Source organism: Nocardia sp. NPDC056064 (assembly GCF_042266925.1).
Classification (GTDB): domain Bacteria; phylum Actinomycetota; class Actinomycetes; order Mycobacteriales; family Mycobacteriaceae; genus Nocardia.
Genome location: NZ_JBHJWO010000001.1, coordinates 2,778,787 through 3,684,297, shown reverse-complemented (window position 1 = coordinate 3,684,297; position 905,511 = coordinate 2,778,787). Strand labels below are relative to the sequence as shown.

General features: G+C 69.4%; 847 protein-coding genes, 10 tRNA genes, 4 pseudogenes and 4 riboswitches (2 of these 865 cut by a window edge). Of the genes and pseudogenes, 497 read left to right on the top strand and 364 right to left on the bottom strand.

Annotation, left to right across the window (positions count from 1 at the left end; all coding sequences use genetic code 11):
• Positions 1-1,526, top strand: the 3' portion of a protein-coding gene (locus ACFC06_RS17040) for a PhoX family phosphatase (RefSeq protein ID WP_375931644.1). 532 nt of this gene lie to the left of the window's left edge; the window shows 1,526 of its 2,058 coding nt (coding positions 533-2,058); its start codon lies off the left edge, out of view; its stop codon occupies positions 1,524-1,526.
• Between the two features lie 66 nt (positions 1,527-1,592).
• On the opposite strand, the gene ACFC06_RS17035 is transcribed toward ACFC06_RS17040, so the two are convergent.
• The 3 genes from ACFC06_RS17035 to ACFC06_RS17025 all read right to left on the bottom strand — a co-directional run bounded on the left by ACFC06_RS17035 (position 1,593) and on the right by ACFC06_RS17025 (position 3,055).
• Entirely contained in the window at positions 1,593-2,333 is a 741-nt protein-coding gene (locus ACFC06_RS17035) for a glycoside hydrolase family 25 protein (protein ID WP_375931641.1), read from the bottom strand.
• A 168-nt stretch (positions 2,334-2,501) separates the two neighbouring features.
• Positions 2,502-2,729: a type II toxin-antitoxin system RelE/ParE family toxin gene (locus ACFC06_RS17030; RefSeq protein WP_375931638.1), complete on the bottom strand. Its 228-nt coding sequence runs from the start codon at positions 2,727-2,729 to the stop codon at positions 2,502-2,504.
• Positions 2,730-2,770: 41 nt separating this feature from the next.
• Entirely contained in the window at positions 2,771-3,055 is a 285-nt protein-coding gene (locus ACFC06_RS17025) for a type II toxin-antitoxin system Phd/YefM family antitoxin (protein ID WP_375931635.1), read from the bottom strand.
• 116 nt (positions 3,056-3,171) lie between these two features.
• Here ACFC06_RS17025 and ACFC06_RS17020 point away from each other — a divergent pair, with 116 nt between their 5' ends.
• Positions 3,172-3,843, top strand: coding sequence for a pentapeptide repeat-containing protein (locus ACFC06_RS17020; protein ID WP_375931632.1), 672 nt, complete (start codon positions 3,172-3,174; stop codon positions 3,841-3,843).
• A gap of 1 nt (position 3,844) precedes the next feature.
• Here the strand turns inward: ACFC06_RS17020 and ACFC06_RS17015 are convergent, their stop codons facing one another.
• Positions 3,845-5,185 carry an amylo-alpha-1,6-glucosidase gene (locus ACFC06_RS17015; protein WP_375931629.1) on the bottom strand — a complete coding sequence of 447 codons (1,341 nt, stop codon included), beginning with the start codon at positions 5,183-5,185 and terminating at the stop codon, positions 3,845-3,847.
• Positions 5,186-5,239: 54 nt separating this feature from the next.
• A complete protein-coding gene (locus ACFC06_RS17010; protein WP_375931626.1) occupies positions 5,240-5,743 on the bottom strand; it encodes a DUF6069 family protein in 504 nt (167 codons plus the stop codon).
• A 135-nt stretch (positions 5,744-5,878) separates the two neighbouring features.
• Here ACFC06_RS17010 and ACFC06_RS17005 point away from each other — a divergent pair, with 135 nt between their 5' ends.
• Entirely contained in the window at positions 5,879-6,568 is a 690-nt protein-coding gene (locus ACFC06_RS17005) for an SDR family oxidoreductase (protein ID WP_375931623.1), read from the top strand.
• 58 nt (positions 6,569-6,626) lie between these two features.
• Positions 6,627-7,409: a polysaccharide deacetylase family protein gene (locus ACFC06_RS17000; RefSeq protein ID WP_375935547.1), complete on the top strand. Its 783-nt coding sequence runs from the start codon at positions 6,627-6,629 to the stop codon at positions 7,407-7,409.
• 51 nt (positions 7,410-7,460) lie between these two features.
• Here the strand turns inward: ACFC06_RS17000 and leuS are convergent, their stop codons facing one another.
• On the bottom strand, positions 7,461-10,307 hold the full coding sequence (leuS, locus tag ACFC06_RS16995; RefSeq protein WP_375931621.1) for a leucine--tRNA ligase: 2,847 nt from the start codon (positions 10,305-10,307) through the stop codon (positions 7,461-7,463).
• Between the two features lie 159 nt (positions 10,308-10,466).
• Between leuS and ACFC06_RS16990 the strand changes: the two genes are divergently transcribed.
• Positions 10,467-10,874, top strand: a complete 408-nt coding sequence (locus ACFC06_RS16990) for an SdpI family protein (protein WP_375931618.1) — start codon at positions 10,467-10,469, stop codon at positions 10,872-10,874.
• A gap of 86 nt (positions 10,875-10,960) precedes the next feature.
• Positions 10,961-11,287, top strand: coding sequence for a hypothetical protein (locus tag ACFC06_RS16985; protein WP_375931615.1), 327 nt, complete (start codon positions 10,961-10,963; stop codon positions 11,285-11,287).
• Between the two features lie 45 nt (positions 11,288-11,332).
• Here the strand turns inward: ACFC06_RS16985 and ACFC06_RS16980 are convergent, their stop codons facing one another.
• The 5 genes from ACFC06_RS16980 to ACFC06_RS16960 are packed head-to-tail and all read right to left on the bottom strand — an operon-like array spanning position 11,333 to position 16,668.
• Positions 11,333-12,211 carry a DUF6670 family protein gene (locus ACFC06_RS16980; RefSeq protein WP_375931612.1) on the bottom strand — a complete coding sequence of 293 codons (879 nt, stop codon included), beginning with the start codon at positions 12,209-12,211 and terminating at the stop codon, positions 11,333-11,335.
• 32 nt (positions 12,212-12,243) lie between these two features.
• Positions 12,244-13,260: a pyridoxal phosphate-dependent aminotransferase gene (locus ACFC06_RS16975; RefSeq protein WP_375931609.1), complete on the bottom strand. Its 1,017-nt coding sequence runs from the start codon at positions 13,258-13,260 to the stop codon at positions 12,244-12,246.
• Entirely contained in the window at positions 13,257-14,270 is a 1,014-nt protein-coding gene (locus ACFC06_RS16970) for a 3-oxoacyl-ACP synthase III family protein (RefSeq protein ID WP_375931606.1), read from the bottom strand. Before ACFC06_RS16970 ends, ACFC06_RS16975 begins: the two co-directional genes overlap by 4 nt.
• A 2-nt stretch (positions 14,271-14,272) precedes the next feature.
• A complete protein-coding gene (locus ACFC06_RS16965) occupies positions 14,273-14,932 on the bottom strand; it encodes an SRPBCC family protein (protein ID WP_375931603.1) in 660 nt (219 codons plus the stop codon).
• On the bottom strand, positions 14,929-16,668 hold the full coding sequence (locus ACFC06_RS16960; protein WP_375931601.1) for a thiamine pyrophosphate-binding protein: 1,740 nt from the start codon (positions 16,666-16,668) through the stop codon (positions 14,929-14,931). Before ACFC06_RS16960 ends, ACFC06_RS16965 begins: the two co-directional genes overlap by 4 nt.
• A gap of 141 nt (positions 16,669-16,809) precedes the next feature.
• On the opposite strand from ACFC06_RS16960, the gene ACFC06_RS16955 reads away from it, so the two are divergent.
• The 3 genes from ACFC06_RS16955 (at position 16,810) to ACFC06_RS16945 (ending at position 19,186) form a co-directional block, all read left to right on the top strand.
• Positions 16,810-17,337 (top strand): EXLDI protein, encoded by a 528-nt coding sequence (locus tag ACFC06_RS16955; protein WP_375931599.1) that lies wholly within the window; start codon positions 16,810-16,812, stop codon positions 17,335-17,337.
• An 83-nt stretch (positions 17,338-17,420) separates the two neighbouring features.
• Positions 17,421-18,407 (top strand): ATP-binding cassette domain-containing protein, encoded by a 987-nt coding sequence (locus ACFC06_RS16950; protein ID WP_375931596.1) that lies wholly within the window; start codon positions 17,421-17,423, stop codon positions 18,405-18,407.
• Positions 18,404-19,186 carry an ABC transporter permease gene (locus ACFC06_RS16945; RefSeq protein WP_375931593.1) on the top strand — a complete coding sequence of 261 codons (783 nt, stop codon included), beginning with the start codon at positions 18,404-18,406 and terminating at the stop codon, positions 19,184-19,186. The genes ACFC06_RS16950 and ACFC06_RS16945 overlap by 4 nt, the downstream gene beginning before the upstream one ends.
• 53 nt (positions 19,187-19,239) lie before the next feature.
• Here the strand turns inward: ACFC06_RS16945 and ACFC06_RS16940 are convergent, their stop codons facing one another.
• From ACFC06_RS16940 to ACFC06_RS16930, 3 genes are all read right to left on the bottom strand, one after another.
• Positions 19,240-19,935: an anti-sigma factor family protein gene (locus tag ACFC06_RS16940; protein WP_375931590.1), complete on the bottom strand. Its 696-nt coding sequence runs from the start codon at positions 19,933-19,935 to the stop codon at positions 19,240-19,242.
• Positions 19,932-20,441 (bottom strand): sigma-70 family RNA polymerase sigma factor, encoded by a 510-nt coding sequence (locus ACFC06_RS16935; RefSeq protein ID WP_375931587.1) that lies wholly within the window; start codon positions 20,439-20,441, stop codon positions 19,932-19,934. The genes ACFC06_RS16940 and ACFC06_RS16935 overlap by 4 nt, the downstream gene beginning before the upstream one ends.
• A gap of 62 nt (positions 20,442-20,503) precedes the next feature.
• Positions 20,504-21,142 carry a YqgE/AlgH family protein gene (locus ACFC06_RS16930; protein WP_375931584.1) on the bottom strand — a complete coding sequence of 213 codons (639 nt, stop codon included), beginning with the start codon at positions 21,140-21,142 and terminating at the stop codon, positions 20,504-20,506.
• 108 nt (positions 21,143-21,250) lie between these two features.
• Between ACFC06_RS16930 and ACFC06_RS16925 the strand changes: the two genes are divergently transcribed.
• Positions 21,251-22,012, top strand: coding sequence for a lysophospholipid acyltransferase family protein (locus ACFC06_RS16925; protein ID WP_375931581.1), 762 nt, complete (start codon positions 21,251-21,253; stop codon positions 22,010-22,012).
• Here ACFC06_RS16925 and ACFC06_RS16920 read toward each other — a convergent pair.
• A complete protein-coding gene (locus ACFC06_RS16920) occupies positions 22,006-22,317 on the bottom strand; it encodes a GNAT family N-acetyltransferase (RefSeq protein ID WP_375931578.1) in 312 nt (103 codons plus the stop codon). The genes ACFC06_RS16925 and ACFC06_RS16920 overlap by 7 nt on opposite strands.
• A 74-nt stretch (positions 22,318-22,391) precedes the next feature.
• Here ACFC06_RS16920 and ACFC06_RS16915 point away from each other — a divergent pair, with 74 nt between their 5' ends.
• On the top strand, positions 22,392-23,525 hold the full coding sequence (locus ACFC06_RS16915) for a glycerate kinase (protein ID WP_375931575.1): 1,134 nt from the start codon (positions 22,392-22,394) through the stop codon (positions 23,523-23,525).
• 1 nt (position 23,526) lies between these two features.
• Here the strand turns inward: ACFC06_RS16915 and ACFC06_RS16910 are convergent, their stop codons facing one another.
• On the bottom strand, positions 23,527-23,868 hold the full coding sequence (locus ACFC06_RS16910) for a winged helix-turn-helix transcriptional regulator (RefSeq protein WP_375931572.1): 342 nt from the start codon (positions 23,866-23,868) through the stop codon (positions 23,527-23,529).
• Between the two features lie 145 nt (positions 23,869-24,013).
• Here ACFC06_RS16910 and ACFC06_RS16905 point away from each other — a divergent pair, with 145 nt between their 5' ends.
• The gene (locus ACFC06_RS16905; RefSeq protein WP_375931569.1) at positions 24,014-24,883 is read left to right on the top strand and encodes an NAD(P)-dependent oxidoreductase; all 870 of its coding nucleotides are present in this window, start codon (positions 24,014-24,016) and stop codon (positions 24,881-24,883) included.
• 46 nt (positions 24,884-24,929) lie between these two features.
• On the opposite strand, the gene ACFC06_RS16900 is transcribed toward ACFC06_RS16905, so the two are convergent.
• Genes ACFC06_RS16900 through ACFC06_RS16890 form a run of 3 tightly spaced genes read right to left on the bottom strand, consistent with a single transcriptional unit; the run spans position 24,930 to position 26,888 of the window.
• On the bottom strand, positions 24,930-25,166 hold the full coding sequence (locus ACFC06_RS16900; RefSeq protein ID WP_375931566.1) for a helix-turn-helix transcriptional regulator: 237 nt from the start codon (positions 25,164-25,166) through the stop codon (positions 24,930-24,932).
• Positions 25,156-25,986 carry an ABC transporter permease gene (locus ACFC06_RS16895; RefSeq protein ID WP_375931563.1) on the bottom strand — a complete coding sequence of 277 codons (831 nt, stop codon included), beginning with the start codon at positions 25,984-25,986 and terminating at the stop codon, positions 25,156-25,158. Before ACFC06_RS16895 ends, ACFC06_RS16900 begins: the two co-directional genes overlap by 11 nt.
• Positions 25,983-26,888 carry an ABC transporter ATP-binding protein gene (locus tag ACFC06_RS16890; RefSeq protein WP_375931560.1) on the bottom strand — a complete coding sequence of 302 codons (906 nt, stop codon included), beginning with the start codon at positions 26,886-26,888 and terminating at the stop codon, positions 25,983-25,985. The genes ACFC06_RS16895 and ACFC06_RS16890 overlap by 4 nt, the downstream gene beginning before the upstream one ends.
• A 180-nt stretch (positions 26,889-27,068) precedes the next feature.
• Here ACFC06_RS16890 and ACFC06_RS16885 point away from each other — a divergent pair, with 180 nt between their 5' ends.
• Complete coding sequence (locus ACFC06_RS16885; protein ID WP_375935544.1) at positions 27,069-27,515, top strand: nitroreductase/quinone reductase family protein; 447 nt, start codon at positions 27,069-27,071, stop codon at positions 27,513-27,515.
• Here ACFC06_RS16885 and aroQ read toward each other — a convergent pair.
• Together aroQ and ACFC06_RS16875 are read right to left on the bottom strand one after the other, a co-directional pair.
• The gene (gene aroQ / locus ACFC06_RS16880; RefSeq protein WP_375931557.1) at positions 27,512-27,955 is read right to left on the bottom strand and encodes a type II 3-dehydroquinate dehydratase; all 444 of its coding nucleotides are present in this window, start codon (positions 27,953-27,955) and stop codon (positions 27,512-27,514) included. The genes ACFC06_RS16885 and aroQ overlap by 4 nt on opposite strands.
• Positions 27,956-27,970: 15 nt before the next feature.
• Positions 27,971-28,525: a hypothetical protein gene (locus ACFC06_RS16875; RefSeq protein ID WP_375931555.1), complete on the bottom strand. Its 555-nt coding sequence runs from the start codon at positions 28,523-28,525 to the stop codon at positions 27,971-27,973.
• Between the two features lie 490 nt (positions 28,526-29,015).
• Here ACFC06_RS16875 and ACFC06_RS16870 point away from each other — a divergent pair, with 490 nt between their 5' ends.
• Positions 29,016-30,602 carry an NTF2-like N-terminal transpeptidase domain-containing protein gene (locus ACFC06_RS16870; protein ID WP_375931552.1) on the top strand — a complete coding sequence of 529 codons (1,587 nt, stop codon included), beginning with the start codon at positions 29,016-29,018 and terminating at the stop codon, positions 30,600-30,602.
• Between the two features lie 140 nt (positions 30,603-30,742).
• Positions 30,743-31,099, top strand: coding sequence for a DUF3054 domain-containing protein (locus ACFC06_RS16865; RefSeq protein ID WP_375931549.1), 357 nt, complete (start codon positions 30,743-30,745; stop codon positions 31,097-31,099).
• Here ACFC06_RS16865 and ACFC06_RS16860 read toward each other — a convergent pair.
• Complete coding sequence (locus ACFC06_RS16860) at positions 31,096-32,175, bottom strand: YbhN family protein (RefSeq protein ID WP_375931546.1); 1,080 nt, start codon at positions 32,173-32,175, stop codon at positions 31,096-31,098. The genes ACFC06_RS16865 and ACFC06_RS16860 overlap by 4 nt on opposite strands.
• A 4-nt stretch (positions 32,176-32,179) precedes the next feature.
• A complete protein-coding gene (locus ACFC06_RS16855; RefSeq protein ID WP_375935541.1) occupies positions 32,180-33,700 on the bottom strand; it encodes an adenylate/guanylate cyclase domain-containing protein in 1,521 nt (506 codons plus the stop codon).
• Positions 33,701-33,772: 72 nt separating this feature from the next.
• Here ACFC06_RS16855 and ACFC06_RS16850 point away from each other — a divergent pair, with 72 nt between their 5' ends.
• The 5 genes from ACFC06_RS16850 (at position 33,773) to ACFC06_RS16830 (ending at position 40,594) form a co-directional block, all read left to right on the top strand.
• Positions 33,773-35,014, top strand: a complete 1,242-nt coding sequence (locus ACFC06_RS16850; protein WP_375931543.1) for an AI-2E family transporter — start codon at positions 33,773-33,775, stop codon at positions 35,012-35,014.
• A complete protein-coding gene (macS, locus tag ACFC06_RS16845) occupies positions 34,995-36,188 on the top strand; it encodes a MacS family sensor histidine kinase (protein WP_375931540.1) in 1,194 nt (397 codons plus the stop codon). The genes ACFC06_RS16850 and macS overlap by 20 nt, the downstream gene beginning before the upstream one ends.
• Positions 36,185-36,841: a LuxR C-terminal-related transcriptional regulator gene (locus tag ACFC06_RS16840; RefSeq protein WP_375931537.1), complete on the top strand. Its 657-nt coding sequence runs from the start codon at positions 36,185-36,187 to the stop codon at positions 36,839-36,841. Before macS ends, ACFC06_RS16840 begins: the two co-directional genes overlap by 4 nt.
• Positions 36,842-36,945: 104 nt before the next feature.
• Positions 36,946-37,617 (top strand): DUF1707 domain-containing protein, encoded by a 672-nt coding sequence (locus ACFC06_RS16835; protein WP_375931534.1) that lies wholly within the window; start codon positions 36,946-36,948, stop codon positions 37,615-37,617.
• 1,132 nt (positions 37,618-38,749) lie between these two features.
• On the top strand, positions 38,750-40,594 hold the full coding sequence (locus ACFC06_RS16830; protein ID WP_375931531.1) for a DUF2339 domain-containing protein: 1,845 nt from the start codon (positions 38,750-38,752) through the stop codon (positions 40,592-40,594).
• 773 nt (positions 40,595-41,367) lie between these two features.
• Here ACFC06_RS16830 and ACFC06_RS16825 read toward each other — a convergent pair.
• From ACFC06_RS16825 to trmB, 5 genes and pseudogenes are all read right to left on the bottom strand, one after another.
• A complete protein-coding gene (locus ACFC06_RS16825; RefSeq protein ID WP_375931528.1) occupies positions 41,368-42,018 on the bottom strand; it encodes a Uma2 family endonuclease in 651 nt (216 codons plus the stop codon).
• 1,220 nt (positions 42,019-43,238) lie between these two features.
• A complete protein-coding gene (locus ACFC06_RS16820; protein ID WP_375935538.1) occupies positions 43,239-45,068 on the bottom strand; it encodes a pentapeptide repeat-containing protein in 1,830 nt (609 codons plus the stop codon).
• 59 nt (positions 45,069-45,127) lie between these two features.
• A pseudogene (locus ACFC06_RS16815) lies at positions 45,128-47,038 on the bottom strand (MMPL family transporter); the annotation flags it as partial.
• Positions 47,039-47,188: 150 nt separating this feature from the next.
• Entirely contained in the window at positions 47,189-47,905 is a 717-nt protein-coding gene (locus ACFC06_RS16810; RefSeq protein ID WP_278261113.1) for an NYN domain-containing protein, read from the bottom strand.
• Positions 47,902-48,645, bottom strand: coding sequence for a tRNA (guanosine(46)-N7)-methyltransferase TrmB (gene trmB, locus ACFC06_RS16805; RefSeq protein WP_375935535.1), 744 nt, complete (start codon positions 48,643-48,645; stop codon positions 47,902-47,904). The genes ACFC06_RS16810 and trmB overlap by 4 nt, the downstream gene beginning before the upstream one ends.
• 257 nt (positions 48,646-48,902) lie before the next feature.
• On the opposite strand from trmB, the gene ACFC06_RS16800 reads away from it, so the two are divergent.
• The 3 genes from ACFC06_RS16800 (at position 48,903) to ACFC06_RS16790 (ending at position 53,594) form a co-directional block, all read left to right on the top strand.
• On the top strand, positions 48,903-50,012 hold the full coding sequence (locus ACFC06_RS16800; protein WP_375931525.1) for a hypothetical protein: 1,110 nt from the start codon (positions 48,903-48,905) through the stop codon (positions 50,010-50,012).
• Complete coding sequence (locus ACFC06_RS16795; protein WP_375931523.1) at positions 49,999-51,543, top strand: hypothetical protein; 1,545 nt, start codon at positions 49,999-50,001, stop codon at positions 51,541-51,543. Before ACFC06_RS16800 ends, ACFC06_RS16795 begins: the two co-directional genes overlap by 14 nt.
• 218 nt (positions 51,544-51,761) lie before the next feature.
• Positions 51,762-53,594 carry a phosphoenolpyruvate carboxykinase (GTP) gene (locus tag ACFC06_RS16790; RefSeq protein WP_375931520.1) on the top strand — a complete coding sequence of 611 codons (1,833 nt, stop codon included), beginning with the start codon at positions 51,762-51,764 and terminating at the stop codon, positions 53,592-53,594.
• A gap of 55 nt (positions 53,595-53,649) precedes the next feature.
• On the opposite strand, the gene ACFC06_RS16785 is transcribed toward ACFC06_RS16790, so the two are convergent.
• On the bottom strand, positions 53,650-54,396 hold the full coding sequence (locus tag ACFC06_RS16785) for a phosphohydrolase (protein WP_375931517.1): 747 nt from the start codon (positions 54,394-54,396) through the stop codon (positions 53,650-53,652).
• Positions 54,397-54,510: 114 nt separating this feature from the next.
• On the opposite strand from ACFC06_RS16785, the gene ACFC06_RS16780 reads away from it, so the two are divergent.
• Both ACFC06_RS16780 and ACFC06_RS16775 read left to right on the top strand, forming a co-directional pair.
• Positions 54,511-55,461, top strand: coding sequence for a GlxA family transcriptional regulator (locus ACFC06_RS16780; RefSeq protein WP_375931514.1), 951 nt, complete (start codon positions 54,511-54,513; stop codon positions 55,459-55,461).
• A 240-nt stretch (positions 55,462-55,701) separates the two neighbouring features.
• Positions 55,702-55,881: a hypothetical protein gene (locus tag ACFC06_RS16775; RefSeq protein WP_278261119.1), complete on the top strand. Its 180-nt coding sequence runs from the start codon at positions 55,702-55,704 to the stop codon at positions 55,879-55,881.
• A 19-nt stretch (positions 55,882-55,900) separates the two neighbouring features.
• Here the strand turns inward: ACFC06_RS16775 and ACFC06_RS16770 are convergent, their stop codons facing one another.
• A complete protein-coding gene (locus tag ACFC06_RS16770; protein WP_375931511.1) occupies positions 55,901-57,346 on the bottom strand; it encodes an aldehyde dehydrogenase in 1,446 nt (481 codons plus the stop codon).
• A 211-nt stretch (positions 57,347-57,557) separates the two neighbouring features.
• Between ACFC06_RS16770 and ACFC06_RS16765 the strand changes: the two genes are divergently transcribed.
• Positions 57,558-57,854 (top strand): hypothetical protein, encoded by a 297-nt coding sequence (locus ACFC06_RS16765; protein WP_278261121.1) that lies wholly within the window; start codon positions 57,558-57,560, stop codon positions 57,852-57,854.
• Positions 57,855-57,857: 3 nt separating this feature from the next.
• Here the strand turns inward: ACFC06_RS16765 and ACFC06_RS16760 are convergent, their stop codons facing one another.
• Positions 57,858-58,655, bottom strand: coding sequence for a methyltransferase domain-containing protein (locus ACFC06_RS16760; protein WP_375931508.1), 798 nt, complete (start codon positions 58,653-58,655; stop codon positions 57,858-57,860).
• A 146-nt stretch (positions 58,656-58,801) separates the two neighbouring features.
• On the opposite strand from ACFC06_RS16760, the gene ACFC06_RS16755 reads away from it, so the two are divergent.
• Positions 58,802-59,971, top strand: coding sequence for a glycosyltransferase family 4 protein (locus tag ACFC06_RS16755; RefSeq protein ID WP_375931505.1), 1,170 nt, complete (start codon positions 58,802-58,804; stop codon positions 59,969-59,971).
• Between the two features lie 45 nt (positions 59,972-60,016).
• Here the strand turns inward: ACFC06_RS16755 and ACFC06_RS16750 are convergent, their stop codons facing one another.
• A complete protein-coding gene (locus ACFC06_RS16750) occupies positions 60,017-61,705 on the bottom strand; it encodes a hypothetical protein (protein WP_375931502.1) in 1,689 nt (562 codons plus the stop codon).
• A 237-nt stretch (positions 61,706-61,942) separates the two neighbouring features.
• On the opposite strand from ACFC06_RS16750, the gene ACFC06_RS16745 reads away from it, so the two are divergent.
• Entirely contained in the window at positions 61,943-63,187 is a 1,245-nt protein-coding gene (locus ACFC06_RS16745; protein ID WP_375931499.1) for a polysaccharide biosynthesis protein, read from the top strand.
• Positions 63,188-63,433: 246 nt separating this feature from the next.
• Here the strand turns inward: ACFC06_RS16745 and ACFC06_RS16740 are convergent, their stop codons facing one another.
• Positions 63,434-64,633, bottom strand: a complete 1,200-nt coding sequence (locus ACFC06_RS16740; protein WP_375931496.1) for a DUF3068 domain-containing protein — start codon at positions 64,631-64,633, stop codon at positions 63,434-63,436.
• 171 nt (positions 64,634-64,804) lie between these two features.
• Here ACFC06_RS16740 and ACFC06_RS16735 point away from each other — a divergent pair, with 171 nt between their 5' ends.
• Positions 64,805-66,007, top strand: a complete 1,203-nt coding sequence (locus tag ACFC06_RS16735; protein WP_375931493.1) for an acyltransferase family protein — start codon at positions 64,805-64,807, stop codon at positions 66,005-66,007.
• Positions 66,008-66,048: 41 nt separating this feature from the next.
• On the opposite strand, the gene ACFC06_RS16730 is transcribed toward ACFC06_RS16735, so the two are convergent.
• The 4 genes from ACFC06_RS16730 to ACFC06_RS16715 all read right to left on the bottom strand — a co-directional run bounded on the left by ACFC06_RS16730 (position 66,049) and on the right by ACFC06_RS16715 (position 72,486).
• Complete coding sequence (locus tag ACFC06_RS16730) at positions 66,049-70,350, bottom strand: alpha-(1->3)-arabinofuranosyltransferase family protein (protein ID WP_375931490.1); 4,302 nt, start codon at positions 70,348-70,350, stop codon at positions 66,049-66,051.
• Positions 70,351-70,429: 79 nt separating this feature from the next.
• Positions 70,430-70,600, bottom strand: coding sequence for a DUF2613 domain-containing protein (locus tag ACFC06_RS16725; protein ID WP_022566695.1), 171 nt, complete (start codon positions 70,598-70,600; stop codon positions 70,430-70,432).
• Positions 70,601-70,666: 66 nt separating this feature from the next.
• A complete protein-coding gene (locus ACFC06_RS16720; protein WP_375931485.1) occupies positions 70,667-71,968 on the bottom strand; it encodes an isochorismate synthase MenF in 1,302 nt (433 codons plus the stop codon).
• 47 nt (positions 71,969-72,015) lie between these two features.
• Positions 72,016-72,486 carry a universal stress protein gene (locus ACFC06_RS16715; RefSeq protein WP_375931482.1) on the bottom strand — a complete coding sequence of 157 codons (471 nt, stop codon included), beginning with the start codon at positions 72,484-72,486 and terminating at the stop codon, positions 72,016-72,018.
• A gap of 124 nt (positions 72,487-72,610) precedes the next feature.
• Between ACFC06_RS16715 and ACFC06_RS16710 the strand changes: the two genes are divergently transcribed.
• From ACFC06_RS16710 to ACFC06_RS16700, 3 genes are all read left to right on the top strand, one after another.
• Positions 72,611-73,777, top strand: coding sequence for a glycoside hydrolase family 3 N-terminal domain-containing protein (locus tag ACFC06_RS16710; RefSeq protein WP_375931479.1), 1,167 nt, complete (start codon positions 72,611-72,613; stop codon positions 73,775-73,777).
• Between the two features lie 85 nt (positions 73,778-73,862).
• Complete coding sequence (locus ACFC06_RS16705) at positions 73,863-74,462, top strand: TetR/AcrR family transcriptional regulator (RefSeq protein WP_278261132.1); 600 nt, start codon at positions 73,863-73,865, stop codon at positions 74,460-74,462.
• A gap of 68 nt (positions 74,463-74,530) precedes the next feature.
• On the top strand, positions 74,531-75,874 hold the full coding sequence (locus tag ACFC06_RS16700) for a DUF5685 family protein (RefSeq protein WP_375931475.1): 1,344 nt from the start codon (positions 74,531-74,533) through the stop codon (positions 75,872-75,874).
• Positions 75,875-75,881: 7 nt separating this feature from the next.
• On the opposite strand, the gene ACFC06_RS16695 is transcribed toward ACFC06_RS16700, so the two are convergent.
• Positions 75,882-77,732 (bottom strand): VanW family protein, encoded by a 1,851-nt coding sequence (locus ACFC06_RS16695; RefSeq protein WP_375931472.1) that lies wholly within the window; start codon positions 77,730-77,732, stop codon positions 75,882-75,884.
• A 308-nt stretch (positions 77,733-78,040) separates the two neighbouring features.
• Here ACFC06_RS16695 and gnd point away from each other — a divergent pair, with 308 nt between their 5' ends.
• The 6 genes from gnd (at position 78,041) to ACFC06_RS16665 (ending at position 83,471) form a co-directional block, all read left to right on the top strand.
• Positions 78,041-79,072 (top strand): phosphogluconate dehydrogenase (NAD(+)-dependent, decarboxylating), encoded by a 1,032-nt coding sequence (gene gnd, locus ACFC06_RS16690; RefSeq protein ID WP_375931469.1) that lies wholly within the window; start codon positions 78,041-78,043, stop codon positions 79,070-79,072.
• A gap of 200 nt (positions 79,073-79,272) precedes the next feature.
• On the top strand, positions 79,273-79,974 hold the full coding sequence (locus ACFC06_RS16685; protein ID WP_375931466.1) for a hypothetical protein: 702 nt from the start codon (positions 79,273-79,275) through the stop codon (positions 79,972-79,974).
• Between the two features lie 83 nt (positions 79,975-80,057).
• The gene (locus ACFC06_RS16680; protein WP_375931463.1) at positions 80,058-81,032 is read left to right on the top strand and encodes an alpha/beta hydrolase; all 975 of its coding nucleotides are present in this window, start codon (positions 80,058-80,060) and stop codon (positions 81,030-81,032) included.
• A gap of 98 nt (positions 81,033-81,130) precedes the next feature.
• Positions 81,131-81,355, top strand: coding sequence for a hypothetical protein (locus tag ACFC06_RS16675; RefSeq protein WP_375931460.1), 225 nt, complete (start codon positions 81,131-81,133; stop codon positions 81,353-81,355).
• A gap of 101 nt (positions 81,356-81,456) precedes the next feature.
• Positions 81,457-81,675: a hypothetical protein gene (locus ACFC06_RS16670; protein ID WP_375931457.1), complete on the top strand. Its 219-nt coding sequence runs from the start codon at positions 81,457-81,459 to the stop codon at positions 81,673-81,675.
• A gap of 167 nt (positions 81,676-81,842) precedes the next feature.
• Positions 81,843-83,471 (top strand): HipA domain-containing protein, encoded by a 1,629-nt coding sequence (locus ACFC06_RS16665; protein WP_375931454.1) that lies wholly within the window; start codon positions 81,843-81,845, stop codon positions 83,469-83,471.
• A 65-nt stretch (positions 83,472-83,536) separates the two neighbouring features.
• On the opposite strand, the gene ACFC06_RS16660 is transcribed toward ACFC06_RS16665, so the two are convergent.
• Complete coding sequence (locus ACFC06_RS16660; RefSeq protein ID WP_375931451.1) at positions 83,537-84,871, bottom strand: acetyl-CoA C-acetyltransferase; 1,335 nt, start codon at positions 84,869-84,871, stop codon at positions 83,537-83,539.
• 172 nt (positions 84,872-85,043) lie between these two features.
• Between ACFC06_RS16660 and ACFC06_RS16655 the strand changes: the two genes are divergently transcribed.
• From ACFC06_RS16655 to ACFC06_RS16625, 7 genes are all read left to right on the top strand, one after another.
• A complete protein-coding gene (locus ACFC06_RS16655; protein ID WP_375931448.1) occupies positions 85,044-86,402 on the top strand; it encodes a 3-oxoacyl-ACP reductase in 1,359 nt (452 codons plus the stop codon).
• The gene (locus ACFC06_RS16650) at positions 86,402-87,271 is read left to right on the top strand and encodes a MaoC family dehydratase (protein ID WP_375931445.1); all 870 of its coding nucleotides are present in this window, start codon (positions 86,402-86,404) and stop codon (positions 87,269-87,271) included. The genes ACFC06_RS16655 and ACFC06_RS16650 overlap by 1 nt, the downstream gene beginning before the upstream one ends.
• A 259-nt stretch (positions 87,272-87,530) precedes the next feature.
• Entirely contained in the window at positions 87,531-88,088 is a 558-nt protein-coding gene (locus tag ACFC06_RS16645; protein WP_375931442.1) for a hypothetical protein, read from the top strand.
• A gap of 430 nt (positions 88,089-88,518) precedes the next feature.
• A complete protein-coding gene (locus tag ACFC06_RS16640; protein WP_375931439.1) occupies positions 88,519-89,079 on the top strand; it encodes a hypothetical protein in 561 nt (186 codons plus the stop codon).
• Between the two features lie 236 nt (positions 89,080-89,315).
• Positions 89,316-89,831 (top strand): hypothetical protein, encoded by a 516-nt coding sequence (locus ACFC06_RS16635; protein WP_375931436.1) that lies wholly within the window; start codon positions 89,316-89,318, stop codon positions 89,829-89,831.
• Between the two features lie 388 nt (positions 89,832-90,219).
• Positions 90,220-90,474 carry a hypothetical protein gene (locus ACFC06_RS16630; protein ID WP_375931433.1) on the top strand — a complete coding sequence of 85 codons (255 nt, stop codon included), beginning with the start codon at positions 90,220-90,222 and terminating at the stop codon, positions 90,472-90,474.
• A 787-nt stretch (positions 90,475-91,261) separates the two neighbouring features.
• On the top strand, positions 91,262-91,525 hold the full coding sequence (locus ACFC06_RS16625; RefSeq protein WP_375931430.1) for a hypothetical protein: 264 nt from the start codon (positions 91,262-91,264) through the stop codon (positions 91,523-91,525).
• 60 nt (positions 91,526-91,585) lie between these two features.
• Here the strand turns inward: ACFC06_RS16625 and ACFC06_RS16620 are convergent, their stop codons facing one another.
• The gene (locus tag ACFC06_RS16620; RefSeq protein ID WP_375931427.1) at positions 91,586-92,164 is read right to left on the bottom strand and encodes a cysteine hydrolase family protein; all 579 of its coding nucleotides are present in this window, start codon (positions 92,162-92,164) and stop codon (positions 91,586-91,588) included.
• A 61-nt stretch (positions 92,165-92,225) separates the two neighbouring features.
• Here ACFC06_RS16620 and ACFC06_RS16615 point away from each other — a divergent pair, with 61 nt between their 5' ends.
• Entirely contained in the window at positions 92,226-93,218 is a 993-nt protein-coding gene (locus tag ACFC06_RS16615; RefSeq protein ID WP_375931424.1) for a GlxA family transcriptional regulator, read from the top strand.
• A gap of 150 nt (positions 93,219-93,368) precedes the next feature.
• Here the strand turns inward: ACFC06_RS16615 and ACFC06_RS16610 are convergent, their stop codons facing one another.
• The 3 genes from ACFC06_RS16610 to ACFC06_RS16600 form a co-directional block, all read right to left on the bottom strand.
• Positions 93,369-94,082: a helix-turn-helix domain-containing protein gene (locus tag ACFC06_RS16610; RefSeq protein ID WP_375931421.1), complete on the bottom strand. Its 714-nt coding sequence runs from the start codon at positions 94,080-94,082 to the stop codon at positions 93,369-93,371.
• Positions 94,083-94,239: 157 nt separating this feature from the next.
• On the bottom strand, positions 94,240-95,508 hold the full coding sequence (locus tag ACFC06_RS16605; RefSeq protein WP_375931418.1) for an ATP-binding protein: 1,269 nt from the start codon (positions 95,506-95,508) through the stop codon (positions 94,240-94,242).
• A gap of 222 nt (positions 95,509-95,730) precedes the next feature.
• The gene (locus ACFC06_RS16600; RefSeq protein ID WP_375935532.1) at positions 95,731-97,566 is read right to left on the bottom strand and encodes an acyl-CoA dehydrogenase; all 1,836 of its coding nucleotides are present in this window, start codon (positions 97,564-97,566) and stop codon (positions 95,731-95,733) included.
• A 232-nt stretch (positions 97,567-97,798) separates the two neighbouring features.
• Between ACFC06_RS16600 and ACFC06_RS16595 the strand changes: the two genes are divergently transcribed.
• The gene (locus ACFC06_RS16595) at positions 97,799-98,404 is read left to right on the top strand and encodes an alpha/beta family hydrolase (RefSeq protein WP_375931415.1); all 606 of its coding nucleotides are present in this window, start codon (positions 97,799-97,801) and stop codon (positions 98,402-98,404) included.
• Between the two features lie 27 nt (positions 98,405-98,431).
• Here the strand turns inward: ACFC06_RS16595 and ACFC06_RS16590 are convergent, their stop codons facing one another.
• The 3 genes from ACFC06_RS16590 to ACFC06_RS16580 all read right to left on the bottom strand — a co-directional run bounded on the left by ACFC06_RS16590 (position 98,432) and on the right by ACFC06_RS16580 (position 101,268).
• Positions 98,432-99,175, bottom strand: a complete 744-nt coding sequence (locus ACFC06_RS16590) for a class I SAM-dependent methyltransferase (RefSeq protein WP_375931412.1) — start codon at positions 99,173-99,175, stop codon at positions 98,432-98,434.
• A gap of 65 nt (positions 99,176-99,240) precedes the next feature.
• Positions 99,241-100,347, bottom strand: a complete 1,107-nt coding sequence (locus ACFC06_RS16585; RefSeq protein ID WP_375931409.1) for a DUF4185 domain-containing protein — start codon at positions 100,345-100,347, stop codon at positions 99,241-99,243.
• Between the two features lie 171 nt (positions 100,348-100,518).
• Entirely contained in the window at positions 100,519-101,268 is a 750-nt protein-coding gene (locus ACFC06_RS16580; protein WP_375931406.1) for a crotonase/enoyl-CoA hydratase family protein, read from the bottom strand.
• 113 nt (positions 101,269-101,381) lie between these two features.
• On the opposite strand from ACFC06_RS16580, the gene ACFC06_RS16575 reads away from it, so the two are divergent.
• The 5 genes from ACFC06_RS16575 to ACFC06_RS16555 all read left to right on the top strand — a co-directional run bounded on the left by ACFC06_RS16575 (position 101,382) and on the right by ACFC06_RS16555 (position 105,152).
• The gene (locus ACFC06_RS16575; RefSeq protein WP_375931403.1) at positions 101,382-101,696 is read left to right on the top strand and encodes a hypothetical protein; all 315 of its coding nucleotides are present in this window, start codon (positions 101,382-101,384) and stop codon (positions 101,694-101,696) included.
• Between the two features lie 93 nt (positions 101,697-101,789).
• The gene (gene sfnG, locus ACFC06_RS16570; RefSeq protein WP_375931400.1) at positions 101,790-102,905 is read left to right on the top strand and encodes a dimethylsulfone monooxygenase SfnG; all 1,116 of its coding nucleotides are present in this window, start codon (positions 101,790-101,792) and stop codon (positions 102,903-102,905) included.
• Complete coding sequence (locus ACFC06_RS16565; protein WP_375931397.1) at positions 102,905-104,113, top strand: SfnB family sulfur acquisition oxidoreductase; 1,209 nt, start codon at positions 102,905-102,907, stop codon at positions 104,111-104,113. The genes sfnG and ACFC06_RS16565 overlap by 1 nt, the downstream gene beginning before the upstream one ends.
• A gap of 30 nt (positions 104,114-104,143) precedes the next feature.
• Complete coding sequence (locus tag ACFC06_RS16560; protein ID WP_375931394.1) at positions 104,144-104,662, top strand: NADPH-dependent FMN reductase; 519 nt, start codon at positions 104,144-104,146, stop codon at positions 104,660-104,662.
• Entirely contained in the window at positions 104,655-105,152 is a 498-nt protein-coding gene (locus ACFC06_RS16555) for a flavin reductase family protein (RefSeq protein WP_375931391.1), read from the top strand. The genes ACFC06_RS16560 and ACFC06_RS16555 overlap by 8 nt, the downstream gene beginning before the upstream one ends.
• A gap of 49 nt (positions 105,153-105,201) precedes the next feature.
• On the opposite strand, the gene ACFC06_RS16550 is transcribed toward ACFC06_RS16555, so the two are convergent.
• Positions 105,202-105,813 carry a TetR/AcrR family transcriptional regulator gene (locus ACFC06_RS16550; protein WP_375931389.1) on the bottom strand — a complete coding sequence of 204 codons (612 nt, stop codon included), beginning with the start codon at positions 105,811-105,813 and terminating at the stop codon, positions 105,202-105,204.
• 68 nt (positions 105,814-105,881) lie between these two features.
• On the opposite strand from ACFC06_RS16550, the gene ACFC06_RS16545 reads away from it, so the two are divergent.
• Positions 105,882-106,379, top strand: coding sequence for an SRPBCC family protein (locus ACFC06_RS16545; protein WP_375931387.1), 498 nt, complete (start codon positions 105,882-105,884; stop codon positions 106,377-106,379).
• 29 nt (positions 106,380-106,408) lie between these two features.
• On the opposite strand, the gene ACFC06_RS16540 is transcribed toward ACFC06_RS16545, so the two are convergent.
• Together ACFC06_RS16540 and ACFC06_RS16535 are read right to left on the bottom strand one after the other, a co-directional pair.
• The gene (locus ACFC06_RS16540) at positions 106,409-106,936 is read right to left on the bottom strand and encodes a DUF1990 family protein (protein ID WP_375935529.1); all 528 of its coding nucleotides are present in this window, start codon (positions 106,934-106,936) and stop codon (positions 106,409-106,411) included.
• Between the two features lie 170 nt (positions 106,937-107,106).
• Positions 107,107-107,934, bottom strand: a complete 828-nt coding sequence (locus tag ACFC06_RS16535) for a DUF4253 domain-containing protein (RefSeq protein ID WP_375931384.1) — start codon at positions 107,932-107,934, stop codon at positions 107,107-107,109.
• Between the two features lie 98 nt (positions 107,935-108,032).
• Between ACFC06_RS16535 and ACFC06_RS16530 the strand changes: the two genes are divergently transcribed.
• Complete coding sequence (locus ACFC06_RS16530; RefSeq protein WP_375931381.1) at positions 108,033-108,554, top strand: hypothetical protein; 522 nt, start codon at positions 108,033-108,035, stop codon at positions 108,552-108,554.
• 262 nt (positions 108,555-108,816) lie between these two features.
• On the opposite strand, the gene ACFC06_RS16525 is transcribed toward ACFC06_RS16530, so the two are convergent.
• Positions 108,817-108,890: transfer RNA gene (locus ACFC06_RS16525), tRNA-Gly, on the bottom strand.
• 68 nt (positions 108,891-108,958) lie between these two features.
• Positions 108,959-109,312 (bottom strand): DoxX family protein, encoded by a 354-nt coding sequence (locus tag ACFC06_RS16520; protein WP_375931378.1) that lies wholly within the window; start codon positions 109,310-109,312, stop codon positions 108,959-108,961.
• 35 nt (positions 109,313-109,347) lie between these two features.
• Between ACFC06_RS16520 and ACFC06_RS16515 the strand changes: the two genes are divergently transcribed.
• From ACFC06_RS16515 to dcd, 3 genes are all read left to right on the top strand, one after another.
• Positions 109,348-110,076 carry a helix-turn-helix domain-containing protein gene (locus ACFC06_RS16515; RefSeq protein WP_375931375.1) on the top strand — a complete coding sequence of 243 codons (729 nt, stop codon included), beginning with the start codon at positions 109,348-109,350 and terminating at the stop codon, positions 110,074-110,076.
• A 242-nt stretch (positions 110,077-110,318) separates the two neighbouring features.
• Positions 110,319-110,735: a hypothetical protein gene (locus tag ACFC06_RS16510; protein ID WP_375931372.1), complete on the top strand. Its 417-nt coding sequence runs from the start codon at positions 110,319-110,321 to the stop codon at positions 110,733-110,735.
• A 53-nt stretch (positions 110,736-110,788) separates the two neighbouring features.
• On the top strand, positions 110,789-111,388 hold the full coding sequence (gene dcd / locus ACFC06_RS16505; protein WP_375931369.1) for a dCTP deaminase: 600 nt from the start codon (positions 110,789-110,791) through the stop codon (positions 111,386-111,388).
• Here the strand turns inward: dcd and ACFC06_RS16500 are convergent.
• Positions 111,307-111,813 (bottom strand): hypothetical protein, encoded by a 507-nt coding sequence (locus ACFC06_RS16500; RefSeq protein WP_375931367.1) that lies wholly within the window; start codon positions 111,811-111,813, stop codon positions 111,307-111,309. The genes dcd and ACFC06_RS16500 overlap by 82 nt on opposite strands.
• A 149-nt stretch (positions 111,814-111,962) precedes the next feature.
• Here ACFC06_RS16500 and ACFC06_RS16495 point away from each other — a divergent pair, with 149 nt between their 5' ends.
• Together ACFC06_RS16495 and ACFC06_RS16490 are read left to right on the top strand one after the other, a co-directional pair.
• On the top strand, positions 111,963-113,273 hold the full coding sequence (locus ACFC06_RS16495; RefSeq protein ID WP_375931364.1) for a helix-turn-helix domain-containing protein: 1,311 nt from the start codon (positions 111,963-111,965) through the stop codon (positions 113,271-113,273).
• A 90-nt stretch (positions 113,274-113,363) separates the two neighbouring features.
• A complete protein-coding gene (locus tag ACFC06_RS16490; protein ID WP_375931361.1) occupies positions 113,364-114,611 on the top strand; it encodes a pyridoxal phosphate-dependent aminotransferase in 1,248 nt (415 codons plus the stop codon).
• A gap of 342 nt (positions 114,612-114,953) precedes the next feature.
• Here the strand turns inward: ACFC06_RS16490 and ACFC06_RS16485 are convergent, their stop codons facing one another.
• Positions 114,954-115,634, bottom strand: coding sequence for a hypothetical protein (locus ACFC06_RS16485; protein ID WP_375931358.1), 681 nt, complete (start codon positions 115,632-115,634; stop codon positions 114,954-114,956).
• Here ACFC06_RS16485 and ACFC06_RS16480 point away from each other — a divergent pair.
• Positions 115,608-116,882, top strand: a complete 1,275-nt coding sequence (locus ACFC06_RS16480; RefSeq protein WP_375931356.1) for a YibE/F family protein — start codon at positions 115,608-115,610, stop codon at positions 116,880-116,882. The genes ACFC06_RS16485 and ACFC06_RS16480 overlap by 27 nt on opposite strands.
• A 4-nt stretch (positions 116,883-116,886) precedes the next feature.
• Here ACFC06_RS16480 and ACFC06_RS16475 read toward each other — a convergent pair whose 3' ends face one another.
• Together ACFC06_RS16475 and ACFC06_RS16470 are read right to left on the bottom strand one after the other, a co-directional pair.
• Positions 116,887-118,128 (bottom strand): Hsp70 family protein, encoded by a 1,242-nt coding sequence (locus ACFC06_RS16475; protein WP_375931353.1) that lies wholly within the window; start codon positions 118,126-118,128, stop codon positions 116,887-116,889.
• A 193-nt stretch (positions 118,129-118,321) separates the two neighbouring features.
• Positions 118,322-119,644, bottom strand: a complete 1,323-nt coding sequence (locus ACFC06_RS16470; protein ID WP_375931350.1) for a UDP-glucose dehydrogenase family protein — start codon at positions 119,642-119,644, stop codon at positions 118,322-118,324.
• A gap of 195 nt (positions 119,645-119,839) precedes the next feature.
• On the opposite strand from ACFC06_RS16470, the gene ACFC06_RS16465 reads away from it, so the two are divergent.
• Positions 119,840-120,364 (top strand): YdcF family protein, encoded by a 525-nt coding sequence (locus ACFC06_RS16465; RefSeq protein ID WP_375931347.1) that lies wholly within the window; start codon positions 119,840-119,842, stop codon positions 120,362-120,364.
• A 10-nt stretch (positions 120,365-120,374) separates the two neighbouring features.
• Here ACFC06_RS16465 and ACFC06_RS16460 read toward each other — a convergent pair whose 3' ends face one another.
• Both ACFC06_RS16460 and ACFC06_RS16455 read right to left on the bottom strand, forming a co-directional pair.
• Positions 120,375-121,073 carry a DUF6585 family protein gene (locus tag ACFC06_RS16460; protein ID WP_375931344.1) on the bottom strand — a complete coding sequence of 233 codons (699 nt, stop codon included), beginning with the start codon at positions 121,071-121,073 and terminating at the stop codon, positions 120,375-120,377.
• Positions 121,074-121,196: 123 nt separating this feature from the next.
• Positions 121,197-124,505 carry a (Fe-S)-binding protein gene (locus ACFC06_RS16455; RefSeq protein WP_375931341.1) on the bottom strand — a complete coding sequence of 1,103 codons (3,309 nt, stop codon included), beginning with the start codon at positions 124,503-124,505 and terminating at the stop codon, positions 121,197-121,199.
• 506 nt (positions 124,506-125,011) lie between these two features.
• Here ACFC06_RS16455 and ACFC06_RS16450 point away from each other — a divergent pair.
• Positions 125,012-125,719: a hypothetical protein gene (locus ACFC06_RS16450; RefSeq protein ID WP_375931338.1), complete on the top strand. Its 708-nt coding sequence runs from the start codon at positions 125,012-125,014 to the stop codon at positions 125,717-125,719.
• 73 nt (positions 125,720-125,792) lie between these two features.
• Here ACFC06_RS16450 and ACFC06_RS16445 read toward each other — a convergent pair whose 3' ends face one another.
• The 6 genes from ACFC06_RS16445 to ACFC06_RS16420 all read right to left on the bottom strand — a co-directional run bounded on the left by ACFC06_RS16445 (position 125,793) and on the right by ACFC06_RS16420 (position 135,397).
• Positions 125,793-126,626 (bottom strand): NRDE family protein, encoded by an 834-nt coding sequence (locus ACFC06_RS16445; protein WP_375931335.1) that lies wholly within the window; start codon positions 126,624-126,626, stop codon positions 125,793-125,795.
• Positions 126,627-126,715: 89 nt separating this feature from the next.
• Positions 126,716-127,978, bottom strand: a complete 1,263-nt coding sequence (locus ACFC06_RS16440; protein WP_375931332.1) for a S1 family peptidase — start codon at positions 127,976-127,978, stop codon at positions 126,716-126,718.
• A 154-nt stretch (positions 127,979-128,132) separates the two neighbouring features.
• Positions 128,133-129,479 carry a S1 family peptidase gene (locus ACFC06_RS16435; RefSeq protein ID WP_375931329.1) on the bottom strand — a complete coding sequence of 449 codons (1,347 nt, stop codon included), beginning with the start codon at positions 129,477-129,479 and terminating at the stop codon, positions 128,133-128,135.
• A 108-nt stretch (positions 129,480-129,587) separates the two neighbouring features.
• Complete coding sequence (locus tag ACFC06_RS16430) at positions 129,588-130,703, bottom strand: hypothetical protein (protein WP_375931326.1); 1,116 nt, start codon at positions 130,701-130,703, stop codon at positions 129,588-129,590.
• Between the two features lie 27 nt (positions 130,704-130,730).
• The gene (locus ACFC06_RS16425) at positions 130,731-133,448 is read right to left on the bottom strand and encodes a LuxR C-terminal-related transcriptional regulator (protein WP_375931323.1); all 2,718 of its coding nucleotides are present in this window, start codon (positions 133,446-133,448) and stop codon (positions 130,731-130,733) included.
• Positions 133,445-135,397, bottom strand: coding sequence for an Hsp70 family protein (locus ACFC06_RS16420; RefSeq protein ID WP_375931321.1), 1,953 nt, complete (start codon positions 135,395-135,397; stop codon positions 133,445-133,447). Before ACFC06_RS16420 ends, ACFC06_RS16425 begins: the two co-directional genes overlap by 4 nt.
• A gap of 250 nt (positions 135,398-135,647) precedes the next feature.
• Here ACFC06_RS16420 and ACFC06_RS16415 point away from each other — a divergent pair, with 250 nt between their 5' ends.
• The 10 genes and pseudogenes from ACFC06_RS16415 (at position 135,648) to ACFC06_RS16370 (ending at position 149,481) form a co-directional block, all read left to right on the top strand.
• A complete protein-coding gene (locus ACFC06_RS16415; RefSeq protein WP_375931318.1) occupies positions 135,648-137,180 on the top strand; it encodes a dynamin family protein in 1,533 nt (510 codons plus the stop codon).
• Between the two features lie 121 nt (positions 137,181-137,301).
• Positions 137,302-137,439, top strand: a pseudogene (locus ACFC06_RS16410) (IniB N-terminal domain-containing protein); the annotation flags it as partial.
• A 219-nt stretch (positions 137,440-137,658) separates the two neighbouring features.
• Positions 137,659-140,751 (top strand): beta strand repeat-containing protein, encoded by a 3,093-nt coding sequence (locus ACFC06_RS16405; protein WP_375935739.1) that lies wholly within the window; start codon positions 137,659-137,661, stop codon positions 140,749-140,751.
• Between the two features lie 23 nt (positions 140,752-140,774).
• On the top strand, positions 140,775-142,565 hold the full coding sequence (locus ACFC06_RS16400) for a dynamin family protein (RefSeq protein ID WP_375931315.1): 1,791 nt from the start codon (positions 140,775-140,777) through the stop codon (positions 142,563-142,565).
• A 461-nt stretch (positions 142,566-143,026) separates the two neighbouring features.
• Positions 143,027-144,889 (top strand): molecular chaperone DnaK, encoded by a 1,863-nt coding sequence (dnaK, locus tag ACFC06_RS16395; protein WP_375931312.1) that lies wholly within the window; start codon positions 143,027-143,029, stop codon positions 144,887-144,889.
• Positions 144,886-145,440 (top strand): nucleotide exchange factor GrpE, encoded by a 555-nt coding sequence (gene grpE, locus ACFC06_RS16390; RefSeq protein ID WP_375931309.1) that lies wholly within the window; start codon positions 144,886-144,888, stop codon positions 145,438-145,440. Before dnaK ends, grpE begins: the two co-directional genes overlap by 4 nt.
• Before the next feature lie 21 nt (positions 145,441-145,461).
• Complete coding sequence (gene dnaJ, locus ACFC06_RS16385; RefSeq protein WP_375931306.1) at positions 145,462-146,649, top strand: molecular chaperone DnaJ; 1,188 nt, start codon at positions 145,462-145,464, stop codon at positions 146,647-146,649.
• Positions 146,649-147,050, top strand: coding sequence for a heat shock protein transcriptional repressor HspR (locus ACFC06_RS16380; RefSeq protein ID WP_375931303.1), 402 nt, complete (start codon positions 146,649-146,651; stop codon positions 147,048-147,050). Before dnaJ ends, ACFC06_RS16380 begins: the two co-directional genes overlap by 1 nt.
• Positions 147,051-147,664: 614 nt before the next feature.
• A complete protein-coding gene (locus tag ACFC06_RS16375) occupies positions 147,665-148,834 on the top strand; it encodes a globin domain-containing protein (protein WP_278261865.1) in 1,170 nt (389 codons plus the stop codon).
• 68 nt (positions 148,835-148,902) lie between these two features.
• Positions 148,903-149,481, top strand: coding sequence for a suppressor of fused domain protein (locus tag ACFC06_RS16370; RefSeq protein ID WP_375931299.1), 579 nt, complete (start codon positions 148,903-148,905; stop codon positions 149,479-149,481).
• Here the strand turns inward: ACFC06_RS16370 and ACFC06_RS16365 are convergent.
• Genes ACFC06_RS16365 through ACFC06_RS16350 form a run of 4 tightly spaced genes read right to left on the bottom strand, consistent with a single transcriptional unit; the run spans position 149,478 to position 153,058 of the window.
• Entirely contained in the window at positions 149,478-150,509 is a 1,032-nt protein-coding gene (locus ACFC06_RS16365) for a nucleotidyl transferase AbiEii/AbiGii toxin family protein (protein WP_375931296.1), read from the bottom strand. The two genes, ACFC06_RS16370 and ACFC06_RS16365, sit on opposite strands and share 4 nt — an antisense overlap.
• Positions 150,499-151,068: a type IV toxin-antitoxin system AbiEi family antitoxin domain-containing protein gene (locus ACFC06_RS16360; protein ID WP_375931293.1), complete on the bottom strand. Its 570-nt coding sequence runs from the start codon at positions 151,066-151,068 to the stop codon at positions 150,499-150,501. The genes ACFC06_RS16365 and ACFC06_RS16360 overlap by 11 nt, the downstream gene beginning before the upstream one ends.
• 59 nt (positions 151,069-151,127) lie before the next feature.
• On the bottom strand, positions 151,128-151,883 hold the full coding sequence (locus ACFC06_RS16355; RefSeq protein WP_375931290.1) for an FAD-binding oxidoreductase: 756 nt from the start codon (positions 151,881-151,883) through the stop codon (positions 151,128-151,130).
• A gap of 14 nt (positions 151,884-151,897) precedes the next feature.
• On the bottom strand, positions 151,898-153,058 hold the full coding sequence (locus tag ACFC06_RS16350; RefSeq protein ID WP_375931287.1) for an FAD-binding oxidoreductase: 1,161 nt from the start codon (positions 153,056-153,058) through the stop codon (positions 151,898-151,900).
• 315 nt (positions 153,059-153,373) lie between these two features.
• Here ACFC06_RS16350 and ACFC06_RS16345 point away from each other — a divergent pair, with 315 nt between their 5' ends.
• Both ACFC06_RS16345 and ACFC06_RS16340 read left to right on the top strand, forming a co-directional pair.
• On the top strand, positions 153,374-153,778 hold the full coding sequence (locus ACFC06_RS16345) for a hypothetical protein (RefSeq protein ID WP_375931284.1): 405 nt from the start codon (positions 153,374-153,376) through the stop codon (positions 153,776-153,778).
• A gap of 182 nt (positions 153,779-153,960) precedes the next feature.
• The gene (locus tag ACFC06_RS16340; protein WP_375931281.1) at positions 153,961-155,343 is read left to right on the top strand and encodes an Abi family protein; all 1,383 of its coding nucleotides are present in this window, start codon (positions 153,961-153,963) and stop codon (positions 155,341-155,343) included.
• Positions 155,344-155,449: 106 nt separating this feature from the next.
• Here the strand turns inward: ACFC06_RS16340 and ACFC06_RS16335 are convergent, their stop codons facing one another.
• On the bottom strand, positions 155,450-155,815 hold the full coding sequence (locus ACFC06_RS16335; RefSeq protein ID WP_375931278.1) for a hypothetical protein: 366 nt from the start codon (positions 155,813-155,815) through the stop codon (positions 155,450-155,452).
• A gap of 88 nt (positions 155,816-155,903) precedes the next feature.
• On the opposite strand from ACFC06_RS16335, the gene ACFC06_RS16330 reads away from it, so the two are divergent.
• Genes ACFC06_RS16330 through ACFC06_RS16315 form a run of 4 tightly spaced genes read left to right on the top strand, consistent with a single transcriptional unit; the run spans position 155,904 to position 158,941 of the window.
• Complete coding sequence (locus ACFC06_RS16330) at positions 155,904-156,428, top strand: DUF3558 domain-containing protein (protein WP_375931275.1); 525 nt, start codon at positions 155,904-155,906, stop codon at positions 156,426-156,428.
• Positions 156,429-156,442: 14 nt separating this feature from the next.
• Complete coding sequence (locus ACFC06_RS16325; protein ID WP_375931272.1) at positions 156,443-156,820, top strand: hypothetical protein; 378 nt, start codon at positions 156,443-156,445, stop codon at positions 156,818-156,820.
• Positions 156,821-158,149, top strand: a complete 1,329-nt coding sequence (locus ACFC06_RS16320) for a hypothetical protein (RefSeq protein WP_375931269.1) — start codon at positions 156,821-156,823, stop codon at positions 158,147-158,149.
• A gap of 33 nt (positions 158,150-158,182) precedes the next feature.
• Complete coding sequence (locus ACFC06_RS16315) at positions 158,183-158,941, top strand: ESX secretion-associated protein EspG (RefSeq protein WP_375931266.1); 759 nt, start codon at positions 158,183-158,185, stop codon at positions 158,939-158,941.
• On the opposite strand, the gene ACFC06_RS16310 is transcribed toward ACFC06_RS16315, so the two are convergent.
• Entirely contained in the window at positions 158,942-159,454 is a 513-nt protein-coding gene (locus ACFC06_RS16310) for a hypothetical protein (protein ID WP_375931263.1), read from the bottom strand.
• Positions 159,455-160,151: 697 nt separating this feature from the next.
• Between ACFC06_RS16310 and ACFC06_RS16305 the strand changes: the two genes are divergently transcribed.
• From ACFC06_RS16305 to ACFC06_RS16285, 5 genes are all read left to right on the top strand, one after another.
• Positions 160,152-160,646 carry a hypothetical protein gene (locus tag ACFC06_RS16305; protein WP_375931260.1) on the top strand — a complete coding sequence of 165 codons (495 nt, stop codon included), beginning with the start codon at positions 160,152-160,154 and terminating at the stop codon, positions 160,644-160,646.
• Between the two features lie 47 nt (positions 160,647-160,693).
• Positions 160,694-161,146, top strand: a complete 453-nt coding sequence (locus ACFC06_RS16300) for a helix-turn-helix domain-containing protein (protein WP_375931257.1) — start codon at positions 160,694-160,696, stop codon at positions 161,144-161,146.
• On the top strand, positions 161,143-161,658 hold the full coding sequence (locus ACFC06_RS16295; protein WP_375931254.1) for a hypothetical protein: 516 nt from the start codon (positions 161,143-161,145) through the stop codon (positions 161,656-161,658). Before ACFC06_RS16300 ends, ACFC06_RS16295 begins: the two co-directional genes overlap by 4 nt.
• Positions 161,659-161,832: 174 nt before the next feature.
• On the top strand, positions 161,833-162,315 hold the full coding sequence (locus ACFC06_RS16290; RefSeq protein ID WP_375931251.1) for an Ltp family lipoprotein: 483 nt from the start codon (positions 161,833-161,835) through the stop codon (positions 162,313-162,315).
• Between the two features lie 186 nt (positions 162,316-162,501).
• Positions 162,502-163,242, top strand: coding sequence for a hypothetical protein (locus tag ACFC06_RS16285; protein ID WP_375931248.1), 741 nt, complete (start codon positions 162,502-162,504; stop codon positions 163,240-163,242).
• A 16-nt stretch (positions 163,243-163,258) separates the two neighbouring features.
• Here the strand turns inward: ACFC06_RS16285 and ACFC06_RS16280 are convergent, their stop codons facing one another.
• The 7 genes from ACFC06_RS16280 to ACFC06_RS16250 all read right to left on the bottom strand — a co-directional run bounded on the left by ACFC06_RS16280 (position 163,259) and on the right by ACFC06_RS16250 (position 168,992).
• The gene (locus ACFC06_RS16280; protein WP_375931245.1) at positions 163,259-163,462 is read right to left on the bottom strand and encodes a hypothetical protein; all 204 of its coding nucleotides are present in this window, start codon (positions 163,460-163,462) and stop codon (positions 163,259-163,261) included.
• A 363-nt stretch (positions 163,463-163,825) separates the two neighbouring features.
• A complete protein-coding gene (locus ACFC06_RS16275) occupies positions 163,826-164,389 on the bottom strand; it encodes a suppressor of fused domain protein (RefSeq protein ID WP_375931242.1) in 564 nt (187 codons plus the stop codon).
• A gap of 70 nt (positions 164,390-164,459) precedes the next feature.
• Complete coding sequence (locus tag ACFC06_RS16270; RefSeq protein ID WP_375931239.1) at positions 164,460-165,125, bottom strand: hypothetical protein; 666 nt, start codon at positions 165,123-165,125, stop codon at positions 164,460-164,462.
• 70 nt (positions 165,126-165,195) lie between these two features.
• Positions 165,196-165,636, bottom strand: coding sequence for a hypothetical protein (locus ACFC06_RS16265; protein ID WP_375931236.1), 441 nt, complete (start codon positions 165,634-165,636; stop codon positions 165,196-165,198).
• Positions 165,637-165,788: 152 nt separating this feature from the next.
• A complete protein-coding gene (locus tag ACFC06_RS16260) occupies positions 165,789-166,262 on the bottom strand; it encodes a hypothetical protein (RefSeq protein ID WP_375931233.1) in 474 nt (157 codons plus the stop codon).
• Entirely contained in the window at positions 166,259-166,687 is a 429-nt protein-coding gene (locus ACFC06_RS16255) for a hypothetical protein (RefSeq protein WP_375931230.1), read from the bottom strand. Before ACFC06_RS16255 ends, ACFC06_RS16260 begins: the two co-directional genes overlap by 4 nt.
• On the bottom strand, positions 166,677-168,992 hold the full coding sequence (locus ACFC06_RS16250) for a hypothetical protein (protein ID WP_375931227.1): 2,316 nt from the start codon (positions 168,990-168,992) through the stop codon (positions 166,677-166,679). The genes ACFC06_RS16255 and ACFC06_RS16250 overlap by 11 nt, the downstream gene beginning before the upstream one ends.
• Positions 168,993-169,839: 847 nt before the next feature.
• On the opposite strand from ACFC06_RS16250, the gene ACFC06_RS16245 reads away from it, so the two are divergent.
• Positions 169,840-170,793 (top strand): hypothetical protein, encoded by a 954-nt coding sequence (locus tag ACFC06_RS16245; RefSeq protein ID WP_375931224.1) that lies wholly within the window; start codon positions 169,840-169,842, stop codon positions 170,791-170,793.
• A gap of 167 nt (positions 170,794-170,960) precedes the next feature.
• Positions 170,961-171,866 carry a hypothetical protein gene (locus ACFC06_RS16240; RefSeq protein WP_375931221.1) on the top strand — a complete coding sequence of 302 codons (906 nt, stop codon included), beginning with the start codon at positions 170,961-170,963 and terminating at the stop codon, positions 171,864-171,866.
• A gap of 24 nt (positions 171,867-171,890) precedes the next feature.
• Here ACFC06_RS16240 and ACFC06_RS16235 read toward each other — a convergent pair whose 3' ends face one another.
• From ACFC06_RS16235 to ACFC06_RS16220, 4 genes are all read right to left on the bottom strand, one after another.
• The gene (locus ACFC06_RS16235) at positions 171,891-172,208 is read right to left on the bottom strand and encodes a WXG100 family type VII secretion target (RefSeq protein WP_375931218.1); all 318 of its coding nucleotides are present in this window, start codon (positions 172,206-172,208) and stop codon (positions 171,891-171,893) included.
• Complete coding sequence (locus tag ACFC06_RS16230) at positions 172,205-172,687, bottom strand: YbaB/EbfC family nucleoid-associated protein (RefSeq protein ID WP_375931215.1); 483 nt, start codon at positions 172,685-172,687, stop codon at positions 172,205-172,207. Before ACFC06_RS16230 ends, ACFC06_RS16235 begins: the two co-directional genes overlap by 4 nt.
• Before the next feature lie 108 nt (positions 172,688-172,795).
• Positions 172,796-173,509, bottom strand: coding sequence for a DUF6882 domain-containing protein (locus tag ACFC06_RS16225; protein ID WP_375931212.1), 714 nt, complete (start codon positions 173,507-173,509; stop codon positions 172,796-172,798).
• Between the two features lie 79 nt (positions 173,510-173,588).
• A complete protein-coding gene (locus ACFC06_RS16220; RefSeq protein ID WP_375931209.1) occupies positions 173,589-174,614 on the bottom strand; it encodes an NADP-dependent oxidoreductase in 1,026 nt (341 codons plus the stop codon).
• Positions 174,615-174,798: 184 nt separating this feature from the next.
• On the opposite strand from ACFC06_RS16220, the gene clpB reads away from it, so the two are divergent.
• From clpB to ACFC06_RS16170, 10 genes are all read left to right on the top strand, one after another.
• Positions 174,799-177,372: an ATP-dependent chaperone ClpB gene (gene clpB / locus ACFC06_RS16215; protein WP_375931206.1), complete on the top strand. Its 2,574-nt coding sequence runs from the start codon at positions 174,799-174,801 to the stop codon at positions 177,370-177,372.
• A 63-nt stretch (positions 177,373-177,435) separates the two neighbouring features.
• Complete coding sequence (locus ACFC06_RS16210; protein WP_375931203.1) at positions 177,436-178,224, top strand: DUF5666 domain-containing protein; 789 nt, start codon at positions 177,436-177,438, stop codon at positions 178,222-178,224.
• A 68-nt stretch (positions 178,225-178,292) separates the two neighbouring features.
• Complete coding sequence (locus tag ACFC06_RS16205) at positions 178,293-179,411, top strand: hypothetical protein (RefSeq protein ID WP_375931200.1); 1,119 nt, start codon at positions 178,293-178,295, stop codon at positions 179,409-179,411.
• A 57-nt stretch (positions 179,412-179,468) separates the two neighbouring features.
• Positions 179,469-180,275, top strand: coding sequence for an SDR family NAD(P)-dependent oxidoreductase (locus ACFC06_RS16200; RefSeq protein WP_375931197.1), 807 nt, complete (start codon positions 179,469-179,471; stop codon positions 180,273-180,275).
• Between the two features lie 22 nt (positions 180,276-180,297).
• Positions 180,298-180,861: an orotate phosphoribosyltransferase gene (gene pyrE / locus ACFC06_RS16195; RefSeq protein ID WP_375931194.1), complete on the top strand. Its 564-nt coding sequence runs from the start codon at positions 180,298-180,300 to the stop codon at positions 180,859-180,861.
• A 68-nt stretch (positions 180,862-180,929) separates the two neighbouring features.
• Entirely contained in the window at positions 180,930-181,988 is a 1,059-nt protein-coding gene (locus ACFC06_RS16190; protein ID WP_375931191.1) for a beta-ketoacyl-ACP synthase 3, read from the top strand.
• Position 181,989: 1 nt separating this feature from the next.
• Positions 181,990-182,700 (top strand): lysoplasmalogenase, encoded by a 711-nt coding sequence (locus tag ACFC06_RS16185; RefSeq protein ID WP_375931188.1) that lies wholly within the window; start codon positions 181,990-181,992, stop codon positions 182,698-182,700.
• 45 nt (positions 182,701-182,745) lie between these two features.
• The gene (locus ACFC06_RS16180) at positions 182,746-183,768 is read left to right on the top strand and encodes an alpha/beta fold hydrolase (protein ID WP_375931185.1); all 1,023 of its coding nucleotides are present in this window, start codon (positions 182,746-182,748) and stop codon (positions 183,766-183,768) included.
• Positions 183,769-183,833: 65 nt separating this feature from the next.
• Positions 183,834-184,517: a TrmH family RNA methyltransferase gene (locus ACFC06_RS16175; RefSeq protein ID WP_375931182.1), complete on the top strand. Its 684-nt coding sequence runs from the start codon at positions 183,834-183,836 to the stop codon at positions 184,515-184,517.
• Positions 184,518-184,695: 178 nt separating this feature from the next.
• Positions 184,696-185,784, top strand: coding sequence for a glycoside hydrolase family 76 protein (locus tag ACFC06_RS16170; protein ID WP_375931179.1), 1,089 nt, complete (start codon positions 184,696-184,698; stop codon positions 185,782-185,784).
• Between the two features lies 1 nt (position 185,785).
• Here the strand turns inward: ACFC06_RS16170 and ACFC06_RS16165 are convergent, their stop codons facing one another.
• Both ACFC06_RS16165 and ACFC06_RS16160 read right to left on the bottom strand, forming a co-directional pair.
• Positions 185,786-186,502, bottom strand: a complete 717-nt coding sequence (locus ACFC06_RS16165) for a DedA family protein (RefSeq protein WP_375931176.1) — start codon at positions 186,500-186,502, stop codon at positions 185,786-185,788.
• 5 nt (positions 186,503-186,507) lie between these two features.
• A complete protein-coding gene (locus tag ACFC06_RS16160; RefSeq protein ID WP_375935526.1) occupies positions 186,508-187,164 on the bottom strand; it encodes a DedA family protein in 657 nt (218 codons plus the stop codon).
• Positions 187,165-187,316: 152 nt separating this feature from the next.
• On the opposite strand from ACFC06_RS16160, the gene fbaA reads away from it, so the two are divergent.
• Positions 187,317-188,390, top strand: a complete 1,074-nt coding sequence (fbaA, locus tag ACFC06_RS16155; RefSeq protein WP_375931174.1) for a class II fructose-bisphosphate aldolase — start codon at positions 187,317-187,319, stop codon at positions 188,388-188,390.
• A 36-nt stretch (positions 188,391-188,426) separates the two neighbouring features.
• Positions 188,427-189,545 (top strand): BTAD domain-containing putative transcriptional regulator, encoded by a 1,119-nt coding sequence (locus ACFC06_RS16150; RefSeq protein WP_375931171.1) that lies wholly within the window; start codon positions 188,427-188,429, stop codon positions 189,543-189,545.
• 21 nt (positions 189,546-189,566) lie between these two features.
• Here the strand turns inward: ACFC06_RS16150 and ACFC06_RS16145 are convergent, their stop codons facing one another.
• Together ACFC06_RS16145 and ACFC06_RS16140 are read right to left on the bottom strand one after the other, a co-directional pair.
• Positions 189,567-190,625: a fused (3R)-hydroxyacyl-ACP dehydratase subunits HadA/HadB gene (locus ACFC06_RS16145; protein ID WP_375931168.1), complete on the bottom strand. Its 1,059-nt coding sequence runs from the start codon at positions 190,623-190,625 to the stop codon at positions 189,567-189,569.
• A 98-nt stretch (positions 190,626-190,723) separates the two neighbouring features.
• On the bottom strand, positions 190,724-191,362 hold the full coding sequence (locus ACFC06_RS16140) for a hypothetical protein (protein WP_375931165.1): 639 nt from the start codon (positions 191,360-191,362) through the stop codon (positions 190,724-190,726).
• A gap of 18 nt (positions 191,363-191,380) precedes the next feature.
• Between ACFC06_RS16140 and ACFC06_RS16135 the strand changes: the two genes are divergently transcribed.
• From ACFC06_RS16135 to ACFC06_RS16125, 3 genes are all read left to right on the top strand, one after another.
• Positions 191,381-192,643, top strand: a complete 1,263-nt coding sequence (locus tag ACFC06_RS16135) for a hypothetical protein (protein ID WP_375931162.1) — start codon at positions 191,381-191,383, stop codon at positions 192,641-192,643.
• Between the two features lie 1,272 nt (positions 192,644-193,915).
• Complete coding sequence (locus tag ACFC06_RS16130) at positions 193,916-194,350, top strand: DUF3151 domain-containing protein (RefSeq protein ID WP_375931159.1); 435 nt, start codon at positions 193,916-193,918, stop codon at positions 194,348-194,350.
• Between the two features lie 63 nt (positions 194,351-194,413).
• Positions 194,414-195,541, top strand: a complete 1,128-nt coding sequence (locus ACFC06_RS16125) for an aromatic acid exporter family protein (RefSeq protein WP_375935523.1) — start codon at positions 194,414-194,416, stop codon at positions 195,539-195,541.
• A gap of 4 nt (positions 195,542-195,545) precedes the next feature.
• On the opposite strand, the gene ACFC06_RS16120 is transcribed toward ACFC06_RS16125, so the two are convergent.
• From ACFC06_RS16120 to ACFC06_RS16110, 3 genes are read right to left on the bottom strand one after another with little or no spacing between them, the layout of a single operon-like run.
• Positions 195,546-196,391 (bottom strand): glycosyltransferase family 2 protein, encoded by an 846-nt coding sequence (locus ACFC06_RS16120; RefSeq protein ID WP_375931157.1) that lies wholly within the window; start codon positions 196,389-196,391, stop codon positions 195,546-195,548.
• A gap of 11 nt (positions 196,392-196,402) precedes the next feature.
• Complete coding sequence (locus tag ACFC06_RS16115; RefSeq protein ID WP_375931154.1) at positions 196,403-197,188, bottom strand: site-2 protease family protein; 786 nt, start codon at positions 197,186-197,188, stop codon at positions 196,403-196,405.
• Positions 197,185-197,844 carry a hypothetical protein gene (locus ACFC06_RS16110; RefSeq protein WP_375931151.1) on the bottom strand — a complete coding sequence of 220 codons (660 nt, stop codon included), beginning with the start codon at positions 197,842-197,844 and terminating at the stop codon, positions 197,185-197,187. Before ACFC06_RS16110 ends, ACFC06_RS16115 begins: the two co-directional genes overlap by 4 nt.
• A 177-nt stretch (positions 197,845-198,021) precedes the next feature.
• On the opposite strand from ACFC06_RS16110, the gene ACFC06_RS16105 reads away from it, so the two are divergent.
• The 3 genes from ACFC06_RS16105 (at position 198,022) to ACFC06_RS16095 (ending at position 201,091) form a co-directional block, all read left to right on the top strand.
• Positions 198,022-199,311: an adenylosuccinate synthase gene (locus ACFC06_RS16105; protein WP_375931148.1), complete on the top strand. Its 1,290-nt coding sequence runs from the start codon at positions 198,022-198,024 to the stop codon at positions 199,309-199,311.
• 198 nt (positions 199,312-199,509) lie between these two features.
• Positions 199,510-200,583, top strand: a complete 1,074-nt coding sequence (locus tag ACFC06_RS16100) for a hypothetical protein (RefSeq protein ID WP_375931145.1) — start codon at positions 199,510-199,512, stop codon at positions 200,581-200,583.
• Between the two features lie 214 nt (positions 200,584-200,797).
• On the top strand, positions 200,798-201,091 hold the full coding sequence (locus ACFC06_RS16095; RefSeq protein WP_375931142.1) for a hypothetical protein: 294 nt from the start codon (positions 200,798-200,800) through the stop codon (positions 201,089-201,091).
• A gap of 15 nt (positions 201,092-201,106) precedes the next feature.
• On the opposite strand, the gene ACFC06_RS16090 is transcribed toward ACFC06_RS16095, so the two are convergent.
• The 3 genes from ACFC06_RS16090 to ACFC06_RS16080 form a co-directional block, all read right to left on the bottom strand.
• Entirely contained in the window at positions 201,107-201,925 is an 819-nt protein-coding gene (locus tag ACFC06_RS16090; RefSeq protein ID WP_375931139.1) for an alpha/beta fold hydrolase, read from the bottom strand.
• A gap of 85 nt (positions 201,926-202,010) precedes the next feature.
• Positions 202,011-202,583: a methylated-DNA--[protein]-cysteine S-methyltransferase gene (locus ACFC06_RS16085; protein ID WP_375931137.1), complete on the bottom strand. Its 573-nt coding sequence runs from the start codon at positions 202,581-202,583 to the stop codon at positions 202,011-202,013.
• Positions 202,580-202,876, bottom strand: a complete 297-nt coding sequence (locus ACFC06_RS16080; protein WP_375931134.1) for a hypothetical protein — start codon at positions 202,874-202,876, stop codon at positions 202,580-202,582. The genes ACFC06_RS16085 and ACFC06_RS16080 overlap by 4 nt, the downstream gene beginning before the upstream one ends.
• A gap of 62 nt (positions 202,877-202,938) precedes the next feature.
• Between ACFC06_RS16080 and ACFC06_RS16075 the strand changes: the two genes are divergently transcribed.
• Complete coding sequence (locus ACFC06_RS16075) at positions 202,939-204,441, top strand: PLP-dependent aminotransferase family protein (RefSeq protein WP_375931131.1); 1,503 nt, start codon at positions 202,939-202,941, stop codon at positions 204,439-204,441.
• Here ACFC06_RS16075 and ACFC06_RS16070 read toward each other — a convergent pair whose 3' ends face one another.
• Both ACFC06_RS16070 and ACFC06_RS16065 read right to left on the bottom strand, forming a co-directional pair.
• Positions 204,442-204,816 (bottom strand): hypothetical protein, encoded by a 375-nt coding sequence (locus ACFC06_RS16070; protein ID WP_375931128.1) that lies wholly within the window; start codon positions 204,814-204,816, stop codon positions 204,442-204,444.
• A gap of 77 nt (positions 204,817-204,893) precedes the next feature.
• The gene (locus ACFC06_RS16065) at positions 204,894-205,991 is read right to left on the bottom strand and encodes a CaiB/BaiF CoA transferase family protein (protein ID WP_375931125.1); all 1,098 of its coding nucleotides are present in this window, start codon (positions 205,989-205,991) and stop codon (positions 204,894-204,896) included.
• A gap of 125 nt (positions 205,992-206,116) precedes the next feature.
• Between ACFC06_RS16065 and ACFC06_RS16060 the strand changes: the two genes are divergently transcribed.
• Positions 206,117-206,599: a DUF456 domain-containing protein gene (locus ACFC06_RS16060; RefSeq protein ID WP_375931122.1), complete on the top strand. Its 483-nt coding sequence runs from the start codon at positions 206,117-206,119 to the stop codon at positions 206,597-206,599.
• 1 nt (position 206,600) lies between these two features.
• Here ACFC06_RS16060 and ACFC06_RS16055 read toward each other — a convergent pair whose 3' ends face one another.
• Both ACFC06_RS16055 and ACFC06_RS16050 read right to left on the bottom strand, forming a co-directional pair.
• Positions 206,601-207,470 (bottom strand): amidohydrolase family protein, encoded by an 870-nt coding sequence (locus ACFC06_RS16055; RefSeq protein ID WP_375931119.1) that lies wholly within the window; start codon positions 207,468-207,470, stop codon positions 206,601-206,603.
• Between the two features lie 214 nt (positions 207,471-207,684).
• Complete coding sequence (locus ACFC06_RS16050) at positions 207,685-209,073, bottom strand: FAD-dependent oxidoreductase (protein WP_375931116.1); 1,389 nt, start codon at positions 209,071-209,073, stop codon at positions 207,685-207,687.
• Positions 209,074-209,235: 162 nt separating this feature from the next.
• On the opposite strand from ACFC06_RS16050, the gene ACFC06_RS16045 reads away from it, so the two are divergent.
• The 4 genes from ACFC06_RS16045 to ACFC06_RS16030 all read left to right on the top strand — a co-directional run bounded on the left by ACFC06_RS16045 (position 209,236) and on the right by ACFC06_RS16030 (position 212,127).
• A complete protein-coding gene (locus tag ACFC06_RS16045; protein ID WP_375931114.1) occupies positions 209,236-209,694 on the top strand; it encodes a hypothetical protein in 459 nt (152 codons plus the stop codon).
• 45 nt (positions 209,695-209,739) lie between these two features.
• A riboswitch (SAM riboswitch) is annotated at positions 209,740-209,858 on the top strand.
• Between the two features lie 17 nt (positions 209,859-209,875).
• Positions 209,876-210,292: a rhodanese-like domain-containing protein gene (locus ACFC06_RS16040; RefSeq protein ID WP_375931111.1), complete on the top strand. Its 417-nt coding sequence runs from the start codon at positions 209,876-209,878 to the stop codon at positions 210,290-210,292.
• A gap of 11 nt (positions 210,293-210,303) precedes the next feature.
• The gene (locus tag ACFC06_RS16035; RefSeq protein ID WP_375931108.1) at positions 210,304-211,512 is read left to right on the top strand and encodes an O-succinylhomoserine sulfhydrylase; all 1,209 of its coding nucleotides are present in this window, start codon (positions 210,304-210,306) and stop codon (positions 211,510-211,512) included.
• 69 nt (positions 211,513-211,581) lie between these two features.
• Entirely contained in the window at positions 211,582-212,127 is a 546-nt protein-coding gene (locus ACFC06_RS16030; RefSeq protein ID WP_375931105.1) for an STM3941 family protein, read from the top strand.
• 83 nt (positions 212,128-212,210) lie between these two features.
• Here the strand turns inward: ACFC06_RS16030 and ACFC06_RS16025 are convergent, their stop codons facing one another.
• The 6 genes from ACFC06_RS16025 to ACFC06_RS16000 form a co-directional block, all read right to left on the bottom strand.
• Complete coding sequence (locus ACFC06_RS16025) at positions 212,211-212,339, bottom strand: hypothetical protein (RefSeq protein ID WP_375931103.1); 129 nt, start codon at positions 212,337-212,339, stop codon at positions 212,211-212,213.
• Positions 212,340-212,355: 16 nt separating this feature from the next.
• A complete protein-coding gene (locus ACFC06_RS16020) occupies positions 212,356-212,703 on the bottom strand; it encodes a hypothetical protein (protein ID WP_375931100.1) in 348 nt (115 codons plus the stop codon).
• 92 nt (positions 212,704-212,795) lie between these two features.
• Positions 212,796-213,026: a helix-turn-helix domain-containing protein gene (locus tag ACFC06_RS16015; RefSeq protein WP_375931098.1), complete on the bottom strand. Its 231-nt coding sequence runs from the start codon at positions 213,024-213,026 to the stop codon at positions 212,796-212,798.
• An 80-nt stretch (positions 213,027-213,106) separates the two neighbouring features.
• A complete protein-coding gene (locus ACFC06_RS16010; RefSeq protein WP_375931095.1) occupies positions 213,107-213,448 on the bottom strand; it encodes a type II toxin-antitoxin system RelE/ParE family toxin in 342 nt (113 codons plus the stop codon).
• Between the two features lie 67 nt (positions 213,449-213,515).
• The gene (locus tag ACFC06_RS16005) at positions 213,516-214,613 is read right to left on the bottom strand and encodes an SPFH domain-containing protein (protein WP_375931092.1); all 1,098 of its coding nucleotides are present in this window, start codon (positions 214,611-214,613) and stop codon (positions 213,516-213,518) included.
• Positions 214,614-214,627: 14 nt separating this feature from the next.
• Entirely contained in the window at positions 214,628-214,861 is a 234-nt protein-coding gene (locus tag ACFC06_RS16000) for a hypothetical protein (protein ID WP_375931090.1), read from the bottom strand.
• Positions 214,862-214,965: 104 nt separating this feature from the next.
• Here ACFC06_RS16000 and ACFC06_RS15995 point away from each other — a divergent pair, with 104 nt between their 5' ends.
• The 3 genes from ACFC06_RS15995 to ACFC06_RS15985 all read left to right on the top strand — a co-directional run bounded on the left by ACFC06_RS15995 (position 214,966) and on the right by ACFC06_RS15985 (position 216,780).
• Entirely contained in the window at positions 214,966-215,580 is a 615-nt protein-coding gene (locus ACFC06_RS15995; RefSeq protein ID WP_375931088.1) for a DJ-1/PfpI family protein, read from the top strand.
• A complete protein-coding gene (locus tag ACFC06_RS15990) occupies positions 215,577-216,032 on the top strand; it encodes a MarR family winged helix-turn-helix transcriptional regulator (RefSeq protein ID WP_375931085.1) in 456 nt (151 codons plus the stop codon). The genes ACFC06_RS15995 and ACFC06_RS15990 overlap by 4 nt, the downstream gene beginning before the upstream one ends.
• Positions 216,033-216,120: 88 nt before the next feature.
• On the top strand, positions 216,121-216,780 hold the full coding sequence (locus tag ACFC06_RS15985; protein WP_375931082.1) for a serine protease: 660 nt from the start codon (positions 216,121-216,123) through the stop codon (positions 216,778-216,780).
• Between the two features lie 52 nt (positions 216,781-216,832).
• Here the strand turns inward: ACFC06_RS15985 and ACFC06_RS15980 are convergent, their stop codons facing one another.
• The 4 genes from ACFC06_RS15980 to ACFC06_RS15965 all read right to left on the bottom strand — a co-directional run bounded on the left by ACFC06_RS15980 (position 216,833) and on the right by ACFC06_RS15965 (position 219,920).
• Complete coding sequence (locus ACFC06_RS15980) at positions 216,833-217,381, bottom strand: YceI family protein (RefSeq protein ID WP_375931079.1); 549 nt, start codon at positions 217,379-217,381, stop codon at positions 216,833-216,835.
• On the bottom strand, positions 217,378-217,995 hold the full coding sequence (locus ACFC06_RS15975; protein WP_375931077.1) for an FMN reductase: 618 nt from the start codon (positions 217,993-217,995) through the stop codon (positions 217,378-217,380). The genes ACFC06_RS15980 and ACFC06_RS15975 overlap by 4 nt, the downstream gene beginning before the upstream one ends.
• Complete coding sequence (locus tag ACFC06_RS15970; RefSeq protein WP_375931074.1) at positions 217,992-219,080, bottom strand: LLM class flavin-dependent oxidoreductase; 1,089 nt, start codon at positions 219,078-219,080, stop codon at positions 217,992-217,994. The genes ACFC06_RS15975 and ACFC06_RS15970 overlap by 4 nt, the downstream gene beginning before the upstream one ends.
• Positions 219,081-219,158: 78 nt before the next feature.
• Complete coding sequence (locus ACFC06_RS15965; protein WP_375935520.1) at positions 219,159-219,920, bottom strand: HAD-IIA family hydrolase; 762 nt, start codon at positions 219,918-219,920, stop codon at positions 219,159-219,161.
• 152 nt (positions 219,921-220,072) lie between these two features.
• Here ACFC06_RS15965 and fgd point away from each other — a divergent pair, with 152 nt between their 5' ends.
• A complete protein-coding gene (gene fgd / locus ACFC06_RS15960; RefSeq protein ID WP_375931071.1) occupies positions 220,073-221,083 on the top strand; it encodes a glucose-6-phosphate dehydrogenase (coenzyme-F420) in 1,011 nt (336 codons plus the stop codon).
• 41 nt (positions 221,084-221,124) lie between these two features.
• Here fgd and ACFC06_RS15955 read toward each other — a convergent pair whose 3' ends face one another.
• A complete protein-coding gene (locus ACFC06_RS15955) occupies positions 221,125-221,631 on the bottom strand; it encodes a nitroreductase family deazaflavin-dependent oxidoreductase (protein WP_375931068.1) in 507 nt (168 codons plus the stop codon).
• 74 nt (positions 221,632-221,705) lie between these two features.
• Between ACFC06_RS15955 and pta the strand changes: the two genes are divergently transcribed.
• The gene (gene pta / locus ACFC06_RS15950; RefSeq protein ID WP_375931065.1) at positions 221,706-223,784 is read left to right on the top strand and encodes a phosphate acetyltransferase; all 2,079 of its coding nucleotides are present in this window, start codon (positions 221,706-221,708) and stop codon (positions 223,782-223,784) included.
• Entirely contained in the window at positions 223,781-224,980 is a 1,200-nt protein-coding gene (locus tag ACFC06_RS15945; RefSeq protein WP_375931062.1) for an acetate kinase, read from the top strand. The genes pta and ACFC06_RS15945 overlap by 4 nt, the downstream gene beginning before the upstream one ends.
• Positions 224,981-224,997: 17 nt before the next feature.
• Here ACFC06_RS15945 and ACFC06_RS15940 read toward each other — a convergent pair whose 3' ends face one another.
• The 3 genes from ACFC06_RS15940 to ACFC06_RS15930 are packed head-to-tail and all read right to left on the bottom strand — an operon-like array spanning position 224,998 to position 229,877.
• Positions 224,998-227,430 carry a tetratricopeptide repeat protein gene (locus ACFC06_RS15940; RefSeq protein WP_375931059.1) on the bottom strand — a complete coding sequence of 811 codons (2,433 nt, stop codon included), beginning with the start codon at positions 227,428-227,430 and terminating at the stop codon, positions 224,998-225,000.
• Between the two features lie 6 nt (positions 227,431-227,436).
• A complete protein-coding gene (locus ACFC06_RS15935; RefSeq protein WP_375931056.1) occupies positions 227,437-228,399 on the bottom strand; it encodes a glutamate ABC transporter substrate-binding protein in 963 nt (320 codons plus the stop codon).
• The gene (locus ACFC06_RS15930) at positions 228,396-229,877 is read right to left on the bottom strand and encodes a hypothetical protein (RefSeq protein WP_375931053.1); all 1,482 of its coding nucleotides are present in this window, start codon (positions 229,875-229,877) and stop codon (positions 228,396-228,398) included. The genes ACFC06_RS15935 and ACFC06_RS15930 overlap by 4 nt, the downstream gene beginning before the upstream one ends.
• 131 nt (positions 229,878-230,008) lie before the next feature.
• On the opposite strand from ACFC06_RS15930, the gene ACFC06_RS15925 reads away from it, so the two are divergent.
• Complete coding sequence (locus ACFC06_RS15925) at positions 230,009-230,644, top strand: NUDIX domain-containing protein (protein ID WP_375931050.1); 636 nt, start codon at positions 230,009-230,011, stop codon at positions 230,642-230,644.
• Between the two features lie 132 nt (positions 230,645-230,776).
• Here the strand turns inward: ACFC06_RS15925 and thiE are convergent, their stop codons facing one another.
• Positions 230,777-231,475, bottom strand: a complete 699-nt coding sequence (thiE, locus tag ACFC06_RS15920; RefSeq protein ID WP_375931047.1) for a thiamine phosphate synthase — start codon at positions 231,473-231,475, stop codon at positions 230,777-230,779.
• A 79-nt stretch (positions 231,476-231,554) separates the two neighbouring features.
• Here thiE and thiO point away from each other — a divergent pair, with 79 nt between their 5' ends.
• From thiO to ACFC06_RS15890, 6 genes are all read left to right on the top strand, one after another.
• Positions 231,555-232,649, top strand: coding sequence for a glycine oxidase ThiO (gene thiO / locus ACFC06_RS15915; protein ID WP_375931044.1), 1,095 nt, complete (start codon positions 231,555-231,557; stop codon positions 232,647-232,649).
• Complete coding sequence (thiS, locus tag ACFC06_RS15910) at positions 232,646-232,861, top strand: sulfur carrier protein ThiS (RefSeq protein ID WP_375931041.1); 216 nt, start codon at positions 232,646-232,648, stop codon at positions 232,859-232,861. The genes thiO and thiS overlap by 4 nt, the downstream gene beginning before the upstream one ends.
• Complete coding sequence (locus ACFC06_RS15905; protein WP_375931038.1) at positions 232,854-233,612, top strand: thiazole synthase; 759 nt, start codon at positions 232,854-232,856, stop codon at positions 233,610-233,612. Before thiS ends, ACFC06_RS15905 begins: the two co-directional genes overlap by 8 nt.
• A gap of 93 nt (positions 233,613-233,705) precedes the next feature.
• Positions 233,706-234,638, top strand: a complete 933-nt coding sequence (locus ACFC06_RS15900; protein ID WP_375931036.1) for an ABC transporter ATP-binding protein — start codon at positions 233,706-233,708, stop codon at positions 234,636-234,638.
• Positions 234,638-235,393, top strand: coding sequence for an ABC transporter permease (locus ACFC06_RS15895; RefSeq protein WP_375931033.1), 756 nt, complete (start codon positions 234,638-234,640; stop codon positions 235,391-235,393). The genes ACFC06_RS15900 and ACFC06_RS15895 overlap by 1 nt, the downstream gene beginning before the upstream one ends.
• Before the next feature lie 287 nt (positions 235,394-235,680).
• Complete coding sequence (locus ACFC06_RS15890; RefSeq protein ID WP_375935517.1) at positions 235,681-236,457, top strand: adenylate/guanylate cyclase domain-containing protein; 777 nt, start codon at positions 235,681-235,683, stop codon at positions 236,455-236,457.
• Position 236,458: 1 nt separating this feature from the next.
• Here ACFC06_RS15890 and ACFC06_RS15885 read toward each other — a convergent pair whose 3' ends face one another.
• A complete protein-coding gene (locus ACFC06_RS15885; protein WP_336087776.1) occupies positions 236,459-236,611 on the bottom strand; it encodes a hypothetical protein in 153 nt (50 codons plus the stop codon).
• Between the two features lie 84 nt (positions 236,612-236,695).
• Between ACFC06_RS15885 and ACFC06_RS15880 the strand changes: the two genes are divergently transcribed.
• The 9 genes from ACFC06_RS15880 (at position 236,696) to ACFC06_RS15840 (ending at position 246,474) form a co-directional block, all read left to right on the top strand.
• Positions 236,696-238,411 (top strand): acyclic terpene utilization AtuA family protein, encoded by a 1,716-nt coding sequence (locus tag ACFC06_RS15880; protein ID WP_375931030.1) that lies wholly within the window; start codon positions 236,696-236,698, stop codon positions 238,409-238,411.
• Positions 238,408-239,559, top strand: a complete 1,152-nt coding sequence (locus ACFC06_RS15875; protein WP_375931027.1) for an acyl-CoA dehydrogenase family protein — start codon at positions 238,408-238,410, stop codon at positions 239,557-239,559. Before ACFC06_RS15880 ends, ACFC06_RS15875 begins: the two co-directional genes overlap by 4 nt.
• A complete protein-coding gene (locus ACFC06_RS15870) occupies positions 239,556-241,154 on the top strand; it encodes an acyl-CoA carboxylase subunit beta (protein ID WP_375931024.1) in 1,599 nt (532 codons plus the stop codon). The genes ACFC06_RS15875 and ACFC06_RS15870 overlap by 4 nt, the downstream gene beginning before the upstream one ends.
• 8 nt (positions 241,155-241,162) lie before the next feature.
• Entirely contained in the window at positions 241,163-243,157 is a 1,995-nt protein-coding gene (locus ACFC06_RS15865) for an acetyl/propionyl/methylcrotonyl-CoA carboxylase subunit alpha (RefSeq protein WP_375931021.1), read from the top strand.
• A complete protein-coding gene (locus ACFC06_RS15860) occupies positions 243,154-244,314 on the top strand; it encodes an acyl-CoA dehydrogenase family protein (protein WP_375931018.1) in 1,161 nt (386 codons plus the stop codon). Before ACFC06_RS15865 ends, ACFC06_RS15860 begins: the two co-directional genes overlap by 4 nt.
• Positions 244,315-244,377: 63 nt before the next feature.
• The gene (locus tag ACFC06_RS15855; protein ID WP_375931015.1) at positions 244,378-245,160 is read left to right on the top strand and encodes an enoyl-CoA hydratase family protein; all 783 of its coding nucleotides are present in this window, start codon (positions 244,378-244,380) and stop codon (positions 245,158-245,160) included.
• A gap of 4 nt (positions 245,161-245,164) precedes the next feature.
• Positions 245,165-245,776, top strand: coding sequence for a TetR/AcrR family transcriptional regulator (locus tag ACFC06_RS15850; RefSeq protein ID WP_375931012.1), 612 nt, complete (start codon positions 245,165-245,167; stop codon positions 245,774-245,776).
• A gap of 69 nt (positions 245,777-245,845) precedes the next feature.
• On the top strand, positions 245,846-246,052 hold the full coding sequence (locus tag ACFC06_RS15845) for a DUF2191 domain-containing protein (RefSeq protein ID WP_375931009.1): 207 nt from the start codon (positions 245,846-245,848) through the stop codon (positions 246,050-246,052).
• Positions 246,043-246,474, top strand: coding sequence for a PIN domain-containing protein (locus ACFC06_RS15840; protein WP_375931006.1), 432 nt, complete (start codon positions 246,043-246,045; stop codon positions 246,472-246,474). Before ACFC06_RS15845 ends, ACFC06_RS15840 begins: the two co-directional genes overlap by 10 nt.
• Before the next feature lie 66 nt (positions 246,475-246,540).
• Here ACFC06_RS15840 and ACFC06_RS15835 read toward each other — a convergent pair whose 3' ends face one another.
• Together ACFC06_RS15835 and ACFC06_RS15830 are read right to left on the bottom strand one after the other, a co-directional pair.
• The gene (locus ACFC06_RS15835) at positions 246,541-248,652 is read right to left on the bottom strand and encodes an ArnT family glycosyltransferase (protein ID WP_375931003.1); all 2,112 of its coding nucleotides are present in this window, start codon (positions 248,650-248,652) and stop codon (positions 246,541-246,543) included.
• A complete protein-coding gene (locus ACFC06_RS15830; protein ID WP_375931000.1) occupies positions 248,649-250,022 on the bottom strand; it encodes a glycosyltransferase in 1,374 nt (457 codons plus the stop codon). The genes ACFC06_RS15835 and ACFC06_RS15830 overlap by 4 nt, the downstream gene beginning before the upstream one ends.
• 121 nt (positions 250,023-250,143) lie before the next feature.
• On the opposite strand from ACFC06_RS15830, the gene ACFC06_RS15825 reads away from it, so the two are divergent.
• On the top strand, positions 250,144-250,632 hold the full coding sequence (locus ACFC06_RS15825) for a DUF6790 family protein (RefSeq protein WP_375930997.1): 489 nt from the start codon (positions 250,144-250,146) through the stop codon (positions 250,630-250,632).
• On the opposite strand, the gene ACFC06_RS15820 is transcribed toward ACFC06_RS15825, so the two are convergent.
• Positions 250,629-251,258, bottom strand: coding sequence for a class I SAM-dependent methyltransferase (locus ACFC06_RS15820; protein WP_375930994.1), 630 nt, complete (start codon positions 251,256-251,258; stop codon positions 250,629-250,631). The genes ACFC06_RS15825 and ACFC06_RS15820 overlap by 4 nt on opposite strands.
• Positions 251,259-251,367: 109 nt before the next feature.
• Between ACFC06_RS15820 and ACFC06_RS15815 the strand changes: the two genes are divergently transcribed.
• Positions 251,368-252,093 (top strand): TetR/AcrR family transcriptional regulator, encoded by a 726-nt coding sequence (locus tag ACFC06_RS15815; protein ID WP_375930991.1) that lies wholly within the window; start codon positions 251,368-251,370, stop codon positions 252,091-252,093.
• A gap of 132 nt (positions 252,094-252,225) precedes the next feature.
• On the opposite strand, the gene thiD is transcribed toward ACFC06_RS15815, so the two are convergent.
• Positions 252,226-253,065 (bottom strand): bifunctional hydroxymethylpyrimidine kinase/phosphomethylpyrimidine kinase, encoded by an 840-nt coding sequence (gene thiD / locus ACFC06_RS15810; protein WP_375930988.1) that lies wholly within the window; start codon positions 253,063-253,065, stop codon positions 252,226-252,228.
• A gap of 77 nt (positions 253,066-253,142) precedes the next feature.
• On the opposite strand from thiD, the gene ACFC06_RS15805 reads away from it, so the two are divergent.
• The 4 genes from ACFC06_RS15805 to ACFC06_RS15790 all read left to right on the top strand — a co-directional run bounded on the left by ACFC06_RS15805 (position 253,143) and on the right by ACFC06_RS15790 (position 257,100).
• Positions 253,143-254,279, top strand: a complete 1,137-nt coding sequence (locus tag ACFC06_RS15805; RefSeq protein ID WP_375930985.1) for a GTP-binding protein — start codon at positions 253,143-253,145, stop codon at positions 254,277-254,279.
• Between the two features lie 171 nt (positions 254,280-254,450).
• The gene (locus ACFC06_RS15800) at positions 254,451-255,257 is read left to right on the top strand and encodes an ABC transporter permease (protein WP_375930982.1); all 807 of its coding nucleotides are present in this window, start codon (positions 254,451-254,453) and stop codon (positions 255,255-255,257) included.
• A 40-nt stretch (positions 255,258-255,297) separates the two neighbouring features.
• Positions 255,298-256,047, top strand: coding sequence for an ABC transporter ATP-binding protein (locus ACFC06_RS15795; RefSeq protein ID WP_375930979.1), 750 nt, complete (start codon positions 255,298-255,300; stop codon positions 256,045-256,047).
• A gap of 57 nt (positions 256,048-256,104) precedes the next feature.
• Positions 256,105-257,100, top strand: a complete 996-nt coding sequence (locus tag ACFC06_RS15790) for an ABC transporter substrate-binding protein (protein ID WP_375930976.1) — start codon at positions 256,105-256,107, stop codon at positions 257,098-257,100.
• A gap of 45 nt (positions 257,101-257,145) precedes the next feature.
• Here ACFC06_RS15790 and ACFC06_RS15785 read toward each other — a convergent pair whose 3' ends face one another.
• Entirely contained in the window at positions 257,146-258,390 is a 1,245-nt protein-coding gene (locus ACFC06_RS15785) for a KasA/KasB family beta-ketoacyl-ACP synthase (protein ID WP_375930973.1), read from the bottom strand.
• Positions 258,391-258,429: 39 nt separating this feature from the next.
• Between ACFC06_RS15785 and ACFC06_RS15780 the strand changes: the two genes are divergently transcribed.
• The 6 genes from ACFC06_RS15780 to ACFC06_RS15755 all read left to right on the top strand — a co-directional run bounded on the left by ACFC06_RS15780 (position 258,430) and on the right by ACFC06_RS15755 (position 262,523).
• Positions 258,430-258,993 carry a TetR/AcrR family transcriptional regulator gene (locus ACFC06_RS15780; RefSeq protein ID WP_375930970.1) on the top strand — a complete coding sequence of 188 codons (564 nt, stop codon included), beginning with the start codon at positions 258,430-258,432 and terminating at the stop codon, positions 258,991-258,993.
• A 113-nt stretch (positions 258,994-259,106) separates the two neighbouring features.
• A complete protein-coding gene (locus ACFC06_RS15775; protein WP_375930967.1) occupies positions 259,107-260,621 on the top strand; it encodes an MFS transporter in 1,515 nt (504 codons plus the stop codon).
• 165 nt (positions 260,622-260,786) lie between these two features.
• The gene (locus ACFC06_RS15770) at positions 260,787-261,128 is read left to right on the top strand and encodes a type IV toxin-antitoxin system AbiEi family antitoxin domain-containing protein (RefSeq protein ID WP_375930965.1); all 342 of its coding nucleotides are present in this window, start codon (positions 260,787-260,789) and stop codon (positions 261,126-261,128) included.
• A complete protein-coding gene (locus tag ACFC06_RS15765; protein WP_375930962.1) occupies positions 261,125-261,628 on the top strand; it encodes an endonuclease domain-containing protein in 504 nt (167 codons plus the stop codon). Before ACFC06_RS15770 ends, ACFC06_RS15765 begins: the two co-directional genes overlap by 4 nt.
• A 141-nt stretch (positions 261,629-261,769) precedes the next feature.
• A complete protein-coding gene (locus ACFC06_RS15760; protein ID WP_375930959.1) occupies positions 261,770-262,204 on the top strand; it encodes an SRPBCC domain-containing protein in 435 nt (144 codons plus the stop codon).
• On the top strand, positions 262,194-262,523 hold the full coding sequence (locus tag ACFC06_RS15755) for an ArsR/SmtB family transcription factor (RefSeq protein ID WP_375930956.1): 330 nt from the start codon (positions 262,194-262,196) through the stop codon (positions 262,521-262,523). The genes ACFC06_RS15760 and ACFC06_RS15755 overlap by 11 nt, the downstream gene beginning before the upstream one ends.
• A 67-nt stretch (positions 262,524-262,590) precedes the next feature.
• Here the strand turns inward: ACFC06_RS15755 and ACFC06_RS15750 are convergent, their stop codons facing one another.
• From ACFC06_RS15750 to ACFC06_RS15690, 13 genes are all read right to left on the bottom strand, one after another.
• The gene (locus ACFC06_RS15750; protein WP_375930953.1) at positions 262,591-263,385 is read right to left on the bottom strand and encodes a thioesterase family protein; all 795 of its coding nucleotides are present in this window, start codon (positions 263,383-263,385) and stop codon (positions 262,591-262,593) included.
• Between the two features lie 34 nt (positions 263,386-263,419).
• Positions 263,420-263,644, bottom strand: a complete 225-nt coding sequence (locus tag ACFC06_RS15745) for a hypothetical protein (protein ID WP_375930950.1) — start codon at positions 263,642-263,644, stop codon at positions 263,420-263,422.
• 56 nt (positions 263,645-263,700) lie between these two features.
• The gene (locus ACFC06_RS15740; protein WP_375930947.1) at positions 263,701-264,345 is read right to left on the bottom strand and encodes a response regulator; all 645 of its coding nucleotides are present in this window, start codon (positions 264,343-264,345) and stop codon (positions 263,701-263,703) included.
• Positions 264,342-265,328: a sensor histidine kinase gene (locus tag ACFC06_RS15735; RefSeq protein ID WP_375930944.1), complete on the bottom strand. Its 987-nt coding sequence runs from the start codon at positions 265,326-265,328 to the stop codon at positions 264,342-264,344. Before ACFC06_RS15735 ends, ACFC06_RS15740 begins: the two co-directional genes overlap by 4 nt.
• Positions 265,325-266,767: a serine hydrolase domain-containing protein gene (locus ACFC06_RS15730; RefSeq protein WP_375930941.1), complete on the bottom strand. Its 1,443-nt coding sequence runs from the start codon at positions 266,765-266,767 to the stop codon at positions 265,325-265,327. The genes ACFC06_RS15735 and ACFC06_RS15730 overlap by 4 nt, the downstream gene beginning before the upstream one ends.
• A 97-nt stretch (positions 266,768-266,864) precedes the next feature.
• A complete protein-coding gene (gene thiC / locus ACFC06_RS15725) occupies positions 266,865-268,484 on the bottom strand; it encodes a phosphomethylpyrimidine synthase ThiC (protein ID WP_375930939.1) in 1,620 nt (539 codons plus the stop codon).
• Positions 268,480-268,604, bottom strand: a riboswitch (TPP riboswitch). It overlaps the preceding gene by 5 nt.
• A gap of 190 nt (positions 268,605-268,794) precedes the next feature.
• Complete coding sequence (locus ACFC06_RS15720; RefSeq protein WP_375930936.1) at positions 268,795-270,996, bottom strand: MMPL family transporter; 2,202 nt, start codon at positions 270,994-270,996, stop codon at positions 268,795-268,797.
• 180 nt (positions 270,997-271,176) lie between these two features.
• On the bottom strand, positions 271,177-271,359 hold the full coding sequence (locus tag ACFC06_RS15715; protein WP_375930933.1) for a hypothetical protein: 183 nt from the start codon (positions 271,357-271,359) through the stop codon (positions 271,177-271,179).
• A 26-nt stretch (positions 271,360-271,385) separates the two neighbouring features.
• On the bottom strand, positions 271,386-272,600 hold the full coding sequence (gene fahA / locus ACFC06_RS15710) for a fumarylacetoacetase (protein ID WP_375930931.1): 1,215 nt from the start codon (positions 272,598-272,600) through the stop codon (positions 271,386-271,388).
• Positions 272,597-273,799 (bottom strand): homogentisate 1,2-dioxygenase, encoded by a 1,203-nt coding sequence (locus ACFC06_RS15705; RefSeq protein WP_375930929.1) that lies wholly within the window; start codon positions 273,797-273,799, stop codon positions 272,597-272,599. Before ACFC06_RS15705 ends, fahA begins: the two co-directional genes overlap by 4 nt.
• 66 nt (positions 273,800-273,865) lie before the next feature.
• Positions 273,866-274,681, bottom strand: a complete 816-nt coding sequence (locus ACFC06_RS15700; protein ID WP_375930926.1) for an exodeoxyribonuclease III — start codon at positions 274,679-274,681, stop codon at positions 273,866-273,868.
• A gap of 21 nt (positions 274,682-274,702) precedes the next feature.
• On the bottom strand, positions 274,703-275,665 hold the full coding sequence (locus tag ACFC06_RS15695; RefSeq protein ID WP_375930923.1) for a GNAT family N-acetyltransferase: 963 nt from the start codon (positions 275,663-275,665) through the stop codon (positions 274,703-274,705).
• Positions 275,655-276,245, bottom strand: coding sequence for a peptide deformylase (locus tag ACFC06_RS15690; RefSeq protein ID WP_375930920.1), 591 nt, complete (start codon positions 276,243-276,245; stop codon positions 275,655-275,657). Before ACFC06_RS15690 ends, ACFC06_RS15695 begins: the two co-directional genes overlap by 11 nt.
• A gap of 180 nt (positions 276,246-276,425) precedes the next feature.
• Here ACFC06_RS15690 and ACFC06_RS15685 point away from each other — a divergent pair, with 180 nt between their 5' ends.
• The 5 genes from ACFC06_RS15685 to ACFC06_RS15665 all read left to right on the top strand — a co-directional run bounded on the left by ACFC06_RS15685 (position 276,426) and on the right by ACFC06_RS15665 (position 280,679).
• Positions 276,426-276,728, top strand: a complete 303-nt coding sequence (locus tag ACFC06_RS15685) for a DUF3263 domain-containing protein (protein WP_336087822.1) — start codon at positions 276,426-276,428, stop codon at positions 276,726-276,728.
• A 42-nt stretch (positions 276,729-276,770) separates the two neighbouring features.
• Positions 276,771-277,346, top strand: coding sequence for a LytR C-terminal domain-containing protein (locus tag ACFC06_RS15680; RefSeq protein WP_375930916.1), 576 nt, complete (start codon positions 276,771-276,773; stop codon positions 277,344-277,346).
• A gap of 90 nt (positions 277,347-277,436) precedes the next feature.
• Entirely contained in the window at positions 277,437-278,132 is a 696-nt protein-coding gene (locus ACFC06_RS15675) for a superoxide dismutase family protein (RefSeq protein WP_375930913.1), read from the top strand.
• A 10-nt stretch (positions 278,133-278,142) separates the two neighbouring features.
• Positions 278,143-279,285, top strand: a complete 1,143-nt coding sequence (locus ACFC06_RS15670) for a glutamate--cysteine ligase (RefSeq protein ID WP_375930910.1) — start codon at positions 278,143-278,145, stop codon at positions 279,283-279,285.
• A gap of 50 nt (positions 279,286-279,335) precedes the next feature.
• Complete coding sequence (locus tag ACFC06_RS15665; protein WP_375930907.1) at positions 279,336-280,679, top strand: DUF5933 domain-containing protein; 1,344 nt, start codon at positions 279,336-279,338, stop codon at positions 280,677-280,679.
• On the opposite strand, the gene mnhG is transcribed toward ACFC06_RS15665, so the two are convergent.
• The 8 genes from mnhG to ACFC06_RS15625 all read right to left on the bottom strand — a co-directional run bounded on the left by mnhG (position 280,676) and on the right by ACFC06_RS15625 (position 290,257).
• Positions 280,676-281,008 (bottom strand): monovalent cation/H(+) antiporter subunit G, encoded by a 333-nt coding sequence (mnhG, locus tag ACFC06_RS15660; RefSeq protein ID WP_375930904.1) that lies wholly within the window; start codon positions 281,006-281,008, stop codon positions 280,676-280,678. The two genes, ACFC06_RS15665 and mnhG, sit on opposite strands and share 4 nt — an antisense overlap.
• Positions 281,005-281,265 (bottom strand): monovalent cation/H+ antiporter complex subunit F, encoded by a 261-nt coding sequence (locus ACFC06_RS15655; protein ID WP_375930901.1) that lies wholly within the window; start codon positions 281,263-281,265, stop codon positions 281,005-281,007. Before ACFC06_RS15655 ends, mnhG begins: the two co-directional genes overlap by 4 nt.
• Positions 281,262-281,816, bottom strand: a complete 555-nt coding sequence (locus ACFC06_RS15650; RefSeq protein WP_375930898.1) for a Na+/H+ antiporter subunit E — start codon at positions 281,814-281,816, stop codon at positions 281,262-281,264. The genes ACFC06_RS15655 and ACFC06_RS15650 overlap by 4 nt, the downstream gene beginning before the upstream one ends.
• A complete protein-coding gene (locus ACFC06_RS15645) occupies positions 281,813-283,408 on the bottom strand; it encodes a Na+/H+ antiporter subunit D (RefSeq protein ID WP_375930895.1) in 1,596 nt (531 codons plus the stop codon). Before ACFC06_RS15645 ends, ACFC06_RS15650 begins: the two co-directional genes overlap by 4 nt.
• Positions 283,405-283,788 carry a Na(+)/H(+) antiporter subunit C gene (locus ACFC06_RS15640; RefSeq protein ID WP_375930892.1) on the bottom strand — a complete coding sequence of 128 codons (384 nt, stop codon included), beginning with the start codon at positions 283,786-283,788 and terminating at the stop codon, positions 283,405-283,407. Before ACFC06_RS15640 ends, ACFC06_RS15645 begins: the two co-directional genes overlap by 4 nt.
• Positions 283,785-286,574 carry a Na+/H+ antiporter subunit A gene (locus tag ACFC06_RS15635; RefSeq protein WP_375930889.1) on the bottom strand — a complete coding sequence of 930 codons (2,790 nt, stop codon included), beginning with the start codon at positions 286,572-286,574 and terminating at the stop codon, positions 283,785-283,787. Before ACFC06_RS15635 ends, ACFC06_RS15640 begins: the two co-directional genes overlap by 4 nt.
• A 126-nt stretch (positions 286,575-286,700) precedes the next feature.
• A complete protein-coding gene (locus ACFC06_RS15630; protein ID WP_375930886.1) occupies positions 286,701-287,975 on the bottom strand; it encodes a hypothetical protein in 1,275 nt (424 codons plus the stop codon).
• Positions 287,976-288,016: 41 nt separating this feature from the next.
• A complete protein-coding gene (locus ACFC06_RS15625) occupies positions 288,017-290,257 on the bottom strand; it encodes an AAA family ATPase (RefSeq protein WP_375930883.1) in 2,241 nt (746 codons plus the stop codon).
• Between the two features lie 97 nt (positions 290,258-290,354).
• Between ACFC06_RS15625 and ACFC06_RS15620 the strand changes: the two genes are divergently transcribed.
• Positions 290,355-290,723: a hypothetical protein gene (locus ACFC06_RS15620; RefSeq protein ID WP_375930880.1), complete on the top strand. Its 369-nt coding sequence runs from the start codon at positions 290,355-290,357 to the stop codon at positions 290,721-290,723.
• Here the strand turns inward: ACFC06_RS15620 and ACFC06_RS15615 are convergent.
• The 5 genes from ACFC06_RS15615 to ACFC06_RS15595 form a co-directional block, all read right to left on the bottom strand.
• Entirely contained in the window at positions 290,720-291,067 is a 348-nt protein-coding gene (locus ACFC06_RS15615; RefSeq protein WP_375930877.1) for a UBP-type zinc finger domain-containing protein, read from the bottom strand. The two genes, ACFC06_RS15620 and ACFC06_RS15615, sit on opposite strands and share 4 nt — an antisense overlap.
• Before the next feature lie 131 nt (positions 291,068-291,198).
• Positions 291,199-292,638 (bottom strand): ATP-binding protein, encoded by a 1,440-nt coding sequence (locus tag ACFC06_RS15610; protein WP_375930874.1) that lies wholly within the window; start codon positions 292,636-292,638, stop codon positions 291,199-291,201.
• A 7-nt stretch (positions 292,639-292,645) separates the two neighbouring features.
• A complete protein-coding gene (locus ACFC06_RS15605) occupies positions 292,646-294,313 on the bottom strand; it encodes an FAD-dependent oxidoreductase (protein ID WP_375930871.1) in 1,668 nt (555 codons plus the stop codon).
• 26 nt (positions 294,314-294,339) lie between these two features.
• Positions 294,340-294,531 (bottom strand): hypothetical protein, encoded by a 192-nt coding sequence (locus ACFC06_RS15600; protein WP_375930868.1) that lies wholly within the window; start codon positions 294,529-294,531, stop codon positions 294,340-294,342.
• A gap of 187 nt (positions 294,532-294,718) precedes the next feature.
• The gene (locus tag ACFC06_RS15595) at positions 294,719-295,747 is read right to left on the bottom strand and encodes a beta-ketoacyl-ACP synthase III (protein WP_375930865.1); all 1,029 of its coding nucleotides are present in this window, start codon (positions 295,745-295,747) and stop codon (positions 294,719-294,721) included.
• Positions 295,748-295,986: 239 nt separating this feature from the next.
• On the opposite strand from ACFC06_RS15595, the gene ACFC06_RS15590 reads away from it, so the two are divergent.
• The 9 genes from ACFC06_RS15590 (at position 295,987) to ACFC06_RS15550 (ending at position 303,293) form a co-directional block, all read left to right on the top strand.
• Positions 295,987-296,259: a GlsB/YeaQ/YmgE family stress response membrane protein gene (locus ACFC06_RS15590; protein ID WP_278261907.1), complete on the top strand. Its 273-nt coding sequence runs from the start codon at positions 295,987-295,989 to the stop codon at positions 296,257-296,259.
• 69 nt (positions 296,260-296,328) lie between these two features.
• Positions 296,329-297,042: a phosphatidylserine decarboxylase gene (locus ACFC06_RS15585; protein ID WP_375930862.1), complete on the top strand. Its 714-nt coding sequence runs from the start codon at positions 296,329-296,331 to the stop codon at positions 297,040-297,042.
• The gene (locus tag ACFC06_RS15580) at positions 297,039-297,911 is read left to right on the top strand and encodes a CDP-alcohol phosphatidyltransferase family protein (protein WP_375930859.1); all 873 of its coding nucleotides are present in this window, start codon (positions 297,039-297,041) and stop codon (positions 297,909-297,911) included. The genes ACFC06_RS15585 and ACFC06_RS15580 overlap by 4 nt, the downstream gene beginning before the upstream one ends.
• Positions 297,912-298,228: 317 nt before the next feature.
• Positions 298,229-299,314, top strand: a complete 1,086-nt coding sequence (locus ACFC06_RS15575) for an NAD(P)/FAD-dependent oxidoreductase (protein WP_375930856.1) — start codon at positions 298,229-298,231, stop codon at positions 299,312-299,314.
• Between the two features lie 53 nt (positions 299,315-299,367).
• On the top strand, positions 299,368-300,096 hold the full coding sequence (locus ACFC06_RS15570; RefSeq protein ID WP_375930853.1) for a Clp protease N-terminal domain-containing protein: 729 nt from the start codon (positions 299,368-299,370) through the stop codon (positions 300,094-300,096).
• Positions 300,097-300,309: 213 nt separating this feature from the next.
• A complete protein-coding gene (gene groL, locus ACFC06_RS15565) occupies positions 300,310-301,935 on the top strand; it encodes a chaperonin GroEL (protein WP_278261710.1) in 1,626 nt (541 codons plus the stop codon).
• Between the two features lie 79 nt (positions 301,936-302,014).
• Entirely contained in the window at positions 302,015-302,620 is a 606-nt protein-coding gene (locus tag ACFC06_RS15560) for a hypothetical protein (RefSeq protein ID WP_375930849.1), read from the top strand.
• Positions 302,617-302,958 (top strand): hypothetical protein, encoded by a 342-nt coding sequence (locus tag ACFC06_RS15555; RefSeq protein WP_375930846.1) that lies wholly within the window; start codon positions 302,617-302,619, stop codon positions 302,956-302,958. The genes ACFC06_RS15560 and ACFC06_RS15555 overlap by 4 nt, the downstream gene beginning before the upstream one ends.
• Positions 302,952-303,293: a type II toxin-antitoxin system PemK/MazF family toxin gene (locus ACFC06_RS15550; protein WP_375930843.1), complete on the top strand. Its 342-nt coding sequence runs from the start codon at positions 302,952-302,954 to the stop codon at positions 303,291-303,293. The genes ACFC06_RS15555 and ACFC06_RS15550 overlap by 7 nt, the downstream gene beginning before the upstream one ends.
• Positions 303,294-303,299: 6 nt before the next feature.
• Here the strand turns inward: ACFC06_RS15550 and ACFC06_RS15545 are convergent, their stop codons facing one another.
• A complete protein-coding gene (locus ACFC06_RS15545; protein WP_375930840.1) occupies positions 303,300-304,097 on the bottom strand; it encodes a DUF6585 family protein in 798 nt (265 codons plus the stop codon).
• Positions 304,098-304,262: 165 nt separating this feature from the next.
• On the opposite strand from ACFC06_RS15545, the gene ACFC06_RS15540 reads away from it, so the two are divergent.
• On the top strand, positions 304,263-305,039 hold the full coding sequence (locus ACFC06_RS15540; protein ID WP_375930837.1) for an alpha/beta fold hydrolase: 777 nt from the start codon (positions 304,263-304,265) through the stop codon (positions 305,037-305,039).
• On the opposite strand, the gene ACFC06_RS15535 is transcribed toward ACFC06_RS15540, so the two are convergent.
• On the bottom strand, positions 305,036-305,977 hold the full coding sequence (locus tag ACFC06_RS15535) for an SMP-30/gluconolactonase/LRE family protein (protein ID WP_375930834.1): 942 nt from the start codon (positions 305,975-305,977) through the stop codon (positions 305,036-305,038). The two genes, ACFC06_RS15540 and ACFC06_RS15535, sit on opposite strands and share 4 nt — an antisense overlap.
• Positions 305,978-306,091: 114 nt before the next feature.
• Here ACFC06_RS15535 and ACFC06_RS15530 point away from each other — a divergent pair, with 114 nt between their 5' ends.
• A complete protein-coding gene (locus ACFC06_RS15530; protein ID WP_375930831.1) occupies positions 306,092-306,541 on the top strand; it encodes a MarR family winged helix-turn-helix transcriptional regulator in 450 nt (149 codons plus the stop codon).
• 50 nt (positions 306,542-306,591) lie between these two features.
• On the opposite strand, the gene ACFC06_RS15525 is transcribed toward ACFC06_RS15530, so the two are convergent.
• Positions 306,592-307,044 (bottom strand): SRPBCC family protein, encoded by a 453-nt coding sequence (locus ACFC06_RS15525; RefSeq protein ID WP_375930828.1) that lies wholly within the window; start codon positions 307,042-307,044, stop codon positions 306,592-306,594.
• Between the two features lie 144 nt (positions 307,045-307,188).
• A riboswitch (SAM riboswitch) is annotated at positions 307,189-307,304 on the top strand.
• A gap of 13 nt (positions 307,305-307,317) precedes the next feature.
• Between ACFC06_RS15525 and ACFC06_RS15520 the strand changes: the two genes are divergently transcribed.
• From ACFC06_RS15520 to ACFC06_RS15495, 6 genes are all read left to right on the top strand, one after another.
• Entirely contained in the window at positions 307,318-308,085 is a 768-nt protein-coding gene (locus ACFC06_RS15520) for an AfsA-related hotdog domain-containing protein (RefSeq protein ID WP_375930825.1), read from the top strand.
• Positions 308,086-308,156: 71 nt separating this feature from the next.
• The gene (locus ACFC06_RS15515) at positions 308,157-308,876 is read left to right on the top strand and encodes an HAD family hydrolase (RefSeq protein WP_375930822.1); all 720 of its coding nucleotides are present in this window, start codon (positions 308,157-308,159) and stop codon (positions 308,874-308,876) included.
• A complete protein-coding gene (locus ACFC06_RS15510; protein WP_375930819.1) occupies positions 308,870-309,712 on the top strand; it encodes a hypothetical protein in 843 nt (280 codons plus the stop codon). The genes ACFC06_RS15515 and ACFC06_RS15510 overlap by 7 nt, the downstream gene beginning before the upstream one ends.
• A gap of 64 nt (positions 309,713-309,776) precedes the next feature.
• A complete protein-coding gene (locus tag ACFC06_RS15505; RefSeq protein WP_375930816.1) occupies positions 309,777-311,183 on the top strand; it encodes a hypothetical protein in 1,407 nt (468 codons plus the stop codon).
• A 14-nt stretch (positions 311,184-311,197) separates the two neighbouring features.
• Positions 311,198-311,270 (top strand) — tRNA-Lys (locus tag ACFC06_RS15500).
• A 10-nt stretch (positions 311,271-311,280) separates the two neighbouring features.
• A tRNA-OTHER gene (locus tag ACFC06_RS15495) sits at positions 311,281-311,351 on the top strand.
• 32 nt (positions 311,352-311,383) lie between these two features.
• Here the strand turns inward: ACFC06_RS15495 and ACFC06_RS15490 are convergent.
• The 3 genes from ACFC06_RS15490 to ACFC06_RS15480 all read right to left on the bottom strand — a co-directional run bounded on the left by ACFC06_RS15490 (position 311,384) and on the right by ACFC06_RS15480 (position 313,771).
• On the bottom strand, positions 311,384-311,884 hold the full coding sequence (locus ACFC06_RS15490) for a DUF5063 domain-containing protein (RefSeq protein WP_375930813.1): 501 nt from the start codon (positions 311,882-311,884) through the stop codon (positions 311,384-311,386).
• An 86-nt stretch (positions 311,885-311,970) separates the two neighbouring features.
• Entirely contained in the window at positions 311,971-313,167 is a 1,197-nt protein-coding gene (locus ACFC06_RS15485; RefSeq protein WP_375930810.1) for an MFS transporter, read from the bottom strand.
• On the bottom strand, positions 313,145-313,771 hold the full coding sequence (locus ACFC06_RS15480) for an FMN-dependent NADH-azoreductase (protein ID WP_375930807.1): 627 nt from the start codon (positions 313,769-313,771) through the stop codon (positions 313,145-313,147). Before ACFC06_RS15480 ends, ACFC06_RS15485 begins: the two co-directional genes overlap by 23 nt.
• 231 nt (positions 313,772-314,002) lie before the next feature.
• A riboswitch (SAM riboswitch) is annotated at positions 314,003-314,118 on the top strand.
• Between the two features lie 45 nt (positions 314,119-314,163).
• Between ACFC06_RS15480 and ACFC06_RS15475 the strand changes: the two genes are divergently transcribed.
• The 10 genes from ACFC06_RS15475 (at position 314,164) to ACFC06_RS15430 (ending at position 322,689) form a co-directional block, all read left to right on the top strand.
• Entirely contained in the window at positions 314,164-315,327 is a 1,164-nt protein-coding gene (locus ACFC06_RS15475; RefSeq protein ID WP_375930805.1) for an ABC transporter substrate-binding protein, read from the top strand.
• Positions 315,327-317,162 (top strand): ABC transporter permease, encoded by a 1,836-nt coding sequence (locus ACFC06_RS15470; protein WP_375930802.1) that lies wholly within the window; start codon positions 315,327-315,329, stop codon positions 317,160-317,162. The genes ACFC06_RS15475 and ACFC06_RS15470 overlap by 1 nt, the downstream gene beginning before the upstream one ends.
• Positions 317,143-318,048 carry an ABC transporter ATP-binding protein gene (locus ACFC06_RS15465; RefSeq protein ID WP_375930799.1) on the top strand — a complete coding sequence of 302 codons (906 nt, stop codon included), beginning with the start codon at positions 317,143-317,145 and terminating at the stop codon, positions 318,046-318,048. The genes ACFC06_RS15470 and ACFC06_RS15465 overlap by 20 nt, the downstream gene beginning before the upstream one ends.
• Entirely contained in the window at positions 318,038-318,784 is a 747-nt protein-coding gene (locus tag ACFC06_RS15460) for an ABC transporter ATP-binding protein (RefSeq protein ID WP_375930796.1), read from the top strand. The genes ACFC06_RS15465 and ACFC06_RS15460 overlap by 11 nt, the downstream gene beginning before the upstream one ends.
• Positions 318,781-319,794 carry an LLM class flavin-dependent oxidoreductase gene (locus ACFC06_RS15455; protein WP_375930793.1) on the top strand — a complete coding sequence of 338 codons (1,014 nt, stop codon included), beginning with the start codon at positions 318,781-318,783 and terminating at the stop codon, positions 319,792-319,794. The genes ACFC06_RS15460 and ACFC06_RS15455 overlap by 4 nt, the downstream gene beginning before the upstream one ends.
• Complete coding sequence (locus ACFC06_RS15450; protein ID WP_375930790.1) at positions 319,791-320,243, top strand: CMD domain-containing protein; 453 nt, start codon at positions 319,791-319,793, stop codon at positions 320,241-320,243. The genes ACFC06_RS15455 and ACFC06_RS15450 overlap by 4 nt, the downstream gene beginning before the upstream one ends.
• Positions 320,240-320,845 (top strand): alkylhydroperoxidase domain protein, encoded by a 606-nt coding sequence (locus ACFC06_RS15445; protein WP_375930787.1) that lies wholly within the window; start codon positions 320,240-320,242, stop codon positions 320,843-320,845. Before ACFC06_RS15450 ends, ACFC06_RS15445 begins: the two co-directional genes overlap by 4 nt.
• 118 nt (positions 320,846-320,963) lie before the next feature.
• Positions 320,964-321,086, top strand: coding sequence for a hypothetical protein (locus ACFC06_RS15440; protein WP_278261689.1), 123 nt, complete (start codon positions 320,964-320,966; stop codon positions 321,084-321,086).
• 104 nt (positions 321,087-321,190) lie between these two features.
• Positions 321,191-321,823: a TetR/AcrR family transcriptional regulator gene (locus ACFC06_RS15435; RefSeq protein WP_375930784.1), complete on the top strand. Its 633-nt coding sequence runs from the start codon at positions 321,191-321,193 to the stop codon at positions 321,821-321,823.
• Positions 321,823-322,689: an alpha/beta fold hydrolase gene (locus ACFC06_RS15430; RefSeq protein WP_375930781.1), complete on the top strand. Its 867-nt coding sequence runs from the start codon at positions 321,823-321,825 to the stop codon at positions 322,687-322,689. Before ACFC06_RS15435 ends, ACFC06_RS15430 begins: the two co-directional genes overlap by 1 nt.
• A 3-nt stretch (positions 322,690-322,692) precedes the next feature.
• Here ACFC06_RS15430 and ACFC06_RS15425 read toward each other — a convergent pair whose 3' ends face one another.
• Positions 322,693-324,753 carry a prolyl oligopeptidase family protein gene (locus ACFC06_RS15425; RefSeq protein WP_375930778.1) on the bottom strand — a complete coding sequence of 687 codons (2,061 nt, stop codon included), beginning with the start codon at positions 324,751-324,753 and terminating at the stop codon, positions 322,693-322,695.
• A 263-nt stretch (positions 324,754-325,016) separates the two neighbouring features.
• Between ACFC06_RS15425 and ACFC06_RS15420 the strand changes: the two genes are divergently transcribed.
• From ACFC06_RS15420 to narI, 5 genes are read left to right on the top strand one after another with little or no spacing between them, the layout of a single operon-like run.
• The gene (locus ACFC06_RS15420) at positions 325,017-326,213 is read left to right on the top strand and encodes a nitrate/nitrite transporter (RefSeq protein WP_375930775.1); all 1,197 of its coding nucleotides are present in this window, start codon (positions 325,017-325,019) and stop codon (positions 326,211-326,213) included.
• An 11-nt stretch (positions 326,214-326,224) separates the two neighbouring features.
• The gene (locus ACFC06_RS15415) at positions 326,225-329,911 is read left to right on the top strand and encodes a nitrate reductase subunit alpha (RefSeq protein ID WP_375930772.1); all 3,687 of its coding nucleotides are present in this window, start codon (positions 326,225-326,227) and stop codon (positions 329,909-329,911) included.
• On the top strand, positions 329,911-331,560 hold the full coding sequence (gene narH, locus ACFC06_RS15410; RefSeq protein WP_375930769.1) for a nitrate reductase subunit beta: 1,650 nt from the start codon (positions 329,911-329,913) through the stop codon (positions 331,558-331,560). Before ACFC06_RS15415 ends, narH begins: the two co-directional genes overlap by 1 nt.
• Positions 331,557-332,234 carry a nitrate reductase molybdenum cofactor assembly chaperone gene (gene narJ / locus ACFC06_RS15405; RefSeq protein WP_375930766.1) on the top strand — a complete coding sequence of 226 codons (678 nt, stop codon included), beginning with the start codon at positions 331,557-331,559 and terminating at the stop codon, positions 332,232-332,234. Before narH ends, narJ begins: the two co-directional genes overlap by 4 nt.
• On the top strand, positions 332,225-332,956 hold the full coding sequence (gene narI / locus ACFC06_RS15400; RefSeq protein ID WP_375935514.1) for a respiratory nitrate reductase subunit gamma: 732 nt from the start codon (positions 332,225-332,227) through the stop codon (positions 332,954-332,956). Before narJ ends, narI begins: the two co-directional genes overlap by 10 nt.
• A 1-nt stretch (position 332,957) precedes the next feature.
• Here narI and ACFC06_RS15395 read toward each other — a convergent pair whose 3' ends face one another.
• A complete protein-coding gene (locus ACFC06_RS15395; protein WP_375930763.1) occupies positions 332,958-333,488 on the bottom strand; it encodes a hypothetical protein in 531 nt (176 codons plus the stop codon).
• 137 nt (positions 333,489-333,625) lie between these two features.
• Between ACFC06_RS15395 and ACFC06_RS15390 the strand changes: the two genes are divergently transcribed.
• From ACFC06_RS15390 to ACFC06_RS15375, 4 genes are all read left to right on the top strand, one after another.
• Positions 333,626-334,648, top strand: coding sequence for a dipeptidase (locus tag ACFC06_RS15390; protein ID WP_375930760.1), 1,023 nt, complete (start codon positions 333,626-333,628; stop codon positions 334,646-334,648).
• A gap of 30 nt (positions 334,649-334,678) precedes the next feature.
• Entirely contained in the window at positions 334,679-336,082 is a 1,404-nt protein-coding gene (gene lpdA / locus ACFC06_RS15385) for a dihydrolipoyl dehydrogenase (RefSeq protein ID WP_375930757.1), read from the top strand.
• Between the two features lie 203 nt (positions 336,083-336,285).
• Positions 336,286-336,756: a L,D-transpeptidase gene (locus tag ACFC06_RS15380; RefSeq protein WP_375930754.1), complete on the top strand. Its 471-nt coding sequence runs from the start codon at positions 336,286-336,288 to the stop codon at positions 336,754-336,756.
• A 23-nt stretch (positions 336,757-336,779) separates the two neighbouring features.
• Complete coding sequence (locus ACFC06_RS15375; RefSeq protein ID WP_375930751.1) at positions 336,780-337,478, top strand: polysaccharide deacetylase family protein; 699 nt, start codon at positions 336,780-336,782, stop codon at positions 337,476-337,478.
• A gap of 4 nt (positions 337,479-337,482) precedes the next feature.
• Here the strand turns inward: ACFC06_RS15375 and ACFC06_RS15370 are convergent, their stop codons facing one another.
• A complete protein-coding gene (locus tag ACFC06_RS15370; protein WP_375930749.1) occupies positions 337,483-337,881 on the bottom strand; it encodes a winged helix-turn-helix transcriptional regulator in 399 nt (132 codons plus the stop codon).
• Positions 337,882-337,975: 94 nt separating this feature from the next.
• Between ACFC06_RS15370 and ACFC06_RS15365 the strand changes: the two genes are divergently transcribed.
• Both ACFC06_RS15365 and ACFC06_RS15360 read left to right on the top strand, forming a co-directional pair.
• The gene (locus tag ACFC06_RS15365) at positions 337,976-338,803 is read left to right on the top strand and encodes an NmrA family NAD(P)-binding protein (RefSeq protein ID WP_375930746.1); all 828 of its coding nucleotides are present in this window, start codon (positions 337,976-337,978) and stop codon (positions 338,801-338,803) included.
• Between the two features lie 45 nt (positions 338,804-338,848).
• The gene (locus tag ACFC06_RS15360) at positions 338,849-339,241 is read left to right on the top strand and encodes a hypothetical protein (protein ID WP_375935511.1); all 393 of its coding nucleotides are present in this window, start codon (positions 338,849-338,851) and stop codon (positions 339,239-339,241) included.
• A 3-nt stretch (positions 339,242-339,244) separates the two neighbouring features.
• Here ACFC06_RS15360 and ACFC06_RS15355 read toward each other — a convergent pair whose 3' ends face one another.
• Both ACFC06_RS15355 and ACFC06_RS15350 read right to left on the bottom strand, forming a co-directional pair.
• Positions 339,245-339,622: a VOC family protein gene (locus ACFC06_RS15355; RefSeq protein WP_375930743.1), complete on the bottom strand. Its 378-nt coding sequence runs from the start codon at positions 339,620-339,622 to the stop codon at positions 339,245-339,247.
• A 90-nt stretch (positions 339,623-339,712) separates the two neighbouring features.
• Positions 339,713-340,258: a carboxymuconolactone decarboxylase family protein gene (locus tag ACFC06_RS15350; RefSeq protein WP_375930740.1), complete on the bottom strand. Its 546-nt coding sequence runs from the start codon at positions 340,256-340,258 to the stop codon at positions 339,713-339,715.
• A 200-nt stretch (positions 340,259-340,458) separates the two neighbouring features.
• Between ACFC06_RS15350 and ACFC06_RS15345 the strand changes: the two genes are divergently transcribed.
• Positions 340,459-341,343, top strand: coding sequence for a nuclease-related domain-containing protein (locus ACFC06_RS15345; protein ID WP_375930737.1), 885 nt, complete (start codon positions 340,459-340,461; stop codon positions 341,341-341,343).
• A 17-nt stretch (positions 341,344-341,360) separates the two neighbouring features.
• Here the strand turns inward: ACFC06_RS15345 and urtE are convergent, their stop codons facing one another.
• From urtE to urtA, 5 genes are all read right to left on the bottom strand, one after another.
• The gene (gene urtE, locus ACFC06_RS15340; protein ID WP_375930734.1) at positions 341,361-342,053 is read right to left on the bottom strand and encodes an urea ABC transporter ATP-binding subunit UrtE; all 693 of its coding nucleotides are present in this window, start codon (positions 342,051-342,053) and stop codon (positions 341,361-341,363) included.
• Positions 342,046-342,855 (bottom strand): urea ABC transporter ATP-binding protein UrtD, encoded by an 810-nt coding sequence (gene urtD / locus ACFC06_RS15335; protein ID WP_375930731.1) that lies wholly within the window; start codon positions 342,853-342,855, stop codon positions 342,046-342,048. Before urtD ends, urtE begins: the two co-directional genes overlap by 8 nt.
• On the bottom strand, positions 342,852-343,991 hold the full coding sequence (gene urtC, locus ACFC06_RS15330; protein WP_375930728.1) for an urea ABC transporter permease subunit UrtC: 1,140 nt from the start codon (positions 343,989-343,991) through the stop codon (positions 342,852-342,854). The genes urtD and urtC overlap by 4 nt, the downstream gene beginning before the upstream one ends.
• A complete protein-coding gene (urtB, locus tag ACFC06_RS15325) occupies positions 343,988-344,872 on the bottom strand; it encodes an urea ABC transporter permease subunit UrtB (protein ID WP_375930725.1) in 885 nt (294 codons plus the stop codon). Before urtB ends, urtC begins: the two co-directional genes overlap by 4 nt.
• A 160-nt stretch (positions 344,873-345,032) precedes the next feature.
• Positions 345,033-346,283 carry an urea ABC transporter substrate-binding protein gene (gene urtA, locus ACFC06_RS15320; RefSeq protein ID WP_375930722.1) on the bottom strand — a complete coding sequence of 417 codons (1,251 nt, stop codon included), beginning with the start codon at positions 346,281-346,283 and terminating at the stop codon, positions 345,033-345,035.
• A 324-nt stretch (positions 346,284-346,607) separates the two neighbouring features.
• Between urtA and ACFC06_RS15315 the strand changes: the two genes are divergently transcribed.
• From ACFC06_RS15315 to ACFC06_RS15305, 3 genes are read left to right on the top strand one after another with little or no spacing between them, the layout of a single operon-like run.
• Positions 346,608-348,437, top strand: coding sequence for an acyl-CoA dehydrogenase (locus ACFC06_RS15315; protein WP_375930719.1), 1,830 nt, complete (start codon positions 346,608-346,610; stop codon positions 348,435-348,437).
• 51 nt (positions 348,438-348,488) lie between these two features.
• Complete coding sequence (locus tag ACFC06_RS15310) at positions 348,489-348,821, top strand: hypothetical protein (RefSeq protein WP_375930716.1); 333 nt, start codon at positions 348,489-348,491, stop codon at positions 348,819-348,821.
• Positions 348,818-349,099: a CopG family ribbon-helix-helix protein gene (locus ACFC06_RS15305; protein WP_375930713.1), complete on the top strand. Its 282-nt coding sequence runs from the start codon at positions 348,818-348,820 to the stop codon at positions 349,097-349,099. Before ACFC06_RS15310 ends, ACFC06_RS15305 begins: the two co-directional genes overlap by 4 nt.
• A gap of 108 nt (positions 349,100-349,207) precedes the next feature.
• On the opposite strand, the gene ACFC06_RS15300 is transcribed toward ACFC06_RS15305, so the two are convergent.
• Positions 349,208-349,840 carry a hypothetical protein gene (locus tag ACFC06_RS15300; protein WP_375930710.1) on the bottom strand — a complete coding sequence of 211 codons (633 nt, stop codon included), beginning with the start codon at positions 349,838-349,840 and terminating at the stop codon, positions 349,208-349,210.
• Between the two features lie 169 nt (positions 349,841-350,009).
• Between ACFC06_RS15300 and ACFC06_RS15295 the strand changes: the two genes are divergently transcribed.
• Complete coding sequence (locus ACFC06_RS15295; protein WP_375930707.1) at positions 350,010-350,876, top strand: alpha/beta fold hydrolase; 867 nt, start codon at positions 350,010-350,012, stop codon at positions 350,874-350,876.
• Between the two features lie 56 nt (positions 350,877-350,932).
• Here ACFC06_RS15295 and ACFC06_RS15290 read toward each other — a convergent pair whose 3' ends face one another.
• The 5 genes from ACFC06_RS15290 to ACFC06_RS15270 are packed head-to-tail and all read right to left on the bottom strand — an operon-like array spanning position 350,933 to position 355,410.
• Positions 350,933-351,250 (bottom strand): muconolactone Delta-isomerase family protein, encoded by a 318-nt coding sequence (locus tag ACFC06_RS15290; protein WP_375930704.1) that lies wholly within the window; start codon positions 351,248-351,250, stop codon positions 350,933-350,935.
• Between the two features lie 9 nt (positions 351,251-351,259).
• Entirely contained in the window at positions 351,260-352,330 is a 1,071-nt protein-coding gene (locus ACFC06_RS15285; protein WP_375930701.1) for an LLM class flavin-dependent oxidoreductase, read from the bottom strand.
• Positions 352,327-353,337, bottom strand: a complete 1,011-nt coding sequence (locus ACFC06_RS15280) for an MsnO8 family LLM class oxidoreductase (protein WP_375930698.1) — start codon at positions 353,335-353,337, stop codon at positions 352,327-352,329. The genes ACFC06_RS15285 and ACFC06_RS15280 overlap by 4 nt, the downstream gene beginning before the upstream one ends.
• A complete protein-coding gene (locus ACFC06_RS15275; protein WP_375930695.1) occupies positions 353,334-354,377 on the bottom strand; it encodes a phosphotransferase family protein in 1,044 nt (347 codons plus the stop codon). The genes ACFC06_RS15280 and ACFC06_RS15275 overlap by 4 nt, the downstream gene beginning before the upstream one ends.
• Positions 354,346-355,410, bottom strand: coding sequence for a methyltransferase (locus ACFC06_RS15270; RefSeq protein ID WP_375930692.1), 1,065 nt, complete (start codon positions 355,408-355,410; stop codon positions 354,346-354,348). Before ACFC06_RS15270 ends, ACFC06_RS15275 begins: the two co-directional genes overlap by 32 nt.
• Before the next feature lie 127 nt (positions 355,411-355,537).
• Here ACFC06_RS15270 and ACFC06_RS15265 point away from each other — a divergent pair, with 127 nt between their 5' ends.
• Entirely contained in the window at positions 355,538-356,380 is an 843-nt protein-coding gene (locus tag ACFC06_RS15265) for an SDR family oxidoreductase (RefSeq protein ID WP_375930689.1), read from the top strand.
• Positions 356,381-356,408: 28 nt separating this feature from the next.
• On the opposite strand, the gene ACFC06_RS15260 is transcribed toward ACFC06_RS15265, so the two are convergent.
• Entirely contained in the window at positions 356,409-357,893 is a 1,485-nt protein-coding gene (locus ACFC06_RS15260; RefSeq protein ID WP_375930686.1) for an MFS transporter, read from the bottom strand.
• 167 nt (positions 357,894-358,060) lie between these two features.
• On the opposite strand from ACFC06_RS15260, the gene ACFC06_RS15255 reads away from it, so the two are divergent.
• The 4 genes from ACFC06_RS15255 (at position 358,061) to ACFC06_RS15240 (ending at position 360,943) form a co-directional block, all read left to right on the top strand.
• Entirely contained in the window at positions 358,061-358,366 is a 306-nt protein-coding gene (locus tag ACFC06_RS15255; protein ID WP_375930683.1) for an antibiotic biosynthesis monooxygenase family protein, read from the top strand.
• Positions 358,363-359,271 (top strand): MBL fold metallo-hydrolase, encoded by a 909-nt coding sequence (locus tag ACFC06_RS15250; RefSeq protein ID WP_375930680.1) that lies wholly within the window; start codon positions 358,363-358,365, stop codon positions 359,269-359,271. Before ACFC06_RS15255 ends, ACFC06_RS15250 begins: the two co-directional genes overlap by 4 nt.
• Before the next feature lie 100 nt (positions 359,272-359,371).
• Positions 359,372-360,031, top strand: a complete 660-nt coding sequence (locus ACFC06_RS15245; protein WP_375930677.1) for a TetR/AcrR family transcriptional regulator — start codon at positions 359,372-359,374, stop codon at positions 360,029-360,031.
• Positions 360,032-360,085: 54 nt separating this feature from the next.
• Positions 360,086-360,943, top strand: a complete 858-nt coding sequence (locus ACFC06_RS15240) for an AfsR/SARP family transcriptional regulator (RefSeq protein WP_278261649.1) — start codon at positions 360,086-360,088, stop codon at positions 360,941-360,943.
• On the opposite strand, the gene ACFC06_RS15235 is transcribed toward ACFC06_RS15240, so the two are convergent.
• Genes ACFC06_RS15235 through ACFC06_RS15220 form a run of 4 tightly spaced genes read right to left on the bottom strand, consistent with a single transcriptional unit; the run spans position 360,883 to position 366,029 of the window.
• Positions 360,883-362,592 carry a dipeptide ABC transporter ATP-binding protein gene (locus ACFC06_RS15235; protein WP_375930674.1) on the bottom strand — a complete coding sequence of 570 codons (1,710 nt, stop codon included), beginning with the start codon at positions 362,590-362,592 and terminating at the stop codon, positions 360,883-360,885. The genes ACFC06_RS15240 and ACFC06_RS15235 overlap by 61 nt on opposite strands.
• Entirely contained in the window at positions 362,570-363,451 is an 882-nt protein-coding gene (locus ACFC06_RS15230) for an ABC transporter permease (protein WP_375930671.1), read from the bottom strand. Before ACFC06_RS15230 ends, ACFC06_RS15235 begins: the two co-directional genes overlap by 23 nt.
• Positions 363,448-364,398, bottom strand: coding sequence for an ABC transporter permease (locus tag ACFC06_RS15225; protein WP_375930668.1), 951 nt, complete (start codon positions 364,396-364,398; stop codon positions 363,448-363,450). The genes ACFC06_RS15230 and ACFC06_RS15225 overlap by 4 nt, the downstream gene beginning before the upstream one ends.
• The gene (locus ACFC06_RS15220; protein ID WP_375930665.1) at positions 364,398-366,029 is read right to left on the bottom strand and encodes an ABC transporter substrate-binding protein; all 1,632 of its coding nucleotides are present in this window, start codon (positions 366,027-366,029) and stop codon (positions 364,398-364,400) included. Before ACFC06_RS15220 ends, ACFC06_RS15225 begins: the two co-directional genes overlap by 1 nt.
• A gap of 101 nt (positions 366,030-366,130) precedes the next feature.
• On the opposite strand from ACFC06_RS15220, the gene ACFC06_RS15215 reads away from it, so the two are divergent.
• Positions 366,131-367,024 (top strand): zinc-binding dehydrogenase, encoded by an 894-nt coding sequence (locus ACFC06_RS15215; RefSeq protein ID WP_375930662.1) that lies wholly within the window; start codon positions 366,131-366,133, stop codon positions 367,022-367,024.
• A 16-nt stretch (positions 367,025-367,040) separates the two neighbouring features.
• Here the strand turns inward: ACFC06_RS15215 and ACFC06_RS15210 are convergent, their stop codons facing one another.
• Entirely contained in the window at positions 367,041-367,790 is a 750-nt protein-coding gene (locus tag ACFC06_RS15210) for an SDR family NAD(P)-dependent oxidoreductase (protein ID WP_375930659.1), read from the bottom strand.
• Positions 367,791-367,940: 150 nt separating this feature from the next.
• On the opposite strand from ACFC06_RS15210, the gene ACFC06_RS15205 reads away from it, so the two are divergent.
• Genes ACFC06_RS15205 through ACFC06_RS15180 form a run of 6 tightly spaced genes read left to right on the top strand, consistent with a single transcriptional unit; the run spans position 367,941 to position 372,893 of the window.
• Entirely contained in the window at positions 367,941-369,209 is a 1,269-nt protein-coding gene (locus ACFC06_RS15205; RefSeq protein WP_375930656.1) for a beta-ketoacyl-[acyl-carrier-protein] synthase family protein, read from the top strand.
• A complete protein-coding gene (locus ACFC06_RS15200) occupies positions 369,206-370,438 on the top strand; it encodes a ketosynthase chain-length factor (RefSeq protein ID WP_375930653.1) in 1,233 nt (410 codons plus the stop codon). Before ACFC06_RS15205 ends, ACFC06_RS15200 begins: the two co-directional genes overlap by 4 nt.
• 22 nt (positions 370,439-370,460) lie before the next feature.
• Positions 370,461-370,745 (top strand): acyl carrier protein, encoded by a 285-nt coding sequence (locus ACFC06_RS15195; protein WP_375930652.1) that lies wholly within the window; start codon positions 370,461-370,463, stop codon positions 370,743-370,745.
• Complete coding sequence (locus ACFC06_RS15190; protein ID WP_278261639.1) at positions 370,742-371,515, top strand: SDR family NAD(P)-dependent oxidoreductase; 774 nt, start codon at positions 370,742-370,744, stop codon at positions 371,513-371,515. Before ACFC06_RS15195 ends, ACFC06_RS15190 begins: the two co-directional genes overlap by 4 nt.
• A complete protein-coding gene (locus ACFC06_RS15185) occupies positions 371,515-372,468 on the top strand; it encodes an aromatase/cyclase (protein ID WP_375930648.1) in 954 nt (317 codons plus the stop codon). Before ACFC06_RS15190 ends, ACFC06_RS15185 begins: the two co-directional genes overlap by 1 nt.
• On the top strand, positions 372,465-372,893 hold the full coding sequence (locus ACFC06_RS15180; RefSeq protein WP_375930645.1) for a nuclear transport factor 2 family protein: 429 nt from the start codon (positions 372,465-372,467) through the stop codon (positions 372,891-372,893). The genes ACFC06_RS15185 and ACFC06_RS15180 overlap by 4 nt, the downstream gene beginning before the upstream one ends.
• Here ACFC06_RS15180 and ramB read toward each other — a convergent pair.
• The gene (ramB, locus tag ACFC06_RS15175) at positions 372,886-374,292 is read right to left on the bottom strand and encodes an acetate metabolism transcriptional regulator RamB (RefSeq protein WP_375930643.1); all 1,407 of its coding nucleotides are present in this window, start codon (positions 374,290-374,292) and stop codon (positions 372,886-372,888) included. The genes ACFC06_RS15180 and ramB overlap by 8 nt on opposite strands.
• A 94-nt stretch (positions 374,293-374,386) precedes the next feature.
• Here ramB and ACFC06_RS15170 point away from each other — a divergent pair, with 94 nt between their 5' ends.
• From ACFC06_RS15170 to ACFC06_RS15150, 5 genes are all read left to right on the top strand, one after another.
• The gene (locus ACFC06_RS15170; protein ID WP_375930641.1) at positions 374,387-375,904 is read left to right on the top strand and encodes an ATP-dependent DNA ligase; all 1,518 of its coding nucleotides are present in this window, start codon (positions 374,387-374,389) and stop codon (positions 375,902-375,904) included.
• Positions 375,905-375,958: 54 nt separating this feature from the next.
• Positions 375,959-377,143, top strand: a complete 1,185-nt coding sequence (locus ACFC06_RS15165) for an anion permease (RefSeq protein ID WP_375930638.1) — start codon at positions 375,959-375,961, stop codon at positions 377,141-377,143.
• A 12-nt stretch (positions 377,144-377,155) separates the two neighbouring features.
• Positions 377,156-377,437, top strand: coding sequence for a hypothetical protein (locus ACFC06_RS15160; protein WP_375930635.1), 282 nt, complete (start codon positions 377,156-377,158; stop codon positions 377,435-377,437).
• A 14-nt stretch (positions 377,438-377,451) separates the two neighbouring features.
• Positions 377,452-377,808 (top strand): DUF3349 domain-containing protein, encoded by a 357-nt coding sequence (locus tag ACFC06_RS15155; protein WP_375930632.1) that lies wholly within the window; start codon positions 377,452-377,454, stop codon positions 377,806-377,808.
• A 158-nt stretch (positions 377,809-377,966) separates the two neighbouring features.
• Positions 377,967-378,569, top strand: a complete 603-nt coding sequence (locus ACFC06_RS15150) for a TetR/AcrR family transcriptional regulator (RefSeq protein ID WP_375930629.1) — start codon at positions 377,967-377,969, stop codon at positions 378,567-378,569.
• A gap of 61 nt (positions 378,570-378,630) precedes the next feature.
• On the opposite strand, the gene ACFC06_RS15145 is transcribed toward ACFC06_RS15150, so the two are convergent.
• From ACFC06_RS15145 to ACFC06_RS15135, 3 genes are all read right to left on the bottom strand, one after another.
• Entirely contained in the window at positions 378,631-379,650 is a 1,020-nt protein-coding gene (locus tag ACFC06_RS15145) for an alpha/beta hydrolase (RefSeq protein ID WP_375930627.1), read from the bottom strand.
• Between the two features lie 181 nt (positions 379,651-379,831).
• Positions 379,832-380,848 carry an XdhC family protein gene (locus tag ACFC06_RS15140; protein WP_375930624.1) on the bottom strand — a complete coding sequence of 339 codons (1,017 nt, stop codon included), beginning with the start codon at positions 380,846-380,848 and terminating at the stop codon, positions 379,832-379,834.
• Positions 380,849-380,862: 14 nt separating this feature from the next.
• The gene (locus ACFC06_RS15135) at positions 380,863-381,450 is read right to left on the bottom strand and encodes an NTP transferase domain-containing protein (RefSeq protein ID WP_375930621.1); all 588 of its coding nucleotides are present in this window, start codon (positions 381,448-381,450) and stop codon (positions 380,863-380,865) included.
• A gap of 126 nt (positions 381,451-381,576) precedes the next feature.
• Between ACFC06_RS15135 and uraD the strand changes: the two genes are divergently transcribed.
• The 5 genes from uraD (at position 381,577) to ACFC06_RS15110 (ending at position 385,627) form a co-directional block, all read left to right on the top strand.
• Entirely contained in the window at positions 381,577-382,068 is a 492-nt protein-coding gene (uraD, locus tag ACFC06_RS15130) for a 2-oxo-4-hydroxy-4-carboxy-5-ureidoimidazoline decarboxylase (protein ID WP_375930618.1), read from the top strand.
• Positions 382,065-382,382: a hydroxyisourate hydrolase gene (gene uraH / locus ACFC06_RS15125; protein WP_375930615.1), complete on the top strand. Its 318-nt coding sequence runs from the start codon at positions 382,065-382,067 to the stop codon at positions 382,380-382,382. The genes uraD and uraH overlap by 4 nt, the downstream gene beginning before the upstream one ends.
• 3 nt (positions 382,383-382,385) lie before the next feature.
• Entirely contained in the window at positions 382,386-383,279 is an 894-nt protein-coding gene (gene pucL, locus ACFC06_RS15120; protein ID WP_375930612.1) for a factor-independent urate hydroxylase, read from the top strand.
• Positions 383,267-384,634, top strand: a complete 1,368-nt coding sequence (locus tag ACFC06_RS15115; protein WP_375930609.1) for an 8-oxoguanine deaminase — start codon at positions 383,267-383,269, stop codon at positions 384,632-384,634. Before pucL ends, ACFC06_RS15115 begins: the two co-directional genes overlap by 13 nt.
• Before the next feature lie 147 nt (positions 384,635-384,781).
• Complete coding sequence (locus tag ACFC06_RS15110) at positions 384,782-385,627, top strand: FAD binding domain-containing protein (RefSeq protein WP_375930606.1); 846 nt, start codon at positions 384,782-384,784, stop codon at positions 385,625-385,627.
• Positions 385,628-385,629: 2 nt separating this feature from the next.
• Here ACFC06_RS15110 and ACFC06_RS15105 read toward each other — a convergent pair whose 3' ends face one another.
• Positions 385,630-386,028: a winged helix-turn-helix transcriptional regulator gene (locus tag ACFC06_RS15105; protein WP_375930603.1), complete on the bottom strand. Its 399-nt coding sequence runs from the start codon at positions 386,026-386,028 to the stop codon at positions 385,630-385,632.
• A 101-nt stretch (positions 386,029-386,129) separates the two neighbouring features.
• On the opposite strand from ACFC06_RS15105, the gene ACFC06_RS15100 reads away from it, so the two are divergent.
• From ACFC06_RS15100 to puuE, 5 genes are read left to right on the top strand one after another with little or no spacing between them, the layout of a single operon-like run.
• On the top strand, positions 386,130-387,077 hold the full coding sequence (locus tag ACFC06_RS15100) for an NADP-dependent oxidoreductase (protein ID WP_375930600.1): 948 nt from the start codon (positions 386,130-386,132) through the stop codon (positions 387,075-387,077).
• A 16-nt stretch (positions 387,078-387,093) separates the two neighbouring features.
• Positions 387,094-390,276, top strand: coding sequence for a molybdopterin-dependent oxidoreductase (locus tag ACFC06_RS15095; RefSeq protein ID WP_375930597.1), 3,183 nt, complete (start codon positions 387,094-387,096; stop codon positions 390,274-390,276).
• On the top strand, positions 390,273-391,505 hold the full coding sequence (locus ACFC06_RS15090; protein WP_375930594.1) for a DUF6986 family protein: 1,233 nt from the start codon (positions 390,273-390,275) through the stop codon (positions 391,503-391,505). The genes ACFC06_RS15095 and ACFC06_RS15090 overlap by 4 nt, the downstream gene beginning before the upstream one ends.
• A 49-nt stretch (positions 391,506-391,554) precedes the next feature.
• A complete protein-coding gene (gene alc / locus ACFC06_RS15085) occupies positions 391,555-392,532 on the top strand; it encodes an allantoicase (protein WP_375930591.1) in 978 nt (325 codons plus the stop codon).
• Positions 392,529-393,437 (top strand): allantoinase PuuE, encoded by a 909-nt coding sequence (gene puuE, locus ACFC06_RS15080; RefSeq protein ID WP_375930588.1) that lies wholly within the window; start codon positions 392,529-392,531, stop codon positions 393,435-393,437. The genes alc and puuE overlap by 4 nt, the downstream gene beginning before the upstream one ends.
• On the opposite strand, the gene ACFC06_RS15075 is transcribed toward puuE, so the two are convergent.
• Together ACFC06_RS15075 and ACFC06_RS15070 are read right to left on the bottom strand one after the other, a co-directional pair.
• Complete coding sequence (locus ACFC06_RS15075; RefSeq protein ID WP_375930585.1) at positions 393,438-393,728, bottom strand: hypothetical protein; 291 nt, start codon at positions 393,726-393,728, stop codon at positions 393,438-393,440.
• 22 nt (positions 393,729-393,750) lie between these two features.
• Positions 393,751-394,890 carry a lipase family protein gene (locus ACFC06_RS15070; RefSeq protein ID WP_375930582.1) on the bottom strand — a complete coding sequence of 380 codons (1,140 nt, stop codon included), beginning with the start codon at positions 394,888-394,890 and terminating at the stop codon, positions 393,751-393,753.
• 472 nt (positions 394,891-395,362) lie between these two features.
• On the opposite strand from ACFC06_RS15070, the gene aceA reads away from it, so the two are divergent.
• From aceA to ACFC06_RS15040, 6 genes are all read left to right on the top strand, one after another.
• On the top strand, positions 395,363-396,652 hold the full coding sequence (gene aceA, locus ACFC06_RS15065) for an isocitrate lyase (protein WP_030201288.1): 1,290 nt from the start codon (positions 395,363-395,365) through the stop codon (positions 396,650-396,652).
• 113 nt (positions 396,653-396,765) lie between these two features.
• Positions 396,766-397,674 (top strand): 3-hydroxybutyryl-CoA dehydrogenase, encoded by a 909-nt coding sequence (locus ACFC06_RS15060; RefSeq protein ID WP_375930578.1) that lies wholly within the window; start codon positions 396,766-396,768, stop codon positions 397,672-397,674.
• Positions 397,675-398,087: 413 nt separating this feature from the next.
• Complete coding sequence (gene metE, locus ACFC06_RS15055) at positions 398,088-400,406, top strand: 5-methyltetrahydropteroyltriglutamate--homocysteine S-methyltransferase (RefSeq protein ID WP_375930575.1); 2,319 nt, start codon at positions 398,088-398,090, stop codon at positions 400,404-400,406.
• A 168-nt stretch (positions 400,407-400,574) separates the two neighbouring features.
• Entirely contained in the window at positions 400,575-401,075 is a 501-nt protein-coding gene (locus ACFC06_RS15050; RefSeq protein ID WP_375930572.1) for a DUF4365 domain-containing protein, read from the top strand.
• A gap of 5 nt (positions 401,076-401,080) precedes the next feature.
• Positions 401,081-402,127 carry a hypothetical protein gene (locus ACFC06_RS15045; protein WP_375930569.1) on the top strand — a complete coding sequence of 349 codons (1,047 nt, stop codon included), beginning with the start codon at positions 401,081-401,083 and terminating at the stop codon, positions 402,125-402,127.
• A gap of 29 nt (positions 402,128-402,156) precedes the next feature.
• On the top strand, positions 402,157-402,750 hold the full coding sequence (locus tag ACFC06_RS15040) for a hypothetical protein (protein ID WP_375930566.1): 594 nt from the start codon (positions 402,157-402,159) through the stop codon (positions 402,748-402,750).
• On the opposite strand, the gene ACFC06_RS15035 is transcribed toward ACFC06_RS15040, so the two are convergent.
• Positions 402,720-403,133, bottom strand: coding sequence for a hypothetical protein (locus ACFC06_RS15035; protein ID WP_375930563.1), 414 nt, complete (start codon positions 403,131-403,133; stop codon positions 402,720-402,722). The two genes, ACFC06_RS15040 and ACFC06_RS15035, sit on opposite strands and share 31 nt — an antisense overlap.
• On the opposite strand from ACFC06_RS15035, the gene ACFC06_RS15030 reads away from it, so the two are divergent.
• Complete coding sequence (locus ACFC06_RS15030) at positions 403,110-405,842, top strand: ATP-binding protein (RefSeq protein ID WP_375930560.1); 2,733 nt, start codon at positions 403,110-403,112, stop codon at positions 405,840-405,842. The two genes, ACFC06_RS15035 and ACFC06_RS15030, sit on opposite strands and share 24 nt — an antisense overlap.
• Positions 405,843-405,859: 17 nt before the next feature.
• Here the strand turns inward: ACFC06_RS15030 and ACFC06_RS15025 are convergent, their stop codons facing one another.
• From ACFC06_RS15025 to ACFC06_RS15015, 3 genes are read right to left on the bottom strand one after another with little or no spacing between them, the layout of a single operon-like run.
• Positions 405,860-406,597, bottom strand: coding sequence for a ZIP family metal transporter (locus tag ACFC06_RS15025; RefSeq protein ID WP_375930557.1), 738 nt, complete (start codon positions 406,595-406,597; stop codon positions 405,860-405,862).
• 3 nt (positions 406,598-406,600) lie between these two features.
• Positions 406,601-407,776 carry an AI-2E family transporter gene (locus ACFC06_RS15020; RefSeq protein ID WP_375930554.1) on the bottom strand — a complete coding sequence of 392 codons (1,176 nt, stop codon included), beginning with the start codon at positions 407,774-407,776 and terminating at the stop codon, positions 406,601-406,603.
• Positions 407,777-407,835: 59 nt separating this feature from the next.
• Positions 407,836-408,888 carry an NAD(P)-dependent alcohol dehydrogenase gene (locus ACFC06_RS15015; protein WP_375930551.1) on the bottom strand — a complete coding sequence of 351 codons (1,053 nt, stop codon included), beginning with the start codon at positions 408,886-408,888 and terminating at the stop codon, positions 407,836-407,838.
• Between the two features lie 118 nt (positions 408,889-409,006).
• Here ACFC06_RS15015 and ACFC06_RS15010 point away from each other — a divergent pair, with 118 nt between their 5' ends.
• Positions 409,007-410,095, top strand: a complete 1,089-nt coding sequence (locus ACFC06_RS15010; RefSeq protein WP_375930548.1) for a S1C family serine protease — start codon at positions 409,007-409,009, stop codon at positions 410,093-410,095.
• 8 nt (positions 410,096-410,103) lie between these two features.
• On the opposite strand, the gene ACFC06_RS15005 is transcribed toward ACFC06_RS15010, so the two are convergent.
• The gene (locus tag ACFC06_RS15005) at positions 410,104-410,592 is read right to left on the bottom strand and encodes a hypothetical protein (protein ID WP_375930545.1); all 489 of its coding nucleotides are present in this window, start codon (positions 410,590-410,592) and stop codon (positions 410,104-410,106) included.
• Positions 410,593-410,684: 92 nt separating this feature from the next.
• On the opposite strand from ACFC06_RS15005, the gene ACFC06_RS15000 reads away from it, so the two are divergent.
• The 3 genes from ACFC06_RS15000 to ACFC06_RS14990 all read left to right on the top strand — a co-directional run bounded on the left by ACFC06_RS15000 (position 410,685) and on the right by ACFC06_RS14990 (position 412,922).
• A complete protein-coding gene (locus tag ACFC06_RS15000) occupies positions 410,685-411,530 on the top strand; it encodes a polyphosphate kinase 2 family protein (protein WP_375930542.1) in 846 nt (281 codons plus the stop codon).
• Between the two features lie 82 nt (positions 411,531-411,612).
• Positions 411,613-412,359: a DsbA family protein gene (locus ACFC06_RS14995; protein ID WP_375930539.1), complete on the top strand. Its 747-nt coding sequence runs from the start codon at positions 411,613-411,615 to the stop codon at positions 412,357-412,359.
• A complete protein-coding gene (locus tag ACFC06_RS14990; protein ID WP_375930536.1) occupies positions 412,356-412,922 on the top strand; it encodes a vitamin K epoxide reductase family protein in 567 nt (188 codons plus the stop codon). The genes ACFC06_RS14995 and ACFC06_RS14990 overlap by 4 nt, the downstream gene beginning before the upstream one ends.
• Here the strand turns inward: ACFC06_RS14990 and ACFC06_RS14985 are convergent.
• From ACFC06_RS14985 to ACFC06_RS14975, 3 genes are read right to left on the bottom strand one after another with little or no spacing between them, the layout of a single operon-like run.
• The gene (locus tag ACFC06_RS14985; RefSeq protein ID WP_375930533.1) at positions 412,919-413,554 is read right to left on the bottom strand and encodes a class I SAM-dependent methyltransferase; all 636 of its coding nucleotides are present in this window, start codon (positions 413,552-413,554) and stop codon (positions 412,919-412,921) included. The two genes, ACFC06_RS14990 and ACFC06_RS14985, sit on opposite strands and share 4 nt — an antisense overlap.
• Positions 413,551-414,795 (bottom strand): saccharopine dehydrogenase family protein, encoded by a 1,245-nt coding sequence (locus ACFC06_RS14980; RefSeq protein ID WP_375930530.1) that lies wholly within the window; start codon positions 414,793-414,795, stop codon positions 413,551-413,553. The genes ACFC06_RS14985 and ACFC06_RS14980 overlap by 4 nt, the downstream gene beginning before the upstream one ends.
• 11 nt (positions 414,796-414,806) lie before the next feature.
• Complete coding sequence (locus ACFC06_RS14975) at positions 414,807-416,072, bottom strand: ABC1 kinase family protein (RefSeq protein ID WP_375930527.1); 1,266 nt, start codon at positions 416,070-416,072, stop codon at positions 414,807-414,809.
• Between ACFC06_RS14975 and ACFC06_RS14970 the strand changes: the two genes are divergently transcribed.
• Positions 416,044-416,274: a hypothetical protein gene (locus ACFC06_RS14970; RefSeq protein ID WP_375930524.1), complete on the top strand. Its 231-nt coding sequence runs from the start codon at positions 416,044-416,046 to the stop codon at positions 416,272-416,274. The two genes, ACFC06_RS14975 and ACFC06_RS14970, sit on opposite strands and share 29 nt — an antisense overlap.
• An 87-nt stretch (positions 416,275-416,361) precedes the next feature.
• Here the strand turns inward: ACFC06_RS14970 and ACFC06_RS14965 are convergent, their stop codons facing one another.
• Positions 416,362-417,045 (bottom strand): TetR/AcrR family transcriptional regulator, encoded by a 684-nt coding sequence (locus ACFC06_RS14965; RefSeq protein WP_278261597.1) that lies wholly within the window; start codon positions 417,043-417,045, stop codon positions 416,362-416,364.
• A gap of 262 nt (positions 417,046-417,307) precedes the next feature.
• Between ACFC06_RS14965 and ACFC06_RS14960 the strand changes: the two genes are divergently transcribed.
• The 6 genes from ACFC06_RS14960 to purU all read left to right on the top strand — a co-directional run bounded on the left by ACFC06_RS14960 (position 417,308) and on the right by purU (position 422,278).
• Positions 417,308-418,639 (top strand): DUF445 domain-containing protein, encoded by a 1,332-nt coding sequence (locus ACFC06_RS14960; RefSeq protein ID WP_375930521.1) that lies wholly within the window; start codon positions 417,308-417,310, stop codon positions 418,637-418,639.
• Between the two features lie 92 nt (positions 418,640-418,731).
• A complete protein-coding gene (locus ACFC06_RS14955) occupies positions 418,732-419,178 on the top strand; it encodes a helix-turn-helix transcriptional regulator (RefSeq protein WP_336088229.1) in 447 nt (148 codons plus the stop codon).
• Complete coding sequence (locus ACFC06_RS14950; protein WP_375930517.1) at positions 419,178-419,849, top strand: heparin-binding hemagglutinin; 672 nt, start codon at positions 419,178-419,180, stop codon at positions 419,847-419,849. Before ACFC06_RS14955 ends, ACFC06_RS14950 begins: the two co-directional genes overlap by 1 nt.
• Positions 419,850-419,945: 96 nt before the next feature.
• Positions 419,946-420,236, top strand: coding sequence for a DUF2516 family protein (locus ACFC06_RS14945; protein ID WP_375935508.1), 291 nt, complete (start codon positions 419,946-419,948; stop codon positions 420,234-420,236).
• Positions 420,237-420,314: 78 nt separating this feature from the next.
• On the top strand, positions 420,315-421,367 hold the full coding sequence (locus tag ACFC06_RS14940) for an alpha/beta fold hydrolase (RefSeq protein ID WP_375930514.1): 1,053 nt from the start codon (positions 420,315-420,317) through the stop codon (positions 421,365-421,367).
• A 20-nt stretch (positions 421,368-421,387) separates the two neighbouring features.
• On the top strand, positions 421,388-422,278 hold the full coding sequence (gene purU, locus ACFC06_RS14935) for a formyltetrahydrofolate deformylase (protein ID WP_375930511.1): 891 nt from the start codon (positions 421,388-421,390) through the stop codon (positions 422,276-422,278).
• 4 nt (positions 422,279-422,282) lie between these two features.
• Here the strand turns inward: purU and ACFC06_RS14930 are convergent, their stop codons facing one another.
• A complete protein-coding gene (locus ACFC06_RS14930; RefSeq protein WP_375930508.1) occupies positions 422,283-422,810 on the bottom strand; it encodes a GNAT family N-acetyltransferase in 528 nt (175 codons plus the stop codon).
• Positions 422,811-422,931: 121 nt separating this feature from the next.
• On the opposite strand from ACFC06_RS14930, the gene deoC reads away from it, so the two are divergent.
• On the top strand, positions 422,932-423,600 hold the full coding sequence (deoC, locus tag ACFC06_RS14925) for a deoxyribose-phosphate aldolase (protein ID WP_375930505.1): 669 nt from the start codon (positions 422,932-422,934) through the stop codon (positions 423,598-423,600).
• 7 nt (positions 423,601-423,607) lie between these two features.
• On the opposite strand, the gene ACFC06_RS14920 is transcribed toward deoC, so the two are convergent.
• Entirely contained in the window at positions 423,608-424,342 is a 735-nt protein-coding gene (locus ACFC06_RS14920) for a DUF2993 domain-containing protein (protein ID WP_375930502.1), read from the bottom strand.
• A 105-nt stretch (positions 424,343-424,447) separates the two neighbouring features.
• Between ACFC06_RS14920 and ACFC06_RS14915 the strand changes: the two genes are divergently transcribed.
• Entirely contained in the window at positions 424,448-425,056 is a 609-nt protein-coding gene (locus ACFC06_RS14915) for a hypothetical protein (RefSeq protein ID WP_375930499.1), read from the top strand.
• Here ACFC06_RS14915 and ACFC06_RS14910 read toward each other — a convergent pair.
• From ACFC06_RS14910 to ACFC06_RS14900, 3 genes are read right to left on the bottom strand one after another with little or no spacing between them, the layout of a single operon-like run.
• Positions 425,042-425,857, bottom strand: coding sequence for a class I SAM-dependent methyltransferase (locus ACFC06_RS14910; protein WP_375930496.1), 816 nt, complete (start codon positions 425,855-425,857; stop codon positions 425,042-425,044). The two genes, ACFC06_RS14915 and ACFC06_RS14910, sit on opposite strands and share 15 nt — an antisense overlap.
• Positions 425,858-425,870: 13 nt before the next feature.
• Complete coding sequence (locus tag ACFC06_RS14905) at positions 425,871-426,404, bottom strand: DUF2505 domain-containing protein (protein ID WP_375930493.1); 534 nt, start codon at positions 426,402-426,404, stop codon at positions 425,871-425,873.
• Between the two features lie 18 nt (positions 426,405-426,422).
• Complete coding sequence (locus ACFC06_RS14900) at positions 426,423-426,908, bottom strand: DUF2505 domain-containing protein (protein WP_375930490.1); 486 nt, start codon at positions 426,906-426,908, stop codon at positions 426,423-426,425.
• A gap of 90 nt (positions 426,909-426,998) precedes the next feature.
• Between ACFC06_RS14900 and ACFC06_RS14895 the strand changes: the two genes are divergently transcribed.
• From ACFC06_RS14895 to ACFC06_RS14885, 3 genes are all read left to right on the top strand, one after another.
• Positions 426,999-428,042, top strand: a complete 1,044-nt coding sequence (locus ACFC06_RS14895) for a UDP-N-acetylmuramate dehydrogenase (protein WP_375935505.1) — start codon at positions 426,999-427,001, stop codon at positions 428,040-428,042.
• Positions 428,043-428,168: 126 nt separating this feature from the next.
• Positions 428,169-429,371, top strand: coding sequence for an Ig-like domain-containing protein (locus tag ACFC06_RS14890; protein WP_375935502.1), 1,203 nt, complete (start codon positions 428,169-428,171; stop codon positions 429,369-429,371).
• Positions 429,372-429,452: 81 nt separating this feature from the next.
• Positions 429,453-431,153, top strand: a complete 1,701-nt coding sequence (locus ACFC06_RS14885; protein WP_375930487.1) for an amidohydrolase — start codon at positions 429,453-429,455, stop codon at positions 431,151-431,153.
• Between the two features lie 18 nt (positions 431,154-431,171).
• On the opposite strand, the gene ACFC06_RS14880 is transcribed toward ACFC06_RS14885, so the two are convergent.
• A complete protein-coding gene (locus tag ACFC06_RS14880; protein WP_375930484.1) occupies positions 431,172-432,524 on the bottom strand; it encodes an MFS transporter in 1,353 nt (450 codons plus the stop codon).
• A gap of 149 nt (positions 432,525-432,673) precedes the next feature.
• Here ACFC06_RS14880 and ACFC06_RS14875 point away from each other — a divergent pair, with 149 nt between their 5' ends.
• Positions 432,674-433,258, top strand: coding sequence for an NADPH-dependent FMN reductase (locus ACFC06_RS14875; protein ID WP_375930481.1), 585 nt, complete (start codon positions 432,674-432,676; stop codon positions 433,256-433,258).
• A 54-nt stretch (positions 433,259-433,312) separates the two neighbouring features.
• Here ACFC06_RS14875 and ACFC06_RS14870 read toward each other — a convergent pair whose 3' ends face one another.
• From ACFC06_RS14870 to ACFC06_RS14855, 4 genes are all read right to left on the bottom strand, one after another.
• Positions 433,313-433,693, bottom strand: coding sequence for a type II toxin-antitoxin system HicB family antitoxin (locus ACFC06_RS14870; protein WP_375930478.1), 381 nt, complete (start codon positions 433,691-433,693; stop codon positions 433,313-433,315).
• Positions 433,690-433,917: a type II toxin-antitoxin system HicA family toxin gene (locus ACFC06_RS14865; RefSeq protein ID WP_375930475.1), complete on the bottom strand. Its 228-nt coding sequence runs from the start codon at positions 433,915-433,917 to the stop codon at positions 433,690-433,692. The genes ACFC06_RS14870 and ACFC06_RS14865 overlap by 4 nt, the downstream gene beginning before the upstream one ends.
• A 118-nt stretch (positions 433,918-434,035) precedes the next feature.
• Entirely contained in the window at positions 434,036-434,491 is a 456-nt protein-coding gene (gene mscL, locus ACFC06_RS14860) for a large conductance mechanosensitive channel protein MscL (protein WP_375930472.1), read from the bottom strand.
• Positions 434,492-434,680: 189 nt separating this feature from the next.
• A complete protein-coding gene (locus ACFC06_RS14855; RefSeq protein ID WP_375930469.1) occupies positions 434,681-435,415 on the bottom strand; it encodes an SDR family NAD(P)-dependent oxidoreductase in 735 nt (244 codons plus the stop codon).
• 70 nt (positions 435,416-435,485) lie between these two features.
• On the opposite strand from ACFC06_RS14855, the gene ACFC06_RS14850 reads away from it, so the two are divergent.
• Both ACFC06_RS14850 and ACFC06_RS14845 read left to right on the top strand, forming a co-directional pair.
• Positions 435,486-436,307, top strand: a complete 822-nt coding sequence (locus ACFC06_RS14850) for an alpha/beta fold hydrolase (RefSeq protein WP_375930466.1) — start codon at positions 435,486-435,488, stop codon at positions 436,305-436,307.
• A gap of 93 nt (positions 436,308-436,400) precedes the next feature.
• A complete protein-coding gene (locus ACFC06_RS14845; RefSeq protein WP_375930463.1) occupies positions 436,401-437,423 on the top strand; it encodes an alpha/beta hydrolase in 1,023 nt (340 codons plus the stop codon).
• Positions 437,424-437,426: 3 nt separating this feature from the next.
• Here the strand turns inward: ACFC06_RS14845 and ACFC06_RS14840 are convergent, their stop codons facing one another.
• The 4 genes from ACFC06_RS14840 to ACFC06_RS14825 all read right to left on the bottom strand — a co-directional run bounded on the left by ACFC06_RS14840 (position 437,427) and on the right by ACFC06_RS14825 (position 446,647).
• Entirely contained in the window at positions 437,427-438,071 is a 645-nt protein-coding gene (locus tag ACFC06_RS14840) for a TetR/AcrR family transcriptional regulator (protein ID WP_375930460.1), read from the bottom strand.
• Positions 438,072-438,145: 74 nt separating this feature from the next.
• Positions 438,146-439,531, bottom strand: coding sequence for a condensation domain-containing protein (locus ACFC06_RS14835; protein ID WP_375930457.1), 1,386 nt, complete (start codon positions 439,529-439,531; stop codon positions 438,146-438,148).
• A gap of 4 nt (positions 439,532-439,535) precedes the next feature.
• The gene (locus ACFC06_RS14830; RefSeq protein WP_375930454.1) at positions 439,536-440,978 is read right to left on the bottom strand and encodes an MFS transporter; all 1,443 of its coding nucleotides are present in this window, start codon (positions 440,976-440,978) and stop codon (positions 439,536-439,538) included.
• On the bottom strand, positions 440,975-446,647 hold the full coding sequence (locus ACFC06_RS14825) for an SDR family NAD(P)-dependent oxidoreductase (RefSeq protein WP_375930451.1): 5,673 nt from the start codon (positions 446,645-446,647) through the stop codon (positions 440,975-440,977). Before ACFC06_RS14825 ends, ACFC06_RS14830 begins: the two co-directional genes overlap by 4 nt.
• A 290-nt stretch (positions 446,648-446,937) precedes the next feature.
• Here ACFC06_RS14825 and ACFC06_RS14820 point away from each other — a divergent pair, with 290 nt between their 5' ends.
• The 3 genes from ACFC06_RS14820 (at position 446,938) to ACFC06_RS14810 (ending at position 449,934) form a co-directional block, all read left to right on the top strand.
• Entirely contained in the window at positions 446,938-447,930 is a 993-nt protein-coding gene (locus ACFC06_RS14820; protein ID WP_375930448.1) for an alpha/beta hydrolase, read from the top strand.
• A 157-nt stretch (positions 447,931-448,087) separates the two neighbouring features.
• A complete protein-coding gene (gene mshA, locus ACFC06_RS14815; protein WP_375935499.1) occupies positions 448,088-449,446 on the top strand; it encodes a D-inositol-3-phosphate glycosyltransferase in 1,359 nt (452 codons plus the stop codon).
• On the top strand, positions 449,443-449,934 hold the full coding sequence (locus ACFC06_RS14810; RefSeq protein ID WP_375930445.1) for a YbjN domain-containing protein: 492 nt from the start codon (positions 449,443-449,445) through the stop codon (positions 449,932-449,934). Before mshA ends, ACFC06_RS14810 begins: the two co-directional genes overlap by 4 nt.
• Before the next feature lie 121 nt (positions 449,935-450,055).
• Here ACFC06_RS14810 and ACFC06_RS14805 read toward each other — a convergent pair whose 3' ends face one another.
• The gene (locus ACFC06_RS14805; protein WP_375930442.1) at positions 450,056-451,231 is read right to left on the bottom strand and encodes a lipase family protein; all 1,176 of its coding nucleotides are present in this window, start codon (positions 451,229-451,231) and stop codon (positions 450,056-450,058) included.
• Positions 451,232-451,431: 200 nt separating this feature from the next.
• Here ACFC06_RS14805 and ACFC06_RS14800 point away from each other — a divergent pair, with 200 nt between their 5' ends.
• From ACFC06_RS14800 to ACFC06_RS14785, 4 genes are all read left to right on the top strand, one after another.
• Positions 451,432-452,316, top strand: coding sequence for an ROK family protein (locus ACFC06_RS14800; RefSeq protein ID WP_375930439.1), 885 nt, complete (start codon positions 451,432-451,434; stop codon positions 452,314-452,316).
• 79 nt (positions 452,317-452,395) lie between these two features.
• On the top strand, positions 452,396-452,572 hold the full coding sequence (locus ACFC06_RS14795; RefSeq protein ID WP_375930436.1) for a hypothetical protein: 177 nt from the start codon (positions 452,396-452,398) through the stop codon (positions 452,570-452,572).
• Between the two features lie 27 nt (positions 452,573-452,599).
• On the top strand, positions 452,600-453,337 hold the full coding sequence (locus ACFC06_RS14790) for a phosphoglyceromutase (RefSeq protein ID WP_375930433.1): 738 nt from the start codon (positions 452,600-452,602) through the stop codon (positions 453,335-453,337).
• Positions 453,338-453,472: 135 nt separating this feature from the next.
• Entirely contained in the window at positions 453,473-453,820 is a 348-nt protein-coding gene (locus tag ACFC06_RS14785; protein ID WP_375930430.1) for a DoxX family protein, read from the top strand.
• 62 nt (positions 453,821-453,882) lie between these two features.
• Here the strand turns inward: ACFC06_RS14785 and ACFC06_RS14780 are convergent, their stop codons facing one another.
• On the bottom strand, positions 453,883-454,383 hold the full coding sequence (locus ACFC06_RS14780) for a hypothetical protein (protein ID WP_375930427.1): 501 nt from the start codon (positions 454,381-454,383) through the stop codon (positions 453,883-453,885).
• A 196-nt stretch (positions 454,384-454,579) separates the two neighbouring features.
• Between ACFC06_RS14780 and ACFC06_RS14775 the strand changes: the two genes are divergently transcribed.
• Positions 454,580-455,818, top strand: coding sequence for a sensor histidine kinase (locus ACFC06_RS14775; protein WP_375930424.1), 1,239 nt, complete (start codon positions 454,580-454,582; stop codon positions 455,816-455,818).
• Positions 455,815-456,504, top strand: coding sequence for a response regulator transcription factor (locus tag ACFC06_RS14770; RefSeq protein ID WP_278261559.1), 690 nt, complete (start codon positions 455,815-455,817; stop codon positions 456,502-456,504). Before ACFC06_RS14775 ends, ACFC06_RS14770 begins: the two co-directional genes overlap by 4 nt.
• 93 nt (positions 456,505-456,597) lie before the next feature.
• Here the strand turns inward: ACFC06_RS14770 and ACFC06_RS14765 are convergent, their stop codons facing one another.
• Together ACFC06_RS14765 and ACFC06_RS14760 are read right to left on the bottom strand one after the other, a co-directional pair.
• Positions 456,598-456,927, bottom strand: coding sequence for a hypothetical protein (locus ACFC06_RS14765; RefSeq protein ID WP_375930420.1), 330 nt, complete (start codon positions 456,925-456,927; stop codon positions 456,598-456,600).
• 70 nt (positions 456,928-456,997) lie between these two features.
• Positions 456,998-457,813 carry a hypothetical protein gene (locus ACFC06_RS14760; protein WP_375930417.1) on the bottom strand — a complete coding sequence of 272 codons (816 nt, stop codon included), beginning with the start codon at positions 457,811-457,813 and terminating at the stop codon, positions 456,998-457,000.
• A 119-nt stretch (positions 457,814-457,932) separates the two neighbouring features.
• On the opposite strand from ACFC06_RS14760, the gene ACFC06_RS14755 reads away from it, so the two are divergent.
• The 9 genes from ACFC06_RS14755 to ACFC06_RS14715 all read left to right on the top strand — a co-directional run bounded on the left by ACFC06_RS14755 (position 457,933) and on the right by ACFC06_RS14715 (position 466,630).
• Positions 457,933-458,916, top strand: a complete 984-nt coding sequence (locus ACFC06_RS14755) for a hypothetical protein (RefSeq protein WP_375930414.1) — start codon at positions 457,933-457,935, stop codon at positions 458,914-458,916.
• Positions 458,913-460,898 (top strand): hypothetical protein, encoded by a 1,986-nt coding sequence (locus ACFC06_RS14750; RefSeq protein ID WP_375930411.1) that lies wholly within the window; start codon positions 458,913-458,915, stop codon positions 460,896-460,898. The genes ACFC06_RS14755 and ACFC06_RS14750 overlap by 4 nt, the downstream gene beginning before the upstream one ends.
• A gap of 16 nt (positions 460,899-460,914) precedes the next feature.
• On the top strand, positions 460,915-461,793 hold the full coding sequence (locus ACFC06_RS14745) for a sugar phosphate isomerase/epimerase family protein (RefSeq protein ID WP_375930408.1): 879 nt from the start codon (positions 460,915-460,917) through the stop codon (positions 461,791-461,793).
• Positions 461,794-461,872: 79 nt separating this feature from the next.
• The gene (locus tag ACFC06_RS14740; RefSeq protein ID WP_375930405.1) at positions 461,873-462,739 is read left to right on the top strand and encodes a thioesterase family protein; all 867 of its coding nucleotides are present in this window, start codon (positions 461,873-461,875) and stop codon (positions 462,737-462,739) included.
• 28 nt (positions 462,740-462,767) lie between these two features.
• A complete protein-coding gene (proC, locus tag ACFC06_RS14735) occupies positions 462,768-463,586 on the top strand; it encodes a pyrroline-5-carboxylate reductase (protein ID WP_375930402.1) in 819 nt (272 codons plus the stop codon).
• Positions 463,587-463,748: 162 nt separating this feature from the next.
• Positions 463,749-464,018, top strand: coding sequence for a helix-turn-helix domain-containing protein (locus ACFC06_RS14730; RefSeq protein ID WP_375930399.1), 270 nt, complete (start codon positions 463,749-463,751; stop codon positions 464,016-464,018).
• Between the two features lie 255 nt (positions 464,019-464,273).
• Positions 464,274-464,375: a 30S ribosomal protein bS22 gene (locus ACFC06_RS14725; RefSeq protein ID WP_003402602.1), complete on the top strand. Its 102-nt coding sequence runs from the start codon at positions 464,274-464,276 to the stop codon at positions 464,373-464,375.
• A gap of 165 nt (positions 464,376-464,540) precedes the next feature.
• Complete coding sequence (locus tag ACFC06_RS14720) at positions 464,541-465,617, top strand: NAD-dependent epimerase/dehydratase family protein (RefSeq protein WP_375930396.1); 1,077 nt, start codon at positions 464,541-464,543, stop codon at positions 465,615-465,617.
• Positions 465,614-466,630, top strand: coding sequence for a lysophospholipid acyltransferase family protein (locus tag ACFC06_RS14715; RefSeq protein WP_375930393.1), 1,017 nt, complete (start codon positions 465,614-465,616; stop codon positions 466,628-466,630). The genes ACFC06_RS14720 and ACFC06_RS14715 overlap by 4 nt, the downstream gene beginning before the upstream one ends.
• Positions 466,631-466,809: 179 nt before the next feature.
• Here ACFC06_RS14715 and ACFC06_RS14710 read toward each other — a convergent pair whose 3' ends face one another.
• Entirely contained in the window at positions 466,810-467,835 is a 1,026-nt protein-coding gene (locus ACFC06_RS14710) for an HAD family hydrolase (protein ID WP_375930390.1), read from the bottom strand.
• Between the two features lie 88 nt (positions 467,836-467,923).
• Between ACFC06_RS14710 and ACFC06_RS14705 the strand changes: the two genes are divergently transcribed.
• The 5 genes from ACFC06_RS14705 to ACFC06_RS14685 all read left to right on the top strand — a co-directional run bounded on the left by ACFC06_RS14705 (position 467,924) and on the right by ACFC06_RS14685 (position 473,295).
• A complete protein-coding gene (locus ACFC06_RS14705; RefSeq protein WP_375930387.1) occupies positions 467,924-468,205 on the top strand; it encodes a glutaredoxin family protein in 282 nt (93 codons plus the stop codon).
• A 206-nt stretch (positions 468,206-468,411) separates the two neighbouring features.
• Complete coding sequence (locus ACFC06_RS14700) at positions 468,412-469,281, top strand: redox-sensing transcriptional repressor Rex (RefSeq protein WP_375930384.1); 870 nt, start codon at positions 468,412-468,414, stop codon at positions 469,279-469,281.
• Positions 469,278-470,699 carry a glutamyl-tRNA reductase gene (locus ACFC06_RS14695; RefSeq protein WP_375930381.1) on the top strand — a complete coding sequence of 474 codons (1,422 nt, stop codon included), beginning with the start codon at positions 469,278-469,280 and terminating at the stop codon, positions 470,697-470,699. Before ACFC06_RS14700 ends, ACFC06_RS14695 begins: the two co-directional genes overlap by 4 nt.
• On the top strand, positions 470,696-471,727 hold the full coding sequence (gene hemC / locus ACFC06_RS14690) for a hydroxymethylbilane synthase (RefSeq protein ID WP_375930378.1): 1,032 nt from the start codon (positions 470,696-470,698) through the stop codon (positions 471,725-471,727). Before ACFC06_RS14695 ends, hemC begins: the two co-directional genes overlap by 4 nt.
• A complete protein-coding gene (locus ACFC06_RS14685) occupies positions 471,724-473,295 on the top strand; it encodes a uroporphyrinogen-III synthase (protein ID WP_375930375.1) in 1,572 nt (523 codons plus the stop codon). The genes hemC and ACFC06_RS14685 overlap by 4 nt, the downstream gene beginning before the upstream one ends.
• Before the next feature lie 56 nt (positions 473,296-473,351).
• On the opposite strand, the gene ACFC06_RS14680 is transcribed toward ACFC06_RS14685, so the two are convergent.
• Entirely contained in the window at positions 473,352-473,633 is a 282-nt protein-coding gene (locus ACFC06_RS14680) for a hypothetical protein (RefSeq protein WP_375930372.1), read from the bottom strand.
• 238 nt (positions 473,634-473,871) lie between these two features.
• Between ACFC06_RS14680 and ACFC06_RS14675 the strand changes: the two genes are divergently transcribed.
• The 6 genes from ACFC06_RS14675 to ACFC06_RS14650 all read left to right on the top strand — a co-directional run bounded on the left by ACFC06_RS14675 (position 473,872) and on the right by ACFC06_RS14650 (position 477,791).
• Entirely contained in the window at positions 473,872-475,050 is a 1,179-nt protein-coding gene (locus tag ACFC06_RS14675) for a serine hydrolase domain-containing protein (protein ID WP_375930369.1), read from the top strand.
• Between the two features lie 42 nt (positions 475,051-475,092).
• Positions 475,093-476,070, top strand: coding sequence for a porphobilinogen synthase (hemB, locus tag ACFC06_RS14670; protein ID WP_375930366.1), 978 nt, complete (start codon positions 475,093-475,095; stop codon positions 476,068-476,070).
• Between the two features lie 32 nt (positions 476,071-476,102).
• A complete protein-coding gene (locus ACFC06_RS14665; RefSeq protein ID WP_375930363.1) occupies positions 476,103-476,579 on the top strand; it encodes a hypothetical protein in 477 nt (158 codons plus the stop codon).
• Between the two features lie 233 nt (positions 476,580-476,812).
• Entirely contained in the window at positions 476,813-477,250 is a 438-nt protein-coding gene (locus ACFC06_RS14660; RefSeq protein ID WP_375930360.1) for a hypothetical protein, read from the top strand.
• A complete protein-coding gene (locus ACFC06_RS14655; RefSeq protein WP_375930357.1) occupies positions 477,247-477,519 on the top strand; it encodes a hypothetical protein in 273 nt (90 codons plus the stop codon). The genes ACFC06_RS14660 and ACFC06_RS14655 overlap by 4 nt, the downstream gene beginning before the upstream one ends.
• 56 nt (positions 477,520-477,575) lie before the next feature.
• The gene (locus ACFC06_RS14650; protein WP_375930354.1) at positions 477,576-477,791 is read left to right on the top strand and encodes a hypothetical protein; all 216 of its coding nucleotides are present in this window, start codon (positions 477,576-477,578) and stop codon (positions 477,789-477,791) included.
• Here ACFC06_RS14650 and ACFC06_RS14645 read toward each other — a convergent pair.
• Positions 477,788-478,174 carry a hypothetical protein gene (locus ACFC06_RS14645; protein ID WP_375930351.1) on the bottom strand — a complete coding sequence of 129 codons (387 nt, stop codon included), beginning with the start codon at positions 478,172-478,174 and terminating at the stop codon, positions 477,788-477,790. The genes ACFC06_RS14650 and ACFC06_RS14645 overlap by 4 nt on opposite strands.
• 208 nt (positions 478,175-478,382) lie before the next feature.
• On the opposite strand from ACFC06_RS14645, the gene hemL reads away from it, so the two are divergent.
• Genes hemL through ccsB form a run of 7 tightly spaced genes read left to right on the top strand, consistent with a single transcriptional unit; the run spans position 478,383 to position 484,727 of the window.
• The gene (hemL, locus tag ACFC06_RS14640; RefSeq protein ID WP_375930348.1) at positions 478,383-479,729 is read left to right on the top strand and encodes a glutamate-1-semialdehyde 2,1-aminomutase; all 1,347 of its coding nucleotides are present in this window, start codon (positions 478,383-478,385) and stop codon (positions 479,727-479,729) included.
• Positions 479,726-480,463: a histidine phosphatase family protein gene (locus ACFC06_RS14635; RefSeq protein WP_375930345.1), complete on the top strand. Its 738-nt coding sequence runs from the start codon at positions 479,726-479,728 to the stop codon at positions 480,461-480,463. Before hemL ends, ACFC06_RS14635 begins: the two co-directional genes overlap by 4 nt.
• On the top strand, positions 480,460-481,098 hold the full coding sequence (locus ACFC06_RS14630) for a TlpA disulfide reductase family protein (protein WP_375930342.1): 639 nt from the start codon (positions 480,460-480,462) through the stop codon (positions 481,096-481,098). Before ACFC06_RS14635 ends, ACFC06_RS14630 begins: the two co-directional genes overlap by 4 nt.
• A 56-nt stretch (positions 481,099-481,154) precedes the next feature.
• The gene (locus tag ACFC06_RS14625; protein ID WP_375930339.1) at positions 481,155-481,322 is read left to right on the top strand and encodes a hypothetical protein; all 168 of its coding nucleotides are present in this window, start codon (positions 481,155-481,157) and stop codon (positions 481,320-481,322) included.
• A complete protein-coding gene (locus tag ACFC06_RS14620; RefSeq protein WP_375930335.1) occupies positions 481,322-482,134 on the top strand; it encodes a cytochrome c biogenesis CcdA family protein in 813 nt (270 codons plus the stop codon). Before ACFC06_RS14625 ends, ACFC06_RS14620 begins: the two co-directional genes overlap by 1 nt.
• Complete coding sequence (locus ACFC06_RS14615) at positions 482,134-483,762, top strand: cytochrome c biogenesis protein ResB (protein ID WP_375930332.1); 1,629 nt, start codon at positions 482,134-482,136, stop codon at positions 483,760-483,762. Before ACFC06_RS14620 ends, ACFC06_RS14615 begins: the two co-directional genes overlap by 1 nt.
• On the top strand, positions 483,762-484,727 hold the full coding sequence (gene ccsB / locus ACFC06_RS14610; RefSeq protein ID WP_375930329.1) for a c-type cytochrome biogenesis protein CcsB: 966 nt from the start codon (positions 483,762-483,764) through the stop codon (positions 484,725-484,727). Before ACFC06_RS14615 ends, ccsB begins: the two co-directional genes overlap by 1 nt.
• 43 nt (positions 484,728-484,770) lie before the next feature.
• On the opposite strand, the gene ACFC06_RS14605 is transcribed toward ccsB, so the two are convergent.
• Positions 484,771-485,319, bottom strand: a complete 549-nt coding sequence (locus tag ACFC06_RS14605; RefSeq protein ID WP_375930326.1) for a hypothetical protein — start codon at positions 485,317-485,319, stop codon at positions 484,771-484,773.
• Between the two features lie 49 nt (positions 485,320-485,368).
• Positions 485,369-485,893 carry a hypothetical protein gene (locus tag ACFC06_RS14600; RefSeq protein WP_375930323.1) on the bottom strand — a complete coding sequence of 175 codons (525 nt, stop codon included), beginning with the start codon at positions 485,891-485,893 and terminating at the stop codon, positions 485,369-485,371.
• A gap of 387 nt (positions 485,894-486,280) precedes the next feature.
• Between ACFC06_RS14600 and ACFC06_RS14595 the strand changes: the two genes are divergently transcribed.
• Entirely contained in the window at positions 486,281-486,559 is a 279-nt protein-coding gene (locus tag ACFC06_RS14595) for a hypothetical protein (RefSeq protein ID WP_375930320.1), read from the top strand.
• Between the two features lie 27 nt (positions 486,560-486,586).
• Here ACFC06_RS14595 and ACFC06_RS14590 read toward each other — a convergent pair whose 3' ends face one another.
• Positions 486,587-487,246, bottom strand: a complete 660-nt coding sequence (locus ACFC06_RS14590) for a hypothetical protein (protein WP_375930317.1) — start codon at positions 487,244-487,246, stop codon at positions 486,587-486,589.
• Between the two features lie 364 nt (positions 487,247-487,610).
• On the opposite strand from ACFC06_RS14590, the gene ACFC06_RS14585 reads away from it, so the two are divergent.
• The 3 genes from ACFC06_RS14585 to ACFC06_RS14575 all read left to right on the top strand — a co-directional run bounded on the left by ACFC06_RS14585 (position 487,611) and on the right by ACFC06_RS14575 (position 489,403).
• Positions 487,611-488,030 (top strand): hypothetical protein, encoded by a 420-nt coding sequence (locus ACFC06_RS14585; RefSeq protein WP_375930314.1) that lies wholly within the window; start codon positions 487,611-487,613, stop codon positions 488,028-488,030.
• Between the two features lie 554 nt (positions 488,031-488,584).
• Positions 488,585-488,761: a hypothetical protein gene (locus ACFC06_RS14580; protein WP_375930311.1), complete on the top strand. Its 177-nt coding sequence runs from the start codon at positions 488,585-488,587 to the stop codon at positions 488,759-488,761.
• 204 nt (positions 488,762-488,965) lie between these two features.
• Entirely contained in the window at positions 488,966-489,403 is a 438-nt protein-coding gene (locus tag ACFC06_RS14575) for a DUF4189 domain-containing protein (RefSeq protein ID WP_375930308.1), read from the top strand.
• A gap of 64 nt (positions 489,404-489,467) precedes the next feature.
• On the opposite strand, the gene ACFC06_RS14570 is transcribed toward ACFC06_RS14575, so the two are convergent.
• From ACFC06_RS14570 to ACFC06_RS14560, 3 genes are all read right to left on the bottom strand, one after another.
• Positions 489,468-490,118: a hypothetical protein gene (locus ACFC06_RS14570; protein WP_375930305.1), complete on the bottom strand. Its 651-nt coding sequence runs from the start codon at positions 490,116-490,118 to the stop codon at positions 489,468-489,470.
• Between the two features lie 134 nt (positions 490,119-490,252).
• Positions 490,253-490,432 carry a hypothetical protein gene (locus ACFC06_RS14565; RefSeq protein WP_375930303.1) on the bottom strand — a complete coding sequence of 60 codons (180 nt, stop codon included), beginning with the start codon at positions 490,430-490,432 and terminating at the stop codon, positions 490,253-490,255.
• Positions 490,433-490,548: 116 nt separating this feature from the next.
• The gene (locus ACFC06_RS14560; RefSeq protein ID WP_278261525.1) at positions 490,549-490,758 is read right to left on the bottom strand and encodes a BldC family transcriptional regulator; all 210 of its coding nucleotides are present in this window, start codon (positions 490,756-490,758) and stop codon (positions 490,549-490,551) included.
• A gap of 164 nt (positions 490,759-490,922) precedes the next feature.
• Here ACFC06_RS14560 and ACFC06_RS14555 point away from each other — a divergent pair, with 164 nt between their 5' ends.
• From ACFC06_RS14555 to ACFC06_RS14535, 5 genes are all read left to right on the top strand, one after another.
• Entirely contained in the window at positions 490,923-491,249 is a 327-nt protein-coding gene (locus tag ACFC06_RS14555) for a DUF4229 domain-containing protein (RefSeq protein ID WP_375930299.1), read from the top strand.
• A complete protein-coding gene (locus tag ACFC06_RS14550; protein WP_375930296.1) occupies positions 491,246-492,331 on the top strand; it encodes a PLP-dependent cysteine synthase family protein in 1,086 nt (361 codons plus the stop codon). Before ACFC06_RS14555 ends, ACFC06_RS14550 begins: the two co-directional genes overlap by 4 nt.
• A gap of 80 nt (positions 492,332-492,411) precedes the next feature.
• Complete coding sequence (locus tag ACFC06_RS14545; RefSeq protein WP_375930293.1) at positions 492,412-492,633, top strand: helix-turn-helix domain-containing protein; 222 nt, start codon at positions 492,412-492,414, stop codon at positions 492,631-492,633.
• Positions 492,633-493,217: a Clp protease N-terminal domain-containing protein gene (locus ACFC06_RS14540; protein ID WP_375930290.1), complete on the top strand. Its 585-nt coding sequence runs from the start codon at positions 492,633-492,635 to the stop codon at positions 493,215-493,217. The genes ACFC06_RS14545 and ACFC06_RS14540 overlap by 1 nt, the downstream gene beginning before the upstream one ends.
• 63 nt (positions 493,218-493,280) lie before the next feature.
• A complete protein-coding gene (locus tag ACFC06_RS14535; protein WP_278261520.1) occupies positions 493,281-493,676 on the top strand; it encodes a phage holin family protein in 396 nt (131 codons plus the stop codon).
• Here ACFC06_RS14535 and ACFC06_RS14530 read toward each other — a convergent pair.
• On the bottom strand, positions 493,673-495,358 hold the full coding sequence (locus ACFC06_RS14530; protein WP_375930286.1) for a nitroreductase family deazaflavin-dependent oxidoreductase: 1,686 nt from the start codon (positions 495,356-495,358) through the stop codon (positions 493,673-493,675). The two genes, ACFC06_RS14535 and ACFC06_RS14530, sit on opposite strands and share 4 nt — an antisense overlap.
• A 97-nt stretch (positions 495,359-495,455) precedes the next feature.
• Between ACFC06_RS14530 and ACFC06_RS14525 the strand changes: the two genes are divergently transcribed.
• Positions 495,456-496,058, top strand: coding sequence for a TetR/AcrR family transcriptional regulator (locus ACFC06_RS14525; RefSeq protein ID WP_375930283.1), 603 nt, complete (start codon positions 495,456-495,458; stop codon positions 496,056-496,058).
• A gap of 10 nt (positions 496,059-496,068) precedes the next feature.
• Here ACFC06_RS14525 and ACFC06_RS14520 read toward each other — a convergent pair whose 3' ends face one another.
• Positions 496,069-496,938: a 1,4-dihydroxy-2-naphthoate polyprenyltransferase gene (locus tag ACFC06_RS14520; protein ID WP_375930280.1), complete on the bottom strand. Its 870-nt coding sequence runs from the start codon at positions 496,936-496,938 to the stop codon at positions 496,069-496,071.
• Between the two features lie 28 nt (positions 496,939-496,966).
• Positions 496,967-497,425 (bottom strand): SRPBCC family protein, encoded by a 459-nt coding sequence (locus ACFC06_RS14515; RefSeq protein ID WP_375930277.1) that lies wholly within the window; start codon positions 497,423-497,425, stop codon positions 496,967-496,969.
• A 95-nt stretch (positions 497,426-497,520) separates the two neighbouring features.
• Between ACFC06_RS14515 and ACFC06_RS14510 the strand changes: the two genes are divergently transcribed.
• The gene (locus ACFC06_RS14510; RefSeq protein ID WP_375930274.1) at positions 497,521-500,931 is read left to right on the top strand and encodes a BTAD domain-containing putative transcriptional regulator; all 3,411 of its coding nucleotides are present in this window, start codon (positions 497,521-497,523) and stop codon (positions 500,929-500,931) included.
• Between the two features lie 50 nt (positions 500,932-500,981).
• On the opposite strand, the gene ACFC06_RS14505 is transcribed toward ACFC06_RS14510, so the two are convergent.
• The 5 genes from ACFC06_RS14505 to ACFC06_RS14485 all read right to left on the bottom strand — a co-directional run bounded on the left by ACFC06_RS14505 (position 500,982) and on the right by ACFC06_RS14485 (position 505,490).
• The gene (locus tag ACFC06_RS14505; protein ID WP_375930271.1) at positions 500,982-501,806 is read right to left on the bottom strand and encodes an ABC transporter permease; all 825 of its coding nucleotides are present in this window, start codon (positions 501,804-501,806) and stop codon (positions 500,982-500,984) included.
• Positions 501,803-502,789: an ATP-binding cassette domain-containing protein gene (locus ACFC06_RS14500; RefSeq protein ID WP_375930268.1), complete on the bottom strand. Its 987-nt coding sequence runs from the start codon at positions 502,787-502,789 to the stop codon at positions 501,803-501,805. The genes ACFC06_RS14505 and ACFC06_RS14500 overlap by 4 nt, the downstream gene beginning before the upstream one ends.
• 75 nt (positions 502,790-502,864) lie before the next feature.
• Positions 502,865-503,998 carry an o-succinylbenzoate--CoA ligase gene (menE, locus tag ACFC06_RS14495; protein WP_375935496.1) on the bottom strand — a complete coding sequence of 378 codons (1,134 nt, stop codon included), beginning with the start codon at positions 503,996-503,998 and terminating at the stop codon, positions 502,865-502,867.
• A gap of 181 nt (positions 503,999-504,179) precedes the next feature.
• On the bottom strand, positions 504,180-504,572 hold the full coding sequence (locus ACFC06_RS14490; RefSeq protein ID WP_375930265.1) for a VOC family protein: 393 nt from the start codon (positions 504,570-504,572) through the stop codon (positions 504,180-504,182).
• A 24-nt stretch (positions 504,573-504,596) separates the two neighbouring features.
• Positions 504,597-505,490, bottom strand: a complete 894-nt coding sequence (locus ACFC06_RS14485; RefSeq protein WP_375930262.1) for a 1,4-dihydroxy-2-naphthoyl-CoA synthase — start codon at positions 505,488-505,490, stop codon at positions 504,597-504,599.
• Between the two features lie 141 nt (positions 505,491-505,631).
• Here ACFC06_RS14485 and ACFC06_RS14480 point away from each other — a divergent pair, with 141 nt between their 5' ends.
• The 3 genes from ACFC06_RS14480 (at position 505,632) to menD (ending at position 508,580) form a co-directional block, all read left to right on the top strand.
• Positions 505,632-506,078 (top strand): DUF6918 family protein, encoded by a 447-nt coding sequence (locus tag ACFC06_RS14480; RefSeq protein WP_375930259.1) that lies wholly within the window; start codon positions 505,632-505,634, stop codon positions 506,076-506,078.
• A gap of 330 nt (positions 506,079-506,408) precedes the next feature.
• Positions 506,409-506,693: a hypothetical protein gene (locus tag ACFC06_RS14475; RefSeq protein ID WP_375930256.1), complete on the top strand. Its 285-nt coding sequence runs from the start codon at positions 506,409-506,411 to the stop codon at positions 506,691-506,693.
• A gap of 255 nt (positions 506,694-506,948) precedes the next feature.
• Positions 506,949-508,580, top strand: coding sequence for a 2-succinyl-5-enolpyruvyl-6-hydroxy-3-cyclohexene-1-carboxylic-acid synthase (gene menD / locus ACFC06_RS14470; protein WP_375930253.1), 1,632 nt, complete (start codon positions 506,949-506,951; stop codon positions 508,578-508,580).
• Here menD and ACFC06_RS14465 read toward each other — a convergent pair.
• A complete protein-coding gene (locus ACFC06_RS14465) occupies positions 508,577-508,816 on the bottom strand; it encodes a hypothetical protein (protein WP_375930250.1) in 240 nt (79 codons plus the stop codon). The genes menD and ACFC06_RS14465 overlap by 4 nt on opposite strands.
• A gap of 157 nt (positions 508,817-508,973) precedes the next feature.
• Between ACFC06_RS14465 and ACFC06_RS14460 the strand changes: the two genes are divergently transcribed.
• Entirely contained in the window at positions 508,974-509,573 is a 600-nt protein-coding gene (locus ACFC06_RS14460) for a TIGR03086 family metal-binding protein (RefSeq protein ID WP_375930247.1), read from the top strand.
• Positions 509,574-509,590: 17 nt separating this feature from the next.
• On the opposite strand, the gene ACFC06_RS14455 is transcribed toward ACFC06_RS14460, so the two are convergent.
• Positions 509,591-510,202, bottom strand: a complete 612-nt coding sequence (locus ACFC06_RS14455) for a TetR/AcrR family transcriptional regulator (protein WP_375930244.1) — start codon at positions 510,200-510,202, stop codon at positions 509,591-509,593.
• A gap of 82 nt (positions 510,203-510,284) precedes the next feature.
• Here ACFC06_RS14455 and ACFC06_RS14450 point away from each other — a divergent pair, with 82 nt between their 5' ends.
• The gene (locus tag ACFC06_RS14450; RefSeq protein ID WP_375930241.1) at positions 510,285-511,328 is read left to right on the top strand and encodes an aldo/keto reductase; all 1,044 of its coding nucleotides are present in this window, start codon (positions 510,285-510,287) and stop codon (positions 511,326-511,328) included.
• Position 511,329: 1 nt separating this feature from the next.
• Here ACFC06_RS14450 and ACFC06_RS14445 read toward each other — a convergent pair whose 3' ends face one another.
• The 4 genes from ACFC06_RS14445 to ACFC06_RS14430 form a co-directional block, all read right to left on the bottom strand.
• Positions 511,330-515,682, bottom strand: coding sequence for a molybdopterin-dependent oxidoreductase (locus ACFC06_RS14445; protein WP_375930238.1), 4,353 nt, complete (start codon positions 515,680-515,682; stop codon positions 511,330-511,332).
• A gap of 186 nt (positions 515,683-515,868) precedes the next feature.
• Positions 515,869-516,582 carry a demethylmenaquinone methyltransferase gene (locus ACFC06_RS14440; protein ID WP_375930235.1) on the bottom strand — a complete coding sequence of 238 codons (714 nt, stop codon included), beginning with the start codon at positions 516,580-516,582 and terminating at the stop codon, positions 515,869-515,871.
• Positions 516,583-516,615: 33 nt separating this feature from the next.
• Complete coding sequence (locus tag ACFC06_RS14435) at positions 516,616-517,761, bottom strand: glycosyltransferase family 4 protein (protein ID WP_375930232.1); 1,146 nt, start codon at positions 517,759-517,761, stop codon at positions 516,616-516,618.
• Positions 517,762-517,833: 72 nt separating this feature from the next.
• On the bottom strand, positions 517,834-518,271 hold the full coding sequence (locus ACFC06_RS14430) for a DUF3592 domain-containing protein (RefSeq protein WP_375930229.1): 438 nt from the start codon (positions 518,269-518,271) through the stop codon (positions 517,834-517,836).
• A gap of 105 nt (positions 518,272-518,376) precedes the next feature.
• Here ACFC06_RS14430 and ACFC06_RS14425 point away from each other — a divergent pair, with 105 nt between their 5' ends.
• Complete coding sequence (locus ACFC06_RS14425) at positions 518,377-518,874, top strand: DUF2505 domain-containing protein (RefSeq protein ID WP_375930226.1); 498 nt, start codon at positions 518,377-518,379, stop codon at positions 518,872-518,874.
• 36 nt (positions 518,875-518,910) lie between these two features.
• Here ACFC06_RS14425 and ACFC06_RS14420 read toward each other — a convergent pair whose 3' ends face one another.
• A complete protein-coding gene (locus ACFC06_RS14420; protein WP_375930223.1) occupies positions 518,911-520,176 on the bottom strand; it encodes a geranylgeranyl reductase family protein in 1,266 nt (421 codons plus the stop codon).
• 145 nt (positions 520,177-520,321) lie between these two features.
• Between ACFC06_RS14420 and ACFC06_RS14415 the strand changes: the two genes are divergently transcribed.
• Both ACFC06_RS14415 and htpX read left to right on the top strand, forming a co-directional pair.
• Positions 520,322-521,344 (top strand): polyprenyl synthetase family protein, encoded by a 1,023-nt coding sequence (locus ACFC06_RS14415; protein ID WP_375930220.1) that lies wholly within the window; start codon positions 520,322-520,324, stop codon positions 521,342-521,344.
• A 36-nt stretch (positions 521,345-521,380) separates the two neighbouring features.
• Positions 521,381-522,244 carry a zinc metalloprotease HtpX gene (htpX, locus tag ACFC06_RS14410; protein ID WP_375930217.1) on the top strand — a complete coding sequence of 288 codons (864 nt, stop codon included), beginning with the start codon at positions 521,381-521,383 and terminating at the stop codon, positions 522,242-522,244.
• Between the two features lie 15 nt (positions 522,245-522,259).
• Here htpX and ACFC06_RS14405 read toward each other — a convergent pair whose 3' ends face one another.
• Positions 522,260-522,751: a YajQ family cyclic di-GMP-binding protein gene (locus ACFC06_RS14405; RefSeq protein WP_071930525.1), complete on the bottom strand. Its 492-nt coding sequence runs from the start codon at positions 522,749-522,751 to the stop codon at positions 522,260-522,262.
• A gap of 177 nt (positions 522,752-522,928) precedes the next feature.
• Here ACFC06_RS14405 and ACFC06_RS14400 point away from each other — a divergent pair.
• From ACFC06_RS14400 to ACFC06_RS14350, 11 genes are all read left to right on the top strand, one after another.
• Positions 522,929-523,011, top strand: a tRNA-Tyr gene (locus tag ACFC06_RS14400).
• Positions 523,012-523,265: 254 nt separating this feature from the next.
• Positions 523,266-523,338 (top strand) — tRNA-Thr (locus ACFC06_RS14395).
• Between the two features lie 59 nt (positions 523,339-523,397).
• Positions 523,398-523,473: transfer RNA gene (locus ACFC06_RS14390), tRNA-Met, on the top strand.
• A gap of 36 nt (positions 523,474-523,509) precedes the next feature.
• Positions 523,510-523,680, top strand: coding sequence for a 50S ribosomal protein L33 (gene rpmG / locus ACFC06_RS14385; protein WP_019049401.1), 171 nt, complete (start codon positions 523,510-523,512; stop codon positions 523,678-523,680).
• A gap of 126 nt (positions 523,681-523,806) precedes the next feature.
• Entirely contained in the window at positions 523,807-524,874 is a 1,068-nt protein-coding gene (locus tag ACFC06_RS14380; protein WP_375935493.1) for a fused (3R)-hydroxyacyl-ACP dehydratase subunits HadA/HadB, read from the top strand.
• A 198-nt stretch (positions 524,875-525,072) separates the two neighbouring features.
• Positions 525,073-525,145, top strand: a tRNA-Trp gene (locus tag ACFC06_RS14375).
• 31 nt (positions 525,146-525,176) lie between these two features.
• A complete protein-coding gene (gene secE, locus ACFC06_RS14370) occupies positions 525,177-525,557 on the top strand; it encodes a preprotein translocase subunit SecE (RefSeq protein WP_375930212.1) in 381 nt (126 codons plus the stop codon).
• Positions 525,558-525,663: 106 nt separating this feature from the next.
• On the top strand, positions 525,664-526,470 hold the full coding sequence (nusG, locus tag ACFC06_RS14365) for a transcription termination/antitermination protein NusG (RefSeq protein WP_375935490.1): 807 nt from the start codon (positions 525,664-525,666) through the stop codon (positions 526,468-526,470).
• A 243-nt stretch (positions 526,471-526,713) separates the two neighbouring features.
• The gene (rplK, locus tag ACFC06_RS14360) at positions 526,714-527,148 is read left to right on the top strand and encodes a 50S ribosomal protein L11 (protein ID WP_019049397.1); all 435 of its coding nucleotides are present in this window, start codon (positions 526,714-526,716) and stop codon (positions 527,146-527,148) included.
• Positions 527,149-527,227: 79 nt separating this feature from the next.
• Positions 527,228-527,941, top strand: coding sequence for a 50S ribosomal protein L1 (rplA, locus tag ACFC06_RS14355; RefSeq protein WP_375930209.1), 714 nt, complete (start codon positions 527,228-527,230; stop codon positions 527,939-527,941).
• A gap of 112 nt (positions 527,942-528,053) precedes the next feature.
• Positions 528,054-528,593, top strand: coding sequence for an NADPH-dependent FMN reductase (locus ACFC06_RS14350; protein ID WP_375930206.1), 540 nt, complete (start codon positions 528,054-528,056; stop codon positions 528,591-528,593).
• Positions 528,594-528,629: 36 nt separating this feature from the next.
• On the opposite strand, the gene ACFC06_RS14345 is transcribed toward ACFC06_RS14350, so the two are convergent.
• Positions 528,630-530,246: an MFS transporter gene (locus tag ACFC06_RS14345; protein WP_375930203.1), complete on the bottom strand. Its 1,617-nt coding sequence runs from the start codon at positions 530,244-530,246 to the stop codon at positions 528,630-528,632.
• A 401-nt stretch (positions 530,247-530,647) separates the two neighbouring features.
• Between ACFC06_RS14345 and rplJ the strand changes: the two genes are divergently transcribed.
• The 7 genes and pseudogenes from rplJ to ACFC06_RS14310 all read left to right on the top strand — a co-directional run.
• Positions 530,648-531,193 (top strand): 50S ribosomal protein L10, encoded by a 546-nt coding sequence (rplJ, locus tag ACFC06_RS14340; protein WP_375930200.1) that lies wholly within the window; start codon positions 530,648-530,650, stop codon positions 531,191-531,193.
• Between the two features lie 32 nt (positions 531,194-531,225).
• Positions 531,226-531,612, top strand: coding sequence for a 50S ribosomal protein L7/L12 (gene rplL, locus ACFC06_RS14335; protein ID WP_375930197.1), 387 nt, complete (start codon positions 531,226-531,228; stop codon positions 531,610-531,612).
• Positions 531,613-531,854: 242 nt separating this feature from the next.
• On the top strand, positions 531,855-532,922 hold the full coding sequence (locus ACFC06_RS14330; RefSeq protein WP_278261488.1) for an ABC transporter ATP-binding protein: 1,068 nt from the start codon (positions 531,855-531,857) through the stop codon (positions 532,920-532,922).
• Positions 532,923-533,465: 543 nt separating this feature from the next.
• Positions 533,466-536,966 carry a DNA-directed RNA polymerase subunit beta gene (locus tag ACFC06_RS14325; protein ID WP_375930193.1) on the top strand — a complete coding sequence of 1,167 codons (3,501 nt, stop codon included), beginning with the start codon at positions 533,466-533,468 and terminating at the stop codon, positions 536,964-536,966.
• A 108-nt stretch (positions 536,967-537,074) separates the two neighbouring features.
• Positions 537,075-541,028 (top strand): DNA-directed RNA polymerase subunit beta', encoded by a 3,954-nt coding sequence (locus ACFC06_RS14320; RefSeq protein ID WP_375930190.1) that lies wholly within the window; start codon positions 537,075-537,077, stop codon positions 541,026-541,028.
• 189 nt (positions 541,029-541,217) lie between these two features.
• On the top strand, positions 541,218-544,235 hold the full coding sequence (locus tag ACFC06_RS14315; RefSeq protein ID WP_375930187.1) for a hypothetical protein: 3,018 nt from the start codon (positions 541,218-541,220) through the stop codon (positions 544,233-544,235).
• Between the two features lie 2 nt (positions 544,236-544,237).
• Positions 544,238-544,705, top strand: a pseudogene (locus ACFC06_RS14310) (DNA-directed RNA polymerase subunit beta'); the annotation flags it as partial.
• 63 nt (positions 544,706-544,768) lie between these two features.
• Here ACFC06_RS14310 and ACFC06_RS14305 read toward each other — a convergent pair.
• The 3 genes from ACFC06_RS14305 to ACFC06_RS14295 form a co-directional block, all read right to left on the bottom strand.
• Positions 544,769-545,965 (bottom strand): Fic family protein, encoded by a 1,197-nt coding sequence (locus ACFC06_RS14305; RefSeq protein ID WP_375930185.1) that lies wholly within the window; start codon positions 545,963-545,965, stop codon positions 544,769-544,771.
• 51 nt (positions 545,966-546,016) lie between these two features.
• Positions 546,017-546,844 (bottom strand): formate/nitrite transporter family protein, encoded by an 828-nt coding sequence (locus tag ACFC06_RS14300; protein WP_375930183.1) that lies wholly within the window; start codon positions 546,842-546,844, stop codon positions 546,017-546,019.
• A 194-nt stretch (positions 546,845-547,038) separates the two neighbouring features.
• Positions 547,039-548,034 carry a DMT family transporter gene (locus ACFC06_RS14295; RefSeq protein WP_375930180.1) on the bottom strand — a complete coding sequence of 332 codons (996 nt, stop codon included), beginning with the start codon at positions 548,032-548,034 and terminating at the stop codon, positions 547,039-547,041.
• Between the two features lie 38 nt (positions 548,035-548,072).
• Here ACFC06_RS14295 and ACFC06_RS14290 point away from each other — a divergent pair, with 38 nt between their 5' ends.
• Complete coding sequence (locus ACFC06_RS14290; RefSeq protein ID WP_375930177.1) at positions 548,073-548,603, top strand: CGNR zinc finger domain-containing protein; 531 nt, start codon at positions 548,073-548,075, stop codon at positions 548,601-548,603.
• Here ACFC06_RS14290 and ACFC06_RS14285 read toward each other — a convergent pair.
• The 3 genes from ACFC06_RS14285 to ACFC06_RS14275 all read right to left on the bottom strand — a co-directional run bounded on the left by ACFC06_RS14285 (position 548,600) and on the right by ACFC06_RS14275 (position 551,422).
• Positions 548,600-549,277: a hypothetical protein gene (locus tag ACFC06_RS14285; protein ID WP_375930174.1), complete on the bottom strand. Its 678-nt coding sequence runs from the start codon at positions 549,275-549,277 to the stop codon at positions 548,600-548,602. The genes ACFC06_RS14290 and ACFC06_RS14285 overlap by 4 nt on opposite strands.
• 132 nt (positions 549,278-549,409) lie before the next feature.
• Positions 549,410-550,087, bottom strand: coding sequence for a hypothetical protein (locus ACFC06_RS14280; protein WP_375930172.1), 678 nt, complete (start codon positions 550,085-550,087; stop codon positions 549,410-549,412).
• Positions 550,088-550,183: 96 nt separating this feature from the next.
• Positions 550,184-551,422, bottom strand: coding sequence for an FAD-dependent oxidoreductase (locus tag ACFC06_RS14275; RefSeq protein ID WP_375930170.1), 1,239 nt, complete (start codon positions 551,420-551,422; stop codon positions 550,184-550,186).
• Positions 551,423-551,550: 128 nt separating this feature from the next.
• Between ACFC06_RS14275 and ACFC06_RS14270 the strand changes: the two genes are divergently transcribed.
• Positions 551,551-551,883: an ArsR/SmtB family transcription factor gene (locus tag ACFC06_RS14270; protein WP_375930168.1), complete on the top strand. Its 333-nt coding sequence runs from the start codon at positions 551,551-551,553 to the stop codon at positions 551,881-551,883.
• On the top strand, positions 551,880-552,356 hold the full coding sequence (locus tag ACFC06_RS14265) for an SRPBCC family protein (RefSeq protein WP_375930166.1): 477 nt from the start codon (positions 551,880-551,882) through the stop codon (positions 552,354-552,356). Before ACFC06_RS14270 ends, ACFC06_RS14265 begins: the two co-directional genes overlap by 4 nt.
• A gap of 35 nt (positions 552,357-552,391) precedes the next feature.
• On the opposite strand, the gene ACFC06_RS14260 is transcribed toward ACFC06_RS14265, so the two are convergent.
• The 6 genes and pseudogenes from ACFC06_RS14260 to ACFC06_RS14235 form a co-directional block, all read right to left on the bottom strand.
• Entirely contained in the window at positions 552,392-553,381 is a 990-nt protein-coding gene (locus tag ACFC06_RS14260) for a pirin family protein (RefSeq protein ID WP_375930164.1), read from the bottom strand.
• Positions 553,378-553,695: a GNAT family N-acetyltransferase gene (locus tag ACFC06_RS14255; protein WP_375935487.1), complete on the bottom strand. Its 318-nt coding sequence runs from the start codon at positions 553,693-553,695 to the stop codon at positions 553,378-553,380. The genes ACFC06_RS14260 and ACFC06_RS14255 overlap by 4 nt, the downstream gene beginning before the upstream one ends.
• A gap of 15 nt (positions 553,696-553,710) precedes the next feature.
• A pseudogene (locus ACFC06_RS14250) lies at positions 553,711-554,181 on the bottom strand (carboxymuconolactone decarboxylase family protein); the annotation flags it as partial.
• A 46-nt stretch (positions 554,182-554,227) separates the two neighbouring features.
• The gene (locus ACFC06_RS14245) at positions 554,228-555,244 is read right to left on the bottom strand and encodes an aldo/keto reductase (RefSeq protein WP_375930162.1); all 1,017 of its coding nucleotides are present in this window, start codon (positions 555,242-555,244) and stop codon (positions 554,228-554,230) included.
• Positions 555,241-555,705: a MerR family transcriptional regulator gene (locus ACFC06_RS14240; protein ID WP_375930160.1), complete on the bottom strand. Its 465-nt coding sequence runs from the start codon at positions 555,703-555,705 to the stop codon at positions 555,241-555,243. The genes ACFC06_RS14245 and ACFC06_RS14240 overlap by 4 nt, the downstream gene beginning before the upstream one ends.
• A gap of 88 nt (positions 555,706-555,793) precedes the next feature.
• Positions 555,794-556,162, bottom strand: coding sequence for a VOC family protein (locus ACFC06_RS14235; RefSeq protein ID WP_375930158.1), 369 nt, complete (start codon positions 556,160-556,162; stop codon positions 555,794-555,796).
• A 48-nt stretch (positions 556,163-556,210) separates the two neighbouring features.
• Between ACFC06_RS14235 and ACFC06_RS14230 the strand changes: the two genes are divergently transcribed.
• Positions 556,211-556,411 (top strand): hypothetical protein, encoded by a 201-nt coding sequence (locus ACFC06_RS14230; RefSeq protein ID WP_375930157.1) that lies wholly within the window; start codon positions 556,211-556,213, stop codon positions 556,409-556,411.
• Positions 556,412-556,415: 4 nt separating this feature from the next.
• Here the strand turns inward: ACFC06_RS14230 and ACFC06_RS14225 are convergent, their stop codons facing one another.
• Positions 556,416-556,907, bottom strand: a complete 492-nt coding sequence (locus ACFC06_RS14225) for a histidine phosphatase family protein (protein ID WP_375930156.1) — start codon at positions 556,905-556,907, stop codon at positions 556,416-556,418.
• 157 nt (positions 556,908-557,064) lie between these two features.
• On the opposite strand from ACFC06_RS14225, the gene ACFC06_RS14220 reads away from it, so the two are divergent.
• Positions 557,065-558,732: an FAD-dependent oxidoreductase gene (locus ACFC06_RS14220; protein WP_375930155.1), complete on the top strand. Its 1,668-nt coding sequence runs from the start codon at positions 557,065-557,067 to the stop codon at positions 558,730-558,732.
• Between the two features lie 28 nt (positions 558,733-558,760).
• On the opposite strand, the gene ACFC06_RS14215 is transcribed toward ACFC06_RS14220, so the two are convergent.
• Entirely contained in the window at positions 558,761-559,534 is a 774-nt protein-coding gene (locus ACFC06_RS14215; protein ID WP_375930154.1) for an acyl-[acyl-carrier-protein] thioesterase, read from the bottom strand.
• Positions 559,535-559,699: 165 nt separating this feature from the next.
• On the opposite strand from ACFC06_RS14215, the gene ACFC06_RS14210 reads away from it, so the two are divergent.
• The 3 genes from ACFC06_RS14210 (at position 559,700) to ACFC06_RS14200 (ending at position 563,552) form a co-directional block, all read left to right on the top strand.
• Entirely contained in the window at positions 559,700-561,352 is a 1,653-nt protein-coding gene (locus tag ACFC06_RS14210) for a protein kinase (protein WP_375930153.1), read from the top strand.
• Between the two features lie 51 nt (positions 561,353-561,403).
• Positions 561,404-562,378 carry an NADPH:quinone oxidoreductase family protein gene (locus ACFC06_RS14205; RefSeq protein ID WP_375930152.1) on the top strand — a complete coding sequence of 325 codons (975 nt, stop codon included), beginning with the start codon at positions 561,404-561,406 and terminating at the stop codon, positions 562,376-562,378.
• A gap of 61 nt (positions 562,379-562,439) precedes the next feature.
• Positions 562,440-563,552, top strand: a complete 1,113-nt coding sequence (locus ACFC06_RS14200) for a winged helix DNA-binding domain-containing protein (RefSeq protein ID WP_375930151.1) — start codon at positions 562,440-562,442, stop codon at positions 563,550-563,552.
• A 44-nt stretch (positions 563,553-563,596) separates the two neighbouring features.
• On the opposite strand, the gene ACFC06_RS14195 is transcribed toward ACFC06_RS14200, so the two are convergent.
• Positions 563,597-564,112 (bottom strand): Lrp/AsnC family transcriptional regulator, encoded by a 516-nt coding sequence (locus tag ACFC06_RS14195; protein ID WP_375930150.1) that lies wholly within the window; start codon positions 564,110-564,112, stop codon positions 563,597-563,599.
• Positions 564,113-564,254: 142 nt separating this feature from the next.
• On the opposite strand from ACFC06_RS14195, the gene hppD reads away from it, so the two are divergent.
• From hppD to ACFC06_RS14145, 10 genes are all read left to right on the top strand, one after another.
• Positions 564,255-565,400 (top strand): 4-hydroxyphenylpyruvate dioxygenase, encoded by a 1,146-nt coding sequence (gene hppD, locus ACFC06_RS14190; RefSeq protein WP_375930149.1) that lies wholly within the window; start codon positions 564,255-564,257, stop codon positions 565,398-565,400.
• A gap of 31 nt (positions 565,401-565,431) precedes the next feature.
• Positions 565,432-565,959: a DUF3558 domain-containing protein gene (locus ACFC06_RS14185; RefSeq protein WP_375930148.1), complete on the top strand. Its 528-nt coding sequence runs from the start codon at positions 565,432-565,434 to the stop codon at positions 565,957-565,959.
• Positions 565,956-566,504 carry a DUF3558 domain-containing protein gene (locus ACFC06_RS14180; protein WP_375930147.1) on the top strand — a complete coding sequence of 183 codons (549 nt, stop codon included), beginning with the start codon at positions 565,956-565,958 and terminating at the stop codon, positions 566,502-566,504. Before ACFC06_RS14185 ends, ACFC06_RS14180 begins: the two co-directional genes overlap by 4 nt.
• 269 nt (positions 566,505-566,773) lie before the next feature.
• Positions 566,774-567,148 (top strand): 30S ribosomal protein S12, encoded by a 375-nt coding sequence (rpsL, locus tag ACFC06_RS14175; RefSeq protein ID WP_019049359.1) that lies wholly within the window; start codon positions 566,774-566,776, stop codon positions 567,146-567,148.
• 1 nt (position 567,149) lies between these two features.
• Positions 567,150-567,620, top strand: coding sequence for a 30S ribosomal protein S7 (gene rpsG, locus ACFC06_RS14170; RefSeq protein WP_019049358.1), 471 nt, complete (start codon positions 567,150-567,152; stop codon positions 567,618-567,620).
• A gap of 148 nt (positions 567,621-567,768) precedes the next feature.
• Positions 567,769-569,871, top strand: coding sequence for an elongation factor G (fusA, locus tag ACFC06_RS14165; protein WP_375930146.1), 2,103 nt, complete (start codon positions 567,769-567,771; stop codon positions 569,869-569,871).
• A gap of 114 nt (positions 569,872-569,985) precedes the next feature.
• Positions 569,986-571,176, top strand: coding sequence for an elongation factor Tu (gene tuf, locus ACFC06_RS14160; protein ID WP_375930145.1), 1,191 nt, complete (start codon positions 569,986-569,988; stop codon positions 571,174-571,176).
• Positions 571,177-571,259: 83 nt separating this feature from the next.
• Positions 571,260-571,406, top strand: coding sequence for a DUF433 domain-containing protein (locus ACFC06_RS14155; protein WP_375930144.1), 147 nt, complete (start codon positions 571,260-571,262; stop codon positions 571,404-571,406).
• Positions 571,403-571,570, top strand: a complete 168-nt coding sequence (locus ACFC06_RS14150; RefSeq protein WP_375930143.1) for a DUF5615 family PIN-like protein — start codon at positions 571,403-571,405, stop codon at positions 571,568-571,570. Before ACFC06_RS14155 ends, ACFC06_RS14150 begins: the two co-directional genes overlap by 4 nt.
• Before the next feature lie 39 nt (positions 571,571-571,609).
• Complete coding sequence (locus tag ACFC06_RS14145; protein ID WP_375930142.1) at positions 571,610-572,419, top strand: alpha/beta fold hydrolase; 810 nt, start codon at positions 571,610-571,612, stop codon at positions 572,417-572,419.
• A 32-nt stretch (positions 572,420-572,451) separates the two neighbouring features.
• Here the strand turns inward: ACFC06_RS14145 and ACFC06_RS14140 are convergent, their stop codons facing one another.
• From ACFC06_RS14140 to ACFC06_RS14130, 3 genes are all read right to left on the bottom strand, one after another.
• Positions 572,452-572,766, bottom strand: a complete 315-nt coding sequence (locus ACFC06_RS14140) for a nitroreductase/quinone reductase family protein (protein ID WP_375935484.1) — start codon at positions 572,764-572,766, stop codon at positions 572,452-572,454.
• Positions 572,767-572,906: 140 nt separating this feature from the next.
• Positions 572,907-573,338, bottom strand: coding sequence for a PPOX class F420-dependent oxidoreductase (locus ACFC06_RS14135; RefSeq protein WP_375930141.1), 432 nt, complete (start codon positions 573,336-573,338; stop codon positions 572,907-572,909).
• Positions 573,339-573,393: 55 nt separating this feature from the next.
• Positions 573,394-574,272, bottom strand: coding sequence for a helix-turn-helix domain-containing protein (locus tag ACFC06_RS14130; RefSeq protein ID WP_375930140.1), 879 nt, complete (start codon positions 574,270-574,272; stop codon positions 573,394-573,396).
• A gap of 102 nt (positions 574,273-574,374) precedes the next feature.
• Here ACFC06_RS14130 and ACFC06_RS14125 point away from each other — a divergent pair, with 102 nt between their 5' ends.
• Positions 574,375-575,868: an MFS transporter gene (locus ACFC06_RS14125; protein ID WP_375930139.1), complete on the top strand. Its 1,494-nt coding sequence runs from the start codon at positions 574,375-574,377 to the stop codon at positions 575,866-575,868.
• Between the two features lie 3 nt (positions 575,869-575,871).
• Here the strand turns inward: ACFC06_RS14125 and ACFC06_RS14120 are convergent, their stop codons facing one another.
• Both ACFC06_RS14120 and ACFC06_RS14115 read right to left on the bottom strand, forming a co-directional pair.
• Positions 575,872-576,489 carry a TetR/AcrR family transcriptional regulator gene (locus ACFC06_RS14120; protein WP_375930138.1) on the bottom strand — a complete coding sequence of 206 codons (618 nt, stop codon included), beginning with the start codon at positions 576,487-576,489 and terminating at the stop codon, positions 575,872-575,874.
• On the bottom strand, positions 576,489-576,845 hold the full coding sequence (locus tag ACFC06_RS14115) for an SPW repeat protein (RefSeq protein WP_375930137.1): 357 nt from the start codon (positions 576,843-576,845) through the stop codon (positions 576,489-576,491). Before ACFC06_RS14115 ends, ACFC06_RS14120 begins: the two co-directional genes overlap by 1 nt.
• Before the next feature lie 252 nt (positions 576,846-577,097).
• Between ACFC06_RS14115 and ACFC06_RS14110 the strand changes: the two genes are divergently transcribed.
• The 3 genes from ACFC06_RS14110 to ACFC06_RS14100 all read left to right on the top strand — a co-directional run bounded on the left by ACFC06_RS14110 (position 577,098) and on the right by ACFC06_RS14100 (position 579,947).
• Positions 577,098-578,297, top strand: coding sequence for an NAD(P)/FAD-dependent oxidoreductase (locus ACFC06_RS14110; protein ID WP_375930136.1), 1,200 nt, complete (start codon positions 577,098-577,100; stop codon positions 578,295-578,297).
• Between the two features lie 65 nt (positions 578,298-578,362).
• The gene (locus ACFC06_RS14105; RefSeq protein WP_375930135.1) at positions 578,363-579,127 is read left to right on the top strand and encodes a glutamate racemase; all 765 of its coding nucleotides are present in this window, start codon (positions 578,363-578,365) and stop codon (positions 579,125-579,127) included.
• A 79-nt stretch (positions 579,128-579,206) separates the two neighbouring features.
• Positions 579,207-579,947 carry a DNA alkylation repair protein gene (locus tag ACFC06_RS14100; protein ID WP_375930134.1) on the top strand — a complete coding sequence of 247 codons (741 nt, stop codon included), beginning with the start codon at positions 579,207-579,209 and terminating at the stop codon, positions 579,945-579,947.
• A gap of 7 nt (positions 579,948-579,954) precedes the next feature.
• Here ACFC06_RS14100 and ACFC06_RS14095 read toward each other — a convergent pair whose 3' ends face one another.
• Together ACFC06_RS14095 and mftR2 are read right to left on the bottom strand one after the other, a co-directional pair.
• Positions 579,955-581,010: a 2Fe-2S iron-sulfur cluster-binding protein gene (locus tag ACFC06_RS14095; RefSeq protein WP_375930133.1), complete on the bottom strand. Its 1,056-nt coding sequence runs from the start codon at positions 581,008-581,010 to the stop codon at positions 579,955-579,957.
• Between the two features lie 37 nt (positions 581,011-581,047).
• Positions 581,048-581,686, bottom strand: coding sequence for a mycofactocin system transcriptional regulator MftR2 (gene mftR2, locus ACFC06_RS14090; RefSeq protein ID WP_375930132.1), 639 nt, complete (start codon positions 581,684-581,686; stop codon positions 581,048-581,050).
• 208 nt (positions 581,687-581,894) lie between these two features.
• Between mftR2 and mftA the strand changes: the two genes are divergently transcribed.
• The 8 genes from mftA to ACFC06_RS14050 all read left to right on the top strand — a co-directional run bounded on the left by mftA (position 581,895) and on the right by ACFC06_RS14050 (position 609,688).
• Positions 581,895-581,999 carry a mycofactocin precursor MftA gene (mftA, locus tag ACFC06_RS14085; RefSeq protein ID WP_375930131.1) on the top strand — a complete coding sequence of 35 codons (105 nt, stop codon included), beginning with the start codon at positions 581,895-581,897 and terminating at the stop codon, positions 581,997-581,999.
• A 2-nt stretch (positions 582,000-582,001) separates the two neighbouring features.
• Positions 582,002-583,498, top strand: a complete 1,497-nt coding sequence (mftC, locus tag ACFC06_RS14080) for a mycofactocin radical SAM maturase (protein WP_375935480.1) — start codon at positions 582,002-582,004, stop codon at positions 583,496-583,498.
• A 139-nt stretch (positions 583,499-583,637) separates the two neighbouring features.
• Positions 583,638-585,035: a mycofactocin biosynthesis glycosyltransferase MftF gene (gene mftF, locus ACFC06_RS14075; protein ID WP_375930130.1), complete on the top strand. Its 1,398-nt coding sequence runs from the start codon at positions 583,638-583,640 to the stop codon at positions 585,033-585,035.
• A 4-nt stretch (positions 585,036-585,039) separates the two neighbouring features.
• Positions 585,040-586,572 carry a GMC family oxidoreductase N-terminal domain-containing protein gene (locus ACFC06_RS14070; protein ID WP_375930129.1) on the top strand — a complete coding sequence of 511 codons (1,533 nt, stop codon included), beginning with the start codon at positions 585,040-585,042 and terminating at the stop codon, positions 586,570-586,572.
• A 105-nt stretch (positions 586,573-586,677) separates the two neighbouring features.
• Complete coding sequence (locus tag ACFC06_RS14065) at positions 586,678-588,048, top strand: GAF domain-containing protein (protein WP_375930128.1); 1,371 nt, start codon at positions 586,678-586,680, stop codon at positions 588,046-588,048.
• A gap of 466 nt (positions 588,049-588,514) precedes the next feature.
• The gene (locus ACFC06_RS14060) at positions 588,515-606,391 is read left to right on the top strand and encodes a non-ribosomal peptide synthase/polyketide synthase (RefSeq protein WP_375930127.1); all 17,877 of its coding nucleotides are present in this window, start codon (positions 588,515-588,517) and stop codon (positions 606,389-606,391) included.
• Positions 606,391-609,450, top strand: coding sequence for an AMP-binding protein (locus ACFC06_RS14055; RefSeq protein ID WP_375930126.1), 3,060 nt, complete (start codon positions 606,391-606,393; stop codon positions 609,448-609,450). The genes ACFC06_RS14060 and ACFC06_RS14055 overlap by 1 nt, the downstream gene beginning before the upstream one ends.
• A gap of 22 nt (positions 609,451-609,472) precedes the next feature.
• Positions 609,473-609,688, top strand: coding sequence for an MbtH family protein (locus tag ACFC06_RS14050; protein WP_336084317.1), 216 nt, complete (start codon positions 609,473-609,475; stop codon positions 609,686-609,688).
• A 61-nt stretch (positions 609,689-609,749) separates the two neighbouring features.
• Here ACFC06_RS14050 and ACFC06_RS14045 read toward each other — a convergent pair whose 3' ends face one another.
• The 9 genes from ACFC06_RS14045 to ACFC06_RS14005 form a co-directional block, all read right to left on the bottom strand.
• Positions 609,750-611,207, bottom strand: coding sequence for a catalase (locus ACFC06_RS14045; RefSeq protein WP_375930125.1), 1,458 nt, complete (start codon positions 611,205-611,207; stop codon positions 609,750-609,752).
• A gap of 8 nt (positions 611,208-611,215) precedes the next feature.
• Positions 611,216-612,637, bottom strand: coding sequence for a DUF1254 domain-containing protein (locus tag ACFC06_RS14040; protein ID WP_375930124.1), 1,422 nt, complete (start codon positions 612,635-612,637; stop codon positions 611,216-611,218).
• An 84-nt stretch (positions 612,638-612,721) separates the two neighbouring features.
• The gene (locus ACFC06_RS14035) at positions 612,722-613,948 is read right to left on the bottom strand and encodes a TetR/AcrR family transcriptional regulator (protein ID WP_375930123.1); all 1,227 of its coding nucleotides are present in this window, start codon (positions 613,946-613,948) and stop codon (positions 612,722-612,724) included.
• A 12-nt stretch (positions 613,949-613,960) separates the two neighbouring features.
• Positions 613,961-615,904, bottom strand: a complete 1,944-nt coding sequence (locus tag ACFC06_RS14030) for an acetoacetate--CoA ligase (RefSeq protein ID WP_375930122.1) — start codon at positions 615,902-615,904, stop codon at positions 613,961-613,963.
• 98 nt (positions 615,905-616,002) lie between these two features.
• On the bottom strand, positions 616,003-616,821 hold the full coding sequence (locus ACFC06_RS14025) for an HpcH/HpaI aldolase/citrate lyase family protein (protein WP_375930121.1): 819 nt from the start codon (positions 616,819-616,821) through the stop codon (positions 616,003-616,005).
• Positions 616,818-617,300, bottom strand: a complete 483-nt coding sequence (locus tag ACFC06_RS14020) for a MaoC family dehydratase (RefSeq protein ID WP_375930120.1) — start codon at positions 617,298-617,300, stop codon at positions 616,818-616,820. Before ACFC06_RS14020 ends, ACFC06_RS14025 begins: the two co-directional genes overlap by 4 nt.
• Positions 617,297-618,457: an acyl-CoA dehydrogenase family protein gene (locus ACFC06_RS14015; protein ID WP_375930119.1), complete on the bottom strand. Its 1,161-nt coding sequence runs from the start codon at positions 618,455-618,457 to the stop codon at positions 617,297-617,299. The genes ACFC06_RS14020 and ACFC06_RS14015 overlap by 4 nt, the downstream gene beginning before the upstream one ends.
• Positions 618,454-620,511, bottom strand: a complete 2,058-nt coding sequence (locus tag ACFC06_RS14010) for a biotin carboxylase N-terminal domain-containing protein (protein WP_375930118.1) — start codon at positions 620,509-620,511, stop codon at positions 618,454-618,456. The genes ACFC06_RS14015 and ACFC06_RS14010 overlap by 4 nt, the downstream gene beginning before the upstream one ends.
• 5 nt (positions 620,512-620,516) lie before the next feature.
• A complete protein-coding gene (locus ACFC06_RS14005; RefSeq protein ID WP_375930117.1) occupies positions 620,517-622,124 on the bottom strand; it encodes a carboxyl transferase domain-containing protein in 1,608 nt (535 codons plus the stop codon).
• Between the two features lie 92 nt (positions 622,125-622,216).
• Here ACFC06_RS14005 and ACFC06_RS14000 point away from each other — a divergent pair, with 92 nt between their 5' ends.
• Genes ACFC06_RS14000 through ACFC06_RS13990 form a run of 3 tightly spaced genes read left to right on the top strand, consistent with a single transcriptional unit; the run spans position 622,217 to position 623,545 of the window.
• Complete coding sequence (locus ACFC06_RS14000; RefSeq protein WP_375930116.1) at positions 622,217-622,816, top strand: TetR/AcrR family transcriptional regulator; 600 nt, start codon at positions 622,217-622,219, stop codon at positions 622,814-622,816.
• Between the two features lie 40 nt (positions 622,817-622,856).
• On the top strand, positions 622,857-623,126 hold the full coding sequence (locus ACFC06_RS13995) for a hypothetical protein (RefSeq protein WP_375930115.1): 270 nt from the start codon (positions 622,857-622,859) through the stop codon (positions 623,124-623,126).
• Entirely contained in the window at positions 623,123-623,545 is a 423-nt protein-coding gene (locus ACFC06_RS13990; RefSeq protein WP_375930114.1) for a type II toxin-antitoxin system VapC family toxin, read from the top strand. Before ACFC06_RS13995 ends, ACFC06_RS13990 begins: the two co-directional genes overlap by 4 nt.
• Positions 623,546-623,552: 7 nt before the next feature.
• Here the strand turns inward: ACFC06_RS13990 and ACFC06_RS13985 are convergent, their stop codons facing one another.
• Genes ACFC06_RS13985 through ACFC06_RS13975 form a run of 3 tightly spaced genes read right to left on the bottom strand, consistent with a single transcriptional unit; the run spans position 623,553 to position 625,720 of the window.
• The gene (locus tag ACFC06_RS13985) at positions 623,553-623,939 is read right to left on the bottom strand and encodes a hypothetical protein (RefSeq protein ID WP_375930113.1); all 387 of its coding nucleotides are present in this window, start codon (positions 623,937-623,939) and stop codon (positions 623,553-623,555) included.
• 4 nt (positions 623,940-623,943) lie between these two features.
• Positions 623,944-624,651 (bottom strand): ABC transporter ATP-binding protein, encoded by a 708-nt coding sequence (locus tag ACFC06_RS13980; RefSeq protein WP_375930112.1) that lies wholly within the window; start codon positions 624,649-624,651, stop codon positions 623,944-623,946.
• A gap of 22 nt (positions 624,652-624,673) precedes the next feature.
• Positions 624,674-625,720 carry an ABC transporter permease gene (locus tag ACFC06_RS13975; protein ID WP_375930111.1) on the bottom strand — a complete coding sequence of 349 codons (1,047 nt, stop codon included), beginning with the start codon at positions 625,718-625,720 and terminating at the stop codon, positions 624,674-624,676.
• Positions 625,721-625,849: 129 nt separating this feature from the next.
• On the opposite strand from ACFC06_RS13975, the gene ACFC06_RS13970 reads away from it, so the two are divergent.
• From ACFC06_RS13970 to ACFC06_RS13960, 3 genes are read left to right on the top strand one after another with little or no spacing between them, the layout of a single operon-like run.
• Positions 625,850-627,223 (top strand): sensor histidine kinase, encoded by a 1,374-nt coding sequence (locus tag ACFC06_RS13970; RefSeq protein ID WP_375930110.1) that lies wholly within the window; start codon positions 625,850-625,852, stop codon positions 627,221-627,223.
• Positions 627,220-627,837 carry a response regulator transcription factor gene (locus tag ACFC06_RS13965; protein ID WP_375930109.1) on the top strand — a complete coding sequence of 206 codons (618 nt, stop codon included), beginning with the start codon at positions 627,220-627,222 and terminating at the stop codon, positions 627,835-627,837. The genes ACFC06_RS13970 and ACFC06_RS13965 overlap by 4 nt, the downstream gene beginning before the upstream one ends.
• 52 nt (positions 627,838-627,889) lie before the next feature.
• Positions 627,890-628,315, top strand: coding sequence for a PPOX class F420-dependent oxidoreductase (locus tag ACFC06_RS13960; protein ID WP_375930108.1), 426 nt, complete (start codon positions 627,890-627,892; stop codon positions 628,313-628,315).
• On the opposite strand, the gene ACFC06_RS13955 is transcribed toward ACFC06_RS13960, so the two are convergent.
• On the bottom strand, positions 628,312-628,953 hold the full coding sequence (locus ACFC06_RS13955; protein ID WP_375930107.1) for a DUF3105 domain-containing protein: 642 nt from the start codon (positions 628,951-628,953) through the stop codon (positions 628,312-628,314). The two genes, ACFC06_RS13960 and ACFC06_RS13955, sit on opposite strands and share 4 nt — an antisense overlap.
• A gap of 211 nt (positions 628,954-629,164) precedes the next feature.
• Between ACFC06_RS13955 and cobM the strand changes: the two genes are divergently transcribed.
• Positions 629,165-629,920 carry a precorrin-4 C(11)-methyltransferase gene (gene cobM / locus ACFC06_RS13950; protein WP_375930106.1) on the top strand — a complete coding sequence of 252 codons (756 nt, stop codon included), beginning with the start codon at positions 629,165-629,167 and terminating at the stop codon, positions 629,918-629,920.
• Positions 629,921-629,924: 4 nt separating this feature from the next.
• Here the strand turns inward: cobM and ACFC06_RS13945 are convergent, their stop codons facing one another.
• On the bottom strand, positions 629,925-630,422 hold the full coding sequence (locus ACFC06_RS13945; RefSeq protein ID WP_375930105.1) for a hypothetical protein: 498 nt from the start codon (positions 630,420-630,422) through the stop codon (positions 629,925-629,927).
• Between the two features lie 571 nt (positions 630,423-630,993).
• Here ACFC06_RS13945 and ACFC06_RS13940 point away from each other — a divergent pair.
• Together ACFC06_RS13940 and ACFC06_RS13935 are read left to right on the top strand one after the other, a co-directional pair.
• Entirely contained in the window at positions 630,994-674,745 is a 43,752-nt protein-coding gene (locus tag ACFC06_RS13940) for a non-ribosomal peptide synthase/polyketide synthase (RefSeq protein WP_375930104.1), read from the top strand.
• 118 nt (positions 674,746-674,863) lie between these two features.
• Positions 674,864-675,436 carry a Uma2 family endonuclease gene (locus tag ACFC06_RS13935; protein ID WP_375930103.1) on the top strand — a complete coding sequence of 191 codons (573 nt, stop codon included), beginning with the start codon at positions 674,864-674,866 and terminating at the stop codon, positions 675,434-675,436.
• A gap of 4 nt (positions 675,437-675,440) precedes the next feature.
• Here the strand turns inward: ACFC06_RS13935 and ACFC06_RS13930 are convergent, their stop codons facing one another.
• On the bottom strand, positions 675,441-676,076 hold the full coding sequence (locus ACFC06_RS13930) for a TetR/AcrR family transcriptional regulator C-terminal domain-containing protein (RefSeq protein ID WP_375930102.1): 636 nt from the start codon (positions 676,074-676,076) through the stop codon (positions 675,441-675,443).
• 92 nt (positions 676,077-676,168) lie between these two features.
• Here ACFC06_RS13930 and ACFC06_RS13925 point away from each other — a divergent pair, with 92 nt between their 5' ends.
• Complete coding sequence (locus ACFC06_RS13925) at positions 676,169-677,167, top strand: NAD(P)-dependent alcohol dehydrogenase (protein ID WP_375930101.1); 999 nt, start codon at positions 676,169-676,171, stop codon at positions 677,165-677,167.
• 18 nt (positions 677,168-677,185) lie between these two features.
• Positions 677,186-677,353, top strand: a complete 168-nt coding sequence (locus tag ACFC06_RS13920; protein WP_375930100.1) for a hypothetical protein — start codon at positions 677,186-677,188, stop codon at positions 677,351-677,353.
• 13 nt (positions 677,354-677,366) lie between these two features.
• Here ACFC06_RS13920 and ACFC06_RS13915 read toward each other — a convergent pair whose 3' ends face one another.
• Positions 677,367-677,942 carry a CGNR zinc finger domain-containing protein gene (locus tag ACFC06_RS13915; protein WP_375930099.1) on the bottom strand — a complete coding sequence of 192 codons (576 nt, stop codon included), beginning with the start codon at positions 677,940-677,942 and terminating at the stop codon, positions 677,367-677,369.
• A gap of 30 nt (positions 677,943-677,972) precedes the next feature.
• Between ACFC06_RS13915 and ACFC06_RS13910 the strand changes: the two genes are divergently transcribed.
• Entirely contained in the window at positions 677,973-678,374 is a 402-nt protein-coding gene (locus ACFC06_RS13910; RefSeq protein ID WP_375930098.1) for a RidA family protein, read from the top strand.
• On the opposite strand, the gene ACFC06_RS13905 is transcribed toward ACFC06_RS13910, so the two are convergent.
• Positions 678,364-679,509 (bottom strand): GDSL-type esterase/lipase family protein, encoded by a 1,146-nt coding sequence (locus ACFC06_RS13905; RefSeq protein WP_375930097.1) that lies wholly within the window; start codon positions 679,507-679,509, stop codon positions 678,364-678,366. The two genes, ACFC06_RS13910 and ACFC06_RS13905, sit on opposite strands and share 11 nt — an antisense overlap.
• Before the next feature lie 107 nt (positions 679,510-679,616).
• On the opposite strand from ACFC06_RS13905, the gene ACFC06_RS13900 reads away from it, so the two are divergent.
• On the top strand, positions 679,617-680,111 hold the full coding sequence (locus ACFC06_RS13900) for a MarR family winged helix-turn-helix transcriptional regulator (RefSeq protein ID WP_375930096.1): 495 nt from the start codon (positions 679,617-679,619) through the stop codon (positions 680,109-680,111).
• Between the two features lie 17 nt (positions 680,112-680,128).
• On the opposite strand, the gene ACFC06_RS13895 is transcribed toward ACFC06_RS13900, so the two are convergent.
• From ACFC06_RS13895 to ACFC06_RS13880, 4 genes are all read right to left on the bottom strand, one after another.
• On the bottom strand, positions 680,129-682,096 hold the full coding sequence (locus ACFC06_RS13895) for a 5-oxoprolinase/urea amidolyase family protein (protein ID WP_375935477.1): 1,968 nt from the start codon (positions 682,094-682,096) through the stop codon (positions 680,129-680,131).
• Positions 682,097-682,215: 119 nt separating this feature from the next.
• Positions 682,216-682,833, bottom strand: a complete 618-nt coding sequence (locus tag ACFC06_RS13890; protein WP_375930095.1) for an urea amidolyase associated protein UAAP2 — start codon at positions 682,831-682,833, stop codon at positions 682,216-682,218.
• A complete protein-coding gene (locus ACFC06_RS13885) occupies positions 682,830-683,582 on the bottom strand; it encodes a DUF1989 domain-containing protein (RefSeq protein ID WP_375930094.1) in 753 nt (250 codons plus the stop codon). The genes ACFC06_RS13890 and ACFC06_RS13885 overlap by 4 nt, the downstream gene beginning before the upstream one ends.
• Positions 683,583-683,614: 32 nt before the next feature.
• Positions 683,615-685,150, bottom strand: coding sequence for an amino acid permease (locus ACFC06_RS13880; RefSeq protein WP_375930093.1), 1,536 nt, complete (start codon positions 685,148-685,150; stop codon positions 683,615-683,617).
• 216 nt (positions 685,151-685,366) lie between these two features.
• On the opposite strand from ACFC06_RS13880, the gene ACFC06_RS13875 reads away from it, so the two are divergent.
• On the top strand, positions 685,367-686,044 hold the full coding sequence (locus ACFC06_RS13875; protein ID WP_375930092.1) for a TetR/AcrR family transcriptional regulator: 678 nt from the start codon (positions 685,367-685,369) through the stop codon (positions 686,042-686,044).
• A gap of 76 nt (positions 686,045-686,120) precedes the next feature.
• Here the strand turns inward: ACFC06_RS13875 and ACFC06_RS13870 are convergent, their stop codons facing one another.
• The 6 genes from ACFC06_RS13870 to ACFC06_RS13845 all read right to left on the bottom strand — a co-directional run bounded on the left by ACFC06_RS13870 (position 686,121) and on the right by ACFC06_RS13845 (position 690,380).
• Positions 686,121-686,648: a hypothetical protein gene (locus tag ACFC06_RS13870; protein ID WP_375930091.1), complete on the bottom strand. Its 528-nt coding sequence runs from the start codon at positions 686,646-686,648 to the stop codon at positions 686,121-686,123.
• A gap of 85 nt (positions 686,649-686,733) precedes the next feature.
• Positions 686,734-687,534: a family 1 encapsulin nanocompartment shell protein gene (locus ACFC06_RS13865; protein ID WP_375930090.1), complete on the bottom strand. Its 801-nt coding sequence runs from the start codon at positions 687,532-687,534 to the stop codon at positions 686,734-686,736.
• A complete protein-coding gene (locus ACFC06_RS13860) occupies positions 687,535-688,590 on the bottom strand; it encodes a Dyp-type peroxidase (RefSeq protein ID WP_375930089.1) in 1,056 nt (351 codons plus the stop codon).
• Between the two features lie 71 nt (positions 688,591-688,661).
• Positions 688,662-688,988, bottom strand: a complete 327-nt coding sequence (locus ACFC06_RS13855) for a cupin domain-containing protein (RefSeq protein WP_278261402.1) — start codon at positions 688,986-688,988, stop codon at positions 688,662-688,664.
• Positions 688,989-689,091: 103 nt separating this feature from the next.
• A complete protein-coding gene (locus ACFC06_RS13850) occupies positions 689,092-689,580 on the bottom strand; it encodes a dihydrofolate reductase (RefSeq protein WP_375930088.1) in 489 nt (162 codons plus the stop codon).
• Positions 689,577-690,380: a thymidylate synthase gene (locus ACFC06_RS13845; RefSeq protein WP_375930087.1), complete on the bottom strand. Its 804-nt coding sequence runs from the start codon at positions 690,378-690,380 to the stop codon at positions 689,577-689,579. Before ACFC06_RS13845 ends, ACFC06_RS13850 begins: the two co-directional genes overlap by 4 nt.
• 45 nt (positions 690,381-690,425) lie before the next feature.
• On the opposite strand from ACFC06_RS13845, the gene cobF reads away from it, so the two are divergent.
• Complete coding sequence (gene cobF / locus ACFC06_RS13840; RefSeq protein WP_375930086.1) at positions 690,426-691,187, top strand: precorrin-6A synthase (deacetylating); 762 nt, start codon at positions 690,426-690,428, stop codon at positions 691,185-691,187.
• A gap of 18 nt (positions 691,188-691,205) precedes the next feature.
• A complete protein-coding gene (locus ACFC06_RS13835) occupies positions 691,206-692,075 on the top strand; it encodes an Fpg/Nei family DNA glycosylase (protein WP_375930085.1) in 870 nt (289 codons plus the stop codon).
• Positions 692,076-692,078: 3 nt separating this feature from the next.
• Here the strand turns inward: ACFC06_RS13835 and ACFC06_RS13830 are convergent, their stop codons facing one another.
• The 3 genes from ACFC06_RS13830 to ACFC06_RS13820 form a co-directional block, all read right to left on the bottom strand.
• Entirely contained in the window at positions 692,079-693,518 is a 1,440-nt protein-coding gene (locus ACFC06_RS13830; protein ID WP_375930084.1) for a dihydrolipoyl dehydrogenase family protein, read from the bottom strand.
• Entirely contained in the window at positions 693,515-693,760 is a 246-nt protein-coding gene (locus tag ACFC06_RS13825; protein ID WP_375930083.1) for a DUF2630 family protein, read from the bottom strand. Before ACFC06_RS13825 ends, ACFC06_RS13830 begins: the two co-directional genes overlap by 4 nt.
• Positions 693,761-693,831: 71 nt before the next feature.
• Positions 693,832-695,223 carry a PLP-dependent aminotransferase family protein gene (locus tag ACFC06_RS13820; protein WP_375930082.1) on the bottom strand — a complete coding sequence of 464 codons (1,392 nt, stop codon included), beginning with the start codon at positions 695,221-695,223 and terminating at the stop codon, positions 693,832-693,834.
• Positions 695,224-695,302: 79 nt separating this feature from the next.
• On the opposite strand from ACFC06_RS13820, the gene ACFC06_RS13815 reads away from it, so the two are divergent.
• Positions 695,303-696,019, top strand: a complete 717-nt coding sequence (locus ACFC06_RS13815) for a pyridoxamine 5'-phosphate oxidase family protein (protein WP_375930081.1) — start codon at positions 695,303-695,305, stop codon at positions 696,017-696,019.
• A 13-nt stretch (positions 696,020-696,032) separates the two neighbouring features.
• On the opposite strand, the gene ACFC06_RS13810 is transcribed toward ACFC06_RS13815, so the two are convergent.
• On the bottom strand, positions 696,033-698,129 hold the full coding sequence (locus ACFC06_RS13810) for a bifunctional lysylphosphatidylglycerol flippase/synthetase MprF (protein WP_375930080.1): 2,097 nt from the start codon (positions 698,127-698,129) through the stop codon (positions 696,033-696,035).
• Between the two features lie 99 nt (positions 698,130-698,228).
• Between ACFC06_RS13810 and ACFC06_RS13805 the strand changes: the two genes are divergently transcribed.
• Both ACFC06_RS13805 and ACFC06_RS13800 read left to right on the top strand, forming a co-directional pair.
• Positions 698,229-699,527 carry an alpha/beta hydrolase gene (locus ACFC06_RS13805; protein ID WP_375930079.1) on the top strand — a complete coding sequence of 433 codons (1,299 nt, stop codon included), beginning with the start codon at positions 698,229-698,231 and terminating at the stop codon, positions 699,525-699,527.
• 67 nt (positions 699,528-699,594) lie between these two features.
• On the top strand, positions 699,595-700,269 hold the full coding sequence (locus ACFC06_RS13800) for a TetR/AcrR family transcriptional regulator (RefSeq protein ID WP_375930078.1): 675 nt from the start codon (positions 699,595-699,597) through the stop codon (positions 700,267-700,269).
• A 67-nt stretch (positions 700,270-700,336) separates the two neighbouring features.
• Here ACFC06_RS13800 and ACFC06_RS13795 read toward each other — a convergent pair whose 3' ends face one another.
• Positions 700,337-701,707 carry a hypothetical protein gene (locus ACFC06_RS13795; RefSeq protein ID WP_375930077.1) on the bottom strand — a complete coding sequence of 457 codons (1,371 nt, stop codon included), beginning with the start codon at positions 701,705-701,707 and terminating at the stop codon, positions 700,337-700,339.
• A 97-nt stretch (positions 701,708-701,804) separates the two neighbouring features.
• Between ACFC06_RS13795 and ACFC06_RS13790 the strand changes: the two genes are divergently transcribed.
• The 4 genes from ACFC06_RS13790 (at position 701,805) to ACFC06_RS13775 (ending at position 705,413) form a co-directional block, all read left to right on the top strand.
• On the top strand, positions 701,805-702,410 hold the full coding sequence (locus tag ACFC06_RS13790; RefSeq protein ID WP_375930076.1) for a TetR/AcrR family transcriptional regulator: 606 nt from the start codon (positions 701,805-701,807) through the stop codon (positions 702,408-702,410).
• A gap of 17 nt (positions 702,411-702,427) precedes the next feature.
• Positions 702,428-704,053, top strand: coding sequence for an acyl-CoA dehydrogenase family protein (locus ACFC06_RS13785; protein ID WP_375930075.1), 1,626 nt, complete (start codon positions 702,428-702,430; stop codon positions 704,051-704,053).
• A gap of 66 nt (positions 704,054-704,119) precedes the next feature.
• Complete coding sequence (locus ACFC06_RS13780; RefSeq protein WP_375930074.1) at positions 704,120-704,782, top strand: nucleoside/nucleotide kinase family protein; 663 nt, start codon at positions 704,120-704,122, stop codon at positions 704,780-704,782.
• Positions 704,783-704,831: 49 nt separating this feature from the next.
• Positions 704,832-705,413 carry a potassium channel family protein gene (locus ACFC06_RS13775; protein WP_375930073.1) on the top strand — a complete coding sequence of 194 codons (582 nt, stop codon included), beginning with the start codon at positions 704,832-704,834 and terminating at the stop codon, positions 705,411-705,413.
• On the opposite strand, the gene pgi is transcribed toward ACFC06_RS13775, so the two are convergent.
• Positions 705,382-707,022: a glucose-6-phosphate isomerase gene (pgi, locus tag ACFC06_RS13770; RefSeq protein WP_375930072.1), complete on the bottom strand. Its 1,641-nt coding sequence runs from the start codon at positions 707,020-707,022 to the stop codon at positions 705,382-705,384. The two genes, ACFC06_RS13775 and pgi, sit on opposite strands and share 32 nt — an antisense overlap.
• Positions 707,023-707,261: 239 nt before the next feature.
• On the opposite strand from pgi, the gene ACFC06_RS13765 reads away from it, so the two are divergent.
• Positions 707,262-708,719, top strand: a complete 1,458-nt coding sequence (locus tag ACFC06_RS13765; protein WP_375930071.1) for an NAD-dependent succinate-semialdehyde dehydrogenase — start codon at positions 707,262-707,264, stop codon at positions 708,717-708,719.
• Between the two features lie 102 nt (positions 708,720-708,821).
• Here ACFC06_RS13765 and ACFC06_RS13760 read toward each other — a convergent pair whose 3' ends face one another.
• Complete coding sequence (locus ACFC06_RS13760) at positions 708,822-709,115, bottom strand: chorismate mutase (protein WP_022566231.1); 294 nt, start codon at positions 709,113-709,115, stop codon at positions 708,822-708,824.
• Between the two features lie 289 nt (positions 709,116-709,404).
• On the opposite strand from ACFC06_RS13760, the gene pcrA reads away from it, so the two are divergent.
• Positions 709,405-711,987 (top strand): DNA helicase PcrA, encoded by a 2,583-nt coding sequence (pcrA, locus tag ACFC06_RS13755; RefSeq protein WP_375930070.1) that lies wholly within the window; start codon positions 709,405-709,407, stop codon positions 711,985-711,987.
• Positions 711,988-712,038: 51 nt separating this feature from the next.
• Here pcrA and ACFC06_RS13750 read toward each other — a convergent pair whose 3' ends face one another.
• Positions 712,039-713,418: a DUF1731 domain-containing protein gene (locus ACFC06_RS13750; RefSeq protein WP_375930069.1), complete on the bottom strand. Its 1,380-nt coding sequence runs from the start codon at positions 713,416-713,418 to the stop codon at positions 712,039-712,041.
• Positions 713,419-713,477: 59 nt separating this feature from the next.
• Complete coding sequence (locus ACFC06_RS13745; protein WP_375930068.1) at positions 713,478-714,530, bottom strand: M23 family metallopeptidase; 1,053 nt, start codon at positions 714,528-714,530, stop codon at positions 713,478-713,480.
• 520 nt (positions 714,531-715,050) lie between these two features.
• On the opposite strand from ACFC06_RS13745, the gene sucC reads away from it, so the two are divergent.
• The 6 genes from sucC to purH all read left to right on the top strand — a co-directional run bounded on the left by sucC (position 715,051) and on the right by purH (position 722,270).
• On the top strand, positions 715,051-716,220 hold the full coding sequence (gene sucC / locus ACFC06_RS13740; protein WP_375930067.1) for an ADP-forming succinate--CoA ligase subunit beta: 1,170 nt from the start codon (positions 715,051-715,053) through the stop codon (positions 716,218-716,220).
• A gap of 11 nt (positions 716,221-716,231) precedes the next feature.
• Positions 716,232-717,149: a succinate--CoA ligase subunit alpha gene (sucD, locus tag ACFC06_RS13735; protein WP_375930066.1), complete on the top strand. Its 918-nt coding sequence runs from the start codon at positions 716,232-716,234 to the stop codon at positions 717,147-717,149.
• Between the two features lie 201 nt (positions 717,150-717,350).
• A complete protein-coding gene (locus ACFC06_RS13730) occupies positions 717,351-718,397 on the top strand; it encodes a DUF5336 domain-containing protein (RefSeq protein WP_375930065.1) in 1,047 nt (348 codons plus the stop codon).
• A 115-nt stretch (positions 718,398-718,512) separates the two neighbouring features.
• Positions 718,513-720,021, top strand: a complete 1,509-nt coding sequence (locus tag ACFC06_RS13725; RefSeq protein WP_375930064.1) for a DUF6350 family protein — start codon at positions 718,513-718,515, stop codon at positions 720,019-720,021.
• Between the two features lie 15 nt (positions 720,022-720,036).
• Positions 720,037-720,708 (top strand): phosphoribosylglycinamide formyltransferase, encoded by a 672-nt coding sequence (purN, locus tag ACFC06_RS13720; RefSeq protein WP_375935474.1) that lies wholly within the window; start codon positions 720,037-720,039, stop codon positions 720,706-720,708.
• Positions 720,705-722,270 carry a bifunctional phosphoribosylaminoimidazolecarboxamide formyltransferase/IMP cyclohydrolase gene (purH, locus tag ACFC06_RS13715; RefSeq protein WP_375930063.1) on the top strand — a complete coding sequence of 522 codons (1,566 nt, stop codon included), beginning with the start codon at positions 720,705-720,707 and terminating at the stop codon, positions 722,268-722,270. The genes purN and purH overlap by 4 nt, the downstream gene beginning before the upstream one ends.
• A gap of 118 nt (positions 722,271-722,388) precedes the next feature.
• On the opposite strand, the gene ACFC06_RS13710 is transcribed toward purH, so the two are convergent.
• On the bottom strand, positions 722,389-722,814 hold the full coding sequence (locus tag ACFC06_RS13710; protein ID WP_375930062.1) for a hypothetical protein: 426 nt from the start codon (positions 722,812-722,814) through the stop codon (positions 722,389-722,391).
• Positions 722,815-723,029: 215 nt separating this feature from the next.
• On the opposite strand from ACFC06_RS13710, the gene ACFC06_RS13705 reads away from it, so the two are divergent.
• Positions 723,030-723,593 (top strand): LysM peptidoglycan-binding domain-containing protein, encoded by a 564-nt coding sequence (locus tag ACFC06_RS13705; RefSeq protein WP_375930061.1) that lies wholly within the window; start codon positions 723,030-723,032, stop codon positions 723,591-723,593.
• A gap of 204 nt (positions 723,594-723,797) precedes the next feature.
• Here ACFC06_RS13705 and rpsR read toward each other — a convergent pair whose 3' ends face one another.
• From rpsR to rpmB, 4 genes are read right to left on the bottom strand one after another with little or no spacing between them, the layout of a single operon-like run.
• Positions 723,798-724,055 carry a 30S ribosomal protein S18 gene (gene rpsR / locus ACFC06_RS13700; protein WP_067979995.1) on the bottom strand — a complete coding sequence of 86 codons (258 nt, stop codon included), beginning with the start codon at positions 724,053-724,055 and terminating at the stop codon, positions 723,798-723,800.
• 10 nt (positions 724,056-724,065) lie between these two features.
• Positions 724,066-724,371: a 30S ribosomal protein S14 gene (gene rpsN, locus ACFC06_RS13695; protein ID WP_375930060.1), complete on the bottom strand. Its 306-nt coding sequence runs from the start codon at positions 724,369-724,371 to the stop codon at positions 724,066-724,068.
• Positions 724,371-724,541 (bottom strand): 50S ribosomal protein L33, encoded by a 171-nt coding sequence (rpmG, locus tag ACFC06_RS13690; protein ID WP_019049259.1) that lies wholly within the window; start codon positions 724,539-724,541, stop codon positions 724,371-724,373. The genes rpsN and rpmG (ACFC06_RS13690) overlap by 1 nt, the downstream gene beginning before the upstream one ends.
• 10 nt (positions 724,542-724,551) lie before the next feature.
• Complete coding sequence (rpmB, locus tag ACFC06_RS13685; protein WP_019049258.1) at positions 724,552-724,788, bottom strand: 50S ribosomal protein L28; 237 nt, start codon at positions 724,786-724,788, stop codon at positions 724,552-724,554.
• Between the two features lie 104 nt (positions 724,789-724,892).
• On the opposite strand from rpmB, the gene mrf reads away from it, so the two are divergent.
• The 3 genes from mrf to rpmF are packed head-to-tail and all read left to right on the top strand — an operon-like array spanning position 724,893 to position 726,637.
• Complete coding sequence (gene mrf / locus ACFC06_RS13680) at positions 724,893-726,197, top strand: ribosome hibernation factor-recruiting GTPase MRF (protein WP_375930059.1); 1,305 nt, start codon at positions 724,893-724,895, stop codon at positions 726,195-726,197.
• The gene (locus tag ACFC06_RS13675; RefSeq protein WP_375930058.1) at positions 726,194-726,460 is read left to right on the top strand and encodes a type B 50S ribosomal protein L31; all 267 of its coding nucleotides are present in this window, start codon (positions 726,194-726,196) and stop codon (positions 726,458-726,460) included. Before mrf ends, ACFC06_RS13675 begins: the two co-directional genes overlap by 4 nt.
• A gap of 3 nt (positions 726,461-726,463) precedes the next feature.
• Positions 726,464-726,637, top strand: a complete 174-nt coding sequence (gene rpmF, locus ACFC06_RS13670; protein WP_375930057.1) for a 50S ribosomal protein L32 — start codon at positions 726,464-726,466, stop codon at positions 726,635-726,637.
• 211 nt (positions 726,638-726,848) lie between these two features.
• On the opposite strand, the gene ACFC06_RS13665 is transcribed toward rpmF, so the two are convergent.
• The 6 genes from ACFC06_RS13665 to ACFC06_RS13640 all read right to left on the bottom strand — a co-directional run bounded on the left by ACFC06_RS13665 (position 726,849) and on the right by ACFC06_RS13640 (position 732,570).
• Positions 726,849-727,073: a hypothetical protein gene (locus ACFC06_RS13665; RefSeq protein WP_336084385.1), complete on the bottom strand. Its 225-nt coding sequence runs from the start codon at positions 727,071-727,073 to the stop codon at positions 726,849-726,851.
• Positions 727,074-727,541: 468 nt separating this feature from the next.
• Positions 727,542-728,294 carry a hypothetical protein gene (locus tag ACFC06_RS13660; RefSeq protein ID WP_375930056.1) on the bottom strand — a complete coding sequence of 251 codons (753 nt, stop codon included), beginning with the start codon at positions 728,292-728,294 and terminating at the stop codon, positions 727,542-727,544.
• Positions 728,287-728,886 (bottom strand): ATP/GTP-binding protein, encoded by a 600-nt coding sequence (locus ACFC06_RS13655; RefSeq protein ID WP_278261890.1) that lies wholly within the window; start codon positions 728,884-728,886, stop codon positions 728,287-728,289. Before ACFC06_RS13655 ends, ACFC06_RS13660 begins: the two co-directional genes overlap by 8 nt.
• A 4-nt stretch (positions 728,887-728,890) precedes the next feature.
• Entirely contained in the window at positions 728,891-729,262 is a 372-nt protein-coding gene (locus ACFC06_RS13650) for a DUF742 domain-containing protein (protein WP_278261366.1), read from the bottom strand.
• Positions 729,263-729,268: 6 nt separating this feature from the next.
• Positions 729,269-729,673: a roadblock/LC7 domain-containing protein gene (locus ACFC06_RS13645; RefSeq protein WP_019049250.1), complete on the bottom strand. Its 405-nt coding sequence runs from the start codon at positions 729,671-729,673 to the stop codon at positions 729,269-729,271.
• Positions 729,670-732,570, bottom strand: a complete 2,901-nt coding sequence (locus tag ACFC06_RS13640; protein WP_375930055.1) for an ATP-binding protein — start codon at positions 732,568-732,570, stop codon at positions 729,670-729,672. The genes ACFC06_RS13645 and ACFC06_RS13640 overlap by 4 nt, the downstream gene beginning before the upstream one ends.
• Positions 732,571-732,873: 303 nt before the next feature.
• Between ACFC06_RS13640 and ACFC06_RS13635 the strand changes: the two genes are divergently transcribed.
• From ACFC06_RS13635 to ACFC06_RS13595, 9 genes are all read left to right on the top strand, one after another.
• The gene (locus ACFC06_RS13635) at positions 732,874-733,560 is read left to right on the top strand and encodes a response regulator transcription factor (RefSeq protein WP_375930054.1); all 687 of its coding nucleotides are present in this window, start codon (positions 732,874-732,876) and stop codon (positions 733,558-733,560) included.
• Between the two features lie 9 nt (positions 733,561-733,569).
• Positions 733,570-735,024, top strand: a complete 1,455-nt coding sequence (locus tag ACFC06_RS13630) for an ATP-binding protein (RefSeq protein ID WP_375930053.1) — start codon at positions 733,570-733,572, stop codon at positions 735,022-735,024.
• A 97-nt stretch (positions 735,025-735,121) separates the two neighbouring features.
• Entirely contained in the window at positions 735,122-736,594 is a 1,473-nt protein-coding gene (locus tag ACFC06_RS13625) for a trypsin-like peptidase domain-containing protein (protein WP_375930052.1), read from the top strand.
• Complete coding sequence (locus tag ACFC06_RS13620; RefSeq protein ID WP_375930051.1) at positions 736,591-737,136, top strand: molybdenum cofactor biosynthesis protein B; 546 nt, start codon at positions 736,591-736,593, stop codon at positions 737,134-737,136. The genes ACFC06_RS13625 and ACFC06_RS13620 overlap by 4 nt, the downstream gene beginning before the upstream one ends.
• Positions 737,137-737,141: 5 nt before the next feature.
• Complete coding sequence (locus ACFC06_RS13615) at positions 737,142-737,330, top strand: hypothetical protein (protein WP_375930050.1); 189 nt, start codon at positions 737,142-737,144, stop codon at positions 737,328-737,330.
• A gap of 522 nt (positions 737,331-737,852) precedes the next feature.
• Positions 737,853-738,533, top strand: a complete 681-nt coding sequence (locus tag ACFC06_RS13610) for an MspA family porin (protein ID WP_375930049.1) — start codon at positions 737,853-737,855, stop codon at positions 738,531-738,533.
• Between the two features lie 65 nt (positions 738,534-738,598).
• Positions 738,599-739,258, top strand: a complete 660-nt coding sequence (locus tag ACFC06_RS13605) for an MspA family porin (protein WP_375930048.1) — start codon at positions 738,599-738,601, stop codon at positions 739,256-739,258.
• 269 nt (positions 739,259-739,527) lie between these two features.
• A complete protein-coding gene (locus ACFC06_RS13600; RefSeq protein WP_375930047.1) occupies positions 739,528-740,199 on the top strand; it encodes an MspA family porin in 672 nt (223 codons plus the stop codon).
• Between the two features lie 81 nt (positions 740,200-740,280).
• Positions 740,281-740,907 carry an MspA family porin gene (locus tag ACFC06_RS13595; protein WP_375930046.1) on the top strand — a complete coding sequence of 209 codons (627 nt, stop codon included), beginning with the start codon at positions 740,281-740,283 and terminating at the stop codon, positions 740,905-740,907.
• 63 nt (positions 740,908-740,970) lie between these two features.
• Here ACFC06_RS13595 and mscL (ACFC06_RS13590) read toward each other — a convergent pair whose 3' ends face one another.
• From mscL (ACFC06_RS13590) to ACFC06_RS13575, 4 genes are all read right to left on the bottom strand, one after another.
• The gene (gene mscL, locus ACFC06_RS13590) at positions 740,971-741,420 is read right to left on the bottom strand and encodes a large conductance mechanosensitive channel protein MscL (protein ID WP_375930045.1); all 450 of its coding nucleotides are present in this window, start codon (positions 741,418-741,420) and stop codon (positions 740,971-740,973) included.
• A gap of 158 nt (positions 741,421-741,578) precedes the next feature.
• Positions 741,579-742,250: an SAF domain-containing protein gene (locus tag ACFC06_RS13585; RefSeq protein WP_375930044.1), complete on the bottom strand. Its 672-nt coding sequence runs from the start codon at positions 742,248-742,250 to the stop codon at positions 741,579-741,581.
• A gap of 87 nt (positions 742,251-742,337) precedes the next feature.
• A complete protein-coding gene (locus ACFC06_RS13580; protein WP_375930043.1) occupies positions 742,338-742,619 on the bottom strand; it encodes an FmdB family zinc ribbon protein in 282 nt (93 codons plus the stop codon).
• Positions 742,620-742,688: 69 nt separating this feature from the next.
• Complete coding sequence (locus ACFC06_RS13575; RefSeq protein ID WP_375935469.1) at positions 742,689-743,288, bottom strand: 5-formyltetrahydrofolate cyclo-ligase; 600 nt, start codon at positions 743,286-743,288, stop codon at positions 742,689-742,691.
• Positions 743,289-743,376: 88 nt separating this feature from the next.
• On the opposite strand from ACFC06_RS13575, the gene ACFC06_RS13570 reads away from it, so the two are divergent.
• From ACFC06_RS13570 to ACFC06_RS13540, 7 genes are all read left to right on the top strand, one after another.
• Positions 743,377-744,303, top strand: coding sequence for a UTP--glucose-1-phosphate uridylyltransferase (locus ACFC06_RS13570; protein WP_375930042.1), 927 nt, complete (start codon positions 743,377-743,379; stop codon positions 744,301-744,303).
• Positions 744,304-745,563 carry a gephyrin-like molybdotransferase Glp gene (glp, locus tag ACFC06_RS13565; protein WP_375930041.1) on the top strand — a complete coding sequence of 420 codons (1,260 nt, stop codon included), beginning with the start codon at positions 744,304-744,306 and terminating at the stop codon, positions 745,561-745,563.
• Between the two features lie 12 nt (positions 745,564-745,575).
• Positions 745,576-746,226 carry a GNAT family N-acetyltransferase gene (locus tag ACFC06_RS13560; RefSeq protein WP_375930040.1) on the top strand — a complete coding sequence of 217 codons (651 nt, stop codon included), beginning with the start codon at positions 745,576-745,578 and terminating at the stop codon, positions 746,224-746,226.
• A 136-nt stretch (positions 746,227-746,362) separates the two neighbouring features.
• Positions 746,363-747,364, top strand: coding sequence for a gephyrin-like molybdotransferase receptor GlpR (gene glpR, locus ACFC06_RS13555; RefSeq protein ID WP_375930039.1), 1,002 nt, complete (start codon positions 746,363-746,365; stop codon positions 747,362-747,364).
• Positions 747,365-747,461: 97 nt separating this feature from the next.
• Positions 747,462-747,534: transfer RNA gene (locus tag ACFC06_RS13550), tRNA-Ala, on the top strand.
• 179 nt (positions 747,535-747,713) lie between these two features.
• Complete coding sequence (locus tag ACFC06_RS13545; RefSeq protein WP_375930038.1) at positions 747,714-748,187, top strand: flavodoxin family protein; 474 nt, start codon at positions 747,714-747,716, stop codon at positions 748,185-748,187.
• On the top strand, positions 748,184-748,675 hold the full coding sequence (locus ACFC06_RS13540) for a nitroreductase/quinone reductase family protein (protein WP_375930037.1): 492 nt from the start codon (positions 748,184-748,186) through the stop codon (positions 748,673-748,675). Before ACFC06_RS13545 ends, ACFC06_RS13540 begins: the two co-directional genes overlap by 4 nt.
• Before the next feature lie 63 nt (positions 748,676-748,738).
• Here the strand turns inward: ACFC06_RS13540 and ACFC06_RS13535 are convergent, their stop codons facing one another.
• Positions 748,739-750,223 (bottom strand): MDR family MFS transporter, encoded by a 1,485-nt coding sequence (locus ACFC06_RS13535; RefSeq protein WP_375930036.1) that lies wholly within the window; start codon positions 750,221-750,223, stop codon positions 748,739-748,741.
• 356 nt (positions 750,224-750,579) lie between these two features.
• On the opposite strand from ACFC06_RS13535, the gene ACFC06_RS13530 reads away from it, so the two are divergent.
• Positions 750,580-751,482 carry an alpha/beta hydrolase gene (locus ACFC06_RS13530; protein ID WP_375930035.1) on the top strand — a complete coding sequence of 301 codons (903 nt, stop codon included), beginning with the start codon at positions 750,580-750,582 and terminating at the stop codon, positions 751,480-751,482.
• Here ACFC06_RS13530 and ACFC06_RS13525 read toward each other — a convergent pair.
• Complete coding sequence (locus ACFC06_RS13525) at positions 751,475-753,694, bottom strand: hypothetical protein (RefSeq protein WP_375930034.1); 2,220 nt, start codon at positions 753,692-753,694, stop codon at positions 751,475-751,477. The genes ACFC06_RS13530 and ACFC06_RS13525 overlap by 8 nt on opposite strands.
• A 175-nt stretch (positions 753,695-753,869) precedes the next feature.
• Here ACFC06_RS13525 and ACFC06_RS13520 point away from each other — a divergent pair, with 175 nt between their 5' ends.
• The 10 genes from ACFC06_RS13520 (at position 753,870) to ACFC06_RS13475 (ending at position 764,007) form a co-directional block, all read left to right on the top strand.
• Positions 753,870-754,313, top strand: a complete 444-nt coding sequence (locus tag ACFC06_RS13520; protein WP_189025953.1) for a GyrI-like domain-containing protein — start codon at positions 753,870-753,872, stop codon at positions 754,311-754,313.
• Positions 754,310-754,750 carry an AraC family transcriptional regulator gene (locus ACFC06_RS13515; protein WP_375930033.1) on the top strand — a complete coding sequence of 147 codons (441 nt, stop codon included), beginning with the start codon at positions 754,310-754,312 and terminating at the stop codon, positions 754,748-754,750. Before ACFC06_RS13520 ends, ACFC06_RS13515 begins: the two co-directional genes overlap by 4 nt.
• Before the next feature lie 310 nt (positions 754,751-755,060).
• On the top strand, positions 755,061-757,211 hold the full coding sequence (locus ACFC06_RS13510; protein WP_375930032.1) for an Rv1355c family protein: 2,151 nt from the start codon (positions 755,061-755,063) through the stop codon (positions 757,209-757,211).
• A 68-nt stretch (positions 757,212-757,279) separates the two neighbouring features.
• Positions 757,280-759,097, top strand: a complete 1,818-nt coding sequence (locus ACFC06_RS13505) for a putative bifunctional diguanylate cyclase/phosphodiesterase (RefSeq protein WP_375935466.1) — start codon at positions 757,280-757,282, stop codon at positions 759,095-759,097.
• A gap of 8 nt (positions 759,098-759,105) precedes the next feature.
• Positions 759,106-760,095, top strand: a complete 990-nt coding sequence (locus ACFC06_RS13500) for a GAF domain-containing protein (RefSeq protein ID WP_375930031.1) — start codon at positions 759,106-759,108, stop codon at positions 760,093-760,095.
• Between the two features lie 78 nt (positions 760,096-760,173).
• Positions 760,174-761,520, top strand: coding sequence for a WXG100 family type VII secretion target (locus ACFC06_RS13495; protein ID WP_375930030.1), 1,347 nt, complete (start codon positions 760,174-760,176; stop codon positions 761,518-761,520).
• Positions 761,521-761,560: 40 nt separating this feature from the next.
• Positions 761,561-762,088 (top strand): hypothetical protein, encoded by a 528-nt coding sequence (locus ACFC06_RS13490; protein ID WP_375930029.1) that lies wholly within the window; start codon positions 761,561-761,563, stop codon positions 762,086-762,088.
• Positions 762,089-762,159: 71 nt separating this feature from the next.
• Positions 762,160-762,747, top strand: coding sequence for a hypothetical protein (locus ACFC06_RS13485; RefSeq protein ID WP_375930028.1), 588 nt, complete (start codon positions 762,160-762,162; stop codon positions 762,745-762,747).
• A gap of 58 nt (positions 762,748-762,805) precedes the next feature.
• On the top strand, positions 762,806-763,222 hold the full coding sequence (locus ACFC06_RS13480; RefSeq protein WP_375930027.1) for a DUF6188 family protein: 417 nt from the start codon (positions 762,806-762,808) through the stop codon (positions 763,220-763,222).
• A gap of 245 nt (positions 763,223-763,467) precedes the next feature.
• Positions 763,468-764,007, top strand: coding sequence for a hypothetical protein (locus ACFC06_RS13475; protein ID WP_375930026.1), 540 nt, complete (start codon positions 763,468-763,470; stop codon positions 764,005-764,007).
• A 19-nt stretch (positions 764,008-764,026) separates the two neighbouring features.
• On the opposite strand, the gene soxR is transcribed toward ACFC06_RS13475, so the two are convergent.
• The gene (gene soxR / locus ACFC06_RS13470; protein WP_375930025.1) at positions 764,027-764,512 is read right to left on the bottom strand and encodes a redox-sensitive transcriptional activator SoxR; all 486 of its coding nucleotides are present in this window, start codon (positions 764,510-764,512) and stop codon (positions 764,027-764,029) included.
• Positions 764,513-764,641: 129 nt separating this feature from the next.
• Between soxR and arcA the strand changes: the two genes are divergently transcribed.
• Positions 764,642-765,883: an arginine deiminase gene (gene arcA / locus ACFC06_RS13465; RefSeq protein ID WP_375930024.1), complete on the top strand. Its 1,242-nt coding sequence runs from the start codon at positions 764,642-764,644 to the stop codon at positions 765,881-765,883.
• A gap of 4 nt (positions 765,884-765,887) precedes the next feature.
• Positions 765,888-766,244 (top strand): GntR family transcriptional regulator, encoded by a 357-nt coding sequence (locus tag ACFC06_RS13460; RefSeq protein ID WP_375930023.1) that lies wholly within the window; start codon positions 765,888-765,890, stop codon positions 766,242-766,244.
• Here ACFC06_RS13460 and ACFC06_RS13455 read toward each other — a convergent pair.
• Positions 766,241-767,839 carry a dolichyl-phosphate-mannose--protein mannosyltransferase gene (locus ACFC06_RS13455; protein ID WP_375935463.1) on the bottom strand — a complete coding sequence of 533 codons (1,599 nt, stop codon included), beginning with the start codon at positions 767,837-767,839 and terminating at the stop codon, positions 766,241-766,243. The genes ACFC06_RS13460 and ACFC06_RS13455 overlap by 4 nt on opposite strands.
• Before the next feature lie 181 nt (positions 767,840-768,020).
• On the opposite strand from ACFC06_RS13455, the gene rsmI reads away from it, so the two are divergent.
• From rsmI to ACFC06_RS13435, 4 genes are read left to right on the top strand one after another with little or no spacing between them, the layout of a single operon-like run.
• Positions 768,021-768,848 carry a 16S rRNA (cytidine(1402)-2'-O)-methyltransferase gene (gene rsmI, locus ACFC06_RS13450; RefSeq protein WP_375930022.1) on the top strand — a complete coding sequence of 276 codons (828 nt, stop codon included), beginning with the start codon at positions 768,021-768,023 and terminating at the stop codon, positions 768,846-768,848.
• Positions 768,849-768,891: 43 nt separating this feature from the next.
• Positions 768,892-769,410 (top strand): helix-turn-helix domain-containing protein, encoded by a 519-nt coding sequence (locus tag ACFC06_RS13445; RefSeq protein WP_375930021.1) that lies wholly within the window; start codon positions 768,892-768,894, stop codon positions 769,408-769,410.
• Positions 769,410-769,985, top strand: coding sequence for a PIN domain-containing protein (locus tag ACFC06_RS13440; protein ID WP_375930020.1), 576 nt, complete (start codon positions 769,410-769,412; stop codon positions 769,983-769,985). The genes ACFC06_RS13445 and ACFC06_RS13440 overlap by 1 nt, the downstream gene beginning before the upstream one ends.
• A 48-nt stretch (positions 769,986-770,033) precedes the next feature.
• Entirely contained in the window at positions 770,034-770,786 is a 753-nt protein-coding gene (locus ACFC06_RS13435) for an isocitrate lyase/phosphoenolpyruvate mutase family protein (RefSeq protein ID WP_375930019.1), read from the top strand.
• A 61-nt stretch (positions 770,787-770,847) separates the two neighbouring features.
• Here ACFC06_RS13435 and metG read toward each other — a convergent pair whose 3' ends face one another.
• On the bottom strand, positions 770,848-772,416 hold the full coding sequence (gene metG, locus ACFC06_RS13430) for a methionine--tRNA ligase (protein ID WP_375930018.1): 1,569 nt from the start codon (positions 772,414-772,416) through the stop codon (positions 770,848-770,850).
• 1 nt (position 772,417) lies between these two features.
• On the opposite strand from metG, the gene ACFC06_RS13425 reads away from it, so the two are divergent.
• The 5 genes from ACFC06_RS13425 to rsmA all read left to right on the top strand — a co-directional run bounded on the left by ACFC06_RS13425 (position 772,418) and on the right by rsmA (position 777,941).
• On the top strand, positions 772,418-773,272 hold the full coding sequence (locus ACFC06_RS13425; protein WP_375930017.1) for a TatD family hydrolase: 855 nt from the start codon (positions 772,418-772,420) through the stop codon (positions 773,270-773,272).
• Between the two features lie 160 nt (positions 773,273-773,432).
• The gene (locus tag ACFC06_RS13420) at positions 773,433-774,560 is read left to right on the top strand and encodes a transglycosylase family protein (protein WP_375930016.1); all 1,128 of its coding nucleotides are present in this window, start codon (positions 773,433-773,435) and stop codon (positions 774,558-774,560) included.
• A 90-nt stretch (positions 774,561-774,650) separates the two neighbouring features.
• Entirely contained in the window at positions 774,651-775,802 is a 1,152-nt protein-coding gene (locus ACFC06_RS13415) for an alpha/beta fold hydrolase (protein ID WP_375930015.1), read from the top strand.
• A gap of 68 nt (positions 775,803-775,870) precedes the next feature.
• Entirely contained in the window at positions 775,871-777,025 is a 1,155-nt protein-coding gene (locus ACFC06_RS13410) for a lipase family protein (RefSeq protein WP_375930014.1), read from the top strand.
• 34 nt (positions 777,026-777,059) lie between these two features.
• On the top strand, positions 777,060-777,941 hold the full coding sequence (gene rsmA / locus ACFC06_RS13405) for a 16S rRNA (adenine(1518)-N(6)/adenine(1519)-N(6))-dimethyltransferase RsmA (protein ID WP_375930013.1): 882 nt from the start codon (positions 777,060-777,062) through the stop codon (positions 777,939-777,941).
• Positions 777,942-778,250: 309 nt separating this feature from the next.
• Here rsmA and ACFC06_RS13400 read toward each other — a convergent pair whose 3' ends face one another.
• A complete protein-coding gene (locus ACFC06_RS13400; protein WP_375930012.1) occupies positions 778,251-778,460 on the bottom strand; it encodes a heavy-metal-associated domain-containing protein in 210 nt (69 codons plus the stop codon).
• Between the two features lie 128 nt (positions 778,461-778,588).
• Between ACFC06_RS13400 and ACFC06_RS13395 the strand changes: the two genes are divergently transcribed.
• The gene (locus ACFC06_RS13395; RefSeq protein WP_375930011.1) at positions 778,589-779,524 is read left to right on the top strand and encodes a 4-(cytidine 5'-diphospho)-2-C-methyl-D-erythritol kinase; all 936 of its coding nucleotides are present in this window, start codon (positions 778,589-778,591) and stop codon (positions 779,522-779,524) included.
• Positions 779,525-779,602: 78 nt separating this feature from the next.
• A complete protein-coding gene (locus ACFC06_RS13390; protein WP_375930010.1) occupies positions 779,603-781,393 on the top strand; it encodes an ABC-F family ATP-binding cassette domain-containing protein in 1,791 nt (596 codons plus the stop codon).
• Here the strand turns inward: ACFC06_RS13390 and ACFC06_RS13385 are convergent.
• Together ACFC06_RS13385 and ACFC06_RS13380 are read right to left on the bottom strand one after the other, a co-directional pair.
• Entirely contained in the window at positions 781,390-782,226 is an 837-nt protein-coding gene (locus ACFC06_RS13385) for an Abi-alpha family protein (RefSeq protein WP_375930009.1), read from the bottom strand. The genes ACFC06_RS13390 and ACFC06_RS13385 overlap by 4 nt on opposite strands.
• A complete protein-coding gene (locus ACFC06_RS13380) occupies positions 782,217-783,584 on the bottom strand; it encodes a hypothetical protein (protein ID WP_375930008.1) in 1,368 nt (455 codons plus the stop codon). Before ACFC06_RS13380 ends, ACFC06_RS13385 begins: the two co-directional genes overlap by 10 nt.
• 285 nt (positions 783,585-783,869) lie before the next feature.
• On the opposite strand from ACFC06_RS13380, the gene ACFC06_RS13375 reads away from it, so the two are divergent.
• Both ACFC06_RS13375 and ACFC06_RS13370 read left to right on the top strand, forming a co-directional pair.
• The gene (locus ACFC06_RS13375) at positions 783,870-784,745 is read left to right on the top strand and encodes an Abi-alpha family protein (RefSeq protein ID WP_375930007.1); all 876 of its coding nucleotides are present in this window, start codon (positions 783,870-783,872) and stop codon (positions 784,743-784,745) included.
• Between the two features lie 289 nt (positions 784,746-785,034).
• Positions 785,035-785,562, top strand: a complete 528-nt coding sequence (locus tag ACFC06_RS13370) for a nuclear transport factor 2 family protein (protein ID WP_375935460.1) — start codon at positions 785,035-785,037, stop codon at positions 785,560-785,562.
• 28 nt (positions 785,563-785,590) lie between these two features.
• Here the strand turns inward: ACFC06_RS13370 and ACFC06_RS13365 are convergent, their stop codons facing one another.
• Positions 785,591-787,225 carry a peptide chain release factor 3 gene (locus ACFC06_RS13365; RefSeq protein ID WP_375930006.1) on the bottom strand — a complete coding sequence of 545 codons (1,635 nt, stop codon included), beginning with the start codon at positions 787,223-787,225 and terminating at the stop codon, positions 785,591-785,593.
• Between the two features lie 283 nt (positions 787,226-787,508).
• Here ACFC06_RS13365 and ACFC06_RS13360 point away from each other — a divergent pair, with 283 nt between their 5' ends.
• Positions 787,509-788,135, top strand: coding sequence for a 50S ribosomal protein L25/general stress protein Ctc (locus ACFC06_RS13360; RefSeq protein WP_375930005.1), 627 nt, complete (start codon positions 787,509-787,511; stop codon positions 788,133-788,135).
• 21 nt (positions 788,136-788,156) lie between these two features.
• Entirely contained in the window at positions 788,157-788,735 is a 579-nt protein-coding gene (gene pth, locus ACFC06_RS13355) for an aminoacyl-tRNA hydrolase (RefSeq protein WP_375930004.1), read from the top strand.
• A gap of 42 nt (positions 788,736-788,777) precedes the next feature.
• Here the strand turns inward: pth and ACFC06_RS13350 are convergent, their stop codons facing one another.
• Both ACFC06_RS13350 and ACFC06_RS13345 read right to left on the bottom strand, forming a co-directional pair.
• Positions 788,778-790,421: a fatty acyl-AMP ligase gene (locus ACFC06_RS13350; RefSeq protein ID WP_375930003.1), complete on the bottom strand. Its 1,644-nt coding sequence runs from the start codon at positions 790,419-790,421 to the stop codon at positions 788,778-788,780.
• An 82-nt stretch (positions 790,422-790,503) separates the two neighbouring features.
• Positions 790,504-791,193, bottom strand: a complete 690-nt coding sequence (locus ACFC06_RS13345; RefSeq protein ID WP_375930002.1) for a lysophospholipid acyltransferase family protein — start codon at positions 791,191-791,193, stop codon at positions 790,504-790,506.
• A gap of 95 nt (positions 791,194-791,288) precedes the next feature.
• Between ACFC06_RS13345 and ACFC06_RS13340 the strand changes: the two genes are divergently transcribed.
• On the top strand, positions 791,289-791,846 hold the full coding sequence (locus ACFC06_RS13340; RefSeq protein ID WP_375930001.1) for a TetR/AcrR family transcriptional regulator: 558 nt from the start codon (positions 791,289-791,291) through the stop codon (positions 791,844-791,846).
• Here the strand turns inward: ACFC06_RS13340 and ACFC06_RS13335 are convergent.
• On the bottom strand, positions 791,843-793,021 hold the full coding sequence (locus tag ACFC06_RS13335) for an aminotransferase class V-fold PLP-dependent enzyme (RefSeq protein ID WP_375930000.1): 1,179 nt from the start codon (positions 793,019-793,021) through the stop codon (positions 791,843-791,845). The genes ACFC06_RS13340 and ACFC06_RS13335 overlap by 4 nt on opposite strands.
• A gap of 121 nt (positions 793,022-793,142) precedes the next feature.
• Here ACFC06_RS13335 and egtA point away from each other — a divergent pair, with 121 nt between their 5' ends.
• The 4 genes from egtA to egtD are packed head-to-tail and all read left to right on the top strand — an operon-like array spanning position 793,143 to position 797,591.
• The gene (gene egtA, locus ACFC06_RS13330) at positions 793,143-794,447 is read left to right on the top strand and encodes an ergothioneine biosynthesis glutamate--cysteine ligase EgtA (RefSeq protein ID WP_375929999.1); all 1,305 of its coding nucleotides are present in this window, start codon (positions 793,143-793,145) and stop codon (positions 794,445-794,447) included.
• Positions 794,448-794,485: 38 nt separating this feature from the next.
• The gene (gene egtB, locus ACFC06_RS13325; RefSeq protein WP_375935457.1) at positions 794,486-795,778 is read left to right on the top strand and encodes an ergothioneine biosynthesis protein EgtB; all 1,293 of its coding nucleotides are present in this window, start codon (positions 794,486-794,488) and stop codon (positions 795,776-795,778) included.
• Positions 795,778-796,623 carry an ergothioneine biosynthesis protein EgtC gene (gene egtC, locus ACFC06_RS13320; protein ID WP_375929998.1) on the top strand — a complete coding sequence of 282 codons (846 nt, stop codon included), beginning with the start codon at positions 795,778-795,780 and terminating at the stop codon, positions 796,621-796,623. Before egtB ends, egtC begins: the two co-directional genes overlap by 1 nt.
• Positions 796,620-797,591 (top strand): L-histidine N(alpha)-methyltransferase, encoded by a 972-nt coding sequence (gene egtD, locus ACFC06_RS13315; protein ID WP_375929997.1) that lies wholly within the window; start codon positions 796,620-796,622, stop codon positions 797,589-797,591. Before egtC ends, egtD begins: the two co-directional genes overlap by 4 nt.
• A gap of 9 nt (positions 797,592-797,600) precedes the next feature.
• Here the strand turns inward: egtD and ACFC06_RS13310 are convergent, their stop codons facing one another.
• The 6 genes from ACFC06_RS13310 to ACFC06_RS13285 all read right to left on the bottom strand — a co-directional run bounded on the left by ACFC06_RS13310 (position 797,601) and on the right by ACFC06_RS13285 (position 801,871).
• Entirely contained in the window at positions 797,601-797,948 is a 348-nt protein-coding gene (locus ACFC06_RS13310) for a hypothetical protein (protein WP_375929996.1), read from the bottom strand.
• Positions 797,949-797,999: 51 nt separating this feature from the next.
• Positions 798,000-798,641 (bottom strand): DUF2461 domain-containing protein, encoded by a 642-nt coding sequence (locus ACFC06_RS13305; RefSeq protein ID WP_375929995.1) that lies wholly within the window; start codon positions 798,639-798,641, stop codon positions 798,000-798,002.
• Between the two features lie 13 nt (positions 798,642-798,654).
• Positions 798,655-799,140: a hypothetical protein gene (locus tag ACFC06_RS13300; protein ID WP_375929994.1), complete on the bottom strand. Its 486-nt coding sequence runs from the start codon at positions 799,138-799,140 to the stop codon at positions 798,655-798,657.
• Positions 799,141-799,240: 100 nt separating this feature from the next.
• Positions 799,241-800,221, bottom strand: a complete 981-nt coding sequence (locus tag ACFC06_RS13295; protein ID WP_218716034.1) for a ribose-phosphate diphosphokinase — start codon at positions 800,219-800,221, stop codon at positions 799,241-799,243.
• Positions 800,218-801,708 (bottom strand): bifunctional UDP-N-acetylglucosamine diphosphorylase/glucosamine-1-phosphate N-acetyltransferase GlmU, encoded by a 1,491-nt coding sequence (glmU, locus tag ACFC06_RS13290; protein WP_375929993.1) that lies wholly within the window; start codon positions 801,706-801,708, stop codon positions 800,218-800,220. Before glmU ends, ACFC06_RS13295 begins: the two co-directional genes overlap by 4 nt.
• Before the next feature lie 92 nt (positions 801,709-801,800).
• Positions 801,801-801,871: transfer RNA gene (locus ACFC06_RS13285), tRNA-Gln, on the bottom strand.
• 170 nt (positions 801,872-802,041) lie between these two features.
• On the opposite strand from ACFC06_RS13285, the gene ACFC06_RS13280 reads away from it, so the two are divergent.
• Together ACFC06_RS13280 and ACFC06_RS13275 are read left to right on the top strand one after the other, a co-directional pair.
• The gene (locus ACFC06_RS13280) at positions 802,042-802,716 is read left to right on the top strand and encodes a TetR/AcrR family transcriptional regulator (protein WP_375929992.1); all 675 of its coding nucleotides are present in this window, start codon (positions 802,042-802,044) and stop codon (positions 802,714-802,716) included.
• 159 nt (positions 802,717-802,875) lie between these two features.
• Positions 802,876-803,523 carry a TetR family transcriptional regulator gene (locus ACFC06_RS13275; protein WP_375929991.1) on the top strand — a complete coding sequence of 216 codons (648 nt, stop codon included), beginning with the start codon at positions 802,876-802,878 and terminating at the stop codon, positions 803,521-803,523.
• Here ACFC06_RS13275 and ACFC06_RS13270 read toward each other — a convergent pair whose 3' ends face one another.
• Positions 803,524-804,147, bottom strand: a complete 624-nt coding sequence (locus ACFC06_RS13270) for a TIGR03085 family metal-binding protein (RefSeq protein WP_375929990.1) — start codon at positions 804,145-804,147, stop codon at positions 803,524-803,526.
• Between the two features lie 127 nt (positions 804,148-804,274).
• Here ACFC06_RS13270 and mfd point away from each other — a divergent pair, with 127 nt between their 5' ends.
• The 15 genes from mfd to ACFC06_RS13195 all read left to right on the top strand — a co-directional run bounded on the left by mfd (position 804,275) and on the right by ACFC06_RS13195 (position 818,126).
• Complete coding sequence (gene mfd, locus ACFC06_RS13265) at positions 804,275-807,886, top strand: transcription-repair coupling factor (RefSeq protein ID WP_375929989.1); 3,612 nt, start codon at positions 804,275-804,277, stop codon at positions 807,884-807,886.
• The gene (locus ACFC06_RS13260) at positions 807,883-808,599 is read left to right on the top strand and encodes a MazG family protein (RefSeq protein WP_375929988.1); all 717 of its coding nucleotides are present in this window, start codon (positions 807,883-807,885) and stop codon (positions 808,597-808,599) included. The genes mfd and ACFC06_RS13260 overlap by 4 nt, the downstream gene beginning before the upstream one ends.
• A gap of 115 nt (positions 808,600-808,714) precedes the next feature.
• A complete protein-coding gene (locus ACFC06_RS13255; RefSeq protein ID WP_375929987.1) occupies positions 808,715-809,296 on the top strand; it encodes a DUF3558 domain-containing protein in 582 nt (193 codons plus the stop codon).
• Between the two features lie 36 nt (positions 809,297-809,332).
• Positions 809,333-809,761, top strand: coding sequence for a hypothetical protein (locus ACFC06_RS13250; protein WP_375929986.1), 429 nt, complete (start codon positions 809,333-809,335; stop codon positions 809,759-809,761).
• Positions 809,758-810,957, top strand: coding sequence for a hypothetical protein (locus ACFC06_RS13245; protein WP_375929985.1), 1,200 nt, complete (start codon positions 809,758-809,760; stop codon positions 810,955-810,957). Before ACFC06_RS13250 ends, ACFC06_RS13245 begins: the two co-directional genes overlap by 4 nt.
• Positions 810,950-811,696, top strand: a complete 747-nt coding sequence (locus tag ACFC06_RS13240; protein ID WP_375929984.1) for an ESX secretion-associated protein EspG — start codon at positions 810,950-810,952, stop codon at positions 811,694-811,696. Before ACFC06_RS13245 ends, ACFC06_RS13240 begins: the two co-directional genes overlap by 8 nt.
• Before the next feature lie 87 nt (positions 811,697-811,783).
• Positions 811,784-812,542 carry a hypothetical protein gene (locus ACFC06_RS13235; RefSeq protein ID WP_375929983.1) on the top strand — a complete coding sequence of 253 codons (759 nt, stop codon included), beginning with the start codon at positions 811,784-811,786 and terminating at the stop codon, positions 812,540-812,542.
• Between the two features lies 1 nt (position 812,543).
• The gene (locus ACFC06_RS13230; protein ID WP_375929982.1) at positions 812,544-812,867 is read left to right on the top strand and encodes a hypothetical protein; all 324 of its coding nucleotides are present in this window, start codon (positions 812,544-812,546) and stop codon (positions 812,865-812,867) included.
• On the top strand, positions 812,857-813,765 hold the full coding sequence (locus ACFC06_RS13225; protein WP_375929981.1) for a hypothetical protein: 909 nt from the start codon (positions 812,857-812,859) through the stop codon (positions 813,763-813,765). The genes ACFC06_RS13230 and ACFC06_RS13225 overlap by 11 nt, the downstream gene beginning before the upstream one ends.
• Entirely contained in the window at positions 813,762-814,325 is a 564-nt protein-coding gene (locus ACFC06_RS13220; protein WP_375929980.1) for a hypothetical protein, read from the top strand. Before ACFC06_RS13225 ends, ACFC06_RS13220 begins: the two co-directional genes overlap by 4 nt.
• A gap of 271 nt (positions 814,326-814,596) precedes the next feature.
• Positions 814,597-814,833, top strand: a complete 237-nt coding sequence (locus ACFC06_RS13215; RefSeq protein ID WP_375929979.1) for a hypothetical protein — start codon at positions 814,597-814,599, stop codon at positions 814,831-814,833.
• A gap of 180 nt (positions 814,834-815,013) precedes the next feature.
• Positions 815,014-815,670: a hypothetical protein gene (locus ACFC06_RS13210; protein WP_375929978.1), complete on the top strand. Its 657-nt coding sequence runs from the start codon at positions 815,014-815,016 to the stop codon at positions 815,668-815,670.
• Positions 815,671-815,830: 160 nt separating this feature from the next.
• Positions 815,831-816,976 carry an RNA-guided endonuclease InsQ/TnpB family protein gene (locus ACFC06_RS13205; RefSeq protein ID WP_375929977.1) on the top strand — a complete coding sequence of 382 codons (1,146 nt, stop codon included), beginning with the start codon at positions 815,831-815,833 and terminating at the stop codon, positions 816,974-816,976.
• Between the two features lie 94 nt (positions 816,977-817,070).
• Positions 817,071-817,511 (top strand): hypothetical protein, encoded by a 441-nt coding sequence (locus tag ACFC06_RS13200; protein ID WP_375929976.1) that lies wholly within the window; start codon positions 817,071-817,073, stop codon positions 817,509-817,511.
• A gap of 39 nt (positions 817,512-817,550) precedes the next feature.
• Positions 817,551-818,126 carry a TerD family protein gene (locus tag ACFC06_RS13195; protein ID WP_336084453.1) on the top strand — a complete coding sequence of 192 codons (576 nt, stop codon included), beginning with the start codon at positions 817,551-817,553 and terminating at the stop codon, positions 818,124-818,126.
• A 41-nt stretch (positions 818,127-818,167) separates the two neighbouring features.
• Here the strand turns inward: ACFC06_RS13195 and ACFC06_RS13190 are convergent, their stop codons facing one another.
• The 5 genes from ACFC06_RS13190 to ACFC06_RS13170 all read right to left on the bottom strand — a co-directional run bounded on the left by ACFC06_RS13190 (position 818,168) and on the right by ACFC06_RS13170 (position 824,238).
• On the bottom strand, positions 818,168-819,559 hold the full coding sequence (locus ACFC06_RS13190) for an MATE family efflux transporter (protein ID WP_375929975.1): 1,392 nt from the start codon (positions 819,557-819,559) through the stop codon (positions 818,168-818,170).
• Positions 819,560-819,602: 43 nt separating this feature from the next.
• Positions 819,603-820,637: a PLP-dependent cysteine synthase family protein gene (locus ACFC06_RS13185; protein WP_375929974.1), complete on the bottom strand. Its 1,035-nt coding sequence runs from the start codon at positions 820,635-820,637 to the stop codon at positions 819,603-819,605.
• 34 nt (positions 820,638-820,671) lie between these two features.
• Entirely contained in the window at positions 820,672-821,961 is a 1,290-nt protein-coding gene (locus tag ACFC06_RS13180; RefSeq protein ID WP_375935454.1) for an alanine racemase, read from the bottom strand.
• A gap of 179 nt (positions 821,962-822,140) precedes the next feature.
• Positions 822,141-823,151, bottom strand: a complete 1,011-nt coding sequence (locus ACFC06_RS13175) for an ornithine cyclodeaminase family protein (RefSeq protein WP_375929973.1) — start codon at positions 823,149-823,151, stop codon at positions 822,141-822,143.
• Positions 823,123-824,238, bottom strand: coding sequence for a TauD/TfdA family dioxygenase (locus ACFC06_RS13170; RefSeq protein ID WP_375929972.1), 1,116 nt, complete (start codon positions 824,236-824,238; stop codon positions 823,123-823,125). The genes ACFC06_RS13175 and ACFC06_RS13170 overlap by 29 nt, the downstream gene beginning before the upstream one ends.
• Positions 824,239-824,539: 301 nt before the next feature.
• Here ACFC06_RS13170 and ACFC06_RS13165 point away from each other — a divergent pair, with 301 nt between their 5' ends.
• The 9 genes from ACFC06_RS13165 (at position 824,540) to ACFC06_RS13125 (ending at position 835,602) form a co-directional block, all read left to right on the top strand.
• The gene (locus ACFC06_RS13165; RefSeq protein WP_375929971.1) at positions 824,540-826,048 is read left to right on the top strand and encodes an ABC transporter substrate-binding protein; all 1,509 of its coding nucleotides are present in this window, start codon (positions 824,540-824,542) and stop codon (positions 826,046-826,048) included.
• Positions 826,045-826,983: an ABC transporter permease gene (locus ACFC06_RS13160; protein WP_375929970.1), complete on the top strand. Its 939-nt coding sequence runs from the start codon at positions 826,045-826,047 to the stop codon at positions 826,981-826,983. The genes ACFC06_RS13165 and ACFC06_RS13160 overlap by 4 nt, the downstream gene beginning before the upstream one ends.
• 116 nt (positions 826,984-827,099) lie before the next feature.
• A complete protein-coding gene (locus ACFC06_RS13155) occupies positions 827,100-829,877 on the top strand; it encodes an ATP-binding cassette domain-containing protein (RefSeq protein ID WP_375929969.1) in 2,778 nt (925 codons plus the stop codon).
• Between the two features lie 73 nt (positions 829,878-829,950).
• The gene (locus tag ACFC06_RS13150) at positions 829,951-831,261 is read left to right on the top strand and encodes a hypothetical protein (protein WP_375929968.1); all 1,311 of its coding nucleotides are present in this window, start codon (positions 829,951-829,953) and stop codon (positions 831,259-831,261) included.
• Positions 831,262-831,313: 52 nt separating this feature from the next.
• Entirely contained in the window at positions 831,314-832,030 is a 717-nt protein-coding gene (locus tag ACFC06_RS13145) for a lytic transglycosylase domain-containing protein (protein ID WP_375929967.1), read from the top strand.
• A 115-nt stretch (positions 832,031-832,145) separates the two neighbouring features.
• Positions 832,146-833,432 carry a phosphopyruvate hydratase gene (eno, locus tag ACFC06_RS13140; RefSeq protein ID WP_278261284.1) on the top strand — a complete coding sequence of 429 codons (1,287 nt, stop codon included), beginning with the start codon at positions 832,146-832,148 and terminating at the stop codon, positions 833,430-833,432.
• A gap of 23 nt (positions 833,433-833,455) precedes the next feature.
• Positions 833,456-834,040 carry a septum formation initiator family protein gene (locus ACFC06_RS13135; RefSeq protein ID WP_375929966.1) on the top strand — a complete coding sequence of 195 codons (585 nt, stop codon included), beginning with the start codon at positions 833,456-833,458 and terminating at the stop codon, positions 834,038-834,040.
• Positions 834,037-834,558, top strand: coding sequence for a DUF501 domain-containing protein (locus ACFC06_RS13130; protein WP_375929965.1), 522 nt, complete (start codon positions 834,037-834,039; stop codon positions 834,556-834,558). Before ACFC06_RS13135 ends, ACFC06_RS13130 begins: the two co-directional genes overlap by 4 nt.
• A gap of 87 nt (positions 834,559-834,645) precedes the next feature.
• The gene (locus ACFC06_RS13125; protein ID WP_375929964.1) at positions 834,646-835,602 is read left to right on the top strand and encodes an exopolyphosphatase; all 957 of its coding nucleotides are present in this window, start codon (positions 834,646-834,648) and stop codon (positions 835,600-835,602) included.
• Here the strand turns inward: ACFC06_RS13125 and ACFC06_RS13120 are convergent.
• The gene (locus tag ACFC06_RS13120) at positions 835,590-836,333 is read right to left on the bottom strand and encodes a hypothetical protein (protein WP_375929963.1); all 744 of its coding nucleotides are present in this window, start codon (positions 836,331-836,333) and stop codon (positions 835,590-835,592) included. The two genes, ACFC06_RS13125 and ACFC06_RS13120, sit on opposite strands and share 13 nt — an antisense overlap.
• 160 nt (positions 836,334-836,493) lie before the next feature.
• Between ACFC06_RS13120 and ACFC06_RS13115 the strand changes: the two genes are divergently transcribed.
• Together ACFC06_RS13115 and ACFC06_RS13110 are read left to right on the top strand one after the other, a co-directional pair.
• Positions 836,494-837,729, top strand: a complete 1,236-nt coding sequence (locus tag ACFC06_RS13115) for a cytochrome P450 (RefSeq protein ID WP_375929962.1) — start codon at positions 836,494-836,496, stop codon at positions 837,727-837,729.
• A gap of 56 nt (positions 837,730-837,785) precedes the next feature.
• Positions 837,786-838,355, top strand: coding sequence for a helix-turn-helix domain-containing protein (locus ACFC06_RS13110; RefSeq protein WP_336084470.1), 570 nt, complete (start codon positions 837,786-837,788; stop codon positions 838,353-838,355).
• Positions 838,356-838,358: 3 nt separating this feature from the next.
• On the opposite strand, the gene ACFC06_RS13105 is transcribed toward ACFC06_RS13110, so the two are convergent.
• Positions 838,359-838,628, bottom strand: coding sequence for a YdeI/OmpD-associated family protein (locus ACFC06_RS13105; RefSeq protein ID WP_336084471.1), 270 nt, complete (start codon positions 838,626-838,628; stop codon positions 838,359-838,361).
• Positions 838,629-838,730: 102 nt separating this feature from the next.
• Between ACFC06_RS13105 and ACFC06_RS13100 the strand changes: the two genes are divergently transcribed.
• The 6 genes from ACFC06_RS13100 to ACFC06_RS13075 all read left to right on the top strand — a co-directional run bounded on the left by ACFC06_RS13100 (position 838,731) and on the right by ACFC06_RS13075 (position 841,955).
• The gene (locus ACFC06_RS13100) at positions 838,731-839,144 is read left to right on the top strand and encodes a MerR family transcriptional regulator (protein WP_375929961.1); all 414 of its coding nucleotides are present in this window, start codon (positions 838,731-838,733) and stop codon (positions 839,142-839,144) included.
• Positions 839,120-839,635, top strand: coding sequence for a hypothetical protein (locus ACFC06_RS13095; RefSeq protein WP_375929960.1), 516 nt, complete (start codon positions 839,120-839,122; stop codon positions 839,633-839,635). The genes ACFC06_RS13100 and ACFC06_RS13095 overlap by 25 nt, the downstream gene beginning before the upstream one ends.
• 54 nt (positions 839,636-839,689) lie before the next feature.
• Positions 839,690-840,916, top strand: coding sequence for an acyl-CoA dehydrogenase family protein (locus ACFC06_RS13090; protein ID WP_375929959.1), 1,227 nt, complete (start codon positions 839,690-839,692; stop codon positions 840,914-840,916).
• 59 nt (positions 840,917-840,975) lie between these two features.
• On the top strand, positions 840,976-841,425 hold the full coding sequence (locus ACFC06_RS13085) for a cupin domain-containing protein (RefSeq protein ID WP_375929958.1): 450 nt from the start codon (positions 840,976-840,978) through the stop codon (positions 841,423-841,425).
• Positions 841,426-841,550: 125 nt separating this feature from the next.
• On the top strand, positions 841,551-841,706 hold the full coding sequence (locus tag ACFC06_RS13080; protein WP_375929957.1) for a DUF6131 family protein: 156 nt from the start codon (positions 841,551-841,553) through the stop codon (positions 841,704-841,706).
• 33 nt (positions 841,707-841,739) lie between these two features.
• Complete coding sequence (locus ACFC06_RS13075) at positions 841,740-841,955, top strand: hypothetical protein (RefSeq protein ID WP_375929956.1); 216 nt, start codon at positions 841,740-841,742, stop codon at positions 841,953-841,955.
• Positions 841,956-842,027: 72 nt separating this feature from the next.
• On the opposite strand, the gene ACFC06_RS13070 is transcribed toward ACFC06_RS13075, so the two are convergent.
• From ACFC06_RS13070 to ACFC06_RS13050, 5 genes are all read right to left on the bottom strand, one after another.
• On the bottom strand, positions 842,028-843,269 hold the full coding sequence (locus ACFC06_RS13070; protein WP_375929955.1) for a hypothetical protein: 1,242 nt from the start codon (positions 843,267-843,269) through the stop codon (positions 842,028-842,030).
• Between the two features lie 144 nt (positions 843,270-843,413).
• Entirely contained in the window at positions 843,414-844,406 is a 993-nt protein-coding gene (locus tag ACFC06_RS13065; RefSeq protein ID WP_375929954.1) for a restriction endonuclease, read from the bottom strand.
• 79 nt (positions 844,407-844,485) lie between these two features.
• Positions 844,486-844,559 (bottom strand) — tRNA-Leu (locus tag ACFC06_RS13060).
• 116 nt (positions 844,560-844,675) lie between these two features.
• On the bottom strand, positions 844,676-846,187 hold the full coding sequence (locus ACFC06_RS13055; protein WP_375929953.1) for an APC family permease: 1,512 nt from the start codon (positions 846,185-846,187) through the stop codon (positions 844,676-844,678).
• 51 nt (positions 846,188-846,238) lie between these two features.
• The gene (locus tag ACFC06_RS13050) at positions 846,239-847,726 is read right to left on the bottom strand and encodes a peptide MFS transporter (protein WP_375929952.1); all 1,488 of its coding nucleotides are present in this window, start codon (positions 847,724-847,726) and stop codon (positions 846,239-846,241) included.
• Positions 847,727-847,887: 161 nt separating this feature from the next.
• Between ACFC06_RS13050 and ACFC06_RS13045 the strand changes: the two genes are divergently transcribed.
• A complete protein-coding gene (locus ACFC06_RS13045) occupies positions 847,888-848,334 on the top strand; it encodes an SRPBCC family protein (protein WP_375929951.1) in 447 nt (148 codons plus the stop codon).
• Positions 848,335-848,420: 86 nt separating this feature from the next.
• Here ACFC06_RS13045 and ACFC06_RS13040 read toward each other — a convergent pair whose 3' ends face one another.
• Positions 848,421-849,008, bottom strand: coding sequence for a TetR family transcriptional regulator (locus tag ACFC06_RS13040; protein ID WP_375929950.1), 588 nt, complete (start codon positions 849,006-849,008; stop codon positions 848,421-848,423).
• A gap of 187 nt (positions 849,009-849,195) precedes the next feature.
• Between ACFC06_RS13040 and ACFC06_RS13035 the strand changes: the two genes are divergently transcribed.
• Genes ACFC06_RS13035 through ACFC06_RS13025 form a run of 3 tightly spaced genes read left to right on the top strand, consistent with a single transcriptional unit; the run spans position 849,196 to position 852,888 of the window.
• On the top strand, positions 849,196-850,659 hold the full coding sequence (locus ACFC06_RS13035) for an LVIVD repeat-containing protein (protein ID WP_375935451.1): 1,464 nt from the start codon (positions 849,196-849,198) through the stop codon (positions 850,657-850,659).
• Positions 850,656-851,258 (top strand): DUF305 domain-containing protein, encoded by a 603-nt coding sequence (locus ACFC06_RS13030; RefSeq protein WP_375929949.1) that lies wholly within the window; start codon positions 850,656-850,658, stop codon positions 851,256-851,258. Before ACFC06_RS13035 ends, ACFC06_RS13030 begins: the two co-directional genes overlap by 4 nt.
• A gap of 49 nt (positions 851,259-851,307) precedes the next feature.
• Positions 851,308-852,888 (top strand): GMC oxidoreductase, encoded by a 1,581-nt coding sequence (locus tag ACFC06_RS13025; RefSeq protein WP_375929948.1) that lies wholly within the window; start codon positions 851,308-851,310, stop codon positions 852,886-852,888.
• 42 nt (positions 852,889-852,930) lie between these two features.
• Here the strand turns inward: ACFC06_RS13025 and ACFC06_RS13020 are convergent, their stop codons facing one another.
• The 7 genes from ACFC06_RS13020 to ACFC06_RS12990 all read right to left on the bottom strand — a co-directional run bounded on the left by ACFC06_RS13020 (position 852,931) and on the right by ACFC06_RS12990 (position 857,955).
• Positions 852,931-853,224, bottom strand: a complete 294-nt coding sequence (locus tag ACFC06_RS13020) for a hypothetical protein (protein ID WP_375929947.1) — start codon at positions 853,222-853,224, stop codon at positions 852,931-852,933.
• 87 nt (positions 853,225-853,311) lie between these two features.
• Positions 853,312-854,049: a GntR family transcriptional regulator gene (locus tag ACFC06_RS13015; RefSeq protein WP_375929946.1), complete on the bottom strand. Its 738-nt coding sequence runs from the start codon at positions 854,047-854,049 to the stop codon at positions 853,312-853,314.
• A gap of 95 nt (positions 854,050-854,144) precedes the next feature.
• Positions 854,145-855,452 (bottom strand): serine hydrolase domain-containing protein, encoded by a 1,308-nt coding sequence (locus ACFC06_RS13010; protein ID WP_375929945.1) that lies wholly within the window; start codon positions 855,450-855,452, stop codon positions 854,145-854,147.
• An 87-nt stretch (positions 855,453-855,539) separates the two neighbouring features.
• Positions 855,540-856,079: a hypothetical protein gene (locus tag ACFC06_RS13005; protein ID WP_375929944.1), complete on the bottom strand. Its 540-nt coding sequence runs from the start codon at positions 856,077-856,079 to the stop codon at positions 855,540-855,542.
• Between the two features lie 135 nt (positions 856,080-856,214).
• Positions 856,215-856,820, bottom strand: coding sequence for a DUF305 domain-containing protein (locus tag ACFC06_RS13000; RefSeq protein WP_375929943.1), 606 nt, complete (start codon positions 856,818-856,820; stop codon positions 856,215-856,217).
• A gap of 65 nt (positions 856,821-856,885) precedes the next feature.
• Positions 856,886-857,290: a DUF6153 family protein gene (locus ACFC06_RS12995; RefSeq protein ID WP_375929942.1), complete on the bottom strand. Its 405-nt coding sequence runs from the start codon at positions 857,288-857,290 to the stop codon at positions 856,886-856,888.
• Between the two features lie 62 nt (positions 857,291-857,352).
• Positions 857,353-857,955, bottom strand: a complete 603-nt coding sequence (locus tag ACFC06_RS12990; protein WP_375929941.1) for a hypothetical protein — start codon at positions 857,953-857,955, stop codon at positions 857,353-857,355.
• Positions 857,956-858,083: 128 nt separating this feature from the next.
• Here ACFC06_RS12990 and ACFC06_RS12985 point away from each other — a divergent pair, with 128 nt between their 5' ends.
• Both ACFC06_RS12985 and ACFC06_RS12980 read left to right on the top strand, forming a co-directional pair.
• Complete coding sequence (locus tag ACFC06_RS12985) at positions 858,084-859,232, top strand: class I SAM-dependent methyltransferase (RefSeq protein WP_375929940.1); 1,149 nt, start codon at positions 858,084-858,086, stop codon at positions 859,230-859,232.
• A gap of 166 nt (positions 859,233-859,398) precedes the next feature.
• On the top strand, positions 859,399-860,271 hold the full coding sequence (locus ACFC06_RS12980) for a Bax inhibitor-1/YccA family protein (RefSeq protein WP_375929939.1): 873 nt from the start codon (positions 859,399-859,401) through the stop codon (positions 860,269-860,271).
• A gap of 62 nt (positions 860,272-860,333) precedes the next feature.
• Here ACFC06_RS12980 and ACFC06_RS12975 read toward each other — a convergent pair whose 3' ends face one another.
• On the bottom strand, positions 860,334-861,554 hold the full coding sequence (locus tag ACFC06_RS12975) for an acetyl-CoA C-acetyltransferase (RefSeq protein WP_375929938.1): 1,221 nt from the start codon (positions 861,552-861,554) through the stop codon (positions 860,334-860,336).
• Positions 861,555-861,612: 58 nt separating this feature from the next.
• Positions 861,613-862,473 (bottom strand): SGNH/GDSL hydrolase family protein, encoded by an 861-nt coding sequence (locus tag ACFC06_RS12970; RefSeq protein ID WP_375929937.1) that lies wholly within the window; start codon positions 862,471-862,473, stop codon positions 861,613-861,615.
• Between the two features lie 124 nt (positions 862,474-862,597).
• On the opposite strand from ACFC06_RS12970, the gene ACFC06_RS12965 reads away from it, so the two are divergent.
• Positions 862,598-863,977 carry a cystathionine beta-synthase gene (locus ACFC06_RS12965; protein WP_375929936.1) on the top strand — a complete coding sequence of 460 codons (1,380 nt, stop codon included), beginning with the start codon at positions 862,598-862,600 and terminating at the stop codon, positions 863,975-863,977.
• Positions 863,978-864,063: 86 nt separating this feature from the next.
• Entirely contained in the window at positions 864,064-864,393 is a 330-nt protein-coding gene (locus tag ACFC06_RS12960; RefSeq protein WP_375929935.1) for a DUF6401 family natural product biosynthesis protein, read from the top strand.
• 51 nt (positions 864,394-864,444) lie between these two features.
• On the opposite strand, the gene ACFC06_RS12955 is transcribed toward ACFC06_RS12960, so the two are convergent.
• Positions 864,445-865,233, bottom strand: a complete 789-nt coding sequence (locus ACFC06_RS12955; RefSeq protein ID WP_375929934.1) for a hypothetical protein — start codon at positions 865,231-865,233, stop codon at positions 864,445-864,447.
• Between the two features lie 192 nt (positions 865,234-865,425).
• Between ACFC06_RS12955 and ACFC06_RS12950 the strand changes: the two genes are divergently transcribed.
• The 4 genes from ACFC06_RS12950 to ACFC06_RS12935 all read left to right on the top strand — a co-directional run bounded on the left by ACFC06_RS12950 (position 865,426) and on the right by ACFC06_RS12935 (position 869,068).
• Positions 865,426-866,073 (top strand): TetR/AcrR family transcriptional regulator, encoded by a 648-nt coding sequence (locus ACFC06_RS12950; protein WP_375929933.1) that lies wholly within the window; start codon positions 865,426-865,428, stop codon positions 866,071-866,073.
• Positions 866,073-867,260, top strand: a complete 1,188-nt coding sequence (locus ACFC06_RS12945) for an FAD-dependent oxidoreductase (RefSeq protein WP_375929932.1) — start codon at positions 866,073-866,075, stop codon at positions 867,258-867,260. Before ACFC06_RS12950 ends, ACFC06_RS12945 begins: the two co-directional genes overlap by 1 nt.
• Before the next feature lie 62 nt (positions 867,261-867,322).
• On the top strand, positions 867,323-868,639 hold the full coding sequence (locus ACFC06_RS12940) for an NtaA/DmoA family FMN-dependent monooxygenase (protein WP_375929931.1): 1,317 nt from the start codon (positions 867,323-867,325) through the stop codon (positions 868,637-868,639).
• Between the two features lie 108 nt (positions 868,640-868,747).
• On the top strand, positions 868,748-869,068 hold the full coding sequence (locus tag ACFC06_RS12935) for a hypothetical protein (protein WP_375929930.1): 321 nt from the start codon (positions 868,748-868,750) through the stop codon (positions 869,066-869,068).
• Position 869,069: 1 nt separating this feature from the next.
• Here ACFC06_RS12935 and ACFC06_RS12930 read toward each other — a convergent pair whose 3' ends face one another.
• On the bottom strand, positions 869,070-870,251 hold the full coding sequence (locus ACFC06_RS12930) for an acyl-CoA dehydrogenase family protein (RefSeq protein ID WP_375929929.1): 1,182 nt from the start codon (positions 870,249-870,251) through the stop codon (positions 869,070-869,072).
• Between the two features lie 98 nt (positions 870,252-870,349).
• On the opposite strand from ACFC06_RS12930, the gene ACFC06_RS12925 reads away from it, so the two are divergent.
• Positions 870,350-871,492, top strand: coding sequence for a cystathionine gamma-synthase (locus ACFC06_RS12925; RefSeq protein ID WP_375929928.1), 1,143 nt, complete (start codon positions 870,350-870,352; stop codon positions 871,490-871,492).
• Between the two features lie 96 nt (positions 871,493-871,588).
• Here the strand turns inward: ACFC06_RS12925 and greA are convergent, their stop codons facing one another.
• Together greA and ACFC06_RS12915 are read right to left on the bottom strand one after the other, a co-directional pair.
• Positions 871,589-872,080, bottom strand: a complete 492-nt coding sequence (greA, locus tag ACFC06_RS12920; protein WP_278261238.1) for a transcription elongation factor GreA — start codon at positions 872,078-872,080, stop codon at positions 871,589-871,591.
• 240 nt (positions 872,081-872,320) lie between these two features.
• Positions 872,321-872,779: a DUF4307 domain-containing protein gene (locus ACFC06_RS12915; protein ID WP_375929927.1), complete on the bottom strand. Its 459-nt coding sequence runs from the start codon at positions 872,777-872,779 to the stop codon at positions 872,321-872,323.
• 121 nt (positions 872,780-872,900) lie between these two features.
• On the opposite strand from ACFC06_RS12915, the gene mca reads away from it, so the two are divergent.
• Both mca and ACFC06_RS12905 read left to right on the top strand, forming a co-directional pair.
• Entirely contained in the window at positions 872,901-873,761 is an 861-nt protein-coding gene (gene mca / locus ACFC06_RS12910; RefSeq protein WP_375929926.1) for a mycothiol conjugate amidase Mca, read from the top strand.
• Entirely contained in the window at positions 873,761-874,018 is a 258-nt protein-coding gene (locus ACFC06_RS12905; RefSeq protein ID WP_375935448.1) for a hypothetical protein, read from the top strand. Before mca ends, ACFC06_RS12905 begins: the two co-directional genes overlap by 1 nt.
• On the opposite strand, the gene ACFC06_RS12900 is transcribed toward ACFC06_RS12905, so the two are convergent.
• From ACFC06_RS12900 to adh, 7 genes are all read right to left on the bottom strand, one after another.
• Positions 874,015-874,188, bottom strand: coding sequence for a hypothetical protein (locus tag ACFC06_RS12900; RefSeq protein WP_278261234.1), 174 nt, complete (start codon positions 874,186-874,188; stop codon positions 874,015-874,017). The genes ACFC06_RS12905 and ACFC06_RS12900 overlap by 4 nt on opposite strands.
• A gap of 43 nt (positions 874,189-874,231) precedes the next feature.
• Complete coding sequence (locus ACFC06_RS12895; protein ID WP_375929925.1) at positions 874,232-874,630, bottom strand: NUDIX domain-containing protein; 399 nt, start codon at positions 874,628-874,630, stop codon at positions 874,232-874,234.
• Between the two features lie 5 nt (positions 874,631-874,635).
• Positions 874,636-875,400, bottom strand: a complete 765-nt coding sequence (gene eutC / locus ACFC06_RS12890) for an ethanolamine ammonia-lyase subunit EutC (protein WP_375929924.1) — start codon at positions 875,398-875,400, stop codon at positions 874,636-874,638.
• Positions 875,401-875,570: 170 nt separating this feature from the next.
• On the bottom strand, positions 875,571-876,983 hold the full coding sequence (locus ACFC06_RS12885) for an ethanolamine ammonia-lyase subunit EutB (protein ID WP_375929923.1): 1,413 nt from the start codon (positions 876,981-876,983) through the stop codon (positions 875,571-875,573).
• 77 nt (positions 876,984-877,060) lie between these two features.
• The gene (gene eat, locus ACFC06_RS12880) at positions 877,061-878,488 is read right to left on the bottom strand and encodes an ethanolamine permease (RefSeq protein WP_375929922.1); all 1,428 of its coding nucleotides are present in this window, start codon (positions 878,486-878,488) and stop codon (positions 877,061-877,063) included.
• Positions 878,489-878,651: 163 nt separating this feature from the next.
• Entirely contained in the window at positions 878,652-879,047 is a 396-nt protein-coding gene (locus ACFC06_RS12875) for a DUF779 domain-containing protein (RefSeq protein WP_375929921.1), read from the bottom strand.
• Positions 879,047-880,564, bottom strand: a complete 1,518-nt coding sequence (gene adh / locus ACFC06_RS12870; protein WP_375929920.1) for an aldehyde dehydrogenase — start codon at positions 880,562-880,564, stop codon at positions 879,047-879,049. The genes ACFC06_RS12875 and adh overlap by 1 nt, the downstream gene beginning before the upstream one ends.
• A 158-nt stretch (positions 880,565-880,722) precedes the next feature.
• Between adh and ACFC06_RS12865 the strand changes: the two genes are divergently transcribed.
• Entirely contained in the window at positions 880,723-882,090 is a 1,368-nt protein-coding gene (locus ACFC06_RS12865) for an MFS transporter (RefSeq protein WP_375929919.1), read from the top strand.
• On the opposite strand, the gene ACFC06_RS12860 is transcribed toward ACFC06_RS12865, so the two are convergent.
• Positions 882,025-883,233 carry a GAF domain-containing protein gene (locus ACFC06_RS12860; protein ID WP_375929918.1) on the bottom strand — a complete coding sequence of 403 codons (1,209 nt, stop codon included), beginning with the start codon at positions 883,231-883,233 and terminating at the stop codon, positions 882,025-882,027. The two genes, ACFC06_RS12865 and ACFC06_RS12860, sit on opposite strands and share 66 nt — an antisense overlap.
• 116 nt (positions 883,234-883,349) lie before the next feature.
• Here ACFC06_RS12860 and ACFC06_RS12855 point away from each other — a divergent pair, with 116 nt between their 5' ends.
• From ACFC06_RS12855 to ACFC06_RS12845, 3 genes are all read left to right on the top strand, one after another.
• The gene (locus ACFC06_RS12855; protein ID WP_375929917.1) at positions 883,350-884,183 is read left to right on the top strand and encodes a helix-turn-helix domain-containing protein; all 834 of its coding nucleotides are present in this window, start codon (positions 883,350-883,352) and stop codon (positions 884,181-884,183) included.
• Positions 884,184-884,290: 107 nt separating this feature from the next.
• Positions 884,291-885,289: an alpha/beta hydrolase gene (locus tag ACFC06_RS12850; RefSeq protein WP_375929916.1), complete on the top strand. Its 999-nt coding sequence runs from the start codon at positions 884,291-884,293 to the stop codon at positions 885,287-885,289.
• Between the two features lie 50 nt (positions 885,290-885,339).
• Positions 885,340-887,391 carry a thioredoxin domain-containing protein gene (locus tag ACFC06_RS12845; protein ID WP_375929915.1) on the top strand — a complete coding sequence of 684 codons (2,052 nt, stop codon included), beginning with the start codon at positions 885,340-885,342 and terminating at the stop codon, positions 887,389-887,391.
• 16 nt (positions 887,392-887,407) lie between these two features.
• On the opposite strand, the gene ACFC06_RS12840 is transcribed toward ACFC06_RS12845, so the two are convergent.
• Both ACFC06_RS12840 and ACFC06_RS12835 read right to left on the bottom strand, forming a co-directional pair.
• Positions 887,408-888,952, bottom strand: a complete 1,545-nt coding sequence (locus ACFC06_RS12840; protein WP_375929914.1) for an adenylate/guanylate cyclase domain-containing protein — start codon at positions 888,950-888,952, stop codon at positions 887,408-887,410.
• Between the two features lie 51 nt (positions 888,953-889,003).
• A complete protein-coding gene (locus ACFC06_RS12835) occupies positions 889,004-889,666 on the bottom strand; it encodes a hemolysin III family protein (protein ID WP_375929913.1) in 663 nt (220 codons plus the stop codon).
• Between the two features lie 150 nt (positions 889,667-889,816).
• Here ACFC06_RS12835 and ACFC06_RS12830 point away from each other — a divergent pair, with 150 nt between their 5' ends.
• The 3 genes from ACFC06_RS12830 to ACFC06_RS12820 all read left to right on the top strand — a co-directional run bounded on the left by ACFC06_RS12830 (position 889,817) and on the right by ACFC06_RS12820 (position 892,398).
• Complete coding sequence (locus ACFC06_RS12830) at positions 889,817-890,605, top strand: isoprenyl transferase (RefSeq protein WP_375929912.1); 789 nt, start codon at positions 889,817-889,819, stop codon at positions 890,603-890,605.
• Between the two features lie 29 nt (positions 890,606-890,634).
• Complete coding sequence (locus ACFC06_RS12825; protein WP_278261213.1) at positions 890,635-891,201, top strand: hypothetical protein; 567 nt, start codon at positions 890,635-890,637, stop codon at positions 891,199-891,201.
• 81 nt (positions 891,202-891,282) lie between these two features.
• A complete protein-coding gene (locus ACFC06_RS12820; RefSeq protein ID WP_375929911.1) occupies positions 891,283-892,398 on the top strand; it encodes a hypothetical protein in 1,116 nt (371 codons plus the stop codon).
• Between the two features lie 66 nt (positions 892,399-892,464).
• Here the strand turns inward: ACFC06_RS12820 and coaA are convergent, their stop codons facing one another.
• Complete coding sequence (coaA, locus tag ACFC06_RS12815; RefSeq protein WP_278261211.1) at positions 892,465-893,397, bottom strand: type I pantothenate kinase; 933 nt, start codon at positions 893,395-893,397, stop codon at positions 892,465-892,467.
• Between the two features lie 200 nt (positions 893,398-893,597).
• Between coaA and ACFC06_RS12810 the strand changes: the two genes are divergently transcribed.
• The 4 genes from ACFC06_RS12810 to ACFC06_RS12795 all read left to right on the top strand — a co-directional run bounded on the left by ACFC06_RS12810 (position 893,598) and on the right by ACFC06_RS12795 (position 896,925).
• Complete coding sequence (locus ACFC06_RS12810; protein WP_375929910.1) at positions 893,598-894,806, top strand: DUF885 domain-containing protein; 1,209 nt, start codon at positions 893,598-893,600, stop codon at positions 894,804-894,806.
• Between the two features lie 103 nt (positions 894,807-894,909).
• Positions 894,910-896,205: a serine hydroxymethyltransferase gene (gene glyA, locus ACFC06_RS12805; protein ID WP_375929909.1), complete on the top strand. Its 1,296-nt coding sequence runs from the start codon at positions 894,910-894,912 to the stop codon at positions 896,203-896,205.
• A 120-nt stretch (positions 896,206-896,325) separates the two neighbouring features.
• Positions 896,326-896,604, top strand: coding sequence for a type II toxin-antitoxin system RelE/ParE family toxin (locus tag ACFC06_RS12800; RefSeq protein WP_375929908.1), 279 nt, complete (start codon positions 896,326-896,328; stop codon positions 896,602-896,604).
• Between the two features lie 12 nt (positions 896,605-896,616).
• Positions 896,617-896,925, top strand: a complete 309-nt coding sequence (locus tag ACFC06_RS12795) for a HigA family addiction module antitoxin (RefSeq protein WP_375929907.1) — start codon at positions 896,617-896,619, stop codon at positions 896,923-896,925.
• 193 nt (positions 896,926-897,118) lie between these two features.
• On the opposite strand, the gene ACFC06_RS12790 is transcribed toward ACFC06_RS12795, so the two are convergent.
• The 4 genes from ACFC06_RS12790 to ACFC06_RS12775 all read right to left on the bottom strand — a co-directional run bounded on the left by ACFC06_RS12790 (position 897,119) and on the right by ACFC06_RS12775 (position 900,108).
• Complete coding sequence (locus ACFC06_RS12790) at positions 897,119-897,502, bottom strand: type II toxin-antitoxin system VapC family toxin (RefSeq protein WP_375929906.1); 384 nt, start codon at positions 897,500-897,502, stop codon at positions 897,119-897,121.
• Positions 897,489-897,734: a type II toxin-antitoxin system Phd/YefM family antitoxin gene (locus ACFC06_RS12785; protein ID WP_375929905.1), complete on the bottom strand. Its 246-nt coding sequence runs from the start codon at positions 897,732-897,734 to the stop codon at positions 897,489-897,491. The genes ACFC06_RS12790 and ACFC06_RS12785 overlap by 14 nt, the downstream gene beginning before the upstream one ends.
• A gap of 169 nt (positions 897,735-897,903) precedes the next feature.
• The gene (locus ACFC06_RS12780) at positions 897,904-898,887 is read right to left on the bottom strand and encodes an LLM class F420-dependent oxidoreductase (protein WP_375929904.1); all 984 of its coding nucleotides are present in this window, start codon (positions 898,885-898,887) and stop codon (positions 897,904-897,906) included.
• 33 nt (positions 898,888-898,920) lie between these two features.
• Positions 898,921-900,108 (bottom strand): FAD-dependent monooxygenase, encoded by a 1,188-nt coding sequence (locus ACFC06_RS12775; protein ID WP_375929903.1) that lies wholly within the window; start codon positions 900,106-900,108, stop codon positions 898,921-898,923.
• Between the two features lie 111 nt (positions 900,109-900,219).
• Here ACFC06_RS12775 and ACFC06_RS12770 point away from each other — a divergent pair, with 111 nt between their 5' ends.
• Together ACFC06_RS12770 and ACFC06_RS12765 are read left to right on the top strand one after the other, a co-directional pair.
• On the top strand, positions 900,220-900,921 hold the full coding sequence (locus ACFC06_RS12770) for a TetR/AcrR family transcriptional regulator (protein ID WP_375929902.1): 702 nt from the start codon (positions 900,220-900,222) through the stop codon (positions 900,919-900,921).
• Positions 900,922-900,966: 45 nt separating this feature from the next.
• A complete protein-coding gene (locus ACFC06_RS12765; RefSeq protein WP_375929901.1) occupies positions 900,967-901,389 on the top strand; it encodes a limonene-1,2-epoxide hydrolase family protein in 423 nt (140 codons plus the stop codon).
• On the opposite strand, the gene ACFC06_RS12760 is transcribed toward ACFC06_RS12765, so the two are convergent.
• Positions 901,390-901,662, bottom strand: a complete 273-nt coding sequence (locus ACFC06_RS12760) for a hypothetical protein (RefSeq protein WP_375929900.1) — start codon at positions 901,660-901,662, stop codon at positions 901,390-901,392.
• A 308-nt stretch (positions 901,663-901,970) separates the two neighbouring features.
• Between ACFC06_RS12760 and ACFC06_RS12755 the strand changes: the two genes are divergently transcribed.
• The 3 genes from ACFC06_RS12755 (at position 901,971) to ACFC06_RS12745 (ending at position 905,076) form a co-directional block, all read left to right on the top strand.
• The gene (locus ACFC06_RS12755) at positions 901,971-903,353 is read left to right on the top strand and encodes a PhoH family protein (protein ID WP_375929899.1); all 1,383 of its coding nucleotides are present in this window, start codon (positions 901,971-901,973) and stop codon (positions 903,351-903,353) included.
• A 184-nt stretch (positions 903,354-903,537) separates the two neighbouring features.
• Positions 903,538-904,143 carry an LGFP repeat-containing protein gene (locus tag ACFC06_RS12750; protein WP_375929898.1) on the top strand — a complete coding sequence of 202 codons (606 nt, stop codon included), beginning with the start codon at positions 903,538-903,540 and terminating at the stop codon, positions 904,141-904,143.
• 78 nt (positions 904,144-904,221) lie between these two features.
• On the top strand, positions 904,222-905,076 hold the full coding sequence (locus ACFC06_RS12745) for an acyl-ACP desaturase (RefSeq protein ID WP_375929897.1): 855 nt from the start codon (positions 904,222-904,224) through the stop codon (positions 905,074-905,076).
• A gap of 78 nt (positions 905,077-905,154) precedes the next feature.
• Here ACFC06_RS12745 and ACFC06_RS12740 read toward each other — a convergent pair whose 3' ends face one another.
• On the bottom strand, positions 905,155-905,511 hold the 3' end of the coding sequence (locus ACFC06_RS12740; RefSeq protein WP_375929896.1) for a class II fumarate hydratase. It continues 1,053 nt past the right edge of the window; the window shows 357 of its 1,410 coding nt (coding positions 1,054-1,410); the start codon falls outside the window, past its right edge; its stop codon occupies positions 905,155-905,157.

The window sequence follows — 905,511 nt, the reverse complement described above, 5'->3', positions numbered from 1 at the left end:
CCGGCCCGATGATGTTCCGCGGCTACGACAAGGACAAGCCGACCGACGAGCAGATCGCCATCACCAAGGCCGCGCACGGCCTGACCGTGGTGGAGGTCAAGGGCGAGGCGGGCAGCGGCAAGCTGACCCCGGTGTTCGGCAAGTACAACCGCCGCATCACCGCCGACACCGAGTTCGTCCTCACCGGTCCGGCCGCGGGCAGCGAGTTCACCCGCACCGGCGCCGATTCCGCGGGCACCAAGGTGCTGGGCACCTTCGCCAACTGCGCCGGTGGCGTAACCCCTTGGGGCACCATCCTTTCCGGCGAGGAGAACTTCAACGGCTACTTCGCCAACGGCGACAAGGCCGAGGACCCGAAGAGCCGTCTGAAGCGCTACGGCCTCACCGAGGGCACCACCGCCAATCGCTGGGAGCGCGTGGACAAGCGCTTCGATCTGGCGCAGGAAGCCAACGAGCCCAACCGGTTCGGCTATGTCGTCGAGGTGAATCCGTGGGACGCGGCCTCCACGCCGATCAAGCACTCGGCCATGGGCAGGCTCAAGCACGAGGGCGCCTCGATCTATGTCACCGCCGCCGGTGACGTCGTCTCCTACACCGGCGACGACGAGAAGTTCGACTACATGTACAAATTCGTGTCCAAGCGCAAGATCCAGCAGGGCACCGGCGCCGCCGCCATGCGCCACAACCTGACCATCCTGGACGCCGGCACCCTCTACGTCGCCAAGCTCACCGGCGACCACGCCGAGCAGATCGACGGCAGCGGCAAGGTGCCCTCCGACCAGGGCTTCACCGGCAAGGGCCAGTGGATTCCGCTGCTCGAGACCGGTGAAGACGGCCAGGCCAAGTCGCTCGTGGAGGGTTTCAGCGCCGCCGAGGTCGCGGTCTTCACCCGCCAGGCCGCCGACAAGGTGGGCGCCACCAAGATGGACCGCCCCGAGGACTTCGAGGCCAACCCGTTCACCGGCAAGGTCTATGTGGCGCTGACCAACAACGACAACCGGGCCAAGGAGGGCAAGCCGGGCGTCGACGAGGCCAACCCGCGCAAGCTCAACAAGAACGGCCAGGTCCTCGAGCTCACCGACAACCACACCGGCACCGATTTCACCTGGTCGCTGCTGCTGGTCTGCGGTGACCCCGCCGCCGCCGACACCTACTTCGCCGGGTTCGACAAGACGAAGGTCAGCCCCATCTCCTGCCCGGACAACCTGGCCTTCGACCCGCACGGCAACCTGTGGATCTCCACCGACGGCAACGCCCTCAAGACCAATGACGGCCTGTTCTCGGTGACCCTCGACGGCCCACGCCGGGGCGAGACCAAGCAGTTCCTCACCGTGCCCAAGGGCGCCGAGACCTGCGGTCCGATCGTCACCGAACAGCGCGTCATCGTCTCGGTCCAGCACCCCGGCGAAGGCGACGACGCCACCCCCGACAACCCGCAATCGCACTGGCCCGACGGCGGCAGCTCCCAGCCCCGCCCGGCCGTCGCGGTCGTGTGGAAGAAGAACGGCGGCCGTATCGGCATCTAGCCGGCACCCGACCCGCTGACGACGCCGTCACTCGACTGGGCGAGTGACGGCTTCGTCGTACCCGGGCTAACTGCTGCCGAACAGGCCGGACATATTGGCGAAGCGGGCGAAATCGCCCTGGGCTCCGCTGTAGACATTGACGTCGGTGGCGCCGCCGATGCCGGGGACGCTGCCACGGTCGGTGGTCTGCCAGAAGGTCCAGGTGGGCCAGCCGGCGGGGACCTCGGGGTGTTCGTTTCCACTGTAGTCGGCGATCCAGAGGGGGTAGCGGGTGAAGGCGTTGGAGTCGGCCATCGCCGTCTTCCAGAAGTTCGGATAGGTGTAGATGATCGGGGTGCGGCCGGTCAGCGCCTGGAGCGCGTTGAGGTAGCGGTGCGTCCACTCGACCAGCGCGGCGGGCGACAGTCCACCGGGCGCCTCCAGGTCAAGCACCGGCGGCAGATCCAGCGGGCCGTTCTGTCCGAGCACGGTCGCCGCGTACAGCGCGGCCTGCGGCTCGGGCGGCAACTCGGGCCGCGCGTAGTGATAGGTCCCGCGCGCCACCCCGGCCGTGCGCATCAGGATGCTGTCCGGCACGAAGTACGGATTCACATAGTGCAGCCCCTCGGTGGCCTTCACCATCGCGAACTGATGCCCCGCCGCCCGCACCGCGTGCCAGTCGATCAACCGCCCGTCCACGTGCTGCCACGACGACACATCCGGCCCACTCGGCGCCGCCTGCGCCACCACCGGCACCACCGCACCCACCGCGGCCACCGCCATCACACAACCCCGCCGAACCGCGGCCTTCCAGCGCTTGGTGTCCATGAGGGACGAACGTAGGTGATCCCCGCCGCCATGACCAGCGTCTCGCCGGGGTGTCCGCGACCCGAATCACCGCAGGTCGGCATACTCGTCCTGTGTCCGACGAACCGATCACCACGGCCGAACCGCGTGGCTGATCGCCCGCACCGAGACGATGGCGATCGAGCCCGGTTACGTCCGGTAGATGTCGCGGCGGTGGTTCACGTCGACGACTGTCACGACCATGCGTTTGTCGTCGACGCGATAAATCACGCGGTATGTCCCTCGTCGGGCCGAGAAACGGTCGTCCAGTGGCGGCTGGAGGCGTTTGCCGACGCGGTAGGGATTGTCGAGCAGTGGGCCGGTCATGAACTCGAACGCGGCCGCGGCGACGGTTTCGGGCAGTCGTTCGGTCAGCATGCGCCGGACCGTCGGCGTCGTCTCGAGCGTGTACTCGCTCGTCACGCGCTACGGCTCGACATCGCCCGACGGACCGCCATCGCCTGCGCGAGTTCGTCCGCGGTGACGGTCTCTCCTCGGGCCAGCTCGGCGTCCGAGGAAATCAGACGTCCGACGGTCTCGGGGTCGGACAGGATGGCGATGGTCTCTTCCATCGCTTCCAGATCGTCCACAGCGACGAGCACCGCCGCGGGTTCGCCGTGCACGGTGATCGTGATCCGCTCGTGCTGGCTGCGGACGCGAGTGACCAGCTCCGAGAGGGTTGCTTTCACTTCGGCCAGCTTCATAGTCATAAGTATGACCATATTTCTGGGCGATGCAAGCGACTGCGGGGGTCCGGTGTGGCGGAGTCGGTCGGTGGGGGGTCGTATGTTGGTGCCGACGGCGACGGATGGGAGTGGGGATGGTGGGTAAGAAGGTGGTGCGGTTCGAGCCTGCGGTGGGGGAGCCGAGGGGGACGCGGGACGCGGTGGTGCCGGGGGATGATCCGGTCGATGACGCGACGGTGGTGGGGGTCGAGTATCGCGGGGCGGATTTCGCGGAGTCGAAGGTGTACGGGTTCGGGGCCGAGCGGTGTGTGTTCGACAGTGTGCGGTTTCCGAGTACCTTGCGGCAGGCGACCATCACCGAGTCGGTGCTGCGGGTGTGCGATCTGGCCAATGTGCAGGCCGACGACTCCTCGATGTTCGAGACCGAGGTCGCGCACGGCAGGCTGACCGGGCTGTCCTGGACGGCGGGTGTGCTGCGTGATGTGCTGATCGACTCGTCACGGGCGGATCTGTCCTCGTTCGCCGAATCCCGTTTGCGCACCGTCGTTTTCCGGGACTGCGATCTGCGCCAGGCCGATTTCCAGCGCACCGAGTTCCGCAATGTCCGCTTCGAGCGGTGCAATCTCACCGGCGCCCGCTTCGCCGACGCGCGCCCGCAGCAGAACCTGCGCTTCGAGGACTGCGACCTCACCGGCATCACCGGAGTCACCGCCTTGCGCGGGGCCACCATTCAGGGCGGTGACCTGGAAGCCCTCGCGGCGACCCTGGCCCGCGAGCTCGGCATCACCGTCGAGTGGCAGGACTGACTCAGCCCAGCCAGTCGAGAACCGAAGCGGCGGTCCAGGATTGCTGCATGCTGCCCAGCGGAGCGCCGGTGAACGGCTCGTAGTACTCGGCGAAGCTGCCGTCGGAGGCCTGGCGCAGACCCTCGGCGCGCAGCATGTAGGAGCGTTCGGCCCAGCCGCGGCGGGCGAAGGCCCAGGAGAACAGCCAGCTCATCACCGGCCAGACCGGGCCGCGCCAGTACTCGCGGGGGCGGAAGTCCTTGGAGACAGGGGACGTCGAGGGTGGCAGGGCGTAGCGCAGGTCGGGGTGGCCGCAGAAGCGCGGGCCCTCGAAGGTGGTGAGCAGGGCGCGTTCGGCGGGGCGGGGCAGGCCGCCGGAGAGCAGCGGCGCGAACACGGCGAGGGTCTCGGTGCCGATCCAGCGCTGTAGCCGGACGTCGTAATCGCGTGCGGCGCCGGTGCGTTCGTCGGTGGTGGCGACCACGCCCGTGCGGAACCGCTGCGCCCACTGGTGCAGTTCGCGGACGTCGGCGTGCGGCTGCTTGTACTCCTCGCCGATATCGGCGAGCACCTCGCAGGCCAGCGCGAAGATCGCCGAGACGAACACGTCCTCGACCGCGAAGCTCATCACCGAGGTGAGCTGGAAGTCGTCGTAGTTCGCCCGGCGCATCTGCTCGACCAGCCACAGGTAGCGGTCGTATTCGCGATCGCTGGGGCGCTGGGTGGGATCGGAGATGATCGCGGTGTCGGCGCGCCGGTACGGCGGCAGATCCGCGCCGGGAACCACATGGGCGTAGGCGCGGTCCCAGCGCGGCGAGTTGTCCATTCCGGATTCCCAGCCGTGGTAGAGCGTGATCCGGCCGTTCTCCTTGGGGTCGCGGGCGTGCGCGAGCCAGCGGTGCCAGCGCACCAGATCGGGCCACCGGCGGTTCAGGAACTCCTCGGCGACGGCCCGCGTGGACCGCCCGTGCCTGCGGGAATGGTCGAGAATGCGCTGCACGGCGATGGCGTGCACGGGTGGCTGGGTGATGCCGGAGGTGTCGGGCCCGTCCGGCGCGTTGGCGGCCAGCCTGCGACACTCCCAGCGCGCGGGCCCGGGAAAGTAGCCGTCGACGCCGTTGGCGAAGACGATGTGCGGGATCATCCCGTTCTTCCACTGCGCCGAGAGCAGGGTGTCGAGCTCGACGACCGCGCGCTCCACGCTCAGCGGCGCGAGCCCCACCGCGACGAACGCCGCGTCCCAGCTCCACATGTGCGGGTAGAGCCGGGGCGCGGCGCTGGTCATGGTGCCCAGGTCGTTGCCGCGCAGGAGATAGGCGGCGCGGGCCGCGAGCTGCGTGGGGGTGAACCCGGGGTCGGTCATTTCTCTATTCTGCGGCCGACCAGGCGAAACGGCATCCCGGCACGGCTGTGACGGTCAGTACCCCACCGGCCGGTTGTCGTTCTGCGCGGCCGCGCCGACGGAACTGAGCATGGTGGTGATGCACAGGCCGAGGAGCAGATTGATCACCGCCGTCGCGATCTTGGCGTCCAGGTCGGCGACCAGCGTGAACGGCAGGATCACCGCGACGGCGGTCACCAGCAGGCAGATCCAGGTGAAGAAGGTCAGCGGGCTCGGCATGGCCAGCAGCAGCACCATCAGCAGTGCCGTCGCCAGCAGCGCGGCGCCCGCGGCGGCCATGGCGTAGGAGGTGGTGGACACCGTGCCGTACGCGCCGGCGCCCTCCGGCGACAGGATCGCGATCCCGAGCACGCCGCGCACGAGCATGATCGCGACGACCACGAGCAGCGCGGCCACGACGGCGGTCCCGATCCCACCCGCCCAGAGCTTGCCGATATTGACCGCCGGTTTGGGCGGCTGACCCTGGTTCTGCGGATACTGGGGATTCGCTGGATCGTAGTTGTACCGAGGATCGGTCATACCCCGACGGTACTAGCGAGCGCCCCTGATCAGCTCCGAAACCACCCAGGTGTCACCGCCGAATACCCGGATCGCCGGATTTGCCGGAATCCCCCGCGCCGCCGTCGCGGCGCCCGGGCAGTTAGCGTGGGGATCATGACGGTGACCAACACTCCCGCCGCGACAGCCTTGATCACAGGTGCCAGCCGGGGCCTCGGCGCGGCGATCGCCCGCGAACTCGCGCCGACGCACGAACTGCTGCTCGGCGCGCGTTCCGCCGACGCGCTGAAACCCATCCTCACCGAACTCCCGAACGCGACCGGCTGGCCGGTGACCCTCACCGACTACCCGGCCGTGGCCGAGGCGGCGGCGCGCATCGAGCGGCTCGACGTCCTCGTCCACAACGCCGGGATCGCCGATCTCGGGACCGTCGCGGAGTCCTCGGTCGAGCAGTGGCGAAGCACTCTCGAGGTCAACCTGATCGCGGTGGCCGAGCTGACCAGGCTGCTGCTGCCCGCGCTGCGTGCCGCGAACGGCCATGTGGTGCTGATCAATTCGGGTGCGGGGATGCGGGCGCATCCGGGCTGGGGTTCCTACGCGGCGAGCAAGTTCGGCCTGCGCGCCTTCGCCGACGCGCTGCGTCAGGAGGAGCCCGCCCTGCGCGTCACCTCGATCTTCCCCGGCCGCATCGACACCGATATGCAGCGCGCGATCGTGGCCGACGAGGGCCGCGAGTACCGCCCGGAGGAATTCCTGCGCGCCGAGACCGTGGCCGGGGCGGTGCGCACCGCCGTCGATACGCCGCGCGACGGTCATCCGACCGAAGTCGTGCTCCGCCCGGCATAATCGGGCGCACGAGGACGCCCGGTATCCCGGAGGGGGATTGCGCGTGGAACGACGTCGAATGCTGGCTCTGCTCGCCGCGGGTACCGCCGTGGCGCTGACCGGGTGCGCGACCGCCGAGGGCGAGACGGTCGAATCCGGTTCCGGTGGCGAGATCCCCTTCGCGCCACCCGCCCCGGCCCCCGCGGTGCTCCCGCCGCCACCCGGTGGCCCCCGCTCGATCATCGGGCCGGGCACCATCACCGCGCTGCCGGGCCAGGGCACCAGCATGGCCCTCACCGTCGACGACGGCGCCAGCCCCGAGGTGGTCGGCGCGTATGTGCGGTGGGCGAAGGACACCGGCGCCCGCTTCACCTTCTTCGTCACCGGCTACTACGAATCCTGGACCGTCCATCGCGACGCCCTGCGCCCACTGGTCGACTCCGGCCAGATCCAGCTGGCCAACCACACCTGGGACCACGCCGCGCTCACCAAGCTGAGCGCGAGCGGGGTCGCCGACCAGCTCTCCCGCACGAAGACCTTCCTGCACAACACCTTCGGCGTCGACGGGACCCCGTTCTACCGCCCGCCGTTCGGCTATCACAACGCCACCGTCGATCGCGTGGCCGCCGACCTCGGCTACACCGTGCCCGCCATGTGGTACGGCTCGCTGTCGGACTCCGGCCTGATCACCGAGGAATACCTGATCGAGTGCGCCCGAAAGTATTTCGCGGCCCAGGCGATCGTCATCGGCCACGCCAATTTCGCCCCGGTCACCCGGTGCTACGGACAACTCGTCGACATCATCAGGGAGCGCAATCTCTCGCTGGTCACCCTGAACGACGTGCTCGAGGTACGGCCCTGAACGACGCGGCGCCCCGGACCGAAAAGGTCCGGGGCGCCGCGTTTTTCAGGCTCAGGGGACGATATTGACCATCTTGCCCGGGACCACGATCACCTTGCGCGGTGCCTGACCCTCGAGCAGGGCGACGACCTTCTCGTCGGCCAGCGCGGCAGCCTCGATGGCGGCCGGGTCGGCGTCGGCGGGGACCTGGATGCGGCTGCGCACCTTGCCCTTCACCTGGATCGGGTACTCCACCGAATCGGCGACCAGCAGCGCCGGGTCGGCGATCGGGAAGGGGCCGTGAGCCAGGGAAGCGGTGTGCCCCAGGCGTTCCCACAGTTCCTCGGCGATGTGCGGGGCCAGCGGGGCCAGCATCAGCACCAGCGGTTCCACGGCGGCGCGGGGGGCGCCGTCGGGGTAGTTCTTGGTGAGATGGTTGGTCAGCTCGATCAGCTTGGCGCCCGCGGTGTTGTCGCGCAGCGCGGCCAGGTCTTCATCCACGCCGGCGATGGTGCGGTGCACCAGGCGCAGGGTCTCCTCCGAAGGCGCGGCGTCGGTGGCCTTCACCGATCCGGTCTCCTCGTCGACCACCAGGCGCCACACGCGCTGCAGGAAGCGGTGCGCGCCGACGACGTCCTTGGTCGACCAGGGACGCGAAGTGTCCAGCGGCCCCATCGACATCTCGTAGAAGCGGAAGGTGTCGGCGCCGTACAGGTCGCAGATCTCGTCCGGCGCGATCGCGTTCTTCAGCGACTTGCCGATCTTGCCGTACTCCTGGTTCACCTCGATCTCGACACCGTCGGTGCCGGTCCAGAAGAACTTGTCGCCGCGCGCGACCACCTCGACGGCGGGCACGTACGCGCCGCGCTCGTCGGTGTAGGCGTACCCCTGCACGTAACCCTGGTTGTACAGGCGCCGGTAGGGCTCGCTACCGGAGACATCACCCAGGTCGAACAGCACCTTCTGCCAGAACCGCGCGTACAGCAGGTGCAGCACCGCGTGCTCCACACCGCCGACGTACAGGTCGACGCCGCCCGGATCGTTCGGGCCGTGCTCGGCCGTGCGCGGGCCCAGCCAGTACTTCTCGTTCTCCTCGGCGCAGAACGTCTCGGCATTGGTCGGGTCGGCGTAGCGCAGCTGGTACCAGGACGAACCGGCCCAGTTGGGCATGACATTGGTGTCGCGGCGGTAGGTGCGCGGGCCGTCGCCCAGGTCCAGTTCCACGTGCACCCAGTCGGTGGCCTTGGCCAGCGGCGGGGACGGCTCGGAGTTCGCGTCGTCGGGGTCGAAGGTGACCGGCGCGAAGTCCTCCATCTCCGGAAGTTCCACGGGCAGCATGGATTCCGGCAGCGCGTGCGCCACATTGTGCTCGTCGTAGACGATCGGGAACGGCTCGCCCCAGTAGCGCTGCCGGGCGAACAGCCAGTCGCGCAGCTTGTACTGCACCGTGCCGGTGCCGTGGCCCTCGGCCTCCAGGTGACCGATCATGGTCGCCTTGGCCTCGTCCACCGAAAGACCGTTCAGGAAGCCGGAATTCACCAGTTCGCCGTCACCGGACCAGGCGCCCTCGGTGATGTCGCCGCCGGAGATCACCTCGACGATCGGCAGCCCCAGCGCGGTCGCGAACTCCCAGTCGCGGTGGTCGTGACCGGGCACCGCCATGATCGCGCCGGTGCCGTAGCCGCTCAGCACGTAGTCGGCGATGAAGATCGGCACCTGCTTGCCGTCGGCCGGGTTGGTCGCGTAGGAACCCAGGAAGACGCCGGTCTTCTCCTTGTTCTCCTGACGCTCCAGGTCCGACTTGGCCGCGATCGACGCACGGTAGGCCGCGACGGCTTCGGTGGGAGTGGCCGCGCCGCCGTTGGTCCAGCCCGCCTCGGTGCCGTCCGGCCAGGCGGCGGCGGTCAGCTTGTCGACCAGCTCGTGCTCGGGCGCCAGCACCACGTAGGTGGCGCCGAACAGGGTGTCGGGGCGGGTGGTGAACACCTCGATGGTCTCGGCGCCAGGGGCGTCGAAGCGCACCTGCGCGCCGCGCGAACGGCCGATCCAGTTGCGCTGCATGGACTTCACGTTGTCCGGCCAGTCCAGCGTGTCCAGGTCGTCGACCAGGCGGTCGGAGTAGGAGGTGATGCGCATCATCCACTGCCACATGCGCTTACGGAAGACCGGGAAGTTGCCGCGCTCGCTGCGGCCGTCGGCGGTGACCTCTTCGTTGGACAGCACCGTGCCCAGGCCGGGGCACCAGTTGACGATCGAATCCGACTGGTACACCAGGCGATACGAGTCGATCAGCGCGGCGCGCTCGGTCGCGCCCAGCGTGTTCCAGTCGCCGTCGGGCACCGGGCGCGAGCCGTTGGCGAACTGCTCTTCCAGTTCGGCGATCGGGCGGGCCTTGTCGGCCTCCTGGTCGTACCAGGCGTTGTAGATGCGCAGGAAGATCCACTGCGTCCACCGGTAGTACTCGGGATCGGTGGTGGCGAAGGAGCGCCGCGGGTCGTGGCCGAGGCCCAGCCGGTCCAGCTGACGCTGCATGGTGGCGATATTGGACTGCGTCGTCACCCGCGGGTGCGCGCCGGTCTGCACCGCGTACTGCTCGGCGGGCAGGCCGAAGGCGTCGTAGCCCAGCGCGTGCAGCACATTGCGGCCGCGCATGCGGTGGTAGCGGCCGAACACATCGGTGGCGATGTAGCCCAGTGGGTGCCCCACGTGCAGGCCCGCGCCCGAGGGGAACGGGAACATGTCCTGGATGAACAGCTTGTCGGGCGGTGTGTCGCCGGCGAGCGGCCCGACCGGATTGGGCGCGTGGAAGGTGCCGCGCTCGGTCCAGTTCTGCTGCCAGCGCCGCTCGATCCGCCCCGCCAGCTCGGCGTTGTACCGGTGCTGAGGTACGTCACTCTCGGTAGTACGAGTGTCCTGCACGGTCCTGCCTTCTTGTTCTCGCCGATCCCCGGTAAACATCGTCTAACAGGGTAGAACGTCTTCGCCATCGGATTTCCCACGCCCCGCGGGGTGTGTGGGCGGTCACCTCGGCGGGGAGCGCTCGGTCCGGGGGTGGCGCGGGTGCGCTAGCCTGCAGGAATGGTCGTCGTCGCTCTCCTGTTGTTCGCGCTGGCCGCGGTCGCCATCGTGACCGGTGTGCTCGGACTGCTCGGCAAGCTGCCCCGCAATCCCGTTCTCGGTGTCACCACCGAGGCCGCCCTGCACAGCGACGACAACTTCCGTATCGCCAATCGCATCGCCGCCCCCACCTCGGTCGGCGCGGGCGCGCTGCTGTTCGCCGGTGGCCTGGTCGCCCTGGTCGCGGGTGGGCTGCCCGCGGTCGGTGTCGCGGTCGTCGTGGCCGTCATCGCGATCTTCACCCTCGGCGCAGGCGCCAATGCCGCGGCCCGCGCCGTCGAGCCCCTGCTGCCCCCGGCCCCGGCCGGCGGCTGCGGCTCCTCCTGCGGCGGCTGCTCGCTGCGCGACACCTGCGCCCCCGCCAACTGACCGCTTTCCCCAGGCCGCCCCGCATCGGTGGCTGACGGCGCCCGTCTTCGGTACAACGGAGGCAGGCATCTGAACGGGGGAAGTTCATGAAGGTTGTCGCCGCGGCGTTCATCGTCGCATTGATCGGGGTCGTCGTCGCCATCGTGTCGCCGCTGGCCGGAGGACTGGTGTTGCTCGGGGCCGCGGTGCTGTTCGTGGTCGGGTGCGTGCGGGTGGTGACCCGGGATTCGCAACCGTTGCGGACGCGCCGTCAGCGGTGGCGGGCGGGCTCGGGTGGCGCTGCCGCGTCCGGCGCGGCCACCGGGGGTGGATTCCTGTGGTTCGGCGGGGACTCCGGTGACGGTGGCGGCAGCGGTAGCAGCTGTGGTGGGGGTGGCGGCTGCGGCGGTGGCGGTTGCGGTGGCGGCGGCTGATCCCGGACGGGCGGGCAGTGCGGTGCTGCCCGCCGCCGACGGTTCTCAGCGGGTGCCGAGGTACTCGATGTAGCCGGTGCCGGTGATCGGCTCGCCGCGGAACCGGCCGGTGTAGGCGTAGCTGCCGACGTAGCCGCCCGCCATCCCGTAGACGTAGTCGTCGTTGGTGGTGCCGTGGATCTCGATCAGCTCGTCGCCGTTGTCGTCGTTCACGCCCCAGCTGAACTGCGATGCCAGCTGCATGGACAGGCCGTTGGGGGTGCGGCGCGGGGTGGGTTCGAGGCGCTGGACCGCGAAGTGGAAGCCGTCCTCGTAGGTGCCGCCGTGCTCGGTGAGCGAACGCAGATAGACCGCCCGCTGCACGGGCACCCCGAGCGGCCCGAGCACCTCGACCATGAGCACCTGGGTGCTGTCGTCGATATTGATGATCTGGTAGGTGAAGAACCGCAGCGGCAGCGGAACATGCACGCCGCGTGCGTATTCGAGAGTGTTGAGTCCGGCGATCTCGATGGTCTCGCCCTGATGGGTGACGGTGCCCTCGTACCGGCACAGCAGCGACCAGTGGTCGTAGAGCCCGCCGCGCAGCGCCACGAAGTGCGACACCTTGTCCGTCGCGCGCACCCGCAGGTCCAGGTCGAACGCCGGATTGCGGTAGGTGACGGTGAAGTCCGGGTAGCGGCCCTCCAACCGGAAGTCCTCCCCGAAGCGGACCAGGCTCGAATCCGGCGCCAGCTCCATGTCCCGCGCCACCTGATACCCCCGGAACTGCCCGGGGAACCGCACCCCGGCCCCGATCAGCAGATTGGCGGTATCGGCATCGGTCGTCTCGATCAGATGGTCGTTGCGCCACAGCGGGATTCGTGGCTGACCGAGCACCGCGATCACGTCCACGAAGTTCAGCGGCGCGGGCAACCCGGGCAGCATCAGCCCGTAGTGCCGAATCGTGAATGTGCAGGTCAGTGCGTTGTCAGCGCGTTGTGGATGGCCGCGGAGACGGTGGGGTCGCCGATGGCCACGCGGGCGCTGCCGTCGGGATAGGGCTTGGCCTTGATGCCCGCGCGGCGCAGGGTGGTGGCGGGGCCGGGTCCGGGGAGGAAGAGGAAGTTGGCGTGGCTTTCGGGGGTGAGGATGCCGTCGGCGTGGAGGGCGGAGCGGAGGCGGTCGCGTTCCTGGTTGATCCGGGTGACGCGGTCGCGGAGTTCGCGCTCGGCGGCGTAGCTGGCGCGCACGGCGGCCACGGCGGCGGTGGGGACACCGAAGGGGAGTTGCTGGTGACGGACGCGGTCGATGAGCGGCGCGCGACCCAGGCAGTAGCCGATACGCAGACCGGCCAGGCCGTATGCCTTCGAGAAGGTGCGCAGGATGAGCAGATTGGGGTGTTTGCGCAGCAGGTCGTGGATGTCGAGATGATCGGCGGGGGACAGGAATTCGACGTACGCCTCGTCGAGCAGGACGGGGATCTTGCGGCCGACGGCGGACAGGAACGAGCGGACCGCGCCCGCGTCGAGCAGCGTGCCGGTCGGATTGTGCGGGCGACACACCACGACCAGCGCCGTGCGGCGGTTCACCACGCGCCGCAGGGCGGGCAGGTCCTGATTGCCCGCCGCGTCGAGCGGGACGGGGACCAGCGTCATCCCGGTCATCTCCGCCATCACCGGATAGCCGTCGAAAGTCGGTGTGCTGGTGACGAGTTCGCCGTCACCGAGGGCGCGCATCACCTGCAGCGCCACGCCGGTTGCGCCCGAGCCGACCACCACCTCCTCCGGCCGCACACCGAGATGCTCGGCGATCAGCCGCGGCAGCTGCTCGGGCAGGAACTCCGGATACCGGTTGGCGTGGGTGAGTGTCTCGTGCACGGCCGCGATGACCGAAGGCAGTGGTGGGAAAGGGTTCTCGCTGAGGCTGAGATCGAACCGGGTGCTCCCGGTGGCGAAACGCCGGGAGGGGATGGTGGGTTCGGCGAGCAGGGTCATCGCGCCGCGCCCCAGCGCACCGCCGCCGCCCCGGCGAAATCGCCCGCGTGCGCGAACGCCGACAGCAGCACCACCGACCCGTTGCGCAACCGGCCCGCCCGGTTCTCGATATCCAAGGTCACCGGAATGCCCGCGGCGAAAAGGTTTCCGCACTGGTCGAAGGTGTCGGGATGTCGTTCGGCGGGCAGTTCCAGTGCGTCGGTCCAGTTGCGCAGGAACAGCCGGTTCGGCTGATTGGTGACGAAGGTGTCGATATCGCGGCCCTTCACCCCGATGTGTTCGCACACCGCCAGCGCCACCTCGGGCACCAGCCGATTGCCGCGCGCGAACACCTTGGTGATCTTGGATTCGGTGAAACTCACGCACCCCTGCCCCTCACCGGGCTCCCAGTACTTGCGCGGGCCGTTGGTGGAGAAGTCCATGTCACCGGCGAATTCGGGATAGGTGCGGCATTCGATGTCGAGGATGGGTGCCGAATCGTCCTTGCGCAGCAGGCCGATTCCGCAGCCGTCGCCGGGTACCGGGGCCTGGGCCAGCTTGCGGATCTCGGGCTGGGTGAACACCGGGCCCGCGCAGTTCTGGGTGGCGACGATCAGCGCCGTCTTCGCCTCGCTGGTGGCCATCATCATCCGGGCCAGCGCCATCATGTGTACGAAGGCCGCGCAGCCGCCGTTGTGTACGTCGAGCACGTGGGTGGGGTGCGCGCCGAGGCGGCGGGCCAGCTCGGGGCCCGCGCCCAGCACCGGATTGTCGGGGAGCTGGGTGTGGGTGATGATGATGTCGAGCTCGGTGGCCAGGCCGTCGCCGTGGCGTTCGCGCAGTGCGGCGAAGGCGTGTTCGGCCAGGTCGACGGCGGTGTCGTCGCGGGAGACGTGGTGGCGCCCGGTCGGCGACCGGAACATCACGTTCTTGGCCATCCGCTCCGAGCGCGAGTACCGGGTGAAGTAGTCGGTGGGGACGGGGTCGCCGGGCAGATGGCTCGCGACGTCGACCAGGCTCACTGCGGGCATGTTCACTGCATCCACTCCGGCTTGACCGGCAGCCCGTGGGCGGCGCGGTATTCACAGATGGCCTTGAGGTTGTCCAGTTCGAGCTGGTGACCGGCCGAGAACATCTCCCAGAAGTCACCGACCCACACCGGCCGCCCGGGCGGCGCGGTCTCGGGATAGCCGTTCTCGTCGTAGAAGGGGTGGTGACAGTTCACCCACAGCACCACCGAGCCGGGCTTGTCGAACACCACCTGCGCGTCGACCACCCGCATCAGGTAGATCATCCACAGGTGCGCGGACTGGTCCCAGGCGCAGTGGTAGTCCACGGTCATGGCCTCGGGATGGGCGACGGTGCGGGTGTAGCACTTGGTGCTGTCGCCGAGCCGGTCGTAGGACAGCCACAGCCCCGGCTCGTCGGTCTCGGTGAAGCCGCGCAGGCTGTAGGTCCATTCCTCGAGCGAGCGGGTGTCGGCCAGATACCCGAAGACCTCGCGCGGCGGCGCGGCGATATAGGTCTGCACGGGGCAGTACTCGCCGAAGATCTGGTCGTGCGGATACACCGACCGCAGCATGTCCATGATGATCGGCGTGGTCGCCTCGCGATCGGAGTTCTCGATCCGCAGCACACCGGGCACCACCTGGTCGGGGATGTCGCTGAGTGCGGGCAGGGCGCTGGTCGTCACGGTGTTCTCCTCGCGGATTCGATGGTCGACAAGAAGGGCTGGAACGGCGGGATTTCGTCGGCGTCGCAGAGGATTTCGAGGAAGGCCGGTCCGGGGGTGCCGAAGCCGTGGCGCAGGGCCTCGGTGAGGTCGGCGGGGTGTTCGACGGTGTGGGTCGCCAGCCCGGGGAACATGGCGGCGACGCCCGCACCGATCCGGGCGGGCCGGAAACGGTTGAAGCTGTAGCGGTCTCGATAGAAGAGCTGTTCGCGGGTGACGCACATGGCGTGCGCGTTGTTGTTGAAGACCACGAAGGTGATGGGCAGGTCATATTCGACGGCGGTGTGGATCTCCATGCCGTGCATGAAGAACGCGCCGTCACCGGCGATGACGACGGTGCGATGCGGTCCGTCGCGGCGCGCGAAGGCCGAGCCGATGCCCGCGCCGAAGGCATAGCCCATCCCGCCCATGCCGAGCGCGACCACGAAACGCCCGCCCTCGGGCACGCACAGGTGGTGGACCACCGAGGCGCCGGTGTTGCCCGCGTCGGCGAAGATGTCGGCGCCGTCGGGCAGTGCGGCCTGGAGGGATTCGACGACCGCGCGATAGCGCAGGCCGGGGCCGTCGGACTCGGGGACGGGCAGCGGGGTGGGTTCGCGGGCGGCTGCCGGTGCGGCGGGGAGATCGAGCTGGGGGAGCAGTTCTCGGAGGGTAGTGGCCAGGTCTGTGCTGGTCAAGTGGGTCGACGGCAGGTAGGGCGGGAGGGCGCCGATGCTCAGCAGGGGCCGCTGGGCCAGGGCGGATTCGAGTCCGGCGCGGGTGGTCACCGGGAGGCGGGTGCCGATGAGCAGGCACGCGCTCGCCGAGGTCAGCGCGTCGAGCAGTTCGGGATGACCCATGCTCCCGGCGACACCGCAGTAGGCGGGGCCGTTGTTCGGGTAGACGTCCTTGGCGTCCGGGGCCAGGCCGATCGAGGCGCCCAGCGCGGTGACGAGCGCGGCCAGTTCGGGGCGGGCGTTGTCGCGGGCGACCTGGTCACCGGCGATGACGACCACCGGGCCCGCCCGCAATCCGGCGACGAAGGCTCCGCCGACGCGGGAGGTCACGATCGCCCTCTGCGCGCGAGCCGCCGGTCCGGCTGTCGCGTGTCCGCCGGTGTCCTCGACCCGGACTTCGCGTCGGTGGTCGGCTGGGTTGCGCGGCGAGGCACCGTCGTGGGAGGTGGTCGCCATCATGTCGTGCTGCTGAATGTCTTTGGGTAGCAGCAGCACCGATGGTCCGCCCGCCTCGGCGGCAGCGATCGCCTCCGCGAGCTGGGTGGGCAGGGCCGCCGGGTCGGTGACCCGGGCGCAGTAGCGGCTCACCGTCGCGAACAGTGCTCGCGCGTCGATGGATTCGGCCAGTCCGCTCGAATCCTGGAACGCCCCATGCCCTTCCAGTCCGGTCGGGGCCTGTCCGATCAGCGCGAGCACCGGCACCCGTGACGCGTAGGACTCGGCCAGTCCGGCCACCAGATTCATCGCCCCGCCGCCGGAGGTCGTTGCGACGACGCCGAGTCCGCCGGTGCTGCGGGCGTAGCCGTCGGCCATGGTCGCCGCCGAGAATTCGTGCTTGGCGACGACGCCGGTCACCAGCCCGTCCGCGTCGAAGATCGCGTCGTAGAGGTCTTCGATATTGGCGCCGTCGACACCGAAGAGATGGGTGATGCCCCGCTCGGCCAGCGCCCGTACCAGGTAGTCCACCACTCGGTCCGGCATCGGCACTCCTCCACGCGGCGCGTTCCCGGCGGCCTGCGGGCCGCCTCCAACCGGTACTACGGAGCGCGCGGAACGGGGGTTCATCGGATCGGCGGGAAACTTCCCCTTGTGTGTACGTATACATCTACGTATAGTGAGTTCATGCCCAACAAGACGATCTACGTAGCCGACGACGATCTGCCCCTGTTCCAGCGGGCGCAGGAACTCGTCGGGGGCAATCTGTCCAGCACGGTCGTCACCGCACTGCGCAGGCTGATCCACCTGGAGGAAGGTCGCGAGGCCGGCTTCGAGGAGATCGTGTTGCAGGTGGGGCGCGACGGGGCCCGTCAGGTGCGCTTCCAGGGCTCGCTGCTGGGGGAATGGCAGGAGATGGGTGACGAGCAGGTGCGCAACCTGACCGTCTACCGCAGTCGTAAGGGCAAGCTCGTGCTGCACACCCACACCGCGGCCTGGAGCGACTACCCGACCGGTCCGGCCGCCGGTGACATGAAGGAGTGGAAGTACTGGCGCCGCTTCTTCGGTATCGGCGACCGCGCCTTCGACTGGGGTGACTACGAGTACGAGATCTTCGACGAGGTCACCGCGTTGAAGGGCCGCATTCCCGACAAGCTGTACCGCAAGGTGGCCGACATCGTCGAACACCCGCAGATCGAGGAACTCGACATCTAGCTCCTCGCCGACAACCGCACACCCACCTCACCACCACGCCCCCCGGGGGGACGTGTCGATAACTCATGCACATATTCGCAGCAATGAATGCAATTCTCTGGAAAGGGACGACCATGGTCAACTCGGCCATCACCGCACGCGGCCTGCGCAAGGCCTACGGCGAGCACACGGTCCTCGACGGTATCGACCTCACCGTCGCGGAAGGCACCGTCTTCGCGCTGCTCGGCCCCAACGGCGCGGGCAAGACCACCACCGTGCAGATCCTCACCACGCTGATCGGCGCCGACGGCGGTGAGTGCGCGGTCGGCGGGCACGATGTGACGGCCGACCGGGCAGGGGTGCGCGGGCTCATCGGCGTCACCGGGCAGTTCGCCGCGGTCGACGAGTTGCTGACCGGCCGCGAGAACCTGCACATGATGGGCGATCTGAACCATCTGCCCCGCCGCGCCACCCGCGACCTCGCCACCGAACTGCTGGCCCGCTTCGACCTGGCCGAGGCCGCCGACAAGCCCGCGGGCACCTACTCCGGCGGCATGACCCGCAGGCTCGACCTGGCCATGACGCTGGTCGGCGACCCCCGGGTGATCTTCCTCGACGAGCCGACCACCGGCCTCGACCCGCGCAGCCGCCGGGCCATCTGGGAGATCATCCGCGGACTGGTCGACGATCTGGGCGTCACCGTCTTCCTCACCACCCAGTACCTCGAGGAGGCCGATCAGCTCGCCGACCGGATCGCGGTGCTCGACCACGGCCGCATCGTCGCCGAAGGCACTGCGGCGGAACTGAAACGGCTCGTCCCCGGCGGCCACATCCGGATCGACTTCGCCGATCACGTCGCCCTGGACGCGGCCCGCCACGCCTTCGGCCGGGCCGCGCGCGTGCTCGACGGCGGCGACGGGCTCACCCTCGCCGTGCCCAGCGACGGCGGCGTGCGCTCGCTGCGCGCGGTGCTCGACCGGCTCGATGCCGAGAACCTCGAAGCGGGTGGGGTTTCCGTGCACACCCCGAATCTCGACGATGTCTTCCTCACCCTCACCGGCGCCACCACCGAACAGGAGTCCCTGGCATGAGCGTCCAGACCGCTACCCCGAGCAGCGCCTTCGCCGATACCTTGACGATGTTGCGGCGCAACATGATCCACGCGAAGCGCTATCCCAGCATGGTCTTCGGCATCCTGGTCATGCCGACCGTGCTGCTGCTGGTGTTCAACTACGTCTTCGGTGGGGCGCTGGAGAAGTCCTCCGGCGGTGAGTACATCGACTATCTCGCCCCGGGCATGCTGCTGTTGCTGCCCGCGTACATGACGGTGTCGGTGGCCGTGTCCATCGCCACCGACAAGAGCAAGGGCATCGTGAATCGCTTTCGGGTGATGGCGATCTCGCAGTCGGCCATGCTCACCGGGCATGTGCTCGGCGCCCTCGTGCAGGCGCTGGGCGGCATGGCGATGATGACCGGTGTCGCGCTGCTGATCGGGTTCCGGCCCGATGCCGGTCTCGTCGAATGGATCGCGGCCCTCGGCCTGCTCACCCTGGTGACCTTCGCGTTCAGCTGGCTGGCCATCGCCCTCGGCCTGCTCTCGCCCACGCCGGAAAGTGCCAGCAACACACCGTTTCCCATCGTGATGATGCCGTTTCTCGGCAGCGGGCTGGTGTCCACCGACACCATGCCGGTCGGGCTGCGCCAGTTCGCCGAGTACCAGCCGTTCACGCCCATCACCGAGACGCTGCGCGGGCTGCTGATGGGCACCGAGATCGGCGCCAACGGCTGGGTCTCGCTGGGCTGGTGCGCCGTGATCGCCGGGGGCGGCTACTTCTGGTCGAAGTCGATCTTCCGTAAGCAGACCGCCTGATCCTCCGCACCACGAATCCGGCCGCCCACCCCGGGCGGCCGGATTTCGCGTGGTCAGAGCTCGGCGATCAGGACCGTGCGGCCGGAATCGGTCGAGGTGATCTCGACGGATTCGATCGATTCAGGGGCCGCGTCGATGGTGCGTTCGACGGTGAGCTCGGTACCGGGGCCCGCGGGCCACTGGTCCAGGGCGATGCGCTGGTCACCGGCCGTGACGACCAGGCCGTAGCTCCAGGTGTAGCCGGAACCGTAGGCGCTGGGGGCGTAGCGGCAGGTCATCACCAGGCGGGTGCGCTCGCCGTCGCGCAGGAGTTTCACCTCCGCGCTGATCGGGGTCTGCTCGACGGCGCGCAGTTGCTGGGCGGCCACGATCTGGGCGGTGGACGGGTCCGAGCGGGCCACCGTCATGGTCACCGGCACGGCGATGGCGACCGCGGCCGCCGCGGCCGCCACCGCGCTGCCGATCCCCAGCCACCGGCGGCGCTGCCGCCTGCGCTCGGCGGCCGCGGCGAGTACGGGCAGCAGATCGGGCACTCGCGCGGGCGCGGGTTCGGGGTCGATCATGGCCAGCGCGGTCTCGCGGTCGACCAGGGCGAGCAGGCCCGGCAGCCCGGACAGCTCGGCCACCGCCTCCTGGCAGTGCCCGCAGTCGAGCAGATGGGTCTCGTACTCGCGGCGTTCGGCGGCCCCCAGCGAACCGAGGACATAGGCGGCGTCCCAGGTGCTGTACTCGTCGGCGAGGTCGGTCATCGGTTCGTCACCCCCATCTCCTGTAAGGCCAGGCGCATCGCGCGCATGCCGTAGTGCAGCCGCGACTTCACCGTGCCCGGCGGAATCCCCAGCTCGTCGGCGATCTGCTGCATGCCGAGACCGCGGTAGTAGGCCCGCACGATCACCTCGCGATGATCGGCGCTGAGCGTGCTCAGCGCGTCGGCGACCAGCCAGCCGTCCAGCGCGCGGTCGGACTGATCGGGACTCACCTGCTCGGGCGGGGTGTCGGTGCCGAACTCGCGGCGATGACGGGCGCTGCGGTGCTCGTCGACGGCGAGATTACGGGCCACGGTGAACAGCCACGCGCGCGGGGAGGTCTCGGTCTGTTCCAGGACGGCGGGGCGCTGCCAGGCCCGCAGCAGCGTCTCCTGCACGATGTCCTCGGCGCGGCCGGGATCGCGCACCAGGCCGAGGGTGAAACGCCACAGCGCGGGCGCGTGCTCGGCGTAGAGCGCGCGCATCAGTTCGTCGCGACCGTCGTCCATCGGCGGTCCTGATCACTGCTCGGTGTTCATGGGTCACTCCCTCTGTCGATGGAGTAACGGGATCAGTTGCGTTCGAGTTCAATCGGGTGGGTGGCCAGCAGGGCCAGCGGCAGCGGCTGACGGCGCAGCACCGCGGCCCAGAGATCGTGCTGGTCGGTGGCGAGCGGGTCGCCGGGCAGGGCCGAGACCACCACCCAGTCGTCGTTGTCGAGTTCGCCGCCGAGCTGGCCCATCGACCAGCCCGCGTATCCGGCGAAGATGCGCACGCCTTCCACCAGCGGGCCGATCTCGGCCGGATCGGCGTCCAGGTCGACCAGTACCACCCGCCCGTCGACGCGGCGCAGCCCGCGCACATCGGTGATGTCGGCGCCCGCGTGCAGGGTGGCCAGGCACAGCGCGGCATCGCGCTTGACCGGCCCACCGATGTAGAGATCGGACGGGGCGGCGGCCAGCTCGGCCCAGTCGGGCAGCACATCGATCACCGGGGTCTCGCTCGGCCGGTTCAGCACCACTCCGAGGCTGCCCGCGTCGTTGTGCTCGATCACGTACACGACGGTGCGCCGGAATGTCGGCTCGACCAGGTCGATCGCCGACACGAGCAGATTGCCTGCCCGGACCCCGCGCGCGGGCTGTCCGGGCCGCCGGTCGTCCCCGCGCCCGTCGCGCGTACGCCGTTCGTCCGGGTCGTCTCCGCGTGCCACCGAGTCATCATCGCATTGGACCGGTGGGTCGCGCTTCCCACGGAAGGCCTCGGATCGGGAAAATTTCTCGTCCGGGGTGCCCGTCACCGCGGACGGTAGGGTCGGCTCATGCATGCGCCCGAGGTTCTGCTCGAAGACGACGCCGCCGTGTACGACTACTACCTGCGACATCAGCAGAACCGGTGGAAGGCGCTCGCCTCCTATGCGGTGCTGGCCCGGCGCTACCGTCCGCGCGTGTTCTTCGCCGAAGGTGCCAAGGCGGGCCTGCGGGCGCTGGTGCGCAGCGGACGGCCGGTGATCTACGCGATCAACCACCTGTCCACCAGCGATCCCTACACCGTCGCCGCCACTGCCTGGCGCTCGCCGCTGCGCGGCAAGATCGGGCGGGTGCGGGTACTGGCCAAGGACGAGCTGTTCCTCGATCCCGAACAGCGCCGCAAGGTGGACATGATGGGCGGTATCCCGGTGTTCCGCGGCAAGGACCACGGCATCCGGGCGGTCAACGCGGCGGGCCAGCGGATGATGGACGTGTGCGCGCAGCGCCTGGCCGGCGGTGATCACCTGGCGATCTTCCCGGAGGGCACCTGCAACGACGTCGACCCGGCGGCGGTGCAGTCGATCGGCAGCGGTATCGGCCACATCGCCTTCCGCGCGGCCAAGCTCGACGCGGCGCCGGCGCTGGTCGCGCTCGGGATGAGTTACGGGCCGCGCCCCGACCCGAAGGTCGAGCCCAGCGGCCAGGAGGTGGTGTCGGCGGCGGTGTATTTCCGGGCGCCGGTCGCCGAGTTGCCCCCGCGGCCGGGTGACATCGCCCGGTTCGTCAAGGAGGAGTTGCAGCAGGCCGTCGACGGCGCGGTCGCGCGCTATTGAGGCAGACCGAACAGTTCGCGCGAGCGTTGCGGTACCAGCGAGATGTAGCCGGGATGGGTCTGGACGAAATGCAATACCACCGAACACAGCGGCAGCACGCTGAAACCCTCGGCCCTGCTGGCGTCCAGCGCGGCCTGGACCAGCACGTTCGCCAGACCGCGGCCCTCGAACCTTGGCGCGATCTCGGTGTGCACGAGCGCGCGCTCGGCGCCGGTGTCCTGGTACTCGATATAGCCGGCGGGCTGCCCGTCGGCGGTGAGTTCGAACCGCTCGAGCGCGGCGTTGTTGCGGACCTCGGTCGCCATGGGTCGAAACTACCCCGCCGGCCGGTCGCGGAATGCGTATGGCGGGTTTCCGTCCGAGCCCGGACAATGGCCAGATGACCATCGGACCGCGCGTGGTGCTCGCCCCGGACAAGTTCAAGGGTTCCCTCACCGCCGCCGAGGTCGCCGACGCGCTGGCGACCGGAATCAGCAGGCGCAGGCCGCTCGCCGACGTGCGCCGGGTGCCGGTGGCCGACGGCGGTGACGGCATGGTCGACGCGTTCGTCGCCGGGGGCTGGCAGGCCGTGCCGGTGGCCGCGCCGGGACCCACCGGCGAACCGTCGAGGGCCGTCTACGCCCGTCACGGTGACATCGCGGTCGTCGAGCTGGCCGCCGCGGTCGGTCTGGTGAAACTGCCAGGGGGCAGGCTCGATCCGCTCGGTGCCGACACCTTCGGGCTCGGCGTGGTGGTCGCGCACGCGCTCGACCACGGCGCCCGCGACATCGTGCTCGGCCTGGGCGGCAGCGCGTCGACCGACGGCGGCGCGGGCTTCCTGCGCGCGCTGGGCCTGCGCCTGCTCGACGGCAGCGGCAACGAATTGGGTGTGCGCGCAGCGGGTTCCAATGTGTCGGCCCTGCTGGCCGAGGTGCGCAGGGTGGACCGGGCCGGGCTGCATCCGGCCATCGCGCAGGCGAGCTTCACGCTGGCCTGTGATGTCGACAATCCGCTGCTCGGCCCGGCCGGTGCCGTCGCGGTGTACGCGCCGCAGAAGGGCGCGAGCCCGAAACAGATGCTGGAACTGGAAGCGGCCTTGACGAATTGGGCCGCGGTGCTGGGCACCGGCTACGCCGAGATCTCCGGCGCCGGCGCCGCGGGCGGTACCGGATTCGGGGCGCTGGCGGTGCTCGGCGCGCAGGTGCGCAGCGGGATCGACGTGGTGCTCGAGCTGCTCGAGTTCCACGCGCTGGTGGACGGCGCGGCGCTGGTGGTCACCGGGGAGGGGTCACTGGATCACCAGAGCATGCACGGCAAGGCCCCGGTCGGGGTTGGCGCGGCGGCCAAGGCCGCCGGGGTGCCGGTGGTGGCGGCGGTTGGGCGAACCCTTTTGTCGCCCGGGGAGATTCGTGCCGCGGGTTTCCGGCGCTGCTATCCGCTCAGCGATCTGGAATCCGATCCGGCGCGTTCGATGGCCGAGGCGGTGCCGCTGCTCGAGCGCATCGGCGAGCGCATCGCCATGGAGTACCTCTAGGTCATGAGGCGACCCGGCCGACCAGTTCGGCTCGGTGCTCGTTGCCCCAGGTCTCGAGTGCGGCCAGTGCGTCGCGCAGCGTCTCGCCGAGCGCGGTGAGCGAGTACTCCACCCGGGGCGGGATCTCGGCGTAGATCTCGCGGTGCACCACGCCCGCGGCTTCGAGCTGGCGCAGGTTCTCGGTGAGGACCTTCTCGCTCACCCCGTCGAGCAGCCTGCGGATCTGCCCGAACCGCTGCGGGCCCTCGCCGAGCACCCACATGAGGTGCATCTTCCATTTGCCGCCGACCACATCGATGGCCAGGCTCATGCCACAGATATCGTGATCTGGATCACTGTTCATGTCCCGCGCACCTCTCCCGACCGTATTTCGGACCTCCAGGTAAGCAACCACACTTCCACGTGCGGTCTTCCCGGCCTCGCCCCGTCCGAGCACCATGGGTTCCGGCGCCGAAAGAATCCAGCTTCGAGAAACGAAGGGGCAGAGAATGTCCGAGCAGAAATCCGTGTCCGTCCTCGGTCTGGGGCCCATGGGGCAGGCCATGGTGCGCGCATTCCTCGCGGCAGGCGTCGAGGTGACGGTGTGGAACCGCGGTACCGCCAAGGTCGACGCCATGGTCGAACTGGGCGCGAAGCGGGCCGCCACGGTCGCCGAGGCGCTGGCCGCCAACGAGGTGTCGGTCCTGAGCCTGACCCACTACGCCGCCATGTACGACGTGCTCGGCCAGGCGCCGGAAGCGTTGGCGGGCAAGGTGATCGCCAACCTGTCCTCGGATTCGCCGGAACAGGCCCGCAAGGGCGCGGCGTGGGTGCGCGAGCGCGGCGCGCAGTTCCTCTCCGGCGGGGTCATGTCGGCCGGCGACAATATCGCCCACCCCGCGTCCTACATCTTCTACAGCGGCCCGCGGGAGGTGTTCGACGCGCACGCCGAGCTGCTGCGCCCGCTCAGCCCGCAGGAATACCTCGGCGCCGACGACGGCCTGGCCCAGATCTACTACCAGGCGCTGCTGACGGTCTTCCACCCCTGGCTGCTGGCCTTCGACCAGGCGCTGGCCGTGATCGCCCGCTCCGGCCACGACATCGACCAGTTCATCCCCTTCGCGGTGCGCTCCAGCGACGCCTACCCCTACTTCATGCAGGAGTTCGCCACCGCCAACCAGAACGGCGGCTGGGCCGACCTGGCGAGCCTGAAGATGATGGACGCGGGCGCCCAGCACATCATCGACGCGAGCGAGGAGGTCGGCGTCGACGCCACCTTCTCCCATCTGGCCCAGAGCTACTGGCGCAAGGCCGTCGCCGCCAGCGAGGCCACGGGCAAGCCGGTATCGACCTTCGAATTGATCAGGGGCACAGCGTGATTTACGCGCGACACCGTCCGGCACCGTGGGGTGCCGGACGGTGGGGTCACGCGGTGCCGGTGCCGAGGCGGGGGAACGGTTCGGTGGAGAACACCACCTCCACCGCCACCTCGAAGTAGGCCGCGATCCGCAGCGCCAGGTGCAGGCTGGGGCTGTATTCGCCGCGCTCGAGGTAGCCGACGGTCTGGTAGTGCACGCCCAGCGCCTCGGCGAGGTCGCGTCGCGAGATGCCGCGCTCGGCGCGCAGCATCGCGATGCGGTTGTAGATGACCTCAGAAGGCACGCTGCATCGCCTTTTCCCTTCGTTGTGCCATGGCGGCGCCGGACTCGTGTTCGGCCATGCGCCGCAGCACGATCGGCGCCACCAGCAAGCCGATCACGGCCCAGACACCGAGTACCGCGGCGGTTTCCAGGTGCCGCCAGGACTGGTCGATCTCCACGGCGACGGCCTCGCCGGGCAGCAGGGCCGAGCGCATGCCCAGGCCGAGCCAGTACATCGGGAACACCTGACCCACCACCTGCAACCAGCCCGGCAGCGCCGTGATCGGGTAGAAGATGCCGGAGATGGCGACCAGACCCATCAGCGGCATGGTCAACAGGAAGGCGGTGCGGGTGTCGAGCAGGCTGCCCAGGATCGCGCCGAGGGGCAGCACGGCCAGCATGCCCAGCGCGAGCACCCACACGAAGGTCGCCAACGCGCCCGCCCCGCTCAGCGAGGAGCCTCCGATGATCAGCATGCCCACACCGAGCACGATAACGACCTGGGCGACCAGGGTCCCCGAGCTGGACACCATCTTGCCGACGACATAGGCGCTCATGCCCCTCGGCACCGCCTTGGCGCGCAGCAGCGTGCCGTCCTCCCGGTCGAGCACCAGCACGTTGATCACCGCGTACATGCCGTTGAAGGCGATGATCGCGCCCAGCAGACCGGGCAGCGCCAGCTCGGCGATCGACAGCTCGCCACCGGCGTAGTCGCGGTTGCGCAGCAGGTACAGCACGCCGAGCGTGATCGCGGGGGTGAGGAACTGGCCGATCAGGTCGGGCGCGTTGGTGAAGGCCTGCCGCAGTTCGATCAGGCCCCGCTGGATACCTGGCTTGCTCATCGGGTGACCTCCGCGAGAGTGTGGACGGGCGCGCTGTCCTCGCCGGATTCCGCGCGCCGGACCAGGGTCATGTAGGTGTCCTCCAGCGAGGCGCGGCGCACCTCGAGATCGGCGATGGCCTCGCCGTGCTGCTTGAACAACTCGTGCACGAACTTGGTGGACTCGGTGGTGGTGTGCACGAAGCGCTGGTCGTCGATCGTCCAGCTCACCTGTGCCTCCCCGGCGATGGAGCGTGACAGTTCGTCGGGGGAGCCGTCGGCGATGATGCGGCCACCGGCCAGGATGAGGATCCGGTCGGCGAGCTTCTCGGCCTCGTCCAGGTCGTGGGTGGTGAGCAGGACAGTGGTGTCCTCCAGGTCGGCCAGCCGGTGCACCAGGTCGTGGAAGTCGCGGCGGGCGGCCGGGTCGAAACCGGCGGTCGGCTCGTCCATGAACAGCAGATCGGGCTTGCCGACGACACCGATCGCCACATCCAGTTTGCGGCGCTGGCCGCCGGACAGGGTGGCGATCTTGGCGCCCGCCTGCTCGGTGAGCCCGACCAGGGCCAGCAGCTGGTCGATCTCCCAGGGCCGCTCGTAGTAGGAACCGAGATGCGCGAGCAGCTCGCGCACCCGCCATTTGGCGTGGTCACGCCAGGATTGCAGCACCACGCCGATGCGGGCGCGCCATTGCTCGTCACCGTGTTCGGGATCGGCCCCCAGCACGTCGACCCGGCCGGCCGACCTCCTGCGGAACCCCTCGAGGATCTCGATCGTGGTGGTCTTGCCCGCGCCGTTGGGTCCGAGCATGACGAGCACTTCGCCGCGGTGCGCCTGGAATGTCACCTCGTGCAGCACGTCGGTGTCGCCGTAGCGCATCTGCAATCGCTGGACGTCGAGAACGACGCCGTTCTTCGAAGTCATGATTCCTCCCAGTCATCGACCTTCGATGATATGTAGCATAAGTACTACATTCCATCGCGGCAATACTTCGGCGAAATCCGGCATATAGGAAAACGAGAGCACTGCTCTTGACAACGGCCCGCTGGGCGCGCATGCTTGTGCTCAACAGAGAGCAGTGCTCACAGTTCAGGAGTGATCAGCATGGACAACGCCACCCGCTACCTCGGCCCCACCGGAATCGACCCGATCATGACCAAGGTCGTCAACTGGCTGCCCCGCCTGGGCATCAGCGTCGCCGGCGGCAGGCTACTCGCCGTGCGCGGCCGCAAGAGCGGGCAGTGGCGCACCACCATGGTCAACCTGATGACCGCCGCCGACGGCGAGCGCTACCTGGTCGCCCCGCGCGGGCACACCCAGTGGGTGCGCAACCTGCGCGCCGCGGGCACCGGCGAACTGCGCCTCGGCCGCAGGATCGAACCCTTCACCGGCGTCGAGATCGCCGACGCCGACAAGGTTCCGCTGCTGCGCCTCTACCTGGAGAAGTGGGGCTGGGAGGTCGGCCGCTTCTTCGAAGGGCTCGACAAGAACGCGACCGACGACGAATTGGCCGCTATCGCACCGGGATTCCCGGTCTTCCGCGTGGCCTAGAGCTGCGCGAGAAACTCGACAGCCGCGGCGTAGCCCTGGATACCCATCCCGGCGACGACCGCGGTGGCGATGGGGGAGATGAAGGAGTGGTGCCGGAACTCCTCGCGCGCATGCACATTGCTGATGTGCACCTCCACGATCGGCACCTCCGGGATCACCAGCGCGTCGCGCAACGCGACGGAGGTGTGGGTGAGCCCGCCGGGATTGATCACGATGGCCGCCACGGTGCCCCGCGCCGCGTGGATCCGGTCGATCAGCGCGCCTTCGTGATTGGACTGGAAGGCCACCACCTCGCGCCCGAACTTCGCGGCGGTGCGCTCGCACAGCGCGACCACGTCGTCGAGGGTGTCGGACCCGTACACCTCGGGCTGCCGGGTACCGAGCATGTTCAGGTTCGGCCCGTTGAGCACGAGAATCGGGTCGGCCCGCTCGGTATCCATGCAGGCCACTCTAGGTCACAACCCGGTCGGTCCCTCGGCACGCAGGTCGTCGACCTTGCGCATGGCGTCGCGGAGTTCGGCGAGCCAGCTCTCGGCGTGCTTGCCCGCCAGTTTCACCGTCCAGGCCAGGGCGTCGGCGCGGGAGCGGGCCACGCCCGCGTCGATCAGGGTGTCGAGCACCTGGCGTTCGGGCTGGCGCAGGCGCGTCATCACCGGGACCGCCAAGTGGGTGAACAGGATTCGCTTGCCGTCCAGGTTCACGCCCCAGGCGACGCTGCGGCCGTAACGGCGGCGGGCCTCGTCGGCGATCTGCATGCGGGCCGGGCGGGTCGACTCGCGCCAGCGGGCCAGCGCGCCCTCCCTGGTCGCCGCGGAAGCGCCGTCGGGTCGCGGGAGCTCGCCGACCACCACGATCTCGTCGCGGTCGATCTCGAGCTCCGGCGGGCCGGTGAACCAGTCGTCGGGCAATCGTCCGGCGAACCAGTCCGCGGCGTCGGCCGGGTCCGGCAGATCGGCTTGCTGCCAGCCGCCGGGGCGGCCGAATCCACGGTCGCGATGGCTGTCGCCCATGGCGATCACCTGCTCTCGGTATTGCGTCTGTAATGGTGATTACAAGATTACGCCGTATCGGAACCGCGGGATTGCGCTCTGGGAGAACGGCCTGGGGAGCGCTGCCCGTCCGGTGACCGCGGGCGGTTGGCTGTCGGTGGGTGTGGGTACCCTCGGCTTGAATCGCCGGACAAATGCGAGATCCGCACAACTGAGCGCGCCCGCCGGTACGGTTAGCGCGCCAGATGTTGCCACTGGCTGGGCGAGGTTCGAAATGTAGTCCTCATCGGGCGAGATTTCGGGCACAATCGAGGTGCTGAGGTCTAGTAGCGTCCCGTGTTACCGGGGCATCGGAGACGGGTCAACTTCCGGTACGGTGGAATTGTTACCGGAGTGGCAAGAGTGAAGAGTGGGCGATATGGATGTGTGGGGATCCCGCCGCTTTCGCGTCCGGGGCGCAATGGCGATCGCGGGGGTTGCGACCCTCGCCCTCGCGGTGTGCTCGTGCGGAGTGGGTGGGAAGTCGAGTGAAGCGGAGTCGGTTGTCCAGCGGTTCACCGATCTGCTCGACGACCATGACTACACCAAGGCCGCCGACCTGACGTCCTACCCCGCCGCCGCGTCCGCAACCATGAAGCAAATGTTCGAGGGCCTGGAGTCGGGCACCGTCGACTACGAGAAGACCCAGGTCATCGACCTCGACGCGCAGTCGGCCATCTTCAGCATGGATGTGGGCTGGAACTTCGGGGAGCGCAAGGACTGGACCTACACACTCCAGGGCACCGTCCGCAAGCTCGCCATCGGCTGGCGCATCTCCTGGGACCCGGCGGTGATCATGCCGCAGCTGGCCGACAACCGCACCGTCAAGCTCGTGCGCACCACGGCCAAGCCGCCGCCGAAGGTCGTCGACCTGGCCGGTGAGCCGTTGATGACCGAGCAGACCATCAATGTCATCAAGATCGACCCGAGCCGCACCGGCGACCTGGTGGGATCGACCAACGCGCTGGCCGACGCCATCGAGCCGGTCGCACCGCTGATCACCGGTCCCGTGCTGATGCAGAAGCTGGCCGCCTCGCAGGGGCAGCCGGTCGTCGCGGTGAACCTGCGCGAAGGCGATTTCGCGATCCTGGAGCCGCGCATGGCCAAGGTGCCCGGCGTGGTGATGGAGAAGCAGCCGAAGCTGATCTCGGCCGACCGCCGGACCTGGTCGCCCATGCTCGACGCGCTCGCCAAGGTGTGGCAGTCCAGCCTCGAGGCCACCGCCGGCTGGGGTGTGCAGATCTTCGAAGCCGACGGCAAGTTCGTCAACCAGGTCGCTGGCTATCAGGGCCCGGCCGGTCCGGACATCGCCGCCACCATGGACCAGCGCTTGCAGCGCGCCGCCGAGGACGCCGTGGTCAGCGTGGGCACGCCCGCGAGTGTGGTGGCGATCCAGCCGTCCACCGGCGCGGTCGTCGCCGTCGCGCAGAACTCCTACGCCACGGAGAAGGGGCCCATCGCCTTCACCGGGCTGTACCCGGCGGGCGGCACCATGGACCTGTTCCGTGCCGTCGCCGCCGCGAAACTGAAGAAGGCGCCGCAGGACGTCACCGAGCAGGAGGCCGCCGACGCGGCCACCGCGCTCGGCGTCGGCGTCGACTTCAAGGTGCCCGGCCTCGACGAGGTCACCGGGCGGATCAGCGCGCCCGGCCGCAATACCGAGCAGGTGCGTCAGGGCGCGGGCTCGGACGCGGTGCTGGCCAGCCCGTTCGGGATGGCGATCGCCGCGGCCGCGATCTCGCGCGGCTCGGTGGTGCCGCCGATGATCGAAGCGGGTCATCCGAGCACCACCGACACCCCGATCCCCGCGCTCGAACAGCCCGCCGTCGACCGGCTGCGCGCCATGATGCAGGAGGGCATCGGCAAGCCGGAAACGGCGGCGCTGCGCGGGTTCCGCGATGTCACCGCGTTCGCGGCGACCGGCGGCAACGACGGCTGGCTGCTGGCCACCATGGGCGATCTGGTCTTCGCTGTGCACATCGCCGACGTCGACAGCGGCGACGCCACCTCACGCCTGGCCTCGGTCCTGCTGAAGTCCCTGGCGACCCCGGAGCCCTGAGTCGGAATCGACGGCCTCGCGGACGTAGGGACATGGGTAACTCACCGGGCACGGGCTAACGTGACTGCCGACTGACCGGCGGCCGCGTTGCTTCCGGCCGCGCACCTGAATCTGGCCAGAATTCCCGGAGAGGCGGAACAGTGAAGAGATTCGCGCCGTTCGCTGTCGATGCTGTGTTGGTGATCGTCTTCTGCGCGATCGGGAGGCGCAGTCACGACGAGGCGGTGCTGGCCGGGCTGCTGAAGACGGTGTGGCCCTTCGGGATCGGGTTGCTCCTCGGCTGGGCGGTCGCGATGTTCCTGGCGCGTGATTCGCGCTTCGACGCGACCAGCCTGTGGCCGGGCGGGATCGTCATCTGGGCGTGCACCCTCGTCGGCGGGATGGCGTTGCGCGCGGTCAGCGGGCAGGGCGTGGCGGTGAGCTTCGTCATCGTCGCCGCCTGCGTGCTCGCGCTGTTCCTGCTCGGCTGGCGCGCGGCCATCACCGCGCTGCGCTAGATCTTGCGCTGCTGTTTGAACTCGGCCTCTAGGGCTTCGTCGTCGGCGTGCGGTGTGCGGAACAGGAACGCGAACACGATCCAGCCGACGATCGCCACCAGGATGAAACTCACCAGCCGGTAGATGAACGCGGCCGCCACCGCCTGCGAGGCGGGCAGGCCCGCGCCCGCGGTGAGGCCGTAGATCAGGGTGGCGTCCACGTAGACGATGCCGCCGGGCGCGAACGGGATCGACCCCACCGCCTTGCCCGCGGCGAACGCGATCAGCAGCCCGGACAGTTTCGGGTCGGCGCCGATGGCGAAACAGGCCGCGCCGAGACAGGCCACGTCGGCGAAGCGGTGCACCAGCGCCCACACCCCGACCAGGCCCGCGTCCTTCTTGCCCAGATCCACCGACTCGAGCTGGGCCCTGATCTCGGCCAGCTTGGCGATGCCGTGGTCGGCGGGCTTCTTGCGCATCCGGTTGACCCGCGCGAGGACGCGGCGCAGCAGCGCCTCGAGCGTGCCGGGATGCCGGGCCAGATAGTTGCCGACGAACAGCACCACGGCCAGCGCCACCAGCGACGCGATCAGATTGAACCCGATCCGGTTGCCGACCAGCGCGGCCCCGGCGATACCGAGCAGCGCCAGCCCCGCGGTGGCCACCACGCCGGAGAACACCAGCTGCCACGACGCGACGATCGGGCTGGCACCCCAGCGGCGGGTCTGGCGGTAGGTGAAGGCGGTGGAGAACACCTGGCCCGCGGGCAGCGTCAGCGACATGGCCGTGGCGCCGTAGACCACCGAGACCGACTTGCGCTGGCTGACATCCACCCCGCCCGCGTGCAGCAGCTGCTTCTGCACCCGCCCGAAACCACTCATCGACACGGCCTGCAGCGCGATACACAGCACCAGCCAGCCCCAGTGCATCTCGGTGAGCGTGCGCCACGACTCGTGTAGCCGCGGCCAGAGATAGGCCCCCTCGCCGACGAGCAGCGCCAGCAGCGCCACCCCGAGCACCCACTTCACCCACCAGAACCGGCGGCGCCCGGCTGCGGGCAGGGCGGGTTCGCCCGCTAGGTCGCCGTCGGCCGTCACGATCTCAGCCTAACGAACGAACCTGTTCTCCCGGCACTACATCGAGCCCGGGGGTCGAGCTCTTCGGCCAGGCCAGGCGGGTTTTTCTGCGTCTGCCACGCAGCTGGACCTCGTCGCCGGTCTCCCAATGGTCTTGCTCGCTTTCGTCGGCGAAGTACAGCGCGCTGCCCGAAGCGAGGACGCGGCCGGGATGATCTTTGGCCAGTTCGGTGAGTCGCGACGCCTCGTTGACGGGGTCGCCGATCACGGTGTATTCGAAGCGGTTGGCGGCGCCGATATTGCCCGCGACGGCCAGTCCGGCCGACACACCGATGCCGACATCGAGGCTGGTCACCTCGCGCAGGGCCTCGCGCAGATCGCGGGCGGCGGCCAGGGCGGCGCCGGGCGCGTCGGGGCGGTCCAGCGGGGCGCCGAAGATCGCCAGCGCCGCGTCGCCGACGAACTTGTTGACGAAGCCGTGGTGGCTGTCGATCACGTCGACCACCACCCGGAAGAACTCGTTGAGCAGGCTGACGACCTCGGTCGGCGGGCGTTCGGCCGCCGCGGCGGTGGAGCCGACCATGTCGACGAACAGCACCGCGACGAACCGGGTCTCACCGCCGAGTTCGGTGCCGTAGTCCAGCGCCCGCTGCGCCACGTCCTCGCCGACGTGCTGACCGAACAGCTCCTGCAGCTTGCGACGCTTGGCCGCCTCCTCCATCATCCGGTTGAAGCCCACCTGCAACAGCCCGATCTCGGAGCCGTCGTAGACCTCCACCTGCACGTCGCGCGCGCCGCCCTGCACCCGGTTGATGGCCTGCGACAGCTGCCGCACCGGGTCGGAGATGGAGGAACCGGTCAGCATCGACAGCGCCAGCGCCTGCAGGATCACCACACCGCACAGCAGCAGGATCGAGATGGCCAGCGAGTTGGCCGAGAATTTCACGTCGGAGGAGATCTGGGTGACGCACAGCAGCACGATCGCGATGGTCGGCGCGAAGGTGCCCATGCCCCAGGTCATCGCCATCCGGGTGCCGACGCCGGGCGTCAGCGTGTGGTCGAAGGTGCCCTCGGTGAGCGCCTCGGCGGCCACCGGGCGCAGGATGCGCTCGCCGAGCATGTAGGTGAAGCCGAACACGATGGTCGCGGCCATACACTCGGTGACGATCACCGCCCCGCCCAGCTCGGGCGATTCGGCGATGATCAGCCCGGCCAGGATGCCGCCGCCGATGATCCACAGCACCAGGTGCACGATCGACTGGCGCAGCGGCACGTGCAGCGCCGCCATCTGCTCGCGCCTGCTCGGCGGACCCCCGCGCATCTGCCAGCGCATGACCGGCCGCAACATCAGCGCGGCGGCGACGATACTGAGAATCGCCGCGATCCCGAAGACCAGCACCGGCGCCAGCAGCCCCGTCTGGCGCACCCCGGTCGGATCTCCCTCGGGCACCGGCAGCCCGTACTGGATGAACGCCCACACGAGTACCGCGCCGAACGCGTTGGCCAGCAGTATCGACGTCAGATACAGCGGCCAGCGCGTTCGCATGGTCTGTTTGACCGCTTCCAGTGGCGCCGACACGACCACCAATCTAGCGTTCGGACCGATAGGCTCTCTCGAGTGACCGACCAGAAGGCAGATTCCGCGACCGCGTCGGCGCTGTGGCGTGCCGATGCCGAGGCCGTTCATCCGCTGGTCCGGAAAGCGGCCGCCTGGAGCTGGCGGTTGCTGGTCATCTTCGCGGCATTGCTCGCGGTGGGGATGCTGGTACAGAAGTTCGCGACGGTGGTGATTCCGCTGGCGATCGCGCTGCTGGCGGCCGCGCTGCTGGCGCCGCTGGTGGACTGGATGCAGCGGGTGGGGATTCCGCGCGGGCTCGGCGTGTTCGTGGCGCTGGTCGGCTCGATCGGGCTGCTCGCCGGGATCATGACCTTCGTCGTGGAGCAGTTCGTCGACGGTGTGCCGGGGCTGTCCAACGAGGTCACCAACAGCGTCCACAAGGTGCAGGACTGGCTGATCAACGGCCCGCCGCACCTGAGCGATCAGCAGATCCGCAGCGCGGGCGACACCATCGTGCGCACCATCCAGGACAACCGCGAGAGCCTGACCAGCGGCGCGCTCACCACCGCCACCGTCATCGGGCACATCCTCACCGGCGCGTTCCTGATCCTGTTCATCCTGATCTTCTTCCTCTACGGCGGCGACCAGATCTGGCATTTCGTCACCCGGATCATCCCCACCGCGCACCGGGACAAGGTCCGCACCGCCGGGGAACTGGGCTTCGGCACGTTGGTCGGGTTCGTGCGCGCCACCGTCGTGGTGGCCGCGGTCGACGCCATCGGCATCGGCGCCGGATTGGCGATATTGCACGTGCCGCTGGCGCTACCGCTGGCCTCGCTGGTGTTCATCAGCGCGTTCATCCCGATCATCGGCGCGTTCTTCGCCGGGTTCGTCGCGGTGTTCATCGCGCTGGTCACCAAGGGCCTGGTGACGGCGCTGATCGTGCTCGGCATCATCATCGCGGTGATGCAGCTGGAAGGCCATGTGCTGCAACCGCTGCTGCTGGGCCGGGCGGTGAGCATCCATCCGCTGGCCGTGGTGCTGGCGATCGCCGCGGGCCTGGTCGTCGGCGGGATCGCGGGCGCGCTGCTGGCGGTGCCGCTGATCGCGGTGGGCAACACCGCGATCCGGTATCTGCTCGCCGACAGCCCGGAGGAGGTCTACGGCGAGTTGGCCGGCGGCGAGGACCGGCGATTGTTCTCGGCCGAGCCGGACAAACCCGAGCCCGGCCGATTCGACGTCTACCGCACCCTGCGCAAGGACGAAGAGCGCGAGTCCGGCGATGCGGACCCACACAGCTGAGCTGAGCAGTGCCGACGCGGCGACCGCGCCCCTGTGGCGGGCCGCCCAGGCTTTCCGTCTGGTCACGCTGCTGTACGCGGTCGGCCAGCAGATCGCCTCGGTGCCGTACTACCAGCATCCGCGGCTGAGCTGGGTGCTGATCGCGCTGATGGCGATCTGGTCGGGAGTCTCGGCGCTGCTGTTGTCGCAGTGGTATTTCCCCGAGGCGACCGGCCGGATTCGTGGGTGGGTGGTCTTCGGCGATCAGGTGGTGACGGTCCTGCTCATCGCCTCCACCCGGCTGGTCGCCGATTACGGCTGGTACCACGGACATCAGACGCTGCCGACCACGCTGTGGATCGCCAACGCGGTGATCTCGATGGCCATCCTGCGCGGACCGGTCGCGGGAGTGCTCGCGGGACTGGGTATGTCGGCCGTGGTCGTGACCGTGCGTGAGCAGTGGGGCCAGGACGTGTGGGGCGACGCCACCGCGCCGGTGCTGGTCTCGGTCGGCCTGGCACTGGGCCTGGCGGCCAATACCGCGCGCCGGGCTCAGCGCCAGCTCGAACAGGCACTGCGGATGACGGCCGCCGCCGAGGAACGCGAACGCCTGGCCCGTGAAGTGCACGACGGGGTATTGCAGGTTCTCGCGTTCATCAAACGTCGCGGTGGTGAGATCGGCGGTCCCGCAGCTGAACTCGCGCAGCGCGCCGGCGAACAGGAAGTGGCGCTGCGGGTCCTGATCTCGGAGCAGGGCGCGCGGCCCGATTCCGGTGCCGCCGAGGTGGACGTGCGACCGCTGCTCACCGTGCAGGCCACGCCCGCGGTGTCGGTGGCCACGCCCGGCGAGCCGGTGCCGATCGGCCGCGCCGCCGCCCAGGAGATCGCCGCCGCCGTGCGCACCGCGCTGTCGAATGTCGAGCTGCACGCCGGACCCGGCGCGAAAGCCTATGTGCTGCTGGAGGACACCGGTGACATGCTGGTGGTGAGCGTGCGTGACGACGGCGTCGGGATTCCGGCCGGGCGGCTGTCGGCCGCCGAAGCCGAAGGGCGGATGGGGGTTTCGCGTTCCATCGTCGGCCGGATCGCCGCGCTCGGCGGCACCGCCGAACTGCTCACCGAGGGCGAGGAGTTCGGCACCGAATGGGAATTCCGCATTCCGCGCCGGCCGGCGCGCCGAGAGGAGGCCAGATGACCGACGCGGTGATCACGGTGATGGTGGTCGACGACCATCCGATGTGGCGCGAGGGCGTGTCGCGCGACCTCGCCGAAGCGGGTTTCGCGGTGCCCGCCACCGCCGACGGGGTCGGCACCGCCACCCGCCGGGCGGCGGCCGTCCAGCCGAACGTGGTGCTGATGGACATGCAGCTCACCGACGGCAACGGCGCCACCGCCACGGCCGAGGTGCTGCGGGTGTCGCCGGCCAGCCGGGTGCTGGTGCTCTCGGCGTCGGCCGAACGCGACGACGTGCTCGACGCGATCAAGGCCGGGGCCAGCGGATACCTGGTCAAGAGCGCGTCGGCGGCCGAACTGATCGAGGCGGTGCGGGCCACCGCGGCCGGGCAGCCGGTGTTCACGCCCGGACTGGCCGGGCTGGTCCTCGGCGAATACCGCCGGATGGCGACCGCGCCCGCCGCCGCCGACGAACCGCACCGGCCCTCGCTGACCGAGCGCGAGACCGAGGTGCTGCGGATGGTGGCCAAGGGCCTCTCGGCCAAGCAGATCGCGGCGCGGCTGAATCTGTCGCATCGGACGGTGGAGAACCATGTGCAGGCCACGCTGCGCAAATTGCAGCTGGCCAACCGGGTGGAGTTGACGCGTTATGCCATCGAACAGGGTCTGGAATAGTCCGACCGCCCGGGGCACCTACCCTCGATCCGCCATCGAACAGGGACTCGAATAGGGGTTTGCCCTGATGTGCCGGGGGCGGGTTCGTCGCTACCCTCGATGACATGGGCGGTCCCGAATCCCTCTCCGTACCCGGCGCCTCGACGGCCGGTTCCGTCGGCGACCGGGACCTGCGCGTCTCCGATGCCGAACGCGAACACGTCGGCCAGCTGCTGCAACGCGCGGTCGGGCTCGGCATGCTCTCGCTCGGCGAGTTCACCGAACGGATGGACACCGCGCTGGCCGCCAGGACCCGCGGCGAACTCAACGCGGTGCTGGTCGACCTGCCCGGAATGCGGGTGGCCGGCGCGCCGCAACCCGCCGCCATGCCCCGCCCGAAGCACGTCCCGGTGCCGCCCGGCGGCTCGAACCCCACGCTGATCCGCAGCAGGCTCTCCGGCGTGCATCGGCGCGGCCCCTGGCAGGTGCCCCCGGTACTGCACCTCAACAACCTCATGTCCGGGGTCACCCTGGACTTCACCGAGGCCGTCATGGAGACCCAGATCGTCGAGATCCAGGTCGACGACTACTGCACCGGCTTGACCCTGCTGGTCCCCGCCGCCGCCACCGTCGACCTCAACGGCCTCGACCTCATCGGCTCCAGCGCCAACAACAAGGTCCGCACCGGCCCACCCATCGGCCCCCTGCACCTGGTCGTGCACGGCCGCATCCGCTTCGGCTCCGTCACCGCGAAATACCCGCTGATGGTCCAGTGGCGCCGCTTCCTCGGCGCCTGACCACCACTTTCAGGTAGGAACCGGCCCCCACCCAGGGGTTTCTACTCATGTCCCGCGCCCACCCCGCGCCGACGATGAAGACATGAGCCGCACCACCATCGACCCCGCCCTCATCGCCCGCCTCTCCGCCGACTTCACCTCCCTCGGCACCCACATGGGGCGATTGGGTGGTGATCTGGATGTGCTGCGCGGGCAGTTGGAACAGTTCGACTCCTCCGCCTCAGACCTCGCGCCGCGTGCCGAACGCGGGGATTCGTCGGACAGTGATGCGGCCGGTGCGCTGCCGGGGCATGAGGCCGGGTCTGCGGATACATCGGCCGTGTCAGGGGAAGCGCTGTCGGCGTCGGGTCGGCCGACGTCGGCCGGTGCGGATGCTTCGGTCATGGCCGCTCCGGCCGGGGAGCGCGCGGGGGAGTCGGGGCTGGAGGCTCCGGCGACGGATCGGCCGGAGTCGGCTGGCGTGAGTGGTGAGGTGTCGGGGGAGCCTCAGGCGGTCGAGCAGGGTGCTGCTGTGAGCCCGATGACGGGGACCGGGGATGTGCCTGCCCGTGGGGCGGCGGCAGAGGTCGCGGAATCGGCGCGGGGTTCGTCACGGGAAGAGGTGTCGAATCAGGCTGGACAGCAACGGGATACGTCGTCGGAGTCGGGATGGTCTCGGCCTGGTGGGCCTGCTGTGGCCGAGGGTCGGGGTGGCTCGCCCGATGACGGGTCTGCTGTGTCGGGGTGGCGTGGTGTGCCTGGGGTCGGTGGGCATGTGGCGCCGGGGCTGTCGGGTAGTGCGCCCGATGGCGTGCCCGGGGTCGGCGAACCTGCCGCGCCAGGGCTGCCGACCGACGTGCCCGGGGTCGCTGAGGGTCGGGGTGGCTCGCCCGATGGTGGGTCTGCTGTGTCGGGGTGGCGTGGAGTGCCTGGGGTTGGCGCGCATGTGGTGCCGGGGCTGTCGGGTGGTGCGCCCGGGGTCGGCGAACCTGCCGCCCCAGGGCTGCCGACTGACGTGCCCGGGGTCGGTGGGCCTGCGGCGCCGGGGCTGTCGGGTGGTGTGCCCGGAGCGAGGGCGGCTGGCGTCGGTGGGCCAGTGGCGCCGGGGTGGCCCCATCGTGGGTGGCCGGCGGGGGCGCCGGGCGGGGTACCGGTGCGCGGGGGTGCGTGGGGGCCGCCGCCGGGGCCGGGGTGGGCCGCGGGACCTGTTGGTGCCTGGTCGGTTCCGGGTGGGCCGGTGCGAGGGGCGGGTCAGGGGTGGGGGCCGACCGCTGGGCAGCCGGGGCGGCAGGTGCCGGTGGAGCGGACGCCGTGGTGGCAGCGGGAGGGAGTGATTTCCCGGGTGCTGGCGGTGGCCGGGGTGGGTGTGACATTGATCGGTGTGTTGATGTTGCTGGTGTTGGCCGCGCAGGCAGGGTTCTTCGGGCCGGTGGCGAGAGTGGTTGCGGGGGCGGCGCTCTCGGTTGGACTGGTCGGCGCCGGTTGGCGGGTGTTCGGGCGGCCGGGTGGACGCGTCGGTGGAATCGCGCTGGTGGCCACCGGTATCGCGGGCGCGTATCTGGATGTTGTTGCGGTGACCGGGTATTACGAGTGGGTGCCGACGGGTGTCGGGCTCGCGGTGGCGCTGGCGGTGGCGCTGGCCGGGGTCGGGATGGCCGTGCGCTGGCAGTCGCAGCCGTTGGCGGTGGGCGTGGTGCTGGGTGCCGCGCTGCTCTCACCCGCGTTGACGACCGAACTGCCGCTGCTCGGGTTCCTGGTCGTGTTGCAGGCGGCCGGGGTGCCGGTGCAGCTGCGGCGGGTGTGGCCCGTCCTGCACATCGCGCGGACCCTGCCCGTGGTGCTGGCAACCCTGGCGATGATCGCCCTGACCGGCCTCGGCGCCGCCATTTCCGGAACCGACGCGACGAACCTGGGCGGACTTCTGACCGCGGCGCTAGCCTGCGCGCTGGTCGGCCTCGTCGGCGCGGTGCTCGCCGTGCGGCACCGGCCCACCGACATCACCGCCAGCGTCACCATCGCCCTCACAGCCCTTCCCGTCCTCGCCGCGGCGATGCTCTTCGACCGCGCACCCGCCGTGGTCATCACCGGCGGATTCGCCGCCGTCCTCCTCGGCCTCGCCGCCACCGCCCTCGTGCGTGTCCCCGCCGTGATCGCCGCCTCGCCTGGCCCCGTCTCGCGTGGCCCCATCGGGCATGGCTCTCCCGTGCCCGGTCCTGTCGTACCCGGCCGCGCCCGACTCGGCATCCCGTCACACACTGCGCTGGTCAGCGCGCTGACCGGCGCGGTGACCCTCCTGCTGACCTGCGTCGTCGGCACCGGCGCCCACCTGCACCTGCTGCCGACCGCCCTGTCCACGGTCGCCCTGGCCTTCCTCGCCGTCGCAGCGACCACCCGCAACCGGGTCGCCACCGCCCTGGGCACGGCCTTCGCCCTGCTCGGTGCCCTGACCCTGCTGACCATCGCCTCCCCGGAAACCCTCGGCCTGCACCGTCTCGCCGACCAGGACCTCGACCTCGCGACCGCTCTCGCCGCCGTGGTCGGTGCCGGTACCGCGATCATGGCCGCCTGGACCGTCGCCCGCCTCCCACGCGGCACCGACACCACTCTCGTCACCGCCGCCTGGGTCGTGGCGAGCCTGGCCGGCCTGTACTACGTCCTGGTCACCGCGGTCTCGCTGGGCGTCGCCCTCGGCACCGAAGACGGTTTCATCATCGGCCACAGCCTGGCCACCATCATCTGGATGATCGCCGCGACCACGGCCCTGTTCTACGGCCTGCGCCGCCTCACCACCGCCCCCGCCACCGCAAAGGTCTACCTGGTTTCCGGCCTCCTGGTGGCAGCCGCGGCCCTGGCTAAACTCTTTCTCTTCGACCTGGCCACCCTCTCCGGCATCATCCGGGTAGCCGCATTCCTGGCCGTCGGAATCCTGTTGCTGCTCACCGGAACCCGCTACGCCCGCGCCTTCGCCGACTCCACCCCCGGCGAACTCAGGCGATAGACGCGTGCAGCCGCCGATTCATGTTCAGCAATTGTCTTGTAGAACAGGCGAATGGCCATCCAGCGGCAGCTCGAGCGTGACCGGATGCCTGCGGCGCTGCCTGAACCGATCGGAGCACCCAGGGGTGCCGGTGTCGTAACCCCCTGCCCCGGACTCCCGATCGCCATGCCCCGATAGACCCTCTCGGCCAACACTTCTGGCCCCGCGTCGTAGGGGACGCGTGGCTGGGTTGGACCGTGTCGAAGGTGTGCACGCCCGAGCCGACACGGTGCGTACGTGCGAGGCGTACGACGGTGGTACTCGCAGACGGCTGGGTAGTGGGGTGTTGGTGGATCCCCCTGGTCGGGCTCGTCGGTGACGACCATCGAGCAGCCCGCCGGGGCCTGGGACGAGACAGCGGGTCATCTTCACCGCGGGGCCGGTCACTCTGCGGGAATTGCGTGGTCCGAGGGTGAACGCCTGGTGCGGGAGCTGTGGGGCTCGTGGATGACTGCTCGGCAGTGGAGATGCCGAGGTGTTGCAAGGTAGGGTGTCCCCTACGGTGCGAGCAGGTGCATGCTGTTTCGTACCCAGGCCCTCGGAGAGTGTTGACGCACTCCCGGGGGCTGATCTATGTGCGCGACAGTACCCCCTTGGTAACAGATCAGCAAACAGGTTGGCGTGGTTAGCATCTCGATTCTCGAGGTAGACAAGTCATGGCCTCGCGGCTGGGAGTTGCCGGACATTTCACGGCGCCGGTTCCGTACTGCGAGAGAGGGACACGCGCTTGTCACTCAGAACGCGAGTGCCGACCAGGTTATGTCGATCGGGAAGGGGTAGGCGAAGGTTACGGCGGTGTCGTCGGTCGGTGTCCATTCGCCGACGATCAGGTAGTTCGCCGGACGTAACGGCGTGACACCCTGCGGCAGTTCGGCATGACCGGTCTCGAGCGCGTAGGCGCGGATCTGGGCGATCGAGCTCGTCTCGCGGTGGAGGCCGACCTCCCAGTACCAGGGAATGCCCGCGCCCGCGTAGCGTGCCTTTTTCGCTTCCATGTCGGTCTGGGTGTTCGACGGGGAGAGGACTTCGCCGACCAGGACCGTATCGCCGGCTCGTACGTCGGCGAACGGCGGCAGACATCGGTGCACGAGAAAATCCGGCGTGAGGAAATCGGACTTTCCGGATGTGCCGAGAAAGACGTTAGTCTCGGATTCGACTTCCCAGCACTGCTCGGGGCGGGCCGAGGTCTCGTCGCGAGCGCACCGCTCGATCTCGTTGGTGAGTCTGCGGGTGAACTTCTGGTGCTCGCGCGGGCCACGCCGCAGCCACACGACACGCCCATCCCAGAGCTCGATCTGATCGGCGAGGTGCTCAGGCAGCAGTTCGAGCTCTTCCCAGGTCATGTACTCAGGGAGCTCATGATCCTCCGCGTTCTGCCTGGACATGCTCCTATGCTACCCGCCCGAGGTCCAAGGCCGGGCCCCTCGGCCATGCCAAGGAACTGCCTCATCGTCAGTCGAAGCCCGGCCTGGCAGTCCTCTGGCGGCGTGCGTCCGGGGGCTACTCGGAGTCGTCCTCGCGGCGGCGGAGGAGTTCGTTCACGCTGACGGTGCGGCCCTCGTTGCCCGCGTGGCGACCTTCGTCGTCGGCGGCGGTGCCGCGGCGGGACGATCGCAGCTGGGCCATCCAGTTCTCGATCTCGTTGCGGTTGTCGTCCTGGACGGGCTCGGATTCCGGTGCGGGGGCATCGGATTCGTCCGGAGTGCCGTTCGCTGCGGGTTCCGCCGGAACTGCGGTGAAGCCGTCGGGAGCCTGCCAGCCGCTCGCCTGATCCTGCTCGACCGGCGTGCCCGCGTGCTCCCGAGGCAGTGCCCAGCCCACCGGGCCCTGCGGCGGGGTGTCGCTGCGGCGGCCGCGGGCGGGCTCGGCGGCGCCGTGCCAGGTGTCGGCGGTCGGTGTCGTGGGCTCGGTGGTGCGCGAGGTCGGCTCGCCGGTCTCGTCCGCAGCGTTCGGATCGGTGGCGGTGTTCGGCGAGTGGGTGGGATTCACCGGCGAGAACATCGGGTCGGCCGCGAAAGTGTTGTCGGAGAACGACACCGGGTTGCCGCGACCGGTCTCGGACGACGCGTTCGGCTCGGCCTCCGCGCTGTCCGACAGAGAAGCCGATTCATCGAAGTCGGAAACGGGCTGCTCGCCGTGGGTGGTCGGTGAGAAGTGCGGTCGGTCCGGAGTCGCCGAGGGGACGTTCGGCGCCAAGGCGGAGAACGGCTGCTCGGTCGGGTTTTCCGGTGCAGGCCGCGCGCCGGGGAGGACCGTCGGCGCCTGGTTGTCGGTGGCAGGCGGCGTAGTGCTGGGGGTGTCGGCGAAGTTCGGGCGGTTGGGGGCCTGCGGGTCGGTCGGCTCGCCGGGGGTGACCGGCGAGAACACCGGTCCGCGGTCTGCTGCTGGGGCTTCGGAGTCGCCGGTCCACGGGGTGGACGGCTCCTGGGGTTCGACCGGGACCGGGGTGCCGAAAATGCCTCGGGCGGGCGGGGTTTCCTGGCCGCCACGCGAGACGGGGGGCCGCGCCGGTGTTTCCGGGTCGGTCGGCACTGAGGAGAGCGGGCGTCGGCCGAGAGGACCTGGAGTCTCCGGGTCAGTGGGTGCCGCGGAGAACGGACTCTGGCTAAGGCGGGGCGACGGTGTTTCCGGGTCGGTCGGCGCCTCGGAGTGGAGGTGCTGGTCGAGGGGGGTTGCCGGGGTCTCCGGGTCTGTGGGTGCTGCGGAGAACGGGCTCCGGCTGAGGCGAGGCGCGGGTGTTTCCGGGTCCGTAGGTGTCTCGGAGAACGGGCTCCGGCTGGCGCGCGGTGCCGGTGTTTCCGGGGCGGAGGGTGCCTCGGAGAACAGGTTTCGGCTGGGAGGAGACGCCGGTGTTTCCGGGGCGGAGGGGGCCTCGGCGCGGTGGGCGCCCGGGGTGACCGAGAGGTCGGTGGCCGGGGGGACGAAGGGGGGTTCCTGGGTGGGTTCCTCGTCGTCCGTCGCGCGGGGCTCCGGCTCGGGGGTGGGCAGGGGGGTGAAGCCGCTGAAGGTGCCGCCGGCCGGGGGTTCGGTCGGGCGCGGCTGGGGGGTGATCATGCTCGGGCGCGGGGGGTTGACGATGCCGGGCGGCGTGACGATGCCGGGCGGCGGCGAGCTCGAGGTGCTGGGCCGGGTCGGGGTGACGATGCTGGGTCGCGGCGTGGGTTCGTCGGTGAATCCGGCGGTGCCGGGCGTCGACACCTGCGGGACGGCCGGGTTCTCGCCACGCGGCGGGATGTACCCGCTGGGCGGCTGCACCCGCTCCGAACCACGCGGCGCACCGGGCGCCTGCGAGCTGGACGCAGGCGAGCCGGGCGTCTGCGAGCCGGGCGCGAGTGAGCCGGGCGCGAGTGAGCCAGGCGCGAGTGAGCCAGGCGCGAGTGAGCCGGGCGCGGGCGAGCTGGGTGTCTGCGAGCCGGGCGCGAGTGAGCCGGGTGCGGGCGAGCCGGGTGCGGGCGAGCTGGGCGCAGGTGAGCCGGGCGCGGGTGAGCCGGGCGCAGGTGAGCCGGGATCGCGTGGCGCGATGCCACCACTCGGTTCGTCCGCACCGGCGGACGGATTCCTGGGGGCCCCGATCACGCCGGGGATGTCGTCCGGTCGATGACCGGACCCGATCACACCGTCGGTCCCCGGAGCGGCATGCCCGGCGCCGATGACACCCGGTCCACCGACCGGACCATTGCCCGGGCGGTCTGTCTCGCCGAATCCGCCGTACCCGTTCGTGCTGCCGGGACGCGCGTCGCCGAAGTCGGCGGTCGTGCCGTTGTGGCCGTTGGAATTCGTTCCGCCACCGGTGTTTCCGGTGGAGCGCGGAACCGGGCGGCCGGGGAGGCTGATCCGGCTGTCGCTCGGCGATCCGGGGCGAACCGTGCTGCCGGGCAGGTCGAGACCGGTGTCGCCCGGCGTAACCTGTTGTGCTCCAGCAGGACCGGAGTCGGTCGGCGACGAATCGCCGGAATCGGGCAGGTTCAGGCCGGTGTCCGGGGAACTGGTCGACGGCGAGTCGTGCTGTCCCCGATCGCTTTCCAGAGCGTCGGGCTTCACGATCGGGAGGATCTGGGTGGGCTCGCCGGAGTCGGGGGGCGTCGCACCCGGCTGGACGACCGGCAGCGTGCGGGTCGGCTCGTCGGCGAGCATCGACGCGCGCGGGCGGGTGGGGTCGGGCGACTTGGCCATGCGCGGGCGCGGGGGCTCCGAATCGCCTTCGGTGATCTTGTCGAGGTGCTGGGTGGGCGCCTCGGCTTCGATCTCGGCGACCGTGCGCGGGCGGCGCGGGGTCTTGGCCAGCTTGCTGTCGGGGACCGCCGTCATCTGCATGGTCGGCGGGTCGGTGATCGGGGTGGTCTTCACCAGGTCGACCACGGCGCCCTTCTGGGGGCGTTCGTCGTCGAGGATGGGTTCGCCCATCCCGATCTTCTCCTGGATGCGCTTCATCCACTTCGGCGCCCACCAGCAGTCGTCGCCGAGCAGTTTCATGATCGCGGGCACCAGCAGCATGCGCAGGACCGTCGCGTCGATGACCAGCGCCGCGATCATGCCGTAGGCGATGTACTGCATCATCACCATGTCGGAGAACGCGAACGCGCCGGTCACCACGAGCAGGATCAGGGCGGCGGCGGTGATGATGCGACCGGTCTGGGCGGTGCCGATCCGCACGGCTTCGGTGGTCGACGCGCCTTGCGCGCGGGCCTCCACCATGCGGGAGAGCAGGAAGACCTCATAGTCGGTCGACAGGCCGTAGATGATCGCGATGATCAGCATCAGTACCGGCGCGCTGATCGGCTGCGGGGTGAAGTTGAGTATCCCGGCGCCGTTGCCGTCGATGAAGATCCAGGTCAGGATGCCCAGCGTCGAGCCGAGGCCGAGCGCGCTCATCAGGGCGGCCTTGATCGGCAGCACCAGGGAGCCGAAGGTCAGGAACATCAGGACGAAGGTGCTGAGCAGCACGATCAAGATCATCCATGGCATCAGTTCGAGCAGCGTGTCGATACTGTCGGCCATGAGCGTGGGCTGCCCGGTGACGTACATCGTCACGTTGTCGGGAATCTCGATCGAGCGCAGATAGTCGATCGTCGGTTCGGCATTGCCGGTGGGATCGATCAGCGTCGCCGAGGTGCGGTAGATCGTGCGGTCGTCCGGCGGGTTCGACGGTACCGCGAAGGGTTCGACGAGGCCGGGGGCCTGGTTCGCCTGCTTCCAGACCTGGCCGATGGCGTCGGTGTCGGCTTTGTCGCCGTTGTCGACCACGAAGACCAGCTGGATCGGGTCGGTCTTCTTCTGCGGGAAGACCTCGTAGAAGTGCTCGAGCGCGAGGCGGGTGGAGTTGTCCGGCGGCAGGTACTTCTCGTTGATGCCGCCGAAGGCCAGATTCTTGACCGGGATGATCAGCAGCAACAGGCCGACCGTCACCGGGATGGCGATCTTGAGCGGGTGCTTCATCACCCAGCGGGTGAGGCGTCCCCAGAAACCGTTCTCGATCTGCTCGGCGGTCTGGGTCTTGCGGAACCGCTTGAGGCCCAGCATGTCGACGCGCGGGCCGAGCACGGCCAGCATCGCGGGCAGGATGGTGACCGCGGTCAGGGCGGCGAGCGAGACCGTCGCGATGGTGCCGTAGGCGACCGAACGCAGGAAGCCCTGCGGGAACAGCAGTACGCCGCCGAGGCTGGCGATGATCATCGTCGCGGAGAACACGACCGTGCGTCCCGCCGTCACCACCGAGCGCCGGACAGCCGCTCTGGTGTCGTAACCCTCGGCCAGCTCCTCGCGGAATCGGCTGACTATGAAAAGGCCGTAGTCGATGGCCAGACCCAGGCCGATCATCGAGACGACACCGGTGACGAAGGAGTTCACGTCGGTGAAGTTGGTCAGCACCATGACCAGGCCGGTGGCGCCGATGATCGTCAGACCACCGATGATCAGCGGCAGCGCGGCAGCCACGATGCCACCGAAGATGAAGAACAGCAGGATGGCGACCGCGGGGAGGGCCAGCACCTCCATGCGTTTGGTGTCGTGCGCGATGGTGTCGTTGAGGGTCACGCCGAGCGGCTGCAGGCCCGAGACCTCCACGTCGACGCCGGGGACGTAGAAGACGTCCGCCACGGCCCGGTAGTTGGCCATGATCGTGGTGTCGTTGTCGCCGACGATGGCGATCGAGGCGAAGGCGTGCTTCTTGTCCTTGGAACCGAACGTCGACGGCACCGAGGGCGCGTTGCCCACCTGCCAGTAGGTGCCGTTGATCTTGCTGATCTGGTCGGGGTGTTCGGTGACGGCGGCGTTCAGATTGTCGATGATCTTGCCGCTGAAGGCCGGGTCGTCGATCGTCGTGCCCTCGGGGGCGTTGTACATGACGATCACGTCCGCCATGTGGTCGCGCCCGAACGAGGCGTCGGCGAGTTCCGCGCCCTGCACCGACTCCGAGCCGGGGTCGAACCAGCCGCTCTGGGTCAGCCGGTCACCGAGACCCGTGCCGTAGGCGCCCAGCGCCAGCAGAGCCGCACCGACCACCGCGATGACGGCGAAGCGGAACCGATAGACCAGATCGCCCCAGCGGGTGAACACTTAAGCGACTCCTTGACCAGGGCGAGAAGTGAGTAGCGCCGACAGCGGCCGGAACGGCTGCAGCCAAGCGCCCTCGTCGGGCAGCGAATCGAGGCTCACCCGCGGTAGCGGTTCCCGGAATACGCCCGGGATGTCCTCGAGATCGACGAACTCGAGAGTATCGGAAGTGACGGCCCAACTCGCGTGCTCACGGAATCCGAGCACCTGAGCTGGGATTCCCTTGGCCGCGATGGCTTCCAGTGGCTCGCGGAAGGCTTGTCCGTCGGCGGAGGCGACCATGATGCCGGCCAGTCCGTCGCGCTCGCGCATCGCGATGTGGGCGAGCATGTCGGCGTCGACGTCGGAGTCCTCGTCGATCTTCGGCTTGGCGAAGACCGCGAAACCCACATTGCGCAACGCCTCCACCCACGGGCGGACCACGTCGGCGGTGCCGGGCGCGATATTGGTGAAGACGGTGGCCTCGGGCTCGACCCGGCTCTTGGTGCCCGCCGAGAGTTCGGCGGTGCGGGCCAGCAGCCAGCGGCCGAGGGCGTCGAAACGGGGGCGATAGGCGGCGGTGGGACGTCCACCGAGGATGGCGCCGAGTCCCATGTCGAGGTTCGGCGCGTCCCAGACGAGCAGGACGCGTCGGACATCGGAGCCGGAACTGCTCAACGCCGCGCTGCCGGTTCCCTGGGCGATATCCGGCATCTCGGTGGCGATCTCACTCACGCTCATCTGTCGATCTTCCCCCATATGAACTCGTTGATGGCGCTACCGGCACGCAGGCCTTTGCCCTCGAACTTGGTGACGGGCCGTTCGAAACCGATCGGCGCGGTGACGCGGCTGGCGGCGCTGTCGCCACCGGTGGTGTCGTTCAGGCCGGTGAACAGCGGTTCCTGCGAGCCTACTGCGAGGATGTGCTCGGCGTAGTCGGCGTGGTCGGTAGCCACGTGCAGCACGCCGCCGGGCTTGAGCCTGCTGGCGATGAGCGCGAAGGTCGGCGCCTGCAGCAGCCGCCGCTTGTGGTGGCGCGCCTTGGGCCACGGGTCGGGGAAGAAGACCCGAACGCCCGTCAGCGACTCCGGGGCAACCATGTTCTCCAGCACATCGACGGCGTCGCCGCGCAGCAGCCGGATGTTACCGATCTCCTCGCGCTCGATCTGCTGGACGAGCTGGGCCAGGCCCGGCTGGTAGACCTCGATGCCGATCAGGTTCAGGTGCGGTTCGGCCTGGGCCATCGCCGCGGTCGCGGTGCCGGTGCCGCAGCCGATCTCGATGACCAGCGGCGCGCTGCGGCCGAACCAGGCGTCGGCGTCGAGCGCCTCGTTGGCGACATCGCGGCCGATCACCGGCCAGGTGCGTTCCCAGGAGGTCTGCTGGTTCGGCGTCAGGGCGCCGCGGCGGGAGCGGAAACTCGTGACGCGCGGGTACAGCCGGGAGCCGGTGGTGGAGCGGCGGCCCGCCTCGTTCGGCATCTCGGACAGTTCGAGGTGCTTCGAAGCGGTGGACGGCGGCTCCGGAACCGACTCGACAGGGTGGTTGGCAGCGTCGTTCACGTCGTCCATTGTCCAGCATGCGCGCGGGTGCGCCGCAGGCGAGTACTGCCGGTGGAAGACGACGCCGCAGATCGGCGGGTCGCGGGCGGGTTGTCGGCCCAGGTCGGCTCGCGGTTCTCCCCCGACCGGCATTGCGCCGATCTGACAGAATGCCCTCTCGACAAGGGGGTGCAGAAATGCCGACAGCCACCGATTCCGTGCAGACACGGTCGCCCGACCAGCTCGACCAGCTGATCTCGGCGCTCCGATCCGGCCGTGGCGGTGACCCGGCCATCGCCGACCGGCTCGCCGCCGCGGTCACCCGCAGGCGCAGGCCGCTCGAGATCCAGGTGGCCGGGCGGGCGCTGAGCGGGCGCACCACCGTGCTGCGCGCGCTGGCGCTGCTCTCGGCCCAGGAGACCGCGCCGGTCGATCAGCCGGAGCTGCCCGATCCGATACTCGACGGCGACCTGGTGATCTACGTGCTCGCCGGTGCGCCGCAGGCCGCCGACCACCGGCTGCTGGCGACCCTGCCCGCCGGGCGCAGCGTGGTGGTGCTCAACAAGGCCGACGCGGTCGGCGCGCGCTGGGGCGAGGCGGTCGCGGCGGCCGAGCGCTACGCGCAGGAACTGAAGCTGCCGATCATCCCGGTGGTGGCCTCGCTGGCCGCGCGGACCAGGTCCGGTGCGGTCGACGCGACCGACCTGAGCGATCTGCGCAAGCTCGCCGAGAGCCAGGAGATCCCGTCGGTCCTGGCCGCCGAGCTGTTCATCGGTTCGGGCCCCGACCAGGACACGCGCCGGCGCCTGATCGAGAACTGGGACCTCTACGGCGTCGACTGCGCGCTCACCGCCTTGCGCGCCGACCCCGAATTGCCCGCCACCGCGCTGATCCAGATCCTGCACTCCGCCAGCGGCATCGACCCGCTGCACCGGCTGGTGCACCGGCGCTACGAGCAGGTCGAGGCGGTGCGCGGCGGTGAACTGCTCGACGAGCTGACCCGGCTCGCGGCCGCCGCCGTCCCGCTCGACGGCGCCCGTGGCCGCGACATGATCGAGCACTATCTCGCCGGTGACGAGGCACTGTGGGCCGGGCTGTGCGCGGGCCTGGCCTGCCCGACGGTGTCGCACCTCGCCGCGGGTTACCCGTCCCCGGCCCCCGCCGACGCCGACGAGGCCCTGGCCCGCGCCACCCGCTGGCGTGCCGTCGTCTCCAGCGACATGCCCCCCACCGCCCGCCGCGCGGCCCTGCGCGTGCACAACGGCTACATCCGCGCCTGGGAACGGATGAGCAGTGCCGGACTCTGACCAGCGCGCGGCCACCCCCGCCGAGGACCAGCCCGCGTCGGGAGACCAGCCGTCGGCCGCGCAGGTCGACACCGCCCCATCTCCCGCGCTCGCGCCCGAGGTCGAAGCCGTCATCGAGCGCTGGAACCCGCAGGGTGTGGCACTGCTGCGGGCGATGGAACAGACCGGCAACGGCACCCAGGTGGTGCTCTACGCCGTCGACGACGCCAACACCACCCTCGTGCGCACCGAACTCGCCCGCTTCGAACCGCGCATCGATCTCGCCGATCCGGCCACTTTCACGCAGGTGGACGAGCCGCCCGCCGCGCTGATCCTGTTCGACGCGGGCAGCGTCCTCGGCGCCGACGTGCTCGCCCTGATCGAGCGGTTGCGCGCGGCGAAGCAGCCGATCCTGCTCGCCATGAACGGCTTCCACGCCTATCAGGACTGGCGCGCGACCCGCGAACGCAGCATCGCGCTGCTGGCCGCCCACGGCATCACCGATCTCGACGTGCTCGCCGTGTCCGCCAAGCTGGCCGCCGCCGCCCGCGCCGCCGACGACTCCGCTCTGCTCGACCGCTCCGGCCTGGCCGGTCTGCACGCCGCCCTGGCCGCCGCCACCGCCGCCGAACCCACCGACGGCGCCCAGCGCCGCAGCGCGGTGCTCACCCGCGTGCTCGCCGATACCAGGGCGCGGGTCGAGGAGCAGATCGCCACCCTGCGCACGGGCGCCGAGTCGGCCCGGATCAGGGAGGAGCGCGTCGCCCTGCTGGCCGGGCGCGACGGCGGCCGCCAGACCGGCCTGTCGGCGGTGCGCAGCCAGGTGCAGCTGGCCCGCGTCGACCTGACCACCGAACTCGGCGCGCTGGTGCGCACCCTGCACACCCGCTCGCGCGCCGAACTCGACCGCTGCGACCGCGCCGAACTGCGCGCCTACCCGCAGCGCTTGCAGCAGGCCACCAGCGAACTGTCCGTCGCCGTCGACGCCGCGATCGACGAGCGCGTGGCCGAGACCGCCCGTCGCATCGGCACCGCCGCGCCCGCCCCGCGCAGGCGCGATCCGGCGCCCCGTGTCGGTCCCGATCCCGAACCGAGACACCGTGGTGTCGAAGATCACCTGATGATCGCGCTCGGCGCGTCGGCCGGTGTCGGCCTCGGCAGGTTGATAGTGGCGCCGCTTTCGCTGGTGCCGACATGGGACTTCGCCAGCGTCCCGGTGACGCTGCTGCTCGGCGCGGGCGCGGCCGCCTGGGTGGTGCGCGCGCGGGCCCAGCTGGCCGAGCGCAATCACATGTCGCAGTGGGTCTCCGAAGCGCTGGTGAATGTGAAAGCCCAGCTCGAGCAGCGTGTCGCGGCTGTGCTGGTGGATGTGGAGGCCGAATTGGCCGAGCATGTCGTCATCGAATCCACGGCGCGGGCGGTCGCTGTCGACCGGCGTGTCGCCGAGCTCGACGCCCTGGCGCGGCGGCTGGTCGCGGAGCGTCCGGCGCAGCTGTCGGCCTGTGAGCGCGATGTCGCCGTGCTCGATCGCTGTGACGCCGCGATTGCGTGAGCGACCTGTGGGTAATAGGAAACGAACCCGATTCCGTCCCGGCCTTCATATCGCGTTAACCTTGAGGCAGGAACCTGGGCGTCCGCTCCGTGCCGGCTGATGCGCGGCCCCCGTCCGTGGACGGTGCTGTACACCGTCCATCTGGGGTTGTGCGGTGGTTTGCTCGCTGCGGACGTCTTCCCGCCCATGGGGGAACCACCCATCTCAGGAGAGTTTTCATGACCTCAGCGACCATTCCTGGTCTTCGTGGATCCGACGGCACCGCGCCGACCGAGCACAGCGAACTGCTCGCCTGGGTACAGGAAGTCGCAGAGCTCACCCAGCCCGACCGCGTGGTCTGGGCCGACGGCTCCGATGCGGAATGGGATCGCCTGACCACCCAGCTGGTCGAGGCGGGCACCTTCAAGAAGCTCGACGAGAAGAAGAAGCCGAACTCGTTCCTGGCGCTGTCGGACCCCTCCGACGTCGCCCGCGTCGAGTCGCGCACCTACATCTGCTCCAAGACCGAGGCCGACGCCGGTCCGACCAACAACTGGGTCGACCCCGCCGAGATGCGCGCCACCATGACCGAGCTCTACCGCGGCTCGATGAAGGGCCGCACCATGTACGTGGTGCCGTTCTGCATGGGCCCGCTCGGCGCCGAGGACCCCAAGCTGGGCGTGGAGATCACCGACTCCGAGTACGTCGTGGTCTCGATGCGCGTGATGACCCGCATGGGCCAGGCCGCCCTGGACAAGCTGGGCGCCGACAAGCCGTTCGTGAAGGCCCTGCACTCCGTGGGCGCGCCGCTGGCCGAGGGCGAGGCCGACGTGCCGTGGCCGTGCAGCGACACCAAGTACATCACCCACTTCCCCGAGGACCGCGAGATCTGGTCCTACGGTTCGGGCTACGGCGGCAACGCGCTGCTCGGCAAGAAGTGCTACTCGCTGCGCATCGCCTCGGCGATGGCCCACGACGAGGGCTGGCTGGCCGAGCACATGCTGATCCTCAAGCTGATCTCGCCCGAGAACAAGAACTACTACGTGGCCGCCGCGTTCCCGAGCGCCTGTGGCAAGACCAACCTCGCGATGATCCAGCCGACCATCCCCGGCTGGCGCGCGGAGACCCTGGGCGACGACATCGCCTGGATGCGTTTCGGCGAGGACGGCCGCCTCTACGCGGTGAACCCGGAGTTCGGTTTCTTCGGCGTCGCGCCGGGCACCAACCACAGCTCCAACCCCAACGCGATGGCCACCATCGAGGCGGGCAACACCGTCTACACCAATGTCGCGCTCACCGACGACAACGATGTGTGGTGGGAGGGTCTCGAGGGCGAGCCCGATCACCTGATCGACTGGAAGGGCAACGACTGGTCGCTGCGCGAGACCGAGACGCTGGCCGCGCACCCCAACTCGCGCTACTGCACCCCGATGTCGCAGTGCCCGATCCTGGCCCCCGAGTGGGACGACCCGCAGGGTGTGCCGATCTCGGCGATCCTGTTCGGTGGCCGCCGCAAGACCACCATCCCCCTGGTCACCGAGTCCTTCGGCTGGGAGCACGGCGTGTTCATGGGCGCCACGGTCGGCTCGGAGCAGACCGCCGCCGCCGAGGGCAAGGTCGGCACCGTGCGCCGCGACCCGATGGCGATGCTGCCCTTCCTGGGCTACCACGTGGGCGACTACCTCAACCACTGGATCAATGTCGGCAAGAACGCCGACGCGGACAAGCTGCCGAAGATCTTCTACGTCAACTGGTTCCGTCGTGGCGAGGACGGCCGCTTCCTGTGGCCCGGATTCGGTGAGAACTCCCGCGTGCTGGAGTGGATCGTCGGCCGCATCGAGGGCCGCTCCGGCGCCGCAGCCACCGCCGTCGGCAATGTGCCCTCGGCCGCCGACCTCGACCTCGAGGGCCTGAACGTGGAGGCCGCCGACGTCGACGAGGCGCTCGCGGTGAACGCCGAGGAGTGGCGCAAGGAGATCCCCTCGATCGAGGAGTGGTTCGAGTTCATCGGCGACAAGCTGCCCTCGGGCATCCGCGACGAGTTCGAGGCCCTCAAGGAGCGCCTGGGCTGACCCCCACCTGAACGCCCGAACCGCCCGTACCGCATCCGGTACGGGCGGTTCCGCGTTATTCGGCGAAGGGCGCCAGCGCCACGAACTGCCGGAAACCGGTGCTGTTGAGGCAGTGCACCCGCCCGGCCGGAACCGCGGCGGCCTCGGCCGCGAAGCGGATGGCCAGGTGCTTCTTGAGCTGGTGACGCGGTTGCCGGGCGAGCAGCTCGTCGACGAAGCCGGGGTCGAGATCGGCGAGCCTGCTGCCGAGGACGTCCACCGAGGCGCCCGCGGACACGAACCCGCCGGGGTCACCCAGCCGCGCGGCGGCATCGGGGTTGAGATGGGCGGCGATGGCCGCGCCGATCGATTCGGCCCGGTCCTCCGGCGCGCCGTGTCGCCGCGCGAAGACCGCCGCCGACTCCCCGCCGACCACGGCGAAACACCGCTCCGGTGTCGGTTCTTCGAGTTTGAGATCGTGCAGCAGGCTGGCCACGTAGCCGATCTCGTCGTCGTGGTCGACACCATCCAGCTCGGCCAGCGCGCGGGCGAAGAAATAGGTGCGATAGGAATGGGCGAGCAGTGCGTCCGAAAGATGCTCGCGCGCCTCGAGTTCGGCGGCCCGCGCCAGCGCGGTGTCGGGGACGCGCAGCTCGGCCAGGTCGAGCCTGCCCGCGCCACGGCGGCCCAGCGCCAGCCGTATCCGGCCCGCGACCAAGCCGGGTGCGGCGCGCAATACCCCGGCGATAACGTCTCGTCGTTGTGCACCGGTCAGCGTGCCGCCGGTGGTGGTGGCCCAGTTCCAGTCGAGCGTATTCGGCATGGAGATCTCCTCGGGTGTCGTCGGCGGAGCCTGATCCGAGTCTCATGGAGTCCGCGCGCGCGGTGAAGTGGCGTAGATGCCAGCCTTGCGTGGATTCGTGCCAAACTGGGGCGCATGATCGATGTCGCCGTGCTCGCGCTGGACGGCGTGATGACCTACGACCTGGCCTGCGCGGTCCAGGTCTTCCGGCACGGACCGGGCAAGACCGGCGAGCCCGCCGGATTCGACATGAACGTCTGCGGTCAGCGTCCGGGCCCGGTCTGGACACCCAATGGCTTCGGCCTGCACGTCGAACACGGCCTCGAGCTGCTCGTACAGGCCGACCTGATCGTCGTCCCCGGCATCGGTCTACCGACTCTGCCGACCCCGGAACCCGTCCTCGATGCCCTGCGCGCGGCCGCCGCCCGCCAGGCCACCATCGCCAGTATCTGTATCGGCGCCTTCGTCCTGGCCCAGGCGGGTCTGCTCGACGACCGCCCCGCCACCACCCACTGGGCCTACTGCGACGAGTTCGCCCAGCTCTTCCCGGCGGTGAAACTCGACCCCGCCGCCCTCTACATCGACGACGGCGACATCCTCACCTCGGCCGGACTGTCCGCGGGCCTCGACCTGTGCCTGCACATCGCCCGCCGCGAACTCGGCGCGAGCGCCGCCGCCGAACTGGCCCGCTGGAATGTCGTCCCGCCGCACCGCGAAGGCGGCCAGGCCCAGTACATCCCGCAGGCGATGAGCGGCACCGATCCGCGCGGGGGTCTGGCGGCGACGCTGGCCTGGGCGGTGGCGAATCCGGCCGCCGCGCAGGATGTCTCCGCGCTGGCCGCGCACGCGCTGATGAGCGAGCGCACCTTCATCCGCCGCTTCAAGGCCGAGGTGGGTACGACCCCGCGCGCCTGGCTCGACGCGCAACGCGTGGGGGCCGCGCGAGAACTCTTGGAAACCACCGCACTTCCGGTCGAGACGGTCGCGCATCGCGCCGGGTTCGGCAGTGTGACCGCGCTGCGCGACAACCTGCGTGCCGCAACGGGGCTCACGCCCTCGGCGTATCGTCGCGCCCGCCGTCGATGAGTCGCGGTCGGTTCGAGGCGAGGTTTTCAGACCGCAAGTTTCCCGAATCGATGTCCGGTGAACGATTTCCCGGCTTGTCAGCGGGTACATCTACAGATGTCAGAGAGTCGTCCACGGCGGAGGGTCGTCGTCACTTATATTCCTCTCAGCTCCCGAGCACGTCGCATCATCTGAGCTGACTCGCTTTTCGATCCGCCGATGTGGACCACGATGAGATCGACGCTGAGAGGTGATTGACGCATGACCGATCTGGTGACCGGATTCGAGGCCGACACCTACTCGAGCACGCCGCTGCAGCGGGTAGCGGGCCGCCTGCAGCGCGCCCTGCCGCCGGGCTGGCAGGTCGACGTGGTCGACCTACCAGCCAAGGGCGAAGTGGCCGCGCAGCCGGTGCTGCGCGTCCAGATGCCGGAGGACTAGGCAGTCCTGATGCGGATTGCTAGCCGGTCCAGCCCATGGGCATCAGCACCGACTTCTGCTCGCAGAACGCGTCCAGACCCTCCGGACCGTTCTCGCGGCCGATGCCGGAGTTCTTGTACCCACCGAACGGTGACGTCGGGTCGAAGGCGTACCAGTTGATCGCGTACGTGCCGGTGCGCACCCTGGCCGCGATCTCGACACCGTGCTCGATATCGGTGGTCCACACCGACCCGGCCAGGCCGTAGTCGGAGTCGTTGGCGATGGCGACGGCCTCGTCCTCGGTGTCGTAGGGGATCACCGACAGCACCGGCCCGAAGATCTCCTCCTGGGCGATGGTGCTGGCGTTGTCGACATCGGCGAAGATCGTCGGCTCGACGAACCAGCCACGCTCGAGCCCTTCCGGCCTGCCGCCGCCGAGCACCAGCCGCGCGCCCTCGGCCTTGCCCTTGGCGATGTAGCTCTCCACCCGGTCACGCTGCTTCTCGCTGATCAGCGGGCCGAGCTGAGTGGCCGGATCGCCGGGGTCGCCGGTCTGCATGGTCTTCACGTGGGCCACCAGCGCGTCCACGATCTCGTCGTAGCGGCTGCGCGGGGCCAGGATGCGCGTCTGCGCGACGCAGCCCTGCCCGCTGTTCATCAGCCCGGAGAAGGCCAGCACGGGAATGCTCGCCGCCAGGTCGACATCGGGCAGCACGATGGCGGCCGACTTGCCGCCCAGTTCGAGCGAGACGGTCTTGAGCTGCTCGCCCGCGATGGCGGCCAGCTTGCGGCCCACCGCGGTGCTGCCGGTGAAGGTCACCTTGTCGACGCCGGGGTGGCCTGCCAGGTATTCGCTGGCCTCGGCGTCGGCGGGCAGCACCGAGAGCACGCCGTCGGGTAGCCCGGCCTCGGTGAAGATGTCGGCGAGCAGATTCGCGGTGAGCGGGGTCAGCGGCGAGGGCTTGAGCACCACCGTGCAGCCGGCCAGCAGCGCGGGGCCGAGCTTGTTCGCCGCGAGGAACAGCGGCACGTTCCACGCGGTGATCGCCGCGACGACGCCGCGCGGTTCCCGTGAGACGCGCGAGGTTCCGAACAATCCGACCCGGGTCTCGTTCCATGCGAACGTCTTCGCGAGCGCGGCCCACGCGTCGAGCGCGGCGACGGCCGGAATCTGATTGAGTGTCAAGGCCGCTGACGCCGGTGCGCCCATCTCCGCGGTGAGCGCCGCGAGCAATTCGGGCGAACGCTGCTCGATGAGCCGGGCGGCCTTGCTGAGTACCTCGGCTCGTTCCAGTGGGCTTGTCGATGGCCACGGTCCGCTGTCGAACGCGTCGCGCGCCGCGGCGACCGCCGCGTCCACGTCGGCGTTCGTTACCGCGGGCACGCTGCCGACGGTCTCCTCCGTTGCGGGTGAGACCACGGAAATGCGGTCACTACCGGCCGGGGTGGTCCACTTCCCGCCGATGAACAGACTGTCGTAGTGCATAAGAACACGTTACAGTTTTGCCGCCGGATTGTCTGCAACATGTTCTAATTCGCTGTCCCGCAACGACTGTGAACAGGGCGAATTCCAACCTGTCGGTTCGCTTTTCGGGTAAACGCACTATTGCGTTCTGTTGTTGAAAAGGGGATGCTTTAGCTACTGATCAGCTCGCTCGATTCATCGGACCTTAACAGCGAATTGGGGAGACCGACTCATGGCTGTGCAAGTGATCGGCCGATCGTTGATGACCAGCGACCAGACCGACCATCAAGCGAAGAGTGTGGGCAGCGGGGGATGGGTTGTGTCATTCCTGCCCGGCCGCACACTCACCATCGAGCAGGCAACTGCCGCCATCCAGGCCGCTGAGGCGGTCGCGCAGGTGGGAATGCTCGCCGATCAAGTCGGCTTGACGACACTGGAGACAGTGGGTCTGGCCATTCAGGAATCGCCGTGGGCGAGTGCGCTGCCCGCGCCGGTGCGCCGCACACGGCGGCTGAGCTGGCTGGCGTGAACGCTACTTGGTAGCCACCACGACCAGATTGCTGACGAGTAGCTCGCGCAGTACCGGAACCCGGACGATCCACCACGCCCACCGCGGGTGATACCTCGGGAACACCGTTCGCACCTCGGCTGAAGTCGTTGCCGCCCAGCGCAGCCCGTCGGCCGCCGACACCGCGAACAACGAACGGCCGAACCTGTTCTTCGGTTCGTGTCCGTGCTTGCGCCGGTACCGCCGCGCCGCGTACTCGCCACCGAGGTAATGCCAGAGCCCGGTCTCGTGACCACCGAAGGGTCCGTGCCACACCGTGTACGAGAACACGATGAGGCCGCCCGGCTTGGTCACCCGCACCATCTCCTCTGCCATCACCCACGGATACGGCACGTGCTCGGCGACATTGGAGGAGAAGCACACGTCGAAGGCGTTGTCGCGGAACGGCAGTGCCATGCCCGAGCCGCGCACCGAGCCCGCCACCCGCAGTCCGGCGGCGTGCATCTCCGAAGGGTCGGGCTCCACCGAGACGTAGCGGGCGCCCGCGGCGGTGAACTCGTCGGCGAAGTAGCCGGGCCCGCCGCCGACGTCGAGCACGACGGTGCCGGTGAGATCGCGGTCGGTGACGTCGGCGTAGAAGTCGCCGATCAGCTCCGCGCTGTCGGTGGCGATGCCGCCGTAGAACCGGCCGGGGTCGGACTGCTCGAACCGGAAGCTGGTGAGCAGGCGCAGCGAGCGGCGCAGGGTCGCGCGATCGGCGAAACGCGATGTTCGGCGTCGCTGGACGGGCTGCGCGGATCTCTGCAGGGATGCGGTCGGCACGGCAGGAGTTTAGGGGCTCGCCGTCAGGGCGCCGAAGCCGGACGCACTGCGGCGATAGTGGCCGCGCATGTCTGTCGTGTAGAACACACTCCGCTAGGGTAGGGGCCGACGTCTGTCCGACCCCGACCCGAAGGCGAGACCCGACCGTGCGTGAAGTCCTCCTGCTGTGCTGGCGTGACACGGGGCACCCGCAGGGCGGGGGCAGCGAGCGGTACCTGGAGCAGGTCGGCGCCCAGCTGGCGGCCCGCGGGGTCAAGGTCACCCTGCGTACGGCCGGTTATCCGGGTGCCCCGCGCCGCGAGCGCGTCGACGGCATCGACATCAGCCGCGCGGGCGGCCGCTTCACCGTCTACCCGCGCGCGCTGGCCGCCATCCTGGCCGGTCGGCTCGGTATCGGCCCGCTGCGCGGCGTGCGCCCCGACGTGGTCATCGACACCCAGAACGGCATCCCCTTCTTCGCCGGTGCCACCGGCGTGCCCTCGGTGGTGCTGGTGCATCACGGGCACCGCGAGCAGTGGCCGGTCGCAGGCAAGCTGGTCGGGCGGATCGGCTGGTGGATCGAGTCCAAGCTGTCCCCGCGCGTGCATCGCGACAACCAGTACCTCACGGTGTCGCTGCCCTCGGCCGAGGAACTGGCCGTGCTCGGCGTCGACCGCGAGCGCATCGCCGTGGTCCGCAACGGTGCCGAGCCGGTGCCCGCCGAGGTCGTCCCCGGTGACGCCGCCACCCGCGCCGCCCACCCCCGCATCGCGGTCCTGTCGCGCCTGGTTCCGCACAAGCAGATCGAGGACGCCCTCACCGCCGTCGCGCACCTGCGCGAGCAGTTCCCCGACGTGCACCTCGACGTCATCGGTGACGGCTGGTGGGCCCCCAACCTGCGCGAATGCGCCGCCACCCTCGGTATCGCCGACGCCGTCACCTTCCACGGCCACGTCGACGAACACCGCAAGCACGAGATCCTGTCCACCGCGTGGGTGCACGTGATGCCCTCCCGCAAGGAAGGCTGGGGCCTGGCCGTCATCGAGGCCGCCCAGCACGGCGTCCCCACCATCGGCTACCGCAGCTCCCGCGGCCTCACCGACTCCATCGTCGACGGCGTCACCGGCCTGCTCGTCGACGATGCCCCCGCGCTCGCCCTGGCGGCCGCCGACCTGCTCGCCGACCCGGAAACCCGCCAGGTCATGGGCGAGAAGGCCCGCGCCCGGGCCCGCGAGTTCTCCTGGGAGCAGACCGGCTCCGGCGTCTACGAGGTCCTCTCCGCCGCCGCCACCGGCACCTTCACCACCGGCCTGGTCGCACCCCCCGCCCAGCACTGACCCTTCAGCCGCCTCGATCTCTGTCGCGGTGCCGCGCCGTTCGGGTCAGCGGCGGCGCAGGGCGGTCGTCAGGAGGGCCGTGACGAGGAGTGTGGCCCAGAGGAGGTGGGCGGCGATGGAGAGTCGCCGTTGGGTGGAGGTCGCTATGTCCCGAGGGGTGGGGTCGGGGACGCGGTAGAGGGACAGGTTGTCGTCTGTGTGGACGAGTTGGGTCGCGGCCAGGGTCTTCTCGGAGGTTCCGAGGGGGCCGGGGGTGGTGCGTTCCACGAGGATCCAGCCCACGCCGAGATCGGCGAGGGTGGTGGGTGGGGCGCCTGCGAGCAGGGCGTCCTCGACGGTGCGCGCACGGTTTCCTTCGCCGGTGACGGCGTAACCGCGGACGCGGAGTTCGCCGGTCTGGAGCACGTCGTTGGGCAGGATGCGCGGAGCCGGGTCGAGGACGGGAGCTGTTCCGCTGTACGGGAATCGGCGGAACATGCCGCCGGGGAGGACGGCTACGTCGCCGGGCCCGTCGATCTTCTCGGCCACCTGTGCCCAGCTGCCGGGATAGTGCACCGGACGCATCTCGTTGCCCACTCCCCAAGCGAGGTCGGCGAGCGGGAGAACGAGGAGCGCGATGAAAAGTGCTGCGACTGTGGATGTTCCAGAAGCTCGGCGCTGAAACCACACCGCGACCTGCTGACACGCGGCCGCCGCGCACAGCACATACGCGGGCATCGCCAGCGCCACATACTTCTGCGTATCCCGCAGCAACCCCGCCCCGGGCACGTGCACCACCAGCCACTCGCCGAAGGCCAGTCCCCACGGCGTCGCGCCGAGCGCGGGCAGCACGATGGCCGCCGCCGCGATCACCAGCAGGGTCCGCCCGCCGCGCCCGCGCGTCCACACCGCGCGCACCCCGAGTGCCACGATGGCGAGCAGGAAGACGGTCGCTATCAGGGCCAACGGTGTCGTCCGGCTGGCGGGCACCGCTTCGCTGTTCCAGATCCCGCCGAGCCCGGCCAGGCTGCCCAGCGTGCCCAGCCACGGTTCGGCCCGCGCCGCGAACGCCGCCACACCGGCGGGATCGGACGGCTCGGCGCCCGATCCGAGCGCCGTCGCGGTCAGCCACGGCGCGCAACTCACCAACCACAGCACGACAGCCGGGAGCAGCGCCCGACGACCGACCAGCGCGAGTCCGATGATCGCCGCCAGCAGCGACCCGGTGGGTGTCAGTCCCGCCGCCGCGAAGCTCGCCGCCAGCGCGGCCCAGGCCCCGAGGCGTTCCGGTGCGAGGGCCCGGCGCACCCGCACCGCCGCGAGCGCGGTCCACGGCAGCGCCGCGTATCCGGCCAGCAGACTCCAGTGCCCTTGCAGAAGCCGTTCGGCGACAAAGGGATTCCACAGCGCGAGGGTCGCGGCGACCAGCTGTGCCGGCAGCGACGCGTCGACGAACCGGCGGGCCAGCGCGGCGGCGCCGTACCCCGCCGCCCACAGCGCGACGATGAGAATGGCCTTCACCAGAATGCCGCCGTCGATCACCGGCGACAGCACCGCCAGCAGCGCGTCCTGCGGGACCGCGCGCGGGGCGGCGGCACCGAGGCCGAGGGCGGAGTCGGTGAGATAGGAACGGGGGGTGCTCACCGCGTCACGTAGCAGCAGATAGCCCGAGCCCGCCAGCGGCCCGATGATGACCAGCGTGAGCAGCGCACAGTATCCGGCGACCCAGGCCCTCGCACGCGAATTACTCACCACCCGCACCTTACGTCCCGTCCCAGGGCGCGGAGACCGGGGTCGAGTGGGCCGGTTCCCGGTTGCGCCGACCTGGCCCGGTGCGGTCCGTAGCCGGGCGGACACGCCAGGTGAGTCCGGTCGGACTCACATTTTCGGGGTACCGCCCGCGCCCGGCACACACAGGTGCGACGATGAGGCGTGTCCTCGGTCCGTCGCCCCCCTGTCGTTGCTGACCTGACCTGGGTGACGGCCGGCGCGATGACCGCCAACGTCGCCGGTTACCTGCTGCAACTGCTCGCCGGTCGCTGGCTCGGCGTCGCGGGCTACAGCGAGTTCGCCAGCCTGCTGGCCGTGCAGTTGCTGTGCGCGGTGCCCGCCCTGGCCATGCAGAACGTGGTCGCGCGCGAGGTGGTGCGCGGGGCGAGCCTGTCGGCCGTGCGCGCGATGCAGTGGCGCTGTGCCGCGCTGGTCGCCGCGGTGGCGGTGGTGCTGGTTCCGGTCGTGGCCGGGTTGCTCCATGTGGGGGTGTGGGCGGCGGCGGGCGCGCTGGGTGCGGCGCCCGCGCTGGTCATCCTGTCGGGGGAGCAGGGAATCCTGCAGGGCGGCAACCGTTTCCGTCAGCTCGCGGTTGTTCTGGCGATGGCGGGAACCGCCCGCGTCGCCCCCGCGCTGCTGGCCCTCGCACTCGGGGGCGGAGCGGCGGGCGCCCTGTGGGCCGGAGCCGCGGGCATCATCGGCGCTGCCGCGCTCGCCGCCCGCATAGCCCGCGCCGTCAGCACGAGCGCCGACAACCCTGCCACCGCGCAGACCGAAGGCGATTCCATGCCGTCGGACGGCCCCTCGGCGCGAAACGCTCCCGACCCGGCGACCCGCGAAGCCGGCACGAGACGACCCGCCATCGGCGTCCTCCCCGTCCTGCGCGCCGTCCAGGTCCAGGCCGCCCTCATGGCCCTGTCCTCCGCCGACCTCATCGTCGTGCGCATCGTCCTCGACGACGTCGACGCCAGCCGCTACTCCCTCGGCACCATCGCCACCAAGATCGCCTTCTGGCTCCCACAGGCCGTCGGTGTGGTGCTGTATCCGCGCATGGCCCAGCCCACCCACTCCGCGCGGGCCATCCGTGACGCGCTCTCGGTGCTGTCGGTGATCGGCATCGTCGCGGTGCTCGGTGCCGCGGTGGCCGCCCCGCTGGCCCCCCTGTTCGCCGGACAGGACTACGCGCCGATCCAGGGCCTGCTGTGGATGTTCGCCCTGCACGGCGCGATCCTGGCCGTCCTCCAGGGCGCGCTGCTCTCGGCCATCGCCGTGGAACGCACGGCGCTGGCCGCGGTCACCTGGGTGGGTCTGGCGCTCGAGGTGACCCTCATGCTCGCCTTCGCCCGCTCGATCGGCACGCTGATCAGCACTGCGGTTTCCGTCGCCGCCGTCACCACGACGATCGTCGCGGTCGTCGTCCTGCGCACCGCCGCGCGCGCCACCCCGCGCGAACCCGTCGCCGCGTAATCGGCGTCCAGCAATCCACAATCCCGCAGCCTGTGGACAACTACCTGTGGATAACTTCGGTCCGACCGGAAACCGCCAGCTGGGGCTGGGGAACACCCGTTCGACCCCTTCCTGGACCCTTCATCCACACACCATGCACCGAACCCCTGTGGATAACCTGCAAACCGCGAGCGCAACCGAACCGCTGCCCCGGAAACGCCGACGGCCCCGGTCATGATGACCGGGGCCGTCGGGATCGAACAGTCCTCAGGGACGCTTGTTGGTGTCGATCTGCTCGGTGGGACCGTCGTAGTCCCCGCGCGGGAACTGCGTGGTCGGAGCGTCGTCGTCATCCCACCTCGTCGCGCCCGACTCACGCGTCTCGGGCTCCGGCGCCGGGGCGGGCGCCGGACGGCCACCGCGCGGGCTCGCGTGGGCAGGCGTGCCGCCACCACCGCGCAGGCCGAGGAACAGGCCGGCCAGCAGCGCGATCACACCGAGAATGCCGAACACGATCGGCACGATCCGGCCGAACAGCGAGAGCTTGTCGGTGTTCTCCTTGGCGATCGCGATCTGCGATTCGATGGTCGACTCGTCGAAGACGATGTGCGACTTGAGCGCGGTCACCTCGGGCTTGTCGCCGTTGCGGGCGTAGAACAGGTGGATCGACTCGCCGCCCTTGATGACGGTGCCGGTCTGCGGCTCGACCCACAGGTCACGCACATTGGTGTAGTAGCGGGTCATGGTGACCGGGGTGTCGTCGTCGCCCACGCCCCACTTCTTGGCGGGCAGCGTCAGCCGGTTGGTCGGCGACTGCACCACGTCCCAGGTGCTGGTGACCGGCGCGATCATCTGGAACCGGTAGACCTTCATGCTGTTGATCTCGGTCTCTTCGATGAAGTTGGCATCGAAGGACTTGCGCACGTTGACGTCGAAGTACGGGTAGGTCTTCTTCTCGGTGCCGATCGGGAAGCGGTAGCCCAGGCCGGTGTGCTGCACCGGGTCCATGACGCTGCCGTTCTTGTCCACGGTGACCGCGATCGAGCCGTTGGGGTCGGTGTCGACCGGCTCGCCGGTGGTGCGCGAGATGGTGACGCGGTCGATCATGGCGCTGAGCAGGCCGGTGTCGCCCTGCACGTCGGTGCGGCGCAGCGTCTGGCCCGCCTGCAGCGTCATCTCGTCGGCGTCGGAGGGCTCCTCGACGGTGACGAAGCGCTGCGAGACCAGCGGCACGTCCTTGTTCACGACGGCCGGACCGTCACCGGTGGTCAGCGACTTGGAGTCGAGCACGAGGCTCTCCTCGCCCGGCTGGTTCTCGGCGATGGTGGTGATCTCGAGGTCGAGCGGAGTCTTGGCGACCTTGCTCACCGTGTAGGTGGGGATCATCAGCGCGGCGACGAGTAATGCCGCGCCCAGACCCACGAGCACGCAGGCAACCGTCCTTCTGGTTCCGGCACTCAGTGCCATGCAAACTCTCCTCGTCGTTCGAACACGGATCATCCGGTGGTCTGGTATTGCGACCACAGGCCCTCGTGAGCCCCGACACTAACAGCCCACACCTATGGACATGGGCCCTGCGCCCGGTAAATCGCCGACACGCTCGCCCAGGGAATTGCCGACACGGCAGACTGGACCTCGATGACGATCGCCACAGCCCCCGTTCCGCCCCCACGCGCCTTCATTCCCGCTCTGGAGGGAATGCGCGGGATGGCGGCGCTCGGTGTGCTGCTCACCCACGTCGCGTTCCAGACCGGCAGCGGGCACATCCGGGTGCTCGGCCCGATCCTGGAACGCTTCGACATGGCGGTCGCGGTGTTCTTCGCGCTGTCGGGGTTCCTGCTCTGGCGTCCGCACGCGGCCCGCGCGCACGGGTACGGTAGTGCCCCCTCCACCGCGCGCTACCTGCTGCACCGCTTCGCGCGGATCATGCCCGCCTACTGGGTCGTGGTGGTGTTCGTGCTGGTCCTGCTGCCGAGTGCGGCGCAGTCGGCCAATCTGCGGGTGTGGGTGTCGAACCTGTTCCTGCTGCAGGTCTTCGTGCCGCTGACGCTCACCGACGGCCTCACCCAGATGTGGAGCCTGTCGGTGGAGGTGGCCTTCTACCTGGTGCTGCCGCTGCTGGCCTGGCTGGTGGTGCGGCTGCGCGGCCGCGCGGCGCGCTGGCGGGTGCCGGTGCTCGGCGTGCTCATCGCGGTGAGCCTGACCTGGAACTTCTGGCCGGTGCCGACCCCGGACGCCATCCACGCCGACAACTGGCTGCCCGGCTACCTGCCCTGGTTCGGCGCGGGCATGGTGCTCGCGGAGCTGATCCACCTGGTCGCGCCCGCCTCACGCTGGGGCAGGGTGCTGTCCAACCAGCGGCTCATGTGGGCGATCGCGCTGGTGGCGTTCCTGATCTCGGCGACCGAATACGGTGGCCCCGCCGGCCTGGAACGCGCCGAACCGTGGCAGTACGCGATGAAGATGCTGCTGGGCATGATCCTGGGCTTCGGCCTGCTCGCCCCGCTGGTGCTGCGCCCCGTCGAGGCGAAGCCGCACCGCTGGCTGGAGTCGAGCCCCGCCGCCGTCCTCGGCCGCTGGTCCTACGGGATCTTCCTGTGGCACCTGGTGGTGCTCACCATGGTCTTCCCCGTCTTCGCCATCCTCCCGTTCAACGGCCACCTGCTCTACGTCCTCACCCTCACCGTCCTGGGCACGCTGCCGCTGGCCGCCGCGAGCTACGCCCTCATCGAGGAACCGGCCCGCCTGTGGGCCCGCCGCGTCGACAAGCGCGCCGCCGAGGCCGAGGCAGCCCGCCGCGCCGCCCGCGAATCGACCCCCGCCCCGGCGTCGACGCACTGATCGGGACCGCGCACGTCGACAGCGGCCCGTATCACCGCCGATCAGCGGGGTCGAGCTGTGGCCGAATCCCGGTGCGCTCGCTCGACTGCTGTCGATCGCGGCGGCGGGGGAGTGCGGCGGGGGAGTGCGGCGAGGCCCACCGCGATGACGGCAAGGACCGCCGGTGCCTGAGCCCAGATGGACCCGCCCATGTACGGCGTCCCGGAGCGCCAGGTCCCCGTCGACAACGCCGCCGCCGAGATCAGCGTGCCCACGCCCGCGATCCACGGCAGCGTCTCGGCTGTCATCCGGGGCCGGAAACGACTACACGCCAACCCGATCACCGTGAACGCCGCACCGATCGGCCCGCTGATGACCGCGATCGCACCGGTGAGCCCGACCGCGCCGACCCAGCGCACACCCCAGGTCGTCGGCGCGGGACCCTGATCAGGTAGCGGACGGCGACGCGGAATCGCGAGCAGCACAAGCGGAATCAACAGCAGCAGGCCACCGAAGATCGATAGGCGATACCACCGGTCGGCCGGGAACGAGACGGTGATCTCCCCGGTGGTCCCCGCCGGGATCACCCAGCCCTGCTGCCAGCCGTCGACGACCACCGGCGCCAGTTCGGCTCCCGATGCGGTCCGCGCCTCCCAACCCACATTGGTACTGAGCGGCAGCACCAGCAGTCGGGTGCCGGAGGAATCACCACCGGGAGGGGTGCTTTCCGGCGCGGTCTCTTCGCCATCGGCGGGAACCGGTGAACCCGCCTGGTCCTGTTCGCCGACAGCGGGCGCACCCGGGTAGGGGTCGGTGCGGGTCAGGCGCAGGCGGTCGACCGTGAAGAGTTCGGTCGGGACCACTGTGAGGTCGGGATGTCCGGGCAGCAGTTCGACATCGGCGGCGTCGGCCTCGCACGGACGCGCGGAAACAGGTGCGCCGGAACGGAGTTCGTCGGCGGTGGCGGTGATCGTCGTGTGCACCGCACGCCCGCCGACCGCGATCACCGGACCCTGCTCGCAGCCGATGGTGACCAGCCGGTCACCGGGAGCGGGCGCCGGATAGTCGGGTCCGAGCACCTCGACCTCGGCGAGCCCGGGCGGCTGGGTGAGCACGAAGCCGAGCGCGGTCCGGTCGAGCACCTCGCGCCAGGACCGGATGCTGATCTCCACCCGATCGGTCACCGTGGGATACAGCGAGATCCGCGCGGGCTCACCGTGTTCGCGGTCGGGCAGCTCGCGCACCTGCGGGCCGTTGCCGAGGTTCACCGTCACGCCGGTGGCCGTCGCGGGCAGGCCGCCCAGCGCGGTGGTGATGTCGAGTCCGGTGACCAGCGCGGGTTCCGGAAGTTCCAGTACCAGTGTCGGTTTGCCGCCCAGGGGCTCGCGCACCGTGGACTCCGGCGCGGTCCAGGTGGTCTTCGGATCGCCGTCGGTGGCCGCGAAGGCGGCGCCGCGCAGGTCGGCGACATCGGCCTTGCCGCGCGCGACCGGGCGGGTGGGATCGGTGAGCAGGGCTTCGAGCGCCGGGCCGGGCCGGGTGCGCACGGTGAGATCGGTGCCGACGGTCAGCGGCTCCGGCACCGCCAGCGTGCGGGTGAACACGCCCGGTTCCTCGGCGGGCAGGCCGAGGCCCTTGCTGCAGTGCACGCGGCCGGGACCGTCGAAACAGTTGCTGCGCCCGGGGAATTCCTGTCCCAGATCCCAGCCGCTGGGCACCGTCCCGGCGGGGACGTCGGGCAGGACGATCCGGTGCCGGATGTCCACCCGCACCGGTGCCTCGCGGTTGGAGTAGTCGTCGAGCGTGAGTTCGCTGATGCCGAACTGTCCACCGGCGGTGCCGGTCTCGGTGCGCGCGGCGGTGATCATCACCCACTCGGTAGACCCCGCGGGCAGCGGAACCGCCACCGGCTCACCGGGTTCGGTGATCCGCGCCGACACGGTGCCGCGCGGCGTGCGCACCTCGACCCACTTCACCGGATCGCCCAGTGCCGCCGCGGTGGTGGTGAAGCGCAGCGAGCCGGAGGTGATCGGCTGGTCCAGGTCGAGCCGAATCCATTGCCCGAGCGCGGCTTCGGAGCCATTGCTGATCCAGGCCGTGCTCGGATCGCCGTCGACGGCCGCCGCGGTGGAACTGCCGGGCGCGGCGCCGCCGATCTGGGTGGCGTCGGCGGCCGAGCTCGACGCGGTCACCTTCGCGCCCGACCATTCGCCCTGCACCAGCCCGGCGCCCTCGACGGGATAGTCCGGAACGAGGTTGTGGGTGCGCCGGGCGTCGTCGGCGGCGCGGACCGCGGAGTTGTGGTTGTCGACGCGGCCGAAATCGGATTCGCGGTCCATCGGGGTATCGGTCAGCAGCACCGGGCGCGGCGGAAGTCCGGCGCGGCGGGCATCCGCGTCGAGAATCACCGGCGCGGTGGGGTTCTCGTTGTCGCGCCGGACCCGTTCCAGCACCTCGGGCCCGCCCTTGACCACGGGCACCGCGTCGAGCGGCACGGTGTAGGCGCCGGGGAACGCCGGCGGTGCGCCGGTGCCGCTGCGCACCTCGACCGGGGTGCCGGGGCCGGGCACCTCGACGCGGTAGATCTCGATCGCGGGATAGGGCGGCAGCAGATCGTTGTCGACCACCAGGCCCTCGTCGGCCGCCCGCGGGCCGATGGGCGCACCGAACTCGGCCACCTTCGTCAGCCCCGGTGAGCCCTCGATCGCGGCGTGCGCCAGCATCGGCCGGGTGGAGCGCGAGGTCTCGGGGTCGAGGTCGTTGCGCAGGACCAGGACGCCGATGCCCTGGTCGGCCAGGGTCGCGGCCAGCCCGGCGGACGGGCGTCCGTCGGCGATGAGCCGCTGTACGGAGTCCATCGCCCGGATGGTGCCCGGCGGGTTCAGCGGCACGGAATCCCGGACGGCCCAAGGGGTTTGCGCGAGCGCCTGGAGGGGTTCGTCGCGGGTGAGTCCCCAGATCTGGCTGCCGAAGGGCGCGCCGGGGACGATCAGCGCGCGCGTGTCGGCGGCATTGTCGGCCAGCCACTGCGCGGTGTCGGTCCAGTATCGCGGCACCTCGTCGTAGGCGCCGCGCGGGGCGAGTCTGCCGGTCCAGGCCAGCGAGGTCGCCAGGGTGAGCGCGGCCAGGACCAGCGCGGCCACCGCGACGAGCCGGTCGCGCTCGGGATGGGCGAACGCGGTCAGCGACCGGCGCAGCGGCGCCGAGGCGGGCAGGGCCACCCGGCCGAGCAGATGGGCCAGGCCGAGCACCAGCGGCAGGCGGATCAACGGCTCGAGCTTGTGCACATTGCGCAGCGGCGCGCCGCCCGCGTCCAGGAAGACCCGCACCGACTCGGCGAACGGCCCGCCCATCGTGCCGACATACCCCGCGCAGATCCCCGCCAGCCCGACGCACAGGATCAGCACGATCCGCCCCCGGTACGGCATCGACTTGCGGGCCAGTCCCGCCATGCCCGCGGCCGCGAGCAGCCCGGTCGCCAGCACCGCGGCGGGCTGGGTCACCAGCACCGCGCCCGCGATGCGTTCCGGGGAGACGAACGGCGTCCAGCTGTCGGTGCCGCGCAGCACCTCGCTCAGCGACGCCCACTGCGTGGTCACCCCCGAGGACTCGATGTAGTCCAGGAACGGCGGACTCACCTTCCCGAGCAGCAGCAGCGGCACCACCCACCAGAAGGTCGCCAGCACCAGCAGCGGAATCCACGCCCGGGTGAACTTCCACCAGGCCCGATTCGGCCGGTACGAGGCCCACCACAGCGCCGCGGGCAGGAACGCCGCGACCGTCGCGACGGCGTTCACCGACCCCATCAACGCCAGCGCGAGTGCGCTACCGGCGGGGGAGAGCACCCCGCCACGCCGGATCGCGGGCGCGTCGCCGTTGTACGCCGCCGATCCGCCGCGAGCGCGCCCACGCAGCGCCACCCCCAGCGCGGCGGGCGCGAGCAGCACCCACGGCGCCAGCATCATCGGCAGCGTCTCCGAGGAGATCGAACCGAGCGTCGTGAGCACCCGGGGTGACAGGGCGAAGGCGATACCCGCGATCACGCGTGACCCGCGCGCGCCGATGCCCAGCGTCTCGCACAGTTTGACGATGCCCCAGAAGCCCGCGAGCAGCAGCAGTGCCCACCAGACGCGCTGGGTCACCCAGGCGGGCACGTGCAGCAGATGTCCGGCGGAGAAGAAGGTGCCGTGCGGGAAGAAGTAGCCGTACGCCTGGTTCTGGACCTGGCCCATCGGGGCCTGGCTGTTCCACAGATGCGAGGCCCGCGCGAGGAAGCCGAGCGGGTTCTGCGCGAGATCGTATTTGGTGTCGGCGACGGTGAGGCCGGGCGCCTGCGCGAAGGTCAGTACGAAGGCGGCTACCACCGAGCCGACGAACCAGCGCCAGCCCAGTGGCGCCTTGTTCAGTTGCCCCGAATCGGGGCGCGACGCGCGGGCGTCGGCCTCAGCGGCTGCCGTATTCAGGGGCGTTGAGCAGCGAGGAATCCTTGTCACCGCTGCGGTCGATCGAGGGCGCCGTGTTCTGCTGCACCGCGGCCGTGATCGCGAAGACGGCGATTGCGCTCAGCAGGGCGCCGCCGACCGCGCTGGCAACAGCCGGAACAGCAAACTTCATCGCGCACTCCAATACGCTCGACGTCGGGCCTTTCTCCGGCCAACCTAGCAGGTGCGAGCCCGTTGGTCAGTCTTCGGGCAGGTGACAATCCAGCGCGCCGAGCAGGGTGCGGAGTTTGGCCGTGGTCTCGGCCAGCTCGGCCGCCGGATCGGAGTCCGCGACGATCCCGCCGCCCGCGCTCGCCCGCAGGCCGCGCCCGTCGGCCGACAGCTCACCGCCGCGAATCGCCACCAGCCACTCGCCGTCGCCATCGGCCGCGCACCAGCCCACCGCGCCGCCGTAGAAACCACGCCGTGGTTCGTCGGCGGTGATCGCGGCGAGCGCGTCGTCGAAGGGGGTGCCGTTGACGGCAGGCGTCGGATGCAGCAGCAGGGCCAGTTCGAGCGCGGTGGTCGACGGATCGCGCAGCACGCCGTGGATGGGAGTGGCCAGGTGCCACACCTGCTCGGTGCTCATCAGTTCCGGCGAGTCGGGGATGTGCAGTTCGGCGCACACCGGCGTCAGCTGCTGCCGGATCCACTCCACCACATACCCGTGTTCGTCACGATTCTTGCTGCTGGACAACAACTCCCGCGCCTGTGCCGAATCGTCTGCCGGATCGGCGAGCCGGGGGAGCGTCCCCGCCAGCGGGTGCAGCGACACCCGATCACCGTGCCGTTCGACCAGCACCTCGGGCGTCGCGCCGAGCAGCGTCTCCCCGGGCCGTCCGGCGGCGCTCAGATCCACGGAGTAGATATTCGCCCGCGGATGCGCGATGAGCAGATGCGCCGCAACGACTTCCGGCTCCAGCGAGGCCGCCGCCTCCACGAGTACCGAACGCGCCGCGACCACTTTCACCAGCGCGTTGTCCGGCGCGGCGAGCTTCTCGACGAGCTTGGTCACGCGGACCACATGCTCTGCCGCACTGGGTATTTCGGTGACAACCCGTACGGCGGGCAACTCCGGCACCGCGGCGGGCCGCCAAGGTCCCGCGGTGTGTTCGACGGTCTCCGGCTGCCACAGCGCGGCAGGCTCGCGCGGATCGAAGGGCAACGCACCGACGATCACGCGCGGCGCTCGATCCGCGCCGTCACATCCTGGCGTCTCGCTACCGCCGATCGTGCTCTCACGCTGCTCGTCGGCTGGTCCGGTCGCGGTGGTGCGATCGCCCGCCGGAGCCGAGCCGGTCCGCACCGCCGCGTCCGCTCCGCCATCGACGTGCGCCATCGCGTCGGCCCCGTCGGCCGCCGTCGCCCTGGGCAGCACCGGATCGCCCAGACCCTGCCACGAGCGCAGCGCCGCGACAGCCTGCCGGGGATCGGCGAAACTCGCCACCATCCCCGACGCACGCAGCACCGAGTCGGGTCGGGCGAGCAGGAACCGGTTCATGGTCCGTCGACCCTAGCGCCACCCACCGACGCGAACCGCGACCCAGCTCACTGCGGTGGCGGCGGCACCAGGAAGACCGGCCGGTGCCCGTGCTTGAGCACCGCCTCGGCCACGCTGCTGTGCAGCAGCGCCCGCAGGCCGCTCGCCCCGCGCGTGCCCGCGACGATCACGTCCACATCCAGCTCGTCGGCACAGTCCACGATGGCGTTCCAGATGGTGGTGGTGCATTCGGCGGTGCGCGGCTCGGCGACGATCCCCGCCAGTTTCGCCAGGTGCACGCCCTCGGCATTGATCTTGCGCGCCTCGACGTAGGCGATGTCCTCGAGCTCCTCGTCGGGCACCCAGTCCGGCTGCATCACCCCGGCCAGCCCGGAGATCCGGGCGGCCTGCCGCACCATCGGTTCCCAGGCGGTGAGCAGGATCGCGCGCTCGGCGCTGAGGAAGCGGCCCGCGTACTCGATGGCCCGTTTGGCGTGTTCGGAACCGTCGTAGGCGATGAGCATCCGATCGCAAGCCATGACGACCTCCTGCGCAGGTCCGGCGTCTTTGGCACCAGATTACCCCGGTCTCGACCTGCGTAATCGCAAGCTGTTCTCAACCTGTTGCGATGCGATGCGGGCAACGCGGGCTACCGTGGAGCCCATGCGGAAATCGCCTGTGGTCGTGTTCGCAGTCCTCGCCGCCGTCGCCACCGCCTGCTCGGGAGGGTCGTCCTCGGAGACGACGCCCGCGGCGAGCAGCGGCGCCCCGTCCTCGGCGGCTCCCGGCGAGGCGAGCCCGGTGGCTCCGGTCCCCAAGGACTGCGGCGCCGACTACCTCGCCCAGTTCAGCCAGCGCGAGAAGCTCGCCCAGTTGCTCACCGTCGGCATCACCGGCTCCGACGACGCCACCAACGTGGTGAGCACCGAGCAGGTGGGCGGCATCTTCGTCGGCAGCTGGACCGATCCGAGCCTGCTGGACAAGTCCCAGCTCGACGCCGTGAAGGCGCTGGCCAAGGTGCCGCTGATGGTCACCATCGACGAGGAGGGTGGCCGCGTCTCGCGCGCGGCCAACGTCATCGGCGCGATCCCGTCGGCCAGGGAGATCGCGCAGACCGATACGCCCGAGCAGTACTACCAGGACACCCTGGCCCGCTCGAAGGCCCTCAAAGACCTCGGTATCACCGTCAACTTCGCCCCCGATGTCGACGTGAGCAGCCAGCCCGACGACAGCGTCATCGGCGATCGTTCCTTCAGCGACGACCCCGAGGTGGTCACGAAGTTCGCCGACGCCTACATCCGCGCGTCCAACGAGGTCGGCCTCGGTTCGGTGATCAAGCACTTCCCCGGCCACGGTTCCGGCTCGGGTGATTCGCACACCGGCGCGGTCACCACCCCGCCGCTGTCGGAGTTGCAGGACAAGGACCTTGTGCCGTTCCGCAACCTGGTCGGTTCCGGTGCCGCCGTGATGGTCGGCCACCTCGACGTGCCCGGCCTGACCGACCCGGGTGTGCCCGCCAGCATCAGCCCGGCCGCCATGTCGCTGCTGCGTGAGGGGACCGGCTACGGCGCCGCCCCCTTCGACGGCCCGATCTTCACCGACGATCTGGGTGGCATGGCCGCCATCACCGCCCGGCTCTCGATCGAGGAAGCGGTCGAGGCCGCGCTGGTCGCGGGCGCCGACAATGCCCTGTGGATCAGCACCAGCGCGGTGCCGCAGGTGCTCGACCGTTTGGAACAGTCGGTGGCGAGTGGCAAACTGCCCGCCGACAAGGTCGACGCGTCGGTGCTGCGGATGGCGCGCTACAAAGGCGCATCGCTGCCCTGCTGAGCCGCGTGGCGACTGTGCGGCAAATGGGCACGGGTGAACTTACCTTGAAGTAAGATATACGTTCACCCTGCGGTAGGAGTAGTGGATGGCGGGCGGAACGAAGCGACTTCCCCGTGCGGTTCGTGAGCAGCAGATGCTCGACGCCGCGGTCGAGGTTTTCGCGCGCAAGGGCTTCCACGACACCTCGATGGACGCCATCGCGGCCGAGGCCAAGATCTCCAAACCCATGCTCTACCTGTATTACGGCTCCAAGGACGAGCTGTTCCGCGCCTGCATCCAGCGCGAGGGCCTGCGTTTCATCGAGGCCGTCGCGCCCGCGGGCAACCCGCAGCTGACCCCGCACGAACAGGTCCGCACCGCGCTCGAGGGCTTCCTCGATTTCGTCGACCGCAACCGCCAGTCCTGGCAGGTGCTCTACCGTCAGGCAATCGGTCAGCAAGCTTTCGCCTCCGAGATCGACAACGCCCGCGAGCGCGTCATCGAGCTCACCGCCAAGCTGCTGGAATCCAGCGCCAAGCACGCCGAGCCCGGCACCAACTTCGAGGTGGTCGCCGCGGCCGTGATCGGCGCGGGCGAGGCCATCGCCGACCGGGTCGCCGGTGGCCGCATCGAGGTGGCCGAGGCGGTCGATCTGCTCGACGATCTGGCCTGGCGCGGCCTGGCCGGTCGCAAGAAGAACGACTAGCGCTTGCCAGAGTCCCGTCGGCCTGCGAATGTGCACGGCTAGAAGTTTCTCGACAGACGGGGTGGGAAGTGTTCGGCATGTTGAAGCCGTGCGCGCATGGCGCGGCGAAGTACGGCATCGATCCGGGGCAGTGGCAGGCACACATGTGCGGGCTGTGTCTGGGCCTGCGTGACGGGCACGGCCAGCTGGCCCGCACCGCGACCAATACCGACGCCATCGTGCTGAGCGTGCTCACCGAAGCGCAGTCCGCTGCCGCCGATACCCGCACCACGGCCGGACCCTGCCCCCTGCGCGGGATGCGCCGGGCCTCGGTCGTCTCCGCGAACGCCCCCGGTGTGCGGCTGGCCGCCACGGCGTCATTGCTGTTGGGAGCGGCCAAGATTCGCGATCACGCCGACGACGGTGACGCCGCCGCCCTCGCCCGCCGCCCCATGCGCCGAATGTCGGACGCGTGGACCGCGCACGCCCTGCGCGAAGCCGATCGGATCGGCCTCGACGCCCAACCCCTGTTGACCGCCATCGCCGACCAGCCCCGCCTCGAGGCGCTGGCAATGCGGACCGTGCTGGACCGGCACGCGGCCCAGCGGGCGGTGAGCTCCGGGCGGTCCCAGCTCGAGGTGCCGCGTGCGGCCGCTGCTCGGACGGGGCTGGATGCTTCCGAACCGCGCGCGAACATAGGTGCGGCTGAGCCCGGCCCAACGCCTCGAGCTGGGCTGCGTGCCGACTCCGCACCGATCACCCTCGACGACCTCACCGGCCCCACCCAGCTCTGCGCGGCCACCCTGTTCGGCCACACCGCCACTTTGGCAGGCCGCCCGGAAAACGTTGCCGCCCTTCAGGAAATCGGCCGCCACGTAGGCCGCATCGCCCACCTGGCCGACGCCATCGAAGACCGCGAACGCGACCTCGCCCGCGGCCGCTTCAATCCCCTCGAAGCCACCGGCACCGACATGCCCCGCGCCTACCAGCTGGTGCGCGAGAGCGAGCGGATCATCCGCCGCACCGCCGCCGACGCCGAGCTCGACCAGCTGCCCACCGTGCGCTGGGCACTGCTCGACCCGTTGACCGCGCTGCTGCGGCGCATCGGCACCGGCCTGGGGATCGCGGTGGGCCACGCCTGCCGCACTTCCGCTGCGGCCCAGCCACATTCCTCGCACCAGGCCCCGCAGCGGCCCGGCCCCACCCGCCCCGGATCGTTCAAGGCGGGCGGGGTCGTCCTCGGTCTGTACTGCACCGGCCTGGCCTGCTGCTTCGACCACACCAGCCCGTGCTCCGGTGAGCAGAAGGAAGCGTGGATCAAGCGCTGCGACTGCGGCAGTTGCTGCGACTGCGGCAGCGCGTGCGGCGACTGCTGCAGCTGCTGCGGTGACGACGGCTGCTGCGGCGACTGCGGATGCGATTGCGGCTGCTAGGAAATCCTCACTCGCACTTGACCACCGGGATCGGGTCGTACTTCACCGTGCGGGTGTGCCGCGACACCTGGGCGCCGGTCTTGCGATCGGTGATCACCCGGGTGTCGGAGATGGTGAAGCCCGGCGCGCCCTCGGTCGCGATGCAGTCCTTGCCCTTGGGCAGGGTGATCTCGTTGGGCTCGGTCGGCTTGGTCTTCTCGCCGGTGATCGACTCCACGTCAACGGTTTTCGTGCCCCACAGGCGCACCGTGATGTCGGAGCCGGTGGCCACCGTCTGGATGTAGACGCCGGTCGCGTAGGTGTTGCGGAAGGCCAGGTCGATCGCGCCGTCGAACACGGTCGCCTCGCGCGCCGCCGGGTACCGCGAGATGTAGTAGCTGTGCTCGGTGTGCCCGCCGTCTTCCATCCCGGCGAAGTAGGCGGCGTTGTACAGCGTGGTGGCGAACTGGCTGATGCCGCCGCCGACGGCCGTACTCGGCCTGCCCTTGTCGATGATGCCCGACTCCACATAGCCCTCGGCCGCGGTGCGCGGACCGGTGAACTCGTTGAGCGAGAACGTATCTCCCGGCTTCACCACCGCGCCGTCCACCTTGGCGGCGACGGTGCGGATGTTCACCCCGGACGGGCCGCTGAAGCCACCGGTGGTGAACTCGCCGATCATCTCGGTGATGCCAAGCCCCTCGGCGGCCTCGGTGGTGAGCTTGGGCTCGATGCGCTCGTAGACCGCCGCCACGGTGCGATCCCCGGACAGGCTCAGCAGCGAGGGCAGCTTCTCCAGCGTCTTGGCCCAGTCGACCTTCTCGCCCACCACCGCGGGCACCACGGTGGGCTTGCCCGCGCCCACCGTGAACGTGGCGTCCTTGGGTTCGATCTCGGAGACCGCCAATTGCGGTGCGAGCGCGGCGATCACGGCGTCGTTGTCGATCTTCGGGGCCAGCCCGCCGTTGCCGTCGGGTACGAAGCTGAGCACGCTCGCGATCTGCACGGGCGAGAGCTCGGCCCGGATGTCCTTGCCGGACACGACGATCGGCGCGGCGATGGCCGGATTCGCGATCTGCGCCAGCGCCGCCTGCACGGCCTCGATGCGCACCGCGACCGGCGCCGCCACCACGGGCAGGTCCAGGGCATTGCCCTCGGCCCAGTGCGCGGTGATCTCGGCGCGCGCGCCCTCGGTGTCGAGCACCCGGCCCGGCACGGGGGCGACCGCGACCGGCGTGCCGTTGTCGAAGCGCACGGTGCCCTCGACGGTCGGGTTGTCGTGGGTGCGGAACTGCGCGAGCTGCTCGTCGAGCGCGGCGGTGTCGACGGTGCTGGCCACCTGCACCTCGCGGCTGCCGAACAGCGACACCAGCCTGCTGACCGGATTGAGCGGCTGGTCGCCGACCGCGTCCCAGGTGCCGTCCCAGTCCACCTGCAGACCCGCCGTGGCGGGCACCATGCTCGACTGCACGTCACCGATGCGCACCGCCAGCGGCTGTTCGGCGCGCGGGCCGAGCTGGTCGTGCAGCAGGGCGTCGGCCTCGGCCTTGTCCATCCCGCCGACATCCACCCCGGCCACGATGGTGCCGCGCGGCACCTCCCCGGCGCTGAAGGCCAGGTCGGCCAGGTAGGCGGCGGTCCCGAGGGCCAGCACCGCGCCCACCGCGATGCCGATCCGCTTGATCAGTTGCTGCTGGTCACCGGGCTGGGTGGGCGGCTGCGGCGCGCTCGACCAGCGGTCACGGGTGACAGTGCTCAGGGGCATGGTGGGCAGGGCGGTGGTGTCGGCATCGAAAGTGCGATTTGCTTCGAGCAACTTGCGTAGTCCGACCTCGCCCCTTCGGTCGGCCGGTTGCCCGGCGGTCGACTCGGTGGGCACGGAGGTCCTTCCGTCGAATTGTTCAGCTCCCGATGTTTGCGGGGCCCCGGCCAAGGGTAATGCGCGTCGGCATTCTCGGCAGCCCGGCGATCGGGGGCGGACGTACGAAGGCTCCGCGTAGTTGCCGGGTCGGGGGTCTGGCAACTACACGGAGCCGATCTGTTTATCGCGGCCCGGAGCGGGGCGTTACAGCCGTTTCCGGGGAATTTCCGGACGGTAGTGGACGGCCGCCAGCGAGCGGCGGGTGCCCGCGCGCGACAATCGGGGGTGAGACTCGCCACCACGGACCGGACAACGAGGGAGAACTGATGCAGCTGGGAATGATCGGCCTCGGCCGGATGGGGGCCAATATCGTGCGCCGCATCGTGGCCGACGGGAACACCGCGGTGGGTCACGAGCGCCACCAGGGCCACATCGACGAGCTCTCCGAGGAGCTCGGCGACAGCTTCCAGGGCAGCACCGACCTGAAGGAGTTCGTCGGCATGCTCGACGCGCCCCGGGTGGTCTGGGTGATGATCCCCGCCGGCGCGACCGGCGCCGCGATCGACGAGCTGGCCGAGCTGCTCGAGCCGGGCGACATCATCATCGACGGCGGCAACAGCCGCTACCACGAGGACATCAAGCGCGCGAAGGCACTGGCGCCCAAGGGTATTCACTACCTCGACATCGGCACCTCCGGTGGCGTGTTCGGCCTGAAGCGCGGCTTCTGCCTGATGATCGGTGGCGAGGCCGAGCAGGTGCGATACCTCGAGCCGCTGTTCCAGTCGATCGCCCCCGGTGTCGAGGCCGCGCCGCGCACCCCGGGCCGCACCGGCGAGCCGACCCCGTCCGAGCAGGGCTGGCTGCACTGCGGCCCGGCCGGTGCCGGTCACTTCGTGAAGATGGTGCACAACGGCATCGAGTACGGCGCGATGTCGGCCTACGCCGAGGGCCTCAACATCCTCCAGCACGCCAATATGGGCGCCGCGCACGGTGACGGCGAGCACTCCGCCGAGGAGACCCCGCTCGAGCACCCCGAGTACTACCAGTACGACCTGGACATCCCCGAGATCACCGAGGTGTGGCGGCGCGGCTCGGTGGTCGCGTCCTGGCTGCTCGACCTCACCGCGGGCGCCCTGTTCGCCGACCCCAACCTGGACTCGTTCAGCGGCCGGGTGTCCGATTCCGGCGAGGGTCGCTGGACCATCGACGCCGCCATCGACACCGCGGTACCGGTCCCGGTGCTCTCGGCCGCGCTGTTCCAGCGTTTCTCCTCGCGCGGCGAGGCGCTCTACGCCGACAAGATGCTCTCGGCCATGCGCAAGGCCTTCGGCGGCCACAACGAGCTGCCGCAGAAGTAACCCCCTCGCGGACCGCGGCCTCCTGTCATCCGGCGGGAGGCCGCGGGCGCGCGAATCCTACCTGCGACAACGCCGCCGCAAGAGTAAAACGATTATGTTCCACAAAAATGAGAACACGTTCTTGTTTTCCCGGACAACCGTCCAGTCCGGCCGCTACGGTGTCGCCAGAAGGGGGATGGAGCAGGGCTTTGGAGGAAAACATGATCCGGACTTCGCGTCTCGCCGCGGGCGTCGCCACCACCGCGCTCGTCGTCGCCGGTGTCGGCGTAGGGCTCGGTGCCGGCGTCGCCACGGCCGCGGGCGACTGCTCGGTCAGCAGTCACGCGACCAAGAAGGACGCCAGCACCGTCGGTGTCACCCACGTCTACGACAAGGTCGCCAGCGCCGAGGAGATCGGCGTGGGCACCACCGTCACCTACAAGGTGATCGTGGGCACCACCGGCATCGGCAACCCGTACGTCAACACCATCACCGACTTCCCGCCGACCGGCTTCGGCGCCCCGGTCAAGACCACCATCACCGCCTACCACGCGATCGGCGGCCAGGTCACCGAGGACGTCACCCCGGTCCCCAACGCGGGCGGCTGGAAGGTCACCAGCACCGGCTGGTTCGTCAACTCCGGCAACCCGGTCACGCTCACCATCACCTACCCGGTGCCCGACAGCGTCAAGGCGGGTCAGCAGATCACCAGCGGTGGCGTCGGCGTCGCGGGCACCGTGGGTGTCGGCAACGAGATGCCCAACCTCACCGCCTGCTTCACCGCGCGCGCGGCCAACGCGGGCGAGACGGTGATCGGCAGCCTGGGCGAGAACGGCCTCGGCTCCTCGGATGGACAGCTGAGCTCCACCGGCTCGCTGTCGGACATCCTCTCCGACGTGCTGCGCAATCTGATCGGTAGCTGATCGCGTAGCACCAGGCCACCGGGACGATTCGCGCTGTCGTCCCGGTGGCTCGGCCGTATCCCCTCGCTGTAAGGACTCTCCCCGTGCTCCTCCGTGCCCTGGCCGCCGCCGCGGCCCTGCTGCTGTTGCCGACCGCGACCGCCGGTGCCGACGCCTCGCGCCTGGACCACATCGACCGGCCCGGCCAACGTCAGCAGACCCTGCACGTGTACTCCGCGGCCATGGGCCGGGTGATCCCCCTGCAGGTCATCACCCCCTACGACACCAGCGCGCCGCGCCCCACCCTGTATCTGCTCAACGGCGCGGGCGGCGGCGAGGACATCGCGAACTGGTACACCCAGACCGACATCGTGCAGTTCTTCGCCGACAAGAACGTCAACGTGGTGACCCCGGCCGCGGGCAAGTTCTCCTATTACACCGACTGGCAGCGCGACGACCCGAAGCTCGGCCGCCACCAGTGGCAGACCTTCCTCACCGAGGAACTGCCCCCGATCATCGACGCCACCCTGAACACCACCGGCGTCAATGCCATTGCCGGACTGTCCATGTCGGCCACCGCCGTGCTCAACCTGGCCATCGCCGCCCCCGACCGCTACCGCGCCGTCGGCGCCTACAGCGGCTGCGCCTCGGTCTCCGATCCGATGGGCCGCGCCTACGTCGACCTCGTCTTCGCCCGCGCCGGTGCCGATCCCGCCAATATGTGGGGCCCGCCCGGCGACCCCGCCTGGCGCGCCAACGACGCCTACCTGAACGCGGAAGGCTTGCGCGGCAAGGCGATCTACCTCTCCAGCGCCACCGGCCTGCCCGGCGTCGCCGAACAGATACCGGCGGGCGCGAGCCCCGGCAAGGTCATCGGCCTCACCGACCAGATCCTGCTCGGCGGTGCCATCGAGGCCGCCACCAACCTGTGCACCCAGCGCCTGGCCGCCCGCCTGCACGAGCTGAACATCCCCGCCCAGACCGTCTTCCGCCCCGCGGGCACCCACACCTGGAAGTACTGGGAAGAAGACCTGCACAATTCCTGGCCGCTGCTCGCCGAAGCGATCGGCGCGCACTAGTCAAGCCCCCGAAAGTTAGGCGGAACAACAACTTCGAGTCACCCGATGTGTTGATCAGCTCCACAAAATTCTCGAAAGGCCAGTCAATGCACCGTCGTATGGCACGAATCCTGGTAGCCACCGCCGCCGTCGCGGGCATCGCCGCGGGCGGCATCGCCCCCGCGCTCGCAGCCCCCGCACCCACCGCCCCCGCGGTCATCGCCGAGTCCGGCTCCGCGGGCACCGGTTCCGCCCTCATCGACTTCCCCCTCGGCTTCATCAAACTCCTGATCTGCGGCCCCTGGGGCTCCAGCCAGCCGCACCCGAACCCGATGTGCCGCTGACAACGGCTGCACCCGCAACCGGTCTCGACAGCCCGGTCGCAGCACCCGACGTCCCAGTCACAGAACTCGAAGTCTCGAAAGGCTCATCAATGCATCGCCGAATGATCCGTCTCCTGGTCGCCACCGCCGCCCTCGCCGGCATCGCCACCGCCGCCCCCACCGCCCTGGCCGCCCCCGCCACCTCCACCCCGACCGCCATCGCCGAATCCGGCTCCGGCGGCACCGGTTCCGCCCTCCTGGACGCCCCGGTAGGCCTCCTGAAGGTCATCCTCTGCGGCGGCACCGCAGGCCCCCACCCCATCCCCTTCTGCAACAGCTGACCCGCGAGAAAGGCCGCGGCGACACCCGTAATCGGATGCCGCCGCGGCCTTTTCGCTGTGTGCGCCTACCGCTCGATGATCGCCACGACAACCGGACTGCCACCCCGTCCGGTTATAGCAAAATGCTATGCTGACCGGGCTATTGCCGACGTCGGGGGGAGCTTGCCGTGCAGTACATTCGCACATACCGGGACGCCGAGCTCAATGCCGCCGTGCAAATGCGGGCCATGGGGTTCGATGATGCAGCGTTGACCGGCGATGGTGCAGATGGTGGCATCGATGTCTCTTCGGGCAGAGCGCTTGCCCAGGTGAAGTGGCGTGGTGCCGCCGTTTCGCGGGACGAGCTCCAGAAGCTTTTCGGTGCCCGAGGGAGTCTTCTCGAAAAGCGGCTCCTCTTCTTTGCTGCCTCGGAATTCTCCAAACCTGCCGTGGCGTATGCCGATGAACATTCCGATGAACATGGAATAGCACTCTTCGTCTATGAGCCTCATGGAGCACTGATCGCGCGTAGCCTGGCTGCGACGCAGCTCTCTTCGGGGGTGCGGGATTCGGTTCCTTGGGCCGCTCCGACAGCCACCGCGAGGCACGATGGTCGCAGCCACGCGCCCCACTCTGATCGTGTTCAATCCGCCGATGTCTACAAGGCTGGTGTTCTGGCGGGTTCCCTTGATCGCCAATCGGATGGGCGCATCGAATTCCACTACGCGGCGAGCTATCTAGATCTCGAAGGAGAACCGGTCGCATCCACGCTGCCGATCGGGGGGCGATCGGTGTGTGGCCCAGTAGGTACGGCGCCCTCGTTCTTCTCGGGCTTGCTGCCTGAAGGCGAGCGGTTGACGGCACTGCGGGGATTGCTGAAGAACGGCGATGAGCTCGCACTTCTTCTCGCGGTCGGCGCTGAAACACCAGGCGATGTCCAGCTCTTTCCGAGCGGTACAGATCACGTCGACGACGTTCCGGCGTTGGTAGATGGAAGATCGCTCGGCGACCTCGATTTCGATCGGCTGGCCGCGGAGACCGATCGGCACAGTCTTCCTGGGGTGCAGGACAAGACGAGCGCGATGCTGTCGGGCTCCTCACGCCATGCCGCTGGTGGCCGATTCATCCTGAAACTGTCGAAGGCGAGCTACCCGAACCTGATCGAGAACGAAGCGGCACACCTGGCGGCAGCCAGAATGCTGAAGCTGGGTGTCGTCGACTCGAACCTGGTACACGACGGGTCCGGGCAATCGGGTTTGCTGATCCGCCGGTTCGACCGTGTCCACGACGGCGGTCGGTGGCGCCGTCTCGCCTTTGAAGACGCGACGCAGGTCCTCGGTCTGCCGCCATCGGCGAAATACAACGTCGACTCGGTTGCCGTCGTACAGGCGCTGGCCCGGATCGCCGACGCGCCGCTTATCGCGGCTCGAAACCTCTACCTGCAGTTCCTCTTCGCCTGGTTGACCGGCAACGGTGATCTGCACGGGAAGAACGTCGGGGTCCTGCGCGATGGAGTTGGACGCTGGGGAATCGCGCCGATGTACGACATTCCCTGCACTCTCATCTATGGCGATGATTCGATGGCTGTACCGATCGTTGGGCGAACCAGAGGTCTGCGCGCAAGCCATTGGAGCGAGTTCGCCGCCGAGGTCGGGCTGCCCGCCAAGGCCGCGGTTTCCGCCCAGAAGCTCGCATTGCGCGCCGCTTCGGTTGTCGACACGATGGCGCTTCCGTTCAGCGGCTCGCCCCTGAACCGAACACTGCGGGAGTTGCGGTTGCGCAGAGGAGAATTGGAGAACTCGTTCGGTTCGCACTGAGTACATGAAACGGCGGGTGTTCTCCGAATTCTGGAGCCCACCCGCCGTTTCGGTGTTCGGTGTGACTACCGCTCGATGATCGCCACGACGCCCTGGCCGCCCGCGGCGCAGATGGAGACCAGCGCGCGGCCGGAGCCCTTCTCCGCCAGCATCTTCGCGGTCGAGGCGACGATGCGGCCGCCGGTGGCGGCGAACGGGTGGCCCGCGGCCAGCGAGGAGCCGTTGACGTTGAGCTTGCTGCGGTCGATCGAGCCCAGCGCGCCGTCGAGGCCCAGACGCTCCTTGCAGTAGGCGTCGGACTCCCACGCGGCCAGCGTGCACAGCACCACCGAGGCGAAGGCCTCGTGGATCTCGTAGTAGTCGAAGTCCTGCAGGGTCAGGCCGTTGCGGGCCAGCAGGCGCGGCACCGCGTAGGTGGGCGCCATCAGCAGGCCGTCGGGGCCGTGGATGTAGTCCACCGAGGCGACCTCGGAGTCCACCAGGTGTGCCAGCACCGGCAGGTTGCGCTCGGTGGCCCACTCCTCGGTGGACAGCAGCACCGCCGACGCGCCGTCGGTGAGCGGGGTCGAGTTGCCCGCGGTCATGGTGGCGTCGCCCAGCTTGGTGCCGAACACCGGCTTGAGGGTGGCCAGCTTCTCCACGGTCGAGCCCGGACGCAGGTTGTCGTCGCGGGTCAGGCCGAGGAACGGGGTGATCAGGTCGTCGAAGAAGCCCCGGTCGTAGGCTGCGGCCATGTTCTTGTGCGAGAGGTAGGCCAGCTCGTCCTGCGCCTCGCGGGCGATGCCGAACTCCTTGGCGGTGATCGCGGCGTGCTCACCCATCGACAGCCCGGTGCGCGGCTCGGCATTGCGCGGGATCTCGATGCCGAGGAACGAGGGACGCAGCTGCCCGACCAGCTTGAGCCGGTCCTTGTTGGTCTTGGCGCGGTTGGCGGTGAGCATCCACTCGCGCATGTCCTCGCTGACGCCGATCGGCGCGTCGGAGGTGGTGTCGGTGCCGCCGCCGATGCCGGACTCGATGCGGCCCATCGCGATGGCGTCACCGACGGTCGCGATGGACTGCAGGCCGGTGCCACAGGCGAGCTGCAGGTCGTGGGCGGGGGTGTAGGGCGAGAGCTTGGAGCCGAGCACGCTCTCGCGGATCAGGCTGTGCTCGCCGACCTTCTTGAGCACCGCGCCACCGACGACCATGCCCAGGCGCTCGCCCTGCAGGCCGAACCGGCTGACCAGTCCGTCCAGGGTGGCGGTGAACATGTCCTGGTTGGAGGCCTTGGCGTAGGCCTTGTCGGAGCGAGCGAACGGAATGCGGTTACCGCCAACGATCGCGACCGGACGCTGGGTCTTCGCGGTCTTGGCAGGGGTCTTGGCCTTGGCCGTCGCCGAGCGGGCTTTGCTTGTCACTCGAGTTCTCCATGGTCTCGTCGGTTCCGGGTACGCCGGGCGTATCGGTTTACATTAAACTTACTCTGGAGTAAGTTCGTTTGTCGACACCGTACCCGCAAATGTGATTCACACGGGGGACACTGGGCGAGCACGGTCATACAACACGTCGAGCACAGAGAAGGTAGGAACAGTGGCAGCCAAGAGCAAGGGTGCACCCAACCTCTACGGATCCTTCATCCACTCCGCCCCCGGCGCGTTCCTGGCGAGCAAGCTGGGCCTGCCCCAGCCGGCCGAGCTGCGCCGCTACAAGGCCGGCGAGCCCGCACTGCCCGGCCCCGTCCTGCTGGGTGGCAAGGGTCGCCTCGCCGAGCCGGTCCGCGCCCTGCTGGCCGACGGCTACACCGTCGCCGATTCGCTCGACTCGGGCACCAAGTACGGCGCGCTGGTCTTCGACGCCACCGGCATCGACTCCATCGAGGGCCTGTCGCAGCTGTTCGAATTCTTCCAGCCCGCGATGCGTAACCTCGCACCTTCGGGGCGTGTCGTCGTGCTCGGCACCACCCCCGAGCTCGTCGGCTCGGTCGACGCGCAGATCGCCCAGCGCGCGCTCGAGGGCTTCAGCCGCTCGATCGCCAAGGAACTGCTCCGCGGCGCCACCGGCCAGCTGGTCTACGTGCACCCCGAGGCGGGCGCCGCCGCGACCGGCCTCGAGTCCACCCTGCGCTTCCTGCTCTCGGGCAAGTCGGCCTTCGTCGACGGCCAGGTGATCCGGGTCGGCAAGGACGATTCCACCGCCCCCGCCAGCTGGGACAAGCCCCTCGCGGGCAAGGTCGCCGTGGTCACCGGTGCCGCCCGCGGCATCGGCGCCACCATCGCCGAGGTCTTCGCCCGCGACGGCGCCACCGTCATCGTGGCCGACATCCCCGCCGCAGGCGAGGCCCTGTCCGAGACCGCCAACAAGGTCGGCGCCACCGCCCTGGCCCTCGACGTCACCGCCCCCGACGCCGCCGAGCGCCTGGCCGAGTTCGCCACCGAGCGTTTCGGCGGCATCGACATCGTCGTGCACAACGCCGGCATCACCCGCGACAAGCTGCTCGCCAACATGGACGAGGGTCGCTGGAACTCGGTCATCAACGTCAATCTCGCTGCCCCGCACCGCATCACCTCCGGCCTGGTCGCCAAGGGTGTGCTCAAGGAAGGCGGCCGCGTGATCGACGTGTCCTCCATCGCCGGCATCGCGGGCAACCGCGGCCAGACCAACTACGGCGCCTCCAAGGCCGGTGTCATCGGCATGGTCGACGCCGAGGCCCCGCTGCTGGCCGAGAAGGGCATCACCATCAACGCCGTGGCGCCGGGCTTCATCGAGACCGCCATGACCGCCGCCATCCCCGTCGGCACCCGCGAAGCCGGTCGCCTGATGAGCTCGCTGCTGCAGGGCGGCCAGACCGTCGACGTCGCCGAGACCATCGCCTACTTCGCCAGCCCGGCGTCGAACGCGGTGAGCGGCAACGTGGTTCGCGTCTGCGGTCAGAGCCTGATCGGCGCCTGATGACCCAGACCATCACCCTCGCCGAGGTTCCGAAGAACGGCGGGCTCTACGCGAAGGCGGCGCTGGGCGCCGTCCCGCTGCCGGGCCCGCTCTCGGGTCGCAAGCCGACCCTGCCCGACCGCCGCATCGTCCTCGACGGCTTCCAGGTCGATCCCGATCACCTGGCCGCCTACTGCCACGCGACCGGTCTGCGCTTCAGCGACACCCTGCCGCTGACCTACCCCTTCATCCTGTCGTTCCCGCTGATGATGGAACTGCTGGTGGCGCGGGACTTCCCGTTCACCGCGGTGGGTTCGGTGCATCTCGAGAACGTCATCGAGCGCACCCGCGAGATCTCCGTCGCCGAGCCGCTCGATTTCACCGCCCACATCGAGAACCTCCGGGAACACCCGAAGGGCCTGCTCATCGACGCGGTGACCGAGATCCGGGTGGGTCGTGAACTGGTCTGGCGCCAGGTCTCGACCATGCTGCACCAGCAGCGCACCTCGCTCTCCGGCGGCCCCAAGTCGGCACCCCCCGCCGACGAGGTCCCCCCGCCCCCGCTGCGCGTGCAGCGCGTCGATCAGAAGATCATCAACCGCTACGCCGCAGCCTCGGGCGACCGCAACCCGATCCACGTCTCCGGCCTGGGCGCCAAGGCCATGGGTTTCCCCCAGACCATCGCCCACGGCATGTGGTCGGCCGCCACCATCCTCGCCACCGTCGAGGGCCGAATTCCCGAAAAGACCACCTACGCGGTCAAATTCGGCAAGCCCATCTTCCTCCCGTCGTCGATCAACATCTACGCCGACCAGGCAGACACCGGCTGGGACCTCTCCATCCTCCACCCCAAAAAGGGCTTCCCCCACCTCACCGCCACCCTGCGCTGAGTTCGGGGCACCAGGGCCGCACATCCACCCGATGTGCGGCCCTGTTGTGTACCGGCGCCCCTCGCTCTAATGTCCTTTTGCCCGGGCACATTCGGCCCGGCAGGTTGCGAATGTTCGGGGGGACGCCGTGTCGGCGCCACAGGAATTCCAGTCGGCGCGTGCCGACTTCAGTACCGCCAACGGGATCTACTGCAGCATCTGCGGGGCAACACCCGCGATCCGCACACCGATCCGATCCCATCGCGGTGCCGTCATCGTCATGCAGTTCATCACCCGGCCGGGCCCGTACTGCCGCGACTGCGGCATCGCCACCTACCGCGATCTCACGGTCGAGAGCGCGCTGATGGGCTGGTACGGGCTGATTTCGGTGATCGTGAACCCGTTCATCATGTTGCAGAACATCGGCGCGGCCCGGCGGATCAACAAACTCCCACCGCCGATTCCCGGTGCCCCGCGCCCGCCGTTGAACCCCGGAAAGCCGTTGCTGCGCCGGGCGGGAATGCTCGGCGTCCTCATTCCCATCGTGCTGGGGACACTGCTGGCGGTGGGTCTCGTCCGCGCCGAAGCACGCTCGGCTAGCAGCGCGGAAATCGGTGACTGCGTGGTGAACCGCAACGGCAACAAGGTCGACGACGACCATCCCGACGTGGAGAAGATCTCCTGTGGCGATCCCGCGGCGATGGGCAAGATCATCGCCAAAGTCGCTGGTAGCAAGGGTTCGCTGTCCGCCGGCGAGCTCCAGTGCGCGAAGTATCCGACCACGGAATTCGTCTATGTCACCGAGGAATTCACGCTGTGCCTGGAGAGCCCGCGTTGACCCGACGTTAATAGCGTTATGGCCCAATCGTATTGGTCCGGTGATTCGTTACCGCTATTCGACGTGATATCAATCATGGTGTAGCAAGCCAGTTAGCTGGGAACTAACTTGGGTTGGGCGTCGATCGCCGACCGGCGCGGCGGGGACCTCTCTCGCGGGCCCACCTGCACTTCAGCAGAATGCATCGATCGCACTGCGGTGATAGCGGTATCGCACCGTCACCCGACCATCGGCGCAGTACCGGAAGTGGGCATCGATCTGAAATCCTCGATCAGGGTCCGACATCGCGCAATCTACCCGCAAATCTCCAGCTTACGTTCAGCGAATGCCCCCAAAACATACGGCTGGGTACGTACACAAGGCCCATGTTAGAAAAATTCAGGCCGACAAACAGTCGGCAAACATGGTTATTACCAAGGGGTTTCACTTCATGAAGAAGATCCGCACCGTCGGCCTCGGCATCGTCCTCGCGTCCGGCCTCGCCCTGTTCGGCACCGGCATCGCCAACGCCGCCCCGCAGGCCCCGGCCCCGTCCGCGTACTCGATCACCGACCCCAAGCCGGGCGAGCCCGCCGAGGAAGAGGCCACCACCGGTTCCGCCGACGGCCTGGCCGCCCTGCTGGAGGCCCTGGTCACCGGTTCAGCCGGTGGCGACGACGCGACCGACCCGACCGATCCGCCGGTCGAGACCACTGCCGGCGCGATCACCGACCCCAAGCCGGAGGAGCCCGTCGAGGAGCCGAGCACCGGTTCCGCTGACGGCCTGGCCGCCCTGCTCGAGGCCCTGGCGACCAGTTCGGCCGGTGGCGACGACGCGACCGACCCGACCGACCCGCCGGTCGAGACCACCGCCGGCGCCATCACCGACCCCAAGCCCGGCGAGCCCGCCGAGGAAGAGGCCACCACCGGTTCCGCCGACGGCCTGGCCGCCCTGCTCGAGGGCCTGCTGACCGGCTCCGCCGGCGAAGAGGACCCGGCCGAGACCGACTGATAGCAAGAGAGCGAAAGAGAATAATGCCCCGCCACCCAGGCGGGGCATTTCGCCGTTTCCACCGCCCCGGGATACCGGCCCCAACGCCACAAGCTACTGCGACGCAATCCGCTGGCCTACAAACCGCAGCAATAGCCTGCACCGGTAGCGATCGGCCCCTGAACCGAAAGCCACCGATGCAGAAGCTCCCGAATCACCTCCCGGATCGCCATCCCTCCACCGCCTGGACAGTCGCCATGGCAGTGACAACCGCCCCCGTCCTCGCCGCGACCCTCTGGGCGCTCTGGGCAGACGCGACAGCCTTCGAAGACCTCGAAACCCTCTTCGAGGCCAGCCTCATCTGCGCAATCCCCGTGACTATCTGGTCCCTCCTGGCATCCTTCGGCATCACCAAATACACAGCCTCGCTGCGCCCAACCGCCGCGGTCCCCCTCCTGATAGCCACAACCCTGACCCTGACCTGGCTCGACCTCCCCGGCCGAATCGGCTGGCAACTCTCCCGACCGGCCATGACCGCGGCAGCCGCGACCTGCGAAAAGACCACCACGACAACGACAATAGGCCTCTACCGCTTCCACTCCATCACGCCAGACCCCGACGGCACCTGCCGCTTCCGCCTCGCCCGCGACTACCCGATAGTCCGCACCGGCATCGTCTACCGACCTCACGGCGAAATCCCGAGCGGCATGATCGACAACACGTACTACGTACCCCTGGACGAATCCTGGTACTACTACCACTTCAACGAGTAACGATGATAGAAAAGGAACTCCGCCTGATCCTCTCCTTCCTGAGCGATGAATTGTACTGGGACTGGGCTGATGTGGTGCGAGGCCAGCTGAATTGCCAGCGGTTTCGAGAATAGAACCCAAATCTCACGGATCGAGCTGATCGACAATATCGAGAGTTGCTCGCACTGAGAACCCCTTACGGTAAACGATATGCGGAATATAAACGGCGTCGAGTTCGAAAGCGGAGACGACATGTACCTATTCTTGGCAGATGCATACGAAACAATATTCACAGTCACCGGCCATGGCGCCGATGTCTAGCTCCATGGCCGAGACCTACCGAAGTGACTGGTATTACGATGTGCCCCACCTCGACCGAGTACTGTGGCCGGTCCTAATTGTCCACTCCGTGGAGTTCGTCGACGAGATGTGGCGATACGGCCCCGAGATGTGTGAGGATATCGCGAGGAACCCTGACTACGGACAAATGATCCGCGAGGCCCTCGACTTCGTAATCACGCGCGGCACCACCACAGGGGAATGGCACTCACGCACGCATGTGTGGTTCGAACGCCAAGAAGACCTGGACGAGTACCTGCGTGCATTTTCACAATATCTATTCGGCGATCGTGACGAGCCCATCCCACCTCCGGACTATGACTGATCACGGAAGGTGTCCTGATCAGGCCGGAGGAGTATGCCGAGCCTTCAAGTAGTGAGTTGGACTGAGATCCACGGATTGCACATGGTGAGAGCAGTCTTTGATTTGTTTGCGATCTACCAATCTGCAACAGGTCTCGATATGCCGCAATCGGGTGGCGGCGAACGAAGTCGCATCGGCGTTTGACCTGCCACTGTTACAAAGTTCTTCTATGAGATAACTCATGTTCGCATCAACTGCTTGCTGAAGTATTGCGGTACCGGCGAGTTTGCATCATTTTGGTCTACTGACCGGTGTTTTGTTCAACGAGCTAATAAATTGCCGTGCCTGGTGGGAGCTGTCGAGATGGTATTGCCATGATGCCAACTCTCGGCCACTCAGAACCTGGCAACATCTCGGCATCTGAACAGCTAGATGGCCGAATTCGAGGCCGGCTCAAGTGCCATCGAGCGCGTGCTAGAACTTTCTCTGCTCGACCGGGCGGCGGATCCTGCGGTCGCCCAACGCGTTTCACCTGATGATTCTTTGTGCGAGAAATGGTGTGGAGGAAGCGTTGAAACGAACAGCGGCAATCGCGATGGCAGCGGCGGCGTGGTCGGTGATGGTGCTACCTGGGTTGGCCGGCGCCGACACGGGGAGCGGCGGTACCGGCAGTGGCGTGATCGACACCGGGAGTGGGATTCTCGGCGATCTGCTCGATACGGGCAGTGGGATCCTCGGCGGGAGTTCGAGTGGGTCCTCGGAGACTGTGCAGCCGTGCAACAGTTCGACGAAATCCGGCGGGGAAGGGGTGACGAACACCGTGCACCAGCTCGGCGTCACCGGGCCTACCTCGTTCGTGCTCTCGTACGAGACGCTGAACATCCCCGATCGCATCCAGGTCTTCTACGAGGGCGGCCAGGTGCTGGACACCGGCTATATCGGCGACAACATCAACCAGGGCACCGGCTCCGCGGTGGTCTCGCTCCCGTCCGGGTCGGCCACCACGGTGACCGTCCGCGTCAGCGGCCAGGACGACACCCAGTGGGAGTACACGGTCAACTGCCCGTCCTGATGGACGAGTGACGGATGCCCCGCCTGTCGGCGGTGCATTTCGTCGTTTCCGGGGACGTACTCAGCGCAGGTCAGCGCTGGACGGGACGACGACGGCGTAGAGGTCCGAGATTGTGGCGAGGGCGGCGGCGTGGAGTTGGGCTGCGGGGACCGTGGCGAGGGGGCGGGTGGCGCAGGCGTTGGCGATGACGGTGGGTTTGTTGCCACGGAGGAAGGCGCCTTCGGTGGTGAAGGTGACGCACATGTGGGTCATGAAGCCGGCGATGATGACGGATTCGTTGCCCGCAGCGTCGACGAGGGGGCCGAGGTCGGTGTCGACGAAGGAGTTGGGGGCGGTTTTGACGACGACTTGTTCGTCGGGGGTTGGGGCGACTGCGGGGTGGATGCGGCCGATGTCGGTGGTGATGTCGTAGGGGGTGTTCTTGCCGCCGTCGTGGATGACGTGGATGACGGTGGCGCCCGCGGCGCGGGCCTTGCCGAGGAGGTCGGCGGCGGCGTCGAGGGCGGGTTGCCAGCCGGTGAGTTCCATGACGCCCCGGGTGTAGGTGTTCTGGTAGTCGACGAGGATCAGGGTGGAGTCGGCGAGGGTGGCGGGGGTTTGGTCGAGGCCGTTGAGTTCGCGCAGGGTGGTGGAGGTCATGGGATTCACGGTATGGACCTGCGGAGATGTCGGCAATGTCATGTAACCTGCAGATTCGGACATGGAGGTGATGGTGCCGGATCGGCTGGTGGTGATCGTGCTGTTCGATCGGGTGGATCTGCTCGATGTGACCGGGCCGCCGGAGGTCTTCTCGCTGTTGCGGCGGGAGATGGAAGAGCCGACGGGCTATCAGGTGGTGCTGGCCGCGGAGTCGATGGCGCCGGTGACCACCTCGGCGGGAGTGCGGGTGCTGCCGGATGTGACGTTCGCGGAGCTGGCGGGGCGGCGGGTCGACACGGTGGTGGTGCCGGGGGCGGTGGAGACCGACGGGGATCGTCGGGTGCGGGCGGTGGTCGATCCGGGGGTGGTCGATGCGGTGGTGGAGCTGGCGAAGGATGCGCGGCGGGTGGCGTCGGTGTGCGTGGGGGCGCATATTCTCGCCGCGGCGGGGCTGCTCGATGGGAAGCGGGCGACGACGCATTGGTCGACGGCGAAGCAATTGGCGGAGGATCATCCGGCCGTTCGGGTGGATGCCGACCCCATCTACATCCGTGACGAAAACATCTGGACCGGAGCGGGTCTCACGGCCTGCCTGGATCTGACGCTGGCCCTGGTCGCCGAAGATTTCGGTGACGAACTGGCTCTGCGCGTGGCCCGGCAACTCGTGATGTATCTCAAAAGGCCCAGTGGGCAGAGTCAATTCAGTGTTTCGCTGGATCCGGTTTCGACGACTCGGCGTATCGATGAACTGCGCCATTACATCTCGCGCAATATCGCGAAGCCGCTGACGGTGACCGAGCTGGCCGAGCGGGCGCACGTGAGCGAGCGGCAGCTCACGCGGGTGTTCCGCACCGAGCTGGGGATGACGCCTGCGGCGTATGTGGAATCGGCGCGGGTGGAGGTGGCTCGGCATCGGCTCGAGACCAGTGACGAGACGTTGCCGCGGATCGCGGTGGCGTGCGGGTTCAATACCGTCGACACGCTGGCCCGTGCGTTCCGGCGCACCCTCGACACCACTCCGGCCGAATACCGCAATCGCTTCCGGATCGGCTGATCGCGGGGGCGAGGGCGCGCCGTAGGATGTGGCCCGTTCGGTGCTGTGGACGGTGAGTGGCAAGGGGTTCGGGCGTGGATGGATTGCAGTGGCCTACGTGGATTCTGATGACGATGCTGTCGGCCATGAACAGCGTGCTGTGGCTGTTGGTCAGCGGGTCGGGATAAGGCGGTATTGCCACCACGGGCGGGTGGGGAAGGCCGGGTCGTAGATTCGCAGCAGGAGACGGCGTTCCAGGCCGGTGCTGCGTTCGCGGACGCGGAGGTGGCGGCGGGAGACGTCCTGGGCGTTGGTGTCGGCGGCCCAGACCGGGTCCCAGTCGGGGGAGACGCTGCATGCCTCGGTGATGGCGGTGACGCGCTGGCTCGAGGCCAGGGGAGCGAGCATGCGGAAGGCATGCACCATGAGCTGGGCCTCGGTGGTCCAGTCGAGGTAGGCCTTTTTCGCGGCGGGGTTGAGGAACATCCACTCGAGCATGTTCACGCCCGCGCCGAGTCCCGGGAACAGGCGCTGGTATTCGCTGTTGGCGGCGAGCATGTCGAAGGTGGGGAAACGTAGGTAGCAGGCCGGGTGGTTGAGACTGGCCAGATCGGTCAGGTCCTCGGCCGTGGGGGTGGCGGGGACGGGGCCGGAATCGACTGTGGGCAAACCGAGTACGAGGATGTGCTTGCGATACCACAGCGGCACTTCGAGGCTGTCGAAAAGTCGTTGCAGCATAGCGGTATTGGGCACGAGGGTGCCGGATTCGATCTGGCTGATCAGCAACGGAGCCATCTGCGCCCGCATCGCCAGCTCCGAGCGCGCCAGGCCCGCGGCCATCCGGCGCTCCCGCAAATACACACTGAGCGCGGTACTGTCACCCATTCTGCAACCCCCGAGCCTCACCCCGACCGACGGTAGAACCCAGGGTACGCCGGGAAGATCACCGGGAGACGACAAACGGACCGGAGCTGAAACTCCGGTCCGCTGGCCCGGTCTCACGATGCATGCGGTCGTCCGTCCCACATCGCGGTGCGCGTATTCAGGGGCCAAGAAGTGCCAGCGGTACGACAGCGATTCCGTCAGGGCGACGGTATGCGTGTTCACCCGCGTAGACGACGGCCGCGTCGATGACATCGTCGCCGATGTGCTGTCGGAGCCAGTGCAGATGTTTGACATCGACATCGGTAACGCGATCCGCGAGTTTGACTTCGATCGGTAGTACGCGACCATCTGGACGTTGCACGACGATGTCGATCTCATGGTCTCCGTTGCGCGTGCGCAGGTGACCGACGTTCGCCTCGGCGGCCTGAGCGTAGGTTTGCACACTCATCGTGACGAGATGCTCGAAGAGTGCGCCGAGAACTGTGCCTTCGCGCAGTCGCCTACCCCCCTGCTCGGCGCGTAGCAGTGCCTTGTCATCGAGGCCGAGTAGCCGGGCGGCCAAAGCGGGGTCTGCCAGTTGATGTTTGGGCGCCTGTCCGAGCCGGTCGAGGTGGTTCCGGCTCGGAATCCAGGCCGGCACAGCATCGAGAAGCCACAGCGAGGCCAGAGCGTCGCGATACGCCAGCGTCGTTTCTTTCGCGGGTTTGCTCGGTAGTCCCGGTGTCGCGGCATCGAGAATCTTGGAGTATGCCGCCGTCGAGGAGGTCGCCGCCGCGTATGCCGCCAGCCAGGCGCGAAGGACCTCCGGTTTGCGTACCGGGTAGCCCTGTTCAGGGAACTCGCGCTGCACCACGTTGTCGAGGTAGGCATCCAGCTCGACTCGGCGAACCCGGCGGGGAAGTGGGCGGATCGCGGGAAACCCGGACGCGGTGATCTCCTCGACGTAGTCGGCGAGCCGTACTTCGGTGGAGCCATGGATGGTGCTCGCGCCGTCGAGGAGCTCGGACAGCCGCACCGTGCTGGTCTCGATGCCTCGCTCTGCGATGGTCAACGGGCGCATGCGCATCGGCACGATTCGTCCCGCTCCGGAATGCACGACCGCTCCCCGTGGAGCGGAACTGCCCGCGATGATGAAATGTCCCGGCGGTGACCCGGCATCGACGGCGCGCCGGATGTGGTCCCAGACCTCGGGCAGTCGCTGCCACTCGTCGACCAGTACAGGGCCCGCCACGCTCGTCAGGATCGATGGGTCGGCCTGGATCAGCTCGCGTTGTGCGGGCTGGCTGAGATCGAAGGTGTTCGCGGAACGTTGGAGGGCTGTCGCGGTCTTGCCGACGCCTTTCGGGCCGAAGATCGCGAGTGCCCGTAGGTGTGGTTGAAGTTCATCCAGGATGGGGTCAATGATCCGCTCGCGGTAGTCGACCATGTCGGTAGTCTACCGATTGCATGGCTTCTACTCTTCCGATAGCAGAATTTCTACTCTGCCATTCGCAGAATGGTCTCGCCCCCTCTTTTCTGCGGCTACCGGGTGAGTGGGTGGCCTGTCGACTGCTCTATCCGGCCTGGTCGGCCGGGATCGAGATGACGAACGGCCCGGAGCTCTGAGCTCCGGGCCGTTCGCGTCAGGAAAGGGGTTGGGCCGTCAACCTCAGAAGGCGGCTTCGTCCAGGTCCATGATGTCGTTGTCTAGGTTGGCCAGGATGGCGCGGGTCGCGGTCAGCTCCGGCAGGATGTTGCGGGCGAAGAACTGCGCGGTGGCGACCTTGCCGGTGTAGAAGGCGACGTCGGTGCCGGTGGCGCCGTTGTCCAGGGCCGCCAGGGCGATCTCGGCCTGCTGCAGCAGCTGCCAGCCGATGAACAGGTCACCGACCGCCATCAGGAAGCGGACCGAGCCCAGGCCGACCTTGTACAGCTCGGTCGGCTGCTCCTGGGCGCCCATGAGGTGGCCGGTCAGGGTGGCGGCCATGGTCTGGACGTCCTCGAGGGCGGTGGCGAGCAGCTTGCGCTCGCCCTTGATGCGCTCGTTGGCCGAGTCGGCGTCGATGAACTTCTGGATCTGGCCTGCCACGTGGGCCAGGGCCACGCCGCGGTCGCGGGCGATCTTGCGGAAGAAGAAGTCCTGGGCCTGGATGGCGGTGGTGCCCTCGTAGAGGGAGTCGATCTTCGCGTCGCGGATGTACTGCTCGATCGGGTAGTCCTGCAGGAAGCCGGAGCCACCGAAGGTCTGCAGCGAGTCGGTCAGGTACTGGTAGGCGCGCTCGGAGCCGACACCCTTGACGATCGGCAGCAGCAGGTCGTTCACGCGGAACGCGACGTCGGAGTCCGCACCCGAGACCGCGGCGGCGATCTCTTCGTTCTGGTGGGCGGCGGTGTAGAGGTAGATCGCGCGCAGGCCCTCGGCGTACGCCTTCTGGGTGGCCAGCGAACGACGCACGTCGGGGTGGTGGGTGATGGTGACGCGCGGCGCGGTCTTGTCCGCGATCTGGGTCAGGTCGGCACCCTGGACGCGGGTCTTGGCGTACTCCAGCGCGTTCAGGTAACCGGTCGACAGGGTCGCGATGGCCTTGGTGCCCACCATCATGCGAGCGTTCTCGATGACGTCGAACATCTGCGCGATGCCGTTGTGCACCTCGCCGACCAGCCAGCCCTTGGCGGGCACGCCGTGGCCGCCGAAGGTGACCTCACAGGTGGCCGAGGCCTTGATGCCCATCTTGTGCTCGACGTTGGTGACGAACACACCGTTGCGGTCGCCGAAGGTCTCGGTCTCGAAGTCGAAGTGGGTCTTCGGGACGTAGAACAGCGACAGGCCCTTGGTGCCCGGACCGGCGCCCTCGGGGCGGGCCAGCACCAGGTGCATGATGTTCTCGAACAGGTCGTCGGAGTCACCCGAGGTGATGAAGCGCTTGACGCCCTCGATGTGCCAGGTGCCGTCTTCCTGCTTGATCGCCTTGGTGCGGCCCGCGCCGACGTCGGAGCCCGCGTCGGGCTCGGTCAGCACCATGGTGGCACCCCAGTTGCGCTGGGCGATCTTGGCGGCCCAGCCCTTCTGCTCCTCGGTGCCGTTGTTGAAGAACACCTGGGCGAAGCCGGCGCCCGCGGCGTACATCTGGATCGGCGGGTTGGCGCCGAGCACCATCTCGCCCAGGGCCCAGGTGATGGCCGACGGGGCGTTCAGGCCGCCGAGCTCCTCGACGACGCCGACCTTGGCCCACTCGCCGTCCTCGAGCGCCTTGTAGGACTTCTTGAAGGACTCGGGCAGGGTGACCGTGTGGGTGTTCGGGTCGAAGGTGGGCGGGTTGCGGTCCGCGTCGGCGAACGACTCGGCCAGCGGGCCCTCGGCCAGGCGGCGGACCTCGGAGAGCATCTCCTTCACGGTGTCGGTGTCGAGATCACCGAAGGTGCCCGCGTCCAGGAGCTTGTCGATGCCGAGAACCTCGAAGAGGTTGAACTCGAGGTCGCGAACGTTTGCCTTGTAGTGGCCCATGTGAGTACTCACTCTCCGTTGAGTTCTGGTGCGGTCGGTTGTGCGCCGTTCCCGCCCGTTGTGACGTCCACCGGGTAGCCTTCCGGTTTTCCGCATGCTACTCGCGGGTAACTTATGCACCATATTACCGGTGGGTAATGCCCACGGCAAAGGGGTGGGCGGCAATGTGACCGGAAAAACACGCCTGGCTGTGGCGCGGTTGCTCGCAGTGTGCGTGCGGCTACGGTGAGGTGTGCGCATCGAGACCTCAGCGGGGCAGGCCGAGATCGAGCTCGACGAGCCGGACGTCCCGGCCTTCCTGCTGCTGCTCACCCACGGGGCCGGTGGCGGCGTCGACGCGAAAGACATTCTCGCAGTAAGGGATTCGGCGCTCGAAGCCGGTGGGGTGGTGGCGCGGGTGGTGCAGCCGTATCGCGCGGCGGGCCGCCGAGCGCCGGGGAACGCCGACAAGCAGGACGAGGCGTGGCTCGAGCTCGTGGCGGCCTTGCGGGCGCGCTACCCGGGTTTGCCGCTGGTTCAGGGGGGTCGCAGCAATGGGGCCCGGGTGGCGTGTCGGACCGCGGTGGCGGCGGGCGCGCGCGGGGTGATCGCGCTGTCGTTCCCCTTGCATCCGCCCGGGAAACCGGAGAAGAGCCGCCGCGACGAGCTGCTCGCACCGGGGGAGATCGAGGTCGTGGTCGTCAACGGGGGCAGCGATCCGTTCGGCATCCCCGAACCCGCCGATGTCGCCGACCTGGTGGTCATCCCCAAGCAGCCCCACTCGTTCCGCACCGGCTTCGACACCATCGCCGCCGCCGTCACTCCGTGGTTCGCCCGCTGGGCACACCTGGACGACTGATCACCACCTCTGGTGGCGGCCGCGAATTCACTCCTGGCCGGGGAGCGGACGCTCGGCGACGACCAGCGCGTCGATGGCGTCGGGGCCCTCGGTGGGGCGCAGGACCGTGTCGGCGATGCGGATGGTGACGTCGTCGCGGTCGAGTTCGGCGCGGATGTCCTCGGGGGTGAACAGGATGGCAGGGTCCTGGGGGCCGCCGTAGCCGTTGGTGAGATTGCGGGTGTCGTGGCCGAGGACCAACAGCATGCCGCCGGGGGACAGCATGCCTGCGAGTTCGCGCAGCAGGGCGCCGCGCTGGTCGGCGGGCAGGTGGACGAAGACCATCAGGACCAGCTCGAACGGGCCGGTGATGCCCGCGGCGGCGAGTTCGGTGATGTCGGCGGTCTGCCAGTGCACGCGGTTGCGGACCGAGCGCGAGAGCCGGGCGGCCACGGTGCGGCCCTTGTCGATGCCGACCTGGGAGAAGTCGACCGCGGTGACCTGCCAGCCGTGCGTGGCCAGCCACAGCGCGTGCCTGCCCTCGCCGCAGGCCAGGTCGAGGGCGCGGGGCAGTTCCGGCGCGGTGCCGTCGGGTCCGTCGGGGAGCAGGGGGACGCGCCGGTCGAGGCCGTAGACGTGCTCGACGACCACGCTGTTCGGCGGTGCGCCCCACACCAATTCACTGCGCGAATAACGCGCGTCCCACTCCGCTGGTCCGCCTCCCCGCGACTTCTGGCCGGACTCGGGCCCGTCACCGGCAGTCGACGCGGCCGGCGGTTGCTCTGTTGTCATGTCAGCCCGTCCCCGGTGAGTTACCCATGTGCTTGCGACACCATGGTGCCAGGTGCCGGGGATTCTCAGAGCTGGGTGCGCATCAAGACGACGTTGTACTGGGAGTGGATGGTCGTCATGAAGTAGAGGTCGCGGCCGGTTTGGTACGGGAAGATCGACGGGGCGTAGGCGGTGGGGAGTTCGCGGGCGTCGATGAGGACCTCCGGCGCGCTCCACGGGCCCTGCGGGGAAGAGGCGCGGCGCATGACCACGGAGTTGAACGGGTCGGTGGTCAGCGAGACGAACTGGCCGAGGTACTCGTTGTACATCACCGACAGCTCGCCGACGCCGCCCATGATCGGGGCCGCGGCGTTCACGTCGTTGAGCTTCCAGCCGCCGCCGTCCCAGTACTCGTAGGCGGCGAGGTTCTCGATCTCGGCCTCGGGCACGCGGGCGAGGAAGGCATCGTTGTTGCGGCCGGAGCGGGTGCCGTACTCGTAGACGAAACCGCCGTCCTTCAGGAAGGCGTTCATCTGGAAGTTGGCGTTGCCGCCCTCGTCGGGGCGGCGGGTGTGGCCGAGATCGGCCCAGTTCTCGCCGTTGTCGGCGGAGGCGGCCAGGCCGGAGAAGCTGGTGGTCCACTCGCCGGGGGCGTCCCAGGTCTTCACCGACATCATCGACAGGTACTGCACGCCGTTGGCCGAGATGCCCGCGGTGGGGATGCGGCTGATCTCCAGGAACGGGATCTTCGGGCTGGGGATCAGGTCGCGCGCCTGGCCGACGACATCGCGCACCACGCTGTCGAAGTACACGCCGTTGGCCGGGTTCTGGCTGCGGCTGCGGACCAGGATGTTGGAGCGCCACGCCCAGGTGCTGCCCGCGAGCAGGTTGGGGAACCCGATGCCGGCGGTGTCGCCGAAGGCGGTGAGCATCTCGCCGCGGCCGTTGTCCCACATGATGCCCAGGTCGGTGCCGAGCACGTTGTAGTTCTGGGTGTTGTTGGGGCTGGCCATGCCGGTCACCTGGAACACGGCCTGGGTGCGTCCGTGCAGGACGGGCAGGCCGTGGGTGCCGTTGAGCACCGGGATCGGGTTGATCGCGTTGGGATTCGCCACGGCGGGGGTCGCCCCGCTCACCAGCAGGACTGTCGCGCCCGCGAGCGCCGACAGCAGGATGGAACCGGTCTTGATCACGATCGTCGACAGCCTCCGGGTCGCGCCGAAATCCCGGCACGCCGCGAGCATGCCTGTGCCGCGTACCACATTTCGACTGGTTGGCGAATCGCAGCGATGCTAACAGGCGATCAGTGGAATGTGGGGTACATCGACTTTGTGAGTCGAGCTCGAGAAATCGGCGGTAGCTTATCAGTCGCTGCGCGGAAGTGCCTTACGCAGCAACAATGGCAACTGGGCCGCGCGTTCGGCGGCGAAGGCGGCGCGGGAATTCCGTTGCCAGGAGCGGTCGAAGAGGCGTTTGGCGGCGGCCACGGCGCGCTGATCGCGGGCGGCGATGCGGTCGGCGAGCGCCTCGGCGGCGGCGAGCGGGTCGTCGGCGAGCTCGGTGACCAGGCCGACGCGGTGGGCGTAGGCGGCGTCGACGGGGTCGGCGGTCATGGTCAGCAGCATGGCCTGGTCGATGCCGATGAGCTGCGACAATGTGGCCGTGCCCGACATGTCCGGAATCAGGCCGTGCACGCCCTCCATCACGGTGAACTCGGCGTCAGGGGTCGCGATGCGGAAATCGGCGGCCAGGGCGAGTTGCAGACCGCCGCCGTAGCAGCGGCCGTGCACCGCGGCGATCACCGGCACGTCCAGGCGGCGCCAGGCCCAGCAGGCTTCCTGGAAGGTATTGGTGCCGCGCAACGGGCGGGGCAGGAATTCGGTGACGATTGCCAATGGATTGCGGGTGGCCGCGGCGATGTCGAGTCCGCTGCAGAAACTCGGGCCGTTTCCGGTGACGACGACCGCCCGGATATCTTTGTGCCGGGCGACTTCTCGCGCCGCCGCCACGAGGTCGCGCAGCATTTCCAGCGTGAGCCCGTTGTGTTTGCTGGGCCGGTTCAAGGCGATATATGCGCGCTCGCTGTCGAAGCGCACGTCGATGTGGTCTCCCATGGCGCTATCTTACTCACGAGTCAGTTGTGTGGTCTGGCACTCCGGACGACGGTGCGGCATGATCCACACGCACCGCGCATTGGCCGATGCGCGTGGATCGAGAGGACCCGAGAGTGCGGATCTGTATTGTCGCCGCGGCATTGCTCGCGATGCCGCTGCTGGCAGCGTGCGGAAGCGACGATGCTCCGGCGGTGACCCAGGCGGAGCTGTCGAAGTCGTTGCAGGACAAGGGGTTGAAGAATCCGGCGCTGGCCGACTGCGCGGCGGAGGTCTTCCTCGCGTCCGGGATGTCGCAGGACGGGCTGCGGGTGATGGTCTCCGACGAGCAGGCCGGTGACCCGGCCGAGCTGCTCAGCGAAGACGACACCGCCAAGGTCAGCGCGGCCCAGTCCAAGATCGCCGCGGACTGCGTGCAGCTGGGCGGCTGAATCCGCGCGCGTATCGATCGCGCCGATTCAAACCCTCGTCGGGCCATGGCGCCGGTGTTGCACTGGTAACGCCCACGACGAGGAGGAGCCGCCATGACCACGGAGAGAATCGCCGATCAGCTCTCGTTCGCCTACTGGGTCCCCAATGTCAGTGGTGGCCTGGTGACCAGCGATATCGAGCAGCGCACCAGCTGGGACTTCGAGTACAACAAGAAACTGGCGCAGACCGCGGAGCGCAACGGCTTCGACTACGCGCTGTCCCAGGTGCGCTACACCGCCTCCTACGGGGCGGAGTTCCAGCACGAGTCGACCTCGTTCAGCCTGGCGCTGCTCGGGGCGACCGAGCGGCTCAAGGTGATCGCCGCCGTGCACCCGGGCCTGTGGCATCCGGCGGTGCTGGCCAAGTTCGGCGCCACCGCCGATCACCTCTCCGGTGGCCGGTTCGCCATCAATGTGGTCTCCGGCTGGTTCGCCGGGGAGTTCCAGGCCCTCGGTGAGCCGTGGCTCGAACACGACGAGCGCTACCGGCGCAGCGCCGAGTTCCTCGAGGTGATCCGCAAGATCTGGACCGAGGACGCGGTGAACTACGGCGGCGACTTCTACCGCATCCGCGACTTCACGCTCAAGCCCAAGCCGCTGAACACCCCGGAACGGCCGAATCCCGAACTATTCCAAGGGGGTAACTCCTCGGCCGCGCGCCGCAACGGTGGCCGCTACGCCGACTGGTACTTCTCCAACGGCAAGGACTTCGACGGCGTCACCGAGCAACTCGACGACCTGCGCGAGGTGGCCAGGGCCAACGACCGCGAGGTGAAGTTCGGGCTCAACGGCTTCATCATCGCCCGCGACACCGAGAAGGAAGCCCGCGACACCCTGCGCGAGATCGTCGACAAGGCGAACAAGCCCGCGGTGGAAGGATTCCGGAGTGCCGTGCAGCAGGCGGGTGCGTCGACGGCCGACCGCAAGGGGATGTGGGCCGACTCGACCTTCGAGGATCTGGTCCAGTACAACGACGGTTTCCGCACCGGCCTGATCGGCACACCCGAGCAGATCGCCGAGCGCATCGTGGCCTACCGGGCGCTCGGCGTCGACCTGATCCTGGCCGGTTTCCTGCACTTCCAGGAGGAGATCGAGTACTTCGGGGCCAAGGTGCTGCCGCTCGTGCGTGAGCTGGAGGCCGCGGCGACCCCGGTCGCCGCGGGCCGCTGATGACGGTGGTGACCGCCGAGCGGATCACCACGGCCGCACAGGCATTGGCCATCGCCACCGAACTGGCCGAGGAGTTCCGCCAGGGCGCGGCCGAGCGTGATCACGCGCGCAGGCTCCCGCACCAGGAGCTGGACCGGCTCTCGGCGAGCGGGCTGCTGGCGATCACGGTGCCCGCCGCGTTCGGTGGGGCCGAGCTGGCGCCGAGCGTGGTGGCCGAGGTGGTGCGGATTCTCGCCGCGGCCGATCCGAATATCGCCCAGATCCCGCACAGCCACTTCGTATATCTGAATCTGTTGCGGCTGGCGGGATCTCCCGCGCTGCGACACGAGATCTTCACGCGGGTGCTGGCCGGTGCGCGGATCGCCAACGCGCAGTCCGAGCGAGGTGGGGCGACGGTCGCCGAGATCGGGACCGTGCTGCGGCCGGTCGAGGGGCGGTTCGTCGTCGACGGAACGAAGTTCTATTGCACCGGTTCGCTGTTCGCCGATCTACTGGCCGTGCTGACCAGACTCGATGATCCGCAGGGTGTTTCGGGTCTGGCGCCGGGTGAGTACGTGGCCTTCGTGGCCGCCGCGCAGCCCGGTGTGCGCATCGTCGACGACTGGGATGCGTTGGGGCAGCGGACAACCGGAAGCGGGACCGTGGCGTTCGAGTCGGTCGGTGTCGACCCCGCGTTCCTGGTCGCGCGCGCGGCCGCGGTGGCTGTGCCGACCGGATACGGGGCGTTCGCGCAATTGCTGCACGCGGCCATCGATACGGGCATCGCGCGCGGTGCGCTCGACGCGGCGGCGGAATTCGTTCGGACGCAGGCGCGTCCGTGGTTCGAGGCCGAGGTGACGCGGGCTGTCGACGACCCGCTGGTCGTGCAACGCTTCGGGGAGCTGGGCGTGGCTGTCGCGGCTGCGGAGGCGACGCTGACGGTCGCGGGCGCTGCCGTGGATGAGGCCGTGCGTGTCGAGGCCGCCGTCGGGCAGGCTTCGATCGCGGTCGCCACCGCCAAGGTTCTCGCCGATCGGGCCGCCAACGAGGTGTCCGCGGCGGTCTTCGAGGTGGGTGGGACGCGCAGTGCCGCGGCCACGCACCGCCTCGACCACTTCTGGCGCAACGCGCGCACCCACACCCTGCACGATCCGGTGCGCTGGAAGTACCAGCACATCGGACGGGCCGTGCTGCACGATCGGCCGCCGCCGCTGCACGGCGTCATCTGAGCAGCACCGAATCGAGAGAAGGACATTCCTGTGACAGTCACCGTCGTCGTCGGAAATCCGAAGCCGGCCTCGCGCACCCTGGATGCGGCCGTGCGGGTCGCGCAGGCGCTGCGACCGGGCGTGGAACCGCAGGTCATCGACCTGGTCACGCTCGGGCCCGGGCTGCTGGGCTGGGGTGATCCCGCGGTGTCCGCCGCCGCGGGCACCGTCGCCGGCTCGGAGCTGGTGGTCTTCGCCAGCCCGACCTTCAAGGCCACCTACACCGGGCTGCTCAAGCTGTTCCTCGAACAGTTCGAGGGCGGCACCGGGCTGGCGGGCGTGGTCACCGTGCCGGTGATGCTCGGCGCGGGCCCCGCCCACGCCCTCGCGCCCGACCTGCTGCTCAAGCCGGTGCTGGTGGAGATCGGCGGGACCGCGGCGCTGCCCGGCCTCTACCTCGCCGACCGCACCTACGCCGAGGACGGCGTCATCGAGGCCTACGCGCAGCGCTGGGCACCGGTCGTCGCCGCCCTCACCGATCTACCCGTGGAAGCGACGAATCATGCGTGAGCTCTTGGACTTTCCCGCCGACGGTAACGGCCTGCGCCGCGCCTTCGCCAACTTCCCCAGCGGAGTGGTCGCGGTGTGCGCCGATATCGACGGCACCCCACACGGTCTGGCGGTGAGCACCTTCGTGCCCGTCTCCCTCGACCCGCCCCTGGTCTCGTTCTGCGTGCAGAACTCGTCGTCGACCTGGCCCAAGCTGGCCGGCGCGGGCCACCTCGGCCTGAGCCTGCTCGGCACCGACCAGCAGGCCGCCGCCAAGGCCCTCGGCGCCCGCAACGGCGACCGCTTCCGCGAGACGGATCTGCACCGCGGCACCGGCGAGGCGGTCTTCATCGACGGGGCCACCGCCTGGATCGAGGGCGTACCCGAAACCCACGTTCCCGCAGGCGATCACATCGTGGTCATCCTGCGTGTTCACCGCGTCGCGGCGCGCGAGGATGTCGATCCGCTGGTCTTCCACGCGAGCAAGTTCCGCACGTTGCACGCGGGCTGATCGAGAGTGAACCTCGCCCCTCCGTGGGCGGAGCGCCGCGGTGGTACGCCTATCGGTTGCTGTGATCGTCGGTGAGCACCGTGGGCGGGAGGAGGGCTTCTGCGGCTTCCGCGGCGAGTTCGGGGGCGTGGGTGGGGATGGTGCCTTCGGTGCGGAGGTGGCGGCGGACCAGGGTGTAGGGGATGTCGACTATGGCCAGGACAACCCGGTCGACCTCGGTGGGGGTTCGGGCGCCGAGGCGGTGGGCCAGGTCGGTGATGGCGGTCATGATCGCGGTGTTGGTCTGGTCGGTTGCTTCGCGGGCAGTCGGGGGCCAGTCGTGTTCGCCCAGTTCTCTGGCGCCTGCCAGGAGGACAGCGGCGTCGGTGAGGTTGTCGCGGGACCAGGTCACCACGTAGGCGGCTGCCGCGCGGGCGGCTGCTCGCGGTGGTTCTTCGCGGAGGACCTCGTGCAGGCCCGTGTGGAAGCGGGTCAGGCTGCGTAGCCACAGGGCCGACAGGAGCGAGGCGCGGTCGGGGAAGCGGTGGTAGACCGAGCCGCTCGGTGCGCCGACCGCCTTGGCGACCGCCGACATGGTGGCCGCGGCCGGGCCCGATCCCGCGACCAGGGCGGCGGCCGCGTCGAGGAGCTGATCTCTGTCGTGCTTGGCAGGTCTTCCCATGAATTGGAGATTATGCTCTAATTCTGTTTTAGAGGGTTGTCTCTAAAATGAGCCGGAGGAGTCGGTCGATGGGTGTCGTCAACGTTCATACGAGGTGGTTGCCGGTTTCCGCGGCGGAAGCGGGGGCGTTGATCGACTCGCTCGCCGGGCCCGACGACCGGCTGTGGCCGACCGGGGAGTGGCCGCCGATGGAGTTCGACCGGCCACTCGGCGTGGGCGCGGTCGGCGGCCACGGGCCGGTGCGGTACACGGTGCAGCACTACGTGCCCGGCGAGTGGGTCCGGTTCGGTTTCACCGGCCCGCGTGGTTTCGACGGCTTCCACGAGTTCACCGTCCACCCCGGCCCCGACGGCACCATCGCCCTCCGGCACACCCTGGCCATCCAGCCCATCGGCCCCGCCCGCCTCACCTGGCCGTTGGCGTTCCGCTGGCTCCATGACGCCTGCCTAGAGGACAGCCTCGACAAGGCCGAGCGTGATCTCACCGGCACCGTTGCCAGGCCGGCCCGCTGGAGTTGGTACGTGAAGCTGCTCCACGCGATCAGCGAGCGAGTCTTCCGCAACTGATCGCCGCCGCTCCTCGGCGCGAAAGAGTGTCAGCGCAAGGCGCGCAGGTATCGGCGGCGGTAACAGCGCTGAGCGAGCAGCAAGACCGGAAAAGCCTTACGCCACAGCCCGTGCGGTGCCGCCGCGGTCACGGACCGAAGCGTCAGGTGGACTCCGCCATCGGAATCACGGTGCACGATGAACGCCTCCTCACCCGAAACCGGATGCCCGACCAGGGTGCCGTAGGCGAATCCGCAGCGGTCGGGAGTATCGACCACGGCGACGACGAGCGCGGGTTCGACGACGCGCAGTGGTCCGACACGCGCGACGATCCGATAGCGCCCACCTTCCCGTGCGGCAACCGAGCCCGAACCGTCTGCGGCTTCGACCCGAAAACCGCTGCGCTGCTTGATCTCCCAATCCAGCACGTCCACCCTGACCCGCTGCCACAATTCCTCGCCGTGGCCGAGCGGAATCGTCACACTGAACCGTCGATACCCGGGGAGATCGGCGGTCCAGTCGCCTTCGGCGGGCGCGGTGACCCCGGGCCTGTTGTAGGTGAGCGGCGGATTGTCCAGCACCGACCCGACACTAGTCGGAGTGCTCGAAACGTCGAAAGCCCCCAGAATCGACCTGGGGGCTTTCGGTGTGAGGCGATGACGGGAATCGAACCCGCGCTGTCTGCTTGGGAAGCAGGCGAATGCTGTGCACAGGAGCGCCGGATGCGTCTGGTGAGCGGCCGGTTCGGTTACCACAGGAATATCCATAGCGGCTTGGGCACACGCATTTTGAGTTCGTCGAGGCTGCCCCAGGCCTTGTAGACCGTATTGGGGGCGTACAGAAATTGTTCCACGGCGACAGTGAGTGCTTCGTTGTCGGCTTGGGGCGGGTTACCTACCCGCACCACCAAGTCGTACTCCCTCAACGCGAGCAGCTCCGCGCCCCAATGTCCTGCCCACCTGCGCAACATCGTTGCGTGGTCGGTGCCGTTGAGATCGAAATCGCGTGCGCCGCTCCAGTGCAACAGATGCGGCACCAGCCACGGATGCGGCGCAGGAACCAGCGCCAATCGATGGGCTTCCGGATATTCGTCGACGGCGATCCACGCGTTAGCCCAGTCGAATCCCTCGTTATCTCGATCTTCCTCGGTCAGAACGTACGTACTCTCGAGAATCGGGTCGTCATCGCCGCATGGTCCCTCTTCGTCGCGCGGCCCCTCGGCTCTGGCATGTTCGAGCCACGCTCGTCCATCCTGTTCAGCGGCGACGGCGATCTGTTGGTCGCCTGGAGCGCTCAAACTTGCATCGATGATTCCCAGTAGTACGGGCCATAGTCCTGTGTGCTCGTAGACCGCCCGCACACGCTGCCACAAATCGGTTGCGGGATATCCCGGTTCGACCTCACACGCCCACACCGTGCCGCCATCGACCGTCCTGGCCGCTCGTGTCAGCAGCGGCAATTCGACCCCGAGTGTGGAGAACAAAGCGGTCGGATCTTCGTCCCCGACCACCACATCAACGGGCGAAACCGCAACCGAGTCAGGTCGAAATTCGGCTGCCGCCAGCGCATTGGACATGACCGGATCCAACCACACACGACTGTCGCCCGCTGAGGAGGTGCGGTGCGCCGAATCGAGGCTGAACGTTGTTCGGCGAGGCGTTAGTGTTCGTCTTCGTGGCATATGTGATGGAGGTCTATCTCGGTGATATGGCTCGGCTCGAGGCGGTGATCGGAGCCAAGGACGACGCACTTTTGAGCCAGGTCCTCGACGCCGGCGGCGGTGGGATCGCCCCGGAGATATTCCGAGCGATTGTCGATGGTGGACCGTTCACCGAGGACGACGCGGACGATTACACCGCAGCCATGGAGTTCTTCTGCGTGCACCTGGGTGGCGAGAACATCGACTCTGTGGAATTTTCCTTCGGTGACGACCCCGACATCACAGATCTCTTCTACGACTGGGCTTTCGAAGACTGGTTGCCCGTACCTGAGTCATCTGGCTGTGGCATCTGGAGTAAGGAGCGCGCATCCGAGCATCTGGATGAGTGGCTGGCAGAAGGTGGTGCCGCCCCCATCGACCCAGACAGCGGTGATCTGGATTGGGATGAGGTCGACCAGGAAACCGGGTGGGCGAACCGAGCCAGAGCGGCTGGCAAAGATCTCTTCTTCTTCTGGGGTGGGTTGGACTGCGACTAGAGCCTGCCGTTCACTTCTCCCGCGATGTCGCTCCCGACTCCACCGGCAGCCGATCTGATGTCGCGGATGGGCCACGACGATATGCGGGCCGCGCTGATCTACCAGAGGGCAACCGATCATGCCGAACGTCGCATCGCCGACGATCTTTCGCAGATGGCGAAGGACTACCGAGACGCCCGGGGGACACGCGGGCCCCGCCTGAGTGCCCCGACAAGAGCAACAGAAACGACACAACCCCCAGGATGACCTGGGGGTTGTGTCGTGGAGCCGATGACGGGAATCGAACCCGCGCTGTCTGCTTGGGAAGCAGAAGTTCTACCATTGAACTACATCGGCGTGCGTTCATCGAGCGCGATCGCGACTCTATCAGACCGGCTCGTGTGCTGGTCAATTCTTCGGGTCGGTCAGGTGTGGTGGTAGAGGATCGTGGTGGTGAGGGTGGCTGTGGAGAGGGCCAGGGAGGCTGTGGGGGCGGCGAGGGCGTGGTCGTGGACTCGCAGGTGGGCGAGGATGGCGCCGAGGAAGTAGAGGACGAGGGCGGTGGCGGTGACTGTGCCGAGGGGTGGGATGGCCAGGCCGGCGAGCAGGCCGAGGGTGGCGGCGCCGAGGAGGGTGCCCAGGGGGAGCATCCAGGAGTGGGGGATGCCGATCTGGTCGGCGGCGGCGACCGGGATCGGGTGGCGTGTGTAGTTCATCCAGCAGCCGGTTCCGGTGAACAGGGCGGTGAGGATGGTCAGGGTGAGGTAGGTCGCGAACATCGTTGGTCCTCGGGTGGGAGCGATAGCGTGCGGGGATGAGCATGGCGCCGGTGCAGCTGTGGCGGCTTGAACGAAACGATCGCCGGACGGTTTTCGCGTGTGGCTCGTCGACGGTGCTCGTCGCCGGGACGGGTGCGGGAATGGTTGCGGCGCATCGGCATCCGGCGTGGAAGCTGATCCTGCCGGTCGGCACGTCGGCGGTCGAGTTCCTCGGGACGCGGCGACGGTGCTTCGCGGGCGCGATGCTCGTTCCGCCGCAGTGGCCGCATGCGTGCCGGGTGCCGGGTGGGTTCGTGCGGGTGTCGATCGACGCGCATCTGCTGGCTGCGCGCCGGGAGCCGCTCGTGCTGTCGACGGGCGACAAGCGACGGTTGCTCGACGCGCTCGCGATGGGCGCCGATCTCGCCGACGACCCCGATCTGCCGGCGTTGCGGACCGAGGTGGTGCGACAGTGCGGTGCGGCCGATGCGGTCGATGAACGGGTGGTGCGGGCGATCGAGCGGTTGGGCGCGGCGTCGTCGCTGGCCGGGCTCGCTGATTCGGTGGGGTTGTCGGCGCCGCGGTTGCGGAATCTGGTGCGGGCACAGGTGGGGGTGCCGCTCGCCCGGCTGCGTCGTTGGGAGCGGCTACGACAGGCCGCTCTTGCCCTGCCCACCGGCACGGTCGCCGCGGCGGCCGCTGGCGCGGAGTTCGCGGATCAGGCGCATCTCGCGAGGACGGCGCGTGAGCTGGCGGGTCGGACGCCGTCGTCGATAGTGCGCTGAGCGGGCGCGTCGGGGATCGGTGCCGGTCGCGCGGCGCGTGCGGCCGGGTGAAACGGCGAATGCGCCTTACAGTGCGAAAGCGGGTCCCGCACCCATCGATCGACGTGGTGGTGCGGGTGCTCGGTAGGGCTGCCTGTGGGTGGCGTGACAGGTTTCCGGTTCGCGTGGTCGGCTCGGTGTCTGCTGGGTCGTCGGCCGGGTGAGGAAAGGCTGACTGGATGAAGCGGGTTCTGTTCGTTTCGGTGATCGCGGCGCTGGCTGTTGTGGGGGCGGGGTGTTCGGATGACTCCGGGTCGGATACCGACACCACCACGACCACCAGCAAGACCACGACAACCACGACCGCCGCGGTGACGACCACCATGGACGACCACGACGAAGGGCACGGGGAGCCGGGGCATCAGCACACGCCGCAGCCGACGCAGAGCATGATGCCCAATCCGAATGGTGACGGGACATGGGTGCCGTGTGAGGGGACGATCTGCACGAACCCGAACCACGGTGGCGGGGACCCGACGCCGACGAGCATGATGCCGAATCCGAACGGGGACGGGACGTGGGTGCCGTGTGAGGGGACGATCTGCACCAATCCCAACCACGGCGGCGGTGACGACCCGGAGAGCTCGGCGCCCGCACCGACCACGACCGCCGGCGGGTAGCCGGGCTCGGGGGGTGGGGCTACCTGCGGGATCGGGCTGCCTACACTGGGCCGGTGCTGCTCTCCGATCGTGACATCAGGGCCGAGATCGCCGCGGGGCGGCTCGGCGTGGAACCGATGCTCGAGTCGATGGTCCAGCCGTCGAGCATCGACGTGCGCCTCGACGGGCTGTTCCGGGTGTTCGACAACAGTCGCTACACCCATATCGATCCGGCGCTGCAGCAGGACGAGCTGACCAGCCTGGTCGAGCCGAAGCCGGGCGAGCCGTTCGTGCTGCACCCGGGCGAGTTCGTGCTCGGGTCCACGCTCGAGGTGTGCACCCTGCCCGACGACCTGGCCGGGCGGCTGGAGGGCAAGTCGAGCCTGGGGCGGCTCGGGCTGCTCACGCATTCGACGGCGGGGTTCATCGACCCGGGGTTCAGCGGGCACATCACCCTCGAGCTGTCGAACGTGGCGAACCTGCCGATCACGCTGTGGCCAGGGATGAAGATCGGGCAGCTGTGCCTGATCCGGCTGAGCAGCCCGGCCGAGCACCCCTACGGCAGCGCCGCGGCCGGGTCGAAATACCAGGGTCAGCGCGGGCCGACGCCGTCGCGCTCGTACCTCAACTTCCCCCTGCCCGACGCCTCGGTCAGCGCCGTCGAGACCCGCTGAGGGCCGACTTCCAGCGCGATCCGCAGCACCAGCGACAGCGGCGGCGCCACATCGTCGCGGGTGGGTGGGCGCACCCAGTGACAGCCCTCGCGGCTCCACCGGCCCAGGCTGGTCGGCAGCATGACCGCGCTGCCGATACCGGGGATGTCGATATCGACACCGGACAGTTCGGCGGCCACCTCGGGGGTGGGCCTGGCATCCGGTTCGGCCAGCAGGCTCCAGCGGATCTGGCGCGCGAGCACCGCGCCCTCCTTGCGCTGCTCACGCAGCACCGCGAACACCTTCTCGGCGCGCGCGGTGGGCAGATGCACCACGCAGAGCCGGTCGGTGATCGGCAACATCACGAAGCCGCCACGCTCGCGCACGGGTAGCCCGAATTCGCGCTGGTAGCAGCTCACCCAGTCATCGACAGTCCTGGCTTCCACGCTTCCAGCATGCGCGCGCGGGCCCGCGCGCGACCACTGCCCCGCACCGCCCTTTCACTGCCTCAGGCAACCGATTACGTGAACTTGTGGCGTGTCTCACTGTCTCGCTCGTACTCTGGAGAAAGTTGTCCGTCAAATGAGGTGACGCCGTGGTAGGGGAGTGGACAGGCAGAGAGGCTCGAGCTCTCCGCGATGCGAAGCGAATGAGCATCCGGGAGTTCGCAGCTCATCTCGGCGTGCACGAACGCCTGGTGTCCAAATGGGAGGCCGGCGGGTCGCGGGTGCGGCCACGGCCGGTGAACCAGGCAGCGCTGGACACGTCGCTGGCTCGTTCCGACGACGTTGTGCGCGCACGTTTCTCGACCCTGCTGGCGCCCGCGGGCGCCGACGCCGACCTGCTCGCCTTCGTCGACGCCGGTGCGGTCAAAGGTGCTGTGCCCGAAGTGATGTCGGAGAAGGAGTTGATCATGGCGGCTGCGCACGAGGCCAGCGAGCACGCGGCTGCCGCGGAGAGCACCAATGTCGGTGCGACCACGTTGGCCCAGCTCGATGCCGACGTGCGCCGCATCGCCAACGAATACGTCCATGCGGCACCGGCACCCATGATGATGGAGATGCTGCGGGTGCGGCGGCGGGTGTACCGACTACTCGACGGGCAGCAGAAGCCGGTCGACACCAGTCATCTGTATTTACTGGCGGGCACCCTGTCGGGACTGTTGGCGAACGCGAGCACCGACCTCGGTTATCTCGACGCGGCGGGCGAACAGATCAGGGCCGCATGGGCTTACGCGGAACTGAGCGGGCACAACGGGTTGCGCGCGTGGACCCGCGGGATGCACGCGCTGATCGAGAACTGGTCGGACCGGCCGCGCAACGCGGTCCAATTGGCCAGGAGCGGGCAGGAATTCGCCGCGCCGGGGCTGGCGCGGGTCCGGCTGCTCAATATCGAGGCCAGGGTGTGGGCGCGGCTGGGCAGCGACACCGATTCCGATCGCTGCCTGCGCGCGGCCGAGTCGGCCGTCAGTGACCGGCGCGACGAACTGCACGACGAGATCGGCGGGGTGTTCGGATTCGGCCCGGCCAAGGCCGCCTACTACGCCGGTGCCACCTGCATCCAGCTCGGCCGCGCCGAGCAGGCCCTGGCGGCCACCGAACGGGCCATCGGTCTCTACACCAGCGGGCCGCCGCTGCAGCGTTCCTACGGGGCCGAATCGCTGGCCCGGGTCGACAACGCCGCCGCCCATCTGGTCAACGGCAGCATCGACGGTGCGGCCGCGGCGCTGCGGCCGGTGCTCGACCTGCCCGAGGACCGCCGGATCGCCCAGCTCGGCGAGCGGCTCACCGGGCTGCGCCGCCGCATCGCCGCGCCCACCTACCGCGACGCCGTCGAGGCGCGTGGCCTGGACGAACGCATCGAGGAATTCTGCATCGCGACGGCCGCGCCACCGCGGCGCCCGTAGCCACGGCGACGCGACAGCTGAATACGGCGCGCACCGCGCCGGAGCCCGGCCGGGAGCCCGGGGCCGCGGAAGCGCTCTTACCATGGACGAGTGACCCCTAGTCAATCGCCGCATGTGCCGCCGCGCGTTCTCGAGCAGTCGACCAAGCTGCAGAACGTGCTCTACGAGATCCGTGGGCCGGTACACGCGCACGCGGCACGGCTCGAGGCCGAGGGACACCGCATCCTCAAACTCAATATCGGCAACCCGGCGCCCTTCGGTTTCGAGGCGCCCGACGTGATCATGCGCGACATGATCGCGGCCCTGCCGGTTGCCCAGGGCTACTCCGAGTCCAAGGGCATCCTGTCGGCGCGGCGCGCGATCGTCACCCGCTACGAGCTGGTGCCGGGCTTCCCCGAGCTCGACGTGGACGACATCTACCTGGGCAACGGCGTCTCCGAGCTGATCACCATCACCATGCAGGCGCTGCTGGACAACGGTGACGAGGTGCTCATCCCCGCGCCGGACTACCCGCTGTGGACGGCCATGACCAGCCTCGCGGGCGGCACGCCGGTGCACTACCTGTGCGACGAGACCAACGGCTGGCAGCCCGACGTCGCCGACATCGAAGCCAAGATCACCGACAAGACCAAGGCGCTGCTGGTGATCAACCCGAACAACCCGACGGGTGCGGTCTACTCGGCGGAGGTGCTCCAGCAGCTCGTCGACCTGGCGCGCAAGCACCGGCTGCTGCTGCTGGCCGACGAGATCTACGACAAGATCCTCTACGACGACGCCAAGCACATCTCGCTGGCCTCGCTGGCCCCCGACCTGCTGTGCCTGACCTTCAACGGCCTGTCCAAGGCCTACCGGGTGGCCGGGTACCGCTCGGGCTGGCTGGCCATCACCGGCCCCAAGGATCACGCGGCGGGCTTCCTCGAGGGCATCGATCTGCTGGCCTCCACCCGGCTGTGTCCCAATGTTCCCGCTCAGCACGCGATTCAAGTGGCGCTGGGTGGGTATCAGAGCATCGACGATCTGATCCTGCCCGGCGGCAGGCTGCTCGAGCAGCGCGATGTGGCCTACGAGAAGCTGAACATGATTCCGGGTGTGTCGTGTGTGAAGCCACGCGGCGCGCTCTACGCCTTCCCCCGGCTGGATCCGAACGTCCACGAGATCCACGACGACGCGAAGCTGGTGCTGGATCTGCTGCTGCAGGAGAAGATCCTGATGGTGCAGGGCACCGGGTTCAACTGGCCCGACACCGACCATCTGCGGATCGTGACCCTGCCGTGGGCCAGGGATCTGTCGGTGGCGATCGAGCGGTTCGGCAACTTCCTGTCGAGCTACCGACAGTGAGAGCTCACCTGTCAGGGTCTTGACCTGTGAGTTCTCCGGGGTTCCGGCAGGGTCGACGTCCTGTTAGATCAGCCAAAACAGACTCCGGGTTCGGAATTCTCAAGGTTTTGAAGACTTACTAGTGCAAAAGTCCAACTTTTGTGTACAGTAGTCCTCGGCGCTACGGCGCCCGGCCCGGTTGTCTACCCCCCCTGGACAACCGAGAGCCTCAGGTACGCGCGCCTACCCCCCTGGGCGCCTGCCTGCGGGCGGCGGAGACATCCCCCTGCTCTCCGCCGCCCCCACCAACGAGAACTCCCCGCGCCACCGGCGCGGGGAGTTCTGTGTTTTCGCGGGTCCGCGTCAGAAGGCGGGGACGTCGCTGGTGCTGGCGTTGCCGCCGATGGACTTCTGGAGGGTGATCTCCCAGTCCGAGTCACCGTCGAAGGCGTCGTCGAACTTCGAGAACTGCTGGTCGCGGGTGAAGGACAGGGTGGCCTGGTCCCAGTCCTCGCCGGACTTCATGTACACGTAGTACGTGCCCTCGATGCCGGTCAGGGTGGCCTTCGAGTTGGCGCGCACGTAGATCGTGGCCTGCGGCGACTTCGGGTCGCCGTTGGTGACCACGATGGCGCAGTCGACGTCGTTGCCGTTGTCGATATCCAGGGAGCCCGCCCCGGTCAGGCCGTCCTGCTGGACGACCTCGCCGTTGCCCGCCTGACGGTTCAGCAGCGGCAGATCCGGCAGCGACGGCACGACCGGCGCGGCCAGTGTGGACGACGGCGTCGGCGCCGAGCCCGTCTTCGTCGTATCGTCACAGCCGCTGAGCACTACCGCCGCCGATACCGCGGCCACGACGAACACACTTCGTTTCACGATGATTCCCACCCGTTCGATCCAAGTCTGGTTCAACCAGAACAACTCTCGCGAAACAATATCGCGTGCCGCCGACAACATCGCCCGCACCGGGGTGTCATCGCTGGGTTGTTGAAAACGACATCCCTTAAGGTTTTCGGGGTGAGCGATCATCATCACCACCACCATCACGATTCCGGGCCGATTGCCATCGGCGCCACGGCCGCGAAGGTCGTCGTCGGGTTACTGGCCTTCATCGGGGTGGTCGTGTTGATCGCCACGGTGGTGCTGTGGCCCAGCGCGCAGAACGTGGAGATCCCGCTGCCCATGCAGACGGTGTCCGGCGGCGCGGTGGAGACCGAGGCCGGGACCGTGGTGCTACAGGACATCGGGCCGTGCGGCAGCCCCTCGCTGGGCAAGGTGTTCGCCGAGACACCGGTGCCGCCGCGGACCGCCGCCTACGAGTGCCAGCGCAGCATCATCGAGATCCGGTCGGGGCCGGACAAGGGCAGCAAGACGCTGTTCGAGATCGCGCCGGGGCCGGGGCAGCCGGACCTGCGCGCCGGCGACGAGATCCGGATCGTGCGGGCCGAAGACCCCAGCGGCACCACCATGTACGCCTTCGAGGACTACTCGCGCGGCCTGCCGCTCACGCTGATCGTGCTGGCCTTCGTGGTGGTGATCTGCGTCGTCGCGCGCTGGCGCGGCTTCCGGGCGCTGGTCGGGCTCTGCTTCGCCTTCGGCGTGGTGGTGATCTTCCTGCTGCCCGCCCTGCTCGACGGCAAACCGGCCATCCCGGTCGCGCTGGTCTCGGGCGCGCTGATCCTCTACGTGGTGCTGTACCTGGCGCACGGGGTGAACCTGCGCACCAGTTCGGCGTTGCTCGGCACGCTCGCGTCCATGCTGGTGGCGGCCGCGCTGTCCTGGCTCACCCTCGAGATCACCCATCTCACGGGGTTGTCGGAGGAACAGAACACCAATGTGGCCACCTACATCCAGCACGTCAGCATCACCGGGCTGCTGCTGGCCGGGTTCATCATCGGCTCGCTCGGTGTGCTCAACGACGTGACCATCACCCAGGCCTCGGCGGCCTTCGAACTCGCCGCGCTCGACGAAGGCGCCTCGCGGCGAGAGGTGTTCACCGCGGCCATGCGGGTGGGGCGCGACCACATCGCCAGCACCGTCTACACCCTGGTGCTCGCCTACGCCGGTGGCGCGCTGCCGCTGCTGCTGCTGTTCAGCGTGGCGGGACGCTCGATCACCGATGTGCTCACCGGTGACGCGGTCGCCATCGAGATCGCGCGCTCGGCGGTCGGTGGTATCGCGCTGGCCCTGTCGGTGCCGCTGACCACCGGTATCGCGGTGCTGCTGGCCCGCCCGTTCGGCGGCAAGCAGGCCGAGGTCGCGCCGCAGCGCGCCCGGCACGCGCGCCACTGAGCGGTTACTGGCCCGGCGGGGGGAAGCCGGGCAGGACCACCGGCGGCAGGGTCGGCAGGACGACCGGCGGCAGGCCGGGCACCACGGTGAAGGTGTTCGGGCCCGCCGACGGCGGTGCGGGGGCGGTGGGTTCGTCGTCGAGCTGACGCGCGGGCGGGGCCGCGACCGTCGCGTGCACGGCATCGGAGGTCGGCGCGGCCGAGGTGGTCGGACCGGCCTGGGTCGGGCGCGGTTCGGTGGTGGCGGGCACGGCCTGCGGTTCGTCGCTGGAGTTGCCGCGTTCGAGAACCTCGGGACCGTAGCCGAGGCCGAGACCGATCGCGGCGACCACCACCAGCGAACTCACCGTCAGCACGGCGGCATTGAGCTCGCGGCGGTTCTGGCCGCTGCGGCCGGCCAGCGCGCTGAGCGGACGGCGCCGGGCCGGGGCGGTCAGCCAGGCGGGAGTGGAGTCGGTCTCGTCGTCGACCGGGATGATCGCGGGCGCGACGGGCGCCTGCTTGACCTGCGCAGGCCGGGCCAGCAGCGCCGCGCCCTTGGCCAGCGCGGTCTCCGGCTCGGCGGGCACGACCACCGGCACACCGATGGTGCGCTCGAGCACCCGCGCGATCAGCGGGATACGGGCGCCGCCGCCGATCACCAGCACCGCCTGCACGGGATGCTGGGAGCGGATGATGGCGTCGCGGGTCATCCGCGCCGACGACTCGATCGCCAGCATCATCAGCGCTTCGAAGTTCTCCTGCGTGAGCAGCACCAGGCCCTGCTCACTGGGCAGCGCCACCGCGTTGCTGTTGGACAGCTGCTCCTTGGCGGCCCGGCACAGCGCGTCCAGGGCGGCCAGGCCCGCCGGATCGGCGGGGTGGGCGATGCGGCCCGAGGCGATCTGCTGCTCGCGGATCAGCGAGTCCAGGTAGTCGCCGCTGATGTCGCTGATCCGCTCGCACTGATACACATCGCTGGTGTGCGCGTTCACCACGCTCACCGTGAGCCCGGAACTGCCCAGGTCGTAGACGGCCAGCGTGGACACTTCGCGCATATCGGCGGTGGCGTGCGCGAAATGCACGGCGGCGACGGCTTCGGGCACCAGCTGGTAGTTGGTGAGCTGGCGGCGCGCCATCGAGGCGCGGATCGCCCTGGCCTGCTGATCGCTGCGGAAAGTGATGGTGGTGGCGCCGATCTCAGGGGCGGCGGCCAGTGCGGCGGCGATGGCGTCGGCGGCGGCTTCCTCGGCGTGCTGCTCGGGCATCGTCAGGGTCTGGACCTGGAACGTGGGCGTGTGCTGTCCGCCGTGCTGAGGGCACGCGAGGCGCACCGTGCCGGCCCCCACCGATACTCCCAGAACCGCACTCATCAGCTGCCCATCTCGCTACCTACTGCACGACATGCGGAGCCTGCGTATTCGGACCGAACGTCCGGCAGCCCCCGCTTGGACCGCCACTCTACGGGGTGCCGAGTCCGGCGTACACCCACCCGGCATCGCGCCAGGTGGCGCGGTCCAGGCAGTTGCGGCCGTCGATGATCGAGCGGGAGCGGACCACCGGGTCCAGGTCGGCCGGCGTCAGCGCGGTGAACTCGTTCCACTCGGTCAGCACGAGGACCACGTCGGCCCGATCGCAGGCTTCGGCGACGGAGGTCGCGTAGTTCAGGGTCGGGAAGACACGGCGCGAATTCTCCACCGCCTTCGGGTCGTAGACGGTGACCACGGCGCCGTGCAGCTGGATCATGCCCGCCACGTTCAGCGCGGGGGAGTCGCGCACGTCGTCGGATTCCGGTTTGAACGCCGCGCCGAGCACCGCGACGTTCGCGCCGAGCAGCGAGCCGCCGCAGGCGCGCGCGGCCATGTCGACCACCTTGGTGCGGCGGCGCATATTGATGTTGTCGACCTCGCGCAGGAAGGCCACGGCGTGGTCGGCGCCGAGTTCACCCGAACGGGCCATGAACGCGCGGATGTCCTTGGGCAGGCAGCCGCCACCGAAACCCAGTCCGGCATTGAGGAACCGGCGGCCGATGCGGGCGTCGTAGCCGAGCGCGTCGGCCAGCATGGTCACATCGGCGCCGGTGGCCTCGCAGACTTCCGAGACGGCGTTGATGAACGAGATCTTCGTCGCGAGAAAGGCGTTCGCGGAGACCTTCACCAGTTCGGCGGTGGCCAGGTCGGTGCGCAGGAACGGGATCTCGGCGGCGATCAGGTCGGCGTAGAGCTCGCGGAGCTGCTGTTCTACCCAGTCGGCGCGCTCGCGGGTGCGGTCAAGCCCCAGGACCAGGCGGTCCGGGCGCAGGGTGTCCTGGACGGCGAAGCCCTCGCGCAGGAACTCGGGATTCCAGGCGACCTCGACGTCGACGTCGGCCTGCTGCCTCGCGCGAATGCCCAGAGCCGCTGCGGTTCCCACCGGGACGGTCGACTTGCCGACGATCACCGCCGGGCGTCGCAGCAGCGGCGCGAGCGTATCCACCACGGCGTGCACGTATTTCAGGTCGGCGCCGTACTCGCCCTTCTTCTGCGGGGTGCCGACACCGAGGAAGTGCACGTCGGCGTGGTCGGCGGCGTCGGCGTAGTCGGTGGTGAAGCGCAGCCTGCCCGCGGCGAGATTGCGTTGCAGTACCTGTTCGAGGCCCGGCTCGTAGAACGGCACCACTCCATCGGCCAGTTTGGCCACCTTGCCGGGATCGACGTCGACCCCGACCACGTCATGCCCCAGGTCGGCCATGCACGCTGCGTGCGTGGCCCCCAGGTAGCCCGTTCCGAAGACTGTGCATCGCATGACTCTGTTGGTAGGCGTTGTGCATGGCTACGCCGCGTCAGCCAGGCGAGAGGGGGTGCAACATCTGGTGTACAGGGGACGACGGGTGCCGATCGCAGCGCTTCTACCTGCGGTGATGGATGTGCGTGGTTCGTTTCGGGGCCCGCGCGGACGTGTCTGCGCCGGGTGCCGGAGCCCGCTCACTAGCATCGGGATGTGCGCAGGGTCCTAGTCGTGGTGGCCGGGTTGCTGCTCGTGGTGGCGCTCGCCGTGGTCGCCCTGTGGCCGGTGTACGTGCGGCCGCGCACCGATGCGCCCGCTCCCGCCGACGCGATCCTGATCCTCGGCGGCGCCCACGACGGCCGCGAGGAACTCGGTCTGCGGCTGGCCGCCGACGGGTACGCGCCGCGCGTGCTGGTCTCCAATCCCTACGAGCACAGCGCGATGATCAACCGGATCTGCCACGGCGGCTACAGCTTCGAGGTGATCTGCTTCGACCCCAGCCCCCGCACCACCCTCGGCGAAGGCCGCGAACTGGCCCGCCTCGGCGCAGACTGGGACCGCGTCATCGTGGTCACCTTCACCCCCCACATCTCCCGATCCCGCTACATCCTCGGCGAATGCTGGCCCGGCGAACTCCTTTTCGTCGACCCGCGACCCCACCTCTCCCCACCCCGCTGGGCCTGGGACTACGCCTACCAGTCGGCGGGCTACGTCAAAGCCTGGTTCGCCGACTGCTGAGGCTCGACAGCTATCGGGACCGGTGCAGATCGCGCAGGGCCTCGAAGAGAGTCAGAACCAGGCCGAGGTTGCGGATGTTCTGCACTCCGACCGGGCTCACGCCCTTGCCGGCGGACGTCGTGAAGCACAGCATTCCCTGAGCGATACCCGCCTTTTCGAGCCTGGACCACGGCAGCGCGGTCGAACCCACCCGCAGTTCCGTCGCGCCGATCGCGATCCCCTGGAAGTCCAGGATCTCCCCACGCTGCAAGTCCGCCCAGGCTGCTGGAAGCTGGGCGCGGGCGATTCCGGCTTGCACCTCCGGTCCCCACACCCCTTCGAAGACGAAGGGTGCGCCGCGGCGAATACCGGTGATACGGCGGCCATCGATTCGAGGAGTTCCGACGAAGCCACCGCGCCCGATCGAGTAGGCGTCGTCGTCGGGACCGACCAGGACCCATCTGTCGTCGGAGATACCGCCATTGATGGTCTGCTTGTAGTTCCACACGGAGGTCGAGCGCCAGGCGAACGCGACGGGTGCGTGATCGCCGGTGAAGGCGAGACCATCCTCGTACACATACAGGCGGGCACCGTTCAGGCGAGTGAAGACCCAGCGCTGATACGGACCGAACACCTCGCGGAGCCGGCCGAGCCGGTGACTCTGCGCGAGCTTCTCGATCTCGGCCGGTACCTTCTCGCGGTTCTGGATTCCGCGCAGCTCTGTCCCCATCGACTTCCCCCCCGGTTCGTGAATATCCCTGTGCTGCTTTGTATCACGGACCGGGGCATCCGGGTGGATACGAGTGTGCCCCGGGTTCCAGGAACCCGGGGCACACTCGGTCGTGTTCAGTTGTCAGTTCTTGCGGCCGGGGGCCTTGGCGCCGGATTTGAAGCCGAGGCCGCCGGGCTTGGCGGTCGGCGGGGCGACGGGCGGGGTGCCGTTTCCGTTGCTGTGGCCGTTTCCGTTCCCGTTGGTGGTCTCGGCCTGGGGGGCCGGGGCTTCCGGTTCGGGGGCCGGGGTGGGCTCCGGGGCCGCGGGGGTTGTCTCGGCCGGGGCCGGGGCTTCCGCCGGGGTCTTCGCGCCGGGGGCCTTGGGGCCGGGGCGCTTGAAGCCGGACTTCATGGCGAGGCCCTTGGCCGCGACGGTCGGCTTGGTTTCGGTGGGGGCCGAAGCCTGGGCCGTGGGGGCTTCGGCTGCCGGGGCAGCTTCAGCCTGCGGGGCCGGGGTGGTGTCCTCGGCGGGGGTCGCCGGGGTTTCCGCCGGGGCCTTCGCGCCGGGGGCCTTGGGGCCGGGGCGCTTGAAGCCGGACTTCATGGCCAGGCCCTTGGCGGCGACCGTCGGCTTGGTTTCCGACGGGGCCGAAGCCGCAGCATCCGAGGCCGGAGCATCCGCGGTCGAGGCTTCGGCCGGGGCGGCATCCGCAGACGGAGCTGCCGGGGCCTTGGCACCGGGGGCCTTTGCCCCACCCTTCATACCGAGTCCGCCACCGGGGGCCTTGGCGCCACCCTTCATACCCAGACCCTTGACCGGGGGAGCCGGGGTCTCGGCGGCCGGAGCAGCATCCTCGGCGGCAGCCGCGGGGGCTTTCGCACCCGGAGCCTTCGCGCCGCCCTTCATGCCGAGCCCGCCACCGGGGGCCTTCGCGCCACCCTTCATACCCAGGCCGCCGCCGGGTGCCTTGGCGCCACCCTTCATGCCCAGGCCCTTGGCCGGAGCAGCCTCAGCAGCCTCGGCCGGAGCCGCTTCGGCAGCAGGCGCCTTCGCACCCGGCGCCTTGGCAGCACCCTTCATACCCAGACCACCACCAGGCGCCTTCGCGGCGCCCTTCATACCCAGACCACCACCGGTCGGAGCGGCCTTCGGTGCCGCCTCCGCCACCTCGGCGACCGGCTCGGGTTCGGGCTCCGGTTCCGGTTCGGGTTCGGCCTTGGGCTCCTGGATGACCACCAGATTCGCCGACAACTCCGCCGCATCCACCCGCGTGATCGAGTCCAGCATCAACTGCGCGACATCGACGACCTCGACACCCTCGCCCTGACCCTGCTCCTGACGCGCGGTCACACCATCGGTCAACATCACCCGGCAGAACGGGCAACCCGTCGCGATCTTCGTCGGATTCGTCGACAGGGCTTCATCGACACGATCGACATTGATCCGCTTACCGAGCTGTTCTTCCATCCACATCCGCGCGCCACCGGCACCACAACACATCGACCGCTCACCATGACGCGGCATCTCCACCAACGTCGAGCCCGACGCCTCCATCAACTCACGCGGGGCGTTGTAGATCTTGTTGTGCCGACCCAGATAGCACGGATCGTGATAAGTGATGTTCTGCGACACCGACGCCACCGGCACCAGTTTCTTCTGCCGCACCAACCGGTTGAGCAACTGCGTGTGATGCACCACCTCATAGGTGCCACCGACCTGCGGATACTCGTTGTTCAACGCGTTGAAGCAATGCGCACACGTGACAACGATCTTCTTCTTGGACTGCTCGACACCCTCGAACACCGAGTTGATGACCTCGATGTTCTGCATCGCCAACTGCTGGAACAAGAACTCGTTACCCGCACGACGCGCCGAGTCACCGGTGCAGGTCTCCTCCGCACCCAACACCATGAACTTCGTGCCCGCCGTCGCCAACAACTCCGCCACCGCCTTGGTGGTCTTCTTCGCGCGGTCTTCGTAGGCGCCGGCGCAACCGACCCAGAACAGGTACTCGTAACCGTCGAAACTGTCGGCATCCTTACCGAAGACCGGGATGTCGAAATCGACTTCCTTGATCCAGTTCAAACGGTCCTTGGAGTTCTGACCCCACGGGTTGCCCTTGTTCTCCAGGTTCTTGAACAACCCGGCCAGCTCGGAGGGGAACTCCGACTCGATCAACACCTGATACCGGCGCATATCGATGATGTGATCGACATGCTCGATATCGACCGGGCACTGCTCCACACACGCACCACAACTCGTGCACGACCACAGGACCTCGGGGTCGATGACACCGTTGACGTCCTCGCCACCGATCAACGGACGCTCCGCCTCGGCCCGCGCCGCCTCGGAGATCTTGGCCAGCTTCGCCTCGTCGGGCTTGCCGTCGGCGTCGACCAGGCCGATCTCGTCGCCACCGGCGTCCTTGCGGCCACCGGCCAGCAGGTAGGGGGCGGCGGCGTAACCGTGGTCGCGCAGCGACATGATCAGCAGCTTGGGCGAGAGCGGCTTACCGGTGTTCCAGGCGGGGCACTGCGACTGGCAGCGACCGCACTCGGTGCAGGTGGAGAAGTCCAGCCAGCCCTTCCAGGAGAAGTCCTCCATCCGGCCGACACCGAGGTTGTCGACATCGGGGTCGACGTTCTCCATGTCCAGGACCTTGCCGTTGGACATCATCGGCTTGGCCGCGCCGAGGGCGACGCTGCCGTCGGCCTCACGCTTGAAGTAGATGTTCGGGAAGGCCGAGAACCGGTGCCAGGCCACGCCCCAGGTGATGTTGCGGCCGACGACGAACAGCCAGACCATGCCCGACATCAGCTTGACGAACGCGAAGATCGAGATCAGCGTGACGTTGGCCGGGATGATCTTGGCGATCTGTCCGGTGATCGGGTCGGTCCAGGCGGAATGACCGGTCAGCGACAGCACGCCGGCCTTCACCAGCACCATGCCGATGCCCTCGGTGAGCACGACCCACTCGACGAAATACGCCGGACCGAACTTCGAGCCGCTGAAGCGGGACAGCCGCGCGGGCAGGCGCGGGTGGTTCAGCTGACGCAGGATCATCAGCGTCGCGATGCCGACGACGGTGCCGACGCCGAGGATCTCGTCGCCGAGATGGAACCACCAGGTTTCGCCGATGAACGGCCACGACCAGGTGGGATCGAAGGTCTGCCCGTAGGCCATGAACCAGAACTGCGCACCGGCCAGGAAGCCGATCATGACCAGCCAGTGCGCCCAGCCCACGGTGCGGAACTTGTTCATCCGCGTGTGCGCGATGAACTCCACGAGCATGGTCTTGAACCGCGGGAAGAACGGTCGCCAACGGTCCGGCGCGGACTGGCCGATCGTGACGGCCTTACCGATCTTCCACGCGCCGCTGAGGAACGACGCCCAACACAACAGGCTGAGCAGTGCTCCAATCGTGCCCAACGTGATTGTCAGGGCATTCATGTCGCGACCTTTCTTTAGAGGCAACACGAGGGTCGTGCGGGCGAGAGGACTCACCCAGTTGGCTCGTATCGTAACCGGCGCTAAGTTACCGGCCAGTAACTACCGGTGTCCACCGTAGGATCGGCATTTGTGCTCTGACCTTGTTTACTGGGGCTTGACCCGGGATTTGCTTGTGAGCAATCTCACATAAAAGTTTGCTCCAGGATTCCCACGTCTGCTGGTGAACACCGTAAACCGCGCGTGATCTGCGGTGGAGCTAAGGTCAGGCTTACTAACTCGTTCCGGAATCCGTCTGGTCTACCGGGTTTCGTTCCATTAAGCTGCGGCTGTTCTGTCTGCTGTGCCGGTCTTCACACTGCTCGGGGAGAAGTAAGGGACATCTCACGGATGTCACCGCTTGACGAGTCTCGCGTGTCGCGGATCGCACGCCGAACCACACCTGATGGATGGGAACCTGAATGAACTTCCGTAGGACCACTGCGGCTGCCGCACTGGTTATCGGGGCGATGACCGTGGCCACCGGCACTTCGCATGCCGAAGAGGCGCCGCAGGACATCAAGTACTCGGTGAAGCTCGTCGACAAGACCGTCGTCGCCACCGTGAAGAACGGCACCGTGGCACTGGTCGAGCAGGCGGGCGAGACGCCCGAGGCGCCCAAGACCCAGGTCGCCGAGATCAAGGACAGTCGGGGGGCTGTCGTGGTCTCGCTGCCGATCGCCTTCACCATCAACGGCACCGACATCCCGACCAAGGCCGAGGTCGTCAAGGACTCGACCGTGCTCGAGCTGACCCCGGAGAAGCCGGAAGGCGTCGACGTCACCGCCAGCCAGGTGGGCGTCAACCCGGTCGTCAAGGCCGAGTCGATCGCCTCGGTGCAGGAGAACCAGAAGGCCATCAACGACTTCTCCTCGAAGTTCAGCATCGGCACCGCCATCGGCACCTTCGTCGGTTCGGCCATCGGCGCGGTCGTCGGCTGCATCGCGGGCGGCATCGTCGGCCTCGGCGCGTTCTCGCTGCCGCTGTGCCTGGGTGGCGTCGTGGGTGGCGCGGCCATCGGTGGCGTCATCGGCATGATCGCCATCGGCGGCCCGACCATGCTGGTCGCCGGCCTGGAGCTGCTGAACATCCTGCAGGCGCCGGACGGCACCACCGCCTGGGCCGAGAAGCCCAAGACCGTGGCCGACCCGGCTCCCGTCGCCGCTCCGGAGAACTGATCGGCGTACGCCCGAACGTCTCTCGCGAAGGCCCCGCTCCCCACGGAGCGGGGCCTTCCGCGTTCCGTGCGCCCTAACCCAGCCGCCCGGACACCGTTTCCGCCCCTTGAACGGCCCCGTGCGGACCGAACGTCCGCTCGGCCATGACGTAACTCCCGTCGGCCCGCACCAGCAGCACCGTGCTCGCCCTGGTGCCGTGCAGATCGTGCGCGACGAACCGCGCCGACACCGCCCGCTCGAACTCCGGGGCGATCCCGGTGCGCGGCAGCAGCTCGGCCGCCGCCTCGGTGCGGTCGGCGAGCAGGGCGAAGTAGTCCTCGACCGAATCCGGTGCGGTGGCGATGATGTCGCGCAGCTCGCGCAGTCCGTCGGCGACCTTCGGCCAGACCGGCGGCGCGCCCACCCCGGTGACCTCGAACTCCTGGGGACCGCTGTGCACAACCTCGCCGGGCGCCGAAACCAGATGCGGCCCGTTCGACAGACCGTGCAGCCCCGGCACGAGTTCCGCGGGCGCGGCACCGCTGCGATTGGACTGCCACCACAGCGCATCCGCGTCCCCGGTGAGCAGGTTGTAGCCGAGGTAGCGGGCCGGGTCGATCGCGGTCTGATAGGCGCTGGGTGAGTCCGCCGAGCGCAGGTAGTCCATCAGCAGGGCGCCGCGGGAACGCGCGTGCGGCACCCGGTCCAGCGGGTCGCGCACATTGGTGACGGTGGCGAAGCGGGCGTCGGCCGGGCGGAAGCCGAGCCAGGTGCCCGGCGCGTCGGCGCCCAGATCACGCCCGGCCAGCAGTCCGTCAGGCCAGCGCGTCAGCGATTCGGTGGCGCGGGTGTAGAACTCGTCCCGGTTGGCCGCCACGATCAGCCGGTACTCCGGGTGCGCGCGCCAGGCGAGCAGAACCAAACACATGCCACCCAGCTTGCCGCAGACGCCGGAAGGGCCGGTAGCGCGTCGCTACCGGCCCTTCCGAGCTGCTCTGTGCCTGCGGGAGTCCGCGATCAGTTGGTGCGGACCGACAGACCCGGGTTGTCCGAGAGGACGACGCTCAGCGGCTGCGCGAACAGCTGCGGCACGTCACCGGTGATCGCGCCGATGATGTTGGGGATCTCGCAGATCGGGTAGTCGGCGACCGACGACGCGCTCGAGATGCCGAGCGCCAGGCGACCGGTGACGATCGCGCCACCCGAATCGCCGGGCAGGGCGCAGATGTTGGCCGAGAAGCTCTGGGTCATCTGACGGTCACCGACCTGCACGGTCTGGTCGACGCCGTTGATGATGCCGCAGCTGAACCCGGTGCGGGCACCCGACTTGCAGACCGGCGCGCCGACGACCGGCACCGCCACACCCTCGACCGCGATCGGGGCGTTGCCCGGCACGCGGACCAGGTTGTTCTCGAAGCGCGGGCGGGCGTTGTCGTTGATCGAGATGATCGAGTAGTCCTGCGCGCCGAGCACCGACTTCTGGAAGGTGCCCAGCTGGGCGCCGGCGTGGTCGCCGTTGATCTCGTAGATCGCGGCGGCGGAATCGCTGCCCGCGGTGCCGAGATCGGGGTTGCAGTGCCCGGCCGAGATGTTGACGACGTGGCCCGAGCGGTCGGTGCCGTTGAAGCCCAGCGAGCAGCGCAGCGAGCTGCGGCCCACGATCGAGGCGTAGCCGTCGCCGCCGGCCAGCGCGCCGTTGCCGTCACCGGCGACGGGGGTGGCGGTCAGGTCGACGCGCTCGCCGGCCACCGGCGGCGCGGTGACGACCACGCGCGCCGGGTCGATGAAGCTGGGCAGCGGCAGCCCGGCCTGCTCCACGCGCACGGCGATGGCGTTGTTGACGGTGTCGATGACGACACCGCGCACCAGGTTGGCGACCTCCGGCGGCGCGGCGGCCAGCCAGTTCTCGAACGCGGTCTTCTCCCCGCGCAGCATGGACTCGCTCTTGGCGACGTTGCGCACCTCGAACCCGGCCGACTCGGCCGCGGCCCGCGCCTCGTCGGCACCGGGGCCGTGCGAGAGCGCGATGACGGCCTTGCCCTGGTCGCTCAGCCAGGAACCGGCGAAGACCTGCGGGAACTGGCGCTGCGCGGTGGTGGAGAACGCGGCCACCTGCTGCGCTACGTCGGCGCGGTGCAGGTACTCCTCGGGGGAGATCTTCAGATCGCGGGTGACCGCCTCGATCAGCTGGGCGGGCAGGTCGCCCGCGGGGGCGGGCTGCGCGTCGGCGACTGCCATCGTGGGGCCGAACAGCAGAATCGCCGCGGACGCGGCGATCACGGATTTGCGCGCTCTTCCCGAGCTGCGCGCGGACGAGTTTCGACCCATACGTGGCAGGAGCATGATCGAACTATATGGGCTCGGGCGGGTTATGCCTACTCGGACCGGGCAAGAGATTTCGCTCACCCGGTCCGGTCGGCGTTTCGGGACGTTCTCAGCCCGCGTTCGGCTTGGTGCGCACCGTGATTCCACCGATCGCGCCCGCCGCGTCGGCCAGGATCGGCCGGATCGGGATGCCGAGCGAGGCGGTGCCGCCGTAGGGCGCGAGCTGGGTGTTGGCCTCGGCGCAGTTGGGCGCGTCGGCGGCGTTGGAACCGCTGGTGATGCCCAGCGCCAGGGTGCCGGAGACGATCGCGCCGCCGCTGTCGCCGCCCAGGGTGCAGGCGCTGTTGGCGAAGCCGCGGATCGTCTTGCTGACGCCCTCGGCCGTGAACAGCTGGGTCTCCACATGATCGGCCGAGACGAAGCCGCAGGTGAAGGTCGAGGACTGCCCGGTCTTGCAGACCGGCGCGCCGGTCACCGGTTCGGCGGTGCCGGTGATGGTGAGGGTGGTGCCCTCGGCGCCACGCACCCGCGGCTGGTCCATGCCCGCGTTCACCGCGCGCTCGTTGAGCCGGATCACCGAGTAGTCCAGCGCGGCGGGCCCGCCCAGCACCGAGTGGGCGAAGCTGCCGACCTCGGGGCTGTTGGGGATGTCGCGCACGTTGGGCACGTAGACCGGCGCGGAGCCGCCGTTGTCGATGTTCGGATTGCAGTGGCCTGCCGAGATGTTGAGGGCGGCGCCCGCGTCGTCGGTGGCGTTGAAGCCGAATGAGCACACGTCCACCCCACGCAGCGAGGTGTCGTGCAGATCCTTGGTGGCGGTGATGTAGGTGTCGCCGCCCATCGGCCTGCGTTCCACCGGACCGCCGCCGCCGGGGGAGAGCACCACCTTGATGGTGGCGATCAGCGTCGGCAGGTTGAGCAGGTGCCCGGTGGGGGTGTTGGCGACATTGAGCACCAGCTGGCTGTTGAGGGTGTCGATCGCGACCGAGCTGATCGGTTCGGAGATCTCGCGCGGCAGGCTCGCGATCCACTGGCTCAGCTGCACCAGCGCGCCCTCGAGGCCGTTGGCCGAGATCGGCGCGAGCTGGGTCTGATAGCCGTCGGCGGCGGCGAGCTTGCCCGTCTCGGCATCGGTCACCGCGACGACGGCCTTGCCCTCCGGCGTCAGCCAGGCACCGGCGAAGGTGTCGGGGTTGGCGGCGCGGAAGTCGGTCGCGTACTGGCGCAGTTGCTGCGCGCGGGCGGCGCGATCGAGGTACTCCACGGGCGTCATGCCCAGATCACGCGCCAGCGCCGTCACCATTTCCGCAGGTAAAGCGTCTGCGGCAAGTTGAAGGGGGGCATCGGGATCCGCCGCGGCGGGGCCGGAACCGAACAGTGGTGCCAGGAGAACAGTCGCGGCGAAACCGGCGGAGGCTGCCTTGACCGCGGCGCGACGCGCCACCAACTTGCGCATGAAATCCCTTCGTCGGCACGAGTGACCGCCGACACTGCGGGAGGCAGTGATGTCGGTCGCCGCATCACTCTAGGGCACGGCCGCGACACAGGCGCGACAACGTCTGCCCTACCGCTGATAGTCGTAGCCCGGGATCCGCAGCGGCGACGGGAGATTGCCCGGCGGGTAGTCCTCGAAGGGCAGCAGCGGGCGGGTGGTGCTGCGGCTGGGAGTGGTCGGTTCGGTGGTCGTCGTCGGTGCCGGTTCGCCGGTGGTGGTCGTCGGTTCCGGCGGTGTCTCGGTGGTGGTCGGCTCCGGTTCGGGCTCGGTGGTGACGGGCGCCTGCGGGGTCGTCTCGTCCACCGGGGGCGGCAGCGGCGCGGGCGGCTGCTGTTCGGTCGGCGCGTCCGGGCGCGCGTCGGAGATCGACGGCGGGGCCACCGGCTCCCCGCTGCGCAGCAGCACCGACACCGCGATTCCGCCGAGCAGCAGGCCGATCAGCGCGGCCACCGCGATGAGCAACGGCGTGCGATTGCGGGTGGGCGCCGGGGCCGGCGCGGGCAGCTCGGCGGGCAGCACCGTGGCGGGCACGGCCAGCGCCTTGGTGGGCAGCACGGCCGCGGGCAGCGCCGCCGAATACGCCTGCGCGGTCGCGGCGGGCTTCTGCAGCGCGGGCATCACATCGGTGACGACCAGCGAATTCTCGGTGACGATCGGGTCCGGCGGGGTGGCGCCCGCCGGCGTGGCCAGCACCGCCACCAGCGCGGCCTCGGCCGCCGAGGTGACATACGAGCGGCCCGGTTCGACCCCGGCGCCGGGCTGGGGCAACTCGTCCTCACCCAGCAGCGCCACCGACTTCAGTCCCAGATAGTCCAGCGCCTCGCGCACCCCGCGCACAACCTCTGGCGTCCACTGCGCCGGGTGCGTCGCGTAGAACTCGGCCGGGCCGCTGAGGTGCTCGGTGGTCTGATCGATGAGGCAGAACATGGCCGTGGCCAGCAGGTCCTCGGCCCGGTAGGCCTCGCCGCCGTCGACGTCGACACCCGCCGGATCGCCGATCGCGCGCACGAATCCGCTGATCGAGTGCGCGTGCCCGGAGGGCGCGGGACCGCCGAGGGCCGCGTCGCCGTCGTCGGACATGTGCAGCACCGACTCGCGGACGAGGTGGATCGGCGGGCCGTCCTCGGTGACCACCGCGGCGATGCACTCGTCGTCGGCGATGCGCAGGCCCACCCCAGTGGCCATCCGGTTTACCTCCCTACCCCGGGCCGGTCACACCAGCAGTGAACCGTGTCCCATCGCGCGGAGCATTGACAATAATTCCGATCGGGATCGCGCGCCTATCCGACGTCGGATTCGCGCGACGTGATGCTCCACCGTCTTCGCGGAAATGTACAGCCGTGCGCCGATCTCCCGGTAGGTCAGACCGAGCAGCACCAGCTCGGCCACCTCGCGTTCGCGGTCACTGAGCGCCTGCGGTTCGATCAGCGGCCGCCGGGCGCTGTGTGGATCATCGGCGCTGGTCACGGCCTGATCAGAACGCGCCGGAAGCCGCACCGACCCGGCCAGCTCGAGTAGTTCCGCCGGGTCGTCGACGCCGCGGGCCGCGTCCTCGGCCAGCCGCGCGGCGTCGTAGGCGTGCCCCCGCTCGGCCAGCGCGAGTACCGCCGTGCGGACCGAGGTGATGTCGGCCTCACCGCGGCGCACCAGCAGCCAGGTGCGTCCCGCGTCGGCCAGCACGGCCGCGTGCGCGTCACCTTCGGCGGCGGCCTGCTTCAACGCGTGCGCGTGCGGCAGCAGTTGTTGCGGCTCGTTCTGGCCGAGCGCGGCCTGCACGCCGTACCAGTGGAAGACGGCGGTCCACGCCGAGGCGTGGGCGAGCCCACGCACCAGCGCCGTCGCGGCGTCCACCGCGTTCTGCACGCGCCGTTCCTCACGCAGCGCGATCCCCGCCAGCCACATCTCCCCGACCGCGAGCAGACCGAGCAGGTCGATGTCGACCTTCTCGAACGCGGGCAGCGCCACGGTCCAGGCTCGCCGCAGCGCGGTGAGATCCCCGCTGCGCCGTGCCAGCCCGACAGACAGCCCGTGCGCGAGCAGCCGGTCGCGCGCGAAGAGCGGCGCGTGGCCGAGCGCGCCCAGCATCTCGGCGGCCCGCTGCTCATCGCCGGTGGCCAGCGCGACCCACGCGGCCAGGATCGTGCGCTGAGGGTCGGCCGGCGCTTCGGGGACAGGGATGCGCCCACCCTCGGTGAACAGGTGCGACGAGGCCGTGCGGTGTTCGAGGCCGTCGCCGGCCGGGACTCGATCGTCGGTCGTGCGCGATCGGTCCCGGTGGTCGGTGGCCGAGTGCGGACGGGGTCCGGCCGGGAGCTGCTGCCGTGCGTGCGGATCCGGGCTGCCGTCCGCCGGGTCTCGGGATTCGGTGACGGCCCAGAGCGCGGCGGCGGCACGGCCGGGGGCGCCCGCGCTCAGGTTCAAGAGCGTGGCGACGGCGATCGCGCTGCACGGGCCGTTGTGGTGAGCGGTGTGCAGGGCTTGGGTGAGGTCGACGATCGCGGTGGCCGGTCGGGGTCTCGGGTGGTCGGTGTCCTCGGAGCCGGGCGGAGTCGGTGTGGTGAGCGGCGTGCCGGAATCGAGGGAGGCGAGTAGTGCGCGGGCGATCAGCCGGGGGCCCGCGGTGGCCTCGGTGGGTGGCCAGCGGTCGGCGTCGGCGGACATGTCGGCGGCGGCGCTGTCGCCTGCCAGGGCGAGGACTGTGGTCGCGACGGCCCAGTCGGCGCCGACCCGGTTTGCGCCGAGCCAGCGGTAGAGGGCGGCGGCGCGCTGGACGAGTCCGCGGCGGGTGAGCACGGTCGCGCAGATCCGGACGGCGGCGGCGAGCTCGGCGGCGGGGGCGTCGACGCGGTCGAGCAGCGGTTCGGCCAGGCGCAGGGCGGTGTCGTCGTCACCCGTCGCGGCGGCGGCTTCGGCCCAGGGCAGGGCGATCCGGCGGGGATCGGCGCCTGCGGCGGCCGCGGCGGCGTAGTAGCGCGCGGCATCGATCCGGTTGTGTTCGGCTGTCCGGCACAGGAACTCGGCCAGCCGCTCGTCGCGCACGCCGGATTCCGCGAGCAGCAGCCCGGTGTGGTCGCGCAGCAGTCCGGCGGCGAGGCGGGTGTCGAGCAGCCTGCGCTGCACCGCCACATAGCGCCGGTCACCGATCAGCACCCGCAGTTGTGGGACCGCGGCGGCCAGCAGCAGATCGGCATCGGTGACCAGCGCGCTCGTCCTGGCCCGAACCAGCAGATCCCGCGCGACCGCCGGCTCGAGATCGAGTACCTCGGCCAGCTCGCCCGCGTCGAGCCCGGTGCCGGTCGCGGCGACGACGAGGGTGTCGAGCAGGGCGGGATCGGCGCCGGACAGTTGCGATCTGGTCCACGCCGCCAGCGCGTCGTCGACGGCGGCCATGCCCTGATCCAGCCGCGCCGCGCCCGCCGCGAGCAACGCCGCGACCACGCCCGCGTGCACACCCCCGGTCCGGGTGTGGATGTAGTCGATGATCGGGCGCGGCACGGTGACGCCGAGTTCGCGTGCCAGCGAACCGATATCGCCACTGCCCAGTGCCCGCAGTTCCACGGTGCGACCGTGCCGCGCGACGGTCTCGCACAGCGCGCGCAGCTCGGGATGCTGCGGACGCGGCTGCGTCGCGCAGAGGAAAGACCTGGTGCCCGAGGTGATCTCGGCACTGAGCGCGTCGAGCTGGGCGGCCGTCAGGGTGTGCAGGTCATCGAGGACGACCACCGCGCCGCTGTCCGGCGCGACGGGCACGCTCCCGATCACCGCGAGCCCACGCCCCCGCAACCGCTGCCTGGCCGCGTCCAGCAGCACCGACTTACCGGTGCCGGAGCGCCCCGACAGCAACAGGACCACCGGTTTCTGTGGTGCGGCTTCGATACTGCGGAGGATCTCGCGGGCGTTCGGCAGGCAGTCGAGCGCGATCGGCCTCAATTGCCGCCTCCCAGCAGCTCACCGGGCAGTTTGGTGACACCGCCGACCGTCCCCTCCACCGCTTCACCGGCACCGTCGATGATCTTGCCGGGCACCTGGCCGAGGTTGGGGTACTGCGGCTGCTGGGGTTGCTGCGGGGCGGGCGCGGGAGACGTTGTGGTCGGCGGGGTTTGGGCAGGCGGGGCCGGTGCGGGCGAGTTCTGCGGCGGCGGAGCCTGTTCGGGCGCGGGCGACTGCGGCGACCCGGGCTGCGGCTGCGGTGTGCCTGCCTGGGGTGCCTCGCCCTGCGGCGTGCCCGCCTGCGGTACGCCCCCGTTCGCTGCCTGGGCCGGGGTGGGCTGCGACGAATTCTGTGTCGTCGCAGCGGGAGTCACCGTTCCCGGAATCGGTTGCCCGGACGCGTCGAGTAGCGGGGCGCCGGGGACGGGCTTGCCGTCGGCGTCGAGCGTCGGAGTCCCGAGCACCGTCTTGCCCTCGGCGTCGAGAGCCGCGATGGGGGTGACCGCGTTCGTCGCCGGTGCCCCGGTGTTCGTGGCCGCCGCGTCGGCGGAGGTGGGCGTCGGAATGCTGGGTGTGCTGAATTGCGGTGCCATGGCCAGTGTTCCGGCGGTCAGTGCGCCGAACGCGGCGAGGGCGGCGGCCACCACGGCCAGCCGCTTGCCCGATTTCCGCGGCGTCGCGGCGGAGATCGTGTCGTCGCCCTCGGGGCGACCAGCGAACAGGCTCGCTTTGCTGGAATAACGTCCGGTATCGGCCAACTCCCTTGCGGCAGTGGTCATGCCGGTCACCGGAGCGCGGTGCTCGTCCGAAGTGCTCCCGCCCTCCGGGTCATCGGACGACTTCCCGAGCGCCACTCCCGCCATCGGGAACTCGGTACTGTGCGGGCTCGCCTCGGTATACGCCGAGTAGGCGAGCGCACCGGAAGTCGCCGCGCCGTAGGAAGATTCCGCCGCCAGCAGATCGGCCGCCAACTCCGCGGCCCCCGCCGCACCGGCCGTCGCCGGATCGGCGCACGCCACCACCGGCAACCCGAACTCCGCCGAAACCAGCTCGGCGACAAGCGGAATCGCGCCCCCACCACCGGTCAGCAACACCGCGCGCACATCACCGAACTCGATACCCGCCTGCTGCACCGCCGTGCGCACCAGGTCGAGCGAGTCCAGCAGGTCCCCGCGCACCACGTCCTCGAACTCGCTGCGCACGATCCGCACCGGTCCGCCGGTGCCGAGCGCGCCCACCGGCACCACCGTCGCCGTGTCGAGCGAGAGCTCCTCCTTGGCGATCCGGCACCGTTCGCGCAGCGCCGTCAGCTCGGCCTCGACCAGGGGGTCGAACGGGTCGAACTCGGCGTCGCCCAGCGCGTGCGCGAGCACATAGCGCATTGTCAGCAAATCGAATTCGGCTCCGGCGATCGTGTCGCTGTGCGCCGGGGTGCCCAGCAGACCCGACTGCTCACCGGTGCGCACCACCGAGACGGTCAGTCCGCTCGCGCCCAGGTCGTAGACCACCAGCGCGCCGTCGTCGAGCAGTCCGCGCTCGACCTCGTAGCGGCGCAGCACCGCCAGGGGCTCCGGGATCAGCACCGTGGACCCGGTTCCGGTCGCGTCGAGCGCGTCCTGGACGGCGCGGACCTGGTCGTCTGCCCACCAGCCCGGATGGCAGGCGATCACCGTCGGTTCTGCGCCGGTCTGCGCGGCGATGTCGGTGATCAGCCGGGTCGTCGCGGTGGCGACCAGATCGGCGGCGGCGTGACTGGACCCGTCCTCTGCCAGCATCGGCACCGGGTCGCCCACCCGCGCGAGGAACCCGTCGACGACGTGCCCCGGCGCGACTTCCACCGCGGTGCGACGCTGGATCACCGCCACCGGCGCACCGCCGTCGGCCGTCGTCGCGACGGCCACGGATCGGGATGCGCCGACAGTGATGCCGAGCGGGAGACGGTCAGTCATGAGAACCTCTTGCGGATGCGTGAGCGGCGGACACCATCGAGCGAACTATCCCGATAGTCGGTTGCTGCCCGAAAGCTGTTACGCCTCCGCTCAGGATCCCCTAACCTCCGCTAACCATCCCGGCGCTGTTGGACGGTTGATCACCTCCCTCCCGGGCCGCGGTGTCCGCCGTCGGCGCGTGATGATCACCCGTCCAGGCAGGTTCGGCGCGGGGCATCGATCCGCGGGGTCGCGTCGGTAGGGTGTCCGCGTGAACTACCCCGCGCACGCTCATCCGGTCGGCTCCGGCAGCCTTGCCGAGGCCCAGCAGCTGGTGGCGAGCGCCGCGCGGGAACTCGGCGGTGATCCGGCCGCCCAGGCGCTGCTGCGCGAGTGCGACGAGCGGTTGCGTCAGCCGCTGCGGGTGGCGCTGGCCGGGTCGATCAAGGCGGGCAAGTCGACCCTGCTCAACGCGCTCGTCGGCCAGAGCATCGCCCCGACCGACGCGACCGAATGCACCCGCGTGGTCACCTGGTACCGCACCGGTGCCACGCCGACGGTCACCGCGTTCGCCCGCGACGGCGCCGCCGCCAATGTCGCCCTGCGGCGCGGCGCGGGCGCGCACGGCCTCACCTTCGAACTCGACGACCTGCGCTGGCACCCCGCGGGCCCGCACGCCGTCGACCACCTGGAAGTGCGCTGGCCCACCCCCGCCCTCGCGCGCACCACCATCATCGACACCCCCGGCACCTCCTCGCTCTCGCGCGAGGTCTCCGAGCGCACCCTGCGCCTGCTCACCCCCGCCGACCTCGACGCGGGCGCTGTCTCGGTGCCCGGCGCCGATGCCGTCGTCTACCTGCTGCGCCGCCTCGACGCCGCCGACCTGCACTTCCTCGAGCAGGTCGGTTCCGGTGGACCCGCCGGTCCGCTCGGCGTGGTCGGGGTGGTCTCGCGTGCCGACGAGATCAGCGCGGGCCGCATCGACGCGCTGCATTCCGCGCGTCAGGTGGCGGCCCGCTTCGCCACCGAACTCGAGCGCACCGGCCTGTGCCAGGCGGTCATCCCCGTCGCCGGGCTGCTCGCCTTCGCTGCCGCCACCCTGACCCAACCCGAATTCCTCGCCTTCACGGCCCTGACCGCCCTCCCCGCCGACACCCTCGAACTCGCTCTCCTCTCGGCCGACCGCTTCGCCCACCCCGACGCCGACCTGCCGGTGCCGGCCCCGATGCGCGCCCAATTGCTGGACCGCTTCGGCATGTTCGGCGTGCGCATGGCCACCGAACTGGTCCGCACCGGCATCCGCGACGCCGCCGCCCTGGCCGCCGAACTCGCCGCCCGCAGCGGCATCGACGAACTGCGCACGGTCCTGGACGTGCAGTTCGGCCAGCGCGCCGAACAACTCAAGGCCCACTCCGCCCTGACCACCCTCGACCGCGTCCTCACCGCCCACCCCGGCCGCGCCGACCACCTGCTCCCGCGCGTGCGCACCCTGCTCGCCGATGTGCACGGCTTCGCCGAACTCCGGCTGCTCGGCCGCCTGCGCACCGACGAATTGCCGCTGCCCGCCGACGATCTCGCCGAACTGTTCCGCTTGATCGGCGGTGCAGGCGTCGCCGCGCACGTGCGCCTGGGCCTGCCCGCCGACACCGATCCGGCCACCCTGCGCGCCCACGCCGCCGAGGCCGCGCGCCGGTGGCGCACCCGGTCCCGCCACCCCCTGATCGACCAGGCCACGGCCGCCGCCTGCCTGACCGCGGTGCGCAGCGCCGAGGGAGCACTCAGCCAGTTATCGCCTCCCGCGTAACGAAACCGTCGCGGATCGGGACAAGCTTTTCGAACACTCGCATGGCCACGCGTGACAAGCATCCCCGACGGACGAGTACGGATCCGGCGCATTAGCCCCGATCTGGAGGAGCTGACCCCGAATGACCCCCACCGCGATCCTCGAGTTCATCCTGAACCTGTTGCGCGACCCCGAGGCCGCAGCAAACTATTGCAAGGCCCCCGTCCAGGTTCTCTGCGACGCCGACCTGCCTGTCACCCCCGCCGAAATCGCGGCCCTGGCCCCCACCATCTGCCAGTCCCACCACCTCGACACCACCCCCCTCCAGCCCATCATCGCCGCAGGCGCCACCACCGCGGCCACCACCGTCACCGTAGCCACCACCACCGACCTCGGCCTCGAATCCGAAGCCGCCCTCGACCTCACCGCCGACCTGTCCACCGTCGCCGACCTCGACCTGGGCGCAGGCATCGACACAAACCTCGGCCTGGGCGCCGACTTGTCCGCCGGTCTCGACACAGCCCTCGACCTCGCCGCAGGCATCGGCGCCGGAATCGGTGCAGGCATCGGCGCCGGAATCGGTGCCGGCCTGAACACCGGCATAGACGCAGGCATCGACCTCGCGACAGGCGTAGGCGCCGACTTGTCCGCCGGCGTCAACGCAGCCCTCGACCTCGGCACCGACCTGGCCGCAGGCATCGGTGCCGACCTGGCCGCAGGTGCCGATCTGGCCGCAGGTGTCGGTGCCGATCTGGCCGCAGGTGTCGGTGCCGGTCTCGGCATGAGCACCGGCGCCGGCCTGGGCCTGGGCGCCGACTTGGCGGCAGGTGTAGGCGCTGGCGTGGATGCGGGTCTCGGCTTGGGCGGGGATCTGGGCGCTGGCGTGGACGCGGGCCTCGGCTTGGGTGCGGACTTGGCGGCAGGTGTGGGCGCTGGCGTGGATGCGGGTCTCGGCTTGGACGCGGGCCTCGGCCTGGGCGCCGACTTGGCGGCAGGTGTGGGCGCTGGCGTGGACGCGGGTCTCGGCCTGGGCGGGGACCTGGCGGCAGGTGTAGGCGCTGGCGTGGACGCGGGTCTCGGCCTGGGCGGGGACCTGGCCGCAGGCGTAGGCGCCGGGCTCGGCGCCGATCTGGCTGTGGGAGTAGGAGCGGGCCTGGATCTGGGCACTGATCTTGCCGCCGACCTCGGCACGAGCCTCGACACCACACTGTCGTCAACCCTCACCGGCGCCCCGGGCCTCGGTACCGACCTGACCACCGGCGTAGACGCGGGCCTCGGCCTGGGCGGGAGTCTGGCCGCTGGTGTAGGCGCTGGGCTCGCCGCCGACGTGGCCACCGGGGTAGGTGCAGGCGCAGACCTGGGCACCGACCTCGCCGCCGACCTCGGCGCGAATCTCGACCTCGGTACCGACTTGGGCGCTGACATCGCCACAGGACTGGACGCTGGTCTCGGCGCGGGCATCGATCTCGGCGCCGATCTGACCGGTGGCGTGGGCGCGGGCCTCGGCCTGGGCGGGGATCTGGCCGCTGGTGCGGCGGATGTCGAGACCGCCCTGAGCGGTTCCCTCGCTGGCGCAACGGATCTCGGTGCGGGCCTGAACGCGGGTCTCGGTGCGGGTGCCGATCTCGGTGCTGACGTGGCCACCGGCGTAACCGCAGGTCTCGACCTGGGAACGGACCTCGGCGCGAACCTCGATGGCGCCCTGTCGTCGAACCTCGCCGGCGCCTCGGCTCTCGGTGCCGACCTGGCTGGTTCGCTCACTGGTGCTGCGGATCTCGGTGCCGCTGTCAACGGTTCCCTTTCTGGTGCAACGGATCTCGGTGCAGGTATCTCCGGTGTAGTCGGTGGTGCGGCGGGGCTCGGGGGTGCGCTCGACGGTGCTGCGGGATTGGAGACATCGCTGACCGGTACGGTCGATGCTGCGGCCGGAGTGGGTGCCGGGCTCGGTGCTGGTGTGTCGGGTGCGGCGGGTGCGGCGGCGGATCTCGGTGCCGGTGTGTCGGGTGCGCTCGGTACGGCGGCTGGAGTTGGGGCGAGTGTCGATGCCGCGACTTCCGGGTTCGTGGAAGCCGGTGTCGGGCTGGGGACTTCGGTTGAATCCGCCGTGGGCGCCGGGCTCGAAACGTCGCTGACCGGGGCGGGCGGTCTCGCCGGACAGGTCGGTGCGGGCGCATCGGCGGCCGCGAATGTTGGTGCCGCTGCGGCATCTTCGCTGACCGGCGCGGCTACCGCGACCACCCAGCTCGGGCTCGGCAGTCTCGCAGGCGCGGGAGTCGACCTCGTCGGCACCGGTTCCGCCGGAGCCGACCTCGGCGCTCAGATCGCCACCGGCCTCACCACCGGCGCAGCCCTCACCACCGGCACCGAGGCCACCCTGGGCGCCGCCTTCGACTCCACGGCGACGACCGGCCTCGAAACCTCCTTGGGCACAGCCTTCTCCAGCGCGGCATCCGTCTCCACTGCCCTGACAGGCGCGGTCGAATCCAGCACCGCCCTCAACGGCCAGCTCGGTTCGGCCTTCGATTCCGCCCTGTCCGGAGCAGCCGGTACCGGCGCGGCCTTGAACGGCCAGCTCGGTTCGGCCTTCGACACCACCCTGTCCGGAGCGACCGGTACGGGTGCAGCCTTGAACGGCCAGCTCGGTTCGGCCTTCGATTCCACCTTGTCCGGAGCAGCCGGGACCGGCGCGGCCTTGAACGGCCAGTTCAATTCGGCTCTCGACACCACCCTGTCCGGCACGGCCGATACCACCGCCGCCCTCAACGGTGCATTCGACTCCAGCGCGGCCCTCGACAGCTCCCTGGTCGGCGCGTCCACCGTCAGCTCCGCCCTCCAGTCCTCCTTCACCGGCGCCGCAAACTCCGGCCTCGCCACTGGTGGCTCCATCACCTCCGGCCTCGACGGCGCCTCGAGCACGGGCCTCGCGACCGGCGGCGCGTTCGCTACCGGCGCGGAAGGCGCCCTGACCGGCGCGATCGGTTCCGGTGTGGAAGGTGCCGTGGCGACTGGTCTCACGACGGGTGGCTCGTTCGTGACCGGCGCAGATGGCGCCCTGAGCGGCACGACCGCCACGGCCAGTGGCGCGATCGGCTCCGGTGTGGATGGTGCTGTGGGTACCGGCTTCACTACGGGTGGTTCGTTCGGAACAGGTGTCGACGGCGCTCTGGGCGGCGCGGTCGGCAGCACTGCCGCGGCCGGTGGCGCGATCGGCTCCGGCGTGGAAGGTGCCGTGGGCACAAGCCTCACCACCGGCGGCTCCTTCACCGGCGCGGTGGAAACCGCCGGATCGGCAGCCACCGGCGTGGACGCCTCGCTGACCGGCACCACCGAAGCGGCCTCCTCGACCGGCGTCTGGTCCGACCCCGACCTGTCCGGAGCCTTCGGCGGCGACCTCACCGGCACCGCTGTGACCACGACCGAATCCACCGTCGGCGTCGCCTCGGGCCTCGGCACCACCTGGTCGAACATCGATCCCGACAGCGCCTTCGGCCCCGGTCTGCACGAGTCGCCGCTCACCGGTGACACGGGTCTGCTCGGGGAGTCCACCGTCGCGAGCGAGCAGCAGCTCGACACCGCCGGCCTGTTCCACTGAGCTGATCAGCGACGGGGAAAGCGATGGACACGGTGCTCGCGGTGCTCGACGACACCGTGGCGGCCGCCCGCGCCGCGGGTCGCGACGACCTGGTCGCCCGGCTGGAGACAGCCGCGGCCAGGATGCGCGACCCGCGCAGGCGGATCATCGTCGCGGGCCAGCGTGACCAGGGCAAGAGCCGCTTCGTGAACGCCCTGCTGAATCAGGATGTGTGCCCGGTGGGTGACGAGCTCACCACCACCATCCCGATCCAGCTGGCCCACGCCGACCAGCCGAAGGCCGAATTGGTCCTCGCGGCAACCGGTTCGGAGGATCGCGTCGAGTTCCCCCTCGACGACCTGGCCACGATCGACTCCCGCACCCCACTCGCCGCTGGCAGGCAGATCATCCGCATCGATGTGCACCTGCCCAACCCCTTGCTCGCCGACGGCATCGTCCTCGTCGACACCCCCGGCATCGGCGGCACCGGCACCACCCTGGGTGTCCTGGAAATGCTCCCCGCCGCCGATGCCGTTCTCTTCCTCACCGACGCTTCGACCGAACTCACCGCCCCGGAACTCACCTTCCTGCGCCAGGCGCGCGAATTGTGCCCGGCGACAGCGGTCTTGATGACGAAGTCCGATCTCTATCCGCATTGGCGTCAGGTCTTCGCCGCCGACCGCGCCCACCTGGCCGCCGCCGACCTGACCGTCCCGCTCCTGCCGGTCTCGTCCCTGCTGCGCGCCCACGCCCTACGCCTGCAGGACGCCCAGCTCGGCGCGGAATCCGGCTTCGGCGAACTCTTCCAGTTCCTGCGCGAGCAGGTGGTCTCCCGCGACGAGGCCACCGCGCGGGCGGGGGTGATGAAGGAGATGTCCTCGGCTGCCGAACATCTCGCGCTCACCGTCGGCAGCGAACTGGTCGCCCTGCGCGATCCGCAGCAGGCCGCCGCCGCGGTCGCCGAACTGCATGCCGCGAAAGCCGCCGCCCAGCAACTGCATCGCCGCACCGCCACCTGGCAGCAGACCCTCGCCGACGGCATCACCGACCTCGCCGGCGATGTCGATCACGACCTGCGCGAACGCCTGCGCACCATCAGCCGCACCGGCGAGGAGTGGATCGACGAGCACGACCCCGGCAGGCACTGGAACGCCATCGCCGAATGGCTCACCGGCACAGTCGATACCGCGCTCGGTGAGAACCTGCTCTTCGCGCACACCCGCGCCGAGGCGCTGGCCGAACGGGTCGCCGAACACTTCCAGGAACTCGGTGCCGTCGAACTCCCCGCCGCACTGGACCATTCCGGAACGGTCGGCGGCACGGCGACCCTCGGCGAACTCGAACCCGATATCGGTGTGGTCTCCAAGGTCCTCGTCGGCATGCGCGGTTCCTACGGCGGCGTCCTGATGGTCGGTCTGGCAACGACTTTCGCCGGACTGGCGATGCTGAACCCGATCTCGCTCGGCGCGGGCGTGCTGGTCGGCGGCAAGGCCTACCGCGACGACAAGCAGGCGCGCATGGCCCGCCGCCGCGGCGAGGCCAAGAACGCCGTGCGCCGCTTCCTCGATGACGTCGCGTTCCAGGCGGGCAAGGATTCCAAGGACCGCATGCACCGCATCCACCGGTCCCTGCGCGACCACTACGCGGGCATCGCCGAACGCAGCCTGCGGTCGATCGACGAATCCCTCACCGCCGCACAGGAAGCCGCGAACGCCCAGGTCTCGCACCGCGCGCATCGCATCGCCACCCTGGAACGCCAGCTGACCGCCGTCGCCGCACTGCGCCGCTACACCGAACAGTCCGGCGCGCCGGCGAGCCTGGAGCCGGCGCCCTGAGGCGTCGAGTGGGCGGGCCTGCTCCCTCTCGCGACACCGCGCATCAGGCCCGCCCAAATCCGGAAGACTTCAGATGAAGCAGGCGGCGACCCCACCGAGCCCGCGTCGCCACTGAACCTTGCCCATAGATGCACGCATGCTGTTGAAAATAGCGGTTCACCCCGGTGCGGCACCCCTCCACGAGTGCCCCCAAAATTCGGGGCGACCGCTCGGTCTCATCCGCTGACAGGTTGCGTCACGATCGCGCATCGCCCGCCGCGGTTGAGTCCAGGCCGCGCAAGAATGGCTAGGGTTCGGGAATACATCGCCGCAGCTGCTGGTTGTCCTGATCAACAAGGTTGAGCGCAACTGACTCAAGTCTGGGTTGACTCCGGGAGGACTCCGGAGGCAGGATTGAGCCCACTGCGCTCAGCGTTGCTCGAGACTATTGCCCTAGAACGTCCAAACAGGAGGAAATCACTATGGCTCGTGCGGTCGGAATCGACCTCGGGACCACGAACTCTGTCGTCGCCGTGCTGGAAGGCGGTGAGCCGGTCGTCGTCGCGAACTCCGAGGGTTCGCGCACCACCCCCTCGATCGTCGCCTTCGCCAAGAACGGCGAGGTTCTCGTGGGTCAGCCCGCGAAGAACCAGGCGGTCACCAACGTCGACCGCACGATCCGCTCGGTCAAGCGCCACATCGGCACCGACTGGTCGGTGGAGATCGACGACAAGAAGTACACGCCGCAGGAGATCTCCGCGCGCACGCTGATGAAGCTCAAGCGCGACGCCGAGGCCTACCTCGGTGAGGAGATCACCGACGCGGTCATCACCGTCCCCGCCTACTTCGAGGACGCCCAGCGTCAGGCCACCAAGGAAGCCGGCCAGATCGCCGGCCTCAACGTGCTGCGCATCGTCAACGAGCCCACCGCGGCCGCGCTCGCGTACGGCCTGGACAAGGGTGACAAAGAGCAGACCATCCTGGTCTTCGACCTCGGTGGCGGCACCTTCGACGTCTCGCTGCTGGAGATCGGTGAGGGCGTCGTCGAGGTCCGCGCGACCTCCGGTGACAACCACCTCGGCGGCGACGACTGGGACGAGCGCGTCGTCACCTGGCTCGTCGACAAGTTCAAGGCCAGCTCGGGCATCGACCTGACCAAGGACAAGATGGCCCTGCAGCGTCTGCGCGAGGCGGCCGAGAAGGCGAAGATCGAGCTGAGCTCCAGCCAGAGCACCTCGATCAACCTGCCCTACATCACCGTCGACGCGGACAAGAACCCGCTGTTCCTCGACGAGCAGCTCACCCGCTCGGAGTTCCAGAAGATCACCTCCGATCTGCTGGATCGCACCCGCGCGCCGTTCCAGTCCGTCATCAAGGACGCCGGCATCAACGTGGCCGACATCGACCACGTCGTGCTCGTCGGTGGCTCCACCCGTATGCCCGCCGTCTCCGAGCTGGTCAAGGAACTGACCGGCGGCCGTGAGCCGAACAAGGGCGTGAACCCGGACGAGGTCGTCGCCGTGGGCGCCGCCCTGCAGGCCGGTGTGCTCAAGGGTGAGGTCAAGGACGTCCTGCTGCTCGATGTCACCCCGCTGTCGCTGGGTATCGAGACCAAGGGTGGCGTGATGACCAAGCTCATCGAGCGCAACACCACCATCCCCACCAAGCGGTCGGAGACCTTCACCACCGCCGACGACAACCAGCCGTCGGTGCAGATCCAGGTCTTCCAGGGTGAGCGCGAGATCGCCTCGCACAACAAGCTGCTCGGCTCCTTCGAGCTGACCGGCCTGCCCCCGGCCCCGCGCGGCGTGCCGCAGATCGAGGTCACCTTCGACATCGACGCCAACGGCATCGTGCACGTCACCGCGAAGGACAAGGGCACCGGCAAGGAGAACAAGATCAAGATCCAGGACGGCTCCGGCCTGTCCAAGGAAGAGATCGACCGGATGGTCAAGGACGCCGAGGCGCACGCCGCCGAGGACAAGACCCGCCGCGAAGAGGCCGAGACCCGCAACCAGGCCGAGTCGCTGGTGCACCAGACCGAGAAGTTCATCACCGAGCAGAAGGCGAGCGAGGGCGGCGCGCAGGTGTCGGCCGAGCTGCTGGCCGATGCCGAGAACGCGGTCGCCGAGGCCAAGAAGGCGCTCGAGGGCACCGACATCGCGGCCATCAAGACCGCGGTGGAGAAGCTGGCCACCGAGTCGCAGAAGGTCGGCCAGGCGATCTACGAGTCGCAGGCCGCCCAGGACGCGCAGACCGGAGCCGCAGGCAACGGCGCGGGCCCGGCCGACGACGACCAGGTCGTCGATGCCGAGGTCGTCGACGACCCGGCTGACAAGAAGTGACCGAGGCCAACTCCGAGCAGGAGTTGATCGAGGACATCGTCGAGGACGCCGAAGCCCCCGAGGCGGAGGTGCTCGACGCCGAGACCGAGGCGCCGGTCAGCGACGAGCTGGCCGAGCGCACGGCCGACCTGCAGCGGTTGACCGCGGAATACGCGAACTACCGCCGCCGCGTCGAGCGTGACCGGCAGGCCAACATCGACGCGGCCAAGGCCGCGGTGGTGAGCGAACTGCTCGGCGTGCTCGACGATCTGGACCGGGCCAGGGCGCACGGCGACCTGGAGGCGGGCCCGCTCAAGTCCGTCGCCGACAAGCTCGAGACCGCGCTCACCAAGCAGGGTCTCGTCGAGTTCGGCGCGGTGGGCGAGCCGTTCGACCCCACGCTGCACGAGGCCGTGCAGCACGAGGGTTCGGGTGCCGATCCGGTGATCGGCCTGGTCATGCGCAAGGGCTATCGGTTCGGCGAGCGAGTGCTTCGGCACGCGCTGGTCGGGGTAACCGATGCCGAGGTCGCCGAGGCATCGGATCCGGATGCCGGCGCCGACAACGAATAAGGCGAGAGGAGGAGATGCCCGGTGAGCCAACGGGAGTGGATCGAGAAGGACTTCTACAAGGAGCTGGGTGTCTCCGCCGGCGCCTCGCAGGACGAGATCAAGAAGGCCTACCGCAAGCTGGCCCGCGACCTGCATCCGGATTCCAATCCGGGTGACACCAAGGCCGAGGAGAAGTTCAAGGCCGTCAGCGAAGCCAACGCGGTGCTCTCGGATCCGGCCAAGCGCAAGGAGTACGACGAGACCCGCCGCCTGTTCGCGGGCGGCGGGGGCGGCGGCCGCGCCTACGGCGGGTTCAATCCCGGCGCGGGCGGCGGCTTCTCGCAGGACTTCAACATCGGTGACATCTTCGGTCAGGCCGGCGGCGCGGGCGCTGCCGGTGACGGCGGGCTCGGCGATCTGCTGGGCGGGCTGTTCAACCGGGGTGGCGGCGCGCGCGGTGCGAGCCGCCCGCGTCGCGGCGCCGATGTGGAGACCGAGACCACGCTGGGCTTCCGCGAGGCGGCCCAGGGTGTCACCGTGCCGCTGCGGATGACCAGCCCGTCGCCGTGCACCACCTGCCACGGGTCCGGCGCCAAGCCGGGCACCAGCCCGCGGGTGTGCCCGAACTGCAACGGGGCCGGTGTCGTCAGCCGTAATCAGGGCGCGTTCGGTTTCAGCGAGCCCTGCGACGACTGCCGCGGCACCGGGTCGATCATCGACGACCCGTGCACCGACTGCTCGGGCACCGGTATCCAGAACCGCACCCGCACCATCACCGTCCGGATTCCGCCGGGCGTCAGCGATGGGCAGAAGATCCGGCTCGCCGGTCAGGGTGAGGCGGGCCTGCGCGGGGCGCCCTCGGGCGACCTGTATGTGACGGTGCACGTCAGCCAGGACAAGGTCTTCGGCCGCCAGGGCGACGACCTCACCCTGGTGCTCCCGGTGAGCTACAGCGAATTGGTGCTGGGGACAACTGTTTCCGTGCCCACGCTGGACGGCCGGGTCGGCGTGAAGGTGCCGCCGGGCACCGCCGACGGGCGTATCCTGCGGGTACGCGGTCGTGGTGTGCCCAAGCGCGGCGCGGCGGGCGGCGCCGGTGACCTGCTGGTCACGGTGAAGGTCGCGGTTCCGCAGGCGCTGGACTCCGACGCCACCGATGCGCTCAAGCGCTATCAGGAGGCCGAGAAGGCCAGTGGCTTCGATCCGCGTGCGGGATGGGCGGGTGCTTGATGTCCGATAGTCCGAAGTCAGCGTCGGGTGGTGGCTCGCGTGCCGAGTTCTTCATGATCTCGGTGGCGGCCCAGCTGGCGGGTATGCACGCGCAGACGTTGCGCACCTACGACCGGCTGGGTCTGGTCACGCCCCAACGCACTTCGGGTGGCGGACGCCGGTACTCGGCTCGCGACGTGGAACTGCTGCGCGAAGTGCAGCGGTTGTCGCAGGACGAGGGCGTCAACCTCGCGGGCATCAAACGCATCATCGAGCTCACCAACCAGGTCGAGGCGCTGCAGCAGCGCGTCGAGGAGATGAGTGCGGAGCTGGAGCGGTTGCGGGCCGGATACCGGCCCGACCTGACCCCACCCCAGCGCAGTACCGCGCTGGTGGTGTGGCAGCCGCGCCACCGGCGCTGAGGTCGCTCGATACGACGAACCCCCGGTTCGATATCCATTGCGGTGGATGCGGACCGGGGGTTCGTTCGTCGCCGGTCAATCATCGGCGATCGGCTGGTGATTATTCAGCAACCTCTTTATTCCTGATCTTGTTGTCCGATAGGTCCGGTCCAGCCCTGTGAGGTGCGGGTTTATCGCCGGGCAGCGGTAAATGTTTGCTGGCGGGACGCTGAATTCGGGCTGACGGAAGGGTATTTCGACAGTGCAGGCAAGACGCTCCAGTGTGCATCGCCCGCGTGTCATGGCACGGCGCGTCGCACTCGTCCGCTCGGTGGTCGTAGCGGAAAGGTCGCTCTACCAGGCACATTGGGTCGCGTATGCCGGAAATGCCAGGAAGATCGCGGAAGCGTGAGGTCATGTTGATGGCCGTTTTACCGTCATAGGGTCTGTTTTTGAGGGATACTGCCGCATCCTGCCTGGTATTTTTAGAATTACACGCGTGATGTTTAAGAGTACGATTCCGAAGCTGGCAAACCTCGCCTAGACTTCTCGCATCGGCTGCTGACGAGTGTCCTCCCAGCCCGTCACTCGCCGGCGCGGACTGCGTTCGATGGCGAAACGAGGTTGTGACACATATGGATTCGCGGACTGTCGCTTTGATCCGTACCACGTTCAAGGCGGTTGCTGCGGAAGACGGTGGGTCCGAACGGCTGTCGAGGTCGTTCTACTCGATCCTGTTCACGGACTACCCCCCGATCCGTGACTACTTCCCGGCTGCCATGGACGCCCAGCGCGACCGTCTGGTCACCGCGATCGGCTACGCGCTCGACCGGCTGGAAGAGCCGGACAAGCTGCTGCCGTTCCTGGCCCAGCTCGGCCGCGACCATCGCAAATACGGTGTGCAACCCGCGCACTATGTCGCGGTGGCCAATTCGCTGAAGTCGGCCATGCGCCAGTTCGCCGGAACCGAGATGTGGACCGACGAGGTCGCCACCGCCTGGGACGAGGGCCTGGCCATGATCAGCGGCGCCATGATCAGCGCCGCTGAGAAGGAGGCCACCCCCGCGGTGTGGACCGCCTCGGTGGTCGAATGCCGCGAGGTGCTGCGCAATCTGTCGATCATCCGGGTGCAGCTCGACCAGCCGATGGAATACGCGGCGGGCCAGTACCTCAGCGTCCAGATCCCGGCGCGCCCCCGGATGTGGCGCTACCTGTCCCCGGCCAACCCCGCCAATGCCAACGGCGAGATCGAGTTCCACGTGCGCAGCGTGCTCGGCGGCTGGGTGAGCCCCGCGATGGTCGCGCACACCAGCGTCGGCGACCAGTGGCAGCTCGGCTCCCCACTCGGCGGCCTCGGCGTCCCCCGCAACACCAAACGCAAGATGCTCATGGTCGGCTGCGGCACCGGCATCGCCCCCCTGCGCGCGCAGATCATGTCGATGGCCCAGCGCCGGGTCAACCCGAAGGTCCACCTCTTCGTCGGCGGCCACCACCCCTGCGACCTCTACGACCTACAGGTCCTGAGCCAGCTCGCCGTCGCCAACAAATGGCTCTCGGTCACCCCCGTCACCGAAAGCGACGAAAACCCCTGGTGGTACTTCGATTCCGGCGAACCAACCACCGACCTCCCCGGCCTCGAACCCCGCATGACCGGCCAGATCGGCAAGGTGGTCGCCTCCTACGGCCCCTGGTCCGACCGAGACGTCCAGATAGTCGGCTCCCCCTCCATGGTCCAAACCACCAAGTTCCGCCTCATGGCCGCAGGCACCCAAGCCGACTCGATCCGCCACGACCCGTTGTTCTGAGCCGACCGGGGTGGCATATAGTTCCTTCCCCTAGCGCTGGCTACGCCGGGTGGGAGTCGGAAGGGTTCATGGTGGGTGCTTCTCCGTTGTTGCGGGCGGTCTTTCGCGATGTGCAGCACCTGTACGGACCCGAGGACGAGGGGTTCGTCTTCGAGGACGGGCCAGGTCCGATCGGCCACATCGACGTGCTCGTGTACCGCCCGACCCCACGCATCCCGGTGACCACCTTCGCCACGGTCGGCATGGCCGCCGGTGAGATGCCCGCGACCCCGGGCCCGGGCGCCGGTGGCCGCGCCGAACTGCGATTCTCCTGGCGGGGGCAACCGACACCGGAGTGGGAATCGGCCGTCGCCCAACTGCTGGCGAATCTCGCCGCCTACCCCTGGATCACCGACCAGCAGCTCGGCTGGGGTCACATGATGACCCTGGAGGACGACTTCCCCGGCTTCCCCGACTGCCGCACGGTAATGTTCGCGGGCCCCCTGTTCCCCGACGCCCAGGACATCTTCGAGGCCGACGGCACCACGGTCCGAATCCTGAACATCGTCCCCCTTACCGACACCGAAACCGCGAGGGCCCGAACCATGCCGTCCGGCTTCTTCCTCACCGAACTCATGAACGAGGTCGACCTCTTCAGCCCGCGCTAGGCCCCATGAGCGGTGGGCGGATTGCCGGGATCCGGCGAGCCCGTCAGACGAAAGGGACTCGCCGTGGTCGCGGATGACCGGCTCAGGTCGATCGCGGTGATCCATGTATTCACCTCAGCAACAGCGTCGTCGAGGGAAAGCGCCAGTGCTCCGGAGGCTGCAGCTTTGGCGTAGTCGTTGGGCCAGTGCGGATAGCTTGCCACTGTCGGCGGCCAAGAACGCGGCCGAAGTCCGAGATTGCGCGCCTCCCGAGCACGGGCGTCGAAGACTGCAATCGCGGCTGCTCGGATTTCCGGGAGGGTGGGACTGCCCGTAGCGGCTACGAGGTCTCGGATGAGGAGCAGGTCGACGACGTCGCGCGGGCGGTCGTTGACTGCGTTCGGTGGTTCGTGCAAGTCGGAGACCGCGTGGAGCTTCTGTGCGATCTGGAACCGCATGGCGATGCCGACGAGGCTGTCTGGATCTGGTAGGCCGAAACCGCTCAATGGAAGTGCTTCGATCGCTTCGAACTCGTCTCCGATGCCTGCTTCGTCCGGCGAGACTTCGAACTGGATACGGCGCCAGGTCGCACCACGAATTTCCAGGATGATGTCGAACCGACGCGGCTTGGTCAGCTTGGTGGGGACTCCGACGACTGCGATTTCGCCCCGCCGTAGCGTGAGCGGTCCCCATGGCTCGGTGAGCGCTGATTCCAGCGCGAGGAAGAACTCGTCGAGATCACCACGGACAATTCCGTCGACATCTTTGGTAGCGCGTGCCGTCGCATCGAGTCGATGCTGAAGCAGCGTTCCACCCTTGAGCAGGAACAACTTCCGTCCGTCGATATCAAGTGCGCGCTGGACCGCGGCGATGGCTACAGATGACGCGACGAGCCAGCCGAGCCGCCCAGCTTTGGCTTCGGTCCCGAGTTTCCCTTCGGCTTGGGTGATCCAATTGTTGAGCACCGTGGTCGTCATCGGTGCTTTGGTTTTCGGCGGCAACGTACTCAGCATCGCCGTCAGACGTGAGCCGACGGGCTCATCGGGCATCGCGTGCCTCCAATGCATTGGTCAAGTCTTCGCGTTCGTCGGTCGTTACGCGGCCCTGCGCGTGTCCACGCTCGATCGCCTGCCGCAGTAGATAGGTTTGCGTGCCCCCGACGATGCACTGCTGGATCGCGGTTCTCGGTGTGACCGTCGGGATTTCGTGCGCCCATCCGATCTGGGACGGGTCGAGGTCCTCGGTGTGGATCATGTAGTCATCACCGTCGGCTCGGCGTAGTCGACGGTGTTTGCCGATGGTGACGTGGATCTGGTGAGGGTTGACATCGCTGATGCCGTACAGGTCCAACGCGGTTTCGTGACTCAGGCACGCCTCGGGCGCGCGCGTCCAGAGTACGGCGAGCATGAGCTGGTCGTACTCACCTACTGGGTATCGGGGGAAGCGGTAGACGCCGTGTGCGACACGCATCAGAGTGCCGCGGTGAACAAGCATCTGCAGTGCGTACTTGTCGATCTCCAGATCTGTGGCCTGGCGTGCTGTGACGAATCCGTGCTGTGTAGTGGCAACTTCCCACAGCTGGTCGCGCGCCAGCTCCCTGGGGCTCATGGCAATAGTATAACGCAATAGTTATACTATTGACGAACGGCTTGCGCTGGATCGCGGGATCAGGCGCCTTCCGAGCGGATGTTCTCTGGTGGTGTCCCCGATTCGAGCAACCGGTCGACCGTGGTGCGCACCATCGCGGGCGACCCACACACCAGCACCTGCTGCTGGGCGAAGGGCCCGTGCGTGGCGGCGACATCGGCGAGGGTGCCGTAGAGCATCTCTTCGGGAGCGAACCCGATATCGGAGCGCGTCTGCTCGTGCCATTCGTCGCGAATTGCGGGATCGTCGGCACTTTCCACCACGGGAATGACTGTCAGCCAAGGCAATTCACCGGCCAGCAGGAACAGCATGTCCGAGGCGTAGAGATCGCGGGGCGAGCGGCCGCCGTAGAAGAGATAAGTCCGGGGCGGGGTTTCACGCCGGGCCAGATCGAGAATCTGCGCGCGCATCGGCGCCAATCCCGTGCCACCGGCGATCATGACGACCTCGGCCGCTTCGGGATCGATCCGGAAAACCCCGTACGGCGCGTGGATTCGCCACTGATCACCGGGTTTGGTGTCGCTCACGATCGAATCCGAGCACCACCCGCCGGGCACCGTGCGCACATGGAATTCCAGTTTCCCGTCCAGCGAGGGCGGCAGCGCGGGGGAGTAGCGCCGCCGCACCCCGGGATGCTGCGGAACCTCCACCTCGACCGACCCGCCCGCCGCGAACGGCACGAAATCACCGATCAGCCGGATCACCGCCAGGTCGTTGCGCAGGCGATGATGGCCGACGACGGTCGCCGTCCACGCGGGATCGGGAAACTCGCTCACGGGCGCTCCTTGACTCAGCCGACGGGATCGGCGGCGATGATCTGGCTGGGCGTGCCCGCCCGGATGAGCGCCCGGCGGGTGTCGGCGATCATCTGCGGCGACCCGGCGATCTGGATCTGCCGGTCGGCCCAGTTGCCGAAGCTGGTCACCACCGCACCCAGATTACCGATCAGCCGCCGATGCATGCCGACCGGCGGTTCGGCCGAATCCTGCGGATACCACCAGGGATTGGTGTTCTCCTCGCACACCGGCACCACCGTCAGCCACGGGTTCGACTGGGAGAGCTGCCACATGTTGTTCACGTCGTACAGGTCGCCCGGGTACCGCCCGCCGACGAAGAAGTGCACCCGCGGATTGATCCCGCGCTGACTCATCTCGATCAGCTGCGCGCGCAGCGGCGCGATGCCGGTGCCCGAGCCGATGAGCAGCACGTCGCGACCGGATTCCCGGTCCACGTGCAGGCCACCGAGCGGTCCGGCGATCTTCCACCGGTCCCCGACCTTGGTGTCGTTGACGATCGCCGGGCTCACCCAGCCGCCGCTGATCCGCCGCACATGGAACTCGACCTCGCCATACGGGTTGGCCGGGATGGCGGGGGAGTAGTAGCGCCACATATTGGGCCGCTGCGGAATGGCGACCGGCACGTACTGGCCCGCCTTGAACGGAATCGGTCCGTCGGCCTGGAGTCGCACGATCGCCAGGTCGTCGAGGACCCGGCGATGCCCCACGACCGTCGCGTCCCAGTACGGCTGCGACTTGTCCTCGTTCGCGCCGATCGCCATCGAGGCCGAGACGAGGATGGTGATGTCGCTCCAGCCCTCGTGCAGCTCGCGGGTCCAGCGATTGCCGTGGTAGGTGCGCAGCGCGCCGAGCAGCGCGCGACCCGCCATGTCGTAGTGGTCGGCCTCGACCCCGTATTTGCGGTGGTCGCGAGCCAGTTGCTCGAGGAATTTCTGCGCGCGATCGAAGTCCTCGAGATTGTCGAGGACGAACTGCAGCGCCGTCACGAGCCGCTTGGGTTGCATGTCCATCGCGGGCGGGAACAGCTCCCGCAACCTCGGGTCCTGTGCGAACAGGTGACCGTAGAACGCGCTGATCAGCCGCTCGGGACCGCCCGGTGCCTCCGACACCCCGCGGAAATCGGCGCGGACCAGCGCAAGCGAACGCGCATCCACGTCGTCAAGCTCCCTTTCCCTGGAATTGCTGCGATGTGGCCCCGCCCGACGGCGGACACCGGTTCCAGTATCCCCCGAAACCGCTGGTTGGGTGCAGGGATGCTCATCACGCCGCCCCACGAGCCGGACGGATCTTATCGATCCGGGTCGCGGATCCCCAGCAACTGCGCTCGCGAGTCCCGGAAAGTCCCCGCTTGTCATGCGCTGAGATCGGGTACCCCTGGGTCTTCGTGCCTGAACGCGAGAACCACTTTCACTTCAATAATCTGGAAGACTTGAAGTGAAAGTGATATGTTCGTCGCTGGAGGTTCAGTGATGAAGATGCATGAGATCCACATCGACGACGAGGTGTACAGCGCTCTTGTGGACCTTCGTGAGGGGTTCGAACAACCCAACGACGTTCTGCGCCGCTTGCTCTTGGATCGAATGCCCCGTCCTGGGTCGATGAAGTCCTATGCATTGGGGGCCGGTCGGTTGTCGCCGCTGATCGCGGCGGGCCTGATCGAAGTCGGTGACCGCCTCCGCCACGAACGGGTCAGGAAGGGGCAGGTGTTCACCGGTGTGGTCACCGAAGGCGGCGGGATCAGTACCGAACACGGGGTCTACGCGGCGCCGTCCCGGGCGCTCAAGGACCTGGTCGGCACCGAGATCGACGGTTGGCACTACTGGACGCACATCCCCTCTGGTAAGAGTCTGCGCGAACTGCGCGGAGAGCTGTGACGTAGTCGAACCGCATCGAAACGAGAGAACCGGCCGCCCCTCCCTGGTGCGGGAGTGGACGACCGGCCATGTGAGTCCATATTAGCAGGGGGTGAGTCATCAACGCGCAACCTCGCGTCACCAGCTACGACAAGCCGTACAAGACGCTGCGTGAGCAGGTCCAGCTCTTACGAGACCGCGGTATGGACACGGGTGACGAATCCGCTGCGTCGGCGCAATTGCTCGCGATCGGCTACTACCGCCTGAGCGGATACTGGTACATCTTCCGTGAGCACGCTGCGGAGTGCGAGGCGTCCTGTGGCTGCAGTTCCAGGCGCAGTGAACAGTTCTTTCCCGGGACCACACTCGATCAGGTCGTCGCACTCTACGAATTCGATCGAAAGCTACGGCTTCTCGTTCTGGACGGCATCGAGCGGGTCGAAGTCGCGCTCCGAATGCGGTTGGGATACTCACTCGGCGCGGTGGGAGCGTTCGCCCACCTGGACCCGGCTGCTCTCGAGCCATCGTTCACGCATCTCGATGAACGGCAGCCGGTTGCGAGCAGGGCGCATTGGCTGGCCAGCGAGCATGCGAAGTGGCTCCAGAACGTCAGGTACGAGGAGGACCGGTCGAAAGAAGACTTCGTCGTCCACTTCAAGACCAAATATGGTATGCCGCTGCCTATTTGGGTCATCACCGAGTTGATGACATTCGGCAACCTGGTGGTTCTGATGAACGGGTTGAAGCCACGGCAGAAAAACGCGATCGCCGAGATGTTCGGAGTGTTCGATGCCGAGTGTGATGGTGACGGTGCCGCGCTCGGCAGCTGGATCGCCGGCTTGAAGTACGTCCGAAACGTGTGTGCTCATCATGGCCGGTTGTGGAACAGGAACATCGTCGAACAGTTCGGTCGGTTGGAAGGTGTCCCCGAGCTCGCGCACGCGTCCGGCCAACATCCCAAGTCGCGCGTCTACTCTTCGTTGGCTGTGCTCGCCTTTCTCACCACCCAGCTCGATGCTGCCGCTACTTGGCGACATCGAGCAGTCGATCTGCTGACCGATGCTTTCGGAAAGCTGGGGCTACCGGATACATCCATGGGGTGTCCGGCAGGCTGGGCGAACGAGCTCATCTGGTCCCCGGGGTATGTCCCGCGCGCGGACCCCGTTCCCGAGGAACACCGCGACATCCTGCGGAAATTCGAGTGTTCGAGCACATCAGAAGTCGGGCATCTGATCGACCTCCGGACTGTTGCGGAGCGCCGGGCGAGCGCGGTTCGCTACCTACGTTCGCGGGATCAACTGCTCGGTCTCCTCGTCGGTCGGTCGTATCGGTATCCGTGCTTTCAGCTGGATGTGGTTCAGCGGTGCATACATCCCGTCGCGCAACGTATCAACCGAGCGTTGGCGGTCAGTCAGCATCCGTGGGACGCGGCTCGATGGTGGTCCACGGCCAACCGCGGCGTGGGCGGTGATGTGCCGATGATGATGCTGGAGGCGGAGCCGGAGCGGACTCGTCTACTCGATGCGGCCATCGTCGTCGCAGGGCATCCCGGTTCTCCGGTTCGGGTCGGTGATCTCCCGGAGTGATCCGTAGGTAGCGTCCGCACGCGAGGCGGACACACCCGGTAGGGTCCGCCTCGCAGGTGTGGCGTGCCGACGATCCTGCGAGGCTTTCCGTTGCCGCCGGAGCTGGTCAGCCGGTGACGGTGGTGACGGCGCGCTGCCGGTCGGCCTCGGCTACCTCGCCGAGGGTGAACCCGCGCGCGACGATGTGCTGGACGAGCGCCGGCTCCGGCGGCAGACCGTACTTTCGCAGGTAGTGCGGGACCGCGCCGGGCCAGACGAACACCCCGTCGGTCTGGAAATTCATCGGCACATCCCGCTCGGCGGGGGCGAAATCGTCGGCGCTGTAGCTGCGCGCGCTCAAGACCACCGGCGCGTGCTCGAGATAGGCCAGTACTCGATCACGGATCTGGGGGTCGACGGGCGGCCGGTTCACCACCGGTTTGCCTTCGGAATCACGCCCGTCGAAGGGCGCCGAAAGTCGGAGATCGCTCATAGTCGATCAACTTACGCGGCCACCGTGCGCGCCGGGTCTTCGTGCTAATGTGCCTGGTCAGAGCAGTAACCGGCGAGAAGGGGCGGGGATGAAACGCGCAGGTATGGCGTTGGTGACGGCCGGTGTGGTTGTCCTCGGAGTCGCGGGATGTGACTCTGGGGAGCCGTCGTCGCAGGGGGCTACGACGACGGCGAAGCCGGTGCTGTGGGATCCGTGTACGGAGATCTCGGATGCGGTGTTGACGGAGGCGGGGGTTGATCCGTCGACCGAGGAATCCGGGGTCGGTGGGCATGCGCAGTCGGGGTGGGAGATCTGCGCTTGGGACGCGCCCGAATACTCGCTCACGGTGTATACGACGAACAAGTCCGTCGAGGAATTCGAGCAGAAGCCGGGCAACGTCGACTTTCAGGATGTGACCATCGCGGGTCGCGCGGGTCGCCAGTTCAAGGTGCAGGGAGCATCGAAGGACCTCGGCTGCGATGTCGTCTTCCCCGCCGAGCAGGGCATCGTCCAGCTCGAGATCCTGAACTCGCCACTCGAGTCCGGCCTGGACGATCCGTGCGTGTACCTGGAGCGCGTCGGCGAAGTTCTCGTTCCGATACTTCCGAACTGACCAGGGGAGGGTTCATGAGTGATCGCACCGTCTACAGCTCGTTGCTCGACCAGGCCAAGGCCGGGGAGATCTACCTGAACGACGAAGCTGCGGCCTACCACATGTTCAAGGCCTGCGACGAACGCCTTTCGGACCTCCGCGAGATTCTCGGCATCACGCGGCGAGTGCAGAACGTCAGCGGCTTCGGCGATTTCCAGATGGGCAAGCAACTCGAATCGAAGTTCCTCGCACAGGCGACCGGCGAGGACAACTCGATCGACGCCGTCGTGCTGAAGGACATCGAAGCCGTGCAGCAGCTTCGCGAGGTCTTCTCCATCTCCTTCAAACGCGTAGCCGGCAAAGACATCGAAAACGCCAACGCCCTCGACTACGTCACCGAGCAGGTGAACTGAATGTCCTACCCGAACATGAGCGGCCTCGACCTCTTCGGCGGCCTGCGCAATTTCGTCATGTCCCCGTTCAGCGGCGACGACAGCGAACTCGGCTCCTCCGATATCGCCGACATCCAGGACCAGTACAACGACCAGCGCGACCGCACCCGCCAGCGCGCGGGCGACCTCGGTTTCGACGGCGACTACCGCCCGGCCGTGGTCACCAAGACCGACCCGTTCGAGGGCACCGTCGCCGAGCTGCGCGCCAAGGTCGACAAGATCGATATCACCGCTGTCAGCGATCTGATCAGCGCGTGGAACGAGATCTCCACCCGCAACAGCACCTCCCTCGACGAGTTCCGCAAGCAGATCGCGCGTGGCATGTCGCCAGACGTCTGGTCGGGTGCCGCGGCGACGGCGGCGGCGCAGACCGTGGCCGCCTACGACATCACCGGCAAGAAGGTCACCACCGCCGCCGCGCTCACCAGCAACAAGCTCGACGAACTGCGCACCGGTCTCGAGCCGACCAAGCGGCTGGTGCCGTTCGCCCCCGAGCACCGCAGCGGCGTGGACAACGCGCTGGGCCTGTTCCAGGGACGCGCGTGGCGCAATGACGATGTGGCACAGGAGAATGCACGGGTGGAAGCCGTGCGTGTGTTGCAGACCGTCTATGCCCCGGTCATCCATGAGTCCGACGAGAAGGTCCCGGTCATCCCGATCCCGAAGACCGTCGACCCCGGTGGCACTCCCGAGATCCCGGGCGGTTCCCCGAATCCCGGTACCGGCAACCCGAATTCGTCGAATCCGAATTCCGGCCAGCCGTCGACGCCGACCACCCCCGCGGCCTCCACTCCGTCCACGGACCCCGGCGACACCACCGACGATCCGTCCACCGACGACCCGTCGACCGACGATCCCACCACCCAGGATTCGACCACCCCCGACTCCACCACCCCGCAGTCCACCGTGCCCGCGGGCACCACCCCCGCCTCCACCCCGACCACTCCCGGCAGCGGCCTTCCCTCCGGAAGCCCCAGTGGCGCAGGCACTCCCGGCGGCGGGTCGCCCGGCGGCGGCACCCCGGGCGCGGGGACGCCCGGCGGCGCGGTCCCCGGTTCGCCGAACGCGGGCACTACGGGCGCGGCCACCAGGGCGGGTGCCGCGGGCTCCGGCGCCGCGGGCCGTTCCGGCATGCCCGGTGGGATGAGCCCCGGCGCGCGCGGCGGCGGCCAGGACGACGAGTCGAGCAAGGCGATCCCCGACTACCTCATCACTCAGGAACACGGTGACGAACTCACCGGTCTGGACAACCTGCCCAAGATGGTCCCGCCGGTCATCGGTGGAGACTAGTCGCGAATCCTGATGGAACAGAGTAGATCTCCCGTGCGCACCTGGCATCTCACCGCTCTCGACTTCCGCACCCTCTGGGAAGCGGCAGGCCGCGACGTCCTTCCGTATCCGCTGCACCATCGGCACACCGACGTCGAATCCCAGGCCGAGATCCTGCGCCTGCGCAGCAAGGCCGCCGAGAACCTGATGGCCGAGTTCGACAGCGACCTCGACCGCGCCATGGCCGCCCTGCTCGTTCCGCACGCCCGCGTGGAGGTGGCGGGCGCCACCCGCGGCGTCCGCACCATCCGCGCCCACGGTGGCACCCGGGACACCTACGCCGCCTTGGCGATTCAGGCCCCCGGCCCCGAAACCAACCCCGGCGACATCACCCTGCACCTGTTCCCCCCGAAGTCCCTGGCCGCCGCGGTGTTATCCACCCTCCCGCGCGTCCGCGCCGGTTCCGGCCGCGAAATCCGCGTCACCGCAGCCGAACTAGCCGCCCCCCGCCCCGACACCCGCGACCCCTGGGACCCTTCTCCCCGCGAACAACTCGAAACCTTCCTCACCAAACCCACCGACACCCTCACCCACATCGGCGTCTACGCCCACGCCAGCGCCGACAACCGGCACACCGACGCCCGCGACGACTTCCAGCTCCACGACCTCACCGGCGACGGCCGCTACGTCTTCTACGGCGACACCACCTTCATCGCCAAACCCACCACCACAACCCGCATCCACCAAACCCTCACCACCATCCTCTCCACCACCGCCGCCAAGGCCCGCACCGCCACCTACGGCGCCCTCTGATCAGCCGGCCAACGCCGCGAGTTGCCCGATATCGCCGCCCAATAGCCGCCGGGCCCGCACCAGATGGTCGGCGGCGGCGATGATTCGGTCGTAGTACGTCGTGGTGTCCGGAATCCCGTAGTGCTCGGCGAACCATCGTGCGACCTCGGTCCACGAGTAGAGGGCGTAGCCGTCACCACTCATCGATGCGGGGAAACCGCCGGGCCCACGCTCGCCATTCGCCAGCCGGCGGACCGCCTCGTAGGTCCGGCTGGTCCTGGCCGCGATCGTCTTCAACGTGACGAGGTCTTCGGTACGCACCCCCACCACCTCGAGCCCCGCGGCTTCTGCCTGCGCGACCGCACTGACAACGGCCGTAGCCAGCGAGTCGGCATCCCGGTGTACATGCAGCACCGGCACAGCGCGCGGCCCGAACTCCGGCGTCGAGTCATCCAGACCCGCCTCGAACAACGTATCCAGCTCGTCTTCGTTCGGCGTGCGGTCCAAGACCAGCGTGAACTCGTGCTGACTCATGGCGATTCCTTCCTTTGGTGTGGTCTCGCGCGAACCGTGGGACGCAATCCTGGCAAGCTCCCCGAACGGAGCACCCAGGGGTGCCGGTGTCGTAACCATCCCTGCCCGGCTCCCCGCTCACTGACCCCGATTCGCGACCTCGGCCAACACCGGTAGCCCCACGCCCGATGCGGCGTGTGGCGGGGTTGGACCCGGTCGAAGGTGTGCACTCCCGAACCGACCAGGTGCGTACGTGCGAGGCGTACGACGATGGTTCTCGCAGGAGGCTGGGTGTCAGGGCTGTCTGTCCCTCGGTCGGGCTCTCCGATAACGACCGGCAGAAGCGGCCACGCCTGGACACGACACAGTCAGCTCGTCGCGCAGGGCAGACCTCACCCCGAAGACGACGAAGGCCCGACGCCATGAGGCATCGAGCCGTTGCATGTAGGATTTCATCCCACGGTGCGAACAGCTTGTTCCTGTTTCGTACCCAGGCCGTTCGGTGAGTTGGCGCTCACCGGGCGGCCGTTCTTGCTTGTGTGACGCTACACACTGTGCCGTCACCGAGCAACTGGCTGGCATCCTGTCCTTCTCGCGCCGAGAGTTGTTCCACCCGAGGCACATCGATGACTTCGCCACGAAAATGCTTGCTGCACTGGATAACCGGTAGACTTGCCCGGCAAAACACCCTCGTTCGCGATCTGCTCGAAGGGGTCGAGTGAAACCGGAAGACGGCATATTCCCGCACGGCGACAGGGTTGTTCGCGGCGGTTGCACATGGCACCACACTCCTGACTCGGACGCGGGACTGGCGAGTCTCCGATCAGCTGACCCGTTCGCGTTCGGCAACCTTCGAGGTCAGATCGAGGAGTCCGAAAAGCGTGGTCTCGGGTCGAGCACCTACCGGGAGCCGGTGGACTACCGGTGTCCGCTGGAATTCGCTCCGAAAGACGAGCCGGACGCACCATGGCTCGGCGAGCTGAAAGCCGGCGGAAAGAAAGGTGTCCAGTGGCGCCTGTACTTCGGTGAACCGATCAACCACGCCGCACTCGTTGTGGGAGTTTCTCTGCGCGACAGCAAGTGGTCCAGGCTGACCGCAGCCCAGAACTCGAGCCGACAGCGCCAGCACATCAAACAGGCCATGCGGTTTCTGAAGTCCTATTTTCGCAGCCAGGGCTACCTCTGGGCAGCCTTTCCCGGGCGTTCCGAATAGGTCACAAAGTGAGGTGGGTCACTGTTTGTTGCGCTAAAGTGCAACACATGAGGCCGTGGCGAAAGCAGACCGAGCCGTTGGATCTGACCGGCGATGCCTACGTCAGAAACGCTATGGAACTGACCCAGGCGCGTCGGCGCCTATTCAACGATCTGATCGGCATCAGGGAGCAGCGCGGAATCTCGCAGGCGAAGGTAGCTGATGCGATCGGGATCAACCGCTCCGGGATAAGCCGGTTCGAGGCCGACATCGAGACGAGCAACCCGACATTCGACGTCGTCCTGCGCTACGCCCACGCGGTCGGCGCCGCGTTGACACTACGAGCCGAACCGATGGAAGCGCGCGAGCTCCACCGCTTGCCCGAGGGCGGCGAGGAATTCGTCTGGCGTGCCAGCATGCGTCCGGGAGCCCTCGCTCGCCGCGGCTTCATCCCCGATGATGCCCTCGCAGGCCCGCCGCCGGGCGCGTGGGTCGTCGATCAGGAAGCCGCCTCATCGTGAATGACGGTGGCCAGGCCGAATCGGTCGAGAGAACGGGCCCGGCGGACGTGCGATTCGGTATTCGGCTCGACCGCATCGAGACCTGGTCCGTGCGCGCGCAGCGGTGGGAAGAAGGTGAAGTCCCGGAATGGGCCGCCGAGGATGGTTCGATCACCATCAACGTGGGCGGCGAGGCCGACAGCCGCATCGTGGTCGCCATTACGCTACTCGCCAGAGATGACCAGCCGCGCGCGGTCGAAGCGCAGATCGCCGCTGTGTACGAGGTCGCGATCGTGCCACCCGGCGAGCCTGCCCCCACGACCGGCAACATAGCTGACACGGCCGCCTTCATGGATGGCCTCGACCGTCCCGGGATCAAGCGAATCGCCAACCAGGCGCTTCGAGACATCGCCCCGTATATGCGTGAAGTGGTGCAGAGCATGTCAGTACGGGTATGGCCGACGGAGCCCATCGCGTGGGCAAGCGGAATGCCGGTGCTGCCCCCGGATTTCACCTACGACAAAATCAATTAGTCGAACCGGCCGGAGCATCCCGACCGCTACGAAGAGTGGGTCGGCTTCTGCGAGGCGATCATGCGGTGAACTGAGCTTGTCACCAGTCGTGTCGGTGGGTTGTGACATCCTGTGCAGTTCTCGCACGCGCGAGACGCGTCGGCGACGACGCACCTTTTCCAGCAGGAGCACGAGATGATCGAGCAGTTCCCCGCCAAGCAGCCCAGCGCTCTGTCGGCCGCCCCGAGGAGGCGGGCCTTCTGGCCGCTGCTGATCGGCGCCCCGATCCTGGCTCTCGCCATGGCGGCGCCGGTGTGGAACAGCGGCGCGGCAGTGGCAGAGGTCGCCGCGACCCCCACGTTCGAATTCGCTTCCCCTGCCAGGGAACAGGTCACCTCCAGCCAGCGCAACGCCATCCAGTCCGCCAAGGACTACCTCGAGATCTCCGCCTTCTCCCGCAGCGGGCTGATCGAACAGCTCGAGTACGAGGGTTACTCCACCGAGGACGCCACCTTCGCGGTGGACAGCCTGAATACGGACTGGAACGAGCAGGCGGCACGCAGCGCCAAGGAGTACCTCGAGCTCACCTCGTTCTCCCGGACCGGACTGATCGAGCAGCTGGAATACGAGGGCTTCACGCGCGCACAGGCCGAGTACGGAGTCAATGCCGCCTACTGACAACCTCTTTCGGCGATAGCCGTGCACCGCCCACCGTCGGCCGAACCTCTTTCGCTCGACGGTGACGCGGTGTCACGGGTACGCCCGGCCCATTTCGGCACGGCAGCAATTCATTTCGCGAATTCGCAGGTCTTCTGCGAGTTGCGGCAAGGCAGCCCTGCCAGGTTGACTGCAACGATGCAGGACATGACCGACGAAGACTTCCGGATGCAATACAACGGCGACATGTGGACGCTGATGGACGAGTTCTGGCAGTCGTGGGGTCAGCTCGTCGAACCACCGATGGCGCCCACGTACCAATCGCGGATCTTTCCCGCCGAGCTGTGGCAGCACATGAACTTCCTGCACGAACCCGAACCGGCAAGCATCGACTTCCCGAGCCTGCGGGTGGTCCGCCGCGAGGACGGCGTGCTGGTGAGCAGCTGCGGCTTGTCCTGGCCCGCGCGATGGTCCGACGCGGAGCCGACCAACGGTTTCGAAGTCGAGGTCTACGCGGCATCGAGCACGGTGCCGTCGGACGCCGACGCGGCCGCGGTCGCCAGCGGCTGGCTGGGCAGGCTGGTAGCCCGAATCGCCGACCTGATCAGCCGCGACGGCTTCGCGTTCACCCGCGCGCTCGAAAGCTACGGCACGCTGTCCATCGGCATCGGCGAATTCGACCTGCCCGCCGAACTGGCCGAAACCTACCTCGACGAATCCGGTTACGCGACGGTCCTTCTCGGCATGGACATCGCCGACATATCCCGCACCATCACCGGCCCCCTGTCGGAAATCCGACTCGTCCACATCAAACTGCTGACCCCCGCGGAAACAGAATTCTGCGTATCCGGCACCACCGGAGTAACCGACGCCCGATCCGACCTGGCCCAGCGCTTCGCCTCAGCAGGCGACGCCCTCTGGACCAACCCCCGCCCATCGGTAGCCTGACCAGTCCCCGCCCCCATCACTTTCCCTCGCCGGAATCGCCCAGTTTGTAGCCCAGGTGCGCCTCCATCTCGGCAATCCACTCTGGAGAGGGCTGCCATTCTGGAGGTGGGTTATCGAGAATGTCTTGCCACCATTGCGGGATGTGGTCCGCGTCTCGAGGATACTTTTCCAGCTCGAGTTGATAATCTCGGCCTTCGGGTTGCCCGAGGGTCCATTCCATCTCGGATTTGTAGTCGAATCTTGTTGCTGCGCGTCCGTCATTCGCGATCCGGATCTCCGCCGTTAGCCAGGCCCCTGGACCCCGGCTGGACCATGACCTCCTTCAGCTCCAGCATCAAAGTGAATATCGAGGATGGAATCGGCGCAGGAATGTACTCTCCAGAGGAAGTAATTTGCATTCTCCCGTTTGATATGCTGCCAAGCTTACATACGGTAACGATGACGGGAAGGTGTGCGCGATAATCGGCGAATATTCTTTCGGATACTTCTTGGATGATCTCGACATCTCGTATAGGTGAATCCATTGTATACAGGTATGCCTCACTCGAAGTGGCGCGCCTGCGCAAGTCGCGCCCGCCGCCTCTCAAACGGCCGATTGCCGGTGTACATCCAGAATATTCGTGCGATTTAGCCAGAACACTTCGAAGAGCTTGTCAGCGCCTTCTTCCTTAACGAAATCGAGCTCGTAGCCGGTTACTGGAACCAGCGTAATAATCTGCAGTCTTGGTGCAGCATCGTTAGGGAAGAGGTTGAAAGTATCATCGAACTTCGGATTGACATGAGCAACCACTCCGACAATCTCGGTTCCGGTGATGATCGGCTTTTTGTTGCGGAACACCGTTCCGTATTCCATGCCGCGCTGGCTGCGGATTGCCATGGAAGCGATCGAGTCGACAAGGTACTGCGCGATATACGCTTGATCGGATCGCAGCGTGCAGAGGAACTCCTCCGGCAAAATCGACGTGATCTGCTGAAATCGCACACCGTTAGTTACGACTGTCGTTACGGGTGGCTCTTCGACCTCGTAAAAGGTCAAATCGTATCCGCGATTACCCGCTTCGGTCTGTGCAGACTCCACACGTCGCACAGGGCCGAGTCGCCGTTCGAGATGTTCGAGAAGGCCGGAAAAATGTTCTTCTGCCGACATGATGGCTATCCGTTTCCTATGACTTTGGCGCGCCGATCGAGTCGGAGTGCTGTGTGAATCGCGCCGATGACTATCCGACCGATGGTGCCTCGTCGCCGAAATCGCTGAGATCGAAACTTCTGGTGATAACTCGCGGGGGAGATTTACCGATCTTACGAAACATTCTGATTTGGCTCCGATATCGCTCCAGATTGGGTGCTAATCTTTCGAACCATGACGATGTCGAATCGTAGTAGGCGATAGCGCCTTCTCCTTCGACGATCGACCACACCGGTGGATCCGGACTGTGAAGATCAGACCCATCGATTACGTCATAGCTGTAGGCTTGGTGGTCGGAAATGACGAGCATTCCGGGTGTGTCCGACAAGCCATCGTGGGTGTATCGCACGCACGAAATTGCTCCTTGCTTGGAGCTCGGAGTCACCTCTTCGACTCCGAAATATGTTCCAGCAAACCAGATTCCATGTCGTTTACCGATGAGACTCAACACCTCGCGCACAGCTGACGGTATCCGTGTAACGCCTTGGGCCCGTGCCCACGCCTCGATCTCCGCGTCGTCTGCACCCGACACGGTATCGGGTTTCCAGCCCTGAGCGACGACGCTATGAAACGTCTTCCTGATCGATGTGACGGCATCAGCTTCATCCAGGTTCTTGTTCAATCCGAGTCGACCATCTTCGAACAGAGAGGGATCTTCATCAGCAGGGCGGCGAGGACCGCTCTGTCCGATTGCCATCGGCCACTGGACAGTTGCGTCCCCTCGGTGAACAAGATTCGCCGCCGTACGCGAGCCCGCTCTAAAGCTCCTACTGCCCTGCACTCAGGCCGTTTCGGAACCAGTCGGGCATGTGTTGTGGCGAGCGCGGATATCGCTGATTCTCAAGTGCGTAGTCCTCGGCCTTCGGCGCCGCAGTGAACCCTGGGTAATGGTCGCGGTTATACCTGATATTGTATCGTGCGGGGGGATCCAATATGTAATTGAACTCGAACCAAGTTCCTTGTTCTTCGGCATACATTCCTCTGCGAAGATCTTGAAAGCGATGCCACACGGTTGTAGGGAAGGCCCACGGCAGGGTTGATCCATTCGGCATTATGATGCCGGTCTCTGCGGCGGTATGCCGGCCGATGAACTTGCCTCTTGCGATCAGTCGGCTCCATCCACTGGGGAGTGTGGGTAGAATTTCGCGCGTTATTCCGTCCAGGATCTCCTGCTGCTCCATGATGTGCAGCGGTACTCGAATGGACATCGTTCCCCTCATTGAATAGTTTCCTGTGGATCCAGTGATTTTTGGATCAGTCCGGGACGGAATCACATGTTCTTTCCGTCCTGCGTCGGTGGTCCGTAGGTTGCCAGCTCGGTGCCGACTGCAGCGGCATCGAAATCATCGATGCCGAGGCCTCAACTGTTCGGGCTGTGGACAAATTTGCGCATCCAGTCCGGTACGAACTCGTCAGACCTCGGGTATACATCCAACTCCCGACGGATGTCGACACCTTCAACGCCTTCGAGCTCTTCCGCGCCGCGCAGGTATTTGATCGAATGCTGGCTCGGAAAGGTCTGATTGTATTCGACCTCCAGCCATGTTCCTCGTTGTGGATGTGCCATATGGTACTTGAGGTCCTCGAACAGATCGGAGACCTCGGCTGGCGTCTTCCATGGGATAGGTAGCGAAGCATTGATTGTGTGCACCCAACCATCACACCCACCGAAATCGTTGTCACCGATTTTAGTGTATCTCAACTCGAGTCGCTGCCAGCCGTATGGCGCGACGATGAGGAGTCGTGTGGCGATGAGTTCAAGGATGCGGCGTTCCACCTCGAATGGAGGGAGATCCCTGATTGCAATATCCAGAATGGTCTGGTCCGTGGTCACGCCGTATACTCCTTCAGCCACTTCGGCTGGAACTGTGGATCTCGTGGAAAATCTTCCAGATCCCGCTGCCACTCGGTCGGGTCGATTTCGTAACTGAAGTTCGGATTGTAATCAAAATCGTACACCACGGTACGAGTCATATCAGGCTCGAGATAGTACCTGGCCAAGAACCATGTACCCTCTCCTGGTGAATATAGGGCCCTGCGCAGCTCTTGAAGTGGAATTTCTATCTCTGACGGAACCGAATCGATCTGCCTTATTTCATGATTCCATACGCCGAATAAATTGACTTCGCTTGCCTTTCCGGCTGCCAGGTAGACCAACTCAAGTCTGAACCAGTCTGTGGGTCGCGCAATGTTCTCCATTATCTTGCATACATCGTGTGACAAACGCTCGGCGAGCTCTTCGTCAAATTCAAGGGACATTGGGATAGCTCCTTGTTTCCAGCAGGTCGATCGAGTCGGAATGCCGTCTCACAATATATCGCATGTGTAGCCTGTCGGGTGTCATCAGGTTCGGCGTCGTGCGCTCCGCGAAAACGTCAACTCGTTGAACGGTAGCATCTCCTGATCTTCCGATATCTGCCAAAGCCTCTTCCGTTGCCCGCCATGTATCGTCTCTCGAGTGGCCGGGGCCATCGCGGCGCATGTTTTGAAGTTGCCACTGCGGTACATGATTGATCCTTTCGCCTGGACCGCCTGCTTCGTACGGCACCAAGTGACCTCCGTTGAATTTATAGTCCTCTCCCAGGCTACGGTCGTACTCTCCGGCAAGATATGTAATCGGGGCTCGGCGGGTCATACCGCCAGATGCAACCTGACCCATATCCGACTGAACGTTCGATCCAGTTGTTCCCCGGCGTCCGGGGAAGTGTTTAGAGGAAGTGCCTCGGGGCGCATAGTCTGGAATGAATGAAGCCGCAACGGTATCGCCATGCTCGTCCGTTCGGTATAGTTGCTGCGGAACGCGTGGATCTATCTGATGCTGGCTGAGGTAGCGTGGGCCCACGGCGAAAGTGGCATTGGGAATGGGAACTGATAGCCCTGCATCCCATGTGGGTCCGTTGCCCAATTCTGGGTTGAAGCCACGAGCTTGATTGCCAGACCATGTGTGTACATGGCTGAAGTTCCCGTTCTCATCTGTATAGAACGAACCGTGCCATTCGCCATTTGTATCGTAGACGTCGTAGCGCGTAAATGGGTCACGCGGCCCCGTCAGTGAAAATGGCTGCGCATTCGCATCGTAGTCTGTAATCGGATCAGCGGTGCGGTAATTTCCGTCGTTGTCACCAGATGGGTTCCAATCCACCGCAGGATCGGTCGGGCCTGTTCGGAATTGATCGAATTGCTGTGCGGGTGATCGATCATTTCTCGAATCCGGTGGATTGTCTGGATTATATCGTGCCTCTGGTTCGGGACCGGAAGGGCGGGGAGTCGTCGGTTCTTGTCCGGTGTATGTATGTGTGTAGTTTCCTGCAGGGTCCCGAAGCTGATATGTGACGCCGGGGGCGGGTTGGGAGATATTTGGGTTATTGCCGACTGCAGTAACTGTCCGGTCGTGTCCTCTATTCGGGAATTCAATATCCGCGTGGGTGATGTTCCTATCGGCGTCGGTATAGAAGGTGCCGACGTTTCGGCCGTCAGTGTCCGTGATGACCATTCGCGAATTTGGTTGAAGCTGATCTGTTCCACTGAGATCTGCTACACGTGTTCCCGGCTGTACCTGCATAGGAACCTCGGACAATTCGCTGCCGTCGTCATTGGTCGGCGGGTTCCATTCAACGCTTCTCTGTGGCGTCGGGTCTCGATCGGGTGAGTCAGTACGTGGCGGGACGATACGCGCTCGGTCGACTGAGTTTGTTGTGTCGATGCTCCTCAGCGGGGAGACATTCGGCGGGGTCGACGTATGCCCCTCGGGATTGACGACGCCGTTCGGTCGGTGTGTCTGCCATTGGCCGTCCGGCGGCACTCGTGGCGACCTGGTTCCATCCGGGTTCGTGACTGCGCTCGCACTGAAGACATTTCCATCGAGATCGGTCCATGCGCGCTGCGTCGGGGCCAGGACTTCTACGCCGAGGTGTTGGGCTAGGCGGTTGGCGAAGTTGTTGGAGGAGGCGTCGCAGCCGATTAGGCGGATGGGGGTGGTGCCGTCCCAGGTCGAGCGGCGGAGGAGGTCGCCGTATTGCTCGGGGGTGAGGGTTTGGCCGCCTACTACGGCGTGGCCGTCGGGGGTGATGTGGGTGTCGGCGGTGAAGCGCGCGGGGTCGGCGGGGACTCGGTGGGGGAGGTCGCCCATGGTGGGGTCGCTGCGGTGGTGGGAGATGCCGGCGGGGGTTTGTTCGGCGTGGTTGTTGTGGATGGTGTCGAGGTCGATGGGTGGGGTGTCGGTTGTGGGGGTGGTGTCGACGGTCGGGTTCGTGTTGACGGTGGGGGTGGTGTCGACAGATTGGGTGGTGTTGGGCGTAGGGGTGGTGTTGGGCGTGGGGGTGGTGACGGGGGGAGTGGTGTGTTGGTTGGCCCAGGAGGGGGTGGTGGCTCGGGCCAGGTCGGCTCGGGAGATGTCGGAGCCGAGTTGGCGGATGTCGTCGGGGGTGAGGGTGGGGGTGGTGCTCGGGGGGAGGCCGATGGTGGTGCGGACGGTGTTGGCGAGGTCGGTGAGGGAGGGGTTGGTGTCGGCGTCGATGGTGAGGTCGGCGGTGGTGGGGTTGGTGGTGGGGACCACGTCGACCATGAGCCAGTCGCCGAGGGGGAATTGGGTGCCCTGGTTGAAGGCGAGGTCTGTGGCCAGTTGGGTGCGGTCGGTGACCGAGTCGATGGTGGTGGGAGGTGTTGTGGGGGAAGTGGTTACGGCTGCGGTTACGCGGATTACGCGGACCGGTTGGCCGAAGGTGTTGGGGTAGCTGGCGCTGCGGTAGGGGCGGCCGGTGGTGGGAGTTACCTGGAGGGCCTGGTCGTTGGCGGGGGTTACCGGGCGGAGGGATTCGCGGGCCTGGCGGGCTCGGGAGGCGTTTTCCAGGTCTTGGGGGGTGAGGGTGGGGTCCGCGGGGTGGGTGGTCGTCGCGGGGTTGGTGTCAGTGGGGGTCGACTCGGTGGTGGGGGTGGAGCCCGTGGACGGGGTGTCGTCCGTGGTGGGAGTCGTGTCTGTGGGCGGAGTCGTGTCCGTGGTGGGGGACGACTCGGTGGACGGAGTTGTGTCCGTGGTGAGGGACGGCTCTGTCGGCGGTGTCTGATCTGTGGTTGGGGTGGGCTCGGTGGTCGGTGCCGGGTTGGTCTGCGGGGTGGAGGCGGTCGTCGGGTTGGGTGAGGGGTTTTGTGGGCGGGGCGGAGCGGACGGGCGGGTGGTGCGGGGGCCGGTGGGTGGGGTGGTCGGCGGGACTGTGCCGTTGGTGGGGGTGGTTGGACGACTGGGTGGCTGGGGAGTAGTCGTCGGTGGGCGGCTCGGTGTGGACGGCTGGGGATTGGTTGTCGATGGGCCGAGCGGCATGGAGCTCATCGGCGGGGCCGATGTTGTGGGGGAGCTGGGGGTGGAAGGGGTTGGGGGCGTGGGGGTTCCGGCGGGTTGAGTCGTCGTCGGGGCCGTGGGGGCCATTGTTGCGGCGGCGGTGGTGGTGTCGGCCGACTGTGGGGTGCGGTTCGGGTCGGTCTGTGTGTTCGGGGTGACCGATGGGGACGACGGGGTGCCGGGGCTGGTGGGTTGGGTGGTGGTGCCGGGGGCGGTGGGTGCCGTCGTGGGGGAGGTGCCGGGGTTGGTCGATGTGGTGTCGGTGGGGGTCGACGGTTGTGGGGTCGTCGGGGTGACCGGCTGCGTCTGGGCTGGGGTGTCTGTCGACGGGAGGTCCAGGGAGGACGGGGTCTGGGGTGACGACGGGGTGTTGGGGGTGGTCGGCGGTTGGGAGGGGTTCTGGGAACCGGTGTCGCCGGGGGTGGGTGTGGTGTCGCCCGGTGTGGAGGGGTTGCTGTTGGTGGGTGTGGAGGGATTGGGGGTGGTGTCGGCCGGGGAGGGAGTGGTGGTGTCGCTCGGGGTCGACGGGGTGGTAGCGGGTGTGGATGGATTGGTGTCGCCGGGTGTGGACGGGGTCGAGTCGGTCGGTGCGCCGTTCGAGGGCGGGTTGCCGTTGCTCGGGGTGTCGGCCGGTGTTCCGCTGTCGGGGGTGCTGGGGTTGGTGTTGCTCGGGGTCGTCGGGCTCGGTGAGTTGTCGCTCGGCGTGCTCGGGTTCGATGAGTTGTCGCTCGGTGAGCTCGGGTTCGGTGAGCTGTCGCTGGGTGAGCTCGGGCTGGGTGAGTTGTCGCTCGGTGAACTGGGGTTCGGTGAGCTGTCGCCGGGTGAGCTCGGGCTGGGTGAGTTGTCGCTGGGTGTGCTCGGGCTGGGTGACCCGGACGGAGAGTCGGTCCCCGGCGTGCTGGGTGATGGCGAGGTGTCGCCGGGTGAGCTCGGTGATGGTGAGGAGTCGCCGGGTGAGCTCGGGGACGGTGTTCCGGGCGAACTCGGTGAATCACCGCCGGGCGTAGACGGATTGGTGCTCGCCGGCTGAGTTCCGCCGTCGCCGTTGGGGGTCGACGGCGAATTCGGGGTCGAGGCGGGGGAGGTCGAGGGGGAATCGGTGTTGGGCTGGCTGGGGGAGGGGGTGGTGCCCGCGGGGGTGGTGCCGGGGACCTCGCCCAGGTCGGGGACGTCGGGGGCGGTGGTGTCGCCGCCGTTGTGGAGGCTGGATTCGATGCCGCTCTGGAGGCCGCCGGCGCCCGCGCTGGTGAAGGTGTCGACGCCGATGTCGAGTTTGAATTCCTGGCCGGTGAGGGCGGAGTTGAGGCCCGCGGTGGCCACCTGGGCGGACAGGTCGGCGCCGAGTTCGGTGGCGGCGCCGGTGAGGGACTTGGCGGCCATTTTGCCGAGGCCGTTGGAGATGTTGTCGCCGACGCCGCCGAGCTTGTCGCCCAGGCCGCCGCCGACGGCACCGCCGACCGCGCCGCCGAAGGTGGCAAGGCCGAGGTCGGCCCAGCCGAACTTGTCCATCGAGCGGTCGCCCTTGGCGACCTGGATGGTGCGGGCGAGGGCGTCGATGCCGCCCTCTTCCAGCGCCTCGAACGCGGCGCCCTTGAGGGCCGCGCGCGCGGCGGCTTTGGCGAGGCCGCGCGCGATCATCCGGGTGATCAGCTGTTTCATCGCGATGCGCACCGCGACCTGGGCGGCCACACGGGCGGCTACACCGGCGGCGGCGCCGATGCCGGTCCACGCGGTGGCGATGGCGGCGGCGATCTCGACGGCGGCCACGATCATCGTGCCGATGATCACGAGCTTGGTGTGCTCGATGTCGTTGGCGCCGTCTTCGAGGATCTCGGCCTGTTTCTCGCACCATTTGCGGATGGCGGTGAAGGCGGCCTCGTCGCCGGCGAGCAGTTTGTCGCGGTAGGCGGCGATCGCGTCGTGGGCCTCGCCCTCCGACAGCGCGGTCAGGGTGGCGGTCAGGGCCGCGGCGGCGGTGTCGTCGACGGTGTCGAGGGTTTTGGCGGTGGTGGTCCAGGCGTCGGCGAGGCGGCGCATGGCGGTCTCGTCACCGTCGGGCCAATCACCGGCGCCCAGAATGTATTTCGCGACCCACTGCAGTGAATCGGGGATCTCGATGCCCACGGGCTAGGTTCCCGTCGACTGCTTCAGTGCGGCCGCCCGCGTGGTGTCCTGCTCGACGAGCTTGTCGGCCAGGGTGACCATGTTCGTGCCGAGCTGGGTCATCGTGGTGGCGAGATTGGCGACGGCCTTCTTGCCCTGATCGACTCCGGGCGTGTAGTTCTGGGCGAAGGCGGTGCCGGTCTCGTCGGCGCCCCAGCATTCGCCTTCGGCGTCCAGGGCGGCGGTGAGCGCCTGAAGTGCGGAAGTCAGTGTGGTGGCGGCGGATTCGTAGGTGCCCTTGGTGTTGCGCAGGGCATCGGGGTCGACGTCGATCGAACTCACCGCAGGTACCCCCGGTTCTGGAAGTACTCGTCCTCGTCATCGATGGGTGGTGGTGGTGTCGTCTCCGGAGGCGTGAGGAACTGCGCCATCAGGTCTTTCGTGCTGGGGGCGCCGGGGATCAGGTCGGGCACGTCCGGCAGCGAGTCGGCCAGTTCGGTGAGTGGGGCCAGTGCCTCCTGCTGGGCGCGGGTGGTCATCTGGGCGGCGGCCTGGATCGTTGCGGTGATCGACGCGCCCAGTTTCTCCGGTGTCGAACGGCGGAAGGCCTCCGGCTCCACGTGCACCTCGATGACGCCGGCGACGTTGGCGGTGACGCGCACCAGGTTGTCGTCGGACCACACCGTCACCGGTTCGGCCGCTCGGTTCTGCGCCGAGAGCAGAGCGGCCGAATCCCGTTGATACGCGTCGAGCATCTGATCGATCTGCGAACGCAGGGCCGCGTTGGTGTCACGCGTGATCTCGGGCAGATCGTCGGTCATCGTGAATCCCACTCTCGGCAACAGGGTGTCGAGATATTGGACGTGTGGGCGTGGCCGGGAGATCCCTAATGTGTGCTATGTCTCATTTCGGGAGGGTTCGCTACGAAATCAATTGGCGCCCAGCTGCGCATCGATGCCGGTGGTTCTGGCCCATTCGTCGAAGGTGAGGGTCGCCTCGAAGCCGGGGCCGGTGAGGGTGGCGCGGCGGTGGTCGGGGGACCACGTGATGGTGAGGCCGCGGTGGTTGGCGTAGGAGTGCACGGCGCGGCGGTGATCGGCGAGGGGGAATTCGGTGAGCGCCTGCTGGAGAACGCGCATGACGCGCGGGGATTCGGGCGCGGGGAGCTGGAACAGGGGGTGTTCGATGAGGAACGCGGCGCGGGTGCCGCCGCCGACGGGGCCGCTGTAGGCGGTCCAGACGCCGGAGATGGCCTTGGCGGCGTCCATGAAGACGTTCACCACGGCCTCGGGGCGATCGGTGGGGTGCGGGAGCGTGGCGAACGGGACCTCCACGTCGGCGAGTGCGCTGATGCCGTAGCGGTTTCCGGCCTCGCGCACCGACTGGGCCAGGCCGGTGACCGTCTCCGGATACCCGGCCGGATTCCCCCACGACCACAGCCACGACTGCGGGCCGGGCGCCGCCGAGCCGAGCAGATGCATGCGCTCGCACTCGATCGGCTGATCACCCGTCAGCGTGAACCGACCCGCGCGCAGGTCGACACTCCACCCCCGGTCCCCGACGACGTCCGCGAGATGCAGCTGATGCTCGAACGAGTACAGCGCGGCATCGTCCAGCAGATTCGACAGTGTCAATTCGGACATATCGACGAGCCTACCGAGGCGGAACGTGACTACCACGCCGACGATCCGGGCGGGGTGCGCGTATCGGCCGGACGATCGATCAGATGGCCAGGACCGTCTTCCCGCGGGCGTTGCCGGCGCCGAGGATGGTGGGGGCGGCTTCGAGGGGGACGGTGGTCTGGATGGGGACGACGACGTCGCCCGCGGCTACGCGGGAGAGCAGGCGGGTGAGTTCGGGGGCGCGGCCCTTGGATTCGAAGTTGCCGCCGGTGATGTCGCGGGCGCGCAGGGCGGCTTCGTCGGCGGCCCAGGTGGTGGAGTAGGCGTGGCCGCCGCGGCGCACGAGCGTGGCGTGGCGGGCGAAATCGGCGGCGGGGCTGATCAGGTCGAACAGGACGTCGATGCCGTCGGGGTGGGTGAAGTGGACGGCGTCGGTGACGCTGGAGTCGCGGTAGGCGGCCGGGTCGGGGTCGACGAGGTTCGGGTCGGCGGGGCGCGGCTGGGTGTAGTCGATGGTTTCGGCGGCGCCGAGCCGGGCGACCTGGTCGGCGGCGTCGCCGCGCGCCGTGGCGATGACGTGGGCGCCTGCGATATTGGCCAGTTGCACCAGGAAGGAGCCGACCCCGCCGGTCGCGCCGACGATGAGCACCGTCTGGTCGGGCTGGATGTGGGCGGCGTCGACGAGATCCTGCGCGGTGACACCGGCGATCGGCAGCGCGGCCGCGGCGGTCGAGGTGACGCCTTCGGGGATCGGCACGAGGGTGGCGTCCTCGGGGACCACCGAGAACTGCGCCCAGCTGCCGTGTCCGGCGGGCGCGGTGAGGAACTTGCCGACGACCTTGTCGCCGACGGCGAACTTGGTGACCCCGCTGCCCACCGCCGAGACCGTTCCGGCCCCGTCGACGCCGAGGATCATCGGGAAATCGGTCGGCATCTTGCCCTCGAGCAGGCCGTCGGCCATCTTCAGGTCGAACGGGTTGACCCCCGCCGAATCCAGGGCCACCTGCACCTCGCCGGGACCGGGCTCGGGCACCGGCACATCCGCCAGCTCCGGGGTGCCGCCGAACTTCTGAACCACGATCGCGCGCATGTCGACGAACTCCTCGCATCGATGAGAGCCGGGCATCCGCAATCCTAGGCGGAACCCCTTCCGACATGCGGTGATTGACCGGCTTCGGTGGTGTCGCGGCGTACCGTCGAGACCGCGGGGGACCCCGGCTGGAAAAACCAAACTTGAGCGGAATAGACTCAACTCTGACACCGTTGGATGAAACGACAACAGAACTCGCTCCAACCGACACGGAGGATCAGTGGATTCGTTCAATCCCACCACCAAGACTCAGGCGGCGCTGACCGCTGCTCTTCAGGCCGCTTCGGCGGCAGGCAATCCGGAGATCCGTCCGGCTCACTTGCTGGTGGCGTTGCTGGATCAGACCGATGGCATCGCGGCACCGCTGCTCAAGGCCATCGGGGTCGATCCGGCGACGGTCGAGCGCGAGGCGGGTGACATCGTCGACAAGCTGCCGAGCGCGACCGGTGCCACCACCACCCCGCAGCTCGGGCGCGAGGCGCTGGCCGCGGTCACCGCGGCGCAGCGGCTGGCCACCGAGCTCGGCGACGAGTACGTCTCCACCGAGCATCTGCTGGTCGGGCTGGCCACGGGTGACTCCGAGGTGGCCAAGCTGCTGCAGCGGCACGGGGCGACGCCCGAGGCGCTGCGCGACGCGTTCACCGCGGTGCGCGGCAGCGCGCGGGTCACCAATCCCGACCCGGAGTCCAGCTACCAGGCGCTGGAGAAGTACTCCACCGACCTCACCGAGGCCGCGCGCGCGGGCAAGCTCGATCCGGTGATCGGGCGCGACACCGAGATCCGGCGCGTGGTGCAGGTACTGAGCAGGCGCACCAAGAACAATCCGGTGCTCATCGGCGAGCCCGGCGTGGGCAAGACCGCCATCGTAGAGGGGCTGGCGCGGCGCATCGTCGAGGGCGATGTGCCCGAGTCGCTGCGTGGCAAGAAGGTCATCTCGCTGGATCTGGGCGCGATGGTCGCGGGCGCGAAGTACCGGGGTGAGTTCGAGGAGCGGCTCAAGGCCGTGCTCGACGACATCAAGAACAGCGCGGGCGAGATCATCACCTTCATCGACGAGCTGCACACCATCGTCGGCGCGGGCGGCACCGGCGATTCGGCGATGGACGCGGGCAACATGATCAAGCCGCTGCTGGCTCGTGGCGAGCTGCGGCTGGTCGGCGCGACCACGCTCGACGAGTACCGCAAGTACATCGAGAAGGACGCGGCGCTGGAGCGGCGATTCCAGCAGGTGCTGGTCGGGGAGCCGTCGGTGGCCGACACCATCGGCATCCTGCGCGGCATCAAGGAGCGCTACGAGGTGCACCACGGCGTGCGGATCACCGATTCCGCGCTGGTGGCGGCCGCGACGCTCTCGGATCGCTACATCACCTCGCGCTTCCTGCCGGACAAGGCGATCGACCTGATCGACGAGTCGGCCTCGCGGCTGCGCATGGAGATCGACTCGCGACCGGTGGAGATCGACGAGGTCGAACGCGCGGTGCGCCGCCTCGAGATCGAGGAGGTCGCGCTGGAGAAGGAGACCGACGCCGGTTCCAAGCAGCGCCTGGAGAAGCTGCGCCAGGAACTGGCCGACGACCGGGAGAAGCTCGGTCAGCTCACCACCCGCTGGCAGAACGAGAAGAACGCCATCGACTCGGTGCGCGGGCTCAAGGAGCAGCTCGAGGCGCTGCGCGGGGAGTCGGAGCGGGCCGAACGCGACGGTGACCTGGGCAAGGCCGCCGAGCTGCGCTACGGCCGGATCCCGGCACTGGAGAAGGAGCTGGCCGCGGCCGAGCAGGCCAGCGGCGCGGCCGCCGACGGCGAGGTGATGCTCAACGAGGAGGTCACCCCGGACGACATCGCCGATGTGGTGTCGTCGTGGACGGGTGTGCCGGTGGGCCGGATGCTCGAGGGCGAGACCGCCAAACTGCTGCGGATGGAGACCGAGGTCGCCGGGCGCGTGGTCGGGCAGGAGGAGGCCGTGCGGGCGGTGTCGGACGCGGTGCGCCGCGCCCGTGCCGGGGTCGCCGATCCGGACCGGCCGACGGGCTCGTTCATGTTCGTCGGGCCGACCGGTGTGGGTAAGACCGAGCTGGCCAAATCGCTGGCCGACTTCCTCTTCGCCGACGAGCGCGCCATGGTCCGCATCGACATGAGCGAGTACAGCGAGAAGCACTCGGTGGCTCGCCTGGTCGGCGCGCCGCCCGGCTATGTGGGCTACGACCAGGGCGGTCAGCTCACCGAGGCGGTGCGCAGGCGGCCGTATTCGGTGGTGCTGTTCGACGAGATCGAGAAGGCGCACCCGGACGTGTTCGACATCCTGCTCCAGGTGCTCGACGAGGGCAGGCTGACCGACAGCCAGGGCCGCACGGTCGACTTCCGCAACACCATCCTCATCCTCACCTCGAACCTCGGTGCGGGTGGCGACAAGGACGAGGTGATGGCGGCGGTGCGGCGCGCGTTCAAGCCGGAGTTCATCAACCGGCTCGACGACGTGGTGATGTTCCACGCGCTCGACGCGCAGCAGCTCGAGTCGATCGTCGACATCAACCTGCGTCAGCTGCAGAAGCGGCTCTCCCAGCGCAGGCTGACCCTCGACGTGAGCACCGAGGCCAAGCAGTGGCTGGCGGTGCGCGGCTATGACCCGGCCTACGGCGCGCGGCCGCTGCGCAGGCTGATCCAGCAGGCCATCGGCGACAGCCTGGCCAAGGAGTTGCTGGCCGGCGAGATCGCCGACGGCGACACGGTGCGGGTGAGTGTGGACGATGCCACCGACAAGCTGGTCGTCGGACGCGAGGTTGTCCACAGCTCGTGATTTATCCACAGCCCGGTGCGTGAGGACCTCCCAAACGCACCGGGCTGACCTACGCTGGAGCCCATGACGAACCCGAACGATCCGTGGGGGCAACACCCGGAGGATTCGCCGACCGAACGGTTGGGTTCGCCGGGTGTGGAATCGACCAAGCCGTACGGCTCGGGGTTCGACGAGTGGGGGCAGCCGTCGAACCCGACCCAGGCCCTTCCGCCCCACGACGCGCAGTGGGGTGCCTACGAAAGTGGTTATCCCGCAGCGCAACCACCCCCGCAGCAGGCACCGCCACCGGGCTACGGACACGGTTATCAGGGTGGTCCGCCGCCGGGGTATCCGCCGCAGCCGCAGGGGGCTGACCAGGGGCAACCGCCCAAACGCAACACCGGACTGTGGGTTCTGCTCGGTCTCGGTGTGCTGGCGCTGATCGCGGTCGGCGGGGTGCTGGCCGGGTTGATGCTCAGCGGCGGCGGTTCCGACGACGACACCCTCGCCACGGCCCCGACGAGCACCCAGCCGCTGGTGCCGCCGACCTTCGGTCAGCCGACCACGCCGGTCACCCCGCCCGACACGCCCGGCCTCCCCGGATTACCCGGTTTGGGCGGTGGCGAGGACCTCGGTGCGACGATGGGCAGTATCACCGCCAACACCGGCACCGAGATCACCATGAGCACGCTGGGTGGTTCGACGGTGCGGGTGCTGATCGACGATGCGACCCAGGTGATCTCGCTGACCAGCACGAAGGCGAGCGAACTCCCGGTCGGCGACATGGTTATGGTGCAGGGCGACAAGAATCCAGACGGGTCGATCCACGCCGAGATCATCATCAGCACGGCGTTACCGAGCGGCCCCCGATGAGCGACCCGCGCGTCGAATCCCCGGTGCTGCCGGGCAATCACGGCGACGGCTGGATAGGCTAGGCGACGATGACGGCTATGTGGTTCGGGTTGGCGGCGATCGCACTCGTGGGTGCGGTCGTGCTGCTGTATTTCGATCGGGTCCAGCGACAGCGGACCGGGCACGCCAGGCAGGTATGGGCGAAGTCCCAGGGCTATACCTATGTCTCGGTGGAGCCCGCGCTCGCCTCGACCTGGCGTCGCGGCGCGCTGGCCAAGCTCGGCTACCTCTCGGCGGTCGACGTGGTCTCCGGCATCCGCAAGGGCGAGAAGTTCGTGCTCTTCGACCTGGAGGACGCGGCCACCCTGGTGGCGGTGCGCAGGCAGATCGGCTCGGAGATCGACGTCGACATGCGGCTCAAGACCGCCGCCCCGCCCAAGGACCACGATCTGGAACTGCTCGGCGCCATCGGTGACCGGGTCGTGTTCGCCACCGACCCGGAGATCGCCCGGCACGCCGTCGACCAGCGCATGGTCGGCTTCATCGAATCGCTCACCGACACCCTGCAGATGCTGTGGAGCGAGGGCAACTGGACCCTGGGCATGCTCCCGGTCGGCAGCGGCGCCAAGGAGTGGGAGTCCGCGATCGACGCGGTGCTGCGCCTGTCCGGCCTGCTGCACGTGCTGCCGCCGGTGGCCGAACCCAGCGAGTACAACCGCCCGCGCTCCAATGCCGACGAGCCGCTGGGCGAGGGCTTCCGCCCCGAATACGACGACGACCTCGACGACGCCGAACCGCTCGACATCGAGGACCGCGGCCGCGCCCGCTTCCCCGGCCCCGACGACGAGGACGAGCGCTACCGCCCGCAGCCCGAGCGCGCCGCCGCGAGCTTCGCCAACCGCGCCCCCGCCGCGACCGACGACGAGCATCCCTTCGAGCAGCGTCCACAGGCCAACCGGGCACCCCGGCCCGCCGACTACGACCCCGACCTCGACGACCCCGAGTTCGAGGATCAGCCCGCCCCCGGCCGCCGCCCGCTCGGTGAGCCGCCGCGGCGCCCCTCGCTGGCGGTGGTCCCCGAGCCGCGTCCGCGCGTCGAGCCCCCGCGTGCGCGGGCGGACTCCGACGACGACGAGTCGGAACCCGGCCGCCCCGGCGGCCCGTTCCACCCGGGTTTCCGGCCGTATCAGGGGCCGGTACCCAAGTGATCCCGGGCCGCGGCGAGGTGTCGCCACGGCCTTTCCGTCGACCCGAATCGACCAGCGATGACCGATAGTTCCGCGCGCCTGCCCGGCGCCTCCCGCCCCGTCGCCATGATCACCGGACCGACGTCCGGAATCGGCCAGGGTTTCGCCCACCGCCTCGCCGCTCTCGGCTACGACCTGGTGCTGGTCGCCAGGAACGAGACGCGCCTGCGCGAACTCGCCGACGAGCTGGCCCGCCGCTACGACACCGGCACCGAGGTGCTCGCCGCCGACCTCGCCGATGACGACGACCGCGCCCTGGTCGCCGATCGGGCGGCCAAGGGCATCCAGTTCCTGGTGAACAACGCCGGTTTCGCGCACTCGGGCGAATTCTGGACGCTCGAGCCCGGTGAGCTACAGGCCCAGCTCGACGTCAACGTGACCTCTGTCCTGCAGCTGACCAGGGCCGCGCTGCCCGCGATGGTCGCCGCCGCGTCCGGCTCGATCGTGAATGTGGCCAGCGTGGCCGGGCTGATCCCCGGACGGGGGTCGACCTACTCGGCCTCCAAGGCCTACGTCGTATCCTTTTCCGAAGGGTTGGCAGGCGGCCTGGTGGGTACCGGGGTGCGCGTGCAGGCGCTGTGCCCCGGATTCGTGCGCACCGAGTTCCACGAGCGCGCGGGCATCGAGATGGGTTCGGTGCCGAAGCGGATGTGGCTCGATGTCGATCAGGTGGTCGACGGATGCCTGCACGACCTGGACTCCGGCCGGGTGATCAGTGTGCCCGGCGTGCAGTACAAGGTGCTCACCACGGTGGCGGGGCTCGTCCCGCGGACCCTGATGACCCGGATGAATCGCGGACTGTTCAACGCACGCGGAAGGACCTAGGCATGAGAGGAACACAGCCATCATGATCGACCAGGCACGTCAGGCGCTCACCGAGGCCGATCGCGACCGACTGGCCGCGCTCGTGCGCGAGCTCGCGGTCGTGCACGGCAAGGTGACGCTGTCCTCGGGCAAGGAGGCCGACTACTACGTCGACCTGCGCCGCGCGACGCTGCACCACCAGGCGGCCCCGCTGATCGGCTCGCTGCTGCGCGAGCTCGTCGCCGACTGGGATTTCGACTCGGTCGGTGGGCTCACCATGGGCGCCGACCCGGTCGCGATGGCGGTGATGCACGCTCCCGGCCGCCCGATCGACGCGTTCGTGGTGCGCAAGGCCGCCAAGGCGCACGGCATGCAGCGTCAGATCGAGGGGCCCGATGTCGTCGGCAAGCGGGTGCTGGTCGTCGAGGACACCACCACCACCGGCAACTCGCCGCTGACCGCCGTGCGCGCGCTGCGTGACGCCGGGGCCATCGTGGTGGGCGTCGCGACCGTCGTCGACCGGGAAACCGGCGCCGACCAGGTGATCGCCGAGGAGGGCCTGGAATATCGGTCCATCCTCGGACTCGATGACCTTGCTCTGAGTTAGCCTGAACAGCGCCAAGCCCGGGCGACGATGTGGTCGCCCGGTAATTCTGAAGGACGTGTGAGTCACCTGTGGTGAGCATTGCAGTTAACAAAGGTCGCGACAACGTTGCGATGCTCGGGATCGGTGCCTACCGTCCGCAGCGCATCGTCAGCAATGCCGAGGTGTGCGAAACCCTCGACTCGACGCCGGAGTGGATCTTCGAGCGCACCGGTATCCACAACCGGCGCTGGATCAGCGGTGACGAGACCATCCGCTCGATCGCCGCGGCCGCGGGCGAGCGCGCGCTGAACAACACCCCGATCGAGCGGGACAAGATCGGCGCGGTCATCCTGTGCACCTCGAGCTGGCTCAAGCTCACCCCGCACGGCGCGCCCTCGGTGGCCTCCGACCTGGGCCTCAACGGCGTCGCCGCCTTCGACCTCACCTCCGGCTGCGGCGGCTTCGGCTACGGTCTCGGCGTCGCCGCCGACCTGATCCGGGCCGGTTCGGCCGACTACGTGCTGGTGATCGGCGCGGAGACGATGACCGTCGGCCTGGACAAGTCCGACCGCGGCACCGCGATGATCTTCGGTGACGGCGCGGGTGCTGTGGTCGTCGGCCCGTCCGAGGAGAACGGCATCTCCCCGACGGTGTGGGGCAGCGACGGCGAGAACGCCGAGGCCATCGCCCAGAACATCGACTTCCTGGCGTTCCAGCACCGGGCCCAGCAGATGCAGGGCACCGATCCCGAGGTGGAGCCGGTCGGCCAGATGTCGCTGCGGATGGAAGGCCCGAAGGTCTTCCGCTGGGCCGCGGTCACCTTGCCGCGCGCGCTCTCGGCGGCGCTGGAGAACTCCGGGGTGGCCAAGGAAGACATCGAGGTCTTCATCCCGCACCAGGCCAACGCCCGGATCAACGAGCTCATGAAGAAGAACCTCGGCCTGGCCGAGGGCATCCCGATGGCCAACGACATCGAGAACACCGGCAACACCTCGGCGGCCTCGATCCCGCTGGCCATGGAGGAGATGCTGGTGACCGGCAAGGCCAAGGGCGGTCAGCTGGCGCTGCTGCTCGGCTTCGGCGCCGGGCTGAGCTACGCGGGCCAGGTCGTCACCCTGCCGCCCGCCCCGAAGGAACCGAGTTTCTGACGTGCGTGCGCTGCGGGCCGGCTATCTCGCGGCGGCGGCGGTCACCGTCTTCGGTGCCGTCACCGGCCGTGAACGGCTGCAATGGGTGGCCAAGCCGCTGCTGATGCCGCTGCTGGCGGCCGACGTGGTGACCAGCGAGGTCGAGCTCGATCCGGCCGAACGCCGGATTCTGCTCGGCTCGCTGGCCGCGGCCACCGTCGGTGACGTGCTGCTCATCGACCCCGACGACGATCGCCGCCTGATCGCGGGCGCGTCCTCGTTCGCGGTGATGCAGACCGGGTACTCGACGCTGTGGTGGCGTCGCGGTGCCCGCCCGCGCCCCGATATCGCCGTCCCCCGGGTGCTCGCCTGGCTGGGTGCGGCGGGTTTGCTGCGCGCCAAGGCGCCGAACCTGATGCTGCCGTTGAGCGCCTACGGTGCCACCCTCGGCACCGCGGCCACCCTGGCCTCCGACCCGGCGCTGGCGCCGGAGTCGAAGAACATCGCGGGACTGAACATCCCGGACGCCGATCCGCGCAGCAGGCTCGGTGTGGGTGCGCTGTTGTTCACCGTCTCCGACGGGCTGATCGTGCTGCGGCGGCTCTTCGCGCGCAGCGAGCGCGGCCGCCGGGCGAGCGAGGGCGTCATCCTGGCGACCTACGCCGCCGCGCAGTACCTGCTCACGGACCCGGCCGCGCACGCGCGCCGAGGCGCAACCGTCACCTATCGCTAACCGCGGCGTGCCGTGGCCGCAACACCGGCCGCGCACGCTTCGAAGATGACCGGGAAAGCGCAGTTCGTCGAGGTGCACGGTTATCGCCGCGCGTTCCGGATGGCCGGGTCGGGGCCGCCGCTGCTGCTCATCCACGGCATCACCGACAGTTCCGGCACCTGGGACCCGGTGTTCGACGGGCTCGCCGAGCACTACACCGTGATCGCCCCCGACCTGCTCGGTCACGGCGAATCCGCCAAACCGCGCGCCGACTACGCGGTGGCCGCCTACGCCAACGGCATGCGCGATCTGCTCAGCGTGCTCGGCATCGAGCGGATCACGCTGGTGGGGCACTCGCTCGGGGGCGGGGTGGCCATGCAGTTCGCCTACCAGTTCCCGGAGAAGGTGGAGCGGATCGCGCTGGTCTGCCCGGCGGGCATGGGCGCAGGCGTGCACCCGGCGTTCCGGCTGGCGACCGTGGCCGGGGCGGGGCCCGCGCTCATGGCGATCACCAGCTGGCCGGTCCGCACCGCCGTATTGACCGCGATTCCGCTGGTCCGGGCGCTGGGCGGGCTCGGTCTGGGCCGCGACGCCGAATACGTGCTTCGCCTCTACGGCCGCCTCGCCGAGCCCGGCGCGCGCAATGCCTTCCTGCGCACCATCCGCGCCGCCGCCGACCGGCGCGGCCAGACCATCACCATGCTCGACCGCGGCTACCTGGCCGCGCACCTGCCCACCATGGTCGTCGGCGGCACCCGCGACACGGTCATCCCGTCCGGCCACGCCGAACGCGCGCACCGCGCCTTCCCCGGCAGCCGGATCGCGATCTTCCCCGGTGCCGGGCATTTCCCGCATCACGACGATCCCGAACGCTTCGTCACGCTCATCCACGACTTCATCGAGCACACCGAACCGGCGGTCTTCGACCCCGTGCGCTGGCAGCGCACCCTGCGCCGCGGCCGCCCGATCGTGGCACTCCCGTCCCCGGGAACCGGTCCCGCGGTGACGTACCCGAACCCGGCGCCGGAAGTCCCGGCACCGGCCGCGGCGACCGCGCTCGACCACAGCCCCCAGCGCAGCGTGCCGTAGGTGGGCCGCGGACTCGTCCGGGGTCCGGTCCTGGTCGCCCGGTGGTCCGGCCTAGCATTCTCGACGTGAGTGAGTCAGCGGACGTGCCCGATGCCGAGGTCGCCGGACCGACCGAATGGGGCGAGCACCCGCACGGACTCGGCCCGTGGGAGCAGGAGTACGGCACCCCGCCGCCCACCGACGAGCGCTACGACCCGGTGCTGCTGGCCGAGGGCGACCGGCGCAATGTGGTCGACGCCTACCGGTACTGGACCAGGGAGGCGATCGTCGCCGACATCGACGCGCGGCGGTTCCCGTTCCACGTCGCCATCGAGAACTTCGGCCACGACGCCAATATCGGCACGGTGGTCCGCACCGCCAATGCCTTCGCCGCCGCCGCGGTGCACATCGTCGGCAAACGGCGCTGGAACCGGCGCGGCGCGATGGTGACCGACCGCTACCAGCACCTCGTGCACCACACCGACCTGGCCGAGCTGCGCGCCTACGCCGCCGCGCGGGATCTCACCGTCGTCGCGGTCGACAATGTGCCCGGCGCGGTCCCGCTGGAGACCGCCGAGCTGCCCGAGCGCTGCCTGCTGCTGTTCGGCCAGGAGGGCCCCGGTGTCAGCGATGACGCGAAAGACGCGGCGGCCCTGACGGTTTCGATCGCCCAGTTCGGTTCCACCCGCAGTATCAACGCCGGGGTCGCGGCCGGCATCGCCATGCACGCCTGGATTCGCCTGCACGCGGACCTGTCCACGGCCTGGTGAACCGGATGACGGCGAGCAGTGTGATCGAATCGGCCTCGGAACGGTAACGGAACGGGCGCGGAAACCGGGCGGCAGCTGGCACCATGGTCGCATGACCTCGCGCAGCGGCCGGCGCCCACAGCCCTCTGATCGCGCCGGATCCGTGCCGACCCCGGCGCTGTGGTCCGAGCGTGCCGACATGGCCGAGTCCGCGATCGTCTCGCGGCATCTGCGCACGCTGTGGGGTTGTCCCGGAACGGAATTGGGTGTCGTCGGCTGGCCGGCCACCCGCCGGGAGCGGGCCTTCGCGAGCTGGCACTACTGGTGGCAGGCGCATCTGCTCGATGTCGCCGTCGACGCCGCCAACCGCGTCCCCACCCCGGCCCGGCGCCGCCGCATCGGCGCGATCGCCCGCGCGCACCGACTACGCAACATCACCGGCTGGACCAACCGCTACTACGACGACATGGCCTGGCTGGCGATCGCGCTGGAACGCGCCGAACGCACCCAGGAACTCACCACCGCGCGTCGTGGTCTGGTCGCCCTCGAACAGCAGCTCTACGACGCGTGGGCACCCGAGATCGGCGGCGGTATCCCGTGGCGGGTGCGCTCGGATTTCTTCAACGCGCCCGCCAACGGCCCGGCGGGTATCGCGCTGCTGCGCCTGGGCCGCGTGGAACGCGCCCGGCAGATGGCCGACTGGCTCGACGCCACCCTGCGCGATCCGGAATCCGGCCTGATCCTCGACGGCGTCCACCTGCCCGCGGGCGAGATCGAGCGGCCGGTGTTCAGTTACTGCCAGGGCGTGGTGCTCGGCCTGGAGACCGAGCTGGCCGTGCACACCGACGACGACCGGCACGTCGAGCGGGTCAACCGGCTGCTTGCCGCAGTCGAGGAGCGGATGACCACCCGGCTGGTGATCACCGGTGGCGGCGGCGGTGACGGTGGCCTGTTCAACGGCATCCTCGCCCGCTACCTGGCCGTCGTGGCGCTGATGCTGCCCGGTGAGGGCAAGCGGCAGCAGAGCGACCGGCGCACCGCCGCGGCCATCGTCAAAGCCTCGGCGACGGCGGCCTGGGCCAACCGGCTCGAGGTGGAGGGCGAGCCGCTGTTCGGCCACGACTGGAGCAAACCGGCCCGCTTACCCGGCGGCACGGCGGGCGCGGGCAAGTTCACCGCGGGCGGTTCGGTGACGGCCTCGACCGTCCCCGAACGCGACCTGTCGGTGCAGCTGTCGGGCTGGATGCTGATGGAAGCCGCCTACCAGGTGACCGCCGCGGGGCTGTGACTCAGCGCTCCGACTCGACCCGGTGCTGCGACTCGGCGGCCGGGCTCGGCGTGTGGTCGAGGTCGTACTCCTCGACCGGCTTGGCCATCTCCTGGCGGTAGTGGCGGATACCCAGGATGGTGCCGATCACCAGTCCGGCGATCAGCGTGCCGATCACGGCGGGCATCAGCCACGAGACGCGCTCGAGGAACTCGCCCGCGTAGTAGCCGATGAGCAGCAGCACCGGCGCCCAGATGATCGCGCCGAGCGTGCTGGCGATGGTGTAGCGGCGGTGGTCCATCCCGGCCGCGCCCGCCACCATCGGGCACAGCGTGCGCACCCACGGAATCCAGCGCGCCACCAGCACCGCGAAGAACCCGTGCCGTTCCAGCAGCCCGGTCACCTTGGCCAGGTTCTCGGTATTGATATAGCGGCCGTTCTTGCGCGCGACCAGCCGGTGCCCGGTGCGCTGCCCGACCACATAGCCCACCTGGTTGCCCGCGATCGCCGCCAGCATGGTGCCCACCGACAGCATCCAGACCTGCGACTCGCCGTTGGCGTGTGAGGCGAGCACGATGCCCGCGGTGATCAGCATCGAGTCACCGGGCAGGAACAGCCCGATGATGAACGCGCACTCGAGAAAGACGAAGACCAGCACCACCGTGCAGACCACGGCGGGGCCCGCCGAGATCAGCGGATCGAAGGTGCCCAGAGCGTGTGTCGACGGTCCTGCGGTCACTGCGATCAGTGCGTCTCGTTCGCCGAAGCGGCCAGCTCGCCGGCCTGCACGGGCTCGGCGGGCGCGTTGCGCCGCTCGAGCACCTTCTTACCGACGGTGATGATGGCGGGCAGGATCGAGACGAACACGATCAGCAGGAAGATCGCCTCGATGTGGTCGCGGATGAAGCCGACATTGCCGAGGAAGTAGCCCAGCACCGTCACACCTCCGCCCCACAGCACCGCGCCGACGATGTCGAAGGCCACATACTTGCGGTAGTCCATCTTCGACACACCCGCCAGCACCGGCATGAACGTGCGCACGATCGGCACGAACCGGGCCAGGATGATCGTCTTCGGGCCGTGCTTTTCGAAGAACTCGTGGGTCTCGGTGATGTATTGCTTCTTGAAGAAGCGACTGTCCTCCTTGCGGAAGATGGCCGGACCGATCTTGCGCCCGATCCAATACGCGCACTGATCACCGAGGAACGCGGTGACGATCACGGCGGGCACCAGCACCCAGACCGACATCGGCGCGTTCTCCTGCGCGGCCAGCATGCCGCCGGTGAACAGCAGCGAGTCACCGGGCAGCAACGGGAACAGCAGGCCCGTCTCGATGAAGACGATGGCCAGGATGGCGGGTAGGACCGCGTTCTTGAGCCAGGTCTCCTGGAGCAGATACATCGGGTCCAGCAACTGGGTCAACGCGAGGTTGTTCGTCACTGCATCGGATACCGCCAGCAAAGTCACGGCCCCCACAGTACCGGGCGAATCTGTGACGTGAGCACCGGTGAACCCGTCCTTGCCTTCCTAATTTAGGGTGTGGCCTGACAGAATTGGTTTTTCGCTCCCGACACACGGAGGTCACTGCTGTGCCTATCGCGACTCCGGAGGTCTACGCCGAGATGCTCGGCCGGGCCAAGGCGCACTCGTTCGCATTCCCGGCCATCAACTGCACTTCGTCGGAGACGATCAACGCCGCCATCAAGGGCTTCGCGGACGCGGGCAGCGACGGCATCATCCAGTTCTCGACCGGCGGTGCCGAGTTCGGCTCCGGCCTGGGTGTGAAGGACATGGTCACCGGCGCGGTCGCGCTGGCCGAGTTCGCGCACGTGGTCGCCGCCAAGTACGACGTGACCATCGCACTGCACACCGACCACTGCCCCAAGGACAAGCTCGACACCTACGTGCGCCCGCTGCTCGCGATCTCCCAGGAGCGCGTGAACAACGGACTGAACCCGCTGTTCCAGTCGCACATGTGGGACGGCTCGGCCATCCCGATCGACGAGAACCTCGAGATCGCCAAGGAACTGCTGAAGCTGTCGAAGGCCGCCAACATCATCCTCGAGGTCGAGATCGGCGTCGTCGGCGGCGAGGAGGACGGCGTCGAGGCCGAGATCAACGACAAGCTCTACACCTCGCCCGAGGACTTCGAGAAGACCATCGACGCGCTCGGCGCGGGCGAGAACGGCAAGTACCTGCTGGCCGCCACCTTCGGCAATGTGCACGGCGTGTACAAGCCGGGCAACGTGGTGCTCAAGCCCGAGGTGCTGGCCGAGGGGCAGCGTGTGGCCGCCGCCAAGCTGGGCCTGGACGCCGACGCGCAGCCCTTCGACTTCGTCTTCCACGGCGGCTCCGGCTCGCTGAAGTCCGAGATCGAGGACTCGCTGCGCTACGGCGTGGTGAAGATGAACGTCGACACCGACACCCAGTACGCCTTCACCCGCCCGGTCGCCGGTCACATGTTCGCCAACTACGACGGTGTGCTGAAGATCGACGGTGAGGTCGGCAACAAGAAGGTCTACGACCCGCGCAGCTACCTGAAGAAGGCCGAGACCTCGATGGCCGAGCGTGTGCTCGAGGCCTGCAACGACCTGAAGTCGGCCGGACGTTCCGTCAGCGGTTCCTGACCGGCCTCTCGATCTATACAAACGGGGCCCGAGCTCATGAGTCTTGATGTCCGTGTGCTCGGGCCCGTACGACTGCTTGTCGGCGGTGAGCCGGTGGCGGTCGGCGGGCCCAAGCCGCGCGCTCTGCTTGCCGCGCTCACCGTCAACCGGCGGCGCGCGGTGTCTTCGGCTGTGCTGGCCGAGATGGTGTGGAACGAGGATCCGCCGGACTCCTACGCCGCGAGCCTGCAGGTGTTCGTCTCCAATATCCGCAAGGCGCTGCGCATCGCGGGCATCGATTCGGCGCAGGTGCTGCGCACCGAGGGCGCGGGCTACCGGCTCGAAATCCCCGACACCGCCTGCGATCTCGGCCGCTTCGAGACCGCGCGCGAGGCGGGTTCGCGCTGCTTCGAGCTCGGCGATCATCCCGGCGCGTCCAATCTGTTCGGCGCCGCGCTGCGCGAATGGTCGGGCCGCGCGCTCGCCGACCTGGCCGGGCTGCAGTTCGCCGACGGCTTCGCCACCGCCATGAACGAGGAGCGCCTGCTCGCGGCCTCGGCCCGGGTGGACGCCGAGATCGCCTGCGGGCGTGCGTCATCGGTGATCGGTGAGCTGGTCTCGATGACCAACGAGCATCCGCTGCGCGAGCCGCTGTGGGGTCAGCTGATCACCGCGCTGTACCTGTCCGGCAGGCAGGCCGACGCGCTGGAGGCGTGCCGGCGGGTGCGCGGGGTGCTGGCCGAGGAGCTCGGGATCGACCCGGGTGCGGCGCTGATCGAACTGGAACAGCGGGTGCTGCGCCAGGAACCGCTGAATGTGCTGACGGCCAAGCGATCCGACCAGGTCGCGGCGGCGATGACCGAGACCGTCACCGAGGTGCCGCGCTCGATCCGCAACGGGAACCTGCGTTTCGCCGACGGCCGCACCATCCCGATTCCGCACGGCGGCATCAGGATCGGGCGCATGACCGACAACGAACTGGTCCTCGACGACCCCAAGGCCAGCCGCTACCACGCGCACATCATGCCCAGCCGCGCCGGACTGCTGATCAAGGACCTGCACTCGGCCAACGGCGTCTACGTGAACGAAGTGCCCATCGACAGCGGGGCGCTGCTGGCCGACGGGGACGTCATCCGGATCGGGGCCACGCTGCTGACCTTCCTCGCGGTGGCCTGACCCGGCCACCGCGAGAAAGGCTCAGGTCAAACGGATGTCGGCGGCGGCGCGGCCGAAGAGCTTGCGGCCGTCCGACATTCCGCTCAGCAGCACGGTGGCGGCGCGACGCTCCGGATCGATCGACTTGATCTTGCCGGAGAACTCGATGATGCCCGCCTCGGTCGGCGGCACCGGCACGAAGCCGGAGAACCGCACGCTGAGCTTCTCGATGGCGGTGGGGTCGCCGAGCCAGTCGGTGAGATACTGCGCGGCCAGGCCCATGGTGAGCAGGCCGTGCGCGACCACGGTCGGCAGCCCGGCCAGTTCGGCGGCGCGGTCGCTGAAGTGGATGGGGTTGGGGTCGCCGGAGACACCGGCGTAGTTGGCCAGGTCGCCGCGGGTCACCCGCGCGGTGGCGGCGGGCAGGTCGGCGCCCTTGACCAGGGAATCGAACTCGGGGGTGGTGTTCACCGGCGCGGTCTCGCGGACACCGCCGGGGCGGACGGGACCGGTGTGGCGGAACAGCACGTCGGCGGCGTCGACACCGGCGATCACCGCGGGGCGCGGGTGCATGCTGATGTTCTCGACGGCCTCGACGATGTTCGGGTCCACCTCGACACCCTTGCGGGCCACGATGGTGGTGGTGCCCTGCACGGTGATCTGGTCGTGCTGGTTGACCAGCTTGAACCCGACCACGATGAAGTCGTTGTCGCCGAACTGGCGGATCGAGTCGATATCGATCTCGGTGCTGATCTGATCGCCGGCCAGGATCGGGCGGAAGATCTCGAAGACCTGGTCGGTCTGCAGCACGCGGGAGATGTCGTACTCGGTCAGCACGCTGTCGAGCAGGGCGCGCGTGGCGCTCATGCCGATCACCGACGCGAAGGTCGGCGGCGCGATCACGCCGTCGTAGCCGAGCTTGCGCGCGTCCACTTCGTGCTGATGGGCGGGATGCAGATTCTGCACGGCCCTGGCGAATTCCCGGATCTTCTCGCGACCGACCTCATAGTGATCACGGAAGCCGAAACGCTGGCCGACCAGCGTCGTATCCGGGACCACAGCTTCGATGTCCGGCTGCGACACTGTCTGTTCCCTGCTCATGATCCGGAAAATGTTACCGGGGCGTACAGCAGGAAGACCAGTTATGTGTGACCCGTCATAGCGGGCAGCACGCCCACCACGACGGGTTCAGCACCAGGTCACGGGGTTCCCGCGGGGTCGCAGACCTTCCACTCGCCGTCCGTGCGCTCCAGATCGAAGGTTCGCGCCGTCTGCTTCGAGGGGTCACCCTCGGTGGAGACGGTGGCCTCGGCCAGCGCGGTGTCACCGGTGATCCGGACCGCGTTCACGCTGGATACGACCGGAATCGAGCCGTGCTCGGCGGAGAGCTTGTGCACGGTGTCGAACTGCTGGGCGGTGATGCCCTGGTAGAAATCGTGCAGTTCGCCGCAGGTGCTGGCCCGCAGATCGTCGAGGTTGCCGCTGCGCAGTGCGTCGGTGTAATCACCGATAGCCGCCTTGACCTGACCCTCCGGCGAATTGTCCCCGCCGGTCATCAGCGCGATCACCGTGCCGAGCAGCGCGATCACCACCACGGCCGCGCCACCGACCGCCAGCCACCACTTCTTCGACCGCTCCGGAGCCGCCGCCTCGGCAGCCCCGTCCGCACCCACCCGCTGCGGCGGCGCCACCTGCCGCTGCCCCGCCAACTGCTCGGCGGGCCGGGTCGGCTGGATATCGGCAGGCGAAGGAGCCGACGCGGCAGCAGGCCGCTGCCCCGGCCCCTTGGGCGGCGAAGGCTGAGTCTCCTCGACCCCACCCTGCGGCCCCTTCTGCAAATTCTGCGGTCCCTGGCCTTGCGGCCCGGGGCGCTGCGGGCCCAGCCCCTGCTGGAACTGCTGAGCAGGTACCACCGGCCGCTGTCCTTGGTCCCCAGCGCCCGGTCCACCGGGCCGCCCGGGTCCACCCTGCTGTCCGGGCCCAGCCTGCTGGCCGGGTCCGCCCTGCTGCTGGCCGGGTTCACCCGGCCCACCGCGACCTTGCTGCCCGGGCCCGCCGTGGCCCTGCGGGCCTGCGCCGACGGGTCCCTGCTGACCTGCGCCGACGGGTCCCTGCTGACCTGCGCCGCCCGGTCCCTGCTGACCTGCGCCGCCCGGACCCTGCTGACCCGTTCCGCCTGGCCCCTGCTGGCCCGACCTGCTGGGGCCCGACTGGCCTGGACCTTGCTTGCTGAGCCCGCCGGCCGCCGCAGCGCCGAGAGCACCGGCGATCTGCTGACTCTGTCCACCGGGTCCATTACGCCCCGCGTCGCCGGATCGGCCCGGCCCTGCCTGCCCGGGCCCGCCGGGCCCTTGCTGGCCGGGCGCCCCCGGCCCCTTCTGAAGCCCACCGGGACCCGGTTGACCGGGCCGTCCGGGACCTTGCGGACCGCCCTTGCCCTGCTGCCCGGGGCCGCCCGGTCCTTGCGGACCGGCGCCGCCCTGACCGGGTCCCCCGCCGGGACCGGCTCCTTGCCGGGGCTGTCCGCCCGGACCTTGCTGACCCGTTCCGCCGGGCCCCTGCGGACCGACACCACCGGGCCGTTGCCGACCCGGGCCCCCGGGGCCTTGCTGCCCGGCACCCGTCGGGCCTTGCTGCCCGGCACCCGCCGGGCCTTGCTGCCCGGCACCGCCGGAGCCTTGCTGACCCGGACCTCCGGGCCCCTGCGGTCCGGGGCCTGCCGGTCCCTGCTGCCCGGGCCCGCCCGGCCCCTGCTGACCGGCCTGACGCGGCCCACCCGGACCACGCGGCGTGGACGGCGGGGGAGTCATCGCCGGTCGCCCACCCGCGGGCGGCACCACACGATCCGTCCCCTTCGGACGCTGAATCGGCATAGCGGTGGTCGGCGCCTCCGCCGGATTCACCACCCGCATCGCCACGGTCTGATCCTCCGATGCCGCGCCCGCTCCAGGAGCCGCGCCCGCTCCAGGGGCTGCGCCCGCACCAGCGGCTGCGCCCGCACCAGCGGCTGCGCCCGCACCGGTAGCGGTGCCTGCGCCCGCACCAGCGCCCGCGCTCGGACCATTCGTGGCCGTGGTGAACTTGTGCGTGGCGTCATCCGTACCACCCGCGCCGGATGAATCAGCCCCGCCTGCACCGTCTTCCGGTGCCGCGCCCGCATCAACGCCCGCGCCCGCATCAACGCCCGCACCAGCGCCCGCGTCCGCACCAGGGGCCGCGCCGGCGCCAGCGCCCGCACTCGCACCTGCGCGGGCGGCCGAACCTGCTCCAGCCCCTTCACCGGGCACAGCGTCAGCGGCACCCGGGCGCGAACCGACGGCCGCGCCGGTGCCTGTTCCGGCCTCCCTGCCCGCTGCGGCACCGGCGGCCGCGTCAGTGCCCGCGGCGGCACCGAGACCTGCGGCCGCTCCGGTACCGGCCGCGCGTGTTGTGAACTTGTGCGTGGCGTCGTCAGCGCCTGCGGGGCCGCGCGAATCCGCCTTGTCCGCATCGGCTTTCGTAGTGCCGGCAGCGGTCGTCGGTGAGTCACCTTCCACTGCAACAGGCTTCGCGTCCTGAACGCGCGGTGTCACCTTCGGCGCTCCGGCCGACGGTTCCGGGCTGCGGGTGGCCTGCTGACCACCCGGGCTGTCTGCCGAGGTGACAGCAGTCTCGGAGTCGGCATTCTCGGTGCTCGCGCCATCGGTGGCAGGCTTCTCGTCCACCTCGTCGGCGGACGGCCGGTCGGCCTGGTCCATCTCCGCTGTCGAGACATCCTCGGGAGCCGGCGCACCCTGTCCGCGAACAGTTTTCACGGTCTGATCATCGACGGACGCAACCTTGCCCGGGATCGACATCGCGGTGGTCGGCGCATCCGGGCCTGCGGGGTCGACACCATGGGGAGGGCCTGCGGGTTCGGGGCGGTCGGCGCCGGGCAGGCCCTGCGACAGTCCCGCCAGCGGCGAATCAGTCGGCTGCGAGCCCGCGTCGGACTGGTCACCCGCCTCCGCGGCGGGCCCGCCCTTGGCGGGAGGTCCACCGGCATTGCCGGGCCGGAAACCGGGTGCGCCCCCGGGCAGCGAATCCCGCCGGATGACAACCGTCTCCGCGGTCGGGGGCGGCGTGGTCGGGCGGCCGCCGGGTTCGGTGACCGCTTCGGGGGTCGACTTCGGTGCGCCGGGGGCGCTCGACGAATCGCCGCCCTCGGCGGGGCGCTTCCCGGGCGTGCCGGGACTGTCGGCATCGGCTGCCGGGTTGTTCTCGTCGGTCGGGTCGGACACCTCTGTACCCCTCGCTCAGGCTCGAACGTTGCACTCGCCGATCAGCCTAATGGGCCGCGCGCGCGAGACGCCGCCGATCGCCGCGCGGCGGGCCGGGCGACGCGGGACGGAGCCGCGGTGCACAATGAGTCCATGTCCTCCTTCGGTGACCTGCTCGGACCCCAGCCAGTGCTCCTTCCTGAACTGATCGACGCCGAGGACGCCATCGCGGCCGGTACCGACCCGGTGAAGGTCGCCGCCGATCACCCGGCCGCTTCGATCGCCTGGGCCCAGCTCGCCGAGGCCGCGCTGGAGCGCTCCGGCGGCGAGGTCGACCACGACACCATCGCCGCCTACGCCTTCGCCCGCACCGGCTACCACCGCGGTCTCGACCTGTTGCGCCGCAACGGCTGGAAGGGTTTCGGCCCGGTGCCGTGGAGCCACGAGCCCAACCAGGGCTTCCTGCGCAGTGTCGGCGCGCTGGCCAGGGCCGCCAAGACGATCGGCGAGTCCGAGGAATACGCGCGCTGCCTCGACCTGCTCGAGGACTGCGACCCGCACGCCGCGGCCGAGCTCGGCCTGGACTAGCCGCTCCCGCGGATGCGTCCTCGGGTACACGACCCCAAGGCCGTCGTCGCCGCGGCGACGCCGATGGTCACCGCGGCCAAGACCAGCACGGTCGACCGGCTGCGGGCCTCGAGCGTGCGCCTGCGGCTGTCCGCGATCCCGATCATCCAGTGCGCGCTCGGCGCGGCACTGGCCTGGTTCGTCGCGCACAATCTCGTCGGCCACTCGCAGCCGTTCTTCGCGCCGACCGCGGCCGTGGTGTCGATCGGTGTCTCCTTCGGCGCGCGCATCCGCCGCTCGGCGGAGCTGGTGGTGGGCGTCGCGGTCGGGATCGGCATCGGTGACCTGTTCATCGCCCAGGTCGGTACCGGGGTCTGGCAGGTCGCACTGGTGGTCGGCGGGGCCATGGCGGTGGCCGTATTCCTCGACAGCGGCGCGATTCTCACGATCCAGGCGGCGGGCTCGGCGGTGCTGATCGCCACGCTCGACCAGTCCGACGCCACCGGCCCCGACCGGATGATCGACGCCCTGATCGGTGGTCTGGTCGGCGTGCTGATGGTGGCCGCCATCCCGCTGCACCCGGTGCGCCGCGCCCGCGAGCACGCCGCCGACGTGCTGTCGGTGATGAGCAAATCGCTGATCACCTGCGCCGACGGCCTGCTGGAACAGAATTCCGACAAGGTGCACGAGTCGCTCAGCGCGGTGCGCGCCACCCAGAAGCAGATCGACGCGCTGCGCTCGGCGCTGGAGGGCGGCCGCGAGATCAGCCGCATCTCCCCGCTGTACTGGAACTCCCGCAAACGCCTGGAACGCATCCATTCCGCCGCCGACCCGCTCGACAACGCCATCCGCAACACCCGCGTGCTGCTGCGCCGCTCGCTGACCCTGGTCCGCGACGACGAGGTGCTCGATCCGCGCCTGATCGACCTGGTCGACCAGCTCGGCAACGCCGCCGACGTGGTGCGCCGGATGATGCTGGCCGACCCGGGCGAGCAGCCCGATCAGGCCGAGGCCACCCGTGGCCTGCGCAGTGTCGCCAAGAACGCCCGTCCGGAACTGGTCGCCGGGGCCGGGCTCTCGGCGCACGTGGTGTTCGCGCAGATCCGCTCGATCGTGGTGGATCTGATGGTGGTGTGCGGGATGCAGCGGATCTCGGCGATCGCGCTGCTGCCGCCGACCGTGCCGAATCCGTATGTGACGCCGGAGGAGTGAGCGCTCAGTCGCCGACGGGGGACACGCGTGGCCGGTTGGGCGTCAGCGAGAAGCGTTTGCGGTCGAAATCCCAGACGCGATAGATCGGCCACTGCGAGGTGTGCATGATCCAGGCGCCGGTGATCACCGCCCGGTGGAACGGCACCACCGCGTAGCCCTGATTGGCGATCGTCTGCAGGCCGCGCAGCTGGTATTTCCACCACACGTGCGGCGGAGTCTGCCTGCGGCGGGCCGAGATCTGCGCGCGCAGCCGGGGCAGCTGGTCGATGCGCAGCTTCGCCTTGGTCAGGCACAGCGCCAGATCGAGGTCTTCGTGCAGGTCGCGGCGGGTGGTGGTGAGCTGCTGTACCTGCTCCCAGGCGCTGCGCCGGATCGCCATATTGGCGCCGTGCACATTGCCCACCGGCTGATGGCGGATCATGCCGAGCCGGTGCTGGGCGTCGATCGCGCCCGCGAGGAAGAAGCCGATCGGCGAATCGTGATAGGTGCTGATCCCGGTGACGGCCATGGTGTCCGGATGCGCGTCCAGATGCGCGCGCACCGTGGCGCCCCAGTCGGGGGAGACCAGGGTGTCGGCGTCGATGCGGCCCAGGTAGTCGCCGTCGGCGTGCTCGAATCCGGTGTTGCGGGCGTGCGCGACACCGGGATTGCGCTCGTCGACCAGCTCGATCTTCGGATGCCTGCCCGCCAGCGTGCGCACGATCTCGCGGGTGCCGTCGGTGGAACCGTTGTCGACCACGACGATCTGATCGATCGCGTCCTGCCCGACCAGCCGCTCCAGACAGGCCGCGATGCAGGACGCTTCGTCGAGCGTGGGAATGACGACCGACAGGACAGCGGTGGAGCTCATGGCGTTTCCGTTCAACTCCAGAATCGGGTGAGGTAGCTCCCGTTGGAAGCCCACCAGTCAGGTACCCCGGAAAACTCGAACAATGCGTATACCGCGTCGAAGAACACACGGCTCAACGGGGTGAAGAAGATGAACGCGAACAGGATCAGCATGCCGAAGGGCTTGATCTGCTCGAGCGAGCGCCGGGTCTGGTAGCTCAGCGACGGTTCGATGATGCCGTAGCCGTCGAGTCCCGGCACCGGCAGGATGTTCAGCAGGAACGCCGTGATCTGCAGGAACGCCAGGAAACTGAGCCCGTACCAGAACGCCTCGTGCTCCACCGGCGAGCCGAACGCGCGGATCACCAGCAGCAGGACGACCGCGCACAGCGCGTTGGAGAACGGCCCGACCGCGCTCACCAGCCGCTGCACGGACGCCTTGAAATTGTGGGTGTCGACATACACCGCGCCACCGGGCAGGCCGATGCCGCCGAGCGCGATGAACACCAGCGGCAGGCCGATCGAGAGCACCGGATGGCTGTACTTGAGCGGGTTCAGGGTGAGATAGCCGCGCACCTCCACCTGGTGATCGCCCGCGCGCCAGGCCACATACGCGTGCGCGAACTCGTGCAGGCACAGGCTGATGATCCAGCCGAACACCACCAGCACGAACACGCCGATCTTGGCGCGCACCGACTCGACATCGGCGTCCCAGGCCAGCGCGCCGCCGAGCACGGTGATCAGCACGATGAGCAGGAAGACCGGGCTCGGGCGCACGGCATTGTGGCCGGACCGCCGCGGCGTGAAGGAATACGTCATCTCACCAGTAACCAGGGTTGTTCGAAGCGATAGAAGGTGGAGCGGGGGACCTTGCGCTCGGTGGTCACACCGTCGCGGGTGACGATCGCGCCCGGCGTCCCGAGCTGCGCGGCCCGGCCCGACACCCAGGTGCGTTTGCGCATCCCCTTGCGCACCCGGGCGCGCACGCCGGGCATGGTCATCGTCGGCGAGATCAGCATCGTGGTGACGATGCCGGTGAACAGCAGCGTGTCGTCGACGTAGGCCTCACCCTCGAGCTTGGCGCCGTCGAGTCCGGTGATGCTCGCGCGCCCGACCAGCACGGTGCCGGTGTCGTCGCGGATCAGCGGGGTCTCGATCGCGCGGCCCTCGATGGCGATCTTGGCGGCGGCGTTGCCGGTGGCGGTCTGATAGACCCGCGAGGCGTAGGTGGTCTCGACCGGCACGTAGCCGACCTCGACGTGCAGCCGCTCGGTGCGCATCAGATGGGTCAGCACCGCGGCCAGCGCGGCGTCGGCGCCGAGCACGATCAGCCGGGGCAGGCTGTCGGCGGCCAGCACGGGCAGCAGTTCGTCGATCACGTCGGTCTCGGGGACGGGACCGGTCTGCGTGGTGGGTAGTGAGGCGAGGGCGATGGGGACCGGGATGTCTCCGCATCGGAGAACGTGGGTACTCAAACCGCGGTACACCCTCCTCGATCTGGCCGACACTGTGTCGCCCACAAACACGTGGCAAAACCCCCTGCCGACAGGTAACCGTAACCGATGGCTAGACTGTGTCTCCGGCCACCGCCTCAGAACGGCAGGTAGCTGCAGTGCTGATGTGCGCTGCCGTCGATCCGTAGGAGACTCCTGATGCCGGCAATCGTCCTCATCGGCGCCCAGTGGGGCGACGAGGGCAAGGGCAAAGCTACCGACCTGCTCGGTGAGCGGTTGCAGTGGGTGGTCCGATACCAGGGCGGCAACAATGCCGGCCATACGGTGGTGCTCCCCAACGGCGACAAGTTCGCCCTGCACCTCATCCCGTCCGGCATCCTCACCCCGGGTGTGAAGAACATCATCGGCAACGGTGTGGTGGTCGACCCGGGTGTGCTGCTCGACGAGCTGGCCGGTCTGGAAGAGCGCGGCGTGGACACCTCCGGCCTGCTGCTCTCCGCCGACGCGCACCTGATCATGCCGTACCACGTGGCCATCGACAAGGTCGCCGAACGCTTCCTCGGCAGCCGCAAGATCGGCACCACCGGCCGTGGCATCGGCCCCTGCTACCAGGACAAAGTCGCCCGCGTCGGCGTCCGCGTCGCCGATGTGCTGGACGAGAAGATCCTCACCCAGAAGGTCGAGGCCGCCCTGGAGTTCAAGAACCAGGTGCTGGTGAAGATCTACAACCGCCGCGCGCTGGACCCGCAGCAGGTGGTCGACGAGGTGCTCGGCCAGGCCGAGTCGTTCAAGCACCGCATCGCCGACACCCGCCTCGAGCTCAACCTGGCGCTCGAGCGCGGCGAGACCATCCTGCTCGAGGGCTCGCAGGGCACCCTGCTCGACGTCGACCACGGCACCTACCCGTTCGTGACGTCCTCGAACCCGACCTCCGGCGGCGCCGCGGTGGGTTCGGGCATCGGCCCGAACAAGATCGACACGGTGCTCGGCATCCTCAAGTGCTACACCACCCGCGTCGGCTCCGGCCCGTTCCCGACCGAGCTGTTCGACAACTTCGGTGAGTTCCTGGCCAAGCAGGGCGGCGAGGTGGGCGTCACCACCGGCCGCGCCCGCCGCTGCGGCTGGTTCGACGCGGTGATCAGCCGCTACGCCACCCGCGTCAACGGCATCACCGACTACTTCCTCACCAAGCTCGACGTGTTGTCGGGCCTGGACACCGTGCCGATCTGCGTGGCCTACGAGATCGACGGCAAGCGCGTCGAGCAGATGCCCACCACCCAGACCGAGTTCCACCACGCCAAGCCGATCTACGAGGAGATGCCCGGCTGGTGGGAGGACATCTCCCACGCCCGCACCTTCGAAGAACTGCCCCCCAACGCCCAGGCCTACGTCCTGCGCCTGGAAGAACTCTCGGGCGCCCGCATCTCCTGCATCGGCGTCGGCCCCGGCCGCGACCAGACCATCGTCCGCCACGACGTCATGGCCTGACCTCCCCGTCACCACAGCCCCTCCCCGTTATCGGGCGAGGGGCTGTGTCGTTCGCGCATCGTCGCAGTTCACAGGCGACACGCGCGAGTGATGTCGACTCGCTATCGATTTGAGGCATCCGCTCGGCTAACGCTATCGTCGCTGCGCGGCACGCGGGGACGTGCCGTGTTTCCTGAGTTGTGTGAGTGGGTGTGCGGCGTGATCCGTCGGTCAGAAGATGTGAACTACTCGACGGTGCGGCGGGTCGCCCGCCCGATGGCCGGGGTGCTGCCCATGGCGTTGGCCGTGGCGTGCGCGGGTATCGCGGTCGCGGTGCCGGTGCAGCCGGGTGTCACCGATACGCCGGTGCAGCCGGGTGTCTCCGAGCCGGCCGACGAGGGCCGCTCCGAGCTGGGGACCTTCGACGGCCCCGACACGCTCGACCGGCTGCGTCCCGAGCCGCGCCCGGTGCCCGAGTACACCGCGCCCGCTCCGCCGATCGTCATCGAGGACCTGCACCTGCCCGAAGCGGTCGAGCCGGTGGCGCCCATCGCCCCGCCCCCGCGCACCCTGCGCATCGGTGACTTCACCCGCCCCGTCCCGGACGAGGTCCCCGAGGACCTGCTCGGCGGCGTGAACACCACCGCCGCCGACATCGAAGCCGCCATCGCCACCCAGGGCCGCTCGGTGGGCATCAACCCGAGCCGTTCGGACAAGATCGCCGCCGCCACCGTGGGCGGCGCGCTGCTCGGCGCGACCGTGGTCGGCGTGCCCGCCGCCGTGGCGGGTGGCGTGGTCGGTGGCGCCGCCGGTGCCGCGGTGGGCACGGTCATCGGCTTCGGTGTCGGGGTGGCGGGTTCGACCGCCGCGACCGCCGGTGTCGCCGCGCTGGCGGCAGCCGCGACCGGCCCGGGTGCGCCGGTGGTCTTCCCGGCGGTCTGGCTCACCGAATCCCCGCTCATCATCGCCGCAGGTGCGGGTGCCGCGGGTGCCGGTGCGCTCATCGGCGCGGGCGTCGGCGCGGCCGGTGGTGCCGCGCTCGCCGGTATCCCGGCCGCGGCCGTGGGTGCCGTCGCCGGTGGTGCCATCGGCAGTGTCGTCGGCGCGACCGCCTTCCAGGGCGACCCGAACGCCCCCGCCAGCCCGGCCGACCCGTTCGAGGCCCTGGTCGACGACCAGCTGGCGAACATGCCCTGCCCCGCGCTTCCGGAACTCCCGGTGGTCCCGCTGCCGCAGGTCGCCCTCCCGCAGATCGCGCTGCCCCAGCTGCCCGACTGCCCCTGCAAGGACTGACACCGCGACAGTGCCCCCGATCGAATCCCGGTCGGGGGCACTGAGCTCGTCCGGCATCCGCAGCGCGCGCCGACCCCAGCGCGTGTGACGCCCTGACCAGCGACTTCCGCGATTCGCGTACTTCGCGAAGGATGTCCGGATCAGGACAACCGAAGCGGCGGGAGGCGGGGCGAGGGGAGTACCGTCGGAGCTGGTTTGCGGACGGAGGTGACTGATGGCGATGCGTGGTCTCGCGCTGGCGTTGCTCGCGGTCGGTGTCGCGGCGGGGTGCGCCCCGGCCGCCGACGCGCCGCCCACCCCGTCGCCGAGCGCGTCACCGGTGAGTACCGCGCTCCCGCCCGCGCAGACCCTCGCCCCCGCCCAGCAGCGCAACGAGCGCATCCGCGGGATGCTCTACACCGTCGGCTGCACCAGCAACGCCTGCGTGCAGACCTATTTCGCCTGCATGGACGGCTATCTCGACGGCGATCCCTGCCAGTTCTACCGCGACCACCCACCACCCCCCTGACCTGCTGGAGCGGTATTACCTTGCGCGGGTGAGGAATTCGCCGACCACCGGAGCGAGTACCGCGGTCTTGGCATCGTGGCTCACCCCGGGCAGCTCGCTGAACTCCGCGTTCGGCAGCACCTCGGCCACCGCCTTGCCGCCCTTGGTGAGCAGCGGCACGGTGAGCTCACCGACCAGCACCAGCACCGGCACCCGCACGTCGGCCCAGTCGGCCGCGTTCAGCCGCTGACCACGCATGTAGGGCCGCATCACCGCCCAGTCGTGGGCGGTGGAATCCGCGGTCGCCGCGAGTTTCTTCCAGAACGGCGTGATCCGCATGGTCCCGACCATCAGCAGCGGGGTGCCCATCACCTTGGTCATGTAGAAGCGAGCCGCCTTGTTGCGCTTGCCCGCCGCGATCATCGGGTTCAGCTTGTCGGCCAGGTCCTTCGGCGGCACATGGTCTTTCGGGTCGACGACGAACGGCGGCTCGTAGGCGATCACCGCCTCGACGCCGGGCACCGACTGCGCCGCCAGCAGTGCCAGCACCGCCCCGGAGGACCACCCGAACAGCGCGGCCTCGCCCCCGGCCGCCTCGACCAGTGCCGCGATATCGGCGATCTCGTTGGCCACGTCGTACACGCCGGGCGAATCGGCGCTGTCGCCGCGCCCACGCCGGTCGTAGTTGAGCACCGTGAAGTCGTAGTCGCTCGCCAGTGACTGCGCCAGCCCGGTCATCGCCGGGGACTCCCGGAAACTGAACGCTCCACCGATCAGGATGACCGTCCCCGCCGTGCCCTCGCCGACCCGGTCGTAGGCGATCGTGGTGCCGTCGGCCGACGTCACAGTCTGCATGCTGGTGTCCTCTCGATTCCTGGGCGCCCCCGACCGTACGCGATCCGGTACCGCCCTGGTCGGGGCGGGTTTCCCGGAGCGGGCCTCAGAACAGCATCGGTTCGCCGAACCCCGGTGTCCGCTCGATCTCGAGCAGTCGCGCTTTGGTGCCGATCCCGCCCGGGGCCGAGAAACCGTGCAGCGCGTGGTCGGCGGCGAGCACCCGGTGACAGGGGACGATCAGCGGAATCGGATTGCGCCCGAGCGCCTGGCCGACGGCCTGCGCCGAGCCCGGCGCGCCCAACCGGGTGGCGATATCGCCGTAACTGAGGGTGCGGCCGGGGTCGATGTCGCGGGTCACCGCGTAGACCGCGCGATGGAATTCCGGCACGCCGGCCAGGTCGACCTCGATCCAGCGCAGCGGGTCGACCTCGCCGTCCAGATGCGCCCTGACCCCCGCGATGGCCTCGGTGATCACCGGCCCCGGCTCGCCCTCCTCGACCGGCGTGCCGCCGAGAGGCCGGGTGATCCGGGCCAGCGTCTCCTCCTCGCTCGCCTCGGGCAACTGGAACCGCACGACGGTCTCGCCGCGCCAGGCGATCGCGCACAGTCCGATCGCGGTGTCGAAGAGGGCGGCGACCACCGTGCCGGTCCGGGTCGATTCGGTGCCGGAACTCATGAGCACAGTGTGCGCCGCCCGGGTGACAAGTTCCGCCCGGCCCCGCGATCAGGCGGCCAGCGGCTTGTGAAAAGAGCCAGTTTCGCGCAACTGGCCTGATTCTTCGGGATCGGTTCGTGGGCGCGCACCGCGTCCAGATCACGCAGCGCGCGCTGCTCGTCGTAGGTGCTGAAAGCCCGGTCGTGGGGCAGATATTGGAACGGCCAGAAGGGGAGGTCGTCCCGCTTCGGGAAGGCGCGGTAGACGGCTACTGCGACGAGGACGGCGACGGCGAGAGCGAGGAAGGTGGTCATGTTTCCCACCATCCTCCGACTGGCCTTGCCGAGAAATATCCACTTACGGAATACTGGACTTTATGGCGACAAGAGTGATCGGCGCGGCGGGCCTGGCCCGCGACCTGGGCCGGTGGCGTGACCCCGAAACCGACGGCGACGCCCCCGAACGCCGCCCGCACCGGCCCGCCTATCTGGCGCTGGCCGAGGCCATCCGCCTGCTCATCCACGACGGCCGCGCCCCGCTCGGGGTCGCCCTGCCCAGCGAGCGCGATCTGGCCGCGACCCTCGGCGTCAGCCGCACCACCATCACCTCCACCTACTCGCTGCTGCGCGAGCACGGCTACCTGATCAGCCGTCAGGGCTCGCGCAGCACGGTGGCCCTGCCCCCGGCCATCCAGCACGACGGCGCCAAGCCCGCGCGCGGCATCATGGCTCTGATGGCCCAGCCCGAGCTGCCGACCATCGACATGACCTACGCCGCCATGTCCGCGCCGCCGGAACTGCACGACGCGTATGCCACCGCCCTGCAAGGCATTCCGGCCTACCTCGGCACCCACGGCATGGACCCGGTCGGCGTGCTCGCGCTGCGCGAGGCACTGGCCCGCCGCTACACCGCGCGCGGCCTGCCCACCGAACCCGACCAGATCCTGGTGACCCTGGGCGCCCAGCACGGCCTGCGGCTGCTGCTCAATGTGCTCACCTCGCCCGCCGCCCGCGTGCTCATCGAGCACCCCTCGTACCCGAACGCGATCGAGGCCATCCGCGATGTCGGCGCGCGCCCGATCCCGGTGCCGCTGCGGCCCGAATTCCCGCACGCCGGTTGGGATCTCGACGGTATCCGCAGCACCGCCCGGCAGACCGCGGCGACGCTGGCCTACCTGGTGCCCGACTTCAACAACCCCACCGGCCTGCTGCTCGACGAGGCGGGCCGCGCCGAACTGGCCGCCATCGCCCGCGACACCAGGATGACCATCGTGGTCGACGAGTCGATGAGCGAACTCAATCTCTCCGGCGCCCCGATGCCGCCGCCGGTGGCCGCCTTCGCCAAGGGCGCGGAGATCATCACCATCGGCTCGGCCTCCAAGTCGTTCTGGGGCGGCCTGCGCGTGGGCTGGATTCGCACCAACCAGGCGCTGATCACCAAGCTGCTCGGCATCCGCGCCACCGTCGACCTCGGCACCCCGGTGATGGACCAGCTCGCCACCGTCGACCTGCTGGAAAACGCCGATCCCATCCTCGACCGCCGCCGCGAACAGCTGCGCGCCCAGCGCAACGCTCTGCTCGACGCCGTCGCCGAGGACCTGCCCGGCTGGCACATCGCGCCCGGCGCGGGCGGGATGTCGCTGTGGGCGCAACTGCCCAGTCCGGTCTCCACCGCGCTGGCCGCCACCGCGCCCAATCACGGCGTCCTGCTCGCCGCCGGACCGCGTTTCGGTGTGCAGGGCGCCTTCGAGCGTTTCCTGCGCCTGCCCTTCACCCACCCCGAACCGGAGCTGCGGCTGGCCGTGAAATCCATCGCGTCGGCCTATGCCGCGCTCACCCCGCGCGCGGCCGACCCGCTGCAACCGCTCACCTGCTATTGATCAGCCGAACCCGCACGGCCGGTAGCCCGCCGCGCTCGGCTGCGCCGGATCGGGATTCACCGTCTCGTAGCCGACCCCGAGCAGGAACAGCGCCGAGACGATGAAGGCCAGCGTGGTGAACGGCACCGCGATGGCGCTGCGGGTCGACGGGTAGCGGAACAGCAGCACCAGCAGGCAGATCAGCGACGCGCCGGTGGCCACCAGCAGTCCGGTGGCCAGCCCGTTGAGCGCGGTGACCGCGATGGGGACGGGAATGTCGCGGCGGCAACCGGATTCGAGCAGTTGCGCGCGGCGGGTGTCGAGGAATCCCTCGGCGAAGGTGAACGCGAGCAGTGCCGAACCGAAGGTGGCCGCCGCGATGAATGCGGCGAGCACCTTCGGTGGCCGATGGCCGGTGCGGACCCGAATCCTGTCGTCGATGGTCGTCAGACTACCGACGACAGGCCGGGAAATCAGTCAGCCCAGACCGTTTCGATCGGTGTCGCGACGGAGGGCGGCGGGGTGGGGATGCCGCCGGGGGTGCGCGAGAAGCGCGGCGCGGGCGCGTGCTGCACCACGCCGTCGATCTCGATCAGGCCGGTGCGCGCCGCGATGTGCGGGTTCTCGGTGGCCTCGGTGAAGGTGAGCACCGGGGTGGTGCAGGCGTCGGTGCCGTCGAAGATCGCGGTCCACTCGTCGCGGGTCTTGGTCTTGAACTTGTCGGTGAACAGCTTGCGCAGCTGCTCCTGCCCGTCCGGGTCGAGCTGGTTGGGCAGACCTTCCGCGTCGATCCCGAGTCCGGCCAGCAGTTGCTCGTAGAACTGGGGCTCGATCGCGCCGACGGCCATGTACTTGCCGTCGGAGGTCTCGTAGGTGTCGTAGAAGGCCATGCCGGTGTCGAGCAGGTTGGTGCCGCGCTCGTCGGACCACAGGCCGATCCCGCGCATGCCCCAGATCATGTGCGACAGCGCCAGCGCGCCGTCGACCATCGCGGCGTCGATCACCTGGCCCTTGCCCGAGCTCTGCCGCTCCACCAGCGCGGCGAGCACGCCGAACACCAGGAACATCGAGCCACCGCCGAAGTCGCCGACCATGTTCAGCGGCGGCACCGGGCGCTCGCCCTTGCGGCCGATGGCGTTGAGCACGCCGGTCAGCGAGATGTAGTTGATGTCGTGGCCCGCGCGGTCGGCGAGCGGACCGTGCTGGCCCCAGCCGGTCATCCGGCCGTAGACCAGGCGCGGGTTGCGCGCCAGCGCCTCGTCGGGTCCGAGGCCCATGCGCTCGGTGACGCCGGGGCGGAAGCCCTCGAGCAGCACGTCGGCCTTCTCGACCAGGTCGAGGATCTTGGCGACGTCGGCGGGGTCCTTCAGGTTCGCCTCGACGATGGTGCGCCCGCGCCACTGCGGACGCTCGAGGAAGCCGGGCAGCTGCTTCGGGCGCTGCACGCGCACCACGTCGGCGCCGAGGTCGGCCAGCAGTAGCGCGGCGTGCGGGCCGGGCCCGATGCCCGCCAGCTCGATGACCTTGATGCCCGCGAGGGGCCCCTGCTTGGCGGTGGACTCGCTGCTCACGCCTGACCTCAGTTCGTCGTCGAACGGTATTGACACTTCGACAATAGCGCTGGGATGGCGGCTCGGGTAGCCGATGGGCGAGAATTCGGTGGCGCTACTCGGCGCGGAAACGGGAGGACCCGGTAGTGAGCGTGTGGGGTGAGGTCGTGGTCGGCCTCGTCATTCTCGTCGGCATCGTCGGCGTGATCGTACCGATTCTGCCGGGGGTGATTCTCATCTTCGCCGCGATCGCGGTCTGGGCGTTCGTCACCGGCGGCACGACGGCCTGGACGGTGCTCGCGATCGCCTCGGTCGCGCTGATCATCTCCGGCGTCGTGAAATACACCTGGCCGGGGCGCCGGATGCGCGAGGCGGGGGTGTCCAACAAGGCGTTGCTGGCCGGGGCGGTCCTGGGTGTCATCGGGTTCTTCGTGATCCCGGTCGTCGGCCTGTTCATCGGCTTCGTGCTCGGCGTGTACCTGGCCGAGCTGTACCGGTTGAAGGTCAACCGGCTGGCCTGGCCCGCCACCGTGCACGCGCTCAAAGGCGTCGGCCTGTCCATGCTCGTCGAACTGTTCGGCGCGCTGATCGCGGCCGGTGTCTGGTTCACCGGCGCGATCATGGCCTGAGCTACTTCTCGATCACCGGCAGCGGGCGGGTATGCGCGTCCGCGCCGGGGAGCTGGTCGCGGGGGATCGGCACCGTCGGATTGTCGGTGCGGGGCATCGGCATGGTCGGCAGCGGGTCCGCCGCGGGCCGGTCGACGGCGGGCAGCCGGTAGAACTCGCGGGCATTGTCCTCGAGCACGGCGTGCACATCGGCCCCGACGACCCGGCTGATCAGCTCGACATCGCGATCCTCGAACGGCCTGCCCGCGCGCGTACCCGGCAGATCGGTGCCGAACATCAACGCACCCGGGTTCACCGCGTGGATGCGCCGCAGCGTCTCGGCCACATCCATGTCGACCCGGCCGAACCCCGTCGCCTTCACCCTGGCCCCGCGATCCACCAGATCCAGCAGATACGGCAGGCCCTCCTCGGACATGCCCAGGTGGTCGATCGAGAGCGCGGGCAGCTTGGAGATCACCGGTTGCAGCGAGGCCAGCATCTGCCCGTCGATGTAGAGCTCGACGTGCCAGCCCGCCAGCTCGTGCGCGCGCAGGGCCTGCAGGGTCATCTCGGTGATGTCGGCGGCGGCGCGCTTGAGGTTGAAACGCAGCGCGCGGACGCCGGCCCGGTCCAGTTCGATGATCTCGTCGTCGGTGGCGTCCAGATCCAGCCGGGTGACACCCACCCAGTCGGGCCCGAGCGCGGCCAGCGCGGCTTTCAGGTAGGACTGGTCGGTCCCCTGGAACGAGGCGCTCACCACCGCCCCACCCCGAACCTCGAAGCGCTGCATCCGCTTTCGGTAGTCATCGATGATGTAGTGGTCTGGGAGGTAGCCCTCGTTCTCGATCAGCGGAAACCGCGGATCGATCACGTGAACATGCGCATCGAACACTTGTACAGAATGCCCTATTTCTGGAGCGCTGGCGCGCTCGAGTTCGCGGCCCCTTGGGTCCCGTCGATCAGGCGCCGTTGCTTGCTCCTTCGTCGCGTACGCAACGGCGCCTGATCGACGGGACGGCCGCGAACCGCCGACTTCGTCGGCGATCCCTCCTCGAGGTCGGGATGTGCGGTGCCGGTAGCGCGGTCAGCGCGGCCGTCCGTCGTGCCTAGACCTTGTTGGGCTCCGAGGCGCGCAGCATGTCCTCGCGCTCGACGACCTTCACGCGCTCGCGGCCCTCGGGCTCGCCCAGGGCGCGCTCGTGGGCGTCGAGGCGGTACCAGCCGGCCCAGGTGGTGAACGGGATGCCCTTGCTCTCCAGGAACTCGGTCACCGCGTCGAGCTCAGGCTTGGCCGCGGGGGTGAAGTCCTTGGCGTCGTCGAGCAGGCAGGCGATGGTCTCGTTGGCGTCACCCTTGGTGTGGCCGATCAGGCCGACCGGGCCGCGCTTGATCCAGCCGGTCACGTAGGTGGCGGGCATGAAGCGGGCCGAGCCCTCGGCGGCCTCGTCGACGAGCACGCGCCCGGCCTCGTTGGGCACGGTGCCGGCCTGGTCGTCGAAGGGCAGCTGGGTGACGTTCTGCGACAGGTAACCCACCGCGCGGTAGATCGCCTGCACGTCCCACTGCTTGAACTCGCCGGTGCCCTTGACGTTGCCGGTGCCGTCGAGCTGGGTGCGCTCGGTCTTGAGACCGACGACCTGGCCGTTCTCGCCGATGATCTCGGCGGGCGACTCGAAGAAGTGCAGGAACAGCTTGTGCGGGCGGTCGCCCTGGTCGCGGATCGCCCACTGCTCGAGGGTGTTGGCGACCATGTCGACCTGCTTGGAGTTGCGGCGCGCCGCCTCCGAGCCCTCGTCGTAGTCGATGTCCTCGGGATCGACGATCACCTCGATCGTCGGCGAGTGGTCGAGTTCGCGCAGCTCGAGCGGGGTGAACTTGGCCTGCGCCGGGCCGCGGCGGCCGAACACGTGCACCTCGACGGCCTTGTTGGCCTTGAGGCCCTTGTAGACGTTCGGCGGGATCTCGGTCGGCAGCAGCTCGTCACCGGTCTTGGCCAGCACGCGGGCCACGTCCAGGGCCACGTTGCCGACACCGAGGACGGCGACCTTCTCGGCGTCCAGCGGCCAGCTGCGCGGCACGTCCGGGTGGCCGTCGTACCAGGACACGAAGTCCGCGGCGCCGTAGGAGCCGTCGAGGTCGATGCCGGGGATGGGCAGCGCGCGGTCGGCGTTGGCGCCGGTGGAGAAGATCACCGCGTCGTAGAACTGACGCAGGTCGTCGAGGTTGATGTCGGTGCCGTAGTCGATGTTGCCGAGCAGGCGCACCTGCTCCTTGTCGAGCACCTTGTGCAGGGCGGTGATGATGCCCTTGATGCGCGGGTGGTCGGGGGCGACGCCGTAGCGGATCAGGCCGAACGGCGCGGGCATGCGCTCGTAGAGGTCGATCGACACCTCGGCATCGGACTTCATCAACGCGTCGGCGGCGTAGATACCGGCCGGGCCGGCACCGACGATCGCGATGCGAAGTGGGCGAGTCGCTGCACTCTGTTCGGTCATTTCTACGCGCACCCTTTGGTCGAAAACTATTGACGGCGTCAATTTAGCTTAGGCTAAGTTGACAGTCCGGCTGCTGGCAGCATTCCGCCGATTCTATCCGCGCTGTCGTGGCCACCCGGCGCGCGGTGCGGTTGCTCGCGCCCGGTCTGTCAGGATTGCACCATGAACGAGGAGCGAACCGGCTCGGACGAGCAGCCCATCGTGGTGGATCAGACCGACAAACGATCGGTCGTCCCGTTCGTCGCGGCCGCGGTCATCGCGGTCCTGGTGCTCATCGGGATCGTGCTGGGCGGCTTGCTCGCGCCCGCTGAGAAAAATGTCACAGAGGCCGACCGGTTCGCGGCCGCCGTCACCAACTATATCGACGCGCGCTCACGCAGCGAGCTGCGTCCGCCGCCCGGTGTCGCCTGCCCCGGGTTCGACGAGGAGAAATCCGGCCTCACCGAGCGGCTCGGGGGCGCGAAATCGGCGGTGACGATCGACAAGAAGGGCTTCGCGAACGCGACCGTCAACGGTGATCGCGCCAAGATCGACGCCACCGTGCTGATCGGCGACACGCCCGCCACCAGCACCTGGAACCTGACCAGGGTCGAGGGCACCTGGCTGGTGTGCGCACCCTGACCTGTTTGACACGGTGACCAGTGCCGGGGCAATCTCAGATCGCAAGGTCATGAGTGCCAGCGCCAAGCCCCGGCTCGCTGGCCGGCAACCCTCCTCCGCGGTGGGGTGCTCCGGGTGACGACCTGGCCGTGTGTCCCGGAGTTCCGGCACGGCAAGAGCGGATTCACGCAGGAGGTTCGACATGACTTACGCCGGCGACATCACCCCTGAGAAGGCGTGGGAGATCCTGACCGAGCACCCCGGCGCGGTGCTGGTCGACGTGCGCACCGAAGGCGAGTGGGCGCAGATCGGCATCCCCGACACCAGCTCCATCGAGCGCCCGGCCCACTTCATCGAGTGGGTCGACGGCACCGGCGCGCGAAATCCGGAATTCGGCGCCCAGCTCGAGCAGGCGCTGGCCGGCCGCCCCGACGACGCGCCCGTGGTGTTCCTGTGTCGCTCCGGTCAGCGCTCCATCGGCGCGGCGACCGTGGCGACCGCGGCGGGCATCGCCCCGTCCTACAACGTGCTGGACGGTTTCGAGGGCGGACCCGACGCGTTCGGCCGGCGTGGCAGCGTGGGCTGGCGCGCGGTCGGCCTGCCGTGGCGCCAGGCATAAGGAGAGAACGCATGATCACCGGTGGTTCGTTCGACAAGCCACTGCCCGAGGGCGTCGGCCCCGCCACCCTCGGGGTTCGCGGCGGACTGCGCCGCTCCGGTTTCGAGGAGACCTCCGAGGCGCTGTATCTGACCTCGGGTTTCGTCTACGAGAGCGCCGAGGCCGCCGAGGCCGCGTTCACCGGCGAGGTCGAGCACTTCGTCTACTCCCGCTACGGCAACCCGACCGTGGCCATGTTCGAGGAGCGCATCCGCCTGCTCGACGGCGCCGAAGCCGCGTTCGCGACCGCTTCCGGCATGTCCGCGGTGTTCACCGCGCTGGGCGCGCTGCTGAAGGCCGGCGACCGGCTCGTCGCCGCGCGCAGCCTGTTCGGTTCCTGTTTCGTGGTGTGCAACGAGATCCTGCCGCGCTGGGGCATCGAGACCGTCTTCGTCGACGGTGACGACCTCGAGCAGTGGGAGCAGGCCCTCTCGGTGCCCACCCAGGCCGTGTTCTTCGAGACCCCCGCCAACCCGATGCAGACCCTCGTCGACGTCCGCAAGGTCACCGAGCTGGCCCACGCCGCGGGCGCGAAGGTGGTGCTGGACAACGTCTTCGCCACCCCGCTGCTGCAGCGCGGTTTCGAACTCGGCGCCGACGTGGTCGTCTACTCCGGCACCAAGCACATCGACGGCCAGGGCCGCGTCCTCGGCGGCGCCATCCTCGGCGCCCAGGACTACATCGACGGCCCCGTCAAGAACCTGATGCGCCACACCGGCCCCGCCCTGAGCCCGTTCAACGCCTGGACCCTGCTCAAGGGCCTGGAGACCATGCCGCTGCGCGTGCGCCAGTCCACCGATTCCGCGTTGAAGGTCGCCCGGTTCCTGGAGACCAACAAGTCCGTGAACTGGGTCAAGTACCCCTTCCTGGAATCCCACCCCCAGCACGCGCTGGCCACCGAGCAGATGTCCGGCGGCGGCACCGTCGTCACCTTCGAACTCGCCGGCGACAACGGCAAGAAGCGCGCCTTCGAGGTCCTCAACCGCCTGCGCGTCATCGACATCTCCAACAACCTCGGCGACGCCAAAACCCTCATCACCCACCCCGCCACCACCACCCACCGAGCCATGGGCCCCGAAGGCCGAGCCTCCATCGGCCTCTCCGACGGCGTAGTCCGCATCTCGGTCGGCCTCGAAGACATCGAAGACCTCCTCACCGACCTCGACCACGCCCTGAACTAGCCCGCGCGAGTAGGGGATCGGATGACCGGAAGCCGGTGCTGCCCGTCGTCACCGCACTAAACTGCGGTCATGACTGGGGGAATCGCGCGACCGGCGACCATCTACTACCCATCGATGTTGCGGACTGTGCTGATGATCTGGCTGTCCGCGGTGTTCGTGGTGATCGGTGGGGTGATCGTCTGGCTCGGCCTGGCCGGTGACAGCGATGTGCCGCTGCTGGGGCTGGTCGGCGGCGTGGTGTGCCTGCCGATGGGTATCGGCTGCGGAATCTTCTTCTTCGGTCGCCTGATCCGGCTCCGCCCGGAACTCGTGCTCACCGCCGAGGGCATCGAGCACCGTCAATCGGGCACGCTGACCTGGGGCGAGGTTTCCCACGTGCGGCTGTTCGTCCAGCGCACGTCGGCGGTGTCGACGATCCGCTACGTCCAGGTCGGCCTGCACGACCCCGCCGCGTACTTCGCCCGCAGCTCGCGTTGGATCCGCCTGCTGGCCAAGACGAATCAAAAACTCGGATTCGGCACGATCAACTACCCGGAATCCATGCTCGGCACCTCGGCGGAACTGGTCATCGCGGCAATGCGCTCCTACCACCCCACCCTGATCGTCACGCCCTGAGCCAGGTCGCCGAGTGGGTTGTTACGGCGCGGCCCGCTCCGACTTCCGCAGCTCACTGAGCACATCGGTGTCGAGCAGGTAGTTCACAGCTCGGAGTCCTTCAGTTCGAGCCCGAGCGGCGCCGGATCGAAGTCGATGTCGTCATCGTCGTCCATGCTCGATCGAGCGACGAGGTCCTCGCTGTCCGCGCGCAGCCGCCGGTAAGGGAACACCGCCCTGGCCGCGCAGCTACCCGGATCGGGCCGCGTCGAGTTCGGCGATCACCTCGTCGATGTCGTTGACGACGAAGAGTTCGGTCCCTGCGTCGGTGTCCAGGCGCAGCCGGGTGCGCAGTCCACCACTGAACAGTCCGCCGTCAGCGTTCTGCCTGCCGACGGAACGCAGCTGGGCCAGCGGCAGCTCCCAGCGCTTGCCCCCGGTGACCGAGTCCAGGTGCGTGGGGACGAAAAGCAGCCGGCTCTCGGTCAGATACAGACGCCCGCCGACAGCCCGGCTGCCCTGAGTCCGATTGGCGAGCTTCTGCCACCGCACCGTTTCGGAGGGCCCCAGCCCCGGATTCCCGATCCACAATCCCATGAGTCAGTCCTTGTTTCGAACTACGAGTTGGCCCTGGTGGATCGACGTCAGGCCGGGTGCTGTTAGCAGCCCGGCTCAGACCTTGCCGACCCTCAGGCGATGGTGAAAGCCTCGTCGCCGAATCGCGCCACCACTTCGACTTCGCCGCCGAGCCCCTCGACGTACTTGCGGATCGTCTCGAGCCGCGACCGTTCGATCTCACCGTGTTCGATCTTCGACACCGTCCGCTGGCCGATCCCGATCCGGTCGCCGAGCTCGGTCTGATTGAGTTGCTTGGCTTCCCGGAGTTCGGCGAGCCGATACGCCCGCTCCACAGAACGCATCTTCTTCCGCACGGCCGCGACTCGTGCCGGGTCGTGCCCGCCGTCTGGATGCCGAGACCGGTTGCTTTCGAATAGTTCCATCAGCCCAGTCCTCCAAGGTGCTCATCGAAAATGCGGTCGGCGATGGGGATATTCTCCCGATACCACTGCTGCCATCGGTGTGTCTTGTCGCCGGCGATCAGCAGTATTGCCGATCGCTTCGGATCGAACGCGAAGATGATTCGCGCATTCGACCCTGGTATCCGAAGTTCCTTCATGTTCGAATGCCGCGATGCGACGAGTGTGTCGACCCACGGGCGCCCCAGCCCCGGGCCTCTTTCCTCCAATTCCTGACGCGCTGCCTCGTAGTGGTCGAACATGACGCCGTCCAAGCCATCCACCCAGTTCAGGACCTGCTTGGTGAGGTAGACGTTCCATCCCACCTCACGAGAATACGCCCTGTGGCATCTAGATGCCACAGGGCGTATCAGGCGTCGGCCGTTTCGTGGATCAGTTCTTGTCGACCTCCCCGTTCGACAGCGCCTTCTGCAAGGAGTTGAAGACCGTCAACCCCTGGCCGACCATGCCGTTGACCAGTTCGCCGACGCCGTCGGGGCCGTTGAGGACGGTGAGGTTGGCGTTGGCGAGGCCGGTGGAGGCCTGTTTGACGATTTCGGGGAGTTGTTCGATGAGCAGCTGGTCGAGGGCGATGCGGTTGTTGGAGGCGGCGGCGTCGGCCTGGATGCGGGTGCGGTCGGCTTCGGCCTCGGCGAGGATGCGGACGCGTTCGGCTTCGGCCAGGGCGGGTTTGACGACCTCGGCCTGGAGTTCCTGCTCGCGCAGTTCGGCGTTCTTGCGGGCCTGTTCGGCCTGGGCGGTGAGCACTTCCTGGCGGGCGATGGCGTCGGCGAGCGGGCCTGCCTGGGCGGCTTCGGCCCTGGCCTTGTCGATATCGCGCTGGTACTGCGCCTTGAGGATGGAGGTCTCGCGCTCGTATTCGGCCTGGCGGCGCAGCGATTCCTGTTCGGCCTCGGCGGAGCGCTGGGCGGCCTGGGCCTGGGCGATCTGGGCGTCGCGCTGCACGGCCGCGTTGTGCGGGGCGGCCAGGGCGTTGATGTAGCCGAGGTCGCCGTCGTCGATGGACTGGATCTGGAACGAGTCGACCCACAGGCCGATATTGCTCATCTCCACCTTGGAGGCCAGCAGTACCTCGTCGGCCAGCTTCTGGCGTTCGCGGATGATCTCCTCGACGGTCATCGAGCCGACGATCGAACGCAGGTGACCGGAGAAGATGCGCCCGGTCAGCACCGACATCTCCTGCTCCTGCTCGGACAGGAAGCGCTGGGCCGCGTTGACGATGGACGGGGTGTCGTTGGCGACCTTGAACGCGATCACCGCGCGCACGTCGAGCTGGATGGCCTGCTTGGTGACGCACCGCTCGCGGATCTCGGATTCGAACATCGCCAGCGACAGGTAGCGCACCTTGCGGAACAGCGGAACCACCCAGGTGCCGCGCCCGATGACCACCTTGAACGGCGCGTTGTCCTTGCTCTTGGCACCGCTGACCAGCATGGCCTCGTCGGGATCGGGAACGTGATAGCCCAGCATGCGAGCCCCTTCTCTCAATTGTCCTGCGGCGGTTGCGGTGCGAGGGGAATCCAGCTGACCACGTCGACGACGCGCCCCGGATGGACCGCGACGATCAGCACCGTGGCGCCCGCCTCGATCGGCTCCTCGGCCCGTGCCAGGTAGAGCTCGGTCCCGCCACGGATCGCGATCAGGACCTCGCCGAGCGCGCCCGCCGCACGGATCGATGACGTGATGGTGCCCGTCATGCCCTGCACGGGGTCGGTCATCTCGGCTGAACCTCCTTGTCTCGCACCGAATGCGGTGAGCTTACGAAAAGAGGGTTGCAAAATTCTTATTGACAGCATCCTGTCAAATCTGACAGCATACTGTCATGACGAAGAAAACAGTCCACGCCGCGGTCTACGACACCCTCGCCGACTGGGAGGCGGGCGCCGCCCTGGCGAATATCGCCGACACCTCCTGGCATCGCGAGCCCGGTGTCTTCGAGGTGCGCACCGTCGGGCTCACCGCCGAACCGGTCACCACCATGGGCCGCTTCCGCGTCACCCCCGACCTCGCCCTGGCCGATCTCGACCCCGCCGACAGCGCCATGCTGATCCTGCCGGGCGCCGAACTGTGGTCCGGTGACGCGCTGAATCCCTTCGCGGAGGCCGCGAAGCGCTTCGTCGAGGCGGGCGTTCCGGTCGCCGGAATCTGCGGCGCCACCATCGGTCTGGCGCGGGCCGGACTGCTCGACACCCGCGCGCACACCAGCAACGACCCGGAAACCCTTGCCGAGACCGGCTATTCGGGCGCGCGGCACTATGTCGACGCCCCGGCGGTCACCGACGGTGACGTGATCACCGCGAATGCCATGTCCCCGTTCGAATTCGCGCGCGAGATCTTCGCCCGCCTCGACCTCTACGAGCCGCCGGTCCTCGACGCCTGGTTCCAGCTGTTCGCGCACAAGGACGCCTCCGCCTACGCCGCGCTGGCCGGACAGTGACGCCCGAACAGGAACTGCTCGACGGCGCCGCGCTCACCGTCTACCGGCTCAACGGCCAATTCCTCACCATCGGTGACGGATTGGCCGCGCCCGCGGGCATCTCGGTGGCCTGGTGGCAGGTGATGGCGGCGGTGCAGCAGCAGCCGCTGCCGGTCGCCGGGATCGCGCGCGCGATGGGCATCACCCGGCAGAGCGTGCAGCGGGTGGCGGATCTGCTGGTGGCCGATTGCATTTGCGAGTACCGGCCCAATCCGGCGCACAAGCGGGCCAAGCTCGTCGCGATCACCGAAGCGGGGCTGGCCGCCATCGAGCGGATCGGCCCGCAGCACGCGGCCATGGCCGAGCGCCTCGCCGCGGTACTCGGCCCGGCGGAGTTCGCCGCCACCGTCGCCACCCTCACCCGGCTCAGCGCGGCACTCGACACGATCATCGACGGATCGGACCGCGGCTGAGGCGCTGATGCATCCTTGCTATGGTCCCAGGCGCGTGATCGAACAGTCCTCTTCGCCCGGGAAACCTCAGCTACGGATCGGATCGAACATGTCGAAGACACTCGCCGCGGCAGCCGCGGTTCTGGCCGTCCTCGGAGCGCTCACCGCGGGCCCGATCGGCACCGCGCACGCCGCGGAGCCGGCGGTGCTCGGTGGCGGTTCCGGCATCCTCGTCGACGGCGCGACCTGCACCCTCACCACGATCGGGCACGACGCCGCGGGCCGGTTGGTCGGGCTCACCGCGGCGCACTGCGGGCCGGAGGGGGCGAGCATCGTCGCCGAGACGAATGCCGAGGCGGGCACCGTCGGCACGGTCGGCTACCGCAGCGAGGCCATGGACTACTCGGTGATCACCTTCGATCCGGCCGTGGTGGTGCCGGTGAACCGGGTGGGCAATACGACCATCACCGGCGTCGGCGGCCCGGCGCAGTTCCCGGACATCGCCTGCAAGGAAGGCCGCAGCACCGCGCAGACCTGCGGACTCGCCTACGGTGACCCGCTGGAATCCGGGATCGCCACGCTCACCCAGATCTGTGTGGTCTCCGGTGATTCCGGCGGTCCGGTGGTGGTGGGCTCCACGCTGGTCGGGATGGTCAACGGGTATGTCTATGTGCCTTGCCTCGGCCCGGAGGTGGGCATGAACATCACCGCGATCCTCGCCGACATCGACGGCCGCGGTGACCTCGGCGCCGGTTTCCGGCCCATCTGACCCAGAGAACGACGAAGCCCCTCGTCACCGAGGGGCTTCGTCGTGTCGGGGATCAGCTCTGCAGCGCTACCTCGATCTCGAGGGTGAGGGTGATCTTGTCGCCGATCACCGTGCCGCCGTCGGGCAGCGGCATGTCGATGTCGAGACCGAACTCGCGCCGCGAGACCACGGTCTTGGCCTCGAACCCGGCGACCGGACCGTTGCCCATGCCGGGGTTCACGCCGAGGAACTCGACCTCGAGCGAGACCGGCTTGGTGTTGCCGCGCACGGTGAACTCACCGTCGACGACGAAATCGCTGCCCTCGCCGCGGAATCCGGTGGACTTGAAGGTCATCACCGGGAACTGCTCGGCGTGGAAGAAGTCGGCGGTGCGCAGGTGGCCGTCGCGCTGGGCGTTGTCGGTGGTCAGCGAGTCGACGCGGATCTCGGCGTGCGCGGAGGCGGAGCCGTCCTCGCCGATGACGAGCGCGCCGTCGAAATCGGTGAAGCGGCCGCGGACCTTGCTCACCATGAGGTGGCGGACGGAGAAGCCGACGGTGGAGTGGCTGGCGTCGATGGTCCAGGTGCCCGCGGTGAGGCCGTTGGCGAGTGCGGTGGTCATAGGGAACTCCTTGTGGGGGTGAGGTTTCCGGCGAGCAGATCTTCGAAGGGGGTGGTTTCGGCGTAGGGGTCGACGGTGCGGGTGCGCGATCGTCCGGCCAGGAGTTCGGTGAATTCCTCGGCGGCACGGTCGATTCGGCGGTCCAGGCCGTCGCCCGCGCCGTCGCCCCAATCCGTGGACGCCGCGTAGACGGCGGTCGGGACGACGACCGAGCGCAGATAGGCGAACAGCGGTCGCAGCGCGTGTTCCAGCGCGAGCGAATGCCGTTCGGTGCCACCGGTGGCACCGATCAACACCGGCATCCCGACCAGCGACTCCGGTTCGAGCACGTCGAAGAACGTCTTGAACAGGCCGCTGTAGGAGGCGTTGAAGATCGGCGTCACCGCGATCAGGCCGTCGGCGGTGACGACCCGGTCGATGGTGGTGCGCAGAGCGGGGGAGGCGAACCCGGCGACGAGGTTGTCGGCCAGGTCGCGGGCTTGTTCACGCAGGTCGACGAAGTCGAGTTCGACGTCGTGGCCCCGGGCCGTCGCGGCGGCGAGCCGCTCGGCGAGCAGCCGGGTCGAGGAGGGCTGCGACAGCCCCGCCGAGACCACGGCGATGCGTGCGGTCATGCGGCGACCTCCGTTTCCTTGGCGGCCAGCAGCGACGCGTGGGTCGGCGCGTCGGGCACGTGCGCGGGACGACCGGCGGCGAACTCCTTGCGCAGCACGGGAATCACTTCCTCGCCGAGCAGGTCGAGCTGTTCGAGCACGGTCTTCAGCGGCAGGCCCGCGTGGTCGACGAGGAACAGCTGACGCTGGTAGTCGCCGAAGTTCTCGCGGAAGGTGAGCGTCTTCTCGATGACCTGCTCCGGGCTGCCGACGGTGAGCGGGGTCTGCTCGGTGAACTCCTCGAGCGAGGGCCCGTGCCCGTAGACCGGCGCGTTGTCGAAGTACGGCCGGAACTCGCGCACGGCGTCCTGGGAGTTCTTGCGCAGGAACACCTGGCCGCCGAGCCCGACGATCGCCTGGTCGGCGCTGCCGTGCCCGTAGTGCTCGTAGCGGCGGCGGTACAGGTCGATGAGCCGCTGGAAGTGGTCGGTGGGCCAGAAGATGTGGTTGGCGAAGAAGCCGTCACCGTAGTAGGCGGCCTGTTCGGCGATCTCCGGGCTGCGGATCGAGCCGTGCCAGACGAACGGGGGGACCTCGTCGAGTGGGCGCGGGGTCGCGGTGAACGATTGCAGCGGGGTGCGGAAGCGGCCCTGCCAGGTCACCACGTCTTCGCGCCACAGCTTGTGCAGCAGGGCGTAGTTCTCGATCGCGAGGGGGATGCCGTCGCGGATGTCCTTGCCGAACCACGGGTAGACCGGGCCGGTGTTGCCGCGGCCGAGCATCAGGTCGACGCGGCCGTCGGCCAGGTGCTGCAGGGTCGCGAAGTCCTCGGCGATCTTGACCGGGTCGTTGGTGGTGATCAGCGTGGTCGAGGTCGACAGCTGGATGCGGTCGGTGCGGCCCGCGATGTAGCCGAGCATGGTGGTGGGCGAGGACGGCACGAAGGGCGGGTTGTGGTGCTCGCCCATGGCGAACACGTCCAGGCCCACCTCCTCGGCCTTCTGCGCGATGGTCGTCATCGCCTTGATCCGCTCGCCCTCGGTGGGGGTACGGCCGGTCGTCGGATCGGTGGTCACGTCACCCACGGTGAAGATTCCGAACTGCACTGGCCCTCCTCGGCTCGCTTTGGTTGCCATGGCAACTATAACTAGTGGACGAGGAAACTTATTCCGGTGAGAGCTAGCTCACAGGTCGGTGAAGGGCCTGCTGGTGCGGCCGACCAGGTCGGCGACGGAATCGACCACCATGGTCGGGCGGAAGGGGTAGGCCTCGACCGAGGACTTGGTGGAGATGCCCGAGGTGACCAGGACCGTGCGCAGGCCGGCTTCGAGCCCGGCGATGACATCGGTGTCCATCCGGTCGCCGATCATGACCGTGCTCTGTGAGTGCGCACCGATGCGGCGCAGGGCCGAGCGCATCATCAGCGGGTTGGGTTTGCCGACGTAGTAGGGGTCCTTGCCGGTGGCCCGGGTGATCAGCGCGGCGACCGAGCCGGTGGCGGGCAGGACGCCGTCGCGGGAGGGGCCGGTGGCGTCGGGATTGGTGGCGATGAACTTGGCGCCGCGGTCGACCAGGCGGATGGCGGTGGTGATGGCCTCGAAGGAGTAGGTGCGGGTCTCGCCGAGCACCACGTAGTCCGGGTCGACATCGGTGAGCACGTAGCCGATCTCGTGCAGCGCGGTGGTGAGGCCGGATTCGCCGACCACGTAGGCGGTGCCGTTGGGGCGCTGCTCGTCGAGGAAGGTAGCGGTGGCCAGCGCGGAGGTCCAGATGGACTGTTCGGGGATGTCCAGGCCGGTCTGGCGCAGCCTGGCCTGCAGGTCGCGCGGGGTGCGGATGGAGTTGTTGGTGAGGACCAGGAACGGGATCTCGTTGGCGCGCAGCTCGGCGAGGAACTCGTCGGCGCCGGGGATCAGCTGGTCCTCGTGGACCAGCACACCGTCCATGTCGGTCAGGTACGACAAGATCTGCTCATCCTTGGCGGTCACCAGCTAATCATCCGCTAAACCCGGTCGCCGTGCTACCGGGCAGTCGGTACGCGTGTTGGTTAGTGTCGAGACGGCAGGGGCGCGACGAAGCGAAGACAGGAGTGGCTGAGATGGTTGATCTCAAGCTCGGATACAAGGCGTCGGCGGAACAGTTCGGACCGCGCGAGCTGGTCGAGCTGGCGGTGGCCGCCGAGGAACACGGTCTCGACAGCGCGACCGTGAGCGATCACTTCCAGCCGTGGCGGCACGAGGGCGGGCACGCGCCGTTCTCCCTGGCCTGGCTGGCCGCCACCGGCGAGCGCACCGAGCGCATCACGCTCGGCACCTCCGTGCTCACCCCCACGTTCCGCTACAACCCGGCGGTGATCGCCCAGGCGTTCGCCACCTTCGGCTGCCTCTACCCGGGACGCGTCATGCTCGGTGTCGGCACCGGCGAGGCGCTCAACGAGATCGCCACCGGCTACAAGGGCGAATGGCCCGATTTCAAGGAGCGTTTCGCCCGGCTGCGCGAATCGGTGCAGCTCATGCGCGCGCTGTGGACCGGTGACCGCGTCGATTTCGACGGCGAGTACTACCACACCGTCGGCGCCTCCATCTACGACGTGCCCAAGGGCGGCATCCCCGTCTACATCGCCGCGGGCGGCCCGGTCGTCGCGCGCTACGCGGGCCGCGCGGGTGACGGTTTCATCTGCACCTCCGGCAAGGGCATGGACCTCTACACCGAGAAGCTGCTGCCCGCCGTCGCCGAGGGCGCGGCCAAGGCCGAGCGCGATGTCGCCGGGATCGACAAGATGATCGAGATCAAGATCTCCTACGACACCGATCCCGAACTGGCCCTGCAGAACACGCGTTTCTGGGCCCCGTTGTCGCTGACGCCCGAGCAGAAGCACGACATCACCGACCCGATCGAGATGGAAGCCGCCGCCGACGCGCTGCCCATCGAGCAGGTCGCCAAGCGCTGGATCGTGGCCAGCGACCCCGACGAGGCCGTCGCCCAGATCAAGCCCTACCTCGACGCGGGCCTCAATCACCTGGTCTTCCACGCCCCCGGCCACGACCAGCTCCGCTTCCTCGACCTGTTCCAGCGCGACCTGGCGCCGCGCCTGCGCGCACTGGGCTGACCCCTCCCGCGCCGGTTCCCTGATGCCGGGGACCGGCGCGGTCAGGCCCGGCGCAGGGCGAACATGCGCAGGTTGCGGGTGGTGCGCTCGCGGTAGGCCGCGTACGCGCCGGTGACCTCGACGAAGCGGGCGAACAGGGCGTCCTTCTCGGCGTCGGGGACCGGCGTCGCGGTGACGGGAATGCGCTCACCGGCGATGGCGACGGTCGCCGACGGGTCGGCCAGCAGGTTCGCGGTCCAGGCGGGGTGGTGCGCCTGGCCGAAGTTGGAGCCGACCACGTAGAGGGTGTCGCCGTCGTGGACGTAGAGCAGCGGCTGGGTGCGCGCGACGCCGGACTTGCGGCCGGTGGTGGTCAGCAGGATCACCGGGGCGCCGATCGGGCCGAGCACGGTGTACTTGGCGTCGGTGCGTTCCAGGATGGCCCGGTCCAGCGGGGTCAGAGTGCGGATCACCCAGGATCCGGGCTTGGTGGCGGCGAAGCGGTTGGCCGCGCGGGACAGGGCGCTGCTGCGCGATCCCCACTGCCGATCCGGGAAGGACGTCGTCATGGGCGGGACTATAACGCGGTCGAACACACCACACCGCCCGGCCGAATCGCCATCGATTAACTAAGCTCGCCAGCATGGTCGAACATGCGCCGTCCACCGTGTACATCGCTTCCCCGGAGGGTGACACCGGTAAATCCACCGTGGCGCTCGGCGTGCTGCAGATGCTGTGCGCGACCACCGCGCGGGTCGGCGTGTTCCGCCCGATCACCCGCTCCTCGGCCGAGACCGACTACATCCTCGAACTGCTGCTCGAGCACAGCACCGCCGACATCGGCTACGAACAGGCCGTCGGCGTCAGCTACGAGGACGTGCACCGCGACCCCGACGCCGCGATCAGCGAGATCGTGATGCGCTTCCACGATGTCGCCAAGGCGTGCGACGCGGTCGTCATCGTCGGCAGCGACTACACCGATGTGGCCAGCCCCAGCGAACTGCGCTTCAATGCCCGCATCGCGGTCAACCTCGGCGCACCGGTGCTGCTGGTGGTGCGTGGCGCCGAGCGCACGCCCGCCGAGGTCAAACACCTGGTGGAACTGTGTTCCGGTGAGCTGGCCGGTGAGCACGCCCAGCTGGTGGCGGTGGTCGCCAACCGCTGCGCGCCCGACGACATCGACGAGATCGGTGCCGCGCTGGCCGATTCCGAGGTGCCCTCCTGGACGCTGCCGGAGGTGCCGCTGCTCATGGCGCCCACCATGGGCGAGCTGTGCGGGGCCATCGACGGCGAGATCTACAGCGGCGACCCGGAACTGCTGCAACGCGAGGCCCTGCGGATCATGGTCGGCGGCATGACCGCCGAGCACATCCTCGAGCGCCTGTCCGACGGCGTGGTGGTGATCGCCCCGGGCGACCGCTCCGACGTCTTGCTCAGTGTGGTGAACGCCCATGAGGCGGCGGGCTTTCCGTCGCTGGCCGGGGTGATCATGAACGGTGGCATCCGGCCGCATCCGGCCATCGCCCGGCTGATGGAGGGCCTGCATCCCAAGCTGCCGATCCTCACCACCGAACTCGGCACCTACGACACCGCCAGCGCCGTGCACCGCACCCGCGGCCGGATGTGGGCGGGCAGCCCGCTCAAGGTCGACACCGCGCTGGCCCTGATGGAACAGCGCGTCGACGCGCCCGCCCTGCTCGAACGCATCCAGGTGCCCGCCTCGAACGTGGTGACCCCGCAGATGTTCGAGTACCGGCTGATCGATCGCGCGCGCGCCGACCGCAAGCGCATCGTGCTGCCCGAGGGTGACGACGACCGCATCCTGCGCGCGGCCGGCCGGGTGCTCCAGCGCAAGATCGCCGACCTCACGATCCTCGGCGACGAGACCTCGGTGCGCGCCCGCGCCGCCGAACTCGGCGTCGACATCGAGGCCGCGCAGGTGCTCGACCCGCGCACCTCCGGCTACCTCGACGAATTCGCCGCCGAATACACCGAACTGCGCAAGCACAAGGGCATGACGCTCGAACGGGCCCGCGAAACCATGGCCGACATCTCCTATTTCGGCACCATGATGGTCTACAAGGGCATCGCCGACGGCATGGTCTCCGGTGCCGCGCACACCACCGCGCACACCATCCGGCCCTCCTTCGAGATCATCAAGACGGTGCCGGGTGTGTCCACGGTGTCGAGTGTGTTCCTGATGTGCCTGGCCGACCGGGTGCTCGCCTACGGCGACTGCGCGGTGGTGCCCGACCCGACCTCCGAGCAGCTCGCCGATATCGCGGTGTCCTCGGCCGAGACCGCCGCCCGCTTCGGGATCGAGCCGCGCGTGGCCATGCTGTCGTATTCGACCGGTGCCTCGGGGACCGGCGCCGATGTCGACAAGGTCCGTGCCGCCACCGAATTCGTGCGCGAGCGGTCGCCGGAGTTACCGGTGGAGGGCCCGATCCAGTACGACGCCGCGATCGAACCGGCCGTCGCGAGCACCAAGCTGCCGAACTCCACGGTGGCGGGCAAGGCGACGGTGTTCGTGTTCCCGGATCTCAACACCGGCAACAACACCTACAAGGCCGTGCAGCGCAGTGCGGGCGCGGTGGCGATCGGCCCGGTGCTGCAGGGTCTGCGCAAGCCGGTCAACGATCTCTCGCGCGGCGCGCTGGTCGCCGACATCGTCAACACCGTGGCGATCACCGCCATCCAGGCGCAGGGGGATCCGGCGTGAGTGACTTGGTACTTGTCCTGAACTGCGGCTCGTCGTCGATCAAATATCAGCTGCTGCACGCGGATTCGGCCCAGGTCCGGGCATCGGGTCTGGTCGAGAAGATCGGTGAGGCGCACGGCGGGCGGGTGGTGCACGAGTGCGGTGACCGGAAACTGGTGCACGAGGGCCCGATCGCGGATCATCGTGCCGGGCTGCGCCAGGCGTTCGAGATGTTCCGCGAGACCGGCATCGACCTGACCACCGCCGGGATCGGCGCGGTCGGGCACCGGGTCGTGCACGGCGGTGAGGTGTTCTGGCGCCCGACGCTGATCACCGACGAGGTGCTCGACACCATCCGCGACCTGTCCCGGCTCGCGCCGCTGCACAATCCGGCCAATGCCGTCGGCATCGAGTCGACCAGCGAACTGCTGCCCGGCATTCCGGAGGTGGCGGTGTTCGACACCGCGTTCTTCCACACCCTGCCCGAGGCGGCCCGCACCTACGCGCTGGACGCGAAACTGGCTGCGGCGCACGGTGTCCGCCGCTACGGGTTCCACGGCACCTCGCACCAGTACGTCTCGGAGAAGGCCGCCGAATTCCTCGGCCGTCCGGCCGGTGAGGTCAACCAGATCATCTTCCATCTCGGCAACGGCGCCTCGGCCTCGGCCGTGCGCGGCGGCGTCGCGGTCGACACCACCATGGGCATGACCCCGCTCGAGGGCCTGGTCATGGGCACCCGCCCCGGCGACCTCGACCCCGGCATCATGCCGCACCTGATGCACGCCGCCGGCCTGGACCTGCCCGCCGTCGAGCAACTGCTCAACCGCGATTCCGGGATCAAGGGCCTGTCGGGCGTCAACGACTTCCGCGAACTCCAGCAACTCATCGACAACGGCGACGCCCAGGCAAAGCTGGCCTTCGACGTCTACATCCACCGCCTGCGCCGCTACCTGGGCGCCTACCTGGTCGAGCTGGGCACAGTCGACGCCATCGTCTTCACCGCGGGTGTCGGCGAGAACAGCCCGACCGTCCGCGCCGCCGCCGTAGCCGACCTCCAGAACCTGGGCATCCAGCTCGACCCCACCCGCAACGAAACCCGTACCCCGGGCGTCCGCCGCATCTCGACCGACTCGTCACCGGTCGCGGTACTCGTAGTCCCGACCAACGAGGAACTGGCCATCGCCCGCGCCGCCCACGAAGTCGCCCTCAGCGCATAGGGTTACGCGGCTCGGCCTCAGAACCAGGACTTGGGGCGCAGGGAGTTCGCGAGGTCGACCAGGGCGTAGCGGTGGGTGCGGTCGGGGGCGTTGCGGGCCAGGGTGCGCAGGCCCTTTTCGGTGCCTTCGCGGAGGTCGCGTTCGTCGAAGGGGCGGGCGAAGAGTTTGGCGTCCTTGCGTTTCGGGGTGTTGCCCGCGCCCAGCCAGGCCAGGGCGGTGCCCTGGACGAGGGTGCGCATGAGGACCGCGCGGTGCTCGCCGGGCGGGATGGACTGGGCGCGCGAGGCGGCCAGGCGCAGCACCTGTTCGTCGAGGTCGGCGACGGGGGAACTGGTGAGCAGCAACAGGATCGCGGTGGTCTGGGCGGTGGTGAAATGCCGGGACGCGGCGGGGACCTCGTCGAGCGCGTGCACCGCCTCGCCCACCTGACCCGCCACGGCCAACTGCCTGGCCAGGCCGAAGGCGGCGCTCACCACGGCGCGGTCGGTGCGCCACACAGTGGCGTAATAGCGTTCGGCGAACGAGCGCCACTGTTCGGGGGCGTCCGATTCCCAGTGCTGCAGAATCAGTTCCGCGGTGGCGGCCAGTGCCAGCTTGGGTGCGATCTCGCCGGGCAGGACCCGCAGCACCGCCTCGAAGGAGCCGAAGGCGGCCTCGTAGTCGAGTTCGAGCAGGCCGGCCAGGCCGGTGAACCAGTCGGTGCGCCAATCGGATTCGTTCGGCGCCCGGTCGAGCAGATGCAGGACCGCGGCCGATTCGCCGAGTTCCAGCCGGGCGCGCGCCTCGGCGTAGAGCAGTTCGCCCGCCAGTGTGTCCGGGGCGTTGTCGGGGTCGGCCTCGGCGCGTTCGCGGGCGTCGTGCAGGGCCTCGAGCACGCGCTCGGGTTCCGGGTTGGCGGTGGCGGCCAGCAGCGGCGCGGACGGGTCGGCGGGGTCGATGAGCGGAATCGGCAGCGCGGCGACCACCGTGCTGGAGTCGAGCAGGGGGGAGCGGCCGACACCGTCGAGGTAGGCGTCGGTCTGGCTGATCAGCTCCTCGGTGCCGAAGCTGGTGCGCTGGGGACTGAAGACTGTGGACAGCTGGGGATGTTCGCTGCCGGTGTCGTAGGCGAGGATCTCGCGCAGCACCCCCGCCAGCTGCGCCGACATCGCCCGCGCCGTCGGAAAGCGCTGTGCCGGATCGAGTTCGGTGGCGGTGAGCAGGAACCGGTGGAAGAACTCGTAGCGCGCCAGCAGCGGTTCGTCGGCGGGGTCGGGGATGCCGTCGAGGTAGCGGCCGTGCTCGCTGGGCAGATCCAGGGTGAGCGCGGCCAGGGTGCGGCCGACGGTGTAGATGTCGGAGGCGGGTGTGGGGCCGGTGCGCGCGATCTCCGGTGCCTGGAAGCCCTTGGTGCCGTAGAGGTTTCCGTAGGCTTCGATAGTGGCGACCGCGCCGAGGTCGATGAGTTTCACCTGGTCCTCGGTGACCATCACATTGTCGGGCTTGAGATCGTTGTAGGTCAGGCCGATCGAATGCAGGTGGTCGAGGGCGGGCAGGATCTCGAGCACATAGGCGATGGCCTCGGCCAGCGGCATCTGTTCCCCGCGCGGGCGGGCGTCGAGGATGTCGCGCAGCGAATGCCCGCCGACGTACTCCATCACGATGTAGCCGATGCTCGACCCGTCCGGGGCGGTGTGCTCGACGAAATTGTGGATCTTGACGATGCTCGGGTGCGCCACCTCGGCCAGGAACTGCCGCTCGGCGACGGCCACCGCCTGCGCCTCGGCGTCACCGGCGTGCAGCAGGCCCTTGAGCACCACCCAGCGGTCGCTGACATTGCGGTCGATCGCCAGATAGATCCAGCCCAGCCCGCCGTGCGCGATACAGCCCTGGATCTCGTACTGCCCGGCGACCATGTCGCCCTCGTGCAGCGACGGCCGGAAATCATAAGCGGCGCCGCAGGTTTCACACACGCCGCTGGAACTGGCGGCCCGCGCGGGAGTCGACCGGCCCACCGGATTCGCGCAGCGCCAGCAGAACCGCCTGCCCTCCGAGACCACCGGATCGGCGAGCACGGCATCGCGGGGATCGGCGGGGGTGACGGTCGGGATCGGCACCAGCCCGGCGCCCAGCCGCCGGGTCGGGCGCGAGCGCGCGGTGCGCACACTGCGCCCGGAGCGCGAGGTGGCGACGGGTTCGGAGACCCAGGAACCCTGGGTCGCGGCGGGCGTGGCCTGGGTGCCGGGTGGGGCGGGCCGGGCAGCGATCTCGGTGACGGCGTGGGAGGGCAGCTTGGGCAGCGGCTGGGTCTCGTCGTCGGCGGGCGGCTCGTCGGGTGACTCGGCGGGCTCGGGCGGCAGCGTCCAGCCGCCGGGCAGGGTGCCGGGGCGGGGGCGTTCGGTGAGCTGGGTCGGCTCGCGCCGCGACAGTTCGGTGGGGGTGTGTTCGGCGGGGTCGTCCTGCGTACTCATCGGCGATCAGTCCTGGTACGTGGGGGCGGGTGGGGTCGGCGGGTCGCCGAGGGAGGCGAGCCAGCGCCGGTGGATGCGCGTCCAGGTGCCGTCGTTGCGGATGCGCTCGAGCGTGGCGTTGACGAAGCGCACCAGGTCGTCGTCGCCCTTGGGGATGCCGATCCCATACGGCTCGGCGCTGATGCTGCCGCCGACCACCTCGGTGTAGGGGTCCTGCGCGGCCAGCCCGGCCAGGATGGAGTCGTCGGTGCTCACGGCGTCGACCTGGCGCTGTTGCAGCACCACCAGACAGTCGGCCCAGGTGGGGACGGTGAGGATGGTGGCGGCGGGCTGGTCGCGCCGGATGTGGTCGAGCGAGGTGGTGCCGCGCGCCACGCAGACCCGCTTGCCCGCCAGGTCGGCCAGGCCGTTGATCCCGGAGTTCTTCACCGCCAGCACCCGCTGATCGGCGCGCAGGTACACCGTGGAGAACGCGACGCGCTGGCGGCGTTCGCAGGTGATCGTCATGGTCTTGGCGATCAGGTCGACGGTGTGATCCTGCAGGGCGCGTTCGCGCTCTTCCGAAGCGAGACTGCGGTATTCGATCAGGTCCGGGTCGCCGAGCAGGTCGCGGGCGATCTCGCGGGCGATGTCGGCGTCGAAGCCGACGATGCGGCCGGTCAGCGGATCGCGGAAGCTGAACAGATTGCTGCCCGCGTCCAAGCCGACCACCAGCCTGCCGCGGGCGCGGATGGCCGCGATGGTGGGTCCGCTCGCGGTGCTGGGGCGCAGGCTCGCGGTGGGGTCGCCGCACTGTTCGCCACCGCGCGGCGGGACCGGGGTGTCGGTGCCGACCGGAATCGCCTTGGCGGGCAACGGCGGTTCGGAGTACACGCCGCGTTCGTCGGGGGCCGGGGTGCTGTCGGAGCAGCCACCGATCAGCGCCGCCGTCGCCAGCAGCAGCGTCGTCCAGACGCGTGCCCGCCTCATCGGTACTCCCGCAGACGCGGCCACAGGCCCAGGCCAACGCCGACGGCGGCCGCGATGCCGAGGACCAGCGCGCCGGGGCTCAGGAAGGACAGCACGTCGATGGCCTGGGAGACCTTGAAGCGCAGGGTGTTCCGGGTCGCGGCCGAGGCTTCGTCGAGCGCGCGGTCGAGCGCGTCGACCTGGGCGGTGGCGTCGGCGGCACCGGGTCCGGTGGCGACCGCGGCCGCGCCGGCGAAATCGCCGCGTTCGAGGGTGTCGTTCATCCGGTCGTGCGCGGACTGCCAGCGGGTGAGCGCGGCGCGGGCGTCGGCGACCTCGGTGCGGGCGGGGGCGTCGGCGGGGTAGCCGTCGAGCAGTTCGATCAGGCGGGTGGCGTTGACCTCGAAGGTGCGGTCGTAGTCGCCGGTCGCGTCGCGGCGCACCAGCTTCACCATCTCCGCGGATCTGGCCTGCTGCACCAGGATCCGGCTCTCGGCCAGCCGCGCCGCGGGAACGGCGCCCTCGTCCCGGCAGCGGATCATCGCCACCGCTGACAGCGAACCCGCCGCCACCGTCCACAGCAGTGTCAGCGCGAGCGCGGCGGTGCCCAGCAGCAGGCCCATGTTGAAGAAGCGCCGCGATCGGCGGGCCAGCTCCACCTGCACCCAGATCAGGGCGCCCAGGGCGAGCATCAGCAGCACGATCGCGGGCCACGGGGGCTGCACGTGCCGGTGCTGGGCCGCGGTCACCGCGTCCATGCGATGACTCTCGAGTTCCTCGGCCATCGGCAGCAGCGTGGTCTGCATCTGATGCGAGGCCTCGCTGAGGTAGGCCGCGCCGACCGGGTAGCCGTTGCGGTTGTTGGCGCGCGCGGTCTCGATCAGGCCGGTGTAGACGGGCAGGCCGGTGGCGATGCCGGTGCGCAGGCGGCGGTCGGTGCCGCTCGGGTCGGCCGCCTCCTCGGCGGAGATGTGCCCGGCCTGGGTGACCAACTCGGCCGCGGCCTCACCGACGGCCTGGGTGTAGCGGTCGCGCACCGCCTGCGGTTCCAGGCCACCGGCGATGAACGCGGTGCCCGCGGCGGCGTCGGCGATCGAGAGCGAGGTGTAGAGGTGGTTGGCCGAGTGGGCGTCGGGTTCGGTGTCGTCGAGCAGTACGCCCAGAGCTTGCTGGCGGTCGCGCACGATGGTGGAAGTCACCGAGCCCGCGGTCACGCACAGCGCCATCAACACCAGTCCGGCGGCCACCAGACGGCCCGGCGAGGACCGCACGAAGCCGCGCATCCGGTCCGGATGGAACTGCGCGCGCAGGGCCGCGACGTCGGGCACGGGCGGTCGCTCGGTGACGATGGCCGGGCGGCGCAGCGCCGCGCGCCTGCCACCGGAACCGGCTGCGGCGGGCTCCTTCGTGGACGTCGTACCCGCTCCGGCCTGCGATGACGGGCCCGAACGTACGGCCGCCACCTCGGTCGAGGCAGTGCGGTTCCCCGGTTCGACCACCGTTCACCTCCCCGACTTGTCCGCGCACCGTTGCTATAGCGGAGTTTATTGTTGTCCTACCGGCGGCGCAGCCTCTCAGACACCCCCGAAGCGGTTGCTGATCGGCTGCCACGGACAGAGAGTAGTGACTTATGCGCGGTGACGGTGACGGCTGGTCGAACAGTCCGGGCGGGGTGCGGCATTGGGGCCGCTTCGGCGCGGCCGGGCTGCTGCTGCGCGCGCCGCTGCCTGCCGGTGGGTCGGCGGTGCTGCTGCAGCATCGCGCGCCGTGGAGTCATCAGGGCGGCACGTGGGCGATTCCCGGCGGCGCCAGGGACTCGCACGAGTCGGCCGAGCACGCCGCGGTCCGTGAGGCCGAGGAGGAAGCCGGTATCACCGCCGACCTGCTGCGGGTGCGCGCCCAGCGGCTCACGATGACCGCCCCGAGCGGCTGGACCTACGTCACCGTTATCGCCGACGCCGCGTCACCGCTGGCCACCGTCGCCAACAAGGAGAGCGACGAACTCGCCTGGGTCCCGGAGAACGAGGTCACCGACCGTCCGCTGCACCCCGGGTTCGCCGAAGCCTGGCGCACTCTGCGCGCGGTCCCGCTGCGTGTGGAATCCCCCGACGACGAACTCGCCGCGGCCCTGCCGCGCACCATCGACCTCGCCGACCAGGGCTTCTACTGGCTGCACGCGAGCACCGGCGGCCCCGGCGACGAGGTCGTCCTCGACGCCGACCCGGCCACGGGCCCACTGCTGACCCGCGCGGACATCCTGTCCTGAGGTCCTGACCAACCCTCGCGGCCGGGCGGTCCAGCCGGGAGATGACCGCCACGCGGCGCGATCTCCGGCCTCGAGTTCGATGCCCCGGTCCGCGGGTCACGACCCGGCGTCGCGGCCGCTCGGCGAACGCGGTCAGTTCGCGGCGAGCAGCGCGGTCTTGAGTTCGCGAGCGGCCGTTTCGGGATCGGCGGCTTCGGTGATCGCTCGCACCACGACGACGCGGCGGGCGCCCGCTTCCAGAACCTCGGGCAGCCGCGCGAGGTCGACCCCGCCGATGGCGAACCAGGGCAGCGTCGGGTGCGCGTCGGCCGTGGAGCGGATGAAGTCGACCCCCGCCGCCTGACGGCCCGGCTTGGTGGGGGTGGTCCAGATCGGACCGGTGCAGAAGTAGTCGAGATGGCCGTCGATGGCCGCGATGCCCGCCTGATTGCGGTTGTGGGTGGACCGCCCGATCACCACATCGGGGCCCAGGATGCGCCGCGCGTAGGCGGGCGGCAGGTCGCCCTGGCCCAGATGCAGCACATCGGCGCCCGCCGCCAGCGCGATGTCGGCGCGGTCGTTCACCGCGAGCAGCGCACCGTGGCGCCTGGTCGCGGCCTTGATCTCGGCCAGCGCGCCCAGCTCGGCCTTGGCCTCGAGCGGACCGAACTCGGCCTCACCGGGCGAGCCCTTGTCACGCAACTGGACGATGTCGACACCACCGGCGAGCGCGGCGTCGACGAACCTGGCCAGATCACCCTTTTCCCGGCGCGCGTCGGTGCACAGATACAGCAGTGCGCTCGACAGGCGCTCCCTGGGCGGGACGGAACGATTCGGATGGGAGGGCTGCACGGTGTCGACGGTAGTCGCGCTACCGTGGGGATGCGAACGCCATGGCGGGCGACAGGCGGAAAAAGACAGGTGGAACGTGATGCGGACTCTGGCGGTCGTTGGCGGCGGCGCCGTCGGACTCGCCGTCGCCTGGCAGGCCGCGCGGGCCGGCTGGACGGTCACCGTCTTCGATCCGGCCCCCGGTTCCGGCGCGTCCAACGTCGCCGGAGGCATGCTCGCGCCGCTGTCGGAGGGCTGGCCGGGGGAGGACCGGGTACTCGCCTTCGGCGCGGCCGCCCTGGACGCCTGGCCCGCCTTCGCCGAACAGCTGCGCGCGGTCACCGGTGACCCGGTCTTCGTCGCCGAGGAGACCCTGACCGTCGCCCTGGACGCCGCCGACGTCACCGACCTGCGCACCGTCGCCGACTGGCTGGCCGGCTTCGGCCACGACCTGCGGGTGCTCGACCGCGCCGGGGTCCGCGCCATCGAACCCACCCTGTCCCGCACCGTGCGCGCGGGCCTGCTCGCCACCACCGAACCCGCCATCGACAATCGCCGGGTGCTGCGCGCACTGCTGGCAGCGTGCTCCGCCACCGGCGTGGAGATCCGCACCGAAACCGTTGCCGCGCTGGACGATCTGCCGCACGACCGCGTGGTGCTCGCCGCCGGTGCGCACTCGGCGGACCTGTGGCCCGGCCTGCCGGTGCGGCCGGTGAAGGGGGAGATCCTGCGGTTGCGGCACCGCCCCGGGGTGAGTCCGCCGCCCCGTCGTGTCATCCGGGCCAGGGTGCACGGCAGACAGGTCTACCTGGTCCCGCGCGAGGACGGAATCGTCCTGGGCGCAACACAATACGAAGCCGGTCACGACACCACCGTCACCGTCGGTGGCGTCCGCGACCTGCTCGCCGATGCCGAGACCATCCTGCCCGGTATCGCCGAATACGAACTGGCGGAAGCGAACGCGGGCTCGCGTCCCTCGACCCCGGACAACCTGCCCCTGCTCGGCGCGCTCGACGAGCGGGTCGTCGCCGCCACCGGACACGGCCGCAACGGCATGCTCACCCTGGCGATCACCGCGGACCTGGTGCCCGCGCTGCTCGCGGGTGAGACCCCCGCCGTCGCCGAAGCCGTGTCCCCCCACCGTTTTCCGGCATCCCCGATGCCTTCGCTGTCGTCCCCAGGAGGAGTTCGATGACCTCGACCATCCCGATCGGAATCACCGTCAACGGTGCCGATCACGAGTTCGCCGAGCCGCTCAGCATTCGCGAACTGCTGACCCGGCTCGACCTGCCCTGCCAGGGCGTCGCCGTGGCCGTCGACGGCGCGGTCTACCCGAAGTCGCGCTGGGACGAGCCGGTCGGGCGCGGCTGGAACATCGAGGTCCTGACGGCGGTCCAGGGTGGCTGAGCAAGGTTTCCGCATCGCCGACAAAGAGTTCGGCTCGCGCCTGATCATGGGCACCGGCGGTGCCGAGAACCTCGCCGTCCTGGAGGAGGCGCTGGTCGCCTCGGGCACCGAGCTCACCACCGTCGCCATGCGCCGCGTCGACGCCGCGGGCGGCACCGGCGTGCTCGATCTGCTCGAGCGCCTCGATATCACCCCGCTGCCCAACACCGCGGGCTGTCGCACCGCCGCCGAGGCCGTGCTCACCGCGCAGCTGGCCCGCGAGGCGCTCGAGACCAACTGGGTCAAGCTCGAGGTCGTCGCCGACGACCGCACCCTGCTGCCCGACCCGATCGAGCTGCTCGACGCCGCCGAACAGCTGGTCGACGACGGTTTCGTGGTGCTGCCCTACACCACCGACGACCCGATCCTGGCCCGCAGGCTGGAGGAGGCGGGCTGCGCGGCGGTGATGCCGCTGGGCTCGCCGATCGGCACCGGCCTCGGCATCGGCAACCCGCACAACATCGAGATGATCGTCGGCGCCGCGAACGTGCCGGTCATCCTGGACGCGGGCATCGGCACCGCCAGCGATGCCGCGCTGGCCATGGAACTGGGCTGCTCGGCGGTCCTGCTGGCCACCGCGGTGACCAGGGCGCGCGAACCCCGGCTGATGGCCGAGGCGATGGCCGCGGGCGTGCGGGCCGGGTATCTGGCCCGGCAGGCGGGCCGCATCCCCAAGCGTTTCTGGGCTCAGGCTTCTTCCCCAGCCAGGTAGTCCCCGTCTCGGGGTCGGGTCATCCTCGAGGATGACCCGACTCGCGACCTCACGGCGACGCGCTCGCCACCTTCGTCCGGCAAGCTGAGGCACATGATCGAGCTGAAGGGCCTGACGAAGCAATTCGGCCAGACCGTCGCGGTGCAGGACCTCTCGTTCACCGTCCAGCCTGGACTGGTGACCGGGTTCCTCGGACCCAACGGTGCCGGCAAATCGACGACCATGCGGATGATCCTGGGGCTGGACAAGCCCACCTCGGGCACCGCGCTGATCGGCGGCAAGCACTACCAGGACCTGGAGCGCCCGCTGACGCAGGTCGGCGCGCTCCTGGACGCCAAGTGGGTGCATCCGAACCGATCGGCGCGCGCGCACCTGGAATGGCTGGCCGCCGCCAACGACCTGCCCAAGTCCCGGGTCGAGGAAGTGCTGCGCCTGGTCGGCCTCTCCGAGGTCGCCAACAAGAACGCGGGCGGGTTCTCGCTGGGTATGTCGCAGCGCCTCGGCCTGGCCGGCGCGCTGCTGGGCGACCCGAAGGTGCTGCTGTTCGACGAGCCGGTCAACGGCCTCGACCCGGAGGGCATCCTGTGGATCCGCCGGTTCATGCAGCGCCTGGCCGGTGAGGGCCGCACGGTGCTGGTGTCGAGTCACCTGCTCTCGGAGATGGCCCAGACCGCCGAGCACCTGATCGTCATCGGCCGGGGTCAGCTCATCGCCGACACCACCACCAAGGACTTCATCGAGCGCGCCTCCGAGCAGTCGGTGCGCGTGCGCAGCCCGCAGCTCGACCAGCTGCGCAGCCTGCTCACCTCGCACGGCATGACCGTGCGCGAGGAGGGCGACAACGCGCTGATCGTCGCGGGCGTGGCCAGCGACGAGGTCGGCAAGGTGGCAGGCACCAACAACGTCACGCTCTACGAGCTCGCGCCGCAGCAGGCCTCGCTCGAGGAAGCGTTCATGCGGATGACCGGCGGCGCGGTGGAGTACCACGGCGAAGGCCTCGACCAGGTGATGGGAGGTGCGCTCTGATGGGCGTGCTCGCTGCGGAACGAATCAAGCTCACCTCGACCCGCTCGCCCTGGTGGTGCTCGGCGGTGGTGGTGCTGCTCAGCATCGGCTTCGCCGTGCTGATGTCGCTGATCACCAATATCGACGCCGAGCCGGGGCAGGGCCCGCCGCCGCTCACCCCGGCACTGGCCGCATCCGGCGTGACCGGCTTCGGCGTGATGGTCCTGATGATCATGGCCGCGCTGACGGTCACCAGCGAATACCGCTTCGGCGTCATCCGATCCAGCTTCCTCGCGGTACCGAACCGGTCGAAGGTGATCTCGTCCAAGGCCGGTCTGGTCGGCGTGTACGCCGCCGTGCTGACCGGTGTGCTGGCGTTGGTCGCCTTCGTGGTGGCCAAGCTGATCGTCGGTGACGACGCCCCCGGCCTGGTGCTCGAAGGCAACTGGCGCGAGATCTACGGCATTCCGATCTACGCCCTGCTCGGGGCGATCCTGGCGATCGGTGTCGGTGTGCTGGTCCGGCAGTCGGCCGCGGCCATCTCGCTGATCGTGCTCTGGCCGCTGCTCATCGAGAGCCTGCTCGGAGCCTTCGGCAGCTTCGGCCGCAACGTCACCCCGTTCTTGCCCTTCGCCAACATCAACCGCTTCCTGACCGCCGAGGAAGTGTCCGGCAACTGGCACTGGGGCGTGTGGGGCAGCCTGATCTACTTCACCGTGTTCGTGGCGATCGTGTTCGGTGCGGCCCTGGTGGTCGTCAACCAGCGCGACGCCTGATTGGACAAGCCCGGGCGGCCCTCGCAACGGCCCGGGCTTCCCTCCGACGGCCGCTGCCCGGCCGTCGGAGGCACGATCGCCGGTCCGCTGGTCACAAACAGCGGACCGGCGGTTGTCGTCGGGTGAGATACCCTCGTGGCGTGAGTGAAACGCCTTCTGGCGGGGCGGATCCGCGACCGCACGACAAGGTCCCGGAGGTGGTCATCCCGTTGGAGCCGATCGAGACCGACGAGACCCTGCCCGCGGCAGGCGCCGACGCCGCGCGGGCCGCTCGCAAGCGCGTCCAGATCTCCTCGAAACTGCAGGCCGCCAACCGGCGCGCCGATGTCATCGGCGCCGTGCGCCGGGCCCGTCAGCAGCTGCCCGGAGACCCGGCCTTCGGCGATCCGCTCTCGGTCTCCGGGCCCGGCGGGGCCAGGGCGGTGGCCCGGGTGGCGGACAAGATCGTCGGCGGCACCCCCACCGCGGCCAGGGAGATCGGTTTCGGCGCGTTGCAGGTCTGGCAGGCGGCGCTGGAGCGGATCGGCCGTGGTCGCGGCACCGAGGAGGTGACCATCGTGTTCACCGACCTGGTCTCCTTCTCCAGCTGGTCGCTCGCCGCGGGCGACGAACGCACGCTCGAGCTGCTGCGCAAGGTCGCCAGGGCGATCGAGCCGCCGATCGCCGAGCGGGGCGGTCAGGTGGTCAAGCGCATGGGCGACGGCCTGATGGCGGTGTTCTCCTCACCCGACCGCGCGGTGCGCGCGGCGCTGGCGGCCCGGCGCAATCTCGCCCAGGTCGAGGTCGAGGGCTACAAGCCCCGCATGCGGGTGGGCCTGCACACCGGCTCCCCGCGCGAGATCGGCGGCGACTGGCTCGGCGTCGACGTCAATATCGCCGCCAGGATGATGGAGGCGGGCGGCAACGGCAACATGATGCTGTCCAGCACCACCCTGGCGGCGCTGCGCCCGGAAACCCTCGCCGAGCTGGGCGCCACCGTCAAGCCCTACAAACGCAACTTCTGGGCGGCACCCCTCAACGGCGTGCCCGAGGACGTGCGCATCTTCAAACTCAGCGCCCCCTGAGTCACAACCACAGCACCGCGCCGACGGCCGCCATGGCCGCGGCCACGAGCAGGGCGATCGAGAGCTGGCGGTTGGTCTTCCAGGTGGTGTAGGCGCCGCCCAGCAGGAAGCCGGTGAGGGCGAAGAGCAGGATCACCGCAGTGGAGTTGGACATGCTCCCATCTTGCCTGGTCGATTGCCCGCAATTAACAAGCACGCTTGCTTGCTTTTTTTCTGAACCGATGTGATCCTGGTTCGCATGAGTCCACTCTCGGCCGACCCGGAGCTGATCCGTATCGGCAACTGCTCCGGCTTCTACGGTGACCGGCTCGGCGCCATGCGCGAGATGCTCGAAGGTGGGCAGCTCGACGTGCTGACCGGCGACTACCTCGCCGAACTCACCATGCTCATCCTCGGCCGCGACCGGATGAAGGACCCGAGCCTCGGCTACGCCAAGACCTTCGTCAAGCAGATCGAGGACTGCCTGGGCCTCGCGCTCGAGAGCAAGGTCCAGATCGTCACCAACGCGGGCGGCCTCAACCCGGCCGGGCTGGCGCAGCGGCTGCGCAAGGTCGCCGCCGATCTCGGCCTCGACGCCGAGATCGCCTACGTCGAGGGTGACGACCTGGTCGGCCGTGCCGCCGAGCTCGATCTCGGTCAGCCGCTCACGGCCAACGCCTACCTCGGTGCGTGGGGCATCGTCGAGTGCCTGAACTCCGGCGCCGACATCGTCGTCACCGGCCGGGTCACCGACGCGTCGGTCATCGTCGGCCCGGCCGCCGCCCACTTCGGCTGGGGCCGAACCGATTACGACGCGCTCGCCGGTGCGGTCGCCGCCGGGCACGTGATCGAATGCTCCACCCAGGCCACCGGCGGCAACTTCGCCTTCTTCACCGAGCTCGGCGATCTGGGCCGCCCCGGCTTCCCGATCGCGGAGATCCGTCGCGACGGTTCGAGCGTCATCACCAAGCACGAGGGCACCGGCGGCGCGGTCACCGTCGACACGGTCGAAGCCCAGCTCATGTACGAGATCCAGGGCGCCCGCTACGCCGGCCCCGACGTCACCACCCGCCTCGACAGCATCACCCTGAGCCAGGACGGTCCGGATCGGGTGCTGATCAGCGGTGTCACCGGCGAGGCCCCGCCGCCGCAGCTCAAGGTCTCGCTCAATACTCTCGGCGGCTTCCGCAACGAGATGTCGTTCATCCTCACCGGCCTCGACATCGAGGCCAAGGCCGAGCTGGCCCAGCGTCAGCTGGAGTCCTGGCTGCCGGACAGGCCCGCCGAGCTCACCTGGACCCTGGCCCGGCTGGATCGTCCCGATGCCGAGACCGAGGAGCAGGCCAGCGCGCTGCTGCGCTGCGTGGTGCGCGACCCCGACCCGAACAAGGTGGGTCGCGGATTCTCCAGTGTCGCCGTGGAATTGGCGCTGGCCAGCTACCCGGGCGCCAGCTTCACCGCGCTGCCCGGCGCGGGCTCGCCCTACGGCGTGTTCACCCCCGGCTTCGTCGACGCGCACGAGGTGCCGCACGTGGCCGTGCTGGCCGACGGCACCCGCGTCGAAATCGCGCCCGCCACCGAAACCGCTGTGCTGGAGCCGGTTCCGGAACCCGAGCTGCCCCCTGCCCCCGCGCCGTCGGAGACCACCCGGGTTCCGCTGGGCACCATCGCGCTGGCCCGCAGCGGCGACAAGGGCGGTGACGCCAATATCGGCGTCTGGGTGCGCACCGACGCGCAGTGGCAGTGGCTCGTGCACACCCTCACGGTGGAGAAGCTGAAGGAACTGCTGCCCGAGACGGCCCCGCTGACCGTCACCCGCACCGTGCTGCCGAACCTGCGCGCGGTCAACTTCATCATTTCCGGCCTGCTCGGCAAGGGCGTCGCCTACCAGGCGCGTTTCGACCCGCAGGCCAAGGGGCTCGGCGAATGGCTGCGCTCCCGCCACGTAGAGATGCCGACGGAGCTGCTCGCATGACATCAGTTTGGGACACCCCGGAACGTAAAGAGCTGCGCGCCACCGTGCGCGGGTTCGTCGAGCGGGAGATCCTGCCCGACCTCGACACCTGGGAGCGCGAGGGCCTGATCCCGCGCGAACTGCACAAGAAGGCCGGTGAACTCGGCCTGCTCGGCATCGAGTACCCCGAATTCGCCGGTGGCGAGGGCGGTTCCGCCATCGACGGCGTGGTGCTCAGCGAGGAACTGCACCTCGCAGGCGCCTCCGGTGGTCTGTGGGCCTCGCTGTTCACCTGCGGAATCTCGTTGCCGCACATCATCGCCTCCGGCAACGAGGAGCAGATCGAGAAGTGGGTCAAGCCGACCCTGGCCGGTGACCTCATCGGCTCGCTGGCCATCACCGAACCCGGCGGCGGCTCCGATGTCGGCCACCTCACCACCTCGGCGGTGCGCGACGGCGACGACTTCGTCATCAACGGCGCCAAGACCTTCATCACCTCCGCCTGTCGCGCCGACTTCATCGTCACCGCGGTGCGCACCGGTGGACCGGGCGCGGCCGGTGTCTCGCTGATCATCGTGCCCACCGACACACCGGGTTTCGAGGTGACCCGCAAGCTGGAGAAGATGGGCTGGCTGGCCTCCGACACCGGCGAGCTGTCGTTCACCGATGTGCGGGTGCCCGCGTCGAACCTGGTCGGCGCGGAGAACTCCGGCTTCGCCCAGATCGCCAACGCGTTTGTCAGCGAGCGGGTCGGCCTGGCGGTGCAGGCGTACTCGATGGCTCAGCGCGCCCTCGACCTCACCCTCGAATGGTGCCGCAACCGTGAGACTTTCGGCCGCCCGCTGATCAGCCGCCAGTCGGTCCAGATGACGCTCACCGAGATGGCCCGGCGCGTCGACCTGGCCCGCGTCTACACCCGCTCGCTGGTCGAGCGCGTGGACAACGGCGAGCAGGGCCTGATCGCCGAGGTCTGCTTCGCCAAGAACACCGCCGTCGAGACCGTCGAATGGGTCGCCAACCAGGCTGTCCAGCTGCACGGCGGCATGGGCTACATGCGCGAGTCCGAAGTGGAGCGCATCTACCGCGACATCCGCATCATCGGCATCGGCGGTGGCACCAACGAGATCCTGACCATGCTGGCGTCGAAAGTATTGGGGTACCAAGCATGACGACCTTCCGTTCCACCCTCGACCCCGCGTCCGAGGAGTACACCGCGGCCGCCGAGGCCATGACCACCAAGCTCGCCGAGATCGAGGGCGAGTTCGCCAAGGCGATCGCCGGTGGCGGGCCGGAGAAGGTGGCCCGCCATCACAAGCGCGGCAAGCTGACCGCCCGCGAGCGCATCGAACTGCTGCTCGACGAGGACTCGCCGTTCCTCGAGCTGTGCCCGCTCGCGGCCTGGGGCAGTGACTTCCACGTCGGCGCGTCCACCATCGCGGGCATCGGCATCGTCGAGGGCATCGAGTGCATGATCGTCGCGCCCGACCCCACCGTGCGCGGTGGCACGTCGAACCCGTGGACCCTGCGGAAGACCTTGCGCATCAACGACATCGTGCGGGAGAACCGGCTGCCGGTGATCTCGCTGGTGGAGTCCGGCGGCGCGGATCTGCCGACGCAGAAGGAAGTCTTCATCCCGGGTGGTGCGATGTTCCGCGACCTGACCCAGGCGTCGGCGGCCGGAATCCCCACCATCTCCCTGGTTTTCGGCAACTCCACCGCCGGTGGCGCCTACATCCCCGGTATGTCCGACTACGTCGTGATGGTCAAGGAGGGCGCGAAGGTCTTCCTGGCTGGCCCGCCGCTGGTGAAGATGGCCACCGGTGAGGACTCCGACGACGAGACCCTCGGCGGCGCCGAGATGCACGCCCGCACTTCGGGTCTGGCCGACTACATGGCCGCCGACGAGCAGGACGCCATCCGCATCGGCCGCAATATCGTGCGCAGGCTGAACTGGAAGAAGCAGGGCCCCGAGCCGCGTGCCGAGGTCATCTCGCCGCTCTACGATCCCGAGGAACTGCTCGGCATCGTGCCCTCGGATCTGAAGATCCCGTTCGACCCGCGCGAGGTGATCGCCCGCGTCGTCGACGGTTCGGACTTCGACGAGTTCAAGCCGCTCTACGGTTCCAGCCTGGTCACCGGCTGGGCCGAGATCAACGGCTACCCGATCGGCATCCTGGCCAACGCGCGCGGTGTGCTGTTCTCCGAGGAATCGCAGAAGGCCACCCAGTTCATCCAGCTGGCCAACAAGAAGAACACGCCACTGCTGTTCCTGCACAACACCACCGGCTACATGGTCGGCAAGGAGTACGAGCACGGCGGCATCATCAAGCACGGCGCGATGATGATCAACGCGGTCGCCAACTCCAAGGTGCCGCACATCTCGCTGCTCATGGGCGCCTCCTACGGCGCGGGCCACTACGGCATGTGCGGGCGCGCGTTCAACCCGCGCTTCCTGTTCGCCTGGCCCAGCGCCAAGTCCGCCGTGATGGGCGGCGCGCAGCTCGGTGGCGTGCTCACCATCGTGCAGCGCGGCGCCGCCGAGGCCAAGGGCCTGCCCTTCGACGAGGAGGCCGCCGCCGGGCTGGCCGCCATGGTGGAGGCGCAGATCGAGGCCGAGGCCATGCCGATGTTCCTGTCGGGCAGGCTCTTCGACGACGGCATCATCGACCCCCGTGACACCCGCACCGTGCTGGGAATGGCCCTGTCGGCCATCCACAACGCACCGATCCAGGGCGCCGAGGGCTTCGGCGTCTTCCGAATGTGAGGCGCGACATGGCGATTACGAATGTTCTGGTTGCCAACCGTGGTGAGATCGCGCGTCGCGTGTTCGCCACCTGCCGCCGGATGGGCATCGGCACCACCGCCGTCTACTCCGACGCCGATGCGGCCGCACCACACGTCGCCGAGGCCGATGCCGCCATCCGGCTGCCCGGCAACACCCCCGCCGAGACCTACCTGCGCGGAGAGCTGATCATCGAGGCCGCGCTGTCGGCCGGTGCCGACGCCATCCACCCCGGCTACGGATTCCTCTCGGAGAACGCCGAATTCGCGCGCGCCGTGCTCGACGCGGGCCTGGTGTGGATCGGCCCGCCGGTCGCGGCCATCGAGCAGATGGGCTCCAAGGTGGAGTCCAAGAAGATGATGGACGCCGCGGGCGTGCCGGTGCTGGCCGAGCTGGACCCGGCCGAGGTCACCGAGGCGCACCTGCCCGTGCTGATCAAGGCATCCGCCGGTGGCGGTGGTCGCGGTATGCGCGTGGTACGCGAGCTGGGTGACCTCCAGGACCAGATCGCGGCGGCTCGGCGCGAGGCCGAGTCGGCCTTCGGCGATCCGACGGTGTTCTGTGAGCGCTACCTCGAGACTGGCAGGCACATCGAAGTGCAGGTCATGTCGGACACTTTCGGCAAGACCTGGGCGGTGGGCGAGCGTGAGTGCTCGATCCAGCGTCGGCACCAGAAGGTCGTCGAGGAGGCGCCGTCACCGCTGGTCGAGAAGATCGACGGCATGCGCGACCGTTTGTTCGAGGCGGCCCGTCTGGCCTCCGAGGCCATCGGCTACGAAGGTGCGGGCACCGTCGAGTTCCTGGCCGACGAGAAGGGCGACTTCTTCTTCCTGGAGATGAACACCCGCCTCCAGGTGGAACATCCGGTCACCGAGCAGACCACGGGTCTCGACCTGGTCCGCCTGCAACTCCAGGTGGCTTCGGGTCTGCCGCTGCCCGCCACCCAGCCCGCCCTGCGCGGCCACTCGATCGAGGTCCGTCTCTACGCCGAGGACCCGGCACACGACTGGCAGCCGCAGAGCGGACCGGTCCACAAGATCGAGATCCCGTTCACCGCCGGGGAATTCACCGTGCTGGAGCAGCCGGGCGTGCGCCTGGACACCGGCGTGGTGGACGACTCGGTCGTCGGCGTGCACTACGACCCGATGCTGGCCAAGGTCATCTCCTACGCCGAAACCCGCGCGGAGGCAGCGCATCTGCTCGCCACCGCGTTGCAGCGCGCCAAGATCCACGGCCTGGTCACCAATCGCGACCTGCTCGTGCGGGTGCTGCGGCACCCGGCGTTCCTGGCCGGTGACACCGACACCGCCTTCTTCGTCACCCACGACCTGGCCGCGCTGTCCGCGCCGCTGGCCTCGGAAGCCGATGAGGCGCTGTCCATCGTCGCCGCGGCCCTCGCGGATTCGGCCGCCAACCACGCCGCCAGCCGCTTCACCCGGCTGGCTCCCAGTGGCTGGCGCAACCTGGCCTCGCTGCCGCAGACCAAGTCCTACGAGAGTCGTACCTCCGGCACCCACGAGGTGCGCTACCGCTTCACCCGCACCGGCGTGCAGGTCGAAGGCCACGACGGCCTCGAGCTGATCTCGGCGGCCCCGGAGCGTGTGGTGCTGGCCGTGCCCGGTGAACGCGGCCCGGTGCGCAGGCAGTTCGAGATCGCCCGCTACGGCGACCTCGTCGCGGTGGACTCCCCGCTCGGCCCGGTGGCCGTGCGCAGGCTGCCGCGCTTCACCGATCCGTCCGAGCAGGTGGCGGCCGGTTCGCTGCTGGCACCCATGCCGGGCAGCGTCATCCGGCTCGGGGCCGCCGAGGGCGATCAGGTCACCCAGGGCCAGCCCATCCTGTGGCTCGAGGCGATGAAGATGGAACACACCATCGCCGCGCCCGCCACCGGCATCCTCAGCGCACTCAATGTGACCGTCGGCCAGCAGGTCGAGGTCGGAACCGTCCTCGCGGTGGTCGAGGAAGAAGAGCAGGAGCAGGCATGAGCTTCACCGAAACCGACGAGCAGACCGCGCTGCGGGCGGCGGTCGCGTCGCTGGCGGCCAAGTACAACTATCGCGACTACGTGCTGCCGCTCTCGCGCAAGAACGAGCCGCTCACCGAACTGTGGGACGAGGCGGGCAAGCTCGGCTTCCTCGGGGTGAACCTGCCCGAGGAGTTCGGCGGCGGTGGCGCGGGCATGTACGAGCTGGCGCTGGTGCAGGAAGAGCTCTCCGCCCAGGGCGCCGGTCTGCTGCTCATGGTGGTCTCCCCGGCCATCTGCGGCACCATCATCACCAAGTACGGCACCGACGCGCAGAAGCAGAACTGGCTGCCCAAGCTCTCCGACGGTTCGGCCAAGATGGTCTTCGCCATCACCGAGCCCGACGCGGGCTCCAACTCGCACCAGATCACCACCACCGCGCGCCGCGACGGTGGCGACTGGATCCTCAACGGCCGCAAGATCTTCATCTCCGGTGTCGATCAGGCCGAGGCCATCCTGGTGGTCTCGCGCACCGAGGACCACAAGACCGGCAAGCTCAAGCCCGCGCTGTTCATCGTCCCGGTGGACGCGCCCGGCCTGGTGAAGAACGTCCAGGAGATGGACGTCATCGAGCCGGACAACCAGTACACCCTGTTCTTCGACGATGTGCGTCTGCCCGCCGACGCCCTCGTCGGCTCCGAGGACGCCGCGCTGGCCCAGCTGTTCGCCGGCCTGAACCCCGAGCGCATCATGGGCTCGGCCATGGCCATCGGCCTCGGCCGCTATGCCATCGACCGCGCGGTGGAATACGCCAAGGAGCGCACCGTCTGGAAGACGCCGATCGGTGCGCACCAGGGCATTTCGCATCCGCTGGCGCAGATCAAGATCGAGCTGGAACTGGCCAAGCTGATGATGCAGAAGGCCGCCACCCTCTACGACTCCGGTGACGAGTTCGGCGCCGCCGAGGCCGCCAACATGGCCAAGTACGCGGCGGCCGAGGCCAGCATCAAGGCACTGGACCAGGCCATCCAGACCCACGGCGGCTCCGGCCTGACCAAGGAGGTCGGCCTGTCGGCCATGCTGCAGGCGGCGCGCATCATGCGCATCGCCCCGGTCAGCCGCGAGATGATCCTGAACTTCGTCTCGCAGCACTCGCTCGGCCTGCCGCGCTCGTACTAGTCCCGCAGTCGGCCGCCCCGGTGGTGGGGCGGCCGACTCTCCCTCGGATGAACAGGAGTCCCGATGAGTGACGTGACGGAAACACCGTTCGTCCGCTACGAGGTCGTCGACGGGTTCGCCACCCTGACCTTCGATTCCCCGCACAACCGTAATGCGCTCTCGTCCAAGCTCGTTCGTGAACTGCTGGCGGGCCTGGACGCGGCGAACACCGATCCCGCCGTGCGTGGCATCGTGCTCGCGCACACCGGTGACACCTTCTGCGCGGGCGCCGACCTCAAAGAGGCCACCACCGCCGACCCGGCGACCGCGGCCGATCAGCGCACCCGCGTGATGATCGACGTGCTGCGCGGCATTCTCGCCTCGTTCAAGCCGGTCGTCGCCCAGATCGACGGCAATGTGCGTGCCGGGGGCATGGGCATCATCGGTGCCTGCGATCTCGTCGTGGCGGGGCCGGGCAGCAGCTTCGCGCTCACCGAGGTGCGCATCGGGATGGCGCCGTTCATGATCTCGCTCACCCTGGTGCCGCGCATGGACCAGCGCGCGGCGAGCCGGTACTTCCTCACCGGTGAGAAGTTCGACGCGGCCACCGCCCAGCAGATCGGGCTGGTCACCGTGGCGGCCGCCGATGCCGCCGCCGAGGTGAAACGCCTGTGTGGCGAGCTGCGCAAGGGCTCACCGCAGGGGCTGGCCGAGTCCAAGCGGCTGGTCAACTCGGCGCTGCTGGCGCGCTTCGACGTCGAGGCCGAGGAACTCGCGCGACGCTCGGCCGGGTTCTTCGGCACCCCCGAGGTGATCGAGGGCATGACGGCCTTCTTCCAGAAGCGCCCGCCCAGCTGGGCACAATAGTCCGATGGCGACACCCCACGAACCCAAGCAGGACCGCAGCCGGGCCACCCGGCAGCGGCTGCTCGAGGCCACCATCGACTGCCTGGCCGAGACCGGCTGGGCGGCCGCGACCGTGTCGGTGGTCGCCGAACGGGCCGGGGTGTCGCGCGGGGCGGCCCAGCATCACTTCCCCACCAGGGAAGACCTGATCACCGCCGCCCTCGAGTACATGTTCGACACCAGGATGGAGCAGTCCAGCGCCGAGGCGACCGCGATCAGCGAGGTCGCCGAGGGCGCGGGCCGCACCCGCGCGGTGGTCTCCGGCCTGGTCGAGTCCTACACCTCACCGCTGTTCAAGGCGGCCCTGCAGGTGTGGACCCACGCCGCCGCCCACCCGGCCCTGCGCGAACGCATCGTCCCCCTGGAAGCCCGCTTCGGCCGCATCGCCCACCGCCGCGCCGTCGAGGCGCTGGGTGTGGACGACTCCGACCCGGTCAACCACCACCTCGTCCAGGCCACCCTCGACCTGGCCCGTGGACTCGGCCTGGCCGATGTCCTCACCGACGACTCCGCCCGGCGCAAACTGATCGTCGACCAGTGGGCGGCGACGCTGCACGCGGCCCTCAACGGGGGCTGACAGCCCTTGTGACCTGCGCCTTCCTGGGTATATATTCTCCACATGGGGGATATATCGAGGGATAGTGACATGACCAAGCGCCTGATCGAGATCGACGACGAGTTGCTGGCGTCCGCCCAGGACGCGCTGGGGACGTCGGGGATCTCCGATACGGTGCGTGCCGCGTTGAGTTCCGCCGTGGTCGCCCGGGCGCGCGCCGCGGAAGTCGAGTGGCTCATCAATGGCGGCCTGGCGGAGATGGCCGACAAGGAACAGCGTGACGACGTATGGCGATAACGGCGCGGTACCTCATCGATACCAGCGCAGGCGCCCGGATGCGTCATCCGGAAGTCGCGGCCGAACTCGGCCCACTACTCACAGCGGGCCTCGTCGCGACCTGCGCCCCGCTGGATTCCGAGGCGCTCTACAGTGCGCGCGGTCCGGCGGAGTACGAACAGATCCGGTTCCGCCGCCGCGCGGCTTACGAGTACCTGCCCACCAACGACGAGCATTGGCACAGCGCGTTCGCGGTCCAGCGTGAACTCGCGCGGTCCGGGCGTCATCGCTCGGTCGGTATCCACGATCTGCTCGCCGCCGTACTGGCAGTCGAGCATCGCCTCGTCCTGTTCCACTACGACGCCGATTTCGAAACGGTCGCTTCGGTCCTCGACCTGAACCACCGGTGGGTGGCACCGCGCGGAACCCTCGAGAAGTCCTGAGGACGCGACGAACAGCACACGGCCCGGCGGATCATGTTCCGCCAGGCCGTGTTCCGGATGAGCCGGCTACGCCTTCGGCTGGGTCAGGTCGTACAGGGTGACCCCGTCGACGGTGACCGCGGTGTAGTGCTCGCTGACCCACGCGGTGATCGCCGAACTCGTCGAGGCGCTTTCGCCGCCGGGGCCGCCACGTCCACCGGCGATGAAGTAGTGGATCTTCCCGTCCGCGACATACCGCTGGAACTGTTCGAGCGTCGGGGACGGATCGGTGCCGTTGAAGCCGCCGATCGGCATGACCGGGAGCTCGGTGGCGAGCTGATACCCGGCGGCACTGTTGGACCCCACCGTGGCGGCCACCCAGGTGTAGTCGGTGCCGTCCTGCTCGAGGAGCGTGACGATGCTGTCACCGGGCCGCGAGCCGTTGAGCAACCCGCCGCCACCAGGTCCGCCCCGCATCCCGCCGTCACTCGATCCGTTCGGTGTACCGCCGGGCAGGGCGGCCCCATCCGGTTGGGCGCCGTCGGTCGGCAGGCCGTCAGGGCGGGCGGATCCGTCGGTGGGCGGGGTTCCTGCCGTGCCGCCGGTCGCCGAACCTCCAGGTGGCGTCATGCCATCAGCGCGGGTGCCGTCGGCTCCCGGTCGGCCGTCGCCGGGCCGCCCACCGGGGCCGCCCATGCCGTGCATTCCGCCGGTGTTCGGACCTGCGGTGGGGATCGCGCCGGTATGGGCGGTCGCCAGGGTGTCGACGGAATAGGCGACGGGGCCCGCGAGACCGACGAAGGCGGCGAGGAGGGCGGCGGCCAGGGATTGCTTGCGCGCCAGCGGGAAGGCGAGGGCGATGGTCGTCACTACGCCGACGACGAGGATCGCCCATCGCAGCCATGGCTGGAAGGAAGCGCTGCGCGACAACAACATCCAGGCCGTGGCGGTGGTGAGACCCACGCCCAGCGCGCAGGTGAGACGCACCCACAGGCGGTCGCGCGCACCCCACAGCTGCACCGCGGCGATGCCCACCAGCGCGGCGACGGCGGGTGCCAGGGCCACCGTGTAGTACTGGTGGAAGATGCCCGCCATGTAGCTGAAGACCAGCCCGGTGACGAGAAGCCAACCGCCCCAGAGGATCAGCGCGGCACGGCGTCGATCGGTGCGCGGCGCACGGCCGCGCAGTACCAGCCCGGCGACCAGGCCGAGCAGGGCGGCCGGGATAAGCCAGGCGATCTGACCGCCCTGGGCGGGGTCGAACATGCGGGTGATGCCGGTGCTGCCCCACATGCCGTTGCCACCGCCACCGGGGAAGTCGCCACCGCCGGGCATCTCGCCCCCGCCGGGGACCACGCTGCCGCGTTCATTGCCGTTGAGGCGGCCCAGGCCGTTGTAGCCGAGGGTGAGTTCGATGATCGAATTCTCGTGCGAGCCACCGATCCACGGCCGCTTGTCGGCGGGCCACAGCTCCACCGTCAGCAACCACCAACCCGCCGCGAGCACCATGGCGGCACCGGCGGCGAACAGTTGCGCGATGCGTTTGCCGATCTTCGGCGGGCCCGCGATCAGGTAGGTCAGTGCCAGCGCGGGCACCACCAGCAGCACCTGGAGCTGCTTGGCGAGGAAGCCGAAGCCGATCAGCCCGCCGGTGAGCAGCAGCCAGCGCCACCGGCCGTCGGCGACGGCGCGGGTCATCGCCCAGGCGGCCGCGGTCATCAACAGCACCAGCAGCGCGTCGGGATTGTTGAACCGGAACATCAGCACCGCGACGGGCGTCACCGCGAGCACCGTGCCCGCGATCAATCCGGCGGCGGCCCCGAACGAGCGGCGCACCGCCGCCCACAGCACCGCCACGCTCGCCACCCCGAGCAGCACCTGCGGCACCAGCATGCTCCAGCTGCTGAGCCCGAACACCCGCACCGACAGCTCCATCACCCACAGCGAGGCGGGCGGTTTGTCGACGGTGATCGAGTTGGCCGCGTCGGAGGACCCGAAGAAGAACGCCTCCCACGACTGCGAACCCGCCTGCACCGCAGCGGCATAGAAGTCATTGGCCCAGCCGTTGGCACTCAGGTTGATCAGATACGCGACGGCGGTGCCGAGCAGCAACACCGCCAATGCCGGGTATTCCCAGCGCTTTCGGCGTTCGGCGGGGACCTCGGCGGTAGTCGGCGGTTCCATGACGGTGGCGGTCATCGGCGCACCTCCAGCCCGTCCACACGCCGCACACCCTCGGCTTCCCGCGCATCGGTCGCGGGCACGCTGATGCCGCGGACCCGCGCGGACACCTCCGGGCGGGCGGTGGCGCACATCGGCTCGGTCGTGGCACTCGCGAGGGGTCCGGCGGGGAGCTGGTCGGCACCCGCGTGCCGGAAGACCCAGCGCAATCCGACGAACCGGCACAGTGTCGCAACGAGATTCGCGACGACCAGCACGCCGAGTTCGATTCCCACGGCGGCGTCGGGTGCCCAGCGGTGCAGGGCGCACAGGGAGCCGCTGGTGATGGCCAGGCCGAAGGCGAAGATGGCCAGGCCCTGGAACTGGTGCGACATCGCGTCGCGGCGCCCGCGGACACCGAAGGTGAAGGCGCGATTGGCGGCGGTATTGCCCACCGCGGTGACCAGCAGTGCCAGCAGATTGGCGCCCTGGCCGCCGAGCAGCGGTTGCAGCAGCAGGTACAGCACGATGTAGGCCAGCGTCGAGCTCACGCCGACCACGGCGAAGCGCACCAGCTGGCCGACCATCCCCAGCGGCACACCCGGCACCAGCGGCTCGCGCCCGACGGCGGCGCGCAGTTCGGCCAGCGGCAGCGCCCCGGTGGTGAGTGCCCTGGTGAGCCGCCAGATGCCACTCAGGTCCTTGCGGGCGGTGTCGACGATGTCGACGCGGCTGTCGGGGTCGTCGATCCAGTCGACCGGCACCTCGTGGATGCGCAGCCCGGCCCGTTCGGCCAGCACCAGCAGTTCGGTGTCGAAGAACCACTCGCCGTCGCGCACGAGCGGCAGCAATTCGCGCGCGACCTCGGTGCGCATGGCCTTGAACCCGCACTGGGCATCCGAAAAGCCCGCGCGCAGTGTGGTTTTCAGCAGCAGGTTGTAGCAGCGGGAGATGATCTCGCGCTTGGGTCCGCGCACCACCCGGGACGAGGCGTCGAGGCGGGTGCCGATGGCCAGCTCGGAATGTCGCGACACCAGCGGCGCGACCAGCGGCAGCAGCGCGTTCAGATCGGTCGACAGGTCGACATCCATATACGCGACCACCGCCGCGTCCGACGCGCTCCACGCCGCACGCAGCGCACGTCCGCGCCCTTTGGCGTCCAGGTGCAGCACCCGCACCCCGTCGAGCTCGCCCGCCAGCAGCTGGGCGACCGCGAGGGTGGCGTCGGTGCTGGCATTGTCGGCGATGGTGATGCGCGCGGTGAAGGGGAATCCGTCGCGCAGGTAGGCGTGCAGCCTGCGCACGCACAGCCCCAGATCGGTTTCTTCGTTGTAGACGGGTATCACCACATCGAGCACCGGGGCCCGGCTGCTCGGCGTGGCCTTCGGCTCGGCCTCGGTCTGAGTCATGGCACCACCCTCGATGCCCCCGCTGCCACCGAGCTGGGACCGAGCTGGGAGGTTGCTTGGAACCCCCGCGCGGCGCCCTCACCAGCTAAAATAGGGAGGTTCGACGACTCGGGAGGCGCCGATGCCCACCGTCATCGCCGTGCTGGTCGCCCTGATCGGCGCGTTCGTCCAGATCCGCAGGCACCCGGACCGCCCGGCGGCCGACATCCACCTGGTCTGGTGGATGGTGGCCGTGGTCGGCGTCGCGTCGGTGCTCGGCGCGGCCGCCCACATCTTCGACGGACCGCAGGTCGCCGAGCAGATCGGCTACACCCGGGGCGACGGCGGCTTCCAGTGGGAGAACGCGATGGGCGACCTGGCCATCGGCGTGGTCGGCATCATGGCCTACTGGTTCCGCGGCCACTTCTGGCTGTGCGTGATCGTCGTGCTGAGCATCCAGTACTGGGGCGACGCGGCCGGGCACCTCTACTTCTGGATCGCCGAGGACAACACCAAGCCCTACAACATCGGTATCCCGCTGTGGACGGACTTGCTGCTGCCGATCGTCATGTGGGTGCTCTACCTGCTCTCGCGACACCGCGACGGCGACGCGGTGCCGAAGGCCGGTTAGCCGCGGCGCACGCGCAGCACGCTGTCGGCGCGTTCGCCGGCCACCCCGTCGGGGCTGGTCGAGGGGCTGTAGACGAGTTCGGCGGTCTCCACCTGCCACTGCGGTCCCAGCGCGAGCTGGTCGAGGACCTGTTCGATGGTGGGGAACTCGGCGTGGTGCGGCGGTTCGGTGACCCAGCTCGGCCAGCCGTGGTGCCCGCCGATCACCAGCGCGCCACCGGGGGCGACGGTCTCGGCGGCGCGGCGCAGGATCACCGCGCGCTCGTCGGGGCGCTCCACCGGCGAGTGCAGGAACTGCGCGGAGACCAGGTCGAAGGTGCCCGCCGGGAAGCTGTCGGTCAGGTCGTGGCGCTCCCAGTGGATGCTCAGCCCGGCCTCGCGGGCGCGGCGCTCGCCGCGTTCCATGGCGACGGCGGAGATGTCGACGGCGGTGACCCGCCAGCCGCGTTCGGCCAGCCAGATCGCGTCGCCGCCCTCGCCGCAGCCCAGGTCCAGGGCGGTGCCGGGCGTCAGGCCGTCGGCCTCGCGGACCAGCAGCGGGTTGACCCTGCCGGTCCAGACCTGCTCGCGGTCGCGGTAGAAGCCTTCCCAGAACTCTTCGGCGGTGGGGGTGGTGGTATCGGTCATGCGGTCCATCGTGCGGGCGCCCCGGAGAAACGCGCAACAATTCTTGCCGTTCCGGCAAAGACAACCCCTGCCAGCGATAGCGGCCCGCCCCGACAATAAGCTGCTGTTTGTGACGCGCGGTTACCCGAAATCAGGCGAGGCACCGGGTCGTCGTGTCGATGCGCGCACCGAACGCTGGCGCGAGCATCGCGTGCAGGTCAGAATCCAGTTCGTCGACGCCGCCTTCCGCGCGCTGGACCGGGTGGGCCCCGACGTGAGCATGGGCGATATCGCCAAGGAGGCAGGCGCCGCCAAGCCCAAGCTCTACCGCCACTTCGAGGACAAGACCGACCTCTACAACGCCATCGTCGACCGCGTGCGCGACATGCTCTGGGAGCGGGTGCTCACCAGCGTGGATCTCACCGGCGACTCCGTGGCCGAGCTGGTACGCACCGGCGCCGCCGCGTACGTGTCGGTGGTGTCGGAGCATCCGAACGTCTTCCGGTTCATGCTGCACAGCCACTTCAGTCAGCAGGCCAAGGAGACCGAGCGGGCGCTGGAGGCGGCGCGGCAATCCGCGCGCCGGGCGGCCGAGTTCTTCGCGGGCCTGCTGCCGACGGAATCGATCGACGTGGCCGGGATCGAGCTGGTGACCTATTCGATTTTCGGCGCGGTGGCCTCGGCCACGGACTGGTGGCTCGGCGCGAATCAGCGCGAGGTCTCGGCGATGCCGGTGGAGCGTTTCGTGGAGTATCTGGCCGAGAGCATCTCGGCCCTGGCCCAGGCGCATGCCAGTTTCAACCAGGTCCGGGTGAACCTGTCACAGCCGCTACGCGACGCGTTCATCGCCAACTGAAATGTTCTGCCGCGCCCGGCGCGAACTCCGTTGTTCTCGCCGGCTACGTCGTTGGAACCGGTGGGGGTGCGGCGAGTTCAGTATGAACCCGCCCACCGACAAAATTGTGACGCCACGCACACCCCGGGTAGCTCAGTGCAGTCGCCACAGCGGCGAGACCGGGCCGTGGCCCGCGCCGAGGTCGTAGGAGGCGGCCAGGCAGCGGTAGGTCCATTCCTTGGCGAATTCGACGGCGTCGGGCACGGAATTGCCGTTGGCCAGGGCGCTGGCGATGGCCGCGGCCAGGGTGTCGCCGCCGCCGTGATCGTTGCCGGTGGCGATGCGCGGGGCGGTGTATTCGCGGAAGGTGTCGCCGTCGTAGAGCAGGTCGGTGCTCACCTGCGAGGTGCGCAGGTGTCCGCCCTTGACGATCGCCCACTGCGCGCCCAGCGCGTGCAGCGCCTCGGCGGCCTTGCGGGCGGTCGCGTCGTCGACCACCTCGATGCCGGTGATCAGCCGGACCTCGTCCAGGTTCGGGGTGACGACGGTGGCCAGCGGGATCAGCGTGTTGCGCACCGCGTCGAGTGCCTCGGCGTGCAGCAGCGGGTCGCCGTGCATGGAGGCCGCGACCGGGTCGACCACGAGCGGAATCGTGCCGTCGCGCCCGATCCCGAGTTCGCGGCACACCCCGGCCACCGACTCGATGATGGCGGTGGAGGCGAGCATGCCGGTCTTCGCGGCGCCGATCCCGATATCGCGCACCACCACCCGCACCTGGTCGGCGACGATGTGTGCCGGGATCTCGTGAAACCCGCTGACGCCCACCGTGTTCTGCACGGTCACCGCCGCCACCGCGACACAGGCGTGCACGCCGCACAGCGCCATCGTCCGCGAATCGGCCTGGATTCCGGCGCCGCCGCCGGAGTCGGTGCCCGCGATGGTGAGCGCGCGGACGGGGGTCTGGCCATCGGGGGTCAGCGGCAACATCTTCACGGTGTCACCCTACGGCCGCCGGACCTGCCACGGGACCCCGCCCGAACCATAGAAATGAAAACCATTATCATTAAGTCGTGACCACAACCTCCCTTCCCGTCACCGTGCTGTCCGGGTTCCTCGGCGCGGGCAAGACCACCCTGCTCAACCACGTGCTCGCCAACCGCGACGGCCGCCGGGTCGCGGTGATCGTCAACGACATGAGCGAGGTGAACATCGACGCCGCCCTGGTCGCCGGGCAGGGGCACCTCGACCGCACCGAGGAGAAGCTGGTCGAGCTCACCAACGGCTGCATCTGCTGCACCCTGCGCGAGGACCTGATCGAGGCCGTCGCCCGGCTGGCGCGTGCGGGCCGCTTCGACCAGCTGGTGATCGAGTCCACCGGCATCTCCGAGCCCATGCCGGTGGCCGCCACCTTCGACTGGGAATTCGAGGACGGGTTCCGGCTCGGCGAGATCGCCCGGCTCGACACCATGGTCACCGTCGTCGACGCGTCCACCTTCCTGGCCGAGCTGGTGCGCGGCCAGGCGCTGGCCGAGCGCGAACTCGAAGCGGGCGAGGGGGATTCGCGCACCATCGCGGACCTGCTGGTGGACCAGGTGGAGTTCGCCGACGTGCTGCTGATCAACAAGACCGACCTGGTGAGCGCCAACGCGGCCGCCACCGTCGAGGCCACCGTGCGCAGGCTCAACCCGCGCGCCAGGGTGCTGCGCACCGAGAAGGGTGTCGTCGAACTGGCGGAGGTACTCGACACCGGCCGCTACGACCCGCTCGTCGCCGCCGAGGCCGAGGGCTGGGCCGAGGAGCTCGCGGGCGGCCACACCCCGGAGACCGAGGAATACGGCATCAGCAGCCTCACCTACGTCGCCGACCGGCCCTTCCATCCCGACCGGCTCGCCGAAGCCCTCTCGGGACTGCGAGGCATGTTGCGCAGCAAGGGATTCTGCTGGATCGCCAGCCGCCCCGAACTGGCCGCCATCTGGTCCCAGGCGGGCCCGAACCTGACCTTCGAACCGGGCGCCTGGTGGTCCTCGCTCGAGGTACCGCCCGGCCAGGAAATCGTGTTCATCGGCGTGCGCCTCGACGCCCCCGCCGTCCGCCGCGCCCTCGACGCCGCCCTGCTCACCGACCCCGAATACGCCGCGGGCCCCACCGCCTGGACCACCTACCCCGACCCCTTCCCCGCCTGGGGCGAACTCCACGACCACCACTGATCCACCGCAATGTTGCGCGGAAGTCACTGCGCTGGTGCATGATTCGAAAGGGCCGCGACCCACGCACCGATGAGGGGAGCGTGGGCCGCGGCACCGAGGCGGCGCGCCGAGAAATTCTCGAGCTGATTCCAACCCTGTCGGCGGGTGTCGCCCGGCGGGCACCATGCTCGCATGCTGTTGGAGAAGCCCACCGAGACCGGGGCGCGCCGGGTTCCGCTGTACCGCCGTGCCGGGTTTCTGCGTGCGCTCTCGCCGGTCGTGCTGCTGCTGATCTGGCAGATCGGCAGCAGCAGCGGCTGGATTCCGGCCAAGAAACTGCCCGCGCCGTCGAAGGTCTTCGACGGCGGGCTCGAGATCTACCGGTCCGGGCAGCTCGGTGAGGCCCTGCTCGTCTCGGGTGGGCGTGCGCTCTACGGGTTCGCACTCGGCGCGGTGCTGGCGCTGGCGCTGGGCGTGCTCGCGGGGCTGAGCCGGATCGGCGAATACGCGGTGGACCCGCCGTTGCAGATGATCCGCACCATCCCGCTGTTCGGGCTGATCCCGCTGTTCATCATCTGGTTCGGCATCGGCGAGGAGCCGAAGGTCTACCTGATCGCGCTGGGCGTGTTCTTCCCGCTGTATCTCAACACCTTCTCCGGCATCCGCCAGCTCGACCCGAAGCTGCTCGAACTCGGCACCGCGCTGCAACTCGGCCTCGGTGAACGCCTGCGGCTGCTGATCCTGCCCGGCGCGCTGCCGCAGATCCTGGTCGGCGTGCGGCAGAGCCTCGGCATCGCCTGGCTCTCGCTGATCGTGGCCGAGCAGATCAATGCCAGCGCCGGCCTCGGCTTCGTGGTCAACAACGCGCGCGAATTCCTGCGCACCGACATCGTGGTGTTCGGCCTGGTGATCTACAGCCTGCTCGGCCTGCTCACCGACTCGATCGTGCGCCTGCTCGAACGCCGCGCCCTGCGCTGGCGCCCGGCGGTCCATCGCTGATGTCCGTCACCCGCCGCCGCTCGATCGCGAGGTTCCCGTCATGACCGCTGCCGCCGTCACCCCCATCCCCAGCAAGTCCGCCCGCACCCCTGCCGCGCGGATCACCGGTCTGGGCAAGCGCTTCGGTGAGCGCACCGTCCTCGACGGCATCGACCTCGAACTCGGTGCGGGCGAGATCGTCGCGCTGGTCGGGCGCAGCGGCTCGGGCAAGTCGACCCTGCTGCGCATCCTCGGCGGCCTCGACACCGCGAGTCGCGGCGAGGTGACCGTCGCGGGCAGGCCGACCATCGTCTTCCAGGAGGCGCGGCTGATCCCGTGGCAGCCGGTGGTGCGCAATGTCGCCCTCGGCAGGCCCAAGCCGCGCAACCGCCGCGCCGACGAGAAAGCCGCGCGCGAGCTGCTCGCCGAGGTCGGCCTGGCCGGTCGCGCCGACGCCTGGCCGCTGACGCTGTCCGGCGGCGAGGCCCAGCGCGCGGCGCTGGCCAGGGCCCTGGTGGCCGAGCCGACCCTGCTGCTGCTCGACGAACCCTTCGGCGCCCTCGACGCGCTCACCCGCCTGACCATGCACGAACTGCTGCTGGGCCTGCACGAACAGCGCGCCTTCGGTGTGCTGCTGGTGACCCACGACGTGCTCGAGGCCATCACCCTGGCCGATCGCGTGCTCGTCCTGGACGAGGGCCGCATCGCCGCCGACGTGTCCATCGACCTGCCCCGCCCGCGCACCGCGGGGTCGCCGGAGGTCGCCGACTACGCCACCCAGCTGCTCACGCTGCTCGGCGTCACCCACTGATCCACCCACCCGGCGCACCGCGCCGACCGCTCCACCCGACGCACGAAAGTAGTTCCTGTGAAACGCACTCCGAAGTCTCGCCTGGCCGGGCTCGCCCTCGCCGTCGTCGCCGCGCTCTCGCTGAGCGCCTGCGGTGACGACGCGGCCACCGACGCGGCGCCCTCGGGTCCGGTCGATCTCAGCACCGTCACGCTGAAAGTCGGCGACCAGAAGGCGATTTCGATCGAGGTGCTGCTCAAGGCATCGGGACAGCTGGAGAACCTGCCGTACAAGATCGAGTTCTCCACCTTCACCGCCGGCCTCCCGCTGGTCGAGGCGGCCAGCGCGGGCGGCATCGATATCGCCCAGACCGGCAACACCCCGGTCATCTTCGGCGCGGCCGCGGATGCCGATGTGAAGATCGTCGGCGCGCTCTCGGCCACCGGCAAGGGTGACGCGATCCTGGTCGGCAAGGACTCGACGGTGAACTCGGTCGCTGGGCTCAAGGGTAAGAAGGTCGCCGTCTACAAGGGCAGCTCGGCCAATGCCAATCTGCTGCTGCAACTGAAGAAGGCGGGCCTGTCGCTCAGCGATGTGGAGCCGGTCTACCTCTCGCCCGCCGACGGTTACACCGCGCTGACCCGCGGTGATGTCGAAGCCTGGGCCACCTGGGACCCCTACACCGCCATCGCGGAGAAGGAGATCGGCGCCAAGTCGATCGCCACCGCCGACCAGGCCGCCAACGGCTACAACTTCTGGGTCGCGGGCAACAAGACCGTCGCCGACGCGGGCAAGTCCGCCGCCCTCGCCGACTTCTTCCAGCGCTACGCCGCCGCCACCAAGTGGTCCTCGGACAACCTCGACACCTGGTCCACCAAGTACGCCGAGCTCACCCAGATCAGCGTCGACGCCTCGCGCACCACCTGGACCCGCTCGATCAAGGAGCCGATCAAGCTCACCGACGACGTGGTGGCCTCCGAGCAGGAGATCGCCGACGCCTTCACCGACGCCAAGGCCCTGCCCGGCAAGGTCGACTTCAAATCCTTCGTCGACACCCGCTTCGACAAGCCCTGACGAAAGCTCCACGCGGCGCCCCTGATTCGCGAATCGGGGGCGCCGTCACGCGGTGCCGAAGGCGAGGGCGACATTGTGTCCGCCGAAGCCGAACGAATTGCTCACCGCGTAGTCCAACCGCTGTGGACGCGCGGAGCTGGCCACGATGTCGAGATCGATCGCGGGGTCGGGATTGTCGAAATTCAGTGTGGGCGGGACGATCTGCTCGCGCAGGCTCAGCAGGGTGATCAGTGATTCCAGCGCGCCCACCGCGCCGATCGAATGGCCGAGCGCGGATTTCGGCGCGTAGACCGAGGCGTGCGGGGTGACGGCGGTGATGGCCGCGGCCTCGGAGGCATCGCCCACCGGGGTCGAGGTGGCGTGCGCGTTCACGTGCCCGATCTCCGAAGGCTGAAGTCCCGCAGTCTGTATCGCCTTGCGCATGGCCCGTGCGGCGCCGGTGCCCGCGGGATCGGAGGCCACGATGTGGAAGGCGTCGGAGGTGATGCCCGCGCCGAGTACGCGGCCGTGCACCCGGGCGCCGCGGGCTTTCGCGTGCCGCTCGGATTCGAGGACCAGCAGTGCCCCGGCCTCGCCGAAGACGAACCCGTCGCGGTCGCGCTCGAACGGCCGCGACGCGCGCCCGGGTGCGTCGTTGCGCGTGCTCATCGCCCGCATCATGGCGAACCCGGCGATCGGCACCGGGTCGATATGCCCCTCCACACCGCCGGTGACCACCACATCCGCCTCGCCGGTGCGGATCAGCCGCCAGGCGTGCGCGATGGCCTCCGAGCCCGACGAGCACGCCGACACCGGCGCGAAAACCCCGCCCCGCGCGCCGATTTCGAGTCCCACCGTGGCCGCGGGGCCGTTCGGCATCACCATCGGCACGGCCAGCGGCGACACCTTGCGATAGCCACCCGCGCGCATGGCGTCGACCGCGTCGATCAGCGCGTCACCGCCGCCGAGCCCGGTACCGATCGCGACGGCCAGGCGTTCCGGGTCGACCTCGGGCGCGCCCGCCGCCTGCCAGACCTGGCGGCCGAGTACCAGCGCCATGCGCTCGACGTAGGAGTGGCGGCGCTGCTCGACGCGCGTCAGCTCCGCGTCCGGTGGGGTCACCAGCGGCCCGCCGATCCGTACCGGCAGATCGTGTTCGGCGAGGAATTCCGGTGCCAGCGCGCGGATTCCGCTCTCCCCGCGCAGCAGCCGGACCCAGGTCTGGTCCATGGTGTCGGCCAGGGCGGTGGTCGCCGCGTACCCCGTCACCACGACATCGTCCCGAGTTTCTGAAGCGATCGGTACAGTCATGGCGTCATGAATACCTGTAGCACTCGCTACAGTCAACCCATGGCCCGTCCTCTCGACCATCGCAAGCGCGCCGAACTGCTGGCCGGTGTCGTAGCCTATATCGCCGCCAACGGTCTGGCCGAGTTGTCGCTGCGGCCGCTGGCCGCCGCCCTCGGCACGAGCTCGCGCATGCTCATCTACTACTTCGGAACCAAGGAGGAACTGCTGGTCCAGGCGCTGGCGACGCAGCGGCCGGACGTGGGTGCGGTCTTCGCCGACGTCACCGAAGCGGCCCAGCTGCGCGACCGACTGCTCGGCTTCTTCGACCTCAATGCCGACGGCGCCGAGACCGACAGCGTGCGCGTGCTGCTCCAGGTGCTCGGCGCCGCCTGCGCTCCCGATTCGCCGTACCGGGACTACGCGGACGCCGCCATCGCCACCTTCGTCACCGCGTTCGCGGCCGCGCTGGGCCGCACGGGTCTCGCCGAGGACCCCGAGGTGGTGGCGACGCTGCTCATCTCGGGGATGCGCGGGATCATCCAGGATCGGCTGATCACCGGCGACCGGGAACGCACCACCCGGGCGGCCCGCACGCTCGTCGACGCGGTGCTCCCCGAACGCTGAGGCTGGGTCCGGTGGAAGAGGACGTGCCGCGAGGTTGCTGGTTACCGCTGCCGGAGGAGGGCGGTCGGTAGGTTGACGGTGGCGGAAATGCGGCGACGACGCGAGGTGAACCGGTGGCCGAAGCGCGGAGTTACGGGGCGATGCGGTGGGTGATGCTCGGCGTGCTGTGCGCCAGTCTGTTGCTGGTCGCGATGGACGCCACGATTCTCAATGTCGCACTGCCCTCGCTCATCGACGACCTCCAGGTCGGCCCGCTCGAACAGCTGTGGATCATCGACATCTACGGTCTGGTGCTCGGCGGCCTGCTCATCACCACGGGCGCCATCGGCGACCGGGTGGGCCGGAAGCTGTTGTTCCTCAGCGGTTTCGTGCTCTTCGGCATCGCCTCGGTGATCGCCGCGACCGCGAGCAGTTCGGCCCAGCTGATCGGTGGACGCGTGCTGCTCGGCGTCGGCGGCGCCATGGTGATGCCCTCCACGCTCTCGCTGATCCGCAATATCTTCACCGACGCGCGCGAGCGCACCATGGCCATCGGGATCTGGGCCGCGGTCGCGGGTGTCGGCGCGACGGTCGGGCCGATCATCGGCGGGTTCCTGGTCGAGCACTTCGGCTGGGCCTCTGCCTTCTGGCTGAATGTGCCGGTGGTGCTGGTGACGGTGCTGGTGGGGCTGTGGGTGCTGCCGGAGTACCGGGCGCCGCAGGCCGGTGGGCTCGACTGGTTCGCCGCGGCGCTCTCGATCACCGGCATCGTGGCGCTGGCCTGGGGGATCAAGCATCTCGCCAAGGGTGAGGCGAGCGCGGCCGACTGGACGATCCTGCTCGTCGGCGTCGCGGCGATGGCCTGGTTCGTCCGGCGTCAGCTCACCGCCACCGACCCGCTGCTGGATGTGCGGCTGTTCCGCAACGGTGCCTTCACCGCCGCGGCCGTCGCGACCCTGCTGGCCATGATGGCCATCGGCGCGGCCATGTTCCTGGTGTCGCTGTGGCTGCAATACGTCCACGGCTACAGCCCCTCGCAGGCCGGTATCCGCATGCTGCCCGCCGCGCTCACCCTGCTCACCGCCTCGCTGCTCACCCCGTTCCTGATGGAGAAACTGGGAGTGCGGACGGTACTCGGCGTCGGTCTCGGTGCGGTGGCGCTGGGCTTCCTGCTGCTCGCGGTGAGCCCGGAACCGACGACCTATCCGGTGATCGCGCTGGTCCTGGTGTCCTTCGGCCTCGGTGACGGCATGGCGGTGACCGCGGCGGCCGCCGTACTGGTCGGTGCCGTGCCCGCCGACCGCGCGGGCCAGGCGGGCGCGGTGGAGGAGACCAACTACGAGGTCGGCGTCGGCTTCGGTGTCGCGCTGCTCGGCAGCCTGCACGCCCGCATCTTCAGTCAGCACATGACGAATCTGCCCGTCCCGCCCGACCGGCTCGACCAGGCCACCGGTTCGGTCGGCGGTGCCGCCGAGGTCGCCGAGGACCTCCCCGAACCGGCCCGCACCGATCTCCTGCACGCCGCCGAACACGCCTTCGACTCCGCCCTGACCACCACCTCCGTCATCTCCGCCGTCGTCATCGCCGTGGTCGCCGTCGGCACCGTCCTGCTGGTCCCGCGCGGTTTCCGGGTCACCGGCGGGCACTGACCTCGGTAAGGACCGGCATGATCGTGCGATCGGCCGGTCGGCATTCGAAATCCTGACTGGAGGAGGTCGTTTCGCGCGTCTACGCCATTCCTCCACACCCCCGACTTATCCCCAACCCTCGCTCGGCGGCGGAATTCTCGTGACGGCGCGGCGCAGACTCCCCACATGGACAGGGTCGTCACACGCGCGCAATTGGTCGCGGAGGGTATCGCGTCGAGCACGATCGGTGATCGATGCCGCCGGGGTCGATACGTCCGGCTGCTCCCGGGTGTCTACTGCGAGGGCACGCCGACGGCAGTGGCGCGCTGCGCGGCGATCGTCGAATGGTTACCCGACGCGCATCTGAGCCATCGGACCTCGGCATGGCTGCACGCGATGCTGCCCGAACCGGAGGTGTTCGAGGCGACAGTCCCGCCGTCGCGTTACCGCAAGACGCCGCCCTGGTTGCGCCTCTACCGCCGCGACCTCCCGCCGATGTCCTGGACGACCTCGCCGAATTCCCGGTGACCACCGCCGCGCAGACTGTGCTCGACTGCCTGACCGTGCTCTCGGAGCCCGAGGCCGACCGGCTGATCGACGACCACCTGTTCCGCACGGTCGACCTGGCCGCGTTGTCGAGCCTGTGCGCGACGGGCAGGGCAGGTGTTCCGCTCTTGCGCAAACAATTGCGGCAGGCGGCGCGACGGTCGCTGTCCGAACCCGAGCGCCTGTTCGCGCGGGCGCTGGCTCGCCGCGACCTGTCGCTGTCGCCGAACGAATCGATCGGCCCGTTCTTCTGCGATTTCGTCGACCTGCGGAGCCGGACGGTGGTGGAGATCGATGGGTGGGAGTACCACAGCGACCGGACGACGTTTCGTCGCGACCGTCGCCGTCAGAACTGGTTGGTGATCCACGGCTGGTTCGTGCTCCGGTACTCGGCGCACGACATCCTGCACCATCTCGACGAGTGCGCCGACGAGGTCGAGCGTGTGGTCCGGCGCCGTCGTTTCCACCGCAGGCTGGCGTAGTCGTGCGATTCGGCGCCGTGCGGTCACGAAACTGACTGGCGGCAAGTCGATTGCACGAATACTCCAAGACCGCCCTTGATGCAATCAAGTGGTTGCTATATATTGGATAGCAACTAATTGGTTGCTATAAAGGAGGAGATCATGGGCTTTCCTGATCAGATCGTGCGGACCGTCGAGCTCGCCCATCCGCCGGTGAAGGTGTGGGCCGCGATCACCACCGCGGAAGGACTCGCGAGCTGGTTCGGCGACACCGCCACCATCGACCTGCGTCCCGGCGGCACGGCGCGGATGACATGGACCGAGGGCGGCCACGTGGCGAACATGCGGGTGGAACGGGTGGAAGAACCCTCGGTGTTCGGCTTCACCTGGCACATCTACGGCCTGCCCGAGGACGACCCGCGCCGCACGTATGTGGAGTTCACCCTCGAACCGGCCGGTGCGGGAACACGGTTGACGGTGGTGGAGAGCGGTTTCGCGCAGCTGCCCGAGGAGGCGTACCAGGCGGCCTTCGGCGGCAATACCGACGGCTGGAAGAGTGAACTGGGTGAGTTGGTCGAATACCTCGATGCGGCCTGAACCGGAGGCCACCGCCGAGCGGGTCTTCGTCGCGCTGGCCGATCCGAGCAGGCGCGCGGTCCTGGCCACGCTCTCCGCCGACGGCCCCGCCACCGCGACCGACCTGGCCGATCGCCTGCCCATCACCCGGCAGGCGATCGCCAAACACCTTGCGCTGCTGGCCGATGCGGGCCTGGTGGTCGCGGAACCGGGGGAGCGGCGCCGGGTGCGCTACCGCCTCGACTCGGCGCCCATGCGGGTGGCCCAGCAGTTCCTGGCGGCGCTGGCCAGGGACTGGGACGGACCGCTCGACGCGCTACGCAGGCACCTGGACGGCTGAGCCGGATGGACGGATCGAGCAGTGACGCGAGTCCGGCCTGGTAGCGGGTCCGGACACCGCGCACGGACTACCCGCGCGGGGCGATGAGCAGCGTTTGAGTGCTGCGGCCGATCGGCCCGGTCTCATCGAACAGGGCCGATTCGGCCAGACCGATCCCGTGCGGCTGGGGATGGGTGACCGCGTCCAGGCACACCCACTCGCCGATCGGCCGACGATGCAGGCTCACCGTCAGATCGGTATTGATGAACAGGTACTTCGACCAATCCAGCACCGAACTCACGCCATTGCCGGAATCGGCGGCGGCCAGGGTGCGTTCCAGCGGACTCGGCGTGGTCCCCGCGACGATCGGGTACTTCAACCGGATCCAGCATACCGCCGGACCGGGCCGCGCGAAAGTGCCTGCGGTGAACCGGTATTCGATGCCGGTGTGGAAGCCGATCGGCTGATCCGACGGGAACATCTCCGGTGCGGTCTCCGCGGGCAGGGTCCGGGAGCCGCTGGGCAGGAATTCCACCGGCAGGTCCAGCGGCGGGTCGGCGAGTTTGAGCCGCCACGCGGTGGCCCGCATGACCGGCCCGCGCTCGGTCGACAGTGTCGCCTCGATCAGCTCCACACTGCGCCCCGACCGCACCACCTCCGCCCGCGCTGTCAGCGGGGCCAGCGGCACCGGCCCGAGGATCTCCACCGCGACCCGGCCCACCTGGAACCCGTCGCGCGGGGCGCACCGTTCGATCACGTGCCCGAGTAGCGCCGAGGGCGGCCCGGCATGCTGCGCGTCGGGCGACCACGGCCCCCGGGTGAGCTCGGTCGACTCGAACCGGCCCGGATCAGCCGGGTCCGGAAGATAGAAGGCATCGGCCATACCGCCGACGCTACCCGGGAGCCGGGGTGGGGTCCTACTGACCGCCGCCGGAGGAACCGCTCAGCAGCGAGGTCCACAGATCGAGCAGCGGACGGATCGGGCACGGGTTGATGTCGGTGGACGTGCAACCCAGCGACGAGGACCCACTGTCGGCCACCGGCAGCGGCGCGGCCGCCTGGGCGGACCCGAGCGGGGCGGCGATGGACACGGCGGCGGCCGCGAGGGCACCGGCGGCGAGACGTTTCATACGAGCAGACATGCCTGCACCTTACTGACCGGCGCGGATACGCGATGCCCCCGAAATCCGGGGGCATGTCAGCGGCCGGTCAGACCAGCCTCGTGGGCGAGGATGGCGGCCTGGACGCGGTTGTTCAGGCCGAGGCGGCGCAGGATGCCGCTGACGTGGGCCTTCACCGTGGACTCCGCCACGAACAGTTCCGCGCCGATGTCCTGGTTGGACAGGCCGCGCCCGACACCGGCGAGCACGGCCCGTTCCCGTTCGGTGAGCCCGGCGATCCGTGCCCGCGCCGCGGACCCGTTGGCGAAGCCGCCACCGTCCCAGCGGGCGATCACCTTCTTCGCGATGCGCGGAGACAGGTAGGCGCCGCCGCCGGCGACCGCGTGGACACCGAGCAGCAGTTCCCGGGGGTCGGACGCCTTGAGCAGGAATCCGGCGGCGCCCGCGTCGAGTGCGGCGGTGACGTAGTCGTCCTCGTCGAAGGTGGTGAGGATGATGACGGCGGCCAGGTCCCGCACCTGGGCCGCGGCGGTCAGGCCGTCCAGTCCCGGCATCCGCACATCCATCAGCACCACATCGGGCCGGTGCGCGCGGGTCAGTTCGACCGCTTCGCGGCCGTCACCGGCCTCGGCGACGACGTCGATGGCGGGGTCGGTGGTGAGGATCGAACGGATACCGGCGCGGATCATCACCTCGTCGTCGGCGAGCAGGACGCGGATCATGGTGCTGCCGTGGGGAACTGGGCTCGTACGACGAAGTCGCGGCCGTCGGGTCCGGCGGTCAACGTGCCCCCGACCAGCTGGGCCTGCTCGCGCAGTCCGGCGAGGCCGCTCCCGGGTCGGCGTCCGGCGGCCTCGCGCTCGATCACGGGGATTGCGCTGTCGCGGAGGGGATTCGCGATGATGATGGTGGCGTCTTCCGGTGTCCGGTCGACGGTGATCGTCACCGGAGCGCCGGGTACGTGGCGGGCGGCATTGGTCAGAGATTCCTGGACCACCCGGTAGATCGCGCGATCCGTCAAGGGCGGCAGGGGTTCTCCATCCTCCGGGAGGCGCAGGTCGACCCGCATGCCCGCGTCGACGGCGCGTTCCACCAGCGCGCTGACGGGCTCGTCGCGCGGCGTGGACGACGCGGCACCGTCCCGCAGCACCGCCACGGTGCCGCGCAGGCGATCGGTCGCGGTGACCGCGGCGGCCCGTAGCCGTTGCGCGGCAGCGCGGTTCGGCTCCGTGAGGTCGGCCGACAGTTCGAGCGCACCGGCGTGCAGGGCGATGAGGGCGAGATCGTGCCCGAGCGAATCGTGCATGTCGGCGGCGATGCGCGCGCGCTCGCCCAGGGCGACCCGTTCGGCGATCAGCGCCTGCTCCTGTTCGAGCCGGGCGACCCGCTCCCGGCCCGCGACGATCAGCTCCGCCTGCTGCCCGCGGAACCGACCGGCCAGCCACGGCAGCACGACGAACACCCCTTGGCTCAGCATCGCCCCGACGCCGACGGAGAAATCCACCGCGCAGTAGACCAGCGCGGGTACCGCGACGACGGCCTGCACCAGCCAGCCACGGCCGACCGGCACACGGCGGCCGTACAGGTAGGCGGCGACGGCGAGTCCGGCGAACACCGCCTGACGCCAGGCGGGCAGGGCGTCGAGGAAGAAACCGTTGAGCGCGCACGCGGCCGCGATCAGCGTGAGCCCGGCGTAGTTCCTCATCGGAGCGAGCCTAGCGAGCGCAGCCGGAGCAGGCGGGCGGTCAGGGTCGCCGCCCCGGCGAACGCGCAGATCAACAGGGTGATGGTGAGTGGTGCGGGGAAGTAGGTGAGTTGCGCCCAGGTGACCGTTCGCCCGTTCATCAGTACCGACAACGCCTGGGGGAAGGCCGCGAACAGGGCGATCGGCGCGGCGGCGGGCAGGCAGCGCAGCACCGTCCACCACCACCGGGAGCGCCTGCGCCGGTCGGCCCACCGGCGGGAGCGGACCACCCCGGCGATACCGAGCCCGAGCGCGCCCGCGATGACCGCCACGAGGAGGGCTTCGATGCGCGACCGGGTGTCGACCAGCGGTGCGGGATGCTCGCCCCGGCCCAGTGCGACCAGCCCGGTGAGGATCTCGTACGCGTCGTCGTGCAGGGCGGCGCTGTTGACCAGGACCGCGAAGCCGTAGCCGGTGGACGGGTCCAGCGCGGCGGCCGAGGTGTAGGTGAACAGGTTGCCGGAATGGGTGATCAGCGGTGCGCCGTGGTCGCTGTCGAGCCCCCAGCCCATGCCGTAGTCGCGCACCGGGGTCGGGGCGTGCATCAGTGCCAGGTTTTCGGGGCGCACCAGTTGCGGACCGTCGCCGGAGTGGGTGATCAGCCAGCGGCCCAGGTCGGCGGCCGTGGTGATCACGCCGCCGCTGCCGCTGCCGTCGAGGAAACCGGGGAGTTCGTCGCGGGCGATCCACTGGCCGAACAGGGAGTTGAAACCCGCTGCGGGAGTGATGGTGTCGTCGTCGAGGGCCGAGTCCGGCATGCCGAGGGGGGTGAAGATGCGCTGCCGCACGAACTCCCCGAAGTCCGATCCGCTCGCCACCTCGACCAGGCGTGCGGCGAGGTTGTAGTTGACGTTCGTGTAGGCCCAGCGGGTGCCCGGCTCGGCGGTGAGTGTCGCGGTCCGGAGGGTGGCGGTGTACTGCTGGAGCGACCCGGCGGTCGCGGTGGCGCCGATATCGGCGCCACGGTCGGACAAGCCCGAGGTCTGGTTCAGCAACTGGCGCACGGTGATTCGGTCCGAGCGCGGATCGGCGGTCCGGAACTCGGGCAGCTGGTCCGCCACCGGCCGGTCGAGTCCGATGGCGCCGTCCTCGACCAGCGTCATCACCGCCATGGCCGTGAACGCCTTCGTCAGCGAGGCGACGCGCATCGGGGTGTGGGCGGTGATCGGCGCGCCGGTGGAGTCGTGCCCGTATCCCGCCGCGTGCACGATCTGCCCGTCCCTGGTGATCACCACCGAGACTCCCGGCAGCCCGGTATCGGTCGCCGCGCGCGCCGAGAACTCATCGAACGCGCGGGCGGACAAGGTATTTCGTGTGGGTTCGGCCGCGGCGGTCGTCGGCAGGAACAGCCCGCCGACGACCCCGGCCAGGGCGACCAGCACCCCAACTCTGTTGCGCATGCACCGAAACTAGGTATCCGGCCCACCTCGGCGATGCCGCCGAACGGATCGACCGCCCCCTACGAAAGTCGATACGCGTGGGCCGGATACCGGGGGCTCAGACGACCGGCAGGTAGACCTTGTTGCCCTGGTCGGCGAACTCGGCCGACTTCTCGGCCATGCCCGCTTCGATGGCCGCCACATCGGTGAGGCCCTGCTTCTCGGCGTATTCGCGCACGTCGGCGGAGATGCGCATGGAGCAGAACTTGGGGCCGCACATGGAGCAGAAATGGGCGGTCTTGGCGGGCTCGGCGGGCAGCGTCTCGTCGTGGTATTCGCGGGCGGTGTCCGGGTCGAGCGAGAGCGCGAACTGGTCGTGCCAGCGGAATTCGAAACGGGCCTTGGACAATTCGTTGTCGCGGTCCTGGGCGTGCGGGTGGCCCTTGGCCAGGTCGGCGGCGTGGGCGGCGATCTTGTAGGTGATCACGCCGACCTTGACGTCGTCGCGGTTGGGCAGGCCCAGATGCTCCTTCGGGGTGACGTAGCAGAGCATGGCGGTGCCCGCCTGGGCGATGATCGCGGCGCCGATGGCCGAGGTGATGTGGTCGTAGGCGGGCGCGATATCGGTGGCCAGCGGGCCCAGGGTGTAGAACGGGGCCTCCTCACAGAGCTCTTCCTCGAGCCGCACGTTCTCCACGATCTTGTGCATGGGCACGTGGCCGGGGCCCTCGATCATCACCTGCACGCCATAGGATTTCGCGATCTTGGTGAGCTCGCCCAGGGTGCGCAGTTCGGCGAACTGGGCCTCGTCGTTGGCGTCGGCGATGGAGCCGGGACGCAGGCCGTCACCGAGGGAGAAGGTGACGTCGTAGCGCGCCAGGATCTCGCACAGTTCGCGGAAGTGCGTGTACAGGAACGATTCCTGGTGGTGGGCCAGACACCACGCGGCCATGATGGACCCGCCGCGCGAGACGATGCCGGTGACGCGCTTGGCCGTGAGCGGGATGTAGCGCAGCAGCACGCCCGCGTGCACGGTCATGTAGTCCACGCCCTGCTCACACTGCTCGATCACGGTGTCGCGGTACAACTCCCAGGTGAGCTTGGTGGGATCGCCGTTCACCTTCTCCAGCGCCTGGTAGATCGGCACGGTGCCGATCGGGACGGGGGAATTGCGCAGAATCCACTCGCGGGTCTCGTGGATGTTCTTGCCGGTGGACAGGTCCATGATGGTGTCGGCGCCCCAGCGCGAGGCCCACACCATCTTCTCGACTTCCTCGGCGATCGAGGACGACACCGCCGAGTTGCCGATATTGGCATTGATCTTGACCAGGAACTTCTTGCCGATGATGGTCGGCTCGAGCTCCGGGTGCCGGTGGTTGGCCGGGATCACCGCGCGACCGGCGGCGACCTCCTCGCGCACCAGTTCCGGCGCGACGCCCTCGCGGGCGGCGATGAAACGCATCTCCGGGGTGACGATGCCCTGGCGCGCCCAGTGCAGCTGGGTGGGTGGGCCGTCGACGGTGGGCCGGTCCCACTCGTCGCGCAGTTTCGGCAGACCGGCCTCGAGATCGATCACCGCCGTGTCGTCGGTGTACGGGCCGGAGGTGTCGAAGACGTCGAAGTGATCGCCGTTGGTGAGGTTGATCCGGCGCACCGGAATACGCAGGCCGTCGACCTCTTTGTAGTGCTTGACGCTGCCCTCGATCGGGCCGGTGGTGACAGACGTGGCTGTGCCCATGGTGGTTCCTCCCTACGCCGGCATTACCCGGTCAGGTTCATACGGTCGACAGCCCTGAACGCCCGAAAATGGGCTAGCCGTCCTCTCAGCCCGCTGGTGCGAGCCCCCGTGCTTGTTGGAGCGCTGGCGCGCTCGAGTTCGCGGCCCCTTATGTCCCGCCGATGGGAGGCCGTTGCTTGCTCCTTCGTCGCCTACGCAACGACCTCCCATCGGCGGGACGGCCGCGAACCGCCGCTGGCGCGGCGAGCCCCTCCTCGAGGTCGGGGCGTGCGTGGCGCTTAGCAGTGTAGGCGTGCGTTCCCGCTCGGCGCTAACGAGCGCCCACCTTTTCCAGCTGTGGTGCCGGAGCCGCGGGTTCCTCCGATTCGTCGAGCCCGAACCTGTTGTGCAGCCTGACCAGTGGCTTGGGTGCCCACCAGTTCCAGCGGCCCATCATCCGCATGAGCGCCGGGGCCAGCAGCCCCCGGATGACGGTCGCGTCGCTGATCACCGCCAGCGCGCAGCCCAGGCCGAACAGCTTCATCATCGACACCCCGGAGCTGGCCACACCCAGGAACACGATGCTCATCAGCAGCGCGGCGGCGGTGAAGATGCGGCCGGTGCGGGCCACGCCCATGGCGACGGCCTCGGTATTGCCCGCGGTGGTCTTGGGACCGGCCAGCCACTCCTCGCGGATGCGGGAGAGCAGGAACACCTCGTAGTCCATGGAGGCGCCGAAGGCGAGGCTGAACATCAGGATGGGCATGGCCAGGTTGAGGGTGCCGGTGGCGGTGAAGCCGAGCAGCCCGGCCAGGTTGCCCTCCTGGAAGATCCACACCATCGCGCCGAAGGTGGCCGCCAGCGAGAGCATGTTCAGCGCCAGCGCCTTCACCGGGAGCACCACGCTGCCGGTGAACAGGAACAGCAGGATGAGCGTGGTGATGGCGATCAGCGCGCCCGCCAGCGGCAGCTTGCCGGTGATCGCGGTGACGGAGTCCTGGTTGAGCGCGGCCGGGCCGGTCAGCAGGGCCTGCGACGGTGCCTCGACGGCGCGCAGGGCGTCGAGCTGGGCGGTGCCCGCGTCGGAGTACGGGTCGAGCCGGGTGCCCACCGAGAGATAGGCGCCCGCCTGCGGGTCCGACATCTCCGGCACGCCCGCGGCCACGCGCAGGCCGTTGCGGTACACGGCGGCGCTGCTGAGCACGGCCGGCACATCGGGCACCTTCGACAGCTCGCGGGCGTAGGCGTCCAGCTGCTCCGGGGTGCCGTGGAACTCCGGCAGCACGACGGTCGCGCTCGCGGCCATATCGGCGTCGAACTCGGTGCGCAGGATGTCACCGACCTGGCGGCTGGCCACGTCGGCGGGCAGCGCGCGGTCATCCGGATAGCCGAACTGCACACCCAGGAACGGCGAGCCGAGCAGCAGCAGGAACGCGGTGGTGGCCAGCGCGATCGGCAGCGGACGCTTCATCACCGCGACCACCAGGCGGTACCAGAAGGTCTGCCGCGGCTCCTTCTCCACGCGCGGCGGCCGCCGGAACAGCTTGCGCAGCGGGCCGCGCAGGTCACCGGCATTGATCCGGTCGCCGACCAGGATGAGCAGGGCGGGCAGCACGATCACGGCCGCCGCCGTGGCCGCCGCGACCACAGCGATGCCCGCGTAGGCGAAGGACTTGAAGAAGTACTGCGGGAACACCAGCAGTGCCGACAGCGACAGCGCCACCACCAGCGCCGAGTACACCACCGTGCGGCCCGCGGTCTGGATGGAGCGGATCACCGCCGCCGTCGGGGTGGCACCGGCGGTGAGTTCCTCGCGGTACCGGCTGACGATGAACAGGCTGTAGTCGATGGCCAGCGCCAGGCCGAGCGCGGTGGTCATGTTCAGCGCGAAGATCGACACATCGGTGAGCGAGGTGAGCACGCGCAGGATGCCCAGCGCGGCCGCGATGGCGAACAGGCCGATCGCCACCGGCAGCGCGGCCGCGACCACACTGCCGAAGACCAGTGCCAGCAGCAGGCCGGTCACCGGGATGGCGATGGCCTCGGCGATCACCAGGTCCTTGCTGATCTGGGTGTTGATATCGGCGAAGGTGGCGCCTAGGCCGCCGGCGCGGATGGTCACCGGGCCGTCGATCTCGAGTTCCTCGCTGAGCTTGCCCGCGCGTTCGGGCAGCTCGGCGTCGTCGCCCTCGATGCTGGCCAGGATCAGCGCGCGCTTGCCGTCGGTGCTGCGCAGCGCCTGGCGCAGGTCGGGGCGGGCGTCCCAGTAGGACTGGACGCCGCTCACCTCGGTGGGATGGGCGCGCAGCTTCGCGACGGCGGCGTCGGCGGCCGCTTCGGCGGCGGGGGAGTCGGGGCCGTCCTCGGCGGTGACGGTGAGGACGAAGTTGGGCTCGCTGCCCGGGAAGTGCTCGCTCAGGTACTGGCTGGCGCGCACCGATTCGAGATCGTCGGTGACGAATCCGCCCGATTTCATATGCGAGTGCACCGTGGCGCCGATCGCGCCACACAACACCATCAGCAACAACGCCACCGCGACCACCAACCGTGGTCGGCCAACGGCGGCGCGGGCGATTCTCGTCAACATCGTCGGGCTCTCTCTCGGTGAACGTCGACCGTCACCGTAGCCCGCACCGAAATACTTCCGAAACCACCTCGGGGCGGAGTAGCACGGAGTACTATCTCCGCCCCTGGGTGGATGCCGGAGCCGTGGTTACCGCCCGCCCGATCCGGTGAAGAGTCCCTCGAGGGCATCCAGGAAAGTGCTCGCCGCGGCGGCGGAGCTGGGCTCGCACGGCACCGGATGCGGACCGCATTCCGCCGAGGCGGGCGCGGCCAGGGGGAGCTGAACGAGGGCGACGGCGATACCGCCGAAGAGGGCCAAACGAAGTTTCATGCGGTCAATGTAGGAGGCGGGCCCGGTTACCCGGCAGACCTGAATTCCTGGGGGCCGGGTTCGTGGGCAGCCAGAATGGTGCCACCGACCGCGCCGAGGCCGATCGGCCTGCCCGCCGTGCCGGGGGCGGTGGCGGTGATGGTCACCTCGTCGCCGTCGGTGAGGAAGGTGTGCGGTGCGTCGCCGACGGTGACGGGTTCGATGCCACCCCAAGATAATTCGATGAAAGATCCGCGCTGGTCCCGTTCCGGACCGGAGATGGTGCCCGAGGCGTAGAGGTCGCCGGGGCGGATCGAGGCGCCGTTGGCGGTGAGGTGGGCCAGCATCTGCGCGGGCGACCAGTACATGCGCGCATACGGTGGACGTGAGACTGTTTCGCCGTTCCAGGTGACGGCCAGGTCGATGTCGAAGCCGTGGTCGTCGGTGCCGAGCAGGTAGGGGAGCGGCTCGGGTTCCTGCGGCGGCAGTGGCACACGCGCCCGTGCCAGTGCGGCCAGCGGAGTGATCCACGCCGACAGGGAAGTCGCGAAAGACTTTCCGAGAAAGGGCCCGAGCGGCTGGTATTCCCACGCCTGGATATCGCGGGCCGACCAGTCGTTCACCAGGGCGACACCGAAGACATGGTCGCCGAAGTCGTCGACGGAGACCGGTTCGCCCTGCCGCGAAGCCGTTCCGACGACGAAACCCAGCTCGGCTTCGATATCGAGCCGCCGTGACGGACCGAATTCCGGTGCACCGGAATCGGTTCGGCGCTGCCCGCACGGCCGGACCACCGGCGTCCCGGAGACTACGACGGTGCCCGCCCTGCCGTGGTAACCCACCGGAAGATGACGCCAATTCGGCAGCAGCGGTTCGGCATCGGGCCGGAACAACCTGCCGAGATTGGTGGCATGGTCGAGGCTGGCATAGAAGTCGACATAGTCGCCGATCCGCACCGGGAGGGCCGTGCGAATCGAATCGAAAGCGTGGACGGCCTCCGCGGGCAGCGGTGAATCCGCCAGTTCACGCAATCTCTCGCGCACCACACGCCAAGAGGTCGGACCCTGGGCGAGAAAGGAATTCAGGTCGGGCTGGGCGAAGGCCGGATCATCCAGGAGGACGGCCAGATCCAGGACGAATTCGCCCAGCCGGACGCCCACCCGGAATTCGCCGCCGGGTGGCGCGAAGATGCCGTAGGGCATGTTCTCCGGACCGAACAGCGAGTCGCCGGGAACCTCGACGCGCACCGTCGCGCGGCTCACCGGCGAGCCTCGGGACCACGCCCCGACCAGGTCCACGCATAATCGGGGTCCTCGCAGGCCAGCGCGCCTTCACCCAGCTGGAGCGGCCGGAAGGTGTCCACCATGACCGCCAGTTCGTCGAAGAACTCCGCGCCGATACTGCGCTCGTAGGCGCCCGGCTGCGGCCCGTGCGCGTATCCGCCCGGATGCACCGAGACCGAACCCTGGGTGATGCCGGAACCCTTGCGCGCCGCGTAATCACCGCCGCAATAGAACATGATCTCGTCGGAATCCACATTCGAGTGGTAGTACGGCACCGGAATCGACAACGGGTGATAGTCCACCTTGCGCGGCACGAAATTACAGACGACGAAATTGCTGCCCTCGAACGCCTGATGCGCGGGCGGGGGCTGATGAATCCGGCCGGTGATCGGCTCGAAATCGGCGATGTCGAAGCGGAAGGGATACAGGCAGCCGTCCCAGCCGACCACATCGAACGGATGCGTCGCGTAGACCAGCCGGGTACCCGCGATCTCGGCGCCCGGCCGGTGCTTCACCAGGACCTCGATCTCGGTGCCCTCGGCGAGCAACGGTTCGGTGGGCCCGTGCAGGTCGCGTTCGCAGTACGGCGAATTCTCCAGCAGCTGGCCGAATTTCGAGAGATAGCGTTTCGGTGGGGTGATGTGACTGGACGCCTCGATGACATAGGTGCGCAGTGGTTCCTCGCCCACGGGCAGCCAGCGATGCGTCGTCGCCCTCGGCATGATCACCTGATCGCCCCGGGTGACCGACAGCGCGCCGAACACGCTCTCCACCACGGCCGCACCGGATTCCACGTACACCAGCTCGTCACCGATGGCATTGCGGTACAGCGGGGAGGCGCCCTTGGCGACCACGTAGGAGATCCGCACATCGGCATTGCCGAGCAGCAGCCTGCGGCCGGTCACCGGGTCGGTGGTGGCGGGAGTGTCACCGGGGAAGAGTTCGGGCAGGCGCAGATGCCGGTGGTGCAGGGGGTGATTGGGGGTGAGCGTCTGGTCGGGGAGCTGCCAGACCGTCGCGTCGACGATGGCGGGCGGCAGGCCACGGTGATAGAGCAGGGAGGAGTCGCCGGAGAAACCCTCCTCGCCCATCAGCTCCTCGTAATAGAGATTGCCGCGCTCGTCGCGATGCTGCGTGTGCCGTTTCGGTGGCACCGCTCCCACGCGCCGGTAGAACATGAGCACACCTCCCGCTTCGCCGCAGGCCGGATGGTCCTGCCACCACGGTACCGCCGCGCGGGTGGCTCAGTCGGTGAACTCGGCGATGACCGGGGCGTGGTCGCTGGCGCCCTTGCCTTTGCGTTCCTCACGGTCGACGTGGGCGTCGGTGACGGTGTCGGCCAGGGCGGGGGAGGCCAGCACGAAGTCGATGCGCATGCCCTCCTTGCGGGGGAAACGCAGCTGGGTGTAGTCCCAGTAGGTGTAGACGCCGGGGCCGGGGGCGAAGGGGCGCATCACATCGCGGTAGCCGGTGTCGAGCATGGCCTGGAAGGCGGCGCGCTCGGGCGCGGAGGTGTGGGTCTTGCCCTCGAACAGGGCGGGCGACCAGACGTCGTCGTCGGTGGGGGCGATGTTCCAGTCGCCGACCAGGGCGATCTTGGCGGCCGGGTCGGTGGTCAGCCAGTCGTTGGCCTGCTCGCGCAGGGTCGAGAGCCAGTCCAGCTTGTAGGCGTAGTGCGGGTCGTCGAGGGCGCGGCCGTTGGGCACGTACAGGCTCCACACCCGCACCCCGCCGCAGGTCGCGCCGATGGCCCGCGACTCGACCACCGGCGACTCGATCAGCGAGTCACCGGCGTTCTTGTCGAAACCGGGCTGGTGCGGAAAAGCGGTCTCGACATCGGTGAGCCCGACCCGCGAGACGATGGCCACGCCGTTCCACTGGTTGATGCCCACATGCGCGACCTCGTAGCCCGCGGCGTCGAACTGCTCGAACGGGAACTGGTCGTCACGGCATTTGGTCTCCTGGATCGCCAGCACGTCGATGTCGTGACGGTCGAGGAAGGCCGTCACCCGGTCGACGCGGGAGCGGATCGAGTTGACGTTCCAGGTGGCCAATCGCACGGATGATTCCCCTTCGATGGGCTAGGCCGTGCCCGGTGGGGCGGCGTAGCGGTAGGTGTGGTGGTCGAGGAAGCCGAGCTCGCGGTAGAGCGCGAGACCGGCGGCATTGCCGACCTCCACCTGCACGTAGGCGTGGGTGGCGCCGTGCTCGGCGCCCCAGCGGATGAGCTCGGCGCACAGCAGCGCGCCCAGTCCGTTGCGCCGGTGCGCGGCGGCCACCGCGACGCAGGTGAGGCCGACCCAGCGGCGGCCGTCGGGTGCGGTGGTCACCGCGCCACGGCCGATGGCGAGGGGTTCGGGCAGGCCGAGGGCGGCGAAGCCGAGCACGCCGTCCTGCACGGCGGTGATGACCGAGACGTCGGGCACGCGCACCGACGGGTCGACGGGGATCTCGCCGCGGTAGCGGTGGGTGGTGAGCCAGCCGTCGTCGGGCGCGGGCGCCACGCGGACCATCGAAGGACCTTGGGGCAGCACGAAATTCGCGATGTCGAGGCCGAGGACGACGGTCTCGCTCCAGGTGTTCCAGCCCGGCGGGACGGGCGCGAGCCGGTCGGGCAGTTGCAGCAGCAGCGGCAGGCCCTGCTCGGTGTACCAGTCGGCGATCCGGTGCATGGTGTCGATCGAGAGCGTCGCGGGGATGCCCGACTCGCCCAGCGGCACCGCGGAATTCGCGCGACCGGTGTACCCGTTGCCCGCGCGCACCAGCCAGCCGTCGATCCACCGGTGCGCGGCACCGGGCCAGGCCAGGGCCGCCGCGGTCTCCAGGTGACGGATCTCCTTGGTGCGAATCGGCCTGGGGCCCAGCGCTTTCAGTGCCACCACCCGATCCGGCGCCACCGACACCAGCTCGCCCTCGGCGGTACGCACCGAAGGCGGCTCCAGCGAGACCAGCTCGCCGATCACATCGGTGAGCGGCTGGGGATAGCCCTCGGGGAGCTGATACCGCATCACGACGCGGCGGCCGAGAGGTATTTCAGTCGTCATGGCCGAAAGGGTCCGGGACCGTGCCGGGGATCCAGCTCAGACCCGGTGTGCCCCAGCCGTTGCGCTTGATCGCCTTCTTGGCCGCGCGGGCGTTGCGGCCGATCAGCACGTCGACGTAGAGGAAGCCGTCGAGGTGGCCCACCTCGTGCTGGAGCATGCGGGCGAAGAAGCCGGTGCCCTCCAGTTCGACCGGGTCGCCGTTCTCGTCGGTGCCGGTGACCTTGGCCCAGTCGGCGCGACCGGTCGGGAACTGCTCGCCGGGGACCGACAGGCAGCCTTCCTCGTCGTCGTCGGGGTCGGGCATGGTCTCGGGGATCGCCGAGGTCTCCAGGACGGGGTTGACCACCACGCCCTTGCGGCGCACCTGGTTGCCCGCGGCGTCGACATCGGGGCAGTCGTAGACGAACAGCCGCTTGCCGACGCCGACCTGGTTGGCCGCGAGGCCGACACCCTTGGATTCGGCGAGCGTGTCGTACATGTCCGCGATCAGCGGGGCCAGCTCCGCGGGCGTCTCCGTCACCTTCGCCGTGGGGTTGTGGAGGACGGGGTCACCGACGATCACGATCGGGAGAATTGCCATGCCGGCCATTATCGCCGCATCCGCGCTCGTGCGAGCGGCGACCCCTGTGGCAGCCGACACCCTGCTGGCCGCTGGTCAACACGCCGGGGTATCGGTCGGACGATCCGGTGGTGGCGTGGTTGAATGATCCGCGACGTGCAAGCGTCATTTTCATCTCGTGATACTCGGCGAGGGAGCAAGATGGACGGCGCAGCGGCTCGCGACATCGAGGAATCGGCGGTCGACGATGAGACCGGCCTGAGTCGCCGTGAGCTCGACATCCTCGACTTCGAGCGCAAATGGTGGAAGTACGCGGGAGCCAAGGAAGACGCGATCCGCGAGCTGTTCGCCATGTCGGCCACCCGGTACTACCAGGTGCTCAACGCGGTCGTCGACAAGGACGAAGCGCTGGCGGCCGACCCGATGCTGGTCAAGCGGCTGCGCAGGCTGCGGGCGAGCAGGCAGAAAGCGCGCGCCGCGCGCCGACTCGGCTTCCAGGTCTGACATGACAGCCACACACACCACGATGCGACTAGGGTTGCGCGGGTGAGCAACCCGAATCCCACCCCCGGCGGCCCACCGCTGCGCGCGCTGGCGATGGTGTTGATCGCGCTGGCCATCGTTTTCGCCGGCCTGGGTGCGATGTCGCTGTCGAACTCCGATGCCGACGCCACCGACGCGGCCGAGCAGACCGAAACCTCCACCACGACCAGCGCGGTCACGCAGGCGCCCGCCACCACCGCGCCGGTGACGACCACCAGCGCGGCCGCCACCCCGACGACGACCACCGCCGCGCCGAGCACCACCACGACCACGCCGACGACCACCCCGGCCGCCGGCGCGAGCGGGGTGGATCAGAGCGTTCCGGTGCGGGTGCTGAACAACAGCCTGGTCGCCGGACTCGCCGCGCGCACCGCGAGCGACCTGACCTCCGCGGGCTGGAGCAATGTCAGTACGGGCAACTACAGCGGCGCGAATCTGACCACCACCACCGTGTTCTACGGCGGCGGCGCCGGCGACAAGGCCGCCGCCACCGAGATCGCGCAGGAGATCGGTGGCACGGTGGCGCCCAAGGAAGGCGACACCTCCCCGGGCGTCGTGGTCGTGCTGACCGGTCGCTGAACGAGGCCCGGCACGCGGTGCCGGGTGCCGCCCCGGCGCTGTGGCATCATCTTGAGCGGTACAGCCCTGTCCACGAAGGAGAGTTCCCCGATGGCCACGTCGACCACTCGTCGCCCGTCCTGGCGCACTGTGACCCCGGTTCTCGCGGTCGCCGTGTTCGGGCTCGCCGCCTGCACCAACAGCCAGGAGTCGACGGACGTCAAGGGGACCACCCCGCCGGTGTGGACCAGCTCGCCCCCGCCCGCGGGCAGCGAAGGCGGACACGGTGGCGGCCACGCCGCGCCGACCACCGAGGGCGGCGATCACGGTGACAGCCACGGCGCTCCCGCCGCGGGCGGTCTGAAGGCCGAGCTCAAGGACGGTTCGGGCGCCGATGTGGGCACCGCGACCATCGTCTCCGAGGGCGGCCACCTGGTCGTCACCGTCGAGGCGCGCAACCTGCAGCCCGGCTTCCACGGCCTGCACTTCCACCAGACCGGCAAGTGCGAGGGCGACTTCGCTTCCGCCGGTGGTCATCTGCAGGTCGGCGCCGCCAACGCGCACCCGGCCAGCGGCGATCTGGCCTCGCTGCAGGTGCTCGGCGACGGCACCGCCAAGCTGGTCACCCAGACCGACGCGATCACCCTGGACCAGGTCAAGGGCAAGGCGCTGATCGTGCACTCGGGTGCCGACAACTTCGGCAACATCCCGCCGCGCTACACCCGCGAGGGTGGCACCGGCCCGGACGAGACCACGCTGTCCACCGGTGACGCGGGCACCCGCGTCGCCTGCGGCGTCGTCGGTTAGCGAGACGCGGATGGCCGGTGCGATCCCCTCGGTGGCGTTTCACGGTTCGCCCCGGCCCACGATCGGGATCGAATGGGAGATCGCGCTCGTCGACAAGGTGACGCGCGATCTGTCCAATACCGCCTCGACGGTGTTCGACGCCGTCGGTGACCTGCGGGCCCACGACGGGACCCAGCAGGTCACCAAGGAACTGCTGCGCAACACCGTCGAACTGGTGACCGGTGTGCACGACACGGTCGGCGGGGCGGTCGAGGATCTGCGCGGCACCATGGACGCGGTGCGCCGGGCCGCCGATCCGCTCGGGGTGGATCTGTTCTGTGCGGGCACCCATCCCTTCGCGCCGTGGTCGACCCAGCAGCTCACCCGCTCGCCGCACTACGACGAGCTGATCGAGCGCACCCAGTGGTGGGGCCGCCAGATGCTGATCTGGGGCGTGCACGTGCACGTGGGAGTCTCGCACCGCGACAAGGTCTTCCCGATCCTGAACTCGCTGCTGCTGTCGTACCCGCATCTGCTCGCGCTCTCGGCGTCCTCGCCGATGTGGTCCGGCGACGACACCGGCTATGCCAGCAATCGCGCGCTGATGTTCCAGCAGCTGCCCACCGCCGGTCTGCCGTTCCAGTTCGAGAACTGGCGCCAGTTCGAGGGTTTCGTGCACGACCAGCTCAAGACCGGGGTGTTCGAGCAGCTCGGCGGCATGCACTGGGACATCCGGCCCGCGCCCAAGTGGGGCACCATCGAGGTGCGGGTGTGCGACGGTCTGTCCAGCCGCGCCGAACTGGCCTCGGTGGCCGCGCTGATCCACTGTCTGGTCGTCGATCTGGAGCGCAGGCTCGACGACGGCGAGGACCTGCCGACGCTGCCGCCGTGGCATGTGCAGGAGAACAAGTGGCGCGCGGCGCGCTACGGACTCGACGCCATCGTGATCGTCGACGACGACAGCAATGAGCGTTTGGTCACAGACGATCTGATGGACCTGCTGACCAGGCTCGAGCCGACGGCCAAGCGGCTCGGCTGCGCCGACGAACTGGCCGCGGTGGCCGAGATTCCCCGGCACGGTGCCTCCTACCAGCGGCAACGTCAGGTGGCGGCGCGTTCGCAGGGCGATCTCGTCGCCGTGGTCGACGCGCTGGTTCGGGAGCTGGATCAGTAGCGTTCAGCTACGCATCCGGGCGGCGTTCACCGGCCGTTTACGATGTTCGGATGCTTGTCGATCATCCACGCATCGTGGCGGGGGGTGGGGCCTTCGGCACTCGCCTGCGCGAACCACGCACACTCGCGATCCTCGCGGTGGGCGCGGTGCTCGTGCTGCTGATCGGACTCCAGGTCGCCGCGTGGCTCAACGGCTTCGACGGTCCGCTGGCGAGTCTGGCCAGGGACTATGTCGGCACGCCGAAATCGATGTCGGTGCCGTGGGCCGGGCTGATCCTCGCGCTGGTCGGGGTGAACGCGCGACGGCGGGTCATCGCGGTGACGGCCGCGATCGGGATCGACGCGGTGTGGGTGGCGCTGCGCCTGCTCGACGGCAAGCCGTTCACCGTCGGCAACGGGCCGACCATCGTGCTCACCGCCCTCGCGGTGATCGCGGCGGTGCGCTGGCAGGGGCGTGAGCGCACCGACGCGCTGAAGGCCGCGGCGCTGGGCGCGCTGCTGGTGCTGGCCACCAAGGTGGGCGATGTGTGGTTGCACGTCACCTCGGCGGTGCATCCGACCGTGCTCGACGAATACCTGGTGCTGGCCGATCACGCGCTCGGTGACCCGTCCTGGGTGGTCGGGCGGGTGCTCGAGGTGCTCGGGCCCGAGGTGTACGCGGTGCTGCACTGGGTCTACATCGAGCTGCCGGTGGCGGCGATCGTGGTCGCGGTGTGGCAGCTGCGCCGGGTGGTGCCGACCGGGCAGTGGCCGAGTCACTATCTCGTGCGCACGTTCCTGGTGCTGGGACTGGTCGGGCCGCTGTTCTATGTGCTGTTCCCGGTGGTCGGGCCGATGTTCGCCTACGGGGCCGACGGCGCCGGATTCCAGGTGGGCAATTTCTGGCCGTCGATGGTGCCGCCGATCGACCGCGACCCGGCCGCGCTGCCCTTCGACGCGTTCACCCCGCGCAACTGCATGCCCTCGATGCACACCGCCTGGGCGCTGTCGCTGTTCCTGCACACCCGCCGCGATGTCGACGGATCGCGCGCGCCCGCCTGGCTGCGCTGGGGCGGGGCGTTCTGGCTGGCCGCGACGGTCGCCGCGACCCTGGGCTTCGGCTATCACTACGGTGTCGATCTGGTGGCGGGCGCGGTGCTGTGCCTGACGGTGGACTCCGCGCTGCGGGCACCCGAGCGCGGCTGGGGGATGTTCCGGGTGCGGCTGGTCGCCTTCGGCGCGATCGTGTTCGCGGGGCTGCTGGTGGCCTACCGGTATCTGGCGGTGCCGATGGCGGAGTATCCGGTGGTGTCGGGCGCGATCGTCATCGGGCTGCTGGCCGCGGTGGCGGTGGCCTTCCACGCCACCTGGTTCGCCGCGGCGCCGGTGCGCCGGACGGAGCCGGTGCCCGCCTAATCGGCTTCGTCGCCTAGTTCGTTGATCCGCAGCAGGCCGTCGCGGTGGCGTTGTTCGCGGTAGGCGGTGCGGCCGATCAGGTGCGCGATCACCGGGGCGGTGATGATGGTGAACAGGCCGGTCAGGACCAGCATCCACACGTTGATGTCGTCGCGGATGTCGATGCCGGTGCCGATCAGCACCAGGATCAGGCCGACGACCTGCGGTTTGGTCGCCGCGTGCATGCGGGTGAGGGTGTCGGGGAAGCGCACGATGCCCAGGGCCGCGGTGAAGGCGAACACGCAGCCGGTGAGGATCAGGATCGCCGAGATCCACTCCCAGAACGTCATCGGTCGTCCCGGACGCGGAAGCGGGAGACGGCGGCCGAGCCGAGGAAACCGACCAGGGCCAGCGCGACGATCGCCGGGATGACGGTGGTGTCACCGCTGTAGGCGGCCCAGACCGCCAGCCCGCAGGCGGCGATGGCCATCAGCGAGTCGATGCCGACCACCCGGTCCAGTGTGCTCGGCCCGGCCAGCACCCGGTAGCTGGTGATCACCGCGGCGGCGACGAGCAGGGCACCGGCGATGACGGCGACGACGGTCACGATTGCACCTCCGATGCGGGGTCGATGCGGCGGCGTTCGCCGGGACGCTCGAAGGTGTCGATCATCAGGCCCTCCAGCCGCCGGGTGATGCGATAGAACTTCTCGACCGCCGCGTCGCTGCCGACATCGAGGACGTGCACGTAGACCACGCAGCGCGGCCGGTCCAGCTCCAGCACCATGGTGCCGGGGATGAGATTGAGCAGGTCGGTGCACATCACCAGCACCAGATCGGACTGGAAGGCCAGATGCACCCGCAGCACCCCGGACACCGGCGGGCCTGAGGGCCGGATGCTGAACCAGGCCACCTGCAGACTCGACTCCAGCGCGTAGTACGTACTGACGACGATCAGCTTCAGGAACGACAGCGGATGGAACCAGCCCGCGACCGGGATCAGCGGCAGCGGCAGCGCGAAGACCACGACCACCGCGACCACCAGCCCGGCGACCACATTGGCGATGCTGAGATCGCCCCACAGCGCCACCCAGACCGTCGTCAGCCAGATCAGGATGCCGATGCGGACGGCGTTGTCGCGGTTGACCAGTCGGCTCATCGCGGCTCCGGTCCCAGAACGGATTCGATGTAGACCGACGGGTCGTGCAGGTCGTCGGCGGCGCGTTCGGCGATGCCGAGCACCGGCCCGGCCAGCACGGTCAGCGCGAGCCCGGCCACGATCAGGCTGATGGTGGCGACGGTCATCAGCACCGGCATGCGGCCGGGATCGGTGCGGTCCTCGTAGTGCACATCGGTCGAATCCTCCACCAGGGTGGGCAGATTCGCCGCCGTGAGATGGCCTTCCGGCGCCTCGGCGCGGGGACGCCAGAACGCCTTGCTCCACACCCGGGCCACCGCGTACAGCGTCAGCAGGCTGGTCACCACCGAGCCGCCGACCAGGACCCAGGCCAGCACCCCGCCGTTGGCGGCGCCCGCCTCCAGCAAGGCCACCTTGCCGATGAAGCCCGAGAACGGGGGGATACCACCGAGATTGAGCGCCGGGATCAGGAACAGCACCGCCAGCAGCGGACTCGCGGTGGCCAGCCCGCCGATCCGGCGCAGCGACACCGATCCGGCCTGCCGCTCGATCAGGCCGACGGCCAGGAACAGCGCGGTCTGCACCAGGATGTGGTGGGCCACGTAGAACACCGCGCCGGTGAGCCCGGCCGTGGTGGCCAGGCCGATGCCGAACATCATGTAGCCGATGTGGCTGACCAGGGTGAACGAGAGCAGGCGGCGGATGTCGTTCTGGGCGATGGCGCCGAGGATGCCGATCAGCATGGTCGCCAGGCCGCAGACCAGCAGGATGTTGTCGAAGGCGCCGTCGGGGAACCACAGACTGTGTGTGCGGATGATCGCGTACACACCGACCTTGGTGAGCAGGCCCGCGAACACGGCGGTCACCGGGGCGGGGGCGGTGGGGTAGGAGTCGGGCAGCCAGCTCGACAGCGGGAACACCGCGGCCTTGATCCCGAAGGCCACCAGCAGCACCGCGTAGCAGGCCGCGCGCACGCCGTCGGGGATGGCCTCCAGCCGCAGCGCCAGCTGCGCGAGATTCAGGGTGCCGGTGGCGCCGTAGGTGAGCGCGATGCCGATCAGGAAGATCAGCGACGACACCATCGACACCATCACATACGCGATGCCGGTGCGGATGCGCTCCTCGGTCGCACCCACCGTGAGCAGCACGAACGAGGCCACCAGCAGCACCTCGAAGCCGACGAACAGGTTGAACAGGTCACCGGCCAGGAACGCCTGCGAGACACCGGCGGTCAGCACCAGGTAGGTGGGCCGGTAGATGGAGGTGGGCTGGTTGTCGTCGCCGTCGGAGATGTTCTGCCCGGCACCGTAGATCGACACCACCAGCAGCACGAACGCCGACACCAGCAGCATGGCGGCGCTGAGCCGGTCGACCACCAGCGTGATGCCGATCGGTGTCGGCCAGCCGCCCACCTGCACCGCGGTGGTGCCGTCGCGGTCGGCCAGGTACAGCAGCAGCGCGCTGATCACCAGCACGCTCGACAGCGCCGTCAGCGAGATCAGCGACTGCAGGCGCGGACGGCGGCCGAAGATCAGGGTGGCCGCGGCGCCGAGCAGCGGCACCAGCACCGGCAGGGCGGCGAGGGTGGGCAGCAGCTCGGAGGACAGGGTCACTGTTCGGGGTCCTCCAGTTCGCGGCGGCTGGCGACCTGGGTGTCCTCGGGGTCGTTGACGACGTCCTCGGTGGTGGTCAGCATGTAGGAGCGGTAGGCCAGGGCGAGCACGAACGCGGCCAGGCCCATGGTGATGACGATGGCGGTGAGCACCATCGCCTGGGCCAGCGGGTCGGCCATGTCGTCGGGGGAGGCGTCCGAACCGCTCAGGATCGGTGGTTTGCCGTCGGGGCCGCCCATGGTGAGGATCAGCAGGTTCACCGCGTTGCCGAGCAGGATCATCCCGAGCAGCATCTTCGAGACCACCCGCTCGAGCAGCAGGTAGACCCCGCACGCGGTGAGCGCGCCGATGGTGATGAGCACAACGAGGTCGGCGGTCATACCAGTTCCTTGTCCAGGCGGGCGCCGAGGCTGCGCAGCACGTCGAGGACCAGCCCGACGACGACCAGGTAGACGCCGAGGTCGAAGAATGTCGCGGTGACCAGCTTGATGTGCCCCAACAGCGGCAGGGTCACCTCGATGATCGCCGAGGACAGCGGCGGCGCGCCCAGCAGCAGCGAGGCGGTCGCGGTGCCCGCGGCCAGGGTGAGACCGGCGCCGAGCAGATGTCCGGCGTCGACCGGTAGCGCCTCGCCGAGTTCGTAGCGGCCGCCCGCCAGGTAGCGCAGGGTCAGCGCGAGCCCGGCGACCAGGCCGCCGGCGAAGCCGCCACCGGGGGCGTTGTGACCGGAGAAGAAGAAGTACACCGACAGCACCATGATGGTGGGGAAGATCAGCCGGGTGGTGATCTGCAGGACCATCGAGCGGTCGCGCCGGTCGACCAGGCGCGCGGCGGACAGCCAGGACACCGCGTCGGGATCGTAGTTCGGCGAGTCGGCCGCGCGCGGCGCGCTGCCGAAGCGGCGGCTGCGGAACACCAGCGAGGCCACGCCGGTGGCGGCCACCACCAGCACCGAGATCTCGCCGAGGGTGTCCCAGGCGCGGATGTCGACCAGCAGCACGTTGACCGCGTTCTTGCCGCCGCCGATCGTGTAGGCCGCCTCGGGGATGGCGTGCCAGATGGGTTCGGCGCGGCGCGCGGCGGTGGCGAAGGCGGCCAGCACCGACACGGTGACGCCGACGCCGATGGCCAGCAGCGCCCGGCGGATCTTGAACGCGGTCGCGTCGTCGTCGGCGATCTCGGCGGGGAAGGCGCGCAGCACCAGCACGAACACCACGAGAGTCAGTGTCTCGACCAGGAATTGGGTCAGGGCCAGGTCGGGCGCGCCGTGCAGCGCGAAGATCACACCGCAGCCGTAACCGGTCACCCCGACGACGAGCACGCTGGCCAAGCGGTTGCGCAGCACCGTCGCGGCCAGCGCCATCGCGATCATGATCGCGCCGACCCCGGCCTGCAACGGCGAATCCCACAGCCGCAGTTCCACACCCGTGCGGGTGCCCGCCGCGAGCAGCACCGTCGGCAGCACGATCAGGGTGCCGAGGATGGCGGCCTGGCTGGCGGGCAGCGAGCCGGACTGCACGGTGCCGGTGATGCGCATCGAGAGCCGGTCCATCGCGCGCAGCGCGCCGTCGTAGGCGCGGTCGGCATTGCCCAGGCGCGGGTGCGCCGGTTCGCCGATCCGCTTGCGGATGAGGAACAGCGCGACACCGGCGGCGATGATGCCCCCGGTGAGCATGAGCGGCCAGGTGAGGTCGTGCCAGAGCGCCAGGTGCAGGTCGAGTCCGCCGGGCAGGGTGGCCGCGTAGGGGCTCAGCCACCGGTCGACGGCCTGCGTGTCGAGCCCGCCCGCCAGCCCGCCCAGCGCGAGCAGCGCGGGCGGCCCGAGCAGCAGCGCGCCGGGCGCGTGCCAGGTGGTGACCACATCGGGCCCTTCGCTGACACCGAAAGCGCCCCAGACGAATCGGATGCTGTAGGCGACCGTGAACGCCGAGCCCACCGCGATCCCGGCCAGCAACGCCAGGCGCGCGGGCAGACTCAGGTTGTCGGCCGACCACACCGCGGTCAGCGCCGTCTCCTTCCCGACGAACCCGAGCAGCGGGGGCAGTGCGGCCATGCTCAGCGCGGCCGCGATCGCGATCGCGGCCAGCACCGGCGCGCGCTTGCCGAGCCCGGACAACCGGCGCAGATCCCGTGTCCCCGCACCGTGATCGATGATGCCGACCACCATGAACAGGCACGCCTTGAACAGCGCGTGCGCCACCAGCAGGGTGATTCCGGCCAGCGCGGCATCGGGGGTGCCGATGGCCATCATCGTGATCAGCAGACCCAGCTGGCTGACCGTCCCGAACGCCAGCACCAGCTTCAGATCGTGCACCTGGATCGCGCGCCAGCCCGCCAGCAGGATCGAGGCCACACCCAGCGGCAGGATCAGCACATGCCACGGCGGGGTCTGCGCGAGCGCGGGCGCCAGCCGGGCGATCAGGTAGATACCGGCCTTCACCATGGCGGCCGCGTGCAGGTAGGCGCTCACCGGGGTGGGCGCGGCCATCGCGCCGGGCAGCCAGAAGTGCAGCGGCACGATCGCGGATTTGCTCAGCGCGCCGATGACGACCAGCACCACGCCCACCGACACCGCGCTCCCGGTCGGTGGCGAGGTCGCGACCAGCACATCCGAGAACAGGAAACTGCCGTAACGCATCCCCAGGATGACGATCCCGACCAGCATCGCCAGCCCGCCCGCCCCGGTCACCAGCAGCGCCTGGATGGCCGCGCGCCTGCTCACCGCCCGTTCGGCGTAGTGGCCGACGAGCAGGAACGACAGGACCGTCGTGATCTCCCAGAACACGTACATCAGCAGCATGTTGTCGCTGGTGACCAGCCCGAACATGGCTCCGGCGAAGCCCATCAGCTCGGCGGCGAAGACACCGAGCCGGGCTTCGTCGCGGCCGAAATACCTCGCGCAGTAGGCCATGATCAGCGCGCCGATGCCGAGCACCAGTGTGCACATCACCGCGGCGAGGGAGTCGAAGCGCAGGTCGATGTCCATCGAGATCTGCGGCGCCCACTCGATCCGGGTGCTGACAGTGGTTCCCCAGTGCGCGACGACCCAGCCGAGACTGCCGAGGGGAACCAGCGCGAGCAGGTAGAAAGCGTTGCGGCCCAGGGCTCGTACGCACAGCGGGGCCAGCAGCGCGGCCAGCGCGTGGACGAGCAGTACGGCGAGCAATCCCCCTCCGGCGGGTCGGTTTGCGGTCGAGTAGCGCGTGCTCGATCCTACGGGCGATCACGGCCGGTCGCGGGGTAGGCCGGTTGTCGCGTCGGCCATGTCGTCGGGTGCGGGGCTATGACCCGGCTACGTTTCGGCGGTGGTCGGCGCGGGCGCGGGACGGATGCGCAGCAGCAGCCACAGCGCCGCCGCCGACCCCGCGGTGATGGCCAGCGCGGCCCGGCTGGGGATCGTCTCGTCGACCGGGGTGCCGCCGATCGGCCAGTTGCGCGCCTTGGTCGGGATCACCCACATGACCGTCGGCAGGTACAGCGCGCCGAGTCCGAGGACCGCGCTGGGCAGGTAGCCGACCCGGATCGCGCCGAAGGCGTACCCGGAGACGAAGGCCAGCGCCGAGATCCCGAGGCCCCAGGCGAGGGACCACGGCAGGTGCTGTTCCACAGCGGCGTAACCGCACAGCACGGCCGCGCCCGCGAGCACCACCCACGGCGAGGACCACCGCAGCCCGAGCAGCACACCGGCGGTGGCCAGCCCCAGCACGGCCACGAGATACCAGCCCATGTGCTGGGAATCGGCCATCGTGTCGGCCGCCGCGGACAGGCTCACCGCCACCAGCACCCAGGTGCCGTCGCGGGCGGGCAGCAGCAGCGCGGCCACGAACGCGGCGAGCACCGTGGCCGTCACGGCGATGCCGATCTGCCAGGAATTGCCCACCCGCCCGTCGAATTCGTGGGCCAGCCATTCCGAGGCAAGCAGTACCGACAGCGCCAGCACGGTCGCGGCGATGATCGGGGTGATCGGCAGGTCGGCGGCGATCCGCGGCAGCGCGGGTAGCATCACGCCGTGCCGGTGCCGCACGGTGGTCACCGCCAGCAGCACGACCGCGCCCAGCACCAGCCAGGCCGGCGTGGAGACCGATTTCTCGGCATTGAGCGTATTGGTGGTGAACGCCGAGACCAGCTCGCCGTAGACGAACACCACCACGGTGCCGACCCCGAACCCCACCGCGGGCCAGCGCCGCCGCAGCGAGCAGACACCCAGTGCGCCGAACAGCGCGCCGCCGCTGAGCGCGTCGATGTAGTTCTGGGTGGTGAGCACGTCGGCGTCGGAGATGGTGAGTCCGACGAAATAGTTGACGGCCAGGATCGCGGAGGCGCAGGCGGCCGTCAGCCAGACCAGGCCGGGCCGGTTGAGCGGGCGCACCAGCACCGCCACCACCACGGCCACGATCAGCCCGAGCGCGGCCGCCCTGGGCACGCTGTTGACCAGGCTGGTGACCCGGTACGGCGAGCCGATCGCGGTGGCGGTGGCGAAGGTGAAGGGCAGGAACAGCGCCATACCCGCGGCCGCGGCGCCAGCGAACGCCGTGACCGCGTCCAGTCCATCCCCAACTCTGGGCACCCCTCCGACGATACCGGCGAATCCCCGGTTATCCGCCGAAGCTAGGCCCTGCTCTCCGCGTAGCGCCGCAGCGACTCCACCTGGGCCGGGTCCAGCGACGGGCGGACGGTGGCGCGGGCGGCGGCCACGTCCTCGGCGGTGACGTCGGCGGCGGTCATGTCGCGGCGCAGCGCCGAGAGGGCGGCCTCGCGCAGCAGGGCCGAGCAGTCGGCGGCGGAGTAGCCGTCGAGGTCGGCGGCCAGCGCGGCCAGGTCGACATCGGTGGCCAGCGGCACCGAGCGGCCCGCCGTGCGCAGGATCTCGAGGCGCGCGTCGGCGTCCGGCGGCGGCACGAAGACCAGCCGTTCGAGCCTGCCCGGCCGCAGCAGCGCGGGATCGATCAGCTCGGGACGGTTGGTCGCCCCGAGCACGACCACATCGCGCAGCGGTTCCACCCCGTCGAGTTCGGTGAGCAGCGCGGCCACCACCCGGTCCGACACCCCGGAGTCACTGCTCTGCCCGCGGCGCGGGGCCAGCGCGTCCACCTCGTCGAGGAAGATCAGCGACGGCGCCGAATCGCGGGCCCGCTGGAACAGTTCGCGCACCGCCCGCTCCGAGGACCCGACCCATTTGTCCATCAGCTCAGCGCCTTTCACCGCGTGCACGCTGAGCTGTCCGGTGCCGGCGAGCGCGCGCACCAGGAAGGTCTTGCCGCACCCGGGTGGCCCGTAGAGCAGCACGCCGCGCGGCGGGTCGATGCCGAGGCGGGCGAAGGAATCGGGGTGCCGCAGCGGCCACAGCACCGCCTCGGTGAGCGCCTGTTTGGTCTCCACCATGTCGCCGACATCGTCGAGATCCAGCGAGCCGATCGCCAATTCCTCTGTCCCCGAACGCGACAGCGGACGGATCACCTCGAGCGCGCCGACCAGGTCGTCCTGGGTGAGTTCGGGATCGGTCTGGTCGCGGCTGGCCCGGCCCGCCGCGCGCACCGCGGCTTCGCGGCACAGCGCGGCCAGATCGGCGACCACGAAACCCGGTGTGCGCGCGGCGATCGCGTCGAGATCGAGGGTGCCCGCGGGAACCTTGCGCAGCAGCTGTTCGAGCAGGGCGCGGCGCACGGCGGCCGTCGGCAGCGGCAGGGCCAGTTCGCGATCGCACAGGTCGGGTGCGCGCAGCCGCGGGTCCACCTGGGCGGGATGGGCGGTGGTGACCAGCAGCGCCACACAGGGCGCGCGCATGGCGGCCCGCAACTGGTCGAGGATGAGGGTGGCGACCGGCTCGGACTCCGCGGGCAGCAGCGCGTCGACATCGGTGATCAGCAGAATCCCGCCCTGTCCGGCGCCCACGTCGGCCACGGCCTCGGCGACCGCGCGCAGCCGGGCGCCGCTCTCGATCGCGCCGACCGCGGGCCCGTCGAGTTCGACCAGCCGCCGTGGCGCGGCCACCGCCCTGGCCAGCGTCGCCTTGCCCGCTCCGGCGGGTCCGGTGACCAGCACACCCAGATGCGCGGGCGCGCCCAGCGTCTTGAGCAGTTCGGGTTCGTCCAGGGCCAGGCTCAGCCATTCGGCCAGCTTGCTCGCCTGCCCCTGCACCCCGGCCAGTTCCTCCACCGCGACCGGCGCGCTGCCCGAACTCACCGACACCGCCGCGGGCACGGGCTGGTCCGGTTCGCCGTCGCGTTCCCTGGCGTGCAGCGCCGCGGCCGGACCACTGCCCCAACCCACCGCCGAATTGGGTTGCACACTCACCGGCCCCGGCATCGGCTCGATCCCGGTGACGGTGAGCAACTCGGTGGTCCAGGCGATGCCGAAGGTCCGCGACAGCGCCTGGGTGGCGGCCGCCGAACTGATGTCGGGCCCGAGATCGCGCGGCAGCAGCGAGACGGTGTCGCCCACGGTGACCACCTTGCCCAGCAGCGCCTGGCGCAGCGTGGCCGCGGGCACGCTGGCCATCGCGTGCGCCGAACCGCTCAGGGTGAGCTGCTTGGCGCCGTACACCGTCACCGGGGCGACGGTCACCGCCGCGTTCTCCCGCAAACCCACATTCGACAGCGTCACATCGTCGAGCAGGGCCACCCCCGGCGGACTGCCCGCGGGCGCCTTGGCCACCACCGCCGCGGTCCGCCGGGCGCCGATCAGCGCGATACCGTCCCATTCACGCAGGCCGAGCGCGGTGAGCGTCTCGGGGTGCAGGCGCACCACCCCGCGCCGCGCGTCGGCCGCCGAGGGATTGAGCCGGGCGGTCAGCGAAAGTTCAGCCACCGTGCCATTCTGCCGTCGCCGCGCCCGATGCGCCCGGATCATCAGGAATCGATTGGCTCATGACAAGGCCGAAGTCGGTACAGTGCACCGGACGCGCCGGAGGTGCCGGCGCCGTGATCCACCCGGGGAAGTCATGCAGATGAAGCGAATCTCCCTCGCCGTCCTCGCCGCCGGGGCGCTCACCCTGACCTTGGCCGGCTGCGGTTCCGGTGACGACTCCGCCGACGACGCCAGCGGCCTGCGCAAGGGCACCCCGTCGGCGAGCGTGTCGGCGACCACCACCGCGGCCCCCACCACCCAGGCCGCCGCGGGCGGCATCACCTGCGCCGAATTCAAGACCCTCGACTCCGAGGGCGAGAAAGCGGCCATCGAGAAGCTCCTGGCCGACAACCCCGGCGGCCCCTTCGAGGGCAGCCCGAATGTCGCGCTCGGCACCGCCAAGCTCGTCTGCCTCGCGCCGGGCAATGCCGACAAGACCGTCGCCGAGGCGGCCGGGATCAAGCCCTAGTGGATCTGTGACTGCCAGTCGGCGGGCACCCGATCGGCCGGTCCCGGCACGGACTGACCGATCGGGTGGCTCGTCGGCGCCGCCAGCTCGGGCCCACCGCTGTACATCTCGCTGGTGGTGAAGTTCCAGAACCAGTCCTCGCCGGGTTCGTAGCTCTGCACGAACGGATGCCCGGTCGAGGCGAAGTGCTTGGTCGCGTGCTGACTGGGCGAACTGTCACAACACCCCACGTGCCCGCATTCGGCGCACCGCCGCAGATGCACCCACCAGCCGCCCGCCGCGGTGCACTCCGCACACCCCGGCCCACTCGGCGCCGCGCCCACATCGATCCCGTCCTCCGACATCCCGACCTCCGTATCATTGGCGGCTGGCGCCGCGGGTTCTCGGCCTGTTCCCTTGATCTTCCCTCCCGCCGGGTACTCCTTCGTCGCACCCTCTGGTCAGTCCAGATCAAGGCGGCCGAGAACCGGTGGGTCTACTGTTCTGCGGATTCTGCCTGCGGGTTCAGCGGTAGCCGGACGATGAAACGCGTGTCGCCCGGTTCGGATTCGACCCGGATGTCGCCGTGGTGTTTGTTGACCACGATCCGGAAGGAGATGTCTAGTCCGAGGCCGGTGCCGTCACCGACCGGCTTGGTGGTGAAGAACGGTTCGAAGATGCGGCCCTTCGCCTCGGGCGCGATGCCCGGTCCGGTGTCGCCGATCTCGACGGCGGCGCAGTCGTTCTCCTGATAGGTGCGCACGGTGAGGGTGCCCTCGCCGTTCATCGCGTAGACCGCGTTGTCGATCAGATTGGTCCACACCTGGTTGAGCTCGGCGGCGAAGCAGGGCAGCGGGGGCAGCGTGCGGTCGTAGTCCTTGACCAGGCGTACCCCGTCACCGAGTTTGCGGTTGAGCATCACCAGCGTCGAGTCGAGCAGTTCGTGCAGGTCCACCACCTGATAGGGCGCGCGGTCCATCTGCGAGTACTGCTTGGCCGCGCCGACCAGGGTGGAGATGCGGGTGGTGGAGTCGGCCACCTCGTTCATCAGCAGCTCGGTCTCGATGGTGTAGTTCAGCCAGCGGATCGCGCCCTCGAACACCTGCGCCCGGCACGATTCGAGGGTGGCCTGCACGCCTTCGAGCCAGTCGATGTCGAGCCCGGCCTGCACGAAGGTGGGCGCGAGGTTCCAGCCGTCGGCGATGCCCTGGTCGGTGAACCAGTCGGCCAGCGCGTCCTCCCGGTCGGCGGCCTCGAGCGGGCTGAGATCGGGTGCCTTGGCGACCCGCTCGGCGGCCTGCTCCTGCAACTCGACCAGCTGCACCAGGGCGTCGGCCGGGAACTTGCCCTCGGCCATCATCTTGAGCTTGTGCCGCATCCCCGCCACCCGCTCACGCAGCCCGGCGGTGGCCCGCACCGCCGCGGCCGCCGGATTGTTGAGCTCGTGGGTGAGCCCGGCCGACAGCGACCCGAGCGCCAGCAGCCGCTCCCGCTCGGCGATGCGCTGACTGGACTTCTGCCCGCCGAAGAACGCGCCCTCGAGCAGGTGCACCGCCATCGGGAACCACTCGGTGACCATCCGGCCGAAATCCGCCGCCGCCAGCACCAGGAACCGCGACCGCCGCTCGACGTACATCGAGCCCGCGTAGTCCTGGCTCACCTTGTCACCGAGGTAGGCCATCCACGCGCCCGCGTACACCCCGCGGTGATCGGTGCGGTTGACCTCGATCTCGACGCCACCGGAGAGCTTGGTCAGCCGCACCTCGCCCTCGATGAGCACATAGAAGCAGGTGGCCGGATCGCCCTCGCGATAGACCTGCCCCGGCTCGATGTACACGATCTCGCCGACCGCGCACAGCTGGGCCAGCTGCTCGTCGTCGAGCTTCTCGAACAGGAACAGCGTGCGCAGCTCCTCCGGATCACAGATCAACCCCATGTCACTCCTAGGCCAGATACCGGTGGACGAGCATGACCGCCATCGCGCCCTCGCCGACGGCGGAGGCGACCCGCTTGGCGGATTCGGCGTGCACGTCACCGGCCACGAACACGCCCGGCACGCTGGTCTCCAGATGATGCGGCGGCCGCGGCAGTTCCCAGCCCGCCGGGCGGGCGCCGTCGACCATCAGATCGGGCCCGGCCAGTACATAGCCCGCCTCGTCGCGCACCACCACACCGTCGAGCCAGCCGGTCTGCGGCGCGGCGCCGATGAACAGGAACAGCCGCGATGCCTCCACCTTCTCCTCGGTACCGGTGTCGTTGTCGCGCAGGATGATCCGCTCCAGGTGGTCGTCGCCGTCGACGCCCACCACCTCGGTCCCGGTGCGTACCACGATGTTCGGGATCTGCGCGATCTGCTGGATCAGGTAGTGCGACATGGATTTCTCCAGCGAGTCACCGCGCACCACGATGTGCACGCGACGGGCGTTGCGCGACAGGAACACCGCCGCCTGTCCCGCCGAATTGGCCCCGCCGACGATGTAGACGTCCTGGTCGGCGCAGTCGGCGGCCTCGGTCATCGCCGAGCCGTAGAACACACCGCGCCCGGTGAATTCGTCGACGCCCGGCGCCGGATGACGCCGGTAGTCCACGCCGGTCGCGATCAGCACCGTGTGCGCGCACAACCGCCCGCCGTCGGCGAAACGCACCGTGCGCGCCGACCCGTTGATCTCGAGCCCCACCACATCGCGGGTGGTGATGATCTCCGCGCCGAACTTGTTGGCCTGCCTGCGCGCCCGATCGGCCAGCTGCGCGCCGGAGAGCCCGTCGGGGAACCCGAGATAGTTCTCGATCCGCGAACTCTGTCCGGCCTGCCCGCCGGTCGCGGTGCGCTCCACGAGCACCGTGCGCAGGCCCTCCGACGCGCCGTACACCGCGGCGCCGAGCCCGGCCGGTCCACCGCCGACGACGATCAGATCGTAGAAGTCCCCGCTGGGTTGCACTGCGAGCCCGACGTTTTCGGCCAGCTCGCTGTCGGTGGGCTGGATCAGCGCGTCGCCCGCCGGGGTGATCACCACCGGGCAGGTCAGCGGGTCGGCGCCGGCGGCTTCGAGCAGACGGGTGCCCTCCGGTTCGTCGGCGGGGTACCAGCGATACGGCAACTGGTTGCGCGCCAGGAACTCCCGCACCTGCGAGGAGCGCGGCGACCAGCGATCACCCACCACCTTGGTCTCGTGCACCGGCCGCTGCTCGGCGCTGCGCCAGGCGTCGAGCAGCCCGTCGAGAACCGGATAGAGCTTCTCCTCCGGCGGGTCCCACGGCTTGAGCAGGTAGTGGTCGAGATCGATGACGTTGATCGCGTCGATCGCGGCATTGGTGTCGGCGTAGGCGGTCAGCAGGACCCGGCGGGCATAGGGATGCAGGTCCATGGCCTGCTCCAGGAACTCGATGCCGTCCATACCCGGCATCCGGTAGTCGGCGATCAGCACCGCCACCGGCTGTCCGCGCAGCTTCATCTCGCGCAGCGCCTCGAGCGCCTGCGGCCCGGACTCCGCGCGCAGGATCCGGTAGTCGGCGCCGTAGCGGCGGCGCAGATCGCGCACCACCGCCCGGGAGACCCCGGGATCGTCGTCAACGCTCAGAATGGCCGGTTTGGTTACCGCGGGAGTGCTCACTCCTCGAGTATCCCCTCTGCGTGGGGTCAGAGCTGATTGTGCAGCACCAGGTCGAGCTCGGTGGGGGTGAGCAGGCGTTCGAGGCGTTCCTCGCGTTTGCGGCGGGTGCCCTTCGGCACGAACGCGTCGGGCAGCGCGAAGCCGTCCTCGGGGTCGATGGTGGGCAGCAAGGGGACATGGTCGATGTGCCTGCGGGGCAGGAGTGAGCGCAATTTCACGGCCGATCACCTCGGGTTGACGACGGGAACGCCGGGCTGAACGGCTTCGGTCAGCGCGTCGATAGCGAAGAGTTTGCCAGCAGGCCCGATGTGGTGCAACCGGGACAAGGTGGACACGGCGAGCCGACGCGCCGGTGGCCCGCGTCGTCGCAGGCCACCGGGTTTTCGGCGAGGAGTGATCCGTGGATCACTGCCAGTCGGGCAGCGTGACAACCTGTGCGGCGTAGGACAGTCCGGCGCCGAAGGCGATCAGCAGCGCGGCGTCACCCGGCTTGGATTCGCCCTTGCGCAGCAGCGCCTCCATGGCCAGCGGGATCGATGCTGCGGAAGTGTTGCCGGATTCCTCGATGTCGTTGGCCAGCGCGCAGTTCTCCGGCAGCTTCAGCACCCTGGCCATGATCTCGATGATCCGGCCGTTGGCCTGGTGCGGGATCATCGCGTCCAGGTCGTCGGTGGTCAGGCCGGCGCGGTCGATCGCGTCGCGGCACACCTTCTCCAGCGAATGCGCCGCCCAGCGGAACACCGCGGTGCCCTCCATCGTGAGGTAGGGCCGCACCGCGTCGGTGCCCAGCTCGTCGATCTCGGTGAAGAACTCCATCCAGTCCTTGGTCTGGCGGATGGCGTGGTGCTGGGTGCCGTCCGAGCCCCACACGGTCGGGCCGATGCCCTGCTCCTGGTCGGGCCCGACCAGCACCGCGCCCGCGCCGTCGGCGAACAGGAAGGCGGTGGAGCGGTCGGTGAAATCGAGTGCGTCGGTGAGCCGTTCCACGCCGATCACCAGCACGTGCTGGGAGGTGCCCGCGCGCACCAGGTCCGAGGCCATCCCCAGCGCGTGACAGAACCCGGCGCAACCGGCCGAGATGTCGAACGCGGCCGCACCGGTCATCCCGAGCTCGGTCGCGATGCGCGGGCCCACCGCGGGTGTGAGCAGCAGATGGGTCGAGGTGGCGACGATGACGCAGTCGACCTGATCGGCGGCCACCCCCGAGGCGGCGATGGCGTCGCGTGCCGCGGCCACGCTCATGCTCTGGATGGTCTCCTCGGCCGAGGCGAAGCGGCGGGTCTTGATTCCCGACCGGGTGCGGATCCACTCGTCGCTCGAGTCGATCGGCCCCGCGACCTCGTCGTTGGTGACCACCCGGGCGGGGCGGTAGACGCCCAATCCGAGAATTGCGGTGTGCTCCGCCCCCGTCGTCTGGGCGATTCGAGCAGCCATTGTGCGTCTCCTATGTACCTGTCAACCTGCGGTTGCACCGCCGGGTGTACCCGAGCCATCGAAATCCGTGCCGCATCGCCCGTTGCCCGCGCGTGGACAACATGTGAACGCGAAGACATGAGGCGCCCTCATATTAGCCTGCCGATGTTGGAAAGTCGTGTCTTATGTCACAACTGCTCGGGGGTATACCTTGGAGACGAGGCGATTGCTCGCCTGCCCATCGAGGGATCGAGGACACCATGCTCGGACTCGGCATCATCAGCTGGATCATCATCGGCGGTCTCGCCGGATGGATTGCGAGCAAGTTCATGAAGACCGACGCGCAGCAGGGCATCCTGCTCAATATCGTCGTCGGTGTCGTCGGCGGCCTGCTCGGCGGCTTCATCCTGAGCCTCTTCGGCGTCGACGTCGAAGGAGCCGGCTGGATATTCAGCTTCTTCACCTGTCTGGCGGGCGCCTGCGTCCTGCTGTACCTGGTGAAACTGTTCACCGGACGTAAAGCGGCGCACTGACCACGGGTGCAACCTGCGCGGTTCCCGTAAGGTGTGAGCGCTGTTGTCGTCACACGAAAGAGGGAACCCGTGGCCCGCCGCCCCACCCCGCCCGGCACGCCCGAGACCACCGGAGTCGGCCATGTCGTCGACCTGGTGCGGGCTGCCGTACCCCCGCTGCACCCCGCCGGCCTGCCGTTCGTCGCGGTGCCGCTGGCGGTCGCGGTCGTCGGCGGGAAGAACAAGTGGGTGCGCCGGGCCGGGCTGGCCGCGGCGGGCGCCTGCGCGGCGTTCTTCCGGCATCCGCACCGGGTGCCGCCGAACCGTCCCGGCGTCGTGGTCGCGCCCGCCGACGGTGAGGTCGCCCTGGTCGACACCGCGGTGCCGCCCGCCGAGCTCGGCCTGGGCGATCAGCCGCTGCCGCGCGTGAGCATCTTCCTGTCGGTGCTCGACGTGCACGTCCAGCGCGTGCCCGTCTCCGGCACCGTGCGCGAGGTGCTGCACCAGCCGGGGCAGTTCCTCTCCGCCGACCTGCCCGAGGCCTCCGCCGCCAACGAGCGCAACAGCATGCTCATCGACACCGCCGACGGCAAGCAGGTCGTCGTGGTGCAGATCGCGGGCCTGATCGCCCGCCGCATCGTCTGCGACGCCAGGGTGGGCGATGTGCTCACCATCGGTGACACCTACGGCCTGATCCGCTTCGGCTCCCGCGTCGATACCTATTTCCCGGTCGGCACCGAACTCCTGGTGAACCCCGGCCAGCGCACGATCGGGGCCGAAACCGTCCTGGCTGTGCTGGGATGATCGAACAGGCGCACTCCTCGCGACGTAAGCGCCCCCGTTCGGTGCGTCTGCTGCCCAGCGTCGTCACCATCCTCGCGCTGTGCGCCGGCCTGTCCGCGGTGAAGTTCGGTCTCGACGGCGAGCTGGGCATCGCGCTGGCGATGGTCGGCGCCGCCGCCGTGCTCGACACCCTCGACGGCAGGCTCGCGCGCATGCTCGACGCCACCACCAAGATGGGTGCGGAGCTGGACTCGCTCTCGGACGCGATCTCCTTCGGCGTCGCCCCCGCGCTGGTGCTCTACGTGACGCTGCTCGACGGCTACAGCGCGGGCTGGATCGTGGCCCTGCTGTACGCGGTGAGCCTGGTACTGCGCCTGGCCCGCTTCAACACCCTGCTCGACGACGACTCCCGCCCCAACTGGGCGCGGGAGTACTTCGTCGGCGTCCCCGCCCCGGCGGGTGCGCTGATCGCCCTGGTCCCGATCGCGCTGAAGGTGCAGTTCGGTGACGGCTGGTGGGACGGCTTCACCTTCGTGGCCGCCTGGACCATCTTCGCGGCCCTGCTGTGCGTGAGCACCATCCCCACGCTGGCGATGAAGTCGGTCTCGGTGGCTCCGCAGGCCGCCGCGGGCCTGCTCGTACTGACCGCCCTGGCCGCGGCCCTGCTGGTGACCTACCCGATCGTGCTGCTGCTGATCCTGGTGGCCCTCTACCTGGCGCACATCCCGTTCGCCTGGCGTTCGGCGCGCTGGGTGGCCGCGCGCCCGGAGACCTGGCAGCACAAGCCCGCCGAACGACGTGCCCAGCGCCGCGCCCAGCGCAAGATGCCGAGCATCCGCCGCCCGGCTATCCGCGGTTCGGCGCGCCTACGGCTGCGCAGACCGCGGTAGTTCCCGGATCGGTGCTGGTCAGCGGTTCGACTCGTCGGTCACCAGGCGGTAGGCCATGTAGCCCATGAACCAGACAGTGAGGGCAATCGCCGAGTAGAAGAGCACTTCGATCGCGGTAACAAGCATGAGAGGTTGTTCCTTTCCGGGTACCGGGGTTGTCCATACTCTAACGGCCGCCGAAAACCGTTCGACCACCCCCGACAAGCTGCGTTTCCCGGCCGCCGCAGAGTCGTGACCCGGATCACGGCGCCGGACTGTCACGAAACCGGGGGCTGTGCGGTCTGGTTGGTGTCGGCGTTGTCGAGAGGAGCCACATCATGACCGGTCAGCAGCGAATCGTGGTACTGGGCGCGGGGTACGCGGGCCTCGCCGCCGCGCGCGGACTCGCCCGCTCGATGCGCGGCGCGCGCGTCACCGTGGTGGACGCGCGCGCGGAGTTCGTCGAACGGGTGCGTCTGCACCAGGCCGTCGCCGGACAGGAAGTTCGGCGCTGGGACCTGTGGAAGATGCTGGGGGACAAGGGGATCGAATTCGTCCGGGCCGAGGTCGTGGACCTGGACCCGGAGGCCGGGCTGATCCGCCTCGGCACCGGCGCCGAACTCGGCTACGACACCCTGGTCTACGCGCTGGGCAGCGCCGCCGACCGCGCGCGCGTGCCGGGCGTGGCCGAATACGCGCGGGTACTGGCGACTCCCGAGGACGTGCGGACCCTGCCCGCCGGGCCGGTGGTCGTGGTCGGCGCCGGGGCGACGGGCATCGAGCTGGCCGCGGAACTGGCCGAGGCGCACCCGGATTCCGCGGTGACGCTGCTCGGTGCGAGCGCGCCCGGCGCGTGGCTGTCGGCCCGCGCCGCGGACCTGATCGCGGGTACGCTGTCGGATCTCGGTGTCGCGATCCGCTCCGACGCCGAGGTCGCCGAGGTGCTGCCCGATGGGGTGCGCCTCACCGACGGCACCGTCGTGCCCGCCGCCACCGTCGTCTGGACCGCGGGTTTCACCGTCCCCGATCTGGCGCGCCGCGCCGGCCTCGACGTCGACGACTACGGCCGCGTCCGCACCGACGACACCCTGCGCTCGATCTCCCACCCGGCCGTCTACGCCGCGGGTGACGCGGCCCTGATGGCCGGTCCCGGCGACCGCCCGCTGCGGATGGCCTGCGCCACCGCCATTCCCACCGGCGGCTATGTCGCCCGTGCCATCGCCCGGCGCGCCCGCGGCGCCGAGCCGGACCCGATGCGCTTCCGCTACTACCTGCAGTGCTTGAGCCTGGGCCGCCGCGCCGCCGTCATCCAGGTGCTCACCGCCGACGACCGCCCGGCGAGAACCGTCCTGCGCGGTCGCCCCGGGGCGTGGGTGAAAGAGCTGATCGTGCGCGGCGCGGCCTTCTCGGTGGGCGCCCGCTGACCAATCGTCAACCAACGGTTGACGCACCAGCATCGTCAACCTAGAGTTGACGCATGAGCACTCCCAACTTCCGCCTCGACGATCTGATCGACGGCATCAAGAAGGCCCGCCCCGACAACGTTCTCGACCAGCTCAGCGACGCCGTGGTCGCCGCCAACCATCTCGGCGAGGTGGCTGATCATCTGATCGGCCATTTCGTCGACCAGGCCCGCCGCTCCGGCGCCTCCTGGACCGATATCGGCGTCAGCATGGGCGTCAGCAAGCAGGCCGCGCAGAAGCGGTTCGTGCCCAAACAGCCCGGTGACGCCGCCGCCATGGACCCCCAGGCCGGCTTCGCCAAGTTCACCGACCGGGCCCGCCAGGTCGTGGTCGGTTCGCAGGAGTCGGCGCGGGCGGTGCCCAATGCCCGCATCACCCTCGGGCATCTCATCCTCGGGCTGATCGACCAGTCCGAGGGTCTGGCCGCGCGCGAGATCGTGGCGCGCGGGGTCTCGCTCGACGCGGTGCGCGACGCGGCCACGGCGACCCTGCCCGCCCCCGATGCCGAGGTGCCCGCCCTCATCCCGTTCGACGGCGATACCAAGAAGGTCCTGGAGCTGACCTTTCGCGAGGCATTGCGCCTCGGGCACAACTACATCGGCACCGAGCACATCCTGCTGGCCCTGCTCGAACAGGAGAACGGCACCGGCGTGCTCAGCGGGCTCGGCCTGGAGAAGGCGCAGGTCGAATCGGATCTGGTGGAGCTGCTGGCCGCTTTTCTGAAACCCGCCGAAGGGGAGTGACATCGGGACCGACCTTGCACTCTCGGTCCTCGAGTGCTAAAAATGCCTTGGCACTCTCGACTGTTGAGTGCCAGGTCGGGACGGTGAGACCGGGTTCCATCGACACCCTCGGTCGTCCGTCGCGGGCACCGCACCTGGCCAGCGTAACTTGGGGCGATCCAACCTGTGGTCGTCTCGTGTGTCAGCCATAGACATGTGGAGGATCTCAACGCAATGGCCAAGACAATTGCGTACGACGAAGAGGCCCGTCGGGGTCTCGAGCGGGGTCTGAACGCCCTCGCCGACGCTGTCAAGGTGACGCTGGGCCCGAAGGGTCGCAACGTCGTGCTCGAGAAGAAGTGGGGCGCCCCCACGATCACCAACGATGGCGTGTCCATCGCCAAGGAGATCGACCTCGAGGACCCGTACGAGAAGATCGGCGCCGAGCTGGTCAAGGAAGTCGCCAAGAAGACCGACGACGTCGCGGGCGACGGCACCACCACCGCCACCGTGCTCGCCCAGGCGCTCGTGCGTGAGGGCCTGCGCAACGTCGCGGCCGGCGCCAACCCGCTGGGCCTCAAGCGCGGCATCGAGAAGGCCGTCGAGGCCGTCACCGCCAAGCTGCTCGACACCGCCAAGGAGATCGACACCAAGGAGCAGATCGCTGCTACCGCTGGTATCTCCGCCGGTGACGCCGCCATCGGCCAGCTCATCGCCGAGGCGATGGACAAGGTCGGCAAGGAAGGTGTCATCACCGTCGAGGAGAGCAACACCTTCGGGCTCCAGCTGGAGCTGACCGAGGGTATGCGCTTCGACAAGGGCTACATCTCCGGTTACTTCGTCACCGACCCCGAGCGTCAGGAAGCGGTCCTCGAGGACCCGTACATCCTGCTGGTGTCGTCGAAGATCTCGACCGTCAAGGACCTGCTGCCGCTGCTGGAGAAGGTCATCCAGGCCGGCAAGCCGCTGCTGATCATCGCCGAGGACATCGAGGGCGAAGCCCTCTCGACCCTGGTCGTGAACAAGATCCGTGGCACCTTCAAGTCCGTCGCCGTCAAGGCCCCGGGCTTCGGTGACCGCCGCAAGGCCCAGCTCGCCGACATCGCCATCCTCACCGGTGGCGAGGTCATCAGCGAAGAGGTCGGCCTCTCGCTGGAGACCGCGGGCATCGAGCTGCTCGGCCAGGCGCGCAAGGTCGTCGTCACCAAGGACGAGACCACCATCGTCGAGGGCGCGGGCGACGCGGAGGCCATCAAGGGCCGCGTGGCGCAGATCCGCACCGAGATCGAGAACTCGGACTCCGACTACGACCGTGAGAAGCTGCAGGAGCGGCTGGCCAAGCTGGCCGGCGGCGTCGCGGTGATCAAGGCCGGTGCCGCCACCGAGGTCGAGCTCAAGGAGCGCAAGCACCGCATCGAAGATGCCGTGCGCAACGCCAAGGCCGCCGTCGAAGAGGGCATCGTCGCCGGTGGTGGCGTCGCCCTGCTGCAGGCCGCCCCGGCGCTGGAGGGCTTCGAGGGCCTGACCGCCGACGAGGCGACCGGTGTCAACATCGTGCGCGTCGCGCTGTCGGCTCCGCTGAAGCAGATCGCCTTCAACGCGGGTCTCGAGCCCGGCGTCGTCGCCGAGCGCGTGTCCAACCTGCCCGAGGGCGAGGGCCTCAACGCCGATTCCGGCGTGTACGAGAACCTGCTGGCCGCCGGCGTCGCCGACCCGGTCAAGGTCACCCGTTCGGCCCTGCAGAACGCGGCCTCCATCGCGGCCCTGTTCCTCACCACCGAGGCCGTCGTCGCCGACAAGCCGGAGAAGGCCGCCCCCGCGGGCGACCCGACCGGCGGCATGGGCGGCATGGACTTCTGATCTCCTGATCAGCTGGTCCCCGCAAGCCACGAAGGCCGATCCACTTCCGAGTGGATCGGCCTTCGTCGTACCGCAGGGGATGTTCCCCGAGGGATACGTCTTCCTGATCGTCCTCTACGGCCTGTCCTGGGTGCAGGCAGCGCACACCGCGGCCTACCCCGGCCAGTCCTGGCCGGTCGACTCCACGGTCGCCATCGCCTCCCTGCGCCTGCACGACACGCTCACCGACGCCCGCTTCGCCCCGGTCATCGACCGCTGGCTCAACGACGCGAAAGCCCACCTCGACCCCGCCACCGGGCTCCTACCCCACCAGGTCTCGGCGTTCGACGGCTCGATGACCACCGCGGCCCGAGCGACCTCCCAAACGATCATCCTCCGCTTCCTCCCGGACATCGACCCCCTCTTCGCGGCTCAGCAGTACACCCGCTTCCGCGCCGAATTCCTCGGCTTCCCGATCACCCTCCCCGGCACAAAGCGCTACGCCTTCGGCGCGATGCCGATAGGCGACGCCTTCGTCGCCTGGTCTGCCACCGCTCGTCCCCTCACCACCGCCCCACCCCCTGCCCACGGCCACCTCCACTGGTGGTGGCGCCTCCCGTGGCTCCTCGTCCTCACAGTGATCGCTGTACTCCCATTCCTGGGGCGTTTGACGAGCACCCGGCGGCAGCCCACACTGGTTGTATGACACCTGTACGACAAGATGGTGACGCGGCTACTCGCAAGCGGGCCGGTGGAAAGAAGGGCCGCGCCACGGTGACTTCGCTCGGCCCCAGCCGCTTGGCGCAGGTCAGACTCCGCGGCGACGAGCTGGCGGCCTTGCGGGAAGTCATGCGCACGCTGCGCATCGACTCGACCTCGGATGCCTTGCGTGAAGGGTTGCGGCTGCTCGCGCGCGAAGCTGCCGAGGTCGGCGCGGCCGAGGAGATCCGCGCGTTCTACGTCGACCGGAAGGCTCCGCTGCCGGAGGGCGCGGTCGAACCGAGCGAGGCCGAACTCGCCGCCGTCGACGAGATGCAGTGGTAAGCGCGGGGACCGCGCTACGGGGGGAAGTCTGGTCGTGCGCGCTGCCTCAGCCGGTCGGGCCGCACCCGGTCGTCGTCCTGACGGTCAACCGCGTCGCCGAGCCGCTTTCCGCTGTGACGGTCGCGCTGATCACCGGCACCTCCGGTCCCTCGGTGACCCACGTTCCGGTCGGACCGGATTCCGGACTGACCAAGTACGCCGAGTCCTACGTGAATTGCGCGGACTTGCACACGGTGGCCAAGCCCCGCCTGCGCCGCAAACTCGGGGTACTCGCCCCGGCCGAGTTGCGTCGGGTCGAGTCCTCGGTGCGCCTGATTCTCGGCCTGCAGCCGTGAAGTCCGCTAGCCGACCGGGGTGAGGCGGAGGCGTTCGGCTAGTTCGTTGAAGATGTAGAAGTTGGGGATGGTGCTGACGGGGGCCAGGGAGCGCCAGGTGCCTGCCAGTTTGATGCGGATGTGGCCGCTGCGGGCGTCGATGAGCTGGATGTTCTCCCAGCCGAAGGCTTCGCCGTGGAAGGTGAGCGCGTCCAGGGACAGGCCGAGGTCGCCGAAGGTGACGGTCTCGCCGTCGTCGATGGCGGCCACCGCGGCGGGGAGCTGGGTGGCGGTGACCGAGGACTGGATGGCGCGTGCCCATTCGCGGGCGCGGGCGAAGCCTTCCTCGTCGATGGTGGCCTCGGCGCCGGGGCCGGTGAGCGTCAGCAGGTAGGTGACGGCGGTGGTGTCGTGGAAGGGGATCGTTTCCTGGCGGACTTCGATGCTGTCCCAACGGAACCCGGCCACCCGCTGCCCGGACCGGTACACCGTCACGCCGTAGTCGAACAGGTCGATGCGCGCGGCCCGGTTGCGCCGGTTGATCATTCCGCGCCGCATGGCCAGTAGCACCGGCACCGCGGCCATCACCAGCAGCGCGATCCCGCCCTGCCAGGCGCCGACCCCCACGCAGATGACTCCGATGGTGGCGATGGTGCCCGCGATGATTCCGCAGCCGCGCACGAAGGTGTCGTCGGCGGGGGCGGCGAGGAAGGTGTCACGGTGCGCGCCGAGGTGCTGATACTCGGCCATCAGGTGTATGAGCTGGGTCAACGGCACCCGGTGCCCGGCTTCGGTTATGTCCTCCGGCCTGTTCGGAGTGATCACTGGTCCCTCCAAGAGGCGTTTCATCCGCGGCGAAGCGTATTCCACCCGGCCGATAACCGCCACCGTTGCACGTCCCGGCATCGCGATCCCGCACGGAATGCACTGCTACGCGGGGCGAACGCCGCTGTAGAGGGGGTATGACAGCGGTCCGGATAGGCTGGTCGGGTGCTGTTTCTGGACGAGGGACCGACAACCGCCGCGCCGATCGTGTGCCTGCACGGCATCCCCGGATCGGTCGACTGGTTCGCGGCCGTGGCCGAACGGCTGACCCCCGAATACCGGGTGATCCGTGTCGACCTCCACGAACAGGGCGCGCTCTCCGGCGATTTCGCCGCCGAGTCCAGGGTGGCGCCGGTCCTGGAACTGCTCGACGATCTCGCCCTGACCGAGGTGACGATCGTCGGCCACTCCTTCGGCGCCGAACTGGCGCTGGCCGCGGCCGCCCGTTCGCCGCGCGTGGCCAAGGTGGTGGTGATCGGTCAGGCCCCGGATTACGTGGCCGCGAGCATCCCCGCCGCGGCGCGTTGGGTGGTCCGGCCCTGGTCGGTCCGGCTGGCCCAGCGCTGGACGCCGGGCGCGGTGATCCGCCTGGCCAACCGCACCGCCTTCGCCCCGCGGTTCCGCTGGGGTTCGGCGCCCGGCCTGGCCGACGCGGCGGTGCGCGACTTCCGCACCGCGGTCCCCGCCGCCCTGGCCTACGCCGTCGGCGCCCGCGCCGAGGATTTCGCCGCCGATCCGCTCGACGCCCGTGCCGCCGCCCTGACCCAGCCGGTCCTGGCCGTGCACGGTCGTCACGACCAGCTCTACGACAGCACCCAGACCCTGGCCCGCTACGCCGCGGCGGGCGCGCGCACCCACCTGGTCGAGCACGCCGGTCATTCCCCGCAGGTCGAACAACCCGACGAATTCGTCTCTGTACTGCGCGAATTCGTCTCCGGCTAGAGTCCGTCGACCGCCGAAACCACGAACGGCCCCGGCGTTCCCTCCGCACCCAGCGGACCACCCTTGTCGAACTGCGAGGAGACGATCAGCGCCCGATCGCCCACATGCACCATGGTGGTGGGGATGTTCAGGGCGGGGGCGCGGAATTCGCTCTCGCGGGTGGCGGTGGCGCCGTGGTCGGTGAGGGTCCACCGGCTGATCGCGTGATCGGTGTTGTGGACCACCCACAGGGTGTCGTCCCGCAATTCCAGTCCGTCACCGTGGCGCGCGTCGCCACCGACCAGGCTCACCCGCTGAACCGGGCCACCGGCGAGGTCGACGCGATACAGCTCGCCCGCCGACATCGCCACCACCAGCAGATAGTTCCCCGCCCGATCGACGACGATGCCGTTGAGCTCGCGCGCCCCCGCGGGCCCGAGATCGGCGGCGACCGCGAATTCACCACCGCCCGAACGCTGTTGCTCCGGTGACACCCGATAGACCACATTGCGCACACTGTCGGTGAGATAGGCCGACCCGTCACCGCCGAAGTCCAGATCGTTGACGAACCGCGGCCCGTCACCGGGCACGGTGAACCGGGCCAGCAGCGCCCGCGACCCGGTGTCGTACACCGCGACCCCCACCCCGGAATCGATCACCCACAGCCGCCCCTCGGCGTCGACCTTCACCCCGTTCGCGGTCTCGCGCCCATCCGCGCCCGCGGGCAGGAACACCTCGGCGCGCGTCGCCCCGGCCGCGGCGCGATAGACCGACCCGTCGGCGAACGACCCCACATAGGTATCGCCGGTGCGTGCGTCGAGCCCGATCCCCTCGGGATACACGGCGGTCCCGGGCAGCTCGTAGGCAGTGCTCAGCGTGACGGCGGCAGCGGGCTCGCCGCACCCCGTGACGGCCAGGCAGCAGGCGGCCAAGGCGACAACGGCGGTGGTCCTGATCATGATGAAGCCTCTCAGTGAGGTAAATCCAGACATCTAGTGATGAGCTAAAACATAGATTAGAACCTTTATGATCGTCAAGATAGTTATCGAATGACGACCGGATACCATGCACCCATGACGTCCATGCCCGCCGCCGACCGGCTCGGTTCGTACCTCAAGCGCGCCGAACAGGCCCTGATGGCGACCAAGACCGCCGCGCTCAAACCGGCAGGCCTGACCGTCCCGCAGTACAGCGCCCTGCTGAGCCTCGCCGAGCATCCCGGCATCTCCGCCGCCGCGCTGGCCCGGCTGGTCGGCGTCACCCCGCCCACGATGAACACCGTCCTGACCAACCTCCAGGACCGCGGCCTGGTCGAGCGGACGCCGCACGAATGGCACAAGAACATCCTGGAAACCCGGCTCACCGAGGCCGGCCGGGAACTCACGGCCGACGCCGACGTCCGCGCCATCGCGGTCGAGCGCACCCTCGCGCAACGCTTCACCGCCGAGGAGCTGACCGCGCTCACCGCCATGCTCGTCCGCACGGCGGAGGCACTCGACGAGATCCGCGCCGACCTGCCCTGAAACGGCGAGAGCCCGCCGGAAGCATCCGGCGGGCTCTCGTGACGAGTGGCCTAGCGTTCGGCGGCGGCCTTCACCCGCGCCAGGGTCTCCTGCATGCCCGAGACCAGGTCGGCCTCGAACTTGTCCTCACCACCGGCGGCGGCGTTGACCAGCGTGCGCACGGGGGCGGGGATGCCCTTGGGGTCGACGGTGCGGGTCTCCACCACGCGGGTGCCGCCCGCGGTCGGCTCGAGCTCGTAGCGCCACACGGTGCGGTTCTCCAGCATCCGGAAGGCCAGGGTCTTGTTCGGCTCGAAGGCGACGATGCGCGAGGTGGTCGGCCACACCTTCCAGCCGTCCTTGTTGACGTTCACCGTCAGCGCGCCGACCCGCACTCCGCCCAGCGCGATCATCTTCCACGTCGTCGGGCTCAGCTCGGGCATCCGCTTGAGATCGGCGAGCACCGCCCACACCTTCTCCGGCGATGCGGCGATGTCGATGCTGGCTTCGAGATTGTTCGGCAACGTTGCCTCCGGGATCGTGTGACGTTCGGTAACGCTCAGCATAGGCGCCCGGCGGGGGCCGATCCTCGTACCGTGGGTGGATTATTTGCACCCTGCTCCGAACGCTGTTCAAAAATATTGCGGCCGAATACCTTTCGATTCGACGGTCACGAGTTCCAGCATCGAGCCCCGGCTAGCTGGGCGGCAACCCTCCATCGGCGGCGGGGTGCTCCGGGTGACGACCGGATGGTGAGGCGTCTTGCTCGCCATAAGCGTCCTTCTGGAGGTCTATCCATGTCTGTAGTCCAGCTCGACTCCACCGTGACCACCGCGTACGTGGTGGTCGGTGACCGATTCCTCGGCATCTCCGCCGACGACCGGGTGCACACCGTGTCCGGACTGGTCGCGTTGCTGCGCGGCGGGCGATTGCCCGCGAGTCAGGAACTGGCCGTTCACCTGGGGCAGGGCGTCACCCGGCACGATCTCGACTATCTCGAGCACGTGGCCGCGGTGCACGCGCCGCACCTGCGGGTGCGGGTCGTCGGCGAGATCGCCGAGCCCGCGCGCAGGCACCACGTGCACAAGTACCAGCACTCCAATGTGCTGCTGGCGGGCCTCACCAGGACCGAGGAGAACGTCTTCCAGGCCGATCTGCGCCTGGACGGCGACAACGAACTGCTCCTGGACCACCAGACCGGTGAGCACGTGCAGGGCATCGTGGTGATCGAGGCGGTGCGCCAGCTGTTCCTGGCCGCCTTCGAACTCGAATACGGCGTGCGCCGCCCGCAGGAGCACTTCTACATCGTCTGGAACAACGTGGACCTGCGGTTCACCTCGTTCCTGTTCCCGCTGCCCGCGACCCTGCACGCGCGGCTCACGCCGGTCTCCGTCGACGACCCGGGCAAACTGCAGTTCCGGATCGAGACCGAGGTGCACCAGTTCGGCAAGCCCGTCGCCAGCTCGCGCATCGAGTTCACCGCCCTGCCCAACGAGCGGATCGCCCAGATCGAGCGCGCCAAGGCCGCCAAGGCGGTCGACGCCTACCTCGAGGCCTCGGCGTGAGCGGTCAGCGCCCGGAGGCGGCAGCGGAGCGTGACCACGGAGGGCGCCCGAGCACGCCGAATGGAAGCAGCATGAGTTCGGGAGCCGCGTTCTTCGACGTGGACGAGACCGTGATCACGGTCAAGTCCATGTTCACCTTCCTGCGCTTCTGGCTCGCCGAACAGGGTGACGACGGCACCGAGTACGCCCGCGTCACCGACGACCTCAAACAGCGGGCCCAAGCGGGCGCCCCCCGCGGGGACATCAACCGCGAGTACTACCGCACCTACCGCGGCGTCGAGTACACCGCGCTGGTCGCGGCCGGTCAGCGCTGGTTCGACGAGTTCGCCGCCGGGGGAGCCGCCTTCTACGCCGAGCCGGTCCGTGCCCTGCGCGACCACGCGGCGGCGGGCGTGCGCACGGTGCTGCTGTCGGGTTCGTTCGCCCCGGCGATCGCGCCGGTCGCCGCGGCGGTCGGGGCCGATCACATCATCGCCACCGAACCCCTGCTCGACGAGCACGGCGTGCTCACCGGCGAGGTGCGCAAGCCGATGATCGGCGCGGCCAAGGGCGAGGCGGTGGTCGAGTACCTGCGCGAACACGCGATCAGCGTGAACGACACCTGGGGCTACGGCGACCACGCCACCGACCTGCCCTTCCTCTGGCTGGTCGCCCGCCCGGCCTACCGCGGCGACGACCCCAAGCTGGTCGCGGCCGCGCGCTCCGGCACCTGGCGACTGCTCAGCGACCGGCTCGGCGACGCCGAGGGCAACGAATTCTCCGACGATCGAAAAGTGGCATCCGTATGGTGAAAAGTCGCTACGAGCTGACCCCGACCACCCAGGGCCCGCTCTATCCACCCAGCGAAATAGTGGACGCCGCAGGCGATTTCCTCGTAGTCGGCTTCCTCAACGAGGAAGGTCCCGCCGGCACGGTGACGCGCCGGTGGGGCAGGGCCGTGGTCGCGGCCGACACCCCGCTGCCGCCGTTCGGCGAGAACCTGCCCTACACGGTGGTTCGTGATCTACCCGAGGAGCTCTCCGACGACGACCGCGCACTGGTCCTGCACACGCTCCCACTTCCCCTGCCCGCCAACAACTATCCGATGGTCTTCGCGCCCGACCAGCTCCCGGAAGCCGCCTCGGTCACCCGCCCGAGCTACCCCTTCCACGAGGTCCCCATCCCCGACCTGCGTCCCGAGGACGGCCGCAAACTCACCGAGCCCGTCACTCTCGGTCAATGGCTGGAAGCCCGTGGCACCCTGGATGTCTCGCTCAGCGACGACGAACACTCGGCCCACTTCGCCTTCGAGTTCACCGGCCTGATCCCCGACTCCCTCTACACGGTCATGTCCCTGCGCTCCGGCGACCTGAACCCCGAATCACCCACCCGCCCAGGCCCTCTCGGCGTGCCCAACGTCTTCATCACCGCCCCCGACGGCACCGCCACCTACCGGGCCACCCTCCCCAACCCCTTTCCCGACCCTTCGACCCCCGGCGCCAACCGCGTCATCAGCGTCGTAGTCCTCTGGCAGAGCTACCAGCAGAACTACGGCGGCGCCATCGGCCACTTCGGCCTCGGCGGTGACATCCACGCCCAACTCAAACTCCCCACCCCCACCTTCGAGGAGTTCACCACCCATCCCTGACCCGATCCCGGGTGGCGGCGAAAACGTTTGCCGCCACCCGGGCCTTCTTGTGATGATTCGGGGCATGGATACGGGGGTGCTGGAGCCCGGCGAGGCGTTGGTTCAGCTGCACGCGACCTTGGACGCCCGGCCTCGGCCGGAGAATGTGGCCGTGCTCGTCTGGTACGTGCTGAAGCACGAGCTGGGGGAGGACGAGCGCCGGCGCTTGGGCAAGGTGGCGCGGGTCGCCGGACGATGGAACGGGTTGACCTCTCTGCCCGATGATTTCGCGTCGCCGGTGGGCGGCGCACGCCAGGTGGCGGCCACCAGCCGCCTGTTCGATGTCGCCGCCGAGGTGGATGCCGACGAGCCCGCCTCGCTGCTGTCGTTCGCGCAGGCGGTCGGCGCTGCGATCGGTTTCGATCCGGGACGGCCGGACTTCCTCGCCGACCGGCTCAACCGCCACGACCGGGCCGCCGCCGGGATGGACATCTCCAAGCGCCAGTACAACCGCCGTTTCCGCGCGCTGCGCCGGGTGACGGGCAAGGCGCACACCCTGGACATGGAGCAACGCAAACGGCACCTGACGCTGCTGGCCAAGACGGGTTTCGCCACCGAACTCACCCTCGACCGCTTCCGCGCCGATCCCGGCGCCGCGTGCTTCATCGCCTACTTCACCGCCAAGCGCAAGCTGCGCCGCCAGTTCACGCTGTCGGGCCGCGACAACCCCTTCGACGAGATCGCCGAGCTGCTGTTCGCGCGCTGTCGCCGGTCCGCCGACACCGACTGGTGGATGATCGCGCAGGCCTATCCCACCCCGGAGGTGCTGGCCCGCCTCACCGAGGAGCAGCGCGGCGAGCTGCTCGGCCGCTGGTTCCGCACGATGCGGTCGACCGCTTCCGCGCTGGAGAGCCTCTGGGCGGCAAGCGAATTCGATCGCGAGCGGATGGTCGTCCGGCGCGGCAACGATTCCTCGACGTGGAATCTGCTCTGCGGCGCCTACAACACGGCGCGGGCGGCGTGGTTGTCGTGCCTGGCCGCCACCGACGCGACCGGTCTGCTCGACGTGGCCTGCCCCGGCAAGGCCATGATGCTGATGGCAGGCGACCTGGCCGCCTGGCACCTGGCCACCGGTTCCGGGCCGCACCCCGACACCCAGGTGTGGGCGGCACTGCCGCTGCCCTGGGAGGTGCTCGACGGCCGGGCGACCTGCACGGCGGCCCAGGTCGTCGAGTTCTGCGAGATCGCGGGCATCGACCCGCACCGCACGGGCTGGACCGGCCCCAAACCCCCCGGCCCGGTCGGCACCTTCCGCCCCACCCCGGAGCTCGTCCACGGCGTCGCCGTAGCCGACCCCGTCTGGGCGGGCATGCTGCGCGGCGCCGGTGCCTTCAGCGGAAACCCCATCAAAGCCACACACGCCCAAGAGCTTTCCGCCGGCATCCCCACCTCCGTCCTCCCAGAATCCACTGGACACCCCCACCCCGACTGAGGCACGATCACCATGCCCGCTGTAGCTCAGTGGTAGAGCATCCGGCTCTTCACCGGATGGACGCCGGTTCGAGCCCGGTCGGCGGCACAGCGGATGCCTCGTCGTAGCTCAGTGGTAGAGCACCCGGCCAGCACCGGGCAGCCGCCGGTTCGACCCCGGCCGACGAGCCATCCGCCCCCCGACTATCCCATCCGCCCTTGTCACGACTGGAACAGGTCGGCGTGCAGGGCTGCATGGAGGGGGCGGAGGGCGGCGACCGCGTGGTTGCCCCAGTGGCCGAGGTAGGACAGGCGCCAGTCGAAGGTGACGTCCTGCCAGTGGGATCCGGAGTCGAGGGCGTCGAGGCCGGTGCGGAGATCGCGCCAGATGTCGGCCAGGTCGTCGGCTACCGACCCTGCGGTGAGGTGGGCGCCTGGGTCTGCGAGATCGCGGTTGGTCCAGTAGATGTCGAGGGGGCCGAGGGTGGTCGTGCAGCGGGTGTAGCACTCGTACCAGGCGTCGTGATCGATGGTTGTCGGGAGGGTGGCCGCGGTCGGTTCCACGCGGGGGAGGTGGGCGGCCGCGGCGAGCATGGTGGCGAGCAGGGGGACCAGGGTTCGGGGGAGTTCGATGCCTGCCGGAGTGCCGTCGATCGTCTCGATGGCCGCGCAGAATTCGCGGGCAGAGGCTTCGAAGGTGACGACTTCGGGCGGCTTGCTCATCCGGTAAGGATGGTGGGCGCGAAGGGGATGGAGCAACCCCGAAACCCGGTCCGCCACGTGGACGGCGGACCGGGATCGGAGGTGGGTCAGGCGGGTTGGGCCTTGGTCGACGCGAAAGCCAGTGTGGCTCCGGCGAAGCCGAGGGCGGAGATCGCCAGGGCCACGGCGGGGAAGCCGTTGCCCGCTACCAGGTTGGCCAGTTGGGGGCCTGCGCTGGCGCCGAGGAAGAGGGCGAAGGTGTAGAGGGCGGTGGCGGCGCCTCTGGCTTCGCCCGCCTGGGCGGCGATGGCCTGGACCGCGGCGGGGGCCGCGACCGCCACCGCGGCCACGAAGACGAAAAGCCAAGTGGCTACCCAGATCCCGCCGAGCGGGACGGCGGTGATCGCGGCGGCGGCGCCGGCGGCCGACAAAGCCGTGATCAGGCGCAGTTCCGGGTTGATCGCGGCCAGCCGGGTGGCCAGCAGGGGGACGGCGATCATGGCGGGAATGGCGCTGGCCCGCAGAACCAGCAGCGCGGTGCTACCCGTGCCGACGCCCTCGGGTGGCGCGAGTTGCACGCCGGTGTAGATCCCGACGAAGGAGCCGAGTACGGCAAGGCAGCTGAGGTAGAGCAGGGCCAACCGTGGGGCGCGCAGCAGCCCGGCGAACGCGGTGAAGACCGAGCCCACCGAGGCCGCCGAGTCGCCACGGCGACCCGGTTCGAGCACCCCGCGCAGCAGCAGCGCCGAGATCGCGAAGCCCACCGCGCTCGCCACGAACACCGCCCGCCAGCCGAAGGTGTCGTCGACGAGCTGGGCGAGCACCTGCGCGATCACGCCCGCCGCGAGGAACGAGCTGGTCAGGCAGGTGAGCGCGAAGACCCGCCGGTGCGGCGCGACGCGTTCGGCGAGATAGGCGAACGCCGCGGGCGCGAAGAACGACGCCGTCAGCCCCTGCGCCACCCGCGCCGCCAAGCCGGTGCCCAGGCTCGGCGCCGCGATCACCACAAGGGTGGACAAGGCCGTCGCCGCCAGACCCCCGACGATCACCGGGCGGCGCCCCCACCGATCCGAGAGCGGGCCGGTGACCAGGAACCCGGCGCCGTAGGCGAGCCCGAAGGCAGTGGTTGTCCACGTCGCCGCGGCGCGCGAGGTGCCCCACACCTGGGCCAGGTCGCCGAGCACCGGCAGTACCACGTAGAGCTGGCCGACGACGAGAATCCCTACGGCACAGATCGTCGCGACTGTTCTCCCTGTCGGTGCCCACCCCCGCACCGTCGTCTCAGTAGCCGGCGGCGAGCTCACGCGCCCGCTCCTGGGCGGCGGCGAAGCCGACCTGCGGATCCTCGGTGAGCACGGTCGGCGCGAACCGGATCTCGGCCACGTCCTTCACACCGACGAAGCGCAGCCAGTCCTGCACGAAGGGGGTGGCGAAGTCGTTGCCGAACTGGATCGGCACCCCCGGCTGGTGCACGCCGCTGGTGTAGACGGTGACCGCGCGCTTGCCTTCGAGCAGCCCGCTGTAGCCGACCTCGGGATCGAAACCGAACGACCAGCCCGGCTGGGTGACGATGTCGACGTACTGCTTGAGGATGTAGGGCACGCCGTGGTTCCAGATCGGGATGTTGAGCACGTAGAGGTCGGCGGCGGCGAAGCGGTCGAACACGGTGCGCGCCTGTTCCCAGGCGGCCACCTGTTCGGGGGTCTGCTCCGAGCCGGTGAACACCGCCAGTTTGGCGGCCGCGGCGTCGGTGCCGAACTCGGGCAGTCCGGCGGTGAACAGATCGAGGGTGTCGACCTGCACGGTGGGGTCCTGCGCACGCAGGGTGTCGATGAAAGTCTGTGCGATAGCTCGTGATTGGCTGAATTCGCCACGGGCGGAAGCGTTGATGTGCAGCACGGTGGTCATAGCAATAGGGGTACCGAGCCGCGAGATCGACGACAATGATTTGTCGCACGGTGCGCTGATTCCACGCTCGTCCACCCGCCCGCGCGGCCGCGCATTTGTCTCGAGCTGATCGCAAGCCGGGGCCCGCGCGCATCGCCGCAGCTAGCCCCGTATCCGGCTGTCCCGGAACCGAATCGAGTACCCATGCGAGGCCCCGGCCATGCCCCCGAGTGCTGCTACATTTCGCTCCACGGTCACGAGTATCAGCACTGTCGAGCCCCGGCTCGCTGATCGGCAACCCTCGCTTGGCGGTGGGGTGCCCCGGGTGACGACCAGGCGATATCGAGCAGATATCGCAAGCGCTGAATCTTCGCACTCGTCGTGTGCCGATTCATGTCTCGAAGGAACGATCAATGAGCAAGTTCTCGGTCGGTTCGCGCCGCCGTGTCAAGATCATCGCCAGTGCGCTCGCCGCCGTCACGGTGGCCGCCGCGGTGGTCGGTTGCAGCGACTCCGGCAGCGACGCGGCGGACGGCGGAACGGTCTATTTCGGTGTCTCCGGGCCCCGTACCGGCCCCTCGGCCGAGTACGGCAGGCTGTGGCAGCAGGGCTTCGACCTGGCACTGGAGGAGATCAACGCCGCGGGTGGCATCGACGGGCGCAAGGTGGAGCTGAAGTGGGAGGACTCCCAGTCCGACCCCAAGCAGACCGTGCCGATCGCCACCAAGTTCGTCGACGACAAGTCCGTCATCGCCGAGCTGGGCGATTTCTCCTCGCCCGCCTCGATCGCCGCCTCGCCGATCTACAACCGCGGCAAACTCGTCCAGTACGGCTTCACCAATTCCGCGGTCGATTTCACCAAGGGCGGCGACTATTCGTGGAGCCCGTCGATCACCCTGGACGTGTTCCAGGAGCGCAATGCGGAGTGGGTGTCGAAGAAGGCCAAGAAGGTCTCGGTGGTCTATCTCGAAACCGACTGGGGTAAGCAGGCTTTCCAGTTCTTCGAGCGTTTCGCCAAGCAGAAGGGCGTGGAGATCGTCTATTCCTCGCCGATCCTGCCCGATTCCACCGATGTGAAGCCGATCCTGATCAAGGGCCGTGAGGCGAACCCCGAGGCTTTCGTGCACCTCGGCTACGGCCCCGACGGCGCGCTGGTGGTCAAGCAGCTGCGTGACGTGGGCTTCACCGGCCAGTTCTTCGGCGGCCAGAACACCCCGCAGTTCATCCAGCTCGCCGGTGCGGCGGCCGAGGGCGACATCGTCAACGGCATCTTCAGCCCCGCCGATCCCGACCCGAAGACCCAGGAATTCGTCACCAAGTTCCGCGCCAAGTTCAACACCGACCCGGGCGATTTCAACGTCTACGCCTATGACGCGCTGCACGTGCTCGTGCAGGCGGCCAAGAAGGGCGGCGCCACCCGCGAGGGCATTCTCGAGGGCCTGAAGACCGAAACCCAGTTCACCGGAATCGGTCTCGGGACGTTCGCCTTCGACCAGGAATCGCGGCGCCCGAAGGGTGTGGCCCCGCGCGAGCTGGTGCTGAAGGAAGGCAAGTTCGTGCCGACCGGCAACCGCTGATGTTCGACACCCTGATCGCCGGTGTGGTCCACGGCAACGCGTACGCGCTGCTCGCCGTGGGCATCACCCTCATCTTCGGCGTCACCAACGTCATCAATTTCGCGCACGGCGCGGTGTTCGCGCTCGGCTCCATCCTGGGCTGGTGGTTCATCGCCGAGCTCGGCCTGCCGCTGTGGCCCGCGATCGTGCTGGTGGTGGCGATCACCGCGCTGGTCGGTGTCGCCATCGACGTACTCGCGGTGCATCCGCTGCGCAAGGCACCGGCCATCGCGGCGCTGCTGGCGACGGTGGCGGCCGGGTTGATCATCGAGAACCTCACCCAGATCGTCTTCGGGCCCGAGACCCGCCCGTTCCCACAGATCCTGCCCACCAACAACTTCCAGCTCGGCGGCGTCCGCTTCGGCACCTCCGATCTGGTCATGTTCGCCATCACCCTGGTGGTGATGGGCGCGCTGGCCGGGTTCCTGCGGTTCAGCCGCTACGGCCTGGCCATCCGCGCCACCGCCCAGGACCCGGACGCCGCCGCGCAGATGGGCATCGGCGTCTCCCGCATCAAGGTGCTGGCCTTCGCCATCGCCTCCGGGCTCGGCGGGCTCGCGGGAATCTTCGTCGGCCTGTACAACTCGAACATCTCGCCCACCAGCGGCACGCTGGCCGGGCTCACCGGTTTCGTCGCCGCCACCATCGGCGGGCTCGGGTCCATTCCGGGCGCGGTGATCGGCGGGTTCGCCCTCGGCATCGTGGAGGCCTTCGGCATCTACACCTTCGGCGACGGCTACCGCGACCTGATCACCTTCGGCGTGCTGGTGGCCTTCCTGGTGCTGCGGCCCGGCGGGCTGCTGGCCAAGGTGCCCGCGATCAGCGCCGAACCGCTGACCGGCACCTTCCTCGGGATCGGCAGGCCGATCCGGGTGCGGTGGTGGCACGCGGTGCTGGTCTTCGCGGCCGCGGCGATCGTGGTACCGCTGGTGGCCGACAACTACGCCATCGTGGTGGGCACGCAGATCCTGGCCTACGCGATCGTGGCGGTCTCGATGACGCTGATCGCGGGCTCGGCCGGACAGCTGGTCATCGGCCAGGCCGGGCCCATCGCCATCGGCGCCTACACCTCGGCCGTTCTCACGGTGAACCACGACTGGCCGTTCCTGGCGGCCGCGCTCGCCGGTGGCGTGCTGGCGGCGGTGCTGTCCTCCATCCTGGCCGCGCCGCTGTGGAACCTCAACGGGCACTACGTGGCCATCGCCACGCTGGGCATCGGCATCGTGATCGTGGCGGTGATCCGCAACTGGGAATCGCTGACCCGCGGCTCCTACGGCATCTTCGGCATTCCGGTGCCGAGCATCCTGGGTCACGAGTTCACCGAGAACACCGAGGTGTACCTGCTCGACCTGGTGTTCCTGGCGATCACCCTGGCGGTGGTGGTCGGAATCCAGCGCTCCCGGCTCGGTGTCGCGTTGCGCGCGGTCGGCGCCGACGAGGTCGCCGCGCGGTCCTCGGGCATCCCGGTGCGCGACTACAAGGCGCTGGCCTTCGCGATCAGCGCCCTGTTCTCCGGGATCGCCGGCGCGCTGCTGGCGCACCAGTACAGCTATATCGACCCGACGGTGTTCAACCTGCCCATGTCCCTGCTGATCATCACCATTCTCGTGCTCGGCGGCACCGGCTCGCCCTACGGCGCGGTGCTGGGCGCGGTGGTGCTGATCGGCGTTCCCGAGGCCCTGCGGCTGGCCCCGGAGGCGCGCATCCTGCTCTACGGCGTGGTGCTGCTGCTGATCATCCGGTTCCGTCCGCAAGGTGTGCTGGTGAGGAGTGACCGTGTCCGAATCGCCGCGTGAGCCCGCGCTCGCGGTCCGTGATCTGCGCAAGTCCTTCGGCGGGGTGAAGGCCGTCGACGGCGTCGAATTGATCGTGGCGCCAGGGGAATTCGTCTCGATCATCGGGCCGAACGGCTCCGGCAAGACCACCACCGTCAACCTCGTCTCCGGAGTCCTGCGTCCCGACGCGGGCCGGGTCGAGGTCGACGGGCTGCGGCTGCGGCCCGGCTCGCAGGAGGCCGCGGCCGCCGCCGGGATCGCCCGCACCTTCCAGAACGGCCGCGTGTTCGGCAGCCTGACGGTGCGCGAGAACGTCGAGATCGGCCTGCACACCACCGTCACCGCGGCCCGACCGCTGCGCTCCCTGGCGCGGTTCCCGGTGCTGCGCTGGCTTCCGCTGCTGGCCGAGACCGTGCTGGCCCTGGTGCCGACACCCGCGGTGCGCGCCGAACGGCGTGCCACCGCGGCGCTGGTCGACGCCCAGCTGGCCCGGTTCCCGGAACGGCTGGTGCCGCGCGCGGACAACCACGCCTACACGCTGTCCTACGCCAATCGCCGCCGCACCGAGATCGCCAGGGCCCTGGCCCTGCGACCCCGCGTGCTGCTGCTCGACGAACCGGCGGCGGGCATGAACCAGACCGAGACCGCCGAGGTCGGCAGGCAACTCGCCGAGCTGAAAGCGGCCGGGCAGACCATCGTGCTGGTGGAGCACAAACTGGATCTGGTGAACGCGCTCTCGGACCGGGTGATCGTGCTCGACGAGGGCCGCGTCATCGCCGAGGGCACGCCCGAGCAGATCCAGAACGACGAGCGGGTCATCGAGGCGTACCTGGGGCGGCGCCGCCTGCGGGCCGCCGGTGGGCCGCGGCGGACAACGGCAGAGAAGGTGATCGTCGGTGCCGAGTGACGAGAGCACAACGCCCATCCTGGAATTCGACGAGGTCACCGTGCACTACGGTCCCTCGCGCGCACTGGACAAGGTGTCGCTGACGGTGCGCCCCGGCGAGATCGTCTCGCTGCTGGGCGGGAACGCGTCCGGCAAATCCACGACGATGAAGACCGCCCTCGGGCTGCTGCGCCCGTCCTCGGGCACGGTACGCATCGACGGTGTCGACGTGAGTACCAGCTCGCCCGCCGCCCGGATCGAGGCCGGTCTGGCCTCGGTGCCGGAGGCGCGCCGGGTCTTCCCGGCGATGACCGTGGAGGAGAACCTCTACGTCGGCGGCTATATCCGCAAGGAACGGCGCCGGGTGCTCGCCGCCAGGGCCGCCGAACTCTACGAGCACTTCCCGCGCCTGCGCGAACGCCGCACCCAGCACGCGGGCACGCTCTCCGGCGGCGAACAGCAGATGCTGGCCTTCGCCAGGGCGTTGATGAGCAAGCCGCGGCTGATCTGCATGGACGAGCCGACCATGGGCCTGTCGCCGCTGTTCGTCGACCGGGTGCTCGACGAGATCGCCCGGCTCAACACCGAATTGGGTCTGGCGATCCTGATCGTCGAGCAGCAGGCCGAGCTGGCGCTGTCGATCGCGCACACCGGAAACGTGTTGCGCGGCGGGGAGATCGTGCTGCACGGCACCGCCGCCGAGCTGCTCGACAATCCGGCCGTGCGCGACGCCTACCTGGGCAAGGCGGCGGCATGACGAAGCGGCTCGGCCTGTTCACCCGGTTGGTCCGTCACGCCGAGGACCAGAGAGCGGCCCAGGTCTACGCCGACGCGCTGGCCCAGATCGCGCTGGCCGAGCGCCTCGGCTACGACAGCGCCTGGGTCGCCCAGCACCATGTCGACCCGGACGAGGGCGGCCTGCCCTCACCGCTGGTGTTCCTCGCGCACGCGGCCGCCCGGTTCACCCAGATCCGGCTCGGCACCGCGATCGTCACCCTCGGTCTGGAGGACCCGGTCCGGGTCGCCGAGGACGCGGCGGTGCTGGACACCCTGTCCGGCGGCAGGCTCGAATTGGGTTTCGGCAGCGGCGGTTCCGCGAAGTCCTTCGAACTGTTCGGGGTCACCCCCGAGGAGAAACAGAAGGTCTACGCCGAGAAACTGGCCGCGATCACGGCCGCTCTCGACGGCGCGGAGCTGGTACCCGGCCGCGTCCTGCATCCGCCCGCGGCGTCGCTGCGTGAGCGGGTCTGGCACGCCAGTTTCTCCGCGACGGGGGCGCGGCGCGCCGGGGAGGCGGGCGCGGGCCTGCTGCTCTCCCGCGCCCAGCCGCGCGACCCGGCGTCACCCGATGCCTCGCTCGACGCCATCCAGGCACCACTGATCGAGGCGTACCGCGCGGCGCTGCCCGCCGGCGTGCCGCCCCGAATCGCGGCCTCCCGCAGTGTTTTCGTCGCCGACGACCACGACGACGCCCATCGCCGCGCCCGCCGCGGCGCCCAGCGATTCCTGGATCACCTACGCGCGGCGGGCAATACGCAACTCGCCTCCACCGTCGAGGAGGTCCTGCGCGACTCCTACGTCGGCACACCCGGCGAGGTCGCCGAGCGGCTCGCCGCCGACGATGCCGTCACCGCGGCCACCGATCTCATCGTCCAGATCCATCCCATCGATCCGGACCAGCCCGCGGTCCTGCGCTCGATCGAACTACTCGCCACCGAAGTCGTGCCGCGACTGAACCGGCACTGGAACGAAAGGGGCACGGCGTGAGCGCCGATGTCATCGACACGGTGCTCGGCACCGAGACCGCGACCCGCGTCGCCGCCCTGCGCGCGAGCAGGCCCGCGGTGGTCGAACACACCCAGGGCGTGCACGACGCGCTCTTCGACGGACCGGCGGGCATCGCCTTCGGTCCCGAACGGCTGGCCACGATCGCCGCGCACGTCGCGGCACTGGCCGAGTCGAAGGAACTCGCCACCTACTACCGCGAGCGCGCGGGAAGCGCTGTCGCCGAGCCGGATCCGAAGCTGGAGGCGGCGCTGGCACACGCCGAGCGACTCACCACCGCCCCCGCGACCAGCACCCACGCGCACATCACCGAACTGCTGGCGGCCGGTCTCACCGAGACCGACATCGTCACCGTCTCCCAGCTCGTCGGATTCGTGAACTACCAGGTCCGCCTGCTGGCCGGCCTCGCCCTGATCGGAGCACAGCGATGACCGAGGTCCGCGACGTCGAGAGTGCCGCGCGCCCAACAGGTTTCACTCAGGACCAACTGGACTGGGTGCCCTGGGTCGAACCCATCGCCCTGGCCGACGCCGACGAGACCCAGCGCCCCCTGCTCGCCGGACAGCGCGGCGAGAGCCCGTATTTCCGGCTGCTGGCCCGCAATGCCGAGGTCCTGACCCACCGCAGCGCCAACGACAAGGACATCTTCTACAGCCGCGAAGGGCTCGGCCGCGCCGAACGCGAACTCGCCGCCACGGTGACTTCGCGATTCAACGGCTGCGAGTACTGCGCGTCGGTACACTCACGTTTCACATCCCAGTTGTCCCGCCGCGACGAAGACGTGCAGCGACTGCTGGACGAAGGTGTGACCGTGCGGATCGACGAGCGCTGGGACGCGATCATCGATTTCGCCGTCGCGCTGGCCGCGCAACCACCCCGGCCCGCGCACGCGGAACTGCACCGGTTGCGTGCACTCGGTGTCGACGACACCGAGATTCACGATCTGGTGCTCTCCATCGCCTCGTTCTCGTGGGCGAATCGGCTCATGCTGAGTCTCGGCGAGCCGGAAGTTCCCGGGGCTTGTGGCGCCTGACAAAAAAATTCTAGAAAATTCCTTTAAAACACTCCCTGTTCAGATTCGCGTGGGTATCGTCCGAGACGGCAAATGGCCAGTGACGACGTAGTCACAAAGCATCAACTTGGAGTGGCACATGCTTTACAACATCACCGACAACAGCAGTGGCAGCAGCGGCGACGGCAGCATCCTGAGCCTGCTGCTGGGCCTGCTCACCAGCTCGATCAGCACCGGTTCGGTGCAGGGATCCGGCAACTGAGAAGACAGCAGCCAACTTCCGGCTAACGCGCGGTAAGCCGGGAGGGCTACCGAAGGGCCCGATCCATGACGAGGGGATCGGGCCCTTCGGTATTGTCAGCGACAATGTCACAGGATGCGAATACGGGACGAATGTATGCCGGGCAACCCGTAGAGGACCGGCAACGCCAGCGGCGTGCGCGTTTTCTGGAGTCAGGCCTGACGGTCTTCGCGCGCGACGGGTACGCCAACAGCTCGGTCGGGGCCATCTGCAAGGACGCGGGACTGTCGTCCCGGCAGTTCTACGAGGAGTTCACCGGCCGCGAATCGCTGCTGCTGGAGCTGTACGAGCAGATCGACAGGCAATCGCGCGACGCGGTCGCCGCCGCGCTAGAGGCCAAGACCGACGGCACCGTGCTCGAGCAGATCGACGCCGCCGTGCGCGCCTATGTGGAGGCCATCGGCGAGGACCCGCGCAAGGCGCGCGTGGCACTGGTCGAGGTGGTCGGCGCCGGGCCCAAGGTCGAGAAGTTCCGGCTCGAGCTGCGCCGGGTGTGGGGCTCGCTGCTGGCCAGCGCCGCCGAGGACGCGGCCATGCAGGGCGAGATCCCGGCCGGCGACTACGAACTGCGCGTGCTGGCCATCATCGGCGCGGTGAACTACGTGGTCGACGGGTGGAGCGGCTCGGACCCGCGGCCCCCGCTCGACGAGGTGATCAAGGTACTGAGCCGGGTGATCCTCGGCGCGGTAGGGGCGTGATGGCCCGGGTCGAGATCGTCCCGATCCAGGTACCCGACGGCAGCACCCTGCCGGTCCGCCTGCTGCCCGCGCGCGGGCCGCACCGGCATCCGATCACCCCCGACACACCGCGCCCGGTGGTCGTCATCGTGCCGGGCCTGGCCGTGCCCGGTGAGTTCTACGAGTACTTCGGCGGGCAACTGGCCGCCCGCGGCTTCGATGTCGCCATCGGCGAACTGCGCGGCAACGGCGACTCGCCCCGGCCCGGCACCGACAGCACCTACGGCTACCACGAACTGGTCTCGGTCGACTTCCCCGCCATGCTCCAGGCCGTGCGCGACCGCTTCCCCGGCAGCACCCCGTACCTGCTCGGCCACAGCATGGGCGGTCAGCTGGCCGCGCTGTACGCGGCCAGGGTGCGCGGCAGGCTCGGCGGCCTGATCCTGCTCGCCTCGGGCACGCCGTACTTCCGCGGCTATCGCGGCGTGCTCGCCCCCGGCGTCCTCGTCGGCACCGCGGCGGTGGCCGTCGCCGCCAATCTGACCGGATTCTGGCCCGGTGACCTGCTGGGCAGACGGGCCTACGGCAGGCAGTCGAAGGTGCTCATGTCGGACTGGGCGCGACTGGCGCGTACCGGCCGTTTCGTCCCGGTCGGCGCCGACATCGACTACGAGGAACGGATGACGCGGCTGAAGTTCCCGGTCCTGTCGATCACCGTGACCGGCGACGAACTGGCACCGCAGAGCTCCGCCGACCACCTGCTGAGCAAACTTCCCGCGGCCCAGGTCACCCGGTGGCTCCAGCCGGAGGCCCTGGGGCACAACGGCTGGATCACCGATCCGGTCTCCACCGTCGACACGGTGGAGAAGTGGCTGCGCGACCGCTGACGGCTACGCCGAGCGCCGCCCCTCCATCAGCATCTGCGTGAAGAACTCGTAGACCAGCGCGGACAGATAGGCCGTCTGCTTGTTGTCGGCCGCGCCACCGTGCCCGCCCTCGATGTTCTCGTAATACCAGACGGTGCGGTCCTGGGATTCCAGCAGCGCGGCCATCTTTCGCGCGTGGCCGGGGTGCACCCGGTCGTCGCGGGTGGAGGTGGCCAGCAGGATCGGCGGGTACTGCCGGTCGGGGTCGGTGTTCTGATACGGCGAGTACTCGCTGATGTAGGCCCATTCCTCGGGCTTGTCCGGGTCGCCGTACTCGGCCACCCAGGACGCGCCCGCCAGCAGCAGGTGGTAGCGGCGCATGTCCAGCAGCGGCACCTGGCAGACGATGGCGCCGAACAGTTCCGGATACCGGGTGAGCATCACGCCCATCAGCAGCCCGCCGTTGCTGCCGCCCTTGGCGCCGAGCCGGTCCGGGGTGGTGATCCCACGCGCCACCAGATCCCGCGCGACCGCCGCGAAATCCTCGAAGGCACGGTGCCGGTGCTCTTTCAGTGCAGCCGTGTGCCATTCGGGGCCGTATTCACCGCCGCCGCGGATATTGGCCAGCACGAAAGTGCCGCCCTTCTCCAGCCACGCCATTCCCGGTGCGCCCAGATACACCGGGGTGCGCGAGATCTCGAACCCGCCGTAGCCGTCCATCACCGTCGGCCCGGGGGTTCCCCTGCGGTCACGGTGACGAATCACGAAGTAGGGCACGGCCGTTCCGTCGTCGGAAGTGGCGAAGAACTGTTCGGTCTCGATGCCGGTGGCGTCGAAATAGGCGGGCGCCTGCTTGAGTACGGTGGCCGCCTCGCCCACCGCGCTGCTGAGCAGCGTGGTCGGCGTGGTGAAACCGGTGGTGGTGAGCATGAATTCGTCACCACCCTCGAGCGGGTCGAGATTGGTCACCGAGGTGCTCGACATGGTGGGGGAGTCGGCGAGCTCGGAGCGCGTCCAGCCGTCCGGGCCGGGGGTGAGCACCTGGAAGCCGGTCTGCACATCGCGCAGGGTGGTGAGGATCAGGTGGTTCTCGGTCCAGCCCCAGGATTCCAGCGCGGTGTGCGCGTCGGGGGTGAACAGGGCCTCGAATTCCCTGCCACCGGCGAGGAATTCGTTGATGTCGGTGACCAGCAGGCTGCCCGGGGCGAAGGTGGTGTCGCCGGGGGTCCACTCCGTCTTCAGGCGGACCAGCAGCCAGTCGCGGTACCAGTCGACATCGGCATCGGTGGGAGTCTCGAGCAGGCGCCACTCGCCGTCGGCGAGCAGCGACACCTCGGTGTTGAAGAAGTCCGTCGACCGGTGCAGGTAGTGCCGTTCGTAGCCGGGGTGACGGTCGTACCCGGCGCCGATCGAGACATCGCCCGGCTTGCCCTCGAACACGGTCTCGGCCGCGGACAACTCGGTGCCGCGCCGCCAGCGCTTGGCGATCCGCGGGTAGCCGGAATCGGTGAGCGAGCCCGGCCCGAAGTCGGTGCCGACATAGAGGGTGTCGGCGTCGATCCAGCCCAGGCGCGACTTGGCCTCCGGCAGGAAGAACGCGCCGTCCTCGGGCGCGATGAATTCCCTGGTGGTCAGGTCGAATTCGCGCTCGACGGTCGCGTCGGCCCCGCCCCGGGACAGGTGGATGATGGCGCGTTCCTGCGAGGGCCGCAGCACGGCGGCCCCACCCCACACCCAGTTCTCGCCGTCGGCCTCGGCCAGCGCGTCCACATCGATGAGCACATCCCATTCGGGCTCGTCGGTGGCGTAGGACTCGAAGGTCGTGCGTCGCCACAGCCCGCGCGGGTGTTCGGCGTCGCGCCAGAAGTTGTAGAGCCACGGCCCACGCCGGCCGGGATGGGCGATCTTGGTGTCGTCGTCGAGCATGGCCAGGATGCGCGCCTCGGATTCGGCGAAACGTTCGGTCGCGGCGAAGCGCTGCCCGACCACCTCGTTGCGGGCGCGCGCCCAGTCCAGCGCGGCCTCGTCGGTCACTTCTTCGAGCCAGAGAAAGGGATCGGTCACATTCCGCTCAACGCCGCTCATGGGCACATTGTTGCAGTGTTGTCTGCGGCTGGTGCCGCGGGTTCTCGGCCTGTTCCCTTGATCTTCCCTCCCGCCGGGTACTCCTTCGTCGCACCCTCTGGTCAGTCCAGATCAAGGCGGCCGAGAACCGGCCTCATGGTTGCGGAGTGTGACTTGTCCGGGGTGTTCCCGCTGAAAGGGGAGTTCACAAGGTTTTCGGTGTAGTTGCCGGAACGTTGCGTGTTCACCGGCATCGGCCGTGGCCGGTGTGTTCTCCTGGTCGGGTGACCTCGCTACAGACAGCGGTACGCGCCGGGTCCCCGACCCTCAACCTCGTCCTGGCCACGTGGGTGTCGGCCATCAACTTCTGGGCGTGGAATCTCATCGGCCCGCTCTCGCCGAACTACGCCGAGGACATGCACCTGAGCAGCATGGCGGCGTCGATCATGGTCGCCATGCCGATCCTGGTCGGCTCGCTGGGCCGCATCGTCTCCGGCGCGCTCACCGACCGGCTCGGCGGGCGGACGATGTTCATCGGGGTCTCGCTGGCCTCGATCGTGCCGGTGGTGGCGGTCGGTATCGCGGGCAGTATCGAGTCCTATCCGCTGATGCTGGTGTTCGCGTTCCTGCTCGGTATCCCCGGCACGGTCTTCGCGGTCGGTATCCCGTTCGCCAACTCCTGGTACGTGCCTGCGCGGCGCGGCTTCGCGACCGGTGTGTTCGGCGCGGGCATGGTCGGCACGGCGGTGTCGGCGTTCTTCACCCCGCGTTTCGTGCGCTGGTTCGGGCTGCTGTCCACGCATCTGATCGTGGCCGCCGCGCTCGCGGTCACCGCGGTGCTGTGCGTCCTGTTCATGCGCAACTCCCCGGAGTTCACGCCGAACACCGATCCGGTGCTGCCCAAGCTGCGCGCGGCCATGAAACTGGGCGTCACCTGGGAGATGTCGTTCCTGTACGCGGTGGTCTTCGGCGGGTTCGTGGCCTTCAGCTCCTACCTGCCGACCTACATCAAGAACGTCTACGACTTCTCGGCGGTCGACGCGGGCACCCGCACCGCCGCCTTCGCACTGGCCGCGGTGATCGCCCGGCCGATCGGTGGCACCCTCTCGGACCGGATTCCGCCGAAGTACATCGTGGTCACCTCACTGGCGGGCACCGCGGTGATGGCCGTGATCGCCACCTTCAAACCGCCGCCGGATGTCGCCTCGGCGTGCACGTTCATCGCGATGGCACTGTTCCTCGGTATCGGTACCGGCGGCGTGTTCGCGTGGGTGGCGCGGCGGGCGCCCGCGTCGAACGTCGGCAGTGTCACCGGCATCGTCTCGGCCGCCGGTGGTCTGGGCGGCTACTTCCCGCCGCTGATCATGGGCACCACCTACAACGAGGCGACCCACAGCTACACGATCGGCCTGCTGCTGCTCGCCGCCACCGCGCTGGCCGCGCTGCTCTACACCGCCTTCAAACTGCACGCCGTCGAATAGAAGGAGACGCAGTGGCACCCGAAGCGCATATCGGCGGACCGGTGGAGAACCTGCTGGTCCGCAGCGGCCGGTTCTTCACTCCCGGCGTGGAATCGCCCGACGGGCGCACCGTCACCCGCGCCGGTGGCCGCGAGGGCGACATCTTCTATCGCAACCGGTGGAGCCACGACAAGGTGGTGCGCTCGACGCACGGGGTGAACTGCACCGGCTCGTGCTCGTGGAAGGTCTACGTCAAGGACGACATCATCACCTGGGAGACCCAGGACGTCGACTATCCCTCCGCCGGTGCCGACCGCCCCGGCTACGAACCGCGCGGCTGCCCGCGCGGCGCCGCCTTCTCCTGGTACACCTACTCGCCCACCCGGGTGCGCTACCCGTACGCGCGCGGCCTGCTGGTGGAGATGTATCGCGAGGCCAGGTCCCGGCTGCGCGACCCGGTACTGGCCTGGGCCGACATCCAGTCCGATCCCGAGCGCCGCCGCAGGTACCAGAAGGCCAGGGGGATGGGCGGATTGGTGCGGGTGAGCTGGGACGAGGCGGTGGAGATGATCGCCGCCGCGCACGTGCACACCATCAAGGAGTACGGCCCCGACCGCATCGCCGGCTTCTCACCCATCCCGGCCATGTCCATGGTGTCCTTCGCCGCGGGCTCGCGCTTCGTGGAACTGCTCGGCGGCGTGATGACCTCCTTCTACGACTGGTACGCCGACCTGCCGGTGGCCTCCCCGCAGGTCTTCGGCGACCAGACCGACGTCCCCGAATCCGGCGACTGGTGGGACGCGTCGTACCTGCTCATGTGGGGTTCCAACGTCCCGGTGACGCGCACGCCCGACGCGCACTGGATGGCCGAGGTGCGCTATCGCGGCACCAAGGTCGTCACCGTGAGCCCCGACTACGCCGACAACACCAAGTTCGCCGACGAGTGGATGCCGTGCGCGGCGGGCACCGACGGCGCGCTGGCCATGGCGATGGGGCACGTCATCGCGACGGAGTACTTCGTGCGCAGGCGCGAACCGTTCTTCGTCGACTACGTCCGCCAGTTCACCGACCTGCCCTTCCTGATCAGCCTGGAAGACCGCGACGGCCGCCTGGTCCCCGGCAAGAACCTCACCGCCGCCGACCTCGGCGACACCTCCGAGAACGCCGCCTTCAAACCCGCCCTGCTCGACAGCGTCACCGGCGCGGCCGCGATTCCGCACGGCTCGCTCGGCTTCCGCTTCGGTGAGCAGGGCGTGGGCAAGTGGAATCTCGACCTCGGTGACCTGCAACCCGCGCTGACCGTGGCCGATGTCGCCGGCGGCGACAGCGCGGTGGTGACGCTGCCGCGCTTCGACACCGTCGACGGGCACGGCGAGACGATCGAGCGCGGTGTCCCGGTGCGGGTGATCGCCGGGCGCCGGGTGTGCACGGTCTTCGACCTGATGCTGGCCCAGTACGGCGTCGCCCGGCCGGGCCTGCCCGGACACTGGCCCAGCGGCTACACCGATCCCGACTCGCCCGGCACCCCCGCCTGGCAGGAACCCATCACCGGCGTCTCCGGCGAGCAGGTCATCCGGATCGCGCGCGAATTCGCCGACAACGCCGTCGATTCCGGTGGCCGCAGCATGATCATCATGGGCGCGGGCATCTGCCAGTGGTTCCACGGCGACGCCACCTATCGCGCCATCCTGGCGTTGCTGCTGCTCACCGGCTCGATGGGCCGCAACGGCGGCGGCTGGGCCCATTACGTCGGCCAGGAGAAGTGCAGGCCGGTGACCGGCTGGACCACCGTGGCCATGGGCACCGACTGGTCGCGCCCGCCGCGCCTGATGGCGGGCACCTCCTACTGGTACGCCCACACCGACCAGTGGCGCTACGACGGCTACCGCGCCGATGTCCTGGCCGCCCCCACCGGCCGCGGCCTGTTCCGCGACAAGCACACCATGGACGTGCTGAGCTCGGCCGTCGCGATGGGCTGGACCCCGTTCTTCCCCCAGTTCGACCGCTCCTCACTGGAATTGGCCGAGGAGGCGAAAGCGGCGGGCGCCGATCCGGTGGCCTACACCGTCGATCAATTGCACAGCGGGAAACTGCGATTCGCGGTGCAGGACCCCGACGCTCCGCAGAACTGGCCGCGGGTGCTCAATGTGTGGCGGTCCAATCTGCTGGGTTCGTCGTCGAAGGGCAACGAGTATTTCCTGAAACACCTGCTCGGCGCCCGGTCGAATGTCCGCAACGACCTCGCCGCACCCGCGCAGCGCCCGGTCGACGTGATCTCGCCCGATCCGGTCCCCGAGGGCAAGCTCGACCTGCTCATGTCCATCGACTTCCGGATGACCTCCACCACCCTGTTCTCCGATATCGTGCTGCCCGCGGCGACCTGGTACGAGAAGGCCGACCTGTCCAGCACCGATATGCACCCGTTCATGAACGCCTTCACCGCCGCCATCGACCCACCGTGGGAAACCCGTTCCGATTTCGACGCTTTCGGCACGATCATCCGCGCGTTCTCGGCTATGGCGGCCAAGCACCTGGGTACCCGCACCGATGTCGTCCTCGGCACCCTCCAGCACGACACCCCCGGCGCGATGGCCTATCCCCATGGCACCCAGTCGAATTGGCAGACCACCGGCGAGGTGCCGGTGCCCGGCAAGACGATGGGTCCGCTGAAGGTGGTCGAACGCGACTACGCGGCGGTCGCCGAGAAATGGGCCGCGCTCGGCCCGCTGGTGGAACAGGCCGGACTCACCACCAAGGGCGTCACGGTGTTTCCCGACCAGGAAGTCCTCGAACTCAGCCATCTGCACGGGGTCATGAATTCCGGAGTGGCGGAAGGGCGTCCGGCACTGGACTCGGCGGAGAAGATGGCCGAGACCATTCTCATGCTCTCCGGCGCCACCAACGGCAGGCTCTCGGTGGCCGGATTCGAGGAGCTCGACCGGCGCACCGGACGCTATATGGTGAAACTCGCCGAGGGCAGCGAGGAGCGGCGGATCTCGTTCGCGGAAACGCAATCCCGGCCGGTGCCGGTGATCACCAGCCCGGAATGGTCCGGCAGCGAGACCGGCGGCCGACGCTACGCCCCGTTCACCCAGAACATCGAATACCTCAAGCCCTTCCACACCCTCACCGGCCGCATGCATTTCTATGTCGACCACGACTGGCTCGAGGAACTCGGTGAGGCGCTGCCCGTCTACCGCCCGCCGCTGGACATGGCCAAGCTCTACGGTGAGCCCGGGATCGGCGAGCGCCGCGACGGTGTCGGCCTGACCCTGCGCTACCTCACCCCGCATTCGAAATGGTCCATCCATTCCGAATACCAGGACAATCTGCTGATGCTCTCGCTCTCGCGCGGCGGCCCGACCATGTGGATGAGCCCCGGCGACGCCGAGGAGATCGGCGTGCGCGACAACGACTGGGTCGAAGCGGTGAACCGCAACGGTGTGCTGGTCTGCCGCGCCATCGTCTCCCAGCGGATGCCGCGCGGGGTGGTGTACGTGTATCACGCCCAGGAACGCACCATCGACGTCCCGCTCGCGGAAACCACGGGAACCCGTGGCGGCATCCACAATTCGCTCACCCAGCTGCTCATCAAACCCACCCACCTGGCGGGCGGTTACGCCCAGACCTCCTTCGCGTTCAACTATCTCGGCCCGACCGGAAATCAGCGCGACGAAGTGACCGTGGTCCGTCGCCGCAGCCAGGAGGTGACGTACTGATGAAAGTCATGGCGCAGTTGGCGATGGTGATGAACCTGGACAAATGCATCGGCTGCCACACCTGTTCGGTGACCTGCAAGCAGGCCTGGACCAATCGCACCGGCACCGAGTACGTCTGGTTCAACAATGTGGAAACCCGTCCGGGACAGGGCTATCCGCGCACCTACGAGGATCAGGAGAAATGGCGCGGCGGCTGGACGCTGAAGAAGGGCAGGCTGCGGCTGCGCGGCGGTGACCGCTTCGCCAAGCTGGCCAATATCTTCGCCAATCCGAAGATGCCCGCCATGTCCGACTACTACGAGCCGTGGACCTACGACTACGAGAACCTGATCAATGCCCCGCTCAGCGACCAGATCCCGGTCGCCGCGCCGCGCAGCCTGCTCACCGGCGATCGGATGAAGATCAGCTGGTCGGCCAACTGGGACGACGACCTGGCGGGCTCCCCGGAGATCGTGCCCGGCGACCCGGTGCTCGCGCAGGTCAGCGAGAAGGTCAAGGCCGAACTCGAGCAGACCTTCATGTTCTATCTGCCGCGCATCTGCGAGCACTGCCTGAATCCGGCGTGTGTCGCCTCCTGTCCTTCGGGCGCGATGTACAAGCGCACCGAGGACGGCATCGTGCTCGTCGACCAGGACAAGTGCCGGGGCTGGCGCATGTGCATCTCCGGATGCCCGTACAAGAAGGTCTATTTCAACCACAAGACCGGCAAAGCCGAGAAATGCACGTTCTGCTATCCGCGCGTGGAGGTCGGGCTGCCGACGGTGTGCGCGGAGACCTGCGTGGGCCGGTTGCGCTATATCGGCCTGATCTTCTACGACGTGGACAAGGTGCTCGACGCCGCCTCCGTCCCCGACGACCGCGACCTCTACCGCGCCCAGACCGATATCCTGCTCGACCCGGCCGATCCGGAAGTGGTCGCGGGCGCACGGGCCTCCGGAATTCCGGACAGCTGGATCGAGGCGGCGCAGAGATCACCGATTCACGCGCTGATCAAAGACTTCCGCGTCGCGCTGCCCCTGCATCCGGAATACCGCACCATGCCGATGGTCTGGTACATCCCGCCGCTGTCACCGGTCGTGGACGCGGTCGCCCGTGACGGTCACGACGGCGAGGATGTCGGCAATCTGTTCGGCGCCCTGGAGTCCTTGCGTATTCCCTTGGAATATCTCGCGGGATTGTTCACCGCCGGCGATACCGAAGCGGTCGCCGTGGTGCTGCGCAAGCTGGCCGCCATGCGGTCCTACATGCGCGATATCAACCTCGGACGCGAACCGCAGGAACACATTCCGGCCGCTGTCGGGATGACCGAGGAGCAGATGTATCGCATGTACCGGCTGCTCGCACTGGCGAAAATCGAAGAGCGGTACGTGATTCCGTCGGCCTATGCCGACCAGGGTCATCAACTGGAGGAATCCGTCGCCGACTGCGCGCTCGATTTCGACGGCGGGCCCGGCATGTACGACCAGGCGTCCGGGCCGTTCGGTGAGACCAGCGGCAAGCCCATCCCGGTGGCGGTGGAGACCTTCCACGCGCTCAAACAGCGGCAGACCAGCGAGTCGGCCGGTGCCGGTCAGCCGCCGCGGGTCAACCTGCTGAACTGGGACGGCAAGGGCGCCCCCGAGGGCATGTTCCCGGGCGGGCGCCGATGATGCGCGGACGCGCGGCCCGCCGGACCGCCGAACACCGGCTGACCTGGCAGGCGGCGTCGCTGCTGCTGGCCTATCCCGACGACGGGCAGGCCGCGCGGCTCGACCTCGTCGGGCAACTGTGCGCCCACCTGCCCGCCGACCGGGCCAGGCCGCTACTGGCCGTGGCCGCCGAACTGCGTGGGATGTCGGAGGTGGTGGCGGCGCGCGACTACGTCGACACCTTCGACCTGCGCAGGCGCGCGACCCTGCTGCTCACCTACTGGACCGACGGCGACACCCGCAATCGCGGCATGGCCATGCTGGCCTTCACCGAGGCCTATCGGGCCGCGGGCGTGACCCCGCCGGACAACGAAGTGCCCGACCATCTTCCGGTCGTCCTCGAATTCGCGGCCACCGTCGATCCGGTCGCCGGTGCCGCGCTGCTCGCCGCCTACCGGCGGGCCGTCCACGCCATCGGGCTGGCGCTGGCCGACGAGGGTTCGCGCTACGCGCCGGTGCTCGCCGCCGTGGTCGCCACCCTGCCACCCGCCACCGACGAGGACCTCGGCTGGGCCCGCAGGCTGGTGGACGCCGGACCGCCCGCCGAGGCCGTCGGCCTGGCTCCCTTCACCCTCACGGTGCCACCACGCCGCACGACCGACCGGGAACCCGCTGTAGCGAAAGGATTTCGGTGAGCGAGATCTTCTGGGACATCATCCCCTACGTGAGCCTGGCGATCCTGATCGTCGGCACCTGGTGGCGCTACCGCTACGACAAATTCGGCTGGACCACCCGCTCCTCGCAGCTCTACGAGAGCAAGGTGCTGCGCATCGCCAGCCCGCTGTTCCACTACGGGATGCTGGTGGTGATCCTCGGCCACGTCATCGGCCTGGTCATCCCGGCGTCGTGGACCGATGCCATCGGCATCAGCCAGCACGTCTACCACATCCAGGCCCTCGTGCTGGGCGGCATCGCGGGCGTGGCCACCCTCACCGGCATCGCCCTGCTGATCTACCGGCGCCGCCGCAACGGCCCGGTGTTCACCGCCACCACGCTCAACGACAAGATCATGTATCTGGTGCTGGTCTGCGCGCTGGTGACCGGCCTGGCGACCACCCTGATCGGCTCGGGCGCGATCGGTCCGGAACACAACTACCGCGAGACGGTGTCGCCGTGGTTCCGCTCGATCTGGATCCTGCAACCGCGCGGTGACCTGATGGCCCAGGCGCCGCTGTCGTTCCACATCCACGTGATGATCGCGCTCACGCTGTTCGCGCTGTGGCCGTTCACCCGGCTGGTGCACGCCTTCAGCGCGCCGCTGAGCTACTTCTACCGGCCCTACGTCGTCTACCGGTCGCGCCAGACCGCCAAGCCGGACGAACTGGTCGGCTCGCGGCCGCAACGGCAGGGCTGGTGAGTCACCAGGCGTGCGCCACATCCACCACCAGGCGGGCCGGGTTCTCCAGCACCAGCACCCGGAACGGCAGCCGGGCACGCACGCCGAGCCCGAAACCCGTTCTGCCCTCGAACGATCCGGCCCAGGCGACCTGCCGGAAGGTCTGGTAGCCTGCCACGTCCACCACTTCGCCGGGCCGCGCGGGACGGAAGGTGGCCTTGCCCGCGTCGTCGTAGGCGGGTGCCTGGACCGTCACGTGCAGGAAGGCGCCGCCGCGCAGCGGGACCACCTGCCCGGAGCCGTCCTGGGTGACCGTGCCGACATAGCTGACGTGGTAGCCGCCGACCGGACCACTGAGGTCGACGACCAGCCGGTCGAAGCAGTCGTGCCTGCCCGCGCGGACATCGGTGACGGTGGCACGGGCATAGGTGGGCGCCGACTTGTCGAGCGAACCCCAGGTGAGTCCGCAGGAGACGGGCGCGGCCGCGGCGGGCGCGGTCCACAGGCCCGCGCCGAGCGCGAGCGAGGCGAGCAGGATCAGCAAGCGACGCATGTCGCACCGCCTTCGAGCAGGAGATGGAGTCATTTACTGGATCGATCGGACGCGACATCGCGTTAGCGTCGATCCGGTACCGGGTCCGTTGCGAAACGTAGGATCGCGGGTCACGGACGAGGAAACGGAGGTGCGGGGTGTTCCTCTGGGAGCAGCACTGCTGTCTGCCGCTGCGGCACACGGCCAGGATCGCGGAACTGGCCAGGTACCCGCTCGGGTCCTATCTGTCGGTGAATGTGGGCTACTCACCGCAGCGCAAGGCCGATTCGCTGGCGCTGCTGCACCAGTTCCGGGCCGAGGCCGCCGACGACCCCCGGTTTCGGCTGGTCGGGACGGCCGATCGGATCAGCGACCCCGACGTCCTCACGCTGGCCTTCGACCTCGAGGACTCCGCACCGCTCGACGGCGATCTCGACAATGTCGAACTGTTCTACTCCCTGGGCGTGCGCTCCCTGGCACCCACCTACAACCACGCCAACCCGGCGGGCTGCGGGTGTCTCGACTCCGAGGACACGGGCCTCACCGGATACGGAAAAGACCTGGTGCGCAAGCTCAACGAGGTCGGCATGTTCGCCGACGGCTCGCACTGCTCGCGCCGCACCGGCCTCGACCTGTCCACCCACACCGCCGTCCCCATGATCTACAGCCATTCCAATTTCGCCGCGCTGTGGGAACATCCGCGCAATATCACCGACGACCAGGCGCGCGCCTGTGCCGCGACCGGCGGTGTCATCGGCATCAACGGCGTCGGAATCTTCCTGGGGCACAACGCCCCCGAGGATCGCGCCGCCCGGGTCGCCGCCATGGCCGACCACATCCGCTACGGCGTCGACCTGGTCGGCATCGACCACATCGGCATCGGCTCGGACTACTCGTTCGACGGCCGGCAGTTCAACGACGAGATCCGCGATACGCCCGAGGCGTTCTCGGAGGTGTACACGAAGTGGGGTCCTTTGCAGTGGACCCCACCCGAGGACCTCCTCGGCGAATCCGACGTCCCCGGGCTCGACACCCAGCTCGCCGACCGAGGCTTCACGCCCGACGAGCGCGCCGCCCTCTTCGGCGGCAACTTCGCCCGCGTCGCCACCCAGGTCTGGCGGGCCCGACGGTCATCACGGAAGGCGGACGGCATCTCACCGAAGTGGGGGACGGGTGGGTGAACTCTCCGAAACAGAGTTAGGCTCGGTGACGTGACTTCCCACTACGATGTCGTCGTTCTCGGCGCTGGTCCCGGCGGATATGTCGCCGCGATCCGTGCCGCTCAACTCGGCCTGCGAACAGCGATTGTCGAGCAGAAATACTGGGGTGGCGTGTGCCTGAACGTGGGCTGCATCCCGTCCAAGGCACTGCTGCGCAACGCCGAACTGGCCCACATTTTCCACAAGGAAGCCAAGACCTTCGGCATCTCCGGTGAGGTCGTCTTCGACTTCGGCGCCGCCTTCGACCGCAGCCGCAAGGTGGCCGACGGGCGCGTCAAGGGCGTGCACTTCCTGATGAAGAAGAACAAGATCGACGAGTTCGACGGTCTGGGCACCTTCACCGGCCCGAACTCGCTCGATGTGGCCCTGACCAAGGGCGGCGTGGAGACGGTCACCTTCGACAACGTCATCATCGCCACCGGCACCACCACCAAGCTGCTGCCGGGCACCCAGCTCTCCGAGAACGTGGTGACCTACGAGGAGCAGATCCTCACCCGCGATCTGCCCGGGTCGATCCTCATCGTGGGCGCGGGCGCGATCGGCATGGAGTTCGCCTACGTTCTCAAGAACTACGGCGTCGACGTGCGGATCGTCGAGTTCCTCGACCGGGCGCTGCCCAACGAGGACGAGGACGTCTCCAAGGAGATCACCAAGCAGTACAAGAAGCTCGGCATCACCATCACCACCGGTGCGGCCGTGCAGACGATCGACGACGACGGCTCCAAGGTCACCGTCCAGATCAAGGACAACGCCTCCGGTTCGGTCGAGACCGTCACCGTCGACAAGGTGCTGCAGGCCGTCGGCTTCGCGCCCCGCGTCGAGGGCTACGGCCTGGAGACCACCGGTGTCGCGCTCACCAACCGTGGCGCCATCGAGATCGACGAGTACATGCGCACGAACGTGCCGCACATCTACGCGATCGGTGACGTCACCGCCAAGCTGCAGCTGGCCCACGTGGCCGAGGCGCAGGGCGTGGTGGCCGCGGAGACCATCGGCGGCGCCGAGACGCTGACCCTGGGCGACTACCGGATGATGCCGCGCGCCACCTTCTGCCAGCCGCAGGTCGCCAGCTTCGGTCTCACCGAGGAGCAGGCCCGCGACGAGGGCTACGACGTGAAGGTCGCGACCTTCCCGTTCACCGCCAACGGCAAGGCCCACGGCCTGGCCGACCCCACCGGTTTCGTCAAGCTCATCGCCGACAAGACCCACGGCGAGCTCATCGGCGGCCACCTGATCGGCCCGGATGTCTCCGAGCTGCTGCCCGAGCTGACCCTGGCCCAGAAGTGGGACCTCACCGTCAACGAGCTCGCGCGCAACGTCCACACCCACCCGACGCTGAGCGAAGCGCTCCAGGAAGCGATCCACGGCCTCGCCGGCCACATGATCAACTTCTGAGTGGACGAAGACACCGAAAGGGGCGGTCGCATTGCGGCCGCCCCTTCGTCGTGTATTTCTTTTCGGCCAAATTACGGGCGTTGATTTGGTGAATCGCGTTCCATAGCCCATGATTCTGGACAGCTCTTTCTTTCGCTTGATAGTCGCTTGACCTGATCTCGTGAGTACAGAGAGGCAAGTACCCGATGCGCATTCTCGGTGTGATGGCACGTGTGGCGGCGCTGGTCGCGGTGGCCGGATTCGGCACCATGGCGCCCGCGATGGCCGAACCCCTTTTCCCCGGTGGGCCCGACATTCCGGGCGTGCCCTCGGTCGTTCCGACGGCGTCGCCGTGCCCCGTGGTGGAGGCCAGGGCGTGCATGCGGCTGTCGACGAACGAGGCCTGGCTGGTGGACAACGGCCGCGTGATCTTCGGCCCCACGCCGATCTCGCACGGAATGGCCGGATTCGAGACCCCGCCCGCGGTGACCCGGATTTCGTTCAAGCGCGAATTCCACTGGAGCACCATGCACAATGCCCCGATGCGCTGGGCCACCTTCTTCAACGGTGACATGGCCTTCCACGTGGGCCCGGTCGACTCGAAATCGCACGGTTGCGTCCGAATGACCGAGGACGGCGCCCACCGCTTCTTCGACTATCTGAACCCGGGCGACATCACCCAGGTGATCCCCTAGCCCGATCTGCGGTATACAGCAGTGTGCGTAAGTGGTTGATCGGTGCGGTCGTCGGTGTCGTCGTGGTGGTGGCGGTCTGCGCCGGGCTGTATGTGCTGATGAATTCGCGGACGTATCAGGTCGCGGGGCGGCTGGTGGATCGGGTCGAGACGAACGAGAAGCTGGTCGCCCTCACCTTCGACGACGGGCCGACCGCGCGCACTCCCGAAATCCTGCGCACTCTCGCCGATCTGCAGGTCTCGGCAACCTTCTACCTGGTCGGTGGTGACCTGGCCGCGCATCCCGAATACGGTGCGGCCATCGCGGCGGCCGGCCACGAGATCGGCAACCACTCCTATTCGCATCGCCGGATGATCTTCGTCTCCGAGGACACCGTGCGCGCCGAGATCGAGAACACCGACGCCGAGATCCGCCGCACCGGATTCCAGGGCCCGATCACCTTCCGTCCGCCCTACGGCAAGAAACTGTGGACGTTGCCGCACTACCTGGCCGACCACGACCGCACCTCGGTGACCTGGGATGTCGAGCCCGATTCGGCCGGTGCCGCGAGCCGCGAGGCCGTCGTCGCCGACACCCTGGCGAACACCCGGCCCGGCTCGATCATCCTGCTGCACGTCATGCACGGCACCACCGGCGTCGACGCCCTCGCCGACATCGTGACCGGCCTGCGCGCCCAGGGCTACCGCTTCACCACCGTCTCCGGCCTGCTCGCCGCGGGATGAGCGCCTACTCGGCGGCGTGGCGCGGCTGATAGGCCGCCTGTGCCGCCGTGATGGCGTCGATATTGGACTCCAGCACCACGATCAGGGCCTCCAGGCGCTCGGCGACCTCGGCGCCGAGCTCGGTGAGGGTGTATTCCACGCGCGGCGGAATGGCCTCGAGCACTGCGCGATGCACCATGCCGTCGCGTTCGAGGGCCTGGAGGGTCTGCGAGAGCATGCGTTCGCTCACACCCTCGACCCGGCGGCGCAGCGCGCTGAACCGGTAGGGGCCCTCGCGCAGGGCGACCAGGGCGAGCACACCCCACCGCCCGGTGACGTTGTGCAGGACCGGTCGCGACGCGCAATCGCGGGCGAAGACATCGGCCTCCAGTCCGGGATCGGACTCCTCGACGCGCTCGCTCATGCCCACATCGTACTCACTTGACCGAAGTACCCACTGAAGGCATAGTGCTAACTAATAGTTAGTGCATGAGAAAAGTAGAGCAGTGGAGGTAGCAATGACCGTCGCAGTGACCGGAGCCAGTGGACAGCTCGGCAGGCTCGTCGTGGAGGCGCTGATCGAGGCGGGGGAGCGGCCGGTGGCGATCGTGCGCGACCCGTCCAAGGTCGCCGACCTGGCCGCCCGCGGTGCCGAGATCCGGCAGGCGTCCTACGACGACCCGGCCGCCCTCGATGCGGCACTGGCCGGTGTCGACCGGGTGCTGCTGATCTCGGGCAACGAATTCGGCGCGCGCATCGCCCAGCACACCAATGTCCTTCGCGCCGCCGAGCGCGCGGGTGTCGAACTGCTGGCCTACACCAGCATCCCCCGCGCCGAGGAGAACCCGATGATCCTGGCGGCCGAACATCGCGGCACCGAGGAGGTGCTGGCCACCGCGTCAGTGCCCACCGTGCTGCTGCGCAACAGCTGGTACTGGGAGAACCTCGCGGGCGCTGCCGCGGCGGCAGCGGCCACGGGTGTGCTGCGTGGCGCGCTGGGCGAGGGCCGCATCTCCGGTGCCGCCCGCGCCGACTACGCCGCGGCCGCCGCCCGCGTCCTCACCGGTGACGGGCACGCGGGCCGCGTCTACGAACTGGGTGGTGACCAGGCGCTGACCGGCCCGGAGATCGCCGCCGCGATCGGCGCGGGCGTCCGCTACGAGAACCTCGCCGAGGACGATTACGCCGCCGTCCTGCGTGACGCGGGCCTCGACGCCGACCACGCCGCGGTACTGGCCGACGCCGACACGGGCACCGCCAAGGGCTTCCTCGAGGTCACCACCGGCGACCTGGCCGCCCTGCTTGGCCGCCCGGCCACCCCGGCCGCCGCCGTCCTCGGGGCCTGAGGGCCCGCTCGCGGGCCGGGGATGGACGCGGTGCCAGCGGCTAGGCTGGGCCGGGTGAGCAATGAATCGCCCCGGAGCCGCGTCCATTCCTGGCTGAGCGGCCTGCTGTTCTTCGTCGGCGCCCTGCACTTCATCGCACCGAAACTGTTCGACGGCATCGTGCCCCCGAAGCTGCCCGGCGAGGCCCGTACCTACACCTACGCCTCCGGCGTCGCCGAGGTCGGCGTGGCGACGGCCCTGGCGGTGCCGCGCACCCGCCGCCTCGGTGGCTGGCTGGCCGCGGGCCTGTTCGTCGGCGTCTTCCCGGCCAATATCCAGATGGCGGTCGACGTCGTCGGCAACCCGAAGGCCTCGCCGGTGTTCAAGGCCGGTGTGCTGGCCCGGCTGCCGCTGCAGATCCCGCTGGTCGTCGCGGCGCTGCGCGTCGCGCGGCGCTGAGCGCTACACCCACTGGACGAGCTGGATGACGACCCCGTTGGGGTCGGTCATCTGGAAGTAGCGCTCGCCCCACTCCTCGGTCTCGATGGGCGTCTCGATCGGCACGCCCTCCCCGCGCAGCCGCTCGTACTCGGCGTCGATATCGGCGACGGTGAACACCACCAGCAGGCCCTCGCCCGCGCCGCCCGCGATCCGCGCCGGCTTGAAACTGGCCAGGCCGGTGCGCAGGAAGATGACGTTCATTCCGGCATCGGCCCTGGCCAGCGAGACGAATCCGTCGGCGGCCATCTGCTCGGTGAAGCCGAGATGCTCGCTCAGGAACCGTGCCGAGGCCTGCGGATCGGCGACATTGAGCGAGATGGCGGAAGCGGTGATCTGCATGGGCTCTCCTCGGTGGCGATGAACTCCGTACGTTGTACGCCTGAAACTCTGGGAGCTTTTCCGGCCTGCCGCTCTATGACCTGGGTCACATCAGAAGGTGTCGCGCGCGATCCGCAGCGTCGTGATGGTGGCGGCCAGCCCCTCGTACTGGTTGATCAGCAGCACGATCTCGATCAGCAGCCGCTCGTCGAACTGCGCGGCCAGCCCGGCCCACCCGGCGTCGTCGATATCGCGGCTGGTCACCAGCTGATCCACCGCGACGAGCAGTGCCCGCTGCCGGTCGGTCCAGCCCGGTGCCTCCGGACCAGCGGCGACCCGCTCGATCTCCTCGGCGGTGAGTCCCGCCTTGCGGCCGAGACGGCGATGGTGGTCGGTCTCGTAGTCGCAGGCGCGCAGATGGGCCACCCGCAGGATGACCAGCTCGGCCTCGGCGCGGCGCAACCGGCCGCCGGGCATGAGCTTGCCGGAGAAATGCAGCCAGCCGCGGAACAGGCCGCCGGTGCGGCCGAGGGTGCTGAACAGATGCGCGTCGTCGGTGCCCGATGCCCGCGAAAGAACCTGCCAGACAACCCAGTTGATCGGGCCCAGTTCGCCGAACCGGCCCGGGGAAATGCGTGGTAGGGACGCTGAAGCCATCTCGTGTCCACCTGTCTGCTCGTCGTCGCCCGGCACTGCCGCAGCGTACTCGCCGGTAGTGCGTCGCGGAGGCGAGTGCGGACGCGGACCTGGTTTTCTTTGGGTTCCAGTGGTTTTCGGAACAGTTGCGCGTCATGATCGGTGTACCGCAGCGCGCAGCGGCGGTGTCAGGTCGCGGCACTGGTAGGGGAAACATCGGGATGCTGGTTCGGATCAGGCCGGAGGCGGAGCTCTCCGGCGCCGAGCGGGAGTTCGTCGAATGCCTGCGCGCCTTTCCGAGCACGGGGCTCGCCCTGGTCGACTGCCGGGTGGGTGATCGCAGGCTGGGCGCGGTGGTCGTGACCCCGCGCGGGATCACCGTGATCGAGGTCAAGGGCTTCCGGCGGCGGCAGAGCGGACTGCTCGCGGTCGGCGGGGACGGCGCGTGGACGATCAGCGACAGCCCGCTGGACCTGGACGCCGAGCCGTCCAGCGGTCTCACCGACCGGCTCGAACACGGCGTGCACGCGGTGCGGGTGGCGCTGGAACAGGCGCTGCAGGACAGCAGGCACGTGTGCGGGGCGGTGGTGCTGGTGCCGTATCGGGGCGTGGTGGTGCGCCCGGCGCGCACCGCGCTGCGGCCCGGCCTCGACGTGCTGGTCGCCAATACCGTCGACGCCCACGAGCTGCGCATCTACCTGGAGGGCTTCTCCGCGGGCCCGCGCGAATGGACCATCGACCGGGTGCGCAACACCTGTTCGGCGCTGGGTCTGGCGGCCCTCGCGCCGAGCGCGGCCGAGCTGGCCGAGGCGGGCTTCGAGGAGAACCGCCCGCAGGAGCACCCGATCCCGGCGCCCGGCCGATTCGCCGCGCCGGTGATGGCGCCGCCGCCGGTCGAACACGGCGCGCGCGGGAAACGGGCCGGGCTGGCCGTGTTCGCGGCCGCGGTGCTCGGGGTGCTGGTGGTGCTGGTGATGGTGGTGCTCGCCGTGCTGCGCGATCCGCCGCATCCGCGGCCGGTGTCGGAGACCTCGCAGAGCACCACCACCCGGGCACCGGCCACCCAGCGCCCGGCGGAGTGTTTCCCGTTCCAGAACGGCTGCTGAGCGGCCGGTGGCATGACTCAGATGGCCATGGCCTCGCGCACCGCGGACTCCGCGCCCGCGCCGCCGGTCCCGGTGGAGCCGACGTGCCCGGAGTGCAGCACGTAGTAGTGCTGGGCGGCCTGCAACGCGAAGCCGATGTGCTGTTCGACCAGCAGCACACTGAGCCCGCCGCGCTGGGTCAGCTCGATGATCGTGCGCTCGATCTCGGCCACCACGGAGGGCTGGATGCCCTCGGTGGGCTCGTCGAGGATGAGCAGTTTGGGCTCGGTGATCAGCGCCCGCGCGATGGCCAGCTGCTGACGCTGCCCGCCCGAGAGCAGCCCGGCCTTGCGCCCGAGCAGATCACGCAGCGCCGGGAACAGCGTCAGCGATTCCTCGATCAGCGCCTTGCCGCGCTTGCGGCCGTCCGCCACCACCTGCAGGTTCTCGGCGGTGGTGAGCTGGCCGAAGCTCTGCTGACCCTGCGGCACATAGGCGATGCCGCGCTTGACCCGTTGCGAGGGTGAGAGTTTGGTGATCTTCTCGCCGTCGAAGGTGATGGTGCCCGACTTGGTGGGCAGCAGGCCGACGGCGGTGCGCAGCAGGGTGGTCTTGCCCGCGCCGTTGTGGCCCATGATGGCGACCACGCTGTCGTCGGGGACGGTCAGGCTGACACCGTGCACGACCTCGGTGCGCCCGTAGCCGGAATGGACGTCGACGAGTTCAAGCATCGGAGGACTCCTTGTCTGCGGCGAGAGTGGCGGTACCGAGGTAGACCTCCTGCACCTTCGGGTCGGCCTGCACCTGTTCGACACTGCCCTCGCTGAGGACCTTGCCGCCCGCCAGCACGCTGACCGAGGTGGCGAAGGACCGCATGAAGTCCATGTCGTGCTCGACGACGATCACCACGCGGTCACCGCCGATGCGGCGCAACAGGTTTCCGGTCTCCTCGCGTTCCTCGGCGCTCATGCCCGCGACGGGTTCGTCCAGCAGCAGCACCGAGGCGTTCTGCACCAGCAGCATGCCGATCTCGAGCCACTGCTTCTGCCCGTGCGCGAGCACACCGGCGGGCTTGTCGCGCAGCGCGGTGAGACCCGTTGTCTCCAGGGCCTCTTCGATGCTGGGCAGCACCGACTTGCGGGTGCGCAGCAGCGACAGCGCCGAACGGCCCGCGCCCGCCGCGATATCGAGGTTCTGCAACACACTGAGCTGCTCGAAGACACTCGCGGTCTGGAAGGTGCGGCCCACCCCGAGGCGGGCGATCTGATGCACCTTCTTGCCGAGCAGCTCGGTGCCGGTCTTCTGTGCCGAGCCGGTGGCCGGGACCAGGCCGGTGATGGCGTCGATGAGGGTGGTCTTGCCCGCGCCGTTGGGGCCGATCAGGAACCGCAGATCACCCTGGAGCACCGTCAGGTCGACATCGGTGACGGCCTTGAAACCGTCGAAACTCACCGACAGGCCACGGATTTCGAGGTATTCGCTGTCCATGCCGGCATTGCCACCGGCCTTGGGTTCGTGCGTGGGTGCGGTCATCGTGCGGCCACCTTCTCCTCGGTATCGACGACGGGTTCGGCAGGCGCGGTGGGCGGCGGCGCGGTGCTCTCGCGCCGGGCGCGGACCCGGTCGCGCAGCAGCGGCCACAGTCCGGCCAGCCCGGCCGGGATGAAGCCGACCACCACGATGAACAGGATGCCCTGCATGTAGGTCCAGCCCGACGGGAACGACTCCGACAGCGAGGTCTGCGCCCAGGCCACGCCGATCGCGCCGAGAACCGGGCCGAGCAACGTGGTGCGGCCACCGATCGCCACGCCGATGAGGAAGGCGATCGACGGGATGACACCGATATCGGCCGGGGAGATGATCCCGACGATCGGGGTGAACAGCGCACCGGCGATACCGGCCAGGAACGCCGCCACCACATAGGCCACGATCTTGATATTGGCCGGGTCGTAGCCCAGGAAGCGCACCCGCTCCTCCGCGTCGCGCACCGCCACCAGCAGTTCGCCGTAGCGGCTGCGGTTGAGCTGACGGATCAGCGCCACCACCACCAGCAGCGTGCCCGCCGCTATGAAGAACAGCATCTGCCGGTTCACCGGGTCGGAGAGCTTGAAGCCGAAGAACGCGCGGAAGTCCGACAGGCCGGTGAAGCCACCGATGGCCTGCTGACCGGTGAGCAGGATGGCCAGCGCCGCGGCCAGCGCCTGGCTCAGGATGGCGAAGTAGGCACCGCGCACCCGGCGCTTGAACACGCCGTAGCCGAGCACCGCGGCCACCAGGCCGGGCAGTACCAGGATGGCGATGATCGCCACGGGTCCCGAGGCGAAGGGCTGCCAGAAGCCCGGCAGCTCGCTGATCCCGGAGATCTCCATGAACTCCGGCACGTCGTTGCCCAGGCGCGCGGCGTCGGCCAACTGCATGTGCATGGCCATGATGTAGGCGCCGATGCCGAAGAACACGCCCTGACCGAGGGTGAGCATTCCGCCTCGGCCCCAGGCCAATCCGATACCGGCGGCCACGATGGCGAAGCACAGGAACTTGGCCAGCAGGTTGAGCCGGAAGTCGCTGAGCACCGCCGGGGCGACGGCGAACAGCAGGATCGCGGCGACGCCGAACCCGGCGAGCGGGGTCAGCCGGGGATAGGCGCGCAGACGTTCGGTGAGTGCACTCATGCCAGGCTCCTCGTGCGCACGGTGAACAAGCCCTGCGGGCGCACCTGCAGGAAGATGACGATCAGCACGAACACGATCACCTTGGCGATCGACGCCGTGGTCGAGTATTCGATGAAGGAATTGAGCAGGCCCAGCGCGAAGGCCGCGATCACCGTGCCCTTGATCTGGCCGAGGCCACCGATCACGACCACCAGGAACGCGTCGATCAGGTAGCTCTGCCCGATGGTGGGACTCGTCGAGCCGATCAGCGTCAGCGCCACACCGGCCACACCGGCCAGGCCGGAACCGATGAAGAACGTGCTGATATCGGTGAAACGTGAGGAGATCCCGGAGGTTTCGGCCAGCCCGCGGTTCTGCACGACCGCGCGGATGCGGCGGCCCATCGGAGTGGTCTTGAGGACGGCGGCCAGCGCGGTCACCGCGACGATCGCCAGCACCAGGATGAAGATGCGGGTCTTGGGCACCACCGCGCCCGCGATGGTGATTCCGCCACTGAGCCATTCGGGCACCAGCACGTTCTTGGCCGGTGCGCCGAAGATGTCCCGCGCGGCCTGTTGCAGCACCAGGCCGACACCGAAGGTGACCAGCAGGGTGTCCAGCGGCCGGTCGTACATGTACCGGATCAGGCCCATCTCCAGGGCGGCGCCGAGCAGGCCACCGACCAGGAAGCCCAGCAGCAGGGACACGATCAGTGAGACCCCCGCCGACGAGAAGACCTGTTGCACAACGTAGGTCGTATAACAGCCCGCCATGATGAATTCGCCGTGCGCCATATTGATGACGCCCATCTGACCGAAGGTCAGCGCCAGGCCCAGCGCGGCGAGTAGAAGAATCGAACCGAGGCTCAACCCGGTGAAGAGTTGGCCGATGAGTACATCCATGTGAGTTCCCTGCGATCGGTGACCACGAGCGGCCGACCTCGAGGAGGCCCGTTCGCGGCCGGCTCGCCGCCGACCGGCCGAGACGATGCGCCTCGGCGCGGGTGTCGGTCGGTCGGCGGTTAGCCTTTGGGGCCGCGAACACGTCGCGGCCACGCGACAACTACTTCAAGCCCTTGGCCCAGTCGTAGGACTTCAGGTACGGGTCCGGGGTGATCGCCTTGCCGGAGTCCCACACCGTGTAGATCAGGCCGTCCGGGCGGATCTCGCCGATGCGGGCGGTCTTGGTGATGTGGTGGTTGGAGCCGTCGATGGTGACGGTGCCCTCGGGGGCGTCGAAGCTCACGCCGTCCGCGGCGGCCTGCACGTCGGCCACGGCGAAGGACTTGGCCTTCTCCACGGTGTTCTTCCACAGGTAGACCGAGGTGTAGGCGGCTTCCATCGGGTCCGAGGTGGGCTTGTCGGCGCCGAAGGCGGCCTTGTAGTCGGCGACGAACTTCTTGTTCGCCGGGGAGTCGACGGTCTGGTAGTAGTTCCAGGCGGTCAGCTGTCCGGCGATGTTCTGCGCGCCGATACCGGCGACCTCCTCCTCGGCGATCGACACCGAGACCACCGGCATGTCGGCGGCCTTGAGGCCCGCGTTGGTGTACTCGCGGAAGAACGCCACGTTCGAGTCGCCATTGAGGGTGTTGAACACCGCGCCCGCCTTGGCATTACGGACCTTGTTGACGATGGTGGAGAAATCGGTGGAGCCCAGCGGGGTGTAGTCCTCGCCCTTGATCTCGATCCCGTTGGCCGCGGCGTAGGCCTTGATCTCGCGGTTGGCGGTCTGCGGGAAGACGTAGTCCGAGCCGACCAGGTAGAGCGAGGTGACGCCCTTCTGCTTCAGGTAGTCCAGCGCGGGCACGATCTGCTGGTTGGTGGTGGCGCCGGTGTAGAAGATGTTCTTGCTGTCTTCCAGGCCCTCGTACTGGACGGGGTAGTAGAGCAGCGAGTTCAGGCTCTCGAACTTGGGCTTCATGGCCTTGCGGCTCGACGAGGTCCAGCCACCGAAGACCGCGGCGACGCAGTCGGAGCTGATCAGCTTCTCGGCCTTCTCGGCGAAGGTCTTCGGGTCGGAGGCGCCGTCTTCCAGCACGATCTCGATCTTCTTGCCGAGCACGCCGCCCGCCGCGTTGATCTGGTCGATCGCCAGCTTGGTCGAATTGGCCACGGTGACTTCGGAAATGGCCATGGTGCCCGACAGCGAGTGCAGTGAACCGACCTTGATGGTGTCCTTGCTGGTGTCGACGCACGAGGCCGCGGCCGAATCGGTGGACGCGTCGTCACGCGCACCGCAACCGGTGAGCAACAGGCCTGCTACGGCCACCGCGGCAGGCACCGTGAGTGCCTTGACCAAACGGGATTGAGACATGGGCGGTTCTCCTCATCAGGTGTAACGGCGACGCCAGACGCGCCACAACGAACACCGCCGCTGCCTGTACACCGAGGTGTATACAGCGGCTGTATTCGTGAGTCGGAACAGTAGAGGGAACTTGTTGCACCGGAATATCTCCCGATCACGTGCCCGTTTCGTCTGTTTCCTCCGTGTGAACAATTCCTCTCCGCCTGGGGGGACGGGTGTTTCCTACGGTTGCGTAGCCCGCTGCCGGTGCGGCACGCTAACAATTCGTACGACGTCGAACAGCCGGTATCCGCGCGGCGACGGGCCGCGCGAGGTCTTTCGAGGAGGACCCCAGTGGGGCACTACAAGGCAAACGTGCGCGACATCGAGTTCAATCTCTTCGAGGTGCTGAGCCTCGACAAGCTCCTCGACACCGGCGCCTACGGCGACCTGGACTCCGACACGGTGCGCCAGATCCTCGACGAGGTGCGCAGGCTGGCCGAGGGGCCGATCGCGGAGTCCTTCGCCGCCGCCGACCGCGATCCGGTGGTCTTCCGGCCCGAAACCTTCGACATCTCCGTGCCCGAACCGCTCCGCAAGACGGTGGCGGCGGTGCACGAGGCGGGCTGGTACCGGCTCGGGATGCCCGAGGGGATGGACGGCACCCCGGCCCCGAATGTGGTCATGTGGGCGCTCAACGAACTGGTCATCTGCGCCAACCCGGCCGCCAGCTTCTTCAACATGGGCCCGCTCATGGGTTCGGTGCTCTACGGGATCGGCACCGAGGAGCAGCAGCGCTGGGCGCGCGGGGGCTTCGAGCGCGGCTGGCAGGGCACCATGGTGCTCACCGAACCGGACGCAGGGTCCGATGTGGGCGCGGGCCGCACCAAGGCGGTGCCGCAGCCGGACGGCTCGTGGCACATCGAGGGTGTGAAGCGGTTCATCTCCGGCGGTGACGTGGGTGAGGTGGCCGAGAACGTCTTCCACCTGGTGCTGGCCCGGCCCGAAGGCGCGGGTCCCGGCACCAAGGGCCTCTCGCTGTTCTACGTGCCGAAATTTCTGTTCGACCCGGAGACGTTCGAGCTCGGCGACCGCAACGGCGCCTATGTGACCGGGCTCGAGCACAAGATGGGGATCAAGTCCTCGCCCACCTGCGAGCTCACCTTCGGCGGCACCGAGGTACCCGCCAAGGGCTGGCTGGTGGGTGATGTGCACAACGGCATCGCGCAGATGTTCAAGGTCATCGAGAACGCGCGCATGACGGTGGGCGTGAAGTCCTCGGGCACGCTGTCCACGGGGTATCTCAACGCGCTCGAATACGCCAAGACCCGCGTGCAGGGCGCCGATCTCACGCAGATGGCCGACAAGGCGGCGCCGCGCGTCACCATCACCCACCATCCCGATGTGCGTCGCTCGCTGATGACGCAGAAGGCGTACGCGGAGGGGCTGCGCGCGGTGTACCTCTACACCGCCGCGCATCAGAACGCCGATGTGGCGGAACTGGTCTCGGGTGCCGACGCCGAGCTCGCGCACCGGATCGACGATCTGCTGCTGCCGATCGTCAAGGGTGTGGGTTCCGAGCGCGCCTACCAGCTGCTCACCGAATCCCTGCAGACCTTCGGCGGTTCGGGCTACCTGCAGGACTATCCGATCGAGCAGTACATCCGCGATGCGAAGATCGACTCGCTCTACGAGGGCACCACGGCGATCCAGGCCCAGGATTTCTTCTTCCGCAAGATCATTCGCGACCGGGGCGCGGCCCTCGGTCACATCAACGCGCAGATCACCGCGTTCCTGGACAACGACACCGGCCGCTTCGGCGCCGAGCGCGACCTGCTGCGCACCGCCCAGGCCGATATCGGCGCCATGGCCGCCACCCTCACCGGCTACGCCATGGCGGGCCAGAACGAACCGGCCGAACTGTACAAGGTGGGCCTCGGCTCGGTCCGCTTCCTGATGGCGGTCGGCGACCTGCTCATCGCCTGGCGGCTACTCGTGCAGGCCGAGGTCGCCGCCGCGGCCCTGGCAGGCGAGGCCACCGCCAAGGAACGCCCGTTCTACCAGGGCAAGGTGGCGGTAGCGAGCTTCTTCGCCAAGAACGTCCTACCCGAACTCACCGCCACCAGGACCATCCTCGCCACCCTCGACACCGACATCATGGCGATGCCGGAGGACTCCTTCTGAGAGCTCACGGAATAGTGACACCACACTGGTAAGTGTATTACACTTACCAGTGTGCGGATCCTCATCAACCAATCTGCGTTGAAGCACGGCATCCTGGAAGACGAGATTCGCGCGATCATCTCGTATCCGGCTCTGCGATACGCGGTGACATCAAGGATGAACCCCGATGCGGCGGTGTTCGTGTTCGTCGGGCGGTTGGAGAATGAGCCATGGCTCGAGGTAGTGGCAGAGAATGTCGAGGACGCTACCTGGGAGGTGTTTCACGCCATGAGGCTGACGGCGAGAGTGGCAGCCGAAATACACGCACTGGCCGGGATAGTTTTACAACCCGCCACCCGGCAGCGGCCGCCGCGTGGCACATCCAGTGGAACGGAGAGTGGATGATGGCGAAGCGAAGTGCTGAAGAGTACGAAGCGATGGCGGCCGAATTCGAGAACGGTGACTATGCGGTTGTCGGTCCGATCGAGGTGGGGCCTGAGTTGCTGATTGGCCGACCGGTCGGGGGTTCGCGCGGCGGGAAGAGCCCGGTGCGTACTGTGCGGCTCCCAGCGGAACTGGACGCGCGTCTGACTGCCTATGCCGACGAGGCCGAGACGACGCCGAGCGATGTTCTGCGCCGGGCGGTGGTCGAATACTTGGCGCGTCATCCGCTCGGCGCCTGAGCATTCTCGCTGCGGTCAGGCGAGAGGCCTCACTTGATCGCGGAACCGGAGGTATCCTTCTGAACCTCGGTGGGGCCGGCTCGCTATTCGCGGAGCCGGCCCGCCTGGTCAGTAGCAGTAGGTGTGGCGGTAGCCCTCGATGCAGGTGGGGACGTATTCGCGCTGGTCGGGGGCGTCGGAATTGGGGATGGACGCGCCCAGTGCGCCGCCGGCCACCGCGCCGCCGACGACGCCGATGATCATTCCGAGCGGCAGGGTGATCGGCAGCAGCAGGCCCATGGTGGCCACGCCGAGCGCGAGGCCGACGATCAGCCCGACGATGCCGCCGAGCGCGGCGCCGATGCTCGCCCCCGCCTCGGTGCTGCGGTCCTTCGGCGAGGTGGTGCGCCAGTGGCCGATCGGCTGCGCGGTGAGCTGGGTTCCGTCGGCGCTGATCTGTGGCTGCAGAGCCATCTCGCCTCCGTCGAACTCGACGGTGAGCGGCAGGTCGGCGATCTGCTTGCCCGCGCGGTCGGTGACCACCACGGAGTCGGCGGTCAGGGTGAAGGTGCCGCCGTCCAGGCGCGCGCTCACCACCTCGGCGCCGTCGCGCTCGGTCTGCGAAACCTCGTACGCCACACCCTGATCCACGTTCTGGTAGGCGATGGGCGCGGCTGCCGGATCCGCGTAACTCGTTCCCCCGGCGACACCGAGTGCGGCCACCGTGAGCAGCGCAGCAGCGGTGAAGGACTTGAACTTCATGAAGTGAACCCCGTTGTCTGACGGACGCTGGATTGCGTCACGTTTGAAAACGCTAGCAATGGGTACCGACAAGTCCCGCAACGGATTCCGGATACCTACCGGTAAGTCCTGTCATGGTTTCCAGCGTCGCTCCAGTGAACGCGTAGAGCCGCTTCGTAGCTTGGCGAACATGGCTACTTCGACACATCACACCGCCCGCACCTTCGACGGCACCGAGCTCGCGTTCGAGACGATCGGCTCGGGACCGCCGCTGGTCCTGGTTCCCGGCGGGCCCCGGGATTCTCGCTATCTCGAGGATCTCGGCGGCCTGGCGGAGAGCCACACGCTCATCCGCTACGACGCGCGCGGCACCGGCGGCACGCCCGCGCCCGCCGACCCGGCCAAGTACGCCTACCCGTCGCTGGCCCGCGATGTCGACGCGCTGCGCACCCATCTCGGCACCGAAGCGATCGATGTCCTCGGGCATTCGGCGGGTGCGGTGGTCGCGGCGGTGTACGCCGGGCACCACCCGGACCGGGTCTCGCGACTGGTGCTCGTCGCGCCCGGCCCCGACTTCTTCGGTGGCGGCGAGGATGTCGGCGATCTGCTCGAGCGCCGGTCCGGTGAGCCGTGGTTCGGCGAAGTGGTCTCCGCCGCACAGGGATTGGCGCAGGCCGGGCCGGAGTCCTCGCCAGAGGAGGTCTTCGCACTGCTCGACCGCTATGTCCCCGCTGCCTACGGCGCGTGGGAGGAGCGTCAGCGCGCGCATGCCGCCACCCAGCGCACCCAGTTCTCGCTGGAGGCGTGGAAACACTTCCACGGCAACGGTGATCGCACCGAACCCGAGCGTTTCCTGCCGACGCTGGGGCAGGTGCCCGCGCCGGTGCTCGTGGTCACCGGTGCCGCCGACGCGCTCACCGGGGTGTCGGCCGGTGACGCGACCGCCGCGCGCTTCCCGTCCGCGAAGCACGTGTCGATTCCCGGTGCGGGCCACTACCCGTGGGTCGACAATCCGCGCGGATTCAGTTCCGTCGTCGCGGAATTCCTGGCCCGCTGACACCACACGCGAAAGGGGTGACCACCGACCGGTGGTCACCCCTTTCGCGTGGGCGATCAGTTCGCGCTCGGCTCCGCGTCGCGGGTGGCGAACTCCTCGACATCGAAGCCGCCCGGGTCCGAGAGCGGGTAGACGTCGAACTCCAGGTGCGAGGACAGCGGGTTGCCGTAGAGCGCGTCGGTGAGTTCCTCGTGGCTGGCCACGTCGTAGATGTTGAGCCCGCCGGACTGCCCGGCGATGATCCAGCTGTGCTTGATCACGCCCCGGCTCACCAGGTCGACGTGGTGGGTGAACCCCTCCGGCAGCCGGTGCCGGAATTCGTCGGCGCTGATCCCGACGGGGTTCTGCTTGGTGATGACAGCGAACAGTGCCATGGTGTGCTCCTACTGGTGTAGCGGCGCCGAGAACTTCGGCAGGACCTCTTCGGCGAAGAGTTGGAGGGAACGACGGATGACGTCGTTCGGGGCGGTGCTCGGGGGCGCCTGGAGGCTGATGGTGACCTCGCCGAAGGCGTCCCTGATCCGCGCGATCTGGTCGATCACCTCGGCCGGGGTGCCGACGATCGTCTTGTCGGCGGCCAGCTGACTCGCGAAATCGCTGCTCGCCACGCGGCCGACGATCTTGTCGTAGCCGGTGTACTGGTCGCTGCGCGCGGTCGACCAGCCCGCGACGGCCTGCGCGAGCGCGCGATGGTTCTTCGCGGCGAACTGTTCACCGAGGTCGCGCGCGGTCGCGGAGTCGTCGGCCAGGAACGAGCTGTAGCTGAGATGGACCTCGCCGGTGTCCGGGTCGAACCCGGCCGCTTCCCTGGCGGCGCGATAGCGCCCGATGATGTCGCGGACCTTCTCGCGCGGATTGATCGAGGGCACCAGCAGCAGCCCGTACCCGGCGGCTCCGGCGCGCTCGGCCGACTCCGGGGTGATGGCGGTGGCGACCAGGATCTTCGGATGCGGGCGCTGGTAGGGGCGTGGTTGCAGGGTGACCGGGCCGAAGGTGTGGAAGCCGTTGTCGACGGTGACGTTCTCCCCGGTCCACAGCGCGCGGATGGCCTCGACGGTGGCGTCGAAGCGCGGCCGTGACTCGTCGAGGGAGACGTCGAACGCGGCGAACTCCTCGGGCAGGAACCCGCGCGCCACACCCACATCGAGGCGGCCGTGGCTGAGGTTGTCCAGCATGGCCAGCCGGGCGGCCAGCTTGATCGGGTGATCGAAGGCCGGGACCACCGCACCCGTGATCAGCCGGATGCGCGTGGTGCGGGCGGCGAGCGCGGCCAGGAAGGTGGTGGGGTCGGGGCTGTAGCCGCCGTAGTCGAAGAAGTAGTGCTCGACGGTCTTCACATGGTGATAGCCGAGTTCCTCGGCGTACACCCCGAGGTCGAGCGCGAGGTCGTAGTAGTCGACCGGGGCCTGGTCGGCCGGGCCGACGGTGGGGAAGAGATTGATGCCGAATTTCATGGGGTGACGTCCTGGAGTGCGGCGGGGGACAACGCGAATTCGCCGGCGAGCAGCTCGTAGCTGCGCACCCGGGCGCGATGGTCGTGCACCGTGGTGACGATGACGACCTCTTCGACGCCGAGAGCCTGTGCCAGCGAACGGATCTGGTCGCCGACGCGGTCCGGGGTGCCCCAGAAGTAGCGCGGCCACTCGAAGTGTTCGTTGCGCAGGATGTCACCGAAGCGATCCAGCTCGGCCAGGGCCGTCTCCGGCGGCGGGATGGGCCGGACGTCGTTGCGGAACAGTCGATTACGGACCGCGCGCTGCGCCGAGTACAGCCGCTCGGCCTCGGCCTCGGTGTCGGCGGCCACCGCGGTCACCGCGACGATCGGCGAGCGTCCCGGCGCGAGCTGGCGATAGGCGTCGATGGACTGCCTGGTGGCGCCGGGATTGATGAAGTGCGCGAAGGCGTAGTCCAGGTCGGCGCGGCCCGCGGCGACGGCGCTGGACGGACTGCTGCCCAGCAGCCACAGATCCGGCGTCGGCGCGTCCAGCGGGACGGCCAGCGGCGACCGGTGCGAGGCGCTGCGGCGCTCGAGGTGCCCGCGCAGTTGCTCGACCCGCTCGTCGATCGAGGGCCCGCCCAGGGCGCCGGGCACCGGGCGCAGGGCGGCGGTCTCGATCTCGTTGGCGCCGGTGGAGCGGCCGATACCCAGGTCGATCCGGCCCGGGTGCAGGGCGGTCAGCGTCCGGAAGGTCTCGGCCACCTTGAACGGGCTGTAGTGCCCGAGCAGTACGCCACCGGAGCCCACCCGCAGCGTGGAGGTGGCCGCGGCGATGGCGCCGACCAGGATCTCCGGCGCGGAGATGGCGTGGGAGTACATGGCGTGGTGTTCGGCCACCCAGTAGCGGTGGTAGCCGAAGGATTCGGCGTGCCGGGCCAGGTCGAGCGAGTTGGCCAGGGCCTGCGATTGCGGGGTGCCCTCCGGCACGGGGGCCTGATCGAGAACGGACAAACGGATGCTCATTGCGCCTCCACTGTTGCGTCGAGCAGTGCTACCGCATTGCGGTGCAGGGGGAATGGGGTATCGGACGGCAGACCGGTGCGCGCGGCACGACGGGTCACCGCGGCGGTGATCAGCGCGAACTTGAAACCGGCCAGCACCTCGTAGAAGGCCAGATTGCGCAGGGTGCGCCCGGTGAGCGCCGCGTATGCCTCGACGGTGCGCGCGTGGTCGGGCAGGCCGTAGAGCCGCTTGGCCCCGATGCCGGTGCTGAGATGCCGGTCCAGATAGAGGAACCAGGCCAGGTCGCTCTCCGGTTCGCCGTATCCGGCCATCTCCCAATCGATCAGGGCGGCCACGCAGGTGTTGGTGTAGATGATGTTGCCGAGCCGGGCGTCACCCCACAGCAGGGTGTGTGGTGACTGGCGCACCGGGATGTTGTCGGCCAGCCAGGCCCGGGCGCGTTCGATCACCGGGTCGTCGGCGACCTGGTAGAAGTCGAGCGCGTCGGTCCAGTACCGCAGTTGCGCGGCGGGTCCGGCGGCGCCCAGTTCCGGTAACCCGGGCGTATCGGCGGGGATGGCGTGCAGGCGTTCGAGGGCGGTGACGGCCGACCACCAGACCGCGGTGCGCTCGCTGGGCGCCGATTCGGCCAGCCAGCCCGCCCGGTGATAGGACGGGAAATCCGGCGGCACCCGGCCTTCCACGAACTCCATCACGAAGAACGGCGCGCCGAGCAGCTCGGCGTCGGGTTCCACACCGAGCACTTTCGGCACCGGTACGGCGCTGTGCGTGCGGACCGCGCGCAGCACCTCGGCCTGGCCGGTGATGGATTCCGACGGGTACACCGGGTCCTCGGTGGCGCCGACCCGGACCACCAGTCGGCGTGGGCGGCCGTCGAGATCGCGTCCGCTCACCTCCAGTGTCTCGGCGGAGTACCCGTTGCGCGGCACGGTGACGAACAGGCTGTCGGGGTCGATCTCGGTGGCCGTCGCGGTGTGGGTCAGCCAGCGGCGGACGCGGTCGCGGGTGTCAGCGGGCGATCGACGCAGTGGGACGGCCATGGCGGGGCCTTTCGCCGGTGATGAGAGTCGAGGTGGAACCGAGCGGACGGGCGGTGATGTCGACGAAACCCGCGTCGCTCAGCCAGCTCTCGGCCTCGGCGAAGGTGTACTCGCTGCCACCGGAGGACCACACGAGCATGTTCAGGCTGGCCAGCAGCGCCGTCGGGGTCGGGTTGTCGGGGTCGATCACCGGGTCGTAGATCGCGACGGTGCCGCCTTCGGGCAGCGCGTCGAAGGCGGCGGCCACCAGTTTGCGGCGGCTCTCGACCGGCCAGTTGTGCAGCACGTGTCCGAAGACGAGCACATCCGCGGCGGGCAGCGGGTCGGCGAAGAAGTCACCGGGCACGAAACCCACCCGGTCGGTGAGCTCCAAAGTGCCGATGTGGCGGTCGAATTCGGCCTGTACCGACGGCAGATCGAAGACCGTGGCCCGCAGGTGTGGGTGGGCCCGCACGAGTCCGGCGGCGATATTGCCCCTGGCCCCACCGATATCGGCGACGGTGGCGTGGCGCGACCAGTCCAGTTGCTCGGCGAGCGCGGCACCGATCGGGGCGTTGAGCACGTCCATGGCGTCGAAGAAGCCGCGGCGGTCCTCGGCGTCGGCGAACAGGCTGCCGTACGGATCACCGCCCGCGGCAGCGAGATTGGCGGGTGCGCCCGACTTGGCACTCGCGGCGAGTTCGGCCCAGGCCGGGTGCAGGGTCTTGTCCAGGAAGCGCAGGAACCCGCCGAGGTAGTGGGGCCTGCCGCGCACCAGATAGCGGTGCGCGTCGGGACTGTTGGAGTACCGGCCGTGGTCGGAGATGAGCAGCCCGGTGGTGGCGACGGCCTCGAGGAAGTCGCGCGACCAGTCGGGGTGTAGCCCGATGGTGGTGGCGAGGTCGGCGGCGGGCAGATCGCCGTCGGCCAGCGCGCTGAACACGTCCAGCTCGACCGCCGCCAGCAGCACCTGCGCGCGGCGGGCGCCGGACGCCAGTCCGAGGATGTGGGCCGGGGTCTCGCGAGTGGCCTGCGGTGTGGAGAGGTGACTCATGTCTCGACCGTAGAAATCGCTGCTGCACGGTCTCTGGAGAATCTCTGGAGCGCCGGTCTCGCCCCGTCCGGCGGACCCGAATCCCTGGTTACGCTCCGGAAAAGCGCTGGAACGAAGGAGATTTCCCATGATTCTGATCGTCGGGGCCACGGGTGTGATCGGCGGGGCGACGGTGCGCGAACTCGCGCGCGAGGGGGCGAAGGCGCGGGCGCTGACCCGTGACCCGGACCGGTGGGAACCACTGCCCGGCGTGGAGGTGGTGGCGGGTGATCTGGACCGTCCGGAGACACTGCCACCGGTGCTGGACGGCGTGGAGTCGGTCTTCATCGCCACCTCCGGACATCTGAAGGCCGCCCAGGACGCGCGACTGGTCGCCGCGGCGCAGCGGGCGGGCGTGCGGCGGCTGGTCACGGTGTCGTCGCTGGCGGTGGACGAGAATCCGGACGGGCTGCTGGGCGGCTGGCACGCCGAAGGCGAGCGGGTGGCCGTCGAGTCGGGCATCCCGACGACGGTGCTGCGGCCGAACGGCTTCTACTCCAATACCTTCGCCTGGGCGCCTGCCATCGCCACGGGCGAACTGGCACTCGCGCTCCCGGATCTGCCTGCCGCGCATCTGGATCCGCGCGATATCGGCCGGGCCGCCGCCGCGGTCCTGCGCCCCGGCTACCCCGGTGAACCGGTCGTGCGGCTCAGCGGCCCCCGGGCCCTGACACCGCGCGAGCAGGTGGCGATCCTGGCCGCCGAACTGGACCTGCCGCTGACCGTGCGGGAGATCTCGATCGAGGACGAGCGCGAACGGCTGGCCCGGCGGGTGCCCGACCACGTCGCCACCGCTGTCACCGCAGCCCGCGCGGCCGCCGGACCGGTGCGCGCCACCGTCTTCGGTGACATCGAAAAGCTCACCGGCACAGCGCCGATCAGCTTCGAGGAGTTCGCACACACGCATCGGGCGACGTTCCTGCCGTCGTGACGGCGGGAACCTCGCCCTGGCGCGGTGGTCATTCGGCCGGAACGGCCTCCGGCTCCGACTCGGCCTGCTTCGCGGGGGCCGGAGTCGCCGACCCGGGTGCGGCAGGCGGTGGGGCGGTGGACAGGCCGAAGGTGAAGGCCAGCGCCACCACCGCGAACACCGCGCCCACCCCGAAGGCCGCGTGGTAGCCGGCGAGCAGGTCACCGGTGGAGGCCGCCCGGTCGCCGGTGCGGGCACTGGTGGCCGAGGCGGCGATGGTGGCCAGCACCGCCAGGCCGATCGCGCCACCGAACTGGCGGGTGGTGTTGATGATGCCCGAGGCCAGACCCGCCTCGGCGGGGGCGACACCGGAGGTGGCCGCGATGACCAGCGGCACCATCAGCAGACCCGCGCCCAGGGTGATCAGCACCTGCGGGATGAGCAGATGCACCAGGTAGGACCCGTCGTCGGGCACGAAGGCCAGCAGCAGCAGGCCGAGCGCGCTCAGCGTCGGCGCGGCCGTCAGCAGCGGGCGCACCCCACCGAACTTCTTCACCAGCGGCGGCCCGGAGTACGCGCCGATGGTCATCGCCACGGCACCCGGCAGGAAAGCCAGACCGGTCTGCAAGGCGTCGTAGCCGAGGATGTTCTGCATGTAGAGCGACAGGAAGTAGAAGTGCGCGATCACCGCCGCGCCGATCCAGAACATGACCGTGTTGGAGTAGGCGATGGAGCGAATCTTCAACACGTACAACGGGATCAGTGGCGCCGAGGCCACCCGCGACTCGTGCAGCGTGAACCACACCAGCAGCACGGCGGCGGCCAGGATCGGACCCCACGTCGTCGGTGCCGCCCAGCCGTTGTTCTGCGAGTCGACCGCGCCGAACACCAGCGCGATCAGGGCCGTGGTGACCAGCACCGCGCCCACCGCGTCGAGCTGCTTGGTCTGCTCGGCCCTGCTCTCCCGCAGCAGCGGGAAGGCGAAGGCCAGCGCGAGCAGGCCCAGCGGGATGTTGACGTAGAAGATCCACTCCCAGCTGGCGATATCGGTCAGCACGCCACCGAGCACCGAGCCCAGTGCCGCACCGGCACCCGAGATCGCGCCCCACGCGGCGGTGGCACGGGCCTTGGCCTTGGGTTCGGTGAAGGTGGTCGACAGGATCGCCAGGGTCGCCGGCGAGAGCAGCGCGCCACCGAAGCCCTGCGCCACCCGGGCGATGATCAGCCACTCCGGCGAGGTCGCCAGACCACCGGCCAGGCTGGCCACGGTGAAGATGGCCAGGCCGAGCACGAACACCCGCCGCCTGCCGATCAGGTCGGCCACCCGGCCACCCAGCAGCAGGAACCCGGCGAAGGTGATCGCGTAGCCGTTGACCACCCACTGCAGGCCGGCCTCGGAGAAACCGAGCGATTCCTTGATGGCGGGCAGGGCGACATTCACGATCGACAGGTCGAGCACGACGATCAATTGGCCGAGGCAGAGCAGGCTGAGTACAGCCCAATCGGGCGGCCGGAAACCGGCTTGTCTGTTCATGGAAGGCACTCCCGTTCAGCGCGGATATTCGAGTCGAATGGACTCACCAGTCCAATTTCTAGACTCGGGAGTCCATCGTCAATCCGGCTCCAGCCAGCCTCCAGAGCTGCTCCAGCGCGGCCGAACATGCTGGATACACCCCGGTGAACGCGAGGAGGAGTCCGTCGATGGACCAGTCCGAGTACGTCTTCGTGAATGTCTTGCGGCTGACCGGTTCGGCCGAGGAATTGGCGTCGATCTACGCCGATGTGGCCACCTATTTCGCCGCACAGCCCGGGTTCCGGCATTACGAATTACTGCGTTCGGAAACCGATGCCGAGGTGTTCGTCAATATCGCCCGCTGGTCGGACAGGGCGGCCTTCGAACGCGCTACCGCGAATCCCGAATTCCGCTCCCGCACGCGGGTCGGCAAGGTCGCCCTCGGTGACCCGCATCTGTGCCGGGTGATCCGGTCGGGTGAACCCACCCCGTGACCGACCTGCGCGAGGTCGCCGACGGTGTCTTCGCCTATATCGAACAGCCCGGCGGGTGGTGCGTGAGCAATGCCGCGCTCATCCGCTCGGGCCACGACGCCGCGCTGGTGGACACCCTGGGCACCGAGCGCCGCGCCCGCGCCCTGCGCGCCGCGCTCGCCACCGTCGGCGCGCAGTCCCCGGCCACGGTGATCAACACCCACTGGCACGGCGACCACACCGCGGGCAATGCCCTCTTCGCCCCCGCGCCGGTGATCGCGCACCGCGCTGGCCGGGCGGCCATGGCCCGCAACGGGCTCGCGGTGCGCGGCCTGTGGACGGATGTGGACTGGGGGACACTGCCGCTGGTGCTGCCCACGATCGGCGTCACCGACACCGCGACCCTGCACGTCGGCGACCGTACGGTCGAACTCCTCGCCGGTGACACCGGGCATTCCGACGGCGACCTGGTCGCCTGGCTACCCGGCGAACGGGTGCTCGTCGCGGGTGACCTGGTGATGCCCGGCTGCACGCCCTTCCTGCTGTCGGGGTCACTGTCCGGTGCGCTGACCTGGCTCGAACGGCTGCGCGCGCTGGCGCCCGAAGTCGTGATCGGCGGCCACGGCGAGGTGGCCGATCATCGCGCGCTCACCGAGACAGCCGACTACCTGAGCTGGCTGCGCGCGGTGACGCTGGACGCCGCGGCGGCGGGTGCCACCCCGCTGGAGGCGGCCCGGCAGGTGGACCCGGCCCGACGCGGTGACCAGCCGTGGTCGACATGGCAGGAACCGGAACGGCTGGTCGCCAATCTGCACCGCGCCTACGCCGAACTGGCTCCCGAGCTGGTGGCGACCCCGGTCCGCTCGGGTCCGGTGCTCGCCCAGATGGCCGAATTCCTCGGCAGGCCACTGACCTCCGTCGCCTAGCCAGCGTTGTAATCGCGCTGAGTTCTACGGTTTCGGGCCGGGTGAATCGCGCATAGCCTCCGGAGGACACCCGCTTTTCGGTGGCGAAAGGAGTCGGCACATGACGGCTGCTCCCGCGCGGGCCGCGTTCACGGACTCCCGCGCCGCGTCCAAACGCGCGCTGATCATCACCGCCGCGACCAGATCATTTCTCGAATTCGGTTACGAGCGAACCAGTGTCGACACCATCGCCGAGCGGGCCTCGGTGTCCAAGCAGACCATCTACAACTACTTCGGCGACAAGCGCAGCCTGTTCCGGGTGGTCCTGGCCGGCGTGCGCGCCGCGGCCGACACCTTCGACGAACTCGACGACAGCCTGCTGCGCGACCCGGCCACCGTCTACGACGACCTGGTCACCGTCGGCACGCTGTTTCTGGAAGTGACGCTCTCGGAGCAGGTTTCCGCCGTCCGCAGGCTCATCGTCGGTGAGGTGGCCCGCCATCCCGATCTGCACCAGGTGTGTGCCGATCAGTCGGTGGCAGAGGGGCCGCGCATCGCCGGGTGGCTCACCCATCGCCTCGAGGTGCTGGCCGCGGCCGGGGTGCTCGACACCACCGAGCCCGCCGTCGTCGCCGGGCAGTTCTTCGCCCAGCTGTCCCACGACGGGCAGCAGGCCTCCGCCTTCGGGACCACTCGCCTGGGTGCCCGGCAGGCCGCCGAGATCTCCGCCCGCGCCGCCCGGCTGATCGTGCGCGCGTACGCGGTGTCCACACCTGTCTGATCGCCCGTCGATCCGGCAGAAAACTTCATACGATCTCCTGGAGGTAGGCTTCACATGATCAATTTCGGGGTTTTGGGACCTTTGCAGTGCTGCATCGACGGCACCGGCGCGGTGCCCAGCGCGCCCAAGCAGCGTCAGCTGCTCGCGCTGCTGCTGATGAACGCCAATCGGGCCATCTCGGTGGACTACTGCATCGAGGAACTCTGGGAGACCACGCCGCCCGCCTCCGCCGCCTCCACGCTGCAGACCTATGTCATGCAGCTGCGTAAGTGCCTGGGGGAGCACAGTTCCAATCCCGGACGGGGTGCCACCCGGCTGGAGACCCGCGAACGCGGCTACCAATTACATGTGGAGCCGGGCGAATTCGATGTCGACGTGTTCGAGGACAAGGTGCGCCTGGCCCGGCTGGCGCTGGCCGCCGAGGACGACGAACGCGCCGACGCGGCCCTGCGCGCCGCGCTGGCGGTCTGGCGCGGACCGGTGTTCTCCGACATCAAACCTGGTCCGGTGCTCGCGATGTGGGCCACCAGCCTCAACGAGGTGCGGCTGTCCATCCTCGAGCACCGGATCGAGGTGGACCTGCGGCTGGGCAGGCATCGCGAGCTGATCGGTGAGCTCAGCGGCATGGTGCAGCGCTCGCCGCTGCTGGAGAGCCTGCACGCGCACCTGATCATCGCGCTGTACCGCTCGGGCAGGCAGGCGCACGCGCTGCAGGTCTACGAGCGGTTGCGGCACCGGCTGGCCGAGGAGCTCGGGCTCGAACCCACCCCGACGCTGCAGCAACTGCACCACCAGGTGCTGTGCAGCGCACCGGAACTGGCGGCCCCGCCCACGGTGGACGCGGCCGCCCGCTACTCCGCCGAACTCATCGCGGGGCGGATCAGGTCCTCGCTGGTCCCCGCCTGCGGCTGACCGGTATGCCGCGCGGCTGACAGCAGGGCCCGGGTGACGTCGTGGCGCGGGGTGTCGAAGACCTCTTCGACATCACCGCGCTCGACGATCCGCCCCGCCGACATCACCGCCACGGTGTCGCTGACGTGCTGCACCACCGACAGGTCGTGCGAGACGAACAGCATCGACAGCCCGCGCGCGGCTTTGAGATCGGTGAGCAGATCCAGGATTTGCGCCTGGATGGTGACATCGAGCGCCGAGACCGGTTCGTCGCAGATCAGCACGGCCGGATCGGTGGCCAGCGCCCGCGCGATGGCGACGCGCTGCCGCTGCCCACCCGACATCTCACCCGGCCGCCGGTGCTCGAACGCGGCGGGCAGGCCGACGGCATCGAGCAGGTCCAGGATGGTGCGCCTGCGCGCGGGCGCGGACAGCTCGCGGCCGTGCAGGGCTTCACCGATTATCCGGGTGACGTCCCAGCGCGGGTCGAAGGAACTGGCCGGGTCCTGCCAGATCACGCCGATCTGCGCGCGCCTGGGCCGCCGGACCTTCTCCGGGACACCGGACCACGGCTCGCCGTCGATGGTGACCGTGCCCGCGTCCGGTTCCAGCAGTCCGAGAACCAGTGCGGCGGTGGTGCTCTTGCCGGAGCCCGATTCACCGACGAGGCCGAGGGTCGAGCCGACCGGCAGGTCGAAGCTGACATCGCGAACGGCCCGCAGCACGCCGCCGTCCGGGAGCCGGAACGAGCGGCTCAGTCCGGAGACCGAAACAGCCGGGCTGACAGGGTGATCCGGTCTCGATGGCCGGTCGGGCGAGGACGCCGGTTTCTGTACCGAACTCCCGCGATGCACCGATTCCGTCGGCGACAGTCGCTGCCCGCGCCGGTCGGGCGTGGGCACTGCCGCCAGGAGTCGTTGCGTATAAGAATGTTTCGGTGTTCGGAGGATCTCGGCGGTCGGGCCCTGTTCGACGATGCGGCCCTCGTGCATGACGGCCACCGTGTCGGCGATATCGGCGACCACCGCCAGGTCGTGGCTGATCAGCAGGAGGGCGGCGCCGTCGTCGCGGAGGGTGCGCAGCAGGCGCAGGATTCGCGCCTGCACGGTGACATCGAGTGCGGTGGTGGGTTCGTCGGCGATGATCACTCTCGGGCCGCCTGCCAGGGCGGTGGCGATGAGCACACGCTGCCGCTGTCCGCCGGAAAGCTGGTGCGGGCGCATGGCTTTGCGGACTTCGGGGTCGTCGATGCCGACCGCGCGCAGTAGCTCGTCCACCTCGGCCGCCGCCTCGCCACGTGAGCGGGTGAGCCGGTGGGCACGCAACGTGTCGACCACTTCGGCGGCCACCGGGCGCAGCGGGTCGAGAGAGGTGAGGGCGTCCTGGAGGATGAGGCCGATCTCGCGGCCGCGCACCGCCCGCCACGCCCGGGGCGACAGGCGGGTCAGGTCGGTGTCGCCGAGGCGCAGTGTTGCCGCGCGGACCTCGGCGGTCGGTCCGGCCAGGCCGAGCAGGGCGCGCGCGGTCACGCTCTTGCCGGAACCGGATTCGCCGACGATGGCCAGGCAGCGCCCGGCCGAGAGCTCGAAACCGATGCCGCGCACCGCCGCCACGGCGTCGGGCCCACGTCCGAAGCGGACGTGCAGATCATCGACGCGCAGTACCGGCACGGCCGACCTCCCAGCGTTGTTGCAGTGCCCGGCCGAGCACGGTGACGGTGATGACGGTGAGTGTGATCGCCGCACCCGGCGGCACCGCCGCCCACCACGACTTGGACAGCAGCTCGCGGCCCGCCGCCAGCATCGAACCCCATTCGGGCGTGGGATCTGTGGGCCCGAGCCCGAGGAAGCTCAGTGCGGAGCCGATCATGATCGAGCTGCCCACGCCGAGGGTCGCGAGCACGAAGGTGGGCCGCAGCGAGTTCGGCACGATGTGGTGCAGGACCCGGTAGCCGGGCGTGCGGCCCAGCGCGACCGAGGCCCGCACATACTCCGCATTGCGCACCACCACCGCCTGCGAACGCACCAGCCGCGCGTAGGAAGCGGATTCGGCCACGGCGATGGCCGCGACGATACTGCCCACCCCCTGGCCCAGGATCGCGATTACCAGCAGCGACAGCAGAATGCCGGGAAAGGCCATCACGATGTCGATGCCCCGGGTGACCACGGTGTCCACCCGGCGCCCCGCCAGTGCGGCGAACAGGCCGATCACCGTCCCCGCAAGCACCGCGAGCACGGTCGCCGACAAGCCCATGAGTATCGAATAGCGAGCACCGAAGACCAAGCGCGAGAAGATGTCCCGGCCCAGCTGATCGGTACCCAGCAGATGTTCGGTGCTCGGTGCCGACAGTGCCTGACCCAGGTCGACATCGATGGGCGGCTGGGTGGCGAGAACACCGGGCGCGAGCACCGCGATCACCAGCACCGCCGCGGCCAGGCCCGCCGCCACGACGGTGGGACGTGGCCATCGGGTAGCCGTCCGGCGTGGTTTCGTCACCGCGTCGGGGAGCACGGCGGCAGGCGCGTTCACCGGATCACCTCCGCCGACACGGCCGAGCGCGGATCGATCACGCGATAGGCCAGATCGACCGCCGTATTGATCGCGATGAACAGCAGCGACCCGAACATGACCAGCGCGATCACCACGGGGAAGTCATGGGTGGTCACCGCCGAGAGCAGTACGCGCCCCAAACCCGGTCGCGCGAACACGGTTTCGACCAGCACCGCACCGCTGAGCAGACCGCCGAAGAGCCAGCCCGCCACCGTGATCGCCGAGAGCAGCGTGTGCCGCACCGCGTGATGGACCCGGATATCGAGCTCCCCGGCACCGCGCGCCCGCGCGCTCAGGACGAACGGTGCCCGCAGCGCCGTGTCCACACCGTCGCGCATCACCTGGGCCAGCACCGCGGCGATCGGCACGGCCAGGGTGAGCGCGGGCAGCACCAGCGCCGCCGGGCCTCGCCCGGTCGCCGGGAAGACCCGCCAGTGGAACGACAGCCCGGCCAGCAGCAGCGTCCCCACCCAGAAGGTGGGCGCCGACACCGCGACCAGCTCGGCCACGTGCGCGACGGCCCGGGGCACCCGCCGCTCACCCGAGGTCGCCAGCACGACCAGGATCGCCCCGCCCACACCGAGCACGATGGCCGCCCCGGCGAGCTGCAGTGTCGGCGTGAGCTGCGCGCCGATCACCGTGAGCACCGGCTGCTGCCGCTGGAACGACTCTCCGAAGTCGCCCTGGGCCAGGCGGCCCAGATAGTGCAGGAAGCGCAGGTGTGGCGGCTCGTCCAGACCCATCTGCGCGCGGATGGCGGCGAGGGTGGCCGGGGTGGCCGGGGCATTGCCGAGCATGGCGTAGGCCGGATCGCCGGGGACCAGCGACATGGCGACGAAGGTCAGTGTCGCCACGCCGGTCAGCAGACCCACCACCCCGAGTACCCGCCGCACCAGCGCGAGCAGCACCGCGCGCAGCGTGGTCATCAGCTCAGCCAGGCGTCGTAGAACACCGGGTACGACGACGGCGCCGCGGCGATGCCGTGCACCCGCTGACCCGTCGCCACCTGGCTCGCGGGCACGAACACCGGGATCACCACCGCCTGATCGATCGCCCACTTCTGCGCGTCGGCGTAGTCGCGGCGCTGCACCTCGGTATCGGTGGTGCGCGCGGCACCGGTCACCCACGCGTCGACCTGGGGATCGTTGACCCATGAGATGTTCTGTCCCGCCATCGGTTTGGCGGTGGAGTGCAGGAAGCTGCGGATGATGTCGGGGGAGTTGGACGACCAGCTGGTGTCGAACAGGTCGTAGTCACCGGCGGCGACCAGCTGGAACAGCTGGCCGGTCTGCACATTGTTGCGCACGATCTCGATGCCGGCCTGCTTGGCCGAGGCCACGATCGCCTGCCCGACCAGGCCGCGATAGTTGGATTCGTCCTGGGCCTTGGTGGTGGTCCAGGTGGCGGTGAGCCGGGTGCCGTCCTTCACCCGGTAGCCCTGCGCGTCGCGCTGCTGCCAGCCCGCCTCGTCGAGCAGCCGGTTCGCGGCGGTCAGGTCGGTGCGCCAGGAGTTCTCCACGGCCGGGTTGTAGAACTGGGTGCTCGGGGTGAGGATGCTCCACGCGCGGGCGTAGTTGCCGAAGTAGATCGAGGACAGGATGGCGTCCACATCGGTGGACTGCTGCAGGGCCTGGCGCACGCGCTGGTCGCGCCACGGGCCGCGCTGGGTGTTGATGTAGAGCGCGTAGACCGAGCCCTGGGCGTCGTAGCGGGTGTAGTCGATGGCGGGATCGTCGCGCAGATCCGCCACGTCGCGGGCGGGGACCGAGAGCAGGCCGTCGATCTGTTCGCTGGTCAGCGCGCCGATCCGGGTGGAGTTCTCCGGGATGAAACGGAACTCGACGCCGTCGAGGTGCGCGGGTCCGGTGTGCGCGGCGGTGGGCGGGGCCCAAGCGTAGTCGGGATTCTTCTCCAAGGTCACGCTCTGCTGGGCGATGTGCCCGGTGAAGCGGAACGGGCCGGAACCGACGACGTGATCGCAGAGCTTGCCCGCGTTGTCGGCGAAGTTCTTCGGCGACTGGATGCCGAGGGCGGTGGTGCTCGCCGCGGCGAGGAAGGGCTGGAACGGTTCGGTGAAGGCCACCTCGACGGTGCGCGCGTCGAGCACGGTGCTGCCGCGGTAGGGGCCGATGAGCGTGGCGGCCCACTGGGACTTGGTGTTCGGGTCGACGATGCGGTCGAAGTTGGCCTTCACCGCGGTGGCGTCGAGCTTGGTGCCGTCGTGGAAGGTGACGTCCTCGCGCAGGGTGAAGGTGTAGCGGGTGAGGTCGGGGCTCACCGTCCAGCTGCTGGCCAGCCAGGGCTGGAAGGTGTTGTCGCTGCCCTGCGCGACCAGCGAGTCCACCACGCCGCGGTCGATCAGCGCGGTGGCGTCGGCGGGGCTCACCCCGGGGTCGAGGCAGCTCGGCTCGCTGGGCAGGGCGAAGCGCAGCGTGCCGCCGGCGACCGGCGGACCGTCCTCGCCCTCGGGCGAACCGCCGGATCCCGCGGAGCAACCCGCCACCAGCGCGGTGACGATCAAGAAAGCGGCCAGTGGCCAGGCGGTTCTACCTCTCATGGCGTCAGCTTCGCCGCCGGTGCTCGACTCCCGCTCCCGCGCCGCTGGAGAAGCACTGGAGGGTCCTGGACACCGCACGGCCCTGCGGCTGTGCTGGTCGGGTGAAAGCTGTTGTGACGACCGGTGATCCCCAGGCCCCCACCCGCATCGACGAGATCGACGTGCCCGTCCCCGGCCCCGGCGAGGTGCTGGTCCGGGTCAGCGCGTTCGGGGTGAACCGGGGTGAACTGACCAGGGCGCAGCGGCTCGCGCCCGGCTCCCGGCTCGGCTGGGACGTGCTGGGCACCATCGAGGACGACTCGTCGGCGCAGGTCCAGCCGGTGCTGGCCCTGGCCGACGGCAACGGCTGGGCCGATGTGGTGGCCGTGCATCGCAGCCGGGTCGCCGTTCTCCCCGATCCCGGCGAATCGGTCGACCTGGCCGCGCTACCGGTGGCCGGGCTCACCGCGCTGGCCGCCATCCGCCGCGCGGGTCCGATCATCGGCAAGACGGTGCTGGTCACCGGGACCAGCGGGGGAGTGGGCGGGGTGCTCGCACAGCTGGCGGCCGCGGCCGGGGCCGACGTGCTGGAAGTCCGGAACCGCTTGTCCGGCACGGAGTTACCGGTGGTCGACGCGAACAGTCTGGCGGTGACCGGCCGCGAGGTCGACGTGGTGTTCGACAGTGTCGGCGGCACGGTGCTGCACGCCGCGTTCGAACTGCTCAAACCCCACGGCGCCCTGGTGAGCACCGGCAACACCGTGCGCGAACCCCTGCACCTGCCCCTGGACTGGGGACACCGCCGCCCCGGGGTGAGCCTGAGCTACGTGCACCTGTTCGACGAACTCGGTGCCGCCGCACCGGTCGCCGAGGATCTGCGCTGGCTGGGCGCGCGCTGGGCCTCGGGACAGCTCGACCCGCGCGTCACCCGGGTCGAGGACCGCGACGGCCTGGACCGGACCCTGGCCGCCCTGCGCGAGCGGGAGTTCCACGGCAAGGCCGTGATCCGCTGGTAGCGGCCGGGTCCGGCACTCAGAAGGCGAGTCCGCCGTTGACCTCGAGGACATGGCCGTTGATGTAGCCGGACTCGGGACTCGCCAGGAACCGGGCCACCGCGGCGACCTCGTCGCCGCGGCCCGGCCTGCCCGCCGCGATGGTCGGCAGGTAGCGATCCCACACCTGCCGGTGCGCGATCAGCCCGCGCCCCATCCCCTCGTCGATGAATCCCGGCGAGAGCGCGTTGACCGAGATCGATTGCCCGGCAAGCTCGATGGCGGCAACGCGGACCAGAGTCTCGATGGCCGCCTTGCTGATCGAGTACGCGCCTGCCCCGGGGGCGATGCGTCCGGCCAGGGCCGAGGACAGCGCGATGAAGCGCGCGTCCGTGCCCTTCTCCAGATGCGGCACCGCCGCCTGCAAGGTGAGAAACGTTCCGGTGACATTGGTTTCGAGCACGGTGGTGAAATCCGCCGGTGCGGTCAGTGCCAGCGGACCCGGCTTGCTGACACCGGCATTGGCGAACACCACGTCCACGCCGTCGAGCCAGCGCGCAGCCTCGGTGAAGGCCACGGCGAGCTGATCGGCGTCGGTGACATCGGCGACGGCGGCGTGCGCGTCCGGTTCGTCCGCGACCCAGCTCGGTGCCGCGCGGCCGATGATCACCACCCGGGCACCGTGGCGCAGCAGGTCTTCGGCGATCACGCGGCCAAGGCCACGGCCGCCGCCGGTGATCACGACGCGGCGCCCGGCCGGTCCGGTGGACGAATTCGCTTGTGCAGTCATGGGTCCGACTGTGCGCACCGGGGGCAGGTGGTGGGCTACAGCATCGCTGGAGCCGACGGTCCAGCGGTCCTCCAGCAGTCGTCGGCGGCGCCTCCAGTGGCCGGTGCGAGTCTCGACGAGCACTGCAGACACACGGCGTAAGGATCGAACATGGCAGGTTCAGCGGGCCCGCGTCGGGTCGCGATCACCGGGGTCGGGGTGCTGGCACCGGGCGCGATCGGCCGGGAACAATTCTGGCAGCTGCTCACCGACGGCCGCACGGCGACCCGGCGCATCAGCGCCTTCGACGCGAGCGGCTACCGGTCGCAGATCGCCGGCGAGGTCGACTTCCGGCCCGCCGAGCACGGCCTGCGCAAGCGCGAGGAACGCGCCTGGGACCGGGTCACCCAGTTCGCGGTGGTCACCGCGCGGGAAGCCCTGCGCGACAGCGGGATCGACACCGCCGCGCTGGACCCCGCGCGGCTCGGGATCAGCATCGGCAGCGCTGTGGGCTGCACCACCAGTCTCGAACGCGAGTACTCGCTGGTCAGCGATCAGGGCCGGGACTGGCTCGTCGATCCGCAGTGGGCGGTGGCGCAACTGTTCGACTACCTGGTGCCCAGCTCCATCGCCGCCGAACTGGCCTGGGTGCTCGGCGCCGAAGGGCCCGCCTCGGTGGTCTCCACCGGCTGCACCTCCGGACTCGACGCGGTGGGCAATGCCGCCGACCTGATCCGCGAGGGCGCGGCCGATGTGGTGGTCACCGGCGCCAGCGAGGCGCCGATCTCGCCGATCACCGTCGCCTGCTTCGACGCCATCAAGGCCACCAGCCCCAACAACGACGACCCCGCGCACGCCTCACGTCCCTTCGACCGCGACCGCGACGGCTTCGTCCTCGGCGAGGGCTCGGCCACGCTGATCCTCGAGGAATGGGAGCACGCGCGGGCCAGGGGCGCGCACATCTACGCCGAGTTCGCCGGGTTCGCGACCAGGGGCAATGCCTTCCACATGACCGGGCTGCGGCCCGACGGGGTGGAGATGGCCACCGCCATCCGGGCCGCGCTGGACCAGGCCAGGGTCGATCGGGTCGACGTCGACTACGTCAACGCGCACGGGTCGGGCACCAAGCAGAACGATCTGCACGAGACGGCCGCGGTCAAGAAGGCGCTGGAATCCCATGCCTGGGAGGTGCCGGTGAGCTCGATCAAGTCGATGATCGGGCACTCGCTCGGTGCCGTGGGCTCGCTGGAACTGGTCGCCTCGGCGCTGGCCATCGACACCGATGTCATCCCGCCGACGGCCAACCTGCACAACCCCGGCCCCGACTGCGACCTGGACTACGTGCCGCTTACCGCCCGCGCGCAGCGCACCGACACCGTGCTCAGCGTCGGCAGCGGCTTCGGCGGTTTCCAGAGCGCGGCCGTGCTGGTCGCGCCGTGAGCGCGCCCACGGCGACGGGCACCGTCGCGCCCGCCGTCACCGGGCTCGGCGTGCACGCGCCGACCGGCACCACGGTCGAGCAGTACTGGCGCAACACCCTGGCCGGGCACTCGGCGATCGGCCGGGTGACCAGGTTCGACCCGAGTTCCTACACCGCCACCCTGGCCGGGGAGATCCGCGATTTCGACGCCTCGGCGCTGTCGGGGCGGCTGCTGCCGCAGACCGACATCTCCACCCGGCACGCGCTGGTGTCCTCCGACGAGGCACTGCGCGACGCGGGGATCACCCGCGCCGACCGCGACGATTTCGAGCTCGGGGTGGTCACCGCGAGCACCAGCGGCGGGTTCGAGTTCGGGCAGAAGGAACTGCAGAAGCTGTGGGCCGACGGGAACCGGCACGTCAGCGGGTATCAGTCCTTCGCCTGGTTCTATGCGGTCAATACCGGGCAGATCGCCATCCGCCACGGTGCGCGCGGGCCGTCCAGCGTGGTCGTCGCCGATCAGGCCGGTGGGCTCGACGCCTTCGGCAAGGCGCGCAGGCTGGTGCGGTCGGGGACCGGGCTGGTGCTCACCGGCGGCTTCGACTCGGTGCTCTCGCCGTGGGGCTGGCTGGCGACGCTCGCGGCCGAGAACGTCAGCGCCTCCACCGATCCCGACCGGGCGTATCAGCCCTTCGCCGAGTCGGCGAGCGGGTTCGTGCCCGGCGAGGGCGGGGCGCTGACCGTGCTGGAACACCCCGACCGGGCCCGCGACCGGGACGCGCACGTCTACGCGTACCTACTCGGCTACGCCAGCGGATTCGATCCGCGACCCGGCACCGATCGCCCGCCCGCCCTGGGCCGGGTGATCCGCGACGCGCTCGCCGACGCGGGCCGCACACCGGCCGATATCGGCGTGGTCTTCGCCGACGCGGCCGGGGTGCGTGAGCTCGACGATCGCGAAATCGCCACGCTGGAAGACATATTCGGGCCCGCAGGCGTCCCGGTGACGGCGCCCAAGGCGGGCACCGGGCGCCTGTTCGCCGGTGGCGGCGCCCTCGATGTCGCGGCCGCCGCACTGAGCCTCGACCACGAAACCATCCCGCCCACACCGGGACTCGACCACTACGCCGGTCCCGTCCGGCTCGACCTGGTGTCCGCTCCGCGCCCCCTGACGCGGCCGACGGCCCTGGTCCTGGCGCGGGGCGCGCGCGGATTCACCTCCGCGCTCGTGCTCGGCGCCGCTCGATGAACAACCAGAAGGGAGGCATCCGATGCCCGCACCCCACCAAGTGACCGCCGACGAGCTGCGCGAAGTGCTGCAGCGCGTGGCCGGTGAGGACGAATCCATCGACCTCAGCGGTGACATCACCCATCGCTCGTTCGAGGACCTCGGCTACGACTCGCTCGCCGTGCTCGAGCTGTCCAATCAGATCGAAATCCGTTACGGCGTCAAGCTGCTCGACGAATCGGTGGTCGACGCGGTGACCGTCGCCGACTTCGTCGCCCTCGTCAACTCCACCCTCGCCGCCGATCCCTCCACAGGAGCCCCCGCATGAGCAAGCACGCCATCGTCACCGGTGCCACCAGCGGCATCGGACTCGAGATCGCCCGCACCCTCGGGCTGGCCGGATACCAGGTGTTCATCAACGCGCGCTCGGCCGAGAAGGTGAGTGAGACGGTCTCGGCGCTCACCGCCGACGGCATCGCCATCGACGGGATCGCCGCCGATGTGCGCTCCACCGAGGACGTGAAGACCCTCGTCGCGGCGGCGGTCGCGCGGTACGGGCCGGTGACGGTGCTGGTCAACAACGCGGGCCGCAACGGTGGCGGGGTCACCCAGAACATCGACGACGAGCAGTGGCAGGACGTGCTCGACATCAACCTCACCGGCACCTTCCGGGTGACCAGGGAGGTGCTGGCCCGGGGCGGCATCCTGGACGCGGGTGAGGGGCGCATCATCAATATCGCCTCGACCGGTGGCAAGCAGGGTGTGGTGCTCGGTGCGCCGTATTCGGCGTCCAAGCACGGGGTCATCGGGTTCACCAAGGCCCTCGGCCTGGAACTGGCCAAGACCGGGGTGACGGTGAACGCGGTATGCCCCGGGTATGTGGAAACGCCGCTGGCCGAACGGGTTCGGCGCGGCTATGCCGAGGTGTGGGAGACCACCGAGGCGGCGGTGCTGGAGAAGTTCGAGGCCAAGATCCCGCTGGGCCGCTACTCCACGCCGCAGGAGGTGGCCGGGCTGGTGGGCTATCTGACCAGCACCGCGGCGGCGCCGATCACCGCCCAGGCGATCAATGTGTGCGGCGGACTGGGGAACTACTGATGAGCACTTTCCACACCGAACACGTCATCGAGATCGCCGCGCCCGCGGCCACCGTGTACGCGGCCCTGCACGCGGTGACCAACTGGCCCAACCTGTTTCCGCCGACCGTGCACGCCGAAGTGCTCGAGCACGACGCCGACGGTGAGCACATCCGCCTGTGGGCCACGGCCAACGACACCCTCAAGAGCTGGACCTCGCGGCGCACCTTCGACACCGGGCGCCGGCACATCACCTTCGCGCAGGTGGTCTCGGCCTCGCCGGTCGCGGCGATGCGGGGGAAGTGGGCGGTGCAGGTGATCGATGCCGCGCGCAGCCGGGTCGTGCTGTCGCACAGTTATTCTCCGGACGACAGCCCCGGCGCGCGCGAGTGGATCGAAGCGGCCGTCGAGACCAACTCCACCCGTGAACTGGCCTCGCTGAAGTCCTCGGTCGAGGCGCAGGTGCGGCGGCCCACCGCCACCGTCACCTTCGCCGACTCGCTGTGGATCGGCGCGCCGCCGGAACGGATTCGCGAGTTCATCGACCGCGCCGATCTGTGGGCGCAGCGGCTGCCGCACGTCGACGCGGTGACTCTCACCGAACCCGTTGCGGGACATCAGTTCCTGGAGCTGACCACCCGCACCGCGAACGGTGACGTGCACACCACCGCCTCCTGGCGGGTGGTGCTCGAATCCGGTGACATCGTCTACAAGCAGACCCAGCTGCCGGGCCTGCTGTCGCTGCATCGCGGGCGGTGGAGTTTCGCGCCCGACGGCGCGGGGACGCTGGCGACCTCGCAGCACACCGTCACCATCATCGAGGACGCCGTCGAACCGATTCTGGGCGAGGGCAAGACCCTCGACGACGCCACCGAATTCATTCGCACCGCGCTGGGCCGCAATTCCCTGGCGACCCTGGAACACGCGAAGAAATGGGCCGAATCCACCGACCTCACCGAAACGGGTCAGAGATGAGCGCGAACTACGCCGACCTGCTCCAGTTCTACGCCCACCAACTGCGTCTGCTCGACGACGGCCGGGTCGAGGACTGGGCGGCCACCTTCACCCCCGACGGCGTCCTGCGCCAGGCCCACCGCACCACCGCCCGCAAGGGCCGCGACGACATCGCCGCCGGCCTGCGCCGCGCCACCGAGACGCTGCGGGAGCGCGGCGCGGTCCGCCGACACTGGGTCGGCAACCTCACCATCGAACACACCGCCGACACCATCCACACCCGCTTCTACGCGCTGGTCATCGAATCCACCCCCGACCGCCCCGCCCACCTCCACCTGAGCACCGACATCCGCGACGAACTGGTCCCCACCACCGACTCCTGGCAGATCCGGGAACGCACCATCATCCACGACCCCGACCCGGTCCCACCCTGGCTGACTACTTGATCAGGTAGGGGGAGACGGAGCTGCGGTGTTCGCTGATGTCGAGGGTTTTGCCGAGTGGGGGGAAGGCTCGTTGGGGGCAGTTGGAGCGGACGCAGACCCGGCAGCCCGCGCCGATGGGGGTGGCGGTGGCCTCGCCGAGGTCGATGCCGTCGGCATAGACGACGCGGCCGGCGTGGCGGAGTTCGCAGCCCAGGCCGATGGCGAAGGTCTTGGAGGGCTGGCCGTAGCGGGTGGCGCGGCGCTCGACGGTGCGGGCGACCCAGAGGTATTTGCGGCCGTCGGGCATCTGGGCGATCTGGGTCATGATCTTGCCGGGGTAGGCGAAGGTCTCGTAGACGTTCCACAGCGGGCAGGTGCCGCCACTGGAGGAGAAATGGAAACCGGTGGCGGACTGGCGTTTCGACATGTTTCCGGCGCGGTCCACGCGGACGAACGAGAACGGGACGCCGCGTAGCGACGGACGTTGCAGGGTGGACAGCCGGTGGCAGATCGTCTCGTAGCTCTGGGAGAAGAAGGCGGAGAGGCGTTCGATGTCGTAGCGGAAATCCTCGGCGACTTCGTGGAAGTGGTTGTAGGGCAGGACGGTCGCGGCCGCGAAATAGTTCGCCAACCCCAGCATGGCGAGTTTGCGGGAGGCGTCGGAACCGAAATTGCCCTCCTCCACCAATTTGTCCAGCAGCGAACCACATTCGAGATAGGCGAGTTCGGCGGCGAGTTTGAAGGTGCGCTGGCCGCCGGACAGATGCGGGGAGATCTCGAGCTGTTTGGTGTCGGGGTCGTAGCGGTGCAGCACGCCCTCGCCGAGGTCGATGCGCTCGATGATCCGCACGCCGTGCGCGCGCAGCAACCGCACGATCTCGGTGCTCACCTCGCCACCGTGGAAACGGATGCGGGTGGTGAGATCCTCGGCGGCGGTATCCAATTCGTGGATGTAGTTCTGCCGCTGATAGAAGTAGTCGCGCACTTCCTCGTGCGGTTTGGAGATGGCGGCGCTGCCCGAGCCGTCGGAGAAACGGTCCTCGGTGGCGGCGGCCAGCTGCGCGCTGGTGTTGCGGTAGCGGTTGTGCATGGCGACCAGGGCACGGGCCATCGACGGATGCGCCGAGACCATGTCGGCGATCTCCTTGGTGTCGGCCTCGATACCGAGCTCGGCGTCCATCACGACTTCCTGGAGTTCGGCGATGAGCCGGGTGTCGTCGTGGGTGGAGAAGAAGGCGGGATCGACCCCGAAGACCTCGTTGATCCGGGTGAGCACGGGCACCGTCAGCGGGCGCACATCGTGCTCGATCTGATTGAGATAGCTCGCCGAGATCTCCAGTTTCTGGGCGAGGGAGACCTGGCTCAGACCGCGTTCGGTACGGAGCTGGCGCAGCCGCGCACCGACATAGGTCTTGGCCATATGTCCAGTTTAGGGGCGCTTTCGCAGGCTTGCCAACCGATTCTTAACAGCGTGGCCTGAGCGATGTGTCACACCCCCGGGTTACCGTCGACGGGTGCTGTTCAGCGAGGTGGTCGCCGCGTCGGCGGCCGTACGGGAAACCCGGTCGCGCAAGGCGAAGATCGCCGCGCTGGCCGCGCTGTTCGGTGCCGCGAGCACCGAGGAGCTCGGCACCGTGGTGGCGTGGCTGTCCGGCGAGCTCGTGCAGGGCCGGATCGGCGCGGGCTGGCGCACGGTGACCGGCCTGGACACCCCACCCGCCGCCGAGGCGGGGCTCACCGTCGCCGCCGTCGACGAGATCTTCGATCAGCTCACCGGGCTCAGCGGTCCGGGGTCCACCCTGCGCAGGCGCGAGCTGCTCACCGAGCTGTTCACCGCCGCCACCGCCGAGGAACAGTCCTTCCTGCTGCGGCTGCTCACCGGGGAACTGCGCCAGGGCGCGCTCACCGCCATCGTGGTCGAGGCGCTGGCCGTGGCGACCGGCATCCCGGTCGAGGTGGTGCGCCGGGCGCACATGCTGTCGGGGCGGCTGCCCGAGACGGCCGTCGCCGCCGTCACCGGGGGCGCCGAGGCGCTGGCCGCGTTCCGGCTCGAGGTGGGCAGGCCGATCTCGCCGATGCTGGCCTCGCCCGGCGGCTCGCTCGACGAGGCGCTGGCCGAGCTGGGACCGCAGGTCAGCGTGGAACACAAGCTCGACGGTGCGCGCATCCAGGTGCACCGCGACGGCGATCGGGTGTGGGTGTTCACCCGCACCCTGCGCGACATCACCGCGAGCGTGCCCGAGCTGGCGGGGCTGGTCGCGGGGCTGGACTGCACCAGTGTGGTGCTCGACGGCGAGACCCTCGCGCTCACCGACGCGGGCCGCCCACGCCCGTTCCAGGAGACGATGAGCCGCTTCGCCACCGTCAGCGACCCGGGCGAGCTGCTGCTGCACCCGTATTTCTTCGACTGCCTGCACCTGGACGGCCGCGACCTGCTCGACGAACCGCTGCGGGTGCGCCGCGCGGCACTGGAAGCGGTCGCGGGACCGCACGTCATCCCGGCGCTCACCGCGCCCGGTGCCGAGGCGGCCGCCGAGTACTACGACAACGCGCTGGCCGTCGGCAACGAGGGCATGATGGTCAAATCCCTCGACGCCCCCTACGCCGCGGGCCGCCGCGGCAAGGCGTGGCAGAAGATCAAACCGGCGCACACCCTCGACCTGCTGGTGATCGGCGCGGAATGGGGATACGGCAGGCGCACCGGCTTCCTGTCGAATCTGCACCTGGCCGCGCTGGACCCGGAGACCGGCGAACCGGTGATGGTCGGCAAGACCTTCAAAGGGCTCACCGACGAATTGCTGCGCTGGCAGACCGCCGAGTTCCCGAACCACGAAACCCACCGCGACGCCCAGGCGGTCTATCTGCGTCCGTCGCTGGTGGTGGAGATCGCGCTCGACGGCGTACAGACCAGCACGCGTTATCCCGGCGGGGTCGCGCTGCGTTTCGCCAGGGTGTTGCGGTACCGGCCCGACAAGGAACCGCACCAGGCCGACACGATTGCGACCGTGCGGGCCTTACGCCCCAGCTCATGAGACTTTCCCGCAACGGTTTGGCAATCCGGCGGCAGCATACGACACACTGTTCGGGTGAGCGCCGAACTATTGGTCCTGTTGATCGTCATCGTCACAGCTCTCGCATTCGACTTCACCAATGGATTCCATGACACGGCCAACGCCATGGCGACCTCCATCGCCACCGGCGCGCTCAAGCCCCGCGTGGCGGTCGCGCTGTCGGGCCTGCTGAATCTGATCGGCGCGTTCCTGTCGGTCTCGGTGGCGGCGACTGTGGCCAAGGGCATCGTCCAATTGAACGAAGTGAGCGGGCAGGACCTGCTGGTCATCGTGTTCGCCGGTCTGGTCGGCGGCATCCTGTGGAATCTGCTGACCTGGCTGCTCGGCCTGCCGTCGAGTTCCTCGCACGCGCTGTTCGGCGGCCTGATCGGCTCGACCATCGCCGCGCTCGGCTGGAACGGCGTCATCTGGGCCTCGGGCTCCGAAGGGGTGCTGATCAAGATCGTGCTGCCCGCCGTGCTCGCGCCGGTGATCGCGGCGCTGGTCGGCGCGATCGGCACCTTCCTGGTCTACCGGATCACCCGCGGGGTCGACCAGGACAAGGCGGCCGAGGGGTTCCGCTGGGGCCAGGTCGGTTCGGCGTCGCTGGTCTCGCTGGCGCACGGCACCAACGACGCGCAGAAGACGATGGGTGTCATCTTCCTGGCGCTGGTCGCCTACGGCTCGCTCGACAAGGACGACCACCTGCCGCTGTGGGTGATGGCCTCCTGCGCCATCGCCATCGCGCTGGGCACCTACCTGGGCGGCTGGCGGATCATCCGGACCCTGGGCAAGGGCCTGGTGGAGATCGACTCGCCGCAGGGCCTGGCCGCGGAGTCGACCTCGGCGGCGATCATCCTCACCTCCGCGCACTTCGGTCTGCCGCTGTCGACCACCCAGACCGCGACCGGCGCGATCCTGGGCACCGGCATCGGCAAGGGCGCCGAGGTGCGCTGGCGGGTGATGGGCCGGATGGCGGTGGCCTGGCTGCTGACGCTGCCGATGGCGGGCATCGTCGGCGCGATCTGCTGGGCGCTGGCGACGGTCATCGGCGGGCTGCCGGGCGTGCTGGTGGTGTTCGGTGTGCTGATCGCCGGTTCGCTGGGGATCTATCTGCGGTCGCGCCGCGACCCGGTCGGCACCCACAATGTGAACGAGTGGCCGGAGGGTTCGCCCACTCCGTCGCCGCAGTCGCCGATCGAACAGAACCACGCCGGGTAGAAGGAAACGATTGTGCAGACTGTGATCACCAATCTGGGTTCCCTCTGGGAAGTAGTGCTGGCCGCGGTGGTGTTCGGGGCCGGTGTCCCGACGGTCTTCGCCTTCGCCGTGCGCTGGTGGGCCCAGGCCGAGACCGTCGACGCCGAGGGCCGGGTGCGGCGCAACTATCCCGCGCTGGCCGGGGCCCTGCTCTGCCTGGTCGTCATCGTGGTGGTGGTGATCGCCGGGATCCTGTTCACGGCGAAGGCCTTCATCGCCCACCAGTTCGGCATCCACCTGTTCGGTGAAGCGTGAGTGAGGGAGATCCGATGACCGAGACGCCAGAGACCCCCGCTGTTCGCGGCAATCTGCTCTCCCGGGTGCTGGGCTGGCTGCGCGCCGGATATCCGCAGGGCATTCCGCAGTCGGACTATGTGGCGCTGTTCGCGGTGCTGCACCGGCATCTCACCGATTACGAGGTGGTGGTGATCGGCGAGAAACTGGTCGAGGCCAATCCGAATCGGGAATCGATCAGCGAAGCCGAGATCGAGGCGGCCATCACCGATTTCGCCAAGCAGCAGCCCGCGCCCGACGATGTCTCGCGCGTGGCCTCGCACCTGGCCGCGGGCGGCTGGCCACTGGCCGAACCACTCGACGACAGCGAACCCACCGCCGACCCGGAGTGACAATTCCACGCGGCCAGAGGAATTCACGGCCTACCGCTCTTCGCGAATCGCCCGGCCACCCGACGGGCGCGCGCTAGCATTCATGCGTGGTTCGGCGTGTGAATGAAACCGATAGTGGTCGTAGTTACGGTGGATTGTCGCGCCGGCAACGAGTCGCGTTGCGCCGCAGCAGGTTGACCGACGCGGCACTGGAACTATTCGGCACCCAGGGATATTCGGCCACCTCGATCGAGCGCCTGTGCGCGACCGCGAATGTGTCGACGCGCAGTTTCTACGAAGACATCGGCAGCCGCGAAGCCCTGCTGATCGCACTGGTCGACCGGCTCAACACCGCCGCGCTGCGCCGCCTCGACGAGGCGCTCGAGCGCACCAGCGAGGAACCGCTGGTGGTGCGCGTGGTGGAGAGTTTCCGCGCGTTCCTGGCCGTGACCTGCCGCGATCGTCGCGCCGCCCGCGTCTTCTACGTGGAAGTCGTCGGCGTGAGTCCCGCGGTGGAGGAATGGCGTCGCGGCCAGCGTCGCGCCATTTCCGGCCTGCTCACCAGGGAAGCCGAACGCGCCGCCGAACGCGGGGAGGCCGAATCCCGCAGCCTGCACCTGTTCGGGCTCGCCGTGATCGGCGCGGTGAATTCCCTCGCTCAGGAGATGGTGCACGCCAGCGTCCCCGGCGACGCCATTTCCGTCGACGAGATCTGCGACGAGATCGCCTACTTCATCCGCTCCGGATTGACCGTCCGCACGGCGGCCCTGCCCGCGAGCTGAACGGCCACGAAAAAGGGAGGCATCCGAATCGGATGCCTCCCTTTTCGCTGTCAGGCGGGAATCAGATACCCATGCCCTGGGCCAGCAGCGGCCAGGACTCGTGCAGAGCCTGCTCCCAGTAGGGCCAGTAGTGGGTGCCCATGGGGGTGAACTGGTAGGTCGCGGGGATATCGAGCGAGTCCAGCTTGTTCTTCAGGTTGTGGGTGCAGGCGTTGGTGGCCGCCTCGATACCCACACCGAGGCCCAGGTTGATCACGCCCATCGGGCCGGGAGCGCCCTGGAGGTAGTACTCCACATCGGCGTTGGTGGGCATGCCGCTGCCGCTGGAGACGTAGAGCAGGGTGCCGCGCAGCTTCTCGGCGTTGATGACCGGGTCGTTCTCCACCCAGGCCGGGTCGTCGTCGGCGCCGTACATGTTGGCGACCTTGCCGCCCGCCCAGGTCTCGACCGAGAACTTCACGGCCTGCTTGCCCATCGGGTCGGCGATCTGCGCGCAGCCGGAGTAGGCGGCCACGGACTTGAACAGCCCGGGCTTGGCCTCGGCCAGCTGCAGCACCGAGGTGCCGGAGGTGGACAGCCCGGCCAGCGCGTTGAGGCCGGTCGAGTTCAGGGTGGAGTCCAGCAGCGGGGGAAGCTCCTCGGTGAAGAAGGTCTTCCACTTGTTCAGGCCCAGGCGCGGGTCTTCCTGCTTCCAGTCGGTGTAGTAGCTGCCGCGACCACCGATCGGGAGCACCACGTTGACGTGCTTGTCGGCCAGGAAGCCGAGCGCGTCGGTCTGGGCCTGCCAGCTGGCCGAACCCTCACCGGCGTCCAGGCCGCTGAACATGTAGAAGTTCGGCGCCGGGGTCGACTCGTCGGCCGGACGCTGCACGTCGACAGTGATGTCCTTCTTCATCGCCGCCGAGTACACCTTCAGATGCCAGGTGCGGCCCTCCTTGACCACCGAGGTCACGGCGGAGGGCTTCTCGGGCGCGGCGGAGGCGGCGCCACCACCGGCGATCACGGCCACCGACAGCGCGGCGGTCAGGGCCACGGCGGTGGTGCGCAGGGCGGCCACGTTTCGTAGTGCGGAGAGCTTCATCGAACAGTCGGTTCCAGTCCACGGGCCACGCGGGCGCCGTCGTCGCAGTGGTTCCCCCCTGGGCACGGCGATGCGCTCGCCGCCACGGGGCTGTCAGTCCTTCTCGACACTCTATGTCCTATGGCAGGACCGAATCGTTACCGGTTCACATTCGACGGTGATCCCGGCCACCGTCGACGGCTCAGATCGCGAGGCCGACGGCGGAGGAGCCGTAGTCACGCTGGGCGGCCAGGCGCAGCCCGGCGCGAGAGGCCAGGAAATCGGCGGTGACGAAGACAGCCGTCTCGGCGGGTGTCCGGGCGCCCGATTCCAGGCCCGCGGGCACGTGCAGCCGGGCCAGGGTCGACTCGTCGAAGCCGCCCGCGCGCAGGTCGTCGAGGCGGCGGGCCTGATCGGCCGGCGAGCCCAGCGCGGCCAGGTAGCCCAGCTCGGGCAGCCGCAGGGCCACCGTGAGCAGCGGGATCTCGAAGCGCGGCTCGTTGGCCAGCACCACGATGCCGGTGCTCGCGTCGATCTCCCCGGCGGCGGCGAGGGTGTTGAGGTAGCGGTGCGGCCAGTCCACGACCACCTCGGCGCCGGGGAACGACGCCGGGTCGGCGAACTCGGGTCGCGAATCGCAGATGCTGACCCGGTAGCCGATCATCCGCGCCTGGGCGGCGAGGGTGGCCGCGTAGGCGTTGGCGCCGAAGATCAGCAGCCGCGGCGGCGGGCAGTAGGAGGCGACGAACAGATCCGACTCGGGCAGCGCGACCAGCTCGGTGGCGTGCTTGCGGTCGGTGACCAGATGCTGACCGATGACATCGGGGTCCTGATTCCACACCACGGTGAACACGGTGACCCGGCGATGGGCCTGGATGTCGGCGGCGATGGTGGGGAACTCCGGGAAATCGCGGCAGGAGAACGGCTCGATGAAGATGTCGACCAGGGTGCCGTCGTCGGAGGTCGACTCCATCCCGGTGATCATGCTGTAGCGGCGTAGTTGCCGGATGCCGGTGCGGGCCGCTTCCAGCGCCGCCTCGTACACCGTCTCCTCGAGCCGCCCGGTCGCGATGGATCCGAAGACGCCGCCGTTGGGGGTGACGAGCATCGCCGAACCGATCGGCAGCGCGTTGGTGCCGATGGTTCGGACCACCGTGGCCATGCCACCGGTACGGCCCGAATGCCACACTCGCAGAAGGTCATCGACGATATCGCGCATATCTCAAACTCCGATCACTGTGCGCCGACTTCCGGGAAATCGCGATCGGTCCCTGTCGCCAAGTCGTCGCACGTGACGCACACCATATCCTGTCGGGTGCCCAAATAGGAACCGCCCCCGCGATCGCCAACGGCCACAGCGGAAATGGCCTCCCAGTGCTTGTTCTTTATCACAGTGGGATGGCCAGGTGTGTTGTGGAACACAGCACGGGCCAGGCCGCTCTCGTTCGCGCGGGCCGCGGCGAGCACCCGGGCGACGACTTCGGCATCGATATCGGGAATGTCGACGGGCAGGAAAGCCACGAACTCCGTACCCGCGTCGGCGGCCGCGCGCAGACCCGCGCGGACCGTCGCGCCGAGCCCGCTCGCCCAGTCCGCGACCCACCGCCATTCGACACCGGGAGGGAGATCGACCGTCGCCGGATCGGGGCCGGTGGCGCCGAGCAGCACCACCACCGGATCGCAGCCACCCTCGCGCAGCGCGCCGACCGCGTTGCGCAACCAGGCGCCGTTCTCGGCGAGCACCTTGGGTTTGCCGTAGCGGCGCCCGGCACCGGCCGCGAGGACGATGCCCGTGCAGGTCAGCGGCGCGATCGGGGGCATGGCGGCCAAGGTAGCGGCGCAATGTTGCCCGGTGATTACGGTGGCGCGGCGGGGTGGCGACGACACGCCGACGTGCGGGCTCCCGCTGCGGTGGCGGGCGGCGCGCGATGGGGCGATGCTGGACCGATGACGAGCGAAGCGATCGGCCTCGCCGGTTTCAACGACCTGTCCACGGTGGACGCCGAGCAGGCATTGCTTGCCTGTTGCGCCGCCCCGACCTGGGCGCGGGTGCTGCGCGAGACCCGCCCCTATCCCACCGTGGCCGCGCTGCTGGCCACCGCCGACGCCGCGCTGGCCGGGCTGGACGAAGCCGCCGTCGACGCGGCGCTGGCCGCGCACCCACGCATCGGTGAGCGGACGGACTCGCCCGCCTTGGCCCGCGAGCAGGCAGGCGTCGAGGACGCGGTGCGCACGGCGCTGGCCGAGGGCAATCGCGCCTACGAGGCGAAGTTCGGTCACCGCTACCTGGTGTGCGCGGCGGGGCGTACCGGCACCGAACTGCTGGCGATTCTCACCGCGCGCCTCGACCACGATCCAGCGACCGAAAGGCAGGTTATGCGTACCGAATTGGCGAAGATCAACCGTTCGCGCCTGGCGCGGCTGGTGGGGCAGTCATGACCGGGCTGAGCACGCATGTCCTCGATGCCGTGCGCGGTGTTCCGGCGGCGGGGGTCGCGGTGTGGTTGCAGCGCGGGGACCAACGGATCACCGAGGCGCTCACCGACGACGACGGGCGCGTGCGGGAACTGGCGGCCGGCCTGAATCCGGGCGACTATCGCCTGTTCTTCGACACCGGCGCCTATTTCGCGGCGCACGGCACCGAAACCTTCTATCCGGAGGTGTGTATCGCGTTCACGGTGGGTGGGCAACCGCATCTGCATGTGCCACTGCTGTTGTCGCCGTACGCCTATTCCACCTATCGAGGGAGTTGAGCGATGGCACTGACCGGTCCGATCGTGTTGACCGACAACCGATACGGCAAATCCGAGAACCGGATCGTGCGTTTCCACAAGGAGAACGCGCGCCACGAGATCCGCGATGTGAACGTCTCCACCACGCTGCGTGGGGATTTCGCGGCGGCCTATACCGACGGTGATCAGCGGCATGTGCTGCCCACCGATTCACAGAAGAACACCGCGTTCGTCTTCGCGAAGAAACCAGGTCTGGACGCGATCGAGGACTACGCGCTCGCGCTCGGGCGGCATTTCGTCGAGACGATCGGTCCGGTGACGAGCGCGCGCATCGATGTGGAGTCCTTTGGGTGGCAGCGGGTTTCGGTCGACGGCGCCGAGCACGACCACACCTGGGTGCGGCAGGGGCCGGAGGTGCGGACGGCGGCGGTGACCGTCACCGGGGAGGGCGCGTGGGTGCTCGGCGGGGTGAAGGATCTGGTGCTGCTCAAGTCGACCGGGTCGGAGTTCGCCGATTTCCTGGTCGACGAGTACACCACGCTGGCGCCCACCCGCGACCGCGTGCTCGCCACCTCGCTGACGGTGGCGTGGCGCTTCGCCGAGACCGGCGGCGTCGACTGGGACGCGACCTACGACGGCATCCGGGCGACGCTGCTGGAACTGTTCGCCACCACCTACTCCAAGGCCGTGCAGCAGACCCTCTACGCCATGGGACACGCTGTGCTGGAACGCTTTCCGGTACTGGCCGAGATCCGGCTGACCGCGCCGAACAATCACCACTTCGGCTACGACCTGGCCCGGTTCGGCATGCTCAACGCCGACGAGGTGTTCTGGGCCGCCGACCGGCCCTACGGGTCCATCCACGCCACGCTGGCGCGGGCGGACGCTCCCGACGCGGGAAGCGCGTGGCAGCCGTGAGCGGGCCGGATCTGGTGCTCGACGGGTGCGCGGTGGTGACCGTCGACGCGGCGGGTACGGAGTACCGCGACGGCTGGGTCTCGGTGCGCGGCAATGTCATCGAGGCGGTGGGTGCGGGCCGGGCGCCCGCCTTCGGGCCGGGGACACGGCGGATCGACGGGCGGGGCTGTCTGCTGACGCCGGGGCTGGTCAACACCCACCATCACCTGTACCAGTGGATCACCCGGGGCGTGGCCGCCGACAACACCCTGTTCGAATGGCTGACCACGCTGTATCCGGTGTGGGCGCGCATCGACGAGAAGTCGGTGCGGATCGCGGCCACCGGGGCGCTGATGTCGCTGGCGCGCTCCGGCTGCACCACCACCTCCGACCACCACTACGTGTTCCCGCGCGGGGGCGGCGATCTGCTCGGGGCCGAGATCGGCGCGGCCGCGGCGGTGGGGTTGCGGTTCCATCCGGCGCGCGGCTCGATGGATCTGGGGCGCAGTCAGGGCGGGTTGCCGCCGGACGAGGTGGTCGAGTCGATCGACGACATCCTCGCCGCCTCCGCGGCCGCCGTCGAGCGGTGGCACGACCCGTCGCCGGACGCGATGGTGCGCATCGCGCTGGCGCCCTGCTCGCCGTTCTCGGTGACCGCCGACCTGCTGCGCGAATCGGCGGCGCTGGCCAGGGCGTGCGGCGCGCGGCTGCACACCCACCTCGCCGAAACCCTCGACGAGCAGGACTTCTGCCGCGAGAACTTCGGCTGCACCCCCGCGGAGTACATGGCCCGGCTGGGCTGGCTCGGCGACGATGTCTGGTTCGCGCACGGCGTGCACCTCGACGATCCGGCCATCGCGGCCATGGCCCGCACCGGCACCGGCGTCGCGCACTGCCCGACCTCCAATGGCCGCCTCGGCGCGGGCATCGCGCGCACCGCCGCGCTGGTGGCGGCGGGGGTGCCGGTGGGGCTCGGTGTCGACGGGGCGGCCAGCAACGAGTCCAGTTCGATGATCGAGGAACCGCGCAACGCGCTGCTCTACGCGCGGGCCGTCGGCGGGCCGCGCGCCATGACGGTGCGGACGGCGCTGGAACTGGCCACCCTCGGCGGGGCGCGGGTGCTGGGCCGGGCCGCCGAGATCGGCTCGATCGAGCCGGGCAAGCTGGCCGATCTGGCGCTGTGGCGGCTCGACACACCCGCCCACGCGGGGATCGAGGACCCGGTGGTCGCGTTGATCCTCGGCTCGGCGCCCCCGCTCGCGGCACTGCTGGTGAACGGGCGTGAGGTGGTGCGTGACGGGGTGGTCGTCACGGTGGACGAGGGGTCCGTGGGTGCCGAGGTGGCGGTGGCGCAGCGCGCGCTGTTGTCGAGTTGATCTTGCCCGGGCGCGCTGAACTGCCGTTTCGGCGAACGGGGCGCACACTGGAGACGAGGTTCATCGGTTAACCGTGGCGCGGTCGTCGCGCAACATCGTGGCAACTCCCGGCCCCTAACGTGGCCGGCGAGGTAAGCGAGGTGGAACGTGGATCTGGATACCGTCCGGGAGGTGGTTCTCGCCCGCGACCGCACCGACCTGGCCCAGGTCGGCGCGCACACCGCCGTGCTGGCCGGTGGCACCTACCTGTTCTCCGAACCGCACGACCACCTGCACCGGCTCGTCGACATCACCACCCTGGACTGGCCGCCGCTGCTGGCCCGCTCCGACGGGCTCGAGATCGCCGCCACCTGCACGCTGGCGCAGTTCGCCGGTGCCGGGCCCGGCCGGGAACTCGGCATGCCGACGCTGCGGCCGGAATGGCCGGGGACCGCGCTGTTCGCGCAGTCGTGCCGGGCGCTGCTGGCCTCGCACAAGATCTGGCGCACCGCCACGGTCGGCGGGAACGTGTGTCTTTCGCTACCCGCCGGCGCGGTGCTCGGCGCGCTGGTGGCACTGGACGCGAGCGCGGTGATCTGGCCGCGCGGTGGCGGCGAGCGACGGATCATGCTGCGCGACTTCGTCACCGGGCCGGGCGAGAACATTCTCGCGGCCGGTGCGGTGGTGCGTTCGTTCGTGGTGCCGATGGCGAGCCTGTTGGCGCGCACCAGCTTTCGCAAGATCGCGCTGGCCCCGCTGGGACGTTCGGGCTCGGTGGTGATGGGCAGGCGGGAACCGGGCGGACGCTGCGCGATCACCGTGACGGCGGCGACCGTCCTGCCGGTGGTCATCGAATTCGCCTCTGTGCCCACGGAATTCGATGTCGAGGCGGCGCTGATGGAGATCGAGCCGGAGCTCTGGTTCGACGATCCGCACGGGGCGCCGGACTGGCGCAGGCATGTCACCGGGCTGCTGGCCGGTGAGGTGGCCGCCGAGCTCAGGAGGCCGTCGTGAGGTCAGGACCGCGCGTCGTAGGCGGCGCGGGCGTGCAGCACCTGGTCCATGTGGTCTTCGGCCCAGCGCTTGATGGTGCGCATCACCGGGAGCAGTTCCTCGCCGAGCGGGGTCAGCCGGTAGTCGACGCGGACCGGGACCTCGGGCAGCACGGTGCGGGTGAGCAGGCCGTCGCGCTCGAGATTGCGCAGGGGCTGGGTGAGCATCTTCTGGCTCACCCCGGCCAGGCGCTGGTTCAGTTCGCTGTAGCGCAGCGGGCCCTCGGCCAGGGCGTTCACCGTCAGGCTCACCCATTTGTCGCCGATCCGGTCGAGCAGTTGCCGGGCCGGGCAGGCGGCCACATAGGCGTTGTGGGCCGCGCTCGCCTCCGCGCGTCGCTGGGCGGCGGTCTGTGTGCTCATCGCTCTCCCTCGCGTGCGGTACGCACTTCACGGTGCGTACTTCCCGACAGAGAGTAGCTCTCCCTAGGTTCGTGAGTACCTACGGAAGAGGAGAAGGCAGCATGCGCGCAGTGGTCGTCCAGCGGTTCGGCGGACCGGAGGCACTCGAACTGGTCGAGGTCGCGCGGCCCGAGCCGGGGCCGGGGCAGGTGCGGATCCGGGTGTCGGCGGCGACGGTGAATCCGGTCGACGCGGCGACCAGGTCCGGCGCGCTGGTGGCGGCCGGGTTGATGGCGCCCCGGGCGGTGACCGGGATCGGCTGGGATGTGGCCGGGGAGATCGACGCGCTCGGACCCGCGGTGGCGGGGTTCGCGCTGGGGCAGGCGGTGATCGGGTTGCGTGATCTGCTGGATCGGTCGCTGGGGAGTTACGCCGAGTATCTGGTGCTGGACGCGTCGGCGGTGGCTCCCGCGCCCGCCGGATGTTCCGCTGTCGAGGCCGCGACGCTGCCGTTGAACGGGCTCACGGCATGGCAGTCGCTGGACCTGCTCGAGCTCTCGGCCGGGGACACTCTGCTGGTCACCGGGGCGGCGGGGGCGGTCGGTGGGTTCGCGGTGGAGATCGCCGCGCGGTGGCGTGGGGTGCGGGTGATCGCGCAGGCCGGGCCAGGCGACGCGGAGCTGGTGCGGGGGCTCGGCGCCGAATGGGTGGTCGGGCGGGAGACGCCGGATCTGGGTGAGGCGGTGCGGGCACTGGTGCCGGGTGGGGTCGACGCGGTGCTGGACACGGTGGGGTCGGGTGCCGCCGCGCTGGCGGCTGTGCGCAATCGCGGTGCGTTCGTCACCGTGGTCGGCGGGGCCGATCCGGTTCCCTTGCGCGGCATCCGTGTTCACCACACGTGGATCAACGCCGACGGCGCCGCCCTCGCCACGCTGGCCGGGTACGGGCTCGCCCTGCGGGTCGCCGACACCCTGCCGCTGGATCGGGCGGCCGATGCCCACACGCGTCTGGCCGGGGGCGGGCTGCGTGGGCGGATCGTTCTGACCACCGGTTCGGGAGGTGGCGCATGAGCCCGGGAGGTGGCGGATGAGAGTGACGATCGACGGCCAGGCGGCCGAGATGACCGCACGGCCGGGGCAATGCCTGCGCACGCTGTTGCGGGAGCACGGGCACCTCGCGGTCAAGAAGGGCTGTGACGCGGGGGATTGTGGGGCATGTTCGGTGTTGCTGGACGGTGAGCCGGTCCACTCCTGTCTCATCCCCGCTCATCGTGTGGCTGACCGCGTTGTCACGACGGCGGCTGGATTGAGTGCAGAGGATGATCCGAACCCGGTGCAGCGCAGCATGGTTGCTCGGGCGGGGTTCCAATGTGGTTTCTGTACAGCCGGTATGGTCGTCACCGCCTCCGGCCTCGCCGCCACTCGCGAGACCGACCTTCCCGGGTACACCGAAGACCCCGGACACGCGGTCACCGATGGTGAGCATGCGGAATTGATGAAGGGGAACCTGTGCCGCTGCACGGGTTATCGGGCCATCGCGGACGCACTGTCCCCAGCCTGTGCATCGCTGTGCACAACTGGGGAGACGGTGCCCGCCGCTGATGCGGGGGATTTGGGGCATGCGGGCGCGGGACGAATACGCGGCGAAGGCCGAACCGCCGTCGTCGGTCAGCGTGAAGAGGATGGTGGTCGGGCCGCCGGGGCCACAGCGGGAGAAACTGCTGATGCGGCTGCGGCGGAGACCGATGCCGCAGCTGAATCGGAGTCCGGAGCGGTGATGGGGTCGACGGTTGACTCGGGTGCGGGATCGGAGCCTCGGCCGCGAGCGCGGCGCGTGGCTGGCAGGTCGACGGCTGATGGGCCCGGGGTGGAGTCGTATTCGGGGAGGCCGGAAGGGGAATGGACGGGGGTGTCGGTGGGGACCGGGCCGGAGGTGGGGGTGGCCGAGGTGTTGGGGGCGGCGGCCGCGGTACGGACGGAACGGTTCGTCGCGGGGCAGGTTGGGGACGGGGTGCGGGCGCCGGGGGGTGGACGGATTGTGCGCGGTGGGGAGGAATTCACGCTGGATGTGGGGGTGGGCGATGACGAGCGGGGGCCCGGTGTGGGGGTGTGGCATCTGGCGGTGTTGGGGAGTCCGTACGCGCATGCGCGGGTTGTCGGGATCGATGTGACGCAGGCGCTGGCGGTGCCTGGGGTGCGGGCGGTGTTGACGGGTGGGGATGGGCCGGAGGTGGCGTTTTCCACGGCTCGGCACGAGTTCCGGGAGGACGATCCGGACGACACCCTGGTGATCGATCGGGTGATGCGGTTCGTGGGGCAGCGGGTGGCGGCGGTGGTGGGGGAGACCCTGGACGCGGCGCGAGCGGGGGTGCGGGCACTGCGGGTGGAGTACGAGGAGCTGCCCGCGGTGTTCACTCCCGAGGACGCGCTGGCGGTGGACGCGCCGAAAGTGCATGGGGACAAACCGGAGTCGGCGCGTATCGCCGATCCGCAGCGGAATCTGGTGGCCGAGATCCACGGCGGGGTCGGTGATTTCGAGGCCGGTGTGGCGGGAGCCGCGAAAGTAGTGCGCGGAGTCTGGCATTCGCCACGGGTGCAGCATGTGCACCTGGAGACGCACTGCGGCATCGGGTGGCTCGACGACGCGGGACGGCTGGTGGTGCGGTCGAGCACCCAGGTGCCGTTTCTGGTGCGCGACGAGCTGTGTCATGTGTTCGGGCTCGGCAAGGACCGGGTGCGGGTGTTCGCCGCGCGGGTGGGCGGCGGGTTCGGCGCCAAGCAGGAGATGCTGGTGGAGGACCTGATCGCGCTCGCGGTGCTGCGGACCGGACACGCGGTGCAGTACGAGTTCACCCGCAGCGAGGAGTTCACCGCGGCGATCTGCCGGCACCCGATGCGGGTGGCGGTCACCGCCGCCGCCGACGCGAACGGCGTGCTCACCGCGCTCGGGGTCGACGTGCTCGCCGACGCGGGCGCCTACGGCAATCACAGCGCGGGCGTGCTGTTCCATTCCGTCGGTGAGTCCGTGGCGGTGTACCGCTGCCCGAACAAGCGGGTCGACGCACAGGCGGTGTACACCAACAACATTCCCTCCGGCGCCTTTCGTGGCTACGGTCTCGGCCAGGTGATCTTCGGTGTCGAATCGGCGATCGACGAGCTCGCCCGCGAACTGGGCATGGACCCGTTCGAGTTCCGGCGGCGCAATGTGGTGGTGCCCGGCGACCAGTTCACCGGCGCCGAAATCGACGAAGGCGACCTGGCTTTCGGCAGCTATGGCCTCGACCAGTGTCTCGACACCGCCCAGCGTGCCCTGCGTCGCGGCAACGGTGTGCCGGTGCCCGGTCCGCAGTGGCACGTGGGTGAGGGGATGGCGGTGGCGATGATCGCGACCGTGCCGCCGCGCGGCCATCACGCCGACGCGACCGCCCGCGTCCTGGACGGCGGACACTACGAAATCAGCGTCGGCACCGCCGAATTCGGTAACGGCACCACCACCGTGCACGCCCAGCTCGCCGCGACCGCACTGGCCACCGATGCCGAACGCGTCGTGGTCCGCCGCGCCGACACCGACCTCGTCGCCCACGACACCGGCGCCTTCGGCTCCACCGGCACCGTGGTGGCGGGCAAGGCGGTCTACGCGGCGGCACTGGAACTGCACGCGATGCTGCTGGCCAGGGCCGCGAAGATCACCGGTCATCCCGAACGGGACTGCGTCCTGGCCGCCGACGGCGTGCGCTGCGGCACGGAGTTCGTCACGCTCGCCGAGCTGCTCGCCGACGGCGACCTGGTCGCGCACGGCACCCACGCCGGAACACCGCGCTCGGTGAGTTTCAATGTGCACGCCTTCCGCGTCGCGGTGCAGCCCGGCACGGGACTGGTGCGGATACTCCAGTCGATCCAGGTGGCCGACGCGGGCACGGTGGTGAACCCCGTGCAGTTGCGCGGGCAGGTGGAGGGCGGGATCGCGCAGGCGCTCGGTACCGCGCTGTACGAGGAGCTGCGCACCGAGCGGGGTGTCGTCACCACCAGGACCCTGCGCCACTACCACATCCCGCAGTTCGCGGATCTGCCCCGCTCAGAGGTGTATTTCGCCGAAACCAGTGACGAGTTCGGCCCGCTGGGCGCCAAATCGATGAGTGAGTCCCCCTACAACCCGGTCGCGCCCGCCCTGGCCAATGCGATCCGTGACGCCGTCGGCGTGCGACCGGACCGGCTGCCGATGACCGCCGATCGCGTGTGGCGCGGCATCCAGGAAGGAGCCGCCGGGTGAGCGCCCATCTTCCCGAACACATCCGCGCCCGCGTCGAGGCCGTGCTCGACAGCGTCGACGCCGAGCTGCGGGCCCGGTATCCGGGCGCTGGTGAGCGGGTGCAGCCGATCCACACCGCCTACGTCGGCGCCGACAAGTCCGCCACCGGCACCCCGCAGGAGTGGGGCGCCGCCGCGCTGGACCTGCTCGACCGGCACACCGATGTCCTCGCCGACCTCGACACCACCGGTGCACTGCCCGCCGTCCGGCGCAGGCTGACCGAGCGGCCGATCCAGGACCTGCGCATCGACTTCGAGGACGGCTACGGGTTCCGCGACGACGACGAGGAGGACACGGCCGCCGCCGCGGCCGGTGCGGCACTGGCGGACTGGGCCGGAAAGGACAGTGCACCTTCGTCGTTCGGTGTACGGATCAAGGGACTGGCGGTCGGAGAGCGGAGCCGGGCCCTGCGCACCCTGGAACTGGTGCTCGACGGCGCGGGCGGGGTGCTGCCGGGATTCGTCTTCACCGTGCCGAAGATCAGGGCGGCCGAGCAGGTTTCGGCCCTGGTAGACCTGTGCTCCGGGCTCGAACGCGGCTACGGCCTGCCTGACCACGTACTGCGCTTCGAGCTCCAGATCGAAAGTCCGCAGGCGATCATCGCCCCGGACGGGACCACCCCGATCGCGCGCATGATCCAGCTCAGCGACAAGCGGTGCAGCGCCCTGCATTTCGGCACCTACGACTACACCGCCGCCTGCGGTATCGCGGCCACCGACCAGGCCCTCGACCATCCGGCCGCCGATCACGCCAAGACCGTCATGCAGGTCGCGGCCGCGCAGACCGGCGTGTGGATCTGCGACGGCTCGACCCAGATCGTCCCCGACGACGACCCCGAGGCCGCCCTGCGCAATCACCACCGCCTGGTGACACGCTCCCTGCGCCGCGGCTACTACCAGGGCTGGGACATGCACCCCGGCCATCTCGTCACCCGCTGGCTGGCCACCTACGACTTCTTCCGCACCGCCACCGACGTGGCTGTGCCCCGCTTGCGGGCGTATCTGGAGCGTCGCTCCGGAGGTGTGGTCGACGAACCGGCCACCGCCGAGGCGCTGGCGGTGACGGTGCTGCGGGGTCTGCGCTGCGGTGCGCGCACCGAGGACGAAATACTCGCGCGGGCACCGGAACTCACGGTCTCGGCACTCGAGGCGCTGGCCGCGCGACGTCCGCTGCCGGGGACCGAGTCATGACCCGCCGATGCGGGCTCTGAAGCAGGCGTATCCGAACAGAGGAGGCACGGTGAGTGAACACCACGGCGGCGCGGACTTCACGCTGCTTCCCGATCTGGCCGTCCGCGCGCTGGGCGGCTCGGTGATCTGGGCGAACGACGAGTTCTTCGCGGAGAAGGAGAACCTGATCAACCCCGGCCCGGCCGAGTACCGGCCGTCGACCTTCGGGCACCGGGGGCAGGTCTACGACGGGTGGGAGACCCAGCGGCACCGGGGCAGGCCCGGCGACGACTCGGCCGTCGTCCGGCTCGGGATTCCCGGGGTGATCCGGGGTGTCGTGGTGGACACCGCGTGGTTCACGGGCAACTATCCGCCCGAGGTCTCGGTCTCGGGGCTCGTGGTCGAGGGGTATCCGCCCGCCGCCGAGATCGCCGCCCGGACGGACTGGGCCCCGCTGCTGGACCGGGTGAGAGTCGGCGGGGACAGCCGCAACACCTTCCCCGTCCGGGACGAGAACCGCTGGACCCACGTGAAACTCACCCTGCACCCCGACGGTGGCGTCGCGCGCCTGCGGGTACACGGCGAGGGCAGGCCGGACCCCGAACTGCTCGGGCTCGGCCCGTTCGATCTGGCCGCGCTGGAGAACGGCGCCCTGGTGCTGGACTGCTCGAACCGCTTCTACAGCTCACCCAACCAGCTGCTCTACCCCGGCCTCGCCCGGGTGATGGGCGAGGGCTGGGAGACCGCGCGTCGCCGGGACGACGGAAACGACTGGGTGCGCATCCGATTGGCGGGTCCGGGTGCGGTCCGGCTGGCCGAGATCGACACCTCGTGCTTCCTCGGCAACAGCCCCGCCGCGGCCTCGCTCACCGGATTCACCACCGACGGAACCGAAGTCGAGCTGCTGGCGCGCACCGCGCTGCTACCCGACACCCGGCACCGTTTCCCCCTGGCACCCGCGGCGGCCTCGGTCGAGGAGGTGCGCCTGGACATCTACCCCGACGGCGGCCTGGCCCGGCTTCGGCTGTTCGGGGAGCTCGGCGGGTGAGCGTGGTGCGGGACTTCGTCGGCTACGGCCCGACACCGCCCGACCCGCACTGGCCCGGCGACGCGCGCATCGCGGTGCAGTTCGTGCTGAATTACGAAGAGGGCGGGGAGAACAATGTGCTCGACGGGTCGCCGTTCTCGGAGACGTTCCTGTCCGAGATCACGCCCGCCGAGGCGTTCCCGAATCGGCACATGAGCATGGAATCGCTCTACGAATACGGGTCGCGGGCCGGATTGTGGCGGGTACTAAGGGTATTCGAGCGGCGCGGCCTGCCACTCACGGTCTTCGCCGTGGCCCAGGCCATGCAGCGCAATCCCGAAGCGGTGGCGGCTTTTCGGGAACTCGGGCACGAGATCGCCTGTCACGGACTGCGGTGGAAGTCCTATCAGCTCGTCGACCGCGAGACCGAGCGCGCCGAGATGGCGGCGGCGGTACGCGTGCTCACCGAACTCACCGGTGCCGCGCCGCGCGGCTGGTACACCGGCCGCGATTCACCGAACACCCGCGCATTGGTCGTCGAACACGGTGGTTTCGTCTACGACGCCGACTCCTACGCCGACGACCTCCCGTACTGGACCGAGGTCGCCGGGCAGGCGCACCTGATCGTCCCGTACACCCTCGACACCAATGACATGCGCTACGCGTCCCCGGCCGGATTCCCCAGCGGCGAACAGTTCTTCACGCATCTGCGCGACGCCTTCGACGTGCTGTATCGCGAAGGCGCGGAAGGATATCCGAAGATGCTCTCCGTCGGCCTGCACTGCCGCCTGGCGGGCCGCCCGGCGCGCACCGCCGCGCTGGAACGCTTCCTCGACCATGTGCAGGCCCACGACCAGGTGTGGATCACCCGCCGGATCGACATCGCCGAACACTGGCTCGCGACACACCCGGCCGGGGCGCGGTGACTAGGCCAGGCCGCAGCGTTCGATATTGCTCAGGGTGATCTGGCGGTCGTTCTCCTTGGCCTGCGGGACACGGCTGTAGGCGCCCATCGAGTCCATGTAGTTCACGAACGCGTCGGCGATCTCCTCCGGCGTCGCTTCGGGATTGGTGGCGCGCACATTGTCGACGAGGCTGCGGGTGGCCGCGCACTCCTCCTCCTGGGAGAAGATCGGCGGCGGCGGATCGGCCTGGGCGAAGACGGGCGTCAGCAGCAGCGCGAACGAGGCAAGGGCAACGGAGCGAACGATTCTCACCGTTTCGACTGTACGCACGCGCTCAGCTGAACAGGTCGCGGACGAACGGGAGGGAGTCCGGCAGTGAGGCGTTGACGGTCCCGTTGTGGTCGGTGGGGTAGGTGCGCACGGTGACCGGCTGGCCGCCCGCCTGCAGCACCGCGGCGTAGCGCAGGGTCTCCGGGGTGACCACATCGGTGTCGCGCAGGCCCTGGCCGAGGAACAGGGGGCGGTCGAAACCGGATTCGGGCAGGCCCATGTAGCGGGCGAGCACGCCGTGGATGTCGGGGATGCTCGACAGCGGACGGGCGAACAGGTCGCCGATCGCGGGCTTTGCGGCGGCGAGTTCGTCACCGAGGGGGCCGATGCAGGCCGTCTGCGCTCGGTCGACCCAGGTGCGGCCCTGCTCGGTGAGCAGGGCGTCGATGCCGAGGTCGGGGTAGGTGGTGCGCAGGCCGTTGAGGATGTAGAGCACATAGGCGCTCAGATGGGAGCTGAGCGAGATCGGGGGGATGCCGGGGCCGACGAGCCCGATGATGTCCTCGATGTAGGCGGGCACGCCGGTGCCGACGGCGCCGCGGTAGTCGAGGCCGGGGCCGCCGAACTCGGTGGCGTAGCGGGCGGTGAACACCGCGGCGCCGCCGCCCTGGGACTGGCCGACCACGGCCCACCGGTTCGAGAGGCTGGGGTAGTGCGAGGTGGCCGCGCGCACGGCGTCGACCACATTGTGGGCCTCGACCACGCCGTTGAGATACGGGTGCTCGCCGGGACCGCCCAGGCCCGCGTAGTCGGCCGCCACGATCGCGTAGCCCTGGGCCAGCCAGGTGCCCAGATAGGCCCAGTCGCGCTCGACCGCGCCGGGGCCCGCCACGCTGTAGGCGCAGTCGTCACCGAGGCCGACGGTGCCGTGCGCCCACGCGATGACCGGCCAGCCGCCCTCGGGCGCGGGACCGGGCGGGAAGTACACGGCCGCGCTCGTGGTGACCGGGGCGTCGCCCGCGGTGGTGGAGCGGTAGAGCAGGCGCTCGGCGCCGGCCGAGCCGGGCAGGGTGGCCGCCGCGGTGAGTGCCTCGGTACCGACGACACCGCCCGCCGCGTCGCCGGGCTGCGCGCCCGCCGTCGCCGGTGGCAGCACGCTCAACGCCGCCAGAGCCGCCAACGCCACGATTCCCGACTTGCGCATGAACCCTCTTTTCCTCGTACCGGCAGCACGATCTTGCCCGAAGCCACGATCGCGTGACGACACGCACAGCGCTGAGCCCCGGCGTGGTGTGTGAATCAACTCACAGAGTGCAAGGCTTGGGTGTGTCGGGGCCCGCCCGGCGGAAGATCGCTAACAGTACGAGCGTTATGCTAAAACTCCAGGTCAGCACTACCCGTCGGTAGCCCCGATGCTTGCAATCCGCCTGCAAATTTCGCAAAGTTAGCAAACGCGACGGCAAACCTAGCTGAGATTCACATAAGCAACAGGTAGACGGCTATTTCTCGGTGTGCCATCGTGTGGAAGTACACCCCTCAGGCCCTAGGTAGCCCTAGCAAGCCTGCAAATTGCTCCAGCAGTACGAACCGTGCAACCGAAAGCGTTCAGCCGCCGGTTGATTCACGCGGGGAGGCCGCGCCGGAGCACCGACCACACCGAGGAAGTGGAGTCAGAGATGTCGACTGTCGGCACCCCGAAGACCGCTGCGGAGATCCAGAACGACTGGGACACCAACCCCCGTTGGAAGGGCATCACCCGCAACTACACCGCCGAGCAGGTCGTCGCCCTGCAGGGCAACGTCGTCGAGGAGCACACCCTCGCCCGTCGTGGTGCCGAGATCCTCTGGGACCTCGTCAACAACGAGGACTACATCAACTCCCTCGGTGCCCTCACCGGCAACCAGGCCGTGCAGCAGGTCCGCGCCGGCCTGAAGGCCATCTACCTGTCGGGCTGGCAGGTCGCCGGTGACGCGAACCTGTCCGGCCACACCTACCCCGACCAGTCGCTGTACCCGGCGAACTCGGTCCCGTCGGTGGTCCGTCGCATCAACAACGCGCTGCTGCGCGCCGACGAGATCTCCAAGGTCGAGGGTGACACCTCGGTCGCCAACTGGCTGGCCCCGATCGTGGCCGACGCCGAGGCCGGCTTCGGTGGCGCGCTGAACGCCTACGAGCTGCAGAAGGCGATGATCGCCGCTGGTGCCGCCGGTGTCCACTGGGAGGACCAGCTGGCCTCGGAGAAGAAGTGCGGCCACCTCGGTGGCAAGGTGCTGATCCCCACCCAGCAGCACATCCGCACCCTGACCTCCGCGCGCCTGGCCGCCGACGTCGCCGGCGTGCCGTCGGTGATCATCGCCCGCACCGACGCCGAGGCCGCCACCCTGCTCACCACCGATGTGGACGAGCGCGACCGTGAGTTCCTGGACGGCACCCGTACCGCCGAGGGCTTCTTCGGTGTGAAGAACGGCATCGAGCCCTGCATCGCGCGTGCCAAGGCCTACGCCCCGTACTCCGACCTCATCTGGATGGAGACCGGTGTGCCGGACCTCGAGGTCGCGCGCAAGTTCGCCGAGGCCGTCCGCAGCGAGTTCCCGGACCAGCTGCTGGCCTACAACTGCTCGCCTTCGTTCAACTGGAAGGCGCACCTGGACGACGCGACCATCGCGAAGTTCCAGCGTGAGCTCGGCGCGATGGGCTTCAAGTTCCAGTTCATCACCCTGGCCGGCTTCCACTCGCTCAACTACGGCATGTTCGACCTGGCGCACGGCTACGCCCGCGAGGGCATGACCGCCTTCGTCGACCTGCAGGAGCGCGAGTTCAAGGCCGCCGCCGAGCGTGGCTTCACCGCCATCAAGCACCAGCGTGAGGTCGGTGCCGGCTACTTCGACACCATCGCCACCACCGTCGACCCCAACACCTCGACGGCCGCCCTGAAGGGCTCGACCGAAGAGGGTCAGTTCCACTGATCCCCTCGGGGTTGCTTTGACCGGCAACACCTTTCCTCTACTCCGGTAGGGGTGTACGCCCTCCCACGCCGAACAGCCCCGGCGTGGGAGGGCATCCCTATAACTTGGTCGATATGACCTCCCCAGCCACCCCAGAGCCAGACACACAGCAGGAGCGGGACGTGAGCGAGAAGATTCAGCGCGTCGGCATCATCGGCGCCGGACAGATGGGCGCGGGCATCGCGGAAGTGTGCGCACGGGCGCACGTCGACGTCCTCGTCTACGAGACCAGCCGTGAACTCGCCGCAGCGGGCCGCGCGCGAATCCTGCGCTCGCTGGATCGTGGCGTGAGCAGCGGCAAGATCACCGAGCGCGAGCGGGAGCAGGCGGCCTGGCGGCTGCGCTTCACCTCCGATCTCGGCGACTTCGCCGACCGCCAGCTGGTCGTGGAGGCCGTTGTCGAGAACGAAGAGGTCAAGACGGCCATCTTCAGCGAGCTGGACAAGGTGGTCACCGACCCCGACGCCGTGCTCGCCTCCAACACCTCCTCCATCCCGATCATGAAGATCGCGGTGGCGACCGCCAACCCCGAGCGCGTGGTCGGCCTGCACTTCTTCAACCCGGTGCCGGTGCTGCCGCTGGTCGAGCTGGTCACCACGCTCAAGACCAGCGAGCCCGTCGCCAAGCGCGCCGAGGCGTTCGCCGCCGACATCCTGGGCAAGCAGGTCGTGCGGTCGGCCGACCGCTCCGGCTTCGTGGTCAACGCGCTGCTGGTGCCGTACCTGCTCTCGGCCATCCGGATGGTCGAGTCGGGCTTCGCCACCAAGGAAGACGTCGACAAGGCCATGGTGCTCGGCTGTGCCCACCCGATGGGCCCGCTGGCGCTGACCGACCTCGTCGGTCTGGACACGGTGAAGTCGATCGCGGACTCGATGTACGCCGAGTTCAAGGAGCCGCTGTACTCGGCCCCGCCGCTGCTCATGCGCATGGTGGAGGCCGGCCTGCTCGGCAAGAAGACCGGTGCGGGCTTCTACCAGTATTAGCGGTTTGCGCTGCTCCGGTCTGGGTTTCCCTGCCCGGGGCGGTTTCGAGCTGTGTTTTTGGAGCGCTGGCGCGCTCGAGTCGCGGCCCCAAAGGGCCGCCGGTCAGGCACCGTTGCTTGCTCCTTCGTCGCCTACGCAACGGCGCCTGACCGGCGACCCGGCCGCGACCCGCCGCTGCGCGGCGGATCCCTCCTCGAGGTCGGGATGTGCGGGGCTGGGAGTGCGGTCATGGCGGACCTGGTGCGCACGGTGTGGCTGGTAGTTCGCTCATGGCGGTTTTTCGGCGTCAGCGCATAAGCTGCATGGTGCCGGTCCGTGGAGTGGGCGGGTTGGAAGTATCGCGAGCGCAGTGTTGCTCGTGGACCCCTGCGATCAGTGGGTTCCGGGCAGGTGATGGAAGGGATGTCCCGTTCATGGTCAACGTCACCGATGGATTCGGGTCGAGCGTTCTCGGTTACCCGAGGATCGGTCCGCACCGCGAGCTCAAGCGTGCCCTCGAGGAGTACTGGCGCGGATCGCTCGAGCGCGAGGAACTGCTCGCGGTGGGCCGCGACATCCAGCAGCGGCAGTTCGACGAGCTGGCCGCGACCGGCCTGACCCAGGTTCCGGGCAACACCTTCTCCTTCTACGACCACGTCCTCGACAACGCGCTGCTCTTCGGCGCGGTGCCCTCGCGGTTCAAGGAACACCAGGAGGGCATGCACCCCCTGGACTTCTACTTCCTGATGGCGCGCGGCAACCCCGACCTGCCGCCGCTCGAGCTGGTGCGCTTCTTCGGCACCAACTACCACTACCGCCAGCCCGAACTCGACGCCGACACCACGTTCTCGCTGCACCCCGAGGCCCTGCTCGACGAGTGGGACCGGGCGATCGCGCGCGGGATCGAACTGCGTCCGGTGGTGCTGGGTCCGGTGTCGCTGCTGCTGCTGTCCAAGGCGGGGCACGTGCCCGGCGAGGCCGAGTTCGACACGCTGAGCCTGCTGGACAAGCTGCTGCCGTTCTACGAGCAGCTGTTCGAACTGCTGGCCAAGCGCGGGTCGACCTGTGTGCAGCTCGACGAACCGTGCTTCACCGGCGAGCGCTCGCCCGCGGAGCTGGCCGCCTTCGAGCGCGCCTACCAGCGGCTGGCCAAGGCGCCGCTGCGCCCGCGCATCCTGGTCACCGGGCAGTACGGCGATTTCGGTGAGGCGCTGCGCATCCTGGCCGCCAGCAATGTCGAGGCGATCGGGCTGGACCTGGCCTCCTACCGGATGACGCCGGAGGAACTGGCCGCCATCCCCGGCATCAAGCGCAAGCGGATCTACGCCGGTGTCATCAGCGGGACCAATGTCTGGCGCGCGGATCGTTACGTGACGCTGAACTACCTCAACGCGATCGCCGAGGTGTGCCCCGATCTGGTGGTGTCCACCGGAACCACGCTGCTGCACGTGCCCTACGACGTGCTCGCCGAGTACGACATCGAGGGCAATGTCGCCGACCGGCTCGCCTTCGCCAAGCAGAAGGTGGGCGAGGTGGTCTCGCTGGCCAAGGCGCTCACCGAGGGCCCCTCGGAGAAGTGGCGCAAGCGGCCCACCGAGGTGCATTTCAAGCAGAAGCACGCGGTGCGTCAGCGGGTGTACGCGATCACGCCGCAGATGCGTGAGCGCGAACCGTACGCGGTGCGCCGGGCCGCCCAGCAGGAACGGCTGAACCTGCCGGTGGTGCCCGCCACCACGCTGGGCTCGTTCCCGCAGAGCGGCAAACTGCGCCAGGCGCGCTACGAGGTGGCCTCGGGCCGGCTGTCCGAGCAGGACTACCGCAAGCAGGTCGAAGCCGAGATCGAGGCGACGATCCGGCTGCAGGAGGACATCGGCCTCGACGTGTTCGTGCACGGTGAGCACGAGCGCAACGACATGATCCAGTACTTCGCCGAGCAGCTCGACGGCTTCGCGACCACCCGCTTCGGCTGGGTGCAGGTGTACGGCTCGCGCTGCGTGCGGCCGCCGATCGTCTACGGCGATGTCGCCCGGCCCGCGCCGATGTCGGTGGAGTGGACCACCTACGCGCAATCGCTCACCGACAAGCCGGTCAAGGGCATGGTCACCGGGCCGGTCACCATGCTGGCGCGCTCGTTCGTGCGCCAGGACCAGCCGCTCTACGAGACGGCCGACCAGGTGGCGCTGGCCATCCGCGACGAGGTGGTGGATCTGGAGAAGGCGGGCATCGCCATCATCCAGGTCGACGAGCCCGCCATCCGCGAGCTGCTGCCCGCCCGCCCGCGCGGCCGCGAGGAATACCTGCGCTGGGCGGTCGGCGCCTTCAAGCTCGCCACCTCCGGCGTGCGCTCCGACACCCAGATCCACACTCACATCGGCTATTCCGGCCGCACCGAGGTGGTCGACGCGATCGAGCAGCTCGACGCCGACGTCACCGCGATCGTGGCCACCCGCTCGATCGAATGGGTCATGCAGGCCCTCACCGAGGACCTCGCCACCGGCCACGGCCTCAGCCACGGCGTCGGCCCCGGTGTCTACGAGAGCCGCTCGGCCCGCATCCCCGACATCGACGAACTCGACGAACTGCTCACCCAGGCCGCGAACGCGGTGACCCCGCAACGCCTCTGGGCCAACCCGGACGGCGGGTTGAAGACCCGCCACTATTGGCAGCTGGAGCCGTCCCTGCGCAATATGGTCGCCGCCGCGCGACGCGTGCGCCGACGGGCGCTGGCGGCCGAGGCGGAATCGGCGCAGTAGAGACCGTACGGCAAAGGGGCGCAGCGAAACTTGCTGCGCCCCTTTGCTGTGGGTCGTGGCCCTTACCCAATTCTGATCGCGCTCAAACGCGAGAATCGCTGAACTCCAGCGGATCTCGGCGTCAGCGACTACAGTTCGCGGCGGTAGCGTCGGGTCAGGAGGGGCGCGGTGCTCGATCCGCAACACCATCAAGGCAAATTCGGGGCCGATTACATTCGGGTGCTCGCGTCGGCGGCGGGGCTGGTGTGGTCGACCGATGACCTCGATGTCGACGGGGTGGATCTGACCATCAAACAGCCGGGCCGGACGAAGTACGGCTTCTCCCCGCAGATCGAAGTGCAGATCAAGACCGTGTCACGGCCGCGGTACCGGCAGGGCATGCTGGTGTTCGGCGGACTCAGCCACACGCAGTTCAATCAGCTCGCGGGCACCGACTTCGCCGTTCCTCGTTACCTTTTCGCCATCCACGTGCCCGCCGTGACCGGCCTGTTCACCGACTCGGTCACCGGCGGCTTGATGCTTCGCCACACCGGTTACTTCCTCTCGCTGCGCGACCGTGCCCGATTCGCCGCCGACAACGCCACCCGCAAGGTGACGGTGCAGATTCCCGTCAGCAACGTGCTCGATGTCGAAGCGCTCTCCGCGCTCGTCGCCGGATCGTCGCGGTAGCGCCGATGGTTGCCATCCCCCAGCTCGTCGACGTGATCGGGTATCTCCGTGCCCAGGGGTGGACGCCGCGGATGTCGTGGCGCAACGGGCAGGTGTGGTCGCACGGTGACTTCGATGTGCTGGTGCCCGACGACGCGGTGGCCGATTTCGCCGCACGGATGCGGGCGCTCGTTCGCTGCGTGGCCGACTCCGAGCAGCGAGCACCGGAAGTGGTCGCGCGCGACATCGTCTCCGGCGGTGTGGACATCGTCGGGTATCGCGCCGGCGACGGCGAGGTCACGCTCGAATCGGGCGCCACCGCGCTCGCGGCGCTGCGTTCGCTGCTGGTCACCTGCGCCTACCAGGTCGCCGGTAGCGAGATCAGGATGTCGTCGCTGCGCGAGCGCGCCGTCGCCGAACTGCTCGACGACACCGCGCTGCTGCCCCGACGTGACGCGTTCGGATTCGACGTGTTCCTCGCGGGCCCGGGTTCCAGGCTCGGACGTGGCTCGGCCGTCCGGCTGCTCGATCTCGCGGCCACCGTGCGTGGAGCCGCCCACGGCGAGCGGTTCGCCATCGCGCACGAGATCCACTACGACACCGTCGAGTTGTTCAGCGCGCTCGGTTCGGCAGACCACCGACCGATGCGGTTCGAATTGAGTTTCCACTGGTCGCGTCAAGTTCCGCGACCCGATGTCACGGTCGCGTTCTCCAGCACCGCGGTCACCCGTCTGCCCGGGCTCTTCGACGACGCCGTCGCCTCCTCGCCGCCCCCGACCGGAGATGTCGGCGCCCCGACCGAGTCGCCCGCGATGGTCGAAGGGGTGGTGGTCGGGCTCGACAACGACGGTGGGCCGAAGGCCGTCGTGCGGGGTGTGCTGACCGTCGACGAGACGAGCACCGGGCGACAACGACGCGTCACGGTGCGACTACGTTCTGCGGAGCAATACGCGAAAGCGCTCGCGGCACATAGTTCGGGAGTCAGAGTTCGCGCGACCGGAACCTTCGGCGGTCGCCGTGAAATGCACGTGTCCGATAACGGATTCACTGTCATCGAGGGTGGCGGATCGTGAGAGAACGGAACGAACACATGTCGGATCGGATGAGTCCACGAGAACTGGCTGTGCTGCTGACGCTGCTGGCGGAGGCGCGCGAACTCACGAACGCCGAGCTGCTCGCGGTGGCCGGGGTGACCCTCGACGGCAAACCGCGGTTGCGGCTCAACGCGCTGGGGCTGGTCGAGAGCGTGAAGGTCGGCCGCGCACTCGTGCACGAGCTCACCGAGCGGGGTGTCGAGTGGTGCGCCGCGGAATTCGCACGCCCCCGGCCGAAGAAGTCCGGGTCCTACGGTGGCGCGTTGTACGCCGTGCTGGCCGGGTTGCACCGGCATCTCGAGGCCTCGGAACAGGTCCTCACCGATGTCTTCGTACCCGATGTGGCGGGGCAGGTCCTCCGGAAGTACGCCGAGATCACCAAGGGTGAGCCGGACCAGGTCCGGTTGTCCGAACTGCGGATCAGGTTGCCGCACATCCCACCCGCGGACCTCTCGGAGGCGGTGATGCGGCTCGCTGATCGCGACGGTGTTCATGTGCGCGCCGAAGCTGATCGCAAGACGTTGACCGACGACGATCACGCCGCCGCGGTCGTGCTGGGCGGAACCGCACGTCATCTGCTGACCGTCGAGGCGGTGCGGTGAACGAGCTGGAATATCGCGCGCTCGCGCGGGTGCAGTTCAGCACCGCACTCGGCCCGGATTCGATCTGGCGCCCGCAGCGCTATCACGTCGAGGAACTGCATCGGGCGGCATCGGCCCAGATCGCCAGGGCGATCGGCCTGGCGAAGGACCGGCCGGACATTTCGCCGACCGGGTTCATCCTCAACGGCGATCCGGGGGTGGGAAAGACCCACCTGCTCGGCTGGGTCCGGCAGTACGCCCAGGACCACGGTGGCTTCTTCTTCATGCCGAAGCTCATCGATGGTGAATCGTTCTGGGACGGCGCGGTGCACGGGGTGACGAACCGGCTGATCGACGCCGACGGCGGGCAGTTGCGCCGGATGCTGGTCGCGCTCTGCGAGCACGCCGGCTACGACCGCGAACGCACCGCGCGGATCGCCGGGCCGATTGCACCCAAACCTGAAGACATCGAGCAGTTCCTGGCGGACCTGGCTGTCGCGCAACCACAGCTGGTCTACCAATGCCAGGACACGCTGCGGGCACTGGTGCTTTTCCGGGCGGGAGGGCGGCTGCTCGACGTGGGTGACAGCTTCCTCATCCTGCGCGACCCACTCGATCCGGACATCGCCGCGGAGTGGGGGTTCCGGCGCGGGAGCCGCAACGCGCAGTTGATCTTCCATGATCTGATCTCGCTGTTCGGGATGGCGGGACCAGTCGTGATCGCTCTCGACCAGATCGACGCGGTGATGGCGGACTCCGCGACCGCGGGTGGATCACGAACGGCGCACCATGCCAACAGTTTGATGAAGCTGCGGGAAGAGACCGTTCGTACGGTGATCGTCGCCGCGTGTATCCCCACCACCTGGCAGTACCTGAAGGATCAGGGTCTGGCCTCGGCCGCCGATCGATTCACCGAGTTGTATTTGGACACCGCGCTTCCCGGTGCGCCGGTGGCGGCCGCGGTCGTCGCGGGGCATCTCTCGGTTCAGTACGACGAGGTCGATTTCACGCCGCCCTATCCGACCTGGCCGATCGCGTCGAGCGCTTTCGACGCCGGTGACGTGACCCGCTACACGCCGCGGCGGCTTCTGCAATTGGTGGCCGAGCATGTGCGGGATTGCCTGAACCGGGGCGATATCCGCGAGCTCGGTGACTTCGCATCCGTTGGTGCCGAGCCCGAAGCGGATATCGCCGTGCGACAGGTGGATTCGGGCGCGTTCGACAGTCGTTTCGCGGCGTTGCGCGCAGCGGCCGACATCGCCACACCGCTGGACCCGGCCAAAGAGGACGAGGTGATGGTGGGCCTGCTCAAAGCCGCGCTGCAATGCTTCGTCCTCGAGCAGCGCGACCGCGACGACCTGAGCATCGACTCGGCGACGGCCACCGGGCGCGCGCTGCATGCCCGCCTGCTCCGCACCATCGACCCGGTGCTGGAGGAACAGGAGCACTGGAGTTTCCGGGCGATCGGGCACACCCACCATCTGGCGGTACAGGCCCGGATGCGCTCGGCGGTGATCGAATCCGGCCTCGAAGAATCCAATGGCAAGCGGCACCTGACAATCCTGCGCAACATCGCCTTCTCCAAGGGGCCCAAAACCACGGCGATGCTGGAAGATCTGCACGCCGCGGACGGAAGCACGCTGCCGATCTCGCACGAGGATCTCCGGACCTTCACCGCGCTACAGCAGATGCTCGCCGAGGCGACACCCGGGTTCGACGGCTGGCTGGTGCAGCGCGCGCCCGCCGGGAACACACAGCTGTTCCGTCGCGTGTTCGGCGATCTTCCCGAGTCCGCGCTCGCGTCGACGCCTCCGGCCCGCATCGAGGACCTCGGCAGGCCCGAAACGAAGCCGGTGGACCCGGCTGCCCACGATCCCGGTGGGCCGACGGTCACCCTCGGTCGTGGACTCGTGGACAACAGCGAATTCACCATCGCGCTGGAGTTGTTGCGCAAACACCTCGTGCTGTTCGCCAGTAGCGGCTCGGGCAAGACGGTGCTGCTGCGCAGACTCGTGGAAGAGGTCGCTCTGCACGGAGTTTCGGCGATCGTTCTGGACGTCAACAACGACCTGTCCCAGCTCGGCGACGTCTGGCCGACTACCCCGTCGTCGGGCTGGGTGCCGGGCGACGCGTCGAAGGCCGAGCAGTACCTGGCCGAGACCGACGTGGTCGTGTGGACACCGGGGCGGCAAGCCGGACGCCCGCTCATCCTGAACCCGCTTCCGGACTTCGCGGCGGTGCTCGACGACCCCGACGAACTGCGGACCGCGGTGGAGGTTGCCGCCGGTGACCTGCTCGTGCGTTCCGGTATCGCAAGGACGAAGTCGGCCAAAGCGCGGGCGGTGCTGTTGCAGACACTCACGCATTTCGCGCGGTCAGGGGAGTCGAAACTGACCGGGCTCATCGAACTGCTCGCCGACCTGCCGGACGGGGTGAGCCGCGTACGCGACGCCGCGACGCTCGCCGCCGAAATGGCCGATGGACTCACGGTGTCGATGATCAACGACCCGCTGTTCGGCGGCGAGGGCGAACCGCTCGATCCGGGAGTGCTGCTTGCCCCCGCTCCGGGTAAGCGGGCGAGGGTGTCCGTGGTCAGTTGTGTCGGCCTGCCCGACCCCGACCAGCGGGCCACCTTCGTGAGCCAGCTGCAGGTCGCGCTGTTCACCCACTTCAAGACCAACCCCGCGGGCGACCGTCCACTCGGTGCTCTGCTCGTGCTGGACGAGGCACAGATGCTGGCGCCGTCGGGCAAGCAGACCCCGGCTTCGGCCAGCACGCTGATGCTCGCGGCGCAGGCCAGGAAGTACGGACTCGGTATCGCCTACGCCACTCAGGCGCCGAAAGGGCTGGACAGCAAAGTCGTCGGCAATACCGCGATCCAGTTCTTCGGGAAGCTCGGGACCGCTGTGCAGATCCAAACGGCCAAGAGCATCGCCGCCAGCTGGGGCGGGAACCTCGATGACATCGGCCGCTTGAAGACCGGCCAGTTCTACGCTGCCACCGAGGGCCGGGCATTCCGCAAACTGTCCACCCCGCTGTGCCTGAGCCATCACCCTGCCAGCCCGCCGACCGAGGCCGAGGTTATCGAGCGTGCGCGGCGCAACAGGGAGTAGCGGCTGTGCCGACTCGGTCAGTGGGTGTGGCTGAGGGTGGCGACGGCGAACATGGCGGTGACGCCGAGGACGGTGAGGAGGAGGGTGAGGCGGGAGGGGTGGTCGGCGTGGGCTTCGGGGAGGATGTCGGCGGTGGCCAGGTAGAGGAGGAAGCCGGCGAAGTAGCCGAGGTAGAGGCCGATGAACTGGTCGGGGACGGGGATGAGTGTGCCGAGGACGGCGCCCACGACGGGGGCGATGGCGTCGAGGGCCAGGAGGGTGAGGGCGCGGCGGCGGGCGCTGCCGTAGAGGGTGGGGATGGTGAAGGTGTTGAAGCCGTCGGCGAAGTCGTGGCAGATGACGGCGATGGCCACCGACAGGCCGACGGTGGCGCCGGCCTGGTAGCCGATGCCGATGCCGAAACCGTCGAGGGTGCTGTGGAAGATCAGGCCCGCGGCGGCCAGCAGGCCGACCGACTCGAATCCGTGGTGGTGGGAACCGAATTCGTCCTCGTGGCCGCGGTGGATGGCGACCGCGCGTTCGATGATGTGCAGGCTGAGGAAGCCGACCACCGCCGCGATGAGTACCACCGGCACACCGCCCAGCTCACCGGTGGACTGTTCGAGCGCCTCGGGGATCAGGTCGAAGGCGACCAGGCCGAGCATCACCCCGGCGGCCAGGCCGAGGACCAGGTGTTTGCGGTCGCCGATGCGCATGGCGACGAACCCGCCGAACAGGGTCGACAGCATCGAGACCAGACCCAGCAGGATGGCCATGCGCTACTCGTCCGGGGTGTCGGCGGGCGGCGGGGTGGCGGCCTTGCGTTTCTTCTTCCCGACCGGCGGCGCGTCGGCCACCTCGTAGCGCCGCACATAGGCCCCCGCGAAACCCTGCAGGGTGGCGGTGACCGGGATGGCCAGCAGCGCACCGGTCGGGCCGAGTAAGGCGGCACCGGCGATCACCGCGCCGAAGGCCACCGCCGGATGCATGTCCATGGTGGTCGCGGTGATCCGCGGTTGCAGCACATAGTTCTCGAACTGCTGGTAGGCGATGATGAACAGCAGAATCCACAGCGCGGTGATCGGATCGTGCACCAGGGCGACCAGCACCGGCAGCGCACCGGCCAGATAGGTGCCGACGGTCGGGATGAACTGCGAGACCACACCCACCCACAGCGCCAGCGCGAACGCCGAGGGCACGTCGAAGATCCGCAGCGCGATGTAGTGGGCGACGGCCGAGCACAGGGCCAGCAGGGCGCGCGAGTAGATGTAGCCGCCGGTCTTCTCCACCGCGATGTCCCAGGCGCGCAGCACGTGTTTCTGCTGTCTGGGCGGCAGCAGCGAGCACACCCAGGTGCGGAAGCGGGGGCCGTCGGCGGCGAAATAGAAGGTGAACAGCAGCACGCCCAGCAGCTGGAACAGCGCACCGATCGCGACCGTGCCGATGCCCCAGACGTTTCCGGCGATACCGACCAGGTACTTCTCGATCGTGGAACTCCACTCCGAGGCGTAGTCGGTCAGGTCGTCGCCGGAGATGTCCTGGTGGAAGGTGGAATTGACCCAGTCGACGATGTCCTGCACGTAGTCGGGCGCGTTCTGCACCAGCATGGTCACCTGATTGACCAGCAGCGCGCCCAGCGTCCACACGAACGCCACGATCAGCACCAGCAGCAGCACGAAGACCGCGCCGGTGCCCGCCCCGCGCCGGACCCCGCGCGCGGCAAGCCAATTCACCGCGGGCTCGATCGCGAAGGCCAGGAACAGCGAGACCATCAGCACGGTCAGCAGACCCTGCACCTTGCCGAGCACCCAGAACGCCGCGATCAGCCCGGCGATGGCCAGCACGGTGTACAGCAGGGCCCGCGGCAACCAGCGCGGCGGACGGCGCAGCTCCCAGCTCGGCGGAAGCGCGCTCACTTCGGCGGGGCCGGGTTTCGGTTCGTCGTCGGCAGCCACGACGTCACGGTACCGAGACCGGCCGAGAGAGCGCTCTGTGGCGCGCTAGACCGCCGCGCTCAGATCGTTCCCGCGTCGATCACGAAGCGGTATTGGACGTCGCTGGCGATGACTCGGTCGTAGGCGGAGTCGATCTCGTCGGCGGAGATCAGTTCGATGTCGGCGCCGATGCCGTGGGAGGCGCAGAAGTTCAGCATCTCCTGGGTCTGGGCGATGCCGCCGATCATCGAACCGGCCAGGGAGCGGCGGTAGGCGGCGAGGTTGCGGCCGTGCACCGTCATCGGGTTCTCGGGCAGGCCGAGGATGACCAGGCTGCCGTCGAGGGCGAGCAGGCGCAGGTAGTTGTCGATGGGCAGGTCGGCGGAGACGGTGTTGATGATCAGGTCGAAGCTGTTGCGCAGCTGACGGAAGGTCTCCTTGTCGCTGGTCGCGTAGTAGTGGGTGGCACCCATGCGCAGGCCGTCGTCGCGCTTGCGCAGCGACTGGCTGAGCACGGTGACCTCGGCGCCCAGCGCGGCCGCGATCTTCACACCCACGTGCCCGAGCCCGCCCATGCCGATGATCGCGACCTTCTTGCCCGGTCCCGCGTTCCAGTGCTTGAGCGGGGAGTACAGGGTGATGCCCGCGCACAGCAGCGGCGCGGCGACATCGAGGTCGATGCCCTCGGGGATCGCGACGACGAAGTTCTCGGTGACCACGATCTGGGTGGCGTAGCCGCCGAGGGTGTAGCCGCCGGGCTGGGTCTCCTCGGGGACGGGCGAGTTGTAGGTCCAGCTCGCGCCGCGGGCGCAGTACTGCTCCTCACCGGCCAGGCAGGGCTCGCACTTGCCGCACGAGTTCACCAGGCAGCCGACACCGACCCGGTCACCGACCTGGTACTTGCGCACCGACGAGCCGACCGCGGCGACGATGCCCGCGATCTCGTGGCCGGGGACGCACGGGTACTTGGTGCCGCCCCACTCGTCGCGGGCGGTGTGGATGTCGGAGTGGCAGATGCCCACGAATTCGATGTCGATCAGCACGTCGTCGGGGCCGAGGTCACGGCGTTCGATGGTGACCTTCTCGAAGGACCCGTCGGCGGACGGCAGGGCGTAGGCAGCGGCTTTGCTCATGTCCCTATGCCTACCGGCGCATGTGTCGTTTGCCAAGCCACCGCGTCCGGATCGAGACCGGCGCGCGGGGAATCGCGGGTAACAATGGAGGAGTCGGCTCGCGAGAGAGGACACGCACGTGCGAAGTGGACGGGTGCTGGCGATGCTGGTCGTCGCCGTGTTCGGGGTCGCCGCGTTTCTCGGATTCCGCGGTGAGCTGACGCTTCCCGGTTCGGGCCCGGTCGGCGAGGTGGCCGCCATCGCCCAGGCCCCGCCGCCGGTTCCGCTGGACCCGGTGCTGGTGGCCGGGCAGGTGCAGCCCGCGCTGGTCAATATCGAGGTCGACGCGTCACCGCTGGGGATCGCCGCGGCGGGCTCGGGCATCGTGCTCACCGAGGACGGGCAGATCCTCACCAGCCACCATGTGATCAAGGGCGCCGAGCAGTTGAAGGTGACCGATATCGGCAACGGGCTGGTCTACGAGGCCACCGTGCTCGGCTACGACTCCACGGCCGATATCGCGCTGCTCTCGCTGGCCGGTGCCTCCGGGCTCACCGCCGCGCGGCTGGGCACCTCCGCCGACCTGCGCATCCGCCAGGACGTGCTGGCGATCGGCGACGCGGGCGGCGACGGCGGCGAACCCACCGCGGTCGCGGGCCCGATCACCGACCTGGACGCGGCGATCGTGGCGATGAACTCCGCGGACATGTCCCGCAAATCGCTGCGCGGGATGGTGGAGATCGCCGCGCCGGTGGTCGGCGGGCAGTCCGGTGGCGCGCTGGCCGACGGGACCGGCGCGGTCGTCGGGGTGATCACCGCGGCCTCCGGTGAGCGCTCGCCCGCCGAGCTGGAGAGCAGACCCGCCAACGGTTACGCGGTGCCGATCGACACCGCCCTGCGGATCGTCGACCAGATCCGCTCGGGCATCCCCACCGACACCGTCCACATCGGCCCCACCGCCACCCTCGGCGTCCAGATCGTCGACGCCCACCCCACCGCCGGAGCCCGCGTGACCTGGGCGTTCTACGGTCAACCCGCCCGCCAGGCAGGCATCACCGACGGTGACGTGATCACCGCCGTCGACGGCACCACCGTCACCACCGCCAAGGCCCTCAGCGCCGCCATCAACATCCGCAAACCCGCCGACCTGGTCCGCCTCGAGATCACCACCCCCGACGGCACCACCCGCACGGTAGAAGTCGTCCTCGCCACCGGCACCCCCAACTGATCGACCGGCTACCGGATTCCTTCGATCTCCAGATACCAAGCCGTCCGTTCACCGCCGAGATCCTTGACCACGTGCGATTTGGGGCTGACGAGTGAATCCGGCTCGGCGTGACCCTGGGCCACGCTGTAGCGCGGGAATTCGTCCTTGTAGGCGTACACAACCTTTCCTTCGTTGAGGAATACCTGGACCAGGGAATCGGAGCTTGTGTTCAGCCCGGTCAAACGCACACCCTGCGTTCCCAGCTTCTTGTTGACGCTCTCGTCGGAGATGGGCGACCGGACGCTGAACATCTGATCCCATTCACCGATGGGGACACCGGCGGACGCGATGATGTCTCCCAGCTCAGCGGTTCCTTGTTCGTCGAGGAGACGCGCGAAAGCCGCCGCCAGGTCGGGGTTCTCCTCCTGAACCGCGATCTGTGCACCGGCAACGGGAGAACCGCAGCCTGATACCGAACCGAAGACCGCCACGAGTGCGGCAGCGAACAACAGGCGCATCATTCCTCTTTGGGTCGGGCGGGGCCTGATGGCAGGCAACGATTGCGTCGAGCTTGCCCGCCTATCGCACCCAGTAGTGGTAGGCATGGGAAATGGTGAAACATTGGGATGAGCCTGTTGTGGCCGCGTTGCGGGCCGATGGGCAGAATGTGGCCGATCTCGATACTTCGGCGACGCCTGGGTTCACCGGTGACAAGCGGCTGGGGAAGGAACTGCTCGGTGAGCGGGGGCAGGTGCTTTCGGAGTTGCAGGAGAAGTTGTTCGCGCATGGGCGGACCGGGGGGCATCGCAGTGTATTGCTGGTGTTGCAGGGGATGGATACCGCGGGCAAGGGCGGGATCGTTCGGCATGTGATCGGGTCGGTGGATCCGCAGGGGGTGGATCATGCCTCCTTCGGTGTGCCGACCTCGGAGGAGTTGCAGCACGATTTCCTGTGGCGTATCCGCAAGCGGCTGCCCGCGCACGGGCAGCTCGGGGTGTTCGACCGTTCGCACTACGAGGACGTGCTGGTGGTGCGGGTGCACGAGCTGGTGCCGCAGTCGGAATGGGAACCGCGCTACGAGCTGATCAACGCCTTCGAGAAGGAGGTCGCCGCGATGGGGACCGTCATCGTGAAGGTGGCCATGTTCGTCTCGCTCGACGAACAGAAGCGCAGGCTGCGGCAGCGGCTGGAACGTCCCGACAAGTACTGGAAGTTCAATCCCTCCGATATCTCCGAACGCGCCTACTGGCCGGAATACCAGAAGGCGTATCAGGACCTGCTGGCACGCACGAACACCGATTACGCGCCCTGGTACGTGCTGCCGGCCGACCACAAGTGGTATGCGCGACTGGCCGTCACCGAGCTGCTGATCGACGCGCTGACCGGCCTCGATCTGGACTGGCCGCCCGCCGATTTCGACGTCGCCGAGCAGCTGCGCAGGCTCGACGAATCCTGATCCGGACTTTTCGGAAAATCTCAGGTTCGGCCCGCATGATGTCCCCGACGGGGGTGACACCGAACGAAAGGCGTGTGACGACGTGAGCACCGGCAAGAACCCGCTGGCAGCGGCCGAGGCAGCCGACAAGCGGCGCAAGGTGGCGATCCAGATCGGTGTCGCCGCGGTCCTGGTCGCGTTGATCGCGGCCATCGGCATCGGGATCGCGGTCAACCGCTCCGACTCCGGCTCCGACACTGCGTCCAGTTCGATGGCCCAGCTCCCGGCCACCGGTGGTTCGGTCACCGATACCGGCACGGTGCGCATCGGCAATCCGGACGCCCCGGTGAAGGTGCGCGTCGTGGCCGACCTGCAGTGCCCGGCATGCAAGAAGTTCGAGGCCGCCAACGGCGAGGCGCTGGCCCAGGCCGCCGCCGACGGCACCGCGGTCGTCGAGTACCAGATCATCTCCTTCCTCGACAAAGCCTCCACCAACCAGTACTCCTCGCGCGCGGCCAATGCCTCGTTCTGCGTGGCGAAGTCGGACCCGAGCAAGTACCAGACCTGGTTGCAGACCATGTTCGCGAAGCAGCCCGCCGAGGGCGGCGCCGGTCTGACCGACGACCAGCTGATCCAGATCGCCACCGAGGTGGGCTACACCGATCCGGCCGTGGCCGACTGCATCAAGGGCAAGCCGTACACCGACTACATCAAGCAGGTCACCCAGGCCACGCTGTCCAGCGGTGTGGAATCCACGCCCTCGGTCTTCATCAACGGCCAGATCAACCAGACCGACGCGATCTTCACCGAGAACGGCCTGGCCGCCGTGATCGCTGACGCCGCGAAATGATCACCGCCCCCGCCCGTGCCGCCTGGCTGCTGCTGATCGCCGGGCTGGCGGGCTGGCTGGCGTCGTTCGCGCTCACCGTCGAGCGGTTCAAGCTGTTCGTCGACCCCGACTACGTCACCTCGTGCAGCATCAACTCGGTGCTCTCGTGCGGCTCGGTGATGAAGACCGACCAGGCCGCGGTGTTCGGTTTCCCGAACCCGCTGATCGGCGTGGTCGGTTTCTCGGTGGTGGTCACTCTCGGCGTGCTGTCCGTGGTCGGGGTCGGTTTCCCGCGCTGGATCTGGGGCGGGCTGTGGCTGGGCACCGTGCTCGGCGTGGCCGGGATCTGCTGGCTGATCTTCCAGAGCCTGTACCGGATCAACGCGCTGTGCCCGTACTGCATGGTGGTCTGGGCGGCGACCCCGATCCTGTTCGCGGTCACCACCCAGGAAGCCTGGTCGCGCTCGCGCGGACCGATGCGCATCCTCGCCGAATGGCGCTGGACCCTGGTCGTGGTGTTCTACGCCGTGGTCCTGCTGCTGGTGTTCCTGAAGTTCCAGGACTACTGGCTGAGCCTGGTCTAGCCCGGCTTCGTGGCCTCGACGTACTGCATGAAGCGGTGGACGTGCTGGTCGATCTCGGTGAGGCCGGATTCGGCGAACAGGCGGGGGAAGGTCTGCCGGTCGAACAGGCGCAGGCCGCCGACGCTCGCGGCCAGAGTGGTGGCGGTGCCGAAGAGGTTGTCCTCGCGGAAGCTGGTGGTGATGGCGATGCGGCCGCCGGGGGCCAGCACGCGGATCATCTCGCGGGTGGCGGCGATCGGGTCGGGGATGAGATAGAGGGCGCCGAAGCAGCAGACGGCGTCGAAGGTGCCGTCGGCGAAGGGCAGGGTGCGCGCGTCACCGCGGACATAGCCGACGCGCGGGCCCGCGTTGTCGGCGGCGGCCTTGGCCAGCATCGGCTCGGAGTAGTCCAGGCCGGTGACATAGCCGTCGCCGGTGAGGTGCTCGCTGAGGTGGCGGGTGAAATTGCCCGGGCCGCAGGCGAGGTCGAGCACCTTGTGCGCGGTGCCGTCGATGCGCAGCGCGCTCACGGCGTCGCGCCGGTCGCTGCCGGTGGTGCGGCCGCTGGCGAGGTAGAACAGCGCGGGTCGCCACGCGTGTTCGTAGACCGCCGCCAGCGCCGGGGCGTTCATGGTCCTGCGGGCGAGATTCACTGCCGGGTGACCTCGATCGTCATGCCCGCCTCGCGCAGCCGCGCGGTGAGCGCCTCGCCCATGGCCGAGGCCGGGGTGAGCACGCCGGCGCGTTCGGGCAGCTGGTCGAAGGCCAGGCACAGGCCGCTCTGGCCGAGCAGCACGGCGGTGGCCTGGTAGCCGGGGTCGCCGGTGCCGGAGAAAGTGGCCTGGTACTTGGCGCCGGAGCTGGTGCGGGCGAAGGTCTTCATGGTGAACCAGCCGCTGCGGCGGGCCTGCTCGCTGGGACCGGTGCCGGGCTTGGGCAGGATCCGGTCGAGCAGCTTGCGGCCCAGCGACACCCGCGACAGCACCGCGCCCGAGGCCATCCCGGCCACGATGCCACCCGCGATCCCGGCCGCGACCAGCGGCGCGGCGGGGGAGTTGCCCGCGTTCATCACCTCGCGGTAGCGGAACTGCTTGCCGTAGGCCCAGCCCAGCAGGCCGTTGGTGCGGCGCACGACCTTGGTGTTGTGCGAGGCCATGATGAAGGTGGTGACCCAGCCGTCCAGGCTCGGGTCGATGTTCTCGGCGCGCGCCAGGGCCTGGTCGGACTGGCGGCCCACGTCGGGTTCCATGCTGCGGTCCGGGCTCAGCGAGTACGGGTGGGCCAGGATCTTGCCGCGGCTCGAGTCGGCGGCGACGTCTTCCATCATGGCGCGGCCGGAATCGATGGTGCCGCCGCTCATGCCGCCCTTGAGGTAGGCGACCAGGGTGGTGTCCTCGAGTTCGCCGGTGTCGTCCGCGACGGTGGCGCGGTAGATCTCGTAGACGCTCAGATCCGACGGAATCGAGTCGTAACCACAGGAATTCACGATCTTGGCGCCGGATTCGACGGCCGTCTGCTCGAACTGCTCGATGGCGTCGTGGATGAACAGCGGCTCGCCGGTGAGGTCGGCGTAGTGGGTGCCCGCGGCGGCGCACGCGCCCAGCAGCGGCAGGCCGTAGCGCAGGTACGGGCCGACCGTGGTGACCACCACGGTGGTGCGTTCGGCCATCGCGGCCAGCGAGGCCGGGTCGCTGGAATCGGCGACCACCAGGTCCCAGTGCGCGGCGGCCGGTCCCAGATCGGCGCGGGTGGCGGCCAGCTTGCCCGCCGAGCGCCCGGCCAGCGCGATCTTCGCCCCGGCCGGTGCGGCGGTGAGCAGGTATTCGGCGGTGAGTTTGCCGACGAATCCGGTCGCGCCGAACAGGATCAGGTCGAACTCACGGGACTGCGGCATGGAGCTGCCTTTCATCGGGTGGTGGCCTTGCGGGGCTTCTTGGCCGGTTTCTGCGGGCGGGTGGCGAGCCACTCGTGATGGGCCCGGCCCAGCTCGGTGACCGGCGGTTCGTCGTAGAGCCATTCCCTGGCGATCGAATGCCAGTTGGCGGTGCAGTCGAGCTGGCCGAGCATGCCGAAGGTGAGGAAGTCGGCGCGGCGGGAGAACAGGTGCTCGGGCGGCAGGTTCTGCTGCTTCATGCCGGTGAACTCGCTGGCGCGCGGGTCGACGGCGAGCAGGAACGCGCCGCTGGCCAGCTCGGGGGTGATGGTGAGGGTCTCGTCGACCAGACACCATTCGGAGGCGGCGAGCACGTACTCGAGACACTCCTCGGCGCCGATCTCCTCGGGCGAGTCGATCACACCGCGGTCGATCATGAGCTGGCGCAGGTCCTCGGCGCGTTCCTCGGCGGCCGCGCGCAGACACAGCTTCTCGAAGTGGACCAGCTTGGGGTCCATCCGGTTGAACAGGCCGAAGTCCAGGAAGGCGACCCGGCCGTCGGCGGCCAGCAGCACATTGCCCGGATGTGGGTCACCGCAGAACTCGTTGAAGGTGAACAGCGAGCCCACGTAGAACCGGTAGACGATCTCGCCGACGCGGTCGCGCTCGGCGGCGGGCATCTTCGCGATGTCCTCGAAGCCGGTGCCCTCGATGAACTCGCTGACCAGCACGCGCGTGGTGGACAGCTCCGGCACCGCGTCGGGCACCACGACGAACGGGTGACCGCGGTAGAGCGTGGCGATCTCGGACTGGGTCGCGGCCTCGGCCCGGTAGTCGAGCTCGGCCTCCATGTTGAGTTTCAGCTCGTCGAGCACGGCCGGGGTGATCCACGGCATCGCCGAGGCCAGCACCCGGCGGAACATGGTCAGGTTCTTCAGGTCGGCGCGCACCGCGATGTCGACGCCGGGGTACTGCACCTTCACCGCGACACTGCGCCCGTCGTGCAGGCGCGCCTTGTAGACCTGCCCGATCGAGGCGGCCGCGATCGGCTCCGGATCGAACTCGGCGAACAACTCGGCCAGCGGGCGGCCGAAGTCCTGCTCGATCACCTCGCGCATGGACTCGAACGACACCGTCGGCGCGGCATTGCGCAGCACCGCCAGCCGCTGCTGAAAGCGCTCGCGATGGTCCTCGGGCACCAGATCCAGGTCAAGGACCGACATCATCTGGCCCAGCTTCATCGCCACGCCCTTCATGGTGCCCAGCACCATGACCACCTGTTCGGTGGTGCGGATCATCGACTCCTCGGCCATCCGGGCGCGAACCGCCTCCGACCTGCCCCGCATCGAGAGCCGGGTCTTCTTGGAACGGATGACCGAACTCGCCGCCACCGCCCCCAGCTTCGTCCCGCGGGCCAGCCGGGATGTCGGCACGTTCTTCGCCATCGAGGTACCTCCGTTGGTGCCGACGCGCATGACGGCACACGGCCGCCTGCGGTGACGCAAGCCACAGCGCCCCGCTCGGTTCAGCGTAACCAACCGCGCGGCGATGTCGAGCCCCCCTCCCGGGAAGGCCGGAAACCGCCGGTCAGGACGTCGCGGGCGGGATCTCGGGGAGTTCGTGCGTCTGTGCGGTGAAGACCTCGGGCGAGCCGCCCGCCTTGGCCACGCCCTCGATGGCGCTCCACGCCATCATCGTCAGGTAGTCGATGACGTCCTGGCGCGGCATGGCCTTCTCGGTGGTGGTCCACCAGTGTGTGGCCAGCTGGATGCCGCCGACGAGCACGTAGGACCACAGCATCGCGCCGTCGGTGCGCACACCCTTGGCACCGGCCCGGTCGATGAGCACGGCGGTGACGACCTCGGCGAAGAGGCGCTCGAATTCGGCGAGCGAGGATTTGTCGCCCGCGGTGTTGCTCATGATGAACCGGTAGACCTCGGGGTCGTCGTCGACGGTGCCGACGTACTCGGTCATCGCGGCGCGCACCAGCTGGTACTCGTCGGCGTCGAGGTTGATCGCGCCGTAGACGCGCGGCAGCAGCGTGGTCTCGATGAAGCGCTGCATGGTGGCGTGCACCAGGTCGTTCTTGTCCGCGAAGTAGCGGTACAGGACGGTCTTGGACACGCCGATCTCGGTGGCGATCTCGTCCATGCCCGCCTGGCTGCCGCGGGTGCGGATGGCGTTGAGCGTGCCGTCGACGAGCTCTTCGCGGCGGTCGATCTTGTGCTGACGCCACCGCCGTTTGCGGCCGTCGACGCCGCCGCCGCGCACGGCGGCCCGGCCGGTGGGCTCGCCGATCTCGACAAGGTCTTCGGTGGACAGAACAGCCCCCTTGTGATCGATGTGGCCTCTCTCGGGATACAGCTTATGCCCGCTCGTGTGGGGCGTCGCTCGTTTGGGCCACGTTGGGGCATTTACCACACTCCGGTCGGTACCCGCGCGTTATTCGAACCGCGCGGTTCGCTCGGTTCGTGGGCCGCGCCACGCGGGTGGGCGGCGGCGCGGCGGGCGCGCGCACAGCAGAATGGTGGCTATGGAGAAAGCTCCCGGCACCACGGCGGTGCTCGCGCCGCGCACCGAGCCCGCGCCGCCACCCGCGGGTTTCGCGCTCATGACCGACGAAGCGGGCAAACGACGTGACCTCTTCAAGATGAAAGCGCTGGCCACCGGCTTCCTGGTGGTGGCCAGCGTGGTGTACCTGCTGTGTCGCTGGATCGAATCGCGCGGCGGCGGTGGCGAGTGGGTGGGCTACGTGCGCGCCGCCTCGGAGGCGGGCATGGTCGGCGCGCTGGCCGACTGGTTCGCGGTGACCGCGCTGTTCAAGCACCCGCTGGGCCTGCCGATCCCGCACACCGCGATCATCCGCAAGAAGAAGGACCAGCTCGGCGAGAGTCTGGGTTCGTTCGTCGGCACGAACTTCCTGGCACCCGACGTGGTGTCGGCGCGGCTGGACTCGGCCCAGATCTCGCTGCGGGTGGGCCGGTGGATGGCCGATCCGGGGCACGCCGCGCGGGTGGCGCAGGAGAGCGCGACCATCCTGACCGCGGTGGTTGGCGTGCTGCGCGACGAGGACGTCGAGCAGATCATCGACAACACCATCGTCAAGCGGATCGCCGAGCCGCTGTGGGGCCCGCCGATCGGGCGGGTGCTGTCCGAACTCATCGCCGACAACCGGCAGCTGCCGCTGATCGACCTGCTGGCCGAGCGCGCGCACCAGTGGGCACTGGGTTCGCAGGAGACGATCGACCGGATCGTGCTGCGCGACGCGCCGCAGTGGGCGCCGAAGTTCGTCAACACGCTGCTGGCCGAGCGGATCTACCGGGAACTGGTCGAGTTCACCTGGAAGGTGCGCTCGGACCCGGAGCACGAACTGCGCCGCGCGGCCACCCGCTTCCTGCAGGAATTCGCCGACGATCTGCAGCACGACGAGGCCATGATCGCCAAGGCGGAGAAGGTCAAGGCCGAGATCATGGGCCGCGAGCAGATCACCGGCATGGCCGAGGCCACCTGGCGCGCGGCCAAGCGGCTGATCCTGGAATCGGCCGAGGACCCCGATTCCACGCTGCGCCGCAAGGTGGCCGAAAATGTGCAGCAGCTCGGTGAGCGCTTGCGCGACGACCCGGCGATGCGCGGCAAGGTGGACGGCTGGATCGACCGCGGCGCGCGCTATCTGGTCGGTAACTACTCCGCCGAGATCACCACGCTGGTGACCGACACGGTCGCGCGCTGGGACGCCGACGAGGCGAGCCGGAAGATCGAACTGCAGGTCGGCCGGGATCTGCAGTTCATCAGGATCAACGGCACGGTCGTCGGCTCGCTCGCGGGCCTGGCCATCTACACGATCTCGCAGCTGATGTTCGGCTGAGAGAACGGTTAACGGAACCTGTGCTAACACAAGTGCTTGCAATAGCTAGCACCCTGTCCTAGTATTGAAGACACAACGCCAGAAGGTGAGTGATGGCAGACCAGCCCGAGGGCCGCGTAGCGCACGCGGCGCAAGATATCGGAGGTTTCATCAGGTCCCAGCGCGAAGCCGCGCAGGTGTCCCTGCGTCAGCTCGCCGCCCTGGCAGGGGTGAGCAATCCGTACCTGAGCCAGATCGAACGCGGATTGCGCAATCCCTCCGCCGAAGTACTCGCGCAGATCGCCAAGGCACTGCGGGTCTCTTCGGAGGTGTTGTACGTGCGGGCCGGATATCTCGAGCAGCGCCCGCACAGCCCGGTCAGGGACGCCCTGCTGGCGGACACTTCGGTGACCGAACGGCAGAAACAGGTGTTGCTGGAAATCTATGAGTCGTTTCGCCGGGAAAACGGGGATGAAACCGGCTCAGGGGGGAACGAACGGGACAGCGACGTTTCGTTCACGACAACTGACACTCCGCCACGCCAGGAGAACGAAGACTGATGACCGAGAAGACCGCTACCGTGACCAAGCCCCTGTTCGCCACCGTCGGTGCCGGTGACGCGATCTACACCGCCGTGAACGACGTCGTCGCCGACGTCCGCGAGCGGGTCGCCACCACCGATGTGCAGGCTCGCGTCGACGAGGCCCGTGAGCGCTTCGCCAACGTGCCCGCCGACGTGCAGGCCCAGTTCGAGACCATCCGTGAGCGCCTGTCGGGCCTGCCCTCGGAGCTGCCGGAGGACCTCGCCGAGCTGCGCGAGAAGTTCACCCCGGAGGAGCTGCGCAAGCTCGCCGAGCAGTACTACCGCCAGGCGCTCGACATCTACGCCGACCTCGCCGTGCGCGGTGAGGAGACCGTCGACCGGCTGCGCGCCAACCAGGCCGTCGACGAGCAGATCGGCCGCGTCGAGACCCTCTACAAGGACGCCTCCGCGCGTGCCGAGGACGCGCTGGCCAAGGTCAACGACCTGCTGGGCCGTGGCAAGGCCGAGGCCGAGAACGCCGTGGCCAAGGCCGAGACCGCTGTCGCGAAGGCCGCGGCCGTCGTCGACGCCGAGGTCGTCGACGTGACCACCGAGGCCGTCGCCGCCCCGGTCACCAAGGCGCCCGCCGCCAAGAAGGCGCCGGCCAAGAAGGCCCCCGCCAAGAAGGCCGCGCCCAAGAAGATCTAGTCGTCCACGGCCCTTCGTGGCCTCGGACGCGCTGTTTCAGCGGCCCCGCACACCCCTGGTGTGCGGGGCCGCTGTTCGTATGATGGGGGTGTGAACATGGTGCATGGATTGACGTCGGTGATCCTGCTGGTCCTCTGGCTGGCCGCATTCGGCGCGACGATTTTCGCCCTGATCCATGCCGTGCGGCAGCGCGCGGAGGCGTTCACGGCGGTGGACAAGCTGACCAAGCCGATCTGGCTGGCGATCCTGGCGGGCGCGCTGATCTTCCTGCTGCTCGGGGTGGGCGGCTTCATGCTCACCTCGTTCATCGCGATCATCGCCACCGGCATCTATCTGGCCGATGTGCGGCCGAAGGTGGACGAGGTCCAGCGCGGCCCGCGCTGGTAGGAACTCGCGCGCGCGACTCTCGCGTTTCAGTGGTACGCGGTGTTACTGTATCTAGCAGTAACACGAAGGAGTGTGCCGATGCGTGCAACGTTGCCGACGGCTCTGGTGAATCTGGTCGATACGGCGTCCGCCACGATCAAGACCACCTTGGCGGCCCACCGGGCTGATCTGCGGACCCGGACCCACGGGGTCGCCGCCTTCGACCCACCCCGGGCCACCCCCGAGGTGACGACGGTGGTCACCGCCGACGGCGCCCGGTTGCGGGTACACGCCTACGGCCCCGTCGACGCGCCGGTCATCGTGTTCGCCCACGGCTGGACCTGCTCGATCGAGTACTGGAACGCCCAGATCAACGCCTTCGCCGGCGAGTACCGCGTCATCGCCTACGACCAGCGCGGCCACGGCGAATCCACCAACGGCTACGCCAAGCCGAGCCCGGCCCTGCTGGCCGACGACCTCGAGGACGTGCTCGAGGCGACCCTGCTGCCCGGTCAGCGCGCGGTGCTCGTCGGCCACAGCATGGGCGGGATGACCCTGATCTCGTGGGCCGGACGCTACCCCGAGAAGGTCACCGAGCGCGCCGCCGCGGTGCTGCTCACCAATACCGGCGCGCACTCGCTGGTCGAGGTCTCCACCATGGTCCCCGGGCTGAACAAGCCGCTGCGCCTGCTGCGTGGCCGCGCCATGCCGACGCCGACGTGGCTGGGCAGGCTCATCCTCGGCACGCCGGTGGTGTTCCCGCCGATCAAGCCGGTGCGCTGGATCTTCGCCCGGCAGGTGATGACCCTCGACACCCCGCGTCCGACGCTGGACTACGCGCTGTCGGTGGTGCGCGGCTGTCCGATGATGGCGCGCTCGCGCTGGGGGCTGGTGCTGGCCGCACTGCACCTGGGCGACGACGCCCGCAACCTCGCGGTGCCCACCACCGTGCTGGCCGGCGACCGCGACGACCTCACCCCGCCGCTGCACGCCCAGCGCCTGGCCGAACTGCTGGCCGCCGCGGGCAACCTGGCCGGGCACAAGGTGCTGCCCACCGGGCATCTGGGCAATGTCGAGCGCTACGACCTGTTCAACGCCGAGCTGGCCACCGTCCTGGCCTCGGTCCGTGAGCCCGTGCGCGCCCTGGCCTGACCGCCTGCGAGACTGTGGGCATGAGTTCTGCCCCCCTGACCTCGGATGATCGCCGGTTCGTGCTGACCCTGGGCTGCCCGGACCGGCCGGGCATCATCGCCCGCATCTCCTCGTTCATCGCCGAGTTCGGCGGCTCGATCGTGGAGGCCGGTTACCACTCCGACGGGGACACCGGCTGGTTCTTCACCCGCCAGGCGGTCAAGGCCGCGACCGTGCCCTTCGGCATCGACGAACTGCGCGCCCGCTTCGCCGAGGTGGCCGCCGAGTTCGGCCCCGAGACCGACTGGCAGCTGCACGACTCCGGCGCCCCGCGCCGGGTGGTGCTGCTGGTGAGCAAGGACGGGCACTGCCTGCACGACCTGCTCGGCCGCGCCGCCGCCGGTGAGCTGCCCGCGACCATCGAGGCCGTCATCGGCAACCACCCCGACCTGGCCGGGATGACCGAGGCGCACGGCGTGAAGTTCCACTACGTGCCGTTCCCGAAGGACCCGGCCGAGCGCGGCCCCGCCTTCGAACAGGTCCGCGAACTCGTCGACGGCCACGATCCGCACGCGGTGGTGCTGGCCCGCTTCATGCAGGTGCTGCCCGCCGCGCTGTGCGAACACTGGGCCGGGCGGGCGATCAATATCCACCACAGCTTCCTGCCCTCGTTCGTCGGCGCGCGGCCCTATCACCAGGCCTACGCGCGCGGCGTGAAGCTCATCGGCGCGACCTGCCACTACGTCACCGCCGAACTGGACGCTGGCCCGATCCTGGAGCAGGACGTGATCCGCGTCGACCACGCCGACGACGTGCGCGACATGGTGCGTCAGGGCCGCGACATCGAGCGGGTGGTGCTGGCCCGCGGCCTGCGCTGGCACCTCGAGGGCCGCGTGCTCGTGCACGGCAGGCGCACGGTGGTCTTCGAGTGAGGGCTCAGAGCGCGTAGAACGGCGCCGGGTAGCGGAACTCGCCGCTGAGGGCCGGGTCGTAGGCGGTCAGCGGGCGCACCTGGAAGTACTCGGCCCACTCGGCTTCGTCGGGGACGATGCCGAGCCGGGCGCCGGGCACGAAACCGAACCGCGAGTAGTAGACCGGGTCGCCGACCAGGCCGACGACCGGTTCGTCCATCGCGTCGGCCGCCCCCAGCGCGGCATGCATCAGTGCCGAGCCGATCCCGGTCTTGTGCCGGTCGGGGTCGACGCCGAGCGGGCCCAGCGCCAGCACCGGGAACGGCCCGATTCCGGCGCGGGTGAGCAGGATGTGCCCGACGACGGTGTCGTTCTCCAGGGCGACCAGCGAGAGCGTGGGCATCCACGACTCGTCGGCCCGTAGCGCCTCGACCAGGGCCACCTCGGGTGGCTCGGTGACGGCCGGGTCCTCGGCGTAGTGCGCGGCGAACGCGCCCCGATGGATCTCGGCTATGGCCGGAGCATCGATGGGTATCTCACGACGGATGAGCACTGTCGCCTCCGGGTCTGATAGCGGCGGGCGCACGGCCCGACCGGTAGGTGTAAGTCTTCCCGACCTGGGTACCGGCGCGCAATGAAGTTTCGGTATTCGCCGATGTGCCAGACTCGTTTTCATGACCGTCTCGACGCCACCGACCCGGGCCGATGTGGCCGCGATGATCGACCACACGCTGCTCGCACCGCAGGCCACACCCGCGCAGGTGAGCGCGCTGATCGAGGACGCGCGGGCGCTGGGGGTGTACGCGATCTGCGTGTCGCCCTCGATGCTGCCGGTGCGGGCGCCGGGGCTGGTCGTGGCGACGGTGGCCGGTTTCCCGTCCGGCAAACACCACTCGCTGGTCAAGGGGGCTGAAGCCCGGCTGGCGGTGGATCAGGGCGCGGCCGAAGTCGACATGGTGATCGATGTGGGTGCCGCGGTGGCCGGTGATTTCAACGCCGTGCTGGCCGATGTGATCACCGTGCGCGAGGCGATCGGCGACCGGGCGGTGCTCAAGGTGATCATCGAGTCCGCGGCGCTGAGCGACGAGGCGATCGTGGGCGCGTGCCGGGCCGCTGAGCGGGGCGGTGCCGATTTCGTGAAGACCTCCACCGGGTTCCATCCGGCGGGCGGGGCCAGTGTGCACGCGGTGCGGCTGATGGCCGAGACCGTCGGCGGCAAACTGGGCGTCAAGGCCAGCGGCGGCATCCGCACCGCCGAGGACGCGGCCGCGCTGATCGCGGCGGGCGCCACCCGGCTCGGACTGTCGCAGTCGGCGGCGGTGCTGGCGGGCTTCCCGGACTGAGCCCGGGTCAGCAGGTGAACTGGGCCTGATCGGTGCCATTGCTGGTCGATTCCAGGGTGGTGCGGCCGCCTTCGAGGTGCACGATGATGCCGTCGTCGGTGACCTGGAGGTCCTTGGCCCGCAAACCCAGCGGGTAGCTCTGCAGGCTCTGGGTGAACGTCTCGACGATGCCCTGCACCAGATCGGTGGGCAGGCCGATGCCGAGCAGCTGCGCGGACTTGGTCTCGACCGTGACATTGCCGTCGCGCACCGAGGGCACCACCTGGAGCTGGGCCAGGCCGCCGAGCACGTCGAGGGTGATGGTCTTGTCGCGCGCCGAGGACGACACGCCGCTGACCATGCCACCGAGGGTCTGGCGGATGCCGTCGTTGTCCCAGGTGACCTCGGCCTGTGAGCTGCCGATGGTGCCGCCGCCGTTGTTCTTGTCCAGCTCGATGTCTTCGAACTCGGCGTGCACGACCATGCCGACGGCGGGACCGAACTTGTTGTCCTCGCTGTCGATGGTCACCGAGCCGACCTTGCCGTCGAGATAGGTCAGCAGCATCGGTTTCGGGCCGAAGCCCACGTCGATGCTCGACCCCATCTGCTGCTCGAACGAGCTGCTGATGCAGCGCGAGACCTGGTGGCGGGCATAGGCTTCGGTGCCCGCGATGGCCGCCACGAGCAGCACGGCGACCACGGCGACCGCGATCACCAGCGTGCGCCGACCGATCTTGGGACGTTGGGGCGTCTGTGTGCTCATGCCATCGGATTCTTCCTCGAGATTCTGTGCCCGCTCTGAGGACGCAGTGAAAGCCCTCACAGCAAAGTGTGACCTGGCGCACTCCACGCGGCGTAGCCTGGATCCATGACTGGCGAGGGTCGGCGCCGGCTGACGGGGACGGCGGAACATCGGTGGCGGGTGCTACGGCGCCTGGCGGGGCGCCACGCGGGCTTCTTCACCACCCGTCAGGTATTGCGGACCGGATGTGAACTCCAGGTCAGGGCGGCACTGGGCGACGGGTCGGTGACCAGGGCCGGGGTCGGCATGATGCGGCTGACGCCGTGGCGGGCCGGTCCGCTCGACGAGTACGCGATGTGGGCCGCCTGGTTCGACGGGGCCGCGGCGGTGTCGTATCAGAGCGCGGCCGAGTTGCACGGGCTCGGGCGGTTGCAGCCGCGGTTCCTGCATCTGTCGGTGTCGGCGGGGCGGCCGCCGGTGACGCCACGGCTGGTGCTCACCCGGCGCAGGCTGGCCGATCCGGACATCGAGTCGGCGGGGGCCTTCCTGGTGACCACGCCGGTGCGCACGGTGCTGGATCTGGCCGAGACCGAGATCTCCCAGCGCGCCCTGGACGAGGTGGTCGCCGACGCGGTCGCCATCCACCGCTGCGACACCGACGAGATCCGCTGGGGCGGGCAGCTTCTGGCGCCCCGGGCGGCGGCGCGGGTGCGGCGGGCCCTAGCCGGGGTCTGACCAGCCGTTCGGCGCGACCGTCGGCCACGGCACCGACAGCACGCAGTCACGCATCCGGCGCCGGTAGGCGCGCACGGGGAAACCGTTGGCGCGCAACATCCGCGCGGCCTCGCGCCAGCGCACGCGCGGGCCGTAGGGGGCCAGCGCGGCAGTTCGGTCCCAGCACTGGTCGGCGGCGGTGAGCAGGGTGTGCACCCGTTCGCCCGGAATATTGCGGTGGATCAGGACTTTCGGGAGGCGCTCGGCGATATCGGAGGGGCGTTCGACGGTGAACGGGTCCCAGGCCAGGGTGAGCGAGAGCGGGCGGTGCCGGTCCAGCAGCACCCAGGCGCTGCGGCGGCCGAGCTCGTCGCAGGTGCCGTCGACGAGCAGGCCGCCGGGGGCGAGATTGCCCTGGATGCGCGACCACGCGTCGGGGACCGCGTCCTCGGGGTACTGGCGCAGCACATTGAACGCACGCACCAGCACCGGGTGCAGCCCGGCCAGTTCGAAGCCGCCACGGGCGAAACGCACGCCGTCGCGGCCCGGCACGACGCGGGCCGGGTCGATCTCGAGCCCGACCACGCGCAGATCGGGGCGGACGGTGCGCAGCCGCGCGGCCAGTTCGAAGGTCGTCCAGGGGGCGGCGCCGTAGCCGAGGTCGACCACCAGCGGGTCGGGGGCGTCACGCAGACGGGTGGTGACGAGCTCGTCGTTGACCAGCCAGCGGTCGCAGCGGCGCAGCCGGTTGACCCCGGTGGTCCCGCGGGTGATCGTGCCGACCGGGGGCAGGATCTTCCGGCGGGAGCGGGGGTCTGTCACGGGGCGGCGGTGTCTACGGGTTGTTCGCCGTCTCGGGGGCCTGCGCGGCCAGCCAGCGCGAGGTCTCCTCCTGCTCGGCGCGGAACAGGTCGACCAGGTTCACCAGCATGAGCTGCTCGAGGCGCGGGCCGACCATGGGGATGAACACCTTGGCGGTGGGGGAGAAGCGCATGGTGGCGCCGGTCTCGGTGGGGAACAGGCGGATGGTGCCGTTGAGGCTGCCCGGGCCCGCCGGGATCGACGCGGAGAACCTGCCCTCGGTCTCCTCGTGCTCGAACGGACCCCAGCTCTCCTTGCGGGTGATGACCATGTCCTTGCGCATCACCGTCTGGGCGATCTCGGGCAGCATCTCCCGCGGCAGGGTGTGCGCGAGCACGACATCGATGCCGTCCTCGCTCACCTCGTGGCTGACCACCTCGTTGTGCGGTGCGTACTTACGCATCTCGGCGACGCGCGCTTCCCAGTAATCCCTGCTCCGCAGTGCCGCGTACAGCTCTTCGGTGGTGTGCAGCGGGTAGCGGGCGGAGTAGTCCAGTCGACGTGCCATGGGCAGACACGTTACCGCTCAGTGCGTGGCGAGCCACTGTTCGGTGAAAGCGGCCTCGTTGTTCAGCAGCTCCAGCAGGTGCTCGGAGATGGCGGCCTCGATCTTGCCGCCGAAGAGCGGGATCTTCACCTCGATGGTGCCGGTGACGGTGGCGGTGGAACCGGTGCCGTCGGCGGCCAGGGTGGCGGTGGCGACGACCTTGGCGGGCGCGCCGTCGACGTGGGCCTCCACGGTGCCGGAGGTGCCCTGGTAGGTCTCCACGCGCGGGATGACCAGGTCGCCGGGGCGGACCGCGGTGATCGCGGGCGGCAGCTGCTCGGCGGGGATCGCCTGCACCATCTGCACGCGGACCCGGTCGCCGTCGGCGCTGAAGGAATCGATGCGGGCACCGGGGCCGCCGACCTCTTCGATCCGGGCCTTCCAGTACTGCTCGTCGGAGAACGCCGCGCGCACCGCTTCGACCGGATGGGTGTAGCGAGCGGTGTACGCCAGAGGTGTAGCCATGCGCGACACGCTACCGTCCTAGACGTGCGAACAACACGGGTGGTGTCCTCCGATCAGCTGCGTGACCTCCTGTCCGGGACCGGGGCGGTGGTGCGCGAATCGGTGCGATTGTCCGAATTGACGACGTTGCGCGTCGGCGGGCCCGCGCTGCTGGCCGAATGCGCCGGCACCGAGGCGCTGATCGCGACCGTGCGCGCCCTGGACGCGGCCCGCATCCCGGTGCTGCTGCTCGCGGGTGGCTCGAACCTGCTCATCGACGACGCGGGCTTCGACGGTGTTGTCGTGCGGGTGGCGAACACCGGCGTCGAGCTGGGTGCCGACAGTGTGACGGCCGAGGCGGGCGCGAACTGGGACGAGGTCGTCGCGGCGACTGTCGAGGCCGGGCTGGGCGGGCTGGAGTGCCTGTCCGGTATCCCCGGCTCGGCCGGGGCGACGCCGGTGCAGAACGTGGGCGCCTACGGCGTCGAGGTCGCCTCGCTGCTGCGGCGGGTGCGCTTGCTCGACCGCAAGACCGGTGAGGTGCGCTGGGTCGAGCCCGCCGAACTCGGTTTCGGCTACCGGACCAGCGTGCTCAAGCACAGCGACGACGCGGTCGTGCTCGCGGTCGAGTTCGCGCTGGACCCCAGCGGTGCGAGCGCGCCGCTGCGCTACGGCGAGCTGGCCAAGGTCCTCGGTGCGGACGAGGGGGAGACCCGCCCAGCCGCGCAGGTGCGCGCCGAGGTGCTGCGGCTGCGCGCGGGCAAGGGCATGGTCCTGGACCCGGCCGACAACGACACCTGGAGCGCGGGCTCGTTCTTCACCAACCCGGTCGTCGCCGAGGACCGGTTGCCGCAGGTCCTGGCCGCCATCGCCGCCCATGTCGGCGAGGACGTGCGGGTGCCCACCTACCCCGCGCCCGACGGGACCAAGCTCTCGGCGGGCTGGCTGATCGAGCGCGCCGGGTTCGCCAAGGGCTTCCCCGGCGCCGACGCGGCGGCGCGGTTGTCGACCAAGCACACCCTCGCCCTCACCAACCGGGGTTCGGCCACCGCCGCCGACATCGTCGCGCTGGCGCAGACCGTGCGCGCGGGCGTACAGGAACGCTTCGGGGTCACCTTGGAGCCGGAACCGGTCACGGTGGGTGTGACCCTCTAGACAGCTTCGCCGGGCGGTGGGCCCGAAATCGCGGCGTACATTCGATGCGTGAGCAAACTTTCGGTAACCGCCTCGTTGCGTGCGCGCGGGGCGGCGGGACGACGTGCGGCCGGGGCGAAGCGTGAACTGGGCCTTCGCGGTGTCGGCGCGGCGTTTGCGGTGATCTTGCTGGCGGTGCTCGTGGTGCTGACCGGCTGCTCCTCCGACGGGCCGGGACCGGCCGCTGGGCCCGCCGCCGCTGTCGCGCAGGTCACCCTCGAGCCCGGTGACGGCGCGACCGACATCGCCCCGGCGGCGCCGATCTCGGTGCGCGTCGAGAGCGGCCGGATCGACCAGGTCGCCCTCACCAATGCCGACGGCAAGCAGGTCACCGGCGAGTTCACCCCCGACCACACCGGCTACCGGATCACCGAGCCGCTCGGCTACGGCGCCGCCTACACCTGGACCGGTGCCGCCACCGGCGCCGACGGCAAACAGGTGCCGATCGAGGGCGGCTTCCGCACGCTCACCCCGAAGTCGACCATCCCGGCCACGATCAATATCGGTGACGGCCAGGAGGTCGGGATCGCGGCGCCGATCATCGTCAAGTTCACCGGACCGGTCACCGACAAGGCCGCCGCGGAGAAGGCGCTCACCGTCACCACGAGTACCGGCACCGAGGGGTCGTGGGCGTGGCTGCCCGACGACAACGGGTCGCGGGCGCACTGGCGGCCCAAGACCTACTGGACCCCCGGCACCACCGTGCACGTGGCCGCGAAGCTCTACGGCGTCGACCTGGGCGGCGGGGTCTACGGCGACTCCGATCTGACCTCCGATTTCACCATCGGCCGCAGCCAGGTGGTGATCGCCGACGCCCCCAGCCACCGGATGCAGGTGGTGCGTGACGGTGCCACGATCTTCGATTTCGCGGTGTCCTACGGCGAGGGCAACGAGGCGCGCAATGTCACCCGCTCGGGCACCCATGTGGTCACCGAGAAGTACGAGGACTTCCTCATGTCGAACCCGCCGTTCTACACCAATGTCCGCGAACGCTGGGCGGTGCGTATCTCCAACAACGGCGAGTTCATCCACGCCAATCCGGAATCGCTCGCCGCGCAGGGGTCGTCGAATGTCACCAACGGCTGCATCAACCTCTCGCCCGGCGATGCCCAGTCCTACTTCCCGACCGCGCTCTACGGCGATCCGGTCGAGGTGACCGGCACCTCCATCGACCTCTCGGCCGCCGACGGCGACATCTACGACTGGGCGATCGACTGGCCCACCTGGCAGTCCATGTCGGCACTGGCCGGGACCACGTCGTCCGGGGGAGTGGCCGCCCAGCCGCGCTGACGCGCTGCGTGTCGAGGCCGGATGCCCTCTCCGTCGGCATAGTCTCTGCTGGTCGGAGCCGGTTGACGGAGGGAGCAGGCCGTGTCGGATCTCGTCCTCGTCGCGGGCACGGTGATCACCATGGACCCCGATCGGCCGCGCGCCGAGGCCGTGGCGGTCTCGGGTACGCGCATTGTCGCCGTCGGGACCCTGTCCGAGTGCCAAGCGGCGCTCGGGCCCGACGCGCAGGTGATCGACACCGGTGCCGCCGCGCTGCTGCCCGGGTTCGTCGAGCCGCACGGGCATCCCTTCCTGGGCGGGGTGAGCACCCAGCCGCCGGTCGGGCTGATCGCGCCGTGGGTCGCGCCCACCTGGGACGACGTGCTGGCCGTGTTCCAGCAGGCGCTCGCCTCGACCGGTCCGGACGAGCCGCTGGTGTTCAGCGGCTTCGACGCGCTGCTGCACGAGCACGCGGCACCGCACGCGGCCGAACTCGACGAGATCTTCGGTGACCGGATCGCCGCCGTGCTCGACAACTCCGGGCACGGCATCTACTTCGGCACCGCGCTGATCCAGCGCTACGGCTGGGCCGACAACCCGCCGCCGGACCCCGAGGGCGGGCACTTCGGCCGCAATCCCGACGGCTCGCTCGACGGCCAGGGCTTCGAGGTGCCGGTGCTCGGGGCTGTCATGTATCCGCTGATCGACCACCTCGACGACCCGCTGCGCGCGGGCGCGCTGTTCCTCGCGGAGATGTCGCGCGCGGGCTACACCTCCACCTCCGACATGGCCTACAACCCCGACCAGAAACCCGCCTACGAGGCGCTCGCGGCCACGGTCTCGTGTCCGCTGCGGGTGAATCTGTGGGAGATGTCGACCACCGACACCTACGTCGACACCGACACCTTCGCCGCCGGTGACGAGATGCTGCGCAAGGCCGGGGTGAAACTCTGGACCGACGGCGCGGTGTGGGTGGGCAGCGCCGCCACCTCGTTCCCCTACCTCGACACCGAGGCCACCCGCCGCGCGAACATCGACCCGAAGACCGCGGGCGGCGCCGGTGCGCTCAACTACTCCCGCGCCGACCTGGACGCCATCCTGGACAAGGCCGCGCCCGCGGGCTGGCAGATGTCGTTCCACTCCAACGGTGACCTGGCCGTCGAACTGGCCCTCGACGCCTACGAGGCCGCCCTGCGTCGCTACGACCTGCTCGGCACCGACCACCGCTGGCGCATCGAACATGTCGGCGGGGCGACCCGCGCGCAACTCGACCGCGCCGCGAGCCTGGGCCTGTACCTGTCGATGTCGCCGTTCCAGACCTACTTCTGGGGCGACCTGCTCGACGGCCAGATCTTCGACCACGAACACGGCAGCCGCTGGCAGCCCACCGGCGACGCCCTGGCCACCGGCGCCTGCGTCTCCCTGCACAACGACGGACCCGTCTCCCCGCCCTCGCCGCTGACCAATATCCAGACCGTGGTCACCCGCCGCACCCGCGCCGGGAACGTGCGCGGCGCCGAGCAGGCCATCCCGCTCGACGCCGCCTTCCGCGCCCAGACCATCGACGCCGCCCGCACGCTGCGGCGCGAACATCTGGTCGGCTCGATCGAGGCAGGCAAACTGGCCGACTTCGTGGAACTCTCCGCCGACCCGTTCACCGTTGACCCGGCCCGGCTCGCCGCCACGGTCGCGGTGCGGGGCACCTGGCTCGGCGGGCAGCGCATCGACCTCGACGCCTTCCTCGCGGGCCTGCCCACCCCTACCGACCCGAGCCCGCAGCCCCCGCTCGGCCGCTGCTGCTGACCCACGGGCCGTCCTCGTTCAGGCGGCGGCCAGGCTGGGCCAGCGCGGGTGGTCGCGGTCGATCACGTAGGCGTGCGTGTGCTGGTAGTGGCGCGGTCCCACCTGGATCGCGTCGGCCAGGATGGCCGGGTCGACGGTGCCCAGCTCGTGGACGTGGGTGATCTCGGCGGGATCGTGTCGCGGCCACAGCCGCACCGCCGCCCCGGCACCCAGCCCCGCGATGACCGCCAGCGCGACCCAGGTGGTGGTGAACCCGGCGGTCGTGGCCAGCCAGCCGGTGATCGGGTAGGTGATCAGCCAGGCCACGTGCGAGAGCGAGAACTGGGCGGCGAACAGGGCGGGCCGGTCCTCGGCGCGGGCCGAGCGGCGCAGCACCCGGCCGGTGGGGGTGAGCACCAGGCCGTTGCCCGCGCCGATCACGGCCCACACCGTCAGCGCGGCGGCCCAGCGCCAGTCGCCCGCGCCCGCGGTCGACAGCGCGATCGCCGCGGCGAGCCCGGCGACGAGCACCGCGGCGCCGGTCAGCATCACCGGCCGTTCCCCGCGCCGGTCCAGGACGCGCGGTAGCGTCAGCGCCACCAGCATGGTGCCCAACCCGTTGGCGGCCAGCAGCAGCGCCACCGCCGACTGGGTGCCGCCGAGCACGTCACGCGCGTAGTTGACGGTATTGACCATCACCACCGAGCCCGCTGCCGCGACCACCAGGTTCAGCCCGAGCAGTCCGCGCAGCCGGGGTGTCGCCGCGAACAAGCGCAGCCCGGCCACCAGCCGCTCCCGGATCGCCCCGTCGCCGGTCACGGCATCCGGGACCCACGCGGCCAGCACCAGGCCCACCGAGACGGCGAACCCGATCCCGGTGCCCACGAACAGCCAGTGGAAGCTGATCAGGCTCAGCGCCAGTGCCGCGAGCACGGGGCTCAGCAGTGTCTCCATGGTCGCCGCGAGCTGGGCGGCCGAGAGGGCCTTCGTGTAGAGGCGTTCGTCGGGCAGGATGTCGGGCAGCACAGCCTGGTAGGTGGGGGTGTAGGCGGCCGAGGCGATCTGCAACAGGGTGATCAGTACGTAGATCTGCCAGATCTGGTCGACGAACGGCAGCGCCAGCACGATCGCCCCGCGAATGCCGTTGAGCGCCACCAGGAACTGCCTGCGCGGCAGCCGCCCGGCGTAGGCGCCCGCGATCGGCGCCACGGTGACGTAGGCGACCATCTTCAGCGTCAGCGCGGTACCGAGCACGATGGCCGCGTCGCCACCGGCCAGCTCGTAGGCGAGCAGCCCGAGCGCGACGGTGGTGAGACCGGTGCCGAACAGCGCCGCGACCTGCGCGGTGAACAGCAATCGGTAGTCGCGGTGGGCGAACAGTGCGGTGCTCATGACATCTCCCATGGTCGCATATCTGCGTATGAATGCAATAAGCAGATAAGCGTGTGGGATATTCCCGCCGCTTGACCTGAACAATGGTTCAGGTAGCACGGTAGGGCGGAGCGGCGGCCGACGAGCCGCCACCGAGCCGGAGGAATCCCATGAGCGCCACCACGATCCGCCCCCTGCGCCTGGCCGTCGTCATCGGCAGCACCCGTCAGGGCCGCTTCGGCCCGACCGTCGCCGACTGGTTCGTCCGCCAGGCCGCCCTACGCGACACCCTCGCCGTCGAGACCGTCGACACCGGCCGGATCGACCTGCCGTCCACCTTCGGCGCCGCCACCGACGACCCCGCCCTCGCCGAGGCCACCGCCACCCTCGGCCGCGCCGACGCCTTCGTCGTGGTCACCCCCGAGTACAACCACAGCTACCCCGGCACCCTGAAGAACCTGATCGACCTGCACCACACCCAGTGGCAGGCCAAACCCGTCGGCTTCGTCTCCTACGGCGGCATCTCCGGCGGCCTGCGCGCCGTGGAACATCTGCGCCCGGTCTTCGCCGAACTCCACGCCGTCACCGTCCGCGACTCCGTCGCCTTCCCCAACCCCTGGCCCCGCTTCGACCCCACCGGCACCCTCCTCGACCCCGACGCCGCCGAGACCGCCGCCGCGACCATGCTCGACCAACTCACCTGGTGGGCCGAAGCCCTCCGCACCGCCCGCACCACCCACCCCTACGGGAAGTGAACCGAACGCATCGGTCCCGCCTTCTGGTGTGCGAAGGCGGGACCGATGCCCGGGCTAGGTGGATGTCAGCTGTTGCGCGCGTTGATGCGAGACGCCGAGGATTTCGCCGATATCGCGCACCGGCACTTTCCGCTGGGCCAACTCTCGCGCCAGTCGACGCGATTCATCGACGACCAGCCGTTCCAGCCTCGCCGCCTCGACGCGGTGTGCCGCAACGGCACTGGCGCGTTTGCTGACGGGGATATCTTCGACGGCGATCTCGACATCGACCGTCACCTCGGTCAGCGGCACGCCGGTGTGTAGCGCGATGACCTCGCGCGCCATGAGCGGCGCTTCCGACAAGCGCCGTGCTTGGGTGAGTTCGTCGAGCTCTGGGATGTGGACCATCCACCACCGGCCATCGCGCGTGATCTGCACTCGGTACGTATTGCTCATTCCTGCGCGCCCTCCTCGGTCGCGGCCTTGCCTCGGTCGTCCTCTATCGCCTTGAGGATCTTGCGATAGACGCCGGGCGAGATGGTTCGATGACCATCCGGTACTGACACGGATAATCCGTTCGGGCCGGTCCACCAACCGTGACTGCCCTTCGCGTCGGTACGTGTGAATCCTGCGGTGCGTAGCTCTTTGACCACCTTGTGGGTTGGCTGCTCCGATACCATGGATTTTAGTCTATTGAGATAGGCAAAAACAAGGCAAATCAGGTAGACAATTTGACGCGATGGCGCTCGGTGGTGCTGGTCCCGGCGCTGCTGCTGCCCCGGCGCGAGCGGGGGTGGGTCAGACCGATTCGGTGGCGCGGTCCTTGCTGAGTTGTTCGGTTTCCTCGGTGCTCAGGCCGTGTTGCTTGGCCAGTAGGTCGCGGATCTCGATGAGCAGTTCGGTTTCGGTGGGCTCGGCGTCCTTGGTGGTGCCGAACTTGTTCTTCAGCGACTTCATCGGCAGCATCAGCACGAAGTAGAGCACCGCGGCGACGACGAAGAAGTTGATGAACGCGGTGACGATCGGGCCGACGGCGATGAAGGTGGCCGGCTTGCCCGCGATCAGCTGCACGCCCAGGCCCAGCTCGTTGGTCGAGCCGAACACCGCGAGCAGCGGGTTGACCAGTCCCTTGGTGAACGCGGTGACCACGGCGGTGAAGGCGGTGCCCATGACCACCGCGACCGCGAGGTCGATGACGTTCCCGCGCATCAGGAAGTCTTTGAACCCGTCGAATACGGACTTGATACTGCGCATCGGTGGAGCACTCCTCATCCTGGCTATCGGCAAACGTGGTGATGCTAACGACCTCCCCGTCACGTAGCGAATTCACAGCTACGCGACAGGGTGGGTCATGGGCAGTATCGGTGCCGACGGGCCGGGCCGCCACCCGGGCGGCGCGAGGCCCCGGATCGGTTGTCCGGTCCGGGGATTGAACGTCGCAGGTCAGGAGCGCCGGGCGAAGCTGCCGGGACCGGCCTGGTCACGGGGCTTGACGACGATGGTGTCGAGGTTCACGTGCGCGGGCCGCGACGCGACGAAGCCGACGATCTCGGCGATGTCGGCGGCGTAGAGCGGGTCGATGCCCTCGTAGACCTTGGCCGCGCGCTCGGCGTCACCGTCGAAGCGGACCAGCGAGAACTCGGTCTCCACCGCGCCGGGCGCGATCTCGGTGAGCCGCACCGGCTGACCGAGCAGCTCCTCGCGCAGGGTGCGGTGCAGCACGGCCTGGGCGTGCTTGGCCGAGGTGTAGCCCGAGCCGTTGGGGTAGGCGTGCAGCGCGGCGATCGAGGTGATGGTGACGATCAGGCCGTCGCCGGAGGCGATGAGTCCGGGTAGCAGCGCCTTGGTCAGGCGCAGGGTGCCCAGCACATTGGTCTCCCACATCCAGCGCCAGTCGTCGAGGTCGGCGTCGAGCACCGAGGCCAGGCCCTTGGCGCCGCCCGCGTTGTTGACCAGCACGTTCACCTCGCCGATCGCGTCGGTGAACGCGCGCACCGAGTCCTCGTCGGTGACGTCGAGTTCGAGCGCGGTGCCACCGATCTCGTCGGCCAGCTGCTTCACCCGATCGAACCGCCGCGCCCCGACGTAGACGTGGAAACCCTGCGCGGCGAGTGTGCGGGCGGTGGCTTCTCCGATTCCGGAACTGGCGCCGGTGACGACGGCGTGACGAGTGCTCATGCGCCGATCCTATTCGCCGCCGATTCGCCCGTGCCATGGCTCCGATCACGGTGCGTTCTACCCTGTCGGCATGGCTATTCGCGATGCTGTCAGTGCCGAGGGAACCAGGATCGTCTACCGGGTGACCGGCCCGGAGACGGGCAGGCCGCTGGTGCTGCTGCACGGCTGGGCGGGCAATCTGCGCTGCTGGGGCGCCGCCGCCGACGACCTCGCCCAGCGCTACCGGGTGATCGCCGTCGACCTTCGCGGCCACGGCTACTCCGACGATCCGGGCACCGGCTACGACGATCCCAAGGCCTGGGCCGCCGACGTGGCCGCCGTGCTGGCGGCCGAGGGCATCGAGTCCGGCGCGGTGCTGCTGGGCTGGTCCTACGGCGGCATCGTCGCGACCGACTACCTGGCCACCCACGGCACCGGGGCGGTCGCCGGTGTCGTCTACTGCGGCGCGCCCGCCCATATCGGCCGCGATGTGCCCGGGGCGGCGCCCGGTCCCGCGATGGAGAAGGCCATTCCGGGCGTCTTCGACGAGGCCGCGGGCCGGGCCGTGCGCGCCTTCGCGGTGTTCGGCAATGCCAATACCGGCCCCGGCGAGGACAAGGGTCCCGACGCGCAGCGCCTGTTCGGCGGCAGTCTGGCCACCCCGCCCTCGGTGCGCAAGGCGCTGTTCTACCGCACCGTCGACAACACCGAGACCCTGCGCGCCCTCGATGTCCCCGTGCTGGTCCTGCACGGCACCGCCGACCCGGTCGTGCCCGTGGACAACGGCCGCTACATCGCCGAGAACGCTCCCGACGCCCGCGCCTCCTATTGGGACGGCGCCCAGCACGGCCTGTTCATCGAGGACCGTGCGCGTTTCGTGGCCGAGGTGGGCGAGTTCGTCGACGATCTGTGAAGGGCTAATGTTTCAGAAGTGACTCCGGCGCAGGTCGGAGCCCTTTACCCTGTGTGACGCGGCCTGTTCGGCGGCCGGTCATGGAGGTGACGCATGAGCGTCGGGACGCGATGTCTGCTGTTCGTGCTCACGGCCGGACTCCTGCTCGGGCACGCGGTCGCCTCGGCCGAGCCCGCCGGGCGCACCGCCGACGCGGCGTGGATCGTCTCGGCGTCGCCGGGGCCGGGCCGAGTGGTCGAGCTGGTCGTGTACTCGGTGGCCATGGGCAAACCGGTGACCGTCACCGTGCTGCCCGCCGCCGATCCCACCGCGAGCGCCCCGGTGCTCTACCTGCTCAACGGTGTCGACGGCGGCAGCGGACCCGACGGTGACTGGCACACCGGCGGAAACTGGCTGACCCGCACCGATATCGCCGAGTTCCTGGCCGGCGAACAGGTCACCGTGGTGATGCCGGTCGGCGGCGCGGGCAGTTACTACGCCGACTGGCGCGCCGACGACCCGGTCCTGGGCCGCCAGCGCTGGACCACCTTCCTCACCAGGGAACTCCCGCGCGTGATCGACGCCGGATTCCACGGCAGCGGCGCCAATGCCGTGGCCGGGGTGTCGATGGCGGGCACCGCGGCCTTCCAGCTCGCCCTGGCCGCGCCGCGGCTGTACCGCGCGGTGGCCTCCTACAGCGGTTGCGTGGCGACCAGCGGTCCGCAGGGGCACGCCATCGTCAACACCGTCGTCTCCGGCCAGAACGGCGACCCGGTGAACATGTGGGGACAACCCGGCGACCCGCTCTGGGCCGCCAACGACCCCTTCCTGCACGCCGACCGCCTGCGCGGCCTCACCCTCTACATCGCCTCCGGCACCGGCCTGCCCGGCCCCCTCGACACGGTCGACGGCCCCGGGCTGCGCGGCGACTCGATGAAACTGCTCGACCAGCTCCTCATCGGCGGCGCCCTAGACGCCGTCACCGGCCTGTGCACCCAGCAACTCGCCACCCGCCTGGCCGAACTCGACATCCCCGCCACCGTCGACCTGCGCCCCACCGGCACCCACTCCTGGGGCTACTGGCGCGAGGACTTCCACCGCTCCTGGCCACTGTTCGCCGCCGCGCTGAACGACTAGCGACTAGCGGCGCAGACCGGCGGCGGCGGAGACGAACAGGGTCGAGCACACCCTGGTCAGCACGTCGGGCGACTGGCTTCTGCCGGTCATCATCCAGTCCACGAGCAGGTTGTTCACCGCGCCCGACAGGGCGATGGCGGTGAGCCGGGTGTCCTCGTTGCCGGGATCGACGCCGGGCTCGATCGCCGACACGGCCCCGATCAGCTCCGCGAACGCCCGCAGTACGCCGTGGCGCAATTCCTCGATCTCCGCCGAGACCCCGACCACCTCGATCAGGATCACGCGCGCCCGCCGGGGATCGTCGGTCAGATGACCGATGAACGCCGCCAGCCCGTCGTGTGCCGCCGCCGCGACCTCGGCGGTCCCCGCCGCGACGACCGCGGCCTCCGTCGCCACCCGCAGGTCGGCGACCAGGTCGTTGTACAACCCGACCAGACAGGCTTGGCGATCCTTGAACGACTCGTAGAAGTACCGTTCCGTCAGCCCCGCCGTCCGGCAGATCTGTTTCACCGAGGTCGCCGCGAACCCGTCGGTCCCGAACAGTTCCAGCGCGGCCTCCAGGATCGCCGCACGGCGCGCACGGGTCCGTTCCTCGGCGTCCATCCCGGAATAGCGCCGTCCCGGCCGTTCCGGTGGTGACGTGGCCATACCTCGCTCCGTCCTCCCGCTCGCCGCTGTCGCTTCCCATCCTGGCGTACGCCGGGATCGGCGGGGCGTGCCCGTTACCGCTGGGTGGCGGTGTGGCAGGTGGTGCGCAGGGTGTGGAGGTAGCGGTCGACGGCGCGGTGGGCGGTGGGGGTGTCGGGGTAGACGGCGCTGAGGGTGGTCGTGGTGGGCAGGCGGGTGATCCAGAGGAGGACTTCCTCGGTGGCGGCGCGGTCGGCGTAGACGCCGGTCGGCGTGCCGGGGAAGTACCCGTTGCCCGCGCAGTCGCGGGCGTCGACGTAGGAGATCATGGGGGCCGTCCAGCCGGGGCGGGCGGCGATGTCGGGGTCGTCGGCGGCGAGTTCGAGGACGCGGTGCGGGGAGACGGCGGCGAGGGCGCGGCCGTGTTCGTAGGCGCGCTGGGCGGCGGCGAGGGTGCGGGTGAAACCGGCGGTGGCGCCGATCGGGAAGGCGACCGGGACGAGGCTGACGTACCAGCCCACGGAGACCCGTTCGGCGAGGGTGGACCGGGTGCCGAGCGGCGACAGGGCGAAGTAGTAGTCGCTGTCGAGGAGTTCGCGTTCGGTCAGCGCGGCGGCGGCGAGGCTTCCGCCGAGGAAGTCCGCGCCGTGCTCGCGGCAGATCTTCTCGAAGCGCAGCGCGGTGGCCTCGCCGAACAGGTCGATGGTGCGGTGCGCGCTGCGGTGGCAGGTCTCGTGGCCCCGGCCCAGATCCAGGGGAAAGGCGGGGAATTCGCCGTCGTTGCCGCGCAGGAGTTCCAGCCAGCGGCGTACCCCGGGTGAGGTGCGGGTGAGTTCGGCCGAGGCGGCGCGCTCGCGGGCGCAGTAGGCGAGGAAACCGGCGGGCCGGGTGAGAGTCCCGATGTTCCGGCCTGTTTCGCGCAGGTAGAGGTGCGCGAGTTCGAAGCACGAGATGTATTGGCCCACACCGTCGGTGTGCAGGTGGTCGATGGCCAGATAGAGCGTGGTGGACTGGCCGTGCTCGATCGCGCCGAAGGTGAAGCAGTGCCATTCGAACGGGCCCGGCGTGCTCTGCCGCACGTGCGCGCGGACCCGGTTGCCGTCGGCGAGGCCGTGATCCACCGCCACGAACTCGAGGTGGGCCGGGTCGACGAGGTGCCTGCCGAAGGTGCCGTCGGGTGCGCGGTCGAACCAGGTGTGGAAGGTGTCGTGGCGGCGCAGGAAGGCGTTCACGGCGCGGGTCATCGCGTGCCGGTCGAGCACACCCGGCACTGCCGTGGTGACCACGCACAACCCGGAGAACCGGAACGCGGCCTCGCGATGCCGGTACGCCGTCGCCAGATACTGCTCCTGCTGATGCGAGGGCGGCACCGGATGACGCGGCGCCCGCGCGGCCCGCGCCACCGATCCGGCGTGGGCGTGCCAGCTCACCAGCCGTCCGGTGGCGGGGTGCCATTCCTCGAGGAGACCGAAACCGACCACGCGGCTAGGTCCGTTCGCGGCCGGGCAGCGCGAGGGCGAGCGCACCCATCGCGAGGGCGATGACCGAGACGGCGGCGAACATGGTGAGCGCCCCACCGAGGGTGTGCGCGCGGAAGAACACGGCGCTGAGCAGCGCGAGCCCGAGCCCGTTGCCCACCTGTTCGATGGTCGGCAGCAGCCCGGACGCGTCGTCCATGCGCTGCTGTGACAGCCCCGCCAGCATCATCGGCTGCAACTGCACGCCGAACACGCCGACCCCGGTGCCCGCGACGAAGATCGGCGCCAGCGCGATCCGCAGGTCGACGGTGCCGTCGGTGAACCACAGATACGTCGCCCCGATCGCCACGCACACCCCGAACCAGGCGATTCCCGCCGCGATGGCCCGCGCGCCCCACCGCGCGATCAGCCAGGGCGAGACCAGCGCGCCCGCCCCGGCGCCGAGGGCGAAGGGCGTCATCGCGACACCGGTGCGCAGCGGCGAGAACCCGACGATGTCCTGCAACGTGATCGAGATGGCGAAGACGAAGGCGGTGAACAGCCCGAAGAACATCGTCACCAGGATCGAGCCGACCGCGAACCCGCGATCCTCGAACAGCGCCAGCCGCACCAGCGGCGTGCGCGACGAACGTCGCTGCTGGACGAGGAAACCCGCGCCGATCCCGAGCGCGACGAGCAGCACCGCGGCGGGTCCGATCCGCCACCCGTCCTGCTGCACCGCCGCCAGCGCCGACAGCAGCAGGAACAGGCTCACCGTCGAGAGCGCCGCCCCGCCGAGATCGAGTCGCCCGCGCTCGCGCGCCGGTCCCAGATGCAACCACCGGAAGGCCAGCGCGAACGCCAGCGCGCCGAGCGGCACATTGATCAGGAACACCGAATGCCAGCCGGTACCGGCGATATTCGCGGTGATCAGCCCACCGCCGACGATGGGTCCCAGCATTCCGGCGAACCCCGCCGTGCCGCCGTACACGGCGAACACCAGCGGATGCCGGCTGCGCGGAAAGCTCGCGGTGAGAATGGCGATGGTCTGCGCCGCCATGGCTCCACCGGCGACACCCTGCGCCACGCGCGCGACGATCAGTTCCACGGCACTGCCCGACATCGCACACCACACCGAGGCGGCCGTGAACGCGATCACCGAGCCGAGGAACAACCATCGCCGCCCGAACATCGCCCCGAGCCGGGCCGCCGGGAGCAGCGTGCACGCGAAGGCCAGCGAGTACGCGGTGACCACCAGCAGTTGCTGGGCGGGGGAGGCGCGCAGGTCGGCGGTGATGCTGGGCAGGGCGGTATTGACGATCGTCACGTCGATCATCTGCATGAACACCGCGATCAGGCAGCCGGCGAAGGCGGGCCAGGCGCCGTGGCGGGTGCCCGGCTCGGTCTCCCGCTGATCCGGTCCTCCGCCGGCCGGCCTCGTCGCGTCGGCGATCTGCCCTTCGGGGGTCATCGCACGCCTCCCAGCGCCACGGCAGGCAGGTGGTCGTGCTCGCCCTCGTCGAGCGCGGACAGTTCGGCGTGTAGGCGCGCCTGCGTCGAATCGTCCTCGGCGGCGATCTGGGTGCTGAACCTGCCGGTGCGGCGCAGGTGCGGGAACGCGGCGGCCAGCCGGGACCAGTCGGTGGGGATGATCGCGGCCCGGGTGAGGCCGAGGCGCAGGGCCTGTTCGAGGTATCCGGTGCCCTCGGCCGGGTCGATCGGCGCGAACCCGGCCGTCTTCTCGTCGGCGGCCGTGCCTGCGGTGGCGCCCGACAGGTGTCCCCAGCTCACACACAGCACCCGTTCGCCCGCCCTGGCCCACTGTTCGGCCAGTGCCTCGACGGCGAGATCGGCCGCGCTGTGGTTGTACCGGCCGCCGAGGCCGAACATCGAGTCGGCCGCGGAGTACAGGACGAACATGTCCAGCTCGATGCCCGCGTTGCTCACCGCGCGGTGCAGCATCCGTGCGCCCTGCGCCTTCGGCCGGTACACCCGGGTGAGTTCGTCGAGGTCCATCAGCCCGATCCGGTTGTCGGCGACAGCGCCCGCCGCGTGACAGATCCCGCGCAGCGGATACCCGTCGCGGTGCGCGCGTCCCACCACCTCGGTCACCGCCACCAGATCGGCGATGTCCGCGAGCTCCTCGACCACCTCGACGCCGTGCGCGCGCCACGCCTCGATCTGCTGACGCGCGTCGGCGCCGCGCGCCCCGTCCCGGTCCACCAGCACGAGCCGCCGGGCGCCCTTGCTCACCAGCCAGCGCCCGGTGGCCAGCCCGAAACCGCCGAATCCGCCGCTGATCAGGTAGGTCGCGGCGTCGTGGATCGGCACCTCGGGAAGCTGTGGCCGCACCGGCGGGGCGGTGTCGTCCATGCTCAGCGCGATCCGGCCGATTCGCGGGGACCGGATCACCTCGTCGAAAGCCCTTGCCACCTCATGGGTTTCGAACACCTCGAAGGGCAGCGGCTGGTAGACACCCGCCTCGAGCTCGGCGTAGACGCGGCGCAACAGGTCGGCGAGCTGCATCGGGCGTACCGAGCACATGCGGTCGAGGTCGACGGAGAAGTACGAGAGGTTCTTGTCGAAGTTGCCCAGATCCAGCAGGCCGCCGGTGTACACGTCGGCCTTGCCGACCTCCACGATGCGGCCGAATTCGGTGACGGCGCGGAAGTTCTGGCGCAGGATCTCACCCGGCGCGGTGTTGAGCACCACGTCCACGCCGACGCCGTCGGTGAGCCGGAGCACGTCGTCGGCGAAATTGAGCGAGCGCGAGTGCAGAGCGTGATCCACACCGAGGGTGCGGATGTGCGCGCGCCGCTCGGGCGTACTCGCGGTGCCGATGATGCGGGCCCCGCGCGATCTGGCCACCTGCACGGCCGCCGAGCCGACCCCGCCCGCCGCGCCGTGGATCAGCACGGTCTCACCGGGCAGCAGCCGGGCCAGGTCCAGCAGCGCGTACTCGGCGGTGCCGAAAGCGGTGCTGCTGGTGCACAATCCGGGCTCGGCGTCGGCGGGCAGGCGGATCGCGGCGTACTGGTCGACCAGGTGGTAGCGGCGCATCATGTCCTTGGCCGCGATGGCGACCAGGTCGCCCTCGGCCAGCGCGGTGACCCCCTCGCCGAGCCGCACCACCGTGCCGACGCCCTCCATGCCCGGCGAGGTACCGAAGAAGGTGCCCGCCAGCTCGCGTTCCCCGAGCAGGCCCATCACCTTGAGCGGGTCCTTGTAGTTGAGCCCGATCACCCGCATCCGCACCTCCACCTGCCCCGGTTCGGGATCGCGCCGGGTGCTCGCCCGCCACGACAGGCCCGAGAGCAGTCGCGATGCCGGTAGCTCGAGGGCGAAATCGGCCGCCGGGTCGGCCAGCGGGTGCGCGGTGCCGAGTTCGTCGATGCGCTCCTGGATCCGCTGGGTCACCATCGGCGCCCAGCGGGTGCCCGCGCGCAGCAGGATCTCGTCGGTGCCGTCGGCGGTGAACGCGCCCGGCACCCCCAATTCGGCGACGAGCGCCTCCAGCTCTGTCGCGGGATCGACATCGATCAACCGCCACCGCAGCCCCGTCTGCTCGGTGAGCAGCACCCGCCGCGCCCCCGCCAGCGCCCGATGCCGGTGCTGGGGTTCGGCGGCGTCATCGGGCAGCACGAAAGCCTGCTCGGTGACGAGCGTGACGTCGATCAGCCCTTCCCCGAGCGCGGGCACCACCTCCCCGGGCGCCACCAGCGTCTCGGCGAATTCGCCCAGCGTGACGGCGATCTGCTTCAGCGTCCAGAGCACGGCGAGGTCATCGTGGACGGTCCCCACGACCAGGCAGACGTGCAGACGATCGCGCCGGGTTGAACCGGACCGCCCGGTGTCGCCGGGCGCGGACTCCGCCGCTGGACGGGCACGAGTGGATGTCTTGCTGCCAATCGTCGACTGGTGCGCGGAGTCGACCGAAGCGAGCGCGCGGCCGGTTGGCGAGCTGTCGGAGGTGGGCGAGTGTGGGGGCTTGGCGGAGGTGTGCGCGGGGTGTCCGGGCGTGCTGTCGGCGGTTGGCGAGTGTGCGGGCTCGGTGGAGGCGTGCGCGGGGTGTCCGGGCGTGCTGTCGGCGGTCGGTGGGTGTGAGGGCTTGGCGGAAGGGTGCGCGAGGTCGGGGGTGGGCGAGTGGGGGGTTTTGGCCGAGCGCAATGCGTGGACGGCGGCGTAGAGGTGTTGGGTGAGTTCCTCGGTGACGTAGGTCGTTTCGGTGGGGTCGGTGGTGGGGTCGGCGTGGTGGAGGACGGCGGCGGGGAGGGCGCTCGCGAGCTGGCGGGCGCGGGGGCCGGAGCCCAGGGCGATGACGATGGTGGCGGTGTCGTCCGCGCTCGGCAGTCCGGTGGGGTCGAGGGGTGGGCGGGGCTCGAATTCGTCGGTGTAGCAGATCTCGGCCATGCGGTGCAGGGGACTGGCGGCGGGGTCGAGGGCGCCGACCTGGACGCCGAGCAGTTGCAGGCAGCGGGTGCCGGAGGCGTCGAGCAGTTCGACATCGGCGCGCAGCCGGGCCGTCGGGTCGCGGCGGGCCAGCACGGTGACCTGCTCGGGCAACGCGCCGAACAGACGCACCGCGTCCACGGCGACCGGCACCAGCGCGCCCGCGCCGAGCGCGTCGTCGGCGAACAGCAGCGCCGCCACCTGCACGGCCGCCTCGACCACCGCCGGATGCGCGAGATGCCCCGACCCGGCCGCGATCCCCGCGTCGACCGTCGCCACCACCGTGTCGCTGTCGGCGCGCACCGAGGTGACCCGGCGGAAGGCGGGCCCGTACCGCAACCCCCGTGCCGCCAGGGCCGAGTAGAACTGCTCCGGCACGAACTCGGCCGCCGAATCCATCACGGGGACAACCATGTCGGTGGCCTCGAAACTGCCGTTGAGCACCCTGCCCGTCGCGTTCACCGTCCACACCGTGCCGGTCGCGCCGCGCGAGCGGATCAGGAACCGGCCACTGGCCTCCTCCACACTCAGTTCCAGCAGCGGCGCATCGGGCGAGTTCATGGTCACCGGGGCGACGAACCGCACGTTCTCCAGCGCCACCCGGGACTCGCCCCGACGCAGGGCCGCCGCGCTCAGCGCCGCGTCCATGTAGGCCGCGCCGGGCAGGACCCGCACCCCGCCGACGACATGGTCGGCCAGCCACGGCAGCGTCTCGGTGTCGACCCGCAACAGCCTGCCCGGCCTGCCTTCCGGGTCCGGATCGCCCAGCATGGCGTACGAACCCTGCCGCTGCTCGGACGCCGGCGGCGCGGGCCGCAGCGGGATGCGCTGCCAGGGATAGCCGGGCAGCGGCTGGTGCGGGGGCGTGGGCTCCGCCGGCGGGAACAGCGCGTCGAGGTCGAGCGCGCCCGCGCGGTAGAGCCCGGCGACGGTGGCGCGGATGCTGTGCGCGTCGGATTGTTCGCGATCGAGGGTGGGCACGGTGGCACCGGTCTCGCCCAGTTCGAGCAGCAGGTCGCGGATATTGCCCGAGAGCACCGGATGCGGACCGATCTCCACGAACACCCGGCTGCCCGCACCGATCAGCGCGGTCACCGCCTCGGCGAAACGCACCGTCCGGCGGACATTCGCGCACCAGTACTCGCCGTCCCATTCGCCCGCGCCGACCGGCGCGCCGGTGACCGTGGAGTACAGCGGAACCTTCGGTGCCTGTGGATCGAGATGGGCCAGCGCCGTGCGCAATTCGGGCAGGATCGGGTCCATCATGCGGCTGTGGTACGGCACCTCCACCCGCAGCCGCCGCGCGAAAACGCCCTGTTCGGTGAGCATTTCGGCCAGCTCGTCGAGCTCTTCCGGATCACCGGCGAGGGTGAGGCCGTGCGGGCTGTTCACCGCGGCGATATCGATCGCGGGCCCGATCAGCGCGGTCGCCCGCTCCACACTCAGCCCGGCCGCCAGCATGCCGCCCGACCCGGCGGTGATCGACTGCAACCGGGCCCGGTGATAGGCGACGGTCACCGCCTCACGCAGCGTCAGCACGCCCGACACATACGCCGCCGCCACCTCCCCGACGCTGTGCCCGACGATCGCCCCGGGCCGGATGCCCTGGGCGGCGAGCTCGTCGACCAGGGCGACCTGCACCAGGAAGTTCGCGGGCTGGGCGATCATGGTCGCGGTCACCCGCGACTCCTGCTCCGGCCGCAGCAGTTCCCCGATGATCGACCAGCCCGCCACCTCGTGGAACGCTGCGTCGACCTGCTGTGCCGTCGCGGCGAAAGCGCCCTCGGCACACAGCAGTTCACGTGCCATGCCCCACCACTGCGGACCCATGCCGGAGAACACGAACACCGGATCGGCGCCGCTCCCGGCGACCGTGCGGGCGGCGTCGCGACCGGCGCCCGCGGCGTATCCGCGCAGTTCACGGATCAATTCGGGCGCGCCGTCGACGAGCACGCCGGTGCGGAACGGGTGGTGGGCCCGCCGGGTCCAGGCCGCCTCGGCGAGCCGGTCCGGGTCGGCGCCGTCGGCGAGCAGATCGGCGAAACGGTCGGCCATGGCACGGCAGGCCGCCGCACTGCGCGCCGAAATCGGCAGGACTCCATAGTGTTTCGGCGCTCGCGGGGGAGCGGGCTCGGCGGCCTTCATGCGGACGAAGGGGCGGCCGTCCGGGTCGGCGACGCCGCCGTCGAGCACCGCGTACACCCGGTCACCGTCGCGCACGGCGTCGTCGAGCCGCCTGAGCACCACCATGCCCGTGCCCTCGCCGCGCCCGTCGCTCGCCGGGTGCACCCCGCCCGCCAGCGCGATGGCGCAGTCGCCGTCGGCCAGTGCCCGGCAGGCCGGCAGCACCGCGGCCGGCGAGGAGGAGCACCTTTGCGTGGGGCCGGTGAGGCCGAGTACGTCGGCGATGCGGTCGATCACGACCCCGCCCACGAACACCCCGACCGCGTGTCTGCCCACTTTCCCGGCCACGCCCGCGTCGTCCATCGCCTCCCAGATGACCTCGAGCAGTACACGCTGCCGTGGGTCCAGGTCGGCGGCCTCGCGATGCGGAATTCCGAAGAAATCAGGGTCGAACTCCGCTGGATTACTGTCGTCGCGCTTTTCGGCGAAGAAATCCCAGAATGATTCCGGTGAGTCTATTCCGCCGGCGAATCGGCAGCCGATTCCCACAACAGCGATGTCCGACATGATTCCTCCGCATCGGGGCACCCGAAACGACATGTGCCCGGTCAGCGCAGCGTAGGTTGCCAGGAACCGCACCGGCGGCGGTAGTAACGTGGTTCGTCCACGGCACCAACGTGATAAGGCCGTGATTGTGACAGGACACCGACGGGTCGGCATCCTGCATTCGCGCACAGGGGCGCGGAAAATCTTCTGGTAATCGTCACAATGTTTTCCCGAATCCGTGTGTAGCGTTCAAAGATGTCGTTGGATCGCGAGCAGGGAACAGGATTCGGCGTCGAGATCGGAGTTCGATGATGTCTGGTCGGGCAAGAGGCGCGCGGATCGTCGTCGCGGCGGTGGCCGCGCTGGTCACCGCGGTGGGTACGGCCGCCTACGCGCCCGCGACCCCCACCGACGCGGCGCGGATCGACGACCAGCGCACCGAGGCCGACAACACCATCGACATCGGCGTCTACTCGCCGTCGATGGACACGGTGAACCGGGTACGGGTGCTGCGCGCGGCGAACCCGGATGAGCCCGCGCCCACGCTGTATCTGCTCAACGGGGTCGGCGGCGGGGCCGACGGGAACTGGCTCGACCGCACCGATGTGGTGTCGTTCTTCAAGGACAAGCAGGTCAACGTCGTGATCCCGTTCGGCGGGGCGGGCAGCTACTTCGCCGACTGGCGCGCCGACGACCCGGTGCTGGGCAAGCAGCGCTGGACCACCTTCCTTACCAAGGAACTGCCGCCGGTGATCGACGCGGCCTTCGGCGGCACCGGCGCCAATGCCATTGCGGGACTGTCGATGGCGGGCACCTCGGTGTTCCAGCTGGCGCTGGCCGAGCCGGGGCTGTACCGGGCGATCGGGTCCTACAGCGGCTGTGTGCGCACCAGCGATCCGCGCGGGCAGGCCATCGTGCGCACGGTCGTGGGCAGCAGGCTCGGCAACGCGGCCAATATGTGGGGCCCGCCCACCGACCCGGCGTGGTCGGCGCACGACCCCTATCTGCACGCGGAAGCGTTGCGCGGCACCGAGGTCTACATCTCCTCGGGCACCGGTATCCCCGGCCCGCTCGATACCGTCGCCGCCCAGGGCGACCCGATCCAGCTCACCTATCAGCTGCTGTTCGGGGCGACGCTGGAGGCGGTCACCAATGTGTGCACCCAGCAGCTGCGCGACCGGCTCCAGTCGCTCGGCATCCCGGCGACGGTCGATCTGCGGCCCACCGGCACGCACTCCTGGGGCTACTGGGAACAGGATCTGCACAAGTCGTGGCCACTGTTCGAGTCGGCGCTGAACAAGTGACCGGTGCGCCGACTTCGATGGCGGAAAATCGCTCGCGACGGCGGCCGGAATCGGGCACGCTCGATGGCGGACACGGCGTGAACTCACTCACGAAACCGATGTGACAGCCGTCACCGATCCCGGTGGGGATGATGGTGGCGGCGTCGCGGCGTGCACACTGGAAGGTGTGAGTCAGCGTCGCCAGGATCTCTTGCCCCACCGCATCGCGGTGCTGTCGGTGCATACCTCACCGCTGGCCCAGCCCGGCACCGGTGACGCGGGCGGCATGAACGTCTACGTGCTCCAGACCGCGCTCGAACTCGCCAAACGCGGGACCGAGGTGGAGATCTTCACCCGCGCGACCTCCTCGGACCTGCCCCCGGTCGCCGAGGCCGCCCCCGGCGTGCTGGTGCGCCACGTGGTCGCCGGGCCCTTCGAGGGCCTCGACAAGCACGAGCTGCCCACCCAGCTGTGCCCCTTCACCGCCGAGGTGCTGCGCCAGGAGGCCCGCCACCTGCCCGGCCACTACGACCTCGTGCACTCGCACTACTGGCTCTCCGGCCAGGTCGGCTGGCTCACCCGCGACCGCTGGCGGGTCCCGCTGGTGCACACCGCGCACACCCTGGCCGCGGTCAAGAACGCCGCGCTGGCCGAGGGCGACACTCCCGAACCCGAGACCAGGGTGATCGGCGAGAAGCAGGTCATCGCCGAGGCCGACCGCCTGGTCGCCAACACCGCCGACGAGGCCGGTCAGCTCGTCGACCTCTACGGCGCCGCACCCGACCGCATCGATGTGGTGCCCCCCGGCGCGGATCTGACCCGCTACCGGCCCGGCGACAAGCTCGCCGCGCGCGCCGAACTGGGGCTGCGCCCCGAGGAACAGATCGTCGCCTTCGTCGGCCGCATCCAGCCGCTCAAGGCCCCCGATGTGCTGGTGCGCGCCGCCGCAGAACTGCTGCGCCGCGATCCCCGCCGCGACCTGCGCGTCCTCATCGTCGGCGGACCGTCCGGCACGGGGCTCGCCCGGCCCGACGCGCTCATCGAACTGGCCGCCGATCTCGGCATCGCCGAGCGGGTCACCTTCCTGCCGCCGCAGGCCCCCGACCGGCTGGTGCAGGTGTACCGCGCCGCCGACGTGGTGGCCGTACCCAGCTACAACGAATCCTTCGGCCTGGTCGCCATCGAGGCCCAGGCCAGCGGCACCCCGGTGCTGGCCGCCGATGTGGGCGGGCTCGGCACCGCGGTGCGCGACGGCGAATCCGGCCTGCTCGTCGCCGGGCACCGGACTCCCGACTGGGCCGACGCGCTGGCCGCCCTGCTCGACGACCCCGCCCGGCTGGCCCGCATGGGCGCCACCGCGGTCGCGCACGCGAGCCGCTTCTCCTGGGCGCACACCGCCGAGGGCCTGCTCGACAGCTACGCTGCCGCCATGGCCGGATTCCGTGCCGAACGCGGCCCGATCGCCCTGCTCGCGGGCGACACCGGCCAGGCCAGATCGCGGGCGCTGTGGCGGCGCCGGACAGGAGTACGCAGGTGAACGCCGTATCGCAGGTGATCGACGAGACGCTGCGTGACCGCGAGATCGAATACACCCGCCACGGCGAGGACACCTTCATCGTCGTGCTGCCGGGTGAGCGCAAGCTCAAGACCACTGTCATGCTGACCGTCGGCAAGCACGGTGTGCGCATCGAATCGTTCGTCTGCCGCAAGCCCGACGAGAACTTCGAAGGCGTCTACAAATACCTGCTGCGCCGCAACCGCCGCCTCTACGGCGTGGCCTACACCCTCGACAATGTCGGTGACATCTACCTCGTCGGCCGCACCTCGGCCGAATCGGTGACCCCCGACGAACTCGACCGGCTCTTCGGCCAGATCCTGGAAGCCGTCGACACCGACTTCAACGTGCTGCTCGAACTCGGCTTCGCCGAATCCATCCGCAAGGAATGGAAATGGCGGGTCTCGCGCGGTGAATCGCTGAAGAACCTGCGCGCCTTCGAACACCTCATCGACGACAAAGACCTGTAACATTTGCGGCTGGCGCCGCGGGTTCTCGGCCTGTTCCCTTGATCTTCCCTCCCTGCGGGCACTCCTTCGTCGCACCCTCCGGTCAGTCCAGATCAAGGCGGCCGAGAACCGCGGTTCTACCTCAGCAGTTGGTCGGCACCGGCTCGTCGCGGAACCGCGACTCCACGTAGTTCCACGCATCCACGAACCCGGCCGCCGCGGCGGTCATGTGCTCGGAGATCTCGATCGTGGCCAGCTGCACCGGCGCGCCCTGAGCGCAGAAGTGCGCCACCGATTCGGCCACCGGACCGTACGGGGTCAGGGTGTCGTATTTGCCCTGCCAGATGTAGGTCGGCGCGGTCGGCGCCCCGGTGAAGTGCACGAGGCTGTTCTCGCGCAGCACGCCGCGCGCCACCTCGCTGCTCATCAGGTCCTTCGAGGCCGCCATCTGCTCGGCATTGCGGAAGATGCCGTGGAACAACAGGAATCGGCGGCACGCGTCCTTGGTGAACTCGCGGAACCACAGCCCGTTCTCGTTGAGCGAGTCCGAGACCGGCACCTGCTGGGGGTATTCCCGCTCGATGCCCATCGCCGCGGCGAAGGCCAGGCCGAAGCCGGGGTGCGGCGCGAAACCCAGTGCGTCGGCCATCAATTCGAGATCGGCCGGGATACCGCCCGCGACCACGGCGGCCAGCTTCAGCTCGGGGGCGTAGGTCGGCTGCAACGCACCCGCCCACGCGGTGGCCATGCCGCCACCGGAGTAGCCCGCGATCGCCACCGGCGAGTCGCTCACGCCCAGCTCGGCGACCTTCTGCACGGCCCGCACGCTGTCGAGGGTGACCATGCCGCTGAGCTTGGCCGCGCCGTAGGCGACGGTGGGACCGAGGTAGTCGGGCACCGAGATGGCCCAGCCGCGCTGCAACGGCAGCATGGCGCCGGGCGCGTCCTGCAACTCGCCGTTGAACAGCGACTGCGAGGGGTTGCAGCGGGTGCCGATCGAGTTGATCAGCGCCTGGTAGGAGACCAGCGGCGGGTTCTTCACCCCCACCGGCATCAGGACGGTGGTCACGCCCATGATGGCGTTGCCCGCGGAGTTGGTGGAGCGGAACGCCACCTGCCAGCCCTCGGTGCCCGGGTACATCCAGGTGTCGACGCGGCGGGTGCGCACGACGTCACCTGGAGCCAATGTGCCGATGTCACTCGGTGCGCTGAAGAACGGATCCGGATCCGGGGTCGGATACAACGGGTTCGCGCCGGCCGGTGCGGCGAGCACGCCCGCCGTCAACAGGCTCAACACCAGTACAACGAATTTCGACACAGCTATCCTTCATCAATGTAGTGCTGCCCAACTGTCACGACCCGACCCGTGTGGAAGTATCCAACGAAACGGCCCCGCGCGTACCGACCAGTAGTCAAAGTGTCGGGTGCCACATCCTGTGAGACTTCACATCACCGAAGCCGCCGGGCGAGCGCGTCCGGGCGGCAGTGGTGCCGGGACCGGCGAGGACGGGAGTTGTGATGACGGCGCTGGCGCTCGATATCGGGGCGACGAAATTCGCTGCGGCAGTGGTGAACTCGGACTATTCACTGCGTCGTGTGCGCCGTGTGGCCGCCGCCGTGGTCGACCCGTGGGACGCCTGCCGGGAGCTACTGGGCGTTGTGGCACACGACATGCGCGTCACCGCGATCGGCATCGGTGCGGCCGGTCCGGTGGACGTGCCCGGCGGGGTGATCGGCCCGCTGAACCTGCTGCCGTGGCGCGACGGCTTCCCGATCGTCGAACGGGTGCGCGCGCTGTTCCCGGATGCGGTGGTGCGCTTGGCGATCGACGGTGCCTGCCTGGCGCTGGCCGAGCACCGCGTGGGCGGGCTGCGCGGAGTACGCAACGGGCTGGCGCTGACGGTGTCCTCTGGTGTGGGCGGCGGGATCGTCGCCGACGGGCGAGTGCTGGTGGGGCGCACCGGAAATGCCGGGCACATCGGCCACATCGTCGTCCCCGGTGACGACACGCCTTGTGCCTGTGGTGGATTCGGGTGTGTGGAAGCGGTGGCCAGCGGGATGTCGTCGGTGCGCTGGGCGCGTTCGCGGGGGTGGACGGGGGAGACCGGCGTCGAACTGGCGACCGCCGCCGCGGCCGGCGATCCGATCGCCCGCGCCGCGCTGGAAAGGGCGGGAACCGCGCTGGGCCAGGCGATCTGCTCGGCCGCCGCGCTGCTCGACACCGATCGGGTGGTGATCGGCGGCGGCTTCGCGCAGTCGGGCGAACCGCTGTGGGGGCCACTGCGCGCCGCCGTCGCCCGGCACGCGGGACTGGGCTTCGTGCGGGAACTGACCGTCGAGCCCTCGCCGATCGGGGACGGCGCGACCCTTGTCGGGGCGGGCGTACTGGCGGTCGAGGCGTAAACCGCCGGGGCCGGACTCTTCGGTCCGCGTGCGGCGAGTTCGCCGTGGTCGGGGTGCCCGCGCGCGTAGCCTCGGACAGGTGGCTGCCGACTACGTGCCGGGGGATGTCGTCCATATTCCGGATGGACCGCTGCGAGGTGTGTGCGCCGTGGTGCGCGAGGTCGACGCGGACGCGTCCCGATTACAGGTCGACGCTCTGGTCCCGGGCGGACCACACGAGATGAGCCTCGGGTTCGACGAGGTGGAGTGGGCCTGACCTTCGGCGCAATGCCAGAATGACCCCATGACCTACACCCTCGTGCTGCTGCGCCACGGCGAGAGCGAATGGAATGCCCTCAACTTGTTCACCGGCTGGGTGGATGTGCACCTGACCGACAAGGGCATCGCCGAGGGCAAGCGGGCCGGTGAGCTGCTCGCCGAGCACGGCATCCTGCCCGACATCGTCTACACCTCGCTGCTGCGTCGCGCGATCAGCACCGCCAACAACGCGCTCGACGCCGCCGACCGGCACTGGATCCCGGTCATCCGCGACTGGCGCCTCAACGAGCGCCACTACGGCGACCTGCAGGGCAAGAACAAGGAGCAGGTCCGCGAGCAGTACGGCCACGACCAGTTCATGCTGTGGCGCCGCAGCTACGACACCCCGCCGCCGCCGATCGCCGACGACAACGAGTACAGCCAGGAAGGCGACCCGCGCTACGCCGGCATCGAGATCCCCAAGACCGAGTGCCTGCAGGACGTCGTCGCCCGGATGATCCCGTACTGGGAGAACACCATCTCCCAGGAACTGCGCACCGGTAAGACCGTCCTGGTCGCCGCCCACGGCAACTCGCTGCGCGCGCTGGTCAAGCACCTCGACAACATCTCCGACGAGGACATCTCCGGCCTCAACATCCCCACCGGCATCCCGCTGCGCTACGAACTCGACGAGAACCTGCGCCCCGTGAAGCCCGCCGAATACCTGGACCCCGAGGCCGCCGCCGCAGGCGCCGCCGCGGTCGCCAACCAGGGCGGCAAGTAGTCCCCAGCTCTCCACAGCGCCCCGGTTCACCCCTGTGGACCGGGGCGCCGTGCTGTGTGGATGTCACAGAACCGGCGATTACGTCGTCACCTCGGTAGCCGCCGCGATCACCGCGGCCACCGAAGGAGCCCCGCCATGCACACCGCCTACGTCATCGTCACCATCGCCGCCGCCCTCTGGGTCGGCTTCTCCGCCGTCTCCCTCCTGCGCCGAGCCCCCTTCGTCGTCGACCCCCTCGTCGCCTACGGCGTCCCCCAGTCCTGGTGGACGCCACTGGGTATCGCCAAGGCCGCCGGTTCGATCGGCCTCCTGCTCTGCCTCGCCGTCCCCGCGATCGGCATCGCCGCCGCGATCGGGCTGATCCTGTACTTCACCGGCGCGGTGATCACCGTCCTGCGCGCCCACTCGTACAAGACGGTCGCCTTCCCCGTCCTGTATCTCGCCCCGGTCGCCGTCGCCCTCGGATTGGGGCTGGCCTCCTGAAATCTCTTGTCAGCCCGTTGTTTCGCGGTGGCGATCCGGTCGAACCGCCGACTCCGACGGTTCTACTTGTTGTCCTTCGCCGCCTGGCGGCGGGCTCCGGCGGCGATCGTGGCGGCCTCGTACTTCTTGCGGCCTGGGGATTGCCGGGTTTCGTCGACGCGGGTGCGGCCCGCGGAATCCACTTTTCCGTTTACGGAGTCGACGTCGCTGAAGGACGGGGCGTCTGTGCGGGCGCGGGCGAGGCGTTGTTCTTTCAGCTGTTCGGCGCTGTGCGCGGCGACCTTGGCCAGGCGGCGGCTGACGCGGCTGAGGGCGTCCTCGAAGACCTCGGCGCGGGCGGCGTTGCGCTTGTTGGCCGACTTGCCGGAGCCGCGGGCGCCCTTGGCCTCGACCTTGGCGGCGCCCTCGCGGCGGTAGAGCTTGACGTATTTGTTGCGGGCCCGCCGGATGCGGGAGTGCAGGTCGATCAGGTGGCCCTCGTCGAGCTTCGCCATCTGGGATTTCTTGGTCTTGCGGACCAGTACGTACTCGTCGTCGGACAGAGAATTCAGAATCTTGCTCATCGCGATCCTTTCCCGCCGAAATTCACCCGGGTGTCCACTGCATGATCCCACGTCCGCGCCGGTGACACGCCGGGCTGACACGCCGGTCGACGGTCGGGTGAACGGCAGGCGAACGGTGTGCCAAGGGCCTGTGACCTGCGCGAAACTTCTGTGACCCGGCGTCGGGGCCGGGGTGCGCACTCGTACGATCAATCATGTGAGTGTTCCGCAGGCGGTGCTGTTGGCAGTCCTCGCGGCTGTCGTGGGACTGGCAGTCGGTGGCCTGCTGATCCCGTACGTCAATGCCCGCCACGCCGCGCGCAATCAGGAGGACACCGGGCTGACGATGTCGCAGGTGCTCGACCTGATCGTGCTGGCCTCGGAGAGCGGCATCGCCGTGGTCGACGAGTACCGCGATGTGGTGCTGGTGAATCCGCGCGCCGAGGAACTGGGCCTGGTCCGCAACCGGCTGCTCGACGAACGTGCCTGGGCGGCGGTGGAGAAGGTGCTCGCCACCGGCGACGCCGCCGAATACGACCTCACCGCCAAGAACCCCTCGCCCGGCCGCGGCCGGATCGCCGTGCGCGGCCTCGCCCGCAAACTGTCGCGCGAGGAGACCAGCTTCGTCGTGCTGTTCGCCGACGACGATTCCGAGCAGGCGCGCATGGAGGCGACCCGGCGCGATTTCGTCGCCAATGTCAGCCACGAACTCAAGACCCCGGTCGGCGCGATGAGCCTGCTGGCCGAGGCCATGCTGGAATCGGCCGACGACCCCGAGGCCGTGCGGCACTTCGGCTCGCGCGTGCTGGCCGAGTCGCGGCGCCTGGGCAAGATGGTCACCGAGCTGATCGCGCTCTCGCGGTTGCAGGGCGCCGAGAAGCTGCCCGATCTGGCCGTGGTCGACGTCGACACGGTGGTGCAGCAGGCGGTCGACCGCTCGCGCACCGCCGCCGAGGCCGCGGGCATCACCGTCAGCACCGACCGGCCCAGCGGGCTCGAGGTGCTCGGCGACGAGACGCTGCTGGTCACCGCGCTGTCGAACCTGGTGGAGAACGCCATCGCGTACTCGCCGCAGGGTTCGCACGTGTCGGTGAGCCGGTCGCTGCGCGGCGATCACGTCGCGATGGCGGTGACCGACCGCGGGATCGGCATCGCCAAGGAAGACCAGGAGCGGGTGTTCGAGCGGTTCTTCCGCTCCGACAAGGCCCGCTCCCGCTCGACCGGGGGGACCGGACTCGGCCTGGCCATCGTCAAACACGTGGCCGCCAACCACAACGGTGAGATCACCCTGTGGAGCAAGCTGGGCACCGGCTCGACGTTCACCCTGCGCATTCCCGCCCATCTGGAGACAGAGGGCGACGAAGACGCGGCGTCGGTGCCGGAGCTCGGCACGAGAGAAACCATCGCCCAGCGCACCCCAGCTGGCCGAACGAACGGTGTGGAGGCACGCAGATGACGAGTGTGTTGATCGTCGAGGACGAGGAGTCGCTGGCCGATCCGCTGGCATTCCTGCTGCGCAAGGAAGGCTTCGACGTCACCGTCGTCGGCGACGGCCCGTCCGCGCTGGCCGAGTTCGACCGTTCCGGCGCCGACATCGTGCTGCTGGACCTGATGCTGCCCGGCATGAGCGGCACCGACGTGTGCAAGCAGCTGCGCACCCGCAGCGGCGTGCCGGTGATCATGGTGACCGCGCGCGACAGCGAGATCGACAAGGTGGTCGGCCTGGAACTGGGCGCCGACGACTACGTCACCAAGCCGTACTCCGCGCGCGAGCTGATCGCCCGCATCCGCGCGGTGCTGCGCCGCGGCGCGGGCGACGAACTCGATTCCAGCAGCGAGAACGGCGTGCTCGAGGCCGGCCCGGTACGGATGGATGTGGACCGGCACACCGTGCACGTCAACGGCGGCCAGGTCACCCTGCCCCTCAAGGAGTTCGACCTGCTCGAATACCTGCTGCGCAACTCCGGCCGCGTGCTCACCCGCGGCCAGCTCATCGACCGCGTCTGGGGCGCCGACTACGTAGGCGACACCAAGACCCTCGACGTGCACGTCAAGCGCCTGCGCTCGAAGATCGAAGCCGACCCCGCCAAGCCGGAACACCTGGTCACCGTCCGAGGACTCGGCTACAAACTCGAAGCGTAGAACCACGAAAACCAAGGAACCCGGCCTCACCCACACGGTGAGACCGGGTTCTTTCGTAGAACGGAACCAACCCCGCGGCGCCAGCCGCCAAAACTAGAGCGCGCTCCAGGCTTCGCCGATCGGGGTGTCGATCTTGCGCAGCGGCAGCCAGCCGAAGGCGTCTTCCTGCATGCAGTCGTAGATCGGCACGTCGGCGCCGTTGCCGCGGCACGCGATGGTGGTCGAGGTGCCCTGCGTGCTCACGATGATGTACTTGCCGTCGGCTGCCGCGTTGACGGCCGCCGGGTCGAGGTAGTTGACGAAGCTGCTGGTGAAGTCGGCGTAGGCGGCCGGGTCGCCGTTCGGTTCGGCCGCGGCGATCCCGGTCATGGACAGGCCGGCGCCGACGAGCAGGGTCGCCAGGGTGAGTGCTTTTGTGGACATGACGAGTTATCCAACCCTAATTCGGTGACGTCCGCACTACCGTCGAATGAACCGCAGGAGCTCCGGGATTTCACGCACGCTGATCGGAAAGCCCGCCGGACCGTTCGGCTTCGACGGTGGCCGGATGCACCGCGATCAGGCCCAATCCCTCGCGGCGGCGGCACAGCCGGGCCAGTTCGTCGTAGGCGGGCGCGCCGAGCAGTTCGCGCAGTTCGGGGCCGTAGGACTGCCAGACCGGGCGGGTGCCGACGTGCGCGTCGGGGGAGCCGGTGCAGTACCAGTCCAGGTCGAGGCCGCCGGGTCCCCAGCCGCGGCGGTCGTATTCGGTGACCACGGTGCGCAGGATCTGTTCGCCGTCGGGGCGTTCGACCCAGTCCTGGGTGCGGCGGATGGGCAGCTGCCAGCACACGTCCGGCTTCACCTCGAGCGGTTCGATGCCCTTGCGTACGGCCATGATGTGCAGCGCGCAGCCCGCGCCGGCGGCGAAGCCGGGGCGGTTGAGGAAGATGCAGGCGCCGTCGTAGCGGCGGGTGCGCAGGGCCGGTTCGTCCTCGAGTTCGTCGAGTTCGAGGTAACCCTTCTTGACGACTTTGCCCTTCTCGGTGGCCTCGCCCATCAGCTGCCAGTCGTCGGGTGTGAGCATCTTCACAGCGCCTGCCAGGCGCTTGCGGTCGTCCTTGTCGGACAGGAAGGCGCCGTGTGAGCAGCAGCCGTCGTCGGGACGATCGGCGATGATGCCCTGACAGGCCGGTGTGCCGAACACGCAGGACCAGCGCGACAGCAGCCAGGTCAGGTCGGCGACGATCTGGTGCTCGTCGTTTGCTGGGTCGGTGAACTCGATCCATTCGCGGGGGAAGTCGAGTTCGACCTCCGGGCTCGGATCCATCTTCCGCCCAGGTCGGAGCCCGGTCCCGCGGTTGCCGGCTGCGCCATCGGTCACAACCGGTGACGCTAACAGTTCAGTCGCCTGGCCTGTAGTACCGGATCACCAAGTACCGTATTCGTGTGCGGCTTGGTGTTCTCGATGTCGGAAGCAATACCGTTCACCTGCTCGTGGTGGACGCGCATCGTGGTGGACACCCGATGCCCATGAGCTCGTCGAAGTCGGCGTTGCGGCTCTCGGAGAACATGGACGGCGAGGGCCGTATCACCACCGAGGGCGAGGCCAGGCTGATCGCCACCATCACCGAGTTCGCCGATCTGGCGCGCACCTCGCGCTGTGTCGAGCTGATGCCCTTCGCCACCTCCGCGCTGCGCGAGGCCACCAATTCCGACGAGGTCCTGGCGCGGGTCCGCGCGAGCACCGGGGTGGATCTGGAGGTGCTCTCCGGCGAGGACGAGGCCCGGTTGACCTTCCTGGCCGTGCGCCGCTGGTTCGGCTGGAGCGCGGGGCGCATCATCAATCTCGATATCGGCGGCGGCTCGCTGGAGATGTCCAACGGTGGCGACGAGGAACCCGATGTGGCGCTGTCGCTGCAGCTGGGCGCGGGCAGGCTCACCCGGGAGTGGCTGCGTGACGATCCGCCGGGCAAGCGCAAGATCGCGGTGCTGCGCGACTGGCTCGACGCCGAACTGGTGGTGCCGACCAAGGCCATCGCCGCGGCGGGCAAACCGGACCTCGCGGTGGGCACCTCGAAGACCTTCCGTTCGCTGGCCCGGCTGACCGGTGCCGCACCCTCGGCAGCCGGTCCGCGGGTGCGCCGTACACTGACCAGCTCCGGACTGCGCCAGCTGATCGCGTTCATCTCCCGGATGACCGCCTCGGACCGCGCGGAACTGGAGGGTGTGAGTTCGGACCGGTCCCAGCAGTTGGTGGCCGGCGCACTGGTCGCGGAGGCGAGTATGCGGGCGTTGTCGCTCGACAGCATCGAGATCTGCCCTTGGGCGCTGCGTGAGGGGCTCATCCTGCGCAAGCTCGACGCCGAGCCGAACGGAGGCCCGGCCCTCGTGCCGCCCCTGGCGTCGGTGACGAGAGCGGAGCCCGCATGAGCAACGACGATTCCAAACAGCTATCGGTCGCCGAGCTACTCGCGCGCAATGCCGCGCAGGGCGCGTCGGCCCCGTCCAGCGGGGGCGGCGGACGGCGCAGGCGCAGCGGCCGTGGCCTCTCGGTCACCGACCTGACCGGCGAGAACGCCACCGTCCGCTCCGGTCCCAGCTCGCACGCGGCGCCCGCGGAGCCGGAACCGCCCGCTCCGGAGCCGGCGGCCTACGCGCCAGAACCCGCCCCGCCCGCGAGCTATCAGCCCGCCCCCTATCCACCGCCGGGCCCCGCCGAGCCCGCGTTCTCCCCGATGTCGGGCCCGATCTCGCGCGTCGATCCCAGTGATCCGCTCGGGCTGGCGGGTCCCCGCCCGGCCGCCGATCCGTTCGGCCCGTTCCGCGCCGAGGCCCGCGATCTCGGTGCCCCGGCGAACGGGCGTGGGTTCCGGCTCGGCGCGCCGTCGAGCGGGGCGCAGGTCGACCCCGATATCGCCGAGATGTTCGGCTCCGGCGCGATCCCCGCGGTCGGCGGTGGACGCCGCCGCAGGCCCGAACCGGAGGCCGAGGCCCCGCCCGCCTTCCCCGAACCGCCGCAGCCGCCACCGGCCACCGGCGGCAGGGCCGCGCGCCGACGGGCCGCCGAGGCCGCCGAGGAGGCCGCTGCGCCACCCGCGCCCGCCCCCGCGCCGACGACCCCGCCCTCGCCCGCGTGGGCACCGCAGACGCCCTCCTACGGCCCGACCGGCTTCGAGGCCCCCTACGCCCCCGGCGCCGACGCTCCGGCGCAGCCGTTCGGCACACCGGGCCCCGGTTTCGCCGGTCTGCCCGACTTCGCCCCGCGTCCGGACGCGCAGGCGCTCAACCGCGCGCCCGCCTCGGACCCGTCGCGCCCGGATTTCGCGCCGCGCCCCGACGTCACCCAGGCGCTCAACCGCTCCGCCGACGCGTCCCGCCCCGACTTCGCCCCGCGCCCGGACGCGCAGGCGCTCAACCGCGCGCCCGCGTCGGACCCGTCGCGCCCGGATGCCACCCAGGCGTTGAATCGCGCGCCCGCGTCGGACCCGTCGCGTCCCGATTTCGCGGCGCGGCCGGGTGCCGAGGCCAATCGCGCGCCCGCCTCGGACGCCCCGCGTCCCGATCTCGACCAGCGCCCCTCTCTCGACCGCAGGCGTCCCGCGCCGTCGACGGAGAAGTCGAAGCTGCCCTCGTGGTCGGCGCGCAGGCATCGCTCGCAGCAGCCCGCCGACGCGCCCGAGAGCGGTGGCTTCCCGACGGCCGCGTGGTCGCCGGTCAGCCAGGAGCAGCCGCTGATCGCGGGTCAGTCGGTGGCCGGTGACCTGCTGCGTCAGCGCGCCGAACACGGCCCCGACGCCGACGCGCACACCGAGGTCTACGCCCTGGGCGGCGCCGACCCGGACACCGACGACTACGCCGAAAGCGATTACGCCGAGCGCGATTACGCCGACAACGACTACTCCGACTATGCCGACGGCGAGTACGACGAAGACGACTACTACGACGACGAGGACGACGAGCCGGCGCCCCGTCGCGGCGGTAAGCGCGCCGCGACCAAGGCCGTCGCGTCGAAGATCGCCGGTCGCGCCAAGTCGCGCGCCCAGCAGGCCAGGTCGCGCGCGAGCAAGGTGACCGCGCGGGCGAGCAGTGCCTCGACCGGGCGGGCGGGCAGCCGGGCCGCGCGGTCCGAGCGCGCGTCGGGCGAGGACGCGCACCGCCGCCAGTGGATGATCCTGGGCGCGCAGAGCGCGGGTGCCGCGGTCGCCGGAATGTTGCTGTTCAAGGGTTTCGAGACGATGTGGGAGACGCTGCCGTGGGTGGCGCTGGCCCTCGCGATGGTCGTGATCCTGGGTCTGGTCGCGCTGGTGCGGGTGCTGCGCCGCACCGACGACATCTTCAGCACTGTGATCGCCGTCGTCGTAGGCGTCTTCGTGACGCTGGGACCGCTAGCCTTTCTCCTCAGTACCAGCTGAATGCAGGGAGTGGGCTGTGGGGAACGCGCGGGCTGAGATCGGGATCGGCCTCTCGACGGCGTCGGTGTATCCGGAGAACACCCAGGCGGCGTTCCGTTATGCCGCCGAATTGGGTTACGACGGTGTGGAATTGATGGTCTGGGCCGAACCGGCGAGCCAGGACATCGCGACCGTGCAGTCCTACGCCAAGCGCTACGGGGTGCCTGTGCTGGCGGTGCACGCGCCGTGTCTGCTGATCTCCCAACGGGTCTGGGGTGCCGATCCGGTCGCCAAGCTGGAGCGCAGCGTGCGCACCGCGGAGGCGCTGGGCGCCGACACCGTGGTGGTGCATCCGCCGTTCCGCTGGCAGCGCCGCTACGCCAGGGGCTTCGCCGAGCAGGTGGGTGAACTGGAAGCGCACCACCCGGTGAAGGTGGCGGTGGAGAACATGTTCCCGATGCGCGCCGACACGCTGTTCCGCGAGGGCTCGGTGCGCAGGCTCGAACGCCGTGCCGGTCCGGGTCCGGCGGTGAGCGCGTTCAGCCCGTCCTACGACCCCACCGACATCGGCTTCGACCACTACACCCTCGACCTCTCGCACACCGCGACCGCGGGCGCCGACGCGCTCGAGCTGGCCGCGCGGATGGGCTCGGGCCTGGTGCACCTGCACCTGGCCGACGGGCGCGGCGCCGCCAACGACGAGCACCTGGTGCCCGGCGAGGGCACCCAGCCGTGCGCGCAGCTCTGCGAGCATCTGGTGCACACCGGTTTCACCGGGCACGCGGTGGCCGAGATCAACACCCAGACCGCGCGCACCACCGCCCAGCGTTCGGCGCTGCTCGCGCGCACCCTCGAGTTCGCCCGCCTGCACCTGACCGGCGCGACCCCGGACCCCCACCACGCCGACCTTCCGTGACCGGTTCGCCCGGGCGGGAATACCACGCGCGCACCCCTGCTTGTACGCTGTACGAATTGAACCTCGACCAGGAGTGACGATGACGCGAGAACTCGCGACCGACGCGCCGTTCAGTCAGGTCGTCGACCTGACCGAGCTCCCCACGACCGATGCCGAGACCGGCCGCTACGCCGGCGTCATCGCGCCCACCTGGACCATCGGCCCCAAGGTGCACGGCGGCACCATGGTCGCCGCCAGCGCCGCGGCGGCCACCCGGTGGCTCACCGAGGCCGACGAGTCCTTCGCGCAGATGGCGCCGATCGCGGCCAGCTCCGATTTCCTCGGCGCCCCGGACCCGGGCGAGGTCGAGTACGCGGTGCACATCCGCAAGAAGGGCCGCCAGATCTGCCTGGCCGACGCCGAGCTGATCCAGAACGGCCGCACCTTGGTGCGCACCGCGTTCACCTTCGGCCACCTCGACGCCGAGGCCACCCGCTGGAGCGGCCCCGACTCCGACATGCCCGCCGAACCGAGCGAGGCGGCCCACCGCTACACCCCGGATTCGCCGATGGGCAAGATCGTGCACGTCAGCGAGGGCGCGCAGGTGCTCATCGACCCGAGTCAGGCGGAGTTCCTGCGCGGGGAGACCGGCGCGCCGCGGCTGCGGCTGTGGATGCGCCCCTTCGACGGCGACGAGTCCGACCCGCGGGTGCGCGCCGCCTTCGCCATGATGGCCGCCGACATGAGCCCGCCGGTGCCGATGAACCTGGGCCACTTCGGCTGGTCGCCGACCGTGCAGATGACCACCTACCTGCGCCGCATCCCCGCACCGGGCTGGCTGCGCGTCATCGCGACCGCCCGTGAGGTCGGTGAGCGCATGTTCGACGAGGACCAGCTGGTCATCGACTCGACCGGCGCGGTCGTCGCGCAGAGCCGCCAGCTGGCGCTCATCCCGGCGGCGCGCTGACCCACCCCGGACCACTAATCTGGACCGCATGACGAGAATTGCGGTGGTCGGTGGCGGTCGGATCGGTGAGGCGTTGATCGCCGGATTGCTGGAATCCGGCCGGGCGACCAAGGATCTGGTGGTCGTCGAGCCCTCGGCCGCGCGCGGTGCCCAGCTCGCCGAGCGGTTCAAGATCCGGGTGAGCACCTCGGTCGCCGACGCGGTCGTCGGCGCCGACATCGTCGTGGTCGCGGTCAAGCCGGGCGTGGTCGACTCGGTACTCACCGACCTGTCCAAGGCCGATCTGGACACCGGTGCCGAGCAGGTGCTGGTCTCGCTGGCCGCCGGTGTCACCACCGCGCACCTGGAGGCCAAGCTGCCCGCCGGCTACCCCGTGGTGCGGGTGATGTCCAACACGCCGATGCTGGTGGGGCAGGGGATGAGCGTGCTCTCGCCCGGCCGCTACGCCAAGCCCGAGCAGCTCGAGCAGGTCGGCGAGATGCTCGAGGCCGTCGGCAAGGTGGTCACGGTGCCCGAATCGCAGATGGACGCGGTCACCGCGGTCTCCGGCTCCGGGCCCGCGTATTTCTTCCTGGTCGTGGAGGCCATGATCGACGCCGGGGTGAGCCTCGGGCTGACCCGCGATGTCGCGAGCGAGCTGGTCGTCCAGACGATGATCGGCTCGGCGGCGCTGCTCGACGAGACCGGCCAGAGCGCGGTGGACCTGCGGGTCGCGGTCACCTCGCCCGGCGGCACCACCGCCGCGGCCCTGCGCGAACTCGAGCGCGGCGCGCTGCGTTCGACCTTCAGCGAGGCATTGCACGCCGCCAGGCAACGATCCGCCGAACACGGCACGTCGAACGAATGACCGCCGGGTACCCGGGATGAAAACCGATTTCTCACACCCGTCGCAGTAATCCCACTGGTCCCGCTAAGCTCGTAGAAGCACGTGCGTGTCTGTTCCGCCGGTGGGGAAGCCGGCGGCGCGGACGTGCCGGAGGTCAGTGATGCCATGATGGCTGCGAACAGAATGTCAGCGAATAATTCACCGGCGTCGGGTGGCGGATCGGGTTCGCCCGCTCCCCGGGCCGGAGCTCCGCAGGGACAACCGGTGATCGGCGGTGGCACGCAGTTTCTCACCGTCGCCGAAGTCGCCGATCTCATGCGGGTCTCGAAGATGACGGTGTATCGGCTCGTGCACTCGGGTGAACTGCCCGCGGTGCGCGTCGGCCGGTCCTTCCGGGTGCACGCCAAGGCGGTGCACGACTACCTGGAGACGTCCTACTTCGACGCCGGATAGGTTCTCGAACGCCTCGATCTGGACTGACCGGAGGGTGCGACGAAGGAGTACCCGCAGGGAGGGAAGATCGAGGGAACAGGTCGAGAACCCGCGGGCGCCAGCCCGCAGACCGAGCTGTAGCATGGGCACTCGGTTCGTGTCCGCCTGCCGGTGGCACCGCTTCGTGGTGTCCGGTGCACCCCGGCGGCGCGGACACCTGAAGACGCACGCGACACCGCGTGTGTATGCCGAGTAGAGAGAACGCGAGGAAACCCTATGGGTTCTGTGATCAAGAAGCGCCGCAAGCGTATGTCGAAGAAGAAGCACCGCAAGCTGCTTCGCCGCACGCGTGTGCAGCGGCGCAAACTCGGCAAGTAAGCCCGCATGCCTGCGACGAGCCCGTCACCCTCGAGGTGGCGGGCTCTCGCTGTGAAATGGTCGGGTTTGTAAATCTCACTGTGCGGTGACCATCGTCATCGTTAAAAGCTTGTTGATCGTGGCGGCGGGTGGCGCGAATGCGGCTACTCTGGTACGCGGGAAAACATGAGAAGCAGGGGGCTTTGCGTGGGGTCAGATCCGAAAGTCGTCCTGGTCACCGGAGCCAGTCGTTTCTTCGGTGGCAATGTCGCGGCCAGGCTCGCTGCCACACCCGGCGTCGAGCGGGTGATCGCCGTCGACACCATGACCCCCAGCCGTGAGTTGCGCAGGCGGATGGGCAGCGCCGAATTCGTGCGCGCCGACATCCGCAATCCGCTGATCCGCAAAGTCGTCGAGGGTAACGACGTCGACACCGTCGTGCACGCCTCGGTCCTCACCCGCCCGCCCGCAGGCGGTGGGCGCGCGGTGATGAAGGACCTCAACGTCCTCGGGGCGATGCAATTGCTCGCCGTGTGCCAGAAGGCGCCGTCGGTGCGGCGTGTCGTGGTCCGGTCGTCCTCGGCGGTCTACGGGTGCAGCGCCAAGGACCCGGCCAAGTTCACCGAGGAGATGGGCGCGCGCACCCCGCCCGCGGGATGGTTCGCCCGCGACATGATCGATATCGAGGCCCTGGTGCGCGCGATGGCGCGGCGCAGGCCCGACATCTCCGCCGCCATCCTGCGCTTCGCGCCGATCGTCGGGCCCCGGCTGGCCGATCACGGCGTGCAATACCTGCGGTCGCCGATCACGCCGACCGTGCTGGGCCGCGAGGCCAGGCTGCAATTGCTGCACGAGGAAGACGCGGTCGCGGTGCTGGTGCACGCGGCGCAGCGGGCAGGCGGTGGCACGGTCAATGTCGCCGGTGACGGCGCGCTGGCCATGTCACAGGCGATCCGGCGGGCCGGGCGGATCACCGTCCCGGTGCCACTGTTCGCCTTCCGCACGGTCGGGCGCACGCTGATGGGCCCGATCATGCGCGGCTTCAGCGGTGAACAACCCGACTACTTCCACTTCGGTTGCGGGCTCGACACCACCCGCATGCGAACCGAACTCGGTTTCACGCCCCGCTGGACCACGGTCCAGGCATTCGACGACTTCATCGCGGGCGCAGCGTTGCGGCCCGTCTTCGATCCGGCATGGATCGACGCCGCGGAACACAAACTGCTCGGCCTCATCGGGGCCGGTTCAGGAGCGCATACATGAACGAGGGAGCGAAAGTCATCCGTCTCGACGTGAATGTCGAGACCAGGCAACGCCCTGCGGCCCGGCGCTGGCCGGATCAGCCGATGCAGGCGATGCCGGTCACTTCGCTGAGTGAACGCAGGCCGGGGATGCCGCCGCGGCCCCCGAAGACGCTGTCGGAGGTCGTGCGCGAGGCCCTCGGCGAGCAGATCGAGAAGACCGCCGAATTCGCGCGCCGCCGCCTCACCGGCGACTACCAGATCGACGAGTTCGGCTACGACCGCCACCTGCTCGAATCGGTCATCCTGCCCGCGCTGCGCCCGCTGTCGGACTACTGGTTCCGGGTCGAGACCGCGGGCATCGAGAACATCCCCGCCACCGGGGGAGCGCTGCTGGTCGCCAACCACGCGGGCACGGTGCCGATCGACGGGCTCATGCTGCAGCTGGCCGTGCACGACAAGCATCCCGAGCAGCGCGCGCTGCGCCTGCTGGCCGCCGACCTCATCTTCGAACTGCCGATGCTGGGCGCGCTGGCCCGCAAGGCCGGGCACACCCTGGCCTGCCACCCCGACGCCGAGCGGCTGCTGCGCTCCGGACACATCGCCGGTGTTTTCCCGGAGGGTTTCAAGGGCGTCGGAAAGAATTACGCCGATCGGTACAAGTTGCAGCGATTCGGTCGTGGTGGGTTCGTTTCCGCGGCGGTGCGCACCGGGGTGCCGATCATTCCGGTCTCGATCGTCGGTTCGGAGGAGATTTATCCGAAACTGGCCGATATCAAGCCGCTGGCCCGTTTGCTCGGATTGCCCTATTTCCCGGTGACCCCGCTGTTCCCGCATTTGGGTCCGCTCGGCGCAATTCCGCTGCCGTCGAAGTGGTACATCGAGTTCGGCGAACCGATCGACACCTCGTCGTACGCACCCGAGGAAGCCGACGATCCGATGACGATGTTCGAGGTCACCGACCAGGTCCGCGAAACGATTCAGCAAACCCTCTACAAACTCCTGGCCAAGCGTCGGAATCCGGTCCTGGGCTGAAGACAGCGGCATCCCCAGCCCCGCACCCGCGACCTCGAGGAGCGGCGGCCACGCAGTGGCCGGTCGCGGCCGGGTCGCCGGTCAGGCGCCGTTGCGTACGCGACGAAGGAGCAAGCAACGGTGCCTGACCGGCGACCCTCCAGGGGCCGCGACCTCGAGCGCGCCAGCGCTCCAACTAATCAGTGATCCCGGTGACGAGCCACTGCCGCCGCCACGGCGCCACCGGCGGCGCCGAGTGCGAGGGCGGTCGGGACGCCGATCTTGGCGGCCTTGCGGCCCGTGCGGAAGTCGCGGATCTCCCAGCCCCGGTTCTTGGCGACCTCGCGCAGGTCGGAATCGGGGTTGATGGCGACGGCGGTGCCGACCAGCGAGAGCATCGGGACGTCGTTGTGGCTGTCGGAGTAGGCGGTGCAGCGCTTGAGGTTGAGGCCCTCGCGGATGGCCAGGGTGCGCACGGCGTGGGCCTTGCCGAGGCCGTGCAGGATGTCACCGACCAGGCGGCCGGTGAACTTCCCGTCGACACTCTCGGCGACGGTGCCCAGCGCGCCGGTCAGGCCGAGGCGCTTGGCGATCACATTGGCCAGTTCTACGGGCGTCGCGGTGACCAGCCACACCTGCTGGCCCGCGTCGAGGTGCATCTGGGCCAGCGCGCGGGTGCCCGGCCAGATCTTGTCGGCGATGATCTCGTCGTAGATCTCCTCGCCCAGCGCGGCGAGCTCGGCGGTGGGCCTGCCCGCGATGAAGCTGAGCGCCTTCTCCCGGCCCGAAGCCATGTCGGAGGAGTTCTCCTTGCCGGTGACCCGGAACTTCACCTGCTTCCAGGCGACGTCGACCAGGTCGGAGGTCTTGAAATACTTGCGCGCGGCCAGCCCACGGGCGAAGTGCACGATCGAGGCACCCTGTACGAGGGTGTTGTCGACGTCGAAGAACGCGGCGGCGGTGAGGTCGCGCGGGACCTCGGGGCCCGCGTCCTCGCCCTGCTCGGCCAGTTCGGCGTCGTGCAGGGTGAGCGCGGCGTCGGCACTGGCCTCACCGGCCAGATTGGCGCGCAGCTCCTCCTCGCTCGGCCCGAACGGGCTGCGTGGCAGCCGTGCGAACTGCTCCTGTAGCTCCTGACCGAGGCGGCTGGGCTGCCACCGTGCAGGGAACTCCCCGAATCGCCCTGCGACGAATCCGGCCCTAGTCACCTTCGAACGTTCCGGCACCAGTACCCTCCGCTAGTCGCGCGAACCATGTCCACAGTAACCGGATTCACCGACAACCCGCGCCGGGCTCGGGGATTAAATAAGGGTCATGACGAATCCCACACCCACCGTGACCCTGTTGACCCGCGCCGGTTGCGGTATGTGCACCATCGCACTGGCGCAATTGGAGACGATCTGTGGTGATTTCGGTCTCCCGGTGCACACCGTCGATGTGGACGAAGCCGCGGTCAGCGACCCCGCACTGCGCGCGGAGTACGGCGATCGGCTGCCGGTGGTCCTGTTGGACGGCCGTGAACACAGCTATTTCGACGTCGACGAGCCGCGTTTGCGGGCAGACCTGAGCCGTTTCGCTGGTCGCGGCGGAAAATGAGGCCAATTTCACCGACTTTGTGAACGCCTGCACAAGCGGTTACGGTGGTGGCACGCAATCCGCACCGCCGCTTCACGCAGCGGCGGTGGCCGGGTTTGTGACAGCCCCCCATGGACCGGCCGCCGCCTCACCGCGCGGCGACCCACCCCGGTGAACGAACGACAGGAACCGGACCGCGATCAGGCCCGGCACGAGGAGCCGACGACGTGACAGAGCAGCACGAGACGCCCGGTGGCGTCTCCGGCAAGGCTCTTCAGCGGGACATTCCGCAGGCCACGGTGACTCGTCTCGCTACCTATCTCCGGGTTCTCGCCGGGTTGGCCGACGAGGGTGTAGCCATCGTATCGAGTGAGGAACTCGCTGTCGCGGCGGGTGTCAATTCGGCGAAGCTGCGTAAAGATCTTTCCTTCCTCGGACCCAACGGTGTGCGGGGTGTCGGCTATGACGTAGCCAAATTGCGCACGAGGATCGAGGATGTGCTCGGTCTGTCGCAGGGACATCGGGTGGTGCTGATCGGTGCGGGCAATCTCGGCCGCGCACTGGTCGGTTACGGCGGTTTCGGGGTACGAGGCTTCACCGTGGTCGGGATCTTCGACAACGACCCGGCGGTGATCGGCCAGTCGTACGCCGGCCTCGTCGTGCGCGATGTCGCCCGGCTCACCGACCAGATCCCGGCCCTTGCCCCGACCATCGCGGTGGTCGCGGTCCCCGACGAAGCCGCCCAGGACGTGTGCGATCACCTCGTCGCGGCCGGGCTGCCCTCGATCCTGAGCTTCGCCCCGTGCGAACTGCGCGCGCCCGCCCACGTGGAGGTCCGCCGCGTCGACCTGGCGATGGAACTGCAGATGCTCTCGTTCGACGCCGCGCGCAACGACGCGCCCGCGCTGCCCGAGGCCGCAGGCGCCGGGTCGGCCCGGGTCGCGCGCCGGGTGCCGTCGCAGAACCATCCCGCCCTCACGCACCCCGCGCCGGTCGAACCGGCGCGCGCCCGGCCGCAGCGACGCACCGCGTCGCACGCGACCACGCCCCACTCGGCAACGGAGCCAAGCACCAAGGGATCGGTGATCACCCCATGAGCGTTCTACTGGTCGGGATTTCGCACCGGAGTGCGCCCGTCTCCGTGCTCGAGAAGGTTGCCATCAGCGAGGCCGACCGGCCGAAGCTGGTCGACCGGCTGCTGGCCTCCAGCCACGTCTCCGAGGCGATGATCGTCTCCACCTGCAACCGCGTCGAGGTCTACGCGGTGGTCGATGCCTTCCACGGTGGCCTCGGCGAGGTCAGCGACCTGCTCACCCGCCACTCCGGGCTGCCGCTGGGCGATCTCACCAAGCACGCCTACGTGCGCTACAGCGAGGCCGCCGCCGAGCATCTGTTCGCGGTGGCCAGCGGCCTGGACTCGATGGTGGTCGGCGAGCAGCAGGTGCTCAGCCAGATCCGCAGCGCCTATGCCAGCGCCGACGGCCAGCAGGCGGTCGGGCGCACCCTGCACGAGCTGGCCCAGCACGGCCTGCGGGTCGGCAAGCGGGTGCACTCGGAGACCGGGATCGACCGGGCGGGCGCCTCGGTGGTGTCGGTGGCGCTGGACCGGGCGCGCGGCATCGTCGGCGAACTCGGTGGCCGGACCGCGGTGGTCCTCGGGGCCGGGGCGATGGGCGGCCTGGCGGTCGCGCATCTGTCGCGGGCCGGGATCGGGCGGATCATGGTGGTCAACCGGACCGTCGAGCGCGCGCAGCGGCTGGCCGAGACCGGGCGCACCATGCACGGCGTCGACGCCGAGGCGATCGAGATGTCGCGGCTCACCGAGGCCATGGCCGGTGCCGACGTGGTGATCACCTGTACCGGCGCGGTGGGCTCCGTGGTCACCCTGGCCGACACCCACCGCGCGCTCGCAGGCCGCACCCGTACCGACGCCGCCGAGCGGCCCCTGGTCTTCTGCGACCTCGGCCTGCCGCGCGACGTGGAACACGCCGTGGCCGGACTGCCCGGCGTCGCCGTCATCGACATCGAATCGCTGCAGCGCGATCCGGCCGCGGGCGCCGCGGCCGACGACACCGCCGCCGCGCGCCTCATCGTCGCCGACGAACTCACCAAATACCTTGCCGGGCAACGCATGGCGGAGGTCACCCCCACGGTGGCCGCGCTGCGCCAGCGCGCCGCCGACGTGGTGGAGGCCGAACTGCTCCGCCTCGACTCGCGCCTGCCCGACCTGGCCGACCCGGCCCGCGACGAGGTGGCGCGCACCGTGCGCCGCGTCGTCGACAAGCTGCTGCACGCGCCGACGGTGCGGGTCAAGCAGCTGGCGTCCACCCCGGGCGGTGACAGCTACGCCGAAGCGCTGCGTGAGCTGTTCGAACTCAAACCCGGTGCGGTGCAAGCGGTTGCCGCGCCGATGGAGGTCGCGGCCGCCGAGTCCGCGCTGGCCGACGACTTCACCGCAGGGCACCTCGGCGATGGGCAGGCCCGCATGACCGAGTCGCAGGAGGAAACGGCATGACCACGACAGTGCAGGAAGAGGACACCGTGACCGCAGGCAGCCTTCGCGCGCCGTGGCGGATCGGCACGCGCGGCAGTTTGCTCGCCCTGACACAGGCGGGCACCGTTCGCGACGCGCTGATCGCGGCGGGCCAGCCCGCCGAGCTGGTCGTCATCAAGACCCCCGGCGACCTGTCGTCGGATCCCGTGCAGAAGATCGGCGTCGGCGTGTTCACCTCCGCGCTGCGCGACGAACTGGCCGCGGGCACCATCGACGTGGCGGTGCACTCCTACAAGGATCTGCCCACCGCGCAGGACCCGCGCTTCACCATCGCCGCCATCCCGCCCCGTGAGGACCCGCGCGACGCGCTGGTCGCCCGCGACGGACTGGTCCTGGGCGAACTGCCCGCGGGCGCGGTGGTCGGCACCTCGGCGCCGCGCCGGGCCGCGCAGTTGCGCGCACTGGGACTCGGCCTCGAGATCGTCCCGCTGCGCGGCAACATCGACTCGCGCCTGCGCAAGGTGAGCGAGGGCGAACTCGACGCCATCGTGATCGCCCGCGCCGGCCTGTCGCGGATCGGGCGCACCGACGCCATCACCGAATCGCTCGAGCCGGTGCAGATGCTGCCCGCCCCCTCGCAGGGTGCCCTGGCGGTGGAATGCCGCAGCGACGACCCGGACCTGATCGCCATCCTGGCCGAACTCGACGACGAACCGACCAGAGCCGCGGTGCTCGCCGAGCGCGCGTTGCTCGGTGAGCTCGAGGCGGGCTGCACCGCCCCGATCGGTGCCATCGCCGAGGTGGTCGAGTCGATCGACGAGGACGGACGCATCTTCGAGGAGCTCTCGCTGCGGGCCTGTGCCGCGGCGATCGACGGCTCCGATGTGCTGCGCGCCTCGATCGTCGGCGCGCCGCAGGACGCGGCGGAGCTCGGCCGCACGCTCGCGCGCGAACTGCTGGATCTCGGCGCCCGCGCTCTGCTGAGCGTGGACGAGCCGGCCCCGGCCACAGACTTCACCAATTCCAGCCCGATGGAGAACAACCGATGAGCAGCCGAGCCACCAAGAAGCAACCAGGGCGGATCCTTTTCGTCGGCTCCGGCCCCGGCGACCCGGCCCTGCTGACCGTGCGTGCCCGTGAAGTGCTCGAGCGGGCGACGCTGGCGTTCACCGATCCCGATGTCGACAAGGGCGTGCTGGCGCTGATCGGCGGCGCCGTCGAGGCGAACGAGGACGGCGAACGTCCGGTCGACGTGCGGCCCGCCCTCGGCGAACCCGCCGAGGTGGCCAAGACGCTGATCGCCGAGGCCCGCAACGGCCACGACGTGGTCCGTGTCGTCGCCGGTGACCCGCTGACCACCGATTCGGTGATCAACGAGGTCAATGCCGTGACCCGCTCGCACATGGTGTTCGAGGTGCTGCCGGGCCTGCCCAACGGCTCCGCGGTGCCCAGCTACGCCGGGATCGCGCTGGGTTCCGGGCACACCGAGGCCGATGTGCGCGGCGAGGTCGACTGGGCGGCGCTGGCCGCCGCGCCGGGCCCGCTGGTGCTCAACGCCACCTCCGGCCACCTGGCCGAGACCGCGAGCGCGCTGGTGGAGCACGGGCTGGCCCCGCAGACGCCGGTCGCGGTGACCGTGCGCGGCACCACCCGTCAGCAGCGCACCATCGAGGCCACCCTCGCCACCCTCAACAACGCCGCCTCCGAGCTGGTCGGCCCGCTGGTGGTGACGGTCGGCAAGGAGGTCGACAAGCGCTCGAAGATGTCGTGGTGGGAGTCGCGGGCGCTCTACGGCTGGACCGTGCTGGTGCCGCGCACCAAGGACCAGGCCGGCGAGATGAGCGAGCGCCTGGTGACCCACGGCGCCATCCCGATGGAGGTGCCGACCATCGCGGTCGAGCCGCCGCGCAGCCCCGCGCAGATGGAGCGCGCGGTGAAGGGCCTGGTCGACGGTCGCTACCAGTGGGTGGTGTTCACCTCCACCAACGCGGTGCGCGCGGTGTGGGAGAAGTTCGCCGAGTTCGGTCTGGACGCTCGCGCGTTCTCCGGGGTGAAGATCGCCTGTGTCGGTGAGGCCACCGCGGAGAAGGTGCGCTCCTTCGGCATCAACCCCGAGCTGGTGCCCAGCGGCGAGCAGTCCTCCGAGGGCCTGCTGGCCGACTTCCCGCCCTACGACGACGTGTTCGACCCGGTCAACCGGGTGCTGCTGCCGCGCGCCGACATCGCCACCGAGACCCTCGCCGAGGGCCTGCGCGAGCGCGGCTGGGAGATCGACGACGTCACCGCCTACCGCACCGTGCGTGCCTCGCCGCCGCCCGCGGAGACCCGCGAGATGATCAAGACCGGCGGTTTCGACGCGGTCCTGTTCACCTCGTCCTCCACGGTCCGCAACCTGGTGGGTATCGCGGGCAAGCCGCACGCGCGCACCATCGTGGCCTGCATCGGCCCCAAGACCGCCGAGACCGCGATCGAGTTCGGCCTGCGGGTCGACGTGCAGCCCGAGACCGCCCAGGTGGGCCCCCTGGTGGAGGCCCTGGCCGAGCACGCCTCGCGCCTGCGCGCCGAGGGCCTGCTGCCGCCGCCGCGCAAGAAGAGCCGCCGTAGCAGCAGCCGCTAGCCGGCGCACGAGACCCGAAGGCCCGCCCATCGTGGCGGGCCTTCGTCGTATCGAGATCACCGGCTGTAGCGCAGCAGCGTGCGCACCAGCCGGCAGGTGGCGTCCGAGGGCGCCCGCAGCTCGATCTGTTCGGCGGTGCGGCGGATGGTGTCGTTGGTGGCCTGGTTGGGCAGGTACACCCCGCTGTCGAGCAGCGCGATGGTCAACCGCATGGCCTTGAGCCTGCGGTTGTGCGCGATGTACCAGCGGCGCGGCCTGCCCGCGGGCAGCCGCTTCTTCTCCAGCGGCACATACGGTGCGATGAATCCGGACTTCGACGTTGCGGCAATGGCGTTCATGGCGTCCTCCCGTCGCGAATGGGTCCCCGTCCCCGATCGCCGGGAACCCTCGAACACGCTTTCGATTGTACCGAGGGGGTCCGACAAGTTTCGTGATCCGCTCGCGGAAGCCATTGAGCTCCAGTCGGATTCGATCGTATCCACCGGCCCCGCGCGGCGTTGCGCCGGGAGTCTGTCGGTGGGCTGTGCTCTAGTGGCACCAGGATTCGGTGGCACAGTCGACGGGGGAGGAGACACGATGACAACGGAGGAGATCACCCGGCGCCTCGGCGCCCATGTGGAGGCCGACGAACTGCTCGGGCTGGCCTGGCTCGTCGCCGTCGGCGACCGGGTGTCGACCGGCGCGATCGGTCATCTCGACCAGGCGCGTGCCGCGCCGGTACGCACCGACAGCCTGTTCCGTATCTCCTCGATGACCAAACCGCTCACCGCGGTGGCCGCCGCCGTCCTCATCGACGACGGCCTGCTCGACCCGGCCGAACCGGTCGACCGCCTGCTCCCCGAACTCGCCGACCGTCAGGTGCTCATCCACCCGGGCGCCGAGGTCACCGACACCGTCGTGGCACGGCGCCCGATCACGGTCGACGATCTGCTCACCTTCCGGCTCGGCTGGGGCATGGACTTCACCGACTTCTCGCCCAAGCCGTTCGACGCCGCCTGGAGCGAGCTCGGTCTGGGCTGGGGCCCGCCGACGCCCGCGCAACTCCCGCCGGGCGACGAGTGGCTGGCCCGGCTCGGCACCCTGCCGTTGCAGTACCAGCCGGGGGAGCGCTGGCTCTATCACGTCGGCGCGCAGATCCTGGGCTTCCTCGTCGGCCGGGCGGCGGGCACCTCGCTCTCGGAGTTCCTCGCCGAGCGCGTGCTGGGCCCGCTCGGGATGACCGACACCGGCTTCTGGGTCCCACCCGAACGACTCGACCGGTTCGGCCCGCACTACACCGAACGCGACGGCGAGCGCGTCGTGCACGATCCGGTCGACGGCCAGTGGAGCGCGCCACCGGCCTTCGAGGGCGGCGGCGACGGGCTGGTGTCCACCGTCGCGGACTATCACCGGTTCGCCCGGATGTTGCGCGACGGCGGTGTGTTCGACGGCGTGCGGGTCCTGTCCGAACGGGCCGTGACAACGCTCACGACCAATCACCTCACCGCCGAGCAGCTCGCGCGCGGCGGCCCGAATCCCGACGGCAGCGCGGGCTGGGGCCACGGCATGGGTGTCCAGCTCACCGACCTGGCGGACGGCCCGCGCGCCGGTTCCTACGGCTGGGCGGGCGGTCTCGGCTCCACCTGGAGCAACGACGGACCGGTGACCGGAATCCTGCTCACCAACCAGACCTGGGGTTCGGCCGGACCCACCCCGGTGTTTGCTGCGTTCGAGTCGATCCTGGGCGAATTATCGCGCTCCGGCGAGGCGCCCTAGGCGGCGCGACCACGCCGGGCACGCAGGCGTACTCTGCGGAATATGACCGCTTTCGACCGCCCACGGCGGTTGCGCAGGACCCCCGCACTGCGTCGGCTCGTCGCCGAGACCACGCTCGAGCCGCGCCACCTCGTACTGCCGATGTTCGTCGCCGACGGCATCGACGAGCCGCGCGAGATCAGCTCGATGCCGGGGGTGTACCAGCACTCGCTGGACTCGCTGCGCAAGGCGGCCGTCGAAGCGGTGGCCGCGGGCGTGGGCGGGCTGATGCTGTTCGGCGTCCCGCTGCCCGAGGACAAGGACGCCACCGGCAGCCAGGCCAGCGATCCGCGCGGCATCCTCAACCGCGGCCTGCGCGCGCTGGCCGAGGAGGTGGGCGACTCGACCGTGGTCATGGCCGACACCTGCCTCGACGAATTCACCGACCACGGCCACTGCGGCGTGATCGGCTCCGACGGCGGGGTCGACAACGACGCCACCCTGCACCGCTATGTCGAGATGGCGCTGGCCCAGGCCGAGGCGGGCGCCGATCTGCTCGGCACCAGCGGCATGATGGACGGCCAGGTCGGCGCGATCCGGCGCGGCCTCGACGCCGTCGGGCACACCGACACCGCCATCCTGGCCTACGCGGCCAAGTACGCCTCCGCCTTCTACGGCCCGTTCCGCGAGGCGGTGGGCTCCTCGCTGGAAGGCGACCGCCGCACCTACCAGCAGGACCCGGCCAACCGCCGCGAGTCGCTGCGCGAACTCGACCTCGACCTGGCCGAGGGCGCCGACATCGTGATGGTCAAGCCCGCGATGTCCTACCTCGACATCCTGCGCGATGTCGCCGACCGCTCGACCGTGCCGGTGGCCGCCTACCAGATCTCCGGCGAGTACGCGATGATCACCGCCGCCGCCGAACGCGGCTGGATCGACCGCAGGGGCGCGATCCTGGAATCGCTGGTGGGCATCCGGCGGGCGGGCGCGGACATCGTGCTCACCTACTGGGCGACCGAGGCTGCACACTGGCTGTCGTGATCGTTCCACCGAACAAACCAGAATCCCTCCCGATGCCGGAGGACGTCGGCACCGCACGGCAGCTGTGGTGGGGCGTGGCCGGCCTCGGCGTGATCTACACCGGCGCCAGCGTGGCCACCATGTACGGCCGCCGCGGTGACCTGAGCAAGCAGTTCCTCGACGAGATGCACAAGACCGACCCGAACATGCCCGCCTCGACCGTGGACGTGCTGATCCTGGCCGCCTTCGTGCTCACAGCGGTGGTCGGGCTGCTCGTGTGCGCCGTCACGGTGGTCATCGCCCATCAGCTCGGGCGCGGCAAGTCCTGGGCGCGCACCCTGCTGACGGTGGCCGCCGTCTGGCTGGCACTGGGCGCGATCGCCACGATGTTCAACATCGCCGCCGTCACCGGTGCCGCCGCGATGATCAGCGGGGCGACGGCGATCGTGCAGGGCGTGCTCGCCGCGGGCGCGGCGTATCTGAGTTTCCGCCCCGACTCCACGCGGTACTTCCAATTGAACAAGCGGTGAACACCGGGTAGACCCCGGACGTCGTTGGCCGCTCACCGGCCACAGTGTATGGTGAGGATGGTCACACTGAGCGGAGGCAATGATGCGCGTGGTGATCCAGCAGCCCCACAGTCTGCGACGCGATTGCTTGGTCATCGGATTGATGGTTCTGCTCGTGGTCGCCACCATCGCGCTCGTGCTGCTCCCGAGCATTGTCGGCTGATGCCCCGGCGCTGCGCCGCGACGATGCTCTGATGCTGTTCTCCGAACCCGGCGGTCGCTGGCGCGCGGTCGCCTACGGTCCGGCCCTCTGCGCGGTCATCCTGCTCGTCGAATGGCTCACCGGCAGCACGCTGCACGGTTTCGCCCTCGGCTTCTGCGCCGTCGCGCTCGGTGGTTTCACCGCCCTGCAGGTGGTCGCCGGTCGCGCGCACGCCCGGGTCGAACTCACCCCCGACACGCTGCGGCAGGGCACCGAATCCGTGGCCGTGGCCCACATCGCGGCCGTGCTGCCCGCCGACGACGACGATGCCGCCGACGCCCGCGCGCTCGGCGAGCTCAGCGGCGTGCCCCGGCGCCGCCGTGGCATCGGCCTGCGCCTGGCCGACGGTGCCGTCGTACGGGCCTGGGCGATCGACCACACCGGGCTGCGCGCCGCACTGACCACCGCCCTGGCAGGATCGCGGGAATGAATCGCTGGATCGCCACGGCGCTGACGGAACTGGCCCTGGCCGTGATCTTCCTGGCGGGCGCGGCCTACAGCTGGGGCAATGCCCGGCGCACCACCGAATTCGTGGGCACCGACGAGCACCCGGGTTTCGAGGCGGTGCGGTATGTGCCGCCGCTGATCGTGCTCGCCACCGGGTTGGTGATCGTCGCCGGGCTGTTGGTCATCGATGCCGTCGCCCGCGCGGTCGCCGCGCGCTCTGTAGCACCGCGGCCGGTCGAACCGATGCACTGAGTGAAGCGAATTCCGATGTGTGCGTTGGGGTTCGGAACACATCGAGGAGGACACCGATGACCAGCAAGCTCGCCGCCGGAATCTGTACGGCCGCCGCCGCACTCGCCCTCGCCGCCGCGCCCGCCCAGGCCGCCCCCGGCCTGCCGCTGACCCCGTCCGCCGAACCGGCCGCGGACGGCTTCGCCCCCGAGACCGGCTCCGGCGGGATCTACAACGGCATCATGTGCCAGCTGCACACGCTCTCCGCCGAGATCCCCTGCATGTACACCTAGCCGGTCCACGCCTGGTAGATGTCGAGCAGCCTGCCGCCGCGCGTGCCGGGCGCGTTGAGATACACGCTGACGGTGCCGTCGGGATGCCCGGCGGCCTCGGTCACCACCTGCCGCAGCGTGGCGTGCACGCCGCCCCGCTCGTCGCGGTAGAGCGCGGTGTCGCTGTGCAGGCCCGCGCCGATCCGATCGGGCGGCACGAACATCGCCGTGACCGCCGGAATCGGGCCCGCGCCGAGCGCGACGGTCTCCTCGTGGCTGAGCGTCACCCCGATCCGGTCGGGCTGGATCTGCGGGGCGAGCGCGCCCGCCGCCGGTGCGCCGAACAGGACCCCGGCCGCGACGAAGCCCGTGCCGAGAGCAGTGCTGGTGACGCCGAAACGCATGGAATACCCTCTCGCTGAAACCTGGTGACGAGCCGCCCGGGGCGGCAGAGCAGCCCGCAGCGTAGCCCCGTGCCGGTGCGGCCGGATCGAATTCCCGCGCGGATCACGGCGGTGTGTCGGGCGTGTCGCCGGTGGGTCGCTGCGGTCTGGGTCACTGTGCTCCACCCTGTCGTCCGGCGCGCCGAGGCGAGCTGAGACACTGGAATCCGTGAGTTCTTCTCCGCGCGCGACCAGGACCAGCCCCTCGCAGGTGCCGGTGTCCGCCCAGCTCTTCGAGCGGGCTGCTTCGGTGATCCCGGGTGGCGTGAATTCGCCGGTCCGCGCGTTCAATTCGGTCGGCGGCACGCCGCGCTTCATCGCCTCCGCCGACGGCTACACCCTGCGTGACGCGGACGGCAACGAGTACGTCGATCTGGTGTGCTCGTGGGGTCCGATGATCCTCGGGCACGCGCACCCGGCCGTCGTCGAGGCGGTGCAGCGGGCGGCCACCGGTGGCCTGTCCTTCGGCGCGCCGACCGAGGCCGAGATCGAGCTCGCCGAGGCCATCGCCGCCCGGGTGGATCCGGTCGAGCGGGTGCGCCTGGTGAACTCCGGCACCGAGGCCACCATGAGCGCGGTGCGCCTGGCCCGCGGCTTCACCGGCCGCACCAAGATCATCAAGTTCTCCGGCTGTTACCACGGCCACGTCGACGCGCTGCTGGCCGACGCCGGGTCGGGCGTGGCCACCCTCGGCCTGCCCACCTCGCCGGGCGTGACCGGCGCCCAGGCCGCCGACACCCTGGTCCTGCCCTACAACGATCTCGCCGCCGTGGCCGCCGCCTTCGAGGCGCATCCGGGGCAGATCGCGTGCGTGATCACCGAGGCCGCCGCGGGCAACATGGGCGCGGTCGCGCCGCTGCCCGGCTTCAACGAGGGCCTGCGCACGCTCGCCCACGACAACGGCGCGCTGCTCATCATGGACGAGGTCATGACCGGTTTCCGGGTGAGCGCCGCGGGCTGGTACGGCCGCGAGGGCGTCGCCGGTGACCTCTACACCTTCGGCAAGGTGATGAGCGGTGGCCTGCCCGCCGCCGCGTTCGGTGGCCGCGCCGAGATCATGAACAACCTCGCCCCGCTCGGCCCGGTCTACCAGGCGGGCACCCTGTCGGGGAATCCCGTCGCCGTCGCGGCCGGTCTGGCGACCCTGCGCGCCGCCGACGACACGGTGTACGCGGCGCTGGATCGCAACGCCGACCGGCTCGGCTCGCTGTTCGCGAAAGCGCTCACCGAGGCCGGGGTCGAGCATCAGGTCCAGTTCGCAGGCAATATGGTGAGCGTGTTCTTCGCCGAGCGCCCGGTCACCGACTACGCCGCCGCCAAGGCGAGCCAGACCTGGCGTTACCCCGCTTTCTTCCACGCCCTGCTCGACGCGGGCGTGTACGCGCCGCCGAGCGCGTTCGAAGCGTGGTTCGTCTCCGCGGCACTCGACGAGGACGCGTTCGACCGTATCGCCGCCGCTCTGCCCGCCGCCGCCCTCGCGGCCGCGGCCGCAACCCCCGAAGGATCCACAGCGTGAGCTCCGACCAGCCCGACGCAGAATTCGCCACCCCCGACGACGCCGCCGAGGCGCCGCATCCGGCCCCCGCCGCGGCGCCGCCCGGCCTCGACGACGACGCGTCGACCGTGGAGACCATCGTCCACGTGCTGCGCCACGGCGAGGTGCACAATCCCAACGGCATCCTCTACGGCCGCCTGCCCGGTTTCAGCCTGTCGGTGACCGGTCGCTCGCAGGCCGCCGCCGTCGCCCGCTCGCTGGCCGACCACGACATCTCCCTGGTGATCGCCTCCCCGTTGCAGCGCGCCCAGGAGACCGCCGCTCCCATCGCCGCCGCCCACGACGTGGTGGTGCGCACCGACGAGAACCTGATCGAGGCGGGCAACACCTTCGAGGGCCTGCGCGTGTCGGTCGGTGACGGCGCGCTGCGCAAGCCGCGGCACTGGTGGAAGCTGCGCGACCCGTTCACCCCGTCCTGGGGCGAACCGTACCTGCAGATCGCCCATCGCATGCTGGCCGCGGTCAACAAGGCACGCGTCGAGGGCGCCGGGCACGAGGTCGTGCTGGTCTCGCATCAGCTGCCCGTGTGGACGCTGCGCCGGTTCCTGCAGGGTCAGCGCCTGTGGCACGACCCGCGCAACCGGCAGTGCTCGCTGGCCTCGCTCACCTCGCTGGTCTATCACGGCGACACCCTCGTCGACATCGTCTACTCCGAGCCCGCCGGGGCCTCGGATCCGGCGGTTCACGGCGCATGAGCGGCACCACCGCATCGGGACCCGCCCGTGGCCGTCGGCCGCGGGTGCTGACCGTCGCGCTGTCCGCGCTGCTGGTGATCGTCGCGGCAGCGGGCTGCTCGACCGGTACCGATGCGGTGGCAACCGGTGGCGGCACCTTCGAATTCGTGTCGCCGGGTGGTAGAACCGATATCAGATACGACCCGCCCGCCAGTCGCGGGACGATCGGCACGCTCTCGGGGCCCGACCTGATGAACGAGGGGAAGACCGTCTCGGTCGACGATTTCCCGAACCAGGTCGTGGTCGTGAATCTGTGGGGGCAGTGGTGCGGCCCGTGCCGCGCCGAATCGCCCGCACTCGAAAAGGTCTACGCGGCGACCAAGGACAAGGGCGTCGCGTTCCTGGGTATCAACGTCCGCGATCACCAGCGCGACAAGGCCCAGGACTTCGTGGTGGACAACAAGATCGAATACCCGTCCATCTACGACCCGTCGATGCGAACCTTGCTCGCTCTCGGCGGAAACTTTCCCACCAGTGTCATTCCGACCACGCTGATTCTCGATCGTCAGCACCGGGTCGCCGCGGTCTTCCTTCGCTCGCTCTTGGCCGAAGACCTGCAGCCCGTGGTCGAGACCATCGCCGAGGAGAAGCAGTGAGCCGTCGTCGTCCCGGAAATCTGACCGCGTGTCGTCCCCGCCAGGGCGCCCGCAGGATGGGTGCGGGCTGGACCGTTGACGATCGTTGGGCGGGCATCGCGACCGTGCCGCGCAGCGTCGCCGGTGCCGGCCTGTTCGATTTCGGCCCGTCGGAACCGGCCGAGACCGAGCGCACCCTGTCGTTGCCGCGCGACGAACAGCGTGACGAAGACACCTCAGAGTGATGGTGCTCGCCGCAGTCGGGGATTCCTTCCAGCAGACCGCGGCATCGGGTCCGTTGCTGCTGGCGCTGGGAGCCTGCCTGCTCGCGGGCCTGGTGTCGTTCGCTTCACCGTGTGTCGTGCCGCTGGTGCCGGGGTATCTGTCGTATCTGGCCGGGCTGGTCGGTGCCGAGGCGCCGCCTGCCACGGCCGCGCAGGCGGGCACCCTCACCGCGACCCGTCGTAGCGCCAAGCTGCGCGTGGCCGGTGCGGCGGGACTGTTCGTCGCCGGGTTCACGGTGGTGTTCGTGCTGGCCACGGCCACCGTGTTCGGCGTGATCCAGACCCTCAATGTCAACCGGGAGCTGCTGCAGCGCATCGGCGGTGTGGTGACGATCCTGATGGGTCTGGTGTTCATCGGCCTGGTGCCCGCGCTGCAGCGCGACACCAGGATGGAACCGCGCCGGTTCACCAGCATCGTCGGCGCGCCCCTGCTGGGCGGGGTGTTCGCGCTGGGCTGGACGCCGTGTCTGGGCCCGACGCTCTCGGGTGTGATGGCGGTGTCGGCGGGCACCGAGGGCACCACCGCGGTGCGCGGTGTGGTGCTGATCGTGGCGTACTGCCTCGGGCTGGGCCTGCCCTTCGTGGTGCTGGCTTTCGGTTCGGCGGGCGCGCTGCGTGGTGTGGGCTGGCTGCGGCGCAATTCGCGCACCATCCAGGTAATCGGGGGTGTTCTGCTCGTCGCCGTCGGCGTCGCGCTGGTCACGGGGGCATGGGACCAGTTCGTCGGCTGGGTGCGCGACGGTTTCGTCTCCGAGGTGACCCTCCCGATCTGATGACTGACACACTGACTCCTCCCACCGCCCCCTCCCCGCCCCGCAGGCAGTCGCTGCCGGGCCGTGCCTGGGCCCTGGTCCGCAACGCCTGGCGTGGCCTGACCAGCATGCGCACCGCGCTGGTGCTGCTGTTCCTGCTGGCCCTGGCCGCCATCCCCGGCGCGCTGCTGCCCCAGCGCAGCCTCAACGCGCAGAAGGTCGACCAGTACATCGCCGACCGCCCGACGCTGGGTCCGTGGATGGACCGCTTCGAACTGTTCGACGTGTTCGGCAGTTTCTGGTTCACCGCCATCTACGTGCTGCTGTTCATCTCGCTGGTCGGCTGCATCCTGCCGCGCTGCTGGGACCACTACCGGGCCCTGCGCACGCCACCGGTGGCCGCGCCGCGCAACCTGGGCCGCCTGCCGCACCACGGCAGCGACACCGTCGACGAGGACGCCGCCGCGTTCGTCGAGCAGGCGCGCGAGCAGTTGCGCGGCTGGCGCACCGAGGTGCGGCCCGGTCAGCGCGACGGCGAGGTGACGCTGTCGGCGGAGAAGGGGTACCTGCGCGAGTTCGGCAACCTGGTGTTCCACCTGTCGCTGGTGGGGCTGCTGGTCGCGATCGCGCTGGGCAAGCTGTTCGGCTACGAGGGCAATGTCATCGTGATCGCCGACAGCGGTCCCGGTTTCTGCACCACCTCGCCCGCGGTGTTCGACTCCTTCCGCGCGGGCAATGTCAACGACGGCACCGGGATGACCCCGCTGTGCGTGCGCGTCAAGGACTTCAAAGCCGACTACCTGCCCACCGGCCAGGCCGAGATGTTCACCTCGAACATCGAGTACCAGGCCGGCGCCGACCTGAGCACCGATACCTGGCGCAGCACCGAACTCGCCGTCAACCACCCGCTGCGCGTGGCCGGTGACCGCGTCTACCTGCAGGGCCACGGTTTCGCGCCGACCTTCACCGTCACCTTCCCGGACGGGCAGACCCGCACCGAGACCATCCAGTGGCGCCCCGACGACGCCCAGACCTTCCTGTCCAGCGGCGCGCTGCGCATCGACCCGCCCGGCGGCATGTACGCCACCGACGAGGAGCGCCGCCAGAACCAGATCGCCATCGAGGGCCTGTTCGCGCCCACGGCGTTCTTCCACGGCAGCCTGCTCACCTCGTCGTTCCCGCGGATGGACGATCCGGCCGTCGCCGTCGACATCTACCGCGGCAACACCGGCCTGGACACCGGCCGCTCGCAGTCGCTGTTCGCGCTGGACCCGGAGATGATCAAGCAGGGCCGGCTCACCAAGGAGGCCAGGGTCAACCTGCGTCCGGGGGAGTCGACCACCCTGCCCAACGGCACCAAGGTGAGCTTCGACGGGGCCGAGGAGTTCGTCAACCTGCAGGTCTCGCACGATCCCGCCCAGCAGTGGGTGCTGATCAGCGCGCTGACCATGATGGCCGGACTGCTGGTGTCGCTGTTGGTGAAGCGGCGCCGGATCTGGGTCCGGGCCTACCCCGCCGAGAGCGGTACGGGTACCGTGGACCAACGACGCACCGTAGTAGAGATGGGCGGCCTGGCCAGAAGCGATCAAGCGGGCTGGGGCGGCGAATTCGATCGACTGCGGGCACGGCTGCTGGGAGCGGAGAACTGATGCGGATCGACGAGACGCTGGCGCGGTACAGCGATTTCGCCTTCATGTCGGCCATGGCCATCTACGCCCTGGCCACGGTTCTGCTGATCGTGCAGTACGCCTCGGCGCGCGCCAAGCAGGTCGCCGCCCGCGAACTGGTCACCGTCGGCGCCCCCGCCGATCCCGCCCTGCCCGGCCGGATCGAGGCGCCCCCGGTCAAACCGCTCAGCGAACGCCTCGGCAACATGGCCTTCGCCGTGCTGATCGTCGGCGCCGCACTGCACGTGGGCTCGATCGTGCTGCGCGGATTCGCCACCCACCGCTTCCCGCTGGGCAACATGTACGAGTTCACCACCATGGCCACCGCGGCCGCCGTGGTGATCGGCCTGTACTTCCTGCGCGACCAGCGCTACCGGGCCATGTGGGCGTTCCTGCTGGTCCCCGTGCTGATCCTGATGTTCCTGGCGGGCACCGTCCTCTACGCCGACGCCGCCCCCGTGGTCCCCGCGCTGCGCTCGTTCTGGCTGCCCATCCACGTCACCATCGTCAGCATCGGCAGCGGCGTGTTCCTGGTCTCCGGCGTAGCCAGCCTGCTGTACCTGTACCGCATGCGCCAGCCCGCGGGCGAGGAGTCGAACAACATCCTCGGCACCATCGCCCGCCGCCTCCCCGACGCCCGCACCCTCGACCAGCTCGCCTACAAAACCACCATCATCGGCTTCCCCCTCTTCGGCGCGGGCGTCATCCTCGGCGCCATCTGGGCCGAAGCCGCCTGGGGCCGCTTCTGGGGCTGGGACCCCAAAGAAACCTGCTCCTTCATCGCCTGGGTCCTCTACGCCGCCTACCTCCACGCCCGAGCCACCTCCGGCTGGCGAGACACCAAGGCCGCCTGGATCAACATCGCCGGCTTCGTGGCGATGCTGTTCAACCTGTTCATCATCAACATGGTGATCAGCGGGTTGCACAGCTACGCCGGACTGAACTGAACGACTACCTGCGCTTCGGGTATCTCCGTCTCTCTGAGATGGCCTACTCCGATGCGGACGCCAGGATGATGTCGGTCGTCGGTGCCGAGCATGTCATCCGATATGCACCCGTTCTGCGGTCGATATAGAGGTACGTCGGGTAGCTGTCGGGTTCGGCGCATTGCCAGTACTTTCCGCCGGGAGCAACTCGCACGTTCAAGCGTTCGGCGGGACCGATCAGCAGATCCGCTGCCATCTGTTCGGCGCGGGCACGGTTCACCGGACCCACATCGCTGAGGTACGAGAACAACCGGGCTACATATTCGGCCCAGCGTCGCACCCACGCATCATGGCTCGTCGACGCTCGGGCGGCGGCAGCGTCCAACGCCGAATAGGCGTCCGAGAGTTGCCAGCCCACGATCCGGCGGGAGTAGTCGCGCAGGACGTTGGCGCAGTAACGCTGTTTGGGGCACGAGGATTCCTCGGCAGCATCGAGCAGGAATGTCAACCCCGCAGGGTCGTGCAACAGGATGTCTTCATCCTGGTCGGCCAACTCCGCATAGGGGTCGGCCGCCCAGATCCAGAAGGAACGTTCATCGACGAAAGGCCACACCCCAACTAGCTTATGTAGAGCGCTATCGGTTGGTCGTCACGCGATCGGTTCACAGCTCGAACAACGGTTCGCAGCGTGTTCCTTCGGGCGTGAAGATGAGAATGTAGTCCTCGCTGGCCTGTGTAGTCGTCTGCCGAAGTTGTTCCAGGACTTCTGATTCAGAGGGAAGTTCCAGTCCGAGCGATACGGCGGCTCGATCGCGGCGATCGAACAGATCCGGAAGGTCGCGCAAGTATTCTGCTGACGCTTTGCGACTCTCGTCCAGGGTGAGCGCCGGGCAGTCGCGCCACCAAGGCGCAACGAGCAAGAGCCTTAACAACTCCGGTACGCCGATCGCCACCAGACCAGCAGAGCCTTCGGAGTCGGCGTACATGATCGGTCGTTCCTCGCCGCCTTCGCCGCAAAAGAAGTATGTACCCCCGGCCCCGTCCCCAGCGAACCCCTGGAGCTGCGCGCCTGAAGCGAGATGCACGTCCTCGGCATGGTCCGACCGATCGAGATCGAAGTCTCCAGGCCAGTTCAGGAACTCGGACGCATCGTCGTGTTCCCTGATGACGGCCAGCAACGTAGACATGGACCGACACTACCGCCGCGAGATACAGGCCGACTTTCGATAGTCGGCATGAATGGATGGTCGAGGGCCAAGCCGGCCACCGTCCATGCGCAGGTCAAGCCAGACCAGGCCATCCGCGGTGTCAGTCCCGCCACCTTGGTATGCAGTGCGTACGCAGCGCTTCCCAGCGGTGACGTATCAGACAGCGTTGCGCCCCGGAATTCTCAGGTCCGGCACAAAGAGTCAATTCCAGCCCGCCCGTGATCTCGGGCCTGCACAGCTACGCCGGTCATATCCTCATCCACCACCGCGGCGAAATGCTCCCGCGACGACGTTGCTGAACGAACCAGGCGGTCTCGTAGGCTTGGCTTCGTGGCGGCGATCAGGTTGGGAAATGGGAGCAGGACGGTGCTGCAGGTTCGCATCGAGCCATGGGGCGAGGACTACTGGATGCGTCCTGGGGACGAGTTCACAATCGGCTACGACGATGCCGACCATGACGAGAAGATGATGGGTGGCCCCCATTTCGATGTGACGTTCCACGGGGGGTGCTACGAGGTCTGGGTCGGCTCTTCCGACATGGGGCTGCGGATGCGCGACCAGTCAGGAGCTGAACTCGAGCACGGTCACCAGCGGCCGATCGATCCTGCCGACAGCTTCGGGACGTGTCCACCATCAACATGGTGATCTCGGGTGTGCGCAGAAACGTGTGTCTCAACTGATCGTCCGACCTTCCACGAGGTCTGGTCCCAGGACTCGCGCCACCGCAGTTGCGATCGCCGGGCACGGCGTGCTGTCGCCCAGCTTGTAGCCGACCGACACGAACGTCTGGACCGGGTGCAGTGGCCCGCTATCCGGATCTGCGAGCGTATCGGCCGACAACGGTCGATGCTGCGGGCGGGCAAGTGCGAAGCAAGTCAGCTGGATTCGGCTGTCTTCGCGCCAGAAATGGTCCAGCACCGCGGGATTGCCGAAGTCGAGCTGGTCGAAGACGATGGCGATATCCATTTGTCCATAGGGTGCGGCGGCGAGGGCGGGCCCGATATCCGTGGGATCGCTCCCGGTCGCCAGCACGCGGCCTACTTCGAGAGCCTGGCCCCAGGGCGGCGGCGCCTGTTCGTCGGCCCGATCTGCGGGTTCGGTGCGCTGTTCGCCCCCGACGGTCACTGAGCCGTCGCGGATACTCCAGCGGATACCGCCGAGAATCCCGACATAGGGCAGTTCGGCATTGGCGGACAACTCACCGGCGACCAAGGTCCAGGGCGCGCACGCCACCTGGTCGCGAATCATGCCAGCCGCCAACTCGGCGAACTCCGCCGCATCCGGCAGAAACGCCTCGGGCGGGGCCAGGAATTGATCTGTCCAGATACCCATATCCGAGACGATGCCAGTTACGGCCGGTCAACCGTGTTCCCACCTTCGCGCGACCTCGCCCGTGCAAGACCGTCGACGCATCCTGATGCTGGTGGCGACTCTGGATCTGGACATGGCAGTGCCCGTGAACTCAACGTCCCCAGGACCCGCAGGCAACGGCCGATGTGGATTCGCCTAGTGTTTGCGCACCATAGCGTGTAGGTGGGCAGTCGGTCGGCGGTCCAGGGAAGGGCCAAGGTTCGTGGAAGTTCCGAGTCAGTACCGGGATCCTGATTTTGCCCAATCGTTTCCAGACAGTGGACCGCAGCGAGAGCTCAGCCATTCCGCCGGGTTCCAGGTGTATGAGCCGTTTGGATCGCCGCCTGTGGATCTGCGGCAAGGAAGGACGTTCGACCGCATTGCAGCGGTGTTCTTGCTGGTCGCTGCCATGATGCTCTGGGTGGTCCGGGCGTGGGCCGTCCTCGTCGAAACCGACTACACGTTCGGCAGATTCACCCTCTACGAGATCGCGGCCGGGCTCATAGTCGCCGTTTCTGTAGCCGCGTCCGCCCTGGCTCTGCTGGGAATCACCTCGCGCGTACCGGCTCTTCGGGGACTCACCCTCGCCGCGGCGGGCATCGCGCTCGGTGAATCGCTTTCTTCCCTCGCTGCCTGGGCGGAGACCGGGTCCATGCTGACGGGCTTGTCCTGGCTCTATTTCCCCATGACATTCTGTGCGCTGGCGGCAACGGCAACAGCAGCGATCGGCATCGCGCTGGAAGCCGGTCGAACGGCACGATCGTAGGACAATATCGACGTGCCAGCGTTGCGAGGAACGGTTGTTCGGTGGGTGTGTGAGGACAGCACTGCTGGGGGAGTCATCGAAGTTCGGTTCGGCGACGCCGATGGCGGGGTGCATTCCATCGTCGACAAGGTGCCGGTCTTCTTCGGTGCCGACGATGATCCGCCGCGGCCGGATTCCATCTATCCGGTTTCGTGTTCGGTGGATGTGGTCGTGGTCGAGCACCTCGACTCCGGGCGAACTGTCATCGATCTCCGGTGGTCGGAGTCGACCACCGGGCAAGTTCGGTTTCTCGTTCGGGCCGGCGATATCGCATGAATACTGTGCTCGAGTCCGCGCCGTATCAGACGGCGTGCATCGGGTGTGGACAGCGAGCCGGAGGCACGGTCTTCGAGGTTCTTGCGGCAGGAGTGCATCAATGGGATGTCGAGGGTGACTGTTCGGGGTGTGGGTGTCGGTGGAGTGAATGTGGTTATCCGGCGCCGTTGGATGGCATGCGGGCGGCAATCATCGCTGCGAACGGCACGTCGACTCTTCGGGTTTTCGGGGGTGGCGCCATGTCTGTGGTGATGGGGGCGCTTCGGAAGAGCAGGGTGTTGTCGCTGGTGGAGGCCCGTGTGATGGCTGAGGAGCTGTGCGGTGAGGGCGTCGAGGGGACTCGGGTCGAGGTGGAGGTGTTGGCGATTTCGTTGCGGGCGGTGGGGATGACTGTGGATATCCGGTCGGCGGGTTGAGGGCGAATTCCCTTGGGGTCGTGGACATTGCATCGCGAGGTGCGGCCATGACGGATTGTCGAGCCGGGGGAAGGAGGACAGTTCGATGGGTGATAGCTGCGGGTGGGGGGTGTGACTCTCTCCGGGGAATTGGGCAGAACGGACAGGGCTTGGCCATGATTCTCGGGTTCATGTTCACAGGTGTTCATAAAGGAAAAGTGCTTGATGAGTTTCATGGGTAAGGCTGTTGTCGCGGTTGCGGCGGTGGGCCTTGCGGCCGGGTCGGTGATCGGTGCCGGTACGGCGGACGCGGCTGGTGGACTGCACGGTGCGATCGCGTTCAGTGTCGAGAACTGGAGTTACGGGACCAGCGTCGACGCGCCGAGTCGCGCGGCGGCCATCGATGAGGCGCTGGCCTGGTGCGGGTTCGGTGGAATCTCCGACTGCGTCGTCGTGGTCGACTGGCAGGACGGCTGTGGTGCGCTCGTCTACACCGATGGCGCCGTCGGGAGTGGGGCGGGATTCAACAGTTCGGCCGCGCTGTTCGGGGCATACACCAGTCTGGCTCGATACCATCCGCCCGCGATGCTGGCCAATGTCGGTTCCGCGGACAAGTCGGATACCGAGATCAGCGAAGTGGTCTGCACCGCCGGCGCGAGCTGACCAGATGATGTGACGAAGGCCCGGCGCTCGGGGGAGCGGCCGGGCCTTCGGTGATCGTCGGGGATCAGCAGTAGTAGCAGATCTTGTTGGCGGGGAGTTCCACGTGGCAGGTCAGGCAGACCGGCTTGCGGACGGGTTCGGGCTTGGGGATGGTGACGCTGCGGCGGGAGGTGGCGGTGCGCTTGGCTTCGACGGCCTCGGCGGCTTCGGTGGCGGCCAGGTCCTGGGAGGTGCGCTGGCGGACGGCGGCGACCTTCGGGGGGAGGGTGGGCAGGCCGCCGTCGGCGGGGAGGTCGGTGGCGTAGTGCTGGTAGCACTGCCAGCGGGCGGCGGCGGCGTGCATCTCGAGGTCGTCGGGGATGGGCAGGCCCGCGAGTTCGAGGATGTAGCGGTAGCCGGTGCCGACGGTCTGGTTGCGGCGCACGCACAGGGCGCTCAGCGGCGGTTCGTTGTTCTTGTGACAGTGCTCGGCGACGCGGTCGAGCACGACGGGCAGCCAGTGCTGCCACTTCACCTGGGTGCGGATCCCGGACTCTTCCTGGACCAGTTCCGCGAGCTCGGTGTTGACGATGAAGTTGTTGAAGCGGGTCGCTGTCGCGGCGAGCACCTCGTGTGCCGCGCGAGTCCACGCCGACCGTGCCTCGGTGAACGTCACGGCGCTGCCGTCGGCCGCGCGCCAAGTGGTCGGAATGGAACCCTGCTGCACATCGATCACCGGAATACGTTATCTACCCGGGTTTTTCGCGCTGCAATCGGGGGTATGTGTGCCAGCTCACGATGGCGTGTTTCATCCCGACTGGCCGGTATCATGCCGAGCCGGATCACGGTGTGGGCCGGAGCACGCCGGTGTCAGAGATCGCCGGAATCGTCGCGGTGCTGCTTGCCGAGGCGCCAGAGGAACTCCGGGTCGTCGTCGGGGCCGAGCACCTGGCGGCGGGTGGAGCCGGGATGGGGCTTTTCGGGGCCGAACGCCTTCCAGCACAGCACCGCCACGGCCACGATCGCGATGAGTGCCAACAGGTACGTCACGTCGCTCACCTCCTGCTATCGAGGGTAGCCGTGTCCGCGCCGTGTGCACATCCGCAACGGAAGGGAAATATCCGGCAAACGCGAGCCCGGGACAGGCTCGCGCCGCCGGTGTGGGGTCAGCGCGGGGCTGCCTCGGTGGTGAGCGACCTGAGCAACTGCAACACTTCGGACTCGCGGAAGCGGCGATGTCCGCCCGGCGTGCGCAGCGAACCGAGCCTGCCCGCATGAGCCCACCGTGTGACGGTCTTCGGGTCTACGTGGAACATGGCGGCCACTTGGCCTGGTGTCAGCAGAGTGTCCTGGCCGCCGACGGTGATCGCAGTCATAGCTAACCTCTCCGTTCTCGACAGTTCCCTCATCAGATGGCGTCATCGTCGCACTGCGACCCCCACCTAGTCGAACCACCTACTGTTGGTAAAGGGGAAGTAATAGACAAAAGCCGCGAACGGGGCTGCGCCGAGCGGTCCGGCCGCGGGGTTAGGCTGTTGGCGTGAGTGAAGCAACCGGTCAGCAAGGTTCGGGCGCGGGAAAGCGGCTTTTCCGCAATCTGGCCCTCTACACGCTGGCCCGCCTCGGCCTGGTGGTGGTGATCGCCGCGCTCATTATCGGCGTCGCCGCGCTGATCGGGGTCGATATCCCGATCATCGTCGCCGCGCTGTTCGCTCTGCTGGTCGCGATGCCGCTTTCGCTCACCCTGTTCAAGTCGCTGCGGACCAAGGTCAACGCCGACATCGCGATCGTCGACGAGCGCCGTCGGCAGGACAAGGCGCAACTGCGGGCCCGCTTGCGGGGTGACGACGACGGGTCGGCCGCGTGAAGGTCGTCGACCACAGCGCCCCGCGGGCCTGGGTCGACAACGCCGTCCGGCTGATCGACGCCGATGCCCAGCGCTCGGCCGACACCCATCTGCTGCGCTACCCGCTGCCCGGCGACTGGCCGGTGCAGCTCTACCTCAAGGACGAGTCGACCCACATCACCGGCAGCCTCAAGCACCGGCTGGCGCGCTCGCTGTTCCTCTACGCCATCTGCAACGGCTGGGTGGGCGAGGGGACCACGGTGGTCGAGGCGTCGTCGGGGTCGACGGCGGTCAGTGAGGCGTATTTCGCCAAGCTGCTCGGCCTGGATTTCGTGGCGGTGATGCCCGCGTCGACCTCGCCGCAGAAGATCGCGCTGATCGAGGCCCAGGGTGGGCGCTGTCATTTCGTGCAGCGGCCGCCGGAGATGTACACCGAGGCCAAGCGGCTGGCCGAGGAGTCCGGTGGGCATTTCATGGACCAGTTCACCCATGCCGAGCGGGCCACCGACTGGCGTGGCAACAACAACATCGCCGAATCCATCTTCGAGCAGCTGGCGCTGGAGACGCATCCGGTGCCGGAGTGGATCGTGGTCGGCGCGGGCACCGGCGGCACCAGCGCCACCATCGGGCGCTACCTGCGCTATCGCAGGCACGCGACCAAGCTGGCCGTGGTCGACCCGGAGCATTCGGCCTTCTTCGGCGGGTACGAGACCGGTGACGCCGGGTACGAGACGGGCATGCCGTCGCGGATCGAGGGCATCGGCAGGCCGCGGGTGGAGCCCTCGTTCATCGGCCAGGTGGTCGACCGGATGATCCTGGTGCCCGACGCGGCCTCGATCGCCACCGCCCGCCACGCCAGCACCTCGTTGGGGCGCCGGGTCGGCGGTTCGACCGGCACGAATCTGTGGGGCGCCTTCGCGCTGATCGCCGACCTGCTGGCCGAGGGCCGCAGCGGCAGCGTGGTGACGCTGCTGTGCGACGGTGGCGACCGCTACGCCGGAACCTACTTCGACGACGCCTGGGTGGCCGGTCAGGGGCTGGATCTCGCCGGCCCGACCGCGATCCTCGACGAGTTCACCGCGTCCGGCCGCTGGAACGGCTGACTTCTCCCGCCCGACCCGTTCGCTCTCGGCGATGTCAATTTTCGTTGACATCGCCAGTATCGTCAATCAAAATTGACACCATGACGGACGCAACAACCCTCGCCGCCGCGGCCGGAAATCCCGATCCCGCGGTCGGCCTGCGCGCGGTCCTCGCCCTGCGCAGGCTGGCCGACCGGCTCGAGACCATCCAGGTGGCCAATGCCAGAGCCAACGGCTGGTCCTGGCAGGCCATCGCCGAGGCACTCGAGGTGAGCAAGCAGGCCGTGCATCAGAAACACAACCGGAGAGGCGGAACCCGCTGATGTTCGAGAGATTCAGCAAGCACGCCCGGGTGGCCGTGGTGGTGGCCCAGGAGGACGCGAAGGAACTCGGGGCCTCCCGGATCAGGCCCGAGCACCTGCTGCTCGGCGTGCTCACCCACGCCGAACCCGACCTGGCCGCGGTCCTCACCGCCCGCGACATCACCGCCGACGGCGTGCGCGCCGCGCTGGCCGCCCGGTCGGACGAGACACCGCTGGGCGCCGACGACGCCGAGGCGCTGCGCTCGATCGGGATCGACCTCGACGCCGTGCAGGCCAGCGTCGCCGAGAACTTCGGCCCCGACGCCTGGGACCGCGCCGAACCCGAACCCCGGCGCGGCGTCCTGGGCCGGTTGCTCGGGGGCGGCAACTGGGGGCACATCCCGTTCACCACCGAGGCCAAGAAGTCGCTGGAACTGTCACTGCGCGAGGCGATTCACCACCGCGACCGCGAAATCCGCACGCCCCACCTGCTGCTGGGCATCCTGCGTGCGGGCGAACCGGCCACCACCGCGCTGCTCGGCGGTCCCGAGACGGTGACCGCGCTGCGCGCCGACATCCGCGCCATGCTCGACCGCGCGGCCTGAATTCGGCGCCGGGTTCGTGTCAGTCCCGCCGCGATGTCCGATTCCGGGCCTAGCATGGCGGGTATGCAGCTAGCAATACGGTTGGTCATCAACGCCGTTGCCATCTGGGCAGCGGCCGCGTGGATCGACAAAATCGATATCTACGTGCCGCCGGACTGGTCCCAGGAGTGGGGCAACTGGGGCAAGGCCCTGGTCATCGTGCTCGTCGCGCTGGTTTTCACGGCCGTCAACGCGGTGATCAAGCCGATCGTGAAACTCCTGTCCCTGCCGTTCGTGATCCTCACCCTCGGGCTGTTCCTGCTGGTGGTCAACGCGGGCATGCTGTGGCTCACCGCCAAGATCACCGAGATCACCGACTACGGCCTGCGTGTCGACGGCTTCTGGGCCGCGCTGTGGGGCGGTGTCATCATCACGCTGGTCAACTGGGTGCTCGGCATCCTGGTGCCCGACGGCGACTAGTCGGTGAAGGTGATCCGCACCGAGATCGGATCGCTGGCCAGGGCGCGGAACGTCGCCGCCGTCAGGCCGGCGAAGGCCGGATTCGAGGCGAAACCGCGGGCCCGGGCGGCCACGTCGTCGCCGGGGCGCAGCTCGGCCACCCCGGTGCGCCAGCGATCGCCCTGGCGCACCCGGACTTTCGGGTCGGCGCCGATATTGGCGGCCCAGCCCGAACGGGTGCCGTGCTGGCTGATCACCCAGGCGCCGGTGTCGTCGAAGGACACCGACACCGGCACCACCCTGGGCTGACCCGACTTGCGGCCGGTGGTCTCCAGCTCGGCGGCCAACGAGGTGCGCACGCCGATGCGGCTCAGCGCGCGCACCGCCGGGTTGCCCACATAGCGGCCGACGGTGCGTTCGATCTGGAACTTGCGGTTCTTCGCGCGCACGGTGGAACCCCTTCTGCTGCGGAACGCGTCCAGGCCGTTGCGCTGGAGCATGGTCGCCGCGGTGAGCCACGGCGTGCGGTGGGGATCGGGGTCCTCGCCCGCGCCGAGACGGTGCAACTGGTCGGTGTGCCATTGCAGGTCGAGCGCGCCCTCGAGGGCTTTGATCGAGGCCAGGGCCGTCAGCGCGGCGGGCAGGCGCAGCGAGATCTGGCGCGAGGGCAGCCGGGTGGTGCGCCCGCCCAGCAGCTCGCCCGCCGCGCCGGGATCGAGGGTGCTCGGGCGGCCGAGACCGACCACATCGCATTCGCGCGAGTCGACCGCCGCGTCCATCGCCGTCCTGGTGCGGAATCCGCCGGTGACCGCGAGCGGCACCGCCCCGGCCAGTGCCCGCACCGAGCGGGCGTAGTCGAGGAAATACGCCTCGCGCGCGGCCGTGCTCGCCGAGCGGGTGACCGGCCTGCCCATCATGGCGGGGGATTCGTAACTGCCACCGCTGATCTCGATCAGGTCCAGCCGTTCGGCGGCCAGCAGGCTGATCACCGCGCGGGACTCGTCCTCGGTGAAGCCGCCGCGCTGGAAGTCCGCGGAGTTGAGTTTGATCGCCACCGCGAAGGAATCGGACACCTCGGCGCGGATCGCGCGAACCACCTCGAGCACGAAGCGGGCGCGGCGCTGCGCGTCACCGCCCCAGCGGTCGGTGCGCTGGTTGGCCAGCGGCGAGAGGAACTGGGAGACGAGATAGCCGTGCGCGCCGTGGACCTGCACGCCGTCGAAGCCCGCGGCCTCGGCCACGCGCGCGGTGGTGGCGTAGCGGTGCACGAGGTCGGTGATCTCGGCGTCGGTGAGCGCGCGGGGCGCGGGGACACCGGGGATGTCGAGCGCGATGGCCGACGGTGCGACCGGCTGGGCCTTGGAGGCGAGCGGGTTGGCCTGGCGGCCGGGGTGATTGATCTGCATCCAGACCCGGGAGCCGCCCGCCTTGGCGGTCTCGGCCCAGCGGTGCAGGGCGCCGAGATGGCGTTCGTCCTCGACGACGACATTGCCCGGTTCGCCCAGCTGGGTGCGGTCGACCATCACATTGCCGGTGACGATCAGGCCGAAGCCACCCGTGCCCCAGCGGCGGTAGAGCCGGTCGAGGCGCTCGTCGGGACCGAAGTCCGCGGTGCCGAGGCCCTCGCTGAGCGCGGCCTTCATCAACCGGTTGGGCAGCACCTGGCCGCAGGGCAGGGCGAGCGGGTCGCTCAGGGCTGTCATCGTCGACTCCTCCGATCGAAGTACACCGATCGGTGTACTCGGCCGACGGTAGTACACCGATCGGTATACTTCAATGGACCGAACGGAAGGACGCCCGATGGCAGCGCGTGACGGACTCGTGCAGAGTGCGATCGACCTGGTACGCCGCTACGGCGTGGCCGGGACCGGTGTCACCCGGCTGCTCGACCACAGCGGGATCTCCCGCCGGACGGTCTACCTGAACTTCCCCGGCGGCAAATCCGAGCTGATCACCGAGGCCACCCGGGTGGCCGGGTGCGCGATGACCGGGGTGATCGAGACCTTCGGCCGCCGATCCGATCCCGAGGCGAGCATCGCCTCGTTCACCGAGGCGTGGAAGAAGGTCGTGGAATCCAGCGATTTCCTCGCGGGCTGCCCGATCGTGGCCGCGGCGCTGGGACGTTCGGAGGCACCCGACGCGGCCGATGCGGCGGGGGCGGCGTTCGACGACTGGGAGCAGGCGCTGGCCGCCCGGCTGCGGGCCGAACAGGTCGCGCCGGAGACCGCGCTGTCACTGGCGACGACGGTGATCGCGGCCATCGAGGGCGCGGTGGTGATGTCACTGGCCCAGCGCAGCGCCGAGCCGCTGGACCGCACGGGGCGTCATCTGGCCGAGCTGATCCGGGCGCATGTCCCGTCGCAGCGGCCGGTCGTCGGGCCCGACAGGCCGCTGTCGGCCTGATCCGCCGGGCTCAGCCCAGGCCGACGGCCAGCGCGCTCAGTGCCGACCAGGCCAGCAGCGCGAGCCCCGAATCGCGGAGAGCCGGGATCAGTTCCAAGCCGTTCTTGCCGGTGCGGACCGGGGCGTTGGCGCGCACGGCCAGCGGGGCGGCCAGCAGGCCGACCAGGGCCCACGGGGTGCGGGCCACCAGGACGACGCTCAGGACGAACGGCACGGCCAGCAGGATCAGGTGCAGCGTGCGGGTGCGGGCGTCGCCGAGTTTCACCGCGAGGGTGACCTTCCCGGATTCGGTGTCGGTGGGGATGTCGCGCAGGTTGTTGGCCACCAGGACCGCGCTGGAGAACGCACCCACACCGATGGCCAGCAGCAGCCCGACCCAGTCGACCCGCAGCGCCTGCACGTACTGGGTGCCCAGCACCGCGATCAGGCCGAAGAACACGAACACCGCGATCTCACCGAAACCGCTGTAGCCGTAGGGCTTGCTGCCGCCGGTGTAGAACCAGGCGCCGGCCAGGCACAGCGCGCCGATCAGCACCAGCCACCAGGCCGTCGTCACCGCCAGGACCAGGCCCGCGACCGCGCCGAGGGCCAGGCTGAGGACGGCGGCGGTGCGGACGGCGGTGGGGGAGGCCAGCTTCGAGCCGACCAGCCGCAGCGGGCCGACGCGCACGTCGTCGGTGCCGCGGATGCCGTCGGAGTAGTCGTTGGCGTAGTTCACACCCACGATCAGGGCCAGCGAAACGACCAGGGCCAGTATCGCTTTCCACCAGACGGCCCCGTCGATCGACGCGGCGGCACCGGTGCCCGCCAGGACCGGCGCGATCGCGTTGGGCAGCGTCCGCGGCCGGGCGCCCTCGATCCATTGCGCTGCTGTAGCCATGGTTCGAAGCCTAGCCGCGTGCCGGAAGCTAGGCGGATTCGGCGAGGGTCTTGAGCCGGGCCAGGCCCTTGTCGAAATCCTTGCCGATCATGTTGTCGATCGGGAACACCTTGCCCAGCACGCCCATCAGGCCGGAGTGGGTGCCGGTCATCGTCCAGGTGACCTCGGTGTTCGCGCCGCTGGGTGCCAGGGTGAAGGTGACGAAGTTGGTGGCCTTGAACGGTTTCTCGAAGGTGAGCTCGATGCCGATCTCGCGTTCGGCCTCGGCCTTGATCTCCATGGTGCCCGCGCCCGCCTTGCGGTTGCCGCGCCAGGCGTAGCGGGCGCCGACCCCGGACTCCGGCCCGGTGTAGGTGCGGGCCAGTTGCGGGTCGGCGTCTTCCCACGGTGACCAGAGCAGCCACTGGTGGAAGTTGTCGATGTAGCCGCGGATACGTGCCGGTTCGGCGGCGATGCTCGTGCGCCGGATCACCTCGAAGTCGCCCATGGACGTCAGCGTAGGCCGGGGTGGTGACAAATCCGTGTGCGCGCGCCCGCGCGGGTCGGCGGGGTGCCGGTGCGCGGCCTACGATGACCTTCGGCATGTCTGCACAGCACCCCGGTCCGGGAGGGCCGTCTCCCGCCGCCGATGCCGCCGTCGTCGGCGTGCTCGGTGTGATCGCGATCGGTCGCGACGGATCGCTGCGCGCGCTTCCCGGCGCCCGCGCCCGGCTGCTGCTCACCGCGCTCGCGGTGCGGCCGGGCCGGGCCCGCAGCGCGCACGCGCTGGTCGAGGAGGTCTGGGGCGATCAGCCGCCGCGTGCTCCGATGAACGCCCTGCACACCCAGGTCTCGCGGTTGCGGGCGCTGCTGCCCGAGGGCGCGCTGGAGATCGGGCCCGCCGGGTACCGGCTGACCCTGCCCGAGGACGACGTCGACCTCACCGCGGCCCAGGCCCTGGCCCGCCGCGCCGACAAGCGGCTCGCCGCGGGCGAACTCACCGACTGCCTGGCCGCGATCGCCCGGGCCCGCGCCCTGTGGCGTGGCGACCCCGGCGCCGACCTGCCCGACTCCGCCCCCGCCGACGACCTGCGCGCCGCCGCCGACCACCTGCGCCGCGACCTCGACCGCATCGAGCTCGCCGCCCGCACCGCCCAGGGCGACCTCCCCACCGCCATCGCCCTGGCCCGCACCGCCGCCGAAGTCCAACCGCTCGACGAACCCGCCCACACCGCCCTGATCCGCCTGCTCGCCGCCGCGGACCGCACCGCCGACGCGCTGGAGGTCTTCGCCACCTACCGCCTGCGCCTCATCGAAGAACTCGGCGCCGACCCCGGCCCGGCCCTGCTCGCCCTCAACGCCTCGATCCTGCGCGGCGACCCGATCCCGCTGCCTCGCCCCGTCGACTCCGCCGGGACGAGTGACGAAACGATCCGTGCGGACGGCAGTGGCGAGGGCTCCGTGCCGGGCGGCGCCGGGCTCGCGCAGGCGGCTGGTGTCCGATCGGGTGCCCTGCCCACCGCCCTCGGCCTGCGCGCCGCCCCCAACGAATTGCTCGGCCGCGCCGCCGATCTCGACGCCATCGCCGCCATGGTCGGGCACTGGCGGGTGACCACGATCCTCGGGCCGGGCGGGACCGGAAAGACCAGGGTCGCCAACGCGGTCGGCGCCCGGTTGGGCCGCAGCGTGCCGGTGGTGCTGGTCGAATTGGCCTCGGTGCAGGGCGAATCGAGTACCGGCGCCGACGCGCGCGCCGATATCGAGGCCGCGATCGGCTATGTCATGGGGCTGGGTGAGCTCAGCGATTCGGCGCAGTTGCGCACGGGCCACACCGTCGACGCGGGCAGGCGGCTGCGCGAAGCGCTCGACGCGCGGCCGACGCTGCTCATCCTGGACAACTGCGAGCACGTCATCGAGGCGGCCGCCGACCTGGTCGCCGATCTGGTCGGCACGTGCGCGGGGCTCACCGTGCTCACCACCAGCCGTTCGCCCCTCGAGATCACCGCCGAGACCGTCTATCCACTGGCCCCGCTGGCCATCGACGCGGCCGGTTCGCCCGCGACGGAACTGTTCTCGGCGCGCGCCCGCGCGGTGCGCCCCGATGTCCGGCTCGACCCGGAGACGGTGGCGCGTCTGTGCCGCACGCTCGACGGCCTGCCGCTGGCCATCGAACTCGCCGCGGCCCGGGTGCGCACCATGAGCGTGGCCGAGATCGAGACCCGGCTCGAGCACCGCTTCGCCCTGCTGCGCAGCGGCGATCGGTCCGCGCCGCGCCGGCATCGCACCCTGCACGCGGTGATCGCGTGGAGCTGGAACCTGCTCGAACCCGATCAGCAGGTGGTGTTGCGCAGGCTGTCCCGGTTCCCGGCCGGATTCACCCTGTCGGCCGCGGAGGTGGTCGCCGCCGGCGCGGAGGTGCTCGACGTGGCGCTGGCGGTCGACGGGCTGGTGAGCCAGTCGCTGCTCACCGTCCTCGACGACCCCGACAACGGCGGCATCCGCTACCGGATGCTCGAGACCGTCCGCGAATTCGGCGCCGAACAGCTCGCCGCGATCGACGCGGACACCGACGGCGCCGAATCCACGCTGGTCCGCGACCGGATGGCGCGGTGGGCACGGGAATTCGCCGCCGCCGCGATCCGCACCTACCGCGACGGCGATCAGGTGTCGGCGGTCCTCGCCGTCGGCGCCGAACTCGACAATCTGATCGTCGTGCTGCGCACCGCCACCGATCGCGCCGACGCGGCCACCGTGTACGGGGTGTTCCCGGTGGTCGCGACGCTGTGGATGATGCGCGGCGCGCACCTGGAGTTCACCGGCTGGGCGATGCGGGTGATCGCGGTCGCACCACCGGAACCGGCCACCGGTGAGGCCGCCGACCTGCAGATGGTCACCCACGTGCTGACGCTGATGCACCTGATGTTCCTCGACGGCGGCCAGACCCGGCCGATCATGATCGTCCGGCTGCGCACCCGCCGGCTGGTCGGCCACCCCGGGCTCGACCCGGGGCTGGGCTTCCTCGGCCGGTTGATCAGCGTGCCGCTCGGGGACCTGCGGATCGGCCGGTTGTTCGCCGACTCGGTGCGCTCGGCGCATCCGCACGTGCGCGTCGCCGCGCTGATCGCCCGCGCCAACTTCTGGGAGAACCTGGGCAATATGCGCGGTTCGACCCGCGACGCCCTGCGCGCGCTCGACGAACTGGGCGACGGTGAGGTCTGGGGCGCGGCCAATCTCTGTCAGCATCTGGCCCAGCTGTGCGGTCAGTCCGCGCGCTACGCCGAGGCGGTGACCTACTACCGCCGCTCGCTGGCGCTGATGGATCAGCTGCGCATCCACGACGAGATCATGGAGAGCCGCTGCTATCTGGCCGCCGCGCTGATCGGCAACGGCAGGCGCGACGAGGCGCGCGCCGAACTCGACTTCGCCTTGCGGGCGGGCGATTCGGGCATCCGCCAGATCGACGACCCGCATATCCGCCGCAACCACCGCATCGCCACCGTGGCCACCGCCGTCGCCGAACTCGAACTGGCCGACGGCGACATCGACGCCGGGCTCGGGCACTACCGCCGCGCGCTCGAGCTGCTCGGCTGGCCGGATTTCGACGTCACGCCCGGCCCGGGCGGTCTGATGGTGGCCTCGGCCGCGGTCAGCGCGTATGTCCTGCACGGCCGGGCGGCGCAGGCGGGCGACATGGTCGTCAGCGTGGTCGCCGCGACCCGGTGGCGGCTGAACAAGTACTTCGATCTGCCGCAGGTCGGCGCGGTGGGCTGCGCGCTCGGTTCCTATCTGCTGGCCACCGGCACCGACCGCGCCGCGGGGCTCGAGCTGCTGGCCGTGGCCGCCACTTCGGTGGCCCGGCAGGACAATCCGTCGATGGAAGTGGCCCGCCACCTCGCCCTGCACCGCGACGCCGTCGGCGCGCAAGCGCTGGAGCTGGCCCTGCAGCGGGCCGCGGGGGTGCGCCGGACGGCGTCGGCGCACCGCATCGTCGAGCTCGCGGGCACCCTGGCCTGAGACACGGCAACGGCATCCGGAGCGGTCCGGATGCCGTCGCCGAAGGCGTGTCAGGCGCGGCGCATGTAGGCCCGCACGGTCAGCGGCGCGAAGATCGCGATCACCACGACCGCGCCGAGCAGCGACCACACCAGGTCACCGCCGAAGCTGTTGGCGTTCATCAGCTCCCGGGCGGCGTTGACCATGTAGTACACCGGGTTGACGTGGTTGAGTCCCTGCATCCAGCCCGGCATGGTGCTCACCGGGGCGAAGGCGCCGGACATGAACGTCAGCGGGAACATCACCATCATCGAGATGCCCTGCACCGACGCGGCGCTCTTGCCGGTGACACCGACCAGCGCCCACACCCAGCTGATCGCGAACGAGCACACCACGACCATCAGCACCGCGGCGAGCACGCCGGTGAGCCCGCCCTCGGGCCGGTAGCCCAGGCACAGGCCGACGATGATGGTCAGCGTGGAGGCGATGCCGTAGCGCACCATATCGGCGATGAGCGCGCCTGCCAGCGCCGAAACCCGGGCGATGGGCAGCGATTTGAAGCGGTCGAACACGCCCTTGTCCATGTCCTCGCGCAACTGGGTGCCGGTGACGACCGAGGTCAGCACGACGGTCTGCACCAGGATGCCCGGGATGAGCACCGGCAGGTAGCTCGACACACTGCCCGAGATCGCGCCGCCGAAGATGTAGGTGAACAGCGCCGTGAACAGGATCGGCTGCACCGTCACGTCGAAGAGCTGTTCGGGATTGTGCTTGATCTTGAGCAGGCCGCGATAGGCCATGGTGAACGAGGTGGAGACGGTCGCGCGCAGACCCGGACGGTCACTGACCTCGGCGAGGTCGGTGGTGGGGGCGGGCGCCGTGAGAACTGCGGTCATGCCGCGCTCCGTTCGGTGTCGTCGGAATCCTCGGCCGGGTGGCCGGTGATGGTGAGGAAGACCTCGTCGAGGGTGGGCTTGCTGACGGTGATCTCCTCGACGCCGATCTCCCAGTCGCGCAGGCGGATCAGCAGATCGGCGGTGAGATTCGGGTCGGGCAGCGCGGCGGTGAGCCTGCCCGCCTCCGGGCTGATCTGCGCGCTCACGCCCAGGAAGTCGCCGACGATGCGGCGGGCTTCCTCGAGCTGATCGCGGTCGACCAGCGTGAGGTGCACCGAGGAGCCGCCGATCGAGGCCTTGAGCTCGTCGGCGGTGCCGTCGGCGATCACCCGGCCGTGGTCGATCACGGCGATGCGGTCGGCCAACTGGTCGGCCTCGTCGAGGTACTGGGTGGTGAGCAGCACCGTCGCGCCCTCCCGGACCAGACGCCGGATGGTGTCCCACATCTGGGCGCGGGTGCGCGGGTCGAGGCCGGTGGTCGGCTCGTCGAGGAACAGCAGTGGCGGGGTGGCGATGAGGCTGGCGGCCAGGTCCAGGCGCCTGCGCATGCCGCCGGAGAAGTTCTTCAGCGGCTTGTTCGCGGCCTCGGCCAGGGCGAACTCGTCGAGCAGCTCATCGGCCCTGCGCCGGGCGTCGGCGCGGCTCAGGCCGAGCAGCCGGGCGAAGATGATCAGGTTCTCGGTGGCGGTGAGCTCCTCGTCGACCGAGGCGTACTGCCCGGTGACGCCGACCAGCGAACGCACGGCATTGGGCCGCTCGACCACGTCGTGGCCGAAGATCCGGGCGCTGCCGCCGTCGGGCCGCAGCAGCGTGGCCAGCATCTTGATGGTGGTGGTCTTGCCCGCGCCGTTGGGTCCGAGCACGCCGTAGACCGAGCCACGCGGCACGGCCAGGCTCACCCCGTCGACGGCGCGCTGCTTGCCGAACACCTTGACCAAGCCGTCGGCCTCGACGGCGAGCGCGGAAGTGGGTGTGTAAGTCATGCGACCTACGGTGCCCACCGGGCCTTGCGTGGCTCTTGCACCGGCATGTCACGGCCCGTGCAAGAGCCGCGGCGGTCAGCGCGCGGAGTCGGCCTGCAGGTGCGCGCGCAGGGCGGCCCGGTCGGGTTTGCCCGGTCCGCGCAGCGGGATCTCGTCGAGAACCGCCAGCTCACGGGGGGCGGCGATGGAATCCAGCTCGGCGACGACGTGCGCGCGCAACTCGTCCAGCGTCGGCGCGGCACCCGGCGCGGGCACCACCGCCACCGCGACCCGCTGACCCAGCCGCTCGTCGGGCAGACCGAGCACGATGCACTCGCGGATTCCCGGATGCGTGGCCAGCACGGCCTCCACCACCTGCGGGATCACCAGCAGCCCGCCGGTCATGATCGCCTCGTCGAGCCGTCCGGAGATGGTCAGCACGCCGTCGGTGAAGGTGCCCGCGTCCTCGGTGCGGAACCAGCCGGGTTCGGCGAAGGCCGGATGATCGGGCAGATTGCGGTACCCGCGCGCGACCATCGCCCCGCCGAGGACCACCCGCCCGTCCTCGATCCGGATCAGCGTGCCGTCCAGCGGTACGCCCTCGTAGACGCACCCACCGCAGGTCTCGCTCATGCCGTAGGTCCGCACCACATTGATGCCCAGGTCGCGGGCCCGGTCGTAGACGGGCAGCGGCGTGGCCGCCCCGCCGACCAGCACGGCGTCCAGCTCGGCCAGCGCCTTGGCCGCCACCGGCGAATCCAGCGACTTGATCAGCTGCGTCGGCACCAGCGCGGTGTAGCGGCGCGGCCCGCGCATGGCGGCGACCGCCCCGGCCAGCGCCTCGGGCAGGAAACCGCCCGACACGTCCAGCACCGTCGGTTCGGTACCGGCCAGGATGCTGCGCAGCATCACCTGGATACCGGCGATGTGATGGGTGGGTAGCGCCAGCAGCCAGCTGCCCGGCCCGCCCAGCCGCTCGTGGGTGGCGTTGCCGCTGGCGCGCAGGGCTTCGGCGCCCAGCAGCGCGCCCTTGGGGATGCCGGTGGTGCCCGAGGTCGTCACCACCAGGGCGACGTCGTCGTCGATCGGATCGCCGGGCTTGAGCGCGTCGGAGAGCCTGCGCGCCTCGCGCCGATCGGTGGTGGGAATCGGCAGCCAGGCCGGGCCGCTGCCGTCGAGCGCCTGCCGCAGGTGGGGAAGCACTTCGCCGACACCGGAACCGGTCGGCATCTGCAGCGTCCGCAGCGTTCTGCTCACGCCTTCACCTCCGGATACAGCTTGCTGCGCGCCCTCACGGCTTCGATCGTGTCATGCGACCGACAAGACCCGGCCAACGGGTCTGTTTGCGCTTGCTCGCAGCTATCGTGCGCGGCCCGACCGTGATCGGCAACTCGGCCGGGCCCCGGCGAGCTCACTCCGGGGGCCGGCGCGCATCGCGCCGGATCGGATGCTCGGCCGGAACCTCGACCAGGACCAGCGGCACCCCGTCGGGATCACGCACCCACATCTCCCACAGACCCCATGGTTCGAGCGCCGGTGCGCGCTCGATCGCGATTCCCTTCAGCGCCAATTCCGCCGCCGCGTCGGCGATGTCGCGCACCTGCAACCAGATCGCGCCCGCGAAACTGCCCTGTTCACCGCCGCCACCGTGCCCGGCGACCTCGATCAGCGACTGCCCGGCGAACAACACCGTGCCGCCCGGATACTCCCTGGCCACGGCCAGTCCGAGCCCGTCCCGGTAGAACTCCAGCGTGCGCGCATAGTCGCTGGGCCGCACGATGATCCGGCTGTTGAGAATCTCCATGGGGTCCGCCTGTCTCGTGACGTGTCAGAAGTACCAGGGGTAAGGGGTCCAGTCCGGGTCGCGCTTCTCCAGGAACGAGTCGCGGCCCTCCACGGCCTCGTCGGTCATGTACGCCAGCCGGGTCGCCTCACCGGCGAAGAGCTGCTGGCCGACCAGGCCGTCGTCGAGCAGGTTGAACGCGTACTTCAGCATGCGCTGGGCCTGTGGCGATTTGCCGTTGATGTCGGCGGTCCACTCCAGCGCGACGTTCTCCAGCTCGTCGTGGTCGACGACCTTGTTCACCGCGCCCATCTGATGCATCTCCTCGGCGGTGTACGGCCTGCCGAGGAAGAAGATCTCGCGGGCGAACTTCTGGCCGACCATCTTGGCCAGGTAGGCGCTGCCGTAGCCACCGTCGAAGGAGCCCACATCGGCGTCGGTCTGCTTGAACCGCGCGTGCTCGCGCGAGGCCAGCGTCAGGTCGCACACCACGTGCAGGCTGTGCCCGCCACCGGCGGCCCAGCCGTTGACCAGCGCGATCACCACCTTGGGCATGAAGCGGATCAGCCGCTGCACCTCGAGGATGTGTAACCGGCCCGCGCGCGCGGGGTCGACGGTGTCGGCGGTCTCGCCCTCGGCGTAGCGGTAGCCGTTGCGGCCGCGGATGCGCTGGTCGCCACCGGAGCAGAAGGCCCAGCCGCCGTCCTTGGGGCTCGGTCCGTTGCCGGTGAGCAGCACCGCGCCCACATCCGAGGACATGCGCGCGTGGTCGAGCGCGCGGTAGAGCTCGTCGACGGTGTGCGGGCGGAACGCGTTGCGCACCTCGGGCCGGTCGAACGCCACCCGCACCGTGCCCTGCTCGATATGTCGGTGATAGGTGATGTCGGTCAGGTCCTCGAACCCGGGGACGGGCCGCCACAGCTTCGGATCGAAAGTCACGACCCCGATTATTGCCCTACCGCCGCGCGAGGTGGTACATGGTCGTGACACCGCAGGTGGAGCGGTCGCGCGGTGCCGGACCGACCCGGTGCGTATAGTTGCGGCTGCTCGTTCAACGAACCGATCCGGAGGAACCTGAAAGTGGTTGCAGCACTGTCTGAATCCCTGCTCGACGACACCAAGCGTCCGGCTTTCCTTGCTGACGCCGTCGAGGTTCTCGACGCCGAGGTCTCGGACAAAGGTGGTGCGTCCGGCCTGGCCGTGAAGGGTGGCTACGCGGCGGTCAAGAAGATCAGCCCGTCCATCGTTCCGGATGCCCTCGCATCGCTGGCGCCCAAGCTGCTCGATCAGCTCCAGCCGTACTGGGCCGAATTCACCGCGTCCGGCACCGGCACCTTCGCCGACCTGCTGACCGCGAAGTCGGACGAGGTCGCCGAGGCGCTGCTGGCCGTCACCGACGCCCGGGCCGACGCCTCCTCGCGTCCGGCTCTGCAGAAGGTGTACTCGTCGATGCGTGGCTCCGCCAAGAAGCACGTCGTCGAGGCGCTGCCGCGGGTTGCCGACCTGGTGCAGAAGCACGCGGGCTGAGCAAGGGGCGGGGCAGCCCCCGCCGTGATCGTCAGTGAAAGGCCGGTGCGGCCGCCGGGGACAACCGGGGCGCACCGGCCTTTCGCGTCCCCGGGTGACCACACTCACGTAACGCCCGACGGGGAGTCGCGGGCCACATCTTTTTCCGGTCAGCGGTAAATTCCGGTCGGGAAAATGTGAGGCGGACAACGGTCCGGGTGAACGGCAGGAAAAGCGGAAGTAGCCGGAAATCCGATCGTCGCCGCGGCGGTGGAAACTTCCGGATCGCATCGATTACGTTGCCTTTCGAGCGGTTCGAAACGCGAATTGCTGAAAGGAAGTTCGGTTCTCATGATCTCTCGCAAGACTCTCGCCGCCACCGGCGCCGTTGCCGCCGCTGCCGCCATGTTCCTCGGCCCCGTCGCCGTCGCGGGCGCCGATTCGGGCTCCGGCACCGGTTCCTTCAGCGGCTCGGCCGACCTGGCCAGCGGTTCCGCCGACCTCACCACCGGCTCGGCCGCCGGCTTCGGTGTGCTCGAGTCGGGCAGCGCCGCGGTCGACAGCGGCACCTCCGCGGTGCTCAACATCATCGAATCCGTCATCGGCATCCAGGATCTCACCCAGCCGGCGTCCTGAGTCGCTGCGCGAATACCCGGAGAAATCCGGTGCCGGTCTTTTGTGGCCGGTGCCGGATTTCTTTTTGTTTGTGATCCTGTTGCGAATTCACGAATAAGTCTTCTCGGCCACATGAACAGATATGCGTCAACGGCTGGTCGATTCGTGTGAATTGTCCGGAGAAGGCCTCGGGGCAGGCCCCGGCGACGCGCCCGTGACGCAGCCAACGCGGGCCAGGGGGAGACGTGCGTATCCCGGTCTGACAGGCTGGGGTTTGTGAATCCGTCTACTGCGCAGGCACGAGTGGTCGTCGACGAGCTCGTGCGCGGCGGCGTCCGCGAGGTGGTGCTGTGCCCCGGTTCGCGCAACGCCCCGCTGGCCTTCGCGCTGCAGGCGGCGGACGTGGCCGGGCAGCTGCGGCTGCACATGCGCATCGACGAGCGGACCGCGGGCTTCCTCGCGATCGGGCTCGCGGTGTCCTCGGGGCGGCCGGTGCCGGTCGTGATGACCTCGGGGACCGCGGTGGCCAATCTCGGGCCCGCGGTGCTGGAGGCCAACTACGCCAGGGTGCCGCTGATCGTCGTCAGCGCGAACCGGCCCTACGAGATGCTCGGCACCGGCGCCAACCAGACCGTCGAGCAGATGGGCCTGTTCGGCAGCCAGGTCAGGGCCACGATCAGTTTGGGGCTGGCCGAGGCCGAGGCGGGCGAGCAGAGCTACCCGCGCCAGAACAGCGTGTGGCGCTCGGCGGTGTGCCGGGTGCTCGCCGCCGCGCGCGGCACCCGCTCGGGCAATGCCGGGCCGGTCCAGTTCGACATCCCGCTGCGTGAGCCGCTGGTCCCCGAGCTCGCCGCCGACCCGCTGCCGCAGGGTCGCGACGGCGACAAGCCGTGGACCGCGACCCAGTACGCGACCCTCGACGTGCCCCTCGACATCGACCTCACCCCCGACACGGTGGTCATCTCCGGCCACGGTGCCGGGCTGCGGCCCGAGCTGTCGGCCCTGCCCACGGTCGCCGAGCCGACCGCGCCCGTGCACGGCCCGGCCCTGCACCCGCTGGTGCTGCCGCTGCTGAAGCCGGCCCAGGCGATCATCACCGGACGCCCGACCCTGCACCGGCAGGTGTCGCGGGTGCTCGCCGACCCCGAGGTGACCGTCTTCGCGCTCACCACCGGGCCGCGCTGGCCCGATGTGTCCGGCAATGTCGTCGGCACCGGCACCCGCGCGGTGACCGCAGGCACGCCGGATCCCGGCTGGCTGGCCCGCTGCGCCGAACTCGACCGGCAGGCCAGGTCGGTGGTCCGCGAGGAACTGGCGGCCCATCCGAAGGCGACCGGTCTGCACGTGGCCGCCGTGGTCATGGACGCGCTGCGGGAGGGCGACCAGCTGCTGCTCGGCGCGTCGAACCCGGTGCGCGACGCCGCGCTGGTCGCGCCGCCGCGCCCCGGCGTGCGGGTGCTGTCCAACCGTGGCGTGGCCGGGATCGACGGCACGGTCTCCGGCGCGGTCGGTGCCGCGCTGGCCCATCCCGGCCGCACCATCGCCATGATGGGCGACCTGACCTTCCTGCACGACGCGTCCGGCCTGCTCATCGGCCGCGGCGAACCGCGCCCGGACAACCTCACCATCGTCGTCGCCAACGACGACGGCGGCGGCATCTTCGAACTGCTCGAACAGGGCGACCCGCAGTACGCGGGCGTCTTCGAGCGGGTCTTCGGTACCCCACACGGTATGGACCTCGCGGCGTTGTGCGCGGCCTACCGCATCCCGCACCGCCAGGTCGACCCCACCGAACTCGCGGTGGAGCTGACCGGTGACGCGCACGGCCTGCGGGTGCTCGAGGTCGCGACCGAACGCTCCAGCCTGCGCGAACTGCACGCGACCGTGCGCGCCAAGATCGCGGGCTAGCGCTCGGCGCCGAGCTCCTCGTCCTCGTAGGGGACGGTGAGGGTCTGCTCGATCACGTCCGCGGGGTTCGCGTTGCCACTGTCGAGGGCGACGCGCGCGGCGACCTCGGCGTAGTCGGCCGCGTCGGCGAAGGCCGGATCGTCGGCGTCGTCGTCGTGGAAGGCCGATTGTTCCTGCTCGACGCGGTCGGCCTCGGGGACTTCGTCCAGCGGGCGGGCGGGGTCGTAGTCGCTCATCGATCCTCCTCGGTACTACCTCGGACGTGGTGATTGATCGGTCCTGCGCTTCCAGCCTGCGCCCCTCGGCGGCACTCGGCAACCTGCGGTCCGATGAATTCCTGGCCCCGGCCTCGTCTGTACGGGTAACGCCGCCCGCCGTCGCCGAGGAGCCCCCATGGAACCGCAGTTCGATCTCGCCCCCGTCGCCCTGTCGCTGGCCACCGTGGTCGACGGCATCACCGACGACCACCTCGACGCACCCACGCCGTGCGCCGACACGGTGGTGTCCCAGCTGCTCTCGCACGTCGTCGGCCTCACCGAGGCCTTCCGTCAGGCAGCCACCAAGGAGTCCGCGGGCACCAGTGTCCCGCCCAGCCTCGACATCCCGCTGCCCACCGACTGGCGCACCCTGATCCCCACCCGCCTCACCGCGCTCGCGGCGGCCTGGCGCGAGCCCGCCGCCTGGGACGGTGACGCCGAGGCGGGCGGCATCACGCTGCCCGCGCCGGTCATGGCGACCGTGGCGCTGGACGAGCTGGTTCTGCACGGCTGGGACCTCGCTGTGTCCACGGGGCAGACCTTCGGCGCCGAAGCGCGCGATCTGGCGATCCTGCACGAGTTCCTGCGCGACACCGATCCCGCGGGTACGCCCGGGCTCTTCGGTCCGGTGGTCGAGGTCGCCCCAGCGGCCCCGGCGCTGGACCGGCTCCTCGGTCTGGCCGGTCGTGATCCTGCCTGGCGGCCGGTCGTAGCCGCGGACCAGCGGGTTCGCTGACTCGACGGGCGGGGCGGTCAGCTGACGAAGGTGCCCGCGGCGGCGGCGATGGTGGCTGCGCGGGCGGCGGCGTCGGCGGCGGCCGTGTCGATCGGGTCGCCGCTGGCGAGTAATCGGTAGTAGAGCGGGGCCGATACCGCCGAGAGCACCGCGCGGGGATCGGTGCCCGGTGGTGCCTCGCCGCGCGCCACGGCGTCGTCCACGCACGGCGACCATTCGGTGAGCCGGGTGTCGTAGAAGGTATGCAGGGCCGTGGCGGTGGACTCGTCGCCGGTGGCGGCGGCGATGACGGCGCGGAACAGATTGCCCTGGCGTGGATCGGCGAGGGTGCCCGCGACCAGGCGCGCGTTGGCGGTCAGGTCGTCGAGCAGGGTGCCGGTGTCGGCGCGGGGCAGCGACTGCTCGGCCATCTCGAGCAGCAGATCGGCGACCAGGCCCGCGGGCGTGCGCCAGCGGCGGTAGACGGTGGTCTTGCCGACCCCGGCCGTGGCGGCCACCTCGGCCAGATCCAGGGCGGGGAAACCGCGGTCGGCGAGCAGATCGCCGGCGACCTGCAAGACCGATTCGCGCACCCGTGCGGTGCGTCCACCTGGGCGAACGGAGCCGGGCCAGGCAATGTCATGCTCCATAACGGAACTCCTGTTTCATTTAGCGGCGATCGGGTGTAGTGTCGCTCGTGTTAACGGAACTATAGACCCTTTAGGAGTTCTCATGGAATACCGTCGGCTCGGCGCCTCCGGTCTGCTCGTTCCGGCGCTCGGCTTCGGCGCGGGCACCTTCGGCGGCCGCGGCGCCCTGTTCAGCGCCTGGGGCGATACCGATGCGGCGCAGGCCCGGCGCCTGGTCGACATCAGCCTGGACGCGGGCGTCACCTTCTTCGACACCGCCGACGTCTACTCCGAGGGCGCCTCCGAGGAAGTGCTCGGCGCGGCCATCAAGGGCAGGCGCGACCAGGTCCTGCTGTCCACGAAATCCGCGCTGCCGACAGGCCCGGGTCCGCACGAGGCCGGTGCGAGCCGCGCGCGGCTCATCAACGCCGTCGACGCGTCCCTGCGTCGTCTCGGCACCGACTACCTCGACCTGTTCCAGTTGCACGCCTTCGACGCGGGCACCCCGCTCACCGAAACCCTCTCGGCGCTGGACGATCTCGTGCGCGCCGGCAAGATCCGCTATCTGGGCGTCTCCAACTTCGCCGGGTGGGAACTGATGAAAACCCTGTCCACCGCGCAGGCGCACGGCCTGGAAAAGCCGGTGGCCCACCAGGTCTACTACTCGCTCGTCGGGCGCGACTACGAATGGGAACTCATGCCGCTGGGCGCCGACCAGGGGGTCGGGGCGGTCGTGTGGAGCCCGCTCGGCTGGGGCAGGCTCACCGGCAAAGTCCGGCGCGGACAGCCACTTCCGGCGGGCAGCCGGTTGCACGAGACGGCACAGGCGGGCCCGCCGGTCGACGACGAGCACCTCTATTCGGTGGTCGACGTTCTCGACCGGATCTCCGCCGAGACCGGCCGCAGCGTCCCGCAGATCGCGCTGAACTGGTTGCTCACCCGCCCCACGGTCGCCACCGTCTTGATCGGCGCCCGCAACGAGGAGCAGTTACGGCAGAACCTCGACGCCGTCGGCTGGCAGCTCGACCCGCAGCACCTGGCCGCCCTCGACGCCGCGAGCGCGACCACCCCGCCCTACCCCTACTACCCGTACCACCGGCTCCCCGACTTCGCCCGGCTGAACCCGCCCGCGGTCCGGGCGGCCTGAGTCAGTAGACGTCGCGGACGTAGCGCTTCTCCGCGACGAGCTGCTTCTTGAAGGCCAGGGCCCCGGCCTCGTCGAGCTTGCCGTGGATCCGGGCGATCCGCAGCAGGGTGTCGTCGACGTCCTTGGCCATGCGGGCGGCGTCACCGCACACATAGAAGTGGCCGCCCTCGCGCAGCCAGGCCCACAGCTCGGCGCCGTGCTCGATCATCCGGTGCTGCACATAGATCCGCTCGCGCTGGTCGCGGGAGAAAGCGAGGTCGAGGCGGGTGAGGAAGCCCGAGCGGAACATGTCCTCCAGTTCGGCGCGGTAGTAGAAGTTCTGGGCGGCGTGCTGGTCGCCGAAGAACAGCCAGTTGCGGCCCGTCGCGCCGAGCGCCCTGCGCTCGTGCAGGAATCCACGGAAGGGAGCGATACCCGTGCCCGGACCCACCATGATCATCGGCGCGGTCGGGTCCAGTGGCGGGCGGAAGTGCGGTGCCCGCTGCAGGAAGATGGGCACCTCTTCGCCGGCGCGGTCGGCGAGGAAGGTCGAGCACACCCCGCCACGGCGAGCAGCCTCGCCCACCGGGTCGCCGTAGCGCACCACACCGACGGTCAGCTGTACCTCGTCCGGAGTGGTCAGCGGGCTGGAGGAGATCGAATACTGGCGGGGCTGGAGCTTTTTCAGTGCGCCGAGCCAGTCGACGAGATCGGTGCGGACGGGGAAGTCGCGCAGCACGTCGACGGCCTGCCGGTCCCAGAGGTAGCTCGCGAGTTCGTTGCGGTTGTCGCGGCGCAGCAGCTTGGCCAGCTGCGGGTGCGGATTGCGTTCGGCGATGAAACCGAGCAGGTCCTGGCTCACCTTGGTGATGTCGAAGTGGGTGCGCAGCGCCTCGGTGAGCGGGAGTTCGCGGTCGTCGAGCTCGACGGTCCGTCGCCCGTCCAGCCCGGTGACCGTGAGCCACTCCTCGACCAGGTCGGTGCCGTTGGCCGGCAGGACACCCAGCGAGTCACCCACCTCGTAGCCCGCATCGAGATCGTGCAGGTCGAAACCGAAGCGGCGCACTTCCTTCGGCGAGCCGGGCGCACTGAGGATCTCGTTGCGCATCAGCGTCGCGCGGACGGGGGATTGACGGGTGAACGGGGCGGGCGCGGGTCGCTGGGTGCGGGTGGCCTGCGGACGGTCGAGCACAGTCGCGCCACCGCGTCCGGCGGGAGCACCACCCGCGCCCGAGGGCACCGGATTGTTCGCCGGACCGCTCGCGCCGGAGTTCGCCAGGGTGTTCGCGGGACCGGTGGCTCCGGGGTAGGGCGAGCCGGGATGTGCCGGACCGGCTGTACCGCCGGAGCCAGGTCCGGCTGTGCCCGAAGCGGAATGCGCCGGGTAGGTGGCACCGCCGGAGCCTGGTCCAGCCGACGGACCCGGATGGCCGGTGCCGGTGGCGGGGTCGCCCGGGGTGGTGTTGCCGAGCGCATCGATCACCGCGTCGAGCCATTGGTCGGCGGCGTCGGCGAAATCGGGTTCGCTGTCGACGCGGGGGAGGAGTCGCTCGGCGCCGCGGGCGGCGAACAGAGAGTCCAGCTTGCGGCCGTGGCCGCAGAAATCGTCATAGGAGGAGTCACCCAAGGCGAACACCGCGAAGCGGACGCCGGTCAGGCGGATGACGCTGTCGTCGAGCCGGGTCCAGAAGTCGGCGCCGTTGTCGGGCGGGCCGCCGTCGCCGAAGGTACTGGTCACCATGAGGATGTCGCCGGTGAGGGCCGTCAGCTCGCAGGAGTCCATGTCCAGCAGGGCGGGCGTGAATCCGGCCTCGGTCAACCGGGAGGCGACGGTGGCGGCCAGTTCCTCGGCGTTACCGGTCTGCGAGGCCCACAGCACGGTCAGGGGAGTGGGCGCCGCGGCGGCGTCGGCCGCGGGCTCGGTGGCCGCGCTCGTGCCACGCGAGTACATCCCGGCCAGCAGGCCGTCGACCCACAGCCGTGACGACGTCGACAGCGGCGCGCTCGCGGGCAGCACCGGCTGACCGGTCACCGGCAGTGACTGGAGTGCGGCGAGATAGCCGCCCAGGTAGATGCGCTCGGTCTCGCTCAGGGTCGGCGCCGTGCCCGCGTCCAGGCCGAGAATCCCGGCCAGCGGGTGCGCGACCGGCGCGGCGGGGACCCGCTCGGGTTCGGCGGCCGGGCCGACCCGGCGCAGCGCCACGGCGCACGCCTTGAACTCCGGTTGCAGGGAGTCCGGGTCGACCGCGTCGTTGGTGACAGCGTTGATCGTCAGATATTCGCCCTGTTCGTCGTTCCAATGGAAAGGAGCAAAACAATCACCGGGACGAACCCGATCACTGATCCGCACGGGCAGCACCGCCCGGCCCCGGCGCGAGGCGATCTCGAGCTGGTCACCGGAGCGCAACTCCAGCCGCTGTGCGTCGGCCGGATGGATCTCGACGAACGGCTCACCCGTGAGCTTGGTGAGTTTGCCGACCTTGCCGGTCTTGGTCATCGTGTGCCACTGGTGTTGCAGGCGGCCGGTATTGAGCAGGAAGGGGTAGTCGTCATCGGGCAGTTCGGCGGCGGGCAGGTGCGGGCGCGCGAAGAACACCGCGCGCCGGCTCGGCGTCGCGAACGCCAGCGCCGGGGTGGTGCCGTCGGCCGCCACGTGCAGCGGCTGGTGGCGGCCGTCGTTGCGGTAGCGGATCGGATTGCGCGGCGAGCGGTCGTCACCGCAGGGCCACTGCATCGGTCCTTCGCGCAGCCGCTCGTAGCTCATCCCGCTCAGGTCGTAGCCGGTGGCGGGGTTGGTGAACTGCTGCAGCTCGGCGAACACCTCGGCGCTGGAGGTGAACGCGAAACCGGGGAATCCCATGGCGGTGGCGATCTGCGCGATCAGCAGCCAGTCGGGCCGCGCGTCGCCGACCGGATCGAGCGACTGGCGCAGCAGCGTGACATTGCGTTCCGAATTCACCATCACCGCATCGGTTTCCGCCCACAGCGTGGCGGGCAGCAGCAGATCGGCGTAGGCGTTGGTGGCCGTCTCGGTGTAGGCGTCCTGCACCACGACCAGTTCGGCGGCCTCGAGTCCGGCGATCACCGTCTTGCGATTGGCCACGGTGGCAACGGGATTGGTACAGATGATCCAGGCGGCCTTGATCTCACCGTCGGCCAGGCCGCGGAACATCTCGATGGTGCCGGGGCCCGCCTCGGTACGCAGGGTGCCCGCGGGCAGATCCCAGGCGGTTTCGACGAAGGCGCGGTCGGTGGGGGAGAGCAGGCTGCGCTGGCCCGGCAGTCCCGGGCCCATGTAGCCCATCTCGCGCCCGCCCATGGCATTGGGCTGGCCGGTGAGCGAGAACGGGCCGCTGCCCGGGCGGCAGATCGCCCCGGTGGCCAGGTGCAGGTTGATCAGGGCGTTGGTGTTCCAGGTGCCGTGGGTGGACTGGTTGAGGCCCATCGTCCACAGCGACATCCACTCGCCCGCCTCGGCGATCATGGTGGCGGCGGTGCGGATGTCGGCCTCGGCCAGGCCGGTGATCTCGGCGACGCGGGCGGGCGGGTAATCGTCCAGGAACTCCGGCATCGCCTCCCAGCCCTCGGTGTGCGCGGCGATGAACTCCGTGTCGATGGCGCCGTCGGCCACCAGCAGGTGCAGCAGGCCGTTGAGCAGGGCCAGGTCGGTGCCCGGGGCGATCTGCAGGTAAAGGTCGGCGCGGGCGGCGGTGTCGGTGCGGCGCGGGTCGACCACGATCAGCTTGGCGCCCGCCTTGAGCCGGTCGGCCATGCGCAGGTAGAGGATGGGGTGGCAGTCGGCCATATTGGCGCCGCTGACGAAGAACAGGTCGGCGTGCTCGAAGTCGTCGTAGGACCCGGGCGGCCCGTCGGCACCGAGCGACTGCTTGTAGCCGGTGCCCGCGCTGGCCATGCACAGCCGCGAGTTGGCCTCGATGTGCTTGGTCCGCAGATAGCCCTTGGCCAGTTTGGTGGCCAGGTATTGGGCTTCCAGCGACATCTGCCCGGAGACGTAGAGGGCGATGGCGTCGGGCCCGTGCTCGTCGAGGACGGCGCGCAGCCGGGTGGCGGTCTCGTGCACGGCCTCGTCCACCGGCAGTGGCACGGGCACCTGCCCGCGCTCGGGGCGGTGATAGGCGGTGTCCATGCGGCCGGGCGCGGCGGTCATCTCGGCGTGGGTGGCGCCCTTGGTGCAGAGCCTGCCCGCGTTGGCCGGATGCAGCTTGTCGCCGCTGACCTTCGCGATCACCCGCGCGCCCGACTGGTCGGTCTTGGTCTCGACGGCGATTCCGCAGCCGACGCCGCAATACGAACACTGCGTACGCACAGTGTCCGCGCCGCGGATGTCAGCTTCCCCTGTCATGGCTTCGATCATCCGTACTCGTCGTTGCGCCGGATTTACCGAAAGTTATGTCCAGGTGACAATCGACCTCACAGGCCGAAATTTTCGCGGTGAGGTTGCGGCCGGAATATCGCCGCTGATCAGGGGATGTGCCGGATGTTCGCCGCCGCGACCGCACCGATCCGGGGTGACCGTTCTCACCCCGGCCCGGGGGCGGTTTCAGGCCAGTTTGTAACCGCGGTGCAGCGCCACCACACCGCCGGTGAGGTCACGCCACTGCACCGAGTCCCAGCCCGCGTCGGCGATGCGCCGTGCCAGCCTGCGCTGGTTGGGCCAGGCGCGGATCGACTCGGCCAGGTACACGTACGCGTCGGGATTGGAGCTCACGGCCTTGGCCACCCGGGGCAGCGCCTTCATCAGGTACTCCATGTAGACCGTGCGGAACGGCCCGAACACGGGGGTGGAGAACTCGCAGACCACCACGCGGCCGCCGGGCTTGGTCACCCGCAGCATCTCGCGCAGCGCCACGTCGATATCGGCCACATTGCGCAGGCCGAAGGAGATGGTCACCGCGTCGAAGGAGTTGTCGGCGAAGGGCAGCGCCATCGCGTCGCCCGCGACCATCGGCACCTGCCGGAATCGGCCCGCGCCGAGCATGCCCTGGGAGAAGTCCGCGGCCACACACCAGGCGCCGGACTTGCCCAGCTCCACCGTCGACACCCCGGTCCCTGCCGCCAGATCGAGGACCCGCTCGCCCGGGCGCAGCGCCAGCGCGCGCCGGGTGGCCCACCGCCAGTACCGGTCCTGGCCCGCGGAGATGACCGTATTGGTGAGGTCGTAGCGCTTCGCCACACCGTCGAACATCGACGCGACCTCGTGGGGTTGCTTGTCCAGCGAAGCCCGAATCGGTTCCCGCTGCTCTGTTGTCGCCACGAACCGAGCTTATCGGGCGTCCGCCGCGCGGTTCTAGGCCGAGCGCGGCAAGCGTTCGCGCGATCCGGTCACATCCGCGTAGTGCCCGAGCAGTTCGGCGCAGATCGCGGGCCAGGTGCGGTGCAGCACCGATCTGCGCGCCGCGGCCGAGAACCTCCCGCGGGTCTCGGCGGCCCGCAGCGCCGACACCGCGCTGGGCAGCAGCTCGGTGAACCGGTCGACCGGCAGCAGGTAGCCGTTGCGGCAGTGCGCGATCAGATCGCGTGGTCCGCCCTGGTCGGGGCCGATCACCGGCACCCCCGAGGACAGCGCCTCCTGCACGCCCTGGCAGAACGTCTCGTGCTCGCCCGGATGCACCATCACGTCCAGGCTCGCGTAATGCGTGGCCAGATCGCTGCCGCCGAGTTCGCCGGTGAACACCGCCCCCGGCAGCAGCGCGCCCAGCTTCGCGCGTTCGGGCCCGCCGCCGACGATCACCAGCTGGATCGACGGGTCCGCGGCCAGCACGGCCAGCCGCTCGACGTGCTTCTCCGGCGCCAGCCTGCCGACGAAACCGACCACGAGCCGATGCTCGTCCGCGCCCAGCCAGCTCGCCCGCAGCTCGGCACTGCGCGCGGCCGGGGTGAACCGGTCGATGTCCACCCCGCGTCCCCAGCGGTGCACGCGGGGGATGCCGTGGTCGGCCAGATCGCGCGCGGCCGCCGAGGACGGTGCCAGCGTGCGCGTGGCGCCCTCGTGGATCCGCCGGGTCCACGCCCAGGCGGCCCGCGCGGCCAGGCCGAGCCCGTAGCTCTTGGCGAACCCGGCCACATCGGTCTGATACACCGCGATCGAGGGCAGATCGAGGCGGGTCGCGGCCGCCAGTCCGCCTGCCCCGAGCAGGAACGGCGAGGCCAGGTGCACCACGTCGGCGTCGAAGGCGGCGATGGCCGCGGTGATTCCCGGCTGCGGCAGGCCCACCGGCAGCGAACTCACCTTGGGCACCATCATCGCGGGCACGCGGTGCACCGGGAAGCGGCCGTGGAAGCGTGGGGCCGGTGGTGCGCCGCGCAGGGTGTCGGGGGCCACGATCATCGCGTCGTGTCCGTGCTCGTCCAGATGGTCCAGCACCCGCAGGACGGAGTTGACGACGCCGTTCATGTTCGGCAGAAAAGACTCCGCCACGATGGCTACGCGCACCCCTCCAGCCTGACGGCCCCGGTACGCGGCACGACTACGCCGACGTGAAGCCCCGGCGAACAGCGGAGGAAATCACACCGCGCGCTTGCGCCGCACCAGCCACAGCGCGGGCAGGGCCAGCGCCCACACCACCACGATCACCGAGGCCGCCGGGATGATCGCCACCCGCGCGTCGCGCCCGGCCACCCGGACCAGGTCGGGATCGCGCGTGCTGTATTCGACATTGATCCGCTGACCGGCGGTCAGATTCGTCGGATACAGGATGCCGACCTTGGGATTGTGGGTCACGCTGTCGGGCGTCACGTACATCACCGCCGAGCGCAGCCTGCCCGCCGAGAGCACCTCCCCGGAGGTGACGCCGCGATGGTTCTCGATCTCGTAGTCGTTGCGCCAGGCCGCCAGCACCAGCAGCACCATCAGCACGCTGATCACGGTCGCGGTGCCGAGCACCCCCACGCGCACCCGTCGCAGGCGCACGTTCCGCCTCTCCGACTGGCTGATTTCCGACACCCGGCCACCCTATAGGGCGCCCGCGCGCAGCGTCGCGAAGCCCGCGCGCGGCCGGAGCGAACGCGGAGGTACGCCGAGCCTCCGGCTGGACTAGCGTGTGCGGGCATGTCCCGAAAATTCAGCTTCACCGTGCCCTACACCGTCCCGGTCGAAGATCTTCACCGGGCACTCGTCGACGATGCGGTCTGGCAGCAGCGATTCGCCGGCGCCGACACCGCGACCCTGGAACTCTCCCATCCCGACGGACCGGATTCCATCCGCATCCAGATGACCGAGACCCCCGGCCCGGACAAGGTCCCCGGCCTGGTCCGCAAGGTGCTCAAGAGCGATCTGGTGCTCGCGCGTACCGACCACTGGCAGCCCCTGGAGGGCGAGGTCGCCAAGGGCAGCTTCACCGGCCACACCGGCGGCATCAACACCGAGATGTCGGGCACCTACGAACTGCGCCCCACCGCCGAGGGCAGCGAGATCGAGGTCGTCGGCACCGTCACCGTGAAGGTTCCGCTGGTCGGCGGTGCCATCGAACCCCTGGCCGAACAACTCCACCAGCGCGTACTCAACAGCGAACGAAAGTTCATCGAAGGCTGGTTCGCGAAGCTGTAGTCCGCCGCAGCGGGTGCCGTCCGCCGGGCGGCACCGTCAGCTGAAGGGGGCCAGATCGTCGGCGCGCAGCGAGGCCCGGCCCGCCGCCCGCCAGGCTTTCGCGGTGAGGTCGAGGTCCTCGTCGGTGACGAGATTGCCCATCACCCGGACCGCGGTGCGCTGCAGGTACTTCGAGCGCATCACCGGCGGACCGCCGATCGGCACCATCCGCGGATGGGTGGCCAGCCCGGCCAGCCTGCGCGCCACCGAGAAGGTCCGGCCGTAGCGCTCGCGCAGCAGTTGCGGCCACACCGCGCTCAGATCGGGTTCGTCGAGCAGCTTCGAGAGCATGTGCCCGCCCTCGAGGCCGTAGTCGATGCCCTCGCCGTTGAGCGGGTTCACGCAGCCCGCCGCGTCACCGACCAGCACCCAGTTGGGCCCGGCCACACCCGAGACGGCACCGCCCATCGGCAGCAGCGCCGAGGCCACCGCCCGCAGCTCACCCTCGAACTGCCATTCCTCGCGGCGCAGCCGGGTGTAGTGCTCGAGCAGCGGCTTGAGCGCGATGTGCGAGGGCCTGGCCTCGGTGGCCAGCGAGCCGACGCCGATGTTCACCTCGCCGTTGCCCAGCGGGAAGATCCAGCCGTAACCGGGGATCAGCTCGTTGTCGGCATTGCGCAGTTCCAGGTGCGAGGAGATCCACTGGTCGTCGCTGCGCGCGGACTTGATGTAGGCGCGCGCGGCGGTGCCGTAGGCGAAGCGGCGATGCCAGGTGCGGCCCAGCTGCTTGCCGACGGGGGAGCGCACGCCGTCGGCGACGACCAGTGTCGCGCAACGCACGGTGTGGGTGTTCTCACCGAGACGCACCGTCACCCCGGTGACCCGCTCGCCCTCGCGCAGCACCTCGGTGACCTTCGCGCCGTCGACCATCCGCGCACCCGACTTGATCGCGGTCTCGCGCAGTTTGTCGTCGAGTTCGGTTCGGGGAACGGCGCTTCCGTAGGTCGGGAACGAGCCGCCGGGCCACGGCAGCAGCGCCTCGCGACCGAAGCCCGCCATCCGCAGGCCGTGGTTCACCGTGTGCGCGCGCACCCATTCGCCCAGGCCGAGATGCTCCAGCTCGGCGGTGGCGCGGGGCGTCAACCCGTCGCCGCAGGTCTTGTCGCGCGGGAAGATCGCCGCGTCGAGCAGCAGCACATCGCGCCCCGCGCGCGCGGCCCAGGCCGCCGACGCCGAGCCCGCCGGCCCGGCGCCGACCACCAGCACCTCGACGGTGGCGGGCAGGGGAGCGCGGTCGGCGGGGGTGAGATCCGGTGAACCCATGGCTCAATACTGGCACCTGCGGCGGCTGTGCGAGAGTGTCGGGTACACCGGGAATAGTCAGTGTGTGACGGTGTTCATCGGCGTGGGCCCCGGAACACGCTAGGTTGCTACCCGTCGGGGTCGGACGCATCACTGGGAGAAGAGAATGAGCACATCGGCTGTGAGCGACGAGAGCACCGTGGTTGCCGGGGTAGATCTCGTCGATCCCGAACTCGCGGCCACCGTGCGCGACGGTCTGGCCGCGGTCGAGAAACTGCTCGTCGAGGAACTCTCCGACGGCGAGGACTTCCTCCAGGAAGCCGCCCTGCATCTGGCCCGCGCGGGCGGCAAGCGCTTCCGTCCGCTGTTCACCCTGCTCACCGGCCAGCTCGGCCCCAATCCCACCGACCCGGCCCTGGTCACCGCGGGCACCGTGGTGGAACTGGTGCACCTGGCCACGCTCTATCACGACGACGTCATGGACGAGGCCCCGCAGCGGCGCGGCGCGGTGAGCGTCAACGCGCGCTGGGGCAACTCCATCGCCATCCTCTCCGGTGACTACCTGTTCGCCCACGCCTCCCGGTTGACCTCCACCCTCGGCCCCGACGCGGTCCGCATCATCGCCGAGACCTTCGCCGAACTGGTCACCGGTCAGATGCGGGAAACCATGGGCGCCAAGCAGTCCCAGGATCCGGTCGAGCACTACCTGCGCGTGGTGTGGGAGAAGACCGGCTCGCTCATCGCCGCCGCGGGCCGCTTCGGCGGCACGTTCTCCGGCGCGGGCGGCGAGCATGTCGAGCGGCTGGCGCGCCTCGGTGACGCGGTCGGCACCGCCTTCCAGATCTCCGACGACATCATCGACATCTCGTCCTCGTCCGAGCAGTCCGGCAAGACCCCCGGCACCGACCTGCGCGAGGGCGTGCACACCCTGCCGGTGCTCTACGCCCTGCGCGAGCCCGGCGCCGACGGCGACCGCCTGCGCACCCTGCTGGCGCGCCCCCTGGAAACCGACGCCGAGGTCGACGAGGCGCTGGAACTGCTGCGCCGTTCACCCGGCATGGCCCAGGCCAAGGAGAAGCTGCAGTCCTACGCCGACCTCGCCGACGCCGAACTGGCCGCCCTGCCCGCGGGCCCGGCCAACGACGCCCTCACCCGGCTGGTCCGCTACACCATCGAGCGCGTGGGGTAGCTGGAACTTTCCCCGCGTCACCGACGTTTCACCACCATGCCCAATGGGATCAAGACGTTCGGGTTGATGGTCGGGATGTCGGCGTTGATCGTCGCCATCGGGGCGATGTTCCGCAGTCCGACGATCCTGATCATCTCGATCGTGCTGGCCGTCGGCATGAACGCCTACGCCTACTTCAACAGCGACAAGCTCGCGTTGAAGGCCATGCACGCGCAACCGGTCAGCGAGCTGGAGGCCCCGGTCATCTACCGGATCGTGCGCGAACTCGCGACCGCGGCGCGCCAGCCCATGCCCCGGCTCTACATCAGCCCAACCAACGCGCCCAATGCCTTCGCCACCGGCCGCAACCCCCGCCACGCCGCGGTGTGCTGTACCAGCGGCATCCTGCAACTGCTCGACGAACGGGAGCTGCGCGCGGTGCTCGGTCACGAGCTCTCGCACGTCTACAACCGCGACATCCTGATCTCGTCGGTGGCGGGCGCGATGGCCTCGGTGATCACCGGCCTGGCCAATATGGCGCTGTTCGCCGGGTCCTTCGGCGGCCGCGACGGGCAGGGACCGAACATCATCGGTGTGCTGCTGGTCTCCCTGCTCGGACCGCTCGCCGCCGGCCTGATCAAGATGGCGGTGTCCCGCTCACGCGAGTACCAGGCCGACCAGTCCGGCGCCGAACTCACCGGCGACCCGCTGGCCCTGGCCTCGGCCCTGCGCAAGATCGAGCGCGGCGTCCAGGTGGCACCCCTGCCGCCGGACCCCAAACTCACCAGCGAATCGCACCTGATGATCGCCAACCCGTTCCGCGCGGGCGACCGCATCGCCCGCTGGTACTCCACCCACCCGCCGATGGACGAACGCATCCGGCGCCTGGAGGAGATGGCGGGCGGCACCCATCGGCACTGAGCGCCGCCGCCCCGGCTACCTGTAGTTGACGAACTGCAGGGCGATGCCGAAATCCTCGCCCTTGAGCAGCGAGATCACCGCCTGCAGGTCATCGCGCTTCTTGCTGCTCACCCGCAGCTCCTCGCCCTGGATCTGCGCCTTGACGCCCTTGGGGCCCTCGTCGCGGATCTTCTTGCTGATCTTCTTGGCCTTCTCGGTGTCGATGCCCTGCACCAGCGTGCCGGTGATCTTGAACACCTTGCCCGAGGGCTGTGCCTCGCCCGCGTCGAACGCCTTGAGCGAGATGTCGCGCCGGATCAGCTTCTCCTTGAACACCTCGAGCGCGGCCTTGACCCGCTCCTCGGCATTGGCGGTCAGCACGATGGCCTCCTCGCCGGACCAGGCGATCGAGGCGTCGGTGCCCTTGAAGTCGTAGCGGGAGTTCAGCTCCTTCTCCGCCTGGTGCAGCGCATTGTCGACCTCCTGCCGATCGACCTTGCTCACCACGTCGAATGACGAATCAGCCACACTGCGCTCCTGTCCCTGAAGGTCCGGCAAACTCCGGGGCCGGAGGTCTACCGGCCACCGAGACAGTTGTACCCGTACGGGGGTTTCACCCGTGCTCGCAGGGGTCCTGTGCAGGCGGTTTGCATTGGCGGGGTGGGTTCGTTGTAAGCTGCTCAGCGCACCGGAAACGGCGCACAAGGCAGATTGCCCGAGCGGCCAATGGGAGCAGACTGTAAATCTGTCGGTGAAAGCCTACGTAGGTTCGAATCCTACATCTGCCACATCGGACCCCGTCGATCATCAGATCGGCGGGGTTCTTTGGTATGTGCGGTCTGCGCAGTCGGATGCGTCGCTGGGCAGACTCGGCCGACGCCCCCGCAGTTGACTGCGATGCCCCACGTCGAATGCAGTAAATTCATGCCTTGACCTGCTGATTTGGTGCTCTCGGCAGGTAGTGTGTAATCTTCTTCAGGACGCCGGAGCACGGGGTCACGCTGATCGGCCCGCCGATACAGACTCTGTGCCACGTAGTCATGCCCCCTTAGCTCAGTCGGCAGAGCGTTTCCATGGTAAGGAAAAGGTCAACGGTTCGATTCCGTTAGGGGGCTCGCCGGATTGCCGGTGGTGACCGACTTTCCCGCCGGCATCACCGTAATAGGTCCGCCGTGGCGGTGTAGCTCAGTCGGTAGAGCAAACGACTCATAATCGTTGTGTCGCCGGTTCAAGTCCGGCCATCGCTACCAATAACGACTCAGCCCAGACCGGAAAGAAGGCATATCGTGGCCGCGAAGTCCACCGATGTCCGGCCAAAGATCACCTTGGCCTGCGAAGAGTGCAAGCACCGCAACTACATCACCAAGAAGAACCGGCGTAACGACCCGGATCGTCTCGAGCTGAAGAAGTTCTGCCCGAACTGCGGAACCCACCGGGCGCACCGCGAGTCGCGCTGATTCAGCACCTCAGATTTCAAGCCGAAGGCCGGACGTGAGTCCGGCCTTCGGCTTTTTCGTGTTCCCCGTGGTCACCCCCATCGGCGAATGGCGCGTTGACCGGTGAGTAAGGTCCACTCTGTGACACTGAACACCGGAACTGACGAAGCGGTCACCGCCGCAGCCGCCGACCCGTTCGATCCCGCCGCGCACGCGGCGGCGATGGTCGGCCACCACTACCGCGTCGACGACTTCTACGAGGTCGGCCGCGAGAAGGTGCGCGAGTACGCCCGCGCCGTGCAGGACTACCACCCGGTGCACTGGGAGGAGAGCATCGCGCGCGAGTACGGCCACGACGCCCTGCTCGCCCCGCTCACCTTCATCTCCCTGGTCGGCATCCTGGCCCAGCGCAAGCTGTTCGAGCAGATCGTCACCGGCTACGACCTGAGCCAGATCATGCAGACCGACCAGATCCTGGAGTTCCACCGCCCGATCCGCGTCGGCGACCAGCTGACCTGCGATGTCTACCTGCACTCGTTCCGGCAGGCCTTCGGTGGCGACATCATCGTGACCAAGAACATCGTCACCGCCCAGGACGACGAACTGGTGCTCACCACCTACACCACGCTCATCGGCCGCAGCGGCGGTGACATCGATCCCAGGATGTCGGACACGATCCGCAATGTGCTCATGCACGGCCTCGGCGAGGACGAGCCGGCCCAGCACGCCTCCGCCGACATCCCGATCGCCCCGGACCCGGTCACCAAGGCGCCCGCGCCGACCGTGTGCCCCCGCGCCCTGTCCTTCGACAGCGTCACCGCGGGCGACGAGCTGCCCCCGCGCACCGTGCGCCTGACCCGCGGCGACCTGGTGAACTACGCGGGCGTCTCCGGCGACGCCAATCCGATCCACTGGAGCGACGAGATCGTCGAGCTGGTCGGTCTGGACGACGTGGTGGCCCACGGCATGCTCACGATGGGGCTCGGTGGCGGTTTCGTCACCTCCTGGTTGGGCGATCCCGGCGCGGTGCGGGAGTACAACGTGCGCTTCACCAGTCCGGTCTATGTCGGCGCGGAGTCCCCGGCCGAGGTGGAATTCACCGGTAAGGTGAAATCGGTGGATCCGGAATCCCGAACCGCGGTCGTCGCCATCACGGCGAAGTCGGCGGGGAAGAAGATCTTCGGGCGCGCCACGGCAACCGTTCAGCTGTCCTGACCTGGACACCTGCCCCGGATTGGCGAATACCGCACGCGGTACCGTACACTCGGAGCTCTGGGGTCACCGGCTGCTGCGCGCTGATCTTCCCGGGGAGCTCGCTCCCCTCGAAGGCGGCGCGCATGTTGTGTGACACCAGGGTTCGATAAATTAATATCGACTGTGGTTGGACATATCGGCTCAGGCCGGTCCAACCGAAGGGGCGTAGCTCAATTGGCAGAGCAGCGGTCTCCAAAACCGCAGGTTGCAGGTTCAAGTCCTGTCGCCCCTGCCCTGAATGCCAGCGACGAGGAAGGATCGACGTGACGGACGAGCGGGAAACTCGCGCCGAAGACGGCGACGACACCGCCGCTGCCACTCGGCCGAGCGGCAAGCGGACAGCTCGCCGTGCGCGTACGTCGGATTCCCCGGCGGACACCGGTTCGGTCGCCACGCTCGATCGGCCCTCGGCCGCGCGCAAGGCGGACAAGAACGCTGGTAAGGCCAAGACGGGCAATCCGTTCAAGCGGCTGATCAAGTTCCTGCGAGAGGTCATCGCGGAACTGCGCAAGGTGATCTGGCCCAACCGGAAGCAGATGGTCACCTATACGGCCGTCGTTCTGGTGTTCGTGGTCTTCATGGTCGCGTTCATCTACGGGATCGACATAGCGTTCATCAAGGGCATCGACTGGCTGTTCGGCTGATCGCCGACGCCAACGCCGGTTGCCGATTCCGGAACGGCGGAGTGAGCTTTCCGCGCCCCGACCCGGCCAGAGGATGTACGTGACGACACAGGAAGCGAGTGCCTCAGTGAGCACCCCGGAGAACGACACCAACGACGAGTTCCCGGTTGACGACGCTGTCGTGGCGGAGACCGCCACCGACGAGGTCGAGGCCACCACCGAGGACGCGCCCGCCGACGTGGCCGAGGAAGCCGCCGTCGCGGAGGTCGCCACCGAGGAAGACCCCGAGGCCGACCCGGTCGAGTCGATGAAGGCCAAGCTGCGCCGGGTCCCCGGCGACTGGTACGTCGTGCACTCCTACGCCGGCTACGAGAACAAGGTCAAGACCAACCTCGAGACCCGCGTGCAGAACCTCGGCCTCGAGGACTACATCTTCCAGGTCGAGGTGCCGACCGAAGAGGTCACCGAGATCAAGAACGGCCAGCGCAAGCACGTCAACCGCAAGGTGCTGCCCGGCTACATCCTGGTCCGCATGGAACTGAACAACGAGTCGTGGGGCGCGGTGCGCAACACCCCCGGTGTCACCGGTTTCGTCGGGATGACCGGCGGCGGCCCCGGTGCCAAGCCCACCCCGCTGACCATCAACGAGGTCGTGAAGTTCCTGGTCCCGGCCGGTGCGCAGCAGAAGAAGGCGGCCGCCGCGGCGACCACCTCGACCAGCGCGGAGTCCTCGGGCGAGGTCTCGGCCAAGCCGATCATCGAGGTCGACTTCGAGGTCGGCGAGTCGGTGACCGTGATGGACGGCCCGTTCGCGACGCTGCCCGCCAGCATCAGCGAGGTCAACGCCGAGCAGCAGAAGCTCAAGGTGCTCGTCTCGATCTTCGGTCGCGAGACCCCGGTCGAGCTGAACTTCACCCAGGTCTCCAAGATCTAGTTCCACCCGGCTTTCCGGTAGCGGCACCGCCTCGGCGGTGCCGTTGCCGTTTACCGGACCTCCCCGCCCGCGGTGGCCGTGCCGCGGTTCGGTAGAGTGTGACAGTTCGTGTGCAGACCCGCGCCAGGCGTTTTCCGCCCGGCGGTGCGGTCGTGCGCGGATGCCGGGTTTGGACCCGGCGCGGGAGCGATCCCGCAACAGGCTTACGGCAACCGTAAGGAACCCGAAACCCAAGGAAGAAAGATGCCCCCCAAGAAGAAGAAGCTCGCCGGGATCATCAAGCTGCAGATCCAGGCCGGCGCCGCCAACCCGGCTCCTCCGGTCGGCCCCGCGCTCGGTCAGCACGGCGTCAACATCATGGAGTTCTGCAAGGCGTACAACGCCGCGACCGAGTCGCAGCGTGGCAACGTCATCCCGGTCGAGATCTCGGTGTACGAGGACCGGACGTTCGACTTCAAGCTGAAGACCCCGCCCGCCGCGCGTCTGCTGCTCAAGGCCGCCGGTGTGCAGAAGGGCTCGGCCGAGCCGCACAAGACCAAGGTCGCCAAGGTCACCATGGACCAGGTCCGGGAGATCGCCAAGACCAAGGCCGAGGATCTCAACGCCACCGATCTCGATCAGGCCGCGAAGATCATCGCCGGTACCGCCCGTTCGATGGGTATCACCGTCGAGGGCTGAGCGAACTCTCGCTCCATGTGGGAGGGCCGGCCAGGCCCGGGAACCACATCTGACACCAGAACATTAAGGACAGAGAATCATGGCAAAGCGAAGCAAGGCGTATCTCGCCGCTGCTGAGAAGGTCGATCGCGACAAGCTGTACTCCCCGCTGAGCGCCGCGCGCCTGGCGAAGGAGACCGCGACCACCAAGACCGACGCGACCGTCGAGGTCGCCGTTCGTCTCGGCGTCGACCCGCGTAAGGCCGACCAGATGGTCCGCGGCACCGTCAACCTGCCGCACGGCACCGGTAAGACTGCCCGCGTCATCGTGTTCGCCGCCGGTGAGAAGGCCGCCGAGGCCGAGGCCGCCGGTGCCGACGCCGTGGGCGCCGAGGACCTGATCGAGCGGATCCAGGGCGGCTGGCTCGACTTCGACGCCGCGATCGCCACCCCGGACCAGATGGCCAAGGTCGGCCGTATCGCGCGTGTCCTGGGCCCGCGTGGTCTGATGCCGAACCCGAAGACGGGCACCGTCACCAACGATGTGACCAAGGCCGTCGCCGACATCAAGGGCGGCAAGATCAACTTCCGCGTCGACAAGCAGGCCAACCTGCACTTCGTCATCGGCAAGGCGTCCTTCGACGACGCCAAGCTGGTGGAGAACTACGGCGCCGCGCTGGACGAGATCCTGCGTGTGAAGCCGTCGACCGCCAAGGGCCGCTACGTCAAGAAGATCACGGTTTCGACCAACACCGGACCGGGCATCCCGGTGGACCCGAACCGTACCCGCAACCTCCTCGACGAGGATGCGTGAGCTTCAGCTGACAGGTAGCTCCTGATCGACCACGAGGGTGGGAACGCACTGCGTTCCCACCCTCGTGGTTTCCGGGGGACTATTCGCCACGACCTGCCGGTTGCGCACAGGTGTGACCAGGATTCTGCTGATCTCCGGTAGCACCAGAGCCGGATCGACCAATACCGCCGCCCTGCGTACCGTCGCCGGGGTCGCGCCCGCCGGGATGCGCGCCGAGCTCTACACCGGCCTGCGTGACCTGCCCGCTTTCGTTCCCGGCGACGATCCGGACGACTATCCGGCGGTGGTCGACCTGCGCGCTCGGCTCGCCACCGCGGACGCGGTGCTCATCTGCACCCCCGAATACGCGGGGACACTGCCCGGCAGCCTGAAGAACCTGCTCGACTGGACCGTCGGCACGGCGGACCTGCACGAGAAACCGGTGGCCTGGCTGTCGGTGGCGCAACCGGGTCGCGGCGAGGGCGCGTCGGGGACGCTGTCCACGGTGCTCGGCTATGTCGGCGCCGACGTGGTTCGGTCGGCGTGTCTGCGGGTGCCGCTGCTCGGCGCCGATGTCGACGAGAACGGGCTGGTCGCGGATCGGGAGTTCCCGCTGAAAGCGTCGATCGCCCTGGTCCAACTGGGTGCTCACCTGCGGGGGATCAGGGGGTGACGCGCACCGAGCCGCATCGGCCCGGTGCGCCCTCGGTCAGCTCGTCGTTTCGGCGTCCTCGGTCTCGCGCCAGCCGAGCAGCACGGACTCGCCACCCTGCGGTTTCCACGGCAGGAAGATCGCGACGATCACCGCGCAGACGCCCACCGCGCCCGCCGCCACCAGCGACGCGGTGTGCGCACCCTGCAGGGTGGCCGTCTTCATGGCGACGATGAGGTTCTCGCGCTGGGTCTCCAGGAACGGGGTCAGCTCGCGTTTGCGCAGCTCCAGCACGCTGAGCGGACTGGCCTTGACCAGGCTCTTCTCGTTGGCGTTCATGATGCCCAGTGGGATGGCGTCGACCCGCGCGCCGATGCGGCTGCTGTAGTAGGAGGCCACGATCGAGCCGAGCACCGCGACGCCGAGGGTGCCGCCGATCTCGCGGGTGGTGTCGTTGACGGCCGAGCCCGCGCCCGCCTCGTCCAGCGGCAGCGCCGACATGATCGACTCCGTCGCCGGACCCTGCACGATGCCCAGACCCAGCGCCATCGACACCATCGACGGCAGCACACCGAGCAGATAGCTGCTGTCCACGGTGACCTGTCCACCCAGATAGAGCCCGAGGCCGGTGAGCAGCAGCCCGATCACCAGCACCGCGGTGGTGCCGACCCGCTGCGCGAGCAGGGTCGCGACCGGTGCGCCGATCGCCACCGAGAACGCGAACGGCAGGGACGCGATACCGAATTCGAGTGGCGTGTATTCGCGCACGCCCTGGAAATACTGGGTGATCAGGAACAGAAAGCCGAACATCGAGAAGTAGCCGACGGCAATGGCCAGGGCGGGCAACGAGAATCGGCGATTGCGGAACAACCGTATATCGAGAATCGGTGCGGCGCTGCGCAATTCCCACGTGACGAAGGCGGCGAGCAGTACCGCGCCGAGCAATCCGGTGCCCAGGGTGGTGAGCGAGAGCCAGCCGTTGTGCGGCGCCTCGATGATCGACCACACCACCAGCGTGATGCCCGCGATCGAGAGCGCGATACCGGCCAGATCGAGTGTGCCCACCGATTCGGACCGGGACTCGGGCACCCACAGCAGCGTGGCGACCAGCGCGACCAGCGCCACCGGCACATTGATCCAGAACACCGAATGCCAGCTGAAGTGTTCGAGCAGCCAGCCACCCGAGATCGGGCCGATGGCGATGGCGAAGCCCGCCATGGCCGTCCACGCGGCGATGGCGAGCGCGCGTTCGCGCCGGTCGGTGAAGATGTTGATGATCAGGGCCAGGGTGGCCGGGAAGACGGCGGCGGCGAACACGCCCATGGCCGCGCGGGCCGCGATGACCTGCGTCATCGAGCCGGCCAGCGCGCCGCCGACCGACATCACCGCGATGCCGATCAGGCCGATGACCATGATCCGGCGGCGGCCGTAGCGGTCGCCGAGATTGCCCGCCGCGAGCAGCAGGCCCGCGAAGGTGAGGGTGTAGGCGTCGACGACCCATTGCAGGCCGGAGACGCCGGTCTGCAGCTGGACGCCGATCGAGGGGAGGGCGACATTGACGATGGTGTTGTCGAGCACCACCAGCAATTCGGCCAGGCAGATGACGAGGAGTGCGAGGAATCGCTGCGGACGCCGGTCCAGCAGCACTGGTGGAGCGACTATGGAGGTTGCCATAGAAAAGGAGTGAAGCAGATTACTGTCACCTGGCGTAACACTTTTCCCGTGGGATTGCTGCCACATTCGGGGCGACGAAGTGACCTGAGCCACAATGAAACCGCTGATTTCGGGCGTTCGCCGACCCGTTTTGGCAGATGGGGGTAGGTGCCGGTACAGTGAACTCCGGTCATCGACTCGTTCGGTGACTACCCATTCGTTCTACCGAAGACCGTTGGTCGTCGACGCCGCCTGTGCGGGGTCGATCGAAGGTCCGGCGACATTGCCGGCGGCCCACGCAGGGAGAGCTGAGGCCGATCTTTCGCGCCCCGGTACGCCTTGCGTCCGGGGCGTTAGTTTTGTCGCCGGCCCCTGATTCGGTAGTGCGCGTTCACGAACCGACATCAGAGAGGAGGCGAAGTATGGCGAAGCCTGAAAAGGTCACCGCTGTCGCGGAGATCGCGGAGCAGTTCAAGAACTCCACGGCCACTGTCGTCACGGAATACCGTGGTCTGTCGGTCGGCAAGCTCACCGAGCTGCGTCGCGCGCTGGGCACCGGCGCTACGTACTCCGTCGCCAAGAACACCCTGGTCAAGCTCGCTGCCGGCGAAGCCGGTGTCGCGGGTCTGGACGAGCTGTTCGTCGGCCCGACCGCCATCACCTTCATCCAGGGTGAGCCGGTCGACGCGGCCAAGGCGCTCAAGCAGTTCGCCAAGGACAACAAGGCCCTCGTGATCAAGGGCGGGTACATGGACGGCAAAGCGCTGTCCGTGGCCGAGGTCGAGCGCATCGCCGACCTGGACTCCCGCGAGGTGCTGCTGGCCAAGCTGGCCGGCGCGTTCAAGGCCAAGCCCGCACAGGCCGCAGGCCTGTTCAACGCTCCCGCTTCCCAGGTCGCCCGGCTCGCCCAGGCCCTGCTGGAGAAGCGTCAGAGCGAGGGCGCTGCCGCCCCGGCCGACGCCGAATAAGACCACTTTTACAAACATCGGAAGGAACCATCATGGCCAAGCTGAGCACCGAAGAACTGATCGACGCCTTCAAGGAGCTGACCCTGCTCGAGCTCGCTGAGTTCGTCAAGGTCTTCGAGGAGACCTTCGAGGTCACCGCCGCTGCCCCCGTCGCCGTTGCCGCCGCGGGTGCCGCCCCGGCCGCCGCCGACGCCGCCGAGGAGCAGGACGAGTTCGACGTCGTTCTCGAGAGCGCCGGCGACAAGAAGATCCAGGTCATCAAGGTGGTCCGTGAGATCGTCTCCGGCCTGGGCCTGAAGGAAGCCAAGGACCTGGTCGAGGGTGCCCCGAAGCCGATCCTGGAGAAGGTCGCCAAGGACGCCGCCGAGGCTGCCAAGGCCAAGCTGGAAGAGGCCGGCGCCAAGGTCTCGGTCAAGTAATTCCGCGCTTCGCGCTTGCGAACGGGCGGCCCTTTCGGGGGCCGCCCGTTTGTCATTTGTCCGGACATGCGATGGTGATACACGCTGTATCAACCGGGTGGGTTACTCTTCAGTCATATGAAGGGTGTGCCCTGTCTCACTGATGGGATACAGTGACCGGACCCACAGTGTTGTGCGGTGCCGCCGTGTCAATTGCGCGCGGACAGCGGGTGGGGTGCTCGCAGTGATCAATGGAGGTAGGCGTGGGCGTCGAGGTCAGGACCGAGGGTGTTACCAAATCCTTCGGTTCCCAGCGAATTTGGCAGGACGTGTCGATCACGCTCCCTTCGGGTGAGGTGAGCGCGCTGCTCGGCCCCTCGGGTACGGGTAAGTCGGTGTTCCTGAAGTCGCTCATCGGCCTGCTGCGGCCCGAGCGCGGATCCATCTTCATCGATGGCACCGATATCACCACCTGCTCCAACAAGGAGCTCTACGAGATCCGCAAGCTGTTCGGTGTGCTGTTCCAGGACGGCGCGCTGTTCGGCTCGATGAATCTCTACGACAACATCGCCTTCCCGCTTCGTGAGCACACGAAGAAGTCGGAGAGCGAGATCAAGCGCATCGTCATGGAGAAGCTCGAGCTCACCGGTCTGCTCGGTGCCGAGAACAAGCTCCCCGGCGAGATTTCCGGCGGTATGCGCAAGCGTGCCGGCCTGGCCCGCGCGCTCGTGCTCGACCCGCAGATCATCCTGGTCGACGAGCCCGACTCCGGCCTGGACCCGGTGCGTACCTCGTACCTGGCCCAGCTGCTGCTCAACATCAACGCCCAGATCGACGCCACGATCCTGATCGTGACGCACAACATCAACCTGGCCCGTACCGTGCCGGACAACATCGGCATGCTGTTCCGCCGCAACCTGGTGATGTTCGGTCCCCGCGAGGTGCTGCTCACCAGCGAGGAGCCGGTGGTCAAGCAGTTCCTCAACGGCCGCATGATCGGCCCGATCGGTATGTCCGAGGAGAAGGACGAGGCGCAGATGGCGCGCGAGCAGGCGCTCGTCGACGCCGGTCACCACCACGGTGGCGCCGAGGAGATCGAGGGCATCATCCCGCAGATGAAGGCCGAGCCGGGCATGCCCGTGCGCCAGGCGGTCTTCCGCAGGCAGGCCCGGGTGCGCGAGATCATGCACACCCTGCCGCACGCCGCGCAGGTGGCGATCCGCGAGTCGCTGGACCAGTCCGAGGACACCCAGGTGATGGCGGCCTACGGCAGCGATCAGCCCACCGAGGTCTTCGGCAAGACGATTCCGCACGGCCAGGCCAACGCCTGAGCCTCGTTCGACGCGACACCGAGCCCCGGCCGCCACGGCCGGGGCTCGGTGCGTTCACGGCCCGAATCGCGGCGCTGAGCGGCGGATCTGTGAGTTGCCGCATTCGGCGTGTCGCGGGTAAAATGACCGCCGCTGTGGCCGGGGGATGCGCAGCGCGCCAGGCGATCTCACTTCCCGGACAGACCGTGCCGCGCCACTTGACGAGGCGCGCGAGAACCGTCACCCTATTCACAACGGCGTCAGCTGTTGAGGGGCTCCCAGCGCCCGGAATGTCCGACGCGGCCAGCGTTGACGGACATCGGCGCGTTTGCCGTGCGAGTGGTCACTCGGATGGTATGTTGACACCCCCTTGTGTAGGGGTGTAAGTTTGGACGTTGCGCTGGCTGCCTCCTGTCCACACCTTGATTCGCACACGTGAGTTCCACCCTTCCGGTGTTACTTCCGCTGCTGCTTGTTCTGGTTTCGTTCGGGCTGTCACCAGCGAGAATCTCAACAACGTAGCAGGTAAGCGACGGTCGCGGACCACCACGCGACGCGCGTGAGGTGCTGGAAGGACGCATCTTGGCAGTCTCCACCCAGACCAAGGCTGGAATCCCCGGAGCCCCCTCGAGGGTTTCGTTCGCGAAGATCCGAGAGCCCTTGGAGGTGCCCGGACTTCTCGACCTACAAACGGACTCGTTCGCCTGGTTGGTCGGTACCCCCGACTGGCGTGAGAAGGCGGCCGCACGCGGCGACGTCGGTCTTGCAGGCGGCCTCGAGGAGGTGCTCGAAGAGCTCTCGCCGATCGAGGACTTCTCCGGATCCATGTCCCTGTCGTTCTCCGACCCGCGCTTCGAAGAGGTCAAGGCCTCCATCGAAGAGTGCAAAGAGAAGGACATGACCTACGCGGCGCCGTTGTTCGTCACCGCGGAGTTCATCAACAACAACACCGGCGAGATCAAGAGCCAGACGGTGTTCATGGGCGATTTCCCCATGATGACCGACAAGGGCACCTTCATCATCAACGGCACCGAGCGTGTCGTCGTCTCGCAGCTGGTTCGCTCCCCGGGCGTCTACTTCGATCACAGCATCGACAAGACCACCGAGAAGGACCTGCACAGCGTGCGCGTGATCCCCTCGCGCGGCGCGTGGCTGGAGTTCGACGTCGACAAGCGCGACACCGTCGGTGTGCGCATCGACCGCAAGCGCCGTCAGCCGGTCACCGTGCTGCTCAAGGCGCTGGGGATGACCACCGAGGAGATCGTCGAGCGTTTCGGCTTCTCCGAGATCATGATGTCGACCCTGGAGAAGGACAGCACCCCCGGCCAGGACGAGGCGCTGCTCGACATCTACCGCAAGCTGCGTCCGGGCGAGCCGCCGACCAAGGAGTCCGCGCAGACCCTGCTGGAGAACCTGTTCTTCAAGGAGAAGCGCTACGACCTGGCGCGCGTCGGTCGCTACAAGATCAACAAGAAGCTCGGCATCCACGTGCACGAGCCGGTGACCTCCTCGGTGCTGACCAAGGAAGACATCGTCGACACCATCGAGTACCTGGTGCGCCTGCACGCCGGTGACCGCACGATGACCGCCCCCGGCGGCGAAGAGGTCCCCGTCGAGATCGACGACATCGACCACTTCGGCAACCGTCGCCTGCGCACCGTCGGCGAGCTGATCCAGAACCAGATCCGCGTGGGCCTGTCCCGCATGGAGCGTGTGGTCCGCGAGCGGATGACCACCCAGGACGTCGAGGCGATCACGCCGCAGACCCTGATCAACATCCGCCCGGTCGTCGCCGCGATCAAGGAGTTCTTCGGAACCTCCCAGCTGTCGCAGTTCATGGACCAGAACAACCCGCTGTCGGGTCTGACCCACAAGCGCCGCCTGTCGGCGCTGGGCCCGGGTGGTCTGTCCCGTGAGCGCGCCGGCCTGGAAGTCCGTGACGTCCACCCGTCGCACTACGGCCGCATGTGCCCGATCGAGACCCCGGAAGGCCCGAACATCGGCCTGATCGGTTCGCTGTCGGTGTACGCGCGGGTCAACCCGTTCGGTTTCATCGAGACCCCGTACCGCAAGGTCGTCGACGGCAAGGTCACCGACGAGGTCAAGTACCTGACCGCCGACGAGGAAGACCGCTACGTGCGCGCCCAGGCGAACTCGCCGGTCGACGCCGAGGGTCGCTTCGTCGAGGAGAAGGTGCTCGTCCGCCGTGCCGGCGAAGAGGTCGAGTTCGTGACCCCGTCGCAGGTCGACTACATGGACATCTCGCCGCGCCAGATGGTGTCGGTCGCGACGGCCATGATCCCGTTCCTCGAGCACGACGACGCCAACCGTGCCCTCATGGGCGCGAACATGCAGCGTCAGGCCGTGCCGCTGATCCGTTCCGAGTCCCCGATCGTGGGTACCGGCATGGAGCTGCGCGCCGCGGTGGACGCCGGCGATGTCGTGGTGAACGAGAAGCCGGGTGTGGTCGAGGAGGTCTCGGCCGACTACGTCACCGTGATGGCCGACGACGGCAGCCGCAAGTCCTACCGGATGCGCAAGTTCAACCGCTCCAACCAGGGCACCTGCTCCAACCAGCGTCCGATCGTGGACGAGGGTCAGCGGGTGGAGAAGGGGCAGGTCCTCGCGGACGGCCCCTGCACCGAGAACGGTGAGATGGCGCTGGGCAAGAACCTGCTCGTCGCCGTCATGCCGTGGGAAGGCCACAACTACGAGGACGCGATCATCCTGTCGCAGCGCCTCGTGGAAGAGGACGTTCTCACCTCGATCCACATCGAAGAGCACGAGATCGACGCCCGCGACACCAAGCTGGGCGCCGAGGAGATCACCCGGGACATCCCGAACGTCTCCGACGAGGTGCTGGCCGACCTGGACGAGCGCGGCATCATCCGCATCGGTGCCGAGGTCCGTGACGGCGACATCCTGGTCGGCAAGGTCACCCCGAAGGGCGAGACCGAGCTGACCCCGGAAGAGCGGCTGCTGCGCGCGATCTTCGGTGAGAAGGCGCGCGAGGTGCGCGACACCTCGCTGAAGGTGCCCCACGGCGAGTCCGGCAAGGTCATCGGCATCCGCGTGTTCTCGCGCGAGGACGACGACGATCTGCCTCCCGGTGTCAACGAGCTGGTCCGCGTCTACGTGGCCCAGAAGCGCAAGATCCAGGACGGCGACAAGCTCGCCGGTCGCCACGGCAACAAGGGCGTCATCGGCAAGATCCTCCCCATCGAGGACATGCCGTTCATGCCCGACGGCACCCCGGTCGACATCATCCTGAACACCCACGGTGTGCCGCGTCGTATGAACATCGGCCAGATCCTGGAGACCCATCTGGGCTGGATCGGCAAGGCCGGCTGGAATGTCGACGTGGCCGCGGACGGCACCCGTCCCGACTGGGCGGCCTCGCTGCCCGAGGAGATGCTCGGCGCCCCGGCCGACTCGAACATCGCGACCCCGGTGTTCGACGGTGCCAAGGACGACGAGCTGACCGGTCTGCTCGGTTCGACCCTGCCCAACCGTGACGGTGAGCGCATGGTCGACGAGAACGGCAAGGCGACCCTGTTCGACGGTCGTTCCGGCGAGCCGTTCCCGTACCCGGTCGCGGTCGGTTACATGTACATCCTGAAGCTGCACCACCTGGTCGACGACAAGATCCACGCCCGTTCGACCGGCCCGTACTCGATGATCACCCAGCAGCCGCTCGGTGGTAAGGCGCAGTTCGGTGGTCAGCGTTTCGGTGAGATGGAGTGCTGGGCCATGCAGGCCTACGGCGCGGCGTACACGCTGCAGGAACTCCTGACCATCAAGTCCGACGACGTGGTGGGCCGCGTGAAGGTCTACGAGGCGATCGTCAAGGGCGAGAACATTCCGGAGCCGGGCATTCCGGAGTCGTTCAAGGTGCTCCTCAAGGAACTCCAGTCGCTGTGCCTCAACGTGGAGGTGCTGTCCTCCGACGGCGCCGCGATCGAGATGCGTGACGGTGACGACGAGGATCTGGAGCGCGCCGCGGCGAACCTGGGCATCAACCTGTCCAGGAACGAAGCGGCCACCGTCGACGATTTGGCGAACTGAGCAGATGGGCCGGGCGGTCTCTAGCCGCCCGGCCCGCCGCTGGACCCCACCACCGCGCCCACGAGCCGGTGAGAATCTCAACGACCCGAACAGGGGAAAGGAAGTTACGTGCTAGACGTCAACTTCTTCGATGAACTCCGGATCGGCCTGGCCACCGCTGAAGACATCCGAAACTGGTCTTTCGGTGAGGTCAAGAAGCCGGAGACCATCAACTACCGCACGCTCAAGCCGGAGAAGGACGGGCTCTTCTGCGAGAAGATCTTCGGTCCCACCCGGGACTGGGAGTGCTACTGCGGCAAGTACAAGCGTGTCCGCTTCAAGGGCATCATCTGTGAGCGCTGTGGCGTCGAGGTGACTCGCGCCAAGGTGCGTCGTGAGCGGATGGGCCACATCGAGCTGGCCGCCCCGGTCACCCACATCTGGTACTTCAAGGGCGTGCCCTCGCGCTTGGGTTATCTGCTGGATCTGGCGCCGAAGGATCTCGAGAAGATCATCTACTTCGCCGCCTACGTCATCGTCGGTGTCGACGAGGAGCTGCGCCACAACGAGCTCAGCACCCTCGAGGCCGAGATGGAGGTCGAGAAGAAGGCCGTCGCCGATCAGCGCGACGCCGATCTCGAGGCCCGCGCGCAGAAGCTCGAGGCCGACCTGGCCGAGCTCGAGGCCGAGGGTGCCAAGTCCGACGTGCGCCGCAAGGTCAAGGACGGCGGCGAGCGCGAGATGCGTCAGCTGCGCGACCGCGCCCAGCGTGAGCTGGATCGTCTCGACGAGATCTGGACCACCTTCACCAAGCTGGCCGTCAAGCAGCTCATCGTCGACGAGGTGCTCTACCGCGAGCTCGTCGACCGCTACGGCGAGTACTTCACCGGCGCCATGGGTGCGGAGTCCATCCAGAAGCTGATGGAGAACTTCGACATCGACGCCGAGGCCGAGAACCTGCGCGAGACCATTCGCTCGGGCAAGGGCCAGAAGAAGCTGCGCGCGCTCAAGCGGCTCAAGGTCGTCGCGGCCTTCCAGGCCAACGGCAACTCGCCCATGGGCATGGTGCTCGACGCTGTTCCGGTGATTCCGCCGGAGCTGCGCCCGATGGTTCAGCTCGACGGTGGCCGTTTCGCCACCTCCGACCTGAACGACCTGTACCGCCGCGTGATCAACCGCAACAACCGCCTCAAGCGACTGATCGATCTGGGTGCGCCCGAGATCATCGTCAACAACGAGAAGCGGATGCTGCAGGAGTCCGTGGACGCGCTGTTCGACAACGGCCGTCGTGGCCGTCCGGTCACCGGACCGGGTAACCGCCCGCTGAAGTCGCTGAGCGATCTGCTCAAGGGCAAGCAGGGTCGTTTCCGTCAGAACCTGCTCGGCAAGCGTGTCGACTACTCGGGCCGTTCGGTCATCGTGGTCGGCCCGCAGCTCAAGCTGCACCAGTGCGGTCTGCCGAAGCTGATGGCGCTCGAACTGTTCAAGCCGTTCGTCATGAAGCGTCTGGTCGATCTCAACCACGCGCAGAACATCAAGTCCGCCAAGCGGATGGTCGAGCGTCAGCGTGCCCAGGTGTGGGATGTCCTCGAAGAGGTCATCGCCGAGCACCCGGTGATGCTGAACCGCGCGCCCACTCTGCACCGCCTGGGTATCCAGGCCTTCGAGCCGCAGCTGGTCGAAGGCAAGGCCATCCAGCTGCACCCGCTGGTGTGTGAGGCGTTCAACGCCGACTTCGACGGTGACCAGATGGCCGTGCACCTGCCGCTGTCGGCGGAGGCGCAGGCCGAGGCCCGCATCCTGATGCTGTCGTCGAACAACATCCTGTCCCCGGCCTCGGGTCGCCCGCTGGCGATGCCGCGTCTGGACATGGTGACCGGCCTGTTCTACCTGACTCGTCTCGACGAGAAGGGTGTGGGCACCTACCGGGCCGCCACCAAGGACGAGGCCGAGCAGGGCGTCTACTCCTCGCCCGCCGAGGCGCAGATGGCCGTGGACCGCGGTGAGCTCACCGTGCGTTCGCTGATCAAGGTGCGCCTCACCGAGCAGCGCCCGCCGCGCGAGATCGAGGCGGAGCTGTTCCCGGAGGGCTGGCACCGCGGTGACGCGTGGCTGGCCGAGACCACCCTGGGTCGCGTGCTGTTCAACGATCTGCTCCCGGCGGACTACGCGTTCATCAACGAGCCGATGCCGAAGAAGCGGCAGGCCACGATCATCAACGATCTGGCCGAGCGCTACCCGATGATCGTCGTCGCGCAGACCGTCGACAAGCTCAAGGACGCCGGCTTCTACTGGGCCACGCGTTCGGGTGTCACCGTCTCCATGTCGGACGTGCTCGTTCCGCCGGAGAAGGCCGACATCATGGAGCGCTACGAGGGCATGGCCGATCAGATCGAGAAGAAGTACCAGCGTGGTGCGCTCGATCACCAGGAGCGCAACAACGCCCTGGTCAAGATCTGGCAGGAAGCGACCGAAGAGGTCGGTACGGCGCTGCGTTCGCACTACCCGGCCGACAACCCGATCATCACGATCGTCGACTCGGGCGCGACCGGTAACTTCACCCAGACCCGAACCCTGGCCGGTATGAAGGGCCTGGTGACGAACCCGAAGGGTGAGTTCATCCCGCGCCCGATCAAGTCCTCCTTCCGTGAGGGCCTGACCGTGCTCGAGTACTTCATCAACACCCACGGTGCCCGTAAGGGTCTGGCCGACACCGCGCTGCGTACCGCCGACTCGGGTTACCTGACCCGTCGTCTGGTGGACGTCTCGCAGGACGTCATCGTGCGCGAGCACGACTGTGGCACCGAGCGCGGCATCGTCGTGCCGATCGCGGAGAAGCTGGCCGACGGCACGATCATCCGCGACGCCCACGTCGAGACCTCGACCTTCGCCCGGACGCTCGCGTCCGACGCGGTGGACGAGAAGGGCAACGTCGTGGTGGCCAAGGGCGCCGACCTCGGCGACCCGGCGCTGGAGGCGCTGCTCGACGCGGGGATCACCGAGGTGAAGGTCCGCTCCGTGCTGACCTGCACCACCGGCACCGGCGTCTGCGCCACCTGCTACGGCCGCTCGATGGCCACCGGCAAGCTGGTCGACATCGGCGAGGCCGTCGGCATCGTCGCCGCCCAGTCCATCGGTGAGCCGGGTACCCAGCTGACCATGCGTACCTTCCACCAGGGTGGTGTCGCGGGCGATGACATCACCGGTGGTCTGCCGCGTGTCCAGGAGCTCTTCGAGGCCCGTGTCCCCAAGGGCAAGGCGCCGATCGCGGAGGTCTCGGGCCGGGTGCGTCTCGAGGACGACGACCGCTTCTACAAGATCACGATCATCCCCGATGACGGGTCGGACGAAGTCGTCTACGACAAGCTCTCGAAGCGTCAGCGTCTGCGGGTGTTCAAGCACGACGACGGCACCGAGCGCCTGCTGGCCGACGGTGACCACGTGGAGGTGGGTCAGCAGCTGCTCGAGGGCGCTGCCGATCCGCACGAGGTGCTGCGCGTGATGGGTCCCCGTCAGGTGCAGGTCCACCTGGTCCACGAGGTCCAGGAGGTCTACCGCTCGCAGGGTGTGTCGATCCACGACAAGCACATCGAGGTCATCGTGCGCCAGATGCTGCGTCGCGTGACGATCATCGATTCGGGTGCGACCGAGTTCCTGCCCGGTTCGCTCACCGAGCGTGCCGAGTTCGAGGCCTCGAACCGTCGTGTGGTGGCCGAGGGTGGCGAGCCCGCCTCCGGTCGTCCGGTGCTGATGGGTATCACCAAGGCGTCGCTGGCCACCGATTCGTGGCTGTCGGCGGCCTCCTTCCAGGAGACCACCCGAGTGCTGACGGACGCGGCCATCAACTGCCGCTCCGACAAGCTGATCGGCCTGAAGGAGAACGTGATCATCGGTAAGCTCATCCCGGCCGGTACCGGTATCAACCGTTACCGCAACATCCAGGTGCAGCCGACCGAAGAAGCCCGTGCCGCGGCGTACGCGGTGCCGTCCTACGACGACACCTACTACTCCCCGGACAGCTTCGGCTCCTCCACCGGCGCCGCGGTGCCGCTGGACGACTACGGCTTCAGCGACTACCGCTAAGCCGTAAGAACGGAACACCTCGGCCCCCGCTCCAAGTCGGAGCGGGGGCCGAGGTGTTTGTCGCATAGGGCCGAAAACCCTTGGTAGGAACTCTCTCCAAGCCCTGAACGGCTACTCTATAGCGGTTGGTGTGTTTCGCTTTTCCAGCGGCCAGCAAGTCGGATCGGGTCACGTGGTGTGCGGGAGGGCATGGCGGTGGAAACAATCGATATATACGAGCTAATGGAACGCGCCTATCTCGGCAGTGGAGAAAAGAGCGTACATGCCCTATCTGTGTACCTGGAAAAGCAGGTCAGATTTGCGGCCTGTATCGCGGTATCCATTCTAGCAGCTAGTGGTGATCTCCGCGTTCCTTTGCCTCGAAAAGGCGGTTTAGGCTCGCACCTCAGCCATATCAAGAAAGTTGCTGATAACTGTGATAATACGGCATCCTATCCTGAAATCTCCGAGCTTCTTAGTGCTCTAGTTGAGTCGCTCAACTCTCCTCAGGAGAATCAGGAGCCGGGTATTAGTCTGAAACGCTACCGCGATTTTCTTGCCCATGGCGGACTAGAGCCAGCTGGCGAAGCATTGCGTAAGGCGTTGAACGAGGCGATCGAGTTCAATGCAGAAGCGATCACTGAGTGTATTAATTCGTTAGGCGGTGTGACCCGGTTCGATTCGCAGTATTACATCGGAAATAGTATTCCGCTCGGCCCTCTGTTTATCGAAATCGACGGCGGGTTTTCAATGTTTCATGACCTGAGCGGATCTAAGGCGATCTTCTATACGTTGGATCCTACTCGGCCATTGAGGGAAGTCGAAGATGTATCTAAGCTGGCCGACCTTGGCAAGATTCTAGCTGAGCCTGCCGGGACCGATGAGGAATCCCGGCAGGTATCTCGCTTCCAGGGCACTGTTCGAAGCGACCTGCAAGGGTTCGTTGAGAGTGGCGAAACTATATCGATTATCGGTGAATATTCGCCTTTTAACGTCGAATGGTCACGAAAACTGAGCGATGGCAGCGAATACCGTAGCGATACATTCAAGCTGGATCGAAATGGTACCAGGCTCTGGTTTGATGGCGCCAGATGGTCGGAGTATTCATCATTTCTAAAGTCGATCTCCAATTGGAGTGTGGTGGTGGCGCGCTCGTTGGCTCGACTTGTGGAGCTCGACAAAAATGCCCTTGCGGCAAATGAAAATCAATTCAAGTATGAGTCATCTTTTGTGCTACCTGCCAACGTAAAGACCAGATTCTCTATAAAAGACTTGATAGGTGCGACCTTCGACTCCAAGCGCGACCTAGACGACGTAGATCTGGAGTCGCAGATTGACGAATCTGCTACTAGCATAAATGGTGCGCCACAAATATTCTTTGTCACAGGCGAGGCGGGTATTGGAAAGACTCACAATCTCCTGCAGGCGTCTCTGCGGAGGGCTCACTCTGTTTCGTCGAACGGACTCTCTCAGCCCCTCTATCTATACATAAGCTGTAGCGGGGTGGGCTTGAAGAAGGTTGATGAATTAATCGATGCAGCTGTCGTTGGCACTCGCAATCTGGACTACAAATCCGTCTTGGCACTCTGTCGTGCCGGCCTCATAGTTCTTGTGATCGATGGTTTCGATGAGCTTCTAGGGGGCGCGGGATACCGCGACGCGTTTCAGCTGCTGGCCCCAACGCTGAACCAGTTGGGGAGCCGGGGTACGTTGCTTCTGTCTGCGCGATCCTCGTACTTTGCTAATCAATACCAAGCCAGTATAGAAGCTGCTCGGGGTGTACATCCAATTTCCGTTCACCACATGGTTCTCGAACTGCAGCGATGGCGCAGATCGGATGTGGACCAACTTTTTGACGCGAACAAGTGTTGGGCCATATTTCGGGCCAGGTTAAGCGATTCTGATAGGGAACTACTTGGTGTTCCATTTTTTGCCCGGGCCTTTAATGATTATGTGATGGGTGGCGCTGGAGCTGATAGTTTCAATGGACTTCGGTCCGTTCTGATAGATGCGTACCTGGACCGCGAAGTTGCAAAAATGGAAGGCAGTGGCTCCGCGAATCTTGTTACGAAAACGCAGTTGCGGGCTATATTTGAAGAAGTTGCCGGCATGATGCATGAAAGCCTGATTTCATTCCTCGACTTGGAAGATTTCAAGTTTGCGTGTGCAACTGCGTTGGAATTGGAAGACTTCACGGGAAAGCGAAGTGCTCTGTGGGATCGCCTAACGGTCTTGTGTGGTATTTCGGCGACTGCTGTCGATGGCGCAGCTCCGCTTTTTGCGTTCCAGCATGACATCTTCTATGAAGTACTTCTGGCCGATTATCTTGCCTCCAACTACCTCGGCAAGCAAGCTAGTTATGCCTCAATGACCGAGGTATTGTCGAAAGCGGTTCTGGGCGACGCCACAGTACAGTCGTTGATAGGTGGTTATGCTGAAGTCGTCGGACAGTTCCTAAAGGTGATGTCTGTTCTGCCTCCGCACGCCGGCACGGTTCTTTCGAGCAATATTGCCGCTTTGACAGCCGCCTATATCTCTGCGCGGAAAGTTATCCCCGGGGTCTTGTTTCAGGGAGTGGTATTCGACAGCGTTGAACTGGCTGACATGCGTCCGTTTTCGGTAAGGTTTACCGACTGCCGTTTTGAACGGCTGGTGCTTGAGGCTGGGTCGATTGAGAATCTGTGGTTAGATTCGTGCGAGGTTCAGCACCTCGCTATCGTGGGGGATGGGGTGCTTCCGTTGGCCGGCGTGGAACTCTCCGGAAAGTCAAAGGTCCTTGAAATCAGCCGTGTCTCGGATCAAGGTCAGGAGGGTTTCTTTGCCGACAGTCAGATTTCGGTCCTCGAAGGTTTGCGTTCTCTCGGTGCGACAGGGTTTGACGAGCAGCTGACAGCTGCCGAAAATTCACAGCCTTCCGAGTTAGAGATCTTCGCGGAGAGAGTTCTCACGAAATTCTCGTCGAGGCGGAATTCCTATGTTATCGAGGCCAGGACCCGAGTGCCTGGCGCGGGAGCCAGTGCTTGGATACGAGATCCCCATAATGCTGCGTGGGCCGATCTTACCGACGCTCTAGAGCGCGCCGAATTGGTTACTGTCCGTGTGCTGAATGCATCTGGCGCATCGAAATTGACGGTTACCTTCGTAGCTCCGCCGTGGGATGTTGTCGATCGCGAGTCGGACTCCGATCGCATACAGCGATTCTGGGCTGATGTACATGACCGTAGGTAGGGCGTCGCGTGACGATCATCGATTCGGGTGCGACCGAGTTCCTGCCCGGTTCGCTCACCGAGCGTGCCGAGTTCGAGGCCTCGAACCGTCGTGTGGTGGCCGAGGGTGGCGAGCCCGCCTCCGGTCGTCCGGTGCTGATGGGTATCACCAAGGCGTCGCTGGCCACCGATTCGTGGCTGTCGGCGGCCTCCTTCCAGGAGACCACCCGAGTGCTGACGGACGCGGCCATCAACTGCCGCTCCGACAAGCTGATCGGCCTGAAGGAGAACGTGATCATCGGTAAGCTCATCCCGGCCGGTACCGGTATCAACCGTTACCGCAACATCCAGGTGCAGCCGACCGAAGAAGCCCGTGCCGCGGCGTACGCGGTGCCGTCCTACGACGACACCTACTACTCCCCGGACAGCTTCGGCTCCTCCACCGGCGCCGCGGTGCCGCTGGACGACTACGGCTTCAGCGACTACCGCTAGCCAGTAGCCAGGCAACGAACGGCCCCCGCTCTTTCCGGAGCGGGGGCCGTTTCGTGTTCGCGCTCAGTTTCCGTAGGTCCGTTTGCCTGCTCGGCGGGCGAAATCGTCGAGGGCATCGAGGACTTCGCGTGCCTGCCACAGCCGGTTGCGGCGCATGCCGGTGAATTCGGTCAGTACCCCGGACTCCACCAGGGGGTTGATGGCGCGTACCGCGTTGGAGTCGGTGATGCCGAGCGCTGTGGCCGCGGTGGCGGCGTCGAAGACCGGTTGGCGGAGTGCGACATCGAGCAGGCGCCAGGAGGCCGAACCGCGCCGGGCGCGGATGGCCGACTCCCAGCGTTCCCGGATGTGGTGGATGTCCTCGACGAGCAGGCGGGCATTGCCGAGCGCGGTGAACGTGGCTTCGGCGACCTGATGGACGATCGGTGCCGGATCTCCGTCGCGGTACGCGGTGAGTGCGGCGAAGTAGTCGTCGACCCGGGACAGCAGGCCGGCGGCGATCGGGACCGTCGCCTGTTCGGTGACGCCTTTCGACCGGAGCATGGCGTGCATGAGTGCCCGGCCTGTTCGGCCGTTGCCGTCGGTGAACGGGTGGATCGTTTCGAACTGGGCGTGGGCGAGGGCGGTATGGGCGAGCGCGGGGATGTCGTCGCGCCGGATGAACGCGAGCAGATCGTCGATCGAACCCGGTACCCGGTCGTGGTGCGGTGCGACGAATACGGCGCCGTGCGGGCCGACGTCGTCTCCACCGATCCACACCTGCTGAGAACGCCAACGTCCGGCGGATTCCCGGTCGTGCACCATCAGCGCGGCGTGCATCTGCAGCAGCAGGTGCTCATCGATAGCGGAGTCCAGGGACAGGGCTGTCCGCATCGCGCGGACATTGCCGACGATCTCGACGGCATTGCGCTGGTCGGTGCCTCCGATCTCGGCCAACGCGATCGCTTTCGCTCCCGAGGTCAGGTTTTCGATCCGGGACGAGGAGGCGGACTCGGTGCGCAGCAGGATCGCGCCGAACGGCGTCAGGTCCGCGCCGACGACGGTGTCGAAGCGGGCGATCTCCACCGTGGCCGCGTCGGCGGCGGCCAGGACGTCGGTCGGCAAGCGGACATCCTGGCGGGCGATCGCCGGTGCGACCGCCGCCAGGTAGGGGCCCTGATGCCGGTCACGGACACGCCGCGAGAGCAACTCGGCCGGGATGGTCGAGCTCCAGGCATGGGATTCCCATGTGACGGGTGGCCACGCGGTATCTGATGACATCGCTCGATTTTATCATCAGTTAGTGAACAACTGATGATAAATCGGTGCGCGTCAGTCGGCGGCGGTTTCGGTGGGTTGGCGGGTGGGGGCGGGGCGGGCGTGGGTGGCGTAGAGGGTGAGGCCGACGAAGGTGAGGCCGCCGAGGAGGTTGCCTGCGACGGTGGGGATTTCGTTCCACAGGAGGTAGTCGCGCAGGGAGAAATCGCCGCCGAGAAGCAGGCCGGACGGGAACAGGAACATGTTGACGATGGAGTGTTCGAAGCCCATGTAGAAGAAGAGCATGATGGGCATCCACATGGCGATCACCTTGCCGGAGACCGAGGTGGACATCATGGCGGCGACCACGCCGGTGGAGACCATCCAGTTGCACAGGACCGCGCGCACGAACAGGGTGAGCATGCCCGCGGCGCCGTGTTCGGCGTAGCCGAGGGTGCGGGCCTCGCCGATCTCGCCGAGTTTCTCGCCGACCGCGCTGGGGTCGACGGAGAAGCCCATGGTCAGGATGATCGCCATCATCACCGCCACGGTGAACGCACCGGCGAAGTTGCCCAGGAACACCCAGCCCCAGTTGCGCAGCACGGTGCGCACGGTGACGCCACGGCGCTTGTCGATCAGGGCCAGCGGCACCAGCGTGAAAACGCCGGTGAGCAGATCGAATCCGAGCAGGTACAGCATGCAGAACCCGACCGGGAACAGCACCGCGCCGAGCAGCGGTTCGCCGGTGTTCACTGTGATCGTCACCGCGAACGCGGCCGACAGGGCCAGGATCGCGCCCGCCATATAGGCGCGGAGCACGGTGTCGCGGGTGGACATGAACGCCTTGGCTTCGCCCGCGTCGACCATCTTCTCGACGAAGTCCGCCGGCTTCAGATATGACATGTAGACCCCTTGCTAGTTCCTCCGGCGCAGCGGTTTTCGCCGCGGCCATCGTCACCCGGTCACCGGGCGGCCGAGTGGCGGGCGGGCGGTGAGAGCCGACGAGGAGCGCAGCCGCCGCGAGGCGCGGACCCGGCGCGGCTGTCGGCTCCGACGATATACCCACTGGTGGAGGCTGTCTCGGTCTCCGGCCGCATTCAGGAGGGTGACGGGGGAGCCGTCGCGCCGTCGTCGGCGACGGCCTGGGCCTCGGGATCGCCGACCGGCACGGCTTCGGGTTCGCCGAGCCGCACGATGATCACGCCGCCGAGAATCAGTGCGCCACCGAGCAATTGAACCGGCCGCGGCGCCTCACCGAGCAGTGCCCAGGCGAACAGCAGGGCGGCCAGCACCTCGGTGAGCGCGACGAAGGAGGCCAGCCGGGAGCCGAGCCTGCGGGTGGCCGCGATCCCGGTGACGTAGGCGATGGCCGCGGTGACGATGCCGATGAGCAGGATCGGCACCCACCACGGCGTCGTGAAATCGGCGAAGGCCACCTGGCCGGTCGCGGCGCGCAGCGGCACGATGCCCGCCGCGCCCGCCACCAGCAGGATCACCCCACCGATCAGCAGCCCGCCTGCCGCCAGCACGGTGCCCGGCAGGTCGGTGCCGTGTGCGGAGAGCACGAAATATGTTGCGGCGCCGACCATCGACGCCAGCGCCCAGACGACGCCGACCGCCTCGACGGACAGCCCCGACACCACGTCGAGCACCAGCAGCAGTCCCGCGATGCCCAGCGCGGCACCCGCGACGGTGGCCGCGCCGGGCCGCTGCCGATACCGGACCCACAGCCAGCCGACGACCGCGATGGGCGCGGTGAACTCGATGAGCAGGGCCGCGCCGACCGTCATGTGCGCGACGGCGTTGAAGTAGGCGAGTTGTGTACCGGCGACGGCGATCGCGCCGTAGGCGAGGATGAGGGTCGCGTTGGCGCGCAACAGCTTCCAGTTACCGCGCAGCTGTGGCAGGGCGAGTGGCAGCAGGACGACCCCGGCGAGCAGGACCCGGGCTGCGACGACGGCCGCGGCGCTCCAGCCCGCGTCCATGAGGCCGCGCGCGAGCGGGCCGGACAGTCCGAAGGAGGTGGCCGATGCCAGCGCGAACGCCAGACCGGACCGCATCCGGGATGCCGTGTCATGGGTCAAAGTCGCCATGACAAATGACGGTAAGGAGCTCGGGGTAATATGTCAATGTGGTTTTCGCTCATGACACCGAAGCGGCACTGCTGGCGGCGGTCGAACTGGTCAACTCCGCTGCGGAGCCCGACACCCTCACGGCGGTGGCCCAGCTCGACGAGTTCTTCGACCGGCACGTCTACACGGGCGCGCACACCGGCGACGCCGCGGAACTGACCGCCGTGCGCGACCTGCGCCCCCCGCTGCGCGAGCTGCTGACCAGCGACCGTGACACCGCGGTCACCCTGGTGAACCGGATCCTCGTCGAGCATCGCGCGGTCCCGCAGCTGGTCCGCCACGGTGACGTCGACTATCACGTGCACGCCGTACCGCCCGAGGCTCCGCTGCCGGTGCGTATCGCCGTCGAGACCGCCATGGCCATGATCGATGTGATCCGCGCCGACGAGCTGAGCCGCCTGTCGATCTGCGCCGACGCGCAGTGCGCGGGGCTGGTGCTGGATCTGTCGCGCAACCGGTCGCGGCGCTACTGCAGTACCGCCTGCGGCAACCGCAATGCCGTGGCCGCCTACCGGGCGCGGCAGCGCTAGAGCGAGCGCACCTTCGGGCACTTCTTGCCCGCCAGATGGCACTTGTCCTCGAACCCGGCGGGCAGCCAGGTCCCGGTCCGCAGCAGCGGATGCTGCGGAAAGTGCTGCAGCGCGGCGGTGACGAAGACCAGCGGCGCCCAGGCGCTGCGGATCTGGAGCTGCTGCATCGCGCCGTCGCGCGTGGGGAACCGGCAGCCGACCAGGTCGGGCGCGGTCAGGTCGACGCTCTCCAGCGCCGACCAGTGCACAGCGAACGACCGGTCCGGATTGGCCAGGTGGACGCGGCGATTCGAGATCATCGCCGAGCCCGGCCGTTCGGTCACCCAGCGCGGTTGCCCGGCGGCCTCGGCCCGCAACCGGCGCGATTCATTGCGCACCGCGTTGCCCAGATGCGCGACCACGCCCAGGGGAGTGCGGCCGTCGGCGGCGGTCCGGCCGGGTGCCCACCGGCCGTCGCCCAGACCACGCCAGGTGAACCATTGCGCGCCGCCGTCGGCGAAGCAGATCTCGCCGGTGTCGAGCCGGACCCTGGTCGCGGCGGACGGGACCCGCGCGACCTGTCCGCTCGCGAGCAGCTCGGCGATCCCGCAGGTGTACAGCAGATAGTCGTCGAACCAGGTCCATCCGGCCTGCTCGGCCAGGGCTCGGTCGATATCGGCCAGCGGGTCGAACACGTCTCTCACCACCCACTCACGAACGTGCGTCTCCGGCGCCGGTGCGGAGTCCGCGTGCTGTCCACGGTAGCGGAGGATGTGAATCGTGTTGGGCCGGAACCCCGCTGGTCAGCCGGGTCGCCGCGCCGAGGGTCAGGGCGCCCCGGTGATGTAGGCGAGCGCGGTGTCGACGGCGGGCTGTCCACCGGCCAGCGCGTAGCCCGCCATCGCCCCGATCGCCGCGCCCGCGACGGTCGCCACCGGCACGGTGATGAAGTCCAGGACGAACAGCCCGAGCGGGAAGCCGAGCACGAAACCGATGGCCGCGCCGATCGCCGCGCCCTCGATGATCTGCGGCTGCAGCCGCTGGGTCTCGGCGAAGAACTTCTCCTGGGCGCTGATATCGCGCACGGGGGTGTCGGATTCGCCGATCGGGGTGAGGGTGAGTTCGGTGCCGGTCTCGTCGATGCGCGGAGCCAGCGGCACGGTGTGCTCGCCGAGGCGCACGGCCATCGGCAGTGCCGCGATCACCGCGCCGGAGGCGTCGGCGATGGTGACGACCTTCGCGTCGTGCGCGAGCTCGAAGCGGCCCGCGTCGAGCGTGGTCACCACGGCGCGCCGGTCCTCGGACACGCCGACCTGGTAGGCCACGGCCTTGTCGGCGCCGCGCAGGGTGATGCCGGGCTGGGTGCCCGCCGGCGCGGGGGTGGTGGTCTGCGCGGGCAGCGGCGTGATGCCGGGCTGAGCCGGTTCGGCGGCACCGATCCCGGTCGCCGACAGGGTGACCCCCACCGCCAGCAACGCCGCCGCGAGCACAGTGCCGATCCTCATCGTGTAAGCCTCCCGCTGTCGCACCCGGGACCGATTCATCCCGTTTGTCGCGGCAAACCTAACCGCTGAGCGGCCGGATCGGAAGTCATCGGATGATCATCCGGCCGCCACGGGCGCACGGCGGGCGAACTCCGGCGCGTGCTCGGGACGGATGCCCATCCCGCCGAGGTAACCCACGAGCCAGGCCAGCGGTGGTACCGCGTCCACGACCCGCAGCGGCAGCGGTGCGGTGTCCAGTGCTCCGCGCAGCGCGGGCGCGATGAGCAGGTCGTGCTCGCCGCGCTGGAGGCGCTGGGTGAAGCTCGCGGGCAGCATCCGCCTGCGCTGGACCTTCGCCAGATCGGCGGGCAGCACCGCGCGGTCGAGCAGCGGCGCGGCCAGGAAGCCCGCGGCCGCCACGGCATCCTGCAGCGCCAGATTCACCCCGACGCCGCCGACCGGTGACATCGTGTGCGCGGCATCGCCGATACACAGCAGACCGGGCACCGACCACTGCTCGAGCATGCCGACGGTCACCTCGAGCAGTGCGACGTCGTCCCAGGAGCGCAGCGCCGCGGTCGCCGACTCCGGCCAGCCGAAGAGTTCGCCGACGCGTTCGCGCAGCCAGCCCACCTCGTGCGCGGCCCGCAGCGCCGCGTCGCTGCCCTTGGCGATGAGGTAGCCGGTCTGGAAGTAGTCGCCGCGGTCGATGCACACCGCGGAGCCGCCGCTGGTGAAACGGCCCTGGAAGGCGCCGCCCGCGCGATCGTCGACCGCTTTCGGGATGCGGAAGTACCACAGGTCCATCGGCACGTCCTCGTGCTGCTGGCGCAGGCCCGCGGCCTCGCGCACCACGGAATCGCGTCCGTCGCAGGCGATCACGAGATCGGCCCGCAGGCTCTGCTCGGTGCCGTCGGCATCTCGGTAGTGGACCCCGGCGACGGCGCCCGCCTCGTGGATCAGCCCGGTGACGCGCGAACGCGTCCGCAGGGTGAAGGTCGCTTCTGTGGCGGCGGCGCGGGCCAGCAGGTCGAGGAAGTCCCACTGCGGCACCATGGCGACGTGGCGGTACCGGCCCGGAATCCGGGTGAGGTCGGCGGCGACGACCATCCGGTCGCCCGCGTACAGCCGCATCGTGGTCACCGCGGTCTGGGGGAGCCGGGCGAACGCGTCGCCGAGGCCGAGTTCGTCGAGCAGCCGGATGGTCGAGGGGTGGACGGTGTCGCCGCGGAAGTCGCGCAGGAAGTCGGCGTGCTTCTCCAGCACGGTGACGCGCACGCCCGCCCTGGCCAGCAGCAGTCCGGTCATCATTCCGGCCGGTCCGCCGCCCACGATGCAGCAGGTGGTCTCGTCCATGCGGTGCCCCCTCGAAGTCGTTGTCTACGACGAAGCGTAGTAGTCGAATCCGGTGCGGGTCCAGGGTTTCGGCGATCTCGCCGGATCGATCCTTGACGCGCCCGCCGCGCCACGCAATACTGAACTAGATGGTTCAGTATGACTTCCTCGATGCCTCGTTCGGGGCGCTCGCGGACCCCACTCGTCGGGGCATCCTCGAGCGGCTCGGGCGTGGGCCCGCCAGTGTCAGCGAGCTGGCCGAGTGCTTCGACATGACGTTGACCGGCATCAAGAAGCACATCGGGCTGCTGGAGGCGGCGGGGATGGTGGTCACCGAGAAGCGTGGCCGGGTGCGGTACTGCCGCATCGGCGAGCACGTCTTCGATCGGGAGGTGGCCTGGATGCAGGGTTATCGGCAGATGCTCGAAGCCCGGATGGACCGTCTCGGCGAATTCCTGCAACGAACGGAGCCAGAGCAATGAGTACCGACACCAAGGACGCGGTCATCACCTCCACCTCGGACCGCGAACTGCACATCGAACGCGAATTCGACGCCCCACTGGACCGGGTCTGGGCCGCCTACAGCCGCATCGAGCAGGTCTCGCGCTGGTGGGGGCGCGGCCACGAACTCGATGTGGAGCGCTGGGAGTTCCGCAAGGGCGGGCACTGGCGCTTCGTCGAATACGAGGGTGACCAGGCCTACGGCTTCGAGGGCCGCTTCCGTGAGATCACCCCGAAGCAGCGCATCGTGCAGTCCTTCGAATGGGACGGCATGCCCGCCCACATCTCGATCGACTCGACCACCTTCGTCGACCTGGGCAACGGGCGCACCAAGGTGGTCACCGACAGCATCTTCCACACCGCCGAGGAATGCGCGGGCATGGTCGAGTCGGGCATGGAGACCGGCCTCAACGACAGCTACCGCGCGCTGGACGCCCTGCTCGCCCAGAGCTGAGCCCGCGCCCGGCGTCGCGCCACGGCGGCGCCGGATCAGCGGTGCGTGCAGCCGGTGGCGCGTTTGCGCGGTTTCAGCCGCAGCGGTGGCAGCGGCGGTGCGGGAATCCGCTCGTCCGGGTCGTGGCCGACAACCGTCGGAAAACGGCTGGTGTCACGGGCTTCCCACGCCTGGCGCGCGGCGAGGATCTCCTCGTGCGTGCGGGCGACGAAGTTCCACCACATCACCAGTTCCTCGCCGAACGGCTCGCCGCCGAGCAGCGCGAAATGCGCGCCCTCGGTACTGGTGAGCGTCAGCTCGGCGCGGTCGGTGCCCAGGTACAGCAGCGGCCCGGCGCTCAGCTCGACCCCGTCGACCTCGACGGTTCCGCCGATCACCAGCACCGCGTGCTCGAAGGCGCGCTCGAGCGGCAACCGCACCCGCGCGCGGGCGTCGAGCACGATGTCGGCGCCGAGGATCGGCGTGTAGGCCCGCGCGGGCGAGACCACCCCGCCGAGCGCGCCGATCAGCACCGTGGCCCGCAGGCCCGGTTGCTCGTAGACCGGCAGTTCGCGATGCTGCTCGAAATGCGGGTCGCCCTCGCGTGCGCCGTCGGGCAGCGCGATCCACAGTTGCAGCCCGTTACCGGCCGCCGCTCCCGGCACCCCGAATTCCGAATGCGCGATACCGCGACCGGAGGTCATCAGATTCAGCTGGCCGGGTTCGATCTCGACATCGGAGCCCACCGAATCCCGGTGCCGGATGCGGCCGTCGAACGGCCAGGTCACCGTCTGCAGGCCGATGTGCGGGTGCGGCAGGATATCGGGGGAGGCGCCGGTGGTGGTGACGGTCGGCGAACCGAACCGGTCCAGGAAACACCAGGCGCCGACCGTCGGCAGATCCCGTTGCGGCAGTGTGCGTTCCACGTACACCCCGCGCACGCCGCCCAGCGGGACCTCCCTGGCCGGATACAGCTCGGAGATCGGTCCAGGGCTGGGCGAGGGTTCGCACAGCGCCTCGGTGGGATCGGCCTCCAGGTCGCTCACTTCGGGATGCCCTTGCCCACCACGTGCGCGTCGTATTCGGGGTGCTTGTCGAGGTAGCCGCGGATGAACGGGCAGTGCGCGGTGATGGTGCGCCCGCGCGCGATCACGTCCTCGATGGCCAGGCGGGCCAGTACCCCGCCCAGACCTTTGCCCGAGAACGCGCCGTCGATCTCGGTGTGCACGAAATCGGTGTCGTCGCCGCGCTCGACGTATTCGGCGAAGCCGGCGAGCTCGCCGTCGAGGAACACGTCGTAGCGGTTCTTCTCCTCGTTGCGCACGACGCGGCGTTCGGATTCGGGCTTGGCCTCGGTCATCTTCTTACGCTCCTTCCGCACCGGAACGGGGTGCGCGCTGAGGATCGACACGCGGTTGAACGCGCCGATGGCGACGGCGATCCAGATGATCACCGAGATCTGTTCTTCGGACCAATGCTCGCGCGCGATCGCGTATTCCCGATCGGTGCGCTCCTCCTCCGGCAGCGTGGTGACCGCCTCGGCCAGGCCGAGCGCGGCCCGGTCGGCCTCGGAATAAGTGCCGCCGCGCCGCCACGCGGGCAGTACCGCGATCTCCTGGGCGCTCAGGCCCGCGCCCAGCCCGGCGTGTTCGTGCACGTCGAGGCAGTACGGGCAGCCGTTGATCTGCGAGACGCGCAGATTGATCAGCTCCACCAGTCGCCGGTCGATCCCCGCGGCCGCGGCGGCGGCTCTGATCTCGGCCGCCGTGGCGCTCATGGCCTTGTAGACGGCCGGATGCTGCTTGTCGATCCATACGCGTTGCTGGCCTTCGGTCACCTCCGCGATGCTAGCCCGGTGCGCCGCGGTCCGCCCGGACCGCGGCGCGGCAGGTCTACTCGCGGCCCGCGGAGGTGAAGGACATGTCCGCGTACCGTTCGCCCGCCACCTGCGCGGCGATCGGCTCGAGTGTCGCGAGTTCCCCGGCGGTGAGCCGCACCGTCGCCGCGGCGACGTTCTCGGCCAGCCTGGCGCGCTTGCGGGTGCCCGGGATCGGCACCACGGGCAGGCCGTGCACCTCGGCGCGCGCGTGCACCCAGGCCAGCGCGGCCTGGGCCTGGGTGATCCCGTGGGCCGTGGCGATCTCGGCCAGCGGTGCGAGCAGTTCGGCGTTGCGCTCGGCGTTGTCACCGGTGAACCGCGGCTGGGAGCGGCGGAAATCGTTGTCGCCCAGGTCTTTCGCCGAACGGAACGAGCCGGTGAGGAAGCCGCGGCCCAGCGGCGAGTACGGCACGAAGGCCACGCCCAGTTCCACGGCGGCGGGCACCGCGGTGCGCTCCACGTCGCGGGAGAACAGCGACCACTCCGACTGCACGGCCGCGATCGGGTGCACCGCGTGCGCGGCGCGCAGTTCGTCACCGGTCACCTCGGACAGGCCAAGCGCCTTGACCTTGCCCGCCGCGACCAGTTCGGCCAGGGTGGCGACGGTCTCCTCGATCGGCACCCGAGGATCGCGGCGGTGCACGTAGTACAGGTCGATGGTGTCGACGCCGAGCCTGCGCAGGCTGGCCTCGACGGCGGTGCGGATGTAGCCGGGGGAGTTGTCGAAGCCTCGGTAGGACGGGTCGTCGGCCTTGCGGACGATGCCGAACTTGGTGGCGATCACCAGATCCGCCCGGTTGGCCCGGACGAAATCGGCGAGGAACTCCTCGTTGTGGCCCGAACCGTAGATGTCGGCGGTGTCGAACAGGGTGACGCCGAGTTCGAGCGCGCGGTCGAGGGTGGCGCGGGACTCGGCCGCGTCGGTGTCACCGTAGAACTCGCTGATGCCCATGCAGCCGAGGCCCTGTGCGCCGACCAGCGGGCCGTCGGTGCCGAGGGTGATGGTGGGCAGTGTCGCGGTGGTGCTCATACATCGGTTCCTTCGCTCGTGTACGCGGTGAGCGCGGCCGGCTGCTCGACCTCGGATCGGCCCTGGTAGAGCGCGATCTTGTAGTCGAGCACGGCCACGGTCTGCTGGAGTTCCGCGATCTTGTCGAGCACGTCGGACCTGGTCTGCTGGAACATGGCCAGCCGCTGCGGGAAGGTCTGCTCACCGGCCCGCACCAGTTCGGCGTAGCGGATCATGTCGGCCACCGGCATGCCGGTCAGGCGCAGCCGGGTGATCAGCGCCAGCCACTCCAGGTCGCGATCGCTGAAGCGCCGGTTGCCGGTGTGGTCGCGGCCGATGTAGCCCATCAGGCCGATCTTCTCGTACCAGCGCAGCGTGTCGCGGCTCAGTCCCGAGCGTTCGGCCACCTCACCGATCGAATAGCGCGGGCGTTCGCGCTGTTCGTCGGCGCCCTCGGCCCGTGCGGTCGCGTCCGGATCCATCGTGCTCGTCCCTTCTCGTGGAACCAGGTCGACGCTATCCACCTGGAGTGCACTCCAAGCAAGACTAATCCTCACGGGACGAGCGAATTCAGTTGTACTTCGGCAGCTCCTGGATGGCCCACCGGTTGCCGTCGGGATCGGCGAAAAAGGTGAACCGGCCCCAGGGCAGGTCCTGTACCGGGGTGGCCTCGACGCCCGCGGCCACGAGCTGCTCGTAGGCCGTGTCGGCGTCGGCCACCACGATCTGCATGCCCTCGACGCTGCCGGGCGCGGCCTCGGTGAGCCCGCGGCCGATACAGATCGAGCACCCCGAGCCCGGCGGGGTGAGCTGGACGAACCGGATGTCCGGGCTCGGCGTGTGGTCGTGATCGGCGTTGAAGCCGATACCGGTGTAGAAGTCCTTGGCCCGATCGACATCGGTGACCGGGATGGCAACGAGTTCGATTTTCCAATCCATGACCACGAGCATGGCACCGACCACCGACAGAAACGTAGTCTGGATCACATGGCTAAGGACATCGACCGGATCCGGGCCCGTTCGGCGTGGGAAACGGTCAAGGAGAGCCCCGTGATCACCGCGATCGCGGTGGCTCCGGTGGTGCTGGTACTCGGCGTGGTCTGGTGGCTGACGAACGGCTTCGTGGCCTTCGTCCTGCTGGTGCTGCTCGGCGTGGGCGTGGTGGTGGGCGGCAAGCTGCTGAAGTAGCCGCCTAGCGGGGGATGTGGAAGAACGTGAGTTCGCCCGATCCCGGGTCGATCTGTGCCCAGGACCGGTCGAATTCGAGCACGGCCAGGGCCGAGGTGGGGAACTTGCGGCTCAGTTCGGTGGCCTGGTCGGAGTCCCGGTTGTGGGCCAGTTCCCAGGCGGTCCAGGGAATTCCGGGGACATGGCCGACGACGAGCAGCGTGGATATCGCGTCGTCGGTGAGCTGGACGAGCTCGATCAGCGTGTGCGGATTCGCCTCGTAGATGTCGTCGGTGTACTCGACCGGCGCATCGATACCGGTGGCCGCGAGGGTCTGGCGGGTGCGCGTCGCCGTCGAGCAGCGCACCGCGTCGATCGGGGGCTGGGTCGCGCGCAGCCAGTCGCCGGCCAGCGCCGCCTCGCGCTGCCCGCGCGGTGCCAGCGGACGGTCGTGATCGTCGACGCCGTCGGGATAGGCCGATTTGCCGTGCCGCATGAGGATCAGAGTCACCGCCATGGGGACCACCGTAATCCGGACCACAGGTGAGGTCGGTGTCACACTCGAGGCACACTGAAAGCTGCGTCACCGTTGATGCGCCCATGGCATACCCCGCCGCGGACGTCCTGCGATGACGCCTCGAGCAACCGACCACATATTTCGAGGATCTGCACCCATGGCCTACGTCATCACGCAGCGTTGTTGCAACGACGCCAGCTGCGTCACCGAGTGCCCGGTCGACTGCATTCGCCCGACTCCCGATCAGCCGGAGTTCGCGACCGCGGAGATGCTGCACATCGACCCCGACACCTGTATCGACTGCGGCGCCTGTGTCGACGCCTGCCCGGTGGACGCCATCTTCTCCGAGGACGACCTGCTCGCCTCGCTGGCCAGATACCGCGAGATCAACGCCGCCTGGTTCCAGCGTCACCCGCTCGAGTCGAACTTCGATCCGCTGAGCACCCCGGTGCGCCCGCCCAAGGACCTGGGCACGCTGCGCGTCGCGATCGTCGGCGCGGGTCCGGCGGCCTGCTACGCGGCCGACGAACTGCTGCGCCGCAGCGACGTCGAGGTCGAGATGTTCGACCGGCTGCCGACGCCGTGGGGCCTGATCCGGGCCGGTGTCGCGCCCGATCACTCCGGCACCAAGGGCGTGGCGAACATGTTCGACTCCGCCTTCCGGCGCGACACCCTGCAGTACTACCTGAATGTCGAGATCGGGCAGCACATCGACCACCAGGAACTGCTCGCGCACCACCACGCGGTGATCTACGCTGTCGGCGCCTCCAGCGACCGCCGCCTCGGCGTGCCCGGCGAGGACCTGCCCGGCAGCCACTCGGCCACCGAGTTCGTCGCCTGGTACAACGGCCATCCCGACTTCGCCGAGCGCGAGTTCGACCTGTCCGGCGAGCGCGCGGTGATCGTGGGCAACGGCAATGTCGCCCTGGACGTGGCCCGTGTGCTCACCGCCCATCCCGACGAGCTGGCCAAGACCGACATCGCAGACCACGCGCTGGACGCCTTGCGCCGCAGCAATATCCGCGAGGTGGTGATCCTCGGCAGGCGCGGCCCGCTGCAGGCGGCCTACAGCTCGCCGGAGTTCCTGGCGCTCACGCACATGAAGGATGTCGACGTGATCGTCGACCCGGCCGAGCTCACCCTCGACCCGCACAGCCAGGCACTGCTCGACGACGCGAACATCGAACCCTCGCTGCGCCTGAAATACCAGCTGGCCCAGGAGTACTCGCAGCTCACCGCCGACCCGGCACACAAGCGCATCGTCTTCCGCTACCTGGCCACGCCCACCGCGGTGCACGGCGACGAGCACGCCACCGCGCTGGAGTTCGCGCACAACGAATTGACCGAGGAGAACGGGCAATTGGTGGCCACCGCCACCGACCGCACCGAGACCCTCGAGACCGGCCTGGTGCTGCGTGCCATCGGGTATCGCGGGGTGCCGGTCGCCGGACTGCCCTTCGACGAGCGCCGTGGCACGGTGCCCAGCGAGCACGGCCGGGTCATCGAGGCCACCGAACCGGTTCCGGGCGTGTACGTCTCGGGCTGGATCAAGCGTGGGCCGCGCGGCGTCATCGGCTCCAACCGGCTCGACGCTGAGGAGACGGTGGAGGCGCTGATCAGCGATTTCATCGCGGGCAAGCTCACCGCGCCCAGCGGCGACCGGGCCGCGCTGCAGGCCCTGCTCGCGCAACGTCAGCCGGATCTGGTCGACCGCAAGGGCTGGAAGACCATCGACCAGGCCGAGAAGTCGGCGGGCAAGGCGGCGGGCAGGCCACGGGTCAAGTTCACCACCAGGGCGGATCTGCTGAAGGCCGCGAAGGGCTGACCGGGGGCCCGGCCCTTCGGGGCCGGGGCTACTCCGGCAGTGGCATGACGCGGACGACCGTGGTGGTGATGCCACCGACCACGAACCACAACCGCAGCGTCAGGCGCCCGCCCGCGTCGCCGGGTTCGTAGCGCGCGCGCACGGTGATGTGCTCGCGTGCCAGCACCGGCGCCACGTACTCGATGACCGCGCGGTGCGGCCCGGCGACGAGTTTCGGATAGTCGACCAGGTACTGCTCGACCGCCTGCCAGTAGCAGGCGTTGTTGACGTGGTTGTACTGGTCGATGTCGGTGGCGCGGATCGGGAACGGCAGATCGGCGTCGGATTCGCGCGGCGCCGGATCGGTGAGATAGGGCCGCCAGCGCAGCCGGTGCTCGTCGGTGGAACGCGCCAGATAGGCCAGGCCCTCGTCGCTGATCCGGGAGGGCAGGTTGCTCGACTCGCTGAGGTTGATCCAGAAACCCTCGGTCTCGATCAGCCCGCCGCCGTCGCTGGTGATGCGGGTGCGCATGTTCGTCCACCGGGTGGACATGCTCGAGCACCAGCGGGTCAGGTGCACCTGGTCGGGCCAGACGACCGGGCGCACCACGTCGATGACGGTGCGGCGCACGATCCAGGTCGGGTCGGTGAGGTGCAGTTCGGTCCGGTGCAACTCGTCCCAGGCGATATCGGACAGGTAGCGCGCCACGGCGTCGAAGCGCAGCCGGTGATAGGGATCCACATCGGCGGCCCGGACGGGCCACGCCGCGGCGAAACCCATGCCCTCCTGGGGAAGCGGGGCCAGTGGCCGATCGAGTGACACGTGTGCTCCTTGCGCGGCTCACCGGGTGCGCCGCGACTTCTTGCGTAGTTCTGCACACGACTTTACGGGGCGCAGATCACACCCTCACGCGGAGCCGGGCGAAGTGGTACCGGGTCGCGCTCGTCGTACATGACAGAGCCGTCCGCCGCCGGGTAGCCTGCTGGGATGGCCGGCGGGGCGATGGCGGGCTCGATGTTCGGGCGCTATGAAATGCGAAGGCTCCTCGGAGTCGGCGGTATGGGGGAGGTCTACGAGGCCTACGACACCTCCAAGAATCGCACTGTCGCCGTGAAGGTGCTCAACCGCGAGCTGGCCGGGGACCCGGTCTATGTGCAGCGTTTCCGCCGTGAATCGCACGCGATGGCCAGTGTGCAGGAGCCGCACGTCATCCCGGTGCACGACTGGGGCGAGGTCGACGGTGTCCTCTACATCGACATGCGCCTGGTCAAGGGCACCGATCTCAAGGATCGCCTGCAACGCCACGGCAGGCTCACGCCCGGCGAATCGGTCCAGGTGGTGGAGCAGATCGCCGCCGCGCTCGACGCCGCGCACGAGATCGGCCTGATCCACCGCGATGTGAAGCCGGCCAATATCCTGCTCACCGGCGGCATGTTCGCCTACCTGGTCGACTTCGGTATCGCGCACGCCGACTCCGACCCGCAGCTCACCAGCACCGGCAGCGCGGTCGGCTCGATGGCCTACATGGCCCCCGAACGTTTCGAGGACGCCCCGCTCACCGCCGCGGTGGACACCTACGCGCTCACCTGCGTGCTCTACGAATGCCTGGTCGGCCGGGTGCCCTACCCGGTGAACAGCCTCGCGGGCGCGATCGGCTCGCATCAGATGGCCCCGCCGCCGCGGCCCAGCGCGGTCGACCCCGGGCTGTCGTTCTTCGACGCGGTGATCGATCGCGGCATGGCCAAGCGCCCGCAGCAGCGTTTCCGCACCACCGGTGACCTGGCCAGGGCCGCCCGCGCCGCGCTCGTGCAGGCCGAGCGGGCGGCGCCGAGTACCGCGCCCGGCCCGCAGATCGCGGCGGTCACGACGTCCGGTCCGGTCACCGGCGCGCGCCCGGTCGACCCCGGCCCGCCGCCGCCCACCGTGTCGGGTCCGCAGGTGGTGGTCGATCCGGCGGCCCCGGCCGCCCAGTGGACCCCGCCGCCCGGTTACCGCACCACCGGCCCGCAGGGCACCCGCGCGGGCGGCTACACCCATCCCTCCGCGCCGCTGCCGCTCCCGCCGCAACGCGACTCCTCGACCCCGATCCTGGCCGGTGCCCTCGGCGCGCTGATCGTGGTCGCGGCGGTGGGCGCGGCCGTGTGGGTGATGCTCAGCCTCGGTGACGACACCGGCACCGTCGCCGATCCGCCCCCGGGACCCCCGTCGGTCGTGCAGCCCACCGACGTGGGCGACGACCAGACCGCGCCGACCACCGAGATCACCCAGCCGCCGCCCACCCCGGCCGTCACCACGGTGCCGCCGTTGCAGTCGAGCGTGACCGGTGCCGACGGCCAGGGTTTCCGCACCGGCGGGCCGCGCTGCAACGACAACGACGCCGCGATGACGATCGCGCGTACCAGCGGGTCGCGCGTGGTCATCTGCCACACCGGCGACAACCGGTACTACTACAAGGGCGCCAGGGCCAGCGACGGTCTCGGCATCGAACTCGACGACCCGCTGCCGACCGGCGGTGGCGGTTTCACCGCGACCAACCCGGTCGACGGCACGCAGTACCACCTGACCCCGGGCGGTCTCACCATCACCAAGGACGGTCAGGAGCTGGCCAGCGAGACGATGCTGGAATTCGCCCATCGCTGACCCACGGCCGGGATAGGTTCGGCGAGAGCAAGTCAACAGAGAGGTTTCGCTATGCGTGCAGCACAGGTCGGCCGGCTGGAGGGTCCGTCGGCGATCGAGATCGTCGATCTGCCCGAACCCGTGGCCTACCCCGGTGGCGTCCTGATCGACGTGCACGCGGCCGGTATCGCCTTCCCCGATGTGCTGATGACCCGCGGCCTCTACCAGATGAAGCCGGGCCTGCCCTTCGTCGTCGGCGGCGAGGTCGCCGGGGTCGTGCGCGAGGCGCCCGCGGAGTCCGGGCTGGTCGCCGGTGACCGGGTCGCCGCGCTGACCATGCTCGGCAACGCGGTCGCCGAGGTGGCCGTGGCGCCCGGCAACGCGGTGTTCAAGCTGCCGGACAATGTCTCGCTCGAAGCCGGTGCGGGCATCCTGTTCAACGATCTGACCGTGCACTTCTGCCTGACCGAGCGCGGCAGGCTGGCCCCCGGCGAGACCGTGCTGGTGCACGGCGCGGCCGGTGGCATCGGCACCTCCACCCTGCGCATGGCCAAGGCGCTGGGCGCGGGCCGGGTGATCGCGGTGGTGAGCACCGAGTCCAAGGCCCAGGTGGCCAAGGCCAACGGCGCCACCGATGTGGTACTGGCCGAGGGCTGGCTGGCCGCGGTGAAGGAACTGACCGACGGGCGCGGGGTCGACATCGTGCTCGACCCGGTCGGCGGCGACCGCTTCACCGACAGCGTCCGGTCGCTGGCCGGTGGTGGCAGGCTGCTGGTGGTCGGCTTCACCGCGGGCGAGATCCCGACGGTGAAGGTGAACCGGCTGCTGCTCAAGAATGTCGAGGTCGTCGGCGCGGCGTGGGGCGAATGGGTGATGAGCCACCCCACCTACCTGGCCGAACAGTGGGCCGAGGTGGAACCGCTGCTCGCCTCGGGCGCGATCCCGGCGCCCGAGCCGGTGCTGTACCCGCTGGACAAGACCGCCGAAGCCGTCGCGGCGCTGGACGAGCGGACCGCGACCGGCAAGGTGGTCGTGCGGCTGCGCTGAGTCCTTGTCGGTGGCGGGCGGTAGCGTCACGCTCGTCGCCGCGTCGTCGAAGGGGAGTCGCATGCCGCTGTCGAATCGGGTGCTCAACCGCACCCTGCTCGCCCGCCAGCACCTGCTGGAGCGCTCGACCCTGAGCACCGCGCGGATGTGCGATCACCTGGTCGGGTTGCAGGCCCAGGACGTGCCGCCACCGTTCATCGGATTGTGGAGCCGGACAGCCGATTTCGATCCGGCGACGGTGTCGTCGGCCCTCGACGACCGGTCGCTGGTGCGGATCACCTTGATGCGCGGCACGATCCACCTGGTCACCCCCGCCGACGCCGTGCGGATCGCCCCGCTCATCCAGCCGGAACTGGAGAAGGTGCCGCAGCGCAAGGGTTTCAACTACGGCGCGATGGTCGGCCTGGACTTCGACGAGCTGCGCGCCCACGGTGAACAGGTCCTCGGTGACGAGCCGATGCCGGTGGCCGACCTGCGCGCCGAGGCCGCCCGCCGCTATCCCGACCGCGACCCCGGCGTGGTGGTGCAGACCTGGCTGTATCAGTTACCCGTCCTGCAGACCCCGCCGCGCGGGCGCTGGCGCGACAACAGCAGGCCGGTCTGGTCACGGGTACAGCCGTGGCTCGGCATCCCCCTCGACCCGGACTACCCGGTCGCCGAGCTGATCCTGCGCTACCTGCGCGCCTTCGGCCCGGCCACCACCATGGACATGCAGACCTGGTCGCGCCTGCCCGCCATGAAGAAGGCCGTGGCTGATCTGGGCGAGCGCGTCCGTACCTACACCGACGACCGCGGCCGCACTCTCTACGACGCCGCCGACCTCGAGCTCGCCGACCCGGACCTGCCCGCGCCGGTACGCCTGCTCGGCTGGTACGACAACGCCCTGCTCTCGCATCAGGACCGCGCGCGGGTGGTCCCCGAGCCGGAGGTGACCCCGCCGCGCGCGGCGGGCACCTTGGTCTCGCCGGTGCTCGTCGACGGGTTCGTGGCGGGTCTGTACAAGGTCTTCGTGAATTCCGGTGTCGCCCGGCTGCGGATCAGCCCGACCCGGAACTGGACGAAAGACGAAGCGGCACAGGTGGAGTCCGAAGCGGCTGCGCTGCTGGCCTTCCTGGAATCGGAGTCCGAGGGTCGCGTCGAGATCCTCGCGCCGGGTGCCGATCTGCGCCCCTGACCGCGGGCGGCTTGGCCGCGTCGGTGGTCCGGTGTGGATACCGCTCAGCGCTGTTCGCGATAGGCGGGCGCCTTGGCCGTGCCGGAGGGGGTCAGCGTGTGCAGCAGCGGCATGGTCCGCCGGGCCACCACCGTCGACAGCACGATCACGCTGTGCGAGCGCACCACCGACCCCGTGCGGTCGATACTGAGCAGCACCGCCTGCAATCCGGCGTGGGAGTCCGCGCCGATGCGGCACAGCACGTCACCGGAGCCGGTGGTGGCATAGGCCTCCAGCACACCCGGGATCGCGGCCAGCTCGGCGCTCACCGCGTCCAGCGCGCCCTGCGCGATCTCCAGGGTGACGAAGGCCTGCACATCGAACCCGGCCGCGGTGACGTCGAGCTGCGGGTCGTAGGAGGCGATCACGCCGGACTCCTCCATCCGGTTGATCCGCGCCTGCACCGTCGCCCGCGCGACCTTGGTCCGCCGGGACAGTTCCAGGATTCCGGCCTTCTGGTACCGGTGCATCGCGTCGAGGATCGCGAGATCGAGTTCGTCCAGTTTCGCTGGCGTGCGCATCGGCTGACCTCCGTGCTCCGGCGCGATCGGGTGCTATTCAAATTGTCCACCATCGGTGCCGGTTCGGTGGCTTCTCGTGTCAGCATGTCCAGACTCAGGTGATGTTGTTGCCCAGATGCGGGCGGTCGAGTTCTCCTTGGTCATGACCATTGAGCAGCAGCTCGTCGGGCTGATCGAGCACGACGACAGTGTCGATCCGTTTCCGGTGATCGGGTGGGACGCGCTGGTCTGGGTGGTGGGCAACGCGACCCAGAGCGCGCACTTCCTGCAATCCGCCTTCGGCATGCGGCTGGAGGCCTATTCGGGGCCGGAGACCGGCAACCGCGACCACAAGGCGTTCGTGCTGCGCAGCGGGGGAGCGCGGTTCGTCATCACCGGCGCCGTCGACCCGGACAGCCCGCTGGTGGCCCATCACGACCGGCACGGCGACGGCGTGGTCGACATCGCCCTCGAGGTCCCCGATGTCGACCGCTGCATCGACTGGGCGCGCGCGCACGGCGCCACGATCCTGGTCGAACCGCACGACGAGAGCGACGAATTCGGCACCGTCCGCTCGGCCGCGCTGGCCACCTACGGCGAGACCAGGCACACGCTGATCGACCGGTCCGGCTACTCCGGGCCGTATCTGCCCGGCTACATCAGCCGCACCTCCACCCGCGCCCCGCGCACGCACCGGCTCTTCCAGGCCATCGATCACGTGGTCGGCAATGTGGAACTCGGCATGATGGACCGCTGGGTCGAGTTCTACCGCGGTGTCATGGGATTCACGAACATGGCCGAATTCGTCGGCGACGACATCGCCACCGAGTACTCCGCGCTGATGAGCAAGGTCGTCGCCAACGGCAACCACCGGGTCAAGTTCCCGCTCAACGAACCGGCGGTGGGCCGCAAGCGTTCCCAGATCGACGAATACCTGGAGTTCTATCGCGGGCCCGGCGTGCAGCACATCGCGCTGGCCACCGGCGACATCCTCGCCACCGTCGACGCCCTGCGTGCGGAGGGTGTGGAGTTCCTGGCCACCCCCGACACCTACTACGAGGACCCGGAACTGCGCGCCCGCATCGGGCACGTGCGGGTACCGGTCGACGAGTTGCAGCGCCGGGGCATCCTGGTCGACCGCGACGAGGACGGCTACCTGCTGCAGATCTTCACCCGCCCCCTCGGCGACCGCCCCACCGTCTTCTTCGAACTCATCGAGCGGCACGGCTCACTCGGCTTCGGAAAGGGCAATTTCAAGGCCCTGTTCCAGGCCATCGAACGCGAACAGGAGGCCCGCGGCAATCTGTGAGTGCCGCCCGGCAGCCACTACAGTTCATGGCATGCGGATCCCCTCGGCGATCATCACCGGCATGGCCCTGGCTGTCGTGCTGACGTCGTGCGGATCGGGGGGCGACTCCGATGCGCCGACCGGCTCGATGCGACCACCACCGAAGGTGGCCTCGCTCGGCCCGTTCGTCGGCGAGTGCGGTCACGTCACCGACGCCGAGGTGCGCGACCTGGCCGGGCTCGGCACCATCTCGCAGGTGTTCAAGAACTCCACCGGATGCAGTTACCAGGGCTCCGGAATCGCCGGTCCCAGTGTGACCTTCGCCTCCTATCGGGGCAGCCCGATCGACCGCGAGAAGGCGTGGGTCTCCAACGTGGGGCGCCCGCCGGAGACGATCGACGTCGGCGGCCGCCCCGGCTTCCAGGCGCTCTCGCCCGAGGGTGACATCTGCGACCTGGCGATCCAGCTCGACGACGACTTCTTCGAATGGTCGACCAACAACGGCGTCTTCGCGGTCGGCGGCAACCCGTGCGACAAGGCCAGGAAACTGGCCGAGCTGACCGTGGGACGGCTGGGGTGAGCACCCGGCGCGCGCTGACCGCGGTCACGCTGCTGTGCGCGGTCGCGCTGACCGGCTGTGGCAACAAGGTCGAGGGCAACGCCCAACCGGTGGGCAGCGGTGGTGGCGGCGAATCCATCAACACCGACTTCGACAAGCTGCTGCGCGAATGCGAAGTGGTGGCCAAGGACAAGATCGGCGTGATCGTCGGCGACGCCAAGAGCGTCGAGCCCGCCTTCAGCGGCGCGGTCTGCATGTGGTCGATCGCCGACGCCCCCGGCGGCGAGGCCATGGCCACCCTGAACTGGTACGAGATGGGTACGCTGAACAACGAGAAGACCACCAACGACAAACTGGGCTACCTCACCGGCGACATCACCGTCCAGGGCCGCAGGGCCCTGCAGGTGCGCAGACCGAACGACAACGACTCCTGCGGTGTCACCGCGCCGGCCGCCGATGTCGGTGTCGTCGGCTGGTGGATCAACTACCGGCCGGGCTCGGCGCATCCCGATCCGTGCGCCGGGGCGCAGAAATTGGTCGAGCTGACCTTGGATCTGGCCCGGTAGCAGCCCGGATGGCACACCCCGCTTTGACCCGGATTCGGGCACGCGGGTATCGTGGATCCCTGTGCCCGGATTGCTACGGGCAAGTTCGTGCGTGAACGTAGGCCAGCGAGAGCGGCCGGTAAGTTCCAGCGTGCCCTGAAAAGGGGCCCTGACCTGCGCGCGACACGCCCGACCGCGGGTCAAAGGAAACGTGGCTGGACGTGCAGGTTAAACGTCGACCAACACCAAAGGGTCCCTGCGCAGGCGGGGATGAGCCAGAAAGCCGGTATATGCCAACCATCAACCAGCTGGTCCGCAAGGGTCGTCGCGACAAGGTCTCCAAGACCAAGACCGCGGCCCTGAAGGGGAGCCCGCAGCGTCGTGGCGTGTGCACCCGCGTGTACACCACCACCCCCAAGAAGCCGAACTCCGCGCTGCGTAAGGTCGCGCGTGTTCGCCTGACCAGCGCAGTCGAGGTCACGGCGTACATCCCCGGCGAGGGCCACAACCTGCAGGAGCACTCGATGGTGCTCGTTCGTGGCGGTCGTGTGAAGGACCTCCCCGGTGTCCGCTACAAGATCATCCGTGGCTCGCTGGACACCCAGGGTGTGAAGAACCGCAAGCAGGCCCGCAGCCGCTACGGCGCCAAGAAGGAGAAGAGCTGATATGCCACGCAAGGGCCCCGCACCCAAGCGTCCGCTGATCAACGACCCGGTCTACGGGTCGCCGCTGGTCACTCAGCTGGTCAACAAGATCCTGCTGGACGGTAAGAAGTCCACCGCAGAGCGCATCGTCTACGGTGCTCTTGAGCAGGCGCGTGAGAAGACCGGCACCGATCCGGTCGTCACCCTCAAGCGCGCGCTGGACAACGTCAAGCCCGCCCTCGAGGTCAAGCCCCGCCGTGTCGGTGGCGCCACCTACCAGGTGCCGGTCGAGGTCCGTCCGGGCCGCGCCAACACCCTGGCGCTGCGCTGGCTGGTCAGCTACTCCCGCGCCCGTCGCGAGAAGACCATGGTCGAGCGTCTGGCCAACGAGCTCCTCGATGCCAGCAACGGCCTCGGCGCTTCGGTGAAGCGTCGCGAGGACACCCACAAGATGGCCGAGTCCAACCGGGCCTTCGCGCACTACCGCTGGTGATTGCCGCCCGGCCCGTCGCTCGTGTCGGCGCCGGAAGGCTCACAGTCGTGAGTGGCACCTCGGTGCCGCTTCCGGCGTTGACATAGTGACGACCCGAACCAGGGTCGTACCAGAGAATCCCAACTAGCTACGAGCGGGGAAGATTTCCGTGGCACAGGACGTGCTCACCGACCTGAACAAGGTCCGCAACATCGGCATCATGGCCCACATCGATGCGGGCAAGACCACCACTACCGAACGCATCCTGTTCTACACCGGTGTGAACTACAAGATCGGTGAGACGCACGACGGCGCGTCGACCACCGACTGGATGGAACAGGAACAGGAACGCGGCATCACGATCACCTCCGCGGCGGTGACGTGTTTCTGGAACCAGCACCAGATCAACATCATCGACACCCCGGGCCACGTGGACTTCACCGTCGAGGTGGAACGTTCGCTGCGTGTGCTCGACGGCGCCGTGGCCGTCTTCGACGGCAAGGAAGGTGTCGAGCCGCAGTCCGAGCAGGTGTGGCGTCAGGCCGACAAGTACGACGTGCCGCGTGTCTGCTTCGTCAACAAGATGGACAAGCTCGGCGCGGACTTCTACTTCACCGTGCAGACCATCAAGGACCGCCTCGGTGCCAAGCCGCTGGTCATCCAGCTGCCGATCGGCGCGGAGGACACCTTCGAGGGCATCGTCGACCTGGTCGAGATGAATGCCAAGGTGTGGACCGGCGAGACCAAGCTGGGCGAGAAGTACGAGGTCAAGGAGATCCCGGCCGACCTGCAGGAGAAGGCCGAGCAGTACCGCCAGGAACTGCTCGAGACCGTCGCCGAGTCGGACGAGGCGCTGCTGGAGAAGTTCTTCGGTGGTGAGGAGCTCACGATCGAGGAGATCAAGGGCGCCATCCGCAAGATGACCATCGGCTCCGAGCTCTACCCGGTGCTGTGTGGCTCGGCGTTCAAGAACAAGGGCGTGCAGCCCATGCTCGACGCCGTCGTCGACTACCTGCCGTCCCCGCTGGACGTCGAGTCGGTCGAGGGCCACCTGCCCGGCAAGGAAGACGAGGTCGTCACCCGCAAGCCGAGCGCCGACGAGCCGTTCTCGGCGCTGGCGTTCAAGATCGCGGTGCACCCGTTCTTCGGCGAGCTCACCTACGTCCGCGTGTACTCGGGCAAGGTCGACTCCGGTGCCCAGGTCGTCAACTCGACCAAGGGCAAGAAGGAGCGTCTGGGCAAGCTGTTCCAGATGCACTCCAACAAGGAGAACCCGGTTCCCTCGGCCTCGGCGGGTCACATCTACGCCGTGATCGGCCTGAAGGACACCACCACCGGTGACACCCTGTCGGACCCGCAGAACCAGGTCGTCCTCGAGTCGATGACGTTCCCGGACCCGGTCATCGAGGTCTCCATCGAGCCCAAGACCAAGTCCGACCAGGAGAAGCTCGGCACCGCGATCCAGAAGCTGGCGCGCGAAGACCCGACGTTCTCGGTCAAGCTCGACGCCGAGACCGGCCAGACCGTCATCGGCGGCATGGGCGAGCTCCACCTCGACATCCTCGTGGATCGCATGAAGCGCGAGTTCAAGGTCGAGGCGAACGTCGGCAAGCCGCAGGTGGCCTACCGCGAGACCATCACCAAGAAGGTCGAGAAGCTCGAGTTCACCCACAAGAAGCAGACGGGTGGCTCCGGCCAGTTCGCGAAGGTCATCATCGCGGTCGAGCCGTTCGTCGGCGAAGACGGTGCGACCTACGAGTTCGAGAACAAGGTCTCCGGCGGTCGCGTGCCCCGTGAGTACATCCCGTCGGTCGACGCGGGTGCCCAGGACGCCATGCAGTACGGCGTGCTCGCCGGCTACCCGCTGGTGAACCTGAAGGTCATCCTGCTCGACGGCGCGTACCACGACGTCGACTCCTCGGAAATGGCGTTCAAGATCGCGGGCTCGCAGGCCCTCAAGGAAGCGGCCCGCAAGGCCGGTCCGGTGATCCTCGAGCCGCTGATGGCGGTCGAGGTCACCACGCCCGAGGACTACATGGGCGATGTGATCGGCGACCTCAACTCCCGCCGTGGCCAGATCCAGGCCATGGAGGAACGCAGTGGTGCCCGTGTCGTCAAGGCGCTGGTTCCGCTCTCGGAGATGTTCGGTTACATCGGTGACCTGCGGTCGAAGACCCAGGGCCGGGCGAACTACTCCATGGTGTTCGACTCCTACGCTGAGGTTCCGGCCAACGTGTCCAAGGAGATCATCGCCAAGGCGACCGGCGAGTAATTCGCTTGCCGGAGCCGAGTACGCTTGGCTCCGGCAACCGGGCGTCAGCACGACCCCCCTTATTAACCGCACTGCTGCAAAAAAGCACGCACTAACTAGTCCAGGAGGACCACAGTGGCGAAGGCGAAGTTCGAGCGGACGAAGCCCCACGTCAACATCGGCACCATCGGTCACGTCGACCATGGCAAGACCACGCTGACGGCTGCCATCACCAAGGTGCTGGCCGACAAGTACCCGGATCTGAACGACGCGTTCGCGTTCGACCAGATCGACAAGGCGCCGGAGGAGAAGGCTCGTGGTATCACGATCAACATCTCCCACGTCGAGTACCAGACCGAGAAGCGCCACTACGCGCACGTCGACGCCCCGGGTCACGCCGACTACATCAAGAACATGATCACCGGTGCCGCCCAGATGGACGGCGCGATCCTGGTCGTGGCCGCCACCGACGGCCCGATGCCGCAGACCCGCGAGCACGTGCTGCTCGCCCGTCAGGTCGGCGTGCCCTACATCCTGGTCGCGCTGAACAAGTCGGACATGGTCGACGACGAGGAGATCCTCGAGCTCGTCGAGATGGAGGTCCGCGAGCTGCTGGCCTCGCAGGAGTTCGACGAGGATGCCCCCGTCGTGCGCGTCTCCGGCCTGAAGGCCCTCGAGGGCGACGAGAAGTGGGCCGAGTCCATCGTCGAGCTCATGAACGCCGTCGACGAGTCGATCCCGGACCCGGTCCGTGAGACCGAGCTCCCCTTCCTGATGCCGGTCGAGGACGTCTTCACGATCACCGGTCGTGGCACCGTCGTCACCGGTCGCGTCGAGCGCGGCATCGTCAACGTGAACGAGGAAGTCGAGATCGTCGGCATCCGTCCGGACAAGACCAAGACCACGGTCACCGGTATCGAGATGTTCCGCAAGCTGCTCGACCAGGGCCAGGCGGGCGACAACGTCGGTCTGCTGGTTCGCGGCATCAAGCGCGAAGATGTCGAGCGTGGCCAGGTCGTCGTGAAGCCGGGCACCACCACCCCGCACACCGAGTTCGAGGGCCAGGCGTACATCCTGTCGAAGGACGAGGGTGGCCGCCACACCCCGTTCTTCAACAACTACCGTCCGCAGTTCTACTTCCGTACGACTGACGTGACGGGCGTTGTGACCCTGCCCGAGGGCACCGAGATGGTCATGCCCGGTGACAACACCGAGATGTCCGTCAAGCTGATCCAGCCGGTCGCCATGGACGAGGGCCTGCGTTTCGCGATCCGTGAGGGTGGCCGCACCGTCGGTGCCGGTCGCGTCACCAAGATCATCAAGTGAGTCTGTAGACCCACTGACACCGCAACGGCGTCGCTCCTCCGGGAGCGGCGCCGTTCGGCGTTTTCCACGGATACCCTGAAGCTGTGTCCATAGATTCGAGGATTACCTTCGACCCGAACCAGCTCGGCGGACGGCCCTGCATTCGCGGAATGCGAATCCGGGTGAAGGACGTCCTTGAACTGCTGGCAGCCGGTGACTCCGAGGACCCCATCCTGCGGACCGCTTCTTGATCTTCCTCGTCGACGCGCAGCTACCGCCCGCACCGGCCCGCGCCATAGCGAGCGAAGGGCATGCCGCAGTGCACGTTTGCGACCTCGACATGACCGCTGCTTCCGACACCGAAGTCTGGAACGAGGCGCTCCGCAAGGGGGCTGCGATCATCGCCTCGCGATAGCGTTGGCGACACAGACGTTCGGACGGGTCGGGAGGCGGCGTGGCGCAGGGGTTCGAGGTCACCGAAGGGGTGCTGAAGCACGGGATGCCGTATCTGGCGTTCGGGCAGGGGCGACCGCTGGTGTTCCTGCGGTGGTTCACGCCCGATCACGCCAATCCCACCGGGTGGATGCGCAAGTCGGAGATCAAGACGATGGCGCCGCTGGCCCGGAATTTCCGGGTGTACGCGGTGAACCGGGCGCCGGGGATGGCCGAGGGAACGACCATGGCCGATATCGCGCGTGAGCACGCCGAGGCGTTGCACGCGGAATTCGGTGCTCCGGTGGACGTGCTCGGGATCTCCTCGGGCGGCTCGTTGGCGCTGCAACTCGCGGCGGATCAGCCGCAGGCGGTGCGGCGGCTGGTGGTCGCCTCCTCCGGCTACCGGCTCGAGGACGCGGCCAGGGAATCGCAGATGAAGTACGCGACCGCCGCCGCGGCGGGCAAGCGCGCCTTGCAGCACATGCTCACCCAGGGCATCGAGTCCCCGGTCAAGGCCCGCCTGGTCGGTGCCGTCGGCTGGCTCATCGACCCGCTGGTCCGTCCGAAGAACCCCGCCGACACCCTGGCCTTCGTCCAGGCCGAGGACGCCTTCGACCTCGACGGCCGCCTCGCCGATATCACCGCCCCCACCCTGGTCGTCGGCGGCGACCGCGACGAGTACTACGCCGTGGACACCTTCCGTCACACCGCCGACGGCATCCCCGGTGCCCGCCTCGAGATCTATCCCGACACCACACACCTCGGCGCGATCAAGCACGCCCGCTTCGCCCCCGACGTCACCGCTTTCCTGACCGCTGCGGAACCCTGAGCACCGCAACGGTTTCCGTAGCGGACCGGGTGTCAGTCCGAGGTCGGGCGGACCCGAACGCTGACCTGGCCGCGCTCGTTGCGGCGGGCGACGGCGTGACCGGTGTGTTCGACGCCGTTGATGCGCAGGATGATCGGCGCACCTTCACCGAGGAAATTGCGCCACCAGGACTTCTTGTCCGGCAGGGCGACGCCGATGATGTAGTCGTCGCCCGAGCGGCGGTAGTTGACCGGCGTGGTGAAGGTGCGGCCCGAGCGGCGGCCCACATAGCTGACCTGAGCGAAGGCTTTTCCGAGGACACCGCCGATGACCGGGGCCTCGGCGAGCGCGACCACGCCCGCGTTCATTCCCTGGACGGCGCGGCGCAACAGTGATTGCTGACTCAACGGCTTCTCCTGCCTGATGGTGAACGAGATCGTGCCGCTCACGGTACCGAGCGTTCATGGCAGCGCTCTGAGAGTTCCCGGGCGCCGAGACAGTCGCGCGCTCAGCGGATCCGGGCACCGTAGACGTGCTCGACGGTGAGTGTCATCAGGACCCGGCGATCCGACACCATCACCTCCCGGTATTCGGTCCAGTCCGGGTGTTCGCCCGCCGCGGCGCGGTAGTAGTCGACGAGGGCCTGGACTTCGGGGCCGTCCGGGTCGGTACCGGGGCCGGTCAGCGTGACGCTGCCCTCGGCGGTGGCCCAGGCCCACCCGTCGGCGCTGGTCACCTCCAGGGCCGCGCGTGGGTCCCGGCGCAGGTTCACCGTCTTCGCCCGGCCTTCGGTCATCGATACGTAGATCAGCCCGGCCGCGCTGTCGAAATACGGTGTCACCGGGGACAACTGGGGCAGCCCGTTCTGTTTGATCGTCGCGAGCACACCGAGCCGGGCCTCGGCGAGCAGCGCCCGCGGATCGAACTTCTCTTCGGACACAGCGCATCTCCTCCTGGTCGGGGCCGTGCATGGACGAACGGTGCCGCCCCCCGGTTTATGCCCGGATCGCGGGCGAGCATGTCCCGGAGGTGTCGAGACCGGCGGCGAGCAGCCGCAGCGCGTCGGCGGAGCGCGCGTCGCACGGGGTGTAGACCTCGAGCCGGTGATCGGGGCTGTCGGGCTGGAGCCAGACCTGGTAGTCGATGTCCGCGGCGCCGACGGTCGGGTGGTGCAACCGCATCCGGCCGACGGTGCAGTCGGCCACCTCACCTTCGGCCCACAGGCTCGCGAATTCGCCGCTGCGCATGGCGAGTTCGCCGATCAGCTCGGCCAGGCGCGCGTCGGTGGGGTGGCGGCCCGCGGTGAGCCGCAGGTAGGCCACGTGGACGCGGGCGAGCTCGGCCCAGTTGCGGTGCAGGTCTGTGGTGAGCGGGTCGAGGAAGAACTGGCGTGGGATCGAGGGGCGGCGCGCGGGGTCGGCGGGGGCGTCGAAGTCCAGGTGTTCGGCGAAGAGGGCGTGGCCGGTGCGGTTCCAGGCGAGCACGTCACCGCGACGGCCCAGGATCAGCGCGGGCATGGTCTCGCCGAGCGCCTCGAGCAGCGCGAGAACACGCGGGTTGGCCTGCTCCACCTCGGGCGCCACCAGGCGCGGTGCACTTGGCCTGCCGGCGAGATTGCGCAGATGGACGGCTTCGGCCGCGTCGAGCCGCAGCACCCGGGCGAGGGCATCGAGGACCTGCCCGGAGGCCGTGCCCGCCTGGTCCTGCTCCAGCCGCGTGTAGTACCCCGCGCTGACCCCGGCCAGCTGCGCGAGTTCCTCGCGGCGCAGGCCCGGCACGCGGCGGGTGGCGCCGTAGGTGGGCAGGCCGATGGCCGCGGGGGTGATCCGGTCGCGGCGGGTCTTGAGGAAGGTGCCGAGGCTCTCCAGTTCCATCTCTCCGATCGTAGGCACGGCCGCCGGGGCGTGGGTATCCCTGGCGGGTGTACCCATGGCCGGGGCTGGTTGCCGGTGGCGTGGCGCCGCAGATTCGATGGCATGACGCAACGACCCGCTCCCACCGAGCTGCGCGCCTGGCTCGGCCTCCTGGTGATCCTCGGACCCGTCCTGCTCGTCGCGATGGACGGCTCGGTGCTGTTCCTCGCGATGCCGACCCTCACCGCCGATCTGACCCCCACCGCCGATCAATCCCTGTGGATCCTCGACAGCTACGGCTTCGCCGTCGGCTCGCTGCTCATCGCCTTCGGCAGCATCGGGGACCGCTACGGCCGCCTGCGCCTGCTGATGATCGGCGCGGGTGTCTTCGGCCTCGCGTCGGCCGTCGCGGCGTTCGCGACGAGCGCGGAGCTGCTGATCGGCTTGCGGGTGGTGATGGGCGTGGCCGGGGCGACCCTGCTGCCCTCGGCACTGGCCGTCCTGAGCACCCTGTTCACCGATCCGCGCCTGCGCGCGCGGGCCATCGGCATTTTCGCGGCCACCTTCGCCGCCGGATTCGCCATCGGCCCGGTCGTGGCCGGTCAGCTGCTGAGCCGGTTCTGGTGGGGCTCGGTGTTCCTGATCAATCTGCCGGTGCTGCTGGCCTTCCTGGTGTTCGCGCCGATCCTGCTGCGCGAGGTGCGCACCGGCGCGACGGGCCGGGTCGACCTGCCGAGCGTATTCGCCTCGGCCACCGGGCTGCTGTTGGTGCTCTACGCGGTGAAGCACGCGGCCGCGACGGGCGTATCGGTGGACGGGCTGGTCGTCGGGGTGGTCGGGCTGGCGGTGCTGGTGTGGTTCGCGCGGCGTCAGTCGCGCCTGGCCGAGCCGCTGGTCGACTTCGGGTTGTTCCGCCGTCCGGTGTTCGCGATCGCCGTCCTCACCGGCTTCCTGCCGCTGGCCGCCTGGTCGGCCACGGCCTATCTCGGCGCCACCTACCTGCAGTCGATCCTCGAGCTGAGCATCACCCGCGCCGCCTTGCTGGCGGTGCCGGGCGCGCTGGTCCTCACCGCGACATCGGTGCTGACGCCGCTGGTCGTCGAACGGGTCGGCCGTTCGGCCGCGCTGGTCGCCGCGCACGTGTTCATCGCCGTCGGGCTGCTCGCCCTGCTGCCGACCGGCACCGCCGCCGGAATCGGCTGGTATCTCGCCGCCACCGTGATCGCGGGGATCGGCTACGGCATCTCGTTCAGCGTCGTCGCCGATATCGCGGTGGGCGCGGTGCCCGCCGAGCGGGCGGGTTCGGCCGCCGCGCTCGCCGAGACCAGCAACGAGCTGGGCAATGCCTTCGGTATCGCCCTGTTCGGTTCGCTGGCCGCCCTGCTGTTCCGGCTCACCGGGCCCGATCTCGCGCCCACCGTCGGTGAGACGCTGACGCTACCCGGCCTGCTCCCGGCGCAGCGCGAGGCGGCCGTGGCGTCGTTCGTCGACGGTCTGCACGTCGTCGCGCTGGCCGCGGCCGCCGTGCACGCGCTCGTCGCCGTGGTCGCGGTGCGGGTCCTGCCGCGCGCGCGGAGCGGCGACGACGCAGCGATCCACACCGGTGCGTCGGTGTGAACCTCAGCCGAGCTGGTTCATGCCCGCCGCGACGACCTGGGCGACGTTCATCAGGTCGTCCGCGGTGGGCACCGGCAGCCCGTCCAGGGCGTGCAGGCGATCGGCACCCGCGATGGCGAACATGGCCGAGACCCAGGCCGCCGCACAGGCGTGCAGGGTGCTGGGCCGGACGGGCGTGGGGACGCTGTCCTGCAGGACGCGGGCGGTGACCTCGAGGAGCTGGTCGCGCAGCTGACGCAGGCGGCGGCGGACATCGGGGTGGGTGTCGGCCTCGCGCCACATGATCACCCGCAACACCGAGGAGTGGTGGTCGCGCAGGTTGATGGCGGTGTCGAGGTTGATCAGGCTGGTGGCGGGATCGCCGGGGGCGACGACGGTGTGCAGGTCCTCGATCGGGCGTTCGGGGACGCGTTCGCGCATGAGCGCGGACAGGATCGCGTTCTTGGTGGGGAAGTAGTAGAAGACCAGACCCTTCGGGACGCCGGCGGCCGCGGCGAGGGCCGCGGTGGGGGTGGCGTCGAAACCCTGGGCGGCGAACAGGTTCTCGGCGGCATCCAGGATGAGTTGCCGGGCGTCGCCATCGCGTTTCGCGTTGCGGCGCCCGGCACGGCGGCCCGGCATCAGTGATGCGGAGCCATGTTGTGCAGGCGCGCGTTCATCGCGGGCAGCGCCGCGACCGCCACCACCGCCGTCACGACCCCGACCACCCATGCGGTCCAGGACGCGCCGCGGAAGGCGGTGAAGTCCATCGCCCACGGCGAGATGAACAGCAGCACGCCGAACAGGCCCATCGCGTAGTCGGCGGCGGACATGCTCGCCCGTGCCATCTGGACCAACCCGGTCGCGGCGATGAGGACGCCGAGCACGATCAGGGTCCAGCGGGCGTTGTCGTTGGTGCTGACCCACAGCGGGGACAGCGCGGTGAATGCGCCGAGCACGACGGCGAGGAAATCCTGTGCGCGGCTGTCGGTGAACATGGGGTGTGCCTCCTCGATGAGACGAAAAAATCCTTCTGACCTCGGTCTACTCCTGATTGACCGCCCGGTCGATACCGGAACCGGCACGGTTGGGTTGCGACGTGGGTATCACCTGTGGCCGGGCGCACTGGTACAAACATCTGGGGGCCGTAGTGGCCCGCGACACAAGAACATGGCATGGGCGAACGGCCCTCGGCGGCGGTGGCTCGCGCGGGCCCGCAGGGCGGGCGTCCAGGCCGGGAGGACACAGGTATGAGCGCGCCCATCGTGATCGTCGGAGCGGGGCTGGCAGGTCTGCGCACGGCAGAGGAACTGCGCCGGGCCGGATACGAGGGCGAGGTGCTGCTGCTCGGTGACGAGGCCCGCCCGCCCTACGACCGCCCGCCGCTGTCGAAGCAGTTCGTGCGTGGCGAGACCGACGACACCACGCTGCGCCCGCCGGAGTTCTTCGCGGAGAAGAACATCGAGCTGCGCCTCGGCACTGCGGTGACCGGGGTGGACACCGCCGCGCGCACCGTCACCCTGGCCGACGGCTCCACCCTCGGCTACGACCAGCTGATCATCGCCACCGGCCTGCGCCCGCGCCGGCTGCCCGGCCTGCCCGAGGTGGCCGGAGTGCACGTGCTGCGCGCCCACTCCGACGCCGCCACCCTGCGCGCCGAACTCGACGGGGCCGACCGCGCGCTGATCATCGGCGCCGGTTTCATCGGCTGCGAACTGGCCGCCAGTTTCCGCGCGGCGGGCGTGGCGGTCACCCTGGTGGAACCGCAGCCCACCCCGCTGGCCTCGGTGCTCGGCGAGCAGATCGGTGGCCTGGTGGCCCGGCTGCACAGCGGCGAGGGCGTCGACCTGCGCTGCGGTGTCGGCGTGGACACGCTGCTCACCGACGACGCGAACCGGGTGCGCGGGGCTGTCCTCACCGACGGCACCGAGGTCGCCGCCGACCTGGTGGTGGTCGGGGTCGGCTCGGTCCCGGTCACCGACTGGCTGGCCGATTCCGGGATCGAACTGGCCGAGCCGACCGCCGGTGGCGGCGTGCTCGCCGACGAGTCCGGCCGCACCTCGGCCGAGGCCGTCTGGGCGGTCGGAGATGTCGCCGCCTGGCAGCACGACACCGGTGTCCGCAAGCGCGTCGAACACTGGACCAGCGCGGGTGAGCAGGCGAAACTGCTGGTCACGGCCCTGCTCGGCGGCGCTGCCCCCACCGCGGCCCGGGTCCCGTACTTCTGGAGCGACCAGTACGACCTCAAGATCCAGGCCCTCGGCACCCCCGCCCCCACCGACGACGTCACCGTCGTCACCGACGACGGCCGCAAATTCCTCGCCTACTACTCCCGCGACGGCATCCTCACCGCCGTCCTCGGTGCGGGCATGACCGCCCAGGTGATGAAGCTGCGCGCCAAACTCACCACCGCCACCCCGGTCGCCGATCTCCTCGCGGCGGCCGGCTGAGCCAGGAACCCCGGGGCTCGCGAGCTAGCGGCGGGCCGGTTCGGTGGCTGTAATACGGTAGACGCGTGATCGTCGCGCTCATCGATTCCGGCCTCGGACTGCTGCCGACGGCCGCGTGGTTGCGCAAGCTGCGGCCCGATGTGGATCTGCTGCTGCTGCTCGACCCCGAGGGCGCGCCGTGGGGGCCCAAGCCGGAGCAGTGGGTGGTCGAGCGGGTGCTCGGGGCGGCGCGCCAGGCCATCGAGCTCGGGGCCGAGGTGATCGTGCTGCCGTGCAATACCGCGAGCGTGACGGCGCTGGACCATGTGCGCGCGGCGGTGGGGGAGACGGTGCCGGTGATCGGGACCGTGCCCGCGATCAAACCCGCCGCCGCGCAGTGCCGTTCGGTGGCGGTGTGGGCGACCGCGGCGACCACCGCCAGCCGCTACCAGGCCGACCTGATCGCCCGCTTCGCCGGTGACGCGAAGGTCGTCGGGGTGGCCTGCCACGGCCTGGCCGACGCCATCGACCGCGGCGACCTGCCCGCCATCCGCGACTCCATCGCCGACGCCGCCGCCCGCACCCCCGCCGACGTGGAGGGCGTGGTCCTGGGCTGCACGCACTACCCCCTGGTCGTCGACGCCATCGTCGCCGCCCTGCCCGACGGCGTCCGCCTGTTCGACAGCGCCCAGGCCGTCGCCGCGCAGACGATCCGCAAGATGGACGAACTCGGCCGCCCCACCACGGGCACGGGTACCGTCACGGTCCGCACCAGCGGACGCACCGGCGAATTGCCCAGCAGCGCGGCGACATTCGAATCCGGTCGACTGCTGGGCGCCCGCGCGCAGTAGGCCGGCCGGATGTCGGCGTGGGTTTGTCGGTACCCCCGTGTTGAATGCGAGGTGGTCCCGTCGACACCGGAGGTGCGCTGTGTCAGAACTCCCCACCGTCGCGCGGGTACGTGCGGCCTTGGCCACCCATGCCGACCCCACCGACGCCCAGAACCTGCAACGCTTCTTCAAGACCGGCCCCGGTGAGTACGGCGAGGGCGATGTCTTCCTCGGTGTCCGCGTCCCGGCCACCCGTAAGGTCGCCAAGCAGTTCGCCACCCTGCCCCTGGACGGGATCGGCGAACTCCTCGACAGCCCGGTCCACGAGGAACGCCTGGCGGCCCTGTTCATCCTGAACGCCCGCTTCGCCGCCGCCTCGAAACCACGCACCCGCGACGACGACGCCCGCGCGCGGATGGTCGAGTTCTATCTGGCCGCCGTCGGCAGGGGCCGGGTGAACAACTGGGACCTCGTCGACGCCTCCGCCGAACACATCGTCGGCCCGTGGCTGCTCGACCGGGACCGCGGCCTGCTCTTCGACCTGGCACAGCGGGATTCCCTGTGGGAGCGCCGGGTCGCCCTGCTGTCGACCTTCGCCTTCATCAAGGCGGGCGACCCGAGCACCACCCTGGAACTCGCGGCGACCCTGCTCGACGACCGCCGCGACCTCATCCAGAAGGCCCTCGGCTGGATGCTGCGCGAGGTCGGCAAACGTGTCGACCTCGCCGCGCTCACCGGCTTCCTCGACACCAACGCAGCGCGGATGGGTCGCACAGCCCTGAGCTACGCGACCGAACATCTGCCTGCGGACCAGCGCGCCGCCTATCGCGCGATGCGCTGAACCCGGCTCAGAACTGGATCTTGAGGTGGTCGGTCACCGGCCGCGCCTGGCAACCGAGGATGTAGCCGTTCTCGATGTCCTCGGGATCGAGGATCTCCGAATTGCCCATCTCCACCTTGCCCTCGAGCACGGTGCAGGCGCACGACCCGCACTCGCCCTCCTGGCAGGAGTAGGGCACGTCCAGGCCCTTGTCGAGCATGATGTCGACGAGGGTCTGCTTGCGCGGCCAGGACAGCTCGTGTACCTCCCCGTCCAGCTCCACCTCGACGGTGGCCGCGTCGGCGGCCTCCTCGTCGCTGACCTCGACCGGCGCGTGATCGGCGAACGGGTCACCGGCGAGGGAGTTGAACACCTCGGCGTGGGTGCGGGCGCGGGGCACGTCGAGCTGGGCCAGGGTGTCGTGCACCAGGTCCATGAACGGCTTGGGCCCGCACATGAACGCCTCGTAGGCGGTATAGGGCGCCACCAGCCCGGCCAGCATGTCGGCGGTGGGCAGGCCCTGCAGTGGTTCGAGCCAGTGGATGACGGTGAGCCGCTGCGGGTGCTTGCCGACCAGTTCGCGCAGCTCACCGGCGAAGATCACCGAGTCGACGTCGCGGTTGGCGTAGACCAGCACCACCTTGCCCGAGCCCTGCGACAGGGCCGACTTCAGGATCGACATCACCGGCGTGATGCCGCTGCCCGCGCCGAACAGCAGCAGGTTCTCGTCGAGGTTCTTGGGGGTGAACACACCCGAGGGTGGCAGCACCTCGATCTCGTCGCCCGCGGAGATGTTGTCGCACAGCCAGTTCGAGCCGTAGCCGCCCTCGGTGCGCTTGACCGTCACCTTGGGCTGGTCGTCGGTGAACGGCGAGCTGGCCAGCGAGTAGCAGCGCGCGACCGAGCCGGTCTGTTCGCTGGGGATGCGCAGGGTCAGGAACTGACCGGGCTGGTAGGCGAATCGTTCGCGCAGTTCGGCGGGCACCTCGAAGACCACGGAGTGGGTGTCGGCCGTTTCGGCGATCACCGCGGCCACCCGCAGCACCACCGAGCGCGAACCGTGCGGAACCTCGACTGTGGTCATGTCGTCCTCTCGAACAAAACTAGAACGTGTTTCAGTTTCATGCTAGGTCGGGACGCGCCTGCACTGCAAGCTGTGCTTCGAGCCCGGCGACCAGAACCTCCATCCCGAAGTCGTAGGAGTACTTGCCGCGCAGGTCGGACATGTACTTCGTGGCTCGGGCCACGGCCTCGGGCAGCAGCACGTCCGCCGGGGCGGAACGGTCGCGCGGATTCACCCGGCTGCGGCCGAACAGGTAGGTGTGGATGGTCGCGTACGCGGCCAGCACATTGCGGTCGCTGAAGCCCGCGTCGAACAGGATCTCCATCACCGCGTCGATCAGGTCGAGCTGCTTGCCGAGCATCTGCTCGAGCAGGATGTCGCCCAGGCCGGGATGCCTGCGCAGTTTATCGTCTATCTGATCGATGAGATCGCGCAGGCGCACCTGCCACGTCCCGGATTCGCGCGGCGGCTTGCGCACCCCGGCCAGCGCGGCGCTGGCCACCAGGTCGAGTAGCTCGCGCTTGTCGGCGACGTAGTAGTACGGGGCCATCGGCGAGACGCCGAGCTCGCGCGAGAGCCGTCGCATGGACAGCTTCTCGACGCCGTCTTCGCGCACGACGCGCAGCGCCGCCTCGACGATCTCCGCTTCCGAGAGCGTGGAATTCGCGCCGCTCCCCGCCCCACCGTGGTTACGCAAGCCTCTGCCTCACCTCTACTGCCGCCGGGCCGTCCGGCCCCTTCCCGTCCTGCTCTGGGAAGTCTAGAGGTGCGCCACATCACGCGGGGGCGCTGTGTGGATCGCGCGGTGCGCGCTCGCCGGGGCAGGGGGATTTTCCGATTCCGCTCCTTTATGGCAGTCACTGACGTTAAGGTCCGTGGTGACCGGCAACACACTGGAGGTAGTCATGTCCGAGAACGCCACGCGCGCGACCGTCGAGACCGAAGAAGACCTGGTCACCGAGACGCTGATCGAAGAGGTCAGCATCGACGGCATGTGCGGCGTCTACTGACCATGGAGGCAGGCGTGCTCGATCTCGACACCCGCTGGGCGCTGCATCCGCGCGTCTCGCTGCGCCCGGAGTCCTTCGGCGCGCTGCTGTACCACTTCGGCACCCGCAAGCTCTCGTTCCTCAAGAGCCGCGATCTGGTCGAGGTGGTGCAGTCGCTGCCGGCGCACGCCTCGGTGCGCGAGGCGCTGCGCGCCAAGGGCGTCGGCGCGTCCGACACCCACATCAAGGCACTGGCCCAGCTGGCCGACACCGACATGATCGTGCCCGCCCCCGGCCCGGTCACCGAGGTGACGCCCGTGCGCATGCCTGCCTCCACCGACACCGTCCAGGGCGGCAGGCTCATCGACCGTTTCGAATCCGGTCTGGCCGCGCCGATCTGCCTCACCTGGGAACTCACCTACGCGTGCAACCTGTCCTGCGTGCACTGCCTGTCCTCCTCGGGCCGCCGTGACCCGAACGAGCTGACCACCGAGCAGTGCAAGGCGCTCATCGACGAGTTCGAGCGCATGCAGATCTTCTACGTCAACATCGGCGGCGGTGAACCGACCGTGCGCCCGGACTTCTGGGAGCTGGTCGACTACGCGACCGCCCACCACGTGGGAGTCAAGTTCTCCACCAACGGCGTTCGGATCAACGAGGAGGTCGCCGCCCGGCTGGCCGCCAGCGACTACGTCGACGTGCAGATCTCCCTCGACGGCGCCACCGCCGAAGTCAACGACCACGTACGCGGTCCCGGCTCCTACGACACCGCCATCAAGGCCCTGTCGAACCTGGCCGCCGCGGGCTTCGAGGATGCCAAGCTCTCGGTCGTGGCCACCCGCCACAACATCGCCCAGCTCGACGAATTCAAGGCCATCGCCGACCGTTACGGCGCCACCCTGCGCCTGACCCGCCTGCGCCCCTCCGGTCGCGGCGCCGACGTGTGGGACGAGCTGCACCCGCTGCCCGAACAGCAGCGCGAGCTCTACGAGTGGCTGGTCCGCAACGGCGACGGCGTGCTCACCGGCGACTCCTTCTTCCACCTGTCCGCTTTCGGCTCGGCCCTGCCCGGGCTGAACATGTGCGGCGCGGGCCGGGTGGTCTGCCTGGTCGACCCGGTCGGTGACGTCTACGCCTGCCCCTTCGCCATCCACGACCGCTTCAAGGCCGGAAACATCGTCGCCGACGGCGGTTTCGACGCCGTCTGGACCACTTCGCGGCTGTTCGGCGAACTGCGCGAACCGGTCGACGGCGGCGCCTGCACCAAGTGCGCGCACTACGACGCCTGCCGCGGCGGCTGCATGGCCGCCAAGTTCTTCACCGGCCTGCCCGCCAACGGTCCCGACCCGGAATGCGTGCAGGGCTACGGCGAAGCGGCGCTGTCGATGCCGGGCCGCACGATTCCGCGCCCGGCGGTGGATCATTCGCGTCCGGTGCGCAGCGGCCGTGGCCGGGTGTCACTGCCCTTGACAGTGAAACGCGCGCCCGCCAAGGCGTGCAACGAGAGTCCGCTCGGGTAGACACGCCGGTTGCCGAAAGTGCGCTGCCGATCTTGTTCGTCTGTCCGGCAACCGGTCACGCGCGGATTTCTGGCGGACTTTCCTCCTTTTTTGTGGGGTGATGGTGTCTGGAAGCCCAACTGCGCATAGCATGCGAGGAATGCGCCATGATCGTCTGCCCGACGGCTTCGGGGTTCGGATCGATCCACGGGTACGCGCATTTTCCGGGGGCCGGATCCTGATCGGCGGAACGCCCGCACGGATGCTGCGCCTGGCCCCGGAGGCCGCCGAGCTGATCGGCGACGGGTACCTGGAGGTCACCGACACCAAGTCCGCGATGGTCGCGCGCCGGCTGCTCGACTCCGGCGTGGCGAATCCGCGTCCGCGGCTGCTGCCCTCGCTCGACGACATCACCGTCGTCATCCCGCTCTACAACAACGCCGACGGGGTGCTGCGGCTGCTGGCCACGCTGCGCGGGCACAACGTGATCGTCGTCGACGACGGCTCCGACGAGCCGGTGCGCATCCCGCCGCGCCAGGGCCGTGGCCAGGTGACGGTGCTGCGCCACGAGTCCCCGCTCGGCCCGGCCGCTGCCCGCAATGCCGGGTTGCGGGCGGCGACAACCGAGTTCGTGGCCTTCCTCGACTCCGATGTGGTGCCGCGCAGCGGCTGGCTCGAGGTGATGCTGGGGCACTTCAGCGATCCGCAGGTGGCGCTGGTCGCGCCGCGGATCGTCGCCCTGGACAAGGCGTCCAACGCGCTGGCCCGCTACGAACACACCCGCTCGTCGCTGGATCTGGGCAGGCGCGAGTCGGCGGTGCACGCGCGCGGCATCGTGTCGTATGTGCCCAGCGCCGCGCTGCTCGCGCGCCGGGCCGCGCTGCTCGGCGAGGGCGGATTCGACGAATCCATGCAGGTGGCCGAGGATGTCGACCTGTGCTGGCGGCTGGAGCGCGCGGGCTGGCGGCTGCGCTACGAGCCCGCCGCGCACGTGGCCCACGACCACCGCGTCGCCTTCCGCGCCTGGTTCGGGCGAAAACTGTTCTACGGCACCGGGGCCGCGCCGCTGGGCAAACGGCATTCGGGCCTGGTCTCGCCGCTGTCGGTGCCCACCTGGACGGTACTGGCCAGTCTGCTCTTCGCCACGCTGTCCAAATGGGGACTGCTCGGCGGCCTGGTGACGCTGTGCTCGGCACTGATCAAGCTGCGCCGGGTGTTCACCGAACTGGACAACCCCACCCGCATCGCGGCGGTCTATCTGGCGCGCGGCTATTTCGCGGGCATGTGGCGGCTGGCCTCGGCGATGTGCCGCGACTACTGGCCGGTGACGCTGCTGGCGGTCATCGCCTCGCGGCGGATCAGGAAGATCGCGATCACCATGGCCCTGGCCGACGGCCTGGCCGACTGGTTCACCCACCGCGACGCGGGCGGCCTCGACCCGGTGCGGTACGTGGCCTACAAGCGCCTCGACGATGTCGCCTACGGCACCGGCCTGTGGCTGGGTGCCGTGCGCGCCCGCAGTTTCCAGGCGCTCAAGCCGAGCACGTCGTCGAACTGATCCGGTGACGCGCACGCTCGTCGTCGGCGCCGGTTCGGCCGGGTGCGTCCTCGCGGCCCGGCTCAGCGCCGACCCCGGCCACGAGGTGCTGGTCCTCGAGGCAGGCCCGGTCTGGCCGACGCCCGCCGCCATCCCGGCCGAGCTCCTCGACCCCGGCCACCTCCCGGTCGGCCCGGAATCCGGCGTCGTCTGGCGGTACCCAGGCAACCTCGTGCGCGGCAAGCTGATCGGCGGGTCGGGCGCGATCAACGGCAGCTACTTCATCCGCCCGCCCGCCGCCGACCTCGCGGCCTGGAGCACGGTCGCCGGGAGCCCGCGCTGGTCGTACGACGCGCTCGCGCCCTACTTCCGGGAACTCGAACACGACCTGGACTTCGGCAGCGACCCCGGCCACGGCGACCACGGCCCGATCCCGGTCCAGCGGACCACCGATCCCACCCCGTTCACCGCCGAATTCGCCGAACGCTGCGCCGCCGCGGGCCACACCGAGATCGCCGACCTCAATGCCACCGCCGAACCAGCGCGGGCCGACGGCCGATCCGGCACCCCGTCCGTAGCCGACGACGCGGCAGGCGCCGACAATGCGGCACGCGCACGGCGCCGCGAGCATCCGCCGGCCTGGCCAACTGCGGCGGGCGCTCGGTCATCGGGGCGTTCGCTGGTGGGTTTCGGCCGGGTGCCGTTGGCGCTGTCGCGGGGACAACGGCGCGGCCCCGCTCTCACTCACCTCTATCCGGCCCTGGACCGCCCGAACCTGACCGTCACCGGCGCGACCACCGTGACGCGCGTCCTCCTGCGCGGAACCAGGGCGGTCGGGGTCGAGTGGGCGCGCGGCCGCGAGCACGGTACGACCCACGCCGACCGCGTGATCCTGTGCGCGGGGGCGATCGAATCGGCCGCGCTGCTCATCCGCTCCGGCATCGGCCCCCAGCGACAGCTGCGCTCACTGGGCCTGCCGGTGGTCCACTCGGCCCCGGTCGGCAGCTGGTGTACCGACCATCCCGAGATCGGCCTCGAGTTCCCCGGGCAACCACCCGCACACCCCACCGTCGCCCTCGAATACGTCCTCGAACTCGACGACCTCGAACTCCGCCCCTATACCCCCACGTTCACCCCGGGCCTGCGCAGACTGGGGGTGGCGCTGATGCACCCGGAGTCCACGGGCGAACTCACCCTGACCTCCGCCGACCCGTCCGTCCCGCCCCGGATGGATCAGGGCTACCTGCGCACCGCGCACGACCGGGCCCGGCTCCGCGCGGGCGTCGAATTGGCGGCTGACCTGTTCGAGCTTCGCCCCGGAACCATCGACGACGACTGGCTGCGCGAGCACCTGGGAACCTCCCAGCATCTTTCCGGCACCTGCCGCATGGGACCGCCGGACGACCCGCGCGCGGTGGTCGACGAACAGGGCCGAACGCACGGGATCGACGACCTTATGGTCGTGGACCTGTCGATCGTGCCGGTGCCGCTCAGCCGCGGGCCGCAGGTCACTGTAGTGACCCTCGCCGCAGCCATAGCCGATCTGCTGGCAGTGTGACGAAGTGACATCTGATACCACGATGTGACCTGCCGGACAAACCCCCGCTTCTGACAGTTGCCGCCATATCTCACCGGTACAGTTTGTATCGGGAAAGAAAGGCAAATGGTCAGCAATCTTGCAGGTGGGCGGCCCCCACGGCAGGCGGCGGAGTCGGGCGCACAGCTCGGAGCTCTGGAAGCCTATGCCGCACAGGCCCATGGATTTCTCAGTGCCGGTGGTGAACAGCTGACTCAGCTGGCCGGCCTGTTGCGTCCGCTCGTTCTCGAATCCTGGTTGCGCAGTGTGCGCGGTGGTGTCGATCCGACGGATGTACTCGACGGTCGCGGTCTGCGCGGCGCCGACCTGGTGCGGTATCGCGATGCCCATCCGATCGCGGCGCTCATGCCGCTGATCGACAAACTGCTGGTCCAGGACGCGGCGCGGGCTGGACTCATCGTGACGGTGGCCGATCAGTTCGGCCGGGTGCTCTCGGTGCACGGTCATCCCGAGCAGGTCGCGGCGGTCGCCGAGATCGGCGTGCGCGAAGGCGACGATCTCAGCGAGCGCCGGGTCGGCACCAACGCGGTCGGTCTCGTCGTGCGCAGCGGCCGGGCCACGTGGATCCACGGACCCGAACATTTCCTGCATCGCATGCACCAGATCACCGGTGCGGCGGCGCCGGTGCACGAGCCCGACGGCAGGTTGATCGGCGTGTTGATGATTGCCGGTGGGATGCGGGTCGCCAAGCCGGAGATCCTCGCGCTGGTGAAGGCCGCGGCGACGGCCGCCGAGATGGATCTGGTGTTGCGGGCCATGCGCGCGGGCCGCGCGGTCCCGGCGCCCACCCCGGCCGATGTCGACACCGCCGAGGAGCCACCGGCCCGGCTCGGTCTCGATGTCCTCGGGCTCGGGCAGCCGCAATTGAGTGTGGCGGGGGAGCGGGTGTCGCTGTCGCAACGCCATGCCGAGATCCTGCTGTTGCTCACCGAGCATCCGGAAGGTCTGGGCGCCGATCATCTGGCGCTGCTGCTCGACGACACCGATCTGGACAACGGCACCATCCGCGCCGCGATGTCGCGATTGCGGTCGGTGGTCGGGGCCAGTGTCGTCGGATCGCGCCCTTACCGTCTGCGCGTGCATGTCGCAACCGATGTGGAGGCCCTGCGGGCCGCGCTCGACACCGGTGATATCGAATCCGCATTGCGCTTGTACGCGGGTCCGGTGCTGCCGCGGTCCTCGGCGCCGGGCATCTGCGACATCCGCGACGAGTTGCGGGTGCGGTTGCGCACCGCGGTGCTCGCTTCCCGGGACGCCGGCGTGCTGCGCCGGTGGACGGCCGGTCCGGAGGGGCGTGACGATGCCGCCGCGTGGGCCGCCTACCGGTCGACGGTCGACCGCGATTCTCCGCTGTATGCGCAGATCGAGGCCAAGATCCGGGTGCTCGATCGGCGCCTTGGTGCCGATGCAACGCAGATGCAACGTTTCGGCTCATAGTCTCCCGTTCTGAAAGTGTGGTAGCTCACACTCTGCGAGCGAATGTGTTGGAGCACACACTCATGTCCAGGTCATGGGCACCCCATGGAAGAGACTGGTCGTTCGTCCGAGTTTTTTAGCGGAAAAAGTTTCTTTTTATTAACCGACCGCCTAGTGTCTGCAATGCATGGACAGGCAGCCATGTGATGTAAGTGACAGAGCCGCCGGTGAGGTCTTCCCGCCGCGGCCGCGATGTTGGAGGAACGATCATCAGCTAGGCACCCCGCGGCAGGCTTCCCGCCGGCCGCCGACGACAGCCCATCGGCTGTCGCTCTCGTCCACATGATCTGTCGGGGATCTCGCGCGAGTGCGGCGTCGCGCCCACTGCGCCCATACCGGATCGACCGGTTCACGGAGTACCCAGGTGTCTTCGTGGTGCCCGAAAAAGGTTCGGTCTGCTGTTTTTTCGCGATTCGAGGAGGCTCTGGTGCACGGTACGGAGTTGGGTGGGTTCAGCGCGCGACCGCAGGAAGCGCAGGCGCACACCGCGTCGCCACGCTTCCCGCTGACCCCCGCCCAGCTGGGTGTCTGGTACGCGCAGCTGCTCGACCCCGACGTCCCGATCACCATCGCCCAGTACGTCGACATCACCGGCGAGCTGGATGTGGCGGTGCTGCAGCAGGTCACGGCCGAGGCCGCGCACGCCTACGGCTCGCCGCTGGTACGCATCGGTGAAGCCGACGGCGTGCCCTACCAGGTCGTCGACCACTCCATCCGCATCCAGGACGAGCTGCCGCTGATCGATCTGCGCCACCACGAGGACCCGGTCGCCGCCGCCCAGGAGTGGATGCGCGCCGAATTCGGCGCCCCACTCGACCTGCTCGCCGATCGCCTGGTCGGCGGCGCGGTGCTGCGCGTCGGCGAGGACCGCTGGTTCTGGTACCTGCGCGGTCATCACATCGTGCTCGACGGCTACGGCGCCTTCACCAATTCCCAGCGCATCGCCGAGCTGTACTCCGCCCGCGTCCTGGGCACCCCCGCCCGCGAGGTGGTACCCGGTGACCTGGCCGCGCTCGTCGAGGGCGAACAGCGCTACCGCGAGAGCACCCGCTTCGCCAACGACCGCGAACACTGGGCCGAGCGCATCGCGGGCCTGGACAGCCCGACCGGCCTGGACAGCCGCACCGCGCCCCGCGCGGCGATCAACCTGGTCACCGGCGGCCGCCTCTCGGAGAAGCTGGTCGCGCGGCTGGAAACCATTGCCGCCAGCGATGATTCGACCTTCTCGGCGGTGCTGCTCGCCGCCTTCGCCGCCTACCTCGGCCGGTTGACCGATCGCCCCGACGCCGTGCTGAGCCTGCCGGTCACCGCCCGCACCACCGCGGTGATGCGCCGTTCGGCGGGCATGCTGTCCAATATCGTGCCGCTGCGCCTACCCACCGGCGCGGCGGGCGCCGAGACCACCTGGGGTGAGCTGCTGCGCGCGGCCCGCGTGGAAGTCGCCGGGGCGCTGCGGCATCAGCGCTACCGCGCCGAGGACATCCGCCGCGACGCCGAGGACGACGGCCGTCCGGCCCGGCGCGCGCTGTTCGGCCCGCTGGCCAACTTCATGCTCTTCCGCAGCGACCTGACCCTGGGCACCACCACCGGCCGCTACCGGGTGCTGTCCACCGGCCCGATCGAAGACCTCAGCCTCAATGTCTACTACGGCGACCGCGACCGCGTGCACGTCGACTTCGAGGCCAACCCCAACCTCTACGACGCCGACACCCTGGCCCGCCACCACAGCCGCTTCCTGCGTTTCCTCGAGCGCCTCGCCGCCGCCGACCTGGCCACCCCGATCGGCGCGATCGAGGTGGCGACCGAGCTGGAACTGCAGGTCAGCACCAAGATCTGGAACGCCACCGGCTTCGATGTCGCCACCGCGCTGAGCGAGCGCGCGGTAGCGGCGGCGACGCTGCCCGCGATGTTCGAGGCCCAGGTCGCGCGCACCCCCGACGACATCGCCGTGCGGATGGCCGGTGACGACACCGCCACCCTGACCTACCGCGACCTGGCGCAGCGGGTCCACCGCCTGGCCCGGCACCTGCGCGCACAGGGCATCGGCCCGGAATCGCTGGTGGCACTGAGCATCCGGCGCTCCCCGGAACTGGTGGTCGCCATGTACGCGGTGCTCGCCGCGGGCGCGGCCTACGTGCCGATCGACCCCGATCACCCGGCCGAGCGCATCGCCCACATCCTCGACACCGCCGCCCCCGCCGCGGTGCTGACCACCACCCGCGACGGCGCGCCCGGCGCCGACCCGGCGAGGGTCCTGGCCGTGGACGCGCTGGACCTGAGCGGTTACGCCGACACCCCGCTGACCGACGCCGAGCGCACCGCGCCGCTGCGTCCCGGCCATCCGGCCTATGTCATCTTCACCTCCGGGTCGACCGGTCTGCCCAAGGGCGTCGCCGTCGAGCACGCCGCGATCGTCAACCGGCTGGTGTGGATGCAGCACAGCTACCGGCTGCACGGTGTCGACGTGGTGCTGCAGAAAACCCCGATGACCTTCGACGTCTCGGTCTGGGAGTTCTTCTGGCCCTTGCAGATCGGTGCCACGCTGCTGCTGGCCGAGCCGGACGGGCACCGTGATCCCGGCTACCTGCGCCGGGTCATCGCCGAATACGGTGTCACTGTCGCGCATTTCGTGCCGTCGATGCTCGAAGTCTTCCTGGCCCAGCAGGAGATCGCCGAACGCTCCTCGCTGCGGCTGGTCTTCGCCTCCGGTGAGGCGCTGCCCGCCGCGCCGGCCCAGCGGCTGCGGGTGCTCACCGGCGCGCGGCTGCACAATCTCTACGGCCCCACCGAGGCGGCCGTCGACGTCACCTTCCACGAGGTGAACGACGCCGACCGGGTCACCGTGCCGATCGGCGCGCCGGTGTTCAACACCCGCCTCCATGTTCTCGACTCGCGGCTGCGGCCGGTTCCGGTCGGGGCTCCGGGTGAGCTGTATCTGTCGGGGGTACAGCTCGCCCGGGGTTATGTCGGACGTCCCGAACTCACCTCTGGACGCTTCGTCGCGAACCCGGCCGAGCCCGGCGCGCGGATGTACCGCACCGGCGACCTGGTCCGCTGGACCACCAACGGTGAACTGGAATACCTGGGCCGCACCGACTTCCAGGTGAAGCTGCGCGGCCTGCGCATCGAGCTCGGCGAGATCGAAGCCGTCCTGGAGAGCGCCGAGGCCGTGGCGCGCGCGGTCGTCGTCGTGCGCGACGACGCGGGTGTCGGCGAACAGCTGGTCGCCTATGTGGTGGAGGCCGAACCGGGTGCCGTCGCGGTGGAGGAGCTGCGCGCCGGGGCCCTGCGCGCGCTGCCCGGGTACATGGTGCCCGCCGCGTTCGTGACGCTGGCCGCGCTGCCGGTGAACGCCTCGGGCAAGCTGGACCGCAAGGCGCTGCCCGCGCCGGACCGCACCGTCATCGCCTACGCCGCGCCCGTGGGTCCGGTGGAGGAGACGGTGGCCCGGGTGTTCGGCGAGGTGCTCGGCCTGGACCGGGTCGGCCGCGAGGACGACTTCTTCGCCCTCGGCGGCAACAGCCTGGTCGCCACCCAGGTGGCCGCCCGGCTCGGCGCCGACCTCGGCTGCCGGCTCGGCGTGCGCGACCTGTTCGGCGCCCCCACCGTGGCCCGGCTGGCGATCGTCGTCGCCGACCGCGCCGAGGCGGGTGTCTGCGCGCAGTTGCCGGTGCTCACCGCTCGCCCGCGTCCCGCGCTGGTCCCGCTGTCGCCTGCCCAGCAACGCATCTGGTTCCTCAACCGGTTCGACCCCGCCGCTCCCGGCTACAACATGCCGTTCGTCGTCCGGCTGCGCGGCACCACCGATCTGCCCGCCCTGCTCGCGGCGCTGCGCGCGGTCGTCGACCGGCACGAGGCGCTGCGCACGGTGTTCCCGGCCGTCGCCGCCACCGGGGGAGAGGTCGCCGAGCAGGTGGTGCTCGCGCCCGGGGCAGTCACCCTTCCCGAGCCCGTCGAGGTCGCCACCGCCGACTTGGACGACGAACTCACCCGGTTCGCCACTACCGGCTTCGATCTCGAGAACGAGCCACCCTTCCGCGCTCGCGTCTTCGTAGTCGCCGGAGGCCGTACCGTAGCGATCGCCATCGTCCTGCATCACATTGCCGCAGACGGTGTTTCGCTCCAGGTGCTCGTGCGCGATGTGCTCACCGCCTACCGCGCCGCCGTCGACGGGGTCGAGCCCGGCTGGGCGCCGCTGAGTGTCCAGTACGCCGACTACGCCCTCTGGCAGCGTGAACTGCTCGGCACCGAATCCGATCCGGAATCGCTGGCCTCGCGCGAAATCGCCTTCTGGGAACAGACTCTCGCCGGTCTGCCCGACCAGCTCGAGCTGCCCGCGGCCCGGCAGCGCCCGGTCGAGCCGAGCCTGCGCGGTGCCCGCTCCACCTTCACCATCGACGCCGACCTGCACCGGCAGCTCACCGATCTGGCCCAGCAGGCGGGCGCCTCGCTGTTCATGGTGCTGCACACCGCGCTGGCCGTGCTGCTCGCGCGCCTGTCCGGCAACACCGACATCGCCATCGGCACCGGTGTCGCCGGTCGTGGCGACCGCGCCATCGACGACCTGATCGGCATGTTCGTCAACACCCTGGTGCTGCGCACCGAGATCGACCCCGCCGCGAGCTTCACCGCCGCCCTCGAGCACACCCGCGAAACCGACCTGGCCGCCTTCGCGCACGCCACCGTGCCCTTCGACCGGCTGGTCGACGTGGTCAACCCCGCGCGCAATGCCGCGCGTCATCCGCTGTTCCAGGTGGCGCTGAACTTCCAGGACGTCCTCGACACCAGCTTCGAACTCGCCGGTGCGCCGGTCTCGGTGCACGAGATCGAACTCGACCTCACCAAGTTCGACCTGCAGATCACCCTCGCCGAACGCCGTGGCGACACGGGCGCCCCCGCGGGCATCGAGGCCGAGACCCGCTACGCCACCGACCTTTTCGACGACGCCGACATCCAGGCGCTCAACGGCCGTTTCGTCCGCCTGCTCGCCGCCGCCGTCGCGTCCCCCACCACTCCCGTGGGCGACCTCCCGCTGCTCTCGACCGCCGAGCACACCCAGCTCACCGAGATGGGCGGCGCCCCGGTCACCACCACCGGTCTGCTGCCCGACCTCCTCGCGGCCGCGGTCGCCACCGCACCCGAGCGCGAGGCCGTCGCCGACGGCGAGCGCCTGCTCACCTACCGCGAACTGGACCGGGCGTCCTCCCGGCTGGCCCGGGTGCTCATCGACGGCGGAATCGGCCCCGACGACATCGTCGCCGTCGGTATCCCGCGCTCGATCGATTCCGTGCTCGCGGTGTGGGCCGTCGCCAAGGCCGGTGCCGCCTGGCTGCCGGTGGACCCCAGCTACCCGCTCGACCGCATCACCCACATGGTCACCGATTCCGGTGCGCGCCTCGGCCTCACCGTCGCGGGCTCGCAGTCCGCGCTGCCGGACGCGATCGAGTGGCTGGTCCTCGACGAGCTCAAGCTGATGGCCGAATGCGCCGCCCGCTCCGGTGACGCCCTCACCGACGCCGACCGGGTGCGCCCGCTGCGCGCCGAGCACCTCGCCTACGTCATCTACACCTCCGGCTCCACCGGCCTGCCGAAGGGCGTGCTGGTGACCCAGGCGGGCATCGCCGGTTTCGCCGCCGAGGAGACCGAGCGCATGCTCGGCGCCCCCGACGCGCGCGTGCTCCAGGTGGGCTCGCCCTCCTTCGACATCTCGGTGATGGAATTCCTGCTCGCGGTGGACTCCGCCGCCACCCTGGTGATCGCCCCGCCCGGACGGCACGTGGGCGCCGAGCTGGAGCAGTTGCTGGCCGAGGAGCACGTCACCCACGCCCTGATGACCCCCTCCGGCCTGGCCGTGCTCGACCCCGAGCGGCTCGACGACCTGCGCATGGTGATGGTCGGTGGCGAGGCGTGCCCGCCCGACCTGGTCGCCCGCTGGACCGACGGCGAGGTGCCGCGCGCTTTCGTCAACGCCTACGGCCCGTCCGAGACGACGGTCGCCACCAATATCAGCGCCCCGCTGACCGCCGATTCCCCGCTGACCCTGGGCCGTCCGCTGCGCGGCATCACCGAATGGGTCCTCGACGACCGGTTGCGGCCGGTCCCCGCCGGGGTCGCGGGTGAGCTGTACGTGGCGGGCGCCCAGCTGGCCCGGGGCTACCGTGGCCGCGCCGCGCTCACCGCGGGCCGCTTCGTCGCCTGCCCGTGGGCGCCCGGCGCGCGCATGTACCGCACCGGCGACCTGGTCCGCTGGACCGCGGAGGGCACCCTGGAATACCTGGGCCGCAACGACGACCAGGTGAAACTGCGCGGTTTCCGCATCGAGCTCGGCGAGATCGAAGCCGCCCTGCTCGCCCAGCCCGCTGTCCGCCGGGCTGTCGCACTCATCCACAACGACCCCCACCGCGGCGACCAACTCGTCGCCTACCTGGTCCCGGACACCGACACACGGAGCCCCGCCGCCGCCGAGTCCGAGGCGATCGCGTCGGGCGTGGCCGGGCAGCCCAGCCGGGCGGCCCGTCTGGATCTCGATGCCATCGCGGAGGCCCTGCGTGCGAGGCTGGCCGCGCACATGGTGCCCTCGGCGTTCGTGGTCCTCGACGCCCTACCCCTCACCCCCGGCGGCAAGCTCGACCGCCGCGCCCTGCCCGCACCGGTCTTCGCCGCCCGCGCCTTCCGCGCCCCGGCAGCGGGCACCGAATCCGTGGTCGCGCGGGTGTTCGGCGAGGTGCTCGGCGTCGAACGCGTCGGCGCCGACGACGACTTCTTCGCCCTGGGTGGCAACTCCCTGGTCGCCACCCAGGTGGCCGCCCGCCTCGGTGCCGCCCTCGGCGTGACCGTGCCGCTGAAGACGCTGTTCGAGTCCTCGACGGTGACCGCGCTGGCCGCCCGGCTCGGCACCGCCGAGACCGCCGCGACCCGCCCGCCGCTGGTGGCAGCCGAACGGCCGCAACGCATTCCGTTGTCCTACGCCCAGCAGCGCATGTGGTTCCTCAACCAGTTCGACACCGACTCGGTCGCCGACAACATCGCCGCCGCCATCCGCCTCACCGGCGCCCTCGACCACGCCGCGCTGACCGCCGCCGTGGCCGCCGTCTTCGCCCGGCACGAGGCCCTGCGCACCCGCTACCCGTCGGTCGACGGCATCCCGTTCCAGCAGATCGAGCCCGCCGTCGAGCTGCCCCTCGCCCCGGAAGCCGTCGATCCCGCCGGACTCGACGACCGTATCCGTGCCCTGGCCGCGGTGCCCTTCGCCGTCGCCGACGAGCCCCCGGTCCGCCTGCACCTGCTGCGCACCGACACCACCGAGCACGTTCTCGTGCTGGTGCTGCATCACATCGCCGCCGACGGCTGGTCGGTCGCCCCGCTCACCCGCGATCTGATGCTCGCCTACGCCGCCCACCAGACCGGCGCCGCGCCGCAGTGGACCCCGCTGCCGGTGCAGTACGCCGATTTCGCGCTCTGGCAGCGCGAAGCCCTCGGCGCCGAGGACGACCCGGACTCGCCCCTGGCCGAGCAGATCCGCTTCTGGACCACCGAACTCGCCGATCAGCCCGACCTGCTGGCCCTGCCCACCGACCGCCCGCGGCCCGCCGTCGCCTCCGGTCGCGGCGCCCGCCACCACTTCCGCGTCCCCCCGCTCATGGGCGAGCGGCTGCGCGCGCTGGCCACCGACGCGCAGGCCTCGCTGTTCATGGTGCTGCACGCGGCTTTCGCCGCCACCCTGGCGAAACTGTCCGGCCAGCAGGACATCTCGATCGGCACCCCCGTCGCCGGACGTGGTGACCAGGCCCTCGACGAGCTGGTCGGCATGTTCGTCAACACCCTGGTGCTGCGCGCCCCGGTCGACCCCGCCGCCACCTTCGCCGAGCTGCTCGACACCGTGCGCGAGCGCGACCTGCGCGCCCTGGCCAACACCGAGGTCACCTTCGACCGCCTGGTCGAAGCCCTCGCGCCCACCCGCTCCACCGCGCGGCACCCGCTGTTCCAGGTGATGCTGGACTTCCAGAACACCGCCATCACCGAACTCGAGCTGGCCGGGCTGACCGCCACCGAACTCGAGATCGACACCCACACCGCCAAATTCGATCTCCACCTGACGCTGAGCACCGCCGGCGACGCGCTCTACGGCCGCATCGAGTACGCCACCGACCTGTTCGACGCGCAGACCATCACAGATTTCAGCACCCGCCTGCTGCGGGTACTGGAGACGGTGAGCGCCGATCCCAATGTCGTGATCGGCGACATCGACCTGCTCGGCCACGCCGAGCGCACCCGCATCCTCGACACCTGGAACGCCACCGCCTACCCGGCCGACGAGCGGATGACCCTGGTCTCGCTGTTCGCCGCCCAGGCCGCGCGCACCCCGCACGCCGTCGCGCTCACCGCCGAGGGCGCATCGCTCACCTACGGTGAACTCGCCGCGCGGGTGAATCGCCTTGCCCGCCTGCTGCTCTCGATGGGCGTCGGCCCCGACCGCACCGTCGCGCTCGGGCTGCGCCGTTCGGTCGAGCTGGTCGTCGCCATGTACGCGGTGCAGGCCGCGGGTGGTGCCTACGTCCCGTTGGACCCCGAGCACCCCGCCGACCGCATCGCCCACGTCCTCGACGCGGCCCGCCCGGTCTGCGTGCTCACCCGGGCCGCGGACGAACTCGACCTCACCGCAAGCGATTCCGTGCCCGTGGTCGACCTCACCGATCTCGACACCGCCGCCTGGTCGCCCGCCCCGATCACCGACGCCGAGCGCCCGGCCGCGCTGCGCCGCGACCACGCCGCCTACCTGATCTTCACCTCCGGCTCCACCGGCAGGCCCAAGGGCGTGGTGGTGACGCACGCGGCCATCGTCAACCGCCTGGTGTGGATGCAGGACGCCTACCGCCTCACCGCCGCCGACACCGTGCTGCAGAAGACCCCGGCCACCTTCGACGTCTCGGTCTGGGAGTTCTTCTGGCCCTTGCAGATCGGTGCCCGCCTCGTCCTCGCCGCCCCGGACGGCCACCGCGACCCGGCCTACCTGGCCGACCTGATCGATGCCGAATCGGTCACCGTCGCGCACTTCGTCCCGTCGATGCTGTCGATGTTCACCGGCGCGCTCGCGGGCACCCGCCGCTGCACCACCCTGCGCTCGGTGTTCGCCTCCGGTGAGGCGCTGCCGCCCGCCCCGGCCCAGCAGTTGCGCGCGCTCACCGGGACGGCTGTGCACAACCTGTACGGCCCCACCGAAGCCGCCGTCGACGTCACCTTCCACGAGGTCACCGACGCCGACACCGTCACCGTCCCCATCGGCGCCCCCGTCCACAACACCCAGGTCTACGTCCTGGACAACCGCCTGCGCCCCGTCCCCGCCGGAGTCCCCGGCGAGCTGTACCTGGCGGGCGCCCAGCTCGCCCGCGGCTACGCCGGACGCGTCGACCTGACCGCCGACCGCTTCGTCGCCAACCCGTTCACCCCCGGCGAGCGCATGTACCGCACCGGCGACCTGGTCGTCTGGACCGAGCACGGCGAGCTGGAGTACTTGGGCCGCACCGACTTCCAGGTGAAGCTGCGCGGTCTGCGCATCGAACTCGGCGAGATCGAAGCCGCCCTGGCCGCGCGTCCCGGGATCGCGCAGGCCGCCGTCCTCGTCCGGGACGACACCCTGGTGGCCTACCTCGTCGCCACCGGTATCGACCTCGACGCGGTCCGCACCGCGCTCGCCCGCACCCTGCCCGCCTACATGGTCCCGGCGGCCTTCGTCGAACTCGACGAGTTCCCGCTCAACACCTCCGGCAAGCTCGACCGCAACGCCCTGCCCGACCCGATGTTCGAGGCGGCGGTGTTCCGCGCGCCGGTCACCGAGACCGAGCGGATCGTGGCGGGCACCTTCGCGGCGGTGCTCGGTTTCCCGGCCGACCGGGAAGTCGGCCTCGACGACGACTTCTTCGCCCTGGGCGGCAACTCGCTCAACGCCACCCAGGTCGCGGCCCGCCTCGGCGCCGCTCTCGACACCCAGATCCCGGTCCGGTTGCTCTTCGACGCCCCGACCGTCGCCGACCTGGCCCAGCGCTGCGCACCGCTGCGCGGCACCGGCGGTCGCCCGGCGCTGACCCCGCGCGAACGGCCGCACGCCATTCCGCTCTCCGCGGCCCAGCGCCGCATGTGGTTCCTCAACCGCTACCTCGCCGACGCCGAGGGCCCCGGCGACGCGGTCGACAACATCCCGGTGGCCCTGCGCCTCACCGGCGACCTCGACCTCGCCGCGCTGGAAGCCGCCCTGGCCGAGGTGATCGCCCGGCACGAGACCCTGCGCACCAGCTACCCGGAGGGCCCCGACGGCGCCGAACAGCGCATCGCCGAACCCACGGCCGTCACCCTGCGCGCCGAGCGGATCGGCGAGGCCGAGCTCACCGCCCGCCTGCTCGCCTGCGCGGCCGTCCGCTTCGACCTCACCACCGAGATCCCGTTCCGTGCGGACCTTCTCGCGGTCGGCGACGACCACGTGCTGGTCCTGGTGATCCACCACATCGCCGCCGACGGCTTCTCCCTCGGCCCGCTGGCCGCCGACCTGATGACCGCCTACGCCGCCCACCGCACCGGCACCGCCCCCGCCTGGACGCCGCTGCCGATCCAGTACGCCGACTACGCCCTCTGGCAGGACGAGAACCTCGGCGACCCCACCGACCCGGCGTCGGCGGCCCACGCCCAGCTCGCCTTCTGGCGGCGCGGTCTGGCCGGTCTGCCCGAACAGCTGAACCTGCCGACCGATCGCCCCCGCCCGGCCGAGTCCAGCTTCCGTGGCGGCGTGCACCGCTTCCAGATCGACTCCGACCTGCACAGCGAACTGCGCGAACTGGCCCGCAAGCACGAGGCCACCCTGTTCAGCACCGTGCACGCGGCGCTGGCCGTGCTGCTGGCCCGCCTGTCCGGTGGCAGCGACATCGCCATCGGCACCCCGGTCGCCGGGCGCGGCGAGGCCGCCCTGGACGGGCTGATCGGCATGTTCGTCAACACCCTGGTGCTGCGCACCCAGATCGACCCCCGCGTCGAGTTCGAGTCCGCGCTCGACGCGGTCCGCGCCGGTGACCTGGACGCTCTCTCGCACGCCGAGGTCCCGTTCGAGCAGGTCGTCGACGCCGTCGACCCGGCCCGCGCCCGCAACCGCCACCCGCTGTTCCAGGTGGCCCTGGTCCTGCAGAACTTCACCGTCCCGGCGCTGACCGCGGGCGGGCTCACGGTCACCCCGCTCGACCTCGACGCCGCGGTCGCCAAGTTCGACCTGCAGTTCACCCTGCGCGAATCCGACGACGTCGACGGCCGCGCCGACGGCATGGCCATCGAGATCGCCTACGCCACCGACCTCTACGACGCGAGCAGCGTCGCGGTGCTGGCCCGCCGCTTCACCCAGGTGCTGGCCGCCGTCGTCGCCGACCCGACCGTGGTGGTCGGTGACATCCAGCTCCTCAGCGCCGAGGAACAGCAGCGCACCCTGCACGACTGGGCCGTCACCGGCACCTCGGTGGCCGACCCGGCGCAGACCATGGTGGACCGGTTCGCCCGGGCCGCCGCCCGTGATCCGCGGGCCGTCGCGGTGAAGGCGGGCGAGAACTCGCTCACCTACGCCGAACTCGACGCCTGGTCCAACCGGCTGGCCCGCCGCCTCGTCGGCGCGGGTGTCGGCCCGGAAACCCTGGTGGCCGTGGCCCTTCCGCGCTCGGTCGAACTGGCCGTTGCTCTGCTGGCGGTGCTGAAGGCGGGCGGCGGCTACCTGCCGATCGACCCCAACTACCCGGCCGACCGCATCGAATACGTCCTCGACGACGCCCGCCCGCTGTGCGCCGTCGCCAACGCGGACACCGGCCTGGCCCGCGACTGGTTCGGCGGCCCGGTCATCGACCCGGCCGCGGCCGGACTCACCGATTTCGCGCCGGCCCCGCTCACCGACGCCGACCGGCGCACCCCGCTGACCCCGGCGAACACGGCCTACGTCATCTACACCTCCGGCTCCACCGGCCGCCCCAAGGGCGTGGTGATCCCGCACGCCGATGTCATCGCCCTGCTCGACAACACCGCCGAGCGCTTCGGCTTCGGCCCCGCCGACGTGTGGACGATGTTCCACTCCTACGCCTTCGACTTCTCGGTGTGGGAACTGTGGGGCGCGCTGCTGCACGGCGGCTCGGTGGTGCTGGTCGACTACTTCACCTCGCGCTCACCCGAACAGTTCCGCGAGCTGCTGCTCACCGAGCGCGTCACCGTGCTCAACCAGACCCCGTCGGCGTTCTACCAGCTCATCGCCGCCGACCTGGCGACCAGCCCCGGCGACTACGCCCTGCGCACGGTGATCTTCGGCGGCGAGGCGCTCGAGCCGCAGCGTCTGGACGGCTGGTTCGCCCGCTACCCGGCCTCGCCGCGCCTGGTGAACATGTACGGCATCACCGAGACCACGGTGCACGTCTCCTACCGCGAGATCACCCCGGATACCGGTTCGGCCAGCGTGATCGGCGGTGCCATCGCGGGACTGGCCGTGCGCGTGCTGGATTCGCGGCTGCGCCCCGTCCCGGTCGGCGTTCCCGGTGAAATCTATGTCTCCGGTGGGCAATTGGCGCGCGGCTACCTGGCCCGCCCCGGCCTCACCGCGAGCCGGTTCGTCGCCGACCCGTACGGTGCCCCCGGCACCGTGGCCTACCGCTCCGGCGACCTGGCCCGCTGGACCGCCGACGGCGATCTGGAATACCTGGGCCGCGCCGACCAGCAGGTCAACCTGCGCGGCTTCCGCATCGAGCTCGGTGAGATCGAAGCGGCGCTGCTGCGCAGCTCGGCGGCCCCGCGCGAGGTCGCGGTGCTGGTCCGCACCGACCTGGTCGACGAACCCCGCCTGGTCGCCTACCTGGTCGCGGGCCCCGACAGCCCGCGCCCCGACACCGCTGCCCTGCGCCAGGAGCTCGCGCAGACCCTGCCCGAGCACATGCTGCCCGCGGCGGTCGTGGCCGTGGACCACATCCCGCTGACCGTCAACGGCAAGCTCGACCGGGCCGCGCTGCCCGCGCCGGTCTTCGAGACCACCGTCTACCGCAAGCCCGCCACCGTCAGCGAGGAGATCGTCGCCGCGGTCTACGCCGAGGTGCTCGGCAGCGACCGGCCCATCGGCGCCGACGACGACTTCTTCGCCCTCGGCGGCAGCTCGCTGCTCGCGGCCAAGGCCGTCGCCCGCATCGGAGCCGCGCTGGACCGCCGCGTCGGTGTGCGGACGCTGTTCGAGGCGCCGCGGGTGGCCGAGCTGGCCGCCGCCGCGGACGCGCAGGGCAGGCTCGACCGTCCCGCCCTGGTCGGCCGGGCCCGCCCCGACCTGCTCCCGCTCTCGCCCGCCCAGCAGCGCATGTGGTTCCTCAACCGCTTCGATCGCGCGTCGGTGGCCTACAACATCCCCTTCGCGCTGCGCCTCACCGGTGACCTCGACATCGAGGCGCTGCGGGCCGCACTGGCCGATCTGGTCGCCCGACACGAGTCGCTGCGCACCGTATACCCCGAGGTCGACGGCGAACCGGTGCAGTCGATCGTGCCTGCGGCGCAAGCGGTTCCGGCGCTCGACCCGGTGATCGTCACCGAGGCCGAACTGCCCGCGTCCATCCGCGCGCTGGCCGAGACCACCTTCGACGTCACCACCGAGATCCCGGTGCGGCTTCGCCTGTTCCAGGTCACCGGTACCGACTACGTGCTCGCCGCCGTGCTGCACCACATCGCCGCCGACGGCTCCTCCATCGCGCCGTTCGTCGCCGACCTGATGCGCGCCTACACCGCCCGCCTGGCCGACACCGCCCCCGGCTGGGCCCCGCCCGCCGTGCAGTTCGCCGACTACGCGCTGTGGCAGCGTGAACTACTCGGCGACGAGAGCGACCCGGAATCGGTAGCAGCCCAGCAGGTTTCCTACTGGGCCAACCAGCTCGCCGGTCTGCCCGACCAGCTGGCCCTGCCCACCGACCGCCCGCGTCCGGCCCGCCAGAGCCTGCGCGGTGACACGGTGCGCTTCACCGTCGACGCCGACCTGCACGCCGCGCTCCTCGCGCTCGGGCGCGGCGCGGGCGCCACCCTGTTCATGGTCGTGCACGCCGCCTTCGCCGCCCTGCTGGCCCGCCTCTCCGGCACCGCCGACATCGCCGTCGGCACCCCGAACGCGGGCCGTGGCGAAGCCGAACTCGACGATGTCATCGGCATGTTCGTCAACACCCTGGTGTTGCGCACCGAGGTCGCGGCCGACGCGCCGTTCACCGAACTGCTCACCACCGCCCGCACCGCCGACATCGCCGCCTTCTCGCACGCCGAGGTCCCCTTCGAACGCCTCGTCGAGGTGCTCAACCCGGCCCGCTCGACCGCACGGCACCCGCTGTTCCAGGTCGGCTACTCGTTCCAGAACCACGACCGCGCCCAGCTCGAGCTGCCGGGCCTGACCGTCGCCCCGATCGAATTCGATTCCGGCGTCGCCCAATTCGACCTGCACCTGTTCGCCCTGGACAACTACACCGCCGACGGCACCCCCACGGGCATCGACCTGGCCCTCGGCTACGCGAGCGACCTGTTCGACCCCGCCACCGCCGAACGCTTCGCCACCGGGCTGCGCCGGGTGCTCGAATCCGTCACCGCCGCACCGGATACCGCCGTCGGTGACCTGGATCTGCTGGGTGCCGACCGCGCCCTGCTGCTCGACACCTTCAACGCCACCGCCCACCCGCTCGCCCCGGCGACCCTCGCCGACCTGGGTATCCGCCAGGCCGCGCTGACCCCGCACGCCCTCGCCCTGGTCGACGCCGACACCGGCGACACGCTCGACTACGCCGCCTTCGAAGCCCGCGTCAACCGCATCGCCCGGCTGCTGATCGCCGAGGGCGTCGGCCCGGAACGCACCGTCGTGCTGGCCATGCGGCGCGGTCCGGACCTGGTGATCGCCATGCACGCGGTGGTGCGGGCCGGCGGCGCGTACGTGCCGATCGACCCCGATCATCCGGCCGAGCGCATCGCCTACATCGTGGCCACCGCGGCCCCGCTGTGCGTGCTCACCACCGCCGCCGACGGTGTCCCGATCCCCGTCGACGTGCCGGTCTTCGAACTGGATCATCGCGTGCTCGGCGAGCTGTCGGACCAGCCGGTGACCGATGCCGAACGGCTGTCCCCGCTGCGGCCCGAGCATCCGGCCTACGTGATCTTCACCTCGGGCTCGACCGGACTGCCCAAGGGCGTCACCGTGCCGCACGCGGCGATCGTCAACCAGCTGGCCTGGCTGCACGACCGCTTCACCATGACCGGCGCCGACCGCGTCCTGCTGAAGACCCCCGCCACCTTCGACCTCTCGGTCTGGGAGTTCTGGTCCCCGCTCACCTCCGGCGGCGCGCTCGTCGTCACCCGTCCCGGCGACGAACGCGACCCGGATCGGCTGCGCGCCACCATGACCCGGCACGACGTCACCGTCCTGCACGCGGTGCCCTCGCTGGTCGGCATGCTGCTGGCCGCCGAAACCACACCCGCGCTGCCCGATTCGCTGCGCGCGGTGCTGGCCATCGGCGAGGCCCTGCCCGCCGCGCTGGCCGGACAGTTCCTGGCCAGTGGCACCCACGCCCGGCTGCACAACCTCTACGGCCCGACCGAGGCCGCCGTCTCGATCACCGAATACGAAGTGGCGCAGGCTTCTTCGCACGTGGTGCCGATCGGTGGTCCCGCCTGGAACAGCGCGCTCTACGTGCTCGACGCGCGACTGCGTCCGGTGCCGTTCGGCGTCGCCGGCGAGCTGTACCTCGCCGGTGCCCAGCTGGCTCGCGGCTACCACGGCCGCCACGCCCTGACCGCCGACCGCTTCGTCGCCGACCCCTTCGCCCGGGCCGTCGACCACGCGAACGCCGGTGCGACTCCGGAGTCGCCCGCCCGCGCCCAGCACCCGGCATCGGAGCGCTCGACGGTGCCCGGCGCCCGGATGTACCGCACCGGTGACATCGTCCGGTGGCGTGCCGACGGCACCCTGGAATACCTGGAGCGCGCCGACTTCCAGGTGAAGATCGGCGGCTTCCGGATCGAGCTCGGCGAGGTCGAGACGGCCCTGCTGCGTCGTCCCGGCGTCCGCGCCGCCGTCGCCGTCGCCAAGACCGACGAGCACGCGGGCGCCCGGCTCATCGCCTACGCCGCCGTCGCCGACCTCGTCCCCGGCGACGAACAGACCGTCGCGGCCCGTCTGCGCGGTGAACTCGCCACCGAGCTGCCCGCCTACATGGTGCCCGCCGCGCTGGTAGTGCTCGACGCGTTGCCGCTCAATGCCAACGGCAAGGTCGACCGAACCCGGCTCCCCGAGCCCGAGTTCGCCGAAGCCGCCTACCGTGCTCCGGTGACCGCGCTCGAACAGCTGGTCGCGCAGACCTTCGCCGAGGTGATCGGCTGCTCCGGCGCCGGTCTGGACGACGACTTCTTCGCCCTCGGCGGCAACTCGCTCATGGCCACCCGCCTCGCGGCCCGCCTCGGTGCCGCGCTCGGCGCCCAGGTGCCGGTGGCCGCGGTCTTCGACGCCCCGACCGTCGCCGCCCTGGCCGCGCGCCTGGCCGAGGCCGACCGCGCCGGCGCGCGCCCGCCGCTGACCCGGCGCACCGGCACCGGCCCCGCCGTGCTCTCACCCGCCCAGCAGCGCATGTGGGTGCTGCACCAGCTCGCCCCGCAGTCCGCGGCCTACCACATCCCCGCCGCCCTGCGCCTGACCGGCGACCTCGACCTGCCCGCCCTGCGCGCCGCCATCGCGGACCTGCTGGCCCGCCACGACACCCTGCGCACCCGCTACCCGGACACCGAATCGGGTCCGGTCCAGCAGGTCATGCCCGCCTGGTCCGGTGCCGTCGATCTGACCCCCATCCCGGTCGCGCCGGACGACATCGACACCCGCGTCACCGCCCTGGTGGCCCAACCCTTCGACATCACCGCCGCGCCCCCGGTCCGGGTGGCCCTCTACGAACTCGAGCCGGCGCGCCGAGACCCCACTCTCGCGCGCGAGTACGTGCTGGTGATGGTGGTGCACCACATCAGCGCCGACGGCTACTCCATCGCCCCGCTCACCCGCGATCTGGTGCGCGCCTACGTCGACCGCAGCGAAGGCCGCGATCCCGGCTGGGCCCCGCTCGACATCCAGTACAGCGATTTCAGCGTCTGGCAGCGCGAGCTGCTCGGCACCGAGACCGATCCCGGCAGCGTGCTCACCCAGCAGCTCGCCTACTGGACCCGCGAACTGTCCGGCGCACCCGAACTGCTCGCCCTGCCCACCGACCGGCCGCGCGCCACCCGCCGCGAGATGCACGGCGCCGCTGTCGAATTCGAGGTCGACGCCACGCTCACCCGGCGCCTCGACGAGGTGGCCAGGGCCAACGGAACCACCCTGTTCACCGTCGTGCACAGCGCGCTGGCCGTGCTGCTGGCCAAGCAGTCCGGCAGCGCCGACATCACCATCGGCGCCCCGGTCGCCGGACGCGGTGCCCGCGAACTCGACGACCTGGTCGGCATGTTCGTCAACACCGTCGCCCTGCGCACCGAGATCGACTCCCGCGCCCCGTTCACCGAACTGCTAGCCCAGGCCAAGCGCCGCGACCTCGCGGCCCTCTCCCACGCCGACGTCCCGTTCGAGCAGGTCGTCGACGCCCTGGGCCGCACCCGATCCGGCGCCTACACCCCGCTGTTCCAGGTGATGCTCACCTTCCAGAACATGCCCCCCGGCAGCATCGAACTGCCCGGCCTCCAGGTGCGGACGCTGGACCCCGGCCTGGGCGAAGCCAAGTTCGACCTGCACCTGACCGCGCTGCAGCGCTATGACGCCGCCGGCGAGCTCGACGGCCTCGACCTGCACTTCGGGTACGCCACCGATCTCTTCGACGCCTCCACCATCCGCACCATGGCCGACCGGTTCCGCAAGGTTCTCGACGCCGTCGCGGCCGATCCGGCCGTGGTGGTCCGGGCCATCGACGTACGCACCGACGCGGAGCTCACCCCGCGTCCGCGTACCTACACCGTCGCCGATCTGCCGGGCCTGGTCGGCTCGGCGGCCCGGCTCGCGCCGGCGACCGTGGCATTCGCCCACGGCGAGCACGCCATCTCGTTCGGTGCACTCGACGCCAAGCTCACCGCCGTGAGCCGGGCCATGGGTGCGGCGATGAAACCCGAAGCGCTGGTGAACGTCGCGCTGGCCGGGCTGGTGCCCGGTGTGCTCGCCGCTCTCGGTGCCTCCGGCCTGACCTCCACCCTGCAAACACTGGTGACCGATGCCGCCGCGGTGATCGCAGGGTCGGGGTCGGCCGACGACTCGGAAGGACAACTCTGATGTCGCACACGGATTCGGTCACGGCCGCTGTCTCGCTCGACGCGCTGCTGCGCGACCCGGCGCGAGAACGGCGACGTGACCCGGCGACCCTGCTCGCCGCCTTCACCACCCAGGCCACCCAGCATCCCGACGCCGTCGCGGTGCGTGACGGCGCGGTCGAGCTCAGCTACGGCGAGCTCGCCGAGCGGGTCGACGCACTGGCCGCCGTCCTGGCCGACCACGGCGTCGGCCCCGAAACCACCGTCGCGGTGTCGCTGCCGCGCTCGATCGAACTGGTCGTCGCCGTGCACGCGGTGATCACCGCGGGCGGCGCGTTCGTCCTGCTCGACCCGCAGACCCCCGCCGCCCGGCAACAGCGCACGATCGACCTCGCCACTCCGGTCCTGCTGCTCACCACCCCCGGCGCACCGCACCCGGACGGTGTCGCGGTGCTGGGCACCGACGCCGCCGACGTGCCGCCCGCCGACCTGCCCGGGCCGAGCGCCGACAACCCCGCCTACCTGGTGGTCGACGTCGAGGCCGCCTCCGCCGTCGTCATCGGACACCGTGCGGCCCAAGCCAATTCGGTGTGGCGGCAGCGACTCTGCGGCATCGGACCCGACGACTCGGTGCTCTGGCACGCGCCACTCACCGGTCAGTCCGCGGTGGGGGAGATGCTGCTGGCCCTGCAGACCGGCGCCACCCTGGTCGTCCCGACCAGTCCCGTGCTGGCCAGGGCGATCGCCGAAACCCGCGTCACCACAGCCTGTTTCGACCCGTCGGAGCTGGCCGCGCTGGCCGCCCTGCCCGACGCGGAGGAGCGCCTGGACTCGCTGCGCGTCGTCCTCGGCTGCGGCACCCTGCCCGCCAAGACCGCGGCCGCGCTGCGCTTCGTCAGCGGCGCGACGCTGTGGCATGTCTACGGCAGGCCCGAGACCGCGGGTGAGGTCCTCGCCCACGAGGTGACCGGCGCCGACCTCGAAGTGGTCCCGATCGGCACAGCCGCCGACGACGTGGAACTGCTGATCCTCGACGAACACCTGTGCCCGGTCGCCGACGGCGAAGTGGGCGAACTCTATGTCTCCGGTGTGCAATTGGCGCGCGGCTACCTCGGCAGGCAGGCCACCGCGGCCACCTTCCTGGCCAACCCCATCGGCCCCGTCGACGACCGCATGTTCGCCACCGGCGACCTGGTGCGCCGCAGGCCGCCGGTCGACGGCTGGACCGCCGAACTCGAATTCGTCGGCCGCGCCGACGATCGCACCGACCCCTACGCGACCGTGCCCCGTCAGGGCGGACTCCCCGGCGAACTGCTGCTCGACGAGTTCGAAGCCCAAGCCGCCGCAACCCCTTTCGACCCCGCCGTCGTGCACACCGCGGGCGAGCACGCCACCGCGATCATCACCTACGGCGACCTGGACCGGCGCACCAACCAGCTCGCACGCCACCTCATGGCGCTCGGCATCGGTCCGGAATCCGCTGTGCTCGTCGATGTTCCGCGCTCGATCGAGCTGATGGTGGCCATGTACGCGGTCCTCAAGGCGGGCGGCGCGGTCGTCCCGGTGGTGTCCGGGGTGCTGCCGCCGGTCGCCGACCCCGCGCTCGTGCTGACCGTCGCCGCCCGCGAACAGGCTGCGGTGTACGACATTCCGGCCGTGCGCGTGGACGGGGTGCGCTTATCGGACTACTCCGACGAGCCGATCACCCGCGCCGATCGCCGGGCGCCGGTGCTGTCGGAGCATCCCGCCTTCGTGCTGTTCCCGCCGGGCGCCACCCAGGGCACCACCGTCAGCCACGCCGCCGCGGTGCACCGGGTCACCGCCATGCAGGGCCGCCACAGTTTCACCGGCCGCGACGTCTACCTGCACCAGGCCGCGGGCGAGGTCACCGAATGGCACGGCTACCTGCTGCCACTGCGCGTCGGAGCCACGGTCGTGCTCACCGAACCGCCCGATCCGGGCCGGTTAACCGAGCTGGTCGCCGCCTACGGCATCACCGCCGCCGACTTCACCCCGCAGCGGCTGGCCGCGTTCACCGACCACGTCCACCGCCACGACCTGCGTGGTCGGGTCACCTCGCTGCGCAGCGTGGTCGTGCTCGGGGCGCCGCTGTCCGCGGCCGACGTCCGGGCCTTCGCCACCGTCAGCGCCGCCCGGCTGCACCACGACTACGGCCGCGCCGAGGCGACCGTCACCCTCACCTATCCCGCTGTACCACCGGCTGATTCGGCCGAGCCACCCGCCGCGCGCGTGCGCGAATGGAACCGCCGCGTCTACGTGCTCGGCGACGATCTGCGCCCGACCGACCCCGGCGTCCCCGGCGAACTGTATCTGGCGGGCACCCAGCTGGCCCGCGGCTATCTCGACCACCCGATCCCCACCTCGGGCCGCTTCGTCGCCAACCCGTTCGGCATCCCCGGCGACCGCATGTTCCGCACCGGCGAACTCGCGCGCTGGGAGGTCGACGGCACCACCGCCGCCCTGGTCCGCCTCGGTGACCTGATGCGGCCCGCGCTGCCCGTGGGCGTCGTCCGCTCCGCGAGCATGCGGGCGCGGATCGGCGCCGGCATCGGTGCCCGGGTCGCGGAGCTGGCCCGCCGCCACGCCGTCCCGCCCTTCGCGGTGGTCCGCGCCGCGATGACGGTGCTGCTCGCCTGGCAGGCGGGCGCGGCCGTGGCAGGGGCCACCACCCTGTCGGAAATCCTCTGTGCCGAACCCGATCCGGTGATCGCCTCGACCACCGCGGCCACCAGCGAATCCTGCGCCGCCGAGGGCCCGCACGGCCCCGTCACCCTCAGCTACCTCGACTCCGGCAGCTTCCCCGTCCCCGCCCTGGAACTCACCCCGCTGCGCTTCGACGGCCCCGCCGTCGCCGACGGCGTGCACTTCATCGTCTCAGCCCACCCCGACCCCGACGGCCACCTCGGCCTCGAGCTCGAATACCGCACCGACCGCGTCGACGACCACACCGCCGCCACCCTCCTGCGCCGCTTCTCCCGCACCCTCGGCCTGCTCACCGCCGCCCCCGACACCCCCAGCCACACCCTCGACCTGCGCACCCCCGCAGAACGCACCCAGTGACCCCCACCCGGAAGGCCCCACCATGACCAACCCGTTCGACGACGACAACGCCCAGTTCTACGTCCTCGTCAACGCCGAAGGCGAACACTCCCTCTGGCCCACCTTCGCCGCCGTCCCCGGCGGCTGGACCGTAGCCTTCGGCGCCGCCCCCCGAACCTCCTGCCTCCACTACGTAGAATCCCACTGGCTCGACATGCGCCCCAACTCCCTCATAGCCGCCATGGCCAACGACTCCTGACCGTCCGGCCTGCGCACGCGAGCCCGCTTCGCCGGGGAGGGCGAAGCGGGCTCGAGGCGGGTCAGGATTGGGCCTGGCGCACACCCTGTTCGATGCGGGCTCCCACCTCGGGGTCGATGTTCTTCCAGTACTCGAAGGCGCGGGCGAGGACCGGTTCGGTTACTCCGTTGAGGAGGTGGCCTACGACGTTGGAGACCAGGCGGTCTCGGGCGGCGTCGTCGAGGACGTCGCGGACGAGGGTGTGGGCCTGGCCGAAATCGCTGTCGTCGGGGCGCAGGGTGTAGGCGGTGCGGACCATCTCGCCGTCGGTGTGCCAGCCGACGACCGGGCCGGAGACGGTGGTGTCGGCGTGCGGGCCGCCCTTGGAGTTGGGGACGTAGACGGGGTCGGTGACGTTGGTGTATCGCATGGCGCCGTCTTTGGTGTAGCTGTGCACCGGGGCGGCGTGGGGTGAATTGACCGGCAGCAGAGTGTAGTTCGCGCCGATGCGGTGGCGGTGGGCGTCGGGGTAGGAGAACCAGCGGCCCAGCAGCATCTTGTCGGGGCTGGGGCCGGTGCCGCGCACCGCGTTGCTCGGTTCGAAGGCGGCCTGCTCGATCTCGGTATGGTAGTCGGTGACATTGCGGTTCAGGGTCATGCGCCCGACCCGGATGAGCGGATAGTCGCCGTGCGGCCAGACCTTGGTCAGGTCGAAGGGGTTGAAGCGGTAGGTCTTCGCCTCGTCGAACGGCATGATCTGCATGTGCAGGGTCCAGCTGGGGAACTCGCCGTCGCGGATGTGCTCCCACAGGTCACGGATGTAGTGATCGGTGTCGGTGGAGGCGTACCGGTCACCCTCCTCCTGGGTGAGGAAGTCCACGCCCTGATCGGACTTGAAATGGTATTTCACCCAGAACCGTTCGCCGTCGGCGTTGTACCAGAGATAGGTGTGGCTCGAATAGCCGTTCATGTGCCGCCAGGTCTTCGGGATACCCCGGTCACCCAGCAGCCACGCCACCTGGTGCGCCGACTCCGGCGACAGTGTCCAGAAGTCCCACTGCATGTCGTTGTCACGTAAGTTGTTGTCGGCGCGGCGTTTCTGCGATCGGATGAAATCCTGGAACTTCATCGGATCGCGCATGAAGAACACCGGGGTGTTGTTGCCGACCAGGTCGAAATTGCCCGCGGTGGTGTAGAACTTGAGCGCGAAACCGCGCGGATCACGCCAGGTGTCCGGGCTCCCGCGCTCGCCGGCGACCGAGGAGAACCGGGCCAGCATCTCCGTCTTCGTCCCGGGCTGGAAGACGTCGGCGCAGGTGTAGGCGCTGACATCGTCGGTGACCTCGAAGACGCCGAAAGCCCCGCCGCCCTTGGCATGTGGCTGACGCTCCACCACGCGTTCGCGATTGAACTGCGCCATCTTCTCGATGAGATACGCATCGTGGAGCAGAATCGGGCCGTCCGGCCCCACGGTCAGCGAGTGCTCGTCACTGGGTACGGGAATGCCCGCATCCGAGGTCGTGAAATTGCTGTCGCTCATTCCATCTCCTAATCGTCGCGTTCCATCGGCGGTGGGGTCCACTGTCCTTCCAGCGCGGACTGTTTCGGGGCGTAGAGGCGCAGGGTGAGGGAGAACTCGCCGGTGGCCGGAATGGGTAGCCAATTGCCCTCGGGGACTTCGGTTCCCGGGTCCGCGTGCTGCACGATGATCTCCACCGAGCCGTCGCGCGCGGGCACCACCGGCGGGATGTGCCCGACCGAGTAGATCTGCGCCGGGTTGGGCACCAGGAACCCCTGGGTGTCGTAGGCGGTGATCGAGGCGAAGGCCTCGACCGGTGGCCACTGACCGGGCGCGAAGCGGATGCGATAGCGCAGCGGCACGCCCGCGTCGTCGGTGGTTGGCGCCGACCAGATGGTGGCGTAGAGGACGTCGCGGGTGGGCGCGAAGCCGGGGGAGCGCATGGTGAGCGCGGCCCGGCGCAGATAGTCGGTGCCGAAGTCGCTGAGCTGGGTGGGGATGTCCCAGCCGTGGACCATCCGGGCGGTGGGGTCGTGCCAGGTGTCGATGCGGTGGTGCGCCTCGCGCACGGCGGTGTCGAGGGCACTGTCGGGCAGCCCGTCGACGGTGCCGCCGGGGCGCACGCCGATGGTGGCCAGCTGCCGCATCATCGGTTCGTCGGCCCGGGCGGGCGGGTTGGTGAGCATGAGCCGGCACATCCGGTTGAGATAGGTGCGCCCGTCGAGCGCGGCGATCCGCTTGACCGGCGGTTCGGTGCCCCGGTCGATCTGGTGCACCCGGGTGACGGTGGCGTCCTGCCTGCCCTGTTCCCACAGCCGCAGCGGCACCAGCTTCATCTGCCGCTGCAACTCGTTGACCCGCGGTGCGTCCTGGGCCCCGTTGATCTGGAACCGGCCGACGATCGTCGACAGCGCCGTCGGGATGCGCAGCTCCACGGTGTGCGGGGGCGGCTTGCCCGACCAGTGGGGTCCGGCGATCAGATAGGTGTACGGCGGGCCGTCGGCGTCGACGGTGGTGCGCGGGTCCTTGCTGGTCAGGTCGTGCACGGTGTTGCCCCAGCCGTCGAGCAGCTGGAAGACCCAGTAGCGATCGGGCTCGGCGCCGGGGATCTGCAGCACCATCGGCTCCTCGGCCAGGTCCAGCCACGCCTGGGTGTAGACCATGTCGTGGCTGAGCCGGGCGACCCCGCGATCCAGCGGATCGGGCAGGGTGCTGTGGTCGAGCACGTTGGTCGGCGCGCTGACCGCCCGCATGATGTCGAGCATGATCATCGGATACCCGAAGATGTAGGCCTCAGTCGCCGTGGCGACCACATCGGGGGAACCGGTGGTGGTGCGGACCGCGGTGGGGAGGGGGTCGTCCCGGCCGCAGCCGGGCAGCGCGACGGCGAACGTGGCCGCCGCGCCGAGGCCGAACAGGGTGCGCCTGCTCAGCTCGTGGTGACCGTCCATCCACCCTCCGTTCGATGGCATCGAGCGCCACCCTAGGACCGGGCGGCCGCGCGCTGCCTCACACGCAACGGGTGAAATCCGTGCTCAACCCAGCAGTACGCGCCGCATCAGGAAGCCGGTTCTGGCCCGGCAGGCGACCGGATCGTCGCCGAAGGCCTGACCCAGATCGATCACCATCGCGAAGGCCGCGTGCACCAGGAACCGTGCCTCGGCCGCCGACAGCGCGGGCCGCACATCGCGCACCAGCCGCGCCCATTCCTGCACGCTGAGCCGCTGGATATTGCGCAGCACCGCGCGCTCCTCGGCGGGTACGTGCCCGAATTCGGCGTAGTAGACCACGGCCAGCGCCCGCTCGTCGAAGGTGTCGGCGACGAACTGCTCGATGAGCTGGTCCAGCGCCGCGCCGCTGTCGCTGGTGCCGGCCACCGCGCGCCCGATCGCCCCGGACACCCGGTCGGCCGCGCGCCGGAACGCGGCGGCCAGGATGTCGGCCTTGCCGCGATAGAACCGGTACACCGCCGAGGCCGCCGAGAGCCCGGCCGCCGAGGCGATGTCCTCCACGCTGACGTTCGGGTATCCGCGTTCGTGGAACAGCTCCACGGCCTTGCGCAGCAGCAGTTCGTGCTTGAACGCCTCCGGGATGGCGAGCCTGCTGGACCGCTCACGCGCCGGGGCCGCGGGCGGCAGACCGGGACCGCTGAGCGCCATACAGGCCGAACCGAGCAGCTTGGTGAGGGTGCGCGCGGGCAGCGCGGCGTGATGGTCGGCGATGCTGGTGATCACACCGAGCATGGCGGTGGCGAGCATGCGCAGATCGGCGGGCGTGAGTTCGGGACGCAGGACGGCGAGCTGTTCGGTGAAGGCGACCAGGACCGCGCCGCGATGGTCGTCGAGGACCTGCCGGTCGGCCGGTTCGAGGTAGCGGCCCTCCCAGCGCACCAGGGTGACGGTGGCGCGATTCTCCACGGTGGCGCCGGTGAGGCCGGTGAGCATGTGCCGCAGTCGGTGCGCCGCGTCCACCGGGTCGCCGTCGATGTCGATCGAGGCGGTGAACGCCTGACCCACCCGCAGCAGTTCCTCCCGGAACAGCGCGTACTTGCTCGGGTAGTGGCGATACAGCGCGGCCGAACTGATGCCGAGCCCGGAGGCGATGTCCTCCATGCTCACCCCGTGGTACCCGGCGGCGCCGAAGGCCATCGCGGAGGTGGCCGCGATCTGCGCGCGCCGATTCTTCGGCCGCCTGCGTACCCCTTCCCCCGCCGCACCGTCGACTATCGACCCACGCGCCCCACCAGACTCGCCGATATTCATACGGGAAGTGTATTAGCCCTTGTGAGGAGGGCTTATCCGGGCATACCAGTCCAGCAGCGCCGGATCGTCGACGGCGCTGCGTTCGACCACCCGGGCCGGATCGGCGCCCTGGAACAGCTTCTTGATCGGCACCTCCAGCTTCTTGCCGGTGCGCGTGTGCGGGACGCCGGGGGCCGCGCGGATCTCGTCGGGAACGTGGCGCGGGGAGACCTCGGTGCGGATCGCGTCGCGGACCCGCGCGGACAGGTCCTCGGTGAGTTCGGCGCCGGGAGCGAGCACGACGAACAGCGGCATCCAGTAGCCGCCGTCGGGCTGTTCGGCGCCGATCACCAGCGCCTCGGCGATCTCCGGGAACTGCTCGACCACCTGGTAGATGTCCGCGCTGCCCATCCGGATGCCGTGCCGGTTGAGGGTGGAGTCGGAGCGCCCGTGCACGACGACGCTGCCGCGCTCGGTCAGGGTGATCCAGTCGCCGTGGCGCCAGATGCCGGGGTAGGTGTCGAAATAGGCGTCGTGGTAACGCTTTCCGTCCTCGTCGCGCCAGAAGGCGACCGGCATGGACGGCATCGGCGCGGTCACCACCAGCTCGCCGACCTCCCCGCGCACCGGCTGCCCGGCCTCGTCGTAGGCGTCCAGGGCGACGCCGAGATACGGCGCCGACAGCTCACCCGGCCACACCGGCACCGTCGGCACACCACCGATGAACGCCGACACCACATCGGTGCCGCCGCTGATCGAGTTCACCTGCACGTGCTCGCCCGCGTTCTCGCCGAGCCACAGCGCACTCGACACCGGCAGCGCCGAGCCGGTGATGCCGACGGTGCGCAGCGCGGACAGATCGTGGTCGGCGCGCGGCACCGAACCCGCCTTGATGCAGGCCAGCACATAGCCGGGACTGGTGCCCAGCACGGTCGCGCGAACCTCGGCGGCCAAGCGCCACAGCGCGTCCGGCGAACCGGCGGTCGGGCTGCCGTCGTAGGTGACGATGGTCGACCCGGTGAGCAGCCCGGCGACCTGGAAGTTCCACATCATCCAGCTCGGGCTGGTGAACCAGAAGAAGGTGTCGGCGGGTCCGATGTCCGATTGCAGCGCAACGGCTTTCAGATGTTCGAGCAGGACACCGCCGTGACCGTGCACGATGCCCTTGGGCAGGCCGGTGGTTCCGGAGGAGAACACGATCCACAGCGGATGATCGAAATCGACCGCGACGGTGTCGATCACGCCGAAACTCTCGTCGGTGATCGCGGTGGACCAGGGCAGCGAGTCGGCGACATCGAGACCGAGCTGCGAGACCGCGACGGTGGCGCGCAGGGTGGGCAGCCCTTCCTGGAGCGCGGCGATCTCGGCGCGCTTGTCGTGTTCCTTGCCGCCGAAACGGTAGCCGTCGGCGGTGACCAGCACGACCGGGTCGAGCTGGCCGAGCCGGTCCAGCGCCGCCTTGGCCGAATAGTCCTGTCCGCAAGCGCTCCACACCGCGCCGATGCTCGCCGTGGCCAGGAAGGCGACGATCGCCTCGGGGATATTGGGCAGGTAGCCGATCACCCGGTCGCCCGGCTCGACGCCCTGATCGCGCAGCGTCCGCGCGAAAACGGCGACCTGCTCGATCAATTCGGCCCAGGAGACCTCGCGCGGTTCGGTGTCCTCGTGCAGCGCGATGATAGCGGGCCGGTCGGGCTGGGCCATCCGGATGATCTGGTCGACATAGTTGAGCCGGGTGCCGGGAAACCACTGCGCGCCGGGCATCTCCCGGGAACCGAGCACCTCGCCCGCCGTCGCGCCCAGTGCGAAGTAGTCCCACACCGCACGCCAGAACCCGGCGACATCATCGACCGACCACTGCCACAGCGCCCGGTAGTCGGGGTACTGCTCGCCGGTCCGGCGGGTCACGAACGCGGCGAAGTCGGTGATCCGTGCCGACGCGATGTCCTGGGCGGTCGGTTCCCACTGCGGTTGCACCGGATGTCCTCCTCGTTCTGGGTTGCGCGGGCCGGAACTGCCCCGTCGATGATTACCCCGGCGCGCGGGCGGTACTCGACCCGTGCGCCGGGTGCTGGTCAGCCGGGCAGTTCGGCCCGGCGCACGATCCGCTCCGCGTGCCGCAGCACCGGCGCGTCGACCATGCGTCCCTCGAACGCGAACACGCCCCGATGGTTGGGCACCTCGGCCAGCACCCGCCGCGCCCACCCGAGCTCGTCGGGGTCGGGCGCGTACCCCTCGCGGATCACCGCGACCTGGCTGGGATGGATGGCGACTTTGGCGTCGAAGCCGACGGCTACCGCGTCGAGCGTCTCCACCGCCAGCCCCTCGAGATCCTTGATGTCGAGGAAGACCGAGTCCAGGGCGAACTTGCCGAAGGCCTTGGCCGCCAGCAGGCTCGTCGACCGCACGTGCCGGGCGATATCGCGGTAGCTGCCGTCGGCGTGCCTGCTGGCATTGCCGCCGAGCCCGGCGACCAGGTCCTCGGCACCCCACATCACGCCGATCGCGTTCTCGACCGCCGCCGACTCGGCCACCCGGACCGCGCCCAGCGGCGACTCGATCAGCACGATCACCTCGTAGCCCGCCAGGTTCCTGACCTGTTCGGCCGATTCGCATTTGGGCAGCATGACGCGGCGGTAGCCGGTGTGGGCGAGGGTGGCCAGGTCGGCCGCGTGCTCCTCGGTGCCTGCCGCGTTGACCCGGATCACGGTGTGTCGCGGGTCGAGCGGGGTCTCCATCAGCGCGTTGCGCGCGGCGGTCTTGTCGCCCGCGGCCACGCCGTCCTCGAGATCGAGGATCACCACATCGGCCACCGCGGCGGCCTTGGCGAAGCGTTCGGGGCGGTCGGCGGGGCAGAACAGCCAGGCCGGTCCGCTCGGTTGCCAGGTGCTCATGCTGTCGGCGCCTTTCTGACCAGGGTCTGCCGGACCGCCACGGCCACGACCACGCCGTGCTGGTTGCGCGCGGTGTGGGTGAGACTGACGATGCCCTCGCCCGGCCGGCTCTTGGACTCGCGCTTGTCGGTGACCAGCGTTTCGGCGTACATGGTGTCGCCGTGGAACAGCGGCGCGGGCAGCGACATCTCCGAGAATCCGAGATTGGCCACCAGCGTGCCCTGGGTGAGCTGGGCGACCGAGAGCCCGACCAGCGTGGACAGCGTGAACATCGAGTTCACCAGGCGCTGGTTGAACGGCGGCTGCGCGTCGGCGAAGGCCGCGTCCAGGTGCAGCGCCTGGGTGTTCATGGTCAGCGTGGTGAACAGGACATTGTCGGCCTCGGTGATGGTGCGCCCCGGCCGGTGCTCGTAGATCGTGCCGATCTCGAACTCCTCGAACCACAGCCCCCGCTGCACGACCCGCCGGTGTTCACTCACAGACCCAGCTCCCTTGCGATCAGCATCAGCTGCACCTCCGTAGTGCCCTCACCGATTTCCAGGATCTTGCTGTCACGGTAGTGCCTGGAGACCGGGTATTCGTTCATGAAGCCGTTGCCGCCGAAGATCTGGGTGGCGTCGCGCGCGTTGTCCATGGCGGCCTCGCTGGCGACCATCTTCGCGATCGAGGCGGCCTTCTTGAACGGCTTACCGGCCAGCATCAGCGCGGCCGCGTCGTAGTAGGCGGTGCGGGCCACGTGGGCGCGCGCCTCCATCCGGGCGATCTTGAAGGCGATGGCCTGATTGCGGCCGATGGCCTGCCCGAAGGCCAGACGCTCGTTGGCGTAGCGCACGCTCTCGTCGACACAGCCCTGCGCGGCACCGACCGCCAGCGCGGCGATGGCGATGCGGCCCTCGTCGAGGATGCGCAGGAAATTCGCGTAGCCGCGGCCGCGCTCGCCGAGCAGGTTCTCCCTGGGCACGCGCACGTCGGTGAAGCTGAGCGGATGGGTGTCCGAGGCGTTCCAGCCGACTTTGTTGTAGGCCGGTTCGGCGACGAAACCCGGGGTGGAGGTCGGCACCAGGATGGTGGAGATCTCCTTCTTGCCGCCGGTCTGCCCGGTGACCGCGGTGACGGTGACCAGCCGGGTGATGTCGGTACCGGAGTTGGTGATGAACTGCTTGGCGCCGTTGATCACCCAGCTCTCGCCGTCCTCGACGGCGGTGGTGCGGGTGCCGCCCGCGTCACTGCCCGCATCGGGTTCGGTGAGGCCGAAACCGGCCAGCGCCTGCCCGCTGGTGAGCTGGGGCAGCCATTCGGTCTTCTGCTTGTCGTCACCGAAGCGGTAGATCGGCATGGCGCCCAGCGACACGCCCGCCTCCAGCGTGATCGCCACGCTCTGGTCGACCTTGCCGAGTTCCTCGAGCGCCAGGCACAGGGCGAAGTAGTCGCCACCCATGCCGCCGAACTCCTCGGGGAAGGGCAGGCCGAACAGGCCCATCTCGGCCATGCCCGCGACGACCTCGTACGGGAAGCTGTGCTCGGCATCGTGTTTCGCCGACACCGGGGCGACCACCTGCTGGGCGAAGTCGCGCACGGTCAGGGCGAGCTGACGGTATTCCTCCGGCAGCGAGCCGGTGGACAGGTAGTCGGTCATGCGGGAGTTCCTTCGCTAACGGTCTCGGCGACAACGGTTTCGGTGGACTGGGCGAGCACCCGGACCAGCACCTGGTCGAGTTTCACCTGGGCGCCGGGCGCCACCAGCACCTCGACGGTGCCCGCGACGGGGGCGGTGAGCGCGTGCTCCATCTTCATGGCCTCGATGACGATCACCGGGTCGCCCACCGCGACGGTCGCGCCGTCGGCGACCGGGGCCGCGATCACCGAACCCGGCATGGGACTGCGGATTTCGGCGTCACCGATGTGCGCGGCATCGCTGCGCACGCTCGCCTCGGCCACCTCGCGCAGCACCGCGACGCTCCCGCCGGTGCTCACCCACACCTGGCCGTCGGCCTCGGCGACGCGATGCACGCGCCGGAGTCCGTCCACGGTGAGGGTGAGGCGGTCACCGTGCAGGGCGGCGGTGAGCGAGGCGTGTCGCGCCTGCTCGTCCGCGTCATCGGACTCGAGTCGCACCGTCGCGGATTCCGGTGTGCCCGTGAGGTAGACGTGGCGCACCTGGTCGCCCGCCGCCAGCCGCAGCACGGTCGGTGCTGGTGCGCCGAGCCGCCAGCCGGTGGGCACCGACCAGGGGTCGCCACCTGGAGCGGGCCAGCGGCGCAGCCAGTGATACGCCGCGGCGGCGATGAATTCGTCCGCGGTGACGGTGGCGGGCCGGAAATCGGCGACCCGGCGATCGAGCAGCGCGGTGTCCAGGCGCCCGGCCCGCACCTCGTCGTCGGCGAGCAGGAAGCGCAGGAACTCGACATTGCTGGTCACCCCGAGCAGCACGGTCTGCTCCAGGGCGCGGTCGAGCCGGGCCAGGGCGTCGGCACGGGTGTCGCCGCGAGCGATCACCTTCGACAGCATGGGGTCGTAGTCGCTACCGACCACGGTGCCCTCGAGCAGACCCGAATCCACCCGCACACCAGGACCTTCCGGCTCCGACAGGGCGAGCACCGTGCCGCCGGTCGGCAGGAAGCCGCGGCCCGGGTCCTCGGCGTAGACGCGCGCCTCGATCGCGTGACCGACCAGGTGGATCTCGTCCTGCGTGCGCGCGAGCCGCTGACCAGCCGCCACCCGCACCTGGCATTCCACCAGGTCGACACCGGTGACCAGCTCGGTCACCGGGTGCTCGACCTGGAGACGGGTGTTCATCTCCATGAAGAAGAACTCGTCGGGCCGGTCGGCCGAGACGATGAACTCCACGGTGCCCGCGCCGACATAGTCCACGCTGCGCGCGGTATCGCAGGCCGCGGCGCCGATACGCGCCCTGGTCTCGGGGTCCAGCAGCGGCGAGGGCGCCTCCTCGATGACCTTCTGGTGCCTGCGCTGCAGACTGCATTCGCGTTCGCCCAGATGCACCACATTGCCGAACTTGTCGGCCAGGATCTGCACCTCGATGTGGCGCGGCCGCAGGACGAAACGCTCCAGGAACAGCGTGTCGTCACCGAAGGCGGCACTCGCCTCGCGCCGGGCGCCGACCAGGGCGGCGGGCAGGTCCTCGGGCCGGTCGACCCGGCGCATGCCCTTGCCGCCACCACCGGCCGAGGGCTTCACCAGCACCGGGTAGCCGATCTCGGTGGCGGCGGTGATCAGCTGCTCGTCGTCGAGACCGGGCTCGGCGAGACCGGGCACCACCGGCACCCCGAAGGCGGTGACGGTGTGCTTGGCGGTGATCTTGTCGCCCATCACCTCGATCGCCTTGGCCGGCGGGCCGAGGAACACGATGCCCGCGTCGGCCAGCGCCGCCGCGAACGCCGAATTCTCCGACAGGAAGCCATAACCCGGATGCACCGCCTGCGCGCCGGACTGGATCGCGGCATCGACGACCTTCTCGATCGACAGGTAGCTCTCGCGCGCGGGCGCCGGACCCAGCCGCACCGCGACATCGGCCTCGCGCACGTGCCGGGCGCCCGCGTCGGCATCGCTGTACACCGCGACCGAGCGAATACCCATGGCGCGCAAGGTCTTGATCACGCGTACGGCGATCTCACCGCGATTGGCGACCAGCACGGTGTCGAACTCGACGGGAGTGGAATTGTTCAGCATGTCGCTCACATCCGGAAGACGCCGTAGGAAACGGGTTCGAGCGGCGCCTGTGCGCACACCGAAAGGGCAAGGCCGAGCACGGTTCTGGTGTCGGTGGGCGCGATCACGCCGTCGTCCCAGAGGCGCGCGGTGGCGTAGTACGGGTTGCCCTGGGTCTCGTACTGCTCGCGGATCGGGGCCTTGAAAGCCTCCTGGTCCTCGTCCGACCACGGCTTGCCCGCGCTGTCGAGCTGATCGCCGCGCACGGTCGACAGCACCGAGGCCGCCTGCTCGCCACCCATCACCGAGATGCGCGCGTTGGGCCACATCCACAGGAAGCGCGGCGAATACGCGCGCCCGCACATGGAGTAGTTGCCCGCGCCGTAGGAGCCGCCGATCACCACGGTCAGCTTCGGCACCCGCGCGCAGGCCACCGCGGTGACCATCTTGGCGCCGTGCTTGGCGATGCCGCCCGCCTCGTAGTCGCGCCCGACCATGAACCCGGTGATGTTCTGCAGGAACAGCAGCGGGATCTTGCGCTTGTCGCACAGTTCGATGAAATGCGCGCCCTTCATGGCGGATTCGGCGAACAGCACGCCGTTGTTGGCCACGATGCCCACCGGATGCCCGTGGATACGGGCGAACCCGGTGACCAGGGTCTTGCCGTATTCGGCCTTGAACTCGTGGAATCCGGCCTCGCCGTCGACGATCCGGTCGATCACCTCGCGCACGTCGTAGGGCGTGCGCGGGTCGACGGGAACCACGTCGTAGAGCTCGTCCTCGGCCTTGGCGGGCGCGGTGGTTGGCAGCACCTCCCACGGCGCCTCGGGCTTGGGGCCGAGCGTGCCGACGATCTTGCGCACGATGCGCAGCGCGTCGCGGTCGTCGTCGGCGAGGTGGTCGGTGACGCCGGAGGTGCGCGAATGCAGCAGGCCGCCACCGAGTTCCTCGGCCGTGACCACCTCGCCGGTGGCCGCCTTCACCAGCGGTGGACCGCCGAGGAAGATGGTGCCCTGGTCGCGCACGATGACGGCCTCGTCGGCCATCGCGGGCACATACGCGCCGCCGGCCGTGCACGAGCCGAGCACCGCCGCGATCTGCGCGATGCCCTTGGCACTCATGTTCGCCTGGTTGTAGAAGATGCGGCCGAAGTGCTCGCGGTCGGGGAACACCTCGTCCTGGCGGGGCAGGAAGGCGCCGCCGGAGTCGACCAGGTACACGCACGGCAGATGGTTCTGCGCGGCCACCTCCTGGGCGCGCAGGTGCTTCTTGACGCTGATCGGGTAGTAGGTGCCGCCCTTGACCGTGGCGTCGTTGGCCATGACCAGGCACTCGCGTCCGGCGATACGGCCGATACCGGCGATGATGCCCGCGCCGGGGCAGTCGTCGTCGTACATCCCGTCGGCCGCCAGCGGCGCCAGCTCCAGGAACGGGCTGCCGGGGTCGAGCAGCTGGTCGATCCGTTCGCGGGGCAGCAGCTTGCCCCTGGCCACGTGCCGCTGCCTGGACTTCTCCGGACCGCCGAGCGCGGCGGTCGCCAGCCGCTGCCGCAACTCATCGACCAGGGCGCGATGCGCGTCCCGGTTGCTCGTCGCGGTCGCGGCACCGCTGTCGAGGTCGTGCGTCACCGTCATCACGCCATCCTGCCGTCCGGTTAATCGCCAATAACTGAAATTCAGGTTAATCTTGACTAACCGAGTTGTCCAGAGTCAAGGGGAGCCCCCGGATGTCCAGTACCGAATCCGTCCCGGCGACCCGGCGCGAGCTGCTCAAAGCCCAGCGCCGTGCACAACTGCTCGCCGCCGGGGCCCGGCTCATCGCCGATCGAGGCTTCCTCGGCGTGCGGCTCGACGATCTCGGCGCGGCCGTCGGGATCAGCGGCCCGGCCGTCTACCGGCACTTCGCGAACAAGGAAGCGCTGCTGGTGGAGCTGCTGGTCGGCGTCAGCGAGCGGCTGCTCGACGGCGGCCGCGCGGTCGTCGCCGCCGCGCCGACCCCGGCCGAGGCACTCTCCGGCCTGGTCGACTTCCATCTCGACTTCGCCTTCGACGACCCCGAACTCATCCGCATCCAGGACCGCGACCTCGACAACGTCCCCGCCCCCGAACGCCGCACCCTGCGCCGCCTCCAGCGGCAGTACGTGGAGGTGTGGGTGGGTGTCCTGCGCGAGCTCGACGCCGGCCTGACCGAAGAATCCGCCCGGATCCAAGCCCACGCGGCCTTCGGACTCCTGAACTCCACCCCGCACAGCGCCACCTCCGCGAGTGTGGGCCGGGCCAGGCCGGTGCTTCGTCAGATGGCCCTGGCGGCGTTGACGAACCGGTGATACCGCGCGGTATCATGGATGCATGGCTATGACTCTGCGGTTGTCCGACGAACAGGCTGCGGCCCTGCGGCGCCGCGCGGATGCCGAGCACACCTCGATGCAGCAAGTCGCTCTGGTCGCGATCGACGAATACCTCGCGCAGCCGACCGGACAGGGTCGGCGTCGGTCCGTGCCGGTCGACGAGTTGTTCGAGGCGTTCGGTGATCTGCCGCCGATGGACGCCGACCGCTTCCGGTCCGACCAAGCCGAACACATCGATGGGTCCGTCCACTTCGATGCTTACCTTCGCGCCGTCGAGGGCTCGGAGTGACCGCACGGTACCTGCGTGGTCTGGCGGATACGAACATCCTGATCCATCTGGAACAGTTGTCGCGCGCATCCCTGCCGGGTGAGCTGTTGACCTCTGCCGTCACCTTGGCCGAACTGTCGGCCGGCGTGCATCAGACCGACGACCCGATCGAGCGGGCGAGGCGCATCGCTCGCCTGCAACAGACCGAGGCCATGTTCGATCCACTGCCGTTCGACGCCGATGCCGCACGGCATTACGGGCTCATCGCCGCAGGAGTCATCGCGTTCGGCCGCAAACCACGTCGGCGGGAAGCCGATCTGATGATCGCGGCAGTTGCCGCGGCGCACCGGCTGCCGTTGTTCACCACCAACCCCGACGACTTCAAAGGGATCGACGACATGGTCGCCGTCGTTCCGGTGGCGCGGCCATCGGCGCTCTGACGCGTCCTCAGCTGAGCTGGTTACGGAGCCAGGACGGGCCGACGGTGGTGGCGCCGTGGGTGGTGACGCGGGTGCGGAGTTCGCGGTCGGCGGTGACGACGGTGATCTCGGGGTAGGTGGTCGCGTCGGCGACGGCCGCGACGATCGTGTCGTCGCCGGAGCCCTCGGCGAGCAGGACTCTCAGGCGCGGGGGTGTCGGGGTGTCGGCGGCCGGTTTCGCGGCGCCTTCGAGGACGACGGTGATGTCGGTGGTGTCGGGCAGGCGGGTGATTAAGTCCGTCAGCTCGGTCAGCAGCCTGCGGGCGGCGCCGGCGCGGTCCTTCCACCAGCCGTCGGCGCGCGAGCCGATGACATTGGCGGCGTCGACCACGATCAGCTGTCTCGGCTCGGTCATCGGTTCAGTGTGCCGGGGCGGGGGTGGCGGTGGTGAGGCGGCCGTCGGTCATCCGGTGGACCGCGTCCATGCGGTGCAGGTGGGTGGGGTCGTGGGTGACCAGGACGGTGGCGGCCTGGTGCTGCCGGGCGATGGTGGTGATCAGGTCGAGGACGGCGGCGCCGCGTTCGGAGTCCAGGGCGCTGGTGGGTTCGTCGACCAGGAGCAGGGCCGGGTCGTTCATCAGGGCGCGGGCGATATTGACGCGCTGACGCTGCCCGCCCGAGAGCTGGGCGGGGCGCTTGTCCGCATGGTCGGCCAGGCCCACCGCAGCGAGCAGTTCGGTTGCGCGGGAGCGAGTTTCGCCGCTCGACAGGGAACGGCCACCGAGGTGGGCGGTGACCTCGAGCTGTTCGCGGGCTGTGAGCGCGGGAATGAGATTCGGCTGCTGGAAGACGATTCCCATCGCGGTCCGGCGCATCGTGGACGCCGCGCGCCTGCTCAGCGTCGCGAGATCCGTACTGCCGGAATCGGTGTCGAGGACGACGCGGCCCGAGTCCGGGCGGATGAGCGTGGCCGCGACCGCGAGCAGGCTGGACTTGCCCGAGCCCGACGGACCGGTGATCGCGGCGATGGTGCCGCCGGGGACGTGCAGGTTCACTCGGTCGAGCGCGGTGAGGCGGTCGGCGCCGTCGGGATAGGTGAGGGTCACGTCGGTGAGAGTCAGTGCCATGGGGGAGTCCTCCGGGCGGATGTCAGCGGCTCGCGCCGAGTGCGGTCAGGGGGTCGGTGGTGAACAGGAAACGCAGGGCGACCGCGGCGCCGGCCAGGCCGAGCGTGATCAGCGCCAGCGCGGGAATGAGCGTGGTCGACGGCGAGAGCACGAACGGCATGGCCTCACCCAGGAAGAGCGAGGTCACCGCGGTGATGCCGAGCCCGGCCGCCACCCCGGTGACCAGCACGATCGCGGCCTGCGCCAAGGCGTCGAGGGCCAGCGAACCGGTGGTCGCGCCGAGGGCCTTCAAGGTGGCGATATCGGGCTGACGCTGCACCGTCCACACGGTGAAGAAGGCCCCGATGACCAGCGCGGAGATGGCGAACAGCAGCAGCGTCATCAGGCTGAGCGAGCTGTTCTCGGCCTGGTAGGAACCGATCGCCTCGACGGCGTCGCGGGCGGGCAGGGTGCGGGTGCCCGCTTCGGTGTCGAGGTCGGCGGACGAACCGCTCACCGCGAGCACGGTCGCCGCACCCGAGCGCGGACTGGCGGCCTGCCAGTCCGGCAGGCTCGTCCAGACGACCGGGGTGTGGCTGTACCACTCGTCCCCGGCCACCCCGGCGACGGCGAACTCGTGGCCCGCCAGCAGCACGGTGTCACCCGCGCCCGCCGACAGTTCCCGTGCCGCGGCCGCGCTCAACACCACCGCACCCGGCGCGGTAGCAGGGTGATTGCTGAATGCCGAAGCGTCGCCGCCGAACAGCGCGACCTGCACCGGGCTCACGCCCGCGTGCTCGGCCCGCGCCCGCGAGATCCCGATCGGCTCGACCGTCGCGCCGTCGGCGGCTCTCCACCGCGCGATCTGCTCCTCGGTGAGCACCGAGGAATCGAAGGACGGGTCGGTCCCGGTCTCGGCGAACACCACCCGGTCGGCGGCGAGGCCCTGGACGGCCGAGATGTTCTGGTGCGCCAGCCCGGCGGTCAAACCGCTGAGGAAACTGACCAGCACCGCCACCAGCCCGACGACGGTGGTGATCAACAGGAAGCGGCCGCGGGCGGCCCGCAGATCTCGGAGTGCGACGAACATGCCTCCACTCTCGCCGCGCACACCGCCCCGGCCATCGCACCGGCGCACGAATCCCGATCCAACCGAGGTCGGTCCGCGTTTACACCTTTCGATGGATGCCGGGCCGGTTGCCGCACATAAGCTGGTCGAATGCACTCGTCCCCGCTGACGCCCGTCGTCACCACACTGCGGCTCGGCCTGCACGTGCTGGTCACGGTGCTGGCCGCGGTGGTCGCCGTGCGCGCGGTGCTGCCCGGCGGTGGGGGACACGGGATCGCGGTGGTCACGTTGACGGTCAGCTGGCTGTTGGTCTATTTCGCCGGTGCGGAGTTCCCGTGGCGATCCGCGAATCCCGGGGGCTCCGAACTCCCGACGGCAGTCCGCCCGCCGAGCGGCCACAGCAAGGGGACGGACGCGTGCGGTGCGGTGGTGCCCGCGCGGGACGTGTCGCCGGCGGGTGGTCGCGTGTCCTCGGCGTTCCGGAGCGTGACCGGTCGCGGGGGAGACGTGGCGATGCGGGTGTGGCTGGCGGTGCTCACCGGTCTGTGGTTGATGCTGCTCGGGCTCACGCCGGATGCCGTCTATCTCGCGTTCGGGCTGTTCTTCCTCTATCTGCACCTGCTGCCGCGACGATGGGGGCTGGTCGCGGTGGTGCTGGCGACCGCCGTTGGGGTGGTCGGGTTCGCGGCGCATCGCGGATGGTCGGTGGGTGCGGTGGTCGGGCCGGTGCTCGGGGCGGCGGTGGCCGTCGGGATCGGGCTGGGCTATCAGGCGCTGTACCGGGAGGCGGTCGAACGGGAGCGGCTGATCAGTGAATTGCTCAGCACCAGAGCGACTCTCGCCGAGCGGGAACGCACGGCAGGCAAGATGGCCGAGCGGGAACGGCTGGCCAGGGAGATCCACGACACCGTCGCCCAGGGGCTCAGCAGCATCCAGCTCCTGCTGCACGCCGCCGAACAGGCGGCGCCGGATCATCCCGCGCTGGAGCGTATCCGGCTCGCCCGCGAGACCGCCGCCGAGGACCTGGCCGAAACTCGCAGGCTCATCGACGAATTGGCGCCCGCCGCGCTCGACGGTCAATCACTGGCCGACGCGCTGGCCCGGATCTGCGACCGCGCGCAGTCGCCCACGCTGTCCACCCAGCTGCTGGTCGAGGGCGAACCGGCGCGGCTGCCGATGCCGGTGGAGGCGGCGCTGGTGCGGATCGCGCAGAGCGCGGTCGCCAATGTGGTGCAGCACGCCGGGGCCGCGCGCATGCGGGTCACCCTCACCTACGACGCCACCGACGTGCACCTCGACATCGTCGACGACGGCATCGGCATAGACCCGGCGGTCCTGCGCGGCGCGCGCCCGCCCGATGCCGCGTCGGATCACACTGCCGCCGTGCGTGGTTCGCGGGCGGGCGCGTTCGGGCTGGCCGCCATGCGCGGCCGGGCCGAACAGCAGGGCGGCTCGATGACCGTCGAGTCCGAACCCGGCCACACCGCGGTCAGCGTGACCTTCCCGATGGGAGCGGCCGGATGATCCGCCTGCTGCTCGCCGACGACCACGCCATCGTGCGCGCCGGACTGCGCGCCCTGCTGGAAGCCGCCGAGGACATCACCGTCGTCGCCGATGTGCCCGATGCCGACGCGGCCGTGTCGTTCTGCGCCGCCACCCCGGTCGACCTGGTCCTGATGGACCTGCGCTTCGGTGACGGCCGCTCCGGCGCCTCGGCCACCGCGGGCCTGCGCGCCCTGCCCGACCCGCCGAACGTCCTGGTGGTCACCAACTACGACACCGACGCCGACATCCTCGGCGCCATCGAGGCGGGCGCCGTCGGCTACCTGCTCAAGGACACCCCACCGGCCGAACTGCTGGCCGCCGTGCGCGCGGCCGCCGCGGGGGAGAGCGTGCTCTCGCCGACGGTCGCCTCCCGCCTGATGACCCGCGTCCGCCGCGCCGACACCACCCTGAGCCCCCGCGAAGTGGAGGTGCTGCGCCTGGTGGCCGCGGGCCTGTCCAACCGGGAGATCGCCAAGCAACTGTTCCTCAGCGAGACCACCGTCAAGTCCCATCTCGTGCACATCTACGCCAAACTCGGCGTCCGATCCCGCACCTCCGCCGTGGCCACCGCCCGCGCCCAGGGTGCCATCTGATCGCCGAGCGTCGTGCCCGGACGGCCGGGCCGAGGGGGCTTACCCTGGCCGTATGGCACATCTCGCTGATCCCAAGGTTCGCGAATTTCTGTCTCAGGGCACCCGGACGGGGAAGGTAGCCTTCGCCGCCGCCGACGGCAGGCCGATGGTCACGCCGGTCTGGTTCATCGTCGAGGGCGACGAGCTGGTGTTCAACACCGGCAAGGACACCGCCAAGGGCCGCGCCTTCGCGCGCGATCCGCGCATCGCGGTGTGTGTCGACCTGGAGGAACCGCCCTACGCGCTGGTGACGGTGCAGGGCACGGTCACCCTGTCCGAGGACCCGGACGAACTGGTCCGCACGGCCACCGCCATCGCGGGGCGGTACATGGGCGCGGACAAGGCCGAGGAGTTCGGTAAGCGCAACGGCGTACCGGGGGAGCTGGTGGTGCGCGTGCGGCCTACGAAGGTCGTCGCGCACTTCGACATGACGGGTTAGCCGTCCATGGGCACCGCGTCCGGGCCGGGCGCGCTGGGATCGAACGGCGGCGGGGCGGTGCGGTCGAAGCTCGGGGACGAGCAGGTCGCGCCGACTTCCGGTGTGGTGTAAGGGTTCTCGCGCAGGGCGGTGATGAACTGGTCGATCCGCTCGTCGTCGGCGCTGTCGAGTTTCAGCTGATGGCCCCAGGATTGCAGCGAGATCGGGTCCGCCATGTCCGGAATCGGTGACATCACCGTGTACTGCTTGTCGATCACCTTGGCGCGCAACGTCTCCTGGTCCTGCGCGCTCACCGTCGCCGGGTTGTAGGCGATCCACACCGCGCCGTGCTCGAGCGAGTGCACCAGATTCTCGGTGCGCACGGCCGTGTCGTAGACGACACCATCACAGGCCGCCCACCGCGCGTCGTGCGGTCCGCCCAGCGGCGGGATCTCCGGATAGGCGACGCGCTGCGTGCTCGTCACGTGCAGGCCGGGCGGGAGTTCGGCGGTGACGATGCCGGGGATCGTCAGCGACGGGTCCTGGTTCTCGGCGCTGGGCACGAACTCCGCCAGCGAGGAGGTCGCCTGGCCGGTGATCGGGGCCGGGCCCGCGCACGCGTTCGCGGCGAGCGCGGTCAGCGCGATCGTGGCACCCATGGCTCGTCGCGTCGTCCTCGATCGTGGCACCGCGCCCCCTCGTCCGTGGTCGGCACGCGCCGACGGACTCAGAACATACTTGTTCCCGCGGCTTCCGGTCGGCGCAATGCGCTGACCAGCCGCGCATCCCACGTCGACCAGCGCCGCCCACGGTTGCGCGTACTCCACCGTGCGGACTCGGGTATAGCCGGTCGACCGTAGACTCGCGCCCATGACGGTCCACTTCATCGGGGCGGGCCCCGGCGCGGCCGACCTGCTCACGGTGCGCGCGGTCACGCTGCTGCGGCAGAGCCCGGTCTGCCTCTACGCGGGCACCTACCTCGACCCCGAGGTCCTCGCGCACTGCGCGCCGGGCACCGAGCTGATCGACACCCAGCACCTCGACCTGGACCAGATCACCGAACAGCTCGTGCGCGCCCACGCGGCCGGGCACGACGTGGCCCGGCTCTGCTCGGGCGACCCGTCGATCTACTCGGCCCTCACCGAGCAGACCCGCCGCCTCGACGCCGCGGGCGTCCCCTGGGACGTCACCCCCGGCGTCCCCGCCTACGCCGCGGCAGCCGCCGCCCTCGGCACCGAACTCACCGTGCCCGAAGTCGTCCAGTCGGTCGTGCTCACCCGCACCCAGGCCCGCTCCACCGCCATGCCCGTCGGCGAGGCCCTGGCGAACTTCGCCGCCACCGGCGCCACCCTCGTCCTGCACCTGGCCATCACCCGCATCCGGCCGATCGCGACCGAACTGGTCGCCGAATACGGCCCGGACTGCCCGGTCGCCGTCGTCTACCGCGCCACCCAGCCCGAGCAACTCGTCCTGCGCGGCACCCTCACCGACATCGCCGACCAGGTCGAGTCCGCGGGCCTACGCCAGGCCGCCGTCATCCTCGTCGGCCGAGCCCTGACCCCATCCCTCGACTGCGCCCAGTCCCACCTCTACGACCCGGCGCGAGCGCGCGGGCCGGTCCGGTAGGTCCTCAGCCGGGCAGCGTGCCGTGGGTGACCGCGGTGGACAGTGCCGGGAAAGCGCCGTACGAGGCCAGAGCCATCGAGGCGGGAATGTAGCTCAGGCTCGTCCACTGAGAGCCGGGCTGGACATCCAGGTCGAGCCTGGCCCGATCGGAACGATCGGGTGCCGCGTCGACTCGCACCGACCCGAACCGCATCATCGGGTTCCGTTCATCGTTCCACGTCGCGCCCAAGGTGGCCGAGCACTGTGTGGGTGCCTGCATCCCTGGAATGGTCGACCGAATGCCGAGCGGCTCGACGAAGGCGGACTGCCTGCCGTCTGCCTGGTCCTCGATCGTCAGCCGCACGTCGATGAAGCAGTTGAGCGAGTCACCCATGTAGTAGCTGGTGACAGGCCCTGGGTCCGGAACGATTCCCGGGCCGGCGCCGGCGGGGGTCGCGACGGCTCCGAAGGCGGTGAATCCGGCGATGGCTGCCGCCAGGGTCAGCGAACGAGTGGTGAACATGCGAACTTCCTGCTTCCTTCTGAAAACTCCCTGGCGGCGCAGGTTAGTAGCCGTCGAAGAAGGCTGTCGAATCGATGTGATGGACGGATAGGCATCCGATCAGCTATCGATTCGGTGCCGGAAGGGCCGTCTGTGCGGGGCCTGCCGGGCGCGGGCCTTCCGCCTCCGGTGCCCGGTCGGTGTGACCCACGGCTCATTCACGGCGGTGTGTGGACGGCCCCGTGGCGATGTGAGCGCGCAGACAAGCGTCAGCTAACGGGGTGCTCTCGGTTTACCTGGGGCTATGCCATCCAGCTATGGACGTGGTTGGTTGCCGGGCGGGCTCACCGGTAGATTGGTGCGATGGTTTGCGAAGAGCACGCCGGCGCTGCCGGGCCGTCGATCCCGAGCATGGTCTCAGCCATGTAACAAGATCGGCCGGGCCGACAGATAGTGCCAATGGACATTTTTTGCCTGATTGATTTCGAGAATTGAACCCGAGACGCAGGCGCCACGCTGTTGCGGCTGAGGCGCCTGCGTTCCGGTGTCGTCGGGGAGCGCCTGCACGGGTGTTCCGGAAGCGAGGTTTGGGTTGGACCGGCTGGATTTCGGCGGAAACGGCGAGGAGTACTTCCCGCTCTCGCCCGCACAGCTGGGTATCTGGTACGCGCAGCACGTCGACCCACAGGTGCCGATCAACATCGCCCAGTACGTCGACCTGCGCGGCCACCTCGACGTGGCGGTGCTCGAACGCGTCAGCTCCGAGGCCGCCGCCGAGCAGCAGTCCGGCTTCCTGCGCATCGTCGAGATCGACGGCGAACCCATGCAGACCGTCGACCTCACCCAGGACGACACCCTCATCTACGTCGACCTGCGTGGTGAGGCCGACCCCGAGTCCGCCGCCGCCGAGTGGATGCGCCGCGAGTACAGCCGCCCGCTCGACATCGTCGCCGACCGCCTGGTCCAGGCCGCCGCGCTGCAGCTCGAGGACGAGCGCTGGTACTGGTATGCCCGCGTCCACCACATCGTGCTCGACGGTTTCGGCGCCAACAACTTCGTCAACCGCACGGCACAGCTCTACACCGCGGCGGTCACCGGCGCCGAGGCCCCGGCCAACAAGGCCACCGACCTGCGCACCCTCTACGAGTCGGAGATCGCCTACCGCGACAGCTCCCGCTTCGAGTCCGACAAGGCGCACTGGGCCCAGCGCGTCGAGGGGCTGGAAGAGGGCAGCAGCCTCACCGGTCGCTCCGCGCCGCCCTCGCCGGTCAACGACGTCACCAGCGCGGCCCTGCGCCCGGCCCAGGACACGGTGTTCGACGAGGCCATCGCCCGCCACGACACCACTTCCGCGCCGCTGCTCATCGCCGGTTTCGCGGCATACCTGGCCCAGATCACCGGCACCGAGGACGTGATCCTCAGCCTCCCGGTCACCGGCCGCACCACCGCCGTGATGCGCCGCTCCGGCGGTGTCACCTCCAACATCGTGCCGCTGCGCCTGCGCGTGGGCCACGACACCACCGTGGCCGAACTGCTGCGCGCGGTCACCACCGAGGTCTCCGGGGCGCTGCGCCACCAGCGCTACCGCCACGAGGACATCCGGCGCGATTCCGCCGGTGACGGCATGGTCGCCACGGAGTTCTTCGGCCCGTGGGTCAACATCATGCTCTTCGACAACGCGCTGCGCTTCGGCGAGATGGACGGCACGCTCAATGTGCTGTCCACCGGCTCGATCGAGGACCTGGGCGTCAACTTCTACCAGTCGCACGGCGGCACCCGCTCGCACATCGACTTCGAGACCAACCCCAACCTCTACACCGCGGCCGAGGCGGCCACCCACCACGGCCGCTTCCTCGAGTTCTTCGAGCGTTTCCTGGCCGCCGACGCCGCGCTGCCGGTCTGGCGGCTGCCGGTCACCGGCACCGCCGAGCTGGAGCGCTCGCTGACCGAGTGGAACGACTCGGCCCACGAGGTCCCCGCCACCACCCTGCCCGCCCTGCTGGACGCGCAGATCCCGCGCACCCCCGACGCCGTCGCCCTGGACTTCGAGGGCGAGACCCTCACCTACGCCGAGTTCGGCGCGCGGGTCAACCGGCTGGCCCGGTTCCTGATCGCCGACGGTGTGGGCCCGGAGTCGCTGGTCGCGCTCGGGATGCGCCGCTCGCTGGACCTGGTGATCGGTATGCACGCGGTGCTGCGCGCCGGAGGCGCCTACGTGCCGATCGACCCCGACCACCCGGCCGACCGCACCGCCTACATCCTCGAGTCCGCGGCACCGGTCTGCGTGCTGACCACCACCCGCGACGACCTCGACCTGCCCGCGACCGTCGCGCGCGTGGAGATCGACACCCTCGACACCGCCGCCTTCGCCGACACCCCGGTCACCGACGCCGACCGGCTCGCGCCGCTGCGCCCGGACAACACCGCCTACGTCATCTACACCTCGGGTTCCACCGGCCGCCCCAAGGGCGTGGCCGTCACCCACCACGCGATCGTCAACCAAGAGCTGTGGATGCTCGACGAGTACGCGCTCACCGCCGACGACGTCTACCTGCAGAAGACCGCCACCACCTTCGACGTGTCGCTGTGGGGCTACTTCCTGCCGCTGATGGTCGGCGCCAAGCTGGTCATCGCCTCGCCGGACGGGCACCGCGACCCGCTCTACGTCGCGGACATGATCGCCCGCCACGGCGTCACCGTGACGGACTTCGTCCCGTCCATGCTGACGGTCTTCGTCGCCCACGCCACGCAGGCCCAATGCGCAACGCTGCGTGCCGTTTTCGTGATCGGTGAGGCACTGCCGCCGGAGACCGCCGCCGGTCTGCGCGCGATCTCCACCGCCGGGCTGCACAACCTGTACGGCCCCACCGAGGCCGCGGTCTCGGTCACCTACTGGGAGGCCACCGAGGCCGACACCGTCACGGTGCCGATCGGTATCCCCGAGTGGAATGTCGAAGTCTACGTGCTGGATTCGCGGCTGCGACCGGCCGCGATCGGCGCCCCGGGTGAGCTGTATCTGGCGGGCCGTCAGCTCGCGCGCTGCTACCGCGGCCGCCCGGACCTGACCTCGGACCGCTTCGTAGCCAACCCCGTCGGCGGGCCCGGCGAACGCATGTACCGCACCGGTGACCTGGTGCGCTGGAACGCCGAGGGCGTCCTGGAGTACATCGGCCGCACCGACTTCCAGGTGAAGTTCCGTGGTCAGCGCATCGAGCTCGGCGAGATCGAGACCGACCTGCTGGCCCATCCGACCCTGAGCCAGGCCGCGGTGCTGGTGGTCGACACCGCCACCGGCCAGCAGCTGGTCGCGTATGTGGTGCCCGCGCCGGGCCAGTCCGCCGACCCGGCGACACTCACCCGTTTCGTCGCCGAGAAGCTGCCCAGCTACATGGTGCCCGCGTCGATCATGGTGCTCGACGCGTTCCCGCTCAACACCTCCGGCAAGCTGGACCGCAAGGCCCTGCCCGAGCCCGTGTTCAGCGCCGCCGCAGGCGATTTCCGCGCCCCGCGCACCCCGTCCGAGCAGATCGTGGCGGGGATCTTCGCCGACGTGCTCAGCCAGGAACGCGTCGGCGCCGACGACAACTTCTTCGAGCTCGGCGGCAACTCGCTGGTCGCCACCCAGGTGGTGGCCCGCATCGGCGCCGCCTTCGGCATCCAGCTCGGTGTGCGCGCGCTGTTCGAGACCCCGACCGTGGCCGGGCTGGCCGCGCGGGCCGAATCCGTCACGCCCGCCGAGGTTTCCAGCCGTCCCGCGCTGGTCGCGCTGCCACATCCCGACCAGGTGCCGCTGTCGCTGGCCCAGCAGCGGATGTGGTTCATCAACCAGTTCGACCCCACCGCGCCGACCTACAACCTGCCGTTCGTGGTGCGGATGAAGGGCCGCGTCGATGTCGACGCGCTCATCGCCGCGCTCGACGACGTGGTGGCGCGCCAGGAATCGCTGCGCACCGTCTTCCCTGACGCCGACGGCGGCTTCCAGCAGGTCCTCGGCGCCGACGAGTTCGACCTGGGCATCACGGTGACCCCGATCGACCAGTCGCTGCTGCACGACGAGCTGATCAACTTCGCCTCCACCGGCTTCGACGTCACCCTGGAACTGCCGATCCGCGTACGGATCTACCAGGTGACCGGCGGATCGACCAATGGCACACCGGAATTCGCGGTCGCGTTCGTGGTCCACCACATCGCCGCCGACGGTTTCTCCTTCGGCCCGCTGGCCCGCGACGTGGCCACCGCCTACCTGGCCCGCTCGGCCGGGCAGGCGCCCGCCTGGACGCCGCTGCCCGTGCAGTACCGCGACTACACGCTGTGGCAGCGCGAATTGCTCGGTGCCGAAAGCGATCCCGCGTCGATGGCCGCGCGCCAGCTCGACTACTGGCAGCGCACCCTCGACGGCCTGCCCGACCAGCTCGATCTGCCCAGCGACCGCCCGCGTCCGCAGCAGCAGAGCTTCCGCGGCGCACGCGTCGGCTTCGACATCGACGCCGAGACCCACGCCCAGCTGGCCGCGCTGGCCCGCGCCAACGGCGTCACCCTGTTCATGGTGGTGCACGCCTCGCTGGCCGTGCTGCTCGCGCGCCTGTCCGGCACCACCGACATCGCCGTGGGCACGCCCATCGCCGGCCGCGGTGAGCAGGCCCTCGACGACCTGATCGGCATGTTCGTCAACACCCTGGTGTTGCGCTCCGACGTCGACCCGGCCCAGCCGTTCAGCGAGTTCCTCGCGCGCACCCGCGAGACCGACCTGTCGGCCTTCGCCAATGCCGATGTGCCGTTCGAGCGCCTGGTCGACGTGCTCAACCCCTCGCGCTCGCAGGCGCGCCACCCGCTGTTCCAGGTGGTGCTCTCGTTCCAGGAGATGTCGCACGGCACGCTGGAGCTGCCCGGTCTCACGGTCAGCGCCGACGAGGTCGAGGTCGACATGGCCAAGTTCGACCTGCAGTGGACGCTCACCGAGGAGCACACCACCACCGGCTCGCTCTCGGGCCTGACCGGCGTACTCACCTACGCCGTCGACCTGTTCGACCAGGCCACCGTCGAGGAGCTGCTGCTGCGCTGGCGCCGCGTGCTCGACGCCATCCTGGCCGACCCGGCGGTCACCGTCGGCGCGATCGACGTCCTCGACGACGCCGAACGCACCGACCTGGTCACCCGCTACGGCGCCCCCGCCGCGGTCGCGCGGACCCTGCCGCAGCTGATGGCCCAGGCCGCCCGCGACACCGAGGCCACCGCCGTGGTGTTCGAGGGGACAGCTGTGTCTTATGGCGAGCTCGATCGCCGCTCGAACCAGTTGGCGCGCTTGCTGATCCAGCAGGGCCTCGGTGCCGAGGACTTCGTCGCCGTGGCCGTGCCGCGCTCGCTGGAGTCGGTGCTGGCGGTGTGGTCGGTCGCCAAGACCGGTGCCGCGTTCGTGCCCGTCGACCCGAACTACCCGGCCGACCGCATCGCGCACATGATCGCCGATGCCGGTGTGTCCGTGGGTATCACGGTCAGCGCCGAGCTGGGCGAGGTGCCCGATACGGTGCGCTGGCTCGAGATCGACGACATCGATCTCGACGACATCTCCGATGCCCCGCTGGCCCCGCGCGAACTGGTCCGCCCGACCGATCCCGCCCAGCCCGCGTACCTGATCTACACCTCCGGTTCCACCGGTGTGCCCAAGGGCGTCGTGGTGACCCATGCCAGCGTCGCCAACTTCTGCGCCGAGCAGATCGAGCTGTACTCGCTCGACACCGACACCCGCGCACTGCATTTCGCCTCGCCCTCGTTCGACGCCTCGGTGCTGGAACTGCTGCTGGCGCTGGGTCGCGGCGGCACGCTCGTCGTGGTGCCGCCGGGGGTCTACGGCGGTGAGGAACTGCGCGACATCCTCATCACCGAGCAGGTCACCCACGCCTTCGTCACCCCGGCCGCGCTGGCCACCTTCGACGCCCGCGGCCTCGATCACCTGCGGGTGCTCGCCGCCGGTGGCGAGGCGGTGCCGCCGGAGCTGGTCACCAAATGGGCGGTGCCGCTGCCCGACGGCTCGCGCCGCATGCTCGGCAATGTCTACGGCCCGACCGAGACCACCATCGCCTCCAACCTGTCCCAGGGCCTGATCCCGGGGGAGCGGGTCGTCATCGGTGGACCCATCCGCGGCGTCCACACCCTGATCCTCGACGACCGCCTGCGCCCCGTGCCGGTGGGCGTGGCCGGTGAGCTCTACATCGGCGGCGTCGGCATGGCGCGCGGCTACCACGCGCGCCCCGCGCTGACCTCGGACCGTTTCGTCGCCAACCCGTACGCCCCCGGTCAGCGGATGTACCGCACCGGTGACGTGGTGCGCTGGACGGCCGACCGCAATGTCGAATACGTCGGCCGCTCCGACTTCCAGGTGAAGGTTCGCGGTTTCCGGATCGAGCTGGGCGAGATCGACTCGGCGCTGGCCTCGCACGAGACCGTCGACTTCGCCGTCAGCATCGGCCACAAGAACAAGGGCGGCAGCACCTCGCTGGTGTCCTACGTGGTCGCGGTGCCCGGCAGCTCGATCGACATCCCCGCCCTGACCGACCATGTGGCACAGCGCCTTCCGGCGTACATGGTGCCGTCCTCGATCATGGTGCTCGCCGCGATCCCGCTGACGGTCAACGGCAAGCTCGACCGTCGCGCGCTGCCCGCGCCGGTGTTCGAGGTGCGCGAGTTCCGTGCCCCCACCACCCCGATCGAGCAGATCGTGGCCCAGGTCTTCGCCGATGTGCTCGAGCTGAGCCGCGTCGGTGTCGAGGACGACTTCTTCGAACTCGGCGGCAACTCGCTGATCGCCACCCAGGTGGCCTCGCGTATCGGCATCGCCCTGGACACCCGGGTGCCGGTGCGCATGCTGTTCGAGGCACCCACCGTCGCGGCGCTGGCCGCGCGGGTGGAGTCGCAGGCCGGTGACGGTGCCCGCAAGGCGCTGGTCGCGCGCGAGCGGCCCGATCTGGTGCCGCTGTCGCTGGCCCAGCAGCGCATGTGGTTCCTCAACCGCTTCGACACCGCCTCGGCGGTCAACAACATCCCGGTCGCCATCCGGCTCTCCGGTGAACTCGACGTGGCCGCGCTGCAGGTCGCCGTGATCGACGTGATCGACCGGCACGAGTCGCTGCGCACCGTGTTCCCCGAATCGGGCAACGGCCCGGTGCAGGTGGTGCTCGACGCCGCCCAGATCGTCCCCGACCTGACCCCGTACCGGGTCACCGAGGACAACCTCATCGACCATCTGATCGATCTGGCCTCGATGGCCTTCGATGTCACCAGCGAAGTCCCGCTGCACGCACGGCTGTTCGAGATCAGCGAGACCGAGTACGTGCTCGGCATGGTGGTGCACCACATCTCCGCCGACGGCTGGTCGATGGCGCCGCTGTCGCGCGATGTCATCGTCGCCTACGCCGCGCGCACCTCGTGGGAGGCGCCGACCTGGGCCGAATTGCCGGTCCAGTACGCCGATTACGCGCTGTGGCAGCGCGAGGTACTCGGCTCCGAGGACGACCCCAAGTCGCTGATCTCCTCCGAGATCGACTACTGGACCCGCGAACTCGCCGATCTGCCCGACGAACTGGTGCTCCCGGCCGACCACCCGCGTCCGCCGGTGGCCACCTATCGGGGTGGCACCTACAGCTTCGTCATCTCCGGTGACACCCAGCGTGCCCTGGTCGAACTGGGCCGCCGCTACAACGCCTCGCTGTTCATGGTCATGCACAGCGCGCTGGCCGTGCTGCTGGCCCGCGCCAGCGGCACCAGCGACATCGCCATCGGCACGCCCGTGGCCGGTCGTGGTGACCAGGCCCTCGACGACCTGGTCGGCATGTTCGTCAACACCCTGGTGCTGCGCTCGCAGGTCGAGGGCGCCACCTCCTTCGCGACCCTGCTCGACCAGGCCCGCGAGACCGACCTGCAGGCGTTCGCGCACGCCGACGTGCCGTTCGAGCGGCTCGTCGAGGTGCTCAACCCGCCGCGCTCGCAGGCACGTCACCCGCTGTTCCAGGTGATGCTGTCGTTCCAGAACAACAAGCAGGCCTCGCTGCAACTGCCCGGCCTGTCGGTCAGCGGCATCGACTACGACTCGCAGCTGGCCAAGTTCGACCTGCAGCTCACGCTGACCGAGGTGCAGGACACCGACGGCGAGGCCGGCGGCATGTCGGCCGAGTTCTCCTACGCGCTGGACCTTTTCGAGGAGTCCACCATCGCCGCCTTCGCGCGGCGCCTGGACAACATCTTCGCCGCCATCGTCGCCGAGCCCGAAGTGGCCGTCGGTGACATCGATCTGCTCGCGCCCGAGGAGCACGCGCAGGTCCTCGTCGACTGGAACGACACCGCGCGTGCCGTGCCGGAGGCCACCCTGGTCTCGCTGTTCGACGCGCAGGTCGAGCGCACCCCCGACGCGGTCGCGCTGGTCTTCGAGAACGAGGAACTGACCTACCGCGAGCTGCAGGAGCGGGCCAACCGCATCGCCCGCAAGCTCATCGCCGAGGGCGTCGGCCCGGGTTCGCAGGTGGCCCTTGCCATCCGGCGCTCCACCGAACTCGTCGTCGCCATGTACGCGGTGCTGCAGACCGGTGCGGCCTATGTGCCGCTGGACCCGGATCAGCCCGCCGACCGCATCGGCCACATCATCGAGACCGCGCAGCCGCAGCTGGTGCTCACCAGCCGCCGCGACGGTTTCGAGGCCGACGGCGCGACCGTGCTGGCCGTCGAGAACATCGAGCTGCCCGCCGATTTCGGTGCCGCGCCGATCACCGACGCCGAGCGCACGCGTCCGCTGCGGGCCACCAATACCGCCTACGTCATCTTCACCTCGGGTTCGACCGGCCGCCCCAAGGGCGTGGCCGTCGATCACGCGGCGATCGTCAACCGGCTGCTGTGGATGCAGCACGAGTACCCGATCGACGCCGCCGACGCGGTGCTGCAGAAGACGCCCGCCACCTTCGACGTGTCGGTGTGGGAGTTCTTCTGGCCCTTGCAGACCGGCGCGCGCCTGGTGGTCGCCAAGCCCGACGGCCACCGCGATCCGGTGTACCTCGCGCAGGTCATCGCCGAGCGCGGCATCACCACCGCGCACTTCGTGCCCTCGATGCTGTCGGTGTTCGTCTCGACGCTGGGCAACAACGGCAACGGCAGTGCCGTGCGGCTGCGTCAGGTGTTCGCCTCCGGTGAGGCGCTGCCCGCGCCCACCGCGCAGCGCCTGCGCGAGCTGACCGGTGCCCGCCTGCACAACCTGTACGGCCCCACCGAGGCCGCGGTCGACGTCACCTATCACGAGGTCGTCGACGCCGATGTGGAGTCGGTGCCGATCGGCCGTCCGGTGTGGAACACCAAGGTGTTCGTGCTGGATTCGCGCCTGCACCCGGTGGCCCCCGGCGTCGCGGGTGAGCTGTATCTGGCGGGCGAACAGCTCGCCGTCGGCTACCTCAACCGCGCCGACCTCACCGCCGACCGCTTCGTGGCCAACCCGTACGGGCAGGCCGGTTCGCGGATGTACCGCACCGGTGACCTCGTCACCTGGACCCGCGACGGCGAACTGAACTACCTGGGCCGCACCGACTTCCAGGTGAAGCTGCGCGGCCTGCGCATCGAGCTCGGCGAGATCGAGGCCACGCTGCTGGCCCAGCCGGGCGTGGCCCAGTCGGTCGTCGTCGTGCGCGCCGACGCGCACGCGGGCGATCAGCTCGTGGGTTACGTGGTGCCCGAACCGGATTCGGTCCTGGACGTGACCGCGGTGAAGGCGGGCATCACCGCCGAACTGCCCGCCTACATGGTGCCGTCGGCGCTGATGGTGCTGGAGGCCTTCCCGCTCAACGCCTCCGGCAAGCTCGACCGCAAGGCGCTGCCCGCGCCGGTGTTCGAGGCCAAGGTGTTCCGTGCGCCCGCCACGCCGATCGAGGAGATCGTCGCGGAGATCTTCGCCGAGCTGCTCGGCGCCGACCGCGTCGGCGTGGACGACGACTTCTTCGCCCTCGGCGGCAACTCGCTGGTCGCCACCCAGGTGGCCGCGCGCCTGAGCAAGGCGCTCGACGCCGAGGTCGGCGTGCGCACGCTGTTCGAGGCGCCCACGGTCGGCGCGCTGGCGGCGCGGGTGGAATCGCACGCGGGCACCGGTCTGCGCGCCGAACTCACCGCGCGGCAACGTCCCGAGCATCCGCCGCTGTCGCTCGCGCAGCAGCGCATGTGGTTCCTCAACCGCTTCGACCTGGCCGACACCGGCGATTCGGGCACCTACAACATCCCCGTCGCGGTGCGCCTGCAGGGCCTGCTCGACCTGCCCGCCCTGCGCGGCGCGGTCGCCGACGTGATCGCCCGGCACGAGTCGCTGCGCACGGTGTACCCGTCGCACGACGGCACGGCCTACCAGAAGGTCCTCGCCGCCGCGGTCTCGATTCCCGAGGTGGAACTGATCGAGGCCGACGAGACCGACATGGCGATCTCGCTCTACGAGTTCGCCCGCCGCGGTTTCGACGTCACCGCCGCCGCGCCGGTGCGCCTGCGCGTCTACGAGCTCAGCGAACGCGAGCACGTGCTGGTGATGGTGGTCCACCACATCGCCGCCGACGGCTTCTCACTGCGCCCGCTGGTGCGCGACCTGATGACCGCCTACGTGGCGCGCACCGCCAACGCCGAGCCGGGCTGGCCGCCGCTGGAGGTGCAGTACGTCGACTACGCGCTGTGGCAGCGCGAGACCCTCGGCGACGAGAACGACCCCACCTCGCTGATCTCCGAGCAGCTCGACCACTGGCGCGACGCGCTGGCCGACCTGCCCGACGAACTGCGTCTGGGCCACAAGTCGCGGCCCGCGCAGGCCACCTACCAGGCGGGCACGCACCGCTTCGAGGTGCCCGGCGAGCTCGTGGAAGCGCTCAACCAGCTGGCCCACCAGCGCGGCACCACCCTGTTCATGGTGGTGCACAGCGCCTTCGCCGTGCTGCTCTCGCGCCTGTCGGGCACCGCCGACATCGCCATCGGCACGCCGGTGGCAGGACGTGGCCAGCAGGCCCTCGACGACCTGGTCGGCATGTTCGTCAACACCCTGGTGCTGCGCGCCGAGGTCGACCCGGCCGCCTCGTTCACCGAGCTGCTCACCCAGGTCCGCGAACGCGACCTGGCCGCCTTCGCCCACGCCGACGTGCCGTTCGAGCGCCTGGTCGAGGTGCTCAACCCGGCGCGTTCGCAGTCGCGCCACCCGCTGTTCCAGGTCATGCTCTCGTTCCAGAACCTGGGCCGCACCACGCTGGAACTGCCCGGCCTGACGGTCTCGGAACTGGGCATCGACCAGCACACCGCCAAGTTCGACCTGCAGCTCGCGCTCAGCGAGGTCCCGGCCGACGACGACAGTCACCTCGACGCCGAACTCGTCTACGCCACCGACCTCTTCGACGCCGGTTTCGCGACGACCTTCGGCGCGCGCCTGCTGCGTGTGCTCACCGCCATCGTGGCCGACCCCTCGGCCGCCGTCGGTGACATCGAACTGCTCGACGCCGCCGAACGCACCCTGGTGCTCGACCGCTGGAACGACACCGAGTTCGCCACCGACGCCGCGCTGAGCACGCCGAGTGACGACGACCCGGCCACCCTGCACGCCCTCTTCGAGGCCCAGGTCGCCCGCACGCCCGACGCGACCGCCCTCACCTTCGAGGGGACGAGTCTGTCCTACGCCGAATTCGCGGTGCGGGTGCGTCAGCTGGCGCGCTGGCTCAAGGACGCCGGTGTCGGCCCGGAAAGCTATGTGGCCCTCGGCACGCGGCGTTCGATCGACCTGCTGGTCGGCATGTACGCCGTCTCGGCCGCCGGTGGCGCGTACGTGCCGCTGGACCCCGATCACCCGGCCGAGCGCATCGAGCACATCCTCGACACCGCCCAGCCGGTGTGCGTGCTGACCTCCGGCGAGAGCCTGCCCGCCGCGGCGGGTCGCGAGGTGCGCATCGACGAGCTGGATCTGTCCGGCCATTCGGCCGAGCCGGTCACCGACGCCGACCGGCACCGGCCGCTGCGCTCGGGCAATACGGCCTACGTCATCTTCACGTCCGGTTCGACCGGCCGTCCGAAGGGTGTGGCGGTGAGCCACGCGGCCATCGTCAACCGCCTGGTGTGGATGCACGCCGCCTACGGCCTGGCCGCCGACGACGTGGTGTTGCAGAAGACGCCCGCCACCTTCGACGTGTCGGTGTGGGAGTTCTTCTGGCCCTTGCAGGTCGGCGCGCGCCTGGTGGTCGCCAAGCCCGACGGCCATCGCGACCCGGCCTACCTGGCCCGGCTCATCGCGGCCGAGCAGGTCACCACGGTGCACTTCGTGCCGTCGATGATGGCCGTGTTCGTCACCGAACCGCTTGCCGCGGACTGTGTCTCGCTGCGCAATGTGTTCGCCTCCGGTGAGGCGCTGCCCGCGCCCACCGCCCAGCGCCTGCGCGAGCTGACCGGCGCGGCCCTGCACAACCTGTACGGCCCCACCGAGGCCGCGGTCGACGTGACCTTCCACGAGGTCACCGACGCCGACCTGGACACCGTGCCGATCGGCGCCCCGGTCTTCAACACCCGTCTCTACGTGCTGGATTCGCGGCTGCGGCCGGTTCCGGTGGGTGTCGCGGGTGAGCTCTATCTGGCGGGCGTGCAGCTGGCCCACGGGTATGTCGGCCGCCCCGACCTCACCATGGACCGCTTCGTCGCCGACCCGTTCGCCCCCGGCGAGCGCATGTACCGCACCGGTGACCTGGTCACCTGGACCGAGCACGGTGAGCTGGAATACCTGGGCCGCACCGACTTCCAGGTGAAGCTGCGTGGTCTGCGCATCGAGCTCGGCGAGATCGAGTCCGCGCTCACCGCGCAGCCCTCGATCGCCCAGTCGGTGGTCGTGGTCCGCGCCGACGAGCGGACCGGCGACCAGCTGGTCGCCTACGTCATCCCGGAGCCGGGCGCCACCGTCGACACCGACGCGGTCAAGGACGCCCTCGGCGCCGAACTGCCGGTGTACATGGTGCCCGCGGCCTACGTGGTGCTCAGCGCCTTCCCGCTCAACGCCTCCGGCAAGCTCGACCGCAAGGCGCTGCCCGCGCCGGTGTTCGCGGCGCGCACCTTCCAGGCACCGGTCACCCCGGTGCAGCAGATCGTGGCCGCGACCTTCGCCGAGGTGCTCGGCGCCGGTCAGGTCGGCCTCGACGACGACTTCTTCGAACTCGGCGGCAACTCGCTGATCGCCACCCGGGTCGCCGCGCGCCTGTCCGAGGCGCTCGACACCCAGGTGCCGCTACGCGCGCTGTTCGAGGCCTCGACCGTGGCCGCGCTGGCCGCGCGGGTGGAGACCGCCACCGGACGCGGCGGGCGCATCCCGCTCGCCGCCCGGCCGCGCCCCGAGCTGGTCCCGCTCTCGCAGGCCCAGCAGCGCATGTGGTTCCTCAACCGCTTCGACAACCGCACCGCGGTCAACAACATCCCGGTGGCCATCCGCCTCACCGGCGATCTCGACGTGGCAGCTCTCGAAGCCGCCATCGCCGATGTCACCGCGCGGCACGAATCGCTGCGCACCTTCTATCCCGAGGTGGAAGGCGCCGGCTACCAGCAGATCCTGCCCGCCGACGAGGTCCGCTTCGCCCTGCCTGCCCAGCCCGTGGCCGCCGGTGACGTGGTCGCCCGCGTGGTGGAGCTGGCGGGCGTGCACTTCGACGTCACCCGCGAGGTGCCCTTCCGCGCGAGCCTGCTGCGCGTCGACGAGCAGACCCACGTCGCCGTGCTCGTCATGCACCACATCAGCGGTGACGGCTTCTCGCTGCGTCCGCTGCTGCGCGATGTCGTGGTCGCCTACACCGAACGCGCCCGGGGCGAGGTGCCCGCGTGGGCGCCGCTCGAGGTGCAGTACGCCGACTACACGCTGTGGCAGCGCGAAGTCCTCGGCGAGGAGAGCGATCCGGAGTCGGTCGCGGCGAGCCAGATCGCCTACTGGACCGAGCAGCTGCGCGATCTGCCCGACCAGATCGAGCTGCCCGCCGACCGGCCCCGGCCGGAGGTCGCCACCAATGCCGGTGACCTGTACCGCTTCTCGGTGGACGCGCCGCTGCACCAGGCGCTCACCGAGATCGCCAAGGCCCGTGGCGTCACGCTGTTCATGGTGATGCACGCGGCGCTGGCCACCTGGGCCGCGCGCCTGTCCAACAGCACCGACATCGCCATCGGCACCCCGATCGCCGGTCGTGGCGAGCGCTCGCTCGACGACCTGGTCGGCATGTTCGTCAACACCCTGGTGCTGCGCAGCGAAGTCGACCTCGGCGGCAGCTTCGCCGACCTGCTCGACCAGGTCCGCAAGGTCGACCTGTCGGCCTTCGCCAACGCCGACGTGCCCTTCGAACGGCTCGTCGACGTGCTCAGCCCCACCCGCTCGCAGGCGCACCACCCGCTGTTCCAGGTGGCGCTCACCTTCGAGGCGGCCACCGCCGCCGACGCGGGCACCGTCGCGCTGCCGGGCCTGGACCTCGATGTCGTCGACTTCGACCCGGGCACAGCCAAATTCGACGTGCAGCTCACCGTGGGCGAGGCCGCCGACGGCTCGCTGGCGCTGTCGTGGAACTACGCCACCGATCTGTTCGACGCCGAGACCGTCGCCGCCTTCGGTGACCGCCTGGTCCGCATCCTGCGGAGCGTCGCGGAGAACCCGGACGTGATCGTCGGCGACATCGACCTGCTCGGTGAGGCCGAACAGCGTGATGTCGCCCAGCGCTGGGTGTCCTCGGGTGCCGACGCCATCGGTCTGCCGGTCGTCCACGACGCCACCACCCCGGCGGGTCATCGCCGCGGGCTGTTCGGCAACAAGCACACCACGCTGGTCGACCTGTTCGACGCCGCCGCGGTCGCCTACCCGGATCGCATCGCCGCCAAGTTCGGTGTGGAATCGCTGACCTACGCCGAGCTCGACCGGCGCGCGAATGTGCTGGCGCGCAGGCTGATCGCCGACGGCGCCGGTCCCGAATCGCTCGTCGCGGTGATCCTGCCGCGCTCGCTCGATCTCGTCGTGGCGCTGCTGGCCGTGGTCAAGACCGGCGCCGGTTACGTGCCCGTCGACCCGACCTACCCGGCCGAGCGCATCGCCTACGTGCTCGAGGACTCCCGGCCCACCAGCGTGGTGCTCGACTCCACCGTCCAGGTGACCGTGCCCGGCCACCTGCCCTCGGTGGTGCTCGACGGGTTCGCCGTGGAGACCGGCAATGTCGAGGACGCCGACGACCTGCCGATCACCGACGCCGACCGCATCGCGCCGCTCTCGCCGGACAATGTCGCCTACGTCATCTACACCTCCGGCTCGACCGGCCGCCCCAAGGGCGTCGCCGTCGCGCACCGGAATGTGGTGCGGCTGTTCGCCAATACCGATCGCGACTTCGGCTTCGGCCCGCGCGATGTGTGGACGCTGTTCCACTCCTACGCCTTCGACTTCTCGGTGTGGGAGCTGTGGGGCCCGCTGCTGTTCGGCGGCTCGCTGATCGTGGTGGACTACTACACCTCCCGCTCGCCCGAGCAGTTCCTGGAACTGCTGCGCGTCGAGCAGGTCACCGTGCTCAACCAGACCCCGTCGGCGTTCTACCAGCTCGCCGAGGCCGACCGGAACGCCGGACCGGGCCTGGCGCCGCTGGCGTTGCGCTATGTGGTCTTCGGTGGTGAGGCGCTGGAACTGCGCCGCCTGTCGGACTGGGTGGCCCGGCGCGGCGACAGCTTGCCGACGCTGGTCAACATGTACGGCATCACCGAGACCACGGTGCACGTGTCGTTCCGCGCGCTGGACGCGAAAACCATTGCCGCCGCGTCCGGTTCGGTCGTCGGCCGGGCCATCGCGGGCCTGGGCGTCTACGTGCTCGACAACCGGCTGCGGCCGGTGCCGGTGGGTGTCGCGGGTGAGATGTACGTCGCCGGACCGCAATTGGCGCGCGGCTACCTCGGGCGCCCCGACCTCACCGCGACCCGCTTCGTCGCCAACCCGCTCGCGGGCCCGAACCAGGCCGGTTCCCGGCTGTACCGTTCCGGCGACCTCGCGCGCTGGAACCGCTTCGGTGAGCTCGAATACCTGGGCCGTGCCGACGATCAGGTCAAGGTGCGCGGCTTCCGCATCGAGCTCGGCGAGATCGAGGCCGCCGTGCTGGCCCAGCCCGGTATCGCGCAGGCCGCGGTCATCGTGCGCGAGGACCAGCCCGGTGACCAGCGCATCGTCGCCTATGTGGTCGCCGACGGCGAGGCCCAGCCCGATCTCGACGTGGTGCGCAGCGGCGCGGCCGAACAGCTGCCCGCGTACATGGTCCCGGCGGCGCTGGTCCGCCTGGAATGGATTCCGCTGACCGTCAACGGCAAGCTGGACCGCCGTGCCCTGCCCGCACCCGCGGTGCAGGCGCGCGCCTTCCGTGCCCCGGTGACGCCGGTGCAGGAGACCGTGGCCGCGGTCTTCGCCGAGGTGCTCGGCCTGGACCGGGTCGGCGTCGACGACGACTTCTTCGAACTCGGTGGCAACTCGCTGATCGCCACCCGCGTGGTCGCCCGCATCGGCGCGGCGCTCGGCGCGACGGTGCCGGTGCGCGCGCTGTTCGAGGCCTCCACCGTGGAGGCCCTGGCCACCCGGGTGGAATCGCACACCGGCGGCACCGCCCGCGCGGCGCTGGTCGCCCGCGAGCGCACCGAGGGTGAACTGGTGCCGCTGTCGTTCGCGCAGCAGCGCATGTGGTTCCTCAACAAGTACGACACCACCTCCGCCGCCTACAACCTGCCCGTGGCGATCCGCCTCACCGGCGCCCTCGACACCGAGGCGCTGGCGCTGGCGCTGGCCGACCTGGTGCGCAGGCACGAGTCGCTGCGCACCCGCTACCCCGAGCACGGCGGCACCCCGGTGCAGCAGATCGTGGCCGCCGAACGCATGTCGCTGGACCTGCGCCCGGTCACCGTCGCACCGGAGCGGCTCTTCGAGACCGTCACCGAGTTCGCCTCGGCCGGATTCGATGTGGCCGAAGAGGTTCCGCTGCGCGCCCGCCTGTTCCGGGCGAGTGCCGACGAGCACATCCTCGTCGTGGTGGTCCACCACATCGCCGCCGACGGCTTCTCCATCGCGCCGCTGACCCGCGACGTGATGCTGGCCTACACCGCCCGCGCCCAGGGCACCGCGCCCGGCTGGGCGCCGCTGCCGGTGCAGTACGCCGATTTCGCGATCTGGCAGCGCGCGGTGCTCGGCACCGAGGACGACACCGACTCGCTGATGTCGCGCCAGGTCGGCTACTGGCAGACCCAGCTCGCCGGCATCCCCGACGAGCTCACCCTGCCCTTCGACCGCCCCCGCCCGGCCATCGCCTCGCATCGCGGCGCCACCGTGCACCGCGAGCTGCCGCCGGAACTGATCGGCAGGCTCGACGAACTGGCCCGCCGCCAGGGCACCTCGCTGTTCATGGTCATGCACACCGCACTGGCCGTGCTGCTGGCCCGGCTCTCCGGCTCCGACGACATCGCCGTCGGCACGCCCATCGCGGGCCGTGGCGAGCAGGCCCTCGACGACCTGGTCGGCATGTTCGTCAACACCCTGGTGCTGCGCACCGGCGTGCGCCCCGGCGAGACGTTCACCGACCTGCTCGAGCAGTCCCGCAAGACCGACCTCGACGCCTACGGCAATGCCGACGTGCCCTTCGAGCGCCTGGTGGAACTCCTCGCGCCCGAGCGCTCGCAGTCGCGCAACCCGCTGTTCCAGGTGATGCTGGCCTTCCAGAACCTGGACCGCACCACCCTGGAACTGCCCGGCCTGGCCGTCTCCGCGCTCGACCTCGAGGAGAGCGTCGCCCGCTTCGACCTGCAGTTCACCCTGTCCGAGCTGGGCGAACCCGGCAGCGGCGGGATGGCGCTGGCCCTGAACTACGCCACCGAACTGTTCGACGAGGCCACCGTCGACACCATCGCCACCCGCTGGGAGCGCGTGCTCGAGGCCGTGGCCGCCGACGCGTCGGTGACCGTCGGCGCGATCGATGTCCTCGATGCCGCCGAGCGGGCCGACCTGGTGTTCCGGGTCGGCGAGCCGCCCGTGCCCGCGCGCACCCTGCGCACGCTGCTGGCCGAGGCCGTCGCCCAGAACCCGACCGGCGATGCCGTCGTGTTCCAGGGGACAGCTCTGTCCTACGCCGATCTCGACGAGCGCTCCAACCGCCTGGCCCGCCTGCTGATCGCGGAAGGCATCGGCGCGGAAGACCTTGTCGCCGTGGGTGTCCCGCGTTCGGCCGACTCGGTGCTGGCCGCCTGGGCCGTCGCCAAGACCGGCGCCGCGTTCGTCCCGGTCGACCCGACCTACCCCGCCGACCGCATCGCCCACATGGTCACCGACTCCGGCTCACCGCTGGGTCTCACGGTGGCCGCCGTGCGCGACGGCCTGCCCGACTCCGCGCGCTGGCTGGTGCTGGAAGACCTCGATCTGGCCGCCGTCGACGGCGGTCCGATCGCCGACGCGGAACTGGTCCGCGAGACCAGCCCCGAGCAGCCCGCCTACGTCATCTACACCTCCGGTTCCACCGGTGTGCCCAAGGGCGTCGTGGTCACCCACGCCGGTCTGGCCAACTTCGGCGAGGAGCAGGCCCAGCGCTACGCCCTCGACTCCGATTCGCGCGCACTGCATTTCGCCTCGCCCTCGTTCGACGCCTCGATCCTGGAACTGCTGCTGGCGCTGGCCCGCGGCGGTGCCCTGGTGGTCGTGCCGCCGGGTGTCTACGGCGGTGACGAACTGTCCGAGCTGATCCGCACCGAGCGGGTCACCCACGCCTTCATCACCCCCGCCGCCCTGGCCACCTTCGACCCGAGCGGCCTCGACTCGCTGCGCGTGCTCGTCGCCGGTGGTGAGGCGGTGCCCGCCGATCTGGTGAGCAAGTGGGCGGTTCCGTTGGCGGACGGCACGATTCGCGCCTTCCACAACGGGTACGGCCCGACCGAAACCACGATCATGACCAATATCAGCGCCGCGCTGACGCCGGGCGAGCTGGTCACCATCGGTGGCCCGACGCGCGGTATGCGCTCGCTGATCCTGGACGCCCAGCTCCAGCCCGTGCCGGTGGGTGTCGCGGGTGAGCTGTATCTGTCGGGCATCCAGCTGGCCCGCGGCTACCACGCCCGGCCCGGCCTCACCGCCGACCGGTTCGTCGCCGACCCGTTCGTGCCGGGGGAGCGGATGTACCGCACCGGCGACGTGGTCCGCTGGACCGCCGAGCGCACCGTCGAATACGTCGGCCGCTCCGACTTCCAGGTCAAGATCCGTGGCTTCCGTATCGAACTGGGCGAGATCGACTCGGCGCTGGCCGCGCACGAGACCGTCGACTTCGCCACCACCCTCGGCCACAAGAGCACCGCGGGCGCGGTCTCGCTGGTCGCGTATGTGGTTGCCGCGCCGGGTCGTTCGATCGATGTCGCGGCGCTGACCGCGCATGTCGAGGAACGCCTGCCCGCCTACATGGTGCCCTCCTCGATCATGGTGATCGACCACGTGCCGCTCACCCCGGTCGGCAAGCTCGACCGCAAGGCGCTGCCGGAGCCGGTGTTCGCCACCGAGGTCACCTTCCGGGCCGCGCGCACCCCCATCGAGCAGACCATCGCCGAGGTCTTCGCCGAGGTGCTCGGTGTGGAGCGCGTCGGTGTGGACGACTCGTTCTTCGCCCTCGGCGGCGACTCGATCGTCTCCATCCAGCTGGTCTCGCGGGCCAAGGCCCGTGGCGTGCTGTTCACCCCGCGCCACGTCTTCGAGCAGCGCACCGTCGCCGGGCTGGCCGCCGTGGCCGAAACCGCGGATGTGGCAGCCGCTTCCGCGATCACCCTCGCCGAGCTGCCGGGTGGTGGCGTCGGTGAGATGCCGCTGACCCCGGTCGTGCGGTTCATGGCCGAGCGCTCCGGCTCCTTCGGCCGGTTCAACCAGACCATGGCGCTGGAACTGCCGGTCGGCATCGACCGTGCGGGCATCGTCGCCACCGTCGGCGCGGTCATCGACCGCCACGACATGCTGCGCGCGCGCCTGCACCAGGTCGACGGCCGCTGGGTGGTCACCACCGCGCCTGCGGGCACCGTCGACGCCGACGCGCTCATCGACCACAGCACCTTCCCTGCCGACGCCACCGACGACCAGCTGGTCGAGATCGCCTCCGCCGCACTGGATGCCGGTCTTGACCGGCTCGACCCCGCCGACGGTGTGGTCGTGCGGTTCGTGTGGCTGGAGCCCGATGCCGCCGCGCGCGCGGGTCGCCTGATCGTCGTCGCGCACCACCTCGTGGTCGACGGCGTCTCCTGGCGCATCCTGGTGCCCGACTTCGTGGCCGCCTGGGGTCAGCTGTCCGCCGGTCAGCAGCCCGAACTGGTCGCCCCGGCCACCTCCATGCGCGCCTGGGCGCACGCCTTGGCCGACGAGGCGCGTACCCCCGAGCGCACCGCCGAGCTGGACTTCTGGCGCGAGGTCGTCGCGACCCCGGACCCGCTGCTCACCGAGCGGCCGATGAACCCGGCCGTCGACGTCTCCGGTGTCATCGAGAAGCTGCCGGTCGAGGTGTCCGCCGAGGTCACCAAGGCCCTGCTCACCACCGTCCCGGCGCTGTTCCACGGTGGCGTCAACGACGGTCTGCTCACCGCGCTGGCCCTGGCCGCCGCCAAGTGGCGTGGCACCCGCCTCGCCGCGGGCAACGGCGCGACCGCCGCCGACGACGCCCTGCTGGTGCGGCTCGAAGGCCACGGCCGTGAGGAAGAGGTCGCGCCCGGCGCCGATCTCTCCCGCACCGTCGGCTGGTTCACCGCGATCTTCCCGGTCCGCCTCGACCTGGCCGGGATCGATATCGACGCCGCGCTCGCCGGTGGGCCCGCGCTGGGTCAGGCGGTCAAGGCCGTCAAGGAGCAGCTGCTCGCGGTGCCCGACAAGGGCATCGGCTACGGCCTGCTGCGGTACCTCAACGCCGACACCGCCGCCGAGCTGCCCACCGAGCTGCCCGGCCAGATCAGCTTCAACTACCTGGGCCGGGTCGCCGACAGCGATGTGCCCGACGCCTTGCGCGGCTTCGGCTGGATTCCCGCGCCGGAGCTGGCCGCTCTGGGTGGTGCCTACGACGCCGACATGCCCGCCATGGCGCCGCTGGACGTCAACGCGATCGTCGTCGGTGACAAGCTCAGCGCGAACATCGGTTACCCGAGCACGCTGCTCGCCGCCGCCGAGGTGCGCGAGTTCGCCGACCTGTGGGTCACCGCGCTGGAAGCCGTTGCCCGGCACGCCAACTCGGCCGACGCCGGCGGCCACACGCCGTCGGACTTCGCGCTCGTGCGCTCTACCCAGCGCGATATCGATCTCTGGGAGAAGCGCTACCCCGAGCTGACCCAGGTGTGGCCGCTGGCCGCCCTGCAGGCCGGTCTGTTCTTCCACGCCCGCCTGGCCGCGAGCTCGGTCGACGTCTACACCGCGCAGGCGGTCCTCACCCTCACCGGCCGTGTCGACGCCACCCGTCTGCGCGCCGCCGCCCAGGCCCTGCTGGACCGGCACGAGACCCTGCGCACCGCCTTCGTCACCGACCACGACGGCAATGCCGTGCAGATCGTCCTCGACCACACCCCGGTGTCGTGGACCGAGCACGACCGCGTCGACACCGGCGAGTTCGCCGACCTGGTCGAGGCCGACCGCACCGCCCGCTTCGATCTGGCCGCGCCGCCGCTGATCCGGTTCACCCTCATCCGGGTCGCCGAGGACGAGTGGCGCTTCGTGGTGTCCAACCACCACATCCTGCTCGACGGCTGGTCGACCCCGCTGGTCATGCGCGACCTGCTCGCGCTCTACGCCCTGCACGGCGACGCCAGCGCGTTGCCCGCTCAGCGCTCGTACCGGCACTTCCTGGAATGGGTTGCCCAGCAGGATCATTCGGTGTCGGTGGCGGCCTGGTCCGAGGCCCTGCGCGGCGTCACCGAGCCGACCCTGCTCGCCCGTCCCGAGGCCGGTCGCGAGATCGCGGCGCTGTCGCAGGAGTACCTGTTCGACCTCGACGAGGCGGCCACGGCCCGCCTGGTCGCGCTGGCCGCCGAGCTCGGCGTCACCCCGAACACGGTCCTGCAGGTCGCCTGGTCGATCGTGCTCGGCCGGATGACCGGCCGCGACGACGTGCTCTTCGGCACCACCGTCTCCGGCCGTCCCGCGCAGCTGTCCGGCGTGGAATCCATGGTGGGTCTGTTCATCAACACCGTCCCGGTCCGGGTGCGTTTCGACGCCGCCGAATCGGTGCGCGAGGTGCTCACCCGCACCCAGGGCGAGCAGGCCGACCTGCTCGACCACCACTACATCGGCCTGGCCGAGATCCAGTCCGCGGCGGGCATCGGTGGCCTGTTCGACTCGCTGGTGGTCTTCGAGTCCTACCCGGTCGACGCCGAGGGCATCAAGGCCCAGGCCGCCGATATCGACGGCATGGCCGTCACCGGTCTGGACGCCGCCGACGCCACCCACTACCCGCTCTCGCTCATCGCCCAGCTCGACACCCAGCTGCGCATCCGCGCGGGCTACCTCAGCGACCTGTTCGACGCGGCCACCGTGCATCGCATCGCCGAGCGCCTGATCCGGGTGCTCACCGCGATCACCACCGAACCCGGTGTCGCCGTGGGCGATCTGGAACTGCTCGACGCCGCCGAACGCGAACTCGTCGTGCGCGAGTGGAACGCCACCGCGCACGAGGTCGACCAGCGGGCCACCCTGGTCTCGCTGTTCGAGGCCCAGCTCGCCGCGACTCCGCACGCGACCGCGCTGTCCTTCGAGGGGACGAGTCTGTCCTACGCCGAGTTCGGTCAGCGGGTCTACCGCCTGGCCCGCTGGCTGGTCGACCGCGGCGTGGGCCCGGAAAGCTATGTGGCCCTGGGCATGCGCCGCTCGATCGACCTGGTCGTCGGTATGTACGCCGTCACCGTGGCCGGTGGCGCCTACGTGCCGCTGGACCCCGATCACCCGGCCGAGCGCACGGAATACATTCTGGCGACGGCCGATCCGGTGTGTGTGCTCACCTCGGGCACCGATCTGGAGATCGACACCGCGCAGGTCCGCATCGACCTGCTCGACCTGGCCGGCTACACCGACACCCGCCTCACCGACGCCGAACGCGTTGCGCCGCTGCGTCCGTCGAACACCGCGTATGTCATCTTCACCTCCGGTTCGACGGGTCGCCCGAAGGGTGTGGCCGTGAGCCACGGGGCGATCGTGAACCGTCTGGTGTGGATGCAGGCCGCGTACGGTCTCACCGCCGACGACGTGGTACTCCAGAAGACCCCCGCCACCTTCGACGTGTCGGTGTGGGAGTTCTTCTGGCCCTTGCAGATCGGTGCGCGCCTGGTGGTGGCCAAGCCCGACGGTCATCGTGATCCGGCCTACCTGGCCGAGATCATCCGGGCCGAGAGCGTCACCGTCACCCACTTCGTGCCCTCGATGCTCGCGGTGTTCGTCGCCGACGCCGCCGCGGCCCGCTGCGAGTCGCTGCGCATGGTCTTCGCCTCGGGTGAGGCGCTGCCGCCCAAGCCCGCGCACCGCCTGCGCGAGCTCACCGGCGCGGCCCTGCACAACCTGTACGGCCCCACCGAGGCCGCGGTCGACGTCACCTTCCACGAGGTCGTCGACACCGATGTGGACACCGTCCCGATCGGCGCCCCGGTGTTCAACACCCAGGTCTACGTCCTCGACGCGCGCCTGCGGCCCGTCCCGGTGGGTGTCGCGGGTGAGCTCTACCTCGCGGGCACCCAGCTGGCGCGCGGCTACGTCGCCCGGCCGGACCTGACCGCCGACCGCTTCGTCGCCGACCCGTTCGGGACCGACGGCGAACGCATGTACCGCACCGGCGACCTCGTCGCCTGGACCGAGCACGGTGAGCTGGAATACCTGGGCCGCACCGACTTCCAGGTGAAGCTGCGTGGTCTGCGCATCGAGCTGGGCGAGATCGAGGCGGCGCTGACCGGCCTCGACGAGGTCGCCCAGTCGGTGGTCGTGGTGCGCGGGGACCAGCACGCCGGTGACCAGCTGGTCGCCTACGTCATCCCGGCCACCGGCCGCACCGTCGACATCGAGGACGCCCGCGAGGAACTGGGCGCCAACCTGCCCGCCTACATGGTGCCCGCCGTGATCGTGGTGCTCGACGAGTTCCCGCTCAACGCCTCCGGCAAGCTCGACCGCAAGGCGCTGCCCGCGCCGGTGTTCGAGGCCGCGGTCTTCCGCGCCCCGACCACGCCGGTCGAGGAGATCGTCGCCGCCACCTTCGCCGATGTGCTCGGCCTGGAACGGGTGGGCCTGGACGACGACTTCTTCGCCCTCGGCGGCAACTCGCTGACCGCCACCCAGGTGGCCGCGCGCCTGTCGGCCGCCCTGGAGACCGACATCGGCGTGCGCGAGCTGTTCGAGGCTTCGACCGTGGCCGGGCTGGCCGCGCGGGCCGAGACCCACTCCGGCACCGAACGCCGCGCCCCGCTGGTCCCGCAGCAGCGCCCCGCGCGGGTGCCGCTGTCGCTGGCCCAGCAGCGCATGTGGTTCCTCAACCGCTTCGACCCGGAGTCCGCGGTCGACAACATCCCGGCCGCCGTGCGGCTGTCGGGTCTGCTGGACCGCCAGGCGCTCCAGGTGGCCGTGGCCGACGTGCTCGCCCGCCACGAGTCGCTGCGCACCTACTACCCGGAGGTCGGCGGCGCGGGCCACCAGGTGATCGTGCCGACCGGCAAGGTCATCCCGGACCTCGCGCCGATCGAGACCACCACCGCCGAACTGCCGCAACGCCTTTCGGCCCTGGTGCTGACGGCCTTCGACGTCACCGCCGAGGTGCCGTTCCGGGCCGCGCTGTTCGAGGTGAGCCCCACCGAGCACGTGCTGGCCCTGGTGGTGCACCACATCTCCTCCGACGGCTTCTCCATGGGCCCGCTCACCCGCGACGTGATGACGGCCTACAGCGCCCGCGTCGAGGGCGCCGAGCCCGCCTGGCGTCCGCTCGAGGTGCAGTACGCCGACTTCGCGCTGTGGCAGCGCGGGGTACTCGGCGACGAGGACGACGCGTCCTCGGTGATCGCCCAGCAGATCGCCTTCTGGGGCGAGCGGCTGCGCGGCCTGCCCGAGCAGCTGGACCTGCCCGCCGACCGCCCGCGTCCCGCGATCGCCAGTGGTCGCGGCGCCACCCACACCTTCGAGATCGACGCCGCCACCCACGCGGCGCTCACCGAGCTGGCCCGCGCTCGTGGCGCGACGCTGTTCATGGTCGCCCACGCCGCCCTGGCCGTGCTGCTCGCGCGGCTGTCCGGCGAGTCCGACATCGCCATCGGTACCCCGATCGCGGGCCGTGGTGAACGCGCCCTCGACGACCTGATCGGCATGTTCGTCAACACCCTGGTGCTGCGCACCGAGGTCGAGGGCGAGGCGAGCTTCACCGACCTGCTCGGTGCGGTGCGGGCGAGCGATATCGCCGCCTTCGGCCACGCCGACCTGCCCTTCGAGCGCCTGGTGGAGATCCTCAACCCGGCCCGCTCGCAGGCACGCCACCCGCTGTTCCAGGTGATGCTGGCCTTCCAGAACACCGCCCAGACCAGCCTCGAACTGCCCGGTCTCACCGTCAGCGGGGTCGACCTGCCGATCGACGTGGCCAAGTTCGACCTCCAGGTCGTGCTCACCGAGAAGCCCGCCGACGCGCCTTCGGGCATCGTCGCCGAGCTGATCTACGCCACCGATCTCTTCGACGCCGACACCATGGACCGCTTCGGCGCCCGGTTCGCGCGCCTGCTCGCCGAGATCGCGGCCGCCCCCGAGCGGGCCGTCGGTGATCTCGATCTGCTCGACGCCCGCGAACGCGAGCTCGTGCTGTCGGAGTGGAATGCCACCGAGCTGATCGGGATGGGTGGGGTCGGGGTCGGATCCTTCGTGGTCCCGGCCGACACCGGCGAGACCCTGCTCGATCTGTTCGCTCTCGCCGAGCGCGATGCCGACGCCACGGCGCTGAGTTTCGAGGGGACAGCTCTGTCCTACGGCGAGTTCGCCGACCGGGTACACCGGCTGGCGCGCAAGCTCATCGAGACCGGTGTCGGCCCCGACACCCTGGTGGCACTGGGCATCCGCCGCTCCACCGATCTCGTCGTCGCCATGTACGCGGTGCTCGCCGCGGGTGGCGCGTACGTGCCGCTGGACCTGGATCAGCCCGCCGACCGCATCGCCTACGTGCTGGAGACGGCGCGTCCGGTGGTCGTGCTCACCACCGCCACCGACGCCTTCGCGCCGTCGGACGCGCCGACCCTCGTGGTCGACGAACTCGACCTGTCCGGCTACCCGTCCCGTCCGGTCACCGACGCCGAACGCCTGGCGCCGCTGCGGAATTCGAACCTGGCCTACGTGATCTTCACCTCCGGTTCCACCGGCCGCCCGAAGGGTGTGGCGGTGTCGCACGCGGCGGTGGTCAACCAGATCCGCTGGATCACCGACGCATACGAGCTGACCACCGACGACGTGGTGCTGTTCAAGACGCCGCAGACCTTCGACGTGTCGGTCTGGGAACTGTTCGGCACCATCCTGCGCGGCGCCCGCATGGTCATCGCGCGGGCCGACGGGCACCGTGACCCGCAGTACCTGGCCGAGCTGATCGCCGCCGAGGGGGTCACCCTCACCTCGTTCGTGCCGTCGATGCTTGCGGTGTTCGCCGGTGTCGCCGAACCGGCGCAGCTGGCCTCGGTGCGCGCGCTGCTCGTCGCGGGTGAGGCGTTCACCTCCGATGTGGTCGAGGCGATCCGCCGGGTCAGCCCGGCCGAGCTGCACAACCTCTACGGTCCGACCGAGTTCACGGTGCACGCCACCGCCGCGCCGGTCGCCGAGGACGTGCAGGGCGCGGTGCCGATCGGCAGCCCGGTGCTCAATGCCAAGTCCTACGTGCTGGATTCGCGACTGCACCCGGTGGCCCCCGGTGTGGCCGGTGAGCTGTACCTGGCCGGTATCCAGCTGGCGCGCGGCTACGTCGGCCGTGCCGATCTGTCGGCCGACCGCTTCGTGGCCAACCCGTTCGAGGCCGGTGCGCGGATGTACCGCACCGGTGACCTCGTGCGCTGGAACGCCGACGGCTCCATCACCTACCTGGGCCGCACCGACTTCCAGGTGAAGCTGCGCGGTCTGCGTATCGAGCTCGGCGAGATCGAGGCCGGGCTCACCGCGCACCGCAGCGTCGCGCAGTCGGTCGTGGTCGTGCGCTCGGATGCCCGCACCGGCGACCAGCTCGTCGGCTACGTGGTCCCCGTGACCGGCGAGACGGTCGACATCGAGTCGCTGCGGACGCAGCTGGCCGCGCAGCTGCCGAGCTACATGGTGCCCGCCGCGTTCGTCGTGCTCGACGCGATGCCGCTGAGCGCCAACGGCAAGCTCGACCGGCGCGCGCTGCCCGAGCCGGTGTTCGAGGCTCGCGAGTTCCGCGCGCCGCGCACACCGATCGAGGAGATCGTCGCCGCCACCTTCGCCGAGGTGCTCGGCCTGACCGGGGATCGTGCCGTCGGCCTGGACGACGACTTCTTCGATCTCGGCGGCAACTCGCTCATCGCCACCCAGGTCGTCGCCCGCCTCGGCGCGGCCCTGGACAGCCGCGTCCCCGTGCGCGTGCTGTTCGAGGCGCCGTCGGTGGCCGCGCTGGCCGCCAAGGTGGAGACCCACGCGGGCAGCGGCAGCCGCCGCGAGCTCGTCGCCGGACCGCGTCCCGAGCAGATCCCGCTCTCGCTGGCCCAGCAGCGCATGTGGTTCCTCAACCGCTTCGACAACGCCACCGCGGTCAACAACATCCCCCTCGCGGTGCGCCTCAGCGGCGACCTCGACGTGGACGCCCTGCGCCAGGCCGTCGCCGATGTGGTCGAACGGCACGAGGTGCTGCGCACCGTCTACCCGGAGACCGCCGAGGGCCACGGTGTGCAGGTGGTGCTGCCGGTCGGTGCCGCGCCGGTCACGCTCGACCCGATCACGGTCGGCGAGGACGAACTGCGCGAGCGCATCAGCGAACTCGTGCTCACCGGCTTCGACGTCACCGCCGAGGTGCCGGTGCACGCCGCGCTGTTCCGCATCGCCGGGTCCATGGACGGTTCACACCCCGACACCCACGTGCTGGTCTTCGTCGTGCACCACATCTCCGGTGACGGCTGGTCGGTGCGCCCGCTGGCCCGCGACGTGATGCTCGCCTACGCCGCCCGCTCGCGCGGGCAGGCCCCGGGCTGGGCGCCGCTGCCGGTGCAGTACGCCGATTTCGCGCTGTGGCAGCGCGAGACGCTCGGCTCGGAGACCGACGAGTCCTCGATGATCGCCCAGCAGGTGGCCTACTGGTCGCGCACGCTGGCCGGTCTGCCCGATCAGCTCGACCTGCCCGCCGACCGGCCGCGCCCCGCCGTGGCCTCCCATCGCGGTGGCGTGCACGAGTTCTCGATCGATCCGGTGCTCACCGCCGGGCTCACCGCACTGGCCCGTGAACACGGCGCCAGCCTGTTCATGGTCGTGCACGCGGCCTTCGCCGCCCTGCTGGCGCGTCTGTCCGGTAGCGACGACATCGCCATCGGCACCGCCGTGGCAGGCCGTGGTGAAGCGGTGCTCGACGACGCCATCGGCATGTTCGTCAACACCCTGGTGCTGCGCAGCGCGGTCGACCCGGCCCAGCCGTTCACCGGCCTGCTCGCGCAGACCCGCGAGAACGACCTGGCCGCCTTCGGCTACGCCGACCTGCCCTTCGAGCGCCTGGTGGAGATCCTCAACCCGGCCCGCTCGCAGGCGCGCCACCCGCTGTTCCAGGTGATGCTGTCGTTCCAGAACACCGGCGAGGCGTCGTTCGAACTGCCCGGCCTCGAGGTGGCCGGGGTGCCGCTGGACGTGGTCACCGCCAAGTTCGACCTGCACCTGAACCTGACCGACCGGCACCGTCCCGACGGTTCCGCCGACGGCATGGCCGCCGAATTCGCCTACGCCACCGACATGTTCGACGCCGCCACCGTCGCCGCGCTGGCGGAGCGCCTGGTGCGGATGCTCACGGCGGTTGTCGCCGCGCCCGAGCGCGCGATCGGCGAGGTCGAACTGCTGGCCCCGGCCGAACGCCGCCGGGTGCTCACCGACTGGAACGCCACCGCGCACCCGGTCGACGAGACCGCCACGCTGGTGTCGATGTTCGAGGCACAGGCGCTGACCAGCCCCGATGCGGTTGCCCTCACCTCCGAAGGGACGAGTCTGTCCTACGGCGAGTTCACCTCGCGCGTGAACCGCCTGGCCCGTCACCTGATCGCCCAGGGCGTCGGCCCGGACACCATGGTCGCGCTCGGTATGCGCCGCTCGCTGGACCTGGTGATCGGCATGTACGCGGTGAGCGTGGCCGGTGGCGCGTACGTGCCGCTGGACCCCGACCACCCGGCCGAGCGCACCCACTACGTGCTCGAGACCGCCGCGCCGGTATGCGTATTGACCACGGCCGCCGACGAATTCGACGCGGGCGCCACGACCGCGCTGCACATCGAGAGCCTGGATCTGTCGGAATACTCCGAGGCCCCGGTCACCGATGCCGAGCGGATCGCCCCGCTGCGTCCGGAGAACACCGCGTACGTGATCTTCACGTCGGGTTCGACCGGTCGTCCGAAGGGTGTGGCCGTGAGCCACGCCGCGATCGTGAACCGTCTCGTCTGGATGCAGGCCGCCTACGGTCTGACCGCCGACGATGTGGTGTTGCAGAAGACGCCTGCCACGTTCGACGTGTCGGTGTGGGAGTTCTTCTGGCCCTTGCAGATCGGTGCGCGTCTGGTGGTGGCCAAGCCCGACGGGCATCGTGATCCGGCCTACCTGGCCGCGATCATCGAGGCCGAGGGTGTCACCACGGCGCACTTCGTGCCGTCGATGATGTCGGTGTTCGTGGCCGAGCTGGCCGAGTCCGCGGCGGTCGCGCTGGCCGACGGCCAGACGCTGACCAGCAGCCTGCGCCTGGTGTTCGCCTCGGGTGAGGCGCTGCCCGCGCCGACCGCCCAGCGTCTGCGTGCCCTCACCGGCGCGGCCCTGCACAACCTGTACGGCCCCACCGAGGCCGCGGTCGACGTCACCTTCCACGAGGTCACCGACGCCGACACCACCTCGGTGCCGATCGGCGCGCCGGTCTTCAACACCCAGGTGTACGTGCTGGATTCGCGGCTGCACCCGGTGCCCGTCGGCGTGCCCGGCGAGCTGTACCTGGCCGGTGCGCAGCTGGCGCGCGGCTATGTCGCGCGGCCGGATCTCACCGCCGACCGCTTCGTCGCCGACCCGTTCGGCGAGGACGGCGCCCGCATGTACCGCACCGGCGACCTCGTCGCCTGGACCGAGCACGGCGAGCTGGAATACCTGGGCCGCACCGACTTCCAGGTGAAGCTGCGCGGTCTGCGCATCGAGCTCGGCGAGATCGAGTCGGCGCTCACCGCGCTGCCGTCCATCGCCCAGTCGGTGGTCGTGGTCCGCTCCGACGAGCGCCTCGGCGACCAGCTCGTGGGTTACCTGATCCCCGCGGCGGGCGTGAGCATCGACCTCGATGCCGTGCGCACCGAACTGGGTGGCGCGCTGCCGACCTACATGGTGCCCACCGCCTTCGTGGTGCTGGACGCCTTCCCGCTCAACGCCTCCGGCAAGCTCGACCGCAAGGCGCTGCCCGCGCCGGTGTTCGAGGCCAAGGTGTTCCGCGCCCCGTCCACCCCGATCGAGGAGATCGTGGCGGGCACCTTCGGTGACGTGCTCGGCGTGACCCGCGTCGGCGCCGACGACGACTTCTTCGAACTCGGCGGCAACTCGCTGCTGGCCACCCAGGTCACCGCCCGCATCGGCGCGGCCCTGGACACCCAGCTCTCGGTGCGCGACCTGTTCGAGGCGTCCACCGTCGCCGCGCTGGCCGCCCGCGCCGAGCACAACGCGGGTTCGCGCACCCGCCCGCGCCTGACGGCGGGGGAGCGGCCCGCGATCATCCCGCTCTCGCCGGCCCAGCAGCGCTACTGGTTCCTCAACCAGTTCGACACCTCCACCTCCGCGGTGGACAACATCCCGCTGGCCGTGCGCCTCACCGGCGAGCTCGACGTGCCCGCGCTCGAGCAGGCCATCGGCGACGTGTTCGCCCGGCACGAGATGCTGCGCACCACCTACCCGCGCTCGGCCGACGGCCCGCACCAGGTGATCCTGCCCATCTCGCAGAGCCGCGCCGTGGTGCACCACATCCAGGTCGACGAGGCGAATCTGCTCGGCACGGTCATCGAGTTCGCGATGACCACCTTCGACGTCACCGAAGAGGTGCCGCTCAAGGTCGCGCTGTTCGAGCTCAGCGAGACCGACCACGTGCTCGCGTTCACCGTGCACCACGTCTCCGCCGACGGCTCCTCCATGGGCCCGCTGGCGCGCGACATCATGGCCGCCTACGTGGCCCGCGTGCAGGGCGAGGCGCCGCAGTGGGCGCCGCTGCCGGTGCAGTACGCCGACTACGCGCTGTGGCAGCGCGAGGTCCTCGGTGACGAGACCGACCCGGAATCGCTTGCCGCCAAGCAGGTCTCGTACTGGAGCAAGGCGCTCGCGGGGCTGCCCGACCAGCTCGAACTGCCCGCCGACCGGCCGCGCCCGCCCGCGCAGTCGTTCCAGGGCAAAGCGATTCGCTTCGAGATCGACCCGCAGCGCCACGCCGCCCTGCACGAGCTGGCCCGCGCCAACAACGCCTCGCTGTTCATGGTCGTGCACGCCGCCCTCGCGGTGCTGCTCGCGCGCCTGTCGGGCACCGACGACATCGCCGTCGGCACCCCGATCGCGGGCCGTGGCGAACGCGAACTCGACGACCTGATCGGCATGTTCGTCAACACCCTGGTGTTCCGCACCGCCGTCGACCCCGGCGCCGGCTTCGCCGAACTGCTCGCCGACGTGCGCGAACGCGACCTGGAAGCCTTCGCCAACGCCGACGTGCCGTTCGAGCGCCTGGTCGAGGTGCTCAACCCGGTGCGCTCCACCGCGCGCAACCCGCTGTTCCAGGTGGGCCTGTCGTTCCAGAACCTGGCCGACACCACCTTCGAACTGCCCGGCCTCACCGTCAGCGCCGTGGACTACGACTCGCAGCTGGCCAAGACCGACCTGCACGTCACCCTCTACGACCGCTACACCGACGACGGTGCGCCCGCCCAGCTGGTCACCGAATTCGGTTACGCCATCGACCTGTTCGACGAGTCGACGGTCCAGAGCTTCGCCGACCGGTTCGTGCTGGTCCTCGACGCGGTCGCCGCCGACGCGAGCATCCCGGTCGGTGACATCGACCTGCTCACCGCGCCGGAATCCGAGCGGATCGTCACCGCGTGGAACGACACCGCGCACGCCGTCGACACCGAGGCCACCCTGGTCTCGCTGCTCGACGCGACGGTGGCGGCCACGCCGGACGCGGTGGCGCTGGTGGTCGACGAGGTGGTCGCCCATGACGGTTCCGAGCTTGCGGCGGGTGAGTCCAGCCGCCGCGAGCTGGCCCACCCGTCGCCCGACCGCCACCCCTCATCGACTCGCTACGCGACCCTCACATATGCCGAGCTCGACGCCGAGGTCAACCGCCTCGCCCGGCACCTGATCGAGCGTGGCATCGGCACCGAGGACCGGGTGGCCCTGGCCATCCGCCGCTCCGCCGAGCTGATCATCGCCATGTACGCGGTGGCCCGCACCGGCGCGGCCTACGTGCCGATCGACCCCGACCAGCCCGCCGAGCGCACCGACTACATCCTGGAGACCGCCGCGCCCGCGGTCGTGCTGACCACCGCGAACGCCGAATTCGCCACGGCGGCGGCCGAAGTGGTCGTTCTCGACGAGCTCGACCTGAGCGCCGTCAGCCCGGCCGCGATCACCGAGCGCCGTGCGCTGGTGCCCGACAACACCGCGTACGTGATCTTCACGTCCGGCTCCACCGGCAAGCCGAAGGGCGTGGCGGTCTCGCACGGCGCGATCGTCAACCAGTTGCTGTGGGAGACGGCCGAATTCGGTATCGGTGCCGACGACGCGGTGCTGCTCAAGACCGCGGCCACCTTCGACCTCTCGGTCTGGGAGTTCTGGACCGCCGCCGTCGCCGGTGCCCGCCTGGTGGTCGCCACCGCCGACGGTCACCGCGACCCGGCCTACCTCAACGACCTGATGCGCTCCACCGGCGTCACCACGCTGCACGTGGTGCCGTCCATGCTCGACGCGCTGCTCACCGAGTCCGGTGCCGCGCTGCCGCGCACGCTGCGCCGGGTGTTGGCCATCGGTGAGGCGCTGCCCGCGTCCACCGCGCAGCGTTTCCGCACTGGCAACACCGCCGCGCTGTTCAACCTGTACGGCCCGACCGAGGCCGCGGTCTCGATCACCAGCCACGCCGTCACCGATGCCGACACGGTGTCGGTCTCGATCGGCGCGCCGGAGTGGAACAGCCGTGTCTACGTGCTGGATTCGCGGCTGCGGCCGGTGCCGGTGGGCGTCTCCGGTGAGCTCTACCTCGCCGGTGCCCAGCTGGCCCGCGGCTACTACGGCCGCGCCGACCTCACCGCCGACCGCTTCGTCGCCGACCCGTTCTCGGCGACCGGCGAGCGCATGTACCGCACCGGTGACCTGGTGGCCTGGAACGCCGAGGGCGAACTGGACTACCGGGGCCGCACCGACTTCCAGGTCAAGATCCGCGGTTTCCGGATCGAGCTCGGCGAGATCGAGGCCGCGCTGCTGCGGCAGCCCGACATCACGTCGGCCGCGGTCCTCGCGCACACCGATCCCGTCGTCGGTGACCGCCTGGTCGCCTACGTCGTGGCCGGGGCCGAGATCGACAAGCTGGCCCTGCGGGCCGCGCTGGCCGCCGAGCTGCCGTCGTACATGGTTCCGACCGTGTTCTTGCAGCTCGACGCCCTGCCGCTGAACGCCAACGGCAAGCTCGACCGCAAGGCCCTGCCGGAGCCCGAGGTCGAGAAGGCCGTGTTCCGCGCGCCGGTGAGCCCGAGCGAACAGCTCGTGGCCGCCACCTTTGCCGAGGTCCTGCGCCTGGATGCCGACAAGCGGTTCGGTCTCGACGACGACTTCTTCGCCTGGGGCGGTAACTCGCTGCTGGCCACGCAGGTCGCCGCGCGCCTGGGCGAGGCGCTCGACACCCGCATCCCCGTGCGCCTGCTGTTCGAGGCGTCCACGGTCGCCGCGCTGGCCCAGCGGATCGAGCAGCACGCCGAGACCGGCGCCCGCTTGGCGCTCACCGCGGGCCCGCGTCCGGAGCACATCCCGCTCTCGCTGGCCCAGCAGCGCATGTGGTTCCTCAACCGCTTCGACACCCAGTCCGCGGCCTACAACGTGCCCGTCGCGGTCCGCCTCACCGGCGACCTCGACGTGGCCGCGCTGCGTGCCGCGATCACCGACCTGGTGTCGCGTCACGAGATCCTGCGCACCGTCTACCCGCAGACCGAAGCCGGTGCGGCACAGGTGATCCTGTCGCCCGCGCAGGCCGCACCAGAACTGCTGGAACGCACCGTCGCCGCCGACGAGCTGGAAACGGCTGTCGCGGAACTGATGTCGACCATCTTCGACGTCACCGTCGAGGTGCCGCTGAAGGTCGCGCTGTTCCGGGTCGAGGGTTCCGGGGCCGAGGCGCCGTCGTCGGCCTTCGGGCCCTCGCGCACCGTCTCCGGTGACTTCGTGCTCGCCATGGTGGTGCACCACATCTCCGGTGACGGCTCCTCGGTCGCCCCGCTGACCCGCGACCTGATGACCGCCTACGCCGCCCGTTCCACCGGCCAGGAGCCCGGCTGGGCGCCGCTGGCCGTGCAGTACGCGGACTACAGCATCTGGCAGCGCGAACTGCTCGGCAGCGAGGACGATCCGGACTCGATGGCCGCCAAGCAGGTCGCGCACTGGAAGCAGGCCCTCGCCGACCTGCCCGACCAGCTCGACCTGCCCGCCGACCGCCCGCGTCCGGCCGTGCAGACCTTCGCCGGCAGCAAGGTCGACGTCCAGATCGACGCCGACACCCACCGCGCGCTGGTGGAACTGGCCCGCGCCGAGGGCGCCACACTGTTCATGGTCGTGCACACCGCGCTCGCGGTGCTGCTGGCCCGCCTGTCGGGCACCGACGACATCGCCATCGGCACCCCGATGGCCGGTCGTGGCGAGGCCGCCCTCGACGACATGATCGGCATGTTCGTCAACACCCTGGTGTTCCGCACCAAGGTCGACGGTGGTGAGGCGTTCACCGAACTGCTGGCCCGCCAGCGCGAGGACGACATCGCCGCCTTCGCCAATGCCGACGTGCCGTTCGAGCGCCTGGTCGAGGTCATGAACCCGGTCCGCTCCACCGCGCGCCACCCGCTGTTCCAGGTGGGTCTGTCGTTCCAGAACCTCAGCCGCGCCACCCTGGAACTGCCGGGTCTCACGGTCTCCGGCCTGGACATCGACTCACAGCTCTCGCAGTTCGACCTGCACCTCATCGCCTCGGACCGCTACGGCGACGCCGGTGAGCCCGAAGGCATCTCGGGCATCTTCACCTACGCCACCGACCTGTTCGACCACGCCACGGTCGAGGGTTTCGTGCAGCGGTTCGTCCGTCTGCTCGCCGCGATCGTGGACACCCCGCGCACCGCGGTCGGCGATATCGAACTGCTCGCCCCGGCCGAGCGCGCCCAGTTGCTCGACGGCCGCAATGCCACCGCGCAGCGCGTCGACACCGCGGCCACCCTGGCTTCGCTGCTCGACGCGACCGTGGCCGCCGACCCGAAGGCGACCGCCCTGGTCACCGACGACGGCAGCCAGCTCGCCCACCCGTCGCCCGGCCGCCACCCCTCATCGCCTCGCTTCGCGAGCATTTCCTATGGCGAACTCGACGCGAAGGTCAACCGCTTGGCGCGGCACCTGATCTCGCTGGGTGTGGGCCCGGAGGCCCGGGTCGCGCTGGCCCTGCGCCGCTCGGTGGATCTGATCGTCGCCATGTACGCCGTCACCAAGTCCGGTGGCGCGTACGTGCCGGTCGACCCCGACCAGGCGGCCGAGCGTACGAACTACATCCTCGAGACCGCGGCACCGGTCTGCGTGCTGACCAATGCCGAGGCCGAGTTCGACACCGACGTCGCGCCTCTGGTGCGCATCGACGAACTCGATCTCGAAGCTCTCAGCGCCGCACCGATTTCCGATTCCGAGCGCACCGAGCCGCTGGTGCCCGCACACACCGCGTACGTGATCTTCACGTCCGGTTCTACGGGTCGCCCGAAGGGTGTCGCCGTCCCGCACGGCGCCATCGCGAACCAGTTGCAGTGGAAGCTGGTCGAATTCGGCATGGACGCCGCCGACGCGGTGCTGCTCAAGACCGCCGCGACCTTCGACCTCTCGGTCTGGGAGTTCTGGTCGGCCGCCGTCTGCGGCGGCCGCCTGGTGATCGCCTCGGCCGAGGGCCATCGCGATCCGGCGTACCTGAACGAGCTGATCTCGAACGAGTGGGTCACCACGCTGCACGTGGTGCCGTCGATGCTCGACGCGCTGCTGGCGGCGGGGCTGCCCGATTCGCTGTGGCGGATTCTCGCCATCGGTGAGGCGCTGCCCGGTTCGCTGGCCCAGCGCGTGCGCACCGCGTTCCCGCGCACCGAGCTGTTCAACCTCTACGGCCCCACCGAGGCCGCGGTCTCGATCACCTCGCATCGGGTGAGTGCCGCCGACCAGGGCTCGGTCTCCATCGGTGTGCCCGAGTGGAACAGCCAGGTGTACGTCCTCGACGCGCGCCTGCGCCCGGTGCCCGACGGTGTCGCCGGTGAGCTGTACCTGGCCGGCGCCCAGCTCGCGCGCGGCTACTTCGGCCGCCCCGACCTGACCGCCGACCGTTTCGTGGCCAACCCGTTCACCCCCGGCACCCGCATGTACCGCACCGGTGACCTGGTGGCCTGGCACAACGGAGAACTCGACTACCGAGGCCGCACCGACTTCCAGGTGAAGATCCGCGGCTTCCGGATCGAGCTCGGCGAGATCGAGGCCGCGCTGCTGGCGCTGCCGCAGATCGCGCAGGCCGCCGTCATCGCCAAGTCCGACCCGCGCACCGGTGACCGCCTCGTGGCCTACCTCGTCGGCGCTGTGTCGAATGGCGATGCTCCCGAGGGCGCTGCGTGGTCACGCTCCGCTGCCGCCTCCGCGCCCGCCGGTCGCATCGCGGAAATCAATGTGGCGCAGGTGAAGTCGACGCTGGCCGAGGGTCTGCCGTCGTACATGGTGCCCGCCGCCTTCGTGGTGATGGACGCGCTGCCGCTCAATGTCAACGGCAAGCTCGACCGCAAGGCGCTGCCGGAACCGGAGTTCGAGGCCCAGGCGTTCCGCGCGCCGTCGACCCCGATCGAGGAGATCGTGGCGGGCGTGTTCGCGGACGTGCTCGGTGCCGAGCGCGTCGGTGCCGACGACGACTTCTTCGCCCTCGGCGGCAACTCGCTGCTGGCCACCCAGGTCGCGGCCCGCCTCGGCGCGGCCCTGGACAGCCGGGTGCCGGTGCGCCTGCTGTTCGAGGCGTCAACCGTGGCCGGGCTCGCGGTGAAGGTCGAGCAGGGCGCGGGTGCCGGTGGGCGGCGCGCGCTGGTCGCCGGACCGCGTCCGGCCCAGGTGCCGCTGTCGCTCGCGCAGCAGCGCATGTGGTTCCTCAACCAGTTCGACACCAGCTCCGCGGTGAACAACATCCCGGTCGCCGTCCGCCTGACGGGCGCGCTGGATGTCGAGGCGCTACAGCTCGCGGTCGCCGATGTGCTCGCGCGGCACGAGACCCTGCGCACGGTGTACCCGTCGACCGACGGCACGCCGCACCAGGTGATCCTGCCGGTCGAGGGCAATGTTCCGGACCTGACGCCGGAAACCGTTGCCCCCGAGCGGGTTCGCGACGAGATCGCGGCGCTGATCGGTACCGGCTTCGACGTGCTCGACGAAGTTCCGTTGCGCGCCAAGCTGATGCGGGTCGCGGAGAGCGACTACGTGCTCGTCTTCGTCGCCCATCACATCAGCGCCGACGGCTGGTCCATGGCCCCGCTGACCCGTGACGTGATGGTGGCCTACGCCGCCCGCGCCGCCGGGGAAGCGCCCGGCTGGGCGCCGCTGCCGGTGCAGTACGCCGACTTCAGCGTCTGGCAGCGCGAGGTGCTCGGGTCCGAGGCCGACGAGACCAGCCTGGTCTCCCAGCAGGCCGACTACTGGAAGCGCGCGCTGGCGGGTGTGCCGGACGAGCTGAACCTGCCGCTGGACCGGCCGCGTCCGAGCACGCAGACCTTCGCCGGTGGCCGGGTGCTGTTCCCGATCTCCACCGAGATCCACGCCGGACTCTCGGCCATCGCCCGCGAGCAGAACGCGACGCTGTTCATGGTCGTGCACACCGCGCTCGCGGTGTTCCTGGCCCGGCTGTCGGGCACCGAGGACATCGTCGTCGGCACCCCGATCGCCGGTCGTGGTGAGGCCGAACTCGACGACGTGATCGGCATGTTCGTCAACACCCTGGCCCTGCGCACCCAGGTGCACGGGCAGGACAGCTTCGCCGAGCTGCTCACCCGGGCCAAGGACGCCGACCTGGCCGCCTTCGCGCACGCCGACATCCCGTTCGAGCGCCTGGTGGAACTGCTCAACCCCGAGCGCTCCACCGCGCGGCACCCGCTGTTCCAGGTGGCGCTGTCGTTCGAGAACCTGCCGGACGCGAGCTTCGAGCTGCCGGGTCTGTCGGTCTCGGCCGTCGACTTCGACGTCGACACCGCCAAGTTCGACCTGCTGCTCACCGTGCGTGAGGCGGGCGCGGGTGACGAGGCCGGTGCCTACGCCGAGTTCTCCTACGCCAGTGATCTTTTCGACCAGTCCACGGTCGAGAAGTTCGCGCAGCGCTTCCAGCGTCTGCTCGCCGAGGTCGTCGCCGACACCACCACTCCGGTCGGCGATCTCGAACTCCTCGACACCGTCGAGCGCATCGAGCTGCTCACCCGCACCGGCGGTCCCGCCGCGTCGACCAGCACGCTGCCCGAGCTGCTGGCCCAGGCCGTGGCGGCCAACCCGGACGGTCAGGCGATTGTCGCGCCGGGCGTGGGCCGCTCGCTGACCTACGCCGATCTGGACGTGGCCTCCTCGCGCCTGGCGCGGGTGCTCATCGCGCGCGGTGCCGCGCCGGAGACGGTCGTCGCCATCGCCATGCAGCGGTCGCTGGAGACCACCCTGGCCATCTGGGCCGTGATCAAGTCGGGCGCGGCGTTCCTGCCGGTCGACCCGAAGTACCCGGCCGAGCGCATCGCGCACATGATGTCGGATTCGGGTGCGGCACTGGGTATCACAGTCGCCGACGAGGTCGGGCACCTGCCCGCGCCCGCGTCGGGTGAGTGGCTGGTGCTCGACGACAAGACCCTGCACACCGAGGCGGCCGCGCAGTCCGCCGCGCCGGTCACCGACGCCGACCGCGTCGGCGCCGTCCACGCGGGCAACCCGGCCTACATGATCTACACCTCCGGCTCGACGGGTCTGCCCAAGGGCGTCGTCGTGAGCCACACGGGTGTGGCCAACTTCGCCGCCGCCGAGGTGGCGCAGTTCGGGCTCGGCGAGGACGCGCGCACGCTGGCCTTCGCCTCGCCGTCCTTCGACGCCTCGATCCTCGAGTTCCTGCTGGCCGTCGGTTCGGCGGGCACGCTGGTGATCACGCCGGTCGGCGTGGTCGGCGGCGAGGAGCTGGCCGAGATCATCGTCGGCGAGCGGCTGACCCACGTCTTCCTCACCCCGCTGGTCGCGGCGTCGATGGAACCGGCCGCGCTGGCGGGCCTGGAGGCGCTGATCGTCGGTGGCGACAAGGCACCGGTCGACCTGGTGGCGAACTGGCACAGCGCGGGCACCGACCCGGCGCACCACCGGTTCTACAATGCCTACGGCCCCACCGAGGCGACCATCGCCACCAACCTGTCCGACCCGCTGCTGCCCGGCGACACCATGAACATCGGTGGGCCGATCGCGGGCGCGACCGTGTACGTGCTCGACAACCGCCTGCGCCCGGTCCCCGAGGGCGTGGCCGGTGAGCTGTACCTGGGCGGCGTGGCGCTGGCCCGCGGCTACCACGCGCGCCACGGCCTCACCGCCGAGCGCTTCGTGGCCAGCCCGTACGGCGACGGCGAGCGGCTCTACCGCACCGGTGACGTCGTCGCCTGGCGCACCGTCAACGGCAAGTCCGTCGTGGAGTACGTGGGCCGCAACGACTTCCAGGTGAAGGTCCGCGGCTTCCGGATCGAACTGGGCGAGATCGACGCGGTGCTCACCGCGCACGACGACGTCGAGTTCGCGGCCACCATCGGCCGCACCACCGACGCGGGCGCCACCATCCTGGTGTCGTATGTGCGCGCCACCCCGGGTGCGGCCGCCGACCCGGCCGAGCTGGTCGAGTACGCGGCCCAGCAGCTGCCCGCGCACATGGTGCCCGCCGCGGTCATGGTGCTCGACGAGATCCCGCTCACCCCCGCGGGCAAGCTCGATCGTCGCGCCCTGCCCGAACCGGTGCTCGCCCCGCGCGAGTTCCGCACCCCGACAAGCGAAGTCGAGGCCATCATCGCCACCGTCTTCGCCGAGGTGCTCGGTGTGGACGCGGTCGGCCTGGACGATTCGTTCTTCGCCCTCGGCGGTGACTCGATCCTGTCCATCCAGCTGGTCTCGCGGGCCAAGGACCGCGGCGTGCTGTTCAAGCCGCGCGATGTGTTCGAGAAGCGCAGCGTCGCGGGTCTGGCGGAGGTCGCCGTGCTCGCGGGCGACGCGGATCAGATCGTGCTGGAGGAACTGCCCGGCGGCGGTGTCGGCGACATCCCGATGCTGCCGATCATGCGCCAGATCCTGGCGAGCGGCTCCACCTACGACCGGTTCTCCCAGTCGATGGTGCTGCGCCTGCCGGAGAACCTCACCGAGGAGGTCCTGCACGCGACCATCGGCGCGGTCTTCGACCACCACGATGTGCTGCGTTCGCGGGTCGCCCGGGTCTCCGGTGAGTGGGTGTTCGAGGCGCTGGCGCCGGGCGAGGTCGACGTGGCCGCGCTGGTGCGGCGCGTCGAGGTGCCCGGCGAGGTCTCCGACGAGCAGCTGTCCAAGCTGGCCAGTGTCGAATACGACGAGGCCATGGGCAGGCTCGATCCCGCGAACGCCGCCATGGTGCAGTTCGTGTGGTTCGCCTTCGGCGAGAACGCCGACGGCCCGCGCCGTCGTGACGCGCTGCTCATCGTGGGCCACCACTTCGTCATCGACGGTGTGTCCTGGCGCATCCTGATCCCGGACCTCGGTATGGCCTGGGGGCAGATCGCGGCCGGTCAGCCGGTGGCGCTGCCCGCCAACGGCACGTCCATGCGGCGCTGGGCGCACAGCCTGGTCGAGCAGGCGGACCAGCGGCGCGCGGAGCTGCCGTTCTGGCGCGAGGTCTCGGCCACGGCCGACCCGCAGCTGGGTTCGCGGGCGTTCGATCCGAAGGTCGACACCTTCGCCACCGTCGACCGGGTGCAGGTCACCCTGTCGCCGGAGGTCACCGACGCGGTCCTCACGGCCATCCCCGGCCTGTACCACGGCGGTGTCAACGACGGTCTGCTGACCGCGCTCGCGCTGGCCGTATCCCGGTGGCGCGGTGACGAATCCGGTACGGCGGCACTGATCAAGCTGGAGGGCCACGGCCGCCAGGAGGAGATCGTCGCCGGTGCCGACCTCTCGCGCACCGTCGGCTGGTTCACCACCGCCTTCCCGGTCCGGCTCGATCTGGCCGGTGCCGATCTCGACGACGCCTTCGCCGGCGGCGCCGTGCTCGGCGGCGTGATCAAGTCGGTCAAGGAGCAGATGCTGGCCGTGCCGGACAAGGGCATCGGCTACGGCATGGTCAAGTACCTGACCGCCGAGGGCGCCGAGCTGCCGAGCGTCGGCCAGATCAGCTTCAACTACCTCGGTCGCGCCACCGCCGGTGAGATCCCGGCCGAGCTCGCCGAACTGGGCTGGGTGCCGGTGGCCGATCTGGGCCAGCTCGACGCCGAGATGGACCTGGACATGCCCGCCAACGCGACGCTGGACATCAACGCCATCGTCAACGACGGCGACGAGGGCCCGCAGCTCGGCGCGAACATCGCGTTCCCGACCGGCCTGCTGAGCATCGACCAGGCCCAGGAGTTCGCCGACCTGTTCGTCGCCGCGCTCACCGCGCTGGCCACCCACGCGCAGCGCGCCGACGCGGGCGGTTTCACCCCGTCGGACATGCCGCTGGTGCGGGTGGAACAGACCGACCTCGAGCTGTGGGAAGGCGACTACCCGGCGCTGTCGGAGGTGTGGCCGCTCTCGCCGCTGCAGGCGGGCCTGATGTTCCACGCCATGCTCAGCTCGGCCACCGTCGACGTCTACACCGTGCAGGCCGTGCTCGACCTGACCGGCACGCTCGACACCGAACGCCTGCGCCGCGCGGCCCAGGCCGTGCTCGACCGGTACCCGAACCTGCGGACCGCGTTCGTCACCGACTCGGCCGGTCAGCCGGTGCAGGTGGTGATGTCGGAGCTCGAGGTGCCCTGGCGTGAGGTCGACCTGACCGACCTGCCCGCCGACGAGCGCCTGCCGCGCATGCAGCAACTGCTGGTCGCCGACCGGGCGAACCAGTTCGACATGGCCACCGCGCCGCTGATCCGCTTCGGTCTCTACAAGACCGACGAGGGGCAGTCGCACCTGGCGATCACGGTGCACCACATCCTGATCGACGGCTGGTCCATGCCGCTGCTCATGCGCGACCTGCTGGTGCTCTACGCGGTGCACGGTGACCTCACCGCGCTGCCGCGTGTGGCCTCCTACCGCAACTTCCTGTCCTTCCTCTCCGGCTGGGATCGCGAAGTGTCGCTGGGGGTCTGGGCCGAGGCGCTGGCCGGGGTCGAAGGCCCCACCCAGCTGGCGCCCGCGCCGCGCACCGAGGAGCGCTACGAGATCGGCAAGGTCGTCGTCGAGATCGACAACGACCGCACCAGGGCGCTGAGCAAGCACGCCGGCGAACTCGGCGTCACCGTGAACACGCTGTTGCAGACCGCGTGGGGCATCGTGGTCGGCCGCCTGACCGGCCGCGACGACGTGGTGTTCGGCGCGACCGTGTCCGGTCGCCCGGCCGAACTGCCCGGCGTGGAGTCGATGGTCGGCCTGTTCATCAACACCCTGCCGGTGCGCATCCAGATCGACGACCGGATCAGCGCCGAGGAGCTGACCAAGCGGGTGCAGGCCGAACAGGCCGACCTGCTCAGCCACCACTACGTGGGCCTGTCCGACATCCAGCGGGTCGCCGGTGCCGGCGCGGCGTTCGACACGCTGCTGGTGTTCGAGTCCTACCCGATGGACAAGGACGCGGTCACCGCGGCGAGCTCGATCGACGGCATGCAGGTCACCGGTGTGGGCCTCGACGACGCCACCCACTACCCGCTCACGCTGGTGGTGATGGCCGAGTCGACCATCGAGATCACCCTGCGCTACCTGCGCAGCACCTACACCGAGGACGAGGTCCGCACCCTGTCCGCGCGCCTGCTGCGGGTGCTCGACGAGCTGCTCGACAACCCGAACGGGCTCGTCGGCGACATCGACATCCTCGACGCGGGCGAACGTGCCCAGCTGCTCGCCGAGTCCGGCGTGACCGCCGCCGCACCGGCACCGGTCGCCACGGCGGGCGTGGGTGCGCAGACGGTGGCCAAGGTGCTCGCCGAGGTCGTCGAAGCCGATCCGCAGGCACCCGCCCTGCTGCGCGGCGACAGCGAGATCGCCTACAGCGCACTGGATCGCAAGTCCTCGCAGCTGGCCCGCGTGCTCATCGCCCACGGTGCCGGACCCGGTGACGTGGTGGCCGTCTCGCTGCCGCGCGGTGTGGATTCGGTACTGGCCGCCTGGGCGGTCCAGAAGGCCGGGGCCGCGGTGCTCTTCGCCGGTGAACTCACCGGCGTGGAGATCGCCGCGGCGGGCGCCACCTTCGGCGTCAGCGCCGAAGCGGTCGCCGGGGTGGCGGGCGAATGGCTGGTCCTGGCCGACATCGAGGACGAGATCGCCGCCGCCGCAGCGCATCCCGTCTCCTACGCCGACCGCGCCCGTCCGCTGTCCGAGGACCACCCCGCCTTCGTCCTGGCCACCGCCGAGTCCACCACGACGCTCACCCAGAGCGCCGCGCTGGCACTGGCCGAACGCCTGCGCGACGAACACGGCATCGACTACGAGTGCACCACCTACACCACCCACGCCTCCGGCCCGGCCGCCGTCCAGGAATTCCTGGCCGCCGCCACCGCGGGCGCCCTGTCGGTGCTGCCCGACGGCGAGGTCGCCGACGACCTGGCCGACGGGGAGGTCACGCACTGGTTCGTGGTCGCCGGTGACGCCACCGACGCCGCCGACGGCGAGGTCACGGTGATCGTCGCGGAATAGCCGCCACCGCTCGCCTACCAGGTCGCCCCTGGTAGGCGAGCGTCAGCCGCTAGACTCGACACAACCGTCGCGGGCGGCGCGCGGTGTATTCGACGAGGTCGGAGGTGTACCGATGGCGATGCCGTTGCCTCGTTCCGACTGCTGGACCGCCGCCGATCTCGACGAGATGCCCGATGACGGTCTGCGATATGAGGTGCTGAATGGTCAGCTCGTCGTGAATGCCGCGCCGAAGCCCATGCACCAATGGCTGATCAAACGGCTCACCCATGTTCTCGACGCCGTTGTGCCCGTCGACCGCGTGGTCCTCGACGGTGTCGGTGTACTCATCGGTGACGACGAGCCGATCCCCGACCTCATGGTGGCTTCCGGCTCGATCGACTGGTACGGGCGTGGGGTGCCGGTGGGGCAGGTCGAGCTGGCGGTCGAGGTCGTGTCCAAGTCGACGACCTTGCAGGACCGGCTGGTGAAACCGGTGCTCTACGCGCAAGCGGGTATCCCCACCTACTGGCGATTCGAGATCAACTCCTTCAAGGGCCGGTTCGCCGACGAGCAGATGCCGGTGCTGTTCGCGTACGCCCTCGGTCCCGAAGGGGAGTACGAGCAGACCCACCGCGCGGCGGCGGGCGTCCCGGTGTCGCTGCGCGCACCGTTCGAGGTGACCTTCGATCCCGGCGACCTGGTCCCGCGGTAGCCGATCAGCGCAGGGTGTCCAGGCCGTCGAGCAGCAGGTCCAAGCCGAAGGTGAAATCGGCGGTGCCGGAGTGGGATCCGGTGCTGACGAGGGTGGCCAGGGCGTGCATGTGGGGGTGGGTTTCCGGGGGGATGAGGGGGAGGAATTCGGTGGCGGCCGTGGCGTAGTCGGCGGGGTCGAGGGGGAAGTTGATGGCCTGGAGGGTGAAGCCGTAGATGTGGCTGTCCAGGGCGTTCCAGGCGTGGTCGGCCTGTTCGTAGGTGAAGCCGGCGGCGATCAGGCAGCCGAGGGTGGCGTCGACGTAGCGGAGCATGGCCGGGCCGACATTGATGCGGGAGCCGATCAGCCCGGTGGCCCAGCGGTGGCGCAGCAGGACCTCGTGGGCCGAGACGGCGCGGCGGCGTAGTTCGCCGCGCCAGTCGCCGTCGGCGCGGGGGACGTACATCTCGGCGACGACGAGATCGCACAGCCCGTCGAGCAGGTCGTCCTTGTTGGCGACGTGGTTGTACAGCGACATGGCCTCCACACCGACGACCTTGGCCAGCTTGCGCATCGACAGCGCCTCGAGGCCCTCCTGATCGGCGAGCCCGAGCGCCGCGCGCAGGACTCGTTCCCTGGTGAGCGGGGTACGCGGGACCACCGCGGCTCCTGACTGTCGTCCTTGACCAACTTACGGCGTAAGCGTACCGTCTGGACGTAGAGACTTACACCGTAAGTGGAGATGGGGCACTCATGACCGAGGTCGAGACGGCGACGATGACCGCGTGGGTGGCACCGCGCTACGGCGGCAGCGAGGTGTTGCGCACGGAGGTCGTTGCCCGGCCCACGCCGGGTGATCGCGAGATCGTGGTGCGGATGCGGGCGGCCTCGCTGTGTCGCGGTGACCTGCACCTGCTCACCGGCACGCCCTACCTGGTGCGGCTCGGCTTCGGGCTGCGCAGGCCCAAACATCGGGTGATCGGCCAGAGCCTGGCGGGTGAGGTGACCGCGATCGGACCACACGTCACCGAATTCAGTGTCGGTGACCGGGTTTTCGGTGAGGTACCCGGCGGCGCGTTCGCCGAGTACGTGGCCGCGGCGGTCGACTGCTTCGTCCGTGTCCCGGCGGGCGTGAGCATGGAAGACGCTGCCGCGATACCGGATTCGGGGATGACCGCACTCCAGGGACTACGCGACCTCGGCAAGGTCGGCCCGGGTACTCGCGTCCTGGTCAACGGCGCGTCCGGTGGTGTCGGCAGCTTCGCGGTACAGATCGCCAGAACGCTGGGTGCGCACGTGACCGCTGTGTGCAGCACGCGCCACCTGGAGATGGTGCGCGGCATTGGTGCCGACGCCGTGATCGACTACACCACAACAGATCTCATCCGTGCCGGCGAAACCTACGATGTCGTCTTCGACCTGGCGGGCAATCGCACAGTCCGCGAGTGGCGACGGGTGCTGACCCCGGACGGCATCTTCATCTCCTCCTCGGCCGCCCTCGGCGACGACTGGATCCGTCCGGTCGCCTGGATCGCCCAGGTGGCACTCACCGACCTGTTCGTCCGCCAATCCATCAAGGCGCTGCTGATGCGGCCGTCCGCCACGGACCTCGAACACCTGGCCACGCTGGCCGCGAGCGGGCAGGTGCTTCCGGTGATCGAGCGACGGTTTCCGCTGGCAGAGGCCGCGCGGGCCGTGGAAGTCTATGCGCGCGGGCATGCTTCGGGGAAGACGGTCCTGTATTCTGGCTAGTGGACGAAGGGGAGGGTCATGAGCGATCAGCACGGTGCAGAGGCGGACCCGCGGGCGCAGTGGCGGCAGTTGCCGCCGCAGCCCGAGCGGCTGATCGAGGAGACCGCGGTGGACACCAGCGCGACCGAGCACGGCTTGCCCGCTATCGACCTCACCGAGGAATTCGTCCGCAAGTACGGACTCTGAGCGGAGGCGGGCGTTAGGCGCTCGTGTCGTGTGACTCCCGGTAGCGGGCGACCTTGCTGAGGTTGCCGCAGCGATCCATCGAGCACCATTTGCGGCGGCCGGGGCGTGAGGCGTCGACGAAGAGCAATCCGCAGTTCTCGGAGGCGCACACACGGATGCGGTGAGCCAGGGGGCCGGTGAACAGGTCGATCGCGTCGCGGGCGAGGGTCGACAGTGCTGCCCCGGCGGTGGGCGCGGGGTAGCTCGTCGTCAGGTTCGCGGTGAGGTGGGGTGTCAGGGGCGGCTCGCTCGCGGCATGGTTGATCGTCTCGATATCACCGGCGGACAACGGGTTTCCCGCGGCGTGTCCGAAGGCGCTGCGCGAGAGGGCGGTGCGGAGCACGCGGAAAGCGGCGAGGTCGGCGTCCTCGGCGGTGATGTCGGGGATCGCGAGGATGACGCTCAGCCAGCGGCCCAGGTCCTCGGCATCGTGCACGATCTCCCAGGCCGCCAGCTCCCCGTCGCCACCGGTGTGCACCAGGTCCAGGCAGGGGCGACCGGTCTGGAAACGACGGCGCACGGCGGGCGGGAGAGATTTTCGCTCTTGCATGACACCAGTTTAACTGGTTACGGTAGGCGCATGGCAATCGCGACGTACATCAATCCCGACACTCTGCACAGCAACCCCGCGTTCTCCCAGGTGGTGCGCGTTCCCGCCGGGGCCGACCTGATCTACATCGGTGGACAGAACGGTGTGGACGCCACCGGCCGGGTGGTCGGCCCCGACCTCGCCTCGCAGGTCCGCCAGACCCTGGTCAACCTGCGGGCCTGCCTCGCCGCCGCCGGCGCCGAGCCCGCCGACGTGGTCAAGTGGAACCTGCTCATCAAGGAGGGCGAGAGCCTGCAGGACGGCTTCGCCGCCTTCGGTGCCGCCTGGGACCGCACCCCGCATCCGCCCGCCATCACCTTCGCCTTCGTCTCCGGCCTTGCGGTCGAGGGCGCGCTCATCGAGATCGAGGCGGTCGCCGCCGTCACCGGGTGAGCGCGCGCCCGAACAGGGTGCCGACCGTCGCCGCCATCGCGGCGGCACCGGCATCGTTGAGATGCATGCCGTCGCCGCTGTCGAACTCGGCGCGCAGATGGTCGGGGCGGGCCGGATCGGCCACCGCGCGATCGACATCGAAGATCGAGTCGAATACATCGGTGGCACGCAACCATTCGTTGACGGCGGCCCGGGTCGGCTGGGTTTCCAGCAGCGGCATGCCGGGGTAGACGCAGCCCGCGTAGGGGCCGATCGTAGCGGCGTGGACGCGCAGACCGGCGGCGTGCGCGCGGGTCGCCAGGTCGGTGAAGGCGGTGATCAGGTCCTCGGCGGTCGCCGGGGGCTGACCGGCCTGGGCGCCAAGAATCAGATCGTTGATACCGAAGTTCAGCAGCACATCGGTGACGCCGGGGACGGTGAACGCGTCGGAATCCGCTCGGGCGAGGCCGGATTCGCCGATCTCCTCGGCGGTGAGACGGTTGCCGGAGATGCCGTTGTTGACCACCCAGCCGTGGTCGAGGCGGGCATTGAGCGCGTCGATCGATCGGCGATTGGTGCTCGGCGTGGTACCGAAACCCTCGAACCACGAGTCGCCGAGGGCCACGGCCACCGGGGTGTCGGTGGGCGCGAGGACGTCGATGCCGGTGATGAAGAATCGCGCCGGAACCTCCTGTGCCGCCGTGAGTTCTGTGTCGGCGGTGCGGTCTCCGGTGGTCACGGAGGTGATCTCGCCCGGCTGATGCGAGAAGGTCGCCGGGCCGGTGGGTTCGGGCAGGTACAGGCTCAGCATCAGGTCCGTACCCGCGTCGACCGGAAGATCGATCGGATCGCTCACCAGGTCGGCGCCAGGGGCGATCACCGCACTGCCCGCGCCGTCGAAGAGCACCTGTCGCGCCGTGTCTGCGACGATCGCCGACCCGGTCTCGCGGAGGGCGACCCGTGCGGTGCCGATCGTCAGCGGGGCGGTGCCGTAGCGGTTGGTCAGCCGCACGCGCACCGCGTCGCCACCGCCGGCCAGGTGCAGGATCTGGCGGACGGTCTCGTCGGCGAGCTCCCGTGATTCGGCGAGCTTGATCTGCTCGTACGGGCTGATCACGCCGGTGCGGAAACCGGCGACCCAGGTGTGGTGCTGCATGATCACTCCAATAGTTGCTGAGAGGAATATTGCGTAGACATAGATCTACCCGTAGATATTCCTCATGTCAACTATCCGCACGGCAAGTATCGGCTAGGGTGGGTGACATGTCCGCGCAAGAACTCTTCGACGATCCCCGGCTGACCAGCGCCGGTCTGCTCTTCGAGGCGAACAGTGGCCTCCTCGCGAAACTCGAACCCACCTGGAACGCGCACGGCCTGTCCGGCCTCGATCTCAACGCGCTCATGCGGCTGAGCAGGTCGGCGGGCCGTCGGCTGCGGATGTCGGATCTGGCGACGCAGACCGAGCTGTCCACCAGTGGGGTGACCAGGCTCGTCGACCGGCTGGCCAGGGCCGGGTTGGTGGAGCGGCAGCTCGACCCCGCCGATCGGCGCAGTGCCCACGCGGCACTCACCGAGGATGGGGTCCGTCGCCTCGAGCAGGTGTTGCCGGACTATCTGACCGCGCTGGACCGCTGGCTGACCGGATTGCTGACGCCGGAGCAGCTCGAGGGGCTGGTCACCGGGTTGCGCGTCATTCGCGATGCCACGAATCCGGCGGCGACGGCGCTCGCCGACGCGCGCGCCGCCGAAGACGGCTGACGCCGCTCGTCCCGGCTTCAGTCGGTGAGTTCGCCTGCTGTGCGCCAGGATTGGCGTTCGGTGGCGAAGGCTCGGGCCTGCACGGCGCGGAAATCCGCGATGTCGGCGGCGTTGTCGGTGAGGAAGCGGCGATAGTCGGCCAGGCGGAACTCGCCGTCTTCCGCGGTGACATCCACCTTGCCCGCCGCGAAATCCGCGCGCAGGTCGAGCAATTCGTCGGCCTCGACGGGGTACCAGCGGATGCGGTCGAAATAGCGCAGCAGCCAAGGTGTTTCGGTGGCGAAGTGGTCGACGCCGGGGCCCGCCGTGCCGGTGGGGCGGGCGCGATGGTTCCAGACCTGGGTGGTGCGGCCCACGAACTGGTAGCCGCCGGGGCCCTCCATGCCGTAGATGCACAGGTAGGCGCCGCCGATGCCGACGGCGTTCTCGGGAGTCCAGGTGCGGGCGGGGTTGTACTTGGTGGTGACCAGCCGGTGCCGGGGGTCGGTGGGCGTGGCCACCGGGGCGCCCAGGTACACATCGCCCAGGCCCAGGACCAGGTATTCGGCGTCGAAGACGGTGCGGTGGACGTCCTCGACCGAGGCCAGGCCGTTCATCCGGCGGATGAACTCGATGTTCCACGGGCACCAGGGGGCATCGGCGCGCACGCCGTGCATGTAGCGGGTGATGGCCTCGCGCGTGGACGGGTCGTCCCAGGACAGCGGCAGGTGGACGGTGCGGCTGGGCACCACCAACTGATCGGAATCGGGCAGCAGCGTCTCGGCTTCGGCGAGCAGGTCGAGCAGCTGGGGGACGGGCAGGACGGCGGGGTCGACGCGGATCTGCAGGGAGCGGATGCCCGGGGTGAGCTCGACGATGCCGCGTGGCCGGGCCGCGATGAGGTGCTGGTGCAGGGCGTGGACGCGGGCCCGCAGGCCGAGATCGAGGGTGAGGGTGCCGTATTCGACCAGGACACCGTCATCGCCCTGGCGGCGGTAGGTCACGCGAGTCTCGTCGTCGGCCTCGGTGCGGCGCAGGACGCCGTCGTCACCGTCGCGGCCCGCCGAGAGGACGGTGCCCAGTGAGGCCCGGCGAGCGGGGCCGAGTTCGGCTGCGGGAGCGGCTTGTTCGGCGCGCACGGCGACGAAGCGCACGGTGTCGCCCGGGGCGAGCTGGCCGAGCTTCCAGCGTTCGGCGGCGACGACGGTGACCGGGCAGACGAAACCGCCGAGGCTCGGGCCGTCGGGGCCGAGCAGGATCGGGGTGTCACCGGTGAAGTCGAGGGCGCCGATCGTGTAGGCGTTGTCGTGGATGTTCGACGGGTGCAGTCCCGCTTCGCCGCCGTCGGTGCGGGCCCACTCCGGCTTCGGGCCGATCAGGCGCACACCGGTGCGATCGGAGTTGAAATGCACCTCGTAGTCGGTGCCGAGGATGGTGTCGAAGTCGTCGCGGGTGAAGAACTCCGGAGCGCCGTGTGGGCCCTCCGTGACAGCCAGCTCCCAGCGGCGGCCGAAGGCCGGGATGTCCGACATGGGGACGGCCGGTGCCAGGCGGGCGGTCGCCTCGCCGAGTGGCAGGGTGTCATCGGCCCGTAGCGCCGACCCCGTTCCGCCGCCGAACTTTCCGAGGGTGAAAGTGGCCGCGCTGCCGAGGAAGTGGTCGACGGCGATGCCGCCGGAGATCAGGATGTAGGTGCGCATGCCGGGGCCGCGGATGGCACCCACGTCGAGCAGGCCACCGGCGGGGATCTCGACGGTGCGCCACTGTTCGACCGGGTGCCCGTCGACGCGCACGTCGGCGACGGCGCCGGTCACGCACACCCAGGTCGCTTCGGTGAACCGCAGGGCGGGACCGCCGAGGGTGCATTCCAGCCCCGCGGCGCCCTCGGGGTTGCCCAGGACGCGGTTGCCGAGGCGGAACGAGAGGTCGTCCATCGGGCCGGACGGCGGAACACCGATGTGCCAGTAGCCGATTCGGCCGGGCCAGTCCTGCACGGTGGTCTGCATCCCGGGGCGCACGACCTCGACGCGTCGGGTGGGTGTCTGCGTCGAGAGCGCGATATCGGTGCTGGTTGCCGGTGCGGGGTCGGTGTCGGGCGTGCGGATCGCCTGCTCGGTGACGAGGCTCATCGCGTCACCACCATGCGGACCGGCGTGGGGTCGAAACCGTTGCAGGGGTTGTTGATCTGCGGGCAGTTGGAGACCAGGACCAGGGTGTCGATCTCGGCGCGCAGGGTCACCTTCTTGCCGGGGGCGGACAGGCCGTCGACGATGCCGAGGGTGCCGTCGGCCTCCACCGGGACGTTCATGAACCAGTTGATGTTCGACACCAGATCGCGCTTGCCCAGGCCCCATTCGAGCGCGGCGGTGAGGAAGTTCTCGACGCAGGCGTGCTGGTGCCGGGTGTGGTGGCCGTAGCGCAGGGTGTTGGATTCCTGGGAGCAGGCGCCCGCGATGGTGTCGTGATTGCCGACCTCGTCGGCGAGCACCGTCATGAGCGGGGTGCCCGCCTCGGTGCGCAGCACGCTGCCGGTGGTGAGGAAGATATTGCGCTGGGCGGCGATGGTGGCCTGGGCGCTGTAGCGGTCGGTGCGGTCGGCGGTGGAGTAGAGCAGGCAGTCCACGGCCTGGTTGCCGTGCAGGTCGATGATCTCGAGCTGGTCGCCCGCGCGGACGATCGCCGACCACGGCGCCTGGGCGGGAACGGTCTCGTCGAGGACGACGGTGCGGGTCGCGGCGGTCATGCCGGCACCTCCTGGTTCAGCGCGGCCGCCCAGGCGGCTTCGGTGTTGTCCACGGCCCGGCGGTATTCCGGGTCGTCGTTGGGCAGGGCGGCCAGGTCGGCGGGGGAGGACCAGGCCACCAGGTCGAGCTCGCCGGTCGGGCGATCGTCGAGGGGATGCGCGGCGGTGGCGACCAGCAGCGTCACCGGCAGGTGGATCAGCAGGTCGATCGCGGAGCCCGGCTGCGCGTTGCCGGTCGCGACGAGACCACCGTCGGCCTCGACGCGGACGCCACGGAACAGCGAGATCGACGGGCCGATATCGCGGGGTTCCAGGCCGTGTTTGGCCCCGGCCAGGTGGAGCTGGTGGCGGCCGCCGGTGCCGGGGCCGCAGAGCGTGTCGTGATGGCCGGACGAATCGGTGAGCACGGTGGCGAGCACCCGGCCCTGATCGGAGAGCAGGGGATGGCCCGCGCTCAGGTACGCCTGCCACGGCACCTTCACGGTGTCGGCGACATTGAGCCGCTCCCACGGCGCCTCGGCGCGCAGCAGGAACAGGTGCGCGCAGGTGGTGCCGGACGGGTCGGCCAACCGCACCCGGGTGCCCCGGCCCAGGACGACGTTCGCGTAGCCGCCGGACGGAATGCGCTGGGCGAGAACGACTGCGGCGGGATCGACCCCGGCGGGGGTATCGGGCCGCGCGAGGGTCGCCGCGGCGGCCTGGGCGCGCGCGTGGGCGCGGGCGCCCTCGGTGGACTGGGTGCTTGTCATAGCGATCTCCTCGGTGAGTACAGGTTCGGCGGCTATGCGGCGACGGCCGCGGGCTCGACGCCCGGGGCCTCGTTCGCGCCCGCCACGACGAAGCGGTAGACGATCGCGCCCGTCGCGAGGATGACCAGCACCGAGAGCGGACCGGCCCACAGCTGCCACCAGCTGCCGCCCTCCGGGGTGTAGACCTCCGGGCGCGGCCAGGCCAGGTTGACCACCATGGCGATGCCCCAGACCACCGCGAGCGCGTTGACCGGGACACCCCAGCGGCCCAGGGTGAACAGTGACGGGTCGTCCACGGCGGGCAGGCCCTTGATCCGGCGCAGCAGCAGCGGCACCGTGACCAGCAGATACGCCACATACAGGCTGACGATGCACACGCTGGCCAGGGTGGCGAAGATGGCCGGATTGCCCAGGTTCAGCACCAGCAGGCCGATGCCGAGCGCACCGATCACGACGGCGGGCCAGACCGGGGTGCCGAAGCGCGGGTGCACGGTCGAGAGCGCCTGGGAGAAGGGCAGTTTGCCATCGCGGGCCATCGAGAACATCAGGCGTGAACCGGCGGTCTGGATGGCCAGCGTGCACACGATCACCGCGACCGCGACGCAGCCGAGCAGCACCGAACCGGCGGGACTGTTCAGCTTCGCCGTGATGACGTAAGCCAGGCCACCCGAAGCCAATTCGCCGTCGGACAGGCTCGGTGCCGCCATGAGCGCGCCGATCAGCATGAGCCCGCCACCGAGCGCCGACATCGACAGTGCCAGCAGAATGGTGCGCGGCGCCACCCGGCGCGGATTCTTGGTCTCCTCGGAAAGCTCACCGGCGGAATCGAATCCGACCATCACATAGGCGGCCATCAGACCCGAGACCAGGAACGCCGCCCAGTACGGGCCCGGCGCGGCCTGATCGGTGTGCAGCACCACATCGGGGCCGCGCTCGGCGCCGGTGAAGAACAGCGCGATGATCGCGAGCACGCCGACGATCTCGATGGTGACGCCGATGGAATTGATCCGGGCCATGAGATCGATGCCGATCACATTGATCGTGGTGGTGAGCACCAGCAGCACGCTGCCCAGGAGCACGGCGTTCATCGCGCCGTCGCGGGAGGTGAGCGCGGTGTCGGTGCCGATGATCTGGAAACCGCTCCAGATCGAGGGCAGCACGACCTGGAGCGCGATCGCGGCCGCCGCGGCGGTGACCACCTGCGCGATCACCATCATCCAGCCCGCGAACCAGCCGATCAGGCCACCGGCCAGGCGCCGCGACCACTGGTAGATACAGCCCGAGATCGGGTATCGGGCCGCGAGTTCGGCGAAGTTCAGCGCCACCAGGAACTGGCCGGCGAAGACCAGCGGCCAGGTCCAGAAGAACGCGGCGCCACCGAAGCCGTAGCCGAAGCCGAAGAACTGGAAGATCGTGGTGAGAATCGAGACGAACGAGAAGCCCGCCGCGAAGGAGGCGTAGCGGCCCAGTTTGCGATGCAGTACGGGCTCGTAGCCGAATCGGGCGAGATCGGCACTGTCGCGGCCGGTTCCGGGCGGGACGACGGGGGAGTCGAGAGTCGTGGCCATATCGGTGTCCTTCGGCGGTGCGGCCAAATATCTATCAGTCGATAGTTTTGCGCGCGCGATCGCTCGAACGGTGTCGTGCGTGTATCGACTGTGGGGCTCCCGGTTACTTCTGCGTTGCCCAGGTTTCTGTCGAATGACAGGAATTCGACCGCGAGTCATCGGCGCTGGTGAGGTGCCCGCCGCGGCGGCGGTGACAGCCGATGACAGAATCGATCGGTGGCAAACCTCGGTCCCGGGCGTCCCCGGCTGGAACAGCGGCGCAGGCAGGGGACCACGCCGCGCGCGGAGATCCTCGACGCGGCGGCGGAACTGTTCACCACCCACGGCTACGCCAACACCTCGACCAGGGCGGTGGCCGACGCGGTCGGTATCCGGCAGGCCTCGCTGTATCACCACTTCGCCGCCAAGGACGACATCCTCGACGCGCTGCTGGCCGACACCATCGCGGGCCCGGCCGACCTGGTGCGGCGGATGCGCGACGAACCCGAAGACGCCGCGACCAAGCTCTACGCGCTGGCGCTGTTCGACGTGCGGCAGTTACGCACCGCGCGCTGGAATCTCGGCGCGCTGTACCTGCTGCCCGAACTGCGCACCGAGCGATTCGGGGAGTTCCGGCAGCGGCGCGACGAGTTGCGCGCGCACTACGAGCGGCTGGCGTCGGCGGCCGCGTCGGCGGCGCGGATCGCCGATGACGCGCGGATTCTGCCGTTCCGGCTGGTGGAGACGGTGATCGGCATCCGGTCCGACGAGGGGGTGGCGGGGGTCGAGACGGAGTACGTCATCCCGGACGCGATCGTGCGCATCGTCGGGTACGACGGTGATCCGGCGCCGGTGCGTGCGGCAGCCGAGGCTTTGCTCGCCCGGATCGGCGAGATCGGCGCGCAGCCGGACTGAGCACCGATATCGCTGCCGCGGTGGGTGTGGGTCAGCCGGACTGGCGCGCCGGTCGTGGCACCGCGGTGGGTAGGGATCAGCGGGCGGTCGGCGGGGCGATCTGCCAGTGCTCGCTCAGCGCTTCCGCGATCTCGGGTAGCACGGTGATCGGAATGCGCTTGGCGCGCAACAGTTCCCGGATCTCGGTGACCTGTTCCCGCTTGCGCATGTCGTAGGCGCCCGAGACCGGCCCGAGGACCGGCGGGATCGACAGCAGGACCAGTTCGTCGGACGAGCCTCCGTTGAGGTCGAGCGCCAGTGCCCAGCGGGCGTGCTCGTCGAGGGTGAAGCGGCCGCCGACGACGCGCTCCCACGGCACGGTCGCCGCGCGGAACGGGGCACGGACCGAGATCGAGTGCTCGCTCAGCTCCACCACATCACGGGTGAACAGCGCCGCGCCGACGCCGATACCCGCCGCGGCGCCCAGCAGGATCCACGCGAACAGCCGGTTCACCCCGAACATCGCCAGGAACAGCCCGACGACGCCGGTGGCGACCAGCGCGCCGACCAGGCAGTAGAACAGGCTCCGGCTCGCCGGAACGACACCGGCACGTACCGCGGACATGCGACCTCCCTCGTGGCCCGGTTCCGCCTACGACCGGGCCGACCCGATTGTGGCAGAACCGTGCCGCGCGGTCACGGGGCGATGCTCAGGCGTCGAGCGCGACCGCCGCCTCCGCGGTGTTGACCAGGAAGGTGAGGCTCTCCTGGAAGTACAGCTGCACCGTCTCGGCATCGTGGGACAGGTAGCCGATGGACAGGTCCTGGCCGATCCGCAGGTCGAAGTCGCCGCCGCGGGTGGTGAGCACGAAGGCGCCGTCGATGGCCGGTGCCCAGATGATCTCGCCGGAGGGCAGCAGCCGCTCGATGTGCGTGCGGACCGGGTGGCCGTGGTCGGAGGTCTCGCTCACCTCGGTGTACAGGTCGGCGCTGAGCAGCACCGAGTACGGGCCGTCGACACCGGCCAGGCGCAGCTCGGTGAGCGCCTGAGCGATGGCCTCCGGGGTGGCCAGCACATCGCTGGGCACCGCGATCGAGGCATTCGAGGCCGCGGCCCTGATACCGGTGATCTGCGCGGCCGCGTAGCCCTCGAAGATGGCGCGGTCCTCGGCGAAGGCGATCTTCTTGGCCGCGTCCTTCACCGGGTCCAGGTCGGCGTCCTGGGCGCCGCGCTCGATGTCGTCGAGTTCCAGGCGCGACAGCGTGAACGGCACCCGCAGCTCGACCAGCGGCGCCACCAGCCGCTGCCTGGCCTGCACACCGTCGCCCGGGGCCTCGATGGGCGCGGTGCGGCCGAGCCCGACCGAGGAGTACGCGGTGCCGTGCGGACCCGAGACGTCGACCACGCGGCGGCCGGCGATGTGCCGCTTGAAGGTGCGGGTGGCCTCCTCCTCGATGGCCTCCCACGCCTCGCCGCTGATCGGCGCGAGTTCGCGATGCAGGTTGTTCATTCAGATACTCCTTTTCATCGAGCCGATGCCGAGTGAACCGTTCGGTGCCGCCGCGGCGGCGGCATTCGCCTGTTCCACCGGGACGAATTCGGCCAGGGCGTCGTCGGCCGGTTCGGTGGAGACGGACTCGGGTGCGTCGGGCAGTTCGTCGAGGAAATCGACGGTGGGGGTGAAGAACAGGGTGCCGGTGACGGCGAAGGAGAAGTCGAGGATGCGGTCGTAGGCCGCGTCCTCGGTGCCGAGGAACATCCGCTCGAGCATGCGCTCGGTGACGCTCGGGGTGGCCGCGTAGGCGATGTAGTAGGTGCCGAACTCGCCGCTGCCGATGGTGCCGAAGGGCATGTTCGCGCGCAGGATCTGGCGTTCGGTGCCGTCGGGGTCGACCAGGGTGTTCACCGCGACGTGCGAGTTCGGGGGTTTGACGTCGTCGGGCAGTTCGTAGTCGCCGAGCTTGGTGCGCCCGATCACCCGCTCCTGCTCCTCGATGCTCAGCGCGTTCCACTGGTCGAGGGGGTGGGTGTACTTCTGCACGATCACGTAGCTGCCGCCGGTGAAGGCCGGGTCCTCGGAGCCGATGAGCGCGGCGGAGTACGCCGCGCCGCCCTCGGGGTTCTCGGTGCCGTCGACGAAGCCGAGCAGGTCGCGCTGCTCGAAGTAGCGGAAGCCGACGGTCTCGTCGACGATCGTGGCCGCGCCCTGCAGGCGCGCGCCGATCACCATGGCGAGTTCGAAACAGGCGCCCTGGGTTTCGGCCTTGATGTGGAACAGCAGGTCGCCGGGGGTGGCGGGGGCGCTGTGGATCGGGCCGTTGTAGCCGGGGAACTCGTGTAGCTCAACGGGTTTGGGGCCGGTGAACAGGCGGTCCCAGGCCGCCGAGCCGATCGAGGTGATGCAGGACAATCCCTCGCCGGGCACGCGGAAACCGACCGAACGGCGCAAACCGGAGATATCCGACAGCAGCTCGCGCACGGTGGCTTCGCCGCCCTCGTCGATGGTGGCGACGAGGAAGATCGCGGCAGGCGAGAGTGGATCGAGGACCGGTTGTGGCTCACCCATGGCGTCCAGCGTACGGGCCGCTACCGACACCTCCGGTCAGTGCCCGGGTGTGTCAGCCGATTCCGGGCCCGCTACTTGGCGACGGTCAGCAGGAACGCCACGTTGTCGATGGCCTTGACGCTGTGGCGGGCACGCGGCACGACCAGCAGATCGCCCGCCGAGCCCTTCCATTCGTCGGTGCCCGCGATGAGCACCAGAGTGCCGGAGAGAACCTGGATCGTGACATCGCCCGCATTGTCGTGCTCGGCCAGACTCTGGCCCTCGGTGAGGGCTACAACGGTCTGGCGCAGGGCGTGGGTGTGGCCGCCGATGACGGTCTGTGAGCTCCGGCCACTCGTCGAGGTGGCGGCCAGCTTCAACTGCTGGCGGGCCACCGCGGTCAGCGATTTCTTGTCCATGGCAAAGCGCCTTTCGCAGGCTTCTCGCGGGCTGGTATCGAGGAGTATGCCCGACACCCCGCACCCACTCGAGCGTTTTGCCCGGACCGTTAGCCGGAAGTTGTCAGCCGCGGGTGTAGTGACGAATGCGATACCGCAGACCGGTTTTCGAGACCTGCCAGGGGGTGTCGTCGGCGTGCCATTCGGGGGCGATGGCGGGGGCGAAGGCGTCGCCGGGGACGGTGGTGTCGATCTCGGTGACCTGGAGGCGGGTCGCGAACGGGAGTGCGGCGCGGTAGATCTCGCCGCCGCCTGCCACCCAGGTGTCGGTGTCGGCGGTCAAGGCCAGGGCGTCTTCGACGGAGGACGCGCCCTCGGCGCCCTCGGCGGACCAGTCGTCCTGGCGGGTCACCACGATGTTGCGGCGGCCGGTCAACGGGCGGAACGCGGGGGGTAGCGAGTCCCAGGTGCGGCGGCCCATGATCACGGGATGGCCCAGGGTGGTGTTCTTGAAGGCGGCCATGTCCTCGGGGACGCGCCACGGGATGGTGTTGTCGACGCCGATGACGCCGTTGTTCGCCTGGGCCCAGATGAGCCCGATGAAACGGCTCACACCGCCACCGGGGCCTTGATCGGCGGGTGGTGGCGGTAGTCGGACAGTTCGATGTCGTCGTAGGTGTAGTCGAACAGGCTCGTCGCCGGGCGCAGGTGCAGCTGGGGGAACGGGTACGGCTCGCGGGTGAGCTGTTCGCGCACTTGGTCGACGTGGTTGTCGTAGATGTGCACGTCACCGCCGGACCAGATGAACTCACCGGGCTCGAGCTCGGTCTGCTGGGCCACCATCAGGGTGAGCAGCGCGTAGCTGGCGATATTGAACGGCACGCCCAGGAACAGGTCGGCGCTGCGCTGGTAGAGCTGGCACGACAGCTTGCCGTCGGCCACGTAGAACTGGAAGAACGCGTGGCAGGGGGCCAGCGCCATCTTGTCCAGATCGGCGACGTTCCAGGCCGAGACGATCATCCGGCGCGAATCGGGATCGGTGCGCAGGGTGTGCAGGACCTGGGAGATCTGGTCGATGTGGGTGCCGTCGGGGGTGGGCCAGGACCGCCACTGCACGCCGTAGACCGGGCCCAGCTCGCCGTCGGCGTCGGCCCATTCGTCCCAGATGCTCACCCCGTGTTCCCGCAGCCAGGACACATTGGAATCACCGCGCAGGAACCACAGCAGTTCGTAGGCGATGGACTTCATGTGCACCCGCTTGGTGGTGATCAGCGGGAAGCTCGTGGACAGGTCGTAGCGCAGCTGATGCCCGAAGATGCTGCGGGTACCGGTGCCGGTGCGATCGGCTTTGGGGGTGCCGTCCGCGAGCACGTGCCGGAGCAGATCCTCGTACTGCGTATCAGGGGTGGCCACGGCTGCCGAGTCTACGTGCCCGGGCACCTGGCAAGCTCTTCGCGTATGCGCAAGCTCTACGTGATCGGCATCGGCGCGGGGGACCCCGACCAGGTGACGATGCAGGCGGTCAAGGCCATGCGGCGGGCCGAGGCGTTCTTCGTGATCGGTAAGGGGGACCAGAAGCGGGAACTGGTCGAGGTGCGGACCGCGATCCTGGCCGAGCACGTCGAGGGGCCCGCGCGCGTCATCGAGATCGCCGATCCGCCGCGTGACCGCGCGCCCGCGGACTACACCGAGGTGGTGCGTGACTGGCACGAGCGGCGCGCCGAACTGCTCGAAGCGGCCTTCGACCAGGTCGAGGGCACCGGCGCGATCCTGGTGTGGGGTGACCCGGCGCTCTACGACAGCACCCTGCGGATGGTCGAGCACGTGCTGGCGCGCGGGCGCAGCGCCTTCGACTACGAGGTGATCCCGGGTGTGACCAGCGTGGCCGCGCTGGCCGCCCGGCACCGGATGGTGCTGCACCGCATCGGTGAGCCGGTACATGTCACCACCGGGCGGCGGCTGCGCGAGGAGGGGCTGGGCGAGGGGTCGACGGTGGTGATGCTCGACGGTGACTGCTCGTTCACCGAGGTTCCCGGCGACGATGTGCGCATCTGGTGGGGCGCCTACCTGGGCATGCCGGACGAGACCCTGATCGAGGGGCCGCTGCGCGAGGTCGAGAAGGAGATCGTCACCCGGCGCGCGGAGCTACGGGCGGCCAAGGGCTGGATCATGGACATCTATCTGCTGCGCGCCGCCGAGGTCCGTCACGCGGAGTCGTAGCTCGCTAAACTGGCGTCCGTGCCCGAGCTCCCCGAAGTAGAGGCGTTAGCGCAGTTCCTGCGCGACCATGCCGTGGGCGCGGTGGTCGGCCGGGTGGACGTGGCCGCGTTGAGCGCGGTGAAGACCTTCGATCCGCCGGTGACCGCGCTGTCGGGGCGTGATGTGACCGGGGCCGGGCGGTGGGGCAAGTTCCTCGGGATGGACTGCGGTGGCCTGTGGCTGATCACGCACCTGTCGCGCGGGGGCTGGCTGCGGTGGGTGGACGAGCCGAATCCGCTGCCACCCAAGCCGGGCGGTAAATCGCCGCTGGCGCTGCGGGTGCATTTCTTCACGCCCGAGGGCGCGACGCCCGCCATCGATCTGACCGAAGCCGGAACCAAGAAGCGGCTGGCTGTGTACGTCGTCGAGGACCCGCTGCTGGTGCCCGGGATCGCGCGGCTCGGCCCGGACGCGCTGGCCGTCACCGAGGACGAGTTCGCCGCCCTGCTGGCGAGCACCTCGCAGCGGCTCAAGACCGCACTGGTCGACCAGACCCTGCTCGCGGGCATCGGTAACGCCTACTCCGACGAGATCCTGCACACCGCCAAGCTCTCCCCGTTCGCCAATACCAAAACCCTTACAGCGGAGAAGGTTTCGCAGCTCTACACCGCCATGCGTGAGGTGCTGCTCGACGCGGTGCGGCGCTCGACCGGGCAGGACGCGGCCCGGTTGAAGGGCGAGAAACGCTCCGGGATGCGGGTGCACGCGCGCACCGGCGAGAAGTGCCCGGTGTGCGGCGACATCGTGCGCGAGGTGTCCTACGCGGAGCGGTCCTTCCAGTACTGCCCCACCTGCCAGACCGGCGGCAAGATACTCGCCGACCGGCGGATGTCCCGGCTGCTCAAATAGCGCTCAGCGCTGCCGCCACGCCTCCAGCAGCCGCAGCCAGAACTCGCTGACCGTCGGATAGGCGGGCACCGCGTGCCACAGCGTCTCCATCGGGACCCGGCCCAGGATCGCGATGGTGGCCGCGTGCAGCTGCTCGCCCATCTCGGGGCCGACGAAAGTGGCACCGAGCAGCCGGTCCTCGGCGGTGTCGACGACGAGTTTGGCCCGGCCCCGGAAGTCGTCGCGGGCCAGGGCGGTGCCCGCCACCTCGATATCCAGTTCGACGGTGTCCACGGTGTGGCCGCCGGTGCGTGCCTCGTGTTCGGTCAGGCCGACCGAGGCGAGTTCGGGCGCGGTGTAGACGACCTGCGGGACCTGCTGATGGTCGGCGCTCGCGGTGTAGCGGGGGCTGTCCAGGGGCTTGCCCTCGGCGCGGGCGGCGATCACGTCACCGCACACCCTGGCCTGGTATTTGCCCATATGGGTCAGGGCCGCACGATGATTCACGTCGCCGACGGCGTAGAGCCAGTCGCCGGGGACACCGCGCGCGGTCAGGTGGTCGTCGACCTCGACGTAGCCGGGCCGCAGGCCGACGGTGTCGAGCCCGAGACCGTCGGTGGCGGGGGCGCGGCCGGTGGCGACGACGAGTTCGTCGACCTCGAGTTCGCCGTCGTCGAGGACCACGGTGACCGGGCCGCCGTGGATCCGGCCCACCCCGGTGTCGACCGGGTCGCGGCGCGAGACCAGATGCGGTTCGGTGTGCAGGCGCACCGTCACCACACCCGTGTCGCGCAGCCCGCGCAGGATCAGTTCCGAGGCGAACGGTTCGGCGCGCGGCAGCAGCCGGTCACCGCGCACCAGCAGGGTCACCTCCTGGGCACCCAGTTCGGCCATCCAGGTGGCGGCCTCGCAGGCCACCACGCCGCCGCCGATGACGGCGACCCGGCGCGGGACGACGGCCATCGCGGTGGCGTCGCGGGAGGTCCACGGCAGGGCCTCGCGCAGGCCGGCGATGTCGGGGATCAGCGCGGTGGTTCCGGTGGCCACCACCACGGCGTGGCGGGCACGCAGCACGTGCGTGCCCTCGGCGGTGACGACTTCGACCGTGCGCTCACCGGCCAGCCTGCCGGTGCCGCGGATCGGCTCGATCCGGGCCGATTTCGCCCAGTCGACCTGGGATTCGTCGTCGTAGTCGTGGACGAAGGAATCGCGGCGGGCCAGCACGTCGGCGACCTGCGGGCCGCCGGCGGTGACCCCGGGCATCTCCTGAGCCAGCCGCAGCACCGCGCCCGGCCGCAGCAGGGCCTTGCTGGGCATACACGCCCAATAGCTGCATTCGCCGCCGAAGAGCTGGTGCTCGATCAGCGCGGCGGTGCGGTCGCTGCCCGCGATGGCGTAGGCGGCGGCGTTCTCACCGGCCGGTCCGGCGCCCAGGACGATGACGTCGTAGTCGGCGTCGGTCACTGCAGATAGCCCTCGACCTCACCGGCCGGACGCACCGCGGTGTCGTCGGGGGATTCGGCGGCGTCGACCCGGGCGCGCCGCTGACGCAGCAGGTCCCAGGCCTGGTCCAGCATCACCTCGAGCTGGGCGAGCTGCTGACGTTCGGCGACCGGGTCGATCGCGCCGGCGGCGACCTTGGACCGCAGGTCGTGCTCGTCGTCGACCAGCTGCTTGATGCGCGCCAGGATGTCTTGTTCGGTCATGTGCTCACCACTTCGATGCTCGGAGGGGTAGTACGGGCGAACAGTGACCCGCGCGGGGTCTGGCGTCCATGCTACGACCGCGCCGGGTCGGCGCGCTGCGCCGCGGCGAGGCAGTCGGCGGCGATCGGCACGGCCTGTGCCAGGTCGTCGGCGCGCAGCGCGGTGTAGCCGAGGGCGACGCCGAAGCGGTGCTCGGCGGCGAGATGGTGGCGGGCGAGGCCGTCGAGCAGCACGCCGCGCGCGCGGGCGTATTCGACGGCGCGTCGTTCGGCGGTGGCGTCGGCGAGTTCGACCACCAGGTGCGAGCCCGCGTCGTCGCCGACCACCGGCAGCGCGTGGCGGGTGAGCGCGTCGACGACGAGAGCCCGTCGTGGCGGGACCACGCGGCGCAGCCTGCGCAGGTGCCGGGCGAGGTCGCCGTGCCGGGCGAAGGCGCTGAGCACCCGCTGACCCGCCGGGCTCGGTGCGGTGCCGGTGCGCGTGCGGTGGGCCAGCACCGCCTCGGTGATCTCGGGGCGGGCGACCAGCCAGCCCACACCGAGCGTGGTGGCGACGATCTTGCTGGTGGTGCCGAGATGCACCACCACGTCCGGCGCCATCGCCGCCAGCAGCGGGAGCGGGGCGGTGTCGTAACGCAATTCGCCGTCGTAGTCGTCCTCGATGACGAAGATGCCGGCCGCCCTGGCGAATTCGATGAGCTCGACACGGCGTGCCGCGGGCATCCTGGCGCCGAGTGGGAACTGGTGTGCCGGTGTGCAATACACGGCACGGACGCCGTCGGGAATCCGGTCGACGCGCAGGCCGTCACCGTCGACGGGCACCGCGACGACCTCGATTCCCGCGGCCCGCAACGCCCCGACCGCGCGCTGGTAGCCGGGGTCCTCCATGGCCACCCGGTCACCCGGTCGCAGCAGGGCGGTGGCGAGCTCACCCACCGCCGCGCTGGTTCCGGCCGTGGCCAGCACCACCGAGGTGGTGCCCGCGGCCAGGCCGCGATGCCGCAGCAGGTGTTCGGCGACGGCGGTCCGGAACGCCGGTTCGCCCGCGCGGTCCTTGCGGGGTTCGTCGGGAGCGTCACCGGCGGCGCGCCAGGCCCGGCGCCAGGCCGCCGGGTCCAGGGCCTCGAGACAGGGCGCGCCGGGGCCGAGGTCGAGCAGGCCGGACTCGGGGGCGGCGTGCTCGGCCGGATCGGCGCCGGGCGGCGCGGCGGCGGGCGCGGTGCTGAGGTAGGTGCCCGAGCCGCGCCGCCCGGTGAGCCAGCCCTCGGCGTGCAGCTGGTCGTAGGCGGCGGCGACCACGGCCCGGCTGACGCCGAGCTGCGCGGCCAGCGCCCGCGAGGACGGCAGCCGGTCGTGCACGCGCAACATGCCGCCGGTCGCGGCGGCGCGCAGGGCGTCGGCGACCTGCACCGACAGGGGTTCGGCCGCGGTGCGGTCCAGCGGGATGGGGAGTTCGTCGAGCATCGTCCACCTCGAATTGGCCTGTCGGAATTCTCGCGAATTGGATCTACACGCGGTCCACTTCGTCGGCGAAGCTCATCCTATGACCACGCACGACGATCTTCGCCCCGCCCTCTCGCCGACCCCGCGCAGTACCCTGACCCGCTCGAAGGAACGCGGCGTCACGGACCGGGCCGCCCTGGACGCGGTGCTCGACGCGGGACTGGTCTGCCATCTCGGGGTGCTGCTCGGTGGCTCGCCGGTGGTGCTGCCGACCGCTTACGGCCGGGTCGGCGACACGCTGTACCTGCACGGGTCCACCGGCGCGGGCAATCTGCGCGCGGCGAGCGGCACCGAGATCTCGGTGGCGGTGACCCATGTCGACGGGGTGGTGTACGCGCGCTCGGCCATGCACTTCTCGATGAACTACCGGTCGGCGGTGATCCGCGGTCGGGCGATGCTGGTGACCGACGAGGACGAGCGGGTCCGGGCGCTGCGGGCGATCGTGGAACACGCCGCGCCGGGGTCGTGGGATCGGGTGCGGCCGCCGAATCGCAAGGAGATGGCGGCGACGATGGTGCTCGCGCTCGACCTCACCGAGGCGTCGGTGAAGGTGCGCGTCGGCGGGCCCAACGACGACGCGGAGGACATCGCCACGGGTGGGGTGTGGGCGGGAGTCGTTCCACTGCACCAGGTCTGGGGCGAAGCCGTGCCCGCGGCGAACCTGGAACCGGGTGTCGCGGTGCCCGCCGAGGTCACGGCGCGAGTCGACGGTCGAGCGCCGCTCGGCGAGGCCGCGCACGCGGTGTCGGTTCGGTGAGAGCGCGTGGCGCTCAGCGCGAGCCGAGCGCCATCAGGTCCTTGGCCGACGCCTCCGGCAAGTACGCCCGGGTGAGCGCGATCCCGATGCGCGGCAGGTCGGCCTCGTCGCGATAGCACAGGTAGACCGGTTCGTGGCGCGGCTGGAACTTGGCCTTGAACGCGTGCAGCGACCGGAAACCGTAGTACGGCTCCATGGCGGCGCCGAGCCCTTCGAGCAGACGGTCGATGGGTTCGGCGTCGCCGTTCGTGGCGCTGCGGGCCAGCGGTGCGCCCGAGAGCGAGATGATCTCGGCGCCTTCCTCTTTGAAGGTCTGGGCGGCCGAGGCGATCAGGAACTCGATCACCGGGCGGAAGCCGCCGGGCCGCCTGCGCATCACGTCCAGGGTCCAGCCGCGGATCTCACCACCCGCCGCGTGGACGGGCAGCCACGAGGTCACCCCGTGCACGCTGCCCTCGGCATCGATGGCCAGGCCCACCCGGACCGCCGGATCGAGTGCTTCCTCGACGCCGCCGAGCGTGAAACCCATTTCCGGCAGCCCTTTCTCGCCGACCCACTCCTCGGAGATCGCGCGCACCTGGGCGAGGACGGCGAAGGGCTCCTCGGCGAGATGGACCAGGCGGAAGGTGATGCCCTCCTTGGTCGCCTTGTTGATGGCCGAGCGGATGTCCTGCCACGCTTTGCCTTTGAACTCGAGCCGCGGCAGGTCCACGAGGGTGTCCTCGGCGATCTGTGTACTGCGCCAGCCGAGTTCGCCCGCCAGCTCGGCCACCGCGCCGGTGGTGGAGAACAGGCACGGCACCAGGCCGTCGGACTCGCACCGGTCGGTGAAGCGGGCCAGGGTGTCGGGCAGCAGTTCGGGCGGGCCGATCGGGTCGGTGAGCGCGATGACCGTGCCGGCGTGGCGCTGGTAGGCGACGCAGCGTTCGCCGTCGTCGGCGAACCAGTACTTGTTCTCCGGCCAGGTGGTCATCCAGGACATGGTGCCGCCGCCGTAGCGGGCGAGCAGTTCGCGCACCGCGGTGCCGGGGTCGATGCCGGAGAAGGCGCCCTCGGTGATCTTGCGCCGGGCGGGCACCCGGAACGCCCCGCGGCCGCCGTAGAGCAGGGCCAGTTCGCCCGCCCACAGCAGCGCGGTGCCGACGGTGACCGCGCCGGTGGTGGCGTAGTCCACGCCCATGGCCACGCCGAGCAGGACCAGCGTGAGCACCACGTGCAGGGTGCCGTAGCCGACGGTGACCCACCAGGCCCAGCGGTGGCCCTTGCGCAGCTGATCGGCCACGACCGCGATCACCGCGACCGTGAGCAGCGTGCTCCAGCCGGAGCCGCGTTCGTCGTCGGTGGGGCCGAGCAGCGTCTCGCTGGGGAAGAAATACACCGTCACCGAGACCGCGGCGATCACCAGCAGCCCGACGAAGGCGAGCATCCGCACCTCGCGGCGGGTCCGCGGCCAGAAACCGTGCTCGGTGCGGCTGAAGAACTTCTCACCCAGCGGCAGCCAGGCCAACATCGCGATCAGGTGCATCAGATCGGCGAAGGTCGACTCGAACAGGAAGGTGATCGCCACATAGGCCACCAGCGCGGCCCGCAACCGCAACCGCCACGGCGAGCGCAGGCTCGCCGAGACCGCGGCCAGCGCCGCGATCGCCGCCGTGGTGAAGCCGACATCGCGCACCTCGGCCAGCCGGTCGGCCCAGGCCAGATGGGTGTGGGCGAGCAGCCCGACGGTCACCGCGGCGCCGAGGACACCGATCAGCTGACCGGTCAGGCAGACCAGCGCGGTGCGCGCGGTCCCCAGCCGCGTTTCGGTCCAGCCGACCGCCGCCGCGAAGAACACCGCCATCATCAGGTATTGCAGCGGTGTCAGGCCGAAGGACCAGCCCGAGACCGGCGTCCACCACTTGCCCTCCTCCAGCGGGAGCCAGCCGTAGGCGATGTCGGCGTACCAGGAGCGCGCGTCGAGCCGATGCCAGAGGCCGCCGCTCACCAGGCCCAGCACCGCGACCAGCACCAGGAAGCCGGTGGTGAACGGCGCCCGGCGCAGCACCGCGCCGACGGTGGCGAGCGGGCGTGGCGAGGGCTGGTCGGCGGCGGTCGCGTTCTCGTCCATCGATCCACCCTTTGCTGCGAGTGCGCCGCACGGGCGCGGTGAAGTCGTCTGTGTACGGTACGTCCATCGAGAGCGATCGGGCATCAGTGGAGGTCAGCGATGGCGAAATTCACCGATCTGTCATTGCTCACCGGGTGGCTTCCGGTGACGTCGACCGTTCTCGGCGTGTTTGCCGGGATGTGGCTGCTGTTCCCCCGGTCGCGCCGGTATGTGACCGTCGCGGTGCCGATCGTGCTGCTCGCCGCGGCGGTACTCACGGCCGCGCTGTATCTGATCGTCGAGGAACTGTGGCGGCCGTTCCCGGACCCGATCGCGGTGTCGGTGTATGTGCTGATCGGGATCGCGATCGCCGCGGTGCTGTTCGTGGTGCCCCGGATCATGGTGCGCCGCACGGTCGTCACCGCGCTGGTGACGGTGCTCGCCGCCGCGCTGGTGCTGGTGGCGGTCGGGGTGCGGGTCAACCTGGAGTACGAGTCGTATCCGACGGTGGGTTCGGTGTTCGGGGCCGACGAGGTGACGCGGATCGACGCGAGCGAGTTGACCAGGGCCGCGCGGGTGGTCTCCGGCCGACCGCTGACCTCGGTGTGGACGGCGCCCGCCGGGCTGCCCGACAGCGGCCGGGTCTTCACCGCGGCCATCCCGCCGACCGCGTCCGGCTTCGGTGCCCGCGAGGCCGAGATCTACCTTCCACCGGCCTATTTCGCCGACCCGCGCCCGCTGCTGCCGGTGCTGGTGCTGCTCGCCGGGGAGCCGGGCGCGCCCGAGGACTGGATCGTCGGCGGGCAGCTGGTGCGCACCATGGACGCGTTCGCCCGCGCGCACGGCGGGCTCGCGCCGGTGGTGGTCGTCGCCGACGGCACCGGCGGTCAGCTCGCCGACCCGCTGTGCCTGGACTCCCGGCTCGGCAACGCCGCCACATACCTGGCCGTCGACGTGCCCGCCTGGACGCGCGACACCCTCCAGATCGATCCCGATCCGCGCGCCTGGGCGGTCGGCGGCCTGTCCTACGGCGGCACCTGCGCCCTGCAACTGGCGACCAACTTCCCGCAGGTGTACCCGACCTTCCTCGATTTCTCCGGCCAGGACGAGCCGACCCTCGGCACCCGACAGCGCACGGTCGACGCGGCCTTCGGTGGTGACGCCGAGGCGTTCGTGCGGGTCAACCCTCTCGATCTGCTGCACACGCGCACCTACCCGGATTCCGCCGGTGCGTTCGTGGTCGGCGCCGACGACGACATCTACCGCCCGCAGGTCGAGCGCATGTACGAGGCCGCGAAGGCCGCCGGGATGGACGTGCACCTCGAACTCGTGCCCGGCGGGCACAGTTTCGGGGTCTGGGCGCGGGGCCTGCGCGACCAGCTCCCGTGGCTGGCGACCCGGCTCGGCATCACCCCGTGACCGCCCGGCGACACGCGGGACACCGAACGCGGGTGTGCCGTGAGCGCGGATCAGTACAGTCCGTCGCATGACGGAGGCGAGGCAGGCGCGGCCGACGCGGCGCTCGTTCACCGAGGAACAGGTCGTCGACACCGCGCTGGCGCTGCTGGACGAGGGCGGGCCCCGGGCGCTGTCCATCCGCGCGGTGGCCGGGCGGCTCGGCGTCAACCCGAACGCGGTCTACACCTATGTCGCCAGCCGCGACGCGCTCGAGCGGGCGGTGATCGACCGGGTCCTCGCGGCGGTGCCGCTCGGCCCGCTCGGTGACGCGGGCGTCGAGTGGACCGCCGCGGTCATCCAGTTCGCCCTCGGCCTGCGCGACCAGCTGCTCGACCATCCCGCGGTGGCCTCGCTGATGATGTCGGGGCCGATGGACGGACCGGCGGCGCTGGATGTCGGTGAGGCGCTGTTCGGCTGCCTCGCCCGGGGCGGGCTGCCGCTGACGACGCGGGCGCACGGGGTGTACGCGGTGATCGTGCAGGTGCTCGGCGCGGTGGCCCTGGAAGTCGCGACCACCGACGGAAAGCCGCCGCTCGCACCGGAATCCGAGCGGATCGCGCAGCGGCGGGCCACCCTGTCCGGACTGGACTCGCGGCGCTGGCCGCGCACCGCCGCGCATCTGGACGAGATCGCGGCCTGGAACTCGGTGGATCAGTTCGTCTGGGGATTGCGTGCGCTGCTCACCGGGATGACGGCGGGCTGACGTTTCGGCTCGCCGATCGCCCGGTGGCGTCATGGCCGATGCGCATCGGCTGATCTGCTCCGGTGAATCACCACGGGCGGGGGACCAAGCCGGTCGACCGGCAGGCGCGAGTGATCGCGGCGTCGAGGGTTTCGCCGTGGGGGGAGAGGCTGACCAGGGCGAGAGTGTAGGTGTCGCCGAGGCGGGAGAGGTAGCCGGAGAGCTGGGTGCGGGGAAAGTCGCGGAGGCCGGGGTGGACGGCGCGGGCGGCGACGCGGTCGCAGTGGTGAGGGCCCACGGTGCGCAGGGTGTCGGGCAGGGTTCCGATATTGGAGCACAGGATGTCTCGTTCGCCCGCGCCCTTGCTCAGGGCGTAGGCCCAGCGGTCGGGGATCACCTGGAGGATCTCCTCGGGGAGTCCGGCGGGGCTGGTCATCCGGCGCTGATAGGAGGTGCGGGCCTTGTCCCGGAGGGTCGCCGGGGTGTCGGCGCGGACGATATCGATCTCGGTGACGGCGAGGTCGTTGTCGACGCGGGGTTCGTCGCGGGTGTCGACCGGGAGGCTGGCGCTGATCACCCGCTGCGGGAAACCGTTCTCCCACAGGATGTTCGCGACGAGATGGATGAACAGGCTGTTCGGTGTGCCGTCGGTGTCGGCGGCGGCGGTGTCCCATGCGGTCGCGTCGAAGGTGAGCAGGGTGCTGTGGACTGTCCGGCCCGGTGTGCGGCCGGGGGTGGTGGTCGCGGGTGGGGTGGGGATGCCGCGGCGCAGGGCGCGGGCGGTGCCGGTGAGGATCGTCGACCACTGCGACCAGGCATCGGCCCAGTCGGAGCGGGTCCGACCGCGCGGTGCGCCCACGGGCCGGTCTGCCGGTCCGGGCGACGCGGGCCGGGGCGCCGGTGTGATCGCGGGGTTCGGGCCGAGATCGCGGCCGGTCCGGGCGGAGGCGTCGCGGGGCGAGCCGCCGTTCGCGTCGAGGTGGGTCCGGGGAGAGTCGCCGTTCGCGGCGAGGTGGGCGAGGGCGGTGGCGACGGCGTGGATGAGGCCGCGGGCGTCGGCGAGGGCGTGCGAGCAGGTCAGGGCCACGACGGTGCCGCCGTCTCGGAGGGCTGCGGCCGAGAGGCGCCAGCCGGGGCCGTACCCGGGGTCCAGGCCGGTGCCGAGGGTGTCGGCCCAGGGCAGGATCGCGTCCTCGGCGAGCGGGGTATCGGCCGGGATGGCGTGCAGGTCGAGGGGGTGGGCGCGGGTGTTCGGTTGCCAGGCGCGGCGGGCGCCCGGGACGCGGGGGCGGACGACGCGGCGGCCGAGTGGACCGGTGCGCAGCTGGTCGTGGATGGCGTGGAGGAGGGCGGGGTCCATCGGGTCGGGGACGCGCCAGAGACCCTGGAGGGCGATGGGGGTGCCCAGGCCGCGGTGGGTGCGCAGGAAGATCTCGTCGACGACGGTGAGCCGGTCCATCAGCGGCGGGCCTGGTCGGGGCGCATGGATCGACCCTACGACACCGGGTGCCGCCGACCCCTTGCGTGAAGCAGTGAATCAGTGGTTCACTTCTTCCATGGTGTACCGCAGGACCCCCGCCGTCCAGGCCCGGCTCGACGCGCAACGCGCGCTGATCGTGCAGGCCGCCACCCGGGTGCTCTCGCGCGACGGGTTCGCCGGTCTCTCGATGGCGGCGGTCGCCGCGGAGGCGGGCATCGCCACCGGCACCGTCTACAAGCAGTTCGAGAACAAGGCCGAGCTGGTGGCCGCGGTGTTCGAGACCGTGGTGGCCCGCGAGGTCGACGCGGTGCGCGCCGCGGTGGCCCAGGGCGAGGTGCTGGCGCGGGTGAGCGCGGCGGTGGAGACCTTCGCCGGGCGCGCGCTGAAGAACCCGAAGCTGGCCTATGTGCTGCTGGCCGAGCCGGTCGACCCCGCCGTCGACGCCCAGCGCCTGGAGTTCCGCCGCGCCTTCACCGCGGCGTTCGAGAACGCCATCACCCTCGGTGTCGCCGAAGGGCAGCTGCCGCCACAGGATTCGCATCTGAGCGCGGCCGCGCTGGTCGGTGCGATCGGCGAGGTGCTGGTCGGCCCGCTGGCCGAGGCGCCGCGCGCGGAAACCGTCATCCCCGAATTGGTTGCTTTCGCCGTGCGCGCACTGGGCGCGCGGCCGGAATCGTTGTAGGCGAAGGAGAGTCGGCCGTGTCGACCCATGAAGTGTTCAATCAGGTGCCCCCGCTCGTCCCCTTCGACGCCGCGCGCAACCCCGCGCTGATCGAGGGCCTGCACCGCGAGGGCGCGGGCTGGGCCGAGGCCGAGGTGCGTGAGCTCGGCGTGCTCGCCGGCGCGGTCGCCGCGCAGGAGTGGGGCAGGCTCGCCAACGAGTACCCGCCGGTGCTGCACACCCACGATCGGTGGGGTCATCGCGTCGACGAGGTCGAATTCCACCCGCACTGGCACGATCTGATGGATGTCGCGGTGCGGCACGGGCTGCACGGCTCGCCCTGGCTCGACGACCGCCCCGGCGCGCACACCGCCCGCGCGGCCAAGTTCTACACCTGGGGCGCCGCCGAAGCGGGCCACATGTGCCCGATCTCGATGACCTACGCCGTGGTCCCCGCGCTGCGCCACAACCCCGAACTCGCCGCGCGCTACGAACCGCTGCTCGGTTCGCGCACCTACGATTTCGGGCTGCGCGAACCGTCCACCAAGGCGGGGCTCATCGCGGGCATGTCGATGACGGAGAAGCAGGGCGGCTCCGACGTGCGGGCCAACACCACCACCGCCACCCCGCGGCCCGACGGCTCGTACCGCGTGGTCGGGCACAAATGGTTCACCTCCGCGCCCATGTCCGACATGTTCCTCACCCTGGCCCAGGCGCCCGGCGGCCTGTCGTGTTTCCTGCTGCCGCGCGTGCTGCCCGACGGAACCCGCAACCCGATCCGCATCCAGCGCCTCAAGGACAAGCTGGGCAACAAGTCCAACGCGTCCTCCGAGATCGAGTACGAGAACGCCACCGGCTGGCTGGTCGGCGCCGAGGGCGCCGGCGTGAAGACCATCATCGAGATGGTCAACATGACCCGCCTCGACTGTGTGATCGGCTCGGCCACCGGGATGCGGATGGGTGCCGTGGCCGCCGTGCACCACGCGCGTCACCGGAAGGCGTTCGGCGCGAAGCTGATCGACCAGCCCGCCATGCGTAATGTGCTGGCCGACCTGGTGATCGAATCCGACGCGGCCACCACGGTGATGATGCGCCTGGCCGGTGCCACCGACCGCGCGGGCAGCGATCCGGCCGAGGCCGCGCTGCGCCGGATCGCGCTGGCCATCACCAAGTACTGGGTGTGCAAGCGTGCCCCCGCCCACGCCGCCGAAGCGCTGGAATGCCTGGGCGGCAACGGCTATGCCGAGGAATCGGGGATGCCGCGGCTCTACCGCGAGGCGCCGCTGATGTCGATCTGGGAGGGCTCGGGCAATGTGGCGGCGCTGGACGCGTTGCGCGCCATGGGCCGTCAGCCGGAGACGGTCGAGGCGTACTTCGCCGAGGTCGGCCTGGCCCGTGGCGCCGACCCGCGCCTCGACGACGCCATCGACCGCGTCGGCAAGGAACTCACCGACCTGTCCGACATCGAGTACCGCGCCCGCCGCGTCGTGGAACTCATGGCCCTGGTCCTGCAGGGCGCCCAACTCGTCCGCCACGGCCACCCCGCCGTCGCCGACGCCTTCTGCGCCACCCGCCTCGGCGCCGACTGGGGCATCGCCTTCGGCACCCTCCCCGTCGGCACGAACACCACCCCCATCATCGAACGCGCCTTCGTGGAGTTGTAGACGCCACACCCCCTTTCGCGCTCTGTGGGTCGTCACTGCTCGGGTTCGCGGGGCTAGGCTCGGGCGGTGGCGGCGAGTGAGGTTCTGACGGTGGGGGAACTGGCGCAGCGGGTTCCGGTGGCCGGGGTGGCGGGGCGGCGGGTGTTGCTCGGGATCGCGGGGCCGCCGGGGGCGGGGAAATCGACGTTGGCGCAGCGGTTGTGCGCGGCGCTGGGGGAGTCGGCGGTGGTGGCGCCGATGGACGGGTACCACCTGCGCAACGCGGTGTTGCGGGAGCGAGGGGCGCTGGAGCGCAAGGGGGAGCCGGATACGTTCGATGTGGCGGGGTTCGTCGCGGATCTGCGGGCGCTGCGGGAGACGCCGGTCGGTACGGCGGTGGCGTGGCCGCTGTTCGACCGGGCGATCGACGAGCCCACCGAGGGCGGGGTGGTCGTGCGCGACGAGCAGGTCGTGGTGATCGAGGGGAACTATCTGCTGCTCACCGAGGACGAGGCGCCGGGCTGGTCGGGGGTGCGCGAGCTGCTCGACGCGTGCTGGTATCTCGACGCGCCGCGCGAGGTCATCACCACCCGGCTGGTCGACCGGCACGTGCTCGGCGGCCGCACACCGGGGGCGGCGAGGAGCAAGGTGACCGACAGCGATCTGCGCAATGCCGATCTGGTGGCCCGTGGCAGGACACGGGCCGACCGGGTACTGACCGCCGCCGGCGCGGGCTACCTGCTCGGCTGACCGGCGCGGGCTCCCCGGAAACCGGCCGGTGCGGGGCAATCATGGAACGATGACGCGCCCTCGGATGGCCGCTCTGCCCGGTCATATTCTGCGTAACGGTGCGGCGGCGCTGTGCGCGCTGCTGCTGTACTACAGCGTGCCGGTGGGCTGGATCTTCGAGCTCGACTCCTGGCCCGGCCGGGTGGGCGGGGTGCTCACCTTCGTGGTCGGCGTGGTCGGGCTGGCATGGCTGGTCTGGCGCCGGGTCGACCACTTCCTGCGCTCGCCCTCGGAGGCGAGCGGCCGCGTCGACGGGGTGCTGCTGCTGGTGTGCATCGTCTGTGTGGTGTTCGCGCTGTACTACTTCCGGCTACAGGAACAGGACCCGGACCAGTTCACCGGCCTGGTGACCCGCACCGACGCGCTCTACTACACGCTGGCCACTCTCGGCACCATCGGCTACGGCGACGTGCACGCGGTCGGGCAGGTCGCGCGCATCGCGACCATGGTGCAGGTGGTGTTCGACCTGGTGGTGCTGGGCACCTTCGTCACGATCATCACCTCCAGCGTCACCGGCCGGATCGAGGAGGCCACCGCGGCCGCCCGCGCGCACCACCCGGTCAGCGGCGATGCGCCCGATACCAGCCGATGAGCTCGTCGGTGGAGGAATCGCCGGTGGAGGCGGGCTCGCCGGGTTCGCTGAGCAGCGGGGCCAGCGCCAGCGCCTGCTGCTTGCCCAGCTCGACACCCCACTGATCGAAACTGTCGATCCCCCAGACGATGCCCTCGACGAACACCTGGTGCTCGTAGAGCGCGATCAGCTGACCCACGGTCGAGGGCGTGAGTTCCGGCGCCAGGATGGTGGTGCTGGGGCGGTTGCCCGGCATCACCTTGTGCGGCACCAGCTTCGGGTCGGTGCCCTCCGCGGCGATCTCCTCGGCGGTCTTGCCGAAGGCGAGCACCTTGGTCTGGGCGAACAGGTTGCTCATCAGGATGTCCTGCATGCTGCCGGTGCCGTCGCGGGTGGGCAGGTCGTCGGTGGAGCGGGCGAAGCCGAGGAAATCGGCGGGAATCAGCCGGGTGCCCTGGTGCAGGAGTTGATAGAAGGCATGCTGGCCGTTGGTTCCCGGCTCGCCCCAGAAGATCTCGCCGGTGGAGGAGGTCACCGGGGTGCCGTCGGCACGCACCGATTTACCGTTGGACTCCATCGTCAATTGCTGCAGATATGCCGGGAATCGCGCCAGGTCGTTCGAATAGGGCAGTACCACACGGGATTCCGCGCCGAAGAAATTCGAATACCAGATACCCAGCATGGCCAGCAGGACCGGGCCGTTCTCGGCGAGTGGTGCCGTCGCGAAATGCCGGTCCACGGCGTGCATTCCGCTCAGGAACTCGGCGAACTGTTCCTTGCCGATGGTCACCATCACCGAAAGACCGATGGCGGAATCGACGGAGTAGCGTCCGCCGACCCAATCCCAGAAACCGAACATGTGCGCGGTATCGATCCCGAACTCGGCGACGCGTTCGGCATTGGTCGAGACCGCGACGAAATGCTTGGCCACCGCGTCCTCGCCGAGCGCGGCGACCAGCCAGCGCCGGGCCGCGGTGGCGTTGGTCAGCGTCTCCAGGGTCGAGAAGGTCTTGGAGGCCACGATGAACAGCGTGGTGGCCGGGTCGAGCCCGGCGAGCTTGGCGACCAGGTCGGCCGGGTCGACATTGGAGACGAACCGGGCCTCGATCTCGGCGTCGGCGTAGTGGCGCAGCGCGCGATACACCATGTCGGGGCCCAGATCCGAGCCGCCGATCCCGATGTTGACCACGGTGCGGATGCGCTCCCCGGTGGCGCCGACCCACTTGCCCGAGCGCACCGAATCGGCGAACTCGCCCATCCGGTCGAGCACCTCGTGCACCGCGGCGTCGGCGTCGGTGCCGTCGATACACAACTGGTCGCCGTCGGGCAGCCGCAGGGCGATGTGGCCGACCGCGCGGTCCTCGGAGGTGTTGATGTGCGCGCCGGAGTACATCTCGTCGCGGCGCCGCGGCACGCCCGCGGCCTCGGCGAGATCGACCAGCAGGCGCAAGGTTTCGCGGGTCACGCGGTGCTTGCTGTAGTCGATGCGCAGATCCGCCACCTGCAGGGTCAACGCACGGCCGCGCGCCGGATCGTCGGCGAACAGCTGTCGAAGGTGCACGGGCGCGACGCTGCGGTGATGGTCGTGCAGTGCCTGCCAGGCCGCCGACGCGGTGATGTCGCTGCTCACGCAAGCGAGGGTACTGGGTTTTCGGAGCGCTGGCGCGCTCGAGGTCGCGGCCCCTGGAGGGCCGCCGGTCAGGCACCGCGGCTTGCTCCTTCGTCGCCTACGCCGCGGCGCCTGACCGGCGGCCCGGCCGCGACCCGGCGCTGCGCGCCGCCGCTCCTCGGGGTCGCGGGTGTGGGCTGGGAATTCGGCGTGGGTGTTGTTTCCTGGATGTGACTTCGTGTCCGGCTTAGGCTGGCGGGATGGTGTCTGAACGCGACGTACTCGAATTCGTGCCGAAGGGGTTGTGGATCGGTTCCGGGCCGGTCGAAGCCACGGGGGGAGGGACCTTCGCGGTACGCAATCCGGCCGACGGGTCGGTGCTCACCGAGGTCGCCGACGCCACGCCCGAGGACGCGCTGCGGGCCCTGGACGCGGCCGTCGCGGCGGGCCCGGCCTGGGCGGCGACGCCCTCGCGCGAACGCGGGGAGATCCTGCGCCGGGTCTTCGAGCAGCTCACCGCGCGGGCCGAGGAATTCGCGCTGCTGATGACGCTCGAGATGGGCAAGGCGCTGGCCGAGAGCCGCAACGAGGTGCGCTACGGCGCCGAGTTCTTCCGCTGGAACAGCGAGGAGGCGGTGCGGGTGCACGGGCGCTACCTGCACGCGCCCTCGGGGACCGGGCGGATCATGGTGCACAAGCAGCCGGTGGGCCCGTGTCTGGCGATCACGCCGTGGAACTTCCCGCTGGCCATGGGCACGCGCAAGATCGGGCCCGCGCTGGCGGCGGGCTGCACGATGGTCGTCAAGCCGGCCTCGGCCACCCCGCTGACCATGCTGGCGCTGGCGAAGCTGTGCAGTGAGGCTGGGCTGCCGGACGGGGTGCTGTCGGTGGTCACGACGAGCCGTTCCGGTGCCGTCACCGGACCGCTGATCGACGATCCGCGCCTGCGCAAGCTCACCTTCACCGGGTCCACCGAAGTCGGCAAGAAGCTCGTCGAGGCCTCGGCGAACCGGCTGCTGCGCACCTCCATGGAGCTCGGCGGCAACGCGCCGTTCGTGGTGTTCGACGACGCCGACATCGACGCTGCCGTGGCGGGCGCGATGCTGGCCAAGCTGCGCAACGGCGGCGAGGCGTGCACCGCGGCCAACCGCTTCCACGTGCAGCGCGGGGTGGTCGCGGAGTTCACCGAGAAGCTGGTGGCCGCGATGACCGACAGCGTGGTGCTCGGCCCCGGCGCCGACCCGTCGACCACGCTCGGACCGCTGGTCAGCGAGGACCAGCGCGAGATCGTCAGCGAACTGGTCGACGACGCCGTCGGCGCCGGGGCCAAGCTGCTGCTCGGCGGCGAGACCCCCGCCGGGCCCGGCTGGTTCTACCCGGCGACCGTCCTGGGCGAGGTGCCGCCGCAGGCGCGCATCCTGCGCGAGGAGGTCTTCGGGCCGGTGGCCCCGATCGTCGCCTTCGACACCGAGGAGGAAGGCGTCGCGGCGGCCAACGACACGCGATACGGCCTGGTCAGCTACGTCTACACGCGGGATCTGGACCGGGCGCTGCGCATCGCCGAAGCGATGGAGACCGGCATGGTCGGGGTGAACCGCGGGGTCATCTCCGATCCGGCGGCGCCGTTCGGTGGGGTCAAGGAGTCCGGGTTCGGGCGCGAGGGCGGCACCGAGGGCATCGAGGAATACCTCGACACCAAATACATCGCGCTGACCTGAGGAAGTCCCGGAAAATCAGTACCGCCCCGGGGATGGTGTTGCACCCGGGGCGGCCTTTTCGGAGGCGGCGGGCCGAGGGCCCGTCGCGTGGTGTGTGGGGGTCTAGCGGCCGAGGCGGCCGCGACCGAGGCGGAGCAGGAGCATGGCGAGGGTGTGGCCCTCCTGGCCCAGCTCACTGAAGCGTTCGAGCACTTTCATCTCCCGGCTGTGGACCAGGCGCGGACCGCCCGAGGCCATCCGGGTGCGGCCGATGATCCGGGAGATCTCGCTGCGTCGCTTGATGGCGGCGAGGATCGTGGCGTCGAGCTGGTCGATCTCGAGGCGAAGCTTTTCGATCTCGGCCTCGGACTGCGGCAGCGCCGAATCGGACCCGGTCGTCGTAGCAGGGGTGCTCATCATTCATCTCCTCGTGTCAGAACTTGGATCGGTTGGACGGGACGCCCTGTTACCCGATCTGTTCCTTCACCCTGAAACTTTCCCGACGGGCGGTACCTGATCCCCCCGGAAGTGCGCAAACAGCCTGGCCCTTCACCACGATATCGGATCGCAGGCCAGACCGTGAGCCCCAGTCTGCCACGGGCCGGTAGGTATGCAAAACAGTTGTGTTTGTGAATTACCTGAGAAGGTTCACCTATCCGGTGGCAGTTCGCTACGTGTCGGTGCCCGCCGGTAGCGTGGTCAGACGATGGATATCACGGTCGCTCCCCACGCCTCAGCCGCCGATCCCAGCGAACCCGCACCCGCGTCGAGCGGTGCCGCGTTACCGCATCGGGACGTTGGCGGGGGCGGTGCGTCCGGCGGCGGGCTGGCCGAGGCGGCGGCCCGGCACAGCGCCGAGCAGGAGCAGCGCCGCAAGGAGCGCGAGCAGCGTCGCGCCGAGGAGACCGAGCGGCTGCTCGACGGGCTCAATCCGCAGCAGCGCGCCGCCGTGGTGCACGCGGGTTCGCCGCTGCTGATCGTGGCGGGCGCCGGCTCGGGCAAGACCGCCGTGCTCACCCGCCGCATCGCCTACCTGCTGGCCGCCCGCGGCGTGCAGACCGGGCAGATCCTGGCCATCACCTTCACCAACAAGGCCGCCGCCGAGATGCGCGAGCGGGTGGCCGGGCTGGTGGGTCCGCGCGCGGCCAGCATGTGGGTGTCGACCTTCCATTCCAGCTGTGTGCGCATTCTGCGGATGCAGGCCGCGCTGCTGCCCGGCCTGAATTCCAATTTCTCGATCTACGACGCCGACGATTCGCGCAGGCTGCTCACGATGATCAGCCGCGATTTCGACATCGACACCAAGAAGTATTCGGCGCGGCTGCTCGCGACCGCCATTTCCAACCTGAAGAACGAGCTGATCGACCCGGCGAAGGCCGCCGCCGACGCCGAGGCCGACGACACCGAACTGCCCGCCCTGGTCGCCCGCGTCTACGCCGAGTACCAGAAGCGGCTGCGCGCGGCCAATGCCCTGGACTTCGACGACCTGATCGGCGAGACGGTCGCCCTGCTGCAGAACCACCCGCAGGTGGCCGAGTACTACCGGCGCCGGTTCCGGCACGTGTTGGTCGACGAGTACCAGGACACCAACCACGCCCAGTACGTGCTGGTGCGCGAGCTGGTCGGGCACGGTGCGGGCGAGGACGCCGTCGAACCGGGCGAGCTGTGTGTGGTGGGTGACGCCGACCAGTCGATCTACGCCTTCCGCGGCGCGACCATCCGCAATATCGAGGAATTCGAACGCGATTTCCCCGACGCGGAAACCATTCTGCTGGAACAGAACTACCGCTCGACCCAGCACATCCTCTCCGCCGCCAACGCGGTGATCGCGCGCAACGAGAACCGGCGCGAGAAGAGACTGTGGACCGATTCCGGTGAGGGCGAGCTGATCACCGGCTACGTCGCCGACAACGAGCACGACGAGGCGGCCTTCGTCGCCAAGGAGATCGACCGGCTCGTCGACGCCGGTGACGCCAACTATGGCGATGTCGCGGTGTTCTACCGCACCAACAACAACTCCAGGGCGCTGGAGGAGATCTTCATCCGGATGGGGCTGCCGTACAAGGTGGTCGGCGGGGTGCGGTTCTACGAGCGCAAGGAGGTCCGCGATGTGGTGGCCTACCTGCGGGTGCTGGAGAACCCCGACGACGCGGTGAGCCTGCGCCGCGTCCTCAACACCCCGCGTCGCGGCATCGGTGACCGGGCCGAGGCCTGCGTGGCGGTACACGCCGAACAGCGCGACATCGGTTTCGCCGCCGCGCTGCGCGATGCCGCCGAGGGCAAGGTGGCCCTGCTCAACACCCGTGCGCAGCGCGCCATCGCCGGATTCCTCGACCTGCTCGAGGAGATCCGCGCGGCGGGGGCGCGCGCCGACAGCGAGTACCCCGACGTGGGCAATGTGGTGGACGCGGTGCTCGACCGCACCGGGTATCGCGCCGAACTGGAGGCCTCCGACGATCCGCAGGACGGCGCGCGGCTGGACAACCTGAACGAACTGGTCAGCGTGGCCAGGGAATTCAGCTCCGAGGCGTTCAACAACGCCGAGGCCGCGCGCGAGGAGGGCCTGGTGCCCGAGGCCGCCGACGGCGAACCGGAACCGGGCTCGCTGGCCGCGTTCCTGGAGCGGGTCTCGCTGGTGGCCGACACCGACCAGATCCCCGACGAGGGCACCGGCGTGGTCACCATGATGACCCTGCACACCGCCAAGGGCCTGGAGTTCCCGGTGGTCTTCGTGACCGGCTGGGAGGACGGGCAGTTCCCGCACATGCGGGCCCTCGGCGATCCGGCCGAGCTGGCCGAGGAACGCCGCCTCGCCTACGTCGGCATCACCCGCGCCCGCCAGCGGCTCTACCTCTCGCGCGCGGTGGTGCGCTCCGGCTGGGGGCAGCCGGTGTCGAACCCGGAATCACGTTTCCTGCAGGAGATTCCGCAGCACCTGCTGGACTGGCGCAGGCTGGAACCGGTGGTGTCGCCGGTGCAGCGCGGGCGTCGTCGTGGTGAGGACAGCGGTTTCGATCGGGACTGGACCCGTGGCGACGGCTGGGATCAGCGCCCGGGCGTGCGCGGCGGCAGCGGTGAGCGCAGGCCCGCCCCCGGTGGCGCGGTCAAGCGCAACAACACCGGTCTGGTGCTCGCCGTGGGCGACCGGGTCAGTGACGACAAGTACGGCCTCGGCCGGGTGGTCGCCGTCGACGGTGTCGGCCCGGTCGCGACCGTCACCATCGACTTCGGTTCCGCCGGGAAGATCCGCCTGATCCCGCAGTTCAGCCGGACCATCGTCAAATTGTGAGCGGTGTCGGGAGCCCGATGGCCGGGCTCCCGACTTCCTCTCACCCGGGGTTCAGCTGGGGAGCAGGTCGGTGAGGGCTTCCTCGAGGGTGGGGTAGCGGAAGGTGAAGCCGGTCTTCGGGAGGATTTCCGAGGTGGCGTGACGGCCGGTGAGGCCGAGGGCCGGGTCGGTGCGCAGGACGACGGCGCCGACGGTGAGCATGGCCGACGGGGTGGGCGGCGCCGGGGGCCGGTGCAGGGTGCGGCGCAGCGTGGCCATGAGTTCGGTGTTGCGGACCGGGTTCTCGGTGGCGGCGACGAGGATGCCGTCGGGCAGGGTGACCTCGGGGTCGAGACCGAGACCGGCGCGCACCAGCGCCAGCCAGTCCTCGATGTGGATCCAGCTGAACCACTGGTCGCCGGGGCCCACGCGGCCGCCGAGCCCGGCCTTGGTGAGCTGACCGAGGCGCTTGAGGGCGGGGGCGTCGGGGTCCAGGACGATGGAGGTGCGCAGGATCGTCCAGTGGTCGGCGCGCGCGGGGTCGAAGGCCTCTTCCCACGGCTGGGCGACCCCGGTCATCTGCGGCAGGCCGACGGGCAGGGGAGTGCTTTCGGTGCATCGGGTTTCGCCCGCGTCCGACCAGATCGCGGTGGTGCTGGCCTGGATCCAGTAGTCCACAGGGGTGTCGCGCAGCCGGGCGGCGGCGACGAGTGCGGTGGTGGAATCGACTCGGCTGGAACGCAATTCGGCGACATTGCGTTCGGTGGGGCGGCAGTCGACCAGTTTGCCCGCGAGGTTGATCACCGCGAGGCGGCCGGGCTCACGGAGCTCGGCGGACCACGCGCCGACCGACCGGCCGTCCCATTCGGTCTGCCGGAACGGCAGCGCGGGATCACGGCGGCGGGTCAACAGGGTGACGCGCTGACCGCGGCAGGTGAGGTCGGCGGCGATCTGCAGTCCCAGTGCGCCGGTGCCCCCGGCGATGACGGTGGTGAGCGCGTCCTCGGCGGGAACCACTCCCGCGAGCCGCGCCAGTCGCGAGAAGTTCACGCGCGCGGCGGTTTCGATGAACGGCCGGACCACGGTGCGCGCGGCGGCGGCCGACGGTCCGGTGAAACGCAGTTCCTGGGTGAGCTCGGTGCCGCCGTCACGCTCGGCCAGGCGCCAGGTGAGATGCATGGTGCCCGCGGGTTCGGGCTGCTCGATGCTCAGCTCCCGCGCGGGCTCGAACACGGTGACGCGGAACGGTTTTCCGAACCGGCCGTGGACTCGCGCCGCGACTTCCCCGTTGGGTAGGTAGTCACCGGTGGCTCCGAGGGCTGTCGCCCCGCGCATCCGCACCGACCGCACACCCGGATTCCACTCCGGCCAACGCTCGAGATCCCCCAGCACTGCCCACACCGATTCCGGTGCGAGAGCGATGAACTGTGTGTACTTCGTCGTACCAGCCATGGCTGGAACGCTAATCGGGTCCGGCGGCACTGGGAAGGGTGCCGCTGGTCACCTCGTCGTCAGTCGCGCTGGGAACCCAGGCTGATGCCACGGGTGGCCAGCCACGGCACGGGGTCGATCTTGTCGGTGCCGTTGAGCCACACCTCGAAATGGCAGTGCGGGCCGGTGGAGAAGCCGCGGTTGCCCATGGTGGCGATCTGATCGCCGGCCAGCACCCGCTCGCCCGCCGAGACGGTGGCGGTGTCGATGTGGCCGTAGATGGTGATGGTGCCGTCGTCGTGCAGCACCCGCACCCACATGCCGAAGCCGGAGGCCGGGCCCGCCTCGATGACGGTGCCGTCGGCGACGGTGTAGATCGGCGTGCCGATCGGACCGGCGACGTCGATGCCGAGATGCTGGACGCCCCAGCGGGCGCCGAAGCCGGAGGTGTAGCTGCCCGCGGCGAACTTGGCGAACAGCGGGCGCAGCTTGGCGGACTCCTGCGCGGCGAGGTCCTCGGCGAACTTCGCGCCCTTGGCGAGGATGTCGCCGAAGTCGTTCTTGTCGGCGACGGCGGTGGCGTCGAGGACCTGCGGCGCGTTGCCCTGGTCGTCGAGACCGGCGGTGTTCATCGACTGCGCGGCGATCTCGTGGATCTGGCCCGCGGCCTCGTAGTCGACGCCGTGGTTGGGCTGTTCGGGGGAGGCCATCGCGGCCTGACCGGCGGCGACGACCGCACCGGCGGCGACGGCGATGACCGCGGCGCGGCCCTTCAGCGCGGTGGGCGGGGCGGGGACGCGGTGCGCGCCGCCACGCCGTTCGGCGCGGTGGGTCTCGGGCGGGTCGGCGTAGGCGCCGTCGGAGGCGGCGGGTTCCCAGGTGGCGCTGCTGTAGGTGCCGGAGTCGTAGGAGTCGGACTCGTCGGCGGTCCACTCGTCGTCGGCGGGGGTCCAGGCGGCGTCACCGGACCAGTTGTTCTGGGTGTGCCAGGAATCGGTGCGCGGCCACGCGGTATCCGGCTGCGCGGCGGGGGCGTGCCCGGCCCGCGGATGCGAGGTGTATTCGTCGGTGTACCGGTAGCGATGTCCGGTCTGCTGCTGACCGTCGAGAGAGAAGGTGGAGCGGTGGTTCATCGGCTGCGCCGAATCGCCGACGGCTGTGCCAAGCGAGTGCTGAAGTGCCTCAAGCTTGTCGTCCTCCTCAGTCCTGACCTGCCAGTCGTGACCTGGTTGTCGTGACCTGGTTGTGACTTCGACCGCATTGACGGTAACGAAGCGATTGCAGGGTGGCAAGCGCTGGTCGGAAACCTACACCTACCTGTGAGATTCGTCACTGTAACGCAACCCGATATCTCACCGTTTTCGACCTCCTCGGGTGAGGTCTGTCGACGACATAACGTAGTAGATGTCGGACCGTTCCGGCTTTACCCGGCCCGACCTGCCACGCCGCCGCAAATCGCCCGAAAACTACTCGCCAGTAGCCTTGACCGGCGGTTTTGTGGACCTCCCGTTATGGGTCGTGACCTGCGCCACTTAGGATGAATGTGGCCGATTGGCCCTCCATGTGACTGGTTAGAGTCCGACCCGACCCGCTACCGACGTCGGGCCGCCAACAAAGACGTTGTCATAGCAACGCAGACGAGACGGTGAGTACATGGATCTCTTCGAATATCAGGCGAAGGAGCTCTTCGTTAAGCACGGAGTGCCTTCGTCCGAGGGCCGGGTTTGCGACACGGCCGAAGAAGCGCGCGCGATCGCCGAGGAAATCGGCAAGCCGGTGATGGTCAAGGCGCAGGTCAAGGTGGGCGGCCGTGGTAAGGCGGGTGGCGTCAAGTACGCGGCCACCCCGGAGGACGCGTTCACCCACGCGCAGAACATCCTCGGCCTCGACATCAAGGGCCACATCGTCAAGAAGCTCCTGGTCGCCGAGGCCAAGGACATCGCGGAGGAGTACTACATCTCCTTCCTGCTCGACCGCTCGAACCGCACCTACCTGGCCATGTGTTCGGTCGAGGGCGGCATGGAGATCGAAGAGGTCGCGGAGAAGACCCCCGAGCGCCTCGCCAAGGTCCCCGTCGACGCCGTCAAGGGTGTCGACCTGGCCTTCGCCCGCTCGATCGCCGAGCAGGGCCACCTGCCCGCCGACGTGCTCGACGCCGCGGCCGTGACCATCCAGAAGCTGTGGGAGGTCTTCACCAAGGAAGACACCACCCTGGTCGAGGTCAACCCGCTGGTGCGCACCCCGTCCGACGAGATCCTGGCCCTCGACGGCAAGGTCACCCTGGACGAGAACGCCGAGTTCCGTCAGCCCGGCCACCTCGAGTTCGCCGACGTCGACGCGACCGACCCGCTCGAGCTCAAGGCCAAGGAGAACGACCTCAACTACGTCAAGCTCGACGGTGAGGTCGGCATCATCGGCAACGGCGCCGGTCTGGTCATGTCGACCCTGGACGTCGTCGCCTACGCCGGTGAGAACCACGGCGGCGTGAAGCCCGCCAACTTCCTCGACATCGGCGGCGGCGCCTCGGCGGCCGTCATGGCCGCGGGCCTGGACGTCATCCTGGGTGACGCGCAGGTCAAGAGCGTGTTCGTCAATGTCTTCGGTGGCATCACCGCGTGTGACGCGGTCGCCAACGGCATCGTGGGCGCCCTCGAGGTGCTCGGTGACGCGGCCACCAAGCCGCTGGTCGTCCGTCTCGACGGCAACAAGGTCGAGGAGGGCCGCAAGATCCTCGCCGACGCCAACCACCCGCTGGTGACCCTGGCCCAGACCATGGACGAAGGCGCCGACAAGGCCGCCGAACTCGCCTTCACCGCCAAGTAAGGAACACTGACATGTCCATCTTCCTGAACAAGGACAACAAGGTCATCGTCCAGGGCATCACCGGCGGCGAGGGCACCAAGCACACCGCGCTGATGCTGAAGGCGGGCACCAACATCGTCGGTGGCGTGAACGCGCGCAAGGCCGGCACCACGGTCACCCACACCGACAAGGACGGCAACGAGATCGAGCTGCCCGTGTTCGGCTCGGTCGCCGAGGCGATCGAGAAGACCGGCGCCGACACCTCCATCGCGTTCGTGCCGCCCGCCTTCTCCAAGGACGCCATCATCGAGGCCATCGACGCGGAGATCCCGCTGCTCGTGGTCATCACCGAGGGCATCCCGGTGCAGGACTCCGCCTACGCGTGGGCCTACAACGTGGAGAAGGGCGAGAAGACCCGCATCATCGGCCCGAACTGCCCCGGCATCATCACCCCGGGCGAGGCGCTGGTCGGCATCACCCCGAACAACATCACCGGCAAGGGCCCGGTCGGCCTGGTGTCGAAGTCGGGCACGCTGACCTACCAGATGATGTACGAGCTGCGCGATTTCGGTTTCTCGACCGCGATCGGCATCGGCGGTGACCCGGTCATCGGCACGACCCACATCGACGCCATCGAGGCGTTCGAGAAGGACCCGGAGACCAAGATCATCGTCATGATCGGCGAGATCGGTGGTGACGCCGAGGAGCGCGCCGCGGCCTACATCAAGGCCAACGTGACCAAGCCGGTCGTCGGCTACGTCGCCGGTTTCACCGCGCCCGAGGGCAAGACCATGGGCCACGCCGGCGCCATCGTCTCCAGTGGTGGCGGTACCGCGCAGGCCAAGCAGGAGGCCCTCGAGGCCGCGGGTGTGAAGGTCGGCAAGACGCCGTCCGCCACCGCCGCGCTGGCCCGCGAGATCCTGGAGAAGGCGTCGATCGCTTCCGCGTGATCCGACGGATCTCACACTACGAAGGCCGCTTCCCAGGTTTACGGGAGGCGGCCTTCGTCGATTCATCCACAGGCCGTGGTTTGTCCACAGGCCGATCGGTTGGTGATGACCCGGGACAGCGCGTGCAGTAGCGTCAAGACCGGATCACCACCAGTCAGTTCGACGCGACCGATGCGCACGACTCGACAAGGAGACGACGACATGTCATACCCGACCGGGGGCTCCGGGTACAACGCACCCGCGACACCCGCCGCGCCCAGCCAGGGCCCGAGCACCGGAGCCGCCGCGGCTGCGCCATCGACCGCCGACGGCGCGGAGGCCAAGGGCCTGCCCTTCCTCCTGACCGCGGCCGCGGCCGGACTCGGTGTGGTGACGTTCCTGCTCGGTTTCGCGCCGTTCGTGGGCATCACCCTGCTCAAGACCACCGAGACCGCCTCCATCTTCGAGACCACCGGCTCGGCCAACGCCACGCTGGTGCTGCTGGCCGCGCTGCTGGCCGGACTGTCGTTGCTACCCAAGCAGAATGTGCGTGGTGTGGCCGCGGCCGCCGCGGTGGCCGGGTTCGTCGGCATCGTGGTGTCGCTGATCAAGGCCGGCGACGGCACCGAGCTGCAGTGGGGCTCCTACGTCATCACCGCGCTGTCGTTCATCGTCGCGGTGCTGCTGGTGCTGGCGCTGCTGTTCGGCCTGGGCATCATCAAGGCGCCCGCGCCGAAACCGGCTCAGCCGCAGCAGCAGCCGGGCCAGTACGGTCAGTACGGGCAGCAGGGTTACGGCCAGCAGGGTGGCTACGGTCAGCCGGGCCAGCCGCAGCAGTACGGGCAGCAGCAGGCGTTCGGCCAGCCGTCGACCGGTGGTCAGTACCCCACCCAGTCGCCCTACGGTCAGCAGAGCCAGCCGTCGGTGCCGCAGGCCCAGCAGCCGTCCTACGGGCAGCAGCCGGGGCAGCCGTCCTACGGCCAGCAGCCGCAGCAGCAGTCGCCCTACGGTCAGCAGTACGGTGCCCAGCCGCAGCAGCAGTCGCCCTACGGCGCGCAGCCGCAGCAGCAGGCCCAGCCGCGTCCGGACGAGAGCGCCACGCAGAACTACGGCGGCCAGCAGCCGGGGCAGCCGTTCGGTGGCTCGTCTTACGGTGCGCCCTCGGCGCAGCCGGGCACCGCGGCGGGTCAGCCGTTCGGTGGTGAGCAGACAGCCGATCCGGCCTCCGACGCCACCACCGCGTTCCGCCCGAACGACGACCAGAAGTAAAACCGACGGCCGCCGCGCGTGGCAGGAGGTGCGATTCGCGAGCCCACAGGTGTGCCTGTGGGCTCGCGGCGCGCCTGCCCCGCGCCCGCCGGGGAAGCTGCCACGCTGAATTGTCATGAGCTCCCGTAACGCCCTGGTGCGCCGGACCTCCGGGTCGCTCGGCCGCGGGGCGACCGCCGCCGCACCACCGCCGGGTCGCGAACCCGGCTGGTGGACCCCCTCGCCCGAGCGCGCGCGGACCCTGCTGCTGGTCGCCGCCCGGCCGACGATCTGCGCACTGGCGGCCACGGTGCTGCTCGTCCTGGTGGTCATGCTGACCACCGGCACCGATCTCACCAGCGCGCCCGCCGCGGTCGGGGCCACCTGGCTTGCCGCCCACCAGATTCCGCTCACCGTCGGCCGCACGACCCTCGGGCTGCTGCCGCTGGTACCCACCGCCGCGCTGGTCTGGCTGGCCGCCCGCGAATGCGCGCGGGCCGTGCCCAACCGGCCGCAACCGATCGACCTGGCCTGGCTCGCCGGTGCCGTGCTCGCCGGACCGCTGCTGATGACGGCGGTGTGCCTGGCCGTCACCGGGGACGCCGCCGGTGTCACCCCGCTCGAACCGCCGGGGCCGATCTCGGCGTTCGGCTGGGTGATCGTGCTGTACCTGGGCGCGGCCGCGGCGGGGATCGTCAGCCGGGCCTGGCCCGAGGTGTGCGCGCTGCTGCCCGTGCAGATCCCGGGCTGGGCGGTGCTCGGTGCCCGTGCCGCCCGCCGCACCGTGCTGCGCATGCTCGGCTGCGCCACGCTGGCCACGGTGATCTCGCTGTTCGCGCACCTGTCGCGCTTCGAGACGACCTACCAGCAGGCGCACAACGTCACCGATGTGCTCGGCACGAGCCTGCTCGCGCTGCTGTATCTGCCGAATGTGGTGATCGCCGCGGCCGGGCTGCTGTCCGGCGCCGCGGTGCAGTTCGGGACCGGTTCGGCCGGTCTGTTCGGGGTCGAGGGCGCCTCGCTGCCTGCGGTGCCCGCGCTGATCCCGGTGCCCGAGGGCCCGGCTTCGGCCTGGTGGCCCGCGCTGCTGCTGGTGCCGCTGGCCGTCGGCGTGCTCGGCGGCGTCGAACTCGGCCGCACCAGCGACGACCGCCCCGGCGCCCCCTGGGCCACGCTCACCTCCGCCGGTCTGTCGACCCTGGCGTTCCTGGTGCTCACCGTCCTCGCCAGTGGGCAGCTCGGCGCTGTCGGCTGGGTCGGGACGGATCTGCTCATGCTGGTCCCGCTGATGGTGACCTGGTTCGGTTTCGGCGGTTTCGTCGGCATGGTGTTCGCCCGCCGCTTCCTGGCACCGGCCGCGCCCGTCGAGGACGACGACTACTACGACGAATACGACGAGGACGACGACTACTACTACGACGACGAGGACGACGAGGACCCCGACGACGACTACGACGACGAGGACACCTACGACGACACCGACACCGGCGTCGAGGTCGACGCCGAACTCGTCGAGGACATCGACGACGACGTCGAGGTGAGCATCGCCGCCCCGGGCTCCACCACCGAGCCCACCGAGGAGATCGTCGACGCCGAGGTGGTCGAGGCGGACCTGCCGGAAGGTGACACGACCACCGGTCGTTAAGCTCGACCCGGCGGTATCGCCGATCGCCGCCATCCGACCACACGCAGGAGTAGAGCGCTGACCAGCAATCCGGCCACCGTCGTAGTCCTCGCCTCGGGCACCGGCTCGTTGCTCGCCGCCCTGCTGGCCGCCGCCCAGGAGCCCGGCTATCCCGCGAAGATCGTCGCGGTCGGCGTCGACCGGGTCTGCGCGGCCACCGAGCACGCCGAGGCCGCCGGGATCGAGCACTTCCGCGTCGCCGTCGGGGATTTCCCCGACCGAGCCGCCTGGGACGAGGCGCTCACCGAGGCCGTCGACGCCTTCCGGCCCGACCTGGTCGTCTCCGCCGGATTCATGAAGATCGTCGGCCCCGCGTTCCTCGCGCGGTTCGGCGGCCGGTTCATCAACACCCATCCCGCGCTGCTGCCGTCGTTCCCCGGCGCGCACGGGGTGCGTGACGCGCTCGCCTACGGCGCCAAGGTCACCGGCTGCACGGTGCACCTGGTCGACGGGGGCGTGGACACCGGCCCGATTCTGGCGCAGGAGGCGGTCGACGTGCTGCCCGGCGACGACGAGGCCGCCCTGCACGAGCGCATCAAGGTTGTCGAGCGACGGTTGCTGGCGGAGGTCATCGCCGCCGTCGCGACGCGAGGCATTGTCTCCGACGGACGAAAGGCAGAAATTCCAGATGAGCGAGCACACCGGTGAGTGAACGTAAGGCGATCCGCAGGGCGCTGGTGAGCGTCTACGACAAGACCGGGCTCGTCGAGCTGGCCACCGGACTGCACGCCGCGGGCGTGGAACTGGTGTCGACCGGCTCGACCGCGGGCAAGATCGCCGAGGCGGGCATTCCGGTCACCAAGGTCGAGGACCTGACCGGTTTCCCGGAGACCCTCGACGGCCGCGTCAAGACGCTGCATCCGCGCGTGCACGCGGGCATCCTGGCCGACACCCGCCGTCCGGAGCACGTCGAGCAGCTCGTGGAGCTCGGCGTGGAAGCCTTCCAGCTGGTCGTGGTGAACCTCTACCCGTTCACCCAGACCGTGGCCAGTGGCGCCAGTGTGGACGAGTGTGTCGAGCAGATCGACATCGGCGGGCCGTCGATGGTGCGTGCCGCCGCCAAGAACCACCCGTCGGTCGGCGTGGTCGTCGACGTCACCGACTACGACGACGTGCTCGCCGCGGTGAAGTCCGGCGGGTTCACCCTCGCGGAGCGGACCGCACTGGCCGCCAAGGCCTTCCAGCACACCGCCAGCTACGACGTCGCCGTGGCGAGCTGGATGGGCTCGGTCGCCGTGCCCGCCGTCGCCGAGGAGACCGAGCAGTTCCCGAACTGGGTCGCCGGGTCCTGGGCGCGCGCCGCGGTGCTGCGCTACGGCGAGAACCCGCACCAGGCCGCCGCGCTGTACACCAGCAACGACGGCACGGTCGGCATCGCGCAGGCCGAGCAGCTGCACGGCAAGGAGATGTCGTACAACAACTACACCGACGGTGACGCCGCCTGGCGCGCCGCCTTCGACTTCGACGAGCCCGCCGTCGCGGTGATCAAGCACGCCAACCCGTGCGGCATCGCCGTCGGCGCCGATATCGCCGAGGCCCACCGCAGGGCGCACGCCACCGACCCGGTCAGCGCCTACGGCGGCGTGATCGCGGCCAACCGCGAGGTCAGCGTGGAGATGGCCGAGCAGGTCGCCGAGATCTTCACCGAGGTGATCGTGGCCCCCGGCTACGCGCCCGGTGCGGTGGAAGTGTTGCAGCGCAAGAAGAATGTGCGTGTGCTCGTGGCCGAGCCGCCGCAGCGCAAGGGCGTGGAGCTGCGCCCGATCAGCGGTGGCGCGCTGCTGCAGGACCGCGATGTGCTCGACGCCGCGGGCGACGACCCGGTCAACTGGACCCTCGCCGCCGGCGACCCCGCCGACGCCACCACCCTGGCCGACCTCGAATTCGCTTGGCGCGCTTGCCGTGCCGTGAAGTCCAACGCCATCCTGCTGGCCAACGACGGTGCCGCCGTCGGTGTCGGCATGGGCCAGGTCAACCGCGTCGACTCCTGCAAGCTCGCCGTGGAACGCGCCGGTGACCGCGCCGCCGGTTCCGTCGCCGCCTCCGACGCCTTCTTCCCGTTCTCCGACGGCCCCCAGATCCTGGTCGCCGCGGGCGTGCGCGCCATCGTCCACCCCGGTGGCTCGATCCGCGACAAGGACACCGTCGAACTCTGCAAGGAAGCCGGCGTCACCCTCTACCTCACCGGCGCCCGCCACTTCGCCCACTGAATCCCCTCGAACCCCAACGGGTGCCACACCACCACGGTGCGGCACCCGTTGCCGTTCACCCCAGTCTTCGATTCATCTCTGCCCCATCGGGTTTCCTCGTCGGTGAGGTGTGGCCGGGCTACTTCGTGCCGAGGACCTGGCGGGTGCCCAGGGGGGACTGGAGGGGGAGTTCGGTGGTGCCGAAGATGAGGTTCATGGTGCACATTTTGCCGGCGGCGTCGGCTCGGGTGCCGCCGTGGAGGGTGATGGTGACCGAGTCGGGGGATTCGGTGACGGTGGCGTCGATGCCGAAGCACTGGGGGTTACCGGTCTGGAAGTTGACGGCGATCGTGTTGTCGCTCAGGCGGGTCCACGAATCCAGGGGGACGGTGTGGGGTTCGAGGATGGTGGGGTCGGGGGTGAAGCGGTGGCCGATGGCGGCGCCGGGGGCCTCGGCGACGGTGGTCGTGTCAGGTTGGGACGCTGGGGAATCGGAGGTGCCGCACGCGGTGAGGGGCAGGGTGAGGGCGGCCAGGGCGGCTGCGGTGCGCGCGACGGTTCTCATGGCGATCAGCCTAGACGGCCGCGCGCGGACGCCCGTGCGCACAGCGGGCGCATTCTAAACGCGACGCAGCCCACAGTGAACTTTCCGCGAACCGTGCGCGTAACTCACCCATTTCGGCTCTGCGGGGACTACATTCGGCTGCGATGCGACGCCGTGGCATACGGCGAGCATCGCTTTGTTGGATGCTCTGCAACTGGATCTTCGAAAGGACGAACGTGGGCGACACGCTGCGCGTAGGCGAAGAACTGGGACTGGGACAGTCCCTGACCGGCGGTGCGTACACCCTGGCCCTGCAGCCGGACGGCAACCTGGTGCTGTCCGAGCCCGACGGCAACGTCGTGTGGGCCGCACAAACTCATGGACAGGACGTGCAGCGCGCGGCCCTGCAGATCGACGGCGACTTCGTCCTCTACAAGGGTGACGGCGCGCGGGTGTGGGCGACCGACACCGCGGGCAAGAATGTCGAGCGGCTCGTGGTGCAGCCCGACCGCAACGTCGTGATCTACGGCACCGACGACTCGGTCGCGTGGGCCACCGCCACCAACACCGACAACCCGCTGCCCGCCCCGGAGCCCGAGCCGGTGGCCGCCGCCCCGATCGCCGAAGAGGTGCCCCCGCCGCCGGCCGCGCAGACCTACACGGTCGAGCCGGGCGACACCCTGTGGGCCATCTCCGAGCGCTTCTACGGTGACGGCAACCGCTACCACGAGATCGCCTCGGCCTCGGGCATCGACAACCCGGACCTGATCAACGCGGGCCAGGTCCTCACCATCCCGTGACACTGGCGGCCGGGGCCGCGTGTTCGCGGCCCCGAGGGGCCGCCGGTCAGGCACCGCGGCTTGCTCCTTCGTCGCGTACGCCGCAGCGCCTGACCGGCGACCCGGCCGCGAACGGTCGGTCGTAAGACTCCCTCCGCGGTGGTTGCGTTAGACACGAAAGTGGCCCCGAGGCTATAGCTTCGGGGCCACTTTTCGTCGGCGCGCCTACTTCGTGGTGGTGAAGGGCAGCAGCGCCATCTCGCGCGCGTTCTTCACCGCGACGGCGACCTGCCGCTGCTGCTGCGGGGTCAGCCCGGTGACCCGGCGGCTGCGGATCTTGCCGCGGTCGGAGATGAAGGTGCGCAGCAGGTTGACGTCTTTGTAGTCGACGTATTCGATGCCCGCCGCGATCAGCGGGTTCTTCTTCGGCTTGCGGCCCTGCTCGGCGCGTGCCTTCTTGGACGGTGCTCGCTTCACTGCCATGGAATTTTCCTTACCAGCTCGATTTGTGGACCCCGGGGAGCTCGCCCCGGTGGGCCATCTCGCGCACACGGACACGGGAAAGGCCGAACTTCCGGAGATGGCCGCGTGGCCGTCCATCAGCAGCATCCCGATTGCGCAATCGTACCGGACTGGCATCGCGGGGCTGGGCGCGCAGTTCGGCCTGCGCGGCCGCGCGCTGCTGCTCGCTGGTGTCCGGCTTGCGGATGAGCTCCTTGAGCTCGGCCCGGCGCGCGGCGTAGCGCTCGACGATCGCGCGGCGCTGCTCGTTGCGGGCGATCTTGGACTTCTTCGCCATCAGCGCTCCTCGCGGAAGTCGACGTGCTTGCGCACGACGGGGTCGTATTTGCGCAGGACCAGGCGGTCGGGGTCGTTGCGCCGGTTCTTGCGGGTGACGTAGGTGTAGCCGGTGCCCGCGGTGGACTTCAGCTTCACGATCGGGCGGATATCGGTCGATTTCGAGGCCACGGATCAGCTCCTAGATCTTGTCGCCGCGGGCGCGGATGCGGGCCACCACGGCCTCGATCCCGTCCCGGTCGATGGTCTTGATGCCCTTGGCGGAGACCGTCAGCGTGATGCGACGGCCCTCGCTGGGCAGGTAGTAGGTCTTGCGCTGGATGTTGGGGTTCCAGCGCCGGTTGGTGCGCCGGTGCGAGTGCGAGACGGCTTTCCCGAACCCGGGCTTGCGACCGGTGACCTGGCAGTGGGCCGACATGCGACCTCCCTCCATGGATATGACAACCATTTTCGACAACAGGTATTCCGCACTGTACCGTTGGCCCTCGGGTAAATGAAAATCGTTATCGAAAGGGGTATCGGGTGCTGGACCAGTCCGACCGGAGAACGCCCGTGGTGCTGCTGGCCGGCTTCTCCGGACCCGCCATGAGCGGCGTCGAGCACATCGCGGCGACGCTGAGCCAGGACGCGGGCACCGTCGTGGTGCACCACGACCTCGCCGAACTGCGCGAAGGCGTGGTGCGGCGCACCGTGCGCACCGCGGGCAATGTCACGACCACCGTGCTCGAACTGGCGCACGGCTGTGTGTCGTGCACGCTGCGCGCCGACCTGCTGCCGATGCTGTGCACGCTGGCCGCGCGCGAGCCGGTGCGCCGCATCGTGCTGGCGCTCGACCCGGCGATCGAGGCCGAGGCGCTGTGCCAGGCGATCGAGAACGTCGAGGTCACCGGGGTGGCCGATCGGGTCGACGGGCCCGCGAGCCGGAACGTGCGGATCGAGGCCGTGCTGACCTGCCTGGACGGCCACGAGTGGCTGGGCGACGCGACCGGCGACGAGGCACTGGCCGATCGCGGGTTGGCCGCCGCCGACGACGAGCGCACGGTCGCCCAAGTCGCGGTCGGGCAGGTCGAGTTCGCCGACGCGCTGGTGGTGCTCTCGGCCGGGGTCGACGCGCTCGAGCGCGAGCGGCTGGGCGCGGTGCTGGAGCGGCTGGCACCGGCGGCACCCACGGCCTGGCTCGACGAACTGCCCGGTTTCGACGCTGTGGAGATCGGCGCGCTGCTGACCCGTATGCCCGCCGATTCCCGGCGCGGCCGAGTCTTCGACGCGCACGCCCCGCTGCTGCGCGGGCAGCCGCCGCTGACCACCGACTGCGGTGTCTCGCTCATCGAGTTCGCCGCGCGCAGGCCGTTCCATCCGGTGCGCCTGCACGACGCGCTCGATGTGCTCTTCGACGGTGTCGTCACCGCGCGCGGCCGGATCTGGCTGGCCACCCAGCCCGATCAGGTGGTCTGGCTGGAGTCCGCGGGCGGCGGACTGCGTGTGGGCAGTGCCGGGCGCTGGCTCGCGGCGATGAGTCCCGAGGAGCAGGCGCAGGCCGATCCGGACCGCCGTGCCATGGCCGCGCTGCGCTGGGACGACCGCTTCGGTGATCGCGATGTGTCGCTGGTGATCCTGGCCCACGATGTGGACCCCGCCGAGATCCGGCACGCCCTGCACTGGGCCCTGGTCGAGGACGACGAGCTGCTGCTGGTCGACCGCGCGCCGGAGCGAGTCGCGCTGTGGGAGGACCCCTTCGGCGACTGGCACGAAGACCCCTGCGCCGATCCCGCCGAGGCACCCGCCACGGCGAGCGAGCGCACCAACCCCCGAGGAGAATCAGCATGAAAGCGGGCATCCACCCCGACTACCACCCGGTCGTCTTCGAGGACGCGAGCACCGGCAAGCAGTTCCTGACCAGGTCCACCGCGACCAGCGACCGCACCGTCGAGTGGGCCGACGGCAACACCTACCCGTTGCTGATGGTCGACGTGACCTCGGATTCGCACCCGTTCTGGACGGGCACCCATCGCAATCTCGACACCCAGGGCCGGGTGGAGAAGTTCGAGCGCAAGTACGGCAAGCGCGCCCGCGCGGGCAAGGAGGGCTGAGTCATGGCGGTTCCCAAGCGCAGGATGTCGCGCTCGAACACCCGCAGCAGGCGGGCGCAGTGGAAGGCCGCGGTGCCACAACTGGTTCCGGTCACCGTGGCGGGCGTGGAATACCGGGTGCCACGACGTATCGTCAACGCAGTGCGACGTGGCCTGATCGACCCTTCGCGGATCTGAGGGACGCGCCGCGCCGGAGTCGGGCGACCGACACCACAACGGCCTGCCGGGAAGGTGATACCTGGCAGGCCGTTGCGTATCCGGCTCAGCGACAACGGTTTGCGGCCCGCCTCGCGTCCGAGGGGCGAGACGTAACGGCGAAGCCGAAGTATCGCCCCTCGGACGCGAGGCTTAAGGGGGCCGCAAACCCGCGGCGCCAGCCGCTGATGTCTCAGCCCTCGCGTTCGGCGAGCGCTACGAGGGTCGCGGCGAGCTGGAAGAACTTGTTGTTGCCCAGGTCGGCGATGGTCTTGATCTTGAGCGCCTCGAGCAGCTGCTTGTCGTGCGCCTCGGTCAGCCCGGCCAGGGCCGACGGGGGCGCGGCGAGGATCTCCGCGAGCGTCTTGTTTTCGAATTCCTTGTCGAGAACTTTGTCGAGTACCACGTTGACGGCCATGCGAACTCCTTCGAACGAACCCGGGGATGTACTGGGCGAGACGGACAGCGCCCATCCGCGACCATAGTCCCGCCGGGCCGGGCGTGGGGCGCGAACGCGCCGGGTGCTGTCCAGGGGGGTTGCTGGTGCACTGTCGTGCCTGCTCAGGGGCCCGCGATGGGAGTGGGGCAATCCGCCGGTTAACGCTGTGACGCATGCCACTTGGCGAGAGAGGGTCGATGGGCTTGCCGGGAGATTGCTGGCGAAGCGATTGCGGACTTACGGTTTGTTTTCTGGCACAAGAGAATTCCGGAACACCTGATGCGGAGTCTTGGGCGGGTATGTACTCTCGTGCACGAGGGCGGGTTCTCCGGTGACGGGGAACCCGCTCATCGCCACTTCAGGGGTGGTTTTCCGGCCGAATCCGGCCTGCCGCGCGGGATTTCGCGAATGGGGCGCGCGTCCACAAATTTTCCGGCAAACCGGACGTTAGCTGGTCGTGACGTCCCGCCGGTCCGGTGCCACCAGCACCGCGGTGATCGGCACCGTCAGGCCCAGCGCGCCGATCACGAACATCGGGAACACCAGATCGAACAATTGCAGCCCGACCGGTGCGCGGGTGCCGGGGTCGATCGAGAACTCCAGCGCCGAGACACCCAGGTGGTACACCCCGGCCACGCCGAGCGCGAACAGCGCCGAGGCCAGCACCCGCAGCCCGATCAGGCGCACCGACTGGAACGCCCAGAGCATCGCGGTGCACAGTGCCATCGCGGCCAGCATCGCCAGGCCGGTCAACCCGAGCGACTCCTCGACATCGCCCTGCACCGTGAGGGCGTCGAGGGTCAGATACGTCGACAGACCGATGCTCAGGCCCATCGTCAGCCCGCCGACGATCACCCGCGGCAGATGCGGTGCCCGCCCGCCGATCAGCAGGCCCGCCAGCACCCCGACGACCGCGATGGCCAGCGCCGAGGTGCCGATCGCCCCGCTGTAGCGCACCGGGCTGTCGTGCACCCGCACACCGAGCAGCGCCACCGAATTCGCCAGCCACAGCCCGACTCCGCCGAGTGAGACCGCCGCCATCGTCAGCCAGAGCAGCCGGAACTTGATCGAGTACCTGGCATGACGCACGCAGGCGAAGGCCACCAGCGCGCCGAGCATCGACAGCGCCGGGGCGAGCCAGGCGACCCCGCCGCCACGCCCGAACGCGTCGGCCCCGGTCGCGGCGAGCGTGTCAACCACGCCTGCCCGCCCCCTCGAACTGCTGCGGCTCGAGCTGGGCGATGGCGTATTCGGTCACCGCCGCCAGTGCCTGACGGACCTCGACGGCATTGCGCGCGTCGATGTCGACGATCGGGATGCCCTCGCGCACCGAGAGCGCTTCGCGCAGTTCGGCGATCGGGAAGCGCGGGGCGTTCGGGAAGCGGTTGACCGCGATCAGGAACGGCAGCCCGCGCGCCTCGAAGAAGTCGACGGCGGCGAAACTGTCCTCCAGCCTGCGGGTATCGATCAGCACGACCGCGCCGATGGCGCCGCGGATCAGGTCGTCCCACATGAACCAGAAACGCTTCTGGCCCGGCGTACCGAACAGGTACAGCACCAGGTTGCCCGGCAGCACGATGCGGCCGAAGTCCATGGCGACGGTGGTGGTCTCCTTCTCCGGCGTCTCGGCGAGATCGTCGATGCCGTCGGAGAAATGGGTGACCATCGCTTCGGTACGCAGTGGCACGATCTCCGACACCGCCCCCACGAAAGTGGTCTTGCCTGCACCGAATCCGCCCGCCACGACGATCTTCGTCGACGCGACGCGCTGGTCCGGTGTCGGTGGGCGCATGCCATCAGAGGCCACGGAGTCCACGCAAAGTCCTCTCCATCAGTGATCGGCGTTCGTCGTAGCTCGCCTGCTCGGTCAGCGTCGAATGCACTCGAAGAATCCCGCCTACTACGAGATCACCGATCATCACCCGGACCATACCCAGTGGGCGCCCGAGGTATGCCGCAATTTCGGCGACCGAGAGCCGATGTGTGCCGAGACGCACGATTTCGGTCCGCAGATCGCCTGCGGGCCACTCCAAGTGTGCGGTATAGGAGACCGTTTCGATCACCGCCTCCAGCGGCAGCGCGATCGCGGGCTCGGTGCGGCCGGAGGTCAGGGCATAGGGCCTGACCCGTGTCGTCGGCCGGTTTTCAGATCCGTAGGGGCTCGACATCTCACCTCAGCCGGCGGAGCGGGCGGTGGCGGTGACCGCCGAGCCCACCCGGTCGACGAGCAACGCCATCTCGTAGCCGATCCGGCCGATGTCGTGGCTCTTGTTGGCCAGAACCGCCAGGTGCGAGCCGTTTCCGACGCTCATCACCAGCAGGTAGCCGCGCTGCATCTCCACGATCGACTGCATCACCTTGCCGCCGTCGAACAGATGCGCCGCGCCCATCGACAGGCTCGCCAGGCCCGCGGTCACCGCGGCCAGCTGCTCGGCGCGATCGGAGGGCAGGTGCGGGCTCGTCGCCTGCAGCAGACCGTCGGCGGAGACGAGCACCGCGTGCGAGACACCGGGCACGTCCCGGGTGAAGCGGGCGACCAGCCAGTTCAGATTCTCGTCCGTGGGATGCGCGTTGCTCATTCGAGGCCTCCGTCGTTGTGCTGGATCTCGGCGCGGCCACTGCGGACGCCGCTGAGATGTCGGGTCAAGTTGCTTCGGATCTCCTCGGGATCGCGCGCGCCCGCTTCCTCGGCGGGGGAGAGTCCGCCGGGCACCAGCTGGGCGCCCGGTTTGCGGATCGGCAGGCCGCCGACGGTACGGGAGGAGGTGGGCGGGGTGCCCGCGCTGGCGGCCGCGGACCAGCCGTCGTCGCCGGGCGCGCTCCAGGAGGCGCCGCCGGTGCCGCCGGATTCGGTGGCGGCGGTGGCGGGTTCGACCAGCCACTCCGAGACCATCCGCTGGTAGATGGGTGTCGGCGCCTCACCGGTGACCGGCTGCAACCGGGTGCTCGTCGGGTTCGGCTCGGCTTCAGGGCGCCGCGGTTCGGGTTCCGGTTCCGGTTCGACGGGCGCGGGCGCCGTGAGGCGTTGCGGCAGGGTGACGGTGCGCGGTGCGAGCGGCTCCGGGTCGGCGGGCGGGACGGGCAGATCGTCGGTGTCGTGTTCGTGCTCGGCCCACAGACCGGTGGGTTCCTCGGACTCGACGGCCACCGGCTCGGGCGGGGGCGGCGGCACCGCGGCCGGACGGCGCTGCGGCAGACCGGCTTCGGTACGCGGGGCGTTCGCGTCGAGGGGGACCAGCGTCGGGCCGGTCGGGACGAGCGGATGCGGACCGGTCGGCACCAGCGGGTGCGCGCCGGGGGCGGCCGGGGGCACCAGCGGGTGCGGGCCGGTGGCCGCCGACGGGACCAGCGGATGCGGCCCGGTCGCGGCCGGGGGCACCAGCGGATGTGGACCGGTGGCCGCCGACGGGACCAGCGGATTCGAGCCGGTCGCACCCGACGGGACCAGCGGGTGCGGGCCGGTCGCCGCCGACGGGAGCAGCGCGGCCGGGTCGGGCGCGATGATCGGGTTCGGGCCGGTGATGTCGGCGGGGGTCAGCGCGTGCGGGCCGATCGCGCCGGGCACGAGCGGGTTCGGGCCGGTGACGATCGGGTTGGGGCCGGTCGGCGGCCCCGAGGACGCGGGCGTGGGCGCGACGAGCGCGCTGGGCAGATGCACGCTGGCGGTGATGCCCGGCTGCGCGGGCTGCCCGGCGGTACGCCGCAGGCTGACGGTGATGGTGTGGCGCTTGGCCAGCCGGCCGACCACGAAAAGACCCATCCGGCGGGCGGTCTCGATGGTGACCTCACCACCGGAGGCGAGCCGGTCGTTGGTGGTCTGCAGATCCTCGGCCGACATGCCCAGACCACGGTCGGTGATCTCGATCAGGTACCCGCCGTCGACCGCACGGCCGACGATGACGGCCACCGAGGTGCTCGGCGGCGAATAGCGCAGGGCGTTGTCGATGAGCTCGGCGAGCAGGTGCTCGATGTCGACCGCGGACTCACCGGCCACCACGCCGTCGGGCACATTGCCGATCTCGACGCGCTGGTAGTCCTCCACCTGCGAGACCGCGCTCCAGAGCATGTCCGACAGCGGCACCGGCGGCAGGTGCCCGCGGCGCAGCGCGGTACCGGCGAGCACGAGCAGGTTGTCGCCGTTGCGGCGCATGCGGGTGGCGAGGTGGTCGAGCCGGAACAGGGTCTGCAGGCGCGACGGGTTGTCCTCCTCGTGCTCGAGTTCCTCGATGAGCGCGAGCTGCTGTTCCACCAGCGACTGGCTGCGCCGCGAGAGCGTCTCGAACATGTTGCCGATCTGCAGGCGCAGGCGGGCCTGGTCGGCGGCCAGATTCAGCGCCTGCTCGTGGATCTCGTCGACCGCGCGGGCCAGCTGGCCGACCTCGTCGGTGGAATGCACGCCGACCGGGGCGATCTCGGGGGTCGCCCCGCCGCTGCGCACCACGGCCAGCTCGTCGGGCAGCTTCACGTGCGCGACCTCGAGCGCGTCGCGGCGCAGCCTGCGCACCGGCACGACCAGCGTGCGCGCCACCGCCAGGGCCAGCGCCAGACCGGCCAGCAGCATGCCGAGCACCAGCGTGGTCTCGCGCAGCGCGGCGGTCTGGGCGGTGGCGGTGTTGGCGTCGAGGGTGCGGTCGACGGTGTCGAGCAGGGTGTTGATGGTGGAGGCGTAGGTGTCGGCGCTGACCTGCAGGGTGTTGAGCACCGCGGCATTGTTCGTCGGGTCGCCGTTGTTCTGGCTGAACACGCTGATCCGGGTCTGCACGCCGTCGAGCAGCGAGGTCATCGCGCCGGCGTTCTCCGGCAGGATCATGCCGTAGGTCTTGATCATGGTCGACTCGGAGCCGAGCTCGATCAGCATCTTGGCCCGCGCGCTCGGGGTGCTGGTGGCCTCCGGCGAGACCACCAGCGTGCGCTCGCGGGTGAGCACCCGGCGGGCCTGGTGCAGCGCGGTCAGCTGCAGGAAGTAGCGCTGCACGACGAAGTCCTCGACCACGGGGGTCTTGGCCAGCGCGTTGCCGATGCGGTCGGCGATCTCGTCGGTCTGCTCGCTGACCATCGCCGGCGAGCCGCCGCGCACGGTGTTGCGCAGGGTGGCACCGGTGGCCGTCGCGGCGGTGAGGTCGGCGGCGACGGCGGGGTCGATGCGCGCCGAGCGCAGGGCGTTCTGGACCTCGGCGAGGGCTTGGTCGTAGGTGGTCAGGGCGGCGTCGGTCTGGGGGTCGGCGATCGCGCCCCAGTTGGCGGTCGCGGCGACGGCGAGTTGCTCGGTCGCGGTGGCGAACTTGACGACCGGACGCAGGACGGTGGCCTGTTCGGTGGCGGCGCCGAGCTGGGTCATGGTCTGCAGCTCGTTGTTGATGCGCAGCACGGCGAAGGCGGTCGCCAGCATCACCGGCAGCACCAGCACCACACCGACCTTGCGCGTTACCGACCAGTTGGACAGGCTGAATTGCCAGGAGCGCGATGCAGGTTCCATCCGCGTGCGTTGCCTCTGCTTCCACGTGTGACTCCGGCCCGCGCGGGGAGGTCGCGGAGCGATGCGAGCGCAGAACCAACTGGAGGTCTTGTTATACCGCAGGAAAGATACCGTGCTGGGTGATCAACGGCAATCCGGGCCACACCCCCGGAAATTCGCCGAATATGCGCTGCCACAAAGACGATTCGCGCGGCTTTGTCAAGAGCTCCAACGTTCGGCGCCGGGCCGCCGCGGAACCGGTCGGCCCGCCGTCGCGGCGTACCCTCTCAGTGCGTTCTCAGTCGGTCACGGCAAACTGGGCGTATGCGCATTCTGGTAGTCGACGACGACCGTGCCGTGCGGGAATCCCTGCGCCGGTCACTGAGCTTCAACGGCTACACGGTCGACCTGGCTGTCGACGGCATGGACGCACTCGAAAAAGTGACCGCTGCCAGGCCCGATGCCCTCGTGCTCGACGTGATGATGCCGCGCCTGGACGGCCTGGAAGTGTGCCGCAGGCTGCGCAGCACCGGCGACGATCTGCCGATTCTCGTTTTGACCGCGCGCGATTCGGTCTCCGAACGGGTGGCCGGTCTCGACGCCGGTGCCGACGATTATTTGCCGAAGCCATTCGCGTTGGAGGAATTGCTGGCGCGTTTACGCGCGCTGCTGCGCAGGCGAACCCCCGATCCGGGCGAGGCGTCGGAGGCGATGGTGTTCGCCGATCTGTCGCTGGATCCGGTCACCAGGGAGGTCGCGCGCGGCGAACGCGCCATCAGTCTCACCCGCACCGAGTTCTCCCTCCTGGAGATGCTGATGGCCAATCCGCGCCGGGTGCTGACCCGTGGCCGCATCCTCGAGGAGGTGTGGGGTTACGACTTTCCCACCTCCGGCAACGCGCTCGAGGTCTACATCGGCTATCTGCGCCGCAAGACCGAGGCCGATGGCGAGCAGCGGCTGATCCACACCGTGCGTGGCGTGGGCTACGTGCTGCGCGAGACCCCTCCGTAGGCGGCGGGCATGGCACCCAAGGAGCCCGCGGTCGCGGCTCTGCGCCGCCCGCCCGACGCGGGCGAGATGCGTCCGCCGATGCCGCTGACGCGCTCGGTCTCGCTGCGCTGGCGGGTGACGTTGCTGGCCGCCTCGGTGGTACTCATCGCCGTCGCGGTGACCTCGATCGCCGCCTACGCGCTGGTGGCGCGCTCGCTCTACGACGATGTCGACGCCCAGCTCGAGGCGCGCGCGGCCACGATGATCAACAACAACTTCGAGACGCTCGGCTTCCAGTCGATCGTGCTGGCCGGGCTGTTCTCCAACGATGTCGGTGTGGCGCTGATCTACGCCGACCACAAGCCCTACATGCCGCCCCAGCAGACCATTCCGCCGGTCGGCACCCAGGAGCTCGCCGTCGCCGACGGCAAGCTCAACTCCTCGCTGCGCACCGTCGGTGACCAGCGGGTACTGGCCGCGCGCACGCACAGCGGCGCCACCCTGATCATCTCCCAGAAGCTCTACCGCACCCGCGAGGTGCTCGACCGGCTGGCCTGGCTGCTGTTCGTGGTCGGTGCCTGCGGCGTGGTGCTGGCCGCCGCGGCGGGCACCGCGGTGGGCCGCACCGGCCTGCGCCCGATCGCCCGGCTCACCGCCGCCACCGAGCGGGTCGCGCGCACCGACGACCTCACCCCGATCCCGGTCACCGGTGACGACGAACTGGCCCGGCTCACCGAGAGTTTCAACACCATGCTGCGCGCGCTGGCCGAATCGCGGGACCGTCAGCGCCGTCTGGTCGCCGACGCGGGCCACGAGCTGCGCACCCCGCTGACCTCGCTGCGCACCAATATGGAACTGCTCATCGCCTCGGGCAGGCCGGGCGCGCCGCAACTGCCCGACGAGGACATGGCCGAGCTGCGCGCCGACGTGGTGGCCCAGATCGAGGAGCTGTCGACCCTGGTCGGCGACCTGGTCGACCTGGCCCGCGAGGACGCCCCCGAAACCGTCTACGACCGGGTGGATCTGGGCGACGTGGCCGAGCGCGCGCTGGAACGCGCCCGCAGGCGCGGCACCGGCATCACTTTCACCGCCGAGCTGCGGCCCTGGTTCGTCTACGGGCACGAGGCCGGGCTCGAACGCGCGGTGCTCAATGTGCTCGACAACGCGGCCAAGTGGAGCCCGCCCGAGGGCGAGGTCCGGATCGCCATGCGGCCGGTGGGCGAGGGTCTGCTGGAGCTCTCGGTCGGCGACGCGGGTCCCGGCATCCCGCCGGGGGAGCGGGAGCTGGTCTTCGAGCGCTTCTACCGGACCACGGCCTCGCGGTCGATGCCCGGTTCCGGGCTCGGGCTGGCCATCGTCAAACAGGTGGTCACCAAGCACGGGGGCACCATCGTGGTGGACACCTCCCCGCGCGGCGGCGCGCTGGTGCGGATCGTGCTGCCCGGTGAGGCCCCGGTGTTCCCCGACGACTCCGCGGCGATCTGAGCGCGGAAGCGGAGTCTCGGAAAACTGACGGCACGATCTCAGGCGCCTCTCAGTAGCCGTCGCGAAGCTGGTCGGCAAGCGTGAGGAGACTGAAACCATGACCGACGATCCCCAGCAGCGACCCGCTGACCAGCCCGGTGCCGGAGCGGGTGGCGCGGATCATTCGCACCCCGGTGCGCACACCCCGCCGCCCCACGGCCCGGATGCCGCCCACCCGGCACCCGACCAGGGGTTCACCCCACCGCCGCGAGGCGACCAGGGCTTCACGGGCCAGGGCTATGTGACTTCGTCGCAGGGCGAGCAGGGCTTCACCGGCGACCCCGGTTTCGCGGGGCAGGCGCACACCGCTCCCTTGCCGGGCGGGCAGGGCTACACCGGCCAGGGCTACCTGGTCCCGCCGCAGTCCTTCGGTGGGCCGGTGCCCGGTGGTCATCCGGGCCCCTACGCGCCCGCCCCGACGGCGCCGCGGAAGCCCATGCGGCTGGGTCTGATCGCGGGTGCGACGGCGATCGCGCTGGTCAGCGGCGGTATCGGTGGCGCGGTCGGCGTGCTGGCGACCGGTTCGGACTCCGCCACCGTCACCAACGCCCTCGAGGCGCCCAAGCCCGCGGTCAACAATGTCGCCAACGCGCCGGCCGGGTCCACCCAGGCGGTCGCGCAGCGGGTGCTGCCGAGCGTGGTGATGATCAAGGTCGCGGGCAATCGCGCCTCGGGCGAGGGTTCCGGGGTGGTGCTGTCCTCGGACGGGCTGATCCTCACCAACAATCACGTGGCCGCGGGCGCGGGCAGCGGCGCCAAGATGGAGGTCGTCTTCAGCGACGGCAGCACCGCTCCGGCCACCATGATCGGCGCCGATCCGGTCTCGGATCTGGCCGTCATCAAGGTCAGCGGCAAGACCGGGCTCACCCCGATCGAGCTGGGCACCTCCGACGGGCTCGCCGTGGGTCAGCCGGTGATCGCCATCGGTTCCCCCCTCGGCCTGGCGGGCACCGTCACCACCGGCATCGTCTCGGCGCTCAACCGCCCGGTCTCCACCAGCGGTGAGGGCGTGCCCAGCGGGGTCAACCCGGTGATCGACGCCATCCAGACCGACGCCGCGATCAACCCCGGCAACTCCGGCGGCGCGCTCGTCGACGGGCAGGGCAAGCTGATCGGCATCAACACCGCCATCGCCAGCCTCGGCGGCGAGGCGGCCGGGGCCCAGAGCGGTTCCATCGGGCTCGGTTTCGCCATCCCGGTCGACCAGGCCCGCCGCGTCGCCGACGAACTGATCAAGACCGGCCACGCCACCTACGCCCAGATCGGCATCAAACTGCGCCCCCAGGACTCGGCCGCGCGCGTGCTCGAGGTGACCCCCGACAGTCCCGCCGCCGCGGCGGGCATCCCGGCGGGCGCGGTCGTCACCCGCCTCGACGACCGGCCCATCGACTCCGGTGACGCGCTCATCGCCGCGGTCCGCTCGCACCAGCCGGGCGACAAGGTGAAGCTCACCTACACCGACGAGCAGGGCGGCAACGCCAAGACCGTCGAGGTCACGCTCACCGCCGCCGCGGTGGAGGGGGGCCGATGATGCGTTCGAGCGCTGCGCTGTCGTGTGTAGGCGCTACGGTGATGAGCATGGACATCGATGCTCCCGTGGCAGGGCGTGCACTGGTTGTTGTCGTCGACGATCGGACGGCGCATGGCGGCGTGGATTCGCTCGGCCCCCTCGTCACCGAACTGCTCAACGAGGCGGGCTTCCTGGTCGACGCCTCGGTGAGCGTGCAGGCCGAGGAGGTCGAGATCCGCAACGCGCTCAACACCGCGGTGATCGGTGGCGTCGACCTGGTGATCTCGGTGGGCGGCACCGGCATGTCCCCGCGCGATGTCACCCCCGAGGCCACCACCCAGGTGCTCGACCGCGACCTGCCGGGCATCACCGAGGCGCTGCGCGCGTCCGGCCGCGTCGCCGGTTCGCTGGACGCGGGCCTCTCGCGCGGTGTCGCGGGCATCTCCGGCAGCACCCTGGTGGTGAATCTGCCGGGCACCCGCGCGGCGATCCGCGACGGCATGGCGACGCTGGGCCCGCTGGCCAGCAAGGTGATCGGCGAACTCTCCGGATTGGACGAGTGAGTTCGATGACGCCCTCGGAAGGCACCTCACCGGAGCGGCAGGAGGCGGCCCGGCGCAAGGCCGCCGAGGCATTGCGCCTGGCCCGGATCTTCGGTGAGGTGCTGCCCGAGACCACCCGCGACGAACGTGGTTCCGGCCACTCCGGCGACAGCGATGAATGGCTGCGTTCGCAAGTTCCGCCGCATCACGGGTGACCGTACCGTTATCCGGCGTAACCCGCCGGTAATAAACCCTCACGACAATGCCGTATTCGCTGTGATTGCGAAGCGGTGACAAATTCCCCGAGACCACGCGATAGCGTGGTCTTTTGTCGTATAAGCACCCTTTGTCCGGTTCGATCCGGCCGCGTCGATCCCGGTTGACGATGCCGGTAAGGGATGCATAAATGCACGTCAAAGCATGTGGCGATGTGCGCACCTGTGCCTGCGACGGCGCTGAAATTTACGAACTCTTTCCTTGGCGTAAAGACGCACGAGCGTTTAATGTTCGCCATCGGGCCATCAACTACCGGCCCTCACAGCCCCGCTTCCGTGAGTCGATCGAACCCCCGGTGGAACCCTGGCTCGGGTTCCACACACAGCCCCGGCCGTATCGCCGAAATAACAGTTGGTTACGCAACGGCAACAAAGGGGCGACACACTGAGCTGGGCCTGTGAGGTCCACCCGTTCGGTCTCGAAAGTCGAGACCGGCTGTTAGACACCTGATGAGGGGAAGTATGAGCGAGAACCGCACCACTGGTGTGCGTCGTGGCGCCCGCGCCGCGAGCGTCGGCGCTGCCGCGGCCGCCGTGGCCTTCGGCCTGCTGTCGACCGGTGCCGCCAACGCCGATACCTTCGTACCGTTGCCGGACGGTCAGAAGGTCAGCCCGGCCGGAGTGACCATCACCCGCACCGCCGAGCACGCCCTGATCTCCCCGTCGATGGCCGCCAACGGCGCGGGCCGCGTCGTCTGGGTCTCGGGCACCGCCATCGCCGAGGTCGCCGACACCCCCGAGGGCGAGGTCGGCCCCTGGAACGGTCCGTCGGGCCGCCCCGGCTCCAACAACTCCTCCACCCACGGAACCTCCCAGCTGAACACCGGCTACATCGTCGGTTGCCAGGTGAGCATCGCCGACGACGCGATCGGCGCCGGCGTGTCCGGCGGCATCAGCACCGGCGGCGTGACCGCGGGTGGCTCGATCGGCGTCAACCTGGGCCCGGGCGAGGTCAAGTTCGTCCAGATCAGCTCGAAGGACATCCTGAAGGCGGGCACCTACGCCATCGATTACCAGGACGCGGAGATCGAGATCCAGGGCTGCGCCGGTTACGCGCAGGCCCGCGCGTACACCGTGGTCGAGATCATCGGCGACCACTACTCGAAGACCACCCTCTACGGGATGCCGTTCAGCATCGGCTGACGTCTGTCGAACCGGTACGAATCTTCTTCTCGCTGCGGCGAACTCACTCCTCGAGGGACAAATCAATGATCAACCGTAAGTACCTGGCGAAGGCGGCCGGCGTCGGGGCCGCGGCCACCGTGGCCGTCGGCCTGTTCTCCACGGGTGCGGCCAACGCCGACACCTTCGTTCCGCTGCCGGGCGGACACATCACCAAGGTCCTCTCCGACGGCACCGTCGTCGACATCAGCCTGGTCGGCGAGTCGGCCAACATCAACCCGTCCCTGGGCTCGACCCCCGTCCACCGCAACGCGTGGGTCTCGGGTAGCGCGCAGGTCACCGTCTCCGACGGCGGCTCGGGCAAGATCTTCCCCGGCTACACCGTGGGCTGCCAGGTCAACATCTCCGGCGGCGGCGTCTCCGGCGGTGGCGATCTGGGCAGCGACTGGGAGGGCAACGTCGACGCGGGCGTGAACACCGGCGGCGAGCTCTCGCTGGGCCCCGGCCAGTCCTCCTCGTTCTACGTGCTCGACATCGAGAAGGCCGACGACTACGGCTCGGAGTCGCACGGCAAGTCGAACAAGTTCACGAACGGCTCCGGCTCGGTGACCTGGTCCGACACCACCATCGGCCTGTCGGGCTGCGCCGGCTACGCGCAGGCGCGCGCGTTCGTCAGCGTCGAGGTGGAAACCGACAATGTGATCAGCTGGGTCACGCTGTGGGGTCAGCCTTTCAGCCTCGGCTGATTCGCCTCATCCCGAACACATCACGGGCCGGTCGCGCGAGCGACCGGCCCGTTTTGCTGTTCGCGATCTCCAAGGCGCTGGACATCGGCCGGTCGGCTCATTATGTTTGTGGCGGCTTTCAGCTTTCTCGATCCACCTCCCGGCAGGGCGCTCTGCTCTGTTGCCAGCGGTGATTGCCTTGTGGCACACCCCAGCTGGGACCGGGCGCAGCACACAGATATCGGCCTCGATGGTCGAGGTCGGATTTTGCGTACACCTCGAGGGGAAGAATGAGCGAGAACCGCACCAACCGCGTGCGTCGCGGCGCCTGGGGCGCGAGCGCCGCAGTGGCCGTGACGATCGGCCTGTTGTCGGCCGGTGCTGCCAACGCGGATACCTTCGTGCCGTTGCCGGACGGACAGAAGGCAGGCCCCGGTGTCACCGTGAGCCGCACCGGTGAGCATGCCGTCATCTCCCCGTCGCTGGCCGCCAACGGCGCGGGCCGCGTGGTCTGGGTCTCGGGCAGCGCGCGCGCCGATGTGCAGGTCACGCCGGAAGGTGAGGTGGGTCCGTGGAACGGCCCGTCCAACCGTTCCGGTTCCAACAATTCCTCGACTCACGGTGCGTCGCAGCTGAATACGGGCTACATCGTCGGATGCCAGGTGAGCATCGGCGACGAGGCGATCAGCGCGCAGGCCGCGGTCGGCGCGGACACCATGGACGGTCCGCTGGGCGAGGCCTCGATCGGCCTGAATCTCGGGCCCGGCGAGGTGGCCTTCGTCCAGATCAGCTCCAAGGACATCCTGAAGCCCGGTGTGTACTCGGTGGACTACCAGGATGCCGAGATCCAGATCCAGGGGTGCGCGGGCTACGCCCAGGCCCGGGCGTACACGGTGGTCGAGATCATCGGTGACCACTACTCGAAGACGACCCTCTACGGCGCGCCGTTCAGCATCGGCTGAGCCCGGCCGGGTCACGACATTCTCGCTCGCTCAATCGAATTCACCCTCGAGGGGTCAACTGTGATCAGCAATGTTGCAAGCATGGCGCGCGTGGCCGGACTCGCCGCCGCGGCGACCGTGGCGCTGGGCCTGTTCTCCACCGGTGCGGCACACGCCGACACCTTCGTTCCGCTGCCGGGCGGACACATCACCAAGACCTTGTCCGACGGCACCGTCGTCGACATCAGCATGGTCGGGGAGTCCGCGAACATCAATCCGTCGATGGGATCGACACCCGTACACCGCAATGCGTGGGTCTCGGGCAGTGCCCAGGTGACGGTGTCGGGCGACGGTGGCGGCAAGATCTTCCCCGGCTACACCGTGGGCTGCCAGGTCAATATCGCCGGCGGCGGCCCCTCGGCCGAGGGCGGCTTCGACGCCGACAGCGCGGTCGGTCTCGGCGGCGGTTCGCTGACGCTGGGCCCCGGCCAGTCCAAGTCCTTCTACGTCCTCGATCTCGAGATGCCCGACGACTACGGCGACGAGTCCCACAAGACCCGCAATGCCTTCCAGGGCGGGTCCGGCTCGGTGACCTGGGCCGACGAGACCATCGGCCTGTCCGGCTGCGGCGGCTACGCGCAGGCGCGCTCGTTCGTCAGCGTCGAGGTGGAGACCGACAACGTGATCAGCTGGGTCACCCTGTGGGGCCAGCCCTTCAGCCTCGGCTGAGGGCATCCCGGGGCCTGGTCGCCACGGTGATCAGGCCCCGGATTGGCTGTGCGCGTGGCGGATTCAGCTGCCGCGCTTGCCGTCGGTGCTCGGCTCGGGCTCGGTGACGAAGCTGTGCTTGCCGTTGGAGGCGGCACCCCGGTCGGCGGCCAGCAGGTCACGGATCTGGATGAGCAGCTCGTTCTCGGTCAGTTTCTCGTCGGCGGTGGAGAACCGCTTCTTGGCCATGGTCGCGGGCAGCACCAGCACGAAGTACAGGATCAGCGCGATCATCAGGAAATTGATCGCGGCGGTGATGATGGGGCCGAGCGCGATGAAGGTGGCGGGCTTGTCCGGGTCGAGCTGGATGCCCCAGCCCAGCTCATCGGTCCCGCCCAACAGGGCGAGCAGCGGATTGATGATCCCGTTGGTGAACGCGGTGACGATTGCGACGAAGGCCGTACCCAGGACCACCGCGACAGCCAGGTCGACCACATTGCCGCGGAGCAGGAAATCCTTGAAACCTTTGAGCATGCCGATGTCTCCTTCGTACCGGAGCCGGCCCGGGGCGCTGCGCTCCATTGTCGAATGATGCGAAACGGTGGTGCTGGTCTTTGAGTGATGCTAACGACAGTTTCGGCAAATTTCTCGCGAACAATCGCCGGGGCGGTCGGCGCCCGGCGGTCCGGATCTCAATGTAAGACGACGGTGAGCGCCGTTCGCAGCGACGCACCGGCGACGGCCGCGGCGTATTCGTGCGCCAGCGCGACCAGGACCACCCGTTCCGCCCCTGAACGACGCTCGCCGGTGGCGGTGACCAGCAGTACCGCGGCATCGGTGGCCAGCGTGCGGGCCGGACGGGCGGCACCGGGCGCCCCGGCGTCCTCCACCCCGACGACATCGACCCGATCACCCGCGCGCAACACTTCGGCCACCGCCGGATCGGCCAGCCGGATCGGCACGATCCTGGCGTCGGCGCTGGCCGCCGCGGCGGCGGCCAGACGCGGGCCGACCACCCGCAGATCGGTGAAGGGCTCGCCCGCGCGCATCGCCCCGGTGAGGGTGGCGCCGAGCAGGGCGGCGGTATCGGCGACCGAACCGCTGGGCAGCGCGCGGGATTCGTGCCGGTCGACGCGCAGATCCTCGGCGGTGAGCAGCCTGCCGGGCGCGAGATCGTGGGCGGCCACCACCACGTCGTGGCGCTGGGCGCCCGGGTCGCCGCGCACGAACAGCACCAGGGCCGTCACGGCCAGCAGGGCCGCGAGCACACGGCGCACGAGCAGGGCATCAGCCCAGGCCGGGCGATTACCGAGGGCGAAGCGCCAGGAGCTGCCACGCCCCAGATCGGCAAGACTGCGAGTCATGTCCGAAGCGTAGGCAGCGGCGCCGACCCGCAACCCCCCGAAAAGCCCCGCCTGTGGATAACTCCGGGGCTGTGGACAACTGGTGAATCAGCTGGCAGCGGCCGGTGTGGAGCTGGTCCCGGCGCTCGACGCGGCCGAGCTGCCGTTGCTGTCGGAGGAGGTCTTGGCGGGCTCGCTCGCGGTGGACGCGCCACCCCGGCTGTCGGTGCGGTAGAAACCGCTGCCCTTGAAGACGATGCCGACCGAGTTGAACAGCTTCCGCAGCTTCCCGGAGCACTGCGGGCATTCCGTCAGTGTGTCGTCGGAGAAGGACTGAACGATGTCGAAGCGGTTGTCACACTCGGTGCACGCGTACGAATAAGTTGGCACAGGATCCTCCGCAAGTCTCGTCGATCTAGCACTCTACCGCCGACACTGCCAACGTCGCGAATCGCCTTTTCATTCCGGGCGAACGGGAAGGTCACGGCCCAATTCGCACAGTCCGCCGCGCGGTGTCAGTGCCCACCCCATCCGCCGGTCGTGCGCTTCCTCGGGCAGCCGGTCGACCAGTTCAGTATCCCGCACGACCGCGATGAGCCGCGTACTCGCCCGCGCCGCCCCCAGCGTGCGGTCGTAGTAGCCCGCGCCGCGCCCGAGACGCACGCCGCGCCGGTCCACCGCCAGGGCCGGGACCAGGATCGTCGTGGCCTCGGACACCGTCTCCGGGGGCAGCGTGGGTGTGGTCGGTTCGAGCAGGCCGAAGCGGGCCTTCCGCAGCGAATCAGGGCCGTCGTAGCGCGCCCAGCTCAGCGGGCCGGGCGCGCCGGTGACCGGCAGCAACACCGTGGCGTCGCCCGCGCGCAACGCGTCGAGCATGCGCAGATCGCCGGGCTCGCCGCGGATCGGCACGTAGGCGCACACCACCTCGTCCGCCCCGGCCAGCGTGGGCGTCAGCGCGGCGAGCGCGGCCGCTTCGGCGGCGTGTTCGGCGGCTCCGAGCTGGGTCCGGTCGGCCAGGATCCGGGTCCGCCACGCATATTTGGTGCGCTCACCGGGCATCTCCACAGCGACCACCCTAAGCTCTTGCCGACGCCGGATCGTCGCGACGTCGGCGATCGGACGGCACAAGAATGGATAGGGTATGCGCATGACAGACAAGACCTCCGGATTCCGCACTGCGGTGGTCCCCGCGGCCGGGCTCGGAACGCGGTTTCTGCCTGCCACCAAGACGGTGCCCAAGGAGTTGCTGCCGGTGGTCGACACCCCCGGCATCGAGCTGGTCGCCGCCGAGGCCGCCGAATCCGGCGCCGACCGGCTGGTGATCGTGACCTCGCCGGGCAAGGACGGCGTGGTCGCGCACTTCGTCGAGGACCTGGTGCTGGAGAGCACGCTGGCCGAGCGCGGCAAGTTCGCGCTGCTGGAGAAGGTGCGCAAGGCGCCCGCGCTGCTCGACGTCACCTCGGTCGTGCAGGAGGAACCGCTTGGCCTCGGTCACGCCGTCGCCCAGGCCGAGGCCGTGCTCGACGCCGACGAGGACGCCATCGCGGTGCTGCTGCCCGACGACCTGGTGCTGCCGTGCGGGGTGCTCGAGACGATGAGCCGGGTCCGGCGCGAGCGCGGCGGCTCGGTGCTGTGCGCCATCGACGTGCCCAAGGACCAGGTCAGCGCCTACGGCGTCTTCGACGTGGAGGCCATCGACGAGGGCGCCGAGGCCGACGTGCTGCGGGTGCGCGGCATGGTCGAGAAGCCGGCGCTGGCCGACGCGCCGTCGACCCTGGCCGCCGCGGGCCGCTACCTGCTCGACCGCGTGATCTTCGACGCACTGCGCCGCATCGAGCCCGGCGCGGGCGGAGAACTGCAGATCACCGATGCCATCGCGCTGCTGATCGCCGAGGGCCACCCGGTCCATGTCGTGGTCCACCGTGGGTCGCGCCACGATTTGGGCAACCCGGGCGGTTATCTTCGAGCTGCCGTCGATTTCGCCCTCGAGCGGGAGGAATACGGCCCGCAGCTGCGCGAGTGGCTGAATTTCCGGCTCAGCCCGGAGTGGGACCCGAACAACACAGGAGCTTGATTGCGCTCGGTTGAGGATCAGCTGATCAAGGTCACCGCGGCAGCGGTCGCGCCCCGGCCGGTCCGGGTGGCGATTTCCGAGGCCCAGGGACTGCTGTGCGCGGAGGACGTCATCACCGAACGTCCGCTGCCCGGCTTCGATCAGGCCGCTGTCGACGGCTATGCCGTGCGCAGCGTCGATGTCACCGCCGCGGGCACCGATGTCCGCGACGAAGAGGGCGAGCTCATCGACCTCACCCTGCCGGTGGTCGGCGAGGTGGTGGCCGGTTCACGCCAGCCCATCCGGTTGCAGCCGCGCCAGACCGTGCGCGTCGACACCGGTGCCCCGCTGCCCACCCTGGCCGACGCGGTGCTGCCGCTGGACTTCACCGACGGCGGCCGCGCGCGGATCAAGGTCTTCGAGCCGGTCCGCTCGGGCGACTACGTGCGCCGCGTCGGTGACGACGTGCAGCCCGGTGACGTCGCCGTGCGCGCGGGCACCATCATCGGCGCCGCCCAGGTGGGCCTGCTGGCCGCCGTCGGCCAGGACAAGGTGCTCGTGCATCCGCGCCCGCGCCTGTCGGTGATCTCGATCGGTGGCGAGCTGATCGACATCGACCGCACCCCCGGCCCCGGCCAGGTCTACGACGTGAATTCCTACGCGCTGGCCGCCGCCGCGCGCGACGCGGGCGCGGATGTGAACCGGGTCGGCATCGTCAGCGCCGATCCGCGCCGGCTGCGCGATGTGGTCGAGGGCCAGCTGGTGCGTTCGGAGGTCGTCGTGATCGCGGGCGCGGTCGGCGGCTGGGCCTCCGAGCAGGTGCGCGAGGCGCTCGACGGGCTCGGGGAACTCGAGGTCGACCGGGTCGCCATGCATCCCGGCTCGGTGCAGGGCTTCGGGCGGCTGGGCCGCGACGAGGTGCCGACCTTCCTGCTGCCGTCGAATCCGGTCAGCGCGCTGGTGGTGTTCGAGGTGATGGTGCGTCCGCTGATCCGGATCGCGCTGGGCCGCCGTCAGCCGATGCGCCGGATCGTCAACGCGCGCACCATCACTCCGGTGTCGTCGATGCCGGGCCGCAAGGGCTATCTGCGCGCGCAGCTGCTGCGCGACGAGGCCACCGGCGACTACCTGGTGCAGCCGCTGGGCAACGGCAACAGCGGGTCCTCGCACCTGCTGGCCACCCTGGCCGAGGCCAACAGCCTGATCGTGGTGGAGCCCGACGACACCGATTTCCGCACCGGTGACGAGGTGCGGGTCGCGTTCCTGGCGCAGCGCGGCTGAAACGTGGAGTCGATGAACGTGTTCCGGGCCGGTCAGCATCCCGGATGGCCCGCCCGGCTCGGTCCACTGATCGTGGCAGGCGGCCAGGTGACGTTGCGTCCCGTGCGTTTTCGCGACGCCGCGGCCTGGAGCCGCATCCGGCTGCGCGACCGCGACCACCTCGAGCCCTGGGAGCCGACCGGCCGGGGCAGCTGGGAGGCGCGCAATCACGCGTCGAACTGGCCCTCGCTGTGGACGAGCCTGAAGGCCGAGGCCCGCCGGGGCGCGATGATCCCGCTGGTCATCGAGGTCGACGGGCAGTTCAGCGGGCAGCTCACGATCGGCAATATCGTGCGTGGCGCGCTGCGCTCGGCCTGGATCGGCTACTGGGTGGCCAAGGATCTGGGTGGTCAGGGTGTCGCCACCGCCGCACTGGCGCTGGGTCTGGACCACTGCTTCGGGCCGGTCGGCCTGCACCGGGTGGAGGCGACGGTGCGGCCGGAGAACCTGGCCAGCCAGGCGGTGCTGCGCAATGTCGGGTTCCGCGAAGAGGGCCTGCTGCGCCGTTACCTCGATGTGGACGGGGCCTGGCGCGATCACATGCTGGTCGGTCTCACAGTCGAAGAGGTCATGGGCACCGTGTCGGACCGCCTGGTCAGGGAGGGTCGAGCGGCGCTGCCGTGAAAATTCTGTTACTCATGTGGCAGGTGTGCACGGCGCGCCTGCCACACGGGTGCGTGCGCCCGAATTAACCTACGGACGTCGGTGGTGCGTCCACGAACGGACAACACGCAGGCGGGGACGGGAGGTGATGACCGCGATGCCGAATTCGATCCTGTGGATCGGACTGGTCGTGCTGTGGGTCTTCGTCCTGTTCCCGATCATGGCGGACCGGCATCCCCGGATCCGCCGTACCACCGATGCCGCGCTCGCCACCCGTGTGCTGCACCGTGGCGGGGCCGAACGCCGGATCCGCATCGGGGCAGCGGGCGATCACGAGACCGATCCCGACTACCGCCCCCGTGTGCTGAGCAAGCGCCCCCACCGAACTGATTCGGAGGATCGGATGACGACCGACGAGACCGTCACCGAAGATGACGACGAAAAGACCACCGCGGTAGGCGAACTCGAAGCGGCGCCGGACTCCGGTACCGCCACCGCCGAAGAGCCGGACGGGACAACCGATCTCGCCGACTCCGGCGCCGAAGACGAAGCACCCGAACAGGTCCCGGCCGACGAGGACACGGTCTCGGCCCGCATCCCACCCGCCCCACCCGCCCGGCTCGAGGACGTCGAGCCCGCCGAGGAGCCCGCCGGCCTCGATGAGGACGACGACTTCGTGCCCTCCCGCCGCGGCCGTGGCGGCTACGACCCCGAGGCCGACGCCATCGCGCGCGCCGCGCGCTACAGCTTCCGCCAGCGCGCCGTGCTCGGGCTGATCATCGCGGTGATCCTGTTCGCCGCCTTCGGCCTGCTGCTGAACTCGATGTTCTGGTGGGCGTGCGGGCTCTCGGCGGCCGTACTCACCGGCTACCTGGCCTACCTGCGCAAGCAGGTGCACGTGGAGGAGGAGATCCGGCGCCGCCGCGCGGCCCGCCTCACCCGCGGCAAGCGGCGCGAGGACGCCGAGGTCACCCCGGAGGCCGCGACCACCCGCCGCACCATGGACCGCGACACCGCGCGCGCCCTGCGCCGCCGCTCCACCCTGCTCGACACCGACGACGAGGACCCGATGTTCGAGTACCTCGAAGCCTTCGATCCGGCCACCTCACGCGCGCTCCGCCACCGGGTCGAAGACCTCGGTCGCGCAGTCGGCGAGTAACTGGTGAATCCCCGCAGAACAGCAGGTCAGAGTACCGATTCGGTATCCGGGCGCACCGCCTGATACAGTGTCACAGCGCGGTTCACCAGAGCCGCACGGGGCTATAGCGCAGTTGGTAGCGCGTCTCGTTCGCATCGAGAAGGTCAGGGGTTCGATTCCCCTTAGCTCCACAACAGAAGGGCCCGGTCACCGACCGGGCCCTTTTTCGTCGTCCGGGGGCGCGGAGGATCGAAAGGGGTAGTGCGGCGGTCGATCGGAGGATTTCCCGGGCCCGGTCGCGTGGCTAGGTTGGAATGGTGGCCGGAGTTGGTCAACATCACCATGATTCGAGAAATCAAGGAGCATTGGCATGAAGACCGTCATCGTGTGCAAGTCGGTATCCCATGGCAATACCAGGAAGGTCGCCGAGGTGATCGGTGAGGTGCTGGGGGCCCGCATCGTCGATCCCGACGAGATCGATGCGGCCGAGCTCGCCACCTACGACCTCGTGGGATTCGGCTCGGGGGTGCGCAACATGGACTTCTATCCGGAGCTGCGCAAGTTCGTCAAGGCACTGCCGGAAGGGCAGCGCGGCCGCGCCTTCGTGCTGCACACCAGCGGCTTCCCCGAGCCGGGATTCCGCCGTTACCAGCGCAACTTCGTGGCCCTGCTGGAGCAGAAGGGTTTCCGGGTCGTGGACTCGTTCTCCTGCTACGGCTACGACACCTACCTGCCGTTCCTGATCGTCGGTGGCGTGCGCAAGGGCCGCCCGAACGCCGAGGACCTGGCGGCCGCCCGGACCTTCGCCGAGGGACTGCGCACCCGCATCGCCGCCTCCTCATGAGCGGTACGCCGGCACCTCGCCCGTCGTACTACGACTCGCCGGTCCTGCCGAAGATCATGAAGTACATGGGGCTGGCGCACGTGTGGCTCTACCGCGGCACCGGTGGGGTGCTCGGCCGCACGTACCGGGTCGGCGCGGCCGGGCGCAATCCGGCGCCGGTGCTGCTGCTCGAACATCGGGGGCGCAAGACCGGGGCGATCCACACCGCCCCGCTGGGGTACATCGAGGACGGGTCCGACCTGGTCGTCGCCGCGTCGCAGGGTGGGTTGGCGCGGCATCCGCAGTGGTATCACAACCTGCTCGCCGAGCCCGATACGCACGTCCAGATCGGCCGCAGGCGGCTGGCCGTGCGCGCGGTCGTGGCCGACCCGCGGCAGCGGGAGAAGCTTCGTCCCCGCATCTCGCACGCGTTCGTCAATTTCGACAACTACGAATCGTGGGCGGGTGAGCGGGAGATTCCGTTCGTCATCCTGCGCCCCCGGTCCTGACCAGGGCGCGGAACGCGAAACCCCCGGACGCGACGGGCGACCGGGGGTTTCGAGGGGAAGCGATCAGCTCTTGACCAGCTCCGGGGCCTGCTCCTCATCGGCGGCGGGGTGCGCGCCGTGCGGGTTGGCCGAGCGGTTGGGGAGCAGGATCGCCATCGCGATGACGATCAGCGCCAGCACCGCCGAGACCAGGAAGGCCAGCCGCATGCCGTCCAGGGTGGCGGTGGCGGGGTCGGTGCCCTCGGCGATCAGCGAGGTGCTGCGCGAGGACATCACCGTCACCACCAGCGCGGTGCCGAAGGCCGCGGCCACCTGCTGCAAGGTGCCCAGCATCGAGCTGCCGTGCGAGTACAGGTTCATCGGCAGCGAGCCCAGACCCAGGGTGAACACCGGGGTGAAGGCGGCGGCCAGCGAGACCATCAGCAGGATGTGCAGGGCCAGCAGCTGCCAGTACGGCATGGTCAGCGAGATCTGGGTGAACCCGGCCAGCGAGACCGCGATGCCGATGGCACCGGGGATCACCAGCGTGCGGCCGCCGAACTTGTCGAACAGCTTGCCCACGGTCGGGCCGAGCAGACCCATCGCCAGACCACCCGGCATCACCAGCAGACCGGTCTGCAGCGGGGACAGGCCGCGCAGGTTCTGCAGGTACAGCGGCAGCAGGATCATCGAGCCCATCATCGCCAGGAAGGCGATCGACATCAGCACCAGCGCCTTGGCGTAGGTGCCCACCAGCAGCACGCGCAGGTCGAGCAGCGGGGTGCCGTTGCGCTGCAGGCGCACCTGACGCAGCGCGAACGCGGCGATCAGCGCGATACCGGCGGCCACGTACAGGGCCGGGACGGTGTAGCCGTCGCTGTGGAACTTGCTCAGGCCGAACACCAGACCACCGAAGCCGAGCGCGGCCAGCGCCACGCTGGGCAGGTCCAGCACACCGGGCTGCGGCTCACCGACATTGCGCAGCTGACGCAGACCCAGCCAGGTGACCACGGCCGCGATCGGCAGCATCACCACGAACAGCAGCCGCCACGAGTCGATCCCGGGGACGTGTACCTGCAGGATCAGGCCGGAGATGACCGGGCCCATGGCGGGCGCGACGGAGATGGCCAGCGTGACGTTGCCCATCACCCGGCCGCGGTCCTGTTCGGCGACCACGGTCATCAGGGTGGTCATGAGCAGGGGCATCATCACCGCGGTGCCGCCCGCCTGGATGATCCGGCCGATCAGCAGCACCGCGAAGGTCGGCGCGAGCGCCGAGATCACGGTGCCGGTGAAGAACACGCCCATCGCGGCGGCGTAGGCCTGCCGGGTGGTGACGCGCTGCAGGAACCAGCCGGTGGTGGGGATGATGGCGGCCATCGTGAGCATGAACGCGGTGGAGACCCACTGCGCGGCGACCTCGGTGACGTGCAGATCGCTCATCAACCGCGGGATCGCGTTGATCATGATGGTCTCGTTGAGGATCACGACGAACGTCGCGAGCACCAGTACCCGGATGACGGTCGGTGTCCGCCCCGTCGACACAGGTGCGGATAGGTCGGCTGACATCGGGGTATACCTCCGGAAAAATGGGGGAAACGGCGGGCGGCGGCCCGATGCCGGGTCACGCGGAACGCGATCGGCACCACAACAGAAGAGACGGTGTCGCAGGGACCAACTCATCGGGCGCGGGTCAGTATTCCGGCTGCCACCGACACGAATCATCTGGTTTTCGCCGTAGGCGGAACTACGGCGGGACGGGAATCGGCAGGTCGTCGCGGTATCGTCCGGCCCGCGGAACCCGAAAGTGAGCCTGGTCACGCCCCGCGCGGATGACGATTCCGCTGGGACGCGTGTGACGTGGTGTGTCGGCTGGGACCACGGGGTATACCGGGGTGGTGACTACATCGAGACGGTGGCTTGCTGTGGTGTGTGCGGTCGTCGCGTCGCTGGGGCTGGGAGTCTCGGGCGCGCAGGCCGATCCGGGGGCGTACGTGGCGGGGGAGGCGCCGCTGGGTGGCCGGGCCGCCCAGTTCGATGTGTACTCCCCGGCGATGGGCCGGGTGATCCAGAACCGGGTCCTCAAAGCCGCGGGGCCGGGCGCGCCGACGCTGTACCTGCTGACCGGCGCGGGCGGCGGCGCCGACGGGATCTCCTGGTGGGACAACACCGATGTGCGGCGGTTCTTCGACGACAAGTTCGTCAATGTGGTGATGCCGGTGGGCGGCGCGTTCACCCTCTACACCGACTGGGTCTCCGACGATCCCGGCGTCGGCCGGGTGCGGTGGGAGACCTATCTGACCGAGGAACTGCCCGGGGTGATCGACAGCGCGCTCGGGGCCAGCGGACGCAATGCCATCGCCGGGGTGTCGATGAGCGCGTCCTCGGCGCTGGACCTCACCATCCGCAGCTCGCGGTTCTCCGCCGTGGCGGCGTTGAGCGGCTGCCCGTGGGCGGCCGATCCGGCCGGCATCGCGATGGCCAGCGCGCAGGCGGTGCGCGGCGGTGGCAACCCGGGCAACATGTGGGGCATCCCGGGCGGACCGGGGTGGCGGGAGCACGATGTGTTCGCCAACGCGGGCCGGCTGGCGGGCAAGACGGTGTTCCTCGCGGCGGCCACCGGGGTGCCGGGGGCGAGCGACCGTGGGTTGCCGTTCCCGCCGCTCGAGACGATCGCGGGGGCCTGCACGGCGGCGTTCGCGGGTCGGCTGGCGCAGTTGGGGATTCCGGCCACCCACGTCCACCGGCCGACCGGTTCGCACACCTGGGGACAGTTCGAGACCGATCTGCACGAGGCCTGGCCGCACCTGGCCGCCGCCATCAGCTGACCGGTGGCGTGACCTCGACTCCACCGGTCGCGGGCGTCACCGCGCTCGCCGGGCGGGTGCGGCGGTACCACCAGTGCAGGCCGCCGACCCCGAGCAGCGCGAGCAGTGCGCAGGTCAGGCTGATCGGCAGACCCGGGGGACGCCAGGTGAGCGTGAGGGTGGCGTTGTGGGTGCCGGGCGGGATGTCGACCGCGAGGAAGGTGTCGGCCACCGCGCGGGTGGGGAGTTCGCGGTTGTTCAGGGTGGCGGTGTAGCCGGGCCAGGCCAGCCGGGAGAAGACGACGCGACCACCGGTGCCGGAGGAGACGGTGGTGGTGTTGGTCAGGCCGCCCTCGGGCATGACGGACGCCTTCACGCCGGATTCGTGGGCGATGAGGTCACCGGGGTGGGGCAGCGGTTCGGTGCGTTCGAGGACCCAGATGCGGTTCTCGTGCCCGGGATAGGTGACGAATTTCCAGCCGGTGGGCGCGGGCTGGTTGCCCGCGTCGGGGTACTGCGAACGTTGCAGGACGACCCGATCCAGCATCATCAGATCGACGACGCGCGTGTCCGAGGACGGCTCGACGGCGAAGGCGCGCCGGTACGCGTCGGGGCAGGTGCCGCCGTCCCAGGCCATGCACAGCAGCCCGGCGAAGGCCGCGTGCCCGACGGGGGTGTAGCCGTTGACGTACTTCAGCCCGAGGTTCTTGGCGTAACTGCCCAGCGCGATCGACCCGTACGCGCCCGCGAGGGTCCGGTCCTCGGTGCGCACCATGACGCGATCGGCCAATTGCAGAGTACGGCCGCCGAAGTCGGGGAACGCGGCGGCCATCTCCGAGCGGCGCTCGGGGAAGTTGTACGACATGGGTGTCGGCGGGGCGATCGCCACCTGGGTGTAGGCGATCGGGAAGGTCGCCAGGATGGTCAGCGTGGCGGCCGCGGTGACGCCCCGGTGCCGTGCCAGCCACACCACACCGGCCCCGAGCGCGGCGACGACCGCCACCGCGAGCACATGCCGTTCGACGAGTTTCGGTGCGGCGGAGAACGATCGCAGGAACAGCAGCGCGATCAGCGCCGCGGCCGCGGTGTACCGCCGCGACCCGCTGAACACCCCGTACCTGCTGATCAGCACGCACACCAGCACCAGCAGCGCGATCGCCAGCATCGGCAGCACCCGGGCAGGCCAGCGCAGCGGCCCGATCGCGCCGGGCCCGGCGGTCCACATCAGCGCCGCGACCGCGAACAGCGCGATCCCGCTCCACTCGGCGGCCGCGCGGGCGGCGGCGCGCCAGTCGACGAAGGCCAGCGCCGGGATCAGGAACCACGCGATGTACACCATCGGCAGCGGCTGCACATGGCCCCACCACGCCGTGAACGCCGGAACCGTGCTGGGCAGTGAGGCATTCAGCGATTCCGACCACGGCACGGTCAGGAACGGATCGTTGTAGATCGAGGACACGTCACCGCGCCAGGTGACCTGCGAGGACAGCAGGATCGGCAGATTCGCGATCATCGACGCGAGCACCGCCAGCGAGGCGACCCCGAGCAGCCGCAGCACCGGCGCCCACTGCCGCCGGTACAGGTACTCCCCGGCCGCCACCGCCGCGATCATCAGCCCGGATTCGACTGCGGGGAAGGCGTATTGGATGGTCAGCGCCAGATACAGGAACACGAACAGTGGGATCGGCCCGGCCTTGCCGCGCGCGTAGAGCACCGCCGAGGCCCAGGCGTGCACCAGCCACGCGGTGCCGGTGTGCGAGGTGAACCAGCTGGCCTCGTCGAAGAACAGGAACCACCCGCTGAACGGGAACGCCACGCCCGCCACCGCCGCCCAGGGCGCGCGGGCGCCGTAGGCCAGGCAGATCCGGAACACCCCGAGCGCGGCGATCACGGAGAACACCAGCTTGACCGCGGTCGCGTAGAGCGCCAGGTTGTCGAAGGACGGCGCCAGCAGATACACCAGTAGTTGCGGCGGGTTGTAGAGCCCGGCTTCCTCGAGGCTGTAGTTGCCCGCCATCCACTCCCACGGCACCATGGCCGGGAAGCGGCCCGCGCGCAGTTCGGTGCCGAGCAGCTGCCACATGGGCGCGTACTGCGCCTCGGTGTCGTCGGTGTAGAAATGTCGCGGATTCGCCAGCAGGACAGCGATATACCCGGTCAGCACGGCGGCGGCGACCCCGGTCGCCCACGGTGTGACGTGTTTTCGCGGTGCGAGTGCCGCGCGTATCCCCACGAGCGCCGGAGCTTAAGCCATCACGGGTAATCGGACAATGCCCCGGTCCATGATGGACGTTTGACCAGCTCAGCTGGGCTAGGTTGGGTGGACGACCAACTCGGTGTGTCACCGCCGTCGGCGTCCGATGTTGATAGCATGGCGCAACCGAGCCGACCCTTCGAGAGAGTCATCAATGCAGTTCGAAATCGTCGAGCGGGACGAGACCTGGGTGGCCGGTTTGCCGGTCCGCAGTCCCAAGCGCGCACTCGGTGAGCTGCGCGACCGGGATCTCGAAGCCGCGTGGTCGGCGGTCCTGCACCAGGACCTCGGCGGCCCCCTCGCCAGCGCCTATACCGATTACACCGGTGAGCTGAGCACCTACAACACCCAGATCGTCGGGTACCAGTGTGATTCGCTCGACCAGGTGACCCGCGGTCATCTCGCCGCCCGTCTGCCGCGCGGCACCTACGCGCGCTTCTCCTCGGTGGGTAATTTCCCGCAGGTGATGACGGATCTGTGGACCCAGATCGCCTACGCCGAGGAGCACAACCAGATCAAGCGCACCTTCACCGGCGATTTCGAGTGCTACCCGCACGCGTACAAGATCGACCTGTACCTGGCGGTCGATCCGCGATGACCTACACGATCGTGGTGCGCGGCGCCGCACTCTACGGCGGCCTGGCCGTGCCGCGCGTACATCCCAGCTTCAAGGTCAGCAACAGCGATCTGATCGAGTTCCTCAAGGACCGCCTGCGCGACCGTCCCGGCGGCACCGAGCCGCTGCACACCGTCTACGTCCCCGATGCCGCGGGCAACTGGAACGCCCTGGTCGCCCGCGAATACACCGCGCCCGACGAGGTCCCGGTGGGCGATCTGATGGTGCGCGTGCCCAAGGGCATCTACGCGCGGTTCGCGCCCAACGGCGACTACCACGATCCGGTCGAGGACGTGTGGGCCCAGGTCGACGACGCGACCGCCTCGGCGGAGATCTCGCGCGCCTACGCCGAGGAGATCGAGGTCTGGCACGGTCCCGACACCGTCGAGCTGTTCGTGTCGATCACTGTCGATAGCTGACTGGTAGCCGGATTCAAACCGTCCGGTCTCGGTTTTTCCGGTCCCGCCACGCTCACCCCGTTTGACCTGCGGTTATTTCACCTGACTCAGAAGGTTTCCGGAAAAATAGCCACTCGCCTGGTGGAATCGGGTTCGATGACGGATACTGCACCTGTCGGCATCGGCAGGACGCCGACCGCGCGCGGGCGTGGAGCACTTGGGTAGGAACACGATGGCTGTCGAGTCGACGCGCAACGAGGCGGGTTTGCGGCATATTCACCGACGGGCCGAGCGGGCCGCGGTCACCGGAGCGCGTCGGTCGGCCCGGTAGATGACCGCATTCGACGATTCCGCGGCGCCCTACCGCCCCCTGGTCCTCGATCCGGCCGACGCGGCCGACGCGGCAACCCTGCGGCAGCTGCTGGCCACCGCCTGGATCGAACACACCGACCTGCGCGAGGGCCTGCGCGCCGAGCTGGACCGGCTGGTCGGGCTGCCGCCCGGGATCGACCCGCACGAGGAACGCTGGGTCTACTACCCGTGGCGGCGCGCGCTGGTGGCCGTCCTCGGGCCCGCCGCGTTCCGGGCGATCCGCTCCGACCGCAACCGCAACAAGCTCACCCGCGAGGAACAGCAGCGCCTGGCCGGGCTCTCGGTCGGCGTCGTCGGCCAGAGCGTGGGCCATTCGGTGGCCTACGCGCTGGCGCTGGAGGGCTCGTGCGGGCGGCTGCGGCTGGCCGATTTCGACACCATCGAGCTGTCGAACCTGAACCGGGTGCCCGGCGGGCTCTTCGACGTCGGCGTCAACAAATCGGTGGTGACCGCGCGGCGCATCGCCGAACTCGACCCCTATTTCCCCGTCGAGATCTGGCAGTCCGGCGTGCTCGACGACACCGCCGACGAATTCCTCGACGGCCTCTCGCTGGTCGTGGAGGAATGCGATTCGCTCGACATCAAGTTCGCGGTGCGCGAGGCCGCCCGCCGCCGCCGCATCCCGCTGCTGATGGAGACCAGCGACCGCGGCCTGTTCGACGTCGAACGCTACGACCTCGAACCCGGCCGCGAACCGTTCCACGGTCTGCTCGGCGCCACCACCGGCGCCCAGCTGCGCGGTCTGGACACCAAGGCCAAGGCCCCGCACGTGCTGCGCATCCTGGACCCGGGCCGGTTGTCGGCGCGGATGGCGGCCAGCCTGGCCGAGATCGGCGAAACCATCACCACCTGGCCGCAACTGGGCAGTGACGTGCAGCTGGGCGCGGCGATCGTCACCGCGGCGGTGCGCCGGATCGGGCTCGGCGCCAAACTGTCCTCGGGCCGCACCCGGGTCGACCTGGAGGCCGCCCTGGACTCCCTCGCCGAACCCGGCTATCTCGACGACGACCCCGTCGACCCCGCGCCCGAACCCGCCGAGGAACAACCCCCGGCCGACGCCGTCGCCGCCATCCTGGCCTGCGCCCAGCGCGCGCCCTCGGGCGGCAATGTGCAGCCGTGGCGTCTGCGCGGCGACACCGAGCTGATCGAGATCGCCCTCGATCCCACCGCCGCGACCGCGATGGATATCCGGCTGCGCGGCAGCGCCGTGGCCGTCGGCGCGGCCCTGCACAACGCCCGCGTCGCCGCGGCTGCTCACGGGTTGCTGGGGGAGCCGCAGCTGCACGTGGACGACCCCGCCGCCCCGCTGATCGCCCGCCTGCCCCTGCGCGCGGGCCGCGATCCCGACCTGGCCGCCGACTACCCCCTCGCCCTCACCCGGCACACCAACCGCCGCCTCGGCGTGCCCCGCGTCCTGTCGGCCACGGTGGTGCCCGCCCTGCGCAGCGCCGCGGCGGCCGAGCAGGCGAGCGTGCACGCGATCACCTCGGTGGACGCGCTGGCCGAGGCCGCCCGGCTGCTGGGCGCCAGCGACCGCGTCCGCTACCTCACCCCCCAGCTGCACGACGAGCTCTACGCCGAACTGCGCTGGCCCGGCGAGGATCTGCGCACCGGCATCGACGTGCGCACCCTCGACCCGGCCCCCGACGAACTGGCCAAGCTCCAGGTCGGCAGACGCTCCGATGTGATGGACCGGCTGCGCGAGTGGTCCGGGGGCAGCGCGCTGGGCGAATTCACCGTCGACCGGGTGCGCGCCAGCTCGGCGCTGATCGCCGTGTCGTTCCGGCCGAGCGCCGGTGACGGCCCGGATCTGGCCGGTTACGCGCGCGCGGGCGCCGCGGTGGAACGGGTGTGGTTGCGGGCCCAACTGCTGGGGCTGGCGGTGCAGCCGGTGTCGCCGGTGTTCCTCTACGCCGACCGGCCCGAGGATTTGCGCAGCGTTTCTCCCGAGTTCACAGATACACTTGCGAGCATTCAGAGGCGTTTCCTGGACGTGCTGGGAATCCCTGAAGATGAGAACGTGGCATTGGTTCTTCGTCTGAGCTACGCCGCGCCTGCGAGCGTTCGCAGTCGACGGTTGCCGGTGCCCGGCAGTAGGAACGACGGATAGCGCGGATCGGAGACAACGTGCCTCGGCAAACGCTCGACTCACTGGTGACCCAGGTCGCCTCCGAGTTGATGGGTGTCGACGCCACGACCATGGTGGCGGCGAGCGAGCGGGTACTCGCCTCCCTGGTGGAGCACTTCGACGTCGACTTCAGCTATCTGCGCCACACCGACCGCGCCCGCCGCGCGACCGTCCTGGTCGCCGAATGGCCGCGCCGGCTGGACGTGCCCGACCCCGACCCGCTGCACGTGGTCGAGTTCGAGCACGCCGACTCGGTGTTCCGCGCCCTCGAATTCGCCGTCGAACCGCTGATCGTGCGCCCCGGCAACGACAGCGCCGACTACCAGGAGACGATCCGCCAGGGTTCGGGCATCCCCGAGGTGGCCATGGCCTGCGTGCCGCTGGTCTCGCGCGGGGAGTCCACCGGCGTGCTCGGCTTCGTGAAGATGGGCGACCGCGCCTGGTCGCAACGCGAGCTCAATGTCCTCAAGGCCATCTCGGCGCTGTTCGCCCAGCTCCAGGCCCGTGTGGTGGCCGAGGAGAAACTGCGCTACATCGCCCTGCACGACGACCTCACCGGCCTGGCCAACCGCCGCGCCCTGCTCGAATACATGGAAGACCGGCTGCACCCCGACAACCCGGGCCCCGTCGCCACCTTCTTCCTCGATCTCGACCGGCTCAAGGCCCTCAACGATTTCCTCGGCCACAGCGCGGGCGACAACTTCATCCGCACGCTGGCCCGGCGCCTCAAACAGAACCTCGAGCCCGGCGACATGATCGCCCGGCTCGGCGGTGACGAGTTCGTCATCGTGCCCGCCGCCCCGATGGACGCCGTCGCCGCCGAACTCGAGGCCACCCGCATCCAGCAGCTGATCGGGCGCCGCGTATCGGTCGGCCAGGAATCGGTGAGCCGGGGCGTGAGTGTCGGTGTGGCGGTGGGCATTCCGGGGGAGACCTCGGTCTCGGACGTGCTGCGCCGCGCCGACCACGCGCTGCTGTCGGCCAAGTCCGGCGGCGGCAACGGCGTCGCGGTGTTCACCGACGCCATGCGCGCGCAGTTCGAACTCCAGGACGACGTGGAGCTCAACCTGCGCAGCGCCGTCTCCGACGGTTCGCTGGTGCTGCACTACCAGCCCGAGGTCGACCTGCGCACCGGCCGGATCGTCGCCCTGGAAGCCCTGGTGCGCTGGCAGCATCCCACCCGCGGCCTGCTGCCGCCGGGCGCGTTCGTCTCCGTCGCCGAGGCCACCAATCTGGCCGGTGAGCTCGGCCGCTGGGTGATCCGTTCGGCCTGTTCGCAATTCGCCGACTGGCGCAGGCGGGGGCTGGCGGCCAATGTCGTCATCCGGATCAATGTCTCGCCGGTGCAGCTGGTCAGCGCCGATTTCGTGGAGCGTATCGAGGACATCCTGCGGCTGTTCGGCATCGACGGCAGCTCGGTCTGCCTGGAGATCACCGAACACGTCGTCGTGCAGGATCTCGTGCGCACCCGGCTCACCCTGCGCGGCCTCAAGCGCATGGGCGTGCAGATCGCCATCGACGATTTCGGCACCGGCTACAGTTCGCTCTCGCACCTCAAGGCCCTGCCGGTGGACGCGGTGAAGATCGACCGCGGTTTCGTGCAGCGCCTCGGCGACAGCAACGACGATCTGGCCATCGTGAAGTCGATCATCGGCCTGGCCGGGTCCTTCGGCCTCGGCGTGGTCGGCGAGGGCGTGGAGACGCCGATGGCCGCGCGCACCCTCGTCGGCCTGGGTTGCTATCGCGCCCAGGGCTTCCTGATCGCCCGTCCGATGCCCGCCGAGGACGTCGAGGCGCAGCTGCGCGAGGGCCGCATCCCTCTCGACCTCGACCTACCCCGCGCGGGACGCGGCGTGGCGCCGAGCTGACGGCGGCGATGTCGGGCGACGGCTGGTTATTGGTGGAGACCCTCACCGAGGATCTCACTCCCACCCTGGTCGCCACGGATTCCCATGCCAGACAATGGATTCCGGCTCCTCGCTGGTCGCGCGCGCTCGGTCCCGGCCACGCCCGGCTGCTGCTCGACGCGGTGCGCCGGGGCCGGACCGGGGAGGCCGGACGGCAGGTCGTCGGCGACACGCTGGTGGTGACCGAGCCGGTGCGCTGCGCGTTCGACGGCATCCACGGCGTCCAGGTCTGGCTCGGCCCCGCCGATGCCCCGGTGCGCGCGCGGCGCCGGGTCGCCGCCTGGGACTGGGAGGCCGACTCCGAACTCGCCTATCACGGACCGGGTCTGGAGGAACTGGTCTTCGCCCGCGACCCCGACCAGGTCCAGGTGGTGCGCACCCCACCCGACGCGTTCGGCCGGATGGTGCGCTTCGACGGCCGGGTCGACTACTTCGCAGTGGCCACCGAACTGGCCCCCGGCGGGCACTGGCAGGGCGAGGTCGACATGGCCGGCGACGACGACTGCGTGCGCCGCTTCCAGATGATCACCCGCACCCGCCCGCGCCTGCGCCGCGTCAGCGCGCTCATGCACGCCATTCCCGAACGCGACGCCGACGCGGCCGCCGTCGACCCCGACGTCCTCATGCTGCGCGCGGTCTCCCAGCGCACCGGCGTCGGCGTCGGCTTCATCCTGCTCTCCAGCGCCGTCATCTACGAATGGGCAGGCGAACCCCCACCACCCCTGGACCGCTGGGCCGTCGAACGCCCCACCATCGCCCCCGCCGACCACGCCGCCCTGCGCGCCGCCTGCGCCGAGGTGGCCCGCACCCCCGGCACCCCCCGCCGCCTCCCCCTGCGTGTCCGCTTCGCCGAATCCGACTGGATCCACGCCCAGGCCGAAGTCCTCACCATCACCACCGGCACCACCGGCCACGGCCTCCTCCGCGTCTGGACCGACTCCGATCAGCCGGTCTCATAACCGGTTCCATGCCGCCCGGCTGTCGGGAAACCGGTGCTACCGTGACCCGCGAAGTCCGACAAGGGAAATCGGGGGATCATGACGACACTCGGGGCAGACGAATCCGCGGCACTCGGCCAGGCACTGACGGTGGCGCAGGTGCTGGCCTGGGAACCGGCCACGCTGGCCACCCGGGCGAACACGTGGTCGACCCAGGCCACCCAGCTCACCGCTTTCGACGACGGCATGCATCGCGCGGTCGATGCCGGGCGCGACTTCTGGACCGGCAGCGCGGCGGACGCCATGCGCACCGCCCACGACGAAACCCGCACCAAGGCGAAGACATTCATCACCTCGTTGCAAGACGGCGCCGCCGCGGCCGAAGCGGGCGCGGGAACACTCGACGCGGCCAAGACCGCGGTCACGAACGCGGTGAAGTCGGCAGAGGCCAAGGGCTACGAGGTAGGAGCCGACGGCACCACCACGATCTCCGCGAGCACACACCAGACACTGCTGTCACAGTTGCCCGACGCGTCCTCGTACACGGTGGCGGCCGGTGCGCTCCAGGTGGACGCGGACGCGTCGACCACCGCGGTGAAACAGGCCCTGGAGAACGCACGCACGGCGGCGTCCTCGGTGCAGGCCGCGATCGAGAAGGCGTTCGCGAACCTGCCCGACGGCGATTCGGACACCTTCCTGGCCGCGAGCCCGAAGAACATCTCCGATCCCGAGATATTGGCACCCGGGGAGACCTTTCCCGGCCGGCAGATAACCGATGCCAAATATGACTATTACAAGGCTCTGATCGAGAGGAATGGGGGGACTTTCGACTCGGGTCCCAATGAGAAGAACCTGCTCGCGATTCGTAAAGAGACCAACACCGCGGCAAACGGCGGCAATGGAGTGTACGACGACAAAGCGGTTCTCCTGTGGATCGACGAAAATGGTTATAAGTGTGTGAGTGAGTACAAGGCGAATACCGATCCGACGAATCGGTATCTCAACGATGAGAACGCAACCGAGGACGCGAACGGTGATGGCGTCAATGAATTGGGTAGACTCCCTGCGGGTTCTTACGAATTCGAGCACCGATGGGACCGGGACAAGCATGGTTCAGTGGGTGATGGAAACATTTTCGGAATGCCTGTGGGTGTCGAAGCCGAAGCTGAATATGACACGAATCGAGATGGACTGTTCAACGACAATGCCAAGGGTGTGGGTGGGGACACCATGAACTGGCATTGTGGCCGAGAAGGTGATGTCGCGAGTGCGGGGTGTCAGACGATGCCCCCTGAGGACTGGAGTCGCTTCACTGCTGACATGGGTGTTTCGGCACTCGGAAAATTCACCGGCGACGATGTGTCGCTGCGTTATACGTTGGTGAACGAGGACCGCGCGAATGGGAACACGGAGTATCGGGATGACGACGGAAAGACCTGGGTCTGAGCGGCGGAGGGGGCCTCTGCCGACTGCGTGGAAAGTCGTGATGGCGGTCGCGGTTGCGGCAGCGCTGTTGTGCTGCGTTTGGTACATGTGGGCCAGTGTGCGGGTGTTCGATGACGTGGACGCTGTGCTGTTCGTCGTTCCCGCGCTCGTCGTTCCGGTGTCGGCGTGGTTGGTATTGGTGATCGTCGCCGGTGTCAAATATGCGAACTGGTGGCGGTGGGGTTTGCTGGTGCCCGGATTGATCATCACCACTATGGTGCTGTCGGAATACTACGTACCGGGACGCGTGGGTTGGATGATGTCGCGAACTGAAATGGACCGAGCGGCCATTTCGTGCGACTCTCTGGAAAGCGGACGGTTCGGTGTTCCGTACCGTAGTGAAACTATCGGAGATTACCGGTTCCATCACATCGGGGGTGGTCCCGACGGAAAATGCACGTTCTACCTTTCCCGATACTATCCGGGAAGCGTCAGCGGATTCATGTATCTGCCGGATGGAACAATTCCCATCAGCACTATCGACACCCGCTATGTCGATCTCGGTGGCTATTGGTACTACTTCAGATGACCAGACATCCGCAAACCGGCCGGGGTCGGGCACAGCAAATTTGGGGGTGAGCCGTTGTGCGGAGTATCGGCGTGACGACGGAAGTGTCTGAGCGGGTGAGGTCACCACTGCCGACTGCATGGAAAGTGGTGATGTCGGTCGCGGTTGTTGCGACGTTCCTGTGCTGCGCCTGGGCGCTGTGGCCCAGCGTGGCCGTGTTCGATGACGAGGACGTCTTGATATCGGTCGGACTTGTTGTCGCCCTACCGGTACTGATGTGGCTGGTGTTGGCGGCAATCGCTGGCGTGAAATACGCCAATTGGTGGCGCTGGGGACTGCTGATTCCTGTGTCGATTATCGTCACGCTGATGTTGTTGGAGTTTCATTTACCGGGTCGTATCGGTTGGTTGATGACACGAGATGACATGGACCGGGCAGCTGCGGTATGTGAAACTCTGGAGACTGGGCTTTCGGACCCTCGGTACAAGAGCGTGACGATTGGACAATACGACTTCCATCATGTCGATAGCGAGCCCGACGGGGGATGTGAATTCAACCTGTCGAGGTATTATCCGGTTGTTCGCAGCGGCTTCGTGTATATACCGAGTGGTCGAACCCCCACCAGCACTATCGATACCCGGTACGTCCACCTCGGTGGCTACTGGTACTACTTCGGATGACCAGACACCCGCAAGCCGGCCGGGGTCGGGCGCAACAAATTTAAGGGGGTGAGCCGTTGTGTGGGAGCTCGATGATCGGTGGATCTTGCCGTTGCGGGGAAATGCTGTTACGGGCATTTCTTGGCACGGCGATAGTGTGACAATGAGCCTTGAAAACTCATTTTCGCTAGCGGTCGGATCCGATGCCTATCTCACGCCAGGGACCGGCAGAAGAAATGATGTCGAAGCCAAGCCGGTTTTCGAATGGCATAGAGAAGTAGCTGAACGGGCTATGCGGTCGCAGGTCGTTTCGTCTGTTGGATTCAAGTCGGGTACTATCCGTATCAGGTTCCACAATGGCTGGGGATTGGTCGCGCGAATAGGTGGCGGCGTACAGGCGGTGGTCATGGAAAATGGCCGCGTGTTGTGGGCGCAGGTCGCGAATGCGGGGGCGGACGGGAATGCGAAGTATCGGCGTGACGATGGAATTGCCTGAGCGAGGTAGTACGTCGCCGGTCGATATGGGACGCCTCATCGCAGGACATGTCGGAGGCCCTCACGAAACTCCCTGCTGGTACTGGGTTGTCGAAAAGCCTGACAACCCAAACCTTCGCACACGCAACCGCCTGAACCCCATTGCAAATCCGTGTTGGTCGGGAAATGCGCAATCGAATGGCCCTCTGCATCTGAGCATCAGTTACTGGATAGCGCAATAATTGCCGGAAAGATCGAAGGTGGCCCGTGAAATCAGGGATTCTGGTCGTAGCTGCTCTCGCCGCAACCGCATGCGGATCACATGAAGAAACCACCCTGGAGTCCACCACATTCACTGCGACACAAGCACAGCAGCGGATTTCCGAGAACCTTGCAGCTGCCATCGCGGATTTACCCGGCGGTGTTCATCTGTCGAAGACCTCGGATAATCCGGGTCTGTCCGCTTTCGGCAAAGAGCGGCCGGTATCGAGTCCGTGTTGGGAGGGCAGTGCTCAGACGACAGGCATGTATTACTTGAGCTCCAGCTATTGGATGTCCGGCGTGCCGGCAGGCGAGAACCGGGCGTACTACGATGCGACTGTTCGCGCGTGGGAAGAGCGGGGCTGGGCGGTTGAACACGTCTCGGCTTGGGTGACCACAGCAACGTTGCCTGACAAGTTCGGCCTTCGGCTACAGGATGCGGACGAGGGTGACGGTTCGCTGAGCGTGACCGGCATGTCTGCCTGTGTGCACGAGTCGACAATCGATGATGTGGTGGCCGAACCGGAAACGATCAACCATCCCTGACTGGGTCGAGTCGTGACGTTCACCCGCAAACCGGGCGGGTCGGGCAGTTCAGGTGGACGTCCAGCACCCGGGCGCCGGGACCTTCGGCTCCGAGGTGGTCCTGTTCGTTGACCAGTTTGCAGGAGCCCAGGGACAGGCATCCGCAGCCGATGCAGCCGGTGAGGTTGTCGCGGAGGCGGGTGAGTTGGGTGATGCGGTCGTCGAGGTCTTCGCGCCAGGTGGTGGACAGGGTTTCCCAGTCGCGGCGGGTGGGGGTGCGGCCTTCGGGGAGGCGGTCCAGGGCCGAGCGGATCTCGCTGAGTGGGATGCCGACGCGCTGGGAGATGCGGATGAAGGCGACTCGGCGCAGCGTTTCCCGAGCGTAGCGGCGTTGATTGCCACTGGTTCGACGACTCGATATGAGACCTTCACGTTCGTAGAAGTGCAACGCGGACACTGCAACTCCACTACGATCGGAAAGCTGCCCGGGGGTCAGCTCCTTCGTTTGCCAATCGGCCGTCGTCATTCCTGCTCCTCCCACTTCACCTAAACAATACTTGAGGTCTTCGTCGCGTGTACGAAAACGGGCGGACTCGGCGCCGCTGGTCTGCGGGTCTTCCGTGCCGACCCGCGCGGTTCGGATTACCGTTTGCGCATGGGAACCACCCCCGATACGCGCCTGGCCGTCACCTCCGAGGTCGGCACGCTGCGCACGGTGCTGCTGCACCGCCCCGGTGACGAACTGCGCAGGCTCACCCCCAGCAACAACGATCAGCTGCTCTTCGACGGCATCCCGTGGGTCGAGCGCGCCCAGGCCGAGCACGACGCGTTCGCCGCCGTGTTGCGCGAGCGCGGCGTGGAGGTGCTGCTGCTGGCCGACCTGCTCGCCGAGACCCTGGCCGTGAGCGGGGCCGCGCGCATCCAGGGCATCTCCGCGGCCGTCGACGCGCGCAGGCTCGGCCACGGCCTGGCCGACCAGCTCGCCGCCGAACTGCGCAAGGTCGAGGCCCGCGAACTCGCCGACATCCTGATGGCGGGCATGACCTTCGACGAGCTGCCCTTCGGCCCCGACACCACCTCGCTGGTGCGGCGGATGCACCACGGTGCCGATTTCGTCATCGATCCGCTGCCGAATCTGCTGTTCACCCGCGATTCCTCGTTCTGGATCGGCCCCAAGGTGGCGATCACCTCGCTGGCGCTGCCCGCGCGCATCCGCGAGACCTCGATCACCGACCTGATCTACGCCTTCCATCCGCGATTCCTGGGCGTGCGGCGCGCCTACGAATCGCACACCGCGCCGATCGAGGGCGGTGACGTGCTGCTGCTCGCGCCGGGCGTGGTGGCGGTCGGGGTGGGGGAGCGCACCTCCCCGGCGGGCGCGGAAGCCTTGGCGCGCAGTCTCTTCGACGACGATCTGGCCCACACCGTGCTGGTGGTGCCGATCGCGCAGAACCGGGCCACCATGCATCTGGACACCGTGTGCACCATGGTCGACACCGACGCGGTGGTGATGTATCCGGGTGTGCGGGACAGCTTGCGCGCGTTCACGATCCGCCGCGAGGACGGTTTCGCCGCGCGCACCGAACTGGACCGGATCAGCATCAGCGGCCCCGAACCGTTCCTGCCCGCGGCGGCGGCCGCCATGGGGATTCCCAAGCTGCGGGTGATCGACACCGGACGCGACGGTGTCACCGCCGAACGGGAACAATGGGACGACGGCAACAACACCCTGGCGGTGGCGCCGGGCGTGGTGGTCGCCTACGAGCGCAACGAGATGACCAATTCGCGCCTGGCCGACGCCGGGATCGAGGTGCTCACCATCTCCGGTTCGGAGCTGGGGTCCGGGCGCGGTGGTCCGCGTTGCATGTCCTGCCCGCTGTCCAGAGACGAGGTCTGAGCGCGTGTTCCACGTCGAGCTGTCCACCGACTCCAGCCGGCCGCCCTACGAACAGCTGCGCATGGCGGTGATCGAACAGGTCCGCGCGGGCACGCTCACCGCGGGCACCAAGATCCCCACCGTCCGCGCCCTGGCCGCCGACCTGGGCATCGCCCCCAACACCGTCGCCCGCGCCTACCGCGAACTCGAGGCCGACGGCGTCCTCGAAACCCGCGGCCGCCAGGGCTCTTTCATCGCCTCCTCCGGCGACCCCACCCGCGACATCGCGGGCCGCGCGGCCGTGGAATACATCGCCACCATCCGCCGCCTCGGCCTCACCGACGCCGACGCCGTCGACTTCGTCCACCGCGCCCTGGACTAGCGCCAGCTGGGGAGCCAGAGGTGGTCCTGCCAGGTGGCGGGGCTGATCGGCTGGGCGGTGAGGATGGGCCAGAGCCAGACGAAATTGGCGATGACCAGGGCCAGGTAGATGCTGGCGATCAGCAGGCCGAGGGCGTAGCGCTCGTTGACGGGGGCGGGCAGATAGGTGCCGTTGGGGCCGCGGGGGATGCCCACGGGGCGGGCCGGGCCGAGGATGTCGCCCAGGATCATGGCCACGCCCATGGCCAGGAACGGGGCGAGCACCACCGCGTAGAAGAAGTACATCTGGCGGTCCAGGGTGAGGAACCAGGGCAGCAGACCGGCGCCGTAGCCGACCAGCACCGCGGCGTAGCGCCAGTCGCGGCGCACGACGGTGCGCCAGATCATCCAGCCCAGCGCGGGCAGCGCCAGCCACCACAGCGCGGGCGTGCCCACCGCCATCACGGCCTTCACGCACTGGGTTTCGCCGCAGCCGGTGACCGAGCCGTCGGCGTAGTAGTAGAGCATCGGGCGCAGGCCCATCGGCCAGGTCCACGGCTTGGATTCCCACGGGTGGTGATTGCCCGAGGAATTGGTGAGCTCGGTGTGGAACTCCAGGGTGCGGGCGCTGTAGTACCAGAGCGAGCGCAGCGCGTCGGGGGCCACGTGCGACCAGAAGCCGCCGGTGCCGACGGGTTCCTTGGTGAGCGCGGGATTGCCGACGGCGTAGCGGTAGGCGCTGGATTCGTTGGCGAACCATGCCCAGTAGGTGGCCAGGTAGGTGACCAGCGGGACGGCGACCAGCGCGTAGAGGGCGGGCCCGATATCGCGCACCGCGGTGCCGAGCCAGGGCTTGCGCACGCCGTAGGCGCGCCGGGCACTCACGTCGAAGGCCACACACATCAGGCCGAAGAACATGATGAAGTACATGCCCGACCACTTGGTGCCACAGGCCAGGCCGAGCAGCACACCCGCGCCGAAACGCCACCAGCGCACGCCCAGCCGCGGTCCCCAGTCCGACAGGCCGACCCGTCCGGCCAGGTCGGCCGCGGCCATGCGTTGTCGCACCTCGTCGCGGTCGACGATCAGACAGCCGAACGCGGCGGTCACCAGCAGCGCCATGAAGATGTCGAGCATGCCGATCCGGGAGGAGACGAAGGTCAGCCCGTCGGCGATGAGCAGGATGCCCGCGAACGCGCCGATCAGCGTCGAGCGGGACATGCGCCGCACGATCCGGATCACCAGCAGCACCAGGATCGTGCCCGCCAGCGCCGCGGTGCCGCGCCAGCCCCAGGCGTTGTACCCGAAGATCGCCTCGCTGATCGCGATGAACTGCTTGCCGACCGGCGGATGCACCACCAGGCCGTAGGCGGGGTTGTCCTCCACGCCGCCACCGGTGACCATCTGCCAGGCCTGCGGCGCGTAGTGCTTCTCGTCGAAGACGGGAGTGCGGGCGTCGGTGGGGTAGTTCAGGTTCGCGAAACGGGTGATCGCGGCGATCAGAGTGAGCGTGAGCGTGACCGCCCAGCCGCGCGCGGTGTCGAGCGGACCGAAATCCGGGGCCGGGCGCAGTGGTCCGGGAGCGACCACCCCGGGCACGGGTCGCGACGAGGACATCGCGCGTGGTTCGGTCACCGGGATCACGCCCCGATCGTAGGCGGTGCGCCCGTCGAAGTCCGATTCGACACCGTCGCCCCGTGGCCGCGCACAGGCCGGGGTGGGCGCGATACCCACGCCTGACAGAATGAACGCGGGCTGATCGAGCCGGGCGGAACTACGGAGAGGCGGGACGCCAACTGTGCTGGTCCTAGCGGCTACCCCGATGGGTGACATCGGCGACGCGTCCCAGCGGTTGCGCGACGCGCTGGGCTCGGCCGATGTGGTCGCCGCCGAGGACACCCGGCGCACCCGCTCGCTGGCCAAGGCGCTGGGCGTGGAGATCACCGGCCGGGTGGTCAGTTTCTACGATCACGTCGAGACCGCCCGCATCCCCGCCCTGCTCGACGACATCGCGAGCGGGCTCACCGTCCTGCTGGTCACCGACGCGGGCATGCCCTCGGTGAGCGATCCCGGCTACCGGCTCGTCGCCGCCGCCGTGGAACGGGAGCTGCCGGTCACCTGTTTGCCCGGGCCGTCGGCCGTCACCACCGCGCTCGCGCTGTCGGGGCTGCCGGTGGAGCGTTTCTGCTTCGACGGGTTCGCCCCGCGCAAGGGCGGCCAGCGCCGGGAGTGGTTGCGCACCTTGGCCGCCGAGCAGCGCGCGTGCGTGTTCTTCGAGGCGCCGCACCGCCTGGCCGACTGCCTGGCCGACGCCGTCGCCGTGCTCGGCCCGGATCGCCGCGCCGCCGTCTGCCGCGAACTCACCAAGACCTACGAGGAAGTCGTGCGCGGCACCCTCGCCGAACTCGCCGCCTGGTCGGTCGAGGGCGCCCGCGGCGAGATCACCGTCGTCCTGGCCGGTGCCCAGCCCACCACCGCCGACCCCGCCGACCTGGTCACCGAGGTCGAAACCCTCGTCGCCGGCGGCATGCGCCTCAAAGACGCCTGCGCCGAAGTCTCCGCCGGCCGCGGCGCCTCCCGCAAGGACCTCTACGAAGCCGTCCTCACCGCCCGCGCGTCCGGCTGACAACGAGGTTGCGATTTTTTCGAATTTGCCTGATGCTGTATCTATGACAGGTGCTCACCGGGAAGTTCGGCGGAAGGGCACTGTCCTGCCGCCCGAAGATCTGCGTGAACTGCTGAATCTGTCCGTATTCCTGGAGCAACACAACGAGCCTGCCGCCCTGCTCGGCCCTGATGGCCAGCAGATTCCGCTTCCGGTGGAGGTGTATGAAGTGCTTGTCCAGGTCGTCGGTGCGATGCGTAGGCGCCGCGCCGTGACCATCGCGCCTGTGGAGCAGTGTCTGACGACGCAGCAAGCAGCGGACCTGCTCGGAATCAGTCGCCCGACCTTGATCAAGTTGGTGGAGCAAGGGCAGCTTCCCTGTGAGAAGCCCTCCGGCAGCAGGCATCGGCGGTTGTTGCTGAGCGATGTACTCGATTACCAGGAACGTCGGCGGGCGGAACGGGGCGCGATCTTGAGTGAGCTCGTCCGCGACGCTGAGGAGGATGGTTTGTACGAACCTACCGCCGAGGCATATATGAATGCCGTCGAGGAGGCGCGGGCCGCGAGAACCTCGGAGGGTTGATGTCCGGATTTCGCGTGGTACTGGATGCATGCGTTCTCGTTCCCATCGTGAAATCGGATCTCCTTCTGACGCTGGCCACTAGGCATGCCTTTTGTCCTCTGTGGAGCGAGCGCATCCTCGATGAGGTCTCTCGTGCGGTAGTCAAGGTCAATCCTCGGATGACCGACGAGCGCATAGCCCGGCGTGTCGACGGGATGAACACAGCCTTCGAAGATGCGTGTGTGGTCGGCTGGGAGCCACTGGAGCAGGGCGTGACCGGACTGCCTGATGCAGCGGATCGCCATGTCGTCGCCGCCGCTGTGCGGGGTAACGCCGAAGCCATCGTGACAGACAACTTGAAGCACTTCCCCGCGGAAGTACTCAGTCAGTGGGGCTTGCATGCGATGAGTTCGGATGACTTCCTACTCGATGTACTCGACCTGAATCCGAGCGTGATGTTGTCCAGCCTGATCGAGATGGCGGGTCGGCGGAAGAACCCACCGGTCGCGGTCGACGAGATCGTGGTCGCTCTCGGTATGGCGAACGCCTCGAGGTTCGCACGTGAGGTCGAAGCGATCCTGGTCGAGGACATGTGACTGCAGGCTTCTCCGGCGCTGTCTCGATCGGTGAGGCATCATCGCGGTATGACCTCTCTGGATGCGAAAGCCAAGACTCTGCTCGAACTGCACCGGCCGGGGGATCCGGTGGTGTTGCCGACGGTGTGGGACGCGTGGTCGGCGAATGTGGCTGTGGGGGCCGGGTTTTCGGGGTTGACGATGGGTAGTCACCCGGTGGCGGACTCGGTGGGGCGCAGTGACGGGGAGGGGATGAGTTTCGAGGAGCTGCTGGCGCGGGTCGCGCAGGTGACCGGGGCGGTGGAGGTGCCGGTGTCGGTGGATGTCGAGTCGGGGTACGGGCTCGAGCCCGCCGCGATCGTCGAGGGGCTGCTCGGGGCGGGGGCGGTCGGGCTCAATATCGAGGACACCGTGCACAGCGAGGGCAAGCGGCTGCGCTCGCCCGAAGAGCACGCCGAACTGGTGGGTGGGCTGCGCGCGGCGGCCGACGCGGCGGGGGTGCACCTGGTGGTGAACGCCCGCACCGATCTGTTCCTGCGTCAGGACGGCGACGAGGCCGACCGGGTCGACCGGGCCATCGCCCGGCTGCGGCTGGCCGCCGACGCGGGCGCCGATGTGCTGTACCCGGTGGGCTGGCACTCCGACGAGGTGCTGCTGCGGCTCACCGGCGAACTGCCGCTGCCGGTCAATGTGGTGACCAAGCCGGAGAATCCGGGCAAGGAGCACTTCGCCTCGCTCGGCGTCGCGCGGATCAGTTTCGGGCCGCTGCTGCAGGCGGCGCTGGGCGCCGAGGCGAGCCGGCTGCTCGCCGCCTGGACCTGACCGTCCCGGACAGACGAGAACGGCGCGCGGTGTCCACCGCGCGCCGTCGTCGTGAGCGGGGCTATTCCTTCGGTTCCACGTAGCGCGGGAACACCGGCTCCGGCGCGGGCAGCGCGGTCCCGGGAACCAGCGGGGTGGCGATATCGGCGAAGGTCCGGCCCTCCTGGCCGAGCAGATCCAGGATCTTGGCCGCCGAACCGGGCATCACCGGCTGCACCAGGACGGCCACGATCCGCACCACCTCGAGAGTGACGTAGAGGACCGTCGCCATCCGCGCCAGATCCTCCTCGGTGCCCGACTTGCGCAGGGCCCAGGGGGCATTGGCGGAGAAGTAGCGGTTGGTCTCGCCGAGGGTCAGCCAGATCGCCTCCAGCGCCAGATGCATCTGCTGGACGTCGAACTCGGCGCGGCAGCGCTCGAGCAGGGCGCCCGCCCGGTCGAGCAGGGCCTGGTCGTCGGCGGTGAACGCACCCGGCGCGGGCACCTGCGCCTCGCAGTTCTTGTTGACCATGGTCAGGCTGCGCTGCACCAGGTTGCCGAACTCGTTGGCCAGGTCGGCGTTGATCCGGCCCGCGATGGCGTCGTTGCTGTAGCTGCCGTCCTGACCGTAGGAGATCTCGCGCAGCAGGAAGAAGCGCACCTGGTCCAGGCCGTAGGTGGATACCAGGCCGAGCGGGTCGACGACATTGCCCGTCGACTTCGACATCTTCTCGCCCTTGTTGTACAGGAACCCGTGCACGAATACCCGGTCCGGCAGCGCGATCCCGGCCGACATCAGGAACGCGGGCCAGTACACCGTGTGGAAACGGGTGATGTCCTTGCCGATGATGTGCACGTTGGCGGGCCAGTACTTCTGGAAGGCCGCGGACTCGGTGTCCGGGAAGCCGACGCCGGTGAGGTAGTTGGTGAGCGCGTCGACCCACACGTACATCACGTGGTCGGGCTGGCTCGGCACCGGAACGCCCCAGTCGAAGGTGGTGCGCGAGATCGACAGATCCTTCAGCCCGGCCTTGACGTAGCTGACGATCTCGTTGCGCCGGGTGGCGGGCGCGATGAACTCGGGGTGCTCCTCGTAGAGGGCCAGCAGCTTGTCCTGGTACTCGGAGAGCTTGAAGAAGTAGTTCGACTCCTCGGTCCAGGTGACCGGGGTCTGCGTCTCGGTCGAGACGCGGGTGCCGTCGTCGAGGAGGGTGGTCTCCTCCTCGGTGTAGAAGGCCTCGTCGCGCACCGAGTACCAGCCGGAGTAGTTGCCCAGGTAGATGTCGCCGTTGGCGAGCATCCGCTGCCAGATGGCGATGCTGGCGGCCTTGTGGTCCTCGTCGGTGGTGCGGATGAAGCGGTCGAAGGAGATGTCGAGCGCCTTGTCCATCGCCTCGAAGACATCGGAGTTGCGCGCCGCCAGCTCCTGCACCGGGATGCCCTCGGTGGCGGCGGTCTGCTGCATCTTCTGGCCGTGCTCGTCGGTGCCCGTCATGAAGAAGACGTCGTAACCGTCGAGTCGCTTGAACCGGGCCAGCGCGTCGGTCGAGATGTACTCGTACGCGTGCCCGATGTGCGGCGCACCGTTGGGGTACGCGATGGCCGTGGTGATGTAGAAGGCGGGCGCCTCGGCGCCTTCAGGTGCGCTCATGATGCGAACTACTGTAATCCGCGTGGCAAACCAAAATCGTCCGGCTCCGCCCCTTCCGCCGCCGCTCGCGCCGCTGATCGACGCGCACACCCACCTCGACGCCTGTGGCGCAACCGATGCCGCCTCGACCACGGTGATCGTGGACCGGGCCGCGGCGGCGGGCGTCGGGCAGGTGGTGACCGTGGCCGACGACCTCGCCGCGGCCCAGTGGGCGGTCCAGGCGGCGCAGTGGGACCCGCGCGTCTACGCGGCCGTCGCCCTGCATCCGACCAGGGCCAACGCCCTCGACGACAAGGCCAAGGCCGAGCTGGAGCACCTGGCCACCGACCCGCGGGTGGTCGCCGTCGGCGAGACCGGCCTGGACTACTACTGGCCCGGCAAGCTCGACGGCTGTGCCGACATCGAGACCCAGATCGAGGGTTTCCGCTGGCACATCGACCTGGCCAAACGGGTCCGCAAGCCGCTGATGATCCACAACCGCGAGGCCGACCACGACCTGCTCACCGTGCTGCTCGACGAGGGCGCCCCGGACACGGTGATCTTCCACTGCTTCTCCTCCGACGCCACCATGGCCGAGGCGTGTGTGGCCGAGGGCTACGTGCTCAGCTTCTCCGGGACGGTCAGTTTCAAGAACGCGCACGAGCTTCGCGAGGCCGCCAAGCTGGTGCCCGACGACCAGATCCTGGTGGAGACCGACGCGCCCTATCTCACCCCGCATCCCTATCGCGGCGCCCCGAACGAGTCGTACTGCCTGCCGTATACCGTGCGGGCGCTGGCCGAGGTCCGCGAGCAGGACCCGCAGGAGCTGGCCGAGATCACCACCGCCAACGCCCGCAGGCTCTACCGGATCCGGTAGCCCGGGTAGGGGACTGGACAGCAAACGTGATCCGCCTCACATTTATTTGTCTATCTTGTAACGTACCTGCGACTACGTTGCCGGACCGTGATCCGCGTAGCCCCTGATCGGAGCGCTCGGTGTTGTCCGGTGCGGGGTTGGTCGTTATCGTTCTGTAACCATGTCGGCTTTCGCGCGGATCAACTCGTCACGCTCGCCGCTGCTGTACGCGGCGGTGGCGGCCATGCTGCTGGTTCTCCTCGTCGGCGCCTCGCTGGCCATCGTCAACCACAAGACGGTCGCCCTGGTCGTCGACGGTGAGCGCACCGAGCTCACCACCATGTCGCGGGACGTGCGCGCCGTGCTGGCCGACGCGGGCTACGAGATCTCCGAACACGACGAGGTGATCCCGGCCGCGGGCAGCAAGGTCGGCGACGGCGCCACCATCACGCTCAACCGCGGTCGCGAGATCACCGTGACCGTCGACGGCGTGGAGCGCACGGTGTGGACCACCGGCACCACCGCGGGCGACGCGCTCGCCCAGATGCAGATCCCGTCCGACACCCACGTGCTGCCCGGCCGCGACGAGCGCCTGCCGCTGGCCGGTGCCGCGCTCAGCGTCTACACCCCGCGCACGATCTCGCTGGTCGACGGTGTCGCCGCGCCGGTCGACGTGCGCCTGGCCGCCGCGACCGTCGGCGAGTTCCTCACCGCCGCCGGGATTCCGCTGCAGGCCGAGGACTTCGCCGAGCCCGCCGCCGACTCCCCGTTGCGCGAGGGGATGACGGTCACCGTCACCCGCAGGCACACCGAACAGCGCACCGAGGTGCTGCCCCTCGAACCCACCGAGACGGTGATCGAGGACGTCACCATGAACATGAGCCGCACCGTCGTCGAGAACCCCGGCGCTCCCGGCCTGCACGAGGCCACCTTCGCGGTGACGATGGTCAACGGCGTGGAAGCCGCGCGCGTACAGGTGAACTCGAAGGTGATCACCCCCGCCGAACCCAAGACCATCCGCAAGGGCGCCAAGCCCGGCACCGAGGTCCCCGAGGTCCGCGACGGCGACCTGTGGGACGCGCTGGCCCGCTGCGAGTCCACCGGCAACTGGGCCATCAACACCGGTAACGGCTACTACGGCGGCATCCAGTTCGACCAGAGCACCTGGGAACGCCAGGGCGGCCTCAAGTACGCCCCGCGCGCCGACCTGGCCACCCGCGAAGAGCAGATCGCCATCGCCGAGGTCACCCGCGCCCGCCAGGGCTGGGGCGCCTGGCCCGCCTGCACCAGCCGTCTCGGCGTGAGCTGAGTTCGCCGCGCTGCCGCGTTTCGTCCGCCCGCCGGGGTAGCGTGCTCTCGGTTCGCCTAGTTCGCTGTGACGAGTCGACGGGTGGTTGTGATGCGCAAGGTTTCGGTCTGGCGGAGTGCGGTCGCCGCGGTGGCGCTGGCGGTGGGGCTCGGGGTCACGGTGCCCGCGGTGGGGGCGCAGGCTGCCGAGCCGGGTGCGGTGATCCAGGTGATCCCGCAGGCCGACGGATTCCACGGCATGTCGGGCGCGCAGGTCATCGAGTACTGGACCCGGGGCGTCGGGGGCGTGACGCAACCGGCCAGCGGGGCGCTGTATCTGCCGACGGGTGAGGCGCCGCCGGGCGGCTGGCCGGTGATCACCTACGACCACGGCACGACCGGACTCGGCGCGGGCTGCGGCGGGCAGTCGGACCCGGCGGGCGCGCCCTGGCCGGAATCGCAACTGAAACAGGACGAGTTCCTGCGGTATCTGGTGGGCAAGGGCTTCGCGGTCGTCGCGCCGGACTATCTGGGGCTGGGCCGCTTCGACACCGGCCCGCACCCGTACCTGGGGATCGAGACCGAGGCCACGGCCACCATCGACATGCTGCGGGCCGCGCGCTCGGTTCGCCCGGACCTGTCACCGGTCTGGATCGCGGCGGGCATGTCACAGGGCGGACAGGCCGCGCTGGGCACCGGGCACCTGCAGACGAGTTACGCGCCGGAACTGGATTTCCGCGGCACGATCGCCATCGACCCGGAATCGGATGTGGAGAAGGTCGCGGTGCTGCTCGGCCCGGGCAATCCGGATCGGGTCAGCGGCGGCATCCTCGGTTTCTCGGTGAGTATTCTGGCGGGTCTGCGTGCCGCCCGCCCGGACGCGCAGGTCGACAGCTACCTCACTCCGCTCGGCAGGCAGATCCTCGACGAGATCGGCACCCTGTGCCAGGACGCGATCGACGACAGGGTCGCCGACCTCACCCTGGGCGCGCTGCTGGCGCGTCCGCTGGGCGAGGAACCGCTGCGCTCGGTGATGGCCGACTACATGACCGTGCCGACCAGCGGCTACGACGCGCCGATCCTGTTGCTGGTCAATGCCACCGACCGCACCGTGCCCTCGCCCCTGCACGCCGCGCTGGCCGCGCAGTTCGTCGCCGGTGGGGTCGACTTCCGTCCGGTCGTCGGCACCGGTAGCCACTGCGAACTCAACCCCGCGATGTTCGCGGCGATGGACGAATTCCTGGCGACCCGCGGCCACGTTTGACCCGGCGGCCGCGGCGCTGATCTGTACACTCGTCCAGGATCATGGCCGCCTGGTGGAGAGATGAATCCGTGCTGAAGACCCCCATCCGCGCGACGGTCGTCGCCGCCCTGACCGCCCCGGCCCTGCTGTTCGCGGGCTTCGCTCCCGCCACCGCCGAGGCGCCGGGCTCGGTCATCTCGGTGCGGGAAGAGCCCGCGGGCTGGCGTGGCATGGCCAACGGCAGGGTCGTCGACTACTGGATGACCGACTCGGCGGGCGTCGCGCGCCCGGCCAGCGGCGCGGTGTTCGTCCCCGAAGGCGACGCGCCCGCGACGGGCTGGCCGATCATCGCCTACGACCACGGCACCTCCGGCTCGGGTCCGGGCTGCGGCGGCCAGTCCGATCCCAGCTCCGTCCTGCCGAGATTCCGCGGCGCCGAGGACGCGCTGATCAAGGGCCTGGTCGACCAGGGCTACGCGGTCGTCGCCCCCGACTACCTGGGCCTGGGCCGCTTCGACACCGGCCCGCATCCCTACCTCGAGGTCCGCAGCGAGGCCACCGCCACCATCGACCTGGTCCGCGCCGCCCGCGCGGCCGACCCCGACCTGTCGCGGACGTGGAGCGTCTTCGGCGTCTCGCAGGGCGGGCACGCCGCGCTCAGCACCGCGCACGTGCAGTCCTGGTACGCGCCCGAACTCGACTTCCGCGGCACGGTCGCCGTCGACCCGGCCTCCGATGTGGAGAAGGTACTGCCCCTGGCCGCGCCGGGCCTGCCGCAGATCCCGGGCCTGTCCGGGGCCACGTCGTCGTTCGTCGTCAGCATCCTGGCCGGCCTGCGCGCCACCCACCCGGAAGCCGACGTCGACTCCTACCTGACCCCACTGGGTCGCTCGCTCGTCGACGCGGCGGGGCATCAGTGCCTGGGCGAGATCTTCGCGGGCGCGCAGGGCGTCAACCCGTCCGACCTGCTGGCCAAGCCGCTGGCCCCGCTGCGCGAGGTGCTCGCCGAGTACATGACCCTGCCGACCAGCGGTTACGACGCGCCGATCCTGCTGACGGTGAACGTCACCGACATGGTCGTGCCCTCGCCGCTGCACGGCGCCCTGGTCGCGCAGTTCGCGGCCAACGGTGTCGACCAGCAGGTGATCCCCGGCACCGGCGAACACGGCACCACCTCCCCGCAGATGCGCACCGCCATCGCCGAGTTCCACGCGCGGGTCCACGCCGCCCCGCCGCAGCGCTGAGCTGCCCGATCGGCCGGGTTGGTAGGTTCTAGCAGTGCCCGAACCAGAGATCCCCGCGCGCGGTAGCGCCGCACTGCTCGGTCCCGCCGAGGTGCGGACGCTGGCCGAACGCTTCGGCGTCCGGCCGACCAAACAGCTCGGGCAGAACTTCGTGCACGACGGCAACACCGTGCGGCGCATCGTCGCCGCCGCGGGTGTCGGTGCCGCGGACACCGTGCTCGAGGTCGGTCCCGGTCTCGGCTCGCTGACGCTGGCGCTGCTCGACGTGGTCGACCAGGTGGTCGCCGTCGAGATCGACCCGGTGCTGGCCAACTACCTGCCCGAAACCGTCGCCGACCGGGCCCCCGGCCTGGCCGGGCGCCTGCGCGTGGTCGAGGCCGACGCCCTGCGGGTGCGCGTCGACCAGCTGCCCGCCACCCCGACCGCGCTGGTGGCGAACCTGCCCTACAACGTGGCCGTCCCCGTGCTGCTGCACCTGCTGGCCGAGCTGCCGAGCATCCAGGTGTCGCTGGTGATGGTGCAGGCCGAGGTGGCCGACCGTCTCGCCGCCGAACCCGGCAACCGCGTGTACGGCGTTCCCAGCGTCAAGGCCGGTTTCTTCGGCAAGGTGCGCCGCGCGGGCGCGGTGGGCACCCAGGTGTTCTGGCCGGTGCCCCGCGTCGAATCGGGCCTGGTGCGCATCGACCGCTACGCCGAGGCGCCCTGGCCCATGGACGACGCGCACCGCCGCCGCGTCTTCGAGGTGATCGACGCCGCCTTCGCGCAGCGCCGCAAGACCCTGCGCGCGGCCCTGTCCGGCTGGGCGGGCTCGCCCGCCGAGGCCGAGCGCAGGCTGGTGGCCGCGGGCATCGACCCCACCGCCCGCGGCGAGACCCTCGACACCGCCGCGTTCGTGCGGCTGGCCGAACAGGGCTGACCTCGCGAATCCCCGGTTTCCCCAGGAGAACCCGGCGTACACCGGCCGTTCATCCCGGATGGCTGTGAAAGCGATTGTGGACAACCGGTTTTCGCAGCGGCCGGTGTTGATCATGGTCGCCGGGGGATGACGCGGACCACATCGGATGATGCGCGCGCATCAGCGCTGTGCGTGGATGTGGATGACGCTGTGGATGATTCGTTGCGCGCACGGCGCTGATGAACCGCCGATGAACAGCGAACGCGCCGCTGGCCTCGCATCCGGGGCGTTCCCCGACGCGAGGCCAGCGGCGCGGCTTCAGTGGTCGAACTAGGCGTCCTGCAACTCGTAGCCCGCTTCGTCCACGGCCGCGGCGACATCGGTGCGAGCGAGATCGGCGGCGCTGTCCACCTTGACCAGCCCACTCGCCAGGTCGACATCCACACTGGTGACGCCGTCGATCTTGCCGATCTCCTCTTTGACCGAACTCGCGCAGTGCCCGCAGGTCATCCCCGTGACGGTGTACGTGGTGGTGGCCATGGCCGACTCCTTCTCGTTCATGCGGTGCTCGGGTTGGTGCCCGACACGAACGAAGATACCCCCCATGGGTATCTGACGCAAGCTTCGCGGCGCGAACTCGTCGGTGGCACCGGTTAGGCTTGGTGACCGTGCTGTCAGTTGTGCCCAGCCCGGTCGTCGCGCGGGCCCCGTCCAAGGTGAATCTGCATCTCGGCGTCGGTGATCTGCGCCCGGACGGCTTCCACGACCTGACCACAGTGTTCCAAGCCCTGTCCCTCGCCGACGACGTGGAATTGGCGCCCTCGGCCTCGCTCGCGGTGCGGGTCACCGGCGAGGGCGCCGCCGAGGTGCCCACCGACCGCACCAATCTCGTCTGGAAGGCCGCGGTCCGGCTGGCCCATCTGGCCGGGCGCGCGCCGCTGGTGGAGATCGCCATCGCCAAGGGCATCCCTGTCGCCGGCGGCATGGCGGGCGGCAGCGCCGACGCCGCCGCCGCGCTGGTCGGCCTCAACGAACTGTGGGACCTGGGCCTGGGCCGCGAGGAACTGTCGGCCATCGCCGCCGAACTCGGCAGCGACGTCCCGTTCTCGCTGCACGGTGGCACCGCGCTGGGCACCGGCCGTGGCGAACGGCTGCTTCCGGTGCTGTCGCGCAACACCTTTCACTGGGTACTGGCGCTGGCCAAGGACGGCCTGTCCACCCCCGCGGTGTTCCGCGAACTCGACCGCCTGCGCGCCGAGGGCGACCCGCCGCGTCTGGGCGATCCCCAGAAACTCATGCAGGCCCTGGCCTCGGGCGACCCACGCGTCCTCGCCCCGCTGCTCGGCAACGACCTGCAGGCCGCCGCGCTGTCGCTGAAGCCGGAGCTGCGCCGCACCCTGCGCGCCGGAGTGAGCGCGGGTGCCCTGGCCGGGCTGGTCTCCGGCTCCGGCCCCACCTGCGCCTTCCTGTGCGAGAACGAACAGGCCGCCGTCGCGGTGGCCGCCGAACTCGCCGGCGCCGGTGTCAGCCGCAGCGTGCGCACCGCCAGCGGGCCGGTCCCCGGCGCCCGCGTGCTCGATGTCGAGGCGCACGGCAAGCACTAGCGGCTCCGGGCGCCCACGACCGGGCAAGTAGGCTCGTCACGGCCCCACAGTCACGCGGAAGGCGGGCGAGCTACCCCTATGTCGAACCTGATCAACCTGGAACAGGTCTCCAAGAGCTTCGGCGTCAAGCCGCTGTTGGACGACGTCTCCCTCGGCGTGCACGCGGGGGAGCGGATCGGGGTCGTCGGCCTCAACGGTGGCGGGAAGACCACCCTGCTCGAGGTGCTGACCGGGCTGGAGGAACCCGACAGCGGTCGCGTCAGCCGGGTCGGTGGGCTGCGGATGGCCGTGGTCACCCAGCGTGGCGTGCTGCCGGAAGGGGCCACGATCGGCTCGGTCGTGCTGGCCGGACTCTCCGACGACCTGTCCACCGCCGACATCGCCGAACACGAATGGGCCGCCGACGCGCGCATCCGCTCGGTGCTCGACGGCATCGGCATCGCCGACCTCGGCCTGGACACCCCGGTCACCAATCTCTCCGGTGGCGAGCGCCGCCGTGTCGCCCTGGCCGCCGCGCTGGTGCGCGAGCTGGACCTGCTCGTCCTCGACGAGCCGACCAACCACCTCGACATCGAGGGCGTGCAGTGGCTGGCCCAGCACCTGATCGCCCGGCGCACCGCGCTGGTCGTCGTCACCCACGATCGCTGGTTCCTCGACACCGTCGCCACCCGCACCTGGGAGGTCGTCGGCGGCAAGGTGGAGACCTACGAGGGCGGCTACGGCGACTGGATCTTCGCCCGCGCCGAACGCGCCCGCCAGGCCGACGCCACCGAGGCCCGCCGCCAGAACCTGGCCCGCAAGGAACTGGCCTGGCTGCGCCGCGGCGCCAAGGCCCGCACCTCCAAGCCGCGCTACCGCGTCGAGGCCGCCGAGGCGCTCATCGCCGATGTGCCCCCGCCGCGCGACGCCGTCTCACTGGCCGCCTTCGCGCGCAAGCGGCTGGGCCGCGTGGTGATCGAACTCGAGGACGCCACCCTGGCCACCCCTGACGGCCGCGAACTGGTCGGCGATCTCACCTGGCGGCTGGCGCCCGGCGAGCGGGTGGGTCTGGTCGGGGTCAACGGCTCGGGCAAGACCACGCTGCTGCGCGCGCTGGCCGGTGACGTGGAACCGGTGACGGGCAAGCGCATCCAGGGCCAGACCGTCCAGATCGGCTGGCTGCGCCAGGAACTCGACGACCTGCCCACCGACATGCGCGTGCTCGAGGCCGTGCAGCAGATCGCCAACCGGATCATGCTCGGCGACAAGGAGATCTCCGCGGGCCAGCTCGCCGAACGGCTCGGTTTCACCCCGGCCCGCCAGCGCACCCCCGTCGGTGACCTCTCCGGTGGCGAGCGCCGCCGCCTGCAGCTGACCCGCATCCTGATGGCCGAGCCCAACGTGCTGCTGCTCGACGAGCCGACCAACGACCTCGACATCGACACCCTCCAGCAGCTCGAGGACCTGCTCGACAACTGGGCGGGCACCCTGGTGGTCATCAGCCACGACCGCTACCTGGTCGAGCGCATCTGCGACACCACCTGGGCCCTGTTCGGCGACGGCAAGCTCACCAACCTGCCCGGCGGCATCGACCAGTACCTCACCCGGCGCGCGAGCCAGGCCACCGCGGGCAAACCCACCCCCGCGAAAGCGCCCGCGTCCTCGACGGATTCGGCCGATCGCCGCGCCGCCCGCAAGGAACTCTCACGGCTGGAACGCGGCATCGCCAAGCTCGACGACCGCGAGCAGAAGCTGCACGCCGCCCTCGCCGACGCCGCCACCGACCCGGACAAACTGGTGACCCTCGGCGCCGAGCTCAAAGAGGTCGTCGCGGAGAAGGAAGCGGCCGAAGAGCGCTGGATGGAACTCGCGGAGCTGGCCGAGTCCTAGGTGGCGGTCTGGCTGCCGTCGCTGATGACGGTGGGTAGACAGGTCTGCACGAAATCGGCACCGAACTCGGTGAGCAGGATGCTGCGGTAGCTCACCTTGGTGCCGAAGCCGCGCTTGAGCGCGTCGCGGACCTGTTCCTGGGCCTCGATGAGCTGGTAGCGGCTCGGATTGCCGACCGGCTCGCGGGTGAACTCGATGAGCCCGAGCCTGCGCAGGTTCGGCAGATACTGCGGCACACGGTTCGGGAACCGCAGGCCCGCGTGCTCGCCCAGCATGGTCAGCCCGCTGATCAGGCGTTCGCCGCCGAACGCGCGCTGGCGTCCGGTGCGCACGTCGATGGAGGGCTGCGGTCCGTCGACGTGCAGGAAACGCAGGATGCGTGCCTCGTCGGGGGTGATCTCGGTCAGGATGCCGGGATAGGCGGGATGGGTGTCGGGCTGGGCGGCGTGCGTGCTGGCCGACAGGCGCAGCAGCTGGGCGCCCTGTTCGCGCAGCGTCGGCATCGCCTCGCGGTGGTAGTCGGTGCTGGTGGGCAGGCCGAGCGCGTGCCGGAGCCGGTCGCGCACTTCGGTTTCCGCCTCGGCGAGCACCTCGTCGGGCGGGTTGCCCGCCAGGCTGCCGCGCAGCACGGTGACGGTGACACCGAGCGCGGTGTCCAGGGTCCACAGCGTCATGCCGGAGGCGGCGGTGAGCGCCACCCTGGCCACGCCGGTCGCCGCGCGGACCGTACGGGCCGGGGACATCGGCAGCACGCCGCGCTTGTCCGTGGTGGTGTCGAGTGCCGCCACCGTCCGCCGCACCACCTCCGCGGACGGGGTCCCGTCTACATCCATGTCGTCGCTACTCCCGTTCCGAAGACCAGGATGTGAGCGTATCCGGCCAGCAGCCCCAGCGCGCCGCCATGGACGAAAAGCAACCATTCGTCCTGTTTGATCGCCGAACGCAGCATGTCCACGAAGTCGTGCGGGGAAAGTGCGGACATTTGCCGGGCGATGTATTCGTTGACCTGTCTGCCCTGCTGGACGTTGAACTCCGGGTCGGCGAAGGCCATCGGCGCGATCGTCATCGCCTCGGCGGTGAGCGTGGACTGCAGCGAGTCGTATTCGCGGCTGCCCAGCATGAACTTCACCGCGGGCCGCGCCGGACCGAGCGCGCGGTCGGCGGCCGGGCGCAGGGTGTCTTCGAGCATCTGCAGCGTGCGGTCCGAGCGCGGGCCGTTGAGCAGCTCGTCACCGATATTGGCCACGGTGACCACCTCGGTGGACACCAGCGCCGCGTACCCCGCGGTGATCTCGGGCTGACGCTTGATCAGCAGACCCTGGCGCCACGGGCACCACCACTTCGGGGTGGCGGGCGCGAAGATCATGTTGATGCCCACCCAGTTCACCACCCAGCCGATGATGATGCCGCCCACCGGCAGGATGATCAGCGGCGAGAGCCCGGTGACGTGCAGCGCCAGCACCAGCAGCAGACCGCAGGGCGCGCCGAAGTAGAAGCCGAAGTTCTGCATGAACCGCAGTTCCTTGGCGCCGAGCACCTGGAACAGCTGGTTGAGCAGCTGCGGGCGGGCCTGGAAATAGCGGATCACCATCTGCTTCACATCCAGCAGCTGGTCGATATTGGTGCCCAGTTCGGCGGTGAGTTCGCGCAGGATCTCCGGCAGCTGCGAGCGCACCCGCTGGTGGATCATCTCGCGCACCTGGACGGGCAGGTTGTACCAGAGCTGGGGGTGCTCGCGGCGCAGGATCACCTCGACGATGTCGCGGATCTGCGCGTCGGCGACCTCGGCCAGATGTTCGGCCAGTTTCTCCGGATCGAGCTCGCGATAGAAGTCCGAGACGCTGCCCAGTTTGGACAGTCCCTTGTCCACGGCGATGGAGGCCATCTTGTCCGCCCGGGAGGGCACGATGCCCTGCCAGCCGATGCGCCCGTCATAGCTGAGCAGCGGCAACACCTGGATCCGCTTCGGCAGGAAGGGGAACAGGGCGCGCAGGCCGGGCAGCTTGATGCCGTGGAATTTGATCGGCTGGAACAGCATCAGAATGCCGGTCCAGTTGGTGATGTAACCGATAATTCCTGTGAAAAGAGGAATGGTCACAATTTCCAGCAGAAGGGTCGGATGTAACCCGAACACACTCTCCAGCACGACACCCTCCTGCCGATACCCGGTGACCACCGCCTTCACCGGCATCCAAAAATTAGCACCCCCGCGGCGAGGTGACCCTACTGTGAGGTGAGGAACTAGGTCCATTCGTCGTGCCCCAGGCCACAGGGTAGTGTCTGAGACATCAGTCACAGAACGTGTCCCGAATGCCGTACTCGCCGTGCGGAGTCGGAACAATGACGGTCACCACAATTCGTGGCAGATGACAATCGGCGCCGCAGGGGGCGCCGTATCGTCCGCACTGTGCCTGGGGCGTGGTCGGGCAATAATCTGTGGGCGAGAAGTTCACCTGGCGAGACTTCGGAGTAGGACGTGACAGACGACAGGACCGGACAGGACCTGGCCCGCGCCGGTACCCGTGCCGTCGAGCGCAGCTCGGACGTCGAGCAGCGACAGATCAGCAACGAAGCGCGGTTGATCAGGGGTGTGTTCCGCGCCGCCGGCCTGGCCGCCGGAACCGCGGTGCGCGGCAGCCAGTGGGCGGTCGGCACCACCTACGAGGTGACCAAGGAACTGGCCCAGGCAGCGCTGGACGGTGAGTCCTCGGCCGATATCGCCGAGCGCACCGGCAACGCGCTGCGGTCCATCGCGCGCAGCGCGCTCGGCGTCACCGAGGGGTCGGTGCGCGAGATCGTCAGCTATGTGCCGACGCCCAACGGATCGTCTCAGCAGGCCATCACCGTCGGCCCGTACCTGCGCTCGGCCACCACCGACGACCTGCGCCGCCGCGGTGACGCGCTGCTGGCCCGTTCGGCGGATGTGTACTTCACCGAGGACGTGCACCCGGCCTACGACCGCATCCTCGACGAGATCGCCCCCGACGAGGCCCGCATCCTGCGCTTCATGGCGCTCAACGGCCCGCAGCCCTCGGTCGACGTGCGCACCAACCGCCCGCTGGGCATCGGCTCGGAACTGGTCCAGGGCGACCTCACCTCGGTGCCCGAGCAGGCCGGCGTCCGCTACCCCGACCGCTCGCGTTCCTACCTGATCAACCTCAACCGGCTCGGCCTCACGCTGACCTCCGAGGACCCGGTGGTGCTGAGCCGCTACATGGTGCTGGAAGTGCAGCCGGTGGTCGAGGAAGCGCTCAAGAAGGCGGGCCGCGCGCCCAAGATCGTGCGCAAGAGCCTGCGCCTGTCGGAGTTCGGCGAGGACTTCTGCCGCACCTGCTTCACCATCGGTAGCTGAGACAGCGGGCACCTACCGCCTCGGCTGATCACGCTCCGGTGTCGGCAGTGATAGCGATCTGATACAGATCGGGTGCCCGCGCCCGATTCGGTGGGATCGTGGAGGCATGGAGCAGCCGACCGGATCCGCCGACGTGCGCGTGGACGACGACGCCGTCGTGCCCGCGCAGCCGGGAATCGGCCCGCTGCTGCCCGGCGCCGACGAACCCCTGGTCGCCGGGCCGGAGACGGGGGAGGAACCGATGTCCATGGAGCCGCCCGAGCCGGGCGACGACGAGCAGCCCGAACCGGTGCAGCGCCCGCCGGATCATCCCGACGACGTCGTCGCGATCAGCAGACTCAAGTTCCGCTACCTGCGGGCACTGGACACCAAGTCCTGGGACGAGTTCGCCGACACCCTGGTCCCCGAGGCCACCGCCACCTACAGCGAGTACCTGCAGTTCGAATCGCGCGAGGCGTTCCTGGCCTTTCTGCGCAACACCCTGGGCCCGCACGTCATCACCGAGCACCGCTGCGATCATCCCGAGATCGATGTCGACGGTGACGAGGCCACCGGCACCTGGTACCTGGCCGACACGGTGATCATCCCCGAGCACAACATGCTGCTGCGCGGCGCGGCCTTCTACACCGACCGCTACACCCGCTGCGAGGACGGGCACTGGCGCATCGCGCACACCGGTTACGAACGCACCTACGAGGTGGTGCTCTCGCTCAGCGACCTGCCGAGCCTGCGGTTGACCGCGAGCCGGTGGGGCATGATCGCCGGCGAGAACCACATCTCCTCGGTCGAACGCAATCCCGGCTCACCCGCGGCCTGAACGCCCGACCCAGACAGCCCCGCCGGGCTCAGTCGGCCGTGGCGACCAGCGGTTCCAGCGTGAGATCCGGGTGTTCCTTCTCGATGTACTGCAACCGCCACTTGTCGCTGAACAGCGCCAGGATCGCCCCGTCGGTGCGGGTGAAGACCTCCACCCCGCGCTGGCGGTCCAGCTCCGGCGCCGATTCCGCGTCGGTGCGCCGGGCCAGCGTGAAGCCGAGGAAATCCAGCTGGGTCTCCACATTGAACTCGGCCTGCATGCGCGCGGTGACGACCTCGAACTGCATCGGGCCGACCGCGGCCAGCACCGGTGACTGGTCGCCGCGGGCGTCGTTGCGCAGCACCTGCACCACGCCCTCGGAGTCGAGCTGGTCGATGGCCTTGCGGAACTGCTTGTACTTGCCCGCGCTCTGCGCGCGCAGGGTGGCGAAGTGCTCGGGCGCGAAGCTCGGGATCGGCGGGAACTCCACCTTCTTGTCCACGAACAGCGTGTGCCCGGGCGCCAGCGCGGTCGCGTTCACCAGGCCGACCACGTCACCGGGGTAGGCGGTGTCGACGGTGGTGCGCTCGCGGCCGAACACGGTCAGCGCGTACTTGGTGGCGAACGGGCGACCGGTCTGCGCGTGCGTCACCACCATGCCGCGCTCGAATTCGCCGGACACGATCCGCATGAACGCCAGCCGATCGCGGTGGGCGGTGTCCATGCCCGCCTGCACCTTGAACACCACCGCGCTGAACGGGTCACCGGTCTCGCGCTCCTTGCCCGCCACGTCGGCGCGCGAGCCGGGCGCCGGGGCCAGCGCCACCAGGGTCTCGAGCAGCTGGCGCACACCGAAGTTCAGCATGGCCGAGGCGTAGATGACCGGGGAGGTCTGCCCGGCCAGGAACAGCTCCTGATCGTGGTCCTGCCCGGTGGCCGAGAGCAGTTCGCTCTCCTCGGCCGCGGTCGTCCACGCCTCGCCCTCGCGCGCCTCGGCCTCGGCCGGGGTCAGCGACTCCTCCGGGGCGATGGTCGCGCCACCGGCGGTCCGGGTGAAGTGGATGTACTCGTCGGCCGCGCCTTCGGGCCCACGTCGCAGCAGGCCGCGGAAATCACCGGCGATACCCACCGGCAGGAACAGCGGGGTGGGGGTCAGGCCGATCCGCTCGCTGATCTCGTCGAGCAGCTCCAGCGGTGCCTGGCCGGGGCGGTCCCACTTGTTGATCACCGTGATCACCGGGATGCCGCGATGGCGGCACACCTGGAACAGCTTGAGCGTCTGCGGTTCGAGGCCCTTGGCCGCGTCGATCAGCATCACCGCGGCGTCCACGGCGGTGAGCACGCGGTAGGTGTCCTCGGAGAAATCGGAGTGACCGGGGGTGTCGACCAGGTTGATCACATTGTCGACCTCGGAACCGGCGGCCCGGTAGTTGAACTGCAGCGCGGTCGAGCTCACCGAGATGCCGCGCGCCTTCTCCATCTCCATCCAGTCCGACACCGTCGACTTGCGTCCGGCCTTGCCGTGGATGGCGCCCGCCTCGGAGATCATCCTGGCGTGCAGCGCGAGGGCCTCGGTGAGCGTGGACTTACCCGCGTCGGGGTGCGAGATCACGGCGAACGTGCGGCGACGGGCCACCTCGGCGGGCAATCCGCGGGGGACGACGTTCTCTCCGGACTCGGACACGAGTAGACCTTTCGCAGTGGTGGGCAGCCTTTTCAGAGTACGAGGGCAGGCCGGGAGCGCACGCGGCGGGAGTGGGGTGACGGCGGTTTCTATCAGGCCATACCCGTGCGGTATGGTGGTCGGGTTGTCTCGGCGAGGGTGAGCCCCGCGTGGTGTTCACCGTGATCGACGCGGCTCGGCTGTCCGGCCGTCCTCGTTCGTTCTTCGTCCGACGAGTAGACCCAGACCCCGGTAGATGGGTCGCCCATGACCAGCCCGGAAGAGCCGTAGGAGCGCATTCACCATGTCCGACGCCAACGTCATCGAAGCCGCCGTCCGCACCGAATTCGGTAAGGGCGCCGCGCGCCGTACCCGTCGTGACGGCAATGTGCCCGCCGTGCTGTACGGCCACCACGCCGAGCCGCAGCACCTGGCGATCAACGCCCGTGAGTTCGCCGCCATCCTGCGCGAGCACGGCACCAACGCCATCCTGAGCCTGGTCGTCGACGGCAAGTCGCAGCTGGCCATGACCAAGTCGGTCGTCGTCCACCCGATCCGCCGCTACATCGAGCACGCCGACCTGCTGATCGTCAAGCGTGGCGAGCGCGTCACCACCGACGTCAACGTCGTGGTCACCGGCGACGCCGCCGCGGGCACCCTGATCACCCAGGAAGCCACCACCCTGTCCATCGAGGCCGACGCGCTGAAGCTGCCCGAGTCCATCGAGGTCTCGGTCGAGGGCATCGAGGCGGGCACCCAGATCCTGGCCGGCACCATCGCGCTGCCCGCCGGTGTCACCCTCGCCGGTGACCCGGAGGCCCTGATCGTCAACGTGATCGCCGCGCCGTCCGCCGCCGAGCTGGACGAAGAGGGCGAAGGCACCGCCGACGAGGCCGAGCCGGCCGAGGCCGAGGCCGAGTCCGCCGAGTAATTCCGCTGCTACGGTTCGGTCGTGACCGAATCCTCCGGGCCCGCGCTCGTGGTCGGACTGGGTAACCCCGGTCCCGAATACGAGCGCACCCGCCACAATGTGGGCTTCCTGGTCGCCGATGTGCTCGCCGAGCGCATCGGCGGCCGTTTTGCCCAGCACAAGAAATCCGGCGCCGACCTGCTGCAGGCGCGCCTGGACGGCCGTCAGATCCTGCTGGCCAAGCCCCGCACCTACATGAACCTCTCGGGTCGCCCGGTGGCCGCGCTGGCCAAGTTCTTCTCGGTACCCGTCGACCAGGTGATCGTGGTGCACGACGAGCTCGACCTGCCGTTCGGCACGATCAAGCTCAAGCAGGGCGGCGGCGAAGGTGGGCACAACGGGTTGCGATCCATCTCGCAGGCGCTGACCACCAAGGACTACCTGCGCACCCGCATCGGCATCGGCCGTCCGCCGGGGCGTCAGGACCCGGCCGACTATGTGCTCAAGGCGTTCGCGGCGCCGGAGCGCAAAGAGGTGCCGGTGATCGTGGAACAGGCTGCTGACGCGGTGGAACTGTTGTTGAAGGTTGGGCTGGAAGCCGCTCAGAACAACCTGCACTGAGCTGTTCGGCGCACCCGGAGATCCAGGCGCGCCGAACGCGTCTCAGCGCAGGTGTACTGCGGTGGCCGCGCGGCGGAGTTTGCCGGAAGAGGTCTTCGGGAGAGCTCCGGGGCCCAGGATCGCCACTGTGCGGGGGCGGGCGCCTACCTCGGCGAAGACCTCGTGGACGATCTCGCGTTCCATTCGCTTCACCTCGTCGGGTTCCTGGTAGTCGTTGGATTCGACCACCACCGCGAAGCTCTCGCGCTTCTCTCCGGCGTCCAGGCGCACCGCGACCGCGTTGCCGGGGCGGACCCCGCTCACCCGCAGTGCGGCGCGCTCGATATCGGTGGGGTAGATGTTGCGGCCGCCCATGATGATGACGTCCTTCATCCGCCCGCACACCACGATCAGGCCCGCGTCGGTGAAGTAGCCGATGTCGCCGGTGTCGAGCCAGCCGTCGGCGTCCTGCGCGGGGCGGAACCCGTCGACGGTGACGTAGCCGGAAGTCACGGCGGGACCGCGCAATTCGATCACGCCCACCGAGCGCACCGGCAGCGGCTGGCGTTCGGCGTCGACGACGCGGCCCTCCAGGTCGTCGACCAGATGACCCAGTGTCGGCAACCGGCGCGGGGTGCCGTGGTGGCCGTCTTCGGCGACCGGCACCGCCTTGCCGACCGCCTCCAGCAGATCGGCGTCGATCACGTCGAGCACCAGGCCGTGGCCGGGGTCGGGGATGGACACGGCCAGCGTGGTCTCGGCCATGCCGTAGACCGGGGTCAGCGCCATCGGGTTGAGCCCGAATCCCTTGCCCGCCTCGGCCAGCGCGATCATGGTGTCGGGGTCCACCGGTTCGGCGCCGTTCCACATGTAGCGCACGCTGGACAGATCCATGGTGCCCGGCTCGGCCTGGCGCAGCCGCCGGGCCAGCAGCGAGTACGCGAAATTCGGTGCGGCGGTGACGGTTCCACGGTACTTGGCGATGAGCTCGGCCCACAGCAGCGGCCGGGCCAGGAAGTCCAGCGGGGTCACGCACACTACTTCGGCGCCGAATTGCATGGGCACACTGAGGAATCCGACCATGCCCATGTCGTGGAACAGCGGTAGCCAGCTGATCATCACGTCGTCGTCGGTCTGGAATTTGACGCGATTGAACATCGCGTAGGCGTTGACATAGAAGTTGCCGTGGGTGATCCGGACCGCCTTGGGCGAACCGGTCGACCCGGAGGTCAACTGCTGCAACGCGATATCGCTCTCGGTGGTGGGCACCGGATCGGTGTCGGCCCCCTCGTTCAGGTCCTCGATCCGCACCACGATGATGCCGCGTTCGCGCAGCACCGGTTCGGCGGCCGCGAACGGCGCCCCGAGCACGACCGCCTTCGCCTCGATCATGTCCAGCACGGTCTCGGTGTCGCGCACCCAGACCGCCAGATCGGTGCGCGGTGTCGGCTGGTGCAGCATGGTGATCGAGGCGCCACGCATCCAGATGGCCTGGCAGACGGGGGCGATGTCGACGGGCAGACCGGCCAGGACGCCCACCGCGTCCCCGTGTCCGATTCCGGCGGCGGCGAGCCCGCCCGCCATCCGCCGCGCTATCCGATGGATTTCCCCCCAGGTCTGCCGCAACGGCACATCGGGTTCTCCGGTGACCAGTCCCCGTGGGCTGGTCAACGCGGTGGCAAACATTTCGTCGGTGAACCTGCTCAACGTCGGACTCCCTTTGCGCCAACGATCGGTTACGGCCGTGCTCCCAACAAATCCCGCCCTGCGCCCTCGGTGTTAACCCCACTCAACCCCGGCGAACACCCCCTGCCGCACTTTTCTCGACGGCGAAGGTGGCAGCGTAACGGTCCACATATGGTCTACCTGATTGTTCCGCGATCTCCCGCATCAGCTGGTCGGTTGCCGCTCTGACCTGGGCGCGATACTCCGCTGCCGGATAGCGTCGCGCCGGCTGGACGCTGATGCGCACCTTGGTGAAACGCAACAGTTTCCGACCGCGCGGATTCATGCGGTCGGTCCCGTCGAGAATCACGGGTACCACCGGTGCGCCTGTGGCCATGGCCACGCGCAACGCCCCGGTCCGACCACGATAGACCCTGCCGTCGAGCGAGCGCGTGCCCTCCGGGTGAATTGCCCACGCACCGCCGGATTCGAGGATGCGGGTGGCCGCGGCGAGCGCGTCGGCGGCCGCGTCACCGCCGGTGCGGTTCACCGGCACCTGTCCGGCGGCGGTGAAGAACCAGCGCGTGGCCCGCCCGCGCGGGCCGGTGCCGGTGAAGTACTCCTGTTTCGCCAGGAAGGTGAGCGGCCGGGGGATCACCAGCGCCAGGTAGAGCGAATCGATGAAGGCGAGGTGATTGGCGGCGATGATCACCGGCCCGGTGCGCGGGATGTGTTCGAGGCCCTCGACGTGTGGGCGGCCGAGCAGGCGCAGCAGCGGGCCGACGAGAACGTATTTGCACAGTGAATACCACATGGGACCTCCGAGTAGACAGTGTCTACCCGACCCTAGTAGACACTGTCTACGGGTGCCATGGGATGGGGTGCCGCCCGCGGTGCAGAATTGCCCGTATGCCCGGCTCCCTGCGTGAACGCCTCGTCGACACCGGCGTCGAGCTGCTCGAACGCGACGGCGTCGGGGGCCTCGGGCTGCGGGCCATCGCCCGCGCCGCCGGGGTCTCGCACGGCGCCCCGCGCCGCTGGTTCCCGACGCACGCCGCCCTGCTCGCCGCCATCGCCGCGCGCGGCTTCGCCGACCTGCTCGCCCGGTTCGCGCAGTCGGCCGCCGCGGGCGACCCGCGCGTCCGGCTGCGGGAGATGGCTCGGGTCTACGTCGATTTCGCGGTGACCAGGCCGGAGATGTTCACCCTCATGTTCCGCCACGATCTGCTGGCCGGATCAGGGGAGAACCTGCGCGGCACCACCCAGCCGCTGTACCGGCGCGTCGTCGAGCTGGTCGCCGCGGCGGGCGCGGGGCCCGACGCGCCGCGCCGCGCGCTCGCGCTGTGGACCAATGTCCACGGCCTCGCGACGGTCGCCGCCAACCGCACGCTCGAAGTCGTTGCCCCCGAGGAAGATCCCCGGGCGCTCGCCGAGCGGATCGTCGACGAGCACCTGGCCTTCGGCTAGCGGGTGAGCTCGGCCAGCGTCGCCACGAAGTGGTCGAGATCGGCGGGGCTCACGAAGCAGTGCGGTGACGCGCGGATCACCGCGGCCAGGCCGCGCCCGGTCATGTCGAGCAGCGTCGAACTCGCGTGGCTCACCGTGACCGTGACGCCCTGCCCGGCGAGCCGGTCGCGCAGCAGCACCGGATCGTGGCCGTCGACGGTGAACGAGACGATGCCGCTGTGCTCGATACCCAGATCACGCACCGTCACCCCGGGCAACTCCGGCAGCAGCGCGCGCAGGTGGGCGGCCCGGTCGGCGACGGCGGCGTAGACGGCCTCGGGACCGAGCGCGAGCAGGTAGTCGACAGCGGCGCCCAGGCCGAGCCGGGCGGCGACATCGCATTCCCAGAACTCGAAGCGGCTCGCGTCCTCGGCCAGCCGGTATTCGCCGGGGCGCACCCACTGCGCGCCGTGCAGGTCGAGCCGGTCCGGTTCCATCGACCGCGCCAATTCCGCACGGACATACAGGAATCCGGTGCCACGCGGCCCGCGCAACCATTTGCGGCCGGTGGCCGAGAGCGCGTCGACATCGAGCGCGGCCACGTCGATCGGCAGCTGCCCGATCGACTGGCACGCATCGAGCAGCACCAGCGCACCCGCCTCGTGCGCGATCCGGGTGGCCTCGGCGACCGGATTCACCAGGCCGCCGTTGGTCGGCGCGTGCTGGAGTGAGACCAGCCGGACCCGCTCGTCGAGCATGGCGGCCAGCGCGGCGGTGTCGAGGCGGCCGTCGGCGTCGCTGGGGATGTGCTCGACGGTGGCGCCGGTGCGGGCGGCTCGCTGCAGCGCCGAGATGGCGTTGCTGGCGTAGTCGGCGCCCGAGATCAGGATCCGGTCGCCGGGGCGCAGCGGGACGGAGTAGGCGAAATCGGCCCATGACCTGGTCGCACTGTCGCTCAGGGCGATGGTGTCGGCGGTGGCGCCGATCAGGGTGGCGATCGAGGTCTTCACGGCCGCGAGGTCGTCGAGGCGCTCGTTGGCGGCGCGATAGCCACCGATCTCCGCCTCCCGGCGCAGGTGGTCGACGACGGTGTCGGTGACGACCCGCGGCGGCAGCGAGGACCCGGCGCTGTCGAGGAACACCTGCCCCCCATCGAGTCCGGGCGTGGCGGCTCTGACGGCGGCGAGATCGATCATGCGTCGACCCTAGCGCGGGCGTTCGTTCGCCGATTCGTCACTTTTTCTGTCGGTGGCCGTCGCTACTCTGGAAGATCAGACGCAGGTTTCCACGGCAGTACCACAGCACGCGGAGGTTGGCATGGCCGTCACACTGCACCGTACTTCGTGGCCCGATTCCGCTCCCGACCAGGGCGAACTCTCCTCCAGGGCGGCGGCGGAGGCCTATGTCGGCGGGGTGTGTTTCAAGCTGGGGCCACCGGGACTCATCGGCGCGGAACTGGAGTGGCTCACCACCGGCCCCACCGGTTCCCGCCCACCGCTGGACCTGATGGCCACCGCCCTCGGCCCGCACGCGCCCGTCTCCCTCGCCCCGGCCTCGCCCGCGGCACCCCTGCCCGGTGGGAGCAGGGTGACCATCGAACCCGGTGGTCAGATCGAACTGTCCAGCGCCCCGTTCGCCGATCCGGCGGCGCTCACCCACCACCTGCGCGCCGATGCCGTCCTGTTGCGGGACCTGCTCGCCGCCCACGAGATCGGCATCCTCCCCTCCGCCGCCGACGCGGCCCGCCCGGCCGAACGGCTGCTCCGGCTGCCCCGCTACGCGGCGATGGAACGCCGTTTCGCCGGTGTCGGACCGTTCGGCGCGCTCATGATGTGCAATACCGCCGCCACCCAGGTCAGCGTCGACGCCGGCGCCGATCGGCACGAGGTGAGCGCGCGGTGGACGGCCCTCTACGCCCTGGGGCCGACACTGATCGCGGCCTTCGCCTGCTCCCCGCGGCTCTACGGCGCCCCACCGGGTGACTGGGCATCCCAGCGCATGCGGGCCTGGCTGCGGCTGGACCCGTCCCGGGTGCGGCCGCCGGTGGCCGACTGGACCGATCCGATCACCGCCTACGCGCGCTGGGCGCTGGACGTCCCGCTGCTGTGTGTGCGCTGCACCGAGTCCGACGCGGACTGGTCACCGCCGCCCGGCGCGACCTTCGCCGACTGGCTCAGCGGCGCCCTCGACGACGAGGTCGGCCGCAGACCCGGGGTCGCCGACCTCGACTACCACCTCACCACCCTGTTCCCGCCGGTCCGCGCCTCGGGCCACCTCGAGGTCCGCTATCTCGACACCCAGCCCGGCGACACCTGGACCACCCCGATCCACCTGTTCGACGCCCTGCTGTCCACCCCGGCGGTGGTCGCCGAGGCGACGGCACTGGCGGCACCGGTCGCGGGGGAGTGGTCCACCGGGGCCCGCCACGGCCTGGCCGACCCGCAGATCCGCCGCGCCGCCGTCGACGTGCTCGAACTGGCCACCGCTCATGCCCGCACCGATTCCGCCACCGCGGAATTGGCCCTCGCCGCGCGCCGATGTCGGGCGGGGCGAAGTCCACTCGAGCCGGTGCGCAACGGCTTCTCCGTTGCCGCCCAACCTGTTCCGGAGATCGCCCCGTGACTGTTTCCGTCCCCGCCGACCACTCCGCCCGCGACCGGATGCGCGCCCGGATCGCGGAGGTCCTGCACCGCGCGCGTGCGCGCACCGCCCTGCTCACCGACACCGTCGACGACACCGATCTCACCGCGCAGCATTCACCGCTCATGAGCCCGCTGGTCTGGGATCTCGCCCATATCGGCAATCAGGAAGAACTCTGGCTCATCCGCGATGTCGGTGGCCGCGAGGCCGTGCGCGCCGATATCGACGAGCTCTACGACGCGTTCAAACACGCCCGCGCGAACCGTCCAGCCCTGCCCCTGCTCGACCCGGATCAGGCGCGCGGATACGTCGGTTCCGTGCGCGAGAAGGTCTGGGACGTCCTGGAATCCAGTGATCTCGCCGGAAATCCCCTGGTGGACAAGGGTTTCGCCTTCGGCATGATCGCCCAGCACGAGCAGCAGCACGACGAGACCATGCTCGCCACCCATCAGCTGCGCCTCGGCGCGCCGGTGCTGTCCGCCCCGCCGCTGCCCACCGCGCGGGTCCGGCTCGACGGCGAAGTCGTCATTCCCGCAGGCGAATTCCTGATGGGCACCTCGGCCGACCCGTGGGCCCTGGACAACGAGCGCCCCGCCCATCCGGTGCACGTCCCCGGTTTCGCCATCGATGTCGCCCCGGTGACCAACGAGCAGTACCTCGCCTTCGTCACCGACGGCGGCTACGACCGGCCCGAACTGTGGTCGGCGCGCGGCTGGGCCCACCGGCAGGAAGCCGGCCTGACCGCACCGCAGTTCTGGACGAACGAGGACGGGCGGTGGTCGCGAACGGCTTTCGGCGTCCGCACGCCGCTGCGGCCGCGTCAGCCGGTGGTGCACGTGTGCTGGTTCGAGGCCGAGGCGTACGCCCGCTGGGCGGGCAAACGGCTGCCGACCGAGGCCGAATGGGAGAAGGCCGCCCGCTTCGACCCGGAAACCGGTGCGTCCCGGCGCTATCCGTGGGGCGAGGACACCCCCGGCCCCCAGCACGCCAATCTCGGCCAGCGGCACCTGGAACCGGCCGAGGTAGGCGCCTATCCCGCAGGCGCCTCCGCGACCGGCGTCCACCAGCTGATCGGCGACGTCTGGGAGTGGTGCGCAACGGGATTCGATGCTTATCCCGGATTCCGGGCATTCCCCTATCGGGAGTACTCGGAGGTGTTCTTCGGCGGCGACTACCGCATCCTGCGCGGTGGTTGCTTCGGCACCGACGAGGTCGCGTGCCGCGGCACCTTCCGCAACTGGGATCACCCGATCCGCCGCCAGATCTTCGCGGGCTTCCGCCTCGCCCGCGACCTGCGAGAGGACGAACGCTGATGTGCCGTCAACTGGGCTATGTGGGCCCCCCGGTCAGTGTCGGCGAACTCGTTCTGCGCGGCCCGCACTCGCTGTTCGTCCAATCCTGGGCACCCGCCGACATGCGCGGCGGCGGCACGATCAACGCCGACGGCTTCGGCGTCGCCTGGTGGCGCCGCGCCGAGGTCGGCCTGGACGGCGTGCGCGACGCGGTGACCCGCTACCGCAATCCCGCCCCCATCTGGACCGATCCGGCCGTCACCGAAGTGCTCGGTCAGCTGGAATCCCGGTCGGTCCTGGCCGCGGTCCGCTCGGCCACCGTCGGCATGCCGCTGGAACGCGCCGCCTGCGCTCCCTTCACCGACGAACACTGGGCCTTCAGCCACAACGGTGTCGTCCCCGACTGGCGCCCCACCCTGCTCGCCGTCCAGGCCGACCTGAACGCGCTCGTCGGTCCCGGCGAGGCACTGATCGGCTCCGCCGCGATCCTGCTGGAAGCCGAGGCCCTCACCGACTCCGCCGCGCTCTGGGTGCTGCTGCGCGGCCTGCTCGCGGCCATCCGTCCCGACGGCCCGATCACCTCCCCGGAAGACGCGCTGCGCCTGCTGGTCACCGCCGTCCTGCACCGTCAACCGGCCGCCCGCCTGAACCTGCTGCTCGGTGACGGTGACCATCTCTGGGCGACCACGTGCTGGCACGCGCTGTCGATCCTCATGGCCGACGACTACACCGTGCTGTGCTCGGAGCCCTACGACGACGACCCACGCTGGCAGCTCGTCGGCGACCGGCAGGTCGTGGCCGCAGCCCCCGGCGGTTGCACCATCACCGATCTCGCACTCCCCGACCTCGAAAGGGTCCGCGCATGACCGAGCCGCTGCTGGACATCCACCTCACCGACGACGACCTCGCCGCGGCCCTGCGCGCCGACGCCCGCACCGGGCTGACCGCCGACCCGAAATCATTGCCGCCCAAGTGGTTCTACGACGCGCGCGGCAGCGAGCTGTTCGAGCGGATCACCGAACTGCCCGAGTACTACCCGACCCGCACCGAACGCGCGCTGCTCGAACGCGTCGTCGGCGAGATCGCCGAGGCGGCCAGGGCGGAGGTGCTGGTGGAACTCGGCTCCGGCTCGGCGGCCAAGACCCGGCTGTTGCTGAACGCGCTCACCGCCGAGGGATCACTGAAAACCTATGTACCCCAGGATGTCTCGGCGTCCGCCCTGCGTGGTGCGGCCACCGAGATCGCCGCCGAGTACCCGCATCTCGCCGTGCACGGTGTGGTCAGCGATTTCACCGACACCCTGCACAACCTGCCCCGGGGCGGCCGTCGCATGATCGCCTTCCTCGGCGGCACCATCGGCAACCTGGTCCCCGCCGAACGCGCCGAATTCCTGGCCGGCATCACCGAGGTCCTCGAACCCGGCGAACTGCTGCTGCTCGGCGCGGGCCTGGTGATCGACCCCGCCGTGCTCGTCCCCGCCTACGACGACGCCGCAGGCGTCACCGCCGAGTTCAACCGCAATGTCCTGCACGTGCTCAACCACCGCCTCGGCGCCGACTTCACCCCCGAGAAATTCGAGCACATCGCCCTCTGGGACCCCACCAACGAGTGGATCGAAATGCGCCTGCGCGCCACCACCGCCATGACCGCCACCATCCCCGCCCTCGACCTCACCGTCGACTTCGCCCCGGGCGAGGAAATGCGCACCGAGATCTCCGCCAAATTCCACCCCGACACCCTGCGCACCGAACTCACCACCGCAGGCTTCACCCCCACCCACACCTGGACCGACCCCGCCAACCGCTTCGCCCTGTTCCTGGCCGAGCGGCGCTGACCGGCGGCGCTACAGGTCGAGGTCTTCGGCGCGGGTCTCGCCGCTGATCGCGGATTCGTCGCCGTCGACCGGGTTGTCGTAGAGGTCGCCGTCGACATTGTCGTCGCCGACGACGCGGACGGCGGCGACCTCGGCGGGGCGTTCGTCCTGTTCGGCGGCGGCGCGGGCGGCGCTGCCCTCGGTCCATTCCTGCGACATCTCCTCGTCGATGCCCAGGAATCCGTCGGCGTCGGCCTCGTGGTTGCGGATCACGTAGTCCTGCGGTGGGTCTTCCACATACCGCTCGTATTCGACGATGTCGTCGGCTTGATCGTCATCGCCCATGTCCATGTCCATGTCCAACGGTTCACGGCTCATGGGTCCAGTATCGGCCTCCACCGGGCGCGCGTCACGGACCACGGCCGGTGCTCAGTGTTCGACGCCCTCGAAGATCGCGCCGAACCAGTCCACGAGCGGGCGCAGTTCGCCCCAGGCGCGGCGGACCTCGGTCGCGGCGGCGGGAGTGGTGAGCCAGTCCGGGGCGCCGAATCCGCGGCGCACGACCAGCGACTTGTAGCGCAGCAGGTCGATGCGCGGATGGTCGGCGGGGTAGCCCTTGGGTTTGGTCTTGAGCCGGTCGCCGCCGACGTCATAGCCCGCCGCGGTGGTGGCGTCGAGAATCCGCGCGAGTTCGGTGCCGCGCACCTCGTCGTCGATGGTCGCCCGCAAGGTCGCCAGGGCCGGGGGTGACGGCATGAAACATCCGGCGCCGACCGTGAGACCACCCGCGTCGATGTGCACATACCAGCCGACTCCGGGCGCGACCCGGACCACCGCGCCCTGATGGGTCTTGTACGGCGTCTTGTCGGCGGAGAAGCGGACATCGCGGTAAGGCCGGAAGATCTTGGCCTCGCCGAACTCGTCCGCGAGCTCGGCGGCGAGCGCCGTCATCGGCGCGCGCACCGCCTCCTCGTAGGTCTGCTTGTGCGCCGACCAGAAAGCCTTGGAGTTGTCGGCCTCGAGGTCTTCGTAGAAATCGAGTCCCGCCAGCGGAAACCCGGTGAATGCCATCAGTCCTCCCAGCTCACGCGCTACCCAGCGCCACGAAGAACACCACCACCGCCAGCACGGCCAGCGCACCGACCACGGCATTGGCGGTGGCCGCCCACTTGCCCAGCTGTTCGCCCTTGGTGTGCCCGACGATGCCGAGGATCACCCCGGTCGGCACGGTCACCAGCACCGGTAGCCCACACAGCAGGGCCCCGCCGAGGAACGACGCGGCCACGCAGCAGAAGCTGAGGACCGACCAGATCGGGGTGGTATCGACATAGCCGTAGCGCGGCGGCAGCGGCTGCGGCGGTCCGTAGGGCGCCACCCCGTACTGTCCGCGCGGATACCCCGGCGCCGGGAACATCGGCTGCGGCGCGGGCGGCGGCCCCGGATAGGGCGGCAACTCCACACCGGGCCACTGCTGATCGGGACGCACCGGCGGCGGCGGAACCACCGGCTCGGGCGCGTCCTGCACGCGGTCCTTGCTCAACTCGACCGGCCGGTCCGGTTCGTAGTCCATCGATCTCCCCCTCGTATCGCGCGTAGACCTCCATGACTACCACGTCGAAAGCCGAAAACGGCCCCCGGCGGATGCCAGGGGCCGTTCGGCGGAACTCAACTCACGCGTTGCCGTTGAACAGGCCGGTGACCGAGCCGTTCTCGAAGACCTCGCGGATGGTGCGCGCCAGCAGCGGCGCGATCGACAGCACGGTCAGCGTCGGGAACTTCTTGTCCTCGCTGATCGGCAGGGTGTTGGTGATGACGACCTCGCGCGCACCGCAGTTGGCCAGCCGCTCGGCGGCCGGGTCGCTGAGCACACCGTGGGTGGCCGCGATGATCACATCGCCCGCGCCGGCTTCCTTGAGCACCTTCACCGCGCCGGCGATGGTGCCACCGGTGTCGATCATGTCGTCGATCAGCACGCAGGTGCGGCCCTCGACGTCACCGACCACGCGGTTGGACTTCACCTGGTTGGGCACCAGCGGGTCGCGGGTCTTGTGGATGAACGCCAGCGGCGTGCCGCCCAGCGAGTCGGCCCACTTCTCGGCGACCTTCACGCGGCCCGCGTCGGGGGAGACCACGGCCAGGTTGTCGGAGGGGTAGTTGGTGCGGATGTACTCCGAGAGCTGCACCAGCGCGTGCATGTGATCGACCGGGCCGTCGAAGAAGCCCTGGATCTGATCGGTGTGCAGGTCGACGGTGATGATGCGGTCGGCACCGGCGGTCTTGAGCAGGTCGGCGACCAGGCGGGCCGAGATCGGCTCGCGGCCGCGGTGCTTCTTGTCCTGGCGGGCGTAGGGGTAGAACGGCAGCACCGCGGTGATCCGCTTGGCCGAACCGCGCTTGAGCGCGTCGATCATGATGAGCTGTTCCATCAGCCACTGGTTCAGCGGGGCCGGGAAGCTCTGCAGCACGAAGGCGTCGGAACCGCGGACCGACTCCTCGAACCGCACGAAGATCTCGCCGTTGGCGAAGTCACGCGCGGTCTGCGGGGTGATGTCGACGTCCAGTTCCTTGGCGACCTGCTCGGCCAGCTCGGGGTGCGACCGGCCGGCGAAGAGCATCAAGTTCTTCTGGTTGTCGATCGAGAACGCGGTCACTGCTGGTTGCCATCCTTTTGCTCGGTTGCCTTGTTCGACGTCTCGTCTGCCGCGAGGGCTTCCGCCGCCGCGCGCGCCGCAGCGGTTCCCGGACGGTAACGCTGCACCCAGTTATCGATGATGCGCTGTGGCCCACCCGACACGGCCAGTGCCCCTGGTGGAACGCTCCTGCGCAGTACAGTACCCGCTCCGGTATAGGCGCCGTCACCCACGGTGACCGGAGCGATGAACATGGTGTCGCTGCCGGTCCGCACGTGGGAACCGACGACGGTGTGGTGTTTGTTCACGCCGTCGTAGTTCACGAAAACGCTCGACGCGCCGATGTTGCTGTACTCGCCGATCGTCGCGTCGCCCACATAGGTCAGATGCGGCACCTTCGAGTGCGCGCCGATCGAGGCGTTCTTGGTCTCCACGAAGGCGCCCAGCTTGCCCTCGGTGCCCACCACGGTGCCCGGGCGTAGGTAGCTGTAGGGGCCGATGGTCGCGCCCTCGCCGATCTCGGCACCCGAGCCGTGCGTGCGTACCACGCTGGCGCCGGCCCCGACGACCACGTCGGTGAGGGTGGTGTCCGGCCCGATCTCGGCGTCCTCGCCGATGTGGGTGGTGCCGAAGAGTTGGGTGCCGGGGCGCAGCACGGCGTCGCGGTCGATGCGCACGCTCGCGTCGATCCAGGTGGTGGCCGGATCGACGATGGTCACCCCGGCGCGCATGTGCCGTTCGAGGATGTAGCGGTTGAGGGTGGCGCCCGCCTGCGACAGCTGCACCCGGTCGTTGACCCCGGTGACCTTGTTCGAGTCGACCAGCCGCGCCCCGTGCACCGGATGACCGGCCTCGCGGGCCAGGCGCAGCACATCGGTGAGGTAGAGCTCGTGCTGGGCGTTGGCCGTGGACAGCCGCCCGATCATGGTCCGCAGCACCGAGGCGTCGAAGGCGTAGACGCCGGAGTTCACCTCGTTGATCCGGGCCTGCTCGGGGGTGGCGTCGGCGTGCTCGACGATCTCGGCGACCTGGCCGTCGTCGTCGCGCACGATCCGGCCGTAGCCGTTGGCGTCGTCGGGGACGAAGGTCAGCACGGTGACGGCGGGCCGCTCGGCGTAGCTGCGGTGCTCGTCGAGCAGGGCCGAGAGGGTGTGCCCGTCGAGCAGCGGCACATCGGCCGAGGTGACGAGCAGATCGCCGGTGAAGTCCGCGGGGACCGCGCTCAGCGCGCACTGTACGGCGTGCCCGGTGCCCAGCTGCTGGTCCTGTACGGCGCACACGATGTCGAGGCCGAGTTCCTTGCCGACCTCGGCGACGGCGGCGCCGACCTTGTCGCGGTCGTGGCCGACCACGGTGATCAGGTGGGTCGGCTCGATCTCCGCCGCCGCGTGCAGCGCGTGCGAGAGCATCGAGCGCCCGGCCAAGGGATGCAGCACTTTCGGCGTCTTCGACCGCATTCGCGTCCCAGCCCCGGCTGCGAGAACGACGACGGCGGTCTGCGGTGACATGGATCTCCCTCGGCTGCCTGCCAGCGAGTGTGCTGTGGCGGGTTCGGTCGGTGATGGTGCGGGCCGACGATACGTCACTGTGTCCGTGTGTGCTCCGCCGCCAGGACTCGAACCTGAACTATCTGAACCAAAATCAGAGGTGCTGCCATTACACTACGGCGGATCGCCACACCAGTGGACCGCCCGGGCCCACCACTGTGCTACGGCACGCAGTGATCCTCGCACACGTCACCGTTCTCCGGCGAATCTTGTGTACGCCTGTCGCACCCGGCGTCTCGCCGCGTTGTTAGCCTTCTGGGACAGATCGGACGGGACACGGAGAGGCGGGGGCAGATGTCTGCTAGTGAGCCGGGCCGGACGCCGCGGCCGCGGATGACCGGCACGCAGCGGCGACAGCAGCTGATCGAGATCGGTCGCGCGTTGTTCGCCGAGCGTGGGTACGACGCGACCTCGATCGAGGAGATCGCCCAGCGCGCGCAGGTCTCCAAGCCGGTGGTCTACGAGCATTTCGGCGGCAAGGAGGGCCTCTACGCGGTGGTCGTGGACCGCGAGATGTCGATGCTGCTGGACATGGTCACCTCCTCGCTGACCCAGAACCGCTCGCGGGTCCGGCTCGAACAGGTGGCCCTGGCCCTGCTCACCTACATCGAGGAACGCACCGACGGCTTCCGCATCCTGGTCCGCGACCAGCCCGCCCCCAATGCCGACGGTCGCTATTCGAGTCTGCTCAACGAGGCGGTCAACCAGGTCGCCCACATCCTGGCCGGTGATTTCGGCAGGCGCGATCTGGACCCGAGCCTGGCCCCGCTCTACGCGCAGGCACTGGTCGGCATGGTCTCGACCGCGGCGACCTGGTGGCTCGACGAGCGCACTCCGCCGAAGGAAGTGGTCGCGGCGCATCTGGTGAATCTGTGCTGGAACGGATTGAGCCACTTGGAAGCCGAACCGGGTCTCAGCTCCGAATGGAATACCGGGACCCCGGCGAGTGGCGGGGTAACCGGGCGATAGCGCCCCCGCTGGGTGAATCGAGGATTCGGCTGCCGCGCGGCGGCCTGGTGGTACGGTTCACCCATCCTTTTGGGTGCTGCCGGGCGGTATGTCGATCAAACTTCTTCGATGTCGGTCTACTTCAGGATGGCTGGAATAATTGGATGACAGGCGGATCTGATGGCTAGGCAAGCGCGCGCGGAGATCACCCGCGACTCCGTCCTTGCTGGCGCTGCCGATGTCTTTCTCCGTTTGGGCTACGCCAACGCGAGTCTCAGCGAAATCATCGCGCAGTCCAATGTGACCAAGGGCGCCTTGTACTTTCACTTCGGCTCCAAGGAGGAGCTGGCGCGGGCGGTGGTCGATCAGGGCAACGACCGGCTCGTCGGGTCGTGTCAGGGATTCTTCGATTCCCGGGTGCCCGCGCTGGAGGCGTGCATCGGCATCACTTACGTGGTGGCCGACCTGTCGATGAACGATCCGATGGTCGGGGCGATGCTCAAGCTCACCCACCAGATCGGTGACTACCGCGGCGCGCAGGGCGACAACATCGCCAAAACCTGGGGCGAGACCTACCGGGTGCTGGCCGAGCGGGCCATCGCCCAGGGCGACCTGGTGGCCGATCTGGACGCCGACGTGGTCGGTCTGCTGTTGCAGGAGCTCACCGCGGGCGTGCACATCGTCGCCGTCGGCACCGAGTCGATGGACCAGATGGCGGCCCGGATGGAACGCGCCTGGTTCTTCCTGCTGCCCTCGCTGGTGCCGCACGAGAAACTGTCGTACTTCCGCGAGTTCGCCGCGCGCCGGCTGCGCCGCTATATCGGCTGATCAGACGCTGCGGTCGGTGGCGAGCACCGCGCGCACATCGGCCTCGGCGCCGGAGGTCTCGATCCGCACCTCGTCGCGCCCGAACGCGTGCAGCAGCAGCTCCGACGGCGCCGCGGTGAGCACCACCTCCGGGCCGTCGGCTTTGTGCGCGGTGATCCGCTCGCCCTGCGGCGTCGCGAGCACCACCGCGACCGGCGCCTTGCGGTAGGCCGCGCGCGCGATCGTGCGCAGCGCCTTCCACAGGCGGGCCTCGTCGGCCGCCGCCAATTCCCGTGGCTCCCAATCGGTTCGGGCCCGGCGCAGGTCCTCGTGATGGACGAACATCTCGGTGAGGTTGGCGACCGCGTCGACCGGCTTGAGCGGTGACCACCACGGCGGACCGGTGCGTACCAGCTCGGCGAGCTCGGCGAACGGCCGCTGCGCGATCCCGGCCTGGACCGAGTCGAGATAACCGGCCAGCGGCTTGACCAGGATGCCCAGCGAGGCGTCGGGCCTGCGTTCCCTCACCACCAGGTGCGCGGCCAGATCGTGCGCGGTCCAGGTCCCGCACAGGGTCGGCGCGCCGGGACCCACCTCGAGCATCGTTTCCACCAGGGCGCGGCGTTCGCGTTGAGCCAGACTCACCCTGTCGACCCTACGCGCGCGGGCTCGATCGCCTGGTCCGGCGGGCGGTCCGGAACCGTGTCGGACCCGGTGACTAGACTTCCTCACGACTCGTCGACCATCCCGTCTGCGCACTACAGGAGCGTTCATGTCCTCCCTTCGTCCTCCGCTCGCCGGTCTGGTCGAGGCGGCTGGGGGTGATGTCGCGCTGCGTACGGTCGCCGACCTGATCGGCAAATCCGGGGTCGAACTGGTGGCTCCCTCGGCGGTGCGCCCGTTCGTCGCCTCGACCGTCGCCGACCGGCAGCCGCTGGTCGTGGTCACCGCGACCGGGCGCGAGGCCGACGACCTCACCCTCGAGCTCGCCGAGATCCTCGGCCCGACCGTCGCCCAGTTCCCGTCCTGGGAGACGCTGCCGCACGAGCGCCTCTCGCCCGGCGCCGACACCGTGGGCCGCAGGCTCGAGGTGCTGCGCCGCCTGGCCCACCCCGAGGACCCGGTCTACCCGGCGCCCCTGCGGGTGGTGGTCACCACCGTGCGCTCGCTCATGCAGCCGATGACCGCCGGGCTCGGCGATATCGCGCCCATCGTGCTGCGCGCGGGCGGTGAGTCCGATTTCGACGAATTGCTCGCTCGCCTGGTGGAATTCGCGTACACGCGCGTCGACATGGTCGGCAAGCGCGGCGAGTTCGCGGTGCGCGGCGGCATCCTCGACCTGTTCCCGCCGACCGCGGATCATCCGGTGCGCGTGGAGTTCTGGGGCGACGAGGTCAGCGAGATCCGCCCGTTCTCGGTGGCCGATCAGCGTTCGCTCGGCGAGCAGACCGTCGAGTCCGTGGTCGCGCCGCCGTGTCGCGAACTGCTGCTCACCGAGCCGGTCCGCGAACGCGCCGCCGCGGTGGCCGCCGAGAACCCGGCCGACGCCGCCCTGGTGGAGATGCTGGACAAGATCGCCGAGGGCATCCCGGTCGACGGCATGGAAGCCCTGCTGCCCGTGCTCGCGCCGGGCCGGTTGAGCCTGCTCACCGAGGCCCTGCCCGCGGGCACCCACCTGCTGCTGTGTGATCCGGAGAAGATCCGCACCCGCGCCGCCGACCTGGTGCGCACCGGCGCGGAATTCCTGGAGGCGTCCTGGACGGCGGCCTCCTTCGGCGGTGACGCCCCGCTGGGCGCGCACGGCCTGGACCTGGCGGCCTCCGGATACCGCAGCCTGCCCGAATTGCACACCAGCGCAGACGAACTCGGCCTGCCGTGGTGGACGCTGAGTCCGCTCAGCTCCGGCGACCCGGCCGAGGTCGTCCTTCCGGTGCTGGCCGGTCCCACCGCGCGCGGTTCCGAGGAACTGGTCGCCACCATCTTCGCCTCGCTGCGCGCGCACGTCGCCACCGGCGGCCGCGCGGTCGTGGTGGTCACCGGGCACGGCACCGCCCAGCGCGTGCTGGAACGCCTGGGCGAGGCCGAGGTGCCCGCGGGCCTGCTGGCGGCCGGTGCCGCGCCCGAATCGGGTGTGGTCGGTGTGCTGTGCGGCTCGCTGCACGACGGCCTGATCTTCGACGACGCGGGCCTGGTCGTGGTCGCCGAATCCGATCTCACCGGCAACCGGGTCACCGCGCCCACCGAGGGCAAGCGGCTGCCCGCCAAGCGGCGCAACCAGGTCGATCCGCTGGCCCTGTCCGCGGGCGACATGGTGGTGCACGACCAGCACGGCATCGGCCGCTTCGTCGAGATGATCGAGCGCACCATCGGCGGCGCGCGCCGCGAGTACCTGGTCATCGAGTACGCGCCGAGCAAGCGCGGCCAGCCGGGCGACAGGCTGTTCGTCCCGATGGAGTCGCTGGACCAGCTCTCCCGCTACGTCGGTGGTGAACTGCCCAGTCTGTCCAAGCTCGGCGGTTCCGACTGGGCGAACACGAAACGCAAGGCGCGCAAGGCCGTTCGCGAGATCGCGGGCGAGCTGGTGCAGCTCTACGCCGCCCGCCAGGCCGCCCCCGGCCACGCCTTCGGCCCGGACACCCCGTGGCAGCAGGAGATGGAGGACGCCTTCGCGTTCACCGAGACCGTCGACCAGATGACCGCCATCACCGACGTCAAGGCCGACATGGAGAAGGCCGTCCCGATGGACCGCGTGGTCTGCGGTGACGTCGGCTACGGCAAGACCGAGATCGCCGTGCGCGCGGCGTTCAAGGCGGTGCAGGACGGCAAGCAGGTGGTGGTGCTGGTGCCCACCACGCTGCTGGCCCAACAGCACCTGCAGACCTTCACCGAGCGGGTCGCGGGTTTCCCGGTGACGGTGAAGGGCCTGTCGCGCTTCACCGACGCCGCGGAGTCCAAGGAGATCATGGCCGGGATGGCCGCGGGCGAGGTAGACATCGTGGTCGGCACGCACCGGCTGCTGCAGACCGGGGTGCGCTGGAAGGACCTCGGCCTGGTCGTCGTCGACGAGGAGCAGCGCTTCGGTGTCGAGCACAAGGAGCACATCAAGGCGCTGCGCACGCACGTCGACGTGCTCACCATGTCGGCCACCCCGATCCCGCGCACCCTGGAGATGAGCCTGGCGGGCATCCGCGAGATGTCGACCATCCTCACCCCGCCCGAGGAGCGCCACCCCGTGCTCACCTATGTGGGCGCCTACAACGACAAGCAGGTCACCGCCGCCATCCGCCGCGAGCTCATGCGCGACGGTCAGGTGTTCTACGTGCACAACCGGGTGTCCTCGATCGACAAGGCCGCCAAGCGGATTCGCGATCTGGTGCCCGAGGCGCGGGTGGTGGTGGCGCACGGTCAGATGAACGAGGACCAGCTCGAGCGCACCGTGCAGGGCTTCTGGCAGCGCGAGTTCGACGTGCTGGTGTGTACCACCATCATCGAGACCGGCCTCGACATCTCCAACGCCAACACCCTGATCGTGGAACGCGCCGACTCGCTGGGCCTGTCGCAGCTGCACCAGCTGCGCGGACGTGTCGGCCGTTCGCGCGAACGCGGCTACGCCTACTTCCTGTACCCGCCGGAGAAGCCGCTCACCGAGACCGCCTACGACCGGCTGGCCACCATCGCCCAGAACTCCGATCTCGGCGCCGGTATGGCCGTGGCCATGAAGGACCTCGAGATCCGCGGCGCGGGCAATGTGCTCGGCGCCGAGCAGTCCGGCCACGTCGCCGGCGTCGGCTTCGACCTGTACGTGCGGCTGGTCGGTGAGGCGGTGGAGGCCTATCGCGCGGCCGCCGACGGCAAGCCGATCGTCACCGAGGAGACCAAGGAGGTGCGCATCGACCTGCCGGTGGACGCGCACATCCCGCCCGACTACATCGCCAGCGACCGGCTGCGGCTCGAGGCCTACCGCAAACTCGCCTCGGCGCAGGACGATACGGCCCTGGCCGCGGTCATCGAGGAACTCGTCGACCGGTACGGCCCGCTGCCGGTGGAGGTCGGCAGGCTGGTGTCGGTGGCCAAGCTGCGCTTGCTGGCCCGCTCCTACGACGTGGCCGAGATCGTCGTCACCGGAACCACGCTCAAGCTCGCGCCGCTGAATCTGCCCGATTCCAAACAGCTGCGGCTCAAGCGGATCTACCCCAGCGCCACCTACCGCGCGGCCAGCGGCCTGGTGCAGGTGCCGCTGCCGCGGGTCACCGACAGCGTGGGCGCCGACCGGGTCCGCGATGTCGCGGTGCTGCAGTTCGTCGCCGATCTGCTGCTCGCGCTCGACGGCAAAGCCCAAGGCGCGGTGGATCTCTCGGTGCCGACCGAGGCGTCGGCGCGATGAACGAGGAGGCGGCCGACACCGCCGTGGTGGCCGCGGGACTGGCCGGTGCCGTGGAGGTGATGGACCGGCTGTGGCACTTCGGCGGCTGGGAACGCACCCAGACCCACGACTCGCTGCGGCCCTACCTGCTCGAGGAGACCTACGAACTGCTCGACGCCATCCAGGCCGGCGACGCCGAGACCATCAAGGAGGAACTGGGCGACCTGCTGCTGCAGGTGCTGTTCCACTCCCGCATCGCCGAGCACGCGGGCGAGTTCACCGTCGACGATGTCGCCGCCGCCCTGGTCGGCAAGCTCGTGCACCGCAGTCCCCACCTCGCCGCCGACGACCTGCCCGCGGGGACCTCGGTCGCCGAGAAGATCGCCGCGCAGGAAAAGGCCTGGGAGGAGCGCAAATCCGCGGAGAAGGCCCGCCGCTCCTGCCTCGACGGGATCGCCATGGCCCAGCCCGCGCTGGCCCTGGCCGAGAAGGTCCGCTCCCGCAGCGCGCGGGCCGGTCTGCCCGAGGACCTCGTCCCGGCGGCCCTGCGCGTGGTCGAACTCGGCGGCCCCGATTCCGCCGAGGAGCGCCTGCGCAAGGCCACCCTCGACTTCGCCGACACCATCCGCGCGGCCGAGGACGCCGCCGAGGCCACCGGCGGCACCCGCGTCGCGCTGTCGGCCGACGATTGGCGGGCCCACTGGCCAAGGCGCTCTGAAGTTGCGTCTGATTGATCTTTTGTCGCGGTGTCCGGCAACTGAACTGCAGTCAACCGCGAGACCGCAACGTCAGTTGACTTCACCCCCCCCGAAAATTACGATCCGAACCGACGTCTACGGAGGGGATGGCGTGGTTCACCTGGCGAGATTCTTATGTGCCGGCATCGGCGTAGTAGGGATCAGCTCAGCCCTTCTCGGATGTGACTCAGCGACTCCCAGGCACTCGACTCCGACTCCGACTCAGACGATCAACGGGCGTGAGCTCGCCAAAGATGCGCCTTCCGGGTTCGACCCGTGCACCGACATCCCCGAGCAGGTACTCACCGAAGCGAAAGTGGGCCGGGAAACACGCGACCTGACGGAGGCGCCCGGAGGTGTTGTCTGGCGGGGCTGCGACTGGGCGTATCTGGGCGGTGGTGGCTACGCGATGAGCGTGCGCATGACGAACCTCACGCTGGATATGGTCCGCGACAAAAACTTTCCCGAGACCACCGAGTACACCGTCGCCGGCCGTACGGCGATTGCGTGGCGGCAGGAGGCCGGTCGGAGCACCAAGGACGTCTGTGACGTCAATGTGGCGGTGCGCGGCGGCAGCATGGAAGTCAACGTGGTCAATCCGCCCTCGGGTCGGGACACCGGGCATCTCGATTCGTGCGAGATCGCGCGTTCGCTCACCGAGAAGATCGCCCCGTCGATCCCGGCCAGTCTCTGAACAGCGGCGCATTACACGAGGGTAGAAGGGGCATCAGTGGCAGGGGAAACATCGGGTGGGAGTCCGTTCGCGACTCTGATCGAGCAGGCGCGCAGCGGCGGCCTCACGCTGCGGATGGAGCCGGAGGAATTCGCTCGGCTCGATCATGAGTGCACCGAGTTCGAGACGGTCATTCGCGAGATCCAGCAGACGATGACCGACATCTCCAACATCAATACGTGGGGTTTCGGTGACAACGCCGAATCCGGTCTGACATCTGCCCGGGTGATGGCGGATCGGTTCCGCAAGAAGGCTCGCGGCGGAGACGACTCCTTCTACGACGTTCTCGAGGAGCACTACGTCATTGTGGAGGACATCCGTACGCTGCACCAACTGATTCGTGACCGCTTCATGGCGGCGGACGAGGAGTGGGCCGCCCGCTTCAACGCCGAGGCATCCGCGCTCGCGCAGGCACCAGCACAGTGAGCGGAACCGAGGGAACGAAGATCCCGCCCACGACGGAGTGGCCACCGAACTGGAAGCATCGAGACATCCTGACGGCCTTCGAACAGATCGCGACCGAGCCCGCCAATGGCGCGGCGACGAAATATCGTGAGGCTGGGGCGAAGTGGTCACAGGCGCTCGAGCAGTTTCGTCGGCGTATGGAGGTCTCGATCGCCTCCGCCTGGGAAGGCGATTCAGCCGAGGCGTCGACCGCTGCGATTCGCCGATACACCACCGACGCGGACGAGCTCACGCCAGCATTCAGCGCGATGGGTACGCAGGTCACCGCGGCCGCAGCCGCTTCGGTGGCAACCAAGGTCGCGCTCCCCGGTGAGTTCGAGCCGGGCTTCCTCGACCGGATGCCCTGGAACAAAGCAGTCGTACGTGGCGAGCGAGAGGACGCCGAGAATCAGGCGCGGGATGTGATGGGCAACAGTTATGTGACGCCGTTCGCTGGTACTGACGGATCGATCCCGGTTCTGCCGCGACCGATCCACCCACTCGAAAACCAGGGTGACACTGCCGTCGAGTTAGTCGGCGTGACTGCCGACAACGCCGGTGGAACCAGATCGGACACGAATCCAACGTCGACGAAGCCAGCGACCGACGACTCTGACAAGTCGGTCGATACATCCGATGAAGCGACCGAAGCCCCAGCCGAGGACACTGTCTCCGGCGATTCCTCCTCGACAGATCCTGGCTCTACCGATGACGACTCGACGTCACCAGCTGGATCCGGCCTGACGAGCGACTCACCATCTATCACCCCGGCAGCAGCAACCCCGACCTCCCCGGGTGGTGGAGTAGGCCCCGGGGCAGTCGGTTCGGGAGCCAGCGGCAATCCGGCTGGTGGTGGTGCACTGGGTAGCGGCATCCCCGGTCCCGCGATTCCGGGATCCCCGCAGGCGGGGGCATCGGCAGCTGCGGCCTCTGCGGGTAGTTCGGCCGGGGGTTCGACAGCCGGAACACGCGGGATGTCGGGCTTGCCAGGCATGATGGGCAGCGGCGCGGGTCGCGGAAAAGACGACCGGTCGGAGCGTTCGATCCCCGACTACTTGATCACCGAGACCCACGGCGAGGAACTTGTCGGTGATCAAGGCTTCGTCGTTGAAGGCGGAGTGCTCGGCAGTCGCTACCTGTCAGCCAATCCACCTCGTGAACGGTCATCCGATGCATGAATGGCATTGGGAACCCGACGATTTCGCAGCCCTCTGGCTCAGCGACGCACGCGACCGCTTTCCACGCCCGCTGCATTACACCAGCCGATTCCGCTACCGCGAAGAATTCGAAACCCACTGCAGGTCAGTCCGTTCGCGATATGTGTGTGAGATGGAAGCCATAGACTTGGCGTTGAACACGTTGGAGACAGCGGAGTTGCGTGTCGAAGTCTCAGCAGAGACGAGAAGTTCCCGATCCGGAAAACACACCCATCATCGAATAGTCGGTGTTCGCAACTATCGACACGCTGTGATTGCATCTCAGGTAGTAGTCGATGGCACCGATGGCTCGATTTCGGTACGGAGCGGGCACCCAGAGAATCTCGGCAAGAGGATCGTCGGGCGGATACCCTCTTGCGGTGCCGGACGACACAGGGCCGAACAATTCTATATACGAGATCTCATATCGACTCCGGATACCTATTTCGTGAATGTCGCGCGTAATACTCCACGCGAGCGCTATCAACGCTTTGTCGATCGTCCGATGACCGGGTTGGGATCGGCTCTACTCCGGACCGGAAGTGTCCACGATCGTACCGATTCAGCCATATTGATCGAGTGGCTCGACTTTGCGGACGATGGCCGATATATCCTTCGTAAGAATGCCGAGAGAATTGATATACGGCCTGGAGGGAGAGCCGACCTATCGGTTGTTCTGGCGCAGTGGATAAAGCTAGCTGAGGAGGGTAGTGCTCATTAACAAAGATCGGAGATTTGATGTCGATTCCGTGCATAACACCGCCGCAGGTTCGTATGTGGCGAGCTCCGCGATGAGCGAGGTGAGCGCGTGACGACCGGCGGATGGTTCAACCACTACGACGATCCCGACGAATTCTGGGACGACGAACCCCTCGAACCGATCGTCTCGGGTCGGCGAACAGCTCCCGTCGCTCCACCTGCGTCACCTCAGCCCTTCGCTTTCCGCACGACATCAGATCTGGAGCGTCCTCCACGTCTCGGATCACGGTTCGTATCGATGGAGCTTGATCGCGGACTTCTTCCAGTTCGCATAAAATTCGGTACCGGTTGGAGCCGCTACGTGGCTCCGAACGAGGTCGGCGATGAACTGATGGCCGGGTATCGAGGTGCCGTGGTTGAAAACCGCGACCGCGTGCGCTCGACTGCGCTCTCGTCTGGTCGTCTGCCCACTCCGCAAGATATATCAGACACCGCTACTCCGTTACATAGAACCAGACTCATGATCTTACTCGAGACCGAGACTTGGGATCAGTACTGCGAAACATCGAGCAGCATGATCGGCGGCGGTAGGTACGATGTTCACGGCAGGATGATAATCGGAGCACAGCACCCGGTGTCCGTTACTGCCGATCGACGCTATGTGTGTTCAATCAAGGTTTGGCACGACTGGGCTGCTCGGTCACATCCTGACGACATCGGCGACGAGATCCTTGTATGTGCCGAGCGGATCCGCTCGCTACGTCCGAAGTTCGTTGTCCACCGAGATTACTCACGCTACTCGGACGCCGATCTCGAATATCATCTGAACCGCCATCGGGAGCGGCTTCTGGAAGAAAGGGTGGCATGATATGTCCGAACAATTGACAGCGTCGCTGACGGCGATGAATGCGGCTGCAACCCACTGGCAGCTTGCCGCTGGTCATTTCCGCGATGCGAGTGCATTAACTGCCAAACTGGAGATCAGTGTTGTCAATGCCGGGAACTTCAGGAAGGCGCTGGAACGATATGAAAGTGTGCCGGGTTACTTTCGCGACCGCTTCAATGAAGGCGCAGCGGTGTTCGAAGATATCGCAACAACATTGAATTATGCGCGTCGTGCATATGAAGATCAACAAGTGGTCAGTCAAGGTAAATTGCGGCAGCTCGAAGGTGAGATGAACGATGTCTCCTGAACCGGTAGAATCCCCGGATCAAAAATCGTTGAGAGAGAAGATCGTACTGATCAGGGAAAAGAAGGATCAGATTAAGGACCTGCCGGATGATGTCCAAACATGGTGCGGGCACCTCGTCAAGCTGGTCCGAACAAACGGATACAGCGGGGTGGCGTTGGGAAATGTCTGGTCTGCATTCAGCACTGAGAATGTAGTCGATGCTATATGGAACGAGCGGGACAAGATCAACGCAGCGCTCGGGGATTCCTGGACGGAACTTTCCAAGATTGACCCAGACCTTGGAGCTCCGATCGAATTCATCACCGTTGCCAACGAGTGGCGAAATCTGAAGACAGCAGTGCAGTTGGCTGAATCTGATGTCGGCTTCACAAAGCTGAGTGGGACATGGCACGGCGATGCGGCCACTCGCTATGGGGTTATGCGAAACGAGCAGAACATTCCACTTGAAACGCTGCCGCTGGTTTTCGAGGATATCGCGGTGAGTCTTGAGACGGTCGCAAAGGCGGAACTCGCGCTGTATTCAGAACTGGCAACGAAAGTGGCGGAACTTGAGCAGAGTGTCGTTGCTGCCGTGGGTGACATGTCCGACCTATTGGATCCAGCGGCTTCTGCGGCCAATCTAGCAAATACGGTGGAGGCTGCGAAGGTGTTTATCGTCAATACAATTACGGCAATGGCGGAGAGTGATGCTACCAATATAATCGAAAGTCAAAAGATTCAGCAGAATGGTGGATATCAAAGAGGTATTCCGAACAATAAGTGGCCAGCTGCTGTCAGCGAGACGGCGGCGTACGGGCATGGGCTCGACGGGCTGAAGAACTCAATGGGTGATGGCACGACGGCGGACGGCGACAAATCTGACTGGGAACTTGGACCGGCAGTGACGGTTGCGCAATGAAAGTAACGTTCTTCGCCGCCGTCTCGGCTTGCCTGATGGTGCTTGCAACAGCCGGGTGTTCTACCCCTTCTGCACCCTCGGAGCCTTCATTGACACCGACATCGATGAAGGCTCAGGCGATGAACCAGGGTCAACTGTGCGACACGCTGGCAGCATTCTTCGCAGACGAGTTGCGTGTTGTAGATTTGCAGACCCAGCCGCTGCGTGCGCGAGATACCGTAATCTCACCCGGTGGAATATGCGATGTTGCGCAGGGGGGGGAAAGGGTTGGCCGGTGGGAATCACTGCATACAATGACCCGGCCCGACCCGACCGAAGGTGTTCCGGGATATAAGGAAATCGCCGGGGGTGAGAATCCTGTCTTCTTCTACGACCGTCGCGACGACGGTTTCGGCGTACGTTTCGCTACTCGGTTTGGTGAGTGGAACGCGCGTCTGTTTGTTTATACCGTAGATATACGAACTGCTGATGGACTCCTGGATATCGACGATGAAAACATGCACAAGTGTGCGGAGTTTATTGTCGAGCTGACCCGAAAGCTCGCCGCGATGCCTCTTTGATCCCGCGGGATGCTGGGATGGTCGGTGGCGAGATCGATGTGGACCCGGCCCGGAGTGCTGGGAGCAGTGAGCGGGACCGCGCACTGACCTTCGCTGATGGTGGCCGTCGGGCTAACGATACGCCGCCCGTCGCGGATTCCCACGGGGTCTGAGACGTTGCTGAGATGTGGTGGACAATCCTCGCTGTGCCAGCGAGCAAGGGTCGCAGCCAATTGGACTCGGGGAACGCCCGCCGTTCGCGGTGGGCGCGTCGTGTCCGACGATCGTTGAGGTGAGGCAGACGGCAACTGGAATCGAACCCGCACAGCAGGAGACCGCGATCGATCACCCAGAACTGGATGTGTTGCCGGTCTGGCCGCAGGAGACCATCGCGGTGTTGATCACCACCGATCCCGCCCCGCACGCCATCCCGGTGTCGTGGCCGGCGATCGCCGTATTCTGCCTGGAGTTCGACATCGATGTATGCGCTGGGAAAGAAGATTCTTGGAGACTTTATCGACATCACTGAGGAAGTAAAGAGGGATGTGCGCAGCAAACTCAATGATCTGGAAGGGGAGGTGAATACTATCGCCGGGGCGATCTCGGCGGTGGAGATTCCTGGAGGTATCAACGAGGAAACTGTAAAGGATTTCGACCTTTGGCAGCCTCGGACCCCGACTGGCCCTCCGTGGGCGCGGTGAGTATGAGGATGATCTTGCGATACCTGCACTTCCTCGTCGTTGGTACGACCGGGGCGGTCGCGCTCACGGGATGTCAAGGCGTCGATTCTGTTCCCATAAGAGAATTCACTGCGGCACCTACTTCTTGCACGGCTGCTATTGCCGCGGCGCACCAGGAGATTGCCGAATTCGCGGGTGAACTCTACGTGGACGACCTGTCCTTCAAGGACTCCGGGGAGCTTGAGGGGCCATCGAGCACTCGTAGATGTTTTGGAAGCTATGCCAGTAGCGTGGGGAGTTGGGAGGTGCCGGAAGCAGATCTCAATCGTCCTCAGCGACGGACGGTGAACGTCTATTTCACCGCTGATGTCGGGAATTACGAACTTCCCGACGGCCGCGTGGCGGCCGCTGAGCGGGTATTTGATCGCAACAAGCCATCGAACGCTACCGATTGTGTCGCTTCGATCGGCGATGACTGCTACGTCGTGACGCGGTTGGAGGAAGGAAGCTGCATGGTCAAGCTCAGCTTCCGCGTGGGTAACCTGATCTCACAAGTCCAGGTCGCGACTATGCCGTTCGATGCCCTGAGCGTGCCCCGTGGATACGAAGGAACCAGCATATCTGGAGCGGAGAAGGTTGCCGCAGCTCTGGCCCGCCAGCTTGATGCGTTCGTCCCGCACGAGTAGGTCGGTCGGCCGCAGTTGGCCCTGGAGACCCGGTCGTCGCGTCTACACTTGGGTGAGTTCCCGTGTGTGGGCGCGAGTTCGTCGATCGTCGAGGTGAGGCAGATGGCTACCAGCGCGTATTGCATTGCTGTTAGCTATAACTCGACGGTAGAGTGCGGGTGTGCATCTTCGGTACAACTTCCGCGTCTATCCGACACCCGGCCAGCAGATCGCCTTGGCGCGTGCGTTCGGTTGCGCGCGGGTGGTGTACAACGATGCGCTTGTTGCGCGGCGGGAAGCGTTCGAGCAGGGCAACCGGATCAGCGACGCGGAACTGTCGAAGCGGCTCACCGAGGCCAAGAGGGCTCCGGAACGGGCGTGGCTGGGCGAAGTGTCGTCGGTGGTGTTGCAGCAGGCGCTGGCCGATCTGAACTCGGCCTACCGCAACTTCCTGTCGTCGGCGACCGGGAAGCGGAAGGGTGCTCGGGTGGGGTTGCCCCGGTTCCGGTCTCGACGCGACAGCAGGCAGGCGATCCGGTTCACGAAGAGTTCTCGGTTCGCCGTCACCTCGGGCGCGAGGTTGCGGCTGCCGAAGATCGGGGATGTCGCGGTCCGTTGGTCGCGGGAATTACCATCGGCTCCGTCGTCTGTGTCGATCATCAAGGACGCGTCGGGCAGGTACTTCGCGTCGTTCGTAGTAATGGCAGACGACCAGCCGTTGCCGCCGGTCGCGTCCGAGGTGGGCATCGACCTGGGGCTGACGACGTTTGCGGTGTTGTCGAACGGACGGGTGGTCGGCTCCGCGAGGTTTCTGCGGCAGGCGGAACGCCGTGTGAAGAAGGCGCAGCGAGCCCTGTCACGCAAAGAGAAGGGCTCGGCGAACCGCGCGAAGGCTCGGCTGCGCTTGGCGAAGGTTCACGCCAAGGTGAGGGACTCGAGACGGGATTGGGCACACAAGCACACCACCCAGATCATCCGCGAGAACCAAGCGGTGTATGTGGAGGACTTGTGCGTGAACGGTCTGGCTCGGTCCCGTGTGGCGAAGGCGGTTCACGATGCCGGGTGGGCGATGTTCGTCCGACTTCTGGAAGAGAAAGCCAAACGGTACGGGAGACATTTCGCGAAGGTGGACCGTTGGTTTCCTTCGACCCAGAAGTGCTCCGCGTGCGGGGATGCCGGAGTGAGAAAGGCTCTACACGTTCGGGTGTGGACCTGCGTGTGCGGGGTCACCCACGACCGCGACGTGAACGCGGCGATCAATATACTCGCGGCCGGACGGGTCGAGAGACTAAACGCCTGCGGAGGGACTGTCAGTCCTGCCGCCTAGCGGAAGGCAAGTCCCAGTGAAACAGGAACCCACCGTAGAACCGCAAGGTTCAGGAGGAATCCCGGTTCTTCAGGACCGGGAGGACGTCAAAGAAGTGGATCCGGCAGATCATCCCGAACTCGATGTCCTGCCGGTCTGGCCGCAGGAGACCATCGCCGTGCTGGTCACCACCGATCCCGCCCCGCATGCCATTCCGGTGTCGTGGCCGGTGCGGGCCGGTGACCGCCGCATCCTGATCAGTCTCAAGTCCGATCGCGGGTCGCTGGCGCGGCTGCGGGAACGGCCGGAGGTCGCGTTGCTGATCCTCGGTGGCGGCAATGTCGCGCTCTGCGCGCGGGGGCGCGCCTCGGTGCTCGCCGAGACGATGCCCTCGGCCGAGGATTACACCGCGGTGCAGCTCGATGTCGAGGTCATCGACGATCACCGCCAGTCGGCGTTCGCGGTGGATCGCGGGATCCAGCGCACCGTGCTCGACGACTCCGAGCTGCACGCGCTCGAAGGCCGGGTCGAGACACTGCGGTCCTGGGCAGACTGAGTTCGTCAAACAGCACATCATCTGGACAGAAGGGTTTCCATGAGCGTCACACTCGCCAAGGGCGGCAATGTCTCGCTGTCGAAGCAGACCGACAATCTCACCAAGGTGGCGGTGGGACTCGGCTGGGACGTGCGCACCACGACCGGCGCCGACCACGATCTCGACGCCAGCGCGCTGGCGACGGGGACGAACCTGAAGGTGCTCTCCGACCAGCACTTCGTCTTCTACAACAACCTGCGCTCGCCCGAGGGCACGATCGAGCACACCGGTGACAACCTCACCGGTGAGGGCGACGGCGACGACGAGATCATCAATGTCGACCTGGCCGCCACCCCGCCCACGATCACCAACATCTTCTTCCCGGTCTCGATCCACGACGCCCAGGCCCGCGGCCAGTCCTTCGGGCAGATCCGCAACGCCTACATCCGCGTCACCGACGCCAACACCGGCGTCGAACTGGCCCGCTACGACCTGTCCGAGGATGCCTCCACCGAGACCGCCATGGTCTTCGGCGAGCTCTACCGCCACAACAACGAGTGGAAGTTCCGCGCCATCGGCCAGGGCTACGCCTCCGGCCTGGCGGGCATCGCCCGCGACTACGGCGTGAACATCTGAGTTGTCCCGGCGAAGGCGGGCGGCCCGACGGCCGCCCGCCTTCAGCGTGCCTGGGTGACGGGCACCCGCCGCGACGGCACCGCGGCGGCATGGTCGAGCAGGGTGAAGTACTTGCGCAGCATCAGGACGGCGGTGGTGGCCAGGCCGGCGGTGAGGCCCCACCAGACGCCTGCCGCGCCCAGGTGCAGGGGGAAGGCCAGGAGCAGGGCGGCGGGGAGGCCGACGGCCCAGTAGCCGATGAGGGAGAGGCGGAAGCCCGCGGAGGTCTCCTTGAGGCCGCGTAGCAGGCCGGTGCCGATGTTCTGGGCGGCGTCGAAGAACTGCAGCACGATGCCGATCAGCAGCAGGGTGTGGGCGATGGCGATGGTGTCGGTGTCGCCGGGCTCGAGGAACGGCGCCAGCACGAGGTCGGGGGCGACCACGTAGACCAGTCCGGTGACCCCGGCCAGGACCGCCGCGTGCCGCAGCGCCAGCCAGGCCACGGTGCGCGCGTGGTCGTACTCCTCGCGCGCCACACTGTGGCTGACCAGGATCGACGCCCCGTGCGAGAGCCCGATCGCGACCTGGAACACGATGTAGATGATCTGGTAGACCACATTGTGCGCCGCCAGCGCGGCGGGTCCGAAACTGCCCATGACCAGGGCCAGCACCGAGAACATGCCCGCCTCCGACCCGTAGGTCAGCGCGATCGGGGTGCCCAGGCGCAGTTCCTCGCGCACGGTCGCCCAGCGCACCGGCCACGGGGTCGCGGGCAGGGTGGGCCCGAGTCGCTCGTCGCGGCGGATCATCGCCCAGAACACCCCGCAGGTGACCAGGAAGACCAGCGAGGTGGCGATGCCGACGCCGGTCAGGCCGAAGGCGGGCAGCCCCGCCCAGCCGTGGATGAAGGCCAGCGCGAGCACCAGGTTCAGCACCACCGAACCCAGCGTGACCAGCAGCAACGCCTGCGGTCGCTGCATTCCGACGGTGTACTGGCGCAGCACCTGGAACCACAGGCAGGGCAGCAGACCGGGGGCCAGCGCGATCATCATCGGCCGGGCCAGTTCCAGCACCGCCGCGTCCTGGCCCAGCCAGGGCAGCACCCAGCCGAGCCCGATCAGCAGCGCACCGCCGAGCAGACCGGCGAGGGTCGAGATGACGAACGCGGCCCGCACCACGGCGCGCACCTCGTCGTCGGCCGAATCGCCGCGTTTGCCCGCCGCGCCGAGCGCGCCCGCGATCTGGTTACCGGTGCCGGTGATCAACCCGACGCACATGGTGCGGATCTGGTTGAACAGCACCAGCGCGAGGCCACCGGCGGCCACCTCGCGCACACCCAGGGTGCCCATCAACGCGAGGTTGGTGGTGGAGACCGCGATCTGCGCCAGCTGGGTGAGCGCGATCGGCGTGGCCAGTCTGGCCAGCGCGTTGCTGTCGGTACGGCCCCCGTTCACCCGGTCTCTCCGGGGCGGTTCGTCGTGCGGCGCGGGCTCGCGCTCACCGGACCTCCATCAATTCGTCGTGGCGCCGCAGCGGCGAGTAGCGGCGCAGCAGGGTGGTGACCTCGGCTTCGGCAGTGGGGTCGAGCAAGTCCCGCATACCCATCCACTCGTCGTCGAACACGGTGTCGAGATACTTCTCGCCCCCGTCGCACACGATGGTCACCACGGTCGAGCCTGCCGGGAATTCCGTCAGACGCGTCAAGGCATTGTGCACCGACCCGCCCGCCGAGCCGCCGATCAGCAGCCCGTGTGTCCTGGCGACGGCGCGCGCGGTGGCGAAGGCGTCGACATCGCTGACCTTCACGCCCTCGTCGAGCAGCGCGTAGTCCACGGCGGTGCCGATGGTGGCGCCGGGCGGGGTGCCGGTGCCCGACTGCCAGTACGGGCCGCCCTCGCCGCCGAAGGCGATCGAACCGACCGGCTCCACGCCGATCACCCGGGCCGGTTTGCCCAGCTCACGCAGACGGGTGGCGGTACCGAACAGCGAACCGCCGGTGCCGACCGCCGAGAGCAGGATGTCGACCCGTTCGACGTCGGCGAGCAACTCCTCGGCCACCGCGTAGTAGCCCACGGCATTGGCGTCGTTGTTGTGCTGTTCGGTGAAGTAGGCGTCGTCACGGGCGGCCGCCATCGCCTCGGCGAGGTCCTCCCGTGCCGAGGTGGCCAGCTCGTCGTCACCGTCGTCGGCGACGAACACCAGGTCGGTGCCCATGGCCCGCATCGCGCGCAGTTTGTCCTTACAGGCGTGGTTGTCGACCACGGCGGTGAACCGGTAGCCACGTTCGGCCGCGACCACCGCCAGGCCCAGTCCGGTGTTGCCGGACGTCGACTCGATGATATGCCCGCCATCGCGCAGCAAACCCCGCCGCTCCGCGTCGAGCACCATCGAGCGCGCCATCCGGATCTTGGCGGCGCCGGTCGGGTTGAACTGTTCGAGCTTGAGCAGCAGCCGGGTGCCGGTGTCGGTGACGGCGAGTTCGAACAGGGGGGTGCGGCCGATCAGGTCCGTCACGCGCGTGACGAGAGCCATGGGGGATTCCTCCATCGGATTGGGAGCTCGGGGATCAGCGGGCGGTGGCGTCCAGGCTCCAGCGCAGCCGGTCGCCGTCGGTGCGTAGGAGCACCTTGGGTGGTAGCCGGAGTTCGTGGAACGGGGACTCGTTGGAGTCCATCTGATACCCGGCGGTGTTCGGGTAGACGAGCAGATCGCCGACGCGGGCACGCCGCGGCAGCGGGATTCTCCGTCTGCTGAGCAGATCGGATTCCAGACAGGTGGCGGCCCCGACGCAGGTGGGGGTGCGGGTGCCGGGCCGCGCGGGCCACAGCACCGGGTCGGGCAGGTATTCGCTGTCGAACCACTGTTCGGACATGCTCAGGCTGGTGCCGTCGACGGTGAGGATGTCGTACGGTTCGCCCTGTGCCGTGCGGGTTTTCACGCCCTGCACCCGGAACACCGAACTTCCGACACCGTCGAGCAGTGCCCGGCCGGGTTCCACGGCGAGCCGGATGCCGTTGCGGCGCAGCCGGGTCGAGAGTTCGTCGTGGGCGAGGATCGCGGTGAGCATGGCTGCACCGGGAGTGGGGAAGTGGTACGGGTAGTACTCACCCGGTGGACGCGAGTGGAACCAGTTGGCACTCAGCGTGTTCTGGAATCGCTCCCAGGAGGCCGGGTCCACATAGTCGACACCGAATCCGCCGCCGATCGAGATCATCTCGGCCGGATGTCCACATGTGCGCGCGTGCAGGCAGTGCTCGACCAGCGCCGCGGCCTGCTCGGCCCTGGCGACCGCGTCGTATCCGCCGAGATGGAAACTGAATCCCGACAGCGTGATCGGCGCGTCGATACGGTCGATCGCCGTCGCCAGCTCCGCACGGTCGAGCCCGAACCGCGACGACGACCCGTCGGGAAGCACCCGCAGCAGAATCCGCGCCGCGACACCCAGCGCCCGCACCCGCTCCAGCTCGTCGAGCGCGTCGATGGCGATCACGGCCCGGTGCCGCGCGGCCAGCCACAGCAGCTCATCGGATTTCGCGGGCCCGGTGATCATCAGCTCCTCACCGCGCACCCCCTGCGCCAGCGCCGCCACCAGCTCACCGGTACTGGCCACATCGACCCCGGCCCCGGCCTCGGCGCACGCCCGCGCCACGGCCGCCGCCTTGTTCGCCTTCTTCCCGAAGTACACGAACCCGTCGACCCGGGCCGCGGCGAACGCGTCCTGGAACGCGCGGACGTTCACCGCGACCCGCTCGGGAAACAGCACGTGGAACGGCCCGCCCACCGCCTCGGCGATGTCATCGAGCAGCACCGGATCGGCGAGCAGTCGCGCCTGCATCGCATCGGGCAGCGCGGGCATCGGGGGCGCGCAGTGCTGTCCGGACGTCGGTCCCGATCCGCCGGGGGTCGTGTCGCTGCCGGATCGAGGCGCCGCCGTCTCGCCGTGTTCGATGGTGTCGCTGTCGACGGTGGCGCGCGGACCGGTCTCCTGCCGACCGGACGAGGACTCGTGGGCGGGGCGTGGACCGTCCGCGGCCGTCAGTCCCACAGCGGCACCTCGGTACCTCTTCCCTCCGCGATGGCGCGGGCCGCGAGCGCGTGCGCGACGGCGATATCGGTGAGTACGAGTCCGCTGTTGTAGACGAAGATCTTCTCGTCCTCGCTGCGCCGGGCCGGGACCGCGCGGGTGAGCACCTGCGGCAGTTCGGCGTCGACCGCGCGCAGGGTGCCGTCCGGCCCGGCCATGTCGGTGCCGGTCAGCGCCATCTGCGCGGCACTGGTGGCGACCACCCGGTCGGCGTCGACCAGGGTCGAGGGCGCCAGGCCGTAGCCGACCAGCACCACCACCGAACCCGGTGCCAGATGGGTGGATTCGAGCGCGACCTCGGTGCCGGGCCCGGCTGTCGCCAGCACCACATCGGCGCCACCGGCCGCCGCGTACGGGTCGTCGACCACCTCGAGCAGCGCGTGCGGCACCGCCTCGGCCAGCTGCGTGTGCACCGCGGCCAGCCCCTCGGGATGGGTGCCGTACACCATCAGCTTGCGCAGCTGCGGATTCGCGGCCAGCAGATGCGGCAGGGCATTGCGGCCCTGGGTGCCGGTGCCGATGAGCAGCGCGCTCTCGGCGCCGCGCCGCACCGTCTCACGCACCAGCAGCGCCGAGACCGCGGGCGTGCGTAAGGCGCCCACCCTGGCACAGTCCATCATCGCGATCGGTGCGCCGGTGGTGTCGTCGTAGAGGGTGATGGTCGTGTAGTAGCGCTTGGTGCTGCGGTCGTGGCCCGGGTCGAACTTGTAGGAGGTCTTCATGGCCACCACCCGGCGCCTGCCGTCGCGCCCGAGCATCGCGTAGGACACCGACGAGCCGCCCGGATCGGCCACGCTCAGCTTGCGGGGATTGTCGGATTCGCCCGCCGCGAAGGCGAGATAGGCGTCCTCGACGGCCCGGACCACTTCGGCGGGCGTGATCGGCACCTCGGCCAGATCGCTGCGCGAGAGCACCCGCAGGGGGACGCTCCGGTCACGGTTGTTCAACGGATCCTCGTTCATCTGTGCTGCCCCGCTCTGCTGTCCGATCCGTGCTCGCCCGGAACGGCGCGACCACGTGTTGCCCGTACCCATTCTCGGACGATTCCTGCGGACGGCGGCGGCGTTCGGGCAGCCGGATGTTGACGCGCTTGAGCCAGCGATCGGTGCCGTCGTAGCGGGCGCGGAACGGCACCCGGCCGTGCACGGCGACATCGTTGTCCACCAGCAGGATCTCGCCGGGTGCCAGGGCGGGGGCCTGGCAGACCCGGGCGAGTTCGGCGGTGAGCCGGGTATAGGCCGCCCGGTACGCCGGTCCGGCGTCGTCGAGCGGGGTGTAGGCGGGATCGTAACGCAGTGTGTCGGAACCTGTTTCATCGAGCCACAGGGTGGGCAGCGGGGCGGCGTCGGCGCCGAAACCGGTGCCGTAGGACACGTCGGGCAGGATCGGCACCGTGGGGGTGCGCAGGGCCCGCTTGTCCTCGTCGGACAACCGCACCTGACGCACCGAGGACACCGTGGTGGCGACCGAGTCGGGATTGCGCAGGCACACCAGCATCAGCAGATTCGCGCGCCGGGCGTGGAAGGCGTCCTCGGTGTGCGGGCTGAGCAGGGTGGAACTGCTCGCGCCGGACTGCTCGTCCTCGTGTCCGGCGGCGGGCACGATGTTGTTCACCAGCCGCCCGTTCTGCTGACCCTGCCAGCCGAACGGCTCACCGGCGCAGCGCGCCAGCAGCAGCATCGCGATGTCGAGTTCGAGCGAGCCGTGATGCGCCGGGTCGCCCGCCGATTCGGCGGCGTCCTGCCAATGTGGCGGTGTCGGGCCGAATTCCGCGTCGTCGACCGGCAATCCGTGGACCACGGTCGCGCCCGCCGCGGTGGCGGGCGGTCGCACGGCGATCCGCACGGATTCGGGCAGTTCGCCCGCGCGTTGCTCGATCTGCTCGAGTAGCGCGGGCAGGTGCAGTGTGGTTGTGTGTGGTGAATCACCTAAGTGGTGACGAATATCGGCGGCGAGCGCGCGGACGGCCGTGGCGGCCTCGGGCGGCAGCTCGCGATGTTCGATGTCGTGCAGGTGAATCGTCAGACGTTCGGAGAGAACGCTTTTCACCGGCCTTCCCTTCTTCGCATCGGTTGAACGCGGGTGATTGGGCAATCGATGTGCGAAGGTAGTGCTTGACATCTAATTAGGCAAGACTTACCTAATGCATGCAAAGTGAAATAGCCAATCCATATAACACTACTTCTACCCCAGGACCTGGGAGATGTGAATCGCCGGGTTGGTGTGTCCCGCTTCGGTTCGGTTGCAGTCGAGACGAAGGTCACCGTCCGGCGATCGATTCAGGTTAGCCTCGCCTGGTTTGCGCGAAGTGAAAAGTGGTCGCGCGCAAGCAGTTCGAGGAGGCGATTCGATGAGTGTCACCCGCAGGCAACTCCTGCAGTCCGGACTGGGCGTCACCGCACTGCTTCTCGTGGCCGCGTGCAGCCGCGACGACGGGCCCGGCGGCCCGGCGAAACGTGGTGGCACCCTGCGGGTCGGCGCGCTGGGCAGTAGCGCCCGCGTCGAGCGCGACCCGCACGGCAACCTCAGCAACGACAGTGACTTCCTCATCGCCTCACTCGTCTACGACGCGCTGACCGTCCCCGGCGCCGACCCCACCGTCGCGCCGCGCCTGGCCACGCACTGGGAATCCGACCCGGACCACCGTCGCTGGAGCTTCACCCTCGCCGAGGGAGCGCGCTTCCACACCGGCGCCCCGGTGACCGCCGAGGACGTGGTGTGGTCGATGCGTCGGCTGCGCTCGGTCGGTGGCCCGTCGAAGATGCCGGTGGCCGAGAACGACATCACCGCCGACGGCCCGAACCGCGTCGTGTTCACGCTGCCGACGCCCAATACCCAACTGCCGCAATTGCTTCGGCTGATGACCTTCACCGTGCCGAAAGACACCACCGACTTCACCGCCGCGGTCGGCACCGGCCCGTTCCGGCTCGAATCCTTCCAGGGCGGTACCGCGCGCCTGGTGCGCAACGACCAGTGGCACGGCACCGCGCCGCTGCTCGACGCCATCGAGGTGACCATGTTCGACGGCGTCACCGCGCTGGGCAACGCGGCACTGGGTGGCCAGATCGACCTCGCCTCCAATGTCGGCGCCATCGCCGGCCGCACCGCCGCCGGTCGCGGCGATCTGCGAGTGATCCGCCGGGCGAACGACACCATGCTCGGCGTCGCCATGCGCACCGCCGACGGCCCCTTCGCCGATGTCAGAGTGCGCACCGCGCTGCGGCTCGGCGTCGACCGGACCGCGCTGGTGGATCAGGTGCACTCGGGTTTCGGCACCGTCGCCGCCGACGTCCTCGGCACCGCCGACCCCGCCTACGACACCGCGTTGCGCCGGGACCGCGATATCGCGCGCGCGAAAACTCTCCTGCGCGAGGCGAATTTCGACACCGGTCGCGGCTATCCGCTAGTCACCAAGGCCGAGGTGCCCGGCGAGGTCGAATCGGCGAAGGTGATCGCCACCCAGCTCGCCGAGATCGGGGTGAAACTCGATGTGCAAGTGGTGGAATCGGCCGCCTTCTACGACACCACCTGGCTGAAGGCCCCGCTCTACACGGTGTCCTGGGGCACCAACGATTCGGTGCTGTTCCTGGCCGACAAACTGATGACCTCCGGCTCCAACCGCAACGAAACGGCATACCGGGATACCGAATTCGACGCCGCGACGGCCAAGGCCCTGGCCGCCTCTGGTGCCGAGTACGAGGCGGCCGTGCGGGAGATCCAGCGTATCGAGTTCGAGCGCGGCGGATACCTGGTGTGGGGCATGGCCGACGGCGTCGACATCGCCGCCGCCGCGGTGCGTGACCTGCCCACCCTCGGCGGCTTCGCCCGCGTCCAGCTGGAACGCGCCTGGCTGGCATGAACGCCGTGCGTGCCCTCGCCCTGCCGGTGCTGCGCCGGATCGCGCTGCTGGTGACGTTGCTGGCCATCGTGTTCGTCGCGGTGGACCTGCTGCCCGGCAGCGCGGCCCGCTCGGCGCTCGGCCGGGACGCGAGCCCGGCCGAGATCGCGGCGAAGGAGCACGAACTCGGACTCGACCGGCCGCTGCCGGTGCAGTTCTGGCACTGGATCAGCGGGGTCGTCGCCGGCGATTTCGGGCGGACCGCGCGCGGCACCGAGATCGGCGACCTGCTCGCCGCAAAGTTCCCGCCGACCCTGCTGCTCGGCGGTATCGCGCTGCTGCTGACGGTGGTTGTGTCGCTGGCCCTGGGCTGTTGGTGGGCGCTGCGTCCGAGTTCGCTGGGCGCGCGAATCCTGCAACCCACCACCACGATCGGCGTGGCCGTGCCCGAATTCGTCTGCGGCACTCTGCTGATCCTGGTGTTCTCACTGGCCACCGGCTGGCTGCCCGCGGTGACCATCACCGGCCGCTCCGGGTTCCCCGCCGGTCCCGAGATGCTGATCCTGCCGGTGCTGGCACTGGCCATCCCGCAGATCGGCTGGAACACCCGCATCGTGCGCTCGGCCCTGCTCGATGTCGCGACCGCGCCGCACGTGGAAAGTGCTGTGCTGGAAGGTCTTCCGGCCCGAACCATCCTGTGGCGGCACCTGCTGCCGTTCGCCGCCCCCACCGTCGTGGCCGGGTACGCCACCTCCGTCGGGATGCTCTTCGGCGGTGCGCTGGTGGTGGAGACCCTGTTCAACTATCCCGGCATCGGCGCGGTGCTGGCCGGTTCCGTCGCCGATCGCGACACCACCACCGTGGCCGCGGTCGTCGCGCTGACGGCGCTGGTCATCATGGTCCTGCTGGCCGTCGCCGATCTCGTCCGGGCCCGGGCCACCGGAGGTCTGCGATGAACCACCCACCTCGGATCGAGCAGGCTGCGGCGGCGGGTCACGGACCACCGCCGTCGGAGGGTGCTGAGCGGCCGGCGCGTGGTGGACGACCGTCCCGGTGGGCGAGCGGCGCGGGGATGATGCTGGTCGGAGTCGTCGTGGTGGCGGCAGCGGTGGGGCCGTGGGTGGCGCCGTACGGGGCCGAGGATGCGGTCGGGATGCCGTTCGCCGGGCCGGGCGGGGGAGCCGTCCTCGGGGCCGATCGGCTCGGACGGGATGTGCTGAGCCATCTGCTCACCGGCGGCACGCGTCTGCTCGTGCTCTCGGCCCTGATCGCGGCCCTGGTGACAGTGCTCTCGGCGGTGCTCGGCGCCGTCGCGGCGGTGCGCCCCCGGGCGGGCCGGGTGATCGAACTCGCCGGCGACCTGGTGATCCTGCTCCCCGCCGTGCTCGGCATCCTGCTCGTCCTCACCGCCTGGCCCGACGGCGGCGCCTTCGCCCTGGTCGTCGTCTCGCTGCTGTTCGGCGTCCCGTACTGCGCCCGCCTGTTCGCCGCCGCGGCCGCCACCATCGCGAAGTCCGGGTACGTCGAGGCCGCCGTCGCTGCCGGGGAATCCCTGCCCCACCTGGTCTTCCGCGAGATCCTGCCCAACCTGCGCGCGGTCTTCACCACCCAGCTCGGCCTGCGCTTCGTCGTCGCCGTCTACCTCGTCAGCACCGTCGCCTTCCTCGGCTTCCCCGCCCTCGGCGCCGACAACTGGGCGATCATGGTCCGCGACAACGCCCCTGGAATCCTCCTCAACCCGTGGTCGGTCCTCGCCCCCAGCACCGCCATCGCGATCGTCGCCGTGGGAGTCAACCTGGCAGTCACGGGCGGTTCGCCGAGTCGACCGGAGCTGGGCACGGCCTTGTCCGGCAGGGCCATCCGTACGGCGCGTGCTGGGCGGTGGTGGGATCGGGTGCTCGCGAAGTTCGGCGTGGTGGACGGGCGTGGTGCGGTGGGTGGTGGGCCGGTGATGTCGAGCGGGCGTGGTCCGCTGCGAGGTGGACCGGGTGTAGTGGGTGGAGATGGTTCGGCGTCCAGGGACCTGGGCGTGGTATGTGGAGGTAGTTCGGCGTCTGAGGAGCTGGGCGGGGCAAGTGGGTCAAGTGGGTGCGGGCAGGTGGGGGACTCGGTGGTCGTCGAGGGGTTGACTGTCGTGTCCGAGGGTGGGGTGGTGTTGCTCGGGCCCTTGTCGTTTCGGCTGAAAGCGGGGAGTGTCACCGCGTTGACCGGGGTGTCCGGGGCCGGTAAATCGACCGCGATGCGGGCGCTGCTGGGGCATCTGCCCAGGGAAACCCGGTGCAATGGCACGGTTCTGGTGGACGGGCAGGAAGTGTTCGGGCTGGATGACCGCGCGCTGCGGGCCTTCCGGCGCGAGAAGATCGCGTACGTCGGGCAGGACCCCGGCTCCGAACTGAATCCCCGGCGGCGTGTCCGGTCCGTCCTGTCCGACACCGCACCACACGCCACGGAGGCCGAACGCCACGCCGTCCTGCACCGCGTCGGCCTCGACACCGCCTTCCTCCGCCGCCGCTGCGGCGAGCTCTCCGGCGGCCAGCAACGCCGCGTCGCCCTGGCCCGCGCCGTCCTGCGCCGCCCCGGAATCCTGATCCTCGACGAACCCTTCGCCGGCCTCCACGGCGCCCTCCGCACCGACATCGCCCGCCTCGTCACCGACCTCGCCACCCACGACGCGACCACCATCCTGCTCTCCGGCCACGACACCACCACCGTCCACGCCATCGCCGACACACTCGTGGAAGTCAGCGCCCCGAACCACGTTTCGCCTCCCGCAGCCCAATCAAGCCGACCCACACCCGAATCGAGCACCGCGCCGCCCGCATCCGCTCCCCGATCAGATGAGGACGACCAGCTGCACACAGCTACAGCTACAGCTGCCGCATCGCCGCACACGGCCACGGCTGCCGCGCCGCCGCACGCGGCCACGGCTGCTGTACCGCCGCACGCGGCCACGGCTGCTGCACCACCGTGTACGGCTACGGCTGCTGCGCCACCGCAAGCGGATACGGCTGCCGCACCGCCGCACGCGGCTACAGCTGCCGCGCCACTGGACACGGCAACAGCTGCCGCGCCTCCGCATACGGCTACAGATGCCGGGTCGGTGGAAGGTGGGGGCGGGGTGGTGGTGCTTCGGGCCGAGGGGATCGGTCTGGTTGTCGGTGGGCGACGGATTCTGGGGCAGGTGGGGCTGCGGGTGGAGGCGGGTGGGGCGGTGGCGGTGGTGGGGGTGTCCGGGGCTGGGAAGACGACGCTCGGGCGGGTGATCGCCGGGTTGCAGGGTGGGGCGTCCGGGGTGCTGGAGGTCGGCGGTGTCGAGGTTCGTGTCAGTGGGCGGCGGATCAGGGTGGGTACCAACGGAATTCACCTGGTTGCCCAGAATCCACTGGCCGCGTTGAATCCTCGCCGTACCGTGCGCCAGACGCTGGCACGTCCGCTGCGCCGAATCGCTCGGGTGCCGAGGCGGGAGATCGACGCGCACGTCGACTCGCTGCTCGATGCGGTGGAACTCCCGGTCGAGCTGGCCCACCGTCGCCCCGGGGAACTCTCCGGCGGGCAACGCCAGCGAGTCGCCCTGGCCAGAGCCCTCGCCGCCCGGCCGTCGGTCCTGATCTGTGACGAGATCACCACCGCCCTGGATGCCACCACCGCTACGGCGATCATGACCCTGCTCGACCGGCTCCGCGCCGAACACCACACCGCCATCGTGCTGATCAGCCACGACATGTCCCTGGTCGCCCGGCACTGCACCGAACTCGTCGTCCTCGACAACGGCCACGTCGTCGAATCCGGTGCCACGGCAGAGGTCTTGGCGTCCCCGGCGCACCCGGCCACCGCGGCTCTGCTCGGCTGAACGCGTAACGCCGGGCGATGGTCTGTCGATGTCATCGGGTTGTCCCCCAAGCGATTTCAGGAGCATCCTCCCGATGGCGCAACAGCCACCGCACCCGACCGATGCCCACCGGCACCACCCGATCCCGGACCCACCACCCCCGGGTCCCCAGCCGACCACCGATCGGCAACAGCGGACGCCGGAGGCCGACTGGCACCAGCAGGCACCCCTACCGGCGGCACAGCCCACCGGCGCCGCCTGGCCGCAGCAAGCACCCCCAGCGGACCACCCGCACCCCACACCGCCCGCGCCACAACCCTTCGCGGGCTCACATCAACCGCCGCCCCACACGAACTGGCACCAGCCACCCCTCGAACCCCCACCGGCGAAACGCTCCACCGCCCGGCTCGTCTACTGGCTCGCCCCGCTCGTGGCTCTCGTCGTCGCCGTCGCGGCCGGGCTGACGGCTTTCTTCCTGACCCGCCCCGACCCGCCGGTGATGGCCGTCGGCGACTGCGTGACCACCAGCGATCAACCGGTCGAACTCGACTGCGGCGCACTGGGGGCCACCTATCGCATCGTCGCCCGCGAGGCCATCCAGTGGCCGGTCGAATCGGCCTGCCTGAAGCACGCCGAGGCGACGCGCGCGGTGGCCGAGCCCAGCGCACCGGGCACGTCGGCGACCATCGCGCTGTGCCTGCAACCCACTCGCGAGAACACCATCGATCCGGGCGGACTGCTGGCAGGGGACTGTGTCGACGTGAAGAAGGCGGGCGAGTACATCGAACGGTTCCCGTGTGGCGACCGGCGTGCCGCCCTGGACGTGATCGCCATCGAACTGCACATCAAGATCCCGGTCACCGACAACGCCTGCAAGGCACACCCCGAAACGCGCGGCGCCTACGCGCAGACTTCGCTCGGCGGCCGCGCCCTGGTGGTCTGCACCAAGGCGAACTCCTTCGCGACTAGTGCCTTCGCCGGACAGGTCGGCGACTGCTACACCGACGAAGCACAGGCGAAAGTCCCGTGCGACAACGATTCCGCGCGCTTCCGCGTGCTCTCGGCGCGCACCCAGTACGTCGACCCCGGCCAATACGCCTGCGGCGGACTGCGCAACGCCACCTCCTCCACCGTCACCCGCACCGAACGCACCGACCTGATCGTGGTCCTGTGCTTCGGTCCCGCCAACCAGCGCAACCTCGGCTACGCCAAACCCGGTGACTGCGTGACCGGTTTCGGCGGCACCACCATGCCGGAACTGATCGCCTGCGACACGCCCGGCGCCGACGGCACCATCACCTCGGTCTACGACGAATCCGACATCCCTTGCTCGCCCGGCGAAGCCAGGATGACCCGCAAGCAATCGGTGGGCGACGGCTCCACCGTCTGCCTCGGCCCACTCTGAGAACTAGCTGTGAGAGATGCCGACGGCCCCGCGCATCTGGATGATGGGTTGAGTGAGTCAACAGAAGGTAGGCGCCCTCGCCGCTGTCGCGGTGTTCGCGCTGCTCGCGGGCTGTAGTTCGCTCGCGTCGATCCCCGGCGACATGCCGCCCGGCCCCGGCGCCGCGCTGCCGGTGATCGATGTGGACGCGCCGGGCCGTGCCGCCGACCAGTTGCGCGGCTGGGCCGACGAGCAGTCCGGCGCCGTCGGCATCGAGCCGGTGGCGCTCGAGGCCTACGGGTACGCGGCCGCGGTGCTGGCGAAGTCGCGGCCCGAATGCGGCATCGCCTGGACCACCCTCGCCGGGATCGCGAGTGTGGAGAGCGGGCACGGCACCCATCGCGGCGCGGGCGTGGGCGCCGACGGCACGGTCCGCCCGGCGATCATCGGGGTGGCCCTCGACGGCACCAAGGGCAATGCCGAGATCCGCGACACCGACGGGGGCACGCTCGACGGCGACACCACCTACGACCGCGCGGTCGGCCCGCTGCAGTTCATCCCCGAGACCTGGAAGCGCTGGGCGGTCGACGCCAACGGTGACGGCGTCCTCGATCCGCAGAACATCGACGACGCCGCCCTCACCGCCGCCCGCTACCTGTGCATTCGCGGCGGCAACCTGACCTCGGCCGACGGCTGGCAGCGCGCCCTGTTCGCCTACAACCAGTCCAACAAGTACATGCGGGTGGTGCGCGACCGGGCCGCGACGTACAGCATCGGGCGGCGCGTGTAGTTCGCCACGGCCCCGGAGTGCCGGTTACTACGCGTCACGCAGAGACGATAGGCTCGCAACCGCACGGCCCATCCCGTGAGACCTACCGTGCCTTCAGTCGTAAGGAGTCGTTTTCGTGGCCATCATCGAACAGGTCGGAGCGCGCGAGATCCTGGATTCGCGCGGTAATCCCACTGTCGAGGTCGAGATCGCCCTCGACGACGGCACCCTGACCAGGGCGGACGTTCCGTCCGGCGCGTCCACCGGCGAGCACGAGGCCGTGGAGCTGCGTGACGGTGGCGACCGCTACAACGGCAAGGGTGTCACCAAGGCCGTCGAGGGTGTCCTCGACGAGATCGCGCCCGCCATCATCGGCCTCGACGCCGTCGAGCAGCGCACCGTCGACCAGGTCCTGCTGGATCTGGACGGCACCCCCGACAAGTCCCGCCTCGGCGCGAACGCCCTGCTCGGCGTGTCGCTGGCCGTCGCGCGCGGCGCGGCCGAGTCCTCGGGTCTCGAGTTGTTCCGCTACCTGGGCGGCCCGAACGCCCACGTGCTGCCCGTGCCCATGATGAACATCCTCAACGGTGGCGCGCACGCCGACACCGGCGTGGACGTCCAGGAGTTCATGGTCGCCCCGATCGGCGCGCCCACCTTCCGCGAGGCGCTGCGCTGGGGCACCGAGGTGTACCACTCGCTCAAGGCCGTCCTCAAGGAGAAGGGCCTGTCCACCGGTCTCGGTGACGAGGGTGGCTTCGCCCCCGATGTCGCGGGCACCGTGGAGGCGCTCGACCTGATCAGCGTCGCCATCGAGCGCGCGGGCTACAAGCTCGGCACCGATGTGGCGCTCGCGCTCGACGTGGCCGCCACCGAGTTCTACACCGCCGGTGAGGGTTACAAGTTCGAGGGCAAGGTCCGCACCGCCGCCGAGATGGGCGAGTTCTACGCGGATCTGCTCACCCGCTACCCGCTGGTCTCCATCGAGGACCCGCTGTCGGAGGACGACTGGGACGGCTGGGTCGCGCTCACCGATTCCATCGGTGACAAGGTGCAGCTGGTCGGCGACGACCTGTTCGTCACCAACCCCGAGCGCCTCGAAGAGGGCATCGCCAAGGGCGCGGCCAACGCGCTGCTGGTGAAGGTCAACCAGATCGGCACCCTCACCGAGACCCTCGACGCCGTCGAGCTGGCGCACCGCAACGGCTACAAGACCATGATGTCGCACCGTTCGGGCGAGACCGAGGACACCACCATCGCCGACCTCGCGGTCGCCGTGGGCTCGGGCCAGATCAAGACCGGCGCCCCCGCACGTTCGGAGCGCGTCGCCAAGTACAACCAGCTGCTGCGCATCGAGGACGCCCTCGGTGACTCGGCCCGCTATGCCGGCGACGTGGCCTTCCCGCGTTTCACCGGCGAATTCTGATCGGATGACGGGGTAGGGAGCGAATGACCGAGCGACGTGCGCGTGGGACCAGTCCGGGTGGACGAGGCGACCGCCGCACGTCGCGCACGTCGCGCTCCCGCCCCAGTCACCTCGACGCTCCCGGCCGCCCCACCGCGGCCAAACGCACCACCCGGCGCCGCCCCGAATCCGCGGCGGGCGCCAAGCGCAAGCCCAGCGGCAAGCTCGAACGCAGCGAACACACCATCCTCGGTCTCTCGACCGGCAAAGCGGTGATCCTGGCGGCCGTGCTGTGCGGACTCGCGCTGACCCTGGCCGTGCCGACGCGCACCTACTTCAGTCAGCGGGCCGAAGCGGCCGCCCTGGCCCAGCAGCGCGCCGAGCTCGACGCCGACCTCGCCGCCCTGCGCGACCGCCGGGCCCAGCAGCAGGACCCGGCCTACATCCGTTCCGAGGCCCGCGACCGGTTGCGCCTGGTGATGCCCGGCGAAACCCCCTACATCGTGCAGGTCCCCGGCATCGAAGCGCCGGCCCCGCCGCCGATGAGCACCCGAACCACGGCGCCCGACCCCTGGTACACCGACCTGTGGCGCAGTATCTCCGAACCCGTCCAGGAAGGACCACGGTGACCGCACCGAACGAGCGCGACCTCGAGATCATCGCCCAGCAGCTGGGCCGCGAGCCGCGCGGTGTCCTCGCCGTCGCCTACCGCACGCCCGACGGCCTGCCCGCCGTCGTCAAGACCGCCCCGCGTCTGCCCGACGGCACCCCGTTCCCCACGCTCTACTACCTGACCGACCCGCGCCTGACCGCCGAGGCGAGCCGTCAGGAGTCGGCCGGGGTGATGCGCGAGATGACCGAACGCCTAGCCGCCGACCCCGAGCTGGCCGCCGCCTACCGCGCCGCGCACGAGTCCTACCTGGCCGAACGCAACGAGATCGAGTCGCTGGGCACCGATTTCACCGGCGGTGGCATGCCCGACCGGGTCAAGTGCCTGCACGTGCTCATCGCGCATTCGCTGGCCAAGGGGCCGGGCGTGAACCCCTTCGGTGACGAGGCCGTCGCCCTGGCCGCCGACGCCGGTCTGCGCGGCACCGCCATCCCGGCCGACTGGCCCGCGTCGCGCACGTCCGACGAGTCGGCCTAGCCAGGTCGGGATCGGCGCCTGGGCGCACCGGGCATAATCGCGAGCAGCGACCGGTGCGCAGCGGAGCGCCGGAGATCTGGAGGAACCATGGGTGAGCGCATCGCCGCAGTGGACTGCGGAACCAACTCGATCCGGCTGCTGGTCGCCGAGGTCGGTGCCGACGGCACCCTGACCGACGTGCACCGGGAGATGCGCATCGTGCGGCTCGGCCAGGGCGTCGACGCCACCGGCCGCCTGGCTCCCGAGGCGATCGACCGCACCCGCGCCGCGCTGGCCGACTACGTCGACATCATGACCGCCACCGGCGTCACCCGCGTGCGCATGGTCGCCACCTCCGCCACCCGCGACGCCGCCAATCGCGACGATTTCTTCGAGATGACCCGCGCCGAACTCGGCCAGGTCGTCCCCGGCGCGGTCGCCGAGGTGATCACCGGCGACGAGGAGGCCCGTCTCTCCTTCGCCGGCGCGGTCGGTGAACTCGCCGCCGACGCAGGACCTTTCGTGGTCGTCGACCTCGGCGGTGGTTCCACCGAACTGGTCGTGGGCGACGAGAAGGGCGTGCGCGCGGCCTATTCCGCCGACATCGGCTGCGTCCGCGTCACCGAGCGCTGTCTCCCCGGCAACCCGCCCACGGCCGACCAGGTCACCGCCGCACGGGAATTCGCGCAGGCGAAGCTGGAGGAAGCCTTCGCGAAGGTCCCCGTCGACGAGGTGCGCACCTGGGTCGGTGTCGCGGGCACCATGACCACCATCACCGCCGTCGCCCTCGACCTGCCCGAATACGATTCCGAGCGCGTGCATCTCACCCGTCTGAGCCTGCCCGAGGTCCACGCCGTCTGCGACCGCCTCATCGCCATGAACCACGACGAACGCGCCGCCCTGGGGCCCATGCATCCCGGCCGCGTCGATGTGATCGGTGGGGGCGCGGTGATCACGGAGGTTCTGGCCGACGAATTGTCGCGCCGCGCAGGGGTTTCCGAACTCGTCGTGAGCGAACACGACATCCTCGACGGCATCGCCATGTCGATCGTTCAGGATGCCTGAACGGTCTCCTCGGTTATCTTCCGGGTCGCGCGGTGCCGGATACGCGCGGCCTCGGCCCATATCTGCGCGCGCAGGTCGTCCGGTGTTCCGGTGGACGCCGCGCGTGAAAGAACCTGGGCGCGAGCCTGTCCGGCGGTGCCGACCATGCTCCGGAAGCGGCGGAAGATCTGGATCTCGCCGTCGTGCCCGCGGTCCCACTCGTCGAGATAGGTGTAGTCGGTGCCGAACGGGACCGAGTCCAGGCGGGCGGCGGACAGCGCCCAGGTGCGGCAGTCCTCGGGGGTGTCCGGGCTGAGGACGAGCAGACCACGGCGGCGGGCGATCTCACCGCGGACAGGGCGGTACCGGGCATAGCGCCGCGCGAGTGCCTCCGGCTCGGCGGCGGGGTCGAGCCCGAAGGTCTGCCAGCGGATCGTGCCGTCCGAATTGCCCAGGGGCAGATGTTTTTTCAGGCGGGCGGCGATGCGGTCATCGAAGGGGGTGCACCAGCCGGGCACCAGGACGATCGGGTCGGCGGGGTCCGCGTCGAAGGGTGTGGGCAGCAGGAATTCCCGGCCGATCACCAGCACCGTGCCCGGTCGGGCCTGATACGACAGCCCCCACAGCAGGCGCGCCAGCAGCCGTGCGCCGTGGTCGTCGCTGAGGACGTGCCAGGTCTCGTGGAAGCGATTGGTGCTGAAGCGCGCGTGGGTCCCCGGTCGTGGCTTGATCACCGTCCGGACACCAGGCACCGACCGCACCTCGTGCCGGTGCAGTTTCAAGCCGTTGCGCAGAGACCGGGCGTTCCCCGGGCGTTGTCTTTTCATCGCGATCCAGGAGGCCACACCGGCGCGGCGAGCGGCAACCGAATTACTGCTAGACATAGTTGCTTGTTTGTCTTACCTTGGAGTCATGAGTACAACGATGTCTCACGCGGCCGGTTTCGAACTCCGTTCCGGCGAGACCTGGCGCGACCCCTGGCCCATGTATTCCGCACTGCGTGAGCACGACCCCGTGCACCGGGTGGTGCCGGACGGGCGGGAAGACCACGACTTCTACGTGCTGTCCCGCCACGCCGACGTGTGGGCGGCGGCCCGTGACCCGGAGAACTTCTCCTCGGCGGCGGGCCTGACCGTCGACTACGTCGACCTGGCCGCCGCCGGTTTCGGTGGAGTCAAGCCGTTCGTGTTCATGGACCCGCCCGAGCACACCGATTTCCGGCGCCGCGTCGCCCCGGGATTCACTCCGCGCCAGGTGAATTCGGTCGAACCCGCGGTGCGCCGGTTCGTGGTCGAACGCATCGAGCGGCTGCGGGCCGCGGGCTCCGGTGACATCGTCGCCGAGCTGTTCAAGCCGCTGCCGACCATGGTGGTCGCGCACTATCTCGGTGTGCCGGAACACGATCACGGCAAGTTCGACGAGTGGACCGAGAACATCGTCGGCGGTGCGGTCGCCGGCGCCGGGCTGGCCGCCGGTGACCAGCACGCCTTCACCGCCGTCGGCGAACTGGTCGGCTACTTCTCCGAGCTGATCGCCCGCCGCCGCGTGGAACCGGGCGACGACACCATCTCCCACCTGCTGGCTTCGGGCCTCGGCGCCGACGGTGACAACGACGGCCTGATCGCCGTGCTCGGTTTCGCCTTCACCATGATCACCGGTGGCAACGACACCACCACCGGCAATCTGGGCGGCGCCGTCCAACTGCTCAGCGCGTCACCGGACCAGCGCGGGCTGCTCGCCGACGACCCGTCGCTCATCCCCGACGCGGTCGAGGAATTCCTCCGCATGACCTCGCCCGTGCAGGGCCTGGCCCGCACCACCACCAGCGACATCACCCTGCACGACACCACCATCCCCGCCGGGCGCCGCGTGCTGCTGCTCTATGGGTCGGCCAACCGCGACGAACGCGAATTCGGCCCCACCGCAGGCGAACTCGATGTACGGCGTAACCCCAAGCGCATCCTCACCTTCAGCCACGGCCACCACCACTGCCTCGGCGCCGCGGCCGCCCGCATGCAGGCGCGCGTCGCGCTGGAGGAACTGCTGGCCCGCTGTCCCGAGTTCACCGTCGACCTCGACGGGGTGCGGTGGTCGCACGGGAACTACGTGCGCTGGCCGATCTCGGTCCCGTTCCATGCGGGATCGTGACGAGTGAGCGAAGTGGGTAGGCTCGGCTGGCGTCCGGACCCGGCAGGAGGAGCAGTGTGAGCGGAGACTGGCTGGCCACCGACCGGGCCGACCTGGCCGCCGAACGCATTCTCGACGCGGCCGCCGAACTCTTCGCCGAGCAGGGTGTGACCACGGTCGGCATGGCCGATATCGCCAAGGCGGCGGGTTGCTCGCGCGCCACGCTGTACCGCTACTTCGACAACCGGCAGGCGGTCCGGGTCGCCTTCGTCCACCGGGAGACGCGGCGGATCGTCGCCCGGCTCGCCGAGCAGGTCCGCGACATCGACGACCCCGCCGAGCGTGTCATCGCCGCCATGCTCGGCGCGGTCGAACAGGTCCGCGCCGACCCGCTGCTCATCGCCTGGTTCCGCGGCGACGCGGGGCCCGCGGGCAGCATCAGCCAGGAGTCCGATGTGATCGAGTCGCTGGCCGCCTCGATGTTCGCCGGAACGGACCTGAGCGACCCCGAACGCGGCCGCCTGTCACGCTGGCTGACCCGCGTCATCGTCTCGCTGCTGATCACCCCCGGCCGCGACGCCGCCGACGAACGCCTGATGCTCGAGGAATTCGTCGCCCCCGTGCTCACCCGCGCCCCGCACCCCTAGCACTCAGGCCCGCCCGGTCCGCTCACGGTGCGCACACCCCGGCCAGCAACACGGCCGCCGCATCCCTTCCTCCAGCTCCTCCTGTGTCCGCCGAATCCGCCGCTCCCGCGTGGCGGCCTGCTTGGCGTCCTCCACCCAGCAGATGAACTCGTTACGCGCCAACGGCGTGATATCCCGCCACGCCGCCAACGCCACCGCATTCCCACTCAACGCCGCCCGCAGATCAGCGGGCAGCTCGTGCACCACCCCACCCGGCACTCGCCGACTACTCATAACCCCCACGGTAATAGCCCCACGGACCTGCGAAAACCTCGAACCGCTGCGTAACCTGAAGGCTTCATCGAGGGGGAGGTCACGGTGCCGCAGGACGGATCGATGGTGAGCATCGGCGAACTGGCGCGCGCCACCGGCCTGCCGGTGCGCACCATCCGCTTCTACTGCGACGAAGGCATCGTCCAGGCACATCGCAGCCAGGGCGGACACCGGCTGTTCGACGAGGACGCCAGGAACCAGCTCGTACTGATCCGCCGATTACGCGCCCTCGGCCTCGGCCTCGACGCGATCACCGAGGTCCTGCGCGGGGAACAGTCGATCGCGGAAGTCGTCGCCGTGGAAAATCGCACCGCCTCGATCGCGAGTTCGAGACGCTGGCATGGCGGCGCGCCTCGCTGCGCGCCCTCGGCTCGGCCACGCCGGACCAGCGCGAAGCGCGCCTCGGTCTGCTCGCCGCCGCGCAGGACGGCCGCGCCGCCCGCGAGTGCCTGGTGCGATTCTGGCGACGCGTCCTGACCGCGCTCCCGAAGGCCGATTTCGACGCGTTCGTCTGCGGCAACATCCCCGACCCGCCCACCGACCCCGAGGCCGCGGACGTTCTCGCCTACGCCGAACTCGCCGCACTCGTCGGCGATGCCACGCTGGGCAGCTCCGTCTCCCGGCAGTTGTGGCGGACGCGTCCCGAGACGATTCGGGACCGTCGCGGACTCTTCACCGGTGTCGGCGAGGTGCTGGTGGACGTGCTGCCGCTGGTGGGCAGCGGAGTGCGGCCCGACCGGGGCAGCGAGCTCGACCGCTTCGTCGACGTGCACGCCCGCGTCCGCGCCGAACGCGATACGCCGCGATTCCGGGCCCAACTGCTGCACGACGCCACCGACCGTGATCGCCGCATCCATCGCTACTGGGCTCTCACCGCGCAGCTCGCCGGCACCGCCACGACGATCGGTCACGCCCACGGCTGGCTCTTCGATGCTCTGAGCCGACCGCAAGAGCGCTTGGATAATTAGAACGTGTTCTATATTTGAGGGAAAAGTTCCGGCGATCCTCCAGGGAGTCCAGAGATGTACCAGTGGTCCGACGAAGACCTGATGTTCCGTGAGGCCGTGCGCGGGTTCATCGCCAAGGAGATCACCCCGCACGTCGACCAGCTGGAGAGCGGGGCGCTGCCGCCGTTCGACATCATTCGCAAGATGTTCGCCACCTTCGGGATCGACGAGATGGCGCGGGACGGGCTGGAGAAGGCGCTGGCCCGGGAGGAAGCGGGCGACAGCGGGGCCGGGAAGTCGGGTGGGGGACTCAGCGGCGCGGGCAGCATGGGGGTGGTGCTCAACAGTGAGCTGGCCGGGGTGAGCCTGGGTCTGGTGGCCTCGATGGGCGTGAGCCTCGGGCTCGCCGCGGGCACCATCCGCAGCCGCGGCACCCTCGCGCAGAAGAAGCGCTGGCTGCCCGACCTGGTCACCATGGCCAAGGTCGGCGCGTGGGCCATCACCGAACCGGATTCCGGGTCCGACGCCTTCGGCGGCATGAAGTCCTATGTGCGCCGCGACGGCGAGGACTACATCCTCAACGGCCGCAAGACCTTCATCACCAACGGCCCCTACGCCGACGTCACCATCGTCTACGCCAAGCTCGACGAACAGGACGGCACCGACCGCCGTGACCGCAAGGTGCTCGCCTTCGTGCTGGACAAGGGCATGCCCGGTTTCGTGCAGAGCCCGCCGTTCAAGAAGATGGGCATGAACTCCTCGCCCACCGGCGAACTGTTCTTCGAGAACGTCCGCATCACCCCCGACCGGCTGCTCGGCGAGAGCGAGAACGCCGCCAAGGGCGACGGAAAGGACAGTGCCAAGGAGTCTTTCGTCGTCGAGCGCATCGGCATCGCCTCGCTGGCACTGGGCATCATCAACGAATGTCACCGCCTGTGTGTCGATTACGCCAAGTCGCGCACGCTGTGGGGCAAGGAGATCGCGCAGTTCCAGCTCATCCAGCTCAAGCTCGCCGAGATGGAGATCGCGCGAATCAATGTGCAGAACATGGTGTTCAACGCCATCGAGCGCACCGCCGCCGGTGACAAGGTGACCCTCGCCGAAGCCTCCGCCATGAAGCTCTACTCCTCCCGCGCGGCCACCGAGGTCGCCATGGAGGCCGTGCAGCTCTTCGGCGGCAACGGCTACATGGCCGAGTACAAGGTCGAGCAGCTCGCCCGCGACGCCAAGTCCCTGATGATCTACGCGGGCTCCAACGAAATCCAGGTCACCCACATCGCCAAGGGGCTCACCGCCGGGTAGCGCTGGAATTTTCGCATCCGCGCAGGTCGAAGCGGGTGGAAAGCTCGTATACTACGAAGATGCGCGCCTCGCGGAAGGCTGTCTGCGGCGCGGTGGTGGTGGCTGCCGCGGCCGTGCTCATCGCGTCCCCGGCGTCGGCGACCCCGGCGTCGGGGGTGGCGGTCGAGCCGCTGGCGCAGGTCGACGTGAGCGCCTTCAGTCCCTTCGCCTCGCTACCGAGTGTGTTCACATTCCGGCGTATCACCCTCGCACCCGGTGGCACGCTCGGCTGGCACTACCACGACAACACCGTGCTCGCCTACGTCACCGCAGGTCAGGTGACGCGCTACGAGGCGGACTGTGTGGCGACGACCTACGCCGCCGGTCAGGGCCTGTCCGAGACCGTCGGGCCCGACCACGTGCACGTCGGCCGCAATCTCGGCACCGAGCCCGCCGTCCTGTACGTCGCCTACCTCAACCGCGCGGGTGAGCCGCTGTTCGTCGACGCCCCCGACCCGGGCTGCCCGTAGCCACCCCGGTCGGTGCGAAGAACTTCTCGACGGAACTGTTTGTGATCGGCGCGACCGGGCATACGCCTGTCACGGGGCGCGCTACCCGGCGCGTCGCGAAAGTTGTTACCGAACAGGTGAGTTCCATGATTCTTCTCGGCGCAATACTCCTCATCGCCGGAGTCGTCTTCGGCATTTCGCTGCTCAGCACCATCGGTGTGGTGCTGCTGGTGATCGGCGTCGTCCTCCTCCTCGCGGGGTCCGTCGGCCGTCCGGTCGGTGGCCGCAGGCACTACTACTGACCGCGGCCCGAGCTGACCACGTAGGAGGACATCATGCCGGTCAACACCACGCGCATCCTGTCGATCATCGTGCTGGTCTGGCTGCTCATCGGTGTCATCGCCGCAGCTCAACGCGGCTATTTCACCGACCGTGACCAGAACTGCGCGACCCTGGGCACCCTCGCGGTGACCACGATCGCAGGCCCCCTCAACTACATGGGAGTCAACCCCAAGGTCGACAACTGCGACCTGCCCGCCCCCAGCGAGTAGGACAGGAACTCCCCGCCCGCCGACGCCACGGTCCGATCCGACGACCGTGGCGGCGGGCGGTGTGCTGTCCGCTCAGCTACCGAGGCAGGCCGCCGCGCCGCCGGTGCGGAAGGTCTCGGTGCCGCAGTACGCGGTGTCGGGGTAGTACTCGCCCATGGACGTCGCGGGGTCACTGCCCGAATCCTGTGATGCCTGAATCGAATCCGGGTAGAAGGCCGGCGACGGGATCATATTGCGCAGGAACAGGACCTTGTCCACATCGGTGCTGCCCCAGGGGATCACGGTGACGGTGGGGTCGAGGTCCGGCGGCAGGTCTTCGGGGGCGCCCAGGACGTAGGTGTAGTAGCCGGAGCCGTCCAGGGCGGTCTGGAAGTCGGCGGCGCACGCCACGACCGGGTACGGGGAACGCAGGTCGTTCTGGCACATCGACCAGTAGCGCACCTGCTCCGGGTCGGTCGGGGACTGGCCCGCCCGGGTGTCCGGGAAGGTGGGCGCCTTGCCGCGCACCACCACCAGGCGGCCCGGCTGATGACTGAGACGGGTGCCGATGTACTTGTTGTCGCCATTGGGGAACAGGCCCGACGTGCTGGCCGGATTGTTGAAGGTGGCCTCCGGGGTATTGCCAGGGAAGGCGCCCGAGGCGGCGCCGGCGATCACGCGATCGAAGGCGTCCTTGGCGACGTCGGCGACCGGGCCGGTGTAGACCGACGGGTCGAACGGCTGCGCGCACGGCTGGGTGGGCACCTCGGCCCCGGCGATCGAGAGCTTCACATCCGGCAGCGGAACCCCGCCGCTGAGCGAGGCCGGGTCATCCGGCACATACACCCGCACGATCACGAACCCGATCGGCGACCCCTGCCCACTGGCCACCGCCTGCAACCGATTCCGGCTGTGATCCCCCGGCCCGTTCACCAGCGTGGCATGCCACCGCTTCTGCTCCACGGGCAGCGCCGCCGCCGAAGCGTCCACGAACGGATTCGCACTCCCCGGATCGGGCACGATCTGATCGTCGCGCAACGTATCGACCGTATCCAGATCGGTCCCATAGGTGTTCAGCGAGAAATACCGCGCCGCCGCATACGTCCCCGACAACTCGATCGAATCCCCTGGCCCCAACGCATACGGCATCACCCAGTACGTCGAATTCGCATCGGGGAACGCCACATTCAACACCGTGCTGTTCGATATGAACCGCCACGCGCAGACCGGTGAGTCCGGCGGCCCCGCCGAGACCGCCCCGCCGAACCCGATCCCGGTCACCACCAAGCCCAGCACGCAACCCACGCGGACGATCCAGGCCACCACAGAATGCATGCCGATCCCTTCGCTGCGCTGTCGAAGAACCAACCCGTCCGCGTCGTCGCGTCCGTCTGCCGGACCAACATAGTGCCACGTCAGCACATCGATCTCCGACTCGGCACAACTGTGGCGTAGTTCCCCCGAAAAGCTGTTCTTCGGCTACACCCGGCCACGGTCCGACGCTGTGCGATGCGGTGTACGCAGGTATCTGAAGAACTGCCACACGGCGCCGATAGCCAACAAGATTGTCAGAACTATGAACTCGGCCGGCACCCGACCATCGCTGTTGGACTGCTCAGCGAACGCCGCGGTGCCGAATATGAAAGCTGATCCGGCCAGCGCGGCCGACAGGGCCAAGCGGGATACCTGTCGTCCGGCCCGAGCAACGCTCCGTTCGGCGGGCTTCGCTCTGACCTCGGCCGGCATAGCTTTCCTCGCAGCGACCGCTTCTTGCATCCGGCGGCGTGTGTCCGCGAGCGCCAGCATCCGCTCGACAGCTTGCGCCTGCTGGGCTTGTCGAGTTCGCGACGGTGGAGTCGCAGCGGGTTTCGCCGGAAGGGGCTGGTTCCAACTCGCCGAAGGTGAGGGGTTCGAGCTCGGCGCCCGGCGCGACTTCGCGAGATCCAGACGTTTCGGTGGGATTCCACGAGCCTTCCACTGCTCGCGGGTGTGTGCGAGTGCCGCTTTCCGCTCGGCGGCCAGTTGACGTTGACGGTCGACGACAACCTTGTCCACGGTGCGCATTTCGGCACGCGGACGCGCGCGTGGTGAATCGCCGGCCGGGCTGGTTCCGTTGGCTTCGACGCGTTTCGCCGCCGCATTGACCGGGACGATGCGACCGGTGGGATCGTAGGTGAACAACGCCATGCCGACCTCGTCGGCGTAGGCCCTGGCAGGGGCGCTGTAGGGCGCGGCCGCGAAGAAGAGAAGCTGGAGTTCGAACCGATTCCCGCGCGCTCCGAAGAGGCGTTGCAGGTCGGGCCTGCCGACCTGGCCCGCGCGCCATTTGACCTGAGCGACCGCCCCGGTGGCGCGCACGTCGATACCGCCGTCCGCACCGGATTTCGTGACACGTGCATCGCTGAAGCCCAGCACACGCATCTGAACTGCGGCGTTCTGCTCGGCAGCAGACGCGGTGGTTATGTACTTCAAGCGAATCCTCGGACAGCGGGCTTGGTGAACGACCGGCTCTGTGAACCGCGATCAGGCTACCGGCCGTGCGACACCGAAGTGCCCCCACTGGGACTCGAACCCAGACTGCGCGGATTTTAAGTCCGCTGCCTCTGCCAATTGGGCTATAGGGGCGTTCGGGACAGCCTAGCGACTCGTACGGGTGTACCGGAATCGTGTCGGTTTTCTCGGTCGGACCGGCGTGTCGCGGGGGAGCGCGCCGGGGTGGCCGGGCTGTCTCGACGTGCTGGTCAGTGGGGGTCGGGGGTGGATTTGCCGAGGATGGAGTGGCGGCGGCCGTAGGCGAAGTAGACCACGAAGCCCAGGGCCATCCAGATGATGAAGCGCAGCCAGGTGTCGACCGAGAGGTTGACCATGAGCCACAGGCAGGCCAGCACGGCCAGGATCGGGACGAACGGGACCCAGGGGACGCGGAAGCCGCGGGGCAGGTCGGGGCGGGTGCGGCGCAGCACGATGACGCCGATGGAGACCAGGACGAAGGCGAACAGGGTGCCGATGTTCACCATCTCTTCCAGGGTGCCGAAGTCGACGAAACCGGCCAGCACGCAGCAGATCACGCCGACGATGGCGGTCAGGCGTACCGGCGTGCCGCGCGAGCCGGTGTGGGCCAGCCAGCGCGGCAGTAGGCCGTCGCGGGCCATGGCGAACAGGACGCGGGTCTGGCCGAGGAACAGCACCATCACCACGGTGGTCAGGCCGGCCAGGGCGCCGATCGAGATGACGTTCTTGGCCCAGTCGACGCCGTGGATGGCGAAGGCGGTGGCCAGGGTGGCGTTGTCGCCGGCGAGGTCGGTGTAGGGGACCATGCCGGTGAGTACCAGGGTGACCGCGACGTAGAGCACGGTGACGATGAGCAGCGAGCCGAGGATGCCGCGCGGCACGGCCTTCTGTGGGTTCTTGGTCTCCTCGGCGGCGGTGGCGACCACGTCGAAACCGATGAAGGCGAAGAACACCAGGCTGGCCGCGGCGAGCAGGCCGTACCAGCCGAAGTTGCTGTCACCGGCGCCGGTGACGAAGGAGAACAGCGACTGGTGCAGGCCGCTGGCGCCGTCCTCGGCGGGCTGCGACGGCGGGATGTAGGGGCTCAGGTTGGACGCCTTGAAGTAGGTGGCGCCCAGCACCAGCACCAGTGCGATGACGCCGAGCTTGATCGCCACGGCGATGGCCGAGACCCGTGAGGACACCTTGGTGCCGACGGCCAGCAGCACGCCGAGCACGGCCAGCAGCGTCACCGCGCCCCAGTCGAAGGTCACCGAACCCCACTGCACGGTCGCGGATTCGAAGCCGAAGACGGTGCCCAGATACTGCGACCAGCCCTTGGCGACCACCGAGGCGGCGAGCGCGAATTCCAGGATGAGGTCCCAGCCGATGATCCAGGCGACCAGTTCACCGAAGGTGGCGTAGGAGTAGGTGTAGGCGCTGCCCGCCACCGGGACCGTCGAGGCGAACTCGGCGTAACAGACGGCGGTCAGGCCGCAGGCGACGGCGGCGAAGACGAAGGCCAGCGACACCGACGGCCCGGCGACATTGCCCGCGGTGCGCGCGGTGAGGGTGAAGATGCCCGCGCCGACGACGACGGCGACACCGAAGATGGTGAGGTCCCAGGCGGTCAGGTCTTTGCGCAGCCGCGAATCGGGTTCGTCGGTGTCGAGGATGGATTGCTCCACCGATTTGGTGCGGAACAGTCCGCTGCCGCGCCCGGTTGCCCGGCGCGCTCCTGGGGTGGATTCCGGTGTCGACACGGTGTTTCTCCTTTTTGTGCAGAACGTCTTCGTGGATTACCCGGGTCCGGGTCAGTGCACGCCCTGCATGTGGCGTTTGATCCAGGGGGCGATGGCCACGACGACCAGGCCCGCCGCGATGGCGGCGGCGCCGCTGATGCCGAAATAGGCCGCCTCGTTGTCGGGGCTGTAGTAGCGCGCGAGCGTGCCCGCCATCGAGGTGCCGATACCGACCGAGAAGAAATACAGCGCCATCATCTGCGACCGGAACGCCTGCGGCGCCAGGTGCGTGGTGACGGCCAGGCCGATCGGCGAGAGCAGCAGTTCCGAGATCGCGAAGCCGCCCAGGATGGCGAACACCGCCAGCACCGGCACGGTCTTGCCCTCGAAACCCGACAGCAGCGCGAACAACCAGAACGCGATACCCATGCCGATCACGCCGAGCGCGAACTTGATCGGGGTGCTGGGCGCGCGGTTGCCGAGTTTGGTCCACATGAGCGCGAACAGCGGCGAGAGCGTGATGATCCACACCGGCTCGACCGAGCCGATCCAGCTGGCGGGCGCCTCCCAGCCGAAGATGTTCCAGTCGATGCGCTCGTCGGAGTAGACCGCGAGCATGGTGAACATCTGCTGGAACAGCGACCAGAACACCGCGTTGGCGATGAACAGCGGGATGAACGCGCGCACCCTGGTGCGTTCGATAGGGGTCACCTTGGGGCTGCTCAGCAGGACCGCGAAGTAGACGATCGAGGCCACCACGATGACGCCGGTGGTGACATCGGAGAGATTGTCCAGGGTGATCAGCCCGGCGACGATGGCGATCACCACCACCACGGCGGCGACGGCGACCCCGATCAGCACCGGGGTCAGCTCGCGGCGGGTGATGGGGTTGGCCACCTCGCGGCCGTGGGTGCCCAGATTGCGGCGGAATACGACGTACTGGGTCAGGCCCAGCGCCATGCCGACCGCGGCGGCGGCGAAACCGGCGTGGAAGCCCCATTCGCGCTGGAGCAGGCCGGTGAGCAGCGGGCCGGTGAAGGCGCCGATATTGATGCCGAGATAGAACAGCGTGAAGCCGCCGTCGACGCGCGCGTCCGCCGGCGCGTAGAGGGTGCCCAGCAGCGAGGACGCGTTGGCCTTGAGCGCGCCGCTGCCCAGGGCGACGAGCACCAGGCCGACCCCGACGCCGCTCAGACCGGGCAGCACGGCCAGCGCGATGTGGCCGGCCATCACCACCACACCGCCGTAGAACACGGTGCGTTCCATGCCCAGCACCCGGTCGGCAATCCAGCCGCCGAGCACCGTGGACAGGTAGACCAGGCCGCCGTAGGCGCCGACGATGCCCAGCGCGGTGCCCTGATCCAGGCCGAGGCCACCCTCGGTGGTGGAGTAGTAGAGGTAGTAGCCCAGGATCGTGAGCATGCCGTAGAAGGAGAAACGCTCCCACAGCTCGACACCGAAGAGGTTGGTCAACCCGATCGGATGCCCGAACAGGGTGTGTTCGGCAGCCGCGTCGGCCGGGCCGGGCTTGTCGCCGAGCCGGGGTTCTTCCGTGGACATGAGGGAAACGATCCCACGTCGCAACGGGGTACAGCAATTTTCCCGCATCTTCGCGATTCGGCGTGCCGTGCGGGTCGCGCGGGGAAATCCCACCCGGCACGGGCCGGTGCGACGAATTACCCTGGACAGGCCCGACTCCCGCGACCGATGGGAACACAGACGTGCTGACAGCCGAGGTCACCGTGCCGGTGCCGCCGGAGCAGGCTTTCGCGTCGCTGGCCGACGGCTGGCTCTACTCCAGCTGGGTGGTCGGCGCGTCGCATATCGGCGAGGTGGACCCGGGCTGGCCCGCCGTGGGCAGCCGCATCCACTACCGGTTCGGGCTGTGGCCGGTGCTGATCAGGGACACCACGGTGGTGCGGGCGGTCGACCGGCCGTATCGGCTGGAATTGGAGGCGCGGCTGTGGTCGGTCGGCTCGGCCTCGATCGAGCTGACGCTCACCGAGGCGGTGCCGGGACAGACCACGATCCGGATGGTCGAACGGGCGGTGAGCGGGCCCGCGCGCTTCGTGCCGGGACCGGCCCAGGATCTCGTCTTCGCGATGCGCAATCAGGAGTCGCTGGATCGGCTGGCGAATCTGATCAGGGCGCGGGCGCGCGATCACTGAGCGGTGACGGCGCGGCTCGCCCGGTGCGCGGAATGCGGACGTGGCATCCGCCCAGCGAATCCCGGAAGACGCTGTGCGAGAAAGGGTCAGCTCGGTCGGGCGCGGGCGGCCTCGGCGGTGTTGTCGGCGGTCAACCGGTAGACCGTGCGTTCCAGCGTCGGCAGGATCTCGGTGCTCGGCAGCGCGCCGGTGGCGAAGCGGCCGATCAGGGCCAGCACCATATTGCCCAGGATCAGGCCGAGATCGTGCAGGTAGCCGGGGTCGAGATCGCGCAGCGCGACCGCGGCGGCGGGCAGGACCGCGGCCAGGCCCTGGCTGTCGAGACGTTCGCCGCCGGGGCCGGTGCGGGCGTAGTGGTAGGCCTCGAGCATCCGGGGGTTGCGTTCCCACGGCTCGAAGACGGTGCGCAGCATGCGATTCAGGCAGTCGCGCACGGATTCGTCCTCGCCGGGAACCGTCACCTCGGCGTAGGTGTTCACCTGCATCCACTGCTCGAGCGCGGCGATGATCAGTTCGTCCCTGGTGGGGAAGAGCCGGTAGATCTTGGCGAGCGAGACATGGGCGTGCGCGGCGACCGCGCGTAATTGGACGGCTTCGTAGCCCTCGGCGTCCAGCAGGTCCAGGACCGCCGCGATGATCTTGGCGGAAGCGTCCGATTCTGGTCCCTTTCCCACGAGTGAATGGTAGCGTCGCGCTCCGGTAACGCTGTTACCGCAGGATGAGGTCGGTGCACGCCTCGTCCGCCACCGCGCATCTCCTAGCGAAAGGCGACCCCCGTCCGGGGTCGACGACAACTCCATGACTTCCTCGTTCTCGCGCACCGTCCGCCGCTGGGGCGTCCTCGCCGCCGCGCTGCTGACGATGCCGATCGCCGCCGCCGTGCCCGCGGCCGCCGACCCACCCGCCCGCACCGCCGGCTGTCTGCCCGGCTCCCTGCCCGAACCCGGCCTGCAGGGCGACGTCCCCGCCGCCGATCGCGACAGCGGCCGCAGCCGCGACGGGTACCGCTGCAATATCCGCCTGCTCGGCTCGTCGCCCGGGCGTGGCGGCGGCATCACCTCGGTGACCTTCGACCACTGCGCCTATATCGGCACCTTCTTCCCCGGCAACCTGCTCGGCCCGGCGCAGGGCGTGCGGGTGATCGATGTGGCCGATCCGGCCGCGCCGGTGCACACCGCGACCCTCACCGAACCGGCCATGCTGGCGGGCACCTGGGAGAGCCTGAAGGTGAACGAGGCCAGGAGACTGCTGGTCGGCACGGGTGTCCCGGCACTGACCGGCGCGGGCCTGCTGTCGGTCTACGACATCTCCGACTGCGCGCACCCGCGCCTGCTCAATCCCGGCCCCGGCTCGGACCTCGCGCTGCCCCTGCCCATCACGGCCCACGAGGGCGGCTTCTCGCCCGACGGGAACACCTACTGGAGTTCCGGGGTCGCGCCCGGCTTGCTCAGCGCGGTGGACCTCACCGATCCGGCCCGGCCACGGGTGATCTGGCAGGGCATTCCCGGCCTGTCCATGCACGGTTTCGGCATCGCGCCCGACGGCAACCGGATGTATCTGGCGAACAATACCGGCGGGCTGAAGATCCTCGACGTGAGCGCGGTGCAGCGCCGCGACAGCGCGCCTCACGTACATGAACTCGCGGATATGCCCTGGACGGACGGCTGGGCCACCCAGCACGCCGTGCCGGTGAGCTACGGCGGCACACCGCACGTGTTCGCCGTGGACGAGGCCGGGTCGGGCGGGGTGAAGCTCATCGACGTCTCCGACGGTCGGCATCCGCGGCTCGTGCGGTCGATCAAGCTCGCGATCAACCAGCCCGAACACCAGGACAGCATGATCGCCTCGGCCTCGGGTGGGTCGCTGTTCGCCTACGACGCGCACTACTGCGCCGCCGACCGCCCGGCCGACCCCACCGCGCTCGCGTGCAGCTGGACCTCCTCGGGCATCCGGGTCTTCGATGTGCGCGACCCCGGCGACATCCACGAGATCGCCTACTTCAACCCGCCCGCCCGCACCGGCGAGAACGCCGAACTGTGGAACTCCCCGCACGCCCTGGCCTCGATCATCGGCCCGCCGCTGCTGGCGGCACCGTCGGTGGCCCAGGCGGTGCTCCAGGGGCAGTTCGACCCCACGCAGGCGAGCGGTTCACGCACGGGCACACTGGCTTTCGGTGACCTGTCCACCGACTGGTGCTTCGCGCCGCCGGAGTGGCGCGGCAATCAGTTGTGGACGGCCTGCGCCGACAACGGGTTCCTGGCGATGGAACTCTCGCCCGCGGTGTACACGCCACCGGCCGACCAGCGATCGACCACCGGATCATGAAGGCGCCCAAGGTGTTCCGCCTGCTCGCCCAGGCCGCGCTGGCCGTGCTGCTGCTCGCCATGGGCGCGGCGCTACGGCCGCTGGTCTCCTCGAGCCCACCCGCGCCGGTGCTGACCGCGACCGAGATCGCCTTCGTCCAGGACATGGTGGCCCACCACAGTCAGGCGCTGGTGCTGGTGCAGCGACTCGACCCCGGCGCCGGGCCCGGTGTGCTGGCACTGGCGGGCCAGATCGCCGACGCGCAACGCACCGAGCTGGGCATGCTGCTGGGCTGGCTGCGGCTGGCCGGTGCGCCGGTGACGAACGCCGAGCCGATGTCCTGGATGACCTCGGCCCACCACGGCGCTGCGGCACAGGATGATTCGGGCATGGCGAGCACCGCCGAGCTCGACGCACTGTCCGCCGCGCGCGGTGCCGCGGCCGAGGTGCTGTTCCTGCGGCTCATGCAGCGCCACCACTACGGCGGGCTGCGGATGGCCACCGCCGCGGACGGACTCCTGCTCGACGGTGAGGTGAAGCGGGCCGCCCGCGACATGATCACCGGCCAGGGCCGGGAGGCCGGACTGCTGGGAATGATGCTCGCCCAACGCGCGAGCTGATCGAAACCCCTGGGCCGCAAGCCCGTTCATCGATGAAGGTTGTTGTGTCATGTCGACATTCACTCGCCGGTCACTGCTGACCGGTGCCGCCGCGCTGGGCCTCGGCCTGGCCGTCGCCCCGCGTGCCGGAGCCCGTCCGCGCACGAATATCCCGCTCACCCGCGAGGACCGCCGCGTGGTGGTCATCGGCTCCGGGTTCGGCGGCGGCGTCACCGCGCTGCGGCTCGCGCAGGCGGGCGTGCCGGTGCTGCTGCTCGAACGCGGAAAGCGCTGGGCCACCGGCCCGAACGCGCAGACCTTCCCGCACGCCACCCAGCCCGACAAGCGCATCCTGTGGCACCGCTCCGACCCGGTGCTGTTCGGGCGGCCGATGCTGTTCGAGCCGTACACCGGTCTGGTGGAAGCGGTTCCGGGCGCGGGCATGACCGCGCTGTGTGCCGCGGGACTCGGCGGCGGATCGCTGATCTACCAGGGCATGTCATTGCAACCCACCCGCGAGGTGTTCGAGACGCACTTCCCGGCCGAGCTCGACTGGGGGCTGATGGACCGGGTGCACTATCCGCGCGTGGCGCGCATGCTCGGCCTGGCGACCGCGCCCGACGAGCTGATCGAGACCGAGAACTACGCGGCGGCAAGGATATTCGCCGACCGGGTGCGCGCCGAAGGTTATCCGCTGTCGAAGATCCCGATGCCCATCGACTGGAACTACGCGCTGGCCGAGCTGCGCGGGGAGATGGCACCGTCCTACACCAACGGCGACGGGGCGATGGGGGTGAACAACGGCGGCAAGAACTCCGTCGACGTCACCTATGTCGCCGCCGCCGAGGCGACGGGGCTCGTCGAGGTGCAGACCCTGCACGAAGTGACCGAGGTGGAACGCGCTGCCGACGGCCGCTGGGTGGTGCACGTGGACCGGGTGGACCTCACCGGCACCGTCCAGGAAACCAAGATCATCACCACGACCACGCTGGTGCTGGCGGCGGGCAGCCTCAACACCACCCGGCTGCTGGTGCGCGCGGCGGCGAAAGGCCAGATCACCGACCTGCCCGACGAGCTCGGCCGCGGCTGGGGCACCAATGCCGACCGTATCTATGTGTGGCACGACCCGGCCGCCGGATTCGGTGCGGCACAGGGCGGTCCGGTGGTCTACGGCAGCAAGAACTGGGACGATCCGCACAACGCGTTCACCGTCATCCAGGCGTCGATCCCGCCGGTGTCGCTGGACGCGGGGTCGACCATGCTCGTCGGGTACGGCGTCAGCGCGGGGCGCGGGGAATTCGTCTACGAATCGGGCAGCGACACCGCGACACTGCGCTGGCCCGGGGACGGCGACCGGGCCATCCAGGAGGGGCATATCGCGCCCGCCGTGCGGCGTATCGCCGGACCGGGCAGCACACTGCTCGACACCAATCTGGCCTTCCCGTCGACCTGGCATCCGCTCGGCGGCGCCAACATGGGCACGGTGTGCGATCTGGACGGGCGGGTGCTCGGGCAGCGGGGACTCTATGTGCTCGACGGTGCGCTCATGCCGGGCAATACCGCGGCCTGCAATCCGTCGATGACGATCGCCGCCGTCGCCGAGCGCGCGCTGGACAATCTGGTCCGCACCGACGTGGGCACGATCATCTGAGCGGGTCCGGCGCGCCTGGGAGGGGGCGCGCCGGAGCGGGGCTCAGCCCGCCGAACCGGGGATCGGCAGGAACCAGGGCAGCAGCCCCGAGCCGGTGCCGGGACGCGGTGCGCCCGAGCCGAGGTCGGCGTCGAAGGAGCCGGTGCTGCTGCCCAGGTCGGCGTCGACCGAGCCCGCGCCGCTGCCGGTGGGCGGGCCGAGTTCGACCGAGCCGGAGGGGAACAGGTCCCAGTCGGCGCCGCCCGCGGCGCTCGCGGTGCCGCCGGCGGCGAGCAGGGTGGCCGCGGCGAGCGTGGCCAGCAGGCCCGCGCGGGTGAAGGATGTGGATACGGACACGGGTGATACCTCCGAGCACTTCGCTGTGATAGCACCCAGACGGTAACTGAAATATGTGGATTTCACACCAGATCGGACCTGGTCGGCCTAGGTCGTCGCGGCCCCGCGCTGCCCCACTTCCATCTGCACCCGGTAGCGATCCGACCGGTACCAGCTGTGCGTGTGCTCGATCGGCACCTCCGCGCTGAAGGACACCCGGTCGAAATGCAGGACGGGGGAACCCTTCTTGACACCGAGCAGCGCCGCCACCCCGGACTCGGCGGCCTGGGCGTCGACGGTCTGCACCGCGCGTTCGATCGGCCTGCCGTAGCGCTCGGCGGTGGTCCGGTAGATCGAGCCGGTCAGGTCGTGGGCGATCAGGCCGGGGACGAGTTCGGGATTGAACCAGGCGTCGTCCACGCTGACCGGGTCCTCGTCGGCCAGGCGCAGCCTGCGCACGTGATAGGCGCGCGCGCCCTGCGGCAGGCGCAGCGCGCGGGCGGTGGCCTCGGGCGCGATGTCCTCCTCGGCGACGAGCACCAGTGTGGTCGGGTGGTGGCCCAGCGCGCGCATCTCCTCGGTGAACGAGGCCAGATGCAGCCGCGACTGCACCGGCCGGTGCGCGACGAAGGTGCCCTTGCCGCGCACCCGCACCAGATAGCCCTCGTTGACCAGCTGGCCGATCGCCTCACGCACCGTGATCCGGCTGACGCCGTAGTCCTGCATGAGATTGCGCTCGCTGGTCATCAGGTCGCCCGGCTGGAGCTCCCGCGTGCACTTCTGCAGCAGGATCGCGCGCAGTTGCTCGTGCTTGGGCACCGCGCTGTCGCGCAGCGGTGCGGGCATGGGGGCGGCTCCTTCCCCTGGTCGGCAGGCCGGTACTGACTGGTCATGTCCGGCCGGTTCAGAATACGCGACCAGGGCCGGCCCGCCCAGGGGCCTCAGCGGATGCCGGGCGTGCGCGGATCGGTGCCGACACAGCCCAGGATGAGGCATCCCGGCGGCGCGTCGGCGAACGGGGCCTTCGGGGTCTCGCCCAGGCAGTCCAGGAAATTGCAGCCGGGGTAGGCGTAGGGGCCCACCCCGAGGGTGCCGAAGAAGGCGTCCGGGCGCGCGATCATGGGATCGGTGACGCTCACGTCCGGAGCCTGCTGGTATTCACCGGGGTCCGGCAGCACCGGATCGCGGAAGGAGTTGATCAGCGCGCGCATCACGCTGTGGGTGTAGTTGGAGGACGCGCCGGGAGTCGCGATGCCGGTCCAGTTCAGCATGAGTCCGAGGCTGGGCACGATGTAGCTGTCGTTGCGCAGCATGCCCGACATCTTCACCGCGTCCAGCGGCAGACCGGGGAATTCCAGCCGGCACGGTTCCCCGTTGATGACGAACAGGAAGCCGTAACACGGCATACTCGCCGAGGGTGAGAGCGCCTGGCGCATGTAGTCGGCGGAGATCACCTGCCGGTCGTTCCAGCTGCCCCGATTGCCCACCAGCAGGCCGAGTTTGGCGAAGTCGTCGGGCGGCAGGATCAGGTGTGCGTGGCCGTAGGTGTTGCCCGCGCGGTCGCGGGCCCAGTAGTAGTCGGTGCGCGGGATGCCCAGCGGGTCGAACAGCTCGCGCTGGGTGAAGCTCTGGAAGTCCTCGCCCACGGACTGCTGGATCACGTAGACCAGCAGGTCCACCGCGCGCTGGCTGTAGCGGAACATCGTGCCCTGCGGGCGTTCGATCGGCATGGCCAACGCCTGGGCCACGACATTGGGATCGAGCTGGGCCAGCCCGGTCGCACCCTCGGCGGCGACCGCCACCTCCATCCCGGAAGACTCGGTGAGCAGGTTGCGCACGGTGATCGCGCGGTGCGCGTCGTCACCGAGGCCGGCGGGCAGGTAGGTGCCGATCGGCTCGTCGATCCGCAGTTTGCCCGCGTCGACGGCGAGCCCGGCCACCAGCGCGACCACGCTCTTGGTGCCGCTCCACAGATTCCAGGCCACGCCACCGGATTCGGGATTGGTCGGGCTGCCCGCGACCAGGCAGTTGTTGCGGTAGAGCTGGATGTTGAAGCGGGTGGGGTCGATCGCCAGGTCCATCGCGCGGGCCAGGCCGTCGGGATCGATCCCGACCTCGGCGGCGGTCGCCGTCTGCGGGGAGCGCCCGGAGCTGACCTCGCACTGCTTCGTGGTGCCCGGGTCGGCCTGCGCCGTGCCGGGCAGCAGCACGCCCGAGGTGAGCGCCAGCGCGGTGACCGCTCCTGCCACAACATGTTTCAGATAGCCGTACACGCGACCCTCCCGTTGATGTCTCCGGGAGGGAATCGTGAACGGTCACGTTCTTGTTACGGGGCGTCAGCTGCCGTAAGGCTGGCAGACCTCGATGGCGTCGTCCTTGGACGCGTTGAAGGTGTCGATCACGCCGTTGAGCTCGTCGGTGGGGGCGCGGCGGTCGAGGGTGTCGGCCAGGGTGTTGGTCTGGTCGCGGTAGATGCCCAGCGGGCCCGACAGGTCCACGATCACGTCGGGGGTGAGCTTGCGGGAGAGGTCCTTGGCGTTGTTGCGCAGGGTGGTGACCGCCTCGCCCGCCTTGGTGTCGGTATCGGGTGCCCGGTTGTTGCTGGCATCGATATAGGCGTTGAAGGAGGCGACCGAGCTCTTGTTGGCCGCGCGCAGGCCGTCACAGGCGGTGTCGTTGGCCGCCTGGATCTGGGCCGCCTTCGACGACGCCGCCGCTGCCGAGGACGCCGCCACCTCCGAGGTGTACTGGGCGAGCTCGGTGAGGTTCGCCTCCGGGTTGCCCGGTACCTGCGTCGAGCAGGCGCCGATCAGGATCACTCCGGTGGCGGTCGCCGCGAGCGCGGTGCCGAGGCCCACTCGTTCCAGTACCCGCATGGTCCTTCTCCTCCCTCAAGGATGTGCCTCTCGACCGTACTGGCTGTACCGGGGTGGCGTCAGCTCGTGGGGGCCGATTCGATGACCAACCGAGACGCGGCGCCGGGGTGTCGGGCCCGGCGCCGCGCCGGTGCGCTACTGGCCGAGCATGCCGCGCATGGTGTCGATCTCGGCCTGCTGATCGGCCACGATGCTCGTCGCGAGCGCCCGGGCGTCGGTGTTGATCCCGCCCGCGAGCTCGGTGTCGGCCATATCGACCGCGCCCACGTGGTGCTCGATCATCAGTTCCAGCCACTGCCGGTCGAACTCGGCGTCACGGGCGGCCTCGAGCTCGCTCATCTGCGCCTGCGACATCATGCCGGGCATGTCGTGACCGCCGTGCCCGTCCGCGCTGGGGGCGGGCTTGCCGAACGAGGTGAGCAGCTCGGTGATCTGGGCCATCTCCGGGGCCTGGGCCTGTTCCACCTGCGCGGCCAGCGCGATGAGCTGCGCGTTCTGGGTGTGGCTCGGCACCAGCTGGGCCATCTCGATCGCCTGCGCGTGATGCGGGTACATCATCTGCAGGAAGGTGACGTCGACGTCGTTGAACTCGACGGGCGCGGCGGCGGAACTGGTGGTGGTCGTCGGCGCGACGGTGGTGGGGGTGTTGCCGCCCATGTCGTCGCCACAGGCGGTGGCGAACAGGGTGGTGGCGGCCGCGGCGGCGACGAGAACCAGGGTGCGGGTACGGGTGCTGGACATGGGTGATCCTCCTGGGGATTCGGGTGTGGTGTCGGACAGGGCGGGCCGTGGGGACGGCCGACCTGTCAGATCCGCAGAATCGCCAGTTGGGAGAGGGTCAGGACGGTCCACGGCGGTGACCGTTCGCGCCTGCCCCGCCAGATCAGCTGCGCGGAGCGCACGATCGCGGCGCCGTCACCGAGGCGGTAGAGCAGGATCAGGGTGAGTGCCGCCGCGAGGGCGGCCAGCACGAAGACACAGCCGTGGATTCCGGCGTGTTCGGTGCAACCGGCGGCGCCGCAATCGGTGTCGACCGGCGCGGGGGTCGCGGCGTCCTGGGTGAGTTCGGCGTGATGGGCCGGAGCGGAATGCTCGGCGTGACCGGTGCTGAAAACCGCCGAGTGCATGGCGACGATCCCCGCCAGCAGGACCAGCACGGCGAGGGCCCTGGCGATACCAGGAGCCCGCGAGTGCGATCGCCGCTCGTCCACGGCAGCCAGTCTAACCAGCGGGATCACCGGTGCGGAAATACCCCGACGCGGTAGGGGTAGAGCTACCGGGTCGCGATGTCGACGACCACGCGCGGCGGGTCGGCCAGCGCGGTCACGGCGAACGGCGGGGACCCGGCGGCGATGCCGATGAACGACTGTGTGACGCCTTCGTAGACCAGCGATTTGTACACACCGGTGATGGCGGGGGCGGCGGGATCGGTCACGGGATCGGGGCCGTCGTACGGAGGCACGACCGAATCGAACGGGTAGGCCGAGCCCAGGATGCGGACCTCGAGGATCGATTCGCCAGCCACCTCGACGGGTCGTCCGCTGCCGTCCTGGACCGCGCTGTCGGTGTAGGCCACCTTCCAGCCGGGGGTTCCGCTGCCGCCCAGGGTGTAGACGACCCGGTCGAAGCCCGCTTCGTGGGCGATCCGGATGTCGGTGACGGTCAGCGCGGCACCGGGGGAGGCCGGGCCGGACTTGGGGGTGCTGTCGGTGGGGACCTCGCCGCTGCGTTCGACGAACGTGCTGGTGGTGCTCGTGGGGGCGGTGGTCGAGGTGCTCGGCGCCGCGGGGGTCGCGACGGGCGCGTCCTCGGTGTCGCAGCCGGTCAGGGCCGCCGCGATCCCGGCTACCAGCACGAACACTCCGAGCTTGCGCATGAGCCGATGGTAAGCACGGCCGGGGCCCGGGTGGGGGGAAGCGGGCGGGGTGTGTCCGGTTCCACGGTGTGCGTGGGCCGGACGGGGCCGGATGTGACTGTGGGGCAACGATCTAGCACACTTGTCGGGTGGACAGAGCCGAGGACGTATTCAGCCGGTTGCGCCGGTTTCCCGACGTGGAGGCGCCGAACCTCTATGCCGTCGACGCCGCCGACCGCCTGCTCCTCGATACCGCCGACGAGGCCCTGGCCGCGGTGGGTAGCGGTGAGGTTGCGGTGATCGGCGACGCCTACGGCGCGCTCACCCTCGGCGCGGCCACCCGTCACGACCTGACCGGTCTGCGCGTGCACCAGGACCTGCTCACCGGTGAGGCGGCCCTGGCGGGCAACGCCAAGAGTCTCGGCCTCACCGACCGCTACACCGCGCACGGCCTCGACGCCGACCTGCTCACCGGCGCGCGCGTGGTCCTGCTGCGGCTGCCCCGGATGCTGCCCGGCCTGGCCGAGATCGCCGAGTCCGTCGCCCGCTACGCCGCCCAGGACGTGACGGTCTTCGCGGGCGGGCGCGACAAGTACCTGACCCCCGCCATGAACGGCGTGCTCGGCGAGTTCTTCGGGCAGGTGCGCGCCGGACGCGGCAGGCAGAAATCGCGGGTGCTCGTGGTGGGCGAGCCGCTGCCGGTCGGCCCGAGCCGGTTCCCGGTGCGCGAACACATCATCGAGATCGACGGTGACGTGGTGGCCCACGGTGCCGCGTTCTCCGGCCCGCGCCTCGACATCGGCACCCGCTTCCTGCTCGAACACCTCGACCGGATGAAGCCCGACGCGCGTGAGGCCATCGATCTCGGCTGTGGCACCGGCATCCTGGCCGTCGCGCTGGCCAAGTCGCGCCCGCACATCCGGGTGGTCGGCACCGATCAGTCCGCGGCCGCCGTCGCCTCGGCCAGGGCCACCGCGGCCGCCAACGGGGTCGCCGACCGGGTGACGGTGGTGCGTGACGACGCGATGTCCTCGGCGGCCGACAACAGCGCCGACCTGGTGCTGTGCAATCCGCCGTTCCATGTGGGCGCCGCCGTGCACACCGGTTCGGCGATCAAGATGTTCGCCGAGACCGGCCGGGTGCTGCGGCCGGGCGGGGAGTTGTGGACGGTGTACAACTCGCACCTGAACTATCGCGGAGTGGTCGAGCGGATGGTCGGGCGCACCGATGTGATCGGCCGGAACCAGAAATTCACGGTGACGCGGTCTGTCCGTGGTCTGCGCGACGTACAACGATAGGGCGGCACCGACGCGGTAGAGTCCGATTTGTCCGAACGGGCGGTGGGGTGATCACTGATCGCGCCGCTGGGAACTTTGTCCGATCGTGACACGTTGAACAGGGCAGTTGGAGCTGTGCTCACGCTGCCAGGCGTACAGCGACTCGTAACTCCAAGAAAGGCGCACGGTGCGTACCTCATCGAATCCGGTGTTCAAGAACTTACCCCGCCAGGAGGGTGTCGGCGGTTACGCGAACTTCGGTTCGGGCGTAGCCGGCGCAGGCCAGTTCGGCAACCAGCAGTACGGACAGCAGCAGTACGGCGAATACGGGCAGCAGTACGGCCAGCAGTTCCAGCAGGCCCCCGCCACCCGCGCGATGACCATCGACGACGTGGTCACCAAGACCGGCATCACCCTCGCGGTGCTCACGGTCACGGCGATCATCTCGTTCGCGCTGTCCTCGGCCAACCCCTCGCTGGCCCCGCTGTTCGTCATCGGCGGCGGCCTGATCGGCTTCGTGCTGGTGATGGTGGCCAGCTTCGGCCGCAAGATGGACAACCCCGCGATCGTCCTGTCCTACGCGGCGTTCGAGGGCCTGTTCCTCGGTGCCATCTCGCTGATGTTCACCGACGTGACCTTCGGCGGCGTGGGCGGTAGCGCCCTGATCGGCCAGGCGGTGCTGGGCACCTTCGGCGTGTTCTTCGGCATGCTGGTGGTCTACAAGACCGGCGCCATCCGGGTCACCCCGCGCTTCACCCGCATGCTGCTCGGCGCCATGGTCGGCGTGCTGGTGCTGATGGTCGGCAACCTGATCGCGAGCTTCTTCACCGACGGCGGCTTCGGCCTGCGTGACGGTGGCGCGCTGGCGATCGTGTTCAGCCTGGTCTGCATCGCCATCGCCGCGTTCAGCTTCCTGCTGGACTTCGACGCCGCCGATCAGCTGATCCGCGCCCAGGCCCCCGAGAAGGCCGCCTGGGGCGTCGCCCTCGGCCTGACCGTCACCCTGGTCTGGCTCTACATCGAGATCCTGCGCCTGCTGAGCTACTTCCAGCGCGACTGATAGCGCAGACACGAAAGAGCGGCCCACCGGATTCCGGTGGGCCGCTCTTTTTACTGTCTATCTCAGCTGAGACGCTCGATGACCAGCGCCATACCTTGCCCGCCGCCGACGCACATGGTCTCCACGCCGAACTGCTTGTCGTAGGTCTGCAGGTTGTTCAGCAGGGTGGTGGTGATGCGGGCACCGGTCATACCGAACGGGTGACCCAGCGCGATCGCGCCACCGGAGACATTGAGCTTGTCCTCGTCGATCTTGAGCTCACGCGCGGAGCCGAGCACCTGCACCGCGAAAGCCTCGTTGATCTCGAACAGGTCGATGTCGGAGACCGACTTGCCCGCGAAGGCCAGCGCCTTCTTCACGGCCTCGACCGGGCCCAGGCCCATGATCTCCGGCGACAGGCCGGACACGCCGGTGGAGACGATGCGGGCCAGCGGGGTCAGGCCCAGCTCCTTGGCCTTGGTGTCGCTCATGATGACCAGCGCGGCGGCGCCGTCGTTGAGCGGGCAGCAGTTGCCCGCGGTGACGGTGCCGTCGGGGCGGAACACCGGCTTGAGCTGGCTGACCGCCTCGTAGGTGACCCCGGCGCGCGGGCCGTCGTCCTTGCTCACCACGGTGCCGTCGGCCAGGGTGACCGGGGTGATCTCGCGCTCGAAGAAGCCGGACTTGATGGCCTCCTCCGCGCGGTTCTGCGAACGCACGCCCCAGCGGTCCTGGTCCTCGCGGGAGATGCCGGTCAGCGAGGCGACGTTCTCGGCGGTCTGGCCCATCGCGATGTAGGCGTCGGGCAGCAGGCCGTCCTGACGCGGGTCGTGCCACGCGCCCGCGCCGCCCTCGGCGGTCTTGGCGGTGCGGGCCTCGGCCTCGGCGAACTCGGGGTTCTTGGTGTCGGGCGAGCTGTCGGCCGAGCCGCGCGCGTAGCGCGAGACGGTCTCGACACCGGCGGAGATGAACACATCACCCTCGCCTGCCTTGATGGCGTGGAAGGCCATCCGGGTGGACTGCAGCGAGGAGGCACAGTAGCGGTGCACGGTGGTGCCGGGCACCACGTCCAGGCCCAGCTTCACCGCGATGATGCGGCCCTGGTTGAAGCCGCCCTCGCCGGCGGGGGAGCCGGTGCCCAGGATGATGTCGTCGATCTGGGTCGGGTCGAGCGAGGGCACCTTGGCCAGCGCGGCCTGGACCATCTGCGCGGTCAGGTCGTCGGGACGCATACTCGCCAGGGACCCCTTGACGGCACGGCCGATCGGGGAGCGGGCGGTGGAGACGATGACGGCCTCGGGCATGAGGACTCCTTTTCACATGGCTGGCGAACGGCTGTGTACTAACCGGTCCATTCCGAATCTACGTCTCGCTGTGCGCTACCGGAAGACCAGGTCGGTTGCGCACGGCCGCGATCAGCACGGGCAGCAATTGGGCGGCGGCGAGTTCGTAACCCGCCGCCGACGGGTGGAATCCGTCGGTCGCGAACAGGATCTCGGGGGCGGCCCGGAACTCCGAGGCGACCAGCGGCGAACCCATCGGCACCGCGATGCCGTCGGCCAGTGTGGTCGCCATCGTCTGGGCCTTGGCCAGGCGCACGCTCCAGTTCGCGACCACCGTGCGCAGCGGCTGCTGGATCGCGGTGACGGTGCCCAGATTCGGGCAGGTGCCCACCACGACCAGCGCGTCGGCCGCGCGCAATCGCGCCACCGCGCTGGCCAGCCTGCGCGCCGAGGCCCGGATGGAGTGCTTCTTGGTGATGTCGTTGGCGCCCACCAGGATGACGGCCGCGTCCGGCGGTGGGCCGGCGACGAACATCGCGTCGACCTGCCCGGCCAGCCCCTTGGAGGTGGCCCCCGAAATGGCCTTGGTGCTCAACCGGACCCGCAACCCGCTCGCCTCGGCCAGCCCGCGCGCCAGCCGCACACCCGGCACGTCGTCGGCGCTCAGGCAGCCCAGCCCGGCGGCGGTGGAGTCACCGAAGATCATCAGGTGCAGGTCGCTGGGCACGCCGGTGCGCCACGGCTCGGGTCGCTGGGCGCCCGGCGCGTAGACGCCGTCGGCCTCGGGTGGCTTGGAGGTGTCGCGCCCGATGACCGCCCGCGCGGCACCGGCCTGCGTCATCAGCAACCGATAGGTGGCCCAGGAGATGGTGCCCGCGCCGGACCCGGCGAGCACGGTGGTCGCGCCGGTGACGACAGCCGCGCGCAGTCCGACTCTCATGCCCTAACGAAATCAGGTGATCCGCGCCGGGACAAGCCCGCGCGCCCGCGCCGCGCCGGTGCCGTGGCTCACTCGATCGGACCAGGTCGCGCCGCCGCCCCGGGGTTCTGGAACGATGGGGTGCATGCGCATCGCGGATCACGTCGTCGACCTCATCGGCAACACCCCCCTGGTTCGGCTGAACTCGGTGGTCGGGCCCAACGCGGGTCTGGTGGCCGCCAAGATCGAATACCTCAACCCGGGCGGCAGCTCCAAGGACCGCATCGCGGTCAAGATGATCGACGCCGCCGAGGAAGAGGGCCTGCTGAAGCCGGGCGGCACGATCGTCGAGCCGACCTCGGGCAACACCGGTGTCGGCCTGGCGCTGGTGGCCCAGCAGCGTGGTTACAAGTGCGTGTTCGTGTGCCCGGACAAGGTCAGCGAGGACAAGCGCAATGTCCTGCGGGCCTATGGCGCCGAGGTGGTGGTCTGCCCGACCGCCGTGCCGCCGGAGCATCCCGACAGCTACTACAACGTCTCCGATCGCCTGGTCCGCGAGATCGACGGCGCCTGGAAGCCCAACCAGTACGCCAACCCGGGCGGCCCCGACAGCCACTACGAGACCACCGGTCCGGAGATCTGGCGCGACACCGACGGCAAGGTCACCCACTTCGTGGCGGGCGTCGGCACCGGCGGCACCATCACCGGCACCGGCCGCTACCTCAAGGAGGTCTCCGGCGGCAAGGTCAAGATCATCGGCGCCGATCCGGAGGGCTCGGTCTACTCCGGCGGCACCGGACGCCCCTACCTGGTCGAGGGCGTCGGCGAGGACTTCTGGCCCTCGGCCTACGACCCGGCCGTCCCGGACGAGATCATCGCCGTCTCCGACGCCGATTCCTTCGAGATGACCCGCCGCCTGGCCCGCGAGGAGGGCCTGCTCGTGGGCGGTTCCTGTGGCATGGCCGTGGTCGCCGCCATCGAGGTGGCCCGCCGCGATCCCGACGCCGTCGTCGTGGTGCTGCTGCCCGACGGTGGCCGCGGCTACCTGTCGAAGATCTTCAACGACAAGTGGATGAGCTCCTACGGCTTCCTGCGCACCCCGCTCGAGACCGGCCCCGAACCGCTGGTCGGCGACGTGCTGCGCGGCAAGTCCGGCGAACTGCCCGACCTCGTGCACACCCACCCCTCCGAGACCCTGCGCGACGCCATCGAGATCCTGCGCGAATACGGCGTCTCGCAGATGCCGGTCGTCGGCGCCGAACCGCCGGTCATGGCCGGTGAGGTCGCGGGCAGCGTCACCGAACGCGACCTGCTCTCCGCCGTCTTCGAGGGCCGCGCCCACCTCACCGACTCCGTCGCCCAGCACATGAGCCCCTCCTTCCCCCTCATCGGCTCCGGCGAACCCATCTCCACCGCCACCAAGGCCCTCTCCGACACCGACGCCCTCATGGTCGTCGAAGACGGCAAGCCCGTAGGCGTCATCACCCGCCACGACCTCCTGGGCTTCCTCAGCACCGGCCACTGATCCGGGGACTCTGCCGGTCCGGAGGTGTAGCGAGATGTTCGCCACTGGGCTTCATCGGGTCGGGATGAAATTGATACCATCCAGTAATGTTCTCGCCCGGTCCCGCGTTGCTCGAATTCTCGGCACGACGTCACCTGCAGCAGTTGAATACGGAATTCGGGGAGCCCGCGGGGGTGGCGGCTGCCGAGGTGCCCGGGCTCACGGCGGAGCTGGATCAGCATGCCGCCGCGGTGCGTGACATTCTCGAATTCGGGGTCGAGGATGCCGGGCGGATTCCGGTGAACATTCTGCTGGCCGGGTATGTGCGCGGGCTGATCGAGCACACCGAATTTCCGGTGTTCCCGCCGCTGGACTGGCGCGAGGCGGACTGGCTGTCGCTGCGGGTCGCCGCGGTGTGCAGGCATGCGGGGTTCTGAGAGCGCGAGAACGGCGCCCCGTCGGGGTGACAGGGCGCCGTCGCCGGTCGATCAGATATTCGTTTCCCGGGTCTCGACCCATTCCTGGGTGGTGCTGACCCGCTCGCCCGCCCGGGTGGCGTCCTCCTTGCCACGCTGGTAAGCCTCGGCATGCCCCTTCATGGCGGGCATCTCCGCCTCCAGGCCACCGAGCACCCGGTTCCAGCGCTGCTCCATCGGGCGCACCAGGCCACCGCCCACGCCGACGACCAGGATGCCGCCGATGGTGGCCAGCACCGCGATCAGGATCGGGGTGGTCACCGTGGTGGCGACGCCGATCTGGTTGAGCGCGGCGATGATGCCGATACCCCAGATGAACACCGCGGCGATCTTGCCGAGCAGCGGCCCGTAGGACAGCCCGCCGAGCACATTGGTGATCATCTCGCTGACCGCGTGCGCGATGGCCGCCGCGATCACCACGATCACGATCGCCACCGCCGCCTTGGGCAGCCAGGCCACGATGCTGGTGAGCAGATCACTGACCGGGTTCGGCCCGAACACCCCGAAACCGATCTGCAACGCGATCAGCAGAATCGCGTAATAGGCGATCTTCGCGAGGATGTCGGAGGCGTCATATTTGCTGCGGGACATCATTTTCCGGATCTGCCCGCGTTCGACGAGCCGATCGAAACCGACCCGCTCCAAGACGGCGTCGACGATTCTCGCCACGATTTTCGCGATGATCCAGCCGATGATCAGGATGGCGACGAAGGCGGCAGCCTTCGGAACGAATTGCGCGACCGAACTCCACGCGTCAGTCATGCCCTGCTGGAAATCGATCGCAACGACGGTGGTATCCACAGCACTTCCTTTCGCTCTTCCGGGCCGCCGCGGCCGATTTGCCGAAGCGCCGTGTCGAGTATCTACCCGTGATAGCGATACTGAATCAAGGTGTAGCTATACCGTTGCCTCGATCCCGGTCAGGGCAGGGGTCTTGTGCATCCGGAGCGCTCGAGTCACTGTAAGTAAGTGGTTACTTGCACAGGAGGTGACGTGGCGGCCACGACGCGTGAGCGGATCATGGACGAGGCGCTGCGGCTGTTCGGTGAGCAGGGCTTCGCCAAGACCTCGGTCGCCCAGATCGAGCGGGCGGCCGGGCTCTCGGGTGGGTCGGGCGCGCTGTACCGGCACTTCAAGTCCAAGGACGAACTGCTGGTGCGGGCGGTGGACGCGCGGTTGCGCGATCGCGCCGAATGGGACCTGTTCCTGTCGCCGGAGTTCTCGCTGACCGAGGCGCTGACCGTGTTCGCCCCGACCGGTGACCGGGTCGAGATGCTGCTCGCGCTGTGCCGGATCGGCCTGGCCCGCCTCGACCACGACCGTGACGTGACCCGGATTCTGCTGCGGGACAATTCGATTCCCGCGCCGCTGCTCGAGGTCTTCCGGGAACAGGAGTACGCGGTGGTGATGGCCGCCGTCACGCGTGGACTCGTGGAAATGGCCGGACCCGCTGCGCGCGAACAGGATTGGGAGGCGGCCGCCGGCGTCCTGGTCGGCGCGCTGGCGCACCTCTGGATGATGGCCGACATCTTCGACGGGGGCCACCCGGCCGACGTCGACACCGAACGCTACCTGCGGGCCACCGCGGAGCTGATCGCCGCCCGGCTCGACCGGGCGGGTATCGAGGGAGAGGACAGCTGATGAACACACCCATCACCGTCATCGGGGGCGGACTGGCCGGGCTCACGGCGGCGATCGACGCCGCCGAAAAGGGCGTACCGGTCAGGCTTTTCGAGGCGCATCAGAGCCTGGGCGGACGTGCTCGCGCGACCCCGCCGCCGCATGTGGCGCACGAGGGCGCGCACGTGTTCTACGCCGACGGCCCGCACTACACCTGGTTGAAGAAACGTGGTTTCGTCGCGGGGCTCGGCTGGCCCGGTCTCACCGATGCCGCGAAGGTCGGCTTCCGGGTGGACGGGCGGATCCGGCGGGTGCCGCCGATCGGGATGCTGCGCGCGCAGTCGCGCAAGTGGACGCAGGCGCCGGTCGACGTGGATTTCCACAGCTGGGCCACCGAACGCTGGGATGAGCGGACCGCCACCCAGGTCGCCAACGCGATCAGCGTGGTCACCTACGACGCGCACACCGGGCGGTTGTCGGCGGCGTTCGTCTGGGATCTGTTCCAGCGCGCGCTGGGCGTCACCGTGCCCGGGGTGCGCTGGGTGCGCGGGGGCTGGCAGCAGGTGATCGACCGGATGATCGCGCGGGCCACCGAGCTCGGGGTCGTCATCGAGACGGGCGCCCGGGTCGACGAACTGCCCACCGGCGGCCCGGTGATCGTGGCCACCGACCTCGACTCGGCGCGCCGCTTGCTCGGTGACGAGAGTCTGCACGGCACCGGCGGTTTCGCGGCACTGCTCGACATCGGGGTGACCGAGGACCGCCGGGATCGCTTCGTGGTCTTCGACCTGGACGAGGCGGGCTTCTCCGAGTGCTACACCGCCCAGGACGACACCATCGCCCCCGCCGGTGAATCACTCTTCCAGCTCCAGATGCCGGTGCGCGAGAACGAATCCCGCGACAACGCCCACCAGCGCCTGGAACGCCTGGCCGACGCGGTCCTCCCGGAGTGGCGCTCCCGCACCACCTTCCACCGCACCTCCACCGCCAAGAACCGCACCGGCGCGCTGGACCTGCCCGGCACCACTTGGCGCGACCGTCCGGCCATCGACCGCGGCGACGGCGTCTACCTGGCCGGTGACATGGTCGCCGCGCCGGGCATGCGCGGCGAGATCTCGATCAACAGCGCGCTCAGCGCCGCCGCCTCGGCGGTGACGGCCGCGCGACGGGCCGCCGGCGCGACCACCCCGGGCACGCCGACGGGGTAGCGTTCGGATTGCGGTGAGCGCAACCATGGGCCTGTTCCGGGTGGCCTGCTGGACTGGAACATATGGGCACCGAACGCCGCAAGTTGAAGACCGTCACGGGCGTCAGTGGATCGCCGCAGGTGTATGCCGCGGCGGTCGACCCCGCCCGATCGACCCTCGACGAGGCGGTGCGGGTCGCGAAGATCGCCGAGGAGAACAAGATCGGCGCGCTGTTCGCGGCGGATCTGCTCAGCTTCGGCGCGCAGGGGGCGATCGGGGCGCAGGAGCCGCTGATCCAGCTGGCCGCGCTGAGCGCGGTGACCACGCACGTCGGCCTGATCGCCACGGTCACCACGACCTTCCACCACCCCTACAACCTGGCCCGCCTGTTCGGCACGCTCGACCACATCAGCAACGGCAGGGCCGCCTGGAACGCGGTGACCTCCTCGCTCGGGGAGGAGAACTACGGCACGGGCGACCTGCCGAGCCCGGAGGAGCGCTACGCCCGCGCCACCGAATCGCTCGAGGTGGTCAACGCGCTGTTCGACAGCTGGCGGCCGGGCGCGCTGCGACCCGACGGCCGGGGCGGTGCCGTGCTGGACGCGTCGCTGGTCGAGCCGATCGACTATGTGGGGCAGTACTTCTCGGTGCGCGGGCCGCTCAATGTCCCCACGTTGCCGCAGGGCAGGCCGGTGCAGTTCCAGGCCGGGCAGTCCGCGGGCGGTATCGAGCTGGGTGCCCGCTTCGCCGAAGTGGTGTTCACCTCGCTGCCGACGCTCGAGGACGCGGTCACCTACACCAAGAAGATCCGCACCAGGGCGGCCGAATTCGGCAGGCCCGCAGGACTTCCGCTGATCTTCAGTTCCCTGCACGCCACCTACGGCGCCACCGAGGCCGAGGCGCGCGGGCTGGTCCGTGAGGCCGCCGAGGCCACCGATTTCGACGCGGGCCGGGCGCTGCTGGCCGACATGCTCGGCGGCGAGATCGACCTGTCCGAGCTGCCGCTGGACCAGCCGATCCCGGAAAGCCTGCTCCCGCGCATCGATTCGGTGCGCCGCAGGCGTGGCCGCGTGGAGATCTTCGGCAAGCTCGCGGCGTCCGGCAAGACCCTGCGCGAATTGGTGATCGCCGCCAAGGACACCGGGCACTGGGCCGTCGCGGGAACACCCGAGCAGGTGGCCGACGCCATCGAGGAGCGCTATCGGGCGAACGTGCTCGACGTGATCACCGTCGGCGGGCTCACCGACGCCAGGACCGGCGATTTCGTCCTCAACGGCCTGCTCCCCGAACTGCGCCGCCGCGGCATCCTCGACACCGACTACCTGGGCGCGACCTACCGGGAGAACCTGGAATTGCCCGCTGTGGGCGCGGCGGGGGAGGTGGCGCGCACGGGGGAGTGATCGCGGACGCGGAGTTGCGCGAACGGGCTGTCCGATGGATTCTGAGCGGGTATAACCGACTCGAGAAAACTTTCGGCAAACCAGCTCGGCGAAGCGAAAGGATCCGCTGTGCACGTCACCGACCCGGCCGTCCAGCTGCTCGGCATGAGTCCCGTCATGGCCGCGGGCGCAGGCTATTCGGTGCGGCGCGGAATCGCCGGTGTGTGGCGCCGGTGGCCGTACGCGCCGCTGCTGGGCCGCCTCGCCGCGGCGTTCATCTGGGGTTGCGGAGGGGTCACCGGTCTGACGGTGCTCGGCATCCCCGCCGCGATCACCGTGCCCATCGCGCTGACCGTGCTGACGGTGGTGGTCGTGATGCTGGCGCTGGCCTTCGCGAGCGGGCTGATCCGGCCCGCCCCGCTACCGGTGCGGGGCGTGCCGGTCGGCTGACCTAGCGGAAGGCGTTGGCGTCGGTGAGGGCCTTGCCCAGCACCAGCTGATGCACCTCGGCGGTGCCCTCGTAGGTGAGCACCGACTCCAGGTTGTTCGCGTGCCGCAGCACCGGGTAGTCGAGGGTGATCCCGTTGGCGCCCAGGATGGTCCGGCACTCGCGGGCGATGGCGATGGCCTCACGGGTGCTGTTGAGCTTGCCCGCGCTGATCTGCTCGCCGGTGATCTCGTGCCGGTCCTTCAACCGGCCCAGATGCAGCGCGAGCAGCTGGCCCTTGCCCAGCTCGAGTGCCATGTCGGCGAGTTTGGCCTGGGTCAGCTGGTAGCCGGCCAGCGGCTTGTCGAAGACCTCGCGGGTGCGGGCGTAGTCGATGGCGGCGGTCAGGCAGTCGCGGGCCGCGCCCAGCGCGCCGAAGACGATGCCGAAGCGGGCCTCGCTCAGGCAGGCCAGCGGGGCGCTCAGGCCGCGGGAGCCGGGGAGTACCGCGTCGGCGGGCAGGCGCACGTCGTCGAAATCCAGTGCGGCGGTGAGGGACGCGCGCAGCGAGAGTTTGCGGTGCAGCTCGCGGGTGGTGAAGCCGGGGGTGCCCGCGGGCACCAGGAAGCCGCGCACGCGGGGCTTGTCCTGTCCGGGTTCCTCGGCATAGGCCCAGACCACGGCCACATCGGCGACCGAGCCGTTGGTGATCCACATCTTGGAGCCGTTGAGCACCCAGTCGTCGCCGTCGCGCCGGGCACGGGTGCGCATGCCGCCGGGATTGGAGCCGAAGTCGGGTTCGGTGAGACCGAAGCAGCCGATCAGCTCACCGGCCGCCATCGCGGGCAGATACTGCTGCTTCTGCTCCTCGGACCCGTAGAAGTGGATGGCCGACATGGCCAGCGAGCCCTGCACCGACACCATGCTGCGCACGCCCGAATCCACCGCCTCGAGCTCCTGACAGGCCAGCCCGTAGGCGGTGGCCGAGGCGCCCGCGCAGCCGTAGCCCTCGAGATGCATACCGAGCAGGCCGAGCTTGCCCAGTTCCGGGGCGATCTCGCGGGCCGGGAAGGTGCCCTGCTCGAACCAGTCGGCCACGTGCGGACGCAGCCTGCGCTCGCCGAATCGGGCCACGGTGTCGCGGATTTCGCGCTCCTCCGGCGAGAGCAGCGGGTCGATCGCGAACAGTTCCTCGACAGTCACCATGGCGTCAGCCTAACCCCAGCGTGCCGGGCGAATCCGGCACATCGTGCACGCCCGCACCCCCGCACCGCGCGCCGGAACCGGCCAACTAGTCTGGGGCCATGAGTGAGCTGGGATTCTCGACCAGGGCCATCCACGCCGGATATGAACCCGATCCTCAGACCGGCGCGGTGAACGTGCCGATCTACGCGAGCTCGACCTTCGCCCAGGACGGCGTCGGCGGGATGCGCGGCGGCTACGAGTACGCGCGCACCGGCAACCCCACGCGCACCGCGCTGGAAGCCAACCTCGCCGCCCTCGAGTCCGGCAGCTACGGTCGCGCCTTCGCCTCGGGCATGGCGGCCACCGACTGTGCCCTGCGCGCGGTGCTGCGTCCCGGTGACCACATCGTCATCCCCGACGACGCCTACGGCGGCACCTTCCGGCTCATCGACAAGGTCTTCAGCCAGTGGGGCATCGAGCACTCGCCCGCCCACATCGCCGACCTGGACGCGGTGCGCGCGGCCATCCGCCCCAACACCAAGCTGGTCTGGGTCGAGACGCCGACCAACCCGCTGCTGAGCATCGGTGACATCCCCGCGCTGGCCGACATCGCGCACGAGGCCGACGCCAAGCTGGTCGTCGACAACACCTTCGCCACCCCGTACCTGCAGCAGCCGCTGCTGCTGGGCGCCGACATCGTGCTGCACTCCACCACCAAGTACCTGGGTGGGCACTCCGATGTCGTCGGTGGCGCGCTGATCACCAACAGCGAGGAACTCGACACCGCGTTCGCGTTCCTGCAGAACGGCGCGGGCGCGGTGCCCGGCCCGTTCGACGCCTTCCTCACCCTGCGCGGCATCAAGACCCTGGCCGTGCGGATGGAGAAGCACTGCGACAACGCCGAGGTGATCGCGGAGTTCCTCACCAACCACCCGGCCATCTCCCAGGTGATCTACCCGGGCCTGCCCACCCACCCCGGCTACGAGATCGCGCAGAAGCAGATGCGCCGCCGCGGCGGCATGATCTCGGTGCGCCTGGCCGGTGGCCGTGACGCGGCGCTGAAGTTCTGCTCGCGCACCCGCATCTTCACCCTGGCCGAATCGCTGGGCGGGATCGAGTCGCTCATCGAGCACCCGGGCGCCATGACCCACGCCAGCACCGAGGGCTCGGAGCTGGAGGTGCCCGCCGATCTGGTGCGGCTCTCGGTCGGTATCGAGGACATCAGCGACCTGCTCGCCGATGTCGAGCAGGCCCTGAGCTGAGACGGAGCCCCACACATGACGAAGCGCCCGCATCCGATGTTCGGATGCGGGCGCTCGCGTTCGGGTTCGGTTCGTGCGGGCTCGGCGTGGCCGGGCTCAGCCGTGGTACGGCTCCGCGCTGACCAAGGTCACCTTCATGGTGTTGCCGTTGGGCAGCGTGTACTCGCGGGTCTCGCCGACCTTGGCGTCGATCAGCGCGCCGCCCAGCGGCGAGTTGGGCGAGTAGGTCTCGAGATCGGTGGCGCCGAGGCCCTCTTCGCGGGTCGCGATGAGGAAGGTCTCGGTATCGCCTTCGTCACCGTCGTAGTAGACCGTGACGACCGAGCCCGGGAGGGCCACACCGGACTTGGTGGGGGCGACGCCGACCTTGGCGTTGTTCAGCAGCTCCTGCAGCTGGCGGATGCGCGCCTCCTGCTGGCCCTGCTCCTCACGCGCGGCGTGGTAGCCGCCGTTCTCCTTGAGGTCGCCCTCTTCGCGACGCTCGTTGATCTCGGCGGCAATGACCGGACGATTGGCAATGAGCGAGTCCAGCTCGCCCTTGAGCCTGTCGTGCGACTCCTGGGTAAGCCAGGTCACATTCTCGGTCATCTCGATCACTCCCTAGTAGTTGTTCCCGGCGCACCGGGATTCCCTGAAACCGGCGCGGTGACCTCGATCACGAGGGCATGCGCCAGCCCGACGGCTGGAGCGATCCTGGGGTGAACCCGTAACCCGGAAACAGCACCGCTGGCCGCCAATGCAGCAAACACGGCTCCGAGCCCCGGAACCGTGTATCAGCCCATTTTAGCATGTCTCATAAATATGCAGGTCAGGCCGGGCGCAGCGGGTTCACTGCACGCGCAGATAGTCCGGAACCTGTTCGGTGCAGCCGTAGATGTCGCCCGCCGAGGCGCGCGTCGAGGACTTGACCGTGGTGGTCACCTGAACACTGGTGTACTCCGATCCGGGCACCAGGACTTCGCGCCTGCCGACCTCGGCGCCGTCGCGATCCATCGCCCGCACGAAGCACACGACATCGCGCTGAGGCTCGTCACGGGTCACTTTCATGCGGATCTCGAGGGTGGAGTCGTCGACCACGACATAGCCGAGCTGCTCGGTCTCGATCGCCTTCGGCCCGTACTTCTGGAAGCCGAGATAGGCCACCCCGAACCCGGCGACCACCACGCCGACACCGAGCAGCACCATCAGCCAGAGCCGACGCGCCGGTGGCTTCGCGCCGTAGCGGTCGGCGTGTCGGGCGGCTGCGGCGGCCGGGTTCGCCGCGGAGTCCGGTGCGGGGTCGCTCATCGGTTTCTCGCTCCCGGGGGTGGTCGGAACAAACGGGGGGTCGGATGGAACTATAGGGAACGAAGTTCTGACACCCGCGAGCGAGAGCGATGGTGAACGAGACGTGAGTGGCCTTCGCCTCATGGCTGTGCACGCCCACCCCGACGACGAGTCCAGCAAGGGCGCCGCGACCACGGCACGCTACGCCGCCGAAGGCGTGGACGTGCTGGTCGTGACCTTGACCGGTGGTGAGCGCGGCAGCATCCTCAACCCGGCCATGGACACCCCCGGTGTCCTGGACCGGATCGAGGAGGTGCGTCGCGAGGAGATGGCGGCGGCCGCGCACGCGCTGGGCGTGCGCCAGCAGTGGCTCGGTTTCGTCGACTCGGGTCTGCCCGAGGGCGACCCGCTGCCGCCGCTGCCCGAGGGCTGCTTCGCGCTGGTGCCGCTCGAGGAGTCCACCGAGGCGCTGGTGCGGGTCGTGCGGGAGTTCCGCCCGCACGTGATCACCACCTACGACGAGAACGGCGGCTACCCGCACCCCGACCACATCCGCTGCCACGAGGTGTCGATGGCGGCCTACGAGGCGGCGGGCGATCCCACGAAGTTCCCCGGCGCGGGTGCGCCGTGGACTCCGCTCAAGCTGTACTACGACCACGGCTTCTCGATGAAGCGGCTGGAGGCCTTCGCCGGCGAGTACGAGCGCATCGGCGAGCCGTTCCCGCTGCAGGAGTGGCTGGACCGGATGCGCGAGTACAAGCGCGACGACGCCTGGGCCAGGGTCACCACCCAGATCGAGTGCTCGAAATACTTCCCCCAGCGTGACGACGCCCTGCGCGCGCACGCGACCCAGATCGATCCCAACGGGGCGTTCTTCGCGATCCCGCTGGAATTGCAGCAGCGGCTCTGGCCGACCGAGGAGTTCGAATTGGCCAAGACGAGAGTGTCCACCGCCATCCCGGAGACCGACCTGTTCGCCGGCATCGAGGACGCCGACCGGTGATGTTGGCTCTTCTCGCTCAGAACACCCCCACCGGTCCCGAGTTCGGCAAGGCCTCGCCGCTGGGTCTGCTGATCGTGCTGGTCCTGCTGGCGGGCACGGTGCTGCTGGTCCGCTCGATGAACAAGCATCTCAAGGGACTGCCCGAGACCTTCGAGCCCGAGCATCCGGAACCGGATCAGAAGGCCGACGAGGGCACCGAGCCCGGCGCGATCCCCGCCGAGCACGAGAGCACCGACCCGCCCAAACCCGCGACCTAACCCGCCTGCGCGAAGTCGGTGACGAGCTCACCGATGATGTCGCGGGCCGCGGTGGCGTGTTCGGTGAGCGAGCGCGGCGCCCCGTTGACGCTCAGCTCGATCATGGTGTTCATCAGGCCGAACAGGACGACGAGCTGACGTAGCGCAGCCCGCCGCTCCGACGAGGTCATCTCCATGACAGTGCCATCGTGGTTGTCGCATCAAGTGTTTCGGCTACCAGTCGATCAGGTCGAGTTCGTGCAGGTGTTTGAAGACGAGCAGGGAGCCGGGGGCGACGTGGTCCATGGCGGCGTATTCGCTGACGGTGAAGTAGCGGAATTCGGCGATCTCGCCGGTGGCGTAGGGCTCACCGGTGAAGTCGGCCAGGAAACAGGTCATGTGCAGGCCGGTGTTGGTGGCGTGGCCGTAGGCCTCGGCCTCGAAGATGCCCAGTTCGGCGACATCGGCCAGTCCGACGCCGAGTTCTTCCTCGATCTCGCGATGTAGCGCCTCCAACGGGGTTTCGCCGGGATCGATCTTGCCGCCCGCCATGTAGAAGACCTCTTTGCCTTCCGGGCGCGTCTGGATCAGCCTGCGGTCGCGGACATGGGCGAGGGCGGCGGTGCGGATCATGGGGATCACTCTAGGGTGTCTGAGTCAGCCCGGGCTATCGGTGTGGCCGTGCGGGTTTCGTCTTTCAGTGCCACGCCGGAGCGGCCCAGTGCGCGGGCACCGGCGACCAGGCCCGCGATCACGCGGGCGGCGTCGGCGTAGGTGAGACCGCCCGGCGGATGGATATTGGAGACGCAATTGCGTTCGGCGTCGGTGCGGCCGGGGCGGGGGTCGTGGGTGAGGTAGATGCCGAGGCTGTCGGCCACCGAGAGGCCGGGACGTTCGCCGATGAGGACGAGCACGGTGCGCACGCCGAGGGCCGCGCCGATGTGGTCACCCAGGGCGACGCGGGCCTGGGTCGCGACGACCGGGGGCGCGAGGGTGTAGCGGTCGGCGAATTCGTCGGCGAGGGCGGCGAGCAGTCCGGCGGCGTGGTCGGTGAGGGCGCGCGCGGACAGTCCGTCGGCGAGGACGATGCCGATATCGGCGTCGTGGCGCCCGAGGCCGGACAGGTCGGCGGGCAGCCTGCCGAGGTCGGGTCTGCGCAGGTACTCGGAGCGGTCGGCGGCGCGGCTGGTCACCGTCACCGGGGTGCCCAGGCCCATGCTCGCGATCTGCGCGGTGAAGATCTCCACGTCGAGGGGGACGTGCACCGCGTCGCGGGCGGCGGCGTGGGCGGTGCGCAGGGTGAGGATGTCGGTGGTCGGGAGGGCGTCGCCGGTGCGGCCCAGGCCGATCCGGGCCTGGGTGGTTCGCCGCAGGGTCGTCCAGAAGTCGTCGGCGGGGTCCACCGGGCGAGATCCCGGCGGTGGCTCTCCGATGCGGGTCGCGTCCGCACGGGACAGCTGCTTCCGCGCGGATTCATCGACTCCGGAGGGGGTTTCGTCCGGACCGGCGGAGGCGGTGATCGCTGGTGCGGCAGCGTGATTCGATGTGCGGCCGCGCGCTGTCGGTCCGGTGCTCATCGGGTCCCCGTCAAGGCGTGCAGCGGTGAGGACAACGGTGGTACCCGCCGCATCCTGCCATCCGGGTCGAGCAGGTCGAGACCGATCAGCCAGGACTCGAATTCCGGTGCGGGACGGAGGTTTCCGATACTGCGGGCGTAGAGGGCGTCGTGGAAGCTCAGGCTCTGGTAGCCGAGCATCACATCGTCGGCGCCGGGCACCGTGATGACGAAGGCGCAGCCCGCCGCGACCAGCAGGGTGAGCAGGGTATCCATATCGTCGGAGTCGGCTTCGGCGTGATTGGTGTAGCAGATGTCGACGCCCATCGGCAGGCCGAGCAGCTTGCCGCAGAAGTGGTCCTCGAGGCCGGCACGAATGATCTGCTTGCCGTCGTAGAGGTATTCGGGCCCGATGAAACCGACCACGGTGTTGACCAGCAGCGGCTGGAGGTCGCGGGCCACCGCGTAGGCGCGGGCTTCCAGGGTCTGCTGGTCGACGGGCCGATCGCCCACGCCCAGATGGGCATTCGCGCTCAGCGCCGAACCCTGCCCGGTCTCCAGATACATCACATTGTCGCCGACGGTGCCGCGCCCGAGCGAGCGTCCGGCCTCGTTGCCCTCGCGCAGCAGCGAGATGTTCACGCCGAAACCGGTATTGGCGCCCTCGGTGCCCGCGACGGACTGGAACACCAGGTCCACCGGCGCTCCCGCCTCGATCAGCCCGATGGTGGTGGTGACGTGGGAGAGCACGCACGACTGGGTGGGGATGTCGAAGCGCAGCCGGACTTCGTCGAGCAGGCGCAACAGGTCGGCCGTTGCCTGCGGGGAGTCGGTGGCGGGGTTGACGCCGATCACCGCGTCACCGCAGCCGAGCAGCAGACCGTCGAGGGTGGCGGCGGCGATGCCGCGCGGGTCGTCGGTGGGGTGATTGGGTTGCAGGCGGGTGCTCAACCGGCCGGGTAGGCCGATCGTCGTGCGGAATCCGGCGCGCACCTCAGCGGCCTTGGCGACCGCGATGAGGTCCTGGTTGCGCATGATCTTCGAGACCGCGGCCACCATCTCTGGGGTGAGTCCCGGGGAGACCGCGGCCAGCGTCTCCGCCGCGGTCTCGGTCGCGGCGACGGCGAGCAGCCAGTCCCGCAGCCCGCCGACGGTGAGATGCGCGATCGGGGCGAAGGCGTGCCGGTCGTGGCTGTCGATGATCAGCCGGGTCACCTCGTCGGTCTCGTACGGGACCACGACCTCGTCGAGGAAGGTCCGCAACGGCACCTCGGCCAGCGCCCACTGCGCGGCCGCGCGCTCGGCGTCGGTCTCGGCCGCGCACCCGGCCAGCTGGTCGCCGCTGCGCAGCGGTGTGGCCTTGGCCAGCAGGTCGACCAGGCCGTCGAAGGTGTGGGTGGTGACCCCGGCAGAGCTGCGGTACACGGTCATCGGGTGCCGTCTCCTTTCGCGGATTTCGGGTGCTCGCCAGGCAGCGAGTGGGCCGCTGCCTGGCGTACTCGGTGCGGCTACTCCAAGTCGTGTTCGGCTTTCGCCAGGACCGCGAACTCCTCGTCCGGCGACTTCGCGACCAGGTGCTTTCGACTGTAGAGGCCGAAGTAGGCCAGGAAGGCGCAGAAGACACCGAGGGTGAACAGCGCCGCCTTCGGGTCCACCAGGAAGGTCGCCGCCACCGACACCGCCGCGATGACCAGCGCGAACGAAGTGGTCGCGATGCCGCCGGGCGTGCGGTAGGGGCGCGGCATGCGCGGTTCGCGGACCCGGAGCACGATGTGGCTCACCATCATCAGCACGTAGCTCACCGCGGCGCCGAACACGGCCATGTTCAGCAGCATCGCGCCTTCGCCGGTGAGTGAGAGGGCGAAGCCGATCAGGCCGGGCACGATCAGCGCCAATACCGGTGCCTTGCGGGAGTTGGTCACCGACAGCCTGGTCGGCAGATAGCCCGCCCGCGAGAGCGCGAAGGTCTGGCGCGAATAGGCGTAGACGATGGAGAAGAAGCTGGCCACCAGCCCGGCCAGGCCGATGTAGTTGACCACCTTGGCCGCCGGGCTGTCACCGAGCGCCTCCACCAGCGGGTTGCCCGAGGACGACGCGTCCTGGGCGCCCAGCGCGCCGGTCACCAGGACCAGCACCACCGCGCCGGTGACCACCAGCAGCAGCATGGCGACGATGATGCCCTTGGGCACGTTCTTCTCCGGCTCGGTGGCCTCTTCGGCCGCCAGCGGCACGCCTTCGATCGCGAGGAAGAACCAGATCGCGAACGGGATCGCCGCCCAGATGCCCAGGTAGCCGAAGGGCAGGAAGGCCGAGGCGCCGGTGGCTTCGGCGTCCGGGGTGATGTCGGTGAGGTTGGCGGCGTCGAACTTCCCGATCGCCGCGACCGCGAAGATCACCAGGCCCACCAGCGCGATACCGGTGATCACGAACATCGCCTTGAGCGCCTCGCCCGCACCACCCAGGTGGATGCCGATGAACAGCGCGTACACCGCCAGATACACCCACCAGCCGTCGGTGATCCCGAACAGGTTCAGCGATTCCACATAGGCGCCGATGAAGGTGGCGATGGCGGCGGGGGCGATCGCGTATTCGATGAGAATCGCTGTGCCGGTGGCGAATCCGCCCCAGGGGCCGAGGGCGCGGCGGGCGAAGGTGTAGCCGCCGCCCGCGGCGGGCAGTGCCGAGGAGAGTTCGGCCATGCCGAGGACCATGGCCAGATACATGGCGGCGATGACGATCGCGGCGATCAGCAGACCGCCGAAACCGCCCTCGGCCAAGCCGAAATTCCAGCCGGAATAGTCACCGGAGATCACATAGCTCACGCCGAGACCGGCCAGCAGCACCCAGCCCGCCGAACCGGAGCGCAGGGTGCGTTTGGCGAGATAGTCGTCGGCGGGTGTGTCCGTGGCCGTGGTGGGAATCGCGTCGGTACTCACAGGAAGGCTCCCTCATCAACAAACAAGCGCGTAGCGACGGCAACGGTGATCGTCGAGGGTTGAAGAATGGTTGATGACTGTTACGGCCGTGGATCCCACAGGTCAGCGGCGCGTATCGAGCGCCGCCGACCTGCGGAAACGGTGTGTCAGCTGGTGTTTCACCTCACTGTGGGACGGTGTCACCGGTAGGTGGCGGGGGCTGGGATTCCAGCGTGGCCACCTCGTCGTCGGTGAGCAGGCGCGAGCGGATCAGGAACCGCACGCCCTCGGGGGCTTCCAGCGAGAAACCGCTGCCCCGGCCGGGTACCACGTCGACGGTGAGATGGGTGTGCTTCCAGTATTGGAACTGGTCGGCGCTCATCCAGAACGGGGTGTCGCCCGGCAGATGGCCCAGCAGCACGTCCGAGGCGCCCACGCGGAATTCGCCGCGCGGGTAGCACATCGGGGAGCTGCCGTCGCAGCAGCCGCCGGATTGGTGGAACATGACCGGGCCGTGCTGCCCGGTCAGTTCCCGCAGCAGCGTCGCCGCCTGGTCGGTGAGGTCGACGCGCCGCACCATCAGAAGAAGCCGAGCTTCTGCGGCGAGTAGCTGACCAGCAGGTTCTTGGTCTGCTGGTAGTGCTCGAGCATCATCTTGTGGTTCTCGCGGCCGATGCCGGACTTCTTGTACCCGCCGAAGGCCGCGTGCGCGGGGTAGGCGTGGTAGCAGTTGGTCCACACCCGGCCCGCCTTGATGCCGCGGCCGAGGCGGTAGGCGGTGTTCATGTCGCGCGTCCACACGCCCGCGCCGAGGCCGTAGAGGGTATCGTTGGCGATCTTCAGTGCCTCGTCGGTGGAGTCGAAGGTGGTCACCGCGACGACCGGGCCGAAGATCTCCTCCTGGAACACGCGCATGTCGTTGCGGCCCTGGAAGATCGTCGGCTCGATGTAGTAGCCGCCGTCGAGCCCGTCGACGCTGCGCACCGCGCCGCCGGTGAGGATCTCGGCCCCTTCCTTCTTGCCGATGTCGATGTAGGACAGGATCTTCTCGAACTGGTCGTTGCTGGCCTGCGCGCCGATCATGGTGGCCTCGTCGAGCGGATCACCGCTCACGATCGCCTTGGTGCGCTCCACGCAGCGGGCCATGAACTCGTCGTAGATCGAGGACGCGATCAGCGCGCGTGAGGGACAGGTACACACCTCGCCCTGGTTGAGCGCGAACATCACGAAACCCTCGATCGCCTTGTCGAGGAAGTCGTCGTCGGCGGCCATGACATCGGGCAGGAAGATATTGGGACTCTTGCCACCCAGCTCGAGGGTCACCGGAATGATGTTCTCGCTGGCGTACTGCATGATCAACCGGCCCGTGGTGGTCTCCCCGGTGAAGGCGACCTTGGCCACGCGCGGGCTCGACGCCAGCGGCTTGCCCGCCTCCACACCGAAACCGTTGACCACGTTGAGAACTCCCGGCGGGAGTAGATCCGCGACGAGTTCGACCACCTTCATGATCGAGGCGGGCGTCTGCTCTGCGGGCTTGAGCACCACGGCATTACCGGCCGCGAGCGCGGGCGCCAGCTTCCAGGTGGCCATCAGGATCGGGAAGTTCCACGGGATGATCTGCGCGACCACGCCCAGCGGCTCGTGGAAGTGGTACGCGATGGTGTCCTTGTCGACCTCGCTGATCCCGCCCTCCTGCGCGCGCAGCACACCGGCGAAGTAGCGGAAGTGGTCGACCGCCAGCGGCAGGTCCGCGGCCAGGGTCTCGCGGACCGGCTTGCCGTTGTCCCAGGTCTCGGCCACGGCCAGCGCCTCGAGATTGGCCTCGATCCGGTCGGCGATCTTGTTCAGGATATTGGCGCGCTCGGCGGGCGAGGTCTCACCCCACGCGTCGGCGGCGCGGTGGGCGGCGTCGAGAGCCAGCTCCACATCGGCCGCGGAGGACCGCGCGATCTCACAGAACGGCTGCCCGTCCACCGGCGAGGTGTTCTCGAAATACCGCCCCTCCACCGGCGGAACCCACTTCCCGTCGATGAAATTGTCATACCGCTTGGCGTAGCTGACGACGCTGCCCTCGGCACCCGGCTTGGCATAGATCATGTGCGGAGACTCCTCGCTGATTCCGGTGAATCGTGACGCCCATCACTATCCGCCGCCAGGGTTGAGGAAAGGTTGAACCCGGACCGATCAGGCGCGAAGTGTCTCGTGGGTACTATGCGCTGTAGATCTCGAAATCGTTGCTGGGCAGGGGAACCCACGTGCGTGTAGATCCGGCGGACAAGACGGATGGCTTCAACCTCCGGGCGCGGCTCGACCGGACGCTGATCGGGGTCGACTTCCGTCGGCTGTGGCTCGCACAGGCGTTTTCGTCTTTCGGCGAGTACCTCTTTGCCAGCACGAGCACAGTATGGGTGGCGGCACGGCTGTTCCCGCACAGTCCACGGCTTCCGGCGCTGATCGGTGCGGTGATTCTTGCGGCGGCGATTCCGCGGATCGTCGTCGGGCCCCTGGCCGGGGTCTACGCGGATCGATGGCGTGCGCGCAAGACGATGATCGTCAACGATTGTCTGCGGGTCGGGCTGTTCGTGGCGCTGCTACTGGTCGTCCGGCTCGGCGGTCTGGACAACGCCGCGACCTTCGCGGCGATCGTGATCTGTGTCGTCGTGTCCGAAACGAGCGCGCAATTCTTCAACCCTTCGCGGGCCGCGATCATGCAGTTGGTCATCCCGGAGGACAGGCGTGTCGACGCGGCGAGCATGTCGATGTTCTCGCTCACCGGTGTCGCCATTGTCGCCACCGCCGCCGGGCCCGCGGTGTTCGGGCTGTTCGGTGCCCAGGTGGCCATTGCGGCCTGCGTCGCCACATACGCGGTGTCGTGCGTCATGACCGTGCGGGTGCGTGACAGCTATCGCCCCGAGCGTCGGGTCGTCGGTCGTTTCTGGCGGGACTTCGCAGATGGTGCTCGCTCGGCGTCGCAGGCGCCGACGCTGCGGGTGGTGCTGATCGGCGCGTGTTTCTACGGCGTCTCGTTGGGCATCAACAGTTCGGTACTCGCCCTGTTCGGGTTGAAGACACTGGGGTTGTCGCCGAGTCACTACGGCGTACTGGCGATGATGTTTCCCCTCGGAAACCTGATCAGTGCGGTGTGGGGGGTGCGATTGATCAAGCGGATCGGGGTGCACCGCGCCTACCTGATGGCTTTGTCGGCTCTCGGCCTCGGCTACTTCGCTTACGCCTGCGCCGGGCGGCTCGTGATCGCCTGCCTCCTGATGCTGGTGTGCGGGGTCATCTTCTCCGTCTACATCATGTGCCAGGGTCCGATTCTGCAGGCGGCGGTACCGGAGGGATACATGGGGCGGATCAGCGCGGTCTTCGGCCCGCTGGTGTCGATGACCTCGGCGGTATCGACGCTCTTCGCGTCTCAGGTACTCGCCTTCGCCGGCGCGCACGGAATCATCGCGGGGGATGGTGGTTGGTCCGACCCGTACCGACTGCTCATCATGTTCGGGGCCGCGTTCCTGCTGCTCGGTGGCGCGAGTATGTATGTCGTTCAGGCGCGCTCAGGCGCGAAGCGCGCTGTGCAGGCGGGCGGTTGCCAGCGCTCGTCGCGGATCGCGGGGCGGTAGCAGGGTCAGTGCGTGTTCGTGGATGGTGATGTCGTCGGGGGCGGCTTCGCCGTAGGTCAGGGCGTGGTCGGCGTCGGGGCTCGACAGGACGGCGTTGCGCATGGCTACGGTGAGGTGGTCGCGCCAGGCGCGGATGCCCGGGGTGTCCGAATCCGGTAGCAGGGGGCCGTGATAGCGGCGGACCGCGGTGGTCAGGTCGCCGGATTCCAGGGCGTGCAGGACGTCGACGGCGTCGCAGGACAGGGGGGTGGTGAAGCGGTAGACGCGGTTGGTGATGTCGCCGCCGGTGGCGCGGCGCAGGTAGGACATCTCCGATTTCAGGGTGCTGGCGCCGACCGCGCGGTCGCCGTAGACGGCGTAGTGCAGGCGTTCGTGGGTGTAGCCGTTGTCGTCGAGGGCGAGCAGGGTGAGGATTTCCAGCTGGCGGGGGCGCAGGCGGATCGGGAGGCCGTCGCGGAGCAGGGTGCCGCCGCCCAGGCAGGTCAGGCGCATACCGGCCGGTGCGGGTGCGGCAGCGCGCAGTTCGGCTTCGATGGCGGTGGTCAGCGAGCGCACGGTGGCCATGGCCAGCGGATGGGAGCGCTGCCAGGTGGTGGACAGGTCGAGCACGCCGAGCAGGGTGCCGTCGGCGGCGCGGATCGGCGCGCAGTAGCAGACCCAGCCGTGCAGGGCGGCCACCAGATGCTCGGCCGAGAAGACCGTGTGCGGCCGGTCGGTGCGCAGCGCCAGCGACAGCGCGTTGGTGCCCATGTGCGCCTCGTCCCAGCGGCCGCCGGGGGCGAAGTTCACCTGTTCGGCGCGCCGGCGCATGACCGGTCCGCCGTCGGTCCACAGGATGGTGCCCGAGGCGTCGGTGACCGCGGCGACGAATCCGGCGTCGGCGACGCCGCGCAACTGTTCGCGCAACTCGGTGACCGGCGCGCGCAGTGGCGAGCGCGCCCACCGCGGACCGATGTCGTCGGGTTCGCTCTCCGGCGCGCAGTCGCGGCCCGGGTCCACCGTGCGCAACGACCGCGACCAGGACTGCGCCACTTCGGTCCGCACCGCCGAACTGCCCGGCGCCGCCCCGCCCGCGGGCACCCATTGCGCCCACTCCCGTTCCAGCGCGGCTCGCTGGGCTGAGAGTGTCAGCTGCGGGGCCATCTGCGCGTCTTCCTGTTCGAGTGCACGACGAGTTCTGCACCTTCATCATGCCCCACCCCGCGCCCACTGAGCAGCGGTTTCCAGGGCGGGACCGGGCCCGCTCGTACCATGGCGGTGTGCCCGTGGAGCCGGTTCGGATCGCCGGGGCCGTGGTCGATGTCGCGGTCCCGGAGTGGTCGATGGCGGGGGTCGGGCTGGCGGGGTTCGCCGGGCGGGCGGCGACGGATATCGAGTTGCGGGTGGTGCCGTATCCGGCGGCGACAATCTTCCTCGATTTCGGGGACGGGTGGCTGGTCGACACGGAGGGCGGGGCGCAGCAGCGGGGGAGTGCGGTGGTCGGGCTCGGGGCTGCGCGGGTCACCGGGCGGGCGCGCGAGGCCGAGCTGATGCAGGTGCGGCTGTCGCCGGTGGTGGCCCATGCCGTCCTCGGTCCGCCCGAGGGCGCGCCGGTGGCCGCGCTGGACGAGGTGTGGGGCCGCGACGCCGAGCGGCTGCGGGAGCGGCTGCGCGTCGCGCCGGGATGGGACGCGCGATTCGCGATCGTGCGGGCCGAGCTGCTCCGGCGCGGGGCCGCGGGGAGCCGGGTGGACCCGGAGGTCGCTTTCGCGTGGCGCCGGATCGTGGTGTCCCAGGGCAGGATTCGGGTCGACGCGCTGGCGGGCGAGGTGGGGTGGAGCCGTAAACGGCTCTGGGCGCGGTGCAAGGCACAGCTCGGGGTGACGCCGAAGCAGGCCGCGCAACTGGTGCGCTTCGACAACGCCGCCCATCGGCTGGCCGCGGGGGACAGTCCGGCCGTGGTGTCGGCGGAGAGCGGCTACGCCGACCAGTCGCATCTGAGCCGCGCGGCCGTGTCGTTCACGGGGCTGACACCGGCGACGCTGGCGACCGCGCCGTGGCTGTCCGTCGACGATGTCGCGTGGGCGGGCCGCCCGTACGCACCCGCCGGGTGACTCCGCCGGCGGGAACATTTGTCCAATACTTCGATTCGCGCGCGGGCGATGCTGGTGCCGTGTCCGGTGACCGCGTGTCCGACGCGGCGTGATCGAGGAGGTACGGCATGAACGAGGGGACCCGCCGGGAGAAGGTGTCGCTGGGTGTGCGGTTGCTGCACGCCGTGCGGAAGGACCCGGACTGGGAGACGCTGACGGCGCAGGAACTGGCCGCTTTCGGCGCGGCCGTGAATCGCACGGCGTCGTCCCGGCCGGCCGGGCTGATCGCCGGGTTCCCGGATCGCGGCGCCACGATCACCTGGCAGGAGGTGGCCCTGCCGGATCGGGTGATCCCGGTGCGCGTCCACCGGCCAAGGCATCCGGCAGGGGAGGCGCTGCCGCTCGTGGTGCACGTCCACGGTGGCGGTTACATGGGCACCGCGGCGCAATGCGATTGGGCGAACAGTCATTTCGCCGCCCGGCTGCCCGCCGTCGTCGTCTCGGTCGAGCATCGGCTGCTGGCGCCGGACACCCCGCTGTCGGCGGCCGTCGACGACGGCTGGGATGTGCTGCGCCACGTGGTCGCCGACGCCGCGGACTGGGGGATCGACCCGGCGCGTGTCGCCGTCGCGGGCGAGAGCTGCGGTGGGCTCATCGCGGCCGTGACCGCGATCCGGGCCAGGGACGCGGGTCTGGCGGTGCGCGCCCAGATCCTGGTCAACCCGGCCGTCGACCCGACCGCGTCGATGCTCGACTACCCCTCGATGACCGACCCCGGCGACAGCCCGATGCTGACCCTCGCCCGCCTGCGCTACTTCCAGCGACTGGCCCTTCCCCCGGGCGCCGACCCGGCCGCCGTCTCGCCGATCCACGCCGACCTGCGCGACCTGGCCCCGGCCCTGGTCCTGGTCCCGACCGTCGACCCCCTGGCCGACCACGGCCGCCGCTACGCGCAGCGGCTCCAGGCCGCGGGCACCCCCGCCCTGCTCCGCGAACACCCGGGCGCCCCGCACGCCTTCATCACGCTGCCGGGGCTGGTCCGGCAGGCGAAGACCGCACGGGCCCAGATGGCCGAATTCCTCGCCGACCGGCTCGCGGCGCAGCCGGTGCCGCGGTCACTGCGCTGAGGAGCGCGGGGGGGTGCCCGCGGCCAGGGCGGGTGTGGAAGGCTGGCGGTGTGAACCGGTTGGGTAGCGCGACTTCACCGTATCTGCGTCAGCATGCCGACAACCCGGTGCATTGGCGGGAGTGGGATGCCGACGCGCTGGCCGAGGCGGCGGCGCGCGACGTGCCGATCCTGTTGTCGATCGGGTACGCCTCGTGTCACTGGTGCCACGTGATGGCCCACGAGTCGTTCGAGGACCCGGCCACCGCCGAGCTGATGAACGCCGATTTCGTCTGCGTGAAGGTCGACCGCGAGGAGCGGCCCGATCTGGACGCGGTGTACATGAACGCGACCGTCGCCATGACCGGGCAGGGCGGCTGGCCGATGACCTGCTTCCTCACCCCCGACGGCGCCCCCTTCTACTGCGGCACCTACTACCCGAAGCAGCCGCGCGGCGGGATGCCCTCGTTCACCCAGCTGCTCACCGCCATCACCGACACCTGGCGCAACCGCCGCGACGATGTGGACAAGGCCGCCGACCAGGTCACCGAGGCCCTGCGCGCGCAGGCGACCGGACTGCCCGACGCCGAGTTCGCCGTCGTCCCCGAACTTCTCGACAAGGCCGTGCTCGCCGTTGCCGCCGACGAGGACCGGACGAACGGCGGATTCGGTGGGGCGCCGAAGTTTCCGCCCTCGGCCCTGCTGGAAGGTCTGCTGCGGCACTGGGAGCGCACCGGCGACCGGTCGGTGTTCGAGCTGGTCGAGCGCACGGCCGAGGCGATGGCGCGCGGCGGCATCTACGACCAGCTGCGCGGTGGCTTCGCCCGCTACGCCGTCGACACCGCCTGGCTGATCCCGCATTTCGAGAAGATGCTCTACGACAACGCGCTGCTGCTGCGCGCCTACGCGCACCTCGCGCGCCGCGCGCCCGCCACACCGCTGGAGTCGCTGCCGCACCGGGTCGCGCGCGAGACGGTGGAGTTCCTGCTCGCCGATCTCGGGACCGCCGAGGGTGGATTCGCCTCCGCGCTCGACGCCGACACCCAGCTCGAGCCGGGTGGTCCGGGCGTGGAGGGCGCCACCTATGTGTGGACGCCGAGCGAGCTGATCGGGGAACTCGGTCCGCTCGACGGGGTCTGGGCCGCGGAGGCTTTCGGTGTCACCACGGCGGGCAACTTCGAGCAGGGCACCTCCGTGCTCACCCGGCGCAGCGATCCGGTCGACAGCGAGCAGTCGGCGCGGTTCGACCGGTTGCGCGCGCAGTTGTCGCGGGTGCGCGCGCAACGTCCGCAGCCCGCGCGCGACGACAAGGTGGTCACCGCCTGGAACGGGATGGCGATCACCGCGCTCGCCGAAGCCGGTGCGGCACTGGAGGAACCGTCGTGGGTGGCCGCTGCGGTGCGCTGCGGGCGGTTCCTGCTCGACGTGCACCTCGTCGACGGACGGCTGCGGCGGGCCTCGCTCGACGGTGTCGTCGGTACCCCGCCCGGCGTGCTCGAGGACTACGGCTGGTGCGCCACCGGACTGCTGGCGCTGTATCAGGCGACGGGCGAACCGGATTGGCTCGCCGCCGCGCAGCTCGTGCTCGACGCGGCCGTCGCCCACTTCGCCGACCCCGAGCGCCCCGGCAGCTGGTTCGACACCGCCGACGACGCCGAGACCCTGGTCGCCCGCCCCCGCGATCCGATCGACGGCGCCACCCCCTCGGGCACCTCGGTGCTGGCCGAGGCGCTGCTCACCGCGTCCGCCGTCGCCGATCCCGAAGCGGCCGTGCGGTATCGCGAACTCGCCGACCACACGCTGGCCCGCGGTGCCGTCCTGCTGGCCCGCGCGCCGCGCACCGCCGGACACTGGCTCGCCGTCGCCGAAGCCGCCGTGCGCGGTCCGATCCAGATCGCCATCGCCGCCACCGAGAAGTCCTCGGCCGCGACGGAACTCCTCGCGACCGCCCGCGCCGCCGCCCCCGGTGGCTCGATCGTCCTCGCCGCCCCGCCGGACACTGCACCCCTGCTCGCGGACCGTCCGCTGGTGAACGGCACCCCGGCGGCCTACGTCTGCCGCGGCTCGGTCTGCGACCTGCCCGTCACCGATCCGGCCGACCTGGCGACGGCACTCCAGCGATAGCCCGCCCGGTCCGCCCTCAGCGGGTCGGTGGGAGGTCTGTCCAGGTGCGGGTGCGGCCGGGGATGCCGCGCAGGCGGAGGTCTTTGTAGCGCTTCCATTTGGCGCGTTCGGCGGGGGTGGCGGCCTGGAGGAGGGCGTCGCTGACGAGGATGCGGCGCGGGGCCTCCTTGGCGACGGTGGTGAGGCGGGCGGCCTCGTTGACGGCGTCGCCGATGACGGTGAACTCCAGGCGGGTGTCGGAGCCCACGTCACCGGCGAAGACCTGGCCGCGGGCCACACCGATACCGATGTCGAGTTCTCCGGTGGCGACCACCTCGTCGCGGATGCGGCGGGCCGCGCGCAGGGCGGGGGTGGCGTCGTCGGGCAGGGCCGAGGGCGCGCCGAAGATGCACAGGGCGGCGTCACCGGCGAACTTGTTGACCAGGCCACCGTTGTCCTCGGTGGCCGCCACGACGGTGGCCAGCAGCCGGTTGAGTTTGTGCACGAACTCCACCGGCGCCATCTCCGCCGACAGTTGCACCGAGCCCGTCACATCGACGAACAGCGCCGAGACGATTCGCACGTCACCGGTGAGATCGGTGCTGCCCGCCAGCGCGCGTTCGGCCACCGTGGAACCGACGTGCCTGCCGAAGACGTCCTCGGTGTGCATCTGGTCGCGCAGCGTCGACGCCAGCTCGTTGACCGAATGTTCCAGCCGCCCGATCTCGCTGGTGCTGCCCACCGGCACCCGCACGTCGAGTTCGCCGCGGGTGATCCGGTCCAGCGCCCGGTACATCGCGCGCATCGGCGTGGCCACCGAGCGCGCGAGCAGGCCGGTCGCCAGCGCGCCGACCAGCAGCGCCACGATCGAGAACAGCCAGGCGGCCCGCACCCGGTCCGAGGCGGGACTGGACCGGTCGCTGAGGACGACGATGATGATCAGCCCGGGCAGCGCGCCCGAGACCGCCCAGGTGACCAGTACCCGCACCAGCACGGTCGAGGTGGGGTGCACGGTCGGTCCGAGCACCGCGGCCACGATCGGCACCGCGGGCCGGATCAGCCGGTCCAGGATCAGATAGCCCACACCCGCGGCCTCCAGCGCGCCGAGCGCGAAGCCCGACAGCAGCACCGGGACATTGTGATAGTCGGTGTAGTGGTCGACCAGGTAGACCGTGAGCAGGATGCCCGGTGTCCACAGCGCGATGGCGCGCACGGTGATGGCCGCGGGCAGCCGCACCAGGGCGCGCGCTTCGTCGGGGGTGGGTTTGCGGCCGTCGTCGAGCCAGCGCAGGTAGCGGCGCCGGTCCCAGAGCGCGATCGCGACGCCCGCGGTGAGCGCGACGGCCGGGTAGATCATGATCGCCACCGCGGCGCCGTGCCAGTCCTCGCCGACGCGGGTGAAGACACCGCCCGCCCAGGAGATCAGGAAGATGGCCGCGAGGCCGACCATATTGGCCGTGATGACGACAAGGGCCAGCCCCACATAGGACTGCAACGCCCAGCGGACCAGCCGTTCGAACACGCGACCCAGCGTGGCGCCCGCGGACGCCCTGGCCTCGCGAGCTGCGCTGACGGGTGACACGACTGTCCAGCATAGAAGGCGCGCGGGCGGGGGACGCGCGCACGCGCCGATTCAGCCCAGGACGACCAGCCAGATGGCCAGGTAATGACACACCGCCGCGAGCACTGTCGCGGCGTGGAAGAACTCGTGATGCCCGAAGTCCGGCCACGGATTGGGCCACTTCGTCGCGTAGAGCACGGCCCCCACGCTGTAGATGACGCCGCCGATCGCGAGCAGCACCAGCGGCAGCACGCCGACATTGCGCAGCAGTTCCGGCGCGACCGGCACGATCGCCCAGCCAAGCAGCAGATACAGCGGCACCCCCACCCAGCGGGGCGCGGTCGGCCACAGCAGTTTCAGCGCGACCCCGGCCAGCGCCCCGGCCCAGACCACGGCCAGCAGTGTGCGCCCGGTCGGCCCCGGCAGGCCGAGCAGCGCGAACGGGGTGTAGCTGCCCGCGATGAACAGGAAGATCATCGAGTGATCGGCGCGTTTCATCCGCACCCTGGCCCGCACGCTGTTCCAGGTCACCCGGTGATACACCGCGCTGATCCCGAACAGCGCGCACACCGACACCCCGTACACCAGCGTCGACCAGCCCGCCGTCGCCGACACCCCGAACCCGAAGGTCACCAGCACCGCGACGGCCACGGCGGCGATGCCCACCGCCCAGGTGTGGATCCAGCCACGGAACCGCGGTTTCACCAGCGCGACGGGCACACCGGAAACCTGCACACCCTCCACAAGGACCTCCCGAAGCCAAAACCTACGGAACCGTAAGTTACGCCGCCACGGTACGGCAGAAACCGGCGTCACCACCACAAACGTGCCAACCACCACACCCGGTCCGGCGGGTCCGCGGTGCGTCGGCGGGCCAGGCGTAGGGTGCGGGATGTGGAGTTACTCGGCCGGTTACGTGGACTGCCCTATCGCATCTACGAAGCCAGACTGTCCAAGCAGCTGGCCGGCAAGCAGCATCCCCGCCACGTCGCCGTGATGTGCGACGGCAATCGCCGCTGGGCCCGCGAGAACGGGTTCACCGATGTCAGCCACGGCCACCGCGTCGGTGCGCTCAAGATCGCCGAGCTGGTGGGCTGGTGTGCCGATCAGGGCATCGAGATGGTCACCGTGTATCTGCTGTCCACCGAGAACCTGCGCCGCGATCCCGACGAGCTCGAGACCCTGTTCGAGGTGATCACCGATGTGGTCGAGGAACTGTCGGCGCCGGAGCAGAACTGGAGCGTGCGCATCGTCGGTTCGCTCGGCGGGTTCCCCGAGCTGATCGCCAAGCGGCTGCGGGTGGCCGCCGAACGCACGAGCGGTCGCGACGGCGTGCACGTGAACGTCGCGGTCGGCTACGGCGGCAGGCAGGAGATCACCGACGCGGTGCGCTCGCTGGTGCGCGGCGAGATCGCCGCAGGCGAGTCGGGGGAGGACCTGGTGCAGGCGATCACCGTCGACGCGATCGGCCAGAACCTCTACACCTCCGGGCAGCCCGACCCGGATCTGGTCATCAGAACCTCTGGTGAGCAGCGGCTTTCGGGATTCCTGTTGTGGCAGAGCGCCTATTCGGAGATCTGGTTCACCGAGGCGTACTGGCCGGAGTTCCGGCGCGTCGACTTCCTGCGCGCCCTACGGGATTACGCCGCGCGGCACCGTCGTTTCGGCGTCTGATGTCGTAGGGGTCGCGTACTCTGCGGTCAGTGCAGCCCGAACAGCCTTCTTACATCAGCTATGAGGAATTCGGTAGGCGTTTCCTGGAATACGCCGTCTCCGAGCAGCGCATCGCCGACGCGTTCGGTGAACTCACCGGCGCCGCTTTCGATTTCGGCCCGATCGGGGTGGGGCCCGGTCGCCTGGCCAAGGTCACCGCGCAGGTGGAACTGGGCAGGCCGCGCATCCTGCGCTTCATCGACGCCCACATCTCCTTCGAACTCACCATCCCGCTGCATGTGGACCTGGTGGTCGACCTCGCGGTGGACCGGTCCCGCTTCCGCGTCGACGGCACAGTGCACCTGCACCTGACCGCGCGCACCGCCGACCCGCTGCGGGTGGTCATCGACATCGCCGAACCGCGACCGGGGGACGTGCGCGTCAATGTCGCCAGCGCCACCAAGCGCGGGCAGTTGCTGCGGGTGCTGGCCAGCGTCGATCACGAGATCCGTCGCTTCGTCGCCCGCTACATCGCCCAGGAGATCCGGAAACCCGAGATCGCCGCGGTGCGCAATATCGATGTGGCGACCAGGCTCGACGCGGCCTGGAAGTTGTAGCCGAGTAGCCCTGATCCCGGCCGCGCGCGGGCTAGGCTGCCGCGAGAAAGCGGGCCCGACGACGCGAGCGAGGGGTGAACGGTGGCAAGGACGACCAAGGCAGGGGTGGGCTGGCGCCTGGCGGTGTTCGGTGCGGTGTCGAGCGCTGTCGCGCTGGTGGCGGGGTGCGGGACCGCCGAGGACCCGGCGCCGCCGCGCCTGACACCCGCCGAGGAACAGGCGGCCGAGGGGCCGGTGTTCGCCTATCGCACGCCCGGTGAGCTGGTGGTCGTCCGCGGGGCCGACACCCTGCGCGCCCCCGGCGGCTTCGGCTATTCCTCGGCCGCGGTCGGCTTCACCCGCGACGGCCAGTACGCCTTCGCCGTGGAGACCACCAGCAAGACCCTGGTGGCGGTGGGCGTGCGCGACGGTTCGGTCTCGCGCATCGAGTGCGACTGCACCGACGCGGCCGCCCTGCGCGGCTCGGTGATCGGCTGGTGGCGCGACCCGGGCCAGGTGATGAGCATGGACCTGGCCGACACCACCCCCGCCGCGCCCGAACGCGAGGTGGAGCTGCCGTCCTCGCCGAGCCCGCTGTCGGGCGGGTCGTGGGACGGGGCCCGGCTGGTCGCCGCCACCGACGACTACCTGCTCGTGGCCCGGGTCGAGTCGCGCGGGCTGTGGTGGGAGAAGAGCCACCTGTACGCGATCGGCGCCGACGCCATCCTGCCGCTGGGCCGCGTCCCCGGGATCGACGCGGGCCTGGCCGCCGCCGCGGGACCCGACGGGCACACCTTCGTGCTGGCGGGCACCACCGCGCGCAGCGCCTCCTGCGGCATCGGCCACGTCGCGACCATCGACGTCACCACCAACGAGGTGCAGGACCTGCCGGAGCTGCCCGGCGACTGCTCCTCGGCCTACTCCCCGCGCTGGGACGCGGGCGACACCATCACCGTCGCCACCCGCAAGTGGGCCGACGTGCCTGGCGCGCCCGGCACCGTCGACCGGTTGCAGTCGGCCGCGCAGGGCTGGGCGCCGGTCGGCGAGTACCCGGTCGTCGACATGCTCCCGCGCGATCAGGAGGCGATCATCGAGGTCGTCGCCGGTGACCCGACCGACGCGCGCGACACCCCGCGCGGGGTGCTGGTCGTGCAGCGCGGGGGCGCGCGGTCGGAGCTGGCGACGCAGGTGGTCTCGCTGGGCGCGCCGACCGCCTAGCGGGTCCGCCCCGCCGCGCTGTGCCGACGTCGAGCCGGGCGCGGGCGTGCGTGCCCGGCCGCGCGCTCAGAGCTTGCGCAGGCGCAGCCGGTTGATGGTGTGGTCGGAGTCCTTGCGCAGCACCAGGGTCGCGCGCGGACGCGTCGGCAGGATGTTGTCCACCAGGTTGGGGCGGTTGGTGGAGTGCCAGATGTCGCGCGCCGCGGCGGTCGCCTGTTCGTCGCTGAATCCGGCGTAGTGGTGGAAGTGCGCGTCGGGGTCGGCGAAGCCGGTCTTGCGCAGCGCGAGAAAGCGCTGCACGTACCAGTTCTCGATGTCCTCGATGCGCGCGTCGACGTAGATGGAGAAGTCGAACAGGTCCGAGACCATCAGCCGCGGGCCGGTCTGCAGCACATTGAGACCCTCGACGATGAGGATGTCGGGCTGGCGCACACAGTGCTGTTCGTCGGGCACGATGTCGTAGGAGACGTGCGAATACACCGGCGCGCAGGCCACTTCCGCGCCCGACTTCACCTCGGTGACGAAGCGCAGCAGCTTGCGCCGGTCGTAGCTCTCCGGGAAACCCTTGCGGTGCATGATGCCCCGGCGGGTGAGTTCGGCGGTGGGATAGAGGAATCCGTCGGTGGTCACCAGGTCGACGCGCGGGTGGTGATCCCAGCGGGCCAGCAGCGCCTGCAGCACGCGCGCGGTGGTCGACTTGCCGACCGCCACACTGCCCGCCACCCCGATCACGAACGGCACCTGCTTGTCGGGGTGCTTCTCCCCGAGGAAGGTCGCCGTCGCCGCGAACAGCCGCTGGCGGGCCGCGACCTGCAGGTGGATCAACCGGGCCAGCGGCAGGTAGACCTCGGCCACTTCCTCCAGATCGATCTGCTCACCGAGACCGCGTAGGCCGGTCAGTTCCTCCTCGGTCAGGACCAGGGGAGTCGACTTGCGCAGGGTGCGCCACTGCTTCCGGTCGAACTCCACATACGGGCTCGGCTCGCTGATCCGTGCCACCTACCCGACGCTCCGTCCGGGCGCGTCCGCACAGCTGGGCTGCCCGTCGGGTGAGATCCGGGATAACTCTGACCGCATAGCGCGATTGTGCTCCGTATCAGCCATCCGTGCGCAACAGGGGGTTTGGCTACTGGTCGGTAACGAGTAACAACACCGAGGTAGGGCCCGCTTTTCCGATTCACCCCGTAAGGTCGTCGCGTATGGGGTCATTTCCACTCGTCACTGAATACCTGCGGCTCGGACTGGCTTTCGACCGGCTCGAGGACGGCTTCGTCGACGCCTACACCGGCGACCCGCAGCTGCGCCGCGACAGCGAGAACGCGCCCGCCCCGGAACCCGCCGAGCTGATCCGCCGCGCCGTCGAGCTGCGCGCGGCCCTGCCCGAGGCCGGGCTCTCGGCGCGGCGCACCGAGTTCCTCGACGCGCACCTGGTGGCGATGGAGTGCTCGGCGCGCAAGTTCGCCGGCGAGCGGATCGGCTTCGTCGACGAGGTGCGCGCCTACTTCGACGTCGACATCGCCCCCGGCGACCCCGACGACTACCGCGAGGCGCACCGCCTGATGGACGAGGTCATCGGCGGCGATGGCTCGCTGGCCGAGCGTGTGTCCGCCTACCGGCGCGGCGACGAGATCCCGCCGGAGAAGCTGGCCACCTGCGTCGAGGCGTTCTCCAGCGCCCTGCGTGAGCGGGTGCGCGAGCGCTACCCGCTGCCCGAGCACGAGACCGTCACCTACGAGGTGGTCGGCGACAAGCCGTGGTCGGGTTTCAACTACTACCTGGGCAATTTCCACTCCAAGGTCGCCATCAACTCCGACCTCAAACAGCACATGGCCCACCTGCCCGCGCTGATCGCCCACGAGGCGTACCCGGGCCATCACACCGAGCACTGCCGTAAGGAGGCCGGGCTGGTCGCGGCGGGCGAGGAGGAGCAGACGCTGTTCCTGGTGAACACCCCGCAGTGCCTGATGGCCGAGGGGCTGGCCGATCTGGCGTTGCAGTCGATCATCGGGCCCGGCTGGGGTACCTGGGCGCAGGAGATCTACGCCGATCTGGGCCTGCGCTTCGACGGCGAACGCGCCGAGCGCTTCGCCACCGCCTCGGCGAAACTGCTCGGCGTGCGCCAGGACGCCGCGCTGCTGCTGCACGATCAGCACCGTGGCGAGGACGAGGTGGCGGCGTTCCTGCAGCGCTGGAGCCTGGCCACCCCCGAGCGGGCGCGTCAGGCGCTGCGGTTCCTGTCCTCGCCGCTGTGGCGCGCCTACATCAGCACCTATGTCGAGGGGTACCGGTTGCTCGGCGGCTGGCTCGACGACGCCGCCGACGCGCAGGACCGCGTCGAGCGGTTCGGCCGCCTGCTCGACGAGCCGCTCACCCCGGGCGCGATCCGGCGGATGGGCGCACCCGCCTGACCGCGTCGCGGGGGTGTGACCTGCATCTCCCGACTCGCGCGCGGGCCGGGGTTGCGCTATCCCCGTGCTCGGGTGCCCGCGCGCGGGCCATAGACTGAGGGTCGTGACGCAGACGACCGCTTCGGTGAATACCCAGTCTCTCGGTGAGCTCGATCCCGAGTTGGCCGCCGCGATGGCGGGCGAGCTCGCCCGCGAGCGCGACACCCTCGAGATGATCGCTTCGGAGAACTTCGTGCCCCGCGCGGTCCTGCAGGCGCAGGGTTCCGTGTTGACCAACAAGTACGCCGAGGGCTACCCCGGCCGCCGCTACTACGGTGGCTGCGAAGCCGTGGACGTGGTCGAGACGCTGGCTCGTGATCGGGCCAAGGAACTGTTCGGTGCCGAGTTCGCCAATGTCCAGCCGCATTCGGGGGCCCAGGCCAACGCGGCGGTGTTGATGGCGTTGATGAACCCCGGCGAGACCCTGCTCGGCCTCGACCTCGCGCACGGTGGCCACCTCACCCACGGCATGCGCCTGAACTTCTCCGGCAAGCTCTACGACGTCCACTCCTACGGGGTGTCTAAGGAAGATCACCGTATCGACATGGACGAGGTGCGTGACATCGCCCTGAAGTCGAAGCCGAAGGTGATCGTGGCCGGTTGGTCGGCCTACCCGCGTCACCAGGACTTCGCGAAGTTCCGTGAGATCGCCGACGAGGTCGGTGCCTACCTGTGGGTCGACATGGCGCACTTCGCCGGTCTGGTCGCCGCGGGTCTGCACCCCTCGCCGGTGCCGTATGCCGATGTGGTGTCCTCGACCGTGCACAAGACCCTCGGTGGTCCGCGTTCGGGGTTGATTCTGGCCAAGCAGGAGTTCGCGAAGAAGCTGAACTCGGCGGTGTTCCCGGGTCAGCAGGGTGGCCCGCTCATGCATGTGATCGCGGCGAAGGCGGCGGCGTTCAAGATCGCCGCGTCGGAGGAGTTCAAGGATCGTCAGCAGCGCACGCTGTCGGGTTCGCGGATCCTGGCCGAGCGCCTGACCGGCGCCGATGTCAAGGACAAGGGCATCTCGGTGCTTACCGGCGGCACCGACGTGCACCTGGTCCTGGTCGACCTGCGCAACTCCGAACTCGACGGCCAGCAGGCCGAAGACCTCCTGCACGAGGTCGGCATCACCGTCAACCGCAACGCGGTCCCCTTCGACCCGCGCCCCCCGATGGTCACCTCCGGCCTGCGCATCGGCACCGCCGCCCTGGCCACCCGCGGCTTCGGCGACACCGAATTCACCGAGGTCGCCGACATCATCGCCGCCGCCCTCGCCGGCACGGCGGATGTGGATTCGCTGCGTGGTCGGGTCTCCAAGCTCGCCCAGAGTGTCCCGCTGTACCAGGGCCTCGAAGACTGGCGCCTCCTCGGCTGATCCCAGAGTCATTCTTCATCGGCCCCTGCCTGATTCGATCAGGCGGGGGCCGACGCGTCTCCAGGCAACGGCCTGGACACAAATTCCTCCCACTATGACGCAATGCGTTATAGTTGCGTAGTGATCCAGTCGCTCAGGGGCAAGGAGGCTCAGAAGCTATGGACCGAGAGATCAGCGCCCAAACTTGGCAGTGTTCAAAAGGTGGCGTTGAGGAAGTTGACGATGCTGCACGCCGCAACGCAGTTGGATGACCTTCGCGCGCCACCGGCCAATCGGCTGGAGAAGCTCAAAGGTGACCGCGAGGGTCAGCACAGCATCCGGATCAACGACCAATGGCGGATCTGCTTCGTCTGGGAATCGGCTGGGCCGCGTGACGTAGAGATCGTCGACTATCACTGAAAGGGAGGGTCAATGGCCACGACAACTCCGCTGCCCCCGACTTCTCCCGGCGAGGTACTCGCCGAAGAGTTCATGGAGCCGTTGGGCATCAGCCAGAACGCCCTCGCGCGAGCTCTGGGCGTTCCCCCGCGTCGGATCAATCAGATCGTTCACGGCCAGCGGGCGGTGACGCCGCGCACCGCGCTGCTGCTGGCCAAGTACCTCGGAACCACACCGGAGTTCTGGATCAACCTCCAGACACACTTCGACCTGGTTCGGGAGCGTGAGAACATCAGCGCCGAGCTTGCCCGGATCATTCCTCGCCGGCAGATTGCCTGCTAGTCGTTCGGTGGCGACCTCACCTCGTTCGATCTGAGAGACGCGTCCAGGGCTCACGCCCATGATCTCAAACCTTCAGGCACATTTCGATCGGGTCATCGAGCGTGAGGATATCGACGACCAGCTGGCCCGGATCGATCCTCGGAGGGCTGGTGGCTGCTCCATGCGCCACTGAACGCGGCATCACTGGTGTGGACTACGTCCTCGAGTCGGTGATGAAGTCGCGGTTCAAATCGAGCAGGACGTGGTCGGCGGTGAGTAGCCGCAAGCCTTCACAGCGGGCTTGGGAGACGATCAAACGGTCGAAGGGATCGTGTTTGGCCAGCTCCGGGAACTCCCCCAGGCCCTCCGCGTGTTCGCTGGTGACGTCCAGAACGCTCAAGCCCTGGGCGGTCAGGAGCTCCGTGAACGCGGTGGGGATGACGAGTTTGCCCAGCATCGACTTGATCGTCAGCTCCCACACCGTCGCGGCGGAGACGTAGACCTCGGTGGTCGAGGTGATCGATCGCCGGGCGAGCTCGCCCAAGCGTGGGTTGTCATCCAATGTCCAGAGCGCGGTTTGGCTGTCAAGAAGAAGCATCGGCGTCGTCTCCGTAGAACATCCGCTGGATGTCGGGATCGACGTCGAAATCCGCGTCGCTGTAAGCGAGTCTGCCCTTCAATCCACCGATCGTGACCGGCGCGCTGCGATGCGGCACGAGATCGGCGATAGGTTGACCCGCCTTGGAAATCACGATCCGCTCACCTTTGGACACTCGCTCGAGTAGTCGCGAAAGGTGTGTCTTCGCTTCGTGGATGTTGACAGTCGCCATCCCTTCACTCTACGTGACTTAGTCCGACTTAGTCCATGATGGCGGTGTGCACCGCGCTGTGAATCTCGTCGTCAGAAATCGCGTGGTCGAAAGCCATAAGGCCGGGCTCTTGCCGCGCCGTGACGCCCAGCGAGCCGGTACCTCGCGGGGCGTCACGGGCGCGGGCCGGTCAGGCCACCAGGGGCTTGAGGGCCTGGCCTGCCAGGTCGAGGGTGCCGGGTTCGTGGCCGTTGGCGACCATGTTGACGATGACGCCGTCGATGCCGTGGTCGAGGACTCGGGTCTGGATCTGTTCGGCGACTTCGTCGGGGGTGCCGGCGAATTGGCGGTCGGCGATGGTGGTGCGGCGTTCGGCTTCGGTGAGGGTGGACAGGTCGATGCCCTGGCGGGCGAGGATGTCGGCCTGGATTTTGCGGGCGCGGTCGCCGTCGGAGTCGACGATGACGAAGGCCAGGAAGCTGGTGTCGAGGGTGGCGGGGTCGCGGTTCGCCTCGGCGCAGCGCTGGTGCAGTGCCTCGACCTTGCCGGGCAGTTCGGAGGCGTTGCAGATGATGTTGAGGTGGTCGGCGAACTGCGCGGCCAGCCGGAAGGTCTTCTTCTCGCCACCGCCACCGAGCAGGATCGGCAGGTCGTCGCGGATGCGCGGCTCGTTGATGGCGTTCTCCGTGCGATACCACTTGCCGGTGAAGGTGGGTCGCTCACCGCGCAGCATGGGTGTGATGATCTGGAGTGCTTCGTCGAGCCGCTCGAAACGTTCGGTGAAGGTGCCGAATTCGAAGCCGTACTGCTGGTGCTCGAGCTCGAACCAGCCCGCCCCGATGCCGAGCACCGCGCGCCCGCCGCTCACCACATCGAGGGTGCTGACGGTCTTGGCCAGCAGTGCCGGATTGCGGTAGGTGTTGCCGGTGACCAAGGCCGACAACTGGATTCGCTCGGTCGCCGTCGCCAGCCCGGACAGCGCCGAGTACGCCTCCAGCATCGGCTCGTCCGGCGCGCCGAGCAGCGGCAGTTGATAGAAGTGGTCCATGACGAACGCGGCGTCGAACCCCGCCGCCTCCGCCGCCCTGGCCTGCGCGATCACGGTCGGAAACAACTCCCGCACCGACGCGGTGTTGCTGAAGGTGGGCATCTGATATCCGAGGCGAATGCTCATGCTCCGAGCCTATGAGTTGGAGTGCACTCCAAGTCAAGCGCGCGCGGCGAGTAGGGACGGGTAGTCGACGAGGTCGATGTCGTTGGCGGCGTTGTCGCCGTATTTCAGCATGAGGCCGAACAGGCGCGAGCCCAGGAACCAGTTGCGGGCCCTGATGCCCAGGGCGGTCTTCGGGGCGAGGAAGCGGCCCGTGTTGCTGTTGCCCGCGATCTTGGCGTAGCGGCGCATGATGCGGTCGTAGGCGGCGAAGGCGGCGACGTGGTCGCCCTCGGCGGTGGCGAGTTCGCCCGCCAGCACATAGGCGCCGACGATGGCCAGGCCGGTGCCGAAGCCGGCCAGGGTGTTGCCGTAGGCGGCGTCGCCGACCAGGGCGACGCGGCCGCGGGTGTACTGGCCGTTCATCCGGACCTGGCTGATCGAGTCGAGGAAGATGTCGTCGAATTCAGCCAGGTCGGCGAGCATGCGGGGAGTGTGCCAGCCCATCCCGGCGAAGGTCCGCTCGATGATCGCGCGCTGGGCGGCGGCGTCGTTGCGCGGGTAGTCGAGTTCGGGCGAGGCGAACATGTACATCTGCTGCGCCTTGGCGCCGCCGTCGATGGCGAGGCGGCCGGGCGTGTTGTGGGCGTAACCGCTGGCCCGTTCGCGCGGGGTGGCGGCATCGCTCCAGCGGCTCGCGCCCGCGACGCAGTAGTAGTGGCCGAGGTGGGTGACGAAGTCCGCTTCGGGGCCGAAGGCCAGCGACCGCACCCGGGAGTGGATGCCGTCGGCGCCAAGGACCAGGTCGAAGGTGCGCGGCGCGGCGTTCTCGAACTCCACGTGCACGCCCTCGGCGGTGTCGCGCAGGGCGGTGACGGTGTCGCCGAAGAGGTATTCCACCTCGTCGGCGGTCCGGTCGTAGATGACCTCGGCCAGGTCGCCGCGCAGGATCTCCAGATCGCCGCCGGTGAATTCGCCGTTCATCACGCCGAGTTCGCGGCCGTCGTCGTCGACGAAGACGAGGTCGGTGGTGCCGGTGCGGCGGGCGCGCACGTCGTCGAGGACGCCCATGCGTTCGAGCACGGTCAGATGGGTGCGGCCCTTGAAGTCGACGGCCTGACCGCCCGGACGCAGCGCGGGTGCCCGCTCGACGACGGTGACGGTGAAGCCGTAGCGGTGCAGCCAGTAGGCCAGGGCGGGGCCTGCGATGCTGGCGCCGGAGACGAGAACGGTCTGGTCGCGCATGGTGTGCTCCTCGGAATAATCTGCGTCCGGAGTAATCAGTATCCGGTGGACACGATTAAGAGTATGGTAGACACAGTTCCGCGTCAACCCGGAATCTCGAGAGGATGAGCCATGCCGTCGCCGACCACCGTCGACCTGCTCTGGGGCGCCCCGCAGCGCCCCAAACGCGGGCCCAAACCCGCGCTGACCCTCGACGGGATCGTCGCCGAGGCGATCGCGCTCGCCGACGCCGAAGGACTGACCGCGCTGTCGATGCAGCGGCTCGCCGAACGGCTCGGCTTCACGAAGATGTCGCTGTACCGCTATGTGCCGGGCAAGGAACAGCTCACCGCGCTGATGGTGGACACCGCCCTCGGCGCGCCGCCCACGCTCGGCTCACCCGGCTGGCGCGGCGGCCTGCGGACCTGGGCCGAAGCCATCTTCGCCCGCTACCGCGCCCACCCCTGGGCCATCGAACTCACCCTCGGCATCCGCCCGATCGGCCCCAACGAGATGGGCTGGACCGAGGCCGCCCTGCTCGCGCTGGCCGACACCGGGCTGGCTCCCGCCGAACAGCTCGACACCATCGTGCTGATCAACGGCCACGCCCGCAGCCTCGCCCAGCAGGTGGCCTCGGTGCGCGACGCCGACGCGGAGACCGAGTTCGCCGAGCAGTTCGCCGCCATGATGACCGCGGCGGGCGACCGGTTCCCCACGGTCAGCGCGGCCTTCGCCGCCGAGGCCGTGGCCGGGCACGGCGACGCGTTCGACTACGGCATCGAGCGCATCCTCGACGGGCTGGCGGTGCTCATCGCGCAGCGCGCCGATCGGTAGCGCCGAAGTCTGGTCCGGGAGCCGCGAACGTCCTAGGCTCGCATCATGACCGACGAGCCCGAGCTGCCGGAGAGCGCTGTCACGGTGGTGCGCGAGTTCTTCGCCGCGCTCGAACTGAGCGCCGTGCCCGAAGCGCTGGAACTGGTGCACCCCGAGATCGTGTGGAAGAACACCGGGCTGCCCGATGTTCGCGGGATCGGACGGGTCGCCCCGATCCTGAAGGGGCTCGGGCGCAAGCACCTGGGCTTCGCGGCCCAGATCCACTACATCGCGCAGAACGCCAACGGCCTGGTCGTCACCGAACGCACCGACTACCTGCGCGGCGGTCCCGTGCGTATCGCTTTTCCGGTGTCGGGCAACTTCGAGCTGCGCGAGGGCCGAATCGTGCTGTGGGACGACCACTTCGGCTGGGGCGATCTGCTGCGCGGCACCAAGGACGGCCTGCTCAACGCGGTGCGCCGCCGCTGATCAGGCGTGTTTGCGCAGGTAGTCCAGGTAGGTGGGGCGTAGGACGTCGGCGAGTTTGCCGTCGCCGGCGTGCACGTAGTCGTCGAGCATGGGCAGCACGTACTTGATGTCGGCCTCGCTCTCGCCGAGCTCGCCCGCCTCGGCCTGCGCCGCCGGGATGGCTTTGAGCAGATCCCACAGGAATTTCACGTCGCCGTGCCGCACGGCGGTCTTCACCGCGCGATCGTGCAGTTCCTTGGACGACAGCTTCTCCAGATCCTGGTCATCGGCCATGCCACCGACTCTAGCGCGCGGCGACACGCCTGTGCCGGGATCTGCTGCGTCGGTGCTGGTTAACGACAAATTCACCGACGCGTCCGGCTGTCTGCCAGCGCTGCCGCGCGTTCGGCGGTAGCGTCGGTGGTGCGGGTTGCATCGGTGTGACTCGTACGGGAGGTCCTGACCGTGACTGAGCTATTCAGTGCGAGAGGGCCGGCACCCGGCCCTCGTGGCGGCTGACCAGCGCGTCGGCAGCCCACCAGGACGGACCGGTCCAGCGAGATCGTTCACGCGGTGCCGCGTGAACACCTAAGGAGCCCACCGTGACTGCTGCACGCTCCGTATCCGGCCCCGCGATGCACACGGCCTCGAACTCCACGCACTCGAAGAAGGGGGAGCGCCCCTCGCGTTCCGGTCGCAAGACTTTCGTCGTCGATACCTCTGTCCTGCTGTCGGATCCCTGGGCGGTGACGCGCTTCGGGGAACACCGGGTGGTGCTGCCGCTGGTGGTCATCAGCGAGCTCGAGGCCAAGCGGCACCACCACGAGCTCGGCTGGTTCGCCCGCGAGGCGCTGCGCATGCTCGACGACCTGCGCGTCCAGCACGGCAGGCTCGACCAGCCGCTGCCCATCGGCACCGAGGGCGGCACCATCCAGGTGGAACTCAACCACACCGATCCGTCGGTGCTGCCCGCCGGATTCCGTTCCGACACCAACGATTCCCGCATCCTGGCCTGCGCGCTGAACATCGCCGCCGAGGGCGAGACCGTGATGCTGGTGTCCAAGGACATCCCGCTGCGGGTCAAGGCCAGCGCGGTCGGCCTGGCCGCCGACGAGTACCACGCCCAGGACGTGGTGACCTCCGGCTGGAGCGGGATGGTCGAACTCGACGTCGCGGGCAACCGGATCGACCAGCTCTACGCCGAATCGGTGATCGACCTCGACGAGGCGCGGGAACTGCCCTGCCACACCGGAATCCGGTTGCTCGGCAGCAGCTCCAGCGCGCTGGGCCGGGTCACCGCCGACAAGCGGGTGCAGCTGGTCCGCGAACGCGAGGCCTTCGGCCTGCACGGACGCTCGGCCGAGCAGCGCATCGCGCTGGATCTGCTGCTCGACGAGAGCATCGGCATCGTGTCGATGGGTGGGCGCGCGGGCACCGGCAAGTCGGCGCTGGCGCTCACGGCCGGTCTCGAGGCCGTGCTCGAACGCCGGACCCAGCGCAAGGTGGTCGTGTTCCGGCCGCTCTACGCGGTGGGCGGGCAGGAGCTGGGCTACCTGCCGGGGTCGGAGAGCGAGAAGATGGGGCCGTGGGCGCAGGCCGTCTTCGACACCCTCGACGGGCTGGCCAGCCGGGAGGTCATGGAGGAGGTGCTCAGCCGCGACATGCTCGAGGTGCTGCCGCTGACCCACATCCGCGGCCGGTCGCTGCACGATTCGTTCGTGATCGTCGACGAGGCGCAGTCGCTGGAACGCAATGTCCTGCTGACGGTGCTGAGCAGGCTGGGCACCGGCTCGCGGGTGGTGCTCACCCACGATGTCGCCCAGCGCGACAATCTGCGCGTCGGCAGGCACGACGGCGTGGCGGCGGTGATCGAGAAGCTCAAGGGTCATCCGCTGTTCGCTCACATCACCCTCACCCGCAGCGAACGCTCGCCGATCGCCGCCCTGGTGACCGAGATGCTGGAGGAATACGGCCCCAACGCGTAACTGTCGGCAATCGGTCCGCGTCGGCGGTCCGATCAGGCGTTAAAACGCCGAATGGTGGGTAATATCCGCGAAGACACCAATCCAGCAACGGCTCGGCGAACACAGTTCTGCCGGGCCGTTGCGGATGTCGGCCAGGCTCCGTCCGGGGGCGTGCCCCCGGGGGGCCACTCGCGAGAGGATGGATATGAACCGCATCGCTCGACGTTCTGCCGCTGGAGGGGCCGCGGTGCTCGCCGCGGCCGGTCTGCTGCTGGCCACCGGCTGCAGCGACGACAACAAGGACAACGAAAACGACACGATGGCCTCGGTCACCTCGATGATCGGCGGCGGCTCGACCACCACAACCGGGGCCGGGGGCACCACCACCGGCGAGGGCACCGAGACCACCTCCGGGATGGCCACCACCTCGGGCACCGCCGCGGCGGGGGAGTCGACCACCATCTCCACCCCGAACGGCGACATCACCATCTCCGGCGAGGTGTACAAGAAGTACGTCGCGGTGGGCGGGGCGAGCAGCCCGCTGGGCGCGCCGGAGGAAGCCCAGGAATCGGGCCCCAACGGCGGCGAATACCAGGACTTCGACGGCGGCACCATCTACTGGAGCAGCGACTCCGGCGCCCACATCGTCTGGGGCGAGATCCGCGAGGCCTGGGAGGACAACGGCGGCGCCAACGGCACGCTGGGCTACCCGACCAGCGACGAGAAGGACATCGCCGGCGGCAAGCAGAGCGATTTCACCGGCGGCACCATCACCTGGGTCGACGGGCAGATCACAGTCACACCGAAATAATCTGTGGACGGTCCCAGCGCGGGGACCGGGTTCGCCCTTGCGTCCCCGCGCTCGTGGCCGAGGTACTAGGTTGTCCTCGTGCAGAAAACTTTGACCGATCGTGAGCTGCTCGACGCACTCTCGGACGTGGTGGAAACCAATCTCGAGCGCCACATCCAGGCGGCCGAGGGCTGGCAGCCGCACGAGTTCGTGCCGTGGTCGGACGGGCGCAACTTCGCCTTCCTCGGCGGCACCGACTGGACCCCGGAGCAGGGCGAGCTCAGCGACACCGCCGTCCTCGCGCTGACCGTGAGTGTCCTGGTCGCCGACAACCTGCCCTCGTATCACCGCGAGCTCGGCAAGCACCTGCGCACCGGCCCCTGGTGGCGCTGGGTGGGTCGCTGGACCGCCGAGGAGAACCGCCACGAGATCCTGATCCGCAACTACCTGATGGTGTCGCGCTCGGTGGACCCGGTGGCGCTCGAGCGGGCCCGCATGCAGCACATGACCGACGGCTTCAACCGTCCGCCCATGCACCTGATCGACGTGCTGGCCACCTGCGCCTTCGAAGAGGTCGCCGCGGGTATCCGTCATCGCAACACCGCCGCGCTCGGCGAGAACCCGGTGGTCACCGCGATCGCGGAGAAGATCGCCGTCGACGACGAGCTGCAGGCCGAGTTCTTCGCCGGCCTGGTCTCGGCCGCCCTCGATCTGGTCCCCGACCAGGCCGTGCGCGCCATCGCCGACCGGGTCGCCGACTTCCGCGTGCCGCACGTGGAACTGCCCGGCGGCGGTTCCAGCGACGAGGCGCTGGCCGAGGCCGGGATCTACGATCCCGCGAAGCAGGCGGAGCTGGTGTTCACGCCGCTGCTGCGCCGCTGGAACATCTTCACCCGCACCGACCTGGGCGAAGAGGGCGAAAAGGCCCGCGCAGAACTCGCGCTGTATCAATAGCGGCTGGCGCCGCGTGTTCGCGGCCCCGAGGAGGGGCCGCGAACGGCCCCTCCTCGGGGCCGGGGGTGCGGGCCGGGTCTACTTCGTTTCGCGGTCGACGTTGGCCATGGCGAGCACGTCGAGACGCTCGTCGAGTTCGGCCTCGGTCAGCTTGCCGGGGACCAGGCCGCGGTCGATGACGGTCTGGCGGATCGTCTTCTTCTCGCGCAGCGCCTGCTTGGCGACCGCGGCGGCCTCCTCGTAGCCGATCGCGGAGTTGAGCGGGGTGACGATCGAGGGCGAGGACTCGGCCAGCGTGCGCAGGTGTTCCTCGTTGGCCACCAGGCCGACGACACACTTGTCGGCGAACAGCCGGGAGACGTTGGCCAGCAGGCGGATCGACTCGAGCAGGTTGCGCGCCATCACCGGGATGTACACATTGAGCTCGAAGGCGCC

Bases quoted from the DNA above. Each gene is read 5' to 3' on its own strand.
- ACFC06_RS17035 (WP_375931641.1), bottom strand. From the start codon at position 2,333: ATGGACACCAAGCGCTGGAAGGCCGCGGTTCGGCGGGGTTGTGTGATG.
- ACFC06_RS17030 (WP_375931638.1), bottom strand. From the start codon at position 2,729: ATGCTGACCGAACGACTGCCCGAAACCGTCGCCGCGGCCGCGTTCGAG.
- ACFC06_RS17025 (WP_375931635.1), bottom strand. From the start codon at position 3,055: ATGAAGCTGGCCGAAGTGAAAGCAACCCTCTCGGAGCTGGTCACTCGC.
- ACFC06_RS17020 (WP_375931632.1), top strand. From the start codon at position 3,172: ATGGTGGGTAAGAAGGTGGTGCGGTTCGAGCCTGCGGTGGGGGAGCCG.
- ACFC06_RS17015 (WP_375931629.1), bottom strand. From the start codon at position 5,185: ATGACCGACCCCGGGTTCACCCCCACGCAGCTCGCGGCCCGCGCCGCC.
- ACFC06_RS17010 (WP_375931626.1), bottom strand. From the start codon at position 5,743: ATGACCGATCCTCGGTACAACTACGATCCAGCGAATCCCCAGTATCCG.
- ACFC06_RS17005 (WP_375931623.1), top strand. From the start codon at position 5,879: ATGACGGTGACCAACACTCCCGCCGCGACAGCCTTGATCACAGGTGCC.
- ACFC06_RS17000 (WP_375935547.1), top strand. From the start codon at position 6,627: ATGCTGGCTCTGCTCGCCGCGGGTACCGCCGTGGCGCTGACCGGGTGC.
- ACFC06_RS16990 (WP_375931618.1), top strand. From the start codon at position 10,467: ATGGTCGTCGTCGCTCTCCTGTTGTTCGCGCTGGCCGCGGTCGCCATC.
- ACFC06_RS16985 (WP_375931615.1), top strand. From the start codon at position 10,961: ATGAAGGTTGTCGCCGCGGCGTTCATCGTCGCATTGATCGGGGTCGTC.
- ACFC06_RS16980 (WP_375931612.1), bottom strand. From the start codon at position 12,211: ATGCTGCCCGGGTTGCCCGCGCCGCTGAACTTCGTGGACGTGATCGCG.
- ACFC06_RS16975 (WP_375931609.1), bottom strand. From the start codon at position 13,260: ATGACCCTGCTCGCCGAACCCACCATCCCCTCCCGGCGTTTCGCCACC.
- ACFC06_RS16970 (WP_375931606.1), bottom strand. From the start codon at position 14,270: ATGCCCGCAGTGAGCCTGGTCGACGTCGCGAGCCATCTGCCCGGCGAC.
- ACFC06_RS16960 (WP_375931601.1), bottom strand. From the start codon at position 16,668: ATGCCGGACCGAGTGGTGGACTACCTGGTACGGGCGCTGGCCGAGCGG.
- ACFC06_RS16955 (WP_375931599.1), top strand. From the start codon at position 16,810: ATGCCCAACAAGACGATCTACGTAGCCGACGACGATCTGCCCCTGTTC.
- ACFC06_RS16950 (WP_375931596.1), top strand. From the start codon at position 17,421: ATGAATGCAATTCTCTGGAAAGGGACGACCATGGTCAACTCGGCCATC.
- ACFC06_RS16945 (WP_375931593.1), top strand. From the start codon at position 18,404: ATGAGCGTCCAGACCGCTACCCCGAGCAGCGCCTTCGCCGATACCTTG.
- ACFC06_RS16940 (WP_375931590.1), bottom strand. From the start codon at position 19,935: ATGACCGACCTCGCCGACGAGTACAGCACCTGGGACGCCGCCTATGTC.
- ACFC06_RS16935 (WP_375931587.1), bottom strand. From the start codon at position 20,441: ATGGACGACGGTCGCGACGAACTGATGCGCGCGCTCTACGCCGAGCAC.
- ACFC06_RS16925 (WP_375931581.1), top strand. From the start codon at position 21,251: ATGCATGCGCCCGAGGTTCTGCTCGAAGACGACGCCGCCGTGTACGAC.
- ACFC06_RS16920 (WP_375931578.1), bottom strand. From the start codon at position 22,317: ATGGCGACCGAGGTCCGCAACAACGCCGCGCTCGAGCGGTTCGAACTC.
- ACFC06_RS16915 (WP_375931575.1), top strand. From the start codon at position 22,392: ATGACCATCGGACCGCGCGTGGTGCTCGCCCCGGACAAGTTCAAGGGT.
- ACFC06_RS16910 (WP_375931572.1), bottom strand. From the start codon at position 23,868: ATGAACAGTGATCCAGATCACGATATCTGTGGCATGAGCCTGGCCATC.
- ACFC06_RS16905 (WP_375931569.1), top strand. From the start codon at position 24,014: ATGTCCGAGCAGAAATCCGTGTCCGTCCTCGGTCTGGGGCCCATGGGG.
- ACFC06_RS16895 (WP_375931563.1), bottom strand. From the start codon at position 25,986: ATGAGCAAGCCAGGTATCCAGCGGGGCCTGATCGAACTGCGGCAGGCC.
- ACFC06_RS16890 (WP_375931560.1), bottom strand. From the start codon at position 26,888: ATGACTTCGAAGAACGGCGTCGTTCTCGACGTCCAGCGATTGCAGATG.
- ACFC06_RS16885 (WP_375935544.1), top strand. From the start codon at position 27,069: ATGGACAACGCCACCCGCTACCTCGGCCCCACCGGAATCGACCCGATC.
- aroQ (WP_375931557.1), bottom strand. From the start codon at position 27,955: ATGGATACCGAGCGGGCCGACCCGATTCTCGTGCTCAACGGGCCGAAC.
- ACFC06_RS16875 (WP_375931555.1), bottom strand. From the start codon at position 28,525: ATGGGCGACAGCCATCGCGACCGTGGATTCGGCCGCCCCGGCGGCTGG.
- ACFC06_RS16855 (WP_375935541.1), bottom strand. From the start codon at position 33,700: ATGCGAACGCGCTGGCCGCTGTATCTGACGTCGATACTGCTGGCCAAC.
- macS (WP_375931540.1), top strand. From the start codon at position 34,995: ATGCGGACCCACACAGCTGAGCTGAGCAGTGCCGACGCGGCGACCGCG.
- ACFC06_RS16840 (WP_375931537.1), top strand. From the start codon at position 36,185: ATGACCGACGCGGTGATCACGGTGATGGTGGTCGACGACCATCCGATG.
- ACFC06_RS16835 (WP_375931534.1), top strand. From the start codon at position 36,946: ATGGGCGGTCCCGAATCCCTCTCCGTACCCGGCGCCTCGACGGCCGGT.
- ACFC06_RS16825 (WP_375931528.1), bottom strand. From the start codon at position 42,018: ATGTCCAGGCAGAACGCGGAGGATCATGAGCTCCCTGAGTACATGACC.
- ACFC06_RS16810 (WP_278261113.1), bottom strand. From the start codon at position 47,905: ATGAGCGTGAGTGAGATCGCCACCGAGATGCCGGATATCGCCCAGGGA.
- trmB (WP_375935535.1), bottom strand. From the start codon at position 48,645: ATGCCGAACGAGGCGGGCCGCCGCTCCACCACCGGCTCCCGGCTGTAC.
- ACFC06_RS16800 (WP_375931525.1), top strand. From the start codon at position 48,903: ATGCCGACAGCCACCGATTCCGTGCAGACACGGTCGCCCGACCAGCTC.
- ACFC06_RS16790 (WP_375931520.1), top strand. From the start codon at position 51,762: ATGACCTCAGCGACCATTCCTGGTCTTCGTGGATCCGACGGCACCGCG.
- ACFC06_RS16785 (WP_375931517.1), bottom strand. From the start codon at position 54,396: ATGCCGAATACGCTCGACTGGAACTGGGCCACCACCACCGGCGGCACG.
- ACFC06_RS16780 (WP_375931514.1), top strand. From the start codon at position 54,511: ATGATCGATGTCGCCGTGCTCGCGCTGGACGGCGTGATGACCTACGAC.
- ACFC06_RS16775 (WP_278261119.1), top strand. From the start codon at position 55,702: ATGACCGATCTGGTGACCGGATTCGAGGCCGACACCTACTCGAGCACG.
- ACFC06_RS16770 (WP_375931511.1), bottom strand. From the start codon at position 57,346: ATGCACTACGACAGTCTGTTCATCGGCGGGAAGTGGACCACCCCGGCC.
- ACFC06_RS16765 (WP_278261121.1), top strand. From the start codon at position 57,558: ATGGCTGTGCAAGTGATCGGCCGATCGTTGATGACCAGCGACCAGACC.
- ACFC06_RS16745 (WP_375931499.1), top strand. From the start codon at position 61,943: ATGACCGCCAACGTCGCCGGTTACCTGCTGCAACTGCTCGCCGGTCGC.
- ACFC06_RS16740 (WP_375931496.1), bottom strand. From the start codon at position 64,633: ATGGCACTGAGTGCCGGAACCAGAAGGACGGTTGCCTGCGTGCTCGTG.
- ACFC06_RS16735 (WP_375931493.1), top strand. From the start codon at position 64,805: ATGACGATCGCCACAGCCCCCGTTCCGCCCCCACGCGCCTTCATTCCC.
- ACFC06_RS16725 (WP_022566695.1), bottom strand. From the start codon at position 70,600: ATGAAGTTTGCTGTTCCGGCTGTTGCCAGCGCGGTCGGCGGCGCCCTG.
- ACFC06_RS16720 (WP_375931485.1), bottom strand. From the start codon at position 71,968: ATGAACCGGTTCCTGCTCGCCCGACCCGACTCGGTGCTGCGTGCGTCG.
- ACFC06_RS16715 (WP_375931482.1), bottom strand. From the start codon at position 72,486: ATGGCTTGCGATCGGATGCTCATCGCCTACGACGGTTCCGAACACGCC.
- ACFC06_RS16710 (WP_375931479.1), top strand. From the start codon at position 72,611: ATGCGGAAATCGCCTGTGGTCGTGTTCGCAGTCCTCGCCGCCGTCGCC.
- ACFC06_RS16705 (WP_278261132.1), top strand. From the start codon at position 73,863: ATGGCGGGCGGAACGAAGCGACTTCCCCGTGCGGTTCGTGAGCAGCAG.
- gnd (WP_375931469.1), top strand. From the start codon at position 78,041: ATGCAGCTGGGAATGATCGGCCTCGGCCGGATGGGGGCCAATATCGTG.
- ACFC06_RS16685 (WP_375931466.1), top strand. From the start codon at position 79,273: ATGATCCGGACTTCGCGTCTCGCCGCGGGCGTCGCCACCACCGCGCTC.
- ACFC06_RS16675 (WP_375931460.1), top strand. From the start codon at position 81,131: ATGGCACGAATCCTGGTAGCCACCGCCGCCGTCGCGGGCATCGCCGCG.
- ACFC06_RS16670 (WP_375931457.1), top strand. From the start codon at position 81,457: ATGATCCGTCTCCTGGTCGCCACCGCCGCCCTCGCCGGCATCGCCACC.
- ACFC06_RS16650 (WP_375931445.1), top strand. From the start codon at position 86,402: ATGACCCAGACCATCACCCTCGCCGAGGTTCCGAAGAACGGCGGGCTC.
- ACFC06_RS16645 (WP_375931442.1), top strand. From the start codon at position 87,531: ATGCAGTTCATCACCCGGCCGGGCCCGTACTGCCGCGACTGCGGCATC.
- ACFC06_RS16640 (WP_375931439.1), top strand. From the start codon at position 88,519: ATGAAGAAGATCCGCACCGTCGGCCTCGGCATCGTCCTCGCGTCCGGC.
- ACFC06_RS16635 (WP_375931436.1), top strand. From the start codon at position 89,316: ATGGCAGTGACAACCGCCCCCGTCCTCGCCGCGACCCTCTGGGCGCTC.
- ACFC06_RS16620 (WP_375931427.1), bottom strand. From the start codon at position 92,164: ATGACCTCCACCACCCTGCGCGAACTCAACGGCCTCGACCAAACCCCC.
- ACFC06_RS16615 (WP_375931424.1), top strand. From the start codon at position 92,226: ATGGAGGTGATGGTGCCGGATCGGCTGGTGGTGATCGTGCTGTTCGAT.
- ACFC06_RS16610 (WP_375931421.1), bottom strand. From the start codon at position 94,082: ATGGGTGACAGTACCGCGCTCAGTGTGTATTTGCGGGAGCGCCGGATG.
- ACFC06_RS16605 (WP_375931418.1), bottom strand. From the start codon at position 95,508: ATGGTCGACTACCGCGAGCGGATCATTGACCCCATCCTGGATGAACTT.
- ACFC06_RS16600 (WP_375935532.1), bottom strand. From the start codon at position 97,566: ATGGGCCACTACAAGGCAAACGTTCGCGACCTCGAGTTCAACCTCTTC.
- ACFC06_RS16590 (WP_375931412.1), bottom strand. From the start codon at position 99,175: ATGACAACAGAGCAACCGCCGGCCGCGTCGACTGCCGGTGACGGGCCC.
- ACFC06_RS16580 (WP_375931406.1), bottom strand. From the start codon at position 101,268: ATGGGAGACCACATCGACGTGCGCTTCGACAGCGAGCGCGCATATATC.
- sfnG (WP_375931400.1), top strand. From the start codon at position 101,790: ATGACCACGGAGAGAATCGCCGATCAGCTCTCGTTCGCCTACTGGGTC.
- ACFC06_RS16565 (WP_375931397.1), top strand. From the start codon at position 102,905: ATGACGGTGGTGACCGCCGAGCGGATCACCACGGCCGCACAGGCATTG.
- ACFC06_RS16555 (WP_375931391.1), top strand. From the start codon at position 104,655: ATGCGTGAGCTCTTGGACTTTCCCGCCGACGGTAACGGCCTGCGCCGC.
- ACFC06_RS16550 (WP_375931389.1), bottom strand. From the start codon at position 105,813: ATGGGAAGACCTGCCAAGCACGACAGAGATCAGCTCCTCGACGCGGCC.
- ACFC06_RS16545 (WP_375931387.1), top strand. From the start codon at position 105,882: ATGGGTGTCGTCAACGTTCATACGAGGTGGTTGCCGGTTTCCGCGGCG.
- ACFC06_RS16535 (WP_375931384.1), bottom strand. From the start codon at position 107,934: ATGTCCAATGCGCTGGCGGCAGCCGAATTTCGACCTGACTCGGTTGCG.
- ACFC06_RS16520 (WP_375931378.1), bottom strand. From the start codon at position 109,312: ATGTTCGCGACCTACCTCACCCTGACCATCCTCACCGCCCTGTTCACC.
- ACFC06_RS16515 (WP_375931375.1), top strand. From the start codon at position 109,348: ATGAGCATGGCGCCGGTGCAGCTGTGGCGGCTTGAACGAAACGATCGC.
- ACFC06_RS16485 (WP_375931358.1), bottom strand. From the start codon at position 115,634: ATGGTGGTGGTGATGATGATCGCTCACCCCGAAAACCTTAAGGGATGT.
- ACFC06_RS16475 (WP_375931353.1), bottom strand. From the start codon at position 118,128: ATGCCCGAGCAGCACGCCGAGGAAGCCGCCGCCGACGCCATCGCCGCC.
- ACFC06_RS16470 (WP_375931350.1), bottom strand. From the start codon at position 119,644: ATGCGATGCACAGTCTTCGGAACGGGCTACCTGGGGGCCACGCACGCA.
- ACFC06_RS16460 (WP_375931344.1), bottom strand. From the start codon at position 121,073: ATGGGGACAGAGCTGCGCGGAATCCAGAACCGCGAGAAGGTACCGGCC.
- ACFC06_RS16455 (WP_375931341.1), bottom strand. From the start codon at position 124,505: ATGAATGCCCTGACAATCACGTTGGGCACGATTGGAGCACTGCTCAGC.
- ACFC06_RS16450 (WP_375931338.1), top strand. From the start codon at position 125,012: ATGACCGTGGCCACCGGCACTTCGCATGCCGAAGAGGCGCCGCAGGAC.
- ACFC06_RS16445 (WP_375931335.1), bottom strand. From the start codon at position 126,626: ATGTGTTTGGTTCTGCTCGCCTGGCGCGCGCACCCGGAGTACCGGCTG.
- ACFC06_RS16435 (WP_375931329.1), bottom strand. From the start codon at position 129,479: ATGCGCAAGTTGGTGGCGCGTCGCGCCGCGGTCAAGGCAGCCTCCGCC.
- ACFC06_RS16430 (WP_375931326.1), bottom strand. From the start codon at position 130,703: ATGGCCACTGGGGTGGGCCTGCGCATCGCCGACGACGAGTGCATCGCC.
- ACFC06_RS16420 (WP_375931321.1), bottom strand. From the start codon at position 135,397: ATGACTGACCGTCTCCCGCTCGGCATCACTGTCGGCGCATCCCGATCC.
- ACFC06_RS16400 (WP_375931315.1), top strand. From the start codon at position 140,775: ATGGACACGGTGCTCGCGGTGCTCGACGACACCGTGGCGGCCGCCCGC.
- dnaK (WP_375931312.1), top strand. From the start codon at position 143,027: ATGGCTCGTGCGGTCGGAATCGACCTCGGGACCACGAACTCTGTCGTC.
- ACFC06_RS16380 (WP_375931303.1), top strand. From the start codon at position 146,649: ATGTCCGATAGTCCGAAGTCAGCGTCGGGTGGTGGCTCGCGTGCCGAG.
- ACFC06_RS16375 (WP_278261865.1), top strand. From the start codon at position 147,665: ATGGATTCGCGGACTGTCGCTTTGATCCGTACCACGTTCAAGGCGGTT.
- ACFC06_RS16370 (WP_375931299.1), top strand. From the start codon at position 148,903: ATGGTGGGTGCTTCTCCGTTGTTGCGGGCGGTCTTTCGCGATGTGCAG.
- ACFC06_RS16365 (WP_375931296.1), bottom strand. From the start codon at position 150,509: ATGCCCGATGAGCCCGTCGGCTCACGTCTGACGGCGATGCTGAGTACG.
- ACFC06_RS16360 (WP_375931293.1), bottom strand. From the start codon at position 151,068: ATGAGCCCCAGGGAGCTGGCGCGCGACCAGCTGTGGGAAGTTGCCACT.
- ACFC06_RS16345 (WP_375931284.1), top strand. From the start codon at position 153,374: ATGAAGATGCATGAGATCCACATCGACGACGAGGTGTACAGCGCTCTT.
- ACFC06_RS16340 (WP_375931281.1), top strand. From the start codon at position 153,961: ATGGACACGGGTGACGAATCCGCTGCGTCGGCGCAATTGCTCGCGATC.
- ACFC06_RS16335 (WP_375931278.1), bottom strand. From the start codon at position 155,815: ATGAGCGATCTCCGACTTTCGGCGCCCTTCGACGGGCGTGATTCCGAA.
- ACFC06_RS16330 (WP_375931275.1), top strand. From the start codon at position 155,904: ATGAAACGCGCAGGTATGGCGTTGGTGACGGCCGGTGTGGTTGTCCTC.
- ACFC06_RS16325 (WP_375931272.1), top strand. From the start codon at position 156,443: ATGAGTGATCGCACCGTCTACAGCTCGTTGCTCGACCAGGCCAAGGCC.
- ACFC06_RS16320 (WP_375931269.1), top strand. From the start codon at position 156,821: ATGTCCTACCCGAACATGAGCGGCCTCGACCTCTTCGGCGGCCTGCGC.
- ACFC06_RS16310 (WP_375931263.1), bottom strand. From the start codon at position 159,454: ATGAGTCAGCACGAGTTCACGCTGGTCTTGGACCGCACGCCGAACGAA.
- ACFC06_RS16300 (WP_375931257.1), top strand. From the start codon at position 160,694: ATGAGGCCGTGGCGAAAGCAGACCGAGCCGTTGGATCTGACCGGCGAT.
- ACFC06_RS16290 (WP_375931251.1), top strand. From the start codon at position 161,833: ATGATCGAGCAGTTCCCCGCCAAGCAGCCCAGCGCTCTGTCGGCCGCC.
- ACFC06_RS16285 (WP_375931248.1), top strand. From the start codon at position 162,502: ATGACCGACGAAGACTTCCGGATGCAATACAACGGCGACATGTGGACG.
- ACFC06_RS16280 (WP_375931245.1), bottom strand. From the start codon at position 163,462: ATGGAATGGACCCTCGGGCAACCCGAAGGCCGAGATTATCAACTCGAG.
- ACFC06_RS16275 (WP_375931242.1), bottom strand. From the start codon at position 164,389: ATGTCGGCAGAAGAACATTTTTCCGGCCTTCTCGAACATCTCGAACGG.
- ACFC06_RS16270 (WP_375931239.1), bottom strand. From the start codon at position 165,125: ATGGCAATCGGACAGAGCGGTCCTCGCCGCCCTGCTGATGAAGATCCC.
- ACFC06_RS16265 (WP_375931236.1), bottom strand. From the start codon at position 165,636: ATGTCCATTCGAGTACCGCTGCACATCATGGAGCAGCAGGAGATCCTG.
- ACFC06_RS16255 (WP_375931230.1), bottom strand. From the start codon at position 166,687: ATGTCCCTTGAATTTGACGAAGAGCTCGCCGAGCGTTTGTCACACGAT.
- ACFC06_RS16250 (WP_375931227.1), bottom strand. From the start codon at position 168,992: ATGGTCGACGTGGTCCCCACCACCAACCCCACCACCGCCGACCTCACC.
- ACFC06_RS16230 (WP_375931215.1), bottom strand. From the start codon at position 172,687: ATGACCGACGATCTGCCCGAGATCACGCGTGACACCAACGCGGCCCTG.
- ACFC06_RS16225 (WP_375931212.1), bottom strand. From the start codon at position 173,509: ATGTCCGAATTGACACTGTCGAATCTGCTGGACGATGCCGCGCTGTAC.
- ACFC06_RS16220 (WP_375931209.1), bottom strand. From the start codon at position 174,614: ATGCCCGGCTCTCATCGATGCGAGGAGTTCGTCGACATGCGCGCGATC.
- ACFC06_RS16210 (WP_375931203.1), top strand. From the start codon at position 177,436: ATGACGAACCCGAACGATCCGTGGGGGCAACACCCGGAGGATTCGCCG.
- ACFC06_RS16205 (WP_375931200.1), top strand. From the start codon at position 178,293: ATGACGGCTATGTGGTTCGGGTTGGCGGCGATCGCACTCGTGGGTGCG.
- ACFC06_RS16200 (WP_375931197.1), top strand. From the start codon at position 179,469: ATGACCGATAGTTCCGCGCGCCTGCCCGGCGCCTCCCGCCCCGTCGCC.
- pyrE (WP_375931194.1), top strand. From the start codon at position 180,298: ATGATCGACCAGGCACGTCAGGCGCTCACCGAGGCCGATCGCGACCGA.
- ACFC06_RS16180 (WP_375931185.1), top strand. From the start codon at position 182,746: ATGACCGGGAAAGCGCAGTTCGTCGAGGTGCACGGTTATCGCCGCGCG.
- ACFC06_RS16170 (WP_375931179.1), top strand. From the start codon at position 184,696: ATGGCCGAGTCCGCGATCGTCTCGCGGCATCTGCGCACGCTGTGGGGT.
- ACFC06_RS16160 (WP_375935526.1), bottom strand. From the start codon at position 187,164: ATGTATCTGCTCCAGGAGACCTGGCTCAAGAACGCGGTCCTACCCGCC.
- ACFC06_RS16150 (WP_375931171.1), top strand. From the start codon at position 188,427: ATGAGTCTTGATGTCCGTGTGCTCGGGCCCGTACGACTGCTTGTCGGC.
- ACFC06_RS16145 (WP_375931168.1), bottom strand. From the start codon at position 190,625: ATGAGCAGGGAACAGACAGTGTCGCAGCCGGACATCGAAGCTGTGGTC.
- ACFC06_RS16130 (WP_375931159.1), top strand. From the start codon at position 193,916: ATGTCCTCCTTCGGTGACCTGCTCGGACCCCAGCCAGTGCTCCTTCCT.
- ACFC06_RS16125 (WP_375935523.1), top strand. From the start codon at position 194,414: ATGGTCACCGCGGCCAAGACCAGCACGGTCGACCGGCTGCGGGCCTCG.
- ACFC06_RS16120 (WP_375931157.1), bottom strand. From the start codon at position 196,391: ATGAGCTCCACCGCTGTCCTGTCGGTCGTCATTCCCACGCTCGACGAA.
- ACFC06_RS16115 (WP_375931154.1), bottom strand. From the start codon at position 197,188: ATGACGTATTCCTTCACGCCGCGGCGGTCCGGCCACAATGCCGTGCGC.
- ACFC06_RS16105 (WP_375931148.1), top strand. From the start codon at position 198,022: ATGCCGGCAATCGTCCTCATCGGCGCCCAGTGGGGCGACGAGGGCAAG.
- ACFC06_RS16095 (WP_375931142.1), top strand. From the start codon at position 200,798: ATGGCGATGCGTGGTCTCGCGCTGGCGTTGCTCGCGGTCGGTGTCGCG.
- ACFC06_RS16090 (WP_375931139.1), bottom strand. From the start codon at position 201,925: ATGCAGACTGTGACGTCGGCCGACGGCACCACGATCGCCTACGACCGG.
- ACFC06_RS16085 (WP_375931137.1), bottom strand. From the start codon at position 202,583: ATGAGTTCCGGCACCGAATCGACCCGGACCGGCACGGTGGTCGCCGCC.
- ACFC06_RS16080 (WP_375931134.1), bottom strand. From the start codon at position 202,876: ATGACCACCTTCCTCGCTCTCGCCGTCGCCGTCCTCGTCGCAGTAGCC.
- ACFC06_RS16075 (WP_375931131.1), top strand. From the start codon at position 202,939: ATGGCGACAAGAGTGATCGGCGCGGCGGGCCTGGCCCGCGACCTGGGC.
- ACFC06_RS16050 (WP_375931116.1), bottom strand. From the start codon at position 209,073: ATGACCGAACAGAGTGCAGCGACTCGCCCACTTCGCATCGCGATCGTC.
- ACFC06_RS16045 (WP_375931114.1), top strand. From the start codon at position 209,236: ATGAACGAGGAGCGAACCGGCTCGGACGAGCAGCCCATCGTGGTGGAT.
- ACFC06_RS16040 (WP_375931111.1), top strand. From the start codon at position 209,876: ATGACTTACGCCGGCGACATCACCCCTGAGAAGGCGTGGGAGATCCTG.
- ACFC06_RS16035 (WP_375931108.1), top strand. From the start codon at position 210,304: ATGATCACCGGTGGTTCGTTCGACAAGCCACTGCCCGAGGGCGTCGGC.
- ACFC06_RS16030 (WP_375931105.1), top strand. From the start codon at position 211,582: ATGACTGGGGGAATCGCGCGACCGGCGACCATCTACTACCCATCGATG.
- ACFC06_RS16020 (WP_375931100.1), bottom strand. From the start codon at position 212,703: ATGGGATTGTGGATCGGGAATCCGGGGCTGGGGCCCTCCGAAACGGTG.
- ACFC06_RS16015 (WP_375931098.1), bottom strand. From the start codon at position 213,026: ATGCGTTCTGTGGAGCGGGCGTATCGGCTCGCCGAACTCCGGGAAGCC.
- ACFC06_RS16005 (WP_375931092.1), bottom strand. From the start codon at position 214,613: ATGCTGGGCTATCACGTTCCCGATCCCGACGAGGCCATGCTGGTCAGC.
- ACFC06_RS16000 (WP_375931090.1), bottom strand. From the start codon at position 214,861: ATGACCGACCCCGTGCAGGGCATGACGGGCACCATCACGTCATCGATC.
- ACFC06_RS15995 (WP_375931088.1), top strand. From the start codon at position 214,966: ATGACGAAGAAAACAGTCCACGCCGCGGTCTACGACACCCTCGCCGAC.
- ACFC06_RS15985 (WP_375931082.1), top strand. From the start codon at position 216,121: ATGTCGAAGACACTCGCCGCGGCAGCCGCGGTTCTGGCCGTCCTCGGA.
- ACFC06_RS15980 (WP_375931079.1), bottom strand. From the start codon at position 217,381: ATGACCACCGCACTCGCCAACGGCCTCACCGCGGGCACCTGGACCATC.
- ACFC06_RS15975 (WP_375931077.1), bottom strand. From the start codon at position 217,995: ATGACCGCACGCATCGCCGTGGTCTCGGCGGGGCTGTCGCAGCCCTCC.
- ACFC06_RS15965 (WP_375935520.1), bottom strand. From the start codon at position 219,920: ATGGACGGTGTGCTGGTCCACGAGGACCAGCTGATCCCCGGCGCCGAC.
- fgd (WP_375931071.1), top strand. From the start codon at position 220,073: ATGGTTGATCTCAAGCTCGGATACAAGGCGTCGGCGGAACAGTTCGGA.
- ACFC06_RS15955 (WP_375931068.1), bottom strand. From the start codon at position 221,631: ATGACGACGTCCTTCCCGGATCGGCAGTGGGGATCGCGCAGCAGCGCC.
- pta (WP_375931065.1), top strand. From the start codon at position 221,706: ATGGTCGAACATGCGCCGTCCACCGTGTACATCGCTTCCCCGGAGGGT.
- ACFC06_RS15940 (WP_375931059.1), bottom strand. From the start codon at position 227,430: ATGAGTACGCAGGACGACCCCGCCGAACACACCCCCACCGAACTGTCG.
- ACFC06_RS15935 (WP_375931056.1), bottom strand. From the start codon at position 228,399: ATGAGGCGGGCACGCGTCTGGACGACGCTGCTGCTGGCGACGGCGGCG.
- ACFC06_RS15925 (WP_375931050.1), top strand. From the start codon at position 230,009: ATGCGCGGTGACGGTGACGGCTGGTCGAACAGTCCGGGCGGGGTGCGG.
- thiO (WP_375931044.1), top strand. From the start codon at position 231,555: ATGCGGACTCTGGCGGTCGTTGGCGGCGGCGCCGTCGGACTCGCCGTC.
- thiS (WP_375931041.1), top strand. From the start codon at position 232,646: ATGACCTCGACCATCCCGATCGGAATCACCGTCAACGGTGCCGATCAC.
- ACFC06_RS15900 (WP_375931036.1), top strand. From the start codon at position 233,706: ATGATCGAGCTGAAGGGCCTGACGAAGCAATTCGGCCAGACCGTCGCG.
- ACFC06_RS15895 (WP_375931033.1), top strand. From the start codon at position 234,638: ATGGGCGTGCTCGCTGCGGAACGAATCAAGCTCACCTCGACCCGCTCG.
- ACFC06_RS15885 (WP_336087776.1), bottom strand. From the start codon at position 236,611: ATGTCCAACTCCACTGCGGTGATCCTGCTCTTCGCCCTCACCGGCTTC.
- ACFC06_RS15880 (WP_375931030.1), top strand. From the start codon at position 236,696: ATGAGTCCACTCTCGGCCGACCCGGAGCTGATCCGTATCGGCAACTGC.
- ACFC06_RS15875 (WP_375931027.1), top strand. From the start codon at position 238,408: ATGACATCAGTTTGGGACACCCCGGAACGTAAAGAGCTGCGCGCCACC.
- ACFC06_RS15870 (WP_375931024.1), top strand. From the start codon at position 239,556: ATGACGACCTTCCGTTCCACCCTCGACCCCGCGTCCGAGGAGTACACC.
- ACFC06_RS15865 (WP_375931021.1), top strand. From the start codon at position 241,163: ATGGCGATTACGAATGTTCTGGTTGCCAACCGTGGTGAGATCGCGCGT.
- ACFC06_RS15860 (WP_375931018.1), top strand. From the start codon at position 243,154: ATGAGCTTCACCGAAACCGACGAGCAGACCGCGCTGCGGGCGGCGGTC.
- ACFC06_RS15855 (WP_375931015.1), top strand. From the start codon at position 244,378: ATGAGTGACGTGACGGAAACACCGTTCGTCCGCTACGAGGTCGTCGAC.
- ACFC06_RS15850 (WP_375931012.1), top strand. From the start codon at position 245,165: ATGGCGACACCCCACGAACCCAAGCAGGACCGCAGCCGGGCCACCCGG.
- ACFC06_RS15845 (WP_375931009.1), top strand. From the start codon at position 245,846: ATGACCAAGCGCCTGATCGAGATCGACGACGAGTTGCTGGCGTCCGCC.
- ACFC06_RS15840 (WP_375931006.1), top strand. From the start codon at position 246,043: ATGGCGATAACGGCGCGGTACCTCATCGATACCAGCGCAGGCGCCCGG.
- ACFC06_RS15835 (WP_375931003.1), bottom strand. From the start codon at position 248,652: ATGACCGCCACCGTCATGGAACCGCCGACTACCGCCGAGGTCCCCGCC.
- ACFC06_RS15830 (WP_375931000.1), bottom strand. From the start codon at position 250,022: ATGACTCAGACCGAGGCCGAGCCGAAGGCCACGCCGAGCAGCCGGGCC.
- ACFC06_RS15825 (WP_375930997.1), top strand. From the start codon at position 250,144: ATGCCCACCGTCATCGCCGTGCTGGTCGCCCTGATCGGCGCGTTCGTC.
- ACFC06_RS15820 (WP_375930994.1), bottom strand. From the start codon at position 251,258: ATGACCGATACCACCACCCCCACCGCCGAAGAGTTCTGGGAAGGCTTC.
- ACFC06_RS15800 (WP_375930982.1), top strand. From the start codon at position 254,451: ATGCTGTTGGAGAAGCCCACCGAGACCGGGGCGCGCCGGGTTCCGCTG.
- ACFC06_RS15795 (WP_375930979.1), top strand. From the start codon at position 255,298: ATGACCGCTGCCGCCGTCACCCCCATCCCCAGCAAGTCCGCCCGCACC.
- ACFC06_RS15785 (WP_375930973.1), bottom strand. From the start codon at position 258,390: ATGACTGTACCGATCGCTTCAGAAACTCGGGACGATGTCGTGGTGACG.
- ACFC06_RS15780 (WP_375930970.1), top strand. From the start codon at position 258,430: ATGGCCCGTCCTCTCGACCATCGCAAGCGCGCCGAACTGCTGGCCGGT.
- ACFC06_RS15770 (WP_375930965.1), top strand. From the start codon at position 260,787: ATGGACAGGGTCGTCACACGCGCGCAATTGGTCGCGGAGGGTATCGCG.
- ACFC06_RS15760 (WP_375930959.1), top strand. From the start codon at position 261,770: ATGGGCTTTCCTGATCAGATCGTGCGGACCGTCGAGCTCGCCCATCCG.
- ACFC06_RS15755 (WP_375930956.1), top strand. From the start codon at position 262,194: ATGCGGCCTGAACCGGAGGCCACCGCCGAGCGGGTCTTCGTCGCGCTG.
- ACFC06_RS15750 (WP_375930953.1), bottom strand. From the start codon at position 263,385: ATGGCCGATGCCTTCTATCTTCCGGACCCGGCTGATCCGGGCCGGTTC.
- ACFC06_RS15745 (WP_375930950.1), bottom strand. From the start codon at position 263,644: ATGTCTGCTCGTATGAAACGTCTCGCCGCCGGTGCCCTCGCGGCCGCC.
- ACFC06_RS15740 (WP_375930947.1), bottom strand. From the start codon at position 264,345: ATGATCCGCGTCCTGCTCGCCGACGACGAGGTGATGATCCGCGCCGGT.
- ACFC06_RS15735 (WP_375930944.1), bottom strand. From the start codon at position 265,328: ATGAGGAACTACGCCGGGCTCACGCTGATCGCGGCCGCGTGCGCGCTC.
- ACFC06_RS15730 (WP_375930941.1), bottom strand. From the start codon at position 266,767: ATGCGCAACAGAGTTGGGGTGCTGGTCGCCCTGGCCGGGGTCGTCGGC.
- thiC (WP_375930939.1), bottom strand. From the start codon at position 268,484: ATGGGCACAGCCACGTCTGTCACCACCGGCCCGATCGAGGGCAGCGTC.
- ACFC06_RS15715 (WP_375930933.1), bottom strand. From the start codon at position 271,359: ATGAAACTTCGTTTGGCCCTCTTCGGCGGTATCGCCGTCGCCCTCGTT.
- ACFC06_RS15705 (WP_375930929.1), bottom strand. From the start codon at position 273,799: ATGTTCTACCGGCGCGTGGGAGCGGTGCCACCGAAACGGCACACGCAG.
- ACFC06_RS15695 (WP_375930923.1), bottom strand. From the start codon at position 275,665: ATGACGACTGAAATACCTCTCGGCCGCCGCGTCGTGATGCGGTATCAG.
- ACFC06_RS15690 (WP_375930920.1), bottom strand. From the start codon at position 276,245: ATGGCAATTCTCCCGATCGTGATCGTCGGTGACCCCGTCCTCCACAAC.
- ACFC06_RS15685 (WP_336087822.1), top strand. From the start codon at position 276,426: ATGGACGGCGCAGCGGCTCGCGACATCGAGGAATCGGCGGTCGACGAT.
- ACFC06_RS15675 (WP_375930913.1), top strand. From the start codon at position 277,437: ATGGCCACGTCGACCACTCGTCGCCCGTCCTGGCGCACTGTGACCCCG.
- ACFC06_RS15670 (WP_375930910.1), top strand. From the start codon at position 278,143: ATGGCCGGTGCGATCCCCTCGGTGGCGTTTCACGGTTCGCCCCGGCCC.
- ACFC06_RS15665 (WP_375930907.1), top strand. From the start codon at position 279,336: ATGCTTGTCGATCATCCACGCATCGTGGCGGGGGGTGGGGCCTTCGGC.
- mnhG (WP_375930904.1), bottom strand. From the start codon at position 281,008: ATGACGTTCTGGGAGTGGATCTCGGCGATCCTGATCCTCACCGGCTGC.
- ACFC06_RS15650 (WP_375930898.1), bottom strand. From the start codon at position 281,816: ATGAGCCGACTGGTCAACCGCGACAACGCCGTCCGCATCGGCATCCTG.
- ACFC06_RS15640 (WP_375930892.1), bottom strand. From the start codon at position 283,788: ATGACCGCCGACCTCGTTGTGCTCATCACCATCGGCGCGCTCACCGCG.
- ACFC06_RS15625 (WP_375930883.1), bottom strand. From the start codon at position 290,257: ATGATCCGGGCGCATCGGGCGCGGCGACGGCAGAATGGCACGGTGGCT.
- ACFC06_RS15620 (WP_375930880.1), top strand. From the start codon at position 290,355: ATGAAGCGAATCTCCCTCGCCGTCCTCGCCGCCGGGGCGCTCACCCTG.
- ACFC06_RS15615 (WP_375930877.1), bottom strand. From the start codon at position 291,067: ATGTCGGAGGACGGGATCGATGTGGGCGCGGCGCCGAGTGGGCCGGGG.
- ACFC06_RS15610 (WP_375930874.1), bottom strand. From the start codon at position 292,638: ATGGGGTTGATCTGTGATCCGGAGGAGCTGCGCACGCTGTTCCTGTTC.
- ACFC06_RS15595 (WP_375930865.1), bottom strand. From the start codon at position 295,747: ATGGCTGCTCGAATCGCCCAGACGACGGGGGCGGAGCACACCGCAATT.
- ACFC06_RS15590 (WP_278261907.1), top strand. From the start codon at position 295,987: ATGCTCGGACTCGGCATCATCAGCTGGATCATCATCGGCGGTCTCGCC.
- ACFC06_RS15580 (WP_375930859.1), top strand. From the start codon at position 297,039: ATGATCGAACAGGCGCACTCCTCGCGACGTAAGCGCCCCCGTTCGGTG.
- ACFC06_RS15575 (WP_375930856.1), top strand. From the start codon at position 298,229: ATGACCGGTCAGCAGCGAATCGTGGTACTGGGCGCGGGGTACGCGGGC.
- ACFC06_RS15570 (WP_375930853.1), top strand. From the start codon at position 299,368: ATGAGCACTCCCAACTTCCGCCTCGACGATCTGATCGACGGCATCAAG.
- groL (WP_278261710.1), top strand. From the start codon at position 300,310: ATGGCCAAGACAATTGCGTACGACGAAGAGGCCCGTCGGGGTCTCGAG.
- ACFC06_RS15560 (WP_375930849.1), top strand. From the start codon at position 302,015: ATGTTCCCCGAGGGATACGTCTTCCTGATCGTCCTCTACGGCCTGTCC.
- ACFC06_RS15555 (WP_375930846.1), top strand. From the start codon at position 302,617: ATGACACCTGTACGACAAGATGGTGACGCGGCTACTCGCAAGCGGGCC.
- ACFC06_RS15535 (WP_375930834.1), bottom strand. From the start codon at position 305,977: ATGATCAGGACCACCGCCGTTGTCGCCTTGGCCGCCTGCTGCCTGGCC.
- ACFC06_RS15530 (WP_375930831.1), top strand. From the start codon at position 306,092: ATGACGTCCATGCCCGCCGCCGACCGGCTCGGTTCGTACCTCAAGCGC.
- ACFC06_RS15520 (WP_375930825.1), top strand. From the start codon at position 307,318: ATGTCTGTAGTCCAGCTCGACTCCACCGTGACCACCGCGTACGTGGTG.
- ACFC06_RS15515 (WP_375930822.1), top strand. From the start codon at position 308,157: ATGAGTTCGGGAGCCGCGTTCTTCGACGTGGACGAGACCGTGATCACG.
- ACFC06_RS15510 (WP_375930819.1), top strand. From the start codon at position 308,870: ATGGTGAAAAGTCGCTACGAGCTGACCCCGACCACCCAGGGCCCGCTC.
- ACFC06_RS15505 (WP_375930816.1), top strand. From the start codon at position 309,777: ATGGATACGGGGGTGCTGGAGCCCGGCGAGGCGTTGGTTCAGCTGCAC.
- ACFC06_RS15490 (WP_375930813.1), bottom strand. From the start codon at position 311,884: ATGAGCAAGCCGCCCGAAGTCGTCACCTTCGAAGCCTCTGCCCGCGAA.
- ACFC06_RS15480 (WP_375930807.1), bottom strand. From the start codon at position 313,771: ATGACCACCGTGCTGCACATCAACGCTTCCGCCCGTGGCGAATTCAGC.
- ACFC06_RS15475 (WP_375930805.1), top strand. From the start codon at position 314,164: ATGAGCAAGTTCTCGGTCGGTTCGCGCCGCCGTGTCAAGATCATCGCC.
- ACFC06_RS15470 (WP_375930802.1), top strand. From the start codon at position 315,327: ATGTTCGACACCCTGATCGCCGGTGTGGTCCACGGCAACGCGTACGCG.
- ACFC06_RS15455 (WP_375930793.1), top strand. From the start codon at position 318,781: ATGACGAAGCGGCTCGGCCTGTTCACCCGGTTGGTCCGTCACGCCGAG.
- ACFC06_RS15445 (WP_375930787.1), top strand. From the start codon at position 320,240: ATGACCGAGGTCCGCGACGTCGAGAGTGCCGCGCGCCCAACAGGTTTC.
- ACFC06_RS15440 (WP_278261689.1), top strand. From the start codon at position 320,964: ATGCTTTACAACATCACCGACAACAGCAGTGGCAGCAGCGGCGACGGC.
- ACFC06_RS15435 (WP_375930784.1), top strand. From the start codon at position 321,191: ATGTCACAGGATGCGAATACGGGACGAATGTATGCCGGGCAACCCGTA.
- ACFC06_RS15430 (WP_375930781.1), top strand. From the start codon at position 321,823: ATGGCCCGGGTCGAGATCGTCCCGATCCAGGTACCCGACGGCAGCACC.
- ACFC06_RS15425 (WP_375930778.1), bottom strand. From the start codon at position 324,753: ATGAGCGGCGTTGAGCGGAATGTGACCGATCCCTTTCTCTGGCTCGAA.
- narH (WP_375930769.1), top strand. From the start codon at position 329,911: ATGAAAGTCATGGCGCAGTTGGCGATGGTGATGAACCTGGACAAATGC.
- narJ (WP_375930766.1), top strand. From the start codon at position 331,557: ATGATGCGCGGACGCGCGGCCCGCCGGACCGCCGAACACCGGCTGACC.
- ACFC06_RS15395 (WP_375930763.1), bottom strand. From the start codon at position 333,488: ATGCGTCGCTTGCTGATCCTGCTCGCCTCGCTCGCGCTCGGCGCGGGC.
- ACFC06_RS15380 (WP_375930754.1), top strand. From the start codon at position 336,286: ATGGCACGTGTGGCGGCGCTGGTCGCGGTGGCCGGATTCGGCACCATG.
- ACFC06_RS15370 (WP_375930749.1), bottom strand. From the start codon at position 337,881: ATGAGCGAGCGCGTCGAGGAGTCCGATCCCGGACTGGAGGCCGATGTC.
- ACFC06_RS15365 (WP_375930746.1), top strand. From the start codon at position 337,976: ATGACCGTCGCAGTGACCGGAGCCAGTGGACAGCTCGGCAGGCTCGTC.
- ACFC06_RS15355 (WP_375930743.1), bottom strand. From the start codon at position 339,622: ATGCAGATCACCGCTTCCGCCATCTCGCTCAATGTCGCCGATCCGCAG.
- ACFC06_RS15350 (WP_375930740.1), bottom strand. From the start codon at position 340,258: ATGGCTTCAGCGTCCCTACCACGCATTTCCCCGGGCCGGTTCGGCGAA.
- ACFC06_RS15345 (WP_375930737.1), top strand. From the start codon at position 340,459: ATGCTGGTTCGGATCAGGCCGGAGGCGGAGCTCTCCGGCGCCGAGCGG.
- urtE (WP_375930734.1), bottom strand. From the start codon at position 342,053: ATGCTTGAACTCGTCGACGTCCATTCCGGCTACGGGCGCACCGAGGTC.
- urtD (WP_375930731.1), bottom strand. From the start codon at position 342,855: ATGACCGCACCCACGCACGAACCCAAGGCCGGTGGCAATGCCGGCATG.
- urtC (WP_375930728.1), bottom strand. From the start codon at position 343,991: ATGAGTGCACTCACCGAACGTCTGCGCGCCTATCCCCGGCTGACCCCG.
- urtB (WP_375930725.1), bottom strand. From the start codon at position 344,872: ATGGATGTACTCATCGGCCAACTCTTCACCGGGTTGAGCCTCGGTTCG.
- urtA (WP_375930722.1), bottom strand. From the start codon at position 346,283: ATGTCTCAATCCCGTTTGGTCAAGGCACTCACGGTGCCTGCCGCGGTG.
- ACFC06_RS15305 (WP_375930713.1), top strand. From the start codon at position 348,818: ATGATGGCGAAGCGAAGTGCTGAAGAGTACGAAGCGATGGCGGCCGAA.
- ACFC06_RS15300 (WP_375930710.1), bottom strand. From the start codon at position 349,840: ATGAAGTTCAAGTCCTTCACCGCTGCTGCGCTGCTCACGGTGGCCGCA.
- ACFC06_RS15295 (WP_375930707.1), top strand. From the start codon at position 350,010: ATGGCTACTTCGACACATCACACCGCCCGCACCTTCGACGGCACCGAG.
- ACFC06_RS15290 (WP_375930704.1), bottom strand. From the start codon at position 351,250: ATGGCACTGTTCGCTGTCATCACCAAGCAGAACCCCGTCGGGATCAGC.
- ACFC06_RS15285 (WP_375930701.1), bottom strand. From the start codon at position 352,330: ATGAAATTCGGCATCAATCTCTTCCCCACCGTCGGCCCGGCCGACCAG.
- ACFC06_RS15280 (WP_375930698.1), bottom strand. From the start codon at position 353,337: ATGAGCATCCGTTTGTCCGTTCTCGATCAGGCCCCCGTGCCGGAGGGC.
- ACFC06_RS15275 (WP_375930695.1), bottom strand. From the start codon at position 354,377: ATGGCCGTCCCACTGCGTCGATCGCCCGCTGACACCCGCGACCGCGTC.
- ACFC06_RS15270 (WP_375930692.1), bottom strand. From the start codon at position 355,410: ATGAGTCACCTCTCCACACCGCAGGCCACTCGCGAGACCCCGGCCCAC.
- ACFC06_RS15265 (WP_375930689.1), top strand. From the start codon at position 355,538: ATGATTCTGATCGTCGGGGCCACGGGTGTGATCGGCGGGGCGACGGTG.
- ACFC06_RS15260 (WP_375930686.1), bottom strand. From the start codon at position 357,893: ATGAACAGACAAGCCGGTTTCCGGCCGCCCGATTGGGCTGTACTCAGC.
- ACFC06_RS15255 (WP_375930683.1), top strand. From the start codon at position 358,061: ATGGACCAGTCCGAGTACGTCTTCGTGAATGTCTTGCGGCTGACCGGT.
- ACFC06_RS15245 (WP_375930677.1), top strand. From the start codon at position 359,372: ATGACGGCTGCTCCCGCGCGGGCCGCGTTCACGGACTCCCGCGCCGCG.
- ACFC06_RS15240 (WP_278261649.1), top strand. From the start codon at position 360,086: ATGATCAATTTCGGGGTTTTGGGACCTTTGCAGTGCTGCATCGACGGC.
- ACFC06_RS15225 (WP_375930668.1), bottom strand. From the start codon at position 364,398: ATGACCACGCTGCGCGCGGTGCTGCTCGCGCTGGTGCGGCGGGTACTC.
- ACFC06_RS15220 (WP_375930665.1), bottom strand. From the start codon at position 366,029: ATGAGAGGTAGAACCGCCTGGCCACTGGCCGCTTTCTTGATCGTCACC.
- ACFC06_RS15210 (WP_375930659.1), bottom strand. From the start codon at position 367,790: ATGACTGCACAAGCGAATTCGTCCACCGGACCGGCCGGGCGCCGCGTC.
- ACFC06_RS15205 (WP_375930656.1), top strand. From the start codon at position 367,941: ATGGCAGGTTCAGCGGGCCCGCGTCGGGTCGCGATCACCGGGGTCGGG.
- ACFC06_RS15195 (WP_375930652.1), top strand. From the start codon at position 370,461: ATGCCCGCACCCCACCAAGTGACCGCCGACGAGCTGCGCGAAGTGCTG.
- ACFC06_RS15190 (WP_278261639.1), top strand. From the start codon at position 370,742: ATGAGCAAGCACGCCATCGTCACCGGTGCCACCAGCGGCATCGGACTC.
- ACFC06_RS15185 (WP_375930648.1), top strand. From the start codon at position 371,515: ATGAGCACTTTCCACACCGAACACGTCATCGAGATCGCCGCGCCCGCG.
- ACFC06_RS15180 (WP_375930645.1), top strand. From the start codon at position 372,465: ATGAGCGCGAACTACGCCGACCTGCTCCAGTTCTACGCCCACCAACTG.
- ramB (WP_375930643.1), bottom strand. From the start codon at position 374,292: ATGGCCAAGACCTATGTCGGTGCGCGGCTGCGCCAGCTCCGTACCGAA.
- ACFC06_RS15155 (WP_375930632.1), top strand. From the start codon at position 377,452: ATGACCGAGACGCCAGAGACCCCCGCTGTTCGCGGCAATCTGCTCTCC.
- ACFC06_RS15145 (WP_375930627.1), bottom strand. From the start codon at position 379,650: ATGAAGCTCTCCGCACTACGAAACGTGGCCGCCCTGCGCACCACCGCC.
- ACFC06_RS15140 (WP_375930624.1), bottom strand. From the start codon at position 380,848: ATGCGCGATATCGTCGATGACCTTCTGCGAGTGTGGCATTCGGGCCGT.
- ACFC06_RS15135 (WP_375930621.1), bottom strand. From the start codon at position 381,450: ATGCCCCCGATCGCGCCGCTGACCTGCACGGGCATCGTCCTCGCGGCC.
- uraD (WP_375930618.1), top strand. From the start codon at position 381,577: ATGACGAGCGAAGCGATCGGCCTCGCCGGTTTCAACGACCTGTCCACG.
- uraH (WP_375930615.1), top strand. From the start codon at position 382,065: ATGACCGGGCTGAGCACGCATGTCCTCGATGCCGTGCGCGGTGTTCCG.
- pucL (WP_375930612.1), top strand. From the start codon at position 382,386: ATGGCACTGACCGGTCCGATCGTGTTGACCGACAACCGATACGGCAAA.
- ACFC06_RS15105 (WP_375930603.1), bottom strand. From the start codon at position 386,028: ATGAGCACACAGACCGCCGCCCAGCGACGCGCGGAGGCGAGCGCGGCC.
- ACFC06_RS15100 (WP_375930600.1), top strand. From the start codon at position 386,130: ATGCGCGCAGTGGTCGTCCAGCGGTTCGGCGGACCGGAGGCACTCGAA.
- ACFC06_RS15095 (WP_375930597.1), top strand. From the start codon at position 387,094: ATGAGAGTGACGATCGACGGCCAGGCGGCCGAGATGACCGCACGGCCG.
- ACFC06_RS15070 (WP_375930582.1), bottom strand. From the start codon at position 394,890: ATGCGCAAGTCGGGAATCGTGGCGTTGGCGGCTCTGGCGGCGTTGAGC.
- aceA (WP_030201288.1), top strand. From the start codon at position 395,363: ATGTCGACTGTCGGCACCCCGAAGACCGCTGCGGAGATCCAGAACGAC.
- ACFC06_RS15060 (WP_375930578.1), top strand. From the start codon at position 396,766: ATGACCTCCCCAGCCACCCCAGAGCCAGACACACAGCAGGAGCGGGAC.
- metE (WP_375930575.1), top strand. From the start codon at position 398,088: ATGGTCAACGTCACCGATGGATTCGGGTCGAGCGTTCTCGGTTACCCG.
- ACFC06_RS15045 (WP_375930569.1), top strand. From the start codon at position 401,081: ATGGTTGCCATCCCCCAGCTCGTCGACGTGATCGGGTATCTCCGTGCC.
- ACFC06_RS15040 (WP_375930566.1), top strand. From the start codon at position 402,157: ATGAGTCCACGAGAACTGGCTGTGCTGCTGACGCTGCTGGCGGAGGCG.
- ACFC06_RS15030 (WP_375930560.1), top strand. From the start codon at position 403,110: ATGCTGGTCGCGCTCTGCGAGCACGCCGGCTACGACCGCGAACGCACC.
- ACFC06_RS15025 (WP_375930557.1), bottom strand. From the start codon at position 406,597: ATGGCCATCCTGCTGGGTCTGGTCTCGATGCTGTCGACCCTGTTCGGC.
- ACFC06_RS15015 (WP_375930551.1), bottom strand. From the start codon at position 408,888: ATGAGCAAAGCCGCTGCCTACGCCCTGCCGTCCGCCGACGGGTCCTTC.
- ACFC06_RS15005 (WP_375930545.1), bottom strand. From the start codon at position 410,592: ATGCGCCTGTTGTTCGCTGCCGCACTCGTGGCGGTCTTCGGTTCGGTA.
- ACFC06_RS15000 (WP_375930542.1), top strand. From the start codon at position 410,685: ATGGTGAAACATTGGGATGAGCCTGTTGTGGCCGCGTTGCGGGCCGAT.
- ACFC06_RS14990 (WP_375930536.1), top strand. From the start codon at position 412,356: ATGATCACCGCCCCCGCCCGTGCCGCCTGGCTGCTGCTGATCGCCGGG.
- ACFC06_RS14980 (WP_375930530.1), bottom strand. From the start codon at position 414,795: ATGCCGCAGTCCCGTGAGTTCGACCTGATCCTGTTCGGCGCGACCGGA.
- ACFC06_RS14970 (WP_375930524.1), top strand. From the start codon at position 416,044: ATGACCACCTGTTCGGTGGTGCGGATCATCGACTCCTCGGCCATCCGG.
- ACFC06_RS14975 (WP_375930527.1), bottom strand. From the start codon at position 416,072: ATGATCCGCACCACCGAACAGGTGGTCATGGTGCTGGGCACCATGAAG.
- ACFC06_RS14960 (WP_375930521.1), top strand. From the start codon at position 417,308: ATGGAGAAAGCTCCCGGCACCACGGCGGTGCTCGCGCCGCGCACCGAG.
- ACFC06_RS14955 (WP_336088229.1), top strand. From the start codon at position 418,732: ATGGCAGACCAGCCCGAGGGCCGCGTAGCGCACGCGGCGCAAGATATC.
- ACFC06_RS14950 (WP_375930517.1), top strand. From the start codon at position 419,178: ATGACCGAGAAGACCGCTACCGTGACCAAGCCCCTGTTCGCCACCGTC.
- ACFC06_RS14945 (WP_375935508.1), top strand. From the start codon at position 419,946: ATGGTGCATGGATTGACGTCGGTGATCCTGCTGGTCCTCTGGCTGGCC.
- ACFC06_RS14940 (WP_375930514.1), top strand. From the start codon at position 420,315: ATGCGTGCAACGTTGCCGACGGCTCTGGTGAATCTGGTCGATACGGCG.
- purU (WP_375930511.1), top strand. From the start codon at position 421,388: ATGAGTTCTGCCCCCCTGACCTCGGATGATCGCCGGTTCGTGCTGACC.
- deoC (WP_375930505.1), top strand. From the start codon at position 422,932: ATGACCGTCTCGACGCCACCGACCCGGGCCGATGTGGCCGCGATGATC.
- ACFC06_RS14920 (WP_375930502.1), bottom strand. From the start codon at position 424,342: ATGAGCACACAGACGCCCCAACGTCCCAAGATCGGTCGGCGCACGCTG.
- ACFC06_RS14915 (WP_375930499.1), top strand. From the start codon at position 424,448: ATGACTGGCGAGGGTCGGCGCCGGCTGACGGGGACGGCGGAACATCGG.
- ACFC06_RS14905 (WP_375930493.1), bottom strand. From the start codon at position 426,404: ATGGCACGTCGACTGGACTACTCCGCCCGCTACCCGCTGCACACCACC.
- ACFC06_RS14900 (WP_375930490.1), bottom strand. From the start codon at position 426,908: ATGGCTACACCTCTGGCGTACACCGCTCGCTACACCCATCCGGTCGAA.
- ACFC06_RS14880 (WP_375930484.1), bottom strand. From the start codon at position 432,524: ATGAGCACCGCACTGTTCGCCCACCGCGACTACCGATTGCTGTTCACC.
- ACFC06_RS14875 (WP_375930481.1), top strand. From the start codon at position 432,674: ATGAGCGCCACCACGATCCGCCCCCTGCGCCTGGCCGTCGTCATCGGC.
- ACFC06_RS14870 (WP_375930478.1), bottom strand. From the start codon at position 433,693: ATGAGCAATACGTACCGAGTGCAGATCACGCGCGATGGCCGGTGGTGG.
- ACFC06_RS14865 (WP_375930475.1), bottom strand. From the start codon at position 433,917: ATGGTATCGGAGCAGCCAACCCACAAGGTGGTCAAAGAGCTACGCACC.
- mscL (WP_375930472.1), bottom strand. From the start codon at position 434,491: ATGCGCAGTATCAAGTCCGTATTCGACGGGTTCAAAGACTTCCTGATG.
- ACFC06_RS14855 (WP_375930469.1), bottom strand. From the start codon at position 435,415: ATGAGCACTCGTCACGCCGTCGTCACCGGCGCCAGTTCCGGAATCGGA.
- ACFC06_RS14850 (WP_375930466.1), top strand. From the start codon at position 435,486: ATGGCTATTCGCGATGCTGTCAGTGCCGAGGGAACCAGGATCGTCTAC.
- ACFC06_RS14845 (WP_375930463.1), top strand. From the start codon at position 436,401: ATGAGCGTCGGGACGCGATGTCTGCTGTTCGTGCTCACGGCCGGACTC.
- ACFC06_RS14840 (WP_375930460.1), bottom strand. From the start codon at position 438,071: ATGGCCACGTCACCACCGGAACGGCCGGGACGGCGCTATTCCGGGATG.
- ACFC06_RS14830 (WP_375930454.1), bottom strand. From the start codon at position 440,978: ATGACCCCCGAAGGGCAGATCGCCGACGCGACGAGGCCGGCCGGCGGA.
- ACFC06_RS14825 (WP_375930451.1), bottom strand. From the start codon at position 446,647: ATGTCGGACATCGCTGTTGTGGGAATCGGCTGCCGATTCGCCGGCGGA.
- ACFC06_RS14820 (WP_375930448.1), top strand. From the start codon at position 446,938: ATGTCTGGTCGGGCAAGAGGCGCGCGGATCGTCGTCGCGGCGGTGGCC.
- ACFC06_RS14800 (WP_375930439.1), top strand. From the start codon at position 451,432: ATGACGGCGCTGGCGCTCGATATCGGGGCGACGAAATTCGCTGCGGCA.
- ACFC06_RS14790 (WP_375930433.1), top strand. From the start codon at position 452,600: ATGACCTACACCCTCGTGCTGCTGCGCCACGGCGAGAGCGAATGGAAT.
- ACFC06_RS14785 (WP_375930430.1), top strand. From the start codon at position 453,473: ATGCACACCGCCTACGTCATCGTCACCATCGCCGCCGCCCTCTGGGTC.
- ACFC06_RS14780 (WP_375930427.1), bottom strand. From the start codon at position 454,383: ATGAGCAAGATTCTGAATTCTCTGTCCGACGACGAGTACGTACTGGTC.
- ACFC06_RS14770 (WP_278261559.1), top strand. From the start codon at position 455,815: ATGACGAGTGTGTTGATCGTCGAGGACGAGGAGTCGCTGGCCGATCCG.
- ACFC06_RS14765 (WP_375930420.1), bottom strand. From the start codon at position 456,927: ATGTCCACAAAAGCACTCACCCTGGCGACCCTGCTCGTCGGCGCCGGC.
- ACFC06_RS14760 (WP_375930417.1), bottom strand. From the start codon at position 457,813: ATGGATCCGAGCCCGGAGGTCGAACTCGACTTCCCCCGCGAATGGATC.
- ACFC06_RS14750 (WP_375930411.1), top strand. From the start codon at position 458,913: ATGAGCAACGACGATTCCAAACAGCTATCGGTCGCCGAGCTACTCGCG.
- ACFC06_RS14740 (WP_375930405.1), top strand. From the start codon at position 461,873: ATGACGCGAGAACTCGCGACCGACGCGCCGTTCAGTCAGGTCGTCGAC.
- proC (WP_375930402.1), top strand. From the start codon at position 462,768: ATGACGAGAATTGCGGTGGTCGGTGGCGGTCGGATCGGTGAGGCGTTG.
- ACFC06_RS14730 (WP_375930399.1), top strand. From the start codon at position 463,749: ATGTCAGCGAATAATTCACCGGCGTCGGGTGGCGGATCGGGTTCGCCC.
- ACFC06_RS14725 (WP_003402602.1), top strand. From the start codon at position 464,274: ATGGGTTCTGTGATCAAGAAGCGCCGCAAGCGTATGTCGAAGAAGAAG.
- ACFC06_RS14720 (WP_375930396.1), top strand. From the start codon at position 464,541: ATGAGAAGCAGGGGGCTTTGCGTGGGGTCAGATCCGAAAGTCGTCCTG.
- ACFC06_RS14715 (WP_375930393.1), top strand. From the start codon at position 465,614: ATGAACGAGGGAGCGAAAGTCATCCGTCTCGACGTGAATGTCGAGACC.
- ACFC06_RS14705 (WP_375930387.1), top strand. From the start codon at position 467,924: ATGACGAATCCCACACCCACCGTGACCCTGTTGACCCGCGCCGGTTGC.
- ACFC06_RS14695 (WP_375930381.1), top strand. From the start codon at position 469,278: ATGAGCGTTCTACTGGTCGGGATTTCGCACCGGAGTGCGCCCGTCTCC.
- hemC (WP_375930378.1), top strand. From the start codon at position 470,696: ATGACCACGACAGTGCAGGAAGAGGACACCGTGACCGCAGGCAGCCTT.
- ACFC06_RS14685 (WP_375930375.1), top strand. From the start codon at position 471,724: ATGAGCAGCCGAGCCACCAAGAAGCAACCAGGGCGGATCCTTTTCGTC.
- ACFC06_RS14680 (WP_375930372.1), bottom strand. From the start codon at position 473,633: ATGAACGCCATTGCCGCAACGTCGAAGTCCGGATTCATCGCACCGTAT.
- ACFC06_RS14675 (WP_375930369.1), top strand. From the start codon at position 473,872: ATGACAACGGAGGAGATCACCCGGCGCCTCGGCGCCCATGTGGAGGCC.
- hemB (WP_375930366.1), top strand. From the start codon at position 475,093: ATGACCGCTTTCGACCGCCCACGGCGGTTGCGCAGGACCCCCGCACTG.
- ACFC06_RS14665 (WP_375930363.1), top strand. From the start codon at position 476,103: ATGCCGGAGGACGTCGGCACCGCACGGCAGCTGTGGTGGGGCGTGGCC.
- ACFC06_RS14660 (WP_375930360.1), top strand. From the start codon at position 476,813: ATGCTGTTCTCCGAACCCGGCGGTCGCTGGCGCGCGGTCGCCTACGGT.
- ACFC06_RS14655 (WP_375930357.1), top strand. From the start codon at position 477,247: ATGAATCGCTGGATCGCCACGGCGCTGACGGAACTGGCCCTGGCCGTG.
- ACFC06_RS14650 (WP_375930354.1), top strand. From the start codon at position 477,576: ATGACCAGCAAGCTCGCCGCCGGAATCTGTACGGCCGCCGCCGCACTC.
- ACFC06_RS14645 (WP_375930351.1), bottom strand. From the start codon at position 478,174: ATGCGTTTCGGCGTCACCAGCACTGCTCTCGGCACGGGCTTCGTCGCG.
- ACFC06_RS14630 (WP_375930342.1), top strand. From the start codon at position 480,460: ATGAGCGGCACCACCGCATCGGGACCCGCCCGTGGCCGTCGGCCGCGG.
- ACFC06_RS14625 (WP_375930339.1), top strand. From the start codon at position 481,155: ATGGGTGCGGGCTGGACCGTTGACGATCGTTGGGCGGGCATCGCGACC.
- ACFC06_RS14620 (WP_375930335.1), top strand. From the start codon at position 481,322: ATGGTGCTCGCCGCAGTCGGGGATTCCTTCCAGCAGACCGCGGCATCG.
- ACFC06_RS14615 (WP_375930332.1), top strand. From the start codon at position 482,134: ATGACTGACACACTGACTCCTCCCACCGCCCCCTCCCCGCCCCGCAGG.
- ccsB (WP_375930329.1), top strand. From the start codon at position 483,762: ATGCGGATCGACGAGACGCTGGCGCGGTACAGCGATTTCGCCTTCATG.
- ACFC06_RS14600 (WP_375930323.1), bottom strand. From the start codon at position 485,893: ATGTCTACGTTGCTGGCCGTCATCAGGGAACACGACGATGCGTCCGAG.
- ACFC06_RS14590 (WP_375930317.1), bottom strand. From the start codon at position 487,246: ATGGGTATCTGGACAGATCAATTCCTGGCCCCGCCCGAGGCGTTTCTG.
- ACFC06_RS14580 (WP_375930311.1), top strand. From the start codon at position 488,585: ATGTCTGTGGTGATGGGGGCGCTTCGGAAGAGCAGGGTGTTGTCGCTG.
- ACFC06_RS14575 (WP_375930308.1), top strand. From the start codon at position 488,966: ATGAGTTTCATGGGTAAGGCTGTTGTCGCGGTTGCGGCGGTGGGCCTT.
- ACFC06_RS14560 (WP_278261525.1), bottom strand. From the start codon at position 490,758: ATGACTGCGATCACCGTCGGCGGCCAGGACACTCTGCTGACACCAGGC.
- ACFC06_RS14545 (WP_375930293.1), top strand. From the start codon at position 492,412: ATGACGGACGCAACAACCCTCGCCGCCGCGGCCGGAAATCCCGATCCC.
- ACFC06_RS14540 (WP_375930290.1), top strand. From the start codon at position 492,633: ATGTTCGAGAGATTCAGCAAGCACGCCCGGGTGGCCGTGGTGGTGGCC.
- ACFC06_RS14535 (WP_278261520.1), top strand. From the start codon at position 493,281: ATGCAGCTAGCAATACGGTTGGTCATCAACGCCGTTGCCATCTGGGCA.
- ACFC06_RS14530 (WP_375930286.1), bottom strand. From the start codon at position 495,358: ATGACAGCCCTGAGCGACCCGCTCGCCCTGCCCTGCGGCCAGGTGCTG.
- ACFC06_RS14525 (WP_375930283.1), top strand. From the start codon at position 495,456: ATGGCAGCGCGTGACGGACTCGTGCAGAGTGCGATCGACCTGGTACGC.
- ACFC06_RS14520 (WP_375930280.1), bottom strand. From the start codon at position 496,938: ATGGCTACAGCAGCGCAATGGATCGAGGGCGCCCGGCCGCGGACGCTG.
- ACFC06_RS14515 (WP_375930277.1), bottom strand. From the start codon at position 497,425: ATGGGCGACTTCGAGGTGATCCGGCGCACGAGCATCGCCGCCGAACCG.
- ACFC06_RS14510 (WP_375930274.1), top strand. From the start codon at position 497,521: ATGTCTGCACAGCACCCCGGTCCGGGAGGGCCGTCTCCCGCCGCCGAT.
- ACFC06_RS14505 (WP_375930271.1), bottom strand. From the start codon at position 501,806: ATGACCGCAGTTCTCACGGCGCCCGCCCCCACCACCGACCTCGCCGAG.
- ACFC06_RS14500 (WP_375930268.1), bottom strand. From the start codon at position 502,789: ATGACTTACACACCCACTTCCGCGCTCGCCGTCGAGGCCGACGGCTTG.
- menE (WP_375935496.1), bottom strand. From the start codon at position 503,998: ATGCCGACCGGTTCCGGTGTCGGCGAAGTGCTTCCCCACCTGCGGCAG.
- ACFC06_RS14490 (WP_375930265.1), bottom strand. From the start codon at position 504,572: ATGGAGATTCTCAACAGCCGGATCATCGTGCGGCCCAGCGACTATGCG.
- ACFC06_RS14475 (WP_375930256.1), top strand. From the start codon at position 506,409: ATGATCTCTCGCAAGACTCTCGCCGCCACCGGCGCCGTTGCCGCCGCT.
- ACFC06_RS14465 (WP_375930250.1), bottom strand. From the start codon at position 508,816: ATGAGCGACTACGACCCCGCCCGCCCGCTGGACGAAGTCCCCGAGGCC.
- ACFC06_RS14460 (WP_375930247.1), top strand. From the start codon at position 508,974: ATGGAACCGCAGTTCGATCTCGCCCCCGTCGCCCTGTCGCTGGCCACC.
- ACFC06_RS14455 (WP_375930244.1), bottom strand. From the start codon at position 510,202: ATGGAGCATGACATTGCCTGGCCCGGCTCCGTTCGCCCAGGTGGACGC.
- ACFC06_RS14450 (WP_375930241.1), top strand. From the start codon at position 510,285: ATGGAATACCGTCGGCTCGGCGCCTCCGGTCTGCTCGTTCCGGCGCTC.
- ACFC06_RS14445 (WP_375930238.1), bottom strand. From the start codon at position 515,682: ATGATCGAAGCCATGACAGGGGAAGCTGACATCCGCGGCGCGGACACT.
- ACFC06_RS14425 (WP_375930226.1), top strand. From the start codon at position 518,377: ATGTCCCGAAAATTCAGCTTCACCGTGCCCTACACCGTCCCGGTCGAA.
- ACFC06_RS14420 (WP_375930223.1), bottom strand. From the start codon at position 520,176: ATGGGTTCACCGGATCTCACCCCCGCCGACCGCGCTCCCCTGCCCGCC.
- ACFC06_RS14415 (WP_375930220.1), top strand. From the start codon at position 520,322: ATGAGCACATCGGCTGTGAGCGACGAGAGCACCGTGGTTGCCGGGGTA.
- htpX (WP_375930217.1), top strand. From the start codon at position 521,381: ATGCCCAATGGGATCAAGACGTTCGGGTTGATGGTCGGGATGTCGGCG.
- rplK (WP_019049397.1), top strand. From the start codon at position 526,714: ATGCCCCCCAAGAAGAAGAAGCTCGCCGGGATCATCAAGCTGCAGATC.
- rplA (WP_375930209.1), top strand. From the start codon at position 527,228: ATGGCAAAGCGAAGCAAGGCGTATCTCGCCGCTGCTGAGAAGGTCGAT.
- ACFC06_RS14345 (WP_375930203.1), bottom strand. From the start codon at position 530,246: ATGGCAACCTCCATAGTCGCTCCACCAGTGCTGCTGGACCGGCGTCCG.
- rplJ (WP_375930200.1), top strand. From the start codon at position 530,648: ATGGCGAAGCCTGAAAAGGTCACCGCTGTCGCGGAGATCGCGGAGCAG.
- rplL (WP_375930197.1), top strand. From the start codon at position 531,226: ATGGCCAAGCTGAGCACCGAAGAACTGATCGACGCCTTCAAGGAGCTG.
- ACFC06_RS14315 (WP_375930187.1), top strand. From the start codon at position 541,218: ATGGCGGTGGAAACAATCGATATATACGAGCTAATGGAACGCGCCTAT.
- ACFC06_RS14305 (WP_375930185.1), bottom strand. From the start codon at position 545,965: ATGTCATCAGATACCGCGTGGCCACCCGTCACATGGGAATCCCATGCC.
- ACFC06_RS14300 (WP_375930183.1), bottom strand. From the start codon at position 546,844: ATGTCATATCTGAAGCCGGCGGACTTCGTCGAGAAGATGGTCGACGCG.
- ACFC06_RS14295 (WP_375930180.1), bottom strand. From the start codon at position 548,034: ATGGCGACTTTGACCCATGACACGGCATCCCGGATGCGGTCCGGTCTG.
- ACFC06_RS14280 (WP_375930172.1), bottom strand. From the start codon at position 550,087: ATGAGGATCGGCACTGTGCTCGCGGCGGCGTTGCTGGCGGTGGGGGTC.
- ACFC06_RS14275 (WP_375930170.1), bottom strand. From the start codon at position 551,422: ATGGACGAGACCACCTGCTGCATCGTGGGCGGCGGACCGGCCGGAATG.
- ACFC06_RS14270 (WP_375930168.1), top strand. From the start codon at position 551,551: ATGGTTCAGTATGACTTCCTCGATGCCTCGTTCGGGGCGCTCGCGGAC.
- ACFC06_RS14265 (WP_375930166.1), top strand. From the start codon at position 551,880: ATGAGTACCGACACCAAGGACGCGGTCATCACCTCCACCTCGGACCGC.
- ACFC06_RS14255 (WP_375935487.1), bottom strand. From the start codon at position 553,695: ATGACCGAGGCCAAGCCCGAATCCGAACGCCGCGTCGTGCGCAACGAG.
- ACFC06_RS14245 (WP_375930162.1), bottom strand. From the start codon at position 555,244: ATGAGCACCACCGCGACACTGCCCACCATCACCCTCGGCACCGACGGC.
- ACFC06_RS14240 (WP_375930160.1), bottom strand. From the start codon at position 555,705: ATGGATCCGGACGCGACCGCACGGGCCGAGGGCGCCGACGAACAGCGC.
- ACFC06_RS14235 (WP_375930158.1), bottom strand. From the start codon at position 556,162: ATGGATTGGAAAATCGAACTCGTTGCCATCCCGGTCACCGATGTCGAT.
- ACFC06_RS14230 (WP_375930157.1), top strand. From the start codon at position 556,211: ATGGCTAAGGACATCGACCGGATCCGGGCCCGTTCGGCGTGGGAAACG.
- ACFC06_RS14225 (WP_375930156.1), bottom strand. From the start codon at position 556,907: ATGGCGGTGACTCTGATCCTCATGCGGCACGGCAAATCGGCCTATCCC.
- ACFC06_RS14220 (WP_375930155.1), top strand. From the start codon at position 557,065: ATGGCCTACGTCATCACGCAGCGTTGTTGCAACGACGCCAGCTGCGTC.
- ACFC06_RS14210 (WP_375930153.1), top strand. From the start codon at position 559,700: ATGGCCGGCGGGGCGATGGCGGGCTCGATGTTCGGGCGCTATGAAATG.
- ACFC06_RS14205 (WP_375930152.1), top strand. From the start codon at position 561,404: ATGCGTGCAGCACAGGTCGGCCGGCTGGAGGGTCCGTCGGCGATCGAG.
- ACFC06_RS14200 (WP_375930151.1), top strand. From the start codon at position 562,440: ATGCCGCTGTCGAATCGGGTGCTCAACCGCACCCTGCTCGCCCGCCAG.
- ACFC06_RS14195 (WP_375930150.1), bottom strand. From the start codon at position 564,112: ATGCGCACGCCAGCGAAACTGGACGAACTCGATCTCGCGATCCTCGAC.
- hppD (WP_375930149.1), top strand. From the start codon at position 564,255: ATGACCATTGAGCAGCAGCTCGTCGGGCTGATCGAGCACGACGACAGT.
- ACFC06_RS14185 (WP_375930148.1), top strand. From the start codon at position 565,432: ATGCGGATCCCCTCGGCGATCATCACCGGCATGGCCCTGGCTGTCGTG.
- rpsL (WP_019049359.1), top strand. From the start codon at position 566,774: ATGCCAACCATCAACCAGCTGGTCCGCAAGGGTCGTCGCGACAAGGTC.
- rpsG (WP_019049358.1), top strand. From the start codon at position 567,150: ATGCCACGCAAGGGCCCCGCACCCAAGCGTCCGCTGATCAACGACCCG.
- ACFC06_RS14140 (WP_375935484.1), bottom strand. From the start codon at position 572,766: ATGAACGCGGGCGTGGTCGCGCTCGCCGAGGCCCCGGTCATCGGCGGT.
- ACFC06_RS14130 (WP_375930140.1), bottom strand. From the start codon at position 574,272: ATGGAACTGGAGAGCCTCGGCACCTTCCTCAAGACCCGCCGCGACCGG.
- ACFC06_RS14125 (WP_375930139.1), top strand. From the start codon at position 574,375: ATGACGCAACGACCCGCTCCCACCGAGCTGCGCGCCTGGCTCGGCCTC.
- ACFC06_RS14120 (WP_375930138.1), bottom strand. From the start codon at position 576,489: ATGCCGGGCCGCCGTGCCGGGCGCCGCAACGCGAAACGCGATGGCGAC.
- ACFC06_RS14115 (WP_375930137.1), bottom strand. From the start codon at position 576,845: ATGTTCACCGACAGCCGCGCACAGGATTTCCTCGCCGTCGTGCTCGGC.
- ACFC06_RS14110 (WP_375930136.1), top strand. From the start codon at position 577,098: ATGAGCGCGCCCATCGTGATCGTCGGAGCGGGGCTGGCAGGTCTGCGC.
- ACFC06_RS14095 (WP_375930133.1), bottom strand. From the start codon at position 581,010: ATGACCACAGTCGAGGTTCCGCACGGTTCGCGCTCGGTGGTGCTGCGG.
- mftA (WP_375930131.1), top strand. From the start codon at position 581,895: ATGTCCGAGAACGCCACGCGCGCGACCGTCGAGACCGAAGAAGACCTG.
- mftC (WP_375935480.1), top strand. From the start codon at position 582,002: ATGGAGGCAGGCGTGCTCGATCTCGACACCCGCTGGGCGCTGCATCCG.
- mftF (WP_375930130.1), top strand. From the start codon at position 583,638: ATGCGCCATGATCGTCTGCCCGACGGCTTCGGGGTTCGGATCGATCCA.
- ACFC06_RS14065 (WP_375930128.1), top strand. From the start codon at position 586,678: ATGGTCAGCAATCTTGCAGGTGGGCGGCCCCCACGGCAGGCGGCGGAG.
- ACFC06_RS14055 (WP_375930126.1), top strand. From the start codon at position 606,391: ATGTCGCACACGGATTCGGTCACGGCCGCTGTCTCGCTCGACGCGCTG.
- ACFC06_RS14050 (WP_336084317.1), top strand. From the start codon at position 609,473: ATGACCAACCCGTTCGACGACGACAACGCCCAGTTCTACGTCCTCGTC.
- ACFC06_RS14045 (WP_375930125.1), bottom strand. From the start codon at position 611,207: ATGAGCGACAGCAATTTCACGACCTCGGATGCGGGCATTCCCGTACCC.
- ACFC06_RS14040 (WP_375930124.1), bottom strand. From the start codon at position 612,637: ATGGACGGTCACCACGAGCTGAGCAGGCGCACCCTGTTCGGCCTCGGC.
- ACFC06_RS14035 (WP_375930123.1), bottom strand. From the start codon at position 613,948: ATGAATATCGGCGAGTCTGGTGGGGCGCGTGGGTCGATAGTCGACGGT.
- ACFC06_RS14025 (WP_375930121.1), bottom strand. From the start codon at position 616,821: ATGAGCACCTGGCAACCGAGCGGACCGGCCTGGCTGTTCTGCCCCGCC.
- ACFC06_RS14015 (WP_375930119.1), bottom strand. From the start codon at position 618,457: ATGACCGACTACCTGTCCACCGGCTCGCTGCCGGAGGAATACCGTCAG.
- ACFC06_RS14010 (WP_375930118.1), bottom strand. From the start codon at position 620,511: ATGCTGAACAATTCCACTCCCGTCGAGTTCGACACCGTGCTGGTCGCC.
- ACFC06_RS14005 (WP_375930117.1), bottom strand. From the start codon at position 622,124: ATGACGGTGACGCACGACCTCGACAGCGGTGCCGCGACCGCGACGAGC.
- ACFC06_RS14000 (WP_375930116.1), top strand. From the start codon at position 622,217: ATGTCCAGTACCGAATCCGTCCCGGCGACCCGGCGCGAGCTGCTCAAA.
- ACFC06_RS13985 (WP_375930113.1), bottom strand. From the start codon at position 623,939: ATGACCGAGCCGAGACAGCTGATCGTGGTCGACGCCGCCAATGTCATC.
- ACFC06_RS13980 (WP_375930112.1), bottom strand. From the start codon at position 624,651: ATGGCACTGACTCTCACCGACGTGACCCTCACCTATCCCGACGGCGCC.
- ACFC06_RS13975 (WP_375930111.1), bottom strand. From the start codon at position 625,720: ATGTTCGTCGCACTCCGAGATCTGCGGGCCGCCCGCGGCCGCTTCCTG.
- ACFC06_RS13970 (WP_375930110.1), top strand. From the start codon at position 625,850: ATGCACTCGTCCCCGCTGACGCCCGTCGTCACCACACTGCGGCTCGGC.
- ACFC06_RS13965 (WP_375930109.1), top strand. From the start codon at position 627,220: ATGATCCGCCTGCTGCTCGCCGACGACCACGCCATCGTGCGCGCCGGA.
- ACFC06_RS13960 (WP_375930108.1), top strand. From the start codon at position 627,890: ATGGCACATCTCGCTGATCCCAAGGTTCGCGAATTTCTGTCTCAGGGC.
- ACFC06_RS13955 (WP_375930107.1), bottom strand. From the start codon at position 628,953: ATGGGTGCCACGATCGCGCTGACCGCGCTCGCCGCGAACGCGTGCGCG.
- cobM (WP_375930106.1), top strand. From the start codon at position 629,165: ATGACGGTCCACTTCATCGGGGCGGGCCCCGGCGCGGCCGACCTGCTC.
- ACFC06_RS13945 (WP_375930105.1), bottom strand. From the start codon at position 630,422: ATGTTCACCACTCGTTCGCTGACCCTGGCGGCAGCCATCGCCGGATTC.
- ACFC06_RS13935 (WP_375930103.1), top strand. From the start codon at position 674,864: ATGCCGTTGCCTCGTTCCGACTGCTGGACCGCCGCCGATCTCGACGAG.
- ACFC06_RS13925 (WP_375930101.1), top strand. From the start codon at position 676,169: ATGACCGAGGTCGAGACGGCGACGATGACCGCGTGGGTGGCACCGCGC.
- ACFC06_RS13920 (WP_375930100.1), top strand. From the start codon at position 677,186: ATGAGCGATCAGCACGGTGCAGAGGCGGACCCGCGGGCGCAGTGGCGG.
- ACFC06_RS13915 (WP_375930099.1), bottom strand. From the start codon at position 677,942: ATGCAAGAGCGAAAATCTCTCCCGCCCGCCGTGCGCCGTCGTTTCCAG.
- ACFC06_RS13910 (WP_375930098.1), top strand. From the start codon at position 677,973: ATGGCAATCGCGACGTACATCAATCCCGACACTCTGCACAGCAACCCC.
- ACFC06_RS13905 (WP_375930097.1), bottom strand. From the start codon at position 679,509: ATGCAGCACCACACCTGGGTCGCCGGTTTCCGCACCGGCGTGATCAGC.
- ACFC06_RS13900 (WP_375930096.1), top strand. From the start codon at position 679,617: ATGTCCGCGCAAGAACTCTTCGACGATCCCCGGCTGACCAGCGCCGGT.
- ACFC06_RS13895 (WP_375935477.1), bottom strand. From the start codon at position 682,096: ATGCAGACCACCGTGCAGGACTGGCCCGGCCGAATCGGCTACTGGCAC.
- ACFC06_RS13890 (WP_375930095.1), bottom strand. From the start codon at position 682,833: ATGACCGCCGCGACCCGCACCGTCGTCCTCGACGAGACCGTTCCCGCC.
- ACFC06_RS13885 (WP_375930094.1), bottom strand. From the start codon at position 683,582: ATGACAAGCACCCAGTCCACCGAGGGCGCCCGCGCCCACGCGCGCGCC.
- ACFC06_RS13880 (WP_375930093.1), bottom strand. From the start codon at position 685,150: ATGGCCACGACTCTCGACTCCCCCGTCGTCCCGCCCGGAACCGGCCGC.
- ACFC06_RS13870 (WP_375930091.1), bottom strand. From the start codon at position 686,648: ATGTCCGCGGTACGTGCCGGTGTCGTTCCGGCGAGCCGGAGCCTGTTC.
- ACFC06_RS13865 (WP_375930090.1), bottom strand. From the start codon at position 687,534: ATGAACAACCTGCATCGCGAACTCGCGCCGATCAGCGGCGAGGCGTGG.
- ACFC06_RS13860 (WP_375930089.1), bottom strand. From the start codon at position 688,590: ATGGGTGAGCCACAACCGGTCCTCGATCCACTCTCGCCTGCCGCGATC.
- ACFC06_RS13855 (WP_278261402.1), bottom strand. From the start codon at position 688,988: ATGGACAAGAAATCGCTGACCGCGGTGGCCCGCCAGCAGTTGAAGCTG.
- cobF (WP_375930086.1), top strand. From the start codon at position 690,426: ATGCGCAAGCTCTACGTGATCGGCATCGGCGCGGGGGACCCCGACCAG.
- ACFC06_RS13825 (WP_375930083.1), bottom strand. From the start codon at position 693,760: ATGACCGAACAAGACATCCTGGCGCGCATCAAGCAGCTGGTCGACGAC.
- ACFC06_RS13820 (WP_375930082.1), bottom strand. From the start codon at position 695,223: ATGCTCGACGAACTCCCCATCCCGCTGGACCGCACCGCGGCCGAACCC.
- ACFC06_RS13815 (WP_375930081.1), top strand. From the start codon at position 695,303: ATGACCACGCACGACGATCTTCGCCCCGCCCTCTCGCCGACCCCGCGC.
- ACFC06_RS13810 (WP_375930080.1), bottom strand. From the start codon at position 698,129: ATGGACGAGAACGCGACCGCCGCCGACCAGCCCTCGCCACGCCCGCTC.
- ACFC06_RS13805 (WP_375930079.1), top strand. From the start codon at position 698,229: ATGGCGAAATTCACCGATCTGTCATTGCTCACCGGGTGGCTTCCGGTG.
- ACFC06_RS13800 (WP_375930078.1), top strand. From the start codon at position 699,595: ATGACGGAGGCGAGGCAGGCGCGGCCGACGCGGCGCTCGTTCACCGAG.
- ACFC06_RS13795 (WP_375930077.1), bottom strand. From the start codon at position 701,707: ATGGACCGGCTCACCGTCGTCGACGAGATCTTCCTGCGCACCCACCGC.
- ACFC06_RS13790 (WP_375930076.1), top strand. From the start codon at position 701,805: ATGGTGTACCGCAGGACCCCCGCCGTCCAGGCCCGGCTCGACGCGCAA.
- ACFC06_RS13775 (WP_375930073.1), top strand. From the start codon at position 704,832: ATGACGCGCCCTCGGATGGCCGCTCTGCCCGGTCATATTCTGCGTAAC.
- ACFC06_RS13765 (WP_375930071.1), top strand. From the start codon at position 707,262: ATGGTGTCTGAACGCGACGTACTCGAATTCGTGCCGAAGGGGTTGTGG.
- ACFC06_RS13760 (WP_022566231.1), bottom strand. From the start codon at position 709,115: ATGAGCACCCCTGCTACGACGACCGGGTCCGATTCGGCGCTGCCGCAG.
- pcrA (WP_375930070.1), top strand. From the start codon at position 709,405: ATGGATATCACGGTCGCTCCCCACGCCTCAGCCGCCGATCCCAGCGAA.
- ACFC06_RS13750 (WP_375930069.1), bottom strand. From the start codon at position 713,418: ATGGCTGGTACGACGAAGTACACACAGTTCATCGCTCTCGCACCGGAA.
- ACFC06_RS13745 (WP_375930068.1), bottom strand. From the start codon at position 714,530: ATGAACCACCGCTCCACCTTCTCTCTCGACGGTCAGCAGCAGACCGGA.
- sucC (WP_375930067.1), top strand. From the start codon at position 715,051: ATGGATCTCTTCGAATATCAGGCGAAGGAGCTCTTCGTTAAGCACGGA.
- sucD (WP_375930066.1), top strand. From the start codon at position 716,232: ATGTCCATCTTCCTGAACAAGGACAACAAGGTCATCGTCCAGGGCATC.
- ACFC06_RS13730 (WP_375930065.1), top strand. From the start codon at position 717,351: ATGTCATACCCGACCGGGGGCTCCGGGTACAACGCACCCGCGACACCC.
- ACFC06_RS13725 (WP_375930064.1), top strand. From the start codon at position 718,513: ATGAGCTCCCGTAACGCCCTGGTGCGCCGGACCTCCGGGTCGCTCGGC.
- ACFC06_RS13710 (WP_375930062.1), bottom strand. From the start codon at position 722,814: ATGAGAACCGTCGCGCGCACCGCAGCCGCCCTGGCCGCCCTCACCCTG.
- rpsR (WP_067979995.1), bottom strand. From the start codon at position 724,055: ATGGCAGTGAAGCGAGCACCGTCCAAGAAGGCACGCGCCGAGCAGGGC.
- rpsN (WP_375930060.1), bottom strand. From the start codon at position 724,371: ATGGCGAAGAAGTCCAAGATCGCCCGCAACGAGCAGCGCCGCGCGATC.
- rpmB (WP_019049258.1), bottom strand. From the start codon at position 724,788: ATGTCGGCCCACTGCCAGGTCACCGGTCGCAAGCCCGGGTTCGGGAAA.
- ACFC06_RS13675 (WP_375930058.1), top strand. From the start codon at position 726,194: ATGAAAGCGGGCATCCACCCCGACTACCACCCGGTCGTCTTCGAGGAC.
- rpmF (WP_375930057.1), top strand. From the start codon at position 726,464: ATGGCGGTTCCCAAGCGCAGGATGTCGCGCTCGAACACCCGCAGCAGG.
- ACFC06_RS13665 (WP_336084385.1), bottom strand. From the start codon at position 727,073: ATGGCCGTCAACGTGGTACTCGACAAAGTTCTCGACAAGGAATTCGAA.
- ACFC06_RS13655 (WP_278261890.1), bottom strand. From the start codon at position 728,886: ATGCGCCCACCGACACCGGACCAGCGCGTCGCGTCGACGAAGATCGTC.
- ACFC06_RS13650 (WP_278261366.1), bottom strand. From the start codon at position 729,262: ATGTCGAGCCCCTACGGATCTGAAAACCGGCCGACGACACGGGTCAGG.
- ACFC06_RS13645 (WP_019049250.1), bottom strand. From the start codon at position 729,673: ATGAGCAACGCGCATCCCACGGACGAGAATCTGAACTGGCTGGTCGCC.
- ACFC06_RS13640 (WP_375930055.1), bottom strand. From the start codon at position 732,570: ATGGAACCTGCATCGCGCTCCTGGCAATTCAGCCTGTCCAACTGGTCG.
- ACFC06_RS13635 (WP_375930054.1), top strand. From the start codon at position 732,874: ATGCGCATTCTGGTAGTCGACGACGACCGTGCCGTGCGGGAATCCCTG.
- ACFC06_RS13630 (WP_375930053.1), top strand. From the start codon at position 733,570: ATGGCACCCAAGGAGCCCGCGGTCGCGGCTCTGCGCCGCCCGCCCGAC.
- ACFC06_RS13625 (WP_375930052.1), top strand. From the start codon at position 735,122: ATGACCGACGATCCCCAGCAGCGACCCGCTGACCAGCCCGGTGCCGGA.
- ACFC06_RS13620 (WP_375930051.1), top strand. From the start codon at position 736,591: ATGATGCGTTCGAGCGCTGCGCTGTCGTGTGTAGGCGCTACGGTGATG.
- ACFC06_RS13615 (WP_375930050.1), top strand. From the start codon at position 737,142: ATGACGCCCTCGGAAGGCACCTCACCGGAGCGGCAGGAGGCGGCCCGG.
- ACFC06_RS13610 (WP_375930049.1), top strand. From the start codon at position 737,853: ATGAGCGAGAACCGCACCACTGGTGTGCGTCGTGGCGCCCGCGCCGCG.
- ACFC06_RS13605 (WP_375930048.1), top strand. From the start codon at position 738,599: ATGATCAACCGTAAGTACCTGGCGAAGGCGGCCGGCGTCGGGGCCGCG.
- ACFC06_RS13600 (WP_375930047.1), top strand. From the start codon at position 739,528: ATGAGCGAGAACCGCACCAACCGCGTGCGTCGCGGCGCCTGGGGCGCG.
- ACFC06_RS13595 (WP_375930046.1), top strand. From the start codon at position 740,281: ATGGCGCGCGTGGCCGGACTCGCCGCCGCGGCGACCGTGGCGCTGGGC.
- mscL (WP_375930045.1), bottom strand. From the start codon at position 741,420: ATGCTCAAAGGTTTCAAGGATTTCCTGCTCCGCGGCAATGTGGTCGAC.
- ACFC06_RS13585 (WP_375930044.1), bottom strand. From the start codon at position 742,250: ATGACTCGCAGTCTTGCCGATCTGGGGCGTGGCAGCTCCTGGCGCTTC.
- ACFC06_RS13575 (WP_375935469.1), bottom strand. From the start codon at position 743,288: ATGCCCGGTGAGCGCACCAAATATGCGTGGCGGACCCGGATCCTGGCC.
- ACFC06_RS13570 (WP_375930042.1), top strand. From the start codon at position 743,377: ATGACAGACAAGACCTCCGGATTCCGCACTGCGGTGGTCCCCGCGGCC.
- ACFC06_RS13560 (WP_375930040.1), top strand. From the start codon at position 745,576: ATGAACGTGTTCCGGGCCGGTCAGCATCCCGGATGGCCCGCCCGGCTC.
- glpR (WP_375930039.1), top strand. From the start codon at position 746,363: ATGCCGAATTCGATCCTGTGGATCGGACTGGTCGTGCTGTGGGTCTTC.
- ACFC06_RS13545 (WP_375930038.1), top strand. From the start codon at position 747,714: ATGAAGACCGTCATCGTGTGCAAGTCGGTATCCCATGGCAATACCAGG.
- ACFC06_RS13540 (WP_375930037.1), top strand. From the start codon at position 748,184: ATGAGCGGTACGCCGGCACCTCGCCCGTCGTACTACGACTCGCCGGTC.
- ACFC06_RS13535 (WP_375930036.1), bottom strand. From the start codon at position 750,223: ATGTCAGCCGACCTATCCGCACCTGTGTCGACGGGGCGGACACCGACC.
- ACFC06_RS13520 (WP_189025953.1), top strand. From the start codon at position 753,870: ATGCAGTTCGAAATCGTCGAGCGGGACGAGACCTGGGTGGCCGGTTTG.
- ACFC06_RS13515 (WP_375930033.1), top strand. From the start codon at position 754,310: ATGACCTACACGATCGTGGTGCGCGGCGCCGCACTCTACGGCGGCCTG.
- ACFC06_RS13510 (WP_375930032.1), top strand. From the start codon at position 755,061: ATGACCGCATTCGACGATTCCGCGGCGCCCTACCGCCCCCTGGTCCTC.
- ACFC06_RS13505 (WP_375935466.1), top strand. From the start codon at position 757,280: ATGGGTGTCGACGCCACGACCATGGTGGCGGCGAGCGAGCGGGTACTC.
- ACFC06_RS13500 (WP_375930031.1), top strand. From the start codon at position 759,106: ATGTCGGGCGACGGCTGGTTATTGGTGGAGACCCTCACCGAGGATCTC.
- ACFC06_RS13495 (WP_375930030.1), top strand. From the start codon at position 760,174: ATGACGACACTCGGGGCAGACGAATCCGCGGCACTCGGCCAGGCACTG.
- ACFC06_RS13490 (WP_375930029.1), top strand. From the start codon at position 761,561: ATGGCGGTCGCGGTTGCGGCAGCGCTGTTGTGCTGCGTTTGGTACATG.
- soxR (WP_375930025.1), bottom strand. From the start codon at position 764,512: ATGACGACGGCCGATTGGCAAACGAAGGAGCTGACCCCCGGGCAGCTT.
- arcA (WP_375930024.1), top strand. From the start codon at position 764,642: ATGGGAACCACCCCCGATACGCGCCTGGCCGTCACCTCCGAGGTCGGC.
- ACFC06_RS13455 (WP_375935463.1), bottom strand. From the start codon at position 767,839: ATGTCCTCGTCGCGACCCGTGCCCGGGGTGGTCGCTCCCGGACCACTG.
- ACFC06_RS13445 (WP_375930021.1), top strand. From the start codon at position 768,892: ATGACAGGTGCTCACCGGGAAGTTCGGCGGAAGGGCACTGTCCTGCCG.
- ACFC06_RS13440 (WP_375930020.1), top strand. From the start codon at position 769,410: ATGTCCGGATTTCGCGTGGTACTGGATGCATGCGTTCTCGTTCCCATC.
- ACFC06_RS13435 (WP_375930019.1), top strand. From the start codon at position 770,034: ATGACCTCTCTGGATGCGAAAGCCAAGACTCTGCTCGAACTGCACCGG.
- metG (WP_375930018.1), bottom strand. From the start codon at position 772,416: ATGAGCGCACCTGAAGGCGCCGAGGCGCCCGCCTTCTACATCACCACG.
- ACFC06_RS13425 (WP_375930017.1), top strand. From the start codon at position 772,418: ATGCGAACTACTGTAATCCGCGTGGCAAACCAAAATCGTCCGGCTCCG.
- ACFC06_RS13420 (WP_375930016.1), top strand. From the start codon at position 773,433: ATGTCGGCTTTCGCGCGGATCAACTCGTCACGCTCGCCGCTGCTGTAC.
- ACFC06_RS13415 (WP_375930015.1), top strand. From the start codon at position 774,651: ATGCGCAAGGTTTCGGTCTGGCGGAGTGCGGTCGCCGCGGTGGCGCTG.
- ACFC06_RS13400 (WP_375930012.1), bottom strand. From the start codon at position 778,460: ATGGCCACCACCACGTACACCGTCACGGGGATGACCTGCGGGCACTGC.
- ACFC06_RS13390 (WP_375930010.1), top strand. From the start codon at position 779,603: ATGTCGAACCTGATCAACCTGGAACAGGTCTCCAAGAGCTTCGGCGTC.
- ACFC06_RS13385 (WP_375930009.1), bottom strand. From the start codon at position 782,226: ATGGATGTAGACGGGACCCCGTCCGCGGAGGTGGTGCGGCGGACGGTG.
- ACFC06_RS13380 (WP_375930008.1), bottom strand. From the start codon at position 783,584: ATGCCGGTGAAGGCGGTGGTCACCGGGTATCGGCAGGAGGGTGTCGTG.
- ACFC06_RS13360 (WP_375930005.1), top strand. From the start codon at position 787,509: ATGTCCGACGCCAACGTCATCGAAGCCGCCGTCCGCACCGAATTCGGT.
- ACFC06_RS13345 (WP_375930002.1), bottom strand. From the start codon at position 791,193: ATGTGGTATTCACTGTGCAAATACGTTCTCGTCGGCCCGCTGCTGCGC.
- ACFC06_RS13340 (WP_375930001.1), top strand. From the start codon at position 791,289: ATGCCCGGCTCCCTGCGTGAACGCCTCGTCGACACCGGCGTCGAGCTG.
- ACFC06_RS13335 (WP_375930000.1), bottom strand. From the start codon at position 793,021: ATGATCGATCTCGCCGCCGTCAGAGCCGCCACGCCCGGACTCGATGGG.
- egtA (WP_375929999.1), top strand. From the start codon at position 793,143: ATGGCCGTCACACTGCACCGTACTTCGTGGCCCGATTCCGCTCCCGAC.
- egtB (WP_375935457.1), top strand. From the start codon at position 794,486: ATGCGCGCCCGGATCGCGGAGGTCCTGCACCGCGCGCGTGCGCGCACC.
- egtC (WP_375929998.1), top strand. From the start codon at position 795,778: ATGTGCCGTCAACTGGGCTATGTGGGCCCCCCGGTCAGTGTCGGCGAA.
- egtD (WP_375929997.1), top strand. From the start codon at position 796,620: ATGACCGAGCCGCTGCTGGACATCCACCTCACCGACGACGACCTCGCC.
- ACFC06_RS13310 (WP_375929996.1), bottom strand. From the start codon at position 797,948: ATGAGCCGTGAACCGTTGGACATGGACATGGACATGGGCGATGACGAT.
- ACFC06_RS13305 (WP_375929995.1), bottom strand. From the start codon at position 798,641: ATGGCATTCACCGGGTTTCCGCTGGCGGGACTCGATTTCTACGAAGAC.
- ACFC06_RS13300 (WP_375929994.1), bottom strand. From the start codon at position 799,140: ATGGACTACGAACCGGACCGGCCGGTCGAGTTGAGCAAGGACCGCGTG.
- glmU (WP_375929993.1), bottom strand. From the start codon at position 801,708: ATGTCACCGCAGACCGCCGTCGTCGTTCTCGCAGCCGGGGCTGGGACG.
- ACFC06_RS13280 (WP_375929992.1), top strand. From the start codon at position 802,042: ATGTCTGCTAGTGAGCCGGGCCGGACGCCGCGGCCGCGGATGACCGGC.
- ACFC06_RS13275 (WP_375929991.1), top strand. From the start codon at position 802,876: ATGGCTAGGCAAGCGCGCGCGGAGATCACCCGCGACTCCGTCCTTGCT.
- mfd (WP_375929989.1), top strand. From the start codon at position 804,275: ATGTCCTCCCTTCGTCCTCCGCTCGCCGGTCTGGTCGAGGCGGCTGGG.
- ACFC06_RS13260 (WP_375929988.1), top strand. From the start codon at position 807,883: ATGAACGAGGAGGCGGCCGACACCGCCGTGGTGGCCGCGGGACTGGCC.
- ACFC06_RS13240 (WP_375929984.1), top strand. From the start codon at position 810,950: ATGCATGAATGGCATTGGGAACCCGACGATTTCGCAGCCCTCTGGCTC.
- ACFC06_RS13230 (WP_375929982.1), top strand. From the start codon at position 812,544: ATGTCCGAACAATTGACAGCGTCGCTGACGGCGATGAATGCGGCTGCA.
- ACFC06_RS13225 (WP_375929981.1), top strand. From the start codon at position 812,857: ATGTCTCCTGAACCGGTAGAATCCCCGGATCAAAAATCGTTGAGAGAG.
- ACFC06_RS13220 (WP_375929980.1), top strand. From the start codon at position 813,762: ATGAAAGTAACGTTCTTCGCCGCCGTCTCGGCTTGCCTGATGGTGCTT.
- ACFC06_RS13210 (WP_375929978.1), top strand. From the start codon at position 815,014: ATGATCTTGCGATACCTGCACTTCCTCGTCGTTGGTACGACCGGGGCG.
- ACFC06_RS13195 (WP_336084453.1), top strand. From the start codon at position 817,551: ATGAGCGTCACACTCGCCAAGGGCGGCAATGTCTCGCTGTCGAAGCAG.
- ACFC06_RS13185 (WP_375929974.1), bottom strand. From the start codon at position 820,637: ATGGCTCTCGTCACGCGCGTGACGGACCTGATCGGCCGCACCCCCCTG.
- ACFC06_RS13180 (WP_375935454.1), bottom strand. From the start codon at position 821,961: ATGCCCGCGCTGCCCGATGCGATGCAGGCGCGACTGCTCGCCGATCCG.
- ACFC06_RS13175 (WP_375929973.1), bottom strand. From the start codon at position 823,151: ATGAACGAGGATCCGTTGAACAACCGTGACCGGAGCGTCCCCCTGCGG.
- ACFC06_RS13165 (WP_375929971.1), top strand. From the start codon at position 824,540: ATGAGTGTCACCCGCAGGCAACTCCTGCAGTCCGGACTGGGCGTCACC.
- ACFC06_RS13160 (WP_375929970.1), top strand. From the start codon at position 826,045: ATGAACGCCGTGCGTGCCCTCGCCCTGCCGGTGCTGCGCCGGATCGCG.
- ACFC06_RS13155 (WP_375929969.1), top strand. From the start codon at position 827,100: ATGATGCTGGTCGGAGTCGTCGTGGTGGCGGCAGCGGTGGGGCCGTGG.
- ACFC06_RS13150 (WP_375929968.1), top strand. From the start codon at position 829,951: ATGGCGCAACAGCCACCGCACCCGACCGATGCCCACCGGCACCACCCG.
- ACFC06_RS13135 (WP_375929966.1), top strand. From the start codon at position 833,456: ATGACCGAGCGACGTGCGCGTGGGACCAGTCCGGGTGGACGAGGCGAC.
- ACFC06_RS13125 (WP_375929964.1), top strand. From the start codon at position 834,646: ATGGGTGAGCGCATCGCCGCAGTGGACTGCGGAACCAACTCGATCCGG.
- ACFC06_RS13115 (WP_375929962.1), top strand. From the start codon at position 836,494: ATGAGTACAACGATGTCTCACGCGGCCGGTTTCGAACTCCGTTCCGGC.
- ACFC06_RS13105 (WP_336084471.1), bottom strand. From the start codon at position 838,628: ATGAGTAGTCGGCGAGTGCCGGGTGGGGTGGTGCACGAGCTGCCCGCT.
- ACFC06_RS13100 (WP_375929961.1), top strand. From the start codon at position 838,731: ATGGTGAGCATCGGCGAACTGGCGCGCGCCACCGGCCTGCCGGTGCGC.
- ACFC06_RS13090 (WP_375929959.1), top strand. From the start codon at position 839,690: ATGTACCAGTGGTCCGACGAAGACCTGATGTTCCGTGAGGCCGTGCGC.
- ACFC06_RS13085 (WP_375929958.1), top strand. From the start codon at position 840,976: ATGCGCGCCTCGCGGAAGGCTGTCTGCGGCGCGGTGGTGGTGGCTGCC.
- ACFC06_RS13080 (WP_375929957.1), top strand. From the start codon at position 841,551: ATGATTCTTCTCGGCGCAATACTCCTCATCGCCGGAGTCGTCTTCGGC.
- ACFC06_RS13075 (WP_375929956.1), top strand. From the start codon at position 841,740: ATGCCGGTCAACACCACGCGCATCCTGTCGATCATCGTGCTGGTCTGG.
- ACFC06_RS13070 (WP_375929955.1), bottom strand. From the start codon at position 843,269: ATGCATTCTGTGGTGGCCTGGATCGTCCGCGTGGGTTGCGTGCTGGGC.
- ACFC06_RS13050 (WP_375929952.1), bottom strand. From the start codon at position 847,726: ATGTCCACGGAAGAACCCCGGCTCGGCGACAAGCCCGGCCCGGCCGAC.
- ACFC06_RS13035 (WP_375935451.1), top strand. From the start codon at position 849,196: ATGCCGATCGCCGCCGCCGTGCCCGCGGCCGCCGACCCACCCGCCCGC.
- ACFC06_RS13030 (WP_375929949.1), top strand. From the start codon at position 850,656: ATGAAGGCGCCCAAGGTGTTCCGCCTGCTCGCCCAGGCCGCGCTGGCC.
- ACFC06_RS13025 (WP_375929948.1), top strand. From the start codon at position 851,308: ATGTCGACATTCACTCGCCGGTCACTGCTGACCGGTGCCGCCGCGCTG.
- ACFC06_RS13015 (WP_375929946.1), bottom strand. From the start codon at position 854,049: ATGCCCGCACCGCTGCGCGACAGCGCGGTGCCCAAGCACGAGCAACTG.
- ACFC06_RS13005 (WP_375929944.1), bottom strand. From the start codon at position 856,079: ATGCGGGTACTGGAACGAGTGGGCCTCGGCACCGCGCTCGCGGCGACC.
- ACFC06_RS13000 (WP_375929943.1), bottom strand. From the start codon at position 856,820: ATGTCCAGCACCCGTACCCGCACCCTGGTTCTCGTCGCCGCCGCGGCC.
- ACFC06_RS12990 (WP_375929941.1), bottom strand. From the start codon at position 857,955: ATGCGCAAGCTCGGAGTGTTCGTGCTGGTAGCCGGGATCGCGGCGGCC.
- ACFC06_RS12975 (WP_375929938.1), bottom strand. From the start codon at position 861,554: ATGCCCGAGGCCGTCATCGTCTCCACCGCCCGCTCCCCGATCGGCCGT.
- ACFC06_RS12970 (WP_375929937.1), bottom strand. From the start codon at position 862,473: ATGAGAGTCGGACTGCGCGCGGCTGTCGTCACCGGCGCGACCACCGTG.
- ACFC06_RS12965 (WP_375929936.1), top strand. From the start codon at position 862,598: ATGCGCATCGCGGATCACGTCGTCGACCTCATCGGCAACACCCCCCTG.
- ACFC06_RS12960 (WP_375929935.1), top strand. From the start codon at position 864,064: ATGTTCTCGCCCGGTCCCGCGTTGCTCGAATTCTCGGCACGACGTCAC.
- ACFC06_RS12945 (WP_375929932.1), top strand. From the start codon at position 866,073: ATGAACACACCCATCACCGTCATCGGGGGCGGACTGGCCGGGCTCACG.
- ACFC06_RS12940 (WP_375929931.1), top strand. From the start codon at position 867,323: ATGGGCACCGAACGCCGCAAGTTGAAGACCGTCACGGGCGTCAGTGGA.
- ACFC06_RS12930 (WP_375929929.1), bottom strand. From the start codon at position 870,251: ATGGTGACTGTCGAGGAACTGTTCGCGATCGACCCGCTGCTCTCGCCG.
- ACFC06_RS12925 (WP_375929928.1), top strand. From the start codon at position 870,350: ATGAGTGAGCTGGGATTCTCGACCAGGGCCATCCACGCCGGATATGAA.
- greA (WP_278261238.1), bottom strand. From the start codon at position 872,080: ATGACCGAGAATGTGACCTGGCTTACCCAGGAGTCGCACGACAGGCTC.
- ACFC06_RS12915 (WP_375929927.1), bottom strand. From the start codon at position 872,779: ATGAGCGACCCCGCACCGGACTCCGCGGCGAACCCGGCCGCCGCAGCC.
- mca (WP_375929926.1), top strand. From the start codon at position 872,901: ATGGCTGTGCACGCCCACCCCGACGACGAGTCCAGCAAGGGCGCCGCG.
- ACFC06_RS12905 (WP_375935448.1), top strand. From the start codon at position 873,761: ATGTTGGCTCTTCTCGCTCAGAACACCCCCACCGGTCCCGAGTTCGGC.
- ACFC06_RS12900 (WP_278261234.1), bottom strand. From the start codon at position 874,188: ATGACCTCGTCGGAGCGGCGGGCTGCGCTACGTCAGCTCGTCGTCCTG.
- ACFC06_RS12895 (WP_375929925.1), bottom strand. From the start codon at position 874,630: ATGATCCGCACCGCCGCCCTCGCCCATGTCCGCGACCGCAGGCTGATC.
- ACFC06_RS12885 (WP_375929923.1), bottom strand. From the start codon at position 876,983: ATGACCGTGTACCGCAGCTCTGCCGGGGTCACCACCCACACCTTCGAC.
- ACFC06_RS12875 (WP_375929921.1), bottom strand. From the start codon at position 879,047: ATGGTGCGGCGCGTCGACCTCACCGACCAGGCGGCGACGCTGCTGCGG.
- adh (WP_375929920.1), bottom strand. From the start codon at position 880,564: ATGATCTATGCCAAGCCGGGTGCCGAGGGCAGCGTCGTCAGCTACGCC.
- ACFC06_RS12860 (WP_375929918.1), bottom strand. From the start codon at position 883,233: ATGGCCCCGCAGCTGACACTCTCAGCCCAGCGAGCCGCGCTGGAACGG.
- ACFC06_RS12850 (WP_375929916.1), top strand. From the start codon at position 884,291: ATGAACGAGGGGACCCGCCGGGAGAAGGTGTCGCTGGGTGTGCGGTTG.
- ACFC06_RS12810 (WP_375929910.1), top strand. From the start codon at position 893,598: ATGGGGTCATTTCCACTCGTCACTGAATACCTGCGGCTCGGACTGGCT.
- ACFC06_RS12795 (WP_375929907.1), top strand. From the start codon at position 896,617: ATGGCCACGACAACTCCGCTGCCCCCGACTTCTCCCGGCGAGGTACTC.
- ACFC06_RS12790 (WP_375929906.1), bottom strand. From the start codon at position 897,502: ATGCTTCTTCTTGACAGCCAAACCGCGCTCTGGACATTGGATGACAAC.
- ACFC06_RS12785 (WP_375929905.1), bottom strand. From the start codon at position 897,734: ATGGCGACTGTCAACATCCACGAAGCGAAGACACACCTTTCGCGACTA.
- ACFC06_RS12780 (WP_375929904.1), bottom strand. From the start codon at position 898,887: ATGAGCATTCGCCTCGGATATCAGATGCCCACCTTCAGCAACACCGCG.
- ACFC06_RS12775 (WP_375929903.1), bottom strand. From the start codon at position 900,108: ATGCGCGACCAGACCGTTCTCGTCTCCGGCGCCAGCATCGCAGGCCCC.
- ACFC06_RS12770 (WP_375929902.1), top strand. From the start codon at position 900,220: ATGCCGTCGCCGACCACCGTCGACCTGCTCTGGGGCGCCCCGCAGCGC.
- ACFC06_RS12765 (WP_375929901.1), top strand. From the start codon at position 900,967: ATGACCGACGAGCCCGAGCTGCCGGAGAGCGCTGTCACGGTGGTGCGC.
- ACFC06_RS12760 (WP_375929900.1), bottom strand. From the start codon at position 901,662: ATGGCCGATGACCAGGATCTGGAGAAGCTGTCGTCCAAGGAACTGCAC.
- ACFC06_RS12750 (WP_375929898.1), top strand. From the start codon at position 903,538: ATGAACCGCATCGCTCGACGTTCTGCCGCTGGAGGGGCCGCGGTGCTC.